This is a genomic window from Cellulosimicrobium sp. PMB13 (assembly GCF_051294865.1).
In the GTDB taxonomy this organism is placed as follows: Bacteria; Actinomycetota; Actinomycetes; order Actinomycetales; family Cellulomonadaceae; genus Cellulosimicrobium.
In genome coordinates this window covers 2,002,075-2,924,820 of the sequence record NZ_CP145910.1, presented here as the reverse complement: position 1 = coordinate 2,924,820, position 922,746 = coordinate 2,002,075, and the positions used below count along the sequence as shown (strand labels likewise).

The window sequence follows — 922,746 nt, the reverse complement described above, 5'->3', positions numbered from 1 at the left end:
AGACGAAGACGCCGACGATGTAGAGCTGGATGAGCCGCGTGACCTGGGCGTCGAAGGCCCAGATGAGCACGATCGCGGCGACGGCGAGGGTGATGATGCCGTTGGAGAACGCGAGCCGGTCGCCCCGCGTGTGGAGCTGCCGGGGCAGGTAGCCGTCCTTCGCGAGGATCGAGCCGAGCACCGGGAAGCCGTTGAACGCGGTGTTCGCCGCGAGGACGAGGATGAGGCCCGTGACCACGGAGACGGCGACGAACACGAAAGGTGCACCGGAGAACACCGACTCCGTGAGCTGTCCGAGCACGGGGTGCTGCACGTAGTCGGCCGGCAGCGGCTCGCCGTTCAGGGTGAGCTGCTCGTGCGGGTCCTCGACGTAGTGCACGCCGGTCGCGCTCGCGAGGAAGAGGATCACGAGCATCATCACCGTCGAGATGCCGCCGAGCAGCGCGAGCGTCGTCGCCGCGTTGCGCGACTTGGGCTTGCGGAACGCCGGCACGCCGTTGCTGATCGCCTCCACCCCCGTCAGCGCCGCACACCCCGACGCGAACGCGCGCGCGACGAGGAATGCTCCCGCGATCCCGACGAGCCCCTGGTCGAAGCCGCTCTCCGCGACGAGCTCGAGATCGGCGCTCTCGGCCGGGGGCAGGTTCCCGGTGACGTACCGGAAGAACCCGACGACCGCCGTCGAGCCGATGGCGAGCATGAAGAGGTACACGGGGATCGCGAAGAGCTTCCCGGACTCCTTGACCCCGCGCAGGTTGACGAGCGTGAGCAGCACGACGAGCACGATCGCGAACGTCGCCTCGTGGCCGCGCAGCGCGGGGATCGCGCTCGCCGCGTACTGGGCCCCGGACGAGATCGACACGGCCACGGTGAGCACGTAGTCGACCATGAGCGCCGAGGCCACGCCCACGCCCGCCGTCGGGCCGAGGTTCACGGTCGCGACCTCGTAGTCGCCGCCGCCCGAGGGGTACGCGCGCACGTTCTGCCGGTACGAGGCGACGACCGTGAGCAGCACGACGACGACGGCGAGGCCGACCCACGGCGAGATCGTCGTGGCCGCCAGGCCCGCGACCGCGAGGGTCAGGAGGATCTCGTCGGGCGCGTACGCGACCGACGAGAGGGCGTCCGACGCGAACACCGGCAGCGCGATGCGCTTGGGCAGCAGCGTGTGCCCCAGCCGCTCGCTCCGCACGGGGCGTCCGACGAGCAGCCGCTTGGCGGCATCAGCGATCTCCGACACGAGGCCTCATGCTATGCCCGTCGTCGGCCGGTCGCCGGTCTCACGGCACGGGCGGGCTGCGGGCGGTATAGCGTTCGTTGCGTGCACTTCGTGATCATGGGCTGCGGCCGCGTCGGTGCGACGCTCGCGCAGTCGCTCGAGGCGAGCGGACACTCCGTCGCCGTCGTCGACCAGAACCCCGACGCGTTCCGCCGGCTCCCCGGCGAGTTCACGGGGAAGAAGGTGACGGGCATGGGCTTCGACCGCGACACCCTCGTGCAGGCCGGCATCGAGGACGCGTACGCGTTCGCGGCGGTCTCCGACGGCGACAACTCGAACATCCTGTCGGCCCGCGTGGTGCGCGAGACCTTCGGCGTCGAGAAGGTCGTGGCCCGCATCTACGACCCGCAGCGCGCCGAGATCTACCAGCGGCTCGGCATCCCCACGGTGGCGACCGTGCGCTGGACCGCCGACCAGGTCCTGCGTCGCATGCTGCCCCTGGGCGCGACCGACGAGTACCGCGACCCGTCGGGCCGCGTCCGGCTCGCCCAGCTCGACTTCCACCCCGCGTGGATCGGCCGCACCGTGCGCGCGATCCAGGAGGCGTCGGGCGCGCGGATCGCCTTCGTGAGCCGGTTCGGGGACGGCGTCACCGTCACCGACCGCACCGTCCTGCAGGAGAACGACGTGCTGCACGTCCTCATGGGCACCGACGACGCACCGACCGTCGAACGGGTCCTCACGCACGCCCCGAAGACGGAGGTCGAGTGATGCGCGTCGTCATCGCCGGTGCCGGCTCCGTCGGCCGCTCCATCGCGCGCGAGCTGCTGAGCCACGACCACGAGGTCATGCTCGTCGACAAGCAGCCCGCCGCGATGCGCGTCGCCCAGGTCGCCGACGCCGACTGGCTGCTCGCCGACGCGTGCGAGCTCTCGACCCTCGCCGACGCGAAGGTCGACGAGTGCGACGTCATCGTCGCCGCGACGGGCGACGACAAGGTCAACCTCGTGGTCTCGCTGCTCGCGAAGACCGAGTTCGGCGTGCCGCGCACGGTCGCGCGCGTGAACAACCCGAAGAACGAGTGGATGTTCGACGAGTCGTGGGGCGTCGACGTCGCGGTGGCGACCCCGCGCATCATGACCGCCATGGTCGAGGAGGCCGTCGCGGTCGGCGACCTCGTCCGGATCTTCACGTTCCACCAGTCCGGCGCGGACATCCTCGAGGTCACGCTCCCGCCGTCGTCACCCCTCGTGGGCCGACGGGTCGGCGACGTCCCCTGGCCGGCCGACACCGTGCTCGCCGCGGTCGTCCGGGGCACCCGACCCATCGCGCCGACCCAGGACGACACCCTCGAGGCCGGCGACGAGCTCCTGCTCGTCACCGGGGACGAGGCGGACGAGGACGCCCTCTCCCGGCTCCTGGTCGCGATGCCGTCCGACGCTGCCCCGGCGACGGGCCCCGCCGTCATCACCGACCCGGCGACCGACCTGCTGACAGACCCGAGCGCCGCCGTGCACGACGACACCGCCACGGTCCGCGACGTCGTCGACGTCCTGCCGCCCCCGGAGGCCGAGGAGGCCGTGCCGGTCAGGCGGGACGACCTGCCGCAGGACGACGCACGAGGACCCAGGTGAGCCAGAGCACGAGCGCCCACAGCGGGATGCCCATGACCAGGCGCGCGGTCCCCAGCCACCCGACGGACCCGTCGAGGTAGAGCGGCACCTGGACGGCGAGCCGCGCGGCGAACAGCCCGACCCAGAGCCAGGTCGCGGCGGCGTAGCGCCGCATCAACGTCCGGTCGGAGCGCCAGGCGCGCGCCCAGCGCGCGAACGCCCCGGGCTCCGCCGTGCCTGCCGGTTCCGCGTCGGCGGTCCGGTCGGTCCCGGTGCCGAAGCCGCTGCGGAACCCCTCGACCACGAGCCCGACGAGCGGCCACCGCGCCGCGAGCGAGACGAGCAGCGCGAGGAGGTAGGCCGCGTTGGTCCACAGACCCCACGCGAAGTAGTCCTGCGCCTCACCGGACCGCCACGCCCACACGACGCCGATCCCGACGCCCAGGAGCCCGCCGAGGGCCTGGGTCACGGGCGTGCGCTGCGCGAGCCGGACCCCCACCGCGACGAGCGCGACGGCGACGGACCCGACGAGCGCCCACGTCAGGTCCGTGGTGGCGACGTAGAGCACGACGAAGACGAGCCCCGGCGCGACGGACTCGACGAGCCCCCGGACCCCGCCCACGGCCTCGGCGACGGAGAACTGCTCGCCGGCGAGCGCCCGGACGCCGCGAGCGGGCCCGTCCTCGGGCGCGGAGACGTCGTCGACCACGGCCTCGACCACCTCCGCGTCGTGCGCGAGCTCGCCGGAGACCGTCCCGTCCGGGCGGGTCGACGGGTGCTCGGGGCCGGGGCTTCCCGACGGGGGCGTGCTGGTCATGTGCGTCCTCGGGGGTGTGCTGGCGGGCGCGTGCCGGGCACCCGCGCGGGGTCGGTCACGGCCGCGGCTCGGCGACGTGCGCGGTGGTCACTCCCCCGGCTTGGGGAGCAGCTCGTAGCGGGGGTTGAACATGGTGCGCCGCCCGTCGACGTCGCACACGAGCCCTTCGACGAGCGCACGACGACCGGGCTCGATCCCGGCGATGCGCCGCCGGCCGAGCCACACGAGGTCGATCGCGCCGGAGCCGTCGTAGAGCTCGACCTCGACCGTCGGCACGCCCTCCCGGGGCCGGAGCACGACGGAGCGCAGGATGCCGGTGACCTTGGCCCGTCGACGGTTGGGCAGGTCGGCGACGGCGCGACAGCCCGTCTGCCGGGCCGCCTCCACCCGCTCCTCGTCCGCGGCGACCTCCTCCTGGGAGGCGAGCGCCGACTGCCAGGCGGCGCGCAGGGTCGGGGACATGTCAGCGGATCTCCGTGATCTCGGGGCCGCGCGTCAACGGGTCGAACGACGGCGTCTCCGGCGTGCCCGCCGGCACGGCGGGCGTCGGCGCGGGGGCCTTGCCGGGGAGGTGGAGGGTGAGGAGGTCGCGCGGCGGGCGCGGGCTCTGGTCCCGCACCACGACGATGTTCGCGAACACCGACTCCAGGAGCCGCGCCTCCTGCGGGTCGACCGCGGCCTTGCCCGTGAGGACGCCGCGCAGGAACCAGCGCGGGCCGTCGACCCCGACGAAGCGCGCGGGGCGCACCCCGGTGCGGCCGTCGGGCGCCTGCGCGGGGATGCGCGCGATGAGCTCGCGGCCGAACGGGCCGGGGACGTCGTCGACGGTCCCGCCCTGCTTGGTGACGGACGCCGCGATCTCGCTGCGGATCTCGTCCCAGATGCCGTCGGAGCGCGGGGCGGCGAACGCCTGGACCTGGAGCCCCGACCCGGCGACCGCGCACGCGACGCCGGTGATGCGCTGGGTCTTCTTGTCGACCTCCATGCGCAGCTCCATGCCCGGCACCCCGGGGAGCCACACGGCACCCAGGTCGACGCGCGGACCGCGCTCGGGCACCTGCGACGAGTCGTAGGGGCCACGGCCGGGGGCGCCCGCCTCGGCAGCCGTGCCCGCACCCGTCTCGGGCGTCACGGCGTCGACCGTGTCGGCGGCGTCCTGCGCTGCCGGTGGCTCGGCCGGCTGCGACGACGGGGAGCGACGGAACAGACCCACGAAAGAGCTCCTTCACCTGCCCGGCCACCGCCGGGACTCCAGCCGGGGCGTTCGCCCCGACCCTTCCACAGTAGCCCCAGCGCACCGTGGCGATCGCCAATCGTCCGCGGGGTGAGGATCGCCCTGCGCGAACGTGCCGGCAGGGTCGCGGTGCGCTCGGACGACCGCGGACGACCTCGGACGACCTCAGGTCGCCGCGGCCCACCCACCGCTCGACCCGAACCCGCCCTCGCCGCGGTGCGAGCCGGGCAGGCGCTCGGCGCGGACGAAGCGTGCGCGCTCGACCTTCTGCACCACGAGCTGGGCCACGCGGTCGCCGCGGTGCAGCACGACCGGCTCCCGGGCGTCGGTGTTGAGCAGCGTGACCCGGATCTCGCCGCGGTAGCCCGCGTCCACGGTGCCCGGCGCGTTGACGACCGTGAGGCCGTGCTTCGCCGCGAGACCGGAGCGCGGGTGGACGAACGCCGCGTACCCGTCCGGGAGAGCGATCGAGACCCCGGTCGGGACGACGACGCGCTCGCCCGGGGCGAGCTCGACGTCGACCGTGGTCACGAGGTCCGCGCCCGCGTCGCCCGGGTGGGCGTACGCCGGCAGCGGCACGTCGACGAGAAGGGTGATGAGGACGTCGACGTCGCCGGACGGGGGCTGGTGGTCGGTCGGCACCCGGCAGATCCTAGTGCGCCCGGTTGCCGCGTGCGAGCACGGTCCCGGGGCCGGGGGCACGCCGAGCGGCTGGGATGATGGACGCATGACCGACGCCCCGGACCGTTCCCCCCGCCCGACCGACGCCCCGGCGCCGGGGACGGTCGGGCCCGGCTTCCGCGAGCGCGTCCTGCCCGGGGTCGGCGGCTGGGCTGCCGTCGTGGCGTTCGCAGCCGTCCTCGGTGTGGCGCTGTGGCCCGCGAGCCACGCGATCGCGCTCGGTGTCGCGGGCCTCGCAGCCGTGGTCGGCCTGCTGACCCTCTGGTGGACGTCGCCCGTGGTGTCCGTCCAGGACGGGACCTTCCGCGCGGGCCGCGCGTCGATCCCCGTCACGCTGCTGGGTCAGGTGACGACGCTCGACGCCGACGCGATGCGGGCCGAGCTGGGCCCGCGCCTCGACGCCCGCGCCTACGTGTGCCTGCGCGCCTGGGCCCGTACCGGGGTCCACGTGACGCTCGAGGACCCGCAGGACCCGACGCCGTACTGGCTGGTCTCCACGCGCCGGCCGCAGGACCTCGCGGACGCCCTGCGGCGCGCCCCCCGTCCGGGCGCCTGAGCAGGCGACCGGCACGTATCCCCGCACGACGTCGGCCGCCCCCGGCACGACGTCGGCCGCCGCCCCGGGTGGGACGACGGCCGACGAGGACGTGCGGGCGCGGGTCAGGCAGCGCACTCCGAGCAGATCTGCTGCCCGTTCTTCTCGTACGCGAGCTGGCTGCGGTGGTGCACGAGGAAGCAGCTCGAGCAGGTGAACTCGTCCGCCTGGCGCGGGAGCACCCGGACGGAGAGCTCCTCGCCGGACAGGTCCGCGCCGGGAAGCTCGAAGCCTTCCGCCGCCTCGGTCTCGTCCTCGTCCACAACGCCCGAGCTCTTGTCGGAGCGACGAGCCTGCAGCTCCTGGATCGAGTCCTCGCTGAGCTCCTCTTCGCTCTTGCGCGGGGCGTCGTAGTCTGTTGCCATCTGTGGGGTCACTCTCCGGAAGTTCGTCGATCGCGACAACGCGCACCCGGTACCGCCGACGATGGCCGGCCGTTCCGGACGAGCGCGGGTGCGGGACGCGGGGGTGCGTCCCGGGACGTGCCGTGCCCCGAGGTCGTCGCGGCACGTGCACGCTGATCAATGCACGGCGCACCGGAATTGTTCCCGGCGGGCCACCGGATTCTGCACCATTTCCGGGGCGGATGCACCCTGTGGCGCACGACGCGCCCGGTGTCCTTCGTCACGACCCCGGGCGCACGGTCACACGTCGGCGTCTGCGCCCACGTCCTCGAGGATGCGGACGAGCTCCGCGGCCCGCTCCGGCGCCCCCGCCACGGTCATGTCGTGGTCGGCCGCGCGCTCGCGCAGGCCCGTGAGCACGGCGCCCGCCTCCTGCGCCACGAGGCCTCCCGCGGCCATGTCCCACGGGTTGAGCCCGCGCTCGTAGTAGAGGTCGAGCTCCCCGCTCGCCACGAGGCACAGGTCGATCGCGGCCGAACCCAGCCGCCGGATGTCCCGGACCCGCGGGAGCACCTCGACGAGCACGCGGGCCTGGGCGCGCCGCCGGTCGGCGTCGTAGCCGAAGCCGGTGCCGACGAGGCACTGGGCGAGCGACGTCGGCTCCAGCACCCGCAGCGCCCGGCCGTCCACGGTCGCGCCCCCACCGAGGCCCGCGGTCCACGTGCGTCCGTCGACGACCGAGTGCACGGCGCCCGCGACGACCGTCCAGTCCTGCGGGTCGGGCGGCCCGACGACGGCCGCGACCGAGACCGCGTACGACGCGACGCCGTAGAGGTAGTTCACCGTCCCGTCGATCGGGTCGACCACCCACGTGATGCCCGAGGTCCCGGACGAGGCGCCGCCCTCCTCGCCGAGGATCGCGTCGTCGGGACGCGCGGCGGCGATCTCGCGGCGCAGCAGCGCCTCCGAGTCGGCGTCCATCCGGGTCACGACGTCGGTCGCCGACGACTTGGTCGACGCGACCTCGACGCGGTCGGGGCGGCCCGTGCGGACGAGGTCGCCGGCGGCGCGGGCGAGACGCTCCGCGAGCTCGCGCAGGTCGGCGACCGTGACGTCGTCGGGCAGGCGGGGATCGTCGATGAAGGAGTGCACGGGTCACATCCTGCCGGAACCGCGCGACGAAGGGCGACCCTCCCACGGCCCCGGGGCCGACCAGCCGAGACGCAGCGACAGCAGGCGGAAGCCGAAGATCAGCGCGAGGACGCCCGCCTGGGAGAGCGGACCGAGCAGGTCCGCCTCCCACAGCCCGACCGTGAGCGCGGCACCCGCGAGCGCCGGGATGGCGTAGAGCTGCTTGTCCTGGAAGAGCAGCGGCGCCTCGCTCGTGAGGACGTCGCGCAGGATGCCGCCACCGACCCCGGTCAGGACGCCGACGAAGACGGCGGCGAGCGGGCCGACGCCGTACTCGAGCCCCTTCATCGTGCCGGACAGGACGAACAGCGCGAGCGCCCCGGCGTCGAGCACGATGATGCTGCGCCGCAGCCGCTCGAGCCGGGGGTGCCAGAAGAACGTGACGATCCCCGCTGCCGCGGCGACGGCCACGAGACGCCAGTCGGAGATGCCCACGGGCGGGATCGCGCCGATGAGGACGTCGCGGAGCAGGCCGCCGCCCAGTCCCGCCGCCCAGGCGAGGACGAGCACGCCCACGAGGTCGTAGCGCTTGCGCACGGCCGCGAGCCCGCCGGACAGCGCGGCGCAGAACACGCCGCCGAGCTCGAGGGCGTCGCCGGGGACGAGGTCGAGGATCACAGGGCGCATCATCCCAAGGAGGCCAGTCCGCGGCACACCGGGCGCCTTGCACCCGGCGCACGCGCGAGGATGGCACCCTCGAGGGAGCGGGCGCGGCGACACGGGAGGGCTGATGGACGAGCTGGAGCTGGTGAGACTGCACGAGGACGGGGAGCACCTCGTCCTCGGCGGGGCGGGCGGTGCCCACTACCTGCTGCCCATCACCGAGTCGCTGCGGGCCGCGGTCCGCCGCGACAGACCGCACCTCGAGCACCTGCGGGCGGAGGGCGAGCGCAACCTCTCGCCGCGCGAGATCCAGTCCCGGCTCCGCGCCGGCGACGACGTCGAGGACGTCGCGGAGGCCGCGGGCATCCCCGTCGAGAGCGTGCGCCGGTTCGCCGGTCCGGTGGTGGCGGAGCAGGAGTACGTCGTCGACCGGGTGCGGAGGTCGCCGCAGGGGCACGGCGACGACGCCCCGACGATCGACGACCTCGCGGCGCGCCGGCTCGCGGCCCGCGACGTCGACCCGGCCACGGTGGTCTGGAGCGCGGCCCGGCAGCACGGCGCGGCGTGGGTCGTGACGGCGACGTTCGAGGTCTCGTCGGGACCGCGCGCCGCGCGCTGGACGTACGACCCGACGTCGCGCGCGCTGCACGCGCTCGACGACGAGGCGCGCTGGCTGTCGCAGCCCGAGTCGGAACCCGACCCGTCGCCCGGTACCGCGGCGGTCTTCGACGTCGACGCCGGGACCGCGCGCCGGCGTCCGGAGGCCGAGACGTCCGCGCAGGACGGCACGGCCGACCTGCTGGACGACCTGGGCCGACGGCGGGGCGTGCGACCGCGCACGGAGCCTGCGGGCGCTGCGACGGACGTCCCCGGGCAGGAGCCCTTCGAGGGCTTCGGCCCGCGCGCCGCGCTGCGGGACGGCGAGGGCACGGAGCCTGCCGTCCGCGACGTCGACCGGCCCGGTGCGGAGCGCGGCGGACCGGACGAGACGCGGGGCCGCGGGGCGACCGTCGTGCACCTCCCGTCGATCCGGGCTCGCGAGGCGGCCGACGACCAGCACCCTCTGGACGAGCCGGCCGCCACCCGGGACCACCCGGCGGACCGGGGGCCGCACGGCGCCGCGCGGTCCGACGAGGCGCACGCAGACCCCACCGACCCGTCGGGGCACGGGTCGCGGGACGACGCGTCCGAACCGGAGGCCGGGGCCGCCCGGCGCCCGGGTGCGCGCGAGCCGCGCAAGAGCAAGAACCGCTCGCGCGCGAAGGTGCCGAGCTGGGACGAGATCGTGTTCGGCGCGCGGCCCGAGGGCTGACGAGCCTCAGTCCGGCAGCTCGAGCGAGAGCCCGTCGGCGGGTGCGAGCGCGCGCGCCGCGGCTGTCGTCATGCGCCGCATGTGGTGCCGGCGGCACAGGACCTCGTACGCCACCTCCCCGCCGCCGTCACCGATGTCGCCGACCACGACCTGCTCCCCCGCGACGACCATCCGGCCGTCGACCGTGCGCGCGTTGTGCGTCGCCCGTGCGCCGCACCAGCACAGCGCGTGGGCCTGGAGCACCTCGACGCGGTCGGCGAGCTCGATGAGGCGTGCCGACCCGGGGAACAGGCGGGTGCGGAAGTCCGCCGTGATGCCGAACGCGAAGACGTCCACCTCCGTCTCGTCGACGAGGCGCGCGAGCTGCTCGACCTGGGCCGGGGAGTAGAACTGGGCCTCGTCGCACACCAGGTAGTCCACCGGGACCGGCTGTCCGGAGACGAGCTCCCAGAAGTCCGTGGCATCCGTGACCTCGAGCGCCACGACCTCGAGCCCGAGCCGCGAGGAGAGCCGGTCGGTCCCGGCGCGGTCGTCGCGGGAGAAGATCAGGCCTCGCCGCCCGCGCGCCGCGTGGTTGTGGTCGAGCTGGAGGGCCAGCGTGGACTTGCCGCAGTCCATGGTCCCGGAGAAGAAGACGAGCTCGGCCACGGCGTCAGCGCCCCGCCACGAGGAGCGGGACGCGCATCTCGCGCTCCGTGAGGGAGCCGTGGACGCCGACGAGCGCGAGCGACGCGGCGGTCTGGGTGCGCGAGTCGACGACGGTCGCGCGGCCGCGCATCGCCACGACCACGTCGCCCGCGGCCTGGATCGCGGCGTCGCGGACGTGTGGCCCCAGGAGGCCGCGCGCGAGGACCTCCTCGCGCTCGAGCACGAGCGCGTCCTCCCCCAGCACGTCGCGCCAGCGCGCCGCGACGGCACCCGCTGCGCCCGGCTCGGTGTACACGTGCACCGCTCGCGGCTCGCCGCCGACGAGCGTGACGCCCTGGTCGAGCACCGGGTCCGTCGCGACGTCGCGACGCAGTCCCGGGTCGACGTCGACCATGCCGTGGTCGGCCGTGACGAGGAGCAGCGTGCCGGCGGGGAGCGACCGCGCGAGGCGAGCCAGCTCCCGGTCGAGGTGCTCGAGCTCGTCGCCCCACTGCCAGGAGCCCGAGCCGTGGTGGTGACCGGCCTTGTCGACCTCGCCCCAGTAGAGGTACACGAGCCCGGGCCGGGACAGCGCGAGCCGTGCGGCGTCCACCCGGCGCTCCAGGGCGTCGGCGGCGGCGTACGACCCGCCGCGCAGCGCGGCGACGGTCATGCCGGAGCCGGCGAACCGCGCGGGACCGGTCGAGGTGACGGCCACGCCGGCCTCTGCGGCGACCGTCAGGAGCGGAGCCTCGCGCTGGAGCTCGTGCGGCGCCGGCGCGCCCTCCCACGAGACCATGTTGGCGAGCCCGCCCGTCTCCGGGTTGCGCTGGGTGTAGCCGAGCATCCCCGTGCGCCCGGGGGCCGTTCCCGTGCCGAACGCACCGATCGCCGCCGCGGTCGTGCTGGGGAACGTCGAGGTGAGCGAGCGGGCGTCGGGCAGGAGCGAGCGCAGGAACGGGGCGTGACCGGCCCGCTCCGCGAGGTTGAGGTGCCCCAGGCCGTCGACGAGCACGACGCACACGCGGTCCGCGCGCGGCAGGTCGAGGGCTCCGCGCGCCGCGCGCCCCTCGATCCCGGTCGCCGTCGTGACGACCACGCCGAGCGCGTCGAGGGCGGCGGGCAGCACGGCCGCGAGCGAGGCGGTGCCGTGCTCCGGCGCGAGCAGCCCGTCGGGCAGCTGCGACGCGCCGTCGGGCGCGGGCGGCGCCGTCCGGGCGGGCAGCGACGTCATCGGGTGCGCTGCGCGGTCGCGCGGGACAGGGCCTTGGCGAAGTCGACCGCGGCACCGACGGCCGCGCGCCCCTCGGCCTCGGCGCTGACACGGACCACGACGTCGTCGGGCGTGATCTGGCCGGTCAGGCCGTGGTCAGCCTCGCAGCTCGGGTCGGGGCACGCCGCGGGCTCGAGGTCGACGCGCGAGACGGCCCCCCAGCCGAGCGCGAGGGTCACCTCGAGCGGAGGGTTGCCGCTGCGGTGCGTCTGCGGGTCCGCGACGACGTGGGTGAGGGACACCGACCGCACCTCCGACAGCGGCACCGACTCCGTGGTCGCCGCTGCGGAGGCCGACGGGTTCTCGCTGTCTGCCGGGTGGTCGTCGACGTGCGCGGTGACGAGCCGGGTCGGGGTCAGCACGAGGACCGTGAGGTGCCGGCGGACCTCCGACGCGTCGAACGTCGTCTCCGGGAGGACGAGGTGGGACACGATCTCCTCCCCGGCGACCGCGACGTCGAGGACGTCGGCGACGAGCTCGGGGTAGTACCCGGCCCGGTGGAGCTGGGTGGTCAGGTCGGTCCAGGCGTCAGGAGCCACGCCGGGGGTTGCGTCGGGGGTTGCTGAGGGCACCCGCGCATTCTCCCACCCGTCCGTCGCGGGGGGCCAGCCCGCGACCGGACCTGTGGACGTCGTGGCCCGGACGGCGCGGGTCAGCCCGGCAGCGCGCGGCGCAGCGCGTCGGCACGCTGGGCGTCGGCGAGGCTCACGCGCGCGCTGAGCACCGCGGCGTCGTGCTCGGACACGACGACGGGGTACAGCTCGAGGCTGCGCACCTCCGGCAGGTCGTCCGCCAGGACCGACACGCGGGCGAGCACGTCCTCCAGCGCGGCGGTGGCGGCGACCTGCGTGCCCATGTACCCGAACAAGCGCGGCGCGGCGCGCACGGACCGCACCATCGCCGCGACGTCGACGTCGGTGAGCGGCGGCACGCCGTAGGAGACGTCGCCCAGGAGGTCGACGGCGTCGCCCGCGAGGCCGAACGAGACGACCGGGCCGAAGAGCTGGTCCTCGGTGGAGCGCACCACGCACGCGACGCCCGCGTCGGCCATCGCCTGCACCTCGAGCGGCTGGTCCGCGGCGCCCGGCAGCACGGCCGCGAGCGCCGCGCGCATCTGGTCGACGTCGGCGCGCAGCTCGGCCTCGTCGGCGATGCCGAGCCGCACACCGCCGAGGTCCGCGCGGTGGCGCAGGCCTGGGGCGGTGCTCTTGAGCGCGACCGGCCAGCCGATCTCGCGCGCGGCCGCGACCGCCTCGTCCGCCGTGCGCACACGCCGCGCCGGCCACACGTGCACGCCGTAGCACGCGAGGAGGTCGGCCGTCTGCGCGGGGTCGAGCTCCACCTCGGCGGCTCCCGCGAGCGCGCGGTCGACGATCTGGCGCGCCCGTGCGCCGTCGACGCCGGCGGGCCGGACCGGGGATCCGTGGTCGGCCTCGCGCCAGCGCGCGTACCGCACGACCGCGCCGAGCGCGGCCACGGCGTCCTCGGGCGTGGAGTAGGCGGGGACCCGGCACGGTGCCGCCGCGACCCCGGGCGCGGCGTCGTCCGCGCCCCCGTCCGGGGGCGTCGGCGCGTGCGGGTCCGGGACCGAGAGCTCGTCGGTGAGCCCGTGCAGGCCCAGCATGCTGGCCACCGTCGTCCGTCGGGTGCGCGCGGCCGCCGCGGCGAGGGCGTGCGACAGCTCGACGCGACGCGGTCGGACGGTCGGCACCTGGACCGCGACGACGACGTCGCACGCGTCCGGCGCGTAGAGCGCGTCGACGGCGTCGGTCAGACGCTCGGACGAGGCGTCCTCCGGGAGGAAGTCCGACCGCGCGACGACGAGCCCCGCGGACGCCGCGGCCTCGGCGACGAGCGCGGCGAGCGAGGCGGAGCTCGCGAGGATGCCCACGCGCCGTCCGGTCGGGAGCGGCTGGTGCGCGAGGAGCTGCGCGATGTCGATGAGCTGGTGCGTGTTCTCGGCGCGGATGACGCCGGACTGCCGCAGCATCTCGTCGAGCGTGCGGCGCGGGGCCGTCGTCGAGCGCACCGCGTGGCCCGGTGGCACCACGTGGCCCGACCGGCCGGCGGTGACCACGACGACGGGCTTGACCGACGCGAGGCGGCGCGCGATGCGCGAGAACTTGCGCGGGTTGCCGATCGACTCGAGGTAGAGGCACACCACCTGGGTCGCGGGGTCGTCCTGCCAGTACTGCATGAGGTCGTTGCCCGACACGTCGGCCCGGTGCCCCGCCGAGAGGAACGACGACACGCCCAGACCACGGCGCGCCGTGGTCGCGAGGAGCGTCACGGCCATGGGGGCGGACTGGGAGAAGAGGCCGACCACGCCTGGCTGGGGCAGCTCGTCCGCGAGCGTGGCGGCGAGCGTCGGTCCGCCCGACGACGCACCGTGGGTGACGAGGCCGTAGCTCGCCGGACCCACGACACGCAGCCCGGCGGTGTGCGCGACGCGCAGGAGCTCGCGCTGCAGCGCGAGACCGTCGGGACCGGTCTCGGCGAACCCCGCGGACAGCACGACGACGCCGCGCACCCCGAGGCGCGCGAGGTGCCGTACGGCGTCGATCGCCTCGGGCGGGCGCAGCGACACGACGGCGAGGTCAACGGGGGCTGGGACGTCGGCGAGCGACGCGTAGGCGGTGACGGACCCGCCGTCGGACCCGGCGGCGGGCGGCGTGGGCGCGGCGGCGGGCGGCGTGGGCGCGGGGGGCGCCAGGTCTGCCGGGGCGGCCCCGACCACGTGGATCTCGACGCCCGCGCCGCGCCGCAGCGCGGCGAGCGCACGGTGCGCGAGGAGTGACTCGATGCCCTCGTCCCCGGCGACGCCCTCGTCCCCGGCGACCGGGTCCGCGGGGCCGGCCGGACCGACGACGACGACGCTCGACGCGCCGAGCAGTCCCTGCATGCTGCGCGCCTCGGCGCGGTGCTCGCGGTCGGCCATGACGGCGCGCGAGCGCTCCGTCGGGTCGAGGTCCACGCTGACGACGACGAACCCGTCGTCCATCTGCTGGCGCACGTCGTAGCCGGCCTCGCGGAAGACGGCGAGCATCTTCCCGTTCTGCGGCAGCACCTCCGCGGTGAACCGGCGCACGCCGAGCTCGCGCGCCGCGGCCGCCAGGTGCTCGAGCAGCACGGAGCCGAGGCCGCGGCCCTGCGCCGAGTCGGCGATGTTGAACGCGACCTCGGCCTCGTGCCCGCCGGTGCGGTCGAACCGGGCGACGCCGATGATGTCCTGCTCCCCCGTGAGCCCTGTCGACCCGGTCAGGCCCTCCCCGGGGTCCGCCGGGCCGTCGTCCGACGCCGCGCTGCGGGGCCGGACGGCGACCAGCGCGACGCGGTCGGAGTGGTCCACGCGCGTGAACCGGTCGAGGTCGCGGTCCGACAGGCGCTGCATCGGGGCGAAGAACCGCAGGTACGTCGACCGCTCGGACTGGGAGACGTGGAAGCGCTGGAGCGCGTCTGCGTCCTCCGGCCGGATCGGGCGCACGTGCGTCGTCGTGCCGTCGCGCAGGACGACGTCCGCCTCCCACTCGACCGGGTAGTCGACGGGGTGCTGGACCGGGTGGGACCCGACGTCGGCGCCGCTCACGCCCCCAGGCTATGCGGTGGGCGGCGCGGTGCGCCTGCACCGGCACGGCCCCGTCCGGGAGGACAATCGTCCTGGACGGTCAGGGCGGTCGACCGCGTGTGGGACGCGTGGGCTACCCTCGCGTCCGGCGGGCAGGTCCCCCCGCCATCTGAACGATCACCGACCGACGTCCCGACGCACCGACCGGCAGGAGCCAGCACGACCATGGCGCGCAAGCCCTCGACACCCTCGATCGACCCGGCCGAGGTGAACGAGACGATCGTCGACGTCGACGTCGCGACGGAGATGGAGGGGTCGTTCCTCGAGTACGCCTACTCCGTCATCTACTCGCGCGCCCTGCCCGACGCGCGCGACGGGCTCAAGCCCGTGCAGCGCCGCATCCTCTACATGATGGCCGACATGGGCCTGCGCCCGGACCGCTCCCACGTGAAGTCGGCGCGCGTCGTCGGCGAGGTGATGGGCAAGCTCCACCCGCACGGCGACAGCGCGATCTACGACGCGCTCGTCCGCCTCGCGCAGGACTTCTCCCTGCGCCTGCCGCTCGTCGACGGGCACGGCAACTTCGGCTCGCTCGACGACGGCCCGGCCGCCTCCCGGTACACCGAGGCGCGCCTCGCCCCGTCGTCGCTCGCGATGACGACCGGCCTCGACGAGGACGTCGTCGACTTCGTGCCGAACTACGACAACAAGCTCACCCAGCCCGAGGTCCTGCCCGCCGCGATCCCCAACCTGCTCGTCAACGGGGCGTCGGGCATCGCGGTCGGCATGGCGACGAACATGGCGCCGCACAACCTCGTCGAGGTGGTCGCCGCCGCGCGCCACCTCGTCCAGCACCCCGACGCCGACCTCGAGGCGCTCATGCGCTTCGTGCCCGGGCCGGACCTGCCCTCTGGCGGCAAGATCGTCGGGCTCGACGGCGTGCGCGACGCCTACCGCACCGGCCGGGGCTCGTTCCGTACGCGTGCCACCGCGCGGGTCGAGAACCTCACGCCGCGCCGCAAGGGCATCGTGTTCACGGAGCTGCCGTACGTGGTCGGCCCCGAGAAGGTGATCGAGAAGATCGCCGAGGGCGTCAAGGCGAAGAAGATCCAGGGCGTCACCGCAGCGACGGACCTCACCGACCGCGAGCACGGCCTGCGGATCGTCGTCGAGGTCAAGACGGGCTTCAACCCCGAGGCCGTGCTCGAGCAGCTCTACCGGTTCACGCCGCTCGAGGACTCGTTCGGCATCAACAACGTCGCGCTCGTCGACGGCCAGCCGCGCACGCTCGGCCTGCGCGAGCTGCTCGTCGTGTGGGTGGACCACCGCATCGACGTCGTGCGCCGCCGGTCCGAGCACCGCCTGCGCAAGCGCTCCGAGCGCCTGCACCTCGTCGACGGCCTGCTGATCGCGATCGTCGACATCGACGAGGTCATCCAGGTGATCCGGTCCTCGGACGACGCGCGCGCAGCCCGCGACCGCCTCCAGACCGTGTTCGACCTGTCCGAGCCGCAGGCCGAGTACATCCTCGAGCTCCAGCTGCGCCGCCTCACCAAGTTCTCGCGCATCGAGCTCGAGAAGGAGCAGGACGCGCTGCGGAAGGAGATCGCCGCGCTCCAGGAGATCCTGGGCGACGACGCGAAGCTGCGCGCCGTCGTGTCTGCGGAGATGGCCGAGGTCGCGAAGACCTACGGCACGCCGCGTCGCACGATCCTGCTCGAGTCGGCGGGCGCCGCCCCCACCACGACCGCGGCGCTGCCGCTCGAGGTGGCGGACACCCCGTGCTGGGCCCTGTTCTCCGCGACCGGTCTGCTGGCCCGGACGAGCGACGACACCGAGCCGGCCCGGAGCGGCCCGCGCGCAGCGCACGACGTCCTGCGCGGCCGGGTGCGCACGACGGCGCGCGGCGAGGTCGGTCTCGTGACGAGCCGGGGGCGGATCGTCCGCGTGTCCGTCCTGGACCTGCCCGCGATCCCGCCGACCGACAGCGCCCCGAGCCTGTCCGGGGGCGTGCCGCTGAGCGAGGTCGTCGCGCTCGAGCCGGGCGAGCAGGCCGTGACGATCGTCTCGCTCGACGCGGACGCCCCCCCGCTCGCGCTCGGCACCGCGCAGGGCGTCGTCAAGCGCGTGCTGCCGGGCGACGTGCCGACGAACCGTGACGCGTGGGAGGTGATCGGGCTCAAGGACGGCGATGCCGTCGTGGGTGCCGCGCCCGCGACCGACGCGGACGAGCTCGTGCTCGTCAGCAGCGACGCGAGCCTCCTGCACTTCGACGCCACCGCAGTGCGCCCCCAGGGGCGCTCCGCCGGCGGCATGGCAGGCATCCGGCTCGCCGACGGCCAGCGCGTCGCGTTCTTCGGCGTGGTCGCGGCCGACGTGCGGGATCTCGCCGTCGTGGTCACCGTCTCCGGGTCGTCGGGCGCGCTGCCCGGCACCCAGACGGGCGCGGCCAAGGTGACGCCGTACGAGCTGTACCCCGGCAAGGGACGCGCGACGGGTGGCGTCCGGGCGCACCGCTTCCTCAAGGGAGAGGACGCCCTGATCCTCGCGTGGGTCGGGCAGGGACCGCCGCGCGCGACGGGTGCGGGCGGCCAGTCCGCCGAGCTGCCCGACGTGGACCAGCGGCGTGACGGTTCCGGCACGCCGCTGCCGGCGCCGGTCGTCGCCGTCGGCTGAGAGGCGCGGCGAGGGCGCGCGCACGTGGTTCGCGCTGCGAACCGCTCAGGATGCGCGAGGCTCGGTGGTATGACCCCTCACATCAGTGACATGCGAGGGCGGCTCGACCGCGACGTCTCGGTCGACGGGGTGGACTATCACGCCGTGTTCGCAGCCCTCACGGCGCCGAAGCTCGTGGTCTCGCCGGAGCTCATGGTGCTCGACGCGAACGAGGCGTTCCTCCGGACCGTCGACGCACCGGCGACCGCGGTCGTCGGTAGGCACTACCTCGACGTCTTCCCGCTGCGGTCGGACAGCGATCCTGCGGCGGCGCACGTGGTCGAGTCGCTCGAGCGCGTCGCGTCGACCGGCCGCCTGGAGATGCTCGGGCCCCACCGGTACGACCTGCGCGGACCGGACGGGCGCTGGGACGAGCGCTGGTGGATCACCACGAACGTCCCCGTGGTGGACGCCGGCGGCCGGGTCTCGGTGATCGTGCACCGCGCCGAGGACGTCACGGAGATCGTCCGCTCCGGGCGAGGGGCTGCGGACGGCGTCGCCGTGGACCACGACGCCGCACGGGACGGTCCCGTGGATCGCACGGTGCTCCACCATGCCCTCGCCCTGGGCTCGACGGCCGGCCGGTACGCCGCCGCGCTGGTCCGCGAGCGCCGTGCCGCACTCGAGCTCCAGGACTCCATCCTCACGCCCCCGCCCACGGTCCCCGGTCTGCGCATCGACGTCCGCTACCGGCCCGCCGTCCCGGAGGTGCACGTCGGCGGCGACTGGTACGACGCGTTCGTGCAGCGCGACGGGCACACGACCGTCGTGGTCGGCGACGTCACCGGGCACGACGTGTCCGCCGCGTCGCGCATGGGGCACCTGCGCGGCGTCGTCCGCACGGTCGGGTACTGCACGGGAGCCGGTCCCGCCGAGCTTCTCGATGCCGCTGAGGACACCGCGACGGGCCTCGGGCTGGACGCGCTGGCCACGGCCGCCGTCGCGCAGATCGGCCCCGGCCTCGCCGGGGAGCCGCGCTCGCTCACGTGGTGCTCGGCGGGCCACCTGCCCCCGGTCGTCCGTGCGGCAGACGGCACCGCGCGACTGCTGCGGGCTCGGAACGATCCGCTGCTCGGACTGGGGCTCGGCGGCGACCGGACGGACCACACCGACCTGCTGGAGCCCGGAGACACGTTGCTCCTCTACACCGACGGGCTCGTCGAGCGTCGTGACCGGCCGCTGCGCGACAGCCTGGAGGAGCTGCCCCGGCGCGTCACCGCGCTCGACGACGTCGCCCCCGCGCGCCTGCTGGACCTCCTGCTGACCGACCTCGTCCCCGCGGGCGCGGAGGACGACGTCGCGCTCGTCGCCGTCCACGTCGAACGCTGACGCGTCGGTCCTCCTCGTGAGGCACCGGGCAGCGCGGCGCCCACCGACGAGACCTGGAGCCCTGCTCAGCCTCCCTCACGCAGTCGCGCGGGGACGAGGCCACCGGGGCGCGCCGTCCGTCCTCCGACGGTCCCGTCACGCCGCAGGACGCCGAGGACGAGCAGCACCTGACCCCCGACGTACGTGAGCATCACCCAGAAGCCGTGGACGGGCAGGGAGTACCACGGCGCGAAGGCGTCCAGCGCGATGAGCGCGTCGGAGACGAGGAAGACTGCCCCGCCGACGGCGGCGAGGCGGTCGACGCCCGTCGCCGTCACGGCCATCAGCACGAGGCACGCGCCGTAGACGACGACCGGGACGAGCAGGGGTCCGGCACCGGGCGCGCACGCCACGACGAGGGCGACGAAGGCGAGCGCGTACGGCGCGAGAGCGAGCGGGCGCCGGAGGACCGAGCCCGCACGGTAGGGCCAGAACGCGAGCGTGTAGGCCACCTGTGCGCAGAGGAAGAAGCCCACCATGACGAGGAACGCTGCGTCGCCGTCGGCGAGGTCGGGCGCCGTGTCGCCGAGCCACGAGAAGCCGAGCGCGACGAGCGTGATCCGGACGAGGCGGGAGCGTCGTCGTCGAGGACCGGGTGCGGGCCGCGTCGCGAGCCACAGACAGCCCGCGAGCGCGGGCATGAGGAACCACTGCGAGACGTCGGCGAGATCGGAGGCTCCGGCGAGCTGCGCGCCGAGGTGGACGAGGGTGAGCAGGGCGAGCGCGCCCCACGCAGCGAGCATGGGCGTCGAGACTCCTTAGGTCGTGCGGCCGGCGTCGTCGCCGGCGACCCGATCCTAGGCCGTCAGGGAGGCATCGAGGCCCGGACCGAGGGCGCTGGCCCAGGACCCGGTGACGCTGGTCGACCTGCTCAGCACCGACGACGGCGCGGACATCGAGTTCGAGCCGCAGCGCCTCGGGCTGATCTCGCGCGCCGTCGACCTGTGAGATACGTCCTCGACACGAACGTCGTGTCCGCACTCCGTGTCCGGGACGCGACCCCGAGGTCGAACGGTGGGCGTCGGAGATCCCCGTCGCCGACCAGTACGTCGCGGCCCTGACGATCGCCGAGATCGAACGTGGCATCGTCGCGAAGGAACGTGAGGATGCCGCTCAGGGCGCGGCCCTCCGACGGTGGTTCGAGGACGACGTCCTCCCGGCGTTCGCCGACGCGTCGTCCCGTTCGATGTCGCCGCGGCGCGCATCCTCGCGACGCATCGCTTCCCTGAGCACGCGCCGTACGACGACGCCGTGATCGCCGCGACGGCCCACGCGTGCGGCGCGGTGGTCGCGACCCGGAACACCCGGCACTTCGCCCCGCTCAGCATCGAGACCGTCAACCCCTGGGAGCCGGCGACCTGGCGTTGAGAGACTCCTCGGTGACGCCTTCATTGCCGCCCCCTCGCTGCTACACCCCGAGGACCAGGCGCACCCCGTCAGTGACCTTCGACATGAGGTATGCGGGCAGGTGGCCGACGGGGTACGGCTCGAGGAAATCACGACTGACGGGCCCGACCTGCGAGACGACAGCGACCGAGTCCTTGTCCAGGCCGGACGCGGCGGTGGGCACGAGGACGTTGCCCGGGAACAACTCGAGCCGGAGATTCGATGTCAGCGGAACGACGATCACGGTGTTGATCGTCGATGCGAGCAGCCAGTCTTCCTGGATCACCAGCGCAGGGCGCGTCTTCCCAGGCTCGCTTCCGCGGGGCTGCCCGAAGTCCACCCAGACGACGTCGCCGCGGGAGATCACCACTCGGTCCCGCGCAGCATCTCCCGCTCGGATGCCGAAAGGAACGGACTGTCATCGGACGGCTGCCCTGCGTCTGCGAGCGCAGCGTCGGCCAGGGCCGTCAGTTCATTGCTTCCCTCGAGCTCGTCCGCGAACTTCTCGCCGGCGCGTCGGAAGAACTCCGAACGGTTCATGCCGTGCCGGGCAGCGATTCGCTCGAACCGCTCGAACTCGCGATCGGGTACGGAGATTGCGGTCTTCATGCGATGAGTATAACCAGTCATACCACCGGGCGAAGAACCAGCGCTCCCGGACGTCCACTGCGCCTCCGTCAGCTGCGGTGCGCGGCTGGCGCGGCACCTGGTAGGAGATTCACAGCCTGCCCTGGGTCGCTGGGTCGGCTATGCCGAGGTCGACACCTCTCCGTAGCCGAGCGCGGCAGAACCATCTCCCTGTCGGTAGAGCCCTGCCGTGCTCGAGCCGCGATGCCGGTGACCGAGAACTTGACCCCGGCGGACCGAAGAGGTCGATCGTGTCGACTGCTCAGGCGTTCGCGAGCTCGCGGTCGTCGTCCGCCACGGGCTTCTGGTCCTCGTAGCGGCGCACGACGCGGCTGACGGTCGACCGCGAGGCCGAGACCTGCTGGGCGATCTCGCGCTGGTTCAGGCCTTCGCGGGCGAGTTCGACGATGCGGCGGTCGCGCTCGGCGGTCGGGTCCTCGCCGAGGGAGGCCTCGTCGGCGTCGGCGACCGCGGCCTGCGCGCCGCCTCGGGGACCGGCGAGGTCGAAGACCTCGACGCGCCGGGTGTGGCCTGTCACGACGGGGGGCTCCACGACCTTCGACGCGCTGGCGGTGACCGGGGCGGGCTGCTCCCAGGGGAGCGGCTTGGCGCGCCCGAACGCCTCCTTCACGCGCGCCGAGAGATCGGGAAGTGCCTCGAAGGCGGTCTCGGGCGTGTACGGCTGCTCGTCCGGTTCGACGGCGACGGGCGCCTGCGCCGCGTCGACCGGGCGGCCCTGAGCCGGCTCGACGGCCCGCGAGGCCGCGATCGTGCGGACCTCGGCGTCGTGCGCCGACTCGAGTGCCAGAGCCTTCAGGCTTTGCGCCTCCACGAGCGCCTCGGCAGGCGCGGCGGTCCGGGCCGCCAGCTCCGCCGGGGCCTCGGCCGGCCCTCGCGCGGTGCCACGCTTGACGGAGCTCGCCCCGATGAGGTCGAGCCGGTTGGCGTGGCGCTCCGCGGCCTCCAGGCGGTCGACCCAGATCTGCATGCGGCGCTCGAAGTCCTCGACCGTCAGCAGCTTGAGGGCACCGTCGCGGGCGGCGCGCTGACGCTGGTGCGCGGCCCGGACCTTGCGCAGGTCCGCCGCCGAGCCCGAGCTGTCCACGCGCGCGTCGCGCCACTGCTCCAGGGCGGTGACGTACCCGTGGACCCGCGTCTCCCGGCGACGCTCGTCGAGGGTATGACCCGTGACCATGTGCCGCTCCCCCACCAGGGCGAGGTGCCACATGAGCGCGGCCACCAGCGGCGGCACGAACCGGAACACCACCATGTACGGGGTGCTGTCGGTCGGGACAGCGATCTCGTGGAGTGCCGCGAACACGCCCGAGGTGCCCGAGAGCACCCAGGTGAGCGTGAGGAGGATGCCGTACGGGCGACCCTCGAGCGCCGCGTTGCGCGCCATGAGCGCCACGGCGACGAGGCTGACCTCGAGGAAGCCCGCGAGGCCGTACGCCTCGAGCGGCGACATGTGCGCGACCTCGAGACCGAACAGGACCATGCCGCTGTAGGCCAGGGCGGTCGCGATCGTCGCCGCGACGACCACCGCGACCATCGGGAGGTGCCTGCCGCGGTAGCGCACCTGCCGCGGTGAGCCGCCCGAGCCGGTCTGGTCCTGCTGTGTCACGTGATCCTCCGAAAAGTGGTGTGGGCGCACATATCCCAACACTCAGGACACTCCGCGTCAACGCACCAGAAGGATCGCAACCAGATCGTGAGCAGCGAGAGCGCAGAGGGCGCCGACACGGTGGCTCGCGCAACCCCTGGAACCCCTCGACGCCGCCGCAACAGCACGACGCCGCGCCCCCGGGACGGGGTCGCGGCGTCGGTGGACGAGCGGCGGGTCGTCAGACGTTGAAGCCCAGCGCACGGAGCTGGTCCTTGCCGTCGTCGGTGATCTTCTCCGGGCCCCACGGCGGCATCCAGACCCAGTTCACGCGGAAGCCGTCGACGAGGCCGTCGAGCGCCTGCGCGGACTGGTCCTCGATGACGTCGGTCAGCGGGCACGCCGCCGACGTGAGCGTCATGTCGATGACCGCGTGGTTGTTCTGGTCGATCTGGATGCCGTAGATGAGGCCGAGATCGACGACGTTGATGCCGAGCTCGGGGTCGATGACGTCGCGCAGCGCCTCCTCGACGTCCGCGACGTTCGGCGGGCTCGGTGCGACACCCTCCACGGGTGCGCCGGTCTCGGTGCTCATCGGTTCTCCTCCGTCGTCTCCCCCGCGGCGTGCGCCGCGCGGGTCTGGTCTGTGGCGACCCGGTCCAGTGCGCCCGAGGTCACGAGCGAGTCCCGCAGCGCCGCCCAGCCGAGCAGGGCGCACTTGATGCGGGCAGGGTACTGCGAGACGCCGGTGAACGCCGTGGCGTCCTCCAGCTCGTCCTCCGCGGCCTCGTCGAGGCCCTTGCCGCGCGAGCCCATGAGCTCGCGGAAGACCTCTCCGAGGTGCTCCGCCTCGGCCACGGGGCGACCGGTCACGAGGTCGGTGAGGACCGACAGGGACGCCTGGGAGATGCTGCAGCCCTGCCCCTCCCAGCTCACGCGGGAGATCGTGGGCGCGCCGCCAGAGGCGCCACCCGCCGTCGTGCCCGACGACGCGGGCGCGAGCTCCACGCGCAGCGTCACCTCGTCGCCGCACGTCGGGTTGACCTGGTGCGACTGGCCGCTGGCCGCGCCGTCGGCCACCTCGACGAGGCCCCGTCCGTGCGGGGTCTTCGCGTGGTCGAGGATGACCTGCTGGTACATCTGCTCCATCGAGCTCATCGGGAGTCCTCTCAGTCCACCGAGAAGAACGCGCGGACCCCCGCCAACGCTTCCCGGAACGCGTCGACGTCCTCGCGCGTCGTGTACACGGACGCGGACGCGCGCGCCGTGGCCGCGACGCCGAACCGGCGGTGCAGGGGCTGCGCGCAGTGGTGACCGACGCGCACGGCGATGCCCGCGTCGTCGAGCACCTGCCCGACGTCGTGCGCGTGCACGCCGTCCACGACGAACGACACGACCGCGAGCCGGTCGACCGGCTCGCCCGGCCCGACGATCCGCACTCCCGGGATCTCCCCGATCCGCAGGAGCTCGGCCGCGAGCTCGTGCTCGTGCGCGGCGACGCCCTCCATGCCGAGCTCGTCCAGGTATCTCGCCGCCGCGCCGAAGCCGACGACCTGCGCGACGGGCTGCGTGCCCGCCTCGAACCGCTGGGGCGGCGCCATGTACGACGACTCGGTCATCGTGACGACCTCGATCATCGACCCGCCGGTCGTCACCGGCGGCAGCGCCTCGAGCAGCTCACGCCGCCCGTAGAGCGCGCCGACGCCCGTCGGGCCGAGCATCTTGTGCGCGGAGAACACCGCGAAGTCGACGCCGAGCGCGGGCAGGTCGACGGGCAGGTGCGGCACGGACTGGCACGCGTCGAGCACCGTGAGCGCGCCGACCTCGCGCGCGCGGGCCACGATCGGCGCGACCGGCGTGATCGCGCCCGTCACGTTGGAGACGTGCGTGAACGCGACGACACGCGTGCGCTCGGTGATGACCGTGGCCGCGTCCTCGACCCGCACGCGCCCGTCGTCGTCGACCTCGAACCACCGCAGGACGGCGCCCGTGCGGGCGGCGAGCTCCTGCCACGGCACGATGTTCGCGTGGTGCTCCGCCTCGGTGACGACGATCTCGTCGCCCGGCGCGAGCGCGAAGCGGCGCGCCGCCTCTCCCCCGCGACCGAGCGTCGCGTTCGACAGGCCGTACGCGACGAGGTTGATCGCCGCCGTGGCGCCCGACGTCCAGACGATCTCCCCGGGCCGCGCACCGACGAACGCGGCCACGTCGGCCCGCGCGGCCTCGAACGCCTCGGTGGCCTCCTCGGCGAGCTGGTGCGCACCGCGGTGCACCGCGGCGTTGCGCTCCTCGTAGAAGTCGACCTCGGTGTCGAGGACGACCTGCGGCTTCTGCGACGTCGCCGCGGAGTCGAGGTAGACCAGCGGACGACCACCGCGCACGGTGCGCTCGAGCAGCGGGAAGTCCGCCCGCACGGCGGCGAGCTCACCGGCCGACAGGCGCGACGGGCTGCCGTCGAGCTGTCCGGCGGTGTGCGCGGTGGTCGTCATGGTCGTCTCCTCGAAGTCCTTCGGCGCCGGTCGGTCCGGGACCGCTCGGTCAGGCGGACGCCGCCGCGGCGGACTCGACCGAGCCACCGAGGTAGCGGTCGTAGCCCTCTTCCTCGAGGCGGTCGGCGAGCTCCGAGCCACCCTCCTCCGCGACCTTGCCGTCGACGAAGACGTGGACGAAGTCCGGCTTGATGTAGCGCAGGATGCGCGTGTAGTGCGTGATGAGGAGGATGCCCGCGTCGGTGTTCCCGTGGACGCGGTTGACGCCCTCGGAGACGATGCGCAGCGCGTCGACGTCGAGGCCCGAGTCGGTCTCGTCGAGGACGGCGAACTTCGGGCTGAGGAGCTCCATCTGGAGGATCTCGTGACGCTTCTTCTCACCGCCGGAGAAGCCCTCGTTGACCGAGCGCTCCGCGAACGACGCGTCCATGCGCAGGCGCTCCATGGCGCCCTTGACGTCCTTGGTCCAGTGGCGCAGCGCGGGCGCCTCGCCGTCGATCGCGGTCTTCGCGGTGCGCAGGAAGTTCGAGACGCTCACGCCCGGGACCTCGACGGGGTACTGCATCGCGAGGAACAGGCCGGCACGGGCACGCTCGTCGACGCTCATGGCGAGGACGTCCTCGCCGTCGAGCGTCACGGTGCCGCTCGTCACCTGGTACTTGGGGTGACCGGCGATGGAGTAGGCGAGCGTGGACTTGCCCGAGCCGTTCGGGCCCATGATGGCGTGGACCTCGCCGCTGTTGATGGTCAGGTCGACGCCGCGCAGGATCGGCTTCGGCCCTTCCTTGGTCTCGACGCTGACGTGCAGGTCGCGGATCTCGAGAGTGGACATCTGGTTCTTCTCCAAGAGGTTCTGTGAGCTGTGGGGCGCGTGGCGCGCCGGGTCAGTGCTTGCGGATCGACGGGCGGTTCAGGTCGGGGCGACGACGCGGTCGACGTCGACGAGCACCTGCTCACCGTCGACCGTCACCGGGTAGACGGGCACCGGCCGCATCGCGGGCAGCGCGGTCGGCATCCCGGTCCGCAGGTCGAACTGCGAGCCGTGCAGCCAGCACTCGACGAAGCAACCCTCGACCTCGCCGTCCGACAGGGACACCGCCCCGTGGGAGCAGATGTCCGAGATCGCGTGCCAGTCGCCGTCCCCGTCGCGCACGACGGCGACCTCGACGACCCGCCCGTCGGCGGCCGGGAGCTCGACGCGCAGCGCCTCCTCCGGACCGAGGTCCGCCGTCGAGCAGGCGGGCTGTGCGGTCACGCCGAGGCCTCGGCGGGCTCGGCGCTCCCGTCGATGATCGACATGGACTTGCTGAGCTCGCGCTCGATCGCCTCGAGCAGGCGCTCCTCGACCGACGCGACGCCGATCTCCTGGATCAGCTCGGCGAAGAACCCGCGCACGACGAGGCGGCGCGCCTCGATCTCGGGGATGCCGCGGGCCTGCAGGTAGAAGAGCTGCTCGTCGTCGAAGCGGCCGGTCGCCGACGCGTGGCCCGCGCCCTCGATCTCGCCCGTCTCGATCTCGAGGTTCGGCACGGAGTCCGCGCGCGCACCGTCGGTGAGGACCAGGTTGCGGTTGAGCTCGTACGTGTCGGTGCCCTCGGCGGACGCCTGGATGAGCACGTCGCCCACCCACACCGTGTGCGCGCCCTCGCCCTGCAGCGCGCCCTTGTACGTCACGCGCGACTTGCAGCGCGGCACGGCGTGGTCGACGAACAGGCGGTGCTCCTGGTGCTGGTCCGCGTCCGCGAAGTAGAGACCGACCATCTCGACCTCGCCGCCCTCGGCGGTGAACTCGGCGTCCGGCGTCATGCGCACGACGTCGCCGCCGAGCGTCACGACGACGTGCTTGAGACGCGCGTCGCGACCGATGCGGGCACGGTGCGACGAGGCGTGCACGGCGCCGTCGGCCCAGTCCTGGACCGAGACGACGGTGAGCTGTGCGCCGTCCTCGACGACGATCTCGACCGTCTCGTTGAGCGTCGCGGTGCCGACGTGGTCGAGCACGACGACGGCCTCGGAGTGCCGCTCGGCACGCACGAGGACGTGGCTCGCGGTCGGCGTGGGGCCGTGGCCCTCGACGCGCACCGAGGTCACGTCGGACGCGACGGCCTCCTTCGGCACGGTGATGACGGTCGCCTGCTCGAAGGAGTTCCACGCCGTGACGGCGGTGCGGTCGCCCGGCTTGCCGGCCGTGCCGAGCCGCTCGTCGCCGCGACCGACGATCGAGACCTGCACCTCGGGTGCCTCGACGACCGTGACGCGCACGTCGCCGCCGCCGGACTGGCCGACGAGCCGGTCCTCGAACAGCGGGGCGAGCCGCGCGACGGGCGAGAAGCGCCACTCCTCCTCGCGCCCGGAGGGCACGGGGATGTCGGCGAGGTCGAACGACGTGAGGCGCTCGGCGCGCGAGCCCTGCGGGACGACGCCGTGGGAGTGCGCCCCGTCGGCCTGCGCGCGCGAGTGGTCGGTGGTCAGTCCGGCCTCTTCGGGAATGGTGGTGGTGGTCATATCAGCCGACGGACCCTTCCATCTGCAGCTCGATGAGGCGGTTGAGCTCGAGCGCGTACTCCATGGGCAGCTCGCGCGCGATGGGCTCGACGAACCCGCGCACGATCATGGCCATCGCCTCGGTCTCCTCCATGCCCCGGGACATGAGGTAGAACAGCTGGTCCTCGCTCACCCGCGAGACCGTCGCCTCGTGCCCCATGGACACGTCGTCCTCGCGGACGTCGACGTACGGGTAGGTGTCGGACCGGGAGATCTGGTCGACGAGGAGCGCGTCGCACAGCACGGTCGAGGCCGAGTGCGCGGCACCCTCGAGCACCTGGACCAGACCGCGGTAGGACGTGCGGCCACCGCCGCGCGCGACCGACTTCGAGACGATCGACGACGACGTGTGGGGCGCCGCGTGCACCATCTTGGCGCCCGCGTCCTGGTGCTGGCCCTCGCCCGCGAACGCGATCGAGAGCGTCTCGCCGCGCGCGTGCTCGCCGAGCAGGTAGATCGCCGGGTACTTCATGGTGACCTTGGAGCCGATGTTGCCGTCGACCCACTCCATCGTCGCGCCCTCGGCCGCGGTCGCCCGCTTCGTCACGAGGTTGTACACGTTGTTCGACCAGTTCTGGATGGTCGTGTAGCGCACGCGCGCGTTCTTCTTGACGATGATCTCGACGACCGCGGAGTGCAGCGAGTCGCTCGAGTAGATCGGCGCGGTGCAGCCCTCGACGTAGTGCACGTACGAGCCCTCGTCCGCGATGATCAGCGTCCGCTCGAACTGGCCCATGTTCTCCGTGTTGATGCGGAAGTAGGCCTGGAGCGGGATCTCGACGTGCACGCCCGGCGGCACGTAGACGAACGAGCCGCCCGACCACACGGCCGAGTTGAGCGCCGCGAACTTGTTGTCGCCCGACGGGATGACCGTGCCGAAGTACTCCTGGAAGAGCTCCGGGTAGTCGCGCAGACCGGTGTCCGTGTCGACGAAGATGACGCCCTGCTCCTCGAGGTCCTCGCGGATCTGGTGGTACACGACCTCGGACTCGTACTGCGCGGCGACGCCCGCGACGAGGCGCTGCTTCTCCGCCTCCGGGATGCCGAGCCGGTCGTACGTGGCCTTGATGTCCTCGGGCAGGTCGTCCCAGCTCGTGGCCTGCTTCTCCGTGGAGCGCACGAAGTACTTGATCTTGTCGAAGTGGATGCCCGTGAGGTCGGAGCCCCAGCTCGGCATGGGCTTCTTGTCGAACAGGCGCAGCGCCTTCAGGCGGGCCTTGAGCATCCACTCCGGCTCGTTCTTCAGCGCGGAGATGTTGCGCACGACCTCCTCGGAGAGCCCGCGCTGCGCGGACATGCCGGCGGCGTCGCTGTCGTGCCAGCCGTACTCGTAGGAGCCGATCGAGGCGATGATCTCGTCGTCGGTCTGCTTCTCACCGGTCGGCAGAGCCGTGCCGGCGGCGTCCTGGGTGGGAGCGCTCATGGTGTTCCTTCCACTGTCCGTCGATGCGGAGGGGGCGGTCAGTATCGGTCGGGGGTCGGGGGCGATGGCCGGAGGGGGATGTTCGTCGTGCACGCGTGCCCGCCCCCGGCGAGGGTCGCGAGCCGCTGCACGTGCGACCCGAGGAGCCGGGCGAAGACCTGGGCCTCGGCCTCGCACAGCTGCGGGAACTCCTCCGCCACGTGCTGCACGGGGCAGTGCCCCTGGCACAGCTGCACGGCCGAGGTCCCCGGGACGGGACGGACGCTCGCCGCGTAGCCGTCGTCCGCGAGCGCCGCGGCGAGCTGGGCGGCCCGCCCCTCGACGTCGTCGGCGTCGAGACGCGCGGCGTAGCGCTCGCCGAGCTCGGCGAGCCGTTCCTGCGCGAACCGCTCGACGGCGTCGGGACCGGCGACGTCACGCAGGAAGCGCAGCGCCTCGGTCGCGAGGTCGGCGTAGGTGCCCGACAGCTCACCCTGCCCGGCGGACGTCGCCACGTACCGCCGCGCGGGGCGGCCGCGCATCCCGGTGGGATGACCGGCGTCGTGCACGGCGACGAGGTCGTCGTCCTCGAGGAGGGCGAGGTGGCGGCGGACCGCGGCCGGGGTGAGGCCGAGGGTCGCCGCGAGGTCGGCGGCGCTCACGGGGCCCGCGCCCGCGACGAGCTCGAGCACGCGCTCGCGCGTGCGTCCGTCCGCGTCCGCGGGGTGCACGACGGGGCGCAGCATGCCGGGCGGTGTCGTTCCTGCTGCCATGCTCACCTCCTGCGTCACGTCCACGGGTCGTCGGTGGATCCGGCGAGTCGCTCGCGCGCACGGCGCGGCCCCGATATAGAGAACATGGTTGTTCCCTAATTGCCTGAGCGCAAGCAAGGCCACCCTCAGACGGGGCCAGGTGTGGCGTACGCGACACCTGTCGCGCCGGGGCGGGGTGCGCGGTCCGGGCGCCCGCCGGGCCCCTAGAATCGGCGGGTGCCCGCCCCCGCCGTGCTCGTGCACGACCTCGTGAAGCGCTACGACGGTCGCGCCGTCGTCGACGGCGTGTCGCTCACCGCCGAGCGCGGCGCGATCACCGCGGTCCTCGGTCCGAACGGCGCCGGCAAGACGACGACGGTCGAGTGCTGCGAGGGACTGCGCGCTCCCGACGCCGGTCGTGTCCGGGTGCTCGGTCTCGACCCGGTGACCGACGCGCGCGACCTGCGCCCGCGCGTCGGCGTGATGCTCCAGGACGGCGGTCTGCCGACCGGCGTCCGCGCGCTCGAGATGCTGCGGCACGTCGCCTCCATGTACGCGGACCCCCGCGACGTCGGCGAGCTCACCGAGCGACTGGGTCTCGAGAGCTTCGCGCGCACGACCGTGCGCCGTCTCTCGGGCGGCCAGCGGCAGCGGCTCGCGCTCGCCGCGGCCGTCGTCGGGAGGCCGGAGGTCGTGTTCCTCGACGAGCCGAGCGCGGGCATGGACCCGCAGAGCCGCCACGCCGTGTGGGAGCTCGTCCGCGAGCTGCGCGCGGACGGCGTGGGCATCGTCCTCACGACGCACCTCATGGACGAGGCCGAAGACCTGGCCGACAGCGTGTACGTCGTCGACCAGGGGAAGGTCATCGCCGCGGGCGCGACCCGCGACCTCCTCGAGACCGGGTCCGACGGCGAGGCGGACCGCACGGTGCGCTTCGAGGCCGCGACCGGTCTCGACCTGGACGGCCTCGTCGCCGCGCTCGCCGGAGCCGACGGCGCCGGCACGTCCGGTCCCGACGACGCCGCACGGCCCGCGTGGGCCGTCGCGGAGCCGCAGCCCGGCTCCTACACGCTCACGGGTCCCGCCGATCCCGCCACGCTCGTGGCGCTCACGACGTGGCTCGCCGCGCGCGACGTCCTCGCGTCGCGCGTCACGGTGGGCCGCCGCACGCTCGAGGACGTGTTCCTCGACCTCACGGGACGGCACCTGCGATGACCTCGCCCGAGAACCTGTCGACGACGGCGCCCGCCACGACGGGCGGCGCGCCGTCCCCGAGCGTGCTCGCCGCGCCCGCGTGGCGCCGCGTCGCGGCGCAGACGGCCTTCGAGACGCGCATGATCCTGCGCAACGGCGAGCAGCTGCTCGTGACGATCATCCTGCCCGTGATGCTGCTGCTCGGTCTCGTCCTGACCTCGTTCGTCGAGCTGGACACGGACGGCGCGTCGCGCGTCGACTTCGTGACGCCCGGCGTCCTCGCGCTCGCCGTGATGTCGACGGCGTTCACCTCCCAGGCCATCGCGACGGCGTTCGACCGTCGCAACGGCGTGCTGCGCCTCATGTCGACCACTCCCCTGGGCCGCGGCGGGCTGCTCGCGGGCAAGGTGCTGGGCGTGCTCGCGGTCGAGGTCGTCCAGGTCGTCGTCATCTCCGGCGTCGCGCTGGCCCTCGGCTGGCAGCCCGTCCTCGCGGGCGTCCCCGCCGCCCTGCTCGCGGTCCTGCTCGGCACGGCGGCGTTCACGTCGCTCGCGATGCTGCTGGCCGGCACCCTGCGCGCGGAGGGGGTGCTCGCCGTCGCGAACCTCGTGCTCGTGCTGCTCACGGTCGGCGGCGGGGTCCTCGTCCCCGCGGACCAGCTCCCCGGACCGCTCGCGCACGTCGCGCTCCTGCTCCCCTCGGGCGCGCTGGGCGAGGCGATGCGCGGCGCGCTCCTCGACGGCAGCGTCCCGCCGTTCTCCGTCGTCGTCCTGCTCGGCTGGACCGCCGCGCTCGGCTGGGGCGCGGGCAAGCTCTTCCGCTGGACCTGAGCCGGCTCGGGCGCATCTCACACGCGCAGGATTCCGGGCGCGCACGAGGGCCCGGATACCGTGGGACCGTGAGCACACCGCCCCCCGCGCTCGATCCCGCCGCCACCGACCGCGCCGCTGCCGGCACCACAGCACGCGCCACCGGAGACGGCGCGGGCCGACCCGACCGGCTCGCGCCGCTGCGACGCTGGACCCGTCCCGTGCTCGTCGCGAACCTCGTGGCACAGATCGGCATCATCGTCACGGGCGGCGCGGTCCGGCTCACCGGTTCCGGTCTCGGGTGCTCCACGTGGCCCCAGTGCGAGCCGGGTCAGTTCACGGCCCAGTTCCACCCCGAGACGACGTACCACCAGTTCGTCGAGTTCGGGAACCGCACGCTCACCGGCGTGCTGAGCGTCATCGCGGTCGCTGCCCTCGTGCTGGTCTGGACGGACCGCTCGCGCGTCCTGTCGTACCGCCTGCTCGGCGCGGTCCCGCTCCTGGGCGTCGCGGCACAGGCCGTCATCGGCGGCGTCATCGTGCTGCTCCACCTGCACCCGGGCTGGGTGTCGCTCCACTTCGTCGTCTCGGCCGCGCTCGTGGCCGTCTCGCTCCTGCTCCTGCACCGCTCCGGAGAGGGCGACGGCCCTCCGGTCCCCACCGTCGACCGCACGACGCGGACCCTTGCCTGGGTCCTCGGAGGTCTGACGGCGGTCGTCGTGGTGCTCGGTGTCATCACGACGGGCGCCGGCCCGCACAGCGGGGACTCCGAGGTCGGCTACCGGCTCGCCGTCGACCCGGCCGTCATGAGCAAGCTCCATGCGTGGTCCGTGTGGGCGTTCGTGGCGGTCCTGGTCGTGTACCTCGTCCGGGTCCGGACGGCACCCGCCGCGGTCCGCCGCGCTGCGTGGACCCTTCTGGCGATCACGCTCGCGCAGGGTGGGATCGGCTACGTGCAGTACTTCACGGGACTGCCCGCGCTCCTCGTCGGGCTCCACATGCTCGGGTCCGCCCTGCTCGTGGCCGGGACGACGCGCGTCGTCCTCACCACCCGCACCCGCGCCTGACGCACACGGCCCGCGCACCGTCCCCCTGGTCGTGCGCGGCCCTTCCGGGTTCGCGGCGGGCCGTGGGTGCGCCGGTCCCGACCGCGGGTGGCGCGTCGTCGGTGCTCGGGCTGCCGCGCCGTCACCGCGGCCGTCCGGCCGGCGGTTCCCGAGCGCGGCTCTGACGCCCTTCGCTTCCGACGCCGCCCCACCCGCCGAGCCATCACCTCACCACGGCAGTGCCCACGAAGGCCGGCGAACCCGGGGGCGAGCCGAGACCAGGGCTCTACCTCGGCAGCACGTCAGCCGCCGCGGCGCTCAGGCCAGGGCGCGTCCGCCGGGCGGAGGGTCGACCAGCCCGCCGCGCGCGCCGCCGACGCGGCGAGGAGGCCGACGACGGCGGACGGGTTGTGCACGTCGCCGCGCAGCACCGCGGCCACGGCGTCGTCGAGCGGCACCCAGCGCAGCTCCATGTCGAGCTCCTCGGCCTCGCGCGCGAACCGCTCGCCGTCGGGGACGGGTGCCAGGTCGCGTGCCAGGAACACGCGCAGGGCCTCGTTCGAGCCTCCCGGCGTCGTGTAGTAGTCGACGAGGACGTCCCAGCGCGCGGCGCGCAGGTCCGCCTCCTCCGCGAGCTCGCGCGCACCGGCGAGCTGAGCGTCCTCGCCGTCGACGTCGAGGAGGCCAGCGGGGGGCTCCCACAGCTCGCGCCGCACCGGGTGCCGGTACTGGCGCAGCAGGAGGACGCGATCGTCGTCGTCCAGGACGACGACCGCGACCGCGCCCGGGTGGTCGAGGTACTCGCGCGTCACAGGCCCGTCACCGAGCTCGACCACGTCGGAGCGCAGGTCGAAGACGCGGCCCGCGTGCACGACGGAGGTCTCGGAGACCGGCCGCGGGGCGAGGGAGTCCACGACGGGTCCGTCGGTGGGCGGACCGTCCGGCGACGTCGCGTCGCCCAGGTCGGCGGCCACTCAGTCCGCCTGGTTCTCGAGCGCGGCCGCGACGAGCCCGGCGAACAGCGGGTGCGCACGGGTCGGGCGCGACTTGAACTCCGGGTGCGCCTGCGTGCTCACGTAGTACGGGTGCACGTCCGCCGGCAGCTCGACGAACTCCACGAGCGACGAGTCGGGCGACGCGCCCGAGACGACGAGCCCGGCCTCCTCGAGGCGCTGGCGGTAGGCGTTGTTCACCTCGTAGCGGTGGCGGTGACGCTCCGAGACGCGCTCCGCGCCGTACGTCTTCGCGACGACCGACCCGGGCACGAGGGCCGCCTCGTACGAGCCGAGGCGCATCGTGCCGCCCAGGTCGCCGTCGCCACCGACGATCGCGAGCTGCTCCTCCATGGTCGCGATGACGGGGTCCGAGGTCTCCGGGTGGAACTCCGTCGACGACGCGTCCGCGATGCCGAGCACGTTGCGCGCGTACTCGATGACCATCGACTGGAGGCCGAGGCAGATCCCGAGCGTCGGGACCTTGCTCTCGCGCGCCCAGCGCAGCGCCCCGAGCTTGCCCTCGATGCCGCGCACCCCGAAGCCTCCCGGCACGAGGACCGCGTCCACGCCGTGGAGCGCGTCGTCCGCGCCGGCCGGCGTCTGGCACTCGTCCGACGCGACCCAGCGGATCGTGACCTTCGCGTCGTTGGCGAAGCCGCCCGCGCGCAGCGCCTCCGTGACCGACAGGTAGGCGTCCGGCAGGTCGATGTACTTGCCGACGAGCGCGACCTCGACCTGGTGGGCGGGCTCGTGCACCCGCTCGAGGAGCTGGCTCCAGCCGTCCCACTCGACGTCGTGGAACGGCAGGCCGAGGCGGCGCACGACGTAGGCGTCGAGGCCCTCGGAGTGCAGCACGCGCGGGATGTCGTAGATGCTCGGCGCGTCGACGGCGTTGACGACGGCCTCGTTGTCGACGTCGCACATGAGCGCGATCTTGCGCTTGACCGGCTCGGGCACGACGCGGTCGGCGCGCAGGACGATCGCGTCGGGCTGGATGCCGATCGAGCGCAGCGCCGCGACCGAGTGCTGCGTCGGCTTGGTCTTCAGCTCGCCCGAGGGGCCGATGTACGGCACGAGGGAGACGTGCAGGAAGAACACGTCGTCGCGGCCGAGCTCGTGGCGCACCTGGCGTGCGGCCTCGAGGAACGGCTGCGACTCGATGTCGCCGACCGTGCCGCCGACCTCCGTGATGATGACGTCGACGTCCTCGCCGGCCTGGGCGCGCATGCGGGACTTGATCTCGTCGGTGATGTGCGGGATCACCTGGACCGTGTCGCCGAGGTACTCGCCGCGCCGCTCGCGCGCGATGACCTGCGAGTACACCTGGCCGGTCGTGACGTTCGCGGTCGCCTCGAGGTCGACGTCGAGGAAGCGCTCGTAGTGCCCGATGTCCAGGTCCGTCTCGGCACCGTCCTCGGTGACGAACACCTCGCCGTGCTGGAACGGGTTCATCGTCCCGGGATCGACGTTGAGGTACGGGTCCAGCTTCTGCATGGTGACCCGCAGCCCGCGCGAGCGGAGCAGACGACCGAGGCTCGAGGCGGTCAGGCCCTTGCCGAGCGAGGAGGCGACGCCGCCGGTGACGAAGACGTGCGCGGTGCGGTGCTCGGATCGAGCGCCCGAGGCGTTGAGGCGGGAGGAGGGCCGGTTCAGGTGATCTGCCACGGAACTCCATCCTAACAGCGGCCCGGGCGACGGCACGCGGGCACGGCGTCGGCGCGGCGTCGCGAGTCTCACACCGCGCCGCCCTGTGCTCAGGACGACGACGTGTCGACGGTCCCGTCCTCGGCCCGCGACGGCTCCGGCGCGCCACGGCGGACGACGCCCAGCAGGGCGGGGCGGTCGACCAGGAGCGACGCCCCCAGGACGACGAGGCCCGCGGCCATCGCGGCGACGGCCCCGACGCCGACGGCCGCGAGCCAGCCCGCGTCGTCGGGCAGGAGCACGCGGGACAGCAGCGCGCCGAGCGTGGCTCCTGCGGCGGCGCCGGCACCCGTGACGAGGAGCGTGCGCAGCACGCCGGCGACCGCCGCGACCCCGGCGAGGCGCCGGACGCCGAGGAGCAGGCCGACGCCCGCGACGGTCATGCCGAGCGTCGTGGCGAGGCCGAGCATCGAGAGCACGCCCCCCGCGTCACGCACCCCTGTCACGGCCGGCAGGACGAACGCGGCGACGGCGACGACGACCCAGCCGGCGACCGTCGCCGCCACGGCGACGCGCTGGTGGTCGATCGTGTAGAGCGCGCGCGACAGGTGCAGGATCAGGGCGAACCCGACGATGCCGGGCGCCATCCACGCGACGCCCGCACCGAGGCCCTCGACGGACGTCCGCGCGACGGCGTCGAACACCACCTCGACGGGCCCGGACGCCGCGACGAGGGCCGCGACCCCGAGCCCCGAGACCACGAGCAGCGCGCGCGTCGTGGTCGCGAGCAGCCCGCGGAAACGGTCTCGGTCGCCGTGCGCGACGTGCTCGGCGAGCCGCGGGAAGGTGCTCGTCGCGAGCGGGAACGCGAGCACCGCGTACGGGAGGAGGTAGACCTGCTGCACGAAGGTGTACGTCGGGAACGTCGACAAGGGGCCGAACTGCAGCGCGGCGCCCATCGCGGCGAGCACGGAGAGCTGCTGCGCCACGAGCGCCCCGACGCCCGCGAGCGCGAGGTTGCGCGCCCGCACACCCTCGCCGTGCGGGAACCGCAGGCGCGGCCGCAGCCGGGTCCCGGTGCGCAGGACGGGCCCGACGAGCGGGATCGCGAGGACGGCGACCCCGATGGTCGTCCCCCACCCGAGCCAGGCGATCGCCTGGCCGGAGAGCGCCGCGACGTCCTCCTGGTTGCCGTCGGCCAGGCCGACGAACACGAGGTACACGGCGATGACCGCGAGGCTCGACAGCAGCGGTGAGAACGCCTGCCAGAAGAAGCGCTTGTGCGCCTGGAGGATGCCGCCGAGCACGACGGCGACCCCGTAGAGCGGGACCTGGAGCGCGAACACGCGGACGAACGTCGCCGTGACGTCGACGAGCTCCGGGTGCTTCGTCATGAGCACCGTGGCGATCGGCTCCGCGAGCAGCGCGAGCAGCGCGCCGAGCGGCACGAGCACGAGCAGCGTCCAGCCGAGCACCGCCGACGCGATGCGCGAGACGTCCTCCTGCGAGCGCCGGGCGATCGGCCCGGCGAGCAGCGGCACGACGGCGCCTGCGAGCGCGCCGCCCGCGGCGACCTCGAACAGCACGTTGGGCAGAATGTTCGCCGAGGTGTACGCCGTCCCGACGCCGGTCGTGCCCAGCGTCGACGACAGCACGAGCGAGCGCGCGAAGCCGACGAGGCGGCTCGCGACCGTCACGACCGTGATCATGACGGCCGCTCCCGCGAGCGTCTGGGTCGCCGCGCGCAGGCGCCCGGAGCGTCCGCTCACGCGGCGCGCCGCCCCCACGTGTCGACGCGCCGCAGCACGTCGTTGCCCTCGATGACCGCGGAGAAGCTGACCTTCTCGCTCACCAACGTCAGGCCCACGACGCCTGCGAGCGCGAGCCAGCGCACGGCCCGCGGAGCCGCGAACGCGACCTGGCTCCCGAGCACGGCGCCCAGGCCGTTGGCGCCGCAGTCGCCGAGCATGTCGCGCTCGCCGAGGTCCGCCGGTGCCGCCGCGGCGCCCGCTCCGAGGACGGCGCCCGTCGTCCCACCGGTCGCCGACGCCGTGAACGGCACCGAGACGAGGGCGGACGCCTTGAGGGCGCGGCCCGGTCGCAGGTCGAGGAGGTTCACGAGGTTCGCGGTCCCGGCGACGAGTGCACCGTTCACGCCGACGTCGACGAGGTGGCCGAGCACCGAGCCGCGGCGCCGCGTCCCGACGGCCGCCGCGACGAGCGACGTGGCACCGATGCCCAGGACCTTGAGGCCCCCCGTCGTCACCTGGCCGCGCGCGAGCGCCCCCAGGTGACCACGCAGTCCCTTGGTCCGCGTGGAGGTGTCCTCCGCGAGATCGTCGACGAGGCCGAAGGCGCCGCCGCCCGCCGCCGCGAGCGCGGTCGCCGTGCGCGAGCGCGCGTCCCCGCTCGACGCCAGGGCTCCTGTGACGAGCCCCGCGGCGACCGCCGGTCCTTCGAGGAGGCTGATGGGCTCGCCGCGGTGGTTCGTGCGCGTCCAGCGCTCGGCACCGCCCGGGGACAGCTCGCCGAGGGCCCGCCGCACGACGGCCGTCGTGCCTGCGGCGACCGTGGCCGCCCGGAGCACGGCTCCCGCGCGCGCCACGTCAGCCCTCGCCCTGGTCGGTCGACGTGCTCGTCGGGGTGCCCTCGGCGTCCTCCGAGCCGCGGACGACGGGGGGCAGCTCGACCGCCGGCGGCAGGACCGCCGTCGCGCTCTCCTCGAACCCGAACTGCCCGACCTGGTCGGCGAGCCGGGCCGCGAGCGCGAGCGGCACGTTGATGCGGCCGGGCTCGGCCTCGGTCCCGCTCACCGTCGACAGGTTCGCGGCGAGCTCCTCGGAGCCACGGATCGTGGAGACGAGGTCACCGGGTACCGCGGTGCTCCCGGCGACGAGCGCGGCCTGCGCGACGTCCTGCGCCGCGACGGCGACCTGGACCTCGATGTCGATGACGGTGGTGTCGGGAGCGGGCGCCTCGGTCTCCTCCGCCGCGGCCTCGGCGGCCTGCTCGGGCGCCGGTCCGGCGAGGAGGAGCACGACGTCGGCGGGCGCGACCTGCTCCTCGACCACGTCGACGAGCGCGAAGCGCTCGAGCAGCGTCTCGAGCTCCACGGCCTCGTCGCTGCGCGCGTCGGGGTCCAGCGTGGACGTCCCCGTCAGCGCGAGCGCGAGCGCGCGGGCGAGCCGCTGGTCCGTCGTGGCGTCCTCGGGCACGTCCCCGAGCTTGTCGGCCAGTCCCTCCGCCACGGTGTCCCGCGCGCTCACCTCGTCCTCGCTCGTCCACGAGTCCGTGAGCCGCACCTGCGCGACGACGCTCGCACCGGCTGCCTCGAGCTGCGCGCCGATCTGCTCGTCGCGCTCGCCGTCGGCGCCGTCCAGGTCGACGACGGCCACGCGACGGTCCTGGAGCGACCCCGCGACGAGCTGGGGGCCGGCCGCCTCGATGTAGCGCGCATCGTCGTCGAGCGTGACGTTCGCCCGGTCGAGCTCGTCGCGCAGCTCGTTGCGCTCCGCGCGCAGCTGCTCGACCTGCCCGGTGAGCTGGTCGCCGATCGCGCCCTGGAGCGGCCCCGCGCCGAGGATGATCCCGACGGCCAGAGCGAGGAAGACGGAGATCAGCGAGACGATGTGGTACCTGAAGTCGATCACTGTGCGGCGGTGTCCTTCGGTGCGTGCTGCAGGTGGTCAGGTGGTCGGGGTGCGGTCCGGGCGAACGGTGGCAGGCGGCGTCCCGCAGGCGGCCGGGCGAACCCTCGGGTGCGTCCGTGCGCCCGAGGTCGCGCCGTGGTGGCGCCGGTCAGCCTCCGCCGAACAGGGCGCCGATCCAGGAGGTGAGGTCGTCGAACCGTGCACCGAGGAGCCCGAAGAACGTCCGCCCGGCCGACGTCGACAGCAGCGCCATGACGACGGCGAACAGCCCGGCGAGCGACAGCAGCGTGAGCTGGACGTTGGAGATCCGGTGCCGGTACAGGCGCGAGACGCCCTTGGCGTCGACGAGCTTGCCCCCGACCCGCAGCCGGGTGAGGAACGTGCTCGCCATGCCGGCGCGTCCCTTGTCGAGGAACTCGACGAGCGTCGCGTGCGTGCCGACGGCGACGATGACCTCGGCACCCTTGTCGTCGGCGAGGAGCATCGCGATGTCCTCGCTCGTGCCCGTCGCCGGGAACACGACGGGGTCCACCCCGAGCTCCTTGACCCGCTCGAGCCCCGGCGCCTTGCCGTCGCGGTAGGCGTGCACGACGATCTCCGCGCCGCAGCTCAGCGCGCGGTCGGACACCGAGTCCATGTCCCCGACGATCATGTCGGGCTTCCAGCCGGCGTCGAGGATGGCGTCAGCACCCCCGTCGACCCCGATGAGCACGGGCCGGTACTCCTTGATGTACGGCCGCAGCGTCGCGAGGTCCTCGCGGTAGTGGTAGCCACGCACCACGATGAGCACCTGGCGGCCGTCGATCACGGTACGGATGTCCGGGACGCCGACGCCGTCGAGCAGGAGCTCGCGCTCGCGCCGCAGGTAGTTCATCGTGTTCTCGGCGAACGACTCGATCTCGACCGAGAGGTTCGCCCGAGCCTCCTCGAGGCTGCGCGCGACCGACTCCTGCGTCTGGACGACGCCCTCCGCGACGATGTCGTCACCGAGGAGGATCTTGTTCCCGTCGAGCCGCACCTCGCGTCCGTCGGGGATCGCCATGATCGCGGGACCGAGGTCGTCGACGAGCACGATGCCGGCCTCGACGAGGATGTCAGGGCCGAGGTTCGGGTACCTCCCGGACACGGAGCGTGCCGCGTTGAGGACGGCGGCCGGCTTCGCGGCGACCAGCGCGTCCGCCGCGACGCGGTCGATGTCGACGTGGTCGATGACCGCGACGTCCCCCGGCTGCAGCCGCTTGGTCAGGGCCTTCGTCCTGGCGTCGACCTTCGCCGGGCCCAGCGTGTCGGGTCCGGTCTCCGGCAGCGTGGTCTTGCGCAGAGTCAGCTTCATCGTGCCCTATCGTCCCACGACCGACGACTCGAGGAGCTCGTGCGCGTGCCGGAGCGCCGCGTCGGAGTCCTCCTGCCCGGACAGCATCCGCGCCAGCTCGCGCACGCGGTCCTCCCCCGTGACCTTCCGCACGCCCGTCACGGTCACCGGGCTGCTCGCGTCCCCGTCGCCGTCCCCGTCCGTGCCGTCCGGCGAGGACTTCGTCACGACGAGCTGGTCGTCGGCGAAGGCCGCGACCTGCGCGAGGTGCGTCACGACGACGACCTGCGCCCTGCGGGCGAGCGCCCCCAGCCTCCGGCCCACCTCGACGGCGGCCTTCCCGCCGACGCCGGCGTCCACCTCGTCGAACACGAACGTCGGCAGCGGCGTCCCGCTGCCCTCCGCGGCGACCGCGGACGTCGCGAGCGCGACCTCGATCGCGAGCATGACGCGCGAGAGCTCGCCTCCCGAAGCCCCCTTGCCCAGCGGACGGGGCGGGGCGCCCGGGTGCGGCGCGAGGGAGAAGGTCACCGTGTCGGCGCCCCACGGTCCCGGCTCGTCCGCCACGGCGACGTCGACCACCAGGCTCGCCCCGCTCATCGCGAGTCCACGCAGCTCGTCCGTCACCGCCGCCGCGAGCTCTGCGCCCGCGCGCTCGCGCGACGCCGTGACGGCGGCCCCGACGCTCCCGAGCTCGGCGTCGAGCGCATCACGACGCTCCGTCGCGGCGCGCAGCCGCTCCCCGCCGTCGTCCAGGTCGAGCAGGCGCAGCCCCGCGTCGCTCGCCCACGCGAGCACGTCGTCGATCGTCTGGCCGTAGCTGCGCGTGAGCGTGCCCAGCTCCGCGAGCCGCGCGTGGGACGTCTCGAGCCCCGCAGGGTCGGCCGCGAGGTCCTCGACGTACCCGGAGATCTCCGTGGCGACGTCCGCGAGGACGTAGCCGACCTCCGCGAGACGCTCGGCGAACCGGGCGAGGGCCGGGTCGGTGGGCGCCGCGGACTCGAGCGCCCGACGCGCCCGGTCGACCGACGCGACGGCGTTCTCCTGCTGCTCGGTGGCGTCGTCGCCCGCGATCGCGTCGTGCGCGAGCTGCGCCGCGACCCGGAGCTCCTCGACGTTGCCGAGGCGGGCCACCAGGGCTGTGAGCTCCGCGTCCTCGCCCGGCTGCGGGTCGACGCGCTCCACCTCCGCGAGCCCGAGGCGCAGGAGCTCGGCCTCGCGCGCCCGCTCACCGGCCCGGGCGGTGAGGTCGTCGATCTCCGCCTGGAGCGCGCTGCGTTCCACCCAGGCCGCGCGGTACCGGTCGAGCAGGGCACGGTGCTCGGGTCCCGCGAACGCGTCGAGAGCCTCGCGCTGGCGGCTCGCCGTGCGCAGCCGGAGCTGGTCCGACTGCCCGTGCACGGTCACGAGGTCGTCCGCGAGCTCGGCGAGCACCCCCTGCGGCACGCTGCGCCCGCCGAGGTGTGCGCGCGAGCGGCCTTCCGCCGCGACGGTGCGCAGCACGACGACCGTGCCGTCGTCGTCCACCTCCCCGCCCGCGTCGTCGACCCGCCGCGCGACCGCCGGTCGGTCCACGACCCGTATGCGGCCCTCGACGACCGCCGTCGCGGCGCCCGGACGCACGGTCGCCGGGTCCGCCTTGCCGCCCATGAGCAGACCCAGGCCGGTGAGCACCATGGTCTTGCCGGCGCCGGTCTCCCCCGTGATGACGGTCAGCCCCGGCCCGAGCGGCACGCGCGCCGACCGGATCACGCCGAGGTTCTCGATGACGATCTCCTCGAGCACGGTCACTCCTCCTCAGGGTCGGGGGTCGCGGTCGCGCGACTCGTCGCGGCAGACGCCGTCGAGGCGGCCGGTGCCGCAGCAGCCGGTGTCGCGGCGGCGCTGTCGGCCGCGCGCTCGCGCCAGCCCACGACGGGCAGCGAGAACTTCGAGACGAGCCGGTCCGTGAACGGGGCCGTGCTGAGCCGGGCGAACCGCAGCGGTGTGGGGCTGCGACGCACCTCCACGCGCGAGCCGTTGGGCAGGTCGATGCGGCGTCGGCCGTCGCACGTCAGCACGCCGGGCGACGCCGAGCGCGGCAGGACGTCCACGGTCACGGTCGACCGCGGACCGACCACGAGCGGGCGAGCGAAGAGCGCGTGGGCCGCGAGGGGGACGACGAGGACGGCGTCCACCTCGGGCCACATCACGGGGCCGCCCGCCGAGAACGCGTGGGCCGTGGATCCCGTCGCGGTCGCCGTCACGACGCCGTCGCACCCGAACGAGGACACCGGCCGGCCGTCGACGCCGATCGCGACCTCGATCATCCGCTCGCGCTGGGCCTTCTCGACCGTCGCCTCGTTGAGCGCCCAGCCGGCGAGCGGCTCACCGCCGTCCGGGAGGTGCACCTGCACCTCGACGACGGTGCGCTCCTCGACCGTGTAGTCCCCCGCGACGAGGCGTGCCACCGCCGCGTGGAGGTCCTCTCGCTCGCTCTCGGCGAGGAAGCCGACGTGACCGAGGTTGACGCCGAGGATCGGGACGTCGGTCCCGTGGGTGAGCTCCGCCGCACGCAGGATGGTGCCGTCACCGCCCAGGACCATGACGACCTCGGACTCGGTGACCCCTTCACGGACACGAGTGAGTGCCATGTGGTCGCCGAAGGTCTCGGCGAGGTCGTCGTCGTGGAGCGTGACGGCGAAGCCCGCGGCCTCGAGCTCGGAGACCGCCTCACGCAGCGCGACGACCGCCTCCGGGCGGCCGCCGTGGGTGACGATCAGCACGCGACGGGTCACGGTGCTCCTCCTGTCGAGCGGGTGGTCTGGACGGTCTGACGACAGGGCGCGGGCAGCACGACGGCGACGGGTGGCACCAGGGCACCAGGGGCGGGCTCCCAGGCCACGGCGCGGCGCGCGGCGTCGTCCACCGCGGCGTCGTCGACCTCGCGGGGGTCGCCCGCGCGCAGCCACCAGAAGTACTCCCGGTTCCCGCTCGGTCCCGGCAGCGGGCTGGGGACCACCGCCACGGGCCGCAGCCCGGCGAGCGCGGCGTGCCGGGCGACCGACGTGACGACCTCGGCGTGCAACGACGGGTCGCGGACCACGCCTCCGCTGCCGAGCCGGTCCCGGCCGACCTCGAACTGCGGCTTCACGAGCAGCAGGAGGTCCGTCCCGGGGCCGACGACACCGGCGACGGCCGGGAGCACCATCGCGAGCGAGATGAACGACAGGTCGCCCACCACGAGGTCCGGCACGGCGCCGACGTGCTCGGGCGCGAGGTCACGCACGTTGAGACCCTCGTGGACCTGGACCCGTGGGTCCGCGCGCAGGCCCGGGACGAGCTGGTCGTGCCCGACGTCGATCGCGACCACCTCGTCCGCCCCGCGGCGCAGGAGCACGTCGGTGAAGCCTCCCGTGGAGGCACCGAGGTCGAGGCAGCGCGCGCCGTCGACGGTCGGCGGGGCCGGCAGCCCGGCCGCACCGCCGCGCAGCGTCTCGAGCGCGTCGAGGGCGCCGGCCAGCTTGAACGCGGCCCGCGACGCATAACCGGGGTCGTCCGGGTCGGGCGCGACCTCGAGCACGGTCTGGGGCCCGACGGCGAGGGACGCCTTGGTCACCGGCCGTCCGTCCCGCGTCACCCGGCCCGCAGCAAGGAGCTCCGCCGCGTGGCGGCGCGAACGGGCCAGGCCACGTCGCACCAGCTCGCCGTCCAGACGAGACCCCGAGCCGTCGGCCACCCTCAGTCCTCCGAGCGCGCGAGGTCCGCCACGAGCGCGTCGTGCACCGCCTCGAGCACCGCCACGTGGGCCGGCGTCGCCAGCGAGTCGAGGTGGTCGAGACGTGCGAGCGCGTCGTCGAGCGTGCTGGACGCCTCGACCGCGCCCACTCCGTGGGGTCCCGACGTGAGGACCGCCTCGCGACGCCGGAGGTCGCCCGGCGTCGCGGCACCCGGATCGTTCCCGTCCGCCATCACTGCTCCCTCCGGTGCTGCGAAGACGGCCTCGTGGCCGCCGCCGCCAACGCTACCGGTTGCGACCCACCGGGCCGGTACCCGGCGTGCTGCCGCGCCGCCCTCCTCCGACGTCACGAGCACGCCTGCACGTCGGGTCAGTGCGAGCCGACGGCGATCTCCGGCACGCTCGCCGTGTCGACGGCACCCCCGTCGTCGACCGTCGCCCACGCGGCGGACGCAGCCGCCCGAACGGTGTCGATCGTGGCGGGACCGCGCACGTCGAGGCGCAACGCGCCGTCCTCGACACGCGCCGCGCTGCTCCCGCACGCCCACCACCCGTCGCCGGCCTGCTCCGGCACAGGGTGCGTCTCGTGGAGCGAGCGCAGGTCGGCGCCGAGGAAGTGCGGGCGCAGGCCCGGTGCGGCGAGGATAGCGTCGCGCGCCGTGCTCACCCCCGTGAGCACGTGCAGACCGGGATAGCCGCCGGCACGGGCGCCTGCCAGGTCGGTGTCGAGCCGGTCACCGACGACCAGCGGCGACCGCGCGCCGGCACGCTCGATCGCGAGCCGGTACATCGTCGGGGACGGCTTGCCGGCGCTGTCCGGCTCGACCCCGGTGGCGGCGCGCACGGCACCGACCAGCGAGCCGTTGCCCGGCGCGAACCCGCGCGCCGTCGGCAGCGACAGGTCGAGGTTGCTCGCGACGTGCCAGGCGCCGCGCTGGACGGCATAGGCCGCCTCCGCGAGCTGGGCCCAGCCGAGCTCGGGCGCGAAGCCCTGGACGACCGCGACGGGGTCGTCGTCGGCGCCCTCGACGATCTGGAGCCCGGCGTCGTGCACGGCCGTGACCAGTCCGGCGCCGCCCACGACGAGGACCCGCGCACCGGGCTCGAGCCGCGTGCGCAGCAACGCGGCCGCCGCCTGGGCGGCCGTCATCACCTCGTCCGCGGTCGTCGGGATGCTGAGACCGGTGAGCTGCTCGGCGACGGACCCGGGCTCGCGCGACGCGTTGTTCGTCACGAACACGAGACGCATCCCGCGCGCACGAGCCCCGGTCAGGCTCTCGGCGGCGTGCGGGATCGGCTCGTGCCCCCGGTACGCGACACCGTCGAGATCGACGAGCGCGAGGTCGTACGCCTCGTCCAGCGGGACGTCGCTCGCGAGGAGGCCGCCGCTCACCGGCCGTCTTCCTCCGCCGGCACGGCCCCGGTCCGCGCGGCGTGCTCGCTCGCATCGACGGACCCGTCGGCCGTGGCGGGACCAGGCTCGACGGAACCCGCCGCGTCGGGCGTGGTCTGCGTGGTGTCGGCCCCGGACTCGTCGTCCGACACGTCGTCGTCGGACAGGTCTTCGCCGGACAGGTCTTCGTCGGACAGGTCGTAGACGACCACGTCCTCGTCGTCGTCACCCGGACCCGCCACCAGGAACGACGCGTCGATGCCTGCGAGGACCGATGCCGCCTCATCGGTCCGTCCTGCCGCCTCGAGGGCAGAGGCCTTCGCCTGCTGGACGCGGGCTCCGAGCTCGCCCCGCGTCCCGGCGGCGGGAACCTGGGCGAGCACCGCCAGCGCGGCGTCGAGCTCGCCGAGGTCGACGCGCGCCCCGCTCACGACGATCGCGAGCTCGGTCCGTCCGACCTCGTCGAGCGTGCGGGCCTCGTCCGAGGCAGCCAGCGCGAGGGCACGCTCCGGACGCCCGAGGCCGCGCTCGCAGTCCGCCATGATCGGCAGGTGCTCCGACGAGCCGTTGAGCCGGCGCACCGTGCGCAGCTCGCGCAGCGCCTCGGCGTACCGTCCCGTGCTGTAGGCCGTGAGGCCGGCAGCCTCGCGGACGACGTCGACACGTCCGGCGCGACGCACCGCCGCCTGGGCATGCTCGTACGCCAGCTCCGGATCGGTGTCGATGAGACGACCCGCCATGACGAGGTGCTTGCCCACGACCTCGGCCGTGTCCTTGCTCAACGTCCGCAGACGCGCCCGCGCGGACCGGTCGAGCTGCGACATCGTCACGTCCTCCGCGACGGGAGGCCCTGCGGGGTGCCGCGGCGCCGGACGCTCGTCCGCGCGCGCGCGATCACGGCCTGCGCCCCCGCGCGGTGCGTGGCTGCGACGGTCGCCGTCGGACCGTGCGCCGCCGTCACGACGCTCGTATCCCCTCGAGCGGTCAGGCCCGCTTCCCGTCCTGCCGTCCCGCTGACCGTCCCGCGGCCCACGGCCGTCCTCGCGCCGGACGCCGTCACGGCCGCCGGGGCGTCCTGCGGTCCTGTCGTCACGACGTGCCGGGTACCGAGCGCCTGCACGGTCGTCGCGCCCGGTCGCACGGTCGTCGCGCCCGCCTCGGCGCTCGTCGCGCCCACCCCGACGGTCGTCACGTCCACCTGCGCGGTCGTCCCGGGCGCCTCGACCGGTCGGACGGTCGTCTCTGGCGCCCGCCCGCGGACCGCCACGGTCGTCGCGACGCGGGGACGTCTGACGACCCCCGTCCTCGGGGCGCAGGGGTGCGCGCCGGTCGCCGCGCTCGCCGGAGCCCCGGCCGCTGCGCGACGTGCCTCCACTTCGTGCCGGCCGCTGCGCGGCCGAGGAACCTGAGCGTCCCGAGGCGCCGTCACGGTTGCCCCGATCCGCGCCGGACGTCCTGCTCCGCTCAGCCCGGTCGCCGCGCGCGTCGCGCGGTCCGTCAGAAGCCGGACGTTCGCGATCGGCGCCGTCGTGGGTGTCGTTCACCAGGGTTCCCTCCCCATGCAGAAGTGCGCTGATCATCCTCCCACGCCGGCCGCGCTCGGTACGGCGCAGCCGCCTTGACGGCGGTATGCCGACCGCGCGGATGATCGCGCACGCTGTGGAGGATGGTGAAATGCCGAAGGCCCACCCCGTGGGGGGTGGGCCTTCGGTGAAGGGTTGTCCGGCGGCGTCCTACTCTCCCACCCCGTCTCCAGGGCAGTACCATCGGCGCTGAAGGGCTTAGCTTCCGGGTTCGGTATGGGACCGGGCGTTTCCCCTTCGCTGTGACCGCCGTAACTCTGTCGAACTTGACCTTCCCTGGGTGCCGCCCCGCCGTGTTGTTGGGGGGTGGTGGGGTTGGTGGTTCGGGAACCGCACAGTGGACGCGTTGCAAGAGTGTGTTGGTGTTGAAGTTGTCGGCTGATTAGTACCGGTCAGCTGCACGGGTCGTTGGTCCCCGTTTCCACGTCCGGCCTATCTACCCAGTGTTCTGCTGGGTGCCTCTCACCCCCGTGGGGGTATGGAAACCTCATCTTGAAGCAGGCTTCCCGCTTAGATGCTTTCAGCGGTTATCCCTTCCGAACGTAGCCAACCAGCGGTGCTCCTGGCGGAACAACTGGCACACCAGAGGTTCGTCCGTCCCGGTCCTCTCGTACTAGGGACAGCCCTTCTCAAGTTTCCTGCGCGCGCAGCGGATAGGGACCGAACTGTCTCACGACGTTCTAAACCCAGCTCGCGTACCGCTTTAATGGGCGAACAGCCCAACCCTTGGGACCTACTCCAGCCCCAGGATGCGACGAGCCGACATCGAGGTGCCAAACCATGCCGTCGATATGGACTCTTGGGCAAGATCAGCCTGTTATCCCCGGGGTACCTTTTATCCGTTGAGCGACGGCGCTTCCACAAGCCACCGCCGGATCACTAGTTCCGACTTTCGTCCCTGCTCGACCTGTCAGTCTCACAGTCAAGCTCCCTTGTGCACTTGCACTCGACACCTGATTGCCAACCAGGCTGAGGGAACCTTTGAGCGCCTCCGTTACATTTTAGGAGGCAACCGCCCCAGTTAAACTACCCACCAGGCACTGTCCCTGGTCCGGATCACGGACCGAGGTTAGACATCCGAAGCGGCCAGAGTGGTATTTCAACGTTGACTCCACCCGCACTGGCGTGCGGGTTTCACAGTCTCCCACCTATCCTACACAAGCCGCACCGAACACCAATACCAAGCTATAGTAAAGGTCCCGGGGTCTTTCCGTCCTGCTGCGCGTAACGAGCATCTTTACTCGTAGTGCAATTTCGCCGAGTTCGCGGTTGAGACAGCGGAGAAGTCGTTACGCCATTCGTGCAGGTCGGAACTTACCCGACAAGGAATTTCGCTACCTTAGGATGGTTATAGTTACCACCGCCGTTTACTGGGGCTTAAATTCTGAGCTTCACCCCGAGGGGTTGACCCGTCCTCTTAACCTTCCAGCACCGGGCAGGCGTCAGTCCGTATACATCGTCTTGCGACTTCGCACGGACCTGTGTTTTTAGTAAACAGTCGCTTCTCCCTGGTCTCTGCGGCCGTCCACGCTTCCCCGGGCTAGCCGGTTCACGTTTCGGGCCCCCCTTCTCCCGAAGTTACGGGGGCATTTTGCCGAGTTCCTTAACCACGATTCGCTCGATCGCCTTGGTATTCTCTACCTGACCACCTGAGTCGGTTTGGGGTACGGGCGGCTAGAACCTCGCGCCGAGGCTTTTCTTGGCAGCATAGGATCACCCGTTTCGCGCATACGCGCTCACTATCAGCTCTCAGCCTTCGTGTCGGGCGGATTTGCCTACCCGACGGCCTACAGCCTTGGACGTGGACTACCATCGCCACGCCGGGCTACCTTCCTGCGTCACCCCTGTTAATACGCTTACCTACTACCGGTTCGGGTCCCGCGCGCCCCTGTCCGGTGACCCCGAAGGGTCGGTGGACAGGTTTGGGCGGTTAGCATCACCGGGCTCGGTATGGGCGGTTCTTCGCCGGTAGGAGAATATCAACTCCTTGTCCATCGACTACGCCTGTCGGCCTCGCCTTAGGTCCCGACTTACCCAGGGCGGATTAACCTGGCCCTGGAACCCTTGGTCATTCGGCGGACGGGTTTCTCACCCGTCATTCGCTACTCATGCCTGCATTCTCACTCGTGTGGCCTCCACCGCTGGGTTCCCCCGCGGCTTCACCGGCCACACGACGCTCCCCTACCCACCTGCGCCTCTGGACCACGAAGGCCTGAGTTACGCGCAGATGCCACGGCTTCGGCGGTGTACTTGAGCCCCGCTACATTGTCGGCGCGGAATCACTTGACCAGTGAGCTATTACGCACTCTTTCAAGGGTGGCTGCTTCTAAGCCAACCTCCTGGTTGTCTGTGCAACTCCACATCCTTTCCCACTTAGCACACGCTTGGGGGCCTTAGCCGGTGGTCTGGGCTGTTTCCCTCTCGACTACGGAGCTTATCCCCCGCAGTCTCACTGCCACGCTTCCACTTACCGGCATTCGGAGTTTGGCTGACGTCAGTAACCTTGTAGGGCCCATCGGCCATCCAGTAGCTCTACCTCCGGCAAGAAACACGTGACGCTGCACCTAAATGCATTTCGGGGAGAACCAGCTATCACGAAGTTTGATTGGCCTTTCACCCCTAACCACAGGTCATCCCCCAGGTTTTCAACCCTGGTGGGTTCGGTCCTCCACGCGGTCTTACCCGCGCTTCAACCTGCCCATGGCTAGATCACTTCGCTTCGGGTCTAGACCCAGCGACTATGGACGCCCTGTTCGGACTCGCTTTCGCTACGGCTTCCCCACACGGGTTAACCTCGCCACTGAGCACTAACTCGCAGGCTCATTCTTCAAAAGGCACGCTGTCACCCCAACCAAGGAGGCTCCAACGGATTGTAGGCACACGGTTTCAGGTACTATTTCACTCCCCTCCCGGGGTACTTTTCACCTTTCCCTCACGGTACTGGTCCGCTATCGGTCACTAGGTAGTATTTAGGCTTAGCAAGTGGTCTTGCCAGATTCACACGAGATTTCACGGGCCCCGTGCTACTTGGGATCCCCTTCGGGAGGCCGCACCATTTCGTCTACCGGACTCGCACCGTCTGTGGTCCGCCTTTCAATGCGGTTCGACTATGACACGGCTTTCTGACTCCCTGGTGGACTGTCAGATCCACCAGAAGGGTCCCACAACCCCGGACACGCAACGCCTGACAGCTTTACCACGCGCCCGGTTTGGCCTCATCCGCTTTCGCTCGCCACTACTCACGGAATATCTCTTCCTGCCGGTACTGAGATGTTTCACTTCCCGGCGTTCCCTCCACACACCCTATATATTCAGGTGCAGGTCGCACGACATGACTCGTACGGGGTTCCCCCATTCGGAAACCCTCGGATCACAGCTCGTTTGCCAGCTCCCCGAGGCTTATCGCAGGCTACGACGTCCTTCTTCGGCTCCTAGTGCCAAGGCATCCACCCTGTGCCCTTAAAAACTTCGACACACACACTACAATCTATTCGCAGAGACCAAGAACAAAAACCACGGACACACCCGAGGGCGACGTCCGAGCTTTTTGCATCTTGATCACTTCAAAGATGCTCGCGTCCACTGTGCAGTTCTCAAACAACCAACGACCCCGACCCGCACAGACCCGCCTACCCACCAAGACCAGCTCGGCGAGCGGTTCGCGATCCACGGACCGACCCGTACCAGGCACCACCACGACCGTGGCCGGTGACCTGAGGACCCAACAGTGTGCTCGACAAGCCCCGGACCCACCCGCGATGTTCCACCACACCACCACCAGCCGCGCACCCACCCCCCGAAGGAGACGAGCACACCACCGACAGCGACGCAGGTACTGACACCAGCGAGACCGACGCTCTTTCGTCAATGTTCCACCCATGAGCAACCACCCCCACACGCGAACGGCGTGGGCCGTGGCCACCACACACCCCACCCACCCCCCGAAGAGGCCAGGCACCGGCGTGCGTTGAAGCTCCTTAGAAAGGAGGTGATCCAGCCGCACCTTCCGGTACGGCTACCTTGTTACGACTTAGTCCCAATCGCCAGTCCCACCTTCGACCACTCCCCCCGGCGAACCGGTTGGGCCATGGGCTTCGGGTGTTACCGACTTTCGTGACTTGACGGGCGGTGTGTACAAGGCCCGGGAACGTATTCACCGCAGCGTTGCTGATCTGCGATTACTAGCGACTCCGACTTCATGGGGTCGAGTTGCAGACCCCAATCCGAACTGAGACCGGCTTTTTGGGATTCGCTCCACCTTACGGTATCGCAGCCCTTTGTACCGGCCATTGTAGCATGCGTGAAGCCCAAGACATAAGGGGCATGATGATTTGACGTCATCCCCACCTTCCTCCGAGTTGACCCCGGCAGTCTCCCATGAGTCCCCGGCATAACCCGCTGGCAACATGGGACGAGGGTTGCGCTCGTTGCGGGACTTAACCCAACATCTCACGACACGAGCTGACGACAACCATGCACCACCTGTGCACGAGTGTCCAAAGAGACCACCATCTCTGGTGGCTTCCCGTGCATGTCAAGCCTTGGTAAGGTTCTTCGCGTTGCATCGAATTAATCCGCATGCTCCGCCGCTTGTGCGGGCCCCCGTCAATTCCTTTGAGTTTTAGCCTTGCGGCCGTACTCCCCAGGCGGGGCACTTAATGCGTTTGCTGCGGCACGGAACTCGTGGAATGAGCCCCACACCTAGTGCCCAACGTTTACGGCATGGACTACCAGGGTATCTAATCCTGTTCGCTCCCCATGCTTTCGCTCCTCAGCGTCAGTTGCGGCCCAGAGACCTGCCTTCGCCATCGGTGTTCCTCCTGATATCTGCGCATTCCACCGCTACACCAGGAATTCCAGTCTCCCCTACCGCACTCTAGTCTGCCCGTACCCGATGCAAGCTCGAGGTTGAGCCTCGAGTTTTCACACCAGACGCGACAAACCGCCTACGAGCTCTTTACGCCCAATAATTCCGGACAACGCTTGCGCCCTACGTATTACCGCGGCTGCTGGCACGTAGTTAGCCGGCGCTTCTTCTGCAGGTACCGTCACTTGCGCTTCTTCCCTGCTGAAAGAGGTTTACAACCCGAAGGCCGTCATCCCTCACGCGGCGTCGCTGCATCAGGCTTTCGCCCATTGTGCAATATTCCCCACTGCTGCCTCCCGTAGGAGTCTGGGCCGTGTCTCAGTCCCAGTGTGGCCGGTCGCCCTCTCAGGCCGGCTACCCGTCGTCGCCTTGGTAGGCCATCACCCCACCAACAAGCTGATAGGCCGCGAGCCCATCCCTGACCGAAAAACTTTCCAACCACCCCCATGCGAGGACGGCTCATATCCGGTATTAGCCCCGGTTTCCCGGAGTTATCCCGAAGTCAAGGGCAGGTTACTCACGTGTTACTCACCCGTTCGCCACTAATCAACCCAGCAAGCTGGGCATCATCGTTCGACTTGCATGTGTTAAGCACGCCGCCAGCGTTCGTCCTGAGCCAGGATCAAACTCTCCGTAAATGAACAACGCCCACCACCAGGCAAACCCAGCAGTGAACAATCCATACGAAGCGAACCCCCAGAAGAGGTTCACAAAACTGGCCTACAAACGAAAAACAATCTGACGATCATTCTCCGAAATCAACCAAAGGAATCCTCAGACACAACCAGACCAACCACCCGGACGGGCGATCCAGCCAGCCATGCCCACGAGGACAAAAAATTGGCATTGACTAACAAGCACACTGTTGAGTTCTCAAACAACCGACACACACCAACTCAGCCAGACCCTCAGGCCCAACCTCGCTTGGGGCAACTTCTCAACCCTACCAGGTCCTTCCCCTGCTCTCCAACTCGTCCTTGCGGACGCATTCGGAGCGGACAGAAGACCCAGCGCCTCGGACAGTCCCGGACGCACGAAGCATCCAGGTCTCTCAGAGAGGGGGACCGCCCGGGGGACCAGCCACCTCGTGCCTGCTCCGAAGAGCTTCACCGTGGTGTCCGTTCCTCCCTGCCGGGCGAACGTCGAGAACATTACACGCGCCGCGGCCGCCTGCCAAATCCGCAGGATTCCGGGCTTCCCGGGGCCTCGCGACCGTCCCGTCGTGGTCGTGCCGGCCTCACCGACGACAGGAGGCCCGGACCGCAACGCGGCACGAGCCTCCCGTCGAACCCTGGTTCAGTCGCCGGCGACCGCGACACCGAGGGTCTTCTTGCCCCGGCGCAGCACCGCGTACCGACCGTGGAGCAGGTCGTCCGGCGTCACCACCGCGTCGGCGTCGGTGACCTTGACGTTGTTGACGTACGCGCCGCCCTCGGCGACCGCCCGCCGGGCGGCTCCCTTCGAGGAGACGAGCCCGGACCCGACGAGGAGGTCGACCACCGGGTCGCCCACCTGCACCGTGGTGCGCGGGAGCTCGGCCACCGCAGCACCGAGCGTCGGCTCGTCGAGGGAGGTCAGCTCCCCGCGGCCGAAGAGGGCCTGGCTCGCGGCGACGACCGCGGCGGTCGCGTCCGCACCGTGGACCAAGGTCGTGACGTCGTTCGCGAGCGCGCGCTGCGCCTCGCGCGCGCCGGGCCTCTCCCGCGCCGCGGTCTCCAGCTCGGCGATCTCCTCGCGAGACCGGAAGGTGAAGATCTTCAGCCAGCCCACGACGTCGTCGTCCGCCGCGTTGAGCCAGTACTGGTAGAACGCGTACGGGCTCATCATGTCTGGTGCGAGCCACACGGCACCGCCCTCGGTCTTGCCGAACTTGGTCCCGTCCGCCTTGGTGATGAGGGGCGTCGTGAGCACGTGCACGGCCTTGCCCTCGGCCTTGCGGACGAGCTCGACGCCCGAGAGCAGGTTGCCCCACTGGTCGTTGCCGCCGGTCTGCAGCGTGACGTCGAGGCGTCGGTTCAGCTCGAGGAAGTCGATGCCCTGGAGGATCTGGTAGCTGAACTCCGTGAAGCTGATGCCCTCCTCGGACCGGAGCCGGCGCGCGACCGTGTCCTTGGCGAGCATCGTCCCGAGCCGGTAGTGCTTGCCGACGTCACGCAGGAAGTCGATCGCGGACAGCTCCGAGATCCAGTCGAGGTTGTTCACCAGACGCGCCGGGTTGTCCCCCTCGAAGTCCAGGAAGCGCGACACCTGCGCCTTGAGGCGCTCCGTCCACTCGGCGACGGTCTCCTTGGTGTTGAGCACCCGCTCCCCCGACTGCCGCGGGTCGCCGATCATCCCTGTCGCCCCACCCACCAGCGCGACGGCGCGGTGACCGGCGAGCTGCAGGTGGCGCAGCACGACGAGCTGGACGAGGTGACCGTGGTGCAGGCTCGGCGCGGTCGGGTCGAAGCCGCAGTAGTAGGTGATCGGGCCCTCGGCCAGCGCGGCGCGCAGCGCAGCCTCGTCGGTGGACTGCGCCACCAGGCCTCGCCATTGCAGCTCGTCGAGAACGTCGCTCACCATCACTCCTTCGTCGTGTGCCCGCGGGAGGGGCACGTGCGTCGCGGACCGTCCGGTCCGCCGTCCTAGTGTGCCGTGTCGGCGAACCGCGGCGCCGACTCGTCCGCGGTGGCCGACGCCGGCTCTCACCGCGCGAGAGCGGTCACCGCCGCCGTCGCCCTCCGGGCGACCCCGTCACCGCGCGCGGGCGCTCACCCGGCGGAACGCCGAGACCGTGGCGTCCCCCGCGAGCCAATAGCGCCACGGATAGAGCGTGCCGTCGCCGCCCTCGCCGGACACCCCCACCCGAGGCCCGGTGGCGATCGCCGGTCGCAGGGCCCGGCCCGGGCGGTGGACCACCAGGTCGCCGGCGGGGTCCGTGAGCTCCGCGCCGTAGTGACGCAGGTCCAGGTCGAGCGCGACCGCGAGCCGCGCCGGGCCGCGCGCGATCTGTCGGTCGGAGTCGCACCGGCCGACGGCGACCCGACGGGCCCGGGCCAGCTCGGCGCCCTCGACCACCTCGCCCGCCCGGAGCAGCACCGCCGACGCGCGCCCGACGGGACCGGTCACGACGTTGACGCAGTGGTGCAGGCCGAGATGACGGTAGACGTACAGCCGTCCTGGCTCGCCGAACATCGCCCGGTTGCGGTCGGTCCGGCCACGGAAGGCGTGGGACCCGGGGTCCCGCTCGCCGTCGTACGCCTCGACCTCGGTCATGCGCAGCGTGACGTCCCCGTCGGCGCTCCGACGGGTGAGCAGAGCGCCGAGCAGGTCGCGGGCGACGTCGTGCACGTCCCGCGCGTACCAGCCGCGGCCGGGCGCGTCCCACGGCCCGACGACGCGCGTGCCGTCGACCGTCCCGGCCGTCGCGTCCGTGTTCATGGCACCACCTCCGTGGTCGGCAATCTACGCCGTGACCCTCGGTCGGTGCTCACCGTCCGGACAGGGCCGTCCCGACGAGGCGCCCGTAGCCGTCGACGCGCACGTCCGCGCGCTCGCGCGTGCGGTTGCGCGCGTAGTGCTCCCGCTCGGCGGTCATCCACGCGAGCCAGTGGTCGCGCGCCTCCTCGCCGTCACGGTCGAGCCCGCGGCGGAGCCGCACGTCGTCGGGCGCCTCGACCCAGACGCGCAGCGCCGCGACCGCGTCGGCCTCGAGCCGCGCGGCGCCGCACCCCTCGACGACGAGGAACGGCGCGGGCGGCACGTCGTGCCACTCGGCGAACGCGTCGAGGCCCCAGTCGAAGCGCCGGTAGCGGCCCGGGCGCCCGGCGGCGAGCGGCGCGAGGACCCACGCGTCGAGCCGTCCCCAGGCGGGCTCGAGCCCGCGCCAGCCCTCGTACAGGTCGTCCATGTGCAGGACCTGCGCGGGCAACGCCTCGCCGAGCTGGGCCGCGAGCGTCGTCTTCCCCGAGCCCGCCGGCCCGTCGACCACCACGAGCCGGGTGCCCGACGGCGCGGTCCCGGCAGGGTGCGGCCCCGCCCCGAGGCGGGGCGCGGCGTCGTGCACACGACGCAGGAGGTCCCGCAGGACGTCCGGTCCGACGCTCATCGCCGCCCCCCGCCCGGCAGGCTCAGCCCTGCGCCCAGAACCGGTACTCGGCCGAGCGCTCCTTCGCGGCCTCGAGCTGCTCGGCCACGCGCACCGGGGCCGTGCCACCCACGGCGTCACGCGACGCGAGGGAGCCGTCCACGCTCAGCACGTCGCGCACGCCCGGCGTGAGGTGCTCGGAGATCGCGGCGAGGTCGTCGTCGGACAGGTCCCACAGCTCGATCCCCCGCTCCTCGCACACCCTCACGCACGCCCCCGCGACCTCGTGCGCCACGCGGAACGGCACCCCCTCGCGCACGAGCCACTCGGCGACGTCGGTCGCGAGCGAGAAGCCCTGCGGCGCGAGCGACGCCATCCGGTCGGAGTCGAACGTGAGCGTCGCGACCATCCCGGAGAACGCAGGCAGGAGCACCTCGAGGGTGTCGACCTGGTCGAACACCGGCTCCTTGTCCTCCTGCAGGTCGCGGTTGTAGGCGAGCGGCAGGCCCTTGAGCGTCGCGAGGAGGCCGGTCAGGTCGCCGATGAGGCGACCCGCCTTGCCGCGCGCGAGCTCCGCGACGTCGGGGTTCTTCTTCTGCGGCATGATGCTCGAGCCCGTGGAGTAGGAGTCGTGCAGCCGCACGAAGCCGAACTCCTTGGTCGCCCAGAGGATCACCTCCTCGGCGAGCCGCGACAGGTCGATCCCGATCATCGCGGCGACGAACGCGAACTCGGCGACGACGTCGCGCGACGCGGTGCCGTCGATCGAGTTCTCCACCGGGCCGTCGAAGCCGAGCTCGGTAGCGACGGCGGCCGGGTCGAGCCCGAGCGACGAGCCCGCGAGCGCTCCCGACCCGTACGGCGAGCGCGCGGCGCGCACGTCCCAGTCGATGAGCCGGTCGACGTCGCGCAGCAGCGGCCAGGCGTGCGCGAGCAGGTGGTGCGCGAGCAGCACGGGCTGCGCGTGCTGGAGGTGGGTGCGGCCGGGCATCGCGGCACCGGGGTGGGCCGCGGCCTGCTCGACGAGGGCGTCGACGACGTCCAGCACCAGGCCGGCGATCGTGCGGGCCTCGGCACGCAGGTACATGCGCGTGAGCGTCGCGATCTGGTCGTTGCGCGAGCGTCCGGCGCGCAGCTTGCCGCCGAGCCCCGGGCCCGCGCGCTCGATCAGCCCGCGCTCGAGCGCCGTGTGCACGTCCTCGTCGTCGTCCGCGGCGACGAACGCGCCGGAGGCGACGTCGTCGCGTAGGCGGTCCAGCGCCGCGTGCATGCCCTCGAGCTCGTCGTCGTCGAGGAGGCGCGCGGCGTGCAGGACGCTGGCGTGGGCCTTCGACCCGGCGATGTCCTGGCCCGCGAGGCGCCAGTCGAAGTGGGTGCTCTTGCTCAGCGCCGCGAGCGCGTCGCTCGGCCCGCCGGCGAACCGGCCGCCCCACAGGCTCACGCGCTCGGTCGTGGTCCCGTCGGTCGTGGTCTCGTTGTCGTTCTCGGGCACGCCCGCTCCTTCGTCGTCGCTCATGGTCTCAGCGCCCCGTCGCCGAGGTCCGGGGTCCAGTGTGGCAGGGCCGCGCGCGGCGCCGACGCGTCAGGCGCCCGGGCCCGAGAGGTCGAGGAATCGGCGGGCGAGGTCCGCGCCGCCGTCCGGCTCGCGCGCGATGACGAGGATCGTGTCGTCGCCCGCGATGCTCCCGAGGACGCCCGGCAGGACCGAGTGGTCGATCGCCGAGGCGAGGTAGTTGGCGGCGCCCGGGGGCGTGCGCAGGACGACGAGGTTCGCCGACGCCTCCGCGGAGACGAGCATCTCGGAGCACAGGCGAGCGAGCCGTGCCGCGAGGTACTCCGGCGACTCCGCGCTCTGCACGCTGCGGTCACCGCCCTCCCCCGGGACCGCGTACACGAGCGCCCCCGCGGGGCCGCGCACCTTCTCGGCGCGGAGCTCGATGAGGTCGCGCGAGAGCGTCGCCTGCGTGACGGTGAGACCGTCGGCCGCGAGCTCCCGGGCCAGCTCCGCCTGCGAGTGGATCTCGGTCCTGCGCACGATCTCGGCGATGCGCGCGTGGCGTGCCGCCTTCGTCGTGGCGGTCCGGCCGTGCGCCGGGTCGGCACGCTCCGTGGTGTCCACCTCGCGCCCCTCGGTCACGACCGCTCCAGGAGGAACGTCAGGAGGGCCTTCTGGGCGTGCAGCCGGTTCTCGGCCTCGTCCCACACGACCGACTGCGGGCCGTCGATGACGTCGGCTGTGATCTCCTTGCCCCGGTAGGCCGGCAGGCAGTGCAGGACGATAGCGTCGTCCGCGGCGTGCGCGAGCAGCTCGGCGTTCAGCTGGTAGGGCACGAACGGGAGCGCGCGCTGCGCCGCCTCGTCCTCGTCGCCCATCGAGACCCACGTGTCGGTCGCGACGACGTCGGCCCCGGCCACGGCCTCGACGGGGTCGGCCGTGACGAGCACCGACCCTCCGGTCTCGGCCGCGATCCGCTGCGCGTCGGCGACGAACGCCGGTGCCGGTGCGTAGCCCTCGGGTGTGCCGATGCGCACGTGCATCCCGGCCGTCGCGCCCCCGAGGAGATAGGAGTGCGCCATGTTGTTCGCGCCGTCGCCGACGTAGGCGAGCGTCTGGCCCGCGAGCGCCGCGGTGCCGCCGCGGTGCTGCGCGACCGTGAGGAGGTCCGCGAGGATCTGGCACGGGTGGAAGTCGTCGGTGAGCGCGTTGACGACGGGTACCCGGCTGACGGCGGCCATCTCCTCGATGCGGTCCTGGCCGTACGTGCGCCAGACGATCGCGGAGACCTGCCGGTCGAGCACGCGCGTCGTGTCCGCGATCGACTCGCGCACCCCGATCCCGGCGAGGCGCCCGTCCACGACCAGGGGGAAGCCACCCAGCTCCGCGATCCCGGTGGCGAACGAGACCTGGGTCCGCAGCGTGGGCTTGTCGAACAGCACCGCCACGGCCTGCGGCCCGGACAGCGGCTGGCGGAAGGTGCGGTCGTCGCGGAACGCGAGCGCGATCTCGAGGACCCGGCGCTGCTCGGCGGGCGTGAGGTCGTCGTCGCGCAGGAAGTGCCGCGGGGTCATCGTCAGGTCCTCGTCTCGGTCGGTTCGGGTTCGGGCAGGCTCAGGTCCGCGAAGAACGCGACGACGTCGCGCGCCTGCTCGGGCGTGAGGACGAGCGGCGGGGCGAGGCGGATCGCGTCGGGCGCCACGGCGTTGACGATGAGCCCGGCGTCGAGGGCGGCGCGCGCCACCTCGGCCGCGACGGGCCGCGTGAGCAGGACCGCGAGGAGCAGGCCGCGTCCCCGCACGCCGGCGACGAGCGGGTTGCCCGCCGCGGTGATGCCCTCGCGCAACGACTGCCCGACCGTCCGGACGTTCTCGAGGAGCCCGTCACGCTCGATGACGCCGAGCGTCGCGAGCGCGGCCGCCGCCGCGACCGGGTTGCCGCCGAACGTCGTGCCGTGCTGACCCCGGCCGAGCAGGGTCGCGGCGCGCTCGCCGTACGCGATCACCGCGCCGACGGGGAACCCGCCCCCGAGGCCCTTGGCGAGCGTCACGACGTCGGGCAGGATCCCGCCGCCGAGGTCGGGCTGCTGGACCGCGAGCCAGGAACCCGTGCGCCCGACACCCGTCTGGACCTCGTCGAGGACGAGCAGCGCCCCGTGCTGCGCCGTGAGCTCGCGCGCGGCGACGAGATAGCCGGGCGAGAGCGACCGCACGCCTGCCTCGCCCTGGACAGGTTCGACGACGAGCGCCGCGACCTCGCCGCGGGCTGCGACGGCCTCGGCCGAGAACGCCTCCTCCAGGGCGGCGACGTCGTCGAACCGGACGTGCTCGACGCCGCCCGGGAGCGGCTCGAACGGCTCGCGGTACGCAGCCTTGCTCGTGAGGGCCAGCGCGCCCATCGTGCGGCCGTGGAAGCCGCCCTCCAGGGCGAGGACCCGCGGCCGCCCGGTGCGGCGGGCCATCTTGAAGGCCGCCTCGTTCGCCTCGGTCCCGGAGTTCGTGAAGAACACGCGCGAGCCGTCGGGAGCGCCGCACAGCGCGAGCAGGCGCTCGGCGAGCGCGATCTGCGTGGGCGTGCCGAAGAAGTTCGACACGTGCCCGAGCGTGCCGAGCTGCGCGCTCACGGCGGCTGTCAGCGTCGGGTGGGCGTGGCCGAGAGCGTTGACGGCGATGCCCGCGAGCAGGTCGAGATAGCGCCTGCCGTCCGCGTCCCAGACGTACGCACCCTCGCCGCGCACGAGAACGCGCTGCGGCGGTCCGAACGTGTCCATCACGGCGTGCGTGTAGCGCTCGGTCCACTCCTGCACCGAGCCGGGGGTCGTGTCGAGGACGCCGCCCCGGGCGGCGACGGTCGTCGTCTCGGTCGAGCCGTCGTGCGTCACGCGGAACCTCCGGTCACGGGGTCGGGGACCACCATGGTCCCGCTGCCCTGGGTCGTGAAGACCTCGAGCAGGAGCGAGTGAGGGACCCGGCCGTCGATCACGGTGGCCGCGGACACGCCGCCCTCGACGGCGCGCAGGCACGCCTCCATCTTCGGCACCATGCCGGACTCCAGGGACGGCAGGAGCGCGGCGAGCTCGGACCGCGTGATCTGCGCGACGAGCGAGCCCTCGTCCGGCCACGACGTGTAGAGGCCCTCCACGTCGGTGAGCACGACGAGCTTCTTCGCGCCGAGCGCGACCGCGAGCGCCGCCGCCGCGGTGTCCGCGTTGACGTTGAGCACCTGCGTCGGGTCCTCGAGGTCGGGCGCGATGGTCGACACGACCGGGATGCGCCCCGCGTCGAGCAGGTCCTGCACCGCGGACGGGTGCACCTCGACGACGTCGCCCACGAGGCCGACGTCGACGGGCTCGCCGTCGACCGTGGCGTGCCGGCGCTGCGCCTGGAGCAGGCCGCCGTCCTCGCCGGAGAGCCCGACCGCGTACGGGCCGTGCGCGTTGATGAGTCCGACGAGCTCGCGCGACACCTGACCCGTGAGGACCATGCGCACGACGTCCATCGCCTCGGGCGTCGTGACGCGCAGCCCGCCGCGGAACTCCGACTCGATGCCGAGCCGGGCGAGCATGGCCGAGATCTGCGGGCCCCCGCCGTGCACGACGACGGGGTGCAGCCCGACGCGACGCAGGAACACCATGTCCTCGGCGAAGGCCGCCTTGAGCCGGTCGTCGACCATCGCGTTGCCGCCGTACTTCACGACGACGAGCGCGCCGGCGTACTCCTCCAGCCACGGGAGCGCCTCGATGAGCACCTCCGCCTTCTGGTCGGGGCGCAGGGCGTCGAGCAGCTCCTGGCCGTCGGCGGTCGCGAGGTCGAAACCGCTTCCGGGCGTCTCGGCGTGCTTCGGGGCGCCGGACGACGGGCCGGGCTCGTTCTCGTGCGTGGTGGAGCTGCTCATGAGGAGTACGCGCTGTTCTCGTGGACGTAGTCGTGCGTGAGGTCGTTGGTCCAGACGGTCGCCGTCGCGGTGCCCGCGTGCAGGTCGATCTCCACGCGCACCTCGCGGCCGGCGGCGAGGTCGACGAGCTCGCGGGGCTCGCCCACGCCTCCCGCCCGGCAGACCTGGACACCGTTGACGCTGACGTCCAGCGCGAGCGCGTCGAAGGGCGCGACGTCCTCGGGCACCGTGCCCACGGCGGAGACGATGCGGCCCCAGTTCGGGTCGTTGCCGAAGATCGCGGTCTTGAACAGGTTCGAGCGCGTGACCGCGCGGGCGACCGCGACGGCCGCGTCCTCGTCGGAGGCGTTCACGACCGTGACGGCGACCTCGTGGCTCGCGCCCTCGGCGTCGGCGACGAGCTGGCGCGCGAGCGAGGCGCACGCCTCGGTGAGCGCGTCGGTGAGCTCGGCGGGCGTCACCTCGACCCCGGACGCACCCGAGGCGAGCAGGATCACGGTGTCGTTGGTCGACATGCACCCGTCGGAGTCGACCCGGTCGAACGTCGTCCGGGTCGCGGCGCGCAGCGCGGCGTCTGCCGTCTCGGCGTCGACGACGGCGTCGGTCGTGAGGACCGAGAGCATCGTCGCGAGACCCGGCGCGAGCATGCCCGCACCCTTGGCCATGCCGCCGACCGACCAGGTCGCCCCGCCGTCGAGCGAGCCGGGCGCCGACCCCTCGCGCACGACCTCGACCGTCTTGGGGACGGTGTCCGTCGTCATGATCGCGAGCGCCGCGTCACCGCCGCCCGTCGTCGCCGAGGACGGGTCGTCGAGCGCGACGACCGCCGCGTCGATCCCGGCGAGCAGCTCCGGCATGGGCAGCCGGACGCCGATGAGGCCGGTCGAGCACACGAGAACGTCGCCCGCGGAGGTCGACAGCACGTCGGCGACGTGCTCGGCGGTGCGGTGCGTGTCGGCGAAGCCCTCCGGCCCGGTGCACGCGTTGGCGCCGCCCGAGTTCAGGACGACGGCGGTCGCGCGCCCGTCGCTCACGGCCTGACGCGTCCACGCGACCGGCGCGGCGAACACGCGGTTGCTCGTGAGGACGGCGGCGGCGACGTCGAGCGGACCGTCGTTGACGACCAGTGCGACGTCCTGCGCGCCGGTCGACTTGAGCCCGGCTGCCACGCCGGCGGCCCGGAAGCCCTGGGGCGACGTCACGGTCACGGGGCAACTCCCTCGGTGGTGAGGCCCGCCGTCTGCGGCAGGCCGAGCGCGATGTTCATGGACTGCACCGCGGCGCCCGCGGTGCCCTTGACGAGGTTGTCGATCGCCGTGACGGTGACGACGCGGCCTGCGGCGTGGTCGACGACCACCTGGACGAGCGCCGTGTTGGCGCCGAGGGTCATCGCCGTGCTCGGCCACTGGCCCTCGGGCAGCACCTGCACGAACGGCTCCCCCACGTACGCGTCGTCCCACGCCTGGCGGACCCGCGCGTCGACGTCCGCAGGACCGAGGTCCGCGACGTCGCGAGACAGCGGCGCCGATACCGTCGCCAGGATCCCGCGCGCCATCGGCACGAGCGTCGGCGTGAACGAGACGCGCACCGCCGGTGCTCCCGCCGCGCGCAGGTTCTGCACGATCTCCGGGACGTGCCGGTGGCTCCCGCCCACGGCGTACGGCTGTGCCGAACCCAGCCCCTCCGACGCGAGCAGGTGCGGCTTGAGCGCCTTCCCGGCGCCCGAGTACCCCACGGCCAGCACCGCGACGACGTCCGACGCGTCGACGAGACCCGCCGCGACGCCGGGCTGGAGACCGAGCGTCACCGCGGTGACGTTGCAACCCGGCACGGCGATCCGTCGCGCACCGGCGAGCCGCTCGCGCTGACGCGTCTCCGTGGCGCCAGCCCCCGGGCTCTGCGTGAGCAGGAGCTCCGGGAGCCCGTAGGGCCACGTGCCCGCGTGCTCCGAGCCGTAGAACTGCTCCCAGTCCGCGGCGGACTCCAGCCGGTGGTCCGCACCGAGGTCGAGGACGAGCACGTCGTCGGGCAGCTGCGCGGCGATCTCACCCGACGCGCCGTGCGGCAGCGCGAGCACGACGACGTCGTGGCCCACCAGGTGCTCGACGCTCGTCGGCAGCAGCACGCGGTCGGCGAGGGATCGCAGGTGCGGCTGGTGCGTCCCGAGCAGCGTGCCCGCGTTGCTGTGCGCCGTCACGGCGCCGATCTCCACGTCGGGGTGCCCGGCGAGCAGCCGGAGCATCTCCCCGCCCGCGTACCCGGACGCCCCGGCGACCGCCACTGTGATCGTCATATGCATCACTATACATAGTTATACATCGCGCCGTGCGCTCGTGCGGGCGCGCTCTGGCTGCGCCCGCGGAGGACTCGCACCGTGCGCTCGGGCTGGCGCGTTCTGGTTGCGCCCGCGGAGGAGTCGCCCCGTGCGCTCGGGCTGGCGCGCCGTCACCGTGGTCTGCCACCTCACGTCCTCGCGCGCGCTTCTACGCCCTTCGCGCACGGCCCGACCCCACCGCTCGTCCTGCCCGTCACCACTCCGCACCGCGCGGTCCCGCCGGCGATCGCGACCGGGTCGGACGTCGTGAGGCGAGGGACACCCGAGGCGAGACGGCGCCGGGCGGGGCGGGTGATGTGCGAAGGGCGTCAGAGCCGCGCTCCTAGAAGGCGAGCCGACGGGCCGTGGTGACGGCGCGGCAGCCCGAGCACGTCAGCCGCCCCGGCCACCCAGCCCGACCACGAGATCCGCCCACCCGACGCACCCACGAGGGCCCTGACCCGAGCCGAGCCCACGCCCCGCCTAGGCTGGGCCTCATGCACGCGATCGTGGCCCGCGAGGCGGGTGGCCCTGACGTCCTTGAGTACCGCGAGCTGCCCGACCCGACGCCGGGACCGGGGCAGCTCCTCGTCCGTGCGGCGGTCGCGGGGGTCAACTTCATCGACACGTACAAGCGCTCAGGCGTGTACGCGATGGAGTACCCGCACGTCGTGGGCAGCGAGGGTGCGGGCGAGGTGGTGGCGGTCGGCGAGGGAGTCGAGGACTTCGCCGTGGGCGACCGCGTCGTGTGGACGGAGGCGCCGGGCTCGTATGCGGACCTCGTGGTCGTCGCGGCGCGCGAGGCGCTGCCCGTGCCCGACGCCGTGACGTTCGAGGACGCGACCGCCGTCGCGCTGCAGGGCCTCACGGCGCACTACCTGTGCACGTCGTCGTACCCGGTGCGTCCCGGTGACCGCGTCCTCGTGCACGCGGGCGCCGGCGGGGTCGGGCTGCTCCTCACCCAGATGATCGTGGCTCGCGGTGGGCACGTGATCTCGACGGTCTCGACGCCGGAGAAGGCCGAGCTGTCGCGCGGCGCGGGCGCCGAGCACGTGATCGAGTACACCGCGCTCGGGGACCTGTCGCACGACCTCCCCGAGATCGTGCATGGTCTCACCGGTGGTGAGGGTGTCGCCGCGGTGTACGACTCGGTCGGCAAGGACACGTTCGACGCGTCCCTCGCGTCGCTGCGCCGCCGGGCGACGCTCGTGCTGTTCGGCGGGTCCTCCGGCCAGGTGCCGCCCGTCGACCCGCAGCGGCTCAACGCCGCGGGGTCGGTCTTCCTCACACGACCGAAGCTGGCCGACCACACGGCGACGCGCTCCGAGCTCGTCGAACGGGCGACGGAGGTGCTCGGCGCTGTCGCCGGCGGCACGCTGCGGGTGCGGGTCGGGGCCACCTTCCCGCTCGCCGAGGCCGCCGAGGCGCACCGCGCGCTCGAGGGGCGCGCCACCACGGGCAAGGTGCTGCTCGTGCCCGACGCCGCGGCGTCGGGCACCCCGGAGCAGGAGGCATGAGCTGGGACTGGGTCCCGGCGCGGCCCGGGGAGGAGGACGGGTCCGACGGCGGCCCCTCCCCCGCGCTGCGCCGGGCGGTGACGGTGCTGGCCGTCCTGTTCACCGGGGTGCTCGTCGTGTACTACCTGACGGTCGGCGTCCGGCAGGGCGAGGACCGGTGCGTCGCCGAACGGCCGGAGGGGGTCGCCGCGAGCCAGGTCGACTCACGCTGGCGGTGGTGGCCGCCCGGCACGGAGTGCGTCTACCCGACCGGGACCGAGGTCGCGCGCGCCTGAGACGCGGCGGAGCCGGCAGCCTGCACCTCGACCGGCACGTCGACCGGTGAGGTCGCGTACAGGTGGTCGACCGGTCCGCGTCCCGACCCGACCTGCAGCGCTACCCCTGCGCGCAGCGCCCCGGTGAGCCACTCCTTCGCGTCGCGCGCCGCCTCCGGCCAGCCCGCGCGCTGCGGGCGCAGCGCCGCGAGCGCCGCGGAGAGCGAGCACCCGGTGCCGTGCGTGTGCGGCGTGTCGACGCGTTCGGCGTCGAACGTCGTCACGCGACCCGCGCCGCCGTCCGCAGAGCCGGGCTCCACGAGGGCGTCGGGTGACGTCGCGCCGGTGAGGTGCCCGCCCTTGAGCAGGACCGCCGTCCCGCTCGCCGCGACGAACGCGCGCGCCTGCCCGAGCGCCTCGTCCCACGTCGTCGCGACCGGCGTCCCGGCGAGGACGGCGAGCTCGGGCAGGTTCGGCGTGACGACGTCGGCGCGCGCCGCGAGGTCGCGCACTCCCTGCTCGGCGCCGGCGTCCAGCAGGCGGTGGCCCGAGGTGGCGACCATGACCGGGTCGAGCACGACGTACGGGGCGCGCTCCCCGGCGCCACGGCGGAAGGCACCGAGGTCGTCGAGCCACGACGCGATCTCGCGCGCGTTCGCGGCGTCCGCCACCATCCCGATCTTCACCGCGTCGATCTGGACGTCGTCGGAGACCGCGTCGAGCTGCTCGCGCAGGAACACCGGACCCGGGACGTGCACGGACCGGACGCCGTGCGTGTTCTGCGCGACGAGCGCGGTCGTCACCGCCATGCCGTACGCGCCGTGCGCGCAGAACGCCTTGAGGTCGGCCTGGATGCCCGCACCGCCGGTCGGGTCCGTCCCGGCGACCGAGAGGACGCGCGGACGCGAGGGCCGCGGGGCAGGTGAGGTCGTGGAGGCGAGCGTCATCGCCGGACATCCCTTCGCTAGTACGAGCTAGATCAGGTTCGACGGGTGTGATCTCAGCCCTGTCCCAGGGCACCCCGTGTCGGTCCGCTCATGCTAGCGGTGCGGCACGCCGTCGCGACGCGCCGTCCGTCCTCACTCCTGGTGGATCGCCTCGCCCGCGATCTCGAGCGACACCTTCTTGCCGACGAGGAACCCGCCGGTCTCGAGGATCACGTTCCAGACGAGTCCGTAGTCCTCGCGGTCGAACTCGCCCGTGGCGTGGAAGCCGAAGATGTCGCGTCCGTACGGGTCGCGACGCGCGCCGCCGTAGCGCATCCTCAGGTCGATCGGGTGGGTGACGTCGCGGATCGTCAGCAGGCCGCTCACGACGAAGTGCCCGGCCTCGGCCGGAGCGGTGCGCTCCGTCGCGACGGTGGCGCGCTCCGGCGACCGGTTGCGCAGCCGCGCCCACGCGAGGATGGCGTCGTCCTGGCTCCCCTGCCAGCGGACGCCGGTGCTGCGGAAATCGAGCGTCGGGTAGGTCTCGACGTCGAGGAAGTCGGCGCTGTGCAGGTGCACGTCCCGGTCGGCGTTGTGCGTCGTGAGGCTCGCGGAGTCGATGCTCGCTGACACGGCCGAAGCGAGCGGGTCCTCCCCGACGAGGATCGTCGCGCTCGCCCTCGTGAACTCGCCGCGCACGGGCGAGACCATCATGTGCTGCCCGGCGAACCCGACGCGCTTGTGCGCCTCGTCGAGGACGTACGTGCCCGCGTCGGGGACGGTCATCCCGTTCCACTGCCGCACCGGTCGTGTGCTGGTCATCCGTCGCCCTCCGGAGGTCCTGTCGAGCCGCGACCGCGTCGAATGGCACGGTGTTGGTCGAGTGTCCAGAAGAGCATCCCGGATTGTTAGGTGAACATTCAACTAATCCGTGGGTGACCTTGCGTACAGCCGTCAGCGGGCGGGCAGCTCGCCGGGCATCGGGTCGTCGTCGCCCCAGCGCGTCACGCGCAGCCGGCGACCGTCCGGGCCGGGCACCACACGCTCGTCCCGGGCGGCGTCGTCGAGCGCGGCCTGCAGCGAGGCGGGCGAGTCGTGCGTGACGCGGACGAACGACCCGGAGAACGCGTCGAGCCCGCCCCCGGCGATCGCGACGACCATCTCGACCGTGCGCTCGACCGGGGTCCACTCCGTGCGTCCCTGGTGCATGACCATCGAGCCCGTCATGTCCGTCTGCACGACGCCGGGCGCGACCTCGAACGTGCGCAGCCCCCGGTCGTACCCCGAGCGGTGCAGGTTCGCGCCGAGGCGCAGGAGCGCCGTCTTGCTCGCGTTGTACGCGCTCGCACCGACCATGTCGTGCGAGCCCGCGCCGCTGTTGAGGTCGACGACGCGGCCGCCGCCCCGCGCGATCATGCCCGGGACCACGGTGCGCGCGAGCAGGAACGGCCCGCGGACGTTCGTCTCGAGGATCGCCCACCACTCGTCGGGGTCCGCCTCCCACAGCGGCACCTCGGCGTCGACCCGGCCCGCGTTGTTGACGAGCAGGTCGATCCCGCCGATCTCCGCCTCGGCTGCTGCGACGGCCGCGGCCACCGCCCCGGCGTCGGTGACGTCGGCCGTCACGACGACGGCGCGGCCACCGCCCGCGGCCGTGACCTCGTCCGCCACGTCCTGCAGCCGCGCGGCATCGCGGGCCAGCAGCGCGACGTCGAGCCCCGCGGCGGTCAGACCGACGGCGATCGCCCGGCCGATGCCGCGCGACGCCCCGGTGACCAGCGCCGTGCGCGCGGGCGCGACGGGCTTCCCCGCCACGCCCGCGTCGGCGCGGGTGCCGGTGCTCATGCCCGCAGCTCCGCCCCGACGCGCTCGCGCGCCGCCTCGACCGCACCCGCGCGGACGCGCGCGACGTCGTCGGCCGTGAGCGTCCGGTCGGCGGCCCGCAGCCGGAGCGAGAACGCGAGCGACTTGCGCCCCTCACCCACCTGCTCGCCCGTGAAGACGTCGAACAGCGTGAGGTCCTCGAGGAGCTCGCCCGCGCCGGCGGCGACCGCGGAGCGCAGCGCCTCGGCGGTGACGTCGTCGGCCACGACGAACGCGAGGTCCTCCTTCGCGGCGGGGAACGTCGAGACGGGCGCCGCGACGAGCGGCTCAGCGCTCGACCCGGCGAGCAGCGCGGAGAGGTCGACCTCGAACGCGACCGACCGCGCGGGCAGCCCGAGGTTCTCGAGCGCCTTCGGGTGCAGCTCGCCCGCGTGCCCGACGACCGTCCCGTCGGCGAGCGCGAGGCGAGCGCAGCGGCCCGGGTGCCACGGGGCACGATCGGGGTCGGCGGTCACGACGACCTCGACACCGACGTGCTCGGCGACGAGCCGGGCGGCGTCGAGCGCGTCCGTCCAGTCGGCGGCACGCCCCTCGCCCCACCAGCCGGCGCGCTCGCGCCGGCCGACGAGCACTCCTGCCACGTGGCGCGGCTGGTCCGGCACCGCGGCCGCGAGCGCCGCGAGCTCGTCGTCCGTCGGGCGCACGCCCGGCGGGAGCGAGGGCGCGGCCGGGGCGCCGACGCGCGGACGCGTCACGAGCCCGGTCTCGAACACCGCGAGGTCCGTCATCCCGCGACCGACGTTGCGGCGCGCCGTCTCCAGGAGCGTCGTGAGCAGGTCGGTGCGCATCAGCGGCCGGTCGTCCGCGAGCGGGTTGACCAGTCGCAGCGCACGACGGCGCTCGTCGTCGGCGGGCAGGCGCAGCGCATCGAGCTCGGAGGTCCCGACGAACGGGTAGCTGAGCGTCTCGACGAAGCCCGCCGCGGCGAGCGCGCGGGCGACCGAGCGGCGGACCGCCTGCTCGCGGGTCAGGCCACGACCGCCGGGTGCCTTCGGCAGCACCGACGGGATCTCGTCGTAGCCGACGAGCCGCGCGACCTCCTCGACCAGCTCCGCCGAGCCGGTGAGGTCGGGACGCCACGACGGGGGCGTGACCACGAGCGCGTCGGGCCCGCCGCCGGACGACACGTCGTCCGCGACGGCGCAGCCCAGCGCGCCCAGCGTGCCCACGATCTGCTCGACCGAGTAGGGCACGCCGACGAGCCGCTCCGGCTCCGAGACGAGCAGGCGCACGGAGGCCGGGGCGGGCACGCGGTCGAGGTCCGAGACCGCCGGGTCGGCGGTCCCGCCGCCGTGCTCGACGAGCAGGTCGACGACGCGCTGTGCGGCGACCGCGGGCAGGCGCGGGTCGACGCCGCGCTCGAACCGCTTCGCGGCCTCGCTGGAGAGCTTGTGCCGGCGCGACGTGCGCGCGACCGAGACGGGGTCGAAGTGCGCCGCCTCGACGAGCACGTCCGTCGTCGTCGGGCCGACCTCCGAGGACGCCCCGCCCATGACGCCCGCGAGGCCGAGGACCCGCGAGCCGCGGGCGCCGTCGGGCGAGTCCGTGATGAGGAGGTCCTCGGCGTCGAGCGCACGGTCGACGTCGTCGAGCGTGACGAGCCGTTCCGCCGGCTGCGCGCGGCGGACCACGATCGGGCCGGCGACCTGCGTGAGGTCGTAGGCGTGCAGCGGCTGGCCGAGGTCGAGCATGACGTAGTTCGTCACGTCGACCGCGAGCGAGATGGGCCGCATGCCCGACGCCGTGAGGCGGCGCTGCATCCACGCGGGGGTCGTCGCCGCCGGGTCGAGGCCGCGCACGACGCGCGTGACGAAGCGGTCGCACCCGTCGACGCCGTGGACGGGCGACACGTCGTCGACCTCCACGGGGAAGCCGTCGGGGGTCGCGGCCGGGGGCGGCGTCGGCAGCGAGGTGACCAGGCCGCGGTCGGTGAAGCGTGCACCGGTCGAGTGCGCGTACTCGCGCGCGACCCCGCGGTAGGAGAACGCGTACCCGCGGTCCGGGGTGACGTTGATCTCCAGCACCTCGTTCCCGAGCCCGAGCAGCGCGACGGCGTCCTGGCCCGGGGTGAGGTCGGCCTCGGCGAACCCGAGGCGCGGGAGCACGATGATCCCGTCGTGGTCCTCGCCGAGCCCGAGCTCGCGCTGCGAGCAGATCATGCCGTCGGACACGTGGCCGTAGGTCTTGCGGCTCGCGATGGCGAACGGACCGGGCAGCACCGCGCCCGGGAGCGCGACGACGACCAGGTCCCCCTCGCCGAAGTTGTGCGCCCCGCACACGATGCCGCGCGGCTCGCCGCCCTCGGACGCCGGCAGGCCGTCGACGTTGTGCGCGCCGACGTCGACCTGGCACCAGTTGATCGTCTTGCCGTTCTTCTGCGGCTCGGGCGACAGCGCGAGCACGCGGCCGACGACGAGCGGACCGGTCACGGCGGCACCGTGGACCTCCTCCTCCTCGAGACCCACGCGCACGAGGTCGGCGGCGAGCTGCTCGGCCGTGAGGCCGGCGGGCAGCTCGACGTGGTCGCCGAGCCAGTCCAGGTCGACGTACGGCATCAGACGCCCCTTCCGAGCTGGGCGGAGAAGCGTACGTCGCCCTCCACCATGTCGTGCATGTCCGCGATCTCGTGGCGCAGCATGAGCGTGCGCTCGATGCCCATGCCGAACGCGAAGCCGGAGTAGACCTCGGGGTCGATGCCCGCCGCGCGCAGCACGTTCGGGTTGACCATGCCGCAGCCGCCCCACTCGATCCAGCCGGGTCCGCCCTTCTTCTGCGGGAACCACAGGTCCATCTCGGCGCTCGGCTCGGTGAACGGGAAGAAGCTCGGGCGCAGCCGCGTGCGCGCCTCCGGCCCGAACATGGCCTGCGCGAACGCGTCGAGCGTCCCCAGGAGGTTGGCCATCGTCAGACCCTTGTCGACCGCGATGCCCTCGACCTGGTGGAAGACGGGCGTGTGGGTCGCGTCGAGCGCGTCCGTCCGGAACACCTTGCCCGGGCACGCGACGTACAGCGGCACGCCGCGTGCGAGGAGCGAGCGCGCCTGCACGGGCGACGTGTGGGTGCGCAGCACGAGGTTCGACGGCTCGTCACCGTCGCCCGCGACGTAGAAGGTGTCCTGCATCTGGCGCGCCGGGTGGTCGGGACCGAAGTTCAGCGCGTCGAAGTTGAACCACTCCGCCTCGACCTCGGGCCCGTCGGCGATCTCCCAGCCGAGCCCCACGAAGAAGTCGGCGACCCGCTCCTGGAGCGTCTCGAGCGGGTGGCGCGCGCCGCGCGGCGCGCGGTCGGTCGGCAGCGTGACGTCGACGGCCTCCTCGACGAGGACGCGCTCGTCGCGCTCCGTCTCGAGCTCGGCCTGCCGCGCGGCGAGGGCCTGGTTCAGGCGACCACGGAGCGGGCCGAGGAGCCGGCCGGCGGTCTTCTTGTCCTCGGGCGCGAGGGAACCGATCTGCCGGTTCGCGAGCGCGAGGGCGCTGCGGTCGCCCGCGTGCTCGGTCCGGACGTGCTTCAGCGCGTCGAGGTCGGTGGCCGCGGCCACGGCAGCGAGCGCGGCGTCGAGCGCGCGCTGCAGGGCGTCGGCGTCGAGCGGCGACGGCACGTCGGTGGAGGGTCCGTCGTGGGTGGCGACGGCGTCAGGGCTGGACATACGAGCCTTCCTGGCGGTGGCTGGACAGCTGGCGGGACGGTCAGAGGCCCACGGGCGCATCACGGAGGCCGGACGCGCGGACACGCCGAGCGCGTCCGCGACATTCTAGGGCGCCCGTCGGTGCCCGGACCTCTCGGTCCCGTCTGCGTCCTGGTCAGGAGGCGTGACGGCGCGTCAGCAGCGCGGGCCCGTGACGGGCCCGGTAAATCGACGATCAGCTCGCGCGGTCACGTCGTCATCCTCGCACAGCCGGTCCGGCGGCGACGGCGAACGGCAGGTCCGCGATCTCGTGGTGCACGGGCCGCCCCGCACCGAGGTCCGACGCGACGACGGCGAGCCGCGTCGCCTGCCAGCGGGGACCGTCGTAGACGGCGAGCGCCGCGGCGGGCCCCTCGAGCGCGTCGCGCAGCGTCGGCCCGGCGGGTCTCCCGCGCCGTCCGGCGCGCCGCTCGGCCTGGCGCGCCCCGGCCGAGGCCCGCGCGACCGTGAGGTGCGCGCGCTGGCGCGGGCGGCGGTCGACGTGCGCACCGGCCACCGAGCCGGCCTCCGCGGCGGCGGCGCTCAGCGCGCGCAGGTGGTCGAGGTCCGCGCGCGGGCCGCCCACGCCCACCCACAGGACCCGCCGGTCGAAGACGCCCGCGCCGTGCAGGTTGAGCTCGAGCGGGGGCGTGGCGTCCGCCACCTCGGTGAGGGCGTCGACGAGCTCGGGGACCGCGCCGTCGGGCACCTCGCCGTAGAACGAGACCGTGAGGTGCCACAGCTCGCGCGGCGTCCAGCGCACGAGGGGCGCGCCGTCGGGCCGGAGCGACTCCTGGGCGCGCACCGCCCCGAGCGCGAGGTCGAGGTGGTCGCACGCCGCGGCGTCGGGATACAGGGCGGCGAACAGTCTCACGGGCGGCGCCCCCGCTGCGCACGGCTCGACGCGTAGAGGCAGACCGTCGCCGCGGTCGCGAGGTTGAGCGACTCGGCCCGGCCGCGGATGGGGACGCGGACGACCGCGTCCGCGAGCGCGCGGTCCTGCTCCGGGAGGCCCCAGGCCTCGTTCCCGAACACCCAGGCGGTCGGCCGGGCGAGGTCCGGCACGTCGTCGACGGTACCGTCCACGTCACCCACGTCCCCCGGGACCCCGGCGACGTCGAGGAGGTCGTCGAGGTCGTGGTCCCCCGCACCGTCGGCCGCGAGGACGAGCAGGCCTGCGGCGTGCAGCGCGCGGACCGTCTCGTCGAGCGCGACGCCCGACACGACGGGGAGGTGGAACAGCGAACCGGCCGTCGAGCGCACGACCTTGGGGTTGTGCACGTCCACGCTGTCGCCCGCGAGGACGACGACGTCCGCCCCGGCCGCGTCGGCGGCACGGATCACGGTCCCGGCGTTGCCCGGGTCGCGGACCGTCGCGAGGACCGCGACCAGCAAGGGCCCGTCGGCGCCGGCCGAGGCCACCGCGAGCGCGTCGTCCAGACGGGGGTACTCCTGGCGGACGACCGCCAACACCCCCTGCGCGTCAGGGCTCATCGTCGTGAGCACCTCGGGGGTGCCGACGTGGACGTGCAGCCCCGCGTCGTGCGCGTCCGCGAGGATCTCGGCGTAGCGCTGCGCCGCGGAGGGCGTCACGTAGAGGTCGCGCACACGGTCGGCGGCATGCCGGACGGCCTCCCGGACGGCCTGCGGGCCCTCGACGAGGAGCTGACCGTGCCGCGAACGCGCCGGACGCCCGGACAGGGCCCGGACCGCCCTGACCCGGTCGCTGCGAGGGTTCGTCAGCGTGGGGTCGAGGGGGTCGGGCACCGGCCGGGCGTCCGTGGCGTCGGTGCGGCTGCTCAGGCCGCGGCCTTGGGCGCGTTGACGTCCTCGGGGAGCGCGTCCTTCGCGACCTGGACGAGCGCGTTGAACGCCACCACGTCGTTGACCGCGAGCTCCGCGAGCAGGCGACGGTCGACCTCGACACCCGCGGCCTTGAGGCCCTGGATGAGGCGGTTGTACGTCAGGCCCTGGGCGCGCGACGCAGCGTTGATCCGCTGGATCCACAGCTTGCGGAAGTCGCCCTTGCGCGCCTTGCGGTCACGGTAGGAGTAGACGAGGGAGTGGGTGACCTGCTCCTTCGCCTTGCGGTAGAGGCGCGAGCGCTGGCCGCGGTAGCCCGCTGCGCGCTCGAGGGTCGTACGGCGCTTCTTCTGGGCGTTGACCGCCCGCTTCACGCGTGCCACGTGATGCTCCTTGCAGTTCGGGGCTCAGGGTGAGCCGGTCGGCGACGGGGTGCCGTCACCGCGACCGGGTCACTTGCCGAGCAGCTTCTTGATGGACTTGACGTCGGCGGGCGAGACCACCTGGTCCTGGGCGAGGCGGCGCTTGCGCTTGGTCGCCTTGTGCTCGAGCAGGTGTCGAGCGTTGGCCTGCTCGCGCATGACCTTGCCGGTACCCGTGATGCGGAAGCGCTTCTTGGCACCCGAGTGCGTCTTGTTCTTCGGCATGGCTGCCGTGTCTCCTTGTGTCCGGTCAGCCACCTCGCGGTGGCCGACGTGTTCGGGTCCGGGCCGGTGGGTCCGGACCCCGAGCAGTTTCGGTCGATGGGCCGGGCGTCAGCCGGCCTTGCCGCGCGGGGCGGGCTTCGGCGCGGGACGCGGCGCACCCGGCTTCGGTGCAGGCCGCGGCACGGCGGGCTTGGGCGTGCCCGACGACGCCGGTGCCGGTGCCGCGGCAGGGCGGGGCGCCGGGGGGCGCGGCGCGGCCGGCCGGGCCGGCTCCGCGGACTGCGCGCGAGGACGCTGCGCCGCAGGCGCCTTGGCGGGGGCCGGAGCCTTCGCGGGCGCGGACGCCCTGGTCGGCGCCGGGGACTTCGCCGGGGCGGGAGCCTTCGCCGGTGCCGGGGCCTTCGCGGGCGCCGAGGCCTCCGCGACGGGTGCGTCCTCGACCGGCGCCTCCGTGGGCGTCTCGACCGCGGGCTCCGCGACGGCGGTCTCGGCGACGGGCGCTTCCGCGACCGGGCTCGTGACCTGTGCGTCCTGCTCGACGTCTGACGCGTCGTCGTCCGGTGCGCCCGGCTCGCGCTGCGCAGCGCGCTGCGCGGACTTCGTCAGCCGGGGCTCGGCCTCCTGGGCGCGCTTGCGCTGCTCGCTCTTCGCGTCGGCCTTCTTCTTCACCGGGCCGAGCACCATCGTCATGTTGCGCCCGTCCTGCTTGGGCATCGACTCGACGAAGCCGAGCTCGGAGACGTCGTCCGCGAGACGCTGCAGCAGGCGGACGCCCATCTCGGGACGCGACTGCTCACGACCGCGGAACATGATCATGACCTTGACCTTGTCGCCGGCCGAGAGGAACCGCTCGACGTGGCCCTTCTTGGTGCCGTAGTCGTGCGGGTCGATCTTCAGCCGGAAACGGATCTCCTTGAGAACCGTGTTCGCCTGGTTCCGCCGCGCCTCGCGCGCCTTCATGTCCGACTCGTACTTGAACTTGCCGAAGTCCATGAGCTTGCAGACGGGCGGGCGGGCGTCCGGGGCGACCTCGACCAGGTCGAGGTCCGCGTCCTGGGCAAGGCTCAGGGCAACCTCGGTGCGGACGACGCCGACCTGCTCCCCGCCAGGACCGATGAGTCGGACCTCGGGGACGCGGATCCGATCGTTGATGCGAGGCTCGCTGATGTGATGCTCCTAGGAAGTCGTCGGTAGACCGCCCGGAACGAGGAAGGCCCCCGTCCCTGAGCGCAGGGCGGAGGCCATCGTTCCGGTAGCCGCGGCTGCACCACGACGACCACGTCTGGGCGACGCACCACGAGGGCGAGCCGTCCGGACCAGGACCCGGCCTCTGTCGCGACATCACGTCGACGGTCGAGACCCGGGTGGGATGGGATCCACTTGCGCACCCGCACTGGCCTGCCTCGGTGCTCGTGGCGGCCTCTCGAGGCCGCTCCCGATCACCGACGCACGTCGTGCAGGTCGGTCAGCCATCAAGACTACCAGAGGTCGGCTGCTTCCCCGACGACCGCGGACCCGACCACGGCGACCACCCCGCGAGACTCGCAACTAGACGATCTCCATCATTGGAACTCTTCCAGAGAAGGAGGTTAGGGTGTGGTCATGACGACGGGATCCACGCGGTCCCCGGCCGCACCCGAGCGTGCGGCGCGGGCGCCGCACGGGACGGGCTACGAGGCCGAGCTGCGCGAGCACGGCCTGCGCGTCACGGCGGCGCGGCTCGCGGTGCTCGACGCCGTCGACGCCCGCCAGCACGCCGACGCGGACGCCGTGCTGCGTGCGGTGCGCGCCGCGCTCGGGTCGGTCTCCGTGCAGGCGGTCTACGACGTCCTCAACACGCTGACCGACAAGGGCCTGCTGCGGCGCATCGAGCCGGCCGGCCACCCCGCCCGGTACGAGCGCCGCCTCGGCGACAACCACCACCACGTCGTGTGCCGCGCGTGCGGCGCCGTCTCCGACGTCGACTGCACCGAGGGCCACGCCCCGTGCCTCACCCCGAGCAGCACCTCCGGGTTCCGGATCGACACCGCCGAGGTGACGTTCTGGGGCCTGTGCCCCGACTGCGCGCCCTGACCCCTACTGGGTGGACCGGTGGACCTCGCGCACCCACGGACGCCCGTTATCTCACGATGATCCCGTTACGGACCCCGTGCTCGCTCGCCGGGTCCGCTGGAAGGAGCGCCTCATGACCTCCCCGTACACGACGACGAACGCCGGAGCGCCCGTCGCGTCCGACGCCCACTCGCAGTCCGTCGGCGCCGACGGCCCGATCGTCCTGCACGACCACTACCTCGTCGAGAAGCTCGCGCAGTTCAACCGCGAGCGCGTCCCGGAGCGCGTCGTCCACGCCAAGGGCGGCGGCGCGTTCGGCACGTTCACGGTGACGAAGGATGTGAGCGCCTACACGCGTGCCGCCGTCTTCCAGCCGGGGACGCAGACCGAGATGCTCGCCCGCTTCTCGTCCGTCGCCGGGGAGCACGGGTCCCCCGACACGTGGCGCGACCCGCGCGGCTTCGCGCTGAAGTTCTACACGACCGAGGGCAACTATGACCTCGTCGGCAACAACACCCCGGTGTTCTTCCTGCGCGACGGCATCAAGTTCCCGGACTTCATCCGCTCGCAGAAGCGCCTGCCGGGGTCGAACCTGCGCGACAACGACATGCAGTGGGACTTCTGGACCCTGTCCCCCGAGTCGGCGCACCAGGTCACGTGGCTCATGGGCGACCGCGGCCTGCCGTCGAGCTGGCGCCACATGGACGGCTTCGGCTCGCACACCTACCAGTGGATCAACGCGGCGGGCGAGCGCTTCTGGGTCAAGTACCACTTCACGACCCAGCAGGGCATCGACAACCTCACCGCGGACGAGGCCGCCCAGCTCGCCGGCTCGGATGCCGACCACCACATCCGCGACCTGTACGAGCACGTCGAGGCGGGCGACTTCCCGCGCTGGACCCTGTCCGTCCAGGTGATGCCGTACGAGGACGCGAAGACCTACCGCTTCAACCCGTTCGACCTCACCAAGGTCTGGCCGCACGGCGACTACCCGCTGATCGAGGTCGGCGTGATGGAGCTCAACCGCAACCCCGAGAACTACTTCGCGGAGATCGAGCAGGCGACGTTCGCGCCGAGCAACTTCGTGCCCGGCATCGCGGCGAGCCCCGACAAGATGCTCCTCGCGCGCATCTTCTCCTACGCGGACGCGCACCGGTACCGCGTGGGCACCAACCACGCGCAGCTCCCGGTGAACGCCCCGCGCGGCGCCGAGGAGGGTGGCCACTCGTACGCGAAGGACGGCTCCATGCGCTACTCCTTCTCCCCCGCCACGACGCCGGTCTACGCACCCAACAGCCGCGGCGGCGCGCACGCCGACCCGGCGCGCGCGGCCGAGTCCGCCGGCTGGGAGGCGGACGGCGAGCTCACGCGCGCCGCCGCGACGCTCCACCCCGAGGACGACGACTTCGGCCAGGCCGGCACCCTGTACCGCGAGGTCTTCGACGGCCCGGCCCGCACCCGGTTCCTCGAGACGATCACGGGCCACGTGGGCGGCGTGCAGAGCGCCGAGATCCGCGAGCGCGCGATCCAGTACTGGACGAACGTCGACGCCGAGCTCGGCGCGGCGCTGCGCGTCGCGCTCGAGGCGAAGGGCGCACCGGTCGAGGCCGGCGAGCCCGGCACGGCGAGCGAGCCCGTGCGCGTCTGACACCCACGGAACGGCGCCCGCCCGGCGCCCGGACCGACGAGGCCGCCCCGGATCCCCGGATCCGGGGCGGCTTCCCGCGTCTCGGCGGACGTCTTGCGCACGGCTCGACGACGGGTCGGCACCGTCGCGCAGGACCGGATGGAAAGATGGAGGCCATGAGCATCGAGAACGCCCCCGCGCAGGACCCCTCGACCGACGCCGTGCGCGACATCGCCGACGTCGCCGCCGTGGAGGTCATCACCTCGGCCGCGGTGCACCTCATGAGCGCCGCGGCCGTGAAGTGCGGGCTCGCGGAGGACGCGGACGCGCAAGGACACCTCGACCTGGACGAGGCGCGCAAGCTCATCAACGCGCTCGCCGCCCTCGTCACGGCGAGCGCGCCGGACATCGGCAACCAGCACGCGCGGTCCCTGCGTGACGGCCTGCGCTCCCTCCAGCTCGCGTTCCGCGAGGCCTCGGTCTACCCGGACGCCCCCGGTGACGGTCCCGGCGAGAAGTTCACGGGTGCGGTGAGTTGAGCATCCCGCCGCCGCCTCCGTCATCCGGCAGCCCCGCGCCCGGCAGTCCCGTGCCCGGCAGCGTGGCTCCCTCCGGTCCACCCACCGAGCGCTCCTGGCCGGGCGACGACCCGGTGCGCGCAGGTTCCGAGCAGGTGCCCGTGCAAGCGACCGGGTCGCCCGAGCAGGGACCCGCGCAGCCGTCCTCGGCGCCCGCCCCCCGGAGCCGTCGGCGCCGGCGTGCCGTCGTGACGATCGTCCTCCTCTCCCTGCTGCTCGCCGGCGCTGTCGGGGTGGGCGCCTACCTCTGGGTGACCACCACGCGCTGGCAGGAGAGCAGCGCGGACTGGGAGTCCCAGGCTCGGGCGCTCGGCGAGGACGTCGCGCGCCTGGAGGCGGACCTCGACGGCGCCAACGCCGAGCTCGAGTCGGCCCGCGGCCAGCTCACCACCGCGCAGGACAGGATCACCGAGCTCGCCAACGAGAAGGCCCAGCTCGGCGACGAGAACGAGGCCTCGCAGCAGTACCTCGACTACCAGAGCCGCGTCTCCGACGCGGCCGGCAAGGTCGCGGCGGCGCTCGGACAGTGCACGACGGCGCAGTCCCAGCTCATCGGTTACCTCAACAACCGCGACGCGTACGACCCGGCCGACCTCGAGCGCTTCTCCGGCCAGGTCGACGAGCTCTGCCAGGCGGCGACCGACGCGAACGCGCAGCTCCAGCAGGAGCTCGCGGGATGACGCGGAGGATGACCGACGCGCTCGTCGCGACCGTCCTCGTAACGTCCGTCGTCGCCGGGTGCGGCGTGCTGCCGGAGCTGCCCGACCCGGTGCCGCAGAGCGTCGTGCCGTCGTTCGCCGCACCGGACGAGCCCGCCGGGTCGGAGGTCCTGTCCCCCGACGGCTCGGACGCGGTGCGCCGGATGGCCGTGCGGATCCGCAACGTCGGCTGCGAGGGCCTCTCGACGGGGTCGGGGTTCGCGCTCGACGCGCGCACCCTCGTGACGAACAAGCACGTCGTGGACTCGTCGCGCTCGCTGCAGCTCCTCACCTACGACGGCCGGGACATCGCCGCGCAGACCGCGAGCACCGCAGGGCTCGCCGACCTCGCGATCGTGCGCACCGCCGAGGACCTGCCGTCGGCGCCGACGCTCGCGGCCGCGGACCCGGCGCCCGGCGACCCGGTCACGGTCGTGGGCTACCCGGAGGGCGGCCGGCTCACGGTCACGGAGGGCTCCGTGATCGGGACGACGACGGACCCGTTGCACGAGAATCTCGGCGAGGTCCTGGTGACCGACGCCCCGGTCGAGCCGGGCAGCTCCGGGTCGGCCGCGCTCAACGACGCCGGCGAGGTCATCGGCGTCGTCTACGCGAAGACCTCGACCGACAAGAGCCTGCTCGTCCCCGTGAGCACGCTGCGCGACCTCCTCGCCGACGAGTCGTCCTTCAGCGCCGTGACGGAGTGCGACGGCTGAGCCGCGCGCGACGTGCCGCGGAGGTCTAGTCTCGGCGGCATGACAACGAACGCGAGCCCCGGCGACACGCCCGCCGTCGACCCGGCGCACATCACGCAGGCTGCACGCGACACCCTGACCGTCCGCCGCGTCTACGGGGACGCCTACGAGCGCGGTTCCACGCTCGTCATCCCGGTGGCCACGGTCTGGGGCGGTACCGGGTCCGGCTGGGGCTCCGGCTCCGGCGAGCTGTCCGGGAAGGGAGCGGCCGACTGGCCCTTCCACCTCGGCCGGTCGCCGGCGCCGTCCGAGGCACCCGAGACCTCTGGCAAGCCGTCCGAGGGCCCCGGGTCCGGCAACGCGGGCGGCGACGCCGGTGGCGAGGGCTCGGGCGGCGGCGGGGGGTTCGGTGTCCGGGTCAAGGCCACGGGCGTCTACGTGGTCGACGACGCGGGCGTGCGCTGGCAGCCCGCGGTCGACGTGAACCGCGTCGTGCTCGGCGGTCAGGCCGTCCTCGCGATCGTCGGCGTGGCGGCGTCGCTCGCCTGGGCGATCGGCAGGCTCCGCCGAGGCTGACGCGGTCCGCCTGGGTCGGCGGGGAGCGTCAGTCCGCCCGGCCGATCCGCAGCTCGAGGCCGTCCACGCGCGCCGACACGACGTCGTTCGTCGCGAGCGCGGCGTTGACCTGGGCGAGCACCGCGTCGAGGCCTGCGCGGTCGAGTCCCGCGTCGATCCGCAGGACGACCGCGACCTCGGCGCGCCGGCCGGGCTCGGCCCACGCGCGCGCGACGTGGGGCACGCCCGCGACAGCGGTCACGACGGCGTCCTGGACCGCGGGCGCCACGACGCCGCCGGCCACGGCGGGCTCCCACTCCTCGCCCTGTGCGAGCGCCCAGACCGCGGGGCGCGGCACGAGCACGGTGACGGGACCCGCGGGGTCGACGACGAGCAGCGCCCAGTCCTCGCTCACGGCGGACAGCGCCGCGCGGCGCGCGTCCACCGGCACCGGACGCGCGTCCGCCCGCCAGGCCGCCATGGACGCGACCGAGGTGAACACCGGCAGAGCGCGGCGGCCGTCGGGCGCCTGGAGCGCGACGACGCCGGCCGACGCCTCCTTGTCGACGGTGTGGCCGTGCTCCCCCTCGGCCGACGACTCGAGCTCGGCGAGGATCGGCACGAGGACGCGCGTGCTCGCGAGCCGGTGCACGACCTGGGCGATCGTCGCCTCGCCGCCCTGGTGGGCGACGAGCGTCGCGGCGAGCTCCGGGTCGGCCGAGCCGTCGTCGCCCGAGAAGCCCGACGACGGCGGCAGCGCCTTCCCGGTCCCCGACGACTGGCCCGACGGGTGGTCCTGGGTACTGTCACCCACGGTCACGGCCGGCCCGCCACGTCGAGCGCCTGCGGCAGCGTGAAGGCCCCGGCGTACAGCGCCTTGCCGACGATGGTGCCCTCGATGCCGGCGGGCACGAGCGCGCGCAGCGCCTCGAGGTCCGCCAGGCTCGAGATGCCGCCCGAGGCGACGACCGGGGCGTCGGTGCGCGAGGCGACGTCGCGCAGGAGCTCGAGGTTCGGGCCGCGCAGCGTCCCGTCCTTCGTCACGTCCGTCACGACGTAGCGCGCGCAGCCTGCCGACTCGAGGCGGTCGAGGACCTCCCACAGGTCGCCGCCCTCCTCGGTCCAGCCGCGCGCGGCGAGCGTCGTGCCCCGCACGTCGAGGCCGACGGCGACCGCGTCGCCGTGCTCGGCGATGACCTTCGCCGTCCACTCCGGGTTCTCCAGCGCGGCGGTGCCGAGGTTCACGCGCCGGGCTCCCGTGGCGAGCGCGCGCTCGAGCGACGCGTCGTCGCGGATGCCGCCCGACAGCTCGACCTGGACGTCGAGACGGCCGACGACGTCGGCGAGGAGCTCCGCGTTCGACCCTCGCCCGAACGCCGCGTCGAGGTCCACGAGGTGGATCCACTCCGCACCGCCCGACTGCCAGTCGAGAGCGGCGGCGAGCGGGTCGCCGTACGAGGTCTCGGAGCCCGCCTCGCCCTGGACGAGGCGGACGGCCTGGCCGTCGGCGACGTCGACGGCGGGGAGCAGCACGAGGCGGTCGGTCACGAGGTTCTCCATCGGTCGTGGCGCGGGCTCCCGCGCCGGGTGGTGAGGACGGACCGGCCACGGCCGACGGCAGGCCGCCGACCCGCCCGGGACGTCGGTCAGAGCGTGCGGACCCAGTTCTCCAGCAGGGCCGCGCCGGCGTCTCCGGACTTCTCCGGGTGGAACTGGGTCGCGGACAGCGGGCCGTTCTCGACGGCGGCGACGAACCGTCCGCCGTGGTCCGACCACGTGACGAGCGGGCGCCGGATCGGCGAGTCGGACGGCAGGTCGTCGCCGAGCGTGAAGGTGCGCGCGGCGTACGAGTGCACGAAGTAGAAGCGTTCGTCCTGGATGCCGTCGAGGAGGACGGTGCCCTCCGGGGCCTCGACCGTGTCCCAGCCCATGTGCGGGACGATCTCGGCCTCGAGGCGGTCGACGAGGCCCGGCCACTCCCCGAGCCCGTCGGTGAGCGTGCCGTGCTCGTCCCCCTGCGCGAACATCACCTGCATGCCGACGCAGATGCCGAGCACGGGTCGCCCGCCCGCGAGCCGGCGTCCCACGATCTCGTGCCCGCGCACCGCCCGGAGACCCTCCATGACGGCCGCGAACGCCCCGACGCCGGGCACCACGAGCCCGTCCGCGTCCTGCGCGCGGGCGCGGTCGGCGGTGAGCTCGACGTCCGCGCCGACGCGTTCGAGGGCGCGCACGGCGGAGCGCACGTTGCCGAACCCGTAGTCGAGGACGACCACCGACGGGCGGCGGCCGGCCACGGGCCCTCCGGTCGCGGCGCTCACCTCTTGCGCGCCCGTCGGCCGGCGGCCGTCAGCAGCCGCATCGCCTTCCACCGGGAGATGGACGAGCTCGCGACGACGCCGTCGAGGTCCGCGACGACGGTCGAGCCCGTGAGCAGGTCCTCGAGCGCCTCGGGAGCGCCGCCCAGCACGAGCCCGGGGGCGAGGGAGTCTCCGGCCGCGCCGTCGCTCCAGCGCGTCATCCTGAGCTGCTCGCCCCGGCGCTCGACGAGGATGAGCGGGACGCCCTTCACGAGGGTGCTGAGAGCGGCGGCGGCTCGCGCGGGCGCGTCACCGGACCGGTCCCGGAGCACCGCGACGGCGCCCACGTCGGTCGCGACGACGTCGGCCTCGACCTGGGCGAGCGAGCACGCCGCCGCGAGCGGCTCGGCGCCCGCGATCTGCGTGACGAGCGCGACGAGCTCCGGGTCCGACCCGGCGGTCAGCGACGACAGGTCGTCCGGGATCTCGAGCCCCTCGAGGGCGGCCTCGGCGCGTGCGGGGTCGTCGCCCGGCACGGCGGGGGTCGGGTCGGTGCTCACAGGGTGCCCTTCGTCGACGGGATGCCCTCGACGCGCGGGTCGGGCGCGACGGCGGCGCGCAGCGCGCGGGCGAGGGCCTTGAACTGGGCCTCCACGACGTGGTGCGGGTCGCGGCCGGCGAGGACCCGCACGTGGAGGCAGATGCCCGCGTGGTGGGCGATCGACTCGAGCACGTGCCGCGTGAGCGACCCCGTGAAGTGTCCGCCGATCAGGTGGTACTCCTGCCCCTCGGGCTCGCCCGAGTGCACGAGGTACGGGCGGCCCGACACGTCGACGACCGCGAGCGCGAGCGCCTCGTCGAGCGGGACCGTCGCGTCGCCGAAGCGCGAGATGCCGCGCTTGTCGCCGAGCGCGACGCGCAGCGCCTCGCCGATCGCGATCGCGACGTCCTCGACCGTGTGGTGCGCGTCGATGTGCGTGTCGCCCGTCGCCTCGACCGTGAGGTCGATGAGCGAGTGCTTGCCCAGGGCGGTGAGCATGTGGTCGTAGAACGGGACCGTCGTCGAGATCTGCGTCCGTCCCGTCCCGTCGAGGTCGAGCTCGACGAGCACGCTCGACTCGCTCGTCGCGCGTTCGATGCGCGCGGTGCGCCCTGACCCCTGCGTACGACTCACAGTCCTGCCACCTCCACGAGGGCGTCCCGGAACGCCCGCATCTCGTCGTGGGTGCCGATCGACACCCGTAGCCATCCGTCCGGCCCAGTCTCCCGGATGAGCACGCCCCGCTCCAACAGACCGGTCCAGACCGCGTGCCGGTCGGCGAACGTGCCGAAGAGGACGAAGTTCGCGTCGGAGTCCGCGACCTCGAGCGCGCGGCCGTCCGGGTGGCGCAGCGAGCGCAGCCACGCGACGGTCGCGTCGCGCTCGGCACGCAGCGTGTCGACCTGCGCCAGGAGCTCGCCGGCGTGCGCGAGCGCGCCCCGCGCGACCGCCTGCGTGACGGCCGACAGGTGGTACGGCAGGCGCACGACGCGCAGCGCGTCGACGAGCTCGCGGGACGCCGTGAGATATCCCACGCGAGCACCGGCGAGCGCAAACGCCTTCGACATCGTGCGCGTGACCGCGAGGTTCGGGTAGCGGTCGAGCAGCTCGAGCGCGGACGGCGTGCCCTCGCGCCGGAACTCCCCGTACGCCTCGTCGACCACCACGACCGCAGGGGCGTCCCCGTCACGCGTCGGGACGCGCACCGCGAGCGCCGCCTCGCAGACGGCCTCGACCGTCGGGGCCGGCAGTGCCGTGCCCGTGGGGTTGTTCGGGCTCGCGAGCAGGATCACGGACGGCTGCTCGCGCAGGACGACGTCCCGCGCGTGGTCGGGGTCGAGCGCGAAGTCCTCGGCCCGACGCCCGACGACCCAGTCCGTGTGCGTGTCGCGCGCGTACTCGGGGTACATGGAGTAGGTCGGCGCGAAGGAGACCGCGGTGCGCCCCGGCCCGCCGAAGGCCTGCAGGACGTGGAGCATGATCTCGTTGGACCCGTTGGCCGCCCAGAGCTGCTCGGGCTCGCGGTGCACGCCCGACTCCACCCGCAGGTACGCCGCGAGGTCGGTACGCAGCGCGTGGAAGTCGCGGTCCGGGTACCGGTTGAGCCCGGCGGCCGCGGCCCGGACGTGCTCGGTGATCGTCGCGACGACGGCGGGGCCCGGTGCGTGCGGGTTCTCGTTGACGTTGAGGAGGACGGGCACGTCGAGCTGCGGCGCGCCGTACGGCTCGATGCCCGCGAGCTCGGGGCGCAGCGGCAGCCCGGAGGTCCCGGCGACGGTGGGTGGGGTCACCTCCACAGTCTACGAAGCGACCGGACGACCACGGGGCGGTCGTCCGGCACGCGGTCACCGTCGTCCGCGGTGCGCCGCCACCGGGTGGGACGTCAGGCCGACGTCACCTCGCCGGACGCGACCGCGACGGGCACCTCCGGGAGCGGCTCGGGCGCCGGGCCGCCGAGAACCGCGCCGGTCGCGAGGTCGTACCGCGAGGCGTGGCACGGGCAGAGCAGCTCCCCGTCGCCCGGCGCGACCGTGCAGCCCTGGTGCGTGCAGATCGCGCTGAACGCGGCGAACGTCCCCTCCTCGGGCTGCGTCACGAGGAGCTGGGCACCGCCGACCGTGACGCTCAGCGCGCCGCCCACCGGGACGTCGTCGGCCCGTGCGAGCACCTCGCCCGGCGGCATCGCCCCGGAACCCTCGTCGCCCTCGCCCTCCGTCCCGGACGGATCGCCCGTGCCCGACGGCGCCCCGCCGCCGCACGCGGCCAGGAGCAGCAGGGCCGCGCCCGAGCCGGTCCCCGCGAGGACCGATCGCCGGGTGGGCCCGTCCCGGTCGACGTACCGCTCGACGATCCGCTCCTCGCGGTCCGGTCCGTCCATCATGGCCTCCGTCGCAGCGGTGTACCGGGAGACGTCGTCGTCCGGCAGCGTCCGGCAGCACCGCACCACGACGACCGTCCGACGAGCGCCGCGCGCGGGACGGCGCTTCAATTGAAGCACCGGGGACGTGCGTCCGCCCCCGCACGCCAGCCCATCACGGCCGCACCCGCCGGCCCGCACGCCGACCCCGGCCCCCTCGCTCGTCCACCGGACGGAACCGCGATGACCCTGACCGGACCTCCGGGTCCCCCGTCGCCCGGGCCGCGCGCCCGGGGCGCGTGGGTGCTCCGGGGCGTGACGGCGGCCGGGCTGCTGCTCTCGGCCGACGTCCACCTCGTCCTGTACGTCGAGGGCTACGCGGACCTCGACGTCGTGGGACCGCTCTTCCTGCTCAACGCGGTCGCGGGACTCGTCCTGGGCGTCCTCGTGCTCGTGTGGCGGCACTGGCTGCCGCTGCTCGGCGCGGTCGGCTTCGGGGCGCTCACGCTCGCGGCGTTCTACCTGTCGACGACGGTCGGGTTCTTCGGCGTGAACGAGACGGTGCGCGGGACGCAGCAGGTGCTCGCTGCCGTGGCCGAGTGGGTCGTGGTCGTCGCGGGGACGATCGCGCTCGTCGTGGAAGGACGAAGGTCCCGGGCTGCGTCGCCGTGAGTCCTCGGTCGTCCCCGGAGCGGCCCTACGGTGCCGGGCCGGGCGTAGCGTCGAGGGCGAGAGACCCTCACCGACCACAACCCGAGGAGATCGCGATGACCACCATGCGCGCCGCCGTCGTCCACGACTTCGCCCGCCCGCTCTCGATCGACGAGCTGGAGGTGCCGACCCCCGGACCGCACGAGGCGCTCGTCAAGGTGGACTACACGGGCGTGTGCCACACCGACCTGCACGCCGCGCACGGCGACTGGCCGGTGAAGCCGGCTCCGCCGTTCGTGCCGGGGCACGAGGGGGTCGGGCGCGTCGTCGCCGTCGGCGAGCAGGTGACGCGCGTGAAGGTCGGCGACCTCGTCGGCAACGCGTGGCTGTGGAGCGCGTGCGGCGAGTGCGAGTACTGCGAGACGGGCTGGGAGACCCTGTGCCCCGCGCAGAAGAACGGCGGCTACTCCGTCGACGGGTCCTTCGGGCAGTACATGCTCGTCGACGCCCGCTACTGCCCCGTCGTCCCGGACGGTGTCGACGAGTCCGCCGTCGGCCCGATCCTGTGCGCGGGCGTCACCGTCTACAAGGGCCTGAAGGTCACCGACACACAGCCGGGCGAGTGGGTCCTGATCTCGGGCATCGGCGGTCTCGGCCACATCGCGGTCCAGTACGCCGTGGCCATGGGCCGCCGGGTGGCCGCCGTCGACGTGGACGACGCCAAGCTCGCCCTCGCGCGCAAGCACGGCGCCGAGGTCACCGTGAACGCGGCCACGTCGCCCGACGCCGCGGCGGAGATCCAGGAGCAGACCGGTGGCGGGGTGCACGGCGCCCTCGTCACGGCGGTCAACGCGCACGCCTTCCCCCAGGCCGTGGGCGCGCTGCGCCGCGGTGGCACGGTCTCGCTCGTCGGGCTGCCGCCGGAGAAGTTCCCGCTCGACATCTTCACGACGGTCCTCTTCGGCCTGACGGTCCGCGGGTCGATCGTCGGGACGCGCAAGGACATGGCCGAGGCGATCGACTTCTTCGCCCGCGGCAAGGTGAGCCCGACGTACAGCGTGCGCCCGCTCGAGGAGATCAACACGATCTTCGACGAGATGGAGGCCGGCACCATCGACGGTCGCGTGGTCATGGACATGCGCTCCTGACGCGACGACCGCCTGGCGTGCACGTGCCGGCCGCTCCCCCACCTGGGGACGCTCGGCACGTGCATGGGCGCCTGCGCCTACGATCGGGCAGGTGAGCTCTTCCGACCCGTACGCGGACCTGCCCTTCGACCCGGCCGACGAGCCGCCCCTCGACGACCCGTACGACGCGCGGTGGTCCGAGCCGGCTTCCGAGGCCGCCGCCGGTCCCGGAGGGGACGGCGCGCCAGACCGGGCGGACCCGTCGGTGCAAGCGCCAGCGCCGCTCGCTGCACCGACCCCCTCGGGACCCGGGCCGGAGGGAGTGCTCGCGCCGCCGTCGCAGACCGCGGACGGCGAGGCGGTGCGCCGCGCGAAGCTCGCGATGCTCCGTGGCCTGCTGGACGGGGAGTCGCTGCGCGAGGACGCCGAGACGGCGCTGCGAGCGCTCGTGGGACGCGACGACGCGCGCCTGCGCGACGACCAGTGGCGCGCGATCGAGGCGCTCGTGGCGTTCCGCCGCCGCGCGCTCGTCGTGCAGCGCACGGGATGGGGAAAGTCCGCGGTGTACTTCGTCGCGACGAAGCTCCTGCGAGACCGCGGTGCCGGGCCGACCGTCATCGTCTCGCCGCTGCTGGCGCTCATGCGCGACCAGGTCTCCGCCGCTGCGCGCGCAGGCATCCGCGCGGTGACCATCAACTCCTCGAACGTCACCGAGTGGGACGACGTGCACGCCGCGATCGAGGCCGGCCAGGTCGACGTCCTGCTCTGCTCCCCCGAACGCCTCAACAACCCGGGCTTCCGCGACGAGGTCCTGCCGCGCCTCGCGGCCGACGCGGGTCTCGTCGTGGTCGACGAGGCGCACTGCATCTCCGACTGGGGCCACGACTTCCGGCCCGACTACCGCCGCATCCGGACCCTGCTCGCCGACCTGCCCAGCGGCATCCCCGTCCTCGCGACGACCGCGACGGCCAACGCGCGCGTCACCGCCGACGTCGCCGAACAGCTCGGCGTGCGGGCCGACGCCGCCACGACCCCGAGCGGCCCCGGGACGTCCGACGAGGTCCTCGTCCTGCGCGGCGGTCTCGACCGCGAGTCGCTCCACCTCGCGGTGCTCCCGCTTCCCGACCAGCCCTCACGCGTCGCGTGGCTCACCGAGGCGCTCCAGGACGTCGACGGGTCGGGCATCGTCTACTGCCTCACCGTCTCGGCGGCCGAGCAGGTCGCGAGCCAGCTCCGCTCGGCAGGCCTCGCCGTCGCGGCGTACACCGGGCAGACGGACCCGGCCGAGCGGGAACGGCTCGAGGAGGACCTCAAGGAGAACCGCGTCAAGGCGCTCGTCGCGACGTCCGCGCTCGGGATGGGCTTCGACAAGCCCGACCTGGCGTTCGTCGTCCACCTCGGCGCCCCGAGCTCACCCATCGCGTACTACCAGCAGGTCGGTCGTGCCGGCCGTGGGGTCGACTCGGCCGTCGTCGTGCTGCTGCCCGGCGAGGAGGACCGGCGCATCTGGGAGTGGTTCGCCTCGACGGCGTTCCCGCCCCAGGCGCAGGTGCGCGCGACCCTCGCCGCGCTCGAGGGCGGCGGCACGCAGTCGGTCGCACAGCTCGAGACCCAGGTGGACCTCAAGCGGTCCCGCCTGGAGGGCATGCTCAAGGTGCTCGACGTCGACGGCGCGGTGCGGCGGGTCAAGGGCGGCTGGGAGTCGACCGGCAGGCCCTGGGAGTACGACGCCGAACGGTACGCGCGCGTCGAGGAGACGCGCACGGCGGAGCAGCGCGCGATGCTCGACTACGAGGCGACGACAGGGTGCCGCATGGCGTTCCTGCGCGCCGCGCTCGACGACCCCGAGCTCGAGGCGGGCTGGGAGTGCGGCCGGTGCGACCGGTGCGGCGGCGTCACGCTGCCCGCGCTGCCGGACGCGGAGACGGTCGCGGCGGCGCGTGCGGACATGGACCGTCCCGGCGTCGAGGTCCTCGCGCGCCGGCAGTGGCCGAGCGGGATGGACCGTCTGGGGCTCGACGTCCGCGGCCGCATCCCCCCGCAGGAGCAGGCCGAGCCCGGTCGCGCGGTGGCGCGGCTCGACGGGCTCGGCTGGTCCGGGCCCCTGCGGGAGCTGTTCGCGCCCGGCGCGCCCGACGGCGAGACGCCCGTCCCGCTGCGGCGTGCCGCCGCTCGCGTGCTCGACGAGTGGGACGCGCTGCGAGGACCGTCACCGGTCGGCTCCGGCGGGCCGGCCCCCGACGGAGAAGGCTCGAGCGGAGGGGCGAGCGGCGACGCCGCGGCCGGGTCCGGCGGCGCGGACGACGCGGCGGACGCCGGGGTGGCGGCCCGGCCCCTGCTCGTCGACGGCGTCGTCGCCGTCCGGTCGGTGACCCGCCCCGTCCTGACGCACCACCTGGCGACCGGCCTCGCCGCGTACCTCGGGCGCCCGCTCATCGGGGCGATCGGGCCCGTGCCCGGTCGCGAGGAGCCCGGGCGCCACGACGTGAACTCCGCGACGCGCCTGTCCGGCGTCGCGGGCCGCCTGCGGCTCGAGCTGTCCCCCGCCGCGCTCGCCGGTCTGGCGGGGCGGCGCGTCCTGCTCGTCGACGACTGGACGGAGTCTGGCTGGACCCTCACGGTCGCGGCGCGGCTGCTGCGGCAGGCAGGGGCCGAGGCGGTCTACCCGTTCGTGCTCGGCGTGCGCTGACGCGCGAGTGCGGCCGCGCCGCGAGGCGCACGGGCCGGACGCGACCGGCGCTCACTCGAGCGGCGCCGGCTCACCATCGCAGGCGCAGCTCGGTGTACGTCGTGTCGACGAAACCGAGCGAGCGGTACAGCTCTTCGCCGTCGGGCGTGGCGTGCAGCGCGACGGAGTCGACGCCCGCGTCGCGCGCCCACCCGATCGCCGCCTCGACGCACGCGCGCCCGTACCCGCGCCCGCGCGCGGACGGGAGCGTGCACACGTTGGACAGGTGCGCCGTGAGGCCTCGGGGGTTGCGGGCCGACGGCGCCCCGCGACCGAGGGTCACGAGCGCGCCGGCGACCACGGCGCCGTCCTCGTCCACGACGAACGCCGCGGCGTCGTCGGCGGCTAGGGCGTCGCGGAACCAGGCCAGGGCCCGGTCCTGCCAGACCTGCCCGTCGGCATCGCTCTCTCCCATGGCGCGCATGAGCTCGACGCGCAGCCGGACGAGCGCCGGGGCGTCCACCGGACGCGCCCGGCGCACGGTGCGTCCGTCCGTGGGCACGACGCCGACGATCAGAGGAAGCGCGCGCGGACGGCCTCGCCGTGCGCGGGCAGGTCCTCGTCGTTGGCGACGGCGACGATGCGGTCGGCCACGACCTCGAGCGCGTCGCGGTCGTACTCGATCACCTGGACCGCCTTGACGTAGCTGTGCACGCCCAGGCCGCTCGAGAAGTGCGCGCACCCGCCCGTCGGCAGGATGTGGTTCGACCCCGCCATGTAGTCACCGAGCGACACCGGTGACCACGGTCCGACGAAGATCGCCCCGGCGCTGCGCACGCGCTCGGCCAGGGCGGCGGCGTCGTCCGTCTGGATCTCGAGGTGCTCGGCGCCGTAGGCGTCGACGACCTGCAGTCCCTGCTCGAGGTCGTCGACCAGCACGACCGCCGACTGCGGACCCGCGAGCGCCTGCGCGACCCTCTGCGAGTGCTTGGTCGAGGGCACGAGGTCCTTGAGCCGGGACTCGACGGCCGCGGCGAGCTCGACCGACGGCGTGACGAGGACGGCCGCCGCCGCCGGGTCGTGCTCGGCCTGGCTGATGAGGTCGACCGCGACGTGCCCCGGGTCGGCGGAGCCGTCCGCGAGGATGGCGATCTCGGTGGTCCCCGCCTCGGAGTCGATGCCGACGACGCCGCGCACGAGGCGCTTCGCCGCGGCGACGAACACGTTGCCCGGGCCGGTGACGACGTCGACGGGCTCGCACAGCGTCTGGCCGTCCTGCGGCTCGCTGCCCGCGGCCCCGTACGCGAACATCGCGATCGCCTGCGCACCGCCGACGCCGTACACCTCGTCGACCCCGAGCAGTGCGCACGCGGCGAGGATGGTCGGGTGCGGCAGCCCACCGTTGTCCCGCTGCGGCGGCGACGCGACGGCCAGGCTCGGGACGCCCGCCTCCTGGGCCGCGACGACGTTCATGACGACGGACGACGGGTAGACGGCGAGCCCACCGGGAGCGTAGAGCCCGACGCGCTGCACCGGCACCCAGCGCTGCCGCACCTGGGCGCCCGGGGCGAGCTGCACGGTGAAGTCCTGGGGCCGCTGCGCGGCGTGGACCTGGCGCACCCGGCGGATCGCCTCCTCGAGGCCCGCGCGCACGGCGGGATCGAGCTCGGCGAGCGCCGTCGAGAGCGCCACCGCCGGCACCCGCAGGTGCTCCGGGCGGACGCCGTCGAACCTCTCGGCGTACTCGCGGAGCGCGTCGGCACCACGGGCCCGCACCGCGTCGATGATCGGGGCCACCCGATGCGCGGCGTCCTCGACACCGACCTCTGCGCGGGGCAGGGTCTCGGCGAGCTCGCGCGCGGACAGGATGCGGCCTCGGAGATCGATGCGGGTGATCATGCTCCGAGTCTAGGAGCGTGGGGCCCGTGCGGACGACGGGTTTCGCCCTTCGGTCGCCCGCCGGAGGCGGAGCCGGCCCGGCGCCGGGTGGGAGGATGGGTGCATGGACGCCACCCCGGTCGAGATCTCCGACGACGTCATCCGGCTCGGACAGTTCCTCAAGCTCGCCGGGATGGCGGACTCCGGGGCCGACGCCCGTGAGCTCATCGCGGACGGCGAGGTCAGCGTCAACGGCGAGGTGGACACGCGGCGCGGTCGCCAGCTGCGCAAGGGCGACACCGTCACGGTCGAGCACCCGCAGGGGACGCAGTCCGCGACGGTCGTCTGACGAGCCGGCGGCCCGTCTCCGCCGTGGAGGTGCCCGCCTGCCCGGACCGTTCCCTGGCACACTGCTGCCCATGACAGTCCGCCACGTGCTGCTCGACGCCGACGGCGTGATGCAGGAGGTCCCGGGCGGCTGGTACGCCGCGATGGAGCCGTATCTCGGTGCGCGCTCGCGCGAGTTCCTGCGCGCGACCTGGAGCGACGAGCTGCCGTACCTCGCGGGTACGGGTGGGGACTACCTCCCGTTCCTCGCCGACGCGCTCGCCGCGTACGGCGTGCCGGCGCCCGCCGACGTCGTGTACCGCGACGTGTGGCTCCGCATCGGCGTGGTCGCCGAGTCCGTCCGGCTGGTCGAACGGCTGCGCAGCGCGGGCTACGGCGTCCACCTCGGCACGAACCAGGAGCGCGAGCGGGGCGTCCACATGCGCACCGCGCTCGGCTACGACGCGCTGTTCGACGTGAGCTGCTACTCCTACGACCTCGGCGTGGCCAAGCCCTCTCCCGAGTTCTTCGTCGAGGCCGCGCACAGGATCGGCGCGGCGCCGTCGAGCATCGTCTTCGTGGACGACGTGGCGGCGAACGTCGAGGCCGCTCGCGGTGTGGGGATGCTCGCCGTGCACTGGAGCGTCGAGCGTGGGCACGACGCGCTCCTCGCGGGCCTCGCGGAGCACGGCGTGGACACCGCGCGTCAGGCCATGTAGGTCGACGCCATGACCTTGTCGGGCGTCAGACGCAGGACGACGCGCTCAGGGTTCGGGTCGAGCTGACGGTAGCGCCGGGCGTAGCGCGCCACGGCGTCGGCGACCTCGGCCTCGTCCTCGACGACCTCGATCGTCCCCTCGAGCGTGATCCACCGACCGCCGTCGACCTGGCACACCACGGCGCGGGGGCGCCCACCGCCGACGCCCGCGCGTCGAGCGTTGCGCGCCTTGACCGACGACCGGTTCGTCGTGATGCGCACGACGCCCGCGTCGGCGTCCCACGTGAACGCGACCGGGACGACGTGCGGCGAACCGTCCGCGCGAAGGGTCGTGAGGGTCGCGAGGTGGCGCTCGGTGACGAAGACGCGCTGCTCGGGGTTGAGTCGGATCACGCGACCGAGCCTAGTGGGGACCGCGCCTCCGGCCCCCGGGACGGACGTCGGATGCACGTTCAGGCGGACGTCGGGCGCGCTCAGCCCGCGAACCCGAAGGTCATGACCGCCGGGACGAGCCCCTGGCGCAATGCACGCATCACCTGCAGCTCGTGCGGGACGACCGGTTCCGGGAGCGCGTCGAGCCTGGACCAGCGCAGGTCGGCGGCCTTGTCCGGCTCCTGCAGCACCGGGTCGCCGGTCCAGCGCTCGGTCGTGAAGAAGAAGTCCACCCGCTGCTCGAGCGCGGGCCCGAAGGGCTCACCCCGGTGCAGCACCGTCACGGGCTGCAGGTGCGCGGCATCGACGTCGATCCCGAGCTCCTCGCGCGCCTCCCGGAGCGCCGCCTCGACGACGGACTCCCCGGCCTCGACGTGGCCGGCGGCGGCCGCGGCCCAGTACCCGTCCCGGTACCCCGTGCCCTGCCGCAGCTGGAGGAGGACCTCGTCGCCGCGCCGCAGCAGCACGTAGGCCGCCGGCACGACCCGGAACCGGTGGTCGGCCGTGCCGTCGTCCCCGGCCCTCACGGGCGCCTCGTGACGCCGCTCGATGCCCCGCCCGTCCGGCACGGGATCAACCGACGAGGCACGACGGACCGAGCAGAGCCTTGAGGTCCCCGAACAGCGCGGGCGACCTCTCGACGCGCAGGGCGTCCCCCGCGCGCACGACCGTCGTCTTGCCCGGCTCGAGCACCTGGACGTGGACCTCCGCGGAGCCCGGGTGCGTCGCGAGGACCTCGCGCAGCCGGGTGATGACCGGCTCGACGCACCGCGTGTGCGGCACGCGCACGGCCACGGGAGACTCCGCACCCACGGACACGTCCGGGAGCGAGACCTCCATCGCCTGGAGCTGCATCGTGTCGTCCCGGCGCCGCACGCGACCGCGCAGCACGACCACCTGGTCCTCCGCGAGGATCGTCGAGTACGCGAGGTACGTCTCCCCGAAGAACATCACCTCGACCGCGCCCTCGAGGTCCTCGATGGTCACGGCCGCCCACGGGTTGCCGTTCTTGCTCATCTTGCGCTGGAGCGACGTGATGAGCCCTGCGACGGTGACGGTCGATCCGTCGGGACGGCCCTCGTCGGCGATGAGCGCCGCGATCCCCGTGTCGGCCGCGCGCGTGAGCACGTGCTCGAGGCCCGAGAGCGGGTGGTCGGACACGTAGAGACCGAGCATCTCGCGCTCGAACGCGAGGCGCTGCTTCTTGTCCCAGTCCGGCAGGTCCGGGACGTCGACGCTGAACGACATCGTCGGGTCGTCCTGCGCCCCGAGGTCGGCGAAGAGGTCGAACTGCCCCTCCGCCTCCTTGCGCTTGACGCTGATGACCGAGTCCACGGCCTGCTCGTGCACGACGAGCAGGGCGCGCCGCGGGTGACCGAGCGAGTCGAAGGCCCCCGCCTTGATGAGCGACTCGATCGTGCGCTTGTTGCACACCACCGCCGGGACCTTGTCGAGGAAGTCGGTGAAGGACGTGAAGTCGCCCTTCTCCTCGCGCGTCGCGACGATCGCGTCGACGACGTTGCGGCCGACGTTGCGCACCGCGGTGAGGCCGAAGCGGATGTCGTCGCCGACGGCGGTGAAGTTCGCGGCGGACGAGTTCACGTCCGGCGGGAGCACCGTGATGTGCATGCGACGGCACTCGTTGAGGTACAGCGCCGACTTGTCCTTGTCGTCGCGCACGCTCGTGAGCAGCGCGGCCATGTACTCGGTGGGGTAGTTCGCCTTGAGGTAGGCGGTCCAGTACGACACGAGTCCGTACCCGGCCGAGTGCGCCTTGTTGAACGCGTACCCGGCGAACGGGACGAGCGTGTCCCAGACCGCCTGGATGGCCTTGTCGGAGTACCCGCGCTCCTTCATGCCCCCGTGGAAGGGCACGAACTCCTTGTCGAGGATCTCCTTCTTCTTCTTGCCCATCGCGCGCCGCAGCAGGTCGGCCTGGCCGAGCGAGTAGCCCGCGAGGACCTGCGCGGCCTTCTGCACCTGCTCCTGGTAGACGATGAGGCCGTACGTCTCGTCGAGGACCTCCGCGAGCGGCTCGGCGAGCTCGGGGTGGATCGGCTCGATCTTCTGCAGGCCGTTCTTGCGCAGCGCGTAGTTCGTGTGCGAGTTCATGCCCATCGGGCCCGGCCGGTACAGCGCGATGACGGCGGAGATGTCCTCGAAGTTGTCCGGCCGCATCTGGCGCAGCAGCGCCCGCATGGGCCCGCCGTCGAGCTGGAACACGCCGAGCGTGTCACCGCGCCCGAGCAGCTCGTACGCCGCGCGGTCGTCGAGCTCGAGGGTCTCGATCTCGATCGGGTCCTTGCCGTTCATGACGATGTTCTCGAGCGCGTCGTCGAGGATCGTCAGGTTCCGCAGGCCGAGGAAGTCCATCTTGATGAGGCCGAGGCCCTCGGACGTCGGGTAGTCGAACTGCGTGATGACCGCGCCGTCCTGGAGCCGCCGCATGATCGGGATGATGTCGATGAGCGGGTCGCTCGACATGATGACGCCTGCGGCGTGCACGCCCCACTGACGCTTCAGCCCCTCGATGCCGCGCGCGAGCTCGACGACGCGCTGCGCCTCGGGGTCGGTGTCGTGGAGCTGACGGAACTCGGCTGCCTCGGCGTACCGCTCGTGCTTCGGGTCGAAGATCCCCGAGAGCGGGATGTCCTTGCCCATGACCGCCGGCGGCATCGCCTTGGTGAGCTTCTCCCCCATCGCGAAGGGGAACCCGAGGAGCCGCGAGGAGTCCTTGAGGGCCTGCTTGGCCTTGATCGTGCCGTAGGTGACGATCTGCGCCACGCGGTCGTCGCCGTACTTCTCGGTGACGTACCGAATGACCTCGCCGCGCCGGCGCTCGTCGAAGTCGACGTCGACGTCGGGCATCGACACGCGCTCGGGGTTGAGGAACCGCTCGAAGATCAGGCCGTGCTTCAGGGGGTCGAGCTCGGTGATCCCCATGAGGTACGACGCCATCGAGCCCGCGGCCGAGCCACGGCCCGGTCCGACGCGGATGCCCTGCGCCTTGGCCCAGTTGATGAAGTCGGCGACCACGAGGAAGTACCCCGGGAAGCCCATCTGGACGATGACCTCGGTCTCGTACTCCGCCTGCTTGCGCGACGCGTCCGGGATGCCGTCCGGGTAGCGCCGGTGCAGCCCGCGCTCGATCTCCTTGACGAACCAGCTCGTCTCGTCCTCGCCCTCCGGGACGGGGAAGCGCGGCATGTAGTTGGCCTTGGTGTCGAACGACACCTCGCACTGCTCCGCGATGAGGAGCGTCGTGTCGCACGCCTCGGGCAGCTCGGCGAAGACCCGCCGCATCTCGGCGGCCGACTTCACGTAGTACCCCGTGCCGTCGAACTTGAACCGGTCCGGGTCGTCGAGCGTCGAGCCCGAGTTGATCGCGAGCAGCGCCTCCTGGCTCGACGCGTCCTCCTCGCGCACGTAGTGCAGGTCGTTCGTGCCGACGATGCGCGCGCCGATCGTCTCCGCGAGCCGCAGCAGGTCCTTCGTGACCCGGGTCTCGATCTCGAGCCCGTGGTCCATGAGCTCGACGTAGAAGTTCTCGCGCCCGAAGATGTCCTGCAGCTCGCCCGCGGTGCGGACGGCCTCGTCCCACTGACCCAGCCGCAGCCGCGTCTGGATCTCCCCGGACGGGCAGCCGCTCGTCGCGATCAGACCCTTGCCGTACCGCTGGAGCAGGTCGCGGTCCATGCGCGGCCACTTGCCCATCTGCCCGTCGAGCGACGCGAGCGACGACGCGCGGAACAGGTTGTGCAGCCCCTCGTTGTCCTTCGCGAGCAGCGTCATGTGCGTGTACGCACCGCGCGCGGACACGTCGTCGGACTCCTGGCCCTTCTCCCCGAACCGCACGCGCGTCTGGTCGAACCGGCTGGTGCCCGGCGTGATGTACGCCTCGACACCGATGATCGGCTTGATGCCCTTCGCCTGCGCCCGCGACCAGAACTCGAACGCCCCGAACACGTAACCGTGGTCCGTCGTCGCGATCGCCTTCTGCCCGAGCCGCTCGACCTCGTCGAACAGGTCCCCGATCCGCGCCGCGCCGTCGAGCATCGAGTACTCGGTGTGGACATGGAGGTGGACGAAGTCCTCGGTCGTGCTCGGCATGCGTCGATCCTAGGCCGGGGCACCGACGCTCTCGTGCACCTCCGGCGGGACACGGGGGTGTGCGTCGGATCTACCATCCGCGCCTCGTCCCTCGGCGCTCCCGCCAGGCCCGCCACGATCCGGCGCACACCCCCACGTCCCCCCTCGTCCGTCCGTCACCTCGTGTGTGACGAAGGACTCCGATGTGACGAAGGACCTTGAGCGCGGCGACGCCCGAGCTCGGCCGGCCCCGCGCGCGGAAGTGATCGTGCGGCGTCAGCGAACGGCGGTGAGAGTCTTCGCGGCGTCGCGGTGGTCGATGCCCGCGTCGAGGTACACGGGTCCGGAGACCGCGTAGCCGAGGCGCTCGTAGAAGCCGATCGCCTGGACCTGGGCCGAGAGCAGGACGCGCACGCTGCGCCGCCCGTCGGCGTCCGACGTCGCGTGCTCGGCGAGGGCGATCTCCTCCAGGGCGCGCATCACGGCAGCGCCCGCGCCGGTCCCGCGAGCCGACGCCGCGACGGCCACGCGGCCGATGTGCGTCTCCCCCGGGTGCGCCGGGTCGGTCAGGAGGCGACCGGTACCGACGACGGCGCCGTCCTCCTGCGTGTCCCGCACGAGCACGTGCGTCGTCGTGGGTGCGGTGTCGAGGTCGTCGATCTCCTCCTCCGCGGGGACCTGCTGCTCGTCGACGAACACGGCCAGCCGCAGGGTGTGCGCGGCGGCCAGCCCGGCGGCGTCGTGCACCCGTTCCACGAGGAGCCGCGGGGCGCGCGGACCGGCGGCGCTCACGCGTACGCCCCGCGCAGGACGTCGAGCGCGTGCACGAGGTCGTCCGGGTACGTCGACGCGAGCTCGAGCCACTGCCCCGTGCCCGGGTGCTCGAAGCCGAGCCGCATCGCGTGCAGCCACTGCCGCGTGAGGTCCACGCGAGACGCGAGGACCGGGTCGGCGCCGTAGGTCAGGTCGCCGACGCACGGGTGGCGCAGCGCCGAGAAGTGCACGCGGATCTGATGCGTGCGACCCGTCTCGAGGTGCACCTCCACGAGGGAGGCGGCCGGGAGCATCTCGAGCACCTCGTAGTGGGTGACGGACGGCTTGCCCTCGGCCGTCACCGCGAACTTCCAGTCGCTGCTCGGGTGGCGACCGATGGGCGCGTCGATCGTGCCGGTCGTCGGCTCGGGGTGGCCCTGGACGAGCGCGTGGTAGACCTTGTCGACCGTGCGCTCCTTGAAGGCCCGCTTGAGGGCGGTGTACGCGGTCTCGCTCTTCGCGACGACCATGAGCCCGGACGTGCCGGCGTCGAGGCGGTGCACGATCCCCTGGCGCTCGGCGGCACCGGACGTCGAGATCCGGTAGCCCGCGGCGGCGAGCGCGCCGACGACCGTCGGGCCGGTCCAGCCGGGCGACGGGTGCGCGGCGACACCGACCGGCTTGTCAACGACGACGAGGTCGTCGTCGTCGTGCACGATGCCCATGCCGGGCACCGGCTCGGCGACGACCTCCACCGCGGCGGGCGCGGCGTCGGGCACGTCGACCTCGAGCCACGCGCCCGCGACGAGCCGCTCGGACTTGCCGACCTCGCGGCCGTCGAGACGCACCGCGCCGTCCGCCGCGAGCTCCGCGGCGCGCGTGCGCGAGAACCCCAGCAGCCGCGCGAGACCCGCGTCGACGCGTTCGCCCGCGAGGCCGTCGGGGACGGGGAGCGAGCGCAGGCTCACCGCGCCTCCCCCTCCGTGGTGCCGGCGCTCTGCGGGTCGCCCTCGACCGGGTCCGCCCCGTCGGCGTCCGGCGCACCCTCTGCCGCACCCTCCTCGTCGCGACCCTGGCGCGTCCCGTCGAGGCCGATGCCGAGCACGGACAGCACCGCGATCATCACGGCAGCGGCGACGATCGCGATGTCGGCGACGTTGCCGACGAAGAAGCCGGCGTAGTCGATGAAGTCGACGACGTGCCCGCGCGCGAAGCCGGGCTCGCGGAAGAGCCGGTCGACCAGGTTCCCGACCGCGCCACCGAGCAGCAGACCGAGCGCGATCGCCCAGCCGCGCGAGCCGATCTTGCCGACCATGCGCACGATGACCACGACCACCGCGACGACGACGATCGTGAGCAGCCACGTCATGCCGGTCGCGATCGAGAGCGCCGCCCCCGGGTTGTACAGCAGGCGCAGGCCCAGCAGCGAGCCGACGAGTCGGACCGGGTCGGCACCGAGCTCCAGGGTCGACTCCGCCCACCACTTGGTGAGCTGGTCGAGCACGAGGACCAGGACGGCGAGGCCGACGGTCCACGCGACGAGGCGTCCGCGTGACCGACCCGCCGGGACGGACGCGGGCTCCGCCGGGGCCGTGGCGGGCGGCGCGAGGTCGGCGGGCAGGTCGGTGGAGGGACCCGACGGTCGTTCGACGGGGTCGACGGGTTCGGGGCGCGAGGAGGTGGACATCGGCCGCAAGTCTGCCACGTGCGGGTCGCTCGCCGGGCCTCGCGGCCCCCGACGGGCGGGCTCCTGCCAGGCGGTGGGCGTCAGCGGCGCTCTTCGCGCTGCTTCGCCTCGACCGACAGGTTGGCGCGCGGGAAGGCCTGGAGCCGCGCCTTGCCGATGGGCAGGCCCGAGGCCTCGCACGTCGCGTAGGTGCCCGCCGCGATGCGGTCGAGGGCGTGCGTCGTCTGGGCGAGGAGGTCGCGCACGTTGTTGACGAGGGTGAGCTCCTGCTCCCGCTCGAGCGCGCTCGACCCGGAGTCCGCCTGGTCGTCGCCCGCTCCGTCGCCCGAGTCCCGCAGGAGGTTCGACAGGGCCTCGTCCGCCTGGGCCAGCTCGCCCTCCAGGCGCTCCTTCTCCGACAGGAGCTCCGAGGCCAGCTCCTCGACCTCGCGCAGGGTCCACGGCTCCTCGCCCTCGCGCACGGGGAAGGACTTGACGTCCTTCGCGAGGTTCGGGAACTGTTCGCGCACGGCCGACCTGGCCGCGGTGGTGAGCTTGGTCATCTGCCCCTCCTGGATCGAGTCACGCGAGAGTAGACGCAGCGGCCGGTACGCACAACACACCACGCCGTCCCCCGGGAGGGAGGGATCGCGGTGCGCGTGCGTACCGGCCGCTGCCGGACGGTCGACGCTGGGGCTAGATGCCGGACGCGAGGTCGCTCGCGCGACCGGACCCGCCGACGTTGCTGCGCGGCGGGAGCGCGCTGCCCCGGTTGTCCAGGTCCCCGAGCAGGTTCTGCAGGTAGCTCTTGAGGCGCGTGCGGTAGTCGCGCTCGAAGAGGCGGAGCTCGTCGATCTTGCGCTCGAGGAGCGAACGCTCCTGCTCGAGCTGGGAGAGCGTGCGGTGCGAGGTCTCCTCGGCCTCGCGCACGATGCGCGAGCCCTCGTCCTTCGCCTCGGCGATGAGCCGGTCGCCCTCCTCCTGCCCGGAGCGCACGTAGTCGTCGTGCAGCTTCTGGGCGAGCTGGAGCATCCCGGTCGCCGACTCCGGCTCCGCCGCGTTCTTCGTGACGACGGCCTGCGAGATGGGTGCTGCGGGAGCCGGCTCCGGCTCCGGTGCAGGCTTCGGCGCCTCGACGGGCGCCGGTGCCGCTGCTGCGGAGGACGCGTCGGCCCGGCTCAGCTCGGCGACACGACGCTCTGCGGCGGCGAGCTTCGACTTGAGCTCCTCGTTCTCCTCCTGCACGGAGTTGAGCGTCCTGACCACCTCGTCCAAGAAGTCGTCGACCTCTTCGACGTCGTAGCCCTCGCGGAACTTCGTCGCCGCGAACTTCTTGTTCAGGATGTCCTCTGCAGTGAGCAGTGCCATCGGTTCACCTCATCAGCGTTAGCGTCTCGGTCCGGGCGACCTCGCGATCGCCAGGATCCAACGTAGCGGAGTTTGCCGCCCGGAGCCCGGACCACGCCCGCGCTCGCGCGCCGGGCGAACGCCACGAGCAGGGGCGAACCGGACGTTCGGCACCGCGCTGGCGCGCGGCGACGCCCGGATCGGGTGACGTGCGTCTCAGATGCTCTGGACCACCTGGAGGGCGATCGTCACGGCGAGGAACAGCACGACGAAGCCGAGGTCGAGCCGGATCTGCCCGAGCGTGAGCGGCGGGATCAGGCGCCGCAGGAGGCGCAGCGGAGGATCCGTCGCGGTGTAGATCACCTCGGCGAGCACGAGCACAGCCCCCTTGGGGCGCCACTCGCGCGCGAACACCTGCACCCAGTCGAAGATCAGGCGCCCGATGAGCAGGATGAGATAGAGCCACAGGACGAACCCGAGGATGCCGGTCACGAGGTCCACGATCACGGGGACAACTGTGCCAGACGTCGCGCGGGTTCCGGTCCGCGCGGCTCGCGCCGCGCCGGGTCAGCTCTGGTTGTAGAAGCCCGCGCGCGTGTCGGGCGGCGGAGCCGCCTGCTCCTCGCCGGTGATCTCGACGTGCTCCGGGGAGAGCAGGAAGACCTTGTTCGTCACGCGCTCGATCGCCCCGTGCAGCCCGAAGATGAGACCGGCGGAGAAGTCGACGAGCCGCTTGGCGTCCGCGTCGTCCATGTCGGAGAGGTTCATGATGACCGGCGTCCCGCCGCGGAACGCCTCGCCGATCACGCGCGCGTCGTTGTACGACCGCGGGTGCACCGTGGTGATCCGGCGCAGCTCGGCGGCCGACATGCTGGTCTGCGGCACCTCGCGCGGACCGAGCGACCGGTGCAACGGCGTCACCTGGGCCTGGTAGTCCTGTGGCACGTCCGCCCCCGTCTCGTCGTACTCGTCGACGTACTCGTCCCGCTCGTCCTCGCCGCGATCATCCGCGAGGCCCAGATACAGCATGGTCTTGCGCAGCGCTCCCGCCATGGGCCTTGCTCCGTCCTCAACTCGTACCGTCGGACACCGGCCGCCCGACCGGTGAACCCACGCTAACCGAGCAGGTCGCGGCGGCCCGGCGCGACACGCCCGGGACGGACGATGCTCGTCCAGGGCTCCGGCGGGCCGTGCCGGAGCGCGCCGTCGGTGCTCAGGCGCTCAGGCGCTCACGAGCGCGACGAGTCCCGCGAACCGTCCGGTGGTCGCGCCCGCTCGTGTCGCCCGGCGGTGGGAGAACCAGCGGTCGTCCTCCACGGTGCAGACGCCGGTGCGCTCGACCGACGCGACGCCGGCCGCCTCGAGGTCGGCCCCGACCCCGGCGGGGAGGTCCAGCGCCGCCGTCCCCCACGACGTGGTGGACCAGGTCGCGGGCCGCGCGACCGCGACCTCGTCGCGCATCGTCGCCGGCACCTCGTAGCACGACCCGCAGACCGCCGGTCCGACGGCGGCACGCACCCTGCGCAGGTCCGCCCCGGCAGCGGCCATCGCTCCGAGCACGGCCGGGACCACACCCTCCGCGAGACCGCGCCGTCCTGCGTGCGCCGTCGCGACGACACCGGCCGCGGCGTCGGCGAGCAGGACGGGAACGCAGTCGGCGACGAGCACACCGAGCCCGACGTCCGCCGCGCCCGTCGCGACGAGGGCGTCGGCGTCGCCGACGGAGTCCGCCGGGACGTCGACACCGTCCGGCCCGGCAAGGTCGCGGTCGAGCACCACGACACCGGTCCCGTGCACCTGCGTCGAGAACAGCGCCGGCCGCCCCAGCCACGTGGAGGCCCGTCGCCGGTTCGCCCGGACCCGCGCCGCGTCGTCGTGCACGCCCAGACCGAGGTTGAGGCTGTCCCAGGGAGACGGCGACACCCCGCCCGCCCGGGTCGTGAAGCCCGCCCGGACCCCGGGCCCGAGGTCCACCTCGAGCACGGGGAGCCGGTCGGCCGTCACTTGAGGAAGTCGGGCACGTCGAGCTCTTCCACCTTGCGACGCGCGGGCTCCTCGTCGTAGATGCGCGGGGGCACCTCGACGGACGGGTTCTGCCCTCCGGGGGCGGGGTCGGCGTTGTGGTTCGCCGCCTGGTCCGACCCCACCACGGTGAACGTCGGGGTGGCGGGCTGCACCGGGACCGGTCCGCTCCCGCCGTCGAGCGTCACGGGCACGTCGTCACCCTCGGTCGCGATGGGGACCACAGGGCGCGGCAACGTGTGCGCGCCCGTCGCGGGCGCCGGCGCCGGGGGCACCTGGCGCGCGCCCGGGACGGCCGGGATCGCGCTCGTCGCGGGACGCTGGGTGGAGCCCGCGACCTGACCCAGACCGCGGCCGTCGCCGCGGACCTGCGGCGCGCCGCCGTCGAACCCGGCCGCGATGACCGTGACCCGGACCTCGTCCCCGAGCGCGTCGTCGATCACGGCACCGAAGATGATGTTCGCCTCCGTGTGCGCGGCCTCGTGGACGAGGCGCGCGGCCTCGTTGATCTCGAAGAGCCCGAGGTCGGAGCCGCCCTGGATCGACAGGAGCACGCCGTGCGCGCCGTCGATGCTCGCCTCGAGCAGCGGCGAGGAGATCGCCAGCTCGGCCGCCTGGACGGCGCGGTCCTCGCCGCGCGCCGAGCCGATGCCCATGAGCGCGCTGCCCGCGCCCTGCATGACCGACTTGACGTCGGCGAAGTCGAGGTTGATGAGCCCCGGCGTGGTGATGAGGTCCGTGATGCCCTGGACACCGGACAGCAGCACCTGGTCGGCCTGGTGGAAGGCCTGGAGCGCCGAGACGTTGCGGTCGGACATCGACAGCAGCCGGTCGTTGGGGATGACGATGAGCGTGTCGACCTCGTTGCGGAGGTTCTCGATGCCCTGGTCGGCCTGCACCGAGCGACGGCGACCCTCGAAGGTGAAGGGACGCGTGACCACACCCACGGTGAGCGCCCCGAGCGAGCGCGCGATGCGGGCGACGACCGGCGCGCCGCCCGTGCCGGTGCCGCCGCCCTCGCCCGCCGTGACGAAGACCATGTCGGCGCCGCGCAGGACGTCCTCGATCTCCTCGGCGTGGTCCTCGGCGGCCTTCTTGCCGACCTCGGGGTCGGCGCCGGCACCGAGCCCGCGCGTGAGCTCACGGCCGACGTCGAGCTTGACGTCGGCGTCCGACATCAGCAGGGCCTGCGCGTCGGTGTTGATGGCGATGAACTCGACGCCCTTGAGGCCGACCTCGATCATCCGGTTGACGGCGTTCACGCCACCGCCGCCGATGCCGACCACCTTGATCACTGCCAGGTAGTTCTGCGGAGTTGCCACGTCGATGCCTCTCGATCTGTCAGCCCTGAACCTTCACCCTCAACTAGAGGGTTAGAGTTATGTCAGGTGGTGCCATGTGTCGACGGTAGGGGCCGACCAACCCTTCATCAACGACCCGCCTGCGCGTGTCGGAATCCTTCGTACTGCGTGTCCGCGCGCGGACGACGCCGGGCGCTCACCGCGTGACCGGCAGCGTCGGCGCCGAGACGTCGTAGACGGTCACACCCGCGTTCTCCGGCACGGCGCGCAGCGTCTGGAGCACACGGACCTTGAGCGCCGCGTCCTCCGAGCTCCCCCACTCCACCGTCACGCCGTCGCGCAACCGCATGACGACGGCGTCGCGCGTCGACGCCGAGACCTCGGCCACCTGCGCGTGCAGCTCGGGCGGCAGCGCGTTGACGAGCACGAGCGCCGACTCGAGGGCGCGGCGGCCCGTGTCGTCGAGCGGGACGTCGACCTCGGGCAGCCCCTCCGGGACGGCCGGTTCCGTCCGCACCTGGACGCCGTCGGCGTCGAGCAGCGCATAGGCCCCGTCGAGGGGCACCGCGACGACCGGCTCGCGGGACTCGAGCCGGACGTCGAGCCCGTTCGGCCACGTCCGCCGGATCTCGACGTCCCGGACCCCGTTGAGCGCGAGCACGCGCTCACGCAGCGCGACCGTGTCGAGCCGAGGCAGCGGGACGCCCTGCTCCTCGGCCACGACCCCCGCGACCTGCGCGGGGTCGATCACCGTGCCCTCGCCGCTGATCGTCACGTCCTGCGGATCGAGCCCCAGCACCGGCGAGAAGAACGCGACCCAGCCGAGCGCGGCCGCGGTCAGCACGCCGACCGTCCACCACAGCACGCGCCGCAGGACGCGGTGACGACGCATCGCGTCGCGCTCCGCGAGCCGCTGCGCCATGCCGTGCGAGACGACGCCCACCGGTGCCGTCACGGGTCCGCGCCCGCCGTCCGCACCCGCCCGCGAGCCGGTCGGCGCACCCCGCGGGGAGCGCGTCGCGCCGGACGCCCGGACGAGCTCCGTCCCGGGACGCGGCACGGGCACGGTCGGGACGTCGTGGGCCCGTGGGTCCGGACGTGCCGCCGTGCGGGCCGGCATCTCGCGCGACGCGTCGCGCCCCTCGCCCCGACCGCGTGCCCCGGTCCGTCCGCGACCGCCGTCCGACGACGCGTCGGCCGCCAGCGCGGGCTTCGCCGACGCGGGGTCGACGGCGCGCGGCCGGTCCGACCGCGGCGCGGCCGGTCGGGGACGAGGGGGCGGACGCATCAGCCGTCGACTCCCGCGTCCCGCGCGGCGAGCCGGTCGAGGACGACGGCACCGAGCTCGGTCACGTCGCCCGCACCGACCGTCAGGACGAGGTCGCCGGGGCGCGCGACGTCGGCGGCACGGTGGGCCGCCTCGACCCTGTCCTCGACCGCCGTCGCCAGACCCGGGCGCACGAGGTCGACGATCGTGCGCGCGTCGACGGCCGGGTCGGGGTCCTCGCGCGCCGCGTAGACGCCGGTGACGACGACGAGGTCCGCGGCACCGAGCGCGTCCGCGAACTCGCGCGCGAAAGCGCGCGTCCGGGAGTAGAGGTGCGGCTGGAAGAGGACGACGACGCGGCCGTCGCCCGCCACGGGCCGCGCCGCGGCGAGCAGGGCGGCGATCTCCGTCGGGTGGTGCGCGTAGTCGTCCACGACGCGCACGCCGCCCGCCTCGCCCCGCGCCTCGAACCGCCGGCCCGTCCCGAGGAAGTCGTGCGCCGACGACACCGCGACGGCCGGGTCCACGTCGAGCAGGACCGCGGTCGCGACGGCCGCGGTCGCGTTGAGCACGTTGTGCTGCCCCGGGACGCGCAGCTCGAGCTCGAGACCCTCGACCGCCCGCCCCGCGACGTTCCCGTCGAGCGTCGCGCGCGCTCCCCCGCGGGCACCCTCCGCGGCGACCGCGCGCACGTCGTGCACGCGCAGGTCGGCCTCGGAGCTCGCGCCGTAGGTGACCACCGCTCCCCCGCCCGCGCCGTGCGCGCGCGCGAGCGCGAGGGAGCCCGGGTCGTCGGCGCACGCCACGAGCGTCCCGCCGGGCAGGATCCGGGCGGCGAACTCGACGAACGCCTGCTCGAACGCGGCGCGCGAGCCGTAGTGGTCGAGGTGGTCGGGCTCGACGTTCGTCACGACGGCGACGTGGGGCGCGTAGTTGAGGAAGGACCCGTCCGACTCGTCCGCCTCCGCGACGAGCACGTCGCCGCGACCCAGGTGCCCGCCCGGGACGGGGCCGTCCGCCGTGAGCACCGTGCCGCCGATCGCGAACGACGGGTCGACGCCCGCGCCGCGCAGCACGGTCGCGATCATCGCGGAGGTCGTGGTCTTGCCGTGCGCTCCGGCGACGGCGACCGCTCGCCCCTGCGCCATGAGCGCCGCGAGGGCCTGCGACCGGTGCAGCACGCGCAGGCCGGCGGCGCGGGCCGCGGCGAGCTCGGGGTTGCTCTCGCGCACCGCGCTCGAGACCACGACCGTGTCGGCACCCTCGACGTGCGCGGCGTCGTGCCCTGCCCACACCCGCAGCCCGTCGGCGCGGAGCGCGGCGAGCGCCTCGCTCTCGCGCGCGTCGGAGCCCTGCACGGGCACGCCGCGGGCCGCGAGCAACCGGGCGACCACGGACATCCCGGCGCCGCCGACCCCGACGAGGTGGACGGTGCCCAGGTCCTCCAGGCGCACCACGTCCTGGGCGGCGCCGCTCACGGACGTGCCCCCTCGGCCACGGCCGCGGCGACGAGGTCCGCGACGCGCGCCGCGCCGTCGCGCACGCCGGCGCTCGCCGCGGCACGTGCCATCGCGGCGAGACGGACGGGGTCGCCCAGGAGCCCCGGCACGTTCCGTGCCACCCACGTGGCGTCCATCGCGGCGTCGTCGACGAGCAGGCCGCCCCCGGCGTCGACGACGGCCGTGGCGTTGAGCCGCTGCTCGCCGTTGCCGATCGGGAGGGGGACGTACACGGCCGGGACGCCCAGCGCCGCGAGCTCACCGACGGTGCCCGCGCCCGCCCGGCAGACCACGAGGTCCGCCACCGCGAGCGCGAGCTGCATCTCGGCGAGGTACTCGCGCACGTCGTAGCGCGCGCCGCCGACGGCGACGCCCGCGACCGCCTCCCGCACGGGCCCGTCCTTGCCGCGGCCCGTGAGGTGCAGCACCTGGGCGCCCGCGCCGAGCAGCTCGCCCGCCGCGCCCGAGACCGCCTCGTTGAGGCTCTGCGCACCGAGCGACCCGCCCGTGACCACGAGCGTGGGCGCGGTCGGGTCGAGCCCGAGGCTCGCGGCGGCGCGTGCCCGGACGCCGGCGGGGTCGGTCGTGCGTGCGGCGACGAGGTCCGCGATCTCGCGGCGCAGCGGCAGGCCCGTGACGACCCCGCCCTTGAGCGGCGTGCCCTCGAACGTCACCCCGACCCGCGACGCCCAGCGCGCACCGGCCCGGTTCGCGAGACCCGGGCGCGCGTTCTGCTCGTGCACGACGATCGGCACCCCACGACGGTGCGCCGCGACGTAGGCGGGCGTCGAGACGTACCCGCCGAAGCCCACGACGACGCGCGCGCCGGTCTCGTCGATGGCCGCGCCCGCGGCGTCGACCGCTGCCCTGAACCGACCGGGCAGGTTGATCCACTCGGTGCTCGGCCGCCGCGGGAGCGGCACGCGCGGCACGTGCCGCAGCGGGTAGCCGCGCGCGGGCACGAGGTCGTCCTCCAGCCCGCCGGCGACACCGAGCGCCGTCACCACGAGCCCGGGCTCACGCGCCCGCAGCTCGTCCGCCACCGCGAGCAGCGGGTTGACGTGCCCCGCCGTCCCGCCCCCCGCGAGCACCACAGATCCGATCGTCGTCACGTACCTCGTCGTCCTTCCTTGCGCGGCGGGTGCCGCGTCGTCATGTGGTCGGGTGGTGCTCGTGCCGGCGCCCCCGGGGCCGGGCCACGCGCTCAGGTGGTGCGGCGGCGCGGCCTGGCGGTCCGGCCGACGACCGCGAGCGAGCGGCGGACGACGCTCCCCCGCGCGGCGAGCGCCTCCGCCGCGCCGGGCTCGGTGCGCGCGAAGGAGATGACGACGCCGAGCGCCGCCATCGTCATGATGAGCGCCGTGCCACCCGCCGAGACGAGCGGCAGCGGGACGCCGATCACGGGCAGCAGCCCGATGACCACGCCGATGTTGATGAACGCCTGGCCCACGATCCAGCACGCGATCGCCGCGGTCGTGATCTTGACGAACGGGTCGGGGTGGCGCCGCACGATCCGGCTCATCGCGAGACCGAGCACGACGAACAGACCGAGGACGAGCAGCGTCCCGAGGAGCCCGAGCTCCTCGCCGATCACGGCGAAGATGTAGTCGTTGTGCGCCTCCGGGAGATAGTTCCACTTCTCCCGGCTGGCACCGAGACCCACACCGGTGAGCCCGCCGGTGCCGAGCGCCCAGAGCCCGTGCGTCGGCTGGTAGCACTCCCCCAGCGTGTCGATGCACTCGCCGTAGGCCGACGTGATGCGTCCGAGCCGGTCGCCGCCGTCCTGCTGGAGGATGAACGCGTAGCCGACGACGAACGCGGCGGCCGCGGCGCCCAGGCCCAGCAGTCGCGTGCTCGCGCCCGAGACGAAGAAGGCGCCCGCGACGAGCAGCATGATGACGAGCGCCGTCCCGAGGTCGTGCCCGCCCATGACGAGCCCGACGACGACGAGCGCCCCCGGCACCGCGGGCACGACGACGTGGCGCCACCGGCCGAGCAGGTGCTGCTTGCGCCCGAGGACGACGCCGAGCCACAGGGCGAGCGCGAGCTTCGCGATCTCCGACGGCTGGAACGACAACGTCCCGAGCGCGATCCAGCCCGTGTTCCCGCCCCGGCTCTCACCGATGAACAGCACGGCCACGAGCAGCGCGAGCGCGACGGCGAGCCCCGGCCACGCGAGCGCCTTGTACCAGCGCACGGGCAGGCGCGAGGCGACGAGCAGCACGGGCAGGCCGATGAGGACGAACTGCCCCTGGCTGAGCAGCGCCCCGAACGGCGACCTGCCTTCGGCGATCTCCGTCACGGCCGAGCTGGAGAACACCATGACGAGCCCGATGATCGTCAGGAGCGTGGTCGCGCCGACGAGCAGGTAGTAGCTCGTCACGGTGCTGTTCCACTGGCCCAGCCACTGCCGCTCGGCGGCCGGAGCCGTCCGTGCGGGCCGGGCGGCCGTGCGTGGCGCGGTGCCCGGGGAGCGCCGTGGCGCCTTCCCCGTGCGCGACGTCGAGGTGCGGCCGCTCGCGGTCTGCGTCATGGCTACCCGTGCTCGGGCACGAGGGCGCGGGCGGCCGCGGCGAACGCGTCGCCGCGTGCCGCGTACGACCGGAACTGGTCCATCGACGCCCCCGCCGGCGCGAGCAGCACCGTGTCGCCGGGGACGGCGAGACGGCGGGCGGAGTCGACGGCGCGGGTCATCACCGTCCCAGTGTCGCCAGGATCGATGCGCACGACGGGGATATCCGGCGCGTGTCGGGCGAGGGCGGACGCGAACGGCTCGGCCTCGACCCCGATGAGCACGACGGCACGCAGCCGCTCGGCGCGCGACGCGACGAGCTCGTCGAACGACGCCCCCTTCGCGAGGCCCCCCGCGACCCAGACGACGGTCCCGGCGGCGAAGGCCGCGAGGGATGCGGAGGCCGCGTGCGCGTTGGTGGCCTTGGAGTCGTCGACGTACGCGACGCCGTCGACCGTCGCGACCTGCTGGATCCGGTGCGCGCCCGTGCGGAAGTCGCGCAGCCCGTCGCGCACGGCGACGGCGGGCACGCCGTGGGCCCGCGCGAGCGCCGCGGCGGCCAGGGCGTTCGCGACGACGTGCGACGGCACCTGCCCGTCCGCGCCGGCGAGGTGCGCGAGGTCGTCGAGGGTCGCGAGCTCGGCCGCGTACGTGTGGCGGTCGCGCGCGTCGGCGGGCGCGTGGAAGGCCCGGTCGACGAGCACACCCTCGACCACGCCGAGCTGCCCGCGCGCGGGCGCGCCGAGCGTGAACCCCACCGCGCGCGCACCCTCGACGACGTCGGCCTCGACGACGAGCGCCTCGGTGCGCGGGTCGGCGACGTTGTAGACGCACGCGACCTGGGCGCCGGAGTAGACCCGTCCCTTGTCGGCCGCGTAGGCGTCGATCCCCCCGTGCCAGTCGAGGTGGTCGGGCGCCACGTTGAGGACCGCCCCCGCCTCGGGCGACGTCGTGTGCGTGTAGTGGAGCTGGAAGCTCGAGAGCTCGACGGCCAGGACCCCGAGCGCGGGGTCGAGCGCGGCCTCGACGACGGGCGTCCCGACGTTCCCGACCGCCGCGGCACGCAGCCCGGCGGTGCGCAGGATGGTCTCGAGCATCTCGACGGTCGTCGTCTTGCCGTTGGTGCCGGTGACCGCGAGCCACGGCGCGGGGTGGCCCGCGGGGCCGTCGACGCGCAGGCGCCACGCGAGCTCGACCTCGCTCCACACCGGCACTCCTCGCGCGGCGGCCGCCACGAGGAACGGGTGGCTGGGTGCCCAGCCGGGCGAGGCCACGACGAGGTCCGTCTCGCCCAGGTCCACGGCGTCCGCCGAGCGCACGTCGGCGTCGTCGGCGCGGTCGTCGAGCGTGACGACGTGCGCCGCCCGGGGCCGCAGGGCGGCCACGGCGGCCCGGCCGGACACGCCCAGCCCGGCGACCACGACCCGGGCGTCCGCGAGCGGCACGGCGAGGTCGTGACGGTCGCGCACCACTAGCCGACCACCCACTCGGCGTAGAAGATGCCCATGCCGAGCGCGGCGAACAGCCCGGCGATGAGCCAGAACCGGATGACGATCGTGACCTCGCCCCACCCGGACAGCTCGAAGTGGTGGTGCAGCGGCGCCATCTTGAACACGCGCCGCCGGGTCATCTTGAAGAACCCGATCTGGATGATGTCCGACATGACGATGATGACGAAGAGCCCGCCGATGATCGCCGCGAGGATCTCGGTGCGCGAGAGGATCGAGAGCCCGGCGAGCGCCCCGCCGAGCGCGAGCGAGCCGGTGTCGCCCATGAAGATCTTGGCCGGGCTCGCGTTCCACCACAGGAAGCCGAAGCACGCGCCCATGATGGCGGCCGCGATGATCGCGAGGTCCTGCGGGTCGCGCACCTCGTAGCAGCGTGGTCCCGCCGAGACGATCCGCTGGCACGTCTGGTTGAGCTGCCAGATGCTCACGAGGATGTAGGCGCCGAACACGATGAGCGACACGCCCGTCGCGAGCCCGTCCAGGCCGTCGGTGAGGTTCACGGCGTTGGACCACGCCGTGATGAGGAAGTTCGCCCAGATGACGAAGAGGATCAGCCCGACCGTCACCCCCGCGAACGCGAGGTCGAGATTCGTGTCGCGCAGGAACGAGATGCGCGTGGACGCGGGCGTCCGGCCGTTCTCGTTGGGGAACTGCAGGGCGAGCACGGCGAACGTGATGCCGACCGCTCCCTGGCCGACGATCTTCGCGCGCGCGGTGAGCCCGAGGCTGCGCTGCTTCTTGATCTTCGTGAAGTCGTCGAGGAAACCGACGAGTCCGAGCCCCGTCATGAGGAACAGCACGAGGAGCGCCGAGACGCTCGGGAAGCGCCCCGACACCACGTAGGACATCGCCCAGCCGACCAGCGTCGCGCCGATGATCACGACGCCGCCCATCGTCGGTGTGCCGCGCTTCGTGAAGTGCGCCGTCGGGCCGTCCTGGCGGACGAACTGCCCGTAGTTGCGGTGCACGAGGAAGCGGATGAACAGCGGCGTCCCGAACAGCGCGACGAGCAGCGAGACGCCCGCCGCGACGAGGACCGCGATCATGCGGCGCCTCCCTGCGCCTCGCCGGGCGCACCGGCCGGGTCGGTCGGCTCCGCCGCGGCGAGCTCGTCGCCCAGACGCCACAGGCCGGACCCGTTGGAGGCCTTGACGAGCACGACGTCCCCTTCCCGGAGCTCCTCGCGCAGCAGCGCGGCGGCTGCCGCGACGTCGGGCACGAAGCGCGTCTCGTCGCCCCAGGAGCCCTCCTGGGTCGCGCCGTCGTGGATGCCACCGGCACCCTCGCCGACCACGACGAGCAGCTTGATGTTCAATCGCACCACGAGACGGCCGATGTCGTCGTGCGCGACGCGCGCGTCGTCGCCCAGCTCGAGCATCTCGCCGAGCACGGCGACCGAGCGCCGGTCGCGCCCCGCGACGACCGCGAGGGCCTTGAGCGCGGCGCGCATCGAGTCCGGGTTCGCGTTGTACGAGTCGTCGATGACCGTCACGCCGTCCGCGCGCTCGGTCACCTGCATGCGGTGCGGGCTCAGGGCGCGCGCGTCGGACAGGCGGGCCGCGACGTCGGGCAGCGCGACCCCGAGCCGCAGCGCCGCGGTGGCGGCGGCGAGGGCGTTCGTCACGTGGTGCTCGCCGACGAGGCCCAGCGTCACGGCGGCCTCGGCGGTCTCGCCCCCGGCGGTCGCGCGGGTGCGCAGCGTGAAGGCGACGCGTCCGGTGCGGTCGATGCGCAGGCCCTCGGCGCGCACGTCCGCAGAGGGGATCGTGCCGAACGTGACGACCTCGCCGGGCGCCACGCCGGCCATCGCGGCGACGCGCAGGTCGTCGGCGTTGAGCACGGCGGTGCCGCCCGGCGCGAGCCCGGTGACGATCTCCGACTTCGCCCGCGCGACGGCCTCGATCCCGCCGAACTCGCCGAGGTGCGCGCTGCCGACCGTGAGGACGACCGAGACGTCCGGCGGGGCGATGCGCGTGAGGTAGGTGAGGTGCCCGACGCCGCTCGCGCCCATCTCGAGGACGAGGTACCGCGTCGAGGCGTCCGCCTCGAGCACGGTCAGCGGCAGGCCGATCTCGTTGTTGAACGAGCCCTGCGGGACGACGGTCGGCCCCTCGGCCCGCAGGAGCTGACCGAGCAGGTCCTTGGTCGTGGTCTTGCCGACCGAGCCGGTCACGCCGACGACCCGCAGGTCTCCGCGCTCGCGCAGCGTCGCGAGCACGTGCCGGGCGAGCTCGCCCAGCGCCGTCTGCACGTCGTCGACGACGACGCACGGCTCGTCCAGCTCGCGCGCGGCCAGGACGAGGGTCGCACCGGCCGCGACGGCGCGCGGCGCGAAGTCGTGCCCGTCGACGTGGTCGCCGGGCAGGGCGACGAACAGCGCACCCGGCACGACCTTGCGGGAGTCGACGACGACGGGGCCCGGCACCCGCACGTCGGGGTCGGCGGACAGCCGTCCACCGGTCGCTGCGGCCACCTCGGCCGCAGTGAGCTCGATCATGCGTGGTGCTCCTTCGGGTCGTGCGTCGTCGCGAGAGATGCGGGGGCCGGCGGCCCGGAGGACGTGTCCGTCGGCGTACCGGGCCGGTCCGCGCGAGGGGGGTCCGGTGGGGCCCCGGTCCGCTGCGCGAGTGCCGCGCGGGCCTCCACGCGGTCGTCGAGCGGGTGGTCGACGCCCGCGATCTCCTGCCACACCTCGTGGCCGCGGCCCGCGACGAGGACGGTGTCCTGCGGACCGGCGTCGGCGACCGCCTCGTGGATGGCGCGCGCGCGCGGAGCGACCTCGCGCACGACGACGTCGCGCGGCTCGGGCGCACCGCGCAGGGAGTCGCGCGCGGCCAGCGCCCCGGGCAGCACCTCGGCCCGGATGGCGGCCGGGTCCTCCCCGTGCGGGTCGTCGTCGGTCACGACGACCACGTCGGCGCCGTCGACGGCGACCGCACCCATGGTCGGCCGCTTGCCGCGGTCGCGGTCGCCCGTCGCGCCGAACACGACGACGAGGCGGCCGGGCGTCGTCGGGCGCAGCGCGTCCAGCGCGAGCGCGAGCGCGTCGGGGTTGTGCGCGAAGTCGACGACCACGCGCGGCTCGTGGGGCGCCGTCGAGACGAGCTCCATGCGCCCCGGCACGGCGGGAGCCAGTCCCCCTGCGGCGGCGAGAGCCGCCTCGACGTCGCGCGCGTCGGAGCCGGCCTCGAGGACCATGGCGAGGGCGAGCGCGGCGTTCGCCACGTTGAAGCCGCCCGGGAGCGCCGTCGACGTGCGGACGGCGCGGCCGTCGCGGTGCCGCAGGGTGAACGACGTGCCGCCGGCCGCGGCCGCGTGGACGTCGGCGACGGTCCAGTCGGCCGGCGCGACGTCGGCCCCGGCGTCGGGCTCCGGACCGGCTACGCGGAGCGTCGCGACGGGGACCCGGGAAGCGGCGGCCATCCGCTCACCCCACGCGTCGTCCACGACGACGACGCCGCGCCGCGCGTGCTCGGGCGTGAAGAGCAGCGACTTCGTCTCGAAGTACTCCTGGAGGTCGCCGTGGAAGTCGAGGTGGTCCTGGCTGAGGTTGGTGAACCCGACGACGTCGAACACGAGCCCGTCGACGCGGTGCAGCGCGAGCGCGTGCGACGAGACCTCCATCGCGAGCGTGCTCACCTCGTCCTCGCGCATCGCCGCGAGGAGCGCCTGGAGGTCCGCGGCCTCGGGAGTCGTCAGGCGGCTCGGCAGGACCCGGTCCCCCGAGCGCATCTCGACCGTGCCGATGAGACCGCCCTTCCAGCCGAGCGCGCGCAGCACGTGGTCGAGGAGGTACGTCGTCGTCGTCTTGCCGTTCGTCCCCGTGACGCCGAACGTCGTGAGCCGCTCCGCGGGGTTGCCGTAGACCCAGGCGGCGAGCGGGCCGAGCAGCGACCGCGGGTCGTCCGCGACGAGGACGGGGACGCCGGTCACGGCGTCGGCCAGGAGGAGGGCACCCTGCTCGTCCGTGAGGACAGCGCGCGCACCGCGCTCGACCGCCGCGGCGGCGAACCCGGCGCCGTGCGCGCGGGCACCCGGCAGCGCGACGAAGAGGTCGCCGTCGGCGACGGCCCGGTCGTCCGAGGCGACCGACCAGATCTCGACCGCCGCGGCGTCGTCGCCCCGGGTGCCGCCGCGGACCGCGAGCCCGAACCGGGCGGCCGCGTCCCCCACGGTGCGGTGCGCGGACAGGGCGGGACGAATGCGGTCGATCGGGGATGTCACGTGTAGAACCTACCGTGCCGGTGTGCGACTCCCGGCCTCGCGGACGGGCCCCGCCCGCGCTTCACGGGACCTTCACCGCGGGGCCGACGAGGCCCGGTGACGTCCGCCACAGGGGTCACCACGTGGTGGGCAGCGGGACGTACGGCTCGGTGCTCGGCGCGACGCCCTGGTGCTCGAGCGTGAAGCCCATGATCTGGGAGAACACGGGCGCCGCGACGACCCCGCCGTAGATCGACGTGCGCGGGTTCTTGAGGAACACCGCGACGGTGTACCGGGGGTCGTCGGCGGGCGCCACACCGATGAAGGACGCCATGATCCCGGACAGCTGACCGTCGGCACCGGGCGCCTCGGCCGTGCCCGTCTTGCCCGCGACACGGTAGCCCGGGACGGCGGCCGCGGACCCCGTGCCGTCCTCCACCACGCTCTCCATCATCCGCAGCACCGTGTCGGCCGTCTCCTGCGAGACCACGCGCTCCGGCGGCTCCGTCTCGGCCGGCGTGAAGGCGCCGTCCGCCGACGTCGTGCCCGCGACGAGACGTGGCGTCCCCCGCAGCCCGCCGTTGGCGACGGTCGAGAACACGCTCGTCGCCTGCACCGCGTTGACCGAGACGCTCTGCCCGAACAGCACGGCGTACTCCGTGCGCCCGTCCCACGCGTCGGCCGGGTGCAGGATGCCCGCGGACTCGCCGGGCAGACCGAGACCGGTGTACTGGCCGAAGCCGAACTTGTGCAGGTAGTCGTAGCGCACCTGCTTGGGGATGCGCTCGCCCACCTGGACCGTGCCGGTGTTGGACGACTCCGCGAGGACGCCGGCGAGCGTCAGCCGCTCGACCCCGTGCTCGTGCGAGTCCTTGAACGTCTGGCCGTTCGGCGTCGTGTACAGGTAGGGCACCTCGAACTGCGTCGCGGCGTCGGCGTACCCGCCCTCGAGCGCCGCGGCCATCGTGACGACCTTGCCCGTCGAGCCGGGGTCGAAGATGTTCGACACGGCCCGGCTCGGGTTCGCCACGGCGTCGGTCGTGCGGTCGTTGGGGTTCACCGTCCCCGACTCCGCCAGCGCGAGCAGCTCGCTCGTGCGGACGTCCTGCACGACGGCGATCCCGAAGTCGGCGCCGGACTCGCGCACCGCGCGGTCCACCGCGTCCTGCGCCTTCCACTGCACGTCGTGCTCGATCGTCAGGCGCAGGTTCTCACCCGGCACGGCGGGGTCGGTCTCGCACTGCCCGGTCGGGATGAGCTGTCCGCCGAGCCCCGCCTCGCAGGACCGGGACCCCGGGGTCCCGGCGAGGACGTCGTCGTACGCGGCCTCGACCCCGCCCTGGCCGACCTGCTCGGCGTTCACGAAGCCGACGAGGTTCCCGGCGACCGTCCCGGCCGGGTACGAGCGCTCGCTCGTCGCGTCCGCGCGGATGAAGGCCGACAGGCGCAGCTCGGCGATCTCGCGCTGGACCTCCGGCGTGACCTCCTTCGCGAGGACGACGTAGCCCTCGCCGTTGAGGCGGGCCGCGAGCTCGGGTGCGGACTCCCCGAGGGCGGGGGCGAGCAGCTTCGCGACCCCGACGGCACCGCCCTCGGTGAGCTCCGTGCCGTCCGCGAGCTTCCTGCTGCCCGGGGTGAACGACTGGATCGCGGTGCGGTCCGCGCCGATCGTGTACCGGTCGACGGAGGTCGCGAGCACGACGCCGTCCGCGTCGGTGACGTCGCCGCGGTGCGCGATCATCGTCGTGCTGCGCAGCCTGTCGTCCCGCGCGGCGGCCGCGAGCGCCGGCCCCTTGATCACCTGCACGTTGACGAGCTGGCCGACGAAGAGCAGCACGACGAGCGTCGCGACCCCCATGAGCCAGCGCTGCCGGTTCTCGGGACGGCCCGGCTCACGGGGTGGCCGGGTCGGCCGCACGGGCCGACGGGGACCCGAACCAACCGACCGCGGAGCGCGGGGCGCCACGGACGCCGACCGCCCCGACACCGCGCGCGTCGTGGTCGAGCGGGCCGTGGTCGAGCGGGCCGTGGTCGAGCGCGCCGTCGTGCGCTGGGCGGCCGGCGTCGCAGCGGACGGCCGACCGGTCGCCGTTCGACCGGTCGCCGTGGTGGCGGCAGCCCGGGCCGTGGCAGGGCGTGGTGCGGACGACCGGGCAGGCGTCGACCGGGCAGGGTTCGGCCGCGGGACGGACGAGCGGGCCCCCGGTACGCCGGAGCGGTCGCGCCCTCCCGCCCGCGCCGTCACTGGCCGGCCCCCTCCTGCGGGACGCCGAGGACCACGCCGTCGGAGAGCCGGACCATGCTCGGGCTCGGCGCCTCCACCATGCCGAGCGCGATCGCGCGCTCGGGCAGCGACGCCTTGGCGTCCCAGACCTCCGCCTGCAACCGCTGCGTGTCCTGCCGCACCTGGCCCACCTCCCGCCGCAGCTCCGACATCTCGTAGGAGTTCTGCGCCATCGTCGTGTTCACCAGGAGAGCACACAGGAGCGCCAGACCCAGGAGCGACATGCACAGGACGAGGAACGGGACGCGCGATCGTGCCTGGAGCGGCGCTCGCACCACCTCGAGCCGGGACCGGGCTCCGCGCTCCGTCGCTCCGCCGGGCAGCGCCCTGAGGTCGGGGCGCGCGGGCCTGGCCTGCGGGCGTGCGGTGCGCGGGAGCGGGCGGGCGGTCGCGGTGGACCTCAGTGCGCTCATCGGTTCCTCTCCCCCGGTCGGTCCGGACGGTGCGTGGTGGTGTGCGGTCGGCGGTGCTGGGGCGTGGGGCGCGTGCGCTCGGCCGCACGGAGCCGCACCGACGCCGAGCGCGGGTTCGACTCCCGCTCGACGGTCGGGGCCTCCTCCGCGCCGCGGGTCAGCAGGCGCAGGTACGGCTGGGCCTCGTCCGGGACGACGGGCAGGCCGGGCGGGACGTCGACCGTCGAGCCCGCGGCGAGCGCCCGCTTGACGATGCGGTCCTCGAGCGAGTGGTAGGACTCGACGACGATCCTCCCGCCCACGGCGAGCGCGTCGACCGCCGCGGGGACGGCGCGCGCCAGCACCTCGAGCTCGCCGTTCACCTCGATGCGCAGCGCCTGGAACGTGCGCTTGGCCGGGTTGCCGCCCGTCGTGCGGGTCGCCGCGGGGATCGACGCGCGCACGAGGTCGACGAGGTCACCGCTGCGCGACCACGGCTCCTGCTCGCGGCGCCGCACGATCGCGCGCGCCACGCGCTGCGCGAACCGCTCCTCCCCGTACTCGCGCAGGATGCGGGTGAGCTCGCGCTCGTCGTACGTGTTGAGCACGTCGGCGGCCGTCCGGCCGGTCGTCGGGTCCATGCGCATGTCCAGCGGTGCGTCCTGCGCGTAGGAGAAGCCCCGCTCGCTCTCGTCGATCTGCAGCGACGAGACCCCGAGGTCCATGAGCACGCCCTGCACGGGCCCGCCCACGACGTCGGCCACGACCTCGCCGATCTCGTCGTACACCGCGTGCACGGCACGGAACCGGTCGCCGAACCGCGCGAGCCGTCGCGACGCCCGCGCGATCGCCTCGGGGTCGCGGTCGATGCCGACGACGCGCGCCCCCGGGACCTGGTCGAGGACGGCCTCCGTGTGCCCGCCCATGCCGAGCGTGCAGTCGACGAGGACGGCACCGGGCACCTGGAGCGCCGGGGCGAGGAGGTCGACGCAGCGCTGGAGGAGGACGGGGACGTGGCGCTCGGCCGCGTCGTCGGGCGTGGTGCTCATCGTGTCGTGCCTCCTCTCGATGACTCGTGCGTCGTCGTGCCGTGCTGCCAATCGCCTACGGTGCCGGGACCGTCCGGTCAGGTCTCCCTCCGCGTCCTTTCTGGCGCCGGGGAAGTGCGCCAGACCGGGCGGGAGGAGACCTCACCGGACGGGAACCCGTGCCCGTCCTAGAAGCGCAGGTCCGGGAACACCTCCTCCGCGGTGTCGGCGTACGCCGACTCCTGCTCCGCGAGGTAGGTCTCCCAGGCCGCCGCGTCCCAGATCTCGACGCGGGTCCCCGCGCCGATCACGGCGACGTCGCGGTCGAGCCCTGCGTACGTCCGCAACGGTCCGGGGATCGAGACCCGGCCCTGCTTGTCCGGGATCTCGTCGCTCGCCCCCGACAGGAAGACCCGCAGGTAGTCCCGTGCCTGCTTGCTCGTCACGGGTGCCTGACGGATCTGGTCGTACATGCGGCGGAACTCGTCCATCGGCAGCAGGAACAGGCAGCGCTCCTGACCGCGCGTCATGACGAGCCCCGACGCGAGCCGGGGCCTGAACTTCGCAGGGAGGATGAGCCTCCCCTTGTCGTCCAGACGAGGGGTGAAGGTCCCGAGGAGCAGGCTCGAGGAACCACCGAGCACGTCGTCCACGAAGCCGGACATGCACCTGGCACCTCCCCTCCTGCTCCCAGTTCCTCCACGGTACTCCACTTCGCTCCACCGCTCTCGGGGAAACCGCGGGAATTCACCCCCCTTCGCAGGATCTCCGCAGGTCACGCCGGTGGAGAGGCGTGGAGGGGAGTTCTCCCCCAGGGCGTGGCGCGACGGCGCGGCGCCCCGCGGGCGGGACCCGCGCGGAGCCAGGCGCCGCCTCCCCGGCCCTCCGCTCGGAGCAGTGCTCGTCGTCAACTAGGCTCGTCCCACCTGCGGACTCCCTCTCCGCGGCAGCGCCACCACCGACGACGGAGGTCACCGTGCTCCCCGACATCGCCCCTGTCGCGTCGCCCGACGAGCACGAGGACCCGGCGGCGACGCCGGCCGGTCTCGACGAGCTGGTCGAGACGACGTCCCGCATGCGATCCGGCATCGAGTCCGTCGTCACGGGCAGGCCAGACCTCGTGAACGTGACGGTCGCCGTCCTGCTGGCCCAGGGTCACCTGCTCCTCGAGGACGTGCCGGGCGTCGGCAAGACCACGCTCGCGAAGGCGCTCGCCCGCACGATCGACTGCCAGGTCGGACGGATCCAGTTCACGCCCGACCTCCTGCCGAGCGACCTCACGGGCGTCAACATCTACCGCGCGGCCGACCACCGGTTCGAGTTCCGTCGCGGTCCGGTGTTCGCCAACATCGTCATCGGGGACGAGATCAACCGGGCGTCGCCGAAGACGCAGTCGGCCCTCCTGGAGTGCATGGAGGAAGGGCAGACCACCGTCGACGGCACGACCCACGCGCTGCCCCGCCCGTTCCTGGTCGTCGCCACCCAGAACCCGGTCGAGATGGAGGGGACCTACCCCCTCCCCGAGGCGCAGCGCGACCGCTTCATGGCCCGCCTCACGGTCGGCTACCCCGACCTCGACGCCGAGATCCTCATGCTCGAGCGCCAGGAGGCGGAGGACCCCTTCGCCCACCTGCGCCCGGTGACGACCGGGGACGCGATCCTGCGGTTCGCCGCCGTCGTCCGCTCGGTCTACGCCGCGCCCGCGGTGAAGCGCTACGTGCTCGACCTGGTGACGGCGACCCGACAGCACCCCGGCCTGCGGCTCGGCGCCTCGCCGCGCGCGTCGCTGCAGCTGCTGCGGGCGGCCAAGGCCCTCGCCGCCATGTCAGGGCGCGACCACGTGCTACCCGACGACGTCCAGTACCTCGCCGTCCCGGTCCTCGCACACCGTCTCGTCATCACCACGGAGACCCGCCTCGCCGGCCTGGACGCCCCCGCCGTCGTGTCCGCCATCCTGGCCCAGACGCCGGTCCCGGCGCGCGAGCCGTCCGAGCGGCAGCCCGAGCGGCGCTGACGTGCGCGGCCTCTCCGTCCTGGCCCGGTTGCGCAGGTTCGGCCGCAGCCTCGCCCGCGCGCGCCTCACCCGGCGCGGCACCTCCCTCCTCGTCGCCGGTGCCGTCCTCGTCGCCGCGGGCGTCACGCTCGGCCTGGCCGACGTCGTCGGGCTGGGTGCGGCGGCGTTGCTCGCCGTGGGCGCGGCGTGGGCCTGGATGACCGCCCGCCGTATCGACCGTGGCCGCCGGGCCCTGGGGGTCGCCCGGCGCGTCCAGCCCAACCCCGCCGTCGCCGGCCAGGTCACGACGGCGCGCCTGACCGTGTCGGCGGCGCGCCGGTCGGTCACCACCGCCGGCATGCTCGCGCGCCTGCGCATCAGCGAGCAGGCCGCGCACGAGCTCTGCGACCAGGGGTCCTTGCGAGCCCAGGTCGCGACGCGCCCCGACCACATCGCCGTGCGGTACCGCCTGCGGCCGCTGCGCCGCGGGCGCTGGTCGCTCGGGCCGCTCCTCACCACGCGGGTCGACACCTTCGGGCTCGTCAGCGCGACGCAGGAGCTCGGCGAGCCGACCTCGGTGGCGGTGTGGCCGCGCACCGTCGACCTGCCGGTGCGCGGCACGCGCGCGTTCGGCGAGCAGGAGCGCTCGGCGTCCGGCGCCCGGCTCGCGTCGAGCGACGACTCCGTGCTGCGCGACTACGTCACGGGTGACGACCCCCGCCGGGTGCACTGGGCGAGCGCGGCCCGCCACGGCCAGCTCATGGTCCGCGCGGACGAGAGCGCGAGCCTGCCCCCGGTGACGGTGCTCTTCGACCGCGGTCTGCTGCCGCACCCCGACCTCGGGCGCAGCAGCGGCCACGCGCTCGCCGACGGCGAGTGGTCCGTGGAGTGCGCCGCCTCGGTCGGCGTGTCCCTGCTGCACGCCGGCCACCCCGTACGCCTCGTGGCCACCTCGCTGGCGCCCGTCGTCGACACCTCCGGCTTCACCGCGAACCGCTCCGGCGAGGGACCGGCTGACCTGCTCGACGCGACCGTGGACCTGCACGGCCACCACGGCCTGTCCGACACGGACCGTGCCGCGGCGGCGACCGCCGAGGCGTTGCGCACCGCACGGCGTCCGGGCGAGATCACCGTCGCCGTGCTCGGACCGCTCGGTCCCGTGGCGCGCCACACGGTCGCGTCGATCGCCGGCGACTCCCTGCACTGGGCCTTCGTGGTGCGCCCGCGGACGTGGTCGTCGCAGCGCACGGAGGCTCAGGACACCGTGGACGCGCTGCGGGCGACGGGCTGGCACGTCGCCCTCGTCGATGCCGGGACCCCGCTCGAGAACGCCTGGACGCTGCTCATGGACGGTGTGCGATGACCGGCGGCACGAGCTCGCGACCGCGTTCGGCGGCCCCGGCCGGGCTCGGTGCGCGCATCCTGGCGACGACCCTGTGCGTCGCCGTCGCCGTCGCCGCGTCGGTGTACGCCCTGGGGACCGTGATCGGCCCCGGCGACTGGACACGCACGGCCGTCCGCACGATCGCCGTCCTCGCGCTCGTCACCGGGCTCTGCCGCTACGGTCTCGAACGGTCACGGTCGGTGCGCGGCGAGGCACTGGAACCGCCCGCGACGCTCCTGCCCTCGCTCGCGGGTCTCGTCGTCGGCGCCTGGGCCCTCCTCGGTCTGTACGGGGGACCCACCGACCGCTTCTCCGTCCTCATCGGGCTGACGAACGTCGAGCGGCTCCTCACCCGGCTGCAGACCGGGCGCGAGCTCACTCTCGCCGAGGTCGCCCCGATCGACCCGAGCCTGCCCATCGAGCTGCTCGCCGTGGGTGGCGCGGTCGTCGTCTTCCTGGTCGCCGACCTCATGGCCGGCGGGCTGCGGCTCGGTGCGGGGGTCGGGCTCCCGCTCCTGGCGCTCTGGATCCCGGGCCTGGTCATCGCAGGCGACGTGCCGCCCGTCGCGTTCGTCCTCACGGTCACCGCTCTGGTGCTCCTGCTCGCCGTGGACAACCCGCACCGTGGGCTGCGGCGCCCCGGTGCCGGCGAGAACGACGCACGCCACCGCGCCCTCGGCGGCACACGCGCCGTGACCGCGGTGGCCGCCGCCCTCACGGTCGCCACCGTCGGCCTCGGCGTGGGGGCCGCGAGCGCGACCCTGCCCGAGGTCGCGTCGTCGTCGTGGACCCGCCTCTTCTCGTCGACGGGCGACACCGTCCGGCTCTCCGACGACCTCGACATGCGCCGCGATCTCGCGGAGCGTTCCGACGAGGTCGTCCTGGAGTACCGCACGGACGGCGAGGAGCTGGGCCCCCTGCGGGTCTTCACCCTCACCGGCTTCGACGGCACGAACTGGCGCCGTGGCGCCGACCGCGAGGGCACGCCGATCGAGGGCCCCGACCAGCTCCTCTGGCCGCAGGACTCGGCGGACGCCGAGCCGCGCCAGGTCCGGGTCACGCTCGAGTCGCTCCGTGACACCAAGCTGCCCGTCCCGACCGAGCCGCGCACCCTCGACGTGGACGGCGACTGGGCGTACGACCCCGTGCGGGACGAGGTGCTCGGGACCCGGGCGACGAGCGCCGGATCGAGCTACGAGCTGACCGTCTATCCCCGCGCGCTCGACGCGGACACCCTCCGCTCGGCGGGCGGCGCGGACCCGGACGACCCGAACTACCTCGACGTCCCGGCGACGTCCCACGAGCAGGACGTCCGCGACCTCGCCGCCGAGGTCGTCCGGGGTGCGCCGACGCGCTATGACCAGGCGCTCGCCCTCCAGACGTACTTCCGCGACGTGTCGACGTTCACCTACTCGACGCAGGTGCCGCCCGGCGACTCCGGCGACGCGGTGTGGGACTTCCTGCAGCAGCGCACCGGGTACTGCGTCCAGTTCGCCACGGCGATGACGATGATGGCGCGCACGCTCGGCATCCCCGCGCGGCTCGGCGTCGGGTTCCTCCCCGGCCAGCGCACCGACGACACGACGTTCCAGGTGACGGGTCGTGACTCGCACGCCTGGCCCGAGCTCTACTTCCCCGGCCAGGGCTGGGTGCGGTTCGAACCCACGCCCGCACAGCAGACGGGCCCCGTGCCGTCGTGGGCCACGCCCGTGGGCACCTCGCCCGTCCCGGGGCAGACGGACCCGAGCGACGCACTGACGCCCGGCGTCGCGCCCGGGCCCGAGGTCCCGGTGACGCCCGCGCCCACGGTCGGTGGCGGGACGGGCGGGACCGACGGCGCGGTCGACGGCTCGGGCGCACCGTGGCTCGTCGTCGCTGCTGCGCTCGTCGCCGTCGCTCTCGCCGCGGGGGCGCTGTGGCTCGTCGCCCGCCGGCGGACCCGCCCGGAGGGCGCTCTCGACGCCGAGCGGGCCTGGGTCGAGCTGACCGCACGCCTGGACGGGCTCGGCGTCTCGTGGCAGGCCTCCACGACGCCCCGCAACGTGCCGACGACCGTCGCGGGCGTCGTGCGCGAGCGGTCAGGTTCCGACCTCTCGGAGGCCGGGGTGGAGGCGCTCGTCGAGCTGGTCGCGGCACTCGAGAAGGAGCGCTACGTCCGGGGCGGGGCGCCGGCGGAGCCCGCGCGCCTGGCGGAGCTGGTCGAGACGGCCGCTACCGAGGTCGAGCGGTCGCTCAGCGACCGCCGTGCTCGCGACGGCGGTCCCAGCGCTCTTCGAGTCGGCTGAGGAAGGACTTCCGCGGGGCCGGTGCCGGGTTCGCCGGGCGGACGCGGCCGTCGGCGTCGACGGTGCCGACCGGGCCACCCTTGGCCGGTCGGGGCGCCTGGAAGACGAGGACGACGCCGGCGAACATCAGCACGAAGCCCACCACGCCGAGCCAGGTCTGCGAGGTCGCCGCGCCGAGGACCAGCAGCAGCAACCCTCCGACCACACCGACTCCGACGAGGACGTATCTCAGCGCCGAGCGCCGACGGGGCGACTGCAGCGTGTTGGCCAGGCGCGGGTCGTCCGTGGTGAGGGCGCGCTCCATCTGCTCCAAAACCCGCTGCTCGTACTCAGACAGAGGCATGGGCACCCCGTTTCTCCGCGGTGGTCGAGTGACACCCTCAGGATAGGCCGACATCAGCGGGCGTGGTAGTCGAGCGGTGCCCTCGGGGCCCCATCGCGATAGATCTCACCCCGAATCGGCCCCGCACGGCGTCCACGGCCTCCTCCGCGCGCCGTCGGGTCGCCCCGTGCTCGTCGACCGCCTCCTCGAGGGTGGGCTGGGCGACCGAGCCCTGGCGGTGCTCCAGGCCCTCCGCACGGACTCCGACGAGGCGCACGGCGAGCCCGTGCAGGTCGACCCCGGCGACGAGCTCGCGGGCGACGAGGTAGATCTCCCGTGCGACGTCCGTGGGTGACCCGAGAGTGCGGGACCTGGTCACCGTCCGGAAGTCGCTCGTGCGCACCTTCACGCTGACGGTCCGGGCCACGTGCCCCTGCTGCCGCAGCCGTGCCGCGCACCGGTCGGAGAGCTCGAGCACGCGGTCCTGCACCGCTCCGAGGTCGCGCAGGTCGTGCTCGAACGTCGTCTCGGCGCCGACCGAGCGCTCGGACCGCTCCGGCTCCACGGGCCGCGGGTCACGTCCCCACGCGAGATCGTGCAGGTGCGCCCCGGCGACCTTCCCGACCGCGGCCTGGAGGACCGGGACGTCGGTGTCCGCGAGCTCGGCGACGGTGCGGATGCCCCACTGTGCCAGCGCGTGCTCGGTGCGCTCCCCCACGCCCCACAGCGCACCCACCGGCAGCGTGCGCAGGAAAGGGACGGTCGCGGCGGCCGGGACGAGGAGCATCCCGTCGGGCTTGGCGTGCGTGGAGGCGAGCTTGGCGACGAACTTCGTCGTCGCGATACCGACCGAGCACGTGATGCCGTGCGCTGCCCGGACCCGGTCGCGCAGCGCGGCGCCGATCACCGTGGGGGGCCCGAGCCGTCGCCGGGCGCCGCTCACGTCGAGGAAGGCCTCGTCGACGCTCACCTGCTCGACGAGCGCGGTGACCTCACCGAGCATCGCCATGACCGAGCGCGAGACGGCGTAGTAGCTGCCGTGGTCGGGCGGGACGACGATCGCCTGCGGGCACGCGCGGCGCGCGGCGGCCATGGACATCGCGGAGTGCACCCCGAAGGCGCGCGCTTCGTACGTCGCGGCGAGGACGACGCCGCGCTCGGCGCCGCCCACGATCACGGGACGACCACGCAGCTCCGGGCGCCGCGCGAGCTCGACGGAGGCGAAGAACGCGTCCATGTCGACGTGGAGGATGCTGCAGCCGTCCTCGTCGTCGCCCCAGTCGCGCCGCACGGTGGCGCGCGGCCCGCGACTCATCGCGGCCCCCGGCTCATCGCAGGCCCCGGCTCATCGCGGGCCCGAGGTCATGACGCCACCGTCCGCACGCCCGGAAGACGGACGAACTCCGCCCCGGGGTCCACGAGCATCGCGACCTCGTCCCGGAAGTCCTCGGCGCACGCCAGGAGCTCGTCGGCACGGCGCGCGTCCACCACGTCGGACCTGCCCGCGTCGACCGCGGCGCGCACGCGGGCCCCGCCGGCGAAGTACACGGACCACGGGGCGAGGCCTGGCTCGGCGTCGGAGAGCTGCTCCCACACGGGACGGGCGCGCCCTCGCCGCACCGGCCGGCCGCGGAGCGCGACGACCGCGGCCGCTGCCCGCAGCGCGCCGAGGTGCGCGTGCACGAAACGCTCGGCCGGGTCCGTCGCGACCGCCGCGGAGACGAGCTCGGCGTCCGCGCGTGCGAGCATCCGTCCGACCTCGCCCGGGACGGGGGCCGGAACGGTCCCTCTCGTGTCCTTCGTCATCACGCACCTCCCGTACCACTATCGAACACCTGTTCGACTGCTGTCAACGCCGTCGCGAGGGCCGGGTGGCCGGCACGCCGGCCGGGGCACCGTACGGTGGGCCCATGGCACGTCGCGCCCGCCGGTCCACTCCTGCCGATCCAGCGTCCCCCGAGCCACCCACATCACGCGGCCGGCGTCGCGCGACCGTCGCCCCGCACGGCCGTGACCTGCCCGTGGGCCCGGTCGTGACGACGACGGGGACCGCGCGCCTCGAGCGTGACAGGGACCACGACACGGCCGTGACCCTGTTCGTCAACGACGTGCCCAGCTCCCACGTCGACCTCGAGGACCCCGGGTTCCTGGCGTTCGAGTACATGCAGCAGATGGCGGCGGTGATCGAGCAGGCGCCGCCGGGCCCCCTGCGGGTGCTGCATCTCGGAGCCGCAGGCTGCACTCTCGCACGGTGGGTCGAGCACACCCGACCGGGCTCGACCCAGGTGGGCGTCGACCTCGACGCGCGACTCCTCGAGCTCGTGCGCGAGTGGTTCGACCTCCCCCGTTCGCCCCGCCTGCGCCTGCGGGCCGACGACGCCGGCCACGCCCTGACGACCTTCCCCGACGGGGCGTTCGACGTCGTCGTCCGCGACGTGTTCGCCGGGGACGCGACGCCCGAGCACCTCGTGACGGCCGGCACGGCCCGGCAGGTGCGGCGCGTCCTGCGTCCGGGCGGGGTCTACCTGGCGAACTGCGCGGACCGCCCGCCGCTCACCACCGCGCGCCGCGAGCTCGCGACGCTCGTGGCGGTCGCGGCCCCCGACGACGCCGTCCGGCCGGCGCTCGACGCGTCGGCCGGCGACGTGTCGACCGCCGTCGTGCCGACCGCCGAGGTGCCGACCGGTGGCGTGACGCGGCTCCCGACGAGCGACCGGCACGGGGAGCGGCTCGCCGCGATCGCAGAGCCCGGTCAGCTCAAGGGCCGGCGGTACGGGAACCTGGTGCTCGTCGCGGTGCGTCCCGGGGCGACGTCGACCGACCTCGCGTCGGCGGGCCTGTCGCGTGCGGCGCGGACGCTCCCGCTCCCCGCCCGCGTGCTCGTCGGCTCCGAGCTCGCGACGTTCGTGGGTGCGGCCCGCCCCTTCGACGACCCGCCGGGGCCCCCTGTCCCGTCGGCCGGCGACGGTACGGGGGCCTGAGAGCACGGGGGTCCAGACGCGCAGGAGCCGCGCCCCGGTGCGGGGCGCGGCTCCTGTGCGAAGACCGCTCGGTGGCCTGGGCCGCCGGCGCGACCGTCAGAGCGGGCGGACGTTCTCCGCCTGCGGGCCCTTGGGGCCCTGCGTGATCTCGAACTCGACCCGCTGCGCCTCGTCGAGCGTGCGGTACCCCTGCGTCTCGATCGCCGAGTAGTGCACGAAGACGTCGGCACCCCCGCCGTCCTGCGCGATGAAGCCGAAGCCCTTCTCGGCGTTGAACCACTTCACAGAACCCTGCGCCATGCTGTTCCTCTGACCTTCTGTCCGTCCGGGACATCAGCGAGCGGACCCTTCGTCCACCCCGTGCGCCGCAGGACGACGTGCCACGTCCCGCTCCGACGGGCCGGCCCCGAGGGCCGGCACGACGTCCGTCCGGGCCGCCGATCACACGGCGACCCGTGCGACCGGCACCGGACATGCACACGCTCGTCACTGCAACGGACGACAGTCTGGCACGGACGATGTGGGATGTGCCACGCAGAATCGCGACGCCTCGTGCCGATATGTCGTGACATGGCGCGGCGCGCGCTGTCAGTCCCCCTGCTGCGCGAGGAAGCGCTCGAACTCGGCACCGAGCTCGTCCGCGGTCGGGATGGGCGCGGTGTCCGCGAGCAGGCTCGTGCGGCCCACCGCGCGCGCGAACGCGTCGTACTGCTCCTCGAGCGCGCGGACGACGGCGGCGACCTCCTCGGAGTCGTGCACCTGACGCTCGACCTCGGTCGTCGCGTCCAGGGCCGCCTCGGCGAGGTCGCCCGTGGCCAGGTCGAGGCCCGTGAGGCGCTGGACGTGCTCGAGCGCGACCACCGTCGCGGGCGGGTACGCGGACTGCGCGAGGTAGTGCGGGACGTGCACCGTGTAGCCGACCGCGTCGTGGCCAGCCTGACCGAGGCGCAGCTCGAGCAGGGCGGCCAGGCTCGCCGGCACCTTCACCGTCCCGAACCACGACGCGTGCTCCGCGACGAGCTCCGGGCGCGTCGCGTGGGCGGTCACGGAGAGCGGGCGCGTGTGCGGGATGCCCATGGGGATGCCGTGGATGCCTACGGTCAACGACACGCCGAGCCGGTCGACCACGCCGCGCAGCGCGGCGACGACACGTTCCCACTGGAGGTCCGGCTCGGCGCCGTGCAGCAGCAGGAAGCCCGTCCCCTCGGCGTCGCGCACGTGGTCGACGACCAGGTGCGGGTCGTCGTAACCGGACCACCGGTCGGTGCTGAACGTCATCGTCGCGCGCTTGGAGCGGTAGTCGAGGAGCTGGTCGACGTCGAACGTCACCAGCCGGGTGACCTCACCCCGGTCGAGCAGGTGCTCGACCGCTCGCTCGCCGGCGTTCCCCGCGTCCACGAAGCCGGTGATCGCGTGCACCAGCACGGGACCGGCACCCGGCTCCGGGGCGCTCGGCCACAGGCGCGCGACCGCGTCCTCGTCGAGCTCGTAGATCTCCCGGGGGTCCTGCATCCGTCCTCCTCCGTCACGTCCCACGCCGTCCGCCGTCGTGCGCGGAGGCCTGTGGTGGACAACGCGCCGCCCCGGCGGATCCTTCCCGGCACCGACGCTGCGCAGGCCCGACGGCGCAGCGCCGGACGCGGTCAGCGACCGGGCAGCCGCACCACCGAGACGAAGAAGTCGTCGATCTGCCGGACGACGTCGATGAAGCGGTCGAAGTCGACGGGCTTCGTCACGTAGGCGTTGGCGTGCAGGGAATAGCTGCGCACCACGTCCTCCTCGGCCTCCGACGTCGTGAGGACCACGACGGGGATCTGCCGCAGCACGTCGTCGGCCTTGAGCTCCGCGAGGACCTCGCGGCCGTCCATGCGCGGCAGGTTGAGGTCGAGCAGGATCAGGTCGGGCGTCGGGGCGTCGGCGTGCTCGCCCTCCTTGCGCAGGAACGCCAGCGCGCTCACGCCGTCGGAGACGACCGACAGCCGGTTCGTGACCTTGTGGTCCTCGAACGCCTCGCGCGTCATGAGCACGTCGCCCGGGTCGTCCTCGACGAGCAGGACGTCGATGGGCTTCGTGCCGTGGCTCATGCGGTGGTCTCCTCGTGGTCGCGGCCCGTCCCCGGGCCACCGTCGTCGGTGCGAGCGTAGCCGACCTGCGCGTGGACGTAGGCGTGGGCCAGCGTGAAGCGGACCGTCGTGCCGCCCTCGCGCGGCTCGATCCAGATACGACCGCCGTGGTACTCGACGATGCGCTTGCACAGCGCGAGCCCGATCCCCGTGCCCTCGTAGACGTCCTTCGCGTGCAGGCGCTGGAAGATGACGAACACCCGGTCCGCGTACTGGGGGTCGATGCCGATGCCGTTGTCGGCGACCGAGAGCTCCCAGTGGGTGTCGCGTGCGAGGACGCCCACGTGGACGACGGGGCCACGGTCCGGCGACCTGAACTTCAGCGCGTTCCCGACGAGGTTCGCGAGGAGCTGCTGGAGCAGCGCAGGCTCGCCGACCACGACCGGCAGCGGGTCGTGCGTGACCGTGGCGCCGCTCGCCGCGATCGTCTCCGACAGGTCGTCGAGCACCGTCTCGAGCGACGCCTCGAGGTCGACGTCGACCCGTTCCGTCCCCGTCCGGCCGACGCGCGAGAACCCGAGCAGGTCCTGGATGAGCCTCTGCATGCGCTTGGCACCGTCGACGGCGAAGTCGATGTACTGGTCGGCCCGGTCGTCGAGCTCGCCGCCGTACCGCTTCTTGAGCAGCTGCGTGAAGCTCGCGACCTTGCGCAAGGGTTCCTGGAGGTCGTGCGAGGCGACGTACGCGAACTGCTCGAGATCACGGTTCGAGCGCTCGAGCTCGCGGGTCTGCTCCTCGAGCAGCTCGTGTGCGCGCGCGGAGTCCGCGTGGGACGCCTTGATCTCGGCGACCTGGGCGACGAGCTCGACGCGCATGTGCTCGACGTCCTGCGCGAGGTCGGCGATCTCCGCGGGCCCGGACGTGACGACGGGCTCGTCGAGCTGGCCCGAGCTGACGAGCCGCACCCGGTGCGCGAGCTGCGCCACGGGCTCGGTGACCCACCGCTTGAGGCACACCCAGAGGATGATGCCCACCGCGAGCGCCGCGCCGACCAGCACCAGGACGCTGCCGAACAGGACGCGGCTCCACCGGTCCAGGGCCTCGACGGCCTCCGCCCGCTCCGCGCGCAGGTCGTCGACGTACCGGCCGGTGGCGGCGCGCGCCTCGGCGAAGAGCGCGGCCCCTTCGGCGCGCTCCACCCGCGTCACCGTGCCGGGGCCGGCGCGCCCCGTGGACTCGATCGCGGGCTCGGCGTAGTCGGTGAACCACGCCTCGACCGCGCGCAGCGCCTCGTCGTGCGCGTCGGCCAGGCCGTCCCCCGAGCGGAGGCGCGCGAGGTCCCCGGGATCGGCGATCGCGACCGTCCCGTCGACCCCCACGGCACGCGCGTAGGCCTCGAGCGCGGTCTCGTCGCCGGTCGCCGTGTAGGAGCGCACCGCCGACTCGGTGTCGAGCAGCGCGACGAACGACGAGTCGGCCTGGGTGACGGCGTCGAAGTACGGCCCGGTGATCTCGTCCTGGAGCGTGAGCACGCGCGAGAGGGCGAGCGCCGACGTCGTCACGACGCCCAGCAGGATCACCCCGGCGACGACCAGCGCCCACCCGAGCCGACGCCGCAGGGTGGGCGCCTTGCGGACCGCGCTCACCGCGCCCACTCGTCGGAGTCGGCGAGCGTCGCCGTGCGCTCGGCGGGGACCGGCGCGTCGTCGCCCGCCCAGCCGATGACGAGCAGGGCCGCGTCGTCGGCGAGCGGCCCGCCGTGCAGGTCGCGGACCCGGCGGAACACGCGCTCCACGATGCCCTCGGTCCCCTGCTCGAGGGCCGTGTCGACCGCGCGCCGCAGACCCTCGACGCCGATGCGCTCCGGACGCGCCGCGTGCGCCGTGGCCGCGGGGTCCTCGACCGTCGCCTCGACGAGCCCGTCCGTGTAGAGCATGAGCGCCCAGCGGCCACCGAGCTCGACGCGCTGGGCGGACCACCCGCCGGCGACGGGGATCCCCAGCGCGCGCCCGCGTGCGGTCGGCGGGACCTCGGTCGCGCTCTCCTGGAGCAGGAGCGGCGCGAGATGACCGGCGAGGTGGATGTCGGCGAACCGTCGACCGGGGTCGACGACGACCTGGCAGAGCGTCACGAAGACCTCCGGGCGTGCGCGCTCCGGGACGAGGACGCGCTCGAGGAGGGGCAGGATCGCCGCGGGGTCGGTGTCGGACAGGACGATGGTGCGCCACGCCGTGCGCAGCGTCGCGCCGAGCGCGGCCTCGTCCGGCCCGTGCCCGGCGACGTCGCCGATGACGCACAGCACGGAGCCGTCGGGGCGTTCGACGGCGTCGTAGAAGTCTCCGCCGAGCAGCCCGTTGCCCCCCGGGACGTAGCCCACCATGACCGCCAGGCGCTCGTCCTGCACCAAGGGCTTGGGCAGCAGCGCCCGCTCGAGTCGCGCGGTCTCCGCGGCGCGGACCTCGCTGCGGTAGAGCGCCCGCTGCTGCTCCTCCGACTTGCGCCGCTGCACGGCGTACCGGACGGAGCGGCCGAGCAGGTCCGGGCCCACCTCGCCCTTGACGAGGTAGTCGTCGGCGCCCGCCGCGACGGCCTGGACTCCCAGGTCGATCCCCGAGTGGCCGGTGAGCACGACGAGGGCGGGCGGACTCGTGCCCGCGCGCAGGCGCTCGACGCCGCCGAGGCCGACGGAGTCCGGCAGACCGAGGTCGAGGAGGACGCAGTCCACAGGTCGTTCCCGGAGCATCTCGAGAGCGAGGTCGAGCGTGGTCGCGCGGTGCAGCTCGACCTTGAGGCTCGCGTCGGAGAGCAGCTCCTCGACGAGAAGGGCGTCGCCGTCGTCGTCCTCCACGAGAAGGATCCGCAGCACGTCGGACGGCGCGAGCACGGACCGGACCGGACCGGCGGCTCCCTGACCGGTGCTGCCCGTCCCGCCGGGACCGGAGGTCCCCGCGACCGGGCCGTGCCGGACCTCGCCGGTCACGACGTCCGCTCCCGACCAGTCGCCATGGCCACCGATCCTAGCGGGCCCGCCGGTCCGGTCCCGGGACGGCGGCCTGGGCGTGCCGTGAAGGGTCATGGGGTGGGCCATAATGGACGGCCGCGTCACGGCAGGTGGCACGCGGACGGACGAGAGGAAGACGTGGGACGTTCGGACGAGCTCCGGCTCGAGCAGGAGGTCGTGGACATCCTCTACGCACGTCTGGACGAGCTGCGTGCCGCGTCCCGTGCGCGCCTCGACGCGGTCCGCCGGTCAGGGCCGTCCGGGTCGCCCCAGAACCGCAGCGAGCGCGACGCGTTCGCGACGCTCTACGAGGACCGGGTGGCGCAGCTCGACGCCGTGGAGGACCGGCTGGCCTTCGGCCGGCTCGACCTGGAGGACTCCACGCGCCGGTACGTGGGCCGCATCGGGCTCACCGACGCCGAGCACACGAGCCTGCTGACGGACTGGCGCGCACCGGCCGCGCAGGCGTTCTACCGCGCGACCGCGGCGCACCCCGACGGCGTCGTGCGCCGACGTCACCTCGTGACCCACCGCCGCGAGGTCACCGGGATCGAGGACGAGCTGCTCGACCTCGACGCGCCCGCCGACGTCGCGGGCTCGACGCTCTCCGGGGAGGGCGCCCTCCTCGCCGCGATGGCAGCGGGCCGCACGGGCCGGATGGGCGACATCGTCGCGACGATCCAGGCCGAGCAGGACGCGATCATCCGCTCCCCGCTCGGCGGGGCGCTCGTCGTCCAGGGCGGACCGGGGACGGGCAAGACCGCGGTCGCGCTCCACCGTGCCGCCTACCTCCTCTACGCGCACCGGCGCGTGCTCGAGCGCTCGGGCGTGCTGCTCGTCGGCCCCAGCCTGTCGTTCCTGCGCTACATCGACCAGGTCCTGCCGTCCCTCGGCGAGACGGGCGTCGTCAGCACGACCATCTCCGACCTCCTTCCCGGCCTCGTCGCGGACGGCGAGGAGGACCCGCGCGTCGCACAGGTCAAGGGGCGGGCCGTCATGGCGACGGCGGTGCGTCGCGCCGTGCGCGCGCGCGAGCGCGTCCCGGCACAGGACGTGCCCGTCCGGCTCGACGGGCACGACCTCGTCATCCGCCGCCGCGACGTGCGCGACGCCATCGCCAAGGCACGACGCACGCACAAGCCGCACAACCTCGCGCGCGTGACGTTCGTCCGCGACATGCTCGGGCGCCTCGTCGACCAGTACGCCGCGCGGCTCGGCGAGCCGCTGGTCGGCGAGGACCGCACGATCGCGCTCGAGGACCTGCGGTCGCACCACGACGTCCGCGTCGCGCTCAACCTCGCCTGGCTGCCCATCACCCCCGAGCGGCTGATCGAGGACCTGTACACCAAGCCGCACCGCCTCGCGGAGGCCGCCCCCGAGCTCTCGCCCGCCGACCGCCGCCTGCTCGGACGGCCCAAGGGCTCGCCGTGGACGGCGGCGGACGTCCCTCTGCTCGACGAGGCGGCCGACCTGCTGGGCGAGGACGACCAGGCCGAGCGCGCCGAGGCGGCGGCGCGGTCCGCGGAGCGCGCGCGCGACCTCGAGTACGCGCGCCAGGTGCTCGAGTCGTCCGGTGCGGGCGGCGGGATCGTCGACGCCGACGTGCTCGCGGAGCGCTTCGCGGCGAGCGGGCCCCGGCTCACCACGGCCGAGCGCGCTGCGCAGGACCGGAGCTGGACGTACGGGCACGTCGTCGTCGACGAGGCGCAGGAGCTCTCGGCGATGGCGTGGCGGATGCTGGTGCGCCGCTGCCCGACGCGGTCGTTCACGATCGTGGGCGACGTGGCGCAGACGTCGTCGCTCGCGGGCGCCCGCTCGTGGGCCGGTGCGCTCGACCCGGTCCTGCGCGACGCCTGGCGTCTCGCCGAGCTGACGGTCAACTACCGCACGCCGGCGGCCGTCGCGGACGCCGCGCGCGAGGCGGCCGTCGCCGCGGGCCTGCCCGTCTCGCCGCTCACGTCGGCGCGCGAGGTCCCCGACGCGCTGCGGTACGTCCCGGTCGCCGACGGCGCGGTGGACGGCTCGGGCGGGGCGGGCGCGCCGGTCCCGGGCGACGCCGTCCTCGACGCGGTGCGCCACGAGGTGGCGTCCGCCCGCGCGGCGTTCGTCGGGAGCGAGGCGGGACGCGTCGCCGTCGTGGCGACGGCACCGGCCCTCCCGGCGGTGCGGGCGGCGCTGGGTCTGGCCGACCCGGGCCGGCGCGCGGACCCCGACGCTCCCGTCGTCGTCCTCGACCCCGTGCAGGTCAAGGGGCTCGAGTTCGACGCGGTCGTCCTCGTCGAGCCGGCCGACGTGGCCGGGGGCGCCTCGGGCGCCTCCGACCTCTACGTCGCGATGACGAGGCCCACGCAGCGTCTCGTGGTGGTGCACGCCCGTCCCCTCCCCGCAGGGCTCGGCTCCCGGTAGACGCCCGTTCACGTCGTCCCGAGGGCCAAGACCCGTTTGGTCCGTACCGCGGACGGGGCGCACCATGGGGGTGTGCTACGCGCCCTCCTCCTCGAAAACCTGCACCCGCTCGCCGCCTCGAACCTCGAGGCCGCGGGGATCGACGTCACCGTCCGCACCGGAGCGCTCGACGAGTCCGAGCTGATCGACGCCCTCCAGGGCGTCCACCTGCTCGGCATCCGGTCCAAGACGAACGTCACCGCGACCGTGCTCGAGAACGCACCGGACCTCGTCGCGCTCGGGGCGTTCTGCATCGGGACCAACCAGATCGACCTGCGGTCGGCCGCGGCCCAGGGCGTGGCAGCCTTCAACGCCCCGTTCCAGAACACGCGCTCCGTGGTCGAGCTCGCGCTCGCCGAGATCATCGCCCTCACGCGCCGCCTCACCGAGCGCGACCGGGCGCTGCACGACGGCGTCTGGGACAAGTCCGCCGAGGGCGCCCACGAGGTCCGCGGGCGCACGCTCGGGATCGTGGGCTACGGCAACATCGGCACGCAGCTCTCGGTCGTCGCGGAGAACCTCGGCATGTCCGTCGTGTTCTACGACACGGCGGAGAAGCTCGCGCTGGGCAACGCCCGCCGCATGGACACGCTCGACGAGCTGCTCGAGACGGCGGACGTCGTGACGCTGCACGTCGACGGCCGTGCCGGGAACGCCGGCATGTTCGGGGCCAAGCAGATCGCCCGCATGCGACCGGGCGCGATCTTCCTCAACCTGTCGCGCGGTTTCGTCGTCGACTACGACGCGCTGCGCGAGGCGATCCTGTCGGGGCACGTCGCGGGAGCAGCTGTCGACGTGTTCCCGGAGGAGCCCAAGCGCAAGGGCGACTCGTTCCACTCGGAGCTCCGCGGCCTGCCGAACGTCATCCTCACCCCGCACATCGGCGGGTCGACCGAGGAGGCGCAGGAGGCGATCGGGCAGTTCGTGTCGTCGAAGCTGCGGGACTACCTCACGACCGGCTCGACGACGCTCAGCGTCAACGTGCCCAACCTCGCGCTCGAGCAGACGACGGGGATCACGCGCATCACGCACCTGCACCGCAACACACCGGGTGTGCTCGCGGCGGTCAACGCCACGCTCGCCGAGCACGGCACCAACATCGAGGGACAGCTCCTCGCGACGCGGGGCGACCTCGGCTACGTCGTCACGGACGTCGGCTCGCGTGTCGAGCCGGCCGTCGTGAGCGCGCTCGCCGACATGGAGCAGACGATCGCCCTGCGCGTCCTGGACTGACCGGGCGCTCGACCACCGGGTGCGAAGGTCCCCGTCACCGGGGACCTTCGTCGTCTGCGCACCGGTGGGGCCGCGGTGCCACGATGGAGCATGACCGGATACACGGACGACGCCGCCGAGGTGCTCGACACCACGACCTGCTGGGCGTTGATCGACGGCACGCACGTCTCCCGGCTCGCCGTGAGCGTCCAGGGCGAGCCCGACATCTACCCCGTGAGCGTGCGCGCGCACGACGGCACGCTCACCTTCCGCACCATCCCGGGGACCAAGCTCGCGACGCTCGTCACGAACGACCGCGTCGCCCTGGAGTGGGACGGGGTCGAGGAGGACTCCGCGTGGAGCGTCGTCGTGCGCGGGACGGCGCGCCGCCTCGACTCGGCGGAGCAGGTCGCGGCAGCGGGCTCGGTGGTCGAGCCGCTCGTGCCCCTCGTGGACGTCCCGACCGAGGAGTGGGTGCGGGTCGACCCGCACGCCGTGAGCGGGCGCCGGTTCCGCCGGGCCGCCGGGACCGGCGGAGGACGCCGGGCACCGGCCACCTGACGCGCGCGCCACCCGACGCGCGCTCCTGACGACCCGCGCGGCACGTCGCCCGTGTCCGGAGACGACGACGGGACCCGGCCGCACTCGGCGGCGCAGGTCCCGTCGGACGGCTCGAGCGGTCAGCCGGACTTGCGGCGGAAGGTGCGCTGCACCGGACCGACGGTCTCCGACCCGTGCACGGAACCGGTGTTCGACTCCCCGTCCGCAGACCGGTGCCGCGCGGCGTTCTTGCGGTCGAGCGCCTCGCGGAACTTCGCCTTGGCCTCGTCGCTGGGTGCCGTCTCGGCTGCTGGGCGCTGCTGGTCGGACGCCATCGCGTTCTCCTCGTCCTCGGGGTCAGGTGGGTTCGGCCGGGATCGCGTCCCGGCCGAGGTCGCATGCTCGCGAGCCCGACGGCGCGGGCTCCCTGCCAGCCTCCCCTACGCCCGGCGCCGGCGCCAGTCCTTTCCCGGCCGCCGCCTCGGGTAGCGTCGTGGACGTGCCCCGTACCGCTCCCGACGACGCCTCTCTCGCCGGCCCCGGCGACCTGCCGCACCGACGGCTCGGCCGCACCGGGCTGACCCTTCCCGCGCTCTCCCTCGGTCTCTGGCAGAACTTCGGCGAGGCCGACGCGTTCGCGACGCAACGAGAGATCGTCCTGCACGCCGTCGACCGGGGCGTGACGCACGTGGACCTCGCGAACAACTACGGCCCACCGGGAGGGGCGGCGGAGTCGTCGCTCGGTCGCCTCCTCGCGCGCGACCTGCGGCCCGTCCGCGACGAGCTCGTCGTGACGACCAAGGCGGGCTACCGCATGGGACCCGGTCCCTACGGGGAGGGTGGTTCGCGCAAGTACCTCTTGTCGTCCCTCGACGCGTCGCTGCGCCGGCTCGGCCTCGACCACGTCGACGTCTTCTACAGCCACCGCTTCGACCCGACCACCCCGCTCCACGAGACCGTCGGCGCGCTCGGGGCCGCGGTGCGCTCGGGGCGCGCCCGCCACGTCGGGATCTCGTCCTACTCCGCCCGGCGCACGCGCGAGGCGCTGCACGTCGCTGCCGAGCTCGGGGTCGAGCTCGTCGTGACCCAGGTCTCGTACTCGATGCTCAACCGGTGGATCGAGGTCCCGGACGCGTCGGGAGAGAGCGTGCTCGACGTCGCGGCGGACGCCGGACTGGGAGTCGTCGCGTTCTCGCCGCTCGCGCAGGGCATGCTCACGGACCGCTACCTGCGCGGGACACCGAGAGGCTCGCGCGCGGCACGCGGCGGACCTCTGCGCGGTGAGTTCCTCTCGGAGGAGAACCTCGAGCACGTGCGACGGCTCGACGCGCTCGCACGCTCGCACGGCCGCTCGCTGGCCGCCACGGCGATCGCCTGGGCGCTGCGCGACGAGCGGGTCACGTCGGTGCTCCTCGGCGCGAGCTCGACGCGCCAGCTCGACGACAACCTCGCCGCGCTCGCCGCGCCGGCCCTCACCGACGAGGAGCTCCGCGCGGTCGAGTCGGTCCCGGCGGACACCGGCATCAACCTCTGGGCGGCCCGCTCCAGCGACCTCTGACTCCCGGCGCGCCCGCGCGCGTGGCCCTGGCGCGTCCGCGCGGGCCGGTCAGCGCGTCGGGGACGTGGCGTCCACGCCGTCGGCCGTCCCGTCGACCTCGCCAGCACCGTCGGCACCGTCGCCGTGCACGGCCGCGTCGCCGGTCAGCCCGGTCAACCGGGCTGCGGTCCGCTCCTCGCGCTCGACGCGCAACGACGTGATGGCGCTCTCGAAGTCCTCGAGGGAGTCGAACGCCTGGTACACGCTCGCGAACCGCAGGTACGCGACCTCGTCGAGCTCGCGGAGCGGGCCGAGGATCGCGAGACCGATCTCGTACGCGTCGAGCTCGGCGCTCCCGCTCGCGCGGATGGTCTCCTCGACGCGCTGGGCGAGGAGCGCGAGGTCGTCCTCGTTGACAGGTCGGCCCTGGCACGCCTTGCGGACGCCGTTGACGATCTTCTCGCGCGAGAAGGGCTCGGTGACGCCCGACCGCTTGACGACGGACAGGCTCGCCGTCTCGATCGTCGTGAACCGGCGGTTGCACTGCGGGCACTGGCGCCGGCGACGGATCGACGCGCCGTCGTCCGACGTCCGCGAGTCGACGACACGCGAGTCCGCGTGGCGGCAGAACGGGCAGTGCATGGCGGCTCTCCTCGGCTGGGTCCCGGCACCCCGCAGGGCGAGGGCGGCGCGACGAACGTATGACGCCGCCCCACGACGGTGCAACACGCCGGGGCCGTACCGACGCAGCGGCCGCGGGAGCGAGCCGGGCCGAGGAACGCAGAACGGGGGCGACCGTTGCCGGTCGCCCCCGTCGGGACGCCCCCGTCCCCATCTCGCGCGCGACTCGCCTCGCGTGCGCCGACGTGCTCACAGGTCGCGGATGACCGCGGACCCGCCTCCTGCCCGGCCCCCCAGCCCGGCGAGTGAGGTGACACTAACTTAGGTCGACCTAAACGTAGAGCGCAACCCCAGGAACGCCACGAGCCGTCCGCGACCAGGTGTCGTAGGTCACAGCAGCGACGCGAGTCACTCGTCGACCGGGAGCACGAGCCGCTGCCCGGCCTGGAGACCCGATGACGACAGGCCGTTCAGCTCGACGATCCGCGCCACGACGTCGCGCAGGTCCTCGCCGGGCGAGGCGAGAGCCGCAGCATGGTCCCAGAGGGTCTCGCCCGCGGCGACGACGTGCACCCGGACCTCCTCGGGCTCCCCCGCCGAGCCCGCGACGGCGCTGCCCACGCGGGCGCCCAGCAGGACCAGGAGCGCCACGGCGACGACGAGGACGATCCGCCCTCGCCGCGTGAGTCGCAGCGGCGCGTCGGCCGAGACCTCCGTCGACGACCGCGCGCCACCCTGGCCGCGCCGCACGGGTCGGTCCTGCCGCTCCGGCTGCTCGGCCAGACCGCCGAGGCCGCCCCACGTCACACTCGTCATCACTACCTCCGTCCCTCGCCGGCGCCGGAGCGCCTTCCCCGGTCGCTCCGACCCGGCGAGGTTGCGTCGTCGACCCGAGAGCGGATCGAACACCTGTGCGTAGAACACCTGTACGAAGGTCTACCACGATCCGCCCACGGAGTCGAGACATGCTCGAACAGATGTTTGATTCACGGTGCTCTCTCCCCTAACCTGGGACCAGGTCGGTTCGCCGGACATGTCCACCGACAGGTCTGGCCCGGAACGCCTCCCGCCAGGGACGACGCACCGGATCAGGTCGACCGGTGCCCCCGGCCGCGCCGGGCGCACCACGACGAGGAGGCGGCGTGCCGTACGGGGAGGACTCCTCCCGGCAGGGCGCCGACCGTGAGGCGACGAGGGCGGAGACCACGATGGCGGGACGAGGCAGGGACACGAGCGGGGGGCTCGCCGAGGTGCGCGAGCTTCCCGACGGCACGGCGGGAAGCGACGGCCTGACGCCACGGCAGCGCCTGGTCCTCGACACGATCCGCTCCTGCGTCGAGCAGCGCGGGTATCCCCCGAGCATGCGGGAGATCGGTGAGGCCGTCGGCCTGACGAGCCCGTCCTCGGTCAAGCACCAGCTCACCACGCTCGAGCGCAAGGGGTACCTGCGCCGGGACCCGAACCGTCCGCGCGCCATCGAGGTCGTGCAGCCGGACGACGGCCGCCGTGCCGCGCCTCTCGTCCGTGTCCCCGACGAGCAGATGCACGACGAGGCCCACCCCGCGCCGTCCTACGTCCCCGTGGTGGGGCGGATCGCCGCGGGCGGCCCGATCCTCGCCGAGCAGGTCGTCGAGGACGTCTTCCCGCTGCCGCGCCAGCTCGTCGGCGACGGCGAGCTCTTCCTCCTGCGGGTGCAGGGCGACTCCATGATCGACGCCGCGATCTGCGACGGCGACTGGGTCGTCGTGCGCCGGCAGAACGTCGCGGAGAACGGCGAGATCGTCGCCGCGATGATCGACGGCGAGGCGACGGTGAAGACCTTCAAGCGGGGCGACGGCCACGTCTGGCTCGTGCCGCACAACGCCGCGTACGAGCCGATCGTCGGCGACGACGCACAGGTGCTCGGGCGCGTCGTGTCCGTGCTCCGCAGCCTCTGACCCGGCGGCACCGGCGGCACCGACCGGCCGTCACCCTGACGCTGCCCTCGCGACGACGGGCCGGTGATCCCCCTCGTGGGGTCACCGGCCCGTCGTCGTGCGGTGCTCCTACAGGCCGAACCGCCGCGCGACCTCGCGCAGCGACGCCGCGGAGCTCTGCAGACCGGCCAGCTCGGCGTCGGAGAGCGGAACCAGGACACGCTCGCTCGCACCCCGGCGGTCGACCAGCGTCGGGAGCGAGAGGCACACGTCCTCGATCCCGTGGTCGCCGTCCAGGAGCGTCGAGACGGGCAGGATCCGGTGCTCGTCGCCGAGGACCGCCTCGATGATGCGCGTCCCCGCGAGCCCGACGGCGTAGTTCGTCGCGCCCTTCCCCTCGATGATCCGGTACGCCGACTGCACCACCTCGCGCGCGATCTCCTCGCGCGCGTCCTCGGAGAGCGACGGGTGTCCCGCGATCCCGGGCCACTCGAGGAGCGGCACGCCGCCGATCGTCGCCGAGCTCCACAGCGGGATCTCGCTGTCGCCGTGCTCCCCGGCGATGTAGGCGTGGACGTTCTGGACCGCGACGCCGCAGTGCTGCGCGACGAGGAACCGCAGGCGCGACGAGTCGAGCACCGTCCCGCTGCCGAACAGGCGCTCGGGCGGCAGCCCGGAGAACTTCAGCGCCGCATAGGTCACGATGTCGACCGGGTTCGTCACCATGACGTAGACGGCGTCCGGGGCGACCTCGACGAGCCCCGGGAGGATCGTGCGCATGAGGCCGATCGTGCCCTCGGCGAGATCGAGCCGCGTCTGGCCCTGCTTCTGCTTCGCCCCCGCGGTCACCACCACGACGTCCGCGCCGGCGCACACCGCGACGTCGTCGGACCCCTCGACCTTCGCCATGGGCATGAACTGGATGCCGTGCTGCAGGTCGAGGACCTCCGCCTCGACCTTGGCCCGGTTGACGTCCAGCATGGCGACGGTCCGCGCCGCCCCACGCATGAGCGCCGCGTACGCGAGCGTCGACCCGACGGCTCCGGCCCCGACGATCGCCAGCTTCGTGGTCCGCGCTCCTGCCCTCGACCCGTGGCCTCCACGGCTCTCCTCAGGGGTGGGCAAGGTGGTGCCGGCGTCGATCATCGTGCCTCCGTCTCGTGGTCTTCGCTCAGCCTAGGGCGGCGAGGCGCCTCAGCGCAGCGGCAGCGACCTCGCGGTCGGTCGTCTGCCAGAAGCCGGGCATCGAGCGCGTGAGGAACGTGCCGTAGCGCGCCGTGACGAGCCGGGGGTCGAGGACCGCGACGACTCCGCGGTCTGTCGTGGAGCGGACGAGACGTCCTGCACCCTGCGCGAGCAGGAGCGCCGCGTGCGTCGCGGACACCTGCATGAAGCCGTTCCCTCCCGCGGCCTCGACGGCACGGGCACGCGCCGACCGCACGGGGTCGTCGGGCCGGGGGAACGGGATGCGGTCGATGAGCACGAGCTGGCACGACGGACCGGGGACGTCCACGCCCTGCCACAGCGACAGCGTCCCGAACAGGCACGTCGCCGGGTCGTCGGCGAACTCGCGCACGAGCGTGGGGAGCTGGTCGTCGCCCTGGCACAGCACGGGGACGTCGAGCCGCTCGCGCATCGCCTCGGCCGCAGCGACGGCGGCCCGCCGAGACGAGAACAGCCCGAGCGTCCGGCCACCCGCCGCCTCGACCAGCGCGGCGATCTCGTCGAGCTGGTGCTCGGTCGCGGCCTCTCGTCCGGGTGTCGGCAGGTGCTTCGCGACGTAGAGGATCCCCTGGCGCGGGTAGTCGAACGGGCTGCCGACGTCGAGGCCCCGCCAGGACGGCGCCTCCTCGCCGTCCGACGCGCTCCCGCCCAGCCCGAAGGTGCGGGCGACGGCGTCGAAGGTCCCGCCGAGGGCGAGCGTCGCGGACGTGAAGACCCCGGTGCGCTCGGTGAGGAGGTGGGTACGGATGAGACCCGCGACGCCGAGGGGCGCCGCGTGGAGCCTGCTCGCGCCCTCGCCGAACCGGTCGGCGGTCCAGCCGCCCTCGCCGGGCCGCGAGCACCAGAGGACGTCGTGCCCGGTCGGGTCCCCGGCCATCCGCTCGGCGACCTCGAAGAGCTGGAGCATCGCCGACTGCGCCATCTTCAGGCCCGTGTCCGGGGTCGCGGGCTTCTGGACGCCCGTCTCGGGCTTGAGGCGCGAGAGCACCTCGCGCGCCGCGTCGCGCACGGCTGCGACGGCGTCGCGCGCACCGTCGGGCAGCCCGTCGGGGAAGCGCTCCGCGGGCAGGGCGCCGACCACGGTGCCGAAGGCCGCGGAGGCGGCGTCGAGCGCGTCGGTCGTGGCGCCGCCGTGCCGGCGCGCGAGGCGCGCGGCGCCCTCGATGGCGGGGACGGAGAGGTCGACGGTCGCGGCCGCCGTCACGCGGTCGGCGAGCTCGTGCGCCTCGTCGACCACGAGCACGTCGTGCTCGGGCAGCACGCCCGGCGAGCCCATCGCGGCGATGCCGAGCATCGCGTGGTTCGTCACGACGACGTCGGCCTCGCGCGCGGCCGCCCGGGCCTTGTCGGGGAAGCACTCGGCGAGCAGCGGGCAGCGCTGGCCGAGGCACTCGAGAGCGGTCACCGAGACCTGCCGCCACGCCTTGTCGCTCACCCCGGGGACGAGGTCGTCCCGGTCACCGGTCGCCGTCTCCTGGGCCCACTCGCGCACGCGCACGACCTGCTCGCCGAGCGACGGCGCCGCGCGGCCGTCGGCCCGCGCGAGCGGGTGGTCGGTCGCGCCGGCCGTCTCGCCAGGCAGGTCGAAGAGCGTCGGCTCGTCCGTCGGGTACCCGCCGGCCACCTTGTGGACGCACACATAGTTGTGCCAGCCCTTGAGAAGGGCGATCGAGGCCGGGCGCGGCAGCTCTGCGCCGATCGCCTCCGCGACGAGCGGGAGGTCCCGGGTGATGACCTGGCGCTGGAGCGCGAGCGTGGCCGTCGAGACGACGACGCGCTCGTCGGTCGCGACGGCGTGCCGCACCGCGGGCACGAGGTACCCGAGCGACTTGCCCGTGCCGGTCCCGGCCTGGACGACGAGGTGCTCACCGCTCCCGATCGACCCGGCGACGGCCTGTGCCATGGCGTGCTGCCCGTCCCGGCGTGCGCCGCCGAGCTTCCCGACGGCGAGGTCGAGCAGCGTGTCGACGTCCGGGACGCCGGCGAGCGTCGCCGCGTCACGGGTGGGCGGGCCGTCCGCCGCCGCGGTGTCCTCGGTCGGACGGTTCGTGGCGGGCGAGACGGGAGGCACGCGTCGAGTCTACGGTCGGGCACCGACGCGGCGGGCGCGGCCCGACGGGGCTGTGGACGACGGCCGAAGCGACGACGCACGACGGCGCCGCCGGCACCGGAGCACCGTGCGGCGCCGTCCGTGGTCGAGGCGCGGTGGGAGCCGGTCAGGCGGTCGGGACCGCCCCGGCGAGCTCGGCCGCGAGCGCCTCCGCGACGCGGCCCCGCAGGAGCGTGCCCTCGGGCGTGTGCTCCTCGTGGTCGATCTCGCCCTCGGTGTGCACACGGTGCACGAGGTCGCCGCGGTGGTACGGCACGACGACGTCGATCGTCACGTCGGGCCGCGGCAGCTCGTCCGCGATGAGCTGCCGGAGCTCGTCGATCCCCGCGCCCGTGTGCGCCGACACGACGACCGTGCGCCGCTCGCGCCGCCGGATGCGGTCGACGACCTCCGGGTCGGCGACGTCGGCCTTGTTGAGGACGACGACCTCCAGGACGTCCTCGACGCCCGGGATGTCGGCGAGCACGTGCCGGACCGCGGCGATCTGGCCCTCCGGGTCCGGGTGCGACGCGTCGACGACGTGCAGCAGCAGGTCGGCCTCGCCGACCTCCTCGAGCGTCGACCGGAACGCCTCGACGAGCTGGTGCGGCAGCGCGCGCACGAAGCCGACGGTGTCCGCGAGCGTGTACACGCGACCGTCCTCCGTCCGCGTGCGCCGGACCGTCGGGTCGAGGGTCGCGAAGAGCGCGTTCTCGACGAGCACGCCTGCGCCCGTGAGCGCGTTGAGCAGGCTCGACTTGCCCGCGTTCGTGTAGCCCGCGATGGCGACCGAGGGGATCGCGTGGCGCTTGCGCGACGACCGCTTGGTCTCGCGGCCGGGGGCCATGGCCTGGATCTCGCGGCGCAGCTTGGCCATGCGGTTGCGGATGCGCCGCCGGTCCAGCTCGATCTTCGTCTCACCGGGCCCGCGCGAGCCCATCCCCGCGCCGGCGCCGCCGACCTGGCCACCGGCCTGGCGGGACATCGACTCGCCCCAGCCGCGCAGGCGCGGCAGGAGGTACTCGAGCTGGGCGAGCTCGACCTGGGCCTTGCCCTCCCGCGACTTGGCGTGCTGGGCGAAGATGTCGAGGATCAGCGCGGTCCGGTCGACGACCTTGACCTTGACGATGTCCTCGAGCGCACGCCGCTGGGAGGGTGCGAGCTCGCCGTCGATCACGACGGTGTCGGCACCGCTCGCGGCGACGACGTCGGCGAGTTCGGCGGCCTTGCCGGACCCGAGATACGTGCCGGGGTCGGGCTTCGCGCGGCGCTGGATCACGCCGTCGAGGACCTGGGACCCGGCGGTCTCGGCGAGGGCGGCGAGCTCGCGCAGCGAGATCTCGGCGTCCTCCGCGCTGGCGGCGGCGCCCTCCTCGCGCGCGTCGTGGCTCGAGCTCCACAGGCCGACGAGCACGACCTTCTCGAGCCGCAGCTGCCGGTACTCGACCTCGGTGACGTCCTGGAGCTCCGTGGAGAGACCCGCGACGCGGCGCAGGGACGCGCGCTCCGCGAGGTCGAGCTGCTCGCCGTCGTGCTCCGCGTGGACCGTGCCGCCCTCGGCGCGCGCCGTCCCGGCCCGAGCGAGCACCCGCGCCACGACGTCGCTCGCGATGTCCCGCGTCGCGTCGGTCGGCTCTGGTCGGGCCGACGTGGGGTTCGCTGGGGTCTGGGTCATGTGCCGCCTTCCGGTCGGGAGTGGTTCGCGGGCGCGCTGTGCGCCCGTCGGTACAACAAGCGTGGCACGCGGAAACGTCCCGGTGCCAACGGATTCCACGGCGGGCGTCCGATCCCCCCGTAGGATCACGCCTCGTGAGCGACGAGCCGGACCACTACTTCACCGCGAACCCCGCCTCCGCGGCCGAGCGGCGCACCCTCGCCGTGCGGCTCGCCGGGAGGGACGTCGAGGTGGAGGTGGCGTCCGGCATCTTCTCCCCCGGCCGCCTCGATCTCGGCACGCAGGTGCTGCTGCGCACGGTCCCGCCGCTGGGCGACGTCCTCGCCGCGCGGTCGGCAGGGTCCGCGTCCGACAGCACGGGTGCGCACGTGCTCGACCTCGGGTGCGGCTGGGGACCGGTCGCGCTGACGATGGCCCTCGACGCGCCCGACGCGACGGTGTGGGCGGTGGACGTCAACGAGCGGGCGCTCGACCTCGTGCGGCGTAACGCCGAGCGTCTCGGCCTCACCGGCGTCCGGGCCGTCACGCCGGACGCGGTGCCCGACGACGTCGCGTTCGCCGCGCTGTGGTCCAACCCGCCGATCCGCGTGGGCAAGGAAGCGCTGCACGGCATGCTGCTGCGCTGGCTGCCGCGGCTCGCGCCGGGCGCGGTCGCGCACCTCGTCGTGCAGCGCAACCTCGGGGCCGACTCGCTGCAGCGCTGGCTGGTCGAGCACCTCGAGCCCGCGATGCCCGGCGTCGTCGTCGGCCGGGCCGCGAGCGCCAAGGGCTTCCGCGTCCTGGAGGTCACGGCGCCCGGCGCCTGAACCCCGTCCTGAGGAGCGCGCCCTCAGACGACTGCGGGCTCGCCGTCGGTGTCCGTGGCCGGTACGGCCTGCGGCGCGTCGGCCGTGCTCGGCTCCCCGGCGACCGCTCTGGGCGCCCCGGCCGCGACGGGATCGAGGAGCCGCTCGAGGTCGACCTCGCCCGAGTGGACGAGCTCGGCCGACCCGGCCAGCTCGACGTGGTCGCCCGGGAGCGCCCGGACGCGCACGGTCCCGCCCGGGACGTCCACGAACCACGTGTCCGGGGCGTCGGGACCGCCCCACACGCGCACGGCGAGCGCCGCCGCGCACGCTCCCGTCCCGCACGACGGCGTCTCCCCCACGCCGCGCTCGTGCACCCGCATGCGGACGTGACCGACGACGGTGCCGTCCTCGGCGACCGTCTCGCCGAGGGGGACGACGAGCTCGACGTTCGTGCCGCGCGGCGGCACCGGATCGACGACGGGAGCGTCCGTGAGGTCGGCGTCCGCGAGCAGGTCCTCGCGCGCGAGCGCGAGCACGGTGTGCGGGTTGCCCAGGTCGACGCTCAGCGCCGGGCGCGGGACCTCCCAGCCGCGCACGACCACCGTCGCGTCGAATCCGGCCCGCAGCGCGTCGCGACCGCCCGGCAGGAACCACGGCCCCATGTCGACCGCGTACCAGCCGTCGTCCTCCTTGCGCACGCGCTTGACGCCCGCGCGCGTCCCGACGGGGACCTCGGTGCCCCCCGCGAAGCTCACGAGGCCGAGGCTCTCGGCGAAGGCCGCGAAGACGCGCACGCCGTTGCCGCACATCTCGGCGACGGAGCCGTCGGCGTTGCGGTAGTCCATGAACCAGATCGCGTGCGGGTCCTGCGCGAGGACGTCGCGCGACTCGGGCACGAGGGCCGTGGGCACGAGGCGGATCACGCCGTCGCCGCCGATGCCGCCGCGGCGGTCGGCGAGCGCGCGCACGAGCTCGGGCGTGAGGTCCAGCTCACCCTTCGTGTCGGCGAGCAGCACGAAGTCGTTGCGGGTCCCGTGGCCCTTCGTGAACCGGGTGCGCGTCATGAGCCCAGACTACGGCGCACCGGCGCACCCGTGTCCGCTTCGTCCGTCCCGCGGCGGTCCGACGGGACACCGCCACCGCCGGCGTCCCCCTCGGCGACGACGGCGAGCGCGTCGTCGAGCAGGCGCGGAGACCGTGCGTCGAGCCAGTGCACGCGCGGGTCGCGACCGAACCAGCCCATCTGCTTGCGCGCGAGGCGGCGCGTGTTGGCGGTGACGGCCTCGCGTGCCGCGTCCTGGGTCGTCTCCCCGTGCAGATGCGTCCGCACCTCCGCGTACCCGACCGCGCGCCGCGCGGTGCGTCCCATGCCCGCGGCCTCGAGGCGGCGCACCTCGTCGACGAGCCCGAGCTCCCACATGCGCTCGACCCGGCGCGCGACCCGCTCGTCGAGCACCGCGCGGTCGCAGTCGAGACCGATCTGCACGGTCGGTCGCACGTACTCCTGGCGCGGGAGGTTCGCCGTGAAGGGCTTGCCCGTGAGCTCGATGACCTCGAGCGCTCGCACGATCCGACGCGTGTTCGCAGCGCCGATGCTCGCCGCCGCGCCGGGGTCGAGACGGGCGAGCTCGTCGTGCAGCGCTCGCGTCCCCTCGCGCTCGGCACGCTCCTCGAGCGCGGTACGCACCGCAGGGTCCGTGCCCGGGAAGCGCATGTCGTCGAGGAGCGCGCGCACGTACAGCCCGGAGCCTCCGACGACGACCGCGCGCGCCCCTCGCCCGGCGATCTCGTCGAGCGCCGCCCGGGCCTCCTCCTGGTACCGCGCGACGGAGGCGTCCTGCGTCGGGTCGAGCACGTCGAGGAGGTGATGGGGCACGCCGCGGCGCTCCGCCACCGGGACCTTGGCCGTGCCGACGTCCATGCCGCGGTAGAGCTGGAAGGCGTCCGCGTTGACGATCTCGGCGGGTGCCCCCGGCGCGCCGAGGCGTTGCGCGAGGTCGAGCGCGAGGTCCGACTTGCCGGTCGCGGTCGGGCCGACGACGGCGACGACGACCGGGCTCGACGACGTGCGCGTCACGTGCTCAGGGCTCACCCGCAGAACGGTACCGGTGCCCCGGCGCGCCGACGGCGGCGTCCGCGGCGACGTAGCGACGGATCGCGTAGCGCTCGTCGATGTCGTCCTCGTGCAGCTGCTCCGACCGGACGGACCAGGCGGCGTCCACGAAGGCACCGAGCACGACGTCGGTCGACGCCCACCGCGGGTCGTCCGCGACGACGAGCGACACACCGTCGGCACGGAGCTCGCGGCCGAGGTCGCTCGCCACGTCCGTCGTGGTGTGCGGACCGACCTCGACCACGTCCAGCGCACCCCGCACGCCGCAGGCGCCGAGCGCGAGCAGCGCGACGGACGCTCCCACCCCGGCCTGCCGGGCGGGTGGCTCCCCCGTCCGGGCCAGGTCGTCGCCCGGGTCGACCCACGACGGGTCGCCCGCGGTGCGCCGCACCCCGACGGCGGCGAGCGACGCGGCGGCGGGGCCGCGCACCAGGGCACCCGTGGGGACGGCGGCGACCACGACCACGGGCGCGACGCCGCCGGTCAGCTCGCGCAACGCGTCGAGCGCCGCGGCGCGCAGCTCGCGCAGCACCTCCGCGCGACCGGCGGCGCCGGGGACGAGGAGCGGCGTGGCGGGCAGGACGACGGCGCGGGTGCTCACGCCACCCACGGTAGCGAGCGACGGGCGGTCCCAGGACCGGTGGGCACGGCCCGCGGCGCGGACACGACGCGACGCCCGAGGGCGACGGGACGCGCCGTCGCCGAGTACGGTGGGACGGTGAGGTTCTTCGGCGAGCGTGACGACGACCGGCGGGGGGACCAGCCCGGCGGGATCCCCGACGACGCCGGGACGGGACGCCTCGACGACGACGCGCTCCGCTCGCAGGTCGAGGACCTCCTGGCCCGCGAGCTCGGCCAGGTCGTGACCGCGGACGACCGGGCCCCGTCGCCGCTCGCGATCGCCCGGGTGGTCGAGTGGATCACCGACAGCGGCTACAGCTACTTCGTCGACTCCGACGGCGACGTCGGCGGCCTGTGGCACGGCCGCCTCTTCTACTTCCTGCTCTTCGGCAACCACGACGAGATCCTCCAGGTCCGCGGCCAGTGGAACCGGGACCTCGCGATCGAGCGCCTCGAGGAGGTGCTCGAGTTCTGCAACGAGTGGAACGCCGACCGCATCTGGCCCAAGACGTACACGCGCGTGCGCGACAACGGCATGATCCAGGTGTTCACGGAGGTCACGGTCGACCTCGAGCACGGCGCCACGGACGACCAGCTCGACCAGCTGCTGCAGTGCGGTCTGAGCACGGGGTCGATGTTCTTCGACGCGCTCGACGAGTTCTACCCGGACCCGGCGAGGCAGGCGCCATGACGCAGTCGCGCACGGGCTGGTTCGCCCGCCTCTTCGGCAACCGCCGCCCGAAGTCCGCCGAGTCGATCCCGGCCGAGGCGGAGCGTCCCCGCCCGCTGTCGATGTCGCGCGTCGGCGACCACCTCACGCGGCGCGGCTACCACTTCCGGGTCGACGACGACGGCGACATCACCGGCACGTGGGACGGGCACCGGTTCTGGTTCCTCCTGCTCGGCGACCGCTCCGAGATCCTGCAGGTCCGCGGCCGGTGGTCCACGACCCTGCCGCTCGAGGCGCGGCTGGTCACGCTCCAGGCCGTGAACGACTGGAACCGCGAGCGCATCTGGCCCAAGGTCTACGTGCGCGAGGAGGCGGGACGGCTCGGGGTGTACGCGGAGGTCTCGGTCGACCTCGAGCACGGCGCGACCGACGCACAGCTCTCGCAGACCGTCTCGTGCGGCCTCGGCACGGCCGTGCAGCTCTTCCACGCGATCGGCGCCCAGCTGCCGCCGGGGGTCGTCGAGGACTGAGCCGGGGCGTCGAGCCGTGGCCGGGTCCGCGGCTGGGACGACGCCGGTGCTCGGGCTGCCGCGCCGGCGCCATGGTCGTCCGGCCGTGGGTCGACGAGCGCGGCCTGACGCCTTTCGCACCGGCGTAGTCCCAGCCGCTCGCTCGTCGGGCCGCCGCAGCCCGGTGGCCGGTCAGGCGCGGACGGTCGGCAGGCCGAGCGCGACCGGCCCGGCCGTCGCGGCCGCGCCGTGGCCGTGGTCGTCCTCGGCGCCGCCGAGGCGCGCGCGCTCCCGGGTCGCCCACGCGTCGCCCGAGCGCGTGCGCCGGACGGCGAACGTGCCGCCCGCGAGCGCCGAGTCCGCGATGAGGTGGTGCGGCGCGGAGCGCGTGACCTCCACCGTGACGACGTCGCCCGGCCGCGGCAGGCGCGCGTCGGGCGTCTCCGCGAGGCGCGGGTCGAGCGCCTCGGGCGCGACACCGGGCTGCGCGACCATGGTCGGCGAGACCGCGGCGTCGGGCACCCGGACGTCCGCCGGCAGCGCGAGGTGCACGAGGCGGTTGTCCGGCGCGCGGCCCGTGAGCCGGTGCGTCGCGCCGTCCTTGCGCCCCGGCCCCTCCGTGACGAGGACGTCGACCGTGCGCCCGACCTGGCGGGCCGACTCCTCGCCGGCGATCCGCTCCTGGAGCGCCTGCAGGCGCTCGAAGCGTTCCTGGACGACCTCCTTCGGCAGCTGGCCGTCCATCGTCGCCGCGGGGGTCCCCGGGCGCGGCGAGTACTGGAAGATGAACGCCGACGCGAACCGCGACGCCTCGACGACGCGCATCGTCTCCGCGAAGTCCTCCTCCGTCTCGCCCGGGAAGCCGACGATGATGTCGGTCGTGATCGCCGCGTCGGGCATGACGGCGCGCACGCGCTCGAGGATGCCGAGGAAGCGCTCCGAGCGGTAGGAGCGACGCATCGCGCGCAGCACGCGGTCGGACCCGGACTGGAGCGGCATGTGCAGCTGCGGCATGACGTTGGGGGTCTCGGCCATGGCGGCGATCACGTCGTCGGTGAACGCTGCCGGGTGCGGCGAGGTGAAGCGCACGCGCTCCAGGCCGTCGACGGTCCCGCACGCGCGAAGGAGCTTGGCGAACGCACCCCTGTCGCCGAACTCCACGCCGTAGCTGTTGACGTTCTGGCCGAGCAGCGTGACCTCGATGGCGCCCGCCTCGACGAGCGCGCCCACCTCGGCGAGCACCTCTCCCGGCCGACGGTCCCGCTCCTTGCCGCGCAGGTGGGGGACGATGCAGAACGTGCACGTGTTGTTGCAGCCGACGCTGATCGAGACCCAGCCCGCGTAGACCGACTCGCGCCTGGTGGGGAGCGTCGACGGGAAGACCTGGAGCGACTCCGCGATCTCGACCTGCGCCGCCTCGTTGTGGCGCGCGCGCTCCAGCAGGACCGGGAGCGCGTCGAGGTTGTGCGTGCCGAACACGACGTCGACCCAGGGGGCCTTGTCGACGATCGTGCCGCGGTCCTTCTGCGCAAGACATCCGCCGACGGCGATCTGCATCCCCGGGCGCTGGGCCTTGACCGACGCGAGCTGGCCGAGGTTGCCGTACAGACGCGTCGCCGCGTTCTCGCGCACCGCGCACGTGTTGATGACGACGACGTCGGCACGGTTCGCCGCCTCGTCGGTCGCGCTGGCACGGGTGTACCCGGCCTGCTCGAGCATCCCGGCCATGTGCTCGGAGTCGTGGACGTTCATCTGGCAGCCGAGCGTGCGCACGACGTACGTGCGGGTGCCGCCGTCGGGAGCGTCGGCGGTCGGGAGCGGGGCGGGGGCGATCGTGGACATCACCGTCCAGGGTACGGCGCGGCCACCGGTGTTACGGAACTGTTGCCTGACTGTTGCGCGATTCGCTGGCACCGGCAACAGTTGCCCCCTATGTTCGAAAAATGGTCGATGACTCCCCCCTGCCGTCCGACGAGCCGTCCGGCATGACGGCCGACACGACCGTGAGCGGTCGGCCGACGGACGACGCGCTCGGCGACCCGCTGGTCGAGCTGCGCGGCGTCGACAAGCACTTCGGCGAGCTCCACGTGCTGCAGGACATCAACCTCACGGTCCGCCGCGGCGAGGTGCTCGTGGTGATCGGTCCGTCCGGGTCGGGCAAGTCGACGCTGTGCCGCGCGATCAACCGGCTCGAGACGATCGACAGCGGCGAGATCCGGATCGACGGCGAGCCCCTGCCCGAGGAGGGCAAGGCCCTCGCCCGCCTGCGCGCCGACGTCGGCATGGTGTTCCAGTCGTTCAACCTGTTCGCGCACAAGACGATCCTCGACAACGTCACGCTCGGCCCGGTCAAGGTCCGCGGCGAACGGTCGAAGGACGCCAAGGAGCGCGCCCTGGCCCTGCTCGACCGCGTCGGGGTGAAGAACCAGGCGCAGAAGATGCCGGCCCAGCTCTCGGGCGGGCAGCAGCAGCGTGTCGCGATCGCCCGCGCGCTCGCGATGCGCCCGAAGGTCATGCTCTTCGACGAGCCCACGTCGGCGCTCGACCCGGAGATGATCAACGAGGTCCTCGACGTCATGGTCGCCCTCGCCAAGGAGGGCATGACGATGATCGTCGTCACGCACGAGATGGGGTTCGCGCGCAAGGCTGCGAACCGCGTCGTGTTCATGGCCGACGGCCAGATCGTCGAGGAGGCGCACCCCGAGGAGTTCTTCACGGCGCCGAAGAGCGACCGCGCGAAGGACTTCCTCTCGAAGATCCTCACCCACTGAGTTCCGACAGCCCCCACACCCGGGCGTCCGCACGAGGCACAACTCGGCGGGCGGCCACCACTCACGAAGGGTACGAACCATGCGCACACGACACGCAGGTGCTGCCGTCCTCGCCGCACTCACCGCCCTCACGCTCGCGGCGTGCGGCGGAGACCCGGACGAGATCGGCGCCGACAGCACCACCACGAACCCCGAGCAGACCGAGGGCGGCGGTGGCGGTGGCGACTCGATCACGATCGGCATCAAGTTCGACCAGCCCGGCCTCGGCTACCAGGACGGCAGCGAGTACACCGGGTTCGACGTCGACGTCGCGACCTACGTCGCCGAGAAGCTGGGCTACTCGGCCGACCAGATCGAGTGGGTCGAGGCACCGTCCGCGCAGCGCGAGACGATGCTCCAGACCGGCCAGGCCGACATGATCTTCGCGACGTACTCGATCACCGACGAGCGCAAGGAGACCGTCGCGTTCGGCGGCCCGTACTTCGTCGCCGGCCAGGACCTCCTCGTCGCCGAGGACAACACCGACATCACGGGCCCCGAGGCCCTCGAGGGCAAGAACCTGTGCTCGGTCACGGGCTCGACGTCCGCGCAGCGCATCAAGGACGAGTACGCCGCGGGCGTCCAGCTCCTCGAGCGCCCGGGCTACGCCGAGTGCGTGACGGCCCTCACGGCCGGTCAGGTCGACGCCGTCACGACGGACGACATCATCCTCGCCGGCCTCGCCGCCCAGCCCGCCAACCAGGGCAAGGTCAAGGTCGTCGGCGCGCCGTTCTCCACCGAGCGCTACGGCGTCGGCCTCCCGCAGGACAACGACATCTGCGAGGACGTCAACGCGGCGATCGAGGAGATGATCGAGGACGGGTCCTGGGAAGAGGCCGTGACGGCCAACACCGAGGGCACGGGGTACACGCCGAACTCGAGCGAGAACCCGCCCACGGTCGACGCCTGCGCCTGACCCGACCCGAGGGGAGCGGCGCGCGCGGCGTGCCGCTCCCCTCGACCGTCCATCGCGGCCACTGCCGCTCCACCCTCCCGGAGGTCTGACGCACCGTGGGTGACTCCCTCTCCCAGCTCGGCGAGCTCTTCGCCCAGTACGACGTGGTCGGCGCGTTCTGGGTGAACATCCAGCTGACGTTCTGGGCCGCGATCCTGTCGTTGGTCCTCGGCACCCTGCTGGCGCTCATGCGGATCTCACCGATCCCGAGCCTGCGCTGGGCCGGCACGGCCTACGTCAACGTGCTCCGCAACACGCCTCTCACCGTGATCATGACGTTCATGGTCCTCGGCGTGTGGACCCAGCTGCAGATCAGCCTCGCCGACGACTTCGCGGCGAACTTCTTCCGGTTCGCCGTGATCGGTCTGACGGTCTACCACGCCGCCTTCGTGTGCGAGTCGATCCGCAGCGGCGTCAACACCGTCCCGCTCGGGCAGGCCGAGGCGGCGCGGGCCATCGGCCTGTCGTTCCTCCCGGCAGCCCGCCTGATCATCCTGCCGCAGGCGTTCCGCGGTGCGATCGCCCCGCTCGGCAACACGCTCATCGCGCTGCTGAAGAACTCGACCGTCGCCGCCGCGGCCAGCGTCACGACCGAGACGTCGAGCCTCATGCGCACGATGATCGAGTTCAACTCGAGCTACATCTACCTGATCTTCCTCACCTTCGCGATCGGCTACGTCATCCTCGTCATCCCGATCGGCCTGCTCACGACGTCCCTCTCGACCCGACTGGCGGTGCGCCGATGAGCTCCCAGCAGTCCATCCTCTTCGACGCGCCCGGCCCCCGGGCACGTCGCAACATCCTGATCGGCAACGTCGTCGGCGCCGTCGTCGTGCTCGGGATCGCCGCGCTCGTCCTGCTCGAGCTCGACCGCAAGGGCCAGCTGTCCTGGGACCTGTGGGGGCCGGTGTTCACCGCGAACGCGTGGGAGAACTACTTCATCCCCGGCCTGCGGAACACGCTGCGCGCGGCCGGGTTCGCGATCGTCGGGGCCATCGCCTTCGGGCTCGTCTTCGGCTCCGGCCGGCTCTCGCACCTGAAGCCCGTGCGCTGGGTGAGCGGCGTCGTCGTGGAGTTCTTCCGGGCCGTGCCGGTGCTCCTGCTGATGATCTTCTTCTGGCTCCTGCTCGGCCTCAACCAGGTCGACCAGCCGTCGTTCCTCGCCGTCGTCATCGCCCTCGTGCTGTACAACGGCTCCGTCATCGCCGAGCTGGTCCGCTCCGGCGTCGGCAACCTGCCGAAGGGGCAGTTCGAGGCGGGCATGGCCGTCGGGCTCACGCGAGGGCAGACGCTACGCTCCATCCAGCTCCCGCAGGCGCTCATCGCGATGCTCCCGGCCCTCGTGTCACAGCTGGTGGTCGTCCTCAAGGACACGGCGCTCGGGCAGATCATCGTCTACAACGAGCTGTTGCGTGCGGCGCAGATCTTCGGCAACGGCAACGGCAACAACCTGCAGACCCTCACCGTCGCGGCCGTCATCTTCATCGTCATCAACTGGCTGCTCACGACCGTGGCGCAGTACCTCTCGCGGTTCCTCAAGGGACGCACGTCCGGTGTCACGACAGCGGGCCCCGGTATCGGCAACCCGACGGTCACGGCGGGGGGCGGAGCGCTTCCGGACGAGACCGCGACGGCGACGCGCTGAACCGACGAGGGCTCAGGCGTCCTCGTCGGTCGCGTCCGCGGCGGCGGTCTCCTCGTCGAGCGCCCGCTGGACGATCTCGAACGCGAGGCCCGGCGAGTAGCCCTTCCGCGCGAGAGCCCCGACGGCACGCCGAATCCGCACGTCGCGATCGAGCCCGGCCGTCCGGCGCAGCCGGGACCGGGCGAGGTCGCGTGCCGCCTCCGCCTCGGAGTCGTCGTCGACATGCTCGAGGGCTGTCGCCGAGGTGTCCTCGTCGATCCCCCGGCGGCGCAGCTCCTGAGAGATCGCCCGGCGCGACAGGCCGCGCTCGGAGTGCCGCGTCCGCACCAGCATCTCGGCGTACTGGGCGTCGTCGACGAGGCCGACCTCCTCGTACCGGTCGAGGAGCGGCAGCACGACGTGTTCCGGGTAGCCCTTGCGCGCGAGCGCCTGCGCAAGCTCCGCGCGGCTCTTGGGAGCGGCGGTGAGCATCCGCAGCACCGTCTCGCGGGCGCGCTCGGTGAGCTCGGCGTCGGTGATCTCGCCGCTCTCGACCAGCTCGTGCAGGGACGGGCGCGAGCGCCGCGCGGGGCCCTTGTCCCCCGCGCGACGCTCGCGTGCCTGCTGGCGTTCGGCCGTCAGAACGGCTTCTTCGCCTTGGCCGTCGCAGCCGGAGCCTTGGCCGCGACGGGAGCCGTGACGGTCGCCTCGGCCGGCGCGACCGTGGCCGCGTCGGCGGGCGCGTCGACACGCGGCCCGACGCCGAGCTTCTCCTTGATCTTCTTCTCGAGCTCGTTCGACAGGTCCGGGTTGTCGCGCAGGAACGCGCGCGCGTTCTCCTTGCCCTGACCGAGCTGGTCCCCGCCGTAGGTGAACCACGAACCGGACTTGCGCACGAACCCGTGCTCGACGCCCATGTCGATGAGGCCACCCTCGCGGGAGATGCCGACGCCGTAGAGGATGTCGAACTCCGCCTGCTTGAACGGCGGCGCCATCTTGTTCTTCACGACCTTGACGCGCGTCCGGTTGCCGACCGCGTCCGTCCCCTCCTTGAGGGTCTCGATGCGACGGATGTCGAGGCGGACCGACGCGTAGAACTTCAGCGCCTTGCCACCGGTCGTCGTCTCGGGCGAGCCGAAGAAGACGCCGATCTTCTCGCGGAGCTGGTTGATGAAGATCGCCGTGGTGCCGGACGCGCTGAGGGCACCGGTGAGCTTGCGCAGCGCCTGCGACATGAGGCGGGCCTGGAGACCGACGTGGCTGTCGCCCATCTCGCCCTCGATCTCGGCCTTGGGCACGAGCGCCGCGACGGAGTCGATGACGATGATGTCGAGCGCACCGGACCGGATGAGCATGTCCGTGATCTCGAGCGCCTGCTCTCCCGTGTCCGGCTGGGACACGAGCAGCGCGTCGGTGTCGACGCCGAGCTTCTTCGCGTACTCCGGGTCGAGCGCGTGCTCGGCGTCGATGAACGCGGCGATGCCACCGGCACGCTGCGCGCTCGCGACGGCGTGCAGCGCGACGGTCGTCTTGCCGGAGGACTCGGGGCCGTAGATCTCGACGACACGGCCTCGCGGCAGGCCTCCGATGCCGAGCGCCACGTCCAGCGCGATGGACCCGGTGGGGATCACGTCGACGGGCGCGCGCCCCTCGTCGCCGAGGCGCATCACGGAGTTCTTGCCGAAGCTCCGGTCGATCTGGGCGAGGGCTGCCTCGAGCGCCTTCTCGCGGTCTGCAGGTGCGGGCATGTCGGTCACCTTCGGTCGTGTTCCGTCGTCGTCGTGCCCGACAGTACGGGGAGCCACCGACATCGCGTGCCGGTGGTGCTCCGACCTGTGGATCACCGTGGCGGGCCCGCTCGGTCCGCGCCCCGGCGGGCACCTGTGCACAACTCTAGCCGAACAGGTGTTCGACCGGCGCCACCGGTCCGTCGGCGTGTCGCCCGCCCGCGCCGGCCTCACGGACGGTCCGGGGCCTCCCAGGACTCGCCCGGCTGCAGGACGACGACCCGCGTCGAGGGCGCCTCGCGGTGGACCGCCGCCTCGAACGCCGCGCCCGCGTGGTCCATCCACCCGCGCGGCAGGTCCCGGGCGCCCGGCGCGTGGAGCGTCCCCCAGTGGACCGGCACGGCGACGCGGACGCCGACCTCCGCGCACACGCGCGCCGCCTGCACCGGGCCCAGGTGCCCGCCCGAGAGCCGGGGGCCCCAGCCGGAGACCGGGACGAGCGCGACGTCGACCGGGCCACCCGCGAGCGCCGGCAGCCGGGCCATGCCCGGGAAGTGCTCGGTGTCGCCGACGGCCCAGACCCGCGTCGCGCCGTCGGGCCCACCGTCCGGCCCGACGCCCGGCACCGCCGGGCCGACCCGTACCAGGTGACCGTTCGCGGCGTTGGGCCGGTGCGGCATCGGCCGGTGGCCGTGGACGGCGGGCGTGAGCCGTACCCCGACGTCCGCCTGGACGTCACCCACACGGTGCCACGTGTCCTCGAGGCCGACCCCGCGCAGCCCGCGGGCGCGCAGCCAGCGCGCGTTCGCGGGCGCCGTGAGCACCGGCGCCTCGGGAAGGAGGCGCAGCGAGCGGAGCTCGGCGTGGTCGTGGTGCAGGTGGGACAGGAGCACCGCGTCGGCGTCGCGCCACACGGGCTGGGGGCGGTCCCCACGACGGCGCAGCAGCCCGGCGTGGCGGTGCACCAGCGGGTCCGTGACGAGCCGGACGCGCGCGCCGTCGGGGCCCGCGACGTCGAGCACGACCGTCGAGTGGCCCAGCCACGTCAGCCTCAGGCTCACCGCCCGACCTCGCCTCGCACGTCGTCGCGCGCCCCGCCGTCGCGCACACCGTCGGGCGGACGCACGGCGCGCTCGCGCACCCCGAGCTCCTCGAGCCACGCGACGAGCCGGCGGTGAACTGCCTCCGCCCCGACGAGCACGCGCCCGCCGTCGACGTCCTCCAGCTCGTGATCGGGGACGGTGAGGCCCGCCGGGTGGACGAGCACGGCGAGGTTCTGCGCACCTCCCAGGCCGCCGTGCGAACCGACGAGCCCTTCGAACGCGTGCACCATGCCGACGTCGTCGACGCTCGAGACGAGCACGAGGTCGCCCGCGTCCTCGAGCTGCGCCACGCGCAGCAGGTCGGCCGCCGCGCGGTCGCCGTACGGCGCGAGCGGGTCGACGCCCTCGACGTCGCCCGTGCGCAGGTCGCGCGAGCCGGCGATGCCCCGTGCCACGAGCGTCGGCGCCCCCGCGCCGTCCGTCCCGCGCACCACGACGACGCCGACGGCCGGGTTCGCGAGCAGCCCCTGGACGAGCGCCGGCCACCTCTCGTCCACCTCGGCGGCCGTGGGTCGGCGCGGCTCGCGGCAGAACCACACCATGCCGAGGTTCCCCGACCCGACGACGGCGACCTCGGGCAGCTCGGGCACGTCGGGCGCCGCCCGCGCGGCGTCGACCCGCTCCGCACGGTCGGGGCCGACGATCATCCGGCCCGGTCCGTCGTCGTCGTGGCGGAGCGCGTTGAGCGCGGTGTTCGCCGGGCCCCACTCCTCGCTGTCCGGCGCGGTCGCGCGACGACGGCCGCCCGCCCGCCCCTCGGCGTCGGTCCCGTCGGTCCCGTCGACCGCGGCGCCTCGTCCGGTCTCGAGCGCCATGAGCCGGCGCACCTCCGCGAGGAACGAGCGCCCGACGACCTGCTCGAACGTCGCACCCAGCGACTGGCCGTGGTCCGACACCAGCACGATCTCGTAGCGCCGCGGCGCGAGCGCCGCGACCTGCTCCCACAGCCCGAGGACGCCGTCGAGACCTTCGAGCGCACGCATCGACTCCGGGCGCAGCGGCCCCGCGTGGTGCGCGATCTCGTCGTAGTCGACCAGGTCGACGCACACGACGGGCGCCCCGCGGACGAGCTGCTCGGCGACGAGCGTCGTGTTGAGGTCGCGCAGCACGACGTTGGTCCCGGCGCGCAGCACCGGGTACCAGCCGAGCCGGGAGACCCGCGGCTCGACCCGCCGCACGGCCTGCTGCCAGCCCTGGTAGAGCTCCTTGAGGAGCTCGCCCACCGCGACCACGACGGCACGCACGAGCACGAACGGGCTCGAGAAGAAGCGGACGAACAGCTGTCCCGGCCCGAGGCCGGTCGACGCACGGCTCATGACGAGCAGGCTCGTCGCGGCGTCGCCCGAGAACATCGTCGAGACCGCCACGCCTCCCTCGGCGAGCAGCCCGGCGCCGTCGCTCGTGCGCTTCTCGACCTCGGCCGCGTCGGCCGGCCGGTTCGTCACGACGAGCCGGCCGAGCTCGCGCGACCACCACCGGAACGCCGGCACGTGCTCGGTCGAGCCGTGCAGCAGCCCGATCGTGCTCGCCGGGGTCGTGGCGGGGACGCGCGCCCACCACGTCGAGAGGCGGTGCGTGCCGGAGCCGAGCCAACGGGCGATCGTCGGGGTGAGCCCCGCCTGGAGGGCGTAGTCGAGCGTGGAGCGCGCGACGCCGTCGAGCATCACGACGAGCAGACCTGCCGGGTGCTCGTCGCTGCCGACGGGACCGTCGCCCGTCGCGTCCCGCGCGGCGGCGCGCTCGGAGAGGCCCGCGGCGCGGCGCGCCCGCCGGACGAGGTCCCCGAGGACGTACTCGTTGTCGCTCGCGCCGACGAGCCAGCGGCCGATCGCCATGACGAACGCGGCCAGGAGCAGGACGGCGAGCGCCGCGGACCAGGTCGCGATGCGGAAGCCCGGCAGGAGGGCGAGCGCCGCCCAGACGACGAGCACCTGGGCGAGGAGCCCCGACACGAGGGCGCCCACCACGCCGAGCCGGCGGGCGACCACGCGCAGCGGCGGCCGCAGCACGACGTCGCCCACCCCGACGACGAGCGCGGCGAGCAGGAGCGACGCGACGTGCGTGACCTCCACGCCGGGCACGACGGCGATCGCCACGCCCAGGCCGGCGGCGGTCGAGACGAGCGACCAGAGCGCACCGCGCACGTCGGCGGCCGTCACGCGCCACGGCCGTGCACGTCCCAGGGCTGCGTCCGTCATGCCGCCATCATGCGCGAGCCCGTGCCCGGGTGCGCGGCGGCTCGCGCGGTCAGCGGGCCGGCGGAGCCTGCCGGTGCTCGTCGCGGCCCCACCGCCGGGCGTCCGGCACGTCGAGCGCGTCGCACAGCGCGTGCCACACGACGCGCGGCTCGATCCCGTCGTCGATCGCCTGCGCCGCGGTGCGGTTGTCGAGCGCGGTGAGGACCTGGTCGCTCGCGAGCGTCCGCCCGTAGGCGTCGCCGAAGACCTCGTCGACCAGCTCCCAGAACTCGCGATAGCGCACGGGACCAGCCTGCCACGGGCGGAAGGTGCAGCGATCCCGGCGGGCGCACGCGAGCGCGTGTGGGTGGTCGCGGCGAGAATGACGGCGTGACCCTCGACCCGGCCGTCCCGGCTGACGCGTTGGCACGCTTCGCCGCGCCCACGCGCGCGTGGTTCGCGGGTGCGTTCGAGGCGCCGACGGCCGCGCAGTCCGGCGCGTGGGACGCCGTGTCGGGCGACCGGCACGCCCTCGTCGTGGCGCCGACCGGCTCGGGCAAGACGCTCGCCGCCTTCCTGTGGTCGCTCGACCGGATCATGACCACGCCTCTGCCCGAGCGCGAGCAGCGGTGCCGCGTCCTGTACGTCTCGCCGCTCAAGGCGCTCGCGGCCGACGTCGAGCGCAACTTGCGCTCGCCGCTCGCCGGCATCCGCCAGGCCGCCGTGCGCCTGGGCCAGGAGGTCCCCGACGTCGTGGTGGGCACGCGCACCGGCGACACGCCCGCGACGGAGCGGCGGCGCCTCGCGACGCACCCGCCCGACATCCTCATCACGACGCCCGAGTCGCTGTTCCTCGTGCTCACCTCCCAGGCGCGCGCGGGTCTCGTCGGCGTCGAGACCGTGATCGTCGACGAGATCCACGCCGTCGCGGGCACGAAGCGCGGCGCACACCTCGCCGTCTCGCTGGAGCGCCTGGACGCGCTGCTCGAGGCGCACGAGCGCCCGCCGGCCCAGCGGGTGGGCCTGTCGGCGACGGTCCGGCCGGTCGCGGCCGTCGCGACGTTCCTCGGGGGGCACCGCGCCGAGGCCGACGGCGGGCGCGAGGTCGTCGTGGTCCAGCCCCCGTCGACCAAGCGGATCGACGTCGACGTCGTGGTCCCCGTGCCCGACCTGGCGGACCTCTCGGCGCCTGCGGGCCCGTCCGGCGCGGTCGGGCGGCCGCCCGAGACCTCTGACGGCCCGCCAGGTCCTCCCGGTGGTCCGGGCCGGGGACCGACGGCGAGCGCCGCGCCCCGCGGCCTGCCGGGTCTCGTCCCGCTGCCGCCCGGCGAGCGCGACCTCTCTGGTCCGGCCACCTCGCGTCCCGGCGGGTCCGACGGCGCCCGGCCGCCCCGGCCGTCGGTGTGGCCGCACGTCGAGGAGCGCGTCGTCGACCTCGTGGCCGCGCACCGCTCGACGCTCGTGTTCACCAACTCACGGCGCGGCGCCGAGCGCCTGACGGCCCGGATGAACGAGCTGTGGGCCGAGCGGCAGGGCGAGGACGTGCTCGACCCCGGCACCGTGACGGCGGCGCAGGTCCAGGCGCAGTCGGGGGCGAGCTCGGGGATCGAGCCCGTCATCGCCCGCGCGCACCACGGGTCGATGAGCCGCGCCGAGCGCACCCGCACCGAGACGGAGCTCAAGGACGGCCGGCTGCCCGCGGTCGTCGCGACGTCGAGCCTCGAGCTCGGTATCGACATGGGCGCCGTCGACCTCGTGGTCCAGGTGGGCGCACCGCCGTCGGTCGCGTCCGGGCTGCAGCGCATCGGCCGCGCCGGGCACCAGGTGGGCGCGGTCTCGCACGGTGTCGTCTTCCCGACGCACCGCGGCGACCTCGTCCCGTCGGCGGTCGTCGCCGAGCGCATGCGCACGGGCGGCATCGAGGAGCTGCACGTCCTGTCGAACCCTCTCGACGTGCTCGCCCAGCAGGTCGTGGCGATGGTCGCGGTCGACGCGTGGACGGTCGACGAGCTCGCGGCGCTCGTGCGGCGCAGCGCGCCGTACGCCCACCTCGGGGACGCGTCGCTGCACGCCGTCCTCGACATGCTCGCGGGTCGCTACCCGAGCGAGGACTTCGGCGAGCTCCGCGCCCGCATCGTGTGGGACCGCGCGTCGGGCCGCCTCACCGGGCGCCCGGGGGCGCTGCGCCTCGCTGCGACGAGCGGCGGGACCATCCCCGACCGCGGTCTCTACGGCGTGTTCCTCGCGACCGGGGCCGACGCGACCGCCGGCCCGGACGGGGACGGCGAGAGCGCGGGGCGCGGTCGGGCCCCGCGCGGGGGCAAGCGCGTCGGCGAGCTCGACGAGGAGATGGTCTACGAGTCGCGCGTCGGCGACACGTTCACCCTCGGGTCGAGCACGTGGCGCATCGAGGACATCACCCCCGACCAGGTCCTCGTGACGCCCGCTCCGGGCATCCCCGGGCGCCTGCCGTTCTGGAAGGGCGACTCCCCCGGGCGCCCCGCGGAGCTGGGGCGGGCGCTCGGCGCGTGGGTGCGCGAGACCGACGCGCTCGTGGCGACCGACGGCGAGGCCGCCCGGTCGCGGCTCGCCGAGGCCGGTCTGGACGCGTGGGCCTCCGACAACCTCGTCGCGTATCTCGACGAGCAGCGGGCCGCGACCGGACGCGTTCCCGACGACCGCACGGTCGTCGTCGAGCGCTTCCGCGACGAGCTCGGCGACTGGCGCGTCGTGGTGCACTCGCCCTACGGCGCGAAGGTGCACGCGCCGTGGGCCCTCGTGCTCGCCGCACGGCTGCGCGAGCGCTACGGCGTCGACGCGGCGGCGATGCACGCCGACGACGGCATCGTCCTGCGTCTTCCCGACGCGGGCGACTCGTGGCTCGACGCGGCGCCGGGCACGGGCGGGGACGACGACCGGTCGCGCGGCGACACACCGGTGCCCGTGGAGGACCTGCTGCTCGACCCCGACGACGTGCTCGACGCGGTCCGCACCGAGCTCGGTGGGTCCGTCATGTTCGCGTCGCGCTTCCGCGAGGCCGCCGCCCGCGCGCTGCTCCTCCCGCGACGCCGGCCCGACCGGCGTCAGCCGCTGTGGCAGCAGCGCCAACGCTCGGCCCAGCTGCTCTCGGTCGCGTCGCAGTACCCCGAGTTCCCCATCGTCCTCGAGGCCGCGCGCGAGTGCCTCCAGGACGACTTCGACGTCGCCGCGCTCACCGGGCTGATGCGCGACCTCGAGCAGGGACGGGTCCGGCTCGTCGAGGTGACCACGCCCACCCCGTCCCCGTTCGCCCAGTCGCTCCTGTTCGGCTATACCGCGCAGTTCCTCTACGACGGCGACGCCCCGCTCGCCGAGCGCCGCGCGGCGGCGCTCTCGCTCGACCCGACGCTGCTCGCGGAGCTGCTCGGCGGCGACGGCGTGAGCGCGCAGCTCGCGGACCTCCTCGACCCGGCCGCGATCGAACGGACCGAGGCGGAGCTCGGCGCCCTCGCGCCCGAGCGGCAGGCCCGGCACGCGGAGGACCTGTGGGACGTGCTGCGGCGCCTCGGGCCCCTCACGCGCGACGAGCTCGCGGCACGCACGCGCGAGGACGTGCGGGGCGACGTCGACGACTGGCTCGCCGAGCTCGGGGCGACCCGGCGCGTGATCGCCGTCCGGCTCGCCGGCGTCGCGGACGACCGTGCTCGGCAGTGGGCCGTCGTCGAGGACGCCGGACGGCTGCGCGACGCGCTCGGCGTCGCCCTGCCCGTCGGCATCCCTGAGGTCTTCACAGAGCCTGTCCCCGACCCGCTGGGCGACCTCGTGCGCCGTCATGCGCGCACGCGCGGGCCGTTCTCCGCGCACGACCTCGCCGCGCGCCTCGGTCTGGGCGTCGCCGTCGTGCTGCACGCGCTCGAACGCCTCGAGGCCGCACGGCTCGTGGTGCGCGGGCGGCTGCGCCCCGAGTCGCTCGGCGGGACGGGCGACGACTGGTGCGACGCCGAGGTGCTCCGCGTGCTGCGCCGGCGCTCGCTCGCGGCGCTGCGCGCGGAGGTCGAGCCGGTGCCGTCGGAGACCCTCGGCGTGTTCCTGCCGCGCTGGCAGGGCCTCGGCCAGCTCCGCGGCGCAGACGGCGTGCTGCGCGTCGTGGAGCAGCTCTCCGGCGCCGCCGTGCCGGCCTCGGCGCTCGAGACCCTCGTGCTGCCGGCGCGCGTGCGCGACTACTCGCCGACGATGCTCGACGAGCTGACGACGGCGGGTGAGGTGGTCTGGTGCGGGCACGCGCCGCTGCCCGGCTCGGGCGGGGGCGACGGGCTCGTGAGCCTGCACCTCGCCGAGTGGGCGCCGCTCACCCTCCCCGACGAGGGCGCGGTGCCCGACGGCCCGCTCGCGCAGACGCTCCTCGACCTGCTCCGCGGCTCCGGCGGGTACTTCCTGCCGGTGCTGGCGGAGCGCGCCGGAGCGCAGACCGGACCGACGCTCGACGCGCTGTGGGAGCTCGTCTGGGCGGGGCACGTGACCAACGACGGGTTCGGCGCGCTGCGCTCGCGGCTCGGCAGCGCCGGCGGCGCGCACCGGGCGCCTCGCGCACCTGCACGCGCTCGCCCGATGGCCAGGTCGCGCTTCGCGGGCCTGCGCCCACCGACGGCGCCCGAGACGACCCTGCGCGGCGGAGGCGGCCGGTGGTCGGCGCTCCCCGAGCGCGAGCAGGACCCCACGCGGCGGGCGCACGCGCTCGCCCGCGTGCTGCTCGACCGCCACGGCGTCCTCACCCGGGCCGTCGCGCCCGCCGAGGGCGTGGCCGGGTCGTTCCGGAACGTGTACCGCGTGCTCACGGAGCTCGAGGCCACCGGTGCGGCGCGCCGCGGGTACTTCGTCGAGCACCTCGGTGGCTCGCAGTTCGCGCTGCCCGGTGCGGTGGACCAGCTCCGCACGGACGGTCTGGACCGCGAGCGGGCGATCGACTCGGCGCCCGGCGTCACCGGACCGGGAGCCGGCACGCGGCCGGGCACGCTCCTCCTCGCCGCGACCGACCCGGCCAACCCCTACGGCGCGGCGCTCGCGTGGCCGTCGCGACCGGGAGCGGGCGAGGACGGCACGACCGGGCAGGCGACCGGCCACAGACCGGGCCGCAAGGCGGGCGCCGTCGTCGTGCTGAGCGAGGGCGACCTCGCCCTCTACGTCGAGCGCGGTGGTCGTTCCGTGCTGTCCTTCGTCGAGGGCCGTCGGCTCACCGACGCGTGCGCCGCGCTCGTCGACGCCGTCCGGGCGGGTCGCCTCGGCAAGGTCGTCGTGCAGCGCATCGACGGCGTGGACGCCCTCGCGGGGGCTGGGACGTCGCGCACGCCGGCGGACGAGGCCGCGCGGGCGCTTCTCGACGCGGGCTTCCGCGCCACACCGCGGGGACTCAGGGCGGCGTGAGAGGAGACGCGCGTGCCCGAGGGTGACGTCGTGCGCCTCACGGCGACACGGCTCGACGAGGCGCTCACCGCCCGCGAGATCGTGCGCTCGGAGCTGCGCTGGCCGAGCGCGGCGGAGCACGACCTCGCGGGCCGGACCGTCACCTCCGTCGTCCCGTACGGCAAGCACCTGCTCACGCGGTTCGACGACGGCTGGTCTCTGCACACCCACCTGCGCATGGAGGGCGAGTGGCACGTCGCGCGCACCGGCACGTCGTCAGCACGCGGTGCGGGTCCCACCGTCCGCGTCGTCCTCGCCAACGCGTGGTGGACGGCCCTCGGTGTGCGGATCGGGATGCTCCACGTGCTCCGCACGAGCGACGAGCACCGGATCCTCGGCGCTCTCGGACCCGACGTGCTCGCGGACGACTTCCCGGAGCAGGGCGTGCTCGAGGCCGTCGAGCGCCTCCTGGCCGACGACGCCGTCGGGGGCCGGGGGCCACGTCACCGGCCGGAGCGGGTCGCGACCGGCGTCCCCGTGGCGGAGGCGCTGCTCGACCAGCACCTGGTCGCCGGCCTCGGCACCATCTGGACCGCGGAGCCGCTGCACGCGCTGGGGATCTGGCCCTGGACGCCGGTGCGGGACGTGCCCGACCTCGCCGGGCTCCTGCTCACGGCGCGCCGCCTGGTGCAGCACAGCGTGCAGAACGGGTTCTCCCGTGGTGCCGGCTACGTCCGGCACGTGCACGGACGCGAAGGACGGGCGTGCCACCGGTGCGGCACGCCCGTCGAGGTCGGTCGGGCGAACGAACCACCCTACGACCGTCCGATCTTCTACTGTCCGTCGTGCCAGGCCCCGCGGGGCTGAGACCGTCCGCCCGACGCCGGGCGGGCGACCGGTCAGCCGACCGGCTGCAGGTCCTCGCGGCGCGTCGTCCCCTCGGGGTGCTGGCGCCCGAGCACGGCCGTCGCGAAGTCGGCCGGGATCGTGTCCGGGATGAGCAGACCCTCGGCGACGGCGACGCGGTCGCTGACCTCGCGCAGCACGAGCGACAGCGGGACGTCGAGCGCCTCGCAGATCGACCCGAGCAGCTCGGACGACGCTTCCTTCTGGCCGCGCTCGACCTCGCTCAGGTACCCGAGCGAGACACGTGCGGCGGAGGACACCTCGCGCAGGGTGCGCCCCTGTCGCTGGCGAGCGTCTCGCAGCACGTCCCCGATCTCGCGTCGAAGAACAATCATCTGGCGGCCCCCTTCCGTGTCCCGTGCGCCCCCGGGAGCCGGCCGGGCTCCCACCTGGGTGCGCGAACTGTTGGTGCTCGTACGTACCCCGCGTGCGGGGGTCGTCCTACCGTACCCCGCGCGCTGCCCGCTCACGTCCCCGGTCCGGCTCCCTGGACGTCCCGGCGAGGCGGCGTCCGGACGGCCGACGGGGCGGCTGGCGGTCCTGTTCGCGATCACGTGCTGTGCAACGCGCCACCGCAGGGTGTTGTTCCCGCTCGGGCGCCTGCTTCCGGCCCGTCGGGATCGGATTCACCCTCCCTCCACGCCGTGCGCGCACGAGCGCCGTGGACGGACAGGATTTCACCCGCGCGCGCTCGCGCCCCGACCGTCGTCGCCCGCGCCGTCGTCGCCCGCGCCGTCCGAGCCAGCCGCGCTGAGCCGCAGCGCGAGCCCGAGGGCGGCCTCCGTGGCCGCGCGGCGCACGTCGCCCCGGTCGCCCGGCACGTGCAGCGTGCGCACGGCCCCGCCCGCCGGGGTCCGCACGGCGACGTGGACGAGGCCCGGTGGGTGCCCGTCCTGCGGGTCGGGTCCTGCGACGCCGGTCGTCGCCAGGCCCACGTCGGCGCCGAGGGCCGTCCGCACGCCCGCTGCCATCTGCGTCGCGACGTCCGGGTCGACGGCGCCGCGGCGGGCCAGGAGCCCGGCGTCGACCCCCAGCACCGACGCCTTCACGTCGGTCGCGTACGCCACCACTCCCCCGCGCAGGACGCGCGACGCGCCGGGCACGTCGACGAGCGTCGCCGCGACGAGACCGCCCGTGAGCGACTCGGCCGTCGCGGCCGTCCACCCGCGCGCCTCGAGCGCGGCGAGCAGCTGCTCGGGCAACCCGGTCACGGGACGGTCGCCGGGCCCTGACCGGCTCCGGCGCGCGCGCTCCGGATCGCGTCGCGGCGCAGCCGCCAGCCCTGGTACGCGTACTCGACGCCCGTGACGACGGTGACGACGATCGCGGCCCCGAGCACGATCCACGCGACGACGCCGATCCAGGCGGGCAGGTGCGCGAGGGGCAGGAGGAAGAGCGTGATCGCGACGGACTGGAGGACCGTCTTGAGCTTGCCGCCCCGCGACGCCGGCATGACGGCGTACTTGAGCACCGCGAGGCGCATGACGGTGATGCCGAGCTCGCGCACGAGGACGACGACGGGCACCCACCAGGGCAGCTCCCCGAGCGGCCACGCGAGCAGCACGAGGGCCGTGCCGATCAGGAGCTTGTCGGCGATCGGGTCGAGGAGCTTGCCGAGGTCCGTCACGAGCTCGTACCGGCGCGCGAGGTAACCGTCGAGGCGGTCCGACGCCGCGGCCAGGACGAAGATCCCGGTCGCGACGAGCCGCCACGTCACGGAGTCTCCGCCGTCGACGACGAGCGCCCACGCGAAGACGGGGACGAGGAGGATCCGGACCATCGTGACGATGTTCGCAGAGTTCCACGGTGACGGGACGGCTGTGACCACGCACCCAGCCTAGGGGCTGCCGGACGCTCGGCCGACTGCGGTACGCTCCCGCCCGTGCAACGCCACGAACGCCGCGGGACCGCGCGGCCGGCGCGCGCCCTGGGCGCCGGTGTCGCGGTGGCCGTCCTCGCCGCCGCGGCCGGCACGGGAGCCTCCGTCCTCGCCGGGAGCACCGGCCCGGCGTCCGATCCCCGCGCCCCCCTCGTCGACGAGCCGGTTGCCGGCGCACGGGACATCGCGCCCGAGCCGGCGGCCGCTCCGGTACCGGACGCGGTCTTCACGATCGCCGCCACGGGCGACGTGCTCACGAACATGCCGGTGAACGTCTCGGCCCGGACGGCGCAGGGGTACGACTTCAGCCCTCTCCTGGCGCCGCTCGACCCCTGGGTCCAGGGCGCAGACCTGGCGCTGTGCCACCTCGAGGTCCCGCTCGCCCCACCGGGGACCGCGCCGAGCGGGTACCCGGTCTACGCGGCGCCTCCTGAGCTCGCGCGCGACCTGGCCGAGCAGGGCTGGGACGGCTGCTCGACGGCGTCGAACCACTCGGTGGACCGCTCGACCGCCGGGGTCGTCACGACGCTCGACGTGCTCGACGCCGCCGGTCTGGGCCACGTCGGCACGGCTCGGACCCCCGAGGAAGCGGCGGCACCGCAGCTCTACACGCTGACGCGGCACGGCCAGGACGTCACGGTCGCCCACCTCTCGGCGACCTACGGCACGAACGGGCTCCCGGTCCCCGCCGACGCGCCCTGGTCGGTCACGCTGCTCGACGTCGACGCTCTCGTCGCCAGCGCCACCGCCGCACGCGCCGCCGGGGCGCAGGTCGTCGTGGTGAGCGTCCACGCCGGGGTCGAGTACACCTCGACGCCGAACGCCCAGCAGGTCGAGGCCGCCGCCGCGCTCGCCGCGTCCGGCCAGGTGGACCTGGTCCTCGGGCACCACGCCCACGTGCCCCAACCGGTGTCCCTCCTGCCTGGAGGGCCCGACGGCGCGGGCATGTGGGTGGCCTACGGGCTGGGCAACCTCGTCTCCAACCAGGACGGCGACTGCTGCGACCCGCGCACCGACTCGGGCCTCCTCCTCACGGCGACCGTCACCCGGCCGGCCGACGGACCTGCCCACGTGACCGGTGTCGAATGGACCCCCGTCACGGTCGACCGACGCGCCGGCCACCGCGTGCGGGCCCTCGTCGACGCGCTCGCGGCTCCCGGCGAGGGCAGCCTGTCGACGGCGGAGCTGCACGAGCGTCTCGAGCGGGTGCGCACCGCCGTCGGCACCCAGGCGCCGGAACGGTCCCGTCCCTCAGCACCCACCGGACCCGGACCGCGCGTCACGAGCCGGTCGTCGTCGGTCACCGTGACCTGACGGAGGTCCGGGCTCGGTCAGCGCCAGCCCGACTCGACGTCCGCGCCGTCGTGGTACTCCTGCGCGGCAGGTGGCAGGTGGCCGTCGGTCCCGTCGGAGTAGTCGCGACCGGAGCCGCCACCCGGTGCGGGCGTCTCGGCCTGACCGTCGAAGACCTCCTGCACCGGCTCGCCACGGATCAGGGCGAGCGCCGAGGGCAGCTCCTCCGGCGTGACGAGCACCTCGCGCGCCTTCGAGCCCTCCGACGGCCCGACGATCTCGCGGGACTCGAGCAGGTCCATGAGGCGCCCGGCCTTCGCGAACCCGACCCGGAGCTTGCGCTGGAGCATCGACGTCGAGCCGAACTGCGACGTCACGACGAGCTCCGCGGCCTGCAGGAGCAGGTCGAGGTCGTCGCCGATGTCCTCGTCGATCTGCTTCTTCGTGACGGACTGCGCGACGTCCTCGCGGTACACGGGCTTGAGCTGGGCCTTGACGTGCTCGACGACCGAGTGGACCTCGGACTCCGACACCCAGGCGCCCTGCACGCGCATCGGCTTGGCCGCCCCCATGGGCAGGAACAGCGCGTCGCCCTGCCCGATGAGCTTCTCCGCGCCCGGCTGGTCCAGCACGACGCGCGAGTCCGCGAGCGACGACGTCGCGAACGCCAGGCGCGACGGCACGTTGGCCTTGATGAGACCGGTGACGACGTCGACCGACGGGCGCTGCGTCGCGAGCACGAGGTGGATGCCGGCCGCTCGTGCGAGCTGCGTGATGCGCTGGATCGAGGCCTCGACGTCGCGGGGCGCGACCATCATGAGGTCCGCGAGCTCGTCCACCACGACGAGCAGGTACGGGTACGTCGCGATCTTGCGCTCCGAGCCCGGGAGCGGCTTGACCTTGCCCGAGCGCACCGCGGCGTTGAAGTCGTCGATGTGCTTGTACCCGAACGCCGCGAGGTCGTCGTAGCGCGCGTCCATCTCGCGCACGACCCAGTCGAGCGCCTCGGCGGCCTTCTTGGGGTTGGTGATGATCGGCGTGATGAGGTGCGGGATGCCCTCGTAGATCGTCAGCTCTACACGCTTGGGGTCCACGAGCACGAGCCGCACCTGCTCCGGCGTGGAGCGCATGAGGATCGACGTGATCATCGAGTTGATGAAGCTCGACTTGCCGGCGCCCGTGGCGCCCGCGACGAGGATGTGCGGCATCTTGGCGAGGTTCGCGACGACGTAGCCGCCCTCGACGTCCTTGCCGACGCCCATGACCATCGGGTGCTCGGTGCGGCGCGCCGCCGAGGAGCGCAGCACGTCACCCAGGACGACCGTCTCGCGGTCGGTGTTGGGGATCTCGATGCCGATCGCCGACTTGCCGGGGATCGGCGCGAGGATGCGCACGTCGGCGCTCGCCACCGCGTAGGCGATGTTGTTGGACAGCGAGGTGATGCGCTCGACCTTGACCTTCGGCCCGACCTCCACCTCGTACCGCGTGACCGTCGGTCCGCGCGTGAAGCCTGTGACCTTCGCGTCGACCTCGAACTGCTCGAACGTCTGCGTGAGGGCCTCGACGACGCGGTCGTTGGCGGCCGAGCGCACCTTGTGCGGCGCGCCCTTGACGAGCGAGTCCTCGTTCGGCAGGAGGTACACGGTGTCGCCCTCGAGCATGGGCTGCACCCCGCGCGGCAGCGGCTCGCTCGGCGGCGGCGGTGCCGGGATGCCGCCCGGGCCGTCGTCCGGCGTGGCGGCGACGGCGCCGAGGCCGGCGGCCGCCGTGTCCTGCGCCGCGCCCGGTCTCACGGCCGGCACCGCCTCGGTCGGCGCGGTGCCCGGCGCAGGCTCGTCCGCGCCCTTGCGGCCCTTGCCGCGGCGCGCCGTGCCGTCCTCGTAGTCCAGGAACGCGGCCGTCTCGAACGCCTCGTCGCCCGCGAAGCCGCCCTCGGGCTTCTCGATCTCCGCGGCCTCCGCGGCACGCTGGGCCTTCGTCTTGCGCGGCTTGCGGGGCCGTCGTCCGGTCGGGGCGCCGTCCTCGCTGCCGTCGTGCCGCGACACACCCTCGGCCAGCGGGATCCCGTCCGCGTCCGTCTGCGCGTCCTCGTGGTGGTTGCCGGTCAGCGTGTCGTAGACACCGCGCAGGCGGCTCGGGATGCGGTGGACGGGCGTGGCGGTCACGACGAGCAGGCCGAAGAAGCCGACGAGCAGGAAGATCGGCACGGCGAACCACTCGGTGAGGCCGGTGGTCACGGGGGTCGCGACGAGGTAGCCGATGATCCCCCCGGCGTCCTGCACCGCCGCGAACCCGTCCCGGGGCGCCGGGAGGTCCTCCGCCACGTGAACCAGCGAGCACACGGACACGACGATGAGCGTGAGCCCGATCGCGACGCGGGAGTTGGCCTGCGCGCGCTCCGGGTGCCGCATGATCCGCACGGCGAGCCACAGGAGCAGGACCGGGACCGCGACGCCGGCGAGCCCGAACGTGCCCGCGACGACGGCGTGCACCGCGTCCCCGAACGGGCCGTCGATGCCCCACCACTCGCGCGCCGCGACGACGACCGCGAGGGCGAGCAGGAAGAACGCGACGCCGTCGCGTCGATGTGCGGGGTCCAGCTCTCTCGCTCCCTTACCGATCTTGCGGGTGACCGCCCCCACGCCGTGGGCCGCGCCGAGCCAGAGCCCGCGCAGCGCTCGCACGGGCCACGGGGGCTGCGACGCCGGTCGCCTCGCCGGCGCGCGCCGGGTCGAGGTGCTCTGGCGACCGTTGCCCGCGCGCGACGCTCCGCGGGCCGTGGACGAACTGCCGCGCGACGCCGTCCTGGCGGTCGTGCTGCGGTTGGCCGCGGCCCGACGCGCTTGCGGGGACGTACGGGTCGCCATAGTGGTCCTAACCTACCCGTGGGGGACGACACGGGCGGGGACGCGCCCGCGTGTGTCTGCGAGGGAGGCGACATGACGGGTCCGGCACGGGAGGCTCCCGACGCGCGTCGTGCGAGGGCGCTCGTGGAGGTCGCTCCAGGCGTGCACGTCGCGACCTCGACGATCTGGACGACCACCTCCACCGTCGTCGTCACGCGCTCCGGGGAGGCGCTGGTCGTGGACCCCGGCGTGACCGTCGGCGAGTGCGCGGCACTCGCGGACACGATCGCGGCGCGCGGCTGGCGCGTCACGGCCGGCTTCTCGACCCATCCCCACTGGGACCACGTGCTCTGGCACGAGGGCCTCGGCCGCGTGCCGCGGTGGGCGGCGGCGCGCGCGGTGGCCGAGCTGGGGAGCCGTCGGGGCCAGGTCCTGGCAGCGGTCGACGCCGACGCCCCGGGACACGACTCCCGGCTCGTGGGCGCGCTCGACGCGCTGCCGGACGGCGCGACCGTCCTCCCGTGGCCCGACGAGCCGGCGGCGCTGCCCACCGCGGCCGGCGCGGCCGTCGCCGTCGGGCCGCCACGCGTCGTCGGGCACGACGCCCACGCGCCGGGCCACGCCGCGCTCGTCGTCGCGGGGGTCCTGCTCGCCGGCGACATGCTGTCCGACACCGAGGTGCCGCTCGTCGACACGAGCGCACCCGACCCGGTCGGCACGTACCGCGTCGCGCTCGACGTCCTCGAGGAGGCGGGGCGCGACGTGCGGGTGCTCGTGCCGGGCCACGGCTCCCCCGCCGCCGGGCCGTCGGCCGTCGCTCGCCGGTTCGCCGCGGACCGCGCGTACCTCGACGCGCTGGAGCGGGCCGCGTCGGGCGGCCCCGCCGTCGAGGACCCCCGGCTGTCCGGCTACGTCGTCGACTGGCACACCGACCAGCTCGCGGCGCTGCGCTCCTGACGGCCGACGCGCTCGCGACGCGACGGCCGCGAGGTGTCACGCCAGGAGCAGGCCGAGCCCGAGCGTGACGACGCCTGCCGCGAGGACCGTGGCGCCCACCGGCAGCAGCACGACGGCGCGGTTGGGCACCTCACGCCCGGCACCGATCGCCGAGAGGAAGAACCCGGCGGGCATGACGATCGCGGCGACCAGGACTCCGGTCGCACCGAGCCAGCGCCAGAACCCGGTGAGATCCGTCGCCTCGGCGAGCAGGAGGCAGACGAGCCCGAGGATGACGAGCACGCCGGCGTGCGCGTGCCCGGCGCGGAAGAACGACGTCTGGAAGCCGGTCGCGGCGACCTTGCCCGTGACCACCCGGACGAGGAACGCGCCGCCCGACTCGATGCCGACGACGGTGAGGAGGACGATGCCCGCGGTGATGCGGGCGGGGTCGGTGAGCTCGAGCACGGGGGACCTCCGAAGACGGCGGGACCTCGTCCGCCACCTGCGGACGAGTTTGGGAACACTGTTATAAAACATCGTTCGCAAACTTTGGTCAAGGCCTCTAGACTCGGTCCGTGGCCCGCCCCCGACTGCACGACGACGCCCTGCGCGACCGCCTCCTCGACGTCGCGTCGCGCGCGATCTCCGAGCACGGCGAGGCCGCCGTCACCGTCCGGTCGATCGCGACCGAGGCGGGCACGAGCCCGTCCGCGGTGTACGCGCTGTTCGGCAGCCGGGACGACCTCGTCGCCGCCGTCTCCGCCGAGGGTTTCCGCCGGTTCGCCGCGTTCCTCGACGCCGTCCCGCGCACCGACGAGCCGGGCGCCGACCTCGCCGCGCTCGGCCTCGCGTACCGGGCCTTCGCGGTCAGCGACCCGCACTTCTACGCGGCCATGTTCGGGCGCGGCGTGCGTCCTGCGGTCGGTGCCCCGGACGCCGTCGCGCAGCCCACGTTCGGCGTCCTGCGCGACGCCGTCGCTCGGGTCCTTCCCGGCTCCGGCACGAGCCGGGTCCAAGACGTCGCGTTCGGCCTGTGGGGACTGGTGCACGGGCTCGCGTCGCTCGAGCTCTCCGGGCTCGTCCCCGGTGACGAGGCGGAACGCGAAACGCGCTACACCGCGGCGACCGTCGCGGTCGGCCGCGCTCTCACCGCACCTGCGACGGCCTGACCCCGGAGCGCGGGTCGGGCCGAGGCACCCGGCGCCCGCTCGACCCGCGCGCTCGTCGCCGTCAGGACCAGGGCGCCCCGGCCGGGTCGGGAGCCGCCGCGGCTCGCTGGCCGGCCGTGATCTCCCGGACCACCCGGACCCACATCACGAGTGCGAGGGCGACTGCGGCCGTACCGACCGTCTCGGCGACGGGCAGGATGGTGAACGTCTCGTACGCGCCGGCCGACGAGGACGACGTGAACTGGGCCTCGACGTTGGTCGCCAGACCGAAGAGCAGCCACCCGGCCCACCACCAGCCGAGGGCGACGCGCGGGTCGCGCACCGTGGCCGCGCGCACGTCGCGCACGACCTGGTACGGGAACCAGAACGCGACGACCGGCACGATCCACCCCAGCCAGGTCCACACCCGACTGCGTGCGTGGTGCGCCCTGGGCGAGACGGCCTCCGCGAAGGTGCGGCTCTGCCACAGCCACACGCACGTGACGATCGCCGCCGCGAGCTGCGCGGCCACGAGCACGCCGCCGACGGCGTCGTACGTCGTGAACACCTCGGCGCTCGGGATGCCGACCCGCGCCGCCTGCGCGAACTCTTCCGCCGCCGAGAACGACGTGAGCCAGGAGGCCGCCTGAAGCACCGACACGGCCGCGGCCAGCACGATGCTCGCCGTGCCGAGACCCCCCGGCACCGTCGGGAGCGGCGTGTATCCGCCGTACGGGGCCCGGACGCCGTGCGCAGGCGGTGCGCCGTACGGGGCCTGCGCGCCGTACGCGGGCGGTACGCCGTACGCGGGCGGTACGCCGTACGCGGGCGGTACGCCGTACGCGGGCTGGGCGCCGTACGCGGGCGGACCGGGCGGAAGGTTCGGCGGCGGCCCCTGGGGCGACCCCCCGTAGGACTCGTGGTGCGTCACTGCAGCCTCCTCGGGCTCGAGCGGGGCGCCAGCATAGCGATCCCGCCGAGCCCGAGGAGCACGTGTCCGACGTCAGGCCTCGACGACGACCGGCACGATCATCGGACGGCGCCGCAGGCGGTTCGACACCCAGCGGCCGATGACGCGCCGCATCACCTGCTGGAGCTGGTGGGTGTCCGTCGCCCCGCCGGCGATCGCGTCCTCGAGCGCCTGGATGACGTCGGGCCGGATGCCCTCGAACACCGCGTCGTCCTCGGCGAAGCCGCGCGCGAGGATCTGCGGCCCGGCGAGCACCTTTCCGGTGGCGGAGTCCACGACGGCGAAGACGGAGACGAAGCCCTCCTCGCCGAGGATGCGCCGGTCCTTGAGCTCGGCGTCGGTGAGCTCACCGACGCTCGACCCGTCGACGTACACGTAGCCGCACGGCACGGCGCCGACGACGGACGCCTTGCCGTCGACGAGGTCGACCACGACCCCGTCCTCGGCGAGCACGACGCGGTCCGCGGGCACGCCCGTCCGGACCGCGAGCGCGCCGTTCGCCACGAGGTGGCGGACCTCGCCGTGCACCGGCATGACGTTCTTCGGCTTGAGCACGTTGTAGCAGTAGAGGAGCTCGCCGGCGCTCGCGTGGCCCGACACGTGCACCTTGGCGTTGCCGCCGTGCACGACGCGCGCCCCGAGCCGCGTGAGGCCGTTGATGATCCGGAACACGGCGTTCTCGTTGCCCGGGATGAGCGACGACGCGAGGATCACGGTGTCCCCCATGCCGACGGAGACCTTGTGGTCGCCGTTCGCCATGCGGCTCAGGGCAGCCATCGGCTCGCCCTGCGACCCGGTGCACATGAGGACGATCTCGTCGTCGCGCAGCGAGTCGACCTTCTTGAGGTCGATGAGCACGCCCTCGGGCACGTGCAGATACCCGAGCTCCGACGCGATGGTCATGTTGCGGACCATCGAGCGACCGACGAGGGCGACGCGCCGGCCGTGGTGGTGCGCCGCGTTGAGGACCTGCTGGACGCGGTGCACGTGGGAGGAGAAGGACGCGACGATGATGCGCTTCTCCGACTGCGCGAAGACGTTGTCGAGCACGGGGCCGATCTCGACCTCGGGCGTGACGAAGCCCGGCACCTCGGCGTTGGTGGAGTCGACCATGAAGAGGTCGACGCCCTGCTCGCCCAGGCGCGCGAAGGCGCGCAGGTCGGTGATGCGACCGTCCATCGGGAGCTGGTCCATCTTGAAGTCGCCCGTGTGCAGGACCGTGCCGGCCCCCGTGGTGACGGCGACCGCGAGGGCGTCCGGGATGGAGTGGTTCACGGCGACGAACTCGCAGCGGAAGACGCCGAGCTGCTCGACCTGGCCCTCCTTCACGGCGAGCGTCACGGGCGCGATGCGGTGCTCCTTGAGCTTCGCCTCGACGAACGCGAGGGTGAGCTGGGACCCGACGAGCGGGATGTCGCGCCGCAGGCGCAGCAGGTACGGCACCGCGCCGATGTGGTCCTCGTGGCCGTGCGTGAGGACGATCGCCTCGATGTCGTCGAGACGGTCGGCGATGTAGTCGAAGTCCGGGAGGATGAGGTCGACGCCCGGCTGGTTGTCCTCGGGGAAGAGGACGCCGCAGTCGATGACGAGCAGGCGCCCGTCGTACTCGAGGACGGCCATGTTGCGCCCGACCTCGCCGAGACCGCCGAGGGCGACGATGCGCAGCCCTCCGGCCGGGAGCTCGGGAGGTAGGGAGAGTTCGGGATGGGGGTGGCTCATAGGGCCTCCTGTCGTGGCTGAGCCGATGGATCGATGTCTGGTGGCCGCGCTACCGCGCGGCCTGGGCCGCCGCGGGGAGCAGCCCCGCGGCGGCGAGGGCGTCGCGCACGAGCGCGACCTCCTCCTCGCTCGCCGCGACGTTGGGCAGCCGCAGGTGGCGGTTGTCGGTGATGCCGAGCAGCTCGACGGCGGCCTTGGCCATCCCCGCCTGGAAGCCGGCGCCGTTGAGCGCGTCGATGACGGGCACGGTGGTGAGGAAGACCTCGAGGGCGCCGGCGTGGTCGCCCGCGTCGAACCGGCGCACGACCTCGGCGTACCGCGACGCGACCACGTGGGACGCGACCCCGACGATGCCGGCCCCGCCGTGCGCGAGGAACGGGAGCAGCAGCGTGTCGTCACCGCTGTACACGGCGAGACCGGTCGAGGCGGCGAGCGAGGCCGCGGCGTACACGTCGCCCGACGCGTCCTTCGTCGCGACGACCCGCTCGTGGGCGGCGACGCGCGCGTAGGTCTCCGGGGCGATCCGCACCGCGGTGCGGCCGGGCACGTCGTAGAGCATGACGGGCAGGTCGGTGGCGTCCGCGACGGCGACGAAGTGCCGGTAGAGGCCTTCCTGGTTCGGCCGCGAGTAGTAGGGCGAGACGACCAGCAGGCCGTCGGCCCCCGCATCGGCCGCCTGCTCGGCCATCCGCAGTGCGTGGTCCGTGTCGTTGGACCCCGCTCCCGCGACGACCGCGGCCCGGTCCCCCACGGCCTCGACGACGACGCGCACCAGGTCCGCCTTCTCCGGGGCGTGGGTGGTCGGGGACTCCCCCGTCGTGCCGTTGAGCACGAGCCCGTCGTTGCCGTCGTCCACCAGACGCTCCGCGAGCCGCGCCGCCGCCTCGAGGTCGACGGCGCCGTCGGGCGTCATCGGCGTGATCATCGCGGTGAGGACGGCCCCGAACGGGCGCGCGGGGGTGGTGGGAAGGACCATGTGCACAAACTACCGTGCCACCGGTCCCGGGGGGGCGCGGCGACCACGCCCCGCCCGGGTGCGCCGGTCCGCGGTGCAGGGCGATACTCGGACCATGTCCCGCCCGGCGTCTGCCTCGCACCTGTCCCCCGCGCTCGTCGCGCACGTGCCCACGGGCCTGCTCGTCGACGGCCGCTGGGGGCCGGCCGAGGGCGGGCGGACGTTCGAGGTCGAGGACCCGGCGACCGAGGAGTCCCTGTTCGACGTCGCCGACGCGAGCCCGGCGGACGCCCTGCGCGCGCTCGACGCCGCGCACCGGGCCGCCCCCGCGTGGCGCGCGACGCCGCCGCGCGAGCGCGGCGAGGTGCTGCGCGCCGTCTACGACCGGCTCGTCGCGCGCGCCGACGACGTCGCGGCCCTCATCACGGCCGAGTGCGGCAAGCCGCTCGCCGAGGCGCGCGCCGAGGTGCTCTACGGCGCCGACTTCCTGCGCTGGTACGCCGAACAGGCCGTCCGCGCGGAGGGGCTCGTGCGCACCGCCCCGGGGGGCGGCAACCGGCAGCTGGTCCACCGCCGCCCGGTCGGGCCGGCCCTGCTCATCACGCCGTGGAACTTCCCCATCGCGATGGCCACGCGCAAGATCGGCCCGGCGCTCGCCGCCGGCTGCCCGGTCGTCATCAAGCCCGCACGCCTCACGCCCCTCACGACGGCGCTCGTCGCCGAGGTGATCCGGTCCGAGCTCGCCGAGCGCGGCCTGCCGGTGGGGGTCGTCAACGTCGTGCCGTCGTCGCGCGCGGCGGACGTCAGCGAGCCCCTGCTCGCCGACCCGCGCCTGCGCAAGCTGTCGTTCACGGGCTCGACGGCCGTCGGGCGCACGCTGCTGGAGAAGGCCGCGCAGCAGGTGCTGCGGACCTCGATGGAGCTCGGCGGCAACGCACCGTTCGTCGTGTTCGACGACGCGGACCTCGACGCGGCCGTCGAGGGCGCGCTCGTCGCCAAGCTGCGCAACGCCGGCCAGAGCTGCGTCGCCGCCAACCGCTTCCTCGTGCACGACGCCGTGGCGCGCGAGTTCGCCCAGCGTCTCGCCACCGCGTTCGAGGACCTGCGCGTCGGACCGGGCGCCGAGGACGGCGTGCAGGTGGGGCCGCTCATCGAGGCGAAGGCGGTGGACGCCGTCGAGGAGCTCGTCGGCGCGGCGTCCGACGGCGGCGCCCAGGTCCTCACCGGCGCGCGCCGGCCGCGCGACGTCGGGCACTTCTACGCACCCACGGTGCTGTCCGGCGTGGACCCCGACGCGCGCGTGGTCACCGAGGAGATCTTCGGTCCGGTCGCGCCCGTGGTCGCGTTCGGCGACGACGACGAGGCCATCACGCTCGCGAACGCGACCGAGTACGGCCTGGCCGCGTACGCGTACACGACGTCCCTCGACCGCGCGGTGCGCGTCTCGGAGGAGATCGAGGCCGGGATGATCGGCATCAACCGCGGCATGGTCTCGGACGCGAGCGCCCCGTTCGGCGGCCTCAAGCAGTCCGGGCTCGGGCGCGAGGGCGGCGAGGCCGGGCTCGAGGAGTACCAGGAGACGGTGTACGTCGCCCTGTGACGCCGGCCGCCGTGCTCGCCGCGGGTCGCCGGGGCCGCTGGACGACGGACGGCGCTGACGCCGGGGACGGTTCACCGGAGCGTCGCTGCCCGTTGGTAGCCTGACGCCGGCCCTGCCTCGCCGAGCGCAGCGCGCCTCGCTCCCCCGCGCCGCCCGACCTCCCGGAGAGACCGAACCCGTGCCCGTCGCCCCCGCCCCGACCGCTCCGAGCCTGCCGTCGCCCAGCGCGCGCGTCACGGCCGTCGGCTACATGATCTTCGCGTCCCGCTGGCTCCAGGCACCGCTCTACTTCGGCCTGATCGTGGCCCAGGTGGTCTACGTCTGGCAGTTCCTCAAGGAGCTGTGGCACCTCATCGTCGGCGGCTTCACGGGCGAGCACGTCGTCGAGGACCCCGAGACGCACGAGATGGTCGCCCACGCGTTCGGCGCGGAGGAGATCATGCTCGCGGTGCTCGGCCTCGTCGACGTCGTGATGATCTCGAACCTCCTCATCATGGTCATCGTCGGCGGGTACGAGACGTTCGTCTCGCGCATCCGGCTCGAGGGCCACCCGGACCAGCCCGAGTGGCTGAGCCACGTCAACGCAAACGTGCTCAAGACCAAGCTCGCCATGTCGATCGTCGGGATCTCGTCCATCCACCTGCTCCGCACGTTCATCGAGTCCTCGAGCGGGCGCATCTCGAACGACGTGATGCTGTGGCAGGTCGTCATCCATCTCGCCTTCGTCGTCTCGGCGCTGGCCCTCGCCGCGATCGACCGGATGTCCCTCACGGCGCACCAGCGCGCGGCGAACGCCGCGGCCGCCGGCGAAGGACCCGCGGACCCGCACGCGTGACCGGCCCTGAGGTGCCCGACGACACCGTCGGGCCGGGCGTGGACGACGCGGTCGAGGCCGTCGTCGAGGACGAGGTCCGCCGCGCCGTCCGGCAGGCGGTGTCCGTCTCCGTCGCCACCGGGCTCTACGGCGTCTCGTTCGGCGCGCTCTCCGTCGTGGCGGGGCTCGACGTCGCCCAGACGATGGCGCTGAGCCTGCTCATGTTCTCCGGCGGGTCGCAGTTCGCGCTCGTCGGCGTGGTCGGTGCGGGCGGCACCGCGGCCGCGGCGATCACCACGGCGGGCCTCCTCGGCGTGCGCAACAGCCTCTACGGCGCGCAGCTCGGGCCGCTGCTCGCGCTGCGGGCCTGGCAGAAGGTGCTCGGCGCGCAGCTGACGATCGACGAGTCCGCCGCCGTCGCGACGGCGCAGCGCTCGCGCCGTGCCGCGCGCGTCGGCTTCTGGCTCACCGGGGCCGGTGTCTTCGTGCTCTGGAACCTCATGACGCTCGTCGGCGCGCTCGCGGGCGACGCGCTCGGCGACCCGCGGACCTGGGGCCTCGACGCCGCGGCCGGCGCGGCGTTCCTCGCTCTCCTGTGGCCGCGTCTCGCGACCCGCGCCGTGCAGCTCACGGTCGCCGCCGCCGTCGTCGTCTCCGTCGTCCTCATCCCGCTCGTGCCCCCGGGCCTGCCCGTGCTCGCCGCGGCCGCCACGGCGATCCTCGTCGGGCAGGTCGACGCCCGACGACGCCCGCGCAAGGAGTCCTGATGTCCCCCGCCACCGTGTGGTTCGTCGTCCTCGCCGCCTCGGCGGTCTGCTTCGTGCTCAAGCTCGCAGGTCACCTCGTGCCCGAGCACTGGCTCGCCGACGAGCGCGTCGCCCGCACCGCCGCGCTCGTCACGGCGTCCCTCCTCGGGGCGCTCGTCGCGGTGCAGACGCTCGCCGCGGGACAGGCGATCGTCGTCGACGCCCGGCTGCCGGCGATCGCCGTCGCCGCCGTCGCGCTCGCGCTGCGGGCGCCGTTCATCGTCGTCGTGCTCCTCGCCGCCGCGACCGCCGCGGGGCTGCGCGCGCTCGGCTGGGGCTGACCGTGCGCACCGCTCGCCCGCCTAGGGTGGGCCCATGAGCCTCTTCCGCGAGACCGCCGACGTCTCCGTACGACCCGCGGTCCCCGGCGACGACGTCGCGATGACCGCGATCCAGGTGGGCGCCTGGCGTGCCGACCACCACGACGTGCTCGGCGACGACGTCCTCGACGCGCTGGACACCGTCCGCATGCGCGAGCAGTGGGCGGCCGCGATCTCGTCGCCGCCCGGTCCCGGCTTCGGGGTGCTCGTCGCGTGCGACGGCCCCGACGTCGTGGGCTTCGCGGCCGTCGCACCCGGTCAGCTCCTCGCGCTCGAGGTCGAGCCACGGCACCAGCGCGTCGGGCACGGCTCGCGCCTCCTGGCCGCCGCGGTGGACCGGCTGCGGCGCGACGGCGCGAGCGAGCTCGTCACGTGGGTCCTCGACGGCGACGCCGGGCGCGAGGCGTTCCTCTCCGGTGCCGGGCTGGGGCCGGACGGCCGGACCCGCACCCTCGCGACGGGCGTGCGGGACGTCGTCGAGCACCGCTGGGTCGCGGAGGTCTGACGCAGCGCGCACGGCCGAGGGACCCGCTTCGTCACACGACGGTGACACGGTCGTGACCCACGGCGTCCGACAGCCTGCGAGGATCGACCGCCATGGTCCTCCTCACCGACTACTTCGCAGCCGAGGGCGACGAGCGCGCGGCGAGCGTCGCCGTCCAGGGCCCACGCGCCGTCGACCCCGCGACGATGCGGCGCACCTTCGCGGCCGTCGAGCTCCCCGGCATCGACCCGTTCGTGGTGCTCGGCACGCTGACGAGCCTCCTCGTCCACCGGCCGTACGCGGAGGTGGTCCGCCATCCCCGGCACGGGACGCTCGTCGCGAGCGCGGGCGACGAAGGGCCGTGGGTGGTCAGCGTGTCCGAGGAGCTCGTGGCCGCGCTCGCCGCCACCACGTCGACCGCGATCGACCGGCTCGCCGTGCGGTGGTCCGCGACGGCCGAGCTCGAGGGCTCGGACCCGGAGGAACTGTCCGCCGCCCTCCACGAGCTGGCGTCGCTGTGCGTGCGCGTCGACGACACCGGGCACCGCCTGTACTGCTGGACGAGCCTCTGAGCGTCGGCCCGGGCGCCCGTCAGCGGGGGCGTGCGCGGTACAGGCGGGCGGCCGCGCGCAGCGCCTCGCGAGCACGCTTCCGGTCGCCCGAGGCGTCGTACGCGAACGCGAGGTGGTACCAGGCCTCCCAGCTCTCCGGCTGCGCCTCGACCGCCGCCCGGTACGGCTCGAACGCCTCGTCCGCCGCGGCGCGGTCGATGCGGCCTCCCGGGGAGCGCGGCAGCTCGTCGACGGGCAGCCGTCCGCCGGCGGCGAGAACGTCGGCCATCCGCTGCACGGTCCCGGCCAGGAGGAACTCCCGGCCCACGAGCCCCACGACGAGCAGCGGCAGGACGAGCACGCCCGCACCGATGGCCATCGCTGCGGGCTCCCCGGTCCGGATCAGGGCGGCGGCGCGTCCCGCGACCTGCCAGACGTAGAGCGCGAGCAGCGCGGTGACGAGCACCGCACCGACGATGGCCTTCCACGGGCGGCGCGCCCGCGGCGCGACGGGACCGCCGGGGTCGCCCGGGGACGAGGGGCTCACGCCAGGTCCAGCACGTTCTCGAGCCCGACGGTCAGGCCCGGGCGCGACACGACCTCGCGCACCGCGAGCAGCACGCCCGGCATGAACGACACGCGGTCGAACGAGTCCTGACGGATCACGAGCTGCTCCCCCGGGTTGCCGAAGAGGATCTCCTCGTGCGCCACGAGGCCGCGCAGGCGGACCGCGTGGACGCGCACGCCGTCGACGTCGGCGCCGCGGGCCTCCCAGCCGGTCTCCGTCGCGTCGGGCGCGGGCGCGACGCCCGCGTCCGCGCGGGCGGCGGCGATCGCGGCGGCGGTGTGCCGCGCGGTGCCCGACGGCGCGTCCACCTTGTCCGGGTGGTGCAGCTCGATCACCTCGGCCGACTCGAAGTAGCGCGCGGCCTTCGCCGCGAACGTCATCGCGAGGACGGCGGAGAGGCCGAAGTTCGGGGCGATGAGGACGCCCAGACCGGGTCGCCCGTCACCCGCCGCGCGGGCGAGGTGCTCGACGAGGCGGCCCCGGCTCTCGTCGGTCCAGCCCGTCGTCCCCACCACCGCGTGCACCCCGGCGTCGATGAGGGCGTGGACGTTCGCCTCCGTCGCGGACGGCACGGTGAAGTCGACCGCGACGTCCGCGCCGCCGAGCGTCGCGGCCGAGACCGTGTCGCCCGCGTCCAGCCGCGCGACGAGCTCGAGGTCGGGAGCGCCGTCGACCGCCGCGCACACGGTCGCGCCCATGCGGCCGGCGGCGCCGAGCACCGCCACCCGCAGCGCTCCTGAGGGACCCTGCCGGACGGTGCCGTGCTCCGTGGTGCTCTGCCCGGAGGTGCTCTGCCCGGAGGTGTTCTGCTCGGTGGTGTTCTGCTCGCTCACGTCCGTCACCCTATCCGGCGAGAAGACCTCGCCGGGCGGCGGTCACGACGAGCAGACGGGCCACGGTCGACCGGAGGACCACGGGCACGACGACGACGGCCGCCCCTCCCGTGCGGGAGGGGCGGCCGTGCGGTGCGTCAGCAGGGTGCCGTGCGGGTGCTGGTCCGGTGCGGACCGGGTTCAGTCGCCGAACGGGCCCACGCGCACGACGGAACGAGCGCGCGAGGCGAGCTCGCCCGCCAGCTTGCGCACGTCGTCGGCCGTGACGGACCGGATCGCGTCGAGCGACTCCTCGAGGCTCAGCAGCTCGCCGTAGACGAGCTCGGCCTTGCCGAGGCGGCTCATGCGCGAGCCCGAGTCCTCGAGACCGAGGACGAGGCCGCCCGCGAGCTGGCCGATGCTGCGGTCCAGCTCGGCGCCCGTGATGCCGTCGTCGGCGAACCGGTCCAGCTCGCCGTGCAGCAGCGCGGTCACCTCGTCGACCTTCGACGGCGCGCAGCCGGCGTAGAGGCCGAACGTGCCGATGCCGCCGTGACCCGACGCGAACGAGTACGTCGAGTACGCGAGACCGCGCTTCTCCCGGATCTCCTGGAAGAGGCGCGAGCTCATGCCACCGCCGAGGGCGGCACTGAGGACGGACAGCGTGAAACGACGGTCGTCCGTCGCGGACAGGCCGGTGCCGCCGATGACGACGTTCGCCTGCTCGACCGTGCGCCGGATCGTCAGCTCGACGCCGTCCGTCCCGACGCCCGCGAGGGCGGGGTCGTGCGGGTCGCGCCGCGCCCGGGGTGCGGCGGAGGCGTCGAGCGACCACCCGCCGTCGGTCAGTGCCTGCGCGACCTGGTCCACGAGCACGTCGTGGTCCACACCGCCCGCCGCCGCGACCACGAGGGTCTCGGGGCGGTAGTGCCACCGGTAGTGCTCCCAGACGGCGTCGCGCGGGACGGCGTTGATCGTGTCCGGCGTGCCGCCGATCGGCCGGCCGAGGGGGTGGCCGGCGAGGACGGCGGCCGCGAACTCCTCGTGGACGACGTCCGACGGGTCGTCGTCGTTCATCGCGAGCTCTTCGAGGATGACGCCGCGCTCGGTCTCGAGCTCGTCGGCGTCGAGGCGCGCGGAGGTCACCATGTCCGTGATGACGTCGACCGCCATGGGCAGGTCGGTGTCGAGCACGCGCGCGTAGTAGCACGTGTGCTCCTTGCCGGTCGCCGCGTTGGCCTCGCCGCCGACGGCGTCGAACGCCTCGGCGATGTCCATCGCGGACCGGCGCGCCGTGCCCTTGAACAGCAGGTGCTCGAGGAAGTGGGTCGAGCCGAAGTGGCCGTCGGTCTCGTCGCGCGAGCCGACGCCGACCCAGGCGCCCATCGTGGCCGAGCGCAGGCCCGGCATCGACTCGGTGAGCACCCGGACCCCGCCGGGCAGGACGCTGCGACGGATGGTCGCACCGTCCTGCCCGGCGGTCAGCTCGGCCCCGGCCGTGCCGGCCGGGACGAGCGGGAGGTCCCAGGGCACGTCAGGCGTCCGCGCCCTCGACGACGTCGCCGGCCGGGGCCGCGTCGTCGGCACCCTCCGCGGACTCCTCGACCACGGCGTGCAGCGAGAGCTTGCCGCGCGGGTCGATCTCGCCGATCTCGACCTGGACCTTCTGGCCGATGGAGAGCACGTCCTCGACGTTCTCGACGCGCTTGCCACCCACGAGCTTGCGGATCTGGCTGATGTGCAGCAGACCGTCCTTGCCCGGGGAGAGCGAGATGAACGCACCGAACGACGTGGTCTTGACGACCGTGCCGACGAAGCGCTCGCCGATCTCGGGGACGTGCGGGTTGGCGATCGCGTTGATCGCCGCGCGGGCGGCCTCGGCCGAGGGGCCGTCGGTGGCGCCGATGTAGACGGTGCCGTCGTCCTCGATGGAGATGTCCGCGCCCGTCTCCTCCTGGATCTGGTTGATCATCTTGCCCTTGGGGCCGATGACCTCGCCGATCTTGTCGACCGGCACCTTCACGGAGATGACGCGCGGGGCGTTCGGGGACATCTCGTCCGGGACGTCGATCGCCTCGGCGAGCACGTCGAGGATCGTCAGGCGCGCGTCGCGGGCCTGGGTCAGCGCGCCGCCGAGCACCGAGGCGGGGATGCCGTCGAGCTTGGTGTCGAGCTGGATGGCCGTGACGAACTCGCGCGTGCCGGCGACCTTGAAGTCCATGTCGCCGAAGGCGTCCTCGGCCCCGAGGATGTCGGTGAGCGCCGCGTAGCGGGTCTCACCGTCCACGGTGTCGGAGATGAGGCCCATCGCGATGCCCGCGACGGCCGCGCGCAGCGGCACGCCCGCGTTGAGGAGCGAGAGCGTCGAGGCGCAGACCGAGCCCATCGACGTCGACCCGTTGGAGCCGAGGGCCTCGGACACCTGACGGATCGCGTACGGGAACTCCTCGCGGCTCGGCAGCACCGGCACGAGCGCGCGCTCGGCGAGCGCGCCGTGCCCGATCTCGCGACGCTTCGGGCTGCCCACGCGGCCGGTCTCACCGGTCGAGTAGGGCGGGAAGTTGTAGTTGTGCATGTAGCGCTTGCGCGTCTCCGGACCGAGCGAGTCGATCTGCTGCTCCATGCGGAGCATGTTGAGCGTCGTGACGCCCATGATCTGGGTCTCGCCACGCTCGAACAGCGCCGAGCCGTGCACGCGCGGGAGCACCTCGACCTCGGCCGAGAGCGTGCGGATGTCCGCGAGCCCACGACCGTCGATGCGCACGCCGTCCGTGAGGACGCGCTGGCGCACGAGCTTCTTCTGCAGCGAGCGGTACGCGGCGGAGAGCTCCTTCTCGCGGCCGTCGAACCCGGCCTGGAGCTTGCCCACCATCTCGTTCTTGATCTCGTCGAGACGGTTCTCGCGGTCCTGCTTGTCCGCGATGGCGAGCGCCTCGCGCAGGTCCGCCGCGACCTCGGCCTCGACGGCCGCGAACGCGTCGTCCTGGTAGTCGAGGAAGACCGGGAACTCGCGGACCGGCTTCGCGGACTGCGCGGCGAGCGCAGCCTGCGCGTCGCACAGGGCCTTGATGAACGGCTTGGCGGCCTCGATACCCTCGGCGACGACGTCCTCGGTCGGGGCGGCCACGCCCTCGTCCTTGATGAGGCCCCACGCGTTGTCGGTGGCCTCGGCCTCGATCATGGCGATCGCGACGTCGGTCGAGCCGTCCGCCGCGACGACGTTGCGGCCGGCGACGACCATGTCGAAGACGGCGCGCTCCTTGTCGGAGTACTTGGGGAACGCGACCCACTGGCCGTCGATCAGCGCGATGCGCACCGCGCCGACCGGGCCGGAGAACGGCAGGCCGGAGATCTGCGTCGACGCCGAGGCGGCGTTGATCGCGAGCGTGTCGTACGCGTCGTCCGGGTGGATCGCGAGGACGGTGATGACGACCTGGACCTCGTTGCGCAGGCCCTTGACGAACAGGGGGCGCAGCGGGCGGTCGATGAGGCGACAGGCGAGGATCGCGTCCGTCGAGGGACGGCCCTCGCGGCGGAAGAACGAGCCGGGGATGCGGCCCGCGGCGTACATGCGCTCCTCGACGTCCACCGTCAGGGGGAAGAAGTCGAACTGCTCCTTGGGGTGCTTGCCGGCCGTCGTGGTCGACAGGAGCATGGTCTCGTCGTCGAGGTACGCGGCGACGGAGCCCGCCGCCTGACGGGCGAGGCGCCCGGTTTCGAACCGGACGGTGCGGGTGCCGAAGCGACCGTTGTCGATCGTGGCCTCGGCGAACTGGATCTCGGGACCCTCCACGGGTGCCCTCCTCTTCTCGAAGCGCCGCCCGGGTAGCCCTGTCGAGGGTTCCGGTCCGTGCCGCTCGCGCGCGTGGCGCGCAGAGGGCTCCGGTCGCGCTCGACGCTCGGCGGTCTTCGATCGAGGTCCACGGCGGTGCCCGTCCGTCGTCCGGGAGGACGACGCGCGACGGGGTCCGTGGGCCACTACCGAGGACCGAACGAGAGGCCGGCGGCGCAGTGGGTGTTCTACGGGTACATCTCACCAGACCAGCCCGGCCCCCGCAGGGGACCGGGCTGGAGAGGGTGGTTCAGCGGCGCAGACCGAGACGCTCGATCAGGCTGCGGTAGCGGTTGATGTCGACCTTCTGCAGGTAGCCGAGGAGACGGCGACGCTGGCCGACGAGGAGGAGCAGGCCACGACGGCTGTGGTGGTCGTGCTTGTGCTCCTTGAGGTGCTCGGTCAGGTCCTTGATGCGCTGCGAGAGCATCGCGATCTGGACCTCCGGCGAACCGGTGTCGCCCTCGCTCGTCGCGTACTCGGTCATGATGCGCTGCTTCGTGGCAGTGTCGAGCGGCACGGTTCTCCTTCGGGTTCGTTGCGCGGCGCGTCAGGAGGAACTTCCTGAGGCTCTCTGGATCCGCGGCCGATCAGACGGCGCATCGATCTTACCAGGTGGACGCCCTCGTCCGGTCCGGCGGCGCCCGGACCTGCGCCCGGACCTGCGCCCGGACCTGCGGCCGGGCCGGCGGCACGGACGCAGCACGACGGCGCGGCTCCCGCGAGGGAGGCCGCGCCGTCGTGCGGGGTGACGAGGTGGTCAGGTCACGGTGCGCCGTCGTGCCCGGCGGTGCCGTCGCCGCGGAACTCCCCCGCGGCGTCGGGCAGCACGCCCGCGAACCGCAGCACGTCCGGCAGCGTGAGGACGAGCGAGCCGTCCTCGAAGTGCACGCCCTGCGCGGGCGTCCAGTGGTTGCTCGCCCGGACGTACGACGTCTCGTCCTGGCGCAGCAGGTACACGAACGTCTCCGCCAGCACCCTGCTCCCCACGTCGCCGAGGAAGCTCCCGTTGCCCTGGACCTCCGCCTCCTTGAGCACGTAGTACCACAGCGGCGTGCCGCCGTGGTCACCGGTGCGCAGCGCGGCGAGCGCCCGCTTGACGTCGTCGCCGGCCCGGTCCTCGAGCTGACCGGTCGTCAGGGGCGTGACCCCGAGCGCGTTCGCGACAGCCTCGCCCGTCGGGAGCGCGAGCATGTAGCCGCGCAGGAGGTTGCGCTGGGCGAGCTGCTTCTGCAGCGCGCTCGCGGCGAGCTGCTGGGGCGTGTGCGTGGGTGGTTCGTCGGGCAGAACGCCCTCCTTGACGAGCGTCCCGAGGCTCGGGGCGAGGAACGTGTCGATCTTCTCGGCCATGCGGAACGGCGACGGGTCGCCCTTGTCCACGAACCGCGTCCACTCGATGGGCCAGTTCGACGGGAGCGCCGGGCCGCCCGACGGACCCGGGAACAGGCTGCCGCCGTTGCCCGTGAACTGGAACAGCTGGACCAGGCTCGCGTTGGCGGGCGGGGGTCCCGTGAAGTTGACGTTGAAGTCGTACGTGTCGCGGATCATCGAGTGGCCGAACCGGAACGCCGCGACGGCGAACTCGAGCGGCATCGAGATCGGGTAGCGCGGACGGAACACCGACGTGTCGCGGAGCAGGACCGCGTCGAGCACCCCGGGCTTCGTGAGCGTGCGCAGGTAGTCGTTGACGACGAGCCACTGGTAGTGCCACCGCACGAGCTGGCTCGCGCGCTCGAACACGGCGCGCTCTCCCCCGACGCGGACCCACGGCTCGAACTCGCCCACCCAGTCGACGACCGCGTTGTGGAACCGGATCATCGCGAGGTGGAACTGCGCCACGACAAGGTTCTCGTCGTTGCGCCCGTCCGGGATGAGCGGAGCGCCCTTCTCGTCGCGCGGGAGGTCGCGCTGCGCGTCGTCGCCGGGCGCGACGAGGGAGAAGGTCGGGCCGCCGGGGAACGCGACGGGCTCCGTCGCGATGCGGCCGAGACGGAGCTTGGCCGACCCGGGGACGTACGACGCCTCGCTGCGTGTGGTGCCGACTCCCGGCTCCCCCTCGAAGACCGGCCCGCTGCCGTAGAGCGAGTCCAGGTTGAGGGCGGGGTGGCGGCCGTTGTGGAGCGATCGGACGACGACCTTCGGGCCGAAGACCGCGAAGGGGGACGCGTCGACGTCGCCCAGCGCCTGGTCGCCGCCGTCGCCGGACGAGGTGTCCGGCCCGTTCGTGTTGAGCGTGATGTCGTGGTCGATGAACTGGCCCCAGTACGTGTAGACCGCCGGGACGTGCGAGTTGAGGTTGGGCGGGGGCTGCCCGGGGGTCGCGGCCGGGCGCGCCACCATGGCCGTGCCGAGGGCCGTGAGCGCCTGGACCGTGCTCGCCGTCGCGCCGTCGCCCACCGGCAGGTGGAACGCGGGGAACCGCTCGGCGAGCTCCGGGAACAGGTAGTCGAACGCGGTCGTGGAGTCGTACCGGTGCAACAGGTGGTCTCGGGCGACCGCCGCCTCCGCGGCGGGCAGGAGCGGCGCGTTCGACGACGCCGGGTCGACGTGCTCGTCGGTGGTGTCGTCGACGGCGGCCACGGTGGACCCGTGGCCGACGCTGCGCACGGTCCGGCCGATCGGGGTGGACGCCTGGTCGACCGCGTCGGGGGCGACGACGTCGACCACGTCCTCGGCGACGGTGGCCGCCGGGTTCTGCTGAGCCTCCATGGCTCTGCCTCTCTGAGAGCGGGGATGTGACGCGTGCGGGCGTGCCCGGGACTGGTGCGGGCGCCGTGACCGCGACGGGCACGCCACGCACGACGTGGCGCACCTCACACGGAGAGGGAGCGGGCGGGGGCTCGTCCGTGACACCGGGAGCAGACTGCGCGCGCGCCCTCGTCCAGCTAGCCGCGTCGTGGGGCGTGCGTCGCGATCGCGACCGCCACGCCCGCCGCGACCGCCTGCGCGACGACGAGGGCCGGCGTGACGACGCCGAGCAGCGCGGCGATCGTGAACGGCACGAGGCTCAGCAGGAGAAGGTCGGGGCCCTGGCGTGCGACCGCCGCGGCGTTCACAGGGACCGCGCCCATGGGTGTGGCGAACAGCGGGCCGGACCAGTCCGGCGCGGGACGCAGTGCGCCGCGCACCGCGCTCGCGCCGCACCCGACGCCGACGAGCGCGGCGAGCACGAGCCACCCGGTGGACCCGGTGGCCAGCACGACGGGGACGACGCCGGTGACGAGGGCGAGGACGGCGGTCGCCGCCGGGACGACGAGGCGCACCGCCCGGACCGCGCGGGCGGACAGCGGCAGGGACGCGTCCAGCGCCGGCACCATCTCGGCGTGACGTGCGCCGCCCGCGCCGAGCCCCGCCGCCCGCGCGCCCGCGACGGCGACGACGGCCGCGAGACCGGGCCCGGCCGCGAGGACGGGCACCTGGTGCGCGAGCACGAGCAGCGCGACGAGCCCCACGAGCTGCGTCCACGACGACGACGTGCGCACGAGCAGCACGACGTCGGCGGCGACGATCGCACCGCGAGGTCCTCGCACGGCACGGAACGTCCGGCCGCGCCGGGGCCGGCGCGGGCGCGCACCGGCGTCGAGCGCACGCCCGAGGTCGCGCGGGTCCATCGACAGCAGGGCCGCACCCAGCCGGTCGGACTCGCCGCTACGGGCCGCGAGGACGGGGAGGCGAAGGCGGTCGACGCGCGTCGTCCAGACCACGACCAGACCGGCCGCGAGCGCCGCGAGCGCCACCGCGAGGGCCGTCAGGGTCGTCGAGGGCCCCAGGACGGGCAGGTGCAGACCCGTGGCGACGAGCACGAGCCCGAGGACCGGGACGCATGCCACGAGCGTGTCGCCCACGAGCACCGCCGTGCGCGACCCCCGATGCTGCACGAGGCCCGTGAGAGACGCCACGACGACGGCGGCGGGCGCTCCCACGAGGGCGCCGGAGAGCACGCCGGCCGGGCCGGCGGCCGCCAGGAGCCCCGCCGCCGCCCCGCCGAGCGCGCCCGCGACGACGGCCCACCCGATCACCGCGCCCACCGACGGCAGGAGCAGCCCGCGGCGGTCGGCGGGGGCCGGAAGCCACCAGTGCACCCCGGCGGTCCCGACGCCCGCGGGGCCGAGCCGCGCCGCCGTCGAGGCCACCAGCCCGAGCAGGACGCACAGCACGAGCAGGACCACGACGCCCGGCGACGGGGGCCGTGCCCCGCCGGTCCACGGGTCGAGGTCGCCGCCCAGGGTCGCGCCGAGGGTCCAGGCCTGCTCGCTCGTCAGCGCGTCGCCCAGCGCGGACACGGTGCCACCGACGAGCACCCCGGCGAGCAGGACGGACACGACGACGTACGCGACGTCGACCAGGAGCTGGCCGGGCCCGCGCCCCGCGCGCCGCGCGTGCCAGGTCGCGACGCGCGCGGTGAGGCGGCGCAGCTCGCGGCCCGTGAGCTGCTCGTCGGGGTCCGTGCGCACCTCGGGCGCGACGGTCGTCGTCATCGGACCGCCGTGAGGACTCCGGCGAGGTCGTCGCGCGCGACGTCGGCGCACGCGTCCTCGCCCACGAGCAGCCCGCGCGCGCCGGTCCGCGCCGCGACCTCGGGGTCGTGCGTCGCGAGGAGCACGGCGACGCCGCGCGCCGCCTCCGCGGCGATCAGGTCGGCCACGAGCCGGCGCGTGCCGGGGTCGAGCCGCTGCTCGGGCTCGTCGAGCACGAGCACGTCGCGGGGCCGGACGAACGCGGTCGCGAGCAGGAGTCGCCGACGTTGGCCCGACGACAGCTCGGTGGGCGCGGCGTCCGCGCGCGACGTGATGCCGAGCATCGCCATGACCTCGTCGACGGCGCTCCCCGCCCCCGCGACACCGTGCCCGCGTGCGAGGAGCACGAGGTGCTCGCGGACGCTCAGGCCGGGGAAGTAGGCGTCGTCGTCCCCCACGCCGGCGACGCGAGCGCGGAACGCGCGCTCGCGCTCGTCGACGGGTCGCCCGAGGACCTCGACGGTGCCGCCGAGCGCGTCGAGACGGCCGAGCACGGTCTTCAGCACGGTGGACTTGCCGCTCCCGTTGGGACCGACGACGGCGAGCACCTCCCCGGGCGAGAGCCTGAGGTCGACGGGGCCGCACACGGCGACGTCCCCGTACCCCACGCGCAGGTCGCGCGCGACGACGGCCGCGTCCTGGCTCACGGCCTCACTCCCCCGGGTCGGCGGCGAGCACGGCGCGGGCGCGCGCCACGTCGTCGTGCATCTGCGCGACGAGCGGCTCGACGCCGTCGAAGCGCAGCGTCGGCCGCAGGCGGTCCACGAGCTCGAGGACGACGTCCTCGTCGTAGAGGTCGAGGTCGGTGCGGTCGAGCACGTAGGCCTCCACCCGCCGCTCGAGACCGTCGAACGTCGGGTTCGTACCGATCGAGATCGCGGCAGGCAGCCGGACGTCCGGGTGGTGCGGGTCGGCGGCGGCGAGCTGCGGGCGCTCGAGCCACCCGGCGTAGACGCCGTCCGCCGGGACCATGCCGGCGATCTCGCCGAGGTTGGCCGTCGGGAACCCCAGGTCGCGGCCGCGCGCGTCGCCGTGGACGACGGCTCCCCGCACGCGGTGGTGGCGCCCGAGGATGCGCGCCGCCTCCCGGACGTCGCCCGCCGTGAGCAGCGCGCGCACGCCCGTCGACGACCAGCGGGCGTCGTGCCCCGTGTCGCCCTCGGTGACGGGGACGCCCTGGTGCTGGCCGACGTCGTCGATCGCGACGACCTCGAACCCGTGGCGCGCACCCAGCTCGACCATCGTGGCGAGGGTGCCGGAGTTGTCCCGACCGAACCGGACGTCGTGCCCGACGACGACCGTCCCCGCGTGCAGGCCGTCGACCAGGTACGTCTGGACGAACTCCTCGGGCGTCTGGCGCGCGAAGTCGAGCGTGTACTCGACGAGCAGGACCGCGTCGAGACCGGTGGCCGCCAGCAGCTCGATCCGGTCGGCGATGCCCGTGATGAGCTCGGGCGCCTCGTCCGGCCGGTGCACGACGGCGGGGTGCGGGTGGAACGTCACCGCGACCGCCCGGGCGTCGCGCGACCGGGCGAGGTCGACGATGCGGCCGAGGACCTGTGCGTGACCGCGGTGGACGCCGTCGAAGTTGCCGAGCGTCACGACCGTCGGGCCGAACCCCGACGGGACCTGGCTCAGGGCCGTCCACAGGTGCACGTGCGAGCTCCTCGGGTGTCTAGGGGTCGGTCGTCGGGCCGGCGGCGGCGACGCGCTGCCGGACGGCGGGTGTCGCGCGGGTCAAGCCTGCCACGACGGGGACGGGCCGTCGTGACCGCACGACCTCTGCGGGCCCCTCGTGTGGTCCAGGTCACGCGGGGGCGAGCACGAGGACGGGCCGCGCGAGGTCGGCACCGCCGCGGCGGGTGTCCTCGACGAGCGCGACGAGCGTGCCGTCGGGCGCCATCGCGGCCGTCGTGCCGGCCGCGCCCGACGCCGCGACCCACTGACCGTAGGACAGCGCGACGGCCTCCGCGTCGGTGAGGTCGCGCACGGGGAACGTCGCGCGCGCCGCGTCGGCGAGCGGGAGCGTGGCCAGGACCCCGTCCTGGTCGGCCTGCGCCTCGGCCTCCTCGAGGGTCACGGCCACGTCGAGGTCGTACCCGCCGACCCGTGTGCGCCGCAGAGCGGTCAGGTGCCCCCCGACGCCGAGAGCCGCCCCGAGGTCCCGCGCGAGCGCGCGGACGTACGTGCCGGACGAGCACACGACGGTCACGTCGAGGTCGAGGGCCGCGGGGGCGTCGTCGGGCACGCCGGCGGTGCCGGGCGCGACGACGCGCACGTCGTGCACGTCGAACCGCGACACGGTCACCGGTCGGGCCGCGAGCTCGACCTGCTCGCCCGCGCGGACGAGCGCGTACGCGCGCTTCCCGTCCACCTTGATCGCGCTCACGGCGCTCGGCGCCTGGAGGATGTCGCCCGTGAGGCGCGCCACCTCCGCGTCGAGGTCCGCCCGCGCGACGCCGGACGCGTCGACCCGGGCGACGACCTCGCCCTCGGCGTCGTCGGTCGTCGTCGTCACGCCGAGGCGCACGGTCGCCCGGTACTCCTTGTCGGCGCCCACGACGTACGTCAGCAGCTTCGTCGCCCGTCCGACGCCGAGCACGAGCACCCCGGTCGCCATCGGGTCGAGCGTCCCGGCGTGCCCGACCTTGCGCGTCCCGGCGAGCCGCCGCACGCGCCCGACGACGTCGTGGCTCGTCCACCCGGACGGCTTGTCGACGACGAGCAGCCCGTCGGGCGCGGTCGGGCGCCGCGGCGGTGACGCGGGGCGGTCAGTCCTCGGCGCGCTCATCGCCCTGCTCGGGCGTGCGGTACGGGTCCTCGTCGCCCGCGAAGGACTTGCCCTCGCGCAGCGCAGCGAGCTCGGCGTCGCGCCGCCGGGCCTCGATGAGCGCGGCGTCGAGGTGCGCCGCCGTCTCGGGCACGGAGTCCAGGTGGAACTCGAGCGTCGGCGTGAGACGGATGCCCGTCTGCTTGCCGACCTCGGACCGGATGATCCCCTTGGCGCTCTCCAGCGCAGCGGCGGTGCCCTCCCGCTCCTCGTCGCTGCCGTAGACCGTGTAGAACACCGAGGCGTTCTGCAGGTCGCCGGTCACGCGCACGTCCGTGACGGTGACGAACCCGAGCCGCGGGTCCTTGATCCGCGTGTCGAGCATCTGCGCGACGATGACCTTGATCCGGTCGGCGAGCTTCCTCGCCCGAGGGTGGTCGACCATGACTTTCTTCCTTTCATGCCGGGCGGGGCCGGCTCGATGACGTGACGACCGTACGTCGCCTCGTGGACGCCGGCCGAGCGGGGGCGCACGCAGAGGACCGGGGCGCAGCAGGGCGGCGGCGGGTCGTGGTGGGTCTGGCGGGAGCCCGCGAGGGACGAGCGGGCGGATGGTAGACCCGGCGCCGCCCTGCGGAGTCACGGTCCGGAGGTGAGCCCGACCCGGAGGTACGCCCGGGGGCGGCCACGAAACGTGACCGCCCCCGAGCACCGACGAACGTCAGGAACGCGGCTTCTCCCGCATCTCGAACGTCTCGATCGTGTCGCCGATCTGCAGGTCGTTGAACGACCCGAGCCCGATGCCGCACTCGTAGCCCTCGCGGACCTCGGTCGCGTCGTCCTTGAACCGCTTGAGCGACTCGACCGTGAGGTTGTCCCCCACGACCTTGCCGTCGCGCAGGACGCGCGCCTTGGCGTTGCGGCGGATCTCGCCGGACCGGACGATCGTCCCGGCGATGTTGCCGAACTTGGAGGAGCGGAAGATCTCGCGGATCTCCGCGGCGCCCAGCTGGGCCTCCTCGTACTCCGGCTTGAGCATGCCCTTGAGCGCTGCTTCCACATCCTCGATCGCCTGGTAGATGATCGAGTAGAAGCGGACGTCGACGCCCTCGCGCTCGGCCAGGTCCTCGACGCGCTCGCCGAACTTCACGTTGAAGCCGATGATGATCGCGTTGTCGACCGTCGCGAGGTTGACGTCGTTCTGCGTGATGGCACCCACACCGCGGTGGATGACGCGCAGCTCGACCTCCTCGCCGACGTCGATCTTGAGCAGCGCGTCCTCGAGGGCCTCGACGGCACCGGACACGTCGCCCTTGAGGACGAGGTTGAGGGTCTCGACCTTGCCCTGCTGGAGCGCCTGCGTGAAGTCCTCGAGGCTGATGCGCTTGCGGCGCTTGGCCAGGAGGGCGGCACGCTCGGCGGCCTCGCGCTTCTCGGCGATCTGGCGAGCGGTCCGCTCGTCGGGCGCCACGAGGAACGTGTCGCCCGCGCTCGGCACGGACGCGAGACCCAGCACGAGGACCGGACGGGCGGGGCCCGCCTCGGTCACGGCGTTGCCGTGCTCGTCGAACATCGCGCGGACGCGGCCGTGGGCCGTGCCGGCGACGATCGCGTCACCGACGTGCAGCGTGCCGGACTGGACGAGGACGGTCGCGACGGCGCCGCGGCCCTTGTCCAGGTTGGCCTCGATGGCGACACCGCGCGCGTCCTTGTCGGGGTTGGCGCGCAGGTCGAGCGAGGCGTCGGCCGTGAGCAGGACGGCCTCGAGGAGGTCGTCGATGCCCATGTTCTGCTTCGCGGAGACGTCGACGAACATCGTGTCGCCGCCGTACTCCTCGGCCACCAGGTTGTACTCGGTGAGCTGCTGGCGGATCTTGGCGGGGTTGGCCCCCTCCTTGTCCACCTTGTTCACCGCGACGACGATCGGGACGTTCGCCGCCTGGGCGTGGTTGAGCGCCTCGATGGTCTGCGGCATGACGCCGTCGTCGGCGGCCACGACGAGGATCGCGATGTCCGTCACCTGGGCACCACGGGCACGCATGGCGGTGAACGCCTCGTGACCCGGGGTGTCGATGAAGGTGATGGCGCGGTCGTTGCCCTCGTGCACGTGGCGCACCTGGTACGCACCGATGTGCTGCGTGATGCCACCGGCCTCGCCCGCGACGACGTCCGTCTGGCGGATCGCGTCGAGGAGCTTGGTCTTTCCGTGGTCGACGTGGCCCATGACGGTGACGACCGGCGGGCGGGCCGCCAGCTCGTCGTCGCCCTCGGCCTCGAGCTCGGCGTCCAGGTCGATGTCGAAGGACCCGAGCAGCTCGCGGTCCTCCTCCTCGGCCGACACCATCTCGATGACGTAGCCGAGCTCGACCGCCAGGGTGCCGAACGTGTCCTCGTCGAGCGACTGCGTCGCGGTCGCCATCTCACCGAGGTGGAACAGCACCGTGACGAGGCTCGCCGGGTTCGCGTCGATCTTGTCGGCGAAGTCGTTCAGGGACGAGCCGTGCCGCAGGCGGACGACCGTCTTGCCGTTGCCGCGGGGAACCTGCACGCCGCCGAGCGACGGCGCCTGCATCTGCTCGAACTCCTGGCGCTTCGCCCGCTTCGACTTGCGTCCACGGACGGGGCGTCCGCCGGCGCGACCGAAAGCACCCTGGGTCGACCCACGGCCAGCGCCGCCGGGACGACCGCCGCCACCGGGACGACCGGCGAAACCGCCGCCGGCGCCGGGGGCACCGCCGCCGCCACCGGGACGACCGCCGAAGCCACCGCGGCCTCCGCCGCCGCCACCACCGCCGGGACGACCACCGGGAGCAGGACGCTCACCGGGACGGCCGACCGAGGTGCGGCCCGGCATCATGCCGGGGTTGGGACGCGGCCCGCCGGGACGCGGCGCGGGACGAGGACCACCGGGACGGGGACCGCCCGGGCGCTCGCCGCCGCCGGCCGGGGCACCGGCGTCGGAACGCTCCGGCCGGCTGCCCGGACGGGGCATGCCCTGGCTGGGCGCGAACGGGTTGTTGCCCGGGCGCGGGGCGCCGGGACGGGGACCGCCCTGGCGCGGCATGCCCTGGCTGGGCGCGAACGGGTTGTTGCCCGGGCGCGAGGCGCCGGGCCGTGCGCCCGGACGCGGCGCGGGCGTGTTGGAGCCGCCAGCCGGCTTGGGCGAGGCGGTCGGCTTCTGCGCGGGGGCAGGTGCAGGGGCCGGCGCGGGCGCCGGACGCTCTGCGGGTGCCGGTGCCGCCTTGGCCGCGGGGGCCTGCGGCGCGGGCGCCGTGGTCTCGGCGGCCGGGGCCTCCGTGGCCGGACGCGGCTCCGCCTTCGGGGCGGGCTTCGGCGCTGCCGGCTTCGACGCCGCTGCGGGCGCCGGGCGGGCGGCCGCAGGACGGCTCGGCGCTGCTCCCCCGGCGGGGAAGGCGTCGCGCAGCTTGCGGACCACCGGTGGCTCGATGGTCGAGGATGCCGAGCGGACGAACTCACCGAGCTCCGTCAGCTTGGTCATGATGGTCTTGCTCTCCACCCCGAGCTCCTTCGCGAGCTCGTAGACGCGGACCTTTGCCACAACTCTCCTGTCTCGGCCCGCCCCGGACAGGGAGGACCGTCGTTAGTGCTGGGTGCTCATCGCTGGGTACTCATCGGGTGCCCATCGGCTTCTAACCCGCTTCCTTGTCGACGTGTCGTGCAGTGCGGCCGTGCGTGCGGCCACAGGGTGACCCGGCCCGGATCATCCGGGGTCCTGGTCGTGACGCGCGGTGTGCCCGCCCTCCTGCTGGGCCTCGACGACGGCGCGGACCGCGGCGAGGTCGAACGGGCCTGCGTGTCGCAGGGCCCGCGGGACGGCCCGCCGGCGTTCCGCCGCCTCGAGGCACCGCGTCGTCGCGTGGAGCCACGCGCCGCGCCCTGGGAGCGACCGCCCGACGTCGACCGCGAGCCGGGGCTCGTCGGTGCTCGTGCCGGACCGGTCGACGACCAGACGGAGGAGGACGGATCTCAGGTCGCGCTTCCGGCACCCGACGCACGTACGGAACGGACCCTGCACCGGTTCTCCGGTGGTCGGGGGGTGATCCGTGGGCACGGTCGAGGCGCGGGCACGCGGCCCGGTCGAGGACAGTCTAGCGCGCTGCCCCGCGGTACGTGACCGAGGCACCGTGCGCGCTACCGCTCCGCGGGCTCTCGACCCGCGGCCGGGGCATCGCCGGAGGAGGAGCTCCGGTCGCCCGGCGTCGCGCCCTCGCCGCCCTCGTCGGAGCGGATGTCGATGCGCCACCCGGTGAGCTTCGCGGCGAGCCGGGCGTTCTGCCCCTCCTTGCCGATCGCGAGGGAGAGCTGGAAGTCCGGGACCACCACACGCGCGGCGCGCGCCTCCGCGTCGACGATCGTGACGGACGACACACGGGCCGGCGAGAGGGCGTTCGCGACGAGACGAGCAGGGTCGTCGCTGTGGTCGACGATGTCGATCTTCTCGCCGTGCAGCTCGGCCATGACCGCGCGGACGCGCGAGCCCATGGGGCCGATGCACGCGCCCTTGGCGCCGAGGCCCGGGACCGTCGAGCGGACCGCGACCTTGGACCGGTGGCCCGCCTCGCGGGCGATGGCCGTGATCTCCACGGAACCGTCCGCGACCTCGGGGACCTCGAGCTCGAAGAGCTTGCGCACGAGGTTCGGGTGCGTGCGGCTCAACGTGATCTGCGCACCCTTCATTCCCCGCGCGACCTCGAGGACGTACGCGCGCAGGCGCTCGCCGTGCACGTACTCCTCGGTCGGGACCTGCTCGTGCGGGGGCAGGACCGCCTCGGTCCCGCCGACGTCGACGAGCACGACGCGCGGGTCGCGGCCCTGCTGGATGACCCCGGCGAGGACCTCGCCCTCCTTGCCGCGGAACGTGCCGAGGATCTGGTCGTCCTCCGCGTCCCGCAGGCGCTGCACGATCACCTGGCGCGCGGTGGACGTCGCGATGCGGCCGAAGTCCGCCGGCGTGTGGTCGAACTCCGGGCCGTGCTCGACGGGGCCGCGCGGCGCGCCCTCGTCGTCGTCGTCCGACGGCGGCGCCGGCAGCTCCTCGCGGGCCCATACCGTCACGTGACCGCTCTTGCGGTCGAGCTCGACGCGCGCCCGGGCGTACGCGTCGGGCGTGCGGTGGTACGCGGACAGGAGGGCCTGCTCGATCGCGGCGACGAGGACGTCGAGGCTGATGTCCTTCTCGCGCTCCAGCAGCCGCAGCGCGCTCATGTCGATGTCCATCGATCAGACCTCCTCGTCGTGGGGACCGCGGCCCGCGGTCTCGTCGTCGGCATCCGCCGTGTCGTCGGCGTCGAGCTCCGGCAGGTCGGCCTCGAGCGCACGCTTCAGCTCGACCTGGACCTGCCCGCGCGCGACGTCCCCGAGGGGGACGACGCGGTCGGTCGTCGCGCCGCGCGGACCGGCGACGTCGAGGTGCAGCCCCGCGTCGTCGACGGCCCGGAGCCGCCCCTCGACGGACCCCCCGTCGGTCAGCACGAGCCGTACCAGCCGGCCGCGGGCACGCAGGTAGTGCCGGCGCTCGGTCAGCGGCCGGTCGGTGCCGGGCGTCGAGACCTCGAGCGTGTAGGCGCCGGGGAGCGCGTCCAGCTCGTCGAGCGCTGCGGAGATCGGGCGCGTCGCCTCGGCCACCGCGTCGAGGTCGAGGCTGCCCTGCGCGTCCTCGGGGAGGTCGAGGACCACCCGGACCACGGACCGCGCACCGGCGCGGGAGACCGTGACGTCCTCGAGGTAGAGCCCTGCCTCGCTCACCACCGGCTCGAGTCCCCGCCGCACGCTCTCCCGGAGCGCGTCACCGCCGCTGCCGCCGGTCTGCCCAGCGGCCTGTCGGCCCGCCTGCCCTGCCATCACTCAGCTCCTGTCCGCTCCCACGCCGGGCACGGATACGACCGGTGTGTTGTTGTGCTGTCTTGCTCGACCAGGGTCCAGCGTAACGACTCGCGCACCCGGAACATGACATCATCGCCCCCGATGACACCCGACGCCACCGCTGCCCGCCCCTCTCCCGGAGCCTCCGGGCGGGTCGCCCCGCGCAGCCCTCGGCCCGTCGCGCCCGACCGTCGACGACTGCCGGTGCTCGCGGCCCTCGCCCTCGTGGCCTCGTTGCTCGTCGCGGGGTGCGGTGTGCGGCTCGAGACCCCGGAGCCGACCGAGCCCAGCCCCGACGTGCACGAGGTCGTCCGCCGGACCGCCGTCGACGACGCGCTCGCCGTCGAGGAGCTCGCGGCGTCCGTCGCACCGACCGTCACCGACCCGACCGCGCTCGCGGCCCTCGACGAGGCGCGCCGCTTCGCCGAGCAGCACGTGCAGGCGCTCGGCGGCGTGTACGACTCGGGCCTCCCCGAGCCCACGGCGACCGACGACGGCGACCCCCCCGGACCGGTCGAGGTCACCACCTCGCCGGCGGTCGGGGACCCGGGCGACGGAGCCGCCGGGGCCGACGACGCAGGAAGCGCTGAGGACGGCGGGGGTGCCGACACCGACGAGGGGACGCCCGACGCCGTCGCCACGCCCACCACGGACGACGTCGTGACGGCGCTCGTGGGGGCGGCGCAGCGCACGCGCGCCTCCGCGGACCTGACCGACGACCCGGAGCTCGCCCGCCTCCTCGCGTCGGTCGCGACGTCGGAGCACGTCTCGGCGCGACGCCTCGCCGCCGCGACGGGCTCCGCGGCCGCGGCGGACCTGGACGTCGCGGTCGCCCCCGTCGAGGACGCCCCGTCGGGCGTCGGCGCCGCGGACCTCGCGACGCTCGTCGCCGCCGAGGACGCGGCCGGGTACGCGCTCGAGGTGCGCGGCGCCCAGGTCGACGGCGAGGTCCGCACCACGGCCGTGGCCCGCGCCGCGCAGCACCGCGCGCGAGCACAGGCGTGGGCGCTCGCGGCAGGCACCGACGGCACGGACCAGGACCCGCGCCGCACGGCCTACGCCCTGCCCGACGGCGAGGACGTCACCACGCTCGCCCGACGGCTAGAGACCGAGCTCACGGCGTCCTACGCGTCGCTCGTCGCGACCGCCGCCCCTGAGTCCCGGGGCGACGCGCTCGCGCTGCTCACCGACTCGTGGCTCGCCGCGCTCTCCTGGGGCGCGTCGCCCGTGGCGTTCCCCGGGATGCCGGAGCAGCAGCCCGCCTCCTGACGGGCCCTGCTCCGGCGTCCCCGGCGCAGCGAGCGAGGCGTCAGGCGAGCAGCGCGTCGACCTGCTGCGTGACGTGCTCGACGGCGTCGCCCACCGCGACCTGCACGGCCTCGCCCGCGCGCGGGCGCACCTCGACGACGCCGTCCGCGAGACCGCGGCCGACGACGAGCAGGAGCGGGACGCCGAGCAGCTCGGCGTCCTTGAACTTCACGCCCGGGGAGACCTTCGGGCGGTCGTCGTAGACGACCTCGATGCCGCGCGCGGCCAGCTCGGTCGCGAGACGCTCGGCCTCCTCGAAGACGGTCTGGTCCTTGCCGGTGGCGACGACATGCACGTGCGCCGGGGCGACGTGCGCGGGCCAGGCGAGCCCGGCGTCGTCGTGGTTCGCCTCCGCGAGAGCCGCGAGCACGCGCGTCACGCCGACGCCGTAGGAGCCCATCGTCACGACGACCTGCTTGCCGTTCTCGTCGAGCACCGTGAGCCCGAGCGCCTGCGCGTACTTGCGGCCGAGCGCGAAGATGTGGCCGATCTCGATGCCGCGCGCGAGCTCGAGCGGTCCCGACCCGTCGGGGGCGGGGTCGCCCGCGCGCACCTCGGCGGCCTCGACGGTGCCGTCGGCGGAGAAGTCCCGCTCGGCGACGAGGTCGAACACGTGGCGCCCGTCCTGGTTGGCGCCGGTGATCCAGCGCGTGCCCGCGACGACGCGCGGGTCGAGCAGGTAGCGGATCGAGTGCCGCACGGGCTCGTCGACGCCCGCGTCGTCGCGCGCGTCCGGCGCCTCGCGCTGGACGTTGGGGCCGAGGACCTGCGGGCCGAGGTAGCCCTTGACGAGCTCGGGGTGCGCGGCGAAGTCCGCGTCCGTCGCGGGCTCCACCTCGGCGGGCTCGAAGGCCGCGCCGACGCGCTTGAGGTCGACCTCGCGGTCGCCGGGCAGGCCGACGACGACGACCTCGCGACGCCCGTCCGGGTGCGTCACGGCGAGCACGACGTTCTTCAGCGTGTCCGCGGCGGTCCACGCCCGGTCGCCGCGGGGGTGGTGCTCGTTGGCGAACGCGACGAGCGAGTCGATGGTCGGGGTGCCCGGCGTGTCCTCGACGTGCGCGGGGGGCGCGTCGGCGTAGTCGACCGCGTCGGGCACGGGCGTGACGACGGCCTCGACGTTCGCCGCGTACCCGCCCGCGGAGCGCACGAAGGTGTCCTCGCCGATCGCCGTCGGGGTGAGGAACTCCTCCGAGCGAGAGCCGCCCATCGCGCCCGACGTCGCCGCCACGACGACGTACTCGAGCCCGAGGCGCTCGAAGATCCGCCGGTACGCGGCGCGCTGCGCCTCGTACGAGCGCTCGAGGCCCTCGTCGGACACGTCGAACGAGTACGCGTCCTTCATGACGAACTCGCGCCCGCGGATGAGCCCGGCACGCGGGCGTGCCTCGTCGCGGTACTTCGTCTGGATCTGGTAGATCGTCAGCGGCAGGTCCTTGTACGACGAGTACAGGTCCTTGACGAGGAGCGTGAACATCTCCTCGTGCGTCGGCGCGAGGAGGTAGTCGCCGTCCTTGCGGTCCTTGAGCCGGAAGATGTTCGGCCCGTACTCCGTCCACCGGCCCGTCGCCTCGTACGGCTCCTTGGGCAGCAGCGCCGGGAAGTGCACCTCCTGCGCGCCCGCCGCGGCCATCTCCTCGCGGACCACGGCCTCGACCTTGCGCAGCACGCGCAGGCCGAGCGGGAGCCAGGTGTAGATGCCGGGGGCGGCGCGGCGGATGTAGCCCGCGCGGACGAGGAGCCGGTGGCTCGCGACCTCGGCGTCGGCCGGGTCCTCGCGCAGCGTCCGGACGAACAAGGTGGACAGGCGCAGGAGGTCGGCGCCCCGGACGCGGGCAGGACCCGCGGCGCGCGCGCCGGACGTGACGGAAGACATGCGGCACACCTTACCGGCGGGGAGGATGTCCCCATGCCCGAGCTCCCCGAGGTCGAGGCCCTCGTCCGGTTCCTCGACGACCGCACGACGGGCCGCACGGTCGTCGCCACGGACGTGGCCCAGATCTCCGCGCTCAAGACGTTCGACCCGCCCGTCACGGCGCTCGTCGGCCGGGTCGTCGCGGGGGCGCGACGCCACGGCAAGTGGCTCGACCTGGTCCTCGCGCGACCGCCAGGCTTCGGGACGGTCGCCGCGCCGCACCGTCCCGACGACGCCGAGCTGCACCTCGTCTTCCACCTCGCCCGCGCGGGATGGCTGCGCTGGTCCGAGAAGGCGCCGACGACGCCCGTCAAGCCCAAGCTCGGGGGCAGCGGGGGCGGGCGGATCGCCGTGCTCGCGCTGCGCGTCCGGTTCGACGACGGCTCCGGCTTCGACCTCACGGAGGCCGGCACGCGCAAGCGGCTCGCGGTGCACGTCGTGCGGGACCCGTCGGAGGTGCGGGCGATCGAGACCCTGGGGATCGAGCCGCTCGACCCGGGCTTCACCGCGGAGGCGCTGGGCGGGCTCATGGCCGCGCGCAACCAGCAGGTCAAGGGTCTCCTGCGCGACCAGTCCTCGATCGCGGGGATCGGCAACGCCTACTCCGACGAGATCCTGCACGCCGCACGGACGAGCCCGTTCAAGCTCACGCGCTCGTTCACGCCGGACGAGGTCGCCCGGGTGCACGCCGCGGTCGGCGAGGTGCTCGGCGAGGCCGTCGCGGCGTCGTCGGGCAGGCCGGCCGCGGAGCTCAAGGACGCGAAGCGGTCCGGGATGCGCGTCCACGGGCGGACCGGCCAGCCGTGCCCCGTGTGCGGGGACACGGTGCGCGAGGTGAGCTTCGCCGACCGGAGCCTGCAGTACTGCGCGACGTGCCAGACCGGCGGGCAGGTGCTCGCCGACCGTCGCCTGTCGCGCCTGCTCAAGTGACCTCGGTCAGAACAGGACGGTCGCGAAGGTGCCCACCTGCTCGAAGCCGACGCGGCGGTACGTCGCGAGGGCCCGGGAGTTGTAGTCGTTGACGTAGAGCGACACGACGGGCGGACGCACCGACGAGCCGGGCGGCGTCGCGCGCGCGAGCGAGACCACGGCCGCCATCCCGGGCGCGGCGAGCCCGCGGCCGCGATACCGCGGGTCGACCCACACGCCCTGCACCTGGGCCACCCGGTCCGTCACCGCGCCGAGCTCCGCCTTGAACACCACGTGGCTCCCGGCTCCCGACCCCGCGAGCCGCACGAACGACCGGCCCGCCGCGACGAGCGAGCGCACCCGCTCCTCGTAGGCCCGGCCGCCGCCCTCGACGGGCGAGTACCCGACCTCCTCGGTGAACATCCGCACGCACGCGGGGAGCACGACGGGCACCTCGGCGACGGTCGAGCGGCGCACGGACGGGTCCGGGTCGACGTCGGGCGCGCGGTCGATGGCGAGCGACGGCTGGTCGGCGCGGACCTCGCGCGGCGCGGGCCACGTCTCCGCGAGGACGCCCCACAGCGCGAGGACGGCCTCGCGCTCCCCCACGATCGACGACGAGCGGCGGCCGGCGCGGTGCGCGAACGCCGCGAAGCCGACCAGCGCGGCACGTCGTCCCGCGTCGTCGAGCGTCGGCGGGACCACCGGGACGAGGTTGGCACCCGCCCAGCACACCGCCTCGAGGGGGCCCTGCGCGGGGAAGCCCCACGCGTGCCCACCTGCGGCCCGCAGACCGACGCGCAGCGCGACCTCGAGGCGTGCGGCCGCGAGGACCGAGCCCACGGGGTCGGTCGCGCACACCGCGAGAGCCTCGGGCACGTCGGCGTCCGAGAGCTCGCGCGCGTCCGACCCGGCCCGCGGCCTCAGGGCCGGGACCGACGGACGCCAGCGTGCCACCGCCGCTCAGCCCACGGTGACGACCGGCGGACCGGCCTGCGCGTCGTTCTCGGGGGTCATCGTCTCGGCGATGCGCATCGCCTCCTCGATGAGCGTCTCCACGATGAGCGACTCGGGCACGGTCTTGACGACCTCGCCCTTGACGAAGATCTGGCCCTTGCCGTTGCCGGACGCGACGCCGAGGTCGGCCTCGCGCGCCTCGCCGGGCCCGTTGACGACGCAGCCCATGACCGCGACGCGCAGCGGGACCTCCATGCCCTCCAGGCCGGCGGTCACCTTCTCCGCGAGCGTGTAGACGTCGACCTGCGCGCGCCCGCACGACGGGCACGAGACGATCTCGAGCTTGCGCGGGCGCAGGTTGAGCGCCTGAAGGATCTGGTTGCCGACCTTGACCTCCTCGACCGGCGGGGCCGAGAGGGACACGCGGATCGTGTCGCCGATGCCCTGGCTGAGCAGCGCGCCGAAGGCGGTCGCGGACTTGATCGTGCCCTGGAACGCCGGTCCGGCCTCGGTCACCCCGAGGTGCAGCGGCCAGTCCCCCGCCTGCGAGAGCAGCTCGTAGGCGCGGACCATGACGACGGGGTCGTTGTGCTTGACGGAGATCTTGAAGTCGTGGAAGTCGTGCTCCTCGAACAGCGACGCCTCCCACACGGCCGACTCGACGAGCGCCTCGGGCGTCGCCTTGCCGTACTTCGCGAGCAGGCGCTTGTCGAGCGATCCCGCGTTGACCCCGATCCGCAGCGACGTGCCGTGGTCCTTCGCCGCCTGGGCGATCTCCTTGACCTGGTCGTCGAACTGGCGGATGTTGCCCGGGTTGACGCGCACGGCCGCGCACCCGGCCTCGATCGCCGCGAAGACGTACTTCGGCTGGAAGTGGATGTCCGCGATGACGGGGATCTGCGACTTCTTCGCGATCACCGGCAGCGCGTCCGCGTCGTCCTGCGTCGGGCACGCGACGCGCACGATGTCGCAGCCCGACGCCGTGAGCTCGGCGATCTGCTGGAGGGTCGCGTTGATGTCCGTCGTCTTCGTCGTCGTCATCGACTGGACGCTGATCGGCGCGTCGCCGCCCACCTCGACCTTGCCGACCTTGATCTTGCGGGTCGGGCGTCGCGGCGCGAGGACCGGGGGCGGGGCAGCAGGCATTCCGAGGCTGATGGGTACGCTCACGTCCCTAGTATCCCCCGCGACCGTGCCCGACGGGGCACGTCGGGCGGGTCCGGGAGGTCACCTTCCCGGCCGGTCCGGCACATCGTCGCGGAACCTCCACAGGACGTCTGACCGCGCGCTGCCACAGGGCGGCCAACCGACCGTTGAGTGCTGGAGATTTGTCGTCTCCCGGGGCTTTGGACGTCAAATCCCCAGCACTCAACGATCGGGAGGGTTACGAGAGGCGTACGGGGTCGACGATGTCGGCGAGGATGAGCAGAGCCCCGACCCCGATGAGCACGACGAACATCACGTACGCGACGGGCATCGTGCGCGCCACGTCGGCCGGACCGGGGCGCGGGAGGCCGCGCACGCGCGCGACCGTGCGCTTGGCGCCCTCGTAGAGCGCGTTGACCACGTGCCCGCCGTCGAGCGGCAGGAGCGGGATGAGGTTGAACACGAACAGCGCGACGTTGAGGGCGGCGAGCAGGAGCAGGAACTGCTGGATCTGCGCGACCACCTCGCTGTCGCTGCCCGCGATGTCGACCGCGACCTGCCCCGCGCCGACGATGCTCGCGACGCCGTTCGGGTCGCGCGGCGCGTCCGTGAACGTGGCGTGCACGGCGTCGGCGACCTTGGCCGGGAGGGTCACGACGATCGCGGCCGTGCCGCTCACCTGCTGCCACGTGGCCTCGAGCGCGGTGCCGACCCCGAGTGACTGCCGTTCGGCGGTCGGCGTGAACCCGACGAAACCGGCGGGCTCCGTCACGGGCTCCCCCGCGTCGTCGACCACGGGGGTGCCGTCCTCGGCGACCACCTGGCGCTGCACCTCGACGGGCGTGATCGAGAGCGTCACGTCCTCGCCGCCGCGCTCGACGACCACGGGGACGGTCTCGTCAGCGGCTCCCCGGATCATCCCGGAGAGCTCGTCCCACGAGCCGACCGGGGCGCCGTCGAAGGACACGATCGTGTCGCCGGGCTCGAGCCCGGCCGCCGCCGCCGGCGACTCCGGGTCCCCCGCCGCGCACTGCGCCTGCTCGGCGGTCACGGTCCCCGAGACGCACGGCGTGACGCTCGCGACCGTCGTCGTGGCGGCGGGCAGACCGATGCCGACGAACACGATGAGCGTGAGCACCACGGCGATGAGCAGGTTCATGAACGGGCCGCCGAGCATGACGACGACCTTCTTCGGCGCGGACAGGTTGTAGAACGCCCGGTGCTCCTCGCCGGGCCGGATCTCCTCGGTGCTCGCGTCGCGCGCGTCGGCCACCACCTGGGAGAAGAAGCCCTGGCCGCGCGGGCGCGCGCCGGCCGGGGCGGGCGGCATCATCCCGACCATGCGGACGTAGCCGCCGAGCGGGATCGCCTTGACCCCGTACTCGGTCTCCCCCTTGCGGCGCGACCACAGGGTGGGGCCGAAGCCGACCATGTACTGGCTCACGCGCACGCCGAACCTCTTCGCGGGCACCATGTGGCCCACCTCGTGCAGGGCGATGGACACCACGAGCCCCAGCACGAAGACGGCGACGCCGATCACGACTGCCATGCGTTCCTCAACCCGTCCCTCGACCCGTCGCTCACCGACCGGTCCTCGTTCCTTCGGTCCCGCCGGGCCGCGCTCAACGCCGGTCCAGCAGCTCGTTCGCGCGTGTCCGCGCCCAGTCCTCCGCAGCGGACACGTCGTCCAACGTCACGCGGTCCGCCGCGGTTCCCTCGTGGGCTGCGAGCACGCGCTCGACGGTCGTCACGATGTCACCGAAACCTGCGCGCCCGCTGAGGAACGCCGCGACGGCCTCCTCGTTCGCCGCGTTGTACACGGCAGGGTGGGTCGCGCTCGTCGCCACCGCCGCGCGCGCGAGGCCCACGGCGGGGAACGCGGCGTCGTCGAGCGGCTCGAACGTCCACGACGTCGCCCGCGACCAGTCGCACGGCGGCGTCACGACGTCGAGACGCTCGGGCCAGCTCAGGCCGAGCGCGATCGGCAGGCGCATGTCCGGGGGCGACGCCTGGGCGATGGTCGAGCCGTCCACGAACTCCACCATGGAGTGCACGACGGACTGCGGGTGCACGACGACCGTGATGTCGTCGACCGGCACGTCGAACAGCAGGTGCGCCTCGATGAGCTCCAGGCCCTTGTTCATCAGGCTCGCCGAGTTCACGGTCACGACCGGGCCCATCGACCACGTCGGGTGCGCGAGCGCCTGGTCCACGGTCGCGGCCTTCACGTCGTCCGCGGCCCAGCCGCGGAATGGTCCGCCCGACGCGGTGAGCACGAGCCGTCGCACCTCGCCGCGCGCACCCGAGCGCAGGCACTGGGCGATCGCGGAGTGCTCGGAGTCGACGGGCACGATCTGGTCCGCGCGCTGCTGGGCGGCACGGACGAGCGCGCCGCCCGCGACGAGCGACTCCTTGTTGGCGAGGGCCAGGATCGACCCGCCGCGCAGAGCGGCGAGCGTCGGACCGAGCCCGACCGAGCCGGTGACGCCGTTGAGCACGACGTCGCTCCCCCGCCCCGCGAGCTCCGCGGCGGCGTGCGGTCCGGCGAGCAGCTCAGGTGCCGCGCCTCGACCCGCGAACGCGTCGGCGAGCGCTGCCTCGAGCGCGCTCGCGCGGGCGGCGTCGGCCACGGCGACCGCCGCGACGCCCAGCTCGGCGGCCTGGCGCGCGAGCAGTCCCACGTCCCCGCCACCGGCGGAGAGCGCGTCGACGCGGAACCGCCCCGGGTGGGACCGGACGACGTCGATCGCCTGCGTCCCGATCGATCCGGTCGACCCGAGGATCGTCAGGGAGCGGGGCGCGGTGGACGAGCGGTCGGGCATGGGCACCATCTTCCCAGGTCTCCCGGACACCGCGGCACCGGCCGCCGGCGCGGCACACGGGCCCGACGGCGCCGGCCGGGCCATGCCGGTCCGGTCACCTCCGGCCAGGGCTCGTCCACTCCAGCGTGTACCGGAAGAACAGCCGACGCCGGACCCGCGCGCCCGGCAGCAGCGGACGAGCCGCCTGCACGATCTCGTCGACCGAGCGGTCCGCGTGACGGACGGGCATCCCCGGCGCGTCGACCCCGGGGTCGCCCGGCCGCGCACGACGAGGGTGCTTGACGAGCCCGACGAGCGGGTTGAGCACGGCCGAGGCCACGTCGACGGCGACGTCGCGGGACGAGGCCGTGCGCGCCAGGCCGACGACCAGGAGCCTGCCACCGGGCGCGAGCAGGTCCCGGGCCCGTGCGAGCGCGTCCTCGAGGTCGAGATGGTGCAGGACGGCCACCATCGTCACGACGTCGTAGGCCTCCGGAGCGGCGTCCACGGAGGCACGGCCGTCGGCGCGCAGCACGTCCCCCGGCGAGCCGACGCCGTCGAACGCCGTCTGCCGGACCGTCACCCGCGGGTCGCCGTCGAAGCGCGCCCGCGCGGCGTCCGCCATCCGCGCGTCGGGGTCGATGCCGTGCACCGCCTCGACGCGCCCGCGCAGGACCCCGAGCAGGGCTCCAGCGCCGCACCCCACGTCGAGAGCGAGACGAGCACCCCGGGGCACGCGGCGTGCGACCCAGGGGTGATAGTGCTCGTTGTGGTTCCAGGGATGGCGGGCGTTGACCACAGCGAGCCACGCCACCGCCCGCTGGACGACCACGTGCGTCGAGGTGCGCGGGTCGGCCGTCACGAGACGGCCGTCGGTCCGACCGGGCCCGCCGCCGCCACCGCGGCCCGGGCCGCCGGGGTCCCGTGCTGCGTCACTCGACGCCGAGCAGCACCTCGATGGCCCGCGCGAAGAACGCGTCGACGGCGCCCTCCGCGTAGCCGTCGCGGCCGCGGGCGCGCCCGAACGTCGCCGAGCGGATCTCCGCCGCCGTGATCGGGACCTGGCGGTCGAAGTAGGCCACGAGCCGGTCGCACAGGTCGTCGACGTCGTCCATGTCGTACGCGGGCTTGCCGCGCTCGGCGGGCGCGAACTTCTCGCCGTCGGGCCGACCCAGGCGCCCGTACAGCGTGCGGGCGCGCTCGGCGAGCGCGTTCATCCAGGCCTGCTGCCCGTGCGCCGCGACGTACTCCGCGCGCTGGCGGGCGATGAACGCCCCCTCGAGCCGGTCGAGCGCCGCGTCCACCTCGTGCGTGTCGTAGCCGCCCCGGATCAGGTCGAACACCGACGTCTGGATCTCGGTGCTCGTCAGCCGGTCCGACGCACGACCCTCGTACACGTCACGTGCGTGCTCGAAGAAGTCGTCGACCTCCTCCGGGTCGTACCCGTTCCGGGTCTTCGAGACCGTGGTGAACAGCGAACTCACTCGTCCTCCTCTGCAGCGAGCTGCCCGCAGGCGCCGTCGATGTCGCTGCCGCGGGTGTCACGGATCGTCGTCGGGATCCCGTGCCCGCGCAATCGTGCCACGAACTCCGCCTCGACGGCAGGGTCGCTCGCGGTCCAGATCGACCCCGGGGTCGGGTTGAGCGGGATCGGGTTGACGTGCACCCAGCCGCGGCCGCGCGCGTTGAGCTTCTCGCCGAGCAGGTCGGCGCGCCACGCGTGGTCGTTCATGTCCTTGATGAGCGCGTACTCGATGCTCACACGGCGACCGGTGACCTCGAAGTAGTGCCGCGCGGCGTCGAGCGTCTCGTCGACGCTCCACCGCGTGTTGATGGGCACGAGCTCGCTGCGCAGGTCGTCGTCGGGCGCGTGCAGCGACAGCGCGAGCGTCACCGGGACGCCCTCGTCGGCGAGCTTGCGCATCGCCGGGACCAGGCCGACGGTCGAGACCGTGATGTTGCGCGCCGACATCCCGAGACCGTCCGGGGCGGGAGCGACGAGCCGGCGCACGGTGCCCATGACGGCCTTGTAGTTCGCCATCGGCTCGCCCATGCCCATGAACACGAGGTTGTTGAGGCGGGTCGGACCGCCCGGGATCTCACCGTCGGCCAGCGCGCGCCCTGCGGCGCGGACCTGCTCGACGATCTCCGCGATCGACAGGTTGCGCGTGAGCCCGAGCTGTCCGGTGGCGCAGAAGGGGCACGCCATGCCGCAGCCCGCCTGGCTCGACACGCACAGGGTCGTGCGCTGCGGGTAGCGCATGAGCACGGACTCGACCTTGGCGCCGTCGAACAGGTGCCACAGCGTCTTGACCGTCGTCCCGCCGTCGGCCTCCATGCGGCGCGCAGCGGTGAGCAGCGGGGGGAAGAGCGCCTCGGTGAGGACGTCGCGCGACGCCTTCGGCAGGTCGGTCATCGCCTCGGGGTCGCGCGTGAGGTGCGCGTAGTAGTGCGTCGCGAGCTGCTTCGCCCGGAACGGCTTCTCGCCCAGCGCGACGACGGCCTCGCGGACCTCCTCGGGAGCGAGGTCGGCGAAGTGCCGCGGCGGCTTGCCGCGCCGCGGCGCGGACATGACGAGCGGTAGCGGCGTCGACTCCGCCGAGGGGCGGACCGAGCGGGCCGGGGGCGGGGCGGGCGGGCGGACGGTCATGGGGAGGTCCAAGCGTGGGGGGCGGGGCGTGCCGTGGTCACACGGCCATGGTGAGCAGCACGTAGACGAACGGTGCGGTGAGGAGCATGGAGTCGAGGCGGTCCAGGATGCCTCCGTGACCGGGCAGGAGCGACCCCATGTCCTTCAATTCTAGGTCCCGCTTGATCATCGACTCGGCGAGGTCGCCGACGGTCGCCGTGAGCGGCGCGAGGATGCCGAGCGCGACGCCCACGAGAGGGCTCGCGCCGAGGCCCACGACGGCCCCGACGACGCCGACGCCGGTCGCGAGGACGAAGGAGCCCGCGAGCCCTTCCCACGACTTCTTCGGGCTGACCGACGGCGCGAGCGGGTGGCGTCCGAACAGCACGCCCGCGACGTACCCGCCGACGTCGTTCGCGACGGCGAGCAGGATGAACAGGAGCACCTTGACGCGGCCGTCGTCCTGGGCCAGGAGCAGCATGACGAACCCCGCCATGAAGGGCAGGTACGCCGCCGCGAAGGTTCCCGCGGCGGCGTCGCGCACGGCGGCCGTGCCCGACCCGTCGATGACGCGCCAGACCACGACGCCCGCGACGGTGAGCATGAACGAGACGAGCAGCGCCTCGGGACCCGAGTAGTACGACGAGACGAGGATCCCGACGGTCCCGACGAGCAGGGGCAGCACGGGGACGTGCAGGTCACGGCGCTCGAGAGCCTTGGCGAGCTCCCAGACGGCCGCGCCGACGGCGAGGACGGCGAGGGCGACGAACGGCTCGGGCCGGAACGCGAGGCTCGCGGCGACGACGACGAGGAGACCGAGGCCCACCGCGATCGCCGCCGGGAGGTTGCGCCCGGCCCGCGGCGCGCGTCCGCCGGCCGCCCCACCGGTCTCCGGACCGACGGACCGTCCCGCGGACGGGTCGGCGCCGGCGGTGGACGGGAAGATGTCTGACATGGGCACGGTGCTCGGGAGCCGGACGGCTCAGACCTCGAGCAGCTCGGTCTCCTTGCCGACGAGGAGAGCGTCGATCTGGTCGACGTGCTGCTTCGTCAGACCCTCGAGCTCCTTCTCCGCACGCGCGACCTCGTCCTCGCCGGCCTCGCCGTCCCGCGCGATGCGGTCCAGCTCCTCCTTCGCGCGACGACGGACGTTGCGGATCGAGACGCGCGAGTCCTCGGCCTTCGACTTCGCGAGCTTCACGAAGTCCCGACGACGCTCCTCGGTGAGGGCAGGGAGCACGACCCGGATGATGTTGCCGTCGTTCGACGGGTTCACCCCGAGGTCGGAGTCGCGCAGCGCCTTCTCGATGGCCGACATCGCGCTCTTGTCGAACGGCGACACGATCATCGTGCGGGCCTCAGGGGTCTGGAACGAGGCGAGCTGCTGCAGCGGGGTCGGCGCACCGTAGTAGTCGACGGTGATCTTGCTGAACATCGCGGGGTTCGCCCGGCCGGTGCGGATGGTGGCGAAGTCCTCCTTGGCCACCTCGACCGCCTTGTCCATCTTCTCCTCGGCCTCGAGGAGGGTCTCGTCGATCACCCAGTGCTCCTTCGTTCGGTCGGTCACGTCTCGTCGTCTGCGAGCTGTTCGTCAGCTCGCCGTGACCAGTGTCCCAATATTCTCGCCGACGAGGGCCCGGGTGACGTTCCCCGGCTCGCCCATGCCGAAGACGCGCATGCGCACGTCGTTGTCGCGGCACAGGCTCAGGGCCGTGGCGTCCATGACGCCCAGGTCCTTGACGAGCGCGTCCGTGTACGTGAGGTGGTCCAGCTTCTCGGCCGTCGGGTCCTTGCGCGGGTCGGCCGTGTAGACGCCGTCCACGCCGTTCTTGCCCATGAGGACCTCGTGGCAGTGCGTCTCGAGCGCGCGCTGGACGGAGACCGTGTCGGTCGAGAAGTACGGCATGCCGGCCCCGGCGCCGAAGATCACGACGCGGCCCTTCTCGAGGTGCCGGATCGCGCGCAGCGGGATGTAGGGCTCGGCGACCTGGCCCATCGTGATCGCGGTCTGCACGCGCGTCTTCACGCCCGCCTGCTCGAGGAAGTCCTGGAGCGCGAGGCAGTTCATCACGGTGCCCAGCATGCCCATGTAGTCCGCACGCGCCCGGTCGAGGCCGCGCTGCGACAGCTCGGCCCCGCGGAAGAAGTTGCCGCCGCCGACGACGATCGCGACCTGGACCCCCTGGGCGACCGCGTCGGCGATCTCGCGGGAGACCCGCTGCACGACGTCGGGCGCGAGCCCGATCTGCCCGCCGCCGAACGTCTCGCCCGACAGCTTGAGGAGGACGCGACGCGGGGTCGCGCCGTCGGAACCGTCACGGGTCTGGTCGGCTGTGCTCACTGTCGCCACCTGTCCTTGGTCGTCGCCCGGTGGGGCGTGCGGGTCGAGTCGTCGCGGGAAGGGCTGTGGCCGCGGCCCGCCTCGGGGCGGCGCCCCGGCGGGAGGCCCGGGTGCGGCATGGCCCGGCCCTCCCGCGACGAGCGGGAGGACCGGGCCTGCGAGGACGTCAGGCGCCGACGCGGTAGCGCACGAACTCCGTGATCGTGCCGCCGGCCTCGGACACGACCTGGCCCACGGTCTTCTTGGGGTCCTTCGCGAGCGGCTGGTCGACGAGGACAACGTCCTTGAAGAAGCCGTTCAGGCGACCCTCGATGATCTTCGGGAGCGCGGCCTCGGGCTTGCCCTCGTTGCGCGAGGTCTCCTCGGCGATGCGGCGCTCGTTCTCGACGGTGTCCGCGGGGACCTCGTCGCGCGAGAGGTACGTCGGCGACATCGCGGCGACGTGCTGGGCGACGTCCTTCGCGACGGCCTCGCCGGCCGCGTCGGTCGCCACGACGACGCCGATCGACGGCGGGAGGTCACGAGCCGTGCGGTGCAGGTACGCGGTGACGCGCTCGCCCGCGACGCGGGTCACGCGGCGCAGGACGATCTTCTCGCCGAGCGTCGCGGCCTGGTTGTCGATGACCTCCTGGACGGTCTCGCCACCGGCGTCCGCGGCGAGCGCCGCGTCGGCGTCGCGCGCGCCGGCCTCCGCGGCCGCCTTGAGCACGCGGTCGGCGAGGCTGATGAACGTCTCGTTCTTCGCGACGAAGTCGGTCTCGGAGTTGAGCTCGATGAGGGTCGCGACCTGGCCGCCCTCGACGTCGCGGATGTCGACGGCCACGAGGCCCTCGGAGGTCGAACGGCCCTCGCGCTTGGCGACGCCCTTCAGTCCCTTGACGCGGATGATCTCGAGCGCCTTGTCGGCGTCGCCGCCGGCCTCGTCGAGAGCCTTCTTGACGTCGAGCATGCCGGCGCCGGTGCGCTCGCGCAGCGCCTTGATGTCAGCGGCGGTGTAGTTCGCCATGGTGGGTCCTCACTCGTGGTGTGTCACGGGTACGTGCTGGGTGGTGCGTGACGGGCCGGCCGGACGTCGCGCGTCCAGGCGCGTCGCGGGGCGCGCGGCGAGACCTGCTCGCCGCGCGCCCCGGGACGTCACTTGGACTCGTCGGTCTCCGTGGCCTCGGCGACGGGGGCCTCCTCGGCCGGAGCCTCCTCGGCGGCGGGCGCCTCGGCGGCCTCCGCGGCGGGAGCGGCCTCGACCTCGGCCTCGGCGGCCTCGGCTGCGGCCTCGACCGCCGGTGCGGCGTCCGCACCCGGCGCCACGGCCTCCTCGGCACCGGAGGCGCCCTCGGTGGCGGACGCGTTCGCGGCCGCCTCGTCGGACTCGAGCTGCTGCTCGGCACCGGCGAGGAGCTCGCGCTCCCACTCGGCCAGGGGCTCGGCGTCGGCACCGGCCTCGGCCTCGGCACCCGAGCGACCGGAGTGGCGCTGGAGCAGACCCTCGGCGGCGGCGTCCGCGATCACGCGCGTGAGGAGCGTGACCGAGCGGATCGCGTCGTCGTTGCCCGGGATCTTGTAGTCCACGACGTCCGGGTCGCAGTTGGTGTCGAGGATCGCGACGATCGGGATGTGGAGCTTGCGCGCCTCGTCGACCGCGAGGTGCTCCTTGTTCGTGTCGACGATCCACACGGCGGAGGGGACCTTCGCCATGTCACGGATGCCGCCGAGCGTCCGCGCGAGCTTGTCCTTCTCGCGGCGCAGGACGAGGAGCTCCTTCTTGGTGAGCGACGAGCCGGCGACGTCGTCGAAGTCGATCTCCTCGAGCTCCTTGAGGCGCTGCAGACGCTTGTGCACCGTGGTGAAGTTCGTGAGCATGCCACCGAGCCAGCGGTGGTTCACGTACGGCATGCCGACGCGCGCGGCCTGCTCCGCGACGGGCTCCTGCGCCTGCTTCTTGGTGCCGACGAAGAGGATCGAACCGCCGTGGGCGACGGTCTCCTTGACGAACTCGTAGGCGCGGTCGATGTACGACAGCGACTGCTGGAGGTCGACGATGTAGATGCCGTTGCGCTCCGTGAGGATGAACCGCTTCATCTTCGGGTTCCAACGGCGGGTCTGGTGTCCGAAGTGGACACCGCTCTCGAGGAGCTGGCGCATGGTCACGACGGCCATGACACGTCCTTTCACCGTGCGGCCCGGGATCCTCCCGGTGCACGCACGCTCTGGGCGGCCCCCTCGCGAGGTGGGCCGCGTTGCGGTTGGTCGGTGCGGACCACGGCGGTACGCACCCCTGGCGCCACCCGAGCCGACGCCCGCTCGCTCGCACGAGCAGGACCGACGCCGGACGCGGCCCGCCCAGCACCCGACAGAGGCCGGGACGAGGGCGGAACGTGACGCGCGAAGTCGACCGACGCGGCCTGCCGCCTCCCGCCCCTCACCCGAAGGTGCGAGACGGTGTGTCGAGGTGGCTCACGGTCGTGCCGATCGCGCGGTCGAGTCTACCCGACCCCGCGCCGCACGGCGGACGGACGGGCCGCGGGGGCGCCCGGACCGGGCGCCCCGAGGGCTCACCGGGTGTGACGGCTCGGCGTCTCGGGCGCCACGCCGGCGGCTCGGGTGCGGGCGGACGGCGTGACGGCTGGCCGCAGGGCCGACCACAGGTGGCTCACGAACCTGTCGTCGTCCACAGCACCGTGCGCGACGGCCGAAGGGTTCCTGCCGAGACGGCACGCTGTCCGGATGAGACCGCACCGCCCCGCGGCGCGCCACGTCGCCGGCCGCCGCACCGCTGCTTCGTCCGTCGCTCCCCGAGGTACCCCGCGCCGGCGCGGAGCCCTCGCCCCGCTCGTCGTCGCGCTCGTGCTCCTGTCGGCCGTGCCCGTTCCTGGTGCGGGTGCCGCACCGGCGCCGGGGGCCGCCGTCTGGGTGCCTCCGCTCGACCGGACGCTCGACGCCCTGGACGTGCTCGCGCCCTTCGACCCGCCCGCCCAGGACTGGCTGCCCGGCCACCGCGGCGTCGACCTCGCGGCGTCCCCGGGCGAGGCGGTGCGCGCACCGTCCGCCGGGGTCGTCACGTTCGCGGGACCCGTCGCGGGGCGCGGCGTCGTCGTGATCTCGCACGACGACGGCCTGCGGACCTCGCTCGAACCCGTGGTCACCGACGTGCGTCCGGGCATGCGCGTGGCGACCGGCGAGGTCGTGGGGGCGACCGAGGTCCCGGGCGAGGGCGGCGCGACGGCGTCCCAGCACGGCGGTCACTGCGCCGGGACGTGCGTGCACTGGGGGGTGCGCCGCGGCGAGCGCTACGTGGACCCGCTCGCCCTGCTCGGCGACCGGCCGCCGATCGTGCTCCTCCCGCTGTCCTGACGGCCCGCACGGCTGGCACGACTGGCACCGCCGGTCGGCCGCCGCCCCGGCCTCACGCGCGCGGGAACGCCTGCTCGAAGGAGCTGCGCAGCCGCTCCGCCGTGACGTGGGTGTAGCGCTGCGTCGTCGCGAGCGACGAGTGCCCGAGGATCTCCTGCACGCTGCGCAGGTCCGATCCCCCCGCGAGGAGGTGGGTGGCGGCGCTGTGGCGCAGGTCGTGCGGGGCGACGTCGTCCACGCCGGCCGCCGCCGCGAGGCGGTGCACCGCGTCACGCACCTGCCGCTGGCCCCACCTGCCCCCACGGTCCCCGACGAAGAGCGCCGCACCGGAGCGGTCGGTGACGAGCACCGGCCGCCCCTCGACCAACCAGCGCTTGACGGCACGGGCGGCCGGGACGCCGAACGGCACGACACGCTCCTTGGCGCCCTTGCCCAGCACCCGCACGGTGCGGAGGTCCAGGTCGACGTCGTCGACGTCCACGCCCGCGAGCTCGCCCACGCGCACCCCGGCGCCGTAGAGCAGCTCGGCGGCGGCCCACTCACGCAACCGGGCAGGGTCCCCCTCGTCGGCGGCTGCCCGAGCCACGTCCAGGAGGTGCGCCGCGGCGTCGACGGCGAGGACGGTCGGCAGGGTGCGCGCGACGCGAGGACTGGCGAGCCGCGCCGCCGGGTCCGCCGCGACGCGACCGGTCGTGCGCGCCCAGTCGAAGAACGCCCGGGCCGCTGCCCCGCGGCGGGCGAGCGTCGTGCGGGCGAGACCACGCTCGGAGAGGACCGTGAGCCACGAGCGGAGCACCGCGAGGTCCACGGCAGCGAGCGTCACCGCGCCGTGCCGGACTGCGTGCCGCAGCAGGCTGTCGACGTCCCCCACGTAAGCCCGCACGGTGTGCGCGGACGCACCCCGCTCGACCTCCAGGTACGTGGCGAACTCCTCGAGCGCGACCTGCAGGCCACGCGGCAGCGCGGGCATGGCCGGCGCCTCCCCCGTGACGTGCGGCGCCGGCTCCGGTGTCGCGGGCTGCTGTTCCCTGTCCTCAGACACTCCCCCAGTGTGCCGCGGCGACGCGGCACCCCGCCGGAGGCTCTCCGCGTCGCCCTCCCTCACGGCCCACGGGCCGCCGCCCACCTCAGGGGCGGGACCGGGCGCGCACGTCGCCGCGGCGCCATCCGCCCGGCACCCGGTCGGCGAGGCCCACCAGCTCGAGCCGACCGAGCGCCGCGACCGTCTCCGGCACCGCGAGCCCCGCAGCCCGCGCGACGGACTCCACGGGCTTGCCCGAACGCAGCGGCAACGCGTCCCACGCGCGCGTCTCCACCGCGTCGAGGCCGTCGTGGGGCGCGACCCGGGCCTGGCCGGGGGCGGGTCCGGACGGCGCCGCGTCCTGCCCGAGAGCCCCGGCCAGCTCGGCGATCTCGTCGGCGTCGGTCACGCACACCGCGGCCCCGTCGCGCAGGAGCCGGTGGCACCCTGAGGACGCCACCGACGTCACGGGGCCGGGCACGACACCGACAGGACGGGAGAGCTCGGCCGCGCGAGCCGCCGTGCTCAGCGAGCCCGAGCGCCACGCCGCCTCGACCACGACGGTCGCCGACGCGAACGCCGCGATGAGGCGGTTGCGCAGCAGGAACCGGACACGGCTCGGGACCGAGCCGGGCGGGACCTCGGACACCACGGAGCCGCCCGAGTCGACGACGGCACGCAGGAGCTCGACGTTGCCCGCCGGGTAGAACCGGTCGACACCGCCGGCGAGGAACGCGACGGTCGCGCCCTCGGCCGCGAGCGCGCCCCGGTGGGCGGCGGCGTCGATGCCGTAGGCGCCTCCCGACACGACGGTGAAGCCACGGCCCGCGAGACCCGTCGCGACGTCCCCCGTGACGTACCGGCCGTAGTCGGTGCAGGCACGGGCGCCCACGACCGCGACGGACCGCCTCGCGAGCGCCGCGAGGTCCGGGACGCCGCGGACCCACAGGCACAACGGTGCCGAGGCGCCGAGGTCGTCGACGCTCGTCGGCCAGGCGGGGTCGCCGGGGATGACGAGAGATCCGCCGAGCCGGGCGAGCACGCGCAGCTCGCGACGCGGGTCCAGCCCGTCGAGGCGGGGTGCCCAGCGCGAGACGGCGCGCAGGACGCGCGCGACGGGGGCCGCAGGACGGTCGTCGGTGCCGGCCTCGTGGACGCTCCGGGCGTCTCCCGGCGAGCCCACCACGGCGGCGAGATCTCTCGTGACCGGGCCGTCCGGACGTGCTGCCGCGAAAGGGTGCTGCCCCGCGGCGGCGACGAGGACCCGCCTCGCCTCGGCGGGGTCGCTCACGGCGTCGTACACCCACGAGAGGGCGTCGGGGGCGCCGAGCGAGCGGACGAGCGCGCCCGCCACCTCGTCACCCGGTTCGGCGAGCCGGGACCAGGCCGCGCGCGCGAGACGCTCGTCGGTGACGTCGAAGGCCGGCCGACCGCTCACCGTCGGACCCTCCCGCCCCTCACGCACGGTAGCCCCGCGTCCGCAGCGCGAGCCCGGCGCCGACGTCGGCCCGCGACGGTGCGTCCCGGCCCGCGAGGTCGGCCACGGTCCACGCGAGCCGCAGCACGCGGTCCGCACCGCGCAGGCTGAGCGTCCCGCGGTCCAGTGCCGCGTCGACGTCCCGCAGGAGGCCCGGGTCGGGCCCGAGCCGCTCGCGCAACCACGTCCCCGGCACCTCGGCGTTCGTGCGCCAACCCGTCCCGGCGAGGCGCAGGGCGGCGGCCTCCCGGGCGGCGCGCACCCGTGCTGCCACGGTCGCGCTCGACTCGGGCGCGACGTGCGACGCCCGCTCGACGCGCGTCACCGGACGCACCTCGACCTGGACGTCGACACGGTCGAGCAGCGGGCCCGAGAGCCGACCGAAGTACCGCCGCTGCGCGACCGCGCTGCACGTGCAGTCCAGCCCCTTGCCCACGCTCCGGCCGCACGGGCACGGGTTCGCCGCGAGCACGAGCTGGAACCGGGCGGGGTAGCGCGCCGAGCCGGCTGCGCGGTGGATGACGAGCTCCCCGTGCTCGAGCGGCTGGCGCAGCGTCTGCAGCACGCGCGCGCCGAACTCGGGCGCCTCGTCGAGGAAGAGGACGCCCCGGTGCGCCCGCGAGGCCGCACCCGGCCTCGGGACCCCGGTACCGCCGCCGACGATCGCCGCGGGGGTCGCGGTGTGGTGCGGGTCCTCGTACGGCGGCCGGCGGACGAGCCCGCCGCCCGGGTCGAAGACGCCCGCGACCGAGTGCACGGAGGTGACCTCGACCGCCTCGCTCTCCGTGAGGTCGGGGAGGATGCCGGGCAGCCGGGCGGCGAGCATCGTCTTGCCCGCGCCGGGCGCACCGACGAGCAGCAGGTGGTGCCCGCCGGCGGCGGCCACCTCGAGCGCGTGCCGCGCCTCGTCCTGACCGAGCACGTCGGACAGGTCGCCCTCGCGCCTGCGTGCCACCGCGGGACGCGCCGGCACGACCGGATCGACCGCTCCGGGCCCGTCGAGCTCGGCGCCGTGCAGCCGCGCGACGTCCGCGAGGCTCACCGCGCCGACGACGCGCGCGCCCGGGACGAGGCTCGCCTCGGCGACGTCGGCGGCGGCCACGACGACGTCGCGGTAGCCCGCGTCCACCGCGGCCGCGACGGCGGGCAGCACGCCCCGGACCGGCTGCAGCCGGCCGTCGAGCCCGAGCTCACCGAGGTGCACGACGCCCTCGACCGCCGAGGCGGGCAGGAGCTGTGCCCCCGCCAGCGTCGCGACGGCGATGGCGAGGTCGAACCCGGTGCCCGACTTGGGCAGCGCCGCCGGTGACAGGTTCACGGTGATCTTGCGCTGGGGCCACGTGAGGCCCGACGACGCGACGGCGGCACGGACCCGGTCGCGGGACTCGCTGAGCGCCGTGTCCGGCAGCCCCACGAGCACGAAGCCCGGTACCGACGCCGCGAGGTGCGCCTGCACCTCGACCACGTGCCCGGAGAGCCCCACGAGCGCCACGGCCCGGGTGATCCCGAGCGCCATCAGGCACTCACCCCCACGAGGTGCTCGACGTGCGCGGCCCCGGCGCGTTGCACGAGGACGGCCACGACGTCGATCCGCACCGAGCGCGCCCGGACGTCGTGCGTCGCGAGCCACTCCCCGGTCAGGCGGCGCAGCCGCGCGAGCTTGAGCGGTGTGACGGCCTGCGCGGGGTGCCCGTAGGCGGTCCCCCGGCGGGTCTTGACCTCGACCGCCACGACGACGTCACCGTCGAGCGCGACGACGTCGAGCTCTCCTCCGTGCCCGCGCCAGTTGCGGTCGAGCAGGGTCCACCCCGCCTCGACCAGGTGGGCCGCAGCCACCCTCTCCCCGTACCGCCCGACGGCGTCCTTCGCTCCCATGGCTCACCTCCGCGCACCACGGTGGTGGTCGGGACGGTCCGGCCGCCAGACCTCGACGGCCCCGTGTGGAGGGATGGACCAGACGCGGGCCTGTGGACGGCCAGGACCGCCGGGAACGCACGGTTGCTGCTCGTTCGCGCGACGTCGGCTCGACGCGCGTCCGCGCGGACGTCTACAGCTGGAGCTCGGCCTTCGCCAGCTCCTCGACGTTGACGTCCTTGAACGTGACGACGCGCACGGACTTCACGAACCGGGCCGAGCGGTACACGTCCCAGACCCACGCGTCGGCGAGCCGCAGCTCGAAGTACACCTCGCCGGCGGCCGAGCGCACCTGGAGGTCCACCTGGTTCGCCAGGTAGAAGCGTCGTTCGGTCTCCACCACGTAGGAGAACAGGCCCACCACGTCGCGGTACTCGCGGTACAGCGCGAGCTCCATCTCGGTCTCGTAGTTCTCGAGGTCTTCGGCGCTCACGTCTCCATCATGGACCATCGGGACGCCGGCGCAGGTCCGGCGTGGCTCAGCTGGTCGGGAGCGAGGCGTCGGGGTCGAGGTCGAGCGCGACGACCGGCGGCCCGTAGACGGGGGCAGCATCCGACCTGCCCGTCGCTCCGTCCGATCCCGCGGCGTCGAGGACCGGCGACAGCTCGTCGCCCCGCTCGGGCAGGCGCCAGCTGCGCCGGTGCTGCGGGGTGGGGCCGTGCTCGCGCAGCGCCTCCACGTGCGTCGCCGCGCCGTAGCCCTTGTTCTGGTCCCACCCGAACACCGGGTACTGGTGCGCGAGCCGCGTCATGAGCGCGTCCCGCTCGGTCTTGGCCAGGACGCTGGCCGCGGCGACCGAGGCGCACTGCAGGTCGGCCTTGACGAGCGTGCGCACACGGGGGTCGCCGAGACCGTCGTCCTGGGGGTCGAGCTCGAAGGCCTCGAAGAGGTCGACGGAGGGACGCGTCAGCCAGTCGTGCTTGCCGTCGAGCAGGACGGCCTCGACGTCGCCCACGGAGCGACGGACCTGCGCGAGCGCGCGCCGGCCCGCGAGACGCAGGGCACCGACGATCCCGTGGGCGTCGATCTCCGCAGGCCCCGCGTGCCCGACGGCCCACGCGACCGCCCAGGCGCGCGCGAGCGGCACGAGCGCCTCGCGCGCGGCGGGCGTGAGGAGCTTGGAGTCGGTGAGCCCCGGCGGGCAGGGCTTCGTCGCCAGGTCCACGACGACGACGCCCACGGAGACCGGCCCGGCGAGCGCACCGCGCCCGACCTCGTCCATCCCCGCGACGAACCGCGCACCGTCGCGCAGCATCGCGCGCTCGTGACGCAGGTCCGGGCGGCGCCGCGCGCTCCCGCCGGCCGTCGTGGCGGCCCGGGAGCCTGCGCCGCGCCGAGGCGCCGCGACCGTGCCGCTCGTCACGGCTCCTGCTCCGGGACGTCCGGGACGTCGGCGAACACGTCGCCGGGGTTGCGCAGCAGGCCGGCGTGGGACAGCGGCCAGACCTTGACGAACGCGGTGCCGACGACGTTGCTCATCGGGACGAACCCGCCGCCCGGCCTGCCGGTGTTGTAGCGGGAGTCCTGCGAGTTCTGCCGGTTGTCCCCCATGACGAAGAGCATGTCGTCGGGAACCGTCCGGTCGAACGGGTCCTGGCTGGGCACCGAGCCCGGCTTGATGTACGTCTCGTCGATGGGCTCGCCGTTCACGCTCACGCGACCTTCGGCGTCGCAGCAGACCACGTGGTCGCCGGGCGTCCCGACGACGCGCTTGATGAGGTGCTCGCCCGTGTCCTGCGGCAGCAGGCCGATGAACGTCAGGGCGGCGGTCGCGGCCTCCGTGAGCGCGCTCTGCTCCTCCGGCACCGCCGGCGGCAGCCACCCGCCCGGGTCCTTGAAGACCACCACGTCGCCCCGGTGCACGTCGAACACCCCGGGGACGAGTCGCGAGACCATCACCCGGTCGCCCTCGACGAGCGTGTCCTCCATCGACGCGCTCGGGATGAAGAACGCCTGGACCAGGAAGGTCTTGATGAGCAGCGAGAGGATCAGCGCGCTCACCACGATGATCGCCGTCTCCCGCAGGAGCGAGGACTTGCGCGCGGGCGCCGGGGTCTCGTGCGTCGCGTCCTCGTCGGGCCCCTCGTCGGGCTCGCGACGGGCGTCGGCGGCCGCCCCGAGCGGGGTGCCGACGTCGTCGACCGCGTCGGTCCCGCGCTCGGGTCGGGCGTCGGGTCGAGGGCCGCGGGTGGGGGCGCTGTCGGTCACGCGTTCACCTTGCCACCTTCGGGCGACTTCCGGGAAACGGACCGGGAGTCGGGACGGTTGTCGGGAGGCCCCGGGACGCCGAACGGGCGGCCACCCCAGGGGGGCGGCCGCCCGTTCGCGACTGCGGTCGGTCAGCGCGTCTCGCGCTTCTCCTTGATCTTCGCCTTCTTGCCGCGAAGCTGACGCAGGTAGTAGAGCTTGGCGCGGCGGACGTCGCCGCGCGTGACGACCTCGACCGACTCGATCGAGGGCGAGTGCACGGGGAACGTGCGCTCGACGCCGACACCGAAGCTGATCTTGCGGACCGTGAAGGTCTCGCGGACGCCGTGGCCCTGGCGCGCGATGGTCACGCCCTGGAACGCCTGGACGCGGGAGCGGTTGCCCTCGACGACCTTGACGTTGACCTTGAGCGTGTCACCGGGACGGAAGTCCGGGACGTCGCTGCGCAGCGATGCTGCGTCGACGCTGTCCAGCGTGTGCATGATGTTCTCCTCGCCCGCCACAGGTCGGGACGCGTGCTCGTGGCCCAGGACGACCCGGGCTGATCTCGTCAGGACGGTGCGTGACATGCCGTCGAGCTGATGTCGTGTCCCGGACGTCCCCTGTGGCAGAGTCCGGGAGTCGGCGCGCACCGAGGGCTCATTCTGCCACACCGCGGCGCCGGGGCGTCAGCCCTCTCGTTCGAGCCGACCGTCACGGGGCGTCCAGCCCGACGCGGCGAGCACCTCGAGGTCGTGGCGGTCGAGCGTCTCGACGTCCAGGGCCCGCACCATGTCGGGCCGTCGCGCGGCGGTGCGTCGCAGCGCCTCGTCCCGCCGCCAGCGATGGATGCGCGCGTGGTGACCCGACAGCAGGACGTCCGGGACCTCGAGCCCCTCCCACGCCGGCGGCTTGGTGTACACCGGGTACTCGAGCAGCCCGGCCGCGCCGTGCGACTCCTCGACGAGGGACTCCGGGTTCCCGACGACGCCGGGCAACAGCCGGGCGACCGCCTCGACCATGACGAGCGTCGCGACCTCGCCCCCGTTGAGCACGTAGTCGCCGATCGACAGCTCGCTCACCCTGCCGCCGGCCGCGCGGTGGTGCTCGGCGACGCGCGCGTCGATGCCCTCGTAGCGGCCGCAGGCGAAGACGAGGTGGCTCTCCTCCGCGAGCGCCTCCGCCGTGCGCTGCGTGAAGGTCTCGCCCGACGGCGTCGGCACGACGAGGTGCGGCCCCGCACCCTGGGACGGCGCGCCGTCGGGCTCGTCCGCCGACCGCTCCGTCCCTGCGACGTCCGCGATCGCCCGACCCCACACGTCGGGTCGCATGACCATGCCCGCGCCGCCGCCGAACGGCGTGTCGTCGACCGTGCGGTGCCGGTCGGTCGTCCAGTCGCGCAGGTCGTGCACGCGCAGATCGAGGATGCCGGCCGTCCGGGCCTTGCCGACGAGGGACAGGTCGAGCGCCGCCAGGTAGTCGGGGAAGATCGTGACGACGTCGATCCGCACGTCAGCCCTCCTCGGGCGTCGCGACGTCGAGCCGGTCGGCGTCGGACGCGAGCAGACCGCCGGGCGGGTCCAGCACCACGCGTCCCCCCGGGACGTCGACGACGGGCACGATGGCGCGCACGAAGGGGACGAGCGTGCGGGTCCCGTCGGGCTCCCGCAGCACGAGCAGGTCGTGGGCCGGCGCCTCCTCCAGTCCCTCGACGCGGCCGAGCTCCGTGCCGTCCGTCGACTCGGCACGCAGGCCGGCGAGCTCGTGGGAGTACCAGGCGTCCTCCTCGTCGGACTCCTCGACCTCGACCACGAGCTGCGTCCCCCGCAGGGCCTCCGCGGCCGTTCGGTCGCCGACGCCCTCGAACCGCACCAGCCAGCGCCCCTGGTGCACGCGGACCGAGGCGACGACGAGCGGACCGGCGTCGGCCGGCTCGGTCGGGAGCTCGGCCCCGACGGCGAGCCGGGCCTCGGGGTCGTCGGTGCGCAGGTCGAGCGCCACCTCGCCCCGCAGCCCGTGCGCCTTGCCGACGCGGGCGACGGTGAGCTGCATGGTCGTGCTCCTCTGGTCGTTGTGCTGGGACGGCCCGTGGTCGGCCCGCCCGTGTCCCGGACGTGTCCGGGAGCGAGAAGACCCGGCCCGCCTCGCGGCGGGCCGGGTCTCTCGAGTCCCTCGCGGGACGTGGTCCTTCGCGGACGCTCAGCGGCGGTCGACGTCGACGACGTCGACCCGCACGGGACCGTCGGTCGCCAGGGCCCCGATCACCGTGCGCAGGGCGCGCGCGGTGCGCCCGCCCCGACCGATCACGCGACCGAGGTCGTCGGGGTGGACCCGGACCTCGAGCAGGTCACCGCGACGCAGCGTCTTCGAGCCGACCCGGACGTCGTCCGGGTTGTCCACGATGCCGCGCACCAGGTGCTCGAGGGCCTCGGCGAGCATCAGGCCTCGTCGCCGGCAGCTGCAGCGTCGGCGGAGTCGGCAGCCTCGGGTGCGGGCTCCGACTTCTTCTCCGCGGCCTTGGCCTTGACCTTCTCGGCGTCGGCAGCGGCAGCCTCGATGGCAGCGGCGGGGTCGGCCTTCTCGCCCTTGACCCGGAGCGTGCCCTCGGCGCCCGGCAGGCCCTTGAACTTCTGCCAGTCGCCGGTGATCTTGAGGAGCGCGAGGACCTGCTCGGTCGGCTGCGCGCCGACACCGAGCCAGTACTGCGCGCGGTCCGAGGTGATCTCGATGAACGAGGGCTCCTCGGTGGGGTGGTACTTGCCGATCTCCTCGATGACGCGACCGTCACGCTTGGTGCGCGAGTCCGCGATGACGACACGGTAGTACGGCGCCCGGATCTTGCCGAGACGCTTCAGACGAATCTTGACGGCCACTGTGGTGGTCACTCCTGGTTCTGGTATGGGTGAACCCGCGCGCGTCCGGTGGGGACCAGGACGAGGGTGGGGTTCAGGACACGGCGAGCACGGAGAGAGGGGCCGGGCACACCGAGTACGGGGCCATTGTGCCAGACGGCCGGCGAGCCGACCAAGCCGGGCTAGTGCCGCACGATCTCGCCACGCAGCACGACGGCGGTGGGCGCACGCAGCACCTCGACGTCGAGCCGCGGGTCCGCGGGGTAGACGACGAAGTCCGCCGTCGCGCCCTCGACGAGGGACGTGAAGCCGAGGTACTCGCGGCCCTGCCAGCTCGCGGCGGCGACGACGGCGGCGGACGGGATGCCGGCGGCGACGAGCTCGGCGCACTCGTCGGCGAGGCGTCCGTGGCCGATCGTCCCGCCCGCGTCGGTCCCGACGAGGAGCTGGATCCCGGCGTCGTGCAGCGCGCGGGCCTGCTCGTACCGGCGCGCGTGCAGGCGGCGCAGGCGGGCGGCGAACCGCGGGTAGCGGGCGTCGGCCTGCCGTGCGATGTCCTCGAATCGCCCGACCTGCAGCAGGGTCGGCGTGACGGCGATGCCGCGCTCGGAGATGTCGTACATGAGGTCGGGGTGGATGCCCGTGCCGTGCTCGATCCCGTCGACCCCGGCGGCGAGCAGCGACGGGATCACCTCGTCGGAGAACGCGTGCACCGTGACGCGCGCCGCCTCGGCGTGCGCGACGGCGACGGCCTCCGCGAGGACGTCGTCGGGCCAGAGCGGGCGCAGGTCCCCGTCGTCGCCCAGGTCGCGGTCGATCCAGTCGCCGACGAGCTTGACCCACCCGTCCCCTGCGCGCGCCTCACGACGCACGGCCTCGGGAAGCTGCGCGGGGTCGTCGAGCTCGAGCCCGTAGTGCCGCAGGTAGCGCTTCGGCCGCGCGATGTGGCGACCGGCGCGCACGAGGCGCGGCAGGTCGCGGCGGCCCTGGATCCATCGCGTGTCGGCCGGCGACCCGGCGTCGCGGACGAGCAGCACGCCGCTGTCGCGGTCGACGAGCGCCTGGGCCTGGGCGGTGGCGGTGTCGACCGCACCGTCGGGGCCGAGCCCGACGTGGCAGTGCACGTCCACGAGACCCGGCAACACCCAGCCCTCGAGGTCGACCATGTTGGTGCCCTGGGCCGAGGGCCGGGTCAGGCTGACGCGCCCGTCCTTGACCCACAGGTCGCCGACCTCGCGGTCGTCACCGATGAGGACATGGCCGCGGACGTGCAGCGTAGGGCCTTCCAGCGCGGACATGCGGCTCCAGGGTGAAGGTGGTCGGGACGTGGGTCAGCGGCCGAGGAGCTTCTCGAACCCAGGCGGCAGCTCGAGGTCGTCGGAGACCTGCGGCGACGCCGGGCCCGCTCCTGCGCCGACGCCGAACGCCGACCCTGCAGGCGACGACGGTCGAGCGGCCTCTCCCGCGGCACGGGCCGCCGCGGCGCGCTCCTGCTCCGCACGCTTCGCCGGGTTGCCCGACTTGCCCTTCGCCTTGCGCTGCGGGGCCTGACGCCCGCGCGCCTTCTTGCCGCCCATGCCCGGCAGGTTCCCCATGCCCGGCATCCCCGGCACGCCTCCGCCGCGGCCCATCTGGCGCATCATCTTCTGCGCGCCTGCGAACCGCTCGAGCAGCTGGTTCACGTCGGACGTCCGGACACCGGAGCCTCGCGCGATGCGGGCCCGGCGCGAGCCGTTGATGATCTTCGGGTTCTCGCGCTCCGCGGGGGTCATGGAGCGGATGATCGCCTCGATGCGGTCGACCTCGCGCTCGTCGAAGTTCTCGAGCGCCTCCCGCATCTGGCCCATGCCGGGCAGCATGCCGAGCATCTTCTTCATCGAGCCCATGTTCTTCATCTGCTGCATCTGCACCAGGAAGTCCGCGAGCGTGAAGTCCTGACCGGACTCGAGCTTCTCGGCCATCTTCGCGGCCTGCTCGGCGTCGAACGCCTTCTCGGCCTGCTCGATGAGGGTGAGCACGTCGCCCATGTCGAGGATGCGCGACGCCATGCGGTCCGGGTGGAAGGCCTCGAAGTCGGTGAGCTTCTCACCGGTCGACGCGAAGAGGATCGGCCGACCCGTGACGCCGGTGACGGACAGCGCCGCACCACCGCGCGCGTCGCCGTCGAGCTTGGTGAGGACGACGCCCGTGAAGTCGACGCCCTCCTCGAACGCCTTCGCGGTCGCGACCGCGTCCTGGCCGATCATCGCGTCGATGACGAAGAGGATCTCGTCCGGGCTCACCGCGTCGCGGATGTCCGCGGCCTGCTGCATGAGCACGGAGTCGAGGCCCAGGCGGCCGGCGGTGTCGACGATGAGGACATCGTGCTCGCGCCGGCGCGCGGCCTCGAGCCCGTCGCGCGCGACGGCGACCGGGTCGCCGATGACGTCGTCGACCTCGACGCCGCTCTGGTTGCCCGGGTGCGGGGCGAACACCGGGACGCCCGCACGCTCGCCCACGACCGAGAGCTGCGTGACGGCGTTCGGCCTCTGGAGGTCGGCCGCGACGAGGAGCGGCGTGTGCCCCTGCTCGCGCAGGTGCAGCGCGAGCTTGCCCGCGAGGGTCGTCTTTCCGGCACCCTGGAGGCCGGCGAGCATGATCACCGTCGGCGGGGTCTTGGAGAACCGCAGCCCCCGGCTCTCCCCGCCGAGGATCGCGACGAGCTCCTCGTTGACGATCTTGACGACCTGCTGCGCCGGGTTCAGCGCGCCGGAGACCTCCGCGGACAGCGCGCGCTCGCGCACGGTCGCCGTGAACTCGCGCACCACCGGTACGGCGACGTCGGCGTCGAGCAGCGCGCGACGGATCTCCCGGATCGTCGCGTCGATGTCCGCCTCGGACAGCCGACCCTTCGCCCGCAGGTTCTTGAAGGTCGATGTCAGTCGGTCCGACAGCGTGTTGAACACCGCGTCATCCTCACCAGTCGCCGGTCGTCTCGGGGGCGGACGCGCACCACCCGGCTCCGTCTCACCGAGAGGGCACGGTACGGCGCGTCCGCGAGGGTCAAGCCTACCCGGGCGCCCGGGGCCCGGCGTCGCCGTCCGCCCGGAGCACCCGCAGCGTCGCGCCGACGAGGTCGTCGACGAGCCGGGCGCGCCACGCGGTCCACGCGCTCGGGCCGAGCGAGGAGGCGTCCGCCTCCGTCAGCGCCCGCAGGACCTCGAGGAGCTCGGGCCGGTGGTCGACGGCCTCGGCGAGCTCGGCGACGGTCGCGGGGTCGTCGGGGTCCTCGCTCACCGCGAGCCGGGACAGGGTGAGATGGTGCCGCACGAGGCGCTCGACGTCGGACACCACGCCCGCGTCGAAGCCCATCCGCCCGAGGATCACGGGCACGAGCCGCGCCCCCTCGACAGAGTGGTCCTGCGCGCCCGCGCGCTTGCCGATGTCGTGGAGCACCGCGGACAGCACGAGCAGGTCGCCCCGCGCCACCTCCTTGCGGTCGCGCGACGCACGCGCGACGACCTCGACGAGATGACGGTCCACGGTGTGCCGGTGCACCGCAGCCCGCTGCGGGCGGTTGCGCACGCCGGCCCACTCGGGGATCCACGTCGTGACGACGCCCGCGAGGTCGAGCGCCTCCCAGACCGCCACCTGCGCCTGGCCCGAGCCGAGCAGCGAGAGGAACGCCGCCCGGGCGGCCTTCGGCCACGGCTCGGGCAGCGGGGGGCACTCGGCGAGGCTCGCGACCGACACCGGGGAGAGCGTCAGCCCGGTCCGCGCGGCGGTCGCGGCGGCGCGCAGCGACAGGAGCGGGTCGGACGCGGGGTGCGCGTCGACGGCGAGGACGAGCTCGCCGTCGTGCTCCACGAGACCGTCGCCGACGGAGCGCAGGCGCGGTGCGGCACGACGACCGCGGATGAGCACGGGTCGTCGGGCGATCGACGGTCGCTGCAACGCCTGGCGGGCGCGGCGGACGGTCGAGTCGAGCGCGTAGGAGATCTCGCGCCCCGCCTCGGCGAGGCTCGCGAGGAGCTCGTCCGGGTCGTCGTACCCGGCCACGTCGGCCACGTCGTCCAGGTCCGCGAGGAGCAGCCGACTGGTGTGCCGACCCGTGACGACCTGCAGCGTGTCGCGCACGTCGAGCAGGTGGGCATAGGCGCGGTCGACGGACCCGTGCGGGCGGTCCGTGAGCCACGTCGCCGCGAGCGCCGAGAGGACGACCGCGTCCCGGATGCCGCCGCGCGACTCCTTGAGGTCAGGCTCGATGAGGTAGGCCAGCTCGCCGGAGCGCTCGGCCCGGTCGCGGGTCGAGGACAGGAGCTCGGGGAGCCGACGACGCGAGGCCGACCGCCAGTCGGTGAGCACCGCCGACGACGCGCGGTGGACCACGAGGGAGTCGCCGGCGACGGCGCGCACGTCGAGCCAGCCGACGGCCGCGGGCACGTCCTTGGAGGCCACCTGGCGGCACTGCGACAGCGAGCGGACGGAGTGGTCGAGGTCGATGCCGGCGTCCCAGAGCGGGTACCACAGGCGCTGCGCTACCCCGGCGACCTCCTCGGCGGAGTGCGTGCGACCGTCGTGCACGAGCACGAGGTCGAGGTCGCTCGCGGGGCCCATGTCGCCTCGGCCCAGGCTCCCCACGGCTGCGAGCGCGATCCCGTCGGGGGCGACGTCGGCCGTCGCCTCCTCCCACAGCGTCGCGAGGCTCGTGATCACGAGGTCGACGACGGCCGCACGGCGAGCGACGCCGCTGCGGCCGGGACCGCTCAGCGATCGCGCGAGATCGAGCGTGCGAGCGCGGAGGTCCCGCACCCCGTCCGGGTGCGGGACCTCCGTACCGTGCTCCGCCGATCCCCCCGCGACCCCGCCCGTGGCCGGGGTGTCGGCGTGGTCCGTCATGCGCGGATCGTCGTCCTCACAGGGCGCCGGGGCCGTGCTCGCCCGTGCGCACCCGGGCGACGTCCTCGACCGGGACGGTCCAGACCTTGCCGTCGCCGATCTTGCCGGTCTGGGCGGCCTTGACGATCACCTCGGTGACGACGGCCGAGTCGGCGTCGTCGACGAGCACCTCGATACGGACCTTGGGGACCAGGTCGACCGTGTACTCGGCGCCGCGGTAGACCTCGGTGTGGCCCTTCTGCCGGCCGTAGCCGCTGGCCTCGCTGACGGTCATGCCGCGCACGCCCGCTGCCTCGAGCGCCGACTTCACGTCGTCGAGACGGTGCGGCTGGATGATTCCCGTGACGAGCTTCATGCCCGCACCTCCTTGATGACGCTGCCCTGCTGGATGGACTCGTACGCCGTCTCACCGTGCACCGCGAGGTCGATCCCGCCGACCTCGGCGTCCTCGCTGACCCGCCAGCCCATCGTCGCCTTGAGGATGAGGCCGATGACCAGCGTCGTCAGGGCCGAGAAGACGATCGCGACGAGGGCGATGAGAATCTGGACGACGAGCTGCTGAGCCCCGCCGCCGAAGAACAGGCCGGTGTCCGCGGCGAGGAAGCCGATCGCGACCGTACCCCACAGGCCGGACACGAGGTGGACGCCGACGACGTCGAGCGAGTCGTCGTAGCCGAAGCGGTACTTGAGACCGACCGCGAGGGCGCTGAGCGCACCGGCGACGACGCCCAGGACGATCGACGTGACCGGGGTGAGGGCGCCCGCGGCGGGCGTGATGGCGACGAGGCCCGCGACGACACCGGACGCGGCGCCGAGCGACGTGGCGTGACCGTCACGGATCTTCTCGGTCAGGAGCCAGCCGATGATGCCCGCGGCGGTCGCGGACGTCGTGTTGACCCAGGCGAGGCCCGCGGTCTCGTTGGCGCCGAACGCCGAGCCCGCGTTGAAGCCGAACCAGCCGAACCACAGGAGGGCCGCGCCGAGCATGACGAACGGGAGGTTGTGGGGGCGCATCGGCTCGGAACCGAAGCCCTTGCGCTTCCCGACGAGGAGCGCGAGCACGAGGGCCGCGACACCGGCGTTGATGTGGACGACCGTGCCGCCGGCGAAGTCGATCGGCGCGACCGTGGCGGCGCCGTCGGTCACCCCGAAGACCATCGCCGCGAGACCGTTCTCGTTGGCCGAGAGGAAGCCGCCACCCCACACCATGTGGGCGAGGGGGAAGTAGGTGACGGTGACCCAGATCGCGGTGAACGCGAGCCACGTTCCGAACTTCACGCGGTCGGCGAGCGCACCGGAGATCAGCGCGACCGTGATGATCGCGAACGTCACCTGGAAGGCGATGTCGACGACATTCGGATAGTTGCCCAGCGTGCTGGCGACGGCGCTGCCCTCAGCGTCCGTGATCGCCCCCGAGAGACCGAACTGCGCGAACGGGTTCGCGAAGAGCCCGCCCGTCCCCGCCTCGCCGTAGGACATCGACCAGCCCCACAGCACGTACACCACGCCGACCACGGCCATGGCCCCGAACGACATCATCATCATGTTCAGCACGGACTTGGCGCGGACCATGCCGCCGTAGAAGAACGCCAGTCCGGGCGTCATCAGGAGCACGAGGGATGCTGAGATCAGCATCCACGCGGTAGCCCCGGTGTCCCACTCCATCGGATCATCTCCCCTCGCCAGCCGGGCGGCTGGTCGGGGACAACGTTGGTGGGGGCGGGTTTCGCCGGGAGTGTCGTCGTGTTACGCGGGTGTGACAAGCGGTTCTCGGAGGTAAACGTTCCGTTTCCGAGCCTCGCGAGCGGTGTCCGACGTCCGGATCGCGACATCCGCGTGATCGGACCGTGATACGACCGTGACCTGCGTCAGACGCCGAGGAGCCCGTCCACGAACTCCTCCGGGTCGAACGGGGCGAGGTCGTCGGGCCCCTCTCCGAGCCCGACCAGCTTCACCGGGACCCCCAGCTCGCGCTGCACGGCGACCACGATGCCGCCCCGGGCGGTCCCGTCGAGCTTCGTGAGCACGATCCCGGTCACGCCGGCGACCTCACCGAAGACGCGGGCCTGGTTGAGCCCGTTCTGGCCCGTCGTCGCGTCGAGCACGAGGAGGACCTCCGACAGCGGCGCCTCCTTGGTGATGACGCGCCGGATCTTGCCGAGCTCGTCCATGAGCCCGGCCTTGTTCTGCAGGCGCCCCGCGGTGTCCACGAGCACGACGTCGGCGCCCTCGACCCGCCCGCGGCGTACCGCGTCGAACGCGACGGCAGCCGGGTCGGCGCCGTCACGGTCCGCGCGCACGGTCGGCACGCCCACGCGCGCGCCCCACGTCTGGAGCTGGTCCGCCGCGGCCGCGCGGAACGTGTCGGCCGCGCCGAGCACGACGCTGCGATCCTCCGCGACGAGCACGCGCGCGAGCTTGCCGACGGTCGTCGTCTTGCCTGTGCCGTTGACCCCGACCACCAGCACGACGGCCGGGACCTGCCCCTCCGGCGTCGCCGTGGGCGCGATCGCCAGGGACCGGTCGAGAGTGGGGTCGACGAGCGCGACGAGCTCGTCGCGCAGCAGGGACCGCACGCTCTGCGCATCGCGCACGCCGAGCACGCGCACCCGGGTGCGCAGGTTCTCGATGAGCTCACCGGCCGGGCCCGCGCCGACGTCGGCGAGCAGGAGCGTCTCCTCGAGCTCGTCCCAGTCGTCCTCGGTGAGGTGGTCGCGCGACAGCACCGAGAGCAGTCGAGCGCCGAGCGGCGAGCCGGAACGCGCGAGCCGCTCGCGCAGCCGGACGAGACGGCCGCCGACCGGCTCGGGGCGCTCGATCGCGGCCGCGGGGGCCGTCTCGGGCTCCACGACGGCCGTCTCACGGTCGAGCACCGCCGTCCCGGCGGCTCCTGCCTGCCCGTCGTCGGCGTGCTCCGCCGCGCGGGGGGTCGTGACTCCCGTCGGCCGAGGAGCGGGCCCGGCGCCCGGTGCACCGCGGCGCCGACGGACGGACATCGCGCCGCCCGTGACGAGACCGACGACGACGAGGAGGCCGAGAAGGATCCAGAGAGGAAGGAGGTCGTTCACGCGGGCAGTCTCTCAGACGGTCGTCGCGCCGTCGTCCGAGCCGTCGACCGGCGCGGACGCGCCGTGCTGCGTCGCGGCCCGCGAGCGCTCGGCGTGCACGTGCAGCGGGCGGGTCGCCCGCTCGCGGGCACGGTGCAGCACCTCGGTCAGCTCCTCGGCATCGACGTAGGCCCTCGAGGAGACCTCGGTCGCGGTGAAGAACTCGTCCATCGTCGAGTCGACCGGCTTGGGCAGGCGGACCGTGCCGACGTGGCGCGCCTCCTGCGGGGCGCGCGGGCCGCGCCTCGGGCGCATCCCGGCACGGAAGTTCCGCCAGAACCCCCCGAGACCCTGGTCGTCGGTCGCCGCCGACTCCGTCCGGGCGACGACGCTCGCGAAGAGGAACACGACAGCGGCAGCGCCGAGCGCGATCCCGAGCCACACGAACATCCACACCATGCGTCCAAGTATCCGGTGGGAGGAGGCGATCGCTCACCGGCGCGCGGAAGGTCCGGCAATCAGCACCACATCTTCACAAGCCGCGGAATTGCAACGATTTCTCGGTGATTGTCCGGTCCGTGCGCACGCTGGTGGTTCGTCCGGGACGAGGAGTCACGCGGGCTGCGGCTCCTTCGCCTCGCGCAGGCGCTGGCTGATGACGGTCGTGACGCCGTCGCCGCGCATCGTCACGCCGTAGAGCGCGTCCGCGATCTCCATGGTGCGCTTCTGGTGCGTGACCACGATGAGCTGGGAGTCCTCCTGGAGCTCGCGGAAGATCTCGAGGAGCCGACCCAGGTTCACGTCGTCGAGCGCGGCCTCGACCTCGTCCATGACGTAGAACGGCGACGGCCGCGCCTTGAAGATCGCGACGAGCAGCGCGACCGCCGTGAGCGAGCGCTCGCCCCCGGACAGCAGCGAGAGGCGCTTGACCTTCTTGCCCGCCGGTCGCGCCTCGACCTCGATCCCCGTCGTGAGCAGGTCGTCCGGGTCGGTGAGGACGAGCCGCCCCTCGCCGCCCGGGAACATGCGCGCGAAGACGCGCTCGAACTGCTCGGCCGTGTCCCGGTAGGCGTCGGCGAAGACCCGCTCGACGCGCTCGTCGATCTCGCGGACGATCTCGAGCAGGTCGGCGCGCGACTTCTTGAGGTCGGCGAGCTGGTCCGCGAGGAACTTGTGCCGCTCCTCGAGCGCTGCGAACTCCTCGAGAGCGAGCGGGTTCACCTTGCCGAGCCGGCCGAGGTCGCGCTCGGCGGCCTTCAGCCGCTTCTCCTGGGCGGCGCGGTCGTAGGGCACGGTGCTCGGCTCGTCGTCCGCGTCGGCGCCCGCTCCCGTGACCGGGACCGGGCGGTGCGGGCCGAACTCGTCCACGAGCACCTCCGGGTCGAGGCCGAGCTCGTCGACGCTGCGCGCCTGGAGCTGCTCGATGCGCAGCTGCTGCTGGGCGCGCGCGACCTCGTCACGGTGCGCGACGTCGGTCAGCTCGCGCAGTCGCGTCGCGAGCTCGTCGACCGCGCCGCGCGCCGCGGTCACGGCGGCGTCGTGCTCGGCCCGCGCGGCCTCGGCGGCGCTGCGCTCGTCGCCTGCCCGGGAGAGCGAGCGCTCGAGGGCCACCAGGGTGCGCGCGGCACCGTCGCGGACCGTCGCGGCCCTGCCTGCCTGGCGGACGCGCACCTCCTCCCGCCGTGCCGCGCGCTCCCGTGCGTCGCGCTCGGCAGCGGCTGCCCGGGCCAGCGCCTGCGCACGGCCCGCGACGGCACGCGCGCGCTCCTCGCTCGTGCGCAGCGCGAGCCGCGACTCCGTCTCACGGCCCCGCGCTGCCGCCGCTCCGGCCACGAGCCGGTCGCGCTCCTCGCTCGCGTCGGTCAGCGCGTCCTCCGACTGCTCCGGCGCGTCCTGGGCGACGTCGAGCCGCTCGACGAGCTCGGCGAGCGCCGTCCGCGCCTCGTCCAGCCCGTCCGACGCACGGGCGAGCGTCGTCCGTGCTCTCTCCGCCTCGGCAGCGGCCGACCGGGCCGCTGCGCCGAGGTGACCGAGCTGCTCGGCGACCGCCGCGAGCTGGGCGTCCGACTCGTTGAGCCGTTCGAGGGTCTCGTCGTAGCGGCCGCGCGCCGCGACCTCCGCCTCACGAGCGGCGACCAGCGCGAACCGGGCACGTTCGGCGCGCGCCGTCGCGTCGGAGTGGGCCACCCGCGCCTCGTCGAGCGCGGACTGCAGGTGCAGGACGCTCGGCGCCGACGCGCTGCCGCCCCAGGCGCGCCCGGACGCGAGCAGGTCACCCGCGCGCGTCACGGCGACGAGGTCCGGCCGCGCCCCGAGGAGCGCGCGCGCCTGCGCGAGGTCGTCGACGACGGCGACGGCGTCGAGCAGCGCGGTCACGACCCGTCCGACCCCGCCGGTCGCGGTGACGACCTCTGCGGCCCACCGGGCGCCGTCGGGCAGGGTCCCCGTCCGTCGCCCCGCGTCGGCACTGCCGTCGTCTCCCGCGACCACCAGTCCGGCACGTCCCGCGTCCTCGGTCCGCAGGTAGCGCAGCGCGTCGACGGCCGCGTCGACGGACTCGACCGTGACCGCGTCGGCCGCGGGCCCGAGCGCGGCCGCGATCGCGTCCTCGTAGCCCGCCTCGATGCCGAGCATCGCCGCGAGGGAGCCGACGACGCCCACGTGGTCGGCCGCGAGCAGGGCCCCGGCGCCGTCCTTGCGGTCGAGGCTCAGCTCGAGCGCCTCGATGCGCGCGCTCCACGTGGCGCGCTCCTGCTCGGCGCGGCTCGCCTGCTCCTGCAGCGCGACGACCTCGCCCGCCGCACGCTCGACCTCGTCCGCCGCGGCCTCGTGCTCGGCGTCGAGCCCCTCCTCACCCTCCTCGACCCCTACGACCTGGGTCTCGAGCACCGCGAACTCGGTGCTCGCCTGGGCACCTCGGCGCTCGGCCTCGGCGAGGGACTCGCGCAGGCGACCGATCTCCGCCTCGGCGGACTCGACGCGGGTGCGCTGCGCGGCCACCTGGCCCGCGAGGCGCGCCAGGCCCTCGCGCCGGTCGGCCGCGCCGCGCAGGAGCGTCGCGACGGCGCGCTCCGCCTCCCCCGCGGCCGCCTCCGCCTCCTCGCGCTCCGCGACGGCCACGGCGAGGGCCTCTCGGGCGCGGGAGACCTCCTCCTCGAGCTCGACCTCGGTGACCCGCACCCGCTCCGCCTGCCGCTCGAGGTCGTCGGGGTCCTGACCGCGCTGCGCGGGCTCCGGTCGCCCGAGGAGACGCAGCCGCTCCTCCGCGAGCGTCTGCGTGCCCCGCAGGCGTTCGCGCAGCGACGACAGCCGGTACCAGACGTCGGTCGCCGCGCCGAGCGCCGGGGCCGCGGCGGCGGCCTCGCGCTCGTGGGCCGCGAGGCGGTCCCGGGCGGCGGCGAGCTCGCGCTCGACCTCGGCCTGCCGGGCCCGCAGCGCGGCCTCGTCCGCGATCTCCTGCTCGAGGGCCGCCGTGAGCTGGGCGAGGTCGTCGGCGAGGAGGCGGGCCCGCGCGTCGCGCACGTCGGCCTGGATGGTCGCGGCCTTGCGGGCGATCTCGGCCTGCCGTCCCAGCGGGCCGAGCTGGCGCCGCACCTCGGAGGTGAGGTCGGCGAGCCGCGTGAGGTTGGCCTGCATCGCGTCGAGCTTGCGCAGCGCCTTCTCCTTGCGCTTGCGGTGCTTGAGGACGCCGGCAGCCTCCTCGACGAACCCGCGCCGGTCCTCCGGCGTCGCGCGCAGCACCGCGTCGAGCTGCCCCTGCCCCACGATGACGTGCATCTCGCGCCCGAGGCCCGAGTCGGAGAGCAGGTCCTGGATGTCGAGCAGGCGGCACGGTGACCCGTTGATCGCGTACTCGGAGCCGCCGCTGCGGAACAGCGTGCGGGAGATCGTCACCTCGGTGTAGTCGATCGGCAGCGCACCGTCGGTGTTGTCGATCGTCAGCGCGACCTCGGCACGCCCGAGCGGCGGCCTGCCGGTCGTCCCGGCGAAGATGACGTCCTCCATCTTCCCGCCGCGCAGCGTCTTCGCTCCCTGCTCCCCCATCACCCAGGCGAGCGCGTCGACGACGTTCGACTTCCCCGACCCGTTCGGCCCGACGACGCACGTCACGCCGGGCTCGAAGCTCAGCGTCGTCGCCGAGGCGAACGACTTGAAGCCCCGGAGCGTCAGCGTCTTGAGGTGCACGGCCCGAGCCTAGACCGGCCTCCCCACGATCCCGCGCATCTGCGCGGCCGCGAGCGGCAGGCAAGGCCGACGTCGTCGACCCAGGAGAGTCCCGGCGTCGAACCCCGGGTTGTGCGGCAGAGGGACCGGTTCATGCCACACAACCCGGGGTTCGGCGAGGAGGTGCGCTGCGGCTCGACCGCCAGACGAGCATGGTTTGCCGGTCCGGACGAGCCGACGCCGGAGCGGGGGTGGGGGTGGGGGTGGGGTGGGGTGGGCCGTCGCGGGTCGTGGCGGGTCTGGCGGGAGCCCGCGAGGGACGAGCGGGCGGATGGTAGACCCGCGACGGCCCGCCCCTCCCCCGCGAAGGTGTCGGCGGGCGCTGCCCTGAGCGCCCGCCGACGACCCGGTCCTCAGCCCAGCTCGGGGAACCAGAGCGCGATCTCGCGCGCGGCGGACTCGGGCGAGTCGGACCCGTGCACGAGGTTCTGCTGGACCTTCAGGCCCCAGTCGCGGCCCAGGTCGCCGCGGATCGTGCCGGGCGCGGCCTCGGTGGGGTTCGTGGCGCCGGCGAGGGAGCGGAAACCGGGGATGACGCCCTGGCCCTCGGCGACGACCGCGAGGATCGGGCCCGACAGCATGAAGTCGACGAGCGGCTGGTAGAACGGCTTGCCCTCGTGCTCGGCGTAGTGCGCGGCGAGCAGCTCCGGGGTGGCGTCGAGCAGGCGGACGGCCGCGAGCGTGTAGCCCTTGGCCTCGATGCGGCGAAGGATCTCGCCGGACAGGCCGCGGCGGACGCCGTCGGGCTTGACGAGGACGAGGGTGCGTTCGATCGTTTCGGTCACGGCGGGTGCGACGTCGGTCATGGCGGCGAGCCTACCGGGGACGACGGACCGTCCCCGAACCGTCCGGACGGCTCAGCCGGCGTTCGGCGCCGTCTCGGGGTGCTCGGCGTCGTACGCGGCGCGCTCGCGGTCGATGCGGCCGCCCAGCCGGAGCGAGACGATCCACAGCGCGACGAAGATGCCGCCCACGACGAACATCATCGGGACGACGAGCCCGAACCCGAGGACCGGGACCTGGACGACGGTGCCGCCGACGTACCCACCGGGTGTGCCGACCATGCGCGACAGGACGACCAGCACGACGAAGAGCACGCCACCGACGATCCAGATGGACGCGGGGGTGGGCAGCTCGAGGGGCCCGCGCGAGTAGGGGATGTCGCGCAGGCCGTAGGCGACCAGGGTCGCGAAGACGACGACGAACGCCTCGAGCAGGAGCGTCGTCGACGCGAACTGCTCCTTCGCGGACTTCTTGGGCTTGATGCGGTCGCCCGGGGACGGGCGCACCGGCCCCGCCGCGCGGCCGTGGCGGGACGGCTGCGGGGCGGGGACCGGCGACGACGGGGTGGAGCTCACCCGGTCAGGATACCGGCGCGTCGTCGCGCGGACGGTCGGCCGACGGGGCCTCCGACCCTGCGCGGCCTGCCGCCACGTCGGCGGCCGGCTCGCTGCCGACGACGACCACGGCGGCCTCGTCGTGCTCGTCGTCGACGACCGGGCGCGCCTGCCCCGGGTCGGCGACGGCCTCGCCGCGCGCGACCATCCCCGCGACGTCGGACAGGCGGACATCCTTGAGGAACAGCGCGAGGACGAACCCGACGAGGACGAGCGGCACGAGGTACCAGAAGGCCGGCGCGAGCGCGTCGGTGAAGGCGTCGACGACGCCGGTGTGCACGGGCTCGGGGAGCGACTGCACCACCTCCGGCGTGAGGGACGAACCCTCCGCGCCTGCCGGCACGCTGCCCGCGGGCAGGCCGGCGAAGACGCCCTCGAGGTTGTCGGCGAGGCGCGACGTGAAGATGGTCGAGAACAGCGCGGTGCCCACGGCGGCGCCGATCTCGCGGAAGAAGTTGTTGGCGCTCGTCGCCGTGCCGAGCTCGTGCGGGTCGACGGAGTTCTGGACCGCGAGGACGATCGTCTGCATGACGAGGCCCATGCCGGCCCCCATGACGAAGATCATCGCGCCGAAGAGCACCATCGACATGTCGCCGGTGATCCGGGTGAGCCACATCATCCCGAGCGCGGTGATCGCGAGGCCCGCGATGGGGAACATCCGGTAGCGACCCGTCTTGGTGATCGCGATACCCGAGCCGATGGCCGTGAGCATGACGCCGACCATCATCGGCAGCATGAGGAACCCGGACTCGGTCACGCCCGCCCCGGTCGACATCTGCAGGAACGTCGGGAGGAAGGCGAGCGCGGAGAACATCCCCATGCCCAGCACCAGGCCGATGAGCGTCGCGATGGTGAACGTCGAGTTCTTGAACAGGTGCAGCGGGAGCAGCGGCTCCTCGGCGCGGTTCTCGACCACGATGAACGCGGCGATCGAGACGACGACGGCCGCCACGAGCCCCAGCAGCCACGGGTCGGACCAGTCGTAGCCGCGCGACGTGGTGAGCGACTCCCAGCTCGTGACGAGGACGATGCCCGACGTCGCGACGACCATGAAGAAGATGCCCGCGACGTCGATCTTGCGCCCGGAGCGGTGCGACGGGAGCTTGAGCGCGACCCACCCGACGATGAACGCCGCGATACCGATCGGGACGTTGATCCAGAACGCCCAGCGCCAGCCGGGACTCTCGGTGAACCAGCCGCCGAGGAGCGGGCCGATCACCGCGGCGATGCCGAACAGGGCGCCCATCGGGCCCATGTACTTGCCGCGGTCCTTGGCGGGCACGATGTCGGCGATGATCGCCTGGGAGAGGATCATGAGCCCGCCGCCGCCGAGGCCCTGCACGCCGCGCCACGCGACGAGCTCGGGGAACGACTGCGCGAACCCTGCCCCCGCGGAGGCGACGGTGAACAGGCCGATCGCGACGAGGAACGGCCAGCGCCGGCCCCAGAGGTCGCCGAACTTGCCGTAGAGCGGCATGACGATCGCGATCGCGAGGATGTAGGCGGTGATGACCCAGCCCTGGTGCTCCACGCCGTGGAGCTCCCCGACGATCGTGGGCATCGCGGTGCCGACGATGGACTGGTCGAGCGAGGACAGGAACATCGACGCCATGAGGGCGCCGAAGATCACCCACACGGTGCGGGGGGTGAGCACGACGAGCGGCTTGCCGCCGTCCGTCGGGGCCGCGGGCGAGGCGGTCTGAGGGCTGGCCATGGGAGATCCACTTCGGTCGGGACGGGCGGCACGCGCCGGCGGGCGCGCGGGCCCGTCGTCGGGGGGATGGTGCGGTCGGCCGGCGCGCTGCCGGTCGTCGGTCGTGGTGACCGCGCGGTGCGCGGTCGGTCGTGCGCGGTCGGTCGTGCGCGGTCAGTCGTGGGGCGGCGGGGCGAGGAGCGAGCGGAGCTGGTCCACGACGTCGTCCAGGTGGTCGACGGGGCTGCCCTCCCCACCGCTCTTCTGCCACTCCAGCGCGCTCACGCGCAGCAGCGTCATGACGACGAGCGCGAGCAGCTCCGGGTCGGGTGCGTACGGCAGGGCGAGACGGCGCGCGCTGAAGAGCTCGACCATCTCGGCCCGGTGCTCCTCGACCCAGGCGACGTGCCGCACGAGGAGCCGCGGCTCGCGCGTGACGAGCTCGAGCGTGCAGTGCATCCGTTCGGGCGTGACGACCTGGTGTTCCAGCACGTCCGCCACGAGCACGGCCAGGTCGTCGAGCAGCAGGCCTGTCGGTCCCCCCGCGACGAACGCGGCAGCGACCTCCGGCCGGATCTCGAACGGCTCGAGGCCCAGCACGGCGTCGTCCTTCGAGGGGAAGTAATTGAAGAACGTGCGGGGCGAGACCCCGACGGCGTCGCAGATGTCCTCGACCGTGACGGCGTCGAGGCCACGCTCCAGGACGAGGCGCTGGGCCGCCCCGACGAACTCGTCGTGCCGACGCTGCTTCTTGCGGGCGCGGAGCCCGCCCGAGGTCTCGAGGGTCGACGAGGTCGTGGTCACCCCGAGATTATTGCAGCCGACGCAATTTTGCAGCAACTGCACTCTCGGGTGACGTGCCTCACAGGGTTCAGACCTCGCCGAACCCGCCCTCGACCGCCCCGACGACGGCGTCCAGCGCCTCGCGCGCCTGCGGTCCGTCGGCGGTCACCGCGAGCTCCTGCCCACCCGTGGCACCGAGCTTCATGAGCTCGAGCACGCTCGCGCCGTTCACGCCCTCGATCGTCACCGAGGCGTCGTAGCCGGCGATCAGGCGTGCCAGGACGGCCGCAGGACGAGCGTGCAGGCCCAGCGGGTTGCGCAGGGTCACGCGGGCCACGGCCGCAGCGGCCGGCACCTCGTCGGCGCGCGGGGCCGCGTCGTCCGCCCCCGCCCGCGAGGCGTCGTCGACGACGGGGGCGAAGGTGCTCCCGGCGTGCTCCGCCGCGGCGAGGACCGCCGCGACGTCCCCTCCCCCGTGCGCCGTCACGGCCGCGGCCACCGCGCCCTCGACGAACGGGGCGTCGGCGAGCGCGACGCGGCCGTCCAGCCCGTCCTCGACGTCGAGCACCGACTCCACGGTCATCACGGCGGACCCGAGGTCCGCGAGGACCACCACGCCGTCCGCGACCGCGAGCGCCTCCGACACCGCGCCGGAGACGCGGTCGTAGCTCGTCCCGAGCCCGCCGTCGTCCGTCCCGCCGGCGGCGAGCAGCAGGACGCCGGGGGCCATCTGGGCGGCGAGCTCGACCGCGCCCTGGGCCAGCCGCTGGGAGTGGGAGACGAGGACGAGGGCGACGCGGGCGCGCGTGAGCGCCGGACCACCGCCCGCCATGCTCAGGCCGCCCCGCGGACGTCCGCGGCCGCGTCCCGCGCGGCCTCGAGCAGGATCGCCGTCGACGTCGCACCCGGGTCCTGGTGGTCCGCGCTGCGCTCACCGAGGTAGCTCGCGCGACCCTTCGTGGCCACGAGCGGCACGGTCGCCTCGGCACCGGCCCGCGCGGCGCGCGCCGCGGCGTCGAGAACCTCGACGGTCGTCGCCCCGTCGTGCGCCGCCGCCTCGGCGGCGTCCACCGCGGGCTGCCACGCGTCCACCATGGTCTTCTCCCCCACGACGGCCTTGCCGCGCGCGGTGATGCCCTCCAGTGCGCCCTCGAGCAGGGCGACCACGCCCTGGGCGTCGAGCTCCGCGAGGCCCGTGACCTTGGCCGCGCGCAGGTAGGCCGTGCCGTAGAGCGGGCCCGACGCGCCGCCGACCGACGACATGAGCGTGGTCGCGACGAGCTTGAGGACGTCCCCGATCTGCTCGGGAGTCTGTGTCACGTCGAGCTTGGCCACCACCGCGCGGTAGCCGCGGTCGAGGTTCTCCCCGTGGTCGCCGTCCCCGATCTGCCGGTCCAGCTCCGTCAGCTCGTCCTTCGACGCCGCGATCCGCTCGGCGCTCAGCCGAGCCCAACGGTCCGCCCAGGCCACGTCCAGCGTCATGCCCCACCTCTCCTTGCCGCAGAACCGGCGGTACCGCCGGCTCCGGAGACCGTACGCGTCGCGAGCGGGCGCCCGACGAGCGGCGCCCGGACCGTCACCAGTGCAGCGCAGGCGTGCGGACGGGAGCGTCCCACAGCGTGGTGAGCTCGTCGTCCAGGCGCAGCACGGTCACCGACGCCCCCTGCATCTCCAGCGACGTGACGTAGTTGCCCACGAGCGACCGCGTGACGCGCACGCCGCGCTCCTCGAGCAGTCTCCTCGCCCGACCATAGACGACGTACAGCTCGGACAGCGGCGTACCGCCCATTCCGTTAACGAACAGCAACACGTCGTCGCCGCCCGCGAGCCCGAGGTCGTCGGAGACCGGGTCGAGCAGCATGCGCGTCACCTCGTCCGCCGGAGCGAGGGGGACGCGGTGGCGACCCGGCTCCCCGTGGATGCCGATGCCGATCTCCACCTCGTCGTCGCCGAGGTCGAAGCTCGGGCGCCCGACGTGGGGCACCGTGCAGGCCGTCAGCGCGACGCCCATCGAGCGGACGTTCGCGACGACGCGGCCGGCGATCTCGGTGACGGCACCCAGGTCGTCGCCCCGCTCGGCCGCGGCGCCCGCGATCTTCTCGACGCACACCGTCCCCGCGACCCCGCGACGACCTGCCGTGTACAGCGAGTCCTCGACCGCGACGTCGTCGTTGACGAGGATGCTCGTGACCTGCGTGCCCTCGGCCTCGACGAGCTCGACCGCGGTCTCGAAGTTCAGGACGTCGCCCGTGTAGTTCTTGACGATGACGAGCACGCCGGCGCCCGAGTCCGCCGCGAGGACCGCGGGCACGATCTGGTCCGGGGTCGGCGAGGTGAACACCGCACCGGGGACCGCGGCGTCGAGCATGCCCGCTCCCACGAAGCCCGCGTGCAGCGGCTCGTGGCCCGACCCGCCGCCCGAGACGAGCCCGACCTTGCCGTCCACCGCACCACCCGCGCGCGTGACGTACGGCGGGGACAGGTGGACCTCGACGAGGTCGGCGTGCGCCAGACCGAAGCCCGCGAGGGACTCCGTCACCGCGTCCTGGGGGTCGTTGAGCAGCTTCTTCACGGTGGTTCCTCCGTCGTCGGTCGGCGGCCGTGCCGGGCCTGCCCCGCCCGACGGCGCTGGGACCATCAAACACCCGGGCGACAGGCCGCGCGCGGGGTCAGCCGCGCCCGAGCAGGATCCGCGCGTCCGCGACCGTGACGACGGATCCCGTCACGAGGACGCCGGTCCCCGTGCCGACGCCGACGGGGTCGGCGGCTTCCGCGAGGTCGACGGCGATCTGGAGCGCCTCGTCGAGCCGCTCCGTGCTGCGCACCCGGTCCTCGCCGAAGACCTCCGCGGCGAGCTCGGCGAGGTCCGTGACGTCCGCCGACCGGTCGGAGCTGTTCCGGGTGATGACGACCTCCGCCAGGACGGGCTCGAGCGCGGAGAGCAGCGACTCGGCGTCCTTGTCCCCCATGATCCCGACGACGCCGACGAGGTGCCGGAAGTCGAACGCCTCGTCGAGCGCGGCGACGAGCGCCTCGGCCCCCGCGGCGTTGTGCGCTGCGTCGACCAGGACGGCCGGGCTCGACCGCACGACCTCGAGGCGGCCCGGCGAGGAGACGTCGGCGAACGCCGTCTCGACGAGCGCGCCGTCGAGCGACCGTCCGCCCATCAGGGTCTCCACGGCGGTCAGGCCCAGCAGCGCGTTGTGCGCCTGGTGCGCCCCGTGCAGCGGGAGGAAGATCTCGGTGTACAGCGCAACCGGCGTCCGCAGGTCGAGGAGCTGGCCCCCGACGGCGACGTGACGCTGCGCGACCTCGAGGTCGACGCCCTCGCGCAGGACCCGCGCTCCGACCGCGCGCGCGCGGTCGAGCACCACCTCGAGCACCTCGGGCTCCTGCTCCGCGACGACCACGGTGGCACCGTCCTTGACGATGCCCGCCTTGTTGCCCGCGATCTCCTCGAGCGTGCTGCCGAGCCACCGCTCGTGGTCGTGAGCGACGGGCGTGATGACCGCGACGTCGCCGTCGACGACGTTCGTCGAGTCCCACGTCCCGCCGAGGCCGACCTCGACCACCGCGACGTCGACGGGCGCGTCGGCGAAAGCGGCGAGCGCCATGACCGTGAGCACCTCGAAGAAGCTCAGGCGGGGGCCGCCCGCCTCCTGAGACTCGCGGTCCACGACGCCGACGTACGGGGCGACGTCCTCCCACACCTCCACGAACCGGCGCGCGGAGAGCGGCTCCCCGTCGACCTGGATGCGCTCGGTGACGCTCGTCAGGTGCGGGCTCGTGAAGAGCCCGGTGCGCAGCCCGTGCTCACGGACGAGGCGCTCGACGACGCGCGCCGTCGAGCTCTTGCCGTTCGTGCCCGTGACGTGCACGGCGCGGTACGCGCGGTGCGGGTCGCCGAGCAGCTCGAGGACGCGCCGCACGCGGTCGAGCGTCGGGTCGATGTCGTGCTCGGGCGCGCGCGCCATGATGTGGCCGTAGACCTCGCGCAGCGACTCCTGCGCGGCGGCGTCCTCGGCCTTCTCCCGTGCCGTCGCCCCGGACCTCTTGCCGGTCGGCCGCCTGTCGTCCCTCGTGCTCACGCCGTCACCCCGTCCGTCTCGCTCGTCCCGTGGTCTCCGGCCTTCTCCACGCGCACCGCGCGCTGGTCCGTCGGCGACGTGTCGACCACGACCTCCACGGCGAGCGTCTCGCGCGCCACGAGGTCGCGGTGCTCGGTGACCGCGGCGACCCACTGCGCGGGCACGTCGAGCGACAGGCGGATCCGGTCGGCGACGTCGAGGCCCGCGGCCTTGCGCGCGTCCTGGACGTCCCGCACCACGTCACGCGCGTAGCCCTCGGCGAGCAGCGCGTCGTCGAGCACGAGGTCGAGCACCACGAACCCGCCGCCCGGCAGCACCGCCGCTGCCACGGTGGGGCCGCCGTCGGGGCCGTCGCCCGCCTCGCGCGCCGCGACGACGGTGGTCAGCTCGTACTCGGCCGCGAGCAGCGCGACGTCGCCGTCGTCGGTCGTCACGACGACCTCGCCCGCGTCGTCCACGCGCCACGCGCCCGCCTTCGACGCCTTGATGACGGCCTGGACGCCGCGGCCCAGGCGCGGGCCCGCGGCGCGCGCGTTGACCGCGAGGCGCTGCGTGACGCCGAACCGCTCGGCGGCGCCCGAGTCCGTGGGCTCGAGGTCGACGGCCTTGACGTTGAGCTCGCGCGCGAGCAGGTCGGTGTACGGCGCGAGCGCGTCCGGGTCGTCGACGACGACCGTCAGTCGCGCGAGCGGCTGCCGCACGCGCAGCTGGTGCGCCTTGCGCAGGCCGAGCGCGGCCGACGCGACGGCGCGCACCTCGTCCATCGCGGCGACGAGCGCGTCGTCGGCGACGAGGCCTGCCTCGGGGACGTGCCGGACGGCCACGGCGTGGCGCCCCTCGCTGCCCTCGTGCCGCTCGCCGACCTCCTGCGTGGTCGTCGGCCAGTCGGTGAGGTGCACCGAGCGCCCGCCCGTCAGCCCGCGCCAGACCTCCTCCGTGAGCAGCGGCGCGAGCGGCGCCATGACGCGCGTGAGCGTCTCGAGCGCGGTGTACAGCGTGTCGAACGCGTCGGCGTCCTCGGCCCAGAACCGGTCGCGCTGCGTCCGCACGTACCAGTTGGTGAGCACGTCGAGGTGCTCGCGCACGGTCTCGCACGCCCCCGCGATGTCGTACGCGTCGAGCTGTTCCGTCACGCGCACGACGAGGTCGTGCGTGCGCGCGAGCAGGTACCGGTCGAGCGCCGGCATCCCGGCCACGCGCTCGGGCGCGACTCGCTGCGCGACGTACCCGGTCGACGTGCCCAGGTCGTCGGACCCCCGCCGCTCCCCCCGCGCCTGCGCCTTGGAGGTGTTCGCGTAGAGGGTGAAGAAGTAGTACGTGCTCCACAGCGGCAGGAGCACCTGGCGCACGGAGTCGCGGATCCCGTCCTCGGTGACCACGAGGTTCCCGCCGCGCAGGATCGGCGAGCTCATGAGGAACCAGCGCATCGCGTCGGAGCCGTCGCGGTCGAAGACCTCGTTGACGTCCGGGTAGTTGCGCAGCGACTTGCTCATCTTGCGGCCGTCGGAGCCGAGCACGATGCCGTGCGACACGGCCGAGCGGAAGGCCGGGCGGTCGAAGAGCGCGGTCGCGAGGACGTGCAGCGTGTAGAACCAGCCTCGGGTCTGGCCGATGTACTCGACGATGAAGTCGCCCGGGTTGTGGTCCTCGAACCAGCCGGCGTTCTCGAACGGGTAGTGGACCTGGGCGTACGGCATCGAGCCCGAGTCGAACCACACGTCGAGCACGTCCTCGACGCGGCGCATCGTGGACCGCCCCGTGGGGTCGTCGGGGTTGGGTCGCGTGAGGCGGTCGACGAACGGGCGGTGCAGGTCCGGCCGGCCGTGCTCGTCGCGCGGGAGCGTGCCGAAGTCGCGCTCGATCTCCCCGAAGGACCCGTAGACGTCGACGCGCGGGTACTGCGGGTCGTCCGACTTCCACACCGGCACCGGGCTGCCCCAGAAGCGGTTGCGCGTGATCGACCAGTCGCGCGCGTTCTCGAGCCACTTCCCGAACTGGCCGTGCTGGATGTGCTCCGGCGTCCACGCGATCTGCTCGTTGAGCTCGACCATGCGGTCCTTGAACGTCGACACCGCGACGAACCAGGAGGAGACGCCCATGTAGATGAGCGGCTGCCGGCAGCGCCAGCAGTGCGGGTAGGAGTGCGCGTACGACTCGCGGCGCAGCAGCACCGTGCCCGGGCTCGTCGCGCCGAGGGCGACGTCGGGCACCTCCTCGCTGTCGCGACCGAACTTCAGCCGGGCGGCGTCGTGCCGCGTGCGGCCCTTGAGGTGGTCGATGATCAGCGCGTTCGCGTCGAACACCTGCAGGCTCTCGTAGTCGACCACGGGGAAGGTGAACTTCCCGTCGGGCCCCACCGGCAGCACCGGCTCGATGCCCTCGCGGTCCGAGACGACCTTGTCGTCCTCGCCGAACGCGCCGGCGCCGTGCACGAGGCCCGTGCCGTCCGTCGTCGTGACGAAGTCAGCCTCGACGACGCGGTGCGCGTTCGCGTGGCCGGCGTAGTAGGAGAACGGCGGGGTGTACGAGCGGCCGAGGAGGTCGGAGCCCTTGAGCCGCTCGACCACCTGGGTCGTGACGTCTCCCTCGGTACCGTCCGCGCCCGGGTCGGTGAGCTCGCGCGCGTACGCCTGCAGGCGCGCCTCGGCGAGCACGTAGCGCTCCTTCACGCCGGTCGCCGACGACTCGACGACGACGTAGTCGACGTCCGGGCCGACCATGACGACGAGGTTGGACGGGAGCGTCCACGGCGTCGTCGTCCAGACGAGCGCGAGCTCGCCCGTCACGAGGCGCAGGCCGACGGTGACGGCCGGGTCCTGGCGGACCTGGTACACGTCGTCGTCCATGCGCAGCTCGTGGTTGGACAGCGGCGTCTGGTCGTTCCAGCAGTACGGCAGGACGCGGAAGCCCTCGTACACGAGGCCCTTGTCGTGCAGGGACTTGAACGCCCACATGACCGACTCCATGAAGCGCGGGTCGAGCGTCTTGTAGTCGTTCTCGAAGTCCACCCAGCGCGCCTGGCGCGTCACGTAGTCGCGCCACTCGCCGGTGTACTTGAGCACCGACGCGCGGCACGCGTCGTTGAACCGCTCGATCCCCAGCTCGAGGATCTCCTCCTTGGTCTTGATCCCCAGCTGGTCCATCGCCTCGAGCTCGGCCGGCAGGCCGTGCGTGTCCCACCCGAAGCGCCGCTCGACGTGCTTGCCGCGCATGGTCTGGTAGCGCGGCACGACGTCCTTCGCGTACCCCGTGAGCAGGTGGCCGTAGTGGGGCAAGCCGTTCGCGAACGGCGGGCCGTCGTAGAAGACGAACTCGTTGCTGCCGTTCTCCCCGGCGGGGTTGCGCTCGACCGAGGCGCGGAACGTGTCGTCCGCGTCCCAGTACGCGAGCACCTCGCGCTCGATCGCCGGGAGGTCCGGCGACGCGGGGATGCCGAACGACGCGCCGGCGTGGGTCTCGACGGTCCCCTCAGGGGCGGGCGAACGGTGCAGCGGGTAGGCCATGGTCTCGAGGCTCCGATGAGTGGTGGTCCGGGTCGTGCTCTCCTGCGAGGACGACGTCCCTGCCCCGAGGGGAGGGTGCCGCGGTACCACCTCGCTTGCCGGCGCGTGCGCCGACCGCTCGTCGAAGGCTGTGACGGGCCTGCCCCGTCCGGTTCTACTGAGGACCGCTCTCCGCCGCGTGCGCGACGGCGCGGGTCCCGTTCTTCCGGAGGCTCACCGGTGATGGCCGGGTCGATGCCTGTGCGTCCATGGTAGCGGGGCCGCGCAACCCGGCTCGCCGCTCGGTCGGCGCGGCGGCCCGGGCACGGCGGCGGGCGCTGTACGCGTCGATGTCGCGCGCGACGAGCCACTCGACCGTGAGTGGCGGGTTCGCGGCCGTGGGCTGGCGGGTCGCTGCGGTCGTGCCGGGGAGGTACATGGTCGTCTCGCGTCCTTCGGTGACGGGCGTCAGGGATGCAGACCGGTTCCCTGCGTGCGAGTCATCGATGACCCGCCCGAGGAACCGGCGACCGTCGCGGCCCTGCGCTCCGTGCCCGACGAGGTCGTCGGGCTACCGGGAGGGAGGGACGGGAGGCTGCTCGCGGACACCTGGTCGGCTGCGCGTGGCGCCGCGAGCCGTCAACAACAGGACGAGGCGAGGGCGACCTGCGGGCGCGCGACGACGAGCGGGCTGCTCGTGGGTCGCGCGGTGGAGGTCACGCGGACATGCTGCCATCAGCCGACGCGGACGTCCACCTCGTGCCAGCCGCTCGCGCCGTCGGGCGCCGGGGGCGCGACGTCGGACGTCTGCACCTCGCCGTCCGCGGCGGTCGCGCGCACGGTGAGTCGGTGGTCGCCGGCGTCGGCGTCCCACGCGAACGACCACTGCCGCCACGTGTCGGGACCGACGGTCTCGGCGAGCGTCGCCGCCTCCCAGGGGCCGTCGTCGACCCGCACCTCGACGGACTCGATCCCGGTGTGCTGCGCCCACGCGACGCCCGCGACGGTGACCTCACCCGTGTCGACCGACGTGCTCGCGCGCGGCGTGTCGATGCGCGAGGCGAGCTTGATCGGGCCGCGCTCGCTCCACCCGCGGGTCGACCAGTAGGCGACGTCGTCGGCGAACGTGGTGACCTTCAGCTCCGTCACCCACTTGGTCGCGGAGACGTACCCGTACAGGCCCGGGACCACCAGCCGTGCCGGGAACCCGTGCTCCGCGGGCAGCGGCTCCCCGTTCATCCCTACCGCGAGGAGGCACTCGCGCCCCTCGTCCTGGAGGACGTCGAGCGGCGTGCTCGCGGTCCAGCCGTCGGCGCTCGTGGACAGGACCATGTCGGCGCCGTCCTGCACGCCCGCGCGGGCGAGGAGCTCGCGGACCGGGTAGCCGAGCCACAGCGCGTTGCCCACGAGGTCGCCGCCGACGGAGTTCGAGACGCACGTGAGCGTCAGGTGGTGCTCGACGAGCGGGAGCGCGAGGATCTGGTCGAGCGTGATCTCGAACGGCTCGTCGACGAGGCCGGAGACGCGCAGGGTCCAGGAGTCCGGGTCGACCTGGGGCACGCGCAGCGCCGTGTCGATGCGGTAGAAGTCGTCGTTCGGCGTGACGTACGGGGCGAGTCCCGGGACGGCGAGGTCGGCCCCGGCGGGGACGGCGGGAGCCGGGACCGACGGCGCGGGCAGCCGCAGCGCCTCGCGTGCCGCGGTCACGGCGCGCGAGCCGGCCGAGACGGCGCGCGACGTCGCGAGCGCGACCACGCCCGCGGCCGCCGCGAGTCCGGTGACCAGGAGGAACCGACGCCGGTCGACGCCCGGTCTCCTGGCTCCCCCGGCCACGGTCGGACCCGAGGTGGGCGCGACATCGCCGGCGAGCGCCGCTCCGTCCGCACGCGCGACCTCGGCGGGTACGCGCAGCGTGCCGACCTCGGCGCGCAGCAGCAGGATCGCGACGGCGACCCCGACGAGCGTGGGCAGCGCCCACGCGAGGCTCGCGCCGGGCCGGCTCGCGGCGACGACGGCACCGACCGCTCCGACCGCGCCCAGCAGCACCGAGCCCGCGGGCGGCCGCCGCAGCTCGAGCCACCCCGCGAGCGCCGCGCCCGCGGCGAGCACGACGCCCATCGTCGCGAGCAGGACCGCCTTGTCCGCGGTGCCGAACGTCGCGATCGCCCACTCCTTGAGCGGCGCCGGCACGACGTCGACGACGCCCGCCCCGGCCGCGAACAGCGGGCTCGACCCGGGCGCGACGACGGCGGCCACCAGCTCCGCCACGGCGAACCCGACGGCCGCCGCGACGACGCCCGCGAGCGCCGCGAGCACGGAGGGATGCCGCCGGGATGCCGTCATACCCCCAGCCTGGCACGTCTACGCGGCGGGTCGGGGCACGCGGGCGAGGTCCGACTGCCCGAGCCACGCGGGCAGGCTGCGGCGTGCGGCGACCGGCCCGTCGAGCACGACGTCTCCGCTGCGCAGCGCCCGCTCCCACGTGGTGTCGCCCCGCCACACGTGCGTGAGGACGCGCAGACCCGAGCGGACGACGACCGCCGGGTCGAGACCGGGGTCGACGTCGCACAGGTCCGCGTCGCCGTCGCGCACGACGAGCCACCAGCGGGCGACGCGCGCCTCGACGTCGTCCAGGCGGAACTCGACGGCCGTGGGCTCGCGCGGCCACGTCGCCACCGGCACGGTGCGACGCACGTCCCAGAACAGCAGGTGCGGGTCGAGGTCCTCCTCGCCGAGCTCGCTGATCCACCGCGCGCCCCACGCGCCGAGCGACTCGACGACGGGGCGCAGCTCCTCGCCGGCGAGCGTGAGCCGGTACGCCGAGCGACCGGCGATCTCGGAGCGCCGGACCACGCCGGCGCGCTCGAGCGTGCGCAGCCGTTTGGCGAGGAGGGCGGGCGACATCTTGGGGTTGCCGCGCCGCAGCTCGTTGAAGTGCGTGCTCCCGGCGAGGAGCTCTCGCACGACGAGCAGGGTCCACCGCTCGTCGAGCACCTCCATGGCCTTGGCCACCGGGCAGAACTGGCCGTACGTCGCCATCGCCGTCTCCTCGTCCGTTCCTCGTCCGCCCCTCCAGGAGACACCCGGGGACGGGACCGCACCAGGCCCTCGTCGAGAGTCCCGGGTGGTACAGATCCAGCACTGGATGCCCCGCAGGAGGGAGCGCGACGCTGGTCGGACGTGACCCACCACGGTCCGCCACCGCGGACGGAACATCAGGAGACACGCATGACCGACACCGTCGTCCTCTCGGACCTCAAGACCAGGCACCGCGCGATGTGGGCGTCCGGGGACTACCCCGCGGTCGCGGCGGAGGTGGTGCACGCCCTCGGCGAGGACCTCGTCGACGCGTGCAGCGTGCACGCGGGCCAGCGCGTGCTCGACGTCGCGGCGGGCACGGGGAACGCGGCGATCGCCGCGGCGGCTCGCGGCGCGGACGTCGTCGCGACCGACCTCACGCCCGAGCTGCTCGACGCCGGACGGCTGGTCGCCGCGGGGCGCGGCGTCGACCTCGCGTGGCAGCAGGCGGACGCCGAGGACCTGCCCTTCGCGGACGCGGCGTTCGACGTCGCCCTCTCCGCCATCGGCGTGATGTTCGCGCCGCACCACCAGGCGGCCGCGGACGAGATCGTGCGCGTGACGCGCCCGGGCGGGACGATCGGCCTCGCGAGCTGGACGCCCGACGGGTTCATCGGGCAGATGTTCGCGACGATGAAGCCCTTCGCGCCCGCGCCGCCGCCCGGGGCCCAGCCGCCGCCCCGGTGGGGCGACGAGGCCCACGTGCGCTCGCTCCTGGGCGACCGCGTGACCGACGTCCGGGCCGAGGTGCGGACCCTGCCCGTCACGCTGTTCGCGGACGGCGAGGAGTTCCGCGCGTACTTCGCCTCCCGGTACGGGCCCACCATCGCCGTGCGCCGGAGCCTCGAGGGAGACCCGGACCGCCTGGCCGCGCTCGACGCGGCGCTGCGCGACCTCGGCGCGCGGCACCTCGACGCCGACGGGGCCATGGACTGGGAGTACCTGCTCCTGGTGGCGACGCGGGCCTGACCGCCCGGCGGTCAGGTGTCCCGGCGCGCGTCCGCGCGTGCCGGGACGCCCTTCGGCTCGAGCGGGGCGCGCCACAGCGAGTACGTCGACGCCTGCGCGACCGGCCGCAGGATCAGCGAGTCGATGTTCACGTGGTGCGGCCGCGTGACGGCGAACGTCACGACGTCGGCGACGTCGTCGGCGGTGAGGGGGTCCTCGACGCCCGCGTACACGGCGTCGGCCCCCGACTGGTCGCCGTGGTAGCGGTTGAGGGAGAACTCGGGCGTGTGCACGAGGCCGGGAGCGATCTCGATGACACGGATCGGCTCGCCCACGAGCTCGAGCCGCAGCGTCTTCGCCACGCCGAGCAGCGCGTGCTTCGACGCGACGTAGCCGGAACCGCCGACGTACGTGTCGTGGCCGGCGGTCGACGTCATGAGGACGATGTCGCCGCGCCGCGACGCGCGCAGGTGCGGCAGGAAGGCCTTCGTCACGCGGATCGTGCCGAGCACGTTCGTCTCGTACATGTCGCGCCACTCGTCGATCTTCGCCTCGTCGACGTGGTCGACGCCGAGCCCGAACCCCGCGATGTTCAGCAGCGCGTGCACCGGACCGCGGGCGGACGCCTCCGCGACGAGGCGAGCGACGTCGTCGTCCGACGTCACGTCCCCGACGACGGGGTGCGCTCCCGTCCGCTCCGCGACGTCGGCGAGGCGGTCCGCGCGCCGCGCGAACGCGACGACGTCCCAGCCGCGCGCCCGCAGGTGGCGCACGCACGCCTCCCCGATGCCCGACGACGCGCCGGTCACCACGGCGCGCAGGGGCGAGGTCGGCGGGACGTCGGCAGGCGGGTGCACGGGCTCGGTCACGACGGACACTCTGCCACGCGGGTCCGGACGAGAGAGCACGTGTCCGGCCCGCGCAGGTCACGTGCTGTGTAGGGTGGACGGTGGACCGCGAGCCGCTGATCTGGCTCGCCGGAGCGACCCCGTCCTGGGTCGCGGGTCCGCAGGACGCGAGATGGCGCGTCGAGCACCGTACCGAGCCGGCACCGGCGTCCCCTGGGACAGTCGTGGTGCGGCTCGGGCCCGCCTCGTCCCCGGAGAAGCATCCGTGCCGTCACGCCACCCCTCGTCCCCCGTCCTCCGTCCCCGCCGCGGTCGTCGCGGTGCCGCTGCCGCGTCGTCCCTGGGCGCCGCCGGGCTCGCCGTCCTGCTGGCGGCATGCTCGTCGGGGACCACCAGCGGGGGCGACCCGACCGCGGAGGGCGACGCCGCGCCGTCGGGCACCACCGACGGCACGACGGCGACGAGCTACCCGCTCACCGTCGACGACTGCGGGTTCGAGGTGACGTTCGACGCGGCGCCCGAGCGTGTCGTCACGATCAAGTCGAGCACCACGGAGATGCTGCTCGCGCTCGGCCTGGGCGACCGCATCGTCGCGTCGGCGTTCCTCGACGGACCGGTCCCCGACTCGCTCGCCGACGCCGCGGCGCAGGTGCCCGCCGTCGCCGAGCCGCTGTCCGACCAGGTGCCCGGCGCCGAGGCGGTCCTCGGGCTCGAACCCGACCTCGTGTACGCGGGCTGGGAGTCGAACCTCACCGCCGACGGCGCGGGCGACCGCGACACGCTCGCGCAGCTCGGCGTCGCGACGTACGTCTCCCCCGCCGCGTGCAAGGCGCCCGCGTACATGCCCGACCCGCTGACGTTCGACGACGTCTTCGCCGAGATCACCGAGGTCGGCGAGATCTTCGACGCCCAGGGCGCGGCCGCGGACCTCGTCGCGGAGCAGCGCGCGACCCTCGACGGCGTCACGCCCGACGACCGCGGGCTGACCGCGCTCTGGTACTCGTCGGGCGACGACATCCCGTACGTCGGCGCGGGTATCGGCGCACCGCAGATGATCATGGACGCCGTCGGCCTGGAGAACGTCGCCGCCGACGTCGAGGACACGTGGACGTCGTACGCCTGGGAGGAGGCCATCTCGGCCGACCCGGACGTCCTCGTGCTCGTCGACGCCGCGTGGAACACGGCGGAGGCGAAGATCGAGCGCCTCGAGTCGAACGCCGCGACGGCCGAGATGACCGCGGTCCGCGAGGGCCGCTACCTGACCGTCCCGTTCCCGGCGACGGAGGCGGGCGTCCGCAATGTCGACGCCGTCGTGGACCTCGCCGCACAGCTGGAGGCGCTCGACCTGTGACGACGCTGCGCACCCGGCCCGACGCCGCCCCCGCGCCTCGCGCGGTCGGGCGGACGTCCGCGCGTCGTGGCGCCGCGTGGTGGGTGCCGGGCAGCGCCGCGCTCCTCGTCGTCACCGTGCTCGTCGCGGTGACGATCGGCCCGGCCGACCTCGCCGTGGGCGACGTGTGGCGGTCGGTCGCGTCCCACCTCGGGCTGGGCGGGCTCCTCGGTCTGGAGCCGCTCGGCGCGCTCCAGGACGGCATGGTGTGGGAGCTGCGCCTGCCGCGCGTGCTCACCGCAGCGGCCGTCGGCGCAGGGCTCGCGGTGTGCGGTGTCGTCATGCAGTCGCTCACGCGCAACCCGCTCGCGGACCCGTACCTGCTCGGGCTGTCGTCGGGCGCGTCCCTCGGGGCCGTGCTGGTGCTCGTCGTGGGCTGGACGGTGCTCCTTCCCGTCGCCGCGTTCGGCGGGGCGGTCGTCGCGCTCGTCGCGACGCTCGCGCTCGCGGGCGCCGTCGGCACCCTCACCCCGAGCCGCACGGTCCTCGCCGGGCTCGCCGTGAGCCAGCTCGCCGCCGCGGCGACGAGCTTCGTCATCTTCTGGTCCGCGACCGGCGACTCCTACCGCGAGATCCTCTCGTGGCTCATGGGCTCCGTCGCGGGCGCGACGTGGACCTCGGTCGCCGTCGCCGGGATCGCGACGCTCGTGCTCGGGACGCTCCTCGCGTCGACCGGGTCGGTCCTCGACGCGTTCACGTTCGGCGACACCGCGGCGTCGGCCCTCGGGGTGGACGTCCAGCGCGTGCGGTGGGTCCTGCTCGTCGGGGTCGCGCTGCTCACCGGGGCGCTCGTCTCGCAGTCGGGCTCGATCGGCTTCGTCGGCCTGATCCTGCCGCATGCCGTCCGCCTCCTCACCGGGGCCCGGCACCGGCTGCTCCTGCCCCTCTCCGCCCTGTTCGGCGCGTCGTTCCTCGTGTGGGCCGACACGCTCGCGCGCACGGTCTTCGCGCCGCGCGAGCTGCCCGTCGGCATCGTCACGGCCGCGATCGGCGCGCCCGTGTTCGCACTGCTCCTGTGGCGCGGGAGGAGGACGGCATGACGCAGACCCGCACGACAGTGCCCGGCCAGCCGTCCCCGCCCTCGGCGCCGGCGCCCCCGCGGTCCGCGCCGAGAGACGGCGAGGCGGTCGACAGGCTGGTCGACGAGCCCGGTGGCGGGGATGTCGGCCGGCACGTGGACGGCCTCGACGCGGACCGGGTGTCGTGGTCCGTCGACGGGCGCCTGATCCTCGACGGCGTCGACGCGACCGCGCCGTCGGGCGCGGTGAGCGGCCTGCTCGGGCCGAACGGCTCCGGCAAGTCGACGCTCCTGCGCGTGCTCGCGGGGGTCCAGGCTCCGTCGGCACCGGGCACCGGGCGGGCGCCCACCCAGGTCCGGTTCGAGGGCGACGACCTCCTGGAGCTCTCGCGGCGCCGTCGGGCACGGGTGCTCGCGCTCGTCGAGCAGGACGCGACGACCGAGCTGCCGCTGACCGTGCTCGACGCGGTCCTGCTCGGGCGCATCCCCCACCGCTCGCTGCTCGCGGGCGACTCCGCGCACGACCGCGAGGTCGCGCGCAGCGCGCTCGCGACGGTCGGGATGGACGGGTTCGCCGACCGCGAGGTCGCGACGCTGTCCGGCGGCGAGCGCCAGCGCGTCCACATGGCCCGCGCGCTCGCGCAGGAACCGGCGCTGATCCTGCTCGACGAGCCGACCAACCACCTCGACATCGCGGCCCAGCTCGACGCCATGCGCGTGCTGCGACGCCTCGCCGACGACGGCGTCACGGTGCTCGCAGCGCTCCACGACCTCACGCTCGCAGCGCAGACGTGCGACCACGTGGTGCTGCTGTCCGCCGGTCGCGTCGTCGCCGCCGGGGACGTCCACGACGTGCTCGTGCCCGACGTGCTCGAACCGGTCTACGGAGTGCGGTGCGACGTGCTCGTGCACCCCCGCACGGGACGTCCGGTCCTCACGTTCTCGCCGCGGGACCGACCCGAGGGGTCGTGACCCTCAGAAGCCGCGCAGCCTCTCCGGCCGGATGCGCACCGTGACGGAGTAGTCGGCGTGGAAGCCGTCGGGGGTCGTGCCGAGGCCCTGGATGTCGGCGGCGTACTTCTCGTCGTACGCGGCGCGCTCCGCCGGGGTCAGGCCGGCGTCGTCGACCGTCGCCGTCCCCGTGAGCACGACGACGTCACCGCCCGACCGCGTGCTGTTGAGGTGCACGGCGACCCGGGGGTTCGCCCGGACGTTGCGCAGCTTGGCCGTGCGCGGCTGGCTCTGCAGGACGACGTCGCCCCCGGCGCCCCACAGGAACCACACCGGGGTGGGCTGGGGCGTGCCGTGCGGGTCGACCGTGACGAGCCAGACGACCCGCTCGTCGGCCAGGCGGGCCGCGGCGCGGCGACCGTGCTCGGTCCCGCTGTCGATCACGGCGCTCATGCCGCGCTCCCGAGCCGCGGCAGCTCGATCGCCGGGCAGCGGTCCATGACCATGTCGAGGCCGGCGTCCCGCACGCGTCGCGCGGCGTCCTCGTCGATCACGTCGAGCTGGAACCACACGGCCTTCGCACCGACCGCGACGGCCTGGTCCGCGACGTCACCGGCAAGCTCGGACCGCACGAAGACGTCCACGACGTCCACGGGGAACGGGATGTCAGCGAGCGACGCGTACCCCTGCTCGCCGTGGACCGTCTCGGCCGACGGGTGCACGGGGACGACCCGCTTGCCGTGCTGCTGCAGCACCCGCGCGACCCCGTACGCCGCACGGGCCGTGTTGCTCGACAGGCCCACGACGGCCCAGGTCTCGGTGCTCTCGAGGACCCGGCGGATCGTGGCGTCGTCGTCCGTACCGTTCTCAGCAGGTGTGACGTGGCTCATGTCGGCGGCAACCCCGTCCCGGTCGCCGGTATTCCAGCCCCGGCCGCCCGGGTGTCGGGACGACGCGTCACGCCGGTGACCTGTCGCCCCGACGACGCGACCTCAGACGAGCGCGAGCGCCAGCAATGCCGTCGCGACCGCGCCCGCCGCGGTGCGCGCGTGGTTCCACGCGAGCCACCGGGGGACGAAGGTCAGCCACTCGGCCGCCGGGTCGACCGCGGCGTCGAGGCGTTCGTTCAGGGGCACGTTCCCGACGGCCGTGATCCCGAGGATCCCGACGAGCGCGACGACCGCACCCGCGAGCGCCAGCCCCGCGCTGGGCTCGCCGCCCACCAGGCCGACGACCGCCGCGGCTGCGGGCAGCAGCACCGACGCCGCGAGCAGGAGCATCAGGGGCGGCCGCAGCGCCGTCACGTTGATCGACCGCATCGCCGCGGCGGCCGCGCCCGGGTCGAGCCGCCGCAGCCCGGCCATGACGAACGCCGAGAACGCGTAGAGCACCCCGCCGGCGAGCCCCGTCGCGACCGCGGCGGCGACCACCAGGACCTCGAACGCGCTCATCGCTCCCCCGCCACGTCGCGCGCCCCGACGGACCAGGCGGCGACCTCGCGCGACGCGAACTCGCGGATGTCCCGCGGCTCGCGGCCGAGCGCCCGCCGGACACCGTCGGTGAGGTGGGCGCCGCGCCCGTCGAGCACCTCGACGAACAGGTAGCGCATGAGGTCGACGACGTCGTCCGGCAGCCCGGCGGCCGTCAGCCCCCCGGTGAACTCCTCCATCGAGATCGGCACGAAGGTCACGTCCCGACCGCTCGCCGCGGCGATCTCGGCGACGGTGTCCGCGAACGTGAGCAGGCGCGGCCCGGTGAGCTCGTAGACCTGTCCGGCGTGGGCGTCGTCGGTCAGGGCTGCGACGGCCACCTCGGCGACGTCCTCGAGGTCGACGAACGGCTCGACGACGTCGCTCACCGGCAGCGCGAGCGTCCCCTCGAGCACGGGCTCCAGGAGGAAGCTCTCGCTGAAGTTCTGGTCGAAGAACGCGCAGCGGACGACGACGCGGGCCGGGAAGACCTCCGCGACGGCGGTCTCGGCCCGCTGCGCCTCGGCCTCGCCGCGACCGGAGAGCAGGACGAGCCGGCGCACCCCGGCGGAGCGTGCCTGGGCGGCGAACCGCGTGACCGTCTCCGGCGCACCCGGGATCGCGAGGTCCGGCGCGTACGCGACGTACACGGCCTCCACGCCGTCGAGCGCGGCCTCCCACGTGGTCTCGTCGTCCCAGGCGAACCGGTCCGGTCCGGTCCCGCTGCGCGAGCCGCGGCGGACCGGGAGTCCGAGCGCGTCGAGCCGGTCCGCGACGCGGCGCCCTGACTTCCCCGTCGCACCGAGGACGAGGACCGTCCCGGGCGCAGCGTCGGGGGACGCGGTCTCGCGGTCCTCGGGGCGGACCGTCGTGGTGGGGCTGGTCGAGCTCATGGCGTTCTCCTGCCGGTGGTTCGTGCGGTGACGAGTGCCAGTCAACCGGCGCCGGTCGAGACGCTCCATGGTCGAGACGCTCACCCGCATGCGCGATCGTCTCGTCGTCGCGAGATGGCGATCTCCCGACGAGACAGCGGTCCCCGACCGCACTCAACCAGGTCTTCATGCCGCGGGTCGCTGTCTCGGCGCCAGAGCCGTGCGTACGCTGGCGGCATGGACGTGGTCGCCGGACTGCTCGACGGACCTCGCGCGCGCGGCGCGTTCCTGCTGCGCAGCCACCTGAGCCCGCCGTGGGGCCTGCGCATCGAGGACGAGGCGCCGCTGACGATCGTGCCGGTGCTGCGCGGCTCGGGCTGGGTCGGGCCGGTCGACGGCGCGGCACGGCACGGGGGCGCTCACGACCCGGGCGTGCTGGTCACGGAGGGTGACGTCGTCCTGTTCCGCGGCCCCGACCACTACGTCGTCGCGGACTCCCCCACCACCGCGCCCCAGGTCGTCATCGGCCCGACCGAGGTCTGCCGCGCCGTCGACGGCGGCCCCTCCCCCATGACGGTGCTCGGCGTGCGCTCGTGGGGCAACGACCCGGACGGCGAGACCGTCATCATCACGGGCACCTACCCCCTCGACGGCGAGGTGGGCCGCCGCATCCTGCGCGTGCTGCCGCAGCGTGTCGTGCTCCGCCGGGGAGAGGTCGACGCGACCCTCGTCGAGCTGCTCGCGCGCGAGGTCGTGCAGGACCTGCCCGGCCAGGAGGCCGTGCTCGACCGCCTGCTCGACCTCCTCCTCATCTCGTGCCTGCGGACGTGGCTCTCCGGTCCCGACGCACCGGGCTGGTACCGCGCCGACGCCGACCCCGTCGTCGGCGCCGCGCTGCGCCTCATCCACCACGACCCGGCGCACCCCTGGACGGTCGAGTCTCTCGCGCGCGAGGTCGGGCTCTCGCGCGCCGCGTTCTCCCGGCGGTTCACCGAGCTCGTGGGCGAACCGCCCATGACCTACCTCACGGGGTGGCGCCTCGACCTCGCCGCGGACCTGCTCCTCGCGGACGACGCGACCCTGGCGTCGGTCGCGCGCGCCGTCGGGTACGGCACGCCCTTCGCGCTCAGCGCGGCGTTCAAGCGCGTGCGGGGCGTGAGCCCCGCGACCCACCGCGAGCGCGCGGGCGCGGCCTGACGGGACCGCGACCGGCGGGTCCCGCCCGGGCGCCCGCGCCCGGGCGGCTCACCGCCCGACCGGCACGAGCGCGACGTCGTGCAGCTCACCGTCGTCGACGACCGCGGTGAGGTACGTGCCGACCGGCTGACGCCGGCGATCCGTCGGCGAGCCGGGGTTGAGCAGCCGCATCCCGGCCGGCGAGACCGTGTCCCACGGGATGTGGCTGTGCCCGAAGACGAGCAGGTCGGTGCCCGGGTACGCGGCGTCCGCGCGCCGCTCGCGCCCGTCCTTGCCGCCCGTCTCGTGCACGACGGCGACACGCAGGCCGTCGATCGTGGTCCGCGCCACCTCCGGGAGCCGGGCGTGCAGCGCGGGACCGTCGTTGTTCCCGGCGACGCCGACGAGCCGCGCCGCGCGCTCCTCGAGCTGGTCGAGGAGCGCGACGTCCACCCAGTCCCCGGCGTGCACGACGACGTCCGCGGCGTCGACCGCGCGCCACACCTGGTCCGGCAGCGCGCGGGCGCGCGCGGGCACGTGCGTGTCGCTGAGGAGCAGCAGTCGGGTCGGCACCCGGTCACGATAGGTCGCGCACCAGCCTCCCGCCGCGCGACGATGGGGCATGCCGATGCCGCACTGGGTCACCCGGACGAACAAGCGCCTCCTCAACCCCGTGATGCTGCGCGTCGCGACCGGGGTCGGGCCGATGGCGGTGGTGCGCCACGTCGGACGACGCAGCGGGCGCGAGTACCGCACCCCCGTCTTCGCGTTCGCGTACCGCGACGGCGGGCACGTGCGCGTCGCCTTCGCCCTCACGTACGGTCCCGACGTCGACTGGGTGCGCAACATCGACGCCGCCGGGTCGTTCGTGCTCGAGCGACGCGGCGTCGACTACGCGGTCGACGACGTCCGCCGTCTCAGCGGGGAGAGCGGCCTCGCGCTCCTGCCGGGCTGGACGAGCGCCGTCCTGCGCCGCACCGGTGTCAGCGACTTCCGCACGGGGCGGCTCCGCGCACTGCCTGGCCCGGAGGCCAGGCAGTCCTCTTCTCTCGGCTGACCTCTGCGGGTCTCAGCAGTCCCGGTGTCCCGTCGCGCACCACTCGTGCCCGACGTCGACGACCAGCCGGGAGCCGGCACCCGGCCCGGCCAGGACGAACGCCCGGAAGGGCAGCCGCGCCCGCACGCCGAGCCCGATCGTCGTCACGCCCTCGAAGCTGCCGGCCCACGCGACGTGCCGGAACGTGCGGTAGCCGGACGTGTCGACGAGCGTCCCTCCCGGACCGACGAAGAACGCGTCGGTCGGGACGACGCCGACGCGTGCCACGACCTCCAGCCGCGCCCCGCCCCGGACCGGCACGACGTTCCCCGAGCCGTCCATGACGACCTGGCTCACGTAGCGCACCGACCATCCGGTGAGCGGGCGGTCGACATCGAGCACGAGCCGGTCGAAGCATCCGTGGCGCCCGGCGCGGACGTCGGTCAGCCTGCCGGCGGACATGCCCGGCGCGCTCTTCGCGAGCGAGCCCCACACCTGACCGCAGTACGGATGAGCTGACGCTTCGGGGGCCGTGACGACGGTCCCCGTGAGCAACGCTCCGGTGAGCAGCAGCGACAGCACGGACATCCAGACGAGCACTCGACGGCGCATGGCGTACTCCTTCGTACCCCTCCCACGGTCCTCCGGCGGGCGTGACGTGTCAACGCCCTGAAGGGCGGCGTCAAGGTCCGCCCGGACCGGTCCGCGGCCCGTCGATCCGGGTGGGGACGCACCTCCTCACAGGTCGTCGTCGGGGCGCCACCTCTCACGAGGCTGCCATGATGGGAACCATGGCACGCGACCTGTGGATCACCGGTGACCCCGAGACCGACGCGCTCCTGTCGAGCGACCCGTTCGCGCTGCTCGTGGGCATGCTGCTCGACCAGCAGTACCCGATGGAGCACGCCTTCGCCGGCCCGCGCAAGATCCGCGACCGCCTCGGGTCGATCGACCCGCACGCGGTCGCCGACGCCGACCCGGACGCGTTCGTGACCCTCGCGACCACGCCTCCGGCGATCCACCGCTACGGCCGGTCGATGGCGGCACGCGTCCAGGCGCTCGCACGCGCGGTCGTCGACGACTACGACGGCGACGTCACGCAGATCTGGACGCGCCCGGGTGCCGACGGCGCACCGACCGGCGCCGAGGTCCTCGCCCGGCTCCGCGCGCTCCCGGGGTTCGGCGAGCAGAAGGCCAAGATCTTCCTCGCGCTGCTCGGCAAGCAGCGCGGCGTCGAGCCGGCCGGGTGGCGCGAGGCCGCCGGGAGTTACGGCGACGACGGCTCACGGCGCTCGATCGCCGACGTGACGAGCGCCGAGTCGCTCACCGAGGTCCGGGCCTTCAAGAAGGAGCAGAAGGCCGCGGCGAAGGCCGCGAAGGCCTGACGCCCGCTACTGTCGGCGCGTGACGTCGACTCCCGCCGGACCCTCGCTCGCCCCCGCGACCCGCACGCTGCTCACGCTCGCCGCGGGCGTCGTCGTGCTCGCCGGCCTCTACGCGGCCAACGACGTGGTCGCCCCGATCCTGCTCGCCGCGGTGATCGTCATCATCTGCCACCCGGTGCGTTTCCCCCTCGAGCGGCACGGGTGGCCCCGATGGGCTGCCACGACCGCCGTGATCGTCGTCGCCTACCTCATCCTCGCCGCGCTGCTCGCGATGCTCGTCTTCGCGGGCTTCCAGTTCGCCGACCTCGTGCAGTCGTACCTGCCCCAGCTCCAGCAGGCGATGCGCGACCTCGTCGACCAGCTCGCCACCCTCGGGATCGACACGGACGTCGCCGACGCCGCGACGTCGTGGCTCGAGCCGTCGCGCCTCCTCTCCCTGGCCGGGGGCGTGAGCAGCACCGTGCTCGGCATCGCGACGGCCTTCTTCTTCGTGCTCGCGTACGCGATCTTCATGGCGGCCGACGGCGCGCGGTACTCGACGGCGTCCCAGGTATTCGGCGCGAGCCAGGCCGGGCCGGTCGACCGCGCGACGCGGTTCAGCGGCGGCGTGCGTCGCTACTTCGTCGTCAACGCGTCGTTCGGTGCCGTCGTCGCGGTCATCGACGGCATCGCGCTGACGATCCTCGGCGTCCCCGCGCCCGTCGTCTGGGCGATCCTCGCCTTCGTCACGAACTTCGTGCCCAACATCGGGTTCGTCCTCGGCCTCGTCCCGCCGGCGATCATGGCGTTCGTCGTGGGTGGCTGGCAGCTCGCGCTCGCCGTGGTCGCCGTCTACTGCGTGGTCAACGTCGTCCTCCAGGTGCTCGTGCAGCCCAAGTTCGTCGCCGACGCCGTGAACCTCAGCCTCACCCTGAGCTTCGTGTCGGTCGTCTTCTGGACGTTCGTCATCGGCCCGCTCGGCGCGATCCTCGCGATCCCGCTCACGCTGCTCGTCCGCGCGCTGCTGCTCGAGGGCGACCCCCGCTCCGGCTGGTTGCGCTGGCTCTCGGGCGACGACGTGGCGGCGGTCGCCGCCCCGACCATGCCGCCCGACGGCCGACCGCGACGCACCGACGAGGCGCCCGACGAGCTCGTCGAGTCCGGCGAGGCCGGCGAGGCGGGCGAGGCCGGTGGAGGCACGACGGAGGAGCCTCCCGGGCTGGTGCCGGCCGAGCACGCGGCCCCGGACCGAGCCGGGCCTGCGCCGTCGGACCCCGAGAAGGGGTGACGACCGCGCCGTGACGCCCTAGCCTGGCGGAGGCGGGCGGTCCCGCCCGCTGCACATCGGCCCTGGAGGCATCGTGGCGCACGGCGACATCACCCACATCGACATCCCGGTGAGCGACACCGCTCGGGCGACGGCCTTCTACGGCGAGCTGTTCGGCTGGCAGATCGCCGAGATCCCGGGCTTCGAGGGCTACCCGATGTGGCAGGCACCGAACAAGATCAGCGGCGGCGGGCTCGCCCCGCGCTCGGAGGGCTTCACGCAGCCGCGCAGCTACGTGGAGGTCGACTCGATCGACGACACCCTCGCCAAGGTCCGGGAGCTCGGCGGCACCGTCGTCATGGAGCGCTCGGAGATCAGCCCGACGTCGTGGTGGGCGATCTTCACCGATGCCGACGGCAACCACGTCGGTCTCTACGAGGGCACGACCGACGCAGGCTGAGCCCGCGGACGGGGCGAGCCGCTGCCTCCCGGATCCCTCGAGGGAGGGACGGCCGCCTCGCCGGCGCGATGGCGCGACGGCGACGTCCCGCGCGCCCGTTTGAAGGCGACGCTCAGCGCGAAGGCGTTGGCATAGCCGACCCGTCGCGCGATCGCGTCGACCGTGAGGTCGGTCGAGCGCAGCAGGTCGGCGGCGAGCGCGATCCGCCAGTCGCGGAGGTAGGTCATCGGGGGCTCGCCCACGATCGCGGTGAAGCGACGTGCGAGGGCCGCACGGGAGCAGCCGACGCTCGCGGCCAGGTCGGCGACGGTCCACGGCCGTGCCGGGTCGTCGTGCATCGACCGGAGCGCAGGTCCGGCGATCGGGTCGCCCTGCGCGCGGTACCACCCCGGCGCCGCGGCTCCCGGCCGGGCGAACCACGCCCGCAGGGTCTCGACGAGCGCGACGTCGAGGAGACGGTCGAGGAGCACCTGCTGACCGGGCCGGTCGCGGCCGACCTCACGGCCCAGCAGGTCCGGCACCGGTCCGTCGACCTCGGCGCGGCCGACCAGGACGATCGGCGGCAGCGCGCTGAGCAGGCGCGCCGTCACGTCACCCGTCACGCGGTACGTGCCGCTCGCGACGACGGTCGTGCCGTCGCTCCCGGGCCCGGCGGAGCGCCACGCGCGCACGAGCTCGTCCGTCACGTCGACGCCCTCCGGCGTCCTCAGCCGGTCTCGGGGCGTGACGACGAGCGCGGGGACCGTCGCGGGATCGTCGGCGACCGTGTACGGCCCGGGGCCCTTGACGAGAGCGACGTCGCCCGTGCACAGCTGCACGGGCTCGCCGTCGTCGGGCACCACCCACGCCTGCCCGCGCAGGATCGTGACGAGCGCGAGCGGCGCCTCGTCGGCGATGCGCAGCGCCCAGGGCGGCTCGAGGACGGCCTGGCAGAAGGCCGCCGTCCGGGCACGGACGCCGTCCAGGAGGTCGGCGAACGGATCCACGTCCTCACGGTAGACGCACGGACAGGCGGGCGCGCGCCCCCGACATGGCCCTGCCCGCACGGGCCACGCTTCGATGGGTCGTAGGACGCCGCACACTCGGAGGAGGCGACAGACCATGGGGACGGTCGTCATGACGGGGGGAACCTCGGGGTTCGGCGCCGTCGCGGCCGACCGGATCACGCGGGCGGACGGCCCCCGGCTGCTCCTGGGCGCACGCCGGGCGCGAGAAGAGGGCGAGGCCGTCCCGCTCGACCTGGCCCGGCTGGGTTCCGTCCGCGAGTTCGCGGCCGCGACCCGGGAGAGGCTCGGCGACGAGCGCATCGACGCTCTCGTGCTCAACGCTGGCGTCATCCGGCCGAGCGTCGAGGAGCGGACCGTCGACGGCTTCGAGACGACGTTCGCGGTGAACCACCTCGCGCACTACCTGGTGCTCCGCCTCCTGCTGCCGCTGCTCGCCGACGGCGCCGTCGTCGTGCTCACCACGAGCGGCGCGCACGACCCAGCCACCGGTGCCGGGCTCGCACCGCCGCGGCACGCGGACGCACGGCTGCTCGCGTTCCCCGAGCGCGACCCCGGTCGCGACGTCCGGCCGCGCCGGGCCGGGCAGCACGCGTACACGGCGTCGAAGCTGTGCACGGTCCTCACCGTGCGGGCGCTGTCCGAGGTCGACGACCTCCGGTCCCGCGGGGTGCGCGCCGTCGCCTTCGATCCGGGCCAGGTGTTCGGCACCGGCCTGGTCCAGGGCCTGCCTCTGCGGCTGCGGGCGGCGTGGGCCGTCCTCGGCACGCCGGTCGGCACGCCGCTCCGGTGGTTCGACCCGGCCCTCAACACCCGGGACGCCGCCGGGCTCGCCCTGTCCGCGCTGGCGCTCCGGCACGTCGCCCCGCCGCCGGGGCGCTCGTACGCGGCGCTGCGGCGCGGGCGGCTCACGTGGCCGTACCCGTCGGAGGCGGCGCGCGACGAGGAGCTGTCACGACGTCTCTGGGACGACAGCGCCCGTCTCGTCGGGCTGCGCACCGACGTCGACGGCCGCGTCAGCCCGTGACCGGCGCCCAGCCGTCGGGGTCCCCGGCGCGTCGCGGCCGCAGCGCGTCCGGGGCGGGCCACGGCAGGTCGTACCGGACGACGGGGACGTCGATCGCGCCGAAGTCGTCGGTCTGGACCACGACCCCGTCCGGCGTCACCTCGACGAGACGCACGCGCAGCGGCTCGCCGCCGTCCCGCTCGAGCGTCCAGACGTCGGCGAGCCAGGACAGCCCCGTCTCCTCGAGCGCCTCCTCGGCGGCGAGCCAGTCGACGGGGCCCGTGAGGTCACGCCCGAGCAGGGAGACCGCGACCCACTCGTCGCCCTCCGGGCGGATCCACCCGACGGGCTCGCGGTCGTCGGGTCGGCGGTGCTCGATCCAGGTGGCAGGCAGCATCCGAGCAGGCTAGGCGTGGACGGGCGGCCTCGGCCAGCCCTTACCGGAGGAGCCGATCGTCCCCCACGGACGCGGTTCCCGACCCCTCGCGGAACCCCTCGGCGAATCCCTCGCGGTAGCCCTCGGCATACCCGTCCTCGCGTCCCCGCGCGTGCGCCTCGGCGCTGCCCTCACGGAACAGGTCGTCCACGGACGGTCGCACGAGCACCCGGGCGCCCGGCCCGTCGTCGGCGGTGACGTGCGTGCCGAGCCCCCGGACGACAGCGACGGGCCGCCCGTCGGCCTTGCCGCGCACGAGCTCGCTCGCCGACGCGATCTCGTCGGCGACCGCCGTCACGGTCACGGACAGCGGGCGGCCGTGGGTGTCGACGCCGCCCCGCAGGTCGTCGACGAGCGCGACCCCCGCCGCGCCGATCGCGACGTCGACGAGTCCGTCGCGCCACGCGCGTCCCATCGTGTCGGTCACGACGACGCCCAGGCGCTCGACGCCGAACCGGTCGCGCAGCACCGCCCGCAGCGCGCGGGCGGAGGCGTCCGGGTCGAGCGGCAGGAGCAGGACGGTGCCGTCGGGCGTGTTGGACGCGTCGACACCGGCGGCCGCCATGACGAGCCCCAGGCGGTTCTCGACGATCCGCAGCGGCGGCAGGCCGGGGCGCTCGCGCGTCGCGACGACCCGCACCGTCTCGTCGGTGATCGCCTGCTCGCGGTCGGTGGCGGCCACGACGCGCCCCTCCGCCTTCGACACGATCTTGCTCGTCACGACGACGACGTCGCCCTCCACGAGCGGGTCCTCGCCCGCGGGCACGTCCCGGGCGAGCAGGTCGCCGACGAGCGCCGCGAGGTCGTCTCCGGGCTGCACCTCCCCCAGGCCGGACGGCGCCCACACGGCCACGCGCGCCGTCGTACCGCCCGGCGACGCGCCGTCGGGCACGGTCCCGGTCACCGCGAGAGCTTCGGCAGGACGTCGCGGCCGAACGTCTCGATCCACTCGCGCTGGTTGCGACCCACGTTGTGGAGGTAGATACGGTCGAACCCGAGGTCGACGAACTTCTGGATGTAGGCCCGGTGCTCGTCCGGGTCCGCCGAGATGACCATGCGCCCCTCGAAGTCCTCGGGGCGCACGAGCTTGGCCATCTGCTCGAAGTCGTGCGGCGAGCGGATGTCGGCCTTCGGGAACTTCATGCCGCCGTTGGGCCACTCGTGCATCGCGTTGGCGAGCGCCTCCTCGTCCGTCTGCGCCCAGGAGAGGTGGAGCTGGAGGACCTTGGGCATGGCCTGCGGGTCGCGACCGGACTCGCGCACGCCGTCGTCGAACTTGCCGAACAGCATGGAGATCTTCTCGAGCGGCGCCCCGACCGTGATGAGGCCGTCGGCGTGGCGCCCCGCGCGCTTGGCGGTCACCGGGCCGGCGGTCGCGACGAGGATCTCCGGCGGGACCTCGGGCATGGTCCACAGCCGCGTGGACTCCATCTTGTAGAACTGCCCGGAGTGCTTGACGTCCTTGCCCGCGAGCGAGGCGGTGAAGAGCTTCTTGATGACGTCGATCGCCTCGAACATGCGGTTGATGCGCTCGGGCGCCTCGGGCCAGTAGCCCGCGACGACGTGCTCGTTGAGCGCCTCTCCGGAACCGAGACCGAGCCAGTGCCGGCCGGGGTACATCGCGGCGAGCGTCGCCGAGGCCTGCGCGACCATCGCCGGGTGCCAGCGGAACGTCGGAGCGGTGACGCCCGGGCCGAGGTCGCCGGACGTGCGCTCGCCGAGCGCGGTCAGGACGTTCCACACGAACGACGACTGCCCCTGAGCCGGGACCCAGGGCTGGAAGTGGTCGGCCGCCATCGTGCCGGAGAAGCCGTGCTCCTCCGCGTACGCCGAGAGCTCGACGGCCTCGGTCGGGTGGAACTGCTCCAGCATGGCGGCGTAGCCGACGGTGAGGTCTGAGGACATGGCCACGAGCCTATGCCCGCTCCACCTGCGCGGTCATCGCGGACGCTAGCCTCGCGTCGTGACCGTGCCGACCTCGCCTGGGAGCGTCCCTCCGCTGGACGGGCGCGCGCTCGTCGAGCCCGTCGACCGTGCGGCGGTGCGGGCGTACCAGCGCTCGCGGACGGTCCACGGTCCCCGGTCGCCCGGCCGCGTCGTGCTCGGCGCAGTCGTCGGGACGATCCTCGGCGCGCTGGCGCTCGCCGTCGTGGCGGCCGCGATCGCCGTCGTCCTGGCCCTCGTCGCCCTGGGGCTGCACGCGCTCGGCGTCGACACCCCGCTCGCCGTCGTGCCCTGGCTCGCGGTGCCCGCCGCGGTCGTGACCCTGTGCCTGGTCGTCGTGGCGGTGCGGCGGGGCTCGGTGCAGGCCGGCGAGCAGACGTACCGGCTCAGCCGCTTCGCGGCCGCCAACGGCTTCGACTTCGAGCCGTCGATCGAGGCTCCCGATCGCCCCGGCATGCTCTTCGGCGTCGGGCGACCGCGCACGGCACGGGACGTCGTGCGCACGCGCGGCGCCCGGCCCGTGGAGGTCGCCGCGTACAGCTACCAGGAGCAGCGCGGGAAGGCCGTCGAGATCCACGTGTGGTGGTACGCGATGGTCACGCTCGACCGGGCGCTGCCCCACCTGGTGGTCGAGACGCGACGCACCGACGGTTCGCGGGGCGCCCCGACCCCGCACGCGCTCGACCGCTCGCAGGAGCTCGAGCTCGACGGCGAGCTCGGCGGGCGTGTGCGCGTCTCGTGCCTCGACGGCGCCCAGGACGAGGCGCGGGCCGTGCTCTCCCCCGACGTCCTCGGCGGCATCGTGGAGGCCCCCGTCCCCGTGTCGGTGGAGGTGGTCGACGACCGGCTGTTCCTCTACAGCAGGCAGCCGCTCGTCACCCTGGACCCCGCGACGTGGGAGTGGGTCCTGCGGACGGCCGGGTGGCTCTCCGCACAGCTGGGCGGCGCGCACGCGGCCCTGCGCAGGCAGCCGGGGCCGCCAGACGGACGACCGGCGACTCCGGTGGCAGCGAGCGGGCGCCTGCGTCGCCGCGGCCCGTCGTGGACCGTCCTCCTCCCGCCGCTCGTCGCCGTCGTCGCCCTCGTCGTCGCAGCGCTGCTCGACCGCGCCTGACCGGCGCGTCGACCGGCGCGTCGACCGGCGCGTCGACCGGCGCGCGACCGGCGCGTCGACCTGCCGCCGAGCCCACCCACAGCCTCGCGGCCATGCGGCGAGACGCCGTCCGTGAGCACCCGGGGATCTGGGAGAATGGGCGACCATGAGCGACTTCCCGACGAACGCGCACGTAGGCGCGGCAGACCCCGCTGCAGCAACGACCCCCACCGCCGGTCAGGTAGCCGGCGACGTCGTCCGCGCGGTGGTCACGGGAGTACCCGACCGCGTGAGCCTGGACGGCCTCGAGGACACGCACGGCGCCCGCTGGGCCGAGCAGGGCACGTACGCGTTCGACCGGACGAAGACTCGCGAGCAGATCTACTCGATCGACACCCCGCCGCCCACGGCGTCCGGGTCGCTGCACGTGGGCCACGTCTTCTCGTACACGCACACCGACGTCGTCGCCCGCTACCAGCGCATGCGTGGTCTCGAGGTCTTCTACCCGATGGGCTGGGACGACAACGGCCTGCCCACCGAGCGCCGCGTGCAGAACTACTACGGCGTGCGGTGCGACCCGACGCTGCCCTACGTCGAGGGCTTCGTGCCCCCGCAGGAGGGCGGCGAGGGCAAGTCGTCGAAGACTCCGGACGTGCCCGTCAGCCGACGCAACTTCATCGAGCTGTGCGAGCGCCTCACCGTCGAGGACGAGAAGCAGTTCGAGGCGGTCTGGCGCCGCCTCGGCCTGTCCGTCGACTGGGCGCAGACCTACCAGACGATCGACGCGCGGTCGCGGACTGCCGCCCAGCGCGCGTTCCTGCGCAACCTCGCACGCGGCGAGGCCTACCAGGCGCAGGCGCCGGGACTGTGGGACGTGACGTTCCAGACGGCGGTCGCGCAGGCCGAGCTCGAGGCGCGCGAGTACCCGGGCCACTTCCACAAGGTCGCCTTCCACCGCACCGCCGACGGCGCGGACACGGGCGAGGTCGTGCACATCGAGACCACGCGTCCCGAGCTGCTCGCGGCGTGCGTCGCGCTCATCGCGCACCCGGACGACGAGCGCTACCAGCACCTGTTCGGCACGACCGTGCGCTCGCCGCTCTTCGACGTCGAGCTCCCCGTCCTCGCGCACCCGGCCGCGGAGCCCGACAAGGGCGCGGGCATCGCGATGTGCTGCACGTTCGGCGACCTGACGGACGTGCAGTGGTGGCGCGAGCTGCAGCTGCCGACGCGCTCGATCATCCAGCGCGACGGGCGCGTCGTGCGCGAGACCCCCGAGTGGGTCACGTCGCACTCCGGTCAGGGGCTCTTCGCCGAGATGGCCGGGAAGACGACGTTCTCGGCGCGCCAGGTCGTCGTCGACGCCCTGCGGGACTCCGGAGACCTCGTCGGCGAGCCCGTCCCGACCAAGCGCATGGCCAACTTCTACGAGCGGGGCGAGAAGCCGCTCGAGATCGTCACGTCGCGACAGTGGTACATCCGCAACGGCGGCCGCGACTGGACCGCCGCGGACGGGACGCGCCGCGACCTGCGTGGCGAGCTGCTGCAGCGCGGCAAGGAGCTCGGGTTCCACCCCGACTTCATGCGGGTGCGCTACGAGAACTGGGTCGGCGGTCTCAACGGCGACTGGCTCGTCTCGCGCCAGCGCTTCTTCGGCGTGTCGATCCCGCTGTGGTACCCCGTGCTCGAGTCCGGCGACGTCGACCACGACCACCCGATCGTCCCGTCGGAGGAGGTCCTCCCGGTCGACCCGTCGTCCGACGTGCCCGCCGGGTACACCGAGGACCAGCGCGGGAAGCCGGGCGGCTTCGTCGGCGAGAACGACATCATGGACACGTGGGCGACGTCCTCGCTCACGCCGCAGATCGCGGGCGGCTGGGAGGTGGACCCCGACCTGTTCGAGCGCGTCTTCCCCATGGACCTGCGCCCCCAGGGCCAGGACATCATCCGCACGTGGCTCTTCTCCACGGTCGTGCGCTCGCACCTCGAGTTCGACTCGCTGCCGTGGAAGAACGCTGCGATCTCGGGCTGGATCCTCGACCCCGACCGCAAGAAGATGTCGAAGTCCAAGGGCAACGTCGTGACGCCGATGAGCCTGCTCGAGGAGCACGGCTCGGACGCGGTGCGCTACTGGGCGGCGTCGGCGCGCCTCGGCACGGACGCCGCGTTCGAGGTCGGCCAGATGAAGATCGGTCGTCGCCTCGCGATCAAGATCCTCAACGCGTCGAAGTTCGCGCTGTCGTTCGGTGTCGACGCGGAGACCGGGACGGGAGAGATCGTCCTCGACCCCGCGCTCGTCACCGAGACGCTCGACCGCGCGATGCTCGCGGGTCTCGCGTCCGTCGTCGAGAAGGCGACCGAGGCGTTCGAGGCGTACGACCACACGCGCGCGCTCGAGACCACGGAGACGTTCTTCTGGACGTTCTGCGACGACTACCTCGAGCTCGTCAAGGACCGCGCCTACGGTGCCGGAGCCGCCGCGTCGGAGGTGTCGCCCGAGACCCGGTCCGCGCGCGTCGCGCTCGCCATCGCGCTCGACACGCTCCTGCGCCTCTTCGCGCCGTTCGTGCCGTTCGCGACCGAGGAGGTCTGGTCGTGGTGGCGCGCGTCGGAGGGCTCGATCCACCGCGCGCCGTGGCCCACGCCCGACGTCGCGCGCTCGGCCTCCGGCGATGCCGACCCGGCCGTGCTCGCCGCCGCAGGGCACGCGCTCGCCGCCCTGCGCAAGGTCAAGTCCGAGGCCAAGGTGTCGATGCGCACGCCGATCCTCGCCGCGACCGTCGCGGTCCCCGGCGCCTCGCTCGCCGGCGTGGAGGCGGCGGTGGTCGACGTCCGCAACGGCGGGCGCGTCACCGGCATGCTCGACCTCGTCGAGGCGACCGAGGGCCAGGGCGACCCGGCCGTCCAGGGCGGGATCGTCGTCGTCTCCTCGGAGCTCGGCGAGCCCGAGGCCCGCAAGAAGGCCTGACGCAGCACGACCTGACCGAAGCACGACGGGCCCCGACCGCGAAGGTCGGGGCCCGTCGTCGTCCCGCCCAGCACACGAGGCGCGGCCACGAATCCCGTCAGATGATCTCGCCGCGCAGCCGCGAGTCGTCCCCGGACATCGTCGCTGCGACCTCGCGCGGCGTGCCCTCGTCCGTCCATCGCAGCGTCGCCCCGACGCCCTCGATGAGCTCGACGCTGCCCTCGGGGGCGAACGTCAGGCCGGCGTCCTGCCCGATGGCCGCGCGCACGAGCGCGACGGTCGCGGGCAGCTTCTCGAACCCCTCGGTGACGCCGAGGTCCTCGATCGCCTCCTTGGACGCCGCGATGTGCAGCGGGCTCGGTCCGATCCAGAGCGACCGGCCGTCGAGCGCGGTGTCCTGGCCGTACTCGTCCGCCAGGACGAGCTCCTTGACCTGGCCCCGCGAGAGCACCGCCACGACGTCCTCGACGGACGTCACCGCGCCGGACTCGCGTCCCTGCTCCTGACGGAACTCGGCGAGGACCTTCTCCCGTCGCCGCTCACGGAAGCTGTCGAGCGCGTCGGCGACGTTCGCCTCGAACGCGGCCTCGTTGATGCCCGGACCGCGGCCTCCGCCCGGTACCTCGACGACGAGCTCCGCCGTCGTCCGGCCGAGCGCGCCGCGCACGAGGGGGACGGCCCGCACGTCGCCCGTCAGCAGCACGAGCTCCGGTCGGTACTCCGCCGCCTGGCGCTCGATCTCCGCGGCGACGGCTTCCGCGTTGCGCTCCCAGGAGTCCTCCGCACGCGACTCGATGCGCTTCTGCGAGAGCCCGCCGGTGCTGACCTTGTTGATGACGTCGTGCCCGCCCTCGACCGACTCGGCGTCGCCGTAGGGCAGGTGGCCGCCGGCGACCGACCACGTGAGGTCCGCACCCTGACGATCGACGACGACCCGCACGTAGTCGACGGACTCGTCCGCGGCGCGAGCCGCCTGGAGGAGCGCCGGGACGGGGCCCCACGAGCCCTTGGTGAGCGCCGGCGGGTCCTTCACGACCCGGTCGACGAGCACTCCCGTGTCGTCCGCGATCAGCACGCGCCCGTGCGTGCCCGCGACCCGCGTCGGCCGGAGCACCACCTCCTCGAGGTCGTCGAGCACGGCGTCGGGGGCGCCCTCCTGACGCAGCTGGCGCCGTACGCCCTTCCAGCGGTTCTCGACCTCGCGGTCTCCGGCCTCGTTCGCCCGCGTCGCGTCGATGTACACCGTCGCGAAGGGGCCCGGGTGGCCGAGGAGAGGCTTGAGCCAATCGATCTTCATGCGAACACCTCATGACGTCCGTCGGCAGACGGGCGGGCCTCGTCACGGACCGTGGCGGCCCGCCCTCGGTCCCCACCAGGGTCCGTCACATCGGCAGGCCGCGCCACCGCGCACCCGCCGACCGGGCGGCGCTCAGGAGTACGTGTCGAGGACGGGCACGGAGCCCCCCGCGGCGGCGTGCTCCGCGGCGATGTGCTCGTGGTGACGGATGACCTCGTGGACGATGAACTCGCGGAACGCCTCGGCGAAATCCGGATCGAGACCGGCCGCCGACGCGATGCCGGTGAGCCGCTCGATCTGCTGCCGGTCCCGGCTGGGGTCGGCGGGAGGCAGTCCCCCCGCGGCCTTGAGCTCGCCGACGCGCCGGGTGAACTTGAAGCGCTCGGCGAGCAGGTGCATGAGCGCGGCGTCGATGTTGTCGATGCTGGCGCGCAGCGTGAGGATCTCCGGGGGGATCTCGTGCGCGCCCGACGGCGCCGGCTGCTCGGGGTTCGTCGTCACCCCCCGATCCTAGGTCCGCCCGTGACTCGCCCCGACCCGACGGCGGCCCACCTGGCAGCGCACGCGCGTGCGACCAGGACGATGGAACGCAGTACCGCGAGTACGGAGTAAAGTGGCACGCCGTCCCACCCTGACCGTCCCACTCAGCGGAGAGTCCCCATGACGGAACACGTGTCGCCGAGCCTCGTCGAGGTCTCCCCTCGCGCGACCATCAGCACGCTCCTGCTCGACCGCGTCGCGCGTGCGGCGACCGCCCCGATGATCGAGCGACGCGACGCGCCGGGCGCCCCGTGGACGACGATGACCGTCCAGCAGTTCGCGGACGACGTCCTGGCCGTGGCGCGCGGTCTCGTCGCGCACGGCGTCGCGGTGGGCGACCACGTCGCGATCATGTCGCGCACGCGGTACGAGTGGACGCTCCTCGACTTCGCCGCGTGGGCCGTCGGTGCCGTCCCCGTCCCCGTCTACGAGACGTCGTCCCCCGACCAGGTGCACTGGATCTGCTCCGACGCCGACGTCCGTCTCGCCATCGTCGAGACCGCCGAGCACGCGGCGTCCGTCGCGTCGGTCCGTGCCGACCTGCCCGGCCTCGCGGACGTCCTCGTCCTCGACGACGGCGCCGTCGACATGCTGCGTGCGGCCGGGCGCGACGTCCCGGCGGAGGAGGTGGCCCGACGCCGGTCCGCCCAGTCGGCCGACGACCTCGCCACGATCATCTACACGTCCGGGTCGACGGGACGTCCCAAGGGCGTCGAGCTCACGCACCGCAGCTTCGTCCACCTCGCGATGAACGGTCGCGCAGGCCTCGCCGAGATCCTCGACTCGCCCGGCGCGCGCACCCTGCTCTTCCTGCCGCTCGCGCACGTCTTCGCGCGCTTCATCCAGGTGGTCGTCGTGGCGGCCGACTCGGTCCTCGCGCACAGCTCCGACACGAAGAACCTCGTCGCCGACCTCGGGACGTTCCGGCCGACCTTCCTCCTCGCGGTGCCCCGCGTCTTCGAGAAGGTGTACAACTCGGCGGAGCACAAGGCCCGGGCCGGCGGGAAGGCGAAGCCGTTCCACTGGGCGGCTAAGGTCGCGATCTCGTACTCGCGCGCGCTGGACACCCCGCGCGGCCCGTCTCTCCCGCTGCGGGTGCAGCACGCCGTCGCGGACCGTCTCGTCTACCGCACGCTGCGCGGCGCGATGGGCGGACAGCTCACCCACTCGATCTCCGGCGGCGCACCGCTCGGTGAGCGCCTCGGACACTTCTTCCGCGGCGTGGGGCTGCGGATCCTCGAGGGCTACGGGCTCACGGAGACCACCGCGCCCACCGCGGTGAACCTTCCCGGGCTGACCAAGATCGGCACCGTCGGCCCCGCGTTCCCCGGGACGGCCCTGCGGATCGACGCCGACGGCGAGCTCCTCGTCAAGGGCGACCACGTGTTCCGGGGCTACCGCAACCGGCCGGACCTCACCGCCGAGGCGCTCCAGGACGGCTGGTTCCGCACGGGCGACCTCGGCTCGTTCGACGCCGACGGCTATCTCCGGATCACCGGGCGCAAGAAGGAGATCATCGTCACCGCGGGCGGCAAGAACGTCGCACCGGCAGTCCTCGAGGACCGCCTGCGAGCCCACCCGATCGTCAGCCAGGTCGTCGTCGTCGGCGACCAGCGCCCCTTCATCGGCGCGCTCGTGACGCTCGACGCCGAGATGCTTCCCGGCTGGCTCTCGACCCACGGCCTTCCCGCCATGGACGCCGAGACCGCCGCGCAGGACCCGCGGGTCCTGGAGGCCCTGGACCACGCCGTCGAGCGCGCGAACGACGCCGTCTCCCGCGCCGAGTCGATACGGAAGATCAGCGTCCTGGCCACGGACTTCACCGAGGAGAACGGCTACCTCACGCCCTCGCTCAAGGTGAAGCGCGCCCGCGTCATCGAGGACTTCGCCTCCACGATCGACGACCTGTACGGCGCGAAGGTCGGCACGGACGCCTGACCGGAGCCCGCACCGACCGCGCGAGCACCACGCCCGTGTCGTGCCCGGCCCACGGCTGTGGTGACCCGACGGCGAAAGGGCGGGTCGGGGTGGTGCGTGCGCCGTCGTGGTGGGTCTGGCGGGAGCGACGCGAGGGACGAGCGGCGCGGATGGTGGGCGGCGCGCGCGCCGCCCCGTCCCGACCGGACCCGACCAGGACCAGGACGGAACTACGCGGACTTCTCGCGGGGGGTGCGGGTGCGGGTGGTGGTGCGCGGCACGATGGTCGGGTTGACGTTGTCGAGCACGACCTCGCGGGTGATCACGACCCGCTCCACGTCGTCACGCGACGGCACGTCGAACATTACCTGCTGCAGCACCTCCTCCATGATCGCGCGCAGCCCCCGCGCCCCCGTGCCGCGCAGCAACGCCTGCTCCGCGACCGCCTCGACCGCCTCGTCGGTGAACTCCAGCTCCACCCCGTCGATCGCGAACATCCGCTGATACTGCTTGACCAACGCGTTCCTCGGCTGCGTCAAGATCCGCACCAACGCCTCCGCGTCCAACGCCCCCACCGACGCGATCACCGGCAACCGCCCGATGAACTCCGGGATCAACCCGTACCGGTGCAGATCCTCCGGACGCACCTGCGCGAACAGGTCCTCCCCCGCACCCGTGTCGATCGGCGCACCAAAACCCACCCCGCGCTTACGAGCCCGCGCCGCCACGATGTCGTCCAACCCCGCAAAAGCCCCCGCCACGATGAACAGCACGTTCGACGTGTCCACCTGGATGAACTCCTGGTGCGGGTGCTTACGACCACCCTGCGGCGGCACCGACGCGCTCGTGCCCTCGATGATCTTGAGCAACGCCTGCTGCACACCCTCACCCGACACGTCACGCGTGATCGACGGGTTCTCCGCCTTGCGGGCCACCTTGTCGATCTCGTCGATGTAGATGATCCCCTGCTCGGCCTTCTTCACGTCGAAGTCCGCCGCCTGCACCAGCTTCAGCAGGATGTTCTCCACGTCCTCCCCGACATACCCGGCCTCGGTGAGCGCCGTGGCGTCCGCGATCGCGAACGGCACGTTCAACATCCGCGCCAACGTCTGCGCCAGATACGTCTTGCCCGTCCCCGTCGGACCGATCAACAAGATGTTCGACTTCGCCAGCTCCACGTGGTCCTGGTCGTCGGACGACGCCTTCGTCGACTCGCCGGCCTGGATCCGCTTGTAGTGGTTGTAGACGGCGACGGCCAGGGCGCGCTTCGCCGGGTCCTGGCCGATGACGTACTGCCCGAGGAAGTCGAAGATCTCGCGAGGCTTGGGCAGGTCGACGAGCCCGAGCTCGGTGGCCTCGGCGAGCTCCTCCTCGATGATCTCGTTGCACAGGTCGATGCACTCGTCGCAGATGTACACGCCGGGGCCCGCGATGAGCTTCTTGACCTGCTTCTGCGACTTCCCGCAGAACGAGCACTTGAGCAGGTCGGCGCCGTCCGAGATACGAGCCACTACGCGTCTCCTTGTCCGGGTGGCCACGTCGGTCCGCCGTCTCACGGCGTCCCGGGCCGTCGCCACGTCCGAGCGGGTCCTTCTCCCCATTCCACACCACGGGACCCCCGTTGTCAGGTGGGCTCCCCGTGCGCAGGTCACATCTCTACAACACCTCGCGCGCAACGCACCGCGCCGCCGCTCCCGGAGGAGTCGGCGGCGCGGTGGTGATCGTCCCGGCTCGTGCGTGCCGTGCGAGTCGTCAGGGCTTGTTGACCGCGACGGCCTTGCGGCTCTCGAGCACCTGGTCGACGAGACCGTAGTCCTTCGCCTGGGCGGCGGTGAGGATCTTGTCGCGCTCGATGTCCTGGCGGACCTGCTCGACCGGGTTGCCCGAGTGCAGCGCGAGGGTGTCCTCGAGCCACTCGCGCATGCGGATCAGCTCGTTCGCGTGGATCTCGATGTCCGACGCCTGCGCGTAGCCACCGCCCTCCATCGCGGGCTGGTGGATCAGCACGCGCGCGTTGGGCAGCGCGAGGCGCTTGCCGGGCTGACCTGCGGCGAGCAGGACCGCGGCGGCGGACGCCGCCTGGCCCAGGCACACCGTCTGGATCTGCGGCTTGATGTACTGCATCGTGTCGTAGAGCGCGGTCATCGCGGTGAACGACCCGCCCGGCGAGTTGATGTACAGGATGACGTCGCGGTCCGGGTCCTGGCTCTCGAGCACGAGGAGCTGGGCCATGACGTCGTCGGCGGACGCGTCGTCGACCTGGACGCCCAGGAAGATGATGCGGTCCTCGAACAGCTTGGTGTAGGGGTCCTGGCGCTTGAAGCCGTAGGCCGTGCGCTCCTCGAACTGCGGGAGCACGTAGCGCGACGACGGGGCGCCACCGGGCAGCGCGACGCCGCCCGGACGGGCGCCCGCGCCGGCGAGGCGCTGCGCGGTGGACAGATACTGGGACTCGGCGCTGAAGCTCACGGGTTCTCCTCGGATGAAGTCTGGGTTACGGGTCAGGAGGCCGTGGTGCCGCCGCCGCCGGTCACCGACGAGGCGTTCGTGACGACGTGGTCGACGAAGCCGTACTCCTTCGCCTCCTCGGCGGTGAACCAGTTGTCCCGGTCGTTGTCCTTGATGATCTGCTCGAGCGACTGGCCCGTCTGCTCGGCCGTCAGCTCCGAGAGCACGCGCTTCATGTGCATGATCAGCTGGGCGTTGATGCGCACGTCGGTCGCCGTGCCACCGATCCCGCCGGACGGCTGGTGCATCATGACGCGGGCGTGGGGCGTCGCGTAGCGCTTGCCCTTGGTGCCCGACGAGAGCAGGAACTGGCCCATCGAGGCGGCCATGCCCATCGCGATCGTCGCGACGTCGGGCTGGATGTACTGCATCGTGTCGTAGATCGCCATGCCGGCCGTGATCGAGCCGCCCGGCGAGTTGATGTAGAGCCAGATGTCCTTCTCCGGGTCCTCCGCGGCGAGGAGCATCATCTGCGCGCAGATCGCGTTCGCGTTCTCGTCGCGCACCTCGGAGCCGAGCCAGATGATGCGCTCCTTGAGGAGCCGGTTGTAGATGGAGTCGTTGAGGCCGAGACCGGCGCCCTCCGCTCGGGCCAGGGGACCTGCGGCGTCCGTCCGCAGCAGCTGATCGTTCACGTCCATCTCCTTCGTCGCTCCTCGTCTCCGGGGCCGGGGCCCCGGTCGCGACGTCCACCGGCATGCGGTGCGGCCCGGGACGTCGCCGTTGCAGTGACCCTAACGTGGACGGCATCCGCCGTTCGTCCCGACCAGGCCCCTTTTCGCCGACAGCGCATACGGCCGCCGACGACGACGGCCCCCGTACCCCGGGACGGGGTACGAGGGCCGTGCGGACGACGCTCGGCGCGTCAGGCCTCGGTGGTCTCCGCGGCCTTCTTCGTCGACTTCTTCGCGACCTTCTTCTTCGCGACCTTCTCCTCGGCCTCCTCGGCCTCGACCTCGGCGACGGCCTCCTCGGCCAGCTCCTCCGTGACGGCCTCGGCGGCGGCGACCTCGGCGGCCTCCTCGACGATCTCGGCGACCTCGCCGGCCGCGTCGTCCTCGTCCGAGCCGATGAACTCGCTCAGGTCGACGACGTTGCCCGCGGAGTCCTTGACCTCGATCTGGCGCAGCGCGACGGCGAGCGACTTGGAGCGCGCGACCTCGCCGACCATGGCCGGGATCTGACCACCCTGGTCGAGCGACTGGATGAACTGGTTCGGGTCCATCCCGTACTGGCGCGAGGCCTGCACGAGGTACTCGAGCAGCTCGTTCTGGGCGACCTGGATCTCGAGCTTCTCCGCGAGGGTGTCCAGCAGGATCTGGTTCTTGATCGCGGTCGTCGCCTCCTCGGTGACCTCCGCGCGGTGCGTGTCGTCCTCGAGACGGCCCTCGGACTCGAGGTGACGGTGCACCTCGGCCTCGACGACGCCGGACGGCACGGGGATCTCGACGGCGTCGGTGAGCGCCTTGAGGAGCTCGTCCCGCGCCGCGACGGCCTGGTTCGACGTCTTGATGCTCGCGACCTGCTCGCGCAGGTCGGCCTCGAGCTCGGCGAGCGTGTCGAACTCCGACGCGAGCTGCGCGAAGTCGTCGTCCGCCTCGGGCAGGTCGCGCTGCTTGACCGACGTCGCCGTGACGGTGACCTCGGCGTCGGCGCCCTCGTGCTCGCCACCGGCGAGCGGTGCCGTGAACGTCGTGGTCTCGTCCGCGGACAGACCGGTGAGCGCCTCGTCGAGGCCCTCGAGCATGTTGCCCGAGCCGATCTGGTAGCTGATGCCGGAGACCGAGTCGACCTCCTCGCCGTCGATGACGGCCTTGAGGTCGAGGACGACGAAGTCACCCTCGACGGCCGGGCGGTCCACGCCGACGAGCGTGCCGAAGCGCTCACGGAGCGCGTCGAGGCGCTCCGAGACGTCCTCGTCGGAGACCTCCGCCGCGTCGATCGTCACCGCGAGCGAGGACAGCTCCGGCAGGTCGAGCTCGGGGCGGACCTCGACCTCGGCCGAGAACTTCAGCGGGCCCTCGGCGTCGACGGGCACCTCGGTCACGTCGACCTCGGGCTGGCCGAGCGGGCGGATGCCCGACTCGCTCACGGCCTGGCGGTAGAACCCGGACAGGCCGTCGTTCACGGCGTGCTCGAGGACCGCGGCGCGACCGACGCGCTGGTCGATGATGCGCGGCGGGACCTTGCCCTTGCGGAAGCCGGGGATGTTCACCTGCTCCGCGATGTGCTGGTAGGCGTGGTCGATGCTCGGCTTGAGCTCGTCGTACTCCACCTCGACGGTCAGCTTGACCTTGGTGGGGTCCAGGGTCTCGACGGCGCTCTTCACTTCGATGATCTCCAACTGATCGGGGCGGGCCGGCGTGCGGCTACGGGACGAGCTGCGCGCGCCGCCACGGGACCGGCGGACCCTTGCGGACCCACGTGCGACCCCGGCGGGCGTACGGGCAACCCATCAAGGGTACGCCACCCCGCCGAGCGCCGGTGCCCGCGATCGGGCGACCGCCGCGGCAGGAGGCTGCCGCAGGTGGACGACGAGCCGGGCGGGACGCCCTCGGCCCGCCTCACGATGTGTCGGGGTGACAGGATTTGAACCTGCGACCTTCCGCTCCCAAAGCGGACGCGCTACCAACCTGCGCCACACCCCGTGCACCCGTCGAGGACGACGGGCCAGCGCAAGTGTACTGGTGGGAAGGGCGAGGTCCGGCGGCTCGTCGGCCTGCTGCCGGTTTGCTAAGGTTGCGGCCGCAGGTCGGGAGCACCGGCCCGACGCGGGCGTAGCTCAATGGTAGAGCCTCAGTCTTCCAAACTGATTACGCGGGTTCGATTCCCGTCGCCCGCTCCACGACGTCTCCACGGGCGCCTCGCCACCTCGGCGGGGCGCCCGTCGTCGTCCGGTCGGCGGACGGCGTTGCCGCGCCCCGACGTGGGCGGATACGCTCGGTGCATCGGGCGCCCCGGCGCCGTCGACCAGGAGGAGCGAGGAATGACCGCGAGCACCGCGCGTCCCGCATCGCCCCGTCGCGCCCTCGTGCGCACCTCCTGTTGTCGCTGTCACGGCTGTCGCTGACGACCGCCGGACGCGTCCCACGCTCCGCGCACCCGTCGCACGCCCCCGGCTCCGTGCCCACGACGTCCTCCTCCGCGGCGGTGCCGCGTGCGGACGAGGTCCTCGCACGAAGCTCCCCCGGCCCGGTGCCCCGCACCGTCGCACCCCGTTGGTCCCCCTGGCTCGTCCCGAGCCGTCGACAGAAGAGGAAGCCATGGCACGCATCTACGACGACGTCACGAAGCTCGTCGGCAACACCCCGCTCGTCCGCCTCAACAAGCTCACCGAGGGCGTCGGCGCCACCGTCGTCGGGAAGCTCGAGTTCTACAACCCGGCGAACTCCGTGAAGGACCGCATCGGCGTCGCGATCATCGACGCGGCGGAGGCGTCGGGCGAGCTGAAGCCCGGCGGGACGATCGTCGAGGCGACGTCCGGCAACACGGGCATCGCGCTCGCGATGGTCGGCGCGGCGCGCGGCTACGACGTCGTGCTGACCATGCCGGAGACGATGTCGAAGGAGCGCCGCGCCCTGCTGCGCGCGTTCGGCGCCGAGCTCATCCTCACGCCGGGCTCCGAGGGCATGAAGGGCGCGGTGAACAAGGCCGACGAGGTCGTCGCCGAGCGCGAGGGCGCGATCCTCGCGCGCCAGTTCGCCAACGAGGCCAACCCGGCGATCCACCGTGCTACGACCGCGGAGGAGATCTGGGCGGACACGGACGGCGAGGTCGACATCGTCGTCGCCGGCATCGGCACGGGCGGCACCATCACGGGTGTCGGGCAGGTGCTCAAGGAGCGCAAGCCCGGCGTGCAGATCGTCGCGGTCGAGCCCGAGGAGTCTGCCATCCTCAACGGCGGCGCCCCCGGCCCGCACAAGATCCAGGGCATCGGCGCCAACTTCGTCCCCGAGATCCTCGACACCTCGGTCTACGACGAGGTCATCGACGTCAACGCGGAGACCGCCGTCGAGTTCGCGCGCCGCGCCGCCAAGGAGGAGGGCCTGCTGGTCGGCATCTCCTCGGGCGCGGCCATCGCGGCAGCCCTGCAGCTCGCCGCACGCCCGGAGAACGCGGGCAAGCTCATCGTGACGATCATCCCGTCGTTCGGCGAGCGGTACCTGTCCTCGATCCTCTACGCGGACCTGCTGGACTGACGTGACCGACCACAGGCCCGCGCGACGGACCGCCGGCACCCCGTCCCGGGTGCGGCGGTTCCTGCGCGTGCTCGCCGAGGACCTGGAGGCGGCCCGGCACCGCGACCCCGCGGCCCGCAGCCGCCTCGAGGTGGCCCTCGCCTATCCGGGCGTCCACGCGGTGTGGGCGTACCGGCTCGCGCACCGCATGTGGCGCGAGCCGGCGCTCCGCCTCCCGGCGCGGCTCGTGTCCCAGGCGGCGCGGGCCTTCACGGGGGTGGAGATCCACCCGGGGGCTCGGATCGGCCGCCGCCTCTTCATCGACCACGGCATGGGGGTCGTGGTCGGCGAGACCGCGGTCGTCGGGGACGACGTGGTGCTGTTCCACACGTCGACGCTCGGCGGGCGGTCGATGAAGCGCGGCAAGCGGCACCCCACTCTCGGGGACCGCGTGGTCGTGGGCGCGGGCGCGAAGATCCTGGGACCGGTGTGGGTCGGTGACGACGCGCAGGTGGGGGCGAACGCCGTCGTCGTCAAGGACGTCCCGGCGGGCGCGGTCGCCGTCGGGGTGCCGGCCCGTGTCCGCACGCCCGCCGTCGCCCGCCCGGGTGCCGAACCGGTCGAGGACCCGTCGTTGCTCATCGAGTACGTGATCTGACCCGGCGGCTCGGGCGCCCGGCCGGGTGCCCGAGCACGCCCGGGCGTCGGCTAGGGTAGGACCAGCGGTACCCGGGACGTTGCGTTTCGGATATCCCCCTGCCCGTCACGCCGGCCCGGGTACCGCCCTCACACCCTCATCCCCTCGACGACGAGGAGTCGCCTTGCGCCTCGGCATCCACACCGGCTACTGGTCCGCCGGTCCCCCCGAGGGCGTCGCGGAAGCCGTCGTCGCCGCCGACCGGCTCGGGGCCGACTCGGTCTGGACCGCCGAGGCCTACGGGTCCGACGCCTTCTCGCCCCTCGCGTGGTGGGGTGCCCGCACGTCGCGGATCCGCCTCGGCACGGCGGTCGCACAGATCTCCGCGCGCACGCCGACCGCGACCGCCATGGCCGCCCTGACGATGGACCACCTGTCCGGCGGGCGCTTCGTCCTCGGGCTCGGCGTCTCCGGCCCGCAGGTCGTCGAGGGCTGGTACGGCCAGCCGTACGCCCGCCCGCTCGCCCGCACGCGCGAGTACGTCGACGTGGTGCGCCAGGTCCTCGCACGCGAGGCACCCGTGACGAGCGCCGGTCCGCACTACCCGCTGCCCCTGCCCGACGGCGCGGGCACGGGCCTCGGCAAGGCGCTGCGGTCCACGGTCCACCCGCTGCGCGCCGACCTGCCGATCCACCTCGCCGCGGAGGGGCCGAAGAACATCGCTCTCGCTGCGGAGATCGCCGACGGCTGGCTCCCGCTCTTCTACTCGCCGCGCATGGACGACGAGTTCCGCGGGCTGCTCGCGGACGGCTTCGCCCGGCGCGCGCCCGAGCGCTCCGCCGTCGCCGACTTCGAGGTGAGCGCCACGGTCCCGGTGGTCGTCGACGAGCACGTCGAGCGCGCGGCGGACAAGGTCCGCCCGTTCCTCGCCCTGTACGTCGGCGGCATGGGCGCCAAGGGTGCCAACTTCCACCGTGACGCGCTCGACCGCCTCGGCTATTCGGCGGCGTGCGACGAGATCCAGGCGCACTACCTCGCGGGCCGCAAGGACCTCGCCGCCGCGGCCGTACCGACCGAGATGGTCGAGGACGTCGCGCTCGTCGGACCGTCGGAGAAGATCGCGCAGGACCTGCGTGCCTGGCAGGACACGGCCGTCACGACGCTGCTCGTCCAGGGCGACGCCACGGCCGTCACCACGCTCGCCGGGATGCTCGGCGGCGCTCCCTCGCCGGCGGCCACCACCGGCTGACGCGTCGGCGGGACGTCCCGGTCGCTGCCGTCCTGCTCAGTCCTGGTCCGGGAACCACACCGCACGGCGCAGGTCCACTCGGGTCCCGTCGCGCACGAGCGGGCACCCCTCGGCCCGCAGCTCGGCCATGGCCGCGTCCCGGTGATGGGCAGGGGGTGCGCCCGCCGCGTTGACGACGCGCCACCACGGGACGGGTGCGCCGTCGTCGTCCACGCCGGCCGACCCGGCGAGCACCGCCCCCACCTGACGCGGACCGCCGCGGTGCAGGGACTCGGCGACGACCTCGGCGACGAGGCCGTAGGTCGTCGCGCGGGCGGCGGGGACCTGCCGGACCAGCGCCAGCACGGCGGCCGCGTACTCCTCGGCCGGGGACGGCGTGGGTCGATCGGTCGCAGGCACGACCGGCACTCTACGGTCCGGGCTCGCGCGGCGCACGGACCCGGCACGGCAATCCCCTGGCACCGCAGCGGTCGAGCGGCCAGGATCGGCGCATGAGCCATCACGACCCCGCCCGCGCGACGTCGCGCCCCGCAGCCGCGCCCGACGGCGCTCCCGCCCTGCCCGACGGCTGCACGTTCGCCGACCTCGGTCCCGACGACCTGCGCGACGTCCTCGAGCTCGACACGTGGGCGTTCCCGTCGCCCGTGGAGGTCGACGACCTGGTCGCCCTCCCGTCGCCGCTGACGTGGTCGCGCACGGTCGGCGTCGTGCGGGACGTGGAGGACGGCGACGCCGAGCCCGTCGACGGCGCGGTCCCCGTACGGCGCGAGCTCGTCGGGCTGCACGCGTCGTACCCGTTCGCCCGGTTCCCGGTGCCGGGCGCCACGACGCCCGTGGCGGGGCTCACGTGGGTCGGCGTGCACCCGGCGCACCGGCGCCGCGGCCTGCTCACCGCCATGATGCACCGGCACCTCGCGGACTGCCGCGAGCGCGGCGAGGCAGTCTCGGCGCTGTTCGCCGCGGAGGCGCCGATCTACGGCCGGTTCGGCTACGGGCGAGCTGCTGACGACCTGCGGGTGGCGGTCCCCCGCGGGGCGAGGCTGCGCGACGTCCCTGGCGCCGAGCGGCACACCGTCCGGATCGAGCGCGCGGACCGCGCGCGGCACGGCGATCTCGTCGCGTCGCTGCACGAGCGTGCCGGCGCCGACCCGACGGGCCGTGCGGGTGACGTGCCGCTGAACCGTCCGGGCTGGGCGACGCGCGAGACGCCCGAGCTGCAGGCGTCGTACTGGGGCGACCCGCCCGCGTTCCGCCGCGGTCAGGAGTCGATGCGGATCGCGGTCGTCGAGCTCGACGGCGAGCCGCGCGGGTACGCGCGGTTCCGTCGCACGCTCTCGTGGGAGCCGACCGGGCCGCGCGGCACGGTGTCGACCGGGGAGGTCGTCGCGCTCGACGCCGCGGCGGCTCGGGCACTGTGGGGCGTGCTCACCGACCTCGACCTCTCGCACGAGGTCACGCCGTTCATGATCCCCGTCGACGACGCGCTCACCCAGCTCCTCGTCGACCCACGGGCGGCGACGCCACGGCTCGCGGACAACGTCTGGATCCGGGTGGTCGACGTCGCCGCGGCGCTGTCGGCGCGACGGTACGCCGCGGACGTCGACGTCGTCCTGCACGTGACCGACCCGAGCCTCCCGGACAACGCGGGACACTGGCGCCTGCGCGCCGAGGCGTTCGGCCAGGCCCGCGCGGAGCGCACGGACGACGCGGCCGACCTCTCGCTCGACGTGCGCGAGCTCGGCGCGGCGTACCTCGGCGGCGTGACCCTCGCGGCGCTCGCCGTCGGCGGGTTCGTCGCGGAGCACACGCCCGGTGCGCTCGCCCGCGCGAGCGCGGCGTTCTCCTGGCCCGTGGCGCCGATGTGCAGCTGGGTGTTCTGAGGCAGGGTTCGCCCCGGCCCCGGGAGTCCTCAGACCTGGCAGGACGGGCAGCGGTAGAGGCTGCGGCCCGAGAGCTCGGAGCGCACGACCGTCGTGCCGCACACGCGGCACGGCAGTCCGTCACGGTGGTAGACGTAGAACGCCGCGTCGGCAGGGACGGCGTCGGGCGCGCCGTCCGTGTTCTGCCGCACGCGCGCCCGGCCGCGCCCGGCCTGCACAGGACTGCCGGCGACGAGGGTCCGCGCGGTCCCGGCGTCGCGGTCCTCGGGGCGCGTCGTGACGATCGCCCCGGTCCGGGTCCCGTCCCTCATGAGCACGACGAGGTCGTCCCACAGGTCGCGCAGGACGTCCGCGGGGACGTCCCGGCCCGGGCGCAGCGGGTCGAGCCGGGCTCTGAACAGGGACTCGGCGCGGTAGATGTTCCCGACGCCCGCCACGACGTCCTGGTTCATGAGGAGCAGCCCCACCGGGCTGCGCGAGCGCCGTACCGCGGTGACGAACACCCCGCGCGGGTCCGGGTCGCCCGGCGCGGGCTCGCGGATCGGGTCGGGCCCGAGGCGGGCCTCGACGGCCCGCTTCTCGTCACCGGTCACGACCTCGCACGCCGTCGGGCCGGTGAGGTCCGCGACGGCGTGCTCCCCCACGAGCCGGACGCGGACCGCGCCGCGTGGCGGCGGAGGCGACCACGCGTCGTCGGGCCCTGCGACCGGACCGACGCCCGGCTCCGGCGCCGGGACGGTCTCCCGCTCGCCCACACGACGCCGCGGCGCCCCGATGGCGTGCACGACGGCGGCGCTCCCGTCCCCCGCGAACGTCCACGCGCCGTACAGGCCCAGGTGCACCCGCAACCAGCGCGTGGGCTGCCGGCCCGGGTCGTCCGTCCGGTCCTGGACGGCACCGTCGGGCGCGTCGGACGGCGCCGCGAAGCCGAGGAAGAGCTGCTTGCCCCACGCCTCGCTCGCGACGAGCACCTGGCCGTCGAGGAGCGCCGCACCGGCGGCGAACCGGCCCTGCGGGCTGGTCGCCGCGAGCCGCTGCCCCGAGAAGAGGTCCCCGAACGCGCGCGCGAGCCGGTGGACGGTGTGCCCCTCCGGCACCTCAGGCGGAGGCGCCGCGCGACGCCTCGTACGCGGCGAGCTGGTCGATGCGGCGCTGGTGGCGCGGGTCCTGGCTGAAGGGCTCGGCGAGGAACGCGTCGACGAGCGCGACCGCCTCGTCGACGGAGTGCTGGCGGGCGCCGACCGCGACGACGTTCGCGTCGTTGTGCTGACGGCCCAGGCGCGCGGTCTCGAGGTTCCACGCGAGAGCGGCACGGACGCCGGTCACCTTGTTCGCGGCGATCTGCTCGCCGTTGCCGGAGCCCCCGATGACGACGCCGAGCGAACCTGGGTCGGCGACGACGGCCTCGCCCGCGGCAAAGCAGAACGACGGGTAGTCGTCGAGGGCGTCGTACTCGTGGGCCCCGTGGTCCACGACGTCGTGGCCCGCGGACCCGAGGTGCTCGACGAGGTGGACCTTGAGCTCGTACCCCGCGTGGTCGGAGGCGATGTGAACGCGCATGCGCCCATCATGCCGCAGCAGCACCCCGGACCGTGGGGAGGAGGCCGTAGCCTGAGACGCATGACACAGACCTCCTCCTCGACCACACCCGCGTCCCCGACCGCACCCGCGCCGGCCGAGCGAGGGTCCGGCATCGACCTCACCGCTCTCGACGCCGGCGTGCGGCCCCAGGACGACCTGTACCGGCACGTGAACGGCCGCTGGCTCGCGACCCACGAGATCCCCGCCGACCGGGCGATGGACGGCGCGTTCCGCGCGCTGCACGACCAGGCCGAGGTGCACGTGCGGGAGATCATCACGGACCTCGGCGAGGCGGTGGCCTCGCGTGCGGGCGACGTCGGCCCGGACGCCGCGAAGGTCGGCGCGCTGTACGCGAGCTTCATGGACACCGAGCGCATCGAGGCGCTCGGCACGGCACCGCTCCAGACCGACCTCGCGCTCGTCGCGGCGGCGACGACGCAGGCCGAGCTGACAGGCGCTCTCGGCGCCCTGCAGCGCACCGGCGGGGCGGGCGCCGTCGGGTTCTGGGTCGACAACGACGCGAAGGACCCCGAGCGCTACGTCGCCTACCTCTACCAGTCCGGCCTCGGCCTGCCCGACGAGGCGTACTACCGCGAGGACCAGTACGCGCCCGTGCGCGAGAAGTACGTCTCCCACGTCACGCGGATGCTCGGCCTCGCGGGCGTCACCACCGAGACGTGGGGCGCCGCGCCCGAGGACGCGGCGCAGCGGGTCGTCGCGCTCGAGACCAAGCTCGCCGCGAACCACTGGGACGTCGTGCGCGACCGCGACGCGGACCTCACGTACAACCCCCGCACGCTCGTCGCGCTGGCCGACGAGGCACCCGGGTTCGACTGGCGCGCCTGGGTCCTCGCGCTCGGTGCGCCCGAGGGGTCCCTCGACGACGTCGTCGTGCGCGAGCCCGACTTCGCGACCGGCTTCGCCGGGCTGTGGGAGTCCGAGCCCCTCGCGGACTGGAAGCTGTGGATGGTCTACCACCTGGTGACCGCCCGGGCGCCGTACCTCACGGACGAGATCGTCGAGGCGAACTTCGACTTCTACGGCCGGACGCTGTCCGGGGCGCAGGAGGTGCGCGAGCGCTGGAAGCGCGGCGTGTCGGTCGTCGAGGGCGCGCTCGGCGAGGCCGTGGGCGCCCAGTACGTCGCGCGGCACTTCCCTCCCGCGCACAAGGCGCGCATGGAGGAGCTCGTCGCGCACCTGGTCGCGGCGTACCGCGAGTCGATCCAGGGCCTCGACTGGATGACCGAGGGCACCAAGACGAAGGCCCTCGCCAAGCTCGAGGCGTTCACGCCCAAGATCGGGTACCCGGTGAAGTGGCGCGACTACTCGGCGCTCGTCGTCGAGCCGGACGACCTCGTGGGCAACGTCCGGCGCGCGCACGCGTTCGAGCAGGACCGCGAGCTCGGCAAGATCGGCAAGCCGCTCGACCGTGACGAGTGGTTCATGACGCCGCAGACGGTCAACGCCTACTACAACCCGGGGATGAACGAGATCGTCTTCCCCGCGGCGATCCTCCAGCCGCCCTTCTTCGACCCGGACGCCGACGACGCCGTCAACTACGGCGGGATCGGCGCCGTCATCGGCCACGAGATCGGGCACGGGTTCGACGACCAGGGCTCCAAGTACGACGGCGCCGGCCGCCTCGAGGACTGGTGGACACCCACCGACCGCGACGAGTTCGAGAAGCGCACGAAGGCGCTCATCGACCAGTACGACGCCTACCGCCCCGAGCAGCTCCCCGAGGACGGGCCGCACGTCAACGGCGCGCTGACCATCGGCGAGAACATCGGCGACCTCGGCGGCCTGTCGATCGCGCTCAAGGCCTACCGGATCGCGCTCGGCCGGCCGCTGTCCGAGGCACCCGTGGTCGACGGCCTGACCGGCATCGAGCGCGTGTTCCTCGGCTGGGCCCAGGTCTGGCAGTCGAAGGGGCGCGACGAGGAGGTCGTGCGCCGCATCGCCACCGACCCGCACGCGCCAAACGAGTTCCGGTGCAACGGCGTCGTGCGCAACGTCGAGGAGTTCTACGAGGCGTACGACGTCCAGCCCGGCGACGCGCTGTACCTCGCGCCCGAGGACCGCGTGCGCATCTGGTGACGGACCGACGCAGGGGTGGTTCCCGGGCCGATGTGCCCGAGAACCACCCCTGCGTCGTCGTCCGCCGGCCCGTCAGAGCGAGCGGATGCCCGCCTTGGCGACCGTGAAGCCCTTGCCCGTGGCGTCGTCACGGCACGTCACGCCCGTGTTCTCGCTGTCGCACGTGTACCCGCCCACGGTCTTCGACTGACCGTACGGAAGCACCTCGACGTCCCCCGCGGCGGGCTGCGGCTGCTCCGCGGCCGGCACGCAGGGCTGGACGACACCGGCGTCGTCGAGGACGACGCGGTAGCCGACGGAGCCCTCGCAGCCGGAGACGGGCGCAGGCTGCGTCGCGAGCTCGGCGATCGAGCACGTGACGCCGACGTCGGTCATCTCGCACGCGATGTTGCGCGTCTCGGACGCGAAGGCCTCGGTGACCGTCGGGGCCTGGGTCGTGGGCTCGGCGTCCTGGGTGGTGCCGGCGGACGGTGCAGCGCCCGGGTCGGCCGGGTCGTCCGCGCCGCCTCCCCCGCCGAGGAGGGAGATCGCGAACACGACCGCACCGATGACGAGGAGCACGTCGACGACGATGAAGGCGATCCAGCCCGGGCTCAGCCGCCCGGACGACCCGCGGCCGCGGCCGGAGTCACCGTTGCCGCCGCGGCGCGCAGGGGGCGGGGAGACCGGGCCACCGCCAGAGGGGGCGGGCGCCGGGGACGCCGCGGCCGCTGCGGGCGGGTGGTACGCGGGCTGCGCCGCCGCCGGCGGTGCGGCCGCCGCGCCGTAGGCCGCAGCCTGGGCGGCCGACGGCGCGTACGCGGGCGGCGGGGCGTAGGCGGGCGCCGGGGCGTACGCCGGGGACTGCGCCGGGACGGCGGAGAAGCCGGCCTGGTCGGTCGCGTACCGCACCCGCTGCGGCGGGACCGCGGCGGCCTGCACCGGAGAGGGCGCCGGGACCGCCGCCTGCACGACGGTGGCCGCCCCGTCGGTGTACGCGGGCTCGGAGGAGCGCTGCGCCGACGGGGTGGACGGGGCGAACGTCGGCGGGGCACCGGCCGACCACGCGGTCGTGCTGTCGATCGGCGTGTCCGCACGGCGGGCAGCCGGCGTCCCCGGGACGCCGCCGGGGGGCGGCGGCGGGGGCGGCACGGGTGCGTTCGGGGACATGCTCGGCTCCTTGCGGACTCCTCGTCGGACCCGCCCGGCCGTCGCCGGGCGACGCGCGGGCCCGGTCTCGGCGGGCCCGCAACCGATGAAGCATGGCACGACGCCCCGCCGCCGGTCGAACCTCGACGGATGCTGGGAGCCCGTCCGGCGGCACCCTCGGAGACGGTGGGCCGCGCCCTCGCGGGGAGGGCGCGGCGCCAGGGTCAGTCGAAGACCGGGCCCTGGGTGCGCGTCCGCTTGAGCTCGAAGAAGCCCGGCGTGCCGGCGACGAGGACGCAGCCGTCCCACAGGCGACCGGCGGCTTCGCCCTTCGGCGCGGGGGTGACGACGGGACCGAAGAACGCGGTGTCGCCGAACGCGACGACGGGCGTGCCGACGTCCTCCCCGACGCGGCCGATGCCCTCGGCGTGCGACGCACGGAGCTGCTCGTCGTAGGCGTCGCTCGTCGCGGCGTCCGCGAGCGCCGCCGGCAGCCCGACCTCCGCGAGCGCCTCGGCGATCACGCCGTCGTAGTCCTCGCGGCCGCCCGGGTGAACGCGCGTGCCGATCGCGTCGTAGAGCGGTTTGACGACGTCGTCGCCGTGCTCGACCCGGGCGGCGGTGACGACGCGGACCGGTCCCCACGCCTTGTCCATGAGCTCGCGGTACGTCGGGGGCAGCTCGCGCCCCTCGTTGAGCACGGCGAGGCTCATGACGTGCCAGCGGACGGTCACGTCGCGCACCTGCTCCACCTCACCCATCCACCGGCTCGTCATCCACGCCCACGGGCACAGCGGGTCGAACCAGAAGTCGGCGACCTGCACACCGGCCTGCGGCCCGGCCTGCGAGTCGGCAGCGTCGTGCGGGTCGGTGACGGGTGCGGTCGTGTCCGACGGCGCGGAAAGGGTCACGGTCTCTGCTCTCCTTCGTGCGGGGTCGCCCGCCGGACGCGTCCGACGGGCCTTCGTCGTCTGTACCCGACACCGCGCGGGCCCCGGGTATTCCCGACGTAATCCCCGAGGGTGGGCGCGGGCGCGCGTGGGATGATCATCCGTGGCTCACAGGCCGTGACCGAGCCCCATCGAGACCGAGGAGTTGCAGTGCCCGGAGAGAACCTCACCCGCGCCGAGGCGAGCGAGCGCGCGGCGATCGTCGACGTCCGCTCGTACGACGTCGCGCTGGACCTGACGACGGGTGCGACGACGTTCGCCTCGACCACCGTGGTCCGGTTCACCGCCACGGAGGGAGCATCGACGTTCGTCGACCTCGTCGCCCCGTCGGTCCGCGAGGTGGTGCTCAACGGACGCTCGCTGGACCCGGCCGAGGTCTTCGCGGACTCGCGCATCGCGCTCGACGGGCTCGCCGCGGACAACGAGCTGCGCGTCGTCGCGGACTGCGGCTACACGAACACGGGCGAGGGCCTCCACCGCTTCGTCGACCCCGTCGACGGCGAGGTCTACCTCTACACGCAGTTCGAGGTGCCGGACTCGCGGCGCGTGTTCGCGGTGTTCGAGCAGCCCGACCTCAAGGCGACGTTCGCGTTCACGGTCACCGCGCCCGCGGCGTGGCAGGTCGTGAGCAACCAGCCCACGCCCGAGCCCGAGGCGCTCGGCACGGTCGCCGACCCGACCGGCACGGGCGCGGGCGACGTGGCGGTCGCCCGCTGGGCCTTCGACCCCACGCCGCGCATCTCCTCCTACATCACCGCGCTCGTCGCGGGCCCGTACGTCGTGGAGCGCAGCGAGCTCACGTCGTCGGACGGCCGCACGATCCCCCTCGGCGTCTTCGCGCGGGCGTCGCTCGCCGAGCACCTCGACGCCGACTACGTGTTCGACAAGACCCGCGAGGGGTTCGCCTTCTTCGAGAGGGCGTTCGAGCACCCGTACCCGTTCGACAAGTACGACCAGCTCTTCGTGCCCGAGTACAACATGGGCGCGATGGAGAACGCGGGCTGCGTCACGTTCACCGAGACGTACGTGTTCCGCTCCAAGGTCACGGACGCCGTGAAGGAGCGTCGCGTCGTGACGATCCTGCACGAGCTCGCCCACATGTGGTTCGGCGACCTCGTGACCATGAAGTGGTGGAACGACCTGTGGCTCAACGAGTCGTTCGCGGAGTACGCGTCAACGCTCGCGACGGCCGAGGCCACCGAGTGGACCGAGGCGTGGACGACGTTCACGGCCATGGAGAAGTCCTGGGCGTACCGCCAGGACCAGCTGCCCTCGACGCACCCGATCGTCGCGACGATCAACGACCTCGAGGACGTGTTCGTCAACTTCGACGGCATCACGTACGCCAAGGGCGCGTCGGTGCTCAAGCAGCTCGTCGCGTGGGTCGGCCAGGAGCAGTTCCTCGCCGGTGTCGCGGCGTACTTCCGCAAGCACGCCTGGGGGAACACGGAGCTGCGCGACCTCCTCGTCGAGCTCGAGGCGACGAGCGGGCGCGACCTCACCGACTGGTCGGCGAAGTGGCTCGAGACGGCGGGGGTCAACACGCTCCGCCCGGAGATCGAGCTCGACGCGCACGGGCGCATCGTCTCGTTCGCCGTGCTGCAGTCCGCGACCTCCGAGCACCCGACCCTGCGCCCCCACCGCCTCGGGATCGGCTTCTACGACCTGCAGCCGGTGGACGGCGGACGAGCGCTGTCTCGCGTGCACCGCGTCGAGGTCGACGTCGACGGCCCGCGCACCGAGGTGCCCGAGCTGCTCGGTCTCGACCGGCCACAGCTCGTGCTGCTCAACGACGACGACCTCGCGTACGCGAAGATCCGGCTCGACCCGGCCTCGCTCGCCGTCGCGACCGAGCACCTCGCGGACATCACCGACCCCCTGGCCCGCTCGCTCGTGTGGGGCTCCGCGTGGGACGCGACGCGCGACGGCGAGTCGCCGGCGAGCGACTACGTGCGCCTCGTGCTCGGCAACATCGCGCGCGAGACCGAGTCCACGACGATCCGCACGACCCTCAACCAGCTCGCGCTCGCCGCGAAGACGTACGTCGCGCCCGAGCGGCGCGCGGACACGCTCGTCGAGGTCGGCGACACCCTGTGGGAGCTCGCCGGTCAGGCGGACGCCGGCTCGGACCTGCAGTTCCAGCTCGTGAAGTTCTTCGCGCACCTCGCCTCCACGCCGGCGCACGGTGACGCCCTGCGCGGGCTCCTCGACGGGACCGCGGCGCTCGACGGTCTGGAAATCGACACGGACCTGCGGTGGGAGATCCTCGAGGGCCTCGTGCTCCTCGACCTCGCCGACGACGCCGCGATCGAGGAGACCCTCGCGGACGACTCGACCGCCACGGGCCAGCAGTCGGCCGCCCGCGCCCGCGCCACCGTCCCCACGGCGGAGGCCAAGCGCGCCGCGTTCGACCGGCTCGTCGCCACCGACGGCGCGCCGAACGCCATCGTGCGGGCGACGACGCAGGGCTTCCAGCACGTCAACGACCCGGCGTCGCTCGCGCCGCTGGTCGGCGCGTACTTCGACGCGCTGCTCCCGCTGTGGGACGAGCGGTCGTACCACATCGCCGAGGCGCTCGTCACGGGCCTGTACCCCGCGCCGCTCGCGACCGCGGCGCTGCGCGACGCGACGCAGGAGTGGCTCGACGCCAACGCGGAGGCCGCACCCGCGCTGCGCCGCCTCGTCGTCGAGAACCTCGCGGGCGTCGAGCGCGCCCTCACGGCCCAGGCCGCCGACGCCTGACCCGCCCACGGGCAGCACCGTGGTCACCGAGACTGAGCTGCCCCGGCCGAGATAGAGCCCAGGTCCGCGAGGTAGAGCCGTGGTCGCCGAGATAGAGCCCTGGTCGATCGACCAGGGCTCTATCTCGGCAGCCGGGGCTCTACGTCGGCGACCGGGGCTCTGTGTCGCGTCAGAGCGGGTCGTTCATCGCCTTCGCGAGCGAGCGGAGCCGCGCGTTGTCGAAGAGGTCCTCGAGCAGGACGACGTTGCCCGACGCGTCGCCGAGCGGCACCTTCCAGTTCGGGTACTCGGTGTTGGTGCCGGGCTGGTTCTGCGAGCGCCGTTCCCCCACCGCGTCGGCGAGCGAGACGCCGACCAGGGCCGCCGGCGTCTGCCGGACCAGCCGGTGCAGCGCCTCCACGAGCTCGCGCTCGGACGGGTCCTCTCCCACGAGCCCGCGCTCGGCCAGGAAGGCGAGCATCGCGTCGCGCTCGGCGCGCGCGGCGCGGCGCACGTCCGCGACGGGCTCCGTGAGGACCCCGAGCCGGTCGCGCAGCTCGACGTGCTCGCCGGCGAGGTAGCCCGCCGTGGGCGGCAGGTCGTGCGTCGTGACGGTGGCGAGCGTGAGGGGCCGGTACTCCTCGGGGGGCAGCGGGGCGCCGTCGTCGGTGCGCTCGAACCACAGGACCGACGTGCCGAGGACGCCGCGCTCGGACAGGTAGTCCCGCACCCACGGCTCGAAGACCCCGAGGTCCTCGCCGATGACGATCGCGCCCGCACGGTGCGCCTCGAGGCACAGGATGCCGATCAGGGCCTCGTGGTCGTAGCGGACGTAGGCGCCGGCGTCGGCGCGCGCGCCGCCCGGGATCCACCACAGGCGGAACAGGCCGATGACGTGGTCGATGCGGATCGCGCCCGCGTGGCGCAGGACCGTGCGCAGCATGTCGCGGTACGGCCCGTACCCGGCCCGTGCGAGGGCGCGAGGGTGCCACGGCGGCTGGGACCAGTTCTGTCCCTGCTGGTTGTACATGTCCGGAGGTGCGCCGACCGAGACCCCGGTGGCGAGGACGGCGCGGTTCGCCCAGACGTCCGCTCCCTCGGAGTGCACGCCGACCGCCAGGTCGTGCATGATCCCGACGGTCATCCCCGCCTCGCGCGCGGTGCGCTGCGCGACGCGGAGCTGCTCGTCCGCGACCCACTGGAGCCAGCAGTAGAACTCGACGCGGTCGGCCACGTGCTCACGCAGCGCGGCGACGGTGGGGCTCGACGGATCCGTCGCGCCCGGCGGCCAGTCGCGGTCGCCGTAGTGGTCGACGAGAGCGCACCACGTCGCGAAGTCCTCGAGCCCTCGGCCCTGCTCGGCGCGGAACGCCTCGAACGACGCCTGCCGCGCCGTCGAGCGGGGTGCCGCGAAGACGACCTCGAGCGCGGCCTTCTTGGCCTCCCACGCGGCGTCCCGGTCGATCGGGCCCGGGTCCGTGCACAGGTCGCGCACCGGGTCGAAGGACCACTCGACGAGGGAGCGGTCCGCGGCCGAGAGGTACGCGGTCTCGCGGATGTCCTCGACGCGCAGGTACAGCGGGTTGACGAACCGCCGGCTCGTCGGCAGGTAGGGCGACGGGGTCATCGGGGTGCGGGGCTCGGCGGCGTGCAGCGGGTTGACGAGCACGAAGTCGGCGCCGGCCTCGCGTGCCGACAGCCAGGCGAGGTCTGCCAGGTCCGCGAGGTCGCCGACGCCCCACGACGCGCGCGACCGGACCGAGTAGAGCTGCGCCATGAACCCCCAGGTCGGGTTGTCGACGACCGCCTCCGGCAGCTCGAGGCGCCGCGGCGTCACGACGAGCGTCGCGCGCGCCTGCGTCCCCCCGCTCTCGGCGTGCAGGTCGTGCCACCCGAGCGGCAGGTCCGCAGGGACCTCGAACGTCGCGCGCCCGACGGGGCGCCCGTCGACCGTCCGCGGCTCGACGAAGACGTCGAGCTGGCTGAGGTCCCGTCGCTCGCGCGCGGCGCGCGCGTGCGGTCGTGCGGGGCGCTGCTCGGCCTCGAGCTCGACCCACACCTCGACGGGCGCGCCGTCGACCACGTGCACCGGGACGGGGATGGCGTCGCCCTGGCGCACGACGACCGTGGGCGGGAGCATCTGCCGCCACGCGTCGTCGCGCGAGTGCTCGAGGGACACCGCGACCTTCTCCGGCGACGACGCCGGCACGCCCAGCGCCTCGAGGACGGCGACGAGCGTCGAGGCCCGGACCTGCCGCTTCGTCCCGTCGAAGCCCCAGAAGTCGGACGCCACGCCGTGGGCGTCGGCCAGCTGCACCAACGGCTCGGGCAGGTCCGTCTGAGAGGGTTCGCTCACGCACCGCATCCTGCCAGAACGGGGGCGTCGGGGCAGGTCCTCGGCCCGGCGCGCCCAGGAGCGGCGGGTAGCCTGCCGCCATGCTCCCCACCTTCCTGACCGAGATCCCCTCCGATCCGGACGGCTTCGACGCGAGCAACCCCGACGACTGGCTGACGTGGTTCGTCGGCGTCCCCCTGCGCGTGATCCTCATCGTCGCGATCGGCTCGATCGCGCTCGCCCTCCTGCGCCGGGTGATCCGCCGCGTCACCGACCACATCGCCGACGGCACGCCGTCCCTGCGCAGCGCGCGGCTCAAGGGCCTGGGCCAGACGGAGGTCGGCAGCGCGCTGCTGCGGGCGAACCCCCTCGCCAACGCGCGCCGCGCGGCGCGCGCCCGCACGATCGGGTCGGTGCTGCGGTCCGCGGCGAACATCATCATCGGCACGACCGTGGTCCTCATGGTCCTCGCGGAGCTGGGCCTGAACATCGGCCCGTTCCTCGCGTCCGCCGGGATCGCGGGCGTCGCGCTGGGCTTCGGCGCGCAGAGCCTCGTCAAGGACTTCCTGTCCGGCACGTTCATGCTGCTGGAGGACCAGTACGGCGTCGGCGACGTGGTCGACTTCGGCGAGGTGGTCGGCACCGTCGAGGAGGTGGCCCTGCGCGTCACGAAGGTCCGGGCGGGTGACGGCACGCTCTGGTACGTGCGCAACGGCGAGATCCTGCGCACGGGGAACCTCACCCAGGAGTGGGGCCGCGCCGTGGTCGAGGTGCGCGTCGCCTACTGGGCCGACGTCGCCCAGGTGCGCTCGGTGCTCCTCCAGGCGGCGGAGGGCGTGCGCGCCGACCCGGTGCTCGGCGTCTCCGTGATGGAGCCGCCCGAGGTGCTCGGCATCGAGGAGCTCACCGCCGAGGCGATGCTGCTGAAGGTGCAGATCAAGACGCAGGCCGCGCAGCAGTGGGAGGTCGGACGCGCGCTGCGCGCGGCAGTCCGCGAGGCGCTGGAGGACGCGCGGATCCCGCTCGCGGGTGCGCAGCAGGTGGTCGTCCTCGACCACTCCCCCGCGGAGCGGGACGACGACGGGTCGCGCTCCGCGGGGCGCTCGGCCGCGCGGGGGGCTGCTGCGGCGGCCGCCGTGCGCAAGCCCGGCGCCGCCGGACCGGCCTGACGTCAGCGCAGGCCGTCGAGCTCCGCCGCCAGGTTGTCGGCCTCCGGGCCGACGATGACCTGCACGACGCGGCCCGAGCGGACCACGCCGAACGCTCCCGTGGCCTTGAGCCGCGCCTCGTCGACCAGCTCGGGATCGGTGACCTCGACCCGCAGCCGCGTGATGCAGGGCTCCAGGTCCACGACGTTGCCCTGGCCCCCGAGGGCGTCGAGGATCTGCTGGGCCTTCTGGTCCGAGGGGGTGCTCATCGAAGTCGTCTCCTGAGGCGAGTGCGGGAGGTGCCCGGACGGCGGATCCGGGGTGTCGGGGTGCCGTGCACCCTGGGGACAGCCTAGTCTCCTGGCACGGTTGTCACCGGATCGACGCCACGGTGAAACGGCGATGCAACGCCCGTGTGCTCGCGTGGCGCGGAGGCGGACAGGAGCGAGCTCGTGGGATCGCAGGACGAGGTGCGGCAGGTCATCACCGGTATCGGCGTGTGCGCCGGGACGGTGGTCGGGCCGGTCGTGCTCATGCCGGAGGCGGTCGCGGAGCCCGCACCCGGGCTGCGCCTGCCGCCGCGTGCGGACCACGAGGCGCAGGCGCGCCGCGTGGACGACGCCGCGCGTCAGGTCGTCGCCGACCTCGAGCGCGCCGCCGCGGCGGCGCACGGCGAGAGCCACGACGTCCTCGAGGCGACCGCGGCGATGGCGGCCGACCCGACGCTCGCGGCCGACGCCCGCCGTCGTGTCCTCGACGACCACCTCGTCCCCGAGCGCGCCGTGTGGGAGGCCGCCGACGACGTCGCGCGCCGTCTCGTCGAGCTCGGCGGGTACTTCGCGGAGCGGGCGCGCGACGTCGCGGACGTCCGGGACCGGCTGGTCGCCGCGCTCACCGGCCGACCCGCGCCCGGCGTGCCGGAGCACGCCGAGCCGTTCGTGCTCGTCGCCCCCGACCTCGCGCCGTCGGCCACCGCGGCGCTCGACCCCGCGCGCGTCCTCGCGATCGTCACCGACGGAGCCGGTCCGACGTCCCACACGGCCATCGTCGCCAACGCCAAGGGCATCCCGGCGGTCGTCGCGGCCGTCGGGGCGAGCGCCGCGCTCGCGCCCGACGACCTCGTCCTCGTCGACGGCTCGGCGGGGACCGTCGTCGTGCACCCGTCGCCCGAGCAGGTCGAGGCAGCGCGCGCCCGCGGGCAGCAGGCGCGCACGTTCGACGGCACGGGCCGGACGCGCGACGGCCACCGCGTCCAGCTCCTCGCGAACGTCGGCGACCCGGCGGGCGCGGCGCCGGCCGCGGCGGCGGGCGCCGAGGGGGTCGGGCTGTTCCGCTCCGAGTTCTGCTTCCTGGACCGCGACGAGCCGCCGACGGTCGCCGAGCAGGTCGCGGCCTACCGGACGGTCCTGCGCGAGTTCCCCGGGCGCAAGGTCGTCGTCCGCACGCTGGACTCGGGCGCCGACAAGCCCCTGCACTTCCTCACCGTCGCCGACGAGGAGAACCCGGCGCTCGGTGTGCGCGGCCTGCGCACGGCGGCGCACTGGCCGGACCTCCTGGAGCAGCAGCTCGACGCGATCGCGCAGGCCGCCGCCGCGGAGGAGGCGGAGGTCTGGGTCATGGCGCCGATGGTCTCGACCGTCGGCGAGACGGAGTGGTTCGTCGAGCGGTGTCACGCGCACGGGCTGGAGGTGGCCGGGGTGATGGTCGAGGTGCCGAGCGCCGCGCTGCTCGCGGGCCCGATCCTCGCCCGCGCCGCGTTCGCCTCGATCGGCACGAACGACCTGACCCAGTACACGATGGCGGCCGACCGGCTCCTCGGGTCGCTCGCCGAGCTGTCCGACCCGTGGCAGCCCGCGGTGCTGCGCCTCGTCGCCGCGACGTGCGAGGGCGGCGCCCAGCAGGCACGGCCCGTGGGCGTGTGCGGCGAGGCCGCCTCGCACCCCGTGCTCGCGGTCGTCCTCGTCGGGCTCGGCGTGACCTCCCTGTCGATGACGGCACGGGCGATCCCCGACGTCGCGGCGCTCCTGCGCGAGGTCGACCTCGACGAGTGCCGCCGCCTCGCGCGCCTCGCCCTGGACGCCGAGAGCGCGGCCGCCGCGCGCGCCGTCGTGCGGGAGAACCTGCCGCAGCTCGTCGCGCTCGGCCTGTGATCCTCGCCGCACGGCGCCCGGCGTGCCCGGACGGTCCGGCTCGCGGTGCGAGGATGGGCGGGTGACCACCGAGCCCACCCCGCGCACGATGCTGCCGGTCGCCGGTCTGACCAACGGCGCCGTGCCCACCGGCCCCGCTGCTCCCCCGACCCGCCCGAGCCGCACGTTCTACGACGAGGTCGGCGGGCACGAGACGTTCGTGCGCCTCGTCGACGCGTTCTACGAGGGCGTCGCGCAGGACCCGGTGCTGCGGCCCATGTACCCCGAGGAGGACCTCGGCCCGGCGCGCTGGCGTCTGACGGCGTTCCTCGAGCAGTACTGGGGCGGGCCCACGACGTACAGCGAGCAGCGCGGCCACCCGCGCCTGCGGATGCGCCACGGCGGCTTCAGGGTCAACCCGGACGCGCGCGACCGCTGGCTCGCGCACATGCGCGCGGCGGTCGACTCTCTCGGTCTCGCGCCGATCCACGAGGCGACGCTGTGGGACTATCTGGAACGCGCCGCGCACTCGCTCCTCAACACGTTCGACGACTGAGCCGCCAGAGCGCCCACCGCCGCGCACGCCACGCACGCCACCGACGCCGAGCCGAGGAGACCAGACCCGTGACCTCCGAGCACCCCGAGACCGACTCCGCGCCGTCGCCCGGCCCGACGTCGCCCGCCGCCCCGGCCGTCCAGGTCCCCAACCCGCTGGGCCACCTCCTCGAGGTGCTGCAGCTCGAGCGCGTGGGCGACGGGGACGGCTCCGCGGCCGACCCGGAGCACTTCCGCGGCGTCAGCGTCCACCAGCCGACAGGGCGCGTGTACGGGGGCCAGGTCCTCGCGCAGGCGGTGCTCGCCGCGGGGCGGACCGTCCCCGACGGGCGCCTCCCCCACTCTCTCCACGGCTACTTCCTGCGCCCCGGCGACCTCGGCGTGCCGATCGACCTCGCGGTCGAGCGGCTGCGCGACGGTCGCTCGTTCAGCGCGCGCCGCACGCACGCGATCCAGCACGGCAAGCCGATCCTGTCGATGATCGCGTCGTTCCAGGAGGAGCAGGGCGGGATCGAGCACTCGTCGCCCATGCCCGACGCGCCCGACCCGGAGACCGTGCCGTCGGCGCTCGACGTGCTCGGCGGGATCGACCACCCCATCGCCCGCTTCTGGTCCCACCACTCGGCGTTCGAGCTGCGCCACGTCGGCGGGTCGCTCTACCTCGGCCCCGACGGCGAGCCCAAGGACCACCAGATGGTGTGGATGCGCGCCCGGGGCGACGTGGGCGACGACCAGCTCCTGCACCGCGCGCTCATGGCCTACGCGTGCGACCAGGTGATGCTCGAGCCGATCCTGCGCGAGGCCGGGATCGCCTGGGTCACCCCGGGGATCTCGATCGCGAGCCTCGATCACGCCATGTGGTGGCACCGCGACGTGCGCGTCGACGAGTGGCTGCTGTACGTGCAGTCCGCGTCGAGCGCGCAGGGCGGTCGTGGCCTCGGTGCCGCGCGCGTGTTCGCCCAGGACGGGACGCTCGTCGCATCCATCGCGCAGGAGGGCATGGTCCGCCTCCCGGCGCTGTGAGCACCGGGAGGCGGACCGTTCGGCGTCCTCAGCGCGGCGTCAGCCGCACGTGACGGACGTGTCGGCCGGCGGCGCGCCGGTGCCGATGAACCCGAACGACGTGCTCGCGCCGGCCGCGAGCGTGCCGTTCCAGCCGACGTTCGACGCGGTGAGCACTCCCCCGCTGACGCTCGTCGTCGCGTTCCAGGACTGGGACAGACCGCCCGGAGCGAGGTCGAGCGCGACGGTCCACCCGGCGACGCCGGACGGTCCGGCCGTCACCGTGACCTCACCCTGGTAGCCGCCGTTCCACGACCCGCGCGTCGCGTAGGCCGCCGTGCACGCACCAGGCTCGGGCCCGCCGTCGTCCTCGGCCGTGGTCGCCTCGACGGCGAGCGAGATCGGCGAGATGTTGCCCGCCGCGTCGCGCGCCCGGACCGTGTAGCGGTACGTCGTCTCCGGCGAGAGGTCCTCGTCGGTGTACGTCGTGCCCGACGCGGTCCCGACCCGCACGCCGTCGCGCAGGACGTCGTAGCCCACGACGCGCACGTCGTCGGTCGAGGCCGTCCACGACAGCGACGCGGTCGACGTCGTCGTCCCGGTCACCGTGAGGCCGGTCGGGGTGGTCGGTGCCTCGGTGTCGTCCGGCGGGACGTCCTCGCCGAACAGCCGGTCGTAGTCCGCGAGCGCCGTCGCGACCGCCGTCTGCGCCCAGAACCGGTGGTACCGGAACTGGGGCGCCGGGCCGCCGTCGAGGTGCGCCTGGACCTTGGCCCAGTCCGGGTCGTCGAGGTAGAAGGAGCGCAGGTCCAGGAAGGAGACCCCCGGCTCGATCACGTCGCCGTTCGGCATCGTGCCGGACCAGCCCGCGGGCACGTACGTGCCGTTCCCGGTCGGGGACGTGAGGACGTCGTCGAAGCGACCGAAGTCGTTGCGGGTCTCGTCCGACGCGACGCCGACCGGGTCGCTGTTCTGCTCCCAGATCGCGTCGAGCAGGTCGCGTGCCGTCTCCTGGGCGACGGTGTCGCCCGACCCGGCTGCGTAGTACATGAGCGTGCGGGCGAGCGCGCCGGCGACGCCGACGTCCTGGCCGTAGCTCTTGACGCTCACGGACAGCCCGGAGTTGTCGCCGGGGTTCGCGGGGTCCCACGTGTCGGGCTTGCCGGTCCAGGTGAGCTCGGACGGGATCTGCCACGAGTCCTCGGTGACCGTGATGTGGTCCACGACCCACGGCACCCACCCGTCGAGGATGTCCTCGGCGCGCTCGTCGCCGGTCTCGTGGTAGAGCTGCGCGATGCGCTCCATGCCCCAGCCCTGCATGCCCATCCACTGGTTCGACGGCGGGTCGTGGTAGACCGGCGCCTCGGTGTACGCCATGCCGTAGAACGTCGGCGTGCCGGCGGGTCGGGCCGCGTAGGCGCCGTCCCACGAGTTCGTGGCGCCGCCTGCGATGCCGCCCTCGGGGGCCTGGAGCCACTGGAACAGCTCGATCTGACGGTCGAGGCTCTTGCTCCAGTCGTCCGCGGCCGTCGGTGAGGACGGCTCGAGCGCGGGGTCGTTGGCCAGCGCCCACGCCGCCATGGGGTTCTGGTACCCGAAGTGCGCGTGGCTCGAGCCGATGCGCCACGCCCACGGGCTCGCGGTGTCGAGCGCCCCGCCCCACGCGTAGTACCAGGAGAGCAGGTAGTGCGCGCTGTCCTTGCCCGTGCCGGCGGCGCACGACGTCGACGCGCAGCCGGGGGTCTTGAAGTACTTGTCGAACAGCGCGTAGCGCAGGTAGTCACCCATCTTCGAGGCCTTGCCGACGGTCTCGGCGACGGCCTCCGGCTGGCCCTGCTCGGTCGCGAACTTGTTCGCCCAGTACGCGGCCTCGACGGCGCGCGCGTCGGCGTCCGGGGCGTTCGTGTACTTCCACTGCTTCGCGTACGACGCGTCGCCCGTGAACAGGTCGAGGTAGCCGTTCTCGCCGCCGAAGCTGAAGTCGTCGATGGACGGCTGCGGGATGGTCTCCCAGACCGACTCCTGCGGCCCACGCTGGAAGGTGTTGATGTAGGAGGTGCCCTCGTGGTCGGGACCCAGGAGCGTGGACGACCCGGGCGCGGCGCCGAAGCCGTAGACGTTGTCGACGTCCGCGAGCCAGTGCATCCCGTAGATCTCGGGCGTCCCGTACGTCTGGCGCAGCTCGGCGCCGATGGGGTCCTTGCCCGTCGTGACGCCGCTCGTGATCTGCGACGGGTACGCGCTCGGGTGGTTGTACTCGGCCGCGTACGTGGCCGGGCTGCCCGGGTTGTACGCCGCGTTGGTCGGCTGGTTCTCCGTCGTGGGGATCATGTACTGCTCGAGCGTGTCCCACGCGTGGTTGAACGGCTCCCAGTCGCCCGTGACCTGCCCGTAGGACGTCTCGAGCCACAGCCAGAAGGAGTACGCCTCGGACGTGGTCTCGTGCCCGTAGTCGGGTGCCTCGACCATGAGGGTCTCGACCGCGTGGTACGGGATGCCCTGCGGGGAGAAGTAGCCGTTCGCCGGGTCGTGGATCTTGTCGTAGAGCTCGAGGAAGCGCTGCGTGTACTCGCCGTCGACGGCGAGCGTGACGGCGGCCTCGTCCGCCGGGGCGGGCGCGGCGGGCAGCGCGCTCGCCGGCTGGACCGCGGCCAGCGCCGCGAGCGTCGCACAGGCGGTGAGCGCGGCGGCGACCGTGCGGCCTCGACGGCCGCGACGCCCCGGTCCGACCGGCCGGGCAGGCACAGCGGGGGCGTGCGGTGGTGGTGGCGGCGCGGCGCGCCGGGACGTGCGTGACATCGTGCTCCCTCTCGTCGTCGAGCCCCGTCACGACGGTCCGGGCCCGCCCTCGTCGGCGGACCCGTCGCAGCGGGTGGGCTCGACTGTCGTCACGGCGGCCGAGCGCTCACAACGGCCGAAACGTTTCGGAGACCCGGAGGCGGGACAGGCTCGGCAGGCTCCCCCGGGCGCGGCGTCGCGCGAGCGCGGCGCCCGCACGACGCAGGAGCTCGCCCGAGTCGGGGGCGGTGGTGACGCCCCCGACGTGCTCGACGACGATGCCCTCGCCGAGCGTCGCCCCCGCGCGGGCGGCGGTCCGCACGGCGTCCTCGGCGGACGTCCCGTCGAGCAGGACGACGAAGTCGTTCGGGGCGAGCTCGCACACCGAGCCGGCGTCACCTACGGCGCCCCGCAGGCGGTGGAGCGCGGGCACCGTCGGCGGGGTCGTGAAGCCGACCGCGAGCACGTGCGCGTCGTACCCGGCGACCCGGCGTGCGCGCTCGACGGACTGTGCGAGCCGGTCCACGAAGAGCTCCCGGTGCAGCACGCCGGAGTCCGGGTCGACGAGCACGCGCTCGCGCAGCTCGCTGCGGTACCGCTCGACGTCCGAGAGGACCGCGAGCGCGCCGACCATCCGTGCGGGCCGTCCTCCGGCGTCGTGCACCGTGACCGCGCGGCACCGCACCCGGACGTGCTCGCCGTCGGCGCACCGGAGCCGGTGCTCGACGTCGAGCGGCTCCTTCGTGCCGGCGAGCTGTGCGGCGAGCGCCGCGTGCACCGCCTGGACGTCGTCCGGGTGCACGCGCCCGAGCCACTCGTCGGGGTCGTCGCGCAGGTCCCGCGTGTCGCAGCCGACGATCTGCGCCCAGGCCGGGGAGTACTGGACCGTCCCGGCCTCGACGTCCCACTCCCAGGTCCCGTCGTGCGACGCGATGGAGACGAGCGCCGCACGCTCGGCGCCGGCCTCGACCTCGAGCACGAGCTCGCGCACGCGCTCGGCCGCGTCGGCGAGCGCGTGCTGCTGGTCCTGCAGGGACGTGAGCAGCGCCTCCTGGTCGAGCGCGACCGCGAGCATCGCGGCCCAGTGGTTGTAGCGCTCGCGCGTGCTGGTCGAGCGCGTGTCGAGGAGCCCTCCCACGACGAGGAACCCCCAGTCGGAGCGCCCGAACGCGACGGGTGCCACGATCGTCATCGACCGGGGGTCGAGGAGCTCGCGCGGGGGGAACTCCGCGGTCGGGAACCTGGCGTCCACGAGCCGTTCGACGCCGCTCCCGCCGCCGCGCACCCCGACGATCCGCAGGACGCGCCGCGCGCTGCCGTCACCGGCGTCGTCCCACAGCGCGAGGGCGGCGGTCCCGCCGACGCCGCGCGGCAGCCAGTCGAGCCGGCGCAGCGCCTCCCCGTCGCCCCGCAGCAGCCCCAGGTCGACCTCGCACAGGTCCACGAGGTCCTGCTCGAGGCGACCGGTCCGGGCGAGGGACCCGTGGGCGCACCCGCGGGCGAGCGCCACGACGACCTCGGTCGCCGTCGCCCGCAGCGCGTCGGCGCGCGCCGTCGCCGAGACCGGAGCCCGGTCGCGGTGCGCGCTGCGCGCGAGCACCGTCCGGCCCAGCTGCGTCGCGGCGGCGCTCGCCCGGCGTCGGCGCACGTCCCGCACGAGCTCCGCGACCTCCGCCTCGAACGCCGGGACGAGCTGCTCGAGCGCCTCCTGCGAGGGTCGCAGCGCCGCGGTGCGGTCCGCGAACGATCGCAGGGCCGACGGCGGAGGCACCACCGCGCCCTCGGCCGCCCCCCGCAGCATGTGCCGGAGCAGGTGGAGCCAGGCGTCGAGCGGCGCCGGACGCCGCACCGCCTCCCCCGGGCGCGCACGGCGTCGGGAACCGCGCACGTCGCCCCGCTCGGCCACGGAGGCGAACACGACTCGCGCGACGTCGTCGAGCGGACGGACCGGAGGGGTCCCGGTGGGCGGGGCGTGCCCCGCGTGCACTGGCGGCAGCGGGGGCTCGGCCGGTGGCCGGGCCGCTGCCACCGCGCCGGTGGCGTCGCTGCGCGCGCCCGTCCGGATCAGCTCGCCCTGGGTTCCCTCGAGGCAGCCGCACGACTCCCGGCGGATGAGCGCCGCGCGGCCGAGACGGTTCTCGCGGCCGACGTTCTCGCCCCGTGCCCGCGCGACGAGCAGCTCAGCGACCCGCTCCCCCACCTGGTCGTGCAGCGGGTCGACGGTCGAGAGGCGCGGACGCGACCGGGCGCCGGCGTCCGCGTGGTCGAACCCGACGACGGCCTGCGCCGCCGGCAGCTCGAGGCCGGCCGCCTGGAGCCCGCGCATGAACCCGATCGCGTTGCGGTCCGTCGCCGCGAGGGTGGCCGTCGTCGGCAGCCCGCGCGCGGCGAGGCGGCGTGCGACCGACTCCGCGCTCGCCTCCTGGTTGTCGCGCGTCCGGTAGACCCAGGACGGCGAGAACGGCAGGTCGTGCGCGTCGAGGGCCGTGCGGTACGCGTCGAACCGCTCGAGCGTGTCCCGCTGCTCGGTGTTGCCCAGGAAGCCGATCCGCCGGTGGCCGTGGCCCGCGAGGTGGTCGACGGCCGCCCGGACGCCGCCCGCGTTGTCGGGCGCGACGGTGGGCGCGCGCAGCCCTTCCGCGCGCACGCCGAGGAGGACGAGCGGGACGCCCGAGGCGTCGAGCTCGCGCAGCTCGGCGTCCGCGAGCGCCGTCGTCATGACCACGAAGCCGTCGAACGACGACCGCCCGAGCACCGGCCTGCGCCCCGGCGGCCCCGGGAACTCGTCCCTGTCGAGATCTGCTGGATAGGTCTGCAGCGCCACGACACGGTGCCCGTGCGAGCGCAGCACCCGCGCTATCCCCGCCAGCGACCGTCCGAAGTAGAAGCCCCCCACCACCGGGCACAGCACCCCGAACGTGAGCTGCTCCCCTGGCTGTCTCGGTCGCCTCGTCGCGTCCGTCGACATGTGTCTCACCGTCCTCGTCGTCGAGTCCTGATATGCATCATGCACCCAAACCGGGCACAGTGTGGGAGCGTGACCACAATTCCCTCGCCGGGGGCATCGTCCTCCGGCGCTCCGGCGCCCGGAGAGCGGCGCATCACGATCACGGACGTCGCCCGTGCGGCGGGCGTCTCGATCGCCGTCGTCTCGTACGCCCTCAACGACCGTCCCGGGGTGTCCGAGCGCACCCGGCGGCACGTCCTGCGCACGGCCGCCGACCTGGGCTGGCGGCCCAGCGCCGCCGCGCGCTCCCTGCGCGCGCGCTCCCGGAGCGTCAGCCTGCAGGTCGTCCACGGACCGGAGGGATCCCTGGGACCGGCGCGCGCCGTCGCGCTCGCCGCGGGCATGCGGCCGGCGCTCGCCACGCACGACCTCGCCCTGAGCGTCGAGGTGGTCTCCGACCGGGAGGAGGGCGGTCGCGACATCGAGGCGGGCTGGTCGGAGCGGCGGCACGCGGCGTTCGTCGTCACGGGCGTCCACGAGCGCGACCCCCGACGGCGGGTCGCCCGGGACGGCACGATCCCGCTCGTCGAGGTCGCGGACGGCACGGGGCCCGGCGAGCGCCCCGGCGTGCCGCAGGACAGCGTGCCCGACGCCCCCGTGTGGTTCGCCGGCGACGCCGACGCGCGCGCCGCGCGCTACCTCGTGGAGCTCGGGCACCGCCGGGTCGCCCTCCTCGTCTCGGACGCCCATGACGACGTCGCGCGCGCCCTGCACGACGCGATGAGCGGCGCCGGCGGCCCCGAGACGCGGGTCGAGCTCGTGGAGTGCCGCACGTGGGAGGAGACGCGCGCGGCCGCCACGCGCCTGCTCGCGCACGCGTCCCGTCCGACGGCGGTCCTCACCGACGGCGACGTCAACGCGCTCGCCGTGCTCGAGGCCGCCCGGCGCCGTGGTCTCGAGGTGCCCTGGGACCTGTCCGTCCTGTCCGGGGAGGACTCGGCCACGTGCCGCCTGGTCGCACCCGCGCTCACCGCCGTCCACCGCCCGTTCGTCCCGCTCGGCGCCCACGTCGCCGAGACGCTCGTGCACCGGTTCCGTCTGGGACGGGCCGTCGCCCGGACCGACGACCACGAGGCCGGGGGCAGGCCCGGCGCGGCCCCCGTGGCGAAGCTCGTCCTGCGCGGGACGACGGCGCCACCCCGGTCCGCCTAAACGTTTCGCACGGTGTGCATCGGCGCTCCGGATGATCACGGTGGTCCCCGTCGGGCTCCTCGCCCGGCACGCGGGCCGGTGTCCGGTGCCCGCGTCACCCGAACACGTTGGAGGAACCCGTGCCATCCCGATCGAGTCGACTGCGCAAGGGCGCGACGGTCGTCGCCTCGCTCGCGCTGCTCGCCGCCCCGCTGGTCGCCGTCACGGCACCCGCGAGCGCCGCCGAGCCGCGAGTGAGCAACCCGTTCGCCGGAGCGACCCAGTACGTGAACGACTTCTGGTCCGACAACGTCGAGGCGGCCGCCGGCCGCGCCGGCGGCGACCTGGGCTCGCAGATGCTGGCCATCGCCGACGAGCCCACCTCGGTGTGGATGGACCGGATCAGCGCCATCGAGGGCAACGCCGACGGCCCCGGCCTGCGCCACCACCTCGACGCCGCGCTCGCGCAGAAGCAGCCCGGCGTGCCGATGGTCTTCAACCTCGTGATCTACGACCTGCCCGGCCGCGACTGCTACGCGCTCGCCTCGAACGGCGAGCTCAAGCCCACCGCCGCGGACATGCAGCGGTACAAGACCGAGTACATCGACGTCATCGCCGACATCCTCGACGACCCGAAGTACGAGGCGCTGCGCATCGCCGCGACGATCGAGCCCGACTCGCTGCCGAACCTCATCACGAACATCAGCACCCCCGACTGCCAGGCCTCCGCGCCGTACTACCGCGAGGGCGTGACGTACGCGCTGGACGCGCTGCACGACGTGGGCAACGTCTACTCGTACATCGACGCGGCGCACGCCGGCTGGCTCGGCTGGCCGTCGAACGCCGGGCCGGCGGCGAAGCTCTTCAAGGAGGTCGTGCTCTCCACCGAGGCGGGCTACGCCTCCGTCGCGGGCTTCGTCACCAACACCGCGAACTCGACGCCGCTGCACGAGCCGTTCCTCGAGGACATCCAGGTCGGCAGCACCCCCATCCGCTCCGCGACCTTCTACGAGTGGAACGCCGACTTCGACGAGACCGACTGGACCGCGCACCTCTACGACCTGCTGGTCGCCGAGGGCTTCCCGACGTCGATCGGCATGCTCATCGACACGTCGCGCAACGGCTGGGGCGGAGACGCCCGTCCGACCGCGGTGAGCACGTCGACGAACCACAACACCTACGTCAACGAGTCCCGCGTCGACAAGCGCATCCACCGCGGCGCGTGGTGCAACCCGTCCGGCGCCGGCATCGGTGAGCGCCCGCAGGCCACGCCCGCCGGCTTCCCCGAGTCCCACCTGCACGCCTACGTGTGGGTCAAGCCTCCGGGCGAGTCCGACGGCGCGTCGACGGACATCCCGAACGACCAGGGCAAGCGGTTCGACCGCATGTGCGACCCGACGTTCGTCTCGCCCAAGCTCGCGAACCAGCTCACGGGAGCCCTGCCGGGCGCCCCGCTCGCCGGTCAGTGGTTCGAGTCGCAGTTCCAGATGCTCGTCGAGAACGCCTACCCCGCGATCGAGGGTGGCGGCGAGGTCCCGGACGACACCACGCCGCCGACCGTCCCGACCGGCCTCGTGGCCGGCGCGACCACCGCGACGTCCGCGGCCGTGAGCTGGACCGCGTCGACGGACGACACGGGCGTGTCCGCGTACACCGTCCTGGTCGACGGCGCGGCCGTGGGCACCACGGCGACGACGTCGTACACGATCACGGGTCTGGACGCGGACACGTCGTACGCCGTGACCGTCCGCGCTCGCGACGCCGCGGGCAACGTCTCGGCCGCGTCGGCACCGCTCACCGTCACGACCGACGAGGACGGCGGGTCCGGCGAGGACACGCAGGCACCGACCGCCCCGACGGGTCTGCGCGTCTCCGGCGTCACGACGTCCTCCGTCTCGCTCGCGTGGAACGCGTCGAGCGACGACACGGGCGTCGACGGCTACCGCGTGTACCGCGACGGCACCCAGGTCGCCGAGGTCACGACGACCTCGTACACCGACACGGGCCTGGCGGCCGGGACGGCGCACGTCTACGCGGTGCGCGCCGTCGACGCGGCGGGCAACGTCTCCGCGACGTCCGGCACGGTGACCGGCACGACCGAGGACGACGGCGGCGAGCCCACCGGGGCCTGCACCGTCGCCTACACCGCGAGCTCGTGGAACACCGGGTTCACCGGGTCCCTGCGGCTCACGAACGACTCGGCCACCGCATTGCAGAACTGGACCCTGACGTTCGACTTCGCCAACGGTCAGACGATCACCCAGGGCTGGTCGGCGCAGTACGCGCAGTCCGGCTCCGCGGTCACCGTCACCCCGGCGGCGTGGAACACCACGCTGGGCGCCGGCGCGAGCGTCGAGATCGGCTTCAACGGCTCCCACGCGGGCACCAACACCGAGCCGACCTCCTTCGAGCTGAACGGCGCGGCCTGCACCGTCGCCTGATCTCCTGACCGGTGGCCGGGGCGCGCAGGGGCGCCCCGGCCACCGGCTCCACGACGTGCCGCCCGACGATTCCCACCGGGAGGTCGTGCGGCAGGTAGAAATCGTTATCGATATCGTTCCCGACATCGCCGTCGGGAAGTGATCCCACCCGCAGCGGGCCGCACGTCGGCCCACGCTTGGAGAGTGCACCATGCGCAGGAACAGCATCGGACGATCGCTCGCGACGACGCTCGCGGCCACGGCTCTCGCCGCCGCGACCGTCGTCCCCCTCGCCACCACGGCGAACGCCGCCACGGAGCCGCTCGGCGACGCGGCCGCCCGGCACGGCAAGACCGTCGGCTTCGCGCTCGACCCCGGCCGGCTCTCGGAGAGCGGCTACCGGGCCGTCGCCGACCGCGAGTTCTCGCTCGTGGTCGCGGAGAACGCGATGAAGTGGGACGCGACCGAGCCGTCGCGCGGCTCGTTCTCCTGGGGCGCGGCGGACCAGGTAGCGAGCTACGCGGCCGCACAGGGCGCGGACCTCTACGGGCACACGCTCGTGTGGCACCAACAGCTCCCGGGCTGGGTCCAGGGACTGTCGGGCACGGAGCTGCGCACGGCGATGACCGACCACGTCACGGCCGTCGCCGGGCACTTCGCCGGCGACGTCGAGGCGTGGGACGTCGTCAACGAGGCGTTCGAGGACAACGGCACCCGCCGGCAGAGCGTCTTCCAGCAACGCCTCGGCGACGGCTACATCGAGGACGCGTTCCGCGCCGCGCGGGCCGCCGACCCTGACGCCGACCTGTGCATCAACGACTACAGCACGGACGCCGTCAACGCGAAGAGCACGGCGATCTACGACCTCGTGCGCGACTTCAAGGCCAGGGGCGTGCCGATCGACTGCGTGGGCTTCCAGGCGCACCTGATCATCGGCCAGGTCCCGTCGACGCTGACCCAGAACCTCCAGCGGTTCGCCGACCTCGGCGTGGACGTGCGCATCACCGAGCTCGACATCCGCATGAACACCCCCGCCGACGCGTCGAAGCTGGCGCAGCAGGCGTCCGACTACGCGAAGGTCTTCCAGGCCTGCCTCGACGTGGACCGCTGCACGGGCGTGACGCTGTGGGGCATCACGGACAGGTACTCGTGGATCCCCGACGTCTTCCCGGGGCAGGGCGCCGCGCTCGTCTGGGACGACGCATACACGGCCAAGCCCGCGTACGCCGCGATCGCCCAGGCGCTCGGCGCGCAGGACGACGGCTCGGGCGGCGACGACCAGGCGCCGTCGGCCCCGACGGGCCTGCGGGTCTCCGGTGCCACGTCGTCTTCGGTGTCGCTCGCGTGGAACCCGTCGACCGACGACACCGGGGTCACGGGATACCGGGTCTTCCGGGACGGGGCGCAGGTCGCCGAGGTCGCTGCGACGTCGTACACCGACACCGGGCTCGCCGCAGGGGCGTCCCACGTCTACGCGGTCCGCGCCGTCGACGCCGCGGGCAACGTCTCGGCGACGTCCGGCACGGTGACCGGCACGACCGAGGACGACGGCGGCGAGCCCGCCGGCGCCTGCACCGTCGCCTACGGCGCGAGCTCCTGGAACACCGGGTTCACCGCGTCCGTGCGGATCACGAACGACTCGGCCACCGCGTTGCAGAACTGGACCCTGACGTTCGACTTCGCCAACGGTCAGACGATCACCCAGGGCTGGTCGGCGCAGTACGCGCAGTCCGGCTCCACGGTCACCGTCACCCCGGCGGCCTGGAACACCACGCTGGGCGCCGGCGCGAGCGTCGACATCGGCTTCAACGGCTCCCACGCGGGCACCAACACCGAGCCGACGTCCTTCACCCTGAACGGCGAGAGCTGCACCGTCGCCTGATCGGACGCCGCAGCGGATGCCGCGAGCCCCGGGGCGTGCAGGGGCCGCCCCGGTCCGTGGCCTCGCGAGAACACGTGCCGACCCGGGCCGCGCCCCCGGCCCGGGTCGGCACGTCCGCGACCATGCTCCGAAACGTTTCACGCCTTCGATCGTCGAAGCGCTTCACCTAGCGTGGCGCGCGGCACGACGACGTGCCCGGGGGCTCGCCCCCGCCTCACGCACGAAGGAGTGAGAGACGGATGAGCTTGCGACCAGCCATCGCCGCGCTCGTCGGGTGCGGGCTCCTCGCCACGGGACTGGGGGCGGCCGCCGCGGCCGTCCCCGGGGTCGTGGCAGGGTCCGCCGCGAGCACGGCCACGACCGCTGCGGCGGAGTACGACTGGGGGAACGTCGAGATCGTCGGCGGCGGATTCGTCCCGGGGATCGTCTTCAACCGGACCGAGCCCGGCCTCGTCTACGCGCGTACCGACATCGGCGGCGCCTACCGCCTGGACCAGCAGACGCAGCGGTGGGTCCCGCTGCTCGACCACGTGGGCTGGGAGGACTGGGGCCACACCGGTGTGCAGAGCATCGCGACCGACCCGGTGGACCCGGACAACGTCTACGCCGCCGTCGGTACCTACACGAACTCGTGGGACCCGAACCCCGGCGCGATCCTGCGCTCGTCCGACCGGGGCGAGACCTGGCAGCGGACCGACCTGCCCTTCAAGGTCGGCGGGAACATGCCGGGCCGCGGGATGGGCGAGCGGCTCGTCGTCGACCCGCTCGACAACGACGTGCTGTACCTCGGGACGGAAGAGGGCCACGGCCTGTGGCGCAGCACCGACGCGGGCGTCACGTGGTCCGAGGTCACGTCGTTCCCCAACCCGGGCGACTACGTCCAGGACCCGACCGACACGAACGGGTACCTCTCCGCGAACCAGGGCGTGATCACCGTGGTGCCCGACCCCTCCACGGGCACCGCGGGCACGCCGACCCCCACGCTGTACGTCGGGGTCGCCGACAAGGAGGCACCGCTCTACCGCTCGACCGACGCCGGCGCGACGTGGGAGGCCGTGCCCGGAGCGCCCACCGGCTTCATCCCGCACAAGGTCGTGCTCGACGACGAGGGCGGCCAGCTGTACCTCGCGACGTCCGACACGGGCGGCCCGTACGACGGCGGCAAGGGCGACGTCTGGCGCCTCGACACCGCGACCGGGACGTGGACGCAGATCAGCCCCGTGCCGTCCTCGAGCGCGGACGCCTTCTTCGGCTACTCGGGCCTGACGATCGACCGCCAGGACCCGGACACGCTCATGGTCGTGAGCCAGATCTCGTGGTGGCCGGACATCCAGGTGTACCGCAGCACGGACCGCGGCGAGACGTGGACGTCGATCTGGGAGTGGTCCGGCTACCCGAACCGCGACCTGCGCTACTCGCTCGACATCTCGGGCGCGCCGTGGCTCACGTTCGACAAGCAGCCGGCACCGCCCGAGCCGAGCCCCAAGCTCGGCTGGATGACCGAGTCGTTCGAGATCGACCCGTTCGACTCCGACCGCTTCTTCTACGGCACCGGCGCGACCGTCTACGGCGGCACGAACCTCACGGCCTGGGACACGGGCGGGACGGTGGACATCTCCGTGAAGGCGCAGGGCATCGAGGAGACCGCGGTGCTCGACCTGATCGCGCCGCCCGGCGGCGCCGAGGTGATCTCGGGGCTCGGCGACATCGGCGGCTTCGTCCACGACGACATCACGCAGGTGCCGGACATGATGTTCACCCAGCCGTACCACGGCGCCGTGCACAGCCTCGACTACGCGGAGCTCGCGCCGTCGACCGTCGTGCGCGTCGGCCAGGGGGTCGACGGCGCGGTCGCGTCCCACATCGGTGTCTCGACGAGCGGTGGGTCGTCCTGGTGGGCCGGCCAGGAGCCGTCCGGGGTGACGGGCGCGGGGACCGTCGCGGTGGGAGCCGACGGCGGCCGCATCGTGTGGAGCCCGCAGGGCACCGGCGTGCACGTGTCGACGACGCTCGGCTCGTCGTGGACGGCGTCGACCGGCGTGCCGGCGGGGGCGCGCGTCGAGGCGGACCGCGTGGACCCGAAGGTGTTCTACGCGTTCGCGGCGGGCACCTTCTACGTGAGCACCGACGGCGGCGTCTCCTTCACCGCGTCGGCGGCGTCCGGCCTGCCCGCCGAGGGCAACGTCCGCTTCGCCGCGGTGCCCGGTCACGAGGGCGACGTGTGGCTGGCGGGCGGCACGACCGACGCGACGTACGGCCTGTGGCGCTCGACCGACCGGGGCGCGACGTTCACGCGCGTCCCGGGCGTCGACGAGGGCGACGCGGTCGGGTTCGGCAAGGCCGCACCGGGCGCCGACCACCCGGCGGTCTACACGTCGTCGAAGATCGACGGCGTGCGGGGCATCTTCCGCTCCGACGACGCCGGTGCGACGTGGGTCCGCATCAACGACGACGAGCACCAGTGGGCCTGGACCGGCTCCGTCGTCACGGGCGACCCCGACGTCTACGGCCGGGTGTACGTCGGGACCAACGGGAGGGGCGTCGTCGTCGGGGAGCTCACGGGCGACCCGGGGACCGAGCCGACCGAGGAGCCCACCGAGGAGCCCACCGAGGAGCCCACCGAGGGACCGGGTGACGCGAAGTGCTCGGTCGCGTACGACGTCGTCGGCGAGTGGCCGGGCGGGTTCCAGGCGAGGGCGCGCGTGACGAACACGGGCGACGCGCCGGTGGCCGGGTGGAACCTCACGTGGCAGTTCACCGCGGGCGAGCAGGTGGCCCAGGCGTGGGGTGGGACGGCGACGCAGACCGGCACCTCGGTGCAGGTCGCGGCGCCCGGCTGGGCGACGACGCTCGCACCGGGCGCGTCCACGGACGTCGGGCTCATCGGCGCCGGGACGGCCGGCACGCCCGAGTCCTTCGCCCTGAACGGCGAGGAGTGCGCGGCCTCGTGACGTGATGCGGCGGGGGTGGCGCGTGCCGACCAGGCAGGCGTCACCCCCGCTGCGGCGTTCCCGGCTGCGTGCGGCCGGGGGCGCCACCACACTGACCGGGTGCGACTGCGCCGCGTGTCCGTGACCTCGCCGGGGTACTCGCGCCGCCCCAAGGGCGACGCGTGGGTGTTCCTCGACGTCGACGGCGTGCCCCTGACCGACGAGGAGGAGCTCGCCCGCTGCACGCACCTGGCCGTCCCGCCGGCGTGGGAGGACGTGTGGATCTGCCGGTTCCCGAACGGCCACATCCAGGCCTTCGGTCGCGACGCCGCAGGCCGCGGCCAGTACCTCTACCACGAGCAGTGGCAGCGCACGCGCTCGCGCCGCAAGCACGACCACGTGCTCGACGTCGGGCGCCGGCTCCCCGCGGCGCGGCGCCATGTCGCGCGCGACCTCGAGCTGCCGGGGACGGGTCGCGAGAAGGTCCTGGCGCTGGCGTTCCGCCTCCTCGACCTCGCTTATTTCCGCGCCGGGGGCGAGATCTACGCCAAGCAGAACAAGAGCTACGGGCTCGCGACGATCCGCAAGGAGCACGCCCGCGTCCGCCGCGACGGGAGCGTGCACTTCCGCTACCCGGCGAAGTCCGGCCAGGTGCGCGACGTCGTCGTCGAGGACCCGGTGGTGGCGGAGCTCGTCTCGACGCTCAAGCGGCGTCGCGGCGGGGTCGAGCTCCTCGCGTGGCGCGAGGACGTGTCCGGACGAGCCGTGTGGCACGACGTGACGAGCGCCGACGTGCAGGGTGCGATCAAGGAGCGCCTCGGGCCGGACGCGACCCCCAAGGACTTCCGCACGTGGCACGCGACGGTGCTCGCGGCGCGTGCGCTCGCCGACGCCGGATCCCCACCGCGGTCCGAGCGCGCGCGGCGCCGCGTCGTGACGGGCATCGTCAAGGACGTCGCGGAGGAGCTGGGCAACACCCCGGCCGTCGCCCGGTCGTCGTACATCGACCCCCGCCTGTTCGACCTGTGGGAGCGTGGCGAGACGATCGGCTCGACGCGCTCCCAGACGCGGGCCGAACGAGAAGTCCTGGAGCTGCTCGGATGAAGATCGCCGTCACGGGTGTCACCGGCTACGTCGGCGGGCGGCTCGTCCCCGAGCTGCTGGCGGCCGGCCACGAGGTCCGGGCGCTCGCGCGCCACCCCGAACGGCTCAGCGGTCGCGACTGGGCCGGGTCGGCGCAGGTCGAGCTCGTCGAGGCGGACGCGAGCGACCTCGACCAGATCCGCTCGGCGCTCCAGGGCACCGACGTCGCGTACTACCTCATCCACTCGCTGGGCACCGGCCCGACGTTCGAGGCGCGCGACCGGCGCACCGCGCTGACGTTCGCGCGCGCCGCCCGCGAGGCGGGCGTGCGCCGCATCGTCTACCTCGGCGGGATGTTCCCCGACGTGCCCGAGGGCGAGCTCTCGCCGCACCTCGCCTCGCGCAAGGAGGTCGGGGAGATCCTCCTCGCGTCGGGCGTCCCGACGACGGTGCTCCAGGCGGCGGTGATCCTCGGCTCGGGCTCGGCGAGCTTCGAGATGATGCGCTACCTCACCGAGCGCCTGCCGGCGATGACGACGCCGAAGTGGGTCGACAACCGGATCCAGCCGATCGCGGTCCGCGACGTGCTGCGCTACCTCGTCGGCTCGGCGACGATGCCCGACGACGTCTCGCGCGCCTTCGACATCGGCGGACCGGACGTGCTCACGTACCGGGACATGATGCAGCGCTATGCGCGCGTCGCCGGCCTGCCGCGACGCCGGATCGTCAGCGTGCCGGTGCTCACCCCGAAGCTGTCCTCGCACTGGGTCGGCCTCGTCACCCCGGTGCCCAGCGGCATCGCGCGACCGCTCGTCGAGTCGCTCCAGCACGAGGTGGTGTGCCAGGAGCACGACGTCGCCCGGTACGTCCCCGACCCGCCGGGCGGTCTCCTCGGCTTCGACCAGGCCGTCGGGCTCGCGCTCCAGCGCATCCACGACGGCGAGGTCACGACGCGGTGGTCGTCGGCGTCGGTGCCGGGTGCGCCGTCAGACCCGCTGCCCACCGACCCCGACTGGGCCGGCGGGTCGCTGTACGTGGACGAGCGGCGGACCGTGGTCGACGCGCCCCACGACGTGCTGTGGCGGGTCGTCGAGGAGATCGGCGGCCAGGGTGGCTGGTACTCGTGGTCCCTCGCATGGCGCGTGCGCGGCCTCATGGACCGCGTCGTGGGCGGGCCGGGGCTGCGGCGCGGGCGGCGCGACGAGCACCGCCTGCGCGTGGACGACGAGCTCGACTGGTGGCGCGTCGAGGCGATCGAGCCGGGCCGACGGCTCCTGCTGCGCGCCGAGATGCGGCTGCCCGGGCTGGCGTGGCTCGAGCTGCGCGTCGACGACGCCGCCGCCGAGCTCGAGGACGCGACGAACCCGGACGCCCCCGGCCCGTCGCCCGAGGACGCGAGCGGACCGGGCCGCACGTACTTCGCGCAGCGCGCGCTGTTCCACCCGCACGGCCTCGCCGGCCAGCTGTACTGGTGGTCCGTGAAGCCGTTCCACGGCGTGGTGTTCGGCGGCATGCAGCGCAACATCGCGGAGGCGGCCGAGCGCGCCGCACGGCCCGGGGGCGACGGCGGGACGCCCGGCGACGGCGCGACGCCCGGTGGAGGCGCGGGCGCGCGGCGCTAAACGTTTCGCGGTCGGGCGTCTCCTTGACCGCCCGGCCGCGGGTCCGGACAGTGGCGACGACCTGCGCGTCGAGGATGACGCGCGGCGGACCGAGAGGCAGCCATGCATCCACGACCCTCCACGCGCGCCCGCGGCGCGGCCCGACGCGGGACCGCCACGACCACCGCTGTCGCCACGACGTGCGCCCTGCTCGCCACCGGCCTGACGGCCGTCGCCGCCCCGGCGTCGGCTGCCACGGAGCCGAACTACGCCGAGGCGCTCCAGAAGTCGTTGTTCTTCTACGACGCGCAGCGCTCGGGCGACCTGCCGGACGACTTCCGGGTGAGCTGGCGCGGCGACTCCGCGCTCGACGACGGTGCCGACGTGGGCCTCGACCTCACCGGCGGCTGGTACGACGCGGGCGACCACGTGAAGTTCGGGCTGCCGATGGCGTTCACGACGACGATGCTCGCCTGGGGTGCGATCGCGAGCCCGGACGGGTACGCGGAGTCGGGCCAGGAGGACGAGCTGCTCGACTCGCTGCGCTGGGTCAACGACTACTTCATCAAGGCCCACCCGGAGCCGGACGTGCTCTACGCCCAGATCGGCGACGGCGACGCCGACCACAAGTGGTGGGGCCCCGCGGAGGCGATGCAGATGGCGCGTCCGGCCTACAAGGTCGACGCCGCCTGCCCGGGCAGCGACGTCGCGGGCGAGACGGCGGCGGCCATGGCGGCGTCGTCCATCGTCTTCTCCGACTCCGACCCGGCATACGCGGCCGAGCTGCGCCGCCACGCCGTCGAGCTCTACGACTTCGCCGACACGCACCGCGGCAAGTACTCCGACTGCGTCCCGGTCGGGAGCTTCTACAACTCGTGGTCCGGCTACCAGGACGAGCTCGTGTGGGGTGCGTACTGGCTGTACGAGGCGACGGGCGACGCGTCGTACCTCGCGAAGGCCGAGCAGGAGTACGCCGGGCTGTCGACCGAGCCGCAGTCGAGCACCCGGTCCTACCGGTGGACGATCGCGTGGGACGACAAGTCCTACGGCGCCTACGCCCTCCTCGCCCAGGCGACCGGCAAGCAGCAGTACGTCGACGACGCGAACCGCTGGCTCGACTTCTGGACCACGGGCTACCAGGGCCAGCGCGTGCGCTACTCCCCCGGCGGCCAGGCCGTCCTCGACTCGTGGGGCTCGCTGCGCTACGCCGCGAACACCGCGTTCGTCGCGCTGACCTACGGCGACTGGCTGCGCGAGCGCGGCGACACGACCCGCGCGCAGACGTACCAGGACTTCGGCGAGCGGCAGATCGGCTACGCGCTCGGCGACAACCCGCGCAACGCGTCGTACGTCGTCGGGTACGGCGAGGGCTCCCCGCAGAACCCGCACCACCGCACCGCGCACGGCTCCTGGCTCGACTCGCTCGCCCAGCCGGTCGAGACGCGGCACGTGCTGTACGGCGCGCTCGTCGGCGGCCCGGGATCGCCGAACGACGCCTACACCGACAGCCGGACCGACTACGTCGCCAACGAGGTGGCGACCGACTACAACGCGGGCTTCACCTCGGCGCTCGCGTACCTCGTCGGCGAGCACGGCGGCACGCCGCTCGCCGGCTTCCCCCAGCCGGAGACGCCCGACCAGGCCGAGTTCGTCGTCGAGTCGAAGCTCAACCAGCCGGGGACGGCCTTCACGGAGATCAAGGCGATCCTGCGCAACCGGTCCGCCTTCCCGGCGCGCGTCCTCGACGACGTCCGCCTGCGCTACTGGTTCACGCTCGACGAGGGCGCGAACCCCTCGACGGTCCGCGCCACGACGAACTACTCCGAGTGCCCGGGCGCCACGGCGAGCGTCGGCCACGCCGGCGACGACCAGTACTACGTCGAGATCGACTGCTCGGGCTCGATCGTCTACCCCGGTGGTCAGTCGCAGCACCGCCGGGAGATTCAGTTCCGCGTCACCGCGGACGTGTGGGACGCGACCGACGACTGGTCGTTCGCCCGCGTCGCAACGGGAGAGACGCTCACGGACAACGACCGGATCACCCTCTACGAGGGCACCGAGCTGCTGTGGGGCGACGAGCCGGACCCCGGTTCCGAAGAGCCGGACACCACGGCGCCGACGGCGCCGGGGACGCCCGTCGTGCGCGACATCACCGCGACCGGTGCGACGGTCACGTGGGCGGCGTCCACCGACGCGGGCACCGGGGTCGGGACCTACGACGTGCTGCTCGACGGCGGGTACGTCGCCACCGTCACCGGCACGAGCCGCACCCTCACCGGCCTCGACCCCGAGACCACCTACCGCGTGAGCGTCGTCGCCACCGACCGCGCGGGCAACACCTCGGCACCGAGCACCGCGACGTCGTTCACGACCCTCGACGTTCCCGCGCCGGACACCACGGCGCCGACGGCACCCGGCACGCCCGTCGTGCGCGACGTCACCGCGACCGGCGCGACCGTCACGTGGGCCGCGTCCACCGACGTGGGCAGCGGCGTCGGGACCTACGACGTGCTGCTCGACGGCGAGCACGTCGCCACCGTCACCGGCACCAGCCACACCCTCACCGGCCTCGACCCCGAGACCACCTACCGCGTGAGCGTCGTCGCCACCGACCGCGCGGGCAACACCTCGGCACCGAGCACCGCGACGTCGTTCACCACGACCGATCAGCCGGCAGCGGCGGCGTGCGCGGTGCGGTGGACGTCGAGCGACTGGGGCAGCGGCGGGACCGTGACCCTGCGCCTGACCAACACCGGGCTCACGGCCCTCACGGGGTGGACGATCGGGTTCACCTTCCCGGCGGGCCAGACCCTGACCAACGGGTGGAGCGCCGCGTGGTCGCAGACCGGCACCGTCGTCACCGCGCGCTCCATGAGCTGGAACGGGACGGTGCAGCCCGGCGGCTCGGTCGAGCTCGGGTTCAACGTGACGCACGGCGGCACGAACACGCCTCCGGCGCAGATCACGCTCGACGGCGCGCCGTGCGTCGTCTCGTGACACCGACCGGGCGGCCCTGAGCGGGCGGGCCCACCCACGCAGGCCCACCGCGGAACGATGCTCAGCCCCGACGGCGGAACGCCAACGGCTCCTCGACGTACGGCTCCCAGGCCGCGCGCTCGGTGTCCGTGAGGCGGCGCGGCCTGCCGGTCGCGGCGTCGACCACGACGATCGTCGTCGCGGCCTTCGCGTACGCCTCCCCGCCGGAGGTCGGGCCGGTCCGGCCGAAGCCGCCGGGGACGCCGTCGTGCACCTCGTAGCAGACCTCGAGGCTCGCACCGCCGAGGTGTCCGACCCACAGCTCGACCCGGACCGGCGTTCGCGTGAACCCGAGCGGGCGCAGGTACTGGATCTCCTGGCGCGCGACGAGCGTGTGGCTCGTGGCGTGCGGTCCCGTCTCGAGCACCGCGGTGGGCCACGCGTCCTCGCCCGCCTCGGGATGCGTCCAGAACGCGGTGATGCGCGCGTCCTCGAGCAGCCGGAACATCTCGACGTTGTTCACGTGGGCGTAGGCGTCGAGGTCCGACCACCGCAGCGGGACGGGGACGTGCAGGCGGGTCATGGAGGTCCTCTCGGTGCTGCGGGCGGTGCTCGACGCCGACGGCGCGGTGCCGGGCGCGACGACCCATTCTGCCCCGGCCCTCACGTCGCCGAGCACGGGATCACCGACCGTCGAGCACGGGATGGGCCACCGGAATCGGCCAGATCCGGTGGCCGATCCCGTGCTCGGCGCGGGGCGCGCTCAGGAAGCGGCGACGAGGGCTCCGGCGCGGCACCGCGCGAGCGCCTCGAGCTCCTCGCCCACGGGCAGGCGCACGACCGCGTCGGCGACCTGGGAGATCGAGGCGCGCAGACGTCGTCGGGCCCGGGTTGCGCGGCGGCGCCCGCCGATCCCTGCCGCGGCGCGGGCGACCAGCGCGAGCAGCACGCCGACGACGACGCCGCCGAGGACGAGCAGCGTCGGCCACGGGAGCTCGGGAGCGCCCGTCCCGCCGAGCGCGAGCACGGGCGTCGGCGGCTCGGGCAGCCGCAGGTAGGCGAACAGCCAGAGCACGGCGAGCCACACGAGCCCGGTGACGAGCGCCGCGAGCACGAGCCACTGCAGCACGCCGACGACGCGCCACCACGCGGGGCGGCGCGACGCCTCGAGCTCGGTCCCCGCGACGGCGCGGTCGAGCGCGTCGGCGAGGTCGGCCGCGCCCTCCCCTGCCCGACGGCGCGCGACGAGCGCCCACGCGTCCGGCACCCCGCGCGTCGCGGCGTCCACGTAGTCGCGGACCGCCGTCTGGGCGCCCGCACGCAGCGCCGCAGGGACGGTGGGCAGCGAGGTGCGCGCGAGGTCCGCGCGGGGCGGACCGGTGGTGTCGGCGCCGCCGAGCGCCTTCGCGGTCCGGGCCGCCCGTGAGCCCGGCGCCGGTCCTGACCGCAGGCCGATGCGGCGCAGCGGGTCGGGCCGGAACCGACCGAGCCAGCGGGTGACGGGCCACCCCGTCGCCGCACGCGCGTCGCGCACCGCGGACCCGCGGACCGCCGCGACGACCGTCGGCACGCCCGCCGCGGCCTCCAGCGCGTCGACCAGCCCGTCGCGCGCCCGCTGCGCCGCGCGCTCGGGGGGCGGGTTGCCGCACGCGTCGGCGATGCGCCGGGCGACCGCCCGCTCGTCGGCCGCGAGCCGGTCGTTCGCGGCCCGACGGCGCGCCGCGGCGTCGGCGAGGAGACCGCGCAGGGTGTCCATCCCTTGCCCGGTGCGCGCCGAGACGCCGAGCACGCGCGCGTCGGCGAGCCCGTCCTGCGCGGCGAGGCGGCGCAGGTCGGCGAGGCACGCCTCGGCGTCCGCCGGCGACAGACGGTCGATCTGGTTGAGCACGAGGACGACGACGGACGCGTGCCCCGCGAGCGGCCGCAGGTAGCGCTCGTGGAGCGCGGCGTCGGCGTACTTCTGCGGGTCCACGACCCACACGAGGAGATCGGCCCGCTCCACGAGCCGCTCCGCACGCACCCGGTGCTCGGTGACGACCGAGTCGTGGTCGGGCAGGTCGAGCAGCACGAGCCCGCTCGTGAGCTCGGCCGGTCGGCGGCCGGTGCCGCGCAGGAGACCCCGCAGGCCGCCCTGCCTCGCGTCCTGCTCCGCGGTGTCCCCCGAGGCGAGCGGCGATCCCATCTCGTGCCGCCTGCTCACCTCGAGCCAGTCGAGCAGCGCTCCGGCCGGGCCGACGCCACCGGGTCCCCACACCGCCGCGAGCGCGTGCGACGTCGTCGGCCGCTGGACCCCGACCGTGGCCAGCTCACCGCCTGCGAGCGCGTTGAACACCGACGACTTGCCCGAGCCCGTCGCGCCGGCGAGCGCGACCACGGTGTGGTCGGCGGACAGCCCCGCCCGCTCGCGCGCACGCCCGACGACGTCGCGGGCCTCGGCCACGAGCGTCGCGTCGAGCCGTCCGTCTCCGGCGAGGAGGGCTGCCTCGAGCGCGGCGGTCCGGTCCGCGAGGTCGATGCTCACGGCCGCTCCGCCCCCGGACGCGGCGGGACCGGTGGGGTGTCCTGAGCGCCGGTCCCCGCGAGGTCGCCGCGCGCCGGGCGACCGAAGAGGCGGCGCCAGAACCCTGCCCGCGTGCCGTCGTCGGCGGCGGCCTCCCGCGTCGTCTCGTCGGCGGTCGTGCGGCCGGCACCGCGCAGCGGCCGCGCGGCGTGGCGACCCGTCGTCGTCCCGGACGGTGCGGGTCGACCGGCCCGCTCGGCGCGCGCGGCCGCCTCCACCGCGTGCGCCGCGTCGCGCACGCCCTGGGCGGCGGTGACGGCATCGGCGCTGCCCAGGGCGTCGAGCTGCGCGGTGAACCTCCGTGCCTCGCCGTCGAGCACGTCGTCCACGCGCTCGGCGAGCCGCTCGCGGGCCGTCTGCGTGAGGCGACGCACCGCGTCGTCGCCGAACACGGCCTCCAGGAGCTTCTGGGCGACGATCGCCGTGCCGCCCGCGATCCCCACCTCCGCGCCCGTGATGCCGCCCGTCGACGCGAAGACCAGGACCATGAGGCTCACCCCGAGCCCGTTGATCCCGAACGACAGCGCGCGCGCCGCGCCGCGCTTCCCGGCGCCCTGCTCGCGCACGAGGTCGAGCACGTCGCCCTGCCACGCCCGGATCTGCGCCGAGACCTCGGTGCGCGCGGCGACGGACGATCGGGAGAGGTCGAGCCCGTCGAGCAGCGCGAGGCCAGACGGGTCGGCGCGCCACGTGCCGTAGGCGCGGTCCGCGGCGGTGTCGGCGGCGTCCAGGACGACGGCCTCGAGGCCGTGCGCGATGGCCTGCTCGACCTGCGGCGCCTGGGCGGGGCGACCGCGGAAGAACGACGCGATCGCGTCGCGGACCCGGCCGACACCCTGCTCCACGGCGCGGAAGATCTCGCTCGTGCCGACGAAGTCCTGCCACCGGGCGAGCACCTCGCCGCGCAGGAGCGCGCCGTCGCTCGTCGCGGCGTCGACCTCGGCCGCAGCGTCCGCGTACGCGCGCTCGACGACGTCGCGCAGGCGCGCGTCCGAGGTGCCCTGCGCGTCCGCGGCGCCGGCGACGAGCACCGCCCGGCGCACCAGGTCGTCGACGACGCCGTCGCGCGTCGCGAGCGCGACCCGGTCCCGGGCGTCCGCGTCGACACCCAGCTCGGTGAGCCAGGCCGACACCTCGGCCACGGACTGCTCGGGAAGGAAGCCGTCCACCAGCTCGGACTCGCCGACGACGAAGAGCGGCGAGGCACCGAGCCCGTTCTCGGCCATCATGCGCCGCAGGTCGTCGGCGACCGCCTCGGCGCCGGCGTCCACACGGTCGAGGACGATCGCGACCTGCGCGCGCCGCTCGGCGGCACGGTGCAGCAGGTCCCACGGCACCGCGTCGGCGTAGCGGGCGGCGGTCGTGACGAAGAGCCACAGGTCGGCGGCGCCGAGCAGCTGAGCGGCGAGCTCCCGGTTCGCGGTCTCGACCGAGTCGACGTCGGGCGCGTCGACGAGCGCCAGCCCTTGCGGCAGCGCGTCGCTCGCCACGAGCCGCAGCGAGCGCGACAGGTCCGCGCCGCCGGGCTCTCCGGTCCCGTTGCCGGCTCCGGCGACGGAGCCGGAGCCGGAGCCGTCGGTGCGGTGCGAGCTCACGCGCGCGAGGCCGGGCAGGACGCGGTCGGTCGAGAACCACCGCTCGTCCAGCGGGTGGTGGACCAGCACCGGTGCCCGCGTGGTGGGCCGCAGCACCCCGGGCGCGGACACGTGCTCGCCGAGGAGCGAGTTCACGAGCGTTGACTTGCCTGCCCCGGTCGACCCGCCGACGACGACGAGCAGCGGCGCGGCGTGCGACCGCAGCCGCGGCAGCAGGTAGTCGTCGAGCTGGTCGACGGCGAGCGCGAGGTCGTGCCGCGCCGTCTCGACGCCCGGCACCTCCAGCGGCAGCCGCAGCGCCCCGAGCCGTCCCCGCAGGATCTCCAGCGCCTCGACCAGCCCCGCGGTGCCCGCCCCGGCTGCCGACAGCGCCGGCACCTCGCCTCCGCGCTCCTCCGCATCGCCGGCAGCGGCGTCGGCACGAGGCGTTCCGGGCTCGGTCATCCCGCCAGTCTGCCGCAACGCCCCAGGCCAGGCGCGCGCACGACCCGCCGCCGCGAGAACGGAGGAACTCTCTGGACGACGAGCGCCCGGCCCGCGGCCGCGTCGGCGTCGGCGTCGAGAAGGCGATCGGCGCCGCACCACGAGAAGGTGAGACGGCACACGAGGCAGAAGGCGAGACGGCACGCGAGCCCGGCGGGAACGGCGGCGCGCGCGGGTCGTGGCGGGTCTGGCGGGAGGCCGCGAGGCACGAGCGGCCGGATGGTAGACCCGCGCGCGCCGTCGTGGACGCCGGGCGGAGGAGCGCGCGCCGTCGTGGACGCCGGGTGGAGGTAGCGCACGCACGACGACGCCGGGCAGGGTGTCCCCGCCCGGCGTCGTCAGGACCGATCAGTCGCGCGTGAGCTTGCGGTACGTCACGCGGTGCGGACGCGCCGCGTCGGCGCCGAGGCGCTCGACCTTGTTCTCCTCGTAGGACGCGAAGTTCCCCTCGAACCAGTACCAGCTCGCCGGGTTCTCCTCGGTGCCCTCGTACGCGAGGATGTGCGTCGCGACGCGGTCGAGGAACCACCGGTCGTGGGACACCACGACGGCGCAGCCGGGGAACTCGAGCAGCGCATTCTCGAGCGAGCCGAGGGTCTCGACGTCGAGGTCGTTGGTGGGCTCGTCGAGCAGCAGCAGGTTGCCGCCCTGCTTGAGCGTCAGCGCGAGGTTGAGGCGGTTGCGCTCACCGCCGGACAGCACGCCCGCGGGCTTCTGCTGGTCCGGGCCCTTGAAGCCGAACGACGCGACGTAGGCGCGCGACGGGATCTCGACGTTGCCGACCTTGATGAAGTCGAGCCCGTCGGACACGACCTCCCACAGCGTCTTCTTCGGGTCGATGCCGCCACGCGACTGGTCGACGTACGAGATCGAGACGGTCTCGCCGACCTTGAGGTCGCCGCCGTCGAGGGGCTCGAGCCCGACGATCGTCTTGAACAGCGTGGTCTTGCCGACGCCGTTCGGGCCGATGACGCCGACGATGCCGTTGCGCGGCAGCGTGAAGCTCAGACCGTCGATGAGCTGACGGTCGCCGAAGCCCTTCTGGAGGCCCTTGGCTTCGAGGACCAGGTTCCCCAGGCGCGGGCCCGGCGGGATCTGGATCTCCTCGAAGTCGAGCTTCCTGGTGCGCTCCGCCTCAGCCGCCATCTCCTCGTAGCGCGCGAGACGCGCCTTGGACTTGGTCTGCCGACCCTTGGCGTTGGAGCGCACCCACTCGAGCTCTTCCCGGAGGCGCTTGGCGAGCTTGGCGTCCTTCTTGCCCTGGACCTGGAGGCGCTCGCCCTTCTTCTCGAGGTAGGTCGAGTAGTTGCCCTCGTAGGGGTAGAGGCGGCCCCGGTCGACCTCGCAGATCCACTCGGCGACGTGGTCGAGGAAGTACCGGTCGTGGGTCACCGCGAGGATGGCGCCCGGGTACGAGGCGAGGTGCTGCTCGAGCCACAGCACGGACTCGGCGTCGAGGTGGTTGGTGGGCTCGTCGAGGAGCAGCAGGTCGGGCTTCTCGAGCAGGAGCTTGCACAGCGCGACGCGGCGACGCTCACCGCCGGAGAGCACGGACACGTCGGCGTCCGGCGGCGGGCAGCGCAGCGCGTCCATCGCCTGCTCGAGCTGGGAGTCGAGGTCCCACGCGTCGGCGGCGTCGATCGCCTCCTGGAGCGTGCCCATCTCGGCGAGCAGCGCGTCGAAGTCCGCGTCGGGCTCGGCCATGAGCGCCGAGATCTCGTCGAAGCGGTGCTTCTTGGCGAGGATGTCCGCGACCGCCTCCTGGACGTTGCCGAGGACCGTCTTCTCCTCGTTGAGCGGCGGCTCCTGCAGCAGGATCCCGACGCTGTACCCCGGGGAGAGGCGCGCCTCGCCGTTCGAGGGCGTGTCGAGGCCCGCCATGATCTTGAGGATCGTGGACTTCCCGGCACCGTTCGGGCCCACGACGCCGATCTTCGCGCCGGGCAGGAAGTTCAGGGAGACGTCGTCGAGGATGACCTTGTCGCCGTGCGCCTTGCGCGCCTTGTACATGGAGTAGATGAACTCAGCCACAGCCTGTGTTTCCACCGTTCGGTCGGTCTGGAGTGGAGTCGGGATTCTCGACCACTCAGCGTACGCGGTCGGGCCGCCGCACGGGTCCTGACGGACGGCACGCCGTGCGGCGGGACCGGTCAGACCGTCGCGAGGTGCTCCTCGTCCGCGGGCGCCTCCTCCTCCACGGCGCCCTCGGCCGCGTCGAGGGCAGCCGTCCCGGTGTCCTCGCGCCGGTGCACGGTCCGCGCGAACCGGGACTCGCCGAGGGTCAGGTCGTGCCCGAGGGACGTCGCCTCGACGACGAGGCTCGTGCGCGGCCCGTCGGGACCGGTCCACTCGTCGACCGACAGGCGGCCCGAGACGACGACGGGGTCGCCCTTGTGCAGCGACGTCGCGACGTTGCGCGCGACGTGCTTGAACGCCTTGACGGTGAACCACAGCGTGCGACCGTCGACCCACTCGCCGCGCTCGCGGTCGAGGTAGCGGCGCGTCTGCGCGATGCGGAAGCTCGTGAAGTCCGTGCCGGAGCCGGACGTGAAGAGCGTGGGCGTCGTCGCGACGAAGCCCGAGAACGTGACGGTGACGTCACCGTGCATGGGTGCCTCCTGAGGCCGGTGCGCCGGGCGGGTCCCGGCGTCCGCCTCAGGGTGCGCTGCGCGCGGTGCCGCCGTCCGACGTCGTGCGCTCGCCTGTGGACGAGGCCTCCAGATCCGGGCCTGTGGGTAGCCGTAGCGGCCCGGTGAGCGGTGCCACAGGCGTCTGGTCGCGCGCCGACTGCGCGAGCTCGCGGACCTGGCGGTGGGTGTCGAGGAGGTCCTGGGTGGGCCGGCCCATCGCCTCCTGCACGACCCGCTCGATCGCGCCGCGACCCGACGCGAGGACCTGCTGCTCGCGCCGTCGGGCGAGCGTGCGGCGCACCTGGACGACGGCGAGGAAGCACACGACCGCCCCGAGCACCGCGACGGCGGCCACGACCGCGCACACGGTGACGAGCACGCCCGACAGGTCGAGCACACCGAGCGAGCCCAGGACGGCGAGGACCCCGGCGACCACCCCGACCGCGAGAGCCACCCACGCGGCGCGACGCGTCGGCCGTGCGGACGCCGGGCCGCGCGTGTCCAGCGGGATCTTCGACAGCGCCGCGACGGTCGCCTCGGTGATCCCCTTCGCGGGCGCCACGGCCCCGTCCAGCGCGAGCCGCCAGCCCGGGCGCAGCGCTCGGCCGGCCCGCTCGATCCAGCGCGACCGCGACAGGGCGACCGCGTCGGGCTGCGGCGGGGAGAACTCGGGACGCCCGTAGCCGTTGCGGACCGCGGCGCCGACCTGACCCGCGACGGCCGCGAGACCGGTCGCCGCGGCGAGCCCGTCGACCTCTGCCTCGACCGCGGCGCTCATGGTCCAGGGCACGTCGCCCGGGATCTCCGCGAGCAGCAGCGCACCCGCGCGGTCCAGCTCGCCCGCGACCCGGCTCGCCGCGACGCTGCGTCGTGCGACGGCCTGCTCGAGCAGGTCGCGCAGCTCGTCCAGACCCTCGCCCGTGCGGGCGGACACCGTCGTGACGTAGACGCCGGTGAGCCCGTCCTCGGTGAGGAGCCGGTCCATGTCCTCGACCAGGGACGCGCGCCGGCTCTCCGGCACGGTGTCGATCTGGTTGAGCACCACGACCATCGACCCCTCGAGCCCCGCCGACTTCTGCAGGTAGCCCGAGTGGAGCGCGTCGTCCGCATACTTCTGCGGGTCGACGACCCACACGAGCAGGTCGACGAGCGGCAGCACGCGGTCGACGACGGCACGGTGCGCCGGCTCGATCGAGTCGTGGTCGGGCAGGTCGAGCAGCACGAGCCCGCCGAGCGCCGACTCGTCGTCGGCGTCGAGCATGCCGTCGCGCGTGATGCGGCGCTCCGCGTCGACCTCGAGCCAGTCGAGCAGCGCCGTGGCCTCGTCGCTCCACGCGCACGCCGTGATGCGCGCCGTCGTCGGGCGCTTCACCCCGACGTCCGCGAAGTCGAGTCGCGAGACCCGGTTGAACAGGCTGGACTTGCCCGAGCCGGTGCCGCCCGCGAGCGCCACGACCGTGTGGTCGACGCCGAGCGCGAGCCGTTCGCGCACGCCACCGATCGCGTCGCGCACCTGGGCCGCGACAGCGGGGTCGAGCCGGTCGCCCGCGAGGTCCACCGCGCGCTCGAGGTCCTCGGTCCGGGCACGCAGCTGGGCGTCGTGGGACGTCACATGAGCCTCCTCAGCTCGGCGAGTCGTAGGCGCAGGCCGACGGCGGCGTCCGGCGCGAGCGCGGGCACGTCGAGCGCGGCGAGGACCGGCTCGGCCTCCCGGTCGACCATCGCCTCGGCACGGTCGGCGAGGTCGGACGTCAGAGCGGTGAGGGCGTCGTCGGCGGTGTCGGCGAGCGTCGTACGGACGAGGGCCGCGGCGTCGTCGCTTCCGGCTGCCGCGGCGAGCAGGAGCGCGGCGAGCCCGTTCTCCCCGAACGCCTTGACCGCGGCGCGCGCGGCGTCGGCCGCGTCCGGACGGCCGAGCCCGGCGACCACCTCGTCCGCCCGGGCCGCCCACTCGTCCACGTGCCGGTCGGCGGCGGTCTCGCGCGGGTCGGCCGTCTCCTCGGCGTCGGGCGCGACGGCGGCCCCTCCGGGGAGCGGGCGCGTCCCCACGAGCGCCGCCCGCAGCGCGTCGTGCGCGAGCACCCCGTCCGCCACCAGCGTGCGGCGGACGACGGCGCGGACCTCGGCGAGGAGCGGGCCGAGCGCGACGTCGCGCGCACGGCCGCGGCGTCGCGTCGAGCGCACGACACCGCCCCGGACCTTCACGCGGTCCACCTTGTCGGCGCCGGTGATCTGGGACCAGCGCGCGGCGAGCGAACCACGGGACGAGTCGCCGCGCAGGACCGACTCCCGGGCCTGCGCTCGCACCGGCGGCAGCGCGGCGGCCACCGCGTCCCGGAGCACCTGCGCCGCCTCGATCTGCTGCTCGACCGCGTCGGAGACGCCCGTCACCCACGACGGCAGCGCCGCGAGGGAACCCTTGAGCGTACGCACGATCACCGCGCGCGAGCGGTCCGGACCGGCGAGCATCGTCAGCCAGCGCGCGACGGGGGCCACGACCGACCGGTCCAGCAGACCCTCGTGCGGACCGACGTCGGGCACGACGAACAGCGGCACGCCGTCCATGCCGTGGTCCCGCAGGCGCTGGAGCAGGTCGCCGCGGATCGTCGTGAGCGTCTCGCGCGGCACCCGGTTGAGGACCATCGCGACGCTCGCACCGCGCTCCATCGCGCGGCTCAGCGCCTTCCACGGGAGCGCGTCGCCGTAGCGCGACGCCGTCGTGACGAACAGCCACAGGTCCGCCGCCTCGAGCAGCAGGCCCGCGGTCTCGCGGTTCTCCGACAGGAGGGAGTCGAGGTCGGGGGCGTCGAGCAGCGCGGTGCCGCGCGGGACGCCGTCGTGGTCGATGACGCGCGACACGCGCGTCGCCGGGCCCTCGACGATCACGTCGGCGTCGAGGGGGTTGAACGCGAGGACGGGCTCGCGCGTCGTCGGGCGCAGCACGCCGGCCTGCGAGACCTCCTCGCCGAGCAGCGAGTTGTACAGCGTCGACTTGCCCGCGCCCGTCGAGCCGGCCACCACGACCACCGCCGGCGAGGACAGCTCCTTGAGGCGCGGCAGCAGGTGCTCGTCGAGCTGGGTGAGCAGGCGGTCACGCGAGGCCGCCGCCTCGTCGGCCCCGTCGATCGCGAGCGGCAGCTCGACCGCCGCGACGTCCCGCCGCAGGTCACGGGCCACGTCGAAGACGGTGACGCCCAGCTCCTCGCCCTGCTCGGCACGGCCGCGGCCCGCCACGCCGCCCGGGCCTGTGGCGCTCTGGGCGCCGGTCGCGACGTCTCGGGTTCTCACGGGTTCATCCTGACGCCTGGACCCGACCCCGCAAAACGTACGCGCCGTCCGTGCAGGTCGGCTGCGGGTGGCTCCACGCCGGGTGGCGGTCGTGACCTGCCCGCACGCAGGCCGCACACTACGATGGCTGCGCGCCTCGATAGCTCAATGGATAGAGCAACGGCCTTCTAATCCGTAGGTTGCAGGTTCGAGTCCTGCTCGGGGCACCACACCGCCCTCCGGCGTCCCCCTGCCCGCGGTCCCTGCGCGCGCCGGTCGGCCCAGGAACGTGGCGAGCGGTCAGCCGAACGACTGCGCGTCGGCGTGCTCGACCTCCACGAGGAACGCGTGCCGCTCCTCGCCGCGCGGGTACGGACCGCCCGTGTAGAGGACGGAGATCCGGTCGACGACCGCCCAGCCCGCCTCGCCGTCGAGCACCTCGACGACGCGGCCGCGCAGCGTCGCCATGACGAACGGGTTCCCGGTCTCGGTCACCGAGACCGCGACGCGCGGGTCGCGCGCCAGGTTTCGCGCCTTGCGCGAGCCCGGACCGGTGAGGAACGCGAGCCGGTCGCCCTCCCAGGCGACCCACAGCGGCACGACGTGCGGGGCGCCGTCGGGCAGGACGGTCGCGAGGTGCGCGACGTGCGGCCCCGCGACGAGCGCGCGGGCGCCCTCGGGGACGTGAGCTGGGCCGCGTACGGATCGGGTCTCGGGCAAGGCGTGGTCGGTCATGGTGTCCCGACCGCGGACAGGACGCCGACTCATCGGTCAGCGGGGTCAGCGGGGTCAGCGGACGATCGCGCCGCACGACAGGTCGAGGACGGTACCCGTCGTCGCGCCTGCAGCGTCCGATGCGAGGTAGACCGCGCTGCCGGCGACCTCGGCGAGCCGCGGCAGCCGTCCGAGCAGGGTGTCGTCGACGAGGTCGGGCAGGTCCTCGTCCTTCGCCCCGGCGGTCTCCGGCGTGAAGTTGGGTCGTAGCCCGACGACGCGCACCCCGTGGCGCCCGACCTCGCCCGCGAGCCCGCGCACGAGCGCCTCGAGCGCGGCGCACGCGAGGTTGAACCCGCCCATCTCGTGGCGCGACTCCTGCGCCGCCGTCGTCGAGAGCACCACGACGACGCCCGAGCCCTGGGCGACCATGTGCCGCGCCGCGGTGCTCGCGGTGTGCGTGTGGCGCCGCACGGCCTGCGTCACGGGGACGAGGACGTCGTCGGGCTCCATGTCGACGAACGGCACGTTCTGCACGGCGTCCATCCCCACGGCGTTGAACGACACGTCGAGGCTCCCCGCCGTCGCCACCACGTGCGCCGCGTGGTCGCGCACCGCGGCGAGGTCGTCGACGTCGACCACCGCGGTCTCGGCCGAGCCCCCGGCCGCCCGGATCTCGTCCGCGAGCGCGTCGAGCGTCGCGGCCGTACGTCCTACGAGGAACACTCGGGCGCCTGCGGCGGCGAAGGCCCGGCTCGCCGCCGACCCCATCGACCCGGCGGCCCCGTAGACCACGGCGTTCTTCCCGGCGAGCTGCACGGTCGTCTCCTTCTTCTCCGATGGCCGCGGCGTCGAGGGCGGTGTGCGTCCACCTGTCCGTCCACGTGACCCGTGCCGCGCGATCGACAGGGACGACGGCGCTCGCGGACGGAACTCATCGGCCCCGCACTCGTTGTGCTCGGCATGGGGAGCTCTCACCCGGCCTGGGTGGGAAAGGGTAAAGATCGGGCCACCCGTCGTAGATATACTCGCCGGACCGGCTCACGGGCCGGTTCCGCCCGGTTCGCCCGGGTACCGGGGGCGTGCGACAGCACTCCCCCAGCCGCCACCGACGGCGACCGACGGCACGCACGAGCGAAGGATCGAGATGACCGAGGCAGCACCGCTCCAGCCCCCCGCCCCGACGGAGACGCTCACGCTCACCGCGCCGGAACCCGTCAAGCCCGTCGCCGCCACGCAGGCCCCCTCGCTGGCGCCACGCGTCGACGAGGCCGCGATCCCCGGCCTCGAGGCCAAGGTCGGCTCGTACCTCGACCAGCTCCTGTCCGCGGACACGCGCTCGCCGGAGTTCGCCGCCAAGGCCGACGACGTCCGCAAGATGGGCGACGCCGACATCCGGGCCGCGGCCGACGTGTCCAACCGCATGCTCGACATGCCGGTCAAGGAGTTCCGCGAGGGCGGCGTCTCCGACAGCTCGAAGATCAGCAAGTCCCTGCTCGAGCTGCGCCGCACGGTCGAGGACCTCGACCCGAGCGAGGCGCCGATCGGCAAGAAGCTGCTCGGCATCATCCCGTTCGGCGGCAAGATCCAGGACTACTTCCGCCGCTACGAGAGCTCGCAGACCCAGCTCAACGCGATCGTCCAGTCGCTCTACAACGGCCAGGACGAGCTCCGCAAGGACAACGCCGCCCTCAACCTGGAGAAGCAGAACCTCTGGGACACGATGGGCCGGCTCAACCAGTACATCTTCATCGCCGAGCGGCTCGACACCGAGCTCTCCACGAAGATCGCCCAGCTCGAGACGACGGACCCCGAGCGGGCCCAGGCGCTGCGCGAGGACGTCCAGTTCTACGTGCGCCAGAAGCACCAGGACCTGCTCACGCAGCTCGCGGTCTCCATCCAGGGCTACCTCGCGATGGACATCATCATGAAGAACAACCTCGAGCTCATCAAGGGTGTCGACCGCGCGACGACGACCACCATCTCGGCGCTGCGCACGGCCGTGATCGTCGCGCAGGCGCTCGCCCACCAGAAGCTCGTGCTCGACCAGATCACCGCGCTCAACACGACGACGTCGAACATGATCGCGTCGACGTCGAAGATGCTCGCGGACCAGTCGGCGACCATCCAGTCGCAGGCGGCGAGCGCGACCGTGGGCCTGCCGCAGCTCCAGCAGGCGTTCGCGAACATCTACGCGACGCTGGACTCGATCTCGACGTTCAAGACGCAGGCGCTCGACTCGATGGCCCAGACGATCGGCGTCCTCGAGACCGAGACCACGAAGGCCAACGAGTACCTCGACCGGGCGCGTCGCTCGGACGTGTCGCAGGCCGGCAACGGCTCGCTCGACATCGGCCGGCTCTGAGCCGCCCCGCATGACGACGACGACACCCGCAGCAGCACCCGCAGCATCCGCAGAGTTTCCCCTGTCATCTCCCGCACGCACCCCGAGCTGGACGGTCGCCTAGATGGGCTGGTTCTCCGACGTGGTCGCCCGCATGGGCGGTCGCTCCCGCACGTCCGAGCCCGCCCTCGAGCTGCCTGCGCCCCCGACGAGCGCCGACATCCTCGCGTCCGTCGAGCGGATCGAGCAGCAGATCGAGGGGCGCGTGCCCCCGGCGGTGACGGCGCGTGTGCACCGCATCACGGGCACGGTCGAGGAGATGGTGCCGCGGCTCGACCGCCTCGGCGGCGGGTCGCAGCAGGCGCACACGGTCGTCGCGACCGCGACGAGCTACCTGCCCGAGGCCGTCGGCGCGTACCTGCGCCTGCCGCGCGACTTCGCCGACCGCCGCGTCGTCGCGCACGGCAAGACGTCCCTCATGCTCCTGTGCGACCAGCTCGACCTGCTCGGCGTGACGCTCGACAAGATCTCCGACGCCGTCTCGCGAGCCGACGCCGCGGCGCTCGTCGCGCACGGGCAGTTCCTCGCGGACAAGTTCCGCGACTCGTCGATCTCCCTCGCGCCGGGTGCCGGTGCCGGGACGCCGCCGCCCGACCTGACCGGACGCCTGGAGGCCCCGTGACGACGCCCGACCTCGCCACCGCGCTCGACGCGCTGGCCGCCGCCGCACGCGACGCGGGGGTCGACGAGGACGCAGCCCGCGACGAGGGCGCACGCCTCGCGGCCGCGGTCGCCGAGTCCTCGACCGGTGCCCCCGCGGCGTGGCTCGCGGCGCTCGGCCACGACCCCGCCGCGACCGGCGCGTTCTTCACGGCCGCCTCGAGCGCACGGCGCTGGCGCTCCTCCCCCACCGACGTGCTCGCCGGTCTCGTGGCCGCCCGCTCCACGCGCGCGGGCACGTACGGTGCGGCGCTGGCCGATGTCGCGACGGCCGCCGCGGCCCTCGGCTCGCCCGGTCCGCACGTCGCCGGCAGCGCCGCGGCGACCGCGTCCGTCCAGCGCACCGCGACCGCCGGCACCCGCCCGCCGTCCCCGCCGGTCCCGTCCGCACCCGCACCCGGCCCGACGACGCCCGCGGCGGGCGGCCCGCTCGGCGCGCGTCCGGCGTCGGCGAACCCCTTCGACCTGGGCGACCTCGCTCGCCTCGGGAACCCGTTCCCCGCTCCGCGCACGACGGCGCCCGACGTCCCGTCCGTGGACGCGATCCTCGACGCGCTGGGGGCGCGCGGGCACGGGACGCCGGGCGACCCCGCGTCGTCGGGCACCGGACGGACCGCTACCGACACGGGCGGGACGACCGGAGCAGCGCCGGCGACGACCGCGCAGACCACGTCCGCGCAGGCCACCGAGGCCGAGGAGGAGCCCGCGCGCCCGCTCGACGAGCTGCTCGCCGAGCTCGACGCGCTCACGGGGCTCGCCCGCGTGAAGGACGAGATCCACCGCCAGACCGAGCTGCTGCGCGTCGAGAAGCTGCGGACCGACGCCGGGCTGACGCGGCCCACGCTGACGCGCCACCTCGTTTTCCTCGGCAACCCGGGCACGGGCAAGACGACGGTCGCGCGCCTCGTCGCGGGCATCTACCGCGCGCTCGGGCTGCTCGCGAAGGGCCACCTCGTCGAGGTCGACCGCTCCGAGCTCGTCGCGGGCTACCTCGGCCAGACCGCCGTGAAGACGTCGGAGGTCGTGGCCACCGCGCTCGGCGGCGTGCTGTTCGTCGACGAGGCCTACGGGCTCGCGGAGGACCAGTACGGCGCCGAGGCCATCAACACGCTCGTCAAGGACATGGAGGACCACCGCGACGAGCTCGTCGTCGTCGTGGCCGGCTACCCCGGGCCGATGGCGGACTTCCTCGCGACGAACCCCGGCCTCGAGTCGCGGTTCTCGACGACCATCACGTTCGAGGACTACACCGACGACGAGCTGCGCGACATCTTCGCGGGCATGGCCGAGCGCTCCGACTTCGAGCCGACGCCCGCGGCGCTCGAGACGTTCGGCCGCCTGGCCGCCGCCCAGGCCCGGACCGAGGGCTTCGGCAACGCGCGCTGGGCCCGCAACGTGCTCGACGCCGCCATCGCCCGCCACGCGTGGCGGCTGCGCGACGTGCCAGCCCCCACGGTGGACGAGCTGCGTCTGCTCCTGCCCGCCGACCTCGTCGACGGCGAGGGCGCGCCCGCCCTGCTCGCGTCGCTCGACCCGCCCGTCGACCCTGAGGCACCCGGCACGCCCGAGGCGCTCGACGCGCCCGAGAGCACGCCACCTCCCGTCCACCCCACCGTCGAGGAGAACGCATGACGACCACCCCGGTCCGCCAGGCCGCGCCCCCGCCGTCGGGCACCGTCCTCGCGGCGCCCTCGGCCCCGGCCGGCCAGGCCGTGCAGCCCGCCGGCAGCGCGACCGTCGCCCGCGCGCGCGGAGCGCTGCGCCGGACGCCCGGCCGCCTGCGCCTCGTGCTCGCCCTGTCGGTCCTCGCCTCCGTCGCGCTGGGCCTGCTCGGCTTCCAGGCGGGCAGCGTCCAGTCCCGCGCGCTCGACGCCGCCGCCGAGGACTCGGCGCAGCTCGTCGGCGTCCAGGAGGTGCGCAACGCGCTCGTCGCGGCCGACGCCACGGCGACCGGCGCGTTCCTCGTCGGTGGCCTCGAGCCGGCCGAGCAGCGCGCGCGCTACGACGAGCTCGTCGACCAGGCGGCGGCCGACCTCGCGACGCTGTCCGGCAGCAACGAGGCCGACGCCGAGCTCCTCGGGCAGGTCGCCGCAGACCTCACCGTGTACACCGGGCTCGTCGAGCAGGCGCGCGCCAACAACCGGCAGGGCTTCCCCGTCGGCGCCGCGTACCTCGACCAGGCGTCCACGATCCTGCGCGACGAGATGCTGCCCGCGCTCGACGAGGTCGTGCTCGACGACGCCGACCGCGTCGCCGCCGACTTCTCGGGCGTGCGGAACGCGCTGTGGATCCTCGCCGGGTGCCTCGTGGCGCTCGCGGTGCTCGTGCTCGGCCAGGTGTGGCTCGCGCGGCGGACGCACCGCGTGCTCAACGTCGGCCTCGCGTCGGCCACGGTCGTCGTGCTCGTCGTGGGGCTCGTCGGGACGATCCTGCTCTCGCAGTCGTCCGCTCGGGCCCAGGACGTGCGCACCGGCCCGTACGCCGCGACGCTCGCCGCCTCGCAGGCGTACGCGCTCGCGAACGAGGCGAAGTCGATGGAGGCGTTCACGCTCATCAAGCGCGGCTCCGGCCAGGCGTACGAGGAGGAGTTCCAGGCCGCGACCGCCGACGCCGCCGAGCGGCTCGACACCGCCGCGGCCGACGGCATCCTCGACGGGACGACGGCCCAGGCGCTCGACGAGTGGGTCGGGCACCACGCGGAGATCCGCGCGCTCGACGACGGCGGCGACTGGGACGGCGCCGTCGCGCTCGCGACGAATACCGAGCCCGACAGCGCGAACGCCGCGTTCGACGCCTTCTCTGCCGCGGCCCGCGACGACATCGGGACGAACGCCGCAGCGACCCGCGACGACCTCGCGTCGGCGAGCACGAGCGCCGCCGTGGCCGGCTGGCTGCTGCTGGCCGCCGGTCTCGTCGCGGCCCTGCTCGCGTGGCGCGGCATGACGGCACGACTGGAGGAGTACCGGTGACGACGACGAACGCCGCCCGCGCGGCCACCACGGGCCGAGCCCACCGCACCGCGCCGCGCCGGTCGCGACTGCGGACCGGTCTCGCCGCCGCGCTCGCCGCGACGACGCTCGTGCTCGCGGCCTGCACCGGCCCGAGCGGCTCCGACGACCTGCGTCTCGCCGCGGAGGAGCCGCCTGCCGAGGAGAGCGCGCCGCCCGCCGCCACGGCGCCGGCGGAGTGCTCCGACCCCGTGCAGTCCTACGCGCCGGAGGGTGCGCTCCCGGCGCCCGACGCGCTCCCCGCCGGCAGCACGATGGCCGAGATCCGCGAGCGCGGCGTCCTGCGCGTCGGGGTGTCGGCGGACACGCTGCTCATGGGCTCGCGCAACCCGCTCTCGGGCGACATCGAGGGTTTCGACATCGACGTGCTGCGCGAGGTCTCGCGCGCGATCTTCGGCGACCCGGACCGGCTGCAGTTCCGCGTCATCACGTCGGGACAGCGCATCGAGGTCCTCGAGGGCGACGACCCGGACGACGTCGACCTCGTCGCCCGGGCGTTCACGATCAACTGCGACCGCTGGGAGCAGATCGCGTTCTCCGCGGAGTACTACCACGCGGGCCAGAAGGTCCTCGTCACGCGCGACTCGCAGGCCGCGGGCATCGCGGACCTCGAGGGCCAGCGCGTGTGCGCGCCGGAAGGCACGACGACGATCACGCGCCTCGGGGAGTACCCCGGCATCGAGGCGGTCCCCGCGACGACGCACACGCAGTGCCTCGTTCTGTTCCAGCAGGGCCGCGTCGACGCCATCACGGGCGACGACACGATCCTCGCCGGGTTCGCCGCGCAGGACCCGTACGCGAAGGTCGTCGGCGAGGCCATCAGCGACGAGCCGTACGGCGTCGGCGTGCCGGCCGCGAACGTGGACATGGTGCGGTTCGTCAACGGCGTCCTCGAGCGGATGACGTCCGACGGTACCTGGGCCGCGAGCTACGACCGCTGGCTCGGCGTGCTCGGCGACGCCCCGACGCCCCCCGCGCCGGTCTACGGCCGCACGCCGTGAGCCGTCCCGTCGCACCCGAGGCGCCGGGACGGCTCGGTGAGGCCATCCCGGCCGCCGAGCTCATGGCGTACCTCGGCGCGCTCGAGACGTGGCTCGACGCGCGGCGGACCGAGCTGGACCGCCTCGACGCCGCCGCCCAGGCCGCGGCGACGCCCGACGCGTACACGGCCGACCTCGTGCTCGCGCTCTCGCTGTGGCAGGCGATCCGCGGGCGTGCCGACGAGCTGCGGGTGACGTGGGACTCGGGCCGTGTCGACGCGGTCGCGCGCGAGAAGATGTCGGTCCTCGTGTGGGGCCGGCTCGACTCGGGCTCCGGCGCCGCGCTCGTGTCGCTCGTCGAGGCCGTGAAGCTGTGCGACGCCCTCGTCGTCCAGCTCCGCACGCGCCTGTCGTTCGACCCGCACACGGCCGACCAGGTCGCGCGGCTGCGCGGCGTGCGCGCCGAGCTCGTGCGCTGCGAGGACCTCGCCGGGTCCGACGCCGACGCCCGGGGTCGCATCGAGGCGCTGCGCGGACGCCTCGACCGGCTCGTCGGGCAGGCCGCGCGCGGCGCCGACGTCTCCGGTCCGCTCGCGGAGCTCGAGACCGAGGTGGCCCGCGCGGAGCGGGACCTCATCGTCGCCTCCGCGCAACGGCGCGAGCTCGGCCGCGACCGGGCGCGGACGACGGAGCGGCGCGACGCCCTCGAGGCCCGCGAGCCCGCGCTGCGCGAGCTCGTGACCCGGTGCCGCCGTGAGATCGCGCACCCGCCGCGCCTCGCCGTCCCCGACGTCTCCCGGCTCGGCCCCGTGCCCGACTCCCGGTTCGAGCTCGACGCCTACTCCGCCCGCCTCGACGCCGTCGCCCGTGCGGTCCAGACGGTCGAGGACGCCTACGCCCGGCCCCTGCGCGAGCGCGCCGAGCTGCGGTACAGCCTCGAGAAGCTTGCCGCCAAGGCGGACGCGAACGGCCGCTCCGCCTCCCCCACCGTCCGCTCCGGCCTCACCGAGGCCCGCGACGCCGTCGAGGCGACGCCGTGCGACGTCGTGCTCGCGCGCTTCCTCGTCGAGCAGTACCACTTCCTCACCCGCGACCTGCCCACCTCGGAAGGAGCGTCGTCGTGACGACCACCGCGACCGTCCCGTGCTCGGAGCCCGGCTGCCCGGGCACCATCGAGGACGGCTACTGCAACGTCTGCGGGGCGCCGGCCGGCGGCACCCCGGGGGGCACGCCCGCGACCGCGGGCGCCTCGACCGGCCCGTCGACGGCGAGGGCGCAGGGTGCCGGCTCGGCGACCGCCGCGTCGCCGTCGGCGATGCTCGGCACGGGCTTCGTCCAGGGCCGGACCGGCGCGGTCTCCCCCGGCGGGTCCGACCCGGACGCCGAGCGCTCCACGCGCACCGGGCGCACGAGCTCGAGCCGCCTCGCGACGGCCGCGCTCGGCTCCGCGCGCACCGCCGCCACAGGGTCCAAGGCGACCCGTCGTGTCGGCACCTCCTCGACGCGCCTGCGGGGCCACCGTCTCGGTGCGGGACTCACGACCGTCCCCTCGGCGCCCGTGACGGACCCGCTGCAGGCCGTCATGGCCGTGCCCGAGGTCGCGGAGCGCAAGCGCTTCTGCCCCGCGTGCGGCGAGAAGGTCGGGCGCGGTCACGACGGCCAGCCCGGTCGCACCGCGGGCTTCTGCCCGCACTGCGGCAACCGGTTCGACTTCTCGCCGCAGCTCTCGCCGGGCGACGTCGTCGGCGGGCAGTACGAGGTCGTCGGCTGCCTCGCGCACGGCGGCCTCGGCTGGATCTACCTCGCGCGCGACCAGAACGTGTCCGGCCGCTGGGTCGTGCTCAAGGGCCTGCTCAACTCGGGCGACCCCGACGCGTACGCAGCCGCGATCTCCGAGCGCCAGTTCCTCGCCGAGGTCGAGCACCCGCTCATCGTCGAGATCTACAACTTCGCGATGCACGACGGCGCGGGCTACACCGTCATGGAGTACGTCGGCGGCAAGTCGCTCAAGGACATCCTCCAGGACCGGCGCGAGGCCAACGGCGGCGGCATCGACCCGCTCCCCGTCGACCAGGCGCTCGCCTACGTCCTCGAGGTCCTGCCGGCGTTCGCCTACCTGCACGACCACGACCTGATCTTCTGCGACTTCAAGCCCGAGAACGTCATCCAGCAGGGCGACGGGGTCAAGCTCATCGACCTCGGCGGCGTGCGGCGGCTCGACGACCTGCAGTCCGCGATCTTCGGCACCGTCGGGTACCAGGCGCCGGAGGTCGCGGAGGTCGGCCCGTCCGTCGCGTCGGACATCTACACGATCGGCCGCACGCTCGCGACGCTCGTGCTCGACTTCCGCGGGAACACCACGACGTACGTCGCGTCGCTGCCGCCCGTCGCCGAGACGCCCGTGTTCCAGCGGTACGACTCGTTCTACCGCCTGCTCGCCAAGGCGTGCGCGCTCGACCCGTCCGACCGGTTCGCCACGGTCGACGAGATGCGGGCCCAGCTCGTCGGCGTCCTGCGCGAGGTCGTCGCGACCGACCGGGGCCCCGGCCACGCGGCGCTCCACTCGGCCGCGTCCGTGCTGTTCGAGGCGCCCGTCTCCGACGTCGCGGAGCGGCCGCTCGACTGGGACGAGCTGCCCGTGCTGCGCGCCGACGAGCACGACCCCATGGCGAGCTGGCTCGCGGGGGTCAACATCGCGGACCCCGACGCGCGGCTCGCAGCGCTCGCCGACGCCCCGGAGGACACGGTCGAGGTGCGCCTCGCCCGGACCCGCGCCGCGATCGAGGCCGGACGGCGCGACGTCGTGCAGACGACGATCGCCGAGATCCTCGCGGACGACCCCTGGGAGTGGCGTGCCGCCTGGCTCGGCGGCCTCGACGAGCTCGCGCGCGGTGACTCCGTCGCGGCCCGCGCGTCGTTCAACGCGGTCTACGGCCAGGTGCCGGGCGAGCTCGCGCCCAAGCTCGCGCTCGCGACGGCCTGCGAGCTGAGCGGCGAGCCCGACATCGCCGAGTCGCTCTACGTGATCTGTGCCCGGTCCGACGCGAACTACACGGCGCCGGCCGCCTTCGGCCTCACGCGCATCCGCCGCGAGCGGGGCGACCTCGACGGCGCCCTGGCAGCGCTCGACCTCGTGACGCCGACGCGCAGCTCGTACGTCGAGTCGCGCGTGCTGCGGGCCCATCTCCTCGCCGACTCCGGTCGGGGTCTGCCGGCGCTCGCCGACGCGCTCGCGAGCGTCGGGGCGGTGACCATCGCGCCGCGCGAGCGCGCCGAGCTCTCGGTGGGGGTCCTGCGCTCCGCGCTCGACACCGTGACCGCGTCCGGCCCGTCCCCCACGACCCGGATCGCGGGCGTCCCGGCGGACGAGCCGGCGCTGCGCGACGCCCTCGAGAGCGCGTACCGGGACCTCGCGTCGCTCACGGACTCGCGCGACGAGCGCATCACGCTCGTCGACCGGGCGAACGAGGTCCGCCGATGGACCGTCCGATGAGCGCCCCCACCGGCGCGACCGGCCCCGGCGCGACCGGTCCCGACGCGATCACCGCCGAGGAGGCAGCGACCGCGGCGACGAACCCCGGCGTCGCACCTGCCGATGGGACCCACGACGGCGCCGCGTCTGCCGAGGCGACCGACCCCGGCACCGCGTCTGCCGAGGCCACGGACCCGGGCACGACCCCCGTCGAGGGGGAGGCGCCCGGCGAGCCCGACGGCGGCGCACCGGACGATCTCCTCTCCTGCCCGGCGTGCGGCGAGCCGTCGCACCCCGGTGCGCGGTTCTGCGAGGCGTGCGGCACGCCGCTGGCGTCGTTCGCACCCGAGCCCGCGGCGCCCGGGTCGACGGCTCCCGAGGCGGGTGTCGTGCCCGGCGTCGACGCGACGTCGGGCGGTGACCCGAGCACCGCATCCGGCGACGACCAGCACCCTGTCGGCAAGCACGCAGCCAGCCAGCCCGACGGCGTGCGCCCGTGCGTGCGCTGCGGCGGCACCATCGCGGAGGACGGCTACTGCGCGCAGTGCGGCGAGCCCGCGGCGACCGAGCGCGACCACTGGGCCGAGCGGCCCGCGGCCTGGGCCGCGGGCGTGTGCGACCGCGGGGTACGCCACGTCCGGAACGAGGACGCGATGGCGCTCGCGGCGAGCGGCCCGGCCCCCGTCGGGGTGGGATCCGCGGAGCGGCCGGGGGCTGCGGCCGGTGACGACCTGGCCGACCGGTCCTTCGCCGCGCTCGTCGTGTGCGACGGCGTGTCCAGCGCGCCGGACTCCGACGTCGCGAGCCTCGCCGCGGCACGGGCCGCGCGCGACGTCCTCGCCGCGGGCGGCCCGACGGGCGACGCTCCCGTCCAGGGCGAGACGACGGCGCGGCTCAGCGCCTGGTCCGTGCTGCTGGGCGACGCGGCGCGCGCCGCCAACCAGGCGGTCCTGGCCGCGGTCCCGAACACGGCCGACCGCGAGAACCCGCCGTCGTGCACGTTCGTCGCGGCCGTCGTCGACGGTCCGCTCGTCGTCACGGGGTGGGTCGGCGACTCGCGCGCGTACTGGCTGCCGGACGCGGGCGAGGCGCACCAGCTCAGCGTCGACGACTCGTGGGCGCAGGAGATGATCGCCCAGGGCATCCCGCGTGCGCAGGCGGAGACGTCGCCGCAGGCGCACGCGATCACGCGCTGGCTAGGGCACGACGCGCCCGATCCCACCGCACGGACGGCGGCCACGATCCCCGACCGCCCGGGCTGGGTCCTCGTGTGCTCGGACGGGCTCTGGAACTACTGCTCCGCCGCGGGCGACCTCGCCGCGCTCGTCCACGCGACGGAGGGCTCGGACGGCTCCGACCCGCAGGCGCTCGCCGCGGCCCTCGTCCGCTGGGCGAACGCCCAGGGCGGACGGGACAACATCACGGTCACGCTCGCCCGGTTCGGCGCAGGGGCCGCCGCCTGACCCGGCCACCGACCAGCGGCCGCCGACCGCCGACCGAGGCCGCGCCCGCCGTCCGACCGGCCGACCGCGACCGCTTCACCCGCCCACTCCACGAACCCGCCCGAGCGTTCCGCTCGAACCCGCCCGGACCGACCCGATAGCCTGCCCGAACACCGCATCACCGAAGGAGCCCCCATGGCCGAGTTCTCCGCCGAGGTCTACCAGAACGAGTTCCTGTCCGACGGCGCGACCGACGTCCACGCGATCGTCACCGTGACGTGCTCGGGAGCGGGCACGGCCGGGGGCGGCACCGCCGGCGGGGTGGCCGAGATCATCATGGTCGACACGTCAGGGTCGATGTCCGGGCGCAACATGGAGTCGGCCAAGCACGCGGCCCAGGTCGCGGTCGACCAGATCCTCGACGGCACGTGGTTCGCGATCGTCGGCGGCAGCCACGTCGCCCACCGTGCGTTCCCCTACCCGAACGCGCGCGTGGCGATGGTCCAGATGGAGCCCGGCGCACGCGCCGAGGCCAAGCGCGCGATCTCGATGATGACGCCGGGCGGCGGCACCGCGATGAGCACGTGGTTGCGCCTCGCGGACCAGCTCTTCGAGACCGTGCCGCAGGCGACGCAGCGGCACGCGATCCTGCTCACGGACGGCAAGAACGAGTCCGAGCCGCGCGCGAACCTCTCCGCGGCCGTGCGCGACGTCACCGGCCACTTCCAGTGCGACGCGCGCGGCGTCGGGACGCGCTGGCAGGTCGACGAGCTGCGCGAGATCGCGACGGCGCTCCTCGGCTCGGTGGACCTCATCGCCGACCCGAGCGAGATCGCGGCCGACTTCGAGGCGCTCATGCGGGCGTCGATGGCCCGCGGCGTCGCGTCCGCGGACCTGCGCGTGTGGGCGCCGCAGGGGGCGCAGGTGCTGTTCGTGCGCCAGGTCGCGCCCACGGTCGAGGACCTCACGACCCGGCGCAGCGACGTCAACCCGCTCACCGGCTCGTACCCGACGGGCTCGTGGGGCGACGAGTCGCGCGACTACCACGTGGCCGTGCGCGTCGCGTCGAAGCCCGTGGGCTCCGAGCAGCTCGCGGCGCGGGTCCAGCTCGCGGTGAACGGCGAGGTCGTCTCGTCCGGCCTGGTCAAGGCGAAGTGGTCCGACGACGACTCCCTCACCACGCGCATCAACCCCGAGGTCGCGCACTACACGGGGCAGACGGAGCTGGCCGCGGCGATCCAGGAGGGCCTCGCGGCGAAGGCGTCGGGCGACGAGGCGACGGCCACCGTCAAGCTCGGCCGTGCGGTGCAGCTCGCGCAGCAGACGGGCAACGCGGAGGCCACGACGCGGCTGCGCAAGGTCGTCGACATCGACAGCGAGGAGCAGGGCACCGTCCGGCTCAAGCGCAACACCTCCACGCTCGACGAGATGGCGCTCGACACCGCCTCGACGAAGACGACGCGGGTCCGCCGGTGAGCGCGGTCGTGTGCCCCAACGGGCACCCGTCGGAGTCGACGGACTACTGCGACGTGTGCGGCGAGCCGATCGCGGCGGCGACCGGCGGCGGCGCCCCCGCGCCGGCGCCGGCTGGCGCCGCACCGGCGTCCACGCCCGCGGCGACCACCGCGGCGACGACGTGCCCGAACTGCGGCTTCCCCGCCGCCGCGGGCGCGCTGTTCTGCGAGAACTGCGGGTACGACTTCACCACGGGGGCGCTCCCGGAGCCGGTGGAACCGCCGTCGGCGCTCTCTCTCGACCCCCCGGCGGGGAGCTCGGCCGTCCGTCCGTCGTCGGGGTCCCCCGTCCCGAGCGCGCCGCCGACGGCGGACCCCGCGCACTCCGCCGCGGTGCCCGCTCCCGAGACGCCCGAGGGCTCACCCCTGCCTGTCGCCGGGGAGACCGGGGCGCCCGAGGCGGCAGCCGCGGCCGCGGCCGGCGCACCGACGTCGCCCGCGTCGTCGGCCACCCACCTGCCGACCCCGCCGGTCCCCGGACCCGACCAGTGGGTCGTCGAGATCTGGATCGACCCCGACTGGTACGCGGCCCAGAAGCCGGAGGACCCCATGCCGTCCGCCGGGCTGCCCGGCCTCGTCGTGCTGCGCGAGCGCAGCGTGCTCGTGGGCCGGCCGTCGGTCTCGCGCGGCATCCACCCGCAGGTCGACTGCGGGGCCGACACGGGCGTGTCGCGACGGCACTGCCAGCTCAGCACCGACGGGCAGCGCTGGTGGGTCGAGGACCTGCAGTCGTCGAACGGGACCTACGTGAGCCCTGCGGGCGAGGCGCTGCCCACCGACCCGATCCCGGCCGGCCAGCGCCGCGAGCTGGGCGACGGCGACCGCATCTACCTCGGGGCGTGGACACGGCTCGTGGTCCGCAAGGCGCTCCCGGGCGAGGCCTGACCGGGCGCCGGTCCGGCACCCTGGCGCACCGGGTTCGAGCCGCCCCGGCCGCCCGTTGGAGGATTCCTCCTGGAGCGTCGCCCCTCACGGGCGAGGTTCTGGAGGGATCCTCCAACGCGTTGTGGGTTCCGTGCACGACGGCGTCCCTGCGTCGTCCGTCGCCCTGTCGGCGCCGACGCCGGCCGCCCGCGAGAGTTGTCGTGACCTGCCCGACCACGACAGGAGCACCCGTGACCGACGCGACGCCCGAGCCGACGACGGCCCGCACCGCACCCCCGGCCCTCGCCACCACCCCGGACCCCGGACCCCATCGCCTCGCCGACGTGCGGACCGACGGCGCCGCCGCACCACGGGGACGCCTGCTCGCCCTCACCGCGGGTGACGCGGCGCGCGTCGCGACGTTCGCGGCGCTGATCGCCGCGCTCGGCGTGCCCGGGTCGCTCGCCCTGTTCGGCAACGCCGTCCCGATCACGCTCCAGACGCTCGGCGTCATGCTCGCGGGAGCGGTCCTCGGCGCCCGGCTGGGCGCGCTCTCCGTCGCGACCTTCCTCGCGCTCGTCGCGGCGGGCCTGCCGCTGCTCGCGGGCGGCCGTGGTGGGCTCGCCGTCTTCGCCGGTCCGTCGGCGGGCTACCTCGTGGGCTTCCTCGCGGGCGCCCTGACCGTCGGGCTCCTCGTGGACCGGCTGCGCCGACCGACCTTCTGGCCCGTGCTGGGCGCCTGTCTCGTGGGCGGTGTCGCGGTCGTCTACGCGATCGGGATCCCCGTCCAGGCGCTCCTCACCGGCGTGCCTCTCACGACGACGGTGCAGCTCTCGCTCGTGTTCCTGCCCGGCGACGTGCTCAAGGCGGCCGCCGCCGCCGCCGTGACCGTCGGCGTGCTGCGCGCGTACCCGGCCGCACGGACCGCGCGCCGCTGACGACCTGGGAGAGTGTGCCCGTGCCCGTCGCCCCCCAGGTCCTGCGTCACGCCGCCGACCACGCCTCGCGCGACCGTGTCGCGCTGCGCACCGCCGACCGGTCCCGCACCTACGCGGCGCTCGGCGCCGACGTGCGGGCCGGGGCGACGTTCCTGCGCGCCGCGGGCACCGCGCCGGGAGACCTCGTGGCCGTGTCGCTGCCGGACCCGGTCGACCTGCTGACCGCCGTCCTCGCGGTCGACCTCGCGGGCGCGACGCCGCTCGTGTGCGACCCGGCCTGGCCGCGCGCGCACCGCGCCGAGGTGCTGCGCTCGGTCCGGCCGCGCACGTTCGTCGAGGTGCCGCTCCCGCGCGGGACCGTGCGGGACGCGGAGACGACCGTCGACCCGGGGCCGGACGATCTCGCGTGGGCAGGCTTCTCCTCCGGGAGCACGGGTCGTCCTCGCGCCGTCGTGCGGACGCGGGCGTCGTGGGTCGACTCGTTCGACGACGTCACGCGGCTGACCGGCGTCGCCCCGACGGACACGGTCCTCGTCCCCGGGCCGCTCGCGTCGTCGCTGTACTGCTTCGCGGCGGTCCACACGCTCGCCCTCGGGGCGTGCGCGTACCTCACGCGCACCCCCGCCGCCCTGACCGCCGCGCTCGCGCGCTGCGACGTCGTGCACCTCGTGCCGTCCGTGCTGGAGGAGGTCCTCGACGCGCTCGACGCGGGGGCGCCGTCGCGCCTGCGGCAGGTCGTCGTCGGGGGCGCGTCCCTCCCGGCCGGCGTGCGCGGGCGTGCCGCCCGGCACGACCTCGCCGTCCTCGCGTACTACGGCGCGGTCGAGCTCTCGTTCGTCGCCCACGACCCCGACGGGGCGGGCTTGCGCGCCTTCCCGGGCGTCGAGCTCGACGTGCGCCCGCTCGCCGGTGCGAGCGTCGGCGAGGTGTGGGTCCGCTCGCCGTGGGTGGCGCAGGGCTACCTCGCGCACGCGACCGGGCCGCTGCGCCGCGAGGGCGACTGGGCGACGGTCGGCGATCTCGCCGAGCCGCTCGCCGACCCGCTCCGCGCCCCCGACCCGTCCGCCGACCCGCCCTGTGTCACGGACTCGCCCACCGATCCGCTCCGTACCGCCGACCCCGTCGGTGGCGTCGGCCTGGTGCTGCGTGGTCGCGGTGACGGCGCGATCCTCACCGGTGGCTCGACCGTCGTCCCCGAGGACGTCGAGGTCGTGCTGCGGGCCGTGCCGGGCGTGCGCGACGTCGTCGTGCTCGGGACGCCGCACCGCCGGCTCGGGGCCGTGGTCACCGCCGTCGTGGAGTGCGACGCGCGCCCAGGGCTGCGCGCGCACCTCGAGCGCGTCGCCCGGTCCGCGCTCGCGCCGAGCCAGCGCCCGCGCCGCTGGTACGGCACGCCGGCGCTCCCCCGCACGCCGTCGGGCAAGCCCGCGCGCGGCGCGCTGAGCGAGGCCCTCGGCGCGCTGGAGCGCACGCCCACCGCCCTGGTGGCGCTGCCGTGACCGCCGGGGGCACGGTGCGCGCAACGGCCCGGGGCGCCGACACCAGCAGCAGCAGCATGCCCGTGGTCGTCGCCGCGCGGCGCACGTGGATCGGTACGGCCGGCCACGGCCACCGCTCACGCACCGAGGTCGACCTCGCGGCGGCGGTGCTGCGCGCCGTCGTCGACGACGCGCGGGTGTCCGGCGTCGTGGACGACGTCGCCGACGTCGTGCTCGGGTGCTGCACCGGACCGGGTGGCAACGTCGCGCGCGTCGCGGCGCTCGCCGCCGGGCTGGGCGTCGAGGTGCCGGGGCTCACCGTGGACCGGCAGTGCGGCTCCGGGCTCGCGGCGGTGCTGCTCGCGGCCCAGCAGGTGCGGGCGGGAGACGCCCGGCTCGTCCTCGCGGGCGGGACGGAGAGCGCGTCGGCGGCACCCGTCCGGTCGCACCGCGGCGCACCCGCCGGGTACGCGCGCGCGGCCTTCACCCCCGCGCCGTGGGCCGACCCGGACATGGGCGCCGCGGCCGACGCCCTCGCCCGTCTCCGCGGCATACCGCGCGAGCGCCAGGACGCCTACGCCGTCCGCAGCCACGCCCGCGCGCTCGCCGCGCACGCGGCGGGTCGGTTCGACGCGGAAGTCGTCCGCCTCGGCGCACCGCCGACGGGGGCGGGCGGCACCGCGGCGGTCGACCCCCTGGCCGGGGAACGGCAGGGCACGACACCGCGACCCGCGTCCCCGACCACGACCCCGACCGGATCGCCCGGTGTGCCTGGCGTGCCCGGCGTGCCCGGCCGGCGTCGGGGCGCGCTCGACCGCGACGAGCGGGCGCGGCGGCTCGACGCGTCACGCCTCGCGAGGCTGCCCGCGGCCTTCACGCCCGACGGGACGGTCACGGCGGGCACCGCGAGCCCGGTGAGCGACGGCGCGGCGGCCGTCGCCGTGGTCCCCGAGGCGGTCCGCCGCGGGCTCGGGGTCCCGGGGTTGCGCCTGGTCGCCTCGGCGACGGTCGGGTGCGACCCCGCCGCACCGGGCTGGGGACCGGTCCCCGCGACGCGGGCCGCGCTCGACCGGGCGGGCTGGTCGGTCGACGACCTGGCAGCCGTCGAGGTGGTCGAGGCGTTCGCGGCGCAGGTGCTCGCCGTCACCGACGCTCTCGGCCTCGACCCGCTCGACGGTGACGAGCGCGTGTGCGCCGACGGCCGCGTGTGCGCCGACGGCGGTGCGCTCGCGCTCGGGCACCCGTGGGGTGCGAGCGGCGCCGTGTCCGTCGTCCGGCTGTTCTCCCGCCTCGTGCGGGCTGGCGCCCCGGCGGGGACGCGCGGGCTGGCGACCGCCGCGGTCGGCGGTGGCCTCGGCGTCGCGGCGCTCGTGGAGGTGGTCCGATGAGGTGGCCGTCCGCACGCGCCCGCGACCGCGGCGCGAGCGACCTGCCGGGCGACGGCGCGAGCGACCTGCCGGGCGACGGCGCGAGCGACGCGACGGGCGACGGCGCGAGCGACCGGGCCGGCGACGAGCGTCCTGGACGCGGGGTGCTCGGCTGCGTCGTGACGCTCGACGACGTGCACGTGCGCCTCGGCGAGCGCGACGTGCTGCGCGGCGTCGACCTCGTGCTGCGCGAGCGGCGGATCGGCGTCGTGGGGGCGAACGGGTCGGGCAAGAGCACGCTCGCGCGCCTGCTCAACGGGCTCGTGCTGCCGACGAGCGGCCGCGTGCTCGTCGACGGCCTCGACACCCGGCGCCACGGCGCGCAGGTGCGACGCCGGGTCGGGTTCGTGTTCACCGACCCGGACGCGCAGATCGTCATGCCGACGGTCGCCGAGGACGTCGCGTACTCGCTGCGGAAGGTCCCGGCGGGCACCGCCCGCGACGCCCGGGTGCGGGCCGCGCTGGAGGCGCGCGGGCTGGCCGACCACGCCGACCACCCCGCGCACCTGCTCTCCGGCGGGCAGAAGCAGCTGCTCGCGCTGACGTCCGTGCTCGTCACGGAGCCGGACCTCGTGGTCGCCGACGAGCCGACGACCCTGCTCGACCGGCGCAACACCCGCCACGTCGCGGCCGAGCTCGCGTCGCTCCCCCAGCAGGTCGTCCTCGTCTCGCACGACCTCGACCTCGTGTCCGCCATGGAGCGCGTCCTCGTCGTCGACGGCGGCCGGGTCGTCGCCGACGACGAACCGGGCGCCGCGCTCGCCCACTACCGCCGCCTCGTCGACGACGACCTCCCGCCGCCGTCCCCGCAGTCGCCCCCGCTGTCGCCGTCGCCGTCCGCCCTGCCGTCCGCTCTGCCGTCCACGAGGAGCAGCGCGCGGGCCGCGACGCCTGCCGGGCAGGCGAGGGCCGTCGAGGGCGGGACCCGATGAGCGGGCCCTCCGTGGCGACGTACCGCCCGGGGACCTCTCCGCTCCACCGCGCACCGGCGGGCGCGAAGCTCGTCGGGCTCGCGGTCGTTGGCGCGGGCGTCCTCCTGCTCCGCGAGCCGCTCGCGGTCGGGGCGGCGGGGCTCGCCGTCGTGGCGCTCTACGCGCTCGCGGGAGCCGGCCCGCGCGTGCTGTGGGGCCAGGTCCGGGCGCTGCGCGTCGTCGTGCCGGTGCTGCTCGCCGTGCAGTGGCTGACGCTGGGCCCCGTGACCGCCGTCGTGCTCACCGCGCGCCTCGTCGTCCTCGTCGCGCTCGCCGGACTGGTGCTCGTCACGACGCGGTCGTCGGACGTGCTCGCGGCGACCGAGCGAGGCCTGCGGCCCCTCGGCCGCGTGGGGGTCGACGTCGCCCGTGCCGCCCTCGTCCTGTCGCTGGCCGTGCGTGCCGTGCCCGTGGTCGCGGCGCTCGCGGCGCGCGTGCGCGACGCGTGCCGCGCGCGCGGACGCGAGCACGACGTGCGCGCCTACGCCGTCCCGCTCGTCGTCGCCTCGCTGCGCCACGCCGACGCGACGGGCGACGCATTGCGCGCCCGGGGCCTCGACGACTGAGACGACAGCCACCCTCGAAAGAGGACCGCCGCCACGCGAGGTAGTGCCATGGTTGCCGAGGTAGTGCCGTGGTCGTCTGACCAGGGATCAATCTCGCGAACCACAGCTCTACGTCGGCGACCAGGGCTCTATCTCGCGGTGAGCAGATCCAGGGTGAGGTGGTACCCGGAGGGGTGGGTGGGGGCGCCGCGTCGTGGCGGGTCTGGCGGGAGCCGCGAGGAACGAGCGGCGGATGGTAGACGCGGCGCCCCCGCCCACCCCGACGCCCAGGCGACCACGCGCCGTCGGGCACGACGGGGCTGCTACCCCGCGCGATCCGGCTCCGTCGAGACGCGACCGCGGAGGGCGAGCACGGCGGCGGCGAGGATGACGACAACCGTGACGACGAGCATCGCGCGGTAGTCCACCGCCCCGACGAGCGCAGCCCCCAGCACGGTCAGGCCGAGCTGCGGGACGTTGAGCAGCATGTTCGTCGCCGCGGACACGCGCCCCTGCAACGCGGCAGGTGTCCGCAGCTGCCGCTCCGTGACGAAGCCGACGATCGCCCACGTCACGCCGAGCCCGACCGCTCCGAGCCCGACCATGACCGCGACGAGGTGCGACCCGAGCGTCGGGACGACCCCGACGCCCAGCACGACGAGCGCGACCGCCACGAGGCGCTGCGAGCCCCACCGGGCGACGAGCCGCGCTGCCGTGAGCCCGGCGACGATGGCCGTCACGGCCTGCACGGAGGAGATCGGGCCCAGAAGCTCGGGCGGGAGCCCCAGGCCGTCCTCGATGATCGCGAAGCTCACGGCGTTGAGCAGCCCGACAGCCGCGAACGCGACGACCAGGGCGACGGTCAGGGCGCCCAGCGGTGGTGTGCGCACGAGGTGCCGGAAGCCCGCGGTGGCCTCCGCCAGCAACGGCTCCCGGTCCGCGGCCGCGGTCGGCGGCGTCTCGGCGAGCGCGATCCGTCCGACGACGAGCGCGGCGACCGCGAACGCGCCCGACGCGGCGACGACGAGCGGGACGGGGCCTGCGAGCGCATAGGCGCCGGCACCGACGACCGGCATGAGCAGCCGGAAGACCTGGTCGATCGTCGTGAGCCGACCGTTGGCGGGGGCGAGCGCGTCGTCGGGCAGCATGTCGCGGATCAGGCCCGACTGCGCCGCGGCCGTGGCGAAGCCGACGCCCGAGTACACGACGGTGACGGCGAACACGAGCCACACCTGGTCCGGCCCGCGCACCGCGAGGAGCAGCAGCAGCGTCACCGCACCCACGAGGTACGACACGACGAGCATCCGACGCCGTGACACGCGGTCGGCGATCTGGCCGAGGACGGGCGCGACGAGGGCGGGCAGCCCGAGCGCGGCGAACACCAGGCCCGCCGCGCCGTTCGACCCGGTGAGGTCCTTGACCCAGACGGCGAGGATGATCGCGAGGACCGAGTCGGCGAAGTTCGTGAACGCCCAGCCGACGGTGAGGAGGCGGAACGGGCGGGACCGCAGGGCTGTCCGCGTGTCGACGGCGACGGGCGAGCCGGCCGGGCCGGCCGGGGCAGCCGTACCGGGAGCGCGCGCTGGGCCAGCCTCGGCCGAGGCCGCCGACGGTGCTCCTGCACCCTCGCCGCTCATCGGGCGCCTCCCGCGGCTGGACGCACGTCGTCGCGGCCCGCCGCGTGGGCGCCGTCCGCGCCACCGACGACCGGGTCCGCCGGGAGGTCGGCGTTGACGACGCCGAGCAGGCGCGCCGGCCGTGACCCGGCGGGCCGCAGCGACGGGTCGTCCCACCGCCCGGCGAACCGGTCGGTCAGCGCCTCGACCTCGCGCGCCAGGTCGGCGAGCTCGTCGCGCGTGGCCCAGAACGACGCCGTGGTCAGCGTCGAGGCGAGGAGCCACTCCGGTGCGTCGGACGCGGCGCGCGCGAGCCAGCCCCGCACGCGTGCCACCTCCTGGTCGAGCATCAGCGCGGCCACGGCTCCGGCCGCGGGCAACGACCCGGGCACGTCCGGGTCGAACCGGGTCTGACGGCCCTGGCCGACGGCGCGCCACGGCCTCTCCTTGCCGCGCCGCTCGGCGGCCTCCACGAAGCCGTACTTGGCGAGCATCCGCAGGTGGAACGAGCAGCTCGCGACGGACTCGCCCGTCACCTCGGCGCACCGCGTCGCGGTGACCTCGCGCTCGTCGTCGAGCAGCGTGAGGATGCGCAGCCGCAGCGGGTGGGCGAGAGCGCGCATGCGCTCGGGATCGGACGTGACGAGGGGCTGGCGGTCCGGGTCGGGCGCAGGAGTGCTCACGCAGGGACGCTACAACGATCAAGAAGTCTTGCGCAAGGGTTCTTTAGCGTTCTCGCGACCCCTTCCCCGGCGCGGCCCGCCGCGCGGCGGAGGCGTCGTGCACACGGCTCACGACCACGACCACCCCGAGCACCGCGACGGCCAGAGAGACACCCGCCAGCACGTCGGTGAGGAAGTGGTACCCGAGGTAGAGCCGGCTCCCCGCGACCGCCCCGACCACGACGACCGACGCCAGGACCCAGCCGGCGAGCAGCCGACCGCTGTGGTGCCGGTGCCACACGAGATAGCCGCCCACGAGGACGAGCGTCGCCGCACCGATCGTGTGGCCCGAGGGGAAGGAGAAGGATCGTTCGACCCCGGCGACGACCATCGACTCGTCGGAAGGTCGAGGACGCGCGATCAGCGCCTTGAGCACCGTCGACGCGAGCGTGGCCAGCACCATCGCCCCCGCGAGCAGCCCGGGCTCCCACCAGGTTCCCGAACGCCGGGCCCACACCACGCAGCCGACGGCGACCAGGAGGGGCAGCACGAACGGGCCGAAGAGGTCCGTGACGACCGTGAGCACCGCCGTCGCCGCCGGGGTCCGGTGCGCGACCAGCCACTCGAGGAGGGGCTCGTCGAGCTGCCACAGGTCGTCGCGGTCGCGCACCGCGTCCAGCAGGGCGACGAACCCGAGCACGCCGAGCACCACGAGCGCGACCCCCGGCCACGCGAGGGCCACGACCTGGGACATCGGCCGCCGTCGCACCCGGCCCTGCGGACCCCGCTCCCCGCCCGCCTCGTCCGGCGGCCCCCCGCTCCCGTCGACCAGCTCGTCCCGCTCCCGCGCGCCGCTCATCCCCGGACGCTACGCAGTGCCGGACGCCCTCGCAGGTCGGACCCTCGGTGCGGATCCTGGTGCGCCGACGGCCTGCCGGCGGCTGCGGCGTCGTCGCCCTCCGCGTAATTCAGGTGCACCTCCGTGCCGCACGTGGTTCTGTGGTAACACACCGCGGTGACGTCCGTCCGGTCCGTACCGGGCGGTGGAGGGTCCGGCCAGGCCCAGCGTTCCGACGTCACGAGAGCACACACCATGCATCCCCTCATCACGTTCGACGTGGCGGCCCTCAGCCGTCGCGAGCAGCTGCAGGAGCAGACCCTGCGCCGTGAGCAGCTGCGCCGCACGACCGCCCGCATCCCGGCGCGCACCCGGCAGGCCCGCCTGCCGCGTCGCACCGCATGACGCGGACCGACCGCGCGCCCGCACGGGGACCTTCCCCGACGGACGGCGGCGCACCCCGAAGGCCCCGGCCGCCCGGACCCCTCACGGTCCGCGCAGCCGGGGCCTTCGTCGCGCCAGGCGGAGACAGACGACATCGCCCCGGACCTCCCGGGGGGCGGCCGCGGCTAGGCTGTCGGGCGTGAGTCCCGTGAACGCCAACGAACGCATCGTCTGGATCGACTGCGAGATGACCGGTCTCGACCTGGGCGCCGACGCCCTCGTCGAGGTCGCCGCCGTGGTCACCGACTCCGAGCTGACCGTGCTCGGCGAGGGCGTGGACGTCCTCGTCCGGCCGCCGGCCGAGGCGGTCGAGCAGATGGGCGACTTCGTGCGGCAGATGCACACGACGTCGGGCCTGCTCGACGAGCTCGAGACCGGGCTGACGCTCGCGGAGGCGGAGCAGCTGGTCCTCGACTACGTCCGCACCTGGGTCCCCGAGCCCGGCAAGGCGCCGCTCGCGGGGAACTCCGTGGGCACCGACAAGGGGTTCCTCGACCGCGACATGCCCGCGCTCATGAGCCACCTGCACTACCGGATCATCGACGTGTCCTCCGTCAAGGAGCTCTCCCGCCGCTGGTACCCGCGCGCCTACTTCGCGTCGCCGGAGAAGAACGGCGGCCACCGCGCCCTCGCCGACATCCTCGAGAGCATCGACGAGCTCCGCTACTACCGCGAGGCCGTGTTCGTGCCGCAGCCGGGCCCGGACTCGGCGACCGCCCGGCAGATCGCCGCGCGCATCAAGGCGTCCTCCGTCGCGCGACCCGTCGCCCCGGTCCCGGACGAGCCCGCCGTGGCCACCGTCACAGACCCCGGCCCGGCCGACGACGCCACGCGGTCCTGAACCCCCTCGCGGACCTAGTACACTTTTCGACGGCCGGTGCTCACGCCCCGGTCGACGGGTCCGCCCCTCGGGGCGGTCGCCCATGGTGGGTATAGCTCAGCTGGTAGAGCACCTGGTTGTGGTCCAGGGGGTCGCGGGTTCAAGTCCCGTTACTCACCCCACGCGCAGGGCCCCTCGTTCGCGAGGGGCCCTGTTGCCGTCTCCGGGCCCGTGCGTCGGGACGGACCGGTGCGAAGGCGACGAACCCTGCCACGACCTACGGTCGGGTAACGATCCGCGCCACGCCCCGTGACCGGCTCGCGCGAGACGCCCGACTGTGATCGGCTGGGACGCCGGAACCACCGAGGCTCGGAGGAAGCGCCCCGTGATCGAATTCCGCTCGGTCAGCAAGACCTACCCGGACGGCACCGCCGCGGTGGACGACTTCAGCCTCGTCGTGCCACCGCACCGCACGACGGTGCTTGTCGGGTCGTCGGGCAGCGGCAAGACCACGCTCCTGCGCATGATCAACCGGATGGTCGACCCGACGGCCGGTGTCATCGAGATCGACGGCGAGCCCATCGCCGACAAGGACCCGGTCCGGCTGCGCCGCGGCATCGGCTACGTCCTGCAGAACGGGGGGCTCCTGCCGCACTACACGGTCATGGACAACGTGACGACCGTGCTGCGGCTCGAGAAGACCCCGAAGCGGGTCGCGCGGGACCGCGCGCTCGAGCTCCTCGACACCGTCGGCCTGGACCGAGCGCTCGCGGAGCGGTACCCGAGCCAGCTCTCGGGCGGTCAGCAGCAGCGCGTCGGCGTCGCACGCGCCCTGGCCGCGGACCCGAACATCCTCCTCATGGACGAGCCGTTCGGTGCCGTCGACCCGATCGTGCGCGCCGAGCTGCAGACCGAGACGCTGCGCCTGCAGCAGGAGCTGCAGAAGACCATCGTGTTCGTCACGCACGACGTCGACGAGGCGTTCCTGCTCGGCGACCAGGTCGTCATCCTCGAGAAGAGCGCGAAGGTGGCCCAGGTCGGCTCGCCGAGCGAGATCCTGGAGAACCCCGCGACCGAGTTCGTGGCGAGCTTCATCGGCGTCGAGCGGGGAGCCCGTGCCCTGCACACGAAGCGCACCGCGCGCGGCACGGTCCTCGTGGACACGACCGGCCGCACCCAGGGGGTCCTCGTCGAGGACGGCGCATGACCTGGGTCGCCGACAACCTCGACCTCATCGGACGCCTCACGATCGAGCACCTGCGCCAGAGCGCCGTCCCCATCCTGCTCGGTCTCATCGTGTCGATCCCCGCCGGCTGGTTTGCGTACCGGTTCCGGCTCACGCGCGGCCTGGTGCTCACGCTCGTCGGCCTGCTCTACACGATCCCGTCGCTCGCGCTCTTCGCGCTCCTCCCCCCGATCCTCGGCATCAGCTTCCTGTCCGAGGTCAACCTGATCGTGGCGCTGACCATCTACGCGGTCGCCATCATGACGCGCTTCGTCGCGGACGCGCTCGACTCCGTGGACCCGGTCGTGCGGCAGGCCGCCGTCGCCGTCGGGTACGGGCCGTGGCGCCGGTTCTGGCAGGTCGAGCTCCCGCTGGCGGGACCCGTCGTGCTCGCCGGCCTGCGCGTCACCGCGGTGTCGACCATCTCCCTCGCGACCGTCGGCATCCTCATCGGGATCGACAACCTCGGCTACCTCTTCACGAACGGCTACCAGCGGCAGATCGTCGCCGAGATCCTCGCCGGCGTCGTCGCCGTGGTCGTCATCGCGCTGCTGGTGGACCTGCTGCTCGTGCTGCTCGGCCGGCTGGTGCTCCCCTGGACCCGGACGGTGCGCGCATGAACCTCTTCGCCGAGGCGATCGCCTGGATCTTCTCGCCCGACCGGGCCGAGGGAGCGCTGCCGCTCTCCGAGGCGATCAGCACGCACCTCGCCTTCACGTTCGTCTCGGTGCTGATCGCCGCCGTCGTCGCGGTCCCGGCGGGCTGGCTCATCGGCCACACCGGTCGGGGGCGCGAGATCGCCGTCGCCCTGTCCGGGGCGGCCCGCGCGGTGCCGTCGTTCGGGCTCGTGCTGCTGCTCGTGCTGGTCCTCGGCGTCACGCACAAGATCGCCGCCTCGATCACGGCGTTCGTGCTCCTCGCGATCCCGCCGATCCTCGCGGGAGCGTACGCAGGGATCGAGGCGGTCGAGCGGCGCGTGGTCGACGGCGCGCGCTCGGTCGGCATGACGCCCTGGCAGGTGCTGCACAAGGTCGAGGCACCGCTCGGCCTCCCGCTGCTCCTCGGCGGGCTGCGCTCCGCGACGCTCCAGGTCGTCGCGACCGTCACCCTCGCGGGATACGTCGGCAACTGGGGCCTCGGCTTCTACATCATCCAGGGCATCCAGATCCGCGACTTCGCGCAGATCCTCGGGGCCGCGCTGCTCGTCGTGCTCCTCGCGCTCCTGCTCGACGCCGTCTTCGCGCTCCTGCAGCGCTTCGTCGTGCCACGCGGCGTGTCCGCCGGGCGCGCCACGGAGAGCCCCGGACGACGACGCCGTCGCACCGCCACCGCCCCGAACCCCGGCTGACCGCCGGACTCCCGCTCCCTCGATCGCACCCGACCCAGACCGCCACCGGGACCCCACCTCAGAAAGGGACTCCACCCATGCGCACCTCACGTCGCACCCTCGCCCTCCTCGCCGGCGCCGCGACCGCCGCTCTCGCGCTCGGCGCCTGCAGCAGCTCCGACCCGCTCGACGAGGACCCCAGCACCTCCGGCGACGCAGGCGGGTCCGCCGGATCCGACACGATCGTCATCGGCTCCCAGGCCTACTACTCGAACGAGATCATCGCCGAGATCTACGCGCAGGCTCTCGAGGCGGAGGGGTTCGAGGTCGAGCGGGACTTCACCATCGGCCAGCGCGACGCGTACATGCCTGCGCTCGAGAACGGCGAGGTCCACCTCTTCCCCGAGTACACGGGCAACCTCCTGCAGTTCTTCGACCCCGAGACGACGGCGACCTCGCCCGAGGACGTCTACGCCGCGCTCCAGGAGGCGCTGCCCGAGGGCCTGACCGTCCTCGACCAGTCCACCGCGACCGACCAGGACTCGTACAACGTCACCGAGGACTTCGCGGCGCAGCACGACGTGACGAGCCTCGCCGACCTCGCGGACCTCGACGTCGACCTCACGCTCGGAGGCCCAGCCGAGCTCGAGCAGCGCCCGTACGGGCCCCAGGGCCTCCAGGACGTCTACGGCGTCGACGTCTCCTTCGTCGCGACCGGCGACACGACGGTCCAGGACCTCGTGGCAGGCACCGTCAACGTCGCCAACGTGTTCAGCGCCGACCCGCGCATCCAGACGGAAGGTCTCGTCACGCTCGAGGACCCCGAAGGCCTGTTCCTCGCGTCGAACGTCGTGCCCCTCGTCAGCACGGACATCGCCGACGAGATCGCCGACGTCATCAACCCGGTGAGCGCCGCTCTCACGCCGGAGGGCCTCATCGACCTCAACGTCCAGTCGACCGTCGACCAGCGCTCGACCGAGGACATCGCCGCCGACTGGCTCGCGGAGAACGACCTCGCCTGATCCCATCCTCGGTCGCCCCGGCCCACCCGGGGCGACCGGCAGGGTCGCGGGTCACACGCTCGTGGTCACCCTGGGACGGGCGGGGCGGGCCACGCGCTCGGGCTGCCGCGCCGTCACCCTGGTCCGTCGGCTCACCTTTGAGGAGCGCGGCGCTGACGCCCTTCGCGCGTCACCCGCCCCGACCTTCGTGAAGTCGCCACAGGCGGCGATCACCGCGGCGGCGCGAGTGGTGAGCCGACGGACGAGGCGGGGGCGGGGGCCGACGACGACGGGTCGTGGCGGGTCTGGCGGGAGCGGCCCGAGGAACGAGGGACGCGGATGGTAGACCCGTCGTCGTCGGCCCCCGACCCCGCCGGACCCGGCCACGTCAGCCGACCCGGCCGCATGCTCAGCGGCGGACGCGCGCCGCGATCGCGTCGGCGAAGCGGTCGAGCGCGCCCGGCGCGAGCGCCATGAAGAGCGACGGCTCGGTGAGCTCGAGCTCGATGACGACCGGCCCGCCGTCGTTGCCGTTGACGAGGTCGACGCGCGCGTAGAGGAACGACGACGCGTCGCCGTCGGCCACGGCGGCCGCGGCGACCGCGAGCGCGTTCTGCGCGACGGCGACCTGCTCGTCGGTCGCGGTGAACGGGCTCATCTCCTCCTGCTGGTACAGCCCGCGCGTCGGGCGGTGCGGCCCGGTGAGGAGCGCGTTCTTGCGCACGGCGTGCGAGATCTCCCCGTCGACGAAGACGAGCCCGGTCTCCCCCGCGGTGTCGATGCTCGTCACGTAGGGCTGCACCATGACCTCGCGGCCGGAGACCAGGAGGTTCTTCGCGTGCTGGATCGCGAGGCCGCGCGAGTGCGCCTCGCCCGACTGGTAGCGCCCGGTGTCCTTGGCGCCCGCGCTCACGACAGGCTTGATGACGAAGTCGCCCTGGGCGGGGAGCCGCGTGTGGATCGCGCGCGACGAGAGGTTGCGCGCCGGGTCGAGCCAGAGCGTCGGGATGACGGGCACCCCGGCCTCCTCGAGCCCGCGCAGGTAGCCCTTGTCGGTGTTCCACCGCAGGACGCGCTCGGTGTTGAGGATCCGCGGCACGCGCGCGGCCCACGCGACGAACTCGTCCCGACGCGCGGAGTAGTCCCAGGTGGAGCGCACGACGACGGCGTCGAAGGAGTCCCAGTCGACGTCGGGGTCGTCCCAGACCGCGGGGGCGGCGTCGACGCCGCGGGCGCTGAGCGCGCGGACGAGCGGGGCGTCGTCGGCGTCGAGGTCGGGCAGGACGGAGCACGTCGCGAGCGCGACGCGGGGGGCGGGGGTCTCGGTCGTCACGGGGTCGACACTAGGGGATGCGGCCGGGTCGCGAGACCGGGAGGGCCGACGAGCCCGTCACAGGTCGTGCGTGTCACAGGCCGTACTCCTCGAGGAAGCGGAGCCAGACCTCGCTCACCGTGGGGTACGACGGCACGGCGTGCCACAGGCGCCGCAACGGCACCTCGCCGACGACGGCGATCGTCGCGGCGTGCAGCATCTCGGCCGCGTCGGGGCCGACGAACGTCGCGCCCACCACGACCTCTCGGGCGGTGTCGACGACGAGCTGCGCGGTGCCGGCGTAGTCGCTGGAGCGCACGGACGCACCGGCCACGTTGGCGAGGTCGTACCGGACCACGCGCACGTCGAGGCCCGCGTCGCGCGCGGAGCTCTCGGTGTGGCCCACCGCCGCCACCTCGGGGCGCGTGAACACGACCTGGGGGGACGCGACGTGGTCCGCCGTCGCCGAATAGCGCGACCAGGGGGCCGGTGCGTCGCCCGCGGCCGGTGCCGGGTCTCCCGCGGTCGGGGCTCCCTCCGTCGCCGCGTCCCCGAAGCGCGCGGCGATCACGTCGCCCGCGACCCGCCCCTGGTACTTGCCCTGGTGCGTCGTCGCGACGCGTCCCGTCACGTCGCCCGCGGCGTACAGCCAGCCGCCCTCGACGCCGGGGACGAGCATCGAGTCGTCGACCTCGAGCGCCCGCCCCGGCCGCAGGCCCAGGACGTCGACGCCGAGGTCCTGCGTCCGCGGTGCGCGGCCCGTCGCCACGAGCACCCGCGCGACCTCCACCGGGGTCAGGTCCGCCGCGTCCGCGGCCCCCGTGGATCCGGTGGCCTCGATCCGCAGGCGCGCCCCGCCGTCGGGCAGGGGTTCGACGGAGCTCGCTCCCACCCCGAGCCGTACGTCCACGCCGGCCGCGCGCAACGACGCGGCGACCGCCTCCCCCGCGAACGGCTCCGTCCGGCCGAGCAGCGCGCCGCGCGACAGGACCGTCACGCGCGCGCCGAGGTCGGTGAGCGCGAAGGCCATCTCGCACGCGACGACGCCGCCGCCGATGATCGCGAGTGACTCCGGCACCTCGTCCACGGCCGTGACCTCGCGGCTCGTCCAGGGGCTCACCTCGGCGAGACCGGGCACGTCCGGCAGGACCGGCACGCTGCCCGTCGCCGCGACGACGGCGTACCGGGCGGTGAGCACGCGGGACCGCGGGAGGTCGTCGACGTCCGCGTCGGGGTCCTCCGCCACGACCTCGACCTGCCGCTCCCCCACGACGCGGCCGAGCCCGCGCACGAGCGTGATGCCCGCACCCTCTACCCAGGCGACCTGGCCGGCGTCGTCCCAGTCGGAGACCATCGAGTCGCGCCAGGCGAGCACCGCGGCGACGTCGAGGTCCCCCGGCGCGGCGGTGCCCGGGACGCCCGCCGCCTCGGCGCGCACCGCGCCCGGCCGCAGCAGCGTCTTGGACGGCATGCACGCCCAGTAGGAGCACTCGCCGCCGAGGAGCTCGGCCTCGACGAGGGCGACGGACAGCCCGGTACGACCGGCGCGGTCCGCGACGTTCTCGCCGACCGGCCCGCCCCCGATCACGATGACGTCGTAGGTCTCGGTCGGCGCGGTCCCGGGGTTCGACGTCGCGGTCGTGGGGATGTCGGTCGTCATGCGTCCATCCTCACGTCAGCGCCGTCGATCCGCTCCCCGGCACCGCCGTGACACGCCGAACCCGGGGTTGCGTGCCCTTCCAGGAACGGAACGGCGCGCAACCCCGGGTTCGGCACGTGGCCGACCGACGCGTCAGTGCACCGTCGCCTTCTCGGCGCCCGCGCCGGTGAGGGAGCGCACCTCCATCTCGGCGAACTTCTCGGGGTGCGGCTTCTCCTTGCTGAGGTATGTCCCGATGATCCCGAGGAGGAACGCGAGCGGGATGGAGACGATCCCCGGGTTGCTCAGCGGGAAGATCGCGAAGTCGACGTCGGTGTTCTTGATCATCGACAGGCTCGCGCCGGTCACCGGGTCGACCTTGCCCGACACGACGGGCGAGAACGCGATGAGGACGATGCACGAGATGAGCCCGCCGTACATGCTCCACAGCGCGCCCGACGTGTTGAACCGCTTCCAGAAGAGCGAGTAGAGGATGGTCGGCAGGTTCGCGCTCGCCGCGACGGCGAACGCCAGCGCGACGAGGAACGCGACGTTCTGGCCCTGGGCGAAGATGCCGCCGAGGATCGCGAGGATCCCGATGACGACGACCGTGATGCGCGCGACCCGCACCTCGCCGTCGGGCTTGACCTCGCCGCGCTTGATGACGTTCGCGTAGATGTCGTGCGCGAAGCTCGCCGCGGCGGTGATCGTCAGGCCCGCGACGACCGCGAGGATCGTGGCGAACGCGACCGCCGAGATGAACCCGAGCAGGATCTCCCCGCCGAGCGCGAACGCGAGCAGCGGTGCCGCGGAGTTCACACCCCCTGGTGCGGCGGCGATGGTCTCCGGCCCGACGAGCGCGGCCGCGCCGTACCCGAGGACGAGCGTGAACAGGTAGAAGATGCCGATGAGCCAGATCGCCCAGACGACGGAACGACGCGCCTCCTTCGCGGACGGCACGGTGTAGAACCGCATGAGGACGTGCGGCAGGCCGGCCGTGCCGAGCACGAGGGCGAGCGCGAGCGAGAGGAAGTCGAGCTTCGTGGTGCTGCTCCCGCCGTACTGCTTGCCCGGCTCGATGAGCGCCTCCCCGCCGGGGCCGGCCATGTCGATCGCGCCCTGGAACAGGTCGGAGAGGTTGAACCCGAACTTGGCGAGCACCCAGAAGGTCATGACCGCGGCGCCCGCGATGAGGAGCACCGCCTTGATGATCTGCACCCAGGTGGTGCCCTTCATCCCCCCGACGAGCACGTAGAGGATCATCAGCGCGCCCACGACGGCGACCACGATGCTCTGGCCGACGGTCGACTCGACACCGAGGAGGAGCGCGACGAGCCCGCCCGCCCCCGCCATCTGGGCCAGCAGGTAGAAGAACACGACCGCGAGCGTCGCGAGCGCGGCGGCCATGCGGACCGGCCGCTGCTTGAGGCGGAACGACAGCACGTCGGCCATCGTGAACTTGCCGGTGTTGCGCAGGAGCTCGGCGACGAGCAGCAGCGCGACGAGCCACGCGACGAGGAAGCCGATCGAGTACAGGAACCCGTCGTAGCCGTTGATCGCGATGGCGCCGCAGATACCGAGGAAGCTCGCCGCGGACAGGTAGTCGCCCGCGATGGCGGTGCCGTTCTGCGGGCCCGTGAAGTTGCGGCCGCCCGCGTAGTAGTCCGCGGCGGACTTGTTCTGCCGGGAGGCGCGCAGCACGATCACGAGCGTCACGGCGACGAAGACGGCGAAGATCGCGACGTTGACGAGGGGGTTGCCGACGTCGGTGGCCTCGGCGGCCAGGAGGTGGGGGTTCACAGCTCGTCCTCCTCGATCTCGCGACGCAGCGTGTCTGCGGCGGCGTCGAAGCGTCGGTTCGCCCAGCGGGCGTAGATCATCGTGATCGCGAACGTCGACACGAACTGGCCCAGGCCGAACAGCAGCCCGACCGTGATGTTCCCGGCGACCCGGGTGCTCATGAAGTCGTGCGCGTAGCTCGCGAGCAGCACGTAGACGAAGTACCAGACGAGGAACAGCGCGGTCATCGGGAACACGAAGTTCCGGAAGCGTCTGCGCAGGTCCTGGAACTCCGGCGAGCGTTGCACGCGCTGGTAGTCGGTCTCCTCGGCGGGCACCTGTCCGGGTGCGGCCGGTACGTCGGTCATGACGCCTCCGTTGGCTCATGGAGAGCACGACGACGTGACGCGCCGGATGCTCGACGCCCACGCGACGGTGCGTGCTCGGGGCGACGTTCTCGCCCCTGGCACAATGTGCCGTAGATCACTTTGGTCCGCAAGGACCTCCTGCGGCCGGTCTCGTCGCGACGTGTCGGCCCCGTCCCGACCGGGTCAGCGCCGCACGTACTCCAGGTCCGTGATGACGCGCCCGGCGGCAGCGCCCTTGCGCTCGAATCCCGTGAGCACGCGGCCGTCGAACCGCGGCGCGACGGCGCCCGGGCCGTGGGCGTTGCGCAGGCCCGGCGCCGCGTCGAGCACCTCGACCATCTGCTCCGCGTACTCGACCCAGTCCGTCGCGAGCCGCAGCGTCCCGCCGGGCGCGCCGTCCGCGGGCGCGCGCAGCACGCGCTCGACGAGCGTCGCGAACGACGGCGTGACGAGCCGGCGCTTGTGGTGGCGCGACTTGTGCCAGGGGTCGGGGAAGAACACCCACAGCTCGTCGACGCTCCCCTCCGGCAGCGTCGAGGCCAGGACCTCGACCGCGTTCACCTGCAGGAGCCGCAGGTTCGTCAGGTCGCGCTGCGCCGCGCGCAGGACCGTCTGGGCGAGCCCGGGCGTGTAGACCTCGACCGCGAGGAAGTCGGTCGCCGGGTCCGCCTGGGCCGCGGCCACGACGGCCTCGCCCTGGCCGGAGCCGATCTCCACGACGAGGCGCGCCGAGCGACCGAAGAGCGCCGCGGCGTCGAGCACGAACGACGGGTCGACCGACGTGCGGGCGACGTCGCGCGGCACGTCGAGGAGGTAGCGCTCGCGGTGCTCGTCCCACGCACGCTGCTGGCGCGTGCCGAGGCGTCCGCTGCGCCGCACGAACGACACCGGCTGCGTCCGGTAGCGCGGGCCGTCGGTCGTGGCGGGAACCGCCCCGGTCTCGTCGGCGCGGGTCGGGAGCATCGGATCAGGCACCGGACCAGGGTACGCGTGCGCCCCGGCCCCTGGACCGGGCGGGTCCAGGGGCCGAGGCTCACGTCGCGCGCAGGTCAGCCGCAGGTCAGCGCGTCGTGCTCCACGTCCGCGGCGAACGAGCGCCCGTCACCGGTCGCCGTCACCTGGACGGTGCCCGCCTCGACCGAGCCGGAACGCACGGCGAACGCCTGGTACGCCGAGCGACCGGGCTGGACGCCGGTCACGGTGCGCGAGCCGAACGGCGTCGCGAGCGTGACGTCGACCGGCACGGTGTCGTCGTTCGTGGCGCGGACGGCCACGTACGCCGTCCCGGCGAGGCACTGGGCCCGCGCCGTCGTGGAGACGACGAGGCCGTCCGGCGCGGGCGCCGTCGTGAACGACTGCACCGGCGAGACCGTGGTGCCGCCGCCGACGCTCGTGGCCGTGACGGACCACGCGTACCGGGTGCCCGCGTCGAGCCCGTCCCACGTCACGGTCGCGACCTCGCCCGACGGCACGGTCGTGGAGCCGATCTCCTCGGCCTGGCCGAACAGCGACACCGCGTCCGTCGAGAGGGTCGTCGTCCGGCTCGTGAGGTCGACGGGGACCGTGAAGTCGTCCTCGCGGCCGTCGTAGCGCTGCTCGTCGTCGTACTCGGTGGCGCCGAAGTTCGAGAGCCACGGGGAGTACGTGTCGACGATCATCTCGGAGCGGTCGACGTCGAACTGCAGCAGGCGCAGGAAGCTCGCGCCGAGCCGCAGACCCTGGTCCGGCGTGTAGCCGCCGACCTCCGTGAGCCCCGCCTCCTCGGCCGTGACCTCGTAGAACTGGTAGTCGGCGAGGAGCTCGACGACGCCGCTGCCCGAGCCGGTGTCCTGGCGCACGTTGATGCCGACGCCGTGCCGGTGACCGGCGAGCACGAGGAACACGTTCTCGTTCGGCTCGACGACCTTGGCGTGCACGAGCCGACCGTCCGGCGTGGAGATCTCCGAGCCACGGCCGTCGGGGTTCGGGCTCGGCACGAGGTAGTCGTGCGTGAGGACGATCGCGTTGCGGTCGGCGAACTGCTCGAGCACGCCGTCGGCCCACGCCGCCTCCTCGTCGGTCACGCCGTACGACAGGTAGACCGCGACGAAGTCGAGCCCGCCCGCCGTGAAGAGGTCGTAGTGGTTCTGGTTGTCGCCCTCGCGCCACGGGCCGCCGTAGGACGCGTCCTCCCAGCCCTGCGACAGCGCCGCGTAGCGCTCGGGGCCGTAGAACTCGTTGAACAGCGCTCCCGGGCCGTTGTCCTGGCCCGTGAGGTTGTCGTGGTTCCCCGCGAGCACGCCGTTCGGGATGTTGGCCTCGTCGAGCAGGCGCTGCGCGGACGAGGAGAACTCGTACTCGCCCCGGATCTGCGCCGCCATCGCGTCGTCGGCCGGGACCCGGGTGTAGTTCTCGTTGATGTCGCCCGTGTGGCCCACGTACGCGATGTTGCGCTCCTCGGCGTTGTCGACGACCCACTGCACGAGGTCCGTGTACGTCTTCGCCCACACGGCGCGCTCCTCGGCCGTCTCCTGCTCGACGGCGCCCTCCGCGAGGTACTGCGTGTCCGTGAAGTGGACCATCGAGAAGTCGTAGGAGTCGCGCGGGGCGAAGTCGGTCTCGTCGCGCGAGCCGCCCGCGGCGATGTCGTCGGCGAACGGGTCGGTGCCGGTGACGAGCACGTGCACGGTCCCGTCGTGGGCGTGGCCCGCGCCGAGGACGGCGCTCAGCTCGGTCGCGCCCTCGACCGCACCGCGCGCGGACGTGAGCGGGGCCCACGCGGTGCCGTCCCACGCGTGGAGCGTCGCGAGGCGCTGCGGGTCGACCACGCCCTCCCAGCGCACGACCTGCCCGGTCGCGTCACCCTCGGCGGGGATCTCGAACCGCTGGTAGGCGACGTCGCGGCTCGTGGAGTCGAGCGTCGCGTCGTCGCCGGGGACGAGCGCGTCGACGGACGCCGGCTGCTCGCCCTCGACGTGCAGCGTCGTGGGGACCGACGTCGTCTCGCCCTGCGCCGCCAGCACGGGGGCGCTGGTCTCGGCGCGGGAGAACCTCGCCGTGACGTCACCGCCGCCGGGGACTGCGACGCGCGCGCCGAGCTCGACCGAGCCCTCGACGCCGGTCGTCCCGTGCGCAGGGGTCAGGTCCGTGGGGACGTCGGGGATCCCGAGGCTCGTGAAGGCGATCTCGTGCGTGCTCTCGTTGCCGAGCACGTCCGTCGCCGTCACGACGAGCGCGTGCTCACCCGGCGCGAGACCGGGGCCCACGGGCACGCCCACCTCGACGACCGCGCCGTCGAGCGTGACGTGCGGGCCGTCGAGGACGCCCGACGCGTCGGTCAGCTCGACGGCGAGCGTCGCGGCCGTCGTGAGCTCCGCACCCGTCACCGGCGTGCTCGACGCGATCGCCGGACCGGTGTTGTCGGTCGTCACCGTGCGGGACGCCGTGGCGCCCGCAGCCGTCGCCGAGGTGATCGTGTGCTCCCCGTCGGTGAGCGTCGCGGTGTCGAGGTCGGCGCGCAGGCCGGGCGCCGGGGCGTCGTCGTCGCGGACGACGTCGAAGACCAGGTCGACCTCGCGCGGCTTCGTGGTGCTCGTGCCGCAGTCGCCGTCGCCCAGCGAGTACGAGGGGGCGATGCCGACGGGCGTCGCGGTGCCGTGGCTCGGCTCGAGCGCGATGCCCGAGATCGCGAAGTCGTCGCGGTTGTCACCGCACGACGTCGCGAACGTGCCCGTGACGAACCGGACCGTGTTGCGTCCGGGCACCAGGTACGCGTTGGGCACGTCGAGGCGCACCGTCTCGCTCACGTAGTCGCGGTCGACCAGGTCGATGCGCTGGCCGTTGACCAGCAGGTGGTTGGTGTACCGCGCCTCGATCGAGTTCGACCCGACCGTGAACGCGAAGACCGACGAGCCGGCGCCGAGCGTCTCGGTCGTCGCGAGCGCCGTGCCGTCGACGGCGATGCCCGTGGGCGCGTCACCGCCCTCGGGGGGCGACGCGAGGACGGTCTGGGTGCCGTTGAGCAGCGCGCCGTCCGCGGGCGTGATCGCGGGCGCGCCGGGGGCGGAGTTGTTCACGGTGACCGCGCTCGTCGCCGTGAGGCCGGCGGCGCTCGTCGCGGTGAGCGTGTGGGCGCCGTTCTCGAGCGTCGTGGTGTCGAGCTCGGCGGCGAGGCCCGTCGTGGCCGCGGGGTCCTGCGCGAGGTCGAAGGTCAGGTCGGCGCTCTGGACACGACCGGTGTTCGTGCCGCACGACCCGTCGCCGAACGCGTAGGAGAAGCTGTTCGCCGAGCCGTCGGCGGCCTCGCCGAGCAGCTCGAGCGAGACCTCGGTGACGTCGTAGTCGTCGTAGTTCGTGCCGCACGACGTCTCGACCGTCCCGACGACGAACCGCACGTCGTTGACGCCCTGGACCAGCAGGTCCGTCGGGACGTCGAGCGCGACGCGCTCCGAGACCATGTCGCGGTCGAGGTCGATGCGGGTGCCGTTGACGAGCACGTGGTTGCCGTACCGCCGCTCGATCGAGTTGCTGCCGACGTCGAACAGCAGGCGCGCGGTCGCGGGCGTGGGCGTCGCGGCGAGCGGCGTGCCGTCCACCGCGAGCTCGGCGACCGGGTCGCCGGCCATCACCGGCTGGGCCGCGACGGGCACCGTGCCGTCGAGATAGGTCCCCGTCGTGGGGTGCAGGACCGGCGTCCCGCTGGGCTCCTCGGGACCGGCCGGTGCCGTGCGGGCGGCGCCGGCGGCGGAGGAGGGCGCCGAGCCGGGTGCCGCCGTGGCGGCCGCGGGCACGAGCACCCCCGCCGCGAGGCTCGCACCGAGCGCGGCGGCGAGCGCGCGTCGTCTTCTCCGGGTCCGGGGCGTGTGCACGAGAGCGTGCATCGGGTGTCCTTTCGTCGTCGACAGGCGAAGGGGCACGAGCCACCGGCGTCCGGGGCGTCCGTACCCGCACCGGACCCTTCCGGGCAGGGGTGAACTCTCGGACGAGACCGGACGAACGGGTGGCGAACGACCGGCGAACGGTCCGCCGTCAGCCGGAGGACGACGCCGTCGTCCGGGAACGACGCAGGCCGCCCACCCAGGGGTGGACGGCCTGCGAGCGGCGGCTGCCGCGGTGGTGCGCCATCAGGGACTCGAACCCCGAACCCGCTGATTAAGAGTCAGCTGCTCTGCCAATTGAGCTAATGGCGCATGAGGAAGGACACGAGCAGCAGCCAGGGAGCCCGGCGTCGGCCTGTGTCGAAGAGTGGTGCGCCATCAGGGACTCGAACCCCGAACCCGCTGATTAAGAGTCAGCTGCTCTGCCAATTGAGCTAATGGCGCGCGAGAGAAAACACTAGCAGCAGCCCGACCGCGGGCGGAAATCGTCCCTGGCCACGGGTGTGTGACGTCGGTGACACGGGCCGGCCCGGGCTGGTCCGCCGAGAGGTTCCGCTAGAGGTACAGACCGGTCGAGCCGCCCTCCTCGACCTCCTGCGACACCGCGTGCACGTCGCGCTCGCGCAGGAGCACGAGGTCCTTGCCGCCCAGCTCGACCTCTGCCCGCTCGTCCGGGTCGAAGAGCACGCGGTCCCCCACCGCGACCTGGCGCACGTGCTCGCCCACCGCCACGACGACGGCCCACCCCAGACGCTTCGGTCCGACCGCCGTCGCCGGGATGACGAGGCCCGCGGAGCTCTGCCGCTCGCTCGCGTCGACCTCCGGGTCCACGAGGAGGCGGTCGTGCAGCATGCGGACGGGGAGGTCGGCAGGGCGAGGGGTGGGGGCGGACGTCGTCTTGCTCACAGCCACAACGCTACCCGGGTCACCTACCCTCGGAAGGACACCAGAGTCCCGGACCGAAGGAGATCCATGTCAGCCACGACCGCCAAGCCCCAGCGTCTCGCCGTCGGCGACACCGCCCCCGACTTCAGCCTGCCCGCCGCGGACGGCTCGACCGTGACGCTGTCGGACCTGCGCGGCAAGCACGTCGTCGTGTACTTCTACCCCGCCGCGGGCACGCCCGGCTGCACGACCGAGGCGTGCGACTTCCGCGACAACCTCGCGTCGCTCCAGGGAGCCGGCTACTCCGTCGTCGGCATCTCGCCGGACCCGGTCGACAAGATCGCGGCCTTCGTCCAAGCCGAGCAGCTGACGTTCCCGCTCGTGTCCGACGAGGACAAGACGGTCCTCGAGGCCTACGGCGCGTGGGGCGAGAAGTCGCTCTACGGCAAGACCGTGGTCGGCGTGATCCGCTCCACCGTCGTCGTGGACCCTGAGGGCAAGGTCGAGCTCGCGCAGTACAACGTCAAGGCGACGGGCCACGTCGCGAAGCTGCGCCGCGACCTGGGCATCGACCCGAAGTAGCCGGCTGCTGCACCTGCGGCCGGGATATGCACGTGGGAGTGCATCTCTCGGCCGCAGGTGCATCGTCCGATCGCCGGCGCATCCGCCGAGCCGCCGTAGACTGACCACCGCGCGCGAGTGGCGTAACTGGCAGCCGCGCCAGGTTTAGGTCCTGGTGTCCTCGGACGTGCGGGTTCGAGTCCCGCCTCGCGCACCCGACATCCTCGCCGTCGGCGACGCCCCCGCCCTCGCCCTCGCACCCGTGCTCGACAGCCACCCTCCTCGGCTTGCGCATGCTCAGCACGCTCGTACCGTGGATGTGGGAGCGCTCCCAAGGAAGTGCTCCTGGCCCGGCGACGACGCCGGACGACGAGCGCGGCACGACGAGGTGCCGTGCGTGACCCACCGAGGTGAGACGTCGTGGCCCACGACAGAGCACGAACGACCCCGCCCGACCCGACCGGACCCGACCCGACCGGACCTGGCCCGACCGGAACCGACCCGACCGGAACCGGCCCGGCCGGGCGGCCGCGTCCGGCGACCCGACCGGGCCGGCCCCACCGACGCCTGACCGCGGCGCTGCTCGCGTCCGTCCTCGCCGCGGGCGGGCTCACGGCGACGCAGGCGACGACGGCCGCCGCCGACACCGTGCCGGTCGGCTCCGGCAGCTACACGACCGACCCCGTCGGCCCGACGCCCGAGGGCTGTGCGGCGGTCGAGGCCGACCCCCGCGCGTTCGTCACCGACGACGCCCCGAGCACTCCCCTGCCGACCAACGACTGGTGGACGTCGCTCGCCTACAAGCGCCTCGACTGCGCGTGGAGCGCCCCGCTGCACGCCCACCCGGCGTCGTACCAGCCCGGACCGCAGGGCCTCGGGATCTCGTACACGACCACGCCGGCGATCTCCGGCTCGGGAGCCGGCGTCTCGGAGTACCACTACCCGTACGTCGAGGACCTGCGCGCCGGGGTCTCGGGCCTCGCGGCGCCGCACGTCGCCGTCGACGACTGGACCGACTGGACCGTCTCGCCCCTCTGGGACGACGGCGCCCGCACCCTGCGCGCGACGATCGGCCACGGGCTCCCCTTCGCCTGGTTCGAGGCCACGGGCGGGGACGCCGTGCTCACCGCGAGCGCCGCGCCCCAGGTGTGGCTGTCCGACGGCGCGCGCCTCGGCCTGAGCGTCAACGGGCACGACTACGTGGCGTTCGCCCCGCCCGGGGCGTCGTGGACGCGCTCGGGGACGACCTTCACCGCCCCGCTCGGCGGCGACGGCTTCTTCTCGGTCGCCGTGCTGCCCGACGGCGAGCCCTCCGCGCGCGCCGGCCTCGCCGAGGTCTACGCGGCCGCCGCGTACGCGCCCGTGACCGGGACGACGGCGGACTACGCGTACGACGAGGCGACGGCCGGCGTCACGACGACGTACGCGCTCGAGACGACCCCGTGGCCGGGCACCCCCGCGGCGTCCGGCACGGTGGCCGCGCTGTACCCGCACCAGGCGGCGCACCTGGCCGGGACGTCGCCGTCGTCCGCACCGCTCGACGCGACCTACACGTCGGCGCGTGGCGACCTCACGGTCCTCGCGGGCGTCGACGCGTTCACGACGCGCGACGTGTTCCGCGGCGTCCTGCCGGAGATCCCGGCGGTCGCGACGTCGTCCGGCGCCGACCGCGCGCAGCTCGAGGCGTACCTCGACCAGGTCGCGGGCGACCCGCTCGGACAGCTCGGCGGGGACACGTACTGGACGGGCAAGGCGCTCGGGCGCGCCACGCGCGTCGTCGAGATCGCCGACCAGCTCGGCCGGACGGGACAGCGCGACGCCGCGCTGGACGCCGTGCGGGACGTCCTGACGGACTGGTTCACCGCGACGCCCGGCAAGACCGCGCGCGTCTTCGCGTACGACGACGCGTGGGGCACGCTCATCGGCTACCCCGCCTCGTACGGCTCCGACAAGGAGCTCAACGACCACCACTTCCACTACGGCTACTTCGTCGCCGCGGCCGCGACGCTCGCGCGCTTCGACCCGCAGTGGGCGCAGGAGTACGGGGGCATGGTGGACCTGCTCGTGCGCGACGCGAACGGCTACGACCGGGACGAGACGCGGTTCCCGTACCTGCGCGACTTCGACGTCTACGCGGGCCACGACTGGGCGTCGGGCCACGGGGCGTTCGCGGCGGGCAACAACCAGGAGTCGTCGTCGGAGGGCATGAACTTTGCGGGAGCCCTGGTCCAGTGGGGCGAGGCGACGGGGAACCGCGAGGTCCGCGACGCGGGCGTCTACCTCTACACGACGCAGGCCGCGGCGATCCAGCAGTACTGGCTCGACGCCGACGGCACCACGTTCCCCGAGGGCTTCGACCACGAGACGGTGGGCATGGTCTGGGGCGACGGCGGCGCGTACGCGACGTGGTTCAGCGCCGAGGCCGAGATGATCCAGGGCATCAACACGCTCCCGATCACCGGCTCGCACCTGTACCTCGGCTACGCGCCCGAGCGGGTGCGCGAGCTGTACGCCCACCTCGAGGCGGTGAACGGTGGCCCGCCGACGGTCTGGCAGGACATCCTGTGGAGCTTCCTCGCGCTCGGGGACGCCGACGCCGCGCTCGCGAAGGTCCGCGCCGGCTACCCGACGCCCGAGGAGGGCGAGTCACGGGCGCACACGTTCCACTGGGTCGCGAACCTCGCCCGCCTCGGCACCGTGGACACGGTCGTCACGGCGGACCACCCGCTCGCCGCGACGTTCGTCCGCGAGGGCGCCCGCACGTACGTCGCGTCGAACGTCTCCGCGCAGGACCTCACCGTGACGTTCTCCGACGGCACGACGCTGGACGTCGCGCCCGGCACCACGGCGACCACGGGCGCGAGCACGTGGAGCGGCGGGGGCGCCGTCGGCGGTCCCGGCCCGGATCCCGACCCGGACCCGGATCCCGATCCCGACCCGGGCGACTTCGCGTCGACGCTCCACGTGTCCGCCGACGGCGCGCTCACCGCATCACCGGGTGCCGCCGGCACGGTCCAGCTCGCGTCGGCGGGCGGCGAGACGAGGGACGGCACGCCCCACGAGCCCGCCACGTTCGTCGCCACGGACGTGACGGCGTCGTACGACGGCGGGTCGACCGCGTTCTCCCTACCGGTCGACGCCGGGACGACGGTCGGCCTGGCCGTCCAGGCGCGCGTGAGCTACGACCTCACGGGCGACGGCACGTGGGACCGCAGCGAGACGTACGCGTACTTCGCCACCGACCCGGTCCCGGGACCGGAGACCTACACGAGCGCGGGCCGTCAGGTCCGGACGACCGGGGCGGCGCTCGGCGACCTCGACGGCGGTACGGTGCGGCTCGAGGTGTGGAGCGTGCTCGGCACGGGTCGCCCGACGCTCACCACCGGGCCGACGGCGACGCTGACCGTCCCCCTCGAGGCGGCAGCGACCGAGCCGGCAGCCCTGGCCGTGACGACCACGAGCCAGACCCGCTGCGTGGGAGGCAAGGCCTACGTCGCGGTCCGGGCCACCAACGACGACTCGGTGCCCGTCGACGTCGTGCTCGAGACGCCGTACGGCTCACGGACCGTGGCGGGCGTCCAGCCCGGCGGGTCCGCCTACCAGGCGTTCGCCGTGCGTGCTGCCCACGTCGACGCGGGCACGGCACGCGCCGCCGCAACCGCCGACGGCCGCGCCGCCACGGCCGACGCCGCCTTCACCGCACTCGACTGCACCTGATACATGGGCTCCGTCCGACCGGTCCGGTCGGACGGAGCCTGTGCGTCACGTCGACTGCGCGACGGTGACACGGAGGACGAGGCCGGGCGCAGGGACGGCGCGCGCGGTCGTGGCGGGCCTGGCGGGAGGCCGCGAGGAACGAGCGGCCGGATGGTAGACCGCGCGCGCCCTCCCGGAGCCCGACCGGGCGCACGACCTGAGCGGGCGTCCGGACGGGACCGAGGGTCAGGCGTCCTGAGCCGGCGTCCCGTCACTCGCGGCGGCGATCTGCCGGCGCACGTCCTCCATGTCGAGGCCCTTTACGGCGTCGACGACCTGCTTGAGCGCGGGCGCGGGGAGCGCGCCGGGCTGCGAGAAGACGAGGATGCCCTCGCGGAACGCCATGAGCGTCGGGATGGACGTGATGTTGGCGGCCGCGGCGAGCGCGCGCTCGGCCTCGGTGTCGATCTTGCCGTGCACGACGTCGGGGTTCTCCTCCGACGACGCCTCGAACACGGGCGCGAACATCTTGCACGGTCCGCACCAGTCCGCCCAGAAGTCGACCAGGACGATGTCGTTGTCCGTGATCGTCTGCTCGAACGTCGACTCGGTGAGGGTCTGCGTGGCCATGGCTGTCCTCCAGGAGGTCTCGGGGTCTAGAGGGTGCAGCAACCGCACGCACGCGGGTATTCCCCGGTGCTGCGCCGCCTGGACCGCCTCGGCACCCCCTACGCTGACGCTGTGACGAACGCCACCACGCCTCCCGGTCCGCGCGACGTCGTCGCCGGGGACCCGTCCCGCCGGACGATCGCCGGGTACGCCGCCGGGTCGGTCGGCACGGGGGGCTTCGGCACCCTGCCCGGCCTCGTGCTGCTCGTGTACCTGACGGACGCGCTCGCCGTGCCCGCGGCGGTCGCGGGCCTCATCGTCACGGGCGCGAAGGTGTGGGACGTCCTCGTCGACCCGTTCATCGGGTACGGCTCGGACCGCGACCTCGCGCGGACCGGGTCGCGCCGGAGGTTCATGACGATCGGCGCGCTCGCGCTCCCGGTGCTCTTCGCGCTGACGTTCGCGGTCCCTGCCTCCGCGGGCACGACGGCCGCAGCGCTGTGGGTCCTCGTGGCGTTCCTGCTCTGCGCGACGGCGTTCAGCCTCTTCCAGGTCCCGTACATCGCGCTGCCCGCCGAGATGGGCCTGTCGTACGACGGGCGGACGCGCCTGCTCGCGTGGCGCGTCGCGGCGCTGGCGTTCGCGATCCTGCTGTTCGGCGCGGGAGGCCCGATCCTGCGCGGCGACGGCGAGTCGCTCTCGGGCTACCTCCTCATGGGCGTGGTGGCGGGGGCCGTCATCGGTGCGGGCATGCTCGTCGCCGCTCGGACGGCACCTCGGACGGCCACCGTCTCGGGGACCGCGGTCGAGGCGCAGCCCGCGACCGCCCGGGGTGCCTGGCTGGCGGCGGTGCGCGACGCGGCGGGCGCGCTGCGCCGGTCCCGCCCGTTCCGCACGCTCCTGGCCACGTTCTTCCTCCAGGCGGTCGCGACCGGGCTCATGCTCGCGGGTGCGGCCTACGTCGCCCGCTACATCCTGCGCGACGAGGCCGCGGTGAGCCTGCTGTTCGCGGCCCTCATCGCCCCGGCTCTCGCGTGCATGCCGCTGTGGACGCGTCTCGCGCGCCGCGACGGCAAGGAGCGGGCGTTCGTCGTCGCGACGGTCCTGTTCGCGGTGGCGGCGCTCGGCATGGTGCCGCTCGCGTGGGCCCCGGGTGCCTGGGTCTACGTGCCGACGGCGCTCGCGGGCGTCGCGTACGCGGGCATGCAGGCCCTGCCGCTCGCGATGCTGCCGGACGTCATCGACCGGGACGCGCGGGACAACGGCGCGGGCCGGGGCGGGACCTTCAGCGGGGTCTGGACCGCGGGCGAGACGACGGGCATGGCGCTCGGCCCGGCCGTGCTGTCCGTCGTGCTGGCGCTGACCGGCTACGTCTCGAGCCGCGCCGGGGAGACGGTCGCCCAGCCGGCCGCCGCCGTCGACGGCGTCGCGCTGTCGTTCTCGCTCCTCCCGGCCGTCCTGGTGCTGGTGAGCCTCGTCCCGCTGCTGCGGTACGGTCTGCGCCAGGGGGACATCGACGACACCGCACCGGAGCTGCCGCGTGACCACCCTGCCGAGCGACGACCCGACTGACCCGCGCCCTCGACGCGCCGACGCGACGGACGTCCCGGTCCGGACCGACGGCATCCTCGAGCGTCTCGCCGCGCTGCGCGCCGCAGACGCCCCGACGCACGGCGGGCACGTGCTGTCCTACGTCTACGACCCCGGCCTCGCGGAGCTCGACGAGCTCGCGGCCGCCGCCGCGCGCGCGGTGCAGCCCGTCAACGGGCTCGACCCGACGACGTTCACGTCGGTCGCCGTCATGGAGCGCGAGCTCGTCGGGTTCGCGCGCAGCATGCTCCACGGACCCGACGACGGTCCGGGCGCGGTGGTGGGCTCCGTGACGTCGGGCGGCACGGAGAGCTGCCTCCTCGCGGTGAAGATCGCGCGCGACGCGTTCGCCGCCGAGCACCCGGGCGTGCGCCCGCGCGTCGTCGTCCCGACGAGCGTGCACGCCGCGTTCCGCAAGGCGGCGCAGTACCTCGGCGTCGGCCTCACGGCGCTGCCGGTCGACCCGGCGACGGGCCGGGCGGACGTCGCACGGACCCTCGCGGAGCTGCGCTCCGGCCCGGACGGCGGGCCGGGCGACGTCGCGCTCGTGGTCGTGTCCGCGCCGTCGTACCCGCACGGCGTGGTGGACCCCGTGAGCGAGATCGCGGGCGCCGCCCACGAGCTGGGGGTGCCCGTGCACGTCGACGCGTGCGTGGGCGGCTGGGTCCTGCCGTTCTGGGAGGGCGCGGGAGGCGACCCGCTGCCCGCGTTCGACTTCGCCGTCCCTGGCGTGACCAGCATCTCCGCCGACGTCCACAAGTACGGCTACGCGCCCAAGGGCGCGTCGGTCCTGCTCGTGCGCGGACGGGACCGCCAGCGCCGCCAGTTCTTCGCGACGACCGCGTGGCCCGGCTACCCCGTGGTCAACACGACCACGTCGGGCTCGCGGTCGGCCGCACCGCTCGCCGCCGCGTGGGCCGTCAGCCAGGCGCTCGGGACCGACGGCTACACGGCGCTCACCGGACGCTGCGTGCGCGCCACCCGGGCGCTCGCCGCGGCGGTGGGTGAGATCGACGGGCTGCGGGTCGTCGGGACCCCGAGCGGCCCGCTGCTCGCCGTCGCGACCGACGACGCCGTCGCTCCCGACCGGCGCGTCGACCCGCACGTCTGGGCGGACGCCGTCCGCGCGCACGGCTGGGTCCTGCAGCCGCAACCCGGCCTCGTGCAGGTCGACGGCACCCGTCTGCCGCACACGACGCACCTGACGGTCACACCGGTCACGGAGTCGGTGGTGGAGGACCTGGTCCTCGCGCTGCGCGCGGGAGCCGACGCGGCGCGGGGCGTCCCACGGCCCGCGGCCGACGACGTGCTCGCCCGCCTCGCCTCCGCGCTCGGAGCGTCGCCCGAGCAGGCGGTCGCGCACCTGGCGGACGCAGGCGCCGACGAGATCTGGGCCGTCCTGCGCGGGGCTCTGCTCGACGACCCCGGCGAGCAGGGTGACCTGGCGCTGCCGGCGAGCCTCGCCCCGCTGCTCGCGGTCATGGAGGCGCTGCCCGGACCGGTCGCGGAACGGCTGCTGGTCGAGCTCGTCGCCCGCTTCAGCGAGCCGGTCGTCCCAGCCCGTTGAGGCCGACGGACTCGCTCCGACCCGCCGGTCGGGGTAGAACAGTCGCGTGACCGACACCGCCGACTTCCCGCCCGACGACTTCTCGAACGACAACCCGCAGCCCGCGGGGTGGCTCACGCCCGAGGAGATCGCCGTCGTGCGCTCGCAGCTGCCCCTGGTGTACGTCGACGCGATCCCCGTGCGCGTCGACGACTCGGGGGACGTCGTCGCGGTCGGGCTCCTGCTGCGCGTCGCTCCCGACGGCATGATGACGCGAGCGCTCGTCTCGGGCCGGGTCATGTTCCACGAGCGCATCCGCGACGCGCTGCTGCGGCACATCGAGAAGGACCTCGGACCGGTCGCCCTCCCCCAGGTCCCGGCCTCGCCGCAGCCCTTCACCGTCGCCGAGTACTTCCCCACCCCGGGCATCACCTCGTACCACGACCCCCGTCAGCACGCGGTCTCGCTCGCGTACGTGGTGCCGGTGTCCGGCGACTGCCGCCCGCAGCAGAACGCTCTCGAGCTCGCGTGGCTCACGCCCGAGCAGGCGTGCAGCGACGAGGTCCAGCTCGAGATGCGCGGGGGCCAGGGGGTGCTGCTCCGGCAGGCGATGGCCCACGTGGGCCGCCTCCCGTGACCGACGCCGCGGGGCCGGTCCGGCACGACGTCGCGTCGCCCGGTCGCCGGTCCGGTGTCGGCGTGGCGCGGACGCTGCACGGGCTCGTCGCGCTCGTCGCGCTGACCGGGGTCGCGATGGAGCTCGTCATCGCGCTCACCGGTGGTGCCGGGACGGCACCGAGCCACGCCGAGCGCATCGTCCGGCTCTTCAGCTACTTCACGATCCAGTCCAACGTGCTCGTCGGGATCGTGTCGCTGCTGCTCGCGCTCGACCCGCGACGCGACGGCCGGGTCTTCCGTGTCGCGCGGCTCGACGCCCTGCTGTGCATCGCCGTGACCGGGATCGTCTACAACACCGTGCTGCGCGGTCTCCAGGAGCTGTCCGCCGCCGGTCAGGTGTCCAACCTGCTGCTGCACCTGCTGTCCCCGCTGCTGGCCGTCGCCGCGTGGGGCCTGGTCGGCCCGCGCCCGGCCGTGACAGCCGCGACCGTCTGGTGGTCCGTCGTGTACCCGCTCGCGTGGATCGCGTACACCTTCGCGCGGGGTGCCGTCGTCGACTGGTACCCGTACCCGTTCCTCGACGTGAGCCAGCTCGGGTACGGGCGCGCCCTGGTGAACACCGCGGTGGTCGCGGTGGTCTTCCTCGGCCTCGCGTGGCTCGTGAAGGTCGTGGACTCGCGACTGCGCCCCGCGCCCTGACGCGCGGACGCCCGGTCAGGAGCGGCGACGCGGGCGACGAGCGCAGGGACCGAGGTCCCGCCGCGGCGTGACCGCCGCCCCTGCCGCGCCGGGCGCCGACGGCCGACCGTGGGAGGAGGACGCCCGCACGTCGGGCACGGGGACGAAGGAGCGGTCATGGACGCGGTCGTGGTGTACGAGTCGATGTACGGCAACAGCGAGCGTGTCGCGCGCGCGGTCGCGCGAGGGCTGGCCGACGGGGTGCGGGTCACGGTGCTCGACGTCGACGACCCGGCCGCCGCACCGGGTGCGCTGCCCGGGGCCGACCTGCTCGTCGCGGGTGGGCCGACGCACGCGTTCGGGATGACGCGCCCGGCGACGCGTGCCGACGCCGTGCAGCGCGCGACCGGCGAGGTCTCGCGACGGACCCGCGGCCTGCGCGAGTGGGTCGAGGCGGTGCCCCGTTCGGCCGACGCGGGCCTCGTGGCGACCTTCGACACGCGGGTCACGAAGGTCAAGCCGCTGCCGGGCTCGGCGGCGCGCGGGGCCGCCAAGGTGCTGCGACGCGCGGGCTACCGCATGCTCACGCCGCCCGCCTCGTTCTACGTCGGCGACGTCGAGGGCCCGCTCGACGAGGGCGAGCTCGACCGCGCCGAGTCGTGGGGGCGGTCGCTGGCCGCCGCCCTGGCCCCGGCCGGGAGCGCGCCGCGCGTCTGAGCCCCGCGCCGGGCCGGCTCAGCCCGCGAGCTCGAGCCGGGGCCAGTCCTCGAAGTCCTCGCGCATGCGGCGGTCGTGCGTCGCGACGACGACGGCCGCGGGCGTCACGCGCAGCGCCTGCGTGAGCTCGTCGACGAGGTCGATCGACAGGTGGTTCGTCGGCTCGTCGAGGATCAGCACGTGCGGCGCGGCGAGCAGCGCGCGGGCCAGGTCGAACCGGCGGCGCTGACCCGCGGACAGCTCGCGCAGCGGTCGGTCGAGGTCCTCCTCCGTGAGCAGACCGAGGAACGCGACGGGCACGAGGTGGTCGGTGTCGAGGCGCCCGGCCTCGAGCAGCTCGAGCGCCTCCCGGCCGTACTCGTCGAAGCCCGTGCGCTCCTCCGCCCCGGCGGGCAGGTCGGGGCCCTCCTGCGCGACGACGCCGAGCCGCGCGCCGTCGACCACGTCCCGGGTGCCCCGGTCGAGCGCGACGCGGCCCGCGAGCGCCGCGAGGAACGTCGACTTGCCGCTCCCGTTGGGCCCGGTGACGAGAAGGCGCCCCGACGGCGGGATCGCGACCCGGGTCCCCGGCAGGTCGAGGCGCGGTGCGTCGTCGGAACCGACGCGCGGGCTGCGCAGCTCCGCGACGGGGTCGGCCGGGTTCCACCCCGGGGACATGGCGGGCAGCTCGGGGAACGTGAGCTGCAGCGGGGGCACGGGGACCTCGACCGACTCGGCCTCCAGCTTCTGGATCATCCGGTCCGCGGCCTTGACGTGGATGCGGGCGCGCGTGGCGCGGCGGTGCTTCTGGCTGCCCTTGGGCGGGCGCCACTCGTCGGACAGCCCCTCGTACGACGCGTCGAGAACCTGGGCGAGCTTGTCCGCGCGCTTGCGCTCGGCGCGGTAGCGCTGACGCCAGCGGTGCAGCGCCTGGTTCTTCGCGAACCGGTACGCGAGGTAGCCCGGCTGGCCGTAGAGGACCGGCCTGCCGTCCATCGAGGGGTCGAGGTCGAGGATCTCGGTGGCGACGTCGTCGAGGAGCTGGCGGTCGTGCGTGACCATGACGACCCCGCCGCGCCACGCGACGAGCTCGCCCGTGAGGAAGTCGATGCCGCTCGTGTCGAGGTGGTTCGTCGGCTCGTCGAGGAGGAGGAGCTCGGCGCGCTCGGCGAGGCGGCACGCGAGCCGCACCCGGTAGCGCTCCCCCACGGACAGCGTCGCGAGCTCGCGGTCGCGGTCCCGGCACGCGGCCAGCCGGGACAGCGCGACGTCGACGCGGCGGTCGGCGTCCCACACCGCGAGGTGCTCCGCGCGCGCGAGGATCGCGGTGAGCTCGGCGAGGTCGCCCGTGTCGTGGTCGAAGTCCCGTGCGGCGGCGTCGAGGGCGGCGGCCACGGCGCGCAGCTCGGCGAGCGTCGCGTGCACCAGGTCGCCGACGGTCTGGCCCGGGGCGACGGCGAGCTCCTGCTCGACGACGGCCAGGTCGCCCGCGCGCCGCACCTCGCCCCTGCTCGGCACGAGGTCGCCGGACAGCACGTGCAGGAGCGTCGACTTCCCCGTCCCGTTCTCCCCGACCACGCCGAGCCGGGTCCCCTCCGCGACACGCACGCTCACGCCGTCGAGCACGGGACGCCCCGGGTAGGAGAAGGCGAGGTCGTCGGCTGCGAGGTGCACGGGACAACCCTAGGCGGCACCGGTGCATGGCGTGCGCGGCGTGCCTGCCGCGAGATCGACCTGGGCGTCGCGAGGTCGACCTTCTGAGGGTCGACCTCGCGTCCGACGGGTCGATCTCGCGGGTACGGTCGATCCATGAGCACCGTGCCCGACGACCGCCTGCCCACCCCTGCGCCGTCGTCCGGCGTCGACGCCGGACGCGCCCGGCCCGGTCTCGTCGTGCTCGCCGCGCTGGCCGACGTCGCGTGCGTGCTCGTGCTCGCGTCCGGCGGCCTCGCGGCGCACACACCGGGCGAGGGGATCGCCCGGCTGCTCTTCGTCGCCTGGCCGTTCGCCGCCGGGGCGCTCGTGGGGTGGCTCGCGACGCGGGCGTGGCGTCGGCCGTGGCGCCTCTGGCCCACGGGCGTCGTCGTGTGGGCGTGCGCCTGGGCGCTCGGGGTGCTGCTGCGCGTGCTGACGGGCCAGGGCGTGGCGCCGGCGTTCCAGCTCGTGTCGCTCGCGGTGCTCGGCGTCACGATGCTCGGGTGGCGCGGCGTCGTCGCGCTCGTCGACGTGCTGCGCCCGGCCGACCGGCGCCGCCGCGAGCGCGAGCTGTCCGGGCGCTGACGCACCCCGCGAGCACCCTCTCCGACGGCGGCCGCGCCACCTGGTCGTCGGCCGTGGGCCGCGGGCGTGGGCCGTCGCCGGCGGGTCGGCCAGGAGCTACCTCGGCGCGAGCGCGGCGACGATCTCCGGCGCCAGCGCGCGGAACGCGGTGCCGCGGTGGCTGATCGCGTTCTTCTCGGCCGGGCTCAGCTCGGCGGCAGAGCGCCGCGGCCCCGCGTGTCCCGCAGCGCCGGTCGCTGCTCCCGGCTGGTCCGTCGGCTCGAGGATCGGGTCGTAGCCGAACCCGTTCTCGCCGCGCGGCGCGTCGAGGAGCACTCCGCGCATCTCCCCCGTCCGGACGACCTCCCGGCCGTCGGGCGTGACGAGCGCCGCCGCGCACACGAACCCCGCCCCGCGGTGCTCGGCGCGGACGTCGCGCAGCTGGGCGAGGAGGAGCTCGAGGTTCGCGACGTCGTCGCCGTGCCGACCGGCCCAGCGGGCGCTGAAGATGCCGGGCGCGCCGCCCAGGACGTCGACGGCGAGGCCCGAGTCGTCCGCGACGGCCGGCAGACCGGTGGCCGCGGCGAGCGCGCGCGCCTTGATGAGCGCGTTCTCGGCGAACGTCACGCCGTCCTCGACGGGCTCGGGCGCGCCGACGTCGCCGGCGCTCACGACCTGCTCCGGCGCCAGCGCGAGCCCCGGGTGGGCGTCGAGCTCGGCCGCCAGGATGGCGCGCAGCTCGGCGAGCTTGCCCCGGTTGTGCGTCGCGAGGACGAGGCGTGCGCCGTCGGGCACCTGGACGGGCGCGCCGGGTGCCGGAGCGACGTCCGCCGGTCCCGTCCCGCTCACGCGCCGGCCTCGAGAGCGGCGCGCTGGATCGCGGTGAGCTGCGCAGTGCCCGCGACCGCGAGGTCGAGGAGCGCGTCGAGCTCGGCGCGGTCGAACGGCGCGTGCTCGGCCGTGCCCTGCACCTCGACGAACGTCCCGGCGCCCGTCGTGACGACGTTCATGTCCGTCTCGGCGCGCACGTCCTCGACGTACGGGAGGTCGAGCATGGGCACACCGCCGATGATCCCGACGCTCACGGCCGCGACGGAGTCCGTCAGCACCGGCTTGCCGGCGGACTTCACGTGCCCGTGGCGCTGGCCCCACGCGACGGCGTCGGCGAGCGCGACGTAGGCGCCCGTGATCGCGGCGGTGCGCGTGCCGCCGTCCGCCTGGAGCACGTCGCAGTCGAGGACGATCGTGTTCTCGCCGAGCGCGGAGACGTCGATGACCGCGCGCAGAGAGCGCCCGATGAGCCGCGAGATCTCGTGCGTCCGGCCGCCGATCTTCCCCTTGACCGACTCGCGCTGGCTGCGCTCGTTCGTGGCGCGCGGCAGCATCGCGTACTCGGCCGTGACCCAGCCCTCGCCCGAGCCCTTGCGCCAGCGCGGGACGCCCTCGGTGAACGACGCGGCGCACAGCACGCGCGTGCGCCCGAACTCGACGAGGACGCTGCCCTCCGCCTGGTCGAGCCAGTTGCGCGTGATGGTCACGGGACGGAGCTGGTCGGGTGTGCGGCCGTCGACGCGCAGCACGGAGCCGCCGGAAAGGTCAGGGGAGGTCATGCGCCCACCCTACCGACCGCACCCCGCCCGCTGAGTGCTGGGTATTCGTCGCCAGGGCGTCGTCCGGACGACAGATACCCAGCACTCACCGGTCAGAGCAGGAACTCGGCGCCTGTCGTCGCGACGTCGACCGGGCCCGGGTAGACGTCACGGGCCTCCGCCCGGGAGCGGTCGGGGTCGTTCCAGGCCGGGAGATGGGTGAGCACGAGGCGGCGGGCGCCCGCCGCGGTCGCGACCTCCCCGGCCCGCCGCCCGGTGAGGTGGATGCCCCGCTCGACGGCGTCGTCGCGGCCCTCGTGGAACGCCGCCTCCGACAGGAGCAGGTCGGCGTCGCGCGCGAGCTCCACGACGCCGTCGCACGCGTCGGTGTCCCCCGTGTACGCGAGGACCGCCCGCTCGCCCGGCCGGAGGGTCGACGGCCCGGTGACCCGCACGCCGTACGCCTCGACCGGGTGGAACACGCGGTACGGCTCGAGCGTCAGCGGCCCCACGGCGACCGCGGTCCCGGGCTCCCAGGTCCGCACGTCGAGCTCGTGCGCGAGCCCGTCGCCGGGCTCCGCGCCGTAGGCGGCGTCGAGGCGTGCGCCGGTGTCGACCGGCCCGAGCACGGGCAGCCGCGACGGCACGCCCGTCCGGGCGGAGCCGCGCGTCGGGTGGTAGCGCAGGTACACGTACAGGCCGCACACGTCGACGAAGTGGTCCGGGTGCAGGTGCGAGAGCGCGACGGCGTCGAGGTCGAGCGGGTCGACGAACTGCTGGAGGGCGCCCAGCGAGCCGTTCCCGAGGTCGAGCACGACGCTCCAGTCACGCTCCTCGTGGCCCGCAGCGGCCGCCTCGGCGGCGGAGACCTGGACCAGGTACGACGACGCGGGCGAGGCCGGGCCCGCGAACGACCCGGAGCACCCGACCGTGACGAGACGCATCAGGCCGCCTCCACGGTGAGGACCTCAGGACCGAGGAACCGGCGCGCGAGGTGCTCGAACGGCTCGGCGCTGCCGGTCGCGAGGAAGCGGTGCAGCGGCGGACCGGCGTCGCGCGAGCGCTCGAGGTCGTGCGCGACGAGCGTGCGGTACACGTCCTTGGCGGTCTCCTCGGCGCTCGACACGAGCGTGACGTCCTCCCCCATGACGTAGGAGATCGCGCCCGTGAGGAGCGGGTAGTGCGTGCAGCCCAGCACGAGCGTGTCGACGCCGGCCGCCTTGATCGGGTCGAGGTACTCGTGCGCGACCGCCATCACCTCGGGGCCGGACGTGACGCCTTCCTCGATGAGCGGGACGAACGCCGGGCACGCCCGCGTCGTGATCTGCAGCCCGGGCGTCACGGCGAACGCGTCGTCGTACGCGCGCGAGTCGACGGTCGCCTTCGTGCCGATGACCCCGATGTGACCCGAGCGCGTCGCGAGCACCGCCCGGCGCGCGGCGGGCAGGACGACCTCGACCACGGGGATGCCGCGCCGCACGGTGTACCGCTCGCGGGCGTCGGGCAGCACGACCGCCGACGCCGAGTTGCACGCGATGACGAGCATCTTCACGCCGTCGTCGACGAGCCGGTCCATGACCGCGAGCGCCATCGCGCGGACGGCCGCGAGCGGCTTCGGGCCGTACGGGCCGTTGGCGGTGTCCCCCATGTAGAGGAGCGACTCGTTCGGCAGCTGGTCGAGGATCGAGCGGGCCACCGTGAGCCCGCCCACGCCCGAGTCGAAGATGCCGATGGGAGCGTCGTTCACGCGCCCGAGCCTAGTGCGACCCGCGCCGGACGACCGCCCGTGCGCGCGCCGTCGGGCTGTGGCAGCGCCCACAGCGGGCCGCGCGACGATCAGCCGCGGCTGTCCCCGTCGCGACCGCGCCTCGCCCGCAGGTCGGCGAGCATGCCCTCGACGAGGGACTCCTGCAGCAGCCCGGTGAGGAGGAACACGCTCACGAGGAACCGTCGGGCCGCGAGCCCGTCGACGTCGAGCTCGTCGTCCGGGCCGTCGTCGCCCTCCGCGTCGAGCTCGTCGTACAGGCCCTCGACCTGCTCGTCGGTCCGCAGGTCGAGACGCTCCGCGAGCACGAGGCGCACGTCCGTCAGGGCGCCCGCGACCCGCTTGGCGGTGTCGCGCGGCACGACGAAGGGGGCGGCGTGCGTCGGCTCGCCGTCCACGAGCATCTGGCCCAGCAGCACGAGCCGGTCGATCTTCTCCCCCGCCAGGTCGTCCTGCGTGAACCGGCGGAACTCGGCCGCGACCGCGGCGTCGTCGGACGCCGCCGGGAGCAGCCGGCGCACCGCCGGGTCGAGCGGCGCCCTGCGGTCGGACCGCGGCGCGCCCGACCCCGTCGCGCGGGGAGCGGGACCCGTCCACCCGGGAGGCGCCCAGGCCTCGACGCCCTCGGACCCGTCCCCCGCGTCGGCGTCGCCCCGAGCCCCGGGACCGTCGACCGGCGCGTGCTCCTGCAGCATCTGCGCGACGTCGCCCGCGAGCTGCGCCAGCACGATGCGCTCGGACGGCTCCAGCTCCGCGACGTACCCGAGCTCGTCGGTGCGGAACGGCCTCATGCCTCGTCGCTCCGCTGCATCGTCGCCCACAGGCCGAACCCGTGCATGGCCTGCACGTCCACCTCCATGCGCTCGCGCGTGCCGGTCGAGACCGCCGCGCGGCCCTCGTGGTGCACCTGGAGCATCAGCTCGTTCGCGCGGGACGTGGAGTACCCGAAGTACGACTCGAACACGTACGCGACGTAGCTCATGAGGTTCACCGGGTCGTTCCAGACGAGCGTGACCCACGGGCTGTCGGCGGCCACGTCGAGGTCCGTGCGCGTCGCCTCGTCGGGGACCGCGACGGAGAGCCGGGGCACGGCGGCGCGGGTGAAGATCGGGGGGAGGTTCACCCCACCACTGTATTCGCGGGCACGTCACCGCCCGAGACGGACCCGTCTGCCCTACCGTGTTCCGCATGAGCCTGAACGACCGGGGCACCGCCGCCCTCCGGGCCGCCCTCGCCCCTGGACTCGACACCGGACTCGACGCCGGACTCGACGCCTACGGCGCGACGGCACCCGCGGACACCGGCCCCAGCACCTCGACCGCCCTCCTCACCGACCGCTACGAGCTGACGATGCTCCAGGCGGCGCTCGCCGACGGCACGGCGCACCGTCACTGCCTGTTCGAGGTCTTCACCCGGCGCCTTCCGGCGGGACGGCGCTACGGCGTCCTCGCGGGGACGGGACGGGTCCTCGAGGCGCTCGCGTCCTTCCGGTTCTCGGCGCGCGAGCTCGACTGGCTGCACGCTCGCTCCGTGGTGGACGACCGCACCCTCGACTACCTCGCCGGCTACCGGTTCACGGGGTCGATCAGCGGGTACGCCGAGGGCGAGGTGTTCTTCCCCCAGTCCCCCGTGATGGTCGTCGAGGGCTCGTTCGCCGAGGCGGTCGTGCTCGAGACGCTCGTGCTGTCGATCCTCAACTACGACTCCGCGGTGGCCTCCGCCGCGTCCCGCATGACGAGCGCGGCCGTCGAGCGGCCGTGCCTCGAGATGGGAGCGCGGCGAGCCAACGAGCAGGCCGCCGTCGCCGCCGCTCGCGCGGCCGTCGTCGCGGGCTTCGCCGCGACGTCCAACCTCGAGGCGGGGCGCCGCTACGGCCTCGAGACCATCGGCACCGCGGCGCACGCGTTCACGCTCCTGCACGACGACGAGGAGTCGGCCTTCGCGTCCCAGGTCGCCTCCCAGGGCCCTGGCACCACGCTGCTCGTCGACACCTACGACGTGCACCGTGGCGTCGCGAACGCGGTGCGCGCCGCCGGGACGGGGCTCGGGGCGGTGCGGCTCGACTCGGGCGACCTCGGCGTGCTCGCGGTGGAGGTCCGCCGCCAGCTCGACTCGCTCGGCGCACGCGGCACGAAGATCACCGTGACCTCGGACCTCGACGAGTACGCGATCGCGGCGCTCGCTGCGGCGCCGGTCGACTCGTACGGCGTCGGCACGTCGCTCGTCACGGGCTCGGGCGCCCCGACGTGCGGCATGGTCTACAAGCTCGTCGCGCGCGAGGACGCGTCGGGCGTGCTCCAGCCGGTGGCCAAGGCGTCGACCGCCAAGACCAGCACGGGCGGCCGCAAGGTCGCCGCGCGACGCTACGGCGACGACGGGCGCGCCGTCGAGGAGCTCGTCGTGACGGGACCCGACCTCGAGGTGCGCGAGTGGGACCCCGACACCGAGGAGGGGGACGTCCGCCCCCTGCACGTCCCGCTCGTCGTCGACGGCGCCGTGGACTCGCGCTGGGTCGGGTCCTACGGCGTGCAGAACGCGGCGGACCGGCACCGCGAGGCGCGCGCCGAGCTGCCCCGCGGTGCGCGCCGGCTCTCGGCCGGCGACCCGGCGATCCCGACCGTGGTCCGCACGCTCGGCTGACGACCCGGTGCTGACTACTTCTTGCCGACGAACCAGCCGCGCACGAGGCTGACGCGCGCGTCGAGCTGCTCCACGGTCGCGAGCGGCACCTCGGGGCCGCCGCAGCGACGGCGCAGCTCGTTGTGGACCGTGCCGTGCGGCTGACCGCTGCGACGTGCCCACGCCGAGACGAGCTGCTGGAGCTCCTTGCGCAGCTCGGCCGCGCGCCGGTGCTCCAGCTCGGACCGCTCCCGCTCCGCGGGGACCTTGTTCTTGGACCGCGCGCTGATCTGGTCGGCCTGCCGCTGCCGCAGGAGGCTCGTCACCTGGTCGGCGTCCAGCAGGCCCGGCAGGCCGAGGAAGTCGAGCTCCTCGTCGGAGCCCACGTCCGCGCCCGTGCCGAACTCGCCGCCGTCGAACAGGACGCGGTCGAACGAGGCCTGGGCCTCGAGCGCCTCGAAGCTGCCCTGGACGAGCTCGCCCGAGGCCTTGTCCTCCCGGTTCGCCGCGGCGAGCTCCGCCGCCTCCGGGTCGAAGCCCTCGCCCTGCTCCTCCGCGGTGAGCGGACGGTCGAGCGCGTGGTCGCGCTCGACCTCGAGCCCGTTCGCGAGCTCGAGCAGCGGCGCGACGCTCGGGAGGAACACCGACGCCGTCTCCCCCCGGCGCCGCGCGCGCACGAAGCGCCCGACGGCCTGCGCGAAGAACAGCGGCGTCGACGTCGAGGTCGCGTACACGCCGACGGCGAGGCGCGGGACGTCCACGCCCTCGGACACCATGCGCACGGCGACCATCCAGCGCTGGTCGCCGTCGGAGAACTCCTCGATGCGCCCGCTGGCGCCCTCGTCGTCGGACAGCACGACCGTCGGCGACTGCCCCGTGAGGCGCGCGAGATGGCCCGCGTAGGCGCGTGCGTCCGTCTGGTCCGTCGCGATGACGAGACCGCCCGCGTCGGGGATCGCCCGCCGGACCTCGGACAAGCGCTTGTCGGCTGCCGCGAGGACGGACGGGATCCACTCGCCGTTCGGGTCGAGCGCCGTGCGCCACGCCTGGCCGGTCATGTCCTTCGTGAGCGGCTCCCCGAGGCGCGCGCTCACCTCGTCGCCGGCCTTGGTGCGCCAGCGCATCTGGCCGGAGTAGGTGAGGAAGAGCACGGGCCGCACGACGTGGTCGCGCAGGGCCTCGCCGTACCCGTAGGTGTAGTCGGCCTTCGAGCGGCGGATCCCGTCGGGGCCTCGCTCGTACTCGACGAACGGGATCGCGGCGGTGTCGGACCGGAACGGCGTACCGGTGAGGCTCAGGCGGCGGGCCGCGTCCTCGAACGCCTCGCGCACGGCCTCGCCCCAGGACAGCGCGTCCCCGCCGTGGTGGACCTCGTCGAGGATGACGAGCGTGCGGTCGGCGGTCGTGCGCGCGGCGTGCAGCGCGGGCTTCGCCGCGACCTGGGCGTACGTCAGCGCGACGCCGTCGTAGTGCGACCCGTGCCGGCCCTGGCTGTTGCGGAAGTTCGGGTCGATGCGGATGCCGACGCGCGCCGCGGCGTCGGCCCACTGGTGCTTGAGGTGCTCGGTCGGGGCGACGACCGTCACCCGCCGCACGACCCCCTGCTCGAGGAGCTCGGTCGCGACGCGCAGCGCGAACGTCGTCTTGCCGGCACCGGGGGTGGCGACGGCGAGGAAGTCACGGGGTGCGCGCGCGCGGTAGAGCTCGAGAGCCGCTGCCTGCCATGCGCGCAGCCGGGAGGCCGAGCCCCACGGGGCCCGCCGCGGGAAGGCCGGGGACAGGTGCGAGGCCGCCGCGGACGACGGGCTCTGCGGTGCGGCCGGCGCGGCGCCGGGTACGGCGCGGGGAGAGTTCGGGGAGGTGGACGACGAGTGGGGCGTGCCGCTCACTTGCCGGAGTCACCCTCGCCGTCCTGCGGCTCCCGCAGACCGTCGTAGATCTCCTTGCACGTGGGGCACACGGGGAACTTGTTCGGGTCGCGGCCCGGGACCCAGACCTTGCCGCAGAGCGCGATCACCGGCTTGCCGGACATCGCCGACTCCATGATCTTCTCCTTGCGCACGTAGTGCGCGAAGCGCTCGTGGTCGCCCGGCTCGGCCTGCTCGTGGGTCTCCTCGCGCTCGAGGACACCCGTCGACGTGCCCGTGCTCGGCTCGGTCGACGGGCTCCGGAACGGGTCCTCGGGACCTCCGGGGGGCGTGCTCGCGCGGAGTTCGGTCATGGCCAGCAGTCTACGTCGCCGCGCCGACACCCCGCGTGGGGCGGCGCCCGCCCGGCACGCGCGACGACGGGGGCAGGCGACGCGCGGGACGACCCGCCCCGGACGCGCGAGAGCCCGCCGGCACCGGTCAGGGGCGTGACCGGCGCCGGCGGGCGGCCAGGGTGCTCGCAGGCCGGAGGTGCGGGCGGGACGTGCTCAGAGGCGCTGCCACTCCGGCTTCGAGGCGTAGGTCTGGCGGTAGTAGTCGGCGAGCTGCAGTCGCGAGGCGGCGGCGTCGTCGACGAGGACCGTCGCGTGCGGGTGCATCTGCATGATCGTCGCGGGCCAGAGCGCGCTGATGGGCCCCTCCACGAGCTGGTGCACGGCCTCCGCCTTGCCCTTGCCCGTCGCGAGCAGCACGAGGTGCCGCGCGGACATGATCGTCGCGAGGCCCTGCGTCAGGCAGTGCCGCGGCACCCGGTCCACGTCGTCCCCGAAGAACCGGGCGTTGTCCTCGCGCGTCTGTGCCGTGAGCGTCTTGATCCGCGTGCGCGACGCGAGCGACGACCCCGGCTCGTTGAACGCGATGTGCCCGTCCGTGCCGATGCCGAGGATCTGCAGGTCGACCCCGCCCGCGTCACGGATCGCGGCCTCGTACGCCGCGCACGCCGCGGTCAGGTCCTCGGCGTTCCCGTCCGGCCCCTGCACGGCCCCGGGGGCGAAGTCCACGCGGGACGCGATCTCCGTCTCGATGACGTTGCGGTAGCGCTCCGGGTGGTCCGCGGGCAGCCCCACGTACTCGTCGAGCATGAAGGCGCGTGCCCGCGCGAAGCTCAGCCCTGCCTCGGCGTGCCGCCGCGCCAGCTCGTCGTACACCTTCAACGGGCTCGATCCCGTGGCCAGGCCCAGCACGGCGTCGGGGCGCGCGCGCACGAGCGCGTCGACCGCGTCGGCGGCCAGCTCGGCGAGCCGCGCGGCAGGAGCGATCACGACTTCCATCAGGACACCTCTCGACGGCCGACGAGGGCAGCGCCCACCGCGGCGACGGGGACGTCGTCGGGCGCGAGGGACACTCGGTCCGCGAGCCGCAACGACGACAGGAACGGGGACGTGCGCGACTGCTCGTCGAGAGCGGCGCGCACCGCGTCGAGCAGCGGCACGCCGAGGGCCGACACGCCACCGCCCAGGACGACGTGACGCACGTCGACGGTGAGCTCGAGGATGCGCACGGCGCTCGCGACGGCGGACGCGAACTCCGCCTTGAGGCGCACCGCCTCCGGGTCGCCCGCCGCAGCCGCCTCGAACAGCTCGGCCGGCGCGGGACGCCCGTGGCGCGACGGCCAGCGCGCGCTGAGCGCGGACCCGGACGCGTACACCTCGACGCAGCCTCGCTGGCCGCACGCGCACACCGGTCCCCGCGGGTCGATCGGGATGTGCCCGATCTCTCCCGCGGCGCCGCTCACGCCACGGCGGAGCTCGCCGCCCAGGACGATGCCCGCCGCGAGCCCGGTGCCGAGCGCGAGGAACGCGAGGTCACCGCCGTCCGGGCCCATGAGGTGCGAGGCCCCGAGGGCCGCGACGTTGAGGTCGTTGTCCGTGCGGACGGGCAGGCCGCCCAGGTCGTCGGACAGGGCACGGGACAGCGGGAAGCGGACACCCTCGATGCCGAGGTTCACGGCGTGGGTGACCGACCCGTCGTCGGGGTCCACGAGGCCCGGGACCCCCACACCGACGCCGTCGAGCGCGGCCAGGTCGACGCCCGCCCGGCGCGCGACCTCGTGCACGGCACGTGCCGCGCTGGCCACGACGCCCTGCGGTCCGCGGACCGTGGGGACCCGGACGGCCTCGTGCGCGACGCCGTCGGGCCCGAGGACGGTCGCGAGCACCTTCGTGCCACCGATGTCGAGCCCCGCGGTCCACCCGGCGCCGGGGCGCCCGAGGGTCCCGGCCGCGGGTCTCGGCCGCGGCGTCGCGCCGAGGGCGCTCGGGGCGGCCGCCTCGCCCGAGAGCGAGGCGGCCGTGGTCAGGTCGCTCACGTCAGCCCTTCACCGCGCCCGAGACCAGGCCGCCGGTCATCCGGCCCTGGACGATGAGGAAGAAGACCACCACGGGGACCGCGATGAGCACGGACCCCGCCATGAGCGCGCCCCAGTTCGTCGCCTGCGTCGCCTGCTGGAAGGTGCGCAGCCAGACCGGCAGCGTCATGGACTCGGGACGGGACATGATGATGAGCGCCATGAGGAACTCGTTCCACGCCTGGATGAACGCGAACACACCCGTCGCGACGAGGCCCGGCGCGAGCAGCGGGAACGTGATCTTCCAGAAGGCCTTGCCGCGCGAGCAGCCGTCGATCATGGCCGCCTCCTCGAGGTCGGCCGGGACGCCGTTGACGAACCCGCGCAGCGTCCAGATCGTGAAGGGCAGCACCCCGGACACGTAGACGATGCCGAGGCCCACGATCGTGTTGAGCAGCTGCCAGCCGTCGATGATCCGGAAGATCGAGATCATCATCGCCTCGCCCGGGATCATCTGGACCACGAGGATCGCGATGATGAAGGCGCGGCGTCCCGTGAACCGGAAGCGCGTGACGGCGAGCGACGCGAGGAAACCCAGCACCATCGCGATGACGAGCGTGAAGAACGTGACCGCGAGCGAGTTCTGCATCGCGGGGATGAACGGCGCGCGCGACTCGTCCGTGATCGCGGTCCGGTAGTTGTTGAGCGTGAAGACGTCCGGCGTCGGGAAGAAGTGCAGGTCGCTCCCGCGGATCAGGCTCGTGGGCAGGAACGACGTGTTGATCATCCAGTAGACCGGGAACACCGACGCGACGAAGACGACGATCGCGAGGATCGCGAAGACGACGTTCGCGGCCTTCCTGCGCTGCGTGTCGCGGCTCTTGCGCGGTGCACCCCGGTCGACGGACGCCGCGTGGCGGACGGGCGCGACGGGGGTGGTCGAGATGGTGCTCACAGTTCTTCCTCCCGGACCGTCTGACGCACGTAGTAGAACGAGATGCCGAGCATGATGAACACGAAGATGACGGCGATGGCACCCGCGAGGCCGTAGTGCCCCTGCGCCATGCCCATCTGGTAGATGTACACGCCGATCGTGTTGGTCTGCTCGCGGTCGCCGCCCACGCCCTGGAGCGCGTAGATCTGCGTGAAGACGCGCAGGTCCCAGATGATCGACAGGACGATGAGCACGGTCACGATGCTCTTCACGTACGGGATCATGATGAGGCGGAAACGCTGGACCGGGCTGGCGCCGTCGAGCTGGGCGGCCTCGAGGACCTCGCCCGGGATCTGCGTCAAGCCGGCGTACATCGTGAACGCGACGAACGGTACCGCGCCCCACACGATGATGATCGTCGCGATGAGGAAGAACTGGAGCGGGTTGAGGAGCCACGAGTGGCCCATCCAGTTCTCGCCCGTGATGCTCGTCAGGAGGTTGTTGACCACGCCGTACTGCGTGTCGAAGATCCAGCCCCAGACGATCGTCGCGGCGAGCGCGGGCATGGCCCAGGCGAGCAGCAGGCCGACCGAGACGAGCAGCCGGAAGCCCTTGCCTAGCCGCATCATGAGCAGCGCGATGAGCGTCCCGAGCACCATGGTCAGCACGACGCAGACGACCATGAAGACGAAGCTGCGCAGCAGCACCGTCCAGAACCCGTCGACGTCCGTGAGGACCGTGGCGTAGTTGTCGAAGCCGACCCACTCGGCGGGCTGGCCCATGAGCTGGGCCCGCTCGTACTCCTGGAACGACATGACGAACAGCCGGACCAGCGGGTATCCGACCAGGACCCCCAGCACGACGAGGCTGGGAACGAGGAGCGTCCACGGCAGGACCGGTGGACGCCGCTTCTTGGTGCCCCGCGCCGCGGCGTCGGCGCGCGCGGTGCGGGGTTCGAGGGTGGTTGAGCTCATGTCCTCACTCCGTCAGGTGCGCGGTGGTGCGCAGGCGACGTGCCCCTCGGCACGTCATGGGCAGGGGCGGGAGCTCCTCGCGAGGAGCGCCCACCCCTGACGGCTCGAGCCGGGCCCGCCCGGCTCACGTCCGGGCGGGCCGACGGCTCAGCTGTTGAGGATCTCCTCGATCTTCGCGTCGAGCTCCTCGGCGACGGTCTGGACGTCCTCGCCGTTGGCGATCTTCGTGAAGGCGCTCTGGAGCACGTTCTGCGCCTCGACGTCGGCCCAGCGAGGCGACGCGGGCGTCAGGCGGGCGTTGGCCGCAGCGGCGACACCGGCCTGCGAGATCGGGTCCTCCTGCGGGACGGTGTCGGACAGCGACACCTTCGCCGGGATGAGGCCGTTCGCGCCGAGGATCGACTGGTACTCGTCGCTCATCATGATCTCGAACGCCTTGAACGCGAGCTCGGGGTTGTTCGACTTCTGCGCGACGGCGATGTTCGAGCCGCCCGCGAAGACCGCGGCGGGCTCACCGGCGGTCGCACCCGGCAGCGGGAAGGCTGCGAGGTCGGAGCCGTAGGTGGTCTCGCAACCCGGCACGTCCTCGGGCTTCACCGGCTCCTCGGGGGCCTTGATGGACCACTGGATCCACGTCGGCGCGGACAGGTACGCGACGTTGCCCTCGCAGAACGGCACCTGCAGGTCGGTCTCCTGACCGTCCTTCGGAGCCTTCGACGCGTTGTTCATGAGGTCCTGGACCTGCTCGAGGCCGGCGAGGCCGCCCTCGCTCGAGAAGCCCGCCTCCCACTCGCCCGAGTCGTTCTGCTCGGCGATGAAGCCACCGTTCTCCCACACGAACGGGAGCGCGTTGTACCAGTCCTGGCCGGGCCAGTAGAGACCGGAGCGGGTGTCCGTCGTGAGCGCCTTCGCGCCCTCGACGTACTCCTCGAGGGTCGTCGGCACCGGGGCGTCGCCCGTGATCTGCGGCGAGTAGAAGACGACGCGCGAGCCGGCGTAGTACGGCAGGGCGTAGTGCTTGCCCTCCCAGTCACCCGCCTCGACGAAGCCGGGGAGCAGGTCGTCGCCGCCGAGCGACTCGAACTCCTCCTCGGTGATCTCGCGGAAGAACCCGGCCGACGTGAACGCCGGGGACTGCGTGTTGCCGACCTCGATGACGTCCGGGCTGTCCGAACCGGACAGCGCGGTCGTCAGCTTGTCGACGAGACCGGTCCAGGACTGCTCCTCGATGGTGAGGGTGCTGCCCGGGTTCTCCTCCTCGAAGGTCTCCTTGAGGTAGTCGCGAGCGTCCTGCGGCGTGTCCGAGCCGTTGATCCAGACGCGGACGTCGCCGGTGGCAGCCTCGCCGCCGGAGCCGTTGTCGTCGTCGTTGCCGCCGCCGGAGCTGCAGGCGGTCAGCGCGAGCGCCAGGGTGATCGTCGACGCCACGGACGTGGCGACGAGGCGGTTCCTCTTCACTGGGTGCTTCCTCTCGGTGCTTGTGCGGTGTCGTCGATGACGCGCACGAGATGTGGCAGGGGTCCTGCGTTATTCAGGGTGTGCGGTGCCCCGCGTCCGGAGGATGCAGCACTGGGGTCTCCGGAGCGCCGGGCGGTGGGACGGGTCTCGTGGTCGACCCGGCCCGGTCGGGCAGCGTGGTCAGGTGGGCATGACGCTCACGAGACCCCCAGCTGTCCGGACAGGACGAGGACGGCGGCCCCTGCGAGGACGACGTCTTCGTCGAGCGTGGCCATCCGCACCTGGAGCCCGCTGCCGGTGACGGGCATCGTGCGACCACGGATGGTCTCGAGCGCGGCCTCCCGCAGGGGTCCGTCGAGCAGGTCCGCCGGACCGCTGATCAGGACCTCCGCGAGGTTCAGCGCACTGACGACAGGCGCGAGCGCGATGCCCAGCGTCCTGCCGACCGACGCCAGAGCGGCGTCGGACGTCTCGGTGTCCAGGCCGTCGACCGCGCGCCGCAGCGCCGGGACGGACAGGACGGTCTCCAGGCACCCGTGGCGCCCGCAGGCGCACGGGTCGCCGTCGTCGACGACGGTCACGTGGCCCAGCTCGCCGGCCGCGTCCCCGTGCCCGCGCACGCGCGCGCCGTCGACCATGATGCCGGCTCCCACGCCCTCGCCCACGGTGAGGACGAGCAGGCCGTCCCCCGCGGCGCCGCCGAACGTGAACTCACCGAGCGCGGCGATGTTCGCGTCGTTCGCGACGTGCACGGCGAGGCCGAGCTGCTCCGTGAGCTGTGCCGCGAGCGGCACGTCGTACCACCGGCGGTTCGGCGCCTCGACGACGCGGCCGACGGCGTCGACCACCCCCGGGGAGCCGATGCCCACGCCGATGACGGGCTGCGTGGCCGACGCGATGAGGCCGCGGCAGAAGCGCGTCAGCAGGTCCACGAGCTCCGAGCCGGTCCGGCCGTCGACGGCGAGGCTCTGGCGCACCACGAAGTCACCGGTGAGGGTGAGCACGGCGCCGCGTAGGACCTCGTCGTCGGTGAGGTCCACCGAGACGATCTGGTACGCGCTCGTGCGCATCCCGACGAGGATCGCGGGCTTGCCGACCCGCTGGCCGGGACGCACGCCGAGCTCCTCGACGAGCCCCTCCGCGATGAGGACGGAGACGAGGTCCGAGATCGTGACCCGGGTCAGCGACGTCGCCCGGGCGAGGTCGGCGCGCGACGTGGGGCCCTCGTGGAAGAGGTGCTGCAGCACCAGGGAGCGGTTGTGGGCCCGAGCGTGCTCGGGGAGCACCTTGGAGGTGGGCCTGAGCCCTGAGCTCAGCCTCCTCCGCGGGGCACCGGTCCCGGTGACTGCCGTTGTCATGTTTGTTAGTAGACCGCCTTTACTAAGTGCGTGTCAACCCGCTCGCGCCGTCGTGACCGAACCGTTGTCGAGCGGCAACGCGGGCGACACGCGGCGCGGGCGCACGGTCCGCAGCGCCCCCGCCTCGCCGGCCGGCCGCTCTCGTCAACCGTCGGTCCGCGCGCCGATCCAGCCGCGCGCTCCCGCGTGCTCGACCGATCGCGTCGCGACGGTGACGGCGCTCGCGAGCGCGGCGGCGAGCGGCTCCCCCGCGCAGAGCGCGGCCGCGAACGCCCCGTGGACCACGTCCCCCGCCCCCAGCGTGTCGACGACGCGGCGCGGGGACGGCACGGCGACCTGCGACCGGCGCCCGTCGTGCAGCACCTCGACCGGCCGCGCACCACGCGTCCGCGCGACGAAGCGCGGACCACGTCGTGCGACGTCCGCCAGGATCGCGTCCGAGCCTCCCGACACGTCGTCGTCGACCGGCACGCCCGGGACCCTGAAGTCCGCCGACAGCACGACGGCGTCGCAGAGCGCGACCATCTCGGGCGCCTCCGCCTTCCACGAGCCGCCGTCGAGCACGACGACGCAGCCCGCGTCCCGGGCGCGTCGCGCCACCGCGAGCGCGAGCGGGGCGAGGTGCCCGTCGAGCAGCAGGACGTCGCCCGGTCCCACCGGACCGAGGAGGGCGTCGACGTCGTCCGGGCCCGGCGGCACGACGTCGCCGAGCGTCGTGGCGTTCGTGCTCACCACCGCGCGCTCCCCCGAGCCCGCGGTGACCAGCACGGTCGACAGCGCGGGCCGCACGTCAGCGCGGCGCTCCGCCGGGACCGCGTCGACGAGCTCGACGCCGGCGGCGACGACGTCCGCACGGACCGCGTCGGCCAGAGGTCCCGTGCCGACAGCGGTCACCAGGCGGGTCGGCACCCCGAGGGCGACCGCCGTCGCCGCCGCGTTGGCGGCCGGCCCCCCGAACGTGGCGTCGAGCGAGCGGGCCACGACCTTCTCGTCGGGACCCGGCAGACGGTCGACGACCTGGACCACGTCGAGCGTCAGGAGTCCGCAGCACACGAGCATCCGCCCATCCTGCCGTGGTGCGGCGGCATGTGGCGGCAGGTGGCAGCAGGTGGCGGCAGGTGGCGGCAGGTGGCGACGAGGTCACGGCCAGTTCACAAGACGGTCACGATGTCCGGTGGCGTGTCCGGTTCGCACGCTTGGCCCCCTACGCTCGCAGCATGCGCACCAGCACCCGTCGGCTCCCCGCTCTCGCCGTCGTCCTCGTCCTCGGCGGGGCGCTCCTCGCCGGGTGCTCGGGCGGCGGCGGCGCCGACTCGGAGTCGGGCACCGCGCCCTTGACCGTCGACCAGCGCGCCGCGGAGGGCGACGCCGGGGGCGAGCTCGCCCCCGAGGGCGCCGAGGACGCCGCGTCGGGCATCGCTGCGGGCGACGAGGCGGCACAGGCCGGCGCTGCGCGCGAGGTCGTCACGACCGGATGGGTCACGGTCGTGACCGCAGACCCGGTCGCGGGCGCGGCGGAGGTCGCGGACCTCGCCGAGAGCGCCGGCGGGCGGGTCGAGACCCGCAACCAGTCCGGCGACGCGGCGGAGGGGACCGCGCACGCCGAGCTGACGATCCGGGTCCCGGCCGACCGGACGACGGCCACGCTCGACGCGCTCGAGCAGGTGGGCGAGGTGGACGACCTGTCGGTCGAGGCGGTCGACGTCACCGGCACGGCGCGCGACCTCGACGCCCGGGTCGAGGCGCTCACCACGTCCGTGGACCGGTTGCGCGACCTCATGGGCGCGGCCGACAGCACCGAGGACCTTCTCGCCGCCGAGCAGGAGCTCACGACACGGCAGGCGGAGCTCGAGTCCCTCCAGTCGCAGCGGGCGGCTCTCACCGACCAGGTCTCGATGTCGACCGTGACCGTCTCGCTGGTCCAGGTGGCACCCGTCGAGCAGCTGTCCCCCGGCGGGTTCCTCGGTGGTCTGGAGAACGGTTGGAACGCCCTGCTGGCGACGCTCAACGGGCTCGTCGTCGTCGTCGGCGCCCTGCTGCCGTGGCTCGTGGTGGCCGGCGCCGTCGCGCTCGTCGTGCGGTGGGTGCTGCGCCGTCGTCGGCGTGCCGCTGCGGGCGGGACACCGCCCGCCGCGGGCGACCCCGCCAGGCCCGACGACGGGCCGGGAGCGGGGCCCGGCGAGGGCGCCGAGTCCGGCCGGCCGCTCGTCGGGGCGACGCGTGACTGACGGTTCCACGGACCCCGGCGCGGCCCGCGGCGAGGTGGGGCGGCTCTGGGACGCGGATCCGGACGGTCCGGACGGCCACGCGGTCGGCTACCTGGTGACGCGCGAGTGCACGCACTGGGACACCGTCGGTCCGCACGCGTTCCCGCGGCACGTGAACCCGGAGCCCCGACTGCAGTGGCGGGTCCACTTCGACGACCCGGCACGCGACGACGTGTACTCCGACGACCCGGACGCCCCGCGCGTCGGACGCCACGACGACACGCTGACGATCGCGGGCGACGTCCTGCACGTGCGGTGGCTCGAGGGCGCCGACGCGCAGGCGGCGTGGGCGCGCCACGGCTGGTGAGCGGGCCCTGCGCCGGCACCGCGCCGGGCAGAGGACGACGAACGGCCCGCACCGAGAGGTGCGGGCCGTTCGTCGCAGGGGTGGAGGTGCGGGGAATCGAACCCCGGTCCGGTGACGCCGATCGAGGACTTCTCCGGGCGCAGTCTGCTGCAGTTTTTCTCGGCCCCCGCACTCACGCAGACAAGGTGCGGACGGGCTCAGTCACCAAGAAGTCCCCGCAGCCCCGGTGACGAGGACTGCGAGCAGTGGCTCTCTAGATGACGCCAGGATCCGAGTCGAGAGCTAGCTCGGGCTGACGGACTTCAGGACTCGCTCAGGCGGCGAGTGCGAAGTCGGTGCGCTTGTTATCGGCACCTGTAGTTTGCAGACATCGTTTACGAGATAAGCCTGCATCCTCGGCCCGCTTCTCCTCGAAGCACGACCACCGTCGAAACCGATCACCCCCTGTGCAGTTGTCAAGCACTGCGCCTCCCCCGGGACGAGCCCGTCGGGCGGTGCAGCAGGTACAGCCTACGGGATCAACACCAACGGTCGCCCGTCTATTTCCGCGCGGCCCGTCGCGCCCGGGTCCGCGCTCCCAGCCTGGTCGGCGCCCTACTTCTTGCGGCTCAGGACGTCCGCGAGCAGCCCACCGGCGATCCCGAGCAGGAACACGTCCTTCGCGAGTCCGATTCCCTGGTCGCTGGGACGGATCCCGTCCTCGCGGGTCATGCCGGGCGTCTTGAGGTACAGGCCCACGAGGCCCGCGGAGAACGCGCCGAGCGCGGGCGCGACGAGCGCCGTCGGGACGAAGGGCGTGACGAGGGCCGCGCCCAGCGCGATCTCGGCGGTCGAGAGCGCCTTCGTGAACTGCTGCGGCTCGATCTCGCCGAGGAACGGGTACACGCCGGAGGCCATGCCGTGATAGCCCTGCGCCGCCTCGTCGTCGGCGTCGCGCTTGCTCAGGCCGGAGTTGAGGATGAACGCGCCTGCGGCGAGACGCGGGATGTACTGGCGCAGCCTGACCATGGGTCCTCCTGTCGACACGACCGGTCGACCGGTGTCGGCGACCGGTCTCGACCGTACGACGCCGCGGCCGCGTCCACCAGCCCTGCCGCACCATCCAGGACGCACGCCCGGCGGTGTCGGCGCACGACGCGGCGTCAGCGCATCTCGCGCTGACGCATGGCCCGCAGCGCCTCGCGGTTGTCCTGCTTCTCCCGCAGCGCCTGGCGTTTGTCGTACTCCTTCTTGCCGCGCGCGAGCGCGATCTCGATCTTGGCGCGGCCGTCGAGGAAGTAGAGCTGGAGCGGGACCACCGTGTGGCCCTTCTCGCGCGTCTTGGCCTCGAGCCGCAGGATCTCCTCCTTGTGCAGGAGGAGCTTGCGCTTGCGCCGCGGCGCGTGGTTGTTCCACGTGCCCTCGGTGTACTCGGGGATGTGGACGTTCTCGAGCCACGCCTCGCCCCGATCCACGTCGACGTAGCCGTCGGCGAGCGACGCGCGCCCCATGCGCAGCGCCTTGACCTCGGTGCCGCTGAGGACGATCCCCGCCTCGAGCACGTCCTCGATGACGTAGTCGTGCCGTGCCTTGCGGTTGCTGGCGACGACCTTGCGGCCGCTGTCCTTCGCCATGTGGTCCTACCGTCCTCGTGGGTCTGCCGCTGGTCGCGGCCTGGTGCTCGGGCGCCGGCGCGCGGTCGCGCACCGGGCCGTCAGGCTACGGGTGCCCGACGCCGCCCGGTACCGATTATCCCGCAGGTACGGCTACAGCCGGCTCATCGGGTCGACGGTGTTCCCGTCGACGTAGACCTCGAAGTGGAGGTGGCACGCGCTCGAGGTCCCCGTGTTGCCCGAGTACCCGACGATCGAGCCCTTGTCGACCCACTGCCCCGACGAGACCGCGAACCGCGACAGGTGGTTGTAGCTCGTCATGACGCTCTGCCCGCCCATGATGCCGTGGTTGACGAGTACCTGGTTGCCCAGGCCGCCGTAGCGCCGGGCGAAGAGCACCGTGCCGGACGCCGACGCGATGATCGGGGTGCCGCAGTAGGCCCGGAAGTCGGTCCCGGCGTGCAGTCGCCAGATCCCGAGCGTCGGGTGCAGGCGCATGCCGTAGCTCGACGTGATGTGCGGGACGGCCGTCGGGTAGGACAGCCCGCTCGACGTCGGGGGCGGCGGGGCGGGCGCGACGCTCCCGCCGCCTCCACCGCCGCCTCCTCCGCCCTGGTTCTGCTGCTCCTGCCGGCGGCGCTCCTCCTCCTGACGACGCCGCTCGGCCTCCTCGGCGATCTTGCGGTCGCGCTCAGCCTGCTCGGCGATGATGCCCTTGAGCTCGCTCTGCAGCGACGCCTGGTCCTTCTCGTTCTGCTCGATCTGCTTCAGCGCCGCGGCCTTGCGGTCCTCGATCGTCGCCTTCTTGGCCTGCTGCTCCACGATGAGCTGCTCGACCTCCGCCTTGCGGTCGGCGGCAGCCTTGCGCGCCGCCTCCGCCTCGACGACGTTCTGGTCGGCCTGCGCCTTGAGGTCGGTGATCGTCTCGCGGACCGCCTCGAGCCGGGCCTCGCGGTTGCGTCCGACCGCCTCCGCCTCCTGGAGCTCCTGGAGCGTCCTGGACTGGCTGCGGGCCGCCGTCGACGACGCGGCGTACTCCTCGATGAACTCCTCGGTGCTCTCGGCCCCCGTGACGATGCCGAGGCTCGACACGTCGCCCTGGCCCCGGTAGGCGCTGCGCGCCATCTCGGCGATGCTCGACCGCGCGTCGGCCACCTGCGTCGCGCTCTGCTCGATCTCCTGGGCGATCGACGCCTCCTGCGCGAGCGCGTCCTCGAGGCGCTGCGCGAGCAGCTCCGCCTCGCGCTGCGTGCGCTCGACCTCGGCCTCGGCCGCCTCGAGCTCGGCCTGGGCGACGGGCAGGCGGGCCTCGATCTCCTGGAGGTCGAGCACGGCCTGCTGCAGCTCGGCGTCGGTGCCCTCGAGCTCGGCGGCGAGCTGCTCGCGGTTGCCGAGGATCTCCTGCTGCCGGCGCTCGGCGGCCGCCCTCCGGTCGTCGATGTCGTCGGCGCTCGCTCCCGTGACGACGCCGGTGACGAGGACGACCGCGGCGAGCACGGCGGCGAGCAGACGCCGCGGGGACCGGGCCGCACCGCGGCGTGCAGGACTGTTCGTGGGGGTCATCTCACACCCTCGTGTGGCGGTTGAGCGTGACGACCGAGGAGATGGCCGCCAGAAGGAACGCGATGCCGACGAGGACCGGCGCGATCGCCAGGACGTCCGACTCGTCGACGTAGGCCACCCACGTGACGGACTGCGAGAGCCAGTCGGTCACGAGGTACTTCACGCCGACCCACAGCCCGCCGACGGCGAGCAGCGCGCCGACGACGGCGGCTATCGCCCCCTCGAGCAGGAACGGGAGCTGGATGAAGAGGTTGGACGCGCCGACGAGCCGCATGATCCCCGTCTCGCGCCGTCGGCTGAGCGCGGAGAGCCGGATCGTCGTCGTGATGAGCAGGACGGCCGCGAGCAGCATGACCGCGGCCAGCCCGGCGGACAGCAGCGAGGCGCGGTTGAGCGCGAGGAACAGCGAGTCGAAGATGCGGCGCTGGTCCTCGACCACCTCGACGCCCGGCCGGCCCGTGACCACGTCGTTGACGACCTCGTAGTTCTCCGGGTTCGTGAGCTTGAGCCGGAAGGACGCCTGCATGTCCTCGACCGTGAGCTCCGTGCCGAGGTAGCCATCGGGGTAGCGCTCCGTGAACGCCTCGAACGCGTCGTCCTTGGACTCGAAGTACACGGTCTGGATCTCGTCGCCGAGCTCGGACTCGAACACGTCCTCCAGCGCGGCGATCTGCTCGGGGCTGGCCTCGCCGCCGGCGCACGTCGGCTCCGGGGAGCCCACCGGGCAGAGGAAGACGGAGACCTCGACCTTGTCGTACCAGTCGTCCTTGAGCTTGTCGATCTGCGCCTGGAGCAGCAGCGAGGCACCGACGAACGTCAGCGACACAAACGTCACGAGCACCACGGAGACCGTCATCGACAGGTTGCGACGCAGGCCCTGGCCGATCTCGGTGAGGATGAACTGGAGGCGCACGCCGCTCACTCCCCCGCCGCGGCCTCGGCGTGCCGCCGGGCCTTGAGCGCGCTCTCGCGACGGACGACGACGCTCGTCGGGGTGGACGCGGGCGCTGCGGCCGGCGTGGCACCGGGCGCTCCGGCGACGGCGTCCGGGTCGTCGAGCGGCGGCTCCGGCACCCCCTCCGGGGCGTCCTGCGCGGGAGGGACCGTCGGGTCGGGGATCACCTGGCCGCGCGCGCCGTAGGCACCGTGCGCCTGGTCGCGCACGAGCGATCCCGTGTCGAGCTCGAGCACGCGCTTGCGCATCTGGTTGACGATCTCCTCGTCGTGCGTCGCCATGACGACCGTGGTGCCCGTGCGGTTGATGCGGTCCAGCAGGCGCATGATCCCGAGCGAGGTCGTGGGGTCGAGGTTCCCGGTCGGCTCGTCGGCGAGCAGGATGGGCGGCCGGTTGACCATCGCGCGCGCGATGGCGACGCGCTGCTGCTCACCGCCGGACAGCTCGTGGGGACGTCGCTTCTCCTTGCCCTTGAGCCCGACCATCTCGAGCGTCTCGGGCACCGTGATCGCGATCGTGTGCCGGGGTGTGCCGATGACCTGGAGCGCGAACGCGACGTTCTCGAAGACGGTCTTGTTGGGCAGGAGCCGGAAGTCCTGGAACACGACGCCGATCTGGCGCCGCAGGTGCGGCACCTTCCAGGACGACAGGCGGCCGAGGTCGCGTCCCGCGACGAAGACCTTGCCCTTCGTCGGCCGCTCCTCGCGCAGGATGAGGTGCAGGCACGTCGACTTCCCGGAGCCCGACGCCCCGACGAGGAACACGAACTCGCCGCGCCGGACCTCCAGGGACACGTCGTCGACCGCGGGTCGCGCGCCGCGCGCGTAGACCTTGGAGACGTTCTCGAAGCGGATCACGGCAGGCACAACTCTCGGGTCAGGGAGCGAACCAGGTTCGCCGGACGTTCGAGAGTAGGCACGGCCGCACGGGCCGCCGCGGCGGACACGCCGCGGTCACGCGCATCGGATCGTTGCTCCAGTCACCCGCTCGGCGGGTGCTGCGGAGGTCAGGCGTCGACCTGAGCCGCGCGACGCCAGCGGATCCCGGCCTCGATGAAGCCGTCGATGTCGCCGTCGAACACTCCGGAGGTGTTGCCCACCTCGTGCTCCGTGCGCAGGTCCTTGACCATCTGGTACGGGTGCAGCACGTACGAGCGCATCTGGTCGCCCCAGCTCGCCTTGATGTCGCCCGCGAGCTCCTTCTTCTTCGCGCTCTCCTCCTCCTGGCGCACGAGCAGCAGGCGGGACTGGAGCACGCGCAGCGCGGCGGCGCGGTTCTGGATCTGCGACTTCTCGTTCTGCATCGACACCACGATGCCCGTCGGGATGTGCGTCATGCGCACCGCCGAGTCGGTCGTGTTGACGGACTGGCCGCCCGGGCCCGACGAGCGGAACACGTCGACCTTGATCTCCGACTCCGGGATCTCGATCGAGTCGGTCTGCTCGATGAGCGGGATGACCTCGACGGCGGCGAACGACGTCTGGCGGCGGCCCTGGTTGTCGAACGGCGAGATGCGCACGAGGCGGTGCGTGCCCGCCTCGACCGACAGGTGCCCGAACGCGTAGGGCGCCTTGACCTCGAACGTCGCCGACTTCAGGCCCGCCTCCTCCGCGTAGGAGGTGTCGAGCACGGTCGTCGGGTAGCCGTGACGCTCGGCCCAGCGCAGGTACATGCGCATCAGCATCTCGGCGAAGTCCGCGGCGTCCACGCCACCGGCGCCCGAGCGGATCGTCACGACCGCTTCGCGCGCGTCGTACTCGCCCGCGAGGAGCGTGCGCACCTCGAGCAGGTCGAGGTCCTTGCGGATCGCGGCGATCTCGCCCTCCGCCTCCTCGAGCGCGGCCGCGAGGTCCGGGTCGTCGCCCATCTCCTGGCCCATCTCGACCAGGGTCTCGACGTCGTCGATGCGCTGCCCGAGCTTCTTCACCCGGTCCAGCTCCGACTGCGCGGCCGACAGCGCGGAGGTCACCTTCTGCGCCGCGTCCGGGTCGTCCCACAGGTCGGGCGCCGACGCCTTCTCGGACAGGTCGGCGATCTTCGCGCGCAGGACCTCCGGGTCGCTCACGCTCTCGATGGACTCGAGCGTGCTGCGCAGCGCCTTGATCTCGGCGGGAAAGTCGATGGTGGCCACGAGGTTCAAGGTTACGCGACCTCACGGGCGCGGGCTGCCGTCGGGTGTCGGCCGTGCGGGCGGGGTACCAGCCGCGCCGGTGGGCTCTCGGTCGTGCGGACGGGTACGCGATGGTGCGCACGGGCGCCGCCGGGTGCCCGACGGCGCCGCGCACGTCAGGTCGTCGGCTCGCCCTTCACGGCGCCACCCGTACGCCCGGCGGTCTCGCCGGGTGACGCGTCGGTGGTCGTCACAGAGCCACCGTCCGCTCGGTCCCGCTCGGCTGCGGCCCGGCGGCCCTCGTCGCGCGCCTTCGCGAGCATGTCCTCGAGCCGCTTGCGCCGGCGACGGCGCTCGTCGCGGATGCCGAGGAAGAGGACCAGCAGGATCGCGAGCAGCAAGAGCTGCGGGAGCGGGATGGCCCACGTGGTGACCGTCGTGGTGACCGGCTCGAGCTGGGCGGCGTCGATCTCGTCCTCCGCCACGGGGACGGGCGTGACGGTGACCGTGGTGGTCACCGGACCGAGAGGCCAGACCTGGTCGACCTCGACCGTCCGGCTCATCGACCCGCCCGGGAGGATCTCGGTCATGGGCTCCCCCGCGGCGTCCTGCGACGCGAGTCCGAAGAGCGCGGACGTCTCGACCGTGCTGTCGGCGCCAAGGCGGATGTTGCCGTCGTTCACGACGTCGTAGGAGACGCGCACCTCGCCCGGGGCGAACGGATTCCACGACGGCGTGTACGACGCCTTGACCTCCGGCACGGTCAGCACCGGCTGGACCTCGCCGGTGGCCCGCATCATGACCCGGAATCCGACCCGGCTCTGGAGCCCGACCGTTCCCCCCTCACTCTGGATCGAGGCCGCGATGCCCGCCGGGTGATCGCCCGGCGTCGCGTCGGCCGGAACGGTGATCGTGAACGGGACCACCGTCGTCTCGCCGCCCGGCACGGTGACGCTCTCCTGGACGTCGATCCAGGTGCCGCCGTCGACGGACTCCTCGTCGTCCGAGAGCATGTTGAAGCGCCCGCGCTCGGTGAGGTACCCGTCGGCGGCAGAGAGCGCGAAGGTCACCGGGTCCTCGCCGAAGTTGCGGACCGCGAGGTGCTCGGTCACCACGGCGCCCGGGTCGAGCTCCAGCTCCATGAAGCGCCGCCCGTCGGGACCGTCCTCGTTCGCGGGCTGCACCGCCCACGTGACGGTCGGGTCGGCGGTGTCGGTGGCGACAGCACCGGCGCCGGCCGGAGCAGAGGACGCCGCGGGCGTCGCGATCGAGGGGAGCGCGGCGGCTGGAAGCACGGTCGGTGCGGTCGCGCTCGCAGGGAGCGGGGAGCCGAGGACCGTGAGCCCGGCGACGCCGAGAGCCGCGAACGCTGCGGCGACGCGTCGGCCGGGCCGAACGGTCGGGAGAGCTGTTGTCACTGCTGTTCCTTACAACGCGAAGCGGGGGCCGCGACATGCGCGGCCCCCGCTCACCGAACTGGTCTCAGGCGTTCGCCGTCACTCGAAGAGCGAGAGGGTGAGCGTCGAGGTGTACGAACCGGCCTCGACGTCCGTGCCGGTACGGAGGAAGAGGTCCGCGTCCAGGGAGAACGCACCCTGCTCCGCGACACCGGCCGAGCTGAACGTCGAGACGAGGAACTCCTCGTTCACGAGGCCCACGTTGTTGCCGGGATCGGTCGGCTCGTCGAGCACCGTGACGACCTCCTGGCCCTCGGAGACGAGTCCGGTCTCGTCACCCTCCACAGGGTTCGGCGTCCAGCCGAGGTGACCGGCGGAGATGACGTTCGCCGGGTTGGCGGAGTCCACGAAGTCGCTCGCGGACCCGGTGACGGCCCACGCGGCCTCCTCCGGGATGCCCTCGACATCGCGCGTGTCGGTGACCGTGACCGTCGGGAGGGTGCCGAGGAACTCGCGGATCTCCGGTCGGGTGTTCGCCGTGTTCTCCGTGAGCGTCGTCGCATTGGTGGCGACCGAGAACGCCAGGACGCCGGGCTCCTCGATCGGGGCGATCTCGACGTTGACGTCGACACCCTTGGGGTCGGGGGTGGCCTCGTCGGCCGTGGCGGCGGACGACAGAGCGACCGTGCCGATGAGCATCGCACCGAGGGCACCCCCGGCGACGAGCTGCTTCCTTGCTCGTGCATTCATGTTGTTGATCTCCATCGTTGGAGTGGTGTTGTCGGACCGGATCACCATAACGGTGAACCACGCGGATGCACAGAGAAGAACGTGGGTCGTCAACCAAAGTTAAGAAAGTGAACGAATGGGTGGGCGATCACTCGCGCACCCTTGCGCACTGTCCTCTCCCTGATCGTTCGTCGTCGAACGCGTCGACGGCTACCACGCTCGTGCACGTGACTCCGCACGCACGATGATGCCATCTGACCAGAGCTGAGTCACCCAGCTGACCATCGCGGGTCGCGCGACGGAGACGAGCGAGACCTCCGCGGTCCGGCCGTCGGGGGTCGACGCGTCCACCACGCGCACGTCGTGGAGACCTGCGACGGCGTCGGGATGACGGCTCAGGTACTCCTGGACGTCCGTCCTGATCTCGGCGTCCGAGAGCGTGAGGACACCCTCCTGTTCGGGCCGGTCCGCGTTCCCGACGTAGAACGTCTCGTGCGTCATCGAGTCCGCCGCGGTCAGGGCGAGCGCGTCGGCGAGGTCGAACAGGCGCTTGCGCTCCAGGTGCACCTGCGTCGCGCTCACGACGACGGTCACGAGCAGCAGGGCGAACGCGACGAACGCCGAGGTGAGGAGCATGATCTGGCCGCTCTCCCGGTCGGACGCGTGCTCGCCGCGGGCCGTCACGGTCGCCTCGCGGCGTACTCGTCCACCGCGGCGACGTAGCGCGCCTCGACCGGTACGGCGAGGGGCACGGCGTCGCGCACGAACGCCGGGACGAGCGGCAGCGGGACCTCGACCCGGACGTGGGCCGCGACCTCGCTCCCGGGCTGCAGGCAGGGCTGCGCGGAGCAGGTCACCGCGAGCGCCGCCGCAGGGTCGACCTCCGTGAAGCCCTGGTCGCCGAGAGCGATCCCGACCGCCGCGACGGCCCTCGACGCGCCGTCCGCGCTCGACGGTGCGGTGACGAACGCGCGCGCCGCCTCCCGGGCCGAACCTTCCACGGCGAACGTCGCCGCCTGCACCCGGCCGAGCGTGAGCACGAGATACATGACCGGCACGAGCAGCACGAGCGCGACGCCGAGGAACTCCACGACGGCGTTGCCGCGCTCGGCCCCGTCCTCACCGGGTCGGGGGCCGAGCGCGCGGCCGACCAGGGCGCGGAGCGCTCGACGAACCCCGTGCGCCGCTCCGGGCACCGGTGCACGGGCCGGTGCACGAGGCGTCGAGCAGGCGGGCCGCCTCACGTGCCCTCCTCCAGCGCATGCCCCTCGACCGTGATCGCTCCCGACGGCCCGAGCAGCCCGACCACGGGCAGCGGCGCCGAGACCGTCACCTCGACGACCGGCAGCCCGTCGAGCGTGGTCGCCCGCGCCGTCACGTCCTGCGCGTAGCGCTCGGACAACGACGCCGCGATGAGCTCCCTGGTCCGGGCGACGCCGTCGGCGGCGCCCCGGTCGGCACGTCCCGCGACCCTCGCGCCCTCGGCGGCGCAGTCGACCAGGGTCGAGCGCACGTGCACGGCGAGCGCCACCTGGACCACACCCAGGAAGAGGACGAGCACGAGGATGGAGACGAGGGTGAAGTCCACGACGGCCGATCCCCGCTCGCCGGGCGGTGCTTGTCTCAACCGCGGTGTCGGCGCTGGCCGCGACACGGTCAGGGTCCGCTGACGCTGCTGATCGCCTCGCTGAACGCCGCCGTCAGCGCAGGTCCGGCGACCGCCCAGAGCGCGATGACGAGGCCGGCGGTCATGAGGGTGATGAGCACCCATCCCGGGACGTCGCCGCGCTCGACGTCTCCCCCCGTCACGCGGCGCAGAGCTCGCCGCGCGATCGTGGACGTGGTACCCGTGATCCTGCCGATCAGCCCCTGCATCTCTCATGTCCTTTCGTCGCGACGGCCGTCTCTCAGCCGTCCGTTCGTCACCGTGCGACGTCGTCCGCACGACATCCTGCGCTCGGCGTCCAGCTCGTCCGGTCCGCCGTCCCGCGCTCGTCAGAAACCGATCCGCAATGTCGCGATCGAGGGGAAGACCGCGAACACGACGGTCACCGGCAGGATGAGGAACACGACCGGGACCATCATGAGCACCTCCTTGCGCCCACCGGACTCCATGAGCGCCCGGCGACCGGTCTCGCGGACGTCCTGCGCCTGGGCGCGCAGGACCTCCGCGAGCGGCGTGCCGCGCTCCACGGCGACCGCGACGCCCTCGGCGAACCGCGTCAGGCTGGCGAGCGACGTCCGGTCGGCCAGCTGCTCGAGCGCGCGCGTGAGCGTGGTCCCGGCCCGGACCGAGGCGAGGGTCGTCGCCAGCTCGGCCGACAGCTCTCCGCGTGCGGTCGTCGCGACCCGCTCGAGCGCTGCCACCGGACCCTCGCCCGCGCTCACGGCCAGGGCGAGCAGCTCCGCGACGGTGGGGAACTCCGCGAGCATGCGCTCCTCGCGTCGTCGCACCGCGCGGGCGAGGTGCTGGTCGCACGCCAGCAGACCGCCCACGCCGCACAGCAGGGTGATCAGGAGGAGCGCGACCACCGAGGAGCCGCGCGTCGCCGCGAGGAGCACCGCGAACAGCGTGCCGGCTGCCAGACCGAGGACACCCCAGACGAGCTGACGGGCACGGAACTGGTCGACGCTCTCGGAGCGACCGGCCCGGTCGAGCCGGCGGCGGGTCTCGGCCCTCGTCGACCCGAACCGGTCGAGCGCCCGTCCGGCGTCCGCGAGCCAGGGCGCGACGAGCCGCTCGAGCGTCGGGAACGGTGTGTGCACCGGCTGGTCGCGGAGCAGTGCCGACGTCGCGTCGTGCGTGCGCAGGTACGGAGCGAGCCGCTCGTCGAGCCGGATCGCGCGCCCACGCACCCCCGAGACGACGAGCAGGATCCCGAGGCCGCCGAACGCCCCGACGGCGGCCCCCACCCAGGAGAACTCGACGACGGTCATCGCAGGACCCTCTCTTCCTCCGGCAACCGACCGATCCGCAGCATGAGCTGGTAGGCGACGACCGTGCAGGCCGCCCCGCCCGCGAGGACCAGCGCACCGGTCACCGAGTTGTACGCCGCTGCGGTCTCGGGGCGGGTCGCGAGGAAGGCGAGGACCACCCAGGGACCGGCCACGGCGAGGCGCGCGCCGTTGACCGTCCACGACTGGCGCGCCTCGAGCTCGCCGCGCGTCCGCGCGTCCTCCCGGAGGAACGCCGAGAGGGTGCGCAGGAGCCGTCCGAGATCCGTCCCGCCGACGTCTCGCGTCAGGCGCAGCGCCTCGACGATGCGGTCGGCCACCGGATCGGCCAGGCGGCCCTTGAGCGCGTCGAGGCAGTCACCGAACCGCCCGCTGGCGCGGTAGTCCTGCGCGAAGAGCAGGAACGGGCCCCGCAGCTCGACCGGTCCCCGGTCCCCGAGCTGCCCGACGGCCTCCGGCAGCGACAGACCCGCACGGACACCGGACGCCAGGTGGTCCACGACCTCGGGCCAGACGTCACGGAGCCGCGCACGCCGACGGCGCGCGCGGGACCGGACGAGCATGACGGGCGCCGAGGCGGCGATCAGGGCGAAGCACGCGGCGATGGTCAGCGAACGGGTCAGGACGCCGGCGACGAGGACCACGACGAGCCCGACGCCGACGCTGCTCGCGACGAGCGCGCGCGGCGTGACCGACGGCGCACCGGCCTGCACGAGCAGGTCCTGTGTCCGCGCGGACCAGCCGTCGTCGCGACGCGGGCGTCGGGGCGACGGTTCCCAGAACGACCACCAGACGCTGAAGAGCCCGGCACCGAGCAGCAGTCCCACGGCGACCCCCACGTCAACGCACCCCCGACCACGCGACGTCGGGCAGGGTGCCCGGTTCGTCGGGCAGGCCGTGCCGCAGCACCGCGCCGAGGTCGATCCCGGCCCGCGCGAACCTGTCTGCCGCGGGTGGGTAGCCGTCCGCCCGCACCAGCCGGTCACCGGAGCGGACGAAGAGCTCGGACGTCTCGACGATGCCTTCCTCCACCCGCCCCGGGACGCCGAGGATCTCGCGGACCCGTCGGCGGCCGTCCACGTCCACGCCGAGGTGGACCACGAGGTCGACCGCCGACGCGACGGTCGGCACGACGAACCGGTCCGAGACGTTCTCCCCCGCGAGCAGGGGCAGCGTGCACATCTTGCTGAGCGCCTCACGCGCCGAGTTCGCGTGGATGGTGCACATCCCAGGAACTCCTGCGTTCAACGCGATGAGCAGGTCGAAGCTCTCCGCCTCGCGGACCTCGCCGATGACGATGCGGTCGGGGCGCATGCGCAGCGCCTCCTTGACGAGGCGCCGCAGCGGGATCTCGCCCGTCCCCTCGAGGCTCGGCTGGCGGCACTGCATCGACACGATGTCGCGCACCGCGAACCGCAGCTCGAAGACCTCCTCGCAGGTGATGACGCGCTGCGTCGCGGGGATCGAGCCGGCGAGAGCGTTGAGCATCGTCGTCTTGCCCGCCTGGGTGGCGCCGGCGACGAGGATGTTCAGGCCCGCTCGCACGGCGGCGTCGAGGAACGCCGCCGCCTGCGGGGTGAGCGACCCGAGGCGCACCAGGTCGTCGAGGTGCGCCGCGCGCACGACGTGCTTGCGGATGTTGACGGCGAGCTCGGTCCGGGTGACGTCCGGGATGACCACGTGGAGGCGTTCGCCTCCCGGCAGCGCGGCGTCGACGAACGGGCTCGACAGGTCGAGGCGGCGTCCGGACGAGCGCAGCATCTGCTCGACGAGGTCACGCACCTGCTGCCCCGTGAGGATCGTCGTCGTCAACTCGGACTCGCCCCCGCGCGCGACGAACACCTGGTGCGGGGCGTTGATCCAGATCTCCTCGACCGCGGGGTCGTCGAGGTACTGCTGGAGCGGCCCGAGCCCGGCGACGGCGTCGACGACGGCGCGCCCTGCGCCGGTCGGGTCGGCGAGCGGGACGACCGCGCCGATGGCGCTGCGCGTCTCGTAGTCGGCGATCGCGTCCCGCACGAGCCGGTCGACGGCGGCCCGGTCGCGCGCCGGGTCGACCCCGCGGCGTCGGACGAGCTCGCGCACCTCGCTCTCGAGCACGGCGATGCCGTGCGCGTCGACAGACATCCGCGCGTTCCCCCCGCTCCCCCTGCTCGGCAACCGTTGCCGCGCACCGATCGAACTGGGCCAGACAGTAGGGCATCTCGCGTCGTCGCGGCAGACCCCCTGTGGACACGCCGTCTCGACGCGCGGAATCTCGCCGATCCCTCCGGCTCGCCCGCGCCGCGCGTCCCACATCCTGGGCGCAGGCGCCGCCAGTAGGGTCGGGCCATGACTCCTCCGTCCGGTCCCCTCCCGCCCGGCCGCTGGCAGGACGCCGCACGCGCGACGGGGCTCCTCCGCGCGGACGGCACGGTCGCGTCGACGATCTTCGCCGAGATGACCGACCTCGCGCGGCGCACGGGCGCGATCAACCTGGGCCAGGGCTTCCCCGACGTCGACGGCCCCGCGACGGTGAAGCACGCGGCGCAGCGCGCGATCGAGGAGGGGCACAACCAGTACCCGCCGGGCCCGGGGATCCTCGAGCTGCGCAACGCCGTCGCGGCCCACCAGTACCGGCACTACGGCCTCGACCCCGACCCGGAGACCGAGGTCCTCGTGACCACGGGGGCGACGGAGGCGATCGCCGCGACGGTCCTCGCGCTCGCGGGGCCGGGCGACGACGTCGTCACGCTCGAGCCGTTCTACGACTCCCACGCCGCGAGCATCGCCCTCGCCGGGGCGCGCCACGTCACGGTGCCGCTCGTCCCGGGCGCCGACCGCTTTCACCTCGACGTCGAGGCCCTGCGCGCCGCGGTCACCGACCGCACGCGCCTCATCCTCGTCAACACCCCGCACAACCCGACGGGCACGGTCCTGACGCTCGACGAGCTCGACGCGATCGCCGCCGTCGCGCGCCGCCACGACGCGGTCGTCGTCACCGACGAGGTCTACGAGCACCTGACGTTCGACGACACCGAGCACGTGCCGATCGCCACGCTCCCGGGGATGCGCGACCGCACGATCACCATCTCGTCGGCGGGCAAGACGTTCTCGTTCACCGGCTGGAAGATCGGCTGGCTCCACGGACCGGCACCGCTCGTCACGGCCGTGCGCACGGTCAAGCAGTTCCTCACCTACACGTCGGGCGCACCGTTCCAGCCCGCGATCGCCGACGCGCTCTCGGACGACGAGACGCCCCGCGCCCTCGCCGACTCGCTCGCCGCGCGCCGCGACCTGCTGTGCTCGGGGCTCGTCGCCGCCGGGTTCGACGTCGTCGTGCCGCAGGGCACCTACTTCGTCGTGGCCGACGGCGCCCCGCTGGGCTTCGACGACGGCGTCGCCCTGTGCCGGGAGCTGCCCGCGCTCGCGGGCGTCGTCGCCGTCCCGGTGAGCGCGTTCTGCACCCCGGGTTCGACGACGGCGCGCGCCCTCGCCTCGCGCGTCCGGTTCACGTTCGTCAAGCGGGAGGACGTGCTGCACGAGGCGGTGGACCGGCTGCGGCGCGCGAGACGCCCCTGACGTCCGGCCGCCGACGGTGACCCGTCAGAGGAGCCGGCGTCAGGACGGCGGGCACACCCCGGGGAGCAGCGTCTCCACGGGGGTGGGCTCCACGGGAGCCGTGCCCGGGTCGGTCGCCCCGCCGTCGGCCGGTGGCTGACCGGCGTCCGCCGGAGGCTGGCCCGCGTCGGCCGGGGGCGCGGTGTCGGTGCCGGGCTGCTCCGTCCCGTCACCGGTCGTCGCGTCGTCGCGCGGGTCGACGGGCGCCTCGTGGCCGGGCGGTGGCTCGTCCGCGATGATGCGCTGCCAGATCGCGTCCGCCTCAGACGTCCACTCGACGCGGTACTGCTGGCGCGGCGAGTCGATGACGGGCAGCTCCGTGAACACGACCTCGGACGGGTTGATGTTCCGCAGGCTGAACGCGAGGCCCGCGAGCGCCGTCGGGTCCGCGATGGTGGGGTCGGCGCTGATGGAGCTGAGCACGGCCTGGATCATCCCGTAGAGCTGCGGCGAGTTGGTGATGAGGTCCTTCGACAGGATCTCGCGGACGGCGGAGTCGATGAACGCCTGCTGGCGCTGGATCCGGGCGAGGTCGCTGCCCATCTCGAGCCCCATGCCCTGTCCCTTGCGGGCACGCAGGAACTCGATGGACGTCCGACCGTCGAGTGCGTGCTTGCCGGCGGGGATGTTGAGGGCGGGCGAGTGGACGCCGCCCACGACGTCCTCGGGGAAGCACATCGTCACGCCGCCGATGGCGTCGACGACGCCGATGACGCCGGACATCTTGACGACGACGTGGTTCGTGATGGGGATCCCGGTGAGCTCCTGGACGGCCGTGATGGTGCACGCCGCGGCGTGGTCGAGGTCGTCGACCCCGCCGGAGCCGATCTCGAACGCGGAGTTGAACATGCCGTACTGGGGTGAGGACATCGACCCGTCGGGCAGGGTGCACGCGGGGATCTCGACGAGCGAGTCGCGCGGGATCGACACGACCTCCATGCGCGTCCGGTCGCCCGACACGTGCGCGATGAAGGTCGTGTCGGAGCGCATGCCCTCCTCCTCGCCGGCGAGGGCCGCGTTCTCGGCATCGCGGTAGTCGGTGCCCATCACCAGGATGTTGAGGGCGCGGCCGGCGAAGGGGTCGTCGGGGTCCTTCGGTGGCTCGACGGTCGGTCCGCCGACCACGAGGTCGGAGACGTCGCTCACCGTGATCTTCGACCTGAGGTCGAGGTAGACCGCCCCGGCGCCGACGGCGGCGAAGCTCAGGGCGCCGGTGACGACGAGGCCGACGGCCCGCGCGACGCGGTGGGAGGCGAGCCTGCGGGCGTGGTGCGGGCCGCCCGATGCGCGGGGCGCGGTCGGCTCGGAAGATCTGGGCACCCCCTGAGGGTAGGGCCAGCACGGGGAGGCATGCGCGCGACGTCTCGCCGAAGCGGTGAAGGTGACGCGAAGACGACGACGCGGGGCGCCGTCGGGCGGGTGCCCGACGACGCCCCGCGGGGTAGGCCTGCGGCGCCTCAGCGGTTCACGACGGCGGCGACACCCAGGTCGGGCTGGTCGGTGAAGAACCCGTCCATGCCGGCGTCGAGGAAGACCTGGATCTCCCCCCCGAGGTCGCCGTGCGCGGCCGGGTCGGCGCTGGAGCGGAAGTCGGCGGCCAGGAACTGGTTCTCGGCGCGGAACGTCCAGCCGTGCACCTCGAGCCCGGCGCGGTGCGCGTCGCGGATCACGGCCGTCGGCTCGCCGAGCGTGCCGTCGGCGCGGCGCGGGATCATGACGTTCTTCTCGAGGCCCACGCCGTCGGCGTAGCGGGCGATCTCGCGCAGCCCGGAGCGCGTCACGAGGTCGGCGTACGTGCGGGGGTCGCCGGCGGCGACGAGGTCGTAGGGGGCGCCGGAGCTGCTCACGAGCTGCGCGATGTCGACCTTCGTCATCCGGTCGAGCTCGCGCAGGTTGCCGGTCTCGAAGGACTGGATGATCACGGGTGCCTTCTTCGAGTCGAGGCCCGCGTCCTTCAGCGCGGCGACGAGCGGCTCCTCGAGCGAGAGCCCGATCGAGTCGAAGTACGTCGGGTGCTTCGTCTCCGGGTAGACCCCGACCTGCTCGCCGTCGCACGTCACCGAGTGGCGCGCGAGGTCGAGGACCTCGGCGAGCGTCGGGACGGGGTAGAGACCGTCGAACGCCGTGTTGCCGGGGCGGACCGCGGGGATGCGCTCCTTGGCGCGCAGCGTCCGCAGCTCGGCGAGCGTGAAGTCCTCGGTGAACCAGCCGGTGAGGCTCGCGCCGTCGATCACCTTGGTCGTGCGGCGGTCGGCGAACTCGGCGCGGGTGGAGACGTCCGTCGTGCCACCGATCTCGTTCTCGTGCCGTGCGACGAGCACGCCGTCCTTCGTGGAGACCACGTCGGGCTCGATGTAGTCGGCGCACTGCTGGATCGCCAGCTCGTAGGCGGCGAGCGTGTGCTCCGGGCGGTAGCCGCTCGCGCCGCGGTGCGCGACGACGGTGACGTCGTCGGTGGCGACGCGCTCCTTGCGCAGCTCGACGACCGCCATCTCCGTGTCGTCGGGCGTGCCGGGGACGCGCGCGTCGTTGCCCGGGTAGTTGTTGTCGTTGCCGATGAGCAGTCGGCCGTCCCGGAGCTGGACGACGGTCTCGAACGACTGCACGGGCAGGGCGAACGGGTCGCCCGTGCCGTAGCCGTCGCCGGCTCCGATGCCGTGCGGGTTGGCGATCTTCAGGGCGTCGAGCACGAGCTCCTTCTCGAGGTTCCCCGCACGGTCCTGCTCGCTGAGGTCCACGCGGTACACGCGCTTGATGACGGACTGCTCGCCCTCGAAGTCGTCGCGCTCGACGAGGAGGAGCTCGTCGCCGCCGACCATGAATGCGTCCCCCACGACGTTCGCGTCGGTGTCGACGCGGTACGTCCAGGTCCGGTCGGTGTAGCGGCCCGACCTCGTGTCGAGCTGCCGCACGACGCGGTCGCGCGGGTCGTCGCCGACGAGCGCGCCCTCGAGCACCGGGTAGAGGTAGCGGCCGTCGCGCGAGCCGGCGAGCGCCTCGAAGCCGCGGCTCGACCCGACGGTCGGCGTCTCGCCCGGCGCGAGGTACGGGTTGGCCGGTGACTTGCCGTCGGGGGACGGCACCGGGGCGGACAGGACCTTGCCCGTCGCGTCGACGTGCACGAGGAACGGCCCGAACTCCTCGCCGATCCAGAAGCTGCCGTCCTTCGCGCGCACCACGGACTCGATGTCGAGGTCCGCCCCGGTGAGCAGCCGCTCCTCGGTGTCCTCGTGGACGATCGGGAAGTCCAGCCGGTGGTCGGGGTCACGCAGCGAGATGTGCTCGCCGACCTCGATCTCCCCCGCGCCGCCGCGCGCCGTCTCCCAGTGCGGCGTCACGCGGTACAGGCGCAGGAGGAAGTCGGCGGAGTTGCCCTTGGCGCCGAACCCGTTGTCCGGCTGGGCCCAGAAGGTGCCGTCGCCGTTGTCGATCATGGCCGAGAAGCCCGGGACCACCTGCCCGTCGAACGGGCCCTGACGCCCGTTGGCGGGGGTGGCGAGCGCGCCCGACGGCGGCCCCTCCTCGAGGTGGTCGGCCGACAGCGTGGCCCGCGCGACGAGGGTGGGGACGGTGGTCCAGGTGCGGCCGGACCCGTGCCCGCCGCCCTGCCCGGCTGAGCCGTGGCTCCGTAGGGCGTCGGACGTGGCGGGGCCGGTCGCGGCGGTGGCGGTCACAGGAACGAGGAGCGTCGCGGCGACCGTGGCGGCGACGACCTTGAGCACGACTGTGGGTCTCATGAGGTCGATCACAACGCCGTCGGGCGTCGCCCGCATGTCCGGCGGGCGACGGTTCGACGACGACTCGGTGGCCTGCGGGTGACGACCTCAGACGGGCGTGTGCCAGCCGCCCTTGCGGAAGGCGGGCGTAGCGAGCCCGAGCACGAGCAGCGAGGCGACGACCGCGCCGAGCATGACGGTCGCCATCGCGACCGCGTCGCCGCCGAGCACGCCGACGAGCGGGCTCACGAGGCCCGCGACGCCCGACTGGAAGGCGCCGATGACCGCGGCCGCGGTCCCCGCGATCTCGCCGTGGCGCGAGAGCGCGAGCGCGGACGCGTTCGCGGGGATGAGGCCCTGCAGCGAGAGCACGAGGAAGAGGGCCACGAGGATCCCGCCGAGACCGCCCGCGCCCGAGACCGCGACGACCACGAGCCCGACGGCGAAGACGCCCTGCACGACGAGCGCCGTCCGCAGGAGGCGGATCGGCGCGACCCGGCGCACGAGCGACGCGTTGAGCTGGGCCGACAGCACGAGCCCGATGCCGTTGACCGCGAAGAGGGCCGCGAACTGCCCGTGGCTGAGCCCGTAGCCCTCCTGGAGCACGAAGGGCGACCCCACGACGTAGCTCATGAGCACCGCCTGCCCGAGCCCGGGGAGCACGGCGAGCGCGACGAAGTGCCGGTCGCGCAGGAGGCTGCCGTACCCGCGCAGGACGGTCCGGGTGCCCGCCGGCCGGCGGCGCTCGAGGGGCAGGGACTCCGGCATCCAGAGCGCGACGATCGCGGCGAGCGCGATCCCGCCCAGCGCGAGCACCCAGAACACGGCGCGCCACGACGCGTGCACCCCGATGAACGACCCGATCGACGGCGCGAGCAGCGGCGCGAGGCCGATGACGAGCATGAGCCGTGAGAGCACGCGGGCGGCGTCGGACCCGGTGAACCGGTCGCGGATCGCGGCGATCGCGACGACCGACGCCGACGCGTTGAAGAACCCCTGCAGGACCCGCAGCGCGATGAGCATGCCGATGTTGGGCGCGAGCGCGCACAGCAGCGACGTGACGACGTGCAGGGTCAGGCCGACCATGACGGGCAGGCGACGCCCGTAGCGGTCCGAGAGCGGGCCGATGACGAGCTGCCCCACCGCGCCGCCGACGAGCATGCCCGAGAGCGTGAGCTGCGCGAGCGAGTCCGGGGCGCCGAGCTCGGCGCCGACCTCCGGAAGGAGCGGCAGGTACATGTCGACGGTGAGCGCGGGGAGCGTCGCGAGCGCTCCGAGCAGCAGCACCCAGCGGGCGGAGGACCTCGGTCGGGGCATGGCGGAGTCGGCCGAGGGGGAGGGCATGGGGGCTATCGTATCGATTCGATCCCGAGATGGTCGCCCCGGGCGACGTGATTCGCCTCTCCCCGACCCGGCGGCCGCGCGCGTCGCGACCGTGCCCGGTGTGGGCGCCGTGCGGCACCCTGGAACCATGTGCGGACGCTATGCCTCCTTCCGGGACGCCCAGGACCTCGCCGACGAGTTCGCCGTCGCCGACGTGGCCGACGACGCGCGCCTCCTGCCGCCGTCGTGGAACCTCGCCCCGACGGACCCGGTGCGGATCGTCGTCGAGCGGGCTGCCAAGGACACGGGCGAGGTCCGGCGGTCGTTGCGCGTCGCGCGCTGGGGACTCGTCCCGTCATGGTCGAAGAGCCCCGCGGGCGGTGCGCGCATGATCAACGCGCGGGCCGAGACGATCCTCGACAAGCCCGCGTTCGCGAAGCCCTTCGGCGTCCGCCGCTGCCTCGTCCCCGCCGACGGCTACTACGAGTGGCGTCCCCTGCCCGACGGCGCGTCCCCCGCGGGCGACGAGGCGCGCCCCCGGCGGGGCAAGACGCCGAAGCAGCCGTACTACATCGAGCCCGGCGACGGCCGCGGCGCGGCGTTCGCCGGCCTCTACGAGTTCTGGCGAGACCGGACCAAGGCCGACGACGACCCGGACCGCTGGCTCGTGTCGACGACGATCGTCACGACCGACGCCGCGCCGTACCTCGCGGAGATCCACGACCGGATGCCGCTCGTCCTGCCCCCGGACGCCTGGGACGCGTGGCTGGACCCGGCGGTCGACGCGAAGGGCGCCGCCGACCTGCTGGGCCTCGGCGGGCCGCACGACGACGTCCCGATGGTGGCGCGCGAGGTGCCGACCCTGGTCAACACCGTCGCGAACGACGGCCCCGGGCTGCTCGCCCCGGTCTGAACGATCAGCCCCGGTAGGCCCACTGGAGCCGGACGGGCTCGATCGTCCCGAGGCCCTGGACCTCGCGCTCGGGCTGCGCCGTGAGCGCGAACCGCGGGTCGCGCGCGAGCATGCCCGCGGTGTCGCGGTCGACGAGCACGGTCGTCGGGTCCGCGATGTCCACGAGCCGCGCGGCGAGGTTCACGCTCGGCCCGAACACGTCCCCGAACCGCGAGAGCACGCGCCCCCACACGAGGCTGACGCGCACGGGCGGGACGTCGACGTCCTCCTCGCGGCCGCCCGCCGCGGCCAGGCCGAGCGCGACCCTCGCGCCGGTGGCCACGTCGTCCGCGACGTAGAGGACCGCGTCCCCGATCGTCTTGACGACCCGCCCGCCCGCCGCCGTGATGACGTCGCGCGCGCTCGTCTCGAAGAGCTGGACGAACTCGGCGAGCTCGCTCGACCCGAGGCCGCGCGTGCGCTGCGTGAAAGACACGATGTCCGCGAACCCGACGGCACGCGGCAGCGGGAGCGCGTGCTCGTCGACGGCCGTGTCGCGCGCCTGCGAGAACTCGACCGCGAACCGCCCGGCGACCGCGGCGAGCTGGCGCCGCCATGCGTGCAGGAGCTGTTCCTCCAGGATCGGGGCCAGGTCGGGCAGGCGGTCGAGGACGAGGAGCCGCGCGCTGGTGTCGTCGAGGTCGAACCGGCGCGTCAGGTGCTCGACGAGCGCCTCGACCTGCCAGAGCACGAGCCGCTCGGTCGTGTGCCCCGTGGAGCGGATGAGGGTCGTCAGTGCGCGGTCGTCGAGCTGCTCGGACTCGGAGAACGCGAAGACGTCGGCGAGCGCCTGCGCGTCGAGCTCGGTGAACGCGCGCTCCTCGCCCTCTGTGATCGGCAGCCCGAGGGCCTGCCAGTAGGCGCGGACCCGGGTCTCGTCGACGCCGGCACGCTGCGCGAGACGCTCGACCGTGAGGGTGCGAGGACCGCCGAGCAGCGCCTCGTCCAGGACGGCCTCCGTCGCGGCGCCTCCGTCGTCGGAGGCGTCGGTGTCGGTGGCGGTGTCGGTGGCGGTGTCGGCGGTGCGGGCGTCACGCTCCGGGCCGGGCACGACCGTCTCGTGGTTCCGGTCTACGGCGTCGTTCTGCTCGGGCACCCCGCGATCCTACGACCCAGGCGGCCACGGCGACCGAGCCCGGCCGAGCCTCCCGAGCAGTACGTCGCGGGGGGTCGCCGGCAGCCGCCGGACGGCACCGCCGCGCCGGCCGGTCAGGCCTGCGGGCGCAGGTGGTGCACGTCGCCGCTGTGCTGGACGCTCGTGGTGCCGTCGTCGTGCCGGACGACGAGCCCGCCGTCGGCGGCGAGCCCCGTCGCGGTCCCGACGATCTCGTCCCCACCGACCCTCTCGACCCGCACGCGCGTGCCGATGGTCGCGCACACCCGCAGGAGGTCGGCGTCGAGGCCGGCCGCGCCCGCGTCCCCGCCCGCGGTCTGCCAGCGGACCACGACCTCGTGGAACGCCTCCTCGAGCGCGACGAGGAGCACCTCGCGGTCGGTCGTCGCGGCGCCGGCGAGGGCCAGCGACGTCGCGGTCGGCACGGGGAGCTCGTCGCGAGCCTGCGTGACGTTGAGGCCGACGCCGACGACCACGCCGCCGTCGGGCAGCACCTCCGCGAGGATCCCCGCGACCTTGCGCGACGACCGCGCTGCGTCCGGGCGAGAGGACACCGCAGCATCCTGCGGTTCGGAGACGGCGCCCGGGTCCGGGACGAGCACGTCGTTGGGCCACTTCACGACGGCGTCGACGCCGGCCGTCGCGCGCAGCGCCCGGACCGTCGCCAGCCCGGCGAGCAGCGGCAACCAGCTCAGCGCCTCGCGCGGGACGTCAGGACGCAGCAGGAGGGAGCCGAGGAGCGCGGCGCGCGGCGGCGTCGTCCAGGCCCGCCCGAGCCGACCCCGCCCGCCCGCCTGGTGCTCCGCGACGAGCAACGCCGGGGCAGGCCAGGCAGCCGGGTCCGCGGCCACGGCGCGCGCGAGCTCGGCGTTCGTGGACGCCGACTCCTCGACGACCTCGAGCCGCGCGAGCGGCCCCGCGGGCCGGACGAGCAGCTCGCGCAGGAAGTCCACCCGCAGCGCGGGCCGCGCCGGGTCGCCGGGCCGGGACTCGCCGTCGGGCACGCTCACCATGGCGACATCCTCCCACCGGCCCCTGCGGCCCTGGTTGTCGACATCCACCAACGTCGCGCCCCGCCGCGCTGGCGACGACCGCATCGAGGTGGCCCGACCCACCAACTAGGCTCGACGTCGTGACCGAACCTGCCACGACGACCGACGCGCACGTGACGACCGACGGCGACGCCTCGCGCCTCACCGGGACGGCGGCGAAGCTCGCGGACCTCGACCGCCGCCGCGCCGAGGCGACGACCGTCCCCGAGGAGGCGGCGCGCGAGAAGCAGCACGCGCGCGGCAAGAAGACGGCGCGCGAGCGCATCGACGCGCTGCTCGACGAGGGGAGCTTCGTCGAGCTGGACGCGTTCGCCAAGCACCGCTCGGTCAACTTCGGCCTGGAGAAGAAGCGTCTGGCGGGCGACGGCGTCGTCGTCGGGCACGGGACGATCGACGGCCGCCAGGTGTGCGTGTACAGCCAGGACTTCACGGTGTTCGGCGGGAGCCTCGGCGAGGTGCACGGCCAGAAGATCACCAAGGTGCAGGACCTCGCGCTGCGCACGGGCGTCCCGCTGATCGGCATCAGCGACGGCGGTGGCGCCCGCATCCAGGAGGGCGTCGCGGCGCTCACGCAGTTCGCGGAGATCTTCCGGCGCAACGTCGCGTCGTCGGGCGTGATCCCGCAGATCTCGCTCATCCTCGGCCCGAGCGCGGGCGGCGCCGTCTACTCCCCCGCCTTGACCGACTTCATCGTCATGGCGGACAAGACGTCGAACATGTTCATCACGGGCCCGGACGTCATCCGCGCGGTGACGGGCGAGGACGTGGGCTTCGAGGAGCTCGGTGGCGCGCTGACGCACAACGAGAAGTCCGGCGTCGCGCACTACCTGGGCGCCGACGAGGACGACGCGATCGACTACGTGCGCCACCTCGTGTCGTACCTGCCGCAGAACAACCTGTCGGACGCGCCGTCGTTCCCGCCGGAGGACACCGAGCTGGAGGTGACCGACGAGGACCTCGAGCTCGACGCGCTCGTCCCCGACTCGGACTCCCAGCCGTACGACATGCGCACGGTGATCGAGCACGTGCTCGACGAGGGCGCGTTCCTCGAGGTGCAGCCGCTCTTCGCGAAGAACATCGTGGTCGGGTTCGGGCACGTCGAGGGCCAGTCGGTGGGCGTCGTCGCGAACCAGCCGCTGTCGATGGCCGGGACGCTCGACATCGACGCCGCGGAGAAGGCGGCGCGGTTCGTGCGCACGTGCGACGCGTTCAACATCCCGGTGCTCACGCTCGTCGACGTGCCGGGCTTCCTCCCGGGGGTGGACCAGGAGCACCAGGGCATCATCCGCCGCGGCGCGAAGCTCATCTACGCGTACGCCGAGGCCACGGTCCCGCTCGTCACGGTCATCACGCGCAAGGCGTACGGCGGCGCGTACATCGTCATGGGCTCCAAGCAGCTCGGCGCGGACGTCAACCTCGCGTGGCCGACGGCGCAGGTCGCCGTCATGGGCGCGGGCGGCGCGGTGAACATCCTGCAGCGTGCGGCGCTCAAGCGGGCGGCCGACGCGGGCGAGGACGTGGACGCGGAGCGCGCGCGCCTCGTCGCCGAGTACGAGGACGCGATCGTCAACCCGTGGGACGCCGCGGAGCGCGGTTACGTCGACGCGGTGATCCGGCCGTCGGAGACGCGCGTGCAGGTCGTGCGGGCGCTGCGGGCGCTGCGCACCAAGCGCGCGAGCCTGCCCCCGAAGAAGCACGGGAACATCCCGCTGTGAGCGCCGCCCCCGGAACCCTGGACGACGGACGCAGCACGCGGAGGGAGAGCGCATGAGCCACGAGGACGCGACGCACGGACCGGCCCCGCTGGGGTCCGTCGACCCGGCGCCGATGCACGCCGCGGTCGACGCGCTCGCGGCGGCGCTGCACGAGTACGTCGGGGCGGCGGTCGGCGTGCGCGCCGAGTTCGGCGCGCACGAGGCCGACGAGGACCCGCGCATCCTCGCGCTCGAGGAGAAGGTCGGGACGCTCAACGCCCGGCTGTTCGACCAGCTCCACGGCTCGCTCGGCATGCACCCCGACCTCACGTCGTCGGTGTGGGAGCCCGAGGAGGGCGAGGAGCACGCTGCACCGCGGGACGAGACCTCGCGCGACGAGGTGGCGGAGGAGTTCTACCTCGGGTTCGTCGTGGCGCCGCCCGCGGGGACGACGGACGTCGGTCTCGACGACGTGGTCGGCCTCCTCGACGACGCCGGCTCCGCGGTGGTCGCGCGGCTCGTGGACTCGGGCTTCGACGTCGTCGAGTGGACGGCCTCGCGCGGCGACGCGTTCGACGACCTGGACGACGACGACGGCACGGAGGGCGGCCGGTGACCGAGCAGCACCGCCCCAGCGTGCGCGTCGTGCGCGGCACGCCCGACGACGTCGAGGTCGCGGCGCTGGTCGCGGGCCTCGCGGCCGCCGCGGCGGCGTCGGAGCTTCCCGACGACGTCGCGCCCGTCGCGGAGTGGACCAACCGCGCCCGCGGGCTGCGCGGCACCGGGGCCGGGGCGACCGCGAAGAGCTTTGGCGGCCGGTCCGGCCGGCACAACGCCGACGCGTGGCGCTGGAGCCTGCACTCGTGACCGCCGCCCCGCGCGTGCGCCGCCTGCCGGTGCGCTCGGTCCTGGTCGAGCTCCCGGCGTCCCCCGACGCGGTGGAGAGCGACCCGACGTCGCTCCCGACGCCCGGCAGGGTCGCCGCCTGGCGACGTTGGGGCTGGGCCGTCGCGCTCGTCCCGACGGTCGCCCTCATCGTCTACCAGCGCCTCGCGGCGGGTCGCGACTGGGCCGTGCCGGAGGCCGTCGTCGTCGCCGCGACCGTCGGGCTCGCGGTGACCGCGCTGCTCGCGCTCGTGCGCTACCAGGACGACCGCGGTGCGGCGACCGTCGAACGGGGACGACGCGCGCTGCTCGACGCGCCGGTCCGTGCGACGGGCACGTTCACGCCCACGGGCTCGGACAAGGACCCGGCCGCCGGGCTCCTCACCGTGACCCCCGCGTCGGGCGACAGCCTCTCCCGGCCCGTGCGCGTCGTCGTGCCGGAGGGCGTGAGCGGCCCGCGCGCGGGCGACCCGCTCGCCGTCTGGCACGCCGCGGCCGACGAGGACGCGACGGGCGTCCTGCTCGTGCGCTACCACCGGGAGTGGGCCGACGACCTCCTCGCGGCCCTGCGCCCGCCGGAGGAGCGGGCCCCGGACGCCTGACCGGCGAACGGGCACGAGTAGGCTCTGCGGCGTGACCGACACCACCCCTTCCGGTACCCCTGCCGCCGCGAGCTCCGACAGCCTCCACGTGACCCGCGAGCCCACGGCGATCGACGCCGTCGCCGAGGCGTACACGACCCGTCTCGCGGAGCTCGACCCGTTCCAGGCGACGGCGATGGGCCTCACCGGGTACGACCACCTCGTCACCGACCTGTCCCCCGCGGGCCACGAGGCCCGCGCCGAGGCGGACCGCGCGGTGCTGCGCGAGCTCGACGGTCTCGAGCCGGTCGACGACGTCGACCGCGTGACCCTCGCCGCGATGCGCGAGCGCGTCGGCCTCCAGCTCGAGCTGCACGACGCCGGCGAGACGCTCGCGAGCCTCAACAACATCGCGTCGCCCGTGCAGGAGCTGCGCGACGTGTTCGACCTCATGCCGACGGGCACCGTCGAGGCGTGGGAGAACGTCGCCGCACGCCTCAACGGGCTGCCCGGCGCGATCGACGGCTACATGGCGTCGCTGGCGGAGGCCGCGTCGCGCGGGAACGTCGCCGCGATCCGCCAGGTCCGCATCGGCGTGCAGCAGTCCCGCGAGCTCGCCGACGCGCAGACGTCGTTCTTCACGACCTTCGTCCAGGGCGAGGAGGCCGCGGCCGTCCTCGACGAGTCCTCGGCGTGCTCGCTCGTGCGTGCGGAGCTCGAGCGGGGCGCCACCGCGGCGCGCGAGGCCTACGGGCGGCTCGCCGACTTCCTCGAGACGACGCTGGCCCCGCAGGCGCGCACCGAGGACGCGGTCGGGCGCGAGCGGTACGCGCTCCTGTCGCGCACGTTCCTCGGCGCCGAGGTCGACCTCGACGAGACGTACGCGTGGGGGCTGGAGGAGCTCGCGCGCGTCGTCGCGGAGCAGGAGGAGATCGCGCGGCGCATCGCCGGTCCCGGCGCGAGCGTCGAGGACGCCGTCGCCGCGCTCGACGCCGACCCGTCCCGCACGCTGCGCGGGACGGACGCCCTCCGGTCGTGGATGCAGGAGACGTCGGACGCCGCGATCACCGCGCTGAACGGCACGCACTTCGACATCCCCGCGCCGGTCCTCGACCTCGAGTGCATGATCGCCCCGACCCAGACCGGCGGGATCTACTACACCCCGCCGAGCGACGACTTCTCGCGCCCGGGCCGCATGTGGTGGTCGGTGCCCGCCGACGTCACGGAGTTCAACACGTGGCGCGAGAAGACGACCGTCTTCCACGAGGGCGTCCCCGGCCACCACCTCCAGTGCGGCCAGGCGGTGTACGCGCGGGCCACGCTCAACACGTGGCGGCGCCTCGCGTGCTGGGTCTCCGGCCACGGCGAGGGCTGGGCCCTGTACGCGGAGCGCCTCATGGCCGACCTGGGCTTCCTCGAGGACGACGGCGACCGGTTCGGCATGCTCGACGCGCAGCGCATGCGCGCGGCGCGCGTCGTGCTCGACATCGGGGTCCACCTCGGTCTGGAGTGCCCCGAGGAGTGGGGTGGCGGGATCTGGGACGCGGACAAGGCGTGGACGTTCCTCAAGGCCAACGTCAACATGCCCGAGTCGTTCGTGCGCTTCGAGCTCGACCGCTACCTCGGGTGGGCGGGCCAGGCGCCGTCGTACAAGGTCGGCCAGCGACTGTGGGAGCAGACCCGCGACGCCGCGCGCGCGGCCGCCGAGGCGCGCGGCGAGACGTTCGACGTCAAGGCGTTCCACGAGCGGGCGCTCAACCTCGGGTCCGTCGGTCTGGACGTGCTGCGCGGCGCGCTGGCCTGACGCGTGACGGACGTCCTGGTCGGCTTCGCGATCATCGCCGTGGTCGTCGCGGCCGGGTACCTGTGCGCGCGGCTGCGCATCGGTGGCCCGGACGCGAGGACCGCGCTCAACCAGGTGGGGTTCTTCGTCGCGAGCCCCGCCCTGCTGTTCACGGTGCTCGCGCGGGCCGACGTCGCGGCGCTCGTCCAGGCGCCGCTGGCGGTCGCGGCGGTGGGCGCCGTCGTGGCCGCCGGCGTGTTCGTCCTCGTGAACCGCGTGTGGCTGCGCCTGCCGGCGCCTGAGGCGACCGTCGGAGCCGTCGGCTCCGGCTACGTGAACGCGAACAACATCGGCCTGCCCGTCGCGGTCTACGTGCTCGGCGACGCGACCGCCGTCGTGCCGGTCATCCTGCTCCAGCTGCTCGTCCTCGCGCCCGTCGCGCTGCTCGTGCTCGACGCGACGACGAGCGGCCGCATGTCGTGGCGGTTCGTCCTCGCCCAGCCCGTGCGCAACCCGATCATCCTCGGGTCGGCCGCCGGTGCCGTCGTGTCGTTGACGGGCTGGAGCCCGCCGGTCGCCGTCATGGCACCGCTCGACATCCTGGGCGGCGCCGCGATCCCGATGATCCTGCTCGCGTTCGGCATGTCGCTGCACGGGACCCGCCCGCTGCGGCGCGGCGAGGCGCGCGCGGCGGTCTGGGTCGCGAGCGGCGTCAAGCTGCTCGTCATGCCGGTCGTCGTGTTTCTCGTCGCGCGGTTCGCCTTCGGGTTCGACGACGCTGCGGTCGCCGCCGCCGTGACGCTCGCCGCGCTGCCGTCGGCCCAGAACGTCTACAACTACGCCGCACGCTTCGGCCGCGGCGAGATCCTCGCGCGCGACACGATCCTCGTCACGACCCTCGCGTCGCCGGTCGTGCTCGTCGTCGCCGCCGTCCTGCTGGCCTGATGCTCCGTCCCTGACGAGGGTGACGAGTGGCTGCCGACATCAGTCACGAGGTCCCTCCGTCCAGGTACGACTCGGGGCGTAGCGCGTCGCCCAGGACGACGCGAACCTCCACGCGAGCAGAGCAAGTCCCAGGACGGCAACGGCAAACCCGATACCTATCGCCACCAGGACGGCCACGACGTTCGCCGTGAGGTCGACGTCCCCGAGGTCCTGAACGCCGATCACGACGCACGCGAGGGCCACGTAACCCGCCCCGAGCACCAGAAGAGCGACGGCCGTGCGACGCGCGCCCAGAGCTCGAGCAACGGCGCCGGGGATGATGGGAACCGCGAAGTACAGGACGACGCCGATCGTCCCCACGGCGGTGAGCTGGCGGTCGTCCCCGGTCACCAGCGTCACCAGCCGCATCAGCCCGCGTGCGACCACGCCGGTGACCAGCCCGGCGAGAAGGCCTGCCCCGACGCCCACCACGAGCGCACGCCCTGCCCGTCCGACGCTCTGGGCCGGAACGGCGGGAGGGTCTGTCTGCATCATGGCCTCCCCGTCGAGGGTCGGGAGCCGTGGTCGCGACGGATCCGGACCGCCGCGCGCCTGTCTTGAGGCTCCTCCCGGGCCCAGTCCCCTGTCAACGACTCCCCGCACCGTGCGATCGTGGCGATCACCGTCGAGCCAGCGCCGATCCACGGCCGTCGCAGCGAGGCCCGGCCGCCCGGCGTGCGGCAGGTAGTCTGCGCGGGTGCTCCGACTCGTGCTCGCCTCGCGCTCCCCCGCCCGCCTGACGACCCTGCGCGCCGCCGGCGTGGACCCCGCGGTCCGCGTGTCCGACGTCGACGAGGACGCCGTGCTGCGCGACGCGGCGGAGCGCTACGGCCAGCTCGATCCGGTCGACGCCGTGCTCGTCCTCGCGCGGGCCAAGGCCGAGGAGGTCGCGCGGATGCTCGACGCCGAGGCCGATGCGGACGAGCCGTCCGACGAGCCGTCGACCGACGGCGGCCCGGTCGGCGACGGCGCCGACCTCCTCGTCGCGTGCGACTCGATGCTCGAGCTCGACGGCGACATCCTGGGCAAGCCGCTCGACGCCGACGACGCGCGGGCACGCTGGCGCGCGATGCGTGGGCGGGCGGGCGTGCTGCACACCGGCCACTGGCTCATCGACCTGCGGCACCCCGAGGACGGCGGCACCGGCGCGACGCTCGGTGCGACCGCCTCGACGACCGTCCACTTCGCCGACCTGACCGACGCGGAGATCGACGCCTACGTCGCGACGGGAGAGCCGCTGCACGTCGCCGGGGCCTTTACCGTCGACGGGCTCGGCGGGCCGTACGTCGAGCGCATCGAGGGCGACCACCACAACGTCGTCGGCATCAGCCTGCCCCTCGTGCGCGAGATGCTCGGCGAGGTCGGCGTGGCCTGGCACGAGCTGCGCGGCTGAGCCCACCCGCACGTGGACTTGTGGGTGCCGGACAACCCGGCGTCGCACGAGCGTCCCGTTGCGGGCTCGCTATGGAGGTTTCCTCCAACCGGCCTGCACGCGCCTTGGCCGCATCTCCAATCTTGTCCGGCACCGGGGGTCGGAGCGTGATCGGCGGTCCGGGCACGCGTTACCGTGAGCCGTGCCCGCGAACCCCTCCCGCCCCCTGAGCAAGGTCCTCATCGCGAACCGCGGCGAGATCGCCGTCCGGATCGCCCGCGCGTGCGCCGACGCCGGCGTCGCGTCGGTCGCGGTGTACGCCGACTCGGACCGCCAGGCCCTGCACGTGCGCGTCGCCGACGAGGCCTTCGCGCTGGGCGGTGCGCGCGCTGCCGAGACCTACCTCGACGTCGACAAGCTGCTCGACGTCGCGCGCCGTTCCGGGGCCGACGCCGTGCACCCGGGCTACGGCTTCCTCGCCGAGAACGCCGGCTTCGCGCAGGCCGTCATCGACGCGGGCCTCGTCTGGATCGGACCGCCCCCTGCCGCGATCGACGCGCTCGGCGACAAGGTGAGCGCGCGTCACATCGCGCAGCGCGCCGGCGCGCCTCTCGTCCCGGGCACGTCGGACCCCGTCGCCGACGCGAGCGAGGTGCACGCCTTCGCGGCCGAGCACGGCCTGCCGATCGCCATCAAGGCAGCGTTCGGGGGCGGCGGCCGTGGTCTCAAGGTCGCGCGGGTCGCGGAGGAGATCGACGAGCTCTACGACTCCGCGGTCCGTGAGGCCGTCGCGGCGTTCGGTCGTGGCGAGTGCTTCGTCGAGCGCTACCTCGACACCCCGCGTCACGTCGAGACCCAGTGCCTCGCCGACGAGCACGGCACCGTCGTCGTGGTCTCCACGCGCGACTGCTCGCTCCAGCGCCGGCACCAGAAGCTCGTCGAGGAGGCGCCCGCACCGTTCCTCACGCCCGAGCAGGAGGCCGAGCTCTACAAGGCGTCCGAGGCGATCCTCCGCGAGGCCGGGTACGTCGGCGCCGGGACCTGCGAGTTCCTCGTGGGTGCCGACGGGACCATCTCGTTCCTCGAGGTCAACACGCGCCTCCAGGTCGAGCACCCCGTCTCCGAGGAGATCAGCGGTATCGACCTCGTGCGCGAGCAGCTGCGCATCGCCGCGGGAGAGCCGCTCGGCTACAGCAGCGTGGCCACGCGAGGTCACTCCATCGAGTTCCGCATCAACGGTGAGGACCCGGCCGCCAACTTCCTCCCCGCACCGGGTCGCCTCACGACCCTGCGCTTCCCGTCCGGGCCGGGCGTGCGCGTCGACTCGGGCGTCGTCGAGGGGGACACGATCTCCGGCGCGTTCGACTCGATGATCGCCAAGGTCATCGTCACGGGCGCGACGCGCCAGCAGGCCGTCGAGCGGTCGCGCCGGGCGTTGCGCGAGCTCGAGATCGAGGGGATCCCGACCGTCGTCCCGTTCCACCGTGCCGTGCTCGACGCCGAGGCGTTCGTGCCCGCGGGCGACGAGCCGTTCCGCGTGCACACGCGGTGGATCGAGACCGAGTTCGCGGACACGCTCGCGACCCTGGCCCCCACCGCCGGCGGGGCGGCGTCCGACGAGGACGCGGACGAGCCCGTCGCGACGGAGCGCGTCGTCGTCGAGGTCGGCGGCAAGCGCCTCGAGGTCGTCCTGCCTGCCGGGCTCGGCATGGCCGCAGGCCGCGCCCGCACCGCCAACGCCGCGCGTCGGCCTGCCCGTCGCACGGCGGCGCGCGCCAACGGCGGCGCGTCCGGCACCACGCTCGCCTCCCCGATGCAGGGCACGATCGTCAAGGTCGCCGTCGAGGACGGGGCGCAGGTCGCCGAGGGCGACCTCGTCGTCGTGCTCGAGGCGATGAAGATGGAGCAGCCTCTGCTCGCGCACCGCGCGGGCACCGTCCGGTCGCTGGCCGCGAGCGCGGGGGCGAGCGTCAGCGCGGGGACGTCGATCTGCGAGATCGTCGACTGACCGCCCCCGCCTGACGCCCCGTCAGGAGGTCCCCTCGCCCGGTCCGGCGCCCACGACGGCCGCCGGTTCGGCCGACGTCCCGTGCTGCGCCGCGGCGCGCATCGCCCGGCGCCCCGACGGGAGCGCGACGGCGATGCCGATCACGGCGAACATGAGCAGGCCGGACACCACGAGCAGCGACTCGACCGTGAAGCGGTCGGCGAGCGGGCCGAAGACGACCATGCCGAGCGGCATCGACACGGCCATGACGATCCCGACGAACCCGAACACGCGGCCCTGCCGCTCCGGCTCGACCGTCTCCTGGAGGATCGTCATGGACGTCGTCGAGAACGGCGGGACCGCGAGGCCGAGCAGGAACATGAACGTGAAGAAGACCCACATGTTCGTGGACAGCCCCATCCCGACGGACAGGATCCCGAAGACGAACGTCGCGCCGACCATCAGCGCGATGCGGTTCTTCAGCCGCCCGCCCCAGGTCGCGAGGACGACGCCGCCGAGCAGCATGCCCACGGAGAACGCGACCTCGTTGACGGTCAGCTTCCACACCTCCTCGCCGAACGACCGGGCGACCATGAGCGGCGTGAGGTACGACGGCGCCACGATGAGCAGGAAGATCGCCGCGTAGAGCCCGAGGACCCACCGGACGAACGCGTGCGAGCCGAGGTATCGGAACCCCTCGACGAGGTCGTCGAAGTACCCGGCCCGGTCCGCCGTCGCGCGGGCGTGCGCGAGCGTCGGCACGGGCACGAGCAGGAGCAGCCCGATGCCGATCGCGGCGGTCACGACGTCGATGAAGAACACGGCGACGATCGACGCGCTCGCGTAGACCGCCGCCGCGACGGCCGGGGCGAGGAGCATCATCGCGGACTGGATCGACTGGTTGATGCCGTTGACGCGCAGGAGCTTGCTCGCCGGGACGATCTGCGGCAGGAGCGCCGCGACGGCGGGCGTCTGGATGCCCGCACCGGTCGAGCGGATCGCCAGCGCGGCGTAGATGAGCCAGAGGTCGTCGGCTCCGCCGAGCATGAGCAGGGCGAGCGCGAGCGTCGTGACGGCGATCGTCGCGTCGGCGGCGACGATGAGCACCTTGCGGTTGACGCGGTCGGCCCACACTCCGCCGAAGACCGAGACGACGGCCTGCGGGAGGAAGCCGAAGAGCGTGCTCAGCGCGAGCACGGACCCGGACTTCGTCTCGATCGTCAGGTGCCACATGACCGCGTACTGCACGAGCATCGACCCGAACAGCGAGACGGTCTGACCGGAGAGGAAGACCGCCGCGTCGCGTCGCCACCGGGGCAAAGCTGCGACGTCGTCCGGCGTACCGTCGACGCCCGCGAGGTCCCCGTCGGCCGGGTCGCGATCGGTCGGGACGCCGTCGGTCGGTGCGTCGTTCTCGTACGGTGTATGACTCACCCGGACATCCTCACCCGAGCCACCGACACCGGTCCATGGCTTTCTCCCACCGGTGCCGGCCCCGCCGACCATGCCCTCCCTCCTGTCGAGCACGCGACTCCCGCCCGTCCGCGCGCGGACGGGCCAGGATCACCGGGTCGGCGCTGCGGGGGCGTCGGGGTCGACCTCGCCGGCGTGGGCCACGTTCGTCAGCTGGCGCCACACGAGCGCCAGCGTGAGCCCGGCACCGGCGAACGCGAACCAGAACGGCGCCGTGATCCCCCACGTCTCGGCGAGGATCCCGCCGAGGAGCTGCCCGATCGCGACGCCGCCGTAGACGCACACCATGTAGGCGGCGGAGACGCGCCCCTGGAGCTCGGTCGGGACCGCGCGCTGGCGCACCGTGCTCGACACGGTCGCCCACACGAACGCGTAGAGCCCGAACACGACCATGATCCCCATCGCGACCCCGCCGGAGGTCGTCACGGCGAGCGCCGCGTGCATGAGGACCTCGAGCGAGAGGCACACGCGCATGAGGGTCGCGAGGCGCACGTGGCGCTCGAGCCAGCCGTAGATCCCGATCGCGACGACCCCGCCCACGGCGGACGCGGTCGTGAGGAGGCCGAAGCCGACCTCGTCCATGTGCAGGTGGTCGATCGCGTACTTCACGAGCACTGCGCCGGGCGCCGCCCACGTGATGTTGAACGCGAGGATGACGAGCGCGAGCGTGCGCACCGGCGCGTTGCCGAGGATCCAGCGCACGCCCTCGGCGATGTCCTGGCGCACGTGCGTGCGACCCTCTCGGACCGGGCCGGGCGTCGTCGCGATGCGCGCGACGAGCAGCACCGCGAGGAGGATGCTCACCCCTTGCGCGACGAACGGCCAGGCCATGCCCGCCGCGAAGAGGAACGCCCCGACGGGCGGCCCGACGAGCTGGTTGCCCACGAGGAAGCCGGCCTGGAGGCGGGCGTTGCCCGTGCCGAGGTCCTTGCGGTCGACCAGCATCGGCAGGAGCGTGCTCGCGGTCGTGTCGACGAAGACCTCGGCGGTGCCGAGGCAGAACAGCGCGCCGAGCACGACGGCGATGCTCACGTTCCCCGTGGCCACGAACACGCACAGCACGCCGACGACCCCTGCGCGCACGAGGTTCGCGCCGACGACGAGGAGACGACGGTCGACCCGGTCGGCGATCGCACCGGCCCACAGCCCGAACAGGAGCCACGGGATGCGCTGGACGAGCGCGGCGAACGCGACCAGGAACGCCGAGTCCGTCTGCGACTGCACGAGGAGCGGGCCGGCAGCCAGCGCGATCCCGTCGCCGATGTTGCTCGTCCACGACGACCCGACGAGCCAGCGGAAGCTCGTCCCCATGCGTCGCGGCACGACGGCGTCCACGACCCTGCTCACGCCACGCCCTGTGCTCACAAGGGGGAGATCCTACGTGCCCCGGGCGACGATCACGGCACGCCGCACGCGGGCGCTGGAGCCTCCTGGCGGCGACCGCCTGGCAGCATGGCCTCGTGACGATCCCCACCGCTCCCCGCGACCCGGGCGAGCCCGCGCCGCGCCTCCCCCGCCACCTGCAGCCCGGCGACGGATGGGTCGAGTGCGCGTGCGGGCGCCGGCACTGGGGCCTGTTCGGCGCCGCCGGGCTGCTCCTCGCGCGGCGGGGCGACGACGGCCGGGCGACCGACGTCGTCCTGCAGCACCGCGCCCCGTGGAGCGACCAGGGCGGGACGTGGGGCGTGCCGGGCGGCGCCGTCGGGCCGGACGAGACGCCCGAGCAGGGCGCGCTGCGCGAGGCGCACGAGGAGGCGGGGATCGACCCGGGCACGGTGCGGGTCCTCGGCGAGCGCGTGCTCGACCACGGGCCCTGGCGCTACACGACCGTCGTCGCCGAGCTGGCGGACGGGGCCGACCTCGCGCCGACCGCGACCGACGCGGAGAGCGTCGAGGTGCGGTGGGTCCCGGTCGACGACGTCGCCGGGCTCGCCCTGCTCCCGGCCTTCGCCGACGCCTGGCCGGTGCTGCGGGCGCTGCTCGACGGCGCTCCGTCCGCCGGTCCGTCCTAGTCCCGGGCGCGCGCCAGGTCGCGCACGGCCGGGCCGATCGTCTCGCCGTACGCGCGCAGGGTCTCGTCCTTCGCGTCGTGCTGGAGGTACACCGCGAACTGGTCGACGCCGAGCGCGGCGAGCTCGCGCAGCCGCTCGACGTGCCGATCCGTCGGGCCGACCAGGCAGAACCGGTCGACGATCTCGTCCGTGACGAACGCGGTGTGCGAGTTCCCGGCGCGCCCGTGCTCGTTGTAGTCGTACCCCTCGCGGCCCGCGACGAACGCCGTGAGCGCCTCCGGGATCGACACCCCCGCGGACTCCTCCGTGCCGCCGGGCCCGTAGCGCGCGACGATCTCGGCGACGTGGTTCCCGACCATCCCGCCGAACCAGCGGCACTGGTCGTACGCATGGGCGAGCGCCCGTCCGGGCTGGCCGTCCGACGACGCACCGTCCGTCACGTACGCGGGCGCGGCGACGCAGATGCTCACGTCGTCGGGGTCGCGGCCCGCGCGCTCGGCCGCCGCGCGGACGGCCGCGACGGACCACGCGACGACGTCGGGGTCGGCGAGCTGGAGGATGAACCCGTCGCCGACCTCGCCCGTGAGCGCGAGCGCCTTCGGGCCGTAGGCCGCGACCCACACCGGCAGTCGCGAGCCGGGGTTCCACGGCAGGCGCAGCGTCGAACCGCGGTACTCGACGGACTCCCCCGACGCGAGGCCCCGGATGACGTGGATCGCCTCCCGCAGCTGCGCGAGCGTCACGGGGCGGCCGTTGATGACGCGCACGGCGGAGTCGCCGCGCCCGATCCCGCAGATGGTCCGGTTGCCGAACATCTCGTTGAGGGTCGCGAAGAGCGACGCCGTGACGGTGACGTCGCGCGTGGCGGGGTTCGTGACCATCGGCCCGACCGTGACCCGATGGGTGGCCGAGAGGATCTGGGAGTAGACGACGAACGGCTCCTCCCACAGCAGGTGCGAGTCGAACGTCCACACGTGGCTGAACCCGTAGGTCTCCGCCTGGCGTGCGAGGTCGACGACCCGCCACGCCGGCGGGTCGTTCTGCAGCACCACCCCGAGGTCCACGTGACTCCTCCCTCAGCGCAGGTACGCCGACAGCCCGCGCTTGAGGAACCGACCGTGACCGGGACTCCCGTGGTACGCGCCGTCCTCGACGAGCACGCGGCCGCGCGACATGACGACGTCGACGTGCCCGTCGATCTCGTACCCCTCCCACGCGGAGTGGTCCATGCTCATGTGGTGGGTCTTGTCGTACCCGATCGACGTGTGCCCGGCCGGGTCGTAGACGACGACGTCGGCGTCCGCGCCCGGCGCGAGCACGCCCTTGCGGCCGTCGAGGCCGAACATGCGCGCCGGCGTCGTGCAGCACAGCTCGACCCACCGCTCGCGCGTGATCCGCCCGTCCACGACGCCCTGGTAGAGCAGGTTCAGCCGGTGCTCGACGCCACCGATCCCGTTGGGGATCTTCGAGAAGTCTCCGCGGCCGAGCTCCTTCTGCTCCTTCATGCAGAACGGGCAGTGGTCGGTGCTCACGGCCGACAGGTCCCCCGTGCGCAGGGACCGCCACAGCTCGTCCTGGTGGCCCTCGGCGCGCGAGCGCAGCGGCGTCGAGCACACCCACTTCGCGCCCTCGAAGTCACCCCACTCCTCGCTGCGCGCCCCGAGCTGCTCCTCGAGCGACAGGTAGAGGTACTGCGGGCACGTCTCGCCGAACACGGTGAGGCCCTCGTCGCGGGCCCGCGCGAGCGTCTCGACGGCCTGCTTCGCCGACATGTGCACGACGTACAGCGGCGCGCCGGTCAGCCGCGCGAGCATGATCGCGCGGTGCGTCGCCTCCTCCTCGGTCTCCCACGGTCGTGTCGTGCCGTGGAAGTACGGCGCGGTGTCGCCGCGGTCGAGCGCCTGGCGCACGAGCACGTCGATCGCGATGCCGTTCTCGGCGTGCATCATGACCACCGACCCGTTGTCGCGCGCCTTCTGCATCGCGCGCAGGATCTGCCCGTCGTCGCTGTAGAACACGCCCGGGTAGGCCATGAAGAGCTTGAAGCTCGTGATCCCCTCGCCGACGAGCTCGTCCATCGCCTTGAGCGCGTCGTCGTCGACGCCGCCGAGGATCTGGTGGAAGCCGTAGTCGACGGCGCACTGCCCGGCCGCCTTCTCGTGCCACGCTGCGAGGCCGTCCTGGACGCGCTCCCCGGTGCGCTGGACCGCGAAGTCGACGATCGTCGTCGTGCCGCCCCAGGCAGCGGCGCGTGTCCCGGTCTCGAACGTGTCCGAGGCTGCCGTCCCTCCGAACGGCAGCTCCATGTGCGTGTGGCAGTCGACGGCGCCCGGGATGACGTACTTGCCCGTCGCGTCGACCACGCGCTCCGCGTTCGCGGCGAGGTCCGCGCCGAGGCTCGTGTCCCCGGGCCGCAGCAGCGCGGCGACCTGCTCGCCGTCGACGAGCACGTCGGCGAGCGTCGAGCCCGTGGGCCCGACGACGGTCCCTCCGCGGATCAGCGTGTGCGGCATCGCGTGGTCTCCTCTCGAGCGGTGCGGGTCGGTGCGGCCGTGCGGTCGTCGCCGGCGTGACGCGTCACGGCCGGGTGAGGTCGTCGTAGGCGTCGGGCCGGCGGTCGCGGTAGAACTGCCAGCGGTCACGCACGACCCGGAGCAGGTCGAGGTCCAGGTCCCGCACGACGAGCTCCTCCTCGTAGGAGTCGGCCGGGTCCCCGACGAACGAGCCCTCGGGGTCGACGAAGTACGACGTGCCGTAGAAGTCGTCGTCGCCGAGCTCCTCGACGCCCACGCGGTTGATCGCGCCGACGTAGTACTCGTTCGCGACCGCCGCGGCGGGCTGCTCGAGCCGCCACAGGTAGTTCGACAGCCCGCGGCTCGTCGCGCTGGGGTTGAGCACGATCTCCGCGCCGTTCAGCCCGAGCGCGCGCCAGCCCTCGGGGAAGTGCCGGTCGTAGCAGATGTAGACGCCGACGCGCCCCACGGCGGTGTCGAACACCGGGTACCCGAGGTTGCCGGGCCGGAAGTAGAACTTCTCCCAGAACCCGCGCACGTGCGGGATGTGCGTCTTGCGGTACTTGCCGAGGTAGCGCCCGTCGGCGTCGATCACGGCCGCCGTGTTGTAGAGGACGCCGGGCTGCTCCTCCTCGTACACCGGCAGCACGACGACGGTCCCGAGCTCGGCCGCGAGCGCCGAGAACCGCTCGACCGTCGGCCCGGGGACGGACTCCGCGTACGCGTAGTACGCGGCGTCCTGCACCTGGCAGAAGTACGGGCCGTAGAATAGCTCCTGGAAGCACACGAGCCGCGCGCCCTGGTCGGCGGCGTCGCGCAGGTGCTTCTCGTGGACGTCGATCATCGACTCCTTGTCGCCGGTCCAGCGGACCTGCGTGAGTGCGGCGCGCACGGTGGTCATGACCCCTCCTTCGTCCTGGGCTTCCCGATGTGGTCGTCGGCGACGTCGAGCGCCGCGTCGATCGCGGCGAGGCCGTGCTCGAGGTCGTCCGCGGACGTGACGAGCGGTGGCGCGACGTGCAGGCGGTTGAAGTGGACGAACGGCCACACGCCGCGCTCCTTGACCGCGGCGACGACCGCCGCCATCGGCGCGGCGGCGGGTCCGCTCGCGTTGAACGGGACGAAGGGCTCGCGCGTCGTCCGGTCCCGCACGAGCTCGACCGCCCAGAAGAAGCCGAGCCCGCGCACCTCGCCGACGGACGGGTGCCGGGCGGCGATCTCGCGCAGCCGCGGCCCGATCAGGTCGTCGCCGAGGCGGCGGACCCGCTCGAGGATCCCGTCGTCCTCGAACGTGCGGATCGACTCGACCGCGACGGCGCACGCCAGCGGGTGACCGGAGTAGGTGAGCCCGCCCGGGAACACGCGGTCGTCGAACGTCCGCGCGACGTGCTCCGCGATGAGGACGCCGCCGAGCGGCACGTACCCGGAGTTGACGCCCTTGGCGAAGGTCACGAGGTCGGGCACGACGCCCCACCGGTCGATCGCGAACCACTCCCCGACCCGGCCGAAGCCGACCATCACCTCGTCGGCGACCAGCAGGATCCCGTGCTCGTCGCACAGCGCGCGCACGCCCGCGAGGTAGCCGTCGGGCGGGACGAGCACGCCGTTCGTCCCGACGATCGTCTCGAGCAGGATCGCGGCGATCGTCCCGGGCCCTTCGAGGGTCACGATCTCGCGCAGGTGCGCGAGCGCGCGCTCCCCCTCCTCGGCGTCGTCGTGCGCGCCGAACGCCGAGCGGTAGGTGTAGGGGCCGAGGAAGTGGCGCACCTGCGGGTCGGGCGCGACCTCGTTCGGCCAGCGCCGCGGGTCGCCGGTGAGGGTGATCGCCGTGCCGGTGTTCCCGTGGTACGACCGGTACGCGGAGAGCACCTTGGCGCGTCCCGTGTGCAGGCGTGCGAGCCGCACCGCGTTCTCGACGGCGTCCGCACCGCCGTTCGTGAAGAACACGCGCCACGGACGGTCGTCCGACGCGTCGCCGCCCGGCGAGCCCGCCGCGCCCGGCGCTCGCTCGACGATCAGCCGGGCGAGCTCGCCCCGGACGTCGTTGGCGAATGTCGGGCCGACCGTCGCGAGCCGCGCGGCCTGCGCCTGGATCGCGGCGACGAGCCGCGGGTGCTGGTGGCCCAGGTTGAGGTTGACGAGCTGGGACGCGAAGTCGAGGTAGCGGTTGCCGTCCTCGTCCCAGAACCAGGCGCCCTCGCCGCCCGCGACGGGCAGCGGGGAGATCGCCCCCTGCGCCGACCAGGAGTGGAACACGAACCGGTCGTCCGCGCGCGTGCGCGAGGCGGGCCGCGCCGTCACCCCCCGCGCGAGGTCCTCCGTCGTCACGCGTCCTCCTCTCGTCCGGTCGTCGTGGTCGGGTCGTCCGGTCGCGTCACCGCGTCCGGGGGAAGCCGAGGTCGACCGCCGACGTCGCGGGGTCGGGCCAGCGCGTCGTGACGACCTTCGTCCGCGTGTAGAACTGCACGCTCTCGGGCCCGTAGACGTGCAGGTCGCCGAACAGCGAGCTCTTCCACCCGCCGAACGAGTAGTAGCCGACGGGCACGGGGATGGGGACGTTCACGCCGATCATGCCCGCGCGCGCGTCGACCTCGAACGCGCGGGCCGCGCCGCCGTCGCGCGTGAAGATCGCCGCGCCGTTGCCGTACGGGTTGTCGTTGACGAGCCCCACGGCCTCGTCGTAGGTGTCGGCGCGGACGACGGACAGCACGGGCCCGAAGATCTCCTCGCGGTAGACCGTGTGCTCGGGCCGCACGTGGTCCACGAGCGTGGGGTGCAGGAAGAAGCCCGCCGCCAGGTCGTCCGCACGATCGGCGGTGCCCGAGTCGTCGCCGGCCCCGCGGACCGGTGTCGTACGACCGTCGACGACGAGCGTCGCCCCCTCCGCCTCGGCCGTCGCCACGCGCGCGGCGACGCGGTCGCGGTGCTCCGCGGTGATGAGCGGGCCCAACTGCGAGGCCGGGTCGTCACCGGGCCCGACGACGAGCCGCGCCACGCGCTCCCGGATCGCCTCGACCAGGGGGTCGGCCACCGCGCCGACGGCGACGAGCACCGAGACGGCCATGCACCGCTCGCCCGCCGAGCCGTACGCCGCGGAGACGGCCGCGTCGGCCGCGACGTCCACGTCGGCGTCGGGCAGCACGACCATGTGGTTCTTCGCGCCGCCGAGCGCCTGGACCCGCTTGCCGTGCCGCGTCGCGGTCTCGTAGACGTTGCGCGCGACGGGAGTCGACCCGACGAAGCTCACGGCCTCGACGTCGGGGTGCTCGAGCAGCCGCTCGACGGCCACGCGGTCACCCTGCACGACGTTCACCACGCCGTCGGGCAGCCCCGCCTCCTGGAGCAGCCTCGCGACGACGAGCGACGCCGAGGGGTCGCGCTCGCTCGGCTTGAGCACGACCGTGTTCCCGCACGCGATCGCGTTCGGGATCATCCACAGCGGCACCATGGCCGGGAAGTTGAACGGCGTGATGCACGCGACGACTCCGAGCGGCTGCTTCACCTCGTGCACGTCGACGCCCGCGGACGCCTGCTCGGTGTACCCGCCCTTGAGGAGCTGGCCGATGCCGCACGCGAACTCCACGCACTCGAGCGCGCGGGCCACCTCGCCCGCGGCGTCGGAGAGCACCTTCCCGTGCTCGGCGCTCACGATCGCGGCGATCTCGTCCCGGTGCTCGACGAGGAGCTGGTGGAACGCGAAGAGGATCTCGACGCGGCGGGAGACGCTCGTCGCCCGCCAGGCCGGGAACGCCTCGCGGGCGGCCGCGACCGCGGCGTCGACGTCCTCGGCCGACGCGAGCGCCACCCGTCCCGAGACGGTCCCGCGGGCGGGGTCGTGCACCGGGGCGTGCCGTACGGCGTCCGTGCGCAGCGCGCCACCGACCCAGTGCCCGACGACGCGGGCCGGCCCCGGAGAGCCCGACGACCCGGCGCCGTCACCCGGACGGTTCGCCGTCGTCCCGGTCGCGGTGCCGTCGTGCGCCGCGTCGTCGTGGGCCGTGCCGCCCAGCACGGCCGAGCTGCTCGCGGCACGCTCGGGCCCCCGAGCGCCTGCCGTTCGCGTGGTCCGACCCATCGTCGCCTCCTCGCGCGCCGAGGTGGTGGCGCGCCGTCGCAGCCGATCACCCAGTGTGGCACGGATCACACCGAGGCACCGGGCGGCGCGAGCAGGCGCGCCGTCGGGCGTCGCGCGGCCGACCCGGCCCCGGTACCTTCGGACCCGTGAGCGCGACGCCGCAGGCTCCCCCGCCCCCGACGGGCGACACCGCGGGCGGGCCCGGTGCGCCGGGCACGGCCGTCCTCGTCCTGCTCGTGCTCGTCACGGCGCTCGTCGTCGAGCTGGTCCGGTCGAGCGGGCCGCTCCTGGACCACGCGTTCGCCGCGGGGATCACGACCGTCGCGCTCACGGCGCTCGTGACGTACGCCGCCCCGGGCGTCCTCGTCGTGATGATGGCGGCCCGGCTCGAGATCACGGGCAAGGTCGTGCTCCTCGCCGTCTGCGCCCTCGTGGTCGCGCGGCTCGCGCTGCAGGGCCTCGGCGCCGCGATCGACTCGGGCCTGGGCCTCGGCCTCGTGCGCTACGGCGTCGGGCTCGCGACGGTCGCCCTGGGCATCGCCACCCTCGTGATCGTCGCCGCGTTCGCGAGCGGGACGCGCTCCTACCCCGTCGACGACGCGATCACGACGGGCGGAGCACCCCTCGCGGGCAGCCCGGACCCCGGTGACGCTCCCCCGGCCGACCGCGCACGCGGCGGTCTCGTCGCCCTCGGCGTGACGCTCGGCGCCCTGCTCGCCGCGGCGCTGAGCGCGGTCCTCGGCACGTGGGACGCCTACTGGCGCAGCGGGCCCCTGGCCTGGGGCCTCACCGTCGCCGTCGGGCTGGGGGCGCTCGCGTGCGCGTGGGTCGTGCGGGGCCGCGCCGCGTGGCCGGGAGCACGGGGGCTCTGGCTGCTCGGCCCGTTCCTCGCGCTCGTCGTGCAGGCGCTCGCGAACCCGGCGTTCGTCGCCTCCCAGTCCGGCGTGCCGCTCGCCGCCACCGTCGCGGCGCTCGTCGCCGCCGCGCTCGTGGCGGCCTGGGCTGTACCCCGGGTCGTGCGCGCCGCCCGAGGCGTCGGTGGCGCTCCGGGACCGCGTGGTGCTCCACGGGGGCGTGGCGGTCGGGGGCTCCTGGCCGTCTGGGGCCCGCCGGTGCTGCTCGTCGGTGGTGTCGCGGTCGCCTTCCTCGCCGTCCCGCGCCTCGACGGACCCGGCGTCGTCGGGGGCTGGGCGCTCGTCGCGCTCCTCACGCTCCTCGTGCCCGCCTCCGCGGCCACCCTCGCGCTCGGCCTCGACCGCCCCGCGCACGACGTCACGTGGTTGCGCCTCGCGGGCGCGTCCACGCTCGCCGGGCTGGGCGTCGCGCTCCCGATCCTCGGCTACCAGATCGACTACGACGTGCCGCTCCCGTTCCGCAACGGGTGGGTGCCCGTCGGTGCGGCCGCGGTCCTCGCGGTCGTCGCCGTCGTGACCGCGCACCGCACGGCACGTGCGGGGAGCACGTCGTCCGCAGGACCTGTCGTCCCCGTCGCGGTCGCGGGTGCCGTCGCCGTGCTGGCGCTCGTGGGGACGACGCAGGTGCTCGCCCCCGCGACGGGCGCCACCGCCGACCGTCCGCCCGGGACCCTGCGCGTGCTGGACTGGAACCTGCACTACGGCGTGAGCGCCGACCCGGGGGTCCGCCTCGACGAGATAGTGGCGACGATCGAGGCCTCGGGGGCCGACGTCGTCGCGCTCCAGGAGGTCTCGCGCGGCTGGGTGCTCGGCGGCGGCACCGACATGGCGTCCTACCTCGCGCGCGAGACCGGCATGCGGTTCGTCGCCGCCCCCGCCGCCGACCGGCAGTTCGTCGACGTCCTCCTCTGGGACCCCGCGCTCGGCGAGCTCGCCGACGTCGAGCGCCACGCGCTGCCGTTCGGCGCCGGCCCGCAGCAGCGGTCCGCGATCTCCGCGACCGTGGACGCGGGCGGCGTGCCCGTGCGCGTCACGTCGGTCCACCTCCAGCACCGCGAGGAGAGCACGCCCACACGCCTCGACCAGCTCGACGCGCTGCTCGCCGCCGAACCGGTGGAGGGCGCGTACGTCCTCGCCGGCGACCTCAACGCCGAGCCCGGCTGGGACGAGATCGTGCTCCTCGAGGACCAGGGCCTGGAGAGCGGCCAGGACGCCGCGGGCGACCCGGCCGCCCTCACGTCACCGGCCCTCGCCCCGGCGCACCGCATCGACTGGGTCTTCGGGTCCGCGCCCGTGACGTTCCGCTCGTTCGAGGTGCTCGACGTCACGGCGTCCGACCACCGCCCGCTGCTCACCGAGGTGCGCGCCACGGCTGGGTGACGGACGCCGGTCCTCGCTCCCGCGAGCGCGCTCCGGTCGGGTTAGGGTCGGCCGGTGCGTATCGAGCTGACCGTGACCGAGGCCGTCGACCTCGCGCGTGCGTCCGGGGCGCTGCCCCCGTTCGTGCGCTCGGTGACCGGCGAGGGTGACGACGTGCGCGTCGTCGTGGACCTGCGCGAGGTGCCGGACCCGCCGTCGGCCCTGCGCCTCGCGGCACGGCTGGTCCCCGTCGTCCGCGGGACGCTGCGCGTCGAGTCGTTCGTCGCGGGGACGGCCGTCGTCGCCGTCGAGGCGAGCGCCGCCGGGCTTCCCGCGCACAAGCTGCTCGGCATGGCCGAGGGCCCGCTCCAGGGCGCGCTCCGCGCCAAGGGCCTGCCCGGGGACGCGGTCCGCGTCCTGCCCGACGCGCGGGTCGCGCTCGACGTGCAGGCGCTCCTCGCCGCCGGGCTCGCCGGGACGCTGCCCGGCCTGGAGATCACCGACCTCGCCTACGCGGACGGGACGCTGCGGGCCGAGGCGACGCTGTAGCGCGCGCCCCCTCCGGCCGCAGCCTCGGCCGTCGCGGTGGGCTCAGTCCTCGCGCTGGTGCAGCATGCGCGCCACCTCGGCGATCGACCCCGTGAGCGACGGGTACACCGTGAAGTCAGACGCGACGTCGTCCACCGTGAGCCGGTGGGACACCGCGAGCGTGATGGGGAAGATCAGCTCGCTCGCGCGCGGCGCCACGATGACGCCGCCGAGCACGACACCGGCCTCCGGGTGCGCGAAGAGCTTGACGAAGCCGTCGCGCATGCCGAGCATCTTCGCGCGCGGGTTGCGCGCGAGCGGGAGCGTCGTCGTGACGTACTTGCTGCCCTGCGCCTTGAGCTGCTCCTCGCTGTACCCGACGGTCGCGATCTCGGGCGCCGTGAAGATGTTCGCCGCGACCGTGCGCAGCTTGATCGGCGCGACGGCGTCGCCGAGCGCGTGCGACATCGCGACGCGCCCCTGCATCGCCGCGACGGACGCGAGCGGCAGGACGCCCGTGCAGTCGCCCGCCGCGTAGACCCCGCGCACCGACGTGCGGGACACCTTGTCGACGACGACGTGTCCGCTCGGCGCGAGGCGCACGCCGGCCTCCTCCAGGCCGAGGCCCTGCGTCGAGGGGATCGACCCCACGGCGAGCAGCACGTGCGAGCCGGTGATCACGCGCCCGTCGGCGAGCGTCACCTCGACGCCGTCGTCCGTGCGGACCGCGGACTCGGCCCGCGAGCGCGACATGACGGTCATGCCGCGGGACCGGAAGACGCCCTCGAGGAGCTCGGCCGCGTCGGCGTCCTCACCGGGGAGCACACGGTCACGGCTCGACACGAGCACGACGTCCGAGCCGAGCGCGTTGTACGCGCCCGCGAACTCGGCGCCGGTGACGCCCGAGCCGACGACGATCAGCCGCTCGGGCAGCTCCGTGAGGCGGTAGAGCTGCGTCCACGTGAGGATGCGCTCGCCGTCCGGCTGCGCGGTGGGCAGCGTGCGCGGCGTGGAGCCCAGCGCGAGGAGGACGACGTCGGCGTCGAGGGTGACGTCCGTACCGTCACGACCGTCACCACCGCCCGGTCCCACCGCACCCTCGACCACGACGCGGGACGGCCCGTCGAGCCGGCCCGTACCGGTGACGACGCGCACGCCCTCGCGCTCGAGGCGCGCGCGGATGTCCGCAGACTGCGCGGCCGCGAGCGCCATGACACGCGTGTTGACGGCGTCGAGGTCGACGATGTGGCGGCGCATCGCCGGGTGCTGCGCCTTGGCGGTGTCTACGGGGAGGCGGATGCCGAGGTCGGCGGCGCGCTCGGCGATGGTCATCCAGTCGGCCGTCGCGATGAGCGTCTTCGACGGGACGACGTCGGTCAGCACGGCCGCACCGCCGAGTCCTTGCCGCTCCACGACGGTGACGTCCGCACCGAGCCGTCGGGCGACCAGCGCGGCCTCGTAGCCGCCCGGCCCCCCTCCGACGACGACGATGCGGGTGGCCTGGTGGTCGATGCTCGCGTGCGTCACGCGGGACATTGTGTCAGGCGGTCCCGGTTCGGCCGGCGAGCCTCAGGTGCGACGCTGCGCCACCGGTCGCGTGTCGGTGGTCAGCCTGACCCACCCGCGGGCCGCCGCGAGCACGCCCGCCTGGAACCGGCTCTCGGCCCCCAGCAGATCGAACAGGCACGCGATGTGCCGACGACAGGTACGCACGCTGATGCCGAGCCGGCTCGCGAGCACCTCGTCGGTCAGTCCGCGGTGCAGGCCTGCCAGGATGGCCCTCTGCAGCTCGCTGAGGCCGCTGGAGTCGTCGCCCTCCTCCTCGCCGGCCCCTGAGGCGTGGAACGGCAGCGCGAACTCCCAGGCCGTGTCGAACAGGACGACGAACGTCGAGACGACGTCCGGGTCCCGGAAGACGAGCGCGGCCCGGTCCGAGGCGTCACGCTGGCGTGCGACGAGCGCCATCTTGCGGTCGAACGCCAGCATCCGGAAGGGGATGACGGGCAGCGTGCGGAACTGCGCGCCGAGCGGCTCGAGCTCGATCACCGTCCGCTGGGTCGGCACGTGGTCACGACGGCGGTGCTGGTAGAGCGTCCGGCGCGCGATGCCCTGCTCGAGCAGCTGCCGGTCCTTCTCGTTGGACTCCTCGGCGCGCTCCACGCTCGTGTTCCGGCCCGGCAGCGCGATGAGGACCTCGTCGGTCACCCGGCGACCGACGTCCATGAGCAGGCTCATGACGGTCTCCGGATCCTCGACCACCTCGACCCGTTCGGTCGCCACGGCACTCTCGCGCGCCTCCCGGTAGGCGGGCAGCAGGGCCATGAGGGCCCGGCGCCGGCTCGCGACCGACGCCCGCAGCTCCTGGATGCGTCGCTCGTCGGGATCGACCAGCGACGCGAGGGCGACGTCCGGGGCGGCGGCGACGAGCTCGTCGCTCCCGGCGTGGATCGGGGTCAGCAGACGCAGCTCGCACAGCGCCTGCTTCGCGGCCTCGACATCGACGACACGAACACCGAGGTCGACCGAGGCGGACTCGACGGTCCAGCCCGGGTTCGTCGTCGCGTAGAAGAACAACCTCGCAGCAGTGCCACTCAGCAACCTGGCCCCCTTGACGTCGCAGTCACACCGCGCGAACCCTATCCCGTCGGGTCACGAGAGTGCCACCACTAGGCAATTCACGGACCACGCCGGCCGGGTCGTGCGACGCTCGCCGCCGGTTGCGGACACACGTGCGGGCCGGGTCGTCCGACCCGGCCCGCTCACGCGGCGTGCTCGTGGTTCAGGCGCTGCAGCTCGTCGTCGACGTCGTGCTCGAGCAGGTCGAGGTGCTCGACGACGAGGAGCACGAGGCGAGGATCGCCTCTGCTGCATCGGCGTAGTCGGAGATCTCGAAGTTCTCCGACTCGAGAGCGGCGATCTCGCCGGACAGGTTCGCGATGTCGTTCGTGGTCATGGTGCTCTCCTTCTGCTCTGCCAGGGGTCCGTCCCCTTGAAGACAAGGAAACCGGTGCCGGCTCGCGAGCCGCTGCGCGTGCCGCTCACACCTCGATGCCACCCCCCGATATCGGGCTGTGAGCACCGCGGCCTTGACTGCTGGCATGACCATCGATCTGCCCACGGCGCACGCGCGAGCGCTCGAGCTGTACGAGCACGTCCATGCCGACCCAGAGCTCTCCGGGGAGGAGGAGCGCACCGCGAGCCGGTTCGGGGCCGCCCTGGCCGGCGCCGGGCTCCGCGTCACCCACGGCATCGGCGGCCACGGCGTCGTGGGCGTCCTCGACAACGGGCGCGGCCCCACCGTCCTCGTGCGCGCCGAGCTCGACGCCCTGCCGCTGCAGGACGGGGCCGGCCCGGCCGGTGCGAGCACGACGACGTCGGCCTCGGCCGGCGAGCCGCCCCGGGCGATGCACGCCTGCGGGCACGACCTGCATCTCGCGGCGCTGGCGGGTGCCGCGGACGTGCTCGCCCAGGACAGGTCGACCTGGCGCGGGCGGCTCGTCGTCGTGGGCCAGCCGGCGGAGGAGACCCTCGAAGGCGCCGCGGCGATGCTCGCGGACGGGCTGTTCGACCTCACCGGTCAGCCGGACGTCGTCCTCGCGCAGCACTCGGTCCCGCTCCCCGCGGGGATGATCGCCCACGGGGGCGGGCCGATGCTCGCGGGCAGCGCCACCCTCCGGGTGACGCTCCGGGGGCGTGGCGGCCACGCGGCGACCCCTCACCTCACCGTGGACCCTGCGGTCGTCGCCGCCTCGGTAGTCATGCAGCTCCAGACGGTCGTCTCCCGCGCGGCGTCGCCGAACGAACCGGTGATCGTCAACGTCGGCCGGCTCCGCGTGGACAGCCCGCCCAACGTCATCCCCGAGACGGCCACCATCGAGCTGACCGTGCGCGCCGTGTCCGAGTCGACCCTGGCGCGCCTGCTCGAACGCGTCCGCGCCATCGTCCGCGGGCAGTGCACGAGCGCGGGCTGCCCCGAGGACCCGGTGATCGTCGAGATCGCGCGCTCCCCCGTGACACAGCCCGACGCCGACGTCACCGCGGCGGTACGGTCCGCCCACGCGGAGCACTTCGGTGCCGAGCGTCTCACGTGGTGGCCTCCCGCTCTCGCCACCGAGGACGTCGCCCACCTCACCCGGCACGGGGCCGCGCTCGGCTACTGGATGCTGGGCTGCGTCGGGCCGCGGGAGTGGGCCGCGGCACCCGGGACGACGGCGCTCGAGAAGCTCACGTCGCTGCCCCCGAACCACTCTCCGCGCTTCGCACCCGACGCGCCGCGCACGCTGGCGACCGGGATCGACTCCCTGGTCGTCGCCGTCGGTGCGCTCGGGCACCGCTGACGCACGCGGCCGCCGTCGCGGGCGGGGCCGCCGAGGGGAAGACGACGAGGGGCGCGCTCGGCGAGCGCGCCCCTCCATCACGTGCCTCGGCTCACGGGAACGGGTGCGGCACCCGCCTGAGGTCGCCGGCCGACAGCGCACCGGACGTCTGCAGCGCGCTCCGCGTGCGCGGCATCGTCAGGGCCCGCTGCCGCGTCCACCCGAAGTCGAACGGCACCAGGCCCGGCACGATGACGCACACGGTCCGCAGGCCCATCGGTTCCTGCTCCGGCGCGGTCTGATCGACGACGATCACGTCGTAGTCGGCGAGCTCGTCGAGGCACGCCCGGAGATCGTCACGCAGGTCGAGCGAACGCGGCCGCACCTCCTCCCACTCCCGGAAGAGCGCGTCCAGGGTGGACACGCGCGACGGGTGCAGGTACGAGTCGGCGAACCGCGACATGCCGGGGAGCCCGAAGAGGGCGGCATGGTCCGGCAGCCCCTGCACGAGCGAGTAGTCCCTCGCCATGGCCTCCAGATCCTTGCGACGGGTCGCCGTCGTCTTCGCCTGGTGCGGGAGGTACGTCAGCGCCTCCTCGATCGCGCCCTCGATCGCCCTGACCGGGTCGAAGTGCGCGGCTGCCGCGAACGACAGCATCCCGAGCCCGCCGTCGGATCGCACGGCGAGCGCCGTGACGGCCGGGATGCGCATGTCGATGCGGTTGTCGAACGCGTGGACCCGGTAGCCCTGCAGCTCTGCCCGGTCGGCCATCGCCGTCACGACGGCGCTCGGGACGGACGCCAGGTCGATCTCGGGCAGGTCCGCGTTGCCGTACCACCCGACCAGGAACGCATCCCGTTCGACGAGCTCGAGCACGCCGTGCAGGACGGCCTCCTCGAGGGTGCTGCCCGTCGCGCAGCCGTTCGACGTGGTGAGCACGAAGTTGTCGTGCTCGGCGCCCGAGCTGTAGTGGCTGAGCCTGCGGGGCACCAGGATCGGACGCTCGTCGCGCAGCGAGTATCCCCAGACCCACGGGATGACCGCGGACGCGGAGAACGGCGCGATCATCGGGTCCGCCTCGTAGGCGGCCGGCGGGTAGAAGCCGCACGAGGACGGGTCGAGGGCGAATCCCTCGAGATCCGTGTACGCCGCCATGACGGGCTCGGCGTTGCGGCGCCGGTGCGTGCCGGCGTAGCGCTCGAGGCCCTCGATCAGCGCGAGCCTCCTGCTCGTCGCGTACGAGTTCGCCTGACCGCTCCACGACACGTCGAGGAGCCCGCCGTACCCCCGGATGAACACGCTGCCCGAGACGGGAGCGGTCGTCGGCGACGTGACGGTCATCATCGTCCCGGCGCCCAGGGCCCCGCAGACCGGGTTCGCCAGGGCCGACTCCGGCAACGGATAGTCGTCCAGGCCGCGCTGCCGGTACGAACCCGGCGACGCCTTCACCCGCTCTTCCAGGCGCACCGTCGCCTGCCGTGGCCCGTCGGGCTCCCGCACCCCGCAGCTCGGGCACCGCGGGTCGGGCAGCAGCGCCACGTTGCGGACCACGAGGGTCGCCAGGTCGAGGCTCGCGACCAGCGGCAGCTCCCGGCTGGCCGGTTCCGAGGCCCCGAGGGTCGGCGGCGCGTCGGCCAGGATCATGGCCTCGTAGAGGTGCCAGACGGCGTCGACGACGTACGCCGGGAGCACGGGCCACTCGCCGACCGGCGTCAGGCCCGTCCCCGTCTCGAGCGCGTCACGGTGCGTCCGCGCACGCAGGCGCTGCCACCGGGTCCCGAGGCAGTGCCCGCACGAGCCGGCGCCACGCGGCCCGACGAGGACCGCTCCCCCGGCGACGTGGACCGTCGCGTCACGGCGGGCGGGATCGGGGGCCGTCAGGACGTCCTGGGCGCCGAGGACCGCCACCTGCGGCTCGGCGACGCCCCGCTCGCTCGCCCGCAGCGTCAGCGCCCGACGGAGCTGATCGCGAACCCCCGTGAACAGGTCGTGCATCGGGGCCGGGGCCCGCGGCCCGGCGGTCGCGACGCTCATGAGTCGCGCGTCCAGCGGAAGACCTTCGCACCGACGGCGAGGGCGAGGACGCTGAACCCGACCAGGACGGCCAGCGCGACCAGGTAGGTGGACAGGTCGCCCGACCCGACCAACGAGTAGGCCGTCGCGTCGTTGAGGTAGCGCAGCGGGAGCACCTTCGAGAACGTCTGCAGCCAGTCGGGCATCATGGCGAGCGGCAGGAACGACCCGGACAGGAACGCCATCGGCACGACGACGCAGTTCGAGATCGCGGCCACGGCCTCCGGGGTGTTCGCCACGGAGCCGATGATCACGCCGAGCGCCATGAAGGCGGTGACCCCGGCGACGACGGCCGGCACGACGAGCCACGGGCTCGGTCCCAGCCTCATCCCGAAGAGAGGCGACACCGCGATGCCGATGAACAGCACGACCTGCGCGAGACCGAGGCCCAGCGCGATGGTGTACCGCGCCCCGACGACCGAGAGGAAGTTCGCCGGAGACAGGCGGATCAGCCGCAGCAGGTCGTCGTTGCGCCACTGCATCAGCGTGAACGCCACGCCGAACAGCGCAGCACTCGCCATGCCCCAGGCGAGGACGCCGGAGGCGATGAAGTCGACGTAGCCGTGGCCGGTGCCGTCCACCTCCTCGCCCTTGAAGATCGTGCCGAAGACGATCAGGAACACGAGAGGGAACGCGAAGGTGAAGAAGACCGTCGCGACGTCGCGGACGCTGGCCTTGTACGTCGCCTTCGTCAGTGCGGTGTAGGTGCTCATGCGTTCGAGGCTCCGATCAGGTCGAGGTAGACGTCCTCGAGGGACGCGGTGCGGGTGCGGATGCCGTCGAGCCCGACGGCGGCGCTGATGGCGGTGAGCAGCGAGCCTGCGTCCTCCGTCGTCAGGACGAGGTCCTCGCCCTCGACGTCGACCTGGATCACGCCCGGCAGGGTCGCCGCCGTGTCCCGGTCGAGACGTCGGCGCGGGACGACGAGCTGGACGCGCGGGTCGGCCTCGCCGATGAGGTCGCGCGGGCTGCCCAGCGCGACGATCCGTCCCCCCGAGACGATGGCGACGCGGTCGCACAGCGTCTCCGCCTCCTCGAGGTGGTGCGTGGTGTAGACGATCGTCTTGCCGTCGCCCTTGAGCTCCAGCAGCAGTCGCCACAGGTCGCGGCGCGCCTGCGGGTCGAGCGCGGCCGTCGGCTCGTCGAAGAAGACCAGCTCGGGGTCGTGGACGAGCGCGGACGCGATCGCCAGACGCTGCCGCTGGCCGCCCGAGAGCTTGTTGACCCGCGCGTCGGCCTTCTCGACCAGCGACACGCGCTCGAGAGCAGCGTCGGCCTCACGGTCGCCCAACCCGTAGAGCGCCGCCATCGTCCGCAGGTGCTCGCGCGCGGTCAGGCGGGTGAAGAACGCCGACGACTGCGTCTGGACGCCGATCCGTGGCAGCAGGGCGCGGTTGCGGGGGTGGGGGTCCTCGCCGAGCACGCGCACCGTGCCCGCGTCGGGCTCCCGGAGCCCCTCGACGACCTCGATGAGCGTCGTCTTCCCGGCACCGTTCGGGCCGAGGATCCCCAGGAACTCACCGGTGGCGACACGGAGCGAGATCCCGTCGACGGCGTGCACGTCCCCGTAGGACTTGTGCAGTCCCACCACGTCGATGGCTGTACTCATGACGTACTCCTCTTGTTCTTGTTGAGAGCCGGCTGGGCGAGCCACCCGGCGACGACCAGTACGACGACCGCGATGACGATGCCTTGACCCGCCGGCCCCATCGCCCTGCTCAGGAGACCGCCCGCGCCCACGACCACGCCCGTGATCACGAGGGCGACGAGGGCGAACCACACGACGGCGTACGAGGCGAGGTGCACGGCGGCGGCACGCGGGTACCGCAGCTCCGGGCGGCGGATCCGCCGCCCGATCCCGTAGACGTAGCGCTGGCTCTCGGTGGCGAGGCTGACCGACCCCAGCGCGTGGACCACGATCTTGTACCCGTCCCACGGCGGGAGCGGGAGCAGGCTGAGCACCGTCAGCGCGGCGCCGCCCACCAGGAACGCCGCGACGAACGGGCTTCCCGGTGCGACGAACCAGACGACGGCGAACGGCACGAGGAACGCGGCGTTCACGATCACCCCGGCCGCCGCGATCAGCACCTGCGCGCCGCGGGACGGCAGGTAGAGGTAGTCCTCGACGACGCACCGCAGGAGCGCGACGTTGACCTTGGTCACCGTGCAGCCGTAGTGCCGCGCCACGACGCCGTGGGCGAGCTCGTGGGCAGCCTCCGACACCCACAGCAGGACGACGACCGCCACGACCTGTTCCGGGTGGTCGAGCACGTCGCGCGCCGTCGGCAACAGTCTCGGCAGGTCCACCAGCACCGCCACGAACGTGATGCCGAGCAGCGCCAGGGCGCCGGCCAGCACGCGGCGGTTCACGACCGCGCCCGCCGCGGCCGCCATCGCGTCCAGCATCGCGAGAGCCCTCGTGGGCGTGGACGGCGGGTCCTGGGCCTGTGGCGAGCCGGTGTCGAGCAACGACCTCGTCCCGAGCAGCCACAGCAGCCGCTCCCAGTGCGGCTCGCCGAGCCGTCGGCCGTACGTCGCCGCGTACTCGTCGCCGATGTCGCCCAGCGTGCGCACGCCGTCGAGACGCGTCAGCACGAAGTGCTCCTTCTCGGGCACCTCGAACGCTCTGCCGTTCGCACGGTCCTTGACGACGTACATCGTCGAGGCCCCACGCGTCAGGGCACGAGACACGAGCAGCCCAGGTCGAAGCCGTGGGGTGGCGTCGAGCAGCTCGGTCGTCCTCATGTCGCCGACACCGCCGGCTCCTCGCGCAGGACGCGGAACATGAGGTACGACAGGTAGGCCTCGTCGCGCAGCGTGACGTGCAGCCGGTTGTTGGTCATGTGCAGGTACGGGGACAGCAGCGTCGTCAGGGCCTTGGCGGGATCGGTCTGGACGACGTCCGTCGTGCCGTCCCAGGTCTTGAAGACCAGCGAGCCCGACCCGGCGAGCTCCACGACCCGCTCGCGCAGCTCCTTCGCGTGCTCGGCCCAGCCGCGCAGCACCGTGGGCAGCTCGTCGAGGTCGCCCGACTCGACCGCGCTGAGCACCGACTGGAGACGGGCAGAGAGCTCGCCGGCCACCGGCTCGTACATGCGCTCGTACTCGGACGTCCCCACGAGGTCCGTCCCGGAGAACGCCCGGTGCCAGAAGTGGTGGTACTGCTCCAGGAAGTCGGCCAGGTCCGCGCGGTCGGGCAGGAACGTCCCGGCCATCACGATCATGAGCTGTGCCGCCGTCCCGAGCAGGACCGTGCGCAGGTGCGCGTTCGTCGTCCGCAGGACGTCGAGGACCATGCTGCTCGAGTGCTTGAAGTGCCACTCGGCCAGCTCGATCCCGGCCGGTCCCCCGTACTTGCCGTGCTCGGGCTCGTAGTCGCGGTACTGGAACGAGTTGTTCGGCTGCAGGATCATCCGGCCGTCGTCGCCGATCAGGTCCTCCGGGCGGCCCTGCGGGAACTCCAGCTCGAAGAGGATGTCGAAGAGCTCCCCGAGATACCCGTGACCCATCTGGTAGAGCGCGGGGCGTCGGTCGAGGTACGCCTGGATCGCGCGCTCGGCGCGGGCGCGCACCTCCGGCTCGTCCGCCGGGGTGGCGGGCCTGAGCCGCAGGCGCACGTGGGCGCCCTCGAGCCAGTAGTTGATGAAGAAGTGGCCGGCCGTCAGCCCCTCGGCGTCGAGCTCCTTGACCAACGGCTCGACGCACTCCGTCAGCAAGGGCTGCGGGTTCGCCGCGTAGAAGATGTGGATGGCGAGCCAGTCGCCCCTGCCGTCGGTCATCGTCCTTCTCCGTCCTGGTGGGGGTCGTCCGTGCGGAACGTCTCCAGCGCGATCTCCGTGACGTGCCCCTGGCCCGATTCCGACCGGAACGTGAGGTCGTCCGGACCGGGGAGCATCTCTGCCACGACGGCCTTGTCGGCCGGATCGGTGATCATCGCCTCGAACGCCTGGAGCGAGAGCACGCTCGCGAGGTCGAGGTACTGCGGTTTCGGCGACGCGGCGCCCTTGCGCTCGACGGGATAGACCGTCACGAAGGTCTGCAGCGGGACGTCGTGCCGCCGGCGCCAGCGGTGCCAGCCGAGGAACCAGTCGGCGTCCGACTGGCCCGGGGTGCGCAGCGGGAGGTCTGCGGCGGTCGCCGCCCAGCTACGACGGGACAGGACCACGGAGCCGAGCCGCACCCGCGGGCGCGTCGACACCCCGTCCTCCGTCACCGTCCGGGGCACGCCGCCCCAGATGTCGAAGCGCACCATGAGCGTGGGTGAGAGCAGGAGCAGGGTGCGAGCCACCTGCGGCAGCGCCATCGGCACGAGGTAGCCGTTGTAGACGGGGACGACCTCGCGCTCGAGACGTCGCGAACGCAGCACCAACCGGTCCCGCCGGGCGTCGTGCACCAGGTACAGGTCGTCGAGCGGGATCTGCTCGTCGGACGGCGCGTCGCTCGACTCCCCCGGGCAGACGATGACGTAGTCGGTCAGTCGGCTGTGGAGGTTGAGGTTCGACGTCGCCGGTCCTCCCGTGACCTCGGCGAACACGGCGCCCTCGGGAAGGTGCCCGCCCGCCGCAGCGCGCAGCGTGCGGGACAGCGGACCGTCGGCGAGGCCGTCGAACGCCTGCGTGAACCGGCTGAACGGGAACGACGGGCCGCCGAACGACTGGTTGAGGACGAGCATCCTGTCGTCGGTGCCGACCACCTGGGCGAAGTGCCCCAGGGGTCGCGGTCCTGCGGTGATGGCGTCGAGCTCGTCACCGACCTGACCGACCACCGCCGGATCGAGGAACACCTCTGGCCCCCCGCCGTCTGTGACGTCGCGCACGTGCGCGGACAGACGCCGTCGGACGTCGTCGACCACTCCCAGCTCGTGGCGCCCGAGCCAGTTCTCCTCCGGGACGTACTCCTCGCCGTCCCACATGCGGCGGTCCGCCGTGTAGGACGAGTACTGGTCGTACAGGTCCTCGTGGAAGTCCTCGACCACGCGGAGCAGGTCGTCCGCCCGACCGCCGCGGCCGAACCGAGCGACGAAGAACCCGAGCAGCATCAGGCGGTGCGCGAACGACACGTCGTATGCCGGGATCAGCCGCTCGACCGCCTCGAGGTCCGTGCCGAACGCGTCGCGCCACGGGTGCGCGGCGTTCGTCACGAGACGGTCACCGAGGCGCACGTCCTCGTAGAGGATCGTGCGGGGCAGCGACCGCTCCCCGCCGAGACCGTCGATGATGTCGAACAGCAGCTCGCGCAGCGCGGCCAGGATCTCGCGACGGCGGTCCAGGCCGGCGACGGGGAACTCCGCCACGAGGGAGATCGGCCCGTCCAGGTCCGCGGCGACCTCCTCCGCCCAGTCGGTGCCCACGCGTTCGAGCGCCCGCTGGAGCCCACGCAGCGGCTCCGGCGTGTGGACGAGCGTCTGGAAGCCCGGCAGGGCGAGCATCCCGAGGTCGAGCAGGATCGTGAGGTACTGCTCGCACTGCTCCGGCTCCGCGTCCGTGCGCTCGTGGAGCCACGTGACGATCTCGCGCCCCGTCGCCGCCGAGCGGGCGTTGAGGTACCCGGTGAGAGCGTCCAGCGTGCCGCTGCGGCGCAGGAAGTACAGACCGTCGCGGATCGAGTCGAAGCTCACCGAGGCCTCGTCGTCGCCCGCGGTCATCCAGTGACGCACATACCTCAGCCGCTCGCCGTCGTCCCGCCAGCCGGGGCTGAGCGTCACCTCGAGGTCGGCGCGACGGCCGAGGTCTGCCAGGACGGCGTCGGCGAGCCGGGTGATGACCGTGACGTTGATGCGCGCGTAGCTGCGCGCCGGCCCGGGGACGTCCCGGGCAGGCTCCGCGTGCGCGCTCAGCTCGCCGGCGGCCACACCCGTCATCGTCGAGAACGGGCTCGTCTTGCAGGCCGTGCGCGCCAGGTAGGACAGGAGCGACCGCTCGACCTTGCGCAGCCGCTTCGCCGTCGGTCGCCTCGAACCCGGCGCAGCCATCGTGACCAGCTGCTGGTCCAGCGCCGGTGACGCGAGCTGGATACCGCGCCGCAGGGTCGGGTCGTCGGCCAGCTCGAGAAGTCGGGAACGGGCGGCCTCGGTGTCCGCGGTGAGCACCGGCTCGCCGTCGGCCGCGATCTGCGCGAGGGCACGACGGCGGACCGCCCACGCGCCCAGCCTCGCCGCGGCGTCCGGGCGCAGCTCCTCGAGCGCCCCCCGCAGGGCGTCGAGGTCGTTCGGCAGCACGTTGTTGAACACCTGCCGTCGGGCCAGGAGGAGCCGCCGGCGCAGGGCGTCGTCGGCGAGCCCGCCGATCACCTGATGGAGCAGGTCGGCCAGCTGGGCGGACTCGGCCGAGAGGTTGTCCTCCGCGTCCAGCACGTCCTCCGCCCACCGCGTCGCTGCGGGCGTCTGGATGCCGTCCATCGCTCGCCAAGGGAGACCGGCGACCCGCAGGGCGAAGTGCTGTCGGAGGGTCCAACGAGTCCCCAGGCGCGAGGTCGGTGCAGTCGTCGTCATCGTCATGCCGGTCACCCCAGCTCGTAGTGGTAGTCGCCGCTGCCGGCACGTTCGTGACCGAGCAGCATGATCAGGAGTGGTGCCTCGTCCAGCACCGTGATCCCCAGGCGCTCGGCGTAGGAGATGTTGTCGAAGCCCAGCGCGACACCGGCACCGAGGCCGAGCGCCGCCGCTGCGGTGTAGAAGTTCTGCGAGACGGCGCCGATGGTGGCGTTGACGAGGTTGTAGCCGCGGTCTCCGACCGCGTCGAGCACGGCGTGCGTGCGGACGGAGGGCACGACGACGGCCGCCGTCTGCTCCAGGTTGTAGTTCGCCAGGAAGTAGCTCTCCTGGAGGAACGCGCCCGGTTCGTCGGTGCTGATGAGCCGCAGGGCGTTGGCCTCCGGGGCGTACTCGTAGACGCCCGGGGGGATGTCGGTGACGTGGTTGACGAAGACGTAGAGCTTGACGAGGTTGCCGTCGTCGGGGCCGTCGAGCTCGTTCGGTATCCGTGCGCTCACGGAGGCTGCGAGCGACGCGGCGAGCTCGCTCGCGGTGATGGGCCTGCCCTCGAACCTGCCGAAGCTGGAGCGGCGGCGACGCAGCGCCGTGACGAGAGGCATGGTCAGCTCGTCCGGCTCGGGCAGCTCGATCACGACGCCGTCGTCGCGCAGGACCGCTCCGACCTCGCGGAGCGACCCGACCGCCAGGCGGTCGTCCGCCGCCGCGGCCGTGGCCCGGTGGATCTTCGTGATGGTCTCGAACTCGATGACGACCTTCGAGCGCTCCTTGTCGGTGCGCACGACACGGCCCGCGCCCGGCTGCGCCGACGGCTGCTCCGCCGTGTCCCAGGCGATCGGGACGACGGCGAACAGTCCCTCGGCGTCCGGCTCGAGGCCGAGCAGGTCGGACAGGTCCGCCTGGTCGAACCAGAGCACCGGGTTGATCTGACGGTCGTGCGCCGCGGCCCAGGTCCGCCACGTCTGCAGGGTCGTCCCGACGTCCATCGTCACCGCGTGGTAGGAGAAGCTGTTGTACTTGAACGCGTTCTGCCAGTACTTGACGCCCACCACGAGGAACTGGGTCGCGTCGTCGGCCACCGGTCCGACGATGCGACGAAGACGCTCGACGACGTCGCCCGCGAGCAGGCGCTGCATGCCGTGCTCCGCAGGGCTGTAGTAGTAGACCCCCGGGTTGACGTCAGCGCCGGGACCCGCGATCCAGTACGTGCTGCACGGGTACAGGCCACCGCCGGACGCCGTGCCGCGGTACCAGTTCGCGTGCTGGTAGCGAGGCAGCGAGGCGAGGTCGGAGTTCGCGGTCGGCGCGAGGCGTCGGCCCTGGATGGCGTACGAGAACCGCAGCATCGCGGAGAGCGAGGCGAGGTCGAACGGTTCGTCACCCCCTGTCGCCGCGAACCCGGCCGCCACGGAGGGCGCGTCGGCGTCGGCGGAGACGGGGACGTCGGGGAGCGGGAACGTCACCGCTCCGGAGTACAGCTTGAACCGGCGCGGCGCGTCGCCCCAGTCGGGGACGAAGTCGGCCGGTGGCATCGGCGTCCTGCCGCGATGCATGATCGCGGTCGCGTAGTCGTGCGCGTAACCCATCGGGGATCCTTTGCTCGGGTGCTGACGGTCACGGAAAGGGGTGCGGTGCGGTGTTGATCTCGTCGTCGCGCAGGTCTCGGTCCATCAGGCCCGCCTCGCGCTGGGCGGTCCGGACGCGACGGGTGTGCGGGGCACGCTGACGGAGCCACCCGAAGTCGAGGGGCACGAGACCCGGCACCGTGACGTTGACCGTGTGCAGCCCGAGGGCGACCTGCTCCGGCGTGGTCTGGTCGACGACGACGACGTCGAACCCGCGCGCCGTCACCTGGTCGACGCAGTACGCGAGGTCGGTGCGCAGGTCGTCGGCGAGCGGCGGGGCGGGGCTCGTCGCACCGAACGTCTCGGCGACGCTCCGTGCCTCGTCCCGCCCGTCGAGCAGGAAGGACGCGTGCCGGCGCATCTGCGGCAGCCCGTACACGTGCGGGTGGTCGTGCAGCCCGTACATCTTCGTGAAGTCCGCCGCCATCGCCTCGTACGTGTCCCGGTCCCAGCCGACGCGCGTCTCGGACATCAGGCAGTCCGTCCCGATCTCGCACAGCGCCGCGGCGATCGCGGCCTCCGGGTCGAGGCTGGCGCCCCCGCCGAAGGCGAGGGTGCCGACGCCTCCGTCCTTGCGGACGGCGACGCCCGCGACGACCGGGATGTCGAAGGAGAGGCGTGCGTCGAAGAACCGGGCCTGGTACCCGTACATCTCGAGCCGGTCGACCATGAACCGGGTGCTCGCCAGCGCGCTCGTGCGCGGGTCGATCTCGGGCAGCGACCGCTTCGCGAACCATGCGACGAGGAACGCGTCGCGCTCGACCAGCTCCATGAGCCCGTGGTAGACCGCCTCGGTCAGCGAGGAGCCGGACGCACAGCCGTTCGACGTCTCCTGCACGAACCGCTCCGTGACGGGACCCGCGTGGTAGTACGCGAGGTTCTCCGCCACCAGGACGGCACGGTCGTCGCGCAGCGACCAGCCCCAGACCCAGGGGATCGGTCGCACCGGGTCGAACCGCTCGATGTGCGGGTTCCGCTCGTAGAACGAGTCCTCGTAGACACCGCAGGTCCGCGGGTCGACCGCGACGTCGCCGAGCTCGGCAAGGCTGGCGAGCACGGTGGTCCGCTTGCCCCGAGGGCGCAGGCCGGCCGCTCGCTCGAGGCCCTCCAGCACGGCGACGCGCCTGCTGACCTGGAACGAGTCCGCGTGCCCGCCGTACAGGGTCTCGCGGAGGTACTCCCCTGCCCGCAGCGTGAACGTGCCGTACGCGGGCGCCGTCGAGCGAGACAGCGTCTCGTACCACATGGAGGTGCCGAGAGCCCCGCACGTCGGGTTCGCGTACCCGTCGATCTCGAGCCCGTAGTCGTCGAGGTGCCGCGACCGAAAGACCATCGGCTCGGGCTTCGGCGCGAGGGTCAGCTCCAGCCTCTCCGGGACGTCGTCACGGGCGGGCGCGCACCGCGGGCACTCCGAGTCCTGGACGAACGGGACCCGACGCACCTGGAGCGACTCCAGGTCGACGCGGTAGACGCGCGCGTACCGGTCCGCCGCCTCGGTGGCCTGCTCGGCCACGGACAGCACGGCCTCGACCGCGTCCTGGTGGAACGACAGCAGGTACGGGCTGTCGCCCACCTGGACGGACGGACCACCCAGCTCGAGAGCGTCACGCAAGGTCTTGTCGCGCGCCGACTGCCAGCGCCGCGCCAGGCAGGTCGGGCAGGAGGGCAGAGCCGGGCCGGCGAACGGCCCGACCAGGGCGTGCGACCCCGCGAGGAGGACGCGCGCCGAGACCTCCTCGGCGTCGGCCGACAGCTCGTCGTGCAGGCCCAGGCGGTGCGCCCCGAAGAGCGGAGCGGGGGGCGTGGCGACGGCGGTCACCTCCCCACCGCCGTCAGCAGCACGCGCACCGCCACGAACCCGCCGGCCGCGAGGTCGGCTCCGCCCACCTGGACGACGAACGCGTGCTGCCCCGCGGCGCGCAGGGCGTCGCGCACGAGGCCCCACGTCGTGGTGCGGTCCAGCGGCGCGACGACCGCGCCGCTCGCGACGAGGGTGCCGGCGTCGAGCTCCGCCATGACGGGGTCGCCGCCGTCGACCTGACCGGCACCGGCGAGCTGCACCGTGCCGACGAGGTCGCGCAGCGCGGCGACCGCGGCGTCGCGCCAGGACACGTCCGCGGCGATGGTCCAGGCCGGGCGACCGGCACCCGTCGTCCGGACGGCCACGACCGACAGCGGTGCGTGCGCCGACAGGTCGAACACCTCGACGTCGACCTCCAGGTTGCGCGCCGAGCGCAGCAGGAACCCGAGCTCCACGTCCGACCGCAGGCTGTCGAGCTCGACGACGTGGGCGGCACCCCCTCGGATCGTCGCCCGGAGCGCCGCGTAGGCGAGGGCCGTGCCGAGGCCCGCACGCACCGCCTCGCCGGCCGAGTCGCCCGCGCCGCCGCCGGCGCGCGTCGGCTCGAAGCCGTGGGTCGCGTTGGCCGCCCCGAACGGCTCGACGGCGGCGAGCGGCACGGCCACGTGGTCGCCGGTCAGGAGCGACGTCGCCGCCACCCACGGACCGTCCTCGACGAGCTGCGGACGCACCGCGGTGAGGAGGCCGTCCGCGACGCGCTCCGTCTCGACGCCCGCCGGAGCGGTCACGGCGTCCCGCGCCGTGTACCCGACGATCGCGGCAGACAGCGCGCGCTGGCGAGCCCCCGCCACGTGGTGCAGGTCGAACGCGGGGATCGAGCGGCGCACGCCCGCAGCCGTCGCGATCTCGACGACGCCGACCTTCATCGGGGTCTGCATCAGCTCCTCGTCCGCGTACCCGGCGAGGACGCCGACGTGCGGCTGCAGGAGCGGCTGCCGCGCGTTGAGCGCGGCGACGATCTCCTCGTCGCTGGGCTCCGGGGCGACGGTCGGCTCCGTCCAGCCGCCCAGGTCCAGCGCGTCGGGGGCCGCCGAGCAGAACGGGCAGCGCGGGTGCACGAGGAGCGGCTCGGCGATCGCGTCGAGCGACTCGATGTTCTGGACGATGACGGAGCCCTCGGTCTCGCCCGGCAGCGCGCCGGTGACGATGCGGAACGCCTCGTAGGCGAGGAGGTTCCCCACCATCGACGCGAGCGGTCGACCGAGCGGGCGGGCGGCCCGCGGGGCACGACCGGGGAGCGCGATACCGCTCCAGACGGGTGCCGCGGCGGCGGCGTCGTGGGTGCTCGTCAGGCGCAGCACGGCGCACACCCAGCACCCCCGGCCGTCCTGGCGCATCGCCGGACCGACGACGGCTCGTTCCCCGTACGTCCACGCCGGGATCAGGAGGGTGCCCTCGGGCACGCCGGCCGCGACGAGCGAGTACGTCTGGCGGGCCGCCGTGTCACCGCCGGCGACCAGCACCACGTCGGCGCCGGACAGGTCGGCCCACGTGACCTCACCGGGCGCGGCGTCGAGCTCGACGACCACGGCGCCGTCGACGGCCTCGGCCTTGGTCGCGACCGCGACCTCCCCGCTCGTCACGAGCACGCGCGGCGCACCGTTGCGCACCAGGCCCTTCGCGGACGCGATCGCCACGGCGTCGTCCCCCAGGACGGCGACCGTCGTCGAGCGGAACCGTGCGAACCGTCCTGGCGCGTCGTCGGCGTAGTGGTCGATGTAGGCGATCTGCGCGGCGAAGCGCTCCGCGTCCACCGGGTCGATCACCTCGGGGCCGGCGAGCGGCGTGTCCCGGGCGAAACCGCGCTCGTACAGGGTCTGGATCAGCTCGCCGATCATCGCCCTCTGCGCCTCCGGCAGCGAGTCGCACAGGTCGGCGACCCGGTTGGTGCCGTCGAGGTACGGCACCAGGAGGGTCGCGAGGCGGTATCCCGTCGGTGCGGTCAGCCGGAACCCGGTGGTCGTGTTGTGGAACAAGACCCCGTCCGCGGTCTTGGTGAAGATCACGTCCCGGCGGATGCGCGGCCGCGTGGTGGCGATCTGCTCGTACGAGGTGCTCATGACGTTGTCAGCCCTTCAAGGTGGGTGCGGTCTCGCGGACAGTTCGAGCGACGCCGAGCGCGCACAGGCGCACGAGGTCGCTCAGCGTGTAGTGCCGGGGTGGGACGTGCTCGACGAGGCACGCGTCGACGAGCTCGTCGAGGTACCGCTCGGCGGCCTTGGGCGGCAGGCCCAGCACCCGCGCGCAGTCGTCGAGAGACAGGACGGCGGGGCCGGCGCCCGCAAGGCTCGCGAGCGCCGCGGCGAGCGGGTCGGCCAGCTGCTCGACGGCCTCGTCGAACCGCCGCGCCACGGACATGGAGGGGTCGCCGGGGAGCGACAGGCGCCCGAGGGGGTCCTCGGCGAGCCGGTCGTACGCGTCGGCGAGCGAGACGTTGGGCTGCGTGAGCACCCGCGCCGCTGCGATCCGCAGCGCGAGGGGGACGCCCCCGCACAGGTCGGCGATGCGACGCAGGTCCTCACGGCTCGCGGCGGCCCGATCCGCTCCGATCGCGGTGGTGAGCAGGTTCGTCGCCTCGTCGTCCGACAGGGGACCGAGCCGGTGCAGCCACCCGCCGTCACGGGCGAGGAAGCCGGCGAGGCTCGTGCGGCTCGTGAGCACCACGCCGTCGTCGGGCGACACCATCGACACCACCTCGTGCGCCTGGTCGACGTCGACGACGTCGTCCAGGACGACGAGACGGCGACCGGTGCCGGACGGCCGGAGCAGCGCATCGCCGAGCGTCGTGCACGGGACGGCCGCACCGGTCTTGTCGCGCATCTCGAGGAACGTCGTCCCGCCGGAGTACCGCGCGCCCATCAGCTCGGCGACATGACGAGCGAGCGCCGTCTTCCCGATGCCGAACGGGCCGGTGAGCACGACGGGCGACGAGGGGTGCTCGGCGAGCCGCTCGCTCAGGAAGCGGATCGCGTCGGTCCGACCGACCAGCGGCCACCGCCCGGCCCGGACCCGTACCGTCTCGACGGCCTGACGCTCCGGGCGGTCGGGACCGGGGCGGTCACCACGCAGGATGGACAGCTCGAGCCGCCGCAGCCGCGCGCCCGGGTCGATGCCGAGCTCGTCGTCGAGGTGCTGCCGGATGCGGTGGAACTCGGTCAGGGCCTCCGCCTGGCGTCCCGTGCGGTAGAGCGCGTCGATCAGCATCTCGGCGATGTGCTCGTGGGCCGGGTACCTCCGCGCCGCGTCCCACAGCCCGGACAGCGCCGACCGCGCCATGCCGAGCTCGAGCATGAGCTCCCAGACGCGTTCGTCGACGCGGAGCCGTTCGTCGAGCAGACCCGGCAGCAGGTCGCGCTGGACCATGACCGACGGCACGTTCACGAGCGGCGCCCCGTCCCACAGGCCGAGGGCGAGCTCGAGCTGCCGGAGCTCGTGCTCCGGGTTCGCCTGAGCCGTGCCCACGGCGACGGCGCGCCGGAACCGGGCGAGGTCGAGGCGCTCCTCGGCGACGGCCATGCGGTAGCCGCCGTGGACGGTCTCGATGGCTCGCTCGGGGACGCCCTGCGCCTCGAGCGTGCGTCGCAGCCGCATCATGCTCGTGTGCAGCGCCTGCTTGGCCGCGAGCGGTGGCTCGTCGTCCCACAGTGCACGTCGCAGCGTGCCCTGCGAGACGACCGAGCTCCCGCTCAGCAGGAGCATGGCGAGCAGCACGGCGGGCTGCGACGGCGGCAGGACCGCCTCTGCGGACCCCATCTCGATCGCCACCGGGCCGAGCACCCGGAACGCTGCGGACGTCTGGTTCATCGTCGCCTCCTCAAGCACGCGCTGATCGTGGACGCGGACCGATGTCTCGGCGGCGGAAGGACAGCCAGAGGCTCTGCGCCCACTCCCGGTCACGTCGACCGGTGGCGTCCGCGGGGGTCGTCGGGACGCCGAGCTCGTCGCTGCGCTGCTCGTCCTGCCCGGCCTCCGTCCCGGCCTCGGCGCCGGTCGCGGTGCCGGCCCCTGTGCCGGTCGTGGTGCCGGCCCCGTGCGGGCCCCGAGCGGGCGCGTCGTCCTGCTCAGCCATCGTTCCTCCTTGGTCCGGTCACCCGACGACGTCGGTGGGTCACCAGTCCCAGTGCCCGCTCGAGACCTGGACCGGCTCGGTCCCGACCTGCGGGTCGCCAGCGGTCGCGGCCCCGGCGACGCCGGTGATCCCGAGGGTGGCGAGAGCGAGGACGACGGCGGCGAGAGCTCGGCGTGTGTTCGACATGACATCTCCTGGTGTGCTTCGAGTCGGGCGCTGCTGCGGTCGCTTTCGGTGGCGACATGACAAGGCTCGACGGCCCTCCACAGGGCGCACAACGCCATGTTTCGGTCATGGCCGGATGGTGCCTCCGGGGGCTGTCGACAGCGATCAGCCACCTGGGCCCGGGCACCCGCGGGCCGCAGGATCGTGCGGTTCTCGCGGTGGTCGAGCACCGGCACGGGACGGCTTCGGCACCGTTGGCAGGAGGCGGACGCGGCACGGACCTGACACGCGCCTCCACGGCGTCCGGGAGGCTGCGCCGCCCCACCGGCCCCGTACCCTCCACGGCCCGGGCCCCACTCTGAGCACGGTCGTTCGAGAGGCTCTAGCCTTGCAGGCATGACCACCGTGCCCACGAGACCCTCCTCGCTCGACGATCCCGCCACCGACCCGTTCCTCGTGGCCCGGGCGGCCGCCGACCACATCGCGCAGGTCACCGGCGTCGACGGCCACGACATGGCGCTCGTGCTGGGCTCGGGGTGGGGCGGCGCGGCGGAGCTGCTGGGCGACGTCGTCGCGGAGATCCCGACCCACGAGATCCCGGGCTTCTCCGCGACGGCCGTCGCGGGCCACCTGTCGGTCACGCGATCGCTCCGGGTCGAGCGCGCCGACGGGTCGGTGCGGCACGCGCTCGTGCTGGGCTCACGCACGCACCTGTACGAGGGCAAGGGGGTGCGCGCCGTCGTGCACGGGGTGCGCACCGCTGCCGCGACGGGCGCGGAGACCGTGATCCTCACGAACGGCTGCGGGGGCCTCAACCCCGCGTGGGCCGCGGGGACGCCCGTGCTGCTCGCGGACCACATCAACCTCACGGGGCGCAGCCCCCTCGAGGGCCCGACGTTCGTCGACCTCACCGACGTCTACTCGCCGCGGCTGCGTGAGATCGCGCGTCGCGTCGACCCGACGCTCGACGAGGGCGTGTACGCGCAGTTCCCCGGCCCGCACTACGAGACCCCGGCCGAGGTGCGCATGGCAGGTGTCCTCGGGGCGAGCCTCGTTGGCATGTCGACCACGCTCGAGGCGATCGCCGCACGGCACTGCGGGCTCGAGGTCCTCGGCGTCTCGCTCGTGACGAACCTGGCCGCAGGAATCAGCCCGACGCCGTTGTCGCACGCCGAGGTCATCGAGGCCGGCCAGGCCGCGGGCCCTCGGATCAGCTCCCTCCTGGCCGACATCGCGAAGCAGGTGTGACATGACCGAGCGTGGCGCGTCCCCGCGGGGGAAGACGTCCCGGGCCGGGGTGCCGGCCGAACCGACGGACGACCCGTCGTTCGACCCGGGATCGATCCACGCCGCGTTCCTGGAGCGCGTCGCCGCGTGGATCGACGACGACGTCGACCGGGGCGACCAGGAGGAGCTGCGCCACCTGCTCGACCTCGCCGACTCCCCCGACCCCCGCAAGCACGACGTCCGCCGTGCGGCGCTCGCCGAGCTGCGCGACCGGTTCTCGGGCCCGCTCGAGTTCGGCACGGCCGGCCTGCGCGGGGCGATGGCGGCGGGGCCGCACCGCATGAACCGTGCCGTCGTCGTGCGGGCCGCCGCCGGGCTCGGCGCCTACCTCCTCGACGCGCTCGGGCCCGGGTCACGGCCTCGGGTGGTCGTCGGCTTCGACGCGCGCCACCGCTCGCGCGCGTTCGCCGTGGACACCGCCGCGGTCCTGACCGCCGCAGGCCTCGACGTCTCGGTCCTGCCGAGCGCGCTGCCCACGCCCGTCCTCGCGTTCGCGGTGCGCCACCTCGGCGCCGACGCGGGCGTCATGGTCACCGCGAGCCACAACCCGCCCGCGGACAACGGCTACAAGGTCTACCTCGGGGGCCGCGTGGTCACCGACGCGGGCCAGGGCGCGCAGATCGTCCCGCCGTACGACGCGCGCATCGCCGCGGCGATCGCCGCCGTCGGGCCGGCCCGCTCGGTCCCTCGGGCCCCCGACGGGTGGACCGTGCTCGAACGGGACGTCGTCCGTGCCTACGCCGCGTCCGTCCTCGCGCTGTCCGACGGCGCGCCTCGCCGGCTCAAGGTCGTCACCACCGCGCTGCACGGGGTGGGCGGCGCCGTCGTCGGGCACGTGCTGCGCGAGGCGGGGTTCGAGGCCGTCGTACCGGTCGAGGAGCAGCTCGACCCGGACCCGGACTTCCCGTCGGTGTCGTTCCCCAACCCCGAGGAGCCGGGCGCGATGGACCTCGCGCTCGCGTACGCGCAGGACGCCGGCGCGGACGTGGTGCTCGCCAACGACCCCGACGCGGACCGGTGCGCCGTCGCGGTCTACGACCCGCGCGTCGGGACGTACCAGGGCGCCGAGACGGCGCGGTCGAACGGCTGGCGCATGCTGCACGGCGACGAGGTAGGCGCGCTGCTCGGCGAGGACGTGGCACGACGGGCGACCGCCTCGGGGGCGGCCGGTGGCGTGCTCGCCTGCTCGGTCGTGTCCTCTCGCCTGCTCTCCCGCATCGCGGCCGCGCACGGCCTGGGTTTCGCGACGACCCTCACCGGGTTCAAGTGGATCAGCCGCGTGGACGGCCTCGTGTTCGGCTACGAGGAGGCGCTGGGCTACTGCGTCGACCCCGCGCACGTGCGGGACAAGGACGGCATCAGCGCGGCGCTGCTCGTCGCACAGCTCGCGAACCGCCTGAAGGCCGAGGGGCGCACGCTCGTCGACGCGCTCGACGACCTCGCGCGCCGGCACGGCCTGCACGTGAGCGACCAGCTCTCGGCGCGGTTCACCGACCTCGACCGGATCGGCGAGACGATGACGCACCTGCGGTCCGCGCCGCCGCGCACCCTCGCGGGCGCGGGCGTGACCGACGTCGCCGACCTCTCCGCGGGGCTCGACGGCCTCCCGCCGACGGACGGCGTGCGGGTCCTCACCGCGGACGGCACGCGCGTCATCGTGCGCCCCAGCGGCACCGAGCCGAAGGTCAAGTGCTACCTCGAGGTCGTGGTCCCGGTCGCCGCGGACGCGTCGCACGACGACCTCACCGCCGCCCGCGCGTTCGCGCGCGAGCGGCTCGACCGCGTGAAGTCCGACATGAGCCGCGCGCTCGGCCTCTAGTGCCGCGGTCGGCGGTGCCGCGACCGGGCCGCGGCACCGTACCGACGGGTAACCTGGAGCGATGAGCACCACGACACCGCCGTCGGTCCGGGAGACCGGCCCGGCGGGCTCCGACGCGGCTCCGGCGACCCCGGCACCCGCCGACCGTCCCGCCTCCGCGATCGCCGAGCTCGCCCGCTCCGTCACCGGCTCCGCCGCCCTGGACGACACGGGGTGGCGGCGCTACCTGCACGGCCTGCCGGGCGTCGACAAGGTCGGTGCGGACGGCCGCGCGGCCATGCTCGGCACGCGCTCGATCAAGACGACGTCGAAGGCCTGGGCGCTCGACACGATCATCCGCATGGTCGACCTCACCACGCTCGAGGGCGCCGACACCCCCGGCAAGGTCCGGGCGCTCGCCGCCAAGGCCGTGCGCCCCGAGCCGAACGACCCGACGTGCCCGGCGGCCGCCGCGGTGTGCGTGTACAACGACATGGTCCCCGTGGCCGTCGAGGCGCTCGCCGGGACGGGCGTCAAGGTCGCCGCCGTCTCGACGGCGTTCCCGTCCGGCCGCGCGACCCGTGCCGTCCGGCTCGCGGACACGCGCGACGCCGTCGAGGCGGGCGCCGACGAGATCGACATGGTCATCGATCGCGGCGCGTTCCTCTCCGGCCGCTACGAGCAGGTCTACGACGACATCGTCGCCGTGCGCGAGGAGTGCCGCGCGAACGGCCGCCACGCGCACCTCAAGGTCATCCTCGAGACGGGCGAGCTCGCGACGTACGACAACGTGCGCCGCGCGTCGTGGCTCGCGATGCTCGCGGGCGCCGACTTCATCAAGACCAGCACGGGCAAGGTCTCCCCCGCCGCGACGCTGCCCGTGACGGTCGTCATGCTCGAGGCGGTCCGTGACTTCCTCGCGCTCACGGGGGTCCAGGTCGGCGTCAAGCCCGCGGGCGGCATCAAGACCTCGAAGGACGCGATCAAGTACCTGGTCGCCGTCAACGAGGTCGCCGGGCCGCAGTGGCTCGACCCGGACTGGTTCCGGTTCGGTGCGTCGTCGCTGCTCAACGACGTGCTCATGCAGCGCAACAAGCTCGCCACGGGTGCCTACTGGGGCCCCGACTACGTGACCGTCGACTGAGCGGAACCGAGGACACCACGCACCATGACTGCAACCCCAGCACAGAGCACCACGCCCGCCGGCTCGCCGTTCGAGTACGCGCCCGCCCCGGAGTCGCGCGCCGTCGTCGACATCGCGTCGTCGTACGGCCTCTTCATCGACGGCGAGTTCACCCCGGCGTCCGACGACGGCTCCTTCAAGACCGTGAACCCGGCCACCGAGGAGGTGCTCGCCGAGGTGGCGGAGGCCACCGAGGACGACGTCGACCGCGCCGTCCGGGCCGCACGCCGCGCCCAGGAGACGGTCTGGGGACCCATGCCCGGCCGCGAGCGCGCCAAGTACCTCTTCCGCATCGCGCGGCTCCTCGCCGAGCGGGCCCGCGAGTTCGCGGTCCTCGAGACGCTCGACAACGGCAAGCCCATCCGCGAGGCGCGCGACGTCGACGTCCCGACGGCGGCCGCGCACTTCTTCTACTACGCGGGCTGGGCCGACAAGCTCGAGCACGCCGGCTACGGCGCCGCCCCCCGCCCGCACGGCGTCGCCGCGCAGGTCATCCCCTGGAACTTCCCGCTGCTCATGCTCGCGTGGAAGATCGCGCCGGCGCTCGCGACGGGCAACACCGTGGTGCTCAAGCCTGCGGAGACCACGCCGCTGACGGCGCTGCTCTTCGCGGACCTGCTGCGCCAGGCGGAGCTGCCCCCCGGCGTCGTGAACATCGTCACCGGGGCCGGCGCGACGGGCGCCGCGCTCGTCGGTCACCCGGGCGTCGACAAGGTCGCGTTCACGGGGTCGACGGCGGTCGGCAAGCGCATCGCGCAGCAGATCGCCGGGACGCGCAAGCACGCGACCCTCGAGCTCGGCGGCAAGGCCGCGAACATCGTGTTCGACGACGCGCCGGTCGACCAGGCGATCGAGGGCATCGTCAACGGGATCTTCTTCAACCAGGGCCAGGTGTGCTGCGCCGGGTCGCGCCTGCTCGTCCAGGAGTCGATCGCCGAGGAGCTCGTGGAGCGCCTCAAGGCGCGCCTGGGCACGCTGCGCGTGGGCGACCCGATGGACAAGAACACCGACGTGGGCGCGATCAACTCGCCGCAGCAGCTCGCGCGCATCACCGAGCTCACCGAGGCGGGCGTCGCCGAGGGCGCGACCCGGTGGAGCCCGCCGTGCGACCTGCCGGAGTCCGGGTACTGGTTCGCGCCGACGCTCTTCACGGGCGTCTCGGCCGCGCACCGCATCGCGCGCGAGGAGATCTTCGGCCCCGTCCTCAGCGTCCTGACGTTCCGCACGCCGGCCGAGGCCGTCGCGAAGGCGAACAACACGCCGTACGGTCTCTCGGCAGGGATCTGGACCGAGAAGGGGTCGCGCATCCTCTGGATGGCGGACAGGCTGCGCGCGGGCGTCGTGTGGTCGAACACCTTCAACCGGTTCGACCCGACGAGCCCGTTCGGCGGCTACAAGGAGTCCGGCTACGGCCGCGAGGGCGGCCGGCACGGCCTGGCGTCCTACCTGATCGAGGGGAGCACCTACTGATGGCCCGCACCACGAGCGGCAGCAGGACCACGCAGGCCGACGGCGCGGCCAGCGCGTCCGGCACCGCACCCGCCCGCCCGGCGCGGACGGCCTCCGCGCCGGAGCGCCTCGGCGTCCGCAAGACGTACAAGCTCTACGTCGGCGGGAAGTTCCCCCGCAGCGAGTCGGGGCGCACGTACGAGGTGGTCGACGCGAAGGGCCGGTTCCTCGCGAACGTCGCGCAGGGCTCGCGCAAGGACGCCCGCGAGGCCGTCGTCGCCGCGCGCGCCGCGCAGCCCGGCTGGGCCGGCGCGACGGCGTACAACCGCGGGCAGGTGCTCTACCGCGTCGCCGAGATGCTCGAAGGGCGGCGCGACCAGTTCGTCGCCGAGGTCGCCGCCGGAGAAGGGCTCACGGCGCGCCAGGCGGAGCTCGCCGTGTCGGAGGCCATCGACCGCTGGGTCTGGTACGCGGGCTGGACGGACAAGGTCGCGCAGGTGGCCGGGTCTGCGAACCCCGTCGCCGGGCCGTACTTCAACCTGTCGTCGCCCGAGCCGACGGGCGTCGTCGTGGTCGTCGCGCCGCAGCGCTCTTCGCTCCTCGGTCTCGTCTCGACGATCGTCCCGCCGCTGGTCACGGGGAACTCCGTGATCGTCGTCGCCAGCGAGGACCGCCCGATCCCGGCCGTCACGCTCTCGGAGGTCCTCGCGACCTCCGACGTGCCGGGCGGCGTCGTCAACGTCCTCACGGGCCGCACGAGGGAGCTCGCTCCCCCGCTCGCGTCCCACCTCGACGTCAACGCCCTCGACGTCGGCGGCGCGGTCGGCGCGGACGGCGTCACCTGGGGCGAGCTCGAGTCCGCCGCGGCGGACTCGGTCAAGCGCGTCCTGCGCCCGGCCCTCGACCGCAACGGGAACGACGCCGAGCCGGACTGGACCGAGTCGCCGCTCCCCCAGCGCATCCTCGCCTACACGGAGATCAAGACGGTCTGGCACCCCAAGGGCGTCTGACCCCGCCGAGAACGACTCTGGTGCCGTTATCCGATCGATAACGGCACCAGTGTCGTTCTCGGGCGACGATCGTCGTCGTGCTCGCGCCCAGACGCCAGGCCCGAACGGACTGCGCTGTGAGCCGTGAGCCGTGAGCCGTGAGCCGTGAGCCGTGAGCCGTGAGCCGACCGTACTGACCGGAAAGGTGAGGCAGCGGGAGAGCGGCCGGCGCGGAGGGGGCGCGGGTCGTGGCGGGTCTGGCGGGAGCCGCGAGGAACGAGCGGCGGATGGTAGACCCGCGCGCCCCTCCGCAGAGGCCGCGGACCCGGCCGTGACCGTGGCCGCTACCCGACTGCGGCCACGACCGCGAGACCTCAGACCTGCGCGCCCTCGACCAGCTGGTACCCCGGCAGGATCACGTCGTCGACGAGCGCCCGCCGCTCGTCGTGGTGGACGAACGCGCTCCACGCCGCCGTCATCGTCACGTCGGCGAGGTCGTCGACGGTCCAGCCCGCCTGCTCGACGAGGAGCGTCATCTCCTGCGTCATGGACGTCCGCGACATGAGCCGGTTGTCGGTGTTGAGCGTGACGGCGAAGTCGAGCTCCTTGAGGCGCGTGATCGGGTGGTCGGCGATCGACGTCGCGGCACCGGTCTGGACGTTCGACGAGGGGCACAGCTCGAGCGGGATCTGGTGGTCCCGGACCCAGTGCGCGAGGAGCCCGAGCGCGGCGGTGCCGGACTCTCCCTCGACGCTGTGCGGGTGGGCGGGGTCGAACGTGATGTCCTCGACGATCCGGACCCCGTGGCCGATGCGCCCGGCCTGGCCCAGGTGCACCGCCTCCGCGATCGACTCTGGGCCGGCGGCCTCGCCCGCGTGGATCGTCACCGGGAAGTTGTTCCGGGCGAGGTAGCCCCAGATCTCGGCGTGCCGCGACGGCGGGAACCCGTCCTCGGCCCCGGCGATGTCGAACCCGACGACGCCGTTCGTCCGGTTGGCGACGGCGAGCTCGGCGATCTCCTGCCACCGGTCCGCGTGCCGCATGGCGGTGACGAGCTGTCCGACACGGATCGTGCGTCCCTCGGCGGCAGCAGCCTCGATGCCCTGCTCGATGCCTGCCTGGACGGCGTCGACGGTCTCCTGGAGCGTCAGCCCGCGCTGGAGGTGCTGCTCCGGCGCCCAGCGCTGCTCGGCGTAGACGACGCCGTCGGCGGCGAGGTCGAGCACGGCTTCGCGGGCGACGCGGGCGAGCGCCTCGGGGGTCTGCATGACGGCGATCGTGTGGTCGAACGTCTCGAGGTAGCGCACGAGCGAGCCGGAGTCGGCGGACTCGGCGAACCAGGTCGCGAGGGACTCGGCGTCGTGGGCGGGCAGCTCGTGCCCGACCTCGGCCGCGAGCTCGAGGATCGTCGCGGGACGGAGCCCTCCGTCCAGGTGGTCGTGCAGCACGACCTTGGGCAGGGCACGGATGACGTCCGCGGTGAGCGGGCGGTTCTCGGTGGTCATGCGCTCACGGTACCGGCCGTGGGGCCGCTGGGCCGGTCAGGCATCGTCCCGTCAGGCGTAGTCCTCCTCGGCGCCGGGGACCGCCGACGCCTGCTCGACGACGTCCGCCTCGCTCGCCTCCCCGTCGAGGTCGGGCCGCGCCGAGCGGGGGCGGTAGTCGTCGGGCTCGTGCTCGGGGTCGTCGACGCCCGTGTCGTCCGTCTCGACCTCCTCGACGAGGCTCACCGCTTCCTCGTCCTGCTCGACCAGACCGGCGTCTCGCCAGGTGTTCTCCCCCGGGACCGTGCTCATGTCGACTCCTTCCGCGTGGCGGGTGGTGCCCCTCCATCCTCACGCGGGCACCCTCCGATCGCCAGCCCGGTGGCCGGCCCGCCGCCGGGCCGGTCGTTCGTGCGCCGCCGTCGCCCGCGCCGTCAGCCGGCAGGCAGGACGGCCCACACGACGTGGGGCCAGCCACCGAGCGCACGCCGCACCGCGGCGACCTCCGCACCTGCGGCAAGGTGCGCGGCGTCGAGCCGGTGCACGGCGCCCGACGACGGTTCGTAGACCCAGCAGCGACGCACCCTGGGCTCGTCGGCCGTCGCGATGTGCTCGGGCGACGCGGCGTCGGCGGCGACGAGGAGCACGACGTGGCGTGGCACCGCCGCCGCGACCCCGGCGGACAGGTCGCCGCCGGTGAACAACGGCACCGGGACCCCGTGAGCCGCCGCGTCGAGAGCGGCGTCCAGCACGCTGCTCCCGCGGTCGCCGTCGACCACGTGGTGCGTGAACCGCACGCCCGCGTACCGCGCGGTGCGCGCCGCCCCCCACGGAGGCGTCCCCAGCGCGCCGGGCCACGGGAACGGCCCGAGCGCACGCCGGCCCGTGCGCGCCTTGACGACCTGCTGCAGGCCACGCCACCGGTGCTCGGCCCTACCTGGCGGGCCGTCCCCGGGTGGCCGGTCCCCGGCCGCGGGCGGGCCGGGAACGGGATCGGCGCCGGTGCCGGTGGACGCCGTGCTGGCGTCGTCGAGCACCACGCCGGTCACGAGCCACAGGGCGAGCACGGGGTCGCCCGCGGCGGCGAGCAGCGCGAGCGCGGCCGAGCCGCACGTCGTCCCGTCGACCTGCCGCGCGGGCGCACCGCCGAGCACGAGCGGTCGGACGGCGGGCCCGTCGGTGCGCGCAAGGGACGGGCCCCGACCGAACGGGTCGACGACCTCGTGACGCGCCTCGACCGACAGAGCGGGAAGGACACGTGCGAGGCCGGCTACCACACCGTCCGGGTGCCCGGCGCCGCGCGCACGGTCGAGCGCCCCCGCGACGGTGAGCGCCGCGCCGAGGCCGGGCACGGTCGGCAGAGCACCCGTCGACGGCGGCCGCCCCACCGTGCCGAGCAGCGAGGCGAAGGACGTGAGCCGCCACCCGCCGAGCGTGCTCACGCCGCACCGACCGCACGCGCGACCGCCCATGCCGCGCCGATCCCGGCGAGCGCGAGCACGAGCGCGACGAGCCGAACGAGGAACGACCACGAGCGCAGCCGCCCGCTGCCCGGCAGGCCGCCGGTCGGCGGACGCAGGACGGCGGGGACGAGAGTCAGCACCGCGACCGCGGCGGCGGCCCACACGACCGGCGCGTGGCCGCTGCGCAGCCCGGCCGCGCCGAGCAGGAGCGCGCCGACCACGACGCCGAGCACCGAACGTTGCCAGGCGAGGGCGGTGCGCTCGGGCTGGAGCCCTTCGTCCCGAGCGGCGGGGTCGCTCACGGCAGCGCGCCCGCCTCGCCGAGGCCCGCCGCCAGCGAGTAGCCCGCGATGAGCACGGCGAGCAGGATCACGCCGGTCACGAGCACCGGGATGCCGCCGGGCGCTGGCAACGGTTGCCGCAGCCGGAGCGCTCTCTCGTTGCGTCGCCACGACACCAGGGCGTAGAGCGCGCACGCCGCACCGACCAGGCACGCGACGGCCGCGACGAGATCCACCAGCCCGGGCAGGTCCGCGAAGGTCGAGAACGACGTGAGGGCCACGCCCCCGGCGACGAGGCCCACGCCGGTGCGGACCCACGCCAGGGCCGTGCGCTCGTTCGCGAGGCTGAACCGCGCGTCGGGCTCCGTGCCCACGCCGTAGACGGACCGTGGGCGACGGTCATCGGCCCGAGCACCCTCGTCCGTCCCCCGGTCGGTCCGCGGGTCCGGCGACCCGCCCGCGTCCGGCCCCGCCACCGTCAGCCGACGCGGTCGAGGACGACGGGCCCCGGTGCGACGTCGCTCCCGGGCGGTGCGATCTCCCACGCCCCCTCGAGCGCCTGCACGGCCCGGTCGAACCGGTCGGGCGTGTCGGTGTGCAGGGTCATGAGGTGCTGGCCCTTGCGCACGACGTCGCCCGGCTTCGCGAACAGCTCGACGCCCGCCCCGGCCTGGACGACGTCCTCCTTGCGGGCGCGCCCCGCACCGAGGCGCCACGCGGCGACCCCGACGGCGTAGGCGTCCAGCCGGGACATCACGCCGTCGTGGTCCGCGACCACGTGCTCCTTCTCGCGGGCGACCGGCAGCGGCGCCCGCGAGTCGCCGCCCTGCTCGGCGATCATCTCGCGCCACTTGTCGAGGGCGCGTCCACCGACGAGCGCGTGGTGGACGTCGTCGGAGTCCTGGGGGCGCCCGGCCGCGGCGAGCATCTCGACGGCGAGGGCGACGGTCAGGTCCACGACGTCCTGCGGGCCCTTGCCCTGCATGACCTCGACCGACTCGCGCACCTCGAGCGCGTTGCCCGCCGTGAGGCCGAGAGGAGTCGACATGTCGGTCAGCAGCGCGACCGTGCGCACGCCGGCGTCGGTGCCGAGGTCGACCATCGTGCGCGCGAGCTCGCGCGCGGACTCGAGGTCCTTCATGAACGCGCCCGACCCGACCTTGACGTCGAGCACGAGGGCGCCGGTGCCCTCGGCGATCTTCTTGCTCATGATCGAGCTCGCGATGAGCGGGATCGACTCGACCGTCCCCGTGACGTCGCGCAGCGAGTACAGGAGCCGGTCCGCGGGCGCGAGCCCGGACCCCGCCTGGCAGATCACCGCGCCGACGTGCTCGAGCGCGTCCATCATCTGCTCGTTCGTCAGCGCGGCGCGCCACCCGGGGATCGACTCGAGCTTGTCGAGCGTCCCGCCCGTGTGACCCAGCCCGCGGCCGGACAGCTGCGGCACGGCGACGCCGTAGGAGGCGACGAGCGGGGCGAGGGGAAGGGTGATCTTGTCCCCGACGCCGCCGGTCGAGTGCTTGTCGACGGTCGGGCGGGACAACCCGGCGAAGTCCATGCGCTCCCCGGAGGCGATCATCGCCTGCGTCCAGCGCCCGATCTCCGTGCGGTCCATCCCGTTGAGGTAGATCGCCATGGCGAGCGCGGCCATCTGCTCCTCCGCGACGACACCGCGCGTGTACGCGTCGATCACCCAGTCGATCTGCGCGCCGTCCAGCAGCCTCCCGTCGCGCTTGGCACGGATGACGTCGACGGCGTCGAACGGCTCGGGCGCGGGGCCCGCCTGCTGCTCGTCCCCCGGCTGCGCGGTCCCGTCCGGCCCTGCCGCACCACCCTGCACGGTCCCGTCGTCGCTGGTCACGAGCGCACCTCCAGATCGTCGGGCCCGAAGGCGTCGGGCAGCACGTCCCTCATCGTCTTGATACCACGCGCGGTGTCGACCAGCAGGTCGGGGCCGCCGTGCTCCCACAGGAGCTGGCGGCAGCGACCGCACGGCATGATCGTGGCGCCACGGCCGTCGACGCACGCGAACGCCACCAGGCGTCCGCCCCCGCCGCCGACGAGCGCGCCCACGAGCGAGCACTCGGCGCACAGGGTCACGCCGTAGGCGGCGTTCTCGATGTTGCACCCCACGACCACGCGCCCGTCGTCGACGAGCGCGGCGGCGCCCACCGGGTAGCCGGAGTACGGGGCGTACGCCCGCGTCATGATCTCGCGGGCCGCGGTGCGCAGCGCCTCCCAGTCGACGGCGCCGCCGTCGTGCCCGACGGCGCCGCCACCTGGGCGAGCGTCGTCACCGGGGCGGGTCCCGCCGTCGGGCACGTGCGTCATCGCGACCTCACTTCACGTAGGGGATGCCCTCGGCGGCGGGCGGGCGCACGCGTCCCACGAGGCCGGCGACGGCGAAGATCGTCACGACGTAGGGCGTCATGAGCATGATCTGGCTGGGGATGGGCGTCCCGACGATGCCGAGCACGACCTGCAGGTTGTCGGAGAACCCGAACAGCAGCGCCGCGATCAGCGCGCCGACGGGGTTCCAGCGGCCGAGGATCATCGCGGCGAGCGCGATGAAGCCCTTCCCGCCGGTCATCTCCTTGCCGAAGGCGAGCCCCGCGGCGACGGTGAAGAACGCACCGCCGAGGCCCGCGACGGCGCCGCCGAGGATCGTGTTGCGGACGCGCGTCGCGTTGACCTTGATGCCCACGGTGTCCGCCGCCTTGGGGTGCTCGCCCACCGCGCGCAGGCGCAGCCCCCACCGGCTCCGGAAGAGGAAGATCTGGAGCAGGATCACGACGACGTACATGAGGTACACGAGCAGCGTCTGGCGGAACAGCACCGGGCCGACGACGGGGATCTGCGACAGCACGGGGATCTCGAGGACGGGCAGCGGCGTGCGCGTGTTCCACGTCGCGGAGTCCTCGGTGAGGACCGTCGAGTAGAGGTAGCTCGTGACCCCGACGACCAGCACGTTGAGCACGACGCCGACGATGATCTGGTTGACCCAGTACTTCACGGAGAAGATCACGAGGAGCACGCCGACGAGCGCACCGGCGATCGGCGCGGCGATGAGCCCGGCGTACGCGCTCGAGGTCAGCGACGCCACGACCGCGGCGAGGAACGCGCCGGCGAGCAGCTGCCCCTCGATCGCGATGTTGATGATGCCGACCCGCTCGCACAGCACGCCCGACAGTGCGCCGAACACCAGCGGTACCGCGAGGAACAGCGACCCTGCAGCAGGCCCGTGAGCGGGATCGACGACTTGCCGGCGCCGGCCCAGCACAGGAAGGCGAAGACGACCAGCACGCCGAACACGATGGGCAGCCAGACGCCGACCTTGCGACGGTCCCGCGCGGCCCAGAACGACAGTCCGGCCAGCAGGAGCGCGAGGACCGACAGGAAGAGGGCCGCGCCGCTCGAGCTCACGGTGATCGGCTCGATCTGGAAGAAGTCGTCCGGGGTGGACAGACGGAACGTGGTCTGGCGCCCACCGGGCGGCAGGATCGCGAAGAAGAACAGCGAGATCAGGCCGATGACGGCGTAGGCGATCGGAGCACGCCAGCTGATCGGGGGCAGCGGCTTGGCGGACGGCCGGGAGTCCGTGGATGCCGCCGGAGCCGGGGTGGTCGCGGTGCTCATGCGCCGGCCTCCTGCGTCGTCGGGGTGGTCGGGGTCGTCGCGCGGTCGCGGCGGCGCGCTGCCTGCCGCTCGGCGCGGGTCGGGCCCCCCGGCGTCGGGAGCCGGAAGATCGCCCGGACCAGCGGGGGCGCGGCGATGAACAGCACGATGAGCGACTGGACGACGAGCACGATGTCGATCGGCGTGCCGGTCCGTGCCTGCATGGCGAACCCGCCGGCGCGGAGCGCACCGAAGAGCAGGCCCGCAAGGACCGTGCCCAGCGGCCGCGAGCGACCCAGGAGCGCGACGGTGATCGCGTCGAAGCCGAAGCTCGCAGCGACACCGGCCGTGAGGACCTTCTCCGTGCCGAGCACCTGCGCGGCGCCGCCCAGACCGGCGAGGGCGCCGGCGAGGGCCATGACCCAGACCGTCACCCACGGGACCGAGATGCCCGCGGTCCGTGCCGCGTTCGGGTTCTCCCCGACGGCGCGGAAGCGGAAGCCGAGCGTCGAGCGCTCCATGAGCCACCAGACGCCGACGGCGGCCAGGAGGGCGAGGACGAACCCGAGGTGCAGCCGGTAGCCCTCGCCGAGCAGGAGCGGGAACGTCGCGCTGCTGGGGATCGGCGGGCTGATCGGGTTGGAGCTGCCGGGTCGCTGGAAGGCCGGCGTCGTGAGCAGATAGGCCACGAGGTACACGGCGATGTTGTTGAGCATGATCGTGACGATCACCTCGTGGGCCCCGGTGCGCGCCTTGAGCACACCGGCGATACCGGCCCAGATCGCGCCGCCGAGCGCCGCGCCGAGCACCGCGAGGAGCAGGTGCAGGCCCGGCGGCAGGGAGAACGTGAAGCCGATGAACCCGGCGAAGATGCCGCCGAGGATGATCTGCCCCTGGGCGCCGATGTTGAACAGGCCGGCCCGGAAGCCGATGCCGAGCCCGAGCCCCGCGAGGATCAGCGGGACGGAGACCGTCATCGTCTCGGTGAGCGGCCGCAGGGCGCGCTGCAGGTCCGTCGCCTGGAAGTTGATCACCGCACCCTGGAACAGCGCGCTGTAGGCGCCGAACACCGCGTCCCAGGTGGCCGCGAAGAAGTCCGACGGCTGGGCGAAGAAGTAGGTGGCGGCCTCCTGCACCTCCGGGTCGGCGGCGGCGATGAGGACGCCGCCGATCACGAGGGCTGCGACGATCGCGAGCAGCGAGACGAGCCAGCTGCTCTCGAGGATCTCGCGCAGGACGCCCTGCCCGGCGGGCCGCTCGGGCTTCGGCACGTCGCTCGGCGGGGCGGGGGTCGGCGGGGCGACGGGCGTCCCCTCGTCCTCCGGGATGGCCTGGTAGGTCACTGGTCCTCCTCCTCGCGCGCGTCGCGCGGGTGGGCGTCGGCCTCGAGGTCGCCCCCGCCGAGGGTCGTGTGGTGCGCCGCGGCCTGCGCGACGGCCTCGTCGAGCGGGACGCCGGCCATCATGAGCCCGAGCACGTCGCGGTCCGTGTCCCCGGGGACGACGCCGACCACGCGACCGCGGTACATCACCGCGATCCGGTCCGCGAGCGCCAGGACCTCGTCGAGCTCGGTCGACACGATGATCACGGGGGTGCCGTTGTCGCGCTCCTGCACGACCCGGCTGTGCACGAACTCGATCGACCCGACGTCGAGCCCGCGGGTCGGCTGGGACGCGATGAGCAGGCGCAGCGGGCGCGACATCTCCCGCGCGAGCACGACCTTCTGCTGGTTGCCGCCGGACAGCGTGCCGGCGGGCGCCTCGACGGTCTGGGTGCGCACGTCGAACTCGACGACGCGCTGCTCGGCGTTCGAGCGGATCGCGCCCTTGTTCAGCGCACCGGCGCTCGAGTAGGGCGCGGACGTGAAGAGGTCGAGCACGAGGTTCTCCTCGACGGAGAACGTCCCGATGATGCCGTCGGTGCTGCGGTCCTCGGGGACGTAGCCGACGCCGGCGGCGAGGACGTCGGCGACGCCGCGCCCCACGAGCTCGCGGCCGTCGAGCGTGATGGAGCCCGCGACGGGCCGGCGCAGGCCGACGATCGTCTCGGTGAGCTCGGTCTGCCCGTTGCCCTGCACCCCGGCGACGACGAGGATCTCCCCGCGGGCGACGTCGAGGCTGACCCGGTCGACGACCGCGGTCCCCTGGTCGTCCATCACGGTGAGGTCGGTGACCTGGAACGTGGCGTCACCGGGCTCGGCCGGCTCCTTGTCCACACCGAGCGACACCGAGCGCCCGACCATGAGCGACGCGAGCTCGGTCTCGCTCGCGCTCGGGTCGGCCGTCCCCACGACCTTGCCGCGCCGGATGACGGTGATCCTGTCCGCGACCGCGCGGACCTCACGCAGCTTGTGCGTGATGAAGACGATCGACGTCCCGGCCGCCTTGAGCTGGCGCATGATCGCGATGAGCTCGTCGGTCTCCTGCGGGGTCAGCACCGCGGTGGGCTCGTCGAGGATGAGCACGCGCGCGTCCCGGGAGAGCGCCTTGATGATCTCGACGCGCTGCTGCACCCCCACGGGGACGTCCTCGACCATCGCGTCCGGGTCCACCTCGAAGCCGAACCGGTCGGAGATCTCGCGCACGAGGGTCCGGGCGCGGCGGGCGTCGATGAGGCCGCCGCCCTTGACGGGCTCGTGGCCCAGGGCCACGTTCTCCGCGACGGTGAAGACCGGGACGAGCATGAAGTGCTGGTGCACCATGCCGATGCCGGCGGCCATCGCGTCGCCCGGTCCGGTGAAGGTCACCGGCGCGTCGTCGACCAGGATCTCCCCGTCGTCGGGGTCGTACAGGCCGTAGAGCACGTTCATCAGCGTGCTCTTCCCGGCCCCGTTCTCCCCGAGCAGGGCGTGGATCTCGCCCGGCTCGATGACCAGGTCGATGTGGTCGTTGGCGACCAGGGACCCGAAGACCTTCGTGATCCCGCGCAGCTCCAGCTTCACCGGCTGCCCTCTCTCCGAACAGGGAACTCCATCGAACCGTACTTCCGCCGTCGCGGCGCAACATGGCGACGGTGGCCCGGGCGCGATCGCCCGGGCCACCGTCTCAGCGTGTCGTCACGGGGTGTTCTCGGACTCCACGACGAGGTCGCCCGCGATGATCTGCTCCTGGTACTCGGCGAGCTTGTCCTGCAGCTCGGTGGGCACCGCGTCCTCGAAGTCGTGGAACGGGGCCAGGCCCACGCCCTCGTTCTCGAGCGTGCCGACGTACGGCTCGTTGGTGAAGTTGCCGTCGACCGACTCGCTCACCGTGTCGAAGACCGCCGGGCCGATCTGCTTCATGACGGACGTGATGATGAGGTCGCCGTACTCGGTGGTGAGGAAGCCGTCGGAGTCGACCCAGATGATCTTCGCGCCACCGCTCTGCGCGGCGGCGGCCGCACCGAGACCGACCGGGCCGGCGACCGGCATGATGATGTCGGCGCCCTGGTCGATGAAGCCCTGGGCGAGGTTCTGGCCGTTCGCCTGGTTCTCGAAGTCACCGGTGAAGGAGCCCGTCTGGGCCTCCTTGTCCCAGCCGAGGACCTTGACGTCGGTGCCCTCGTCCTCGTTGTACTTCGCGACGCCGTCGACGAAGCCGTCCATGAAGATCGCGACGGACGGGATCTGGATGCCGCCGAACGTCGCGACGGTGCCCGTCTCGCTCATGCCCGCGGCGAGGTACCCGGCGAGGAACGCCGCCTCAGCGGTGTTGAAGAGGATCGGCTTCGCGTTGTCGAGCTCGACCGGGTTGAACTCCGCGTCGGAGAACGACGAGTCGATGAGGGCGAAGTTCGTGTCGGGGTTCGCCTCGGCCGCGGCCTGGATCGGGTCCTCGAGGAGGAAGCCGACGCCGATGACGAGGTTGCAGCCCTGCTGCACGAGGTTGTCGATGTTGGGGCCGTAGTCGGTGTCCGCCGAGGACTCGACCTCGGTCGCGGTGATCCCGAGCTCGGACTCCGCCTGCTCGAGCCCCTCGAACCCGGCCTGGTTGAACGACTGGTCGTCGAAGCCGCCCGCGTCGGAGACCATGCACGCCGAGAAGTCGGTGTTGCCTCCGGCCGTGTCCTCGCCGCCACCCGTGGTCTCGTCGTCCTCCGGGGCCGCGCCGCACGCGGCCAGCGCGAGCGCGGCCGCGGCCGCGAGCGCGGAGAACTGCATTGCTCTCTTCACGATGAGCTCCTGTCGATGTCCGTCGCTGGCCGCCGGTCGTGACCGGGATCCTCCCGGGCGCCGTTGCGCGGGAGGACCACGGGGTCCGTCGGCCTCTATGGACGGCAAGACTAATCAGCCGGATGCGTCCCGCACGTTACTTGTCGGTAACGCCGCTGCTTCGTTATGCAAGCGTCACTTTCCGTCTGAGGCGTGACACACCCCGGTCCACGGGTCGGGACCGAGGCCCCCAGACCACCGCTCGGTCAGCCGAGGGCGACGCGAGCGAGCAACCGCGTCCCGGCGTCGATGGCGCGCTCGTCGACCTGGAGGTCGCCCTGGTGGATGTCGTACGCGCGCCCGCCGGGCGTGCGGGTGCCCAGCCGGGCCATCGCCCCGGGCACCTTCGTGAGGTACCAGGCGAAGTCCTCGCCGCCCAGCGACTGCTCCGTGAGCAGCACCGAGTCCGGGCCGAGGACGTCGCGCGCCGCGGCCTCGAGCAGACCCGTGCACCGCTCGTCGTTCTCGACCGGCGGCACACCGCGCGTGTGGTGCACGGTCACCTCGACCTCGTACGGGGCGACGACCTGCTCGACGGCGTCGTGCAGCACCTGCCCCGCGAACTCCCACGCGCGCACGTCGAGGCAGCGCAGCGTGCCGCGCACCGTCCCCGTGCTCGGGATCGCGTTGTGTGCGGAGCCGGCGTGCACGGCGCCCCACGTGAGGTTGACCCCCGAGCGCGGGTCGAGCCGGCGCCCCAGCACCGCGGGAACCTGCGTGATGACCTGCCCGAGCGCGTACACGACGTCGCCCGTCAGGTGGGGGCGCGACGTGTGGCCGCCCGGCGACGCGATCGTCACGGAGACCTCGTCGGACGCGGACGTGATCGGCCCGATCCGGGTCCCGATGTGCCCGACGTCGACCTTCGGGTCGCAGTGGATCGCGAAGATCTCGTCGACGCCGTCGAGGCCGCCCGCCGCGAGCACGTCGAGCGACCCGCCCGGCTGCACCTCCTCGGCCGGCTGGAAGATCAGCCGGACACCGCGACGCAGCCCGGTCTCGGCGTGCAGGTCCGCGAGCACGAGCCCCGCGCCGAGCACCGCCGCGGTGTGCACGTCGTGGCCGCACGCGTGCGCGACGCCGCTCACCGTCGACGCCCACGGCAGCCCGCAGCGGTCCTGCAGCGGCAGCGCGTCGAGGTCCGCGCGCAGCGCGACGCGGCCGGGCGCGGGCGTCGGGAGGCCGTCCGGTCCGGGGACGAGGTCGCCCGGCGCCGGACCGACGTCGCACACGAGACCGGTGCCGGGCAGCGGCCGCGGGTCGAGCCCCGCGGTGCGCAGCCGCTCGGCGAGGAGCGCCGTCGTCCGCGTCTCCGCGCGCGAGACCTCCGGGTGCTGGTGGAGGTCGCGCCGGATCCCGACGAGCTCGGCGGCGTGGCGCGCCGCGGAACGCTCGAGCAGGCCGGCGAGGTCGTCCCGCCCGGCGCTCACAGCAGCTCGTCCATCCCCAGCTCGCGCACGGCGTCGACCATCGACTTCACCTGCTGCGCACGAGCCCGCGTGGTGACGAGGAGCGCGTCGGGCGTGTCGACGACGATCACGTCGTCCAGCCCGAGCACGGTCACCACGCGGTCGCCCGCAGGGACGACGACCGAGCCCGCGCTCTCCTTGCGCACGACCTTGCCCGTGTCGCCCAGCACCTTCGAGCCCGCGCCGTCCACCGACGGCAGCAGCGCAGCGAGCGAGTTGAAGTCGCCGACGTCGTCCCAGCCGAACGTGCCGGGCACGACCGCGACGCCGCCTACGGCCGCGACCGGCTCGGCGACCGCGTGGTCGATCGCGATCTTCTCGAGCGCCGGCCACGTCTCGGCGAGCACGCGGTCACGGTCGGGTCCGTCCCACGCGGCCGCGACCGTGCGCAGGCCGTCGTGCAGCTCCGGGCGCTGGTCCGCGAGGTGACCGAGGAGGACGGACGCGCGGACGATGAACATGCCCGCGTTCCACCGGTACTCGCCGGACGCCAGGTACTGCTGGGCCGTCGCCGCGTCCGGCTTCTCGGTGAAGCCCTTCACGTGCAGGGCGCTCGGCGCGCCGTCGACGCCGAGGGGGTCGCCGCTGTGCACGTACCCGAACGCCGTCGAGGGCCGGGAGGCCGCGATGCCGATCGTCACGACGTACCCGGCGCGCGCCGCCTCGACCGCCTCCCGCACCGACGCCTCGAACGCGTCGTGCCCCGCGATGACCTGGTCGGCCGCGAAGGAGCCGACGACCACGTCGCCGTGCCGGCGCTCGAGCACGGCGGCGGCGAGCCCGATCGCCGCCATGGAGTCGCGCGGCGACGGCTCGGCGAGGACGTTCCGCGCCGGCACCGCGGGCAGCTGGGTCCGCGCCGCGGCGACGTGCCGCTCCCCCGTGACGAGGACGACGCCCTCGTCGCCGGTCAGCGGTGTCAGCCGGTCGACCGTGGCCTGCAGCAGCGTGCGCCCCGACCCCGTGAGGTCGAGCAGGAACTTCGGCGCCGTCGCCCGCGACAGCGGCCACAGCCGCGTGCCGGCACCGCCCGCGGGCACCACGGCGTAGAAGTCGGCGATCGGCGAGCTCGGCCCCCGGGAGGCGGTCGACGGCGTGGCGGAGGGCTGGGCGGGCGAAGGGACCATGAGGGCAGCATAGTGAGGGTGGCACCTCCCCCGTCGGCTGTGGGATCAGTCACAAACACCCCGTGCGGAGCCCTCGCGCAGCCCTCGGCGGTCCGCATCATGACGCCGATGTCACTATGGTGGAAGCCCAGAGACTGATGCCGACGAGGGCTCTCCGCGTTCCGGGACCGTGGTCCCGTGCGCACCGGGTCCGCCCGGCATCTCCCCCTGATCTCGCCACAGGAGGCCCCCAAAGTGCCCAGTGCACCAGCTGGCACGCTCTACCGCGGCCGTGAAGGCATGTGGTCGTGGGTCGCGCACCGCGTGACCGGCGTGCTCATCTTCTTCTTCCTCCTCGTCCACGTGCTCGACACGGCACTGGTACGAGTCTCGCCCGAGGCGTACAACGCCGTCATCGGCACCTACCAGACGCCGATCATGGGACTGGGCGAGGCGGGCCTCGTGGCCGCGATCGTCTTCCACGCGTTCAACGGCATCCGGATCATCCTGGTCGACTTCTGGGCCAAGGGACCGCGGTACCAGCGCACGATGCTGTGGATCGTCGTCGGCCTGTTCGTCGTGACGATGGCGGGCTTCCTCCCGCGCCACCTCATGAACGTCTTCGGAGGAGGGCACTGATGGCCGCCGCACCCACGGTGGAGGTCGCCTCTCCGCGCGACCCGTACCAGCGCCGCACGTCCACGCGCAGCAACTACGAGCTGTACAGCTGGATCTTCATGCGCGCCTCGGGCGTCGTGCTGATCGTCCTGATCTTCGGCCACCTCTTCGTCAACCTCATGGTCGGCGAGGGCGTGCACGCGATCGACTTCGGCTTCGTCGCCGGCAAGTGGGCGTCGCCGTTCTGGCAGATCTGGGACCTGCTCATGCTGTGGCTCGCGATGTTCCACGGCACGAACGGCGTGCGCACGATCATCAACGACTACGCGGAGCGCGACGGCACCCGGCTCGTCCTGAAGCTCGCGCTGTACCTCGCCTTCACGATCGTCACCGTGCTCGGCACCCTCGTGATCTTCACGTTCGAGCCGTGCCCCGCGAACGCGCCGGCCGAGCTGCTCGCCTCGTTCTGCTTCGACTGACGCCCGCAGGACCCCACGCCCCCACCCCCGCCGTCCGCGGCACCACCTCAGCTCTCTCCCAGGAGGCATCGGAACCGATGCAAACCCATCAGTACGACGTCGTCATCGTCGGCGCCGGCGGCGCCGGGATGCGCGCGGCGCTGGAGTCGTCCGGCAAGGTCCGCACCGCCGTCATCTCCAAGCTCTACCCGACGCGCTCCCACACGGGCGCGGCGCAGGGCGGCATGTGCGCCGCCCTCGCCAACGTCGAGGAGGACAACTGGGAGTGGCACACGTTCGACACGGTCAAGGGCGGCGACTACCTCGTCGACCAGGACGCCGCGGAGATCATGGCGAAGGAGGCCATCGACGCGGTCCTCGACCTCGAGCGCATGGGCCTGCCGTTCAACCGCACGCCCGAGGGCCGCATCGACCAGCGCCGCTTCGGCGGGCACACGCGCAACCACGGCGAGGCCGCGGTCCGCCGCTCGTGCTACGCCGCGGACCGCACCGGCCACATGATCCTGCAGACGCTCTACCAGCAGTGCGTCAAGCAGGACGTCGAGTTCTTCAACGAGTTCTACGTGCTCGACCTCATCACGGACCACGACCTGGCGGCCGGCGAGGTGCCGGACGGCGAGACGGTCACCGCGACCGGTGTCGTCGCCTACGACCTCGCGACCGGCGAGATCCACGTGTTCCAGGCGAAGGCGATCATCTTCGCGACCGGCGGCGCGGGCAAGATCTTCAAGACGACCTCCAACGCCCACACGCTCACGGGCGACGGCATGGCCCTCGCCTACCGGCGCGGCCTGCCGCTCGAGGACATGGAGTTCTTCCAGTTCCACCCGACAGGTCTCGCGGGGCTCGGCATCCTCCTCTCGGAGGCCGCGCGCGGCGAGGGCGGCATCCTGCGCAACGCCGACGGCGAGCGCTTCATGGAGCGGTACGCCCCGACCATCAAGGACCTCGCGCCGCGCGACATCGTCGCCCGCTCGATGGCGAACGAGGTCCGCGAGGGCCGCGGCGCCGGCCCGAACAAGGACTACGTCCTGCTCGACCTCACGCACCTCGAGCCCGCGCACATCGACGCGAAGCTGCCGGACATCACCGAGTTCGCGCGCACGTACCTGGGCATCGAGCCCTACACCGAGCCGGTCCCGGTCTACCCGACCGCGCACTACGCGATGGGCGGCATCCCGACGAACGTCGACGCCGAGGTCCTGCGCGACAGCCACAACGTCGTCAAGGGCCTCTACGCTGCCGGCGAGGTCGCGTGCGTGAGCGTCCACGGCTCGAACCGCCTGGGCACCAACTCGCTCCTCGACATCAACGTCTTCGGCAAGCGCGCCGGGCGCACCGCGGCCGCCTACGCGGCGACCGCCCACTACTCCGAGCTGCCCGAGAACCCGGCCGCCGCCGTGATCGCCCAGCTCGAGGAGATGCGCAACCGCCCCGACGGCGAGCGCGTCGCCGAGGTCCGCAAGGCCCTCCAGGAGACGATGGATGCGAACGCGCAGGTGTTCCGGACGGGCGACTCGCTCAACCAGGCGCTGTCCGACATCCGCGAGCTGCAGAAGCGGTACCGCGACGTGTCCGTGCAGGACAAGGGCCGGATGTTCAACACCGACCTCCTCGAGGCGATCGAGCTCGGCTTCCTGCTCGACATCGCCGAGGTCACCGTCGTCGCAGCCATCAACCGCAAGGAGTCGCGCGGCGGCCACTACCGCGAGGACTACCCGGACCGCGACGACACGAACTACATGCTGCACACGATGGCGTACCGCCGTCCCACCTCCGCCGGTGACACGGCAGATGGCCACAAGGCGGACTACTTCGACCACGTCGAGTCGTTCGACGGCTACAAGGTCGTCCTGGGCTCCAAGCCCGTCACCCAGACCCGGTACGAGCCCATGGAGCGGAAGTACTGATGACTGCCACCCTCGAGAGCCCGTCGGCTCCTGCACCCGAGGCGAAGGCCGGAGAGATCCCCTCGTTCGAGGTCACGCTCCGGATCCGGCGCTACTCCCCCGAGTCCGAGCACGGCGACGACGCGTACTGGGACGAGTTCACCGTCCTCGCGCACGGCACCGACCGCGTGCTCGACGCGCTGCACAAGATCAAGTGGGAGCACGACGGCTCGCTGACGTTCCGGCGGTCGTGCGCGCACGGCGTGTGCGGCTCGGACGCGATGCGGATCAACGGCCGCAACCGGCTCGCGTGCAAGACGCTCCTCAAGGACGTCAACCCCGACAAGCCCATCACGGTCGAGCCCATCAAGGGCCTGCCCGTGGTCAAGGACCTCGTCGTGGACATGGAGCCGTTCTTCGCGTCCTACCGCGAGATCATGCCGTTCCTCATCACGTCGGGGAACGAGCCGAGCAAGGAACGGCTTCAGTCCGCCGAGCAGCGCGAGCGCTTCGACGACACCACCAAGTGCATTTTGTGCGCCGCGTGCACGTCGTCGTGCCCCGTGTTCTGGACCGACGGGCAGTACTTCGGCCCCGCCGCGATCGTCAACGCGCACCGCTTCATCTTCGACAGCCGTGACGAGGGCGCCACGCAGCGCCTGGAGATCCTCAACGACAAGGAGGGCGTGTGGCGCTGCCGCACGACCTTCAACTGCACCGAGGCGTGCCCGCGCGGCATCGAGGTCACGAAGGCGATCCAGGAGGTCAAGCGCGCGATGATCACGCGCGCGTTCTGACGGTTGCTCCACTCGGCGCGTCGCCACCCTGGGACCGGGGTGGGGGTGCTGCTGCCCGGTCTACCCGCGACGCTCGTACCTCGCGTCGCCTGCCAGACCCACCACGACCGGGCAGCAGCACCCCCACCCCTTCGTCGTCCCGCCGTGCGCGGTGCTCACGTCGGACCGTTGGCAGCGCGTTTCATCGCTCTACGCTGAGCGGGCGACTTTGCTCAACGCTGAGCGGGACGGTTCAGGCGCCGCGGGTGAGGCGGCCCTTGCGGACGCCGCGGACGACCGGGCTCCAGGGCTTTCCCCGGCCGTGGCCCGCTCGGACCTGCTGCTCGAGCCCCGTCTCGCCGTCGACGCGGACGTGGCGTCCCGTGACCGTCGGGGCGCCGTCGAGCACCGGCAGCTCGGGGCGGCCGTCGCGGGCGTGACGCGGGCCTTCGGCATCCGGCTCCGCGACCCGTGGCGGGTCGGCCATCCAGGCGCACACCGCGAGCAGGATGCGGGCCATGAAGTTGACGAGCAGGAGCAGCGTCACGAGGACGGCGAACGACGCGAGCAGGGCGTTGCGGCTCGCGCTGCCCGCGACGAACGACGACCCGAGGTAGCGCAGGCCGCCGAACGCCGTGGCGGCGGTGAGCGAGCCGACGACGAGGTCGCGCCGACGCACGTCCACCCCGGCGAGCAGCACGACGACGAGCACGACGACGACCGCGTCGACCAGCAGGCTCACGAGCACGCCGGCGACGGACACCAGCACGGCGGCGCCGCCCGAGAGCCCGAGAGCGGCCATGACGTGGTTCCCGAGCGTCGTGACGGCGACCGCCGCGGTGGCCGACACGAGGATCAGGACGGCGAGGAGGACGAAACCGAGGAACGCCCGCACGCGGGCGAGCACCGGGCTCTGGCCCACGTCGCTCACGCCGAACATCGTGCGCACCGCACCGCGCAGGTGGTACATGAACGAGACCGCGGAGAAGAGCAGGACCACCCCGGCGACGACGCTCGTCACGCTCAGGCCCGAGTCGAGCAGCAGGTCGTCGGGCTTGATGGCTCCCGGCTTCCCGTCGACCGCGATGAGCCCGGGGACGAGGTCGTTCATCCACGCGAAGACCGCGTCCATGAGTTCCCGGCGCCCGCCGAGGACCTGCATGAAGACCGTGTACCCGATCGTGAGCGCGGCGAAGAGCGAGAACAGCGCGGAGTACGCGATGCCGCCGCACAGCAGGGCGCCGCGGGAGTAGAGGTAGCGGTACGTCGCGCGACCGGCGCGGCTGTCCTTCCACCACTCCTCGACGGCCGTCGCACGGGCCGCGACACGCCGGAACGTCGGCGGCGGGTGGTCCGGCGTGGTCACGCCCTGAGACTACGAGGGGTCCGTGGAGCGAGCATCCCCGGTGAGGTGGAAGAGCTGCCGGGGCCGCCACACGGCGTCGTCGCCGTGCTCGTAGAGGTGGAAGCCGTCCACCGCGAACCGCGCCTCGTAGGACGCCATCTCGTCGAACGCGCGGTCCAGAGCCTGGTCGTCCACCTCGTGCGCCACGGTGACGTGCGGGTGGTAGTTGAAGCGCAGCTCCTGCTCGAGAGGACCGCTGCGGACGACGCTCTCCAGGTGCTCGCACTCGGCGATGCCCTCGACCACCTGGACGAACACGACCGGTGAGACGGGGCGGAAGGTCGCGCTCCCCCGCAGGTGGATCCGGAACGGCGCCCCCTCGGCCGCGACCCGCGCGAGGTGCTCGACGACCCCGTCGAGCTGTTCGGGGTCGAGCACGGTCGGGCCCAGCAGCGTGATGTGCGGGGGGATCAGCGCCGCGAGGGGATCCCCGAACCGCGCACGCGCCGTCTGGAGCTCCGGGCCGAACGGCGGCGGGACCTCGATCGCGATGCCGACCCGCAGCTGCGAGGGCCCGCGTTCCGGCAGGTTCACGCCGTCGTCCCCCCGGCGGGGAGGAGGCCGACCCGGTCGTAGACCCGCGCGAGCGTCCCCGCGGCGATCTCGCGAGCCTTCTGCGCGCCGCGGGCGAGGACCGCGTCGAGCTCGGCCGGGTCCGCGAGGTACGTGTTCGCCCGTTCCTGGAACGGCGTGAGGAACTCCACGACGACCTCGGCGAGGTCCACCTTGAGGTGCCCGTACCCGCGACCGTCGTACTCGGCGGCGATCGCCTCGACGTCACGGCCGGTGAGCGCCGAGAAGATCGTCAGGAGGTTGGACACCCCCGGCTTGGCGGCCGGGTCGTAGCGGATCTCGTTCTCGGAGTCCGTCGCGGCCGAGCGGATCCGCTTCGCGGCCACCTTCGGGTCCTCGAGCAGCCAGATGACGCCCTTGCCGTTCGACGACGACTTGCTCATCTTCGCCGTCGGCTCCTGGAGGTCGTAGATCTTCGCGACCGACCGCACGATGTGGGGCTCCGGGACCACCGCCGTGCCCTCACCGAACCGCGCGTTGAGGCGCTCCGCGAGGTTGCGGGCGAGCTCGAGGTGCTGGCGCTGGTCCTCGCCGACGGGCACGAGCGCCGCGTCGTACAGGAGGATGTCCGCGGCCATGAGCACCGGGTAGGTGAAGAGCCCGACCGTCGTGCCCTCGGCGCCCTGCTTCGCGGACTTGTCCTTGAACTGCGTCATCCGGCCGGCCTCGCCGAATCCCGTCTGGCACGACAGCACCCAGGACAGCTCCGCGTGCTGCGGGACGTGCGACTGGACGAACAGCGCGGAGCGGTCCGGGTCGACGCCGCCGGCGAGGTACTGGGCCGCCGTGCGCCGCGTGCGCTCGCGCAGCCGCGCCGGGTCCGGGTTCACCGTGAGGGCGTGGAGGTCGACGACGCAGTACAGCGCGTCGTAGGAGTCCTGCAGCGCGACCCACTGCGTCAGCGCGCCGATGTAGTTGCCGAGCTGGAGCGAGTCCTCGGTGGGCTGCATCCCGGACAGGATGCGCGGAGCGGTCCCCGGTGGCTTCGTCCCGGTCTGCGACGACGCGGTCCCCGCCGCCGTCCGGGCCGTTCCGCTCTCGGTCACCTCGATGGACATTGGCCCATTCTGACAGGTCGACGGGCCCCGACCGAATCGCGTCCACCTCGCCGGTCCACGACGCGACGGGCACGTCGGTGCCGTCAGGTCGCCTCGTCGTCGAAGGGCGCAGGCCCGCTCGACACCGTCGGCGCGGGCGGCGGCGGCGGCGTGGCGCGCGTCGGAGCGGGCTCGTCGTCGTCGAGCAACGCCTCGCGCACGATGCGTCGCGGGTCGTACTGGCGCGGGTCGAGCTTCGACCAGTCGACGTCGCCCAGCTCCTCGCCGATCTCGGCGTCCACCCGCGCCTTGGCGTCGCGGACGTAGCCGCGCGCCGAGCGCACGAACCCGCCGAGCTGCTCGGCGTAGCGGGGCAGCCGTTCGGGACCGATGATGATCACCGCGACGATGAGGAGCACGACGAACTCGGCTCCGTTGATCCCGAACACGGCGTCAGACTACTCGCTCGTCGCCTCGTCGAGGACGACGCGCACGTCGCGCTCCTGCCCGCCGGCCCGCACCCGCAACGTGACCGCGTCCCCCGGCGCCTTCGCGCGGATCGCAACGATCAGCTCGTCGGACTCGGTGACAGGCCGCCCGTCGATCGAGAGGATCACGTCACCGGGACGGATCCCCGCGGCGTCCGCAGGACCGTCGGGCGTCACCGCCTGCTGGCCCTGCTGGGGGTCCGTCGAGACCTGGACGCCCTCGCCCTGGTACCGCTGGTCGAGCAGCACCCCGATGACCGGGTACGTCGCGACGCCGTCGGCGATGAGCTGTTCCGCGGTCCGCCGAGCTTGGTTGGACGGGATCGCGAAGCCGAGGCCGATGCTCCCCGTCGCCGCCATGGCGCCCGGGGGCTGCGCGATGGCGGAGTTGATCCCGACGACCTCGCCCTGCCCGTTCACCAGCGGCCCTCCGGAGTTGCCCGGGTTGATGGCCGCGTCCGTCTGGATGGCGTTGATGAACGCGGTCTGCGCGGCCTCGCCCGCCTGGACGGGACGGTTCAGCGCGCTGACGATGCCCGTGGTGACCGTGCCGTTGAGGCCGAGGGGCGCACCGACGGCGACGACCGGGTCCCCGACGACCACGCCGTCCGAGTCCCCGAGGGCGAGCGGGGTCAGGCCGGACTCCTCGACCTTCACGACGGCCAGGTCGTAGTCGACCGTCCGGCCGACGAGCTCTGCCGTGCTCTCGTGCCCGTCGGCGAAGAGGACGACCACGTCACCACCCTCGGCGGCGCCCGCCACGACGTGGTTGTTGGTGAGGATGTAGCCGTCCTCCGTGAGGACGAACCCGGACCCCGTCGCGACACCGTCCCCGCCCCGGACCTGGAGCGAGACGACGCTGGGCAGCACGGTCGCGGCGATGTCCGCCACGGAGCCGGGCGCCCGCTCCACGTCCGTCTCCACGCTGGCCGCGGGCAGCGTGACCGACGCGCGCTGCGAGGGCTCGTCGAGGAGGCGGTCCGCGGCCACCCCGCCGAACGCGCCCGCGGCGAGCGCGAGCACGACGAGGCCCACGACGCTCCCCGTGGCGAGCCGCCGACGTCGTCCCGCGACGACGGGCGGCGCGACCAGCGTGGGGTCCACCGTCGGCCGGCCGGGGTCGGGACGCCCTCCCACGGGTGACGCAGGCCGGTTCGCGCCCAGCGCGCCCAACGGGTCCCACGCGTCCTGCGCCGACGCGTGCGTCGGCCCGGGACCGGCCGGGCCCGTCGTCGTCCGCCCCGCCGTCGCCGCGCCGTGGGTGTCCGGTGCGGACGCGTCCGACCGGGACGGGGGCGGCGGCACCGGCACCGCGGTGGGCGCGACGCGGTCGACGGACCGGTACGCCGACGGCGGCGCGAACGGGTTGTGCGGTGCCTTCGGTGCCTGCGGTGCCTGTGCCTGTGGTGCCTGCGACGGCTCGTCCGGACGCTGCGGGGCGTCCCCGCCGGGCCCGGGTGCAGCGGGTTCGGTCATGAGGTGCCGAGCGCTCCTGTCATGGTCGTCCAGCCCCGGGAGATGCGCGCCGGGACCCCGGCATCGTAGTCGCGGTCGGGGAACGCCGCCACGAGATCGGCCAGCACCTCGTGCTCGGTGTCCGCGACGACGTCGATCACCGTGTCGCCGGACTGCCAGACCACGTGCCACGGATCCTCGGACAGCACGTGCACGCGGCGTCCGTCGACGTCCCAGGTGTCGAGCCCGCCGAGCGCCGTCTCGTCGAGGAGGCCCACCTGCTCGCGGACGACGACCTCGCCCGTCGGGGTGGCGAGGTCGATCTCGAGGACCTGCCGGGCCGTGTCCTCGCGCACGGCGGCCACGGTGACCCCGTCCGGGAGCTCGGTGGGCCCGGTCCATCCCCGCGCGGCGAGCGACGCGAGGCCCGGGTCGGTGCCGGCGGCCAGCGAGCCGGTCCCTGCCGCGGTGACGCGCGGGGCGGCCTGGGCCAGCACCGTCAGGGGGTCCGACCGGTGCAGCTCCGGGGTGACGACCGGGCTCTCGCCGAGCGCGAACAGCCCGACGGCCACGACCCCGACGCCCCCCGCCAGTGCCGTCGCGACCCGCCGACGGAGCACCCCGCCGCGCAGCTCGCCGCTCCACGCGCCGGCGGGCAGGGCGGGGCGCTGCGCCCAGGGGTCGGTGGCCACCGGCGCGCGGCGCAGGGGGTCCTGGTCGCTCGGGGGGATCTGGGCCGAGAGGGCGAGCAGGCGTGCCGTGAGGTCGGGCGCCGGCTCGACGTGGGCGGCGGCGCTCAGCGCACGTCGCGCGGCCCGTGCCGCGGCGAGCTCGTCGGCGCACCGGACGCACCCGGCGACGTGGACGAGGGCGCGCTCCGACTCGGCCGGGGAGAGCTGGCCGTCGACGAGCGCGGAGAGCCGCGAGCCCAGGTGGGACGTCACGCCACCTCCTGGGCGGTGCGCGCCGGCTGCTCGTCGGAGGCGGCGGCCGCCGGACGGTCGTGCGGGTCGCGGTGCGGCAGCGCCGCCCGCAGCTGCGCGCGTGCCCGGTGGATCCGGGAGCGCACGGTCCCGAGCTTGATCCCGAGGGTGAGCGCGATCTCCTCGTAGGACAGCCCCTCGATGTCGCACAGGACGACGGCCGCACGGTACTCGGGGCTCAGGGCGTCGAGCGCGCGCTGGACGTCGTGGTCGAGGTTCGCGTGCTCGAAGCCCCGCTCGGGCTGGGCGAGCTCCCCGCGCGCCGGGTAGTGGGAGTCGTCGTCCCCCATGGCTTCCATCCGGATGCGCTGCTTGCGGCGGACCTGGTCGAGGAAGAGGTTGGTGGTGATCCGGTGGAGCCAGCCCTCGAACGTGCCCGGCGTGTAGCTCGACAGCGAGCGGAACACGCGGACGAACGTCTCCTGGGTGAGGTCCTCGGCGTCGTGCCGGTTCCCGGTGAGGCGGTAGGCGAGCCGGAACACGCGGGCCGAGTGCTCGCGCACGATGGCGTCCCACGTCGGGGGCACCCACGCGGCCGCGCCCTCCGGTCCGCTCGCCGGGGTCGTCGGTCGTCTGTCGCTCACACCGTCCATCGTCCCAGAACAACGCGGGGCGCCCGGTCGGTGTTCCCGGTCCCCGACCGGACCCGCGCGGCACGTCCACGCCACGTGCACACACGAGCGGACACCTCCGGCGCGTCCCGGCGCGTCCTGGCGCGTCCTGGCGCGTCCCTGGGCACCGGACGGGGCGTCGTCCCGGGCGCCGTGGGCGAACACGGGTACGATCCGAGGCAGGGCGCGCTCCGCGCCCGCCCCGCGCCCGTCAGGTGCGGGGACGCAGGGCCCGAGCACGCGGAGGCTTCGATCAGCAACGACGTCGGCACCAACCGCAGCGCCAAGGCGGCCAGCTGGGTGTACAGCGAGGACTTCGTCCAGGAGGACGAGGTCCTGCTGCGCGCCCGCGACCGCGCCGCCGAGCTCGGCTGCCCGGCCATCCTCCCGGGCGCCGGAGCGGTCCTGCGCGTCCTCGCCGCAGCGCTCGGGGCACGCTCCGTGGTGGAGATCGGCACGGGCACGGGCGTCGCGTCGCTCTGGCTCCTGCGCGGCATGCCGGCGGACGGCGTCCTGACCACGATCGACGTCGAGGTCGAGCACCAGCGCGCGGCGAAGGAGGCCTTCGCCGAAGAGGGGCTGCCGCCTGCGCGCACCCGCACGATCCCCGGCCGGGCGAGCGACGTCCTGCCCCGGCTCACCGACGGCGCGTACGACCTCGTCCTCGTCGGGGCCGACAAGCACAGCTACCCCGAGTTCGTCGAGCAGGGCCTGCGCCTGCTGCGCCCTGGCGGGGTGCTGGCCGTCGACGGCGCCCTCTCGCACGACCGCGTCGCAGACCCGGCGCGGCGCGACGAGGTCACCACGATCGTGCGGGAGGTCGGACGCACACTGCGTGCCGACGACCGCGTGCTCCCGGCGCTCCTGCCGAGCGGCGACGGCCTCCTGCTCGCCGTGCGCCGCTGAGCACCACCCGTCCAGGCGTGACCGACGGCCAGCCCAGGGGTCAGACCCGGTCGAGCGGCCGGTCGAACGGTCAGAGCCGGTCCAGCGCTGCCAGGAGCAGCCGGGCCCCGTACCCGGTCGCGCCCTCGGTGACCTCGTGGCGGTCGGACGTCGCCCGGGCCGGTCCCGCGATGTCGAGGTGCGCCCACGGCACGTCCCCGACGAACTCGCGCAGGAACAGCGCGGCGGTGATGGACCCACCACCGGGGCTCTCGAGAGGGACGTGCCGCAGGTCCGCGACCTCGGACCGCAGGGCCTGCGCGTAGTCCGCGACGAGCGGCATGCGCCACACGCGCTCCCCAGTGACGGTCGCGGCGTCCTCGATCGCCCCGGCGAGCGCGTCGTCGGTCGCGTAGAGCGCACCGTGACCGCGTCCGAGGCCGAGGGTCGCGGCGCCGGTGAGCGTCGCGACGTCCACGAGCACGTCCGGCGCGAGCTCGGCGAGCGCATACGCGAGCGCGTCCGCGAGGACCAGCCGACCCTCCGCGTCGGTGTTCGCGACCTCGACCGTGCGCCCGGAGTACGTGCGCAGCACGTCGCCCGGCCGGTACGAGGCCGCGCCGACGTGGTTCTCGGCGAGCGGCAGGACCGCCGTCACCCGGTGCTCGGAGCGCGTCTCGGCCGCGCCGAGGACGACCGCGAGCGCCACCGCCGCGCCCGCCATGTCGGTCTTCATCGGCACCATGGCCTCGCGCGGCTTGATCGACAGGCCGCCGGTGTCGTACGTGATCCCCTTGCCGACGACCACGACGTGACGGGGCGCGTCCGTGGTGGAGCCGGTGGAGGCCAGGCCGTGGTCGCGCGGGTCGTAGCTGACCGTCACGAGCCGTGGCCCGCGCGACGAGCCGGCACCGACGGCGAGGATCGCGCCGAAGCCCTCCGCCGCGAGCTCGCCCGCGTCGCGGACCCGGACGTCCAGCCCGTGCTCCTGCGCGATCGAGCGGGCCTGCTCCGCGAGCCAGGCGGGGTCCTTCAGGTCCGAGGGCGTGTTCGCCAGGTCCCGGGCGAGCCACGTGGCACGCGCGGCCCGGCGCGCGGCCTCGATCGCCGGCTCGGGGTCGTGGCTCGACGCCGCGGAGAGGAGCACGAGCTGCTCGGCGGGCGCCTCCGCGCCGCGTCCCGTGGTGGGCGCCTGCGCAGGGGTCCGTGCCGACGTCCGCGCGGCCGCCGCGCCGGAGCGGCGTGGCTGCCGGTAGGCGGCGAGCAGGTAGCCCTCGACGAACGCGCGCACGCCGTCCGGGTCCGCCTCGGACGTCACCGCGCTCACGACGCGTTCCAGTCCGCGGACCGAGCGGGCGAGCGCCGCGCCGGCGCGGCGCAGGGCGGCGGCGTCACCGGACCCGATCCCCAGGAGCACGAGCCGGGTCGGCAGCCCGGCCCACGGCAACCGTCCGGTGGACCCCACGTGGGCCCGGGGCAGGTCCACGCGCACGACGTCACCCGCCCGGCCCTCGAACGAGGGACCGCCGGAGCGCTCGGCCAGCTCCGCGAGGTCGACGCCGTAGCGCACCGCGGCGTCGACCGTGCCGGCACGGGGCTGGAGACCGTCCCCGGGCTCCCGGGCAGGAGCGACCGCGACGACGAGCGCCGCGACGTCGTCGTCTACCAGGAGCGGGGACTCGCGAACGGTCCCCTGGGCCGCCACCACGTCGGGCAGCGAGCGCGGGAACCCGGGCCCGGACGTCACGGCGCGGTCACGAGCCGCCAATCAGCCCACCACGGCCTGGAGCGCGTCGCCGAGCTCGCTCGCCTCGGTCGCGTTGAGCTCCACGACGAGCCGCCCACCACCCTCGAGCGGGACGCGCATGACGATGCCTCGCCCTTCCTTGGTGACCTCCAGCGGGCCGTCACCCGTCCGCGGCTTCATCGCAGCCATTGGTGGCTCTCCATTCCGTAGTCCCGGGTTCACCCCGCGTGCGCGGGGAGGGGCGCCCATCAGAGCCCGACCCACGTCCGGACGTGCACCACCGCGCACCCCGGACGCGCGTCCGACCTCCGACGACGCCCGCAGGACAGTCTAGTTCACACCGGCCGACGCCCTGGGCGTCACGGCGGCCAGCCCGACGGTGGGACCAGGCGCCACAGCTGCCAGACCCACCATGCCTGGCCGGCCACGAACACGAGGGACACCGCGGCGAGCCACGCGCGCGAGCGGGTCCAGCCTGCCGTGACCGCGCCGAGGGGAAAGGCGAGGAGGAGGAAGCGCACGAGCGAGGTCCCCGGCTGGACCGTCGCGACGAGATAGGCGAGGTAGGCCCCGGCCCACGCGTGCATCTCGGGGCCGAGCCGTGCCGCGACGGGGTTGAGCACCAGGGCAGCCACCAGGGCGAGCAGCAGCCCGAGGACCCACGGCCCCGCACCGTCGAAGAGCCAGCGCGACACGTCGACCCACGGCACGAACGGCACGACGTCCGCTCCCCCGCGCCACGCCTCCTGCGTCCTGAAGTACCCCTGGTGCGTGCCCGTGACGAGCCCGCACACCCACGGCCACAGCAGCCCGCTGCCCACGGCGACGGCGAGGAGGCCGGCGAGGCGCGCGGCGTCGGGCAGGCGCAGGTCACCGCGGCGCCACCTGACGACCGCGTGCCAGACCACGACCGCCGCCATGGGGAGCGCGACGGCGCGCGTGAGCCCGAGGAGCAGGATGACCAGCGCCGCCCACCCGTACCGGCGGCGCGCGACGAGCAGCAGGGAGGCCGCGACCAGCAGCAGGGCGAGCGACTCCGTGTAGGCGACCTGGAGCACCGGGCTCGACGGGAAGAGGCTCACGAGCAGCACGGTGGCGAGCGGCAGACCGGGCCGTCGTACGACGGCCGCAGCGCCCGCCGTCGCGACGAGCCGGTGGATCACGACGACGGCTCCCGCGCCGCACGCCAGCGCGAGCGTCGGCGCCAGGACGTCCCAGCCGGCCCCGGTGACCGCGTCGAGGCCGCGCACGAGGCTCGGGAACAGCGGGAAGAAGGCCCACGCGTTCTGCTCCACCGCACCGTCCTCGCCGACGGGCAGGACGTCGGGGTAGCCCGACGCGTAGATCTGCTCGTACCAGCTCGCGTCCCACATCCGGCCCACGTAGGCCAGGTACGACGGCGAGGCCTCGGTCCAGAGGTTCTCCTCCTGGGCGCGCGAGACGACGACGAGGATCAGCGCGCTCACGGCGCGCGCGAGGCCGTACACGGCGAGCGCCTGGACCCACCACGGCCACGTGCCCGGCCGCAGCGCGCGGCCGACCGGGCGCGACGACCGCACGGACAGGCCTGCGGTGCCCGCGGGCTCCTCCCCCGGCGCGGTCACGTCAGCCCTCGGAGCGCTCTCGCGGGCGGCGCCTCGTCGCGCACGGCAGCGACGAGGTCGAGCACGCGGCGCGTCGCCGCGACGTCGTGCGCGCGGAACACCCGCGCACCCAGCCACGCCGCGACGGCGGTCGCGGCGAGCGTGCCCTCGAGGCGTTCGTCGGCGGGAAGGTCGAGCGTCTCGCCGACGAAGTCCTTGCGCGACAGCGCCATGAGGAGGGGGAACCCGAGCCCGGCGAGCACCTCGGTGCGCCGCAGCAGGTGCAGCGAGTGCCACGTGTTCTTGCCGAAGTCGTGCGTCGGGTCGACGAGCACGGATGCTCGCGGGACGCCGCACGCCACGGCGCGCTCGGCCGCGGCGCGCACCGTCGCCACCACGTCCTGCACGACGCCGTCGCGGGGGTCGGTCGCGCCGGGCAGCGCGGGGTAGGCCACGCGGTACGGGTCGGTCCGCGGCGTCGCCCCGCCCGTGTGGGAGCACACGACCCCGACCCCGTGCTCGCCCGCGACCTCGACCAGGCGCGGGTCGTGCCCCGCCCACGTGTCGTTGACCAGGTCGGCGCCCGCGAGCGCCGCCTCGTGGGCGACCTCCGCACGCCACGTGTCGACGCTGACGAGCAGGTCCGGGAACTCCTCCCGCACCCGGGCGACGAAGGGCACGACGCGCCGGATCTCCTCCGCGGTCGTGATCTCGGGCCCGACGCCGGCGCGCACCCCGCCGACGTCGACGAGGTCCGCGCCCTCCTCGGCCGCGCGCGCGACGGCCGCGAGCGCGGCGCCGTCGTCGAGCTGGCGGGCACCCGCCCAGAACGAGTCGTCGGTGCGGTTGACGATCGCCATGACCGCGGGGCGTCCGAGCTCACGCCCGCGCAGGACGAGCGCCGTGCCGCGCGGCGGGACGCCGAGCGGGGGCAGGTCGACGCCCACGCCGGTCAGCCGGCGTCGGCGGCGCGCAGCTGGGCGGCCTCGAGCTCCGCAGCCGCCTCGACCTCCTCGGCGCGCAGCTGCGCCCCCCGCTCGCACACGTAGGCCACGGCCTCCGCCGGGTCGTCGCACACGTGCAGCAGGTCGACGTCCTGAGCGCTGATCATGCCGCGGTCGACGACGGCGGAGCGCGCCCACTCGAGCAGGCCGCCCCAGTAGTCCGTCCCGACGAGGGCGAGCGGGAACTCCGTGATCTTGTGCGTCTGGACGAGCGTCAGGGCCTCGAACAGCTCGTCGAACGTCCCGAACCCGCCCGGGAGCACGACGAACCCCTGGGCGTACTTGACGAACATCGTCTTGCGCGCGAAGAAGTAGCGGAAGTTCACGCCGAGGTTCACGTAGGGGTTCATCCCCTGCTCGAACGGCAGCTCGATCCCGAGGCCGACCGACGTCCCACCGGCCTCGGCGGCACCCTTGTTCGCCGCCTCCATGATCCCCGGCCCGCCGCCCGTGATGACGGCGAACCCCTCGGCGACGAGCCGCCGGCCGACGTCCTCGGCGAGCGCGTAGTCCGGGTGGTCCGGCTTGGTCCGCGCGGAGCCGAAGACGGAGACGGCGGGACCGAGCTCGGCGAGCGCGCCGAAACCCTCGACGAACTCGCTCTGGATCCTCATCACGCGCCACGGGTCGGAGTGCACCCAGTCCGCGCTCTGGCTCGAGTCGAGCAGCCGCTGGTCGGTCGTCTGCTGCGGGATCTGGTCGCCGCGCAGCAGCACCGGCCCCTTGCGGTACCCCGTGCCGCGCTGCGGCATGCCCTCGTCGGACCCGTCCTCCCGCCTCGCAGCACGCCTGTCGGTACCCCTGATGTCGCTCATGCGCCGAGCCTATGCCGCGTCGTCGCCCGACAGCCACGCACGCAACGCGTCACGGCACAGCGCGAGCTGCGCGACGGGGCACCGCTCGTCGTCCTTGTGGGCGAGCAACGGGTCGCCGGGGCCGAAGTTCACGGCCGGGACGCCGAGCTCCGCGAAGCGCGCGACGTCCGTCCAGCCGTACTTCGGGCCGGGCGCGCCGCCGGTCACGGCGAGCACCTTCGCCGCGAAGTCGGCCGCGAGCGGGTCGTCGAGACCAGGACGGGCACCGGGCGCCGCGTCGGTCACGGTGACCTCGAACCCGGAGAAGAGGTCCGTGACGTGCCGCGCCGCGTCGTCGACCGTGCGCGACGGCGCGAAGCGGTAGTTGACCGTCACGACGCACTCGTCCGGGACGACGTTCCCCGCGACACCGCCACGGATGCCGACGGCGTTGAGGCCCTCGCGATACACGAGCCCGTCGACCTCCGCCTCCGCCGGGACGTACGCGGCCAGGCGGTCCAGCACCTCGTGGGCGGCGTGGATCGCGTTGGAGCCCGTCCACGCGCGCGCCGAGTGCGCGGCGACGCCGGGGACGCGCACGTCGGCCCGCAGCGTGCCGTTGCACCCGCCCTCCAGCCCGGCGGACGTGGGCTCGCCGAGGACGGCGAAGTCACCCGCGACGAGGTCGGGACGGTTGCGCACGAGGCGCCCGAGCCCGTTCAGCTCCGCGGCGACCTCCTCGTTGTCGTAGAAGATCCACGTGACGTCCTGGGCGGGCTCCACGAGCTCGGCGGCCAGCGCGAGCGCGACCGCCACCCCGCCCTTCATGTCGACCGTGCCGCGACCCCAGACCTCCGCGGCGTCGCCCTCGCCGACGACGCGCGTCGGCAGGTTCGGCGGGACCGTGAGCGGGACCGTGTCGAGGTGACCGGCGAACACGACGCGACGATCACGCCCCAGCGACGTGCGCGCGACCACCGTGTCGCCGTCGCGGACCACCTCGAGGTGCTCGCACGCGCGCAGCGCCGCCTCGACGGCGTCCGCGAGCACGCGCTCGTCGCCGCTCACCGACGCCGTGTCGCACACCGCCCGGAACAGCGCGACGAGGTCCCCGCCGAGATCGAGCACGGGGGCCACCCGGGCCGCAGGAGACGCTGTGGGAGGTGCCGTGGGAGAGGTCACCCCAGCACCCTACCGGCGGCGGATAGGCTGGTCCGCATGACTTCTGCGACCCCTGCGACCTCCCCGGCCGCGGCCGCCCCCGGAACGCGCGCGGCGTGGGGCCTCGGCCTCGCGACCGTCGCCGACGACGGCACCGTGCTCGACGTCTGGTACCCCTCGCCCGCGCTCGGCGCCGCCCCCGAGGACGCGCGCGTCCCCGCGTCGCTGGAGGCGCTCGCGGAGCGCGACGAGGTCCGCCGCGTCGAGGTCGTCGTCGTGCGCACGGAGATCGACCTGGACGTCCCGCCCGCAGACACCGCCGACGCCTACCTGCGCCTGCACCTGCTGTCCCACTGCCTCGTCGAGCCGCACGGGCTCGCGCTCGACGGGATCTTCGGGGTCCTCGCCAACGTCGTGTGGACGAACCACGGGCCGTGCTCCACCACCGGCTTCGAGGAGACGCGCCTGCGCCTGCGTGCCGCGGGCCTGTCCGTGACGGTCCTCGGCGTCGACAAGTTCCCGCGCATGGTCGACTACGTCGTCCCCTCCGGAGTGCGCATCGCCGACGCCGACCGCGTCCGCCTCGGCGCGCACCTCGCGCCCGGCACGACCGTCATGCACGAGGGCTTCGTCAACTTCAACGCCGGCACGCTCGGCACGTCGATGGTCGAGGGCCGCATCTCGGCGGGCGTCGTCGTCGGTGACGGGTCCGACGTCGGGGGCGGTGCGTCGATCATGGGCACGCTGTCCGGCGGGGGGCGCGAGGTGATCTCCGTCGGCCGCCGCTCGCTGCTCGGTGCGAACGCGGGGCTCGGCATCCCGCTCGGGGACGACTGCGTCGTCGAGTCCGGGCTGTACGTCACCGCCGGCACGAAGGTCACCGTGGTCGGGCGGACCGACGACACGGGCGCGCCGCTCGTGGTCAAGGCCCGGGAGCTGGCCGGGCGCTCCGGCCTGCTGTTCCGCCGCAACTCGCTCACGGGCGGTGTCGAGGCCGTGTCGCGCACCGGGACGGGCGTCGAGCTCAACGCGGCGCTGCACGCCAACTGATCCCTGCCCTTCCGACCCGACGAGCCGACGCCGATGTCCCCGCCCCGCACCCGGACCCTGCCACCGGCACGCGCCGGGCGTCGTCGGCGCCCGCTGCGCACCGCGGTCACGCTCCTCACGGTGACCGCGGTCGCGGTCGGGGGCGTCGTCGTCGCGCTCAACCGCCTCGAGGAGGACACCCCCGTCGCCGAGCGCTGCGCCGCCACCGCCGACGGCCGCACCTGGTACCTGTCGACCGTGCAGGCCGACAACGCGGCGCTCGTCACCGCGACGGCCCTGCGCCGCGGGTTCCCCGCACGCGCCGGGACCATCGGGATCGCCACGGCGCTCCAGGAGTCGCGCCTCGTGAACATCGACTACGGAGACCGGGACTCGATCGGGCTGTTCCAGCAGCGACCGTCACAGGGCTGGGGCAGCGTCGAGCAGATCATGGACCCCGTGTACTCGACCAACGCCTTCTACGACGTCCTCGCGACGATCGAGGGCTACGAGGACATGGAGGTCACCGTCGCGGCCCAGGCCGTGCAGCGCTCGGGCTTCCCCGACGCGTACGCCCAGCACGAGCCCCGCTCGCGCGCGTGGGCGTCCGCCCTCACGGGCTACTCCCCCGCGACGCTCACGTGCGATCTCGCCACGGTCGCGGACAGCGAGCTCCCCGGGTCCGACGCCGACCCGGCGGCCCTTCTCACCGCCCGCGTCACCCGTGACCTCGGCCCCCTCCCGGTCACCCCCACGGACGGCGCCACCGGCGCGGTGACGGTGGACGCCACGTCCCTCCCGACGGCGGCCGGCGACGGCGGCCCGGACCGTGCCGCGTGGGCCGTCGCCCAGTGGGCCGTCGCGTCGGCGGACGCGACGAACGTCGAGGCTGTCGAGGTCGCCGACCGCCGCTGGACCCGCACCAACCCGACCTGGACCACCGTCGACCCCGCCGACGCCGCACCACCCACCCCGGGCACCGTCCGCCTCACCGTCGCCACGCCCGACCCCGCCTGAGCTGCAGCGCGCGACCGGACGAGGTGACGGACCGGACGAGGGAGGGGGTGGGATGTGCGGCGCCGGTCGTGGTGGGTCTGGCGGGAGCAGGCGAGGGACGAGCCTGCGGATGGTAGACCGGCGCCGCACATCCCACCCCGTCCCGGAGGCGACCACGACACCCCGTCCCGGAGGCGACCACGACACCCGGTCCCGGAGGCGACCACTGCGCCGAACCAGACCGCCCCCGGAACGCACGGACGCCGCGCCTCACCCGAGGGCGAGACGCGGCGTCGAGACCGTGAAACCTCAGCGGTCGGCGACGGGGACGTAGTCCCGCTCGGTCTCGCCGACGTAGACCTGGCGCGGGCGGCCGATCTTCGTCTGGGGGTCCTTCATCATCTCGCGCCACTGCGCGATCCAGCCGGGCATGCGGCCGAGCGCGAAGAGCGGCGTGAACATGGCCGGGGAGAAGCCCATGGCCTTGTAGATGAGGCCCGTGTAGAAGTCGACGTTCGGGTAGAGCTTGCGCTCCACGAAGTAGTCGTCCTGGAGGGCGATCTCCTCGAGGCGCATCGCGATGTCGAGGAGCTGGTCCTTCTTGCCGAGGGTCGACAGCACGGCGTCGGCGGACTTCTTGACGATCGCGGCGCGCGGGTCGTAGTTCTTGTAGACGCGGTGCCCGAAGCCCATGAGCCGGACGCCGTCCTCCTTGTTCTTCACCTTCTTCATGAAGGTGTCGACGTCGTACTCCGCGCTGGCGATCTTGTCGAGCATCGACAGGACGGCCTCGTTGGCGCCGCCGTGCAGCGGGCCGGAGAGGGCGTTGACGCCGGCGGCGACGGACGCGTAGAGGTTGGCGTGCGACGAGCCGACGACGCGCACGGTCGACGTCGAGCAGTTCTGCTCGTGGTCGGCGTGCAGGATGAGGAGCTTGTCGAGCGCGTCGACGACGACCGGGTCGGCCTCGTACTGCTGGTACGGCGTCGCGAAGGTCATGCGGAGGAAGTCGTCGACGTAGCCGCGCGAGTAGTCGGGGTAGAGCAGCGGCTCGCCGACGCGGCGACGGTGCAGGTACGACGTGATGGTGCGCGTCTTCGCGAGGAGCAGGACCGTGGCGAGCTCGACCGTCTCGTCGTCGAACGGGTCGAGGGACTCGGGGTAGAACGTGGACAGCGCGTTGATCGCCGAGGAGAGGACGGCCATGGGGTGGGCGTTCCGGGGGAACGTGCCCATGAAGGTGCGGAAGTCCTCGTGCACGAGGGTGTGGCGGTTGACGCGCTCGACGAACGCGTCGAGGGTCGGCGTGTCGGGCAGCTCGCCGTGGATGAGGAGGTACGCGACCTCGAGGAAGCTCGACTGCTCGGCGAGCTGCTCGATGGGGTAGCCGCGGTAGCGCAGGATGCCGGCGTCGCCGTCGATGTACGTGACGCTCGACTCGCACGACGCGGTGTTCATGAAGCCGGGGTCGACCGTGACGAGCCCGGTGGACTTCAGCAAGGAGGACACGACGATGCCGTCGTTGCCCTCCGACGCCGCGACCACAGGCAGGTCCTGCGCCTGGTCGTCGACGAGGAGGCGGACCGTCGCCTGCTGTGTGGTGGTCATGGTTCCCTTCCTGCTGCTGCTCGCGCCGTTGCCGCGCGGTCGACCGTACCCCGCATCACCCGCACGTGACCAATCCTGAACCGTCACGAGATCACCACCCGAGAGTGAGGCGGATCACACCAACGAGCGGGCTCCGGAGAGTCGCGCTGAAGCCTCCTGGACGCGTTCGTCGCTCGCGGTGAGAGCGACCCGGACGTGCCCGGAACCCCCCGTGCCGTAGAACGACCCCGGTCCGACCAGTATGCCGAGGTCCGCGAGCGCGGACACGGTCTGCCAGCAGTCCGTCGGCTCGTCCCGACCGGGCTCCGGGCGCGCCCAGAGGTACAGGCCGGCCTCCGAGTGGTCCACACCGAGCCCCGCGTCGCGCAGGGCCGCGAGCAGGACCTCGCGACGACGACCGTAGACCTCGCGCTGCTCTGCGACGTGGGCGTCGTCGGTGAGGGCGGCGACCATGGCTGCCTGCACGGGGGCGGGAACGATCATGCCGAGGTGCTTGCGCGTCGCGAGCAGGTCCGCGACGAGCCGGCCGTCCCCCGCGACGAACGCCGCGCGGTACCCGGCGACGTTCGACTGCTTGGACAGGGAGTAGGTGACGAGCAGCCCGTCGTGCGAGCCGCCGCTCACCGCCGGGTCGAGGAGGCTCGGGACGCCCGCGGTCGCGTACGGCTCGGACCAGGCGAGCTCGGCGTAGCACTCGTCGCTCGCCACGACGGCGCCGATCTCCCGTGCGGCGGCGACGACCCGCGCGAGGTGGGCGGCGTCGAGCACGCGCCCGGTGGGGTTGCTCGGGGAGTTGACCCACACGAGGCGGACGTCGGGACGACCTGCCCACGCGTCGACGTCGTCCGTCGCCAGCGGCGTCGCGCCGGCGAGCCGGGCGCCGACGTCGTAGGTGGGGTACGCCGTCTCGGGATGCACGACGACGTCCCCCGGGCCGAGGCGCAGTAGCGACGGCAGGAGGCCGACGAGCTCCTTGCTCCCGACCGTGGGCAGGACCGCGTCCGGGTCGAGGTCCGCGACCCCGCGCCGGCGCGCGAACCACGAGGCGACGGCCTCGCGCAGCGCGGGGGTGCCGTGCGTCGTCGGGTAGCCGTGCGCGTCGGATGCCGCGGCGAGCGCGTCGCGCACGACCGTCGGCGTCGGGTCGACGGGCGTACCGATCGACAGGTCGACGAGACCGCGCGGGTGGGCCTTGGCCCGCGCGACGTACGGGGCGAGCGTGTCCCAGGGGTAGGCGAGGCCGGAGAGGTCGGCGAAGCCCATGTCCCGCCGGCCGGTCAGGCCTGCGGCGGGAGGGCCGCGATCATCGGGTCGTCCTTCTCGATGAGACCCATCTTCGCGGCACCGCCGGGCGAGCCGAGGTCGTCGAAGAACTCGACGTTCGCGCGGTAGTAGTCGCTCCACTCGGTGGGGACGTCGTCCTCGTAGTAGATGGCCTCCACCGGGCAGACGGGCTCGCACGCGCCGCAGTCCACGCACTCGTCCGGGTGGATGTACAGCGACCGCTTGCCCTCGTAGATGCAGTCCACGGGACATTCCTCGATGCACGCCTTGTCCTTGACGTCGACGCACGGCTGGGCGATCACGTATGTCACGACCGGGAACCTTTCTGGCGGCGTTCGGACCTGGCGCGGCGAGAGGTGCCGGGTCACGTGGGGGGCACGTGCCCGACGGCGACCGCGCGCGGTCACGGAGGGCATGCACGTCTAGTATCGCTCAGGTCGGGCGGTGGTCGGCCACCGCAGACCAGCCAGTGGACGGACGTGACATGTCGCGCGAGCAGGAACGACCCGCTGACGGGCGCGTCGAGGGTCCCTGGCGGACCTGGGCGCCAGGCACCCGGGTCGTCGTGCGCCGGCGCCTCGACGCCGCGGAGGTCACGAGCGACGGGAAGACCGTCACGGACGTGATCGGCGTCGTCGTGAGCACCGACGACGCGGCGCTGACCCTGCGCGAGGACGCGGGCGGCAGCGTGCTGCCCCACCGCGGGCACGGTCCCGCGGACGCCGGCCCGCCGCTCGTCGTGGTGCCGCTGGACGCGATCGTCGCGGGGAAGGTCGTGCCGCCGCGACCGCCGCGGCGGACCACCTGAGCCCGCGGCTCGACCCGCGGGCGCCGAGGTGCCACCGGGTCCGTCCGTCAGCGGACGGCGACGGCGCCGTCCTCGACACCGACGGCGACGCGCCCCTGCGCGCCGAGCGCGGTGAGCCGGTCCCGCCAGTCCCCTGCCTCGTCGAGCGCCACGTGCTCGGGCGCGCGCGCCCCGTCCTGCTCCGCGAGGAGCGCGCGCACCGCGTCCGGCCGGTCGAAGAACTCGCCGATCGGCGCGTTGGACTCGAGCGCGCGCACGAGGCGTTCGAGGTCGCGCACCACGACCCGGAGCGCGGACGCGACCCAGGCCGCGTTCTCCGTCACCATCGCCTCGGTGCGGCGCGGGTCCGTGCGGCCCACGCGCGTCGCGTCACGGAAGCTGCCTGCCGCCAGGCCGAGGGCGACGTCACGCACCGGGGCGTCGGCGACGACGCCGAGCAGCTCGGTCGCGAGCACGTGCGGCACGTGGCTGATGAGGGCGGTCGACTCGTCGTGCACGTCGTCGGTCACGACGTGCACCGTGCCGCCCAGGGGGCCCGTGACGAGCCGCAGCACGACGGCGAACGCGTCGGCGCTCGTCGACGGGTCGACCGTCACCGCCCAGGACGCGCCGTCGAGCAGGTCCGGGTCCGACGCGTCGAAACCGGAGTGCTCCGTGCCGGCCATGGGGTGCGCGCCCACGTACCGCGCCTCGAGACCCGCTGCCCGGACGGCGTCCCGCACGGCGCCCTTGACGCTGCCCACGTCGGTGACGACCGTCGCGCCGCGGACGTGCCGCGCGACCTCCGTCGTCACGGCACGCATCGCGCGCAGCGGCACCGCGAGGACGAGGACGTCCGGCTCCTGGTCGCACAGCGCCGCGAGGTCGTCCACGACGCGCAGCCCTGCCTCGCGCGCGGCCGCGCGCGTCGCCGCGGTCGCGTCGAAGCCGGTGACCTCGACGCCGCGCGCGTGCAGGAGGCGCGCGAGCGACCCGCCCACGAGCCCCAGGCCGGCCACCGCCACCGAGCCGGGGTCTGCCGTGCCCCCGGGTCCCGCGCCGGTCACCACAGGAGCCCGCCCTGGACCGCGTCCGCCGACGAGTCGGTCCCGACGCTCCCGACCGGGACGTGCGCCGCGTCGACGTCGGCGTGGACCGACTCGTCGAGCTCGCCGCGCGCGGGCACGACGCCCAGCGTCTTCAGGGAGTCGCCTGCGGCGAGCAGGTCCTCGAGGACGGAGCGCACGGGCACGTCCCACGGGGCGCCGTCGACGGTGAGCACGAAGACGTACGTCCCGGCCACCGCCTTCAGCGGGCGCGTGATGAGACTGGACAGGTTCACGCCCCGCGCGCCGAACGACCGCGTGATCCGCGCGAGCACGCCCGGGCCGGTGACGACCGGCGTCACGGCGAGCATGGTCCGCCACGCGCCGTCGTGCCCTGCGCGCGTGCGCGCCAGCACGTCGCGCGCGGAGGAGCGCTGGGCGAGCACGAGGAAGCGCGTGCGGGCGCCGGCGAAGTCCTCGACCGCGTGCGCGTACGTGTCCAGCCCGTAGAGCTCGCCGCAGATGCTGGGGCCCAGCGCGACCTGGTGCGTCCCGGCGTCACGGCACGCCGCCGCGTTCGACGCCGCGGGCACGGCGCGCAGCCCCTCGCGGAGCACGAACTCCTGGCACTGGGCGAGCCCGTGCGGGTGCGCGCTCACCTCCGTCAGGGTGCCGTGGCCGGGGCGGACGAACGCGTCGAACGAGATGTCGAGCACGACCTCGTCGACCGCGACCACCGTGGCGCTGCCCACGATCGCGTCGAGCGACGGGACGACGTAGCCCTCGACCGTGTTCTCGATCGCGACGACGCCGCGCGCGTCGGTCCCGTCCGCCACCGCGGTGAAGACGTCGGCGACCGACCCGCGCGCGACGAGCGCCGCGCCGTCGGCGTGGTCACGTCCCCAGCCCGCGGCCGCCTGGTGCGTGAACGACCCCTGCGGCCCGAGGTAGCCGACGCCGCTCACGCCGGCCGCAGGTGGGGCAGATCGGGCTCTGCCGCCGGCGCGTCGGCCGGCCGCGACAGGGGTCCGACGGCCGACCAGCGCGGTGCCAGGGCGTCCGGCCCGGGGACGAACTCCTGGCCCGGCAGCACAGCGAGGAGCCGGTGCGCGACGCCGCGGTCGTCGAAGTCCGCCACGAGCCGGTCGAGGACGTCGGCGTCGGGGCAGGAGAACGCGGAGAAGAAGATGTGCGGACCCGCCTGCGAGCGGTGGCTGCGCACGTGCTGCAGGTCGATCCCGGCGTCCGCGAAGAGGCCGAGGGTCTGCTGCAGCGACCCGCGGTGGTCGTCGCGCGGGCCGAACGCGAACCAGACCTGGGCCGCGCCCGCGGCGCGGGGGGCCGACTCGCGCGACTCGAGCAGGCCGTACCAGACCGGAGGCCCCTGGGACAGGGCCTCGCTCCCGGGGAGCTCGTCGAAGCCGAGCGGCCCGAGCGCCGACGTGGCGACCGAGCGCTCGACGACGAGCGTGCCGTCGGAGCCGGCCAGCGCCACCCGCTCCTCGAGCGACGTGCGCGTCGGGACGAGCCGAGGGCTCATGCCCATCGTCCGCAGCACGTGGCGCCGGTCGCGCATCCCCGCCTCGTCGACGACGACCGGCCCCGACGCGTCCTGCGCGCCCGCCGACCGCCCGACCCACACCCACTGGGCCGGGACCGCGACGGCCGCCGAGAGGACGAGGGACGGCGGCGCGGCGAGCAGAGCCCTCTCGAGCTCGTGCGACGGCTGCGCGGGGTGCCCGAGGTGCACGACGGCGGAGAGCCCGTCGATGCTCGCGACGGTCGACAGGGTCGCGGTGGTCGAGCCCAGGTCGAGCAGCGCGTCACGCTCCGCTGGCCCGCGCGCGTCGCCGGCCGTGCCCTCGGTGCCCCAGCCCGCCGCCGTCGCGGCGAGCAGCGCCTGCGGTCCCGACTCCCGTTCGCTGCGTCCGAGCATGCGCACTCCTCGTCCGGTGGTGCGCTCAGGGAGCGCAGACCACCTGGTTGTCCGGCTTGTAGGTCCACCGGTCCGCCTCGTCCTTGACGAGCTCGCCGTCCAGGTAGACCTTGCGGTAGTTCGTGATGGAGAAGCCCGGGTTCCCTGCCGCCTGCGGCACGCAGTCGGGGCCCGTGTGCGTCACCGTCGTGGGCTGGACGACGTTCGACTTCTGGCTCGCGGTGGTCTCGACCTCGAAGTGCTTCGTGCTCCAGATCGCGACGTGCAGCTCCCCACCGCCGACCCACGACTGCATGAGCACGCCGTAGGGGGTGTCGTTCTTGAACCGCATGTCGAGCGAGCCGACGAAGATCGTCGCCTCGCGCCCGGCCGGGTAGCGCGAGAACCAGTAGCTGTGCTGGCGGTGCTCGACGTCCTCCAGGCCCGCGAAGAAGCCGGCGTTGTAGGTCGTGGTCGCCATCTGCGACAGACCGCCGCCCACGCCCTCGATGTGCTTGCCGTCCTGCACGATGCCGGCGGAGCGGTAGCCGCCCGCGGCCGTGATCGGGGACAGCGCCTCGGTCAGCGAGAAGGTCTCGCCCGGCAGGACGAGCGTGCCGTTGACCTTGCTCGCCCCGACCCGCAGGTTCTCGGTGCGCACGGGCTCGCTCGTCAGCGGGGTCGAGAACTCCGAGACCTTCTCCTTCACCCCGAGCGCCTCGAGCGCCGCGACCGACTGCGCCGGGTCGCTCTCGACGAGCTCGACCGGAGCCGTCCGGTCGTCGCCGGTGGCGGCCGTCGCGACGGCGGTCGCGATCGCCGCCGGGTCGATGGTCGTGCCCGGTGCGCCGCCCTCGATGACGGGGACCCCGTTCGAGAAGACGAAGTGCGCGTCGTCCGGGACGGTGAGCAGGTCGTTCGTGCGGTCCACGACCGCCTGCACGAGCGCCGTGCCGTCGAACGTCAGGGTGAGAGCGCCGTCCGAGGCCGCGTACGACGCGGTCGCGGCGAGAACCTCCGGGGGCAGCTCGGGCGACTGGTCCCCCACCGCCACGACCACCGGCGCGGAGACGACCTTCTGCGCCTCCGCGAGCGCAGCGTCCGTCTCCTCCTGGGTGATCTCGGGGGCGACGGGCTCCGTCGCGAGCTCGATCGGGCCGTCGGTCACGAGCCAGCCGGCCGCGATCGTGTCCACCGCGGAGTCCCCGACGACGGACGCGCCGTCGGCCGCGGGCGTCGCGGTCGGAGCGCCGTCCACGAACTGCACGGTCCCGTCGACGGGCGCGACGTCGAGACCGCCGCGCAGCGCCTCGACCTGCGCGTCGAGCGCGGCCTCGTCGACCGTCACGACGGGCGGCTTCTCCTCGCCGCCGAACAGGTGCTCCCACAGGCGCACGGGGTTCATCGAGAAGGCGGTGAGCTCTTCCGCAGTCGCCTCGGCGTCGAACGCGAGCCCGGAGGTCGCCGGGTCGAGCGTCGTGGTGGCGTCGCCGGCCACGAGCGTCACGGGCTCCGCGGCGCGCGGGCCGAGGGCGGCCTCGAGCTCGTCCTGCGCCGCGGTCCGCGTCGCCCCGCCGACGTCCACGCCGGCGACGGTCGTGCCGCTGGGGACCTTGTCCGAGAAGTACCACTGGGCACCGGTGTACAGGCCGCCGAGCACGAGGACGGCGATCCCGGTCCACAGCAGACCCCGGACCCACCCGCGGCGCGGGCCGTCCTCCTCGAAGCCGTCGAACGGCGACGTCACGCGCTCCTCGTCCGGCGGGACCGGCGCGAACGCGCCGACCGCTGTGGCCGCAGGGGCCGCGGTGGCCGCGGTGGCCGCGGTGGCCGCGGCCGGCTCGGCCGGCGCGGCGCCGGACGTGGCCGACCTCGTGGAGACCCGCACGGGTGCGGGCCGTTCCCACGGCGCGACGGCGGGGATCACCTCGGTCCGCTCGACCGCAGCGCTCGGGGGGGTGGCCGGGACCTCGGAGACTGGGACCTCAGCGGCCGGGGCTTCGGCGGCCGGGGCCTGCTCGACGGGGACCTGCGCGCCAGGGACGGCCGGGACGGCGTCCAGGACCACGGTGTCCGACGACGCGGCGCCAGCGGGCGCCTCGTCGGAGGCCGTCGTCTCGGAGGCGGTCGTCTCGGCCGGCGGAGCGTCGACCGGAGGAGCGTCAACGGTGGAGACGTCGGCCGGCGGAGCGTCGACCGGCCCGGTCTCGACCGGCACCTCGGCGACCGGCGCCTCTGCGACCGGCACCGTGGCGGTCTCGGGCTGGGTGGGCGTGCCCGGGCGCGGGTCGACCGGGGCCGACTCGTCAGGCGCGGGCGCAGCGGAGGCCGGTGCCGCAGCGGCCGGCGTCGGCTCGGCCGGGCCGTCCGGCTCGGCGGACGCGGCCGGCTCGGCGGACGCAGCCGGCTCGGCGGACGCAGCCGGCTCGGCGGACGCAGCCGGCTCGGCGGACGCAGCCGGCTCGGCGGACGCAGCCGGCTCGGCAGCGTTCGCGCCGACGGCGTCCTGCGGCCCGCTGCTCGCGGCGGCAGGCTGCTCGGGCGCCGCGGGCTCGTCGGCGGACCGGACGACCGCCGAGACGGCAGGGTCGAAGGCGAACACGAGCGGCACGTACGGCGTGTCGTCGTCCAGCTCCTCGGAGGAGCCGGCACCCGGCGCCCCGGCACCCGGTGCCTCGGGCGCCTCGACGCCCGGCTCCTCGCCACCCGACGTGGCCGTGGCCGCAGGGTCCTCGGCGGTGACGGCCGGCGCCCCGTCGTGGGCGTTCTCGACGACGCTCCCGGACTCGTCCGCGGTCGGCGCGACCTCAGGGGACTGCGGGGCCGCCTGGCCACCCTCCGTGGGTGCACCGTCGGCCGTCGCCGGCGCCTGGTCGCGGTCCCGCGCCGCATCGGCAGGAGCACCCGCTGCCGCCGGTCCCGACCGGTCGTCCACCGGCACAGCGGGCGTCGTGCCTGCGTCCGCGGGGGTCGACGGATCGCCCGCCGGGGGTACCGGCGAGGAGTCCTGGGGCGTGCCGAGAGCTTCGTCTCGATCGGTCGGCTGACCCATCCACTGTCTCCGTGACGCGAGGGCGCGACGAGGCGCGCGTGACGACGAGGGGTGCGGTGGCCCGCACCGGGGATTCTATCGGGGCGGATCTACACCTGATGTCCGCTCTGCCCGACCTGGCGCTCGTGGAGAGCGGCCCGCACGGGACGCTCGCTGAACCACGAGCGCGGGAGGAACGCGGCGAGCGCGACGACCAGCAGACCACCGTAGATCCAGACGTACCCGACGACCTGGCTGGGGACGAGGACGTCGCCTCCCGGTCCTTCGAGCGAGAGGAGCTGGACGACGACCATCCAGCCGACCCCGAAGCCCAGCAGCCCGGCGTAACCGCCCCAAGCCCGCGACAGCACCGCCGCCGCGAGGACGGCGAGGAGGGCGAGGACGAGCCCGAGGTGCAGCGCCGGCAGGTCGACGACGGGAGCGCGGTGCGCGATCGTGCCGACGAGACCGACGATCGCCCCGATCAGCGCGCACGCCGCTCCACGACCCACGACACGTCCGGTGCTGTTCTCCACAGGTAGAGGCTACTGGCCGCGCGCGCCGGAATCCCGGGGGCCCCGCAGAGCGGGACGGGAGGCGGCGTAGAACTCGTGTGAAGGCAGGGGCGCGAGCACGTCGTTGCTCAGGGCGTACCAGCCGACGAGCGGCAGGTCGTCGTCGGCGGCGGACGACGCGGTCCCGACGTGCTGCACCTGCGTGGCGTGCGCGCGCAGGGCGCCGAGCACGGCAGGGAGCACCGGCGCGACCGGCACCGACCGCAACGCCGGGCGCGACGGCTCGCCGCCGGACCCGGGCGTCGTGCCGGTCCGGGGCGTCGTGCCGGACCCGGGGGTCGCCTCGGGCAGCGCGACGGACGGCAGTACCGCCGACGGGTCGGGCAGCGTGAGCCCGTCGACACGTTCGAGCAACGCTCGGACCTCGGGCTGGGCACCCACGGCGCGGCGCGCGGAGCGCAGCAGCGCGGCGGGCACGACGGCGGTCCAGAGCTCGGGCGTGCCCTCGCCCGCCTCGTCGAGCAGCTCGAGCGCTCGGGCCGTGACGTCGTGCGCGCGCACGTGGTCAGGGTGCCCGTAGCCCCCGCCCGCCTCGTACGTCACGACGACGGCCGGTCGCCGCGACAGGACCACGGCGGCGAGGCGGGACGCCGCCTCGTCGAGCGGGACGCCGACGAACGCTCCGTCGGGCAGCTCGGCCTCCGCCGTCGCGCGCGCGATGCCCGGCGCGGCCCACGCCATGCCGGAGTCGGTGTACCGGGCCAGGCGCCCGGCGTCGGGCACGACGCCGGGACCGTCACCGGAGGCGGTGAGGGGGGCGGCCGTGTCCAGGAAGACGTGGTCGGTGACGCCCAGCGCGTCGAGGGCGCGCGCGAGCTCGCCCTCGCGGTAGGCCGCGAGGGCGGGTCCCTCCCCCTCGAGGTGCCCGACGCCGGTCGGGTGCGCCGCGGTGTCGATGACCTCGCCGCGCTCCCCCCGTGTGCACGTCACGACCGTGACGCGCTCCCCCGCCGCCGCCCAGGTGGCGAGGAGCGCGCCGGTGGCGAGCGTCTCGTCGTCCGGGTGCGCGTGGACGGCGAGCAGCCCGCCGTCGGGCACGACGCGGACGCTGCCGGCGGGCACGACGGCGGGACGGGCGACGGGGTCTCCCACGGGAGGGGTCAGGCGCGCTTGGCCCGCGACGTCGCGCGGGCGCGCTCGGTCTGGTCGAGCAGGACCTTGCGGATGCGTACGACCTCGGGCGTGACCTCGACGCACTCGTCCTCGCGCGCGAACTCGAGGGACTCCTCGAGCGTGAGGTGGCGCGGCGGGATGAGGTTCTCGAAGTTGTCGGCCGTCGAGGACCGCATGTTCGTGAGCTTCTTCTCCTTGGTGATGTTCACGTCCATGTCCTCGTTGCGCGAGTTCTCGCCGACGATCATGCCCTCGTAGACCTCCTGCGTGGGGTCGACGAAGAACGAGCCGCGCTCCTGGAGGTTGATCATGGCGAACGGCGTCACCTTGCCGGCACGGTCCGCGACGAGCGAGCCGGTCGTGCGGGTCTCGATGGGGCCGGCCCACGGCTCGTAGCCCTCGGAGATGGACGACGCGATGCCGGTGCCGCGGGTCTCCGTGAGGAAGCGCGTGCGGAAGCCGATGAGCCCGCGCGCGGGGACCATGAACTCCATGCGGATCCAGCCGGTGCCGTGGTTCGACATGGTCTCCATGCGGCCCTTGCGCTGCGCCATGAGCTGCGTGACGGCACCGAGGTACTCCTCGGGGACGTCGATCGTCATGCGCTCCATCGGCTCGTGCGTCTTGCCGTCGATCGTGCGCGTCACGACCTGCGGCTTGCCGACGGTGAGCTCGAAGCCCTCCCGGCGCATCTGCTCGACGAGGATAGCGAGCGCGAGCTCGCCGCGGCCCTGGACCTCCCAGGCGTCGGGGCGGTCCGTCGGCAGGACGCGCAGCGACACGTTGCCGACGAGCTCGGCGTCGAGACGGTCCTTGACCTGGCGCGCGGTGACCTTGTGGCCCTTGCCGCCCTTGCCCGCGAGCGGCGACGTGTTGATCCCGACGGTCATCGAGATGGCCGGGTCGTCGACGGTGATGAGCGGCAGGGGGCGCGGGTCGTCGGGGTCCGTGAGCGTCTCGCCGATCGTGATGTCGGCGATGCCCGCGACCGCGACGATGTCGCCGGGCGCGGCGGAGTCGGTCGGCACGCGGTCGAGCGCCTTCGTCTCGAGGAGCTCGGTGATCTTGACGTTCTGCATCGTGCCGTCGTGGCGCGCCCACGCGACGACCTGGCCCTTGCGCAGCGTGCCGTTGAAGACGCGCAGGAGCGCGAGGCGCCCGAGGAACGGCGACGCGTCGAGGTTCGTGACGTGGGCCTGGAGCGGCGCACCCTCCTCGAACGTCGGGGCGGGGATCTTCTCGAGGATCGTCGAGAAGAGCGGCTCGAGGTCCTCGTTGGCGGGGAGCTGGCCGTCGAGCGGCTGGTCGAGCGACGCACGCCCGGCCTTCGCGGACGCGTAGACGACCGGGACGTCGAGGATCGCGTCGAGGTCGAGGTCCGGGACCTCGTCCGCGAGGTCGCTCGCGAGCCCGAGGAGCAGGTCCGTCGCCTCGGCAACGACCTCGGTGATGCGGGAGTCGGGGCGGTCGACCTTGTTGACGACGATGATCACCGGGAGCTTCGCGGCGAGCGCCTTGCGCAGCACGAAGCGCGTCTGCGGGAGCGGGCCCTCGCTCGCGTCGACGAGCAGCACGACGCCGTCCACCATGGACAGTCCGCGCTCGACCTCACCGCCGAAGTCGGCGTGGCCCGGCGTGTCGATGACGTTGATCGTGATGCCCTCGGACTCACCCACCGCGGCCGCCGCCGGACCGGCGTACCGGACCGCGGTGTTCTTCGCGAGGATCGTGATGCCCTTCTCCCGCTCGAGGTCGCCGGAGTCCATGACGCGGTCGTCGACCTGCTGGTGCGCCGAGAAGGCGCCGGACTGCCGCAGCATCGCGTCGACCAGGGTCGTCTTGCCGTGGTCGACGTGGGCGACGATCGCGACGTTGCGCAGGTCGGAGCGCACAGACATGTCAGTTACTCATCTCAGGAGGAGGGGCGGGACGACGCAGCACGGGCGACCGTCGTGGACGGGTGCCCCCGCGACACCGCTGCGCGGACGAGCAGGTTGCTCGTCCGGCACGGCAGAAACGCCGTCGACCGGGCGACGTCCATCCTACAGGGCCGTGCCCAGTCCACCGCCGTGGGGTCCACCACACGTCCTCACCCCGCGCGGCACACCGCCGCTCAGGGACGCACCGGCGACCTCATCCGCCGTCGTCCGAGCGCCGGGCCGGGCGCCGCCGCAACGGGGTCCAGCGGTCCGGCGGGTCCGGGTACAGCTCCTCCCACTGCTCCGAGATCGACTCCGAGACACGTGTGGTCACGTGCTCGGTGAGCGCGGCGCGCGCCGCGCGGCGCTCCGCCCGCACGATCGCCGCGTGCTCCACGCGCAGCGCCTTCACCGTGGACACCGCCATCCCGATCATCACGACGGAGAACGGCAGGGCGATGAGGATCGCGGCGGTCTGGAGCGCCGACAGTCCTCCCGCCAGGAGCAGCGCGATCGCGAGGAGGCCGGACACGGCCGCCCAGAAGATCCGGCTCCACGTCGGCGGGTTCGGGTTGCCGCCCGAGGCGAGCATGTCGACCACGAGCGAGCCCGAGTCGGACGACGTCACGAAGAACACGACGATGAGCACGATCGCGACGACCGACAGGACCGTCGACAGCGGCAGTCCGTCGAGGAGCTGGAAGAGCGCCGTGTCGGAGTTCACGGCGCCGTCGTCGAGCATGCTGCCGGGCTCGGTGAGCTCGCGCTCGAGCGCGGAGCCGCCGAAGATCGAGAACCACAGCGTCGTGACGATCGTCGGGACGAGCAGCGTGCCGAGGACGAACTCGCGCACCGAGCGGCCGCGGGAGATGCGGGCGATGAAGACGCCGACGAAGGGCGCCCAGGAGATCCACCAGCCCCAGTAGAAGATCGTCCACGACGACTGCCACTCGAGCCCGGCCGCGCCCTGGAACGCCGTCGTGTCGAACGTGAGCCGCACGATGTTCTGCAGGTAGTACCCGAGCGACTGGACCCACTCGCGCAGGAGGAAGAGCGTCGGACCGAGGATCAGGACCACGACGGCCAGCGCGCCGGCGAGCACCATGTTCCCGTTCGAGAGCCACTTGATGCCCTTGCCCAGCCCGGAGACGACGGAGAGCGTCGCGATCGCGCTGATCGCCGCGATGAGCCCGATCTGCAGCGCCGTGCTGGGCTCGACGACGTCGAAGTACCCCAGGCCCGCCGAGATCTGCAGGACACCGAAACCGAGCGACGTCGCGACCCCGAAGACGGTGCCCACGATCGCCACGACGTCGATGACGTTGCCGAGCCACCCCTTGACCCGGTCGCCGAGGAGCGGTTCGAGCGCCCAGCGGATCGACACCGGCCGGCCCTTGCGGTGGATCGCGTACGCGAGGGACAGTCCGGCGACGACGTAGATCGCCCACGCGTGGATGCCCCAGTGCAGGTAGCTCTGGCCCATCGCGGCCTGCGCGAGGACGGGGTCGCTGCCCTCGACGCCCGGCTTGGGCGTCACGTAGTGCGTGAGCGGCTCCGCGACGCCCCAGTACACGAGGCCGATGCCCATGCCCGTGGCGAAGAGCATCGCGAACCACACGGGGAGCCGGAAGGTCGGCTCGTCCTCGTCCTTGCCGAGCACGATGTCCCCGAACCGGCTCAGGCCCATCCACAGCGCGAACACGACGAACCCGGCGACGAGCAGCACGTAGTACCAGCCGAAGACCCCGATGACGTCGCGCTGGAGCGTCGTCATGAGCGCCGAGACGGCGTCGGTGAACAGCACCGCGGCGAGGACGAAGAGCAGGATCACCCCGGCAGCCGGGTAGAAGACCGGGGGGAACGGCCGGCCCGAGCGCACGTCCTCGTCGGCCGTTCGGAGCTCGGCCGGTCGCTGCTCGGCCGTGGGTTCGTCGATCGGGCGGTCGGGCGTCGGTCCGTCGCTGGAGGCCATCCCACCAGGCTTGCCGTGCCGGGGCGGCACGGCAACCGGAAGGTCAGGCGGTGCGCTCCACCACGCGACCGTCGTGCAGCTCGACGACGCGGTCCGCGCGCTGCATGAGGATCGGGTCGTGGGTCGACACGACGGCGGCGACACCGCGCTCGTGCACGACGTCGCGCAGCAGGTCCATCACGGTCGCCGCGGTCCCCGAGTCGAGCTGTCCGGTCGGTTCGTCCGCCACGAGGATCCGCGGCTCCGCCACGAGGGCCCGAGCGATCCCCACCCGCTGCTGCTGGCCCCCGGAGAGCTCGTACGGACGCTGGGCCGCGTGGCTCTCCAGGCCGACCAGGGCCAGCGCCTGCGCGACCCGCTCGGTACGCTCGCGGGCGTCCACGCCCTGCAGCCGCAGCGGGACCTCGACGTTCTCCGCCGCGGACAGCACCGGGACGAGCCCGAACGACTGGAACACGTAGCCGATCTCGCGGCGACGGACCTCGAGCACGTCCCGCTCGGGCATCGCCGACAGCTCGCGGTCCCCCGCGAGGTGCACGCTCCCGGTGGTCGGACGGTCGAGGCCGCCCAGGATGTTGAGGAGGGTCGTCTTGCCGGAGCCCGACGGGCCGCGCACGACGAGCAGCTCCCCCGGGTGCACGGCCAGACCGACGTCGGTCAGCGCGTGCACCGCGGTCGCGCCGTGCCCGAACACCCGACCGACGCCCTCGGCGCGCAGCGCGACGTCAGGCGCGCCCTCGGTCGGCGTGACGGCCTGCGCCGAGGTCGCACCCTGGGTCTCGCTCATCGCTCGTCCTCCTCGCGCGGCGTCGCCCCGCCGGCCGTCGTCGCGTCGGCCGTCGTCGCGTCGTCGTCGGTCACCGCCCGGCTCCGGCCGTCCGGCCAGACCCCGACGTGGTCGGTCTCGAGCGCCAGCCGCACCCGGTCGCGCAGGTCGAGGCTCGCGACGAAGTCCGGCGGGAGCTGGAGCCGGCCCACGCGGTCGAGCACCGCGAACTCCTCCGCGACGTGCCGCTCCGACCCGTGCTCGTCCACCTCGGTGCGGCGCAGCACCTCGGTCGACGTGCGCCCGTCGCGGATCTGCACGGTGCGCAGCACGTGGTCGGACACCGTCGGGTCGTGCGTGACGATCAGCGTCGTGACGCCCAGCTCGGCGTTGACGCCACGCATCGCCTCGAGCACCTCGACGGACGTCGCCTCGTCCAGCTCGCCCGTCGGCTCGTCGGCGAGCAGGACGCGCGGCGCGTTCGCGACGGCGACGGCCAGCGCCGTGCGCTGCTGCTCGCCGCCCGACATCTGGTCGGGCCGACGGTCGCGGACGTGCCCCACCTCGAGGAGCTCGAGGAGCGCGTCGACCCGGGCGCGCCGTTCCCGCGCATCGAGGTCCCCCGCGAGCGCCAGCGGGACGGCCACGTTCTCGGCCGCGCTGAGGTACGGCAGGAGGTTCCGGCTCGTCTGCTGCCAGACGAAGCCGACCGTGTGCCGCTGGTAGCGCACGCGCTCCCGGCGCCCCATGGTCAGGAGGTCGGTGCCGGCCACGACGGCCGAGCCGCCGGTGGGGCGGTCGAGCCCGGACAGGATCGTCAGCAGCGTCGACTTGCCCGACCCGGACGCCCCGACGATCGCCACGAGCTCGCCCGGGTCCACCCGCAGGTTCAGCCCCTGCAGCGCCTGCACCTCGACGCCGTCGGCGGAGAAGATCCGCACGAGGTCCTGGCACAGGATGTCCGGCTCCGCCACGACCCCGGGTACACGGGCCGACGAGCGCTCGTCGGGTCCCGTCGCGCTCCTCGCCACGGGCTCCGCGGCCTCGGCTCCGGTCCTGAGTCCGGTCCTGGTCGTCATGTCACCTCTCCTCACCGATGCGCAGCTCCGCTGCGAGGTTGGTCCGCCGGCTCAGGGCGGTGGATGCCGCGACGGCCGCGACCACCACGACGACGAACCCGCCCGCGACGAGCCCGAGCAGCGCCGGGTCGATCGCGAGCGACGGCTGGGCCTCGCCCCCCGTGAACGGCGTCAGGTCCACGGCTGCCAGCACGAGCGCCGGCACGGCCAGCCCGAGCAGGGCCCCAACGACGAGCGCGGCGAGCGCCCAGGGGCCGATCTCCCAGGCCACGAGCCCGCGGGTCCCGCGCCGCTCGAGCCCGAGCGTGCGCAGGACGGCGACGAGCCGGTCGCGCGCGGGCGCCCCGACCATGAGCGTCATGACGACCGCAGCGGCGCACAGCAGCCCGGACAGGACGATCGCCACGACGAAGGCGCGGTTCATCCCCTCGGCGGCGGGCGACCCGAGCGCCTGGGCGGAGATCTCGTGAGGGCTCGTGATCGCGGACTGCGGCAGGACGTCGGCGACGGCCGCGCGGACCGCGGCGACGTCCGCGCCGTCCTCGAGCGCGAGCAGCGCGACGCGCGGACGGAACGTGACGTCGAGGGCCTCCGTGGCCCGGTCGCGGTCCACGACGACGAAGGCGCGCGGTGCCGACAGACCGGGCACCGGACCGCTCGTGGCGAGGACGTCGACCGCAGCCGGCGTGCTCGCGACGAGGGTCACGTCCTGGGCGCCGGCCGGGATCGAGAGTGCGTCCGACACCACGACGGGCAGCAGGTCGCCCGTCGCGCCGAGGCCCTCGGGCAGCTCGAGAGCACCGGGGACGTCCTCCTGGACGGCGGCGAGCTCGTCCGTGTCGACGGCGAGCACGGTGACGCGCTCCCCCGAGACCCCGGCACGCAGCGGCAGCTCGCCCGCGTCGGTGACGGTGGCGACCTCGGCGACCCCGTCGACGGCCCGCAGGGCGTCGACGACCTCGTCGTCCATGATCGGTCCGCTGACCCGCAGGTCGGCGCCCACCGCGCCCCAGGCGAGCGTCTCGACGCCCGACCGGACCGTGGAGTACAGCACCCCGGAGAAGAGGGCGACGGCCACGCCGACGACCAGCGCGAGCGCAGGCACGACGCCTCCCGCGGGGTCGCGCACCGCGCGCGCTGCGCCCAGGAACGGCACGAGGTCGCGGCGCGAGCGGAACACGCGCTCGAGCGCCCGGACGGGCAGCGGGTAGACGCGCAGCACGACGACGCACGTCGCCAGGGCGAGGAGGAGCGGCGCTGCGGCGAGCAGCGGGTCGACCCCCGGGCCTGCGGCCGGGACCGCTCCGGTGGTCGTGCCGGACGGGTCGGCGCCCGGTCCGACGATCACGCCGCGCTGGAGGAGCAGCACGACGGACACGGCCGCTGCCACGACGACGAGCAGCTCGACGAGCCCGCGCCAGCGGCTGCGCGTCGTGCCGAGGTCCGCCCGGGTGTCGCGCAGCCCGGCGGGCGACGTGGTGAGCGCGAAGAGCAGCGCGGGGGCGAGCGCCGTGAGCAGGGCGGGCACGAACGTGCCGGGACCCACCGACCCCCCTCCGGCCGCGGCAGGGACGGCGAGGACGGCGGCGACGGCGCCCAGGGCCGCCGCCGGCAGCCCGAGGGCCAGTCCCTCCGCGCCCATCAGCCCGCGCAGCTGGACGCCCGACGCACCACGCGCCCGCAGCAGCGCGAGCGAGGTCCGCCGTCGTGACACCACGAGCCGCGCGCCGAGCAGCAGGACGGCGACGGTGACGCCGAGCGGTCCGACCGCGACGACCGCGAGGATCGCGGACGACGCCCGCTGCTGGGCGAGCAGCGACGACAGGACGGTCGTCATCTCGCTCGCCGGCGTGAGCACGAAGGTCCCGCCGTCGACCACGGGGTGCGGCGTCGCGGTGAATCCGCGCAGCTGCGCGAGCAGCGGCGCCACGTCGTCGGCCTCCACGCCGGCGCCCGTGACGGGGTACCAGACGCGCGTCGTCGGGTCGAGCAGGAACGCCTGGTCGGCGGTCGCCGCGTCGAGGTAGAGCGCCGTCCTCGCGGACCGGCCCAGGTTGAGGTCGTCCACGACCTGCGGCGCCGCGGAGTACGGGTTGTGCTGCCAGTAGTCGTCGGCCGGGTCGACGGCCTCGAAGGTCCCCGTCAGCCGGACCCGCGTGAGCGCGTCGAGCTCGTGCACGTCACCGACCGACCACCCGAGCACGTCGGCCGCCTCGGCCGACGTGACGACGTCGAGCACCTGGGCGCCTATGACGTGCACGGTCCCGTCGGCGTCGACCACGGCGGTGCCGTCTCCCGAGGGCACGGGCTCCTCGACCGGCCCTGGCCACTCCCCCGCGACGAGGGTGACGTGCTCGGCGAGGCGCGGGTCGATCTTGAGCACGCCCGAGGGGAAGCGCACGTCGTTGCCGGCGACCTCCGGGAGGGCGCGCGCCTCGTCCTCGATGGTGAACGCAGGGTCGCCCAGGGGCGTGCGCAGCGGCTCCGGCTGGTCGTCGCGCAGCGTCGTGAGCCCCTGGACGAACGCGCCCCAGACCTCCTCCGCACCCGCGTCGAGCCCGGTGCTCCCCGCCGGCTCCGCCGGGCCGAGGTCGGGTGCCGACTGGCTCACGGTGATGACGTCGCGCTGCAACGGTGTGGACGTCGACAGGACGTGCTCGACCTGCGCGGTGTTCGTCGCGGCGACCGCGCGCGGCCACGCCGTGACGACGAACGCGACGAGCAGCACCACGACGGCGAGGGCGACCGAGACGGCCCGGTGGGCGGCGAACTGGCGCCACGTCAGGCGCGCGAGCCTCATCGGATCTCCTCCCGGTACTCGGCGTCGAGCGCCTGGGCGCGCACGCGTCCCGCGACGACGACGGCCACCCCGGCGAGCCCCACGACCAGCACGCCGACCAGCAGTGCCGTGGGAGCGAGGGACGCCTCGAGCGGGACGGGCAGGACGTCCGCCGCGTCGCCGAGCGTCGCGCGCGCGAGCGGTGCCACGGTGAGGGCCGCGACGAGCCACCCGGCGAGCACGCCCAGGACCACGGAGGTCCCCGTGACGGCAACCAGCTCGAGGGCGCGGCCCCGGGACTGGGCACCGGACGGCATGCCGAGCGCCCGCAGGACCATGACCTCGGCGCGACGCGACCTCAGGAGGGCCAGCGCGACCGCGAGGACGCCCGCGAGCGCGAGCACGACCGCGCCGACCGCCGCGAGCCAGAAGGCGACACGGACCGGCGCGGACACGTCAGGTCCCACCTCGGCGCCCGCCACCGCGACGGTCGCGCCGGACCCGCCCTCGTCGCGCGCGAGCGCGAGGGCCGCCGCGGCCAGGTCGTCGCGCGCCGCGTCCTCGCCGGACGCACCGAGCCACACCTCGTCCGCCCGGGGCACCGCCTGCAGGACGCGCAGCAGGTGCTGCAGGAGCGTGGCCTGGTCGGCGACGACCGCGGTCCGGTCCACCGCGCCGGGGATCACGTCGACGACGTGCGCGACGCGCACCGGGACGTCGACGCCGGACACGGTCAGGACGGACTCGTCCCCCGGCGTCAGCTCGTACCGGCCCGCGAGCGGCGCGGGCACGGTCACCGGGACGGCTGGCGGCGCGTCGTCGCCGCCGGGGAGGAGCCGCAGCGTCAGCGGGAGGCCGTTCGTCGTGAGGGCGGCCGAGAACCCTGCGGGCTGCGCCGGCTCGATCTCGGCGAGCCCGTCGCGCACGAGCGTGGTCACCGGTTCCCACCCGCCGTCGAGCACGACGTCCTCCTCGCCCGCGGGCGTGAGGGCGCGCGCGGCGTCGAGAGTGACCGAGGCTTGACCGGGCATGCCCGGCGTCCCGAGCACGAGGTCGACCGCGGCGAGGCGCCACGTCCCGGGACCCGGCAGGTCCCCCGTGAGGGTGTGCTCCGTGGGCGTCGAGGTCACGTCGGCCGCGACGTCGGGCGCGTAGGTGACGCTCAGCTCGCCGAGCGGCACCTGGTTGAGCGCGCCGGACTCGTCGACCACCCAGGCGACCGCGCGCAGCCCCCGGGCCTGGTGGACGTCGTACCAGTAGTAGGGCTGCTCGGGGGTGATCTCGACCGTCGGGGCGACCGACGCCGTGACGTCGAGCGCGAGGCGTTCCGTCCCGTCCGGGAGCGGCGCGCCCTGGTCGGCCGCGTCCTCCCGCAGCCCTGCCGTGAGATCGGCGGCGTCCACCGACGTGACCACGTCCTCCGACACGTCGGCGTCCAGCGCGAGGAGCGCGAGCGGGTCCTCCCCCAGCACACCGGGCAGGTCGAGGACGCTCGACGCGCCCGAGGCGCCGTCGAGCGCCGCGTAGTCCGCGACGAGCGGCGGGTTGCTCGTCCCGGCGACCGTCACGACGCCGTCGGTGACCACGCGCACGTCGGCCCCGGTCCGCAGCTCCGCCAGGGAGGTCCGCAGGGACCCGGTCGTGCCCGCGTACGCGCCGGCGAGCGTCCCGGACCCGGCCGCGAGGACGACGAGGACCACCGGCACCGCGACGACGACGAGCCGGCGCGCGACCTGACGAGCGGCGAGAGGCACCGTGAGCCCGCCGCCGCGGGCTGCGAGACGCTCAGCCAGCGACCCGACCGGGCCCAGCACTCCGGTAGCCACGATCGCCAGCGCGACAAGCACCGCGGCGGGGGCGAGGACCGCGAGCAGGTCCACCTGGGTCGACGCGCCCGTCACGACGAGCGGCGAGCCGTAGCGCAGGAGCTGCCACAGGCAGAGCCCCGCGACGACGAGCGAGAGGACGAGCGTGCCGGCGGCCGCCGCGACCCGTGCGCGGCCCGACCGGTCGGACTGGCGCAGCCGCGCGACGGCACGCGCGTGCCACCATGCGACGCCCGTCACGAGCGCGGACCCGACCACCGCACCCGCGACCGCCACCATCCACGGCGCACCGGTCCCCCGGCCACCGCCCACGGTCACGGCGAGGACGAGCTGGGCCGCCGCCCCGCCCAGGAGCGCGCCGGGGCCGACGACGAGCGCCGCCTCGACGCCCGCCACGACCGTGAGCTGCCGCGTGGACGCGCCGCGCGCGACGAGCAGACCGGTCTCGCCGGCACGGGTCTGCGCGAGCAGCCGTGCCACCTGGACGAGAGCGACGACGCTCACCACGAGCAGGAGCAGGACCGGGACGAGGGTGACGGCGCTCGCCGCGCGCAGCGCTTCCCGCGCCTGCGCGGCGGTCGCCCCGAGCTCCCCCGCCACCGTCAGGCCGCGCACGGCGACGACGTCGTCGTCGCGCAGGCCAGCGCGCAGCGCGCTCGCCCCGGCGGCGATCTCCGCGAGGTCCGCCGGGTCGACCCGCGTCGCGTCCGGGACGACGGTCCAGCGGACGAAGGGCGTCGTGTCGAGGGCGCCGAGCGCCTCGGGCGTCACGACGAGCGGTCCCAGCACGGAGCCGTCCGCGCCGGCGACGGAGAGGGGGTCGTCGAACCAGCGGGGGTCGTCCGCGTCGGTAGGACGCCAGGTCCCGACGACCGTCAGCTCCGTACCGGGCTCGGCGCCCGGGTCGGTCTCGGAACGGTCCACGACGACGACGTCGCCGGCCACGACGCCGAGGGCGGCTGCGGCGTCGGCGTGCATCGCGGTCTCGTCCGGCGCGGACGGCCAGGCGCCGTCGAGCTGCGCGACGTCGGGAAGCGCGGGGTCGACCTCGACGACGGTCCGCACGGGTTCGTCGACCGGGCTGGCGCCCCCGTCCGACGACCGGACCGCGAGCGGCAGGGGTTCCGTGCGCACGGTGCGGTCGACCTCGAGGGGTACCCCGGAGAGGTCGCGCGCGAGCACGTCGCGCACGCGCGCGTCCTGCGCCTGCTCGTCGGCCGCGACCCTGGTCTGGACCTGGACGGCACGCGCCGTCGGCGTCGCGCTGTCCAGCGCGTCCCGAGCGCCCGCCGTGGCCGACGCCTGGACGTAGCCGACCGTCGTCCCGACGGTCGCGACGATGATCGCCGCGAGCAGCAGGATCGTCGCGAGCAGGCCCGTCTGCGCGCGGGAGCGTCGACGCGCGAGCATGTGTGCTCTCAGCTGGCTCTCACCTGGCTCTCACCTGCGGCACCCCTCCTCGGGTGTCGTCGTGGGACGGGCCGGGCCGGCGCACGTGGCGCCGGCCCGGTCGTCGGTCAGCCGGCGAAGCCGCCCATGCCGCCGCCGCGGAGGGACGCGTTGCCCTCGGGGTTCGCGGAGGGCGCCAGGGGCTCGAACGGCGTCACCGGGTCCTGCAGCTCGGTCGCCCGGTCGCCCAGCGACGCGAGGAGCGCGTGGCGCGCCTCGCGACGACGCCGCTGCTCGCCCGGCTCGGGCACCGGGGCGGCCGCGATGAGCCGCTTCGTGTACTCCTCACGCGGGTCGTGCAGCACGTCGGCGCGCAGCCCCTGCTCGACGATCCTGCCGTTCTGCAGCACCACGACGCGGTGCGCGAGCAGGTCGATCACCGCGAGGTCGTGGCTGACGAACAGGCACGCGAACTGGTACCGCTCCTGCAGGTTGGTGAACATCTGGAGGACGCTCGCCTGCACGGACACGTCGAGGGCGGACGTCGGCTCGTCCGCGACGAGCAGCTCCGGGTCGAGCGTCAGCGCGCGGGCGATGCTCACGCGCTGGCGCTGTCCGCCCGAGAGCTCGTGCGGGTAGCGGTTGAACGCGCTGCGCGGCAGCTCGACGGCGTCGAGCAGCTCGTAGACGCGCGCCTGCTGCGCCTTCGCGTCGCCGACCTGGTGGACGACGAGCGGCTCCGCGATGCAGTCCCCGACCGGCATGCGCGGGTTGAGCGACGCGGCCGGGTCCTGGAACACCACGCCGATCCGCTTACGCATGGCCTTGAGCTGCGGCTTGCTCATCCGGCCGAAGTCGTCGCCGAAGATCGACACCGACCCGCTCGCTGCCGGGATGAGTCCGAGCGCGCATCGACCGATCGTCGACTTGCCCGAGCCGGACTCGCCGACCAGGCCGACGATCTCCCCCTTGCGCACCTGGAACGACACGTCGTCGACGGCGCGGAACGGCGGCTTGCCGAGGCGCTGGTACTCGATGACGAGGTTGCGCAGGTCGAGCGCCGGGGCCTCGGACACGTCCGCGACCTGGTCGACGACGTCCTCGGTCGTGGTGCCGAACTGGCCCGGCCCCGAGCCGAGGTGCGGCACGGACCCGAGCAGACGCCTCGTGTACTCGTGCTGCGGGTGGTTGAGCACCTGCTCCGCGGTGCCCATCTCCACGAGGTCGCCCTTGAGCATCACGGCGACGCGGTCGGCCATGTCGGCCACCACGCCCATGTTGTGCGTGATGAGGAGGATGCCCGTGTTGAGCTTGTCCTTGAGCGAGCGCAGCAGGTCGAGGATCTCGGCCTGGACCGTGACGTCGAGCGCCGTGGTCGGCTCGTCGGCGATGATCACCTTCGGGTCGCAGCTGATCGCGAGGGCGATGACCACGCGCTGACGCTGACCACCCGAGAGCTCGTGCGGGTACTGCTTGAGCCGACGCTCGGGCTCAGGGATGCCGACCATGCGCAACAGCTCTGCCGCTCGCGCGTCGGCCTGCTTGCCGAACGCGATGCCGTGGAGCTGGAGGGCCTCCGAGAGCTGGTCGCCGATCGTGAGCACCGGGTTCAGCGCGGTCATCGGCTCCTGGAAGACCATGGCCACGTCGTTGCCGCGCATGCGCCGCAGGCCCCGCAGGTCGAGGTCGTTCACGACCTTGTCCCCGACGCGGATGGTCCCCGCGACCTTGGCGTTCTTGGGCAGCAGGCCGAGGGCCGTCATCGACGTGACGGACTTGCCCGAGCCGGACTCGCCCACGAGGGCGACGACCTCGCCCGGCCGCACGTCGAGCGTGATGCCCTTGACCGCGTGGACGGTGCCGAACTCGGTACCGAACCGGACGTCGAGGTCCTCGAACGACAGCACGGCGTCCGAACGGAAGCCCGCGGTGTCCTCGGCGGAGATGTCGATCGTCGTCATCAGCCCTTGCTCCTGTTCTGGCGGGGGTCGAACGCGTCACGCAGGCCGTCACCGAGGAAGTTCACCGAGAGGGCGATCGTGAGGATCATGATGCCCGGCCACCAGAAGAGCCACGGGCGCGTGGTGAACGCGTTCTGGTACTGCGAGATGAGCAGGCCGAGCGACGTGTCGGGCGCCTGCACGCCGAACCCGAGGTAGGACAGCGACGTCTCGAGGAGGATCGCGGACGCGATGGCCAGCGTCGCGGAGACGATGATGACGCCGATCGCGTTCGGCAGGATGTGCTTCGTGATGATGCGTCCCGGGCCGGTACCCACCGCGCGCGCCGCCATGACGAACTCTCGCTCGCGCAGGGACAGCACCTCGCCGCGCACGAGGCGAGCGAGGCCCGTCCACGTGACCAGGCCGAGCACGGCCGTGAGCGCCCAGATGCCACCGCCGGCCATCTTCCCGAGCACCGCCGCGAAGACGAGGAGCGGGATGATGATGAACAGGTCGGTGATGCGCATGAGCAGCGCCTCGATCCAGCCGCGGTAGTAGCCCGCGAGGGCGCCGATGAGCGTGCCGAGGAACGTGGAGATGAGACCCACGCCGAGAGCGATGATCAGCGACTGCTGCGTGCCGCGCATGACGAGCGCGAAGTAGTCCTTGCCGACGGTGTCCTGGCCGAACGGGTGCGCCCACGAGGGCCGCCCGCCGTCCACGACGGTGCCCGCGAGGGAGTAGTCGTGCGGCCACCAGCCAGGGATCGGGCCGATGCCGATCGACGTGAAGGCCACGACGAAGACGACGGCGAGCACGATGAGCGATGTCATCGCACCCTTGTGCCGGAAGAACCGCCGGCGCACGAGCTGTCCCTGGCTGTAGGACTTGTCGTCGTGCGGGTCGGACGCGACGGCGATCGCCGTCGACTTCGACCCCTCGGCGTCGATCCCCTGCACCGTGGGGATCACCTCGAAGGACTGGTCGCCCCTCTGGGCGCGGTCGTCGTTACTCATCCCGGCCTCCGGGTGTCGCTGCGCGGGGCGTGCAGGTCGTGCGCCCGCTCGTCGGTGTCTGCATGCCGGCCGTGGTCGCCGGCTGGTCCGTCGTTCGTGACGTCGTCATGCCGCTCACCGCCGGATCCGCGGGTCGAGGTAGGCGTAGGCGATGTCCGCGAGCATGTTCATGAAGATCGCCGCGATGGCCGTCACGAGGAAGAACGCCATGACGGGGTTCGGGTCGACGTTGTCGAGGCCGGTCTTGAACAGCTCACCCATGCCCTTCCACCCGAACACCGTCTCGGTGATGACCGCGCCGCCGATGAGGCCGGCGAAGTCGAACGCGACGATCGTCGTGATGGGGATGAGCGCGTTGCGGAACGCGTGCTTCGTGATCACGGCACGCTCCGACAGGCCCTTGGAGCGAGCCGTCCGCACGTAGTCCTGGCCCATGACCTCGAGCATCGACGAGCGCGTGTAGCGGCTGTACGACGCGACCGAGATCAGGGTGAGCAGGATCGTGGGCAGAAGGAGCTGCGCGCCCTTGTCGAGGAACGACTCCCAGAACCCGCCGGTGAAGTTGGGCGTCTCGGAGCCGATCGTCGAGATCGGACGGGACTTGAGGTCGAGGAAGCTCGCGAAGTGGGCCATGGCGACGTCCGCGACGATGAGGACGCTCATGATGATGCCCGTGACCGTGGACGCGAACATCGCCTGGCGGCGTGAGTACCCGCCCCACAGGTAGCCGACGAGCATCGACAGCGCGATCGCGAGCACGAAGAGCCCGACCAGGACGAGCCAGCCGCTCGGCTCCGCGAGGATCCCGGCGAAGGCGAAGTACGAGGCCACGCCGACGACGACGGTCGTGAGCGCCGCGTAGAGCACGCGGCGGTTCGCGAGGCCCGTCACGAGGGAGGTGACGAGGACCGCCGCACCGGCTCCGAAGAGGGTGACGACGACCGGGCCCATGAACGGGTTGCGGTACCAGTCGATCGCGTTGAAGACGAACATCACGACGGTCACGAAGACGAACGTCGCGCCGGCGGTCAGCAGCCGGCGCCGCAGGTCCCCGCCGAGCACGGCCTGCAGCACGAACCCGAGCAGCGCGGCGATCAGCAGGATGGCCGGTGGACTCACCAGCCCTTCGGCGATCCAGTCGTTGTAGCGGATCGCGCCGTACTCCTTGAGCAGCACCGCGGCCCAGAAGACCGGGAGCGAGAAGAAGAGGAAGGCGCCGAACGTGACGGTGTAGTCGAAGCCGGAGTACTGGCGGATCGCGGTGAGGATGCCGAGCGCGACGCCGACGATGATCGCGAGGATCGTCGCGAGGACCACGAGGCGCAACGTCGAGCTCGCGGCCTGGCCGAGGAGGACGCCGACGTCCCGGTTCGTCCGGTCGACGCCGAAGTCGCAGTTGAGGGTGACGCAGCCGAGGATGCCGCGCAGCCAGTTCCAGTAGCGGACGACGTCCGGGTCGTCGAGACCCATGAACGCCGATCGGGCAGCCATCTGTTGGTCGCGGTTCTCTGCGTTCGACTCCCGGAGATCCTCGAGGGGGTCACCCGAGTTGATCACCATGATGTACAGGAGGAATGACGCGCTGAGGAGCACCAGGAACGAGATCCCGATGCGCCGCAGGATGAATCTGAGCACGGGTTTACCCTTCAAGCCTGGCGCCGGTCGGGCGCCTGCTCCGTGTGGGACAGCAGATCACTGTATGCCACCGATGGACGTGTTCCGTCATCGCACCCGTCCGAGCACCTCTGTGGGGCAGGAGGAGGCCCTCCTGCCCCACAGGGTGCTCGGTCGGAACGAGCTCACGGAGCGTGTGCTACCGAGAGCGGGTCACGTTCAGCTGGCGCGGGCCCACTGCTCCGCGTTCCACACGACCGTGCTCTGCGTCGCGGTGTCGCGGACGTTCTGCAGGTTCGAGTTGAACGCCACGACGCCCGGGTGGGCGAACACGGGGATACCGAACAGGGTGTCCCAGAGCTGCTTCTCGATGATCTTGGTCTGCTCGAGGTGGACCTCGGGGTCGACCGACGACGCGAGGGTGTCCCACGCCTCGTCAACGACGGGGTCGCTGTACTCGCCGTAGTTCTGCGGCTGGCCCGTCGCGTAGATGTTCTGGCCCGAGGCGATCTGGCCCGAACCGGCCCACGCGAAGAGCGCGACCTCGTAGTCACCGTTCGGCAGCGTGTTGTCGAAGAAGTCGGCGGCGCCGACGTCCTGGACCTCGAAGCCGGCCTGGTCGCAGCTCGACTTGATCAGGGCGACCTGGTCGGTACGACGCGGGTTCGGCGCGGAGTAGCCGATGCGGACCGTGACGGGCGTCTGCACGCCGGCCTCGGCGATCTTCGCCTTGGCGGCGTCGATGTCGACCTCGTCGAAGCGACCGTCGTACGCAGCCTCGACGACCTCGTCGTAGTTCTCCTGGAACGGGAAGACCTCGCGGAGGTTCATGACCTCGGCGTCGGGGTTGATCGGCGCGATGAGGTTGTCGATGATCTGCTGGCGCGGGACGCACAGCGCGAACGCCTCGCGCAGCGGCAGGCTGTCGGCGAAGACGTTGCCCTCGCGGAAGTTGAAGTCGAGGTGCTCCCACGTGAGCGACGAGCCCGTGAGGACCGTGACGGAGTCGCCGATCGCCTGGAGCTGCCCGAGCGTGTCGACCGTGGCCTGCGGCTCGATGACGTCGAGGTCACCGTTCTGCAGCGCCTGGACGTGCGTGTCCGCGGCCGTGAAGCGGAAGGTCAGCTCCTTGGTCGCGGCCGGGGCGCCCCAGTACTCCTCGTTCGCGGTGAGCGTGAGGGACTGTCCGGCGGTCCAGCCGTTCTCCTTGAACGTGTACTGGCTGGACGACGGCACGAGCGCCGGGTCGGGCAGCTCGCCGGAGGCGGAGAGCCAGCCGGTGTTCCAGAACTCGGCGACGGGCGCGAGAGCGGTGTAGTCGCGGTCGCGGATCGCGGTGACGAGCTCCTCGGTCGTCATCCCGGCCTGCTCGGCGGCGACGTGCGCCGGCATCGGCGCCTCGACCTGGATCTCCCAGTCCGCGTAGACCGTCGGGTAGTCGAGCACGAACTCCTTGCCGTCCGCGTCGCCCTGCGGGCCCTCGGGGACGTACTCGCCGTAGGTCAGGCCGGAGACGTGGTTGAACAGCCCCGTCTCGGGGTCCGCCTCGCTGGGGACCGCCTGGGCGCCCCAGCTGAGCACGAAGTCGGCGACCGTGACGTCGGTGCCGTCGGACCACTTGGCGTCGTCCGCGATGGTGTACGTGACCTGCAGCGGGTCCTCGTTCGTCACCTCGTACGTGCCGAAGGTCTCGTCGTGGCAGATGGTGCCGTCGACACCGAAGTACCAGAAGCCGCCGAGGATGCGCTCGGTGACGACGCTGTTGTACGTCGAGTAGGTCTCGGGGGTCACCGAGTTGTAGCCGAGGAACTCGTCCTCGCCCACGGAGAACGAGACGTTGCCGTCAGCGGTCTCGGTGACGCCGGTGTCCTGCTTGCAGGGGTCGTCCGGGTCCACCTCGGCGGCCGCGGTGGTCTCCGTCGACTCCGCGTCGTCCTCGTTGCCTGCCGGGCTCGAGCACGCTGAGAACAGCAGTGCTCCCGTGGCCGCCACCGCGATGGCAGCGCTCGTGCGCCTGATCTTCAATGTTCCTCCTCCAAGGGATGGTGAGCACGGCCTCGGTCGTCATGTCGCCCTCGGCCGCCCCGCCGTCGCGCTGCCCGGATGTGTGCCGGTGCGCGCGGTCGGGTGACGCCCACCACGGTTTCGAGCAACGCTACCTACCAAGTTGCGCCACTTCTCCCATGTGCCCGGTTGCGGAGGGCGATCGTTACCGAGTTGATACTGGGCGGTACGACCGCGCTCCACGGGAGAAATCCCGAGGAAATCGCCCCGAAACACCCGCCGGCGTGCCGTGACGGGCATCACGTCTTCTCACGATGTGGCCGAGGAGCAAGACCGGTGTGCGATGCCCACGGGCACTCAGCTCCCGAGCTCCGCGTCGCGACGCCGGCGCGCCGCCTCGAACTCACCGACGTCCGAGGTCCAGGGACCGTGCGGCTCGAGCGCCGCGCAGCCACCGCGCACGAACGTGCTCACGAGGGCCCGGTATCCGTCGAGCCCGTCGACCAGGCAGTACTCCACCCGGTACGTCGGGCCCGAGCCGCCCACGCCCTGTGCCACCGTCGTGATGCGCGCCGCCGAGTCGGCGTAGAAGTGGAGCTGGATCCCCTCGCCCATCGACTCGTCCTCGATGGTGAACACCTGGTTTCCCGAGCCGACGCGATCCGCGACGAACTCCCAGAACTCCGTGCCGGCGGTGCGGGGACCGTCCTGGGTCCACGTCACCTCGCCGTCCTTGTCGTCGGTGAAGTTCAGCGCCGTCTTCCTCGCGCGCTCGTCGAGGTCGGGGCGGTCGCCGACGAGCTCCTCGTCGTCCTCCCACGGCGCGTTCCGTGAGCGGTCCGCTGCTTCCGAGCACATCAGGAAGCTCACCGTGCGCACCGCGTCGTCGGCGAGCTCGGGGTAGGCGCGACGCACGGCGTCGTCGACCGCCGTCGACATGCGGTCCCAGGCCCGCTTCTCCGTCGAGCGACGTCCCCGGCGCGGATCGAGGCCGATCCGCATCCCCGCGCAGGCCTGCTCCGCGACGGCGATCACGCGCAGCACCTCCGGCAGCAGGGCGGGGTCGACGGCGTCGGGCTTGCGCCGCGGGATCGTCGAACCGTGGATGTACTGGCCCGTGTAGTTCAGGACGGCGGCGTCGAGCGGCGAGAGGTGCACGCCACGACGTGCACGGTTGCGGTCTGCCACGTACTTCGCGACCCGGGGCCCGTCGGACTCCGCGGTCGCCTCGCGCAGCGCGGCGAAGATCTCGCCGCGCTCGAGCAGCTCGATGTCCGCACCGTGACCGACGAGCAGGTCCTGGCGCCAGGGGATGGTGCTGAGGAACGCCTCGACGTCGGGTGGCGACCCGAGGAGGATCGGGTCCAGCAGGGCGACCGCCGCGGGTTCGTCGAGAGGGCCCCGAGTCCCGGCGGCATCGCAGAGCGGCAGGACCGCGCACCACAGCAGCAGGTGCCGGGGCAGGTCGTCCCGGATCACCTCGAGATGAGCCTCCGAGACCGGGAAGGTGAAGGTCCGGGGCTGATGGGCCGCGTCCGCCCCAGCCCCGAGCTCGATCCTCAGCTCGCCGTCCTGGCGGACCACGTTCGGGATCCACCCGGTCCTTCGAAAGACGACCTCCCTCACGACGCCCCACCCTTCCTTCCGGCCAGCGTCCTCCGCCCGCCATGCTGCCGTGGCGGTGGTCGACGAGCTCGACCTCGTCCGTGCCGACCACTACAGGTGCGTGATCGCCCCGTCGTCGTCCTGCGTGACGAGCACCATGAAGTCGACGACGAGCTGCGCGATGTCGCCCTGGGCGTCCACGCCCCAGTACACGGGATAGCTGCCGTCGCCGTACCCGGAGTCGAGCGCAAGACCCGAGTCAGCGCCGCCGAGCGGCAGCTCGAGCGCCGCGGGTCGTGCTGCCGTGGTGAACCGGTCATATGCTGCCGCCTTCTCGCGCCGCGTCATCGCCGAGTAGCCGACGTAGTCCGCGACGACGACGCACCCCGCGTCGACGCCGACCACGTGGCCGCTGCCGGGGATGGACGCCGGGTGCCAGGCGACCGGCGTCTCGTCGCTGAAGCGCACCCGCGCGGCAGCGTTGCGTCCGAACGCCGTCACACGATCGACCGGATAGGCGCCCGGGGCGACCGTGCGGGAGAGCGGCCGGGCGTCGTCGTTGTCGTAGCCGAAGTCGAGGACCGTCAGCACCCCGCTGCTCGTGACGAGGGTGCCGATCCCGGAGACCTGCGCCCGCGAGGTCTCGCCGTCGCGTGGGCGGGTGACTTCGCGGTCCGTGAAGTTGTGCACCTCGTCCAGCCGCGCCTGCGCCTCGGGCATCTCCGTGAACGGCGCGTCGGCAGCGCAGGCCCGCACGCGTTCCTCGACGCTCGCGCGCTCGACGAACGGCTGCGCGGGATCGTCACTGTGCTGGGTGATCGCCGAGATCCTCCAGGCGCCGTCCTGCGCGTGCACCGTGTACTCGTGGATCCTCGCGAGCCGGGAGGTGCCCCGGGTCAGCACGTAGGCGACGTCCCCGTCCACGTCCGTCCGGAGGAACGTCTCCGCCTCTGGCCCGTACTCGGCGGGACTGCCGAAGGACTGCCCGAGGTCGATCGCAGACGAGTCGGTGAAGTGGTTCTGCGCCGTCTGCTTCATGAGCTCGCGCCAGAACTCGAACCGCTTCCGCCGGCTGTCGTCGTCGCGATTCTCGAACACGGGAGCGGCGATCCGCCACTGCGCGTCGTACTCGACCATGAACTCCTGCACGCGCTCCTCGGCGGGGTGAGGCGACTCGCTACCGATCGTCATGGCGGCGAGGCTACCCGCACGAGTCCTGCGGCGCCCCGGACTCCGCGATCCGTACGCGTCGCGATCCCGCCCGGTTGCTGACCGGGCTCGATGCGGCACGCCTGCGCCGGAAGGCGCCTTCTGGACCGCCGGACCGCCCGAGTTCGCCACGTACGGCTTCGAGGTGCGCACCGACCCGTCGGACCGACCGTCCGAGAGCGAGTCGGAGCATGCCGTGCGGGCCAGCGCGGGCCGGCTGCGGCTCCTCGGTCACGGCACGCTCACGACGGCGGCCGTCGCAGGGACCGAGCGGCTCGACGACGATCCCGAGGCGGACGTCGCGGTGCCGACGGGTCGGCTCGTCCTGCGTGTCCGGCGGCTGGTGTCCCGCGCGCCGTCGGTGGTCAGTCGACGGCCGGCATGCCGTCGTCGCCGAAGGTGACACCGTCCGCCTCGAGCCGTCGTCGCGTCTCCGTGTGGACGACGCCACGCTGGCGCGTGTCACGCTCGAGGAGGCCGAGGAGGGTCTCTCGCGACGTGTTCGGGTGCTGCGCCACCGCGACCCGGGCACCCCAGAACGTGTCCTGAGCGAATCGCTCGAGGACCGCGGCGCTTGGACGGTGCTCGACAGTGCTTGCGTCACCGTGGAGTCGCAGCCTCGGTGTCCGACGACAGCCACCGGCGCAGGACACTGATCCACTCGTCGAAGGCGTCGAGATGTGCATCGTGGCTCCCGGCGGACAGGTCGATCCGATCGGTCGCCGGGCGGCGCCGGACCAGCTCGTCCTTGGCGGTGTCGCTGAACATGCCATCTTGTGCGAAGACGGTGAGCGTCGGCGCCTGCAGAGCCTCCCACTCCTCCCAGCGCGGTTGGTGCACCGCCTCGATCGTGCGCTGCATGACGTCGGCGTCGAATCGGGGTCGCAGCCCCTCCGGAGTCACCTCGAGGTCGGCGATCCACGCCTCCACGAGCGCCCCCGACCCGAGGAACGCGCGCGCCGCGTCCTCGTCGGCGAACGGCACGGGCCACGACCCGAAGAACTTGCCCAGGCCGACGGCCTCCCCCGGGTCGTCGCCGGCGACATGCCCTTCGAGCATCACGAGGCGCTCGACGATGTCCGGGCGCGCCGCGGCGGTGAGGAACGCGGTGTGCGCGCCCATCGACTGGCCGACGAGCGTGCAGGGCTCTCCGGACACGATCTGCCCGACCACTGCGACGACGTCGTCCACGAAGGCCTCGCGCGACAGGTCGACCGGTCGGCGCGTGCTCAGACCGTGACCTCGCTGGTCCAGGAGAAGGACGTGGAAGGAGTCGGTGAGCGCATCTGCTGTGGGCATGAGCTCCCGTGAGCTGCCGGCGAGCCCGTGCAGGAGAAGAAGGGGCGGCCCGTCACCGCCACGATCAGTGACGGAGAGCGCCACATCGTCGCGGCGGACCGTCAGACGGAAGCCATCGGTCATGCAGTCACTTCCTTCGCCGCACGGACCAGCCCGGCCTTGCCCATCATCGATCAACGTCAGAAGTCCGAGTCAGCAAGGCCTAGCTCTCGCCATTTTGCCGTCGCCTCGTCTCTCGGCAGCCAGGCGAACTCGAAGACGCACCGGGGACCAGACCGGGTGTAGCGGACCTGCCTGCCGAAGAGGCCTCGGCGCTCCAGTCGGATGCTTGGCCCGAAGTGGTCGAGCACGCCGGCTTCCAGCTCGCGAACGGTGTACCAGCCGGGTCCGTAGTCCTCGAAGGAGCGCTCCTTGGTTCCGTCGGTCCAGACGATGACGAACCACGGCCATGGCGACGTAGACGGGAACGTGATCTCGCCTACGACGCTGGCGAGATGACCTTTCAAGACGCCGTCGATCGCGAGCGTGCCGACTCCATGATCGTAGGCGCGAAGCTGCGGATCGGGCAGGACGTACTCGGTGTCACCGGACCACTGCCGGTCTCCACGGGCTCCACCCATGCCGGCGATCATGCACGTTCTCCGCGACTGAGACCGATCTCGAGCTAGACGTTGAACCTGAACTCGACGACGTCGCCGTCTTCCATGACGTAGTCCTTGCCCTCGATGCGCGCCTTGCCCGCCGCGCGCGCCGCCTGGACCGACCCGGCCTCGACGAGGTCGTCGAACGAGACGACCTCGGCCTTGATGAAGCCGCGCTCGAAGTCCGTGTGGATGACTCCCGCCGCCTGCGGTGCGGTCCAGCCCTTGCGGATGGTCCACGCGCGGGACTCCTTGGGGCCCGCCGTGAGGTACGTCTGCAGCCCGAGGGTGCCGAAGCCGACGCGCGCGAGCTGGTCCAGCCCGGGCTCCTCCACGCCCGACTCGGCGAGCATCTCCTTCGCCTCGTCGGGCTCGAGCTCGACGAGCTCGGACTCGAACTTGGCGTCGAGGAAGATCGCCTGGGCGGGCGCCACCAGGGCGCGCAGCCGCTCCTGCATCGCGGTGTCCGCGAGGCCCGCGTCGTCCGTGTTGAAGACGAAGATGAACGGCTTCGCGGTGAGGAGCTGGAAGCTCGCGACGTCGGCGAGGTCGAGCCCCGCGTCCGCGGCGCCCTGGTACAGGGTGCGGCCGGACTCGAGGATCTGCTGCGCCTTCTTGCCCGCGTCGACGAGCGCCGGGTCGCCCTTCTTGATCTTCGCCTCCTTCTCGAGGCGCGGGAGGGACTTCTCGAGCGTCTGGAGGTCGGCGAGGATCAGCTCGGTGCTGATGGTCTCCATGTCGCCCTCGGCGTCGACCGACCCGTCCACGCGCACGACGTCCGGGTCGGAGAACACGCGGGTCACCTGGCAGATCGCGTCCGCCTCGCGGATGTTCGCGAGGAACTTGTTGCCCAGGCCCTCGCCCTCGCTCGCGCCCTTGACGATCCCGGCGATGTCGACGAACGACACGGTCGCGGGCAGGATCTTCTGGCTGCCGAAGATCTTCGCGAGCGTGTCGAGCCGCGGGTCCGGGAGCGGGACGACGCCGACGTTCGGGTCGATCGTCGCGAACGGGTAGTTCGCCGCGAGGACCTGGTTGCGCGTCAGGGCGTTGAAGAGGGTGGACTTGCCGACGTTGGGCAGGCCGACGATGCCGATAGTGAGAGCCACGGGCCACCATCCTACGGGTGAGGTGCCCCGGCTCCTCCAGGGAGGAACCGGGGCACCGGGGCGGTCAGGCGTACGACAGGACGCGCTGGAGCAGCTCGGGCGCGCGACGGTCGTAGACCTTCGCGCCCCACCGCACGCCGAGCACGAGCACCAGCACCCCGAGCGCGAGGCCGACCACGAGCGTCACCCAGCCGAGCACGGGCTGCGGCAGGACGACCGCGAGGACGCCGGGGACGAGGAACGGCAGCGTGAGCGCGAGGGTGACCACCATCGCCACCGTCTGGGCCACGAGGGTCGCCATCGCTGCGCCCTGCGGCTGCTTGAACGGGCTGTCACCGGGCTTCGGCACGGGGTAGAGCAGCCGCGCCGACGACGCGCTCGACACCCCGGCAGAGACCAGCAGGGTCCCGAGAGTCAGGCCGAGGAGTGCCGGGAGCGCGTCCCACCGCCCGGCGACCGCGACCGAGGCGAGGACGAACGCCACCGTCACCGGGACGCCGCCCGCGAGCACCGGGATGGCGCGGCCCCACCGGTCGGCGCGGCCGCTCACGCCGGTCGACACGTGCAGCGCGAACGCGGTGTGGTCATAGGCGATGTCGGCGGAGATCGCGAACCCGAGGATCCAGGCGGTGATCGGGCCCAGGATCAGGAAGACGTCCGATCCCGACCCCCCGCCCAGCACGAGGAGCACGACCGGGATGAGCGGCACGACCGCGATCGAGCCGGAGTAGCGCGGGTCGCGCAGCCAGTACGTGGTCGTGCGAGCGGCTACCGCACCGGTCGGCGTCGCCGGGAACCGTGAGAAGAACCCCAGGCCCTTGGCCTTGCCGCCCGCGCCGGACGTCGGCGGGGTGACGAGCGCTCGGGCGAGCGATCGGTCCCACACGACCCATGCGACCGCGAGGGTCGCCCCGGCCACGGCGAGGCGGGCGAGCGCGAGGCCCCACGCGCCGTCGTGCACCGCCGCGGCCAGACCCCACGGGGCGCCGAACGGTGTCCAGGCCGCGACGTCGGCGAGACGGGCGACCAGCTCGCGCACGGCGTCGCCGTCGACCGGGCCGTCGCCCATCTGGGTGGCGAACCACCCGAACGCGGGACCGACGAGCATGAGCGGCACGAAGGCCGCGATGGTCACGACCTCGCGGTACCGGCGGGACTCGAGCAGCGGGGCGAGGGCCGTCGTCGTGGCGCGGGAGCCGACGACGCACAGCGCGACCGCGAGGACCGCGCCGACGAGGGCTGCCAGGAGAGCGACCGGCGAGCGCCACCACGCGAGGGAGACGCCGAGGGCGGAGAGCGAGGTCGCGATGCCAGGGACCGACACGACGCCGGCGACCGCGAGGCCGGCGAGGAGCCGGCGCTGCGGGATGCCGAACAGGACGAACCGCTGCGGGTCGAGCGTCGCGTCGACGCCGAACGCGAAGAGCGGCACGATCCACCACGCGAGCACGACGAGGGTGCCGAGGAGGATCGCCACCGCGCCCGCGAGCTCCGGGTCGTTCGTGCCGAGGGCGACCATCCCGACGACGACCATGCTCACGATGAACAGCCCGTAGAGCGAGCCCAGCACGAACCCGATCGTCTGCCACGTGCTCCGCCGGAAGGCGTTGGCCATGAGGGTGAGCTTGAGCCTTACGAACTGCGCAACCATGCGAGGCCCTCCGAGGTCTGGCGGCCGCCGACGAGCTCCACGAAACGGTCCTCGAGGCTCTGCTCGCCGCGGACCTCGTCGACCGTCCCGGACGCGAGGACGTGGCCGCCGGCGACGACGGCGACGTGGTCGCACATGCGCTGCACGAGGTCCATGACGTGCGACGACACGACGACCGTGCCGCCGCTCGCGACGTAGCCCGCGAGGATGTCGCGGATGTTCGCCGCGGAGACGGGGTCGACGGCCTCGAACGGCTCGTCGAGGACGAGGACGCGCGGTGCGTGGATGAGGGCCGTCGCGAGAGCGACCTTCTTCGTCATGCCGGCCGAGTAGTCGACGACGAAGGTGTTCGCGTCCTTCGCGAGGTCGAGCGTCGCGAGGAGGTCGGTCGTGCGCTCGGCCACGGTGTCGCGGTCCATCCCGCGCAGCAGGCCCGCGTAGGTGATGAGCTGGGCGCCCGTGAGGCGGTCGAAGAGCCGCACGCCGTCGGGCAGGATGCCGAGCTGTCGCTTGCCCGCGACCGGGTCCGCCCACAGGTCCGTGCCGTGCACGTGCGCGCTGCCGAAGTCGGGTCGCAGCAGCCCGGTGGCCATGGACAGCGTCGTGGTCTTGCCCGCGCCGTTCGGCCCGACGAGCCCGTAGAACGAGCCGGCGGGCACGTCGAGGTCGACGCCCGCGACGGCGATCTTCTCGCCGAACCGCTTCCACAGCCCGCGCAGCGACAGCGCCGCGGACGGGTCCGGCGGCACGGCGGGCGCCTGGCCCGGCGCGTGGCCGGGGACCTGGGCCGCGGGCGGCGCGACGGGGCCGGCGGGCGGGACGACCGGCCGCGCAGTCGGAGCCGGTGTGCCGAGAGCGGCAGGTGGTTCGTGCATCGGTTCGACCATGCCGCCAACCTAACGGAGCCGCGGGCCGAGGCGCCGTGCGCTTTGTCACGAGATGCGCGCCGGCTCGCCGAGCCGCGCGGACGCCGCCGCGTGTCGGTGCCGCGTGTCGGTGCCGCGTGGGAGGGTGCGGCCATGGACTCGCCCACGCTCCTGTTCGCCGTCGGCCTCGTGCTCGGGCTCGTCGTCGGCGCAGCGCTCGTGCTCGTCGTGCGCCGCACGTCGCCCGACGGCGCGGCCGCCGAGGTCCGCCGGCTCACCGGGCTCCTCGGGCAGGCCCAGCAGGAGGCGGCCCGCGGTGCGGGGCTCGCGGAGCGCCTCGATGCGGAGCGTGCAGGGTTCGAGCGGCAGATCGCCGCGGAGCGCGAGGCGTTCGTGCGCCAGCTCGCGGCCGCGCAGCGCAGCGCCGACGAGCGGCTCGATCTCGCGCAGGCGGCGCACGAGCAGCAGGTCACCGAGCTCCAGCGCGCCGCGGAGCGCCGCGTGAACGAGGTCCAGGGCGACCACCGCCGGCTCGAGGCGCAGTTCGAGTCCCTCTCCCGGCGTGCGCTCGCCGCGACGTCGGAGCAGTTCCTCGTCCACGCGGAGGAGCGGCTGCGCCGCAGCCACGAGTCGGGGGTCGCCGAGCTCGCGAAGCGCGAGGAGGCCGTCCGCACGCTCGTCGAGCCGCTCGCGCGCTCGCTCGAGCGGATGCGCACCGAGGTCGCCACCGCCGAGCAGGCCCGGGCGGCCGGGCACGCCGCGCTCACGGAGCACCTGCGCCAGCTCTCGCAGGCGAGCGCCGACCTGCGCAGCGGGACGGAGGACCTCGTCACAGCGCTGCGCTCGTCGCAGACGCGCGGCGCGTGGGGAGAGCTGCAGCTGCGGCGGGTCGTCGAGGCGGCGGGGATGCTGTCCCGCGTCGACTTCACCGAGCAGGCGCACGTCGAGACGGAGGACGGCGCGCTGCGCCCCGACATGGTGGTGCACCTGGCGGGCGGGAAGAACGTCGTGGTCGACTCGAAGGTCGCCTTCCTCGGCTACCTCGAGGCGCAGCAGGCGACGGACCCCGCGGTGCGCGAGACGCGGCTCGACGCGCACGTGCGGCACATGGTCAAGCACGTCGACGACCTCGCGTCGAAGCGCTACTGGTCGCAGTTCAGCCCGGCGCCGGAGTTCGTCGTGATGTTCGTCCCCGCGGAGCCGTTCCTCGCCGCCGCGGTCGAGCGTCGCGGCGACCTCCTCGAGTACGCCATGCGGCGCAACGTCATCGTCGCGACGCCCATGACGCTCATGGCGCTCCTGCGGACGGTCGCGTACGCGTGGCAGCAGGACGCCGTCACCGACAACGCGCACGAGGTGCTGCGCACGGGCAAGGAGCTGCACTCGCGGCTCGTCACCACGGCCCGCCACGTGACCAAGCTCGGGCGGTCGCTGAGCGCCGCGACGAAAGACTTCAACGTGTTCGTCGGCTCGCTCGAGACGCGCGTGCTCCCCCAGGCCCGCCGCCTGGTCGACCTGAACGTGGTCGACGAGGCCGAGCGGATCGGTCAGGTCCGCGTGGTCGACGACGTCCCGCGACCGGTCACCCAGCCCGAGCTCGTCGCGGCGGCCACCGACGCGGTGGTCGCGATCGACGACCGCCCGGGCGACGACGACGAGGACCGCGGGCGCCAGGCGTTCGCCTGACACCGGGCACGTCCCCCCGCTCGTCCTCGCCGGGCGCGAGGCCGCGCCCGAGACCTCGCCGGACCGTCAGACGGGCTGGACGGACAGCGAGCGCCGGCCGCCGCGGCCCGGTCGGGCGCCCGGACCGGTGGCGCCGAGGTCCGAGCGCAGCTCGCGCGGCAGGGAGAACATGAGGTCCTCGGTCGCCGTCCGGACCTCCTGCACCTCGCCGAACCCGCGCTCGGCGAGGAAGGCGAGCACGTCGTCGACCAGGATCTCGGGAACCGAGGCGCCGGACGTCACGCCGACGGACGTCGCGCCCTCGAGCCACGCCTCGTCGATCTCCCGTGCGCGGTCCACGCGGTAGGAGGCGCGGGCGCCCGCCTGCAGCGCGACCTCGACCAGCCGCACGGAGTTCGACGAGTTCGCGGAACCCACGACGATGACGACGTCCGCGTCCGGCGCGAGCTTCTTCACGGCGACCTGGCGGTTCTGCGTCGCGTAGCAGATGTCGTCGCTCGGCGGGTCCTGGAGCGTCGGGAACTTCTCGCGCAGGCGGCGCACCGTCTCCATCGTCTCGTCGACCGAGAGCGTGGTCTGCGAGATCCAGACGACCTTGGACGGGTCGCGGACGACGACGTCGTCGACGGCTTCGGGAGAGTTGACGACCTGGACGTGGTCGGGGGCCTCGCCGGCGGTGCCCTCGACCTCCTCGTGGCCGTCGTGGCCGATGAGGAGGATGTCGTAGTCGTCCTTCGCGAAGCGCACGGCCTCCTTGTGCACCTTCGTCACGAGCGGGCACGTGGCGTCGATGGTGTCGAGGTTGCGCGCCGCGGCGGCGGCCTTGACCGCCGGGGAGACGCCGTGCGCCGAGAACACGACGCGCGCACCCTCGGGCACCTCGTCGGTCTCGTCGACGAAGACGGCGCCACGCTCGCTCAACGTCTCGACCACGAACTTGTTGTGGACGATCTCCTTGCGCACGTAGACCGGCGCGCCGTAGTGCTCGAGCGCCTTCTCGACCGCGACGACGGCACGGTCGACACCCGCGCAGTAGCCGCGAGGGGCGGCCAGCAGCACGCGCTTCCCCGAGGCGGACACGGCGCCGGCCGGCGTCGCGGGAGCAGGGGCGGTCGCGGAGGCGGACGGCGTGCTGGACGCCGTGGTGCGCGAGGTGGACGGGGTGGTGCTCACGCCCGCCAGTCTAGGTGACCCCCCGGCGTCCGCCCGAGGCGGCGGCGGGCGGACGCCGAGGCTGCGCGCGCCCTGCACAGGACCGCCACACGCTGCGACAGATGCCCCGGTCGTTTGATCCGGCACCGTGATCGGCACCGCGACACGCGCCGCGTCGGTGGCATGCGGCAGGCTGGACCCATGATCGCCTCGCTCCCGCTGCCCGACGACGCGCCGTCGGCAGGCGCGCCGCGCGCCGCGGCGTGGCACGAGATCCCCGCGCGGGCGCTCGACACGAGCGCAGAGCATCCGTGGCCCGTCCGGCTGCTCGCACGCAAGATCGAGCAGTACGTGGATCGCATGGCCCCGGTGTGGGTCGAGGGCCAGGTCGTGCAGCTCAACAGACGCCCCGGGACGTCCACGGCGTTCCTCACCCTGCGGGACACCGACCAGGACATGTCGCTCCCCGTCTCGGCGGCCGTGCGGGTCCTCGACGGGAAGCCGGTCGAGGAGGGTGCGCACGTCGTCGTGCACGCGAAGCCCGTGTTCTGGTCACGCCGTGGGACCCTCCAGCTCCAGGCCCGCGAGATCCGGCCGGTCGGCGTGGGCGAGCTGCTCGCGCGGATCGAGCACCTGCGGCGCGTCCTCGCCGCGGAAGGCCTGTTCGACGCCGGGCGCAAGGTCCCGCTCCCGTTCCTGCCGGGCGTGGTGGGCCTGGTGTGCGGGCGCGAGTCGAAGGCCGAGCACGACGTCGTCGTGAACGCGCGCGAACGCTGGCCGCAGGTGCGGTTCGAGATCCGCGAGGTCGCGGTCCAGGGCGCCCACGCGGTGCAGCAGGTGGGCGACGCGATCCGCGAGCTGGACGCGCGCCCGGAGGTCGACGTGATCGTCGTCGCGCGTGGTGGCGGGTCGGTCGAGGACCTGCTCCCGTTCTCCAACGAGACGCTCGTCCGCACGGCGGCAGCCTGCCGGACGCCCCTGGTCAGCGCGATCGGGCACGAGACCGATAGCCCCCTGCTCGACCTGGTCGCCGACCACCGGGCGTCCACGCCGACAGACGCCGCGAAGCGCATCGTCCCGGACGTCTCGGAGGAGCGCGCGCGGGTCGGACAGGCACGCTCCCGGATGCGGTCCGCGATCGAGGGCCGCGTCACGCGCGAGCAGGCGGGGCTCGACGCGGTGCGTTCCCGGCCGGTCCTCGCGTCGCCCGAGGTCATGCTCGCCGACCGGGCGGAGCGGACGGGCGCCCTGCGCGACCGTGCCCGCCGCGCCCTCGACGCGCGGCTCGTGCGTGCGGCCGGCGAGGTCGGCCGGCTCGAGGGGCAGGTGCGCGCGCTGTCGCCGGCGTCGACGCTCGAGCGCGGCTACGCCGTCGTGCAGCGGGGCGACGGCCACGTGGTGCGCTCCCCCGCCGACACCGCCGCCGGCGACGAGCTGCGCGTGCGGCTCGCCCACGGCGAGCTCTCCGCGCAGGTGCTGCGGACCGACCGCGAGGCCGCGTCCGACCCGGGCCCAGCCACCGTCCCACCGGACGGACCATGACCACGACACCGCACAGATGGGGTTCACTAGCGCCGTGACCGATTCCGACAACGCTGTCAGCCAGGACGTCGCCGGGCTCACGTACGAGCAGGCGCGCGACGAGCTCGTCCAGGTCGTCGCGCGTCTCGAGACCGGCGGCGAACCGCTCGAGGACTCGCTCGCGCTCTGGGAGCGCGGCGAGGCCCTGGCTGCCCGCTGCCAGCAGTGGCTCGACGGCGCACGCGCCCGGCTCGACGCCGCACGCGCCCGCGACGACGAGGCGACCGACGACGCACCCGACCGCACACCCGGAGGAGACCGATGAGCACGACGCCCGAGCGCACGGAGCGCGACAGCACGACCGCGCCGTCCGCGGGTTCGCCCGGCGGGGCTGCTCCCGGCGGCGGTCACGTGCTGGCTGTCGGCGAAGCGCTCATCGACGTGGTGCACCGCGCCGACGGGACCGTCGACGAGCTGCCCGGCGGGAGCCTGGCCAACGTCGCACTGACCCTCGGTCGCCTGGGCCGCGACGCGCGCCTCGTCACGTGGATCGGCGACGACGCGCACGGCACGGCGCTGCGGGGCTGGCTCGGGGAGTCCGGGGTCACGCTGACGCCGGGCAGCACGACCGCGGAGCGGACGAGCGTCGCGACCGCCCACCTCGACGAGCACGGTGCGGCGACCTACGACTTCGACCTCGAGTGGCAGGTCCCGCCGGGCACGACCGTCGACGCGGGCACGCTCGCGGTGCACACCGGGTCCATCGCCGCCGTGCTCGAACCCGGGGCGTCCGCGGTCCGCGAGCTCGTCGCCTCGGCGCGCTCGGCGGCCACGGTCACGTACGACCCGAACGCCCGGCCCGCTCTCATGGGCGACCCTGCGGAGGCGCGGCCGCGCATCGAGGCGCTCGTCACGCTCGCCGACGTGGTCAAGGTCAGCGACGAGGACCTCGCGTGGCTGGCCCCCGGCTCCGATCCCGTCGCCGTCGCCCGGGACTGGCTCGCCCTCGGCCCGGCGGTCGTCGTGGTGACGCTGGGCGGCGAGGGTGCGGTCGCGGTGACGGCGGGCGGCGAGCAGCGGGTCACGGCGCCGCGGGTCGCCGTCGTGGACACCGTCGGGGCCGGCGACTCGTTCATGGGTGCGCTGATCGACGGTCTCTGGGACGCGGACCTGCTCGGGGCGGACCGCCGCGAGGCGCTGCGCGCGATCGACAGCACCACCCTGGCCGGGCTGCTCGAGCGCTGCGTCGCGGTCGCCGCGATCACGGTCTCGCGCGCGGGCGCGAACCCGCCGCGACGCGCCGAGCTGTCGCTCGCCTGACGGCGGAGGCGGAGGCGAGCACGAAGGCGCAGGTCAGACCTGCGCCTCCTGCTTCTGCGCGCGCTCGAGCGACCGCTTGCGGTCCACGACGTTCTCCTGCTCGATCCGCTCGGCCTCGGACTCGTCGCGCGTGAGGTTCTCGCTCGTCTCGGGGTCGAAGACCATCATCTTCGTCGGGTCGAACCACAGGTCGGTCACGTCGCCGTCGCGGACGCGGGACTGCGAGTCGAGCGCGACGACGAACTGGCTGCGCTGCCCCTCGCCGTCGAGCTCGCGGTCGAGCTCGTCGAGCTTGCCCTTGACCGACTCGTGCATGTCGAACGGGACGTAGGCGTACAGCTCGGCGCCGAGCCACTCGGTCACGTCGATCTGCGCCTCGAACGTGTGCCCGCGGTCCTTCTTGGACGGGTCCACGAGACGCGCGTCCTCGAAGTGCTCGGGACGCAGCCCCACGATCACGAGGTCGCGGTCCCCCACCGCCTCGCGCACGCGGTCCGGCAGGTCGAACTCGCCGAACGGCAGCAAGATCCGTCCGCCCGACACCTCGCCCGGCAGGAAGTTCATCGGTGGCGTGCCGATGAAACCAGCGACGAAGAGGTTGACCGGTTGCTCGTAGAGGCCGCGGGGGCTCGCGACCTGCTGCAGGACGCCGCGGCGCAGCACCGCGACGCGGTCGCCGAGCGTCATGGCCTCGGTCTGGTCGTGCGTCACGTAGACGGTCGTCGTCCCGAGCCGGCGCTGCAGACGGGCGATCTCGGTGCGGGTCTGGCCGCGGAGCTTCGCGTCGAGGTTCGACAGCGGCTCGTCGAAGAGGAACGCCTTCGCGTCGCGCACGATCGCGCGACCCATCGCGACGCGCTGCCGCTGCCCGCCGGAGAGGTTCGCGGGCTTGCGGTCGAGGTGCTCGCGCAGGTCCAGCATGTCGGCCGCGCGCTCGACCTTGCCGCGGATCTCCTCCTCGGAGTGCTTGCCCTTCGCGAGCCGCAGCGGGAACGCGATGTTCTCCGCGACGGTGAGGTGCGGGTACAGCGCGTAGTTCTGGAACACCATCGCGAGGTCGCGGTCGCGCGGCGCCTTCTCGTTGACGCGCACGCCGTCGATCTCGAGGTCGCCGGCGGTGATGTCCTCGAGCCCGACGATCATGCGCAGCACCGTGGACTTCCCCGACCCGGACGGCCCGACGAGGATGACGAACTCGCCGTCGGCGATGTCGAGGTCGACCTTGTCCACGGCGAGGAAGCCGTCGCCGTAGCGCTTGACGATGTCCTTGAGGGTGATCGACGCCATCAGCTGTCTCCTCGGTGTCGGCGGGTTCGGCAGGTTCGGGGTGCGGGGGCCGTGCTCATCCCTTCACCGCCCCCTGCGTCAGACCGGAGACGATCTGGCGCTGGAAGAGGACGACGAGCACGACGACGGGGATCGTCACGACGACGGCCGCGGCGGAGATGGCCCCGGTCGGCTCCTCGAAGTACGACGCCCCCGTGAAGAAGGCGAGCGCGGCCGGGACCGGGCGGGCGGCGCTCGTGGAGGTGAGCGAGATCCCGTAGACGAAGTCGTTCCAGGCGATGAAGAACGCGATGAGCGCCGTCGTGAAGACGCCGGGTGCCGCGAGCGGCACGATCGCCTTGCGGAAGGCCTGCCACGGGGTCGCGCCGTCGACCTGCGCCGCCTGCTCCAGCTCCCAAGGGATCTGGCGGAAGAAGGCGGCCAGCGTCCAGATGGAGATCGGGAGCGTGAGCGACAGGTACGGGATGATGAGCCCGAGCCACGTGTCGTACAGGCCGATGTTGCGCCACAGGTTGAACAGCGGCGTGACGATCGCGACGACGGGGAAGATCGAGACCCCGAGCGCCGTCGTGAGGATGAGCCGCTTGCCCGGGAAGTCGAGGCGCGCGATCGCGTAGGCGCACAGCGTGGCGAGGACGACGGCGATCACCGTCGCGATGAGCGAGATGCCGATCGAGTTGCGCAGCGCGGACAGGAACAGCTCCTGCGCGGAGCCGCCCGACGCGAGGATCTGCTCGTAGTTCTCGCTGCTCCACTGCGGCGGCAGGAACGTCCCGGAGTTGATGTCGGACGACGACTTGAAGCTCGTCATGAAGATCGACAGGATCGGGAACAGGGCCCCGACGAGGACCACGACGGAGATGACGGCCCACCAGACCTTCGCCCGGGTGCTCAGCACGCTACCCATTCACTTCTCCCCTCTCGCGCCGGCCAGGTCGACCTTGAAGAGCTTGATCGCCACGAAGCAGATGAGGACGACGCACAGGAACAGCAGGACCGAGATCGCCGAGCCCATGCCGATCTGCAGCTGTCCGATCGCCGTCCGGTACGTGAGCAGCGAGAGCACCTCGGTCCCGTTCGCGCCGTTCGTCATGATGAAGACGTTGTCGAAGATGCGGAAGGCGTCGAGCGCGCGGAACAGCACGGCGACCATGATCGCCGCCTTCATGTTCGGCACGATGACGCGCGTGAACCGCTGCCACGCGGTGGCGCCGTCGACCTTCGCGGCCTCCTCGAGGTCGCCGGGCACCTGGGCCAGGCCGGCGAGGAGGAGCAGCGAGATGAAGGGCGTCGTCTTCCAGACCTCGGACGCGATGATGACGAACAGGCTCGTGCCCTGCTGCGCGAACCAGTTGAGGTCGGGGCCGACGCCCGGCACCCAGTCGAACCAGTGGTTGACGTAGCCGGACGTGATGTCGAACGCGTAGAACCACGCGAACGCCGAGACGACCGTGATGATCCCGTACGGCACGAGGATCGCCGTGCGCAGCAGGCCGCGCAGGCGCCGGATCGCGCGGTGCATGACGAGGGCGAGCGCGAACCCGAGGACCAGCTCGACCGCCACCGTCACCACGGTGATGAAGAGCGTCACGCCGAGGTCGCGCCACCAGACCGAGTCCGTGAGGATCACGACGTAGTTGTTCAGCCCCACGAAGGACCGGTCGTCCGGTGCGGTGAGCTTGTAGTTGAAGAGCGAGTCGTAGACGGCCTGGAGGATCGGGTAGAGCGTCACGGCGAGCATGACGACGAACGCGGGGCCGGCCAGGAGCCAGCCGAGCCGCGCCTCCGACCGCGCGCGGTCGCTCCGCGCCGCCTTCGCGCGGCTGTCCCGGCCCGACCCGTCGTCGCCGTCGTCGATCTCGACGTCCTTCGCACTTCCCGGGATCGTGGTGCTCACAGCAGTCGCTCCCCTCGCAGGACGGCGGTGATGAACTCGGTGGACTCCTGCGGCGTCGTCTCGGGATCGACGTCGGCCGGCGCGTACCAGGTCTGCTGCAGGCCCGTCGACACCTCGTTGTAGAACGGGGTCTGCGGACGCGGCGCCGCCTGGTCGAGCGAGTCCCGGATCACGTCGTACATCGGGAACGCCTCCTGCACGTCCGGGTCCTCGTATGCCTCGATGCTGGCCGCGGGGTTGCCGTTCGTGACGAAGTACTCGGCCTGGTTCTCGGGGCTGACGATGCACTCCGTCGCCTGGTACGCGAGGTCGGTGTGCGCACCGAACGCCCCGACGCCCAGGCTGATCCCGCCGTACGGGGGCCGGGCGTCCTCGCCCTCGACCGTCTGCGGGTACAGCGCCCAGCCGATGTCGTCGAGCAGGCCCTGGTCGAGCGACCCGGCCTCGACGGCGCCCTGGGTGGACGACCAGACGAACGGCCAGTTGACCATGAACGACCCGCGGTCCCCCTGGAAGAGGGTCAGCGAGGCCGGCTCGTCCTCGCTCGGCAGGCCCGGCCCGCCGACGCCCGAGGTCCCGATGTCGCCGATGATCCGGGCCGCCTCGGTCCCCGCCTCCGACTCGAGCCCGAGCTGGATGTCCTCCGGCGGCGCCTCGGGGTTCTCGAGGATCTTCCCGCCGGCCCCCGCGACGAGCGCGTTGATCCAGACGGTGAGCGACTCGGCCTTGGCACCCTGCACGGCGAGCAGCGCGTCCTGGTCCTGCGCGGCCTCGATGATCTGGTCCCACGTGACCGGCCCGCTCATGTCCAGGCCGGCCGCCTCCGCGACCGACTTGCGGTACCAGAGCAGCTGCGTGTTTGCCCAGAACGGGACCGCGACGAGCTCGTCCTTCCACGTCGACGCGTCGATCGCGCCCTGCACCACGTCCTGCGTCGTCGCGTCCGCGACGTCGTCGGGAACCGGGGCGAGGAAGTCGGCCTCGGCGAACTCGGCGATGAACACGGGATCGAGGCTCATGAGGTCGATCGAGGAGTCCTTCGCGGCGAGACGACGCGCGAGCTGCTCGCGCTGCGCCGCGGCGTCGCGCGGGAGGAGCTCGGTCTCGATCCGGTAGGCGCCGTCGGCTTCCTCGGTGCACGACGCCGCGATCTCGGCCTGGCCCCCCGCGTCCGGGTTGATGTACCACGTGAGGACCGGTGTCCCCTCGTCGCCCGGTCCGCACGCCGCGAGCGGTGCGAGCACCGCCAGGGCGGCGAGGGCGGCGAGCGGTCGGGTGCGTCGGCGCACGTCGGGCTCCCTTCGTCGCGAGGTCGAGATGTGGTGCTGCTCCTCCACATGGCTACACCCCAGCCCCGCGGTTCGCCACGTGAACGCCCCTCACCTGCGTCGTCGCCGTGGGTCATCATGGGCGCATGAGCACTTCCGCGGACCAGCAGCTCCTGACCCCCGCCGAGGCCTGGGCGACCCTGCGTGCCGGCAACGACCGGTTCGTCGCCGACGCGCCGATGCACCCGTCGCAGGGGGCCGACCGACGCCGGGAGACGTCCGCGGCGCAGCATCCCCACACCGTCCTCTTCGGGTGCTCGGACTCCCGCGTCGCGGCGGAGATCGTCTTCGACCAGGGCCTCGGGGACATGTTCGTCGTGCGGACGGCGGGCCACGTCGTGGACACCACGGTGCTCGGCTCCATCGAGTACGGCGTGGACATCCTGTCCGCTCCGCTCGTCGTGGTCCTCGGTCACGACTCGTGCGGCGCCGTCGGCGCCGCGGTGAACACCCTGACGACCGGCGCGCAGGCCGACGGCTTCGTGCGCGCCGTCGTCGACCGGGTCATCCCGTCGATCGCCAAGATCACGAGCGCGGGCGGTGGCTCCCTCGAGAGCATCGACCCCGACGTCCTGCGCCGCGAGCACGTGCGCAACACGGTCGACATGCTGCACTCCTACTCGGCCGGGCTGGCCGCCGCGGTCGCCGAGGGCCGGTGCGCGATCGTCGGCGTCGAGTACGACTTCACCGAGGGTCGCGCACGCCTGGTGGACGTGGTGGGCGACGTCGGGGAGACGCCGCACGCCGACGCCTGACGGTCGGCGTGACGTCGCTCACGCGGCTTGCCGGTGCCGCGCCACGGTGCGGCAGGATGGTCCCATGACTGCATCCCCCGAGGCGTCCGGCGCCGTCGCCGGCGCGACCGAGTACCGCATCGAGCACGACACGATGGGCGAGGTGCGCGTCCCGGCGCACGCGCTCTACCGCGCGCAGACCCAGCGCGCCGTGGAGAACTTCCCGATCTCCGGGACGCCGCTCGAGCGAGGGCACATCGAGGCCCTCGCCCGCGTCAAGAAGGCCGCGGCGCGCGCGAACGCCGAGCTGGGCGTCCTCGACGAGGACGTCGCCGCCGCGATCGTCGCCGCCGCCGACGAGGTGGCCTCCGGCGTCCACGACGAGCACTTCCCCGTCGACGTCTTCCAGACCGGCTCGGGGACGTCGTCGAACATGAACACCAACGAGGTCCTCGCGACGCTCGCGACGCGCTCGCTCGGCCGTGACGTCCACCCGAACGACCACGTCAACGCGTCGCAGTCGTCCAACGACGTGTTCCCCACCTCGGTGCACGTCGCCGCGACCGCGGGCGTCGTCCGCGACCTCGTGCCCGCGCTCGAGCACCTCGCGGGCGAGCTCGAGGCCAAGGCCACGGAGTTCGCGACGGTCGTCAAGTCCGGTCGCACGCACCTCATGGACGCGACGCCCGTGACGCTCGGCCAGGAGTTCGGCGGGTACGCCGCGGCGGTCCGCTACGGCGTCGAGCGTCTCCTCGCCGCGCTCCCCCGCGCTGCCGAGGTACCGCTCGGCGGCACCGCGGTCGGCACCGGCATCAACACGCCCGCCGGGTTCCCGCAGCGCGTGATCGCCCTGCTCGTCGAGGACACCGGCCTGCCGCTCACCGAGGCCCGCGACCACTTCGAGGCCCAGTCCGCTCGTGACGGGCTCGTCGAGCTGTCGGGCGCGCTGCGCACGATCGCCGTGTCGCTCACGAAGATCTGCAACGACCTGCGCTGGATGGGCTCCGGCCCCAACACCGGCCTCGGCGAGATCTTCATCCCCGACCTCCAGCCGGGCAGCTCGATCATGCCGGGCAAGGTCAACCCCGTGGTCCCCGAGGCCGTGCTCATGGTCGCGGCGCGCGTGATCGGCAACGACGCGACCGTCGCCTGGGCCGGCGCGTCGGGCAGCTTCGAGCTCAACGTGCAGATCCCCGTCATCGCGCAGGGCGTGCTGGAGTCGGTCCGCCTGCTCGCGAACGCGTCCCGGGTCCTCGCGGACCGGACGGTCTCGGGCATCACCGCCAACGTCGAGAAGGCGCGCGCGTTCGCCGAGTCGTCGCCGTCGATCGTCACGCCGCTCAACCGCGTCATCGGCTACGAGGCGGCGGCGAAGGTCGCGAAGCACTCCGTGAAGGAGGGCCTCACGGTGCGCCAGGCCGTCGTCGACCTCGGCTTCGTCGAGCGTGGCGAGGTCACCGAGGCGCAGCTGGACGAGGCGCTGGACGTGCTGTCGATGACGCGTCCGCCGCAGGGCTGACACTCTGTCGAGAACGTCTCTGCCTCACCCTGGGTGGCCGGGTGGGGTGGGGGCGCCGGTCTACCATCCGCGGGCTCGTTCCTCGCCCGCTCCCGCCAGACCCGCCACGACCGGCGCCCCCACCCCACCCAGCCTTCTTCGTCTCACCCGGGCACCTGCTCGCCCGCCCGACGGGAGAGAACCGAGGCCGGGGGAGGCCGAGCCCCGGTCTCGGCCAGGTAGAGCCCTGGTCCGACCAGGTAGAGCCCTGGTCCAGGCCAGATAGCGCCCTGGTCCAGGCGAGCTGGACCGCGGCCCGTCAGCCGAGGTGGACGGCCTGGTGGTCGCCCGACGGGAGGAGCTTCTCCTTCGGGCCCCGGATCAGGAGGGCGGCGAGGACGGCGCCGAGCGCCATCGCGATCGCTGCGGCGACGAAGACCGCCGAGTAGCCGTCGACGAGGTCGGCCGGGGTGGGGGCGGCCGCCGTGGGCAGCGCGGCGGCGTAGATCGTCGTGAAGACCGAGAGACCGATCGAGCCGCCGATCTGCATCGCCGCGTTGACGGTCGCGCTCGCAGCACCGGCGTCGTGCGGGGCGACGCCCGCGAGGGCGACGTTCTGGAGCGGGACGAGGACGAGCGCGAGTCCGACGCCGAGCACGAGCTGCGACGGCAGGATCTCCGCGGCGTACGAGCCGCCGACCGTGACCCGGCAGAGCAGGAGCAGCCCGACGGCGGCGACGAGCGGACCGGCGATCATGAGCGGCCGCGGGCCGACGCGGGGCAGCAGGACCGTGGTGACGACCGGCGCCAGGACCAGGATGACGAGCGTCATCGGCACCGAGCCCAGACCCGCGCGCAGCGGCGAGAGGCCCATGACGACCTGCAGGTGGAACGACAGGTACAGCAGGGCGCCGATCATCAGCGCGCCCACGATCGCCTGGAGGAGGAAGGCACCCGCCCGGACGCGGTCGCGCACGATGCGCAGCGGGAGCAGCGGCTGGGCCACGCGCGACTCCACCAGGACGAAGAGAGCGAGCAGCGCGACACCGCCGACGAGGCACGCGACTGTCCCCGGGGCGGTCCAGCTGTGCTCGGCGAGCGTGAGTCCGTAGACGAGCGCACCGAGCCCGAGCACGACGACGATCGTCCCGAGCACGTCGTAGCGGTTGTCCCCCTGTGCCCGGCTCTCCGCGACGAGGAGCTTGCCGGCCACGAAGGCGACGATCACGACGGGGACGTTGACCCACAGGCACCAGCGCCAGTCCGCGAGCTCGGTGAGCGCGCCCCCGAGCACGAGCCCGACGGCGGCGCCGACCCCTGCGATCGCGCCGAAGACGGCGAACGCGGTGTTGCGTTCCCTGCCGCTCGGGAAGGAGACGGTGAGCAGCGCGAGCGCGGCCGGGGCGAGCAGCGCCGCGAACGCGCCCTGGAGCCCGCGGGCGGCGATCAGCTCGACGCCGTCGCGCGCGAAACCGGCCAGCAGCGACGCGACGCCGAACCCGACCATGCCGAGCAGGAAGGTGCGCTTGCGGCCCCAGTAGTCGGCGACCCGGCCGCCGAGGAGGAGGAGCGCACCGAACGCGAGCGCGTACGCCGTGACGACCCATTGGCGCTGGGAGTCGGAGAGGCCGAGCTCGGCCTGCGCCTGCGGGAGCGCGATGCTGACGATCGTCCCGTCGAGGACGACGAGGAGCTGCGTCGCGGCAAGGACGACGAGGATCCACCACCGCCTGGCCGAACGGTCGGGTGGGCCGTCGGCGGGCGGCATCGTCGGAGTGGTCGCGACAGCGGGCGCGTCCGTCGGTCCGCAGTCGGAGGCGGGGTCGTCGAGGCGTGCCAGGGCAGGGCGTGAGGACATGGGGCGACCTTCTGCGCGGGAGGGGAGATCATGGGGTTTCCAGCCCGGACCCGGTCGTCACGCGCTCTGCGCGGAGACCCGGCCGCTCCAACCGCGGGGTCGGACAGACGGACAACTCTAGCCCGCGGCGCGCTCGCGTCGCCCGTCCCTGCCGGGGTGACGTCGCTCACGGCACCCCCGTCGCCCTCGGGTCGCGTTCTCGGGACGCCGTGCGGCGACGGCGTCGCGCCTCAGTACTCGAGCGGGTCGAGCCGCCGCAGGACGACGGCGAGCAGCCGCGCGAGCTCCGCGCGCTCGCCCTCGTCGAGGTCGACGAGAGCGGCGCGCTCCCGCTCGAGCTGGTGGGGGAAGACCTCGTCGACGAGAGCGGTGCCCGGCTCCGTGAGCACCACGAGGACCCCACGACGGTCCCGCTCGGCGACCGTGCGCTCGACGAGACCGGCGCGCTCGAGCCGGTCGAGGCGCTTGGTGATGGAAGCGCCCGGTGCACCCGTCATCGTCGTGACCTCGCCCGCACGCAGCGGTCGCCCCGCGCGGCGAAGCGCGGCGAGGACGTCGAACTCCGCTCGCGAGACGTCGTGGCGCGCCGCCGAGCGTTCGAGCGCGACCTCGAGCAGGCCCGCGGCACGCCGCAGCCGGGCTCCCACCGCGGAGGTCGACGTGTCGAGGTCGGGTCGCTGCTCGGCCCATTCCGCACGCACATGATCGACGTAGTCCACGGCCCCAGGATAGGGCGGCCGGCGCAGTATTTCACTGATAAACCATCTAGGAATTACCTGTAGCCTGGACAGGCCATGCACTCTGCCTCCCTCGCCACGCCGTCCCTGGCGCCTGTCCGCACCGCAGCGAGCGACGTCCTGGACCCCGCCCACCTGCGCGCCGCGTTGCGCACGAACCCTGCGGACGCGACGCTCGCCGCCGCGCTGCGCTGCGGCGTCGCGGTCGCCCTCGCCCTCGTCGTCCCCGCGCTCCTGGGACGGCCCGACCTGTCAGCGTTCGCGTCGCTCGGCGCGCTCACCTCGCTCTACGGTCGTTACGACCCGTACCGACGTCGCGCGTCCCTGCTCGCTGGCACCGGTGCTCTGCTCACGGCGACGATCGCCGTGTTCTCCGCCCTCACCGCGATCGGGGCCCCCACGCCCGTGCTCCTCCTGGGCGTCGCCGCGCTCGCGGCAGCCGCGACGGCGGTGTGCCTCCTCCTGCGCACCGGGCCACCGGGGGCGACGATCGTCGTCTTCGCCGCGGGCGCCGGACTGGCCGGGGCGCCCGACCCGGGGGACGTCGTGCCGCGCACCGGCGCGGCCCTGCTGGGCGTCTCGATCGCGTGGCTCGTCTGCATGCTCGGCGTGCTGGTCCGCCCCTCCGGCCCCGCCCGGCTGGCCGTCCGACGCGCGGTCGACGCCGCCCGACGGGCCCGGCACGAGAGGCGCCCCGAGCCGCACGACGGTCCTCGCGTCGACCCCGACGGCGCAGCCGACGCCGCCCGCGCGGCCGTGCTGCGTGCCCGTGAGGTGCTCGCGGACGACCTCTCGTGGCGTCGGCCCCGCTCCGTCGCGCTCGAGCTGTGGCACGAGCTCGACCTCGTCGCCGCCACCGTCGACGACGACGATGCGACGCCCGACGATGTCCGCACCACCCCCGAGGCGCCACGTCCCGTGCGCACGACGCTGCGCGCACAGCTCCGCAGCAACCTTCCCGGCCGGTGGCGGCTCGCGACGGGCCGGGTGGCCGTGGCCGGCGTCGTCGCGGGAGGTCTGGCGTCCGCCTCGGGCCTCGGCCACGCCGCCTGGGCGACCATGGGCTCGACCGCCGTCCTCCAGGGGACCTCGCCCCGTCAGGCCGTCGTCCGGGCGCTCCAGCGGGGCGCAGGCACGGTGGCCGGCGCACTGCTGGCGTGGCCGCTGCTCGCCGCGCCCCTCGGGTTCTGGGCGACCGCCGCCGTCGTGGTCGTCCTCCAGACCGTCACGGAGGTCGTGGTGGGCCGTCACTACGGGCTCGCGATGCTCACCATCACGCCGATGGCGCTGCTCATGACGTCGCTCGCACACCCCGCCGACGCGTCCGCGCTCGCGCTCGACCGCGCGCTCGACACCGTGCTGGGCGCTGTCGTCGGCGTCCTCGCCGTGGTCCTCGTCCACCCCCGCACCCGCCCGACGACGTCGAGCCCGCCCCCACGAACCGCGAGGTAGAACCGTGGTACCGCGAGGTAGAGCCCTGGTCCGCGACCAGGGCTCTACCTCGCGAGGTCAGACCTCGATCGACTCCAGCATCTCCGTCACGAGCGCCGCGACGGGCGAGCGCTCGGAGCGCGTGAGCGTCACGTGCGCGAACAGCGGGTGACCCTTGAGCGCCTCGATGACCGCGGCGACGCCGTCGTGCCGCCCGACCCGCAGGTTGTCGCGCTGCGCCACGTCGTGCGTGAGGACGACGCGCGACGACTGCCCGATGCGCGAGAGCACGGTCAGGAGCACGTTGCGCTCGAGCGACTGGGCCTCGTCGACGATGACGAACGCGTCGTGCAGGGAGCGGCCGCGGATGTGCGTGAGCGGCAGGACCTCGAGCATGTCGCGGTCGATCACCTCGTCGAGGACCTGCGGGGAGACGAGCGCTCCGAGGGTGTCGTACACCGCCTGCGCCCAGGGGTTCATCTTCTCGGCCTCGGAGCCCGGCAGGTACCCGAGCTCCTGGCCGCCCACGGCGTAGAGCGGCCGGAACACCATGACCTTGCGGTGCTGCCGGCGTTCCATGACGGCCTCGAGGCCGGCGCACAGCGCGAGCGCCGACTTGCCCGTCCCGGCGCGACCGCCGAGCGAGAGGATCCCGACGCTGTCGTCGAGGAGCAGGTCGATCGCGACCCGCTGCTCGGCGGAGCGGCCGTGCAGCCCGAAGAGGTCCCGGTCGCCGCGGACGAGCTGCACGTGCTTGTCGGCGGTGACCCGGCCGAGCGCGGAGCCGCGCGGGGAGTGGACGACGAGGCCCGTGTGGCAGTGCAGGGGTCCGGCCGCCTCGACGACGGCGGGGTCGAGCGACGCGATCTCGACGGACTCGTGCTCCCACAGGGACGCGGTCTCCTCGTCGGTGAACGAGATCTCGCTCATCCCGGTCCAGCCGGAGTCGACGGCGAGCTCGTGCCGGTACTCCTCGGCGCGCAGCCCGACGGCCGACGCCTTGACGCGCATCGGCAGGTCCTTCGACACGACCGTCACGTCGTGGCCCTCGGACGCGAGGTTCGCCGCGACGGACAGGATCCGCGTGTCGTTGTCCCCCAGGCGGAACCCGGCCGGCAGGACCGTGGGGTCCGTGTGGTTGAGCTCGACCCGCAACGTGCCGCCGACGTCACCGACGGGGATCGGCGCGTCCAGGCGACCGTGCTTCACGCGCAGCTCGTCGAGCATGCGCAGCGCGCTGCGCGCGAAGTACCCGAGCTCCGCGTGGTGCCGCTTCGCCTCGAGCTCCGTGATGACGACGACCGGGAGGACGACGTCGTGCTCGGCGAACCGCCCGATGGCGCGCGGGTCGCTCAGGAGGACCGAGGTGTCGACGACGAACGTCCGGCGTCCGTCGTCGTCCGGGGCAGGACCGGGGGTGGGTGAGGTGTGGACCACGAGGGCTCCCCTCCGGCGCACGCGCGCCGTTCTCTCTCTGGGCGAGGCAGGCGACCGGCCGATGTGCTCACGGTGCCAGGAGTGGCACAGCTCAGCAGCGCCGGTGCCGGCCCTCCTGAGCGGAGCGTGAACCCCATCGGCTGGCCTCCCGGAGGACGGCGATGGTGCCGTCCGTCCCTGTCGAAACTACGCCCGTGTGATTCTGATCACCAGCCCAGCGCCGCCGTGTCGCCGAGGTTTAACGTCCCGTTCATGTCGAGCCGCGGCCGTCAGCGCTCGACGTGCCGACGCGGCATGCCGAGCGCGCACGCGAGGCCGACGACGAGCACCGCGGCCGTGACCGCGAGCGTCTGCCCGGCCGCCGTCGCGAAACCGGCGTGGAACGCGCTCGTGGCGGCCTCGCCGACCTGGCGCGCGACGTCGTCGGGCACGCCGGCGGGGAGGTCCGGCATGCCGGAGCCGCCCTCGAGCGACCCGCCCGCGCTCGCGAAGCCGTCGAGGAACGGCTGCCGGACCGCCTCCGGCAGCGACGCCGCGGCGTCCTGCGCCGCGGCGGGCAGGGTCACGGCGAGGCGCGCGGTGAGCGTCGCGACGACCGCCGCGGACCCGATCACGCCGCCCACCTGGCGCGTGGTGTTGAACGCGCCCGCGCCGGCGCCGGCGGTGCGGGCGTCCAGGCCCGACGTCGCGAGGTTGGCGAGCGGCGAGAAGACGCACCCGGTCCCGATGCCGAACAGCGTCATCGGCGCGAGGATCGCCCCGACCGACGCCCCGGGCGCGACCACGGCCGCGAGCCACCCGACCGCCACGGCGAGCACCCCGAACCCCGTCGCGACGACCCACTTGGCGGGCACGCGGTCGGAGAGGCGTCCCGCGATCGGCGCGACGATCCCGGACACGAGCGAGCCCGGCAGGTTGATCAGCGCCGCGTGCAGCGGGGACAGGCCCAGGATCGACTGCAGGAAGATCGTCAGCGGGAAGAAGATCCCGATCATCGCGAACGACACGGACATGCCCGCGACGTTCGCGAGCGAGAAGGTGCGCGAGCGGAACAGCTTCAGCGGCAGGAGGGCTCCGTCGCCGAGCCGGTGCTGCCACCAGACGAACGCGACGAGGACCGCGAGCCCGAGCCCGATGACGCCCCACACGGTGACGACGCCGGTGATGGTCCCCCAGTCGTACGTCCCGCCCTCCTGGAGACCGAAGACGACGGCGAAGAGCCCGACGACGGACAGGACCACGCCCAGCACGTCGAACGTGCGCTTGTTGGTCGCGAGCCGCGGCAGGCGCGTGAGCCCGAGCCACAGCGCGACGACGCCCACGGGGACGTTGACGAAGAAGATCCACTCCCAGCCCCACGTCTCGACGAACACTCCGCCGAGCAGCGGGCCGGCGATCGTCGCGACGCCGGCGGTCGCGCCCCACAGGCCCATGGCCGCGCCGCGCTGTGTCGCCGGGAAGACGCGCGTGATCATCGCCATGGTCTGCGGCGTCATGAGCGCCGCGCCGACGCCCTGGACGACGCGCGCGGCGACGAGCATCCCGATCGACCCCGACAGCCCGCACCACGCCGACGCGAGCGTGAAGACCACGAGGCCCGCGATGAACACCGGCTTGGGCCCGTACCGGTCGCCGAGCCGACCGGCGAGGAGCAGCAGCACGGCGTACGAGAGGAGATAGGCGCTGTTGACCCAGCCGACCGCGACGAGGCTCGCGTCGAGCTCGCGCTGCAGCGTGGGGACGGCGATGTTCACGATCGTCGTGTCGACCATGATCATGAAGAAGCCGAGGATCAGCGGCGGCAGGATGCTCCACGCGCTGCGTCCGTGCAGGTCCACGAGGGGGACGACACCGGCGCGGGGCGCGGGCGCGTCCACGGGGGACGGGGCGGCGGGGCGGTCGGACCGACCGGTTCCGGCGGGAGGAGTGGGCACACGCGATCATAGGAGCGCCCCCGCGCGGTGGCGATCCGACCGCCCGGGTAGCGTCGGGTGCCATGGGTCTTCCCGAGCTGCACGACCTCGACGCCACCGCGCTCGCGCGGGCGCTGCGGGTCGGTGACGTCTCCCCGACCGAGGTGCTCGCCACGACCCTCGAGGCCGCCGACCGCGTGGGCACCGCGCTCGGGGCCTTCGCGACCCTGGCCCCCGAGGTCTCGCGTGCGCAGGCGGAGGTGGCCGAGGCCGCGCTCGTCGCCGCGCGTCGCGACGGCACGTCCGGCGCCACGGCCGACGACCCCGGCGCGCTCCCTCCGTTCCTCGGGGTCCCGTGCCCGGTCAAGGACCTGACGATGGTCTCCGGGGTGCCGATGCGCGCGGGGTCCGCAGCCGTCGGCCCTTTCACGCCCGCGGTCGACGACGGCGTCGTGACGCTCCTGCGGGCCGCGGGCACCGTGCTCGTCGGCAAGACCACGACCCCCGAGCTGGGGCTCCCCTGCTACACGGAGCCCGACACCGGTCCCCCGGCCCGCACGCCGTGGGACCCCGCGCGGTCCGCCGGCGGGTCGAGCGGCGGCGCCGCCGCGGCCGTCGCGGGGCGCGTCGTGCCCGTCGCGCACGGCAGCGACGGCGGCGGTTCGCTGCGCATCCCCGCGAGCGCGTGCGGGCTCGTGGGGCTCAAGCCCTCGCGCGGCCGGGTGAGCCCCGGCCCGTCCGGGGTCGACGGCGCGGGGCTCGCCACGCACGGGGTCCTCACCCGGTCCGTCCGGGACACGGCGGCCTTCCTCGACGTGCTGGCGCGGCCGTGGCCGGGCGACACGTTCGTCGGTGGCGACGTCGCGCAGTCGGGCACGCGGTCCCGCGAGCTCCTCACCGGTGCGGACGGCCCGCCGCGGTCGTTCGCGGCGGCGCTCGCCGCGCCCGTGGTGCACGGCGCGCACGGTCGGCCGCTGCGGGTCGGCCTGCTCCTCGACCCCGTGATCGCCGCTGACGCCGCCGTGCACCCCGCGTGCGCCGACGCCGCCCGCGCGACCGCGCTGCTCCTCGCGGACGCCGGCCACGAGGTCGTCGAGGTCGCTCCCCCGTTCCCGGCCGAGCGCTGGGACGCGTTCGCGGCGCTGTGGTCGGTCGGGGCGCTCCAGGCGCCCGTGCCGCCGGACCGCGAGCACCTCCTCGTGCCGCTCACGCGCTGGCTGCGCGAGCGCGGACGCGCGGTCACGGGCCTGGAGCACGCGACCGCGCTCGCCGGGGTGCAGGCCCTCACGCGCGAGGTCGCCGCGGCCTGGGCGGGCGTCGACGTCGTCGTGTCGCCGACGCTCGCCCAGCCGCCCGCGCTCGTCGGAACGCAGCGGCTCGACGACGATCCCGCCACCGACTTCGCCGCGCAGACCGCGTTCACCCCGTGGACGAGCCTGTACAACCTCACGGGGCGCCCCGCGGTCTCGCTCCCCCTCGGCGAGACCCGCGTCGAGGACCCCGACGGCGTGGCGCGCACCGTCCCGCTCGGCGTCATGCTCGGCGCCGCCCACGGCGACGACGCGCTGCTGCTGTCCCTCGCCGCGCTGCTGGAGCAGGCGGCGCCCTGGTCCGACCGCCGTCCCCTGGAGGTGTCGTGAGCTACGCCGCGCTGTTGTTCGCCGTGAACGTCGGCGGCCGCAAGGTCCCGTCGACGCGCCTGCGCGCCCTGGCGGGCGAGCTCGGCTTCGCCTCGCCCCGCACGATCGTCAACAGCGGCAACCTCGTGGTGGCGCCGGGCAGCACGGGCGCGCGGTCGTCCGCCGACGTGGCGCGCCTCGTGCACGACGGCGTGGCCGAGGAGTTCGGCGTCGACGCGACGGTCGTCGTGCTGACGACCGCCGAGCTCGAGCGGATCGTCGCCGACGTCCCCTGGCCGAAGGCGGCGCGGGAGGACCCGTCGCACCTGCTCGTGCTCGTCGGGGAGGAGCCGGTGGACGCCGCGGGGATCGCCCGGCTGGACCTGTCGCACGCGGGGCGCGAGAGCCTCGCGGTCGCGCACGGCGTGCTCTACGCGCGGTACCCCGACGGCATCGGCCGGTCGTCGCTCACGACGACCGTGCTCTCGCGCGCCGCCGGCACGCCGGTGACGGGCCGGAACTGGAGCACCGTCACGCGGCTGCTCGAGCTCGCGCGCGAGACCGACGGCGCCGGTCCCGCGCCGTCGCGCCGGACGGGCTGACCCGCCGCCGGACCGGTCCGCTCACCGCGAACCCGGTTCCCGCTCCCCCGTTGCGCGCCAGTGCTGGACGGAGCCGACGTCGCGCACGACGATCCCGAGCCGCCCGAGCTCCCGGCGCAGGTCTGCGGCGTCGTCGACCTTCTTCGCCTCGAGCATCGACGACCGCGCACGGAGCACGGCGTCGGCGCTCGTCGGCAGGGCGTCGTCGCCCGGGACCCAGCGGCGGAACTCCTGCGCGTACGGGTCCGCGTCGCGCCACGGCCAGCCGTGCGACCGGAACGCGGCCTCGAGCCTCGGGGTCTCGAGCTCGGTGACGACGTGCGCGAGCTCTCCCGAGGGCGCACCGTCCCGGACGCCGAGGACGACGAGTGCCTTGCGGTCGACGAAGACGTCCGTCACCTCGGAGCGCGCCAGGTCCGTCGTCACGTCGCGCAGCACGACGCTCGCGACCTCCGGGCCGACCGTCACGACGGCGATGTCCCGGCGGACGTGCCGCGCGAGGAGCAGTCCCGCTCCGGCGCCGAGGCCGAGCGCGACCACCGCGCCGAGGGCGCCCCGGTCGGCGAGCAGCTCCGCGACCAGCCGAGCGGGTCCCTGGAACGGCGCCACGGGCAGCTCGGCGTACCAGCCGGTCCCGCGCAGCACCACGACGGCGATCCCCGCGCCCAGGAGAGGCAGGATCGTCCAGAGGACGGCGAGCTCGAGCGCCGAGGGCCGGACCACCGAGGGGTCGGCCGGGACGGCGTCGGGCAGGAGGGTCTCGGGAGCGGAGTCGTCGGGCACGGGCCCATCGTCGCCGTACCGGTCGCCCCGGTCGTCGTGCGGGCGGTCGACGTCCGCCGCGCCCGCGTCCGCCGCGCGGCGTACGCCCCGGGCACCCGACGACGAAGCCACGTAGGATCGGGGGCGGTGTGCCGGGAAGTCTGGTCGGCGACGCGTTCGGCGACCCTCGCGTCACCTTCCCGCCACCGACCTCCTCGGGAGAACCATGACTGCTGCGTCCCCGGCCACCGCGCCCTCCTCGTCCGCTCCCGGCCCCCTGCGCCGCTGGGCGAGCCGCGAGACGACGGGAGGAGCGCTGCTCATCGGCGCCGCCCTGGTCGCCCTCCTCTGGGCGAACTCCCCCTGGCGCGACGCGTACTTCACGCTCGCGAACACCGTCCTCGGCCCGTCCTCGCCGCTGCACCTCGACCTCACGCTCGCGACATGGGCCGCCGACGGGCTGCTCGCGGTCTTCTTCTTCGTGGTCGGTGTCGAGCTCAAGCAGGAGTTCGTCGCCGGCAGCCTGCGCAACCCGAAGCAGGCCGGGGTCCCGATGCTCGCCGCCGTCGGCGGCATGGCGATGCCGGCGCTGATCTTCGTCGCCGTGCTGCTTGCCACCGGCGACCCGAGCGCGCTGCACGGGTGGGCGATCCCGACGGCGACCGACATCGCGTTCGCGCTCGGCGTGCTCGCCGTGTTCGGTCGCGGCCTGCCCGTCGCGATCCGCACGTTCCTCCTCACGCTCGCGGTCGTGGACGACCTCCTCGCCATCGTCATCATCGCGATCTTCTACACCGAGGACCTGAAGTGGGGCTACCTCGGTCTCGCGCTGCTCGCCGTCGGGCTCTACGCCGTGCTCGTCCGCGCCCGGCGCACGCACTGGTGGCTCCTGCTCCCCGTCGCCGCCGTGGCGTGGGCCTTCATGCACGAGTCCGGGGTCCACGCGACCATCGCCGGCGTCCTCCTCGGCTTCACGGTCCCGGCGCTCGTCGTGCACGGCGAGAACGAGTCGCGCACGCACCGCTTCGAGCGCACGGTCCGCCCGGTCTCGCAGGGCATCGCCCTGCCCCTCTTCGCGTTCTTCGCCGCGGGGGTGTCGATCGTCGGCGGCGAGACACCGGTCGGCGAGGTCCTCGCACAGCCCGTGGTGCTCGCGATCGTCCTCGCGCTGGTCCTCGGCAAGCTCGTCGGCGTCCTCGGGATCACCGCGCTCGTCACGCGCTTCACGCCCCTGCGCCTCGCGGCCGGGATCGGTGTGCGCGACCTCCTGCCCGTCGGGCTCCTCGCGGGGATCGGGTTCACGGTGTCGCTCCTCATCGCCGAGCTGTCCTTCCCGGACGCCGAGCACACCGACGGCGCGAAGATCGCGATCCTCGCGGCCTCGACGATCGCCGCCGTCCTCGCGGCGTTCTCCCTGCGCTGGGACGCACGCAAGGCGCGCTCCGACGACATGAACCGCGACGACCTGCCCGACGAGGTCACCGAGCTCATCGGGGACGAGAAGGACCGGCTCGAGCACTGACGGCCGCGCGGTGCGCGCACCGCTCGCCCGCACACCGTGCGGCGCGGGATGATCGACCCACGAGATCCCGCGCGGCGCCATCGCCGCGCGGCCGGTGCGCCGTCGTCCACCACCCCCGGGCGGCGGCCGTGACGAGGAGGTCGCGCCATGAGCCTGACGAGCCCACCCGTTCCCCCGCTCCCTGCCGCGCCACCGCGCGGGCTCGACAAGGTGGTCGCGTCGGCGGCCGAGGCGGTCGCGGACGTGCCCGACGGCGCGTCGCTCGCCGTCGGCGGGTTCGGCCTGTGCGGCAACCCGATCGCGCTGATCGAGGCGCTGCTCGCCCAGGGCACGCACGGCCTGTGGGTCGTGAGCAACAACTGCGGCGTCGACGACTGGGGCCTCGGCGTGCTCCTCGGCGCGGGCCGGATCCGCAAGATGACGAGCTCGTACGTCGGGGAGAACAAGGAGTTCGAGCGCCAGTTCCTCTCGGGCGAGCTCGAGGTGGAGCTCACGCCGCAGGGCACGCTCGCCGAGAAGCTGCGGGCCGGCGGCGCCGGGATCGCCGGGTTCTGGACCCGCACGGGCGTCGGCACGCAGGTCGCCGAGGGCGGCCTGCCCCAGCGGTACGACGGCGCGGGCGGCGTCGCGCAGGCGAGCGCCCCCAAGGAGGTGCGCACGTTCGGCGTGGGCCCGCGCGGCCGGGACTGCTCGTTCGCCGACGAGGCGGAGTTCGTGCTCGAGGACGCGATCACGACCGACTTCGCGCTCGTCCACGCGCTGCGCGGGGACCGGCACGGCAACCTCGTGTTCCACCGCTCGGCCCGCAACTTCTCCCCGCTCGCCGCCATGGCGGGACGCGTGTGCGTCGCGCAGGTCGAGGAGCTCGTCGAGCCGGGTGAGATCGACCCGGACGAGGTGCACCTGCCGGGCGTGTTCGTGCACCGCGTCGTCGAGGTCGGGCCCGACGCGCCCAAGCGCATCGAGCGCCGCACGGTCCGCACCGCCGCGCAGACCGACCGGCCCGCACCCGCGGCGTCGGGCACCACTCCCGCCGTCCCCACCGCGAAGGAGGGCTGAGGCATGCCGCTCACCCGTGACGAGATGGCCGCGCGCGCCGCGCGCGAGCTCCAGGACGGCTGGTACGTCAACCTCGGCATCGGGCTGCCGACGCTCGTGCCCAACTACGTCCCGGACGACAAGCACCTCGTGCTGCAGTCCGAGAACGGGATCCTCGGCGTCGGTCCGTACCCCACCGAGGACGCGGTCGACCCGGACCTCATCAACGCCGGCAAGGAGACGGTCACCGTCCTGCCGGGCGCGGCGTTCTTCGACTCCGCGCTGAGCTTCGGCATGATCCGCGGCGGCAAGATCGACGCAGCGATCCTCGGCGGCATGCAGGTCTCCGAGGCCGGCGACCTCGCCAACTGGATGATCCCCGGCAAGATGGTCAAGGGTCCCGGCGGCGCGATGGACCTCGTGCACGGCGCTGCCCGCGTCATCGTGCTCATGGAGCACGTCGCGCGCGACGGGTCGCCCAAGATCCTGCGGTCGTGCTCCCTCCCGCTCACCGGGCGTGGCGTCGTGCACCGGATCATCACGGACCTCGCCGTGCTCGACGTCACGCCCGACGGTCTCGTGCTGCGCGAGACCGCGCCCGGCGTGAGCGTCGACGAGGTCCGCGCCGCCACGGAGCCCGAGCTGACCGTCGCGCTCGACCCGGCTCCGCTCGACGTCACCGACGCGCGGCCCGGCCCGTCCACGCAGGCGACGGGGACGCCGTCGTGACGCGCGACGCGCCCGGCCCGGGCGCGCACACGGCGGTTCGCGACGTCGTCCACCGCGACGTCACGACGCCGCGCGGGCGCGAGCACGTGCGCGAGGCCGCCGCGGTCGACGCGCGGGCGACCGTCCTGCTCGTGCACGGGAACTGCTCGTCGTCGGCGTTCTTCGACCCGCTGCTGCGCGCCCTGCCCGACGACGTCCGTGGCGTCGCGGTGGACCTGCGCGGGTACGGCGACGCGGAGGTGCGCCCCGTCGACGCGACGCGCGGCGTGCGGGACTACGCCGACGACGTCGCGGCCCTCGTCGACGCGCTGGGTCTCGGCCAGGGGACGCCGCTGGTCGCCGTCGCGCACTCGGCCGGGGCGGGGGTCGTGCTCCAGCTCGCGACCGACCGTCCCGACCTGTTCGACGCGATCCTCCTCGAGGCGCCGATGTCGCCGTACGGGTTCGGCGGCACGCGCGACGTCGACGGCACGCCCCTCTCTCCGGACTTCACCGGCACCGGCGGCGGGACGGCGAACCCCGTGTTCGTCGCGGCCCTCGCCGCGGGCGACCGCAGCGAGGACCCGGGCTCACCGCGCGACGTCCTGCGGCGGTTCTACATCGCCGACCCCGCGTCGCTCGGCGAGCCGCGCGGCGCGCTCGAGGAGCTCCTGCTCGACTCCGTGCTGTCCACACGCACGGGCGACGACAACTACCCGGGCGACCAGGCGCCGTCGAGCACGTGGCCCGGCGTCGCGCCCGGCACGCGCGGCATGAACAACGCGATCAGCGCCCGGTACTGCGACCTCTCCGGGTTCGCCATCTCGGGCGCGACGGCGCCCGTGCTCTGGGTGCGCGGCGACGCCGACGCGATCGTGTCGGACGCGTCGCTGTTCGACCTCGCGCAGCTCGGCGCGGTCGGCGCGGTGCCCGGCTGGCCGGGCGCCGAGACCCACCCCCCGCAGCCGATGGTCGCCCAGACGAGGGCCGTCCTCGACGCCTACGCGGCGGCCGGCGGGGCGTACCGTGAAGAGGTGCGGCCCGGCGTCGGGCACAGCCCGCACCTCGAGGAGCCGGACGTGTTCCTCCGGCTCCTGGTGAGGCTGGTCGACGACGCCGCCGCACGAGCGCGCGCCACACCCCCGGCGCCCGCGCAGACAGAGCCGTCCGCACCCCTGGAGGTCCAGCAGTGAGCACCACGTCCCGCTCCCCCGACGCCCGCCCCGACGACGTCGTCATCGTCTCCGCCGCCCGCACGCCCCAGGGACGGCTCAAGGGCTCGCTCGCGGCGCTCACGGCCGTCGAGCTCGGTGCCGTCGCCGCGCGTGCCGCGATCGAGCGCTCCGGGCTCGGCGCCCAGGCCGTCGACGCCGTGGTGTTCGGCCAGGTCCTGCAGGCCGGGGCCGGGCAGAACCCCGCGCGCCAGACCGCCGCCGGGGCCGGCGTCGGCTGGGACGTGCGGGCCGTGACGGTGAACAAGGTGTGCCTGTCCGGGCTCACCGCGGTGATCGACGGGACGCGGCTGATCCGGTCCGGCGAGGCCGAGGTCGTGCTCGTCGGAGGCCAGGAGTCGATGACCAACGCACCGCACCTGCTCCCCGGGTCCCGGGCCGGGTTCGCCTTCGGTGACACGACGCTCGTCGACGCCGTCGCGCGCGACGGGCTGACCGACGCGTTCGACCGCGCGTCGATGGGTGTCTCGACCGAGCGCACCAACGCCGGGGACGTGTTCGTGTCGCGCGAGGAGCAGGACGCCGTCGCCGCCGCCTCCCACCAGCGCGCGGCCGCCGCGGCCAAGGACGGCCTGTTCGACGCCGAGCTCGCACCCGTGAGCGTCCCGCAGCGCCGGGGCGAGCCCGTCGAGGTCCGCGACGACGAGGGCGTGCGCCCCGACACCACCGCCGAGGGCCTCGCGCGGCTGCGCCCGGCATTCGACCCCGAGGGCACCATCACCGCGGGCAACGCGTCGCAGATCTCCGACGGCGCGGCGGCGCTCGTCCTCACGACGCGCGCCCGGGCAGAGTCCGCGGGCGCGCCCGTGCTCGCGACCGTGCGCACCTGGGGCCAGGTCGCCGGCCCCGACACCTCGCTGCACTCGCAGCCCGCGCGCGCGATCCGGCAGGCGCTCGACCGGGCCGGCTGGTCCGTCGACGACCTGGACCTCGTGGAGATCAACGAGGCGTTCGCCACCGTCGTCGCGGTGTCCACGCGGGTGCTCGGTGTCGACCCGGAGATCGTCAACGTGCACGGCGGCGGGATCTCGCTCGGGCACCCCATCGGCGCGTCCGGCGCCCGGCTCGCGGTCCATGCCGCGCACGAGCTCGCGCGCCGCGGCGGCGGGCGGGTCGCGGTCGGGCTGTGCGGTGGGGGCGGGCAGGGAGAGGCGTTGCTGCTCGAGGCGTGAGGTCTGTTCCGGGGTCCCTGGTCACCCTGGGTGGAGGGGTGGGTGGGGGCGCCGCGTCTACCATCCGCCGCTCGTTCCTCGCGGCTCCCGCCAGGCCCGCCACGACGCGGCGCCCCCACCCACCCCTCCCGGTATCGAGCCACCCTGGTCCTCGGCCGGCCGGGCAGCAACGCCCTGCGCCGAGGTAGAGCTCCGGTCGCCCACGTAGAGGTCCGGTCGCCGACGTAGAGGTCTGGTCGCCGACGTAGAGGTCTGGTCGCCGGAGGAGAGTTCTGGTCACGGCGAGGTTGAAGCCTGGTTCGGCGAGGTCAGGGGGCCGGTTCTCGTTTCGGCAGGTCGATCTCTGGTCGCGCGCCTACGCTCGCGAGGTGCAGCCCACCCTGACGGAGACCCGTGCCCCTGAGACCGTCGAGGAGGAGCCCCGGCAGCACGGGGTGTGGGGGCGGTGGGTGCGGCGGTTCTCGGCGACCGGGCTCGTGCTGGCCCTGCTGTGGTTCTGCGTGTCGTTCACGCCGTCGCTCATCCCGCGGGCCTGGTACTACCAGGCGGTGATCTCGGGCGTGAGCGCGATCGGCGGGTACGGGGTCGGGGCGCTCGTCGAGTGGTTCGCGCTCAAGGTCGGGCTGCGGGTCCGGTGGACCGCGCGCGCGAGCCGCGTCGCGTGGTGGGTGCTCGCCGGGGCGACGGTCGTCGCCGTGCCGCTCTCGCTCGTCCTCGGGGCGCGGCGGCAGATCGAGCTGCGGCACCTGTTCGGCATGTCCGAGGACGTGCCCGGTCGTGAGGTCGTGACGCTCCTCCTCGCCGTGGCCGTCGCGCTGCTCGTCCTGCAGGTCGCTCGGGGGCTGCGCCGGCTCGCGCACTGGTTGAGCCTGCTCGTCGACAACGTCGTCCCGGCGGCCGTCGCGCGGTTCACCAGCGGTGTGATCGTCGCGGTCGCCGTCGTGCTCGTGCTCAACGGCGTGGTCTGGTCCGGCGTGCTGAGCGCCCTCAACGGGATCTTCGCGACGGCGAACGACGAGATCGACCCCCGGCTCTCGCCGCCGACCCTGGCCGAGCGGTCCGGGTCGCAGGCCTCCCCCGAGTCGTGGGACTCGCTCGGCGCCGAGGGGCGCAAGTTCGTCGTCTCCGGGCCGACCCTCGACGAGCTGCGGGCGTTCGCCCAGGCCGGAGACGTCGTCGACCCCGCCGCGGTGCGCGAGCCGATCCACGCCTACGCGGGCCTCGACCCCGACGGCGACCTCGACGCGACGGCGGCGCGCGTCGTCGACGAGCTCGACCGGACGGACGCGTGGGACCGGTCCGTCCTCGTCGTCGCGACGACCACCGGGACCGGCTGGGTCGACCCGGGCATGACCGAGGCGCTCGAGCTCATGCACGGCGGGGACACCGCGATCGCGAGCATGCAGTACTCGTACCTGCCGAGCTGGATCAGCTTCGTCGGCGACCGGTCCACGCCGCCGGCCGCCGGCAAGGCGCTGTTCGAAGCGGTGTACGACCGCTGGTCCGGGCTGCCCGAGGACGACCGCCCCCGGCTCCTGACGTTCGGCATCTCCCTCGGGTCGTTCGGCATGCAGGGGGCGTTCAGCGGCGTCCAGGACCTCGAGGCCAGGACCGACGGCGCGATGTTCACCGGGACGCCCGGCTTCACGCCGCTGTGGCGCGAGCTCACCGACGCGCGCGACCCCGGGTCGTTCGAGTACGCGCCCGTGCTCGACGGCGGCCGGCAGGTCCGCTGGGGCGACCCCGTCCGCACCGGGGTCGCGGACCTGTGGGGCCCGGGTCCGCGGTGGGAGGACCCGCGCGTCGTCTACCTGCAGCACGCGTCCGACGGCGTCACGTGGTGGTCGCCCGACACGCTGTGGTCCGAGCCCGACTGGCTGCGCGAGCCGCGCGGTCCCGACGTCCTCGGCGACGTCAACTGGTACCCCTTCGTCACGTTCTGGCAGCTCACGGGCGACCTGTTCGTCGCGGCGGCGTCCGACATCCCGCCCGGGCACGGGCACGTCTACAAGCTCGAGTACGCCGACGGCTTCGCGGCCCTGCACGCGCCGGACGGATGGACGGAGGCCGACACCGCGCGGCTCAAGGCTGCGATGGACGCGCCGGTCCAGGGCGGCTCGATCGGCTGAGCCCGAAGCGCTCAGTCGCGGACGTGCTCAGTCCTGGACGACCGAGGTCCCCTCGCCGCCGTCGTCCACCGTCGGTGCGTCGCCGCTCTCGTACGAGACGCGCACGCCGTTGCCGCTGACCTGGACCGTCGTGACGCTCTCGACGTCGACCCGTGCTCCGTGACCGGAGACGACGAGGGCCTCGACGTGGCCGTCGACGTCCACGCGCGCGTCGTTGCCGGAGATCTCGAGGCTCGCGAGGTCGCTCGACTCGACGTCCACCTCGGTCCCGTGGCCCGTGAGGAGGACGGTCGAGCACCCGCCCACGACGTCGACGTCCGCGCCGTCCGCGCTGATCTCGACCGTGCCACCCGCGCAGTCGACGCGGGCGTCGCGGGCGCCGTCCTCGGCGAACACCTGGCGCTCCGTCGCATCGTCCGCCGCGTCCCCGTCGGCCGTGCCGCCGTCCGTGCCTGCCGGGGCGTCCGCGTCGGCCGTCACCGTCTCGGTGACCGTCTCCGGATCCGCGGGGTCGCCACCGCACGCGGCGAGCCCCAGGACGAGCGCGGCGGGCAGGGCGAGGAGGGCGAGGCGGCGCGGGGTCATGCCTTCCATCGTCGAGAGCGGGTGGCGACAGGGCAACCGGGGACCGCCTCGGCGGGCGGTGACGTCGAGCACGCTACGCGGGCGCGTGGCGCTCGAGGAAGCTGAAGACCTCGGTCTGGTCGACCCCCGGGAACGCTCCCGCGGGCATCGCCGCGAGCATCGACGCGTGGGGTCGCGCGCTGGGCCACGCCTGACCGGACCACCGGTCGGCGAGGGCGTCGGGCGGGCGGCGGCAGCACGCGCCGTCGGGACAGCGGGACACGAGCCGCTCGGTGGTGTCGCGCCCGAGGAACCACTTCACGTGCGCGAACGGCACGCCGACGCTCACGGAGAACTCGCCGTCCGCGGAGCCCTGGACCCGCGACGTGCACCAGTAGGTCCCGCTCGGGGTGTCGGTGTACTGGCTGAACGGGCTGAGCCGGTCCTCGACCGCGAACACCGTGCGCGCCGTCCAGCTCCGGCACACGTACTGGCCCTCGACCGCGCCGAGCGGGTCGGCGGGGAAGCGGACGCCGTCGTTCTCGTACGCCTTGTGGATCACGCCGGACTCGTGGACCTTCATGAAGTGCACCGGGATGCCCAGGTGCTTCGACGCCAGGTTCGTGAACCGGTGCGCCGCCGTCTCGTACGACACGGCGAACGCGTCGCGCAGGTCCTCGATGGAGATCGCGCGCGCGTCCTTCGCGGTCCGCAGCGCCTTGACCGCGTGGCGCTCCGGCAGGAGCAGCGCCGCGGCGAGGTAGTTCGCCTCGACGCGCTGGCGCAGGAACTCGCGGTAGTCGCCGGGCTCGGCGTGCCCCAGGACGTGCGGCGCCAGGGCCTGCAGCAGCGCCGACGTCGCGTTGGACCGCCCCCGCATCCCGTTGCTCGGCAGGTACACGCGCCGGTGCCGCAGGTCGAGCACGGAGCGCGTCGAGTGCGGCAGGTCGCCGACGTAGTGCAGCGTGAAGCCGAGGTGGGCCGCGATCTCGGCCGCCACGCGCTGCGGCAGCGGACCGCCCGCGTGGCCGACGCCGTCGAGCAGCTCCGCCGCAGCGTCCTCCAGCTCGGGGAAGTAGTTGTCCTGCGCGCGCATCGTCGCGCGCAGCTCGGCGTTGGCGCGGCGCGCCTCCTCCGGCGTCGCGGCGCGCTCGGTGTGCAGGCGTTCCAGCTCGCGCCGGAGCGCGACGATCGTCTCGAGCGCGTCCGTGGGCAGGGACTTGCCGACGCGCACCGGGCGCAGGCCGAGCGCGTCGAAGAGCGGTCCGCGCTGGGCCCGCTCGAGCTCGATCTCCAGCGCGTCGCGCCGCGACGGCGGCTCGGCGGACAGCAGGTCGTCGAGGCTCGCCCCGAGGGCCCGCGCGACGGCCTGGAGCTGCGCGAACCGGGGCTCGCGCCGACCGTTCTCGAGGAGCGAGACCTGCGACGGCGCGCGGCCGATCGCCGCACCGAGCTCGTCGAGCGTCATGCCGCGCTCGGTCCGCAGGTGGCGGATGCGCCGGCCGATCGTCAGGGCGTCCGGCTCGCTCTCGAGCGGGATCTCCGCATGTTCCGCGATTCCGGCGGGTCGCGTCGTCGGGATAGCCATGACTGAGAGTGACACACGCCACTCCTTGCGCACAACAGAAGAACACCGTTTCTTTCGTGCGATCTGGCTTGAGAACGGGCTCGCGGAGGCACGAAGGTCGAATCACGGCCTCGGAGCGAGGCCGACGATCGATCCAGACAGCATCGGCCGCGCCGGACGGGCCGGACCGTCAGTCACCTCAGGAGGCACCCCGTGAACAGGCCCACCATCGTCAGCCGCCGGTCCGCGACCGAGTACGTCGGCGGTCCTCGGACGCTCGGCACCGTCCTCTCGACGGGCGGCACGTCGGGTGGCGCAACGGGCGGCGCAACGGGCGGCGCAACGGGCGGCGCGACGGGCAGCGTCGTCCGTCCGGGCGACCAGACGCAGCCTGCCGCCGACCTCGCCCGCTCGTGGGCCGAGGACCCTCGCTGGGACGGGATCGTCCGCGACTACACCGCGCAGGACGTCGTCGCGCTGCGCGGCTCGGTGCGCGAGGAGCACACGCTCGCCCGCCGAGGCGCCGAGCGCCTGTGGGAGCAGCTCCACACCGAGGAGTGGGTCGCCGCGCTCGGCGCGTACACGGGCAACCAGGCCGTGCAGCAGGTGCGTGCCGGTCTGCAGGCCATCTACCTGTCCGGGTGGCAGGTCGCGGCCGACGCCAACCTGTCGGGCCAGACGTACCCCGACCAGTCGCTCTACCCGGCGAACTCCGTGCCCGCCGTCGTGCGCCGGATCAACAACGCGCTGCTGCGCGCGGACCAGGTCGAGACCGCGGAGCGCGCCGACGCCGACGAGACAGACGAGCAGGGCCGGGACTGGCTCGCCCCGATCGTGGCCGACGCGGAGGCCGGCTTCGGCGGTCCGCTCAACGCCTACGAGCTCATGCACGCGATGATCGCGGCCGGTGCCGCGGGCGTGCACTGGGAGGACCAGCTCGCGTCGGAGAAGAAGTGCGGCCACCTGGGCGGCAAGGTGCTCGTGCCGACGTCGCAGCACGTGCGCACGCTCAACGCGGCCCGGCTCGCGGCCGACGTCGCGGGCGTGCCGTCGGTGATCGTCGCGCGGACCGACTCGCTCGCCGCGGACCTGCTCACGTCCGACGTCGACGAGAGGGACCAGCCGTTCCTCACGGGCGAGCGCACGGCCGAGGGCTTCTACCGGGTCCGGCCGGGCGAGGACGCGGTCGTCGCGCGCGGCCTCGCGTACGCGCCGTACGCCGACCTGCTCTGGGTCGAGACGGGGACGCCCGACCTCGGGCTGGCCCGGCGCTTCGCCGAGGCGGTCCACGCCGAGCACCCCGGCAAGAAGCTCGCGTACAACTGCTCGCCGTCGTTCAACTGGCGCAAGCACCTCGACGACGCGCAGATCGCGAGCTTCCAGAAGGAGCTCGCCGCGATGGGCTACGCGTTCCAGTTCATCACCCTCGCCGGCTTCCACGCCGTCTCGCACTCCATGTTCGAGCTCGCGCGCGGCTACAAGGACCGCGCGATGAGCGCCTACGTCGAGCTGCAGGAGGCCGAGCTCGCCTCCGAGGCCGACGGCTACACCGCCACCCGCCACCAGCGGGAGGTCGGCACCGGCTACTTCGACCGGGTCGCCACGGCTCTCAACCCCGACGCCGCCACCCTCGCGCTCGCCGGGTCCACCGAGACCGCCCAGTTCCACTGAGTCCTCAGGCCCGCCCTCCCGCGCGAGACAGAGCCGCGGTCCGCGAGGTAGAGCCGCAGTCCGCGAGGTAGAGCCCTGGTCGTCGACCAGGCCTCTACCTCGCGGACCACGGTTCTACCTCGGCGACCTGGGATCTCTCTCGCACCTCGACCTACGGAGCACGCCATGACCACGTCCACAACCTCTCCCCCGCGCACGTCCGGCCTGCCCGACGGCGGTCCGCACCCGGGCGCGCCGGCCCGCCCCGCGCCGTCGGGCACCACGCAGCGCTCGCCCCAGGGCACGCTGCGCGTGACCGGCACGCTCGGCGAGCGGTACCGCGAGATCCTCACGCCCGAGGCGCTCGACTTCCTCACCGCGCTGCACGACCGGTTCGTCGCGCGGCGACACGAGCTGCTCATGGACCGCCAGCAGCGCCGGCAGGACGTCGCGGACGGGATCGACCCCGACTTCCGCGCCGAGACCCGGCCGGTCCGCGACGACCCGTCGTGGCGCGTCGCCGGCTCGACCGGAGCGCCCGGCCTGGAGGACCGGCGCGTGGAGATCACCGGCCCCACCGACCCGAAGATGGCGATCAACGCCCTCAACTCCGGCGCGAAGGTGTGGCTCGCCGACGCCGAGGACGCGTCCTCGCCCACGTGGCGCAACGTGGTCGAGGGACAGCTCGCGCTGCACGACGCGATCCGCGGCACGCTCGAGCACACGAGCGCCGAGGGCAAGCAGTACCGGCTGCGCTCGACGACGCTCACCGACCTGCCGACGATCGTCTTCCGCCCCCGCGGCTGGCACCTCATCGAGAAGCACATGCGGTACGTCGACCGGGCGGGCGTGAGCGTCTCGGCGTCGGCGTCGCTCGTGGACTTCGGCCTGTACTTCTTCCACAACGCCCACGAGCTCGTCGCGCGCGGCCGCGGCCCGTACCTCTACCTGCCCAAGCTCGAGGGCTACCGCGAGGCGCGGCTGTGGAACGACGTGTTCGAGTTCGCCCAGGAGTGGGTCGGGATCGAGCAGGGGACGATCCGGGCCACCGTGCTGATCGAGACGCTGCCCGCGGCGTTCGAGATGGAGGAGATCCTCCACGAGCTGCGCGACCACTGCGCCGGGCTCAACGCGGGCCGCTGGGACTACCTGTTCTCGGTGATCAAGGCGTTCCGCACGCGCGGCGACCAGTACGTGCTGCCCGACCGCGCGCAGGTCACCATGACGGCCCCGTTCATGCGCGCGTACACCGAGCTGCTCGTGTCCACGTGCCACCGGCGCGGGGCGCACGCGATCGGCGGCATGAGCGCGTTCATCCCCGACCGCCGCCGGCCCGACGTCACGGAGCGCGCGCTCGAGCAGGTGCGCACGGACAAGCGGCGCGAGGCGACGGACGGGTTCGACGGCACGTGGGTGGCCCACCCGGACCTCCTCGACGCCGCCCGCGGCGAGTTCGACGCCGTGCTCGGGGACGCGCCGAACCAGGTCACGCGGCTGCGTGACGACGTGCGCGTCGGCCAGCACGAGCTGCTCGACATCGGTTCGGCGCGGCGTGCGGGTGCGACCGTCACCGCGGCCGGGCTGCGCGCGAACGTGTCGGTCGGCGTGCGGTACGTCGAGTCGTGGCTGCGGGGCGTCGGCGCGGCGGCCATCGACCACCTCATGGAGGACGCCGCGACGGCGGAGATCTCGCGTTCCCAGGTGTGGCAGTGGATCGCGTCCGGCACGCGTACGGAGAACGGCGTGCCGATCACGCGCGATCGCGTCGAGGCGCTGCTCGCCGAGATCGTCGACGACCTGCCCCGCACGCCCGGGAACCGGGTCGACGACGCCGCCGCCGTGTTCCGGGCGGTCGCCCTCGCCGAGGACTTCCCCACGTTCCTCACCATCGGGGCGTACTCGCAGTTCCTCGTCGGCTCGGACGTCGACCTGCCGCACCCGGCCTGACCGGCCCGGCGCCTCGGGACGACAGCCGTCGGGACGGTCCGGACGCCCGGACCGTCCCGACGGCGCCGTCGCGCGCCGTCGTGCGCCGTCGTGCGGTGCGAGCGTCAGACGTCGCCCTCGTCGGGTTCCGCGGAGGCTGCCCGGTGCGCGTCGAGCGCGCGCTCGATGTCCAGGACGATCGCCCCGGCGGCGAGGTAGTCGTCACCCGTGCCGTGCGCGCGCTGGCGGGCCAGCGCGGCCCGCAGCTCGCGCACGGCGAGGAGCGCCGGGTCCAGGTCCGCGGCGGGACCCTCGCGGACCACGGCCGCCAGCGCACCGAGCGCCTCGGCCACCGGGTGCCGGAGCTCGGCTCCGAGCACCCGGCGGTCCGGGTCGAGGTCGTCCCGCTCTCCCTCCGTGAGGATGCGGACCAGGTCCGTGACGACGGCCGTCGTGACGGACAGCCGCTCCGACCTGACCTCCTGGTCCTCGACGCGCCCGCGGTGCCGACGCACCCGGACGTTGAGCCGCTGCGCCTCGCGGGCTTCCTCGGCGGCGCGTCGCGCGCCGTCGACCGCCGGCGCGACCGCCCGTCGCCGCTCCTCCCACTCCTCCGGCCGGGGCGCGCGGTCGCCGTGCAGGCCGTCGGCCAGCGCGTCGAGCTGGTCCGCGAGGACGTCCTCGAGCTCGTCGAGCGCCGCCTCGGACGGGGCGAGCGGCAGCGGTGGCGCGACGAGGTTCACGAGCACGCCGACCCCCGCCCCCACCACCACGAGCCCGATGTAGGCGAGGACGAACTCCGACTGGTCTCGCGAGCCCCCGATGACGAGGACGAAGAGCGCCGACGTCACGGTCCACGACGCCATGTCGCCGAGGGTGCGCCACCCCGCGAGCAGGCTCGCCACGATCACGACGACCGCGACGGTCAACGAGTCCGTCGGCAGCACCAGGTCGGTGACGCCCGCGACCGCCGCGCCGACGACGATGGCGAGGGTCGCACGCACCGACTGGCTCACGGACCGTGCCGCGGTCGAGGACGTCGCGACGACGGCACCGAGCGGCGCGTAGTAGCGGTAGTCGGCGAACGGGTCGGGGAAGGCCAGCCCGATCAGCCAGGCCACCCACCACGCCAGCCCTGCCGCGATCCCGGAGCGCAGCGCGACCGCCCAGGCGGGGTGCGTCGCCATCCACCGCACCGAGCGGGACGCGCGTCGGCGCACGACGAGCCGGGTGGCGGGGAGCGGCGTCTCGGGCATGCCGCCATCCTCGGTCGGTGCGGACGTGCTCGCCTGGTCGAGCCCGCCGGGCCGTGCCAGAGTCGTCGCCATGCGACACGCCTCGGGGCCCCCGTGAGCCGGCCCCGCCCGCTGCGGGCGGCGCGCGCGTGGTGGCGGGGCGTGCGTCCCGCGCGCGGGACGTTCTGGTCGTCCGCGAGCGCCGGGGTGCCCGGGGCGGTCGGGGGCGTGCCGGACGGCATGGCCGCGGCCACGCTCGTCGGCGTGAACCCGATCCACGGGCTGTACGCGACGGCCGTCGGCCGGATCGCGGGCGGGCTCACCGTGGACTCGCAGCGCATGATCGTCACGACGACGAGCGCGGCCGCCCTCGCCGCCGGGTCGGCGATCGCCACGGTGGACCCGGACGAACGGCTGGGATCGCTCGTCCTCATGACGACGCTCGCCGGTGTGCTCATGGTCCTCGCCGGCGTCGCCCGGCTCGGGCGGCTCACCGGGTTCGTCTCCCACTCGGTCATGACGGGGTTCCTCACCGGCGTGGCCGTCAACATCCTGCTCGGCCAGCTCGCGGCGCTCACGGGCGCGTCCCCGACGGCCCCCGTGGCGGTCGGCGACGCCTACCAGGTGATCACGTCGCCGGGGACGTGGGACCTGCCGACGGTCCTCGTCGGGGCGAGCGCGATCCTCCTGCTGCTCCTGCTCGCCCGCACGCGGATCGCCCCGTTCGCCGCCGTCGTGGCGCTCGTCGTCACCGCCGTCGGGGTGTGGGCGCTGAACGCGGGCTCCGTCGAGCTCGTCGCGGACTCCGGGGCGATCCCCGTCGGCCTGCCCGCGCCGGCCGTCCCCCAGCTCGGCCTGCTCTCCGCGGACGTCGTCGTCGGGGCGTTCGCCGTCGCGGCGATCGTGCTCGTCCAGGGCGCGGGCGTCGCCGAGTCCGTGCCGAACCCGGGTGGTCGCCGCGCCGACTCCGATCGCAACTTCGTCGCCCAGGGGATCGCGAACGTCGCTGTCGGCGTGTTCCGCGGCATCCCCGTCGGGGGGTCCGTGGGCCAGACGGCGGTCTCTACCGCGGCCGGGGCGCGCGACCGCTGGGCAGGGGTCATGTCGGGCGTGTGGGTCCTCGTGGTCCTCGTGGCGCTGTCGGGACCGGTCGGTGCGGTGCCCTCGGCGACGCTCGCGGCCGTCCTGGTCGTCGCGTCCGCGGGCTCGATCCGCCTGTCGGCGATGGCGACGGCGTGGCGGACGGGCAGCCAGTCGCAGATCGCCATGGCGACGACCTTCTTCGCGACGCTCCTGCTGCCCGTGGCGGCCGCGGTGGGCATCGGGGCCGCGCTGTCGATCCTGCTCCAGGCCAACCGCGAGTCGCAGGACCTGCGGATCGTGCGGCTCGTGCGGCAGGACGACGGCCGCGTCCGCGAGGAGCCCGCGCCCCGCCGTCTGCCCGGCCGCGAGGTGACCGTGCTCGACGTCCACGGCAGCCTCTTCTACGCCGGCGCGCGCTCGCTCGAGGCAGCGCTGCCCGACCCGTCCGACGCCCGCGAGGCGGTCGTGGTGCTCCGTCTGCGCGGCCGCGTCAGTCTCGGCGCCACCGCGTTCACCGTCCTGGCCGCCTACGCGGACCGGCTGGGCGCGCACGGGGGGCGCCTGTTCGTCAGCGGGGTGGACCCGGCGCTCGCGGACCTGTTCCGCCACGTCATCGACCTGCGCGAGCACGAGCGCATCGCGGTGTTCCCCGCCCGCCCGGTGATCGGCGAGTCGACGGCGGAGGCGCGCCGGCACGCGGAGGCGTGGCTGGTCCAGGGCGTCGAGACGCAGGAGATCCCCGTCGTGCGGGGCCCCGGGCCGCTGCGGCGCCTGTGGTCCCGGGCCCGGCGAGGCCTGCGGCGCGGCTGACGGCCCGACTCTCGGTGCGGTCAGGGCCCGGCTGGGGCCGGGCCGGCGCGGTCAGGACAGCGCGCGGACCAGCTCGGGACGCTCGGCGGCGAACCACGCCTCGTTCTCCCGGATGCGGTCCCCGACGCCGTCGTCCCACATGCGCTGCCACCCTCCGCCGCGCGTCGCGGCGGCGTACCGCATCGCGTACCAGCTCCTCGCGAACCGCTGGGCGAGCACGTCGAGGAGGCCGAGCCGGTCGGACCGGTCGAGGCCGTACGCCTCGGCGAGCAGGCGCATCCGGCGCCCGGCGTCGAGGTCCCGGGTGACGGGAGGCCGCGCGTCCGGGGGGCTGATCGGCGCCCAGTAGAGGAGGGTGGTCGCGACGTCCAGGAGCCGGGTCGTGGGCGCCGCGAGGTCGAAGTCGATCACGCCGACCAGGCGGTGCGGCCCGTGCGGGTCCTCGCCCGTCGGGATGAAGAGCGCGTTCTCGACCGTCACGTCGTTGTGCCCGACGACGTCCGGGACGTCGAACACGTCCGGCACCTCGGGGAACTGGGCCCGCTCGGGCCACGCGACCCCGTCGGGGAGCACCACGTCCGTCGACACGTCGTGCAGGGCCCGCTGCCACTCGCCGAGCTGACCGAGGATCTCCTCGTCGGTCGCCCACGCGTGGGGCGGTCGGCCGCCCATCTCCCCCGGCAGGAACGTCACGACCTCACGGCCGTCGTCGTCGATCCCGAGGAACCGCGGCGCGCGGTCGAACCCGACGCGCTCCAGGTGCAGGAGGTAGGCCTCCACCGCGGGGCTGTGCGGGCCGCGCGGGCGACGCACCGTGTCGCCGCGACGCACGAGACCGTCGGAGACGTCACCCCCGAGGAGCGGCACCTCGATCTCGTCGCTCGTGCCGTCAACGAACCGGGTTCTTCGACTCATACCGGACACCCTCGCACGGGACGTCCGCTCGGACCAGGCCCCGCGCCCGGGCGGCACGGGACGCGCGCCGCCGGTCGGCCTGGTCGCGGTGTCCGACGATGTGCAAGGATCCGCTCACGCACGGCACGTCAGCGTCGACCGGGCGAGCTGAAGCCCTTCGACGAGCCATCCCGGAGCCGCACGTGAGCGACCTCTTCGCACCGCCCTCACCCCGGGACGGCGACGCGCCGCGCACCGCGCCACCGAGCTCGTCGGCACCGGTCGCCGTCTCCCCTCCCGTCCCGTCACCGGTCGCGTCACCCGTCCCGTCACCCGTCGCGATGCCGGGCCGCGCCGGACCACCGGGCCCGGCCCTGGTCGCCCCGCTCGCCCCGTTCACACCGCCAGGCCCGCCGCCGCAGGTCCACGTGCCCGGTCCGCTGCCGTCGCGCGGCCCGTCCGCGGTGACGGTCGGCGTCGTGGCCGCCGTCGTCGGGCTGGCGCTGGGCGTGACCGGGGGCACGGTGCTCGGTCGGACGGTTCCCGGCCCTGCCGCCGAGCACGCGGAGGCCGGTGGCCCCACCGGGGCGGACACCCCCGCCGGCGACCCCGCGGAGCCCGGCGAACCCGGTGACACGCCAGGACCGGACGGCGCGGGGACCCTGGACGAGCAGGCGACCACGGACGAGCCGGTGACCACGGACGAGGGGGCCGCACCGTCCGACAGCACCACCGAGCCCGACGAGGGGCCGTCGCGGGCACCGTCGGCGCCGGGGGTCGTCGTGGACCACGCCGACCCCGCCGACTACCCCGACGGAGGCGGGCCCACGAACCCGTGGCCGTTCGGCGGCACCTACTGGACCGACCGGTGGGAGGTCACGGTCGAGCCGCCCCACGACGCGACCGAGGCGGTCCTCGCCCACGACGCGTCCAACACGGCGCCCGACGCCGGGGACGAGTACTGGGTCGTGCCCCTCGCCGCGACCTACACGGGGACCCTCCCGAGCGGGACGGCGTGGCGGCAGGTGAAGGTCGCGTTCGTGGACGGCACCGGCGTCGTGCACACGACACCCTGCGGTGCCGTCCCGGACGACCTCGTCGCCGCGCCCGACGTGGCGTCCGGGGAGACGGCTCGCGGGGTCGTGTGCGTCGCCGTGCCCGAGGGCGCCGAAGGCCTCTGGAAGGTCACGCTGGGCACCTCCGCCCCGATGTACCTGGAGGCAGGACGATGACCCTTCCCCCAGGCCTGCATCCTCGTGCGCACGACGACGCCGGCCGGAGGTCACCGTACGCACCGGGCGGAGCCGACCGCGCCCGGGCTGTCCGTCCGGGCGGGGGCGGGACGACGACGCGACGTCGCGTCGTCGTCGGCCTCGTCTGCGGCGGCACGGCGCTCGTCGTCGGAGGGATCGTCGCCTTCTCCGCGAGCTATCTCGCCACGAACGCGGACGCGGTCCTCGCCTCCCCGGACGACCTTCCCGCCGACGGCTGGTCCGACGACGAGTGGTACGGCGACGAGTGGCCCGACGACGAGGTCTGGTCGGACGCCCCGGGCGGCGGCACCCTGTCGGAACCGTGGCCGGTGGGCGCCACCGTCTACGGTCCGCGCTGGGACGTCACCCTCGGGACCCCGCGCGACGCGACCGCCGAGATCCTCGCCGCCGACCCGTCCGGAGCAGCACCGGGCGACGGGACCGAGTACTGGGTCGTCCCGACCTCCGCCGTGCACTGGGGCCCCGGCAGCGCCGTCAAGACGGCGGACTCGGTCACGCTCGCGTTCGTCACCCCGGACGGGTCCGTGCACTCGACGCCCTGCGCCACCGTCCCGGGCGAGCTCGTCACGGAGGGTCGGGTCCCCGTGGAGGCGACCCTGGTGGGGAACCTGTGCGTCGAGGTGCCGTCCGGCGCCGACGGCGTGTGGCGGCTCACGGTCGGCGCCGTCGAACCGGTCTTCCTCGCGGTCGACGAGGGCTGAGGCGCCGCCGACGTCTCGCCGCTGCCGTCGTACCCGGTGTGCCCGGCCGCCGCGTCGATCACCTCACGCCGCGTACCGCGGCGCCATGGACTCCATCTGCTGCATGACGAGCACGATCGCCTCGGGCTGCCTGTCCGGCGGGTACTTGTGCTTGATGAGCAGCCGCTTGATCGAGGACCGCAGCTTGGCCTTCACGTCGTCGCGGACCGTCCAGTCGGTCTTGACGTCGCGCCGCATGATCGCGACCAGGTCTCGGGCGATCTGGGCGAGCACACCGTCGCCCTGCACCTCGACGGCCGACTCGTTGGTCGCCACCGCGTCGAAGAACGCGAGCTCGTCCCGGTCGAGCGGAGGATCGAACCTCTTTCCTCGGTTCTCCTCCGCTGCGACCTCTCGTGCCAGCTCGACGAGCTCGGCGATGACCTCGGCGGACGTGAGGTTGGAGTTGACGTACTTCGCCAGCACGGTCTGGAGTCGCTGCGAGAACATCTCCTGCCGCACCAGGTTGCCGCGCGTGAGGCGCCGCGCCTCCTCCGTGACGAGCTTGCGCAGCGCCTCGATCGTCAACTGCGGGTTGGGTGCTCCCTGCGCCTGGGCGAGGAATGCGTCGTCGAGCTGGTCCAGGCGCGGGTGCGGAAGGCCCGCCGCGGCGTACACGTCGAGGACCTCGCCCGAGGTCACCGCGGACGCCATGAGCTGGTTGAGCAGTCGCTGCACGTCGTCGGGGACCGGCTCCCCGCGCGCCTGCCGCTCCTCCGCGTCGAACTTGCCCATGCACACGCGCACGTCTTCGTAGAAGCGCACTTCGTCCGCGACGTCGGCGAGACCGTCCGTGCCGCCGGCGATCGCCCACGCACGCGACAGGGACGCGGACCGACGGCGGAACTCGGCCTGGCGCGACTCCTCGCCCTCGGCGGTCGGGGCGTTCCCCGGCGTCCTGGGGCTTCGCAGCCACGCCACGGTGGCGAGGAGCGTGTCGAGATAGCCCCGGCGCGCGCCGGCGCGCTGCGCGGCGAGGAGCCGCTCGCGCCAGCCGGACGGAGCGAGGAGCTCGCGCAGGCGGTCGACGAGCTCGCGCGCGACACCCGCGGCGTCCTCGGCCGTACGTCCCACCGGCCGCGCGCCCTGGTCGCGGACGGTGTACTCCGCGAGCGCCGCCCGCAGGTTCTCCGCGATCGGCGCGGAGGCGACGAGCAGGCCCGCGTTCTTGCCGCGGAAGGTCCGGTTCACGCGCGCGAGCGTCTGCATGAGCAGCGCGCCACGCATCGGCCGGTCGAGGTAGAGCGTGTGGAGCGGGGGCGAGTCATAACCCGTGAGCATCATGTCCTTGACGATGACGATCTCGAGCTCGTCGTCCGGGTCCTTGAGCCGCTTCTTCACGACGGCGTTCTCGGAGTCCCGGCGCACGTGGTCCGCGACGGGCGGCTGGTCCGCGGGGGTTCCCGAGTAGACGACCTTGATCCGGCCGGAGTGCAGGTCGTCGGAGTGCCAGTCGGGCCGCAGCGCGACGATCTCCGCGTACAGGCGCGCGCAGATGTCGCGCGTCGCCGCGACGATCAGCGCCTTGCCGGGAGCGGGCTCGGTGTCTGTCGAGCGGCGTGTCGCGGACGCGCTGCGCACCAGCTCCGCCATGGCCTCCCGGCGCTTCTCCCAGTGCGCGACCACGTCCTGCGCGAGCTCGCGCAGGCGGGCCGGTGCCCCGTAGACGGCGTTGACCACGGCGACGGACTTCTCGATGCGCGCGCGCTCGGCGTCGTCGAGCCCGACCGTGACCTCGTCGGCGGCGGCGTCGATCGCCTCGGCGTCCAGGTCCTCGGCGAACGCGACCTTGACGAGGCGGGACTCGAAGTAGACCGGGACCGTAGCGCCGTCCTCGACGGCGCGGGTGAGGTCGTACACGTCGATGACGTCACCGAAGACCTTCTGCGTGTCCCGGTCCGCGCTCGTGATCGGTGTGCCCGTGAAGGCGATGAGCGTGGCGTTCGGCAGCGCGTTCTTCAGGTGCCAGGCATAGCCGTCGAGGTCGTCGTAGTGGGACCGGTGGGCCTCGTCGACGACGAGGACGATGTTGCGCCGGTCCGAGAGCACCGGGTGCTTGGCCCCCCGCTGCTTCTCGTCGGCCGTGAGCCCGAACTTCTGGAGCGTCGTGAAGTAGATCCCGCCCGTGACGCGCGACGCGAGCTCGTCGCGCAGCTCCGCGCGGCGCTTGATCTGCCGCGGCTCCTCGGTGAGCAGCTGGGACCGCGCGAAGGTCTCGTAGAGCTGCCCGTCGAGCTCGGTGCGGTCCGTGACCACGACGATCGTCGGGTTGAGGAGCTTCGGGTGCCGCGCCACGTGCGCGGCGTACAGCTCCATCTCCATCGACTTGCCCGACCCCTGCGTGTGCCACACGACGCCGGCACGCCCGTCGGTCTCCACGGCCTGGACCGTCGCCCCGACGGCCTTGGTGACGGCGAAGTACTGGTGCGGCTTCGCGACGCGCTTCGTCAGCCCGTCCTCGCCCGCGTCGAAGGCGACGAAGCCGCGCAGGAGCTGGACGAACCGCTGCGGGTTGAACAGCCCGTCGAGCAGCGTCTCGAGCGGGGAGGACGGGACCACAGTGCCAGCCATGGCGGCCGGCTCGTCCGTGATGCCGTCGACGACGGGACCGTCGTGCGCGGCGGCCTCCGCGACGTCGGCGACCGCCGGGAGCGGCGCACCCGTGGGGCCGAGGACACGACCGTCGTCGTCCACGTTCCACGGCGAGAAGTGGTTGAGCGGCGTGAAGGGCGTGCCGTACCGGGCCACGACGCCGTCGCTGATCACCGTGAGCACGCAGAACCGGAACGCCATCGGCAGCTCGCGGACGTACGTCGTGAGCTGGGCGTGCGCGACGGCGACGTCCGCGCGCGCCGAGCCGGCGTTCTTCAGCTCCATGACGACCACGGGCATGCCGTTGAGGTACAGCACGACGTCGAAGCGCCGCTCCACCTCGCCCTGCACGACGCGGACCTGGTTGACCGCGATCCACTCGTTCTCGTCCTCGCGCGCCGACACGAGACGGATGCTCGGCGTCTGCTGCCGCCCGTCCTCGGTGTACGTGATGCGGTAGCCGCCCACGAGGACGTCGTGGATCCGCTTGTTCTCCGTGATCGCGTCCTGGGACGTCGGACGCAGGATCTCGACGAGCGCCTGCTCGAGGTAGTCGCGCGGCACGTCCGGGTTGAGCCGCCGCATCGCGGCCCGCACGCGCGACGGGATCGCCAGCTCGTCCCACGCCTCGCGCTGCGGCAGCTCCTCGCCGCTCGGCGAGTACCCACGGTGCCCGACGGCGGACCTCGCCCCGGGAGCGATCTGGCGCCCCTCGAGCGGGAGCCACCCGAGCGGCTCGGCGAGGTGCTCGAGCGCGAGGTGCTCCCAGTCGGACTCCGTGCTGCGCATCGTTCCTCCGTGCGTCGGTGCTGGTCGTGAGCCTAGTGGCGCGCCGTGTTCGCGGCGTGCCCTCAGCGTGCCGTCCCGGGGCACTGGCGGCAGGCCGTTCGCCGATAAGCCCGGGTATCGCGATGTCCGGACGTCAGGGAGTCAGGTGGTCAGGGCGCCACGACGAGAGGACGTCTGGACGGCTGGACGGCTGGACGGCTGGACGTCGCGACGTCCGGCGACCTCGACGGCCCCGTCGTTCCTCGCGCGACCGTGGACAGGCCAGCCTGTGGACGACCACCCTCGCGGCCGCCGTCGTTCAGGGCCTGTGGACGCTCGTCGGCACGGGCTCCACCGCCTCCACCCTGGGGCGATGACGACATCCCGAAGCACGATCCGACCCGGTGACCGCCTGCCCGACGACGACGCCCTCCTCGCGTGGGTCGAGTTCCTCCACCAGGGCATCGACGCACCCCGCTTCAGCCTCTGGATCACGTTCCTCGACGCCGAGGACCGCCCGTTGCGCGCGGTCGTCCCGATCGACGACGTCCCCCCGTCGCCCGAGGACGAGATGGTCGACAACCTCGTGGGCATCGTGCAGGACGTGCTCGCGGACCAGGCGCCCGGCGGGAGCACCGTGCTCATGCTCGAGCGCCCGGGGACCGACGCCGTCACGCCGGGGGACGGGCTGTGGTTCGTCGGCCTGCACGGAGCCGCCGCACGCCGCGGAGTCCGGCTACGGGGCGTGTTCCTCGCGACCGGACGACGGGTGCGGGCGCTCACCCCGGACGACGTCCCGGCCTGACTGCTGTGACGGGACCCGATTCCTGCGCTTCACCGATGGTCAGGCGCACCCAGCGAGCAGGCCGGCTCGGAGGCGGGCCCCTGTCTCAGAACTCGTCGTCGCTGGCAATGCTCTCGCTGGGCTCCTCGCTCACGCTGTCCTGGAAGGCGTCGACGAACTCGTCCCGGTCGGCTGCGTCCCAGGCCTGGGTGAAGGTGACGGTCGAGACAGGGCCGTAGTGTCGACGGAGCTGTTCCAGCAGCGGGTCGTACCCCCTGTCGGGCAGGTAGGCGTGGTACTGCTGGAACCGGCGAGCGTGCTCAGCGGAGACCAGGCCGTTGGTCTGGACGGGCGGAGGCTGTCCGCCACCTGGGCGAATGCCGCTGTGGATGACATCGGCAGCCTGCCAGCCGGTCTTGTTCGGGAACGCCGCCACCACCAGCTTGGTGGTGATGTGGTTGCCACCAGGGTTCGACTGGGTCGCCGTGGTGAGGTCGGCGAACACCGTTGCCGCACCCAGGACCCGGTGGTAGTCCGGCCGAGCACCCGACAGGCCGAACTGCGTGCCCCATCCCAGCACCCTCGCCCGCGGGTCGAGCTGCTCCTCCACGCAAGAGCCCCAGCTCCTCGGGCTCGGTTGGAACAGGTAGTGGGCCTGCCGCATCGTGTGTTTGCCGCCGGCCCGGTTCCTGATGGCGCGGGCTGCGTCCTGCTCGGCGGGAGTCACCTCGGCGTCGAGCAGGTTGATCGCGGCGATGGCTGCCGCCTGGGGGACGAACGTGGTGCTGAGCGAGACGACACGCTGCACCGAGCCGTGCCCTGGCGCGGCGGCGAGGACACGTAGACGCTGGACGGCTGCGTTGCCGGCCGTCCGCTGAAGCGTCAGGAACGAGGGCCTCGGCAGCCCCGCGCCGCCGCCCGGACCGTGTGTGCCAGGCGCCCGGCCGCGCCCCTCGGGGAGGCGGGTGGCCACCGGTTCGACGGCGGCCTCTGAGCGGTCACGGCGCACGGCTCGGCTCCTGTCTGGGGACTCCTCGATCGTCCGTCGGCTCCGCCCACCGTGGGCATCCCTTTCGGCCAGCCTTTCGGGCAGCCGACAGGCCTCCCGGGGATCGGTCCCCGGACACGCCGGGGCGGCGGGCGCTGCCCCGCCGCCCCTTTTGCGAGTCGACACGATGCACGAGCGCGCTCCCCGAAGGGGTGTGTGCTCACCCGGCGCGGTCGACGGCTGTCACTGATGCCCGGCGTGGCCCATGGCGGCGAGACGACCAGGGCAACGAAACTCCACCTCTCGCACCTCGGGGAAGCATCGTCACCTCGGTGGATCCTCGAACGTCTGTCCGACTGCGTGTGGGTGGCTGGTGGTTGAGTGGGTCTCATGACGACGGCGGCGCTGACTGCGGACGGTCCGGGCAGCGCCCCGGGGCGCCGTCGTGTCGCCGCCCGTGCCCGACGACGCGCGCCCACGTCACAGGGCGGCTCACCCACGCGCGGGGTCGCTGGAGGCGCTGGCCGACGCGGTCGCGGACGTCGCGACCGTCCAGCGGCAGATCGACGCGCTCACGGGGGCGCGCACCGTAGCGATCGAGCGGGCGCGGATGGCGGCGCTCGCGGCGCACGACGCCCTGCTCGCGGACGAGTCGGCGCGCGTGGACGGCGCGACCCCGCAGCGGCGGGTCGAGCTAGCGTGGCGAGCAGCGGTCGCCGAGCTCGCGTGCGCGCTTCGCCTGCGGGAGGGCGTCGTCGAGGGTCTGGTCGACGACGCGGCGACCCTCACTCACGCCGTGCCGTCGGTGCTGGCGGGGCTGTGCGCGGGCGAGTTCTCCGTCGCCCACGCGAGCGCCCTGGCCCGCGCGGTCGCCGACCTCGACCCGCAGGCCGCGACCGAGGTCGCGCACGCATGCCTCGGTCGCGCGGCCTCCACGACTCCCCAGGCGTTCCGACGACTGGTGCGCCAGGCGCGCGACGCGGTGCACCCCGAGCCGCTCGCCCTCCGGCACGAGCGCGCCGAAGCGAAGCGTGCGGTGTGGGTCGATCCGGCCGAGGACGGGATGGCGTGGCTGAGCGCGCTGCTGCCAGCGGTGTCGGCACACGCGATCCACGACCGACTCACGAGCACGGCCGCTGACGCGCGACGCGAGGGCGACGTCCGCACCGTCGCGCAGCTGCGCGCCGACGTCCTCGTCGACCTTGCGCTCGACTGCTCCGGCTCCGGTGGCTGCACTCCGGCGCACCACAGTGCTTGCGGGCACGGCGGAGCGGCGGATCAGCGCGACGCGTGCGGCGCCGGGGGCGCGGCGGTGGTTCCGAGCCTCGCCGACCTCGCGCGCACGATCGTGCCGCGGGTGCACGTCACCGTCCCGGTGCTGACGCTGCTCGGTGGTGACGCACCCGGGCATCTCGACGGGCACGGCCCGATCGACGCCGACACCACCCGATGTCTGACCGCGAACGCACCGTCGCTGCGCCGGATCCTCACGCACCCCGAGACGGGTGCGGTGCTCTCCGTCGGGCGCGACAGCTACACCGTGCCCGCCGACCTGCGCGCCTGGCTGACGGTCCGCGACCAGACGTGCCGCTTCCCGGGCTGCACCGTGCCCGCGGCGCGCTGCGACGTCGACCACGGCGTCGACTTCGCCCTCGGCGGGCGGACCGACGCCGACAACCCTCGCCCACCTCTGCCGCAAGCACCACGTGCTCAAGCACGAGACTGCGTGGAAGCTCGAGCACCTGACCGACGGCGTCCTGAGCTGGACGTCACCCACGGGCGCGGTCTACCTCTCCGAACCAGCGACGCGCATCGCACCGGACCGCGACCTGCACCCACCCGAGCCGCCGCCCGACCTCGACTGCCTCTACACGCTTTCGCCCTCGTCGCCGTTCTCCGACGCGTGATCGGCTTTCACCTCCGTGCGACGTTGGCCGCCCGAGAGCGCGCTGTGCGGGCTCGGCCAAGCCCGGCAACGACCCGGAACAAGCCGTCGCCGACGCCAAGTACGACGACGGGCGACGCATCGGCGTCGGAAGTCACCCCGTGAGGCTGGGGCGTGCACGATCAGCTGTCACACGATGCGGTGATGAGAGCGCTCGGCGAACCGTTCCATCGCCTGGATGATCTCGACCGCCTGCCAGACGCGATCGCGAGCCCCTCGGCCGATCTGGTCGAGGACGCCGTCCTCGACCAGCCGATCGATCGCGACCTGGGCGTTCGCCGTCGTGACGCCGAGGCGCTCCGCCGCGAGCCGCGCGTCGATGACGGGACGCTCGACGAGGAGGTCCGCGAGGCGCCACGCCGACGCGCCTCGGCGTGCGCGGACGGCCCCAGCCCACCGGTCATGCGCCTCGGAAACCTCGGCGATCAAGGTGCGGGCGTTGCGCAGCGCGGGAAATACCGCCTCGCACACCTGCGCCACGATGGGCTGCGGGTCCCCCGAGCGGTACGCCGTGAGGGCTGCGAAGTATCTGTCGGTCTCGGCGAGGAGGCCGGCGGAGATCGGGACGACGACGTGGCGGGTCAGGCCCGCGTGCCGCAGCTGAGCGTGCATCAGTGCGCGCCCGGTACGCCCGTTGCCGTCGGGGAAGGGGTGGATGTTCTCGAGCTGCGCGTGCGAGACCGCCGTCTGAGCCAGGGCCGGCAGGTCGTCGCGGGACATGAACTCGGCGAGATCGTCCATGGCCGGCGGCACCAGCCCGGCGCGTGGCGCCACGTAGTCGGCCCCGTGCGGACTTTGCGCCGACCCACCGATCCACACCGCCGAGTCTCGCCACCGTCCCGCAGCATCGGGCATGTGGTCGCGCATCAGGACCTGGTGCATGGCCAGGACCGCGTCGGCGTCCAGCCGTTCGGAGACGTCGAGAGCCCGCCTCATGGCGGCGACGTTCGCGACGATCTCGTCCGCGTTGGCTCTGCCGCGGCGACCGAGCTCGGCCAGGGCGATGGCCTTCGGCGACGACGTCAGGTTCTCGATCTGCGACGACGAGGCGGCCTCGGTCCGGAGCAACAACGACGCGTACGACATCAGAGAGCCCAGCGACTCGCCGTCGAGGCGGGCGATCTCGGCACTCGCCTCGGCGACCAGAGCCATCGTCGGGCCGGCGAGCCGGAGCTCCGCACGCGCGATCTTCGCCGGCACGGCGGCCTCGTAGGGTCCGCGGCGGCGGCTCCGACCCGCACGAGGTCCGTACTCGGCGCCCGAGGGCTCCCAGACGAGCACCTCCGACCCGAACGCCGGCCACTCCGCTTCCGATGCCACCGCAGCAGGTTACCATCGGAAGTCGTGTTATTCGATGGTACGGGCGCCAGCGCACGCGCGGGTCGACTTTCTGTGTGCAGTGGTGTCGATGACCCATGGCGTTGTGCCATCGCCCGAACCTGCGACACCCCGCGGACCAACTCGCTGGGTGAGAACCGCCCGCTCGTCCAACGCGGATCAGGTCTCGATGCCTTCACCGCCGAATTGCTGGTCCTTGGCCCACCACAGGAAGGCGGCAGCGTGCTCCTGGGTCTGGAACCCGTCGCCGATCAGCGCTCGCAGCAGTGTGTTGCTCCATACGACCAGCCGACCGATCGTCCACGTGACCCGGTGGGGGTCGGGGAACTCGATACCCCAGATCGCACGCGCGACTTCGAGCTTTCCGGCTGTGCCCGTGTACTTGAGGATCGTGAGGTACTCGTCGGGGTAGACGACGCACAGCACTTTGGTCAGGAGCGCTTCCTTGAAACCCTTCATCCCAAAGGACGTGGTGTCGTCGATCAACTGCGTGAGCCGGTCCTCGAGCGGTGTGGACTCCGGGCCACGAAGAAGGTATTCGACGACCTTGCGCACCTGCGCGGCACCCGCCTCGTCGCCCATCCGGTTCCACTCGGTGTTGAACACCGACATGTTGCCCGGGTTCGCACCGACGGACACGTTGGCGAAGTCCTTGAGGTCCTGCGGGTCGGCCGTCGGAAGTCCTTCCGCGCTGAAGATTCGCTGGTACTTGGTCCAGTAGTGCGCGACAGCGGGGTCCGGCAACGGGCTGACCTCGGCGAGGTACCGCCTCTTGAGCACCTCGGCGTGCACGAGCCGCTCGGGCACGACGTCGTCCGCGCTCGGAAAGGTCTTCCTGAGCTCTTCGAAGGTCGGCAGTGGCCGGGGCCTCGTCGGCACGGTCGCGGTGCCGCGCACCCACGACTGCCCGCAGTCGACACAGCAGACACGTCGGCGCCCGTCGGGCAGGACGTCCAGCAGCTCTATGTCGCCAGAACCGCACGTGCCACACTCGAGGCCGGCGATCACGCCTGCTCCTCCGTCGTCGGACCCTGATCGTCGCCCGCGCGCCCACGGAATGCACGCTCGGCGATCCCCGTGGAGAGCTTGCCTGTCGCCGACCGGGCGCGACCGATCGTCTCGCTGCCGAGCCGCCGGCTGGCGTCGAGGCCTTCCGCACCCGTCTCGAGCACCTTGTCCCGTGCCTCCACGGCCGCGTCCCTCCATCGCCGCGCCTCCAGCGACTGCCGGTCTCGCTCGATGCCGAGCCGCCCGTGGAAGTCGACGACGGCGGTCTCGACCCGGTTGCTGGCATGCACCACCTCCCGGGACGAGGTTGGGTGCAGCAGCACCTTCGCGTTGGCCGTGCCGGCGGCGACACCCATGCGTGAGAGAAGGCGCTCGGTGCTTTGCGAGAGGAGGTTCAGCCGGTTCTGCCGCGCTGTGCGGATCCCGATCCGGTGGCGGTCCAGCTCGTCGGGAGCCGCGTCCAGCACCCGGTCGAGCTCGAGCACGGCGATCGCATCCTGTAGCTGGAAGCACCGTGCCAGGACGGCGAGCCACTCCTGCGCCTGGGACTCGACGTCCTTCGAGGCCTTGGCAAGATCACCGATCTTGGTCTTGCGCTCCACCTTCTCCGCGAGCGCGTCGAGCTGACGCAGCGCATACCCCTGCGTCCGCATGATCGTGACCGACGTGCCCTGCACCTTCGACCATGTGACCTCGGAGACCCGCCCCACCTGCTCACGGACGGTCATGGCCTCCTCGATCACGAGGTCGACCCCGATCATGTCCGCGAGGACGGCATCCTTCTGGGCGCGCAGCACGTCGTCGACCTTCTCGTCGATCGTCGCGAGGTAGTCGGTGATCTCGTCCATCGTCTGCTGCATCGCCAGCTGAGCCATCACGCCCGCAGCACCGGCAAGCAGGGCCGGATTGGACAGGACCGAACCAGGACCCTTCGCGAACTGGACGAGAGCCTTGATCTGGCCGTGCTCGCCGCCGCCGATCACGCCGAAGTCGAGCCCGTTCTTCGAGCTCTTCATCAATCCGTACTTCTGAACGAGCTGCGCGGATTCCTCAGTCATCTGCACCCAGCGACCTGACGTGGCGGCGATGCCGGAGCCCGCCTGCGTAACACCGGCCGCGGTCGCGAGGCTCGAACCGAGCCGCGGCAGGCCGAGGTCCTTCGACGGCAGTCCCTCCGAGACGAGGAAGCGCTCGACCGCCGTCGCGTTCCCGATGACGGCCAGGCCATCGCCATCACTGATCAGCTGGATCTCGTCGTCCATGGTCGATTCCTTCACGTGGCGTTCGTCGATGAGTGGCAATTCGTGGCGTGTCGCCGGCTGGCGTGTCGGCACTGTACGCACGTGCGTCACCGGTGCGCCCGGCCCAGCGTGGGAAGACCGCCGCGGGACTCGCGGGCGCGGTAGAACGTGTCGTCGAGGTCCTCGGCGGCCGGCGCATCCTCGAGGTCGAGCAGCGCGCGTTCGCGAAAACGCGACTCACGGCGCTCGAGGTACGTCGGCCGGTCCTCGCCGCGTCGGCGTGGTGTCTCCGCGCGAGCCTCGGGGTCGGTCGCGCCCGACGGCGCAGCATCGGCACGCGGTTGACGTCGCCCGGCTTCACCGCACGGCGAGGTGCTTGCGGCGTTCAGAGGGGCGGCCACGAGCCGTCCGGGTTCGGTGCGAGCCGGCGACCGCACGCGGGACACAGCCGTGGCCCGGACGCTCCCGCCGGGCGCGGCGTGCCCGACGACGCACAGCCGGTCACCACAGCGTCGTCATCTCGCGCTCGGCGTCAGACGGGTCTGAGCCCACCGCGTTGTCGACGGGTGCGACGGGGGCGGCGGCCCGGGCTGCGACCTGTGCCTCCGGCGCTGTGGCGATCGCTAGGGCCTCGGGGTTCTCCAGCGCCTCGACAGCGTCACGAACCCGCAGCCTGCCCGACATGAGCTGCGGCAGCAGCGCGTCACGAGTCGCAGCGAGCCCGCGGCTCTCCACGTGCGCTTGAACCTGAACGTCAAGAAGTCGTGACACGTGAGCATCGAACGAGCGCGCGGCCGCTTCGCTTGGCAAGACGACTGGCGTTTCGGCAAGGTCCTTCTTGTTCAGATGGATGACAGTCGTACCCGATTTGTGCCCTTCGATGAAGGCAATCGGAGCCCGGATCGCTTCGAGAGTCAATGCGGGCGAATGTGCCGAGCGCACAACGCAGACTCGCTGATTGAGCACGCTCGCTTCGCCGAACCACGGCGTCGGCGAGAAGTCACCGTCCATACCGACGGCGATATCCCCAGGGTTGACCACAGTCTCATCGCTCCTTCGCTCCGTCGTCCAGACCTGCGGGACAAACGTCTTTAGGTCGCGAATGCGCAGCAGCGGCCTGCCGGTTCCAGGTGTTGAGAATTCCTCACCCTTAAACGCTGACCCGAAGTCAACATCGAAGAAGTCAAAGAAGTGGCCGTGCCGCGGATGGGATTCTGCAAGCGCCAATCGATACTCTTCTCGCATAATACTCGCGGCTGTTGTAGCCAGGCGTGTATTGGCCGCGATCTTGTCGTCGAGCGCGCCGAGCACCTCACCGATCGCGCCACGCGTGACAGCATCTGGGACACGCAGTCGAATTGCGTCCATCGAACCCCGCGAGAGCTTTGGTTGCGCTGAACCCGTCAAGAACCCTGTGAGATCGGTGATCGCGAGTGCATACTTCAGGAAACGAGTGTCGGACACCTTCTTTCCGCGCAGCACGTGCACGTGGTTGTTCGGCCAGAATCTCCCGTCAGCCATGAACGCAATCGGCGTCGAGCGCGATCGCAGATTCTCGCCATCCTCGGAAACTAGAAGGTACTCGCCGTCCAGCAAGTAGCCGTCAACCCAGTCCACGACCCCGGATGCGCCGTAGTACGGATATGGACCTGGCCGTCGATCGGATGACTTGACGGGAAGCCGCTTCGAATCGAAGTTGTCTACGAGGTCGCCCAGTCGAACTTCGCTCCACTCAGCCATCGATACGGCCCAACTGTTCGCGGACGATCTGCTCGAGGCGAGCGGATTCCTCGAACTGCTCGAAGAGGTCCTTCGTGAGCCGGGCGATCTTGTCCTCGATCGGCTCGCCGTCGTCCTCGACCTCGGCGGCGCCGACGTAGCGGCCCGGCGTGAGCGCGTACCCGGCGCCCTTGATCTCGGCGAGCGTCGCGGAGTAGCAGAACCCCGCCTGGTCCTCGTAGGTCAGGCCGGCCTCGACGGCCGACTTCGTGCCGCGCCACGCGTGGAACGTCCCGGCGATCTGCGCGATGTCGTCGTCGGACAGTGCGCGCTCGGCGCGGTCGACCATGTGGCCGAGGTTCCGGGCGTCGATGAACAGCACCTCACCGGTGCGGGGAATCGAACCCCGGTCCCCCGCGGTCTTGTCCTTGGCGAAGAACCACACGCACACAGGGATCCCGGTGGAGCGGAAGAGCTGCGTCGGCAGGGCGACCATGCAGGACACGAGGTCGGCCTCGACGAGCTGGGCGCGGATGTCGCCCTCCCCACCGGAGTTCGACGACATCGACCCGTTGGCCATGACGACGCCGGCGGACCCGCCGGGAGCGAGCTTGGACAGGATGTGCTGGATCCAGCCGTAGTTGGCGTTCCCGGCGGGCGGGACGCCGAAGCGCCAGCGTGCATCATCGGTGGTGCGCGCCCAGTCCTTGATGTTGAACGGCGGGTTCGCCATGACGTAGTCCATCTGGACGTCGGCGTGCAGGTCGCGGGCGAAGGTGTCGCCCCACCGCGACCCGAGCTGGCCGGTGAGGCCGTGGACGGCGAGGTTCATCTTCGCCATGCGCCACGTGCGCTCGTTGAGCTCCTGGCCATACACGGAGATGGCCTGCGGGTCGGCGCCGTGACGCTCGAGGAACTTCTCCGCCTGGACGAACATGCCGCCGGAACCGCACGCCGGGTCGTACACGCGCCCCTCGTAGGGTTCGAGCACCTCGACGAGCACCCGGACCACGCCGGGCGGCGTGTAGAACTCGCCGCCGCGCTTGCCCTCGGCGGCCGCGAACTTCGCGAGGAAGTACTCGTACACCTCGCCGAGCACGTCGCGAGCCCGCACAGCACCGACCCCGGTGAACCGCGCCGAGGAGAACAGATCGACGAGCTCGCCGAGGCGGCGCTGGTCGACGCTCGGCGAGTTGAAGATCGTCGGCAGCGTGCCGGCGAGCGTCGGGTTCGAGCCCATGATGTGGACCATCGCGTCGTCGACGAGCTCGCCGATCGACGCCCCGGTCTCCTCGGCCGTCTCGGCGCGCCCCTTGGCGTGCTGCGCGAGGTACGTCCACCGCGAGCGCGTCGGCACCCAGAACACGTTGGCGCGGCGGTACTCGTCGACGTCCTCGAGCAGCGGCGCGGCGTCGTCCTCGGTCAGCCCGTCGGCGACGCACTCCGCGAGGATCGCGGCACGACGCTCGGCGAACGCGTCCGACACGTACTTGAGGAACACCAGCCCCAGGATCACGTCCTTGTACTGGCTCGCGTCCATGGACCCGCGGAGCTTGTCCGCGGCCTTCCACAGCGTGTCCTTGAGCTCCTTCATGGTGGTCGCCGTGCTCGGCGTCGCCACCACCTGCTTCGTTCTGGGGGTCGTCCTCGGGGGCACAGCGTCTCGCTTCCTCGAATCGATCCCGTGAGCCGTGCTCACGAGCCGGGGTCATCCTTGCGCATGCGTACGACACCCGACGTCACACCGTCGACAAGCGTCGTCGCCAGCTCGTCCAGCAGCGCGAGCTCACGCCGCGCCGCCTCCTGCCGCTCCCGCACCCGGGCGAGCGCGGTGGTCACCTCCTCGGCCTGGTGCGCGCGCACGACCCGCACCTCCCACGACCGCCACCGCGTCCCGCGCGCCTGCGACCCGACGTCGTGCGCCAGGACCTCCGGGACGAGGCGCCCCTCCCGCCCGACGGCACCCGGTACGTCCTCCGGCTCACGCGACCGGAGCCTCAGCACCCGGGCCGGGTACTCCACCACGGAGAACCCGGCCGAGTCCACGAACGCCGCGGGACGCGGCGTCGTGCAGAAGACGACGTCCCCCGGCTCGGTGAGACGACCTGCGGCGTAGCGCGCCGCGAACGCCAGGCGGTCGACGACGCGCTCCCCCGCGTCAGCGTCGCCGCACAGCTCCGGCACGCCGAGGACCCGCACCTCCCCCGCAGGCTCGCCGCCCGCACGGCGCACGTCCGCGCCGTCGAGCCGGTTGCCCGGCACGTGGCGGACGATCTTCCGGTCGGCGAGCGCCCCGAGCGGCAGTCGCCACACCTGCTCGGCGTCGCCCCGCTCGACCTGGACGTCGAGCGGGGGGCGGGGCGCGTCGTCGAGCAGCGTGACGAGCTCGCCCGCGCGCACCGCTGCGGCCCCGCCGTCGTCGCGTGCGCCCCGAACGAACGGCTTTGCTGCCGTGACGAGACTGCCCCGCGAGGCGAGCACGTCGGGAGTGGGAGCCAACCGGGCGAAGCGGAAGGCGTGGCGTGCGACGTCGTCGGCGGTGCCGAGCGCCGCGACGACGTCGGTGCAGAGGTCCTCGACCACGGCACGGTCGAACCGGCTACCCACCGGCGCGAACCCGGAGAGGTCGGCGACGGTCGTCCACCGCTCCGCGATCGGCACGTCCGGGCGGGCGTCGCCCAGCACCCACAGCGCCAGGCGCTCGCGCGGGCGCTCGACCACGAGTCCCGCCGGGAGGAGGACCGCCGCGCGCAGGCGGTCGGCGCGCAGCAGTACCGCGCGCGCCGAGTCGGCCTCGGCGGACGACGGCGCGTCCACGAGCGCGCTCGCCGGGCCGACCACGACCGCGTGACGTCCCGGTGCGAGCCCCAGCACCACCTCGTCGACGAGAGCGAGCGCCTCGACGTCGTCGACCGGACCGGAGCCGACGGCGGGCACCTGAGTGACGACGAGCGGCGCCGACCCGCTCACGCCGCCCTGATCGGCCGGCATCGTCACGGACCACCCGTGCGCACCGAGGCGACGGCGCGTGAGCCGGTGCGCGTCACCGGCGGGGATGACGGCCGCAGGGGCGTCCAGCACCTCCCCCCGCCCGAGGACCGCCACGAGCAGGTCCCCGCACCCCGGGTAGGGGTCCTCGACGAGCCCGTCGGCCGTCACGTCCAACGCCACGGCATCGCCCAGGAGCGCGCCCGCGACGTCTGCCACGAGACCGAGCGCCGCGGGTGCGAGCGCCGAGCGCGTCAGCGCGACGCGGCCGACCCGGAACCGGTCCGCGAGGACGGTCTCCATCGCGGCGCCCGGCGTGTACGCGGAGCCGGCGGCCAGGTCGGCGAGCGCGCAGGACGTGGCGAGGTGCCCCCCGAGGGCATCGATCTCGGCGTAGAGGGACGTGTCGTCCGGGTCGAGCTCGTCAGCCAGGTCGAGCACGTCGTCGGGGTCCAGCCCCGCGAGCGGCTCCGCTGCGTAGGCCTTGAGCGCGAGGAGGGCCGTGAGACCCGCGAACGCCGCGGCGTCGGGCAGACCAGGCGTCTCGGTGAGCGCCGCCCGCAGAGCGACGTCGGCACGGAACGCCGGATTGTTGCCGCGGCCGGTCGCCTCGACCCACGCCGCGACGTCGGCGGCGGCGAAGCGCGCCGCCCCGTTCCGGGTACCGACCGGCGCCGGGAACGGGTGCGGTCCCGACGCATACCGCCGACGCCAGACCGAGACGACGGGGCGCTGCACCCGGGCCAGCTCCGCGACGTCGGACAGGGAGAGGCGCAGACCGTGGAGCACGGGGACCTGCGCAGCGGGTGATGCGCCCACCTCCGCTCCTCTCTGTCGTCGACGTAACGGCCTGAACCTAGCTGATCGCGGCAGGCGATCGGTTGTCAGAACGATAACCCGGCTTATCGGCCTAACGATTCTCGTTTGCCAACGCGTCCACCAGTCTCTTCCCACCGGCCATGGCGGCCGGGTGCGACGGCGCGGAGGAGGGCTCGATGAGCCACGTCAGGTGCAGGTGCGGGTTCGTCTTCCGGATCGTCGACGGGCGCGGACTCTGCCCCCGCTGCGTCTCCCTCACCCCACCCACCACGCGGGCCGAGCTCGAGCCGGCGCAGGACACCGAGGACTGACCGCGGGCACGACGTCCGCCCGAACCGAGAGGAACCACCCATGCCCTTCATCCGCGCTGTCCGGGTCGCAGAACCCGGGACGAGCAACGAGCACGTCGTCGAGGTGCGCTTCTCGACGACCACGACCGGTCCGCTGCGCGCCGCGACCCGCGAGCGCGTGCACGCCGAGGTTCGCGTCGGCACGCGGTTCCGCACCTTCGACGAGACCACTCACAACCAGGCCGACGTCGTCGCGCGGGTCAGCCCCCGCGGCACCCGGTACATCGCGACCGTCGCGAACGGTCGCGAGAGCGACAACCTCCTGCGCCTCCCGCGCTACTGATCGATGGGACCTGACATGCCGTACACCAGCCCGTTCTCCACGCGCCCGACGATCCGTCTGGCCGCGATGCTCGTCACCCTCGCGACGTCCCTCGTCGGGTGCGGCGTCGTCGGCAGCACCTCCGCTCCGGAGAGCTCCGGCGCCGGCCCGACGACGAGCAGCTCGCCCGCACCGAGCGCGACCTCGAGCCCCGAGCTCATCGGGACCTACCAGGAGGGGTACGACCTCGGCTACCAGCACGGGTCCGGGACGGGAGCGAAGGCGACGCCGGCCTTCCTCGCCGAGCGCACACCGGAGTACAGGACCGGCTACGACGCCGGCTACGCCACCGGGAAGAACGAGGCCGACGCGGCGCCGGCGAACCCGGTCACGTCGTTCGGCTCCACGATGGAGTGGGAGGACGGCCTCACCCTGACCGTCACGAGCGACGGACCGTTCACGCCCCGCGAGTGGGCCTCCGTCGGTGAGTTCCCCACCTACCTCAGCTTCACGTTCACGGTCACCAACGGCACGGCGACGACCTGGACGTCGTCGGGATACACGCAGATCACGAGTGCCGGGGTCGCCGGCGACGAGGTCTACGACTCGGACCAGGGCTACGGAGGCGCTCCTTCCGCCCCCGTGCTGCCCGGTCAGTCGATCTCGTGGAAGCAGGGGTTCGGCGTCAACGACCCGGCAGACCTCACGATGAACGTGTCCGTCGACTTCGACCACGTCGACGTCGTCTACACGACGGTCCAGGACGCGTGGACCTTCTAGTCCGCATCGACGACGCGACGTCGACGCGCCGAGCCGGTGGCGGTGAGCTATTGGCCTGCGTCGCGCCCGCGCGCCAGGCGGCGCAGGCCGGACAGGACCGCGGCGGTGGCGGCCGTCGGTGGTGCTCCCCGGCGCACGGCGGCGTAGACCTGTCGCGTCCGAGGGGTGTCCAGCGCGCAGACGTCGACGGCGTACCTGCGGTCGACGGCGAGCCCGGGCAGGAGCGCGACCGAGAGCCCGGCCTCCACGTGCGCGAGCAGCAGCTCGTAGCTCGGGAGGCGGGCCACGACGCGGGGCTCGAACCCCGCCTCGCGGCACGTGCTGTCCAGGAGCGTCGACAGGTACGTGCCGGGCAGGTCCGCCGACCAGCGCGCGTCGGCGAGGCCCGCGAGGTCGACGCGGGCGGACGAGGCCCGCGACGGCGCGTCGGCGACGCCGTCCCGCGACCGCGCGGCCGGGGTCACGAGCACGACCGGGTCCTCGATCAGCGGCACGGTCGCGACGTCCGGGCCGGCGAGCGGGGCGCCGTCGAGCAGGTCGGCCGTGACGGCCAGGTCGACGTCCGCCCGTCGCAGCGCGGGGCCGCTCTCGCGCGGGTCGAGCTCGACCACGTCGACCTCGACCCGAGGGTGCTCCGTCGCGAGCCGCAGCGCGAGCGGGATGATGAGCTCCCGGACCGCGCTCGAGAAGGCGGCGACGCGAACCACCCCGGCGGGCTGCCCGTCGGGGTGCGCGAGCTCCGCCTCCGCGAGCGCCATCTGGTCCAGGATGACCCGCGCGTGCCGGGCGAGCGCACGACCCGCGGGCGTGAGCCGTACGCGGCGCCCGGTCCGCTCGAGGAGGCGCGCGCCGGTCTCGGCCTCGAGCGCGACGAGCTGCGCGGAGACCGCGGACGGGCTCAGGTGGAGCGACGCCCCGACGGCGCGCACGGTGCCGAGGCTCTCGAGCCTGGCCAGGACCTGCAGCCGCGCGGCGTTGAGCACGGGCTCCTCCTGCTGGTCGGCGAGCGCCCAGGGGCGCTGTGCGGTCTGGATGCACAGACTGTACGAGAAGTCGCGCTGTACGCGCACAGCCGGTCCTCCCTAGGCTCGGCACATGACCACGCCCGCCCCGTCACCCCTCGCCGCCCCGGCCGAGCACACCTCCCGCTTCTGGGACGACGCCGACCGGCACCTCGTGCGGTACGGCGGGCCGTTCACGCCGGAGATCGTCGAGAGCGCCTCGGGCAGCTTCGTGACCACCGCGGAGGGTCGCCGGATCCTCGACTTCACCTCGGGCCAGATGAGCGCGATCCTCGGGCACAGCCACCCCGCCGTCGTGGAGACGGTGCGTCGCCAGATCGGCACGCTCGACCACCTCTTCAGCGGGATGCTGTCGCGGCCGGTCGTCGACCTCGCACGGCGCCTGGCGGGCACGCTCCCCGACCCGCTCGAGAGGGTCCTGCTCCTCACGACCGGTGCGGAGTCGAACGAGGCCGCGATCCGGATGGCCAAGCTCGTCACCGGACGGCACGAGATCGTCTCGCTCGCCGGATCGTGGCACGGGATGACGCACGCCGCGGCCGCGGCGACCAACAGCGCAGGGCGGCGCGGCTACGGCCCGACGGCGCCGGGGAACCTCGTCATCCCCGTGCCGAACGCCTACCGGCCCGACCACCTCACGCCGGACGGCGAGCACGACTGGCACCGCCAGCTCGACCTCGCGTTCGAGCTCGTCGACGTCCAGTCCACGGGGAGCCTCGCGGCGTGCATCGTCGAGCCGATCCTCAGCTCGGGCGGGATCGTCGAGCTGCCGCAGGGCTACCTCGCCGCGCTGCGGGACAAGTGCCACGAGCGCGGGATGCTGCTCATCCTCGACGAGGCGCAGACCGCGCTGTGCCGCACCGGCTCCTGGTACGCGTTCGAGGGCCGGCCGGGCGAGGTGCCCGTCGTCCCCGACATCCTCACGCTCTCGAAGACGCTCGGCGCCGGGCTGCCGCTCGCCGCGGTGGTCACGAGCGCCGAGATCGAGGAGCGAGCGCACGAGCGTGGCTTCCTGTTCTTCACGACGCACGTGTCCGACCCGCTGGTCGCCGCGGTGGGCGGCACGGTGCTCGACGTCCTCGAGGCGGAGCACCTGGACGCGCGCGTGCGCGTGCTCGGCGACCGCCTCCGCGCCGGCCTCCTCGAGCTGCAGTCCCGGCACGACGTCGTCGGTGACGTGCGCGGTCGCGGGCTCCTGCAGGGCATCGAGCTCGTGCTCGACCGCGAGACGAAGGAGGGCGCCGACGCGCTCGGGGCTCTCGTGACCCGCCGCGCCCTCGAGCGCGGGCTGCACCTGAACGTCGTGCAGCTGCGCGGCATGGGCGGCGTCTTCCGCATCGCCCCGCCGCTGACCGTCTCCGACGACGAGCTGGACCTCGGGCTCGAGCTGCTCGACGCTGCGCTGGGGGACGCGACGCGCGAGCTCCTCGGGTAGCACGGTCCGCGAGTCGCCCACGGACCGCCACCAGGCGTGCGGCGGGGTTCAGACGAGGGTGTCGTCGTCGCCCGTGCGTCGTCGCAGCCCCACGGCGAGCACCTCGTCGCGCACGACGACGGGCGCTCCTCCCTCCGGACCGACGAGCCGTGGCACGGCGAGCGAGGCGAGCAGCGGGTCGAGGACGCGCTCGTCGGAGCTGCCCCGTGGCGTCTCGTACACGAGCCACAGGCGCCCTCCCGGCCGCAGGAGACCCGACAGCGCGCCGCTCACGGCACGCGCGTCGCGCGTCCAGAAAAGGTTGACGTTCACGGCGACGACCACGTCGAACGGTCCGTCGGCGTCGAGCAGTCCCGCCGCGTCCTCGACCTCGCCGGTCCGCACGGCCAGCCTCCCGTCGGCCGTCGCTGCCGCGTTGCGCCGGGCGGTCCGCCCCGCGGCCACGGCAGACCTGTCGAGCGCGAGGTACCGCAGCCCCGGGTGCCGCGTCAGCAGCAGCTCGGCGAGGACGCCGGAGCCGCTGCCCACCTCCAGGACGCGCTCGGAACCCTCGAGAGCGAGCAGGTCGGCGGTGCGCAGGAGCCGGGGCGGGACGGCGGCGGGCACGACGTCAGGATGCGCCGTCACACCACGATCCGCACGGGCGCCGCCGCGGTCGACGACACCTCGCGTAACACCGTCTCAGCATGCGCAACGACCCTTCCAACCAGCGGACACGGCACCTAGCCTGACGGGCGGAGAGCCGCGCAGCCTGTCGCGCGCACACCCCGGCACGCCAGCCCCTGGAGGACACCATGCCCGCACCGCTCGACACCACCGAGAAGATCACGCAGTACGCCCACCCCGACCGCCTCGTGAGCACCGACTGGCTCGCCGATCACCTCGGCCAGCCGGGCGTCGTCGTCGTCGAGTCCGACGAGGACGTGCTGCTCTACGAGACCGGCCACATCCCGGGTGCCGTGAAGATCGACTGGCACACGGACCTCAACGACCCGGACACGCGCGACTACATCGACGGCAAGGGCTTCGCCCAGCTGCTCGGCTCGAAGGGCATCGGCCGCGACACGACGATCGTCGTCTACGGCGACAAGAACAACTGGTGGGCCGCGTACGCCGCGTGGGTCTTCACGCTGTTCGGCCACGAGGACGTGCGCCTGCTCGACGGCGGCCGCGGCAAGTGGATCGCCGAGGGCCGCGAGACGACGACGGACGTCCCGGCGCCGGACGCGGTCGAGTACCCGGTCGTCGAGCGTGACGACGTGACGATCCGCGCGTTCAAGGAGGACGTCCTCGCGCACATCGGCAACGGGCCGCTGGTCGACATCCGCTCCCCGCAGGAGTTCACGGGCGAGCGCCTGCACATCCCGGACTACCCGGAGGAGGGCGTGCTGCGCGGCGGGCACATCCCGACGGCGCGCAACGTCCCCTGGGCGACCGCGGTCGCCGAGGACGGCACGTACAAGTCGCGGGCCGAGCTCGAGGCGATCTACCAGGAGGGCGGTCTCGGCCTCGCGGCCGACGACGAGGTCGTCACCTACTGCCGCATCGGCGAGCGCTCGAGCCACACGTGGTTCGCGCTGACGTACCTGCTGGGCTTCGACAAGGTCCGCAACTACGACGGCTCGTGGACCGAGTGGGGCAACGCGGTGCGCGTGCCGATCGTCAAGGGCGACCAGCCGGGCGAGGCCCCGGCGTCGCTCAACTGAGCCTCCACGCTCCCGGCCCGACGGCGCGGGGTGAACCTCTCCCCGAGGCTCGCCCCGCGCCGTCGGCGTCCCGGGCGGGGCCCGGCCGCCGGGCGTTCCGCACGGTGGGACCGCGATGCCCGGCGCCCGGACCGGTGCGAGGATCGACCCATGAGCGCCTCCACCCCTGACACCGCGCCCGAACCGGCTCTGCCCGCGACGCTCGCCGAGATCCGCGAGGACTTCCTCGCGCTCCCCGAGCGGGAGCGGCTGCAGCTCCTGCTCGAGTTCGCGAACGAGCTCCCGGACCTGCCGGAGCGGTACGCGAGCGCCCCGGGCATGCTGGAGCGCATCGAGGAGTGCCAGTCCCCCGTCCGGGCGTTCGCCGAGGTGGACGGCGACGGCGTCGTGCACTTCTACGCGACGGCCCCTGCCGAGGCGCCGACGACCCGCGGGTTCGCGTCGATCCTCGCGCAGGGCCTGTCGGGCCTGACCGTGCAGGAGGTCCTCGACGTCCCCGACGACTTCCCCATGTCGATCGGCCTCACGCGGGCCGTGAGCCCGCTGCGCATCGGTGGCATGAACGGCATGCTGACGCGGGCGAAGCGCCAGGTGCGCGAGCAGGTCTCCGCGCGCGGCTGACCGGTCTCGCGCGTCGGTACCGCCCGGGCGCCAGGCAGCGGCGACCACGGCCCCGACGAAGCCGTTAGCGCCCCTCAGAACGGTCCGAGATCGATATCGAGAAAAGTCGACACCGATATCGACCGAAATAGTTCGCCCGTTGCGCAGAATGCCTCTTGTCGATAGTTCAGTCGATTGACATTATCGAGCCGTCCGACTCGCTCGATCACAAAGGTGTCGATCGCATGTCCCCTGTCCGACGTCTGTTCTCCTTGACCACGGCTCTGTCGCTCGTGGCCGTCGGGGCGCTCCTCGCGCCCCCGGCGTCCGCCGCGGAAGATCCCCCACCACCACCACCACCCGCCGCCGCCGAGGAGGAGGCCGGGCGCCTGCTCGTCTTCTCCAAGACCGCAGCCTTCCGCCACGGCTCCATCCCGCAGGGCATCGCGGCCGTCCAGGCCATCGGTGACGAGCACGGCATCACCGTGGACACGACCGAGGACGCGGCGGCCTTCACGCCCGAGAACCTCGCGACGTACGACGCGGTGGTCTTCATGTCCACGACCGGCGACGTCCTCGACGACGGCCAGCAGGCCGCGTTCGAGGAGTACATCCGCGGGGGCGGCGGCTACGTCGGCGTCCACGCCGCGAGCGACACCGAGTACACGTGGCCCTGGTACGGCGAGCTCGTGGGCGCGTACTTCAGCGGCCACCCGGCGGTCCAGCCCGCCGGGATCCACGTCGAGGACCGCACGCACCCCTCGACGTCCCACCTGCCCCAGCGCTGGGAGCGCACCGACGAGTGGTACAACTTCGGCGACAACCCCCGCGGTGACGTCCACGTCCTCATGACGCTCGACGAGACCTCGTACCAGGGCGGCGGGATGGGCGCCGACCACCCCGTCGCGTGGTGCCAGTACCACGAGGGCGGGCGGTCCTGGTACACCGGGCTCGGCCACACGCCCGAGAGCTTCGTCGAGCCGGCGTTCGTCGAGCACCTCACCGGGGGCGTCCTCTGGGCGACCGGTGCCGCGTCCGACGACTGCGGCGGCACGGTCGACGCCAACTACCAGAAGGTCGTCCTCGACGACGAGGTCGCCAGCCCGATGGGGCTCCAGGTCGCCGACGACGGTCGCGTGCTCTACATCGAGCGCGCCGGCCAGCTCCGCGTCATCGACCCCGAGACCGGGACCACCTCGACGGCGGGCCGCCTCCAGGTCCACTCGGCGCAGGAGAACGGTCTGCTCGGCATCGAGCTCGACCCCGACTTCGCCGAGAACGGCTGGGTCTACCTCTTCTACACCCCGCACTCCGACCTGATCGACTCCCCGCACCAGCGGCTGTCGCGGTTCACGCTCGAGGGCGACACGCTCGACCTCGCGAGCGAGCAGATCCTCCTGCAGATCCCGCACCAGCGCGACGAGTGCTGCCACTCGGGGGGCTACCTCGACTTCGACGCCGAGGGCGACCTCTGGATCTCCGTGGGCGACGACTCCTCGCCGGGCGGTGCACCCGGCGGGTACGCGCCGATCGACGAGCGCCCCGGCAGCGAGGTCTACGACGCCCAGCGCAGCTCGGGCAACACGAACGACCTGCGCGGCAAGCTGCTGCAGATCACCCCGACCGACGACGGCTCCTACACGGTCCCCGAGGGCAACCTCGTCGACACGGAGTGGGCCGCGGGCCAGGACACGAGCAAGATCCGGCCCGAGATCTTCGCCATGGGGCTGCGCAACCCGTTCCGCTTCGCCGTCGACCAGACCACCGGAGCGGTCTACCTCGGTGACTACGGCCCGGACGCGAGCGTCGCGGACCCGCGGGGCATCGACGGTCGCGTCGAGTGGAACGTCATCACCGAGCCCGGCAACTACGGCTGGCCCTACTGCCACGGCGGCGGCGCGTACGTCGACTTCGACTACGCGACGAACCAGCCCGGTGAGCTGTTCGACTGCTCCGGCCCGGTGAACGACTCCCCCAACAACACCGGCCTCACCGTCCTGCCCCCCGTCATCGAGCCGCTGACGTCCTACGGTCGGTCGCTGCGCGACCCCGACGTCGGCACCGGCGGCGCGCCGATGGGCGGCCCCGCGTACACGTTCGACGCGGCGCTCGAGTCCGACCGCAAGTGGCCGCGCTCGATGGCGGACAAGCCGTTCTTCTACGAGTGGGGCCAGAACCGCCTCTACCAGCTCCACCTCGACGAGGACGGCGCGAAGACCGACATCACGCGGGTCCTGGACTCGATGCAGCTCACGCGGCCGCACGCGATGGTCTTCGGCGAGCACGACGGCGCGATGTACCTCATCGAGTGGGGCTCCGGCTTCGGCGGGAACAACCCCGACGCCCAGGTCGTGCGCATCGACTACACCGGCGGCAACGACCGGCCGCTCGCGAAGGTCGCCGCGACCCCGCGGTCCGGCGGCGTCCCGCTCGTCGTGGAGTTCTCCAGCGCCGGGACCGCGCACCCGCAGGGCGGCGACCTCACCTACGCGTGGGACTTCGGCGACGGCGGCACCTCCACCGACCCGAACCCCACGCACACCTACACGGCCGAGGGGAACTACACCGCCGTCCTCACGGTGTCCGACGTCCAGGGGCGTACGGGGACCGCGAACGCGACGATCTCGGTCGGCAACACCGAGCCCGAGGTCGAGGTCCTGTGGCCCGCGAACGGCACGGTCTTCACCTACGGCGACACCGTCGAGTGGGAGGTCGCGGTGACCGACGCGGAGGAAGGCTCCACGGCGGCGGGCGACATCGACTGCGCCGACGTCACGGTCGAGCTCATCCTCGGCCACGACGACCACGGGCACCCGATGAAGGAGGCGACCGGCTGCTCCGGCTCGTTCGTCCTCGAGCCCGACAGCGGGCACACGGACACCGACCGCATCACCTACGCGATCGAGGCCCGGTACACCGACGGCGGCTCCCCCGCGGGCGTCGTCGCGCCGCTGACCGGCCGCGACGTCGTCGCGATGCAGCCGTCGCGGAAGCAGGCCGAGCACTACACCCTCGGGACCGAGGTCCGGGCCGAGGCGACGGCCGACCCGATGGGCGGAGACCTCAACGTCGGCTTCATCCGCGACAACAGCGCGATGACGTACGAGGACTTCAACTTCGCGAACGTCGACGCCCTGCGCTTCCGCGTCGCGTCGCCGAACGACACGAGCCGGATCGAGATCCGCAAGGACTCCGCCGACGGCGAGCTCCTCGGGAGCGTGGCGGTGCCGCGCACCGGCGGTTTCCAGGCCTGGGACTGGGCCGAGGCCGCGGTCGACGACCCGGGCGGGACGTTCGACCTCGTGCTGCTGTTCCGGGGCGCCGACGGGTACCTGCTCAACCTCAACTGGTTCGACGTCGTGGGCGACGGCGCCGCGGGCGGGCCGCCGATCACCGTGCCCACGCCCGTCGCCGAGCTCTCGCCGGCCGAGCCGCAGGAGAGCGGCTGGTACCACGACGCGGTGAGCCTGTCGCTCACCGCCGAGGAGGGCGACGCGATCGAGTACCAGGTGGGCGCCACCGGTGCGTGGACGCCCTACACGGCTCCCGTGCCGTTCGCCGAGGACGGTCGCTACGAGGTCGCCTTCCGCGCCGTGCGCGGCGAGAGCACCTCGAACCGCGACAGCGTCGTGGTCCAGGTCGACGGGACGACGCCGTCGACGACCGCGGACCTGACCGCCCTGACCGAGGGCGACACGTTCACGGGCGACGTCTCGGTCACGCTCGAAGCGGCGGATGCCACGTCGGGTGCGGCAGGGACGACGGTGCGGGTCGACGGCGGTGACGAGGTCGCCTACGACGGCGCGTTCACGGTGACCGGCGACGGCGAGCACGTCGTCGAGTTCCGCACCACCGACGCCGCGGGCAACGTCGAGCCGTGGCAGAGCGTCCGGTTCGCGAGCCCGAGCGGTCAGCGCCCGGAGATCACGCTGAGCGACCCGCCGCTCGGGGGCGTCGTGCCGTTCGGCAAGGCCGTGCGGTACGAGGCCGCGGTCGCGGACCCGTCCGCCGACTGCGCCGACGTGCGGGCCCGGCTCGTCGTCACGCGCGGCGACCAGGTGTGGCGCGGCGAGCCGACCGACGGCTGCACCGGGCTCGTGACGATGGAGCGGCCCACGGACGCCGGTCCGGCGGACCGGCTGCGCTACGAGGTCGAGGTCCTGTACGCCCGCGGCGGTCACGACGGCGAGGTCCGCAACCTCGCGCAGGCGCGTGCGAGCGTGCGGCTGCAACCGGCGCTGATCCAGGCGGAGCACGCCGACTCGACGGTCCGGACCGAGCCGACCGGCGACTCGATCGGCGGCGGTCTCAACGTCGGCTGGCTGCGTGACAACGCCACGATCAGCTACGCCGACGTCAACCTCGCGGGGATCGAGAAGGTCCGCTTCCGGATGGCGTCGAGCAGCATCGGGGGCACCCTCGAGCTGCACGCGGGCTCGGCGAGCGGCGCCCTGATCGGCTCGGTGCCGATCACGAACACGGGCGGCGGCCAGTCGTACCAGTGGTTCGACGTGCCGGTGACCGACCCGGGCGGGCCGATCACGCTCGTCCTGGTGTTCCGCGCGACGGGCACGCACTACATCGCCAACGTCAACCTGTTCGAGCTCGTCGGGGACGGCGTCTCCACCGAGCCGGCGCCCGAGGGGCTCGCGATCTCAACCGTGGTCGAGCCGCGCTGCCTCGCGGGCAAGGTGTACGTGGCGGTGCGGGCGACGAACGACGACACCGCGCCGGCGGACATCACCCTCACGACGCCGTTCGGGACCCGCACGGTCGCCGACGTCGCGCCGGGCAAGAGCGCCTACCAGGCGTTCGCCACCCGGTCGGCCTCGGTCCCGGCCGGGACGGCGCAGGTGAGCGCGGAGCGCGACGGTCGCACCTTCGGCGCCGACGTCGAGCACGCGGCGCTCTCCTGCGGGTGACGTCGTGACACGGGGCTGAGGTCCGGGAGGCGGCCGTCCGACGTCGCCTCCCGGACCGGCCGACCCCGCGCTCAGTCGCGCAGGGCGAGCCGCCGCGCGAGCACCGCGCAGACCACGAGCTGGAGCTGGTGGAAGACGATCACCGGCACGGCGACGACGCCCGCCACGGCGACCGGGAAGAGCACGCTGGCCATCGGCAGGCCGGTCGCGAGCGACTTCTTCGAGCCGCACATCAGCAGCGCGACACGGTCCTCGGTCGACAGGCGCAGGGCCGCACCGCCCCACCACGTGATCGCGAGCATCGCCGCGAGGAGCAGGGCGCTCACGCCGAGCAGCGCGACGATCGCCCACCCCGACACGCTCGACCACACGCCCGCGGACGTCGCCGCCGCCACCGCGCCGAACACGACGACGAGGATCGTGCCCCGGTCCACGCCGAGCGTCAGCCACCGCCGCGCGCGGATCCAGTCGCCGACCCACGGCTGCAACAGCTGGCCCACCACGAACGGGACGAGGAGCTGGAGCAGGACGGTCCGCAGTCCGCCCAGCCCGCCCGAGCCTTCGACAGCACCGGCAGCCGTCCCGCCGGCTGCACCGCCCGACGCGTCCGAGAGCAGCCACAGCACGAGGAGCGGCGTGACGACCATGCCGAGCACGTTCGACACCGTCGCACCGCAGATCGCGCCCGCGACGTTGCCGCGAGCCACCGACGTGAAAGCCACCGACGACTGCACCGTGGACGGCAGCAGCGCGAGGAAGAGCACCCCGACGGCGAGCCCGTCCCCGACCACCGGGGCGACGGCCCACGCGACGACCAGGCCCAGCAGCGGGAAGACGACGTACGTCGACGCGAGGATCCCGCCCTGGAGCCGCCAGTTCCGCAGCCCGGCCCACACCTCACGCGTGGAGAGCCGCATGCCGTAGACGAGGAAGAGCACGGTCACCGCGGCGTCCGCGACGACGTCCACGACGCGCTGGGCGTCCTCGCCCACGGGCACGACCAGCCCGAGCACGAGCACCACCAGGAGCGTCACGACGAACGGGTCGACCCACCGGCTCAGGACTGCACGCACGAGGGTCGAGCCTAGCCGCCGGGACGAGGACCGGGCGGCGCACCACCCGGTCCGGCTGGTCTGCAACGACCCCGTTCGTCGCCGTCGCGGCGGGCACCGATGCTGCACGGGGTGCTGCGTCTTCGGGCACCGAACCCTCCGGTGATCGGGTGCACGATGTGTCGAGGGCGAAGCGGTGAGGCACGTGGCGGTGGCCAAGGGTCGCCCGACCGGCATGACACCGCGAGACCCCGGGCGGGAGGTCGTCACGGTGTCCAGACAGCTGGCGAGGCCGAACCTCTCAGAGCAGGAGCACGCCGGAGGCACGCGCTCCCCGGCCCGGCCCGCCGGGCCCGACGGCACCCAAGCGAGCACGTCGCTCATCGCGGCGCTGCAGGCTCGGGCAGGGAACCGGGCCACGGCCGCCATGGTGCGCCATGGTGGCCGCCCCTCGCTGGCGGAGCGCCAGGACCATCTCCGTGAGGTACACCTGGTTCGCCAGCTCGCCGGGCTCGGGTCGGGTGTCACCGAACGGGAGGCCCATCGCTATCTTCGACTGCTCGGCGAGCGGAGGCCGGAGGAGATCGTCGCGGTGGCCGCGGAACGGCCGGCGCACCGCGGCGTCTACGAGATGGTGCAGCTCTGCCTGGGTCTACCCGGCGTCCGGTCAGCGGACATCGTGGTGCTGTCGGCAGCGCCAGCGGTGATCGGCGTACCGCGCCTGACTGATCTCGCCAGGGCAGCCCTCCTGGCACGGACGGCCGCCGAGCTGGTCGCCCTGGTGGCGGGGCTCCCGAACCTCCCCGTCGCCCAGCTCACCCGGCTGGCACGGCTCCGCGGCCGGTCGGTGCCACACCTGGTGCGCCTGATGACCCGCGCCCCAGAACACCGCATCGACGCGGCCATCGACCTGGCTGCGGCGCTCTCCGGCGTCGTCTACCCCGACCTGCTCCTGCTGCTGCGCAACCCCGCACTGTCCGTCGACCAGCTCACGCGGCTGGCGCTGGTCCCTGGCCGCCCGGTGGGGAACCTGGTGCGCCTGGCCGAGCGCGTGCCGCTGCACCGCAGCCTCGACGATGCCATCAACCTGGCGGTGGCCCTGCCCGCCGCCGGCGTCCGCGATCTGGTGCAGCTCCTGCGCGTCGTGACGCCCACCGTGGCCCAGCTCGTGCGGCTGGCGCAGATTCCCGGCCGCCCGGCGCGGCTCACGATCGGGCTGATGCACCGCGTCCCCGCACACCGCAGTCTCGACGACGCCATCGACCTCGCGGAAGCGGCAGCACGCGCCGACATCGGCGACATGGTGCAGCTCCTGGCCACGAACCGCCCGGTGCGACACCTGATGCGACTCTTCGCGGGCGCGCCGCAGCACCGGCCCGGCAGCTTCCTGGCCCGGCTCGCCACCACGCATCTGCTCGGTGTCGACAACCTGCTCGAGCTGGCTGTGCTTCCTCCTGCCCGCGACCTCACCTTTCTGGACGTGCTCGTGAGCGGGCGCCCCCGCAAGGTGTCGATCGTCGACATGGCCGCGCTGGCGGCCGCACTCCCGGCGCGCACCGGCCCCGACATCGTCACCCTGGCGCACCTCCTCCCGCGAGGCTTCCACAAGGTCACCGTCATCGAGCTGGGTCGCGCGGCCGGCCAACGCACCGGCACTGCTCTGGTCGCCCTCGCCATGGCGCTTCCTGACGAAGCCGTGGCAGACCTGGTCGCGCTCGCGGGCATCCGCCCCGCAGCCGGGCTCACCCTCACCGACCTGGTGAGGCTGAGACGGGAATCGCCTGCGTCCCGGTCCACCGCCGAGATCGCGACCGTCGCGGACCGGCTCGCTCCCCACAGGCCTGCTCTCAGCGAGCTGGTGTCGCTGGGGCAGCTGCCCGGCCTCACCGGGGACGAGCTCGTGAGCCTGGTACAGAACCGCCCGGCCACGTCCACCGTCGGCGCCCTGATCACCTTCATGGCGAGGCTCTCCCCATACGGCCTCACCGCAGGGCAGACCGGGCACGCGGCGGAACTTGCGTGGGCGGTACGGGGGACCCTGCCGAACCCACACCCGTTCCTCGACACGATCGTTCAGGGCAGTCGCGACCTCCTCACGTCGCACGCCCGCATCGCAGGGGTCGTCAACGCGTGCATCGCCATCCCACCGATCACACTGGCAGCGGCCATGGCCCGAAGCCCGGGCAACCTGAACAACCTGGTGGCCCACGCCGCCGATCTCGACGCCGCCGCAGCCCTGCTCCCAGATCAGCTGCGCGCGCACCTCCTGGCTCACGACGGCCTCATCGCCGCCGGCGACCTGGTCCGCGCCATCCTCGTCGCCGCTCCGCACCTGCGCACGACGGCACTGCTCACCGCCATGACGCGCCCGCGAAACCTCGCCCGGCTGACGACCCATGCCGCCGATCTCGACGCCGCCGCAGCCCTGCTCCCGGACCAGCTGCGCGCGCACCTCCTGGCTCACGACAGCCTCATCGCCGCCGGCGACCTGGTCCGCGCCATCCTCGTCGCCGCTCCGCACCTGCGCACGACGGCACTGCTCACCGCCATGACGCGCCCGGGAAACCTCGCCCGGCTGACGACCCATGCCGCCAACCTCGACGCCGCCGCGGCGCGGCTGATCGACGTCACCGCCGTCGAAGCCTTGCTCGGCATCGACGCCCTGCTCTCCCGTGGACTCGAGGTGTTGGAGATCGTCACCGCCCTTCCCGGCGTGCCCGCGGGGGCCGTGGTCGGGGCGATGAGTCTTGGGCCTCAGATCTTCACGCCGCTCCACACCCACCGGGGCGACGTCGGCCGGGCACTCAACGGCCAGGCCGGGATCACCGCCGCGCGGCTCTGCAACGTGCTCGCCTACCAGCAGCAACGTCTCGCCGCTCCGCCAGGGCAAGCCGGGGTGCTCGATCAGGCGGCGCTCGGCGCCCGGCTGCGACTGGCCCAGAGCCTCGGCGGCCAGGTACGCCAGGTCGAACAGGTCATGAGCTCCGCCTTGGGTCTTCCCGCGAACGCCGCCTATCTGAACAACCTGATCTACGCGGTCGACACCCTCGCCGGGGTGGAGTGGGATTGGATCAACGGGCCGTTTACCAACGGCGCCGGAAGGCTGACCTTTCGAGCCCCTGTCCCGGTGCGCGTGAACGGCTTCACACTCACCAACCACGTCATCGCACACCTCCTCAACCCTCAGGACCCTGCGCACCGCATACGGATCTCAGACATCCGCCGCGCGTTGAACGAGGACTACACCGTCGTCATCGAGTTCAACGGCGAACGTCGACGGCGGTACCTGGGCAACAGTGGGCTCCTCGTGGTCACGCCGCACGACGGCGAGACCGACCTGATCGTCACGGTCTTCTTTCAGCGGTAGACGCCCAAAGGTCGCGGAAACGCCGCTGGAAGACCAGCGCCCCGCGGCCGTTCCGTACCCGAGAAGTCGAGCGGACGCGTGCGACAGCCGACCACGAGCGGCGTCAGAAGTCGAAGAGGTCCCCGAGCCACGACTCCTTCTTCTTGCGCTTGGGGTAGCGTGGGTCGTAGCGGTCCCCCTCGTACCGACGGTCGCCGTCGTAGCGGCGGTCCCCCTCGTACCGGCGGTCCCGGTCGTCGTAGCGACGCTCGTCCCGGTAGCGGTCGTCGCGACGCTCGTCGTAGCCGCGCGGCGACCCGTAGTCGGCCGGCTGGGCGGGCGGGTACGCCGTGGGCCCGGGCGCGGGGGCCCCCGCGGGGACGACGGGCGGCGCGGCCGCCGCCGGTCCTGCGGCCTCGGCGGCGATCTCGCCCTCGACCGAGCGGTCGATGATCTTGTCGAGCTCGCCGCGGTCGAGCCACACGCCACGGCACGTGGGGCAGTAGTCGATCTCGACACCCTTGCGCTCGGTCATCACGAGCACGGTCTGGTCGGTCGGGCACAGCATGCGGGTCCTCCTGGTATGACCGGGACGTATGGCCGGGACGTGTGGCCGGGATGCTGCGGAGTCCAACGCCGGTCGGCCCTCGATGGTTCCCGCGAGCCTCACGTCGCGTCGTCAGGCACGAGGTGCTCGCGCAGCTCCTCGACGCGATGGCGCTCGTCGTCGAGCGCCGCGAGCGCCTCCGCGACGCGGGGCAGGAAGTCCGCGCCCGCGAGGAACCACTCGACCCCTTCGAGGAACCGTGCGGCGGCCACGTCGTCGTGCAGGGCGAGCGCCAGGTCCGCGCGGAGCACGAGCGCGCGGAACCGCACGCGCTCGGAGACGCTGCGTGTGCGCACCCCCTCGGCGGCGAACGCCTGGTCCAGCACGCGCGCCGCCCCGACCGCGTCGCCGGCACCCCGCAGGATCCGCGCGTGCTCGACGGCGCGCGCCAGGTCGGGCGGTTCGGCGGCACGACGGCGCGGCAGCCCGGGGAGGGGTGCCTCACCAGCCACGCCGTACCTCCGAGCCTCGACAGCCCGACCACCCTAGACCGGGTGGTTCCCACCGGCAGCCCGAACGCGTGGGGCCGGCCCGGGACGACGTCCCGGACCGGCCCGACGGTGGACGCGGGGTCAGCGCTGGACGCGCGCGCTGCCGCCCGAGGCGAGCTTGCGGACCTCGGCGAGCGACGCCGTCGAGGTGTCACCCGGCGTGGTCATCGCGAGCGCGCCGTGCGCGGCCCCGTACTCGACCGCTTCGGCGATCGACCCCAGCTCCATGAGCCCGTACGCGAGACCCGAGGCGAACGAGTCGCCGCCACCGACGCGGTCGAGGATCTCCAGGCCCGGGCGGTGCGTCGCCTCGGCGAAGCCCTGCACGCGCGACCAGGCGATGGCGCCCCAGTCGTTGACCGTGGCCGTCTTCACGCCGCGCAGCGTCGTCGCGATGACCTGGAAGTTCGGGTACTCCTCCGCCGCGCGACCGATCATCGCGCGGAACGCTCCCGTGTCGAGGTCGGTGAGGTTCTCGTCCACGCCCTCGACCTCGAAGCCGAGGCTCGCCGTGAAGTCCTCCTCGTTGCCGATCATGACGTCGACGTAGCGCGCCAGGCGACGGTTGACCTCCTGCGCGCGCTCCACGCCACCGATGCCCTGCCACAGCGAGGGGCGGTAGTTGAGGTCGTAGGACACGATCGTGCCGTGGCGGCGCGCGGCGGCCATCGCCGCCTCGGCGACGTCGGCGCTCGACTCGGACAGCGCGGCGAAGATGCCACCCGTGTGGAACCACCGGACGCCGCGGCCGAACAGCGCGTCCCAGTCGACGTCGTCGGGACGGAGCTGGGCGATCGCGGTGTTGCCGCGGTCGGAGACGCCGACGGCGCCGCGCACGCCGAACCCGCGCTCCGTGAAGTTCAGGCCGTTGCGCACGGTGCGGCCGATGCCGTCGTACGACCGCCACACGACGTGGCTCGTGTCGAGCCCGCCGGTGAGCATGAGGTCCTCGACGAGGCGACCGACCTCGTTGTCCGCGAGCGCCGTGACGACGGCGCCGCGCAGGCCGAAGCAGCGGCGCAGGCCGCGCGCGACGTTGTACTCGCCGCCGCCCTCCCACGCGTCGAAGCTGCGGGCGGTCTTGATGCGGCGCTCGCCCGGGTCGAGGCGCAGCATGACCTCGCCGAGCGCGACGACGTCGTACGCGCACTCGTCGGCGGGGCGGACGGCGAGCGGCGCGGTGCCGGAGGTCCCGGTGGCGGTCTCGGTGGGGGTGGTGCTCACGGTCAGGCTCCTTCGGTGACGGTGGCGAGCGAGGCGGCGAGCTCGACGGCCTCGCGCGTGCGGCGGGTGATCTCGGTCCAGTCGCCCGCGCGGACGAGCGAGCGGTCGACCATCCACGACCCGCCGGCGGCGAGCACCGACGGCAGGGACAGGTAGTCGAGGAGGTTGGCGGCGCTGACGCCGCCCGTGGGGACGAACCGCACGCCGGGGAACGGCGCGGAGAACGCCTTGACGGCCGCGGGGCCGCCGACGACGTTCGCCGGGAACAGCTTCACGGCCTTCAGCCCGAGGTCGAGCGCGGCGATGATGTCCGACGGCGTCGCGACCCCCGGGAGGATCGGCACGCCGTGCTCCTGGGCGCGGCGCACGACGGCGGCCGACAGGCCCGGCGACACGAGGAAGCGCGCGCCGGCCCGGACGGCCTCGTCGACCTGGGCGGCCGTGACGACGGTGCCCGCACCGACGAGGACCTCGGGCACCTCGCGCGCGATCGCCTCGATCGCCGACGCGGCGCCGGCCGTGCGGAACGTGACCTCGGCGACCGGCAGGCCGCCGTCGCGCAGCGCGGCGGCGACGCCGAGGCCGTCGCGTGCGTCGTCGACCACGACGACGGGGACGACGCGCGCCCGCTCGATCTGCTCCAGGACGCTGGTGTCGGCTGACATCCTCACTCCGTTTCGCTATGGTGAACGCCTGTTGTTCACTGCGGAACGCACTCTAGAGGAAGGCACCACGATGACGGAAGCCGGGCCCGCGACGTTGGGCACCGCGGCGAGCGGGCCGACCGCCCCTGCAGCGAGCCCGCTCGGCAGCGTCGACAAGGCGCTGGCCGCGCTCGAGGCGCTCGCCGCCGCCGGTCCCGGCGGCCTCGCCCTGGGTGCGCTCGCCCACGACCTCGGGCTCCACAAGACCTCGCTGCACCGCACGCTCGCCGCCCTGCGGCACCGCGGCTACGCCGAGCAGGACGACGCCACGGGCAGGTACCGGCTCGGGCCGGCCGCGACCGCGCTCGCGACCGTCTACCTGGGCGAGGAGAACCTGCCGGCGCTCCTGCACCCCGCTCTCGTCGCCGTGTGCCAGGCGACGGACGAGCTCGTGCACCTCGGGACGCTCGCCGGCACGGAGATCGTCTACCTCGACAAGGTCGAGCCCGCCCGTGCCGTGCGGGTCTGGTCGGCCGTCGGCAGGCGCCGGCCCGCGGCCACGACCGCGCTCGGACGAGCGCTCCTCGCCTACCGCGCGCTCGACGACGACCGCCTCGCCTGGTACGCGGCCGCGGCACCCGACGGCCAGGTCACGACCGCGGACCTGCGCGCCGTGTGCGAGCGCACGCGCGAGCACGGTGTCGCGCGCGAGGACGAGGAGAACGAGCGGGGCATCAGCTGCGTCGCCGTCGCCGTGCTCGACGCGGGCCGCCCGGTCGCCGCGATCAGCGTGACCGCACCGTCCGAGCGCCTCGGCGCACGGCGGCGGCGCGAGATCGAGGACGTCCTCACCCGCACGCTCCCGCCGCTGCTCCCCGCGCCGCTCACCGTGCCGCTCGCCGTGCCGACCGCCACCGCTCACCGGCCCGACGGGCTGGACGGCCGGCCCGGGCGCCGGACGGCGACGACGCCCAGCGTGTGAGAGAGTTCAACCGCAGTCCGATCGGCAGCACGGAAAGGCCCGGCGATGACCGTCCTCGTGGCGTACAACGACTCCCCGCAGGGCGAGGCCGCCCTGCACGCCGCGATCGCCGAGGCCGAACGGCGCGGCGCGCCGCTGGCCGTCCTGGTCCTGACCCCTCAGGACCCCGACGCCGGGATCCCGGCGGGCCTCGCGCACCAGCTGGACGCCCTCCCCGAGGGCATCGAGCGACCCGAGGTGACGTACCGCCCGGAGCACGTCGACCCCGCCGACGCGATCGTCGACGAGGCCGAGCGCACGCACCCGGAGCTCGTGGTCATCGGCGCGCGCAAGCGTTCGCCCGTCGGCAAGTTCCTCCTCGGCAGCACCACGCAGCGCGTGCTGCTCGACTCCCCCGCCCCCGTGCTGGTGATCAAGGCCCGGCACTGACAGACCCGACGCCGGGTCAGCGGTCGGCGCGCACCTCGACGAGGTTGCGCCACGGGTCCTCGAACCGCAGCACCGCCCCGTCGTCCTGAGCGGCGACCGCCGCGCGGGCCAGCCGCTCGCGCAGCGCGCCGACGTCGTCCGCCCCGGGCACCGTGATCGACACCTTGCCGAGCCCGAGCGACGACGCCCGCGGGCCGGCTCCGCGGCTGTTCCACGTGTTCATCGCCATGTGGTGGTGGTAGCCGCCCGCGGAGACGAACAGCGCTCCCGGCACGTTCGCCGTCTCCTCGAAGCCGAGGGCGTCGACGTAGAACGACCGGGCCGTCGCCACGTCGCCCACCTGGAGGTGGACGTGTCCCACCACCGCACCCCCGGGGCCTCCCGGCTCGGCGCCGACCCTCTCGCCCGCCTCCGACCGCGGGACGGACAGCAGGTCGCGCGACGCGTCGCTGAGGTGGTCGGCGAGGAAGGCGTTCGGGTCGAGGTGGATCGTGTCCATGCGCACGCCGTTCTCGTCCCATCCCCAGGCGTCGCGCGGCCGGTCGGCGTAGAGCTCGACGCCGTTGCCCTCGGGGTCCGTGAAGTAGAACGCCTGGGACACGAGGTGGTCGGCGCTGCCGACGAACGTGCTGGGCGCCGTCGTCGCGACGGAGGCCAGCGCGTGCGCGAGGCCGGGCTCGTCGTCGAACAGGACCGCGGTGTGGAACAGACCGGCCTCCCGACGACCCGGCACCGGCAGGTCGGGCGTGCGGTGCAGCACGACGAGCGGCGTCTCCCCCCGGCCGAGCACGACGGTCTCGGCCAGCCGGGCGCCGTCGGGCAGGGCGAGGGTCTCGGGCGTCGGGAGCACCGCGAGCGACAGCGCGTCGCGGTAGTAGCGCGTCATGAGGTCGAGGTCGCGCACGTGGAGGGTGACCGCGTCCATGCGCGTGTCGGCGGCGAGCAGGTCACCGGCGGGACGCGCGGCCGCACCCGGCCGCGCGAGGCGCTGGATCGAGGGCGAGGGGTCGGCCTGGCCGGTCATGGGGTTCCTCCCGTGCATCGGAGTGCCGCGGACGCGGCTCTCGGTTAGTTGTATCTTCAACTATTAGACCACGTCCGGAGGTCGCGTGGGGACGAGACCTGCGACCGATCGGCACGCACCCGGTCGGCGGCACCGTCCGCGCCGACCGGGTCGCGGTGCCGTCAGGCCGCGTCGGCGGTGCGGACGGCCTCGCGCAGACCGTCGACGAGGGGCGTCGTCGGCCGGCCCAGGAGGCGTGCGAGGTCACCGCTCGTGCCGGCGAGCAGCCCGTCGCGGATGTTGCCGTCCAGCGCGACGACGAAGCCCGCGGTGCCTTCGTCCAGCCCGGCGCCCGTGAGGATCTCGAGGTGCTGCTCCGGGGTGACGGCCTGGAGCGCGACCGGACGGCCGATCACCTCGGCGGCGGCCGCCGCGAGGTCGTCGAACGTCCACGCGACGTCGCCGGACAGCTCGTAGACGGCGCCGTCGTGCGCGCCGTCGTGCTGCGCGGCGAGCGCGACGACGGCCGCGGCCTCCGCGTAGTCGGCACGGCTCGCGCTCGCGACGCGACCGTCGCCCGCGCTCGTGAGGATCGCGCCCGCCTCCCGCGCCCGGAGCACGTCGGGGACGTAGTTCTCGGTGTACCATTTGTTGCGCAGGACCGTCGTCGACAGGCCCGACGCCGCGAGGAGCTCCTCGGTCGCCTTGTGCTCGGGCGCGAGGACGAGCGCCGACGTCGTGGCGCGCGGTGCACTCGTGTAGATCACGCGCGACACCCCGGCGTCCCGGGCGGCATCGACGACGTTCCCGTGCTGCTCGACGCGGCGGCCCACCTCGGAGCCGGACACCAGCACGAGCACGTCGACGCCGCCGAGCGCGGCAGGCAGCGTCTCCGGGCGGGAGTAGTCGGCCTCGCGCACGACGACGCCGCGTCCCGCGAGGTCGGCGACCGCACCGGTGGTGCGGGCGAGCGCGACGACGTCGGACGCGTCCGCGCCGCGGGCGAGCAGCGACTCGACGACGAGGCGGCCGAGGTGGCCGCTGGCTCCGGTGACGGCGATGGTCATGAGGACTCCTTCGAGAGCAGGACGGGGTGCGGCCGCCCGACGGCGGTCCGCGGCGGCACCTCAGGGCGCCACTCGTCGAGCATGTGCTTACTTTTCGATAGTGCCAACCATATGAGCGTGCGACGTATCTCACAGCGCAGCGGCGGCCGCGCCGCCCTATCCTGGCGAGATGGCCACGGAACTCAGCACGCAGGACGCCGGTCCGACCGACGAGATGGTCGCCGACGTCTTCCAGCGCGGCTGCACGTCCCGGCACGTGCTGGAGTCGGTGACCGGACGGTGGGGCGTCCTCACGGTCGCCGGTCTGCGCGACGGCGCCGTGCGCTTCAACGCCCTGCGGCGCCGCATCGACGGCGTGAGCGAGAAGATGCTCGCCCAGACCCTGCAAGGGCTGGAGCGCGACGGCATCGTCGTGCGCGAGGTCCGCGCGACCATCCCCCCGCACGTCGAGTACTCGCTCACGGAGCTCGGCGTCCGCGTGGCCGACAGCCTCACCGCACTCATCGACGTGCTCGAGGGCGCCGTCGGCGAGGTCACCGCGTCCCAGCGCGCCTACGACGCGCGCCACGACGGCGCGTGACCCCCGCCGTCCCGGACGCGCCGTCCGACCGCCCGACCGTCGGTGTGCTCCTCGCGGCCGGCGCCGGGACGCGCCTCGGCCGGGGCCCGAAGGCGCTGCTCCCCCGTCACGGCCGCCCGCTGGTCGAGCACGTCGCGGGCGTGCTGCGCGACGGAGGCTGCGACGTCGTCGTGGCCGTCCTCGGAGCAGGCGCAGACCGGGTCCGCGCCGAGGCTGCGCTCGACGCTCCTGGCGTGCGGGTCGTCGTCAACGAGGACTGGGCGTCCGGCATGGCGTCGTCCTTGCGCCAGGGCGTCGCAGCCGCACTGTCGGAGCGCGCCGCGCGGGTCGTCGTCGCGCACGTGGACCAGCCCGGCGTGCTGCCCGACGACGTCGCGCGCCTCCTCGCCGCCCACCGCCCGGGGCGCGTGGTCGCCTCGCGCTGGACGGGCGCCGTCGGGCAGCACGCCGCAGCGACGGCACCCGGCGACACCGGCGCGGGGCCCCGCTGGGCCCACCCCCTCGTGCTGGACGCCTCGCTCGCCGCCCCGGCCGCCGCGACGGCGCACGGCGACCACGGCGCCCGCGACTTCCTGCGCGCGCACGCGGACCTGATCGACGTCGTCGACCACCCGGGCGACGGCCGCGACGTCGACACCGAGGCCGACCTCGACCTCCTGACCTGACCGCACCGAACCGGGCAGGGCCGGGATGCCGCCCCAGCCGATCCGGTCGGTGAGACGACCGGCTCGGAGGGCGGGGCGACGACGACCGACTCGGTGAGACGACCGAGAAGGGTGTGGCGGGTGGGGCGGCGGCGGGTCGTGGCGGGTCTGGCGGGAGCGCCCGAGGAACGAGGGCGCGGATGGTAGACCCGCCGCCGCCCCACCCGCCGCGCCCGGACCCGACCGTCACGCCCCAGCCCCAGACGCAGACCGTCAGGCCACGACGCCCGCCGCCTTCATCCCGAGGTACACCCGGTCCCGCAGGAGCGGCAGCTCCGTGAACCGCACACCGGTCGCCGCGCGGACCGCGTTCGCGAGCGCGGGCGCGACGGGGTTGAACGGGCTCTCGCTCATGGACTTCGCGCCCATGGGCCCGATCGCGTCGCTCGTCCTCGCGAAGTACACCTCGCTGCGCGGCACGTCCGCGAAGGTGGGCAGGTGGTACTGCCGGAAGATGTCGGTCGTGACCTTCCCGGCGTCGTCCACCACGACGTCCTCGTACAGCGCCGCACCGAGCGCCTGGGCGATCCCGCCCTCGATCTGGCCGCGGCACTGGCGCGGGTTGACGACCTCGCCGGCGTCGGCGGCCTGGACGGACTGCAGGATGCGGATCTCGCCCGTCCCGCGGTGGACCGCGACGCGGAACCCGTGGACGTTGAACGCGACGGAGCGCGGCGTGCCTCCCCAGCGCCCTTCGGCGACGAGCTCGATCCCGGCGTCGGTCGCGGCGCGCGCCACGTCGGCGAGCGGGACCCGCGTCCCGGCGCGGTCGACCGCGCCGGGGACGAGCCGGCAGTCGGCGGGATCGGCAGCCCCGGACCGGTCGTCGGACATCCCGACGGCGACCTTGATGATGGTCTCGGCGAGATCCTGGGCGGCGGCGAGCGAGGCCTTGCCCGCGACGACCGTGCCGGTGGACCCGAACGCGCCCGTGTCGTGCTCCAGGAGATCCGTGTCGGACTGGCGCACGACCACCGCCGACGCGTCCTGACCGAGCGCCGACGCGACGAGCTGCGCGTGCACGGTCGTCGTGCCGTTGCCGAACTCGGCCGTCCCGACCTCGGCCTCCACGACGCCGTCCGCGCGCAGCCGCACGCGGGCGTGGGAGAAGTGGCCGCGCGGCGGGACGGTGTCGATCATCGACAGGGCCGTGCCCTCGCCGACACCCCACTCGTCCCCGAGCGTGCGGTCGTCGCGCTCGCGCCCGCGGCGCAGGGCGTCGTCGACGAGCTCGAGGCACTGGTCGAGCCCGTAGCTGCCGTGGTGCACGTCCTCCTCGGGCGTCGGGTGGGTCGAGAGCATCGGCTCACCCTCGAGGACGACGTTGCGGCGCCGCATCTCGAGGGGGTCGAGGCCGAGCCGTCGCGCGAGCTCGTCCACCGTCGACTCGATCGCGAAGACCATCTGCGAGAGCCCGTAGCCCCGGAACGCGCCGGCCGGGACGGTGTTCGTGTAGACGCTGTGGGCGTCGACCTTCTTGTTCTCGCACCGGTACACCGCGAGGGACTCGCCGCACCCGTGGAACATGACGCCGGGCCCGTGGTTGCCGTACGCGCCGGTGTTGGTCAGCACGTCGACGTGCAGCGCGGTGAGCGTGCCGTCCCGGCGCGCGCCGGCCCGCACCCGGACGCGGAACGGGTGCCGCGTCGTCGTGCCCACGAACTGCTCCGTGCGCGTGAGCTCGAGCTGCACCGGACGTCCGAGGCGCAGCGTGGCGAGGGCCGCCACGTCCTCGGTCAGCACCTCCTGCTTGCCGCCGAACCCGCCGCCGACCCGCTCGCAGTAGACGCGCACGCGCTCCGGGTCGAGGTCGAGCACGCGCGCGAGGTGCCGGCGCGCGAGGAACGGGACCTGGGTCGACGAGCGGACGACGAGGCGGCCGTCGTCGTCGAGCGACGCGATGGAGCAGTGGGTCTCGAGCGCGGCGTGCTGCACGCGTTGGGTGCGGTAGGTGGCCTCGTGCACGACGTCGGCCTCCGCGAGCCCGCGCTCGACGTCGCCCAGCTCGCTGTGCACCTCGGCGACGACGTTCGCCTCCGGCCGGGACACGCGCGCCCGGGTCGCGTCGAGGTCGGGGTGGACGAGCGGCGCCCCCGGGGCCATCGCCTCCTCGGGGTCGACGACGGCGGGCAGCGTCTCGTACTCCACGCGCACCTTCCGCACGCCCTCCTCGGCGGCGGCCACGGACTCGGCGACGACGGCCGCGACGCGCTGCCCGACGAACCGCACGACGTCGTCGAGGATCCTCGTGTCGTCGGGGTCGTCGGTGAACAGCTCGTGCTGGGCGGTCGAGAACCGGGTCGGCGGGGCGTCCTCGTGCGTGAGCACGGCGACGACGCCCGGGACGGCGAGCGCCTCGCTCGTGTCGACGGCGAGGACCCGCGCGTGCGCGTGGGGCGAGCGCACCAGCTTCAGGTGGAGCAGGCCGGGGTAGGCGGCGGGGTCGACGTCGAGCGTGTACCGCACGGTCCCCGTCACCACGCCCCGCCCGGCGGGAGCGGGCACGTCCGCCCCGAACGCCGAGGGAGCACCACCGTCCGCCGAGCGGGCACCGTGGTCCCGCGAACCAGTGCCCCGGTCCACCGAGGGAGTGCCCCGGTCCGGACGCCAGCCGTCGTGGGCGGGGTCGCAGGGTGCGGCGCCGGCCGGGTGCTCGCCCCCGCACGCCTCACCGCCGAGCACGGCCTCGCCGATCGCCCGGTAGCCCGTGCACCGGCACAGGTTGCCCTTGAGGTTGCGGGGCAGGTTCGCGCGCTGGTCGTCGTCGAAGGTCGCGGCGGTCATGATCATGCCCGCGGTGCAGAACCCGCACTGGAAGCCCTGGGCGTCGAGGAACTGCTGCTGCACGGGGTGCAGCTCTCCCTCGGGGACACCGCTCGCCGCGGCGAGGCCGGCGATCGTCGTCACGTCACGGCCCGCGGCGCGCCGCGCGGGGTAGACGCACGAGTGCACGGGGACGCCGTCGACGTGCACGGTGCACGCGCCGCAGTCGCCGGCGTCGCAGCCCTTCTTCACGCCGAGCGCGCCCTGCTCGCGCAGGAAGGTGCGCAGGCACTGCCCTGCGCGGGGCTCCGTGGTGACGGCGCGTCCGTCGACGGTCAGGGGCAGGGAGCCCGTGGTGGGGTCGCTCATCGGGGTCCTCCGTCCGTGGCGGCACCGTCGAGCGGCGCGACGAGCTCCGCGCGGATCTCCTCGGCGAGCCGGTAGGTCATGTCGCGGCGCCACGCGGGGTGGCCGTGGATGTCGTCGTGCCAGATGCTCTCGCTCTCCGCCGCCCCGCCCGCGCCCACGGCTGCGCCGTCGAGCGCGGCGTCGAGCGCGGCGGTCAGGTCCGCCGCGGAGGGGTGCGACCCGGGTGCGAAGCGCACCTGCACGGGACGCCGCGTCGCGGCGGTCACGGTGAGCACGAGCTCGCCCACGCCGTCGGGCACCGTGCTCTCTTCCCCGGGCGACGGGTCGACCCGGCCGATCAGCAGGACCCCGGACCGCCCGAGGTTGGTCAGCGACAGGCGCCGGAACGCCGTCCGCGAGCGCAGCGCGCGGTCCGGGACCCGGATCGCCCGGAGGAGCTCCCCCGGGGCGAGGGTGTTCCGCATCTCCCCCGTGACGAGCTCGGCGACGGGCTGCGTCCGACGCTCACCGCCCGGCCCCCACACCTCGGCGACGCCGTCGAGCGCCGCGGTGAGCGAGATCATCGGTCCGGCGGGGAGCGACGTGCAGACGTTGCCACCGACGGTCGAGGTGTTCCAGATCTTGAACGACGCGACGAAGGCGTCGCAGCACGGGCGGAACAGGTCGAGCGCGCTCCACCGGCCGCGCACCGGTGCGGCGGCGGCCGAGTCCTCGAACGCGTAGAGCTCCGCGACCGTGCACGTCGCGGCGATCTCGAGCCCGTCCTCGGTCACGGTGAGCGACGGCCATCCCGCGGACGTGACGTCGAGCAGGCGCCGCAGCGTCTGGCTCCCGTACGAGAAGAGGACGGTCCCGCCCGCGAGCCACGCGTCACCCTCGCGCCACTCGGCGGGGTCGGCGGTCGGGACGAGGTCGGTGACGGTGCTCAGATCCATCAGGAGGCCTCCTCGGGTGCGGTGCGGCCCGGCGTGTCCGGGGGCGCCGGGTCGGGGTGCGGGTCGACGGCGACGTGCGGTTCGACGGCGTGCGGCGGGTTCGCGTGCAGCGGGCCCCGGCTCTGGCTCAGGGGCACGACGCCGGCTCGTCCGTGCCGGGAGGCGACGATCTCGGCAGTGACCGAGACGGCGACCTCGTCCGGCGTGACGGCGCCGAGGTCGAGCCCGATGGGCGAGCGCAGGCGGGCGAGCGCGGCGTCCGGGACGCCCTCGGCACGCAGGGCGCGCACGCGCTGCTCGTGCGAGCGCCGGGAGCCCATGGCCCCGACGTAGGCGAGCGGCAGGTCGAGCGCGAGCCGCAGGAGCGGGACGTCGAACTTCGCGTCGTGCGTGAGCACCGCGACGCCGGTGCGCCGGTCGAGGCGCCCCGCGGCGGCCTCGGCCGCGAGGTAGCGGTCGGGCCACTCGACGACGACCTCGTCCGCCTCCGGGAACCGGCGGGCGTCGGCGAACACCTCGCGCGCGTCGACCAGCGTGACCCGGTAGCCGAGCAGCCGCACGCCGCGCACGAGCGCCCCGGCGAAGTCGTTCGCGCCGAACACCAGGAACCGCGGCGCGGGGAGGCGGGTCTCGACGAGCAGCGTCACGGGCTCGCTCGCGTCGTCGCACGGGGAGGTCGTCGTGCGTGTGCCGTCGGTGCCCGCATCGCGGTCGCTCTGCGCCGCCGGACCCGCGCCCGCGTCCGGACCCGTGTGGGCGGCACGCACGGTCGCGGTGCCCCCCGCGCGGAGGACGGCGACGACCTGCGCGGCGGCCGCGTCCACGGCGCCGGACCCGACGAGCCCGTGCAGCGCCGCCGCGACCGCCGGCTCGTCCGCCGCGCGTGCCGCATCCGCCCCGAGCAGGACCGCGGTGCGTCGGTCGCCGTCGATCCGCCGCACGAGGGCGGCCGGGCCGGCGTCGGCGGCGAGCGCGTCGAGCGCCCGGGCGGCGTCGTCGTCGGGGAACACGGGCTGGACGTGCACGTCGAGCGTGCCGCCGCAGCTGAGCCCGACGGCGAACGCGTCGTCGTCGCTGTAGCCGAACGTCTCGCGGTGGCACGTGCCGGCGGCGATCGCGTCGAGCGCGGCGGCGTGCACGGCAGCCTCGACGCAGCCGCCCGAGAGGCTGCCCACGACGGCGCCGTCGGCGCGCACGGCCATCGCCGTGCCGACGGGGCGCGGCACGGAGCCGGACGCCGCGACGACCGTCGCGACGGCGAAGGGGAGCTGCCCCGGGCCGAGCCACGGGGAGAGCCGGTCGACGATGTGGAGCATCGTGGTCTCGCTTCCGCCAGGGTGCCGGCGCTGCCGGCGTCCTTCCAGTGAACCCTTGCGGTGAGTCCCCTGCGTGTCCTGGGGCGCGTCGGCTGTGACGCGCCGGAAACACAGGGCTTGAATCCGCCGTTGGACTTCCGCTGGACGGAAGACGTCTTCCGTTCAGCGAATCTCACGCTAGCACGCAGCCGTGCCGGACGTCACGAGACGTGTCTACGATCGAGCCATGACCGCAGTCTCTCTCGGGATCCCCCAGGTCCGTGGGCCGGCGCACGTGCCCGGGCGCGCCACGCACCTGCCCGACGAGCGCCCCGGGACGGAGGCGCTCGTGGACCGGTACGGCCGGGTCGCGCGCGACCTGCGCATCTCGATCACGGAGAAGTGCACGCTGCGCTGCACCTACTGCATGCCCGCGGAGGGGCTGCCCGCCATCGCGCGCGACGACCTCCTCACGCCGACCGAGATCGCGCGGCTCGTCCGGGTCGCCGTGGGCCGGCTCGGGATCACCGACGTCCGGTTCACGGGCGGCGAGCCGCTCGTGCGCCGGGACCTCGCCGAGATCCTGCGCCTGTCGCGCGCCGCGGCGCCGGACGTCTCGATCTCCATGACGACGAACGCCATCGGGCTCGACAAGCGCGTCGGCGAGCTCGTCGCCGCCGGTCTGGACCGCGTGAACATCTCGCTCGACTCCGTGGACCGCGACGACTTCGCGCGCCTCACGCGCCGCGACCGCCTGCCCGACGTCCTGGCCGGCGTCCGGGCCGCCCTCGCCGCCGGGCTCGCCCCCGTCAAGCTCAACGCGGTGCTCATGCCCGAGACCCTGGCCGGCGCGGCCGACCTCCTCGCGTGGGCGGTCGAGCACGGGTGCCACCTGCGCTTCATCGAGCAGATGCCGCTGGACGCCGACGGACGATGGACCCGGGACGACCTCGTCTCCGCCGAGGACCTGCTCGCGGTGCTCGGCGAGCGCTTCGACCTGCTCGAGGTCGGGCGCGACGACCCGTCGGCCCCGGCCGAGGAGTGGCTCGTGGACGGCGGCCCGCAGACCGTCGGGATCATCGCGTCGGTCACGCGCTCGTTCTGCGGCGACTGCGACCGCACGCGACTCACCGCGGAGGGCACGGTCCGCTCGTGCCTGTTCGGCGACGACGAGACCGACCTGCGCGCGATCCTGCGCTCCGCTGACCTGACCGAGGACGAGCGTGACGACGCGGTCGCGCGCGCCTGGCAGGGCGCGATGTGGGCGAAGCCGCTCGCGCACGGCAGCGACACCCCGGTGGCCCGGGACGCCTTCGCGCCGACCGCGCGCAGCATGGGCGCGATCGGCGGCTGAGGCGGAGCACGGAGCGGCTGCCCGCTCCGCTCCCCGGAGGGTGCCGCACGTCACGGGGTGAACCGGGTCACCCTCCCGTGTTCGCCCAGGTCAGCGCGCGGCGCGGACCCTATCATGGTGACGTGACGACGACCTCCTCCGCCCCTGCCCTGCCCACCGTCGAGACCCCCGACAACAGCACGTCCGCGCTGCCGATCTACCGCGACGACCAGCGCGCCGAGCCGTGGAAGGTCGCCACGAAGAGCGTGCTCGGGGTCGCGATCGGCGCGATCGTCGGCACCGTCGTCCTCAGCTGGTTCGGCCTGGTCCTCGGCGCAGCCGTCGGGCTGGGCGTCGGGATGCTCCTCGACAACGGCCGCGCCTCGCGCTGACCCGGTCGCCCCGGCGCTGACGTCTACGACCGGTCAGAGGCCGACCCACTCCGACACGCCGTCGGTGAAGTGCTGCCGCTTCCAGATCGGCACCTCGGCCTTGATGCGCTCGACGAGCAGCGAGCACGCCTCGAACGCCTCGCGGCGGTGGCCCGCCGCCGCCGCCGCGACGAGCGCCACGTCGCCGACGACCAGCGTCCCGTAGCGGTGCACCGCGGCGACCCGCAGGCCCGTCTCGGCCGCGACCGTCTCGACGCAGCGGCGGAGCACGGCCGTCGCGTCGGGGTGCGCCTCGTAGTCGAGCCCGGTCACGCCACGGTCGTCGTCGACGTCGCGCACGACGCCGCGGAACGTCACCACCGCGCCGCACTCCGGCCCTCCGACCGCGTCCTCCACGGCCTGCGACACGGCGGCGTCCAGGACGTCGGTCGTCACGCGGCTCACCGCGTCACCCGTCCGCGCCACGTCGCCCGTGCCTGCCACGTCGCCGCCCACCGCCTCTCCAACGCTCACAGCTCCCACACCTCCAGCTCGCTCCCGGCGTCCCACCCTGTCACGTCGGCGGGCACGTCGACGAGGACGTCCGCGCGCGCCATCGACGCGACGAGGTGCGACCCCGGTCCGCCCACCACGCGCACCGTGCCGTCCGGCCCGCTCGCGCCCCGCAGGAGCTGACGCTTCCCGGCGGGCGACGTCCCGGCGTCGTGCACGCGCGCCCGACGCACGCGCCGCTCCCCCGGCAGGCCGGCCGCCCGCTCGAGCACCTCGCGCAGGAACACGGCGAACGACACCTGCGCGCTCACGGGGTTGCCGGGGAAGGTGAGGACCGGCGTCCCGTGCCCGGGGCCGATCCGGCCGAGGCCCTGCGGGCCGCCCGGCTGCATGGCGACCGACCGGAACTCCACGGTGCCCACCGGCGACGTCGAACCGGACGCCGCCGGCGACGCACCGGGACCGACCCTCGCAGGGCCGAGCACGTCCTTGACCACCTCGTACGCCCCCTGGCTCACGCCGCCCGACGTGACGACGAGGTCCGCGCCCGCCGCGGCGTCGGCGAGCGCGGCGGCGAACGCCCCGGCGTCGTCGCCGCAGCGCGCCGTGAGCGTCACGACTCCCCCGGCGCGCCGCACCGCCGCGCCGAGCGCCGTGCCGTTCGCGTCGAACACCTGCCCCGGTCCCGGCAGCTCCCCCGGGCCGACGATCTCCGAGCCGGTCGACAGGACCGCCACCCGAGGTCGCGCGACGACGCGCACCCGCCCGACCCCGCACGCCGCGGCGGCGGCGAGGTGGTGCGGGGCGAGCACGGTCCCATCGGCGAGCAGCACGTCCCCCGCAGCGACGTCGCTGCCCGCCTCGCGCACGAACTCCCCGGGCCTGCGGGGCGCCAGGACGTCGACGGCGGCGCTCGGCCCGCCGGGGCGGGCGCCGGGCTGCCCGGCAAAGCTGCCCGCCCCGGTGTCCTCGACCGGGACGACGGCGTCCGCGCCGTCGGGCACGGGTGCGCCGGTCATGATGCGGGCCGCCGTCCCGGGAGCCAGGGCGGCGGGCGCTCCGGGTGCCGCGGGGATCTCCGCGGCGACCGGGAGCCGGACCGGGACCTCGGCGCGCGCGCCCGCGACGTCGGCCGCCCGCACCGCGTACCCGTCCATCTGCGAGTTGCGGAAGAGCGGCACCGGGACGGGCGCCACGAGGTCTGCCGCGAGGACCCGGCCGAGCGCGTCGGCGAGGTCGACCTCCTCGGTGCGCGTGCGGCGTCGGGCAGCCTCCACGAGCGGCGCCAGCAGCGCCGCGACGTCGGCGCGGTGCCGCTCCACGCTCACCCGGTCGCCCATGGTCACCTCCGTCGTTCCCGACCGCGCGACGACGGGCCACCCGCGGGGGTGGCCCGTCGCACGGTCCGTCGTACCTGCTGGGATCAGCCTCCCACGACCGCGGTGAGCGGCCCGCGCACGAAGTACACGAGGAAGCCTGCGGCGACCACCCACAGCAGCGGGTGGACCTCGCGGGCCTTGCCGCACGCGGTCCGCAGCAGGACCCAGGTCACGAACCCGATGCCGATGCCGTTCGCGATGGAGTACGTGAGCGGCATGGTGACGACCGTGAGGAAGACCGGCAGGGCGACGGAGAAGTCCGAGAAGTCGATCTCCTTGATCTCCCGCATCATCATCGCGCCGACGACGACGAGGACCGCGCTCGCGACCTCCATCGGGACGACGGCGGTGAGCGGCGTGAGGAACATCGCGACGAGGAACAGGCCGCCCGTCACCACGGACGCGAGACCGGTCCGCGCCCCCTCGCCGACACCCGCGGCGGAGTCCACGAACACCGTGTTCGACGACGAGGACGTCGCCCCGCCCACGACCGCGCCCACTCCCTCCACGACGAGCGCCGACTTGATGCGGGGGAAGTTGCCGTCCGCGTCGGCGAGACCGCCCTGCTTCGCGAGGCCGGTCATGGTGCCCATGGCGTCGAAGAAGTTGGTGAAGAACAGCGTGAACACGAGCATCGTCGCCGCGAGGGCGCCGATGCGGTCGAAGGCGCCGAACGAGAACTGGCCGAGCAGGCTCAGGTCCGGGACGGAGACGAGCGAGCTCGGCAGCTCGGGCACGGTGAGGTGCCACCCGCCGGGGTTGTCGTCCGAGGCGGGCCCGAGCTGCAGCACGGCCTCGGCGACGATCGCGAGGACGGTGGTCGCCACGAGGCCGATGAGCAGGCCGCCCTTGACCTTGCGGGCCACGAGGATCCCCATGACGAGCAGTCCGACGACGAACACGAGCGTCGGGACCGTCGTGATCGAGCCGCCGTCGCCGAGCTGGACGGGCGGGCCGCCGGGAGTGCGCGTGACGAAGCCCGAGTCGACGAACCCGATGAACGCGATGAACAGGCCGATGCCGACCGTGATCGCCGCCTTGAGCTGGCGCGGCACCGCGTTGAAGATCGCCGACCGCGCGCCCGTCACGGCGAGCAGCACGATGAGCAGGCCGTTGATGAGGACGAGTCCCATCGCCTCGGGCCACGTGACGTCGCCGATCACCGAGACGGCGAGGAACGAGTTGATGCCGAGACCGGCCGCGAGCGCGAACGGGAGATTCGCCACGAGACCGAACAGGATCGTGAGCAGGCCGGCGGCGAGACCGGTCACCGCGCCGACCTGCGCCGTCGCGAGCCAGCCGCCCGCGACGTCGACCGGGGCGTTCTCGGCGCTCGTGCCGCCGAGGATGAGGGGGTTGAGGATGACGATGTACGCCATCGCGAAGAACGTCACGAGGCCGCCGCGCACCTCGCGGCCGGCGGTCGAGCCGCGCGCGCTGATGTGGAAGAACCGGTCGAGGCGGCTCGAGGAGCCGCGCCGGGGCTGCGGGGTGCCGTGGGCGTCGTCGTCGGCGGTGCTCCGCCGGGTGCCGAGGAGGGTCACGTCGTCGTGTCCTTTCCGTGGGGCGGTACGGACCGGCCGGGGCCAGTCAGTACTCGATCCGGGACTCGAGGACGCGCCACGCGTCGAACGGGGCGACGGCGTCGGGGGTGCGCGTGTGGACCACGCGCATGACCCGGTCGGCCGGGTCCGCGGTGAAGAAGTCGTAGAACGCCGCGTCGTCGAAGCCGGCGCTCGCGGCGTCGTGCCGGTCTGCGGCGAAGTACACGGCGTCGACGCGGGCCCAGAGGGCTGACGCGAGGCACATGGGGCACGGCTCGCAGCTCGAGTAGAGCGTCGCGCCGGACAGGTCGAAGGAGCCGATCTCGGCGCACGCGCGCCGGATCGCGGTGACCTCGGCGTGCGCGGTCGGGTCGTTGTCCTGCGTGACCCGGTTGTTGCCCTCGACGACGCGACCGTCGGCGGTCACGACGACGGCGCCGAACGGTCCGCCGGCGCGCGCGACGGAGTCGACGGCGAGGGCGACCGCCCGGTCGAGATAGCGGGGGTTGGCGACGGGCGCCGTCGTACGGGGGTGTGCTGCGTCCACGGCAAGAGATTCCATGGTGAGTCTCCACGGTTCGGGCAGCGGTCCGGGGGTCCGTCCGGGGGAGCCGGTCTCGTCGTCGAGTCCGGGTCGGTCGGCGGGCCGCTGCAGGCGAGGTGTCCTTCTCTTCCGCCTGGTAGATGGTCTCCGGTGTCGGGTCGAACGTGTCGACCACCGAGCTCGTCGCTCGGCCCGGGCCCGCCGTTGGCACGCTCGACGCTAGCAGTGCGTGACGCAGCCCACAAGGCTTTCGGAAGAACTTTTCCACGATGTGGACGGTCGGGGCAGTGCGGCGGTCGCAGCTGGATGTGCCGGTCGCGATCCCGGACGTCTCGCGCCAGGTCGGACGTTGCGGAAGCATCGGCGGGCCGCGAGAGTTGGAACGCTGCATGCCGTGACCGCCGTCCGGCGCCCCGCGCCGACCCGTCCGGAGGCCCCGTGACCGAGCCCGCCCCGCCGTCGTCGTTCCCGATCGTCCAGGTCCCCGCCCGCCCGGGGCCGCCGCTGCGCATCCAGCTGCGTCCGCTCGCCCCCTCGCTGCGGTCCTTCCTGGCCACCGAGGCGGGCGGCGCGGTGCTCCTGCTCGCCGCGACGGTGATCGCCCTCGTCTGGGCGAACTCGGCGTGGGCGCCGGCGTACGAGGACCTGTGGCACGCGACGGCCGGCTGGACCATCGGCCCCTGGTCCTTCGAGATGGACCTGCACCACTGGGTGAACGACGCCGCGATGGCGGTCTTCTTCCTCGTCATCGGGCTCGAGATCAACCGCGAGGTGACGAGCGGCGAGCTGCGCAACCGACGCACCGTCGCCGTCCCGGCGCTCGGTGCGCTCGGCGGGCTCGCCGTGCCCGCCCTGATCTACCTCGCGTTCAACGTCGGCTCCCCCGCGCAGCACGGCTGGGGCATCGTCATGTCGACGGACACCGCGTTCCTCGTCGGCATCCTCGCGCTGTTCGGCCCGCGCTGCCCCGACCAGCTGCGCCTGTTCCTCCTCACGCTCGCCGTGGTCGACGACATCGGCGCCATCACCGTGATGGCCGTGTTCTACACCGACGCGGTGTGGATGCCCGGCCTCGTGATCGCCGCCGTGCTCGTCGGTGCGATCCTCGTGCTGCGCTGGCTCGGGGTGTGGCGGCTCGCGCCCTACGTGGTCGTCGGGATCGCGCTGTGGGGCGCGGTCTACGCGTCGGGCGTGCACGCGACGCTCGCCGGCGTACTCGTGGGGCTCCTCGTGCCCTCACGCTCGGCCCGGCCCGACGACGTCGCCGTCGTGCCGAAGTACGCCAAGCGGCTCGCCCAGGAGACGACGGCGGAGCGCGAGCACCTCACCGAGCTCGCCGCCCGCGCAGCCGTCCCGACGAGCGAGCAGCTGCAGCGCGTCCTGCACCCGTGGAGCGCGTACCTCGTGGTGCCGGTCTTCGGCCTCGCGAACGCCGGGGTCCGGCTCGACGCCGAGACGCTGCGCGTCGCCGCGACGTCACCGCTGTCGATCGGCGTGGCCGTCGCGCTCGTCGCCGGCAACGCGATCGGGATCTTCGGCGCGTCGGCGCTCGCGCTGCGCATGGGCCTCGGGGACCTCCCCGGCAGGGTGCGGTACTCCCACCTGCTCGGCGGCTCGATCCTCGCGGGCATCGGGTTCACCATCTCGCTGTTCATCGCCGAGCTCGCGTTCGACGACGAGGCGCTCGTCGAGCAGGCGAAGATCGGCATCCTCGCCGGCTCGCTGGTCGCGGCCGTGCTCGGGTCGATCGCGCTCCGGCTGTTCGGGGAGCGGTGGCCGCTGTGCTCCCCGGGCGGCGACGGCCCACCGTCGGACCTGCCGCCCCTCCCGTGGCGCCCCCCGGCATCCTGACGGGCGGCGGCCGACGACGCGGCTACCTGGCCGCTGCCGCCGAGACCGCCGCCTCGAGCCCCTCCCGCGTGACCCGACCGCGGTAGCGCTCGCCGTTGACGAAGAGGGTCGGCGTGCCCTGGACACCGAGGGCGAGCGCGTCGGCGTAGTCGCGCCGCACCGCGTCGGCGTGCTGCTGCACCTGGTCGCCGACGACCTCCGCAGCCGGGATCCCGAGCTCCCGCGCGCGCTCGGCCAGCCCGTCGTCGTCGAGCCGGTCCTGCTGCTCGAACAACGACTCGTGCATCTCCCAGAACTTCCCCGCGGCCCCGGCGGCCTCGACCGCGAGCGCCGCGGTGAGCGCGTGCGGGTGGACCTCGAACAGCGGGAAGTGGCGGAACACGAGCCGCACCCGACCGCCCGAGGAGGCGACGACGTCGCGCAGGACCGGAGCCGCGTCGCGGCAGTACGGGCACTCCAGGTCGCCGAACTCGACGATCGTCACGGGGGCGTCGGGGTCACCCAGCACGTGGGCGTCGGAGGGGACGAGGCGGTCGGCGTCGACAGGGACGGAGGGCTGCTCGCTCACTGGCTCAGGATGGCACGGCCCCGCCCACCCCGCCCCGCCACGAGGTCGACCCGTGCGCTCCGAGATCGACCTTCAGAGGGTCGATCTCGCGACCGGCGGGTCGATCTCGCGTCGTGCCGGCGAGCGGCCGGGGTCAGCCGAGCACGAGCGGGCGGCTCTCGAGCGCGCCGCCCGGCACCGGCTCGACCCGCTGGACCAGCGCGTCGCCCACGTCGTCGCGCCACCAGGTGACGTTGCGCGCGTGGCGCGCGTACGACGACGACGGGTCGGCCGTGAGCTGCTCCGCCGTCTGCGCGAGGTACACGGCGTCGACGTGGTCCGGCGCGACGGGGACGCCGGCCAGGACGCGCAGGGTGCCGTGGAACCGGGGCCGGTGGCGCAGCCGCTTGACGAGGTTGATCGTGCCGAAGAGCAGCCCCGGCCGGAACCGGCACACGAGCGTGTCCTCGTGCCGGAGCTGGGCGAACAGCCGGTCCTCGTCGAACGACAGACCGCGCGCGATGGCCTCGCCGACCATCCACAGCAGCGCGGAGTCGGACAGCGCGCGCGCCGGTGCCCCGCCCCCGACGTCGCTGTGCGCGCCGGGGAACCAGACCTGCTTGACGCGGTCGGCCATCGACACGGGCACCTCCCACAGGCACGGCTCGTAGGTGATGCGGCGGTCGTCGATCGCGAGCGCCTGCCGGGCCTGCTCGACGGCCGTCGAGAGGCGCAGGTCGTGGAACCGGCTGCGCCGGCGTGACAGACCGGGGACGCCGAGCGCGCCGACGGTGTCGAAGACCCCGAGGAACGCGACCGGGACCCGCTCGTGGCAGTGCTCGGCGCGGAAGGCGGCGGCGAGCTCCCGGCGCCGCTCGGGGTCCTGGAGGCGGTAGATGCGCTCGGCGTCGCACAGGTGGTCGAGCGCGAGCGCCTCCTGCGTGAGGAGGCCCACCGTGGAGACCATCCCGACGATGCTGCGCGCCGTGTAGGCGCCGCGGCTGAAGCCGAACACGTAGATCTCGTCACCCGGCTCGTAGTTGAGCGCGAGGTGCCGGTACCCGGCGACGACGTTGCGCGTCAGCCCGTACCCGAACGCCCCGCCGAGGAGCCGGTCCACGAGGTAGCCCTGCGCCCCGACGCCCTCGATGGAGAACACCATCTGCTGCACGCCGTCGGGTCCGATCCCCGTCCGGACCGACCGCGCGATCTTCTCGATGTTCGACACGCTCGCGTTCACCGGCGAGTTCCACGTGCCGTCGCAGCACAGCACCAGCCGCTTCATGAGCCCTCCTGCGCCCGCCCGGCCTCGTCGCCGGGATCCTCCTGGAGGGAGGACCCGCGCTCCGGACCTGATACGCGCAGGTTCAGGCGTGAGTGACGTCGACGCCGGTGACCCGGCCGGGCGTCGGACCGTCCCGGAGCCAGGCGACGAGTTCGTCGAGCGCGCCCGGTGGGCCCTGCGCGACGACCTCGACCGTGCCGTCGGGCAGGTTGGTCGCCGCGCCGTCGAGCCCCAGCGCACCGAGGCGCCGCCGCGTCGCCCACCGGAAGCCGACGCCCTGCACGTGACCGTGCACGACGGCGCGCAGCCCGCCCGCCCGGTCCGGCACGGTCCCCGCCGGCTCCCCCGTCACAGGTGGACGTGCGCGGGCGCGCCGGTGGACGACTCGATGTCCGTCTCCGCGTCGTCGAGCAGGCGGTCCGCGAGCCGCCGGAGCGCGCGCCCGACGGCGATCTCGTCGCCGATGAGCGGGACGTCGGCGTCGTGCGGGTCGCGCCGCGCCCGACCCACGGTGCGCAGGTGCTCGGGCGAGTCCGCGACGAGGACCGCCTCCGCCGTCGTGCGTCCCTCGGACTCGACCAGGCTGACCTGGACCCGCCAGACCTTCGTCGTGTCCGTGCCGCCGCCGCCGTTCTCCGCGCCCGGCACGTGCTCGACGTAGCTGTCCGACCCGGGGTACACGAGCGTGCGCTCGCCCGTGTCCGTCCACTCGACGAGATAGGGCGGCGTGCCGTCGTCGTGCCGCAGCTCGACCACCACGCCGTCGCGCACCGCCCCGCCCACGACCCCCGAGGCGGTGACGATCCTGTCGCCGACCGATGCCTTCATGACTCCTCCTCCGGCCGTCCCGGCCGCGCCCGCTGCCGCGCCGGTGCGGTCGGGTTCGTCCTCCCATCATGCGACCGGACCCGCGGGGCCGCACGGGCGTCAGGGGCGGCGCTCGGCCGTGCCCACAGCCGACGACGACCCCGCGCGTGCTCAGCCGTCGAGCTGCGCCCGCAGAGCCGCCGCGTCGTGCGCGGGGAGACGGCAGACGAAGTCCGCGCAGAGGTAGGCGCCCGGCGCGCGGTCGGCGAGCGCGACCACGCCGTCGGCCGCGAGCGCCCGGGCGTCGTCGGGCGCCGCCGCGAGGACGACGGCACCCGCGCGGTACCAGGACCGCGCGGCGTCCAGGAAGTCCTGCGTCCGGGCCGGGTCGGCGACGACGACGAGCTGGTGGGCGGGCTCGGCGACCACGACCGCCAGGCGCAGCACCCCGGCGGCCGCGAGCGGCCGCGTCTCGGCGCCGCTCGCCCCCGCGACGTGGGCGCGGACCGCGTCGAGCAGTCGCGGCTCGTCCGTCAGGCGGTGGCCCAGCAGCGCGGCGCGTGCGGCCGCCGTCGGGCCGGACGGGACCGCGCCCTCGCTCGGGTCCGCCGCGGCGCCCGCGTCGAGCCCCAGGCCCGCGAGCACCGGGTCGACGCCTTCCGGCGCACGGACCCGGTCGCCGTCGGACACGGACGCGGAGACGAGCCGCAGCCCTTCGCGGATGTACCTGCCCTCGCCGGTGAGCCCGCCGAGCGTCAGCAGCGCGGTCGCCAGGGCGCCGTGGTCCTCGAGGGTCGCGACGGCGTCGGAGGTCCGGCCGTCGACCGACGCCCGCACGAGCGACCCGTCGGCACGGACGTGGGTCTCGAGCAGGTGGTCCGCGGCGGTCCGTGCCGCGTCGGTGAACGCGGGGACCTCGAGGTGGTGCCCCGCGCGCGCCAGCGCCTCGACCGCCAGGCCGTTCCACCCGGTGAGGATCTTCGCGTCCAGGGGCGGCGGCTCGTGGGCCACCCGTTCCTCGGGGGGCAGCAGGTACCACCCGCCCTCCACGCGGCGGCCGTCGAGCGTCGACTCCGAGTCCTGCGCGCTCGCGAACGCTCCGCCCGGCAGCCGCAGCGTCCGCAGCAGGAAGTGCCCGACGCCGGTCGCGACCTCCGCGGCCCCCGCACCGGGGTCCGTGGCGCGGACCGGGTCCGTGGGTTCCGGGTTCGCGGGGTCCGTGCCCGCCCGGACCGGGCCCCCGGGGCCCTGCCCGCGGGAGCGGCGCAGCACCGCGAGGGTCGTGTACGCGGAGAGGAGCTGCGCGTTGTCGTAGAGCATCCGCTCGTAGTGCGGCTCGGACCAGTCGGGCCGCGTGGCGTACCGGAAGAAGCCGCCGTCCACGTCGCGCAGCGGGGTCGCCGCGAGCGCGTCCAGCGTGCTGCCCGCGAGCCCGAGCGCCCGGTCGGCGTCCGCCGCGTCGACGACCGAGGACGCCGCGACGTCGAGCAGAAGCTCCAGCGCCGGCACGACGGGGAACTTCGGCGCGCCGCCGAAGCCGCCGTGGAGCCGGTCCTGGGCCGCCTCCAGCCGGTCGAGCACCTGGGCGGCCACGGCCGGCAGGTGGGCGAGGAGCGGCGCCGAGCCGTCCGGCGCGCCCGGGGCGCCCGCCCCTGCCGCCTCCCGCAGCGCGTCGCGGATCGTCTCGCCCGTCTCGAGCACCTGGTCGCGCCGCTGCTCCCAGGCCTGCGCGACGGCGTCGAGCACGTCACGGAACGCAGGCCTGCCCTGGACCGGGACAGGGGGCCAGTAGGTGCCCGCGTAGAACGGCGCGCCGTCGGGCGAGGTGAAGACCGTGAGCGGCCAGCCGAGCTGCTGCGTGAAGGCGCTCGCCGCAGCCATGAGGCTCGCGTCGACGTCGGGGTGCTCCTCGCGGTCGACCTTGACGGCGACGAACCCGTCGCGCAGCACGTCGCCGATCGCGGCGTCGGAGAAGCTCTCGCGCGCCATGACGTGGCACCAGTGGCACGTCGCGTACCCGACGGACACCATGACCGGCACGTCGCGGCGGCGCGCCTCGGCGAACGCCTCCGGGCCCCACGGGTACCAGTCGACGGGGTTGTCGGCGTGCTGGCGCAGGTACGGGCTGACGGCGTCGGCGAGGCGGTTGACCATGTCTCCACTCTCGCAGCCCGCGCCCCGCCCGCGAGCCGCGGACGTGTCGTCGGCGATCGGTCAGAACGGGCCGAGCACCTCCTCGCGGTGTGCGACGAGGTCGAGCGCGGCGAGCACGCTCCCGAGCGCCTTCTCCTCGTACCGGAAGTGCGACTCCATGATCGCCCCGACACCGTCGAGGTGGCGCAGGACCGCCGCGCGGCTCTCCGACAGGTCGCCTGCCGGGTCACCCGGCGAGCGCGCCGCGCGGTCCAGCGTCTGCTCGAGGTCGGTGACCAGGTAGGCGATCATGCTGTGGTCCTGGCGCAGCGCACGCAGGGTCGCGCCGAGCTCAGGACGACGGCGCTCGAGCTCCGGGAAGAGCGTCATGTCCTCGCTCGTGTGGTGCCGCGTCAGCGCGGTACAGAACCCGCGGCAGTACACGAGCAGCTCCGCGTGCGCGGTGTCGTGCCGCGGACGCGCTGCCCGGCGCACGGACTCTCCGGCCGACCCGTCCGACGGCGGGTCCTCGCCGTCGCTCTCGTCGCGGGCGGTCTCGCGCACCAGGTGGAGCGCACGTCGCAGCCGGTCGTGCACGGCCTTCATCTCGTCGTACCAGGCCACCAGCCTGGCCTTCTCGCCCTCACCCACGGGTGCGGAACGAGGAAAGGGTCCGTACGTGGCGCACGGGCACCCCCTTCCGGGTTCGACGCCTCCATGCCTGACGCAGCCCGTCACCGGCACGCGACGCTGCCGAGCACCCTATCGACCTGGCGGGCTCGCGTCGAGAACGGGGTCGTCGACCGTCGAGCACGGGATCAGCCACCGGATTCGTCCTAGGACGGTGGCTGATCCCGTGTTCGGCGATCCAGCGCCCGCGCTCAGGAGGTCAGTCGGCGGAGGAACTCCTGCGTCCGGGGGCGCTGCGGGTCGCCGAGCACCTGCTCCGGCGTCCCGCGCTCGTGCACGCGGCCGTCGTGGAGGAAGCACACCTCGTCGGCGACGCGGCGGGCGAACCCCATCTCGTGCGTCGCGACCAGCATCGTGCGCCCCTCCGCGCGCAGGTCCGCGAGGAGGTCGAGGACCTCGCCGACGAGCTCGGGGTCGAGCGCCGACGTCACCTCGTCGAGCAGGAGGAGCTCGGGCTCGTTGACCAGGGCGCGCGCGATCGCCGCGCGCTGCTGCTCGCCACCCGACAGCTGGTCGGGGTACGCCGTCGCCTTGTGGCCCAGACCGACACGGCCGAGCATCGCGACCGCCGCCGCCTCGGCCTCCTCACGGGACCGTCGGTGCACGAGCCGCGGCGCGAGCGTGACGTTGTCGAGCACGCGCATGTGCGGGAAGAGGTTGTACGCCTGGAACACCATGCCCATCCGTGCGCGCACGGCGTTCGCGTCGAGCCGCGGGTCGGCGACGTCCTGCCCGTCGAGCAGGATCTCGCCGTCGTCGACGTCGTCGAGCAGGTTCACCACGCGCAGCAGCGTCGACTTGCCGGAGCCCGACGCCCCGACGAGCACGACGCAGCGGTGCCGGTCGACGTCCAGGTCGATGCCGTCGAGCACGACGCGCGGGCCGCCGTGGGCACCGGCGGCGGCGGGCGCGGCGGGCGCCCGTCCGGCACGTGCGGGTCGGGCCGACGGCGCCGGGTACGTCTTGCGCACGCCCCGCAGGGAGAGCAGGTGGCTCATCGGATGTCCCCCGCCCCGCTCACGGTCGCGATCGACCGACCCCAGCCGCGGCGCGACTGGTAGGCGTCCACCGCGCGCGTGAGCGGGAACGACACGAGGAAGAACAGCACGCCCGCGACCACGTACGGCGTGAAGTTGTAGCTGCCCGTCGTCGCGATCTGCGCGGCGCGGATCGCGTCGACGGCTCCGAGCACCGAGATGAGCCCGGAGTCCTTCTGCAGCGCGACGAGGTTGTTCGCCAGCGGGGCCGTGACGTTGCGCACCGCCTGGGGCAGCACCACGCGCCGCGTCGTCTGCACGCGCGTCAGTCCGAGGGAGCGTGCCGCCGCCACCTGGGACGGGTGCACCGACTCGATGCCCGCGCGGAACACCTCGGCGATGTACGCGGTGTAGGTGAGGACGATCGCGAGCGCCCCGAGGAACGCGCCCGACGACGGCAGCCACGGCAGGCGCAGCGCGGGCAGCCCGAACCCGACGAGGAGCAGGACGAGCAGCAGCGGGACACCGCGGAACAGGTCGACGTAGCCGATCGCGAAGGCTCGCAGCGGGAACAGGGCCGGGATGCGGCTCGTGCGCGCGATCGCCAGCCCCAGGCCCAGGAGCGTGCCGATCACGCCTGCGGCGACCCACACGCGCAGGTTGAGCCACAGCCCCTCGAGGATCGCGGGCAGCGACTCCCACGCCGTCGCCGGGTCGAAGAACGCCGTCCGCGCCCGCTCCCAGCCTGGAGCGTTCACCACGACGAGCACGACCGTCGCGACGACGATCACGGTGCTCACGAGCGCGACGAGCGCCGAGCGCCGCCGCTGCGCGCGCCGGAACGCGGCGCGGTCGAGGGCACGCGGGGACGGCGACCAGGGGTCCGCCGGCGGCCGGGCGCCGTCGGGCACGTCGGTGACCGGCTCGCCGCGGCGAGCCCCTCGCCCGGACGGGGGCGCGTCGTCGGGCACGGTCACGGCGCGCTCACTCGAGGACGGGGACGTCGTCCGACTTGAGCCACGTGGTGCGCAGCTCGGCGAGCGTGCCGTCCTCCTCGAGCGCGTCGACCGCCTGCGAGACGCAGTCGGTGAGCGGCGAGCCGACGTCGAGCACGAGGCCGTACTGCTCGACCACGCCCTCGTCCGGGAGGGTGCCGATGACCTCCGAGTCGGGGAAGTACTCGGTCGAGGCGGCCATGCCCTGGTCGACGTCCATGACCATGGCGTCGATCGTCCCCGACTGGAGAGCCTGCATGCCGTCGCCCGCCGCGCTGTACGGCGAGATGTCCGCGTCCTCGCCGAACGCCGCCTCCGCGAGCGTGAGGCTCGTCTGCGCGGCCGTCACACCGATGCGCGCGCCCTCCAGGTCGGCGAGGCTCGTCGCGTCGGCGTACGGGCCGTCCTCCATGACGATGACGCCCTGGCGCGTCGTGAGGTACGGGCTCGAGAAGTCGACGGCCTGCCGGCGCTCGTCCGTGATCGACGTCTGGTACGCGGCGACGTCGAACGGCTTCACGGCGGGGCTGACGATCTGCTCGAACGTCACGGTCTCCCACCGCACGTCCTCGGCGGCGTAGCCGAGGCGGTCCGCGACCGCGTAGATCAGCGCGGACTCGAAGCCCTCGCCCGACTCGGGCTCGCCGACGTACCAGGGCAGGTAGGGCTCGCCGGCCCCGACGGTCAGGACGCCGTCCGTGAGCGTCGGCAGCGCGCCGGCCTCGCAGGCGGTGTCGCCCGACGACGCGGCGTCACCCGGCGCAGCGGTCTCGCCCCCGTCCGTCCCGCCGGACGAACAGGCCGCGAGGGTCAGCGTCGCGGTCGCCGCGATCGCGGCGAGGAGTGCGGGACGGGTACGGGGACGCAGACGGCGCATGGTGACCTTCCGATGTCGGGCGCCGCGGGAGTCGTGGGCGCCGGCCACTGACGATAACGCCGGCCATGGCGTCGGGGCTTCCCGTCCTGCCCTCGGGCGGTGTGTGGCTCGTCACCGGGCTCGGCCTGTGGGTCAGGCGGTCGCTCGCTGCGGGCGGCGAAGATCCACGATCGCCCGGCGCGACCAGCACGACGAGACGACCCGGCGTCGGGAATGGCAGAAGGCCCGGACCCACGTCGTGGGTCCGGGCCTTCTCGATGTCCTGCGACATCCTGTGTAGCGGGGGCAGGATTTGAACCTGCGACCTCTGGGTTATGAGCCCAGCGAGCTACCGAGCTGCTCCACCCCGCGTCGGTGATCACTACTCTACGCACACACCGCCGGACCGGCCAAATCGGGTCGGCGAGACCTGCGTCACCCTGGCTCTCCGGCCAGCCCGCCGAGCCGCTGCCCGAGCAGCTCGACCCCGGCCTCGAGCCGGCGTGTCGCGCCCGGGGCGAGGCGCACGTCCGGCTCGCAGTCGGTCCTGTTGAACGCGTTCGTCAGCGTGCTCACCGGTTCGACGGCGATCGCCGCCCGCTCGCGGCGAGCGAGCCCGTCCCCCGTGTACACGTGCACGAGGCCGCCCCGCTGCCACAGCGCGAGGCCCAGTCCCGTCCGAGGGTCGCGCACGATGGTCCGGGCTCGACCGTCGACGTCCGCCCGCAGGTCGGCGAACGCATGGTCGAGGCGCACGCCCGCGAGCGGCATGGGCCCGACGGCGTCGATCGCGGCGTAGGCCGCTCCGCCGGGCAACGGGATGAGGTCCTCGCCCGTGACGACGCGCCGCGCCGCGGGCACGGTCAGCTCGAGGGCGTCGATGCTCGCGTGGCCCGGAACGCGCAGGTAGGGGTGCCAGCCGAGCGCGACGGGGGCGGGCCCGCCGCCGATGTTCGTGGCCCGGAGCGTCAGGTCGAGACCTGCGGCGCCGAGCCCGTACTCGGCCTCGAAGGCCACCGCGTACGGGTATCCGCGGACGAGCTCCGGCCCGACCTCCGCGCGGAGCACCAGGGAGGCGACGCCGTCGGGTCCCGCCGCCTCGGCACGGCGGGAGACGTGCCAGTCGAGCGCCCGCGCGAAGCCGTGCATCGTCACCGGCTCGCCCGGGACGACGGGAGGGATGTGGTGGGTGCGACCGTCGAACGTGTAGCGCCCGCCTGCGACGCGGTTGACGAACGGCGCCATGACCGCCGAGCGGGAGGCGTCGTGCGCGGCCAGCTCACCGGCGTCGGCGTAGCCGTCGACGAGCTCCTCCGCGACGACCGAGCCGTCCGCGTGGCGCCAGGGGGCGCGCCACGACAGGACGGCCGCTCCGTGCAGCGCGACGACGAGACGGGCGCCGGACGGGTGCTCGACCCGCTCCACGGGGACGCCCCCGACGTCGCGGGACCACGACCGGGCGTCGTCGGCCACCGACGTGAAATCGTTGCTGCAAGCCGTTGCAGAGAGGGTCACGAGGAGCGATCCTTGCGCCCCGGGGATGAAAAGACAAACGGGCGGGACCACCGTGGTGGTCCCGCCCGTCCGTGTCCGTGCTGGCGCGTGCCTGGCTCGCGCCGGCGTCAGCCGCCCGACGGCGCCGCGTCGAGCTCCTGCTCCGCGGCGAGGGCCGACTCCAGCGCCTGCTGCAGCCGCTCCTGAGCCTCGCCGTAGCCGGCGAAGTCGCCCTCGGAGAGCGCCGTCTGGCCGTCCTCGATCGCCTGCTGCGCGGCGCTCAGGGCCTGGTCGAGGCGGGCGCGCGCCTCACCGTTGACCTCGCCGCCCTCGGCGGGCGGCGCGACCGTCTCGCCGGGCTCCTCGGCAGGCTCCTCGCCGGTACCCGGGTCCGTCGTGCCCGGGTCCGTCGTCGCGCCGTCGGCCGGCTGGTCGGGCACCTCGGTGTCGACACCGCCGTCCGCGTCACCCGCGTTCGCACCCGAGTCGCCGCCGAACACCTGGTCGAGCGCCTCGTCCAGCGTGTCGGCGAACCCGATCTCGTCGCCGAACGACACGAGCACCTTGCGCAGGAGCGGGAACCGCGTGCCCTCGGTGGACTGCACGTAGACCGGCTGCACGTAGAGCAGCCCGCCGCCGACGGGCAGCGTCAGGAGGTTGCCGTTGATCACCGTCGAGTCGCCGCGACGGAGCGCGAGCAGCCCGTCGGCCGCGGTCGGGTCGGTGTTGAAGTTGTTCTGCACCTGACCCGGGCCGGGGACGGTCGCGTTGCGCGGCAGCTCCAGGAGCCGCAGCGTGCCGTAGTCCTCCGAGCGCACGCCGTCCTGGTTGCCGGGCTCCGCGTCCACGGCGAGGAAGCCCGTGAGGATGTTGCGGTCGGACCCACCCCCGGGGATGTACGTCGACATCAGCGAGAAGGTCGGCTCCTCCTGGCTCGGCATCTGCAGCGTGAGGTAGTACGGCGGCTGCGCGGGCTTGGTCGCGCCGCCCACCGTCGGGTCCTCGGGGATGCGCCAGAAGTCCTGCTGGGAGAAGAACTCGGTGGCGTCGTCCACGTGGTAGCTCGCGAGCAGGGTCCGCTGCACCTTGAACAGGTCCTCGGGGTACCGCAGGTGGCTCATGAGGTCGCCGGAGATCTCCGAGATCGGCTGCACCGAGCTCGGGAAGACCTGCGACCACGCCTGGAGCACCGGGTCCTCGGCGTCCCACGCGTACAGGTCGACCGAGCCGTCGTACGCGTCGACGGTCGCCTTGACCGAGTTGCGGATGTAGTTGACCTGCTGCGGCGCGAGCGCCTCGACCGAGTTCGCGGCCACGAGGGAGTCCGCGGTCGACTCCTCGAGGGACTCCGACGTGGAGTACGGGTAGGCGTTCGACGTGGTGTAGCCGTCGACGATCCACTTCACGCGGCCGTCGACGACGGCCGGGTACACGCGACCGTCGAGCGTGAGGTACGGCGCGACCTTCGCCACGCGGTCCCGCGGGCTGCGGTCGTAGAGGATCTGCGAGTCCTCGGTCACGCGGTCGGAGAAGAGGATCTGCTCGGACCCGAACTTCAGCGCGTAGAGCACCTTGTTCATGAACGACCCGACGCTCGGCCCGGCCGCGATGTCCTGGGTCGGGAACGTGTTGTTCACCTGGCCTGCGTCGTCGTCGACCGGGTAGTCGAGCTCCCACGGGTCCGTGCCCTCGGGCGCTCCGACGATCGAGTACTGCGGCGCCTCGGGCGAGAAGTAGATGCGCGGCTCGTACCCGCCCTGGTCCGCGTACATGTCGGTGAAGGCGCCCGTCGAGGGGATCGAGCCCTCGTAGAACGCCGGACGACCGTCGGGGCCGATCTGGTTGCCGTAGGCCGCGACCACGCCGAAGCCGTGGGTGTAGACCGTGTGGTCGTTGACCCAGTTGCGCGCGTCGGGCCCCAGGCCGTCCTGGTTCAGCTCGCGCACCGCGATGACCGTGTCGCGGCTCTCGTCGTCGATCGTGTAACGGTCGACCGAGAGCGACCTCGAGAACTGGTAGTACTGCTTGTTCTGCTGGAGCTGGCTGAACGACGGGCTGACGATCTCCGGGTCGAGCAGGCGGATCGACGCCGTGGTGTCGGCGTCCTCGCGCAGCGCGCCCGCCTCGGCCTCGGTCTTGGCGTTGTACGCCTCCGTCTGCACGTCGTCGATGCCGTAGGCGTCCTTCGTCGCGTCGATGTTGCGCTGGATGTACTCCTCCTCGAACTCCTGCGCGTTCGGCGTGACCTGGAAGCGCTGGACGACGGAGGGGTAGATCCCGCCGATCGCGATCGCCGAGACCACCATGAGCCCGACGCCGATGGCCGGCAGGCGCCAGTTGCCCCGCACCGCGGTGACGACGAAGAGCGCGGCGACGAAGAGCGCGACGACCGTGAGGATCGCCTTGGACGGGATGACGGCGTGCACGTCGGCGTAGGAGGCGCCGTCGAACTTCGCACCGCCCGACGTGAGGATCGAGTACCGGTCGAGCCAGTAGTTGGCGCCGATGAGCACCATGAGGATCGCCGCGGTGACGGACAGCTGGACGCGCGCGGCCGTCGTCGTGCGCGGGCCGGAGTCGGCGCCACCGCCGACGCGCAGGCCGCCGTAGAGGTAGTGCGTCGCGAGCGCGGCGATGCCCGAGATGATCACGACCGCCATGAGGAAGCTCACGAGGAAACGGACCGCCGGCAGCGTGAACAGGTAGAAGGCGAGGTCGATCCCCCACTGCGGGTCGGTCTCACCGAACGGCACGGAGTTCAGCGCGAGGAGCACCGTCTGCCACTGCGACGCCGCCGCGGCGCCGGCGAAGAACCCGACGAGCGCCGGCGCGACGATCATCACGACCTTGCGCAGCGGCTCCACCGCCTCGCGGTACTGGTCGAGCGTCGCCTGCTCCGGCGTGGAGGGCGCGTAGATCGGCCGGTTCCGGTACGCGAGCGAGAACGACAGGAAGACGAGGCCGCCCATGATGACGAAGCCCCCGACGAACAGCGCGATGCGCGTCCCCCACTGGGTCCACAGCACGCGTTCGTAGTCGAGCTGCGTGAACCACAGGACCTCGGTCCAGAACTGCGCGAGCAGGAGCAGCAGGACGACGAGCACGCCGACGACGGCGATCGCGATCCCGATGGGGCTCCGGCGCCTGGAGGGCCGCGCCCCGGAGGACGGCCGGCGTGGCGCTGCGGCGAAAGACACGGTGGGTATACCTCTTTGCGTCGTGACTCGGACGTGCGGCGGGCGGTCGGCAGGGACGTGCCCACCGGGGTCAACGCCCGCACCTCCCTCAAGGTTCCCACGTCCGGCGACCGCGTCGCTCTGCGACGATGGGCACATGCCCCGCGCCGACGACACCACCCCCGCCAGCCCCGGTCTCCCGGCTCCCCAGCGCGCTCTCGCGCTCGCCGTCCACGAGGTCGAGACCCACGCCGCCGACGCCGGATGGGACGCCCCGCCGCGTCTGTTCGCCCTGGTCAGCACCGCGCGCGCCCTGGCCGACGACCCGTCCCTCGCGCAGCGGCTCCCCGCCGACGTCGTCGCGGCGGCGACGACGGACCCTCACCACCTGCTCTCGGTCGAGCAGGAGGGCTTCGCCGTCGACGGCGACCTGGACGAGGCCCTGGCCCGGGTCGCGTGGCCGTCGTCGGTGGACGGCACGGCGCTCGTGGTCGAACGGGTCGTCCTCCCGCCGTCGGCGGAGGAGGGTGTCCCCCAGGACCCCGACGCCGCCCTCGACTACCTCGCGAACCACCCGGACCGCCAGGACGTCCGACTCGCGGTCGGCGTGCTGCGCGACGGCCCGGCCTGGTGCGCGGTGCGGTCGCGCGCGCACGACGCCGCGGCGGACGTCGCGTCGGGACCGGACCTCGTCCCCGGGCTCGTCACCGCGCTCTACGCGACGCTCGAGGACTGAGGCCGCTCAGCCCGCGCCTCGCACCTCGGGAGCGAGCCGCCCTCCCCGGCGCCGATCGCCGTCATGGCCTCCCGCGCGTCGGCGAGCGTCGACACCGCCACGACGTGCAGGCCGTCCGGGACGTTGCCGACGACCTCGGGGCAGTTGGCCTGCGGCGCGAGGAACCACGTCGAGCCGTCGCGCAGCGCGCCGTAGAGCTTCTGCTGGATGCCGCCGATGGCCCCGACGTCGCCCTCGACGCTCATGGTCCCCGTCCCGGCGATCGACACACCGTTCGCCTCGTCCTCCGGCGTGAGCTGGTCGACGATCCCGAGCGCGAACATCGTCCCCGCGCTCGGTCCGCCGATGTCGTCGATCTGGATCGTCACGTCGACCGGGAAGTCGAACGCCGGGTCGATGAACACGCCGAGCAGCGCCGTGTCGCCGCCGTCGCTCGTCGTGACGGTGAGGTCCGTCTCCTCGCCGTCGCGCACGACGCCGAGGGTCACGTCGTCGCCGGGCGTGACGGCCGCGAGACCGTCGATGAGGTCCTGGTACGTGGGGACGGGGTCGCCGTCCAGCGAGACGATGACGTCACCGGGTTCCACGACGCCCGCGGCACCGGTGCCGGGGCTCGCACCCTGCACGGTCAGGGTGGCGGGCACGTCGTAGCCGAGCTCCGTGAGCGCGGCGACGGTCGCGTTCTCCTGGGAGGAGATCATCTCCGCCTGCCCCTGCTCCTCCGTCTCCTCCTTGGTGCGGTCCGGCGGGAAGACCTCCTCGACCGGCCGCACCGAGCGCGACCCGTCGAACCAGCCCTGCACGACCTGGGCGAGGTTCACCGGGTAGCCGGGGCCGCCCGCGACGGACACCGTCGTCAGCCGCAGCTCGCCCGTCGAGTCGAAGGTCTCCGCGCCCGTGATGGAGATCAGCGGCGTCCCGCCCTGGTCGCCGAGCGTGTCCTCCGTCGGCCCCGGTGCGCGCACGGCGTACGGGGCCGGGAGCACGGCGAGGCCCGCGACGAGGAGCGTCGTGGCGAGCAGAGAAATGCCGAACGTCAGGGACCGGCGGGTCACGGGGGGCGGGGCGTCGTCCTCGGTGAGGAGGTCGTCGAAGGAGGGCGTGTCGCTCACCGGGACATCATCCCCGAGGATCCTGGGATTTCCCCGCCGGCCCGTGCCCGACGGCGCGTGCGGACCCGCGGCGGCCGGACGGCCGGGCGTCAGCGTCGGGCGCGCGGCGTCAGCGTCGGGCGCGCGCCTGTCGCCACACCGCCGCCGTCCCGAGGACCGCGACGGCAGCCCCGGCCGCGCCCAGCGCGGCGGCGTCGCGCCCGCCGAACCGGCGCCCGGCCACGCCGAGACGGCCGCGCACCTGGTCCAGCAGCACCTCGAGCGCCGCCGCGCTCGACCACGCGGGCGACCACCCGGCGTCGTGCAGGCGCGCCGCCGAGACCGTCCACGGGTAGACGACGAACGCGAGGTCGCTCGCCGGAGAGGGCAGGACGCCCACGCGGTGCAGCCGCTCCGCGGCACCGAAGGCCGTCACCGCGGGGAGCTGGACGGTCCGCATCCCGGCGACCGTCGCGACCGTCGCGGCGTCGAGCTCGTCAGGCAGGCCGTCGCGCAGGGCACCCGCCGTGAGCCCGCCCTCGAGCCGGGCGTCCAGGACGGCTCGCACCGCGCTCACGAGGTCCTCGACGTGCAGGAGCTGCCAGGTGCGCTCTTCACCGCGCACCGTGAGCAGGCGAGGCGCCTCGAAGTGGCGCGTGAGGATCGTGTCGATCCCCGGGCCGACCACGACGGCGGGCCGGACGACGGCCAGCGGGACGGGGCCGAGCGCTTCGCGCAGAGCGTCCTCGGCGGCCACGAGGTCGCCCGCGACTCCGGCCGCGCCCGGCTCGGGCGCCTCGTCGTCGTCGACGACCGCACGCCCGGGAGCCGCACCGTGGACCATGGCCGACGTCACCGCCACCACGTGCTCGATCCCGCGTGCGCGCGCTGCCTCACCGACCGACCGCGCCTCGCCCACGAGGCGTTCGCGGGTGCCGAGGGCCGGCTCCTCGCGCGGGCGGGCGGGGCCGAACTCGCCCGCCGGCAGGACGAGCACGACGCGACGGACGTGGTCCGGCCACGGTCGTGGCGCACCGTCCGCGGACGCCGGCGCGGGCCCGCCTCCCAGCCCGTCGCGGACCGCCCGCGCGACCTGTCCCTCGCCGAGGACGACGACGTCCCCCGACGCCGCCGCTGACGCCGCGTCGCTGCGCCGTGAGCGAACCCCGCCCTCGGACATGGGCCAGCCCCCGTTCTCGGCGGTCGATCGTGGTTACGGTGAATCCCGACGCTACCCCGAGGAGTCCTCATGAGCAGCCTGCCCCCCGACCGCACGCCCGGGCCCGACGACCCGGACGGGCCGGACAGCGGCTTCGAGGAGCTGCTCCGCTCGATGCTCGGTCCCGGCGCCGACGAGGCGCTGCGCGAGCTGCGTGCGCGCGGCTTCGACCCCGCGTCCCTCTCCGCCGGCGGCGCTTCCGCCGTGGACCCCCAGATGTTCCAGCACGTCCTCGCCCAGGTGCAGCGCCTGCTCTCGACGCCGACGGACGGGCCGGTCAACACGGACGTCTCGCACGACGTGGCCCGGCAGGTCGCCGTCGCGGAGGGCGACCCCTCGGTCACGGGCACGCAGGAGCGCGAGGTGACGCAGGCGCTGTCGGTCGCCGAGCTGTGGCTCGACGCCGTGACCGACCTCCCCCCGGCCGGTGGCCGCAGCCACGCGTGGAGCCGCTCCGAGTGGGTCGAGCAGACTCTGCCCGCGTGGAACGAGCTCGTCGCGCCCGTCGCGTCCTCGGTCGCCGAGGCGCTGTCGACCGTCCTGCGCGACCAGCTCGGCGACCAGTTCGGGATCGAAGACGACGCACCCCCTGCGATCGGGTTCCAGCTGCCGGGCCTGCCCGCCGGAGGCCTCGGCAGCGACCCCGCGGCCCTCATGCAGCGCCTCGGCTCCGCGGTGTTCGGCATGCAGGTGGGGCAGGCGGCCGGCACGCTGTCACGCGACGTCTTCGGCGCGACGGACGTCGGCCTGCCGCTGCTCGACCGGCCGGCCACCGTGCTGCTCCCCACGAACGTCACGGCGTTCTCCGAAGGGCTCGACGCGCCGGCCGAGGAGGTGCGCCTCTTCCTCGCGCTCCGCGAGGCGGCGCACGCGCGCCTGTTCACGCACGTGTCCTGGCTCCGCGGTCACCTGCGCGGGCTCGTCGACGCCTACGCGCGCGGCATCACCATCGACCTCGAGGCGCTCGAGTCGCAGCTCACGGACGTCGACCTGGCCGACACCGACGCGCTCCAGCGTGCGCTGTCCGGCGGCGTGTTCGGGCTCCAGAACACCCCGGAGCAGCAGGCGACGCTCCTGCGGCTCGAGACGACGCTCGCGCTCGTCGAGGGCTGGGTCGACGAGGTCACGGCGACCGCGGCGCTGCCGCACCTGCCCCACGCCGTGCCGCTGCGCGAGATGCTGCGCCGGCGCCGCGCCGCGGGCGGGCCGGCCGAGCACACCTTCTCGACGCTCGTCGGGCTCGAGCTGCGCCCCCGCCGGTCGCGCGACGCGGCTGCCCTCTGGGCGCTCATCGCCGCGCAGTCGGGAGCCCCGGCGCGCGACGGCGTGTGGGACCACCCCGACCTGCTGCCCGACGCGACGGACCTCGACGACCCCGCCGGGTATGCCGGCCGTCGTGACGCGGCGCGCGCCGAGGAGGCGGACGTCGACAAGGCGCTCGAGGAGATCTTCCGCGCGGCCGGTGAGGACGCGGCCGCTGAGGACCCGGACGGTGAGGACGGGAGTGGTGACGCGACGCGGGACGACGACGGGCCGACGGACGACGCGCCGGGGAGCGGCAGCAGCCCTGCCTGACGGCCGGTACTACACGCCGTCGCCGGCGGGCTCATCCGGCCCGTCGTCGTCGACCGCCGCGGGATCCGTGGCGTCACGGGCGAAGGAGACGCCCTCGAGGAAGCCGCGCGCCCTGTCGGTCCGCGGGTAGCTCTCGAGGAGCTTCCAGAACCCCGGGCCGTGCCCGGCGTGCAGCAGGTGGGCGAGCTCGTGCAGCAGCACGTAGTCGAGCACCCAGCCCGGCATGCCGCGCACGCGCGTGGAGATGCGGATCGACCCGTCGATGAGCGTGCACGACCCCCAGCGGCGGTCCTGGTTGCCGGCCCAGCGGACGCTCGTGGGCCTCGCGCGGCCGTCGAGGTACTTCGCCGAGAGCTCCGCGGCACGCCGTTCGAGCTCGTCGTCGGAGGGGCGTCGCCGACGTTCGGAGTCGGCGAGCCGGTCGAGCATGCGCTGCACCCACTCGCGCTCCTGCTCGCGCGTGAACCGGGCGGGGATCGCGACGATCGTCCGCTCGCCGTCGCGGTACGCGCTCACGGTGCTCTTGCGCCGGCGGCTGCGCCGGACCTCCACGACCGTCTCTCGGACCACGCCAAGACCGTAGTGGTTCTCGCCATGAAAGGGCAGGGCCCACGCCGAGAGCCGCCCGCGCTGACAGGCGGCGGCTGCCCGGGCGTCGCGCTTCGACCGGGTGGTGGTCAAGGGTTCACCAGGCCTTCGGCTGCCGTTCGGGCGGCGTCGCGCTGGGTCCCCCGCTGCGCTGCGTCGTCGGTCAGACCTGTGGACAACCCGAGCGGGCGCGTCCCACCGTGCGACGCTGCTGGTCGTCGTCCGGCCTGCTCGGACCGGACCCGGCGACCCAGGAGGAACCGTGCCGTCACGTCAGAGGTTGCGCACCGCCATGCCCGTCCTCCGGCGCGCGCCGGGTGAGCTGCAGTTCGGGACCGACCCACGCTGGGCGGTCCGGTTCGTCGGCCTCGACGCCGCCGAGGAGTCGTGGATACAGGCTCTGACCAGTGGCACCGTGCGGACCCGGACCGGCGCGCCGGGCCTGCCGACAGCGCGGCGCCAGGCGCTCCTGCGCCTGCTCGACGACGCCCGCCTCCTCGTCCCGCCGCCGTCACGGACCGCGGTGTCCCCGGCCCCCGGTGGGGGTGAGGCGGAGGTCGGGGTGCTCGGTGCGCTGCTCCCGGACGGCGACGCCCACCGGGTCCTCGCCGGACGCGCGGGGGCGGAGGTGGCGGTCGTCGGCCTCGGGAGATTGGGTGCGACGCTCGCGGCGACGCTCGCGACCGCCGGCGTGGGAACCGTGACCCTGCACGACGCGTCGCCCGTGCTCCTCACCGACGTCGGGCTCGGCGGGTACCGCATGCGCGACGTCGGTGCCCGGCGTGACGCCGCGCTGTCACGGATCCTCGGGGAGATCTCCCCCGACGTCCGCACCCGGGGCGGACCGTCGTCGGGCGCGCCGGACGGCTCGGGAGCACCGGACCTCGTCGTCGTGGTCGAGCACCGGGCGGCTGATCCCGGGCGGGTCCGCGAGCTCGTCGGGGACGGGGTGGCGCACCTGTCGGTCGTCGTGCGGGAGGCCGACGTGCTCGTAGGCCCCTTCGTGCGGCCTGGTCTGGACCCGTGCCTGCGGTGCGTCGACCTGCACCGGACGGAGATAGATCCGTGCTGGCCCCAGGTCGCTCAGCAGCTGCGCGACGTCGCCGCTCCCGAGCACGAGGAGTCGGTCGTCGCGGCGGTCGCCGCTTCCGTCGCGGCCGGCCAGGTCCTGACCTTCGTCGACGGGGCAGTGCCCCGCACCGCCGCGGCATGCGTCGAGATCCGTGCTCCCGATGCGATGCCGCGGCTGCGCGAGACGTCTCGCCACCCGCTGTGCGGCTGCGGCGAGCTGACGAGCGCGCCCCCGGACGGGGCGCCGCTCGTCCGGTCCGCCCGCACGTCAGGCCGCGGCCGAGGCTGACGCCTCGGCCTCGAGGCGCGCGGCCTCCTCGGCCTGACGTGCGAGGACCTCGGCCTTGCTCGGGCGTCCCCGACCGCGCTTGCGCGCGACGACGACGCCGTCGACGAAGACCTCGCCACCCCAGACGCCCCAGGGCTCCCGACGCTCGACGGCGCCGGCGAGGCAGCCCTCGACGAGGGGGCACGTCCGGCACAGGGCCTTGGCCTCCTCGACCTCGGCGGCGCGCTCGGCGAACCAGAGCTCGGGGTCGTTGGTGCGGCAGGGCAGGAGTCCGGCCAGGAGGCGGTCGAACTCGGCCGCGTCCTTCTCGCCCAGCGGTGTGGCGAGCGGTTGGTGGGGTGCCCAGGGGCCGGATCCGCCCTGGGCAGTGATGTTGTCGAGCAGCGCGGTGAGCCGCACGATGTCCTCCAGTGATGTCCTGTCGTGGTGTGAACGTCGTCGTCACAGGACCCGAGGGACAGCGGTCCCCGTCAGTGGAGACGGGAGAGGCCGGTGATCCTCATCGGCAGTCGCGCTCTGGAGAACACGAAGGCCGCGGGTCCTAGAGGGACTCCGCGGCCTGGAAGGTGCCGGTCTGTCAGACCGGACGTGTCCTGGGAGCGGAGTCGGGAGCGGGGCGGTTGACGAAGGTGCCGCCGTGCGTGCGCGCACGCGGACGGAGTCCTCCTGGCGTAGCCGCGCAATCGGCCGCGGAATCCAGCAGGATCGTCGTCGCGATCTGGTACTTCATCTCAGCTCCCACCACCTTTCTCCACTCGGGGACACGCCTCTCGGCGCAGCCCGCTCCATCAGGACTTGACGACCATATGCCGCCTGACGAAGGAGGCACAACTTATTTCCGAGATTTCTTCGGGCGAGTTTTTCGACCCCACCGAGCGCCCGCACCCGGAGGTGGGCGGAGCGTCCACCCGGACGTCGGGTCAGGCTCCGGCGCGCGCGACGATCTCGAGCAGCGTGGCCCCGTAGCGCTCGATCTTCGCCGGCCCGAGACCGTTGATGCGCGCGAGCTCGGGCACCGTGCTCGGTCGCGTCTCCGCGATCGCGGCCAGCGTGGTGTCGACGAGGACGGTGAACGCTGGCTTGTCCGTCTCCTGCGCGACCTGCAGGCGCCACTCGCGCAGCCGGTCGAACAGCTCGCGGTCGTACTCGCCGGTGAGCTGGACGCGCGCCTGGCCGGACCGCGAGCGCCGCCCGCGTGGCGCGGCAGGGTCGTCGGGCCACAGGCCGTCGAGGAACCGGGTGCGCCGACGCGTCGCACGCCCGCCCGGGTTGCGGGAGCGGGCGAACGACACCTCGAGGTGCTCGCGCGCACGGGTGATGCCCACGTACAGGAGCCGCCGCTCCTCCGCGACCGCCTCGTCGGTCTCCGCCAGCGAGATGGGCATGAGCCCCTCGCTCATCCCGGCGAGGAAGACCGCGTCCCACTCGAGTCCCTTGGCGGCGTGCAGGGACGCGAGCGTCACACCCTCGACGGTCGGGGCGTGCTGCGCGGAGGCCCGCTCGTCGAGCTCGGCGACGAAGGTCGCGACCGTCGGCGCCGGGGCGTCGGACGCGGCGGCCAGCGCGGCGACGTCGTCGGCGAGGGCGACGATCGCCTGCATCGACTCCCACCGCTCCCGCGCCGCCCCGCGCGCGGCGGGCGGCTGCGACGCCCACCCGGCCGACCCGAGGACGTCGCGGACGGCCTCGGGCATCGCGACGTCGGGGTCGGCGGAGCGCGCCGCCCCGCGCAGCAGCACGATCGCGTCCCGGACCTCCTTGCGCTGGAAGAACCGCTCGCCACCGCGGACGAGGTAGCCGATGCCCGCGTCCGCGAGCGCGGCCTCGAACGCCTCCGACTGGGCGTTGGTCCGGTACAGGACGGCCACCTCGCTCGCCCGGGTGCCCGCGGCGAGCAGGCGCCCGACACGTTCGGCGATACCCTTGGCCTCGCTCTCGTCGTCGTCGTACGCCGTGTACGACACCGGGGGGCCCGCCGGCCGCTGCGCGACGAGCTCGAGCGCCTGGTGCGCGCCGCCCGCCCGGCCGGCGCGCGCGAGGAGCTGGTTGGCGAGGTGCACGACCTGGGGCGTGGAGCGGTAGTCGCGCACGAGGCGGATGACCTGCGCCCCCGGGTGCGTGCGCGAGAACGTGAGCAGGTGGTGCGGCGTCGCGCCGGTGAAGGAGTAGATCGTCTGCGACGGGTCGCCGACGACGCACAGCTCGTCGCGCCCGCCGAGCCACTGGTCGAGGACGAACTGCTGCAGGGGTGAGACGTCCTGGTACTCGTCGACGACGAAGTGGCGGTACTGACGCCGCACCTCGTCGGCGACGCGGCCCTGCGTGGCGAGCATGTCGCCGAGCATGAGGAGCACGTCCTCGAAGTCGATGACGGAGCGCTCCGTCTTGACGTCCTCGTACGCGGTGATGAGCCGGGCCACCGTCTGGTGGTCGTAGCCCGCGGGCGGGTCACGGTCGATCGCCTCGCTCGCCCGGACGTAGTCGTCGGCCGTCACGAGCGACACCTTGGCCCACTCGACCTCCGACGACAGGTCTCGCACGGCAACCCTGTCCACCCCGACGCCGAGGCGGCGGGCTGCCTCCGCGATCACCGGGGCCTTGTGCTCGAGGATGCGTGGCGGCGCGCCCCCGACGACCTTCGGCCAGAAGTACCCGAGCTGGCGCAGCGCGGCGGCGTGGAACGTGCGCGCCTGGACGCCGGTCGCGCCGAGCTCGCGCAGGCGGGTGCGCATCTCCCCCGCGGCGCGCGCCGTGAACGTCACGGCGAGCACCGACGTCGGTGTGTACACCCCGGTGCGCACGCCGTACGCGATGCGGTGCGTGATCGCGCGCGTCTTGCCCGTGCCCGCCCCTGCCAGCACGCACACCGGCCCGCTCAGCGCGAGCGCGACCTCCCGCTGGTCCGGGTCGAGCGCCTCGAGGATCGCGTCCGCCGAGCGGAGCACGGGTCGGGCGGAGGCGGCGGCAGGGAACGGTGGCGTGGACATCACCGCGATTCTCGCAGCCCGCGCCCACACGGGACACCCGCCGCGACCCGCCTGTGGACCATGCTCCGTCTGCCCGTGCCAGGGGCACCCGGAGGCCCACGGCCTCGGACCACGACGGCACCGGTCACCCTCGGGAACAACGGCGCCTCGACCGGACGTTCACCCGAGGTGCCCTGGTCGCGACCGCTGCCGGGGCGCCGTCCTGCACGCCGACCCGAGGAGACCCTCCGATGCCCACCGCCCCGACCACGCCCGACGCCGGCACGATCGTCATGTACTCGACGAGCTGGTGCGGGTACTGCCGCCGGCTCAAGACGCAGCTCGAGTCCGAGGGCATCGGGTACACCGAGGTGAACATCGAGGAGCACCCCGAGACCGCCACCTACGTCGAGCAGGTCAACGACGGCAACCGCACGGTGCCCACCGTCGTCTTCCCGGACGGCACCGCGGCCACGAACCCGTCCCTCGCCGAGGTCAAGCAGCGCCTCGCCGCCTGACCCGCCTCGAGCCGCCGCCCCCGGGGTTCTCGCGCGACCACGGCTCTACCTCGCGCAACCACGGCTCTACCTCGCGCAGGTGGTGAGCCGACGGACGAGCGGGCGGGCCGGAGCGGGCGGGGTCGCGGGTCGTGGCGGGTCTGGCGGGAGGCCGCGAGGCACGAGCGGCCGGATGGTAGACCCGCGGCCCCGCCCGCGAAGGCCCGCCCGCGGAGGCCCGCGCGCGGACCCCCACACCGCGACACCGCCCCGAACTCAGGCGCCGGGAAGCTCCGCCCCGAACCAGTCCTCGATGAGCGCCCGCGCGATCGAGGCACGTCCGGGCAGGAGCACCTCGCCCGAGCGCACGTCGCGCTCGAGCTCCGCCCGCGTGAACCAGCGGGCGTCGGTGAGCTCGACGCCGTCGACCTGCAGCGCGGTCGTGGTGGCCGATGCGAAGAACCCGAGCATGAGTGACGCGGGGTGCGGCCACGGCTGGCTCCCGCGGTAGGTCACCTCGCCGATCTCGACGCCCGCTTCCTCCCGGACCTCGCGGCGGACCGCGTTCTCGAGCGACTCCCCGGGCTCGACGTAGCCGGCGAGCGTGGAGAACCGACGCTCGGGCCAGTGCGCAGCGTGCCCGAGGAGCAGCCGCTCGCCCCCGTCTCGCCCTGCGGTGTCGGCTGGCTCGTCGTCGGGCCCGGTGTCGCCTCCGTGGACCACCGCCATGATCACGGCCGGGTCGGTGCGCGGGTAGAGCTCGATCCCCTGCGCGACGCAGCGTCGCGTCCACCCGGCGTTCTCGAGGGTCGTGGGCTCGCCGCAGCGGGGGCACCGCTCGTGGGCGGCGTGCCAGGCGGCGAGCGCGACAGCCTCCGTCGCGAGCGCGGCCTGCGTCGCGTCGAGCCGGGTCGAGAGCTCGCGCAGCCCGGACCAGGTGTGCGTGCGGGCCAGCACGGCGAGCGCCTCGGCGGGGTCGACGCCCTCGATGTCGACCTCCTCGGCGTCGGCGTCGTCGGGCAGGACGAGCGCGAGGTACGACGTCGGCACGTCCGGTGATCCTTCTCCCTCCCCCGCAGCGTCGCGCGCCGGGCAGCCCTCCCCGAGGAAGAGCCAGCGCGGCCGTTCGCTGCCGCCGGTCGTGGGGGCGCCGTCGACCGCGCTGCCCGGGAGCAGCGCGAGCGAGCCGTCGACCGCGGTCGCGAGCCGTCCGCGGTGGACCAGGAGCACGCGCGTCGCGGGCTCGGTCACGAGTCGTCCGACGAGGCCGTCCTCGGTGCGCCGGTGGGCCGCGCGGTCGACGGGGGCCGCGTCGAGCGGCTGGGGCAGGGGGCGGTACGGCGGGTGCTCGGTGCTCACTCCCCGACCGTACGCTGCGCCGAGCGTCGCCCGAGCGGTCGGCGTGGGTGCCGGTCCGTGCGCGCGGCGAGCGACTACCGTGGGCGGGTGCCTCGTTCACCGCTGACCCTCGCCGCCCTCGCGACGGCGGCCGTCCCGGGCCTCGACGCGCGCTCCGCCCGGGCCGTCGCCGACCCCGGCGACTACGACACGGCGGTCGTCACCGACGCGGAGGGCGCCCGGTGGACGGTGCGCGCACCGCGCAGCCTCCAGGCGGGGGCGGCGCTCGAGGCCGAGTCCGAGCTCCTCGCCTCGCTCCGGCACTACGTCACCTCGGGCGTGCTGTCGTTCACGGTGCCGCGCATCAGCGGGACCGCCGTCCTGCCGGAGGGCGGTCGCGCCGTCGTCCACCCCGCGGTGGAGGGTGCGCCCCTCGACGTCGAGTCGCTGCGCCCGGGACCGGGCCTCGCGGCCGACCTGGGGAGGGTCGTCGCGTCGGTCCACGAGCTGCCGCGCGCGATCGTCGACGACGCCGGGCTCCCGGCGTACGACGCCGAGGAGTACCGCCAGCGCCGCATGGCCGAGCTCGACGAGGCCGCCGCGACGGGTCAGGTCCCGCCGGCGCTCCTGCGTCGCTGGGAGTCCGCTCTCGAGGACGTGTCGCTGTGGCGCTTCCAGCCCGTCGTCGTGCACGGGGACCTCGGGCCCGACCAGGTGCTCGTGGCGCGCGGCCGGGTGTCCGCGGTCACCGGGTGGTCGGACGCGCGTGTGGCCGACCCCGCCGACGACCTGGCGTGGCTGCTCGTCTCGGCCCCGCCGGAGGCGATCGACTCGATCATGGAGGCGTACCAGCTACGTCGCACGGAGCTGACGGACAAGCACCTCGCGGACCGGGCGCTGCTCGTGGGCGAGCTCGCGCTCGCCCGCTGGCTCCTGCACGGCGTCCGGCACGGGCTCGACGACGTCGTCGCGGACGCGCTCGACATGCTCGCCGACCTCGAGGACGCGACGCGCGAGGACGCTGCGCACTGACCCGGCGGCGGGCTCACCCCCGCAGGAGCGCCTCGATCTGCGCCTCGTCGAGCAGCCGCTCGGGGCGCACGGTCTCGTCGGACCCCACGTGGTAGAACGCCGCGTTCACCTTCTCGAGCGGGAGACCGGACCAGCGCGACCACGCGAGCCGGTACACCGCGAGCTGGACCTCGCGGTGGCGACGCGCCTGCGGGTCGCTCGGCGCGCGCCCGGTCTTCCAGTCGACGACGACGACGGCGTCCGTCGCTCCCCCGGCGAGCTCCGGCAGCTCCGGGAAGACCGCGTCGATGCGCGAGCGCAGGACGGTCGAGCCGACGGGGGTCTCGACGTCGACCTCGACCGCGATCGGCGTGCGAGCCGCCCACGACGACGCGAGGAACGTGCGCTGGAGGGACTCGAGGTCCTGGTCCGGGTCCAGGTCGGTGTCGTCCGCGCCGGGCAGGTCCTCGACGTCGAGCAGGGAGGCGCTCGTGAAGTACCGCTCGGCCCAGAGGTGGAACTGCGTGCCGCGCCGCGCGTGGACCGTCGGCTCGCTCGGCACGGGTCGCCGCAGGTGCAGGGCGAACTCGTCGCGGTCGCTCGCGAGCCGGACGAGGGCCGACGCCGAGACGTGCGCGGGCAGCGGGACGTCGTGCCCGGCGCGGTCGCCGCGCTCGGCGAGCAGGACGCGCGCGAGGCCGACCAGGTCGCGTCCGTCGGCGTCGACGAGCACGCCGTCCGCGGCCGTCAGCGCGCCGGGCGAGCTCGCTCCGGCGCCGGCGTGCCCGACGGCTCCGGCCGGTGACGAGTCGCCGCCCGCAGCGCCCTCTGCACGGGCGCGGCGTCGCGACGCCTCCTCGACCCGCTCGGCGGTCGCCCGCAGGACGGCACGGGCCGAGCCCGGCGCGGCGTCGTCGGACGCCGGCCACGTCGCGGTGACCTCGACGCCCTCGAGCGGGTTCGTCGCACCCGGCTCGGGCGCTGCCGACCATCCGTCCGCCGCGACGACACCCGCCTCGACGAGCTCCAGGAGGAACGGCGACAGCACGCGGGGCGTCGAACCCGCCTGCCACCAGGACGCCGAGAGGAAGAGCTCTCGCCGAGCGCGGGTGAGCGCGACGTAGGCCAGGCGGCGCTCCTCGGCGAGCTGGTGCTCGCCGGACGCCGCGCGGAACTCGTCGCGGCGGGCGACCAGGTCCTTGGTGTCGGTCGCGAGGTCGTAGCGGAACTGCGGGAGGTCGGCAGCGTCGCCGCGCAGCGGGTACGGGAGCTGTGCCACGTCCGTGAGCCAACCGCTGTCCGCGCGCGTGCCCGACGCCGACTGCGCGACGGTCGGGAAGACCCCGTCGACGAGTCCCGGCACGGCGACGACGTCCCACTCGAGGCCCTTGGCGGCGTGCGCCGTGATGACCTGCACGGCGTCCGGGTCGGGCTCGCGCACCGGCAGGTCGAGACCGTTCTCGCGCGACGCCGCCACACCGAGCCACGCGAGGAACGCACCGAGGGTCGCGACGTCGGCCGTCTGCGCGAAGGTCGCCGCGACGTCGCGGAACGCGTCCAGGTGCTCGCGCGCCCGGTCGCTCACGGCGTCGGGATCGGTGAGCCGTCGGGTGGCGAGCAGCGCCGCCGTCGTCGACGCCTCGACGTCGAGGCCGAGCGCTCGCTCCGCCTCGACGACGAGCTCGGGCAGCGAGAGGTAGGTCAAGGAGCGCAGGGAGCGCAGCGTCGTGGCGAGCGCGGCGAGCCGGGCGTGCGCGGCGTCCCCGAGCACCCGGCCGTCGCCCGCGGCGCGGCCGGGGGCGGGAAGGTCGTCGAGCGCGTCGACGATCGACCGGTGGTCGACGACGTCGCCCTCGACCACGGCCGGCGCGGGCACGTCGTCGACGTCCTCGGCCCCCTCGCCCCGCACCCGCCCGTCCGCGAGACCCGCGCGCGCCCGACGTGCGGGACCGCCGTCCTGCCGGGCGAGGTCGGCCGCGCGCGAGCCCAGCGCGTGCAGGTCGGCCGCGCCGAGGTTGACCCGCGGACCGGTGAGGAGGCGGACGAGGGCGTCACCGCGCGAGGGGTCGTGGACCGCCTCGAGGAGCGTCACGACGTCCACGACCTCCGGGGTCGTCAGGAGGCCGCCGAGACCCACGACCTCGACGGGCAGACCCCGACGGCGCAGCGCGACCTCCACCGCCGCGAACTGGCTGCGCTTGCGGCACAGCACCGCGGCGGTCACCCGACCTCCCGACGCGCCCGCGGGGCGCCACCGCGTGGCGACGAACTCGGCGACGGCGGCGGCCTCCTCCTCCGCCGTCGCGGCGACGTGCGCGCTCACCGCACCGGTGCCCGCCCCGGGCCGCAGCGACAACGGCGGCACCGTCACCCCGGCGTCCGAGCCGCCCGCGCCCCCGGTGCGCAGCGGCGCCGAGATGACGTTCGCGGCGTCGAGCACCGCAGCGTCGTTGCGCCACGACGTCGAGAGGAAGCGCACGGCCGAGCGTCCGCCGTCGGCATGGCGGAACCGGTCGGGGAAGCGGGCCAGACCGCCCGCGCTCGCGCCGCGCCAGCCGTAGATCGACTGGTGCGGGTCCCCGACCGCGGTCACCGCGTGGCCGCCACCGAACAGGCCCGCAAGGAGCTCGACCTGCGCGTGCGACGTGTCCTGGTACTCGTCGAGCAGGACAACGCGGTACCGCGAGCGCTCCGTCGTGCCGACGACCGGCGCCTCGCGCGCGAGCCGAGCGGCCAGCGCCACCTGGTCGCCGAAGTCGAGCGAGTCGGTGGCTCGTTTGCGGCGCCGGTACTCGGCGACGACGTCGAGGAGCCTCACGCGCTCGGCGACGTCCCCGACGAGCTTGACGACCTCTTTCGTGCGTGCCTTCTGCCGCGGACCGAGCGGCAGCGCGTCGAGCGTCTCGACGATCTCCACGAGACGGTCGCGCGCGTCGAGCGGTTCGAGCAGGTGCTCGCCGAGCGCGCCGGAGAGCCCGAGCACGGCCGCGACGACGGTGCTCACGGCGCGGTCGGTGCCGAGGTCCTCGTCCCAGCTCTCGACGACCTCCGACGCGAGCTGCCACTGCTGCGCCTCGCCGAGGAGGCGCGCCCCGGGCTCGACGCCCACGCGCAGGCCGTGGTCGGCGACGAGGGACGCCGCGTAGGCGTTGTACGTCGCGACGGTCGGCCGGTCGAGCAGCGTGAGGGCCGACGTCGTTCCGCCGCGTGCGCGCGCGAGCTGGGCGAGGCGCGTCTGGACGCGCTCGGCGAGCTCGCCCGCGGCCTTGCGCGTGAAGGTGAGGCCGAGCACGGCGTCGGGCGCGACGAGGTCGTTGGCGATGAGCCACACGACACGGGCCGCCATGGTCTCGGTCTTGCCCGAGCCGGCGCCCGCGACCACGAGCCCCGGCTCGAGCGGCGCCTCGATGACCTCGACCTGCTCGGGCGTCGGTCGTGGCCGTCCCAGGAGGTCGGCGATCTCGGTCGCCGAGATCGCGGGTACGGGCGTGCTCGGCGCGACGCTCCCGCCGTGCGCGTCCGCGCCGGTCGTCCCGCCGACGAGCCGGACGTGGGGCCGCGCCTCCTCCGGGAGGTCGAACAACTCGCTGCTCATGCAACCACCTTCCTGCCCTCGGGCTGCACCGGGCACGACCGGCGGACCGGGCACATCTCGCACAGCCCGTTCTGCCGGGCCGTGAACGTCGCGGACGCCATCGCGTCGGCCGCGTCCTCGACGAGGTCGCGCGCCCAGCTCGACCCGTCGGGCTCGGGGTCGAGCGCCGGCTGCGCGACGACCGCCGGTCCCACGTGCGTGCTGCCGACGTAGACGAGCTGCGCACCGGCGCTGCACGTACCGTCCGGGAGGTCGAGCGCCCCCGCCTCGACCGCCAGCTGGTAGGCACCGAGCTGGGGGTGCTCCGCGCCCTCGGCCTTCGTCGCGGTGCGGCGACCCGTCTTGAGGTCGACGACGCGGACCTTGCCCTCGCCCGCGTCCTCGACCCGGTCGATCGTGCCGCGCAGGTGCGCCCGGCCCACCGTCACGTCGAACGTCGGCTCGACGAGCAGCGGCTCGCCCGCCTCGGCGAGGTACGCCGCGAGCTTGACGACCATGCGGTCCGCGCGGCGCCGGAGCTGCCTCGACGGCCACCCCTCCGGGAGCGCGAGCTCGGGCCAGCGCCGGTCGAGCTCGGCCCGCAGGTCGGCGAGCGAGCCCGACGGCGCCGTCTCCGCGATCGAGTGGACGAGCGTGCCGAGGTTCTGGTGCGCCGCGTCGGGCGCCGTCCCGCCGGCCGCCTCCAGGGACCAGCGCAGCGCGCACGTCGTCACCGTCTCGACCTTCGAGGGGGACACGGTGACCGTCTCGTCGTCGGCGCGCAGGGGCGCGGTGCTCGACACGCCCGCCACGCCGTACCAGGTCTCGGGCCGCGCCTCGGGCACGCCGACCGCGACGAGGTCGGCCAGCAGCGTCGCCGCCGCCTCCGCGTCGGGGCGGGCAGGGACGCTCTCGCCACCGGAGCCGGGACCGGGGTCCGACGCCGCCGCGTCCGCGACGAGGACGGCTCGGGCGGCCGCGACCACGCCTCGGAGGTCGAGCGGCGCACCCACCTGCACGCGACGACGCGTCCCGGCGGCGGGACGGTCCGGCCCGGGTCCGTCCGGCGCGGGGCCGCCCGGCGCGGGATCCTCGGGACCGCGGTCCCGGTCGTCGTCCCCGGGCCCGTCGGTGGGCTCGGTCGGCGGCACGACGAGGTCGCAGAAGACCGACGGCGCGTCCTCGCTGTCCTCGACCGCGGTGACGACGAGGCGGCGCGACGCGCGCGACGTCGCGACGACGAACGCCCGCAGCTCGTCGGCGAGCACCTGCGCGCGTGCCTGCGGACCGACACCGCGCGCGTCGTCGGACCGTCCCGCGAGCAGCTCCACCAGCGCCTGCGAACCGAGCAGCGAGTCCCGCAGCCGCAGGTCGGGCCACACCCCGTCCTGCACCCCTGCGACCACGACGACGTCCCACTCGCCGCCCGCCGCGCCTGCCGGGGTCAGCGCGGCGACGGAGTCGGTGCCGCTGGCCCGCGCCGCGAGGGAGTCCGCGGGGAGGTCCTGCGACGCCAGGTACTCGACGAACGCGGCGACGGGCGCGCCGGGCATGCGGTCGACGAACGTCTCCGCCGCGCGGAAGAGCGCGAGCACGGCGTCGAGGTCCCGGTCCGCGCGGGCCCCGGCCGGACCGCCGTCGAGGGCCGCGGAGCGCCAGCGCTCCGCGAGCCCCGTCGCCGCCCACACGGACCACAGCACGGTCTGCGCGCTCGCACCGGGCTCGCCCGCGGCGGCACGTCCCGCGGCGAGAGCACGCGCGACGGCGACCGGACCACGGCGGACGGTCGGAGGGAGGGTCGCCGCGCGGGCAGGGTCCTCGAGGACCTCGACGAGGAGGGCGTCGGACGTCCGTCCCCCTCCCCCGGCGAGCTCCTCGGCGCGCAGGGCGCGGCGCAGACGACGCAACGAGACGACGTCCAGGCTGCCGATCGGCGACGTGAGCAGGAGCGACGCCGTCGCCGGGTCGAGCGTCGGCGCCGCGTCGTCCGCCGGGGCGACGCACGCGCGCACCGCGGCGAGCAGCGGGGCGACCGCCGGCTCGTCGCGCAGCGGCACGTCCGAGCCGAGCAGCGTGACCGGGACGGAGGCGGCGACGAGCTCCCGACGCAGCGCGGCGAGCCGCCCGCCGGTACGCGCCACGACCGCCATGCGGCCCCACGGCGTCCCGTGGAGCAGGTGCTCGGCGCGCAGCTCGCGCGCGACGTAGGCCGCCTCCTGCGCGGCACCCGACAGGACCGCGACCTCGACGGACGGCCCCCCGTCCGCCTCGGGCCGCGGCGCGGCACCGCGGTGCACCGCCCCGGAGAGCGTCCCGACCTGGGCCGTGACGCGACGCGTCACGGCGCGCAGCGCCTCCGGCTGCCGCCACGCCGTGCCGAGGACGGCGACGCGCGCGCCGAGCTCGCCCCGCCTCCCCGCCCCGCTGCGCAGCGGGGCCGACGCGCGCCCGACGAGACCGGGGCTCGCGCCGCGGAAGCCCTGCACCGCGGAGTCCGGGTCGGCGAGCAGCACGAGACGCGCGCCGTCGTCGTGCAGCACGTGGAGGAGGCGTGCGGTCGCGACCGTGGCCTCCTGGTAGTCGTCGACGACGACGAGGTCCCAGCCCGGGCGGGGCGCGTCGGGCACCTCGTCGTCCCACGCGCGCAGCGCCTCGGCCGCCTCGTCCACGACGACGGCCGGGTCGAGCCGTGCACCGACGTCGGGCGTCCCGCCGCGCAGCGCCGTGACGTCGAGGTACTCGGCGTAGAGCTGCGCGCCCAGGATCCACTCGGGGCGCTCGTGCCTCCGCCCGAGCTCGCGCAGGTCCGCGGGCGTCAGTCCGCGCTCGGCCGCGCGCATCAGCAGGTCGCGCAGCTCCTGGCGCAGGCCCCGCAGACCGAGGACCTCCTCCGGCAGGCCGTCCGGCAGCTCGAGCGGGGCGCCCTCCCCGGCGACGTGGCCCTCGAGGAGCTCCGCGAGCACGAGGTCCTGCTCCGGTCCGGAGACCAGCGTGGGCGGCGGATCGCCGAGCGCGGCCGCGCGCTCCCGCAGGACCGCGAACGCCGCCGACGCCGCCGTGCGGACCATCGGCGCGCCGACCGTGCGCCGCGCCCGCTCGGACAGGCGGTCCCGCACCGACGCCGCGGCGCGGCGGGACGCCGCGAGGAGCAGCACCCGCTCGGGCGCGACGCCCTGCTCGAGCGCGGCGAGCACGACCTCCTGGGCGACGAGCGTCTTGCCCGTTCCCGGCGCGCCCACGACGAGCGTCGCACCCGGTCCCGACGCGGCCGCGACCGCCGCGCGCTGCGAGTCGTCGAGGGCTGCGCGAGCGCCCTCGAGGTCGACGTCGGGCGCGACGAGGCGGGGTCGGCGGGGCTGCGCGCTGGTCCGGAGCACGACGCGATCCCATCACGAGCCACCGACACCTGCGCCGGGCACCCGTGCCGGGACCCCGCCGCCGCGCCGCGCGCCCGCGCTACGGCGCGGGCCAGCCGTTCGGCACGCAGCCCTCGGCCGAGATGGACTGCTGCACCATGACCGGGGCGACGGCGCCCGGCGCGGGGCACGGCTCGTGCCCGTGGCCGAGCACGTGCCCGACCTCGTGGTTGACGAGGTACTGGCGGTAGGTCGCGACGTCGTCGCCGAAGTCGGGTGCGCCCTGGACCCAGCGCTCGAAGTTGAGCACCGCGACGCCCGTCACCGAGTTCCCGCACGAGTACCGGCCCTCGGTCTGCAGGGGCGCGCACAACCGGTCCGTGGTGGCCGGGCTCGCGAGCACGACCCGGATCGACGCGTCGTCGGCGGCGGTCCGGGAGAAGGTCACGCCGTCGGTCGCGCCCCAGCCGCGGGGGTCGTTGAGCGTCGCCAGGACCGCCTCGGCGAGCACGTCGCCGTCCAGCGGGAGACCGAGCTCGGCCTCGACCCGCACGGAGCGGACCGTGCCCGGACCTGGCGCCGGCGCCTCGCCCGGGACGACGACCAGCGTCCCCCCGAGGTCGGGGACGACCTCCGTGCCCGTCAGGCCTGAGCCGGGCTCGGGCACGCGAACCACCGGCGCGGCAGGCGCCGGCGACGGCACCGGCGGGACCTCCGGGGCGGCGGGCACGCGGACCGGCGGCGTCGGGGCGGGGCTCGGTGGCGCGAGCGGGGCGAGGGTCCCGGGCGGCGGCACCGTCGGTGCCGGCGCGCCGGGCGCGGCGGGTGCGGCGAGCAGGGACCGGGCCTCGTCCGACCGGCTGACGGCGCCCGGGGCGCGCTCCGGCGCACGACCCGCGCCGTCGGCCACGACGGCTTCGCTCACCACGACCGTCGTCGGCGTACCGGCCGGCCCGCCGGGCAGGTCCCAGACCTCCGCCGTCGCCACGCCCCCGCCGAAACCGACGCCGAGGCACGCGAGCACCGCGACGACGGGGCGCGGACGGCGGCCGCGAGGACGGCCCGCCCGGCCGCCGGTGGCGTCGTCGTCCACGACGTGGAGCACGGGGTCGGTCGAGGCGTCACGGTCGGGCACGCGGCCATCGTCCCACTCCTCGTCACCCCGGGTCGACCGCCCACGGTTCGCCCGTATCCTCGGGCCATGACGCGTGGTCCGGGACGCAAGGGCGGGGCCGTCCCCGCCGCGCGCACGCGGATGCCCCGGACGCAGCGGCGCGCCCAGCTCCTGACGATCGGCGAGGAGCTCTTCGCGACCCACGGCTACCACCACATCTCGATGGACGACATCGCCGACCGCGCGGGCGTCGGCAAACCGGTGCTGTACCGGCACTTCCCGTCCAAGCTGGACCTGTACCTCGCGATCGTCGACGAGCAGGGCGAGCGGCTCGTCCGGGCCGTGCACCTCACGCTCGACCCGTTCCGCGACGCCGCACCCGGCACCTCTCCCGGTGACGCGGACGCCCTCGCCGTCGACGGGCTCGCCGTGATCGAGGGGATCGTGCGGTCGTACGTGGCCTACGCGCACACCGCGGGCCGCTCGTCCGCGCTGCTGTTCGAGTCCGACGTCATGCGCGACCCGGTGGTCCGCGCGCGCGTGCTCGCACCGGACGAGCACATCTCCCAGGCCTTCGCGGACGTGCTCGTCCGCATCACCGAGCTCGACCCGCCGGAGGCGCTCGTCGTCGCACGGACCTGCACGGCGGTCGGCCGGGCGGCCGCGACCGAGGCGGTGCGGCCCGACGGCACGGCGAGCGCCGACGACGTCACGCGCCTCGTCCCGCGCCTCGTGTGGCGCGGCGTGCACGGGATGCTGCGCCGTGCGCGTCCCGACGGAACCCCCGAGGGAATCTGACTACTATCGTTCGCGTTGTCGCCGGTGGGTCACCCATCGGCGGCCCGCCGTCGACCTGCCGCGTGCGCGCGGCCGCTGTGAGGAGAACACGTGGAAGTCACGATCGGTGTGCAGAACCTGGCCCGTGAGCTCGTCGTCGACACCGACCTGTCCGCGGAGGCCGTCGCGAAGGCGGTCTCGGAGGCCCTGGGCGGAGCGCCCGCGCTGGAGCTCACGGACTCCCGCGGGCGCCGGGTCATCGTCCCGACCGTGTCCCTGGGATACGTCGAGATCGGCACGGAGGAGCAGCGCAAGGTGGGCTTCGGGTCGCTCTGACCCGCCACCTCGGACGAGCGAGCGGCCCGGTCGCGCCCTGGGGGCGGCCGGGCCGTCCTGTGCCCGCCCCCGGCCGGCAGCGGCTCGGGCCGGCCCTGCGGCTCAGGCCGCCAGACCCAGCCGGTCCATGCGCCGCGTGTGCTCGGCGGTGAGCCGGGAGAACACCCAGGACTGCGTCGACGCGACCGACGGCGTGGCCTCCGCCGCCTGCTCGCGGCTCACCTCCGCGACGAGCCGGTCGAGCGCGGGGTGGCGCGCGAGCACGACACCGACGACGCCCAGGGCCTCGCCGACGATGCGGCGGCCCCAGAGCGCGAGCCGGGCGGCGAGGACCGGGTCGGCCGTCGCGGCCTCCGCGATGACGGCCGCGGAGCGGTCCGCCCGGGCGCCCTGCGTGAGGGAGCCCACGACGACGTCGCGCGAGCGGTCGTCGAGGCCGCCCGCGGCGAGGAGGCAGAAGTCGTCCGCGACGCCCTGGCCCACGTAGCCCTTGAGGATGCCCTCCCACCACGTGCTCGGGCGCGTGCGCTCGTCGAAGTCGTCGAACAGGCCGTCGAACGACGCCATGCACGTCTCGGGGTCGCCCCCGAGCTCCGCGACGCGCGCGAGCACGGACTCCTGCCGGTCGAGCAGCTCGGCCGCCATGCGCGACAGCGCCTGGCGCTGTCGCAGGGTCGGGGCGTGCGCGGCGTCGCCGGCGAGCCGGCCGAAGCTCGCGAGCTCGGTGTACGCGACGAGACCGAGGAGCTCGAGCGCGTCCTGGGTCGCGCCGGTCGTCGGTCCGGTCGGCTGCTCGACGTCGATCATCCCGTCAGGATAGTGGCGGTCCCGGGGGCCGGAGCGCCCCGGAGCGGCCGTCCGATACCATGGGCGGGTACATCGGTTGCCCGGTCGTCCTGACCTCACGCGCCCGTCCCGGCCCCGGCCGGCACGAAGGGCGACGCCCGTCCCTCGTGCGACGACGGCGGTACGGGTCCGCTCACGCGGACCCGCGCCACGAATTCCACGATCGGCTGCCGGCCACGAGGCGCGTACGACCACGTCCGGGGTCCCCCGGCGGCGGAGCCGGTTCTGGACGGCCCCGCGACGAAGCGGTCGCGCGCGCCGGAACGAGACAGAGGCACCAGTGACCACCACAGACGCGACCACCACGGACGCCACGCCCGACGTGAGCGCCGACGCGCGCACCGTCGCCGCGAGCGTGCAGTCCGACAACACGTCCTTCGCCGACTTCGGCGTCCGCCCGGAGATCGTCACGGCGCTCGCCGACGCGGGCATCACCCACCCCTTCCCCATCCAGGCGATGACGCTGCCCGTCGCGATGTCGGGCCACGACATCATCGGGCAGGCCAAGACCGGGACCGGCAAGACCCTGGGCTTCGGCGTCCCGCTCCTGCACCGCGTCGTCGCGCCGGGCGAGCCCGGCTTCGACGAGCTCCCCTCCCCCGGCAAGCCGCAGGCGCTCGTCGTCGTCCCGACGCGCGAGCTCGCCGTCCAGGTCGCCAAGGACCTCGAGACGGCGTCGCGGCTGCGCAGCGTGCGCGTCCTGCAGGTCTACGGCGGGCGCGCGTACGAGCCGCAGGTCGAGGCGCTGCAGCGCGGCGTCGAGGTCGTGGTCGGGACGCCCGGCCGCATGATCGACCTCATGAACCAGGGTCACCTCAACCTCACGCGGGCCAACACCGTCGTGCTCGACGAGGCCGACGAGATGCTGGACCTCGGCTTCCTGCCGGACGTCGAGAAGCTCCTCGCCCGGACCCCCGCGCAGCGCCACACCATGCTCTTCTCGGCCACCATGCCGGGCGCGGTCGTGTCGATGGCCCGCCGCTACATGAAGCAGCCGACGCACATCCGCGCGATCGAGGCGGACGACGACGGCCGCCAGACCGTCAAGAACATCGCGCAGGTCGTCTACCGCGCGCACGCGCTCGACAAGGTCGAGGTCCTCGCGCGCATCCTGCAGGCGCAGGGACGCGGGCGGACGATCGTCTTCGCGCGCACCAAGCGCACCGCGGCCAAGGTCGCGGACGACCTCGCGGAGCGCGGCTTCGCCTCCGGCGCCATCCACGGCGACCTCGGCCAGGGCGCGCGCGAGCAGGCGCTGCGCGCGTTCCGCAACGGCAAGATCGACGTGCTCGTCGCGACCGACGTCGCGGCGCGCGGCATCGACGTCGAGGACGTCACGCACGTCGTCAACTACCAGTGCCCCGAGGACGAGAAGACGTACCTGCACCGCACCGGCCGCACCGGCCGCGCGGGCAACACCGGCACCGCGGTGACGTTCGTCGACTGGGACGACCTGCCGCGCTGGGGGCTCATCGACAAGGCGCTCGGCCTCGGCATCCCCGAGCCGGTCGAGACGTACTCGACGTCGCCGCACCTGTACACGGACCTGTCGATCCCCGAGGGCACGAAGGGGCGCCTCCCGAAGGAGCAGCGCACGCTCGCCGGGCTCGACGCCGAGGTGCTCGAGGACCTCGGCGAGACGGGCAAGCGCCACACCCCGGCGCGCCCCGCCCGCGCAGGCCAGGGCGGCGGCGACCGGTCCGGCCGCGAGGGGCGCGACGGGCGCGGGCAGGGCGGCCGCGGCGGTCGTGACCGTGGACGCGAGGCCGGGCGTGACGGCGGCCGCGAGCAGGGACGAGCCGGGGACGCCGGTCGCCGCCAGGGTGGCGAGCCCACGCACCAGGGCGGGGACGCGGACGCCGGGCGCACGACGACGGCGGGCGAGACCCCGGGCGGGTCGACCGAGGCCGGCGAGCGCCGTCGTCGGTCCCGCAGCCGGCGCCGGACGCGCGGCGGCCAGCCCGTCGAGCGCACCGAGCAGGGCGGCGCTCCCGCCGCCGAGTAGCACGCGACGCCCGAGCCCCGGCTCGCTCCCCGACCTCGCGGCCGGGGCAGCGGGTCGGGGCTCGTCGCGCTCCGGGTACGGGACCGCGGCGCGTCGGCCCTCAGCGCACGTGCGCGTCGCGACCGGCGAACCAGACCGCGATGCCCTGCACGACCGCGACACCGACGAGCAGGAGGAGCGGGAGCGTCCAGGACCCGCTCGCGTCGTGCGCGAGGCCGACACCGATCGGGCCGCACGCCGCGAGCACGTAGCCGGCGCTCTGCGCCATCCCGGACAGCTCAGAGGTGTGCGCGGCGTCGTGGGCGCGCAGGGCCATGAGCATGAGAGCGAGGCTGATGCCCCCGCCCTGGCCCAGCCCGAGGAGCACGACCCACAGCACGGCCACCGACGGCGCGAGGACGAGCCCCAGCAGACCCCCGCCCACGAGCACGACGAGCACCACGCCGATCCCCCGCTGCCGGCGCATCCGCCCGCCGAGCACCGGCGTCGCGAACGAGCCGGCGATCCCGACGAGGTTGCACAGCGCGAGGAGCCAGCCCCCGGCCTCCGGAGTGCGGCCGAGCGACACGAACACCTCGGGCAGCCACGCGTTCGTCGCGTAGAACGACAGGGACTGCGTGCCCATGACCACGGTCACGGCCCACGCGAGCGGGCTCCGCCAGACCGAGCGGCGCCCCGCCGGTCGACCACCGTCCCGGAAACCCGTCGGTGCGGGCACGGACGCGTGCAGCGCGCGCGGCGCCCACACGAGCGCCCCGAGCACGGCGAGGACGCCCCACGTCGCGAGCGCGCCGCGCCAGTCGAGGCCCGCGGCGTTCGCGACGGGGAGCGTGAGACCGGCGGCGAGCGCCGCACCGCCGGACAGCGACATCGAGTACAGGCCGGTCATGAGCCCGACGCGGTCGGCGAAGTCGCGCTTGACGAGCGCGGGCAGCAGCACGTTGCCGACCCCGATCGCGCTCCCCACGACGAGCGTGCCGGCGAACAGCCCCCACGTGGTCGGCACGAGGCGGACCGCGAAGCCGACGGCGAGCACCACGAGAGCGGCGAAGAGCGCGCGCTCGAGCCCCCAGCGCCGCGCGAGCACCGGCGCGACCGGCGCGAGGAGCCCGAAGCACAGGACGGGCAGCGTCGTGAGCATCCCGGCCGCGGTGGCGCTCAGCCCCGTGTCGGCACGGATCTCGCCGAGCAGCGGCGAGACCGCGACCACCGCGGGGCGCAGGTTGAGCGCGGCGAGCAGCATCGCGACGACGGCCGCGACGCCGAGCGGACGCACCCCGCTCGGGCCCCGTCCCCGACCCGGCACGCTCAGGCCGTCTGGACGAACTGCGTCACGGCGTCGGCCACGAGCTGGACGGCGATGGCCGCGAGCAGGAGGCCGGCGATGCGCGTGACGAGGATCGTCCCCGAGTCACCGAGGACGCGGTTGATGACGTTCGCGAAGCGCATCGAGAGCCACAGGCACACGTGCACCGCGACGACGCCCGCCACGATGGCGACCCACTCCGCCAGACCGCCGCCCCGCTCACCGGCCCGCTGCACGAACACCATCGTCGCGACGATCGCGCCCGGTCCTGCGAGGAGCGGCGTGCCGAGCGGCACGAGCGCGACGTTGACCCCCTTGTTGCCCGAGGGCTGCGGCTCCTCCATCTTGCCCGTGAGGAGCTCCATCGCGACGAGCAGGAGGAGCAGGCCGCCCGCCGTCTGCAGCGCGGGGAGCGAGATGTGCATGTAGCTGAGGATCTGCTGGCCGAACGCCGCGAACGCCACGATGACGCCGAACGCCACGAGGATCGCGGTCCGTGCCGCCTGGTTGCGCTGCTTCGCGCCCATCGCGCTCGTCAGGCCGAGGAACACCGGGACGGTGCCCGGCGGGTCCATGATGACGAAGAGGGTGACGAAGACCTCGGTGAAGAGCCGGACGTCGAACCACTCGTTCATCGTGCGCCCACCGGGCCCGGCCCCGGGAGGCGGCCTCGGCGGCTCGTCGGTCGGCGGCTCATCGGATCACGTCCAGCTGTCCCAGCTCCTCGATCTGCTCCAGCACGGTCGGTGCTGTCGTGTTCTCCCCGAGCCGGTTCGGTTTGCCGGCCCCGTGGTAGTCGCTCGACCCGGTGACGAACAGGCCCAGGGTGCGGGCCATCTCGTCGAGCCGGGTGCGCTGACGCTCGTCGTGGTCGCGGTGGTGCACCTCGAGCCCGGCGAGCCCTGCCGCGGCCATCTCCTCGATCACCACGTCCGCCACGACCCGGCCCCGGCCGTCCGCGCCCGGGTGGGCGAAGACGGGGACCCCTCCGGCCGCACGCACGCCGCGCACGGCGGCGGCCGCGCTCGGGGCGTAGTGCGGCACGTAGTACGGCGTGCCGGGCGCGAGGATCGTCGCGAACGCCGCGGAGCGGTCGGTCACGTGCCCGGCCGCGACGAGCGCGTCCGCGATGTGCGGTCGCCCGATCGTCGTGCCCTCGGCGGTCTGCGCGAGCACATCCTCCCACGTGATCGGATAGTCCTCGCCGAGCAGGTCGACCATGCGGCGGGCGCGGCTCGTGCGCGCGTCGCGCGTGCGCTCCAGCTCGTCGAGCAGCGCCGCGTGCGCCGGGTCGTGCAGGTAGGACAGGACGTGGACGCTGATCCCGCCCGAGCGCGCGGAGATCTCCGCGCCCCGCACGAGCGCGACGCCCGTGCGCAGCGCCGCGTCCGTCGCCTGCGCCCAGCCGGCGGTCGTGTCGTGGTCCGTGAGCGCGACGACGTCGAGCCCGGCCGCGGCCGCCGCCTCGACGACCGCCCCCGGCGCGTCCGTGCCGTCGGACGCCGTCGAGTGGGTGTGGAGGTCGATGCGCACGCCCCCCAGGATAGTGACGGGCGGCACGGGACCCGCACACGATGTTCACGCGGGGCCCGGCGGCTGCCCACGGCCGTCCCAGGTAGGGGTGCGAGGGTCGACCACGATGACCTCCACCACAGCAACGACGCCCGCCACGCCCGCGGTCGTCTTCGTCCACGGCCTGCGCACCTCGGGAGCGATCTGGGACGGTCAGGTCGAGCACGTGCGGTCGCTCGGCCACGACGCCGTCGCGGTCGACCTCCCCGCGCACGGGGCGCTCGCCCGCGAACGCTTCTCGCTCGAGCGCTCGTTCGAGGTGATCGACGACGCCGCGGCCTCGTTCGGACCGGGCCGTCGCGTCGCGCTCGTCGGGCTCTCGCTCGGCGGGTACACGTCCCTCGCGTGGGCGGCACGACGCCCTGCCCACCTCGCGGGCGTCGTCGCCGCGGGCTGCACGTCCGACCCCAAGGGCAAGCCCGTCGCCCTCTACCGGGACGTCGCGCGCCTCGTCGTCGCGAGCGGAGGCGTCGTCGGCCGCGGCGCCCGGTGGGCGGCCCGCACGACGACGACCGCGTGGTCGACCATGGCCCGCGCCGGCCGGTCCGTGCCGGGTGGCGGCGCGGCGTCGTCCTCGGTGCGCTGGGCCGACGGCGCTCCCGTGCAGGGCCCCGGCTGGGGGGTCGTCACCGACGCGCTGACCCAGCTCGCCGGGCGCTCCTGGCTCGGCCACGTGCGCGACGTGGACGTGCCCGTCTGGCTCGTCAACGGCGCGCGCGACCACCTGCGTCTCGACGAGCAGCGCTACCTCGCGGCGGCCGCGGACGCCGCGCTCGTCGTCGTGCCCCGCGCCGGCCACGACGTGAACAGCGAGGCGCCCGAGGCGTTCAACCGCGTGCTCACCCGCGCCCTCGCCGACTTCGGCCGACCCCGCGGTGCGACACTGGGGGCATGACCGACGCCACCCCCGTCACCCCCGAGCCCACCGAGAACACCGCTCCCGCCGCGGCAGACGCTGCGAGCCCGGACGAGACCCAGGACGTGTCGGCGCGCGGGAGCAACCGCTCGCAGCGCCCCGACTCCGCCGCGTTCAAGGCGTTCATCACGAGCGGCTGGGCGCCTCGCGCCGTGCTCGACGTCGAGCCGTCGCCCGCCGCGCCGTTCGCGGCCGCACGCCGCGCCGCGCTCTCGGCGCGCTTCCCCGGCGCACGTCTGGTGATCCCGGCCGGTCCGCTCAAGGTCCGCTCGAACGACACCGACTACCGGTTCCGCCCGCACTCGGCGTTCGCCCACCTCACGGGCACGGGTTGGGACCAGGAGCCGGACGCGGTGCTCGTCCTGCACCCGGTGGAGCCGGGGACCGGGGACCCCTCGGGCCCGGACGGCGCACGGAGCGCGCACCACGCGGTCCTCTACGTGCGGCCGCTCGCCGCGCGCGACACCGAGGAGTTCTACGCCGACGCCCGCTACGGCGAGTTCTGGGTCGGTGCGCGCCCGTCGCTCGACGACGTCACGACGCTGACCGGCGTCGAGGCGCACCACGTCGACGGCCTGCGCGACGCCCTCGCGAAGGACGTCGGACCCGACGGGACCGTCCTGCTCGTCGTGACGGGGGCGGACGAGGCCGTCGAGGCGCTCGTCGAGGCGATCCGCGCGGAGGCCGGGCTGGAGGACTCCGCCGAGCAGACCGCCGAGGAGGAGCAGGAGCGCACCGAGGCCGAGTGGCTCGCGCGCGCTGAGGCGGCGTACCGGCGCACCGACGCCGCGCTCGTCGAGGCCGTGTCCGAGCTGCGGCTCGTCAAGGACGCGCACGAGGTCGAGCAGATGCGCTCCGCCGTCGACGCGACGATCGCCGGTTTCGAGGAGGTCGTGCGCACCCTGCCGCGCGCGCTCGGCCACCGCCGCGGCGAACGCGTCATCGAGACGACGTTCGACGGCCACGCGCGTCTCGAGGGCAACGCCGTCGGCTACGAGACCATCGCCGCGGCGGGCGAGCACGCCACGACGCTGCACTGGATCCGCAACGACGGCGTCGTGCGCTCGGGCCAGCTCGTGCTGCTCGACGCGGGCGTCGAGGTCGACTCGCTCTACACCGCCGACGTGACGCGCACGCTCCCGGCGGACGGCGAGTTCACCGACGTGCAGCGTCGGGTCTACCAGGCGGTGCTCGACGCCGCCGACGCCGCGTTCGACGTCGCGGTGCCGGGCGCGCGGTTCCGCGACGTGCACGCCGCGGCGATGGAGGTCATCGCGGCGCGCCTCGAGGAGTGGGGCCTGCTCCCGGTGAGCGCCGCGGAGTCGCTGTCCCCCGAGGGCCAGCAGCACCGCCGCTGGATGGTGCACGGCACGTCGCACCACCTCGGGCTCGACGTGCACGACTGCGCGCAGGCACGCCGCGAGCTCTACCTCGACGGGATCCTCGAGCCGGGGATGGTCTTCACCATCGAGCCGGGGCTGTACTTCAAGGCGGACGACCTGGCCGTGCCCGAGGAGTACCGCGGCATCGGCGTGCGCATCGAGGACGACGTGCTCGTCACGGCCGACGGCAACGAGAACCTGTCGGCCGCGCTCCCGCGCCGTCCCGAGGACGTCGAGGCGTGGATGGCGTCGCTGCGCGCCTGAGCGCTCCGCCCGGCGTCGGGCGCGCCGCCCGGCCTCAGGCCGGGGGCGTCGGGTCGGCGGGCCGCTCGGCCGAGTTCTGCGGAGCGGCCTGCTCCGGCGCGTCCGCCGTGCCCGACGTCGGGCGCATCGCCCCGTAGCGCGGCTCGCCGGAGGGCGTGGTCCAGCGCGGGTCGGGCGTCCTGGCCGGGGGCGGCGTCGGCGCATCCTGGCTCGCCGGCTGCGCTGCCGGGGGCGCCACCGGAGGATGGGCCTGGCCGGCCGAGGGCGGCACCGGGGCCTGGTGCTGCGGCGGCACCCCGGTCGGCGAGCCCCAGGTGGGGTTCGCGGGAACGGCGGGCGCGCGGACCCCGCCGGCACCCTCGGGCATGCGGGCCAGCAGCTGGCGAGCGTCGCCCGCGCGCTCCGTGGCGCACAGGATCGCGTACCGCGACGCGACGATCTGGCTCTGGGACGTGAAGTCGCGCTTGCCCTGGGTCAGCGCGTACGACAGCACGGAGAACAGCAGGCCGAAGCCCGCACCGATCGCGATGCCGGTGAGCACGTAGCCGCCCGAGCCGGAGAACATGAAGAGCAGGAGCCCGACGAACAGGCCGAACCACGCCCCCGACGCCGCGCCCGCGAGCGCCACGCGACCGTAGGTGAGCCGTCCGGTGACGCGCTCGACCATCCGCAGGTCGGTCCCGACGATCGTCACGACCTCGACGGCGAACTTGTTGTCCGACAGGTAGTCGACGGCCTTCTGGGCCTCGAGGTACGTCGCGTAGGACGCGACCTCCTCGCCGCGCGGGAGGGTGGGGACTCGGGGGTTGACGTTCGGGCGCGACATGCTCATTCGCCCAGTCTGTCCTACTCGTGGGTGCCGCGCTACGGCGGTACGGTGCCACCCGGCCCGCCTCGCCGCGCGGGGCGGGCTTCCGGCGCGCCGCGTGCGGCAGGTGCGTACGCTGGCGGCGTGAGTGCAGCCACCACCGTCTTCGTCGCGCGCCTCGCGGGGACCAGCGTGTTCGACCCGATCGGCGACCAGGTCGGGAGGGTGCGCGACGTCGTCGTGCTCCTGCGTCCCAAAGGGCTGCCCCGGGCCGTGGGCCTCGTCGTCGAGGTGCCCGGCCGGCGTCGCGTGTTCCTGCCGCTCACGCGCGTCACGAGCATCGACAGCGGGCAGGTCATCTCCACGGGTCTCGTCAACATGCGCCGCTTCGAGCAGCGCGCCATGGAGACGCTCGCCCTGAGCGAGCTCCTCGAGCGGAGCGTCGAGTTCGTCGACGGCTCGGGCACGGGCACGATCGAGGACCTCGCGATCGAGCGGCAGCGGACCGGCGACTGGCTCGTCGCGAAGCTGTACGTCCGGCGCACCGGCGAGCACAAGGGCACGCTGCGCCTGCGGCGGCGCGGGGACGCCGTCGTCGTCGACACCGGCGCGGTCACCGGTCTCGCGGGGCGCACCGGAGCCGCCCAGGGTGCCGCCATGCTGCTCGCCGCGTACGACGACCTCAAGCCCGCGGACCTCGCGGACGTGATCCACGACCTCGGGGACACGCGGCGCCTCGAGGTCGCGGGCGCGCTCGACAACGAGCGCCTCGCGGACGTCCTCGAGGAGCTTCCCGAGGACGACCAGGTGGCGATCCTCTCGGGCCTCGACACGGGCCGTGCCGCGGACGTGCTCGAGGCCATGCAGCCCGACGACGCCGCGGACCTCCTGCACGAGCTGCCCGAGGCGCAGGCGGCCCAGCTCCTCGAGCTCATGGAGCCCGACGAGGCGCGCGACGTGCGGCGTCTGCTCGCGTACGCCGAGGACACCGCGGGCGGTCTCATGACGACCGAGCCGGTCGTGCTCGGGCCCGAGACGACGATCGCGACGGCGCTCGCGCAGATCCGGCGCAAGGACCTCGCGCCCGCCCTGGCGTCGATGGTGTTCGTCGTGCGCCCCCCGCTCGAGACGCCGACGGGTCGGTTCCTCGGCGTCGCGCACTTCCAGCGGCTCCTGCGCGAGCCCCCGCACGCCGCGGTGGGGTCGGTGCTCGACACGGACGTCGAGGGCATCGCGCCCGACGCGCCGCTCGGTCGGGTCACGCGCATCCTCGCCACGTACGACCTGCTGTGCGTCCCCGTGCTCGACTCCGAGAAGCGCCTCCTCGGCGCGATCAGCGTCGACGACGTGCTCGACCACATGCTCCCCGAGGACTGGCGCGAGACGGACGACCTCGAGGTCGAGCACCGGCCGGAGGATCTGAGCCCGGGCACGACACCCCGCGCCCGGACGGAGGCGCCCCGTGGCTGAGCGTCTCGACACGCCGAAGGCGGCACGGCGCACGCTCCTGCCCCGCAACCGCATGGACCAGGACGCCGTCGGCCGGGCGACCGAGGGCATCGCGCGGTTCCTCGGCACGCCGCGCTTCCTCATCTACCTGACGATCTTCTGCGTCGTGTGGATCGTCTGGAACTCGTGGGGCCCCGAGGGGCTGCGCTTCGACTCCGCCGAGTTCGGCTTCACCGCGCTGACGCTCATGCTGTCGCTCCAGGCGTCGTACGCCGCGCCGCTCATCCTGCTCGCGCAGAACCGCCAGGACGACCGCGACCGCGTCACCGCCGAGCAGGACCGCCAGCGCGCCGAGCGCAACCTCGCCGACACGGAGTACCTCGCGCGCGAGATGGCCGCGCTGCGCATCGCGCTGAGCGAGGTCGCGACGCGCGACTTCGTCCGGTCGGAGATCCGCAACCTGCTCGAGGAGCTCGAGGAGAAGTCGGCGCGGCCGGCCACCGACGAGGAGGACGCGCCGGCGCGAGACTGAGCCGCGAGATCGACCCGCCCGTCGCCAGGTCGACCTTCGGAGGGTCGATCTCGGGACGCTCGGGTCGATGTCGACGCGGTTCCTACCGCGTCCCCTCCGCGGCGACGCGACGCAGCCGGTCCACGAGCGCGGGGTCCCCCGCGACGGTGAGCCCGTCCGCGGTGCCCCTGCCCCACAGCCACAGGTCGAGCGCCCACGCCGGCCCGGCGACCTGGGTCGTGGTGGAGCCGGGGAGGTCGACGAGCTGGGCCGTGTCGAGGTCGTAGGCGGTGCCCGACTCCGGCCCCGTCCCCGTGAACCGCCCGAACGCGAGCTCCCAGCTCCGCGGGGTCTCCCCCGGTCCGTCGACGACCACGGAGACGGTCGCGCCGTCGGGCGTGAAGACGCCCCAGCCAGGGACGCCGTCGACCATGACGGCGAGCACCTCGTCGACGCCGTCGGCGGCGACGACCGGGTCTGCCGGCGTGACGTCGCGGCCCGCCGTGAGCTCGGCGTCGGCCCGGTGGATCAGCGCCTCGTGCGCCTGGCGGCGCAGGACCCAGCCGACGTGGCGCCCCTCCTCGTGCCAGGACCAGCAGGGCTCGTCGGGGTCGCGTCCCCGCAGCGCCGCGACGAGGCGGCTCGTGGAGCGCTGGAGGAGCGCGGGCAGCTCGGCGTCCGACGCCGGGCGCGCGAGGGGCGGCACGTCGTCGCCGTCGAGCCCGTGGCCCGGCTCCGGGCCGACGACGCGGGCCCAGAAGTCCTGCACCTCCGCCAGGTGGTACATGAGGTCCGCGCCCACCCACTCGGGGCACGACGGGACGCGCGCATCGGGCGGCGCGCTGCGCGCCGCGTCACCGAACAGCTCGCTGTCACGCACCAGGGAGGCGAGGGCGTCCATCCGTGCACGGTAGTACGGCTCGCCCGCACCCGCCCGCACCTACGATGGAGCCATGCCCGACGCTCCCGCCGCCCCCCTCGAGGACGCGGTCCGCGCCGCCCTCGCGACCGTCCTCGACCCGGAGATCCGCCGACCCGTCACGGATCTCGGGATGGTGCGCTCGGTCGACACGCAGGAGCGCGACGGCCGCGGGGCGCTGGTCACCGTCGGCGTGGACCTCACCGTCGCGACGTGCCCGATGCGCGACACGCTCGTGCGCGACGTCGACGCCGCCGTCCGTGCGGTGGCCGGGGTCGACGACGTGCGCGTCGACCTGGGCGTGATGAGCGCCGAGCAGCGCGCCGAGCTGCGCACGATGCTGCGCGGCGGCGTCGGCGAGCCGGTGATCCCGTTCGCGCAGCCCGACTCGCTGACGAAGGTGTACGCGATCGCGTCGGGCAAGGGCGGCGTCGGCAAGTCGTCCGTGACGGCGAACCTGGCGGTCGCGCTCGCCGCGGACGGTCTCTCCGTCGGCGTCGTCGACGCCGACATCTACGGCTTCTCGATCCCGCGCATGCTCGGGGTCGACCGGCAGCCCACGCGCGTCGACTCGATGCTCCTGCCGCCCGTCGCGCACGGCGTCAAGGTCGTCTCGATCGGCATGTTCGTGCCCGCCGGACAGCCGGTCGTGTGGCGCGGGCCGATGCTGCACCGCGCCCTCCAGCAGTTCCTCGCGGACGTGTACTGGGGCGACCTCGACGTGCTCCTGCTCGACCTCCCGCCCGGCACGGGCGACATCGCCATCTCCGTCGCGCAGCTCCTGCCGGGCAGCGAGATCCTCGTCGTGACGACGCCGCAGGTCGCGGCGGCCGAGGTCGCCGAGCGAGCGGGCTCCGTCGCGACGCAGACGCAGCAGGGCGTCGTCGGCGTGGTCGAGAACATGTCGTGGCTCGAGCAGCCGGACGGGTCACGGCTCGAGCTCTTCGGCTCCGGCGGGGGCGAGCGGGTCGCGCAGAACCTCTCGCGCGCGGTCGGCTCCGACGTCCCGCTCCTCGGTCAGGTCCCCCTCGACGTGTCGCTGCGCGAGGCGGGCGACGGCGGGACACCCGTCGTCCTGTCCCACCCGGGTTCCGCGGCGGCCGTCGCGCTGCACGACGTCGCACGCGGCCTGGCGCGGCGCCCGCGCGGCCTCGCGGGTCGTCGCCTCGGGGTCTCCGTCGTCTGACCCGTCCGGGGCACCGGACGGGACGCCCGTCCAGACGCTCTGGTCGGCACGCCACGGGATGGTATAGCCTCTCCCCCAATTCGCCAGGGGGCGACCCTGCGGGGTCGGAAGAGGGGGTCGACGCGTGCCGTCGTCGCTGTCCGCACGTCTGCGACGTGCACCGGGACACCGCGTGCTCGACGCTGCGCGTCCCGTGGGCACGGCCCTCGGGACCCCTGGCGCTCTCTGTCAGCAGACGCCTCCAGCCCTCGCGCCGTTGCCCGGGCATGACCTGAGGCGTACGTGCGCGCGACGGATCTCCACCCGAGGGATGAGGACGGCGCCTTCCGGACCGCCCTAGCCTCGTGCCGGGTCGCCGTCGTCGGCGTCCGTCCCGCCGTCCTGGCCGCCCCGTCCTCACAGGAGCCCGCTCGTGGGTATCACCCGCCGGTTCGTCTTCCCCGCACTCCGACTCCTGGTCTGGGGGGTCATCGCCGTCTCGCTCGCGGTCATCGCGTTCCGGTCGGCACCCGAGACCCCGCCGGACCCCGCGACGCCCTCCGCCCAGCTGGTCGAGCCGCAGGTCGCCGTCGCGACGGGGGACATCGTCAACACCGTGACCGTCACGGGGCAGATCGTCGCCGATCCCGCGACCACCCAGAAGGTCACGCAGCGCGGGACGGTCACCGCGGTGCACGCGAAGCCCGGCGACGTCGTGGCCGCCGGTGCGCCCCTGCTCGAGGTGACCCTGACCGAGCCCCAGGAGCCCCTCACGAAGACCGACCCCGAGACGGGCGAGGTCACCGTCACCGAGCGGCGGCCGAAGGTCACGCGCGAGACCGTCACCGCGACGACCGCCGGCACCGTCGCGACGTTCACGGCGCTCGTGGACCAGGAGGTCGCCGTCGGCGACGACTTCGCGACGATCTCCCCCGGGACGCTCTCCGCCACCGGCTCTCTCCTGGCCGACCAGCAGTTCCGCCTCCTGCAGATCCCGACCGACGCGACCGTCACCGTGACCGGCGGGCCCGCACCGTTCACCTGCACGGGCCTGCGCATGGGGTCGGCAGCCACCACCTCCGGCGCGCCCGAGGACCCCGCGGCCGACCCTGCCGCGACGGGAGGGTCCGCGTCCGTGACCTGCGCCGTCCCGGGTGACGTGACGGTGTTCGCCGGGCTCGCCGCCCAGCTCGAGATCACCGCCGGCTCGGCGGAGGGCGCCCTCGTCCTCCCGGTGACCGCGGTCCTCGGCAGGGTCGAGCAGGGCAAGGTCTGGGTCCTCGGCGAGGACGGCGAGCCGGAGGAGCGCCCGGTCACGCTGGGTCTCACCGACGGGTCGCAGGTCCAGATCGTCGAAGGGCTCGCCGAGGGCGACGAGGTCCTCGAGTTCGTCCCGGGACAGGACGTCGCCCCGGTCGAGGGCGGCGCGACCGGCGAGGTCTTCGTCGGATGAGCCTGCTCGAGCTGCACGGCGTGACGCGCTCCGTCCGGCTGCCCGACGACCGGGTCCTGGAGATCCTGCGGGGTGTGGACCTCACGGTCGACGCCGGCGAGCACGTGTCGGTCGTCGGCCGGTCAGGCACCGGCAAGTCCACGCTGCTCAACCTCCTCGGGCTCCTCGACTCCCCGACCGCGGGCGAGCTCCTGCTCGACGGCGTGCCCGTCGGCCGGCTGTCGGGGCGCGCCCGGGCACGGCGACGAGGCGCCGACTTCGGCTTCGTGTTCCAGCAGTTCAACCTGTTGCAGGGCCGCACGGCCCTCGAGAACGTGGTCGCGCCGCTGCTCTACGCGCGCGGTCGCCAGTTCTGGCGCCGACGCACCCTCGCGGCAGAGATGCTCGAGCGCGTCGGGCTCGGCGACCGGCTCGACACGCGCCCGGAGAAGCTCTCGGGCGGCGAGCAGCAGCGCGTCGCCATCGCCCGAGCCCTCGTCCGCGTCCCGCGCGTCATCCTCGCCGACGAGCCGACGGGGGCGCTCGACGTCGACACGGGCACCGAGGTCATGGTCCTGCTCGACACGATCGCCCGGGAGAACGGCTCCGCGCTCGTCACGATCACGCACGACCTCGCGGTCGCCTCGCGCGCCTCGCGCCAGTTCCGCCTCGCCGACGGCGTGCTCACGCCCATCGCCATCAGCGCCCGCAGCGCCGGGTCGCTCGGGGCGCTCGCCGCCCTGTCCGACGGCGCGACGCGCGACCCCGGTGGCGTCCCGTCCGTCGAGGGGCAGCCGGTCGCAGGCCGGACGCACGACCGGACCCACGACCGCACGGACGACGACCACCAGGCCGAGCACGTCGCCCGTCCCCTGCTCGTCGACAGCGCACGGTCGCGCGGGGGTGACGCCGCGTGACGGGGATCGTGGGCGCCGTCATCGAGGCGTGGGAGGAGCTGCGGGTCCACCGGCTGCGCGTGCTGCTCGCCCTCGTCGGCGTCGCGGTCGCCGTGTGCGCCATCACGTCGATCTCCGCGGCGGGCGCGATGCTGCGGCAGGTGTCCGCGGAGACGACCGAGCGCGACGGCGGCCGGCCCGCCTCGCTCAACGTCTCCGCGTGGCCCGTTGGTGCCGAGCAGCCCTCGCCCGACGACTACGTCGCGGTGTTCGACGAGGTCGTCGAGCGCTACCAGGTTGAGCACACGTCGCTGCGCACGTCGAGCCCGGCCACGATGCGCTTCCCCGACGGGGCGCAGGAGGTGTGGACCAACGGCGTCGAGCCCGGGTGGGCCCTCATGCACCGGTTCGAGGTGGAGTCCGGGCGATGGCTCACCGAGGCCGACGAGGACCGCCTGTCCCCCGCGCTCGTCGTGAACCAGAGCTTCCTCGACGCGATGGGCGGCGTGCGCGTGGCCGACCACCCCACCGTCACGATCGGCGGCGACAACCCGGTGGTGGCGACCGTCGTCGGCTCCTACCCGGACCCCTGGCCCGGCATGACGCCCGAGGCCTACGTGCTCGTCAGCGCCCAGGCGCGGTGGGCCACGCCCGAGTCCCTGATGACGAGCGGGCCGCCGTCGCTCGAGCTGTGGGTCCCGCCCGACCTCGCGGACCCCCTCACGGACGCGATCCGGCGCGACGTCACCGCCGCGATCCCCGGGACGCAGGTCGAGGTCTACCGGATGGACTCCCCCGCCTACGACGTCATCGACGGCGCGATCCGGTGGGTCGTGATCGGCGTGAGCGCGATCGCGCTCCTGCTCGGCGGGCTCGGGCTCGTGAACATCGGCCTGGTGACCGTGCGCTACCGCATCCGCGAGATCGGCATCCGCCGCAGCTTCGGCGCGAGCTCCGGCCGCGTCTTCTTCTCCGTGCTCATGGAGAGCGTCGTCGCGACCCTCGTCGCGGGCGTGGTCGGGGTGAGCGTCGCCGTCGTGGCGCTCCACAACGTCCCGATCGACCAGCTCATGGGCTCGGCCGTCCAGGACCGTCCGGCCTTTCCCGTGTCGGCCGCGGTCACCGGGCTGCTCGCCGCCGCCGGCGTCGGGGCGCTCGCCGGGCTGATCCCCGCCCTCGTCGCGGTCCGCGTCAAGGTGATCGACGCGATCCGCTACTGACCTCGCCCTCCTCCTCCGACGACCCCGCACGACCTGCACCGCCGCACCACCTCGCACGTCATCGTTCACGACAGCCGCACGACGGCCAGATGCTCGGGACCCCCGGGACGACGGCCCTGACCAAGGAGAACTCCCGTGGCCCGACCCTCACTCGCCCGCCGCACCGCGACGACGTCGTTCGTCCTCGGTGCCGCCCTCCTGCTGACCGCCTGCGGCGGCTCGGGCGAAGCCTCCGACACCGGTACCGACGGCCCCCTCGCGGACTTCTGGGAGGACGTCTACGGGGAGTACGACGAGGAGAAGGCGAACGCCGAGGCGATGGAGATCGAGGAGGCGACGGCACGCTGCATGACGGAGCAGGGCTTCGAGTACAAGCCCGTCGACCAGTCGCAGTCCACCTTCTCGTTCGACACCTCCGACCAGGACCCGGCCGAGTACGCCGCCGAGTACGGCTACGGCTTCTCGCTCCAACCGGAGATGTCGGAGGAGGAGCAGGCCGCGATGGACGCCTACGTCGACCCCAACCAGGAGTACGTCGACGCGATGTCCGAGTCGGAGCAGACGGCCTACTACGAGGCCCTCTACGGCGACATGGCGAGCATGGAGTACGACGAGGACGCCGAGATGCCCGAGTACGACCCGGCGCAGGCCGGCTGCCAGGGCGCCGCGCAGGAAGAGGTCTACGGCGCCCAGAACGCACTGTGGGAGAGCGAGGAGATGGTGGCCTTCAACGACGCCACGACACAGCTCTACGAGGAGATCGAGAAGGACCCGCGGCTCGAGGACGTCACGACGGCCTGGGCCGAGTGCATGGCCGACGCCGGCTTCAGCGGCTACTCGACGCCGCAGGAGGCGATGGACGACATGATGGAGCGCTCCAACGCGATGTGGGAGACGGACTCTCCCGAGGGGCCGAGCGAGGAGCAGATGAAGGAGATCCAGGACCTCGAGCGGGACACCGCGGTCGCCGACCACACCTGCAAGGAGGACGTCTCCTACGACAAGACCTACCAGGACGTCCAGCGGGACCTCGAGGCCGCCTTCGTCGAGGAGCACGCCGACACGCTCGAGACGATCCGCGACCTCGTCGCCGAGGCCCAGGAGTGAGCGCGTCCGGCCAGGGCCTCGATGGACCAGGAGCGCCGGGAACGGGTGTCGACACCCTGGCGACGCCTGCCCCCGCCGACCCGCCCGACGCGGGGCGCCCGCGGCGCTCCTTCGCGCTGAGCGGCAACCGGCTCATCGTCCTCGTGGCAGGCGTCGCCGCCCTCAGCCTCGTCGCCGGCATCCTGCTCAGCAGGCTCGTCGTGTCCCCCGCACAGGCCGCCGCCGACGCGGAGCCGCCGGCCGCCGGCGCCATCACGGTCCCCGTCGAGAAGCGCGTCATCGCCAACGACGTCACGCTCCGCGCCGACGCGACGTACGACGACGCGGTGTCGGTGAAGATCGAGACCGGCGACCTCGGTGGCCCGGCCGTCGTGACGGGCCAGGTCCCCGAGCTCGGGGCCGAGCTCGGCCCGGCGGGCGTCGCGCTCGAGATCGCCGGCCGGCCCGTCGTCGTCCTCCCGGGCGAGCTGCCCGCGTACCGCACGCTCCGGGCGGGGGTCTCCGGGCCCGACGTGCTCCAGCTCAAGGCGGCGCTCGCGGCGGTCGGCATCGACCCGGGCCGCGCCGACGACGACCGGTACGACGCGGCGACCGCGGCCGCCGTCGAGCGGCTGTACGCCCAGGTGGGCTATCCGGCGCCGTCCGCCGACGAGGAGGCGGAGCTCGCCGTCTCCTCGGCGCGCGAGGGCGTGCGGGCGGCCCAGGACTCGCTGGACGCCGCGCAGGCCGCGCTCACCGCGGCCCAGGCCGGTGCGAGCGACGTCGAGAAGCTCGAGAGCGACAACGCGGTCCGTGCCGCCGAGCGCGCCCTGACGGCGGCGACGACGGAGGGCGGCGACGTCCCCGGGGCCGAGGACGCGCTGCGCCTGGCGCAGGCCCAGCGCGCCGCGCTCGACCGGCCGCGCGAGACGAGCGCGGAGTCGGCTGCCGTCGAGTCGGCGCGCCGCCAGCTCGCGGACGCGCAGGAGGCGCTCGCCGAGGCGGGCACGCAGACCCTCACGCCGCTCCCCGTGAGCGAGGTCCTCTTCCTCGCCGGGCTCCCGCGTCGCGTCGACGAGGTGCTCGTCCAGCGCGGCGGGACGGTCGAGGGCCCGGTCATGTCGGTCTCCGGGGCGACGCTCGTGCTCGAGGCGTCGGCCGCGGCGTCCGACGCCGAGCTGCTCGAGGTCGGAGCCCCCGCCACGGTGACCCTCCCGGACGACTCGGAGGTGGCCGCCACGGTGAGCTCCATCGAGACGAGCACCGGGGGCGGCGATGGCGAAGAGGGCGGCGACACGGGCGACGGCGCGGGTGACGCCGCGGGGGGTCGACGGTTCGTCGTCACCCTCGCGCCCGGTGATCTCACGCCGGAGCAGGTCGGCGCGCTCCAGGGCCAGAACGTCCGGGTGCGCGTCCCGGTGAGCTCCACGGGCGGCGAGGTGCTCGCGGTGCCCCTCGCGGCCCTCACCGCGGGACCCGGCGGCGAGTCGCGCGTCGAGGTCCAGCGGTCGTCCGGGTCGGACGACTCCGCCGAGACCGAGCTCGTCGACGTCGAGACCGGCCTCGCGGCCGGCGGTTTCGTCGAGATCGTCTCCGCCGACGGCGAGCTCGACGAGGGCGACCTGGTGGTGGTCGGCGAGTGACCTGGACCGAGCTGGGCCTGCCGGGCCTCCAGGAGCGGGGCGGCACCGGGCCGTCGACCACGGAGCCCACAGAGCCCGCAGAGCACGCAGCCCCCGCCGGACCCGGACCGACCGCGGGACCGCCCCCCGTGGTCGATCTCGTCGGCGTCACCCGCAGCTTCCCGGGGCCGCCCGTCGTCGAGGCGCTGCGGGACGTCAGCCTGCGCGTCGACCCGGGCGAGTACCTGTCGATCATCGGCCCGTCCGGGTCGGGGAAGTCCACGCTGCTCAATATCCTCGGCCTGCTGGACCGGCCGACGGACGGCGAGTACCTCCTCGACGGCGTGCCGACCGGTACCGCCTCCGAGGCGACGCGGTCGGCGCTGCGGGGCGGCAGGATCGGCTTCGTCTTCCAGTCGTTCCACCTGCTGCCGCAGCGCACCGTGCTCGACAACGTGCTGCTGGCCACCCTCTACAGCGGTGTGCCCCGCGACGAGCGGGTGCCCCGCGCGACCGCCGCCCTCGAGCGCGTCCACCTCACGCACCGGACGCAGTTCCAGCCGACGACCCTCTCCGGCGGCGAGCGGCAGCGCGTCGCGGTCGCGCGGGCGATCGTCGCCGCGCCGCACCTCCTGCTCGCGGACGAGCCGACGGGGAACCTCGACTCCGCCAGCTCGGGAGAGGTCATGGACCTCTTCGACGAGCTCCACGCCGACGGGCTGACCCTCGCCGTCATCACGCACGACCCCGTCGTGTCCGCCCGGGCGCAGCGCCGGGTCCGGATCGCCGACGGCCGCCTCGAGGAGCTGGACCGGTGAGGCCGCCGTGGGGTCGTGCGCGCGACCGGAGCGACACCGAGCGCGGGCGGGGTCGCGTCCGCGCCGTGCGTGGTCGCGGCCGGGACCGGTTCGGCCTGCGTGATCTCTTCGCCGAGGCCGCGCACGGCATCGGCGCGCGGCCGGGCCGCCTGCTGCTGACGGTGCTGGGCACGGTGCTCGGCATCGCGTCGGTCGTCGTGACGGTCGGCCTCGCGCAGACCGCGGCCGGGCAGATCGGCAAGCAGTTCGACGCCGTGGCCGCGACGCAGGTCGTCGTCGAGCCGGAGACCACCATGCTGATGTCCGGGGAGGAGCGCGCGATCGCCCGCATCCCCTGGGACGCGGGCGAGCGGGTCCTGCGCCTGGCCGGGGTCGAGGAGGCGGGGGTCGTCGCGCCGGTCGACGTGTCCGGTCGGACGGTGACGGCCGTGCCCGTGAACGACCCGTCGGTCGCCGCGCAGCCGAGCCCTGACGTCGTCGCGGCCAGTCCTGGACTGCTCGGCGCGGTCCGCGGCGAGGTCGTCACCGGACGCATCTTCGACGCGGGCCACGACGCGCGGGCCGACCGGGTCGCCGTGCTCGGTGTCCGCGCCGCCGAGCGGCTCGGCATCAACCGGGTCGACAGCCAGCCGTCGGTCTTCGTGGGCGAGCAGTCGTACACGGTCATGGGGATCGTCGACGGCATGAGCCGACGGACCGACCTCCTGGACGCCGTGATCCTTCCCGCGGGGACCGCGCGGGCCGACTTCGGGGTCGTGGCCCCCGAGGAGCTCCAGATCCGCATCGCGACGGGCGCAGGCAGCGTCGTGGCCCGTCAGGTGCCCGTCGCCCTCGACCCCAACGCCCCCGAGGGCTTCTCGGTCATGGCACCGAGCTCCGGGTCGGCGCTGCAGGAGAACGTCCAGGCGGACGTCAACGCGATCTTCCTCGCGCTGGGCGCCATCGCGCTGGTCGTCGGCGGTCTCGGCATCGCCAACGTCACGCTGCTGTCCGTCATGGAGCGCGTGGGCGAGATCGGCCTGCGGCGCGCTCTCGGCGCGACGCGTCGGGACATCGCGGGGCAGTTCGTCGTGGAGTCCGTGGTCATCGGTCTGCTGGGCGGCCTGGTGGGGTCGGCACTGGGTGTGCTCTCGGTCGTCGTCGTCTCGGTCGTGCAGGAGTGGACGCCGATCCTCGACGTCCGCATGGCGCTCGGGGCCGCGTGCCTCGGCGGCGTCGTGGGCCTGCTCGCGGGGACGTACCCCGCGCTCAAGGCTGCGGCGATCGAGCCGGTCGCGGCACTGCGCGGAGGAACCTGACCCGCAACCCAGTGTTCAATCGTGTTGGATCGTGTTGGATTTATCCTGCCGGCTGGACGATACTGTCGGCATGCTCGCCTCACAGCGCCACGAACGGATCCTCGCGGAGGTCCGCGCGAGCGGTGCCGTCCGGATCGGCGACCTGACCCGAGACCTCGGCGTCTCGGACATGACGATCCGGCGCGACCTGCTCGAGCTCGCGGACCAGGGCCTGGTCCGCAAGGTGCACGGGGGCGCGGTGGCCCCGCACACCACGTCGCACGAGCCCGGGTTCGCGGCGAAGCGCGCACGCGAGACGGACGAGAAGCAGGCGATCGCCGAGGCGGCCGCCCGCCTCGTCGCGCCCGGGTCCTCGATCGCGTTGAGCGCGGGCACGACGACGCACCTGCTCGCCGCGCAGATCGCCGCTTCGCCCGCGCTGCGCCCGCTCACCGTGGTGACCAACTCGCTGCCCGTCGCGGAGACGCTGCACCGTGCCAACGACCCCCGGCTCGAGACGATCCTCACCGGGGGGTCGCGCACGCCGTCGGACGCGCTCGTCGGCCCGCTCGCCGAGGCCGCCCTCGCCGGGCTGCGCGTCGACCAGACGTTCCTCGGCACGCACGGCATCGACCCGGACGTCGGTCTCACCACGCCGAACCTCGACGAGGCGGCGACGAACCGCGCGCTCATCGACGCCGCCGGACGCACCGTGGTCCTCGCCGACCACACGAAGTGGCACACGACGGGGCTGCGCGTCTTCGCGTCGTTCGCGGACGTCGACGTGCTCGTCACGGACTCCGCGCTCCCCGCGGGCGAGCAGGAACGGGTGCGCGACCTCGTCGAGCAGCTCGTCCTCGCCTGACCCCCGGCGACCCGGCGCCAGACGGCGACCCGGCGCCAGACCCGCACCCCAGACCCCGCACCACCGACGGAAGCCCTCGCACCCATGAACCAGCACCTGCGCCGCACGGCGACGCACCTCGCCGACGGCCGCGACCTCGTCTACTTCGACGACTCGCCCGAGTACGTCTCGGGCGAGCGCACACGCCGCCTCGACGACCCGCGCCCGCTGCCCGACCGGTTCGCCCCGGTGCCCGGGCCGGACGGCGTCGCCCACCCGTACACCGGGCCCGAGATGCGTCTCGACCCGCTGACGGGCGACTGGATCCCGATGGCGGCGCACCGCATGAACCGCACGTTCCTCCCGGCTGCGGACTCGTGCCCGCTGTGCCCCGCGCGGCCCGGCAGCGCGTACTCGGACGGCGAGATCCCCGACACGGACTACGACGTCGCGGTGTTCGAGAACCGCTTCCCGTCGCTCCAGCGGGTCCCGGGGATCGGTGACGAGCGGGTCCAGGACGCTCCCCTGCAGGTCCACGGCCCGGCCGCCGGGCGCTGCGAGGTCGTGTGCTTCTCGAGCGACCACCACACGTCGTTCGGGGCGCTGCCTCCGCAGCGCGTCCGCACGATCATCGACGCGTGGGCCGACCGCACGGCGGCGCTCGGGCAGATCCCGGGCATCGAGCAGGTCTTCTGCTTCGAGAACCGCGGCCAGGAGATCGGCGTCACGCTGCACCACCCGCACGGGCAGATCTACGGCTACCCGTACGTCACCCCGCGCACGCGGGCACTGCTCACCCAGGCCCGTGCCCACCACGAGCGCACGGGCCGCAACCTGCTGCGGGACATCCTCGACTCGGAGCTCGCCGACGGGCGCCGCGTCGTCCTCGAGACCGAGCACTGGGTCGCCTACGTGCCGTACGCGGCGAAGTGGCCCGTCGAGGTGCACGTCGCACCGCGCCGTGACGTGCCCGACTTGCCCGCCCTGACCGACGCCGAGCGCGACGACCTCGCGACGACGTACCTCGAGCTCCTGCGGCGGCTCGACCGGTTCTTCGAGACGGCCGACGGCGACCCCATCCCCCTCCCCTACATCGCCGCGTGGCACCAGGCTCCGGCGCACGAGGGCCGCTCGGTCGCGGACGGCGGCACGGACGACGTGACGCTCACGCGTCTGCACCTGCAGGTCTTCTCGGTCCTCCGTGCGCCGGGCAAGCTCAAGTACCTCGCCGGTTCCGAGTCCGGCATGGGCGCGTGGATCAGCGACACGACCCCCGAGCGGATCGCCGCACGTCTGCAGGAGCTCGCCCCGGCGGGCACGGCGCGGGGCTGGGTCCCCGCGTGGGAGCAGGGCGAGGGCGCCGCCCGCGCGCGCACGGTGTTCGCCGAGGCGTTCGGCACCAGCGACGACAGCGACAGCCCCGGCGACGAGCTGCGCGTGTGGAGCGCGCCGGGCCGCGTCAACCTCATCGGCGAGCACACGGACTACAACGCCGGCCTGTGCCTGCCCATCGCGCTGCCGCACCGGACATACGTCGCGCTGCGCCCGCGCACCGACGGCGTCGTGCGCCTCGCCTCCGCCCAGGCACCCGGCGCGGTGTGGGAGACGACGCTCGACGACGTCGCCCCCGGCGCGGTCTCCGGCTGGGGGGCGTACGTCGCCGGCGTCGCGTGGGCGCTGCGCGAGCACCTCGCCGCGACGGGCGCGGACCCCGCAGTGGTCCCAGGCTTCGACGCCGCGGTCGACTCGTGCGTGCCGTTCGGAGCGGGGCTGTCGTCGTCCGCCGCGCTCGAGTGCGCGGTCGCCGTCGCGCTCGACGACGTCGCGGGCCTCGGCCTCGCCGCGTCCGACGCCGGCCGTGCGACCCTCGCGACGGCGTGCATCCGCGCCGAGAACGAGGTCGCCGGGGCGCCGACGGGGGGCATGGACCAGTCCGCGTCGTTGCGCGCCCAGGTCGGTCACGCCCTGCTGCTCGACTGCCGACCCGGTCTCGACCCCACGCAGTCCGCGGAGCAGGAGCCGTTCGACCTCGGGGCCGCGGGCCTCGCCGTGCTCGTCATGGACACGCGCGCCGAGCACCAGCTCGTCGACGGGCAGTACGCCCAGCGACGCGACACGTGCGAGGCCGCGGCGCAGAGCCTGGGGCTCGCCTCGCTGCGCGAGCTCGCCGACGCCGCGGCGTCGTCCGACGACCCGGCCGGCACGCTCGACGTCGCGCTCGACAAGCTGCCCGACGACGTCTCCCGGCGCCGGGTGCGCCACGTCGTCACCGAGATCGGCCGCGTCCGCGACCTCGTCGCGCTCCTGCAGGACGGCCGCGTCGACGAGATCGGACCGCTCCTCAACGCGTCGCACGCGTCCCTGCGCGACGACTACGAGGTCTCGAGCGTCGAGCTCGACGTCGCCGTCGAGGCCGCACGCGTCGCCGGCGCCCTGGGCGCACGCATGACCGGAGGAGGTTTCGGCGGCTCGGCGATCGCGCTCGTCGCCGCCGACCGCGCGGAGGCCGTCGCCGACGCCGTGCGCGCCGCGTTCGAGCGCGAGGGCTTCGGCGCCCCGGGCTTCCTCCTCGCGGTCCCGTCGGCACCGGCCGGCGCCGTCGCCTGAGCAGACGGGCCGGACCGCCGCGAGAAGCCCTTGCCAGGCGGTCCGGCTCGCACCTGCCGTGACGCGTCGGGCAGACGTGCCGGATGGCGACGTGGCGCGGACGGGGAAGGCGCTCAGAGCCCGAGGCGCTGCCGGTGGCCGGTCGTGGCGTTCACGCGGGTGAGACGAGAAGGGCGCTCAGGGCCGGAGGGGCAGCCGTGCCGGGTCGTGGCGGGTCTGGCGGGAGCGCCGCGAGGAACGAGCGGCGCGGAGGGTAGACCCGGCACGGACGCCCCGGAGAGCCCTGAGCGCATGGTGCCGTCGCGCAGTCGGAGCACAGAGGCCAGTGGTCAGAGGTCGTACGTCACGACGACCGGCGCGTGGTCGCTCCAGCGCTCCTCGTGCGACGGCGCGCGGTCGACCTCGACCTTGACGGTGCGCTCGGCGAGCGCGGGCGTCGCGAGCTGGTAGTCGATGCGCCACCCGGAGTCGTTGTCGAACGCGCGCCCGCGCCACGACCACCAGGTGAACGGGCCGGGGCCCTCGCCGCCGTGCACGCGTCCGAGGTCGACGAGCCCGATCTCGTCGAGCCACGTGTCGACGTACGCGCGCTCCTCGGGCAGGAAGCCTGCGCTCTTGAGGTTGCCCTTCCAGTTCTTGATGTCGGCGTTGTGGTGGGCGATGTTGAGGTCTCCCGCGAGCACCGCGCGGCGCCCGTCGGCGGAGAGCTCGCGCAGGCGTGCCGTGACCCGCTCGAGGTAGGCGTACTTCTGCGTCATCGTCTCGGGCTGGGACACGGTGCCGGAGTGGATGTAGGCGCTGACGACCGTGAGCGTCGACCCGTCGGGCAGCTCGAGGTCCGCCTCGACCCAGCGGCCGGTGTCGACGGGCGCCTCCGGCCCTTCGGCCCCGAGGCCGACGCGCACCGCCCGCACGGGCAGGCGCGACGCGACGGCCACCCCCGCGCGTCCCTTGATGTCGCACGCCTGGTGCGCGACGTGCCAGCCGTCGAGCAGCTCGTGCACGACCGAGTCGGGCGCGCGAACCTCCTGCAGGAGCAGCACGTCGGGGGTCCGGGACGCGATCCACGCGTCCATCCCTCGGCGGACGGCGGCGCGGATCCCGTTGACGTTGGCGGTGGCGACGGTGAGCAAGCGGAGGTCCTTCCTCGGTGGCGGAGCGCACGCGACGACGACGGCCGCGGGCACCGGGACATCTCATCACGGACCGCCCACGTCGCGGTCAGCGCGCGAGCGTGGCCCCGCTCACGTCGACCGCCGCAGCCACCGGCCGGAACCGGCCGGCGAGGACCGCGGACACGGCCGCGAGGACGGCGAGGACCGCGAACCCCGCGCGCAGCTGGTCCGCCGTCGCGAAGACTCCGGTGAGCACGCCGCCGAGCACGGCCCCGACGTACGTGAAGACGTTGAGCCGTGCGACGGCACGGTCCGTCACGGACTCCACGGAGCCGTCCGCTGCCGCGCCGACCGGGCCGGGGACGACCGCCGTCGTCGCTCCCCCAGCCGTCCTGGCGTCCGCCGCGGGTCCCGTCGGCAGAGCGCCCGTCTGTGTCGGACGTGCCGCCGCGACCGCCTCGCGCGCACGGTCACCTGCGGCCGAGAATGCGAGCGGCGCGACGACGCCCAGCCCGAATCCCGTCACCGCGAGGCCGAGCACTGCCACGGGCCAGCCCGGGGCGGCGGCCACCGCGAGGAAGCCCAGCGCGCCGAGCGCGCCGCCCCACCGCACGACCCGCACGCGGCCCAGCCGTCCGACGAGCCGGTCCCCGGTGAGCCGCGACACGATGAGGGTCGCCTGGTACGCGGCGTACCCGAGGGGCGCGACGACGGCGCTGGCCGCGAGCACGTCCCGCAGGAAGGTGGCGCTCCAGCTGGAGATCGCCGAGTCCGCGACGGGGAACGCGACCATCGCGACCCCGAGCAGCGCGATCGTCCCGGCGGCCACGCGCGCGCCTGGCGCTGCCACGCCGTGCTCGTTACCCAGTGCGTCCGGCACGGGGGCCGTCGCCGACGCGTCACGCGCGGTGCGGGACACCTCGGGCGACGTCGTCCGCACTTCCGCGGGCGCGCCGTCGGGCAGCGCACCGCGACCGGGCACGAGGCGCGGCGAGAGGACGACCGCTGCCACCGCCACGACGACCGCGACGAGCGGCAGCGCGACCGGTTGTCCCAGCCCGACGAGCGCCGCGCCCGACACGGCGAGCGCGCCGAGCACGCCGCCTGCCGCGTTGCCCGCGTAGAACGAGGCGAGCAGGCTGCGACCGTAGGCCCGCTCGACGTCGATGCCCTGCATGTTCATCGCCGCGTCGACGGACCCGAGCGCGAGGCCGTACACGGCGAGCGCCGCGAAGAAGAGCGGCCAGGCGGGCGCCGCGCCGGCGCCGGCGATACCGAGCGCCGCCAGCAGGAGCCCGCCCACCACGACGACCCGCGACCCGCGCCGGGCCGACACCACGCCCGAGAGCGCGCTGCCCAGCCCGGCGCACACGCACACGCCGAGCACGACGAGCGTGACGACGTCGTCCCCCATCCCCAGGCGGTCCTTGTACCCAGGGATGCTCGTGAGGACGACGGCGAACCCCGCGCCCTGGACCCCGTAGGCGGCGGTGACGGCGGCCCGCGTGCGGGGGGTCCGGGGCGCGGCGGCGCGGCTCATGGCCGCACCCTAGCGCTCTTGCCCTCAGGCGAAGGGGCGCTCCGCCGTGTCGACGACGTTGGCCAGGAGCATCGCGCGCGTCATCGGTCCGACCCCGCCCGGGTTGGGTGAGAGCCAGCCCGCGACCTCGGCGACGCCGGGGTCGACGTCGCCGCGCAGCCGGGCCTTGCCCGTCTCGGGCTCGACGACGCGGCTCACGCCGACGTCGAGCACGACCGCACCCCGCTTGACGTGCGCGGGCTTGACGAAGCCCGCGACGCCGGCGGCCGCGACGATGACGTCCGCACCCTGCAGGTGCGCCTCGAGGTCGCGCGTCCCCGTGTGCGTGAGGGTCACCGTCGCGTTGATCTCGCGGCGCGTCAGGAGCAGGCCGATCGAGCGGCCCACGGTGGTGCCACGACCGACGACGACCACGTCCTTGCCCGCGAGGTCGATGCCGTGCCGGCGCACGAGCTCGATGATCCCGGCGGGCGTGCACGGCAGCGGCGAGGTGACGGCCTCGTTGACGCGCAGCACGAGACGACCGAGGTTCGTCGGGTGCAGGCCGTCGGCGTCCTTGGCGGGATCGATCCGCTCGAGCACCGCGTTGGTGTCGACTCCCCGCGGCAGCGGGAGCTGCACGATGTAACCCGTGCACGCCGGGTCGGCGTTGAGGCGGTCGATCGCCGCCTCGACGTCGGCCTGCGTGGCGTCGGCGGGCAGGTCCTCGCGGATCGACTCGATGCCGACCTCGGCGCAGTCGCGGTGCTTGCCCGCGACGTAGGACATCGATCCGGGGTCCTGACCCACGAGGATCGTCCCCAGTCCCGGGACGACGCCGCGGTCGCGCAGCGCGGCGACGCGCGAGCGCAGCTCGGACTTGATCGTGGCGGCGGTGGCCTTGCCGTCGAGGATCTGCGCGGTCACTGCTGCAGCTCCGGGTAGAGCGGGAAGTCGGCGGTGAGCGCCTCGACGCGGCGGCGCAGGGACTCGACGTCGGCCGCGGAGCCCTCGCGCAGCGTGGTCGCGATGATCTCCGCGACCTCGGTGAACTCGGTGTCGCCGAAGCCGCGCGTCGCGAGCGCGGGCGTGCCGATGCGCAGGCCGGACGTGACACGCGGGGGCCGCGGGTCGAAGGGCACGGCGTTGCGGTTCACGGTGATGCCGACCTCGTGCAGGAGGTCCTCGGCCTGCTGGCCGTCCAGCGCGCTGTGGCGCAGGTCGACGAGCACGAGGTGGACGTCGGTGCCGCCCGTGAGGACGGACACGCCGGCCTCGGCGACGTCGGCCTGGGCGAGGCGGTCGGCGATGATGCTCGCGCCGCGCAGCGTGCGCTCCTGGCGGTCCTTGAAGTCGTCGGAGGCCGCGATCTTGAACGACACGGCCTTCGCCGCGACGACGTGCATGAGCGGGCCGCCCTGCTGGCCCGGGAACACGGCGGAGTCGATCTTCTTGGCGTACTCCTCCTTGCTGAGGATGAAGCCGGAGCGCGGGCCGCCGATGGTCTTGTGCACGGTGGAGGACACGACATCCGCGAACGGCACCGGGGACGGGTGCAGGCCCGCGGCGACGAGGCCCGCGAAGTGCGCCATGTCCACCCAGAGCTTGGCGCCGACCTCGTCCGCGATCTCGCGGAAGGCCGCGAAGTCGAGGTGGCGGGGGTAGGCGGACCAGCCACCGATGATGACGTCCGGACGGGTCTCGAGCGCCTGCTTGCGCACCTCGTCCATCTCGATGCGGTACGACTGCGGGTCCACGCCGTACGCCGCGACGTCGTACAGCTTGCCGGAGAAGTTGATCTTCATGCCGTGCGTGAGGTGGCCGCCGTGGGCCAGCTCGAGGCCGAGGATCTTGTCGCCCTTGTTGATGAGGGCGTGGAGCACGGCGGCGTTCGCGGTGGCGCCGGAGTGCGGCTGGACGTTCGCGTGCTCGGCGCCGAAGAGCGCCTTCGCGCGGGCGATCGCGAGGTTCTCGGCGACGTCGACCTGCTCGCAGCCGCCGTAGTACCGGCGGCCCGGGTAGCCCTCGGCGTACTTGTTCGTGAGGACGGAGCCCTGCGCCTGCAGGACGGCGCGCGGGACGAAGTTCTCGGACGCGATCATCTCGAGCGTGTCGCGCTGGCGCGCGAGCTCGCCGTCCAGGACGGCGGCGATCTCCGGGTCGAGCTCGGCGAGCGGGGTGTTCAGGACGTTCTGCGACGGGCGGTCAACGGGCTGGGCGCTCATGGCGTCTCCTCGCGGTCTGGGCAGCGGGTTTCGTCGGTGGAGAAGCTGGACGGTTTGCCGGTGGGTGGTCCTGGTCCGCAACCGGGTACGCACCCACCACGGGGTGACCCGGGGCCCAGGCGAACGACCCGTCGTCTGCACAGCGTGCCGCTCCCCGGTGGTGATCCACCATCCCCGCTCGTACGGCGGGGTGCGCCAGTCGCGACGCGAACGATCCTAACCCACTCCCCCCGCACGGGGCAGGTCGTCCGGGGACGCGGCCGGGCGCCGTCGGGCACGGGTGGTGCCCGACGGCGCCCGGTGGGCGGCGAGGTCAGCGCAGGGACGCGCGGCGCTTGCTCACGAGGTCGAACGCGACCGCCGCGAGCAGGACGAGACCCTTGATGGCCTGCTGCCACGCCGCGTCGACGGCCATGATGGACAGGCCCATGTTGAGCACGCCCATGATGAGCGCGCCGATCATCGCGCCCGAGATGCGGCCGACGCCGCCGGTCACGGCGGTGCCGCCGATGAAGCACGCGGCGATGGCGTCGAGCTCGTAGTTCACGCCCGCCGCGGCGACGCCGGCCCCGGCGCGCGACGTCGTGATGACCGCGGCGACGGCGGCCAGCACGCCCATGTTGACGAAGATGCCGAAGTCGACGTGCCGCGAGTTGACGCCCGAGAGGACGGCTGCGTGCCGGTTGCCGCCGATCGCGTAGACGTGCCGCCCGAAGACGCTGCGGTTGAGCACGAACGAGTACGCGATGATCAGCGCGCCGACGATGAGCAGGACGATCGGCGTGCCGCCGGCGCTCAGCGCGAGCCAGTACGTCACCACGCCGATGAGCGCGGCGGCGACCACGACCTTGATGACGAACGCGGACATCGGCTCGACCGACAGGCCGTGCTTGCGCAGCGACGTCCGCGAGCGCCACTGGGAGACGGCGAACGCCGCGATGCCGATGGCCCCGATGCCGAGCGTCACGACGTCGAGGTCGCCGACGAAGCCGAACCAGTTCGGGACGGACCCGTTGCTGATGGCCTTGAACCCCTCGGGCAGGCCGGCGACGGTCGTCCCGACGAGGACGATCGCGAGCCCGCGGAACACGAGCATGCCGGCGAGCGTGACGATGAAGGCCGGGATGCCGACGTACGCGACCCAGAAGCCCTGCCACATGCCGACGAGCGCGCCGACCACGAGGGACAGGAGCACCGCGACGATCCACGGCAGCTCCCACTGCGTCATCATGATCGCGCACAGGCCGCCGACGAACGCGACGACCGACCCGACGGAGAGGTCGATGTGGCCGGCCACGATCACCATGACCATGCCGATCGCGAGGACCATGACGTACGCGTTCTGCTGGACGAGGCTCGCGACGTTGTTGGGGTAGAGCAGGCGCCCGTCGGTCAGCACCTGGAAGAGCAGGACGATGACGAGCAGGGCCGCGACGATGCCGTACTGGCGGACGTTGCGGCCGAGGTACTCCCTGACGACGTTCATCGGGCTGTGGCCCCCTTGTCCATGGTCATGTGGTGCATGAGCTTCTCCTGTGTGGCCTCGGCGCGCGGGACCTCTCCCGTGATGCGGCCCTGGCTCATGGTGTAGATCCGGTCGCAGACCCCGATGAGCTCGGGCAGCTCGGACGAGATGACGAGGACGGCCTTCCCGGCCTCGGCGAGCGCGTTGACGATGGAGTAGATCTCGTACTTCGCGCCGACGTCGATGCCGCGCGTGGGCTCGTCGAGGATGAGGACGTCGGGGTCCGAGAAGACCCACTTGCCGAGGACGACCTTCTGCTGGTTGCCGCCCGACAGCTTGCCGGCCAGCGACTCGACCGTGGGCGCCTTGATGCGGAAGTCGCGGCGGTACTGCTCGGCGACCGTGGCCTCCTCCTCGCGCTGCACGACGCCCCAGTGCGCGACCTTCCCGAGAGCGGACGCGGAGATGTTCTCGCGGATCGTCTGGATGAGGTTGAGACCGTAGCGCTTGCGGTCCTCCGTCGCGTAGGCGAGCCCGTGCGAGATCGCCTCGGCGACGGTGCGGGTGCGCACGAGGACGCCGTCCTTGTAGACGCGGCCCGAGATCCGGGTGCCGTACGCGTGCCCGAAGACGCTCATCGCGAGCTCGGTGCGACCGGCGCCCATGAGCCCCGCGAGCCCGACGATCTCGCCCGCGTGCACGGTGAGGTTCGCCTGGTCGACCACGAGGCGCTCGGTGTCCACCGGGTGGTGCACGCTCCAGTCCTCGATGCGCAGCACCTCGGCACCGATCGACGGGGTCCGCTCGGGGAACCGGCTCTCGAGCGAGCGGCCGACCATCCCCCGGATGATGCGGTCCTCGGTGACGGGCTCGTCGCCGTGCAGGTCGAGCGTCTCGATCGTGCGGCCGTCGCGCAGGATCGTCACGCGGTCGGCGATCGCCTCGATCTCGTTGAGCTTGTGCGAGATGATGATCGAGGTGATGCCGTTCTCGCGGAACTGCTCGATGAGCCCGAGCAGGTGGGCGCTGTCCTCGTCGTTGAGCGCGGCGGTCGGCTCGTCGAGGATGAGCAGGTCCACGCGCTTCGACAGCGCCTTCGCGATCTCGACGAGCTGCTGCTTGCCCACCCCGATGTCCATCGCGAGCGTCGCCGGGTTCTCGTCCAGGCCGACCCGCGCGAGGAGCTGGGCCGCCTCGGCGGAGGTCCGGTTCCAGTCGACGACGCCGCCGGTCGCCTTCTCGTTGCCGAGGAAGATGTTCTCGGCGATCGACAGGTACGGGACGAGCGCGAGCTCCTGGTGGATGATGACGACGCCGCGCGACTCGCTGTCGCGGATGCCCCGGAAGGCGCACGGCTGGCCGTCGAGGAGGATCTCGCCGTCGTACGAGCCGTGGGCGTAGACGCCCGAGAGGACCTTCATGAGCGTCGACTTGCCGGCGCCGTTCTCGCCGCAGATCGCGTGCACCTCGCCGCGCCGCACCTCGAGGTTCACGTCCTGCAGCGCCTTGACGCCGGGGAACTCCTTGGTGATCGCGTGCATCTCGAGGATGTTGTGCGTCTCGAGCACGTTCTCGAGGACCATCCTTGCTCCTGTCTCGTGCGCGGGGCGCCGTCGGTCGACGGCGCCCCGCGGTCGGGTCGGGCGGACGTGCCCGGGGTGCGCGCACCCCGGGCGCGGCCTCAGAGCCCGAGCTGCTCGGCGGTGTAGAAGCCGGACTCGACGAGAGCGCTCTCGACGGTGTCGGCGGTCACGACCTGCGGCTCGAGGAGGTACGACGGCACGACCTTGACGCCGTTGTCGTACGTCTCGGTGTCGTTCACCTCGACCTCGTCACCCGCGACGATCTGCTCGACCATCGTCGCGACCTGGTCGCCGAGCGTACGGGTGTCCTTCCACACGGTCATCGACTGCTTGCCGGCGAGCATGTTCTTGACGTTCGCCTCGTCGGCGTCCTGGCCCGTGACGATCGGCCAGTCGGCCTCGGTGTACGCCGCGCCCTCGAGGGCCTGCTCGATGCCCAGGGCGAGCGAGTCGTTCGGCGACAGGACGACGTCGACCTTCTTGTCCGTGTAGAACGAGTTGAGGCGGTTCTCCATCTCGGACTGGGCCTTGGCGGACTCCCAGCCCTGGATGCCGATGGAGTCCCACTCGTCGACCGTCGCCGGCGACTTGCCCGAGGGGACGACGAGCTGGCCCGACTCGACATACGGCGCGAGGACGTCCCACGCGCCCTTGAAGAAGAACTTCGCGTTGTTGTCGTCCGGCGACCCGGCGAACGGCTCGAGGTTGAACGGACCCGCGCCGCCTTCCAGGTCGAGCTGCTCGGCGATGAACTCGCCCTGGAGGGTCCCGACGAGCTCGTTGTCGAACGTCGCGTAGTAGTCGACGTGCTCCGACCCGTTGATGAGGCGGTCGTACGCGATGACCGGGACGTCGTTCTCGGCCGCCTGGTCGAGGACCGGGCCGAGCGCGGTGCCGTCGATCGAGGCGATGACGAGCACGTCCGCGCCCTGGTTGATCATGTTCTGGAGCTGGGTGATCTGCTGGTCGACCTTGTTGTCGGCGTACTGGAGCGTCGTCTCGAAGCCGGCGTCCTGGAGGAGTCCCTCGAGGTGAGCGCCGTCGTTGTTCCAGCGCTCCAGGCTGCGCGTCGGCATCGCGATGCCGACGAGCGTCTCGCCGGAGTCGGCAGCGGTCTCGCCGTCGCCCGAGTCGCTGGCGCGCTCGGAGCTGCACGCGGCGATGGAACCGAGCAGGAGGGCTGTCCCCGCGATCGCGGCGACCTTTCTGCGCACGGACGTCATCGTCTTCCCTTTCGTCGTCGAAGGCCGTGCCTCCCGAACCGGGCGGCACGACGGGCCGTGGGCGAGCGCCGCCCCTCGTCGGGCGGCCACGCTCCCACGCGGCACGCCACGGAACGTAGCCGTCGCTGAGTTCGCCGGTCAAGCGCTCACGGCGCGTCGTAACCATTTTGTGTTCGAAGGTCTAACTCATCGCTCCGGTCCCGCATTCGTCGCTCCTGACCGCCTCGAACCGCGGCTCCGACGGTGTAGCCTGCGGCCTGTGAACAGCGACCGGTCCACCCCCGGTTCGCAGACCTCCCTCCGAGAAGCGAACCGACACCGGATCGTGGACGCCGTCCGGCGCTACGGCGGGCTCACGCAGGTCGAGCTCGCCGAGGCCACCGGCCTCTCGACGGCGACCGTCTCGACGATCGTCAAGGAGCTCACCGGAGCCGGGGTCGTGGAGACCCACCCGGCGTCCCGGTCGGGGCGGCGCGCCCAGATGGTCACGCTCGCGCGACGGCTCGGCGTCGTCGGCGCGGTGCAGTTCGGGCAGCGCCACCTCACCGTGGCGCTCGGCGACCCGACGCGCGAGATCCTCGCCGAGCAACGGATGCCCCTGCCCGTCGACCACCGCGTCGACACCGGCCTCGACCGGGCCGCGCTCCTCGTCGTCGAGCTCCTGGAGCGCGTCGGCGCCGGCGTGGACGAGCTGCTCAGCGTCGGGGTCGCGCTGCCCGCCCCGGTCGACGAGGACACCGGCATGATCTCGGTGCCGGGGATCCTGCGCGGCTGGGACGGCATCCACGTGGGCCAGGTGCTCGCCAAGCGCCTCGCCCGACCGGTCGTCGTCGACAACGACGCCAACCTCGCGGCGCTCGCGGAGCACGAGCTCGGCGCCACCCGCGGCCACCGGGACTCGATCTTCGTCCGCGTCTCGCACGGCACCGGCGCGGGCATCGTGCTCGGCGGACGCCTGCACAGGGGCTACGCGGGCACGGCCGGCGAGATCGGGCACGTCCAGGTCGACCCCACTGGGCCGATCTGCCGCTGCGGCAACCGGGGCTGCCTCGACACCGTCGTCGGGTCCGGCGCGCTGCTCGCGCTCGTCCGCTCGAGCCACGGCGAGCTGACGCTGCGCGACCTCGTGCAGGGGGCGCTCGACGGCGACCCCGGCTGCCGTCGCGTCGTCGCCGACGCCGGTGACCGGGTGGGGTCGGTCGTCGCCGCGCTCGCGACGACGCTGAACCCGCGGGCGATCGTCGTCGGCGGCGAGCTCGCCGAGACCGGGGACGCGCTCCTCGCCCCGTTCCGCGAGTCCTTGCGCCGCCATCTCGTGCCCAACACCATCGCCCCCGTCGAGGTGCTCGCGTCCGAGCTCGGCCCGCGCGCCGAGATCCTCGGAGCCCTCGCCCTCGCGCTCGGCGCGACCGACATGGCCACCGACGGCCTCGCGGTCGCCCCCGTCCCGTCCATCGAAGGTGAACCGACGTGACCGCCACCCCCCGCATCCCCGCGCTCGCGCTGCACGGCATCGACAAGTCGTTCGGGGCCGTCCAGGCGCTGACCGGCGTCGAGCTCGAGATCCACCGCCACGAGGTCGTGGCCCTCGTCGGCGACAACGGCGCCGGCAAGTCGACGCTCGCCAAGATCGTGGCCGGCGTCCTCACCCCGGACGCCGGGATGATCGAGTCCGACGGCGTGCCCGTCACCATCCCCAGCCCGGTCGCCGCGCACGCGCTCGGCATCGCGACCGTCTTCCAGGACCTCGCGCTGTGCGACAACCTCGACGTCGTCTCGAACCTCTACCTGGGCCGCGAGCTGCGGCGGGGACGTCACCTCGACGAGGCGACGATGGAGGAGACCGCGCGCCGCGTGCTCGCCGACCTCAACGCGCGTGTCCCGTCCGTGCGGGTCCCCGTCTCCGCGCTCTCCGGCGGGCAGCGCCAGAGCGTCGCCATCGCGCGCACGCTGCTCGGCGACCCGCGCGTCGTCGTCCTCGACGAACCCACCGCGGCGCTCTCCGTCGCCCAGTCGGCCGAGGTCCTCAGCCACATCCTGCGGCTGCGCGACATGGGGCACGCCGTGATCCTCATCAGCCACAACATGACCGACGTGCGCGCCGTCGCGGACCGCGTGGAGGTCCTGCGCCACGGGCGCAACAACGGCAGCTTCTCCGGCCAGGGCGCGAGCTACGAGGAGATCATCGCCGCCATCACCGGCGCGACGACGGTCGCCGGGACCACCTCGCCCCGGCCCGCGCGGGGCAGCGTCCGGCGCTGAGGCGACCGGGCGGCGTCGGGCGCCCGTCAGGCGTCCTGCTGCTCCTGGGCGGCGCCACCGTCGCGCACCTCGGCCGCACCGAGGATGCGGCGCAGGTAGGTGTACGTGAGGTCGCCCGCGGCCTTGTCGTACTGCTCCTCGTACCCGTGCTTGGTGTACATCGCGAGGTTCTGCTTCGAGTCCTTGCCGGTGAAGACCCAGATCTCCGTCGTCTGCTCCGGCAGGTACGGCAGCACCTCGAAGAGCATCTGCGTGCCGATGCCGCGACCCTGCATGTCCGGGGCGACGGCGAGGCGCCCGAGCGTCGCCCGGCTCTCCTCGATCTCGACGCGGACGGAGCCGACGAGACGGTGGCCGAGCCACGCGCCGATCGTCACGACGTCCTCGCGCGCGAGGTCGTCGCGCAGCTCGTGCAGGGTCTGGGTCAGCGGCGGGATGTTCGGGTCGCCGTACAGCTGCGCCTCGGTGACGAACGCCGCCCGGCGCAGGGTCAGGAGCTCACCGGCCTCGGCGTCGCTGACGAGGCGGGTCGTGATCTGCGCGTCGTTCATGGGTTCATCGTGTCAGACATGGGCGCATGGCACGGCCCGTGCCCGGGTGATGTCGTCCGCGGCGTCCGCGGGGAGGACGACGACGGCCCGCGCCCGGGCGCGCGGCTACCCTCTGAGGGGTGTCCACGACAAGCCTTCCGGCCGCCGACGTCACCGCCGCCGGCCCGACGCACTGGGTCCTCACGCTCTCCTGCCCCGACGGTCCGGGGATCGTGCACGCCGTGGCGGGTGCGCTCGCCGGGCTCGGGGGCAACATCACCGAGTCGCAGCAGTTCGGCGACCCGCTGTCGGGGCTGTTCTTCATGCGCGTCCAGGTCGAGGCCGCGGTCCCCCGCGACGCCCTCGTCGACGCGCTCGCGCCCGTGGTCGAGCGGTTCGGCATGGCGTGGGAGCTCGACGTCGTCGGCCGGCGCGTGCGCACGCTCCTCATGGTGTCGAAGGCGCCGCACTGCCTCGTCGACCTGCTGTACCGCGAGCGGTCCCAGGCGATGCCGATCGAGGTCGTGGGCGTCGTCGGGAACCACACCGACCTGCAGGACATCGCGACGTTCTACGGCAAGCCGTTCCACCACGTGCCCGTGACGCGCGAGACCAAGGCCGACGCGGAGTCGCACCTGCGCGGGCTCGTGGCCGAGCTCGACGTCGAGCTCGTGGTGCTCGCGCGCTACATGCAGATCCTCTCGGACGACCTGTGCCGCGAGATGCCCGGCCGGATCATCAACATCCACCACTCGTTCCTGCCGAGCTTCAAGGGCGCACGACCCTACGCGCAGGCGCACGACCGCGGGGTCAAGCTCATCGGGGCCACCTCGCACTACGTCACGGGCGACCTCGACGAGGGGCCGATCATCGAGCAGGACGTCGCGCGCGTCGACCACTCGCGCCGCGTGGAGGACCTCGTCGCGATCGGCGAGGACGTCGAGCGCCAGACGCTCGCGCGCGCGGTGCGCTGGCACGCCGAGCACCGCGTGCTGCTCGACGGCCACCGCACCGTCGTCTTCCGCTGACCTCCGGTCCGCGAGACACATCCCTGGTTCGCGAGATAGAGCCCTGGTTCGCGAGGTAGAGCCCTGGTCGTCGACCAGTGCTCTACCTCGCGGACCAGGGCTCTACGTCGGCGTCAGGAGCAGGTGAGCCCCTCGTACGGGGCGTCGACCGTCGAGGTGACCTCCTCGCCGTCGACCGTCGCCGTCGCGGTGACGGTCGCCTCGCCCGCCTCGAGCGCCTTCGCGCGCACCGCGAAGGACTGGTAGGCGTTCTTGTCCGGGGCGACCCCGGCGACCGCCCGGCTGCCGAACGGCGTCCGGAGCGTGACGTCGACCGGCACGGCGCCGTCGTTCGCCGCGCGGACAGCGACGTACGCCTTCCCCGCGAGGCAGCGTCCCGTGGCCTCGACCGTGACGGGCAGACCGTCCGCCGCCTGCGGGTCGACGAGCACGGCGACCGTCCGGGCGGGCACGGTGACCGTCCCCGTCTTCGCGTCCCACGTCGTCTCCCGCACGACGGCGTCGCTCCCGGTCTGCTGGACCGGCGAGAGCACGTAGTCGCGGCCGGCGAGCGCCTCGACGGTCTGCGTGACCGGCTCGGGCGAGGCGTTGAACACCGCGAGCAGGCCGTCCAGCGCCGGGTCGGCGTCGGCACCCACGAGGTCGTCGACCGCCATGACGATCACGCCGGGCTCCTGGTCGGTACCTGCGTCGGGGAACGTGACCTTCTCGCGGATCGCGTCGGCGTCGCCGAGACGGAACAGCTCGGTCGAGTGCCGCAGCCGCAGGAGGTCCTGCGCCTGCGCCGACGCCGTCGCGATGTCCTCCGGCGACGGCTTGAGCGCCGGGTCCGCGAGGAGCGGCGCCATGAGAGGCCACTTGTCCTCGTTGTCGGCGGCCATCGGCAGCCCCTTGCCGAACCCGTTGTCCTGGCCGGACCAGTCGATCGCGTTGAACCAGTCGCCCGAGTCGTAGCTGTTGCGGTCGAGCGACTTGGACCGCAGCAGGTCCGTGCCCGCGTGCCAGAACGACGGCGTCTGCGACAGGGCCGCGGTCGCGAGCGAGAGCGTGTTCATCCGGACGCGCTCGTCCATCGGCGTGTCCGCCGGCAGCTTGAGCGTGAGCAGGTCGAACAGCGTCTCGTTGTCGTGCGCGTCGACGTACGTGACGACCTCCTCGGGCGAGTCTGCGTACCCCGCGGGCGCCCCGCGGTAGTCGATCGCGTCGCCGCGCTGCTCCTCGCCCGTCGAGGTGACGAACGTGAAGTCGCGCAGGTTCCCGGCGAGGCCGAGCCGCACGAGGTCGGTCTGGTGCCCGAGGTCGGCGTACTCGTCCTCGGACCCGTCGTTGACCGTGCCGGGCTCGTCCGCCCGGGCCGGCTGCCCGTTGGGGTCGGTCGCGAGGCCGGTGCCGAAGCCCTGCGTGAACGTCGACGCGCCGTCGACGGGCGATCCGCCGTGCACCGCGTCGCGCAGGCGGTCGGAGAACGTCCCGATGCCCGTGCCGCCGAGCTGGCCCTGCGTGGCCTGCTCGAACAGCGCGTTCCCCGCGACCTCCCCGAAGTCCCAGCCCTCGCCGTACAGGTAGACCGACTCCCCGTCGACGCCGTCCTCGGCGAGCGTGAGCCCGTCGAGCGCGGCCCGCACGTCGAGCATGTTCTGCTTCGAGTGGTGACCCATGAGGTCGAAGCGGAAGCCGTCGACCTTGTAGTCGCGCGCCCACGTGACGACCGAGTCGACCATGAGCTTGCCGGCCATCGCGTGCTCGGTGGCCACGTTCTGGCAGCACGTGCTCGTCTCGACCGCGCCCGAGGTCGGGTTGAGCCGGTGGTAGTAGCCCGGCACGACCTTGTCGAGCACGGACTTCTCGGCCTGACCACTCGCGGCCGTGTGGTTGAACACCTGGTCGAGCACCACCTGGAGGCCCGCGTCGTGCAGCCCGCCGACCATGGTGCGGAACTCCGCGACGCGAGCGCCGCCGTCGGCGTCCACCGCGTACGACCCCTCGGATGCCGAGAAGTGCCACGGGTCGTAGCCCCAGTTGAAGCCGTCCTGGCCCTGCACCGCCGCGACCGCGGCCTGCTGCTCGGACGAGTCGGGTGCGAACCCGCTGAGGTCGCCCGTCGTGGCCTGGGCCGCGCGGTCCTCGGGGATCGACGCGATGTCGAACGTCGGCAGCAGGTGCACGGTCGTGAGCCCCGCGTCGGCGAGCTCACGCAGGTGCGTCATGCCGTCCGACTCCTTCTCGGCGAACGCGAGATAGGTGCCGCGCTTCTCGGCCGGGACCGTCTCGTCAGAGATCGAGAAGTCCCGCACGTGCAGCTCGTAGATCGTCTGGTCCACGGGTCGCTCCACCACCGGGGCGGGCGTGCCCTCCCAGGTGGAGGGGCGGAACGCCGGGTCGTCGAGGTTGACGGCCACCGAGTGCGTCGAGTCGAGCGTGAGGCCGACCGAGTACGGGTCGGTCACGACGTTGGTCTCGACCATCCCCGTGCTCGGGACGTAGACCTGCACCTCGTAGAGGTAGCGGGCGCCCTTCCAGCCGACGGCCGCACCTCCTGGGCCATCATCGAGCTTCTTGCCCGATTCCTTCCCGTCGAGCGTCCACGTGCCGTCGGACTGGCGCGTGGTCGCGAACCGCTCGGGCTCGTCGTCGAGCGACGCGCCCGCGGGCCACGCGAGGAGCGTGACGTCCTGGGCCGTGGGAGTCCACAGGGCGAACGACGCCCACTTGCCGTTGGCGTGCCACGCGACCCCGAGCTCGCGGTCGGCCGCGTCCTCGGCGAACAGGTCGTCGACCACGCCCGGGATCTGCACCCCGGTCGCCGCCGTGAGCGTCTCGCCGTCGGTGCGGGTCGCGAGGAGCTGCCCGCGGAGCGCCGCCTCGACCGCGTCGCGTGAGACCGGCTCGCCGTCCGCGTCCGTCACGCGCAGCGCGGTGTACGCCGCGAGCGCGGGGAAGTCCGCGGTCACGTCCTCGGGCAGGCCGTCCGGCTCCACCTCGAGGGTGTACGACGTCGCGCCCTCCGGCGCGTCGACCGCACCGTCCGCGACGGTCAGCCCGCCCTCGGGCGCGGCCCACAGCGTGAACCCGTCACCCGTGCCGAGGTCGCCCGGCCAGGCCAGGAGGCCTTCGCGGACCCAGTGCGCGGCCTGCTGGCCGGTCCCGGGCAGCGGCGGGTTCTCGACGCCGATCTCGAGCACGTGCGTCTCGAGGTCGTAGGTGAAGGTCACGGTCTCGCCGTCGCCGACGGAGAACTGGTAGTTCGCCCCACCCGGGGCCCCGCCGACGCCGTAGTTCTCGGCCCAGCTCAGCCCGTGGGCGATCTTGCCCTCGTACGCCCCCGCGGCGAGGTCGTCCGTCGACCACGTGTACGTCCCGTCGCCGTCGGGGTCCTTGAGCCACGTCGCGAGGCAGTCGGGAGCCCACGAGCCGGGGCAGCCAACCTGGTCCTGGAACGACCCCGCGAGCGTGACGATCGGACCCTGGGCGGTGCTCGAGAAGTCCTTGCTGACCGGGTCCCAGTAGAACGTCACCGGTCCACCCTCTGTCGTGTACGTCGCGTTGCCGCCGCCCGGCTCGCCACCGACGCCGTAGTTCACGGTCCACGACCCGTTGATCGCGACCTTGTACTCGTACGTGCCCGCGGGGACGTCGAACGTGCCCGCGTACACGCCGTCGGGGCGCTGCGTGAGCTGCGCGGCCTCGCAACCCGGCGCCCAGTCGCCGGCGCAGCCCATCTCGGAGTTGTGGCTCCCGGGCACGGTCACGAAGTCGATCTCGGGCTCCGGCTCCTCGGAGACCGTGCCGCTCACGTCCACGCCGACGCTCGCGAACGTCGACGCGGCGGCACGGTCGCCGTCGGCGTCGGTCGTCACGGCGCGGTACTCGACGAGCGTGCCCTCGGCCAGCCCCGTCACGTCGTGGAAGACGCGCGGCGTGGTGTCCTCGGCGGTCCCCAGCGGGGTCCACTCCGAAGCACCCACCTCGCGCCATGCGAACGACGTCTCGGCCCACGCGTCGGTGTCGACCGTCGCGGCGACGGTGGCGACGCCGGTCAGGGCGGCACCCGCGGCCGGGACCGTCACGGCGATGTCCCCGGACGAGTCCGCGCCGACCTGGCGGTCGGCGACGAGCACGACGGCGGACGTCGCCGGGACCGTGAGCGTCACCGTGCCTTCGGCGTCGGCCGTGACGGGCACCTCGCCCGGACCAGCCCCTTCGCCGTAGAGCACCTCGTACGAGGCGCCCGGCGTGAGCGTCGTGAACGTCGCCTCGCGGGGCTCGGCCGCGTTGTTCAGGGCGACGAGGTGCTCGATCTTCTCCTCGCGGTCGACGCGGCTGAAGGCGTAGACCCCGGCGCCGTTCGTGACGTGGCGCTCGACCTGGGCACCGGTGGCGAGCGCCGGGTGGCTCTCGCGCAGCGATGCGAGCTCCGCGATGTGCTCGTAGAGCGGCGCGTCGGTGCCGTAGCGGTCGACGCTGCCCGCCTGCTCCCCCGTGACGAGCGGCTGTCCCGCGTACTCGGCGACCTGCGTCGCGAAGAGCGTCTGCCGCGCGTCCTTGTCGCCGCCCGTGCCGGCGAAGCCCTGCTCGTCGCCGTAGTAGACGACCGGCTGGCCGCGCGTGAGGTACATGAGCTCGTGCGCCAGCTCGTCGCGCGCGAGCGGGTCGCTCGTGGAGGACAGCATGTAGCCGACGCGGCCCATGTCGTGGTTGCCGAGGAATGTCGGGAGCGCGCTCGCCGACGAGTCGGGCGTCGTGTACAGGTCGTCGCTCGCGAAGAGTGACGCAAGCCCCTTGGCGCTGCTGCCGCTCGCGAAGCTCGTCGCGGCCGACTGGAACGTGAAGTCGAGGGTCGAGCTCATGTCGGTGCGGCGCACGTACGGCGACAGCTTCGCGGCGTCGGCGTCGTAGACCTCGCCGAACATGAAGAAGTCGTCCTTGCCCTGCGCGTGCGCGTAGTCGAGGACCTCGGTGGTCCAGGTCTCCCAGAACTCGAAGTTCACGTGCTTGACGGTGTCGATGCGGAAGCCGTCGATGCCGAGGTCGATCCAGTCCTGGTAGACGTCGACGAAGCCGTCGACGACCGTCGGGTGCTCGGTCATGAGGTCGTCGAGGCCGTCGAAGTCGCCGTACGTGACCGACTCCCCCGTCCACGTCGAGTTCCCGCGGTTGTGGTAGAGCGTCGGGTCGTTGAGCCACGACGGGACCTTGAGGTCCTCCTTGCCCGCGGGCACGAACGGTGTGTAGGGGAACGACGTCGCGGGGTCGAGCGCCGGGAAGTCGTCGGTCCCTGCGTACGTGGCCGGGTCGAACACGGTCCCCGCCGCGTCGCGGTACGGCGACGTCGCCTGGTCGACGTACGAGTACTGCTTCTCCTCGTAGTCGACGACGTCCGCCGTGTGGTTGGTGATGATGTCGAAGTAGACCTTGATCCCGCGGTCGTGCGCCTCGTCGATGAGCGCCTCGAGCTCGGCGTTGGTGCCGAGGTGCGGGTCGATCTGGGTGAAGTCGGTGATCCAGTACCCGTGGTACCCGGCCGAGGCGTTCGCACCCTCGCCCTGGACCGGCTGGTTCTTGAACGACGGCGTGAGCCAGATCGCCGTCGTGCCGAGCCCTTCGACGTAGTCGAGGTTCTGGCGCAGGCCCGCGATGTCCCCGCCCTGGTAGAAGCCCTTGTTCGTCGGGTCGTACCCGGACACGAGCGGGTCCTCGCCGAGGCCGGCGGTGTCGTTCGACGGGTCGCCGTTGGCGAACCGGTCGGTCATGACGAAGTAGAAGCGCTCGTCCGACCCGGGCTGGCGCACGGGCGGGACGACGAGCGCGGCGTCCTGCGCGTCGTCGTACCCCTCGGCGAGGCCGAGGGGGGTCAGGGCGATGCGCTGCGTCGCGTCGTCGAACGTCACGCGCACGCGCGTGTCGCCCCCGAGCACGAGCGGGGCGTTGTCCTGGCCGCCGTCGCGCCCGTACGCCTCGTCCCACGCGTCGTCCATCGCGACCTTGTACTGCCACGTGCCGGCAGGCACGTCGAACTCGGCCGACCAGACGCCGGGCGTCTCCGTCGGCGCGAGGTCGGTCGCGACGCACGCGGGATCCCAGTCGGCCGCGCAGCCGAGCTCGGACTGGAGGTCGCCCACGAGGGCGGCGGTGCGGTCGGCGCCGGCCGCGGGGGCGGCCAGCGCGGCGACGGTGAGCCCGGCGAGCGTCGACGTCGCCAGCGCGAGCGCGGTGACCGACGCCGTCGCGCGGGACGCGCGAGACCGGGAGAGGTGGGATGACGCGGTCGACGACGCTGAGCGTCGACGCGGCGTGGAGGTCATGGAGGACTCCCTCGTCCGAAGAGGTTCGTGCGGAAACCACGCGAGGAGCACGCTCGGACGACAGGACCAGCAGCGGACGACGTCGGCCGAGCCAGGCGCTTCTCAGCGTACGGCTGGCCCGACTGTACTGCTTGCAGAAAGTTGCAGCAAGACTCTGCACGCACAGAGGCCGCGCTCGACCTGCGAGCGGAGGGTGGGCCGAGTCGTCGCGGGTCGTAGAGGCGTGGCGGACACAAGCCGCTGGCGACCAGAAGCGGAGGGTGGGGCGAGTCGTCGCGGGTCGTGGAGGCGTGGCGGACACGAGCCGCTGGCGACCAGGAGCGGAGGGTGGGGCGAGTCGTCGCGGGTCGTGGAGGCGTGGCGGACACGAGCCGCTGGCGACCAGGAGCGGAGGGTGGGGCGAGCCGTGGCGGGTCTGGCGGGAGCCGCGAGGGACGAGCGGCGGATGGTAGACCCGCGACGGCTCGCCCCACCCTCCGCGGACCCGACGACCGGCCGACCCGCCGACCCGCCGACCCGCCGAACGCGGACGACGCAGACGAGCGTCAACCCGCGAGGTGCCCCCACCGGGCCGCGAGCGCGCTCCACGGCCCGACGTCGGCCACCTCGCCGTCCTCCAGCACCACCACGCGGTCCGCCCGCGCGAGCGCCGCGCGCTTCGACGTCGCGCCGATCACGGTGGTGCCGCGCTCGCGCAGCGAGGTCCACAGCTCGATCTCCGTCGCGGCGTCGAGCGCGCTCGAGACGTCGTCGGCGAGGAGGAGCTCGGTCTCCGTGGCGAGCGCCCGCGCGAGGGCGAGGCGCTGCACCTGCCCGCCCGACAGCCGGACGCCGCGGTGCCCCACGAGGGCCTCGTGCCCGCCGGCCTCCACGACGTCCTGCTCCAGTCGGGCGGCGGCGACCGGTCCTTGCACGTCGCGCTCGTGACCCAGCCGGACGTTGTCGGCGAACGTCCCCGAGAGCACGCGCGGCACCTGCGCGACGTGCGCGACCTGGCCCGGGCGCAGGAACGTCTGGGCGTCGACGACGTCGGTGCCGTTCCACCGGATCGCACCGGTGTGCTCCATGAGGCCCGCGAGGGCGGAGAGCAGGCTCGACTTGCCGGACCCGACCTGGCCGAGGAGCAGCACGAGCTCACCGCGCCGCACCGACAGGTCGACGTCCTGGACGCCGATCGTGCCGTCGTCGTGCAGGGCTGTCATGCCGGCGAGGTCGAGCTGCTCCAACGCCTGCCGGGGCCCCGGCGCGGGTGCGGGTGCGGTGCCGGTGAGCACGTCCACCCCGGGCGGAACGTCCATGAGGTCGGCGCCCGCCGCGAACCGGCTCGTCACCTGCTGCCACGAGCGCGTCCCCGGCGCCTCGGTCACGACCGCGCCGGCGACGACGCCGAACCAGCCGAACCCGTTGACGGCGTTGGCGACCAGCAGAGCCGTGGCGAGGTCCCACGTCCCCGTGAGGAGCCCTCCCCACGCCGCGACGACGCCGAGCTGGATCATGACCAGCGGCACGCCGTCGAGCGCCGCCTGGACCCGGTGCTCGAAGACCGCGGCACGGACCCGGCCACCGTCGACCTCGCGCAGGTGGGCATGGACGTGCGGCGTGCGCGCGGCGAGCTTCACGGTGCGCGCGGAGTCGAGCGCGGAGACCAGCGCCCGGCCGAACCGGGCGCGCGCGGCCGACGACCGCGTCGCCGACCGGCCGGCGATCGGTCGCCCGAGCGCCGAGGCCGCAGCCGAGACGACCATCACCGCCAGGAGCACAGCCCCGGCGAGCCACGAGCCGCTGAGGAGCGCGGTGACGCCCGCGATGAGGAGACCGTTGACGAGGTCCACCCACCGGTCGGCGTACCGGGCGAAGCGGTCGGCGTCCATCGCGCGTGCGACGACCTCGCCCGGCGGGGACGCCGGGAGCCGGTGCTGACGCGTCTGGCCGGACATGACGGCCAGTCGCACCCGGAGCAGCACCTCGATCCACCAGCGCGGGTAGACGTACACGGCCCGCGCGAGGCACAGCGGGGCGACGACGAGGAGCACCGCGAACGGCACGAGCAGCGCGACGGGAAACCCGTCGTCGAGCCCTTGGACGGCGTTGCCCCAGAGGAACCCGGTGATCGCGCCCTGTGCCGAGAAGAGGCTCGCCACGAGGAACAGCACCGCCCCGACCACGCCCCACGCGGGCCGGACGAACAGGGCGTGCAGGATCCCGCGCGCGAGGCTCGGTCCGTCCCCCGGATCGGAGAGCTCGGGGGGCGTCCCGCGTCGGCGCCGTCCGCCGACGGACTCCGACGGTGCCGCCGTGTCGCCCGCCGCCGCGTCGCCCGCCGCCGGACCGCTCGTCGCCGACGCGTCGGCCGCCACGACCTCGTCGGCGGGCGCGTCGTCGAGGTAGCCCGCGCCGAGTCCTGCCTGCGCGACGCTCGCCTCCAGCAGGGTGCGGTACGGGCCCTCGACTCGCGCGAGCTCGCTCCGCGCGCCCTGCTGGACGACCCGGCCGTGGTCGAGCACCACGACGAGGTCCGCACGCTCGATCGTGGACAGCCGGTGCGCGACGAGGACACCCGTGCGCGCGGCGAGCAGGCGCTCCGACGCGGCGACGACCCGCGCCTCCGTCAGCGGGTCCATGCGCGCCGTCGCCTCGTCGAGCACCACCACCTGCACGTCGCGCACCAGCAGCCGGGCGAAGGCGACGAGCTGCTCCTCCCCCGCGGAGAGCGAGGTGCCGCCCGGCCCCAGGAGCGTGTCGAGCCCGTCGGGCAGACCGGCCACCCAGTCCTCGAGCCGGAGCTCGCGCACCGCGGCCTCGACGTCCTCGCGCGGCACGTCCGCGAAGAGCGCGATGTTCTCCGCGAGCGTGCCCGCGAGGATCTCGGTGCGCTGGGTGACCACGCCGACCGCGGCGCGCAGCGCCTGCAGGTCGAGGTCACGGACGTCCGCTCCCCCGACGAGCACGGAACCGCGCGGCGGCTCGACCGCTCGGGAGAGCAGCGACGCGAGGGTCGACTTGCCCGACCCCGTCCTGCCCACGAGCGCGACCGTCTCCCCCGCCGGCACGCGCAGGCTCACCCCGTCGAGCGCGAACGTGCCCTCGGCGTACGAGAAGTGCAGGTCGCGCAGCTCGATGCCGACCGGCCCCTCGGGCACGTCGCGCCCGCCGGTCGGCTCCGGCGGGACGGCCAGCATCTGCCGGATGCGCGTGAGCGCCCCGAGGCCTTCCTGGATGTCCGGGAGGTGGTGCACGAGGTTGTCCGTCTGCCCGACGAACATCGCCGTGACGAGGAACAGTGTGACGAGCTGGTCGACGGCCAGGTCGCCGTCCGCGGCGAGCGCCGCGCCGGCCACGGCGGTGCCGGCGAGCAACGACGCCAGCACGAGACCGGCGCGACGCACCATGCGCGACTCGACCGTCAGCACGTTCTCGAACGTCCGGTGCACGGCGGCGGAGAGCGCGGCCAGCCGTCGGACGGCGAACGACTGACCGAGGCTGGTCCGCAGGTCGTCGCGCGCGGCGACGGCCTCCTCGAACGCCGCGGCGTGGTCCGTCCAGGCGGCCTCCTCGATGACCTTGCGGCGGGAGATCTCACCGAGCATCGGCCGCACGAGCAACCAGGCGAGCAGCCCGAGCAGCGGGAAGAGGAGCCAGGCGGGCCACCAGGTCAGGCCGGCGACGACCCACATCGGGATCACGCCGACGAGCGTGCGGCCCGCGCCCCAGAGCTGGCGTCGCACGAGGGTTCCGACGGCGTGCGTGTCGTCGTCGACCCGGTCCAGCACCTCGCCCACGGCCTGCTCCGTGAGGGTGTCCAGCGGCTGGTGCAGCGCCGCGGTCAGCAGGTCGCCGCGCAGCGTCCCCTCCGCGCGGTCGACCACACCGGCCCACACGACCTGTCCGGCCGTGTCGAGCAGCGCGGCGCCGACGATGCACACCGCGAGGAGCTGCAGCGTGGCCGTCGCCGGGTCTTCGGCGATCCATCCCGCCACGACGGTCCCCAGCGCGGCCCCGACGGCACCCAGGGTGAGCGCGACCAGCGCGACGACGGCCTGAGGCCCGCGCAGCCGGCGCCAGCCCAGCTGGCGCGACGGGTCGACGTCCGTGCGCGCGGGCGCGGACGTGGAGGTCTCGCCGGGTTCCGTCGGCTGGCCGGTGGAGGCAGGTGCGTCGATCATGGCCCGTCGACCCTACGGCGCGGTTGCGACACCGACGCAGACATTTTTGGCGCCGGGGGGCCGGCCGGCCCCCCGGCGTCACGACGGACGGCTCGCCGTCAGACGAGGCCCAGCTCCTCGACGGCCTGCCGCTCCTCCTGGAGCTCCGCCACCGACGCGTCGATGCGCGACCGCGAGAAGTCGGAGATCTCCAGGTCCTGGACGATCTCCCACACCCCGCCCCGGGACACGACGGGGAACGACGAGATGAGTCCGGTCGGGACGCCGTACGAGCCGTCCGAGACCACTCCTGCGCTCGTCCAGTCACCCTCGGGCGTGCCGAGCACCCAGTCGTGCACGTGGTCGATCGCCGCGTTTGCCGCGGACGCCGCCGACGACGCCCCTCGCGCGTCGATGATCGCCGCACCCCGCTTCGCGACGGTCGGGATGAACGTCTGCTCGAGCCACGCCTGGTCCTCGGCGAGCTGCGCGCCCGGCGTCCCCGCGACGTCGGCGTGGAACAGGTCCGGGTACTGGGTCGCCGAGTGGTTGCCCCAGATCGTCACCTTGCGGACCTCGGAGACGGGAACCCCGGCACGCTTCGCGACCTGCGTCAGCGCGCGGTTGTGGTCCAGCCGCGTCATCGCCGTGAAGCGGTCCTTCGGCACGTCGGGCGCGTTGGACGCCGCGATGAGCGCGTTCGTGTTCGCCGGGTTCCCCACCACCAGCACGCGCACGTCCTCGGCCGCGCCGGCGTTGATCGCCCGGCCCTGCGGCTTGAAGATCCCGCCGTTCGCCTCGAGCAGGTCGCCGCGCTCCATGCCCGGGCCGCGCGGGCGCGCACCGACGAGCAGTGCGACGTTGGTGCCCTCGAAGGCGGGCGTCGGGTCGTCGAAGATGTCGATCCCGGCGAGCAGCGGGAAGGCGCAGTCGTCGAGCTCCATCGCGGTGCCCTCGGCGGCCTTGACGCCCTGCGGGATCTCCAGGAGGCGCAGGCGCACGGGGGTGTCGGGGCCGAGCATCTGGCCCGACGCGATGCGGAACAGCAGCGCGTAACCGATCTGACCGGCCGCGCCGGTCACCGTCACGTTCACGGGGGAAGTCATGCGCTCACTCTCCCACAACGCCCGTACGCAGGTCGTCGCGCGAGGCGTCGGTCGACGGCGCCGGGTCGGCTTGGGAGGCGGGGGCGGCTTCCGTGCGGGCCGACGGCGCGTGTGGGCTTGGGTGGCCGGGGCGGCTTGCGTGCGGGCCGACGGCGCGTGTGGGCTTGGGTGGCCGGGGCGGCTTGCGTGCGGGCCGACGGCGCGTGTGGGCTTGGGTGGCCGGGGCGGCTTGCGTGCGGGCCGACGGCGCGTGTGGGCTTGGGTGGCCGGGGCGGCTTGCGCGCTCGGGCTGCCGCGCCGTCGCCTTGGTCTCACGACTCCCGTTCTCGGAGCGCGGCTCTGACGCCCTTCGCACCCAACCCGCCCCGTCCGCCGTCGGCCCACCCTGGTCGCCGGTCCCGTTCGCGCCCGAACCACCTGTCCGGCGTCGTGCCGTGTCAGCGCACGACCGCCCTGTGGACCCGTGCCGTGCTGACAACCGTGCGGCCCCACGAGTTGTCCGCTTTCCGACGCCCGATGGACCGGCCCGGCGCTGACAAACTTCCGCGGCGTTGCCCGACGGCGGCCGTGCGGCTCGCGTGGTGACCTCACCGCGGAGCGGGGCCGGAGAGGAGGAGGGCGCGGGTCGTGGTGGGTCTGGCGGGAGGCCGCGAGGAACGAGCGGCCGGATGGTAGACCCGCGCCCTCCTCCTCGGAGAGCCCCGCGAAAGGCGACCAGGACGACGAACGGCGACGCTCCCCGGAAGGGAGCGTCGCCGTCGAGACGCGTGCAGGGCGGGTCAGCCCAGGCGCGCCTTGAGGTTCTCGTCGAGCGCGGCGAGGAAGTCCTCGGTGGTGAGCCACGCCTGGTCCGGGCCGACGAGGAGCGCGAGGTCCTTCGTCATCTGGCCGGACTCGACCGTCTTGACGACGACGTCCTCGAGCGTCTGCGCGAACTCGGTGACCTCGGGGGTGCCGTCGAGCTTGCCGCGGTGCATGAGGCCACGGGTCCAGGCGAAGATCGACGCGATCGGGTTGGTCGACGTCGGCTTGCCCTGCTGGTGCTGGCGGTAGTGACGCGTGACGGTGCCGTGCGCGGCCTCGGCCTCGACGGTCTGGCCGTCGGGGGTCATGAGGACGGACGTCATGAGGCCGAGCGAGCCGAAGCCCTGCGCGACGGTGTCGGACTGGACGTCGCCGTCGTAGTTCTTGCAGGCCCAGACGTAGCCGCCCTCCCACTTCATGGCCGAGGCGACCATGTCGTCGATGAGGCGGTGCTCGTAGGTGAGGCCCTTCTCAGCGAACGCAGCGGCGAACTCCTGGTCGAAGACCTCCTGGAACAGGTCCTTGAACTGGCCGTCGTAGGCCTTGAGGATCGTGTTCTTCGTGGAGAGGTACACGGGGTAGTTGCGCTGGAGGCCGTACGCGAACGAGGCGCGCGCGAAGTCGCGGATCGACTCGTTGAAGTTGTACATGCCCATCGCGACGCCGCCCTCCTCGGGCATCGTCACGACGTCGAACTTCTGCGGCTCGGAGCCGTCGGCCGGCTCGAACGTCATGGTGATCTTGCCGGCGCCCGGGACCTTGAAGTTCGTCGACTTGTACTGGTCGCCGTGGGCGTGACGGCCGATGATGATCGGCTTGTTCCAGCCCGGCACGAGGCGCGGGATGTTGGAGATGATGATCGGCTCGCGGAAGACGACGCCTCCGAGGATGTTGCGGATGGTCCCGTTGGGCGAGACCCACATCTTCTTGAGGCCGAACTCCTCGACGCGCGCCTCGTCGGGCGTGATCGTCGCGCACTTGACGCCGACGTTGTACTGCTTGATCGCGTTCGCCGCGTCGATCGTCACCTGGTCGTCGGTGGCGTCGCGGTTCTGGATCGACAGGTCGAAGTACTTCAGGTCGACGTCGAGGTACGGGTGGATGAGGCGGTCCTTGATGAACTGCCAGATGATGCGCGTCATCTCGTCGCCGTCGAGCTCGACGACCGGGTTGACGACCTTGATCTTGCCCATGCGCAGATCGCTCCAACTGTCGGGGACTGGTGCCCCCGGACCGGACGGCCACCTGACGGTCCGAGAGGGCCGTCGGTCGGTTGTCCGTCGCACGCGAGGGCGTTTGCTGACCGCCGTCCAGGGTACTCGACTTCTCGACGTCAAGATACTTTGCGCGACGAGCGGACCCTGACCGGCGACCCGTCCGACCGCGCGCAGCGTCCGGGTCCCGGCACCGCCTGTCCCGACCACTGAGACGGAGCGGGCCTCTCAGCCATCTCCTGGCCGATCTCCACCCGATGTCCTGGTAACGATGGCAAGATGCGCACAAGATGCCGGATCTGCCCGGCATCGTGCCGTCATCCCGACTCCGAACAAGACAGGAACATCATGTCCCAGGACACCACCGCTCCCGGTTCACCGGGCGGACCCGTCGTCGAGGACGTCACCGTCGAGCGGACCGAGTCCGTCGCGGTCGTCCAGCCCGGTCTCTTCGCGCGCCTCGGCGCCGAGGTCTTCGGCACGTTCTTCCTCGTCCTCGCGATCGTCGGCGTGGCGATGTGGGCCCGGTTCTTCAACGGCAACCTCGTGCTCTCCGTCGCGTTCGCCGGTGGCGTCGCGCTGCTCGCCGCGATCGCCGCGGTCGGTCACGTCTCGGGCGGGCACTTCAACCCGGCCGTGACGCTCGGTGCCGCGATCGGTGGCCGGACCGCGTGGCGCGACGTGCTCCCCTACTGGCTGGCCCAGGTCGTCGGTGCCGTGCTCGCCGGTCTGGTGCTCCTCGCGACGATCCCGCGGTCGTCGCTCGAGGTGCTGCAGCAGAACACGCTCATCGACGAGGCGACGACGGCGGCCCTGTTCCGCACGACCGCCAACGGCTTCGACGCGCACTCCCCGCTGGCGTCCACGTTCGCGGCCGCCGGCGTCGAGGTGACGGTCGGCCTCGCAGCCGCCCTGCTCGTGGAGGTCGTCGCGACGGCCGTGCTCGTCGGCGTGATCCTCGGCGTGACGGACAACCGCACCCGCAGCACGATCGCCCCGATCGCGATCGGTCTGGCCCTCGCGGCGCTCCTCCTCATCGCGGCGCCGTTCACCAACGCCTCGCTCAACCCTGCGCGCTCGACCGTCTCGGCCGTGTTCGGCGGCGACTGGGCACTGAGCCAGCTCTGGCTGTTCTGGGCCGCCCCGCTCCTCGGTGCGGCGATCGCCGGCCTCTTCTACCGCGCGTTCGCGTTCGCGCCGGCGCAGGACGACCTTCTCGGCGAGGACCAGCTCGTGACGACCGAGGAGGTCGACGTCGAGGAGCCCGTCGCCAGCCCCACGGGTGCGACGGCCGGCGCGGCGACCGCTGCCGGCACGACGGCAGCTCCCGCGGTCACCGAGCGCTCCGAGGTCGTCGAGGAGGTCGAGACCCCGCGGACCGGCCTCCCCGCTGCGGAGGGCGACGACGACACGCAGGCCCCCAAGGCCTGATTCCCGGCACGACGACGCGGGGCCCGGTCCGTCACGACGGACCGGGCCCCGCGTGCGTCGGCCTCGACGCTCGGTAGGGACGGGGTCGACGCCTCAGCCGGGCTTCACGCCCGGTGCGAACGCGAGGAACGCGATGACCACCGCGGGCGCGAGGAAGAAGAACGTGTCGAGACCGCGAGACCGGACCGTGATCCCCACGGGTCCCGGGCCGGGGATGACCGCCCTGCACACCCCGGCGACGGCGAGGACGCCCGACAGGACGAGGCTCGCAGCCCGCGCGTCGATGAGCAGGGCCACGGCGGTGGCGAGGCCGACACCGAGGAGGACGAGCCACATCGCAGGCTGCCGCGACGGCGCCAGGCTGACGGTGGGCTCGGGCACAGGCTGTCCCGTGGGTGTCTCGTCCCCGCCGCGGTCGGGTGCGGGTCCCGCGCCGGGCTGCTCCCCGTCGTCGTGCACGTGGTGCCACGACGGGACGATCGACGCGCGGGGACGGTGGGGCGCCGCGCCGTGCGCGGTGACGTCGCTCACGCTCGTGCCCGTTCCACGTCCGGAAGCCTACCGTCGTGGCCTAGCGTGGCGTTCATGCCGTCCCCCGCGCGCCCGGTCCCGTCGTCGTCGCTCGCGCCCGAGCCCACGTCCCGCGGCGCCCGGTCGCCCGTCCCGTCGTCCGTCGTCGTGGTGGGAGCCGGGCTCGCCGGGGCGCGCACGGTCGCGGCGCTGCGGCAGCTGGGCTTCGACGGGACCCTCACGCTGCTCGGCGCCGAGGGCGTGCCCCCGTACGACCGGCCGCCGTTGTCCAAGGAGCTCCTGACCCGCCCTGGGCCGGCCTGGCTCGTCGAGGACCTGGGCATCGACGTCGCGACACTCGTCGACGACCTGCGGCTCGCCGATCCCGCGGTCGGGCTCACGCTGCCCGACGACGATGCGCACGCCTTCGCGGTCACCACCCGGTCGGGCGACGTCGTGCGCGCCGACGCGGTGGTGCTCGCGGTCGGGTCCGAACCGGTCCGTCCGCTCGGCTGGGAGACCGCGAGCGTGCTGCACACCACGGCCGACGCGGCCGCTCTCCGCGAGCGCGTCGCGCCCGGGCTGCGCCTCGCGGTCGTCGGTGCCGGCTGGATCGGCGCCGAGATCGCCGGGGTGGCCGCCGGGGCCGGCGCCGAGGTGACGGTCGTCGAGGCGGGCGCCACGCCGCTCGAGCGGCAGCTCGGGCCCGCTGTGGGGACCCACCTCGCGCGCTGGTACGCCGACGCGGGAGCACGCCTCGTGACCGGGGTGCCGGTCGTGGAGGTCCGTCCCGACGGCGTCCTGCTCGCCGACGGGACGCAGGTGGCGGCGGACGTCGTCCTCGCCGCCGTCGGCGCACGGCCCGCGACGGCGTGGCTCGACGGCGCCGTCCCGCGCGACGCGCGCGGCGCCGTCCCCGTCGATGCGACGGGCGCCGTCCGTGACGTGCCCGGTCTGTGGGCGGTGGGAGACTGCGCGACGCGCGACCACCCGGTGCTCGGGCCGGTGCCGGGCGGGCACTGGTCCGCGGCCCTGCACGACCCGGAGCCCACGGCGCGCGCACTGATGGGGCTCGACGCCGACGACGCCCCGCCGCACCCGCCGTACGTCTTCTCCCAGCAGCTCGGTCACGACCTGGCGCTCTTCGGCACCCCCGCGGTGACGGACGAGGTCGTCCTGCGCGGAGACCCCGCCGGCGGGGCGACGGGCCGGGAGGCGTGGGCTGCCCTCTACGTCGAGCCCGACGACGGCACGTCCGCGCGCCGGCCTGACGAGGGGGGAAGGGCGGTGCGGCGGGTCCGCGCGGTGCTGCTCGTCGACTCGCCCCGCGACGTGGGTGCGGTCCGCCGCCTCTTCACGCGCACGCCACGACCGGAGCTCGCGCTCGAGCAGGCCACGGACCCGTCCGTGCGCTGGCGGGACCTCGCCGCAGCGGCCTCCTGACGGGTCAGCGCGGGACGGCACGACGACGAAGGGTCTCCCCTGACCACGACATGAGGCGGCAGGACGCTCCGGGCGAGGCCGGCGGCCGTCCGTCCCGGTGACGCGCGGGGCGCCGCCGGGACGGACGGTCTCTCCGGGATCAGTGCGCGAAGTGGCGCGTGCCCGTGAAGTACATCGTCACGCCGGCCGCGGTCGCGGCCTCGATCACCTCGGCGTCCCGGATCGACCCTCCGGGCGCGACGACGGCGCGCACGCCCGCGTCGAGCAGGATCTGCAGGCCGTCGGCGAACGGGAAGAACGCGTCGGACGCCGCGACGGCGCCGCGCGCCCGCTCCTGACCGTCCGCGAGGGTGTTGGCCCGCTCGACCGCGAGACGGCACGAGTCGACGCGGTTGACCTGTCCCATCCCGACGCCGACCGCGGCGCCGTCGGCGGCGAGCAGGATCGCGTTGGACTTCGCGGCGCGCACCGCACGCCAGGCGAACGCGAGGTCGGCGAGGGTCGCGGCGTCGGCGGCGTCGCCCGTCACGAGGGTCCAGTGCGACGGGTCGTCGCCGCCCGTCACCGCACCGTCCGCGTCGGTGACGACGGCGTCGACGCGGTCGACCTCCTGCACGAGGAGGCCGCCGCTGACGGGGCGGGTCTCCACCGTGGCGGACGGCGCGCCGTCGACCACGAGGAGACGCAGGTTCTTCTTCGCCTGCAGGACCTCGAGCGCGTCCGGCTCGAAGCCCGGGGCGACGACGACCTCGGTGAACACCGGGGCGATCTGCTCCGCCGCGGCACGCGTCACGACGCGGTTGGCCGCGATGACGCCGCCGTACGCGGAGACGGGGTCGGTCGCGTGCGCCTTGGCGTGCGCCTCGGCGACGTCCGCGCCCACGGCGATGCCGCACGGGTTCGCGTGCTTGATGATCGCGACGGCGGGCTCGGCCTGGTCGTGCGCGGCCCGCCACGCGGCGTCCGCGTCGACGTAGTTGTTGTAGCTCATGGCCTTGCCGTGGAGCTGCGTCGCCTGGGCCAGCCCGGCCGGTCCGTACCCGGTCGTGTACAGCGCGGCGCGCTGGTGCGGGTTCTCGCCGTAGCGCAGGACGTCGGACCGGTCCCAGGTCGCGCCGATCCATGCGGGGAACCCGCTCGACGTCGTGGACCCGTCGGCCTGGACGACCTCGTCGGTGGGGGCGACGACGTTGCCCATCCAGGATGCGACGGCGACGTCGTAGGTCGCCGTGTGCACGAACGCGGCGGCGGCGAGCGCCTTGCGCTGGGCGTAGGTGAAGCCGCCGGCGCGGACGGCGTCGATCACGGCGTCGTACGCGCCGGGCTCGACGACGACCGCGACGCTCGGGTGGTTCTTCGCGGCGGCGCGGACCATGGACGGGCCGCCGATGTCGATCTGCTCGACGACCTCGTCGGGCCCTGCGCCCGACGCGACGGTCGCGGCGAACGGGTAGAGGTTGACGACGACGAGCTCGAACGGGGAGATGTCGAGCTGGGCAAGCTGTTGCATGTGGTCCTGCTTGCGCGAGTCGGCGAGGATGCCGGCGTGCACGCGCGGGTGCAGCGTCTTGACCCGCCCCTCGAGGCACTCGGGGAAGCCGGTGAGGTCCTCGACCCGGGTGACGGGGACGCCCGCGCCGGCGATCGTGGCGGCGGTCGAGCCGGTGGAGACGAGCTCCACGCCCGCGGCGTGCAGGGCGGTGGCGAGCTCCACGAGCCCGGTCTTGTCGTAGACGCTCAGGAGAGCGCGGCGCACGGGGCGCTGCGCGTCGTCGGCGAGCTGGACGTCGGGGGCCGAGGGTGCAGACATGGCGAGGGGCTCCTCTGGGTCGCGGTCGGTGCGTCGGTCCCGCGGGTGCGGGACCGGTGCCGAGTGGCAGAACCCAGGCGCCCAGGCGGTCGACGCACCAGCAGGTAGATCCGGCCGCTCCCCGGTGGTCGTTCCCACCCTCGCCAGTCGCGGCCGGGTCGAGTCTACCGGCCCGACGCCGCCGGCTCCGGCTCGCGCTCCGGTTCCGCGGCCAGGTCACCCGCCGCGGCGAGGTCGACGGCATCCTGCGCCCAGGTGTCGGGCGTGCCGACCCGCCACAGCGGGCGCACCACGCTCAGTGCGGCGACGGTGGCCACGAGGACGCCGGCGAGCACGGCGAGCGCGGGACCGATCCCGTACCGGTCGAGCAGACCGCTGCCGACGAGCGGGACGAGCGGGCCCGCGGCGAGTCCGGTGAGGCCGAGGACGGACGAGAGCCGACCCTGCAGCTGGGGCGGCGTGATGGCCGCGGCGTAGCCGGAGAGCCCGGCGTTCACCGCCGGGACGAGCAGGAGCGCCGGCGGCAGGACGAGCAGGTAGGCGGCATAGGACTGCAGCACGGCCATCGCGACGGCGCCTGCGGCGAGCAGCCCGAGCGCGGCGACGACGAGGACCCCGGCGCGGAACCGCGCCACGAGGCGCGGAGCGAGGACGGCGCCCCCGAGGACGCCGAGCCCGACGGCGAGGTCCACGAGGCCGATGAGGACCGGCTCCGTGCCCGTCCGCACGAGCTCGAGGTTGATGCCGATGAGGAGCCCGCCGAACGCGACGTTGATGACGACGAACAGCCCGAGGAGCGCGCGGAACAGCGGCACGGACCACACGAAGCGCAGCCCCTCGCGCAGCGCGGCCACGGGCCGGGTCGCGCGCGCCTCCGCGACGTCGCCGTTGAGCGGCTCCCGCACGCACCAGGTGCACACCGCGGTGGCGAGGTGCCCGACCGCCGCCGCGGCGAGCGGCACCGCGTGCGCGACGGCGTAGAGCAGCCCTCCGAGCGGACCCGCGAGCAGGGTCGACACGGCGTCCCGGCCCTGCGCGGCGGCGAGCGCCGTCGGCAGCTGCGGCACAGGCACCACGGAGCGGAACGCGCCGCTCGTCGCAGGGTCGACGAGCGCACCGACCACCGACGCACCGAACAGCACCGCTGCGAGGTGCCAGGCCGTCAGCGACCCGAGCGCGGCCGTGACGGCGACGGTCGCCCACAGCACCGCGCCGACGCCGGCGGCGCCCACGACGAGGCGACGACGGTCGACGCGGTCCGCGACGACGCCTGCGGGCAGCGTCGCGAGGAGCGCCCCGAGCTGCCCCACGGCGGCCACCACGCCCGCCTCCACGACCGACCCCGTGAGCCCGTAGGCGATGAGCGGCACCGCGAACAGCGCGACCCCGGCCCCGACCGACTCCGTCGTGAGGCCCGACATGAGCAGCATGTAGGAACGGTTGCGCAGGAGACGGGTCGGGGCAGTGGCGTCGGCGACGGGTACGTCGGTGCGGTCGGTCGTCAGGGTCGGCATCTCCCGGAGGCCCGGGTCCTGGCTCGTGGTCATGGCAGGACAGTAGTTGCGCACGAACTATTGCGCAATACCTATTGCGCGCTCTTTCTTGCGCACCGATGAGTGCGGGAGCGCGCGGCGTTGCTAGCCTCGTCGTGTGCTCGAGACCTTCCGCGTCCAGGACCCCGCCGCGCTGCGCGCGATCGCCCACCCCCTGCGCCAGCGGATCCTCATCGAGCTCGCCGCGCTCGGCCATGCGCGCGCCGCCGATCTCGCTCGTGCGACGGGCGAGGCCGCCAACACGGTGAGCTTCCACCTCCGCGTCCTGGCGAAGGCCGGGATGATCGTCGAGGCGCCGGAGCACGCGCGCGACCGCCGGGACCGCGTGTGGACGAACGTCGCGAAGAGCTACGCGGTCGAGCCGGGCACGCCCGCGGCGATGCGCGACGTCGTGGTCCCAGCCCTCCGGTGGGCCGAGGAGACGTTCCTGCGGACGAGCGAGTCCGGCTCGTCCCGCGACGACCGGATCCTCGCGCTGAGCACCTTCGTGCTCGACGCCGAGCAGGCGGCCGCCATGGTCACCGAGCTCCAGGACGTGCTCGAGCGCTGGTCGGAGCGATCCCTCGAGGCGGCGCGCTCCGCGCCGCACGCCCGGCGCGACACCTACCAGCTCCTCGCGGTCCTGGCGCCGCAGAGCGCCCCCGGGCCCGGGGGGAGCCCCGAGGACCGCGACGGGCCCCGAGACCCCGGCGCGCCCGACGTGGCCGGGTAGGAGGTCCGCTCCGCGCCGCGGTGGTCACCGGGACGACGCGCACCCCTCTGCGCGCGGCCCGTGCCGGGTGGTCGTGCACGTGCACGGCGTCACCCGAGGACGGCGCGGCGCCCCTCGACGCGCAGCCCCTCGCGCGCGACGCGACCCACGGTCTCGACGAGCAGCGCCCGCTCCGCGACCTTGATGCGCTCGTGCAGGCTCGCCTCGTCGTCGCCGTCCTCCACGGGCACGGCGACCTGGGCGATGATCGGCCCCGTGTCGACGCCGTCGTCGACGACGTGCACCGTGCACCCCGTCACCTTCACGCCGTAGGCGAGCGCGTCGCGCACGCCGTGCGCGCCGGGGAACGACGGCAGCAGCGCGGGATGGGTGTTGACCGTGCGACCGGCGTAGCGGCCGACGAACGCGGGACCAAGGATGCGCATGAAGCCCGCGAGCACGACAAGGTCGGGTCGGAAGACGTCGACCGCCTGCGCGACGCCCTCGTCCCACGCGGCACGGTCCGGGAAGTCTCCCGGCTCGACGACGACGGCCGCGACCCCGGCGTCCCGCGCGAGGCCGAGGCCTCCCGCAGCGGGCTTGTCGGAGACGACGCCGACGACGCGGGCGCCGTAGGCGGGGTCCTCGTGCGCGGCGAGGAGCGCGGCGAGGTTGCTGCCCGCCCCCGAGACGAGGACGACGACGCGCGCCGCGGACGAGGACTCGACGAGGTGGCCGGACGGCGTCTGCACTGTGCTCCCTGGGTCGGCGGCGGGCATGGAGGGTCCGCGACCCGCCCGCCCGATGGGAGAGAATGTACCCCGAGCACGCCCGCAACCGAGGAGACGCCTTGGGCAACCCGTACGCACCGCCCCGCCCGGACGCCCCGCAGCGCCCCGGCCCCGGCGACGCGCCGTCGTCGGCCCCCGGAGCAGGGGCGCGCCCGCCGCAGCCCGGCCCCGGAGCCCCGCCGCCGCCCGCACCGGGCCCGGTCCCGCCGCCGAGGCCGACGCCTGAGCCGGAACCGGTCGACCCGGAGTCCGCCCGTCTCGCGACGCGCCGCGTCCTGCACTTCGGGCTCCTGCTCCTGCTCGTCATCGTCCTGAGCACGCTGCCGTTCCCGTGGCAGATGGTGAGCCTCGCGGTCGCGGTCGCGGCGATCGTCGCCGGGGTCCGGGCCCTCGTCGCCACGTGGCGCGCCCGTGTGCGGGGAGCGCTCGTCCCGGCGCTCGCGATCGGCGTCGGGCTCGCGGTGCTGCTGACGTTCCAGCTCGTCGGCGTCCTCGTGACCTGGGACGTCGCGATGGAGCACCAGCGATGCCTCGACGGGGCGATCACCGTCGGCGCGGCGGACCGCTGCGAGACCGCTCGGCTGCAGGCGATCGAGAGCTGGGTGGGCGGGCTCGTCCCGCAGCCCTGACGCGCGGCGGCCACCCGCCGCTGCCCCGCGCCCGGGGCCGACCTGCGCGGCCCCTGCGGTCAGGCCTCGGTGCCGTGCACAGCGTCGTCGGTGCCGTCGTCCTCGTCCCGGTGACGGCGCCCGAGCAGGTCGAGCCGCGTGACCACGAGCGCCAGCGCGGCACCCCCGCCGATCTCCGCCGCCGCGAGCAGGCCCACGAGGAGGCCGTCGGCACCGACGACGGCGAACCGCCCCGGCCCGACCGCACCGCTGCCCAGCCACGCCGCGACCCCGAGCAGCAGTCCGGCCGCCGCCGCGACGCCGACGGCCGCGAGCGCGACGTCCGCCCAGCGGACCTCACCGTCCCGGTCGCGCGCGACGTCCGGCAGGCGGCGTGCGACGAAGAGACCGGCCACGACCCCGAGGGCGACGACCACCGCGGGCAGCCAGGCCGTCGCTGCGTTGGTCCAGTCGTCGCCGGGCAGCGCGCCGAGCAGCGGGATCGCGGGCAGCGCGCCCGGCTCCGACCCGGACGCGGCGAACGTGCTCCCCTCCCCCACGACGAAGCCCGGCCCGACGAGCCAGGCGGCCGCCCAGAGCACGAGGTTCGGGAGCACCGCGAGCTGCGCCACCGCGAGGACGACCCCGCCGACCGGACCCGGCGCGAGACCCGTCACGATGTCGCCGGACGTCGCCCGACCGGCGACCACCCAGGCGGCGACGACGAGCGCCGAGACCCCCACGAGCAGGCTGGTCCCGAGCAGCCCTCCGCGCAGACCGAGCCGCACCGTCGGCGGGAGCCACGCGTCGGCCCGGTGAGCGAGGTCCGCGACGAACGGGGCGTCGGGTCGCGCGAGCATCCCCGCCCCCAGACCGACGCCTCCGACGAGCGCACCCCCGACGAGCGCCACGGGCAGCCCCCATGCCGGGGTGGTGCCCGCGAGCAGCGCGACGCCGAGCGCCGCGACCCCGTAGGTGACGGTGCCCGCGACCCACGCCGACAGGGTCGTGTGCGCGGAGCGCCGGGCCGACGCGAAGCAGCAGAACAGGACGAGCGCCGTGATCCCCAGCGGGACGAGGGTGACGGTCGCGCCGCTCGCGACGAGGGGCACGCCGTGCCCCAGCAGCCACAGGCCCGCGGCGACCGTGACGGACTGGCCCCAGCCGTCCGACGGCGTCCCGGTCGACGCCGCGACGAAGGCGGCCAGCCCGGGAAGGACCACCACGAGGAGTGACAGCACGAACGCCTGGAGCGCGGCGACGGCACCGGACACCGCACGCCGCGGGGCCACCGGCACGGGAGGAGCGGCCCCCTCCACGGTGCGCGGGCGGGTCCCGGTCGTGCTGGTGGTGCTCATGGTCCTCATCGTCGCTGATCGGGCGCGTGCATCGGGTGAACCTCCCCGGCGCGCCAGCGTACCCGCCCGCGCACGCGGGCTGAGCCGCGAGACCGGGCCCGCGCGGGCAGGTCCCGACGCCGTCCCCGTCGCCTACGGCTGGCAGGACCGGGGACGACGACGCCCCGCGTCCGCCGAGGCGGAGCGGGGCGTCGTGGACCGTCAGGGCGCAGCGCGCCCGCGGGTCAGGAGAGGATCTCGCGCATGAGCGCGGCGGTCTCGGACGGCGTCTTGCCGACCTTGACGCCGGCGGCCTCGAGGGCCTCCTTCTTCGCCTGCGCGGTGCCGGACGAGCCGGAGACGATGGCGCCCGCGTGGCCCATCGTCTTGCCCTCGGGGGCCGTGAAGCCCGCGACGTAGCCGACGACCGGCTTCGTGACGTTCTCCTGGATGAAGGCCGCGGCACGCTCCTCGGCGTCGCCGCCGATCTCGCCGATCATGACGATGGCCTCGGTCTCCGGGTCCGCCTCGAACGCGGCGAGCGCGTCGATGTGCGTGGTCCCGATGATCGGGTCCCCGCCGATGCCGATGGCCGTCGAGAACCCGAAGTCCCGCAGCTCGTACATCATCTGGTAGGTCAGCGTGCCGGACTTCGACACGAGGCCGATCTTGCCCGGGCCCGTGATGTTGGCCGGGATGATGCCGACGTTCGACTTCCCGGGGCTGATGATGCCGGGGCAGTTCGGGCCGATGAGGCGCACGCCGGCCTGCTGCGCGAGCGTGAAGAACTCGGCGGAGTCCGCGACCGGCACGCCCTCGGTGATGATCACCGTGAGCGGCATGCGTGCGTCGATCGCCTCGACGACGGCGGCCTTGGTGAAGGCCGGCGGGACGAAGATGACCGACACGTCCGCGCCGGTCTGCTTCATCGCCTCCGCGACGGAGCCGAACACCGGGACGGTCACGTCACCAGGGAACTCGACGCTCTGACCCGCCTTGCGCGGGTTCACGCCGCCGACGACGTTCGTGCCCGAGGCGAGCATGCGCGTCGTGTGCTTCATGCCCTCCGAGCCGGTCATGCCCTGGACGATGACCTTGGAGTCCTCGTTGATGAAGATTGCCATGTCTGTGTCTGTTCTCTCTCGGTCTCGGGCGGCTCAGGCGGCGGGCGCTGCGGCGTTCGCGGCGGCGGCCGCGGCGTCCGCGCCGCCGTCCATCGTCTCGGCCAGCGTCACGAGCGGGTGGTTCGCCTCCGCGAGGATGCGACGCCCCTCCTCGACGTTGTTGCCGTCGAGGCGGACGACGAGCGGCTTGTTCGCCTCGTCGCCGAGGATGGCGAGCGCCTGGACGATGCCGTTGGCGACCTCGTCGCACGCGGTGATTCCGCCGAAGACGTTGACGAACACGCTCTTCACCTGCGGGTCGTTGAGGATGACGTCCAGACCGGCCGCCATGACGGCGGCGGACGCGCCGCCGCCGATGTCGAGGAAGTTGGCCGGCTTCACGCCGCCGTGCGCCTCGCCGGCGTACGCGACGACGTCGAGCGTGCTCATCACGAGACCCGCGCCGTTGCCGATGATGCCGACCTCGCCGTCGAGCTTGACGTAGTTGAGGTCGTTCTCCTTGGCCTTCGCCTCGAGCGGGTCGGCCGCGGCCTTGTCCTCGAGCGCGGCGTGGTCCGCGTGGCGGAAGCCGGCGTTCTCGTCGAGCGAGACCTTGCCGTCGAGCGCGACGATCTGGCCGTCCTCGGTCTTGACGAGGGGGTTGACCTCGACGAGCGTCGCGTCCTCGGCCTGGTAGACCGTCCACAGCTTCTGGATCGTCTCGGCGACCGCGTCCTTGACGTCCGCGGCGAAACCTGCCGCCTCGACGATCTCCGCGGCCTTGGCCGCGTCGATGCCGACGGTCGGGTCGACCGCGACGCGCGCGAGCGCCTCGGGGCGCTCGACCGCGAGCTGCTCGATCTCCATGCCGCCCTCGACGCTCGCCATCGCGAGGTACGAGCGGTTCGACCGGTCGAGCAGGACGGAGAAGTAGTACTCCTCCGCGATGCGCGCACCGGCGGCGATCATCACGCGGTGGACCGTGTGGCCCTTGATGTCCATGCCGAGGATCTCGGACGCCTTCTCGGCCGTCTCCTCGGGCGAGTGGGCGAGCTTGACGCCGCCCGCCTTGCCGCGGCCGCCGGTCTTCACCTGTGCCTTGACGACCACGGTGCCGCCGCCGAGCTGCTCGGCGCCCGCCCGGGCCTCGTCCGGCGTCGTCGCGACGACCCCGCCCAGCACGGGCACGCCGTGCTTCTCGAAGATGTCACGCGCCTGGTATTCGAACAGGTCCACCCTGCTGCGTCCTTCCGTCTGATGCGCCGTGTGCGGCATGACCGATGTCTCGACATCAAGACATCCCCGTACAGGGTAGCCCTCACGGGCGACGGCTCCTATCCCGGCCGGTGGACCGGGGACGACCTGCGCTGTTCCGTTGATCACGTCGGGTCGGGACGACGCGCGTCGTGCCGGAGCGTCGGCGGCACGCTCGGAGGTCAGCCGGTGACGGGCACCTCGACGAAGCGCACGGGCGAGCTCCCGTCGGTCGCGGTGGCGTCGGGCACGTCGACCACGACGACGTCGTGACCCGTGTCCGGCCACACGACGGTGACCGCGGTGCCGAGCCCCGGGTCGAGAGAGCCCACGAGGGCTTCGGCGAGAGGGTTGCGCACGACGTCCGTGTACAGCGTGGGGTCGACGAGGTAGTCCGCGGGATAGACGCGCGTGCTGCCGTCGAGCAGCGTCACGTTGCCGGCCCCGAGGTGGTTGCCCGTGAGGTCGCCGCGGCCGTCGTAGGTCGAGCCGAGCACCGAGGTCAGCGAGGCGTACTCGGTGCCGACGTTGCTCACCCTGAGATCTCCCACGAGGTAGCCGCCCACACGGCGGACCTCGACGAGCTCGACGTCGAGGCGCTGCGTCGCACCCAGGCCGTCCGGGTGGTCGAGCGTGGCCGCGCCCAGGCCGGTGACGGTCGGCCCCTCGGCAACGGGGGCGGACCCGGGCTGCGCCTCCTCGGGGAGCGCGGTGGGCTCCGGGGCCTCCGGCGTGAACTCGACGGTCACCCGCCGGTTGAGCGCCCGCGCCTCGTCGGAGGACTGCGTGGCGACGGGCTCGGTCTCGCCCCGGCCCTCGACGACCACGTCGAGCGCGCCGAGGTCCGAGAGAGTCGCCAGGCGGTCCGCCACGGCCTGCGCCCGGCGCTCGGAGAGCTCCTGGTTCGCGGCCTCGTCGCCCACGTCGTCCGTGTGACCGACGACCACGAGCTCACCGCCCTCGGCGAGAGCCACCTGGTCGGCGACGACGCCCAGGGCGTCGTCGGCACCCGCTCCGAGCTCGGCGGAGTCGACCGCGAACAGCACGTCCGAGTCGACGGCCATCGTCACCGTCTCGTCGTCCTGGCGCGTGCGGACCGCACCGGAGGCCTGCGTGCTGTAGGACTCCAGGAACGCGACGGGCGAGACGATCTCTGCCTGCCCACCGTTCAGGTCGGCGGGCGCCACGGTCAGCTCGCCCGCGTCCTCGGCGTCGACCACCGGCACGTCCTCGACGAGGCCGACGGAGGGGACGAGGACGTCCGTCGTCGCGGTCGTCGGCGGATCGAACGCGACGTAGCCCACGCTCGGCTCCATCCCTGCGGCGAGCTGCCAGCCGCCCTCGAGGAGCCCGACCGGCTCGCCGGACGCCGTGTGCGCGGCCTCCCGGACGACGCCGGCCTCGAGGTCGACGAGCCGGACGCCCGAGAACGACTCGTCCTGGCTCAGCGTGCGGTTGGCGAGCTCGTACCCGAGCATGACCGTGCTCTCGCCGGCGGTCGCCTCGACCTCGACGCGCAGGACGGCGAGATCGCCGTGCACCGCGACGGGACCGACCCGGACGTCCGACTCGGCCCCGTACATGTCCACCGGGACGACGACGGGCGTCGGGTCGGTCGAGAGCGCGGGGCTCGCCGAGGCGGACGGCTCGGCGGGGACGTCGGCGCCGCCCTGCGAGCAGGCGGCGAGGAGGGCCGCCACCAGCCCTGCGGCGACCAGCCCGTGCGCGCCGCGCGTCGTCCGTCGGCCCCCCGTGGCGACCCGTCCCTGGTCGGCCCGTCCCTGCTCGGCGCTCGTCATGGCGTTCCCCCTCGTCGTCGCGCGGCTCACGTGCCGCCCGGGCTCGCGTGCCGCCCGCCCCGATGCCGGCCCCTCCGGCATCCCGGCCGCGTACGGCCCGGACGACCTTAGCCGGGAGAGCGGCCGGGTTCGTCCGTGTCCGCGCTCCGGAACGGACGTCAACCACAGTTGACATGGCGAGAATGTCAACCTAGATTGACAGCCATGGATCCCGTCGACATGGACGCCGCCAGCAGCACGGACCCGGACGTGGGGCTGCGGGCCGTGCGCTCGCTCCGCGTCCTCGCGGAGCGGCTCGAGGCGCTGCAGGTCGAGAACGCCCGGGCGCGCGGCTGGTCGTGGCAGGAGATCGCCGACCGGCTCGGCGTGAGCCGCCAGGCGGTCCACAAGAAGTACGGGTCGACCCGCAACCGGAGGTCATGATGTTCGAACGCTTCTCGTCCGACGCCCGCGCCACCGTCGTCGGCGCGCAGGAGGTCGCCCGACGCCGCGGCGCCGCGTCGATCGACACGGTGCACCTGCTCCTCGCGCTCGCCGCTCAGGACGGCCCCGCGACGCGCGCTCTCACCGCGACGGGGGTGACGGCCCCCGACCTCGAGCGCCTCGGCGCGGCGGCGGAATCCGGCGACGTGCTCGACGCCGACGCGCTCGCCGCCCTCGGGATCGACCTCGACACCGTCCGCGCGCGCACCGACGCAGCGTTCGGCCCGGGGTCCCTCGACCGACCGGGCCGGAGCGGGCGTCGCGGCCACATCCCCTTCACGAAGGACGCGAAGAAGGCCTTGGAGCTCTCGCTGCGCGAGGCGCTCCACGAGGGTTCACGCTCGATCGACTCCGGCCACGTCCTTCTCGCGCTCCTGCGGGCGGACGGCACGACGGCGCACCGCACCCTGAGCGCAGCTCTCGCCGAGGCCGGCTCGGACGCGGCAGGCCTGCGCTCTGCGCTCGGGGCCGAGCGCTCCTCGGGCGCCGAAGGTCGCGCCGCCTCCTGACCGCACGGCACGGCTGGCGACGGACCCCTGACCGTGGTGATCGTCGGCCACGGTGCCCGAGGTGGTCGGGGCGGCAGACGTGACGTGCCTGTCGAGGTGATGCTGGCGGTCGCCTACAGCTTCGTCACCGGTGAGTAGCGCAGCAGCAGCCGCTTCGTCCCGTCCGCCCCGAAGTCGATCTTCGCGACGGCGTTGGGCCCGGACCCCTCGAGCGCCACGACCGTCCCGAGCCCGTACGCGTCGTGCGTCACCTTGTCCCCGAGCGACAGGTTCGGGATGTCGGTGTCCTGCCGCGGCGTCGCCGACCCGAACGTCGCCCCTCCCGACGAGGAACCGGTCCCGGACGACCGCCCGGGCGACCCGAACGACGAGCGCGCCGAGGGGGTCGATGCCGGATCGTGGCGGGCCTGGCGGGAGGAGCCCGAGGAACGAGGGCTCCGGATGGTAGATCCGGCATCGACCCCCTCGGCGCGCGAGTCCGACCCGGACCACGAGCCGCGGTATCCGCCACCCGAGCCGCGACCCCACACGGAGCCGCCGGCGCGCAGCGTGGCCATCGACGACTCCCGGCGCCGCCAGTCCCACAGCTCCTCCGGGATCTCCTCGAGGAACCGGCTCGGCGGGAACTCGTTGGCCATGCCCCACGCGGACCGCACGGCCGAGCGCGAGACGTAGAGGCGCTCGCGCGCGCGAGTGATGCCCACGTAGGCGAGCCGACGCTCCTCGGACAGCTCGGCGTCGTCGTGCAGCGACCGCATGTGCGGGAACGTCCCGTCCTCCATGCCCGTGAGGAACACGACGGGGAACTCGAGGCCCTTGGCGGTGTGCAGCGTCATGAGCGTGACGACGCCGGGGTCGACCTTCTCCTCGGCATCTTCCTCGTCGCCCTCCGCGTCGTCGGCCGGGATCTGGTCGGCGTCGGCGACGAGCGAGACGCGCTCGAGGAAGTCGGACAGCGTGCCCTCGGGCTCGAGCTCGGTGAACTCGGTCGCGACGGCGTGCAGCTCGGCGAGGTTCTCGACGCGCGTGGCGTCCTGCGGGTCGTCGCTGGCGCGCAGCTCGGCGAGGTAGCCGGAGCGGTCGAGGACGGCGCCGAGGATCTCGGCGGGTGTCGCGCCGGAGTCGGCGAGCTCGCGCAGCCCGGTCATGAGCTCGACGAAGGCGCGCAGCGGGTTGAGCGTGCGGTTCGTGAGCCCGGGGATCTCGTCGATCCGGTCGAGCGCGGCGCCGAACGAGATCCGCTCACGGTTCGCGAGCGCCGCGACGGCGCCCTCGGCGCGATCGCCCAGACCGCGCTTGGGCGTGTTGAGGACCCGGCGCAGGTTGACGTCGTCGTCGAGGTTGTCGATGGCCCGCAGGTAGGCGACGGCGTCCTTGACCTCGCGCCGCTCGTAGAAGCGCGTGCCGCCGACGACCTTGTACGGCAGGCCGACGCGGATGAGCACCTCCTCGAGCGCGCGGGACTGGGCGTTGGTGCGGTAGAAGACCGCGACGTCGCCGGGGCGCACGCCGTCGGTGTCGCCGAGGCGGTCGATCTCCTCGGCGACGAAGCGTGCCTCCTCGTGCTCGTTGTCCGCGACGTAGCCGATGATCTTCGCGCCCGCCCCGGAGTCCGTCCACAGGCGCTTGGGCTTGCGGTCGGGATTGCGCGAGATGACGGCGTTGGCCGCGGAGAGGATGTTCTGCGTCGAGCGGTAGTTCTGCTCCAGCAGGATGGTCCGCGCGTCGGGGTAGTCGGCCTCGAACTCGAGGATGTTGCGGATCGTCGCGCCGCGGAAGGCGTAGATCGACTGGTCGGCGTCGCCGACGACGGTGAGCTCGGCCGGGTCGAGCGCCGGGACCTGGGCCTCCCCGGTGCCGCTCGTCGCGGGGTCCGTCGCGGCCGAGTCCTCGCCCACGCCCGCGAGCTCGCGCACGAGGACGTACTGCGCGTGGTTGGTGTCCTGGTACTCGTCGACGAGCACGTGCCGGAACCGGCGGCGGTAGTGCTCGGCCACCGCGGGGAAGGCCTGGAGCAGGTTGACGGTGGTCATGATGATGTCGTCGAAGTCGAGCGCGCTCGCCGCGACGAGGCGCGCCTGGTAGCGCGTGTAGACGTCGGCGAGGACCTGGTCGAACTCGGGCACGTTGGCACCGCGAGCGCTGAGCCCTTCGGCCGTCGCGTGCGCGCCCGACTCGCGCGCGTACGTCTCCGGGTCGACGAGCTCGTTCTTCAGGTCGGAGATCTTGTTCGCGAGCGACCGCGCCGGGTACTTCTTCGGGTCGAGGTCCAGCTCGCGCGTGACGAGCGTGATGAGCCGCTGGGAGTCCGCGGCGTCGTAGATGGAGAAGCTCGACCGCAGCCCCAGCGTCTTCGCCTCGCGCCGCAGGATCCGCGTGCACGCGGAGTGGAACGTCGAGACCCACATGCTCCGTGCAGTGGGACCGACGAGGTGCTCGACGCGCTCGCGCATCTCCGCCGCGGCCTTGTTGGTGAACGTGATCGCGAGGATCTGCCCCGAGCGCGCACGACCTGTCGCGAGGAGGTGGGCGATCCGGTGCGTGAGGACACGGGTCTTGCCCGACCCGGCGCCGGCCACGATGAGCAGCGGCCCGCCGGCGTGCACGACCGCCTCGCGCTGCTGGGGGTTCATGCCGTCGAGCAGCGCGTCGGGGTCGATGTGCGCGTAGCGGCCGCGCCGCGCGGTCTCGCCCTGCGGGTTGTCGGACGGCGCCGCGGGGTCGTCGGTCCAGCGCGGCGCGGTCGCGGGCAGCCGGGCCTCGCCGCCGTGGTCGACGCGAGGGCCGTCGAACAGCGTGTCGAGGCCGGGCAGCGGGAGGTTCTCGAAGAGCGAAGCCATAGCCCTCCCAGCCTAGGCGCCCGGACCCACACCTCGGCACCGACGAGTTCTCCCGGTGCGCACGGTCGGTACTGGCACAGGCCGCGCGCAGGGCGCGGCGGACGGAGGAGACATGACCACCCAGCTCGTCGGCGTCCACACCGTCGCGATCCCCGTCACCGACCAGGACCGCGCGCTCGCGTTCTACACCGGCACGCTCGGCTTCGAGGTCCGCATGGACGGCGACCTGCAGGAGGGCTTCCGCTGGATCGAGGTCGCGCCGCCCGGCGCCCCGACCTCCGTAGCCCTCGTCACGGCGGGCGACGGCCTGCCGTCGGGCGTCGACACCGGCATCCGGCTCGCGACGACGGACGCCGCGGCCGACCACGCTGCCCTCACCGGCGCGGGGGCCGACGTCGACGAGCTCCTGCTGTGGGAGGGCGTGCCGCCGATGTTCTCCTTCCGGGACCCCGACGCCAACACGATCTACGTCACGCAGACGCCCGGCTGACCACAGCGCGGGTCAGGTCAGCGCCAGGCCGACTCCCCACGTCGCGGCGGCCAGGAGGCCGCCGAGGAGCTGCACGAGGATCGTGATCCCCGTGGCCTGCATCGCGGCGACGGTCGCCCGCCACGCGGCACGGCGGTCACGGCGGCGCAGCAGCTCGGCGACGAAGACCGCGAGCACGAAACCGATGAACAGGCCGATCACCGGGATGACGAAGAAGCCGACGACGCCCGCGATGCCGCCCCAGACCAGGGTCGACCAGGGCACCTCGGCCCGCCGCATGTGCCGACCGGCGAGCACGTACTGCGCGACCTCCGCGGCGACGACGAACACCGCCGCGACGGCGAAGACGACCCACGCCGCCGCGCCGCCCGTGACGATCGCCCAGACGAGGACGGCGCCGAGGACGAGCACGTTCCCCGGCAGGACCTGCACGACGATGCCGACCAGCCCGACCAGGATCGCCAGTCCGACGAGGACCTCTCCACCCACGCTCACGCCCGCAACTCTCGCACGGGACGTCGAGAACTGACCATCCGCCCCCGAACCATCCGTTTCAGGGGCGGAAGGTCACGTCGAGGCGGCCGCGGTCAGGCGCCGGGTGGGAGCGGCACGAGCCCGGGGTGCGCGACGCCGTCGAGCACCCAGGAGCGGATCATCGCGCTGAACAGGTCCGGGTCCTCCGCGCTCCACTGGTGGTGCATGCCCGGCGCGAGACGCACGACGGCGTCCGGCAGGCGCCGCTCGATCGTCGCCAGCGCACGACGTGCGGGGCGCACGTCCCGTCCACCCGCGACGGCGAGCACCCGGGCACCGGACCCGGCGATCCCGTCCGGCCAGCACCCGCCGTAGACCTCCGGCACCAGTCGTTCCTGGTTGTCGCGACGGATCGCGAGCCCGGAGCGCACGAACACGTCCCGCGCGTCGGCCGGGATGCCCATGGCGCGGGCCTGAGCCCTCCAGTACCAGGGTCGGTCCCACACCCGCAGCTGGGCGCGACCGAACGCGCCCGCGAGACCCGGGACGCCGTCGACCACCGCGCCGGAGGCGATGACCGAGGCGACGAGCCCCGGGTGCCTCGCTGCGACGCGCAGCGCCACGATGCCACCGAACGACAGGCCGACGACGTGCACCTCGCGCGACGTGGCGAGGGGTGCGACCAGCGCCGCCACGTCGTCGGCGACCGCGTCGATCGAGACCAGGTCCTCGGCCGCCCTCGACCCGTAGCCCGGTAGGTCGGGCGTCCAGAGGTCGAGGTCGTCGAGGTGCTCGACCTGCGGCTCCCACATCCACGACGCGACGTTCCCCCCGTGCAGCAGGACGACGGACGTCCGGTCCGCGCCGGGCGCACCGGTCCGCGTGGCCGGGTGGTGCACGGGGTAGGCCGGCGCGCTCACGAGCGCACCTCGGTCTCGGTCTCGTCGAGCCACGCGAGCTCGGCGCGGGCGTGCGCGAGCCCGTTGCGCAGGGTGGCGAGCCGCAGCGCGAGGCCTCTCGTGCCCCGCACCCCGGCCGGGTCGGGTCCGCCATCCCCCGTGAGCGCCTCGACCCTCGCCGCCTCGGCGGTCAGGACGGCGATCGCCTCCTCGGCCTGCGCGCGGCGCGACGCGAGCAGCGTCGCGACGCCGTCGTCGTCGAGCTGGTCGGCGAAGAAGAGCCGGCCGAGGAAGGGGTCGCGCGAGTCCTCGGGCTCCAGGGGCGAGGCGAGCCAGTCGCGCAGCGCCGCGCGCCCGCTCTCGGTGATCCGGTGGACCTTGCGGTCGGGGTAGCTCTCCTGAGGGACGACCTCGATCTCGGCGAGGCCCGCGTCCACGAGGGCCGCGAGCGTCCGGTAGAGCTGCGAGCGGTCGGCCGCCCAGAAGTGGTTGACGGACGAGTCGAACGCGCGCTTGAGGTCGTAGCCGGTCATGGGTCGGATCGTCAGCAGACCGAGCACGAGATATCGGAGGACCATGCGACTAGTGGACCATGCACATATGCCGCCGTCAACGGTCTGCTCGGCTGGTTCGCGTCAGATCGGCAGGACGGCGCGAGATCGGCACTCCGGGAGTGCCGGTCTCGCGCCGTCCTGCCGATCTCACGCCTTCGCCGGGCTCCGAGCCCGACGTCGGCTCAGTTCCAGAAGACCGCGACGAGGATGTTGACGAGCGTCAGACCACCGATGGCGTGCTTGACGCCCGGGGCGACGGCGCCGTCGGACGCCTTGGCCGCCTGACGCTTGGCGACGAACGCGAGGACGGCGATCACGAGGGCGACGACGAGCTTGACGCCGATCTTGGCCATGTCCGGGCCGCCGCCCTCCGGCCAGACCGACGCCTCCCCGATCCCGACCATGGCGATGCCGGCGACGAGCGCGGTGAGCGCGCCGTGGAAGACGCCCTGGTAGAGCCCCGGCGAGCGGAGCGAGGCGAGGTATCCACCGAGGACGATGGCCCAGCCGACGAAGTGCAGCGCGACGAAGACGTTGTAGAGGAACTCCATGGCTGCACCCTATTTGCTGACACTCGTGTCGTAAAACCTCGCGGTCGTGAGACGGGTCGCACGCCGCCCCTCGACGACCGCCGCGACGCTCCGCCCGGGTGGCCGCTTGCGAGCGGGTCGGGCCGCTCCTAGAACGAACGGATGGACCACCCGTCGGACCGCCTCCCCCGCGGCACAGCGACCGCCCCGACCGCCACGACCGCGGCGACCGACCCGGCCACCTCCGCCCCCTCGACCAGCAGGACCGTCGGCTCCTCGGCTCCCGACCCGCGCACCGCGGTGGTCGTCATCACGCACGAGCGCCGCGACGAGCTGCTCCGCACGCTGCGCCTGCTCGAACGCCTTCCCGAGCAGCCGCACGTCGTCGTGGTCGACAACGCGTCGACCGACGGCACAGCGGAGGCCGTCAGGGCCGAGCACCCGGCCGTCGAGCTCGTCCGGGCGTCCTCGAACCTCGGCGCGGTCGGACGCAACGTGGGGGTCGACCGCGTCGCGTCCCGCGGGACGGCGCGGTACGTCGCGTTCTGCGACGACGACACCTGGTGGGACCCGGGCTCCCTGCGCGCCGCGGCAGACGTGCTCGACGCGAACCCGCGGCTCGCCGTCGTCACCGCGCGGATCGTCGTCGAGCCGGGCGGCACGGAGGACCCCGTCGTCGCCGAGCTCCGCGACTCCCCCGTGCGCGCGAGGTTCCCGCTGCCGGGCCCGGCGCTGGGCAGCTTCCTCGCCGGCGCGTCCGTCCTGCGGGTCGACGCCTTCCGGGCCGTGGGCGGCTTCTCGCCGCGGCTGTGGCTCGGCGGCGAGGAGGAGCTCCTCGCCGCGGACCTCGCCGCCGACGGGTGGGAGCTGTGCTACCTCGAGGACCTCACGGTCCACCACGCGGCGTCACCCGCCCGCGACCGCTCGCGCCGCGCGCGCGACGGCGTGCGCAACACGTTGTGGTTCACGTGGCTGCGGCGCAGCGGCCCGGCCGTCGCGCGCCGGTCGTGGGCCGTGCTCCGCGGCCTGCCGCCCACCCGCGAGGCGTGGCTCGGCGTGCTCGACGCCGTCCGCGGCCTGCCGTGGGTCCTGCGCGACCGACGGCCCCTGCCCGCCGAGGTCGAGGCCCGGTTCCGCGCCCTCGAGGCCTCCCAGCGTTCGTCGTCCGCGCGCCGGTACGGCCGATGACCGCAGAAGGCACGCGGGCCACGGACGACGTCGCCGCACCCGCCGGACCTCCCGTCCCGGGCGTCACGGCCCCGCGTCCGGCACCCGCACCTCCCGTCGTCGAGGACGACCGGGTCACGGTCGTCGTCATGAGCAGGAACCGGCGGGACGACCTGCTCACGTCGCTCCCGCGCCACCGTGCCCCGGTCGTGTACGTCGACAACGGGTCCGACGACGGCAGCCCGGCCGTCGCGGCGCGCGCCCGTCCCGACGCCGACGTCGTGCGGCTGCGCCGCAACGTCGGGTCGCTCGCACGCACCGTCGGCGTCGAACGGGCGACCACGCCGTTCGTCGCGTTCGCCGACGACGACTCGTGGTGGGCACCGGGCGCGCTGCGCCGCGCGGCGGACGTGCTCGCGGCGCACCCCTCGGTCGCGGTGGCCGTGGCGAGGGTGCTCGTCGGCCCGGAGGAGGACGAGGACCCGATCGTCGCGGAGCTGCGCGCGTCGCCGCTCGACGCGACAGGCCTGCCGGGACCGCGTGTCCTCGGGTTCATGGCCTGCGCGGCGCTCGTGCGCCGGGAGGCCGTGCTCGCCGTCGGCGGGTTCGACGACGCCGTCCGGTTCCCCGGCGAGGAGGAGCCGCTCGTGCTGCGGCTGGCCGCCCACGGCCACGCGGCAGTCTTCTGCGAGGACGCCGTGGTGCACCACCACCCGTCCCGGTCCCGCCACGCGCCCCGGCACCGGGCGGCTGCGGTCGCGCGCTCCGCCGTCGCGACGGCGGTCCTCCTGCGGCCGTGGCCGGTCGTCGCAGCGCGGGTCCGCGCAGCATGGAGCACCGACGGGATGAGGGCACTCCCGACCGCACGGCAGACGTGGTCGGCGCTGCGGCGGCGCCGCCGGCTGCCCGTGCAGGTCGAGCGCGATGTCGCGCTGCTCGAGGGCGCGCCCCGCGACGCCTGAGACGTCGGTCCGGCATGCGGACGGCGTCTTCCGACGTCCGAGACGGGCGTGTACGGTTCTGCGCATGACCACGGCAGCCCGCACCCTCCTCGTGACCACGCGTCACGGGATGCCGGCGTGCGCGCTCACGTGTCTCAGCTGTTGTCGCTGAACCGCGCCCGACTCAGCGCGAGCCCCGGCTCGCTCCCCCCTGAGAACCGGCGCGCGCCGTCGGTCCTCAGCACCTCGCACCCTCGCTGAGCGTCCTTCGACGCGCGTCCCCGCCCCCGAACGAGGACACGAGGAACACCGATGACGCAGGCCACGACCGCGCCTGGCACCACCGGCGACGCGGCGGCCCGGCCCGAGCGCCCCGCCCCGGCGGCAGGCGAGCGCCCGACCCGACCGGCACGCGCCGCGCGCCCGAACGGGCAGTGGAAGGTGGACGGCACCGAGCCGCTCAACGCGAACGAGAAGTGGAAGCAGGAGGACGGCGGTCTGTCCGTCCGCGAGCGCATCGAGACGATCTACGCGCGCGACGGCTTCGACTCGATCACCGGTGACGACCTGCACGGGCGCTTCCGCTGGTGGGGCCTGTACACGCAGCGCAAGCCCGGGATCGACGGCGGAAAGACCGCGACGCTCGAGCCGCACGAGCTCGAGGACAGGTACTTCATGCTCCGCGTGCGCATCGACGGCGGGGCGCTCACGACCGAGCAGCTGCGCGTCATCGCGGACATCTCGAAGGACTTCGGCCGCGACTCCGCCGACATCACGGACCGGCAGAACATCCAGCTCCACTGGGTCGAGGTCGAGAACGTCCCGGAGATCTGGCGGCGCCTGGAGTCCGTCGGCCTGCAGACCACGGAGGCGTGCGGCGACGTGCCGCGCGTCGTCCTCGGCAGCCCCGTGGCGGGCATCGCCGCGGACGAGCTCATCGACGTCGGCCCCGCGATCGCCGGGATCACCGAGAAGTACATCGGCGTCCCCGAGCTCGCGAACCTCCCGCGCAAGTTCAAGACGGCGCTCACGGGCCACCCGAGCCAGGACGTCGTGCACGAGATCAACGACGTCGCGTTCGTCGCGCACCGCCACCCCGAGCTCGGCATCGGGTTCGACGTCTGGGTCGGCGGCGGCCTCTCGGCCAACCCACGACTCGGCGAGCGGCTCGGCGCGTTCTGCACGGAGGAGCAGGTGCCCGACGTGTGGCACGGCGTCGTGCAGATCTTCCGCGACTACGGCTACCGCCGGCTGCGCAACAAGGCGCGCCTCAAGTTCCTGCTCGCCGACTGGGGCCCCGAGAAGTTCCGGGAGGTGCTCGAGACCGAGTACCTCGGGTACCGGCTGCCCGACGGCCCGCCCGCGCCGAAGCCCCCGGTCCCCGGTGACCACGTGGGCGTGCACAAGCAGAAGGACGGGCTGAACTACGTCGGTGCAGCGCCCTACGTGGGCCGTGTCTCCGGCACGATCCTCGGGAACGTCGCCGACCTCGCCGAGTCCGTCGGGTCGCGCCGGGTGCGGCTCACGGCGCACCAGAAGCTGCTCGTGCTCGACGTCCCGGACGAGAGCGTCGAGCACGTCGTGAGCACGCTCAAGGCCAACGGCCTGGACGCGAACCCCAGCCCGTTCCGTCGCAGCACCATCGCGTGCACCGGGATCGAGTACTGCAAGCTCGCGATCGTCGACACCAAGGACACGGCCACCGCCACGATCGACGAGCTCGAGAAGCGCCTCGGCGACCTGTCGCAGATGAAGCCGCTCTCCCTGCACGTCAACGGGTGCCCCAACTCGTGCGCGCGCATCCAGACCGCGGACATCGGCCTCAAGGGTCAGCTGGTCATGGACGACGACGGCGAGCAGGTCCCCGGCTTCCAGGTGCACCTGGGCGGTGGGCTGGCCTCGGACGACCGCGAGACCGCCGGCATGGGCCGCACGGTGCGCGGGCTCAAGGTCACGGCGACGGACCTGCCCGACTACGTCGAGCGTGTCGTGCGCCGCTACGAGTCCGACAAGGACGGGGCCGAGACCTTCGCCGAGTGGGCGCACCGGGCCGACGAGGAGGCGCTGCAGTGACCGAGCAGACGACGCAGGACCCGCTGGCCGCGCTGCGCGCGGCCGCCCGGGCCAAGGCGGAGCAGCGCGAGGCGTCGAAGGCGGCGCACCACGCGGAGCGGGCCGAGCACGGGCGCGAGAAGCGCTCGCTCGACGAGCTGCGCGAGATCGCTCGGCGCGGCGCGGCCGAGCTCGCGGGGTCCGGGATCGGCGCCGACGACGAGGCGACCGCCGAGCAGGTCATCGCCTGGGCCGCGCGCGAGTTCGGGACGTCCGTCGCCGTCGCGTGCTCGATGGCCGACGCCGTGCTGCCGCACGTCGTCGCCGCGCAGGTCCCGTGGGTCGACGTGCTGTTCCTCGACACGGGCTACCACTTCGCCGAGACGGTGGGCACGCGCGACGCCGTCGAGCAGCAGATGGACGTGACGATCGTCGACGTGCTGCCCGAGCTCACGGTGGCCGAGCAGGACGCCGCGCACGGGAAGGACCTGTTCGCGCGCGACCCGGCCCTGTGCTGCCAGATGCGCAAGGTCGAGCCGCTGCACCGCACGCTCGCGGGGTACGAGGTCTGGGTGACGGGCGTGCGCCGCGACGAGGCGCCGACCCGCACGAACACCCCCCTCGTCACGTTCGACGAGAAGAACGGGCTCGTGAAGATCAACCCGCTCGCCGCCTGGTCGTTCGACGACCTGCTCGCCTACGCCGCGCGGCACCAGGTGATCCTCAACCCCCTGCTGAACGACGGCTACCCCTCGATCGGCTGCCTGCCGTGCACCCGGCGTGTCGCGCCGGGCGAGGACCCGAGGGCCGGCCGCTGGGCAGGGCTCGACAAGACAGAGTGCGGACTCCACGTATGAGGACGGGCATGACGACCATCGACCTGACGACCGACCCGACCGGTGTCGACACCGGGCTCCCCGGCGCCGCGCTGCCCGGGGCTCGGCGGCTCACCCAGCTGGACGCGCTGGAGAGCGAGGGCATCCACATCATCCGCGAGGTGGTGGCCGAGTTCGAGCGTCCCGTGCTGCTGTTCAGCGGGGGCAAGGACTCCGTGGTGATGCTGCACCTCGCGGTCAAGGCGTTCGCGCCCGGCCCGGTGCCGTTCCCCGTGCTGCACGTCGACACGGGGCACAACTTCCCCGAGGTGCTCGCCTACCGCGACGCCACCGCCGAGCGCCTGCGCCTGCGGCTCGAGGTCGCGAGCGTGCAGGACTACCTCGACGACGGACGCCTGCGCGAGCGCGCCGACGGCACGCGCAACCCGCTGCAGACCCAGCCGCTGCTCGACGCGATCACGGGTCACAAGTTCGACGCCGTGTTCGGAGGCGGGCGACGCGACGAGGAGAAGGCGCGCGCGAAGGAGCGCGTGTTCTCCCTGCGCGACGAGTTCGGCCAGTGGGACCCGCGCAACCAGCGCCCCGAGCTGTGGAACCTGTACAACGGCCGCCACCGCCCGGGCGAGCACGTGCGCGTGTTCCCGCTGTCGAACTGGACCGAGCTCGACGTGTGGCGCTACATCGCGCGAGAGAACATCCAGCTGCCCGAGCTCTACTACGCGCACGAGCGCGAGGTGTTCGACCGCGACGGCATGCTGCTCGCCGTCGGGCCGTACTCGCTCCCGCGCACCGACGCCGAGGCCGCGTCGCTCCGCACCGAGACGGTGCGGTACCGGACCGTGGGCGACATGTCGTGCACGGGCGCGGTGCGCTCGGACGCGACGGGCGTCGAGGACGTCATCGCCGAGGTCGCGGCCACGCGCATCACCGAGCGCGGCGCGACCCGCGCCGACGACCGCCTCTCCGAGGCCGCCATGGAAGACCGCAAGAAGGAGGGGTACTTCTGATGGGCGCCCACACCACGCACCCGACGCCCACGGCCGAGGCCTCTGCTGACGGCGCGCTCGCGCTCGACGACGACCGCCGCGGGACGCTGCTGCGCCTCGCGACCGCGGGCTCCGTCGACGACGGCAAGTCCACGCTCGTCGGGCGCCTGCTCTACGACTCCAAGTCCGTCCTCGCGGACCAGCTCGACGCCGTCGAGCGCGTCTCGCGCGACCGCGGGCTGGAGACCGCGGACCTCGCGCTCCTCACCGACGGCCTGCGCGCCGAGCGCGAGCAGGGCATCACCATCGACGTCGCGTACCGGTACTTCGCCACGGCCCGGCGCTCGTTCATCCTCGCCGACTGCCCCGGGCACGTGCAGTACACGCGCAACACCGTGACCGGCGCGTCGACGGCCGACGTCGTCGTGCTGCTCATCGACGCCCGCAAGGGCCTGCTCGAGCAGACGCGCCGCCACCTCGCGGTGACGAGCCTGCTGCGCGTGCCGCACGTCGTCGTCGCGGTGAACAAGATCGACCTGGTCGACTACTCGCGTGAGCGCTACGACGAGCTGGCCGCCGACATCCGCGCGGCGGCGGCGGCGCTCGGTGTCGCGGACGTGCACACCCTGCCGGTGTCCGCGCTCGTCGGCGACAACGTCGTGGAGCACGGCAGCCCGAACACCCCCTGGTACGACGGCCCGAGCCTGCTCGAGCTGCTCGAGTCCCTCCCCACGGGCGACGACCCCGACACGGAGTCCTTCCGGTTCCCCGTGCAGGTGGTCATCCGACCGCAGACGGGCCTCGCCGGTTCCGAGGACGCCGACCGGTACCGCGACTACCGCGGGTACGCGGGGCAGGTCGCGTCCGGGGTCGTGCGCGTCGGGGACGAGGTCGTCGTGCTGCCCTCGGGCCGCCGCACGACGGTTGCGGGGATCGACACCGCGGACTCGCTCGCGAGCGGCGAGGAGCTCACGGAGGCGTTCGCACCGCAGTCCGTGACGATCCGCCTGACCGACGACGTCGACGTCGCGCGCGGGGACCTGATCGCCACCGCGGCCGACGCGCCCGACGTCACGCAGGACGTCGAGGGCACGGTCGCGTGGCTGGCCGACCGCCCGCTCCTGCCGGGGTCGCGCGTGCTGCTCAAGCACACGACCCGCACGGTGCAGGCCGTGGTGCGCGACGTCGTCGGGCGCCTCGACCTCGACTCCGCCGAGCTGGAGCCCGCCGAGCGGCTCGAGCTCAACGACATCGGGCGCGTGACGCTGCGTCTCGCGTCGCCGATCGCGGCCGAGGAGTACGTCATCGCACGCCGCACGGGCGCGTTCCTCCTGGTCGACGCCCAGGACGGCGGCACGCTCGCCGCCGGCATGGTCGGCGACGCGCTCGCCGCCGTGCGCCGACCGGCCGAGCGGCCCGCCGCGTACACGATCTGAGGACGCCATGACCAGGACCCGCGCCACCGGCGCCGACGGCCGTGACGGCCGTGACGTTGTTGCTGCGTCGCACCACGAGAGTTACCCGCTCGGCCTGCGCGTCGCGGGCCGGCTCACCGTGGTCGTCGGGGGCGGTCCGGTCGCGGCCCGCCGGGCGCGGGGCCTGGTCGACGCCGGGGCGAGGGTCCAGGTCGTGGCGCCGTTCGTGTGCGAGGACCTGAGCGCTCTCGTCGAGGAGCAGCACGTGCGGTGGGTGCGTCGCGACTACCTCACGGGCGACCTCGACGGCGCGTGGCTGGTCCACACCGCGACGGGCGACCGCGAGGTCGATGCGCTCGTGGCGGCCGACGCCGAGGCCGACCGGGTCTTCTGCGTCACCGCGGGCGACGCGGAGCTCGGCACGGCGTGGGTCCCGGCCGTCGCGCGCACGCGCGTCCCCGGCGCTCTCGGCCCCGCCGGGTCGACGGGCGACGTCGGACCCGACGCCGAGGTGACCGTCGCGGTGAACGCCGGGCGCGACCCGCGGCGGGCGCAGCGCGTCCGGGACGCGGTGGCAGCGCTCCTCGACACGGGCGAGCTGCCGCTGCGGGGCGTGCGCCGGAGCGTCCCCGCACCGACCGGTGCGGCGAGCACAAGCACGGCCGACTCCCTCCTCGCGAGCGCGGGCCCGGTCACGACGCCGCTCGTCCGCCCCGTGGGCTCCGTCGCCCTCGTCGGTGGCGGCCCGGGCGACCTCGGGCTCATCTCCGTGCGGGGTCGGCGCCTGCTCGCGGAGGCGGACGTCGTCGTCGTGGACCGGCTCGGGCCGCGCGGCCTGCTGGACGAGCTCGGCGAGGACGTCGTCGTCGTGGACGTCGGCAAGACGCCGGGCCACCACCCGGTCCCGCAGTCGGAGATCAACGCGATCCTCGTGCACCACGCGCTCGTCGGGCGTCGCGTCGTGCGGCTCAAGGGCGGCGACCCCTACGTGTTCGGCCGCGGCGGCGAGGAGCTCGACGTGTGCCGCGAGCACGGTATCCCGGTCGAGGTCGTGCCGGGCGTGACGAGCGCGGTGTCCGTCCCCGCCGCCGCCGGGATCCCGGTGACGCACCGAGGCGTCTCGCGCGGGTTCACGGTGCTCACCGGGCACGAGGACGTCGGCAAGGTCCCCGCCGCGACCGACCACACGGTCGTGCTGCTCATGGGCGTGTCCCGCCTGGCGGAGACGGCGGACGCGCTCGTCGCGCAGGGCCGCTCTCCCGAGACGCCGGTCGCCGTCGTCGAGGACGGGTACGGCCCGCGCCAGCGCACCACCGTCGGCACGCTCGCGACGATCGCCGATCGCGCGCGCGAGGCCGGCGTCCGCCCGCCGGCCGTCACGGTCGTGGGCGACGTCGTGCGCCTCTCCCCCGCCTGGACGGACGACTCGGCCTAGTCCTTTCACCGACCGGCTCCACGTGACTGGCGGCGCGCGCTCGGTTCAGCGCCGTGACCCGGCGGTCGTCCGCCCGGAGCGCGCGGTACAGCGCCCATCGTTGACCGATGGCGAGAAGCATGAGCCATCCCGCGACGACGATCAGCACCACGAACCACCAGGGGAACGGGTCTCCGTACTCGAAGCCCCCGCGTGAACGCGTCTCTCGCGTCGCCTGAGCGAAGGCCCATGCTCCGGGGATGAGTGTCGGCATCGCCGTCACCACCAGTCCAACCAAGGTGGTCTTCCACGCCGCTCGCCACGCGGCCTTCGTGTCCCCCACGACTCGCCGGCGGATGCGCGTCCTTCCGGGCCTCGACGTCACGGCCAGAAGACTACGCCGCGACCGCCCGCCCCCGAGCGGGGATCTCCCCCGGACCGAGGGGCCGCGGCCGCGGGGTCCGGAGGTCGCGAGCCGCGCCGATCGCGCACGGTCGGCCGTTCGCCTAGAGGAGGCGGCGCTGCGCGGCCCAGCGCGTCAGCTCGTGGCGCGACGAGAGCTGGAGCTTGCGGAGCACAGCGGACACGTGGGTCTCGACGGTCTTGATCGAGATGAAGAGCTCCGACGCGACCTCGCGGTAGGTGTACCCGCGCGCGATGAGCCGCATGACCTCCTGCTCGCGTGCGGACAGACGGTCGAGCTCGTCGTCGCGCACGGCGACGTCGCCCGCTCCGGTCCCGAACGCGTCGAGCACGAACCCGGCGAGCCGCGGCGAGAACACCGCGTCCCCTCCCGCGACCTGCGCGACCGCGGCGGACAGGTCGGGCCCGGAGATCGCCTTCGTCACGTATCCCCGCGCGCCGGCGCGGATCACGGCGACGACGTCCTCCGCGGCGTCGGACACCGACAGGGCGAGGAACCGCACGTCCGCGAGCACGTCCGCGCAGCGCTGGATCACCTCCGCTCCCCCACCGCCGTTCCCGCCGGGCAGGTGCACGTCGAGCAGGACCACGGGCGGGCGCAGCGCGTGCACGCGCTCGACGGCCGAGTCCACCGAGTCCGCCTCGCCGACGACCGCGACGAGCGCCGGGTCGAGGCTCGCGCGCACACCGGCGCGGAACATGTGGTGGTCGTCGACCAGGACGACGGGCACCGGGCCGCTCCCGGCGGTGCCCGGGGCGGCCGGGCTGGGGATCGTCGTCACGTCGTCTCCTCGAGGCTCTCCTGGGCGGGTGCCGCAGCCGGTTCCGGGACGGCGCCGCGCGGCACCCGCAACCGTACTTCCGTCCCCCAGTCGGGACGACTGATGATCTCGGCCGTGCCGCCGCGGCGCTGGACCCGGCCGAGGATGGACTCGCGCACCCCGAACCGGTCCGGCGCGACGTCCTGCATGCGGAATCCGTTCCCGCGGTCGCGGACGAACACCTCCACCGCCGACGCGCTCACCTCGAGATAGACCGAGTACGGCGGCGCACCGTGCGCGACGGCGTTGACGAGCGCCTCGCGCGTCGCCTGGAGCAGCGCCGCGGTCTCCTGCGTGGGCACGCAGTCCCCCACGACGACGAGGTCCACCACGACCGGCCCGGCCGCGTCGGCCGACCCGGCAGAGCCGCCGGACCCGTCAGGCGCTCCCGATCCGGGCGACCCGAGGGCTTCGGCCCGACGCCCCACGCGCTCGTCCTCGACCTCGGCGACGAGCGCGCGCAGCTCGGCGGCGAGCGACGTCCCCGGCGACGGCCGGTCGTCGTAGAGCCACTCGCGCAGCTCGCGCTCCTGGGCGCGCGCGAGGCGGGCGACGGTGTCGGCGTCGGTCGCCCGCGCCCGGATGAGCGCGAGCGTCTGGAGCACCGAGTCGTGCAGGTGCGCCGCGATGTCGGCGCGCTCGGCCTCCCGGGCGCGTGCGGCGCGCTCGTCGCCCAGCTCGCGCACGAGGCGCAGCCACCACGGCGCGAGCACGATCGCGACACCGCCGAGCACCGCGACGGACGCGACCGCGGCCCGCACGATCGACGACGGCCTCGCGTCCTGCCCGACGAGCAGCACGATCCCCACGAGCACGAGCACGACACCGCCCGCGATGCGCACGACACCGGCCGGCGTGCGTCCACCCGCGCGGCTCACGAGCCGTCCGCGCTCCGCGGCGTCGAGCTGGCTCCACGCGAGCGCCGCGCCCGCGAGCGCGATGAGCACGGGGATGACCCACGAGACCTCGATGTCGACGCCGTTGCGCAGGGCAACCAGGAGACCGGCGCCACCGAGCAGCACGACGCCGATCGCGACGTCCCGCACCGGCATCCGCGAGACCCGGCCCTGCAGGCGCGGCGCGAGGCGCGAGAGCGACGCCGGTCGCTGCTCGTCGCGCGCCGTGCGGGGGTCGCCGGTCGGGATGGTGAGCCACCAGAAGACGTACAGCGCGATGCCCGCGCCTCCCGCGAGGCCCAGCAGGCCCATCACGAGCCGCACGGGCCCGACGGGGACGCCGAGGTGCGCGGCGATCCCGGCGCACACCCCGCCGACCCAGCGGCCGCGCTCGGGGCGTCGCAGGGGCAGCACCGCGTACCCGGTGCGGGCGGCGGCAGGATCGCCGGTTCGAGGTGTCACCCCCCGATCGTCACACGTCGCGGGGCCCCTGGGCGCCGTCCGGGGCCCGAACCAGGGTGCGGGCGGGCGGGGTTTCAGGGTCGGGTCAGGGTGCCTCCCGATACCCCGGCGCCTCCGCGGCGACGAGCATGGACGCATGAGTACAACGCCCTTCCCCCCCGAGCCGCCCGGCGGCGGCTCCGGCCCGTCGGCCGGGTCCGGTCCCGACGGCGGCCCCACCACGTCCGGTGGACCGGCGCCGGCCGCCGGACCGGGCACCCAGGCGCCGCCGTCGACACCCTTCGCGCCGAGCAGGAAGCCCGGAGCGGGCGCCGACGGGTTCTTCGACGGCGTGCGCCGCATCGGCATCGCACGGTCGGACGACCGCTGGGTCGGCGGCGTCGCGGCCGGCGTCGCGGAGCGCTTCGGCATCGACCCCCTGCTGGTGCGCGGCATCCTCTTCGTCACCTTCTTCCTCTCCGGTGCGGGCCTGGTCCTGTACGGCGCGGCGTGGGCGCTCCTGCCCGAGCGACGCGACGGACGGATCCACCTGCAGGAGGCCGTGCGCGGCAACTTCGACGTGGCGATGCTCGGCGCGATCGCGGCGGTCGTCGTCGGTCTGTCGTGGGGCGGCGGCTGGTGGTCCTGGTGGGACTACCTGCACCTCGGGTGGCTGACGGGCCTGTTCTGGGTCGCGGCGATCGTCGTCGTGGCCGTGGTGGCGGTCTCCGTCCTGCGCCGTGACGGCACGCGGGGCGGTCCCGGCACCGGCTGGTCCGGACCGCAGAGCGGTCCCGGCTGGTCCGGCCCCGCGGGTCCGACGACGCCCGGTCCCGTCCCCGGCGCACCCGCGACCGGGTACGGCCCGGCCGACGCGCCGTGGGGGTCCCCGGGCCCGGTGACCGCCCAGCCGACGACGGGTGGGGACGCGCGCACGGCGGACCAGGCGACCGAGGCCACCTGGACGGCGCACGCCAGCCCGTACGCCGCTGCGCCCGCGACGGGCGCCACGGCGACGGGTGCCACTGCGACGAGCGTCCCGCCGTCGCCCGCGGGCCCTGTGCCCGCGTGGGCGGGGGGCACGGCGCCCCGCCCTCCTGCTCCGCCGGTCCCGCCGACGCCTCGCCCCCCGAAGCCGCGCCGACCGCGGGGCCCCGGCTCCGCGACGGTGGGGATCGTCGTCGGGCTGAGCCTGCTGCTCGGCGCCCTCCTGCTCATGGTCGAGCGTCAGGGCGACCTGGCCTGGCCCGTGTTCCTCACGTGGCTCGGCGGGTCGGTCGTGCTCGCCGGTCTCGCGATCGTGGTCAGCGGCCTGCGGGGCCGCACGAGCGGGTCGCTCGGCTGGCTGGCCGTCCTCGCCCTCCTGGTCGGTGTGCCGACGGCGGTGTGGCAGGAGGGTTCGCCCGAGCTGGTCCTCACCGGGGACGCACGCACCGTCTCGGACGGCACCCACACCGTCGTCGACCCGGACGTCGCCGCGGAGGGCTTCGCGGTCCGGTGGGGCGACCCCACGATCGACCTGTCCCAGCTCGACCTGTCCGACGCCTCGGGCGCGTCCCCGGTCGAGGTGCCGGTCGAGCTGGGCGCCGGTGACGTGACGGTGATCGTGCCCGACGACGTCCCCCTGCGTGCGGAGGTCCAGGTCCTCGCCGGCAGCGCCCGGTGGCGCGTCGACGGCGAGGACCGCGAGATCGGCGGCGTGAGCACACGGCCGGTCACGTTCGAGAACGCCGAGGTGGACGCCGGGGAGGACCCCCTGCTGGTCCTGGACGTCGTCGTCGGCGCCGGCCAGGTCACGATCGAGGAGGACTCATGAGCGACGAGAAGCACACACCGGGCGAGCGCCCGCTCCACGACGAGCTGTTCGAGGGCGACGCGACCACGCCGCTCCCCACGTCGGCGGACGACACGCAGGTGCTGCCCCCCGCACGAGCGGACGACACCCTGACGCTGCCGTCCACGGCGCCGACGTCCACGACGGCGACCTCCCTGGGAGAGGGGGTCCCGGTCGCCGGGACACCGCCCACCGACGACCCGTGGTCGGGCACGGCGCCGACGCGGGCCGAGAGGCCCGCACCGGGAGGCACTGCTCCGTCGGCTCCGTCGGCTCCGTCGGTCCCGTCGGTCCCGTCTGCCTCGGTGCCTGACACCGCCGCGAGGCGGGAGCCGTCGCGTGGTCCGAGGGTCGCGACGATCGTGTGGGGCTTCGTCCTCTTCGCGCTCGGGGCCGCGGTGCTGGCGGCCGCCCTCGGCGCCGACGTCGACCTCGGCCTCGCGGCGATCGTCGTGCTCGTGGTCGCGGGCGTGACCCTCGTGGTCGGGTCCGTCGTGACGAGCGTGCGGCGGCGCGGGCAGGGCTGACGACCCGGGACACAGACAAGGCCGAGGGGTCGTGACGGTACTAGTCACGACCCCTCGGCTCGTCCGAGCGACGACCGGGCCGCGCGCTCCTCCCGGTGCGACTCAGCAGGAGCGGGTCTCCGGCGTCCGGACGGACGTCTCGACCGGGTGGGCGGCAGGCCGCGGCACCCGGCTCGTCTGGTCAGCTCGTGGGCGCCCCCGGGCGCTCGTCGGGTGCAGTCTGCGACGGGGGCTGGGACTGCGTCGGGCCCGTGGTCGAGTGGTTCACCGGCGGTGTGGGGTCGTGGGGCGAGGCCTCGGGGCTCGCGCCCGGGGCCGACGGCGAGCCGGTGCCCGGGCCGCCGGTCGGCTCGGTCCTCCCCGCCGCCGCGGCGCGCGCCTCCGCGGCCGGGGTCGCGAGGGCGGAGGTCCGGGCGGGTCGGTCGGGCCGGTCGGGCACGGTCGTCGGCGTCACCGGCGGCGCGGTCGGCGACGCGGGAGCCTCCGGGGCGGAGGCCGGGTCGACGTGCCGGCCGACGCCGGACAGGTCACCCCCCGAGCTGTACGCCGGGGTCTCGACGGCGACGCTCGGACCGCCGGCGAGCTTGCGCAGGGCGACACCCAGCAGCAGGAACAGGATGCCGAGACCGACGACGAGCGCGGCGACACCGAACGCCACGACGGACGTGAACAGCGAGGCCCGGAGGAACGACGCCGTCATGACCGTCTGCCGCGTCGGGTCGTCCTGGTCGAGCTCGGCGTACGTCTGTCCGCCGCTCGCCTCCAGGGCGTGCTTGTTGATGACCTCGGCCTGCGCGTACGCGGTGAGCGGTCCGTTCACGTGCCGCCCCGCCATGAAGGATGCGTCGTCGGAGACGGTGATCTCCTCGGCCGACAGCTGGTTCGCCACGACGATCCAGGTGCCGATGCCCGCGAGGATGAGGACGATGCCGGCGATGATCGAGACGAGGCCGATGCCCCGGACCCCTCGTGCCGGTGTGACGGTGACCGTGCTGGACATGTGGCGCTTCTCCTTCGTCAGGACCCACCTGGCCCGTCCGGCGCGCCCCCGCCCGCGAGGCGTGGCCGCCGCGGGACGGTCGAACCACCCATTTCGAGACCACCGTAGCGACCAGGGACGCGTTGTGCCCGCGCAGACGGCGCGTGTCGCCGCAGGTCGGTGCGCGTGTCGTCGGGGCGAGAGGCCGGGTGGGAGGATTCCGGGGTGCGCATCACCCACGTCACCGACTGCTACCTGCCCCTGCTCGGCGGTATCGAGACCCAGGTGGCGCGCCTCGCGCAGCAGCAGGCGTCCGCGGGGCACGACGTCGCGGTGATCTGCACGACGCCCTCGCGTCCGGGCGCGCACGGTGTCACCGCCGAGGTCGACGAGGGTGTCACCGTGCACCGCCTCGCGGCCCGGTTCCCGGGCGGCTACCCGGTGCATCCCCGCGCCCCCCACCACGTGGCGCGCCTGCTGCGCGAGGCGAGGCCCGACGTCGTGCACCTGCACATGGGCGTCCTGACCCCGTCCACGCAGGCGTCGCTGCGGACGGTCGTCCGGGCGGGTCTGCCCGCGGTGCTGACCGTCCACTCGGTCTGGGGCGGCGCGGAACGGGCGTTCGCCGCGCTCGACCGCGTCGTGCGGTGGTCGCGCTGGCCCGTCCTGTGGTCTGCCGTGAGCGAGCTGACGGCGGCTCCGCTGCGTCGCATCGTGGGCGACCACGGCGAGGTCGCCGTCCTGCACAACGGGCTCGACCTCGACGCGTGGCGCATCCCGCGGACCGAGCGCGGCGAGCGCATGGAGGGGTCCGCCGTCCACGTCGTCGCGGCGACACGCTTCGCCCCGCGCAAGCGCGTGCTCCCGCTCCTCGAGGTCGTCCGGGACGCCGCGGCCCGCGTGCCCGACGGCGCGCTCCACGCCACGATCGCGGGCGACGGTCCGGAGCTCGACACCGCCCGCCGGTTCGTCGCCGAGCACGACCTGCGCGGCGTCGTCTCGCTCCCCGGCCGCCTCACCGCGACCGAGCTCAAGCGCCTCTACGCGCGTGCCGACGTGTTCGCCGCCCCCGCGGTCGAGGAGGCGTTCGGCATCGCCGCGCTGGAGGGCCAGGCCGCGGGGCTCGTCGTCGTGACGCGGTCTCAGTCCGGTGTCGCGGAGCGGCTCACCGACGGCGTCGACGCCCTCCTCGCCGACGACGACGCGGAGTTCACCGACGCGCTCGTCCGCCTGGTCACCGAGGACGACCTGCTCGACCGCATCGTCGCGCACAACCGCGACGTCCCGTCGTCGGCGGGCTGGCCTCGCGTCCTCGCCGACGTCGAGAACGCCTACGCCCGCGCCGCGGAGATCGCGGCACGGGCGTAGGAAGAACGGCTGGACGCCGCCGGGATCACTCCCACTCGATGGTGCCCGGCGGCTTGCTCGTGACGTCGAGCACGACCCGGTTGACCTCGTTCACCTCGTTCGTGATGCGCGTCGAGATGACGGACAGCACGTCGTAGGGCAGACGGGTCCAGTCCGCCGTCATGGCGTCCTCGGAGGACACCGGACGCAGCACGATCGGGTGACCGTAGGTACGGCCGTCGCCCTGAACGCCGACCGACCGCACGTCGGCCAGCAGCACGACGGGGCACTGCCAGATCTCGCGGTCGAGGCCGGCCTTGGTGAGCTCCTCGCGCGCGATCTGGTCGGCGGCGCGCAGCGTCTCGAGACGCTCGGCCGTGACCTCGCCGACGATGCGGATGCCGAGCCCGGGGCCGGGGAAGGGCTGGCGCCAGACGATCTCCTCGGGCACGCCGAGCTCGAGCCCGACGGCACGGACCTCGTCCTTGAACAGCGTGCGCAGCGGCTCGACGAGCGAGAACTGCAGGTCGTCGGGCAGGCCGCCGACGTTGTGGTGGCTCTTGATGTTCGCCGCGCCCTCGCCGCCGCCGGACTCGACGACGTCGGGGTAGAGCGTGCCCTGCACGAGGAACTTGACCTCTTCCCCGTGCGCTCCGGCGTCGGCGACGATGTCGCGCGCGGCGTCCTCGAACACGCGGATGAACTCGCGGCCGATGATCTTGCGCTTGGTCTCCGGGTCGCTGTGGCCCGCGAGCGCGGTGAGGAACCGCTGCTTCGCGTCGACCACCACGAGGTTGACGCCCGTCGACGCGACGAAGTCGCGCTCGACCTGCTCGGCCTCGCCGGCACGCAGAAGGCCGTGGTCGACGAACACGCACGTGAGCTGGTCGCCGACGGCCTTCTGCACGAGCGCGGCCGCGACGGACGAGTCGACGCCGCCGGACAGGCCGCAGATCACGCGGGCGTCGCCGACCTGGGCGCGGATCGCTGCGACCTGGTCCGCGATGACGTTGCCGGGAGTCCACTCGGGGGCCAGGCCCGCGCCGTCGTACAGGAAGTGCTCCAGCACGGTCTGCCCGTGCGCGGAGTGCTTGACCTCCGGGTGCCACTGCACGCCGAACAGCCGACGCGCCCGGTCCTCGAACGCGGCGACGGGCGACCCCGACGACGTCGCCAGGACCTCGAAGCCCTCGGGCGCGCGGTGCACCGCGTCGCCGTGGCTCATCCACGTGGTCTGGTTCTCGGGGGTGTCGGCGAGGAGCACACCGGCCTCGCAGACCGAAACCTCGGTGCCGCCGTACTCGCGCTGGCCGGTCTGGGCGACGTCGCCGCCGAGCGCCGCGGCCATCGCCTGGAAGCCGTAGCAGATGCCCATGACCGGCACGCCGGCCTCGAACAGCGCCGGGTCGACGAACGGCGCGCCGGCCGCGTAGACCGACGACGGCCCCCCGGACAGGATGATCGCGGCCGGGTCCTTCGCGAGCATCTGCTCGACGGTGAAGGTGTGCGGCACGATCTCGGAGTACACCTTGGCCTCGCGCACGCGGCGCGCGATGAGCTGCGCGTACTGGGCGCCGAAGTCGACGACGAGCACAGGGCGCGGCGTCGAGGCGACCTGCGCCGTGGTGGGGTGGTCAGGGGTGGTGGCGGGAGACGTCACCGGTCCAGGATAGTCGCCGCGCAGCGCTCGTCCGGCACACCGCCTCAGGCGCCGGCCCGCTCCTCGATCCGCTCGCGCAGCGCCCGCGCCGCGGTCTCGGGGTCCGAGGCCTCCGTGATCGCCCGCACCACGACGACGCGCGTCGCGCCTGCGTCCAGCACGGCGTCCAGCCGCCCGGCGTCGATCCCGCCGATGGCGAACCACGGCGTCGTGGGGCGGGTCCCGGCGACGTCGCGCAGCAGGTCGAGCCCGACCGCCGCTCGACCGGGCTTCGTCGGTGTCGCCCACAACGGCCCGACGCAGAAGTAGTCGACCTCCGGGTCGGCCTCCGCGGCGGCGGCCTGCTCGGCCGAGTGCGTCGAGCGACCGAGGACGGGCGTCGCCCCGAGCAGCGAGCGGACCGCCCCGACCGGCAGGTCGCGCTGCCCCATGTGCACCACGGGCGCCGCCGTCAGGCCCGCGACGTCGGCCCGGTCGTTGACCGCCCACAGCGCGCCGTGCTCGTCCGCGACGCGCGCCACGAGCTCCTGGAGCTCGAGCTCGCGCGCGACGTCGAGCGACTTGTCCCGGAGCTGGACGACGTCGACCCCGCCCGCGAGCGCCGCGTGCAGGAAGCCCTCGAGGTCGCCGCGCTCCTCGCGCGCGTCGGTGCACAGGTACAGCCGGGCGGCGGCGAGGCGGTCGCGGGCCGCGGTGCCCGGGGTGACGGAGGTCTCGGTGCTCATCCGTCGGAGTGTAGGGGCGGGCGCGCCGCCACGGCCGGTACTGTGGCCGAGAGCACGGGAGCCCCGCACGGGGCTGAGAGGGCGTAGGAGCCGACCGTCGAACCTGATCTGGGTCATGCCAGCGAAGGGAGCGCACATGGACCCCCTGCACGCCGCCGTCCGTCCGGCTCTGGCCGTGGACGCAGAGGCCGACCTGCCCGACGGCGCGCGCGACGTCGTGGTCGTCGGCGGCGGGATCGTGGGTCTCGCCGTGGCCTGGCGCGCCGCGTGCGCGGGCCTGACCGTCACCGTGCTCGACCCCTCCCCCGGCGACGGCGCGACGCACGCCGCGGCGGGGATGCTGGCACCCGTCACGGAGGCCGACTTCGGCGAGGACGACGCCCTCACACTCCACCTGGCGGCGGCGCGCGCGTGGCCGGGGTTCGCCGTCGACCTCGAGCGCGCGACGGGGACGGACGTCGGCCTGCGCACCGCCGGGACGCTCACGGTCGCGTACGACACCGACGACCTCGCGCTCCTGCGCCGCGTGCTCGCGCTGCACGCCGCGCACGGCCTCGACTCGCAGGAGCTCACGCTGGCCGACGCCCGGCGGCGCGAGCCGCACCTCGGGCAGCGCGTCGCGGGCGCCGCGTGGGCGCCGCACGAACACGCCGTCGACCCGCGTGCGACGCACGCCGCGCTGCTCGGAGCGCTCGCAGTGCGCGGTGCTGCCGCACCCGGTGCGGGTCACAGGCTCGGGCCGGGCTCCGCCGTCGTGCGCGCCCGGGCCACCCACCTCGCGCTCGACGCGGCGGGGAGGGTCACGGGCGTGCACGACGACGCGGGCCGGCTCCACCGCGCCGGTGCCGTCGTGCTCGCAGCGGGCTGGGAGTCCGGTGCGCTGGCGTCGGGCGTGCCGGGCGTCGTCGTGCCGGTCCGCCCGGTCAAGGGCCAGACGCTGCGTCTCGACGCGGGGCCTGATCTCGCGCTCGAGCACGTCGTGCGCGGCGTCGTGCAGGGTCGGCCCGTGTACGTCGTGCCGCGCGACCCGGTCCCCGACGGGCAGGGCCACGGCTACGCCGGGCATCGCGAGATCGTGATCGGTGCGACGACCGAGGAGAACCCCGACGACCGTCGCGCGACCGCCGGCGGGGTGTTCGCGCTGCTGCGCGACGCCCGCGCGCTGCTGCCCGGGATCGACGAGGCCGCGATCGTCGACGTCACGCCGCGCGCCCGCCCCGCGACGCCGGACAACCTGCCGCTGATCGGCGCCACGCACGTCCCGGGCCTGCACGTCGCCGCCGGGCACGGCCGCAACGGCGTCCTGCTCGCGCCGCTCACCGCCGAGGCCGTCGTCGCGGGCCTGACGGGCGAGCCCCTGGCCGCCGACGCCGCGGCAGCCCTCGCCGCAGCGCATCCCGACCGCTTCACCGACGCCCCGGTCCGCCCCGCCCGCGCAGTCGGTGCCCTCGCTGCCCCGGGTGCCATCGGTACCCCCGTTACCCCGGGTGCCGTCGGTGCCGAACCCCGAGCTATGGGCTGATCACAGGCTGGAACCGCACACAACCCGGGGTTCGGCACCTACACCGCGCGTCACGGCACCCCGTCGACGACCCCTTCCACCCGGAGAGGATGACCCTCGTGTCCCCCACCCCCGCACCGACCGCGCTCGTCAACGGCGAGCAGTTCCCGCTCGACGCGACCACCGGCGTCGAGGACCTCGTCGCCGCGCTCGTCCCGGCCTACGTGACCGACGGGTCGCCGCAGGGCGTCGCCGTCGCGATCAACGACGCGGTCGTGCCGCGCGGCACGTGGTCGAGCACCGTGGTCGCGCCCGGCGACCGCGTCGAGATCGTCACCGCCGTCCAGGGCGGCTGAAGGAGATGTGCATGCACGCCACCGGTACCACGCACCCGGCCGACCCGGTCCTGCCGACGGACGTCGCGGCGTCGGGCACCTCGGCCCCGGGCACCCCGGACCCGGGGGTCGAGGAACGGGCCGGCGCGCTGCACGACCCCCTGGTCGTCGCCGGGACGGCGATCGGCTCGCGGCTCGTCATGGGCACCGGCGGCGCGGCGAACCTCCTCACGCTGGAGGACGCGCTCGTCGCCTCCGGGACCGCGCTGACGACCGTCGCGATGCGGCGCGTCGCGGTCCGGGCGGGCGGCGACCCGGCCGACGCCGGGATCTGGGGACTGCTCGACCGCCTCGGCATCAGGGCCCTGCCCAACACCGCGGGCTGCTTCTCGGTCCGCGAGGCGGTGCTCACGGCGCACCTCGCGCGCGAGGCGTGCGGGACCGAGTGGGTCAAGCTCGAGGTGATCGCCGACGACGTCACGCTCCTGCCCGACCCGATCGGGCTCGTCGAGGCGGCGGAGCAGCTCGTGCGGGACGGGTTCGTCGTGCTGCCGTACACCAACGACGACCCGATCGTCGCGCGGCGGCTCGAGGACGTCGGCTGCGCGGCCGTCATGCCGCTCGGCGCGCCGATCGGCACCGGGCTGGGCATCCTCAACCCGCGCAACATCGACGCGATCGCGGCCTCGGCGCGCGTGCCGGTGATCCTCGACGCGGGGATCGGGACCGCGTCCGATGCCGCGCTCGCGATGGAGCTCGGATGCGACGGCGTGCTGCTCGCCACCGCGGTCACGCGCGCCGCCGACCCCGTCCGCATGGCCCACGCGATGCGGCTCGCCGTGGAGTCGGGGCGCCTCGCTGCCGGTGCCGGGCGCATCCCGCGCCGCGAGGGCGCGCTCGCGAGCTCGTCGCCGCAGGGCCGCCTCGACCTCGCGCTGTGACCTCCGCGCCCGCGAGATAGAACGGGCCGTCGCGAGATAGCGACCTGCGGCCTGGCGCCCCGCTCGGACGGGTCGTGCGTCGCTATCTGGGCGGGGTGTCGCTATCTCACGGCAAGCTCGGGGAGCAGGGCCGGGACGCCGCCCACGACGGAGCGGGCGTCGACGCCCGCGGCGCGCGCGACGTCGGCCACGCGGGCCGACCGCGCACCCATCGCGCACACGACGACGACGGGCCGGTCGGTCGGGAGGTCGGCGAGGGCGGCGCGTGCCGCGGTGTCCGGCGCCCCCGGGGAACCGCCGAGGAAGCTGCCGCTCGGGACGAGCGTCGCGCCCGGGACCGGGCGCATCTGCGCCTCCCAGTCCTCGCGCACGTCGAGCAGGTACGCCGCCGGTGCGGCCCCGTCGGACGCCAGGAGGGTCGCCGCCTCGCGCGCGCTCACCTCGACCGGCACGTCCGGGCCCGACGCCGCAGGCTCGTCATCCGTTGTCGCCGTGCCGTCAGTCGTCGCACGGTTCGTCGTCGCGCCGCTCGTCGTCGTGCCGCTCGTGGTCCTCGCGCCGTCCGCAGCTGTCGCGGCGGTCGAGCCTGACGCGGCGGCCGCCGGGGCGAGGCCGCAGAACGCCGCGTAGGCGTCGTCGCCGACGAGGAGCTCCGACACGGGCTCGCGCGTGGGATCCGGGCGGACGGTGAGCTGGCGCCACGTGAGGTCGAGCGCGTCGTACACGGCGAGCCGGCCGAGCAGCGTCGTGCCCGCGCCCGTGACGAGCTTGATCGCCTCCGTCGCCATGACCGAGCCGACGGTGCCGCACATCGCGCCGAGCACCCCGCCCGTCGCGCAGTCGGGCGCCGCGCCGGGAGGCGGCGGGACGGGGAAGACGTCGCGGTACGTCACGCCCCGGGCGTCGGCGTCACCCGGTCCGGTCACCGGGGCCGGGGCGTCACCCACGGCGAGGCCACCACCCGAGGGGGCGGCGCCGTCGGGCACGGGCGAGGCGTACCGGGGACGTCCCCAGAACACGCTGACCTGGCCCTGGAAGCGGTAGATCGAGCCCCAGACCACGGGCAGGCCGAGCACCTCGGCCGCGTCCGAGACGAGGTAGCGCGTGGGGAAGTTGTCGGCGCCGTCGAGGACGACGTCGTAGCCGCGGAGCACGTCGAGCGCGTTGTCGGCGTCGAGACGCACCGCGTGCTCGACGACCCGCACGTGCGGGTTGACGTCCGCGATCGTGTCGCGCGCGGAGTCGACCTTGCGACGACCGACGTCCGGTCCGCCGTGGATCACCTGGCGCTGGAGGTTGGAGGTGTCGACGACGTCGTCGTCGACGATCCCGATCGTGCCGACGCCCGCGGCGGCCAGGTAGAGCAGCGCCGGGCTGCCGAGACCTCCGGCCCCGACCACGAGGACCCGGGCCTCTGCGAGGCGTCGCTGGCCCTCCGGCCCGACACCCGGAAGCGACAGGTGACGCGCGTAGCGCTCCAGCTCGGCCGTCGTCAGCTCACGGCCGGGCTCGACGAGCGGGGCCAACGGGGCCGCGTGCGGTGCCGTCGTGCTCACGCGGCGTACCGCTCCTCCAGGCCGGCGAGCTTCGCCTCGGCCTCCGCGTGCACCTTCTTCTCGAGGACGAACGACATGACCGGCACGACGCCCGCGAAGACCATCGTGGCGAGGCGGCCCCAGCCCCAGCGCATCTTGGTCCACAGGTCCAGGACCGTCACGAGGTAGACGACGTAGATCCAGCCGTGCGCGAAGGGGATCCACAGGAGGTACCGCATGATGTCGTCACTGACGCCGAAGACGTACTTCATGAGCATCTCGACGCACAGGATGAGCAGCATCACACCGGTGATGATCGCGAGGACCCGGTACCGCGCGAGGGCGCCGCGCGCCTTGCGGATGGCCGTCCGCGCGGCCTCGCTGCTCGGCGCGGTGGTGCTGGTGGTGGGGTCCTGAGTGGTCATGCGTGGCGAGTCCTCACCTCGTGCTCCGCCGCGGCGTGCGGGCGGGGCCGCTTGTCCCGTGTTATTCCGTGGCTCCGTGTCGGACGCCGAACCTAGGGTAGAACACCGTGCGACCCCTCCCCCTCCCCGACCCAGGGACCCCTCCGCTCACCACGCCCGCGCGCATGCTGGCGTGGCAGGCGTGGCGCCAGCGCGGCATCCTCGCGATGGCGCTGCTCGTCGGCGCGCTCACCATGCTCGGCCAGGCCGCCACGCCCCTCCTGTTCGGTCGCGTCGTCGACGACGGCCTCACGAGCGGGTTCGGCCGCGACCTCTTCCTCGGCATCGGGGCGCTCCTCGCCGTCGCGGTCGTCATGGTCGGCGCGGGTGCGCTGAGCCACCGGTACGACGTCGAGAACTGGCTCCGGTCCGCCTTCGCCTTCTCGCAGGTCGTCGGCTACAAGGCCTCCCGGTCGGGTCACGCGATCACGCGCAAGCTCCCCACGGGCGAGGTGGTCGCCGCCGTCGCCAACGACGCCCTGCGCACCGGCGAGATCTTCGCCATGGCGGGCCGGTTCCTCGGCGGCGTGCTCGCCTACGTCGCGGTGACGATCGTGCTGCTGTCCCAGAACCTCACGATCGGGCTCGTCATCGCGCTCGGGATCCCCGTGGTCGCCGCGATCCTCGCCCTCCTGGTGAAGCCGCTGCAGTCGCGTCAGGCCGCGCAGCGCGAGGCCACGGGGCGCCTGACGTCGCTCGGCGCCGACACCGTCTCAGGCCTACGCATCCTGCGCGGCATCGGCGGCGAGGAGGTCTTCGCGGGTCGGTACGCGGCGCAGTCGCAGACCGTGCGGCGCGAGGGCGTCCGCGTGGCCGTCGTGCAGTCGTACCTCGACGGCCTCCAGGTGCTGCTCCCCGGTCTGCTCGCCGTCGCCGTGGTCTGGCTGGGCGCGCGCGCCGCGGTAGCGGGCGAGATCACGCCCGGCCAGCTCGTCACCTACTACTCCTACGCGGCGTTCCTCGCGTGGCCCGTGCAGATGGCCACGCAGATGCTCCAGATGACGATCCGCGGGCTCATCTCGGCGGGCAAGATCCAGGACGTCCTGCGGATCGAGGCGGCGACGCGGCCGTCGGCCACGCCGGCACCGGCCCCCGCGCCGGGCGCGCCGCTCGCCGACGAGGCGAGCGGGCTCGTGCTCGAGCCGGGCCGGGTCGTGGGTCTCGTCTCGGCGGACCCGGACACGTCGGCCCAGGTCGCCGTACGGCTCGGCCGGTTCGACGACGACGCCGAGGCGGCCACGCCGGTCCGGCTCGGCGGTGTGCTGCTCGCCGACCTCGACACGGAGCACCTCCGGCACCGCGTGGTCGTCGCGGAGGCGACGAGCCACCTGTTCTCCGGCGTGCTCGGCGAGGAGCTCGACGCGCGCGGCCGGGCCGTCGAGGCCGCGCTGATGGATGCGGTCCTCACGGCCGACGCGCAGGACGTCCTCGACTCCGTGCCCGGCGGCCTCGCGGGCGACCTGCCCGAGAAGGGTCGTTCGTTGTCCGGCGGCCAGCGGCAGCGCGTCGCGCTCGCCCGGGCGCTGCTCACCGAGCCGGAGATCCTCGTCCTCGTCGAGCCGACCAGCGCGGTCGACGCGCACACCGAGGCGCGGATCGCCGAACGTGTCGCCGCGGCGCGGCGCGGGCGCACCACGCTCGTGGTGACAGCGAGCCCCCTCGTGCTCGACCACCTCGACGCGGTGCACCTGCTCGACGACGCCGGTCGCGTCGTCGCGCAGGGCACCCACGCGGAGCTCCTCGCCCGCCACGACGCGGCGGGGACCGCGTACCGCGCCGTCGTGGGACGCAGCATGACCGACGACGAACCGGGCCCGACCGACCGGGCGACGAGCCGTACCGACGACCACGAGACCGCAGGGAGTGCCCGATGAGCGACCGGAAGCTGCCGATCGCCGACGGCGCACAGGTCCGCCGGACCACGGCGACGCTGTTCCGCCGGCACCGCGGCGCGCTCACGCGCGTCGCCGTGCTCCACACGCTCGCCGCCGTCGCGGGCCTTGCCGGGCCGTTCCTGCTCGGCCGGATCGTCGACGAGGTCGCCGGGGGCACGACGGTCGCCCAGGTCGACCAGCTCGTGCTCATCGGGCTCGCGGCGGTGCTCGTGCAGGCGGTCGTCGTGCGGTTCGCGCAGCGCGTGTCGATGATCTTCGGCGAGGAGGTCTTCGCGGACCTCCGCGAGGAGTTCATGGACACCGTCACGCGGCTGCCGCTCTCGACGGTCGAGAGCGCCGGGACCGGCGACCTCGTGGCGCGGACCACCAACGACGTCAACAAGCTCCAGCACGCGATCCGGTTCGGCATCCCGCGCGTCCTGGTGTGCGTCGTGACGATCACGCTCACGCTCGTCGCGGCGTTCCTCGCGGCGCCTCTCGTCGCGCTCGGCCTGCTGGTCGGCGTGCCGATCGTCGTCGTCGCGACGCGCTGGTACCTCGCGCGCGCCACCCCGGGCTACCTGCGCGAGTCGGCGGCGTACGCCACGCTCAACGGCACGATCACCGAGACGGTCGAGGGGGCGCGCACGGTCGACGCCCTGCACCTGGGCGGGCGGCTGCGCCGTCGTATCGACGCCGACCTGCGCGAGGCGTTCGCCGCGGAGGACTACACGCTGCGGCTGCGCATGCGTCTCATCCCGTCGATCGACGCCGCGGTCGCGCTCGCGCCGATCGTCGTCCTCCTGTGGGGCGGGTGGCTCGTGTCGCAGGGGCACGCGACGGTCGGCACGGTGACCACCGTCGCCGCGTTCGGGTTCCAGATGGGCGGGCCGGTGTTCGACCTCGTGTTCTGGCTCGACGAGCTGCAGGTCGCCGCGGTGTCGCTCGCGCGCGTCGTCGGCGTCGGGCTCGTCTCCCCGGACCGCGAGGCGGGCACCGAGGTGCCGACCGACGAGCACGTCGTCGGCCGGGGCGTGCGCTACGCGTACCGCGAGGGCCACGACGTGCTGCACGGGATCGACCTCGACCTGCGTGTCGGCGAGCGCCTCGCCGTCGTCGGGCCGTCGGGCGCGGGGAAGTCGACGCTCGGGCGGATGCTCGCGGGCATCCACCCGCCCACCGGTGGCTCCGTCACCGTGGGCGGCGTGCCGCTCGTCGAGCTCCCGCTGGAGGACCTGCGCCGGCACGTCGCGCTCGTCACGCAGGAGCACCACGTGTTCGTCGGCACGCTCGCGGAGAACCTGCGGCTCGCGGACGTCGACGCGACCGACGACGCGCTGGTCGCCGCGCTCGACGCCGTCGACGCCCGCGGGTGGGTCGAGTCGTTGCCGGACGGTCTCGCGACCGAGGTCGGATCGGGCGGGCACGCCCTGTCTCCGGCGCAGGCCCAGCAGGTCGCGCTCGCGCGCCTCGTGCTCCTGGACCCGCACACGCTCGTGCTCGACGAGGCGACGTCGCTGCTCGACCCGCGCGCGGCACGCCACCTGGAGCGCTCGCTCAACGCGGTGCTCGAGGGCCGGACCGTCGTCGCGATCGCGCACCGCCTGCACACCGCGCACGACGCCGACCGGGTCGCGGTCGTCGACGGCGGTCGGATCAGCGAGATCGGGCCGCACGACGAGCTCGTCGCGGCCGGGGGCGACTACGCGCGGCTGTGGCACTCCTGGCAGCAGGAGTAGCGCCGCACGACGGCCCTGCTCGCGAGATCGACCCGAGCGTCACGAGATCGACCTTCAGAGGGTCGATCTCGGTGCGCTCGGGTCGATCTCGCGTCGGGCCGTCCACAGATTTCCCCGAGGGGTGTCGGCGGCCGATGCCCACGCAGCAGGCTCTGTGCCGTGCAGACACCGACGCCCGCTCGCTCGTTCGTCCAGCCGCCGACCGACCGGCGTCCCGGCGACGATCGCGCGGCCTCCCGTCCTGTCCTCCCGCTCGCCGTCCGCTTCACCGAGGAGCGGCGCGCCGAGCTCGCTCGCCACACGGACAGCGGTGCTCTCGAACGCGTCCGCCGCGGCGTCTACCTGCCACCGCGCGCCGCGAACAGCGGTCCCGCCGAGTCCCGCCGCGAGCAGGTGCTGCGGCAGATGACGGCGGTTGCCGAACGGCTCACGACGACCTACTGGTTCAGCCACACGAGCGCCGCGCTCCTGCACGGTTGCTGGACCTGGCATCTCGCCGACATCGTGCACGTCACCCAGCTGCGCGCTCCGAAGGGGGCGCAGGTCCGCGATCCCCGACTGCGCCGGCACTGGACCGTACTTCCTCGGCGCGACCGCACGGAACTGGTGGGCCTGCCCGTCACCACGCTAGAACGCACCGTCGTCGACTGCGCACGGGGGCTCACCGGAGCGCAGGCTCTGGTGGTGGCCGACTCGGGCCTGCGGGCCGGTGCCGACCCTGCCGTGATCCAGGCGATCCTCGAGGAGTCGGCCGGCACGAGGGGCGTACGCCGCGCGCGGTCGGTCGTGGCCCTGGCCGACGCTCGCGCCGAGTCGCCCGGTGAGTCGATCGTCCGCTGGATCATCCACGACGCCGGCCTTCCGGCGCCGACGCCGGGACTCGCGGTCGACACCCGGCTCGGGCGCCGTTGGCTCGACCTGGCCTGGCCAGAGCTGAAGGTCGCGATCGAGTTCGACGGCGCCGTGAAGTACGCCGGCGGGGACTTCGGCGACCCCGACGAGCGGCTGTGGCACGAGAAGCTGCGGCACGACGCCCTCGTCGAGGCCGGCTGGGTCGTGCTCCGCGTGGTGTGGGCGGACCTGACCGACCCTGACGCGCTCGTCCGCCGCGTGCGGGAGGCGATGCGACGGCGACCGTGAGATCGACCCGAGCGTCTCGAGATCGACCTTCAGAGGGTCGACGTCGGAGCGCTCGGGTCGATCTGGCGGTCGCCCGGCAGCCCGGCGATCCCGTCGTCGTCGCCCCGCGACCCGCGGCGCACCCCGGCGGCCTCGTCGCGCACGAGCCGCAGCCACAGCAGCACCGCGAACCCGCCGAACACCCACCACTGCAGCGCGTAGAAGAGGTTCTGCAGGTTGAGCCCGGTGCCGCCCTCGATCGTCGGGCGCGGCAGGAGGGCGGGACCGCCGTCGGCCGGCGACGTCTGCGGCGGGTCGGACGCGATGAGCACGAGGTATCCCGAGTACATCGGCCCGCCCCACGCGTTGACGAGCGATCCCGTGGAGATCGAGTCGGTCTGACCCTGAGGCAGCACCTCCTCCCCCGCGGCCTCCGACGCCTGCAGGTAACCGGTGAGGCGCACCTCGCCGTCGGGCACCTGGAGCGCGACCGGGTCGTCGGGCGACGCGACCCATCCGCGCACGACGGGCAGCACCGGCGCTCCCGAGAGGTCGGCCCACGAGTCGCCGCCCGTCCCGTCGTCCGTGACGTGCAACGGGGTCAGCACGAGATAGCCCACCTCGCCGTCGAGCGCGCGGCCCGCGACGAGAAGCTGGCCCGCGGCGTCGTACTCGCCCTCGACCCACGCCTGCCGCCCGACGAGCTCGCCCGGGAACGTGGACTGGGGCGGGAGCAGGATCCCGAGCCCCTCGGGGCCCTCCGCCGCCGCCTCGGCCGCCTCCTGCTGCGCCGCGAGCTCGGCGCGCTGCTGCGCGCGGTCGAGCTGCCACACACCGAGGCGTGCGCACACCATGGCCGCCGCGAGGAACAGGACGAGCAGGCCGATCATCCGCGGCTGACGGGCGACCTCCCAGAGCGAACGGCGGGGAGCGGTCTCGGGCACGTGCCCACCGTATCCGCGCACCGGTCGCTGGCCGGAATCCTTGGCACCGATCGGGCGGACGTCACATCGGTGCGTCGGGCGCGGCAGCACCGGCCCACCGGACCGACCGGGACCTTCGACCCTTTCTGGCGGTTCGGGCGCACGTCACACCGCGGCCTCGCGCCGAACCCCGTGCAGGGCCAGGGTGGATGGGGTTGTATGAAGCCGTAGTCGTTCACGAACCCTTCCCCCTGCTGGAGCGTGAGATGAGCACGACCACCGCCACCGAGTCCACCGCCTGGCGTCCCGCCGAGGTCGCCCCGCTCGACGAGGAGACGCTGCGTCGTGTCGACTCGTGGTGGCGCGCCGCGAACTACCTGTCCGTCGGGCAGATCTACCTCCTGGCCAACCCGCTGCTGCGCACGCCGTTGTCGCGCGACGACGTCAAGCCGCGCCTCCTCGGCCACTGGGGCACGACGCCCGGTCTGAACTTCCTCTACGCGCACCTGAACCGCGCGATCGCCCAGCGCCGGCAGTCGACGATCTACGTCGCGGGACCGGGGCACGGCGGACCGGGTCTCGTCGCGAACGCGTACCTCGAGGGGACGTACTCGGAGACGTACACGGACATCACGCAGGACACCGAGGGCCTGCGCCGGCTCTTCCGCCAGTTCTCGTTCCCGGGCGGCATCCCGAGCCACGTGGCGCCGGAGACGCCCGGCTCGATCCACGAGGGCGGCGAGCTGGGCTACGCGCTCTCGCACGCGTACGGCGCGGCGTTCGACAACCCGGACCTGCTCGTCGCGGCGGTCGTCGGCGACGGCGAGGCCGAGACCGGGCCGCTCGCGACGAGCTGGCACTCCAACAAGTTCGTCAACGCGCGCAACGACGGCGTCGTCCTGCCGATCCTGCACCTCAACGGCTACAAGATCGCCAACCCGACGGTGCTCGCGCGCATCAGCGACGACGAGCTGCGCGACCTCATGATCGGCTACGGCCACACGCCGTACTTCTTCGTCGGCGGCTTCGACGGCGAGGACCACTTCGAGGTCCACCAGCGCTTCGCGAAGCTCCTCGACGAGGTCCTCAACCACATCGCGCAGATCAAGGCAGACGCCGAGGCCGGGAACGACGAGCGTCCCGCCTGGCCGATGATCGTCTTCCGCACCCCGAAGGGCTGGACGTGCCCGCCGGAGATCGACGGCAAGAAGACGGAGGACTCGTGGCGCGCGCACCAGGTGCCGCTCGCGAGCGCCCGGGACACTCCCGAGCACCTCCAGGTCCTCAAGGGCTGGCTCGAGTCGTACCGGGCGGAGGAGCTGTTCGACGACGACGGCCGCCTGCGCGACGAGATCGCGGCGCTCGCCCCCGAGGGCACGCTGCGGATGAGCGACAACCCGCACACGAACGGCGGGCTGCTCCTCAAGGACCTGCGCCTGCCGGACTTCCGGGACTACGCCGTCGACGTGTCGGGTCCCGGCTCGGCCGTCGCGGAGGCGACGCGCGTGCTGGGCCAGTGGCTCACCGACGTCGTGCGGCTCAACCCCGACAACTTCCGCATCTTCGGGCCCGACGAGACGGCGTCGAACCGTCTCCAGCCGGTGTACGAGGTGACGGACAAGCAGTGGAACGCGGACTTCTACGGCCCCGACGTCGACGAGCACCTGGCGCGCGCCGGCCGCGTCATGGAGATGCTCTCGGAGCACCAGTGCCAGGGCTGGCTCGAGGGCTACCTGCTCACCGGGCGGCACGGCCTGTTCACGAGCTACGAGGCCTTCATCCACATCGTCGACTCGATGTTCAACCAGCACGCGAAGTGGCTCAAGGTCACGAACCACATCCCGTGGCGCCGGCCGATCGCGAGCCTCAACTACCTGCTGTCGAGCCACGTGTGGCGCCAGGACCACAACGGCTTCTCGCACCAGGACCCCGGCTTCATCGACCACGTGGTGAACAAGAAGGCCGAGATCGTCCGGGTCTACCTGCCGCCGGACGCGAACACGCTGCTCTCGACCTACGACCACTGCCTGCGCTCGCGCCAGTACGTGAACGTCGTGGTCGCGGGCAAGCAGCCGGCGCCGCAGTTCCTGTCGATGCCCGAGGCGATCGCGCACTGCACGCGCGGACTCGGCATCTGGGAGTGGGCCGGCACGGAGGTCGAGGGCGAGGACCCGGACGTCGTGCTCGGGTGCGCGGGCGACGTCCCGACGCTCGAGGTGCTCGCGGCGGCGGACATCCTGCGCCGGCGGCTGCCCGACCTCAAGGTGCGCGTCGTGAACGTCGTCGACCTCATGCGCCTGCAGGACGAGAACGAGCACCCGCACGGGCTGTCGGACAAGGACTTCGACACCCTGTTCACGAGCGACCGCCCGGTGATCTTCAACTACCACGGCTACCCGTGGCTGATCCACCGCCTCACGTACCGCCGCACGAACCACGCCAACATCCACGTGCGCGGGTACAAGGAGGAGGGCACCACGACGACGCCCTTCGACATGGCGATGCTCAACGACATCGACCGGTACCACCTCGTCATCGACGTCATCGACCGCGTCCCGGAGCTGCGCTCGCGCTACGCGGGCCTGCGCCAGGAGATGGTCGACGCCCGCCTCGCCGCCCGGCAGTGGACGCGTGAGCACGGCGAGGACATCCCCGAGGTGCGCGAGTGGGTCTGGCCGGACGTGGGCGAGACCGGCACCGAGGACGGCGGCCCGCAGTACAACGGCGCGACGGGCGCCGCGCAGGACACAGGAGGAGACAACGAGTGAGCGTTCCCGCTCGCAGCATCTACATCACCTCGCCCGAGGGCGAGACCGGCAAGTCCACGATCGCGCTCGGGGTCCTCGACCTGCTGGCCCGCAAGGTCCAGCGGGTCGGGGTCTTCCGGCCGGTCACCCGGGCCGCAGGGCCCGACGTGCAGGACTACGTGCTCGAGCTGCTGCTCGCGCACGACGGCGTCGACCTGACCGCCGAGCAGGCGATCGGCGTGACGTACGAGGACGTGCACTCCGACCCGGAGGCGGCGCTCTCCCGGATCGTCACGCGCTACCACGAGGTCGCGAGCGCGTGCGACTTCGTGGTCGTCGTCGGGACGGACTACACCGACGTCGCCGGGCCCACCGAGCTGTCCTTCAACGCGCGCGTCGCGGCGAACCTCGGCGCGCCCGTGCTCCTCGTGGTCTCGGGCAAGGGCCGCCAGCCCGACGCCGTGGGGAACCTCATCGAGGTGAGCGTGGCCGAGCTGCGCTCGCAGCACGCGCAGCCGATCGGCGTGATCGCGAACCGGGTGACGCCCGAGGACCTCGACGCCGTGCGGTCGCTCCTCGCAGGCCCGGGATCCGAGGGCGTGGCCGGGTGGGCCGTGCCCGAGGACCCGTTCCTCGACGCCCCGACGGTCCGCACGCTCATGGAGGCCGTGGGCGGACGGCTCGCCTTCGGCGAGGAGGCGCTCCTCGCGCGCGAGGCGACGGACCTGCTCGTCGGCGCGATGTCGTTCGAGCACCTCCTCGACCGGCTCACCGACGGCGCGGTGGTCATCACGCCCGGCGACCGCGTCGACATCCTCATCGGGCTGCTCGCGGCGCACTCGGCGTCGGGCTTCCCGTCGCTCGCGGGCGTCATCCTCAACGGCGGCTTCTTCCCGCCGGAGTCGACGGCGCGCCTCGTCGCCGACCTCGACCCGAGCCTGCCGATCATCCGCACCGAGCTCGGCACGTTCCGCACCGCGAGCGCGGCCGCGCAGGCGCGCGGCCGCGTCACCAAGGAGTCCCAGCGCAAGGTCGACACGGCGCTCGCGCTGTTCGAGCAGAGCGTCGACGGCGCGGCCCTCCTCGCGGGCCTCGACGTCCCGCGGCCCGAGGTCGTCACGCCGCTGATGTTCGAGTACGAGCTGCTCTCCCGGGCGCGGGCCGACCGCAAGCACGTGGTGCTCCCCGAGGGCGACGACGACCGCATCCTGCGCGCCGCGTCCACGCTCCTGGGCCGCCAGGTCGCCGACCTGACGATCCTCGGCGACGAGCAGAAGGTCCGCGCCCGCGCCGCCGAGCTCGGCCTGGACATCGACGCCGCGACGGTCCTCAGCCCGCACGACCCGGAGCACGTCGAGCTGTTCGCGACCGAGTACGCACGACTGCGCGCCCACAAGGGCATCACGCTCGACGAGGCGCGCGAACGGGTCCAGGACGTGTCCTACTTCGGCACGATGATGGTCCACCTCGGCCTCGCGGACGGCATGGTCTCGGGCGCCAAGCACACGACCGCCCACACCATCAAGCCGTCGTTCGAGATCATCAAGACCCGTCCGGGCGTGTCCGTCGTGTCGTCGGTGTTCCTCATGTGCCTCGACGACCGCGTGCTCGTCTACGGCGACTGCGCCGTCATCCCCGACCCCACGGCCGAGCAGCTCGCCGACATCGCGATCTCGTCCGCGGCGACGGCCGCGCAGTTCGGCGTGGACCAGCGGGTCGCGATGCTCTCCTACTCGACGGGCGAGTCCGGCTCGGGCGCCGACGTCGACAAGGTGCGCCGCGGCACGGCTCTCGTCCGCGAGCGCCGCCCCGACCTGTTCGTCGAGGGGCCGATCCAGTACGACGCCGCCGTGGACGCGTCCGTCGCGGCGTCGAAGATGCCGGGTTCCGACGTCGCGGGCCGCGCGACGGTGTTCATCTTCCCGGACCTCAACACGGGCAACAACACGTACAAGGCGGTCCAGCGCTCCGCGGGCGCGGTCGCCGTCGGGCCGGTCCTCCAGGGCCTCAACAAGCCGGTGAACGACCTGTCGCGCGGCGCGCTCGTCCAGGACATCGTCAACACGGTCGCGATCACCGCGATCCAGGCGCAGGCGCCCGCCGCCGCCCCGGAGCCGGCAGCAGCCGGCGCCTCCACGACCCCCGACCCCCAGGGAGCCACCTCATGACGATCCTGCCCGAGGGTGAGCGCCCCAACCCCTACAGCGCGTACGGGGCGCACGGCTCGGTGCTCGTCATGAATTCGGGGTCGTCGTCGCTCAAGTACCAGCTCGTCAACCCGGTCGGCGGCGAGGCGATCGCCGCCGGCACGATCGAACGGATCGGCGAGGAGCAGGGCATCGTCAAGCACCGCTTCGCGGGCAACACGACGACGCGCGAGCAGGAGGTCCCCGACCACGGCGAGGCGCTGCGCATCGCCCTCGGGCTGTTCGACGAGGTCGGGCCGAACCTCGCGGACGCCGACGTGTACGCCGTCGGGCACCGCGTCGTGCACGGCGGGGCGGTCTTCTCCCAGCCCGTCCTGGTCGACGACGAGGTGGTGCGCCAGATCGACGAGCTCTCGCCCCTCGCGCCGCTGCACAACCCGCCGAACGTCACGGGGATCCGCGTCGCGCGCGACCTGCTGCCCGACGTGCCGCACGTCGCGGTGTTCGACACCGCGTTCTTCACGTCGTTGCCCGACGCCGCGTCCACCTACGCGCTCGACCGCGAGGTCGCCGCGGAGCACGGCGTGCGGCGCTACGGGTTCCACGGCACGAGCCACCAGTACGTCGCCGGCAAGGTCGCGCGCGTGCTCGGCCGACGGATGGAGTCGCTCAACACCATCGTGCTGCACCTCGGCAACGGGGCCTCGGCGTCGGCGGTGCGCGGCGGCGTCGCCGTCGACACGTCGATGGGCATGACGCCGCTCGAGGGTCTGGTCATGGGCACGCGCACCGGCGACATCGACGCCGCGGTCGTGTTCCACCTCGCGCGCAACGCGGGCATGAGCATCGACGAGATCGACGACCTGTTCAACAAGCGCTCGGGCGTCAAGGGCCTGTCCGGCGTGAACGACTTCCGCGAGCTGCGGCGCCTCATCGACGCGGGCGACGAGGACGCGCAGAAGGCGTTCGACGTCTACATCCACCGCCTGCGCAAGTACGTCGGCGCGTACCACGCGGTCCTCGGCCGCGTCGACGTCGTGGCGTTCACCGCCGGCGTGGGAGAGCACGACGCCGCCGTGCGCGCCGCCGTCGTCGACGGGCTGGAGCCGCTCGGGCTGTCGATCGACCCGGACCGCAACGCCGTCGACTCCGGCGAGCCGCGCGTCATCTCGCCCGACTGGACGTCGACGCTGGTCATGGTGATCCCGACCATGGAAGAGCTCGCCATCGCGCGGCAGTGCGTCGAGGTGGTGGAGGGGGCACGTCCGGCTTCCTGACACGGGTGGTGCGCGCGGGGTCAGGAGGTTCCGCGCGGATGGCATGCTCGGAGCGTGACCGTCTACGTCGACCCGCCCGCGTGGCCCGCGCACGGGACGCTGTTCAGCCATCTCGTGTCGGATTCGTCTCTTGCCGAGCTGCACGCGCTCGCCGAGGCGATCGGGCTGAGCCGGCGCGCTTTCGACCTCGACCACTACGACGTCGCCGCGGAGCGCTACGACGACGCGGTGGCGGCGGGTGCCGTGCCGGTCGACGGGCGAGAGCTCGCGCGTCGGCTCGGGGCGTCGGGACTGCGGGTGCCCGGTCGTGCTCGTCGTGCCGCCAAGGCCGACGCGCTCCTCGCGCGGTGGGACGCGCTGCTGCCGGGGGCGCGCGACGTCGGGGTCGACCTCGTCGAGCGCTGGCACGAGCCGCACCGGGAGTATCACGGGCCCGAGCACCTCGTGCACGCGCTGGACTCGCTCGCCCTCCTCGAGGGTCGTCCGGCCGGGGTGCCCGACGCCGCGGGCACGCCCGACGTGCACGGGTCCGGGCCAGCACCTCTCGCCGCGGGACCGACGGCCTCCGTCACCCAGCTCGCGATCTGGTTCCACGACGCCGTGCACGACGGCGAGGCAGGGCGGGACGAGGAGCGCTCGGCCGAGCTCGCGACGACCGCGCTCGCGCCGCACACGGACGCCCGCGCGGTCGCCGAGATCGCGCGGCTCGTGCTGCTCACGACGCACCACGACCCTGCACCGGACGACCGGGCCGGAGCGCTGGTCTCCGACGCCGACCTCGCGATCCTCGCCGCGGCACCCGACCGGTACGCGCGCTACGTGCGCCAGGTGCGCGCCGAGTACGCCCACGTGCCCGACGACGCGTTCCGGGCCGGGCGGGCCGCGGTCCTGCGCTCGCTGCTCGACGCCGGTCCGCTCTACCGGACGCCGTTCGCCGTCGAGCGCTGGGAGGACCGGGCGCGGGCGAACCTCGTCGCAGAGCTCGCCGACCTCGGACGCTGACGCGTCGCGGGACGTGTGTCGCGAAACGCTCCAGACGTCGTCCGTGCGGCTAGGGTCGGCGCGTGACCGAGACGTCCGCGCGAGCGCCCCGCCGTCCCCGAACCCGCCGCCCTCGCCGGCGGACGATGGTGCTCGGCGCGGCGGGCCTGGCGCTCCTCGCGCTCTCCCCGTTCCTGGTCGTGCAGGGCGTGGGCCGTGCCCACGTGGCCGCCCCGGACGACGTCCCGACGAGCGACGCCGTCGTCGTGCTGGGCGCCGGGCTGCGGCCCGACGGCTCGCCCTCGACCTACCTGCGGCGTCGGCTCGACGCCGCGGCGGACCTGCACGCCCGCGGCGTCGCACCCGTGATCCTCGTGAGCGGGGACGCGCACGACGACTACGACGAACCGGCCTCGATGCGCGCCTGGCTCCTCGACCGTGGCGTGCCCGACGACGCGATCCTGCTGGACCGCGAGGGCTACGACACGCACGCGACGTGCACGCGCGCGGTCGACGAGTTCGGCTTCGCGGACGCCGTGGTCGTCACGCAGGGCTACCACCTGCCCCGCGCGCTCTTCTCGTGCCGCGTCGCGGGGCTCGACGCGGTCGGCGTCGGTGTGAGCGCCGCGAGCGTCGAGCCCTGGAAGGCCGTGCTCTACCGCGTGCGCGAGGTCCCGGCTGCGGTCAAGGCCCTGCTCGACGCGGTCGTGCGCTGAGCCCACCCTCGACGGGTCGCGACCGGTCGGGTCAGGGCAGGCGCAGCCGTCGCATGACGTCGAGCGCGGTCGTGAGCACCCGGCTCGGCAGCTCGCCGCCCAGCTCGTAGAGCGTGTCGATGCTCAGGCCCTGGTTCGCGCCGCGCTGCACGGAGATCGTCTGCGCCTCGGTGAGCGCCTCGATCCCCTCACGCCCGTGGCGCCGCCCCAGACCGGACGCCTTGAACCCGCCCATCGGCGCGCCCACCGAGCCGAACGTCGCCGAGTACCCGTCGTTGACGTTCACCGTGCCCGCCTCGACCTGCGCGGCGATCCGCCGACCACGGGCCACGTCACGGGTCCACACGCTCGCGTTCAGGCCGTACTCGGAGTCGTTCATGACGCGCACCGCCTCGTCGTCGCTCGCCACGCGGACGACCGACACGACCGGGCCGAACGTCTCCTCCGTCGCGCACCGGGCGTCGTGCGCCACGTCGTCGAGGACCGTGGGCGCGTAGAAGAACGGCCCGATGTCCGCACGGTGCACGCCGCCCGCGAGCACGCGGGCGCCGCGCGCGAGGGCGTCGTCGACGTGCTCGACCACGCGGTCGAGCTGCGCCTGCGACGTGAGCGACCCCATGTCCGCGGAGTAGTCGAGGCCGGCGCCGAGCCGCATGGCGCGCACGAGGGGCACGAACTCGTCGAGGAAGGCGTCCGCGACGGCCTCGTGCAGCACGAGCCGCTCGATCGAGACGCACAGCTGGCCGGAGCTGCCGAAGCAGGCCCGCAGGGCCGCGCGCGCCGCCGTGGGGACGTGCGCGTCCGCCGCGACGTAGAGCGGGTTCTTCCCCCCGAGCTCGAGCGTCGCGCCGATGAGCCGCTCGCCCGCGCGCGCGGCGACCTTGCGACCGGTCGCCGTCGAGCCCGTGAACGCGATGTGGTCCACGTGGTCCGTCAACGCGGCACCGACGTCCCCGCCGCCCGCGACGACGAGGAAGAGGTCGGCCGGGAGGCCCGCGCGCTCGAGGAGCTCGGCGCCCCACAGCGCGGTGAGCGTGGTCTGCGGGTCCGGCTTGACGACGACCCCGTTGCCCGCGAGCAGGGCGGGCACCGCCTCGGCGAAGGCGAGCGTGAGCGGGTAGTTCCAGGGAGCGATGACGCCGACGACCCCCACCGGCCGCCGGTGCACGCGCGTCCCCGTGAGCACGGGCAGCATCCCCGGAGCACGACGGTCCGCGAGATAGCGCGGCCCGCGCACGGCATAGTGCCGCGTGACGATCGCGACGTCGGCGACCTCCTCGTACGCGCTGCGGCGCGACTTGCCGGACTCCATCTGGACGAGGTCGAGGCCGTCGGACTGCTCGGCGAGCACGAGCTCGCCGAACCGCCGCAGGACGCGGGCGCGCTCTGTCACCGGCACGCGTGCCCAGGCGCGCTGCGCGGTCCGTGCCCTGTCGACGGCGAGCGCGACGTCGTCGGGCGACGACGTGGGGAACGCCGCCAGGGGCGCGCCCGTGAACGGCAGCACCGACCGGTGCGTCCCGGAGGCGCTGCTCGTCACGATCCGGGAGACGAGCGGCGCGACGACGTCCGGCTCGAGGAAGTACGTCGCGGCGGGGTTCTCCGGGTCGAGCAGGCCGTCGAGCGCGGCGTCGTCGCCGGGGACGGGACCGGGCGAAGGGTTGGAGGTACCCGAGGAGCTGGCCATGAGGACAGGCTACGTCGTCGCGCCGACAGGCAGCTCCCACGTCGTGAGCACCGGCCGGAAGCCGTGCCGTGCCCAGAACGGGGCGGACAGCGGGTTGAGCACGCCGTGGTGCAGGAGGACGGTCGTGCCGGCGCCGCTCGCGTCCCTGACGCGGGCGAGCGCACCTTCGACCAGCGCCGACCCGAGGCCCCGCCCGCGCAGCGCGTCGTCGACGTGGAGGAGCACGACGTAGGCCGCGGGAGAACGCGTCACCGCGCCCGCGACGAGCCCCGAGAGGCGCGGCGGCTCGACGGCCACGACCCCCAGCACGCTCGCGTCCGGCCCTACCCGCTCGGCGACCAGCACCGTCGTGTCCGGGCGGGCGACGGCGGCAGCGACCTGCGGGGCGAGCGTCGCGCGCGCGTCCTCGCGCACACGGGCCGATCCGACGAGCGCGTCGAGGGCGAGCTCGGCGAGCTGGTGCTCCACGACGGCCTCGACGTCGGCGGGCACCGCGTCGCGCAGCACGACACCGGTCGGCAGGTCGGCCGAGGATCCGCCGGGGCGCGCGTCCCGGCGCGCCGCGAGGTGCGCGACGGGGCGCAGCCCGGACGCCGCGAGCGCCGCCACCGCCTCGACGTCGCGGCTCGGCCAGAGGAGCGCGAGGCCCTCGTCGGAGGGCGCGGCGACGGACCCCGCGTCCTGGGGCTCGGAGGCCGGTGCCAGGCGACCGGGGGCGTGGTCGGTGCGCACCTCGGCGAACCACGTCCCGACGAGCGCGGCGACGGCACCCGGGACGTCCGGTCCCGCCGCGCGCGCTCGCAGGCGGCGCTCGCGCAGGGCGCGGAACGTCGCAGCGGTCGAGCGCGCGTCGACGTCCGACCGGGTCGCGACGCCCACCGCGCGCGAGCCGTCCGCGAGCCGCACCGCGAGGACCGGCTCGGCGTCGGGGCCCGTGCCGAGGAGGTCGGGCACGGCGACGAGACCGTCGAGAGCACGGACCCGCGCGCGGTGCTCCGCCTCGAGCTCCGCGACCTCGTGCCGGGTGGGCCGCCACGGGGCCCACGCCGGCGTCGCGCCGCTCACGACGTCACGCGTCGTCGAGGCGCCGACCGAGGACCGTGCACCCCTGGTCGGCATAGCCGAGGCGCGCGTAGAACGCCACGACGGCCTCGTTCGCGGACCGGACCATGAGCTGGACCTTGCGCGCGCCCTGGGCCGCGAGCCACGCCTCGGCGGCCACGACCATCTCGCGCCCGAGCCCGCCGCCCTGCACGCGCGGGTCGACGGCCAGGTAGTACACCCAGCCGCGGTGACCGTCGAGGCCCACCATCGCGGAGGCGACCACCTCGCCGGGGCGCGGTGCGTCACCCGCCGCAGCCGCGTCGTCGGGCCCGAGAGCCGGTGCCACCCGCCCGACGAGCACGGTCGACGTCTCACCCAGCCGGGCGTCGGCGATGTCCCGGTACGGGTCGTTCCACGGCCTCGTGAGGTCGCACGCGCGCCACAGCCCGACGACGGGCTCGACGTCGGGGTCGGCGATCTCGGCCACGTCCAGCGTCCTCGACGGCACCGCGCGCCCGCTCACGCGATCCAGCGGTCCGTCGACGGCAGGTCCTGCCATCGCGGGCTCAGCGCGGCTGGTAGGGCGAGACGACGACCTCGACGCGCTGGAACTCCTTGAGGTCGGAGTACCCGGTCGTGGCCATCGCGCGCCGCAGCGCGCCCACGAGGTTGAGCGTGCCGTCGGCCTGACGGCCCGGCCCGAAGAGGATCTCCTCGAGCGTGCCGGCCGTGCCGACGCGCACGCGCTCGCCGCGCGGGAGCTGCGGGTGGTGCGCCTCGGGGCCCCAGTGCCACCCGCGGCCGGGGGCCTCCTCGGCACGCGCGAGCGCCGCGCCGATCATCACCGCGTCGGCGCCGCACGCGACGGCCTTGACGAGGTCGCCCGAGCGGCCGACGCCGCCGTCGGCGATGACGTGGACGTACCGGCCGCCCGACTCGTCGAGGTAGTCCCGGCGCGCGGCCGCGACGTCGGCCATGGCCGTCGCCATGGGCGCGTGGATGCCCAGCGAGACGCGCGTGGTGTGCGCCGCACCGCCGCCGAACCCGACGAGGACCCCCGCGGCGCCGGTGCGCATGAGGTGCAGCGCGGCGGTGTACGTCGACGCGCCGCCGACGACGACCGGGACGTCGAGCTCGTAGATGAACCGCTTGAGGTTGAGCGGCTCGGCGACACCCGACACGTGCTCCGCGGAGACCGTGGTGCCGCGGATGACGAACAGGTCGACGCCTGCGTCGACGACGGTCTGGTAGTGCTCTTGCGTGCGCTGCGGCGACAGCGCACCGGCGACCGTGACCCCCGCCGCGCGGATCTCCTTGAGCCGCTGCGTGATGAGGTCGGCCTTGATCGGCTCGGCGTAGATCTCCTGCATGCGACGGGTCGCCTCGACCGGCTCGAGGTCGGCGATCTCCGTGAGCAGCGGCTGCGGGTCGTCGTACCGCGTCCACAGGCCCTCGAGGTCCAGGACGCCGAGGCCGCCGTGGTTGCCGAGCGCGACGGCGGTCGCGGGGCTCATCACGGAGTCCATCGGCGCGGCGATGATCGGCAGCTCGAAGTGGTAGGCGTCGATCTGCCACCCCACGGAGACCTCCTCCGGGTCGCGCGTGCGCCGCGAGGGCACCACCGCGACGTCGTCGAAGGAGAACGCGCGCCGACCGCGCTTGCCACGTCCGATCTCGATCTCGTTGCTCACCGGGCCAGCCTACCGGCGGCCCGCGTGGCGGGGTGGCCGGTCCGCGTCCTGGTCGGCGCGGGCTCTGTGGGCGGGCCCTGGGAGAGTGACGCCACGGTCGGCCGGTCGGGCCCGACGTCGGCCCACCGGCCGTGCGGACACGGTGCGGGACCGGGTTAGGGACCGGTGCGGGACCGGCGCAGGACCGGGTACGGGAGCGACGCAGGCGTGGGCACGGAGGCGGAACGGATGAGCTGGACGGCGGGGCCCCTGGTGGCCTTCGACACGGAGACGACAGGGCTCGACGTCGACGTCGAGCGCATCGTCACGGCGGCCCTCGTACGGCGAGGACCCACTGGGACCACGGTGCGCACCTGGCTCATCGATCCCGGCGTCGCGATCCCGGCCGACGCGACGGCGATCCACGGCATCGGGACGGCCCACGTCGTCGCGCACGGTGTCGCGCCGCGCGTCGCGCTCGATGAGATCGCGTCGCTGCTCGTCGACCACCAGCGCGCCGGCGTACCGGTCGTCGCCTACAACGCGGCCTTCGACCTCACCCTGCTCGACGTCGAGCTCGCCCGGCACGGGCTGCGCACGCTCCCCGAGCGGCTCGGCCGTCCGGTGCGGCCCGTGCTCGACCCTCTCGTCCTCGACCGGGCGGCCGACCCGGGTAGGGAGGGCAAGCGACGTCTGACGGACCTGTGCCAGCACTACGGGGTGCGGGAGACCGGGACGCTGCACACCGCGGACGTCGACGCGCTCGCGACGCTCTCCGTGCTCGACGCGCTGGTGGTCGCGCACCCCCACCTGGCCGTGACGACCCTCGACGCGCTGCACGACCACCAGGTGGACGCGCACCGCCGCTGGGTGGACGAGCTGGACGAGGAGCGTCGCGAGCGCCCCTACGTGGGCGCCGGGGCCGACGGCCGCTGGCCCGTCTGATCCCCGACCTGCGGCTTCACGCTCTTCACATATCTCATGAGGCGCATCGACAGAGCAACCTCCGAGCAGTGAACGGACACGGCGCGCGCGCCGTGACCCTGCCCGACCGCTCGAATATCTCATCCATGAGTTATCGTCGCGCCATGACGATGATCGACGACGCACCCCTCACGCAGGTCGGCGCCCTCATCCGCGGCGCCCGCCAGAACCGCGGACTGACCCAGACACAGCTCGCCGAGCGCCTCGGGACGAGCCAGAGCGCCGTGCACCGGATCGAGCAAGGCGCACAGAACGTGAGCCTCGAGATGCTCAACCGCATCGGCCTGGCCCTCGACTCCGAGATCATCAGCCTCGGCGGCCCCAAGCGCTCGCACCTGCGCGTCCAGGGAGGTCACACCCTCTCGGGGACGATCGAGGTCAACTCCTCCAAGAACGGCGCGGTCGCGCTCCTGTGCGCCTCCCTCCTCAACCGGGGCCGCACGACACTGCGCGGGGTCGCGCGCATCGTGGAGGTCGATCGGATCGTCGACGTCCTGCGATCCATCGGCGTCGTGGCGACGTGGGCACCGAACGGTCGCGACCTCGAGATCGTCGCGCCGGCCGCGCTCGACCTGTCGTCGATCGACGTCGAGGCCGCGCGGCGCACCCGCTCGATCATCATGTTCCTCGGCCCGCTGCTCGGGCTCCGCGACACCTTCGAGCTCCCGTACGCGGGCGGGTGCGACCTCGGCACCCGCACGGTCGAGCCGCACATGATCGCGCTGCGTCCGTTCGGTCTGTCCGTCACCGCGACCGGAGGCAACTACCACGCGACGGTCGCGTCGGCCGACGGCCGCGACCTGTCGGTGGTGCTCACCGAGCGGGGCGACACCGTGACGGAGAACGCGCTCATGGCGGCCGCCAGCCGCGACGGCGTGACGACGATCCGCAACGCGAGCCCCAACTACATGGTCCAGGACCTGTGCTTCTACCTCGAGCTCCTCGGGGTCCGGATCGACGGCATCGGCACGACGACGCTGCGCGTCCACGGGCGCACGGGGATCGACGTCGACGTCGAGTACGCGGTCTCCGAGGACCCCGTCGAGGCGATGAGCCTGCTCACCGCCGGCATCGTCACCGGCTCCGAGATCACCGTCTCGCGCGTGCCCGTGGAGTTCATGGAGATCGAGCTCGCGACGCTCGCCGAGATGGGCCAGCGGTACACGCTGAGCGCCGAGTACCTGTCGCGCAACGGCCGCACCCGGCTCGTCGACGTCACCGTGCATCCCAGCGAGCTACGCGCCCCGATCGACAAGATCCACCCCATGCCGTTCCCCGGCCTGAACATCGACAACCTGCCGTTCTTCGCGGTCATCGCGGCGGGTGCGCACGGCACGACGCTCATCCACGACTGGGTCTACGAGGGCCGCGCGATCCACCTCACGGACCTCACGCGACTCGGTGCGGACGTCCGCCTGCTCGACGCGCACCGGCTCCAGGTGACCGGACCGACGCGCTGGTCCGGCGCCGAGGTGAGCTGCCCGCCGGCGCTGCGCCCCGCCGTCGTGATCCTGCTCGCGATGCTCGCGGCGAAGGGCACCTCCGTGCTGCGCGGCGTCGACATCATCGCGCGCGGCTACGAGCAGCTCACCGAGCGCCTGCGCGAGCTCGGCGCGCAGATCGAGGTCTTCCGCGACTGAGCACTCCCCGGCGCCTCACCGCGGCCGGCCTCACCGGAGTCCCGGGAGGCCGGCCGCGGTCGTCACTTCGGGTAGACCGCGTCGACCTCCACCTCGACCAGCCAGCCGTCGACCGGCAGGTTCTCGATTTCGAGCGCGAAGCGGGACGGCCGCGCCTCGTTGACGACCATCGGCTTCGTCGTGACCGAGCCGAGCTGGACGTCCATCGTCGCGCCGGTCGCGAGGTTCGTGTTGGCGAAGAACTGCCGGTACGCCCGGTTCCAGCCGGCGAAGTCCATCTTCTCCGCGCCGGCCGGGTTCTGGAGGAAGACGCGCATCGAGACGACGTCGTCGTAGGAGAGACCGGCCTTTTCCAGGTTCTCGCCGATGCGCAGGAGCGCGTTGATGCCCTGCGCCTCGGTGATCGTCACGCCCGCCGGGAGCGTGCCCCCGGGGAAGACGTCGGTCGGGATGTACCGCTGCTCCGCCGTGGCACCGGGCGCACGGTTCATCGCGGACGGACCGAGCCCGGACGACTTGTACCAGGCGACGTTCTGGCCGAACGCGACGCCGTCCGCGATGGATGCGGTGTCCCCCGTGACGAACGAGACGGCCTCGGTGGGCTTCGGCTGGAAGAGGCTGCCGGCGGCGACGGCCGTCCCGGGCACCGCGACGGCGGCGGTGAGGGCGACGGCCAGGACGACCTTCGTACGGTTCTTCATGCGTGCCTCCAGGAAGGGAGAGACGGGCGCCGCCCTGGCACCCGACGCGGCCGAGCGAGAGGCTCGGCCGGAGCCGCGAACGTAGCGACCGGGCGTTTCGACCTCGTGACGCGCGCGTGTCGTGGCGGGTCCACCCCGCCTCCCGGGGCGCACCTGAATCCGCGCGGCCCCGTGACGACGTCGGGACCCGGAGCGACGAGGACGAAACGAGACGTTTACGAGGTCCGTGCGGCGTTGACCGGAGCGAAACGTGCCGGACCCAGGTTCGCGACGCGACGTCCTTAACGTCGGCGACGGTGCTGACGGCGGCACCCGGCATCGAGCGCCGGGAGGGCAGCCCGTCAGGCTTCACGACGAGAGGTCCGAGCCACATGGTCACAGACGAGAGCACGACCGGCGTCTCCCGGCGCAACTTCCTCCAGGCGGTCGGCGCCACGTCCGGCGCCGGCGTCATGTTCGCCACGATGGGCGCGGTCGGTCTCGCCCCGACGGCGGCGGCGCAGCCCAGGAACGAGTCCTGGATCGCCCCGACGAAGAGCGACTTCGCGCTGACGGGCCGGTCCGCCAAGAAGGTCGTCGTGGTCGGTGCCGGTCCCGCGGGCCTGGCGTCGGCCTACGAGCTGCAGAAGGCCGGCTACCAGGTCACCGTCCTCGAGGCGCGACACCGCGCCGGCGGGCGGACGCTGACGATCCGGGGTGGAGACTCCGAGACCGACGTCAACGGCGTGACGCAGACGGCCCGCTTCGACAAGAACATCTACATGAACGCCGGCGCCGGCCGCATCGCGCAGTGGATGGTCACGATGGACTACCTCCGTGAGCTGGGCGTGCCCTACGAGGTCTTCACCAACGCGAACGCCGACGCGTACCTCTACAACGAGCGCACCGGCGCGACCCCCGGCAACCCCGTCCGGTACCGCACCGCGAAGGCCGACGTCTTCGGCTACACCTCGGAGCTCCTGACCTACGCGACCGACCAGGGCGCGCTCGACCAGAAGCTGACGGCCGCCGACAAGGAGAACCTGCGCGCGTTCCTGCGCAGCTGGGGCTCCCTGAAGGCCGACGGCACCTACCAGGGCGGGGACAACCGCGGGTACTCCGTCTACCCGTCGGCGTGGAACGAGCACGGCACGCCGCTGCCCGGGCCGGGCAGCGTCTCGGAGGTCCTCGGCTCGCGGATGGGCATGTACTTCCCGTTCGAGATCAACTGGGAACAGTCGATGCTCATGTTCCAGCCCAAGGGCGGCATGGACGTCACCTACGACTACTTCGTGCGGGCGATCGGCAAGCAGAACGTGCTCTTCAACTCTCCCGTCACGGGCGTGGAGAACACCACCGGTGGCGTCCGGGTCACGTACACGGCGCACAACGGCAAGGCGCGCCAGGTCGACGCCGACTTCGCGGTCGTCTCGGCACCCGCCGGTCTCATGCGGCGCTGGGCCACCAACTGGGGTCCCGACATCGACGCGGCGCTCGGCGAGTTCGCCGTCGGGTCGCCCGCCGGCAAGATCGGCCTGCAGTACCGCTCACGGTTCTGGGAGGACGACCACCGGATCTTCGGCGGCATCACCGAGACCGACATGGACCTCGCGCACGTCTGGTACCCGTCCTACGGGTACGGCGAGCGCAAGGGTCTCGTCGTCGGCTACTACAACACGGGCACGAACGCCCGCGCCTACGGCGACATGGCGCCGAAGCAGCGCGAGCTCCGGGCCGTCGAGCAGGGGGTCAAGATCCACGGCGAGAAGTACCGCACCGAGCTCGAGAGCTCCTTCTCCATCGCCTGGCACAAGGTGCCCTACATCGAGGGCGCCTGGGCCTACCCGAACACCCAGTCCTCACGCTTCAAGCAGCTCCAGCAGGGCGCGGGGAACGTCTACTTCGCGGGCGACTGGATGTCCGAGATCTCGGCATGGCAGCACGGCGCGTTCTGGGCCGCCCGGTACGCCGTCCAGGCGCTCCACACGCGCGTCATGACGTCCTGAGGACCTCGCCGCTCGCCGTCCGGCCCCGTCAGAACGAGGGGCCGCACGGCGGGGCGAGCGCGGGCGGACGGCGGGCGGGTCGTGCCGGGTCGTGGCGGGTCTGGCGGGAGCCCGCGAGGAACGAGCGGGCGGATGGTAGACCCGGCACGACCCGCCCCGCCGTCCGACCCCACCGCCGTGCGACCTGCGGCTCAGAACCCGGTGTAGTTCGGCGCCTCGGCCGTGATCTGCACGTCGTGCGGGTGGCTCTCCTTGAGCGACGCGGACGTGATGCGGATGAAGCGGCCCTTCTCCTGCAGCTCGGGGACGGTGCGCGCGCCGACGTAGAACATCGTCTGGTGCAGGCCGCCCACGAGCTGGTGCGACACGGCCTGGAGCGTGCCCTTGTACGGGACCTGGCCCTCGATGCCCTCCGGGACGATCATGTCGTCGCTCGTGACCTCGGCCTGGAAGTACCGGTCCTTGGAGTAGGACTTCTTGCCGCGCGACGACATCGCGCCCATCGAGCCCATGCCGCGGTACGCCTTGTACTGCTTGCCGTGGACGAGGATCGTCTCGCCGGGCGACTCCTCGGTCCCGGCGAGCATCGAGCCGAGCATGACCGCCTCGGCGCCCGCGACGATCGCCTTGCCGATCTCGCCCGAGTGGCGCATGCCGCCGTCGGCGATGACGGGCACGCCTGCGGGACGGGCCGCGAGGGACGCCTCGTAGACGGCCGTGACCTGCGGGACACCGACGCCCGTGACGATGCGCGTGGTGCAGATCGAGCCCGGCCCGACGCCCACCTTGACGGCGTCCGCGCCGGCGTCGACGAACGCCTGGGCGCCCTCGCGCGTCGCGACGTTGCCGCCGATGACCTGGACGTCGCGCGTCGCGGGGTCCGTCTTGAGGCGGCGCACCATGTCGATGAGCATGCGGACGTTGCCGTGCGCCGTGTCGGCGACGAGCACGTCGACGCCGGCCTCGATGAGGGTGGTCGCGCGCTGCCACGCGTCGCCGAAGTAGCCGATCGCCGCGCCGACGAGGAGGCGGCCCTGGCCGTCCTTCGACGCGTTCGGGAACTGCTCCGACTTCACGAAGTCCTTGACCGTGATGAGGCCGGTGAGGTGCCCGTCCGCGTCGACGAGCGGCAGGCGCTCGATCTTGTGCTTGCGCAGCAGCGCTGTCGCGTCCTCGCGCGAGATGCCCGACGGGCCGGTGATGAGGGGCTGCCGCGTCATGACCTCGTCGACCTTCGTCGTCGCCCACTCGGCGACGGGCGTGAAGCGCAGGTCCCGGTTGGTGACCATGCCGACGAGGCGCTGCTGCGCGTCGAGGACCGGGAAGCCGGAGATGCGGTACTCCCCCGCGGTCCGGTCGAGCTCCTCGAGCGTCGCGTCGGGCCCGATCGTCACGGGGTTGGAGATGATGCCCGTCTGCGTCCGCTTCACGAGGTCCACCTGGTACGCCTGGTCCTCGATGGACAGGTTGCGGTGCAGCACCCCGATGCCGCCCTGGCGCGCCATGGCGATCGCCATGCGCGACTCCGTGACGGTGTCCATGGCCGCCGAGATCAGCGGGACGCGGATCGAGATCTCGCGCGTGAGGCGGGTCGTCGTGTCGATCTCCGACGGCGCCAGGTCCGAGTACCCGGGCTGCAGCAGCACGTCGTCGTACGTGAGGCCGAGGAAGCCGAACGGGTCGTGCCCGGGCGCGGGCGAGGGGGCGGGCGTGGAACCGGGAGCGGGCGAGGCGGTCACACCCGGATTCTACGCCGCGAGGCCGCCCGTTATTCCCGTGCGCGACCCGTCGCTCCCTGACGGCGACGTGCCCGGCGGCGCCCCGGACGGGGCGCCGTGCCGGTCAGCGCACGACGGCGAGGAGCTCGTGGAGCAGCCCCGGGAAGCTGCGCACCCGGTGCACCGTGGGGGCGAGCGGGAGGTCGGCGGCGACGTCGTCGCTGGGCAGGCCGACGAACACCGGGAGACCGGGGTTGGCCTCGAAGGTGGCGTGCACGATCCCGAGGTCCGGCCGGGCCTGCGTGGTCACCATCGCGACGGCTGCGGGACGGACCATCGTCACGAGCTCGAGCGTGCGGTGCACGTTCGCCGGGCCGGTGACGATCCGGGCCATCGCGCCGTGCGCGCCGAGCGCGGCCGCGAGGGCGTGCGCGGCGAGGGGCAGCGGCTCGTCGGGTGCGGCGAACACCAGCACGATGCGGCGCATGCGGCTGGGGTGATTGCGCGGCGGGCCGCCCGCCGCGACGATCGCGTCCTCCCGTGCCTGGGTGTACTCGCGGAGCGCACCCAGCGTGGCGTTGGCGAGCACGACCTCGGGCACCTCGCCGGACGTCGCGAGGACCGTGCGCTCGGCGAGACGGTCGAGCGCCGGCTCGACGAGGTCGGACCACCACTCGGCGGGGTCGACGCCGGCCGGGATCCGCAGAAGGCGGTCGCACGTGCGCTGGTCGTAGGCGATGGCCGCGTCGACCACGTCGGAGACGGTCACGGGACGCGCGTCGCGCAGCCCGCCGATCCGGGGAGCGGACGGGCCGCGCTTCTCGCCTCCCGGGACGGCGCGCAGGAACGGCCGTGCCGCCCCGCCGTGGGGGACCGTCCCGACGGGCTCCTCGTCGTCGGCCGGCTCGTCGTCGACCAGGTCCTCCGCGTCGACGACCGCGTCCGCGGGCTCGAGGGTCGCGTTCGTCCCCCGGTGGGCGGCGAGCTCGTCGCCGTCAGCCGTGAGCGCGTTCCGCGCGGCGTCCGCGGGGGCCACCCCCTCCAGCGTCAGGCGCCGCATGATGAACAGGCGGGCGACGTCGTCGTCGGTGTAGCGGCGGTGCGAGCCGGCGCGGTGCTCCGAGGGTCCCAGGCCGTAGCGGCGGTCCCAGGTGCGCAGGGTCGCGGGCGCGACGCCGAGTCGTCGGGCGACGACGGCGACGGCGAGACCGGGACTGTGAGGCATGGTCGGTCGGGCTCCCTCGGGGTCGGGGGCGGACCGCACGGAGGTCATGGAGCGATTCTGCCGATCACGCCCACGTCCCGCCACTCGCCCGCCCGACCTCGACCACACCGTGACCTGGTTCGCGCCGCACGCTGTGCAGCACTTGTTCACCCTGATGGCGAACGCGCCAGGGGGCCTCCCGCATCGCGCCGTCGTCGTCCCTCGCCACCGCGCTCAGACGCACTTCCCCGGCGGCTGGCGCGATGCCGGTCCGAGCCGAAACTCGACCGCGCTACGACCTGCGGGTTCACGTGATCCACACAGGGACTTGAACAACTTCTGCAACGCTTGTAGGTTGTTCGCCATGGCAGAGATCTCGAGGCTCCCCGGACCGGTGATGGAACTCTGGGAATGGCAGTACCAGGGTTCGTGCCGCGATCAGGACGACACGTTGTTCTTCCACCCCGAGGGCGAGCGTGGCTCGACGCGACGACGACGCGCAGAGGCCGCGAAGGCGATCTGCCACTCGTGCCCGGTGATGATGCAGTGCCGCGAGCAGTCGCTGCGCGTGCGCGAGCCGTACGGCGTGTGGGGCGGGCTGAGCGAGGACGAGCGCGCGGCGATCCTCGCGGGCTCCGGGCGCAAGACGGGCTGACGGCCCGACCAGGACATGGCTGCTGCGGGTCGACGACGACCCGCAGCAGCGCGAAGGACCGGCCGGCGCGGACGCTCAGCACGGGCGCCGGCACCGCCGCGACGGGTGGGGCGACCCGTCCGCGGCGACGACAGGGCCCCGCGACCGGGACGGTCGCGGGGCCCTGTGGCGTACGGTGCCGGCTGGGTCAGCCGACCACGACGGCGAGGATGTCGCGCGCGGACAGGACGAGGTAGTCCTCGCCGCCGTACTTGACCTCGGTGCCGCCGTACTTGCTGTAGATGACCTTGTCGCCGACGGTCACGTCCAGGGGGACGCGGTTGCCGTTGTCGTCGACACGGCCCGGACCGACGGCCAGGACCTCGCCCTCCTGGGGCTTCTCCTTGGCGGTGTCCGGGATGACCAGGCCGGATGCGGTCGTGGTCTCGGCCTCGAGGGCCTTCACGACGATCCGGTCCTCGAGCGGCTTGATGGGGACCGACACGTCGGACCTCCCCTTTCGCTGTGAGAACTGCTGACGGTTGGGTCGAGCGCACCGTGGCTGGCCGTCGTCGCGGGTGCCGGCAGCCGGGTCGCTCGTGGGGTGGCCACCGTCGCAGACGGCGCCGACCCGCTGCCCAATCTAGGTCGCGGTTAGCACTCGGTCAAGGCGAGTGCCAGCGTGTTCGCGCAGGGCGGCGCGACGTGGACCACGGCCCTCGGCGTTCGACACCTCACCGGGCCGGGGCGCACGCGGGCGCACGTCCGTGGAAGGATCGACGCATGGATGCCGCCGCGCTGTCGAAGCTGCTCAGCCCCGAGGGCTGGGCCCTGCTCGGCGCGCTGCCGCCCTACGACGAGCACCAGGCGCTCGTGCTGTCGGCGGGGCTGCGCGCGAAGGGCGTGGACCCCGACCTCGCGGCGGCGGCGCTCACGCAGTCGCGCCTGCGGGCCGCCGCACGCGCCAAGTTCGGGTCGTTCGCCGACGGCATGCTGTTCACCCAGGCCGGCCTGGAGCAGGCGACCCGCCTGGTCGTCGCGGCCCGGCACGCGCAGCGCTACCTCGAGGCCGGTGTCACGAAGGTCGCCGACCTCACGTGCGGCATCGGCGCGGACTCGCTCGCGTTCGCCGGGACCGGCCTGCACGTGCTCGCGACCGACGTCGACGAGCTCACCGCCGCCCTCGCGACCGTGAACCTCCGGCACTTCCCCGAGGCGGAGGTGCGCCACGGCGACGGTCTCGCGCTCGATCTCGCGGCCGAGGGCGTCGAGGGGGTCTACGCCGACCCCGCGCGGCGCACCCGCTCCGGGTCGCGCGTGTTCGACCCGCGCGCCTACGCCCCGCCGCTCGACGCCGTGTGGGCGCTGCGCGACCGGGTCCCGGCCGTGGGCATCAAGGTGGGGCCCGGGATCTCGCACAACGGGCTCCCGGCCGACGCGGAGACCGAGTGGGTGTCCGTCGACGGCGACGTCGTCGAGGCCGCCCTGTGGTTCGGCCCGCTCGCTCCTGCCGGGCCGGGCCGGGCCGCGCTCGTCCTCACGACCCGCACGGACCCGGACGGGACCGAGCACACCGTCGCCCGCTCGCTCGCGCACCGCCCGGGCGACGAGGACGTCGTGCCCGACGCCGGCGACGTCGGGCACTACCTGTACGAGCCCGACGGCGCGGTGATCCGGGCCGGTCTCGTCGGGCACGCCGCGGCCGAGCTCGGGGGCCGGCTCCTCGACCGGACCATCGCGTACGTCACGACGGACTCCCCCGCCCCGGTGGGCGAGAACGGTCTCGCGGCCGGGCTCGCGCGCGGGTACCGGGTGCTCGACACCATGCCGTTCGGCCTCAAGCGGCTGCGCGCGTACCTGCGCGAGCGCGGCGTCGGGCGGCTCACGATCAAGAAGCGCGGGACGGCCGTCACGCCCGAGCAGCTGCGCAAGCAGCTCGCGCTCACCGGAGACGCCGAGGCCACGGTGGTCCTGACACGCGTCGGGGGGCAGCAGCGCGTGCTCGTCGTCGAGCCTCTCGACCGGGTCACCGCCACCGGGCGGGAGGGCTGACGCCGTGGAGATCCCCTTCGCGCGCTCCGAGCGCTCCACCGTCGGTCTCGAGTGGGAGCTCGCGCTCGTCGACGCCGACTCCGGCGACCTGCGGCAGGTCGCGCGGACCGTGCTCGACGCCGTCCGCCCGGCGGGCGGCGGCGAGCACCCGTCGATCAAGCAGGAGCTCCTGCTCAACACCGTCGAGGTCGTCAGCGGGGTGCACCGGACGGTCGGCGAGGCGGGCAGGGACCTCGAGCGCTCGATCGAGGAGATCCGCGCGGTCACCGACCCGTTGCGCGTCGAGCTCATGTGCGCGGGCACGCACCCGTTTGCGCGCTGGGCGCAGCAGAAGGTCACCGACAAGCAGCGGTACACCACGCTCATCGACCGCACCCAGTGGTGGGGACGGCAGATGCTGATCTACGGCGTGCACGTGCACGTCGGCATCGAGGACCGCGCCAAGGTTCTGCCGATCCAGCGCGCGATGCTCACGTGCTTCGCGCACCTGCAGTCGCTCTCGGCGAGCTCCCCCTTCTGGGGCGGCAAGGACACGGGGTACGCGTCGAACCGCGCGCTGATGTTCCAGCAGCTGCCTACCGCGGGCCTGCCCTTCCAGTTCGAGGCGTGGCCCGACCTGGAGGGCTACGTCGCCGACATGCTGCACACCGGGGTGATCGACGACTTCAGCGAGATCCGCTGGGACCTGCGCCCGGCGCCCCGGTTCGGCACGCTGGAGACCCGCATCTGCGACGGCACGACGAACGTCACGGAGCTCCTCGCCCTCGCCGCCCTGACCCACTGCCTCGTCGAGCACTTCTCGACGCTGCTCGACGAGGGCCGCGAGCTGCCCACGCTCCCCCCGTGGTTCGCGCAGGAGAACAAGTGGCGCTCGGCGCGCTACGGCATGGACGCGATCATCATCCTCGACCGCGCCGGGAACGAGGAGCTCGTCACCGACGCGGTGGCACGCCTCCTCACCGAGCTCGAGCCCGTGGCCGCGCGGCTCGGGTGCCTCGACGAGCTCGACGGGGTCCGCACGATCCTGCGGCGCGGGGCGTCGTACCAGCGCCAGCGCGCCGTCGCCCGGCGCAACGGCGGCGAGCTGGACGCCGTCGTGCGGTCGCTGGTCGCCGAGATGCGGGCCGGGCGACCACTGTGAGCACGCGTCAGTAGTCGCGCAGGACGACGCCGCGGTCGGCAGCGCGCTCGGCGAGCCACCCCTCGGACCACTCGTCCGTGTCGCACGGCGACGACGACCGGTCGGCCGCGTCCCGCGAGTAGCCGCCCCACGACAGCACACGGCACGAGGCGTCCGTCTCGACCGCGCGCTGCCACTCCTCGTCCTCGGCGAACCCCGAGTCGACCGCCGACTGCACGACGTCGAAGTCGTGCCACCACTGGATCATGTGCGACAGCTCGTGCGCGAGGAGGAACTCCTTGGTCGCGGGGTCGGCCCCCTCCGCCCACCACACGAAGAGCGTCCACGGGTAGGAGGGGTGGAAGCAGCCCGCGACACCGTTCGCCCAGGCGTCGTGCTCCTCGACGTGCACCATCCCGCAGTTGTACGTCGGGTCGTCGGTGAACACGACCTCGACCCCCTCGTTCGCGGGGTTGAGGGCGGTCACCCACTCCGTGGGGTCGGGGTGGTCGGGCAGGAACGCCGGCACGGACGACGTACCGCCCGGCACCGGGTCGGGGAGCTCCTGGGCGTAGTCGCCCGCCCGCCAGCGAGCCTCCGTCCCCGACTCCGACGGCGCGGCGTCGGGGGTCGGGTCCTCCCACACGGTGGGCGGCGGGACGGAGCCCTCCTGCTCGGTCGGCAGACCGTCCGACCCGCCGGGACGTGGCTCCCACGGACCCGGCGTGCCGCTGTCGTTGAGGACGTAGCCGACGACGGCCAGCAGCACCACGAGGACGGACATCGGGCCGCGTGCGCGCCGGAGGCGGCGGCGACGCGCCTGCACGGATGGCGCCACCTCGCCGTGCCCGGGCCAGCGTGCGCCCGACGGATCGGGACTGCCGTAGAGCGGGGCGGGGTTGCCGTAGGGCGGCGGTGCCGGCGTGCCGTAGGGCGGCGGCGCCGGCGTGCCGTAGGACGGGACGTGCGGCGGCCCGGACGGCTGCCGGACCGGCACCGGTCTCGTCGCGACCTGGGCCGCGAGCGCGCGGTGCTGCGCCGCCCAGTACTGCGCCGCGCGCTCGGCCTCCGCGCGGTACGCCCCGGTGGACGACGCTGCGGCGCGCCACCACGCGTCGGCGCGCCGCAGCGCCTCGTCGGGCGTGAGGCCCGGCTCGGGGCGCCCGTTCACACGTGCGTCACGGTGAGCGGCATCGACGAGTCGACGCCGATGTCGAGCCTCGAGGGCGCCACTCCCGCGCGCACGACGGCGGACCCGAGCGCCGCGATCATCGCGCCGTTGTCCGTGCAGTACCGGATGGGCGGGATGCGCAGCTCGATGCCCGCCTCGGCGCAGCGCTTCGCGGCCATGTCCCGGAGCTGCGAGTTGGCGGAGAAGCCGCCGCCCACCACGAGGGTGTCGACGCCGTGCCGCTCGCACGCGGCGATCGTCTTGGCCGTGAGGACGTCGGCGACGGACTCCGCGAAGGAGGCCGCGACGTCGTGCACGGGGATCTCCTCCCCCGCGTCCTGCCGCGCCTCGACCCATCGCGCGACGGCGGTCTTGAGACCGGAGAAGGAGAAGTCGTACGCGTGCTTCTCCTGGTCCTTGCGCGCGGTGAGGCCGCGCGGGAAGCGGATCGCGGTGGGGTCGCCCTCCCGCGCGAGCCGGTCGATGTGCGGACCGCCGGGGTAGGGCAGGCCGAGGAGGCGGCCCACCTTGTCGAACGCCTCGCCCGCGGCGTCGTCGAGCGTCGAGCCGAGCTCGGTGACCGACGTCGCGACGTCGTCCACGAGCAGGAGCGAGCTGTGCCCGCCGGACACCACGAGCGCCATCACGCGCTCGGGGAAGGCGCCGTGCACGAGCTCGTCGACGGCCGCGTGCCCGATGACGTGGTTGACGCCGTACAAGGGCTTGCCGAGCGCGAGTGAGAGCGCCTTCGCCGCGGACGCGCCGATCGTCAGGGGACCCACGAGACCCGGACCGGCGGTCACCGCGATCGCGTCGATCTCGGACAGGTCGACGTCCGCGGTCCCGAGCGTGCGCTCGAGCGTGGGGATCATCGCCTCGAGATGGGCGCGCGACGCGACCTCCGGGATGATGCCGCCGAACCGCGCGTGCTCGTCCATCGAGCTCGCGACGGTGTCCACGAGGAGCTCGCGGCCCCGGACGAGGGCGACACCGGTCTCGTCGCAGGACGTCTCGATGCCGAGCACGAGGGGCTCGCCGCCGCTCGCGACCACAGGGGAAACCATGGGGTCCAGGGTAGTCGTGCGGCCGACGGGTCCGCGGCTGTCGCGCACGTCACACGCGCGGCCGGGAAGATGGTTGAAGATTTGACCGTTGCCCCGGGCATGAGCACTGAGACCCTTGCCCCCGCAGCACTGCACATCGACGACGCCACGGCGGACCGCCTCTTCCGCGAGGCGCGCACCACGGCGCAGTTCACCGACGCCGAGGTGACCGACGAGCAGCTCGCCGCGGTCTACGACCTCATCAAGTGGGGCCCCACCGCGATGAACACCGTGCCCCTGCGCGTGCTCGCGGTCCGCTCCCCCGAGGCGCGCGAGCGCCTGGTCGCCAACATGGCCGACGGCAACAAGGAGCGCGTCGCGACCGCGCCGCTGTCGCTCGTCGTCGCGTACGACCCCGCGTTCCACGTCCACCTCGACACGCTGTTCCCCCACGTCCCGGGCATGCGCGACAACCTCGACGGCGTCCCCGAGGTGCGCGACGACATGGCGCGCACGAGCGCCCTCATCCAGACCGGCTACCTCGTCGTCGGCCTGCGCGCGGCGGGCCTGGCGGCCGGTCCGATGAACGGCATGGACCGCGACGCGATCGACGCCGAGTTCTTCGCGGACAGCGGCTGGAAGTCGATGCTCGTCATCAACGTCGGTGTCGCCGACGGCGAGGGCACCCCGTACCCGCGCGCGCCGCGCCTCGCCCCCGAGCAGGCCGTCGCCGTCGTCTGACCTACGCGCCCGGCCCGGTCTCGACGGGCCGGGCCGGGTCGTTCGACCACTGCGACCACGAGCCCGCGTACAGCGCCGCGTCGATCCCGAGCGTCGCGAGCGCCGCGATCTCGTGCGCCGCGGTGACGCCGGACCCGCAGTACACCCCGACCGGGACGTCCGCGGCCCGCCCGGCCGCGACCCCGAGGGCGGCGAACCGCTCGCGCAGCGCCGCGTCGTCGAGGAACGTCCCGTCGTCGGCGAGGTTCGCGGTCGTCGGTGCGCTCGTCGCGCCCGGGACATGGCCCGCGCGCGGGTCCACCGGCTCCACCTCGCCGCGGTAGCGCTCGCCCGCGCGCGCGTCGAGCAGCACGCCCGACGCCGCGAGCCCGGCAGCGTCGTCGGCGTCGAGGACCGGCAGCGCGCCCGGGGTGACGACGACGTCGCCCGGCTCCGCGCGCACCTCGCCCTCCGCGACCGGCAGGCCGGCGCGCTCCCACGCGGCGAGGCCGCCGTCGAGGATCCGTACGTCGTCGTGACCGGCCCAGCGCAGGAGCCACCACGCGCGCGACGCCGACGTGCCACCGACGGCGTCGTAGACGACCACGCCGCGGTCTCCGCGCACGCCCCAGCGACGTGCCGCGTCCTGCAGGTCCTGCGGGTCCGGCAGCGGGTGCCGCCCCGCGGCGGGCGACGGCGGCGCCGCGAGCTCGGACTCGAGGTCCGCGTACACGGCCCCGGGCACGTGGCCCGCGAGGTAGCGCTCGCGCCCGTCGGTGACGCCGAGCGCCCACCGGACGTCGAGGACGGTCGGAGGACCCACCGTGCCGAGGGCCGCCGCGAGCGCCGGCGCATCGACGAGGACCCGCTCCCGGGGCGTCACGCGAGGACGCTCCCCGCGTCGGAGGCCGTGCCGTAGTCGGGGTCGTCGTCGCCCAGGGGGGTGAGCTCGAGCCGCATCGTGTACGCGTCGACGTCCTCGGGCTGGTAGTACCGCTTGCGGATGCCGAGCTGCTCGAAGCCGTGCTTGGCGTACATCGCGAGCGCCGCGTCGTTGTCGACGCGGACCTCGAGCAGGACCGCGCTCGCACGCAGCTCGCGCGAGCGCGCGACGAGGGCGTCGAGGAGCGTCGAGCCGACGCCCTGGTGCTGGAACGCCGGGTCGACGCCGATGGTCATGATCTGCGTGACGTCGCCGTCGAACCACAGGCCCGCGTACCCGACGACGGGCTGCGGTCCCGCCGCGTAGAGACGCACGGGCTCGGCCGCGACGTACCAGCGCCCCAGACCCGCGAGCTCGTCGGCGAGCATGCCGTACGTCCAGGCGCCACGGCCGAAGAGCTCGCGCTCGAGCTCGACCACGCGGTCCAGGTCCGCCGCGCGCAGCGGGCGCAGGCGGATCTCGTACCGGCGCGCGCTCATCGCGTCGCCGCCGTGCCGTCGCTCACGCGCTTCGCGCCCGCCGGCTCCTGGACGTCCGGACGGCGGAGGTACAGCGGCTCGGTGGGCTGGTCCGCGCCGGCGTCGCGCCGGGCGATCGCGAGCCGGGCGAGCACCGCGGCGTCGGGGACGAGCGGGGCGTCCTCCGCGAGGCCGAGCGCGTCGGCGTACAGCGACGCGCCCTCCCCGACGACGACGGCGCCCGCGGCCTGCTCGGCGACCGTCGTGGCAGGCCCGACGTCGGGCCCGGCCACCGTCTCCAGGACCGGGACGGCGTGGGGACCCTCGTGCGCGACGACGCGGTACCGCGCCCAGTACACCTCGCGACGGCGGGCGTCGGTCGCGACCAGCACCTCGGCGTCGGGGGTGAGGCCGAGGTCGCTCACGGCCTGTGCCGCGAGCGCGTCGAGGCTGGGCACGCCCAGCACCGGTACGCCGAGCGCGAAGCCGATCGCCCGCGCGGTCACCAGGCCGACGCGCAGCCCGGTGAACGGCGCCGGGCCGGTACCGACCGCGACCGCCGTGAGCTCCGACCGCTCGACGCCGGCCTCCGCGAGCGCCTCCTCGACCAGCGGGGCGAGGGCCTCCGCGTGCCGACGGCGCTCGGGCGCCTCGCGCCGGGCCAGGCGGGCGCCGTCGTCCCCGACGACGGCGACGGTCACGGACGCAGAGGTGTCGAGCGCGAGAACAGCCACGGAACCAGCCTACGGCTGTGCGGGCGGAGCCGTGGCGTCGTCGCGGCCCGTTGGCTCCTCCCCCGGCCCCGCCGCGGCCCGGACCCCCGCGGCACGAGCGAGCGCGTCGACGTCGAGGTCGGACCAGCGCGGGCCCACGGCCCGCAGCACGACGCGGCGCGCGCCGGCCTCGGGTGCGTCGTCCGTGCTCACCCCGCCGCGCGGACGCTCCAGGACGATCTCGAGCCGGTCGCCCGCGAGGGACTCGACGAGCCCGCTGCCCCATTCCACGACGGTCACGGACTCGTCGAGGCTCGAGTCGAGGTCGAGCGCGTCGACCTCGTCGAGCGAGCCGAGGCGGTACGCGTCCACGTGCACGAGCGCCGGACCGCCCCGGAGCGACGGGTGCTCGCGCGCGACGATGAACGTCGGCGACGCGACCTGGCCCCGCACCCCGAGCCCCGCGCCGATGCCCTGCGTCAGGGTGGTCTTCCCGGCGCCGAGGTCGCCCGTGAGGACGACGAGGTCGCCCGCGCGCAGGACGCCCGCGAGCGCGGCGCCGAACGCGCGCGTCGTCTCGGCGTCGGGCAGGACGACGTGGAGGGACGGTCCCTCGGCCGGGGCGGTGGGGTCGGCAGTGGGCTCGGTCACGGTGCCATGGTCCTCTCGGGTGCGGTCGGTGCGGCCGGTTCGGTCGTCGGCCGGGCCAGCAGGGCGCGGGCGGCGTCGTCGAGCACGTCCAGGCCCACGGGCACGCGCGGGACGCGGGCCCCGAGCCGGGTCGTGATCTCGTAGCTGATGGTGCCAGCGGCCTGCGCCCAGTCCTCCGCGGTGGGCGCGCCCCCGCGCTCGAGGCCGGCGCCCGCGCCGAAGAGCGTCACGACGTCGCCCGCCCGCTCGGTCGCGCCGGGTCCCAGGTCGAGCATGACCTGGTCCATGCACACGCGGCCCCGGACGCGCAGCACCCGCTCGCTCGCGCCGGTACCGACGAGCAGCGGGCCACCGGGTGCCGGTGCGCCGGTCGTCGCCGTCGGGCCCGCGGGTCCGCCCGACGCGTGCCGCGGGATCCCGTCCCCGTACCCCAGCGGCACGACACCGAGCACCGTCTCGCGCTCCGTCGTGTAGGCGTGCGCGTACGAGACGCCCTGACCCGCCCCCACGCGCTTGACGGTGGCCAGCCGCGCCTCGAGGGTCATGGCGGGTCGCAGGCCGAAGTCCTGCGGCGGCCCGAGCTGGGGCACCGGCGACATCCCGAAGACCGCGAGCCCCGGGCGCACGAGGTCGTAGTGGGTCCGCGGGGCGGTGAGCGTCGCGGCCGAGTTCGCGAGGTGTCGCACCTCGAGCTGCGCGCCCGACGCCTCGGCCAGCCGGACGGCGTCGTCGAGGACCTCGGCCTGCGCGACGACGCTCGGGTGCCCGGGTTCGTCCGCGAACGCGAGGTGGGACCAGACCCCGACGACCCGCACGAGACCCTCGGCGGACGCGCGGGCCGCGGCGTCGAGGACGGCGGGCAGGTCGACGGGCATGATGCCGTTGCGCCCGAGGCCCGTGTCGACCTTGACGTGCACGCGCGCGGTACGGCCCGCGGCCCGCGCCGCGGCGACGACCTCGTCGAGGGCCCACGGCGCCGCGACGGACACGTCCACGTCCGCGTCGAGCAGCTCGCGCAGCGGCGCGCCGGGCGGGTAGAGCCACGTGAGCAGCCGCGCCCGCTCGGGGCCGACGCCCGCCGCACGCAACGCGAGCGCCTCGCTCGGCTGGGCGGTGCCGAGCCACGTCGCGCCGCCCGCGATCGCCGCGAGCGCGCTCGGCACGAGCCCGTGCCCGTACGCGTCGGCCTTGACGACGGCCATGACCTGCGCCCCCGGCGCGTGGCCCGCCAGGGCGCGGACGTTGTCCCGGATCGCGGCGAGGTCGACGACGGCACGCGCCGGGTAGGCGTGCACGTCCGGCCCACCGGGGTTCCCGGGAGCCTGACCGGAGGGGGTCGTGCGCTGGGTGTCGCTCACGGTCGACGATTCTCTCACCCGTCGCTCACCAGGCGTCGAGCACCCGGTCGGTCTCGAACCGGCGTGGGCGGCCGTCCAGAGGGTCGACGAAGTCGAGCGAGCGCGACACGAGCTGCAGCGGCCTCGAGTAGTCGTCGGGCGCGACGTCGTACTGCACGGGGTAGAAGTTGTCGTGCAGGATCGGCACGCCGAGGCGGTTCATGTGGAGGCGCAGCTGGTGGGTCTTGCCGCTGTGCGGCTCGAGCCGGTAGCGCGCGAGCCCCCGCGCCCCGTCGGCTTCCAGGAGGTCGACACGGCTCTCCGCGTTCGGCTCTCCCGGCACCTCCTCGGCGCGCATCACGCCGCGCTGCTTGACGATGCGGCTGCGGACCGTGGCGGGGAGGTCGAGCGACGGGTCGTACGGGGCGATCGCCTCGTACGTCTTGCGGACCTCGCGCCGCGCGAAGAGCTCCTGGTACGCGCCGCGGACCTGCGGACGGATCGTCAGCAGCAGGACACCGGCCGTGACGCGGTCGAGGCGGTGCGCCGGGCTGAGCTCGGGCAGGTCGAGATCGCGGCGGAGCCGCACGAGGACGGAGCGCGCGACGTGGGCACCGCGCGGGATCGTCGCGAGGAAGTGCGGCTTGTCCACGACCAGCAGGTCCCGGTCGCGGTGCAGCACCCGGATCTCGAACGGCACGTCGGGCTCGACGGGCGGGTCGCGGTAGAGGAACACGAACCCGCGCGGCGCGTAGGGCGTGCGGTCGTCGACGCGATTCCCGCGACCGTCCACCACCTCGCCCGCGGCCACCTTCTCGGTGAGGCGCGCCGCGTCGTCGGGAAAGCGGTGCCGCACGTAGTCGAGCGTGCGCGTCCAGCGCGCGACGCTCGCGGCGTCGTGCGGCAGGACGAGGCGCGTCGGGTTGAGGCCGTCACGCACGGGCAGGGGGACCACCCGTCCACGGTACCGGCGCGCCGTGGCACCCTCCGCACGTCGCGGGACGCGGCGCGCGGCTCAGCGTGCGGCGAGCAGCTCCGCGACGACGTGCGGCACCTGGTCCGCGACGTCGAGCGCGGCGACCGGCCCGCCGGGGTTCGCCCTCTCGGCAGCGAGCCCGTGCACCAGGGCAGCGGCTGCGGCGAGCTCGGCCGCGAGCCCCTGCTCCGCGACGACGCGCTCGGCGTGCGCCGCGAGAAGGACTCCCAGGACCCCCGCGAGCACGTCGCCCGCCCCGGCGGTTGCCAGCCACGGCGGCGCGTCCGCCTGGGACCACGTGGCCTCCGGCCCGACGACGAGCGTCACCGCTCCCTTGAGGAGCACCGTCGCGCCCGTGAGCTCGTGGGCCCGGCGCGCCCACCGCCACGGCTCGGCGTCGACGTCCGTCCGCGAGACGTCCTCCCCGCGGGTGGAGAGGAGCGTCGCGAGCTCACCGGCATGGGGCGTGATCACGACGGACGGCGGACACCGCTCGGGCAGCAGAGACAGCGCCCCCGCGTCCACGACGGCGGCCACGCGAGGCGTCGACGTACCACGCGACCGGTCGTCAGCGGACGACGCGTCTCCAGGCCGGTTGTCCGCTGACAACAGGTCGCCCTGCCGGCCGTCCGCGGACGACGGGTCCCCCTGCCGGTCCGGTGCCGACAGCTCGGCGTCCTGTGCGGTCGCGGCGGCGAGGGCCCGCCGGATGCGGTCGTGCTGGCCGCCGTCGTCCACGGGCTCGTCGTCCGGGCCGGCGGCCGCCGGGACGCCGGACCCGACGCACCAGGCCTGGACGCGGCCCGCGCCGGGCACGACCTCGGGGCGTGCGGCGAGCACGGCCCGCGTGACGTCGTCGGGTCCGAGGTAGCGCACCATGCCGGGACCGGTGCGGACGGCGGCGGTCGAGACGAGCACCGCCGCCCCGGGGTAGGTGGGCGTGCCCGCGACGACCCCCAGCACGCCGCGCGTGTACTTGTGGTCGGTCGGGCCGGGGACGGACCACAGCGCCGCGACGTCGGCGGTCTCGAGGCGTCGGACGGCGGGCGCCCTCCGGGGACGGGCGGCGGGGTGGGGGGCACCATCGGCGCCCGGGCCGGCACCGGCGTCCGGGTCCCCACCGACGCCGGGGGCGGAACCCGCCGAGGCGTCGAGCGCGAGGCCGATGTCCACGACCGCGCCGTGGCCGACCACGAGCGTCGCGGGCGGGAGCAGGAGGCCCGGCTTCGCGGCGCCGAAGGTCACCGTGCGGTCGGCGCGCAGCACCGGCCCCGGGACGGTCCCGTCGTCGACCCCGATGCCGCTCGGCGCGTCCACGGCCACGACCCACGGGCGTGGGGCCGCCGCGCCGAGCGCGTCGACCAGCCGGCCCACGAGCTCGCCCGCGAGCCCGCGCAGAGCGCCCGTCGCGCCGATACCGACGAGACCGTCGAGCACCGCGTCGGCGTGCAGCACCTCGTCGATCACCGGCGCGAGCACGTCGTCGGGCGCGTGGTCGGGCTCGGCGCCGGGCGCGTGGTCGGGCACGGATCCGCGGCCGGACGGTGCCGGCGGGCTCGCTGCTGCGCGCGTCGCGGTGACGTCCCGGGCGGTCCCGCCCGCGCGGCGCAGCGCCGCCAGGCCCTCGCCGTGCACGCGCTCGCCCGTGAGCACGGCGGTCACGAGCGCGCCCCGGCGCGCGAGGTGGGCGCCCGCGTAGAGCGTGTCGCCACCGTTGTTGCCCGATCCGACGAGCAGCACCACCCGGGCGCCCGTCACCCGCCCGTCACGCCGGCCGCCGTCGGGCCCGACGACGGACCGGGCGCGGGCGACGTCGCGCGCGACGACGGTCGCGAGCGCGAACGCCGCGCGCTCCATGAGCGGGACGCCGGCCTCGAGGAGCGGCTGCTCGGCGGCGCGGACGTCGGCGACGGACCAGGCTTCGATCATGCCGCTCATCCTGCCCACGTCCCGCCGTGTCCGCCCCGTGGGACACGACCGGGGCCGGGCGCGAGCGCGCGGGCAAGACCCTAGGGTGGCGGTCATGCGCTTCGGACTCTTCATCCCCCAGGGCTGGCGGCTCGACCTCGTCGGCATCGACCCCGCGGACCAGTGGGAGACCATGCGGTCCCTCGCCCGGCACGCCGACTCGGCGCTCGCCGGCGACGGGCTTCCCGGCGCACCGAACGCCTGGGAGTCGATCTGGGTGTACGACCACTTCCACACCGTCCCGGAGCCGACGGACGAGGCGACGCACGAGGCGTGGACCCTCATGGCCGCGTTCGCCGCGTCGACCGAGCGGATCCGCCTCGGCCAGATGTGCACGTGCATGGCGTACCGCAACCCGGCCTACCTCGCGAAGGTCGCGGCGACGGTCGACGTCGTGAGCGGCGGCCGCGTCGAGATGGGCATCGGTGCCGGCTGGTACGAGCACGAGTGGCGCGCCTACGGCTACGGGTTCCCGCGCGCCGGCGAGCGCATCGCGGCGCTCGACGAGGGCGTGCAGATCTTCAAGCAGCTGTGGACGAACGGCGTCGCGACGCTCGACGGCACGCACTACCAGGTCGACGGCGCCCGGCTCGCGCCGCTGCCGCTGCAGGTCGACGGGCCGCCGCTGTGGATCGCGGGCGGTGGCGAGAAGAAGACGCTGCGCATCGCGGCCGAGCACGCGCAGTACACCAACTTCGACGGGTCGCCCGAGGGCTTCGCGCACAAGTCCGAGGTGCTGCGCGGCCACTGCGAGGCGATCGGCCGGCCGTTCGAGGAGATCACCCGCACCGCGGACTACAACGTGGTCATCGGCGCGACGGAGGCCGAGGTCGACGACCGCATCGCCTGGATCGAGGAGCACTACGCGCTGACGCTGCCCGAGCGGGCGCCGGAGGAGGCCGAGAAGGCGCGGCGCGGTCCGCTCGTGGGCACGCCGGAGCAGATCGTCGAGAAGCTCACCGAGCTGCGCGGGCTCGGCCTGTCGTACGCGATCACCTACTTCGCGGAGGCGGCGTACGACCGCAGCGGCATCGAGCTGTTCGAGCGCGAGGTCATCCCGGCGCTCCAGGACTGACCCCGCTCCCGCCGACCAGGTGATCGCGGTCCGTCCGGTCCCACGAACGGGCCGTCATCACGTGGTCGGCAGCGTGTCGTGATCGGCGTCCGGTCAGCCCTCCGCGACGACCATCGCCGACGCGATGCCGGCGTCGTGCGAGATCGACAGGTGGAACGTGCGGACGCCCAGCTCCTCGGCGCGCGCGGCGACGGTCCCGGTGATCTCGACCTCGGGCGGCCCGCCGACGACACGGTGCACCGTGGCGTCGTGCCAGTGCATGCCGCCGGGTGCCCCGAGCGCCTTGGCGATCGCCTCCTTCGCGGCGAACCGCGCTGCGAGCGACGACGGCGGGAGGTCGCGCTCGGCCGGCGTGAACAGCTTCTCGCGGAGCCGCGGGGTGCGTTCGATCGACTCCATGAACCGCGCGACGTCGACGACGTCGATCCCCACCCCGATGATCATGCGCTCACCCTACGGCGCGACCCGGCGTCGACCACGCGGTCCGGCGCTGCCGCCGACCATGCCCTCCCGTCCGCCGAGCGCGGTCGTGGCCCGTCCGGTCGACCGGACGGGCCACGACCACCTGGTCGGCGACGTCGGGGCTACTCGACCGTGACCGACTTCGCGAGGTTGCGCGGCTGGTCGACGTCGAGACCCTTCGCCGTGGCGAGCGCCATCGCGAAGATCTGCAGCGGGACGACCGCGAGCAGCGGGGACAGCAGGGTGGGCGACTCCGGGACCCAGAAGATCTCGTCGGCGTACGGGCGCACCGCGTCGTCGCCGTCCTCCGCGATCACGAGCGTGCGCGCGCCGCGCGCCCGGATCTCCTGGATGTTGGAGATGACCTTCGAGTGCAGTCCCTCCCGACCGCGCGGCGACGGGACGATGACGAACACCGGCTGACCCTCGTCGATGAGCGCGATCGGTCCGTGCTTGAGCTCGCCGGCCGCGAAGCCCTCGGCGTGGATGTACGCGAGCTCCTTGAGCTTGAGCGCGCCCTCGAGCGCCACCGGGAACCCGACGTGCCGGCCGAGGAACAGGACCGACGACGCGTCCTTCATCGACCGGGCCGTGGCGCGCACGTACTCGCCGCGCTCGATGACGGTCTGGATCTTGCGGGGCATGTCGCGCAGGTCGTCGAGGATCGCGGAGATCTCGTCGGGGAACTTGTTCCCGCGCAGCTGCGCGAGGTACAGACCCAGCAGGTACGCCGCGGTGATCTGCGACAGGAACGCCTTGGTCGACGCGACCGCGATCTCGGGGCCGGCGTGCGTGTAGAGCACCGCGTCCGACTCGCGCGGGATCGTCGAACCGTGGGTGTTGACGATCGAGATGACCTTGGCGCCCTGCTCGCGCGCGTGGCGCACGGCCATGAGCGTGTCCATCGTCTCGCCGGACTGGGTCACGGCGACGACGAGCGTCTTCTCGTCGACGATCGGGTCGCGGTAGCGGAACTCGTGCGCGAGCTCGACCTCGACGGGGATGCGGCACCAGTGCTCGATCGCGTACTTCGCGACGTGGCCCGAGTACGCGGCCGTGCCGCAGGCCACGACGATGATCTTGTCGACCGACCGCAGCACGGCCTCGTCGATGCGCAGGTCGTCGAGCACGAGCCGGCCCGACGTGTCCGTCCGCCCGAGCAGCGTGTCGCCGACGGCGTGCGGCTGGTCGTGGATCTCCTTGTCCATGAAGGACGAGAAGCCGCCCTTCTCGGCCGCCGCGGCGTCCCAGTCGACCGTGTAGCGCTTGGCCTCGGCCGGGTTGCCGTCGAAGTCCGTCACCTCGACCGAGGTCGGCGTGATCGTGACGATCTGGTCCTGCCCGAGCTCGAGCGCCTCCTTGGTGTGGGAGATGAACGCCGCGACGTCCGAGCCGAGGAAGTTCTCGCCCTCCCCGATCCCGACGACCAACGGCGAGTCGTGCCGCGCGCCCACCACGGTGTCCGGGGAGTCCGCGTGCACGGCGAGCAGCGTGAAGGTGCCCTCGAGCCGGCGCGCGACCTGGCCCATCGCCGTGGTTAGGTCCTTCGTGTCGCGGTACGCCCGCGCGAGGAGCTGCGCAGCGACCTCGGTGTCCGTCTCGGAGAGGAAGGTGATGCCGTCGGCGACGAGCTCCGCCTTGAGCGTCGCGAAGTTCTCGACGATCCCGTTGTGGATCACCGCGAGCCGGTCGCCGTCCGCGAGGTGCGGGTGGGCGTTGGTGTCGGTCGGTCCGCCGTGGGTCGCCCACCGGGTGTGCCCGATCGAGGCCGTCGACGCCGGCAGCGGGTGCTCGTCGATCTCGGCGACCAGGTTGGCCAGCTTCCCGGACTTCTTCGCGAACGCGACCGCGTCGATCCCGGGGCCCACGAGCGCGACCCCCGCGGAGTCGTAGCCGCGGTACTCGAGCCGGCCGAGTCCTTCGAGGGCGACGTCGAGGGGTCGCCCCGAGGCCTCCCCCACCATGGTTCCAGGGCCCACGTAACCCACGATTCCGCACATGGTCGTCGAGTCTAGCGACGCCTGACGCCCCCTCCGGAGCCGCAGGATTCCCCGCCTCTTCGTCAGGTCCCCTGCCTAACTCCGAACGGCGAGCCACCGCACGGCGGGGCACAGTGTGGGCATGTCGACCGTCCGCATCGGCCTGTCCGGATGGCGGTACGCGGACTGGCGCGGCCGGTTCTACCCGCCCGGTCTCCCGCAGCGCCGCGAGCTCGAGCACGTGGCGTCCACCTTCCCGGCCGTCGAGCTCAACGGCTCGTTCTACTCGCTCCAACGCCCGTCGTCGTTCGTGACCTGGCGCGAGCAGACGCCGCCCGGATTCACGTTCGCGGTCAAGGGCGGCCGGTTCATCACGCACATGAAGCGACTGCGCGACGTCCGGACGCCGCTCGCCAACTTCTTCGCGAGCGGCGTCGTCGCCCTCGAGGACCGCCTCGGTCCGGTGGTCTGGCAGCTCCCGGAACGCACCGCGTTCGACCGGCCCACGCTCGAGTCGTTCCTCGCGCTGCTCCCCCGCACGACGTCGGACGCCGCCCGACTCGCGCAGAGCCACGACGACCGCCTGCGCGCCGACCCCTGGACCGAGGTCACGACCGACCGGCCGATCGTCCACGCCCTCGAGCCCCGCCACGCGTCCTTCGCCGAGCCGGGCGCGCTGGACCTCCTGCGCGAGCACGGCGTCGCTCTCGCGATCTCCGACGGCGCGGGACGCTGGCCCCTGATCGACGCGGTGACCGCCCCGCTCGTCTACGTGCGCCTGCACGGCGACACGGAGCTCTACACGAGCGCCTACCGACCGCACGTGCTCGACGCCTGGGCCGAGCGGGTCCGCCGCTGGCACGCCGCCGGCCACGCCGTCGAGGTGTACTTCGACAACGACGTCCACGCCCACGCGCCCGCCGACGCCCAGGCCCTCATGTCCCGGATCCCCGACCTCGCACTCCCCGGACCGGGCGCCCCGGTCGAACCGACACCGCGCCGTCGTCCCCGCTGACCGCGCCACGCACGGCGCGACCGGACCGACGAGCGGGCCGGCACCGCAGCGGACGACGAACCACCGAAAGCTGGACGACGAGCAGGCCGACGCCGGAGCGGACGACGTGCGAAGGGCGTCAGAGCCGCGCTCCCAAGACGTGAGCCGAAAGACCAGGGCGACGGCGCGGCGGCCCGAGCACGTCGTCCGCGCAGGCGACGGCCCGCGACCGACCCGCGACCGACGCAAGGGCTCCACGGCACGCGCGCCGTCGAACATCCGGCAGAATCGGACGGGTGTCCTCCTCCGCACCCGAGTCGACCGACGCCCTGACCCGCCTGATCGCCAGTCCGTCGTCGCCGTACGTCGATCTCGACCGTGCGGCGTGGAGCCGCCTCTCGGAGTCCACGCCGCTCCCGCTGACCGACGCCGACGTCACGCGCCTGCGTGGCCTGGGTGACCCGATCGACCTCGCGGAGGTCGACGCGGTGTACCGGCCGCTCTCGCGCCTGCTCAACCTCTACGTCACCGCGACGGCGGGGCTGCACGAGGCGACGTCGACGTTCCTGCGCGAGGACACGGGGTCCACGCCGTACGTCATCGGCGTCGCGGGGTCCGTCGCCGTCGGCAAGTCCACGACGGCGCGCGTGCTGCGGGAGATGCTCGCACGCTGGCCCGAGACGCCGCGGGTCGAGCTCATCACGACGGACGGTTTCCTCTACCCGAACGCGGAGCTCCAGCGCCGGGGACTCATGGAGCGCAAGGGCTTCCCCGAGTCCTACGACCGACGCGCTCTGATCCGCTTCCTCTCGAAGGTCAAGGCGGGCCACGACGAGGTCCGGGCGCCGGTCTACGACCACCTCACGTACGACATCGTGCCCGGCGCCGAGGCGGTCGTCCGCAAGCCGGACGTGCTGGTCGTCGAGGGGCTGAACGTCCTGCAACCGGCCCGTCCGAGCGCGCACGACGAGTCGACCGTCGCCGTCTCGGACTTCTTCGACTTCTCGATCTACGTCGACGCGCGGACGCGCAACGTGCGGCAGTGGTACGTCGACCGGTTCCTCACGCTGCGCCGCACCGCGTTCGCGCGCCCCGAGTCGTACTTCCGCCGCTACGCGGACCTCACGGACGAGCAGGCCGTGGAGCGGGCCCGGTCGATCTGGGACTCGATCAACGCACCGAACCTCGAGCAGAACATCCTGCCGACGCGGGGGCGCGCCACGCTCGTGCTCACGAAGGGCTCGGACCACTCGGTCCAGCGGGTGCGCCTGCGCAAGCTCTGAGCGGGTCAGCCGTTCAGGCGCCCGGCGCTCCCGGCGCTGGTGCCCGACGCCGCGTCGGCCTCCCCCGGTGCGCTCGTCACGGTGTTGCCCGACGCCGTGCCGGCGCTCGACGCCCCCGCGGTGCCGGGCCGTACGGCGGGTGCGTCCGTCGTCGCCTCCGGGGCCGCACCGACGACCGGGAGCGCCCTGCGGCGTCGGGCGCGGACCATGAGGATCCGGTCGATGACGAACCCGGCGGCGATCCCGATGACGACGCCGACGACCATCGCGAGCAGCGGCTCGTGGCCGAGCCACTGTGCCGCGACGAGGCCGATGAGGACGGAGTAGATCGCCCACGTCACCGCGGCGATCGCGGAGAACGCCATGAAGCGCCGGCGCGGGTAGCCCACGGCGCCCGCCGTCATGTTCACCGCCACGCGGCCGACCGGGATGTAGCGCGCCGCGAGGATGAACGACGCCCCTCGGTGGGCGAGCGCGCGCTCGGCCCACGCGACCGCCTTGCGACCGCGCGCCGTGCGCAGGAAGGCGATGCGGTCGGTGCCGACGACGCGGCCCAGGGAGAAGGCGATCTGGTCACCCGTCCACGCACCGACCGCGGCGATGAGGAGGACGAGCAGCAGGTTCGGCGACCCGGTCGCGTGCGCCGAGACGGCGAGCGTGATGACGACCGACTCGCTGGGGATCGGCGGGAAGAAGCCGTCGATCGTCGCGAAGCCGAGCAGCGCGGGATAGATCCACCCGGACGCCGCGAGCGCGAGGATCCAGGCCTCCAGGTTCTCCAGGAAGGTCGACACGGCCTCGGTCACGGGGTCCTCGTTCGTCGGCTGGCGGGGAGGCCAGGCTGGCGGCAGCTGTGGTGGCACCGGACGTGGCGTCCGGTGCCACGTCCAGCCTACGGAGCGGCCCGCCGTCGTCCATCAGGAATTCCCCCGAGTGAACCCTGAGGACTTCCGCCGGCCTTGGCGGTGACCCCGAGTCTTCCGCGCGGGTGGCGCAGCGTCGTCATCCTGTCGAGGGAGATCGGCCGCGGTACGGGTACGTCGTGGGGACCACGCGCCGGTGCGCGGGCGCGAGAGACCCGGTCCCGTCAGGCGTCCGTGCGGGCCTGGGGAAGGCGGGCGGCCGCGAGCGTGGACGCGAGCGTCCGCAGGTCGGCACCGTCGAGATACAGCTCACCGCGCAGGTGGTCCGTCTCGTGCTGGACGATCCGCGCGGGCCACCCGGTGAGGACCTCGTCGACCGGCGCTCCGGTCTCGTCCTCTCCGGTGAGGCGGACCGAGCGCGCGCGGGGGCGCTCCGCCTGCCAGCCGTGCACCGACAGGCACCCCTCGACGAACGTCCGCGTCTCCTCGCCCACCGCCTCGTAGCGAGGGTTCACCAGGACGCGGAAGGGCAGCGGGGGCCGCTCGCGCTCGTCGTCCGGGTCGGGCGAGCCCGGGTCCTCGACGACCGCGAGCGCCAGGCCCAACCCGATCTGCGGGGCGGCGAGCCCGACGCCGGGGGCGGCGTGCATGGTCGCCCGCATCGCGTCCAGGAGCGGCGACAGCACGTCGCCGAGCTGACCCGCGTACGGGACGGCGGGCGTGCGCAGGACCGGGTGCCCGGCCTGCACGATGGGCAGGAGGCCGTCGTCGAAGGTGTCGAGCAGGCCGACCACGTGCGCCCGCAGCGCCTCGTCGACCCCGTAACGCACGCTCATCGCTCCGCTCCGCTCACCGCAGTCGTCCCCGTCCCCCGCCGCCACACGGCCCTGCGTCGGCTCACAGCGCCAGGCGCTCGCGGACGACGTCGGCGAGCCCACCGGCGACCGCGTCCGCCTGCTGCTGGGTCGCGGCCTCCACCATCACGCGCACGAGCGGCTCGGTCCCGGACGGGCGCAGCAGGACGCGCCCCGTCTCCCCGAGCGTCGCCTCGGCGTCGGCGATCGCGGCGAGCAGCGCCTCGTCGCGCGCCGCCCGCGACCGGTCGACCCCGGGGACGTTCACGAGCGTCTGCGGCAGCCGCTGGACGACGCCCGCGAGGTCCGCGAGCTTCTGCCCGGTCGCCTTGACGCGCGCGGCGAGCTGCAGCGCGGTGAGGACGCCGTCGCCCGTCGTCGCGTAGCGCGAGATGACGATGTGGCCGGACTGCTCGCCGCCGAGTCCGTAGCCGTGCGCGCGCATCTCCTCGAGGACGTACCGGTCTCCCACGGCGGTCTGCACCGTCCGGATCCCGGCGTCGCGCATCGCGAGGAGGAGGCCGAGGTTGCTCATCACCGTGACGACGAGCGTGTCGTCCGGCAGGGCGCCCTCGTCCTTGAGCGCGAGCGCGAGCACCCCCATGATCTGGTCGCCGTCGACGACGGCGCCGCCGTGGTCGACGGCGATGCACCGGTCCGCGTCGCCGTCGAACGCGACGCCGAAGTCGGCCTCCGACGCGACGACCACGGCCTGGAGCTGCTCGGGGTGGTTGGAGCCGCACGCCGCGTTGATGTTGTGCCCGTCGGGGCTCGCGTTGATGACGACGACGTCCGCACCGGCCGCGCGCAGCGCCGCCGGACCGACGTCGCTCGCCGCGCCGTTCGCGCAGTCCACGGCGATCCGCAGGCCGGCGAGAGGCTTGGCGTCCTCGTCGGCACCGATGCTGGCCATGAGGTGCTCGACGTACGCGCTCCCGGCGCGGCCGGTGTCACGGGACAGCCGACCGACGCTGCCGTGCGTCGGGCGCGACCACTCCTGCCCCAGGACCGACTCGATCGCGTCCTCGACCGCGTCGTCGAGCTTGACGCCGCCGCGCGCGAGGAACTTGATCCCGTTGTCCTGCATGGGGTTGTGCGACGCGGAGATGACGACGCCGAAGTCGACGTCCATCGTGCTCGTGAGATAGGCGACGCCGGGGGTCGGCAGGACGCCGACGTCCCGCACGTCGACGCCCGCGCTCGCGAGCCCGGCGGCGAGCGCCGCGCCGAGGAACTCCCCGGACACGCGGGTGTCCCGTCCCACGACCGCGCGCGGACGGTGTCCCTCCGGCCCGTCCGCGAGCACGCGTGCCGCGGCGACGCCGAGGTCGAGCGCGAGCTCGGCCGTCACGTTGCCGTTGGCGAGGCCTCGCACGCCGTCGGTCCCGAACAGTCGTCCCATGGAAGTCCTTCCCTCACGGCGTCGCGCGTCGACCGCGCGCCGCCTTGCATACCCGCGCCGGGGCTCGTCAACAGTCCTGACAAATGCCGTCGGCCCCGGCGGACGAGTCCACCGGGGCCGACGATCACACGGCGCGGATCAGCGCTTGGAGTACTGCGGGGCCTTGCGGGCCTTCTTGAGCCCGGCCTTCTTGCGCTCGACGACGCGTGCGTCGCGCGTGAGGAAGCCGGCCTTCTTCAGCGCCGGGCGGTTGTTCTCCGCGTCGATCGCGTTGAGCGCACGGGCGATGCCGAGGCGCAGCGCACCGGCCTGCCCGGAGGTGCCGCCACCCGAGATGCGGGCGACGACGTCGAAGCGACCCTCGACGTCGACCAGCTTCAGCGGGGAGTTGACGAGCTGCTGGTGGACCTTGTTCGGGAAGTAGTCCTCGAGCGTGCGCCCGTTGACCTTCCACTGACCCGTGCCGGGCACGAGGCGGACGCGAGCGACCGCCTCCTTGCGACGGCCCAGGGCCTGCCCGGGGGCGGTGATGCTCTGCCCGCGGCCCGTGGGGGCTGCGGACTCGGAGGTGTAGGTGCTGGGGGTCTCGTCACCCAGCGTGTCGGTCTCGACGGTGGTCTCGGCCACGGGTGTGTCCTCGCGTCTCTCTGTCGGCTACGCCTGGGCGGCGATTACTGCGCGACCTGGGTGATCTCGAACGGCTGGGGCTGCTGAGCGGCGTGGGGGTGCTCGGCACCCGCGTAGACCTTCAGCTTGCCCATCTGGGCGCGGCCGAGGCTCGTCTTCGGCACCATGCCGCGCACGGCCTTCTCGACGGCACGCTCGGGGTGCTTGTCGAGCAGGTCGCCGTAGGCGGTGGCACGCAGACCACCCGGGTAGCCCGAGTGGTTGTAGGCCATCTTCTGCTCGCGCTTGTTGCCGCTGAGGGCGACCTTGCCGGCGTTGATGACGATGACGAAGTCACCGCCGTCGACGTGCGGAGCGAAGGTCGGCTTGTGCTTGCCGCGCAGCAGGGTGGCCACGTGGGTGGCCAGGCGGCCCAGGACGACGTCGGTCGCGTCGATGACGTACCAGTTGCGCTGGATGTCGCCGGGCTTCGGGGTGTACGTACGCACGGTCGTAGCCTTCGTTTCTGTCAGGTGTCTTCTTCGGCCGCTGAAGCAGGCGGTCGAGAGGGCGTTGTCGTTGCGCGGCGGGCTCGGTCGACACCCGCTCCTTGGCCGGCAGCGAGTGGGCGCGCTAGCGACACGGGTGTCGTGAGAAGAGCACAACGACTCACCAGAGTACCCGCGCGGGCGGGTCGTGGTCAAAGCGGCCGGACGAGCATCTCAGGTGCGGGTGCGGGTGCCGGCCCTCTCCGGTCGTTCCTCGACGCACACCTCGCAGCGCCCCTCCCGCGCGGTCGCGGCGCAGTCGTCGCAGAAGAGCCGCAGCGTCCGGCACGAGGGGTCGGCGCAGTTGTCGTACCACGCCGTCGCGGCGGCGCACACGGTGCACTCCCCCAGCGGGGTCGAACCCGGTCCGAGCTCGACGTGCCTCCGCTCGTCGAACACGTAGAGCGACCCGTCCCACAGCCCCGTCGAGCCGAACACCTCGCCGTAGCGCACCACACCGCCGTCGAGCTGGTACACCTCCTCGAACCCGCGCGCGCGCAGGAGCGCCGACAGCACCTCGCACCGCACGCCACCGGTGCAGTACGTCACCACCGGGCGCTGCTTGAGGTCGTCGTAGCGGCCCGAGTCGATCTCGGCCACGACGTCCCGCGTCGTCTCAACGTCCGGGACCACCGCGCCCCGGAACCGCCCGATCGCGGCCTCGAACGCGTTGCGGCCGTCGAACATCACGACGTCGTCCCCGCGCGCGTCGACGAGGTCGTGCAGGCCCTGCGGACTGAGCCGCTCCCCGCCCCCCACCACGCCGTCCTCGTCGACCTTCAGCTCGTCCGCCGCACCGAACGCCACGAGCTCGGGACGCACCTTGACCGACAGGCGCGGGAAGTCGTGGCCCGTACCGTCCGACCACTTGACGTCGATGCGCTCGAAGCCCGCGTACCGTCGCGTCGTCTTCACGTACTGCTTGAGGTCCTCCACCGTCCCGCCGAGCGTCGCGTTGATGCCGTGCTCCGAGACGAGGACGCGGCCCGTCAGGTGCCAGAGCTCGGCGAGGGCGAGCTGCCAGAGCTGCACCGCGCGCGGGTCCGCGAGCGGGGTGAAGGCATAGAAGAGCACGATCTTGTGGACGGCCATGCTCTCCAGGATAGGGATCTCGCGGCCTCCCCCGGACCGAGCCCGCGACCACCCGCGACCACCCGCGACTGCCCGCGACTGCCCGCGACCGCCCGCGACGCCCCACCACGGCGACGATCGCCGATCCTGCCGGCGGGGCGCCGGTCAGCGGACGCGGTCCACGCGCTCGACGTCCCAGACCGGCTCCGGTGTCTCGACGACCCGGCCGTCGCCCCCGAGGACGAGGAACCGGTCGAAGCCGCGCGCGAACCAGCGGTCGTGGGTCACGGCGAGGACCGTGCCCTCGAACGCCGCGAGGCCGGCCTCGAGCGCCTCCGCGGAGTGCAGGTCGAGGTTGTCCGTCGGCTCGTCGAGCAGCAGGAGCGTCGCGCCGTCGAGCTCGAGGAGCAGGATCTGGAACCGCGCCTGCTGACCGCCCGACAACGTCTCGAAGCGCTGCTCCGCCTGGGCGACGAGCTCGTACCGGTCGAGCGCGCGGCTCGCGTCCTCGCGCCCCCTCCCCGCCCGGTTGCCCTCGCCGCGGTGCAGGATCTCCAGCAGGGTGCGCCCGCGCAGGCCGGGATGGTCATGGTTCTGGGCGAACCAGCCGGGCCGGACGCGCGAGCCCAGGACGGCCCGCCCGGTGTGGGCGACCGGTGCGGGGGCGTCCGCGTCGGCGGGTGCGCCGGGGAGCCCGGGGTGCGGCGCGACGTCGGGCACGAGGCCGGGCTCCGGGTCGCTCCCGCCCGCGGCGAGGAGGCGGAGGAGGTGCGACTTGCCCGAGCCGTTCGACCCGAGCACGGCCACGCGCTCGCCGAAGAACACCTCCAGGTCGAACGGCTGCACGAGCCCGGTGAGCTCGAGGGCGTGGCACGTCACGGCGCGCTTGGCCGTGCGCCCGCCCCGCAGGCGCACGCTGACGCGCTGCTCGCGCGCCAGGACCTCGGGCGGACCGGCCTCCTCGAACTTCCGCAGGCGCGTGCGCGCCGCCTGGTACCGGCTCGCGAGCCCGTCGTTGAACGCCGCCTTCGTCTTGAGCGTCTGGACGAGGTCGACGAGCTTGCGGTGCTCCTCGTCCCAGCGGCGCGCGAGCTCGGCCAGCCGCTCGCGACGCTCCTCGCGCGCCTGCGCGTACGTCGTGAACCCGCCGCCGTGGACCCAGAGCGTGCCGCCCCCGGGTGTCGGCTCGAGGGTCGCGACCTGCGTCGCGGTGCGCGCGAGCAGCTCGCGGTCGTGCGACACGTACAGGACCGACTTCGGTGACTCGACGAGCCGGTCCTCGAGCCAGCGCTTGGTCGGGACGTCGAGCGCGTTGTCCGGCTCGTCGAGCAGGAGGACCTGCTCCGGGCCGCCCAGCAGCGCGGTGAGGGCGAGCCGCTTCTGCTCCCCGCCCGACAGCGTCCGCAGCTCGCGCCACTGCGCCCGCTCGAAGGGGATCGACAGCACCTCGTCGGTCACGCGGTCCCACGCCGTCTCCGCGTCGTACCCGCCGACGTCCGCCCAGTCCGCGAGCGCCTGCGCGTACCGCATCTGCGCGGCGGTGTCGTCGACGGTCATGACGTCGAGCTCGGCGGCGGCGAGCTCGATCGCCGCCTCGCGCACCGCGGTCGGGGCCAGCTCGACGAGCAGGTCGCGCACCGTGCGGTCGTCGTCCCCGCGCGCGACCTGCTGCCGCATCACGCCGAGGCCCCCGCTGCGGACGACGGCGCCGCCGTGCGGGGCGAGGTCGCCCGTGACGATCCGCAGCAGCGTGGACTTGCCGACGCCGTTCGGGCCCACGAGCGCGACCCGGGCACCGTCCGCGACCCGCAGGCTCACGGAGTCCAGGAGGGTCCGGCCGTCGGGCAGGTGGTAGGTGATGTCGCTGATCTCGAGGTGTCCCACCCCGCCATGGTCGCCCGTGGCACGCGTCGTGGTCACGTCCTTTGGCGCGGCGGTCGACCCGACGGCGTGGGGCCGGGAGGTCCGTGGCGGCCGGGACGCCGTCGTGCTGCGACGGTCGTCGCGAGGTGCGACGGTGGGGGCATGACCGAGACCACAGGCACCAGCCCTGACCCGGAGACCGGGGCCGAGGGCGACAACGACCAGCTGCAGGCGGAGGACACGCTGCTCGACCGGGGGGTGGACGACGTGCTCGACGAGGGCTACTCCCCGCCGGAGCGCGACCGCGCGAACCACTTCGGCGAGACGGCGTGGGAAGAGGTCCACGGCGAGTCGCTCGACCAGCGCCTCGCGGAGGAGGAGCCGGAGGAGTGGGACGGCGACCCGCTCGACCGGCCCGACACCTCCCGCGCGGGCCGGCTCACCGCCGACCCCGACGCCCTGGACGGGCGCCAGAACGACACCTACGCCGACGACGAGGGCATCTCCGGTGCGGGCGCGAGCGCGGAGGAGGCCGCGGTCCACATCGTCGAGGAGCCGTGACCGGTGGGGCGTCGTCGGCGGGTCAGGACCCGTCGGCGGCGTCCCACACGTCCTCCTCGTTGCGGACCGCACGGATGCGCTCGGCCCGGTCCGCGAGCTGCTCGTCCGGCGGGTAGGTCACCTCCTCGAGCACCAGCCCGTGCGACGGCACGACGCCGGCCCCGCCGTCGCGCCGTCGGCTCGCCAGGAGCGCAGCGGGCCACGCGACGTCGCGCCGCCCCTCCCCCACGGCGAGCGACGCACCGACCAGGGCTCTGACCATGTTGTGGCAGAACGCGTCCGCGCGGACGTGCGCGACGACCAGCCCGGCGTCGGGGCCGTCGGTCGGTCGCGACCATGACAGGTGCTGCAGCTCGCGGATCGTCGTGGCACCGGGGCGCGGCTTGCAGAACGCAGCGAAGTCGCGCACCCCGAGCAGCGGGCGGACGGCCGCGTCCATCGCGGCCACGTCGAGCGGCCGGCGGTTCCACAGCGTCCACTCGCGGCGCAGCGGGTCGCGCTGCTCCGGGTCGTCCACGACGCGGTAGGTGTACGCGCGGTGCAGCGCGGAGAACCGCGCGTCGAACCCTTCCGGTGCCGGGGTGGCACGACGCACCACGACGTCGCTCGGCAGCACGCCCCCGAGCCGCGCGACGAGCGCGGAGCCCGGCTCGCGGTCGGAGCGACCGGGCAGCGCCTCCCACTGGGCGCGCGTGAGGTCGACGTGCGCGACCTGGCCGCGGGCGTGCACGCCGGCATCCGTGCGGCCCGCGACGGTCAGCCGGGGCGGGTCGCCCCGCAGGAGGGTCGCGAACGCGTCCTCCAGGGCACCCTGGACCGTCCGCAGCCCGGGCTGCCTCGCCCACCCGGCGAAGCGCGTGCCCTGGTAGGCCAGGTCCAGCCGGACGCGTACGGCGTCTCGGGCCGGCCCCAGCCGGTCGCCAGAGCTCTCGTGCTGGTCGCCGGTGGCGCCGCCGGGCGCAGGCGTCGGCACGGAAGGGCGGTCGGGCGGAAGGTCGTTCACAGGGGTTCACGGTAGCCGTCGGTCGCGGTCGACGGGGTCCCCCGAGCCCGCGACAGTGCCTGCAGCGGCGGCGGCGCGGGCCGGTCGCCGTCCGCCCCGCGCGTCGCGCACGCCTCTGCGCGCGCCTACGCTGCGACGCATGACCGACCTGAGGACGCTCGCCGTCGACTGCGGCGGCGGCGGGATCAAGGCGAGCGTGCTGGACTCCTCCGGCACCGCCCACGCGGCAGCCGTGCGCGTGCCGACCCCGTACCCGTTCCCGCCGGAGCTGCTCGTCGAGACGGTCGCGGACATCGCGAGCAGGCTCCCGCGCGCGGACCGCGCGACTGTCGGCATGCCCGGGATGATCCGCCGCGGCGTCGTCGTGCACACCCCGCACTACGTGACGCGCAGCGGCCCGCGGTCGCGCGTCGACCCGGCTCTCGTCGAGGCCTGGACGAGCTTCGACGTCCAGGCAGCCGTCGCGCGCCGCCTCGGCGTGCCTGCGCTCGTGCTCAACGACGCCGAGGTCCACGGCGCGGGCGTCGTCGCGGCGTCGGGGCTCGAGCTGGTCCTCACCCTCGGGACAGGTCTCGGGTCCGCCCTGTTCCACGGGGGTCGGCTCGCGCCGCACCTCGAGTGGTCGCGCGCGCCCGTGCGGCGCGGAACGTCGTACGACGAGTACGTCGGCGAGCCGGAACGGCGGCGCCTCGGGAACGCGCTCTGGTCGCGGCGTGTGCTCGCCGTCGTGGACGGGCTGCGGCCGGTGTTCTGGTGGGACCGCCTCTACCTCGGCGGCGGGAACTCCCGGCAGATCACGCCCACGGTGCTGGACCGGCTGGGCGACGACGTCGTCGTGGTCCCGAACTCCGCCGCGCTCGTCGGGGGCGCCCGCGCGTGGGACCTCCCGCTCGCCTGACGGCGCCTGCGGGCAGCCGGCCGCCCGATGGGCGCGCGTGGGCCCTACCGGCCGCCTGACGCGGTCAGCGAGCGGTCGTCGGCGGCCCCGGCAAGGCGGGCTGGAGCGTCGCGCGCCGGGCCGCGCGCGACGTCGGCCACGGCCTCGAGCAGGTGGCGCGAGAAGGCGACAGGCCGGTCGAGGCTCACGAGGTGACGTGCCCCCGGGATCACGACGAGGCGGGCGCGTGCTCCCCCGCGACGTGCGGCGGCGAGGAACGACCGCTCGCCCGTCCGGAAGTGGTCCCACCGCCCGTTGACGAGCCAGACCGGCGAGTCCGTCGACTCGAGCGCGCCGAGCGGGTCGGCGGTTCCCAGCTCCCGCAAGATCGCGCTCATGACGTCGAGGGCGAAGCCGCCCGCGGCGAGGTCGGCTGCCCCCTCGGCGGGCATCGCGCGATCGACGAGCGCCTGGTTGAGGGCCGCCCCGCCGTCGGGGAGCCTCTCGATGCGCTCCGCGGCGACGAGCCACGCGGCGCGCAACCGCGTGCTCGGCACGGTCGAGCAGCTCGCCGCGACCAGCCCGAGCACGTGGTCGGGATACCGCGCCCGAGCCTCGATCGCCACGTACCCGCCCAGCGACAGCCCGACGACGAGCGCCCGCCCACCCAGGTCGTCGACACCCTGTGCGACGGCCTCCACCGCGCCGTCGAGCGTGAACGGCTCGCCGCGCCGCGTGCCGTGGCCGGGAAGGTCGACGGCGAGGGCGGGGACACGGGCACGGTCGAGCGCGGCGAGCTGGGCACGCCACATCGTGCGCGACGTGCGCGAACCGTGCACGAGGAGCACGGGCGGGGCGTCGCGGACGGAGCGCATCTCTTGACAGTAGGCGCCGGGCCGGGCGGTCGCACGGGCCCTTGACATCAGCCCCTGTCGCGAGATCGACCCGAGCGTCGCGAGATCGACCTTCTGAAGGTCGATCTGGCGACGCTGAGGTCGACCTCGTGGAGCGATACCGCCCCGCGGACGACGAAGGGCCCGGAACCGTGCGGTTCCGGGCCCCTCGTGCGGAGCAGAAGGGGGCCTCAGGCCTCCTTGGTCTCCTCGGCCTTGTCAGCGGGAGCGTCCTCGACGGGCGCGTCCGCGACCTGGTCCTCGGCGACGGGAGCGTCCTCGACGGGAACGTCCTCGACCGGGGCGTCGGCCTTCTTCGCCGGCTTGTCGGCCTTCTTCTTGCTGGCCTTCTCCGCAGCCTTCTCGGCCTCGCGGACGACGGCCTGCTTCGGGCTGACGGGCTCGGTCACGAGCTCGATGACCGCGAGGGGCGCGTTGTCGCCCTTGCGCGTGCCGACCTTCGTGATGCGCGTGTAGCCACCGTTGCGCTCCGCCATCTGCGGCGCGATCTCGGTGAACAGCGTGTGCACCACGGACTTGTCGCGCACGACGCGCAGGACGCGACGACGCGCGTGCAGGTCACCGCGCTTGGCGAACGTGATGAGGCGCTCGGCCAGCGGACGCAGGCGCTTCGCCTTGGTCTCGGTGGTCGTGATGCGGCCGTGCTCGAACAGCGACGTGGCCAGGTTCGCGAGGATCAGACGCTCGTGAGCCGGTCCACCGCCGAGCCGCGGACCCTTGGTGGGGGTAGGCATGGGATGTGCTCCTTGGGAAGTTTTCGCGGCCGGGGTGCGACCCGGGGCGCGCTAGAGGTGTGGGAGTCGCTGGCTCGCGCCGGCTCAGTACTGCTGCTCGGTGTCCGAGAACGTCGGCTCGTCCTCGTCGCCGTCGTAGTACGCCGCGGCCGAGGGGTCGAAGTCCAGCGGCGAGTCCTTGAGGGACAGGCCGAGCTCGGCGAGCTTCTCCTTCACCTCGTTGATGGACTTGGCACCGAAGTTGCGGATGTCCAGCAGGTCGGCCTCGCTGCGAGCGACGAGCTCGCCCACCTGGTGGATGCCCTCGCGCTTGAGGCAGTTGTACGAGCGGATCGTGAGGTTGAGCTCCTCGATCGGCAGCGCGAGGTCCGCGGCGAGCGCGGCGTCCGTCGGCGACGGGCCGATCTCGATGCCCTCGGCCTCGACGTTGAGCTCACGGGCCAGGCCGAACAGCTCGACGAGCGTCTTGCCCGCGGACGCGAGGGCGTCGCGGGGCGAGATCGCCTGCTTCGTCTCGACGTCCACCACCAGCTTGTCGAAGTCCGTGCGCTGCTCGACACGCGTCGCCTCGACCTTGTAGGTCACCTTGAGGACCGGCGAGTAGATCGAGTCGACCGGGATGCGGCCGATCTCCGCGTCGAACGACTTGTTCTGCGCAGCCGAGACGTACCCGCGGCCACGCTCGACCGTGAGCTCGATCTCGAGCTTGCCCTTGTCGTTCAGCGTGGCGATGTGCAGATCGCTGTTGTGGACCTCCACGCCCGCGGGCGGGACGATGTCCGCCGCGGTGACGGCGCCAGCGCCCTGCTTGCGCAGGTACATCACGACGGGCTCGTCGTTCTCCGAGGAGACGACGAGGTTCTTGATGTTGAGGATGACCTCGGTGACGTCCTCCTTGACACCCGGCACGGTGGTGAACTCGTGGAGCACACCGTCGATGCGGATGGAGGTGACCGCCGCGCCCGGGATGGACGACAGCAGCGTGCGACGCAGCGAGTTGCCGAGCGTGTAGCCGAAGCCCGGCTCCAGGGGCTCGATGGAGAAGCGCGAACGGTTCTCCGAGATGACCTCTTCGGTCAAGGTGGGGCGCTGTGCGATCAGCACTGGTGGTTTCCTTTCGGTGAGCGTCCGCCATATGACGCTTCACGGTTCAAGGCGAGGTGCGCGCCTGCGCGCGCGGCCCCGGCCGGGACTCGGTCCACCCGGTCGGGAAGGGGTGCCGTCGACGCGCCCGGGCCGTAGCCCGGACGGACCGCTGCCGTCGACGGGGCTCCGGCGTGCGCGAGGCACCCGGGGACCCGTCGACGGCGTGCGTGCCGACGGCGAGGACGATCAGACGCGGCGACGCTTGGGCGGACGGCACCCGTTGTGCGCCTGCGGCGTCACGTCCTGGATCGAGCCGACCTCGAGGCCGGTGGCCTGGAGGGAGCGGATCGCGGTCTCGCGGCCGGAGCCGGGGCCCTTGACGAAGACGTCGACCTTCTTCACACCGTGCTCCTGCGCGCGGCGCGCGGCGGACTCCGCGGCGAGCTGCGCGGCGAACGGCGTGGACTTGCGGGAGCCCTTGAAGCCCACGTGCCCGGCCGAGGCCCAGGCGATCACGGCGCCCGTCGGGTCGGTGATCGAGACGATCGTGTTGTTGAAGGTGCTCTTGATGTGCGCCTGGCCCAGCGGGACGTTCTTCTTGTCCTTGCGGCGCGGCTTGCGCGAGCCGGAGGCTGCGCGAGTCTTGGGAGGCATGTGCTCTTTCTCTCCTGGTCTGAGGTGGTCGGACCGCGGGGATCTCCGAGCCGCCCGGTGACGCGTGGGTCACCGCACGGCTGGGGCCCGCCCGGCGGACTGCTGCTTAGCGGGCCTTCTTCTTGCCGGCCACGGTGCGCTTCGGTCCCTTGCGCGTGCGCGCGTTGGTCTTCGTGCGCTGACCGCGCACGGGAAGGCCGCGGCGGTGACGCAGGCCCTGGTAGGTGCCGATCTCGACCTTGCGGCGGATGTCGGCGGCCACCTCACGACGGAGGTCACCCTCGAGCTTGTAGTTGCCCTCGAGGTAGTCGCGGAGCGCGACGAGCTCGGCGTCGCCGAGGTCCTTCACGCGCGCGTCCGGGCTGATGCCCGTGGCGGCCAGCGTCTGCTGGGCGCGGGTGCGGCCGACGCCGAAGATGTAGGTGAGCGCAACCTCGAGCCGCTTGTCGCGGGGGAGGTCGACGCCGATGAGACGTGCCATGTGCCTTTCGGCTCCTCGTACTTCGTCCGGAGGTCTTCCGCACCGCCCTCCCGCGGGAGCCGCGGGCCCCGGCCTCCGGGCCGGGGGTTTCCCCGCGCCGTCGTGCGGCCGCCGTGGCGACCGCCCTCCGGGGCGGGTTCGTGGTGGTGCGCTGGTGGGCGCCGCCCTCAGGCGGTCGCCCGGTGATCCGGCCCGAGGGCCGTCACCCGTGGCGCAGGCGAGGGCTCAGCCCTGGCGCTGCTTGTGCCGCAGGTTGTCGCAGATCACCATGACGCGACCGTGCCGGCGGATCACCTTGCACTTGTCGCAGATCTTCTTGACGCTGGGCTTGACCTTCATCAGTGTTCCCTCAGTGGTGCTCCGCCCCCGCACGACGGTGGACCGGGCGGACCGGTCTACCGCGGAGACGGCGGCTGGTTGAGTGGTGGACGCGTGACGACTACTTGTAGCGGTAGACGATCCGGCCGCGGGACAGGTCGTACGGGCTGAGCTCCACCACGACACGGTCCTCGGGGAGGATCCGGATGTAGTGCTGACGCATCTTGCCCGAGATGTGGGCGAGAACCTTGTGCCCGTTGGCCAGCTCCACGCGGAACATCGCGTTCGGCAGGGCCTCGACCACGCTGCCCTCGATCTCGATGACACCGTCCTTCTTTGCCATGTCCTCCGCTAACTCTCGTCTGAACTGCTCGGTCCCACGCGCGAGGGACCGAGGCCCGCGAGCGTGGATTGTCGTGTGGAGCCTCGCGTCGACGCCGGCACCGGCGCCCTTCGGGACGGCGGAGCCGGGCGTACCAGTGAACACGGACTACACCCAACGGTCTATCCTACGGCATCCGGCAAGCGTCGTGAAACCCGGGTGTGTCACACCGGTCCACCGACGCGAGCCGGCCGGCGCGCACCCCCGCGGCGCAGACCGCAGGGCGCCGCACCGTCGCGAGAGCGACGAGACGTCAGGCGCCGAGCGGCGCGACCTGCACGCCGCGTGCCGCGAGCTCGCCCGCACCGCCGTCGGGCGCGGTGAGGACCCAGATGCCGTCCTCGAGGATCGCGACGCTGTGCTCCCAGTGCGCGGCCCGCGAGCCGTCGTCGGTGACGACCGTCCAGTCGTCCTCGCACACCTGGGTGAAGCGCTCCCCGCGCGTGACCATCGGCTCGATCGCGAGGCACATGCCCGGCCGGAGCCGCGGACCGCGGTCGCGCGTGCGGTAGTTCGGGACGTCCGGCGGCTGGTGCATCGCGGAACCGATCCCGTGCCCCACGTACTCCTCGACGATCCCGTAGGCGACGCCGTCCCGCTCCCCCGCCGCTCGGACCGAGTCCTCGATCGCGACGCCGACGTCGCCGAGCCGCTCGCTCCTGGCGAGCGCGGCGATCCCGTCCCACATGGCCTGGCGCGTGGCCTCGACGAGCGCCTCGTCGGCGGGGTCCGCCTCACCGAGGACGAACGACGTCGCGGAGTCACCGTGCCAGCCGTCGACGACGGCGCCGCAGTCCACCGACACGACGTCTCCCGCGCGCAGCTCGCGCGCCCCGGGGATGCCGTGCACCACCTCGTCGTTGACCGACACGCACACCGTCGCCGGGTACCCCTCGTAGCCGAGGAACGACGAGGTGGCACCTGCGTCAGCGATGACCGCGGCGGCGAGGGCGTCGAGGTCGCTCGTGGTCATGCCGGGCCGCACGGCGTCGCGCACCGTCTCGAGGGCCGTCGCGACGACGACCCCCGCACGCCGCATGGCCTGGACCTGATCGTGCGTCTTGTACTCGATGCGTTCGCGACCGAACACCGTGCTCCCTCTCCCGACCGGCACCCGCACGGCACCGCTCGGGGCACCGGACCGCGGGTCGTGCGGTACTGCTCTGTCGTCAGGCGACCAGCGGCTCGAGCGCGGACACGATGCGCTCCGTGACGTCGTCGATCTCGCCGATGCCGTCCACGCGGACGAGCAGACCCCGCTCGTCGTACGCGGAGGTGAGCGGAGCCGTCTGCTCCGCGTAGATGTCGAGGCGGCGCGCGATGGCCTCCTCGGTGTCGTCCTCACGGCCCTCGATCTCGGCGCGCTTCGCGAGCCGGGCGAGGAGCTCGTCACGGTCCGCCGTGATCTCCACGACGCCGTCGAGCGACCAGCCCAGGTCGGCGAGGATCGCGTCGAGCTCGACGACCTGTGCCGCGTTGCGGGGGTAGCCGTCGAGGATGAAGCCGCGTGCGACGTCGTCCTGAGCGAGGCGGTCCCGCACCATCGCGTTGGTCACGGAGTCGGGGACGAGGTCGCCCTTGGCCGTGTACTCCTGCACGAGGCGGCCGAGCTCCGTGCCGCCCTTGATGTTCGCCCGGAAGATGTCGCCCGTGGAGATCGCGGGGATCGCGAAGCGCTCGGCGAGCCGGGCGGCCTGCGTCCCCTTGCCGGCACCCTGAGGGCCCATGATCACGAGGCGTGCGGTGGGGGCGTTGCTCAACGGAGGAACCCTTCGTAGTGGCGCTGCTGCAGCTGGGAGTCGATCTGCTTGACCGTCTCCAGGCCGACGCCGACCACGATGAGGATCGAGGAGCCGCCGAACGGGATGTTCGTGCTCACGCCGAGACCGATGAGGACCAGCGTCGGCAGGAGCGCGACGAGCGCGAGGTAGATGGAGCCCGCGGAGGTGATGCGGGTGATGACGTAGTCGAGGTACTCGGCGGTCGGGCGCCCGGCGCGGATGCCCGGGATGAACCCGCCGTACTTCTTCATGTTGTCCGCGACCTCGTCCGGGTTGAACGTGATCGCCGTGTAGAAGAAGCAGAAGAACAGGATCATCGCGACGTACAGCGCGATGTGCAGCGGCGCCGCGGGGTCGGCGAGGTTCGTGCTGACCCAGATCACCCAGCCGGCGGTCTGGTCGCCGAACTGCGCGATGAGGCCCGGGACCGCGAGCAGCGAGGCCGCGAAGATCACCGGGATGACGCCGGCCATGTTGATCTTGATCGGGATGTACGTGCTCGAACCGCCATACATGCGCCGGCCGACCATGCGCTTGGCGTACTGGACCGGCACCCGGCGCTGCGACTGCTCGACGAACACGACGAGCCCGATCACGAGGACGATCACCGCGATCATGATGATGAAGTTCGCGGCGCCGTTCGCGCCACCGGCGATCGACCAGAGGGCGGTCGGGAAGCTCGCGGCGATCGACGTGAAGATGAGCAGCGACATGCCGTTGCCGACGCCACGCTCGGTGATGAGCTCGCCCAGCCACATGATGAGGCCGGTACCGGCGGTCATCGTGATGACCATGAGGGCCATCGTGACGAAGCTGCCGTCGGGGATGACCTCGACCGAGCAGCCCTGGAAGAGCAGACCGTTGCGCGCCGTCGTGATGACGGTCGTCGACTGGAGGATCGCGAGCGCGATCGTCAGGTAGCGCGTGTACTGCGTGAGCTTCGCGGTGCCCGACTGTCCCTCCTTGTGCAGGGCCTCGAAGCGAGGGATCACCACGCGCAGGAGCTGCACGATGATGCTCGCCGTGATGTACGGCATGATCCCGAGCGCGAAGATCGACAGCTGGAGCAGCGCGCCGCCGCTGAAGAGGTTGACGAGCCCGAGCAGGTCGTTGCCCTCGGCGGTCTCCGCGATGCACTGCTGCACGTTGGGGTAGTCCACACCCGGCGTGGGGATGAACGAACCCACACGGAAGATCGCCATGATCGCGATCGTGAACAGCAGCTTGCGCCGCAGGTCAGGCGTCCGGAAAGCCCGGGCGAATGCGCTGAGCACCTATCCTCCTGGCCCGCCGAGGCGGGATGTCGTGTCGCCGGGAGGCCCGGCGAGGTGTGACGCACGGCACCGGCGCCAAGAGGCACCCTAACCGTTGCGCCGCGTCGAACGGCAAGTCGGTGTCGGCTGACCGGGATCGGTCGGTCGTCCACCACGTCGACCAGCCGTCGGTCCAAGACCGACGACGGCCGACGGGAAGTCTAGTCGCGCCCCGCTGCCCGACGGGACGGCGACCGTTCCCGAGACCCGGCGCGAGCCGGTCCCGAGACACGGACAGGGCCGACGGCGCGTGCGCGCCACCGGCCCTGTCCAGTGGTGTCAGTCCTCCGAGACCGAACCGCCGGCCGCGAGGATCTTCTCGCGGGCCGCGCCCGAGAGGGCGTCGACCGCGACCTCGAGCTTGACGGTGATCTCGCCCGTACCGAGCACCTTCACGAGCTGGCCCTTGCGGACCGCGCCCTTCGCCACGAGGTCCTCGACGGTGACGGAGCCACCCTCGGGGTACAGCGCGGCGAGCTTGTCCAGGTTCACGACCTGGTACTCGGTGCGGAACGGGTTCTTGAACCCGCGCAGCTTCGGCAGGCGCATGTGCAGAGGCATCTGCCCGCCCTCGAAGCGCTCGGGCACCTGGTAACGAGCCTTCGTACCCTTGGTACCGCGGCCCGCCGTCTTACCCTTCGACGCCTCACCACGACCCACACGGGTCTTGGCCTTCTTGGCGCCGGGAGCCGGACGCAGGTGGTGCATCTTGAGCGTGCCGCCGGCACCCTCGGTCTGCTTCGCCGGAGCGGCCTCCGCCTTCTTGGCGGGAGCCTTCTTCTTCGGAGCCTCGACGGTCTCCTTGGTGGCCTTCTCAGCCATGGTCACTCGACCTCCTCAACGGTGACGAGGTGCGCCACCGTCGCGACCATGCCGCGGATCTCCGGGCGGTCCTCCTTCACGGCGGTGTCGCCGATCCGCTTGAGGCCCAGAGTGCGCAGCGTGTCGCGCTGGTTCTGCTTGCCGCCGATGGCGGACTTCGTCTGGGTCACCTTGAGCCTGGCCATCAGGCGTTCACCCCCGCTGCACGGGCACGCAGCAGCGCGGCCGGAGCCACGTGCTCGAGCGGCAGGCCACGGCGCGCCGCGACAGCCTCAGGCTGCTCGAGGTTGCGCAGCGCCTCGACGGTCGCGTGCACGATGTTGATCGCGTTGGACGAGCCGAGCGACTTGCTCAGGACGTCGTGGATACCGGCGCACTCCAGCACGGCGCGCACCGGACCGCCGGCGATGACACCGGTACCCGGAGCGGCCGGACGCAGGAAGACGACGCCGGCGGCGGCCTCACCCTGGATGGGGTGCGGGATGGTGCCCTGGATGCGCGGGACCTTGAAGAAGTTCTTCTTGGCCTCCTCGACACCCTTGGCGATCGCCGCGGGCACCTCCTTCGCCTTGCCGTAGCCGACACCGACGGTGCCGTCGCCGTCGCCCACCACGACCAGCGCGGTGAAGCTGAAGCGACGGCCGCCCTTGACGACCTTGGAGACGCGGTTGATGGTGACGACGCGCTCGACGAAGGCGTTCTTCTCGGCTGCGTCGCCCCGGCGACCGTCACGGCGGTTGTCACGACGGTTGTCGCGGCCCCCGCGGGCGTTCTGGTCGCTCGACTCGTTGGCGGCACCCGTGGGGGCGCCGGTGTTGCTGCGCTGCCCTGCAGCCATCAGAGAATCCTTTGCTTCCGTGTACGGATGGTCGGCGTCGTCACAGGGCCAGACCGCCCTCGCGTGCGCCGTCGGCGACCGCAGCGACCCGACCGTGGTACTTGTTGCCACCGCGGTCGAACACGACGGAGTCGACGCCCTTGGCCTTCGCACGCTCGGCGACGAGCTCGCCGACCTTGCGGGCCTTGGCGCTCTTGTCGCCGTCGAGCGCACGCAGGTCCGCCTCGAGGGACGAGGCCGACGCGAGCGTCTGGCCGATCGTGTCGTCCACGACCTGGGCCGTGATGTGGCGCGTGGAGCGCGTGACCACGAGGCGCGGACGAGCGTCGGTCCCCTTGATCTTCTTGCGCAGGCGCAGGTGGCGGCGCTGACGCGCGACGGCCTTGCCCTTGCCGAGAACCTTCAGAGCCATCGTTACTTACCAGCCTTTCCGACCTTGCGGCGGACGACCTCGCCGGCGTAACGCACACCCTTGCCCTTGTACGGCTCGGGCTTGCGGATCTTGCGGATGTTCGCAGCGACTTCGCCGACCTGCTGCTTGTCGATGCCCGACACCGAGAACTTGGTGGGGCTCTCGACGGCGAACGTGATGCCCGCGGGCGGGGTCACGACGACCGGGTGGCTGAACCCGAGGGCGAACTCGAGGTCCGAGCCCTTCGCGGTCACGCGGTACCCGGTACCGACGATCTCGAGCTTCTTCTCGTAGCCCTGCGTGACGCCCTGGACGATGTTCGCCAGGAGGGTTCGCGTGAGGCCGTGCAGCGCGCGGGACGCGCGCTCGTCGTCCGGGCGCGACACCACGAGCGTGGCGTCCTCCTGGGCGACCTGGATGGGGGTGGGCACGTTGTGCTCGAGAGAACCCTTGGGGCCCTTCACGGTCACGAGCGCGCCGCTGATGGTGACGTCCACTCCGGCCGGGACCGGAACGGGGATCTTGCCGATTCGAGACATGGCGTATCTCCTTTCCGGATTACCAGACGTAGGCGAGGACTTCGCCGCCCACGCCCTTCGTAGCGGCCTGCTTGTCGGTGAGGAGGCCGGAGGACGTGGACAGGATCGCCACGCCGAGGCCGCCGAGCACCTTGGGCAGGTTGGTGGACTTCGCGTACACGCGCAGGCCGGGCTTCGACACGCGACGCACGCCGGCAAGGCTGCGCTCACGGTTCGGGCCGAACTTGAGCTGGATGGTGAGGTTCTGGCCCACCTTCGCGTCCTCGACGCTCCAGCCGGCGATGTAGCCCTCGGCCTGGAGGATCTCGGCAATGTGCGACTTCAGCTTCGAGAACGGCATGGTGACCGTGTCGTGGTAAGCCGAGTTCGCGTTCCGCAGACGCGTCAGCATGTCTGCGATCGGATCGGTCATCGTCATTGGGCTCTAGCCCTTCCTCGACGTGGTATCCCGGCGGGCGCGCACCGTGCGGTGCGTCCCGCCAGGACCTACGACGTAGTTGTTACCAGCTGCTCTTGGTGACGCCCGGAAGCTCACCACGGTGGGCCATCTCGCGCACGCAGATGCGGCACAGGCCGAACTTGCGGTACACGGAGTGCGGACGACCGCACTTCTGGCACCGGGTGTAGGCGCGGACCGCGAACTTGGGCTTGGCGGCCGCCTTGTTGACCAGGGCCTTCTTCGCCATGTCAGTTCTCCTTGAAAGGCATGCCGAGACGGCGCAGCAGGGAGCGGCCCTCGTCGTCGGTCGTCGCCGTGGTCACGATCGTGATGTCCATACCGCGGACACGGTCGATCTTGTCCTGGTCGATCTCGTGGAACATCGACTGCTCCGTGAGGCCGAACGTGTAGTTGCCGTGCCCGTCGAACTGCTTGGGCGACAGGCCGCGGAAGTCGCGGATGCGCGGCAGGGCGATCGACAGCAGACGGTCGAGGAACTCCCACATGCGGTCGCCGCGCAGCGTGACGTGCGCACCGATCGGCATGCCCTCACGCAGCTTGAACTGCGCGATGGACTTGCGGGCCTTCGTGACCTGCGGCTTCTGGCCGGTGATCGCGGAGAGGTCGCGGATGGCGCCCTCGATGAGCTTCGAGTCCTTGGCGGCGTCACCGACACCCATGTTCACGACGATCTTCGTGACGCGGGCGACCTGGTTGACGTTGCCGTGGCCGAACTCCTCGCGCAGACCGGCGACGATCTCGTCGCGGTAGCGCTGCTTGAGGCGCGGGACCTCGGGGGCTGCGATATCGGTGCTCATCAGATGTCCTTACCGGAGCGCTTGGCGACACGGACGCGAACCGTCCGCTTGCGGCCGTCACGCTCGACCTCTTCGGTGCGGTACCCGACGCGGGTGCCCTTCTTGGTCTCCGGGTCGACGACCATCACGTTGCTGATGTGGATCGGCGCCTCGACGGTCTCGATGCCACCGGTCCGCGTGCCGCGCTGCGACTGGCCGACCTTGGTGTGCTTCGTGACGCGCTGCACGCCCTCGACGACCAGGCGGTCGCTGTCCTTGAGGACCTCGAGCACGCGTCCCTGCTTGCCGCGGTCCTTGCCCGCGATGACGACCACGAGGTCGCCCTTCTTGATCTTCGCCATGGTCAGAGCACCTCCGGAGCCAGCGAGATGATCTTCATGAAGCGCTTGTCGCGCAGCTCACGACCGACGGGGCCGAAGATGCGCGTACCGCGCGGCTCGCCGTCGTTCTTGAGGATCACGGCCGCGTTCTCGTCGAACTTGATGTAGGAACCGTCCGGACGACGGCGCTCCTTGGCGGTCCGGACGATGACGGCCTTGACGACGTCGCCCTTCTTCACGTTGCCGCCCGGGATCGCGTCCTTGACGGTTGCGACGATGGTGTCGCCGATTCCGGCGTAGCGACGGCCCGAGCCACCGAGAACGCGGATGCAGAGAATCTCCTTGGCACCCGTGTTGTCGGCGACACGAAGTCGCGACTCCTGCTGGATCATGTCATGTACTCCTGTCGTCGAGCCGGTTCTCACCACGACCGCGGTCGGGGCGAGCCTTGCCGAACGGATAGCTGTCAGTGCCGGGTCCCTCGCGGGTGAACCGGCCAGGTCGCGGCGGGGGACCCGCCGCTCCTGTCCTCACTGGTTGCCGCACCGCGAGGCGCGGCACGAGATCGGTCGTGGCGGACGACGTGCGCCGCCCGCCACGGCCGGTACTACTTGGCCTTCTCGAGGATCTCCACCAGGCGCCACCGCTTGGTCGCGGACAGCGGGCGGGTCTCCATGATCAGGACGAGGTCGCCGACGCCGGCGGAGTTCTGCTCGTCGTGCGCCTTGACCTTGCTCGTGCGACGGATGACCTTGCCGTAGAGCGGGTGCTTGACCCGGTCCTCGACCTCGACCACGACGGTCTTGTCCATCTTGTCGCTGACGACGTAGCCGCGGCGGGTCTTGCGGTACGCGCGCGCCTCCTCGGCGCTCGCCTCCTCGACCGGGGCGTTCGTTGCGTTCTCGCTCATTCCAGCCTCACTCACTCGGCGCTCGGTGCAGTACGGATACCGAGCTCGCGCTCACGCAGGATCGTGTAGATCCGCGCGATGTCGCGACGGACGGCCTTGAGGCGTCCGTGGCTCTCCAGCTGGCCGGTGGCCGACTGGAAACGGAGGTTGAAGAGCTCCTCCTTGGCCTTCTTCAGCTCGGCGACGAGCTTCTCGTCGTCGAAGGCATCCAGGTCCGTGGGGGCGAGCCCCTTCGTTCCGACAGCCATCAGTTGCCACCACCCTCGCGCACCACGAAACGGCACTTCATCGGGAGCTTGTGGATCGCGCGGCGCATGGCCTCACGAGCCAGGGGCTCCGGGACACCGGCCAGCTCGAAGACGATGCGGCCGGGCTTGACGTTGGCGACCCACCACTCGGGCGAGCCCTTGCCGGAACCCATGCGGGTCTCGGCGGGCTTCTTGGTCAGGGGACGGTCCGGGTAGATGTTGATCCAGACCTTTCCGCCACGCTTGATGTGGCGGGTCATCGCGATACGAGCAGCCTCGATCTGACGGTTCGTGACGTACGCCGGCTCGAGAGCCTGGATGCCGTACTCACCGAACGAGATCTGCGTGCCACCCTTGGCCGCGCCGGAGCGCGACGGGTGGTGCTGCTTGCGGTGCTTGAGCCTGCGCGGGATCAGCATGACTCAGGCCTCCGTTCCGGTCTCAGGGGCCTGCTGAGCGGGCTCCGTGGCCGGGGCCTGCTCGGCGGCCGGCGCCTCGGGAGCTGCGCTCCGCTCGGCCGAACGCTCGGGACGACGCCCACCACGGCGGTCGCCGCCACGGTCGCCACCGCGCTCGCCGCGCGGGCCGCCACGGCCCTGGCGAGGAGCAGCGGTCGCCTGCTGGGCGGCCCACTCCTTCTCGGTCATGTCGCCCTTGTAGATCCACACCTTCACGCCGATACGGCCGAACGTGGTGCGGGCCTCGAAGAAGCCGTAGTCGATGTTCGCGCGCAGCGTGTGCAGCGGCACACGACCCTCGCGGTAGAACTCCGACCGGCTCATCTCCGCGCCACCGAGGCGGCCGGAGACCTGGACGCGGATGCCCTTCGCGCCGGCGCGCTGCGCGGACTGGATGCCCTTGCGCATGGCACGACGGAACGAGACACGGCTCGCGAGCTGCTCCGCGATCCCCTGGGCCACGAGCTGGGAGTCGATCTCAGCGTTCTTGACCTCGAGGATGTTGAGCTGCACCTGCTTGCCGGTGAGCTTCTCCAGCTCGCCGCGGATGCGGTCGGCCTCGGCGCCACGGCGACCGATGACGATGCCCGGGCGCGCCGTGTGGATGTCCACGCGGACACGGTCACGGGTGCGCTCGATCTCGACCTTGGAGATGCCCGCGCGCTCGAGACCGGTGCTCATGAGCTTGCGGATCTGGACGTCCTCGCGGACGTAGTCGCGGTACCGCTGTCCGGGCTTGGTGCTGTCGGCGAACCAGCGCGACCGGTGGTCGGTGGTGATGCCGAGGCGGTACCCGTGCGGGTGAACCTTCTGTCCCACTATCGGGCACTTCCCTTCGTGTTCTCGCGCGGAGCGATCACCACGGTGATGTGGCTGGTGCGCTTGAGGATGCGGTTCGCACGGCCCTGGGCGCGCGGGCGGAAACGCTTGAGGGTCGGGCCCTCGTCGACGAACGCCTCACGCACGACGAGCTCCTGCTCGTCGAACGCGACGCTCGCGCGGTCCGCCTTCACCCGGGCGTTGGCGATCGCGCTCTCCACGACCTTGCGGACGGGCTCGCTCGCCGCCTGCGGTGCGAACTTCAGCACCGCGACGGCCTCGGAGGCCTGCTTGCCACGGATGAGGTCCACGACGCGCCGGGCCTTCTGGGGCGTGACACGGACGAACCGCGCCTGCGCCTTGGCTTCCATTGCTGTCCTGCCTTCTTGTGTGTTGACCGTCATTCGACAATCCAGTCGTCACCTTGACCCTCGCGGGTCAGCGGCGACGACCCTTCTTGTCGTCCTTCACGTGGCCGCGGAAGGTCCGCGTGGGAGCGAACTCGCCGAGCTTGTGGCCGACCATCGCCTCGGTGACGAACACCGGGGTGTGCTTGCGACCGTCGTGCACGGCGAAAGTGTGACCGAGGAAGTCGGGCGTGATGACCGACCGGCGGGACCAGGTCTTGATGACGTTCTTGGTCCCCTTCTCGTTCTGCACGTCCACCTTCTTCTGGAGGTGGCCGTCGACGAAGGGGCCCTTCTTCAGGCTACGAGGCATGTTTCCAGGCTCCTATCAGCGCTTCTTGCCGGTACGTCGACGACGCACGATCAGCTTGTCGCTCGGCTTGTTCGGACGGCGGGTACGACCCTCCGGCTGGCCCCAGGGGCTCACCGGGTGGCGTCCACCGGAGGTCTTGCCCTCACCACCACCGTGCGGGTGGTCGATCGGGTTCATCGCGACACCGCGGACGGTCGGGCGCTTGCCCTTCCAGCGCATGCGGCCGGCCTTGCCCCAGTTGATGTTCGACTGCTCGGCGTTGCCCACCTCGCCGACCGTCGCGCGGCAGCGCAGGTCGACGTTGCGGATCTCGCCGGAGGGCATGCGCAGCTGCGCGTACGGGCCGTCCTTGGCGACGAGCTGGACCGACGCGCCGGCCGAGCGGGCGATCTTCGCGCCGCCACCGGGCTTGAGCTCGATGGCGTGGATGACCGTACCGGTCGGGATGTTGCGCAGCGGCAGGTTGTTGCCGGGCTTGATGTCAGCCCCGGCGCCGTTCTCGATGACGTCGCCCTGCTTGAGCTTGCTCGGCGCGATGATGTAGCGCTTCTCGCCGTCCGCGTAGTGCAGGAGCGCGATGCGCGCCGTGCGGTTGGGGTCGTACTCGATGTGAGCGACCTTCGCGGGCACGCCGTCCTTGTCGTGACGACGGAAGTCGATCACGCGGTACGCACGCTTGTGGCCACCACCCTTGTGACGGGTGGTGATGCGGCCGGAGCTGTTGCGACCGCCGCTCTTGGAGAGCGGGCGGACCAGAGACTTCTCCGGCTGCGAGCGCGTGATCTCGGCGAAGTCGGCGACGCTCGAGCCGCGGCGGCCGGGCGTCGTCGGCTTGTACTTACGGATTCCCATGGGGATCTGTCCTCAATCTGCTCTCGTCGGCTCAGCCGAAGATGTCGATCGTGCCCTCGCGGAGGGTGACGATCGCACGCTTGGTGTCCTTGCGCTTGCCCAGGCCGAAACGCGTGCGACGCGTCTTGCCCTTGCGGTTGATCGTGTTCACCGACGCAACCTTGACGGAGAAGATCTGCTCGATGGCGATCTTGATCTCGGTCTTGTTGGCCCGCGGGTCCACGACGAACGTGTACTTGCCCTCGTCGAGGAGGCCGTAGCTCTTCTCGGAGACGACGGGCGAGAGGATCACGTCGCGGGGGTCCTTGGTCACGGTGGTCACTTCGCAGCCTCCTCGGCAGCAGTCTCGTCCGCCTCGGTGGAGGTGGCGACGGCCTTCGCGGAGCGACCCGTGGACGGGCCGGCCAGGAACGCGTCGAGCGCGCCCTGCGTGAAGACGACGTCGTCGGAGACGAGCACGTCGTAGGTGTTGAGCTGGTCGGCCACCAGGAGGTGGACCTGCTCGACGTTCCGCAGCGACTTGACCGTCAGCTCGTCACCACGCTCGGTGACGACGAGGACGTGCTTGCGCTCGGAGAGCTTCGCGAGCGTCGCGAGGGCGGTCTTGGTCGACGGAGCACCGTCGACGCCGAAGCCCGTCACGACGTGGACGCGGCCGTTGCGGGCCCGGTCCGAGAGGGCACCGCGGAGCGCGGCGGCCTTCATCTTCTTCGGGGTCCGCTGGTCGTACGAGCGCGGCGTCGGTCCGTGGACCGTGCCACCGCCCGCGAACTGCGGCGCGCGGATCGAGCCCTGGCGGGCGCGGCCGGTGCCCTTCTGCTTGTACGGCTTGCGTCCACCACCGCGGACCTCGCCGCGGCTCTTGGTGTCGTGGGTGCCCTGGCGTGCGGCAGCACGCTGGGCGACGACGACCTGGTGGATCAGCGGGACGTTCGTCACGACGTCGAACACCTCGGCGGGGAGCTCGGCGGTCCCGGCCTTCTTGCCGCTCGCGTCGAGGACCTCAACGGTCAGCGCGTTCTGCGTTGCCATCGGTTGTTCACGCTCCCTTCGCGGCGCTACGGACGAGGACGACGCCGCCCTTGGGGCCGGGAACCGCGCCCTTGACGAGCAGCAGACCCTTCTCGGCGTCGACCGCGTGCACGGTCAGGTTCTGGGTGGTCTGGCGGTCGTGGCCCATACGACCCGCCATGCGCAGTCCCTTGAAGACGCGCGACGGGGTCGAGGCGCCACCGATCGAACCAGCCTTGCGGTGGTTGCGGTGCGCACCGTGGGAGGCGCCGACGCCGGAGAAGCCGTGACGCTTCATCACACCGGCGGTGCCCTTGCCCTTGGTCGTCCCGGAGACGTCGACCACGGCGCCGGCCTCGAAGGCCTCGGCGGTGATCTCCTGGCCGAGCGTGTACTCGGCCGCGTCGGAGGTCCGGATCTCGGCGACGTGACGGCGCGGCGTGACGCCGGCCTTCTCGAAGTGGCCCTTGAGGGGCTTCGTCACCTTGCGGGGGTCGATCTGGCCGTAGGCCAGCTGCACGGCGGCATACCCGTCGACGTCAGCGGTACGGACCTGCGTGACGACGTTGGTGCCGACCGCGACGACAGTCACCGGGACGAGGCGACCGGCCTCGTCCCAGAGCTGGGTCATCCCGAGCTTGGTCCCGAGCACGGCCGTGACCGGTCGGGTGTTCTGCTGGGGGGTAGTCATGATGTCCTCCAGCCTCAGAGCTTGATCTCGATGTTCACGTCGGCAGGCAGGTCGAGACGCATGAGCGAGTCGACGGCCTTCGGCGTGGGGTCGATGATGTCGATCAGCCGCTTGTGCGTGCGCATCTCGAAGTGCTCGCGGCTGTCCTTGTACTTGTGAGGCGACCGGATGACGCAGAAGACGTTCTTCTCCGTCGGCAGCGGCACCGGACCCACGACCGTTGCACCAGCGCGCGTCACCGTGTCGACGATCTTGCGCGCCGAGCTGTCGATGACCTCGTGGTCGTAGGACTTGAGCCGGATGCGGATCTTCTGTCCCGCCATGGCGTCGTCTGACTCTCTCTCTCGAACCGCTAGCTGTCCGACCCCCGCGCTCGGGCGTGTCGCGTATTCACGACGCACCAGGGCGCACGCGCCGAGAGGCGCAGGGCCGTTGGATATGTGAGCCCACCGCGCACCGTGCTCACGCACGACGCCGCAGCATCGGACCACAACGTTTGTCGAGCCTGGTCGGAACGTGTGTTCCGCGGGGTGCTCGATCCATGTCGACAGAGAGCTCAACCCGCAGATCCGGGTGATTCCACCCGGGATCCGTCCTCGCTGTGCGAGGACCGGTTCAACACACTGTTCGACACGTGAAAGAGCGCGCCCGTTGCAGGCAACCTGAACAGTTTGCCACACGAACCCCCCTGCGTCCAAACCGGGACGGCAAGCATCGCTATGACACCCCCCTCTCCCCCGCCCAGACGGCACGAGGGCCCGGCACCTCGCGGTGCCAGGCCCTCGTGGCGGTGCTGCCGACAGGCAGCGTCAGATCACTTGAGGATCTTGGTGACGCGGCCGGAGCCCACGGTGCGGCCACCCTCACGGATGGCGAAGCCGAGGCCCTCCTCCATGGCGATCGGCTGGATCAGCGCGACCGTCATCTCGGTGTTGTCGCCCGGCATGACCATCTCGGTGCCCTCGGGCAGCGTGATGACGCCGGTGACGTCGGTGGTGCGGAAGTAGAACTGCGGACGGTAGTTCGAGTAGAACGGGTTGTGACGCCCACCCTCGTCCTTGCCCAGGATGTAGACCTGCGCCTCGAAGTCCGTGTGCGGCGTGATCGAACCCGGCTTCACGACGACCTGGCCGCGCTCGACGTCCTCGCGCTTGATGCCACGCAGGAGGAGACCGGTGTTGTCGCCGGCCTGCGCCTGGTCCATCTGCTTGTGGAACGTCTCGATACCCGTGACCGTGGTCTTCTGCGGGTTGCGGATGCCGACGATCTCGACGTCCGAGTTCAGGTCGAGCGTGCCACGCTCCACCTTGCCGGTGACGACGGTGCCACGACCGGTGATCGTGAAGACGTCCTCGACGGGCATGAGGAACGGCTTGTCGAGCTCGCGGACGGGCTCGGGCACGTTCTCGTCGACGGCCTCCATGAGCTCGACGATCTTCGCGGTCCACTCGGCGTCGCCCTCGAGGGCCTTGAGGCCGGAGACGCGCACGACGGGAGCGTCGTCGCCGTCGTAGCCCTGACCCGAGAGGAGCTCACGCACCTCCATCTCGACGAGCTCGAGGATCTCCTCGTCGTCGACCATGTCGGACTTGTTGAGCGCCACGAGCAGGTACGGCACGCCGACCTGGCGGGCGAGCAGGACGTGCTCGCGCGTCTGGGCCATCGGGCCGTCGGTCGCGGCGACCACCAGGATCGCGCCGTCCATCTGGGCGGCACCGGTGATCATGTTCTTGATGTAGTCGGCGTGACCCGGGGCGTCGACGTGCGCGTAGTGGCGCTTCGGCGTCTCGTACTCGATGTGCGCGATGTTGATCGTGATACCGCGCTGCTTCTCCTCGGGAGCCGCGTCGATCTCGTCGAAGTTGCGCTGGACGTTCGCCGGCAGGTCCGGGTACGTGTCCGCGAGCGTCTTCGAGATCGCCGCCGTCAGCGTCGTCTTACCGTGGTCGACATGACCGATGGTGCCGATGTTGACGTGCGGCTTGGTCCGCTCGAACTTGGCCTTAGCCACTGGGGTCCTCCTGGGACTTGGGTAGATGTGCCGAACGTTTGCGAATGTCGACCGAAGGATCCTACATCCGCGGGGCGTTGCGGTTGCCTACAGGTTGATGGTTGTGCGGAACTGCTACGACCTGTGGGGTCTCACTCGCCCCGGGTCTTCTTGATGATCTCTTCGGCAACGTTCCGAGGAACCTCGGCGTAGTTGTCGAACTGCATCGAGTACACGGCACGGCCCTGGGTCTTCGACCGGAGGTCACCGATGTACCCGAACATCTCTGACAACGGTACGTGGGCCCGGACGACCTTCACACCCGTCGCGTCCTCCATGGACTGGATCATTCCACGACGTGAGTTCAGGTCGCCGATGACGTCGCCCATGTACTCCTCGGGCGTACGCACCTCGACCGCCATCACCGGCTCCAGCAGAACCGGGTCCGCCCGCTTGACGCCCTCCTTGAGGACCATCGAGCCGGCGATCTTGAACGCCATCTCGGACGAGTCGACGTCGTGGTAGGCGCCGTCGATCAGCGTGGCCTTGACACCCACCAGCGGGAAGCCGGCGAGGACGCCGTGCTGCATCGCCGACTGGATGCCCTGGTCGACGCTCGGGATGTACTCGCGCGGGATGCGACCACCGGTGACGGCGTTCTCGAACTCGTAGAGCTCGCCCTCGGCCGTGTCGAGCGGCGCGAAGGTGACCTGGACCTTCGCGAACTGCCCGGAGCCACCGGTCTGCTTCTTGTGCGTGTAGTCGATCTTCTCCGCCGTGCGGCGGATCGTCTCGCGGTACGCGACCTGGGGCTTGCCGACGTTCGCCTCGACCTTGAACTCGCGACGCATGCGGTCCACGAGGATGTCGAGGTGGAGCTCGCCCATGCCGCCGATGACGGTCTGGCCGGTCTCGTCGTCCAGCTTCACGCGGAACGTCGGGTCCTCCTCGGCGAGCTTCTGGATCGCCGTCGAGAGCTTCTCCTGGTCGGCCTTCGTCTTCGGCTCGATCGCGACGTCGATGACCGGCTCGGGGAACGTCATCGACTCGAGGATGACCGGGTTCGCCGGGTCGGTCAGCGTGTCACCCGTGGTGACGTCCTTGAGACCGATGAACGCGTAGATGTGGCCGGCCGTCGCGTCGTCGACCGGGTTCTCCTTGTTGGAGTGCATCTGGAAGAGCTTCCCGATGCGCTCCTTCTTGCCCTTGGTCGAGTTGAGCACCTGGGCGCCCTGCGCGACCTTGCCCGAGTACACCCGGACGTAGGTGAGCTTGCCGAAGAACGGGTGTGTCGCGACCTTGAAGGCGAGCGCGGAGAACGGCTCGGTGGCGTCGGGGTGACGCTCGACGACCTTCTCCTCGTCCTTCACGTCGTGGCCCTCGATCGCGGGGACGTCGAGCGGCGACGGCAGGTAGTCGATGACCGCGTCGAGCATGGGCTGGACGCCCTTGTTCTTGAACGCGGAACCGCACAGGACCGGGAAGGCCTCGCCGGCGATGACGAGCTTGCGGATGCCGGACTTGATCTCGGCGACCGACAGCTCCTCGCCCCCGAGGAACTTCTCGAGCAGCTCGTCGTCCGCCTCGGCGACGGCCTCGACCAGGTCGGCGCGGTACTGCGCCGCCTTCTCCTGGAGGTCCGCGGGGATCTCCTCGGTGTCGTACGCCTCGCCGAGCTTGGTCTCGCCGTGCCAGACGAGCGCCTTCATCTCGAGCAGGTCGACGACGCCGGTGAAGTCGTTCTCCGAGCCGATCGGCAGCTGGATGACCAGCGGCTTGGCCTTGAGGCGGTTCACGATGGTGTCGACCGTGAAGTAGAAGTCGGCGCCGAGCTTGTCCATCTTGTTGACGAAGCAGATGCGCGGGACGTTGTACTTGTCGGCCTGGCGCCACACCGTCTCCGACTGCGGCTCCACACCCTCCTTGCCGTCGAAGACGGCGACGGCGCCGTCGAGCACGCGCAGGGAGCGCTCGACCTCGACCGTGAAGTCGACGTGGCCCGGGGTGTCGATGATGTTGATCTGGTTGTTCTTCCAGTAGCAGGTCGTCGCGGCCGACGTGATCGTGATGCCGCGCTCCTGCTCCTGCTCCATCCAGTCCATCGTCGACGCGCCGTCGTGCGTCTCACCGATCTTGTAGTTCACACCGGTGTAGAACAGGATGCGCTCGGTGGTCGTGGTCTTCCCGGCATCGATGTGGGCCATGATGCCGATGTTGCGGACCTTGTTCAGGTCGGTGAGCACGTCAAGTGCCACGGTCTGTTTCCCTCGCTAGGTGGGTTGAGTCGGGGGCGCTGCTCGGACCGGGGTGGCCGGCCGGAGACCCGCCGACGGCCCCGGGGACTTCAGTCCACGGGGCCGGTCGGGCGGACTACCAGCGGTAGTGGGCGAAGGCCTTGTTGGACTCCGCCATCTTGTGCATGTCCTCGCGACGCTTGACCGCGGCACCGAGGCCGTTGCTCGCGTCGAGGATCTCGTTCATGAGGCGCTCGGTCATGGTCTTCTCGCGACGGGCGCGCGAGTAGTCCGTGAGCCAGCGCAGCGCGAGGGTCGTGGCACGCGTGGGGCGCACCTCGACGGGGACCTGGTAGGTCGCACCGCCGACGCGGCGCGAGCGGACCTCGAGCGCGGGACGCACGTTCTCGAGCGCACGCTTGAGGACGACGACCGGGTCGCCGTCGGTCTTCGCCCGGACGCCCTCGAGGGCGCCGTAGACGATCGACTCGGCGGTGGACTTCTTTCCGTCGAGCAGCACCTTGTTGATGAGCTGCGTGACGACGGGCGACCCGTACACGGGGTCGACGATGAGCGGCCGCTTCGGGGCCGGGCCCTTGCGAGGCATCAGCTCTTCTCCTTCTTGGCGCCGTAGCGGCTGCGGGCCTGCTTGCGGTTCTTCACGCCCTGCGTGTCGAGCGCGCCGCGCACGATCTTGTAGCGCACACCCGGGAGGTCCTTCACACGACCACCGCGCACGAGCACGATGGAGTGCTCCTGCAGGTTGTGGCCGACGCCGGGGATGTAGGCCGTGACCTCGACCTGGGAGGAGAGCTTCACGCGAGCGACCTTGCGCAGCGCGGAGTTCGGCTTCTTCGGGGTGGTGGTGTACACGCGCGTGCACACACCGCGCCGCTGCGGGGAACCCTTGAGGGCGGGAGTCTTGGACTTCCCGACCTTCGAGGTCCGCCCCTTGCGGACGAGCTGCTGGATCGTAGGCACTACGTCTCCGTGTCTTCTCGAGCTGTACCGGGGCTATCCCCGGTGGTGGTCGTGCTGGCTGGTGGAGCCGATCGCACGAGGCACCCGCAGCGCTCGACACGCTGCAGCAGCCACCTACCACCGGCCCGATGGTCCGTCCCCTGCCCTGGCACGCGAGGCGTCGCCAGAACCGGATCCGGAATGCCCGGGCACTCACATCGGCCCGTCCGGAGATCCAGCGCGGCGATGAGCGACAGTGCGCCGGCGATCGCTCGCTGAGCACGGTCCCGCCAGGGACATCACGGAGGGCCCGACGGCGCGGGCACGGTTTACCAGGTTACCTGCCACCCGTGGGGTAGTCAAAGGCGCTGGTCGGCGTCCTGGGAGGACGCACGGGTGGGACCGTCGGGACCGGCGCGACGGTCCGGGAACGCGGACGGGTGCCCGACGACGCAGGGCGAGCCTGCGTCGTCGGGCACCCGTCAGGTGCCGCACCTGCTGGTGCGGGACGTCAGCGGTAGTCGCCGAAGTCCAGGTCCTCGAGCGGGATCGCCTCGCCGGAGCCCATGCCGAGCGCCGGGAAGTCGATCTCGTCGTAGCCGAAGCTCGGGTAGAGCTCCGTCTTGGCCTGCTCGGTGGGCTCGACCGTGACCTTGGTGTACCGGGGAAGACCGGTACCGGCCGGGATGAGCTTACCGATGATGACGTTCTCCTTGAGGCCGAGCAGCGGGTCACGACGACCGCTCATCGACGCCTCGGTGAGCACGCGGGTCGTCTCCTGGAAGGAGGCGGCCGAGAGCCACGAGTCCGTCGCGAGCGACGCCTTCGTGATGCCCATCAGCTCGGGACGGCCGGAGGCCGGCTGGCCGCCCTCCGCCACGGTGCGACGGTTCGCGTCCTCGAACCGGCCGCGCTCGGCCAGCTCGCCCGGGAGCAGCGGGGCGTCGCCCGAGTCCAGGACCGTGATCCGGCGCAGCATCTGCCGCACGATGACCTCGATGTGCTTGTCGTGGATGTCCACGCCCTGGGAGCGGTAGACCTCCTGGACCTCGTCCACCAGGTGCTTCTGCGTGGCACGCGGGCCGAGGATGCGCAGGACCTTCTTCGGGTCCACCGCACCCTGCACGAGCTGCGTGCCGACGCCGACGTGGTCGCCGTCCTGCACCAGCAGGCGGGCACGCTTGGTCACCGGGTACGCGATCTCCTCCGAGCCGTCGTCCGGCGTCAGCACGAGGCGACGCGAACGCTCGGAGTCGTCGATCGTGATGCGGCCCGGGAACTCCGCGATGGGCGCCTCACCCTTGGGGGTGCGGGCCTCGAAGAGCTCCGTGACACGCGGCAGACCCTGCGTGATGTCGTCGGCCGACGCCACACCACCGGTGTGGAACGTACGCATCGTCAGCTGCGTGCCCGGCTCACCGATCGACTGGGCCGCGATGATGCCGACGGCCTCGCCGATGTCGACGAGCTTGCCCGTCGCGAGCGACCGGCCGTAGCACTTGGCGCACGTGCCGACGCGCGACTCGCACGTGAGGACCGAGCGGACCTTCGCCTCGCGCACGCCCGCCGCCACGGCGGCGTCGATGAGGACGTCGCCCGCGTCGTCGCCGGCCTTGCCGATGACGTTGCCGTCGGCGTCGACCAGGTCGGACGCGAGGGTCCGCGAGTACACGCTCGTCTCCACCTTGGGGTGGCGGACGAGGATGCCCGCGAGCTCCTCGGCGATCGGCATGGTCAGGCCGCGCTCCGTGCCGCAGTCCTCCTCGCGGACGATGACGTCCTGCGAGACGTCCACGAGACGACGCGTGAGGTAGCCCGAGTCGGCGGTCCGCAGAGCGGTGTCCGCCAGACCCTTGCGGGCACCGTGCGTGGCGATGAAGTACTCGAGGACGGACAGGCCCTCGCGATAGTTGGACTTGATCGGGCGCGGGATGATCTCGCCCTTCGGGTTCGCCACGAGACCGCGCATACCGGCGATCTGACGGACCTGCATCCAGTTACCACGAGCACCCGAGCCGACCATGCGGTAGACCGTGTTGCGGTCGTTCGCCTCGAGGTTCTCGCGCATGACCGACGCGACCTTGTCCGTCGCCTGGGTCCAGATCTCGATGAGCTCCTGACGGCGCTCGTCGTCCGTGATGAGACCACGGTCGTACTGCTGCTGGACCTTGAGCGCGCGCTCCTCGTGCTGCTCGAGGATCTCGGCCTTCTCCGTCGGGGTGGCGACGTCGGAGATCGCGATCGTCACGCCCGAGCGGGTCGCCCAGCGGAAGCCGGCGGCCTTGAGGGCGTCGAGCGAGGCGGCGACCTCGACCTTCGGGTACCGCTCGGCGAGCTCGTTGACGATCGCCGAGAGGCGCTTCTTGTCGACCACCGAGTTCACGTACGGGTAGTCGACGGGCAGCGTCTCGTTGAACAGCGCACGACCGAGCGTGGTGTCGAACAGGATCGGCTGACCCTGCTCCCAGCCCTCGGGCGCCTCGAAGCCGGAGACCGGCGGGACGAGGTCCGTGGTGCGGATCTTCACCGGGGCGTTGAGGTCGAGCGAGCCCTGGTCGAAGGCCATGATCGCCTCGGCGACGGACGAGAACGAGCGGCCCTCGCCCTCGGCACCGGTCTTGTCGCTCGTCAGGTGGTACAGGCCGATGATCATGTCCTGCGAGGGCATGGTCACCGGACGGCCGTCCGACGGCTTGAGGATGTTGTTGCTCGAGAGCATGAGGATGCGGGCCTCGGCCTGCGCCTCCGCGCTCAGGGGCAGGTGGACGGCCATCTGGTCACCGTCGAAGTCCGCGTTGAACGCGGCGCACACGAGCGGGTGCAGGTGGATCGCCTTGCCTTCGACGAGCTGCGGCTCGAACGCCTGGATGCCCAGGCGGTGCAGCGTCGGCGCACGGTTCAGCAGGACCGGGTGCTCCGTGATGACCTCTTCGAGGACGTCCCACACGACCGGGCGCGCGCGCTCGACCATGCGCTTCGCGCTCTTGATGTTCTGCGCGTGGTTGAGGTCCACGAGCCGCTTCATGACGAACGGCTTGAACAGCTCGAGCGCCATCTGCTTGGGCAGGCCGCACTGGTGGAGCTTGAGCTGCGGGCCGACGACGATGACCGAACGGCCCGAGTAGTCGACGCGCTTGCCGAGCAGGTTCTGACGGAAACGACCCTGCTTGCCCTTGAGCATGTCGGAGATCGACTTCAGCGGGCGGTTGCCCGGGCCGGTGACCGGGCGACCGCGGCGGCCGTTGTCGAACAGCGAGTCGACGGCCTCCTGGAGCATCCGCTTCTCGTTGTTGACGATGATCTCCGGCGCACCGAGGTCGAGCAGGCGCTTGAGCCGGTTGTTGCGGTTGATCACGCGGCGGTACAGGTCGTTGAGGTCGCTCGTCGCGAAGCGGCCACCGTCGAGCTGCACCATCGGGCGCAGGTCCGGCGGGATGACCGGGACGGCGTCGAGCACCATGCCCGTGGGCGAGTTCGTCGTCGTGAGGAACGCGTTGACGACCTTGAGGCGCTTGAGCGCACGCGTCTTGCGCTGGCCCTTGCCGGAGCGGATGGTCTCGCGCAGCGAGTCCGCCTCGGCCTCCAGGTCGAAGTCCTGGAGACGCTTCTGGATCGCCGCGGCGCCCATCGAGCCCTCGAAGTACGTGCCGTAGCGGTCCTGGAGGGCGCGGTACAGCATCTCGTCGCCCTCGAGGTCGGCGACCTTGAGGTTCTTGAACCGGTCCCAGACCTGGTCGAGACGGTCGAGCTGGGCGTCCGCACGCTTGCGGATCTGCGTCATCTCGCGCTCGGCCGAGTCGCGGACCTTGCGGCGCGCGTCGGCCTTGGCACCCTCGGCCTCGAGCTCGGCCAGGTCGGCCTCGAGCTTCTGGGCGCGGGCGTTGATGTCGTTGTCGCGAGCGTCCGAGATCTCCTTCTTCTCCAGGTCGATCTCGTTCTGGAGGTTCGGGAGGTCTTCCTGGCGACCCTCGTCGTCGACCGACGTGATCATGTACGCCGCGAAGTAGATGACCTTCTCCAGGTCCTTCGGGGCGAGGTCGAGCAGGTAGCCGAGGCGCGAGGGCACGCCCTTGAAGAACCAGATGTGCGTGACGGGCGCGGCGAGCTCGATGTGGCCCATGCGCTCACGGCGGACCTTCGAGCGCGTCACCTCGACGCCGCAGCGCTCGCAGATGATGCCCTTGAAGCGCACGCGCTTGTACTTGCCGCAGTAGCACTCCCAGTCCCGGGTGGGGCCGAAGATCTTCTCGCAGAAGAGTCCGTCCTTCTCGGGCTTGAGGGTGCGGTAGTTGATGGTCTCGGGCTTCTTGACCTCACCGTGCGACCACGCACGGATGTCGTCGGCCGTTGCCAGGCCGATGCGCAGCTCGTCGAAGACGTTGACGTCGAGCAAGGTGTCCTACTTCCTTCGTCTGCCGGGGCGCGGTCCCTGCACGGGGAACGTCGCCGTCGGCTTCATCAAGACGGGGTGGAACGAATGGGGTGCGGGGAGGGGCGGGAGCGGGGCCCGGTCGTGGGACCGGGCCGACGCTCCCGCCTGCCCGAGATCAGATCTCGTCGACGCTCGCGGCGGCGTTCGGACGCCGCGACAGGTCGATGCCGAGCTCCTCCGCCGCGCGGTACACGTCGTCGTCGGACTCCCGCATCTCGATCTGGACGCCGTCGCTCGAGAGCACCTCGACGTTCAGGCACAGCGACTGCATCTCCTTGAGGAGCACCTTGAAGGACTCCGGGATGCCCGAGTCGGGGATGTTCTCGCCCTTGACGATGGCCTCGTAGACCTTCACGCGGCCGGGGACGTCGTCGGACTTGATGGTGAGGAGCTCCTGCAGCGTGTAGGCCGCGCCGTACGCCTCGAGGGCCCACACCTCCATCTCGCCGAAGCGCTGACCGCCGAACTGCGCCTTACCACCCAGCGGCTGCTGCGTGATCATCGAGTACGGGCCCGTCGAGCGCGCGTGGATCTTGTCGTCGACCAGGTGGTGGAGCTTGAGGATGTACATGTAGCCCACCGACACCGGCTCCGGGAACGGCTCGCCGGAGCGGCCGTCGAAGAGACGGGCCTTGCCGTCGCCGCCGACCATGCGGTCGCCGTCGCGGTTCGGGATCGTCGACGAGAGCAGACCCGTGAGCGCGTCCTCCTGGAGGCCGTCGAACACCGGGGTGGCGACGGGCCGGCCGGGCTCGGACGACGCCGCGATGTCCGGGACGTGGGTCTTCCACCTCGAGCCGTCCTTGCTGACGGTGTCCTCGGCGAGGCTGATGTCCCAGCCCTGCTTCGCGATCCACCCGAGGTGCGTCTCGAGGACCTGGCCGACGTTCATGCGGCCGGGGACACCGAGCGGGTTGAGGACGACGTCGACCGGCGTCCCGTCCTCGAGGAACGGCATGTCCTCGACGGGCAGGATCTTGGAGATGACGCCCTTGTTGCCGTGACGGCCGGCGAGCTTGTCGCCGTCCGTGATCTTGCGGCGCTGCGCGATGTAGACGCGGACCAGCTGGTTCACGCCGGCGGGCAGCTCGTCGCCGTCCTCCCGGTTGAACTCGCGCACGCCGATGACCGTGCCGGACTCGCCGTGGGGCACCTTGAGCGACGTGTCGCGCACCTCGCGCGCCTTCTCGCCGAAGATCGCGCGGAGCAGGCGCTCCTCCGGGGTCAGCTCGGTCTCGCCCTTCGGCGTGACCTTGCCGACCAGGACGTCGCCCGCGCCGACCTCGGCACCGATGCGGATGATGCCGCGCTCGTCGAGGTCCGCCAGGACGTCCTCGGAGACGTTCGGGATGTCCCGCGTGATCTCCTCGGGGCCGAGCTTGGTGTCGCGCGCGTCGACCTCGTGCTCCTCGATGTGGATCGAGGAGAGCACGTCGTCCTGCACGAGACGCTGGCTGAGGATGATCGCGTCCTCGTAGTTGTGGCCCTCCCACGACATGAACGCCACGAGGAGGTTGCGGCCGAGCGCGAGCTCGCCCTCGTCGGTCGCCGGGCCGTCCGCGAGGACGGAGCCGACCTCGACGCGCTGGCCCTCGTCCACGAGCACGCGCTGGTTGTAGCTCGTGCCCTGGTTCGAGCGTCGGAACTTCGCGGCACGGTAGCTCGTGGTGGTCGCGTCGTCGTTCGCGACGACGATGAGGTCCGCGGAGACCTCGGTGACCACGCCGGGCTTGGTCGCGACGATGACGTCACCGGCGTCGACCGCGGCGCGCCACTCCATGCCGGTGCCCACGAGCGGGGCCTCGGAACGGACCAGCGGCACGGCCTGGCGCTGCATGTTCGCACCCATGAGGGCGCGGTTGGCGTCGTCGTGCTCGAGGAACGGGATGAGCGCGGTCGCGACCGAGACCATCTGGCGCGGCGAGACGTCCATGTAGTCGACCTGCGCGCCGGGGACGATCTCGACCTCGCCGCCCTTGGTGCGCACGAGCACGCGCTCGTCCGCGAAGGAGCCGTCGGCGTTGAGGACCTGGTTCGCCTGGGCGATGACGTGACGGTCCTCGTCGTCGGCGGTCAGGTACTCGACCTGGTCGGTGACCTTGCCGTTGGTGACCTTGCGGTACGGCGTCTCGATGAACCCGAACGGGTTGATGCGCCCGTAGGACGCGAGCGAGCCGATGAGGCCGATGTTCGGGCCCTCAGGGGTCTCGATCGGGCACATGCGGCCGTAGTGCGACGGGTGGACGTCACGGACCTCCATGCCGGCGCGGTCGCGGGACAGACCACCCGGGCCCAGCGCGGAGAGGCGACGCTTGTGCGTCAGGCCCGCGAGCGGGTTGTTCTGGTCCATGAACTGCGAGAGCTGCGACGTGCCGAAGAACTCGCGGATCGACGCCACGACCGGGCGGATGTTGATCAGGGTCTGCGGCGTGATCGCCTCGACGTCCTGCGTCGTCATGCGCTCGCGCACGACGCGCTCCATCCGGGACAGGCCCGTGCGGACCTGGTTCTGGATGAGCTCGCCGACGGCGCGGATGCGGCGGTTGCCGAAGTGGTCGATGTCGTCGGTCTCGACGCGCACGTCCACGGCCTCGCCGGCACGACGGCCGGGGATGGTCGCGTGGTCGGCGTGCAGGGCCGCGAGGTACTTGATCGTCGCGACGACGTCCGAGACGGACAGCGTCGAGTCGGTCAGCGGCGCGTCGATGCCGAGCTTCTTGTTCGCCTTGTAGCGGCCGACCTTCGCGAGGTCGTAGCGCTTCGGGTTGAAGTAGAAGTTCTCGAGCAGCGCGCGGCCGGCCTCGACCGTGGGCGGCTCGCCCGGGCGGATCTTGCGGTAGAGGTCGACGAGCGCCTCGTCCTGCGTGTGGACGTGGTCCTTCTCGAGCGTGTCGAGCACCGACGGGAGGTCCGAGAACTCCTCGCGGATCTCGGACTCCGTGAGGCCGAGGGCCTTGAGGAGCACGGTGACGGACTGCTTGCGCTTGCGGTCGACGCGCACGCCGACGGCGTCACGCTTGTCGATCTCGAACTCGAGCCACGCGCCGCGCGACGGGATGATCTTCGCGGAGAAGATGTCCTTGTCGCTCGTCTTGTCGGCCGTGCGCTCGAAGTACACGCCGGGCGAGCGGACGAGCTGCGACACGACGACGCGCTCGGTGCCGTTGATGATGAAGGTGCCGCGCGCGGTCATGAGCGGGAAGTCGCCCATGAAGACCGTCTGGCTCTTGATCTCACCGGTGTTGTAGTTGACGAACTCCGCGGTGACGAACAGCGGCGCGGCGTACGTGAAGTCCTTCTCCTTGCACTCGTCGGCCGTGTACTTCGGCGGCTCGAAACGGTGGTTGGAGAACGAGAGGGACATCGAGGACCCGAAGTCCTCGATCGGCGAGATCTCCTCGAAGATCTCCTCGAGCCCGGACGTCGCCGGGACGTCCTGGCGTCCGGCCGCGTTCGCCGCGGCGACGCGGGCCTGCCACGCCTCGTTGCCGAGGAGCCAGTCGAAGCTCTCGGTCTGGAGGCCCAGCAGGTCGGGGACCTCGAGGGGCTCGAAGATCTTGGCGAAGGAGACGCGCCGAGAGGCGGTGCGGTTCGCGATGGCGTCGGCGGACGGAGCAGAAGGGGTGCGCGAGGCAGCCAAGAGGGGTCCTTCCCTGCAGATCGAAAGAACGCTGCACCGCCCGGCTGGTCGCGATCACCGCCGCCACGACTCCTCGCGGACGCGCACGTACGTCGTCGAGGGGGTCGGGGGTATCTGAGATCGTGGGCACAGGACAGCGCAAAGCGTTAGCATACCCCCTACGAGCGTGCACGTCCACCCCGACCGCGCACCGACCTGCCGGGCTCGACCCGGCGCCGTCCGGCACCCTGCCCGGTACTCCTCCGGCGGGCTTCGTCGCCCACCACACGCTCTCCGAGCACTGGTGCCCGGCCGTTCGTCGGCTCCGCTGTCTGGTGCTGTCCTGTGCTGTCCTGCTGCTCTGCATCGTCGACCCGCACATGGTGGCACACACCACGCCCATCCGGGAAGCCGGTCGGCACCACGGGCGTGCCGCCGGCGGCGCGGCCGGTCACGAGCGCGCCCCGACACGACGAGGCCCGCACCCCCTGCGGGGTGCGGGCCTCGTGCGGTGTGACGACCGGTCCCGTCAGGACAGGACCGGCGAGATCACTTGACGGTGACCGTGGCGCCGGCGCCCTCGAGGGCAGCCTTGGCCTTGTCCGCGGCCTCCTTGGTCGCGCCCTCAAGAACGGGCTTCGGGGCGCCGTCCACGAGGTCCTTGGCCTCCTTGAGACCGAGGGACGTGAGCGCGCGCACCTCCTTGATGACCTGGATCTTCTTGTCGCCGGCAGCCTCGAGGATGACGTCGAACTCCGTCTTCTCCTCGGCCTCCTCGGCGGCGGCAGCGCCACCGGCAGCGGCCGGGGCGGCAGCGGCGACGGGGGCGGCAGCGGTGACCTCGAAGGTCTCCTCGAAGGCCTTCACGAACTCGTTGAGCTCGATGAGGGTGAGGTCCTTGAACTGCTCGATGAGCTCTTCGGTGCTGAGCTTCGCCATGATGGCGTTCCTTTCGGTTGGTGCTCGGCCACGGCCCGTGGCGGGCCTGCCAGAAGCGGGGTGTGTGCTTGCGCTGTCGTGATCACGTGCCGGTCATGACGACCAGGACGGGATCAGGCGGCAGCGCCCTCCGATTCCTGCTTCTGACGCAGGGCATCGATGACGCGGGCTGCCTGGGCGGTGTTCGCGGTGAAGACGTACGCGGCCTGGAACAGCTTGGCCTTCATCGCGCCGGCCGCCTTGGCCAGCAGGACCTCGCGGGACTCGAGGTCCGCGAGCTTCGTGACCTCCGCAGCGGTCAGGGGGCGCCCGTCGAGGACACCGCCCTTGATGACCAGCGCGGGGTTCGCCTTGGCGAAGTCACGCAGACCCTTGGCTGCCTCGACCGGGTCCCCGGTGACGAAGGCAATGGCCGACGGGCCCTGCAGGTCGGCGTCGAGTCCCTCGACACCGGCCTCCTTGGCCGCGATGGCGGTCAGCGTGTTCTTCACCACGGCGTAGGTTGCGTTGCCGCTGAGCGACCGACGCAGCTGCTTGAGCTGCGCGACGGTGAGCCCGCGGTACTCGGTCAGCACGGCAGCGTTCGAGTCGCGGAACTTGTCCGAGAGCTCGACGACTGCGGCTGCCTTGTCCGGCCTCGCCATGGCAATCCTTCCGGTGGTGGTACCACCGGCGTGGCCCCGCAACGAGAAAGAGCCCCGCGCAGGCGCGGGGCTCGGTGTCGCTCGCACGGCGGGGCCGGGCGGACGTCGTCGATTCGCTACCTGCGCTGGCCTCCACCTCGTGGTGGGACTTCGGCCTTCACGACCTGCAGAGGAATCTGCGGGCAGCGTCGGACGACCGGCGGTCTTGGGTACGCGCCCATCGTACGGGACGACGGCGCGTGGTCCAAACTGCTCCCGTCCGTTCGCCGGACATGGATCCCGTCCCGGCTGTCCTAGTGCTCCGCGGCTACATCCATGCGGTGCAGCTCGTGCCGCATGAGCAGGGCTGAGCCGCCATCGACGCCGTAATAGTCCGCAACCGAACCGAAGGGCTCGAACCCGTGCTTTCCGTAGAACTCGATCGCTACCGAGTTGCTCGGGTGGACCTCCAGATCGACGCTAGCTGCTCCAGCCCTGCGCGCGACGTCGAGCGCAACTCCGAGCAGTCTCGAACCGATCCCGTGTCGGCGGACATCCTTCGCGACCGCGAGCGATGCGACACCGCACCGCTCGCCACGAGGCTCGATGCCGACGTAACCCCACAGCACAGAGCCCCCGTCCCGACCGACGCGTTCGGCGACGATGAGCAGGCAACCCCAGTCCTCGCGGCGCAGGTATACCTCCTCTGCCCATGCGTCGTCCCCGAATGCCTCTCTATCGAGGGCGACGACGGCGGCGACGTCGTCGTCCGTCAGTTCGCGGAGCGTCGGACGGGCGGAGAGGTCAGCGTCGAGTAGTGCCGCTCTCAGCTCAGCGACCACGATCTCACGCAAGTCGGAAGTCCCGGATCTCGCGCCTCCGCAACGGAGCCAACATCAGGAGCAGGAAAGCCAGCCCGAAGACAACCACGGTGAAAGCGAGTGACGTTGCGGTGACCAGCAGTCCGAAGACGACGGTCGAGAGTGGGACGAGACAATCGTCACCCACCCGCGTGATGGCGATCATCCGGCCCAGGTAATTCTCCTCGATCGCCCCCACGAAGACAGCGCTCAGGAGCGCGGAGGACCAGCCGGCAGTCAGGCCGACGAGAGCGCTCGCGACAAGCAACCAGGCGACTCCGCCGAATCCGAGCGTAGCGATCAGTGCCGCCTCTGCTGCGAGAAGGAGGTATGCCAGCAGGGCCACACGTGCGTTCTTCAGCAGGAGCGCGAGCAAGGCACCGGCGACGGCACCGACCCCGATAACGACACCGACCGCACCCAAAAGTTCAGCACCTGCTCCGAGCGTGTCGACCCTCAACGCCATTCCCACGCCGAGAACCGGTGCCACGAAGACGTTGACCGCGGCGAACGACAGGACGAGCGACCGAGTGTCGCTGTTCGCACGGAGAAAACGCACCCCTTCAGCGACGCTCGAGAGAATCGAGCCGTCCGCCTCTCGCGGCCACGAGTAGCGGGCTCGGAAGACAAAGAGGAGAACGGCTGTGACGAAGAGAAACGCCACCACGTTCAGTGCAGCGCTGCCCGTGATCGACCATCGAGCGACAACGACACCCGCGGCAGCCGACCCCAGGAGCCCCGCGACGCGGTTCACGGTCTGGAAGACGGCCGCGTATGCGGGAAGGTCGCTCGGGTGGACAAGCTCACGAGCTGCCACCGACGCAGCGGGCTCGTAGAAGGCGTCGCATATTCCCAGCACGACGGCGACGATCACTAGGAGGGCGGTAGTCGGTCCTAGCGTGGCGCTCATTGCGATAAGGCCGGCGAGTGCGAGCAGACGGCCGACGTTCGACCAGATCATCACTGACCGTGAGCCATGTCGGTCGGCGCTAGCACCACCGAACAGCAGCAGCAGCGCCCGGGGCAACGTGCCGGCAGCGACGATGAGACTCGCCGCCGAGGGAGAGGCGAGCTGAACTGCGGTCCATGCGAGACCGATTGTCCACACCGCTTCGGAAAACTCGGACAGTGCCCTGACGGCGATCCATGCGTGCGCAACGCGATCCCGCCGAAAGACCGGTGACTGTCTCGGGGACGCGGTCTCCGTCACCGATGTGTCGCTCATGGGACCCCCTGCGATCACTCGAGTCGAAGCGAGGTGCCGGGGATTCGACCCCGGCACCTCGCACTAGGCAGCCAGTTCGTAGGCGACGTTGACCGACGCGTGAGTCGCCTCCGGCGGCGGAGGCGGCGGCGGCACGAACAACGGCGTCGTCCGACGACCCACGACCTCCGGCGGCGGAGGCGGCGGCGGCACGAACAACGGCGTCGTCCGACGACCCACGACCTCCGGCGGCGGAGGCGGCGGCGGCACGAACAACGGCGTCGTCCGACGACCCACGACCTCCGGCGGCGGAGGCGGCGGCGGCACGAACAACGGCGTCGTCCGACGACCCACAACATGTGTTGACGCAAGGCGGGACAGAGACATGAGAACCCCCATACTTTCTCTTGAACGGCACCCGAAAGTTAGCAGACGTGGCGGGTCGCAACAAGGGTCCGTGCGCCCGAGAGCTCGTCGGTCAGCGATGCCCCTGACCTGCATCAATGACCAGAGGGCCGAAGCACACGAGAGGCACGGCATCGGGTTCGTCGACGATCGCGCGAGCGAGGGCCTCCCCCGGCTTGGCGCCTGCGCGCAGCTCGGCGTGGAGCGCGGGCATCACTCTCGCCGCCACATCGTCTCGGAGCGCCGCGACGCTGGCGATCACGGCACGGGCACCCAGGCGGAGAAGGACGCTCGTCAGCCCGAGCGACTCTCCGCCGATCCGCACCGTCGACAGCCCGGCCTCACAGGCGGAGAGGACGACGATCGCGCCACGAAGGTCGACGCCGTCGAGCTCGTAGGCGAAGAGCGGTCCGTCAGCGAGGCGGAGGGACGAGAACAGCGGGTTCTCGCTCTCATGAGTCCCGTGCGCAGCAAGGTGGATGATCCGCGCGGAGGACAGGGCGGCCAGCGTCTTCTCACAGGTCGCGTCGGCGCCGACGAGGAGCCTCGCCTCACCCCACGCTGCCGCCACGAGCTCCGCCTCCTCGGTCGAAGCGCGAAGGTCCGGCCCGGCGATCACGAGGACGTCGTCGGACGGAGAACGAGACGAGTCCGGCTGGTGATCGACCCAGGAGTTCACCCACGTCCGCAATCCTCGGCGTGAAGGCAGCGCGGACCAGGGGATGGCCAGGAGGATGTCGCGAACGGTGAGGTGCAGCGGGCCGTCCGCCCGCAGCGGCGCGATGAGCGTCTCGTCGAGCCAATCCAGGGCCCGCGCCAGGGACCCGCTCGCCGCCGATCGCATGACGACCGGGATGAGGGCGTTCGAGAGGACGTCCATGTCGGCGCGCGCGCGACGGACGCGCTCCGCGATCTCCTGCGTGGTCCCGAGGGTCAGCAGCTCGGGACGCGCGCCGTCGAGGCGAACGGCTCTGACGAGGCCGCCGGAGGAGACGAAGTTCGCGACGACCGCCCCGGTGGCGGAGGACCGCAAGGCCGCGTTGACCTCGCGTGCTGTCGCCGCTCGCACTGCGGCGGAGTCGCCCGACTGGCGCCAGGAACGCTCGCGAACCCGTTCCTGGAGTCGTCGGGCACGCCGCGTCAGGTCTTCTCGCTGCTCACGAGCAGCACCGTTCTCCGGCAGCTCACGCGCCTGGACGAGGAGCGCCCGGGCTTGAGTGAGGAGCTCCGCGGCCTCCGCGTCGGCGGGTGGTGTCACCCGTCCAGGTCCGGCGAACGTCGCACGTGCTCGTTCCATCGCGTCGAAGAGCGCAGCGGGGCTACCGGACGCCAGTGCGGCGCCTCGATCAACCCAGTGGAGCTGAACGCCGTGGACCGCGGCGGCGGCGACGGACTCCGCGGTCCCGAGCCGGGACCGATGCTCGGCGAGGAGACGAAAGCCCCGCCGCACGGCCCGGAGCCCGTCCTCGCGACGACCCGACGCGAAGGAGAGCTCGGCCAGCACCGCGAGATGCTGCAGCCGCAGGGTCAGTGGCGCTCCGCGAAGGGTTCGCGGCAGCGCGGCGAGCACCCGACTTCCCTCGTCGTGGTCACCCGCGACGATCGCCCAGTGGGCGGCGATGATCCTGGCGGCCGCTCCGGGGTCGTAGCCCATGACGGCGCCGCCGAGCGCGCCGCGTTGCGCGAGCTCGATCGCCTCGTTGGCCCGACGCCGTGCGAGCGCCCGGGAGGGCGCCAGGCCGGCCCGCACCTGGGTCAGTTCCGCCTGGTGCTCGAGGACGCGGGCGAGGATCGCGCGCGGTACGTGGCCGGCTCGCTCGAACCGTCGGCGGGCGATCCCGGCGACTCTCCGAGCCTCCGCGAAGTCTCGAAGCCCCAGCAAGCACCTCGCGCGATAGAACTCCGCCTCGGCACGGTCCAGGCGATAGCGCGACGCTGCGAGTCGCGGGATGGCCTCGGCGAGGACCTGCTCGGACTCCTCCCACAACCCGGCCTCGAACAGGACCTCGGCTCGACCGAGCATGGAGATCCCGTCGTCCCACTCCGGCGCGGCCGACGCCGCCTCCGACATCGCCTGGAGGGCGCCCGGCAGGTCTCCCTGGACGTGCCGCACCCAGCCGATGTTGTGACGAGCGATCGCGACGAGGACCGGATGTCCCAGCCCGCTGAAGTGCTCGTGCGCCGCCTCGTAGTCCGCGAGCGCATCGTCGAAGCGACTTAGCTCGACGTGGACGTTCCCTCGGTTGAGGAGGACGGTCCCGACGTCACGGTGATGCGTCCCGTCGAGCGTGAGGAGGGCGCGCGTCGCCAGCTCCAGGGCGTCCTTCGGACGACCTCCACGATGGAGGAGAACGCTGCGCTGTCCCAGGACTGCACCCGAGAGCGAGGGGACCTTCCCCTCGCCCACGGCGACCGATGCCCGGTCACAGATCTCGAGCGCATCCTCCAGAGATCCGGTTCTCGCGAAGACACAGGTGGACAACCCGAGCAGTGCGCGGACCCGGAGGGTCGTCCACGTCTCGTGCACTCGTCGAGACGGTGCTGGCGGAAGGCGATCGAGGCGCCGGAGGAGCCCGACGTACGCGTTCTCGGCACGCTGCCACTGCGCACGAACGTTGAGCTCGCGCGCGCTCTCCAGCATCGCCATGAGGCGGTCCGTGGTGTCGACGTCAGACATCCGTGAGCGGACGCACCTCCTGCTTCAGGGCACTATGGCTGCACCGACTCCGCGAAGAGGTCGTCGGTCCCAAGCACAGCATCCCATGCCGCATGCACCCGGGATCCGGGAGCGGTTCCGCTGACGCGGGCGGCGAGCAGTGACTTCGCGAGCTGTCCGGCGAGCACCGGCGCGGCGAACGAAGTCCCGCTCCATACTCCGAACCCTCCGCGGAAGTCGTCGGGGTCGAGGGACTCGCGGAGCCCGTCGGCAGTCCAGCGCCACGGGAGCTGCGGGCCGTCGAACGTCGTCGGCATGCTGCTGACGACCTGGACCCCGGGCCGGGTGCAGGTCACCCACGGTCCGTCGTTGCTGAAGTCCGCTACCGTTCCGTTGGGGTTGCTCGCGCCGACCACGAGCAGCGGCGTGTACTCGGGGTCGAGGTCCGACGGTTCCGCGGGCGTCGCACCGCCCGCTGCGCGGTGCACGGGAGGGGCCCACGCTGCCGGGACGACGGCGCGCGACGACCCGTCGTTGCCCGACGAGACGACCACCAGCACGCCCTCGCGCCGCAGGTCGCGCAGCACCCCACGCAGGATGCCCTCGTAGTCGTCGTCGTCCATCGACTCCGGATAGAAGCCGACCGCGAGCACGACGACGTCGACGGGGGCGGCTCCGGCGTCTCCCCCGAGGGCTCGGAGGTGGTATTCGAGCAGTCGCTCGAGCGTCCGGGCGAGGTCCCACTCGGAGACGCTCCCGTCGCCGGAGAGGACACGGACCGGGAGAATCGCCGCGTCCGGGCACACCTGGTGGACCACACCGGCGATGAAGGTCCCGTGGCCCGCGAAGGGGTCGAGCGGCGCGTCGGACCCGTGGAGGTGACCGCCGATCTCCGCCGCCTGGGCCGGCTCGTCCTGCGGATAGGTCCCGATCGGGGCGCCGTCCACCTCGGCGTCGTGGATCACCACTCCGGCCGACTCGTCGAACCACGGGTGCTCGCCAATCCCGGTGTCCACGACTGCCACGACCGGCCGAGCGACGTCACCGGCCGCGCTCCAGGCGTTCGGGCCCTCGTCCAGCACACGATGTGGTGCCGGCCCGACTCGATCGACAGGGCGTCGACTCCCCGTCGTCCCGAATCCGACGCCGCCACGATGCGCGAACAGGACGTGGTCGAGCCCGAGCCGCTTGCGGTCCTCGGCATCCAGATCTGCCGCCACGTCGTCGAGGATCTCCCAGGCGTCGGGCTCGACGTCCGCGCCATCAGCGGCCTCGAGGGACAGGGCGAGGCCGACTCGTGGAGTATGGGACCTCGACGGAGCGGGGGTGAGCGTCTCGTCGACGAGACGCAGTCCACGCCGGTTCGCCCGGTCGCGCAGCGCCTCGACGAGCGGGTCCTGCTCGTCGCCCGGCGACGTCCGCAGGATGAGCCGGTCGCCGACGAACCGGGTCGGGGCGACACGGCCCTCGGTCCGTCGCTGACGCGCGGGGTCGAGCTCGCGGACGGGGCGCCAGCCGCGGGCATGGTCGAGAACGCGCAGGGGGACAGCTTGAGGGGACTCGCTCACGAGATGGCCTTTCGGTGATCAGGACGGAAGAGGGCACGGCACGACGCGCCGTCGCGCCGCACAGCGACGAACGGGCCTACAGCTCGATGACCGGCGTGCTCACGGCGCCGCCGGTGCCGTCGGCACGGCGGACGACGAGGCTCGCGGGGCCACGGTCGACGGCGTCGAAGACGAAGCGGCCGTCGTCGTCGCTCGCAGTCTCGGTCACCGACCCGGGCCGGTGCAGCTCGACGCGCAGCGCCGTCGCCGGGGCGGCCCAGCCGTCGATGCGCACACGCCCGCCCTCGGCGGGCGACAGCGAGATCATCACCGTCACGGACTCGGACGTGAAGGTGATCGTCCGCGCCTCGACGGGCGGCGCGTCACCGCGCACCGACATCGCGGGAGCCTGGACGTACTCCAGCTCCATGACCTCGGCCTCGAGGCCGGCGAGCGTGATGGCGAACAGGGACCGGTCGACAAGACCCGCGGGTACGGGGTCGAGCTCGTTCGCGATGCGCGCGAGGTCGGCGAGGAGCGCGACGTCGACCGCGTCCAGGGGCTCGTCGGGGCTGTGCTTGGACTCGGCGCTCATGATGTTTCCCACGATTCCCCCTGGTCGTCGATGATGTCGCGCAGCTTGGCGAGGCAGCGGCCGCGCGTGGAGCCGATGCTGCCGACCGGCATGCCGATCGCGGCCGAGATGGCCTTGTAGTCGGGCCGGTCGGCCAGGGAGACGAGACGCAGCAGCTTCTGGCACCGGTCCGGAAGCTGGTCGAGGGCTCGCCAGAGCCCGCGGTCCCGCTCGTTGCGCAGCACCTCGACGTCCGGCGTCGGGTCGCCCGACGGGAGCTCGGGCACGCCCTCGTCGGTGTCGTCGGGCAGCTCGGTGCGGCGTCGCGCGTCGTCACGGTGCTTGCGCACCGTCTCCCACGCCGCGCGCTTGGCCGTGATGAGCAGCCACTTGAGCACGGCGTGCGGTTCCTTGATGGTCATCGCGTTGCGGACGAGAGCCACCCACACGGTCTGCACGACGTCGTCGGCTTTCTCGCGGTCGACACCCTGCGCACGGACGGTGTGCCAGAGAAGCGGCGTCGCCTCACGGACGAAGTCGCCCAGGGCCTGAGGCCGCCCGTCACGGTACTCGAGGAGCGCGAACGCTCCCCGGTCCCCGAGGCTGGGCTCCGGTTGACCGGTGTCGGCGAGATCTTCGGTCGTTCTCGTCATCGGCGGCTCTGTCCTCGGCTCGCTCGTGCGATCAGCCGACGGCGGGGGTTCCGCCGGGACGCCTGATGGTACGGCGAACTCATCGGGCTCGACAACCATCGTCACTGGTCACGACCCTCCGTGCTCGCGCGGGTGGGGGCTCATCGTTCTCCTCCGTGGTGAGCGGCAACCGGCTGCGCGGGGTGCTGGTACACCCCTGCACCCGGACGAGAGGGACGCGTGGAGCGCCTGATACATCCGATGGTGCCCAGTTTGCCCACAGGTTCTTCCCGGCCCGGTTGCCGCCGTCACCCATCCGGCGGCGCAGCGGGTCCGAACCCCGTCCGTGCGCGGGACCGGCCCGCGCCACGACATCGAAGGTGGGTACGCACCATGTCCTCGTCCCCGAACCGTCTCCTCGCCGCCGTGTTCGGCGCCGTCTACCTGCTCGTGGGCCTCGCCGGCTTCGTCGTGACGTCCGGCGTCGGCATCGCCGCCACGGAGGGCGAGAACCTGCTGCTGTTCGAGGTGAACCCGTTGCACAACGTCGTGCACCTTGGCATCGGCACCGCGCTGCTGCTCGCCTCGCGCTCGGTCTCCGCGGCAAGGACGGTCAACGTGACGATCGGTGCCGTCTACCTGCTGGTGGGCGTGGTCGGCCTGTTCCTCGTCGGGACGGCGGCCAACATCATCGCGCTCAACGGCGCGGACAACGTGCTGCACCTCGGCAGCGCCATCCTCCTCCTCGGCGTGGGCCTGGCGGCGGACAAGCAGGTCGCGTCCCACGCCGCGACGGCGTGACCGGCCGCACTCCCCTGCTCCGTGCCCTCGTGGGCTTCGCGCTGCTGGGCGCCGGCGTCGTCAACCTCGGGCTCGTCCGAGGGACGTTCCCGGCGCCCGCCGGGTTCCTCGCGCTCGGGCTGGGCGTGACCGAGGTCGTGACCGCGCTCCTCGCGCTCGCCGACGCCCGCCCGCGAGGCCTCGGTCCGACGACGCTCGGGCGGGTCGGGATCGGCGCGCTCGTCGCGGGGAGCGTCGCCCAGGCGGCGCTCGCCGTCTCGGGCGGCGGAACCCTCGGGCCGACGGTCACCGCGGCGTCCGTGCTCCAGCTCGCGGGCGCCGGGATGCTGGGCGTCCTGACGCGCGCCGCCTCCGGGCGGGACGGCACCTCCGTCCCCGACGGACCGTCCGGGTCGCAGCACCCTGGCGGCCCAGGAGCGGACACCGCCGCGCGCTCGGGCCCCGCCGGCGGCCTGCGGACCGCTGGCGCACTCGCCGCTCTCTTCGCCGGCGCGATCCTCGTGTCGACGGTCGCGACGTTCGGGCTCGGTGCCACCGAGGCCGGGGAGCACGCCGTCCCCCACGGCGACCACCGGCCGCCCCGCCCCCCCGGCCTCCACGGGCACCATCCGTGAGGCGGGGGCGAGCCGCGTGTACGCGTTCTCCCGTAGCCGGCCGGCGGGAAGTCGCGGGAGATCCCTCATGCCGCACGGCGCCGCGGCCTCCTAGCGTCGAGTCGACCCGTCGACGAGGCGGGTCGGCGCGTGGCGACGTCGCGCGCGCCCGAGACCCGAGGAGCACCACCGTGAGAACCCACTCGACCGCCGGCCACCGGCACGGGGCAGGACGGGCGCTGCGCGCGCTCGCCACCGCCGCGACCGCCGTAGCCCTCGCCGCAGCCGGCGCGCTGACCGTCGCCCCTGCCACGGCCGCACCCGCGGCCCCCGCGAACAGCCCGACGGCGATCGCACCGGCGGCCGCCGCGCCGTCGGGCACGCAGTGGCTCACCGGCTACTGGCACAACTTCGACAACGGCTCCGTGACGATGCGCCTGTCCGAGATCCCGCAGGCGTACAACCTCGTCGCGATCGCGTTCGCGGACAACCTGGCCGGGACGCCCGGCGGCATCACGTTCAACCTGGCGAGCGCGGAATTGGGCGGGTACACCGAGGCGCAGTTCACGGCCGACGTCGCGACGATCAGGTCCCAGGACCGCAAGGTCGTGATCTCCGTCGGCGGCGAGCGCGGGAACGTCGTCGTCTCGAACGCCACGGAGGCGAAGAACTTCGCCGACACGACCTGGGCGCTCATGCAGAGGTACGGGTTCGACGGCGTCGACATCGACCTCGAGCACGGCATCAACGCGACGTACATGGCGAGCGCGCTGCGCCAGCTCGCCGCCAAGGCAGGACCTGACCTGATCATCACGATGGCGCCGCAGACCATCGACTACCAGGCGACGAGCATGGGCTACTACCAGCTCACCCTCGCGATCAAGGACATCCTCACGATCGTCAACACGCAGTACTACAACTCCGGCACGATGATGGGCTGCGACCAGAAGGTGTACAGCCAGGGAACGGTCGACTTCCTCACCGCGCTGTCGTGCATCCAGCTCGAGATGGGGCTCCGGCCGGACCAGGTCGGGATCGGGGTCCCGGCCGTCCCCCGCGCCGCGGGTGGCGGGTACCAGTCGCTCGCGAACGTCGTGAAGGCCGTCGACTGCCTCGAGGTCGGGACCGGCTGCGGCGCGTTCCGGCCCGCGACGCCGTACGGGAAGATCGGCGGCGTCATGACGTGGTCGATCAACTGGGACAAGACGAACGGCTACGAGGTCGCGGACGTCATCGGCGGCCGGCTCGCGAGCGGCCCCACCGACCCCACGGACCCCACAGATCCGACCGACCCGACGGATCCGACCGACCCGACCGACCCGACCGACCCGGGCGACTGCACCGCACCGGCGTGGTCGGCGTCCGCGGTCTACACGGGAGGGAACCGCGTCGCGCACCAGGGCCGTACGTACGAGGCGAAGTGGTGGACGACGAACGAGAACCCGGCCCAGAGCGGGCAGTGGGGCGTCTGGCGCGACCTCGGCGCCTGCTGACGTCGGAGCGCATCACCCAGCGATGCACTCCCGCTCGAGCGGTGCACGTCTGCGTGCATCACTCGAGCGGCGGTGCATCGTTCGGCCGACCGCAGCGCGCGAAGACGCCGACGGCGCGGCCCCCCGGAGGGGAGCCGCGCCGTCGGCGTGGTGCGCCGGGCTGAGCCCGGTCGCGACGAGGGACGCTGCCGTCAGGCCGCGTCGTCCTCGAGGAGCTTCGTCGTCTTGGACTGGTCGAGCGGGATGCCCGGGCCCATCGTCGTCGTCAGCGTGGCCTTGGTGATGTACCGGCCCTTCGACGACGACGGCTTGAGGCGCAGGACCTCTTCGATCGCCGCCGCGTAGTTCTCCACCAGCGCCTTCTCGTCGAACGAGACCTTGCCGATGATGAAGTGCAGGTTCGAGTGCTTGTCGACGCGGAACTCGATCTTGCCGCCCTTGATGTCGGTGACGGCCTTGGTCACGTCCATCGTCACGGTGCCGGTCTTCGGGTTCGGCATGAGGCCACGGGGACCCAGCACCTTGCCCAGGCGACCGACCTTGCCCATGAGGTCCGGCGTCGCGACCGCGGCGTCGAAGTCGGTGTAGCCGGCGGCCACCTTCTCGATGAGCTCGTCGCCGCCGACCTCGTCGGCACCGGCCGCGCGGGCCTCCTCGGCCTTCGCCGCGTTCGCGAAGACGATGACGCGGGCCGTCTTGCCCGTGCCGTTCGGGAGGTTCACCGTGCCGCGGACCATCTGGTCCGCCTTGCGCGGGTCGACACCCAGGCGGAAGACGACCTCGACGGTCGCGTCGTACTTGACGGTCGACGTCTCCTTGGCGAGACGGATCGCCTCGAGCGGGGCGTACAGACGCTCCCGGTCGATCTTCTCCTCGGCGTTGCGGTACGCCTTGCTGCGCGTTGCCATGCTGCTTCTCCTTCTGCAGTCGTGGTCAGCGGGTCCGCGCGGACCCTGCCACTGCCGCCCGCGGGTCGCGGACGGACGTCGGTCTCCCCCGCTTCGACGAAGCCGAGGCGGGGGAGATTCGAGGGCGTCAGCCCTCGACGGTGATGCCCATCGAGCGGGCCGTGCCGGCGATGATCTTCGACGCGGCGTCGAGGTCGTTCGCGTTGAGGTCCTCGAGCTTGGTCTGGGCGATCTCGCGCACCTGGTCCGCGGTCAGCTTCGCGACCTTGGTGGTGTGCGGCGTCGCCGAGCCCTTCTGGACGCCCGCGGCCTTCTTGATGAGCTCCGCGGCCGGCGGGGTCTTCGTCACGAAGGTGAACGAGCGGTCCTCGTAGACGGTGATCTCGACCGGGATCACGTTGCCGCGCTGCGACTCGGTGGCCGCGTTGTAGGCCTTGCAGAACTCCATGATGTTCACGCCGTGCTGACCGAGCGCGGGGCCGATCGGCGGGGCGGGCGTCGCCGCACCGGCCTGGATCTGGAGCTTGATGAGGCCGGAGACCTTCTTCTTGGGAGGCATGAGTCTTCCCTGTCCTTCTATCTCGTGGGCCGACGCCGTGGGCGATGACCCGGTTGCAGTACTGCGTCCACGCGGCACGACGTGCCGCGCCAGGCTGCGTGCCTGGGTGTCAGATCTTGGCGACCTGGTTGAACGACAGCTCGACCGGGGTCTCCCGGCCGAAGATGGAGACGAGCACCTTGAGCTTCTGGTTCTCGACGTTGATCTCGGAGATCGTCGCGGGCAGCGTGTCGAACGGACCGTCGGTGACGGTGACGGACTCGCCGACCGTGAAGTCGACCTCGATCGGGGCCTTGGCCGCGGCGGGCATCGGCTTCCCGGGCTCCTGCGCGGGTGCCAGCGTCGACGCGAGCATCGAGAAGACCTCGTCGAGCGTCAGCGGCACGGGCTGGTGGGTGTGGCCGACGAAGCCGGTGACGCCGGGCGTGTGACGCACCGCGCCCCACGACTCGTCGGTGAGGTCCATGCGCACGAGGACGTAGCCGGGGATGCGGACACGACGCACGATCTTCTTCTGCGCGTTCTTGATCTCGGCCACCTCCTCCATCGGGACCTCGATCTGGAAGATGTAGTCCTCCATGTTCAGGCTCTGGATGCGGTTCTCCAGGTTGGCCTTCACACGGTTCTCGTAGCCGGCGTACGAGTGGATGACGTACCAGTCACCGGGCTGCGTGCGCAGCGCGCGCTTGAACTCCGCGACCGGGTCCTCGATGACGTCGCCGTCCTCGTCGGACGGGCGCTCGTCCTCGACGTCGCCGGCATCGTCGACATCGTCAGCCTCGGTCGCACCGGGCTCGTCGTCCTCGTCGGCGGTCTCGAGCTCGTCGCTCTCCACGAGCTCGTCGGTCTCCTCGACCTCGGGCGCGTCCGTGGTCTGGTCGACCTCGTCCTGGGCACCCTCGGGCTGCGTCGGGTCGACGTTCTCCGTCTGGTCCAGCGACTCCTGGGACACGAACGAACCTGCTTTCTGCTGACCGGCTTCGATGACTTCTGGGAAGGACTGCTGCTGGAAGCGCCGACGGCGCCCCGAGGGGCGCCAGGTGCCGAAAGACCGGCACGTCGGGTGCGTCGTGGCCTGCTAGTCCCCGAAGACCCACAGGACGGCCTGGCCGATCCCGAGGTCGAGCACCGTCACGAAGGCCATGACGACGGCCACGAAGACCAGGACGACCGTGGTGTACGTGATCAGCTCGGACCGCGTCGGCGTGACGACCTTGCGGAGCTCGGCGACCACCTGGCGCACGAAGAGGGCGATACGGGCGAAGAGGTTGGGCTTCTTGTCCTTGACGGGACGGCCCTTCGTCACCTCGTCGGCGCGTGCGCCGTCCGCACCCACGGCCTCTGACGGCGATTCGCTCACTGATCTACCCCATCGCTGACGTACGGGACGTGCCCCGGACCTGCTGGAACCTCTCGTGCAGCCCGTTCTCGGACCACGCACGACCCCCGAGGGGGAGGTGCTGTGCAGGGTAGACAGGACTCGAACCTGCAACCTGCGGTTTTGGAGACCGCTGCGCTACCAATTGCGCCACTACCCTTCGCGACCGACACCCTCCTGCCTCCCCCGTGGCCCGACGTCGGACGTCGAGGCGCGGCTCAGCATGGTGGGCGTCAACCACCGAAGGAATACTGTACGCGACACCGGGCGCCTGGTCGAACCACCCGATCACCCGGGGCACCGACCTGTCCACCGACCGGTGGACGCCAGGTCCGGACGAACGGTCGTCGCGGTGCCACGCCCCTGCCGAGGAGGCTGAGGGCATGGACAGGACATCAGGTGGGACGACCGCACCGGCGGTCGACGTGCGCGGCCTGCGCAAGCGCTACGGCAGCAAGCAGGCCGTCGACGGGGTCGACCTGCGCGTCGAGCGCGGCGAGATCTTCGCGGTCCTCGGGCCCAACGGCGCGGGAAAGACGACGACGGTCGAGATCCTCGAGGGCTTCCGCCGCCGCGACGCGGGCGAGGTCCGCGTGCTGGGCGAGGACCCGCAGTCGGCGGGCCGGGCGTGGCGGGCACGCCTCGGCGTCGTGCTCCAGGACTCGCGCGACCAGTCGGAGCTGACCGTCGCCGAGCTCGTGCAGCACTTCGCCACGTTCTACCCGGCGCCCCGCGACCCCGACGAGGTGATCGACGCCGTCGGGCTCCGGCCGAAGGCCCGCACGCGCACGCGTCAGCTCTCCGGCGGCCAGCGTCGCCGGCTCGACGTCGCGCTCGGGATCGTGGGCCGGCCCGAGCTGCTGTTCCTCGACGAGCCGACCACCGGGTTCGACCCGCAGGCACGGCGCTCGTTCTGGGACCTCGTCCTGTCGCTGCGCGACGGCGGCACGACGATCGTGCTGACGACCCACTACCTCGACGAGGCCGCGCACCTGGCCGACCGGGCCGCCGTCGTGCGCGACGGCCGCGTCGTCGCCCTCGACGCCCCGGACCGTCTCGGCGGGCCGGAGGCGCGACGTCCCGTGGTCCGCTGGTTCGACGGCGGATGGCGCACCGAGCGCTCCGCGTCCCCCACGGCGCTCGTCACGGCCCTCGCGGCCCGTCTCGGCGACCCGGACGGCGAGGTGCCCGGCCTCTCGGTGACCCGCCCGAGCCTCGAGGACGTGTATCTCCAGCTCATCGGCGCACCGGCGGACGCCGCCGCCCCGGCGGCACCGCACGACGGCCCCGCCACCCCGCACGTCCCGACCCACCGGGCGTCCGCGCCCGTCCCCGAGGAGGCACGACCGTGACCGCTCCGACCACGACCGCGACGCGCGCGGCGGCGCCTGCCCCCGCGCTCCCGAGCGCCGCCCGGCTGGGCCTCGCACGCACCGGCGCAGAGCTGCGCGCGTTCTTCCGCGAGCGCGACGCGGTGATCTTCATCTTCACGTACCCGGTCATCATGCTGGCGATCTTCGCGTCGGTCTTCGACGGCCAGGACCAGGGCATGGACGGCTACGGCGTCCCGTTCGCGCAGTACTTCCTGCCGGGGATGGTGGCGACGGGCGTCATGCTCACGAGCTTCCAGTCGCTCGCCATCTCGATCGCGGTCGAGCGCGACGACGGCACGCTCAAGCGGCTCCGCTCGACGCCCCTGCCGGCGACGGCGTACTTCTACGGCAAGGTCGGGCTCGTGCTCGCGACGTCGGTCGTGCAGACCGCGCTGCTGCTCGCGCTCGCCGCGTTCGCGTTCGACGTCCCCATGCCGTGGACCATGCCCGACGGCGCGGAGCGCGTCGCCACGTTCCTCTGGGTCTTCGTCCTGGGCTGCGCCGCCGGCGCGGTGTGCGGCGTCGCGTTCTCGTCGCTCCCCCGCTCGGGGAAGTCCGCGACGGCGGTCGTCACGCCCGTCGTCCTCGTGCTGCAGTTCATCTCCGGCGTGTTCTTCGCGTTCTTCGCGCTGCCGACGTGGATGCAGTCCGTCGCGTCGGTGTTCCCGCTCAAGTGGATGGCCCAGGGCATGCGCTCGGTGTTCCTGCCCGAGGAGGCGGCGTCGCTCGAGCCGTCGGGGTCGTGGCAGCACGGCGCCACGGCTGCTGTACTGGTCGCATGGCTGGTGGTGGGTCTCGTCGTGGGCGCGCGCACGTTCCGGTGGCGTCGTCGTGACGACGGCTGACCCGTCCGGGGCACAGGGGACCGCGACGGCACAGCTCGACGGCACCTGGGCGCGGGACGTGCGCTGGTGGGACGTCGCGTACTACCTCATCGTCGGCCTGAGCGGCGTCGCGCTGTTCACCGCGCCGGTGCACGGGACGGCCCTCGTCGTGGCGCTCGCGGCGATCGCCACGATGATCGTCGCGTACGTGGCCTGGGGGCGGCGCGCAGCGCGCACGCGCGACCAGGTGGCCGCTCACCTCTACCTGGTCGTGGCCGTCGCGGCGACGATCGTCGTCGCCGCCCAGGACACGCTCGGCACCCTGCTGCTGTTCGCGACCTTCACGCAGATCTGGATGATGTCCGAGCACCTGTGGGTGCAGGTCGTGCTGTGCGTCGTGCTGGCGGGCGGCACCGCGGTCGCGCTCGCGTGGGACCCCGAGGTCGGCGGGGTCGACGCGTCCGCGCTCGCGGGCACGGCACCGCAGATGGGGGTGGCGCTCGCGTTCTCGATCGGTCTGGGCCTGTGGACCGCCCACACCATGCGCCAGTCGGAGCGGCACGCACGGCTCGTGGACGAGCTCCGTGCGACGCAGGCCGAGCTCGCGCGCTCGCACCACCAGGAGGGCGTCGCGGCGGAGCGCGAGCGGGTGGCTCGGGAGATCCACGACACGCTCGCCCAGGGCTTCACGAGCATCGTCATGCTGGCCCAGGCCGCACGGGCCGACCTCGACAGGGAGGCGGACGACGCGGCGGCCGAGCGCCTCGCGCTGGTCGAGGCCACGGCCCGCGAGAACCTCGCCGAGGCGCGCGCGCTCGTCGCGGCGACCGGTCCCGTGCCGCTGGAGGCGGGCGGCACGCTCGCGGACGCGATCGGGCGGCTCGCCGAACGGTTCGGCGCGGAGTCCGGCGTCGCCGTCCGGACGCGGCTCGACGGCGTCGTCGGCCTCTCCAGCGCCGACGAGGTCGTGCTGCTGCGCTCGGCCCAGGAGTCGCTCGCGAACGTGCGCCGCCATGCGGGCGCGCGCTCGGTGCGGGTCGAGCTCACGCAGGACCCGGCCGTGACGCGCCTCGCGGTGCACGACGACGGTCACGGCCTGCCCGCCGACCTCACCGAGGGCTACGGGCTGCGCGGGATGCGCGAGCGTGTCGCCGCGGGCGGGGGGACCGTCCGCCTCGGGCCCGGCGACACCGGGGGGACCGTCGTCGTGGTCGAGCTGCCGCGCACCGCCCGGTCCTCCCGGACCGCGCCGGCGAGCACGACGCCGTCGAGCGACGGTGCCACGACGAGCACGGCGCCGCCGAGCAGCGGTGCGACGGCTCGGCGCACGGACGTGTCCCCCGCGGCAGCCGGGGACACGACCACGCCGACGGGCGTGACGGACGGTGCGGCATGAGCGCCCCCGTGCGGGTCGTGCCCGTGCGCGTCCTCGTGGTCGACGACCACCCCGTGGTCCGGTCGGGGCTCGTCGGGATGCTCGCGGCGGAGCCGGACCTGGAGGTCGTCGGCGAGGCGGGCGACGGTGAGCAGGCGGTGACGCTCGCGGAAGAGCTCGCACCCGACGTCGTGCTCATGGACCTGCGCATGCCCGTGCTCGACGGCGTGGGCGCGACGGCGGCGATCCTCGCCGCGTCGGGCGCGCCCGGGCGGCGGGCCCCGGCGAACGGTGGGCCAGCGGGCGGGGCTGCGCCACGCGTCGTCGTGCTCACGACGTACGAGACGGACACGGACATCCTGCGGGCGGTCGAGGCGGGGGCGACGGGGTACCTCCTCAAGGACACGCCGCGCGAGGAGCTCGTCGCGGGCGTGCGCGCCGCGGCGCGCGGGCAGACGGTGCTCGCGCCGAGCGTCGCGACCCGGCTCGTGACCTCCGTCCGCGGCGACCGGCTCACGGACCGCGAGACCGAGGTGCTGCGGCTCGTCGCGCGCGGGCTGTCGAACGCGGCGGTGGGCAAGGAGCTCTTCATCGCCGAGGCGACGGTCAAGACGCACCTGCTGCGCGCGTTCGCGAAGCTCGGCGTGGACGACAGGACGGCCGCGGTGACCGTCGCGATGGACCGGGGCTACCTGACGACCACCTGACCGTCGGCCGACGTCACGGCCCTGCCAGGCGCCGCGACCCGTGACAGACTCCGGCGTGTGCGAGACCTCGCGACGCTCCCCAAGGCCCACCTGCACCTGCACTTCACGGGGTCGATGCGCCTCGAGACCCTGCGCGAGCTCGCCGCGGGGTACGGGGTCCGGCTCCCCCACGCGCTCCTCGACGGGGACCCGCTCCGCCTGCCCGCCACCGAGCGCGGGTGGTTCCGCTTCCAGCGTCTGTACGACGCCGCGCGCGCGTGCGTGCGCTCGGAGGCCGACATGCGCCGCATCGTGCTCGAGGCGGCGCAGGACGACGCCGCCGAGGGCTCGGGGCGGCTCGAGATCCAGGTCGACCCGACGTCGTACGCGCCGTTCGTCGGGGGGATCACCCCCGCGGTCGAGATCGTGCTCGACGCCGCCCGGTCCGCGAGCGCCGAGACCGGGACGGAGGTCGCGGTGGTCGTCGCGGCGTCGCGCATGCGCCACCCGCTCGACGCGCGCACGCTCGCGCGGCTCGCGGCGCAGTACGCGGGCGAGGGGCCTGGCGAGGTGGTCGGGTTCGGGCTGAGCAACGACGAGCGCCGCGGCGACACGGCGGAGTTCGCGCGCGCGTTCGCGATCGCCCGGCGGGCGGGGCTCGCGTCCGTGCCGCACGGCGGCGAGCTGCTCGGGCCCGCGCACGTGCACGAGGTCGTCGAGGCCCTCGTCCCCGACCGGCTCGGTCACGGCGTCCGGTCCGCGGAGGACCGGCGGGTCCTCGACGACGTCGTGGACCGCGGCATCGCGCTCGAGGTCTGCCCGGCGTCGAACGTCTCGCTGGGCGTGTACGACGACGCGGCCCAGGTCCCGCTGGGAGCGCTCGTCGACGCGGGCGCGCGCGTCGCGCTCGGGGCGGACGACCCGTTGCTCTTCGGGTCGCGCCTCGTCGCCCAGTACGAGACGGCACGGGACGAGCACGGGTTCTCCGACGACGAGCTCGCCGACCTGGCGCGCTCGTCGATCCGGGCGAGCCGGGCCTCGCAGGCGACGCGGGCGCGCCTCCTCGCCGGCGTGGACGACTGGCTCGCGGGCTCCTGACACGCTCGGGCCGACGGGCCGACCCGAGCGGGGGTTCTCATGTGCGTCTCATGAGCCTCTCGGATACTGGGCCCATGACCCGCCGGACCGTCGCCTGGATCGTCGGCGCACTCCTCCTCCTGCTCGCCGGGGGTGCCGCCGCGTCGGCGCTGTCCGCCCGGCCGGACGACCGGGAGGTGGGCCCGGCCGTGGTCGTGACGCCCTCCCCCGCCCCGACCGCCCCGTCCGGCCCCGGGCAGGGCGAGCCGGACCCGACGCCCCGCGAGACCGTGCCGACGGAGCCGGGAGGCGACGTCGCCCCGGTGGCCCCCGCGCCGCCGTCGTCCGACGACGACGATGATGACGACGACGGCGACGACGGCGACGACGGCGACGACGGCCCCGATGACGACGACACCCCGGGGGACGACTGATGGCGCGTCGGCCGCGGCCCGTCGACGCCGCCGGCGTCGAGGGCGAACGGCACCGCTTCGGGCTGACCGTCCGGACGCGCATGCTCGCGGCGTTCCTCGCGCTGTCCGCGCTCGCGCTGGTGGTCGCCGGTGGCGCCGCATGGCTGCTGCAGCGCGGGCAGGTCGACACGCGACTCGACGAGAGCCTCCGGCGGAGCGCGGTCGAGCTGAAGACCCTCGGCGCCTCGGGCGTGAACCCGGTGACGGGCGAGCCGTTCACGTCGTCCGAGGACGTGGTCGTCGCCGCGATCCAGCTCGTCGTCCCCGGCCGCAACGAGGGCATCATCGGTCTGCGGGCCGACCGGGCGCCGCTCGTCTCGCAGCAGGACGTCCAGGTGCACCTCGAGGACGACGCCGAGCTGCTCGCCGCCGTCGCGCCGTTCGTGGACGGCGAGCTGAACGTGCTGCGCTCAGTCATGACCGCCACGGCGGACTACCGCGTGCTCGTCGCCCCGGTCACCGTGGCGGGGGCGACCGGGTCGGCCGACTCCCCCGGGACCGCGGCCGAGCCCGCCGCCCTCGTGCTCGCCTACGACCGCACGGCGGAGCACGCCGAGCTCACGCGCGTCTTCGGCACCTACGCGCTCGTCGCGCTCGGGGCGCTCGTGCTCACCGGGGTGGTGGGCTGGGTCGTCGCCGGACGGCTCCTGCGGCCGATCCGGGTCCTCGCCCGCACCGCGCAAGCCATCGGCGACACCGACCTCACCGCACGCATCCCCGTCACCGGCAACGACGACCTGTCGCACCTGTCACGGACGGTCAACGGCATGCTCGACCGCCTCGAGACGTCGTTCGAGTCCCAGCGCCGGCTGCTCGACGACGTCGGGCACGAGCTGCGCACTCCGCTCACCGTGGTCCGCGGGCACCTCGAGCTCATGGACCCCCACGACCCGCAGGACGCGCGGGAGACGCGCGACCTCACGCTCGACGAGCTCGACCGCATGAACCGCCTCGTGGACGACCTCGTGACGCTCGCGACCGTCGGCCGACCCGACTTCGTGCGCCCGGCGGCGACCGACGTCGGGCGCCTCACCGACGACGTGCTCGACAAGGTCCGCACGCTCGGCGACCGGCGCTGGCTCGTCGACGCGCGCGCGGACGTCGTCGCCCCCGTCGACGCGCAACGGATCACGCAGGCGCTCCTGCAGCTCGCGGCGAACGCCGTGAAGTTCTCCGCCCCCGGGTCGGTCGTCGCGATCGGGTCCGCGGTGTCCGACGACGGGGCGCGCCTGCGCCTGTGGGTGCGGGACGAAGGGGTCGGCATCCCGCCCGACCAGGTCGGTCGCATCTTCGAACGGTTCGCCCAGGCCCCGGCGCCCGCGGGCCGCGAGCGCCCCGACGGGGCCGGGCTCGGGCTCGCGATCGTCAGCGCGATCGCCGAGGGGCACGGCGGGCGCGCGGCCGTCGCATCGACGCCGGGCGTCGGGTCCACGTTCTCGCTCGACCTCCCGGCGGCGACCCCGGGCACGGCGACGTCGGGCACCGCGACGTCGGGCACCGCGACGTCGGGCACCGCGACGTCGGGCACCGCGACGTCGGGGCACGCGGCCACGGCCGCCACCGCGCCCACCGCACCGACGGCCACCACCCCGCTGCTGCCCGGCGACGACACCGGCGCACCGACCCACCCCGACGGAAGGACCGCCCCGTGAGCCAGATCCTCGTGGCCGAGGACGAGACCCGCATCGCGTCGTTCGTCGCGAAGGGCCTGCGTTCCGCGGGCTACGCGAGCACGACGGTCGCGACCGGGCGCGAGGCGTTCGACCTCGCCAGCACGGGGGACTTCGCGCTCCTCGTGCTCGACCTCGGCCTGCCGGACCAGGACGGCTTCACGGTGCTGCGCCGGCTCCGCGAGACGGGCAACGCGATCCCGGTCATCATCCTCACGGCACGGACCTCGGTGAACGACACCGTCGCGGGGCTCGAGGGCGGCGCCGACGACTACATGGCCAAGCCGTTCCGGTTCGAGGAGCTCCTCGCGCGGATCCGGCTGCGGCTGCGGACCGAGCCGGCGGGCGAGGTCACGGTCCTGAGCCACGGGTCGCTCAGCCTCGACCTGCGCACGCGGCGCGCACGGACCGCCGAGCGCGAGGTGGACCTCTCGGCGCGCGAGTTCGCGCTCGCCGAGGCGTTCCTGCGCAACCCCGGCCAGGTGCTCAGCCGTGAGCAGCTGCTGTCGCGCGTGTGGGGCTACGACTTCGACCCCGGTTCGAACGTCGTCGACGTGTACGTGCGCTACCTGCGCAACAAGCTCGGTGCCGAGCACTTCGTCACCGTCCGCGGCATGGGCTACCGGCTCGCCGACGCGTCCCGCTGACCTGCGCGTCCCACCGCCCCACCGTTCGCCGTCCCAGCGAGCGCCGCGCCGCGAGACAGCGACCACCGGCCGAGAGAGCGACGCCCGGCCGTCCCACGGGGTGGGCGGCCGGGCGTCGCTCTCTCGGCGGTCGGTCAGTCGGCCGACTGCGGGGTCGGGGGCGTGACTGCCGTGTCCGCGGTCGGGGCGGTGGCCGGCGTGTTCGCCGTGTTCGCCGTCGGGGCGGTGTTCGCGGTGTCGGCTGTCGGGGCGGTGCTCGCCGACGGAGCCGTGTTCGCCGTCTGAGCCGACGGAGCCGTGTTCGCCGTCTGAGCCGAAGGTGCGGTGTTCGCGGTGACCGTGGTGACCGACGACCCGTTCTGGACGGCGCTCGGGCTCGGCGTGCTCGTCGTCGTGGGCGACGCGGGGGTCGACGCGTCGACCTGGACCGCCGGCGAGACGACGGCCGCGTCCGGGGCGTCGAACGCGCCCTGCGCCGTGGCGACGGTCGCGCCGAGACCGACCGCGCCGAGAGCGCCCGTCACGATCCATGCGCTGCGAGCCTTCATGATCCTTCTCCTTCGTGTCGTGGTGCGCGCAACCTGCCGGCTGCGTCTGAACATGAGTCTTCCGACGGGACGTGAGACGGCGAGGAGCCGTCGATGAGAGACCTCTCAGGGAACGGGAGGGCAGGGCCGTCGACCGCGAGCGCCCGGTCGACGAGGTCCTCGGCGACCGCGAGCCAGGCCTCGGCCAGCTCTTGCGTGGCCGCCCCCGAGGCGAGGGACAGCACGACGCCCGCCGCCCGGAGGCGCAGCGCGGCCGGGTCGACCACGGCGTCGAACACGGCGAGGCAGCGGTCGACGAGCCCGTCGACCCCCGCGTAGTCGGCCGCGGACAGCGAGGGCAGCACGGCGAGGTGCGCGACGACGCACGCCAGGTCGTCCACGCGGTGCCCGGGCCCCAGGGTGTCGACGTCGAGCAGGACGCCGACGCGACCGCCGACGGCTGCCGCACCCTGCTCGCGCACGTCAGTGGGGGCGGCCTCGCCGTCGAGCAGGATGTTCGCGGCGTGGAAGTCGCCGTGCGTCGCCACGACCGGGCCGAGCCCGCGGTCACCGGCCGCGCGGACCGCGGCCGCGACGCGGCCGGTGCGCGCGGCGTCGAGCCCGTGCACCTCGACGGCCGTCCCCGCGTACCGCTCGACGCGCTCGGCCCAGGCCGGGCGGCGCGTGAGGGTGGTCGCGGCGGAGGGCAGCTCGTCGAGCGCCCGCAGCAGGGTGAGCGGGTCGATCGCGGTCGCGCGGTGGCCGGGAGTGGTCGCAGCCAGGTGCTGGGCGAGGGACCGCCCGCTCTCCTCCCGGAGCACGACGACCCCGTCGGCCGACCACGACAGGCAGCGCGGCGCGACGACCACGCCCGGCGCCCGGCCAGAGCCGCCGAGCAGGACGTGCCGACGCACGAGGGGACGGACCCGGTCGGGGCGCACGACCTTGACGTAGACGGTGCCGCGCGTGGTGCGGGCCCGCAGGACCGCGCGACGCAGCGGCCGGTAGGTGACGATCTCGACGGACTCGACGTCCGCAGGGTGCCCGGCGGCGCGCAGACGTCGGGTGAGCTCCGCCGGGTCGCACGCGGCGGTCAGCCCGGGGAGCATCGGGTCGGCCGGGTGCCGCCACACGTGCACGACGCGCGGCCCGTCGACCAGGCGCACCACGCCGCGCGCGACGACGTCGTCCGGCAGCTCCGCCGTCGTCGCGAGCAGGTACTCGGCCGACTCGGCGACGGACCCGGTGACGGCGGGCGACGCGGGGACGTCGCGCCGGGCGGCGACCTCGTACCCGACCGTCACCTCGGCCCCCGGGCGGGCGTGCACGCGGTCGACGCTCCACGCCCCGAGGCGTGCGCCGTCGGCGCCGAGGGCGACCGCGAGGAGGTCGGCGGCCGCCGGGGTGGTGAGCAGGTCGAGCCACGCGCGCTGGTCGAGGGCGACGGGTCCGGGGGTCGCGGGAGCGGTCACGGTCACGAGGACAGGCCACCCCACGGCGGTGTGGCACGCGTGAGACGCGGATGAGAGAGCTCTCATCCGCCGACGAGAAGGCCGGGCCGCCGGCGTCTTGACACGTCGCCACGGCGGTGGGATCGTCACGGCATGCCGATACAAACTCTGGCACAAAATGCGCCGGCGGACCTCTTCGTCCCCGCGGCCTACGACGTCGTGTGGAGCATCATCGTCGCCCTCCTCCTGGCGGGCGTCGCCGTGGCGGTCGCGCTCGCCGTCCGCGCGCTCGCTCGCGGCGCCGGACCGGGGCCCTCGCTGCGCGCGCTCGCCGACGACGACCCGGTCCGGAGCGCCGCGCGGCGGCACGCAGGCATCGTCGCGGGATCCGCGGCCGCGGCGGGCGTGCTCACCGCCGTGCTGGCGGCGCAGGCCACGACGGTCGTCGACGGGCTCGCCGAGGGCGTGCTCCTGGGCCTCACCCCCGCGCTCGTCGGCGCCGCGTTCCTGGCGGTGCACGCGCTCGGTGAACGCACGTGGCCGCGGCAACGGACGGTCGTCCGCTCGGCGTCCCTCCAGCCGCGCACCGTGGCCGACGTCGCGCCCGCCGGCCTGCGGCGCCTCACGTGGGCGCTCGCCGCGGGCGTCGTGGTCCTCGCCGCGGTCGGTGGTCTGACCGCTGGGGACGACGGCCGGTCGGTGACGCGTGTGGCGGGCGACGTCACGTCGACGGCCGGCCCGTACCCCGGCGCCTTCTACGGGGTGTGGCTCGCCCTGGGAGCCGTGGTCCTCGTCGGCGCGTCGGAGGGGGTCCTGCGGCTCGTCGCCCGGCGGCCCGCCGTGGCGCTCGTGGGACCGGCCTGGGACCTCGCCCTGCGCCGCCTGTCCGCCCACCGGGTGCTGCGAGGCGTGCAGCTCGCTCTGGCGCTCACTGCGGCGGGGATGCTGTTCTTCGGGGGGAACGCCGCGGCACGGGTGGGCTATCCGGGCGCCGTCGTCCTCGCCGTCGTCGGGGTGCTGCTCGCGCTCGCGTCGCTCGCCGTCCTGGTGCGCGCCGCGCCGGATCCCGACGCGGTCTCCGGGCACGCGTCGCCGCACGGAGCGCCCGCCGGTGCCTGAGCTGCGGGTCCGCATCGACCTCGGGTCCGGCGTCGCGCCGTACGAGCAGATCCGAGCGCAGGTCGTCGCGCACGTCGCCGCGGGCCGGCTCGCCCCCGGCGACCGGCTCCCCACGATCCGCGCGCTCGCGACGGACCTCGGTCTCGCGCCCGGGACCGTCGCGCGCGCCTACCGCGAGCTCGAGGAGTCGGCCGTGGTGACCACCCGCCGTCGGGCAGGGACCGTGGTGTCCGACGGAGTCTCCGCCGACGACGTGGACGCCCGCCGCGCGGCACGCGACCTGGTGGCGACCGCGCGCGCGTCGGGCCTGAGCGACGAGAGGGTCCTCGCGCTGGTCCTCGCCGCCCTGGGTCGCGAGCCGGACCGGGACGAGGGCTGAACCCGGGCCCGCGACCGCCCGACCGACGAGTGCCGGGAGGAGACCTCACGCGCCACCGGGACCCCGCTCGTCGAGGCCGAGCGTCACGAGAGCATCACGATCCGCGGTTCACCCGCTCGGGTCGCGGACCGGACGTCCTCGTGCGACGCATGATGGGTCTCCGCACCACGCGCGGCGGCACGAGGGACCGCTCCCGCGCAGACCGGAGGGGGAACAGACGTGGAGGACGGACCCACGAGGCACGACGCGCCGAGAGCGGCGACGGCTGCGCCTGCCCGCGCGGCCGGACAGCGGGCCGGGCTGCTCCGCGCCCTCGTGCCGACCGTCGTCGGACTGCTCGTGCTCACCGGCTGCCAGGCCGGGCTGCCCGACCTGGAGCCCGCGCGCACACCGTCGGCGACCGCGGAGAGCGAGCCCGCGCCGTCGTCCACGACGGACGACGCCACCCCGACGACGACCCCGAGCGAGACCCCCTCGGCCGAGCCGACCCCCACCGAGGCTCCGGAGCCGGCCCCCACGCCCACCGAGGCGCCGGCGCCGGCCCCGACGGAGACGGAGACGACTCCCCCGCCCGCCGCCGAGCCGCCGCCCCCCGCGGAGCCCGCCGAGCTCGAGCGCGGCGCGAACGGCGACCGGGTCGTCGCGCTCCAGTCCCGGCTCGCGGAGCTCGGCTACTTCATCGGCGCGCCCGACGGCGACTTCGGGCCCGGGACCCAGCAGGCCGTGTGGGCGCTGCAGAAGGCCGCAGGCATCTCGCGCGACGGCGTCGTCGGGCCCGCCACGCAGGCCGCCCTCGACCATGGCGTGCGGCCGCAGGCGCAGACCGGGTCGGGGAAGGTCATCGAGATCGACCTCGACCGCCAGCTCCTCCTCGCCGTCGAGGACGGCAGGGTCGTGACCGTGATCAACGCGTCGTCGGGCAACGGGGAGCGGTTCGAGGCGAAGGGCCGGTCGTACCGGGCCGGCACCCCGACGGGGACGTTCCAGGTGGGCCGGCAGGTCGACGCGAACTACGAGTCGAGCCTCGAGCTCGGCAGCATGTGGCGGCCCAAGTTCTTCACCGGCGGCATCGCGGTGCACGGTTCGGGTTCCATCCCGCCGTGGCCGGCGTCGCACGGGTGCATCCGCGTGGCGAACAGCGCCATGAACTGGATCTGGGACACGTGGGGCGCCCCGCCCGGGACGACGGTCGTCGTCTACTGACCCTGCCCGTGCGGAGACGCGACTACAGCGAGGCCCCGACGAGGACCGGCTCCGGGACGAGCTCGACACCGAAGGCGTCGAGCACGCCGTCCCGGACCGCGCGCGCGAGCTCCAGCACGTCGGCGGCGCTCGCCCCGCCGCGGTTCGTCAGCGCGAGCGTGTGACGCGTCGAGAGCGTCGCCGGGCTCGACGCGCCGTGGACGCCGAAACCCTTGCCGAAGCCGGCGTGCTCGATGAGCCACGCCGCGGACGTCTTGACGAGCGTCGGGTCGACCTCGCCGAGGCTCGGGCCCGTCGTCCGGCTCGGGGTCGCGGACCGCACCGGGTAGCGGGGCGCCTCCGCCGGCAGCAGGTCCGCCTGGTCGGCGGGCACGACGGGGTTCGTGAAGAACGAGCCCGCGCTCCAGCGGTCGTAGTCGGGAGCCGCAGGGTCGCCGTCGAGCAGCATGCCCTTTCCCGCGCGCAGCGCGAGGACGGCCTCGCGCACGTCCGCCATCGGCGCACGCTCCCCCACCTCGACGCCGAGGCGGCGCGCCAGCTCCGGGTAGGCGACGGGTGCGGACAGCGAGCCGAGCCGGGTCTGGAAGCCGACCTCGAGGACGACCCAGCGCGGCGACGGGTACCACGGGCCCGACGCGTCGCCGTCGGTACCGGCATCACCCGCCCCCACGTGCATCGACCGCTTGAGCACCGACGTGCGGTAGCCGAAGCCCAGCTCGCCGAGCGCGAGCGTGCGCACGCGGCCGCGCACGCGGTCCCACACGCGAACGGTCGAGACGACGCCCGCGACCTCCTGGCCGTACGCCCCGATGTTCTGGACCGGCGCCGCGCCGACCGTGCCGGGGATGCCCGACAGCGCCTCGACGCCGACCCACTCCTCCGCGACGGCGCGCGCCACGAGCGCGTCCCAGTCCTGGCCCGCGGGGGCCGTGAAGCTCGCGCCGCCGCACGAGTCCTGCGCGTCGACCGTCACGCCCTGGCGCAGGTCGCGCACGACGACGCCCCCGAACCCCTCGTCCGCGACGAGCAGGTTCGACCCGCCGCCCAGCACCAGGAGCGGCTCGCCCGCGTCGTCGGCGGCGCGGACCGTGGCGATCAGCTCGGCCTCGTCGTGGACCTCGACGTAGCGGTCCGCCGGGCCGCCGACGCGGAGCGTCGTCAGCTCGGCGAGCGTCGGGTCGCCGACGGAGTCGGGACGCAGGCCGGGTGCGGTCGCGGTGGCGGTCGCCGGGTCGACGACGCGGGGCGCGGCGGGTTCGCAGGTCACCCGGACAGCCTAGTTCGGGCGGTCGACGGTCGACGCGGCGTCGTCCGCGCCGGGACGGGCGCCGTCGTCGGCGGCCCGGTCGCCCGCTCCTCCGGCGGCCGTCGGGAGCGGCCGCGCCGCGCCGACGACGAGGAGACCGACGACGACCGGGATCGCGATGACGAGCAGCGCGGACCGGTACCCGACCTCGTGGGCGAGGAACCCGATGAGCGGCGGCCCCATGAAGAACGCCGAGTAGCCGATGGTCGCGACGACGCTCACGCGCACCGCGGCGCGCTGCGGGTCGTCCGACGCCGCGCTCATCCCGACGGGGAACCCGAGCGCCGCGCCCATGCCCCACAGGACGACGCCGACGAGGGCGAGCCACAGGTTCGGGGCGAGCCCGAACAGCAGCAGCCCGGCGAGCGCGAGCCCCGCGGAGCCGCGCAGGACGGCGATCCGCCCGTAGCGGTCGAGCAGGCCGGTCCCGAGCAGCCGCATGCCGGTCATCGCCGTGAGGAACACGGCGAGCCCGACGGCGCCCATGGCGTTGTCCGTCCCGAACCCGTCGACGACGGCGAGGCTCACCCAGTCGTTCGCCGCGCCCTCGGTGAGCGCCGCGGCGAGGACGACGAGACCGATGAGCAGCGTGCGCGGCTCGGTCCACGCCGACAGCGCCGACCGGGCGCCGCGCGACCGGTCGTCGCCGGGCCCGTGGACGGGGACGGCGGTGGCTGGGTCGGCACCGCCGGAGTCGTCCGCGTGCCGCGTCCCGCCGTCGTCCACCCTGCCTGCCGGGAGGAAGAGCCGCACGCACCACAGGACGGCGAGCAGGCTCACGGCCACGGCGGCGGCGAGGTGCCACTGCACCGGCACGTGGGCGGCCGCGGCCACGGCGCCCAGGCCCGCGCCCGCCATCGTGCCGAACGAGAACCCGGCGTGGAACCGCGGCATGATCGCGCGGCCCAGGCGCTGCTCGACGGCGGCGCCCTCGAGGTTCATCGCGGCGTCCCACACCCCGGTGCCGATCCCGGTGACGAACAGCCCGACGCGCACGACCCAGTCGGCCCCCTCGGAGACGGCGAACGCGGTCGTCACGAGGCCCGCGGTGTTGATGGTCGCGAAGATCACGACGGCGCGCGCCGCGCCGAGCCGCTGGACCACGAGCCCGGACAACGGGAGCGCGAGCAACGAGCCGACGGCCATGAAGAGCAGCAGAAGACCCATCTGGGACTCGGCGAACCCGAGCTCGTCGCGCACGGCGGGCAGCCGCGACGCCCAGGTCGCGAAGTTGAAGCCGTTGAGGAAGAACACCGCGAAGACGGCCCACGCGGCGAGCGCGACGGCGCGTGCGGGCGCGGGCAGGGACGGGGCGGTCATGCGGAGGTCTCCTCGCGGCGGTGGGGGGATCGGTGGGGACGACGGCGCCCGTGGCGGACGTCGGTGCGCCGGCGCACGCGCGTCGGGCGGGCGTCGTGCGCCGTGGCCTCGGGCGCGTCGTGCCCGGGGGCGCCGGTCGCTCTGGCCTCAGGGGACGGAGCACCCGGGGCGGGGGTCAGGTCCGGGGCGGAGGCGGCGTCGGGCACCGCTCCATCCTCCCCCGCCCGGCGGGCGGCGAGCGCGGCCGGGGTGCGCAGCGGCGCCACCTGGCGCGCGAGGAGGACGCTGAGGACCATCGCGGCGACGATGAGGACGAGGGCGTGGCGCGCCCCCATGGCCTCGGCCGCGAGGCCGAGGAGCGGCGGGGCGGCGAGCGACGCCATCGACGAGAACGCCGAGACGACGGACACGCGGCCTGCGGCGCGCAGCGGCTCGTCCGAGGCCGCCGCGATGCCGACGGGCACGGCCAGCGCGGCACCGAACCCCCACAGCACGACGCCGACCCCGGCGAGCGTGAGCGTCGGCGCGAACCCGAAGAGGACGAGCCCGACGATCGACGTGACGCCCGAGGCGCGGAGCACGGCGACGCGCCCGAACCGGTCGATCAGCCGGGTGCCCAGGAGGCGCATGACGGTCATCGCGGCGACGAACGTGCCGAACACCACCGCGCCGACGGCCTCGGTCTGCGCGAAGCCGTCGACGACGGCGAGCGACAGCCAGTCGTTGGCCGACCCCTCCGAGAGCGCGGCGGACAGGATGACGAGGCCGATGAGGAGCGTGCGCGGCTCGCGCCACGCGCCCAGGGCGGCGCCGAGCCGGGCGCCGCGGCGCGCCAGGCGGGCGCGCAGGCCGGCGGTCTCGACGTCCACGACGGCGTCCCCGAGCGACTCCAGGGCAGCGGGCGCGTGCTCCGGTGCGGTTCCGGCGCCGCGCGGCCGGCGGACGACGGCCGTGTCGTGCACGGTCGCGGGGATCGCCACGAGGCGCCACACGAGGGCGACCGCGCCAGTGACCGTGAATTGCGCGAGGACGGGCACCCCGGCGTGCGCGCACGCGGCGCCGACCAGCGACCCGATCACGGCGCCGACGGAGAACGCCGCATGGAACTGCGGGAGGATCGTGCGCCCGATGCGCCGCTCGATCCCGGCGCTCTCGACGTTCATGGGCACGTTGCCGAGCGCGAACGCCATGCCGTTGAGGAAGATGCCCGCGGCGAGGAGCGCGACAGAGCCGGTCGCGGGACCGAGGCCGAGCAGGAGGAACGCGCCGCCGAACAGGACGGCGGAGACGGCGAACGCGATCCGGCCGCCGAACCGGGTGACGAACGGCCCGGCGGCGGTGACGGTCGCGAGCGCCCCGACGGCGCCGGCGAGCAGCACGACGCCGAGGTCGGCGGGGGTGAGCGAGAGCGCGTCACGCACCGAGGGGATGCGCGCGAGCCAGCTCGACATCATGACGCCGTTGAGCGCGAAGATGCCGAGGAGGGCCCAGCGGGCGCGGGACAGGGACGGAGTGTGCGCAGCACCTCCTCGAATCGATTCGATCCGACGGAGGACAGGGCGCTTCGAATCGATTCGAGGCATGGTCACCAGTGTGCGGGTACGCTGGCCGCGCGTCAATCGACATTCCGTCCGACCACGCACGTTCGCGCAGGTGCGGCACGGTACGTCCAGGCATGGGCAGGCAGGAGCGTGATGAGCGGCACCCGCGGTACGACCGGCGGCACGTCCGGCGGCGAGCCCGGAGAGGGCGCGCCACCGGCCCCCCGCTCGCGGCCGACGCTCGCGAAGGTCGCGGAGCTCGCCGGGGTGTCCGTCTCGACCGCGTCGCTCGCGTTCTCCGGCGCCGGCCCCATCACGCCCGAGACCCGCGCGCGCGTCCTCGCCGCCGCGGAGGAGCTCGGCTACACCGGCCCCAACCCGCTCGGGCGCCAGCTGCGGTCCGGCCGGTCGGGCGTCGTCGGGGTGGTCGTGGGCGACCAGCTGCGCCGCGCCTTCCGCGACCCCGTCGCCGTCCAGGTCCTCGACGGCCTCGTGTCCACGCTGGGCGAGAACGGTCTCGGGGTCCTCCTCATCCCGGGCATCCCGTCCGACGACCCGGCGCACGCCGTCGACCCGCTCGTCGAGAGCGCCGCGATGGACGTCGCGGTGCTCGTCTGGGGCGTCGGCGCCGAGGACGCGACCCTCACCGCGCTGCGTCGACGCGGGGTCCGGGTCGTCATCGGCGAGGGGCGCGAGGTCGAGGGCGCGCCGCTCGTGGGGATCGCCGACCGGCGCGGGACGGCCGACGTCGTCCGCCACCTCGTCGACCTCGGCCACACGCGCATCGCCGAGGTGTCGCTCCCCCTGGACACCTCCGACCGCAGCGGTCCGATCGACGCCGTGCGCCTCGCCCAGGTCGACCGGACGCCCACCGCCAACCGTCTCGCGGGGGTGCGCGACGTGATCGAGCCCGTCGCGAGCTGGGAGACGGAGGCGTCGCTCGTCGAGCACGGGCGCTCCGCCGCGATCGCGCTGCTCGGGCGTGCGGGTGACGACGGCGCGGTCGTGCCTCTCGACGCCGCGTCCCGGCCGACCGCCGTCATCGCCCACTCCGACCTGCTCGCGGCGGGCGCGCTGCTCGGGGCGCGCGAGCTCGGCCTGCGCGTGCCCGACGACGTGTCGGTCGCCGGGTTCGACGGCCTCGACCTGCCGTGGCTCGCCCCCGACGTGCTGACGAGCGTGGACCAGCCGCTCGCGCGCAAGGGGGCCGAGCTCGGTCACGCCGTCATCGGCCTGCTCGCGGGCGAGGAGCCCCGGACGGTCGTGCTCGATGTCGAGCTCGTCGTCGGGACGACGACCGGGCCCGTGCCGACCGCCTGACGGCGGACGGCGCGAGCCCGGACCGTCAGGTCAGCGCAGCCCGCCCACCTGGAGCGGGTTCGCCCCCGCCGCGGCCAGGAGGTACCACGACGTCGCGCCGACGTGCTGCACCTGGAAGTACCCGAAGCCGAACCCGGTGTCGATCAGGCTCGACGCCGCGACGACGCCGGACCGCTCGGGCAGCGAGGTCCCCCCGACCGTCTGGCCCGCGCCCACGCTGTCCTGCGCGATGCGCACCTCGCGCAGGAGGTCCGCCGCGCGGTCGCGGTCGTCGTCCCCGCGCCGCCCCGCGCCGTGCCGGCCCCGGTCGTCCCGGCCCCGGGCGCCCTTCCCGTCGCGGTCCGCGAGCGCCGCGGCGAGCTGGGCGGTGCCCTCGAGCCACACGCCCTGCGGATGCACGGGCAGGCCGTTGTACGACGCCGTCGACGTGAGGCTGGCGCTCGAGAACGTCACGCCCTCGACCGTCACGCCCGCCGGGAGCTGGGAGACGCCGTCACCCGCGACGTCGCGCGCCGCGAGAGCGTCCGCCGCCCAGTCGAGGGCCCGTGCGTAGCGGCGGTCGCGCAGCGCGAGCCAGCCCCAGGTCTGCGGGTCGAGCGGGAGCGGGTCGCGGTTGATCTCGGTGCCGTCGTTCGTGCCCGTGTACAGGTATCCGCCGTCGGGCTCCCACATGCGGTCGACGAAGGCGCGCGCGTGCTCGTCCGCCCGGTTCCAGCGCCGGTCCCGGGTGGCGGCGGCGAGCTGGCGGAAGAACGCGACGCAGTCGACGTTGTGCTCGGTCGAGCCGTTCGGGACCGGCGCGTTCGCGGCGTCGACGCCGAACGAGAAGCCGCCGAGCGGCCGCGTGGACCACGTGTTCGCGACGATCCACTCCGCGATGCGCAGCGCGCCGCGCAGGTAGCGGTGGTCGCGCGTCGCGGCGTGCAGGTGCAGCAGCGCGATCCCGGGCCACGCCATGTCCCCGACCGCGGTGCCGAGGAACCCGAACTGCCAGCCGACGTTCGCCGTCCCGTCCGGGAGGACGAGGCCGTGCTCCTGCGGCGTGCCGTCGTAGAACACGTACGGGCCGACGTTGTACGCCTGGCGCAGGCGGCCGTCGTCGTGGGCGGGGTCGTTCTCCTGCGCGAAGAGGAAGCCGTCGCCGAGCGCTCGCGCCCGGTCGAGGTGCGCCCGCCCGGCCGTGAGGGACGCGCAGATCGCGAGGGCGTTGTCGTAGACGAACGCCGTCGAGAAGAGCCCGAGCTGGTCGGCGTAGGACTGGGCGAGGCGCGGGCCAGGGTTCTGCTGCGGGTAGGCGTCCGTCATGACGTCGAGGAAGGCCTGCGCACGACGGACGGAGTCGCGCGCTCCCCCGCCGTGGCCTCCGCCGTGACCGCCACCGGTCGGCAGGACCGCCGCGCTCGCCGTCGTCGCGGTCGCGGGCGCGGCCAGCAGCGTCGTCAGCGCCGCGGCGCCCGCCCCCGAGAGGGCGAGGAAGGCGCGGCGGTCGAGCGCGCGACCGGTGCTCGACGGGCGGTCGTCGGGTGCGGGACCACGGGGTCCGGGGTCGTGAGGTCCGGGGTCGTGGGGTCCGGGCAGGGTCATGAGCGTCTCCTTTGACGTCGGCGAACCGTGCGCACCACGATAGTGGGAGCGTTCCCACCCAGGGAAGGGCGCGCCGTCGACCGGCGTGCCGCAGCGCGCCGACATCCTCGCGCGCGCGGGACTCAACCTTCCCCGGTCTTCGGACGTGTCACAGTCATGACCGTGAACGCCCTCGCCCTCTCGGAGGACGACCATGCGCCCGACGACGGGCCACCCGACCAGATCACCCTCGTGCGGGTGGCCACCGACCGCGAGCAGGAGTTCGCCGACTTCATGGGCGACGCCGCACCCCGCCTCGCGCGGACCGCGTGGCTCCTGTGCGGAGACGCGCACCTCGCCGACGAGCTCGTCCAGCAGGCGCTGACCAAGACCTACCTGCGCTGGACGACGGCGCGCGAGCGCGACCCCTACGCCTACGCCCGGCAGGCGCTCGCGACCTCCCGCATCGACCACTGGAGGCGACGGCGGCGCGAGGTCCTCGTCGCCCCTCCCGAGGTGCCCGAGCACCCGGCGGGGCCAGCATCCGCGGAGACGCACGCCGACCGCGACCGGCTCGTCCGCGCGCTCGCGACCCTCACGCTCCGTCAGCGCCGGATCGTCGTGCTGCGCCACCTCGTCGGGATGACCGAGCGGGAGGTCGCGGACGACCTCGGCGTCTCCGTCGGCACCGTGAAGTCGACGGCGTCGCGCGGGCTCGCGCAGCTCCGGTCGGTGCTCTCCGCGGCCGACGCCGCGGACGCCCGCCGGGCGCCCACCGGGGCACAGGCCACCGCCCGTCGCCCGTCCTCGTCGCCGCTCGTCGACCCCGAGGGGAGCCCTTCATGAACGCCACCCTGCCTCGCTCCGACGAGGACTTCGCCCGCACCCTGCGCGACCGGCTCGACGCCGCCGCGCCCACGATCGACGTCGACACGTCGCGCGTCGTCCCGGCCGCACGGCGGGTGCGACGACGCCGGGTCGTCACGTCCGTCCTCGGCGCGACCGCCGTCGTGACGGTCGGCGTGGCGGTCGGCGTGGGCTGGACGACGCAGCCGTGGGCGGTCGACCGGCCGACCGACGTCCGCCCGGCGACCGTGGCGCCCGTCGCTCCCGACGAGGAGACCCCGACGGCGACCGAGCCCACCGAGCAGACGCCGGCAGCGGCCGACCCCGGCTGGCCCGACGCGCCGTACTGGCACGTGCGCCGGGAGATCCACCAGGTCGAGAGCAACGGGGACGAGCACGTCGACGTCGTCGACGAGTGGTTCGGCAACGACCGGCCCGGGCTGATGATGAACGACGGCGACCTCGAGTCCGCCATCGGGATCGGCCGGCACTCCTGGGGGCAGGAGTTTCTCCTGGCCGGTGAGCGTGTCGACATGGGATGGGACGTCTTCTACGCCCTTCCCGTCGAGCCCGCAGAGCTCGAGACCGTCCTGCGCGACAACGTCGCCCTCCACCAGGAGGAGGACGCGCGCGAGGACGCGGTGCTGCGGACGGCCGGCTTCATCATCGGGAGTACCCCGGCGCCGCCTGCCGTGCGGGACGCGCTGTGGACCGTGATGACGAACCAGCCCACGGTCACCGTGCTCGGCGAGGTCCGTGACGCCCAGGGTCGCGTCGGGATCGGGCTGGAGTCGGTGATCACCGTCGAGGGCGAGGGGACCGAGCCGGTCCAGACGACGCTCACCCGGTACGTGTACGACCCCGTCGAGCACCGTCTTCTCGAGGTCTCGGGAGCGGTCACGTCCGGGCGGCCCGAGGACTCCGGAGAGGTCGTGCACACCTCGCGGGACACGTACCTCGAGGAGGGCCCCGCCGACACGCTGCCCAAGGAACCGAACCTGGAGGACAGCGGCTGCGTCTCGTGGGAGGTCTGCTGACCGCCGCCACGCAGGAACGACGACGGCGCCGTACCCGGGCGGGTGCGGCGCCGTCGTGCGCAGCTCACGGTCCGACGCCCGGGCGGGCGTGCTCCCCGAGGCGCTGCCGGTGCGGGGACCGACGTCAGAGCCGGACGACCGCCTGGCTCTTGCCGAGCACGCGCGCGCCCTCGAAGGTCACGGTGAGGTCGACGCGCACGGTCCCGGCCTCGGCGTCGATCGCGCCGACGGTGCCGGTGACCTCGAGCGTCGCGACGCCGGGGTTGGGGACCGGCACGGGGCGCGTGAAGCGCGTCTGGTAGTCGACGACCGCGCCCGGGTCGCCCGCCCAGTCCTCGACGAGCGCGACAGCCGCGCCCATCGTGAACATGCCGTGCGCGATGACGCCCGGCAGGCCGACCTCGGCTGCGAACGCGTCGTTCCAGTGGATCGGGTTGAAGTCACCGCTCGCACCCGCGTAGCGGACGAGTCGGGCACGGCCGACGTCGACCGTGCGGGTCCCGACGACGTCGCCGACCGCGAGGTCCGCGAGGACGGGGCGGCCGGGCGCGCCGGACTCGGTGCTCATGCGTCCTCCCCGCGGACGGCGAGGGTGGAGCGGACCGTCGCGACCGGCGTCCGGACGGGCTCGCCGTCGTCGCCGGGCGACTCGGCGAGGATCTCGCAGCGCGTGGTGACCATCGCGAGGCCGGCTCGCTCGACGACCGAGTCCACGTGCAGCACCGTCACGAGCTCGTCGCCCGCGACGATCGGCCGGTGGTGCGTGAAGCGCTCGTCCGCGTGGACGACGCGCGAGAAGTCGATGCCCGCCTCGGGGTCCTCGATGAGCTGCGCCTCGGCGCGCTGCGCGACGACGACCGCGAACGTGGGCGGTGCGACGAGGTCCGGATAGCCAGCACCCCGCGCCGCCACGAGGTCGTGGTGCACGGGGTGCGTGGAACCGACCGCCGCGGCGAACTCGCGGAGCTTCTCCCTGCCGACGGAGTACGCGGCGTTCGCCGGGTACTCACGACCGGCGAAGTCTGCGTTGATCGCCACGGGTCGGGTGCCGGACCGCTGGGTCAGCGGGTCTCGCGGTGCGCGGTGTGCTTGCCGCAGCGCGGGCAGAACTTCGCGAGCTCCAGGCGGTCCGGGTCGTTACGACGGTTCTTCTTGGTGATGTAGTTGCGCTCCTTGCAGTCCACGCAGGCCAGCGTGATCTTGGGGCGAACGTCAGCGCTCTTGCTTGCCACGGTAGTGAGCCACCTCTCGCGCCTCCGGAGGGCGCTTGTGCTGTGCAGGCCGCACGACGCCGGCCGCCGTACGGAGATTGTCGAAAGTGGTAGCGGAGGCGGGGATCGAACCCGCGACCTCACGATTATGAGTCGTGCGCTCTAACCATCTGAGCTACCCCGCCGCATGAGGCGAACGCGAGGTCGTCTCGCAGTATTCCAGCAAGACGACCCCGCGTCACCACAGAGCCCCGAAAGGGAATCGAACCCTTGACCTTCTCCTTACCATGGAGACGCTCTGCCGACTGAGCTATCGGGGCAGCGCGGAAAACTCTACACGCAACCGGGCCGGGCACGAAATCGGCGGGATTCCGCCAGTCCATGGCCCGGAACAGCTCGGCCGGCGAACCGGTGACGAACCACGACGGGGCGTCACCCTGCGGTGACGCCCCGTCGCTCCGGTGGCAGGTGAGGGATTCGAACCCCCGAAGGCTGAGCCGTCTGATTTACAGTCAGATCCCTTTGGCCGCTCGGGCAACCTGCCGTGTGGAGCTGTCGCGCACGACCGACCCGTGCAACGTCGTGCGGGGTGGCCATGGCGGCGAGCCAACGATACAGCCCGTCCGGCCGCAGTGCGAAATCCGCTCGGTCGCGGGCTCCTAGAGTGGTCCCGTGACCGACCCTGCTCCCTCGCCGGAGCGCATCCCCGCCGCCGACGCCGCCGCCGGACGGCCCGACCGGCGTCCCTCCCCCGCCGCCGGCCTCGACCGCCGCGGCGTCCTGTTCGGCGCGAGCGCCTACGTGCTGTGGGGCGCCATGCCGCTCTACTTCCCGCTCCTCGAGCCTGCCGGACCGCTCGAGATCATCGCGCACCGCGTCGTCTGGAGCCTCGTCGTCTGCGTGCTGCTGCTCGTCGTCGCGCGACAGCTCGGCCGGTTCGGGCGCGTCCTGCGCAGCCCGCGCACGCTCGCGCTGCTGGGCGTCGCCGGCGTGCTCGTCGCGACCAACTGGACGATCTACGTCTACGGCGTCCTGTCCGGCCACGTGCTCGACGCCGCCCTGGGGTACTTCGTCAACCCGCTCGTCACCGTGCTGCTCGCGGTCGTCGTCCTGCGCGAGCGGTTGCGGCCCGCGCAGTGGGTCGCCCTCGCGATCGGCACCGCCGCGGTCGCCGTCATCGCGGTGGGTGTCGGCCGGGTGCCCTGGATCGCGCTCGGCGTCGCGTTCAGCTTCGGGCTCTACGGCCTGGTGAAGAACCGCGTCGGCCGGAGCGTCGAGGCGCTGCCCGGCCTCGCGGCCGAGACCACGACGATCGCGCCGCTCGCGCTCGCCTACCTCGCATGGCTCGGCGCGACGGGGAACGGCACGTTCTCGCCCGACGACCCGGGCCACGCGCTCCTGCTCGCGTCGTCGGGCCTCGTCACGGCGGTCCCGCTCCTGCTGTTCTCCTCCGCGGCGCGCCGCATCCCGCTGTCGCTCGTCGGCATGCTCCAGTACCTCGCGCCCGTCCTGCAGTTCCTCTGCGGCGTCCTCGTGTTCCACGAGCACATGCCGCCCGCCCGGTGGGCGGGTTTCGTCCTCGTGTGGCTCGCGCTCGTCGTGCTCACCGTCGACGGCGTGCACGCCGCGCGAGCGACCCGGCTCGCCGCCCGCGCCTGAAGCGCTCGGCCGCCCCGTGAGACGCGTCAGGGGGCCGCACCGGGGCCACGTACGGCCCTCGGCGCGTCGCGCACTCGACTACGGTGGACCCAGCACCTGCACCCGTCCCCGAGGGAGGACCACCATGGCCGACTCGTCGTTCGACATCGTGAGCAAGGTCGACCGTCAGGAGGTCGACAACGCGCTCAACCAGGCCGCCAAGGAGGTCGCGCAGCGGTACGACTTCCGCAACATCGGCGCGTCCATCGCGTGGAGCGGCGAGAGCATCGTCATGGTCGCCAACTCGGCCGAGCGCGTCCTCGCGATCCTCGACGTCTTCGAGACCAAGCTCATCAAGCGGGGCATCTCGCTCAAGTCGCTCGACACGGGCGACAAGGAGCCCAAGCCCTCCGGCAAGGAGTACCGCCTCGCGGCGACCCTCAAGGAGGGCCTGTCCAGCGAGAGCGCGAAGAAGATCACCAAGATCATCCGCGACGAGGCCCCGAAGGCCGTCAAGACGCAGATCACCGGCGACGAGGTCCGCGTGACGTCGAAGTCGCGCGACGACCTCCAGACCGTCATCGCGCTGCTCAAGGCCGCCGACCTCGACGTCGCGCTGCAGTTCACGAACTACCGGTAGACCCGCGGTGCCCGTACCCGACGGCGGTCCGCACCGCGCGCCGTCGGCCCGCCGACCCGTCCCCGGGCTGCCACGCCTCGTGGCGACCGACCTCGACGGCACGCTGCTGCGCTCCGACGGGAGCCTGTCGCAGCGCACGCGCGACGCCCTCCTCGCCGCGGAGGAGGCCGGCGTCGAGATCGTCTTCGTGACGGCCCGCCCGCCGCGCTGGCTCGCGCCGCTGCGCGACGTCGTGGGCGGGCACGGGCGCGTGATCTGCCTGGGTGGCGCAGCCGTCTGGGACCTCGCGACGGAGCAGGCGATCGACGTGTGCGGGTTCGACGACGCCGTGGCGCGCGAGCTCGTCGCCGACCTGCGGGCGGGCGTGCCCGACGTCGCGCTCGCGCTCGAGCGCGTCGGTGGCCCGACGTTCGACCCCGGCTTCCGCTCCGCCGCGGACGACGCCGCGGACCCCGTGGGCGCCGCGACCGACGTCCGGCGGGTCGAGGAGACGTTGGGCGGTACCCCCGGCCCGGGCCCCGGTGACCCCGTGCGGCACCCGGTCGGCAAGGTGCTCGCGCGCTCGTCCACCGCTCCTCCCCCGCCCGACGCACCGGCGACCCAGCCGGTCGTCGTCGCCGACGGCAGGACCGACGACGACGCCGAGCAGGAGCGCTTCTTCGCCCGCGTGCGCGAGGTCGTCGGCGACCGCGCCCATCTCGCCTACTCGGGCGCGGCGGGGCTCGCCGAGCTTCTCGCGCCGGACATCACGAAGGACGCCGCGCTCGCCCGCTGGTGCGAGCGGCTGGGCATCTCGGCGCGCGACGTCTGGGCCTTCGGCGACATGCCGAACGACCTGCCCATGCTGCGTTGGGCCGGTCGCTCGTTCGCCGTCGCCAACGCCCACCCGGACGTTCTCCCCGCGGCCACGGACGTCACCGGGACGAACGACGACGACGGCGTCGCCACCGCGCTCGAGGCGGCCCTGCACCCGCTCAGTGGTAGGTGATCCCGCCGTAGCCCGGCCCGTGCCCGGCCATCGCCTCGAGCCGCTTGATGCGGTCGGCCATGGGGGGGTGCGTCGCGAACATCTTCGCGACGCCCGCGCCCCGGAACGGGTTGGCGATCATGAGGTGCGAGACGTCGACGAGGTCGCGGTTCTGCGGCAGCGGGGCTCGCTGCGTCCCCGCGTCGAGCTTGCGCAGCGCGGACGCGAGCGCGAGCGGGTCGCCGGTGAGCCGCGCGCCGTCCTCGTCGGCGTCGTACTCGCGCGTGCGTGAGATCGCCATCTGGATGAGCATCGCCGCGATCGGGGCGAGGATCATCATGGCCAGCGCGGCGAGCGGGTTGCCGCCCCGCTCGCGGTCTCCTCCGAAGAACAGGAGGAACTGGGCCAGGGACGTGATGACGCCCGCGAGCGCCCCCGCGACCGAGGAGGTCAGGATGTCGCGGTTGTACACGTGCATGAGCTCGTGCCCGAGGACGCCGCGCAGCTCGCGCTCGTCGAGGATGCGCAGGATCCCCTCGGTGCAGCAGACGGCGGCGTTCTTGGGGTTGCGCCCTGTCGCGAACGCGTTGGGCGCCTGGGTGGGCGAGACGTAGAGGCGCGGCATCGGCTGGCGGGCCTCGGTCGAGAGCTCGCGGACGATGCGGTACATCGTCGGCTGCTCGAGCTCGCTCACAGGCCGGGCGTGCATGGCACGGATCGCGATCTTGTCGGAGTTCCAGTACCCGTAGAACGTCGTGACGAGACCGATGCCGACGAAGATCCAGAGCAGGTTGGCCCGGGCTCCGAACAGGGCCCACAGGCCGAGGACGACGACCCACATGCCCCCGAAGAGAGCGGCGGTCTTCAGACCGTTGAAGTGCTGGCGTCGTCCCACGGGCGCTCCTTCCACGCTCGGGGCGGCCCACCGTGGTGCCGGGCCGCCCGCAGGGCCGCGGTCCTGCCGCCGCCCACCAGGTGAACGTGCCACGGCACCGACACGTTCCCGAGGCATCCGTCGCACCGCCCGGCCCGTCAGCCGGTCTCGTCTCCCGGCAGCCCCCGGCACGACGACGGCGCCCCACCCTGGCGGGTGGGGCGCCGTCGTGACGGTGCGCGGAGCCGGTCAGCCGACCTGCGACTCGCCGCGTGCGACGCGGATCATGTCCTCGCGCGGGACGACCTTGACGCGCTCGCGCCCGTGCGGCTCGCCGAGGCTGCGCTCGTACGCGTCGAGCAGCTCCCAGCCGGACCACTCGATGTAGTCGACGCCCCGCTCTGCGAGGAACTCCACGACGGCGTCCGGCGTGCCGAGCGGGGCGACGCGGCCGGCCTCCAGGTCGGCCGACGCGACGTCACCGCCGTCGCCGGCACCCGTGACGTCCTCGACGAGGTGACGGATCGTCTCGGACGCGTCGGACTTGGTGTGGCCGATGAGGCCGACCGGTCCGCGCTTGATCCACCCGGTCGCGTACACGCCCGGCAGGTGCTCGCCGTCGATGTCGAGCACGCGGCCCTCGCGGTTGGGGATGACGCCCTTGAGCTCGTCGAACGGGATCTCCGGCAGCGGGGAGCCGAAGTAGCCGACCGCGCGGTACACGGCCTGGACGGGCCACTCGTGGAACTCGCCCGTCCCCGAGACCGTGCCGTCGCCGTTGAGCTGCGTGCGCTCGGTCCGCAGGGCCTCGACCTTGCCGTCACCGAGGATCGCGACCGGCGCGTGCAGGAAGTGCAGGTGGAGGCGGCGCGAGGCCGTGAGCTCCGACGGGTCCTTGAGCGTCCAGTCCGTGAGGGTCTTCACGACCTGCTTCGTCTGGTTCGACGTGTTGATCGCGGCCATCGAGCCGTCGTCGAACTCGAAGTCCTCCGGGTACACGATGACGTCGACGTCGGGCACGTGGCCGAGCTCGCGGAGCTCGAGCGGCGAGAACTTCGCCTGGGCCGGTCCCCGGCGCGCGAACACGTGCACGTCCGTCACCGGCGACGCCTGGAGGGTCTCGTACACGTTCTGCGGGATCTCGGTCGGCAGGAGGTCGTCGGCGTGCTTGGCGAGGATCCGCGCGACGTCGAGCGCGACGTTGCCTGCGCCGAGCACCGCGACCTGCTGCGCCTCGAGCGGCCACGTGCGCGGGACGTCCGGGTGACCGTCGTACCAGGACACGAAGTCCGCGGCGCCGTAGGACTCGGGCAGGTCGATGCCCTCGATCGGCAGTGCCGCGTCACGGATGGAGCCGGTCGAGAAGATCACGGCGTCGTAGTACTGCCGCAGGTCGTCGAGCTTGAGGTCGACGCCGTAGTCCACGTTGGCGAGGAGGCGGATGTCGCCCCGGCTCAGCACCTTGTGGAGCGCGACGATGATCTGCTTGATGCGCGGGTGGTCCGGCGCGACGCCGTAGCGCACGAGCCCGAACGGTGCGGGCAGACGCTCGAAGAGGTCGATGCTCACGTCGAGATCGGTCTTGGACAGGATGTCCGCGGCATAGATCCCGGCGGGACCCGCGCCGACGATCGCGACGCGCAGGGGACGGATGCTGCTCACAGGACAGGGTGCCTTCCGGTCGAGGACGGGAGTCTGGTGCTCGGTGTGGTGCTCGGTCGGGCACGCGGGGTGGACGAGCAGGGCTCGTACCCGGCCGTGTCACGGCGGGCCGGTGCTGGCCGACCGCAGGAGACCACCTCGATTGTACGACCGGGTGAGGGTCACCTCACTCAGCCCTCTCCCGATCCTCCAACTGTGCCAGCGGTCTCGCCAGGTGGATAGGGCGTCTTGTGATCCGGGCGAATGTAAACGGTGACGGTCCTGCGGTGTCAGCGGTCGAGGCGCAGGCTCTCCTGGATCGCGCGGATCTCGTCGCCCGCCCACGGGTGCTGCACGACCGTGCACGTGCCGGTCGTCTGCACGACGTCCGCGACGGGCCCGCGCGGCACGACGACCGTGCGCACCGACTGCACGAGCACGACGCCGCCACCGCCCTTGAACGACGCCTCGACCCAGCGGCCCGCGACCCCGTCGACCTCGATCTCGCCGCTGCCCAGCTCGCGCAGCTTCGGCAGGGGGCGCAACTTGCGCAGTACCTCGGCGTGCGCGTCGTCGAGCGTCGCGTCGGCCCGCACGCGCGAGACCACGACGATGACGTTCGGGTTGAACTCTCCCTCGGGCACCTCCCGGCCGAGCGCGAGCGGGAGCGCGACGTGCGGCAGCGGGACCCATCCCTCCGGGGCCGTCACGCGGACGCCCACGGGAGGGGGGAAGTCGTCGCTCGGGTAGCGCAGCTCGGTCATGCGGCAGGGCCTCTCCTCGGGGGTGGTGCGTCAGCAGTCTCGCAGACCGCCGGCACCCCGGACACGCCGAGGGCGCAGGACCCCTCTCGGGATCCTGCGCCCTCGGTGGACCGCAGTGGAGCTCGCGGATCAGGAGTTCGAAGCCTGCTCCTGCTGCTGCGCGTTCTGCTGCGCCTTCTGGCCCGCCTCGGTGAGCATCTGCGAGACGTTGTTGAGCTGCGTCTGCGCGGCCGGCCAGTCGCTGCCCTTGAACTGCTGGGCGTCGGGGCCCTCCCACGTCACGCCCTGGACCTGGGTGTTCAGCGTGTTCATCGTGGTCCGGATCTCGTCCGCCTTCTGCTGCAGCGTCTGACCGAGCCCGCGGAGGTCCTCGACGTTAGCGCCCCAGTATCCAGCCATGGTTCATCTCCTTCTGTCCTCGGCCCCCACCGTGCGTGAGCGCCGTCCCGTTGTCGATGGCCCTACTCAACCATCGGCCCCCGTACGCGTCGATGGGGAGGCCTCCCCATCACCGCGCCGGAGGTGTCTGCGAGCGCCGCGCCCTCAGCGGGGCAGCGCCACGTGCATCTTGCGCGCCCTCCCCGAGACCACGAGGAAGCCGCGACCGGGCGGGAAGTCGGCGCGCCGCAGCCGCCCCAGTCCCGTGCCGAGCAGGGTGTCCCCGTCGAGGTCGCCCGGCGTGAGCAGCAGCCCCGACCGGCCGGCCTTGAACGGCTGGGCGATCGCCCAGGCCTGACCCCACGTCGACGACTCCGACTCCCCCACCACGAGCTGCTCCGCGCGCACGGCCGTCCGGACGAACGCCGCGAGCGGCTGCTCCGCGGGGGTCCCCGTGAACTCCGTGACCGACTCGACGAGCACCGTCAACGACCCCGGGCGCAGCGAGCCGCCCTCGAGCGCGGCGGTGAGGCTCTCGAGCAGCGTCACGACGTCCTCGGGGGACGTCGCCGTCGTGTCCCACACGTCGAGCGAGGAGATGCTCGTGCGTCGCGGCGCGAGGTAGACCACCCGGCCCGCGCGCGCCCGGCGCACGGCCTGCGCGATGGTGACCAGCGCCGTCGTGCGCCCACCTCCGGGAGGGCCGGACAGCATGAACGTCCCGCGTGCGGGCAGCGCCACGGGCGCGATGTCCAGGTCGTCCAGACCGATCGCGGGGCGGTCGCCCACGAGCTCGGGCAGCGCGTCCAGCGTGAAGCTGTCCGGCAGGCGCTCGACGCCGGGTGCCTGCGGGATGCCGAGCCGCGCCATCGCGTCGCGCAGCCTGCCCAGCTCGCGGGCCTGCAGCGCGACGTTCGCGTCGCCGCCGAGCACCGCGACCTGGACCTCGTTCTCCTCGAGGATGCCGCGACCGGGGGGCGAGGTCAGCGTGAGGACGTCCTTCGGGACGCCGAGGGTCATGTAGTCGTCCTCGTTCGCGAGGCGCAGCACGAGCCGCTTCTGGATGGTCGACCCGAGCGACGTGGGGACCGAGGCGGCGCGGTCGCCCGTGACCACGAGGTGCACGCCGACCTGGCGGCCGTCCGTCGCGATCTGCGTGAAGGCGCCCCACACGGGGAACGCGTGCGACGGACGGAACTCGTACGCGTCGCGGAACGCCCCGATCCCGTCGACGAGGAGCAGGATGCGCGGCTCGTCGGGGACGTTCGCGATCCGGCGGTACTCGTTGAGGTCACCGGCGCGCACCGCGGCGTACCGGGCGGAGCGCTCGTCCACGACGTCGCGCAACGTGCGAAGGACGCGCTGCACCCGCTCCTCGTCGTCGCCCGAGACCACCGCTCCCACGTGGGGCAGGTCCTCGAGCATGCGCAGGCCGCTCGCGCCGGCGTCGATCGCGTACACCTGGACGGGCCCGCCGCGCGCCGTGATCGCGGCCGACACCGCGATGGTGCGCAACGTCGCGCTCTTGCCCGAGCCACCCGTGCCGTAGATCGCCATGTTGCCGTCGCGGTCCGGCTCGTAGAACACCGTGGGCTGGGTCTGCGTGGTCGGGTCGTCCTCGACGCCGAGCAGGAGCATCGCGTCGGTGCGCGGGTTCGGCAGCCGGGCGAGGTCGTACGTGCGCGCGAGCTCGGGCAGCCACGGCTTGCGGGGCGCCGGGACCGCCGCCTCCACCGCAGCGCGCGAGATCGTCGCGACCACGCGCGAGATGTCGTTGGGGCCGGGATCCTGCGTGTCGTCCTCGATGTCGGGCTCCGGGAGCTCCCAGCGCACGCCCGTGCCGAACGACATCTCCTGCACGTCGATCCGCGAGGGCTCGGGGCGCGAAGACGTCCAGCCGCCCGCGTACCCCGTCTGGAACGGGGTGATGCGGCCGGGGCCGGTCTTCACGGCGCCGCGCCCGGGGATCGACGGGTCGAAGTGCGCCGCCATCGGGATGCCGAGGATGTCGGTCGAGTCGTCCTCGTCCGCCATGCGCAGCGCGACACGGAGGTTGGTGTTGGCGCGCAGGTTGTCCTTGATCACGCCGGCGGGCCGCTGTGTCGCGAGGATGAGGTGCAGGCCGAGCGACCGCCCGCGCTGCGCGACGTCGACCACGCCGTCGACGAACTCCGGGACCTCGTTGACCAGGGCCGCGAACTCGTCGACCACGATGAGCAGGCTCGGCGGGGCGTCCGGGTCCCCCGTGCGCTCGAGCGACGCGAGGTCCTTGGCCTTCTTCCGGTTCAGCAGGTGCTCGCGGTACCGCAGCTCCGCGCGCAGCGACGTCAGCGCGCGTCGCACGAGGTGCGGCGACAGGTCGGTGACGAGGCCCACGGTGTGCGGGAGGTTCACGCAGTCCGCGAAGGCCGCGCCGCCCTTGTAGTCGACGAACAGGAACGTCACGCGGTCCGGGCTGTGCGCGGCCGCCATGCCGAGCACCCACGACTGGAGGAACTCCGACTTGCCCGCACCCGTCGTCCCGCCGACGAGCGCGTGGGGTCCCTGGGTGCGCAGGTCCAGGTAGAGCGGCTCCGTCCCCGAGTGCCCGACGAGGCCGCGCAGGTTGGTCGGGGTGCGGCGCCGCACGGGCGGTGAGCCGTCGCGCGGGGTCAGGGAGCCGTTCTCGCGCCACGCGTCGACGAGGATCGACGGGTCCTCGGCGAGCGACGTGCCCGCGAGAGCCAGGTACGAGACGGAGCGCGGGAGGTCGGAGTCGTCGTCGACGGGAGCACCGACGTCGACGACGGGGGCGAGGATGCGCGCGACGTCGTGCGCCGTCGCGAGGTCGACGGTCTCGCACGTCACGGGGAACGACAGGCGCCCGACCCGCACCTCCCCGGTGGTCGCACCCTGGGCGGCACCGGGACGGCCTCCCTGCGCGTCCGCCGCGGCGCCGTTCTCCTCGACGAGGACGAACGTGCGGCACGCGGCAGGCAGCTGCTCCACGGTCGGCGCGACCCACACGAGGTGCACCCCCGCGTCCGCGCCGCGCTCGGCGAGCCGCGTGAGGCGCGAGCGGTCCACCGGTGCGTCGTCCTCGACGAGCACGACGACGCTCGGCAGGACGGGCTGCGGGGTGTCCTGCGGCTCGTCGGGGTCGATCGGGCCCCGCAGCTCGGCGTGCGCGCCGAGGTCGGCACCGCGGAGCTCGACGATGTCCTCGAGCCGGGACAGCAGGGACAGCGCCGCACCGGGGTTGTCGGCGAGGTGGGCGCCGCCGCCGAGCGGGCTGTGCGGCGAACCGGTGTGCGGGAGCCACTCGAGCCACTCCCAGTCCGCGCGCGACCGCTGCGACGTGATGGCGGCGAGCACGAGCTCGGACGGCGAGTGCAGGCCCGCGAGCTGCACGAGGATCCCGCGGCCGACGGCGTCCGCGGTGGCCCCGGCCCCGGCGATGCCCAGCGCGCCGTCCGTGCGCAGGCGCGCCACGACGGGCACGCCGTCGATCGTCGCGCACTGCGCGTGGAGCTTCTCGAGCTCGTTCCAGAACTCGGGGAGCGTGTTGTTCTCGTTCTGCTGGTCGATCTGGGCGCGCGACGGCGCCGTCCCCAGCCCGACGCGCACGGTGAGGAACGCCTCGTGCTCGGGCCGGTGCGTCCACAGGAGCCCGCCCAGGCGACGGACGGCGTCGACCGTGTCCGCGACGGACGGCGCCTCCGTGAGGCGCACGGCCCGCTCGACGGCGTGAGTGCGGTCGATGGTGTCGCGCATCGCGGCGACCGACGCCCGGAACTGCTCGACCTGGGCCTTGAACTTGCGCTTGGCCTGCGTCCGCTGGTCGAGGTAGTTGCCGAGCATCATGATCGGGCTGAGCCCGATGAACACGATCGACAGGATGCTGCGCGTCACCGAGTAGAGGATCACGCCCATGATGAGCGGCGCGACCATCGCGAGGTAGGGGAAGCGCGTCGGGTCCTGGGGCTGGGGCGGCTTCGGGGCGCGGAGCTTGCGCTCGGGGAAGCGCGCGACGACGCGCGGCGACCGGTTGAACTCGACGACGGGGCTCGTCGGGGCGAGGCTCGTCGACCGGTGCAGCGACACCACGGAGACGACGGTGCTGCCGATCGCGACGGTGTCCGCCGACGTCAGCGTCGAGCGGGTCATGCGCTGGCCGCCCATGACCAGGCCGTTCGCCGAGTTCGTGTCGGTGATCTCGATCGACTCGCCGACGGTGATGCGCGCGTGCCGCTTCGACACCTGCGGGTCGGACAGCCGGATGTCCATGTTCCGGTCGCGGCCGACGTAGCTCGTCCCGACCGGCAGCGGGAACTCGCGCCCGGCGTCAGGTCCCTCGAGCACCCGCAGGACGGCGACCGCGGCCCCGCGGTCCTGGCCCGGGGAGTCGAACTGCTCGGAGACCCGCACGATCGAGACCGTCGAGCCCGAGCGAAGCCCCGCCTCGATGAGGTCGCTCGTCGGCGACAGGACCCGCCCCTGGACGGACGCGCCGCTCGACGTCGGCGCCCCGGTCACCTGGAGCGTCAGCCGCTCGGGCAGCGCGGAGCCGGCGCGCGTCGGGTCGCCCGCGAACAGCGCCTCCGCGACGTCGCGCACGGTCGCGGTCGCGTCGGCCGTGACGGCGACGTTCGTCGTCGTCGAGTCGGGGCGGTGCAGGGTGAGCTTGATGCGCACAGGGGCGTCCTCGGGGGGTCCTCGGGGGTGGTCCTGGGTCGTGGCCGCGCCGTGGCCGGCGCGAGCGGCTCAGCCGTCGTCGGCCGCGTCGAGCAGGGGCAGGTCGGCGGACGTCACGAGGCGCGACGCGACCGCGTACTCGACGAGCCGCGCCCGCCGGTTCGTCGCGAGCGCCCCCGGGCCGCCGCGCAGCCCCTTGACGCCGATCCGGTCGAGCTTGTCGCACACGTTGTCGAGCTTGCGGTTGAACCGCGTCGTCGCCCAGCCGAGCCGCGCGGCCGCAGCCGCCGACGACGGGATCTCGGACAGCCCCGTGCCGTCGCGGCGGAGCATCGGCTCGGCGAGCGCGACGATGAGCTGCTTCTGGCTCGTCGTGAACGTGATCATGCCGATGGTCGTCGCCCCGGAGTCCGGGTCCTCCGACCTGATCTCCTGGTACGGCGCACCGTGCAGCTGCGCGAGGATCTCGTACGTCGTCGGTCCGGCGGTGAACACGATCGAGGTCGTCGGGAAGACGATCGGGAGCCGGTTCCCCGGCGAGAGCCAGGACTGCACGCCGCCGCCCGCGTCGCACACCGTCGCGGAGATGAGCGACCCCACGTTGGCGAGCCACCAGATCCCGCTCTCGAAGGAGACCCGCAGGAAGCGGCGGTGCAGGTACGGGTTGTCCTCGATCGAGAGGTCGCCGTCGCGACCAATCTCGAACACGTCGCCGTCGTCCGCGGACGGGCGGAACCACTCGCCGCAGAACTCGATCGCGAGCTCGCTCATCCCGCGTCCCCCTCGACGCACGCGGTCTGCGGGCTGGCGGAGGGCCGGCCGTCACGCATCACGATGACCTCGATGCACACGCGCTCGTCCGGTGCCGCGCTCAGCTCGACGGTGTCCTGGTCCCAGATCTCCTTGAACTGCGTCTTCTCCACGAGGTCGAGCTTGCGCCACGCGAAGCTGTCGCCCTCCTGGGCGTCCTGGCTGTCGTACGCCCACGTGAACGACGCGACCTGGCGCTCCGGGTCGTACGTCCCCGCGAGGTCGTTGACGGGCGGGACGAGCGCGCCGAGGTTGTCGGACGGCACGGCCGACGTCTCGCTCGTCGGGGTGTCGGCGGTCGGGTCGTCGTCGGCCTCGGGCGTGCCCCCGCCCTGGGTGAGGGCGAAGATGCCGACGCCCGCCAGCACGAGGACTCCCGCACCCACGAGGACGGGGACCAGGGCGCCGCGGCGGGCCTCCTGCTCCGGCGCCTCCGGCGCCGCTCCCTGCCCAGGGCCCACGGTGCGCTGCACCGTGTCCTCGACAGGCGCCGTGCCCCAGGGCGCGTAGGGCGTGGCGGCACCCGGGTGGCGCCGCGACGGGTCCGTGGCCTCGACGACCGGCGCGTACGGACCGGCCGTCGGGTAGGTGCCCGAGGTGCCTGACTGCGTGGGGGCCGGCGACGCGCCGCCCGGGCGGTCGGTCCAGGCCGCGGGTGACACAGGAGCCTGCTGCGGCACGTGGACGCCCGGCGCGGGCCACTGCGGGGCGGGCTGACGCGGCGGGTGGAGCGGGGTGGTTGGCTGCGTGGGGCCCCGCGTGGGGGTCGGCGGCGCCTGACCCCCGGGGTCGATCGACACGACCTGGCGCAGGCGGGTCCCGCCGTCGTCGTCCGGCTCCTCCTCGTGGACGTGGCCCGAGTCGTCCAGGAGGTCGACCGGCGTGACCGCGTAGGAGAGCTCGTTCTGGACCTGCTGGAGGGCCCGGGCGAACGCGAGCATCGTCGGGTAGCGCGACGCGGAGTTCTTCGCCATCGCCGTGTCGAGCACGCGCTCGAGCGACGCAGGGACGTCCGTGCGCCCCGTGCGCGGCAACGGCGAGGTCTCGATCCGGGAGATGAGGTTCGCGCTGGAGTTCGAGCCGCCGGGCACCTCGAACGGTGAGCGACCGGCGAGCAGCGTGTACGTCGTCGCGGCGAGCGCCCACACGTCGGTCGCGATGCCGCTTCGCGGCGGCTCCGCGAACGACTCCGGGGGCGACCACGGGATCGACATGCCCTCGGCGCGGGCGGCGTCGTCGACCGTGGAGGAGATGCCGAAGTCCGTGAGCGCGGGGTGGCCGTACTCGGTGACGAGGATGTTCGCCGGCTTGATGTCGCGGTGGAGGATGCCCGCGCGGTGCGCGGTCTCGACGGCGCCCGCGATCTGCACCGCCGTGCGCAGCGCCTCGGCGACGGACAGCCGCTCGGTGCGGTAGCGGGCACCGAGGTTGGGCCGCGAGCAGTACTCCATCGCGAGGTACGGCCGGCCGTCGTCCGCGACGTCCGCCTCGTACATCGTGACGATCGACGGGTGCGTCGACAGCGTCGCCATGAGGTCGGCCTCGGCGTCGAAGGCGGCTCGCTGCGACGGGCTCGACCACTCCTGGAGCAGCACCTTCACCGCGACGCGGCGGCGCGGCCGCTGCTGCTGGTAGAGGAAGACGTCGGAGAACCCGCCCGAGCCGATGAGCGAGACGTACTCGAAGCCCTGGATCTCCGGCGGTGGGGACGGTGCTCGCTTGGTGCTCACCAGATTCCTTCGAACGTCAGGGTCACGCCGTCCCCGAGGTCGACGACGTCGCCGTCGACGACGAGCACGGGCTCCGACGGGTGCAGACGGCGCGGCGGCTGGCCGGCGCGCAGGAGCGTGGTGCCGTTCGTCGTCGCCATGTCGCTCACGAGCACGTGCCAGCCCTCCAGGGTGACCTCGAGGTGCGAGCGCGAGATGTCCTGCTGCGGGCTCGGCACCGTCACGAGGCGCGGGAGGTCCGCCGCCTGCGTCCGGGGCGTCCTGGGGCGCCGCCCGACGACGACCCCCCGGTCGAGCTCGACCGTCTGGCCCGTGGAGACGAGCAGGCGACCGAGCGGCGGGCGCACCGCGAGCGCGGCGTCACCGTCGAGCGCGCCGCCGCACGCCGCGCACGTGTCGCGCGACGGCGGGTTGGCGTGCCCCTGGGCGCACGTGCGCGCGAGGATCTGCTGCTGGCCGGGGGCGGGCGGCGTCGCGAACGACGGGGTTGCGGGCGGCGGCGGGGGGGCGTCGGTCCCCTGCGCGGCCGCACGCAGGTCGGCGATCGCGGACGACAGCACGGTGTGCCCGTCGTGGTCGAGACCGCCGTCGCCGGGTCCGTCGGGAGAGGCGGCGTCGTCAGGGGTGACGGTCGCGGCACGGTGGGCCGCGGCCGGCGTCGCCCCCGTCCACTCGCGCGGGACGCCGGCGATCAGGCCGTCGGCGTGCGGCGTCTCGTGGGGGCCGGGGACGGGCGGGGCCTCGTCGCCCGGGGGCGGCGGGACCGTCGCTCCGGCCTGCTCGGAGGGGCTCGGCGACGCCGCGGGAGGCTCCCCCTCGTCGTCGGCGTCGTCCTGCGCGCGGACCGCGGCGTCCTCGACGGTGCGCAGCACCGTCGAGCCCCACAGGTGCGAGTAGTCGTCCGCCGCGGGGAACGGGTCCTCCGGCGTCACCGGGGCGTCGTCCTCGGGCTCGGGAGCCGGTCCCGGCAGGTCGAGGAGGCCGAGACTGTCCGGCTCGGGCGCCATCGTCTCCTCGGGCACGGCGACGGTCGCGCCGAGCGCCCCGAGAGGCTCGGACGCTGCCTGCGGCTGCGACGCGGTGGGCGAGGACCCGGTGCGCGGGGCGTCGTGCGCGGTCCCCTCCGTCCCGACGTCCGGGACGGCCCGGACGGAGGCCGACGGCACGGACGCGTCGGGAGCGGAGGGCTCGTCCTCCTCGGCGGGCTCGACGGCACGCGCGGGACGTTCCGCGAGCTGCCACGCCACGGCGTCGGCGAGCACGACCGCGGACGCGAGCGGCCACGTCGCGCGGTCACCGAGCAACGGCTCGCCGGCCGGGGCGTCCGCACGAGCGACGCCCGTGCGCACGAGCAGCTCGACGACGTCGTCCACGACGCGCTCCGACCAGGTCGTGACGTCGTCGCCGTCCACGTGGACGCGGTCGCCGCCCTCGACCTCGAGAGTCACCGCGAGGGCGCCCCGCACGGCGACGTGGACCCGGCGGTCGGCCACCACGGCGACCGCGAACGGCGGGATCGTGCGCAGGCTCGAGCCGAACGCGCCGGTGAGCACCTGGAGGACCTCCACGACCCCCGGCGCGGCACCGAGCTGGTCCCACACCTGGTCGACGAGATCCGTCTCGACCGGCGCGGGGAGCACGACGACGGCGCCGCCCCGCACGAGCGCGCGTGCCTCTCCCGTCACGTAGCGCAGCGTCACGCCATGCCCCCCATCTGGAGTCGAGCCTCTCTCGGCAAGGTGTCCTCGTCGACCGTCGAAACCGTCTCGGGCGCCCGCTCCCGCGGTGCCGTGCTCCCGCCGCTCGTGTCGTCGGACACGCCGGTCGCGTCGACGACGACGACTGTGATGTTATCCCGGCCGCCGGCAACGATGGCCTCGTGCACGAGACGCTCGGCGGCACCCTGCGGGTCCGGGTTCTCGAGGAGCACCTCGGTGATCCGTTCGTCCGACAGCTCGCCCGTCAGCCCGTCGGAACAGACCAGGATCCGGTCGTGCCGGTGGATCGGGACGTACCAGAAGTCGGCCTGGGGCTCCCCGCGGGAGCCCAGGGCGCGGGTCACGACGTGCCGGCGAGGGTGCGTGAGCGCCTCGCTCGGGGTGAGCAGGCCGGCGTCGACCATCTCCTGGACCTCCGAGTGGTCCACGCTCACCTGCTCCAGACGCCCTCCGGACAGGTGGTAGGTGCGCGAGTCGCCGACGTTCACCACGAGCCAGTACGGGTTGCCGTCCTGCTCGGCCACCGCGACGCCCGTCACGGTGGTCCCGGCACCCCGGCCGGGCTCGGTCGTGATCGCCCGGACGTTCTCCTGCGCGACCGCGAGGTGGGTGCGGACGTCGTCGGGCGTCACGACCTCGAGGTCGGCGAGCGGTCGGAGGGCGTCGACGGCGGTCGCGCTCGCCACCTCGCCCGCGTCGTGCCCGCCCATGCCGTCGGCGACCACGAAGACGGAGCGTGAGACGAGGAAGCGGTCCTCGTTGAGGAGCCGACGTGCCCCGCGGTGGGAGGCCGCTCCCCAGGCGAGGTGCACCTCGGTCTCGGGTGCCGTCATGCCGGACCCGGGTGCACGACGAGGCGTCGGTCGCCCACGTGGATCGTCGCGCCGACCGGCACGCGGACGCGAGCGCCCGGCGCCGCGACGCGCGGAGCCGCGCCCGGGACGGACACGACGGTCCCGTTGGTCGAGCCGCGGTCGCTCACCCACAGGCCGTCCGGGTCGACGCCGAGCTCGACGTGCGTCTTCGAGACCGACCGCGTCGGGTCCTCGACGGCGACGAGGATCCAGTCCTCGCCGTCGGCGGGCTGGGGGTTGCGCCCGACGAGCGCGGGGCCGTCGACGACGCGTCGCTCGCCGGACTCGAGCTCGAGCACGACGGTCACGACGGGCGCCGGCTCCACCCGGACGTCACGGGCGCCCATGCGCGTGCTGTCCCACTCCGGGTCCTCGGGCTCCGCGACCGGGGCCGGGGCGCGCGCAGGCGCGACCGGCGCGGGCGCCGCGACGGGCGCGGGCCGTGCGGGTGCCTCGGGCGACCGCGGCGCCTGGCTCGCGCCAGGCTGCCCGGAGGCTGCCGCGCCGGCTCCCGGGACGCCGGTGATCAGGCCTCCACCACCGCCCGCGGGAGAGGGCGCCGACGACGGGAAGGCCCACGGGTCCGGCAGCGGCGCCGAGGGCTGTCCGCCCGACACCGCGCCGGACGGTCCCGACGGCACGGGGCTCGTCACGGGTCCCGTGGGGTGCGACGGGGCGGGGGGCGCGTACCCGGCCGGCGAGGACGCCGACGGGTAGCCGGCCGGTGCGTAGCCGCCGGGTGCCGAGGCCGGCGCGTAGCCGCCGGACGTCGGGGCGGGCGCGTAGCCGGTCGACGATCCGTACCCGCCGTGGGCGGGATGCCCAGCAACGCCCGGGGCCCCGGAGGCAGGCGGGACGAGCGAGGCGACGCCGTCGTACCCGTCGCGCGCGGTGGCGACGCCCCGGGCGTCGACGACCACGGCCTTCGCCACCTTGTCCTGCCAGCCCTGCCGACGCCCGGACGAGTCGAAGGCCGGGCTCAGCACGACGACGAGCTGCCCGACGGCGAACGCGATCGACCCCGCGCCCACGACGAGCCAGCGCAGGAGCGCCCGGCCGAAGCCGACCGGTGCGCGGGTCGCGGCGTCGAGCGTGCGGATCCCGGTCGCGAGGTTGCCCAGGGTCTTGCCCGTGGTGCCCTCCCAGAACCAGACGCCCACCCACCACGCGATCGCGACCACGGCGGCGACGACGTAGACGCCGGCCAGCTTGCCGAGGAGGGCCGACGCCTCCTCCGGGCTCACGGTCTGCACGCCGCCCAGGAGCGGGACCCCGACGATCGCGGTCCCGGCGAGGAGGACGGCGACCACGATCACGCCGATCGCCGCGCCGTCGACCAGGTAGGCGAGGAAGCGGCGGCCGACGCCCGCGTACGGCGCCGTCAGCAGCGTCGGGCCACCGGACGACGGCGCGCCCAGCACGGCCTTCTGCGTCGCCGTGTACACCTCGGGCTCCGTCGTCGTGTCGGGCGTGGCGCCGCCGGAGGCGAACGGCGGCAGGCCGGGCCCGCCCGCCGCGGCCTGGACGCCGCCCCGCGGCCCGGCCACGGCCGAGGCGACCGGACGCCCGGTCCGTGGGAACGGCTGGCCGCACACCGCGCAGAACGCCGAGCCCGACGACTGCGCGGAACCGCAGGCGGCGCACGTCACGTCCGTCATCACTTCTCTCCCTGCTTCGTCGAGGAGCCCTTCGTCGGGTTCCACGACGACGTGGTCGGTGTCGAGCCGCGCCGGAACCACGACGTCAGACGTCGCGTCCCGGCCCGACCGGCGGAACCCGCGGAGCGCAGCGACCGGGTCGACAGCGCGGCGCGGATCCGGGCACGCCGGTTCACGGAGGAGCGTAGCCCTCCGACGACGCCGTCGACGTCCGCCCAGAACGCCTCGATCTCCTGCTCGGTCGGCTCTCCCGCCCCGAACACCGTCGCGTCGGCGCGGTGCGCGAGCGGGATGGTGGTCGTCGCGCCGAAGGTCTGCGCGATGACGCCCGCTCCCTCCCGTCGGGTGGAGCCGGACGGGACCGGAGTCCCGAGGTCGGTCGCCGCGTCGAGCACCTCCCGCCAGCCGCCGCTCACCCGGTCGACCGGGCGCTCCGCCGCGCGCCGCCGTGCCCGACGACGCGCCTTGTAGGCCAGGATCAGGACGATCGGCAGGGCGATGAGCGCGAGCGGGACGGCCACGGCGACACCGATGACCAGGACGGTGCCCCAGTCGAACCCGTCGCTCTCGGCCTTCTCCTTGTCCTCGTCGTCCACCTTGCCGGCCTCGGCCTCGGCGGGCTCCTCCGGGGGCTCCGGGTCCTCGAGCACGGGCGGCTTCGGGACCTGCAGGCTCTTCGGCTCGGGCTGGATCTTGTTGTCCTCGTCCGGGATCGCCGTGATCGGCACCCAGCCGTAGCCGACGAACGGCACCTCGGCCCAGGCGTGGACGTCGGCCCCCGTCGCGGTGAACGGCTCCCCCGGCTCGAGCGGGTCCTTCTCGTCGGGGTAGAAGCCCATGACGACGCGCGCCGGGATCCCCGCCTGGTTCGCCATGAGGGCGAGCGCGACGGCGAACTGCTCGTCGTCGCCGACCATCTCGTCGTCCGCGAGCAGCGTGTCGATGCGCTCTGCCGAGTGGCCGGGCCGCGAGGGCGGCTGGTTGTCCAGGCCGCTCGAGAAGATGCCGCTCGCGACGAGCCCGTCGCGCAGCGCGAAGAGCTGCTCGACCGGGTCCGTCTCCTCACCCATGAACTGCGCGCCCTTGCCCGCGAGCGAGGCGGGCAGCAGGCCCTTGGGCGTCGTCGGGACCGGGACCTGGTCGATCGCCCCGGCGCGCAGGTCCTCCTCGGTGGGCTCCGGCATCACCCGCGTCGTGACGGTGTAGGTGTCCCCCGGCTGCAGGCCGGCGGTCGTCAGCGCCGTCCCCGTCGTCGAGTTGTAGTAGGTGCCCTCCGCGAGCTCGCGCGCGCGGTCGCCGGTGTACGAGATCCCGGCGAGCGTGCCCGTCTCCGGGACCCACACGCCCGCGTAGTCGCCGACGACGACGTCGAGCGTCGCCTCCGTGCCCGGTGCGACGGTCGCGATCTCCTCGCCGGCCCGCGTGTACACGCCCGACCCCGGCAGCCCGCTCGACGCGTCGTAGACGACGCCGTTGTAGGCGTCGAGGGTCGCGAGCCGGACCTTCGTGCCCGCGGGGAGACCGCGGACCGTGAAGAGCTCGTCCTCCTTCATGTCCTTGGCGTACTTGCGGAACGCCGTGAGAGGACTGACGTACTCGTGGAGGTCGAGCGGGGGCACGACCGTCTCGCGCAGCACGGTCCGCGGCGCCTCGGGCAGCAGTGCCGGACCGCCGAACGCGGCGGCCACGCCGCCGACGGCGAGCATCGCCGCGCCGGCCCGCACGCGGTGCCACCACAGGCGGCGCGTGGCGGCCCTGCTCGCCTCCGTCGTGACCTGGTGCACCCCGAGCCGTGCGGCCGTGACGCGCCAGCTCGCCCACAGCAGACCGACGATCCCCACCACGAGACCCTGCGCCACCGGGTAGGCAGCGATGACCGTCCCGAGGAGGATCACGCCGACGAACGTCACGACCAGCGGGACGAGCGCCCAGGCGGCGTGCTTCGCGCGCCACGCGATCGAGCCGGCGACGAGCGCCGTGACCATCATCAGCAGGTACGGCACCACCGCGAGCTCCGGGAAGGAGTGCAGCGGCGGGACCGTCGTCACGAACTCCTTCCAGCCCGTGACGGCGCCGAGGAGCAGGTTCCGGACCGTGTCGAGCGACGGCAGCACGCCGCCGATCGCGTCGGCAGGCAGCGCGAGCACGCCGCCGAGCAGGACGTACGCCAGGACCGCGGCCGCGAGGACGGTCACGGCGGGCCAGCGCCGCCAGGCCCCGAGCCACGCCACGCCGAGGCCGACGACGGCGCCCCCGACCGCGGGCAGGAGGTAGCCGGTGGAGCCCCAGACGGGGGCGAACCCGACGACCGTCGCGCCGAGCACGACGACGAGGGCGACCGCGTCGATCACGCCGAGCGCCGTGAGGGCGCGAGGCCGCCCCTCGCGGAGGCGGGTCGTCCCTCGACGCGACGTGCCGGACGACGTGCCGGCGGAGGCGCCGGACGGGGCGCCGGGCTGCCCCGACGGGGCGCGGCGCGAGCCGCGGGTGGTGGTACCGGTGGCACTCATCAGTCGTTCAGCCTCCGCAGGGCGAGCGGGAGCTCGCCGAGCTCCCCGATCGTCAGGACCACGAGCTCGGCGATCGCGTGCCGGCTCAGCGACGCGCCCGGGACGCACTGGATCGCCATGACCCGCACGTCCTGGGGCAGCCGTGCCGACGCCGCGCGGAGCTCGGTCGGCGTCACGCGCGACCCGACGATGAACGCCACGACCGACGCGTCGGTGATCGTCAGGCCCGCGACGCGAGCGACGTCGACGAGCGACGCTCGCTGCGACCGTGTCTCGACGCGCGCGAGGTCGTCGAGCAGCCGTGTCCGGTGGTCGCCGCGCAGGTTGCCGTCGTTGACGAGGACGGTGACCCCGCGGTCCTCCTTGATGGCCTGGAGCCCGAGCGAGCCGCACGCGCTCACGGCGAGCTCGAACTCGTCGTCGCTCGCGTAGTCCTCGGCCCGCGTGGACAGCAGCACCGCGAGGTGCGAGCGCCGCGTCTCCTCGAACTGGCGCACCATGAGCTGCCCCGTGCGCGCCGTCGTCTTCCAGTGGATGTGGCGCCGGTCGTCCCCGGGGACGTAGTCCCGCAGCGCGTGGAACGAGACGTCGGAGTTCGAGATGTCCGTCGTGACACGGCCCTCGAGGTCCTTGAGGAAGCCCGTCGACGACCCGGAGAGGTTCTTCACGCGCGGGTGGACGAACAGCTCCTCCGGCTCCGTCCACACGACCTCCCGGCGCAGGAGCGCCAGCGGGTCGGCCCGGACGGAGCGGACCGGACCGACGGAGATCACGGACCGCCGGTGGGTCGGCACCGTGAAGATCTCCTCGTGGTTGGCCCCCGGGCGCAGGCGCGGGACGGGGAACGTCGCCATGCCCTGCCCGACGGGCAGCTCCATGACCGACGGCAGCAGCGGGCGCGACGAGTCGTTCTTCACGTCGAGCCGGCCCACCGCCCGGTCGCCGACGGTCACCCGGCGCTGCGCCAGGTCGAGCACGACGGCGTAGCGGAAGCGTCCGAGCACGAAGACGACCGCCGCGAGCAGCGCGACCGTGAGGAGGATGGCCACGACGACCAGCTCGAGCCACGAGTAGCGCAGGCCGGCCCACCAGGCGGCGACCGCGGCCACGACCGTGGCCCAGCCGAGCGGGCTCACCGCGGACGTCACCGGCTCGAGAGGTGCGAGCGCCCGGCCGACCCCGGACAGGGCACGGGCCACCGCGTCCCGGAGGGGACGCAGGAGCCCGGCGAGCGCGGTCGACGGCGGGGTGCCGGCGGTGGCGCCGCGGGATCGGGGTCGTGAGGCGTTCATCGTCCTGCTCTCGGAACGGGTCCTGCGAGATGGGTGGTGTCGGGCGGTCCGCGCCGTCGGGGAGGGCGGCGCGGGAGGGTCAGGCGCTGCGGCGCTCCTGCGGCGCGGCCACGTCGGCGAGGAGACGGCCGAGCACCGCCTCGGCGGTCGCGCCCGCGAACTCGGCCTCGGGGTCGAGGACGAAGCGGTGCGCCCAGACGGGCTGCGCGAGCTCCTTGACGTCGTCGGGCAGCACGTAGTTGCGGCCGTGCGCCGCCGCCCAGACCTTGGTGGCACGCACCAGTGCGAGCGCACCACGGACGGAGACGCCGACACGGCTCTCCGGGGCGTTGCGCGTCTCCTCGGCGAGCCGGGAGATGTACTCGAGCACCGCGCCGTCGACGTGCACGCGTGCGCCGAGCTCGGCCATCTCGGTGACCGCCTGCGTGGTGATGAGCGGCTGCAGCGTCTTGCTGCGGTCGCGCACCGACGCGCCCGAGAGGATCTCGACCGTGGACGCGTGGTCGGGGTAGCCGATCGACGTCTTCATGAGGAACCGGTCGAGCTGTGCCTCGGGGAGGCGGTAGGTGCCGGCCTGCTCGATGGGGTTCTGCGTCGCGATGACCATGAACGGACGGCCGACCTCGTGCCCGACGCCGTCGACCGTGACCCGCCCCTCCTCCATGACCTCGAGGAGCGCGGACTGGGTCTTGGGCGACGCACGGTTGATCTCGTCCGCGAGGACGATCGACGCGAAGATGGGGCCCG

At 73.7% G+C, this 922,746-nt stretch carries 793 protein-coding genes, 12 tRNA genes, 3 rRNA genes, 1 other RNA gene, 3 pseudogenes and 4 riboswitches (2 of these 816 cut by a window edge); of the genes and pseudogenes, 267 read left to right on the top strand and 545 right to left on the bottom strand.

Translation table 11 applies throughout. The features are described from left to right. Positions 1-1,240, bottom strand: partial view of an APC family permease gene (locus tag V5D56_RS13145; protein WP_435735759.1) — the 5' portion only. The gene continues 764 nt to the left of window position 1, outside the view; the window shows 1,240 of its 2,004 coding nt (coding positions 1-1,240); it begins with the start codon at positions 1,238-1,240; its stop codon lies beyond the left edge, outside the window. Between the two features lie 96 nt (positions 1,241-1,336). On the opposite strand from V5D56_RS13145, the gene V5D56_RS13140 reads away from it, so the two are divergent. Together V5D56_RS13140 and V5D56_RS13135 are read left to right on the top strand one after the other, a co-directional pair. After that, entirely contained in the window at positions 1,337-1,990 is a 654-nt protein-coding gene (locus tag V5D56_RS13140; protein WP_251151231.1) for a potassium channel family protein, read from the top strand. After that, positions 1,990-2,655: pseudogene (locus V5D56_RS13135) on the top strand (potassium channel family protein); the annotation flags it as partial. The gene V5D56_RS13140 and the pseudogene V5D56_RS13135, both read left to right, overlap by 1 nt. Before the next feature lie 151 nt (positions 2,656-2,806). Here V5D56_RS13135 and V5D56_RS13130 read toward each other — a convergent pair. The 4 genes from V5D56_RS13130 to dut form a co-directional block, all read right to left on the bottom strand. Then, a complete protein-coding gene (locus tag V5D56_RS13130) occupies positions 2,807-3,649 on the bottom strand; it encodes a DUF3159 domain-containing protein (RefSeq protein ID WP_435735758.1) in 843 nt (280 codons plus the stop codon). An 87-nt stretch (positions 3,650-3,736) separates the two neighbouring features. Continuing rightward, positions 3,737-4,111: an OB-fold nucleic acid binding domain-containing protein gene (locus V5D56_RS13125; protein WP_251150832.1), complete on the bottom strand. Its 375-nt coding sequence runs from the start codon at positions 4,109-4,111 to the stop codon at positions 3,737-3,739. A gap of 1 nt (position 4,112) precedes the next feature. After that, the gene (locus V5D56_RS13120; RefSeq protein WP_435735757.1) at positions 4,113-4,862 is read right to left on the bottom strand and encodes a DUF3710 domain-containing protein; all 750 of its coding nucleotides are present in this window, start codon (positions 4,860-4,862) and stop codon (positions 4,113-4,115) included. A gap of 186 nt (positions 4,863-5,048) precedes the next feature. Continuing rightward, positions 5,049-5,525, bottom strand: coding sequence for a dUTP diphosphatase (gene dut / locus V5D56_RS13115; protein ID WP_435735756.1), 477 nt, complete (start codon positions 5,523-5,525; stop codon positions 5,049-5,051). Between the two features lie 85 nt (positions 5,526-5,610). Here dut and V5D56_RS13110 point away from each other — a divergent pair, with 85 nt between their 5' ends. Beyond that, the gene (locus V5D56_RS13110) at positions 5,611-6,120 is read left to right on the top strand and encodes a DUF3093 domain-containing protein (protein WP_435735755.1); all 510 of its coding nucleotides are present in this window, start codon (positions 5,611-5,613) and stop codon (positions 6,118-6,120) included. Between the two features lie 104 nt (positions 6,121-6,224). Here V5D56_RS13110 and V5D56_RS13105 read toward each other — a convergent pair whose 3' ends face one another. From V5D56_RS13105 to V5D56_RS13095, 3 genes are all read right to left on the bottom strand, one after another. After that, positions 6,225-6,524: a DUF4193 domain-containing protein gene (locus V5D56_RS13105; RefSeq protein ID WP_229245043.1), complete on the bottom strand. Its 300-nt coding sequence runs from the start codon at positions 6,522-6,524 to the stop codon at positions 6,225-6,227. A gap of 279 nt (positions 6,525-6,803) precedes the next feature. Continuing rightward, on the bottom strand, positions 6,804-7,655 hold the full coding sequence (locus tag V5D56_RS13100; protein ID WP_435735754.1) for an inositol monophosphatase family protein: 852 nt from the start codon (positions 7,653-7,655) through the stop codon (positions 6,804-6,806). 3 nt (positions 7,656-7,658) lie between these two features. Further along, on the bottom strand, positions 7,659-8,324 hold the full coding sequence (locus V5D56_RS13095; RefSeq protein WP_435735753.1) for a trimeric intracellular cation channel family protein: 666 nt from the start codon (positions 8,322-8,324) through the stop codon (positions 7,659-7,661). 100 nt (positions 8,325-8,424) lie between these two features. Between V5D56_RS13095 and sepH the strand changes: the two genes are divergently transcribed. Next, a complete protein-coding gene (sepH, locus tag V5D56_RS13090) occupies positions 8,425-9,609 on the top strand; it encodes a septation protein SepH (RefSeq protein WP_435735752.1) in 1,185 nt (394 codons plus the stop codon). A gap of 6 nt (positions 9,610-9,615) precedes the next feature. On the opposite strand, the gene V5D56_RS13085 is transcribed toward sepH, so the two are convergent. The 4 genes from V5D56_RS13085 to V5D56_RS13070 form a co-directional block, all read right to left on the bottom strand. Then, the gene (locus V5D56_RS13085) at positions 9,616-10,257 is read right to left on the bottom strand and encodes a thymidine kinase (protein WP_435735751.1); all 642 of its coding nucleotides are present in this window, start codon (positions 10,255-10,257) and stop codon (positions 9,616-9,618) included. Positions 10,258-10,261: 4 nt separating this feature from the next. Further along, positions 10,262-11,470 carry an alkaline phosphatase family protein gene (locus tag V5D56_RS13080; RefSeq protein ID WP_435735750.1) on the bottom strand — a complete coding sequence of 403 codons (1,209 nt, stop codon included), beginning with the start codon at positions 11,468-11,470 and terminating at the stop codon, positions 10,262-10,264. Then, positions 11,467-12,081, bottom strand: coding sequence for a DUF5998 family protein (locus V5D56_RS13075; RefSeq protein ID WP_435735749.1), 615 nt, complete (start codon positions 12,079-12,081; stop codon positions 11,467-11,469). Before V5D56_RS13075 ends, V5D56_RS13080 begins: the two co-directional genes overlap by 4 nt. 80 nt (positions 12,082-12,161) lie before the next feature. Further along, positions 12,162-15,095, bottom strand: a complete 2,934-nt coding sequence (locus V5D56_RS13070; RefSeq protein ID WP_435735748.1) for a bifunctional acetate--CoA ligase family protein/GNAT family N-acetyltransferase — start codon at positions 15,093-15,095, stop codon at positions 12,162-12,164. 204 nt (positions 15,096-15,299) lie between these two features. Here V5D56_RS13070 and V5D56_RS13065 point away from each other — a divergent pair, with 204 nt between their 5' ends. Next, on the top strand, positions 15,300-17,750 hold the full coding sequence (locus V5D56_RS13065) for a DNA gyrase/topoisomerase IV subunit A (RefSeq protein ID WP_435735747.1): 2,451 nt from the start codon (positions 15,300-15,302) through the stop codon (positions 17,748-17,750). A gap of 69 nt (positions 17,751-17,819) precedes the next feature. Then, the gene (locus V5D56_RS13060) at positions 17,820-19,118 is read left to right on the top strand and encodes a PP2C family protein-serine/threonine phosphatase (protein ID WP_435735746.1); all 1,299 of its coding nucleotides are present in this window, start codon (positions 17,820-17,822) and stop codon (positions 19,116-19,118) included. Between the two features lie 65 nt (positions 19,119-19,183). Here V5D56_RS13060 and V5D56_RS13055 read toward each other — a convergent pair whose 3' ends face one another. From V5D56_RS13055 to V5D56_RS13000, 12 genes are all read right to left on the bottom strand, one after another. Then, entirely contained in the window at positions 19,184-19,900 is a 717-nt protein-coding gene (locus V5D56_RS13055; RefSeq protein ID WP_435735745.1) for a lysoplasmalogenase, read from the bottom strand. Between the two features lie 665 nt (positions 19,901-20,565). Then, positions 20,566-20,910, bottom strand: coding sequence for a type II toxin-antitoxin system PemK/MazF family toxin (locus V5D56_RS13050; RefSeq protein ID WP_435735744.1), 345 nt, complete (start codon positions 20,908-20,910; stop codon positions 20,566-20,568). Then, positions 20,907-21,152, bottom strand: coding sequence for a ribbon-helix-helix protein, CopG family (locus V5D56_RS13045; protein ID WP_435735743.1), 246 nt, complete (start codon positions 21,150-21,152; stop codon positions 20,907-20,909). The genes V5D56_RS13050 and V5D56_RS13045 overlap by 4 nt, the downstream gene beginning before the upstream one ends. A 280-nt stretch (positions 21,153-21,432) precedes the next feature. After that, positions 21,433-22,794: a helix-turn-helix domain-containing protein gene (locus V5D56_RS13040; RefSeq protein WP_435735742.1), complete on the bottom strand. Its 1,362-nt coding sequence runs from the start codon at positions 22,792-22,794 to the stop codon at positions 21,433-21,435. Between the two features lie 220 nt (positions 22,795-23,014). Then, positions 23,015-23,368 carry a metal-sulfur cluster assembly factor gene (locus tag V5D56_RS13035; protein ID WP_251150816.1) on the bottom strand — a complete coding sequence of 118 codons (354 nt, stop codon included), beginning with the start codon at positions 23,366-23,368 and terminating at the stop codon, positions 23,015-23,017. After that, positions 23,365-23,931 (bottom strand): Fe-S cluster assembly sulfur transfer protein SufU, encoded by a 567-nt coding sequence (sufU, locus tag V5D56_RS13030; protein ID WP_435735741.1) that lies wholly within the window; start codon positions 23,929-23,931, stop codon positions 23,365-23,367. The genes V5D56_RS13035 and sufU overlap by 4 nt, the downstream gene beginning before the upstream one ends. Before the next feature lie 11 nt (positions 23,932-23,942). After that, a complete protein-coding gene (locus V5D56_RS13025) occupies positions 23,943-25,262 on the bottom strand; it encodes a SufS family cysteine desulfurase (RefSeq protein ID WP_435735740.1) in 1,320 nt (439 codons plus the stop codon). A 49-nt stretch (positions 25,263-25,311) separates the two neighbouring features. Continuing rightward, positions 25,312-26,094, bottom strand: coding sequence for a Fe-S cluster assembly ATPase SufC (gene sufC / locus V5D56_RS13020; protein ID WP_435735739.1), 783 nt, complete (start codon positions 26,092-26,094; stop codon positions 25,312-25,314). A gap of 78 nt (positions 26,095-26,172) precedes the next feature. Next, a complete protein-coding gene (locus V5D56_RS13015) occupies positions 26,173-26,517 on the bottom strand; it encodes a non-heme iron oxygenase ferredoxin subunit (protein ID WP_435735738.1) in 345 nt (114 codons plus the stop codon). Then, the gene (sufD, locus tag V5D56_RS13010) at positions 26,514-27,767 is read right to left on the bottom strand and encodes a Fe-S cluster assembly protein SufD (protein ID WP_435735737.1); all 1,254 of its coding nucleotides are present in this window, start codon (positions 27,765-27,767) and stop codon (positions 26,514-26,516) included. The genes V5D56_RS13015 and sufD overlap by 4 nt, the downstream gene beginning before the upstream one ends. A gap of 1 nt (position 27,768) precedes the next feature. Further along, positions 27,769-29,229 (bottom strand): Fe-S cluster assembly protein SufB, encoded by a 1,461-nt coding sequence (gene sufB, locus V5D56_RS13005; protein WP_435735736.1) that lies wholly within the window; start codon positions 29,227-29,229, stop codon positions 27,769-27,771. A gap of 38 nt (positions 29,230-29,267) precedes the next feature. Next, positions 29,268-29,981, bottom strand: coding sequence for a helix-turn-helix transcriptional regulator (locus V5D56_RS13000; RefSeq protein ID WP_435735735.1), 714 nt, complete (start codon positions 29,979-29,981; stop codon positions 29,268-29,270). Positions 29,982-30,197: 216 nt separating this feature from the next. Here V5D56_RS13000 and V5D56_RS12995 point away from each other — a divergent pair, with 216 nt between their 5' ends. From V5D56_RS12995 to V5D56_RS12985, 3 genes are all read left to right on the top strand, one after another. After that, positions 30,198-31,175, top strand: coding sequence for an ABC transporter ATP-binding protein (locus V5D56_RS12995; RefSeq protein WP_435735734.1), 978 nt, complete (start codon positions 30,198-30,200; stop codon positions 31,173-31,175). Beyond that, a complete protein-coding gene (locus V5D56_RS12990) occupies positions 31,172-31,984 on the top strand; it encodes an ABC transporter permease (protein ID WP_435735733.1) in 813 nt (270 codons plus the stop codon). The genes V5D56_RS12995 and V5D56_RS12990 overlap by 4 nt, the downstream gene beginning before the upstream one ends. A 68-nt stretch (positions 31,985-32,052) precedes the next feature. Continuing rightward, the gene (locus V5D56_RS12985; RefSeq protein WP_435735732.1) at positions 32,053-33,030 is read left to right on the top strand and encodes a COX15/CtaA family protein; all 978 of its coding nucleotides are present in this window, start codon (positions 32,053-32,055) and stop codon (positions 33,028-33,030) included. 281 nt (positions 33,031-33,311) lie between these two features. On the opposite strand, the gene V5D56_RS12980 is transcribed toward V5D56_RS12985, so the two are convergent. The 26 genes from V5D56_RS12980 to argC all read right to left on the bottom strand — a co-directional run bounded on the left by V5D56_RS12980 (position 33,312) and on the right by argC (position 63,925). Next, positions 33,312-33,923, bottom strand: a complete 612-nt coding sequence (locus V5D56_RS12980; RefSeq protein WP_435735731.1) for an NUDIX domain-containing protein — start codon at positions 33,921-33,923, stop codon at positions 33,312-33,314. Between the two features lie 60 nt (positions 33,924-33,983). Next, positions 33,984-35,657, bottom strand: coding sequence for a CTP synthase (locus V5D56_RS12975; RefSeq protein WP_435739032.1), 1,674 nt, complete (start codon positions 35,655-35,657; stop codon positions 33,984-33,986). A gap of 101 nt (positions 35,658-35,758) precedes the next feature. Then, positions 35,759-37,417, bottom strand: a complete 1,659-nt coding sequence (gene murJ / locus V5D56_RS12970) for a murein biosynthesis integral membrane protein MurJ (protein WP_435735730.1) — start codon at positions 37,415-37,417, stop codon at positions 35,759-35,761. Then, positions 37,414-38,253 carry a hypothetical protein gene (locus V5D56_RS12965; protein WP_435735729.1) on the bottom strand — a complete coding sequence of 280 codons (840 nt, stop codon included), beginning with the start codon at positions 38,251-38,253 and terminating at the stop codon, positions 37,414-37,416. The genes murJ and V5D56_RS12965 overlap by 4 nt, the downstream gene beginning before the upstream one ends. Before the next feature lies 1 nt (position 38,254). After that, complete coding sequence (locus tag V5D56_RS12960; protein WP_435735728.1) at positions 38,255-39,298, bottom strand: copper transporter; 1,044 nt, start codon at positions 39,296-39,298, stop codon at positions 38,255-38,257. Between the two features lie 148 nt (positions 39,299-39,446). Then, positions 39,447-40,631: a putative cytokinetic ring protein SteA gene (gene steA, locus V5D56_RS12955; protein WP_435735727.1), complete on the bottom strand. Its 1,185-nt coding sequence runs from the start codon at positions 40,629-40,631 to the stop codon at positions 39,447-39,449. A gap of 6 nt (positions 40,632-40,637) precedes the next feature. After that, a complete protein-coding gene (gene recN, locus V5D56_RS12950) occupies positions 40,638-42,395 on the bottom strand; it encodes a DNA repair protein RecN (protein ID WP_435735726.1) in 1,758 nt (585 codons plus the stop codon). A gap of 2 nt (positions 42,396-42,397) precedes the next feature. Then, a complete protein-coding gene (locus V5D56_RS12945; RefSeq protein ID WP_435735725.1) occupies positions 42,398-43,387 on the bottom strand; it encodes an NAD kinase in 990 nt (329 codons plus the stop codon). Further along, on the bottom strand, positions 43,384-44,328 hold the full coding sequence (locus V5D56_RS12940) for a TlyA family RNA methyltransferase (RefSeq protein WP_435735724.1): 945 nt from the start codon (positions 44,326-44,328) through the stop codon (positions 43,384-43,386). Before V5D56_RS12940 ends, V5D56_RS12945 begins: the two co-directional genes overlap by 4 nt. A 2-nt stretch (positions 44,329-44,330) precedes the next feature. Beyond that, on the bottom strand, positions 44,331-44,561 hold the full coding sequence (locus V5D56_RS12935) for a hypothetical protein (protein WP_435735723.1): 231 nt from the start codon (positions 44,559-44,561) through the stop codon (positions 44,331-44,333). A gap of 137 nt (positions 44,562-44,698) precedes the next feature. Then, positions 44,699-45,721: an HAD-IIA family hydrolase gene (locus V5D56_RS12930; protein WP_435735722.1), complete on the bottom strand. Its 1,023-nt coding sequence runs from the start codon at positions 45,719-45,721 to the stop codon at positions 44,699-44,701. Further along, entirely contained in the window at positions 45,718-46,545 is an 828-nt protein-coding gene (locus V5D56_RS12925; RefSeq protein WP_435735721.1) for a hypothetical protein, read from the bottom strand. Before V5D56_RS12925 ends, V5D56_RS12930 begins: the two co-directional genes overlap by 4 nt. Before the next feature lie 2 nt (positions 46,546-46,547). Next, positions 46,548-46,913, bottom strand: a complete 366-nt coding sequence (locus V5D56_RS12920) for a hypothetical protein (protein ID WP_435735720.1) — start codon at positions 46,911-46,913, stop codon at positions 46,548-46,550. A 528-nt stretch (positions 46,914-47,441) separates the two neighbouring features. Then, positions 47,442-47,558 (bottom strand): 5S ribosomal RNA (gene rrf, locus V5D56_RS12915). 108 nt (positions 47,559-47,666) lie between these two features. Then, positions 47,667-50,777: ribosomal RNA gene (locus V5D56_RS12910) — 23S ribosomal RNA — on the bottom strand. A 508-nt stretch (positions 50,778-51,285) separates the two neighbouring features. Further along, positions 51,286-52,809, bottom strand: a 16S ribosomal RNA gene (locus V5D56_RS12905). The 16S, 23S and 5S rRNA genes sit together here, the layout of an rRNA operon. Positions 52,810-53,467: 658 nt before the next feature. Beyond that, on the bottom strand, positions 53,468-54,730 hold the full coding sequence (gene tyrS, locus V5D56_RS12900; RefSeq protein ID WP_435735719.1) for a tyrosine--tRNA ligase: 1,263 nt from the start codon (positions 54,728-54,730) through the stop codon (positions 53,468-53,470). 174 nt (positions 54,731-54,904) lie between these two features. Further along, positions 54,905-55,591 carry a DNA-3-methyladenine glycosylase gene (locus V5D56_RS12895; RefSeq protein ID WP_435735718.1) on the bottom strand — a complete coding sequence of 229 codons (687 nt, stop codon included), beginning with the start codon at positions 55,589-55,591 and terminating at the stop codon, positions 54,905-54,907. A gap of 49 nt (positions 55,592-55,640) precedes the next feature. Next, positions 55,641-56,258, bottom strand: a complete 618-nt coding sequence (locus tag V5D56_RS12890; protein WP_435735717.1) for an AAA family ATPase — start codon at positions 56,256-56,258, stop codon at positions 55,641-55,643. A gap of 22 nt (positions 56,259-56,280) precedes the next feature. Then, a complete protein-coding gene (argH, locus tag V5D56_RS12885) occupies positions 56,281-57,753 on the bottom strand; it encodes an argininosuccinate lyase (RefSeq protein ID WP_435735716.1) in 1,473 nt (490 codons plus the stop codon). 66 nt (positions 57,754-57,819) lie between these two features. Next, a complete protein-coding gene (locus V5D56_RS12880; RefSeq protein WP_435739031.1) occupies positions 57,820-58,356 on the bottom strand; it encodes an arginine repressor in 537 nt (178 codons plus the stop codon). Between the two features lie 14 nt (positions 58,357-58,370). Then, positions 58,371-59,306, bottom strand: coding sequence for an ornithine carbamoyltransferase (argF, locus tag V5D56_RS12875; protein WP_435735715.1), 936 nt, complete (start codon positions 59,304-59,306; stop codon positions 58,371-58,373). Between the two features lie 2 nt (positions 59,307-59,308). Further along, positions 59,309-60,538, bottom strand: coding sequence for an acetylornithine transaminase (locus V5D56_RS12870; protein ID WP_435739030.1), 1,230 nt, complete (start codon positions 60,536-60,538; stop codon positions 59,309-59,311). 71 nt (positions 60,539-60,609) lie between these two features. Further along, on the bottom strand, positions 60,610-61,626 hold the full coding sequence (gene argB / locus V5D56_RS12865) for an acetylglutamate kinase (protein WP_435735714.1): 1,017 nt from the start codon (positions 61,624-61,626) through the stop codon (positions 60,610-60,612). Continuing rightward, the gene (gene argJ / locus V5D56_RS12860; RefSeq protein WP_435735713.1) at positions 61,623-62,834 is read right to left on the bottom strand and encodes a bifunctional glutamate N-acetyltransferase/amino-acid acetyltransferase ArgJ; all 1,212 of its coding nucleotides are present in this window, start codon (positions 62,832-62,834) and stop codon (positions 61,623-61,625) included. Before argJ ends, argB begins: the two co-directional genes overlap by 4 nt. Further along, positions 62,831-63,925, bottom strand: coding sequence for an N-acetyl-gamma-glutamyl-phosphate reductase (gene argC, locus V5D56_RS12855; RefSeq protein ID WP_435735712.1), 1,095 nt, complete (start codon positions 63,923-63,925; stop codon positions 62,831-62,833). The genes argJ and argC overlap by 4 nt, the downstream gene beginning before the upstream one ends. 512 nt (positions 63,926-64,437) lie before the next feature. Here argC and V5D56_RS12850 point away from each other — a divergent pair. Together V5D56_RS12850 and V5D56_RS12845 are read left to right on the top strand one after the other, a co-directional pair. After that, on the top strand, positions 64,438-65,457 hold the full coding sequence (locus V5D56_RS12850) for a quinone oxidoreductase family protein (RefSeq protein ID WP_435735711.1): 1,020 nt from the start codon (positions 64,438-64,440) through the stop codon (positions 65,455-65,457). Continuing rightward, on the top strand, positions 65,454-65,732 hold the full coding sequence (locus V5D56_RS12845) for a hypothetical protein (protein WP_435735710.1): 279 nt from the start codon (positions 65,454-65,456) through the stop codon (positions 65,730-65,732). The genes V5D56_RS12850 and V5D56_RS12845 overlap by 4 nt, the downstream gene beginning before the upstream one ends. Here V5D56_RS12845 and thiD read toward each other — a convergent pair. The 10 genes from thiD to infC all read right to left on the bottom strand — a co-directional run bounded on the left by thiD (position 65,699) and on the right by infC (position 75,751). Further along, the gene (gene thiD / locus V5D56_RS12840; protein ID WP_435735709.1) at positions 65,699-66,658 is read right to left on the bottom strand and encodes a bifunctional hydroxymethylpyrimidine kinase/phosphomethylpyrimidine kinase; all 960 of its coding nucleotides are present in this window, start codon (positions 66,656-66,658) and stop codon (positions 65,699-65,701) included. The two genes, V5D56_RS12845 and thiD, sit on opposite strands and share 34 nt — an antisense overlap. Then, positions 66,651-66,745, bottom strand: a riboswitch (TPP riboswitch). It overlaps the preceding gene by 8 nt. 45 nt (positions 66,746-66,790) lie before the next feature. Continuing rightward, the gene (locus tag V5D56_RS12835; protein ID WP_435735708.1) at positions 66,791-67,459 is read right to left on the bottom strand and encodes a YceI family protein; all 669 of its coding nucleotides are present in this window, start codon (positions 67,457-67,459) and stop codon (positions 66,791-66,793) included. Between the two features lie 132 nt (positions 67,460-67,591). Next, positions 67,592-68,482 (bottom strand): SDR family oxidoreductase, encoded by an 891-nt coding sequence (locus V5D56_RS12830; protein ID WP_435735707.1) that lies wholly within the window; start codon positions 68,480-68,482, stop codon positions 67,592-67,594. Further along, entirely contained in the window at positions 68,479-71,076 is a 2,598-nt protein-coding gene (pheT, locus tag V5D56_RS12825; protein ID WP_435735706.1) for a phenylalanine--tRNA ligase subunit beta, read from the bottom strand. Before pheT ends, V5D56_RS12830 begins: the two co-directional genes overlap by 4 nt. Further along, positions 71,076-72,167 carry a phenylalanine--tRNA ligase subunit alpha gene (pheS, locus tag V5D56_RS12820; RefSeq protein WP_435735705.1) on the bottom strand — a complete coding sequence of 364 codons (1,092 nt, stop codon included), beginning with the start codon at positions 72,165-72,167 and terminating at the stop codon, positions 71,076-71,078. The genes pheT and pheS overlap by 1 nt, the downstream gene beginning before the upstream one ends. Positions 72,168-72,402: 235 nt before the next feature. Beyond that, positions 72,403-73,059, bottom strand: a complete 657-nt coding sequence (gene thpR / locus V5D56_RS12815; protein ID WP_435735704.1) for an RNA 2',3'-cyclic phosphodiesterase — start codon at positions 73,057-73,059, stop codon at positions 72,403-72,405. Continuing rightward, positions 73,056-73,952, bottom strand: coding sequence for a TrmH family RNA methyltransferase (locus V5D56_RS12810; RefSeq protein WP_435735703.1), 897 nt, complete (start codon positions 73,950-73,952; stop codon positions 73,056-73,058). The genes thpR and V5D56_RS12810 overlap by 4 nt, the downstream gene beginning before the upstream one ends. Before the next feature lie 32 nt (positions 73,953-73,984). Continuing rightward, entirely contained in the window at positions 73,985-74,371 is a 387-nt protein-coding gene (gene rplT / locus V5D56_RS12805; protein ID WP_435735702.1) for a 50S ribosomal protein L20, read from the bottom strand. A gap of 69 nt (positions 74,372-74,440) precedes the next feature. Next, on the bottom strand, positions 74,441-74,635 hold the full coding sequence (gene rpmI / locus V5D56_RS12800) for a 50S ribosomal protein L35 (RefSeq protein ID WP_108051433.1): 195 nt from the start codon (positions 74,633-74,635) through the stop codon (positions 74,441-74,443). A gap of 108 nt (positions 74,636-74,743) precedes the next feature. After that, positions 74,744-75,751 (bottom strand): translation initiation factor IF-3, encoded by a 1,008-nt coding sequence (gene infC, locus V5D56_RS12795; protein ID WP_435739029.1) that lies wholly within the window; start codon positions 75,749-75,751, stop codon positions 74,744-74,746. A gap of 486 nt (positions 75,752-76,237) precedes the next feature. Between infC and V5D56_RS12790 the strand changes: the two genes are divergently transcribed. The 6 genes from V5D56_RS12790 (at position 76,238) to V5D56_RS12765 (ending at position 80,861) form a co-directional block, all read left to right on the top strand. Then, positions 76,238-76,708 carry a Fur family transcriptional regulator gene (locus V5D56_RS12790; RefSeq protein WP_435735701.1) on the top strand — a complete coding sequence of 157 codons (471 nt, stop codon included), beginning with the start codon at positions 76,238-76,240 and terminating at the stop codon, positions 76,706-76,708. A gap of 112 nt (positions 76,709-76,820) precedes the next feature. After that, the gene (locus V5D56_RS12785; RefSeq protein ID WP_435735700.1) at positions 76,821-78,335 is read left to right on the top strand and encodes a catalase; all 1,515 of its coding nucleotides are present in this window, start codon (positions 76,821-76,823) and stop codon (positions 78,333-78,335) included. A 155-nt stretch (positions 78,336-78,490) separates the two neighbouring features. Then, positions 78,491-78,853: a DUF1844 domain-containing protein gene (locus V5D56_RS12780; protein ID WP_435735699.1), complete on the top strand. Its 363-nt coding sequence runs from the start codon at positions 78,491-78,493 to the stop codon at positions 78,851-78,853. Between the two features lie 227 nt (positions 78,854-79,080). Continuing rightward, the gene (locus V5D56_RS12775; protein ID WP_435735698.1) at positions 79,081-79,572 is read left to right on the top strand and encodes a hypothetical protein; all 492 of its coding nucleotides are present in this window, start codon (positions 79,081-79,083) and stop codon (positions 79,570-79,572) included. Next, entirely contained in the window at positions 79,569-80,306 is a 738-nt protein-coding gene (locus V5D56_RS12770) for a S1C family serine protease (protein ID WP_435735697.1), read from the top strand. Before V5D56_RS12775 ends, V5D56_RS12770 begins: the two co-directional genes overlap by 4 nt. A gap of 39 nt (positions 80,307-80,345) precedes the next feature. Then, entirely contained in the window at positions 80,346-80,861 is a 516-nt protein-coding gene (locus V5D56_RS12765) for a hypothetical protein (RefSeq protein ID WP_435735696.1), read from the top strand. A 28-nt stretch (positions 80,862-80,889) separates the two neighbouring features. On the opposite strand, the gene V5D56_RS12760 is transcribed toward V5D56_RS12765, so the two are convergent. The 7 genes from V5D56_RS12760 to V5D56_RS12730 all read right to left on the bottom strand — a co-directional run bounded on the left by V5D56_RS12760 (position 80,890) and on the right by V5D56_RS12730 (position 86,058). Continuing rightward, positions 80,890-81,654 (bottom strand): SseB family protein, encoded by a 765-nt coding sequence (locus tag V5D56_RS12760; RefSeq protein WP_435739028.1) that lies wholly within the window; start codon positions 81,652-81,654, stop codon positions 80,890-80,892. Positions 81,655-81,656: 2 nt separating this feature from the next. Next, a complete protein-coding gene (gene priA, locus V5D56_RS12755) occupies positions 81,657-82,388 on the bottom strand; it encodes a bifunctional 1-(5-phosphoribosyl)-5-((5-phosphoribosylamino)methylideneamino)imidazole-4-carboxamide isomerase/phosphoribosylanthranilate isomerase PriA (RefSeq protein ID WP_435735695.1) in 732 nt (243 codons plus the stop codon). A gap of 98 nt (positions 82,389-82,486) precedes the next feature. Then, positions 82,487-83,137 carry an imidazole glycerol phosphate synthase subunit HisH gene (gene hisH / locus V5D56_RS12750; protein ID WP_435735694.1) on the bottom strand — a complete coding sequence of 217 codons (651 nt, stop codon included), beginning with the start codon at positions 83,135-83,137 and terminating at the stop codon, positions 82,487-82,489. A 20-nt stretch (positions 83,138-83,157) separates the two neighbouring features. Then, positions 83,158-83,700, bottom strand: a complete 543-nt coding sequence (locus V5D56_RS12745; protein WP_435735693.1) for a hypothetical protein — start codon at positions 83,698-83,700, stop codon at positions 83,158-83,160. Beyond that, entirely contained in the window at positions 83,697-84,314 is a 618-nt protein-coding gene (gene hisB / locus V5D56_RS12740) for an imidazoleglycerol-phosphate dehydratase HisB (protein WP_435735692.1), read from the bottom strand. The genes V5D56_RS12745 and hisB overlap by 4 nt, the downstream gene beginning before the upstream one ends. Next, the gene (locus V5D56_RS12735; protein ID WP_435735691.1) at positions 84,311-85,471 is read right to left on the bottom strand and encodes a histidinol-phosphate transaminase; all 1,161 of its coding nucleotides are present in this window, start codon (positions 85,469-85,471) and stop codon (positions 84,311-84,313) included. Before V5D56_RS12735 ends, hisB begins: the two co-directional genes overlap by 4 nt. 92 nt (positions 85,472-85,563) lie before the next feature. After that, the gene (locus V5D56_RS12730; protein WP_435735690.1) at positions 85,564-86,058 is read right to left on the bottom strand and encodes a Rieske (2Fe-2S) protein; all 495 of its coding nucleotides are present in this window, start codon (positions 86,056-86,058) and stop codon (positions 85,564-85,566) included. 222 nt (positions 86,059-86,280) lie between these two features. Here V5D56_RS12730 and V5D56_RS12725 point away from each other — a divergent pair, with 222 nt between their 5' ends. From V5D56_RS12725 to V5D56_RS12715, 3 genes are all read left to right on the top strand, one after another. Next, a complete protein-coding gene (locus V5D56_RS12725; protein ID WP_435735689.1) occupies positions 86,281-86,709 on the top strand; it encodes a hypothetical protein in 429 nt (142 codons plus the stop codon). Between the two features lie 95 nt (positions 86,710-86,804). After that, positions 86,805-87,836 carry an alcohol dehydrogenase AdhP gene (adhP, locus tag V5D56_RS12720; RefSeq protein WP_435735688.1) on the top strand — a complete coding sequence of 344 codons (1,032 nt, stop codon included), beginning with the start codon at positions 86,805-86,807 and terminating at the stop codon, positions 87,834-87,836. Between the two features lie 361 nt (positions 87,837-88,197). Next, positions 88,198-90,504: a RecQ family ATP-dependent DNA helicase gene (locus V5D56_RS12715; RefSeq protein WP_435739027.1), complete on the top strand. Its 2,307-nt coding sequence runs from the start codon at positions 88,198-88,200 to the stop codon at positions 90,502-90,504. 70 nt (positions 90,505-90,574) lie between these two features. Here the strand turns inward: V5D56_RS12715 and V5D56_RS12710 are convergent, their stop codons facing one another. Beyond that, positions 90,575-91,045, bottom strand: coding sequence for a GNAT family N-acetyltransferase (locus V5D56_RS12710; RefSeq protein ID WP_435735687.1), 471 nt, complete (start codon positions 91,043-91,045; stop codon positions 90,575-90,577). An 11-nt stretch (positions 91,046-91,056) separates the two neighbouring features. Then, positions 91,057-92,382: a histidinol dehydrogenase gene (gene hisD, locus V5D56_RS12705; protein ID WP_435735686.1), complete on the bottom strand. Its 1,326-nt coding sequence runs from the start codon at positions 92,380-92,382 to the stop codon at positions 91,057-91,059. Between the two features lie 103 nt (positions 92,383-92,485). On the opposite strand from hisD, the gene V5D56_RS12700 reads away from it, so the two are divergent. Continuing rightward, positions 92,486-92,710 carry an RNA-binding S4 domain-containing protein gene (locus tag V5D56_RS12700; protein ID WP_435735685.1) on the top strand — a complete coding sequence of 75 codons (225 nt, stop codon included), beginning with the start codon at positions 92,486-92,488 and terminating at the stop codon, positions 92,708-92,710. 70 nt (positions 92,711-92,780) lie between these two features. Next, positions 92,781-93,407 (top strand): HAD family hydrolase, encoded by a 627-nt coding sequence (locus tag V5D56_RS12695; RefSeq protein WP_435735684.1) that lies wholly within the window; start codon positions 92,781-92,783, stop codon positions 93,405-93,407. Here the strand turns inward: V5D56_RS12695 and V5D56_RS12690 are convergent. The 24 genes from V5D56_RS12690 to mraZ all read right to left on the bottom strand — a co-directional run bounded on the left by V5D56_RS12690 (position 93,395) and on the right by mraZ (position 120,374). Further along, a complete protein-coding gene (locus V5D56_RS12690; RefSeq protein WP_435735683.1) occupies positions 93,395-93,799 on the bottom strand; it encodes a pyridoxamine 5'-phosphate oxidase family protein in 405 nt (134 codons plus the stop codon). The genes V5D56_RS12695 and V5D56_RS12690 overlap by 13 nt on opposite strands. A gap of 80 nt (positions 93,800-93,879) precedes the next feature. Next, positions 93,880-94,365 (bottom strand): NUDIX hydrolase, encoded by a 486-nt coding sequence (locus tag V5D56_RS12685; RefSeq protein WP_435735682.1) that lies wholly within the window; start codon positions 94,363-94,365, stop codon positions 93,880-93,882. A 46-nt stretch (positions 94,366-94,411) separates the two neighbouring features. Continuing rightward, a complete protein-coding gene (dnaE, locus tag V5D56_RS12680) occupies positions 94,412-97,948 on the bottom strand; it encodes a DNA polymerase III subunit alpha (protein WP_435735681.1) in 3,537 nt (1,178 codons plus the stop codon). 255 nt (positions 97,949-98,203) lie between these two features. Next, entirely contained in the window at positions 98,204-98,719 is a 516-nt protein-coding gene (locus V5D56_RS12675) for a GNAT family N-acetyltransferase (RefSeq protein ID WP_435735680.1), read from the bottom strand. Continuing rightward, positions 98,716-99,648, bottom strand: a complete 933-nt coding sequence (locus V5D56_RS12670) for an RluA family pseudouridine synthase (RefSeq protein ID WP_435735679.1) — start codon at positions 99,646-99,648, stop codon at positions 98,716-98,718. The genes V5D56_RS12675 and V5D56_RS12670 overlap by 4 nt, the downstream gene beginning before the upstream one ends. Beyond that, on the bottom strand, positions 99,645-100,367 hold the full coding sequence (locus V5D56_RS12665) for a signal peptidase II (RefSeq protein WP_435735678.1): 723 nt from the start codon (positions 100,365-100,367) through the stop codon (positions 99,645-99,647). The genes V5D56_RS12670 and V5D56_RS12665 overlap by 4 nt, the downstream gene beginning before the upstream one ends. A gap of 80 nt (positions 100,368-100,447) precedes the next feature. Next, complete coding sequence (locus V5D56_RS12660; RefSeq protein ID WP_435735677.1) at positions 100,448-100,909, bottom strand: TraR/DksA family transcriptional regulator; 462 nt, start codon at positions 100,907-100,909, stop codon at positions 100,448-100,450. Between the two features lie 133 nt (positions 100,910-101,042). Continuing rightward, a complete protein-coding gene (locus tag V5D56_RS12655; RefSeq protein WP_435735676.1) occupies positions 101,043-101,714 on the bottom strand; it encodes a DivIVA domain-containing protein in 672 nt (223 codons plus the stop codon). 195 nt (positions 101,715-101,909) lie between these two features. After that, a complete protein-coding gene (locus V5D56_RS12650; protein ID WP_435739026.1) occupies positions 101,910-102,194 on the bottom strand; it encodes a YggT family protein in 285 nt (94 codons plus the stop codon). A gap of 66 nt (positions 102,195-102,260) precedes the next feature. After that, positions 102,261-102,746, bottom strand: a complete 486-nt coding sequence (locus V5D56_RS12645; RefSeq protein ID WP_251150750.1) for a cell division protein SepF — start codon at positions 102,744-102,746, stop codon at positions 102,261-102,263. 168 nt (positions 102,747-102,914) lie between these two features. Beyond that, the gene (locus V5D56_RS12640) at positions 102,915-103,697 is read right to left on the bottom strand and encodes a polyphenol oxidase family protein (RefSeq protein WP_435735675.1); all 783 of its coding nucleotides are present in this window, start codon (positions 103,695-103,697) and stop codon (positions 102,915-102,917) included. Then, positions 103,694-105,037, bottom strand: a complete 1,344-nt coding sequence (gene ftsZ / locus V5D56_RS12635; protein WP_435735674.1) for a cell division protein FtsZ — start codon at positions 105,035-105,037, stop codon at positions 103,694-103,696. The genes V5D56_RS12640 and ftsZ overlap by 4 nt, the downstream gene beginning before the upstream one ends. A 175-nt stretch (positions 105,038-105,212) precedes the next feature. Next, the gene (locus V5D56_RS12630; protein ID WP_435735673.1) at positions 105,213-106,304 is read right to left on the bottom strand and encodes a cell division protein FtsQ/DivIB; all 1,092 of its coding nucleotides are present in this window, start codon (positions 106,302-106,304) and stop codon (positions 105,213-105,215) included. Beyond that, positions 106,304-107,683: a UDP-N-acetylmuramate--L-alanine ligase gene (gene murC / locus V5D56_RS12625; RefSeq protein ID WP_435739025.1), complete on the bottom strand. Its 1,380-nt coding sequence runs from the start codon at positions 107,681-107,683 to the stop codon at positions 106,304-106,306. The genes V5D56_RS12630 and murC overlap by 1 nt, the downstream gene beginning before the upstream one ends. A 74-nt stretch (positions 107,684-107,757) precedes the next feature. Then, positions 107,758-108,894: an undecaprenyldiphospho-muramoylpentapeptide beta-N-acetylglucosaminyltransferase gene (murG, locus tag V5D56_RS12620; RefSeq protein WP_435735672.1), complete on the bottom strand. Its 1,137-nt coding sequence runs from the start codon at positions 108,892-108,894 to the stop codon at positions 107,758-107,760. Between the two features lie 92 nt (positions 108,895-108,986). After that, positions 108,987-110,315 (bottom strand): putative lipid II flippase FtsW, encoded by a 1,329-nt coding sequence (ftsW, locus tag V5D56_RS12615; protein WP_435735671.1) that lies wholly within the window; start codon positions 110,313-110,315, stop codon positions 108,987-108,989. Positions 110,316-110,317: 2 nt separating this feature from the next. Further along, positions 110,318-111,763, bottom strand: coding sequence for a UDP-N-acetylmuramoyl-L-alanine--D-glutamate ligase (murD, locus tag V5D56_RS12610; RefSeq protein WP_435735670.1), 1,446 nt, complete (start codon positions 111,761-111,763; stop codon positions 110,318-110,320). 2 nt (positions 111,764-111,765) lie between these two features. Further along, positions 111,766-112,848, bottom strand: coding sequence for a phospho-N-acetylmuramoyl-pentapeptide-transferase (mraY, locus tag V5D56_RS12605; RefSeq protein ID WP_435735669.1), 1,083 nt, complete (start codon positions 112,846-112,848; stop codon positions 111,766-111,768). Next, a complete protein-coding gene (locus V5D56_RS12600; protein WP_435735668.1) occupies positions 112,845-114,299 on the bottom strand; it encodes a UDP-N-acetylmuramoyl-tripeptide--D-alanyl-D-alanine ligase in 1,455 nt (484 codons plus the stop codon). The genes mraY and V5D56_RS12600 overlap by 4 nt, the downstream gene beginning before the upstream one ends. Further along, a complete protein-coding gene (locus V5D56_RS12595; RefSeq protein ID WP_435735667.1) occupies positions 114,296-116,026 on the bottom strand; it encodes a UDP-N-acetylmuramoyl-L-alanyl-D-glutamate--2,6-diaminopimelate ligase in 1,731 nt (576 codons plus the stop codon). Before V5D56_RS12595 ends, V5D56_RS12600 begins: the two co-directional genes overlap by 4 nt. 115 nt (positions 116,027-116,141) lie before the next feature. Continuing rightward, positions 116,142-117,923, bottom strand: coding sequence for a peptidoglycan D,D-transpeptidase FtsI family protein (locus tag V5D56_RS12590; RefSeq protein ID WP_435735666.1), 1,782 nt, complete (start codon positions 117,921-117,923; stop codon positions 116,142-116,144). A gap of 323 nt (positions 117,924-118,246) precedes the next feature. Then, positions 118,247-118,702: a hypothetical protein gene (locus V5D56_RS12585; RefSeq protein WP_435735665.1), complete on the bottom strand. Its 456-nt coding sequence runs from the start codon at positions 118,700-118,702 to the stop codon at positions 118,247-118,249. Further along, the gene (gene rsmH / locus V5D56_RS12580) at positions 118,699-119,730 is read right to left on the bottom strand and encodes a 16S rRNA (cytosine(1402)-N(4))-methyltransferase RsmH (protein ID WP_435735664.1); all 1,032 of its coding nucleotides are present in this window, start codon (positions 119,728-119,730) and stop codon (positions 118,699-118,701) included. The genes V5D56_RS12585 and rsmH overlap by 4 nt, the downstream gene beginning before the upstream one ends. Positions 119,731-119,897: 167 nt before the next feature. Continuing rightward, a complete protein-coding gene (gene mraZ, locus V5D56_RS12575) occupies positions 119,898-120,374 on the bottom strand; it encodes a division/cell wall cluster transcriptional repressor MraZ (protein ID WP_435735663.1) in 477 nt (158 codons plus the stop codon). A gap of 410 nt (positions 120,375-120,784) precedes the next feature. Here mraZ and V5D56_RS12570 point away from each other — a divergent pair, with 410 nt between their 5' ends. From V5D56_RS12570 to V5D56_RS12560, 3 genes are read left to right on the top strand one after another with little or no spacing between them, the layout of a single operon-like run. Continuing rightward, positions 120,785-121,723, top strand: a complete 939-nt coding sequence (locus tag V5D56_RS12570) for an AAA family ATPase (protein WP_435739024.1) — start codon at positions 120,785-120,787, stop codon at positions 121,721-121,723. Position 121,724: 1 nt separating this feature from the next. Beyond that, on the top strand, positions 121,725-123,065 hold the full coding sequence (locus V5D56_RS12565; RefSeq protein WP_435735662.1) for a DUF58 domain-containing protein: 1,341 nt from the start codon (positions 121,725-121,727) through the stop codon (positions 123,063-123,065). After that, on the top strand, positions 123,062-125,371 hold the full coding sequence (locus tag V5D56_RS12560; RefSeq protein ID WP_435735661.1) for a transglutaminaseTgpA domain-containing protein: 2,310 nt from the start codon (positions 123,062-123,064) through the stop codon (positions 125,369-125,371). The genes V5D56_RS12565 and V5D56_RS12560 overlap by 4 nt, the downstream gene beginning before the upstream one ends. Here the strand turns inward: V5D56_RS12560 and V5D56_RS12555 are convergent. From V5D56_RS12555 to V5D56_RS12545, 3 genes are read right to left on the bottom strand one after another with little or no spacing between them, the layout of a single operon-like run. Then, positions 125,319-125,714, bottom strand: a complete 396-nt coding sequence (locus V5D56_RS12555; protein ID WP_435735660.1) for a DUF3040 domain-containing protein — start codon at positions 125,712-125,714, stop codon at positions 125,319-125,321. The two genes, V5D56_RS12560 and V5D56_RS12555, sit on opposite strands and share 53 nt — an antisense overlap. 37 nt (positions 125,715-125,751) lie before the next feature. Then, positions 125,752-127,008, bottom strand: a complete 1,257-nt coding sequence (dinB, locus tag V5D56_RS12550) for a DNA polymerase IV (protein WP_435735659.1) — start codon at positions 127,006-127,008, stop codon at positions 125,752-125,754. Positions 127,009-127,055: 47 nt separating this feature from the next. Beyond that, a complete protein-coding gene (locus tag V5D56_RS12545; protein ID WP_435735658.1) occupies positions 127,056-127,499 on the bottom strand; it encodes an SAV_6107 family HEPN domain-containing protein in 444 nt (147 codons plus the stop codon). Positions 127,500-127,603: 104 nt separating this feature from the next. On the opposite strand from V5D56_RS12545, the gene V5D56_RS12540 reads away from it, so the two are divergent. Next, positions 127,604-128,674, top strand: a complete 1,071-nt coding sequence (locus V5D56_RS12540) for a spermidine synthase (RefSeq protein ID WP_435735657.1) — start codon at positions 127,604-127,606, stop codon at positions 128,672-128,674. 96 nt (positions 128,675-128,770) lie between these two features. Here the strand turns inward: V5D56_RS12540 and V5D56_RS12535 are convergent, their stop codons facing one another. The 5 genes from V5D56_RS12535 to V5D56_RS12515 form a co-directional block, all read right to left on the bottom strand. Beyond that, positions 128,771-128,974, bottom strand: coding sequence for a cold-shock protein (locus V5D56_RS12535; protein WP_251150730.1), 204 nt, complete (start codon positions 128,972-128,974; stop codon positions 128,771-128,773). A gap of 288 nt (positions 128,975-129,262) precedes the next feature. Next, positions 129,263-130,186 carry a proteasome assembly chaperone family protein gene (locus V5D56_RS12530; protein WP_435735656.1) on the bottom strand — a complete coding sequence of 308 codons (924 nt, stop codon included), beginning with the start codon at positions 130,184-130,186 and terminating at the stop codon, positions 129,263-129,265. A gap of 131 nt (positions 130,187-130,317) precedes the next feature. Further along, a complete protein-coding gene (locus tag V5D56_RS12525; RefSeq protein ID WP_435735655.1) occupies positions 130,318-130,758 on the bottom strand; it encodes a response regulator in 441 nt (146 codons plus the stop codon). Beyond that, the gene (locus V5D56_RS12520) at positions 130,755-132,383 is read right to left on the bottom strand and encodes a sensor histidine kinase (protein WP_435735654.1); all 1,629 of its coding nucleotides are present in this window, start codon (positions 132,381-132,383) and stop codon (positions 130,755-130,757) included. The genes V5D56_RS12525 and V5D56_RS12520 overlap by 4 nt, the downstream gene beginning before the upstream one ends. After that, positions 132,380-133,717 carry a PP2C family protein-serine/threonine phosphatase gene (locus V5D56_RS12515; RefSeq protein ID WP_435735653.1) on the bottom strand — a complete coding sequence of 446 codons (1,338 nt, stop codon included), beginning with the start codon at positions 133,715-133,717 and terminating at the stop codon, positions 132,380-132,382. The genes V5D56_RS12520 and V5D56_RS12515 overlap by 4 nt, the downstream gene beginning before the upstream one ends. 159 nt (positions 133,718-133,876) lie before the next feature. On the opposite strand from V5D56_RS12515, the gene V5D56_RS12510 reads away from it, so the two are divergent. The 3 genes from V5D56_RS12510 (at position 133,877) to V5D56_RS12500 (ending at position 137,956) form a co-directional block, all read left to right on the top strand. Then, on the top strand, positions 133,877-136,144 hold the full coding sequence (locus V5D56_RS12510) for a HelD family protein (RefSeq protein ID WP_435735652.1): 2,268 nt from the start codon (positions 133,877-133,879) through the stop codon (positions 136,142-136,144). 72 nt (positions 136,145-136,216) lie between these two features. Beyond that, positions 136,217-137,416, top strand: a complete 1,200-nt coding sequence (gene serA / locus V5D56_RS12505; RefSeq protein ID WP_435735651.1) for a phosphoglycerate dehydrogenase — start codon at positions 136,217-136,219, stop codon at positions 137,414-137,416. A 90-nt stretch (positions 137,417-137,506) separates the two neighbouring features. Further along, positions 137,507-137,956: a pyridoxamine 5'-phosphate oxidase family protein gene (locus tag V5D56_RS12500; protein WP_435735650.1), complete on the top strand. Its 450-nt coding sequence runs from the start codon at positions 137,507-137,509 to the stop codon at positions 137,954-137,956. A gap of 119 nt (positions 137,957-138,075) precedes the next feature. Here V5D56_RS12500 and V5D56_RS12495 read toward each other — a convergent pair whose 3' ends face one another. Further along, complete coding sequence (locus V5D56_RS12495; RefSeq protein ID WP_435735649.1) at positions 138,076-138,270, bottom strand: DUF5302 domain-containing protein; 195 nt, start codon at positions 138,268-138,270, stop codon at positions 138,076-138,078. Between the two features lie 164 nt (positions 138,271-138,434). Between V5D56_RS12495 and V5D56_RS12490 the strand changes: the two genes are divergently transcribed. Then, a complete protein-coding gene (locus V5D56_RS12490; RefSeq protein ID WP_435735648.1) occupies positions 138,435-139,493 on the top strand; it encodes an aldo/keto reductase in 1,059 nt (352 codons plus the stop codon). Positions 139,494-139,541: 48 nt separating this feature from the next. Here the strand turns inward: V5D56_RS12490 and nrdR are convergent, their stop codons facing one another. Both nrdR and V5D56_RS12480 read right to left on the bottom strand, forming a co-directional pair. Then, on the bottom strand, positions 139,542-140,114 hold the full coding sequence (gene nrdR, locus V5D56_RS12485; protein WP_435735647.1) for a transcriptional regulator NrdR: 573 nt from the start codon (positions 140,112-140,114) through the stop codon (positions 139,542-139,544). 387 nt (positions 140,115-140,501) lie between these two features. Continuing rightward, entirely contained in the window at positions 140,502-140,909 is a 408-nt protein-coding gene (locus V5D56_RS12480; RefSeq protein ID WP_435735646.1) for a LysM peptidoglycan-binding domain-containing protein, read from the bottom strand. A 392-nt stretch (positions 140,910-141,301) separates the two neighbouring features. Here V5D56_RS12480 and lexA point away from each other — a divergent pair, with 392 nt between their 5' ends. Beyond that, positions 141,302-142,030, top strand: coding sequence for a transcriptional repressor LexA (gene lexA, locus V5D56_RS12475; RefSeq protein WP_435739023.1), 729 nt, complete (start codon positions 141,302-141,304; stop codon positions 142,028-142,030). A gap of 108 nt (positions 142,031-142,138) precedes the next feature. Here the strand turns inward: lexA and V5D56_RS12470 are convergent, their stop codons facing one another. From V5D56_RS12470 to hflX, 3 genes are all read right to left on the bottom strand, one after another. After that, on the bottom strand, positions 142,139-143,155 hold the full coding sequence (locus V5D56_RS12470) for an L-lactate dehydrogenase (protein WP_435735645.1): 1,017 nt from the start codon (positions 143,153-143,155) through the stop codon (positions 142,139-142,141). Positions 143,156-143,180: 25 nt separating this feature from the next. Beyond that, on the bottom strand, positions 143,181-145,304 hold the full coding sequence (locus V5D56_RS12465; RefSeq protein ID WP_435735644.1) for an ATP-dependent DNA helicase: 2,124 nt from the start codon (positions 145,302-145,304) through the stop codon (positions 143,181-143,183). Positions 145,305-145,449: 145 nt separating this feature from the next. Continuing rightward, a complete protein-coding gene (hflX, locus tag V5D56_RS12460; RefSeq protein WP_435735643.1) occupies positions 145,450-146,997 on the bottom strand; it encodes a GTPase HflX in 1,548 nt (515 codons plus the stop codon). A 134-nt stretch (positions 146,998-147,131) separates the two neighbouring features. Between hflX and V5D56_RS12455 the strand changes: the two genes are divergently transcribed. Next, positions 147,132-147,803, top strand: a complete 672-nt coding sequence (locus V5D56_RS12455; protein ID WP_435735642.1) for a class I SAM-dependent methyltransferase — start codon at positions 147,132-147,134, stop codon at positions 147,801-147,803. Positions 147,804-147,826: 23 nt separating this feature from the next. Here the strand turns inward: V5D56_RS12455 and dapF are convergent, their stop codons facing one another. Genes dapF through V5D56_RS12440 form a run of 3 tightly spaced genes read right to left on the bottom strand, consistent with a single transcriptional unit; the run spans position 147,827 to position 150,499 of the window. Continuing rightward, on the bottom strand, positions 147,827-148,849 hold the full coding sequence (dapF, locus tag V5D56_RS12450) for a diaminopimelate epimerase (RefSeq protein ID WP_435735641.1): 1,023 nt from the start codon (positions 148,847-148,849) through the stop codon (positions 147,827-147,829). Continuing rightward, positions 148,846-149,877 carry a tRNA (adenosine(37)-N6)-dimethylallyltransferase MiaA gene (gene miaA / locus V5D56_RS12445; protein WP_435735640.1) on the bottom strand — a complete coding sequence of 344 codons (1,032 nt, stop codon included), beginning with the start codon at positions 149,875-149,877 and terminating at the stop codon, positions 148,846-148,848. Before miaA ends, dapF begins: the two co-directional genes overlap by 4 nt. Continuing rightward, positions 149,867-150,499, bottom strand: coding sequence for a hypothetical protein (locus V5D56_RS12440; RefSeq protein ID WP_435735639.1), 633 nt, complete (start codon positions 150,497-150,499; stop codon positions 149,867-149,869). The genes miaA and V5D56_RS12440 overlap by 11 nt, the downstream gene beginning before the upstream one ends. A gap of 117 nt (positions 150,500-150,616) precedes the next feature. Here V5D56_RS12440 and V5D56_RS12435 point away from each other — a divergent pair, with 117 nt between their 5' ends. Both V5D56_RS12435 and V5D56_RS12430 read left to right on the top strand, forming a co-directional pair. Further along, entirely contained in the window at positions 150,617-151,210 is a 594-nt protein-coding gene (locus tag V5D56_RS12435) for a YbjN domain-containing protein (protein WP_435735638.1), read from the top strand. Beyond that, positions 151,207-151,719: a YbjN domain-containing protein gene (locus V5D56_RS12430; protein ID WP_435735637.1), complete on the top strand. Its 513-nt coding sequence runs from the start codon at positions 151,207-151,209 to the stop codon at positions 151,717-151,719. Before V5D56_RS12435 ends, V5D56_RS12430 begins: the two co-directional genes overlap by 4 nt. A gap of 171 nt (positions 151,720-151,890) precedes the next feature. On the opposite strand, the gene miaB is transcribed toward V5D56_RS12430, so the two are convergent. After that, positions 151,891-153,540, bottom strand: coding sequence for a tRNA (N6-isopentenyl adenosine(37)-C2)-methylthiotransferase MiaB (gene miaB, locus V5D56_RS12425; protein ID WP_435735636.1), 1,650 nt, complete (start codon positions 153,538-153,540; stop codon positions 151,891-151,893). Between the two features lie 143 nt (positions 153,541-153,683). Between miaB and V5D56_RS12420 the strand changes: the two genes are divergently transcribed. The 4 genes from V5D56_RS12420 to V5D56_RS12405 all read left to right on the top strand — a co-directional run bounded on the left by V5D56_RS12420 (position 153,684) and on the right by V5D56_RS12405 (position 157,108). Continuing rightward, a complete protein-coding gene (locus V5D56_RS12420) occupies positions 153,684-154,469 on the top strand; it encodes an amino acid ABC transporter ATP-binding protein (protein WP_435739022.1) in 786 nt (261 codons plus the stop codon). Positions 154,470-154,548: 79 nt separating this feature from the next. After that, complete coding sequence (locus V5D56_RS12415; RefSeq protein WP_435735635.1) at positions 154,549-155,424, top strand: glutamate ABC transporter substrate-binding protein; 876 nt, start codon at positions 154,549-154,551, stop codon at positions 155,422-155,424. Between the two features lie 95 nt (positions 155,425-155,519). Then, complete coding sequence (locus V5D56_RS12410) at positions 155,520-156,209, top strand: amino acid ABC transporter permease (protein WP_435735634.1); 690 nt, start codon at positions 155,520-155,522, stop codon at positions 156,207-156,209. Beyond that, the gene (locus tag V5D56_RS12405; protein ID WP_435735633.1) at positions 156,206-157,108 is read left to right on the top strand and encodes an amino acid ABC transporter permease; all 903 of its coding nucleotides are present in this window, start codon (positions 156,206-156,208) and stop codon (positions 157,106-157,108) included. The genes V5D56_RS12410 and V5D56_RS12405 overlap by 4 nt, the downstream gene beginning before the upstream one ends. A gap of 12 nt (positions 157,109-157,120) precedes the next feature. Here the strand turns inward: V5D56_RS12405 and V5D56_RS12400 are convergent, their stop codons facing one another. The 5 genes from V5D56_RS12400 to V5D56_RS12380 form a co-directional block, all read right to left on the bottom strand. Then, positions 157,121-157,579, bottom strand: a complete 459-nt coding sequence (locus tag V5D56_RS12400) for a regulatory protein RecX (protein ID WP_435735632.1) — start codon at positions 157,577-157,579, stop codon at positions 157,121-157,123. A gap of 146 nt (positions 157,580-157,725) precedes the next feature. Then, positions 157,726-158,835 carry a recombinase RecA gene (gene recA / locus V5D56_RS12395; protein ID WP_435735631.1) on the bottom strand — a complete coding sequence of 370 codons (1,110 nt, stop codon included), beginning with the start codon at positions 158,833-158,835 and terminating at the stop codon, positions 157,726-157,728. Positions 158,836-159,044: 209 nt separating this feature from the next. Next, a complete protein-coding gene (locus V5D56_RS12390; RefSeq protein ID WP_435735630.1) occupies positions 159,045-159,875 on the bottom strand; it encodes an MBL fold metallo-hydrolase in 831 nt (276 codons plus the stop codon). After that, positions 159,872-162,115: an alkaline phosphatase family protein gene (locus tag V5D56_RS12385; RefSeq protein ID WP_435735629.1), complete on the bottom strand. Its 2,244-nt coding sequence runs from the start codon at positions 162,113-162,115 to the stop codon at positions 159,872-159,874. Before V5D56_RS12385 ends, V5D56_RS12390 begins: the two co-directional genes overlap by 4 nt. A 49-nt stretch (positions 162,116-162,164) precedes the next feature. Next, positions 162,165-162,398, bottom strand: a complete 234-nt coding sequence (locus tag V5D56_RS12380; protein ID WP_435735628.1) for a DUF3046 domain-containing protein — start codon at positions 162,396-162,398, stop codon at positions 162,165-162,167. A gap of 86 nt (positions 162,399-162,484) precedes the next feature. Here V5D56_RS12380 and V5D56_RS12375 point away from each other — a divergent pair, with 86 nt between their 5' ends. Further along, positions 162,485-167,494, top strand: coding sequence for an Lhr family helicase (locus V5D56_RS12375; RefSeq protein WP_435735627.1), 5,010 nt, complete (start codon positions 162,485-162,487; stop codon positions 167,492-167,494). A gap of 12 nt (positions 167,495-167,506) precedes the next feature. Beyond that, entirely contained in the window at positions 167,507-168,340 is an 834-nt protein-coding gene (locus V5D56_RS12370) for a DNA-formamidopyrimidine glycosylase family protein (protein WP_435735626.1), read from the top strand. Between the two features lie 32 nt (positions 168,341-168,372). On the opposite strand, the gene V5D56_RS12365 is transcribed toward V5D56_RS12370, so the two are convergent. From V5D56_RS12365 to pgsA, 3 genes are all read right to left on the bottom strand, one after another. Next, complete coding sequence (locus V5D56_RS12365) at positions 168,373-168,714, bottom strand: helix-turn-helix domain-containing protein (protein WP_229244627.1); 342 nt, start codon at positions 168,712-168,714, stop codon at positions 168,373-168,375. Between the two features lie 342 nt (positions 168,715-169,056). Continuing rightward, positions 169,057-169,590 carry a CinA family protein gene (locus V5D56_RS12360; protein WP_435735625.1) on the bottom strand — a complete coding sequence of 178 codons (534 nt, stop codon included), beginning with the start codon at positions 169,588-169,590 and terminating at the stop codon, positions 169,057-169,059. Beyond that, the gene (gene pgsA, locus V5D56_RS12355; RefSeq protein ID WP_435735624.1) at positions 169,587-170,207 is read right to left on the bottom strand and encodes a CDP-diacylglycerol--glycerol-3-phosphate 3-phosphatidyltransferase; all 621 of its coding nucleotides are present in this window, start codon (positions 170,205-170,207) and stop codon (positions 169,587-169,589) included. The genes V5D56_RS12360 and pgsA overlap by 4 nt, the downstream gene beginning before the upstream one ends. A 54-nt stretch (positions 170,208-170,261) precedes the next feature. Here pgsA and V5D56_RS12350 point away from each other — a divergent pair, with 54 nt between their 5' ends. Continuing rightward, on the top strand, positions 170,262-171,572 hold the full coding sequence (locus V5D56_RS12350) for a CapA family protein (RefSeq protein WP_435735623.1): 1,311 nt from the start codon (positions 170,262-170,264) through the stop codon (positions 171,570-171,572). 17 nt (positions 171,573-171,589) lie between these two features. Here the strand turns inward: V5D56_RS12350 and V5D56_RS12345 are convergent, their stop codons facing one another. Continuing rightward, entirely contained in the window at positions 171,590-174,418 is a 2,829-nt protein-coding gene (locus V5D56_RS12345; protein WP_435735622.1) for a DNA translocase FtsK 4TM domain-containing protein, read from the bottom strand. A gap of 72 nt (positions 174,419-174,490) precedes the next feature. Here V5D56_RS12345 and V5D56_RS12340 point away from each other — a divergent pair, with 72 nt between their 5' ends. After that, positions 174,491-175,354 (top strand): MBL fold metallo-hydrolase, encoded by an 864-nt coding sequence (locus tag V5D56_RS12340; protein ID WP_435735621.1) that lies wholly within the window; start codon positions 174,491-174,493, stop codon positions 175,352-175,354. A gap of 36 nt (positions 175,355-175,390) precedes the next feature. On the opposite strand, the gene V5D56_RS12335 is transcribed toward V5D56_RS12340, so the two are convergent. Then, on the bottom strand, positions 175,391-175,801 hold the full coding sequence (locus tag V5D56_RS12335) for a hypothetical protein (protein WP_435735620.1): 411 nt from the start codon (positions 175,799-175,801) through the stop codon (positions 175,391-175,393). Positions 175,802-175,911: 110 nt separating this feature from the next. Between V5D56_RS12335 and V5D56_RS12330 the strand changes: the two genes are divergently transcribed. After that, on the top strand, positions 175,912-176,505 hold the full coding sequence (locus tag V5D56_RS12330) for a TetR/AcrR family transcriptional regulator (protein ID WP_435735619.1): 594 nt from the start codon (positions 175,912-175,914) through the stop codon (positions 176,503-176,505). 61 nt (positions 176,506-176,566) lie between these two features. On the opposite strand, the gene V5D56_RS12325 is transcribed toward V5D56_RS12330, so the two are convergent. The 3 genes from V5D56_RS12325 to dapA form a co-directional block, all read right to left on the bottom strand. Beyond that, entirely contained in the window at positions 176,567-177,415 is an 849-nt protein-coding gene (locus V5D56_RS12325; protein WP_435735618.1) for a DUF4328 domain-containing protein, read from the bottom strand. Positions 177,416-177,487: 72 nt separating this feature from the next. Then, positions 177,488-179,173: a ribonuclease J gene (locus V5D56_RS12320; RefSeq protein WP_435735617.1), complete on the bottom strand. Its 1,686-nt coding sequence runs from the start codon at positions 179,171-179,173 to the stop codon at positions 177,488-177,490. Between the two features lie 49 nt (positions 179,174-179,222). Further along, entirely contained in the window at positions 179,223-180,149 is a 927-nt protein-coding gene (gene dapA, locus V5D56_RS12315) for a 4-hydroxy-tetrahydrodipicolinate synthase (protein ID WP_435735616.1), read from the bottom strand. 94 nt (positions 180,150-180,243) lie between these two features. Between dapA and V5D56_RS12310 the strand changes: the two genes are divergently transcribed. From V5D56_RS12310 to V5D56_RS12285, 6 genes are all read left to right on the top strand, one after another. Further along, positions 180,244-181,728, top strand: coding sequence for an NAD-dependent succinate-semialdehyde dehydrogenase (locus V5D56_RS12310; protein WP_435735615.1), 1,485 nt, complete (start codon positions 180,244-180,246; stop codon positions 181,726-181,728). A 178-nt stretch (positions 181,729-181,906) separates the two neighbouring features. Beyond that, complete coding sequence (locus V5D56_RS12305; RefSeq protein WP_435735614.1) at positions 181,907-182,563, top strand: TIGR00645 family protein; 657 nt, start codon at positions 181,907-181,909, stop codon at positions 182,561-182,563. A gap of 38 nt (positions 182,564-182,601) precedes the next feature. Next, positions 182,602-183,309, top strand: coding sequence for an AzlC family ABC transporter permease (locus V5D56_RS12300; RefSeq protein WP_435739021.1), 708 nt, complete (start codon positions 182,602-182,604; stop codon positions 183,307-183,309). After that, a complete protein-coding gene (locus V5D56_RS12295; protein ID WP_435735613.1) occupies positions 183,309-183,629 on the top strand; it encodes an AzlD domain-containing protein in 321 nt (106 codons plus the stop codon). The genes V5D56_RS12300 and V5D56_RS12295 overlap by 1 nt, the downstream gene beginning before the upstream one ends. A gap of 34 nt (positions 183,630-183,663) precedes the next feature. Next, positions 183,664-184,173, top strand: a complete 510-nt coding sequence (locus V5D56_RS12290) for an N-acetyltransferase family protein (protein ID WP_435735612.1) — start codon at positions 183,664-183,666, stop codon at positions 184,171-184,173. A gap of 92 nt (positions 184,174-184,265) precedes the next feature. Further along, positions 184,266-184,724, top strand: coding sequence for a hypothetical protein (locus tag V5D56_RS12285; protein WP_435735611.1), 459 nt, complete (start codon positions 184,266-184,268; stop codon positions 184,722-184,724). Between the two features lie 19 nt (positions 184,725-184,743). Here the strand turns inward: V5D56_RS12285 and V5D56_RS12280 are convergent, their stop codons facing one another. From V5D56_RS12280 to rimP, 15 genes are all read right to left on the bottom strand, one after another. Beyond that, positions 184,744-185,250 (bottom strand): tetratricopeptide repeat protein, encoded by a 507-nt coding sequence (locus tag V5D56_RS12280; protein ID WP_435735610.1) that lies wholly within the window; start codon positions 185,248-185,250, stop codon positions 184,744-184,746. Beyond that, positions 185,247-186,002, bottom strand: a complete 756-nt coding sequence (gene dapB, locus V5D56_RS12275) for a 4-hydroxy-tetrahydrodipicolinate reductase (protein ID WP_435739020.1) — start codon at positions 186,000-186,002, stop codon at positions 185,247-185,249. The genes V5D56_RS12280 and dapB overlap by 4 nt, the downstream gene beginning before the upstream one ends. Positions 186,003-186,284: 282 nt before the next feature. Then, on the bottom strand, positions 186,285-187,616 hold the full coding sequence (locus tag V5D56_RS12270; protein WP_435735609.1) for a M16 family metallopeptidase: 1,332 nt from the start codon (positions 187,614-187,616) through the stop codon (positions 186,285-186,287). A gap of 1 nt (position 187,617) precedes the next feature. Then, complete coding sequence (locus V5D56_RS12265) at positions 187,618-189,876, bottom strand: polyribonucleotide nucleotidyltransferase (protein ID WP_435735608.1); 2,259 nt, start codon at positions 189,874-189,876, stop codon at positions 187,618-187,620. A gap of 289 nt (positions 189,877-190,165) precedes the next feature. Then, positions 190,166-190,435 carry a 30S ribosomal protein S15 gene (gene rpsO / locus V5D56_RS12260; protein ID WP_251150682.1) on the bottom strand — a complete coding sequence of 90 codons (270 nt, stop codon included), beginning with the start codon at positions 190,433-190,435 and terminating at the stop codon, positions 190,166-190,168. Positions 190,436-190,680: 245 nt separating this feature from the next. Then, entirely contained in the window at positions 190,681-192,624 is a 1,944-nt protein-coding gene (locus V5D56_RS12255; protein ID WP_435735607.1) for a peroxidase family protein, read from the bottom strand. A 176-nt stretch (positions 192,625-192,800) separates the two neighbouring features. Continuing rightward, entirely contained in the window at positions 192,801-194,393 is a 1,593-nt protein-coding gene (locus tag V5D56_RS12250; protein WP_435735606.1) for a DUF6297 family protein, read from the bottom strand. Continuing rightward, a complete protein-coding gene (locus V5D56_RS12245; protein ID WP_435735605.1) occupies positions 194,390-195,079 on the bottom strand; it encodes an ABC transporter ATP-binding protein in 690 nt (229 codons plus the stop codon). Before V5D56_RS12245 ends, V5D56_RS12250 begins: the two co-directional genes overlap by 4 nt. Before the next feature lie 4 nt (positions 195,080-195,083). Further along, a complete protein-coding gene (locus V5D56_RS12240) occupies positions 195,084-196,088 on the bottom strand; it encodes a bifunctional riboflavin kinase/FAD synthetase (RefSeq protein ID WP_435735604.1) in 1,005 nt (334 codons plus the stop codon). Positions 196,089-196,239: 151 nt separating this feature from the next. After that, a complete protein-coding gene (gene truB, locus V5D56_RS12235) occupies positions 196,240-197,223 on the bottom strand; it encodes a tRNA pseudouridine(55) synthase TruB (RefSeq protein WP_435735603.1) in 984 nt (327 codons plus the stop codon). Beyond that, on the bottom strand, positions 197,204-197,647 hold the full coding sequence (gene rbfA / locus V5D56_RS12230; RefSeq protein WP_435735602.1) for a 30S ribosome-binding factor RbfA: 444 nt from the start codon (positions 197,645-197,647) through the stop codon (positions 197,204-197,206). The genes truB and rbfA overlap by 20 nt, the downstream gene beginning before the upstream one ends. Positions 197,648-197,923: 276 nt before the next feature. Further along, a complete protein-coding gene (gene infB, locus V5D56_RS12225; protein ID WP_435735601.1) occupies positions 197,924-200,761 on the bottom strand; it encodes a translation initiation factor IF-2 in 2,838 nt (945 codons plus the stop codon). A gap of 162 nt (positions 200,762-200,923) precedes the next feature. Next, a complete protein-coding gene (locus tag V5D56_RS12220; RefSeq protein WP_435735600.1) occupies positions 200,924-201,238 on the bottom strand; it encodes a YlxR family protein in 315 nt (104 codons plus the stop codon). A gap of 116 nt (positions 201,239-201,354) precedes the next feature. After that, a complete protein-coding gene (nusA, locus tag V5D56_RS12215; protein ID WP_435735599.1) occupies positions 201,355-202,440 on the bottom strand; it encodes a transcription termination factor NusA in 1,086 nt (361 codons plus the stop codon). 3 nt (positions 202,441-202,443) lie between these two features. Then, complete coding sequence (gene rimP, locus V5D56_RS12210; protein WP_435735598.1) at positions 202,444-203,064, bottom strand: ribosome maturation factor RimP; 621 nt, start codon at positions 203,062-203,064, stop codon at positions 202,444-202,446. A 123-nt stretch (positions 203,065-203,187) separates the two neighbouring features. Here rimP and V5D56_RS12205 point away from each other — a divergent pair, with 123 nt between their 5' ends. Then, on the top strand, positions 203,188-204,354 hold the full coding sequence (locus V5D56_RS12205) for a DUF4439 domain-containing protein (RefSeq protein ID WP_435735597.1): 1,167 nt from the start codon (positions 203,188-203,190) through the stop codon (positions 204,352-204,354). 40 nt (positions 204,355-204,394) lie between these two features. Here the strand turns inward: V5D56_RS12205 and V5D56_RS12200 are convergent, their stop codons facing one another. Then, positions 204,395-206,269 (bottom strand): proline--tRNA ligase, encoded by a 1,875-nt coding sequence (locus V5D56_RS12200; protein WP_435735596.1) that lies wholly within the window; start codon positions 206,267-206,269, stop codon positions 204,395-204,397. 33 nt (positions 206,270-206,302) lie between these two features. Here V5D56_RS12200 and V5D56_RS12195 point away from each other — a divergent pair, with 33 nt between their 5' ends. Continuing rightward, positions 206,303-207,238 (top strand): Fpg/Nei family DNA glycosylase, encoded by a 936-nt coding sequence (locus V5D56_RS12195; RefSeq protein ID WP_435735595.1) that lies wholly within the window; start codon positions 206,303-206,305, stop codon positions 207,236-207,238. A gap of 6 nt (positions 207,239-207,244) precedes the next feature. On the opposite strand, the gene V5D56_RS12190 is transcribed toward V5D56_RS12195, so the two are convergent. The 12 genes from V5D56_RS12190 to rpsB all read right to left on the bottom strand — a co-directional run bounded on the left by V5D56_RS12190 (position 207,245) and on the right by rpsB (position 219,245). Next, a complete protein-coding gene (locus tag V5D56_RS12190; RefSeq protein WP_435735594.1) occupies positions 207,245-208,174 on the bottom strand; it encodes a GNAT family N-acetyltransferase in 930 nt (309 codons plus the stop codon). A gap of 6 nt (positions 208,175-208,180) precedes the next feature. Further along, complete coding sequence (ispG, locus tag V5D56_RS12185) at positions 208,181-209,320, bottom strand: flavodoxin-dependent (E)-4-hydroxy-3-methylbut-2-enyl-diphosphate synthase (protein WP_435735593.1); 1,140 nt, start codon at positions 209,318-209,320, stop codon at positions 208,181-208,183. 238 nt (positions 209,321-209,558) lie between these two features. Further along, on the bottom strand, positions 209,559-210,869 hold the full coding sequence (locus tag V5D56_RS12180; RefSeq protein ID WP_435735592.1) for a M50 family metallopeptidase: 1,311 nt from the start codon (positions 210,867-210,869) through the stop codon (positions 209,559-209,561). A gap of 73 nt (positions 210,870-210,942) precedes the next feature. After that, positions 210,943-212,142, bottom strand: a complete 1,200-nt coding sequence (dxr, locus tag V5D56_RS12175; RefSeq protein WP_435735591.1) for a 1-deoxy-D-xylulose-5-phosphate reductoisomerase — start codon at positions 212,140-212,142, stop codon at positions 210,943-210,945. A 94-nt stretch (positions 212,143-212,236) separates the two neighbouring features. Then, a complete protein-coding gene (locus V5D56_RS12170) occupies positions 212,237-212,983 on the bottom strand; it encodes a class I SAM-dependent methyltransferase (RefSeq protein ID WP_435735590.1) in 747 nt (248 codons plus the stop codon). Between the two features lie 70 nt (positions 212,984-213,053). Further along, positions 213,054-213,605: a DivIVA domain-containing protein gene (locus V5D56_RS12165; protein ID WP_251150665.1), complete on the bottom strand. Its 552-nt coding sequence runs from the start codon at positions 213,603-213,605 to the stop codon at positions 213,054-213,056. Beyond that, complete coding sequence (rlmN, locus tag V5D56_RS12160) at positions 213,602-214,693, bottom strand: 23S rRNA (adenine(2503)-C(2))-methyltransferase RlmN (RefSeq protein WP_435739019.1); 1,092 nt, start codon at positions 214,691-214,693, stop codon at positions 213,602-213,604. The genes V5D56_RS12165 and rlmN overlap by 4 nt, the downstream gene beginning before the upstream one ends. A gap of 115 nt (positions 214,694-214,808) precedes the next feature. Continuing rightward, complete coding sequence (locus tag V5D56_RS12155) at positions 214,809-215,705, bottom strand: phosphatidate cytidylyltransferase (protein WP_435735589.1); 897 nt, start codon at positions 215,703-215,705, stop codon at positions 214,809-214,811. Positions 215,706-215,732: 27 nt separating this feature from the next. Beyond that, the gene (gene frr / locus V5D56_RS12150; protein WP_435739018.1) at positions 215,733-216,290 is read right to left on the bottom strand and encodes a ribosome recycling factor; all 558 of its coding nucleotides are present in this window, start codon (positions 216,288-216,290) and stop codon (positions 215,733-215,735) included. Positions 216,291-216,341: 51 nt separating this feature from the next. Next, positions 216,342-217,100, bottom strand: a complete 759-nt coding sequence (gene pyrH / locus V5D56_RS12145) for a UMP kinase (RefSeq protein WP_435735588.1) — start codon at positions 217,098-217,100, stop codon at positions 216,342-216,344. 157 nt (positions 217,101-217,257) lie between these two features. Continuing rightward, entirely contained in the window at positions 217,258-218,097 is an 840-nt protein-coding gene (gene tsf, locus V5D56_RS12140) for a translation elongation factor Ts (protein ID WP_435735587.1), read from the bottom strand. A gap of 128 nt (positions 218,098-218,225) precedes the next feature. Continuing rightward, positions 218,226-219,245 (bottom strand): 30S ribosomal protein S2, encoded by a 1,020-nt coding sequence (gene rpsB, locus V5D56_RS12135; protein ID WP_435735586.1) that lies wholly within the window; start codon positions 219,243-219,245, stop codon positions 218,226-218,228. A gap of 567 nt (positions 219,246-219,812) precedes the next feature. Between rpsB and V5D56_RS12130 the strand changes: the two genes are divergently transcribed. Then, positions 219,813-220,439 carry a murein hydrolase activator EnvC family protein gene (locus tag V5D56_RS12130; protein WP_435735585.1) on the top strand — a complete coding sequence of 209 codons (627 nt, stop codon included), beginning with the start codon at positions 219,813-219,815 and terminating at the stop codon, positions 220,437-220,439. A 52-nt stretch (positions 220,440-220,491) separates the two neighbouring features. Here the strand turns inward: V5D56_RS12130 and V5D56_RS12125 are convergent, their stop codons facing one another. The 31 genes from V5D56_RS12125 to V5D56_RS11975 all read right to left on the bottom strand — a co-directional run bounded on the left by V5D56_RS12125 (position 220,492) and on the right by V5D56_RS11975 (position 256,522). Continuing rightward, complete coding sequence (locus V5D56_RS12125) at positions 220,492-221,409, bottom strand: tyrosine-type recombinase/integrase (protein WP_435739017.1); 918 nt, start codon at positions 221,407-221,409, stop codon at positions 220,492-220,494. A 157-nt stretch (positions 221,410-221,566) separates the two neighbouring features. After that, positions 221,567-222,898, bottom strand: a complete 1,332-nt coding sequence (gene dprA, locus V5D56_RS12120; RefSeq protein WP_435735584.1) for a DNA-processing protein DprA — start codon at positions 222,896-222,898, stop codon at positions 221,567-221,569. 19 nt (positions 222,899-222,917) lie between these two features. Continuing rightward, complete coding sequence (locus tag V5D56_RS12115; RefSeq protein ID WP_435735583.1) at positions 222,918-224,453, bottom strand: YifB family Mg chelatase-like AAA ATPase; 1,536 nt, start codon at positions 224,451-224,453, stop codon at positions 222,918-222,920. Continuing rightward, positions 224,453-224,812: a YraN family protein gene (locus V5D56_RS12110; protein WP_435735582.1), complete on the bottom strand. Its 360-nt coding sequence runs from the start codon at positions 224,810-224,812 to the stop codon at positions 224,453-224,455. Before V5D56_RS12110 ends, V5D56_RS12115 begins: the two co-directional genes overlap by 1 nt. 172 nt (positions 224,813-224,984) lie before the next feature. After that, a complete protein-coding gene (locus tag V5D56_RS12105) occupies positions 224,985-225,284 on the bottom strand; it encodes a DUF2469 domain-containing protein (RefSeq protein WP_024840525.1) in 300 nt (99 codons plus the stop codon). Between the two features lie 46 nt (positions 225,285-225,330). Beyond that, positions 225,331-226,215, bottom strand: a complete 885-nt coding sequence (locus V5D56_RS12100; protein ID WP_435735581.1) for a ribonuclease HII — start codon at positions 226,213-226,215, stop codon at positions 225,331-225,333. Next, entirely contained in the window at positions 226,212-227,060 is an 849-nt protein-coding gene (gene lepB / locus V5D56_RS12095) for a signal peptidase I (protein WP_435735580.1), read from the bottom strand. Before lepB ends, V5D56_RS12100 begins: the two co-directional genes overlap by 4 nt. 131 nt (positions 227,061-227,191) lie before the next feature. Continuing rightward, positions 227,192-227,542: a 50S ribosomal protein L19 gene (gene rplS / locus V5D56_RS12090; RefSeq protein ID WP_251150654.1), complete on the bottom strand. Its 351-nt coding sequence runs from the start codon at positions 227,540-227,542 to the stop codon at positions 227,192-227,194. Positions 227,543-227,728: 186 nt separating this feature from the next. After that, entirely contained in the window at positions 227,729-228,550 is an 822-nt protein-coding gene (gene trmD / locus V5D56_RS12085; RefSeq protein WP_435735579.1) for a tRNA (guanosine(37)-N1)-methyltransferase TrmD, read from the bottom strand. A 1-nt stretch (position 228,551) separates the two neighbouring features. Next, positions 228,552-229,091 (bottom strand): ribosome maturation factor RimM, encoded by a 540-nt coding sequence (gene rimM, locus V5D56_RS12080; RefSeq protein ID WP_435735578.1) that lies wholly within the window; start codon positions 229,089-229,091, stop codon positions 228,552-228,554. A 147-nt stretch (positions 229,092-229,238) separates the two neighbouring features. Beyond that, positions 229,239-229,478 carry an RNA-binding protein gene (locus V5D56_RS12075; protein WP_251150651.1) on the bottom strand — a complete coding sequence of 80 codons (240 nt, stop codon included), beginning with the start codon at positions 229,476-229,478 and terminating at the stop codon, positions 229,239-229,241. After that, the gene (gene rpsP / locus V5D56_RS12070; RefSeq protein WP_435739016.1) at positions 229,478-229,912 is read right to left on the bottom strand and encodes a 30S ribosomal protein S16; all 435 of its coding nucleotides are present in this window, start codon (positions 229,910-229,912) and stop codon (positions 229,478-229,480) included. The genes V5D56_RS12075 and rpsP overlap by 1 nt, the downstream gene beginning before the upstream one ends. A gap of 161 nt (positions 229,913-230,073) precedes the next feature. Continuing rightward, positions 230,074-231,189: an amidohydrolase family protein gene (locus V5D56_RS12065; RefSeq protein ID WP_435735577.1), complete on the bottom strand. Its 1,116-nt coding sequence runs from the start codon at positions 231,187-231,189 to the stop codon at positions 230,074-230,076. A gap of 33 nt (positions 231,190-231,222) precedes the next feature. Then, positions 231,223-232,836, bottom strand: coding sequence for a signal recognition particle protein (ffh, locus tag V5D56_RS12060; RefSeq protein WP_435735576.1), 1,614 nt, complete (start codon positions 232,834-232,836; stop codon positions 231,223-231,225). 103 nt (positions 232,837-232,939) lie between these two features. Then, complete coding sequence (locus V5D56_RS12055; RefSeq protein WP_435735575.1) at positions 232,940-234,769, bottom strand: [protein-PII] uridylyltransferase; 1,830 nt, start codon at positions 234,767-234,769, stop codon at positions 232,940-232,942. A 16-nt stretch (positions 234,770-234,785) separates the two neighbouring features. Further along, a complete protein-coding gene (locus V5D56_RS12050; RefSeq protein ID WP_251150647.1) occupies positions 234,786-235,124 on the bottom strand; it encodes a P-II family nitrogen regulator in 339 nt (112 codons plus the stop codon). After that, positions 235,121-236,434, bottom strand: coding sequence for an ammonium transporter (locus V5D56_RS12045; protein ID WP_435735574.1), 1,314 nt, complete (start codon positions 236,432-236,434; stop codon positions 235,121-235,123). The genes V5D56_RS12050 and V5D56_RS12045 overlap by 4 nt, the downstream gene beginning before the upstream one ends. Before the next feature lie 203 nt (positions 236,435-236,637). After that, entirely contained in the window at positions 236,638-237,837 is a 1,200-nt protein-coding gene (ftsY, locus tag V5D56_RS12040; protein WP_435735573.1) for a signal recognition particle-docking protein FtsY, read from the bottom strand. Between the two features lie 12 nt (positions 237,838-237,849). Further along, complete coding sequence (locus tag V5D56_RS12035) at positions 237,850-238,275, bottom strand: hypothetical protein (RefSeq protein WP_435735572.1); 426 nt, start codon at positions 238,273-238,275, stop codon at positions 237,850-237,852. Between the two features lie 153 nt (positions 238,276-238,428). Further along, positions 238,429-242,001, bottom strand: a complete 3,573-nt coding sequence (gene smc / locus V5D56_RS12030) for a chromosome segregation protein SMC (protein WP_435735571.1) — start codon at positions 241,999-242,001, stop codon at positions 238,429-238,431. A 392-nt stretch (positions 242,002-242,393) separates the two neighbouring features. Next, positions 242,394-242,846: a nucleoside-diphosphate kinase gene (gene ndk / locus V5D56_RS12025; protein WP_435735570.1), complete on the bottom strand. Its 453-nt coding sequence runs from the start codon at positions 242,844-242,846 to the stop codon at positions 242,394-242,396. A 51-nt stretch (positions 242,847-242,897) separates the two neighbouring features. Beyond that, positions 242,898-243,398: a DUF4233 domain-containing protein gene (locus tag V5D56_RS12020; RefSeq protein WP_435735569.1), complete on the bottom strand. Its 501-nt coding sequence runs from the start codon at positions 243,396-243,398 to the stop codon at positions 242,898-242,900. Between the two features lie 4 nt (positions 243,399-243,402). Further along, positions 243,403-245,151, bottom strand: a complete 1,749-nt coding sequence (locus V5D56_RS12015) for an MDR family MFS transporter (protein ID WP_435735568.1) — start codon at positions 245,149-245,151, stop codon at positions 243,403-243,405. Between the two features lie 153 nt (positions 245,152-245,304). Next, positions 245,305-245,934 (bottom strand): TetR/AcrR family transcriptional regulator, encoded by a 630-nt coding sequence (locus V5D56_RS12010; protein ID WP_435735567.1) that lies wholly within the window; start codon positions 245,932-245,934, stop codon positions 245,305-245,307. 67 nt (positions 245,935-246,001) lie between these two features. Further along, positions 246,002-246,745: a dihydroxyacetone kinase phosphoryl donor subunit DhaM gene (gene dhaM, locus V5D56_RS12005; RefSeq protein ID WP_435735566.1), complete on the bottom strand. Its 744-nt coding sequence runs from the start codon at positions 246,743-246,745 to the stop codon at positions 246,002-246,004. Between the two features lie 2 nt (positions 246,746-246,747). Continuing rightward, positions 246,748-247,395: a dihydroxyacetone kinase subunit DhaL gene (gene dhaL, locus V5D56_RS12000; RefSeq protein ID WP_435735565.1), complete on the bottom strand. Its 648-nt coding sequence runs from the start codon at positions 247,393-247,395 to the stop codon at positions 246,748-246,750. Between the two features lie 94 nt (positions 247,396-247,489). Beyond that, a complete protein-coding gene (gene dhaK, locus V5D56_RS11995; protein ID WP_435735564.1) occupies positions 247,490-248,485 on the bottom strand; it encodes a dihydroxyacetone kinase subunit DhaK in 996 nt (331 codons plus the stop codon). A gap of 97 nt (positions 248,486-248,582) precedes the next feature. After that, entirely contained in the window at positions 248,583-250,001 is a 1,419-nt protein-coding gene (locus tag V5D56_RS11990) for a bifunctional folylpolyglutamate synthase/dihydrofolate synthase (RefSeq protein WP_435735563.1), read from the bottom strand. Further along, positions 249,998-253,504, bottom strand: a complete 3,507-nt coding sequence (gene ileS / locus V5D56_RS11985) for an isoleucine--tRNA ligase (RefSeq protein WP_435735562.1) — start codon at positions 253,502-253,504, stop codon at positions 249,998-250,000. The genes V5D56_RS11990 and ileS overlap by 4 nt, the downstream gene beginning before the upstream one ends. A 714-nt stretch (positions 253,505-254,218) precedes the next feature. Then, the gene (locus tag V5D56_RS11980; protein WP_435735561.1) at positions 254,219-255,826 is read right to left on the bottom strand and encodes a molybdopterin-dependent oxidoreductase; all 1,608 of its coding nucleotides are present in this window, start codon (positions 255,824-255,826) and stop codon (positions 254,219-254,221) included. Positions 255,827-255,844: 18 nt separating this feature from the next. Continuing rightward, positions 255,845-256,522, bottom strand: coding sequence for a winged helix-turn-helix transcriptional regulator (locus V5D56_RS11975; RefSeq protein WP_435735560.1), 678 nt, complete (start codon positions 256,520-256,522; stop codon positions 255,845-255,847). A gap of 189 nt (positions 256,523-256,711) precedes the next feature. Here V5D56_RS11975 and V5D56_RS11970 point away from each other — a divergent pair, with 189 nt between their 5' ends. Further along, a complete protein-coding gene (locus V5D56_RS11970; protein ID WP_435735559.1) occupies positions 256,712-257,530 on the top strand; it encodes a class I SAM-dependent methyltransferase in 819 nt (272 codons plus the stop codon). Positions 257,531-257,541: 11 nt separating this feature from the next. On the opposite strand, the gene V5D56_RS11965 is transcribed toward V5D56_RS11970, so the two are convergent. Beyond that, the gene (locus tag V5D56_RS11965; protein WP_435735558.1) at positions 257,542-258,378 is read right to left on the bottom strand and encodes an SDR family oxidoreductase; all 837 of its coding nucleotides are present in this window, start codon (positions 258,376-258,378) and stop codon (positions 257,542-257,544) included. Positions 258,379-258,622: 244 nt separating this feature from the next. Between V5D56_RS11965 and V5D56_RS11960 the strand changes: the two genes are divergently transcribed. From V5D56_RS11960 to V5D56_RS11950, 3 genes are read left to right on the top strand one after another with little or no spacing between them, the layout of a single operon-like run. Further along, on the top strand, positions 258,623-259,708 hold the full coding sequence (locus V5D56_RS11960) for a putative F420-0 ABC transporter substrate-binding protein (RefSeq protein ID WP_435735557.1): 1,086 nt from the start codon (positions 258,623-258,625) through the stop codon (positions 259,706-259,708). Positions 259,709-259,713: 5 nt separating this feature from the next. Next, positions 259,714-260,787: a putative F420-0 ABC transporter permease subunit gene (locus V5D56_RS11955; protein ID WP_435739015.1), complete on the top strand. Its 1,074-nt coding sequence runs from the start codon at positions 259,714-259,716 to the stop codon at positions 260,785-260,787. Further along, complete coding sequence (locus V5D56_RS11950; RefSeq protein ID WP_435735556.1) at positions 260,784-261,737, top strand: putative F420-0 ABC transporter ATP-binding protein; 954 nt, start codon at positions 260,784-260,786, stop codon at positions 261,735-261,737. The genes V5D56_RS11955 and V5D56_RS11950 overlap by 4 nt, the downstream gene beginning before the upstream one ends. 3 nt (positions 261,738-261,740) lie before the next feature. On the opposite strand, the gene V5D56_RS11945 is transcribed toward V5D56_RS11950, so the two are convergent. The 4 genes from V5D56_RS11945 to V5D56_RS11930 form a co-directional block, all read right to left on the bottom strand. Then, positions 261,741-262,169: a TIGR03667 family PPOX class F420-dependent oxidoreductase gene (locus V5D56_RS11945; RefSeq protein ID WP_435735555.1), complete on the bottom strand. Its 429-nt coding sequence runs from the start codon at positions 262,167-262,169 to the stop codon at positions 261,741-261,743. After that, on the bottom strand, positions 262,166-262,606 hold the full coding sequence (locus V5D56_RS11940; protein ID WP_435735554.1) for a CoA-binding protein: 441 nt from the start codon (positions 262,604-262,606) through the stop codon (positions 262,166-262,168). The genes V5D56_RS11945 and V5D56_RS11940 overlap by 4 nt, the downstream gene beginning before the upstream one ends. Positions 262,607-262,708: 102 nt before the next feature. Continuing rightward, the gene (locus V5D56_RS11935; protein WP_435735553.1) at positions 262,709-263,167 is read right to left on the bottom strand and encodes an anthrone oxygenase family protein; all 459 of its coding nucleotides are present in this window, start codon (positions 263,165-263,167) and stop codon (positions 262,709-262,711) included. Continuing rightward, positions 263,164-264,078 carry an NmrA family transcriptional regulator gene (locus V5D56_RS11930; protein WP_435735552.1) on the bottom strand — a complete coding sequence of 305 codons (915 nt, stop codon included), beginning with the start codon at positions 264,076-264,078 and terminating at the stop codon, positions 263,164-263,166. The genes V5D56_RS11935 and V5D56_RS11930 overlap by 4 nt, the downstream gene beginning before the upstream one ends. Before the next feature lie 216 nt (positions 264,079-264,294). Between V5D56_RS11930 and V5D56_RS11925 the strand changes: the two genes are divergently transcribed. Further along, a complete protein-coding gene (locus V5D56_RS11925) occupies positions 264,295-265,254 on the top strand; it encodes an AraC family transcriptional regulator (protein ID WP_435735551.1) in 960 nt (319 codons plus the stop codon). A gap of 48 nt (positions 265,255-265,302) precedes the next feature. Here V5D56_RS11925 and V5D56_RS11920 read toward each other — a convergent pair whose 3' ends face one another. Continuing rightward, a complete protein-coding gene (locus V5D56_RS11920; RefSeq protein WP_435735550.1) occupies positions 265,303-265,806 on the bottom strand; it encodes a metallophosphoesterase family protein in 504 nt (167 codons plus the stop codon). Positions 265,807-265,855: 49 nt separating this feature from the next. Between V5D56_RS11920 and V5D56_RS11915 the strand changes: the two genes are divergently transcribed. Next, positions 265,856-266,290, top strand: coding sequence for a nitroreductase family deazaflavin-dependent oxidoreductase (locus V5D56_RS11915; protein ID WP_435735549.1), 435 nt, complete (start codon positions 265,856-265,858; stop codon positions 266,288-266,290). Positions 266,291-266,302: 12 nt separating this feature from the next. Here V5D56_RS11915 and V5D56_RS11910 read toward each other — a convergent pair whose 3' ends face one another. After that, positions 266,303-266,881 (bottom strand): AMIN-like domain-containing (lipo)protein, encoded by a 579-nt coding sequence (locus V5D56_RS11910; RefSeq protein ID WP_435735548.1) that lies wholly within the window; start codon positions 266,879-266,881, stop codon positions 266,303-266,305. A 179-nt stretch (positions 266,882-267,060) separates the two neighbouring features. On the opposite strand from V5D56_RS11910, the gene V5D56_RS11905 reads away from it, so the two are divergent. The 3 genes from V5D56_RS11905 (at position 267,061) to V5D56_RS11895 (ending at position 269,360) form a co-directional block, all read left to right on the top strand. Then, positions 267,061-267,654: an HhH-GPD-type base excision DNA repair protein gene (locus V5D56_RS11905; RefSeq protein ID WP_435735547.1), complete on the top strand. Its 594-nt coding sequence runs from the start codon at positions 267,061-267,063 to the stop codon at positions 267,652-267,654. A gap of 19 nt (positions 267,655-267,673) precedes the next feature. Beyond that, positions 267,674-268,921, top strand: a complete 1,248-nt coding sequence (locus V5D56_RS11900; protein WP_435735546.1) for an AI-2E family transporter — start codon at positions 267,674-267,676, stop codon at positions 268,919-268,921. Between the two features lie 73 nt (positions 268,922-268,994). Continuing rightward, positions 268,995-269,360, top strand: a complete 366-nt coding sequence (locus V5D56_RS11895) for a VOC family protein (RefSeq protein WP_435735545.1) — start codon at positions 268,995-268,997, stop codon at positions 269,358-269,360. Here the strand turns inward: V5D56_RS11895 and V5D56_RS11890 are convergent. Continuing rightward, positions 269,333-270,346, bottom strand: a complete 1,014-nt coding sequence (locus tag V5D56_RS11890) for an AraC family transcriptional regulator (RefSeq protein ID WP_435735544.1) — start codon at positions 270,344-270,346, stop codon at positions 269,333-269,335. The two genes, V5D56_RS11895 and V5D56_RS11890, sit on opposite strands and share 28 nt — an antisense overlap. A gap of 130 nt (positions 270,347-270,476) precedes the next feature. Between V5D56_RS11890 and V5D56_RS11885 the strand changes: the two genes are divergently transcribed. Beyond that, complete coding sequence (locus V5D56_RS11885) at positions 270,477-271,391, top strand: SDR family NAD(P)-dependent oxidoreductase (protein WP_435735543.1); 915 nt, start codon at positions 270,477-270,479, stop codon at positions 271,389-271,391. Here V5D56_RS11885 and V5D56_RS11880 read toward each other — a convergent pair. Genes V5D56_RS11880 through V5D56_RS11870 form a run of 3 tightly spaced genes read right to left on the bottom strand, consistent with a single transcriptional unit; the run spans position 271,381 to position 273,711 of the window. Beyond that, positions 271,381-271,767, bottom strand: a complete 387-nt coding sequence (locus V5D56_RS11880) for a hypothetical protein (protein WP_435735542.1) — start codon at positions 271,765-271,767, stop codon at positions 271,381-271,383. The genes V5D56_RS11885 and V5D56_RS11880 overlap by 11 nt on opposite strands. Positions 271,768-271,807: 40 nt before the next feature. Further along, positions 271,808-272,710 carry a coenzyme F420-0:L-glutamate ligase gene (gene cofE / locus V5D56_RS11875; protein WP_435735541.1) on the bottom strand — a complete coding sequence of 301 codons (903 nt, stop codon included), beginning with the start codon at positions 272,708-272,710 and terminating at the stop codon, positions 271,808-271,810. Beyond that, positions 272,707-273,711, bottom strand: coding sequence for a TIGR03557 family F420-dependent LLM class oxidoreductase (locus V5D56_RS11870; protein WP_435735540.1), 1,005 nt, complete (start codon positions 273,709-273,711; stop codon positions 272,707-272,709). Before V5D56_RS11870 ends, cofE begins: the two co-directional genes overlap by 4 nt. Positions 273,712-273,769: 58 nt before the next feature. On the opposite strand from V5D56_RS11870, the gene V5D56_RS11865 reads away from it, so the two are divergent. Both V5D56_RS11865 and valS read left to right on the top strand, forming a co-directional pair. Beyond that, on the top strand, positions 273,770-274,864 hold the full coding sequence (locus V5D56_RS11865) for a hypothetical protein (RefSeq protein ID WP_435735539.1): 1,095 nt from the start codon (positions 273,770-273,772) through the stop codon (positions 274,862-274,864). Between the two features lie 145 nt (positions 274,865-275,009). Beyond that, entirely contained in the window at positions 275,010-277,811 is a 2,802-nt protein-coding gene (gene valS, locus V5D56_RS11860) for a valine--tRNA ligase (RefSeq protein WP_435735538.1), read from the top strand. 97 nt (positions 277,812-277,908) lie between these two features. Here the strand turns inward: valS and V5D56_RS11855 are convergent, their stop codons facing one another. Both V5D56_RS11855 and V5D56_RS11850 read right to left on the bottom strand, forming a co-directional pair. Beyond that, a complete protein-coding gene (locus V5D56_RS11855) occupies positions 277,909-279,108 on the bottom strand; it encodes a Vms1/Ankzf1 family peptidyl-tRNA hydrolase (RefSeq protein WP_435735537.1) in 1,200 nt (399 codons plus the stop codon). Between the two features lie 132 nt (positions 279,109-279,240). After that, the gene (locus tag V5D56_RS11850) at positions 279,241-279,609 is read right to left on the bottom strand and encodes a chorismate mutase (RefSeq protein WP_435735536.1); all 369 of its coding nucleotides are present in this window, start codon (positions 279,607-279,609) and stop codon (positions 279,241-279,243) included. A 159-nt stretch (positions 279,610-279,768) separates the two neighbouring features. Between V5D56_RS11850 and V5D56_RS11845 the strand changes: the two genes are divergently transcribed. Further along, complete coding sequence (locus V5D56_RS11845) at positions 279,769-281,586, top strand: AMP-dependent synthetase/ligase (protein ID WP_435735535.1); 1,818 nt, start codon at positions 279,769-279,771, stop codon at positions 281,584-281,586. A gap of 209 nt (positions 281,587-281,795) precedes the next feature. Here the strand turns inward: V5D56_RS11845 and clpX are convergent, their stop codons facing one another. From clpX to V5D56_RS11820, 5 genes are all read right to left on the bottom strand, one after another. Next, the gene (clpX, locus tag V5D56_RS11840) at positions 281,796-283,076 is read right to left on the bottom strand and encodes an ATP-dependent Clp protease ATP-binding subunit ClpX (protein WP_435735534.1); all 1,281 of its coding nucleotides are present in this window, start codon (positions 283,074-283,076) and stop codon (positions 281,796-281,798) included. A 241-nt stretch (positions 283,077-283,317) separates the two neighbouring features. After that, complete coding sequence (locus V5D56_RS11835; RefSeq protein ID WP_435735533.1) at positions 283,318-284,034, bottom strand: ATP-dependent Clp protease proteolytic subunit; 717 nt, start codon at positions 284,032-284,034, stop codon at positions 283,318-283,320. A gap of 32 nt (positions 284,035-284,066) precedes the next feature. Beyond that, the gene (locus tag V5D56_RS11830; protein WP_251153923.1) at positions 284,067-284,714 is read right to left on the bottom strand and encodes an ATP-dependent Clp protease proteolytic subunit; all 648 of its coding nucleotides are present in this window, start codon (positions 284,712-284,714) and stop codon (positions 284,067-284,069) included. A 224-nt stretch (positions 284,715-284,938) separates the two neighbouring features. Continuing rightward, on the bottom strand, positions 284,939-286,402 hold the full coding sequence (gene tig, locus V5D56_RS11825; RefSeq protein ID WP_435735532.1) for a trigger factor: 1,464 nt from the start codon (positions 286,400-286,402) through the stop codon (positions 284,939-284,941). A gap of 245 nt (positions 286,403-286,647) precedes the next feature. Beyond that, positions 286,648-286,721, bottom strand: a tRNA-Pro gene (locus V5D56_RS11820). Positions 286,722-286,844: 123 nt separating this feature from the next. On the opposite strand from V5D56_RS11820, the gene V5D56_RS11815 reads away from it, so the two are divergent. From V5D56_RS11815 to V5D56_RS11800, 4 genes are all read left to right on the top strand, one after another. Beyond that, positions 286,845-286,918 (top strand) — tRNA-Gly (locus V5D56_RS11815). 418 nt (positions 286,919-287,336) lie between these two features. After that, positions 287,337-288,272: a cysteine synthase A gene (gene cysK / locus V5D56_RS11810; RefSeq protein WP_435735531.1), complete on the top strand. Its 936-nt coding sequence runs from the start codon at positions 287,337-287,339 to the stop codon at positions 288,270-288,272. 49 nt (positions 288,273-288,321) lie between these two features. Continuing rightward, the gene (epsC, locus tag V5D56_RS11805) at positions 288,322-288,909 is read left to right on the top strand and encodes a serine O-acetyltransferase EpsC (RefSeq protein ID WP_435739014.1); all 588 of its coding nucleotides are present in this window, start codon (positions 288,322-288,324) and stop codon (positions 288,907-288,909) included. A 163-nt stretch (positions 288,910-289,072) separates the two neighbouring features. Then, entirely contained in the window at positions 289,073-290,137 is a 1,065-nt protein-coding gene (locus V5D56_RS11800) for an LLM class F420-dependent oxidoreductase (protein ID WP_435735530.1), read from the top strand. A 36-nt stretch (positions 290,138-290,173) separates the two neighbouring features. Here V5D56_RS11800 and V5D56_RS11795 read toward each other — a convergent pair whose 3' ends face one another. Beyond that, complete coding sequence (locus tag V5D56_RS11795) at positions 290,174-290,536, bottom strand: MGMT family protein (RefSeq protein WP_435735529.1); 363 nt, start codon at positions 290,534-290,536, stop codon at positions 290,174-290,176. Positions 290,537-290,628: 92 nt separating this feature from the next. On the opposite strand from V5D56_RS11795, the gene V5D56_RS11790 reads away from it, so the two are divergent. Then, complete coding sequence (locus V5D56_RS11790; protein WP_435735528.1) at positions 290,629-292,017, top strand: GNAT family N-acetyltransferase; 1,389 nt, start codon at positions 290,629-290,631, stop codon at positions 292,015-292,017. A 29-nt stretch (positions 292,018-292,046) separates the two neighbouring features. Here the strand turns inward: V5D56_RS11790 and V5D56_RS11785 are convergent, their stop codons facing one another. Both V5D56_RS11785 and V5D56_RS11780 read right to left on the bottom strand, forming a co-directional pair. Next, positions 292,047-293,114 (bottom strand): Fpg/Nei family DNA glycosylase, encoded by a 1,068-nt coding sequence (locus V5D56_RS11785; protein ID WP_435735527.1) that lies wholly within the window; start codon positions 293,112-293,114, stop codon positions 292,047-292,049. 1 nt (position 293,115) lies between these two features. Beyond that, a complete protein-coding gene (locus V5D56_RS11780) occupies positions 293,116-293,577 on the bottom strand; it encodes a ribose-5-phosphate isomerase (RefSeq protein WP_435735526.1) in 462 nt (153 codons plus the stop codon). A gap of 60 nt (positions 293,578-293,637) precedes the next feature. Between V5D56_RS11780 and V5D56_RS11775 the strand changes: the two genes are divergently transcribed. Continuing rightward, entirely contained in the window at positions 293,638-295,695 is a 2,058-nt protein-coding gene (locus V5D56_RS11775) for a M13 family metallopeptidase (RefSeq protein WP_435735525.1), read from the top strand. Positions 295,696-295,767: 72 nt separating this feature from the next. On the opposite strand, the gene V5D56_RS11770 is transcribed toward V5D56_RS11775, so the two are convergent. After that, positions 295,768-296,844, bottom strand: coding sequence for a hypothetical protein (locus tag V5D56_RS11770; RefSeq protein ID WP_435735524.1), 1,077 nt, complete (start codon positions 296,842-296,844; stop codon positions 295,768-295,770). A 203-nt stretch (positions 296,845-297,047) separates the two neighbouring features. Then, positions 297,048-297,647: a mycothiol-dependent nitroreductase Rv2466c family protein gene (locus tag V5D56_RS11765; RefSeq protein ID WP_435739013.1), complete on the bottom strand. Its 600-nt coding sequence runs from the start codon at positions 297,645-297,647 to the stop codon at positions 297,048-297,050. Between the two features lie 276 nt (positions 297,648-297,923). On the opposite strand from V5D56_RS11765, the gene pepN reads away from it, so the two are divergent. Next, positions 297,924-300,515 carry an aminopeptidase N gene (gene pepN / locus V5D56_RS11760; protein ID WP_435735523.1) on the top strand — a complete coding sequence of 864 codons (2,592 nt, stop codon included), beginning with the start codon at positions 297,924-297,926 and terminating at the stop codon, positions 300,513-300,515. A gap of 169 nt (positions 300,516-300,684) precedes the next feature. Here the strand turns inward: pepN and malQ are convergent, their stop codons facing one another. Continuing rightward, positions 300,685-302,859: a 4-alpha-glucanotransferase gene (gene malQ, locus V5D56_RS11755; protein WP_435735522.1), complete on the bottom strand. Its 2,175-nt coding sequence runs from the start codon at positions 302,857-302,859 to the stop codon at positions 300,685-300,687. A gap of 71 nt (positions 302,860-302,930) precedes the next feature. On the opposite strand from malQ, the gene V5D56_RS11750 reads away from it, so the two are divergent. Further along, positions 302,931-303,998, top strand: a complete 1,068-nt coding sequence (locus V5D56_RS11750) for a mechanosensitive ion channel family protein (RefSeq protein ID WP_435735521.1) — start codon at positions 302,931-302,933, stop codon at positions 303,996-303,998. 2 nt (positions 303,999-304,000) lie between these two features. On the opposite strand, the gene V5D56_RS11745 is transcribed toward V5D56_RS11750, so the two are convergent. Then, a complete protein-coding gene (locus V5D56_RS11745; protein ID WP_251153910.1) occupies positions 304,001-304,246 on the bottom strand; it encodes a PTS glucose/sucrose transporter subunit IIB in 246 nt (81 codons plus the stop codon). Positions 304,247-304,429: 183 nt separating this feature from the next. Here V5D56_RS11745 and ptsP point away from each other — a divergent pair, with 183 nt between their 5' ends. The 3 genes from ptsP to V5D56_RS11730 all read left to right on the top strand — a co-directional run bounded on the left by ptsP (position 304,430) and on the right by V5D56_RS11730 (position 307,684). After that, complete coding sequence (ptsP, locus tag V5D56_RS11740; RefSeq protein ID WP_435735520.1) at positions 304,430-306,127, top strand: phosphoenolpyruvate--protein phosphotransferase; 1,698 nt, start codon at positions 304,430-304,432, stop codon at positions 306,125-306,127. Between the two features lie 61 nt (positions 306,128-306,188). Then, positions 306,189-306,662: a globin gene (locus tag V5D56_RS11735; RefSeq protein ID WP_435735519.1), complete on the top strand. Its 474-nt coding sequence runs from the start codon at positions 306,189-306,191 to the stop codon at positions 306,660-306,662. Positions 306,663-306,730: 68 nt separating this feature from the next. Further along, positions 306,731-307,684 (top strand): acyl-CoA thioesterase, encoded by a 954-nt coding sequence (locus V5D56_RS11730; RefSeq protein WP_435735518.1) that lies wholly within the window; start codon positions 306,731-306,733, stop codon positions 307,682-307,684. 39 nt (positions 307,685-307,723) lie between these two features. On the opposite strand, the gene V5D56_RS11725 is transcribed toward V5D56_RS11730, so the two are convergent. Both V5D56_RS11725 and V5D56_RS11720 read right to left on the bottom strand, forming a co-directional pair. Further along, positions 307,724-310,462, bottom strand: a complete 2,739-nt coding sequence (locus tag V5D56_RS11725; RefSeq protein ID WP_435735517.1) for a glycoside hydrolase family 48 protein — start codon at positions 310,460-310,462, stop codon at positions 307,724-307,726. A 106-nt stretch (positions 310,463-310,568) separates the two neighbouring features. After that, positions 310,569-313,409, bottom strand: a complete 2,841-nt coding sequence (locus tag V5D56_RS11720; protein ID WP_435735516.1) for a substrate-binding domain-containing protein — start codon at positions 313,407-313,409, stop codon at positions 310,569-310,571. Between the two features lie 69 nt (positions 313,410-313,478). On the opposite strand from V5D56_RS11720, the gene V5D56_RS11715 reads away from it, so the two are divergent. From V5D56_RS11715 to V5D56_RS11685, 7 genes are all read left to right on the top strand, one after another. After that, positions 313,479-314,600 (top strand): LacI family DNA-binding transcriptional regulator, encoded by a 1,122-nt coding sequence (locus V5D56_RS11715; protein WP_435735515.1) that lies wholly within the window; start codon positions 313,479-313,481, stop codon positions 314,598-314,600. Between the two features lie 119 nt (positions 314,601-314,719). After that, positions 314,720-317,020, top strand: coding sequence for a glycoside hydrolase family 6 protein (locus V5D56_RS11710; protein ID WP_435735514.1), 2,301 nt, complete (start codon positions 314,720-314,722; stop codon positions 317,018-317,020). A gap of 190 nt (positions 317,021-317,210) precedes the next feature. Further along, positions 317,211-318,881 (top strand): endo-1,4-beta-xylanase, encoded by a 1,671-nt coding sequence (locus V5D56_RS11705; protein ID WP_435735513.1) that lies wholly within the window; start codon positions 317,211-317,213, stop codon positions 318,879-318,881. Between the two features lie 239 nt (positions 318,882-319,120). Beyond that, entirely contained in the window at positions 319,121-321,832 is a 2,712-nt protein-coding gene (locus tag V5D56_RS11700; RefSeq protein WP_435735512.1) for a cellulose binding domain-containing protein, read from the top strand. Between the two features lie 99 nt (positions 321,833-321,931). Beyond that, complete coding sequence (locus V5D56_RS11695; RefSeq protein WP_435735511.1) at positions 321,932-322,915, top strand: DNA topoisomerase IB; 984 nt, start codon at positions 321,932-321,934, stop codon at positions 322,913-322,915. After that, positions 322,912-324,516, top strand: a complete 1,605-nt coding sequence (locus V5D56_RS11690) for an SDR family oxidoreductase (RefSeq protein ID WP_435735510.1) — start codon at positions 322,912-322,914, stop codon at positions 324,514-324,516. Before V5D56_RS11695 ends, V5D56_RS11690 begins: the two co-directional genes overlap by 4 nt. A 102-nt stretch (positions 324,517-324,618) precedes the next feature. Next, positions 324,619-327,492: a glycoside hydrolase family 9 protein gene (locus V5D56_RS11685; protein WP_435735509.1), complete on the top strand. Its 2,874-nt coding sequence runs from the start codon at positions 324,619-324,621 to the stop codon at positions 327,490-327,492. 61 nt (positions 327,493-327,553) lie between these two features. Here V5D56_RS11685 and V5D56_RS11680 read toward each other — a convergent pair whose 3' ends face one another. The 7 genes from V5D56_RS11680 to V5D56_RS11650 form a co-directional block, all read right to left on the bottom strand. Then, positions 327,554-328,054: an acyl-CoA thioesterase gene (locus V5D56_RS11680; RefSeq protein ID WP_435735508.1), complete on the bottom strand. Its 501-nt coding sequence runs from the start codon at positions 328,052-328,054 to the stop codon at positions 327,554-327,556. A 180-nt stretch (positions 328,055-328,234) separates the two neighbouring features. Further along, positions 328,235-329,992, bottom strand: coding sequence for a GTPase family protein (locus V5D56_RS11675; RefSeq protein WP_435735507.1), 1,758 nt, complete (start codon positions 329,990-329,992; stop codon positions 328,235-328,237). Further along, complete coding sequence (locus V5D56_RS11670) at positions 329,989-332,070, bottom strand: dynamin family protein (RefSeq protein ID WP_435735506.1); 2,082 nt, start codon at positions 332,068-332,070, stop codon at positions 329,989-329,991. Before V5D56_RS11670 ends, V5D56_RS11675 begins: the two co-directional genes overlap by 4 nt. A 387-nt stretch (positions 332,071-332,457) precedes the next feature. Beyond that, a complete protein-coding gene (ettA, locus tag V5D56_RS11665; protein ID WP_435735505.1) occupies positions 332,458-334,140 on the bottom strand; it encodes an energy-dependent translational throttle protein EttA in 1,683 nt (560 codons plus the stop codon). Between the two features lie 119 nt (positions 334,141-334,259). After that, a complete protein-coding gene (locus V5D56_RS11660; protein WP_435735504.1) occupies positions 334,260-334,718 on the bottom strand; it encodes a single-stranded DNA-binding protein in 459 nt (152 codons plus the stop codon). Between the two features lie 46 nt (positions 334,719-334,764). Further along, entirely contained in the window at positions 334,765-336,351 is a 1,587-nt protein-coding gene (locus V5D56_RS11655; RefSeq protein ID WP_435735503.1) for an ABC transporter, read from the bottom strand. Further along, positions 336,348-338,027, bottom strand: coding sequence for a GTPase (locus V5D56_RS11650; RefSeq protein WP_435735502.1), 1,680 nt, complete (start codon positions 338,025-338,027; stop codon positions 336,348-336,350). Before V5D56_RS11650 ends, V5D56_RS11655 begins: the two co-directional genes overlap by 4 nt. A 133-nt stretch (positions 338,028-338,160) precedes the next feature. Here V5D56_RS11650 and V5D56_RS11645 point away from each other — a divergent pair. Beyond that, positions 338,161-338,236, top strand: a tRNA-Arg gene (locus tag V5D56_RS11645). 70 nt (positions 338,237-338,306) lie between these two features. Here V5D56_RS11645 and V5D56_RS11640 read toward each other — a convergent pair. Beyond that, complete coding sequence (locus V5D56_RS11640) at positions 338,307-338,741, bottom strand: PPOX class F420-dependent oxidoreductase (protein WP_435735501.1); 435 nt, start codon at positions 338,739-338,741, stop codon at positions 338,307-338,309. Positions 338,742-338,795: 54 nt separating this feature from the next. Further along, positions 338,796-339,539 (bottom strand): SDR family NAD(P)-dependent oxidoreductase, encoded by a 744-nt coding sequence (locus tag V5D56_RS11635; RefSeq protein ID WP_435735500.1) that lies wholly within the window; start codon positions 339,537-339,539, stop codon positions 338,796-338,798. A gap of 328 nt (positions 339,540-339,867) precedes the next feature. Between V5D56_RS11635 and V5D56_RS11630 the strand changes: the two genes are divergently transcribed. The 15 genes from V5D56_RS11630 to V5D56_RS11560 all read left to right on the top strand — a co-directional run bounded on the left by V5D56_RS11630 (position 339,868) and on the right by V5D56_RS11560 (position 358,444). Next, a complete protein-coding gene (locus tag V5D56_RS11630) occupies positions 339,868-341,085 on the top strand; it encodes a toxic anion resistance protein (protein ID WP_435735499.1) in 1,218 nt (405 codons plus the stop codon). A 103-nt stretch (positions 341,086-341,188) separates the two neighbouring features. Then, positions 341,189-341,746: a hypothetical protein gene (locus tag V5D56_RS11625; RefSeq protein ID WP_435735498.1), complete on the top strand. Its 558-nt coding sequence runs from the start codon at positions 341,189-341,191 to the stop codon at positions 341,744-341,746. Next, positions 341,743-343,416 (top strand): AAA family ATPase, encoded by a 1,674-nt coding sequence (locus tag V5D56_RS11620; RefSeq protein ID WP_435735497.1) that lies wholly within the window; start codon positions 341,743-341,745, stop codon positions 343,414-343,416. Before V5D56_RS11625 ends, V5D56_RS11620 begins: the two co-directional genes overlap by 4 nt. Then, entirely contained in the window at positions 343,413-344,753 is a 1,341-nt protein-coding gene (locus tag V5D56_RS11615) for a hypothetical protein (protein ID WP_435735496.1), read from the top strand. The genes V5D56_RS11620 and V5D56_RS11615 overlap by 4 nt, the downstream gene beginning before the upstream one ends. After that, positions 344,750-345,793 (top strand): glutamate ABC transporter substrate-binding protein, encoded by a 1,044-nt coding sequence (locus V5D56_RS11610; RefSeq protein ID WP_435735495.1) that lies wholly within the window; start codon positions 344,750-344,752, stop codon positions 345,791-345,793. The genes V5D56_RS11615 and V5D56_RS11610 overlap by 4 nt, the downstream gene beginning before the upstream one ends. Continuing rightward, on the top strand, positions 345,790-346,896 hold the full coding sequence (locus tag V5D56_RS11605) for a hypothetical protein (RefSeq protein WP_435735494.1): 1,107 nt from the start codon (positions 345,790-345,792) through the stop codon (positions 346,894-346,896). Before V5D56_RS11610 ends, V5D56_RS11605 begins: the two co-directional genes overlap by 4 nt. Then, positions 346,893-349,265, top strand: a complete 2,373-nt coding sequence (locus tag V5D56_RS11600) for a tetratricopeptide repeat protein (protein WP_435735493.1) — start codon at positions 346,893-346,895, stop codon at positions 349,263-349,265. Before V5D56_RS11605 ends, V5D56_RS11600 begins: the two co-directional genes overlap by 4 nt. Next, on the top strand, positions 349,262-350,707 hold the full coding sequence (locus V5D56_RS11595) for a PP2C family serine/threonine-protein phosphatase (protein WP_435735492.1): 1,446 nt from the start codon (positions 349,262-349,264) through the stop codon (positions 350,705-350,707). The genes V5D56_RS11600 and V5D56_RS11595 overlap by 4 nt, the downstream gene beginning before the upstream one ends. A gap of 174 nt (positions 350,708-350,881) precedes the next feature. Further along, the gene (locus V5D56_RS11590) at positions 350,882-352,162 is read left to right on the top strand and encodes a VWA domain-containing protein (protein ID WP_435735491.1); all 1,281 of its coding nucleotides are present in this window, start codon (positions 350,882-350,884) and stop codon (positions 352,160-352,162) included. Continuing rightward, the gene (locus tag V5D56_RS11585) at positions 352,159-353,085 is read left to right on the top strand and encodes an FHA domain-containing protein (RefSeq protein ID WP_435735490.1); all 927 of its coding nucleotides are present in this window, start codon (positions 352,159-352,161) and stop codon (positions 353,083-353,085) included. The genes V5D56_RS11590 and V5D56_RS11585 overlap by 4 nt, the downstream gene beginning before the upstream one ends. A gap of 323 nt (positions 353,086-353,408) precedes the next feature. After that, the gene (locus V5D56_RS11580; protein WP_435739012.1) at positions 353,409-354,002 is read left to right on the top strand and encodes a biotin transporter BioY; all 594 of its coding nucleotides are present in this window, start codon (positions 353,409-353,411) and stop codon (positions 354,000-354,002) included. Between the two features lie 20 nt (positions 354,003-354,022). Then, entirely contained in the window at positions 354,023-355,501 is a 1,479-nt protein-coding gene (locus tag V5D56_RS11575; protein WP_435735489.1) for a class I adenylate-forming enzyme family protein, read from the top strand. Between the two features lie 56 nt (positions 355,502-355,557). Next, a complete protein-coding gene (locus tag V5D56_RS11570) occupies positions 355,558-356,868 on the top strand; it encodes a thiolase family protein (protein ID WP_435735488.1) in 1,311 nt (436 codons plus the stop codon). Next, entirely contained in the window at positions 356,865-357,839 is a 975-nt protein-coding gene (locus V5D56_RS11565) for an energy-coupling factor ABC transporter ATP-binding protein (RefSeq protein WP_435735487.1), read from the top strand. The genes V5D56_RS11570 and V5D56_RS11565 overlap by 4 nt, the downstream gene beginning before the upstream one ends. Next, entirely contained in the window at positions 357,836-358,444 is a 609-nt protein-coding gene (locus tag V5D56_RS11560; protein ID WP_435735486.1) for a CbiQ family ECF transporter T component, read from the top strand. The genes V5D56_RS11565 and V5D56_RS11560 overlap by 4 nt, the downstream gene beginning before the upstream one ends. Positions 358,445-358,746: 302 nt before the next feature. Here V5D56_RS11560 and V5D56_RS11555 read toward each other — a convergent pair whose 3' ends face one another. The 3 genes from V5D56_RS11555 to V5D56_RS11545 are packed head-to-tail and all read right to left on the bottom strand — an operon-like array spanning position 358,747 to position 361,560. Continuing rightward, positions 358,747-360,060, bottom strand: a complete 1,314-nt coding sequence (locus tag V5D56_RS11555; RefSeq protein WP_435735485.1) for an MFS transporter — start codon at positions 360,058-360,060, stop codon at positions 358,747-358,749. Beyond that, complete coding sequence (locus V5D56_RS11550; protein WP_435735484.1) at positions 360,057-360,722, bottom strand: ArsR/SmtB family transcription factor; 666 nt, start codon at positions 360,720-360,722, stop codon at positions 360,057-360,059. Before V5D56_RS11550 ends, V5D56_RS11555 begins: the two co-directional genes overlap by 4 nt. 43 nt (positions 360,723-360,765) lie before the next feature. Further along, positions 360,766-361,560 carry a phosphatase PAP2 family protein gene (locus V5D56_RS11545; protein WP_435735483.1) on the bottom strand — a complete coding sequence of 265 codons (795 nt, stop codon included), beginning with the start codon at positions 361,558-361,560 and terminating at the stop codon, positions 360,766-360,768. A 234-nt stretch (positions 361,561-361,794) separates the two neighbouring features. On the opposite strand from V5D56_RS11545, the gene V5D56_RS11540 reads away from it, so the two are divergent. The 7 genes from V5D56_RS11540 (at position 361,795) to V5D56_RS11510 (ending at position 366,377) form a co-directional block, all read left to right on the top strand. Then, a complete protein-coding gene (locus V5D56_RS11540) occupies positions 361,795-361,944 on the top strand; it encodes a hypothetical protein (RefSeq protein WP_435735482.1) in 150 nt (49 codons plus the stop codon). A gap of 178 nt (positions 361,945-362,122) precedes the next feature. Next, entirely contained in the window at positions 362,123-362,824 is a 702-nt protein-coding gene (orn, locus tag V5D56_RS11535) for an oligoribonuclease (protein ID WP_435735481.1), read from the top strand. 85 nt (positions 362,825-362,909) lie between these two features. Beyond that, positions 362,910-362,985: transfer RNA gene (locus V5D56_RS11530), tRNA-His, on the top strand. Between the two features lie 203 nt (positions 362,986-363,188). Beyond that, positions 363,189-364,010, top strand: a complete 822-nt coding sequence (locus tag V5D56_RS11525; RefSeq protein WP_435735480.1) for an ABC transporter ATP-binding protein — start codon at positions 363,189-363,191, stop codon at positions 364,008-364,010. Continuing rightward, a complete protein-coding gene (locus V5D56_RS11520) occupies positions 364,007-364,648 on the top strand; it encodes an ABC transporter permease (RefSeq protein ID WP_435735479.1) in 642 nt (213 codons plus the stop codon). Before V5D56_RS11525 ends, V5D56_RS11520 begins: the two co-directional genes overlap by 4 nt. Next, positions 364,645-365,376: an ABC transporter permease gene (locus V5D56_RS11515; protein WP_435735478.1), complete on the top strand. Its 732-nt coding sequence runs from the start codon at positions 364,645-364,647 to the stop codon at positions 365,374-365,376. The genes V5D56_RS11520 and V5D56_RS11515 overlap by 4 nt, the downstream gene beginning before the upstream one ends. 77 nt (positions 365,377-365,453) lie before the next feature. Next, the gene (locus tag V5D56_RS11510) at positions 365,454-366,377 is read left to right on the top strand and encodes an ABC transporter substrate-binding protein (RefSeq protein ID WP_435735477.1); all 924 of its coding nucleotides are present in this window, start codon (positions 365,454-365,456) and stop codon (positions 366,375-366,377) included. A 388-nt stretch (positions 366,378-366,765) separates the two neighbouring features. Here the strand turns inward: V5D56_RS11510 and V5D56_RS11505 are convergent, their stop codons facing one another. The 9 genes from V5D56_RS11505 to V5D56_RS11465 all read right to left on the bottom strand — a co-directional run bounded on the left by V5D56_RS11505 (position 366,766) and on the right by V5D56_RS11465 (position 377,162). Then, positions 366,766-367,689 (bottom strand): ATP-grasp domain-containing protein, encoded by a 924-nt coding sequence (locus tag V5D56_RS11505; protein ID WP_435735476.1) that lies wholly within the window; start codon positions 367,687-367,689, stop codon positions 366,766-366,768. Positions 367,690-367,762: 73 nt separating this feature from the next. Then, positions 367,763-369,328 (bottom strand): dihydrolipoyl dehydrogenase family protein, encoded by a 1,566-nt coding sequence (locus V5D56_RS11500; RefSeq protein WP_435735475.1) that lies wholly within the window; start codon positions 369,326-369,328, stop codon positions 367,763-367,765. A gap of 132 nt (positions 369,329-369,460) precedes the next feature. After that, positions 369,461-371,107 (bottom strand): solute symporter family protein, encoded by a 1,647-nt coding sequence (locus V5D56_RS11495; RefSeq protein ID WP_435735474.1) that lies wholly within the window; start codon positions 371,105-371,107, stop codon positions 369,461-369,463. After that, positions 371,104-371,454, bottom strand: coding sequence for a DUF485 domain-containing protein (locus tag V5D56_RS11490; RefSeq protein ID WP_435735473.1), 351 nt, complete (start codon positions 371,452-371,454; stop codon positions 371,104-371,106). Before V5D56_RS11490 ends, V5D56_RS11495 begins: the two co-directional genes overlap by 4 nt. Positions 371,455-371,637: 183 nt before the next feature. Beyond that, the gene (gene trmB, locus V5D56_RS11485) at positions 371,638-372,417 is read right to left on the bottom strand and encodes a tRNA (guanosine(46)-N7)-methyltransferase TrmB (protein ID WP_435739011.1); all 780 of its coding nucleotides are present in this window, start codon (positions 372,415-372,417) and stop codon (positions 371,638-371,640) included. 86 nt (positions 372,418-372,503) lie between these two features. Continuing rightward, positions 372,504-376,313, bottom strand: coding sequence for a hypothetical protein (locus V5D56_RS11480; RefSeq protein ID WP_435735472.1), 3,810 nt, complete (start codon positions 376,311-376,313; stop codon positions 372,504-372,506). Between the two features lie 233 nt (positions 376,314-376,546). Continuing rightward, positions 376,547-376,622, bottom strand: a tRNA-Lys gene (locus V5D56_RS11475). A gap of 56 nt (positions 376,623-376,678) precedes the next feature. Then, positions 376,679-376,754, bottom strand: a tRNA-Lys gene (locus V5D56_RS11470). 111 nt (positions 376,755-376,865) lie between these two features. Next, entirely contained in the window at positions 376,866-377,162 is a 297-nt protein-coding gene (locus tag V5D56_RS11465) for a GroES family chaperonin (protein WP_251153900.1), read from the bottom strand. Positions 377,163-377,282: 120 nt separating this feature from the next. On the opposite strand from V5D56_RS11465, the gene bcp reads away from it, so the two are divergent. From bcp to V5D56_RS11450, 3 genes are all read left to right on the top strand, one after another. Continuing rightward, positions 377,283-377,777: a thioredoxin-dependent thiol peroxidase gene (gene bcp, locus V5D56_RS11460; protein WP_435735471.1), complete on the top strand. Its 495-nt coding sequence runs from the start codon at positions 377,283-377,285 to the stop codon at positions 377,775-377,777. A gap of 111 nt (positions 377,778-377,888) precedes the next feature. Next, a tRNA-Leu gene (locus V5D56_RS11455) sits at positions 377,889-377,970 on the top strand. A gap of 206 nt (positions 377,971-378,176) precedes the next feature. Then, positions 378,177-381,473 carry a glycosyl hydrolase gene (locus V5D56_RS11450; RefSeq protein ID WP_435735470.1) on the top strand — a complete coding sequence of 1,099 codons (3,297 nt, stop codon included), beginning with the start codon at positions 378,177-378,179 and terminating at the stop codon, positions 381,471-381,473. 225 nt (positions 381,474-381,698) lie between these two features. Here the strand turns inward: V5D56_RS11450 and trxA are convergent, their stop codons facing one another. After that, on the bottom strand, positions 381,699-382,082 hold the full coding sequence (trxA, locus tag V5D56_RS11445) for a thioredoxin (protein WP_435735469.1): 384 nt from the start codon (positions 382,080-382,082) through the stop codon (positions 381,699-381,701). A 111-nt stretch (positions 382,083-382,193) separates the two neighbouring features. Here trxA and V5D56_RS11440 point away from each other — a divergent pair, with 111 nt between their 5' ends. From V5D56_RS11440 to V5D56_RS11420, 5 genes are all read left to right on the top strand, one after another. Beyond that, positions 382,194-383,633, top strand: coding sequence for an MFS transporter (locus V5D56_RS11440; protein WP_435735468.1), 1,440 nt, complete (start codon positions 382,194-382,196; stop codon positions 383,631-383,633). Then, a complete protein-coding gene (locus tag V5D56_RS11435) occupies positions 383,602-385,218 on the top strand; it encodes a pyridoxal phosphate-dependent decarboxylase family protein (protein WP_435735467.1) in 1,617 nt (538 codons plus the stop codon). The genes V5D56_RS11440 and V5D56_RS11435 overlap by 32 nt, the downstream gene beginning before the upstream one ends. Positions 385,219-385,264: 46 nt before the next feature. After that, a complete protein-coding gene (locus V5D56_RS11430) occupies positions 385,265-385,834 on the top strand; it encodes an NUDIX hydrolase family protein (RefSeq protein WP_435735466.1) in 570 nt (189 codons plus the stop codon). Then, a complete protein-coding gene (locus V5D56_RS11425; protein ID WP_435735465.1) occupies positions 385,831-386,514 on the top strand; it encodes a Pr6Pr family membrane protein in 684 nt (227 codons plus the stop codon). Before V5D56_RS11430 ends, V5D56_RS11425 begins: the two co-directional genes overlap by 4 nt. Before the next feature lie 156 nt (positions 386,515-386,670). Continuing rightward, positions 386,671-387,210, top strand: a complete 540-nt coding sequence (locus tag V5D56_RS11420) for a flavodoxin domain-containing protein (RefSeq protein WP_435735464.1) — start codon at positions 386,671-386,673, stop codon at positions 387,208-387,210. A gap of 18 nt (positions 387,211-387,228) precedes the next feature. Here V5D56_RS11420 and V5D56_RS11415 read toward each other — a convergent pair whose 3' ends face one another. Next, complete coding sequence (locus V5D56_RS11415) at positions 387,229-388,863, bottom strand: ABC-F family ATP-binding cassette domain-containing protein (RefSeq protein ID WP_435735463.1); 1,635 nt, start codon at positions 388,861-388,863, stop codon at positions 387,229-387,231. A 135-nt stretch (positions 388,864-388,998) separates the two neighbouring features. Here V5D56_RS11415 and V5D56_RS11410 point away from each other — a divergent pair, with 135 nt between their 5' ends. Beyond that, complete coding sequence (locus V5D56_RS11410; protein WP_435735462.1) at positions 388,999-389,469, top strand: DUF3054 domain-containing protein; 471 nt, start codon at positions 388,999-389,001, stop codon at positions 389,467-389,469. Positions 389,470-389,565: 96 nt separating this feature from the next. On the opposite strand, the gene V5D56_RS11405 is transcribed toward V5D56_RS11410, so the two are convergent. The 6 genes from V5D56_RS11405 to clpS all read right to left on the bottom strand — a co-directional run bounded on the left by V5D56_RS11405 (position 389,566) and on the right by clpS (position 393,925). Continuing rightward, on the bottom strand, positions 389,566-390,297 hold the full coding sequence (locus V5D56_RS11405) for a non-canonical purine NTP pyrophosphatase (RefSeq protein WP_435735461.1): 732 nt from the start codon (positions 390,295-390,297) through the stop codon (positions 389,566-389,568). Then, positions 390,294-391,058: a ribonuclease PH gene (gene rph / locus V5D56_RS11400; protein WP_435735460.1), complete on the bottom strand. Its 765-nt coding sequence runs from the start codon at positions 391,056-391,058 to the stop codon at positions 390,294-390,296. The genes V5D56_RS11405 and rph overlap by 4 nt, the downstream gene beginning before the upstream one ends. A gap of 92 nt (positions 391,059-391,150) precedes the next feature. Further along, complete coding sequence (locus tag V5D56_RS11395; protein ID WP_435735459.1) at positions 391,151-391,981, bottom strand: MBL fold metallo-hydrolase; 831 nt, start codon at positions 391,979-391,981, stop codon at positions 391,151-391,153. Further along, positions 391,981-392,784, bottom strand: coding sequence for a glutamate racemase (murI, locus tag V5D56_RS11390; RefSeq protein ID WP_435735458.1), 804 nt, complete (start codon positions 392,782-392,784; stop codon positions 391,981-391,983). The genes V5D56_RS11395 and murI overlap by 1 nt, the downstream gene beginning before the upstream one ends. 89 nt (positions 392,785-392,873) lie before the next feature. Beyond that, the gene (locus V5D56_RS11385) at positions 392,874-393,593 is read right to left on the bottom strand and encodes a DUF2017 family protein (protein ID WP_435735457.1); all 720 of its coding nucleotides are present in this window, start codon (positions 393,591-393,593) and stop codon (positions 392,874-392,876) included. Next, positions 393,590-393,925, bottom strand: coding sequence for an ATP-dependent Clp protease adapter ClpS (gene clpS / locus V5D56_RS11380; protein WP_435735456.1), 336 nt, complete (start codon positions 393,923-393,925; stop codon positions 393,590-393,592). The genes V5D56_RS11385 and clpS overlap by 4 nt, the downstream gene beginning before the upstream one ends. A 65-nt stretch (positions 393,926-393,990) precedes the next feature. On the opposite strand from clpS, the gene V5D56_RS11375 reads away from it, so the two are divergent. Then, positions 393,991-395,442 (top strand): nicotinate phosphoribosyltransferase, encoded by a 1,452-nt coding sequence (locus tag V5D56_RS11375; RefSeq protein ID WP_435735455.1) that lies wholly within the window; start codon positions 393,991-393,993, stop codon positions 395,440-395,442. Positions 395,443-395,456: 14 nt separating this feature from the next. On the opposite strand, the gene V5D56_RS11370 is transcribed toward V5D56_RS11375, so the two are convergent. The 9 genes from V5D56_RS11370 to V5D56_RS11330 form a co-directional block, all read right to left on the bottom strand. Beyond that, a complete protein-coding gene (locus V5D56_RS11370) occupies positions 395,457-397,202 on the bottom strand; it encodes a DEAD/DEAH box helicase (protein ID WP_435739010.1) in 1,746 nt (581 codons plus the stop codon). Between the two features lie 104 nt (positions 397,203-397,306). Then, positions 397,307-397,642: a DUF3039 domain-containing protein gene (locus tag V5D56_RS11365; RefSeq protein WP_435735454.1), complete on the bottom strand. Its 336-nt coding sequence runs from the start codon at positions 397,640-397,642 to the stop codon at positions 397,307-397,309. A 195-nt stretch (positions 397,643-397,837) separates the two neighbouring features. Then, a complete protein-coding gene (gene nagB, locus V5D56_RS11360; protein ID WP_435735453.1) occupies positions 397,838-398,620 on the bottom strand; it encodes a glucosamine-6-phosphate deaminase in 783 nt (260 codons plus the stop codon). Continuing rightward, the gene (locus tag V5D56_RS11355; RefSeq protein WP_435735452.1) at positions 398,620-399,657 is read right to left on the bottom strand and encodes an ROK family protein; all 1,038 of its coding nucleotides are present in this window, start codon (positions 399,655-399,657) and stop codon (positions 398,620-398,622) included. The genes nagB and V5D56_RS11355 overlap by 1 nt, the downstream gene beginning before the upstream one ends. Position 399,658: 1 nt before the next feature. Next, on the bottom strand, positions 399,659-400,471 hold the full coding sequence (locus V5D56_RS11350; protein WP_435739009.1) for a carbohydrate ABC transporter permease: 813 nt from the start codon (positions 400,469-400,471) through the stop codon (positions 399,659-399,661). A gap of 116 nt (positions 400,472-400,587) precedes the next feature. Further along, entirely contained in the window at positions 400,588-401,544 is a 957-nt protein-coding gene (locus V5D56_RS11345; protein WP_435735451.1) for a carbohydrate ABC transporter permease, read from the bottom strand. A 147-nt stretch (positions 401,545-401,691) separates the two neighbouring features. Next, positions 401,692-403,002: an extracellular solute-binding protein gene (locus V5D56_RS11340; RefSeq protein ID WP_435735450.1), complete on the bottom strand. Its 1,311-nt coding sequence runs from the start codon at positions 403,000-403,002 to the stop codon at positions 401,692-401,694. Positions 403,003-403,199: 197 nt separating this feature from the next. Then, complete coding sequence (locus V5D56_RS11335; protein WP_435735449.1) at positions 403,200-404,360, bottom strand: ROK family protein; 1,161 nt, start codon at positions 404,358-404,360, stop codon at positions 403,200-403,202. A gap of 144 nt (positions 404,361-404,504) precedes the next feature. Then, positions 404,505-405,419, bottom strand: a complete 915-nt coding sequence (locus tag V5D56_RS11330) for a PfkB family carbohydrate kinase (protein WP_435735448.1) — start codon at positions 405,417-405,419, stop codon at positions 404,505-404,507. 158 nt (positions 405,420-405,577) lie between these two features. Here V5D56_RS11330 and V5D56_RS11325 point away from each other — a divergent pair, with 158 nt between their 5' ends. Then, positions 405,578-406,588, top strand: coding sequence for a DUF4349 domain-containing protein (locus V5D56_RS11325; protein ID WP_435735447.1), 1,011 nt, complete (start codon positions 405,578-405,580; stop codon positions 406,586-406,588). Then, positions 406,581-406,934, top strand: coding sequence for a hypothetical protein (locus V5D56_RS11320; RefSeq protein WP_435735446.1), 354 nt, complete (start codon positions 406,581-406,583; stop codon positions 406,932-406,934). Before V5D56_RS11325 ends, V5D56_RS11320 begins: the two co-directional genes overlap by 8 nt. Before the next feature lie 78 nt (positions 406,935-407,012). Here V5D56_RS11320 and ssrA read toward each other — a convergent pair. The 16 genes from ssrA to V5D56_RS11240 form a co-directional block, all read right to left on the bottom strand. After that, positions 407,013-407,379, bottom strand: a transfer-messenger RNA (tmRNA) gene (gene ssrA, locus V5D56_RS11315). Positions 407,380-407,528: 149 nt separating this feature from the next. Continuing rightward, positions 407,529-407,942, bottom strand: coding sequence for a hypothetical protein (locus V5D56_RS11310; RefSeq protein WP_435735445.1), 414 nt, complete (start codon positions 407,940-407,942; stop codon positions 407,529-407,531). A gap of 134 nt (positions 407,943-408,076) precedes the next feature. After that, positions 408,077-408,547, bottom strand: a complete 471-nt coding sequence (gene smpB, locus V5D56_RS11305) for an SsrA-binding protein SmpB (protein WP_435735444.1) — start codon at positions 408,545-408,547, stop codon at positions 408,077-408,079. 132 nt (positions 408,548-408,679) lie between these two features. Continuing rightward, positions 408,680-410,089, bottom strand: a complete 1,410-nt coding sequence (locus V5D56_RS11300) for a peptidoglycan DD-metalloendopeptidase family protein (RefSeq protein WP_435735443.1) — start codon at positions 410,087-410,089, stop codon at positions 408,680-408,682. Position 410,090: 1 nt separating this feature from the next. After that, positions 410,091-411,002 carry a permease-like cell division protein FtsX gene (gene ftsX / locus V5D56_RS11295; RefSeq protein WP_435735442.1) on the bottom strand — a complete coding sequence of 304 codons (912 nt, stop codon included), beginning with the start codon at positions 411,000-411,002 and terminating at the stop codon, positions 410,091-410,093. A gap of 5 nt (positions 411,003-411,007) precedes the next feature. Further along, positions 411,008-411,901, bottom strand: a complete 894-nt coding sequence (gene ftsE, locus V5D56_RS11290; RefSeq protein WP_435735441.1) for a cell division ATP-binding protein FtsE — start codon at positions 411,899-411,901, stop codon at positions 411,008-411,010. 149 nt (positions 411,902-412,050) lie between these two features. Beyond that, entirely contained in the window at positions 412,051-413,175 is a 1,125-nt protein-coding gene (prfB, locus tag V5D56_RS11285; protein WP_435735440.1) for a peptide chain release factor 2, read from the bottom strand. 155 nt (positions 413,176-413,330) lie between these two features. Next, a complete protein-coding gene (locus V5D56_RS11280; RefSeq protein ID WP_435735439.1) occupies positions 413,331-414,572 on the bottom strand; it encodes a hypothetical protein in 1,242 nt (413 codons plus the stop codon). A gap of 78 nt (positions 414,573-414,650) precedes the next feature. After that, entirely contained in the window at positions 414,651-415,316 is a 666-nt protein-coding gene (locus tag V5D56_RS11275) for a hypothetical protein (protein ID WP_435735438.1), read from the bottom strand. A 174-nt stretch (positions 415,317-415,490) separates the two neighbouring features. Next, positions 415,491-415,964, bottom strand: a complete 474-nt coding sequence (locus V5D56_RS11270; protein WP_435735437.1) for a pilus assembly protein TadG-related protein — start codon at positions 415,962-415,964, stop codon at positions 415,491-415,493. Next, entirely contained in the window at positions 415,961-416,524 is a 564-nt protein-coding gene (locus V5D56_RS11265; RefSeq protein WP_435735436.1) for a pilus assembly protein, read from the bottom strand. The genes V5D56_RS11270 and V5D56_RS11265 overlap by 4 nt, the downstream gene beginning before the upstream one ends. After that, a complete protein-coding gene (locus tag V5D56_RS11260) occupies positions 416,521-416,868 on the bottom strand; it encodes a TadE/TadG family type IV pilus assembly protein (RefSeq protein WP_435735435.1) in 348 nt (115 codons plus the stop codon). Before V5D56_RS11260 ends, V5D56_RS11265 begins: the two co-directional genes overlap by 4 nt. Before the next feature lie 68 nt (positions 416,869-416,936). Next, complete coding sequence (locus V5D56_RS11255) at positions 416,937-417,155, bottom strand: hypothetical protein (RefSeq protein WP_435735434.1); 219 nt, start codon at positions 417,153-417,155, stop codon at positions 416,937-416,939. A gap of 120 nt (positions 417,156-417,275) precedes the next feature. Next, positions 417,276-418,217 carry a type II secretion system F family protein gene (locus V5D56_RS11250; RefSeq protein ID WP_435735433.1) on the bottom strand — a complete coding sequence of 314 codons (942 nt, stop codon included), beginning with the start codon at positions 418,215-418,217 and terminating at the stop codon, positions 417,276-417,278. After that, on the bottom strand, positions 418,214-419,074 hold the full coding sequence (locus tag V5D56_RS11245; RefSeq protein WP_435735432.1) for a type II secretion system F family protein: 861 nt from the start codon (positions 419,072-419,074) through the stop codon (positions 418,214-418,216). Before V5D56_RS11245 ends, V5D56_RS11250 begins: the two co-directional genes overlap by 4 nt. A gap of 1 nt (position 419,075) precedes the next feature. Next, positions 419,076-420,362: a CpaF family protein gene (locus V5D56_RS11240; protein WP_435735431.1), complete on the bottom strand. Its 1,287-nt coding sequence runs from the start codon at positions 420,360-420,362 to the stop codon at positions 419,076-419,078. A 204-nt stretch (positions 420,363-420,566) separates the two neighbouring features. On the opposite strand from V5D56_RS11240, the gene V5D56_RS11235 reads away from it, so the two are divergent. Then, positions 420,567-421,796 carry a pyridoxal phosphate-dependent aminotransferase gene (locus V5D56_RS11235; RefSeq protein ID WP_435735430.1) on the top strand — a complete coding sequence of 410 codons (1,230 nt, stop codon included), beginning with the start codon at positions 420,567-420,569 and terminating at the stop codon, positions 421,794-421,796. Positions 421,797-421,835: 39 nt separating this feature from the next. On the opposite strand, the gene V5D56_RS11230 is transcribed toward V5D56_RS11235, so the two are convergent. The 3 genes from V5D56_RS11230 to V5D56_RS11220 all read right to left on the bottom strand — a co-directional run bounded on the left by V5D56_RS11230 (position 421,836) and on the right by V5D56_RS11220 (position 426,895). After that, the gene (locus V5D56_RS11230) at positions 421,836-423,155 is read right to left on the bottom strand and encodes an LCP family glycopolymer transferase (RefSeq protein ID WP_435735429.1); all 1,320 of its coding nucleotides are present in this window, start codon (positions 423,153-423,155) and stop codon (positions 421,836-421,838) included. Positions 423,156-423,292: 137 nt separating this feature from the next. Continuing rightward, a complete protein-coding gene (locus V5D56_RS11225; RefSeq protein WP_435735428.1) occupies positions 423,293-425,572 on the bottom strand; it encodes an esterase-like activity of phytase family protein in 2,280 nt (759 codons plus the stop codon). An 87-nt stretch (positions 425,573-425,659) separates the two neighbouring features. Then, the gene (locus V5D56_RS11220; protein WP_435735427.1) at positions 425,660-426,895 is read right to left on the bottom strand and encodes a multidrug effflux MFS transporter; all 1,236 of its coding nucleotides are present in this window, start codon (positions 426,893-426,895) and stop codon (positions 425,660-425,662) included. A 127-nt stretch (positions 426,896-427,022) separates the two neighbouring features. On the opposite strand from V5D56_RS11220, the gene V5D56_RS11215 reads away from it, so the two are divergent. Then, positions 427,023-427,787: an SOS response-associated peptidase gene (locus tag V5D56_RS11215; RefSeq protein ID WP_435735426.1), complete on the top strand. Its 765-nt coding sequence runs from the start codon at positions 427,023-427,025 to the stop codon at positions 427,785-427,787. Positions 427,788-427,791: 4 nt separating this feature from the next. On the opposite strand, the gene V5D56_RS11210 is transcribed toward V5D56_RS11215, so the two are convergent. Then, positions 427,792-428,922, bottom strand: coding sequence for an adenylate/guanylate cyclase domain-containing protein (locus tag V5D56_RS11210; RefSeq protein ID WP_435735425.1), 1,131 nt, complete (start codon positions 428,920-428,922; stop codon positions 427,792-427,794). A gap of 113 nt (positions 428,923-429,035) precedes the next feature. Further along, complete coding sequence (locus V5D56_RS11205; RefSeq protein ID WP_435735424.1) at positions 429,036-429,953, bottom strand: biotin--[acetyl-CoA-carboxylase] ligase; 918 nt, start codon at positions 429,951-429,953, stop codon at positions 429,036-429,038. A 152-nt stretch (positions 429,954-430,105) separates the two neighbouring features. Here V5D56_RS11205 and V5D56_RS11200 point away from each other — a divergent pair, with 152 nt between their 5' ends. The 6 genes from V5D56_RS11200 to V5D56_RS11175 all read left to right on the top strand — a co-directional run bounded on the left by V5D56_RS11200 (position 430,106) and on the right by V5D56_RS11175 (position 435,880). Next, positions 430,106-431,707 carry an acyl-CoA carboxylase subunit beta gene (locus tag V5D56_RS11200; protein ID WP_435739008.1) on the top strand — a complete coding sequence of 534 codons (1,602 nt, stop codon included), beginning with the start codon at positions 430,106-430,108 and terminating at the stop codon, positions 431,705-431,707. 52 nt (positions 431,708-431,759) lie between these two features. Next, positions 431,760-432,302 carry a hypothetical protein gene (locus V5D56_RS11195; protein ID WP_435735423.1) on the top strand — a complete coding sequence of 181 codons (543 nt, stop codon included), beginning with the start codon at positions 431,760-431,762 and terminating at the stop codon, positions 432,300-432,302. Then, the gene (locus V5D56_RS11190) at positions 432,299-432,553 is read left to right on the top strand and encodes an acyl-CoA carboxylase epsilon subunit (protein WP_435735422.1); all 255 of its coding nucleotides are present in this window, start codon (positions 432,299-432,301) and stop codon (positions 432,551-432,553) included. Before V5D56_RS11195 ends, V5D56_RS11190 begins: the two co-directional genes overlap by 4 nt. Then, positions 432,550-433,173, top strand: a complete 624-nt coding sequence (locus V5D56_RS11185; RefSeq protein ID WP_435735421.1) for a hypothetical protein — start codon at positions 432,550-432,552, stop codon at positions 433,171-433,173. The genes V5D56_RS11190 and V5D56_RS11185 overlap by 4 nt, the downstream gene beginning before the upstream one ends. 88 nt (positions 433,174-433,261) lie before the next feature. Beyond that, positions 433,262-434,956: a DUF885 domain-containing protein gene (locus V5D56_RS11180; RefSeq protein ID WP_435739007.1), complete on the top strand. Its 1,695-nt coding sequence runs from the start codon at positions 433,262-433,264 to the stop codon at positions 434,954-434,956. 3 nt (positions 434,957-434,959) lie between these two features. Continuing rightward, positions 434,960-435,880 (top strand): AEC family transporter, encoded by a 921-nt coding sequence (locus V5D56_RS11175; RefSeq protein ID WP_435735420.1) that lies wholly within the window; start codon positions 434,960-434,962, stop codon positions 435,878-435,880. A 39-nt stretch (positions 435,881-435,919) separates the two neighbouring features. On the opposite strand, the gene V5D56_RS11170 is transcribed toward V5D56_RS11175, so the two are convergent. Beyond that, a complete protein-coding gene (locus tag V5D56_RS11170) occupies positions 435,920-436,306 on the bottom strand; it encodes a hypothetical protein (protein WP_435735419.1) in 387 nt (128 codons plus the stop codon). Between the two features lie 310 nt (positions 436,307-436,616). Between V5D56_RS11170 and V5D56_RS11165 the strand changes: the two genes are divergently transcribed. Then, entirely contained in the window at positions 436,617-437,312 is a 696-nt protein-coding gene (locus tag V5D56_RS11165) for a Maf family protein (protein ID WP_435735418.1), read from the top strand. A gap of 181 nt (positions 437,313-437,493) precedes the next feature. Then, positions 437,494-439,299, top strand: a complete 1,806-nt coding sequence (locus V5D56_RS11160; RefSeq protein ID WP_435735417.1) for a biotin carboxylase N-terminal domain-containing protein — start codon at positions 437,494-437,496, stop codon at positions 439,297-439,299. 21 nt (positions 439,300-439,320) lie between these two features. Here the strand turns inward: V5D56_RS11160 and V5D56_RS11155 are convergent, their stop codons facing one another. Together V5D56_RS11155 and V5D56_RS11150 are read right to left on the bottom strand one after the other, a co-directional pair. Next, positions 439,321-440,712, bottom strand: coding sequence for an MFS transporter (locus tag V5D56_RS11155; RefSeq protein WP_435735416.1), 1,392 nt, complete (start codon positions 440,710-440,712; stop codon positions 439,321-439,323). A gap of 129 nt (positions 440,713-440,841) precedes the next feature. Beyond that, a complete protein-coding gene (locus V5D56_RS11150) occupies positions 440,842-442,098 on the bottom strand; it encodes an MFS transporter (protein WP_435735415.1) in 1,257 nt (418 codons plus the stop codon). A gap of 119 nt (positions 442,099-442,217) precedes the next feature. Between V5D56_RS11150 and V5D56_RS11145 the strand changes: the two genes are divergently transcribed. After that, positions 442,218-442,763 (top strand): NUDIX hydrolase, encoded by a 546-nt coding sequence (locus tag V5D56_RS11145; RefSeq protein ID WP_435739006.1) that lies wholly within the window; start codon positions 442,218-442,220, stop codon positions 442,761-442,763. On the opposite strand, the gene V5D56_RS11140 is transcribed toward V5D56_RS11145, so the two are convergent. The 5 genes from V5D56_RS11140 to V5D56_RS11120 form a co-directional block, all read right to left on the bottom strand. Further along, positions 442,760-443,827: a TIGR03842 family LLM class F420-dependent oxidoreductase gene (locus V5D56_RS11140; RefSeq protein ID WP_435735414.1), complete on the bottom strand. Its 1,068-nt coding sequence runs from the start codon at positions 443,825-443,827 to the stop codon at positions 442,760-442,762. The genes V5D56_RS11145 and V5D56_RS11140 overlap by 4 nt on opposite strands. A gap of 12 nt (positions 443,828-443,839) precedes the next feature. Next, positions 443,840-445,276: a dihydropyrimidinase gene (gene hydA, locus V5D56_RS11135; RefSeq protein WP_435735413.1), complete on the bottom strand. Its 1,437-nt coding sequence runs from the start codon at positions 445,274-445,276 to the stop codon at positions 443,840-443,842. 64 nt (positions 445,277-445,340) lie between these two features. After that, the gene (locus V5D56_RS11130) at positions 445,341-446,177 is read right to left on the bottom strand and encodes a nitrilase-related carbon-nitrogen hydrolase (RefSeq protein WP_435735412.1); all 837 of its coding nucleotides are present in this window, start codon (positions 446,175-446,177) and stop codon (positions 445,341-445,343) included. Further along, positions 446,174-447,604: an aspartate aminotransferase family protein gene (locus V5D56_RS11125; protein WP_435735411.1), complete on the bottom strand. Its 1,431-nt coding sequence runs from the start codon at positions 447,602-447,604 to the stop codon at positions 446,174-446,176. The genes V5D56_RS11130 and V5D56_RS11125 overlap by 4 nt, the downstream gene beginning before the upstream one ends. Before the next feature lie 46 nt (positions 447,605-447,650). Beyond that, on the bottom strand, positions 447,651-449,351 hold the full coding sequence (locus tag V5D56_RS11120; RefSeq protein WP_435735410.1) for a CoA-acylating methylmalonate-semialdehyde dehydrogenase: 1,701 nt from the start codon (positions 449,349-449,351) through the stop codon (positions 447,651-447,653). 146 nt (positions 449,352-449,497) lie between these two features. Between V5D56_RS11120 and V5D56_RS11115 the strand changes: the two genes are divergently transcribed. Further along, positions 449,498-451,645, top strand: a complete 2,148-nt coding sequence (locus tag V5D56_RS11115) for an endonuclease/exonuclease/phosphatase family protein (protein ID WP_435735409.1) — start codon at positions 449,498-449,500, stop codon at positions 451,643-451,645. Between the two features lie 54 nt (positions 451,646-451,699). Then, entirely contained in the window at positions 451,700-452,173 is a 474-nt protein-coding gene (locus tag V5D56_RS11110) for a hypothetical protein (RefSeq protein WP_435735408.1), read from the top strand. A 42-nt stretch (positions 452,174-452,215) separates the two neighbouring features. Here V5D56_RS11110 and V5D56_RS11105 read toward each other — a convergent pair whose 3' ends face one another. The 3 genes from V5D56_RS11105 to V5D56_RS11095 all read right to left on the bottom strand — a co-directional run bounded on the left by V5D56_RS11105 (position 452,216) and on the right by V5D56_RS11095 (position 455,105). Further along, positions 452,216-453,688 (bottom strand): NAD(P)H-quinone dehydrogenase, encoded by a 1,473-nt coding sequence (locus V5D56_RS11105; RefSeq protein WP_435735407.1) that lies wholly within the window; start codon positions 453,686-453,688, stop codon positions 452,216-452,218. A gap of 33 nt (positions 453,689-453,721) precedes the next feature. After that, positions 453,722-454,726, bottom strand: coding sequence for a helix-turn-helix transcriptional regulator (locus V5D56_RS11100; protein ID WP_435735406.1), 1,005 nt, complete (start codon positions 454,724-454,726; stop codon positions 453,722-453,724). A 205-nt stretch (positions 454,727-454,931) separates the two neighbouring features. Then, positions 454,932-455,105: a thiazolylpeptide-type bacteriocin gene (locus tag V5D56_RS11095; protein WP_435735405.1), complete on the bottom strand. Its 174-nt coding sequence runs from the start codon at positions 455,103-455,105 to the stop codon at positions 454,932-454,934. A 145-nt stretch (positions 455,106-455,250) separates the two neighbouring features. On the opposite strand from V5D56_RS11095, the gene V5D56_RS11090 reads away from it, so the two are divergent. After that, positions 455,251-456,489 carry an amidohydrolase gene (locus tag V5D56_RS11090; RefSeq protein ID WP_435735404.1) on the top strand — a complete coding sequence of 413 codons (1,239 nt, stop codon included), beginning with the start codon at positions 455,251-455,253 and terminating at the stop codon, positions 456,487-456,489. Positions 456,490-456,580: 91 nt separating this feature from the next. On the opposite strand, the gene V5D56_RS11085 is transcribed toward V5D56_RS11090, so the two are convergent. From V5D56_RS11085 to V5D56_RS11030, 12 genes are all read right to left on the bottom strand, one after another. Then, the gene (locus V5D56_RS11085) at positions 456,581-458,503 is read right to left on the bottom strand and encodes a TOMM precursor leader peptide-binding protein (RefSeq protein ID WP_435735403.1); all 1,923 of its coding nucleotides are present in this window, start codon (positions 458,501-458,503) and stop codon (positions 456,581-456,583) included. Beyond that, positions 458,500-459,255: an ABC transporter permease gene (locus V5D56_RS11080; protein ID WP_435735402.1), complete on the bottom strand. Its 756-nt coding sequence runs from the start codon at positions 459,253-459,255 to the stop codon at positions 458,500-458,502. Before V5D56_RS11080 ends, V5D56_RS11085 begins: the two co-directional genes overlap by 4 nt. Continuing rightward, positions 459,252-460,151 (bottom strand): ABC transporter ATP-binding protein, encoded by a 900-nt coding sequence (locus V5D56_RS11075; RefSeq protein ID WP_435735401.1) that lies wholly within the window; start codon positions 460,149-460,151, stop codon positions 459,252-459,254. The genes V5D56_RS11080 and V5D56_RS11075 overlap by 4 nt, the downstream gene beginning before the upstream one ends. After that, a complete protein-coding gene (locus V5D56_RS11070; protein WP_435735400.1) occupies positions 460,148-461,287 on the bottom strand; it encodes a M50 family metallopeptidase in 1,140 nt (379 codons plus the stop codon). The genes V5D56_RS11075 and V5D56_RS11070 overlap by 4 nt, the downstream gene beginning before the upstream one ends. Further along, the gene (locus V5D56_RS11065; protein ID WP_435735399.1) at positions 461,284-462,321 is read right to left on the bottom strand and encodes a lantibiotic dehydratase C-terminal domain-containing protein; all 1,038 of its coding nucleotides are present in this window, start codon (positions 462,319-462,321) and stop codon (positions 461,284-461,286) included. The genes V5D56_RS11070 and V5D56_RS11065 overlap by 4 nt, the downstream gene beginning before the upstream one ends. Further along, the gene (locus V5D56_RS11060; protein WP_435735398.1) at positions 462,318-464,939 is read right to left on the bottom strand and encodes a lantibiotic dehydratase; all 2,622 of its coding nucleotides are present in this window, start codon (positions 464,937-464,939) and stop codon (positions 462,318-462,320) included. The genes V5D56_RS11065 and V5D56_RS11060 overlap by 4 nt, the downstream gene beginning before the upstream one ends. Before the next feature lie 104 nt (positions 464,940-465,043). Then, the gene (locus V5D56_RS11055; protein ID WP_435735397.1) at positions 465,044-466,618 is read right to left on the bottom strand and encodes a nitroreductase family protein; all 1,575 of its coding nucleotides are present in this window, start codon (positions 466,616-466,618) and stop codon (positions 465,044-465,046) included. Positions 466,619-466,646: 28 nt separating this feature from the next. After that, entirely contained in the window at positions 466,647-468,476 is a 1,830-nt protein-coding gene (locus V5D56_RS11050) for a TOMM precursor leader peptide-binding protein (RefSeq protein ID WP_435735396.1), read from the bottom strand. Continuing rightward, a complete protein-coding gene (locus V5D56_RS11045) occupies positions 468,473-470,578 on the bottom strand; it encodes a TOMM precursor leader peptide-binding protein (protein WP_435735395.1) in 2,106 nt (701 codons plus the stop codon). Before V5D56_RS11045 ends, V5D56_RS11050 begins: the two co-directional genes overlap by 4 nt. Positions 470,579-470,585: 7 nt before the next feature. After that, a complete protein-coding gene (locus tag V5D56_RS11040) occupies positions 470,586-472,322 on the bottom strand; it encodes a BTAD domain-containing putative transcriptional regulator (RefSeq protein ID WP_435735394.1) in 1,737 nt (578 codons plus the stop codon). 10 nt (positions 472,323-472,332) lie between these two features. Then, on the bottom strand, positions 472,333-472,587 hold the full coding sequence (locus V5D56_RS11035) for a hypothetical protein (RefSeq protein WP_435735393.1): 255 nt from the start codon (positions 472,585-472,587) through the stop codon (positions 472,333-472,335). Between the two features lie 39 nt (positions 472,588-472,626). Continuing rightward, positions 472,627-472,773 carry a hypothetical protein gene (locus V5D56_RS11030; RefSeq protein WP_435735392.1) on the bottom strand — a complete coding sequence of 49 codons (147 nt, stop codon included), beginning with the start codon at positions 472,771-472,773 and terminating at the stop codon, positions 472,627-472,629. A gap of 375 nt (positions 472,774-473,148) precedes the next feature. Between V5D56_RS11030 and V5D56_RS11025 the strand changes: the two genes are divergently transcribed. The 5 genes from V5D56_RS11025 (at position 473,149) to V5D56_RS11005 (ending at position 479,479) form a co-directional block, all read left to right on the top strand. Beyond that, positions 473,149-474,000, top strand: a complete 852-nt coding sequence (locus V5D56_RS11025; protein WP_435735391.1) for a purine-nucleoside phosphorylase — start codon at positions 473,149-473,151, stop codon at positions 473,998-474,000. Between the two features lies 1 nt (position 474,001). Then, positions 474,002-475,858: a phospho-sugar mutase gene (locus tag V5D56_RS11020; protein ID WP_435735390.1), complete on the top strand. Its 1,857-nt coding sequence runs from the start codon at positions 474,002-474,004 to the stop codon at positions 475,856-475,858. 61 nt (positions 475,859-475,919) lie between these two features. Further along, entirely contained in the window at positions 475,920-476,981 is a 1,062-nt protein-coding gene (deoC, locus tag V5D56_RS11015) for a deoxyribose-phosphate aldolase (RefSeq protein ID WP_435735389.1), read from the top strand. A gap of 24 nt (positions 476,982-477,005) precedes the next feature. Beyond that, positions 477,006-478,490 carry an aldehyde dehydrogenase family protein gene (locus V5D56_RS11010; RefSeq protein WP_435735388.1) on the top strand — a complete coding sequence of 495 codons (1,485 nt, stop codon included), beginning with the start codon at positions 477,006-477,008 and terminating at the stop codon, positions 478,488-478,490. Then, positions 478,490-479,479, top strand: a complete 990-nt coding sequence (locus V5D56_RS11005; protein WP_435735387.1) for an aldehyde dehydrogenase family protein — start codon at positions 478,490-478,492, stop codon at positions 479,477-479,479. Before V5D56_RS11010 ends, V5D56_RS11005 begins: the two co-directional genes overlap by 1 nt. 353 nt (positions 479,480-479,832) lie before the next feature. Here the strand turns inward: V5D56_RS11005 and V5D56_RS11000 are convergent, their stop codons facing one another. From V5D56_RS11000 to V5D56_RS10940, 13 genes and pseudogenes are all read right to left on the bottom strand, one after another. Further along, positions 479,833-480,963, bottom strand: coding sequence for an adenosine deaminase (locus V5D56_RS11000; protein ID WP_435735386.1), 1,131 nt, complete (start codon positions 480,961-480,963; stop codon positions 479,833-479,835). A 51-nt stretch (positions 480,964-481,014) separates the two neighbouring features. After that, a complete protein-coding gene (locus V5D56_RS10995; RefSeq protein ID WP_435735385.1) occupies positions 481,015-481,254 on the bottom strand; it encodes a hypothetical protein in 240 nt (79 codons plus the stop codon). 122 nt (positions 481,255-481,376) lie between these two features. Then, entirely contained in the window at positions 481,377-482,384 is a 1,008-nt protein-coding gene (locus tag V5D56_RS10990) for a hypothetical protein (RefSeq protein ID WP_435735384.1), read from the bottom strand. Beyond that, complete coding sequence (locus V5D56_RS10985) at positions 482,381-482,707, bottom strand: DUF202 domain-containing protein (RefSeq protein ID WP_435735383.1); 327 nt, start codon at positions 482,705-482,707, stop codon at positions 482,381-482,383. Before V5D56_RS10985 ends, V5D56_RS10990 begins: the two co-directional genes overlap by 4 nt. Beyond that, positions 482,704-483,060: a YidH family protein gene (locus V5D56_RS10980; RefSeq protein ID WP_435735382.1), complete on the bottom strand. Its 357-nt coding sequence runs from the start codon at positions 483,058-483,060 to the stop codon at positions 482,704-482,706. Before V5D56_RS10980 ends, V5D56_RS10985 begins: the two co-directional genes overlap by 4 nt. Positions 483,061-483,164: 104 nt before the next feature. Next, positions 483,165-484,547 (bottom strand): thymidine phosphorylase, encoded by a 1,383-nt coding sequence (locus V5D56_RS10975; protein WP_435735381.1) that lies wholly within the window; start codon positions 484,545-484,547, stop codon positions 483,165-483,167. Then, on the bottom strand, positions 484,544-485,017 hold the full coding sequence (locus tag V5D56_RS10970; RefSeq protein WP_435735380.1) for a cytidine deaminase: 474 nt from the start codon (positions 485,015-485,017) through the stop codon (positions 484,544-484,546). The genes V5D56_RS10975 and V5D56_RS10970 overlap by 4 nt, the downstream gene beginning before the upstream one ends. Positions 485,018-485,024: 7 nt before the next feature. Beyond that, a pseudogene (locus V5D56_RS10965) lies at positions 485,025-486,322 on the bottom strand (ABC transporter permease). Next, positions 486,319-487,644 (bottom strand): ABC transporter permease, encoded by a 1,326-nt coding sequence (locus V5D56_RS10960; RefSeq protein WP_435735379.1) that lies wholly within the window; start codon positions 487,642-487,644, stop codon positions 486,319-486,321. Before V5D56_RS10960 ends, V5D56_RS10965 begins: the two are co-directional and overlap by 4 nt. Next, a complete protein-coding gene (locus V5D56_RS10955) occupies positions 487,641-489,242 on the bottom strand; it encodes an ABC transporter ATP-binding protein (protein ID WP_435735378.1) in 1,602 nt (533 codons plus the stop codon). The genes V5D56_RS10960 and V5D56_RS10955 overlap by 4 nt, the downstream gene beginning before the upstream one ends. A 114-nt stretch (positions 489,243-489,356) precedes the next feature. After that, positions 489,357-490,451: a BMP family lipoprotein gene (locus V5D56_RS10950; RefSeq protein ID WP_435735377.1), complete on the bottom strand. Its 1,095-nt coding sequence runs from the start codon at positions 490,449-490,451 to the stop codon at positions 489,357-489,359. Between the two features lie 245 nt (positions 490,452-490,696). Then, complete coding sequence (locus V5D56_RS10945; RefSeq protein WP_435735376.1) at positions 490,697-491,920, bottom strand: amidohydrolase; 1,224 nt, start codon at positions 491,918-491,920, stop codon at positions 490,697-490,699. Further along, entirely contained in the window at positions 491,917-493,086 is a 1,170-nt protein-coding gene (locus V5D56_RS10940; RefSeq protein ID WP_435735375.1) for a mannose-1-phosphate guanylyltransferase, read from the bottom strand. The genes V5D56_RS10945 and V5D56_RS10940 overlap by 4 nt, the downstream gene beginning before the upstream one ends. Positions 493,087-493,320: 234 nt before the next feature. Here V5D56_RS10940 and sdhC point away from each other — a divergent pair, with 234 nt between their 5' ends. The 4 genes from sdhC (at position 493,321) to V5D56_RS10920 (ending at position 496,848) form a co-directional block, all read left to right on the top strand. Continuing rightward, positions 493,321-493,704 (top strand): succinate dehydrogenase, cytochrome b556 subunit, encoded by a 384-nt coding sequence (gene sdhC / locus V5D56_RS10935; RefSeq protein WP_081772373.1) that lies wholly within the window; start codon positions 493,321-493,323, stop codon positions 493,702-493,704. Next, the gene (locus V5D56_RS10930; protein ID WP_435735374.1) at positions 493,704-494,162 is read left to right on the top strand and encodes a succinate dehydrogenase hydrophobic membrane anchor subunit; all 459 of its coding nucleotides are present in this window, start codon (positions 493,704-493,706) and stop codon (positions 494,160-494,162) included. Before sdhC ends, V5D56_RS10930 begins: the two co-directional genes overlap by 1 nt. A gap of 77 nt (positions 494,163-494,239) precedes the next feature. After that, positions 494,240-496,072, top strand: a complete 1,833-nt coding sequence (gene sdhA, locus V5D56_RS10925; RefSeq protein ID WP_435735373.1) for a succinate dehydrogenase flavoprotein subunit — start codon at positions 494,240-494,242, stop codon at positions 496,070-496,072. After that, positions 496,072-496,848 carry a succinate dehydrogenase iron-sulfur subunit gene (locus V5D56_RS10920; protein WP_435735372.1) on the top strand — a complete coding sequence of 259 codons (777 nt, stop codon included), beginning with the start codon at positions 496,072-496,074 and terminating at the stop codon, positions 496,846-496,848. The genes sdhA and V5D56_RS10920 overlap by 1 nt, the downstream gene beginning before the upstream one ends. Before the next feature lie 232 nt (positions 496,849-497,080). Here the strand turns inward: V5D56_RS10920 and V5D56_RS10915 are convergent, their stop codons facing one another. The 7 genes from V5D56_RS10915 to sigE all read right to left on the bottom strand — a co-directional run bounded on the left by V5D56_RS10915 (position 497,081) and on the right by sigE (position 503,361). Beyond that, complete coding sequence (locus tag V5D56_RS10915) at positions 497,081-498,193, bottom strand: YihY/virulence factor BrkB family protein (protein ID WP_435735371.1); 1,113 nt, start codon at positions 498,191-498,193, stop codon at positions 497,081-497,083. Positions 498,194-498,202: 9 nt separating this feature from the next. After that, on the bottom strand, positions 498,203-498,766 hold the full coding sequence (locus tag V5D56_RS10910; RefSeq protein ID WP_435735370.1) for a 2'-5' RNA ligase family protein: 564 nt from the start codon (positions 498,764-498,766) through the stop codon (positions 498,203-498,205). Next, on the bottom strand, positions 498,763-499,863 hold the full coding sequence (gene trpS / locus V5D56_RS10905; RefSeq protein WP_435735369.1) for a tryptophan--tRNA ligase: 1,101 nt from the start codon (positions 499,861-499,863) through the stop codon (positions 498,763-498,765). The genes V5D56_RS10910 and trpS overlap by 4 nt, the downstream gene beginning before the upstream one ends. Positions 499,864-499,946: 83 nt before the next feature. Beyond that, entirely contained in the window at positions 499,947-500,291 is a 345-nt protein-coding gene (locus V5D56_RS10900) for a Sec-independent protein translocase TatB (RefSeq protein ID WP_435735368.1), read from the bottom strand. 9 nt (positions 500,292-500,300) lie between these two features. Beyond that, positions 500,301-501,806 carry a S1C family serine protease gene (locus V5D56_RS10895; RefSeq protein ID WP_435735367.1) on the bottom strand — a complete coding sequence of 502 codons (1,506 nt, stop codon included), beginning with the start codon at positions 501,804-501,806 and terminating at the stop codon, positions 500,301-500,303. Continuing rightward, positions 501,803-502,729 (bottom strand): zf-HC2 domain-containing protein, encoded by a 927-nt coding sequence (locus tag V5D56_RS10890; RefSeq protein ID WP_435735366.1) that lies wholly within the window; start codon positions 502,727-502,729, stop codon positions 501,803-501,805. Before V5D56_RS10890 ends, V5D56_RS10895 begins: the two co-directional genes overlap by 4 nt. Next, a complete protein-coding gene (sigE, locus tag V5D56_RS10885; RefSeq protein ID WP_435735365.1) occupies positions 502,726-503,361 on the bottom strand; it encodes an RNA polymerase sigma factor SigE in 636 nt (211 codons plus the stop codon). The genes V5D56_RS10890 and sigE overlap by 4 nt, the downstream gene beginning before the upstream one ends. 270 nt (positions 503,362-503,631) lie before the next feature. Here sigE and V5D56_RS10880 point away from each other — a divergent pair, with 270 nt between their 5' ends. Further along, on the top strand, positions 503,632-504,285 hold the full coding sequence (locus tag V5D56_RS10880; RefSeq protein ID WP_435739005.1) for an O-methyltransferase: 654 nt from the start codon (positions 503,632-503,634) through the stop codon (positions 504,283-504,285). A 70-nt stretch (positions 504,286-504,355) separates the two neighbouring features. On the opposite strand, the gene V5D56_RS10875 is transcribed toward V5D56_RS10880, so the two are convergent. From V5D56_RS10875 to dapE, 6 genes are all read right to left on the bottom strand, one after another. Beyond that, positions 504,356-506,011, bottom strand: coding sequence for a leucyl aminopeptidase family protein (locus V5D56_RS10875; protein WP_435735364.1), 1,656 nt, complete (start codon positions 506,009-506,011; stop codon positions 504,356-504,358). A 21-nt stretch (positions 506,012-506,032) separates the two neighbouring features. Next, positions 506,033-506,200 (bottom strand): DUF3117 domain-containing protein, encoded by a 168-nt coding sequence (locus V5D56_RS10870; RefSeq protein ID WP_069387794.1) that lies wholly within the window; start codon positions 506,198-506,200, stop codon positions 506,033-506,035. A 170-nt stretch (positions 506,201-506,370) separates the two neighbouring features. After that, positions 506,371-507,615, bottom strand: coding sequence for a hypothetical protein (locus V5D56_RS10865; protein ID WP_435735363.1), 1,245 nt, complete (start codon positions 507,613-507,615; stop codon positions 506,371-506,373). Next, positions 507,612-508,550, bottom strand: coding sequence for a dihydropteroate synthase (gene folP, locus V5D56_RS10860; protein ID WP_435739004.1), 939 nt, complete (start codon positions 508,548-508,550; stop codon positions 507,612-507,614). The genes V5D56_RS10865 and folP overlap by 4 nt, the downstream gene beginning before the upstream one ends. Then, positions 508,547-509,413: a TIGR00730 family Rossman fold protein gene (locus V5D56_RS10855; protein ID WP_435735362.1), complete on the bottom strand. Its 867-nt coding sequence runs from the start codon at positions 509,411-509,413 to the stop codon at positions 508,547-508,549. Before V5D56_RS10855 ends, folP begins: the two co-directional genes overlap by 4 nt. 9 nt (positions 509,414-509,422) lie before the next feature. Then, positions 509,423-510,520, bottom strand: coding sequence for a succinyl-diaminopimelate desuccinylase (gene dapE, locus V5D56_RS10850; protein WP_435735361.1), 1,098 nt, complete (start codon positions 510,518-510,520; stop codon positions 509,423-509,425). Positions 510,521-510,610: 90 nt separating this feature from the next. Between dapE and dapD the strand changes: the two genes are divergently transcribed. Both dapD and V5D56_RS10840 read left to right on the top strand, forming a co-directional pair. Continuing rightward, on the top strand, positions 510,611-511,603 hold the full coding sequence (gene dapD, locus V5D56_RS10845; RefSeq protein WP_435735360.1) for a 2,3,4,5-tetrahydropyridine-2,6-dicarboxylate N-succinyltransferase: 993 nt from the start codon (positions 510,611-510,613) through the stop codon (positions 511,601-511,603). Between the two features lie 33 nt (positions 511,604-511,636). Continuing rightward, positions 511,637-512,599 (top strand): hypothetical protein, encoded by a 963-nt coding sequence (locus V5D56_RS10840; protein WP_435735359.1) that lies wholly within the window; start codon positions 511,637-511,639, stop codon positions 512,597-512,599. 288 nt (positions 512,600-512,887) lie between these two features. Here the strand turns inward: V5D56_RS10840 and V5D56_RS10835 are convergent, their stop codons facing one another. The 3 genes from V5D56_RS10835 to fdxA all read right to left on the bottom strand — a co-directional run bounded on the left by V5D56_RS10835 (position 512,888) and on the right by fdxA (position 515,781). After that, on the bottom strand, positions 512,888-514,186 hold the full coding sequence (locus V5D56_RS10835) for a citrate synthase (protein WP_435735358.1): 1,299 nt from the start codon (positions 514,184-514,186) through the stop codon (positions 512,888-512,890). A gap of 114 nt (positions 514,187-514,300) precedes the next feature. Next, the gene (gene dapC, locus V5D56_RS10830) at positions 514,301-515,449 is read right to left on the bottom strand and encodes a succinyldiaminopimelate transaminase (protein WP_435735357.1); all 1,149 of its coding nucleotides are present in this window, start codon (positions 515,447-515,449) and stop codon (positions 514,301-514,303) included. Positions 515,450-515,463: 14 nt separating this feature from the next. Continuing rightward, a complete protein-coding gene (gene fdxA / locus V5D56_RS10825; protein ID WP_024841122.1) occupies positions 515,464-515,781 on the bottom strand; it encodes a ferredoxin in 318 nt (105 codons plus the stop codon). Between the two features lie 173 nt (positions 515,782-515,954). On the opposite strand from fdxA, the gene V5D56_RS10820 reads away from it, so the two are divergent. Next, positions 515,955-516,278: a hypothetical protein gene (locus V5D56_RS10820; RefSeq protein WP_435735356.1), complete on the top strand. Its 324-nt coding sequence runs from the start codon at positions 515,955-515,957 to the stop codon at positions 516,276-516,278. A gap of 47 nt (positions 516,279-516,325) precedes the next feature. On the opposite strand, the gene V5D56_RS10815 is transcribed toward V5D56_RS10820, so the two are convergent. From V5D56_RS10815 to V5D56_RS10700, 24 genes are all read right to left on the bottom strand, one after another. Next, positions 516,326-517,324, bottom strand: a complete 999-nt coding sequence (locus tag V5D56_RS10815) for a prephenate dehydrogenase (RefSeq protein ID WP_435735355.1) — start codon at positions 517,322-517,324, stop codon at positions 516,326-516,328. Then, positions 517,321-518,268 (bottom strand): prephenate dehydratase, encoded by a 948-nt coding sequence (locus V5D56_RS10810; protein ID WP_435735354.1) that lies wholly within the window; start codon positions 518,266-518,268, stop codon positions 517,321-517,323. The genes V5D56_RS10815 and V5D56_RS10810 overlap by 4 nt, the downstream gene beginning before the upstream one ends. Continuing rightward, positions 518,265-519,239 carry a hypothetical protein gene (locus V5D56_RS10805; protein ID WP_435735353.1) on the bottom strand — a complete coding sequence of 325 codons (975 nt, stop codon included), beginning with the start codon at positions 519,237-519,239 and terminating at the stop codon, positions 518,265-518,267. Before V5D56_RS10805 ends, V5D56_RS10810 begins: the two co-directional genes overlap by 4 nt. A 25-nt stretch (positions 519,240-519,264) precedes the next feature. Continuing rightward, a complete protein-coding gene (locus V5D56_RS10800; RefSeq protein ID WP_435735352.1) occupies positions 519,265-522,153 on the bottom strand; it encodes a VanW family protein in 2,889 nt (962 codons plus the stop codon). A gap of 206 nt (positions 522,154-522,359) precedes the next feature. Then, positions 522,360-522,785 (bottom strand): DUF6113 family protein, encoded by a 426-nt coding sequence (locus tag V5D56_RS10795; RefSeq protein WP_435735351.1) that lies wholly within the window; start codon positions 522,783-522,785, stop codon positions 522,360-522,362. A 9-nt stretch (positions 522,786-522,794) separates the two neighbouring features. Further along, the gene (locus V5D56_RS10790; RefSeq protein WP_435735350.1) at positions 522,795-523,916 is read right to left on the bottom strand and encodes a PIG-L family deacetylase; all 1,122 of its coding nucleotides are present in this window, start codon (positions 523,914-523,916) and stop codon (positions 522,795-522,797) included. 8 nt (positions 523,917-523,924) lie between these two features. After that, a complete protein-coding gene (gene typA / locus V5D56_RS10785) occupies positions 523,925-525,835 on the bottom strand; it encodes a translational GTPase TypA (RefSeq protein WP_435735349.1) in 1,911 nt (636 codons plus the stop codon). A gap of 235 nt (positions 525,836-526,070) precedes the next feature. Beyond that, entirely contained in the window at positions 526,071-527,828 is a 1,758-nt protein-coding gene (locus V5D56_RS10780; RefSeq protein ID WP_435735348.1) for a BCCT family transporter, read from the bottom strand. Between the two features lie 43 nt (positions 527,829-527,871). Then, positions 527,872-528,615, bottom strand: coding sequence for an ABC transporter ATP-binding protein (locus tag V5D56_RS10775; protein ID WP_435735347.1), 744 nt, complete (start codon positions 528,613-528,615; stop codon positions 527,872-527,874). Beyond that, positions 528,612-529,673: an ABC transporter ATP-binding protein gene (locus V5D56_RS10770; protein WP_435735346.1), complete on the bottom strand. Its 1,062-nt coding sequence runs from the start codon at positions 529,671-529,673 to the stop codon at positions 528,612-528,614. Before V5D56_RS10770 ends, V5D56_RS10775 begins: the two co-directional genes overlap by 4 nt. 1 nt (position 529,674) lies before the next feature. Continuing rightward, the gene (locus V5D56_RS10765) at positions 529,675-532,473 is read right to left on the bottom strand and encodes an FtsX-like permease family protein (protein WP_435735345.1); all 2,799 of its coding nucleotides are present in this window, start codon (positions 532,471-532,473) and stop codon (positions 529,675-529,677) included. Next, positions 532,470-535,688, bottom strand: coding sequence for an FtsX-like permease family protein (locus V5D56_RS10760; RefSeq protein ID WP_435735344.1), 3,219 nt, complete (start codon positions 535,686-535,688; stop codon positions 532,470-532,472). The genes V5D56_RS10765 and V5D56_RS10760 overlap by 4 nt, the downstream gene beginning before the upstream one ends. 107 nt (positions 535,689-535,795) lie before the next feature. Next, positions 535,796-537,628: an ABC transporter ATP-binding protein gene (locus V5D56_RS10755; RefSeq protein WP_435735343.1), complete on the bottom strand. Its 1,833-nt coding sequence runs from the start codon at positions 537,626-537,628 to the stop codon at positions 535,796-535,798. Next, positions 537,628-538,626, bottom strand: a complete 999-nt coding sequence (locus V5D56_RS10750; protein WP_435735342.1) for an ABC transporter permease — start codon at positions 538,624-538,626, stop codon at positions 537,628-537,630. Before V5D56_RS10750 ends, V5D56_RS10755 begins: the two co-directional genes overlap by 1 nt. 114 nt (positions 538,627-538,740) lie before the next feature. Continuing rightward, positions 538,741-540,261 carry an ABC transporter permease gene (locus tag V5D56_RS10745; RefSeq protein ID WP_435735341.1) on the bottom strand — a complete coding sequence of 507 codons (1,521 nt, stop codon included), beginning with the start codon at positions 540,259-540,261 and terminating at the stop codon, positions 538,741-538,743. Between the two features lie 198 nt (positions 540,262-540,459). Continuing rightward, entirely contained in the window at positions 540,460-542,265 is a 1,806-nt protein-coding gene (locus tag V5D56_RS10740) for an ABC transporter substrate-binding protein (protein WP_435735340.1), read from the bottom strand. A gap of 336 nt (positions 542,266-542,601) precedes the next feature. Then, positions 542,602-543,870 (bottom strand): DUF6357 family protein, encoded by a 1,269-nt coding sequence (locus tag V5D56_RS10735; protein WP_435735339.1) that lies wholly within the window; start codon positions 543,868-543,870, stop codon positions 542,602-542,604. A gap of 90 nt (positions 543,871-543,960) precedes the next feature. Beyond that, the gene (locus tag V5D56_RS10730) at positions 543,961-545,040 is read right to left on the bottom strand and encodes a DUF4241 domain-containing protein (RefSeq protein ID WP_435735338.1); all 1,080 of its coding nucleotides are present in this window, start codon (positions 545,038-545,040) and stop codon (positions 543,961-543,963) included. A gap of 383 nt (positions 545,041-545,423) precedes the next feature. After that, positions 545,424-545,576: a hypothetical protein gene (locus tag V5D56_RS10725; protein WP_435735337.1), complete on the bottom strand. Its 153-nt coding sequence runs from the start codon at positions 545,574-545,576 to the stop codon at positions 545,424-545,426. 82 nt (positions 545,577-545,658) lie between these two features. Beyond that, the gene (locus V5D56_RS10720; RefSeq protein ID WP_435735336.1) at positions 545,659-546,480 is read right to left on the bottom strand and encodes an alpha/beta fold hydrolase; all 822 of its coding nucleotides are present in this window, start codon (positions 546,478-546,480) and stop codon (positions 545,659-545,661) included. Positions 546,481-546,536: 56 nt separating this feature from the next. After that, on the bottom strand, positions 546,537-546,989 hold the full coding sequence (locus V5D56_RS10715) for a hypothetical protein (RefSeq protein WP_435735335.1): 453 nt from the start codon (positions 546,987-546,989) through the stop codon (positions 546,537-546,539). A 32-nt stretch (positions 546,990-547,021) separates the two neighbouring features. Beyond that, positions 547,022-548,107: a redox-regulated ATPase YchF gene (gene ychF, locus V5D56_RS10710; protein WP_435735334.1), complete on the bottom strand. Its 1,086-nt coding sequence runs from the start codon at positions 548,105-548,107 to the stop codon at positions 547,022-547,024. A 64-nt stretch (positions 548,108-548,171) separates the two neighbouring features. Continuing rightward, positions 548,172-549,758 (bottom strand): hypothetical protein, encoded by a 1,587-nt coding sequence (locus V5D56_RS10705; RefSeq protein WP_435735333.1) that lies wholly within the window; start codon positions 549,756-549,758, stop codon positions 548,172-548,174. Beyond that, the gene (locus V5D56_RS10700) at positions 549,740-550,645 is read right to left on the bottom strand and encodes an ABC transporter ATP-binding protein (RefSeq protein WP_435735332.1); all 906 of its coding nucleotides are present in this window, start codon (positions 550,643-550,645) and stop codon (positions 549,740-549,742) included. The genes V5D56_RS10705 and V5D56_RS10700 overlap by 19 nt, the downstream gene beginning before the upstream one ends. Positions 550,646-550,777: 132 nt before the next feature. Here V5D56_RS10700 and rmuC point away from each other — a divergent pair, with 132 nt between their 5' ends. Continuing rightward, entirely contained in the window at positions 550,778-552,310 is a 1,533-nt protein-coding gene (rmuC, locus tag V5D56_RS10695) for a DNA recombination protein RmuC (RefSeq protein WP_435735331.1), read from the top strand. A gap of 66 nt (positions 552,311-552,376) precedes the next feature. Here rmuC and V5D56_RS10690 read toward each other — a convergent pair whose 3' ends face one another. Beyond that, the gene (locus V5D56_RS10690; RefSeq protein WP_435735330.1) at positions 552,377-553,483 is read right to left on the bottom strand and encodes a 4-hydroxy-3-methylbut-2-enyl diphosphate reductase; all 1,107 of its coding nucleotides are present in this window, start codon (positions 553,481-553,483) and stop codon (positions 552,377-552,379) included. A 180-nt stretch (positions 553,484-553,663) separates the two neighbouring features. Between V5D56_RS10690 and xseA the strand changes: the two genes are divergently transcribed. From xseA to V5D56_RS10675, 3 genes are read left to right on the top strand one after another with little or no spacing between them, the layout of a single operon-like run. After that, positions 553,664-555,004 (top strand): exodeoxyribonuclease VII large subunit, encoded by a 1,341-nt coding sequence (gene xseA / locus V5D56_RS10685; protein WP_435735329.1) that lies wholly within the window; start codon positions 553,664-553,666, stop codon positions 555,002-555,004. A 16-nt stretch (positions 555,005-555,020) separates the two neighbouring features. Then, positions 555,021-555,308: an exodeoxyribonuclease VII small subunit gene (locus V5D56_RS10680; protein ID WP_435735328.1), complete on the top strand. Its 288-nt coding sequence runs from the start codon at positions 555,021-555,023 to the stop codon at positions 555,306-555,308. Continuing rightward, positions 555,305-556,303, top strand: coding sequence for a carbohydrate kinase family protein (locus V5D56_RS10675; protein WP_435735327.1), 999 nt, complete (start codon positions 555,305-555,307; stop codon positions 556,301-556,303). Before V5D56_RS10680 ends, V5D56_RS10675 begins: the two co-directional genes overlap by 4 nt. 33 nt (positions 556,304-556,336) lie before the next feature. On the opposite strand, the gene V5D56_RS10670 is transcribed toward V5D56_RS10675, so the two are convergent. Genes V5D56_RS10670 through V5D56_RS10655 form a run of 4 tightly spaced genes read right to left on the bottom strand, consistent with a single transcriptional unit; the run spans position 556,337 to position 560,776 of the window. After that, positions 556,337-557,590, bottom strand: coding sequence for an ABC transporter ATP-binding protein (locus V5D56_RS10670; protein ID WP_435735326.1), 1,254 nt, complete (start codon positions 557,588-557,590; stop codon positions 556,337-556,339). Between the two features lie 55 nt (positions 557,591-557,645). Continuing rightward, positions 557,646-558,497, bottom strand: a complete 852-nt coding sequence (locus V5D56_RS10665) for a carbohydrate ABC transporter permease (protein ID WP_435735325.1) — start codon at positions 558,495-558,497, stop codon at positions 557,646-557,648. Beyond that, entirely contained in the window at positions 558,498-559,448 is a 951-nt protein-coding gene (locus V5D56_RS10660) for a carbohydrate ABC transporter permease (RefSeq protein ID WP_435739003.1), read from the bottom strand. It abuts the gene before it with no gap. Positions 559,449-559,483: 35 nt separating this feature from the next. Next, positions 559,484-560,776 (bottom strand): extracellular solute-binding protein, encoded by a 1,293-nt coding sequence (locus tag V5D56_RS10655; protein WP_435735324.1) that lies wholly within the window; start codon positions 560,774-560,776, stop codon positions 559,484-559,486. Between the two features lie 125 nt (positions 560,777-560,901). On the opposite strand from V5D56_RS10655, the gene V5D56_RS10650 reads away from it, so the two are divergent. Both V5D56_RS10650 and V5D56_RS10645 read left to right on the top strand, forming a co-directional pair. Next, the gene (locus V5D56_RS10650; RefSeq protein WP_435735323.1) at positions 560,902-561,570 is read left to right on the top strand and encodes a carbonic anhydrase; all 669 of its coding nucleotides are present in this window, start codon (positions 560,902-560,904) and stop codon (positions 561,568-561,570) included. A gap of 64 nt (positions 561,571-561,634) precedes the next feature. After that, positions 561,635-563,068 (top strand): class II fumarate hydratase, encoded by a 1,434-nt coding sequence (locus V5D56_RS10645; protein ID WP_435735322.1) that lies wholly within the window; start codon positions 561,635-561,637, stop codon positions 563,066-563,068. Between the two features lie 298 nt (positions 563,069-563,366). On the opposite strand, the gene V5D56_RS10640 is transcribed toward V5D56_RS10645, so the two are convergent. Beyond that, positions 563,367-564,905 (bottom strand): MFS transporter, encoded by a 1,539-nt coding sequence (locus tag V5D56_RS10640; protein WP_435735321.1) that lies wholly within the window; start codon positions 564,903-564,905, stop codon positions 563,367-563,369. 230 nt (positions 564,906-565,135) lie between these two features. After that, on the bottom strand, positions 565,136-565,624 hold the full coding sequence (locus V5D56_RS10635) for a MarR family winged helix-turn-helix transcriptional regulator (protein WP_435735320.1): 489 nt from the start codon (positions 565,622-565,624) through the stop codon (positions 565,136-565,138). A 75-nt stretch (positions 565,625-565,699) separates the two neighbouring features. Between V5D56_RS10635 and V5D56_RS10630 the strand changes: the two genes are divergently transcribed. Further along, a complete protein-coding gene (locus V5D56_RS10630; protein WP_435735319.1) occupies positions 565,700-567,094 on the top strand; it encodes an FUSC family protein in 1,395 nt (464 codons plus the stop codon). 57 nt (positions 567,095-567,151) lie between these two features. On the opposite strand, the gene V5D56_RS10625 is transcribed toward V5D56_RS10630, so the two are convergent. Next, entirely contained in the window at positions 567,152-568,510 is a 1,359-nt protein-coding gene (locus V5D56_RS10625) for a PhoH family protein (RefSeq protein ID WP_435735318.1), read from the bottom strand. A 269-nt stretch (positions 568,511-568,779) separates the two neighbouring features. Continuing rightward, a complete protein-coding gene (locus tag V5D56_RS10620) occupies positions 568,780-570,387 on the bottom strand; it encodes a DHA2 family efflux MFS transporter permease subunit (protein WP_435739002.1) in 1,608 nt (535 codons plus the stop codon). Between the two features lie 119 nt (positions 570,388-570,506). On the opposite strand from V5D56_RS10620, the gene V5D56_RS10615 reads away from it, so the two are divergent. After that, on the top strand, positions 570,507-572,063 hold the full coding sequence (locus V5D56_RS10615) for an amidase (RefSeq protein ID WP_435735317.1): 1,557 nt from the start codon (positions 570,507-570,509) through the stop codon (positions 572,061-572,063). After that, complete coding sequence (locus tag V5D56_RS10610) at positions 572,060-572,644, top strand: DUF1697 domain-containing protein (protein WP_435735316.1); 585 nt, start codon at positions 572,060-572,062, stop codon at positions 572,642-572,644. Before V5D56_RS10615 ends, V5D56_RS10610 begins: the two co-directional genes overlap by 4 nt. 21 nt (positions 572,645-572,665) lie before the next feature. Here V5D56_RS10610 and V5D56_RS10605 read toward each other — a convergent pair whose 3' ends face one another. Then, positions 572,666-573,427, bottom strand: a complete 762-nt coding sequence (locus V5D56_RS10605; RefSeq protein ID WP_435735315.1) for a YqeB family protein — start codon at positions 573,425-573,427, stop codon at positions 572,666-572,668. A 205-nt stretch (positions 573,428-573,632) separates the two neighbouring features. On the opposite strand from V5D56_RS10605, the gene nhaA (V5D56_RS10600) reads away from it, so the two are divergent. The 6 genes from nhaA (V5D56_RS10600) (at position 573,633) to V5D56_RS10575 (ending at position 581,207) form a co-directional block, all read left to right on the top strand. Then, positions 573,633-574,928, top strand: coding sequence for a Na+/H+ antiporter NhaA (gene nhaA / locus V5D56_RS10600; RefSeq protein WP_435735314.1), 1,296 nt, complete (start codon positions 573,633-573,635; stop codon positions 574,926-574,928). Positions 574,929-575,075: 147 nt separating this feature from the next. Then, the gene (locus V5D56_RS10595) at positions 575,076-575,987 is read left to right on the top strand and encodes a CoA transferase subunit A (RefSeq protein WP_435735313.1); all 912 of its coding nucleotides are present in this window, start codon (positions 575,076-575,078) and stop codon (positions 575,985-575,987) included. Between the two features lie 3 nt (positions 575,988-575,990). Continuing rightward, positions 575,991-576,695: a CoA transferase subunit B gene (locus tag V5D56_RS10590; protein ID WP_435735312.1), complete on the top strand. Its 705-nt coding sequence runs from the start codon at positions 575,991-575,993 to the stop codon at positions 576,693-576,695. Then, positions 576,692-577,867 (top strand): alpha/beta hydrolase, encoded by a 1,176-nt coding sequence (locus V5D56_RS10585; protein WP_435735311.1) that lies wholly within the window; start codon positions 576,692-576,694, stop codon positions 577,865-577,867. The genes V5D56_RS10590 and V5D56_RS10585 overlap by 4 nt, the downstream gene beginning before the upstream one ends. After that, positions 577,864-579,078, top strand: coding sequence for an acetyl-CoA C-acetyltransferase (locus V5D56_RS10580; RefSeq protein ID WP_435735310.1), 1,215 nt, complete (start codon positions 577,864-577,866; stop codon positions 579,076-579,078). The genes V5D56_RS10585 and V5D56_RS10580 overlap by 4 nt, the downstream gene beginning before the upstream one ends. A 368-nt stretch (positions 579,079-579,446) precedes the next feature. Further along, positions 579,447-581,207, top strand: a complete 1,761-nt coding sequence (locus V5D56_RS10575; protein ID WP_435735309.1) for an alpha/beta hydrolase — start codon at positions 579,447-579,449, stop codon at positions 581,205-581,207. A 27-nt stretch (positions 581,208-581,234) separates the two neighbouring features. Here the strand turns inward: V5D56_RS10575 and V5D56_RS10570 are convergent, their stop codons facing one another. Further along, positions 581,235-581,792: a DUF3060 domain-containing protein gene (locus tag V5D56_RS10570; RefSeq protein WP_435735308.1), complete on the bottom strand. Its 558-nt coding sequence runs from the start codon at positions 581,790-581,792 to the stop codon at positions 581,235-581,237. A gap of 73 nt (positions 581,793-581,865) precedes the next feature. Then, a complete protein-coding gene (locus V5D56_RS10565) occupies positions 581,866-583,359 on the bottom strand; it encodes a helix-turn-helix domain-containing protein (protein ID WP_435735307.1) in 1,494 nt (497 codons plus the stop codon). 192 nt (positions 583,360-583,551) lie between these two features. Here V5D56_RS10565 and aceA point away from each other — a divergent pair, with 192 nt between their 5' ends. Together aceA and aceB are read left to right on the top strand one after the other, a co-directional pair. Beyond that, a complete protein-coding gene (gene aceA / locus V5D56_RS10560; RefSeq protein ID WP_435735306.1) occupies positions 583,552-585,009 on the top strand; it encodes an isocitrate lyase in 1,458 nt (485 codons plus the stop codon). Between the two features lie 165 nt (positions 585,010-585,174). Next, the gene (aceB, locus tag V5D56_RS10555) at positions 585,175-586,935 is read left to right on the top strand and encodes a malate synthase A (RefSeq protein ID WP_435735305.1); all 1,761 of its coding nucleotides are present in this window, start codon (positions 585,175-585,177) and stop codon (positions 586,933-586,935) included. Positions 586,936-587,039: 104 nt separating this feature from the next. Here the strand turns inward: aceB and V5D56_RS10550 are convergent, their stop codons facing one another. After that, positions 587,040-588,170 (bottom strand): FUSC family protein, encoded by a 1,131-nt coding sequence (locus V5D56_RS10550; RefSeq protein ID WP_435735304.1) that lies wholly within the window; start codon positions 588,168-588,170, stop codon positions 587,040-587,042. A 93-nt stretch (positions 588,171-588,263) separates the two neighbouring features. Between V5D56_RS10550 and V5D56_RS10545 the strand changes: the two genes are divergently transcribed. After that, positions 588,264-590,042 (top strand): SulP family inorganic anion transporter, encoded by a 1,779-nt coding sequence (locus tag V5D56_RS10545; RefSeq protein ID WP_435735303.1) that lies wholly within the window; start codon positions 588,264-588,266, stop codon positions 590,040-590,042. A 51-nt stretch (positions 590,043-590,093) separates the two neighbouring features. Here V5D56_RS10545 and V5D56_RS10540 read toward each other — a convergent pair whose 3' ends face one another. Then, complete coding sequence (locus V5D56_RS10540; protein WP_435735302.1) at positions 590,094-590,957, bottom strand: aminoglycoside phosphotransferase family protein; 864 nt, start codon at positions 590,955-590,957, stop codon at positions 590,094-590,096. A gap of 182 nt (positions 590,958-591,139) precedes the next feature. Between V5D56_RS10540 and V5D56_RS10535 the strand changes: the two genes are divergently transcribed. Continuing rightward, positions 591,140-592,168, top strand: a complete 1,029-nt coding sequence (locus tag V5D56_RS10535; RefSeq protein WP_435735301.1) for a hypothetical protein — start codon at positions 591,140-591,142, stop codon at positions 592,166-592,168. Then, a complete protein-coding gene (locus tag V5D56_RS10530; RefSeq protein ID WP_435735300.1) occupies positions 592,165-592,911 on the top strand; it encodes a hypothetical protein in 747 nt (248 codons plus the stop codon). Before V5D56_RS10535 ends, V5D56_RS10530 begins: the two co-directional genes overlap by 4 nt. A 63-nt stretch (positions 592,912-592,974) precedes the next feature. Here V5D56_RS10530 and V5D56_RS10525 read toward each other — a convergent pair whose 3' ends face one another. Further along, positions 592,975-596,331, bottom strand: a complete 3,357-nt coding sequence (locus V5D56_RS10525; RefSeq protein WP_435735299.1) for a type I restriction endonuclease subunit R — start codon at positions 596,329-596,331, stop codon at positions 592,975-592,977. Between the two features lie 352 nt (positions 596,332-596,683). On the opposite strand from V5D56_RS10525, the gene V5D56_RS10520 reads away from it, so the two are divergent. Then, positions 596,684-597,115 carry a hypothetical protein gene (locus V5D56_RS10520; protein WP_435735298.1) on the top strand — a complete coding sequence of 144 codons (432 nt, stop codon included), beginning with the start codon at positions 596,684-596,686 and terminating at the stop codon, positions 597,113-597,115. Between the two features lie 85 nt (positions 597,116-597,200). Here the strand turns inward: V5D56_RS10520 and V5D56_RS10515 are convergent, their stop codons facing one another. After that, positions 597,201-598,103, bottom strand: a complete 903-nt coding sequence (locus V5D56_RS10515; protein WP_435735297.1) for a hypothetical protein — start codon at positions 598,101-598,103, stop codon at positions 597,201-597,203. Positions 598,104-598,539: 436 nt separating this feature from the next. On the opposite strand from V5D56_RS10515, the gene V5D56_RS10510 reads away from it, so the two are divergent. Further along, complete coding sequence (locus V5D56_RS10510; RefSeq protein ID WP_435735296.1) at positions 598,540-600,132, top strand: DUF222 domain-containing protein; 1,593 nt, start codon at positions 598,540-598,542, stop codon at positions 600,130-600,132. Between the two features lie 24 nt (positions 600,133-600,156). Here V5D56_RS10510 and V5D56_RS10505 read toward each other — a convergent pair whose 3' ends face one another. From V5D56_RS10505 to V5D56_RS10480, 6 genes are all read right to left on the bottom strand, one after another. After that, positions 600,157-601,347 (bottom strand): Fic family protein, encoded by a 1,191-nt coding sequence (locus V5D56_RS10505; protein ID WP_435735295.1) that lies wholly within the window; start codon positions 601,345-601,347, stop codon positions 600,157-600,159. A 177-nt stretch (positions 601,348-601,524) separates the two neighbouring features. Beyond that, the gene (locus V5D56_RS10500) at positions 601,525-602,373 is read right to left on the bottom strand and encodes a hypothetical protein (protein ID WP_435735294.1); all 849 of its coding nucleotides are present in this window, start codon (positions 602,371-602,373) and stop codon (positions 601,525-601,527) included. Then, complete coding sequence (locus V5D56_RS10495; protein WP_435735293.1) at positions 602,370-603,635, bottom strand: hypothetical protein; 1,266 nt, start codon at positions 603,633-603,635, stop codon at positions 602,370-602,372. Before V5D56_RS10495 ends, V5D56_RS10500 begins: the two co-directional genes overlap by 4 nt. Positions 603,636-604,115: 480 nt before the next feature. Then, a complete protein-coding gene (locus tag V5D56_RS10490) occupies positions 604,116-605,354 on the bottom strand; it encodes a restriction endonuclease subunit S (protein WP_435735292.1) in 1,239 nt (412 codons plus the stop codon). Then, positions 605,347-606,927, bottom strand: a complete 1,581-nt coding sequence (locus V5D56_RS10485) for a type I restriction-modification system subunit M (RefSeq protein ID WP_435739001.1) — start codon at positions 606,925-606,927, stop codon at positions 605,347-605,349. Before V5D56_RS10485 ends, V5D56_RS10490 begins: the two co-directional genes overlap by 8 nt. A gap of 101 nt (positions 606,928-607,028) precedes the next feature. Then, positions 607,029-609,140, bottom strand: coding sequence for a hypothetical protein (locus V5D56_RS10480; RefSeq protein WP_435735291.1), 2,112 nt, complete (start codon positions 609,138-609,140; stop codon positions 607,029-607,031). A gap of 351 nt (positions 609,141-609,491) precedes the next feature. Between V5D56_RS10480 and V5D56_RS10475 the strand changes: the two genes are divergently transcribed. Next, positions 609,492-609,773 carry a DUF3892 domain-containing protein gene (locus tag V5D56_RS10475; protein ID WP_435735290.1) on the top strand — a complete coding sequence of 94 codons (282 nt, stop codon included), beginning with the start codon at positions 609,492-609,494 and terminating at the stop codon, positions 609,771-609,773. A gap of 15 nt (positions 609,774-609,788) precedes the next feature. Then, complete coding sequence (locus V5D56_RS10470; protein WP_435735289.1) at positions 609,789-610,532, top strand: hypothetical protein; 744 nt, start codon at positions 609,789-609,791, stop codon at positions 610,530-610,532. Positions 610,533-610,579: 47 nt separating this feature from the next. On the opposite strand, the gene V5D56_RS10465 is transcribed toward V5D56_RS10470, so the two are convergent. Then, on the bottom strand, positions 610,580-611,602 hold the full coding sequence (locus V5D56_RS10465) for a LysR family transcriptional regulator (protein WP_435735288.1): 1,023 nt from the start codon (positions 611,600-611,602) through the stop codon (positions 610,580-610,582). Between the two features lie 25 nt (positions 611,603-611,627). On the opposite strand from V5D56_RS10465, the gene V5D56_RS10460 reads away from it, so the two are divergent. Beyond that, on the top strand, positions 611,628-612,989 hold the full coding sequence (locus tag V5D56_RS10460; protein ID WP_435735287.1) for an aspartate aminotransferase family protein: 1,362 nt from the start codon (positions 611,628-611,630) through the stop codon (positions 612,987-612,989). Between the two features lie 48 nt (positions 612,990-613,037). On the opposite strand, the gene V5D56_RS10455 is transcribed toward V5D56_RS10460, so the two are convergent. Further along, a complete protein-coding gene (locus V5D56_RS10455; protein WP_435735286.1) occupies positions 613,038-613,595 on the bottom strand; it encodes a class I SAM-dependent methyltransferase in 558 nt (185 codons plus the stop codon). A gap of 188 nt (positions 613,596-613,783) precedes the next feature. Between V5D56_RS10455 and V5D56_RS10450 the strand changes: the two genes are divergently transcribed. The 3 genes from V5D56_RS10450 (at position 613,784) to V5D56_RS10440 (ending at position 620,217) form a co-directional block, all read left to right on the top strand. Next, complete coding sequence (locus V5D56_RS10450) at positions 613,784-614,695, top strand: sulfurtransferase (RefSeq protein ID WP_435735285.1); 912 nt, start codon at positions 613,784-613,786, stop codon at positions 614,693-614,695. A gap of 150 nt (positions 614,696-614,845) precedes the next feature. Next, a complete protein-coding gene (locus tag V5D56_RS10445; protein ID WP_435735284.1) occupies positions 614,846-615,316 on the top strand; it encodes a SufE family protein in 471 nt (156 codons plus the stop codon). 224 nt (positions 615,317-615,540) lie between these two features. After that, positions 615,541-620,217 (top strand): ThuA domain-containing protein, encoded by a 4,677-nt coding sequence (locus V5D56_RS10440; RefSeq protein ID WP_435735283.1) that lies wholly within the window; start codon positions 615,541-615,543, stop codon positions 620,215-620,217. Positions 620,218-620,288: 71 nt separating this feature from the next. Here the strand turns inward: V5D56_RS10440 and V5D56_RS10435 are convergent, their stop codons facing one another. After that, positions 620,289-621,290, bottom strand: coding sequence for a bile acid:sodium symporter family protein (locus tag V5D56_RS10435; protein WP_435735282.1), 1,002 nt, complete (start codon positions 621,288-621,290; stop codon positions 620,289-620,291). A gap of 250 nt (positions 621,291-621,540) precedes the next feature. Here V5D56_RS10435 and V5D56_RS10430 point away from each other — a divergent pair, with 250 nt between their 5' ends. After that, positions 621,541-624,636: a hypothetical protein gene (locus V5D56_RS10430; RefSeq protein ID WP_435735281.1), complete on the top strand. Its 3,096-nt coding sequence runs from the start codon at positions 621,541-621,543 to the stop codon at positions 624,634-624,636. A 103-nt stretch (positions 624,637-624,739) separates the two neighbouring features. On the opposite strand, the gene V5D56_RS10425 is transcribed toward V5D56_RS10430, so the two are convergent. The 4 genes from V5D56_RS10425 to eda all read right to left on the bottom strand — a co-directional run bounded on the left by V5D56_RS10425 (position 624,740) and on the right by eda (position 627,602). Continuing rightward, on the bottom strand, positions 624,740-625,183 hold the full coding sequence (locus V5D56_RS10425) for a zf-TFIIB domain-containing protein (RefSeq protein ID WP_435735280.1): 444 nt from the start codon (positions 625,181-625,183) through the stop codon (positions 624,740-624,742). Between the two features lie 98 nt (positions 625,184-625,281). Then, the gene (locus tag V5D56_RS10420; protein ID WP_435735279.1) at positions 625,282-625,674 is read right to left on the bottom strand and encodes a hypothetical protein; all 393 of its coding nucleotides are present in this window, start codon (positions 625,672-625,674) and stop codon (positions 625,282-625,284) included. A 120-nt stretch (positions 625,675-625,794) separates the two neighbouring features. Beyond that, on the bottom strand, positions 625,795-626,937 hold the full coding sequence (locus tag V5D56_RS10415; protein ID WP_435735278.1) for a PfkB family carbohydrate kinase: 1,143 nt from the start codon (positions 626,935-626,937) through the stop codon (positions 625,795-625,797). A 2-nt stretch (positions 626,938-626,939) separates the two neighbouring features. Beyond that, positions 626,940-627,602 (bottom strand): bifunctional 4-hydroxy-2-oxoglutarate aldolase/2-dehydro-3-deoxy-phosphogluconate aldolase, encoded by a 663-nt coding sequence (gene eda, locus V5D56_RS10410; RefSeq protein ID WP_435735277.1) that lies wholly within the window; start codon positions 627,600-627,602, stop codon positions 626,940-626,942. A 70-nt stretch (positions 627,603-627,672) separates the two neighbouring features. Here eda and V5D56_RS10405 point away from each other — a divergent pair, with 70 nt between their 5' ends. Both V5D56_RS10405 and V5D56_RS10400 read left to right on the top strand, forming a co-directional pair. Next, positions 627,673-628,563, top strand: coding sequence for an IclR family transcriptional regulator (locus V5D56_RS10405; RefSeq protein WP_435735276.1), 891 nt, complete (start codon positions 627,673-627,675; stop codon positions 628,561-628,563). A gap of 45 nt (positions 628,564-628,608) precedes the next feature. Beyond that, positions 628,609-628,992: a universal stress protein gene (locus V5D56_RS10400; protein WP_435735275.1), complete on the top strand. Its 384-nt coding sequence runs from the start codon at positions 628,609-628,611 to the stop codon at positions 628,990-628,992. 16 nt (positions 628,993-629,008) lie between these two features. Here the strand turns inward: V5D56_RS10400 and V5D56_RS10395 are convergent, their stop codons facing one another. Continuing rightward, positions 629,009-629,917, bottom strand: coding sequence for a VOC family protein (locus V5D56_RS10395; protein WP_435739000.1), 909 nt, complete (start codon positions 629,915-629,917; stop codon positions 629,009-629,011). Between the two features lie 260 nt (positions 629,918-630,177). Beyond that, positions 630,178-631,062, bottom strand: coding sequence for an SDR family oxidoreductase (locus V5D56_RS10390; protein ID WP_435735274.1), 885 nt, complete (start codon positions 631,060-631,062; stop codon positions 630,178-630,180). Between the two features lie 169 nt (positions 631,063-631,231). Between V5D56_RS10390 and V5D56_RS10385 the strand changes: the two genes are divergently transcribed. Together V5D56_RS10385 and V5D56_RS10380 are read left to right on the top strand one after the other, a co-directional pair. Beyond that, a complete protein-coding gene (locus V5D56_RS10385; protein WP_435735273.1) occupies positions 631,232-631,642 on the top strand; it encodes a winged helix-turn-helix transcriptional regulator in 411 nt (136 codons plus the stop codon). Next, a complete protein-coding gene (locus V5D56_RS10380) occupies positions 631,639-632,307 on the top strand; it encodes a nucleotidyltransferase family protein (protein ID WP_435735272.1) in 669 nt (222 codons plus the stop codon). Before V5D56_RS10385 ends, V5D56_RS10380 begins: the two co-directional genes overlap by 4 nt. Before the next feature lie 252 nt (positions 632,308-632,559). On the opposite strand, the gene V5D56_RS10375 is transcribed toward V5D56_RS10380, so the two are convergent. From V5D56_RS10375 to V5D56_RS10365, 3 genes are read right to left on the bottom strand one after another with little or no spacing between them, the layout of a single operon-like run. Then, entirely contained in the window at positions 632,560-635,478 is a 2,919-nt protein-coding gene (locus V5D56_RS10375) for a molybdopterin-dependent oxidoreductase (protein WP_435735271.1), read from the bottom strand. Then, positions 635,475-636,413 carry an FAD binding domain-containing protein gene (locus V5D56_RS10370; protein ID WP_435735270.1) on the bottom strand — a complete coding sequence of 313 codons (939 nt, stop codon included), beginning with the start codon at positions 636,411-636,413 and terminating at the stop codon, positions 635,475-635,477. Before V5D56_RS10370 ends, V5D56_RS10375 begins: the two co-directional genes overlap by 4 nt. Continuing rightward, the gene (locus V5D56_RS10365) at positions 636,413-637,729 is read right to left on the bottom strand and encodes an XdhC family protein (protein WP_435735269.1); all 1,317 of its coding nucleotides are present in this window, start codon (positions 637,727-637,729) and stop codon (positions 636,413-636,415) included. The genes V5D56_RS10370 and V5D56_RS10365 overlap by 1 nt, the downstream gene beginning before the upstream one ends. Before the next feature lie 226 nt (positions 637,730-637,955). Between V5D56_RS10365 and moaA the strand changes: the two genes are divergently transcribed. Both moaA and V5D56_RS10355 read left to right on the top strand, forming a co-directional pair. After that, entirely contained in the window at positions 637,956-639,062 is a 1,107-nt protein-coding gene (moaA, locus tag V5D56_RS10360; RefSeq protein ID WP_435735268.1) for a GTP 3',8-cyclase MoaA, read from the top strand. 122 nt (positions 639,063-639,184) lie between these two features. After that, the gene (locus V5D56_RS10355) at positions 639,185-639,433 is read left to right on the top strand and encodes a hypothetical protein (RefSeq protein ID WP_435735267.1); all 249 of its coding nucleotides are present in this window, start codon (positions 639,185-639,187) and stop codon (positions 639,431-639,433) included. A 33-nt stretch (positions 639,434-639,466) separates the two neighbouring features. On the opposite strand, the gene V5D56_RS10350 is transcribed toward V5D56_RS10355, so the two are convergent. The 4 genes from V5D56_RS10350 to V5D56_RS10335 form a co-directional block, all read right to left on the bottom strand. Continuing rightward, positions 639,467-639,877: a molybdenum cofactor biosynthesis protein MoaE gene (locus V5D56_RS10350; RefSeq protein WP_435738999.1), complete on the bottom strand. Its 411-nt coding sequence runs from the start codon at positions 639,875-639,877 to the stop codon at positions 639,467-639,469. A gap of 65 nt (positions 639,878-639,942) precedes the next feature. Then, the gene (locus V5D56_RS10345) at positions 639,943-641,265 is read right to left on the bottom strand and encodes a molybdopterin molybdotransferase MoeA (RefSeq protein WP_435735266.1); all 1,323 of its coding nucleotides are present in this window, start codon (positions 641,263-641,265) and stop codon (positions 639,943-639,945) included. Positions 641,266-641,348: 83 nt separating this feature from the next. Beyond that, positions 641,349-642,848: an NCS2 family permease gene (locus V5D56_RS10340; protein ID WP_435735265.1), complete on the bottom strand. Its 1,500-nt coding sequence runs from the start codon at positions 642,846-642,848 to the stop codon at positions 641,349-641,351. Positions 642,849-642,894: 46 nt separating this feature from the next. Beyond that, positions 642,895-643,395: a nucleoside deaminase gene (locus tag V5D56_RS10335; RefSeq protein WP_435738921.1), complete on the bottom strand. Its 501-nt coding sequence runs from the start codon at positions 643,393-643,395 to the stop codon at positions 642,895-642,897. Positions 643,396-643,830: 435 nt separating this feature from the next. Between V5D56_RS10335 and nhaA (V5D56_RS10330) the strand changes: the two genes are divergently transcribed. Further along, positions 643,831-645,243, top strand: coding sequence for a Na+/H+ antiporter NhaA (gene nhaA / locus V5D56_RS10330; RefSeq protein WP_435738920.1), 1,413 nt, complete (start codon positions 643,831-643,833; stop codon positions 645,241-645,243). A 22-nt stretch (positions 645,244-645,265) separates the two neighbouring features. On the opposite strand, the gene V5D56_RS10325 is transcribed toward nhaA (V5D56_RS10330), so the two are convergent. From V5D56_RS10325 to V5D56_RS10270, 12 genes are all read right to left on the bottom strand, one after another. Then, complete coding sequence (locus V5D56_RS10325) at positions 645,266-645,811, bottom strand: DsbA family protein (protein ID WP_435738919.1); 546 nt, start codon at positions 645,809-645,811, stop codon at positions 645,266-645,268. Between the two features lie 133 nt (positions 645,812-645,944). Continuing rightward, positions 645,945-647,075, bottom strand: a complete 1,131-nt coding sequence (locus tag V5D56_RS10320; protein ID WP_435738918.1) for a DUF2235 domain-containing protein — start codon at positions 647,073-647,075, stop codon at positions 645,945-645,947. Positions 647,076-647,157: 82 nt separating this feature from the next. Next, positions 647,158-647,427, bottom strand: a complete 270-nt coding sequence (locus tag V5D56_RS10315) for an acylphosphatase (protein ID WP_435738917.1) — start codon at positions 647,425-647,427, stop codon at positions 647,158-647,160. After that, a complete protein-coding gene (locus tag V5D56_RS10310; RefSeq protein ID WP_435738916.1) occupies positions 647,424-647,903 on the bottom strand; it encodes a dsRBD fold-containing protein in 480 nt (159 codons plus the stop codon). Before V5D56_RS10310 ends, V5D56_RS10315 begins: the two co-directional genes overlap by 4 nt. Positions 647,904-648,053: 150 nt before the next feature. Beyond that, the gene (locus tag V5D56_RS10305; protein ID WP_435738915.1) at positions 648,054-650,036 is read right to left on the bottom strand and encodes a thioredoxin domain-containing protein; all 1,983 of its coding nucleotides are present in this window, start codon (positions 650,034-650,036) and stop codon (positions 648,054-648,056) included. A 60-nt stretch (positions 650,037-650,096) separates the two neighbouring features. After that, positions 650,097-650,639 (bottom strand): hemerythrin domain-containing protein, encoded by a 543-nt coding sequence (locus V5D56_RS10300; RefSeq protein WP_435738914.1) that lies wholly within the window; start codon positions 650,637-650,639, stop codon positions 650,097-650,099. Positions 650,640-650,896: 257 nt separating this feature from the next. Next, positions 650,897-651,703 carry an amino acid ABC transporter ATP-binding protein gene (locus tag V5D56_RS10295; RefSeq protein WP_435738913.1) on the bottom strand — a complete coding sequence of 269 codons (807 nt, stop codon included), beginning with the start codon at positions 651,701-651,703 and terminating at the stop codon, positions 650,897-650,899. Beyond that, positions 651,700-652,659 carry an amino acid ABC transporter permease gene (locus tag V5D56_RS10290; protein ID WP_435738912.1) on the bottom strand — a complete coding sequence of 320 codons (960 nt, stop codon included), beginning with the start codon at positions 652,657-652,659 and terminating at the stop codon, positions 651,700-651,702. The genes V5D56_RS10295 and V5D56_RS10290 overlap by 4 nt, the downstream gene beginning before the upstream one ends. Positions 652,660-652,666: 7 nt before the next feature. After that, positions 652,667-653,554 (bottom strand): ABC transporter substrate-binding protein, encoded by an 888-nt coding sequence (locus V5D56_RS10285; protein WP_435738911.1) that lies wholly within the window; start codon positions 653,552-653,554, stop codon positions 652,667-652,669. A gap of 277 nt (positions 653,555-653,831) precedes the next feature. Beyond that, a tRNA-Met gene (locus V5D56_RS10280) sits at positions 653,832-653,905 on the bottom strand. 63 nt (positions 653,906-653,968) lie between these two features. Continuing rightward, positions 653,969-655,006 (bottom strand): aldose 1-epimerase, encoded by a 1,038-nt coding sequence (locus V5D56_RS10275; RefSeq protein ID WP_435738910.1) that lies wholly within the window; start codon positions 655,004-655,006, stop codon positions 653,969-653,971. Positions 655,007-655,155: 149 nt separating this feature from the next. Further along, entirely contained in the window at positions 655,156-658,224 is a 3,069-nt protein-coding gene (locus V5D56_RS10270; RefSeq protein ID WP_435738909.1) for a UPF0182 family membrane protein, read from the bottom strand. Positions 658,225-658,360: 136 nt separating this feature from the next. On the opposite strand from V5D56_RS10270, the gene V5D56_RS10265 reads away from it, so the two are divergent. Next, entirely contained in the window at positions 658,361-658,939 is a 579-nt protein-coding gene (locus V5D56_RS10265) for a PPA1309 family protein (RefSeq protein WP_435738908.1), read from the top strand. Here V5D56_RS10265 and V5D56_RS10260 read toward each other — a convergent pair. Both V5D56_RS10260 and V5D56_RS10255 read right to left on the bottom strand, forming a co-directional pair. Beyond that, entirely contained in the window at positions 658,918-660,051 is a 1,134-nt protein-coding gene (locus V5D56_RS10260) for a YlbL family protein (RefSeq protein ID WP_435738907.1), read from the bottom strand. The genes V5D56_RS10265 and V5D56_RS10260 overlap by 22 nt on opposite strands. A 109-nt stretch (positions 660,052-660,160) precedes the next feature. Next, on the bottom strand, positions 660,161-661,210 hold the full coding sequence (locus tag V5D56_RS10255; RefSeq protein WP_435738906.1) for a nucleoside-diphosphate sugar epimerase: 1,050 nt from the start codon (positions 661,208-661,210) through the stop codon (positions 660,161-660,163). 69 nt (positions 661,211-661,279) lie between these two features. On the opposite strand from V5D56_RS10255, the gene V5D56_RS10250 reads away from it, so the two are divergent. Beyond that, a complete protein-coding gene (locus V5D56_RS10250) occupies positions 661,280-662,824 on the top strand; it encodes a zinc-dependent metalloprotease (protein WP_435738905.1) in 1,545 nt (514 codons plus the stop codon). Positions 662,825-662,833: 9 nt separating this feature from the next. Here the strand turns inward: V5D56_RS10250 and V5D56_RS10245 are convergent, their stop codons facing one another. Further along, positions 662,834-663,394 (bottom strand): YgjP-like metallopeptidase domain-containing protein, encoded by a 561-nt coding sequence (locus tag V5D56_RS10245; RefSeq protein WP_435738904.1) that lies wholly within the window; start codon positions 663,392-663,394, stop codon positions 662,834-662,836. A 310-nt stretch (positions 663,395-663,704) separates the two neighbouring features. Here V5D56_RS10245 and V5D56_RS10240 point away from each other — a divergent pair, with 310 nt between their 5' ends. Beyond that, positions 663,705-664,772 (top strand): ThiF family adenylyltransferase, encoded by a 1,068-nt coding sequence (locus V5D56_RS10240; RefSeq protein ID WP_435738903.1) that lies wholly within the window; start codon positions 663,705-663,707, stop codon positions 664,770-664,772. On the opposite strand, the gene V5D56_RS10235 is transcribed toward V5D56_RS10240, so the two are convergent. Together V5D56_RS10235 and V5D56_RS10230 are read right to left on the bottom strand one after the other, a co-directional pair. Beyond that, positions 664,752-665,171 (bottom strand): WhiB family transcriptional regulator, encoded by a 420-nt coding sequence (locus V5D56_RS10235; protein ID WP_435738902.1) that lies wholly within the window; start codon positions 665,169-665,171, stop codon positions 664,752-664,754. The genes V5D56_RS10240 and V5D56_RS10235 overlap by 21 nt on opposite strands. Before the next feature lie 521 nt (positions 665,172-665,692). Further along, a complete protein-coding gene (locus V5D56_RS10230; protein ID WP_435738901.1) occupies positions 665,693-667,759 on the bottom strand; it encodes an ATP-dependent helicase in 2,067 nt (688 codons plus the stop codon). A gap of 230 nt (positions 667,760-667,989) precedes the next feature. On the opposite strand from V5D56_RS10230, the gene V5D56_RS10225 reads away from it, so the two are divergent. Continuing rightward, positions 667,990-668,256: a mycoredoxin gene (locus V5D56_RS10225; RefSeq protein WP_435738900.1), complete on the top strand. Its 267-nt coding sequence runs from the start codon at positions 667,990-667,992 to the stop codon at positions 668,254-668,256. 255 nt (positions 668,257-668,511) lie between these two features. On the opposite strand, the gene V5D56_RS10220 is transcribed toward V5D56_RS10225, so the two are convergent. Continuing rightward, complete coding sequence (locus tag V5D56_RS10220; RefSeq protein WP_435738899.1) at positions 668,512-669,594, bottom strand: NAD(+) diphosphatase; 1,083 nt, start codon at positions 669,592-669,594, stop codon at positions 668,512-668,514. Between the two features lie 87 nt (positions 669,595-669,681). Here V5D56_RS10220 and V5D56_RS10215 point away from each other — a divergent pair, with 87 nt between their 5' ends. Then, positions 669,682-670,605, top strand: coding sequence for a macrolide 2'-phosphotransferase (locus V5D56_RS10215; protein ID WP_435738898.1), 924 nt, complete (start codon positions 669,682-669,684; stop codon positions 670,603-670,605). Between the two features lie 13 nt (positions 670,606-670,618). Here the strand turns inward: V5D56_RS10215 and V5D56_RS10210 are convergent, their stop codons facing one another. From V5D56_RS10210 to V5D56_RS10200, 3 genes are all read right to left on the bottom strand, one after another. After that, the gene (locus V5D56_RS10210) at positions 670,619-674,179 is read right to left on the bottom strand and encodes a UvrD-helicase domain-containing protein (RefSeq protein ID WP_435738897.1); all 3,561 of its coding nucleotides are present in this window, start codon (positions 674,177-674,179) and stop codon (positions 670,619-670,621) included. Next, positions 674,176-677,535 (bottom strand): ATP-dependent helicase, encoded by a 3,360-nt coding sequence (locus V5D56_RS10205; RefSeq protein WP_435738896.1) that lies wholly within the window; start codon positions 677,533-677,535, stop codon positions 674,176-674,178. The genes V5D56_RS10210 and V5D56_RS10205 overlap by 4 nt, the downstream gene beginning before the upstream one ends. A gap of 79 nt (positions 677,536-677,614) precedes the next feature. Continuing rightward, positions 677,615-678,649: a DUF3152 domain-containing protein gene (locus tag V5D56_RS10200; protein ID WP_435738895.1), complete on the bottom strand. Its 1,035-nt coding sequence runs from the start codon at positions 678,647-678,649 to the stop codon at positions 677,615-677,617. Positions 678,650-678,715: 66 nt separating this feature from the next. On the opposite strand from V5D56_RS10200, the gene V5D56_RS10195 reads away from it, so the two are divergent. Then, on the top strand, positions 678,716-679,426 hold the full coding sequence (locus V5D56_RS10195; protein ID WP_435738894.1) for a TetR/AcrR family transcriptional regulator: 711 nt from the start codon (positions 678,716-678,718) through the stop codon (positions 679,424-679,426). 90 nt (positions 679,427-679,516) lie between these two features. Beyond that, a complete protein-coding gene (locus tag V5D56_RS10190; protein WP_435738893.1) occupies positions 679,517-679,741 on the top strand; it encodes a DUF3107 domain-containing protein in 225 nt (74 codons plus the stop codon). 102 nt (positions 679,742-679,843) lie between these two features. On the opposite strand, the gene V5D56_RS10185 is transcribed toward V5D56_RS10190, so the two are convergent. Beyond that, entirely contained in the window at positions 679,844-680,548 is a 705-nt protein-coding gene (locus V5D56_RS10185; protein ID WP_435738892.1) for a ferritin-like fold-containing protein, read from the bottom strand. Between the two features lie 319 nt (positions 680,549-680,867). Between V5D56_RS10185 and V5D56_RS10180 the strand changes: the two genes are divergently transcribed. Continuing rightward, positions 680,868-682,592 (top strand): DEAD/DEAH box helicase, encoded by a 1,725-nt coding sequence (locus tag V5D56_RS10180; RefSeq protein WP_435738891.1) that lies wholly within the window; start codon positions 680,868-680,870, stop codon positions 682,590-682,592. 100 nt (positions 682,593-682,692) lie between these two features. On the opposite strand, the gene V5D56_RS10175 is transcribed toward V5D56_RS10180, so the two are convergent. Genes V5D56_RS10175 through V5D56_RS10165 form a run of 3 tightly spaced genes read right to left on the bottom strand, consistent with a single transcriptional unit; the run spans position 682,693 to position 685,431 of the window. Beyond that, positions 682,693-683,868 (bottom strand): CynX/NimT family MFS transporter, encoded by a 1,176-nt coding sequence (locus tag V5D56_RS10175; protein WP_435738890.1) that lies wholly within the window; start codon positions 683,866-683,868, stop codon positions 682,693-682,695. A gap of 32 nt (positions 683,869-683,900) precedes the next feature. After that, entirely contained in the window at positions 683,901-684,533 is a 633-nt protein-coding gene (locus tag V5D56_RS10170) for a MarC family protein (protein ID WP_435738889.1), read from the bottom strand. A gap of 58 nt (positions 684,534-684,591) precedes the next feature. Further along, complete coding sequence (locus tag V5D56_RS10165; RefSeq protein ID WP_435738888.1) at positions 684,592-685,431, bottom strand: PHP domain-containing protein; 840 nt, start codon at positions 685,429-685,431, stop codon at positions 684,592-684,594. 106 nt (positions 685,432-685,537) lie between these two features. Between V5D56_RS10165 and V5D56_RS10160 the strand changes: the two genes are divergently transcribed. Then, positions 685,538-686,365: an alpha/beta fold hydrolase gene (locus tag V5D56_RS10160; RefSeq protein ID WP_435738887.1), complete on the top strand. Its 828-nt coding sequence runs from the start codon at positions 685,538-685,540 to the stop codon at positions 686,363-686,365. Next, complete coding sequence (locus V5D56_RS10155; protein WP_435738886.1) at positions 686,362-688,032, top strand: aminopeptidase P family protein; 1,671 nt, start codon at positions 686,362-686,364, stop codon at positions 688,030-688,032. Before V5D56_RS10160 ends, V5D56_RS10155 begins: the two co-directional genes overlap by 4 nt. A 34-nt stretch (positions 688,033-688,066) precedes the next feature. Here V5D56_RS10155 and V5D56_RS10150 read toward each other — a convergent pair whose 3' ends face one another. Then, positions 688,067-688,864, bottom strand: coding sequence for a general stress protein (locus V5D56_RS10150; protein WP_435738885.1), 798 nt, complete (start codon positions 688,862-688,864; stop codon positions 688,067-688,069). A 120-nt stretch (positions 688,865-688,984) separates the two neighbouring features. On the opposite strand from V5D56_RS10150, the gene V5D56_RS10145 reads away from it, so the two are divergent. Then, positions 688,985-690,310: a magnesium transporter MgtE N-terminal domain-containing protein gene (locus tag V5D56_RS10145; protein WP_435738884.1), complete on the top strand. Its 1,326-nt coding sequence runs from the start codon at positions 688,985-688,987 to the stop codon at positions 690,308-690,310. Then, positions 690,303-690,821, top strand: coding sequence for a DUF1003 domain-containing protein (locus V5D56_RS10140; RefSeq protein ID WP_435738883.1), 519 nt, complete (start codon positions 690,303-690,305; stop codon positions 690,819-690,821). The genes V5D56_RS10145 and V5D56_RS10140 overlap by 8 nt, the downstream gene beginning before the upstream one ends. Before the next feature lie 82 nt (positions 690,822-690,903). Here V5D56_RS10140 and V5D56_RS10135 read toward each other — a convergent pair whose 3' ends face one another. Continuing rightward, positions 690,904-691,701, bottom strand: a complete 798-nt coding sequence (locus V5D56_RS10135) for a maleylpyruvate isomerase N-terminal domain-containing protein (protein WP_435738882.1) — start codon at positions 691,699-691,701, stop codon at positions 690,904-690,906. A gap of 52 nt (positions 691,702-691,753) precedes the next feature. Here V5D56_RS10135 and V5D56_RS10130 point away from each other — a divergent pair, with 52 nt between their 5' ends. The 11 genes and pseudogenes from V5D56_RS10130 to galK all read left to right on the top strand — a co-directional run bounded on the left by V5D56_RS10130 (position 691,754) and on the right by galK (position 704,686). Then, entirely contained in the window at positions 691,754-692,905 is a 1,152-nt protein-coding gene (locus V5D56_RS10130) for an Mrp/NBP35 family ATP-binding protein (protein ID WP_435738881.1), read from the top strand. A gap of 412 nt (positions 692,906-693,317) precedes the next feature. Further along, positions 693,318-694,337: a secretion protein HlyD gene (locus V5D56_RS10125; protein ID WP_435738880.1), complete on the top strand. Its 1,020-nt coding sequence runs from the start codon at positions 693,318-693,320 to the stop codon at positions 694,335-694,337. Then, positions 694,334-695,233, top strand: coding sequence for an ABC transporter ATP-binding protein (locus V5D56_RS10120; RefSeq protein WP_435738879.1), 900 nt, complete (start codon positions 694,334-694,336; stop codon positions 695,231-695,233). Before V5D56_RS10125 ends, V5D56_RS10120 begins: the two co-directional genes overlap by 4 nt. Beyond that, the gene (locus V5D56_RS10115; RefSeq protein WP_435738878.1) at positions 695,230-696,432 is read left to right on the top strand and encodes an ABC transporter permease; all 1,203 of its coding nucleotides are present in this window, start codon (positions 695,230-695,232) and stop codon (positions 696,430-696,432) included. The genes V5D56_RS10120 and V5D56_RS10115 overlap by 4 nt, the downstream gene beginning before the upstream one ends. A gap of 135 nt (positions 696,433-696,567) precedes the next feature. Continuing rightward, the gene (locus V5D56_RS10110) at positions 696,568-697,539 is read left to right on the top strand and encodes a hypothetical protein (RefSeq protein ID WP_435738877.1); all 972 of its coding nucleotides are present in this window, start codon (positions 696,568-696,570) and stop codon (positions 697,537-697,539) included. After that, positions 697,536-699,161: a hypothetical protein gene (locus V5D56_RS10105; RefSeq protein ID WP_435738876.1), complete on the top strand. Its 1,626-nt coding sequence runs from the start codon at positions 697,536-697,538 to the stop codon at positions 699,159-699,161. Before V5D56_RS10110 ends, V5D56_RS10105 begins: the two co-directional genes overlap by 4 nt. Before the next feature lie 128 nt (positions 699,162-699,289). Beyond that, positions 699,290-699,958 (top strand): ABC transporter ATP-binding protein, encoded by a 669-nt coding sequence (locus tag V5D56_RS10100; protein ID WP_435738998.1) that lies wholly within the window; start codon positions 699,290-699,292, stop codon positions 699,956-699,958. A gap of 65 nt (positions 699,959-700,023) precedes the next feature. Next, positions 700,024-701,256 (top strand): ABC transporter permease, encoded by a 1,233-nt coding sequence (locus V5D56_RS10095; RefSeq protein WP_435738997.1) that lies wholly within the window; start codon positions 700,024-700,026, stop codon positions 701,254-701,256. A gap of 70 nt (positions 701,257-701,326) precedes the next feature. Then, positions 701,327-702,100: a DeoR/GlpR family DNA-binding transcription regulator gene (locus tag V5D56_RS10090; RefSeq protein ID WP_435738875.1), complete on the top strand. Its 774-nt coding sequence runs from the start codon at positions 701,327-701,329 to the stop codon at positions 702,098-702,100. A gap of 84 nt (positions 702,101-702,184) precedes the next feature. Beyond that, positions 702,185-703,387, top strand: a pseudogene (gene galT, locus V5D56_RS10085) (galactose-1-phosphate uridylyltransferase); the annotation flags it as partial. Positions 703,388-703,456: 69 nt separating this feature from the next. Further along, entirely contained in the window at positions 703,457-704,686 is a 1,230-nt protein-coding gene (gene galK / locus V5D56_RS10080; protein WP_435738996.1) for a galactokinase, read from the top strand. 329 nt (positions 704,687-705,015) lie between these two features. On the opposite strand, the gene V5D56_RS10075 is transcribed toward galK, so the two are convergent. The 7 genes from V5D56_RS10075 to chvE all read right to left on the bottom strand — a co-directional run bounded on the left by V5D56_RS10075 (position 705,016) and on the right by chvE (position 713,816). Next, the gene (locus V5D56_RS10075) at positions 705,016-705,819 is read right to left on the bottom strand and encodes an exodeoxyribonuclease III (RefSeq protein ID WP_435738874.1); all 804 of its coding nucleotides are present in this window, start codon (positions 705,817-705,819) and stop codon (positions 705,016-705,018) included. Positions 705,820-705,907: 88 nt separating this feature from the next. After that, a complete protein-coding gene (locus V5D56_RS10070) occupies positions 705,908-707,341 on the bottom strand; it encodes an MFS transporter (RefSeq protein WP_435738873.1) in 1,434 nt (477 codons plus the stop codon). Between the two features lie 24 nt (positions 707,342-707,365). Continuing rightward, on the bottom strand, positions 707,366-708,247 hold the full coding sequence (locus V5D56_RS10065; RefSeq protein ID WP_435738872.1) for a bifunctional methylenetetrahydrofolate dehydrogenase/methenyltetrahydrofolate cyclohydrolase: 882 nt from the start codon (positions 708,245-708,247) through the stop codon (positions 707,366-707,368). Continuing rightward, a complete protein-coding gene (gene glyA / locus V5D56_RS10060; RefSeq protein WP_435738871.1) occupies positions 708,244-709,545 on the bottom strand; it encodes a serine hydroxymethyltransferase in 1,302 nt (433 codons plus the stop codon). The genes V5D56_RS10065 and glyA overlap by 4 nt, the downstream gene beginning before the upstream one ends. Before the next feature lie 106 nt (positions 709,546-709,651). Next, a riboswitch (ZMP/ZTP riboswitch) is annotated at positions 709,652-709,758 on the bottom strand. A gap of 100 nt (positions 709,759-709,858) precedes the next feature. Next, positions 709,859-711,031, bottom strand: coding sequence for a multiple monosaccharide ABC transporter permease (mmsB, locus tag V5D56_RS10055; RefSeq protein ID WP_435738870.1), 1,173 nt, complete (start codon positions 711,029-711,031; stop codon positions 709,859-709,861). Next, positions 711,028-712,593 (bottom strand): multiple monosaccharide ABC transporter ATP-binding protein, encoded by a 1,566-nt coding sequence (mmsA, locus tag V5D56_RS10050; protein WP_435738869.1) that lies wholly within the window; start codon positions 712,591-712,593, stop codon positions 711,028-711,030. Before mmsA ends, mmsB begins: the two co-directional genes overlap by 4 nt. 98 nt (positions 712,594-712,691) lie before the next feature. Beyond that, positions 712,692-713,816, bottom strand: coding sequence for a multiple monosaccharide ABC transporter substrate-binding protein (gene chvE, locus V5D56_RS10045; RefSeq protein WP_435738868.1), 1,125 nt, complete (start codon positions 713,814-713,816; stop codon positions 712,692-712,694). A 259-nt stretch (positions 713,817-714,075) separates the two neighbouring features. Here chvE and V5D56_RS10040 point away from each other — a divergent pair, with 259 nt between their 5' ends. After that, the gene (locus V5D56_RS10040) at positions 714,076-715,290 is read left to right on the top strand and encodes an ROK family transcriptional regulator (protein ID WP_435738867.1); all 1,215 of its coding nucleotides are present in this window, start codon (positions 714,076-714,078) and stop codon (positions 715,288-715,290) included. Further along, positions 715,287-716,078 carry an ATP-binding cassette domain-containing protein gene (locus V5D56_RS10035; protein ID WP_435738866.1) on the top strand — a complete coding sequence of 264 codons (792 nt, stop codon included), beginning with the start codon at positions 715,287-715,289 and terminating at the stop codon, positions 716,076-716,078. Before V5D56_RS10040 ends, V5D56_RS10035 begins: the two co-directional genes overlap by 4 nt. Before the next feature lie 26 nt (positions 716,079-716,104). Here V5D56_RS10035 and V5D56_RS10030 read toward each other — a convergent pair whose 3' ends face one another. Continuing rightward, complete coding sequence (locus V5D56_RS10030; protein ID WP_435738865.1) at positions 716,105-716,629, bottom strand: GNAT family N-acetyltransferase; 525 nt, start codon at positions 716,627-716,629, stop codon at positions 716,105-716,107. A gap of 119 nt (positions 716,630-716,748) precedes the next feature. Here V5D56_RS10030 and purU point away from each other — a divergent pair, with 119 nt between their 5' ends. Next, on the top strand, positions 716,749-717,636 hold the full coding sequence (gene purU / locus V5D56_RS10025; protein WP_435738864.1) for a formyltetrahydrofolate deformylase: 888 nt from the start codon (positions 716,749-716,751) through the stop codon (positions 717,634-717,636). 113 nt (positions 717,637-717,749) lie between these two features. On the opposite strand, the gene pulA is transcribed toward purU, so the two are convergent. From pulA to V5D56_RS10005, 4 genes are all read right to left on the bottom strand, one after another. Beyond that, positions 717,750-723,938, bottom strand: a complete 6,189-nt coding sequence (gene pulA / locus V5D56_RS10020) for a pullulanase-type alpha-1,6-glucosidase (protein ID WP_435738863.1) — start codon at positions 723,936-723,938, stop codon at positions 717,750-717,752. A gap of 545 nt (positions 723,939-724,483) precedes the next feature. Then, positions 724,484-728,101, bottom strand: a complete 3,618-nt coding sequence (locus V5D56_RS10015; protein WP_435738862.1) for an ATP-binding cassette domain-containing protein — start codon at positions 728,099-728,101, stop codon at positions 724,484-724,486. Between the two features lie 98 nt (positions 728,102-728,199). Then, positions 728,200-729,186, bottom strand: a complete 987-nt coding sequence (locus tag V5D56_RS10010; protein WP_435738861.1) for a malate dehydrogenase — start codon at positions 729,184-729,186, stop codon at positions 728,200-728,202. A 779-nt stretch (positions 729,187-729,965) separates the two neighbouring features. Then, positions 729,966-731,183 (bottom strand): NADP-dependent isocitrate dehydrogenase, encoded by a 1,218-nt coding sequence (locus tag V5D56_RS10005; protein WP_435738860.1) that lies wholly within the window; start codon positions 731,181-731,183, stop codon positions 729,966-729,968. A gap of 369 nt (positions 731,184-731,552) precedes the next feature. Here V5D56_RS10005 and V5D56_RS10000 point away from each other — a divergent pair, with 369 nt between their 5' ends. Next, positions 731,553-732,635 (top strand): aquaporin, encoded by a 1,083-nt coding sequence (locus V5D56_RS10000; RefSeq protein ID WP_435738859.1) that lies wholly within the window; start codon positions 731,553-731,555, stop codon positions 732,633-732,635. Positions 732,636-732,728: 93 nt separating this feature from the next. On the opposite strand, the gene V5D56_RS09995 is transcribed toward V5D56_RS10000, so the two are convergent. After that, on the bottom strand, positions 732,729-733,166 hold the full coding sequence (locus tag V5D56_RS09995) for a DUF3017 domain-containing protein (RefSeq protein ID WP_435738858.1): 438 nt from the start codon (positions 733,164-733,166) through the stop codon (positions 732,729-732,731). 54 nt (positions 733,167-733,220) lie between these two features. On the opposite strand from V5D56_RS09995, the gene V5D56_RS09990 reads away from it, so the two are divergent. After that, a complete protein-coding gene (locus V5D56_RS09990; RefSeq protein ID WP_435738857.1) occupies positions 733,221-734,588 on the top strand; it encodes an NAD(P)/FAD-dependent oxidoreductase in 1,368 nt (455 codons plus the stop codon). 139 nt (positions 734,589-734,727) lie between these two features. Here the strand turns inward: V5D56_RS09990 and purH are convergent, their stop codons facing one another. Further along, the gene (purH, locus tag V5D56_RS09985) at positions 734,728-736,398 is read right to left on the bottom strand and encodes a bifunctional phosphoribosylaminoimidazolecarboxamide formyltransferase/IMP cyclohydrolase (protein WP_435738856.1); all 1,671 of its coding nucleotides are present in this window, start codon (positions 736,396-736,398) and stop codon (positions 734,728-734,730) included. A gap of 72 nt (positions 736,399-736,470) precedes the next feature. Beyond that, positions 736,471-736,559, bottom strand: a riboswitch (ZMP/ZTP riboswitch). Between the two features lie 3 nt (positions 736,560-736,562). Then, the gene (locus V5D56_RS09980) at positions 736,563-737,945 is read right to left on the bottom strand and encodes an MFS transporter (RefSeq protein ID WP_435738855.1); all 1,383 of its coding nucleotides are present in this window, start codon (positions 737,943-737,945) and stop codon (positions 736,563-736,565) included. A 103-nt stretch (positions 737,946-738,048) separates the two neighbouring features. On the opposite strand from V5D56_RS09980, the gene V5D56_RS09975 reads away from it, so the two are divergent. Continuing rightward, a complete protein-coding gene (locus V5D56_RS09975; RefSeq protein WP_435738854.1) occupies positions 738,049-738,663 on the top strand; it encodes an ArsR/SmtB family transcription factor in 615 nt (204 codons plus the stop codon). Between the two features lie 89 nt (positions 738,664-738,752). Here V5D56_RS09975 and purN read toward each other — a convergent pair whose 3' ends face one another. Further along, entirely contained in the window at positions 738,753-739,421 is a 669-nt protein-coding gene (purN, locus tag V5D56_RS09970; RefSeq protein WP_435738853.1) for a phosphoribosylglycinamide formyltransferase, read from the bottom strand. A gap of 71 nt (positions 739,422-739,492) precedes the next feature. Here purN and V5D56_RS09965 point away from each other — a divergent pair, with 71 nt between their 5' ends. Next, positions 739,493-740,062 (top strand): hypothetical protein, encoded by a 570-nt coding sequence (locus tag V5D56_RS09965; protein ID WP_435738852.1) that lies wholly within the window; start codon positions 739,493-739,495, stop codon positions 740,060-740,062. A gap of 59 nt (positions 740,063-740,121) precedes the next feature. On the opposite strand, the gene V5D56_RS09960 is transcribed toward V5D56_RS09965, so the two are convergent. From V5D56_RS09960 to V5D56_RS09945, 4 genes are all read right to left on the bottom strand, one after another. Then, entirely contained in the window at positions 740,122-741,399 is a 1,278-nt protein-coding gene (locus tag V5D56_RS09960; protein ID WP_435738851.1) for a cell division protein PerM, read from the bottom strand. 224 nt (positions 741,400-741,623) lie between these two features. Beyond that, the gene (gene sucD / locus V5D56_RS09955) at positions 741,624-742,502 is read right to left on the bottom strand and encodes a succinate--CoA ligase subunit alpha (RefSeq protein ID WP_435738850.1); all 879 of its coding nucleotides are present in this window, start codon (positions 742,500-742,502) and stop codon (positions 741,624-741,626) included. 33 nt (positions 742,503-742,535) lie between these two features. Continuing rightward, a complete protein-coding gene (gene sucC, locus V5D56_RS09950; RefSeq protein WP_435738849.1) occupies positions 742,536-743,717 on the bottom strand; it encodes an ADP-forming succinate--CoA ligase subunit beta in 1,182 nt (393 codons plus the stop codon). A 200-nt stretch (positions 743,718-743,917) separates the two neighbouring features. Next, positions 743,918-745,534 carry an OmpA family protein gene (locus V5D56_RS09945; protein WP_435738848.1) on the bottom strand — a complete coding sequence of 539 codons (1,617 nt, stop codon included), beginning with the start codon at positions 745,532-745,534 and terminating at the stop codon, positions 743,918-743,920. Positions 745,535-745,738: 204 nt separating this feature from the next. Here V5D56_RS09945 and V5D56_RS09940 point away from each other — a divergent pair, with 204 nt between their 5' ends. Continuing rightward, complete coding sequence (locus V5D56_RS09940; RefSeq protein WP_435738847.1) at positions 745,739-745,957, top strand: helix-turn-helix domain-containing protein; 219 nt, start codon at positions 745,739-745,741, stop codon at positions 745,955-745,957. Beyond that, complete coding sequence (locus V5D56_RS09935; RefSeq protein ID WP_435738846.1) at positions 745,954-746,526, top strand: Clp protease N-terminal domain-containing protein; 573 nt, start codon at positions 745,954-745,956, stop codon at positions 746,524-746,526. Before V5D56_RS09940 ends, V5D56_RS09935 begins: the two co-directional genes overlap by 4 nt. Positions 746,527-746,639: 113 nt before the next feature. Here the strand turns inward: V5D56_RS09935 and V5D56_RS09930 are convergent, their stop codons facing one another. Continuing rightward, positions 746,640-749,366 (bottom strand): UvrD-helicase domain-containing protein, encoded by a 2,727-nt coding sequence (locus V5D56_RS09930; protein ID WP_435738845.1) that lies wholly within the window; start codon positions 749,364-749,366, stop codon positions 746,640-746,642. A gap of 112 nt (positions 749,367-749,478) precedes the next feature. Here V5D56_RS09930 and V5D56_RS09925 point away from each other — a divergent pair, with 112 nt between their 5' ends. Then, the gene (locus tag V5D56_RS09925) at positions 749,479-749,856 is read left to right on the top strand and encodes a VOC family protein (protein WP_435738844.1); all 378 of its coding nucleotides are present in this window, start codon (positions 749,479-749,481) and stop codon (positions 749,854-749,856) included. Positions 749,857-749,868: 12 nt separating this feature from the next. Here the strand turns inward: V5D56_RS09925 and V5D56_RS09920 are convergent, their stop codons facing one another. The 4 genes from V5D56_RS09920 to V5D56_RS09905 form a co-directional block, all read right to left on the bottom strand. Further along, positions 749,869-750,351: a DUF456 domain-containing protein gene (locus V5D56_RS09920; RefSeq protein WP_435738843.1), complete on the bottom strand. Its 483-nt coding sequence runs from the start codon at positions 750,349-750,351 to the stop codon at positions 749,869-749,871. A gap of 92 nt (positions 750,352-750,443) precedes the next feature. Then, positions 750,444-751,250 (bottom strand): alpha/beta fold hydrolase, encoded by an 807-nt coding sequence (locus V5D56_RS09915; RefSeq protein ID WP_435738842.1) that lies wholly within the window; start codon positions 751,248-751,250, stop codon positions 750,444-750,446. Beyond that, positions 751,247-751,807, bottom strand: a complete 561-nt coding sequence (locus V5D56_RS09910; RefSeq protein ID WP_435738841.1) for a PadR family transcriptional regulator — start codon at positions 751,805-751,807, stop codon at positions 751,247-751,249. The genes V5D56_RS09915 and V5D56_RS09910 overlap by 4 nt, the downstream gene beginning before the upstream one ends. Positions 751,808-751,965: 158 nt before the next feature. Then, positions 751,966-752,334 carry a hypothetical protein gene (locus V5D56_RS09905; protein WP_435738840.1) on the bottom strand — a complete coding sequence of 123 codons (369 nt, stop codon included), beginning with the start codon at positions 752,332-752,334 and terminating at the stop codon, positions 751,966-751,968. A 141-nt stretch (positions 752,335-752,475) separates the two neighbouring features. On the opposite strand from V5D56_RS09905, the gene V5D56_RS09900 reads away from it, so the two are divergent. The 7 genes from V5D56_RS09900 (at position 752,476) to cobA (ending at position 761,145) form a co-directional block, all read left to right on the top strand. Beyond that, positions 752,476-753,501 carry a glycosyltransferase family 2 protein gene (locus V5D56_RS09900; RefSeq protein ID WP_435738839.1) on the top strand — a complete coding sequence of 342 codons (1,026 nt, stop codon included), beginning with the start codon at positions 752,476-752,478 and terminating at the stop codon, positions 753,499-753,501. Next, positions 753,498-754,442 (top strand): glycosyltransferase family 2 protein, encoded by a 945-nt coding sequence (locus V5D56_RS09895; RefSeq protein WP_435738838.1) that lies wholly within the window; start codon positions 753,498-753,500, stop codon positions 754,440-754,442. The genes V5D56_RS09900 and V5D56_RS09895 overlap by 4 nt, the downstream gene beginning before the upstream one ends. Positions 754,443-754,733: 291 nt before the next feature. Continuing rightward, positions 754,734-756,494: a nitrite/sulfite reductase gene (locus V5D56_RS09890; protein ID WP_435738837.1), complete on the top strand. Its 1,761-nt coding sequence runs from the start codon at positions 754,734-754,736 to the stop codon at positions 756,492-756,494. After that, positions 756,491-757,330 (top strand): phosphoadenylyl-sulfate reductase, encoded by an 840-nt coding sequence (locus V5D56_RS09885; RefSeq protein ID WP_435738836.1) that lies wholly within the window; start codon positions 756,491-756,493, stop codon positions 757,328-757,330. Before V5D56_RS09890 ends, V5D56_RS09885 begins: the two co-directional genes overlap by 4 nt. Positions 757,331-757,338: 8 nt before the next feature. Next, the gene (gene cysD, locus V5D56_RS09880; protein WP_435738835.1) at positions 757,339-758,316 is read left to right on the top strand and encodes a sulfate adenylyltransferase subunit CysD; all 978 of its coding nucleotides are present in this window, start codon (positions 757,339-757,341) and stop codon (positions 758,314-758,316) included. Then, positions 758,316-759,731: a sulfate adenylyltransferase subunit 1 gene (locus V5D56_RS09875; protein WP_435738834.1), complete on the top strand. Its 1,416-nt coding sequence runs from the start codon at positions 758,316-758,318 to the stop codon at positions 759,729-759,731. The genes cysD and V5D56_RS09875 overlap by 1 nt, the downstream gene beginning before the upstream one ends. A gap of 7 nt (positions 759,732-759,738) precedes the next feature. After that, positions 759,739-761,145, top strand: a complete 1,407-nt coding sequence (gene cobA, locus V5D56_RS09870) for a uroporphyrinogen-III C-methyltransferase (protein WP_435738833.1) — start codon at positions 759,739-759,741, stop codon at positions 761,143-761,145. Between the two features lie 485 nt (positions 761,146-761,630). Here cobA and V5D56_RS09865 read toward each other — a convergent pair whose 3' ends face one another. Together V5D56_RS09865 and V5D56_RS09860 are read right to left on the bottom strand one after the other, a co-directional pair. Next, positions 761,631-762,248 (bottom strand): LuxR C-terminal-related transcriptional regulator, encoded by a 618-nt coding sequence (locus V5D56_RS09865; protein WP_435738995.1) that lies wholly within the window; start codon positions 762,246-762,248, stop codon positions 761,631-761,633. Between the two features lie 77 nt (positions 762,249-762,325). Further along, on the bottom strand, positions 762,326-763,726 hold the full coding sequence (locus tag V5D56_RS09860; RefSeq protein ID WP_435738832.1) for a PspC domain-containing protein: 1,401 nt from the start codon (positions 763,724-763,726) through the stop codon (positions 762,326-762,328). Between the two features lie 136 nt (positions 763,727-763,862). Here V5D56_RS09860 and V5D56_RS09855 point away from each other — a divergent pair, with 136 nt between their 5' ends. After that, positions 763,863-765,521, top strand: coding sequence for a PspC domain-containing protein (locus V5D56_RS09855; protein ID WP_435738831.1), 1,659 nt, complete (start codon positions 763,863-763,865; stop codon positions 765,519-765,521). After that, positions 765,518-766,066, top strand: a complete 549-nt coding sequence (locus V5D56_RS09850; RefSeq protein ID WP_435738830.1) for a hypothetical protein — start codon at positions 765,518-765,520, stop codon at positions 766,064-766,066. The genes V5D56_RS09855 and V5D56_RS09850 overlap by 4 nt, the downstream gene beginning before the upstream one ends. 181 nt (positions 766,067-766,247) lie before the next feature. On the opposite strand, the gene V5D56_RS09845 is transcribed toward V5D56_RS09850, so the two are convergent. After that, positions 766,248-767,066, bottom strand: coding sequence for a hypothetical protein (locus tag V5D56_RS09845; protein ID WP_435738829.1), 819 nt, complete (start codon positions 767,064-767,066; stop codon positions 766,248-766,250). Positions 767,067-767,270: 204 nt separating this feature from the next. Between V5D56_RS09845 and V5D56_RS09840 the strand changes: the two genes are divergently transcribed. After that, positions 767,271-768,413 (top strand): glycosyltransferase family 4 protein, encoded by a 1,143-nt coding sequence (locus V5D56_RS09840; protein ID WP_435738828.1) that lies wholly within the window; start codon positions 767,271-767,273, stop codon positions 768,411-768,413. 25 nt (positions 768,414-768,438) lie between these two features. On the opposite strand, the gene guaA is transcribed toward V5D56_RS09840, so the two are convergent. Together guaA and thiE are read right to left on the bottom strand one after the other, a co-directional pair. Then, entirely contained in the window at positions 768,439-770,052 is a 1,614-nt protein-coding gene (gene guaA, locus V5D56_RS09835) for a glutamine-hydrolyzing GMP synthase (RefSeq protein WP_435738827.1), read from the bottom strand. A 44-nt stretch (positions 770,053-770,096) separates the two neighbouring features. After that, positions 770,097-770,777, bottom strand: coding sequence for a thiamine phosphate synthase (gene thiE, locus V5D56_RS09830; protein ID WP_435738826.1), 681 nt, complete (start codon positions 770,775-770,777; stop codon positions 770,097-770,099). 44 nt (positions 770,778-770,821) lie between these two features. Next, a riboswitch (TPP riboswitch) is annotated at positions 770,822-770,924 on the top strand. Here thiE and thiO point away from each other — a divergent pair. The 3 genes from thiO (at position 770,914) to V5D56_RS09815 (ending at position 773,554) form a co-directional block, all read left to right on the top strand. Beyond that, positions 770,914-772,299 (top strand): glycine oxidase ThiO, encoded by a 1,386-nt coding sequence (gene thiO / locus V5D56_RS09825; RefSeq protein ID WP_435738825.1) that lies wholly within the window; start codon positions 770,914-770,916, stop codon positions 772,297-772,299. It overlaps the preceding riboswitch by 11 nt. 98 nt (positions 772,300-772,397) lie before the next feature. Next, positions 772,398-772,634, top strand: a complete 237-nt coding sequence (gene thiS / locus V5D56_RS09820; RefSeq protein WP_435738824.1) for a sulfur carrier protein ThiS — start codon at positions 772,398-772,400, stop codon at positions 772,632-772,634. 11 nt (positions 772,635-772,645) lie between these two features. Continuing rightward, a complete protein-coding gene (locus tag V5D56_RS09815; protein ID WP_435738823.1) occupies positions 772,646-773,554 on the top strand; it encodes a thiazole synthase in 909 nt (302 codons plus the stop codon). 101 nt (positions 773,555-773,655) lie between these two features. Here the strand turns inward: V5D56_RS09815 and V5D56_RS09810 are convergent, their stop codons facing one another. Together V5D56_RS09810 and V5D56_RS09805 are read right to left on the bottom strand one after the other, a co-directional pair. Further along, entirely contained in the window at positions 773,656-775,110 is a 1,455-nt protein-coding gene (locus tag V5D56_RS09810; protein WP_435738822.1) for a ThiF family adenylyltransferase, read from the bottom strand. Then, positions 775,107-775,514, bottom strand: coding sequence for a DUF3817 domain-containing protein (locus V5D56_RS09805; RefSeq protein ID WP_435738821.1), 408 nt, complete (start codon positions 775,512-775,514; stop codon positions 775,107-775,109). Before V5D56_RS09805 ends, V5D56_RS09810 begins: the two co-directional genes overlap by 4 nt. A 107-nt stretch (positions 775,515-775,621) precedes the next feature. Here V5D56_RS09805 and V5D56_RS09800 point away from each other — a divergent pair, with 107 nt between their 5' ends. From V5D56_RS09800 to V5D56_RS09790, 3 genes are all read left to right on the top strand, one after another. Beyond that, positions 775,622-777,427, top strand: a complete 1,806-nt coding sequence (locus V5D56_RS09800; protein WP_435738820.1) for an ABC transporter ATP-binding protein — start codon at positions 775,622-775,624, stop codon at positions 777,425-777,427. Beyond that, on the top strand, positions 777,424-779,166 hold the full coding sequence (locus tag V5D56_RS09795) for an ABC transporter ATP-binding protein (protein ID WP_435738819.1): 1,743 nt from the start codon (positions 777,424-777,426) through the stop codon (positions 779,164-779,166). Before V5D56_RS09800 ends, V5D56_RS09795 begins: the two co-directional genes overlap by 4 nt. A gap of 159 nt (positions 779,167-779,325) precedes the next feature. Continuing rightward, a complete protein-coding gene (locus V5D56_RS09790) occupies positions 779,326-780,306 on the top strand; it encodes a hypothetical protein (RefSeq protein WP_435738818.1) in 981 nt (326 codons plus the stop codon). A gap of 29 nt (positions 780,307-780,335) precedes the next feature. Here V5D56_RS09790 and V5D56_RS09785 read toward each other — a convergent pair whose 3' ends face one another. Then, entirely contained in the window at positions 780,336-781,229 is an 894-nt protein-coding gene (locus tag V5D56_RS09785; RefSeq protein WP_435738817.1) for an SURF1 family protein, read from the bottom strand. Positions 781,230-781,474: 245 nt separating this feature from the next. Here V5D56_RS09785 and V5D56_RS09780 point away from each other — a divergent pair, with 245 nt between their 5' ends. The 5 genes from V5D56_RS09780 (at position 781,475) to V5D56_RS09760 (ending at position 789,076) form a co-directional block, all read left to right on the top strand. Then, positions 781,475-783,976, top strand: a complete 2,502-nt coding sequence (locus V5D56_RS09780; protein ID WP_435738816.1) for a phosphoketolase family protein — start codon at positions 781,475-781,477, stop codon at positions 783,974-783,976. Beyond that, a complete protein-coding gene (gene pta, locus V5D56_RS09775) occupies positions 783,973-786,123 on the top strand; it encodes a phosphate acetyltransferase (RefSeq protein WP_435738815.1) in 2,151 nt (716 codons plus the stop codon). The genes V5D56_RS09780 and pta overlap by 4 nt, the downstream gene beginning before the upstream one ends. After that, the gene (locus V5D56_RS09770) at positions 786,120-787,379 is read left to right on the top strand and encodes an acetate/propionate family kinase (protein ID WP_435738814.1); all 1,260 of its coding nucleotides are present in this window, start codon (positions 786,120-786,122) and stop codon (positions 787,377-787,379) included. Before pta ends, V5D56_RS09770 begins: the two co-directional genes overlap by 4 nt. A 54-nt stretch (positions 787,380-787,433) precedes the next feature. Next, positions 787,434-788,381, top strand: coding sequence for a DUF4031 domain-containing protein (locus V5D56_RS09765; RefSeq protein WP_435738813.1), 948 nt, complete (start codon positions 787,434-787,436; stop codon positions 788,379-788,381). 62 nt (positions 788,382-788,443) lie between these two features. Further along, positions 788,444-789,076 (top strand): SanA/YdcF family protein, encoded by a 633-nt coding sequence (locus V5D56_RS09760; protein WP_435738812.1) that lies wholly within the window; start codon positions 788,444-788,446, stop codon positions 789,074-789,076. Between the two features lie 31 nt (positions 789,077-789,107). On the opposite strand, the gene V5D56_RS09755 is transcribed toward V5D56_RS09760, so the two are convergent. From V5D56_RS09755 to V5D56_RS09740, 4 genes are all read right to left on the bottom strand, one after another. Then, positions 789,108-790,763: a succinic semialdehyde dehydrogenase gene (locus V5D56_RS09755; protein ID WP_435738811.1), complete on the bottom strand. Its 1,656-nt coding sequence runs from the start codon at positions 790,761-790,763 to the stop codon at positions 789,108-789,110. A 9-nt stretch (positions 790,764-790,772) separates the two neighbouring features. Continuing rightward, positions 790,773-791,828 carry a GNAT family N-acetyltransferase gene (locus tag V5D56_RS09750; RefSeq protein WP_435738810.1) on the bottom strand — a complete coding sequence of 352 codons (1,056 nt, stop codon included), beginning with the start codon at positions 791,826-791,828 and terminating at the stop codon, positions 790,773-790,775. Between the two features lie 4 nt (positions 791,829-791,832). Continuing rightward, a complete protein-coding gene (locus V5D56_RS09745; RefSeq protein ID WP_435738809.1) occupies positions 791,833-792,294 on the bottom strand; it encodes a GNAT family acetyltransferase in 462 nt (153 codons plus the stop codon). A gap of 79 nt (positions 792,295-792,373) precedes the next feature. Continuing rightward, positions 792,374-793,498, bottom strand: a complete 1,125-nt coding sequence (locus tag V5D56_RS09740) for a GuaB3 family IMP dehydrogenase-related protein (protein WP_435738808.1) — start codon at positions 793,496-793,498, stop codon at positions 792,374-792,376. 228 nt (positions 793,499-793,726) lie between these two features. Between V5D56_RS09740 and V5D56_RS09735 the strand changes: the two genes are divergently transcribed. Beyond that, the gene (locus V5D56_RS09735; RefSeq protein WP_435738807.1) at positions 793,727-794,422 is read left to right on the top strand and encodes an exonuclease domain-containing protein; all 696 of its coding nucleotides are present in this window, start codon (positions 793,727-793,729) and stop codon (positions 794,420-794,422) included. 143 nt (positions 794,423-794,565) lie between these two features. Beyond that, the gene (locus tag V5D56_RS09730; RefSeq protein ID WP_435738806.1) at positions 794,566-796,101 is read left to right on the top strand and encodes a helix-turn-helix domain-containing protein; all 1,536 of its coding nucleotides are present in this window, start codon (positions 794,566-794,568) and stop codon (positions 796,099-796,101) included. Between the two features lie 62 nt (positions 796,102-796,163). On the opposite strand, the gene V5D56_RS09725 is transcribed toward V5D56_RS09730, so the two are convergent. Further along, positions 796,164-796,802, bottom strand: a complete 639-nt coding sequence (locus V5D56_RS09725) for a Rid family hydrolase (RefSeq protein ID WP_435738805.1) — start codon at positions 796,800-796,802, stop codon at positions 796,164-796,166. A 371-nt stretch (positions 796,803-797,173) separates the two neighbouring features. Between V5D56_RS09725 and V5D56_RS09720 the strand changes: the two genes are divergently transcribed. Then, positions 797,174-798,787, top strand: a complete 1,614-nt coding sequence (locus tag V5D56_RS09720; protein WP_435738804.1) for a flavin monoamine oxidase family protein — start codon at positions 797,174-797,176, stop codon at positions 798,785-798,787. Between the two features lie 191 nt (positions 798,788-798,978). Here V5D56_RS09720 and guaB read toward each other — a convergent pair whose 3' ends face one another. Beyond that, on the bottom strand, positions 798,979-800,526 hold the full coding sequence (gene guaB / locus V5D56_RS09715) for an IMP dehydrogenase (protein WP_435738803.1): 1,548 nt from the start codon (positions 800,524-800,526) through the stop codon (positions 798,979-798,981). A 103-nt stretch (positions 800,527-800,629) separates the two neighbouring features. Further along, complete coding sequence (locus tag V5D56_RS09710; RefSeq protein WP_435738802.1) at positions 800,630-801,778, bottom strand: MerR family transcriptional regulator; 1,149 nt, start codon at positions 801,776-801,778, stop codon at positions 800,630-800,632. A 295-nt stretch (positions 801,779-802,073) separates the two neighbouring features. Here V5D56_RS09710 and V5D56_RS09705 point away from each other — a divergent pair, with 295 nt between their 5' ends. Then, the gene (locus V5D56_RS09705) at positions 802,074-802,364 is read left to right on the top strand and encodes a WhiB family transcriptional regulator (RefSeq protein ID WP_435738801.1); all 291 of its coding nucleotides are present in this window, start codon (positions 802,074-802,076) and stop codon (positions 802,362-802,364) included. 187 nt (positions 802,365-802,551) lie between these two features. On the opposite strand, the gene groES is transcribed toward V5D56_RS09705, so the two are convergent. Continuing rightward, positions 802,552-802,848: a co-chaperone GroES gene (groES, locus tag V5D56_RS09700; RefSeq protein ID WP_021482870.1), complete on the bottom strand. Its 297-nt coding sequence runs from the start codon at positions 802,846-802,848 to the stop codon at positions 802,552-802,554. Positions 802,849-803,126: 278 nt separating this feature from the next. On the opposite strand from groES, the gene V5D56_RS09695 reads away from it, so the two are divergent. Both V5D56_RS09695 and V5D56_RS09690 read left to right on the top strand, forming a co-directional pair. Then, the gene (locus V5D56_RS09695; protein ID WP_435738800.1) at positions 803,127-804,395 is read left to right on the top strand and encodes a THUMP-like domain-containing protein; all 1,269 of its coding nucleotides are present in this window, start codon (positions 803,127-803,129) and stop codon (positions 804,393-804,395) included. 4 nt (positions 804,396-804,399) lie between these two features. Then, complete coding sequence (locus tag V5D56_RS09690; RefSeq protein WP_435738799.1) at positions 804,400-805,536, top strand: glutamate--cysteine ligase; 1,137 nt, start codon at positions 804,400-804,402, stop codon at positions 805,534-805,536. A 7-nt stretch (positions 805,537-805,543) separates the two neighbouring features. On the opposite strand, the gene V5D56_RS09685 is transcribed toward V5D56_RS09690, so the two are convergent. Together V5D56_RS09685 and tsaD are read right to left on the bottom strand one after the other, a co-directional pair. Next, on the bottom strand, positions 805,544-806,686 hold the full coding sequence (locus V5D56_RS09685; RefSeq protein ID WP_435738798.1) for a hypothetical protein: 1,143 nt from the start codon (positions 806,684-806,686) through the stop codon (positions 805,544-805,546). Beyond that, positions 806,683-807,750 (bottom strand): tRNA (adenosine(37)-N6)-threonylcarbamoyltransferase complex transferase subunit TsaD, encoded by a 1,068-nt coding sequence (tsaD, locus tag V5D56_RS09680; protein ID WP_435738797.1) that lies wholly within the window; start codon positions 807,748-807,750, stop codon positions 806,683-806,685. Before tsaD ends, V5D56_RS09685 begins: the two co-directional genes overlap by 4 nt. Positions 807,751-807,849: 99 nt before the next feature. Between tsaD and V5D56_RS09675 the strand changes: the two genes are divergently transcribed. Beyond that, positions 807,850-808,470 (top strand): malonic semialdehyde reductase, encoded by a 621-nt coding sequence (locus tag V5D56_RS09675; RefSeq protein ID WP_435738796.1) that lies wholly within the window; start codon positions 807,850-807,852, stop codon positions 808,468-808,470. A gap of 1 nt (position 808,471) precedes the next feature. Here the strand turns inward: V5D56_RS09675 and V5D56_RS09670 are convergent, their stop codons facing one another. The 7 genes from V5D56_RS09670 to V5D56_RS09640 form a co-directional block, all read right to left on the bottom strand. Continuing rightward, the gene (locus V5D56_RS09670; RefSeq protein WP_435738795.1) at positions 808,472-809,332 is read right to left on the bottom strand and encodes a sulfurtransferase; all 861 of its coding nucleotides are present in this window, start codon (positions 809,330-809,332) and stop codon (positions 808,472-808,474) included. After that, complete coding sequence (gene rimI / locus V5D56_RS09665; RefSeq protein WP_435738794.1) at positions 809,329-809,871, bottom strand: ribosomal protein S18-alanine N-acetyltransferase; 543 nt, start codon at positions 809,869-809,871, stop codon at positions 809,329-809,331. The genes V5D56_RS09670 and rimI overlap by 4 nt, the downstream gene beginning before the upstream one ends. Next, positions 809,868-810,584, bottom strand: a complete 717-nt coding sequence (gene tsaB, locus V5D56_RS09660) for a tRNA (adenosine(37)-N6)-threonylcarbamoyltransferase complex dimerization subunit type 1 TsaB (RefSeq protein ID WP_435738793.1) — start codon at positions 810,582-810,584, stop codon at positions 809,868-809,870. The genes rimI and tsaB overlap by 4 nt, the downstream gene beginning before the upstream one ends. A 9-nt stretch (positions 810,585-810,593) precedes the next feature. Continuing rightward, positions 810,594-811,214, bottom strand: coding sequence for a tRNA (adenosine(37)-N6)-threonylcarbamoyltransferase complex ATPase subunit type 1 TsaE (gene tsaE / locus V5D56_RS09655; protein WP_435738792.1), 621 nt, complete (start codon positions 811,212-811,214; stop codon positions 810,594-810,596). Continuing rightward, a complete protein-coding gene (gene alr / locus V5D56_RS09650; protein WP_435738994.1) occupies positions 811,211-812,509 on the bottom strand; it encodes an alanine racemase in 1,299 nt (432 codons plus the stop codon). Before alr ends, tsaE begins: the two co-directional genes overlap by 4 nt. An 88-nt stretch (positions 812,510-812,597) precedes the next feature. Beyond that, positions 812,598-813,506: a pseudouridine synthase gene (locus V5D56_RS09645; RefSeq protein ID WP_435738791.1), complete on the bottom strand. Its 909-nt coding sequence runs from the start codon at positions 813,504-813,506 to the stop codon at positions 812,598-812,600. Between the two features lie 60 nt (positions 813,507-813,566). Beyond that, positions 813,567-815,456, bottom strand: a complete 1,890-nt coding sequence (locus V5D56_RS09640) for a bifunctional ADP-dependent NAD(P)H-hydrate dehydratase/NAD(P)H-hydrate epimerase (RefSeq protein WP_435738790.1) — start codon at positions 815,454-815,456, stop codon at positions 813,567-813,569. Positions 815,457-815,550: 94 nt separating this feature from the next. On the opposite strand from V5D56_RS09640, the gene V5D56_RS09635 reads away from it, so the two are divergent. Further along, entirely contained in the window at positions 815,551-816,570 is a 1,020-nt protein-coding gene (locus V5D56_RS09635) for an LLM class F420-dependent oxidoreductase (protein WP_435738789.1), read from the top strand. 93 nt (positions 816,571-816,663) lie between these two features. On the opposite strand, the gene V5D56_RS09630 is transcribed toward V5D56_RS09635, so the two are convergent. After that, positions 816,664-817,014: a holo-ACP synthase gene (locus tag V5D56_RS09630; protein WP_435738788.1), complete on the bottom strand. Its 351-nt coding sequence runs from the start codon at positions 817,012-817,014 to the stop codon at positions 816,664-816,666. 140 nt (positions 817,015-817,154) lie between these two features. Beyond that, positions 817,155-819,032, bottom strand: coding sequence for a glutamine--fructose-6-phosphate transaminase (isomerizing) (gene glmS / locus V5D56_RS09625; protein ID WP_435738787.1), 1,878 nt, complete (start codon positions 819,030-819,032; stop codon positions 817,155-817,157). Between the two features lie 121 nt (positions 819,033-819,153). On the opposite strand from glmS, the gene V5D56_RS09620 reads away from it, so the two are divergent. Together V5D56_RS09620 and coaA are read left to right on the top strand one after the other, a co-directional pair. Continuing rightward, positions 819,154-820,026, top strand: a complete 873-nt coding sequence (locus V5D56_RS09620; protein ID WP_435738786.1) for a DUF72 domain-containing protein — start codon at positions 819,154-819,156, stop codon at positions 820,024-820,026. 275 nt (positions 820,027-820,301) lie between these two features. Continuing rightward, positions 820,302-821,288 carry a type I pantothenate kinase gene (coaA, locus tag V5D56_RS09615; RefSeq protein ID WP_435738785.1) on the top strand — a complete coding sequence of 329 codons (987 nt, stop codon included), beginning with the start codon at positions 820,302-820,304 and terminating at the stop codon, positions 821,286-821,288. A gap of 5 nt (positions 821,289-821,293) precedes the next feature. Here the strand turns inward: coaA and V5D56_RS09610 are convergent, their stop codons facing one another. From V5D56_RS09610 to V5D56_RS09580, 7 genes are all read right to left on the bottom strand, one after another. Next, positions 821,294-822,094 carry a DedA family protein gene (locus V5D56_RS09610; protein WP_435738784.1) on the bottom strand — a complete coding sequence of 267 codons (801 nt, stop codon included), beginning with the start codon at positions 822,092-822,094 and terminating at the stop codon, positions 821,294-821,296. 281 nt (positions 822,095-822,375) lie between these two features. Further along, complete coding sequence (locus tag V5D56_RS09605) at positions 822,376-822,987, bottom strand: peptide deformylase (protein WP_435738783.1); 612 nt, start codon at positions 822,985-822,987, stop codon at positions 822,376-822,378. Between the two features lie 61 nt (positions 822,988-823,048). Continuing rightward, positions 823,049-824,407: a phosphoglucosamine mutase gene (glmM, locus tag V5D56_RS09600; protein WP_435738782.1), complete on the bottom strand. Its 1,359-nt coding sequence runs from the start codon at positions 824,405-824,407 to the stop codon at positions 823,049-823,051. Positions 824,408-824,545: 138 nt separating this feature from the next. Then, positions 824,546-825,034 carry a 30S ribosomal protein S9 gene (rpsI, locus tag V5D56_RS09595; protein ID WP_435738781.1) on the bottom strand — a complete coding sequence of 163 codons (489 nt, stop codon included), beginning with the start codon at positions 825,032-825,034 and terminating at the stop codon, positions 824,546-824,548. 44 nt (positions 825,035-825,078) lie between these two features. Continuing rightward, positions 825,079-825,522 (bottom strand): 50S ribosomal protein L13, encoded by a 444-nt coding sequence (gene rplM, locus V5D56_RS09590; protein ID WP_435738780.1) that lies wholly within the window; start codon positions 825,520-825,522, stop codon positions 825,079-825,081. Between the two features lie 213 nt (positions 825,523-825,735). Further along, positions 825,736-826,653, bottom strand: a complete 918-nt coding sequence (locus V5D56_RS09585; RefSeq protein ID WP_435738779.1) for a rhodanese-related sulfurtransferase — start codon at positions 826,651-826,653, stop codon at positions 825,736-825,738. A 144-nt stretch (positions 826,654-826,797) separates the two neighbouring features. Further along, entirely contained in the window at positions 826,798-828,516 is a 1,719-nt protein-coding gene (locus tag V5D56_RS09580; protein WP_435738778.1) for an ATP-binding cassette domain-containing protein, read from the bottom strand. Positions 828,517-828,657: 141 nt separating this feature from the next. Between V5D56_RS09580 and V5D56_RS09575 the strand changes: the two genes are divergently transcribed. Next, positions 828,658-829,056 carry a DUF5709 domain-containing protein gene (locus V5D56_RS09575; RefSeq protein ID WP_435738777.1) on the top strand — a complete coding sequence of 133 codons (399 nt, stop codon included), beginning with the start codon at positions 828,658-828,660 and terminating at the stop codon, positions 829,054-829,056. A 22-nt stretch (positions 829,057-829,078) separates the two neighbouring features. On the opposite strand, the gene truA is transcribed toward V5D56_RS09575, so the two are convergent. Further along, the gene (gene truA, locus V5D56_RS09570) at positions 829,079-829,969 is read right to left on the bottom strand and encodes a tRNA pseudouridine(38-40) synthase TruA (RefSeq protein ID WP_435738993.1); all 891 of its coding nucleotides are present in this window, start codon (positions 829,967-829,969) and stop codon (positions 829,079-829,081) included. Positions 829,970-830,198: 229 nt separating this feature from the next. On the opposite strand from truA, the gene V5D56_RS09565 reads away from it, so the two are divergent. Continuing rightward, positions 830,199-830,957 (top strand): ROK family protein, encoded by a 759-nt coding sequence (locus V5D56_RS09565; RefSeq protein ID WP_435738776.1) that lies wholly within the window; start codon positions 830,199-830,201, stop codon positions 830,955-830,957. Positions 830,958-831,001: 44 nt separating this feature from the next. Here V5D56_RS09565 and V5D56_RS09560 read toward each other — a convergent pair whose 3' ends face one another. From V5D56_RS09560 to V5D56_RS09340, 45 genes are all read right to left on the bottom strand, one after another. Further along, a complete protein-coding gene (locus V5D56_RS09560; protein WP_435738775.1) occupies positions 831,002-831,811 on the bottom strand; it encodes an alpha/beta fold hydrolase in 810 nt (269 codons plus the stop codon). 209 nt (positions 831,812-832,020) lie between these two features. After that, positions 832,021-832,584, bottom strand: coding sequence for a 50S ribosomal protein L17 (gene rplQ, locus V5D56_RS09555; protein WP_435738774.1), 564 nt, complete (start codon positions 832,582-832,584; stop codon positions 832,021-832,023). An 84-nt stretch (positions 832,585-832,668) separates the two neighbouring features. Next, the gene (locus V5D56_RS09550) at positions 832,669-833,688 is read right to left on the bottom strand and encodes a DNA-directed RNA polymerase subunit alpha (RefSeq protein WP_251153551.1); all 1,020 of its coding nucleotides are present in this window, start codon (positions 833,686-833,688) and stop codon (positions 832,669-832,671) included. Between the two features lie 228 nt (positions 833,689-833,916). Further along, positions 833,917-834,324, bottom strand: coding sequence for a 30S ribosomal protein S11 (rpsK, locus tag V5D56_RS09545; RefSeq protein WP_251153550.1), 408 nt, complete (start codon positions 834,322-834,324; stop codon positions 833,917-833,919). 106 nt (positions 834,325-834,430) lie between these two features. Next, positions 834,431-834,805, bottom strand: coding sequence for a 30S ribosomal protein S13 (rpsM, locus tag V5D56_RS09540; protein WP_229243414.1), 375 nt, complete (start codon positions 834,803-834,805; stop codon positions 834,431-834,433). Between the two features lie 225 nt (positions 834,806-835,030). After that, positions 835,031-835,144 (bottom strand): 50S ribosomal protein L36, encoded by a 114-nt coding sequence (rpmJ, locus tag V5D56_RS09535; protein ID WP_003956441.1) that lies wholly within the window; start codon positions 835,142-835,144, stop codon positions 835,031-835,033. Between the two features lie 100 nt (positions 835,145-835,244). Continuing rightward, a complete protein-coding gene (gene infA, locus V5D56_RS09530; RefSeq protein ID WP_012867920.1) occupies positions 835,245-835,466 on the bottom strand; it encodes a translation initiation factor IF-1 in 222 nt (73 codons plus the stop codon). 292 nt (positions 835,467-835,758) lie between these two features. Next, positions 835,759-836,595, bottom strand: a complete 837-nt coding sequence (gene map / locus V5D56_RS09525; protein ID WP_435738773.1) for a type I methionyl aminopeptidase — start codon at positions 836,593-836,595, stop codon at positions 835,759-835,761. Positions 836,596-836,674: 79 nt separating this feature from the next. After that, positions 836,675-837,232 (bottom strand): adenylate kinase, encoded by a 558-nt coding sequence (locus V5D56_RS09520; protein ID WP_435738992.1) that lies wholly within the window; start codon positions 837,230-837,232, stop codon positions 836,675-836,677. A 29-nt stretch (positions 837,233-837,261) separates the two neighbouring features. Then, positions 837,262-838,560 (bottom strand): preprotein translocase subunit SecY, encoded by a 1,299-nt coding sequence (gene secY, locus V5D56_RS09515; RefSeq protein ID WP_435738772.1) that lies wholly within the window; start codon positions 838,558-838,560, stop codon positions 837,262-837,264. A 318-nt stretch (positions 838,561-838,878) separates the two neighbouring features. After that, positions 838,879-839,421 (bottom strand): 50S ribosomal protein L15, encoded by a 543-nt coding sequence (gene rplO / locus V5D56_RS09510; protein WP_435738771.1) that lies wholly within the window; start codon positions 839,419-839,421, stop codon positions 838,879-838,881. Positions 839,422-839,423: 2 nt separating this feature from the next. Continuing rightward, on the bottom strand, positions 839,424-839,606 hold the full coding sequence (gene rpmD / locus V5D56_RS09505; RefSeq protein ID WP_021480439.1) for a 50S ribosomal protein L30: 183 nt from the start codon (positions 839,604-839,606) through the stop codon (positions 839,424-839,426). Then, positions 839,606-840,259, bottom strand: a complete 654-nt coding sequence (gene rpsE / locus V5D56_RS09500) for a 30S ribosomal protein S5 (protein ID WP_251153546.1) — start codon at positions 840,257-840,259, stop codon at positions 839,606-839,608. The genes rpmD and rpsE overlap by 1 nt, the downstream gene beginning before the upstream one ends. 40 nt (positions 840,260-840,299) lie before the next feature. Next, positions 840,300-840,671, bottom strand: coding sequence for a 50S ribosomal protein L18 (rplR, locus tag V5D56_RS09495; RefSeq protein WP_251153545.1), 372 nt, complete (start codon positions 840,669-840,671; stop codon positions 840,300-840,302). Between the two features lie 2 nt (positions 840,672-840,673). Continuing rightward, entirely contained in the window at positions 840,674-841,210 is a 537-nt protein-coding gene (gene rplF, locus V5D56_RS09490; protein ID WP_435738770.1) for a 50S ribosomal protein L6, read from the bottom strand. Positions 841,211-841,229: 19 nt separating this feature from the next. After that, positions 841,230-841,628, bottom strand: a complete 399-nt coding sequence (rpsH, locus tag V5D56_RS09485; RefSeq protein ID WP_251153543.1) for a 30S ribosomal protein S8 — start codon at positions 841,626-841,628, stop codon at positions 841,230-841,232. A gap of 82 nt (positions 841,629-841,710) precedes the next feature. After that, positions 841,711-841,896, bottom strand: coding sequence for a type Z 30S ribosomal protein S14 (locus V5D56_RS09480; RefSeq protein ID WP_012867931.1), 186 nt, complete (start codon positions 841,894-841,896; stop codon positions 841,711-841,713). A gap of 1 nt (position 841,897) precedes the next feature. Then, a complete protein-coding gene (gene rplE / locus V5D56_RS09475) occupies positions 841,898-842,467 on the bottom strand; it encodes a 50S ribosomal protein L5 (RefSeq protein ID WP_251153542.1) in 570 nt (189 codons plus the stop codon). Further along, positions 842,467-842,808 carry a 50S ribosomal protein L24 gene (rplX, locus tag V5D56_RS09470; RefSeq protein ID WP_251153541.1) on the bottom strand — a complete coding sequence of 114 codons (342 nt, stop codon included), beginning with the start codon at positions 842,806-842,808 and terminating at the stop codon, positions 842,467-842,469. Before rplX ends, rplE begins: the two co-directional genes overlap by 1 nt. Positions 842,809-842,810: 2 nt before the next feature. Continuing rightward, positions 842,811-843,179: a 50S ribosomal protein L14 gene (gene rplN / locus V5D56_RS09465; RefSeq protein WP_079572436.1), complete on the bottom strand. Its 369-nt coding sequence runs from the start codon at positions 843,177-843,179 to the stop codon at positions 842,811-842,813. A gap of 215 nt (positions 843,180-843,394) precedes the next feature. After that, positions 843,395-843,697 (bottom strand): 30S ribosomal protein S17, encoded by a 303-nt coding sequence (gene rpsQ, locus V5D56_RS09460; RefSeq protein ID WP_251153540.1) that lies wholly within the window; start codon positions 843,695-843,697, stop codon positions 843,395-843,397. 11 nt (positions 843,698-843,708) lie between these two features. Beyond that, entirely contained in the window at positions 843,709-843,945 is a 237-nt protein-coding gene (gene rpmC, locus V5D56_RS09455) for a 50S ribosomal protein L29 (protein WP_069386375.1), read from the bottom strand. Then, the gene (gene rplP / locus V5D56_RS09450) at positions 843,945-844,364 is read right to left on the bottom strand and encodes a 50S ribosomal protein L16 (RefSeq protein WP_069386374.1); all 420 of its coding nucleotides are present in this window, start codon (positions 844,362-844,364) and stop codon (positions 843,945-843,947) included. Before rplP ends, rpmC begins: the two co-directional genes overlap by 1 nt. Positions 844,365-844,367: 3 nt before the next feature. Further along, positions 844,368-845,222, bottom strand: a complete 855-nt coding sequence (gene rpsC / locus V5D56_RS09445; RefSeq protein ID WP_251153539.1) for a 30S ribosomal protein S3 — start codon at positions 845,220-845,222, stop codon at positions 844,368-844,370. Then, a complete protein-coding gene (gene rplV, locus V5D56_RS09440; protein WP_251153538.1) occupies positions 845,222-845,593 on the bottom strand; it encodes a 50S ribosomal protein L22 in 372 nt (123 codons plus the stop codon). Before rplV ends, rpsC begins: the two co-directional genes overlap by 1 nt. A gap of 67 nt (positions 845,594-845,660) precedes the next feature. Next, positions 845,661-845,942 (bottom strand): 30S ribosomal protein S19, encoded by a 282-nt coding sequence (rpsS, locus tag V5D56_RS09435; RefSeq protein ID WP_435738769.1) that lies wholly within the window; start codon positions 845,940-845,942, stop codon positions 845,661-845,663. Positions 845,943-845,957: 15 nt separating this feature from the next. Continuing rightward, positions 845,958-846,794 (bottom strand): 50S ribosomal protein L2, encoded by an 837-nt coding sequence (rplB, locus tag V5D56_RS09430; protein ID WP_191612722.1) that lies wholly within the window; start codon positions 846,792-846,794, stop codon positions 845,958-845,960. A 31-nt stretch (positions 846,795-846,825) separates the two neighbouring features. Beyond that, the gene (gene rplW / locus V5D56_RS09425; protein ID WP_251153537.1) at positions 846,826-847,116 is read right to left on the bottom strand and encodes a 50S ribosomal protein L23; all 291 of its coding nucleotides are present in this window, start codon (positions 847,114-847,116) and stop codon (positions 846,826-846,828) included. Next, positions 847,113-847,826: a 50S ribosomal protein L4 gene (gene rplD / locus V5D56_RS09420; RefSeq protein ID WP_251153536.1), complete on the bottom strand. Its 714-nt coding sequence runs from the start codon at positions 847,824-847,826 to the stop codon at positions 847,113-847,115. Before rplD ends, rplW begins: the two co-directional genes overlap by 4 nt. Positions 847,827-847,833: 7 nt before the next feature. Continuing rightward, positions 847,834-848,496: a 50S ribosomal protein L3 gene (gene rplC / locus V5D56_RS09415; protein ID WP_435738768.1), complete on the bottom strand. Its 663-nt coding sequence runs from the start codon at positions 848,494-848,496 to the stop codon at positions 847,834-847,836. A 14-nt stretch (positions 848,497-848,510) separates the two neighbouring features. Then, complete coding sequence (gene rpsJ, locus V5D56_RS09410) at positions 848,511-848,819, bottom strand: 30S ribosomal protein S10 (protein WP_012867945.1); 309 nt, start codon at positions 848,817-848,819, stop codon at positions 848,511-848,513. Between the two features lie 491 nt (positions 848,820-849,310). After that, positions 849,311-850,507 carry an elongation factor Tu gene (tuf, locus tag V5D56_RS09405; RefSeq protein ID WP_435738767.1) on the bottom strand — a complete coding sequence of 399 codons (1,197 nt, stop codon included), beginning with the start codon at positions 850,505-850,507 and terminating at the stop codon, positions 849,311-849,313. Between the two features lie 131 nt (positions 850,508-850,638). Next, complete coding sequence (gene fusA / locus V5D56_RS09400; RefSeq protein ID WP_435738766.1) at positions 850,639-852,741, bottom strand: elongation factor G; 2,103 nt, start codon at positions 852,739-852,741, stop codon at positions 850,639-850,641. 115 nt (positions 852,742-852,856) lie between these two features. Further along, positions 852,857-853,327, bottom strand: a complete 471-nt coding sequence (gene rpsG, locus V5D56_RS09395) for a 30S ribosomal protein S7 (protein ID WP_229243431.1) — start codon at positions 853,325-853,327, stop codon at positions 852,857-852,859. Further along, the gene (gene rpsL, locus V5D56_RS09390) at positions 853,327-853,701 is read right to left on the bottom strand and encodes a 30S ribosomal protein S12 (protein WP_021479869.1); all 375 of its coding nucleotides are present in this window, start codon (positions 853,699-853,701) and stop codon (positions 853,327-853,329) included. Before rpsL ends, rpsG begins: the two co-directional genes overlap by 1 nt. A gap of 490 nt (positions 853,702-854,191) precedes the next feature. Continuing rightward, complete coding sequence (locus V5D56_RS09385) at positions 854,192-858,073, bottom strand: DNA-directed RNA polymerase subunit beta' (RefSeq protein WP_435738765.1); 3,882 nt, start codon at positions 858,071-858,073, stop codon at positions 854,192-854,194. A gap of 154 nt (positions 858,074-858,227) precedes the next feature. Beyond that, complete coding sequence (gene rpoB, locus V5D56_RS09380; protein ID WP_435738764.1) at positions 858,228-861,752, bottom strand: DNA-directed RNA polymerase subunit beta; 3,525 nt, start codon at positions 861,750-861,752, stop codon at positions 858,228-858,230. A 528-nt stretch (positions 861,753-862,280) separates the two neighbouring features. Beyond that, a complete protein-coding gene (rplL, locus tag V5D56_RS09375) occupies positions 862,281-862,670 on the bottom strand; it encodes a 50S ribosomal protein L7/L12 (protein ID WP_435738763.1) in 390 nt (129 codons plus the stop codon). Between the two features lie 113 nt (positions 862,671-862,783). Next, a complete protein-coding gene (gene rplJ / locus V5D56_RS09370) occupies positions 862,784-863,314 on the bottom strand; it encodes a 50S ribosomal protein L10 (protein WP_251153528.1) in 531 nt (176 codons plus the stop codon). A gap of 293 nt (positions 863,315-863,607) precedes the next feature. Beyond that, the gene (locus tag V5D56_RS09365) at positions 863,608-864,135 is read right to left on the bottom strand and encodes a GNAT family N-acetyltransferase (RefSeq protein WP_435738762.1); all 528 of its coding nucleotides are present in this window, start codon (positions 864,133-864,135) and stop codon (positions 863,608-863,610) included. 4 nt (positions 864,136-864,139) lie between these two features. Further along, positions 864,140-865,378, bottom strand: a complete 1,239-nt coding sequence (locus V5D56_RS09360; RefSeq protein ID WP_435738761.1) for an MFS transporter — start codon at positions 865,376-865,378, stop codon at positions 864,140-864,142. A gap of 457 nt (positions 865,379-865,835) precedes the next feature. Then, a complete protein-coding gene (locus tag V5D56_RS09355; protein WP_435738760.1) occupies positions 865,836-868,439 on the bottom strand; it encodes a CHAT domain-containing protein in 2,604 nt (867 codons plus the stop codon). A gap of 32 nt (positions 868,440-868,471) precedes the next feature. Continuing rightward, positions 868,472-869,986 carry a S8 family peptidase gene (locus V5D56_RS09350; protein WP_435738759.1) on the bottom strand — a complete coding sequence of 505 codons (1,515 nt, stop codon included), beginning with the start codon at positions 869,984-869,986 and terminating at the stop codon, positions 868,472-868,474. A 76-nt stretch (positions 869,987-870,062) separates the two neighbouring features. Beyond that, the gene (locus V5D56_RS09345) at positions 870,063-870,560 is read right to left on the bottom strand and encodes a hypothetical protein (RefSeq protein ID WP_435738758.1); all 498 of its coding nucleotides are present in this window, start codon (positions 870,558-870,560) and stop codon (positions 870,063-870,065) included. Next, the gene (locus V5D56_RS09340; RefSeq protein WP_435738757.1) at positions 870,557-871,192 is read right to left on the bottom strand and encodes an RNA polymerase sigma factor; all 636 of its coding nucleotides are present in this window, start codon (positions 871,190-871,192) and stop codon (positions 870,557-870,559) included. Before V5D56_RS09340 ends, V5D56_RS09345 begins: the two co-directional genes overlap by 4 nt. Positions 871,193-871,564: 372 nt before the next feature. Here V5D56_RS09340 and V5D56_RS09335 point away from each other — a divergent pair, with 372 nt between their 5' ends. The 3 genes from V5D56_RS09335 (at position 871,565) to V5D56_RS09325 (ending at position 874,058) form a co-directional block, all read left to right on the top strand. Next, entirely contained in the window at positions 871,565-871,972 is a 408-nt protein-coding gene (locus tag V5D56_RS09335; RefSeq protein WP_435738756.1) for a DUF4383 domain-containing protein, read from the top strand. Next, entirely contained in the window at positions 871,969-872,586 is a 618-nt protein-coding gene (locus tag V5D56_RS09330; RefSeq protein WP_435738755.1) for a hypothetical protein, read from the top strand. Before V5D56_RS09335 ends, V5D56_RS09330 begins: the two co-directional genes overlap by 4 nt. A 170-nt stretch (positions 872,587-872,756) precedes the next feature. After that, positions 872,757-874,058 carry a glycosyl hydrolase family 18 protein gene (locus tag V5D56_RS09325; RefSeq protein ID WP_435738754.1) on the top strand — a complete coding sequence of 434 codons (1,302 nt, stop codon included), beginning with the start codon at positions 872,757-872,759 and terminating at the stop codon, positions 874,056-874,058. Positions 874,059-874,249: 191 nt separating this feature from the next. Here the strand turns inward: V5D56_RS09325 and rplA are convergent, their stop codons facing one another. The 5 genes from rplA to V5D56_RS09300 all read right to left on the bottom strand — a co-directional run bounded on the left by rplA (position 874,250) and on the right by V5D56_RS09300 (position 877,063). Next, positions 874,250-874,966, bottom strand: coding sequence for a 50S ribosomal protein L1 (rplA, locus tag V5D56_RS09320; protein ID WP_435738753.1), 717 nt, complete (start codon positions 874,964-874,966; stop codon positions 874,250-874,252). 127 nt (positions 874,967-875,093) lie between these two features. Further along, entirely contained in the window at positions 875,094-875,525 is a 432-nt protein-coding gene (gene rplK / locus V5D56_RS09315) for a 50S ribosomal protein L11 (RefSeq protein ID WP_435738752.1), read from the bottom strand. Between the two features lie 109 nt (positions 875,526-875,634). Then, entirely contained in the window at positions 875,635-876,477 is an 843-nt protein-coding gene (gene nusG / locus V5D56_RS09310) for a transcription termination/antitermination protein NusG (RefSeq protein WP_435738751.1), read from the bottom strand. Between the two features lie 126 nt (positions 876,478-876,603). Further along, entirely contained in the window at positions 876,604-876,885 is a 282-nt protein-coding gene (gene secE / locus V5D56_RS09305; RefSeq protein WP_435738750.1) for a preprotein translocase subunit SecE, read from the bottom strand. 105 nt (positions 876,886-876,990) lie between these two features. Beyond that, positions 876,991-877,063: transfer RNA gene (locus V5D56_RS09300), tRNA-Trp, on the bottom strand. A 223-nt stretch (positions 877,064-877,286) separates the two neighbouring features. Here V5D56_RS09300 and V5D56_RS09295 point away from each other — a divergent pair. The 8 genes from V5D56_RS09295 to V5D56_RS09260 all read left to right on the top strand — a co-directional run bounded on the left by V5D56_RS09295 (position 877,287) and on the right by V5D56_RS09260 (position 885,028). After that, positions 877,287-878,255 carry an ABC transporter ATP-binding protein gene (locus tag V5D56_RS09295; protein WP_435738749.1) on the top strand — a complete coding sequence of 323 codons (969 nt, stop codon included), beginning with the start codon at positions 877,287-877,289 and terminating at the stop codon, positions 878,253-878,255. Next, positions 878,252-879,121, top strand: coding sequence for an ABC transporter permease (locus tag V5D56_RS09290; protein ID WP_435738748.1), 870 nt, complete (start codon positions 878,252-878,254; stop codon positions 879,119-879,121). Before V5D56_RS09295 ends, V5D56_RS09290 begins: the two co-directional genes overlap by 4 nt. Next, positions 879,108-880,496, top strand: a complete 1,389-nt coding sequence (locus V5D56_RS09285) for a histidine kinase (RefSeq protein ID WP_435738747.1) — start codon at positions 879,108-879,110, stop codon at positions 880,494-880,496. The genes V5D56_RS09290 and V5D56_RS09285 overlap by 14 nt, the downstream gene beginning before the upstream one ends. Beyond that, the gene (locus V5D56_RS09280) at positions 880,493-881,182 is read left to right on the top strand and encodes a response regulator (RefSeq protein WP_435738746.1); all 690 of its coding nucleotides are present in this window, start codon (positions 880,493-880,495) and stop codon (positions 881,180-881,182) included. Before V5D56_RS09285 ends, V5D56_RS09280 begins: the two co-directional genes overlap by 4 nt. A gap of 57 nt (positions 881,183-881,239) precedes the next feature. After that, the gene (locus tag V5D56_RS09275) at positions 881,240-882,259 is read left to right on the top strand and encodes an adenosine deaminase (RefSeq protein WP_435738745.1); all 1,020 of its coding nucleotides are present in this window, start codon (positions 881,240-881,242) and stop codon (positions 882,257-882,259) included. A 74-nt stretch (positions 882,260-882,333) separates the two neighbouring features. Next, the gene (locus V5D56_RS09270; protein ID WP_435738744.1) at positions 882,334-882,672 is read left to right on the top strand and encodes a hypothetical protein; all 339 of its coding nucleotides are present in this window, start codon (positions 882,334-882,336) and stop codon (positions 882,670-882,672) included. Then, positions 882,672-884,363, top strand: coding sequence for a sensor histidine kinase (locus tag V5D56_RS09265; RefSeq protein ID WP_435738743.1), 1,692 nt, complete (start codon positions 882,672-882,674; stop codon positions 884,361-884,363). The genes V5D56_RS09270 and V5D56_RS09265 overlap by 1 nt, the downstream gene beginning before the upstream one ends. Beyond that, positions 884,360-885,028: a response regulator transcription factor gene (locus V5D56_RS09260; RefSeq protein WP_435738742.1), complete on the top strand. Its 669-nt coding sequence runs from the start codon at positions 884,360-884,362 to the stop codon at positions 885,026-885,028. The genes V5D56_RS09265 and V5D56_RS09260 overlap by 4 nt, the downstream gene beginning before the upstream one ends. Positions 885,029-885,162: 134 nt before the next feature. Here V5D56_RS09260 and V5D56_RS09255 read toward each other — a convergent pair whose 3' ends face one another. Both V5D56_RS09255 and V5D56_RS09250 read right to left on the bottom strand, forming a co-directional pair. After that, complete coding sequence (locus V5D56_RS09255) at positions 885,163-885,576, bottom strand: hypothetical protein (protein ID WP_435738741.1); 414 nt, start codon at positions 885,574-885,576, stop codon at positions 885,163-885,165. After that, positions 885,573-887,033, bottom strand: a complete 1,461-nt coding sequence (locus V5D56_RS09250) for an aminoglycoside phosphotransferase family protein (RefSeq protein WP_435738740.1) — start codon at positions 887,031-887,033, stop codon at positions 885,573-885,575. Before V5D56_RS09250 ends, V5D56_RS09255 begins: the two co-directional genes overlap by 4 nt. A gap of 126 nt (positions 887,034-887,159) precedes the next feature. Between V5D56_RS09250 and V5D56_RS09245 the strand changes: the two genes are divergently transcribed. The 3 genes from V5D56_RS09245 to V5D56_RS09235 all read left to right on the top strand — a co-directional run bounded on the left by V5D56_RS09245 (position 887,160) and on the right by V5D56_RS09235 (position 889,707). Next, the gene (locus tag V5D56_RS09245; protein ID WP_435738739.1) at positions 887,160-888,125 is read left to right on the top strand and encodes a hypothetical protein; all 966 of its coding nucleotides are present in this window, start codon (positions 887,160-887,162) and stop codon (positions 888,123-888,125) included. Then, positions 888,118-888,504, top strand: coding sequence for a GntR family transcriptional regulator (locus tag V5D56_RS09240; protein ID WP_435738738.1), 387 nt, complete (start codon positions 888,118-888,120; stop codon positions 888,502-888,504). Before V5D56_RS09245 ends, V5D56_RS09240 begins: the two co-directional genes overlap by 8 nt. A 219-nt stretch (positions 888,505-888,723) precedes the next feature. Beyond that, positions 888,724-889,707 carry a L,D-transpeptidase family protein gene (locus tag V5D56_RS09235; protein ID WP_435738737.1) on the top strand — a complete coding sequence of 328 codons (984 nt, stop codon included), beginning with the start codon at positions 888,724-888,726 and terminating at the stop codon, positions 889,705-889,707. 22 nt (positions 889,708-889,729) lie between these two features. On the opposite strand, the gene V5D56_RS09230 is transcribed toward V5D56_RS09235, so the two are convergent. From V5D56_RS09230 to V5D56_RS09220, 3 genes are all read right to left on the bottom strand, one after another. Beyond that, on the bottom strand, positions 889,730-890,908 hold the full coding sequence (locus V5D56_RS09230) for a UDP-N-acetylmuramate dehydrogenase (protein WP_435738991.1): 1,179 nt from the start codon (positions 890,906-890,908) through the stop codon (positions 889,730-889,732). Positions 890,909-890,983: 75 nt separating this feature from the next. Next, positions 890,984-892,333 (bottom strand): MFS transporter, encoded by a 1,350-nt coding sequence (locus V5D56_RS09225; RefSeq protein ID WP_435738736.1) that lies wholly within the window; start codon positions 892,331-892,333, stop codon positions 890,984-890,986. Further along, positions 892,330-893,916 carry an MFS transporter gene (locus V5D56_RS09220; RefSeq protein ID WP_435738735.1) on the bottom strand — a complete coding sequence of 529 codons (1,587 nt, stop codon included), beginning with the start codon at positions 893,914-893,916 and terminating at the stop codon, positions 892,330-892,332. Before V5D56_RS09220 ends, V5D56_RS09225 begins: the two co-directional genes overlap by 4 nt. A gap of 111 nt (positions 893,917-894,027) precedes the next feature. On the opposite strand from V5D56_RS09220, the gene V5D56_RS09215 reads away from it, so the two are divergent. Beyond that, positions 894,028-895,194, top strand: coding sequence for a LacI family DNA-binding transcriptional regulator (locus V5D56_RS09215; protein ID WP_435738734.1), 1,167 nt, complete (start codon positions 894,028-894,030; stop codon positions 895,192-895,194). A 30-nt stretch (positions 895,195-895,224) separates the two neighbouring features. On the opposite strand, the gene V5D56_RS09210 is transcribed toward V5D56_RS09215, so the two are convergent. Next, positions 895,225-896,778, bottom strand: coding sequence for a Tat pathway signal sequence domain protein (locus tag V5D56_RS09210; RefSeq protein ID WP_435738733.1), 1,554 nt, complete (start codon positions 896,776-896,778; stop codon positions 895,225-895,227). 156 nt (positions 896,779-896,934) lie between these two features. On the opposite strand from V5D56_RS09210, the gene V5D56_RS09205 reads away from it, so the two are divergent. After that, complete coding sequence (locus tag V5D56_RS09205; RefSeq protein ID WP_435738732.1) at positions 896,935-897,603, top strand: SigE family RNA polymerase sigma factor; 669 nt, start codon at positions 896,935-896,937, stop codon at positions 897,601-897,603. Next, positions 897,600-898,640 carry a hypothetical protein gene (locus tag V5D56_RS09200; RefSeq protein ID WP_435738731.1) on the top strand — a complete coding sequence of 347 codons (1,041 nt, stop codon included), beginning with the start codon at positions 897,600-897,602 and terminating at the stop codon, positions 898,638-898,640. Before V5D56_RS09205 ends, V5D56_RS09200 begins: the two co-directional genes overlap by 4 nt. A 124-nt stretch (positions 898,641-898,764) precedes the next feature. Here the strand turns inward: V5D56_RS09200 and V5D56_RS09195 are convergent, their stop codons facing one another. The 6 genes from V5D56_RS09195 to V5D56_RS09170 form a co-directional block, all read right to left on the bottom strand. Then, entirely contained in the window at positions 898,765-899,208 is a 444-nt protein-coding gene (locus V5D56_RS09195; protein ID WP_435738730.1) for a MaoC family dehydratase, read from the bottom strand. Then, positions 899,205-899,678 carry an FAS1-like dehydratase domain-containing protein gene (locus tag V5D56_RS09190; protein WP_435738729.1) on the bottom strand — a complete coding sequence of 158 codons (474 nt, stop codon included), beginning with the start codon at positions 899,676-899,678 and terminating at the stop codon, positions 899,205-899,207. Before V5D56_RS09190 ends, V5D56_RS09195 begins: the two co-directional genes overlap by 4 nt. Positions 899,679-899,701: 23 nt before the next feature. After that, a complete protein-coding gene (gene rpmG / locus V5D56_RS09185) occupies positions 899,702-899,872 on the bottom strand; it encodes a 50S ribosomal protein L33 (RefSeq protein ID WP_021482899.1) in 171 nt (56 codons plus the stop codon). Positions 899,873-899,959: 87 nt separating this feature from the next. Then, positions 899,960-900,036: transfer RNA gene (locus V5D56_RS09180), tRNA-Met, on the bottom strand. Positions 900,037-900,098: 62 nt separating this feature from the next. Then, positions 900,099-900,171: transfer RNA gene (locus tag V5D56_RS09175), tRNA-Thr, on the bottom strand. 142 nt (positions 900,172-900,313) lie between these two features. Continuing rightward, positions 900,314-900,395, bottom strand: a tRNA-Tyr gene (locus tag V5D56_RS09170). Positions 900,396-900,523: 128 nt separating this feature from the next. Here V5D56_RS09170 and rarD point away from each other — a divergent pair. The 3 genes from rarD (at position 900,524) to V5D56_RS09155 (ending at position 903,117) form a co-directional block, all read left to right on the top strand. Further along, positions 900,524-901,510 (top strand): EamA family transporter RarD, encoded by a 987-nt coding sequence (gene rarD / locus V5D56_RS09165; RefSeq protein ID WP_435738728.1) that lies wholly within the window; start codon positions 900,524-900,526, stop codon positions 901,508-901,510. Positions 901,511-901,634: 124 nt separating this feature from the next. Continuing rightward, positions 901,635-902,129, top strand: a complete 495-nt coding sequence (locus V5D56_RS09160; protein WP_435738727.1) for a YajQ family cyclic di-GMP-binding protein — start codon at positions 901,635-901,637, stop codon at positions 902,127-902,129. A 7-nt stretch (positions 902,130-902,136) separates the two neighbouring features. Then, the gene (locus V5D56_RS09155; RefSeq protein ID WP_435738726.1) at positions 902,137-903,117 is read left to right on the top strand and encodes an HAD family hydrolase; all 981 of its coding nucleotides are present in this window, start codon (positions 902,137-902,139) and stop codon (positions 903,115-903,117) included. Here the strand turns inward: V5D56_RS09155 and htpX are convergent. The 13 genes from htpX to V5D56_RS09090 form a co-directional block, all read right to left on the bottom strand. After that, positions 903,104-903,991, bottom strand: a complete 888-nt coding sequence (htpX, locus tag V5D56_RS09150; protein ID WP_435738725.1) for a zinc metalloprotease HtpX — start codon at positions 903,989-903,991, stop codon at positions 903,104-903,106. The genes V5D56_RS09155 and htpX overlap by 14 nt on opposite strands. A 228-nt stretch (positions 903,992-904,219) precedes the next feature. Then, the gene (locus V5D56_RS09145; protein ID WP_435738724.1) at positions 904,220-905,632 is read right to left on the bottom strand and encodes an FAD-dependent oxidoreductase; all 1,413 of its coding nucleotides are present in this window, start codon (positions 905,630-905,632) and stop codon (positions 904,220-904,222) included. A 269-nt stretch (positions 905,633-905,901) separates the two neighbouring features. Further along, on the bottom strand, positions 905,902-906,375 hold the full coding sequence (locus V5D56_RS09140; RefSeq protein WP_435738723.1) for an LpqN/LpqT family lipoprotein: 474 nt from the start codon (positions 906,373-906,375) through the stop codon (positions 905,902-905,904). A 129-nt stretch (positions 906,376-906,504) separates the two neighbouring features. Further along, positions 906,505-906,774: a hypothetical protein gene (locus V5D56_RS09135; protein WP_251153494.1), complete on the bottom strand. Its 270-nt coding sequence runs from the start codon at positions 906,772-906,774 to the stop codon at positions 906,505-906,507. A gap of 144 nt (positions 906,775-906,918) precedes the next feature. Then, entirely contained in the window at positions 906,919-911,427 is a 4,509-nt protein-coding gene (locus tag V5D56_RS09130; RefSeq protein ID WP_435738722.1) for an FtsK/SpoIIIE domain-containing protein, read from the bottom strand. 69 nt (positions 911,428-911,496) lie between these two features. After that, positions 911,497-912,198 (bottom strand): hypothetical protein, encoded by a 702-nt coding sequence (locus tag V5D56_RS09125; protein ID WP_435738721.1) that lies wholly within the window; start codon positions 912,196-912,198, stop codon positions 911,497-911,499. Continuing rightward, a complete protein-coding gene (locus V5D56_RS09120) occupies positions 912,195-913,967 on the bottom strand; it encodes a protein kinase domain-containing protein (protein WP_435738720.1) in 1,773 nt (590 codons plus the stop codon). The genes V5D56_RS09125 and V5D56_RS09120 overlap by 4 nt, the downstream gene beginning before the upstream one ends. Continuing rightward, positions 913,964-915,652, bottom strand: coding sequence for an FHA domain-containing protein (locus tag V5D56_RS09115; RefSeq protein ID WP_435738719.1), 1,689 nt, complete (start codon positions 915,650-915,652; stop codon positions 913,964-913,966). Before V5D56_RS09115 ends, V5D56_RS09120 begins: the two co-directional genes overlap by 4 nt. 11 nt (positions 915,653-915,663) lie before the next feature. Then, complete coding sequence (locus V5D56_RS09110; protein ID WP_435738718.1) at positions 915,664-916,518, bottom strand: PP2C family protein-serine/threonine phosphatase; 855 nt, start codon at positions 916,516-916,518, stop codon at positions 915,664-915,666. Next, the gene (locus tag V5D56_RS09105) at positions 916,515-918,197 is read right to left on the bottom strand and encodes an RDD family protein (RefSeq protein ID WP_435738717.1); all 1,683 of its coding nucleotides are present in this window, start codon (positions 918,195-918,197) and stop codon (positions 916,515-916,517) included. Before V5D56_RS09105 ends, V5D56_RS09110 begins: the two co-directional genes overlap by 4 nt. Beyond that, entirely contained in the window at positions 918,197-920,707 is a 2,511-nt protein-coding gene (locus tag V5D56_RS09100; protein WP_435738716.1) for a transglutaminaseTgpA domain-containing protein, read from the bottom strand. Before V5D56_RS09100 ends, V5D56_RS09105 begins: the two co-directional genes overlap by 1 nt. Then, positions 920,707-921,999 (bottom strand): DUF58 domain-containing protein, encoded by a 1,293-nt coding sequence (locus V5D56_RS09095; protein ID WP_435738715.1) that lies wholly within the window; start codon positions 921,997-921,999, stop codon positions 920,707-920,709. Before V5D56_RS09095 ends, V5D56_RS09100 begins: the two co-directional genes overlap by 1 nt. A gap of 79 nt (positions 922,000-922,078) precedes the next feature. Beyond that, positions 922,079-922,746 carry the 3' portion of an AAA family ATPase gene (locus V5D56_RS09090; protein ID WP_435738714.1) on the bottom strand. It continues 307 nt past the right edge of the window, so the window shows 668 of its 975 coding nt (coding positions 308-975); its start codon lies off the right edge, out of view; its stop codon occupies positions 922,079-922,081.

What these genes read in the sequence shown, in the direction of transcription:
- V5D56_RS10485 (WP_435739001.1), bottom strand. Translation starts at nt 606,927, where the DNA reads ATGAAGGAGCTCAAGGACACGCTGTGGAAGGCCGCGGACAAGCTCCGC.
- V5D56_RS10345 (WP_435735266.1), bottom strand. Translation starts at nt 641,265, where the DNA reads ATGGGCGACCGGGTGAGCGTGGAGCGGCACCGCGCCGACGTCGCGGCG.
- V5D56_RS12770 (WP_435735697.1), top strand. Translation starts at nt 79,569, where the DNA reads ATGACGCGGAGGATGACCGACGCGCTCGTCGCGACCGTCCTCGTAACG.
- V5D56_RS10920 (WP_435735372.1), top strand. Translation starts at nt 496,072, where the DNA reads ATGACTGCCACCCTCGAGAGCCCGTCGGCTCCTGCACCCGAGGCGAAG.
- trmB (WP_435739011.1), bottom strand. Translation starts at nt 372,417, where the DNA reads ATGCTCCCGACCCGCGCCGACGAGACCGGGGCGGTTCCCGCCACGACC.
- V5D56_RS11205 (WP_435735424.1), bottom strand. Translation starts at nt 429,953, where the DNA reads ATGGTGAGCGTGCCCGACGGCGAGTCCCGGCCCGGCGACCCGGCGCGG.
- V5D56_RS11845 (WP_435735535.1), top strand. Translation starts at nt 279,769, where the DNA reads ATGACGGAACACGTGTCGCCGAGCCTCGTCGAGGTCTCCCCTCGCGCG.
- V5D56_RS09480 (WP_012867931.1), bottom strand. Translation starts at nt 841,896, where the DNA reads ATGGCGAAGAAGGCCCTGGTCAACAAGGCGGCCGCCAAGCCCAAGTTC.
- V5D56_RS12365 (WP_229244627.1), bottom strand. Translation starts at nt 168,714, where the DNA reads ATGATTGTTCTTCGACGCGAGATCGGGGACGTGCTGCGAGACGCTCGC.
- V5D56_RS11750 (WP_435735521.1), top strand. Translation starts at nt 302,931, where the DNA reads ATGCTCCCCACCTTCCTGACCGAGATCCCCTCCGATCCGGACGGCTTC.
- V5D56_RS09815 (WP_435738823.1), top strand. Translation starts at nt 772,646, where the DNA reads ATGCACGCCACCGGTACCACGCACCCGGCCGACCCGGTCCTGCCGACG.
- V5D56_RS12195 (WP_435735595.1), top strand. Translation starts at nt 206,303, where the DNA reads ATGCCCGAGCTCCCCGAGGTCGAGGCCCTCGTCCGGTTCCTCGACGAC.
- argC (WP_435735712.1), bottom strand. Translation starts at nt 63,925, where the DNA reads ATGCATATGACGATCACAGTGGCGGTCGCCGGGGCGTCCGGGTACGCG.
- mraY (WP_435735669.1), bottom strand. Translation starts at nt 112,848, where the DNA reads ATGATCGCGGTCCTCGTCGCGGCGGGCGTCTCGCTGCTCGTCGCGCTG.
- sufU (WP_435735741.1), bottom strand. Translation starts at nt 23,931, where the DNA reads ATGAGCTCGATGGAGCAGATGTACCAGCAGGTCATCCTCGACCACGCG.
- V5D56_RS09755 (WP_435738811.1), bottom strand. Translation starts at nt 790,763, where the DNA reads ATGGCCAGCTCCTCGGGTACCTCCAACCCTTCGCCCGGTCCCGTCCCC.
- V5D56_RS09335 (WP_435738756.1), top strand. Translation starts at nt 871,565, where the DNA reads ATGTCCTCGTCCCCGAACCGTCTCCTCGCCGCCGTGTTCGGCGCCGTC.
- V5D56_RS10640 (WP_435735321.1), bottom strand. Translation starts at nt 564,905, where the DNA reads ATGTCCTCACGCCCTGCCCTGGCACGCCTCGACGACCCCGCCTCCGAC.
- V5D56_RS09110 (WP_435738718.1), bottom strand. Translation starts at nt 916,518, where the DNA reads ATGACGGCACCCGAGACCGAGGTGCACCTCGCCTGGGGAGCGGCCTCC.
- rplC (WP_435738768.1), bottom strand. Translation starts at nt 848,496, where the DNA reads ATGACTACCCCCCAGCAGAACACCCGACCGGTCACGGCCGTGCTCGGG.
- V5D56_RS11345 (WP_435735451.1), bottom strand. Translation starts at nt 401,544, where the DNA reads ATGAGCTCAACCACCCTCGAACCCCGCACCGCGCGCGCCGACGCCGCG.
- rplO (WP_435738771.1), bottom strand. Translation starts at nt 839,421, where the DNA reads ATGGCTGAGAAGGCCACCAAGGAGACCGTCGAGGCTCCGAAGAAGAAG.
- V5D56_RS09125 (WP_435738721.1), bottom strand. Translation starts at nt 912,198, where the DNA reads ATGAGCGAGCTCGCGATCGAGTTCTGCGGCGAGTGGTTCCGCCCGTCC.
- V5D56_RS09520 (WP_435738992.1), bottom strand. Translation starts at nt 837,232, where the DNA reads ATGGGCCCTCAGGGTGCCGGCAAGGGGACGCAGGCCGCCCGGCTCGCC.
- V5D56_RS12570 (WP_435739024.1), top strand. Translation starts at nt 120,785, where the DNA reads ATGCGATCCGGCATCGAGTCCGTCGTCACGGGCAGGCCAGACCTCGTG.
- V5D56_RS10030 (WP_435738865.1), bottom strand. Translation starts at nt 716,629, where the DNA reads ATGAACGACGCGCAGATCACGACCCGCCTCGTCAGCGACGCCGAGGCC.
- V5D56_RS11130 (WP_435735412.1), bottom strand. Translation starts at nt 446,177, where the DNA reads ATGACCACCGTGCGCGCCGCACTCACGCAGGTCCGCTGGACCGGCGAC.
- miaB (WP_435735636.1), bottom strand. Translation starts at nt 153,540, where the DNA reads ATGTCCACGATCGCCCCCGCCCCGCTCCCGACCGCCGACGCTCCCGAC.
- V5D56_RS12250 (WP_435735606.1), bottom strand. Translation starts at nt 194,393, where the DNA reads ATGACGACGACCGTCGCGCCCGAGGTGCGCACGGACCCCGACGAGCAG.
- V5D56_RS09585 (WP_435738779.1), bottom strand. Translation starts at nt 826,653, where the DNA reads ATGGCCGTCCACAAGATCGTGCTCTTCTATGCCTTCACCCCGCTCGCG.
- V5D56_RS12525 (WP_435735655.1), bottom strand. Translation starts at nt 130,758, where the DNA reads ATGAGCCACGGCACGAAGCCCATCGACGTCCTGCTCGTCGAGGACGAC.
- V5D56_RS11705 (WP_435735513.1), top strand. Translation starts at nt 317,211, where the DNA reads ATGCGCAGGAACAGCATCGGACGATCGCTCGCGACGACGCTCGCGGCC.
- rimI (WP_435738794.1), bottom strand. Translation starts at nt 809,871, where the DNA reads ATGAGCGCGCGCCGGTACGAGATCCGCCTGCGCCCGCTGCGCGCGGCG.
- V5D56_RS10285 (WP_435738911.1), bottom strand. Translation starts at nt 653,554, where the DNA reads ATGCGCCGTCTGCGTCCCCGTACCCGTCCCGCACTCCTCGCCGCGATC.
- V5D56_RS12340 (WP_435735621.1), top strand. Translation starts at nt 174,491, where the DNA reads ATGACGGGTCCGGCACGGGAGGCTCCCGACGCGCGTCGTGCGAGGGCG.
- murC (WP_435739025.1), bottom strand. Translation starts at nt 107,683, where the DNA reads ATGTCCGTGGTCGCCCGGTTGCTCGCGGCCCGCGGCGTGCCCGTGCAG.
- sepH (WP_435735752.1), top strand. Translation starts at nt 8,425, where the DNA reads ATGGACGAGCTGGAGCTGGTGAGACTGCACGAGGACGGGGAGCACCTC.
- V5D56_RS12560 (WP_435735661.1), top strand. Translation starts at nt 123,062, where the DNA reads ATGACCGGCGGCACGAGCTCGCGACCGCGTTCGGCGGCCCCGGCCGGG.
- V5D56_RS12655 (WP_435735676.1), bottom strand. Translation starts at nt 101,714, where the DNA reads ATGGCACTGCTCACTGCAGAGGACATCCTGAACAAGAAGTTCGCGGCG.
- V5D56_RS12630 (WP_435735673.1), bottom strand. Translation starts at nt 106,304, where the DNA reads ATGCGTCCGCCCCCTCGTCCCCGACCGGCCGCGCCGCGGTCGGACCGG.
- valS (WP_435735538.1), top strand. Translation starts at nt 275,010, where the DNA reads ATGAGCGACTTCCCGACGAACGCGCACGTAGGCGCGGCAGACCCCGCT.
- V5D56_RS12310 (WP_435735615.1), top strand. Translation starts at nt 180,244, where the DNA reads ATGTCCCGCCCGGCGTCTGCCTCGCACCTGTCCCCCGCGCTCGTCGCG.
- V5D56_RS11040 (WP_435735394.1), bottom strand. Translation starts at nt 472,322, where the DNA reads ATGAACCAGACGTCCGCAGCGTTCCGGGTGCTCGGCCCGGTGGCGATC.
- V5D56_RS09900 (WP_435738839.1), top strand. Translation starts at nt 752,476, where the DNA reads ATGGACCACCCGTCGGACCGCCTCCCCCGCGGCACAGCGACCGCCCCG.
- V5D56_RS11060 (WP_435735398.1), bottom strand. Translation starts at nt 464,939, where the DNA reads ATGGACGGCATCCAGACGCCCGCAGCGACGCGGTGGGCGGAGGACGTG.
- V5D56_RS09795 (WP_435738819.1), top strand. Translation starts at nt 777,424, where the DNA reads ATGAGCGACCGGAAGCTGCCGATCGCCGACGGCGCACAGGTCCGCCGG.
- V5D56_RS10250 (WP_435738905.1), top strand. Translation starts at nt 661,280, where the DNA reads ATGAGCAGCCTGCCCCCCGACCGCACGCCCGGGCCCGACGACCCGGAC.
- V5D56_RS09930 (WP_435738845.1), bottom strand. Translation starts at nt 749,366, where the DNA reads ATGGCTTCGCTCTTCGAGAACCTCCCGCTGCCCGGCCTCGACACGCTG.
- V5D56_RS11790 (WP_435735528.1), top strand. Translation starts at nt 290,629, where the DNA reads ATGAGCCATCACGACCCCGCCCGCGCGACGTCGCGCCCCGCAGCCGCG.
- V5D56_RS13065 (WP_435735747.1), top strand. Translation starts at nt 15,300, where the DNA reads ATGGCGCGCAAGCCCTCGACACCCTCGATCGACCCGGCCGAGGTGAAC.
- V5D56_RS10120 (WP_435738879.1), top strand. Translation starts at nt 694,334, where the DNA reads ATGAGCCTGCTCGAGCTGCACGGCGTGACGCGCTCCGTCCGGCTGCCC.
- thiO (WP_435738825.1), top strand. Translation starts at nt 770,914, where the DNA reads ATGGACCCCCTGCACGCCGCCGTCCGTCCGGCTCTGGCCGTGGACGCA.
- V5D56_RS12600 (WP_435735668.1), bottom strand. Translation starts at nt 114,299, where the DNA reads ATGATCGAGCTCACTGCGGCCGAGGTGGCCGCAGCGACCGGTGGACGG.
- rph (WP_435735460.1), bottom strand. Translation starts at nt 391,058, where the DNA reads ATGACCTCCCCTGACCTTTCCGGCGGCTCCGTGCTGCGCGTCGACGGC.
- V5D56_RS10930 (WP_435735374.1), top strand. Translation starts at nt 493,704, where the DNA reads ATGGCCGCCGCACCCACGGTGGAGGTCGCCTCTCCGCGCGACCCGTAC.
- V5D56_RS12075 (WP_251150651.1), bottom strand. Translation starts at nt 229,478, where the DNA reads ATGCTCGCCGAGGCCCTCGAGCACCTGGTGCGCGGCATCGTGGACAAC.
- V5D56_RS11930 (WP_435735552.1), bottom strand. Translation starts at nt 264,078, where the DNA reads ATGAGCTCGACCAGCCCCACCACGACGGTCCGCCCCGAGGACCGCGAG.
- V5D56_RS11780 (WP_435735526.1), bottom strand. Translation starts at nt 293,577, where the DNA reads ATGCGCGTTCACATCGCCTCCGACCACGCGGGGTACGAGCTCAAGGTC.
- glmM (WP_435738782.1), bottom strand. Translation starts at nt 824,407, where the DNA reads ATGGGACGACTGTTCGGGACCGACGGCGTGCGAGGCCTCGCCAACGGC.
- rlmN (WP_435739019.1), bottom strand. Translation starts at nt 214,693, where the DNA reads ATGTCCGCGCCGCGGCGCGGCAAGCCGCCGCGGCACTTCGCCGACCTC.
- dapF (WP_435735641.1), bottom strand. Translation starts at nt 148,849, where the DNA reads ATGACGCGCACCCGGTTCACGAAGGGCCACGGGACCCGCAACGACTTC.
- V5D56_RS10630 (WP_435735319.1), top strand. Translation starts at nt 565,700, where the DNA reads ATGCACTCTGCCTCCCTCGCCACGCCGTCCCTGGCGCCTGTCCGCACC.
- nrdR (WP_435735647.1), bottom strand. Translation starts at nt 140,114, where the DNA reads ATGCACTGCCCGTTCTGCCGCCACGCGGACTCGCGTGTCGTCGACTCG.
- V5D56_RS11545 (WP_435735483.1), bottom strand. Translation starts at nt 361,560, where the DNA reads ATGAGCGGCGCGCGGGAGCGGGACGAGCTGGTCGACGGGAGCGGGGGG.
- V5D56_RS10970 (WP_435735380.1), bottom strand. Translation starts at nt 485,017, where the DNA reads ATGACGCACGTGCCCGACGGCGGGACCCGCCCCGGTGACGACGCTCGC.
- V5D56_RS10130 (WP_435738881.1), top strand. Translation starts at nt 691,754, where the DNA reads ATGCCCGACGCTCCCGCCGCCCCCCTCGAGGACGCGGTCCGCGCCGCC.
- thiD (WP_435735709.1), bottom strand. Translation starts at nt 66,658, where the DNA reads ATGACGCTCGCCTCCACGACCTCACCTGCCCCGCGGCCCTCGCGTCCG.
- V5D56_RS10495 (WP_435735293.1), bottom strand. Translation starts at nt 603,635, where the DNA reads ATGGACGACGAGATCCAGCTGATCAGTGATGGCGATGGCCTGGCCGTC.
- V5D56_RS10700 (WP_435735332.1), bottom strand. Translation starts at nt 550,645, where the DNA reads ATGGTCGAACCGATGCACGAACCACCTGCCGCTCTCGGCACACCGGCT.
- V5D56_RS10715 (WP_435735335.1), bottom strand. Translation starts at nt 546,989, where the DNA reads ATGATCGCCGGCATGGGTGGAGCCCGTGGAGACCGGCAGTGGTCCGGT.
- V5D56_RS09160 (WP_435738727.1), top strand. Translation starts at nt 901,635, where the DNA reads ATGGCCGACTCGTCGTTCGACATCGTGAGCAAGGTCGACCGTCAGGAG.
- V5D56_RS11020 (WP_435735390.1), top strand. Translation starts at nt 474,002, where the DNA reads ATGACCGAGCGTGGCGCGTCCCCGCGGGGGAAGACGTCCCGGGCCGGG.
- V5D56_RS11540 (WP_435735482.1), top strand. Translation starts at nt 361,795, where the DNA reads ATGCATCCCCTCATCACGTTCGACGTGGCGGCCCTCAGCCGTCGCGAG.
- V5D56_RS12015 (WP_435735568.1), bottom strand. Translation starts at nt 245,151, where the DNA reads ATGGCCAGCCCTCAGACCGCCTCGCCCGCGGCCCCGACGGACGGCGGC.
- V5D56_RS11630 (WP_435735499.1), top strand. Translation starts at nt 339,868, where the DNA reads ATGACCGAGGCAGCACCGCTCCAGCCCCCCGCCCCGACGGAGACGCTC.
- V5D56_RS09140 (WP_435738723.1), bottom strand. Translation starts at nt 906,375, where the DNA reads ATGACCGAGCTGCGCTACCCGAGCGACGACTTCCCCCCTCCCGTGGGC.
- hydA (WP_435735413.1), bottom strand. Translation starts at nt 445,276, where the DNA reads ATGCCGCACACGCTGATCCGCGGAGGGACCGTCGTCGGGCCCACGGGC.
- V5D56_RS12925 (WP_435735721.1), bottom strand. Translation starts at nt 46,545, where the DNA reads ATGTCGCAGCTCGACCGGTCCGCGCGGGCGCGTCTGCGGACGTTGAGC.
- V5D56_RS11925 (WP_435735551.1), top strand. Translation starts at nt 264,295, where the DNA reads ATGGACGTGGTCGCCGGACTGCTCGACGGACCTCGCGCGCGCGGCGCG.
- V5D56_RS10255 (WP_435738906.1), bottom strand. Translation starts at nt 661,210, where the DNA reads ATGTCCGAGGGCGGGGTTCGCTCACGGCGCAGCGACGCGGCGTCAGCG.
- rmuC (WP_435735331.1), top strand. Translation starts at nt 550,778, where the DNA reads ATGGACTCGCCCACGCTCCTGTTCGCCGTCGGCCTCGTGCTCGGGCTC.
- V5D56_RS12430 (WP_435735637.1), top strand. Translation starts at nt 151,207, where the DNA reads ATGACGCAGTCGCGCACGGGCTGGTTCGCCCGCCTCTTCGGCAACCGC.
- V5D56_RS11025 (WP_435735391.1), top strand. Translation starts at nt 473,149, where the DNA reads ATGACCACCGTGCCCACGAGACCCTCCTCGCTCGACGATCCCGCCACC.
- V5D56_RS10615 (WP_435735317.1), top strand. Translation starts at nt 570,507, where the DNA reads ATGGGTCTTCCCGAGCTGCACGACCTCGACGCCACCGCGCTCGCGCGG.
- V5D56_RS11250 (WP_435735433.1), bottom strand. Translation starts at nt 418,217, where the DNA reads ATGACCGTCGTCGAGTTCTCCTGGGTGGGGGCCGCCGTCGGGGCGTTC.
- rplD (WP_251153536.1), bottom strand. Translation starts at nt 847,826, where the DNA reads ATGGCAACGCAGAACGCGCTGACCGTTGAGGTCCTCGACGCGAGCGGC.
- V5D56_RS12530 (WP_435735656.1), bottom strand. Translation starts at nt 130,186, where the DNA reads ATGCAGGACCCCCGGGAGATCTACGAGCTCGACGAGGACGCGGTCGCG.
- V5D56_RS10895 (WP_435735367.1), bottom strand. Translation starts at nt 501,806, where the DNA reads ATGACCGAACCCGCTGCACCCGGGCCCGGCGGGGACGCCCCGCAGCGT.
- V5D56_RS12415 (WP_435735635.1), top strand. Translation starts at nt 154,549, where the DNA reads ATGCGCACACGACACGCAGGTGCTGCCGTCCTCGCCGCACTCACCGCC.
- V5D56_RS10570 (WP_435735308.1), bottom strand. Translation starts at nt 581,792, where the DNA reads ATGACCCCGCGCCGCCTCGCCCTCCTCGCCCTGCCCGCCGCGCTCGTC.
- V5D56_RS12665 (WP_435735678.1), bottom strand. Translation starts at nt 100,367, where the DNA reads ATGTCCACCTCCTCGCGCCCCGAACCCGTCGACCCCGTCGAACGACCG.
- V5D56_RS10475 (WP_435735290.1), top strand. Translation starts at nt 609,492, where the DNA reads ATGCCCTTCATCCGCGCTGTCCGGGTCGCAGAACCCGGGACGAGCAAC.
- V5D56_RS11830 (WP_251153923.1), bottom strand. Translation starts at nt 284,714, where the DNA reads ATGGACGTGAACGATCAGCTGCTGCGGACGGACGCCGCAGGTCCCCTG.
- V5D56_RS11240 (WP_435735431.1), bottom strand. Translation starts at nt 420,362, where the DNA reads ATGTCTGTCGACGCGCACGGCATCGCCGTGCTCGAGAGCGAGGTGCGC.
- rplV (WP_251153538.1), bottom strand. Translation starts at nt 845,593, where the DNA reads ATGGAAGCCAAGGCGCAGGCGCGGTTCGTCCGTGTCACGCCCCAGAAG.
- V5D56_RS10395 (WP_435739000.1), bottom strand. Translation starts at nt 629,917, where the DNA reads ATGGACGCGGTCACCCTCCACGTGCGCGACCTCGACCTCATGACGCGC.
- V5D56_RS09805 (WP_435738821.1), bottom strand. Translation starts at nt 775,514, where the DNA reads ATGACCACTCAGGACCCCACCACCAGCACCACCGCGCCGAGCAGCGAG.
- V5D56_RS09135 (WP_251153494.1), bottom strand. Translation starts at nt 906,774, where the DNA reads ATGGCTGGATACTGGGGCGCTAACGTCGAGGACCTCCGCGGGCTCGGT.
- rplE (WP_251153542.1), bottom strand. Translation starts at nt 842,467, where the DNA reads ATGAGCACCGATATCGCAGCCCCCGAGGTCCCGCGCCTCAAGCAGCGC.
- V5D56_RS12125 (WP_435739017.1), bottom strand. Translation starts at nt 221,409, where the DNA reads ATGCCCGCGCTGCCGCGTGGCCTGCAGGTCGCGCTCGAGGAGTTCGCC.
- V5D56_RS11005 (WP_435735387.1), top strand. Translation starts at nt 478,490, where the DNA reads ATGGCCCGCACCACGAGCGGCAGCAGGACCACGCAGGCCGACGGCGCG.
- sufB (WP_435735736.1), bottom strand. Translation starts at nt 29,229, where the DNA reads ATGAGCGCTCCCACCCAGGACGCCGCCGGCACGGCTCTGCCGACCGGT.
- tsaD (WP_435738797.1), bottom strand. Translation starts at nt 807,750, where the DNA reads ATGGTTTCCCCTGTGGTCGCGAGCGGCGGCGAGCCCCTCGTGCTCGGC.
- V5D56_RS10760 (WP_435735344.1), bottom strand. Translation starts at nt 535,688, where the DNA reads ATGCTCGCGCGTCGACGCTCCCGCGCGCAGACGGGCCTGCTCGCGACG.
- V5D56_RS11775 (WP_435735525.1), top strand. Translation starts at nt 293,638, where the DNA reads ATGACACAGACCTCCTCCTCGACCACACCCGCGTCCCCGACCGCACCC.
- V5D56_RS10305 (WP_435738915.1), bottom strand. Translation starts at nt 650,036, where the DNA reads ATGGTCAACCGCCTCGCCGACGCCGTCAGCCCGTACCTGCGCCAGCAC.
- V5D56_RS10365 (WP_435735269.1), bottom strand. Translation starts at nt 637,729, where the DNA reads ATGCTCCACATCGTCGACCGGCTCTCCCCGTGGCTCGGCCCGGGGCAG.
- rpmI (WP_108051433.1), bottom strand. Translation starts at nt 74,635, where the DNA reads ATGCCGAAGAACAAGACGCACTCGGGTGCCAAGAAGCGCTTCCGCATC.
- V5D56_RS12845 (WP_435735710.1), top strand. Translation starts at nt 65,454, where the DNA reads ATGAGCTGGGACTGGGTCCCGGCGCGGCCCGGGGAGGAGGACGGGTCC.
- V5D56_RS11940 (WP_435735554.1), bottom strand. Translation starts at nt 262,606, where the DNA reads ATGAGCCACGTCACACCTGCTGAGAACGGTACGGACGACGACGCCACG.
- ndk (WP_435735570.1), bottom strand. Translation starts at nt 242,846, where the DNA reads ATGACCGACGTCGCACCCGCCGTGACCGAAACGATCGAACGCACCCTC.
- V5D56_RS10820 (WP_435735356.1), top strand. Translation starts at nt 515,955, where the DNA reads ATGTCGCGCGAGCAGGAACGACCCGCTGACGGGCGCGTCGAGGGTCCC.
- V5D56_RS12255 (WP_435735607.1), bottom strand. Translation starts at nt 192,624, where the DNA reads ATGGAGGCTCAGCAGAACCCGGCGGCCACCGTCGCCGAGGACGTGGTC.
- V5D56_RS12545 (WP_435735658.1), bottom strand. Translation starts at nt 127,499, where the DNA reads ATGACGAAGGACACGAGAGGGACCGTTCCGGCCCCCGTCCCGGGCGAG.
- V5D56_RS10805 (WP_435735353.1), bottom strand. Translation starts at nt 519,239, where the DNA reads ATGCTCGGACGCAGCGAACGGGAGTCGGGACCGCAGGCGCTGCTCGCC.
- V5D56_RS12935 (WP_435735723.1), bottom strand. Translation starts at nt 44,561, where the DNA reads ATGGCGGACGGGAACGATCCGGGTGCCGCGACGCCGGGCGACCTCCGG.
- V5D56_RS11035 (WP_435735393.1), bottom strand. Translation starts at nt 472,587, where the DNA reads ATGGCTGAGCAGGACGACGCGCCCGCTCGGGGCCCGCACGGGGCCGGC.
- V5D56_RS09875 (WP_435738834.1), top strand. Translation starts at nt 758,316, where the DNA reads ATGGGCGCCCACACCACGCACCCGACGCCCACGGCCGAGGCCTCTGCT.
- rbfA (WP_435735602.1), bottom strand. Translation starts at nt 197,647, where the DNA reads ATGGTCGACCACCCTCGGGCGAGGAAGCTCGCCGACCGGATCAAGGTC.
- pheS (WP_435735705.1), bottom strand. Translation starts at nt 72,167, where the DNA reads ATGTCCAGCCCTGACGCCGTCGCCACCCACGACGGACCCTCCACCGAC.
- V5D56_RS12540 (WP_435735657.1), top strand. Translation starts at nt 127,604, where the DNA reads ATGGCACGTCGCGCCCGCCGGTCCACTCCTGCCGATCCAGCGTCCCCC.
- rplP (WP_069386374.1), bottom strand. Translation starts at nt 844,364, where the DNA reads ATGCTGATCCCGCGCAGGCTCAAGCACCGCAAGCAGCACCACCCGTCG.
- V5D56_RS13125 (WP_251150832.1), bottom strand. Translation starts at nt 4,111, where the DNA reads ATGTCCCCGACCCTGCGCGCCGCCTGGCAGTCGGCGCTCGCCTCCCAG.
- tsf (WP_435735587.1), bottom strand. Translation starts at nt 218,097, where the DNA reads ATGGCGAACTACACCGCCGCTGACATCAAGGCGCTGCGCGAGCGCACC.
- V5D56_RS12480 (WP_435735646.1), bottom strand. Translation starts at nt 140,909, where the DNA reads ATGACGAGTGTGACGTGGGGCGGCCTCGGCGGTCTGGCCGAGCAGCCG.
- dhaM (WP_435735566.1), bottom strand. Translation starts at nt 246,745, where the DNA reads ATGGCGGGCGGTGGTCCGGCGCTCACGCGCGCCCGCGTCGCCCTCGTC.
- V5D56_RS12500 (WP_435735650.1), top strand. Translation starts at nt 137,507, where the DNA reads ATGACCGGATACACGGACGACGCCGCCGAGGTGCTCGACACCACGACC.
- nagB (WP_435735453.1), bottom strand. Translation starts at nt 398,620, where the DNA reads ATGGAAGTCGTGATCGCTCCTGCCGCGCGGCTCGCCGAGCTGGCCGCC.
- V5D56_RS12835 (WP_435735708.1), bottom strand. Translation starts at nt 67,459, where the DNA reads ATGACCAGCACACGACCGGTGCGGCAGTGGAACGGGATGACCGTCCCC.
- rpsM (WP_229243414.1), bottom strand. Translation starts at nt 834,805, where the DNA reads ATGGCACGTCTCATCGGCGTCGACCTCCCCCGCGACAAGCGGCTCGAG.
- V5D56_RS09245 (WP_435738739.1), top strand. Translation starts at nt 887,160, where the DNA reads ATGCCGATACAAACTCTGGCACAAAATGCGCCGGCGGACCTCTTCGTC.
- V5D56_RS11555 (WP_435735485.1), bottom strand. Translation starts at nt 360,060, where the DNA reads ATGAGCGGCGAGGGTGCAGGAGCACCGTCGGCGGCCTCGGCCGAGGCT.
- V5D56_RS09255 (WP_435738741.1), bottom strand. Translation starts at nt 885,576, where the DNA reads ATGAAGGCTCGCAGCGCATGGATCGTGACGGGCGCTCTCGGCGCGGTC.
- rimP (WP_435735598.1), bottom strand. Translation starts at nt 203,064, where the DNA reads ATGGCAGGGCAGGCGGGCCGACAGGCCGCTGGGCAGACCGGCGGCAGC.
- V5D56_RS10370 (WP_435735270.1), bottom strand. Translation starts at nt 636,413, where the DNA reads ATGGATCTGAGCACCGTCACCGACCTCGTCCCGACCGCCGACCCCGCC.
- V5D56_RS12830 (WP_435735707.1), bottom strand. Translation starts at nt 68,482, where the DNA reads ATGAGCACCGGCACCCGCGCCGACGCGGGCGTGGCGGGGAAGCCCGTC.
- V5D56_RS12990 (WP_435735733.1), top strand. Translation starts at nt 31,172, where the DNA reads ATGACCTCGCCCGAGAACCTGTCGACGACGGCGCCCGCCACGACGGGC.
- V5D56_RS11745 (WP_251153910.1), bottom strand. Translation starts at nt 304,246, where the DNA reads ATGAGCACCCCCTCGGACCAGAAGGCCCAGCAGATCCTCGACGCCCTC.
- V5D56_RS11385 (WP_435735457.1), bottom strand. Translation starts at nt 393,593, where the DNA reads ATGAGGCCGTTCCGCACCGACGAGCTCGGGTACGTCGCGGAGCTGGAG.
- V5D56_RS12645 (WP_251150750.1), bottom strand. Translation starts at nt 102,746, where the DNA reads ATGGCGGGAGCGCTGCGCAAGACCATGCTGTATCTGGGCCTCGCGGAT.
- V5D56_RS10755 (WP_435735343.1), bottom strand. Translation starts at nt 537,628, where the DNA reads ATGACGACGATCGACATCTCCGCCGAGGACACCGCGGGCTTCCGTTCG.
- cysK (WP_435735531.1), top strand. Translation starts at nt 287,337, where the DNA reads ATGGCACGCATCTACGACGACGTCACGAAGCTCGTCGGCAACACCCCG.
- V5D56_RS10460 (WP_435735287.1), top strand. Translation starts at nt 611,628, where the DNA reads ATGACCACGCCCGCCCCGTCACCCCTCGCCGCCCCGGCCGAGCACACC.
- V5D56_RS10150 (WP_435738885.1), bottom strand. Translation starts at nt 688,864, where the DNA reads ATGAGCATGTCGCGCCCGAACGTCAACCCCCGAGTCCCCACCCTCCCG.
- V5D56_RS12850 (WP_435735711.1), top strand. Translation starts at nt 64,438, where the DNA reads ATGCACGCGATCGTGGCCCGCGAGGCGGGTGGCCCTGACGTCCTTGAG.
- V5D56_RS12055 (WP_435735575.1), bottom strand. Translation starts at nt 234,769, where the DNA reads ATGACGGACCACGCCGACACCCCGGCCACGGGCGGGGTCGCGGGGGGA.
- V5D56_RS13025 (WP_435735740.1), bottom strand. Translation starts at nt 25,262, where the DNA reads ATGACGACCACCGCGCACACCGCCGGACAGCTCGACGGCAGCCCGTCG.
- pulA (WP_435738863.1), bottom strand. Translation starts at nt 723,938, where the DNA reads ATGACCTCCACGCCGCGTCGACGCTCAGCGTCGTCGACCGCGTCATCC.
- V5D56_RS09560 (WP_435738775.1), bottom strand. Translation starts at nt 831,811, where the DNA reads ATGCGCTCCGTCCGCGACGCCCCGCCCGTGCTCCTCGTGCACGGTTCG.
- V5D56_RS10870 (WP_069387794.1), bottom strand. Translation starts at nt 506,200, where the DNA reads ATGGCTGCGATGAAGCCGCGGACGGGTGACGGCCCGCTGGAGGTCACC.
- V5D56_RS11640 (WP_435735501.1), bottom strand. Translation starts at nt 338,741, where the DNA reads ATGACCGACCACGCCTTGCCCGAGACCCGATCCGTACGCGGCCCAGCT.
- ileS (WP_435735562.1), bottom strand. Translation starts at nt 253,504, where the DNA reads ATGGCCTACCCGCTGCACCGTTCGCCCGCCCCTGAGGGGACCGTCGAG.
- V5D56_RS11590 (WP_435735491.1), top strand. Translation starts at nt 350,882, where the DNA reads ATGGCCGAGTTCTCCGCCGAGGTCTACCAGAACGAGTTCCTGTCCGAC.
- aceB (WP_435735305.1), top strand. Translation starts at nt 585,175, where the DNA reads ATGACCACGTCCACAACCTCTCCCCCGCGCACGTCCGGCCTGCCCGAC.
- argB (WP_435735714.1), bottom strand. Translation starts at nt 61,626, where the DNA reads ATGAGCAGCTCCACCACGCACGAGAACGAGCCCGGCCCGTCGTCCGGC.
- V5D56_RS13105 (WP_229245043.1), bottom strand. Translation starts at nt 6,524, where the DNA reads ATGGCAACAGACTACGACGCCCCGCGCAAGAGCGAAGAGGAGCTCAGC.
- V5D56_RS11565 (WP_435735487.1), top strand. Translation starts at nt 356,865, where the DNA reads ATGAGGTGGCCGTCCGCACGCGCCCGCGACCGCGGCGCGAGCGACCTG.
- chvE (WP_435738868.1), bottom strand. Translation starts at nt 713,816, where the DNA reads ATGACGTCCGTGCGCAGAAAGGTCGCCGCGATCGCGGGGACAGCCCTC.
- V5D56_RS13055 (WP_435735745.1), bottom strand. Translation starts at nt 19,900, where the DNA reads ATGCTCGCTGCGTGGGGCGCGCTCGCCCTGCTCACCCTCGTCCACCTC.
- pheT (WP_435735706.1), bottom strand. Translation starts at nt 71,076, where the DNA reads ATGCCGTACGTCGACCTGGACTGGCTCGGCGACCACGTCGAGCTGCCC.
- V5D56_RS11855 (WP_435735537.1), bottom strand. Translation starts at nt 279,108, where the DNA reads ATGAAGATCGATTGGCTCAAGCCTCTCCTCGGCCACCCGGGCCCCTTC.
- V5D56_RS12765 (WP_435735696.1), top strand. Translation starts at nt 80,346, where the DNA reads ATGACAACGAACGCGAGCCCCGGCGACACGCCCGCCGTCGACCCGGCG.
- steA (WP_435735727.1), bottom strand. Translation starts at nt 40,631, where the DNA reads ATGAAGCTGACTCTGCGCAAGACCACGCTGCCGGAGACCGGACCCGAC.
- V5D56_RS10445 (WP_435735284.1), top strand. Translation starts at nt 614,846, where the DNA reads ATGAGCGCCTCCACCCCTGACACCGCGCCCGAACCGGCTCTGCCCGCG.
- V5D56_RS11480 (WP_435735472.1), bottom strand. Translation starts at nt 376,313, where the DNA reads ATGCACGCTCTCGTGCACACGCCCCGGACCCGGAGAAGACGACGCGCG.
- V5D56_RS09620 (WP_435738786.1), top strand. Translation starts at nt 819,154, where the DNA reads ATGTCGACCGTCCGCATCGGCCTGTCCGGATGGCGGTACGCGGACTGG.
- lexA (WP_435739023.1), top strand. Translation starts at nt 141,302, where the DNA reads ATGGCGGGACGAGGCAGGGACACGAGCGGGGGGCTCGCCGAGGTGCGC.
- V5D56_RS11690 (WP_435735510.1), top strand. Translation starts at nt 322,912, where the DNA reads ATGAAGATCGCCGTCACGGGTGTCACCGGCTACGTCGGCGGGCGGCTC.
- V5D56_RS11195 (WP_435735423.1), top strand. Translation starts at nt 431,760, where the DNA reads ATGAGCCACGAGGACGCGACGCACGGACCGGCCCCGCTGGGGTCCGTC.
- V5D56_RS12385 (WP_435735629.1), bottom strand. Translation starts at nt 162,115, where the DNA reads ATGACGGACGCAGCCCTGGGACGTGCACGGCCGTGGCGCGTGACGGCC.
- V5D56_RS13130 (WP_435735758.1), bottom strand. Translation starts at nt 3,649, where the DNA reads ATGACCAGCACGCCCCCGTCGGGAAGCCCCGGCCCCGAGCACCCGTCG.
- V5D56_RS09910 (WP_435738841.1), bottom strand. Translation starts at nt 751,807, where the DNA reads ATGGTCCTCCGATATCTCGTGCTCGGTCTGCTGACGATCCGACCCATG.
- V5D56_RS12405 (WP_435735633.1), top strand. Translation starts at nt 156,206, where the DNA reads ATGAGCTCCCAGCAGTCCATCCTCTTCGACGCGCCCGGCCCCCGGGCA.
- V5D56_RS12155 (WP_435735589.1), bottom strand. Translation starts at nt 215,705, where the DNA reads ATGTCAGACATCTTCCCGTCCACCGCCGGCGCCGACCCGTCCGCGGGA.
- V5D56_RS11235 (WP_435735430.1), top strand. Translation starts at nt 420,567, where the DNA reads ATGACTCCTCCGTCCGGTCCCCTCCCGCCCGGCCGCTGGCAGGACGCC.
- V5D56_RS09980 (WP_435738855.1), bottom strand. Translation starts at nt 737,945, where the DNA reads ATGACCACGAGCCAGGACCCGGGCCTCCGGGAGATGCCGACCCTGACG.
- V5D56_RS09865 (WP_435738995.1), bottom strand. Translation starts at nt 762,248, where the DNA reads ATGTTCCGCGCCGGTGTGCGCGCGAGCCTCGACCCGGCGCTCGTCGCG.
- rpsH (WP_251153543.1), bottom strand. Translation starts at nt 841,628, where the DNA reads ATGACGATGACCGATCCGATCGCAGACATGCTGACGCGTCTGCGGAAC.
- V5D56_RS11905 (WP_435735547.1), top strand. Translation starts at nt 267,061, where the DNA reads ATGGCACGCGACCTGTGGATCACCGGTGACCCCGAGACCGACGCGCTC.
- V5D56_RS11000 (WP_435735386.1), bottom strand. Translation starts at nt 480,963, where the DNA reads ATGACCACCGAGAACCGCCCGCTCACCGCGGACGTCATCCGTGCCCTG.
- V5D56_RS10835 (WP_435735358.1), bottom strand. Translation starts at nt 514,186, where the DNA reads ATGACCACCACACAGCAGGCGACGGTCCGCCTCCTCGTCGACGACCAG.
- V5D56_RS10520 (WP_435735298.1), top strand. Translation starts at nt 596,684, where the DNA reads ATGACGACATCCCGAAGCACGATCCGACCCGGTGACCGCCTGCCCGAC.
- V5D56_RS12660 (WP_435735677.1), bottom strand. Translation starts at nt 100,909, where the DNA reads ATGACCAAGCTCACCACCGCGGCCAGGTCGGCCGTGCGCGAACAGTTC.
- V5D56_RS11065 (WP_435735399.1), bottom strand. Translation starts at nt 462,321, where the DNA reads ATGACCGACGGCAGGGGCGACTGGCTCGCCATCCACATCTTCTACGCG.
- V5D56_RS09200 (WP_435738731.1), top strand. Translation starts at nt 897,600, where the DNA reads ATGAACGCCACCCTGCCTCGCTCCGACGAGGACTTCGCCCGCACCCTG.
- argH (WP_435735716.1), bottom strand. Translation starts at nt 57,753, where the DNA reads ATGAGCGACGACGAAGGAGCGGGCGTGCCCGAGAACGACAACGAGACC.
- V5D56_RS11220 (WP_435735427.1), bottom strand. Translation starts at nt 426,895, where the DNA reads ATGCCCTCCCCCTCGGCCGACTCCGCCATGCCCCGACCGAGGTCCTCC.
- V5D56_RS09345 (WP_435738758.1), bottom strand. Translation starts at nt 870,560, where the DNA reads ATGAGCGCCGAGTCCAAGCACAGCCCCGACGAGCCCCTGGACGCGGTC.
- V5D56_RS09105 (WP_435738717.1), bottom strand. Translation starts at nt 918,197, where the DNA reads ATGACGGACGTGACGTGCGCCGCCTGCGGTTCCGCGCAGTCGTCGGGC.
- V5D56_RS11490 (WP_435735473.1), bottom strand. Translation starts at nt 371,454, where the DNA reads ATGACCGACGTACCGGCCGCACCCGGACAGGTGCCCGCCGAGGAGACC.
- V5D56_RS10855 (WP_435735362.1), bottom strand. Translation starts at nt 509,413, where the DNA reads ATGAGCGACATCAGGGGTACCGACAGGCGTGCTGCGAGGCGGGAGGAC.
- malQ (WP_435735522.1), bottom strand. Translation starts at nt 302,859, where the DNA reads ATGCGGTGCGTGAGCGAACCCTCTCAGACGGACCTGCCCGAGCCGTTG.
- V5D56_RS10665 (WP_435735325.1), bottom strand. Translation starts at nt 558,497, where the DNA reads ATGGGTAGCGTGCTGAGCACCCGGGCGAAGGTCTGGTGGGCCGTCATC.
- V5D56_RS11770 (WP_435735524.1), bottom strand. Translation starts at nt 296,844, where the DNA reads ATGTCCCCGAACGCACCCGTGCCGCCCCCGCCGCCGCCCCCCGGCGGC.
- V5D56_RS11420 (WP_435735464.1), top strand. Translation starts at nt 386,671, where the DNA reads ATGGACGCGGTCGTGGTGTACGAGTCGATGTACGGCAACAGCGAGCGT.
- V5D56_RS13095 (WP_435735753.1), bottom strand. Translation starts at nt 8,324, where the DNA reads ATGATGCGCCCTGTGATCCTCGACCTCGTCCCCGGCGACGCCCTCGAG.
- V5D56_RS10400 (WP_435735275.1), top strand. Translation starts at nt 628,609, where the DNA reads ATGACCGTCCTCGTGGCGTACAACGACTCCCCGCAGGGCGAGGCCGCC.
- purH (WP_435738856.1), bottom strand. Translation starts at nt 736,398, where the DNA reads ATGTCTGCACCCTCGGCCCCCGACGTCCAGCTCGCCGACGACGCGCAG.
- V5D56_RS10155 (WP_435738886.1), top strand. Translation starts at nt 686,362, where the DNA reads ATGACCGACGCCACCCCCGTCACCCCCGAGCCCACCGAGAACACCGCT.
- V5D56_RS11945 (WP_435735555.1), bottom strand. Translation starts at nt 262,169, where the DNA reads ATGAGCGCCGTGATCGACAGCGGGACCGAGCACGGTCGCCGCGCCGCG.
- V5D56_RS13140 (WP_251151231.1), top strand. Translation starts at nt 1,337, where the DNA reads ATGGGCTGCGGCCGCGTCGGTGCGACGCTCGCGCAGTCGCTCGAGGCG.
- V5D56_RS11560 (WP_435735486.1), top strand. Translation starts at nt 357,836, where the DNA reads ATGAGCGGGCCCTCCGTGGCGACGTACCGCCCGGGGACCTCTCCGCTC.
- V5D56_RS12890 (WP_435735717.1), bottom strand. Translation starts at nt 56,258, where the DNA reads ATGAGCGTCGGACCGGACGTCCTGCGGGACCTCCTGCGTCGTGTGCAC.
- V5D56_RS11105 (WP_435735407.1), bottom strand. Translation starts at nt 453,688, where the DNA reads ATGTCCCGCGTGACGCACGCGAGCATCGACCACCAGGCCACCCGCATC.
- ispG (WP_435735593.1), bottom strand. Translation starts at nt 209,320, where the DNA reads ATGCCTGCTGCCCCGCCCCCGGTCCTCGCGCCGCGACGCCCGACCCGC.
- V5D56_RS09210 (WP_435738733.1), bottom strand. Translation starts at nt 896,778, where the DNA reads ATGACCCTGCCCGGACCCCACGACCCCGGACCTCACGACCCCGGACCC.
- rpsE (WP_251153546.1), bottom strand. Translation starts at nt 840,259, where the DNA reads ATGGCTGCAGGGCAGCGCAGCAACACCGGCGCCCCCACGGGTGCCGCC.
- V5D56_RS11465 (WP_251153900.1), bottom strand. Translation starts at nt 377,162, where the DNA reads ATGCTGCACGACCGCCTCCTCGTGGACCCGGAGGTCGACGCGAGCGAG.
- V5D56_RS12535 (WP_251150730.1), bottom strand. Translation starts at nt 128,974, where the DNA reads ATGGCGCAGGGTTCTGTGAAGTGGTTCAACGCCGAGAAGGGCTTCGGC.
- V5D56_RS12200 (WP_435735596.1), bottom strand. Translation starts at nt 206,269, where the DNA reads ATGTCTTCCGTCACGTCCGGCGCGCGCGCCGCGGGTCCTGCCCGCGTC.
- V5D56_RS10765 (WP_435735345.1), bottom strand. Translation starts at nt 532,473, where the DNA reads ATGAGGCTCGCGCGCCTGACGTGGCGCCAGTTCGCCGCCCACCGGGCC.
- V5D56_RS11325 (WP_435735447.1), top strand. Translation starts at nt 405,578, where the DNA reads ATGCGCACCAGCACCCGTCGGCTCCCCGCTCTCGCCGTCGTCCTCGTC.
- V5D56_RS11225 (WP_435735428.1), bottom strand. Translation starts at nt 425,572, where the DNA reads ATGAGACCCACAGTCGTGCTCAAGGTCGTCGCCGCCACGGTCGCCGCG.
- V5D56_RS11970 (WP_435735559.1), top strand. Translation starts at nt 256,712, where the DNA reads ATGACCGACACCGTCGTCCTCTCGGACCTCAAGACCAGGCACCGCGCG.
- V5D56_RS09695 (WP_435738800.1), top strand. Translation starts at nt 803,127, where the DNA reads ATGGATGCCGCCGCGCTGTCGAAGCTGCTCAGCCCCGAGGGCTGGGCC.
- V5D56_RS10530 (WP_435735300.1), top strand. Translation starts at nt 592,165, where the DNA reads ATGACCCTTCCCCCAGGCCTGCATCCTCGTGCGCACGACGACGCCGGC.
- dapC (WP_435735357.1), bottom strand. Translation starts at nt 515,449, where the DNA reads ATGGGCTTCGCCGACCTCTCCGGCCTCGCCTACCCCTGGGACACGCTC.
- V5D56_RS10015 (WP_435738862.1), bottom strand. Translation starts at nt 728,101, where the DNA reads ATGATCGACGCACCTGCCTCCACCGGCCAGCCGACGGAACCCGGCGAG.
- V5D56_RS12555 (WP_435735660.1), bottom strand. Translation starts at nt 125,714, where the DNA reads ATGCCTCTGTCTGAGTACGAGCAGCGGGTTTTGGAGCAGATGGAGCGC.
- V5D56_RS09945 (WP_435738848.1), bottom strand. Translation starts at nt 745,534, where the DNA reads ATGACGAGCGCCGAGCAGGGACGGGCCGACCAGGGACGGGTCGCCACG.
- V5D56_RS11335 (WP_435735449.1), bottom strand. Translation starts at nt 404,360, where the DNA reads ATGACAACGGCAGTCACCGGGACCGGTGCCCCGCGGAGGAGGCTGAGC.
- V5D56_RS10185 (WP_435738892.1), bottom strand. Translation starts at nt 680,548, where the DNA reads ATGATCGACGTCGAGCAGCCGACCGGACCGACGACCGGCGCGACCCAG.
- V5D56_RS12180 (WP_435735592.1), bottom strand. Translation starts at nt 210,869, where the DNA reads ATGGCAGTCGTGATCGGCGTCGCCGTCTTCGTGCTGGGGCTCGTGGTG.
- truB (WP_435735603.1), bottom strand. Translation starts at nt 197,223, where the DNA reads ATGAGCGCGCCGAGGACTGACCGCCCCGCGTCACCGCCGCGGCGCCCG.
- deoC (WP_435735389.1), top strand. Translation starts at nt 475,920, where the DNA reads ATGAGCACCACGACACCGCCGTCGGTCCGGGAGACCGGCCCGGCGGGC.
- V5D56_RS12780 (WP_435735699.1), top strand. Translation starts at nt 78,491, where the DNA reads ATGAGCATCGAGAACGCCCCCGCGCAGGACCCCTCGACCGACGCCGTG.
- moaA (WP_435735268.1), top strand. Translation starts at nt 637,956, where the DNA reads ATGACCGCAGTCTCTCTCGGGATCCCCCAGGTCCGTGGGCCGGCGCAC.
- V5D56_RS09935 (WP_435738846.1), top strand. Translation starts at nt 745,954, where the DNA reads ATGATGTTCGAACGCTTCTCGTCCGACGCCCGCGCCACCGTCGTCGGC.
- V5D56_RS11935 (WP_435735553.1), bottom strand. Translation starts at nt 263,167, where the DNA reads ATGAGCGCGTTCGAGGTCCTGGTGGTCGCCGCCGCGGTCGCGACGGGG.
- V5D56_RS09280 (WP_435738746.1), top strand. Translation starts at nt 880,493, where the DNA reads ATGAGCGCCCCCGTGCGGGTCGTGCCCGTGCGCGTCCTCGTGGTCGAC.
- rpsJ (WP_012867945.1), bottom strand. Translation starts at nt 848,819, where the DNA reads ATGGCGGGACAGAAGATCCGCATCCGGCTCAAGTCCTACGACCACGAG.
- V5D56_RS12045 (WP_435735574.1), bottom strand. Translation starts at nt 236,434, where the DNA reads ATGGAGTGGGACACCGGGGCTACCGCGTGGATGCTGATCTCAGCATCC.
- rpsB (WP_435735586.1), bottom strand. Translation starts at nt 219,245, where the DNA reads ATGGCCGTCGTGACCATGCGCCAGCTCCTCGAGAGCGGTGTCCACTTC.
- V5D56_RS11255 (WP_435735434.1), bottom strand. Translation starts at nt 417,155, where the DNA reads ATGCAGGGGCTGATCGGCAGGATCACGGGTACCACGTCCACGATCGCG.
- V5D56_RS11080 (WP_435735402.1), bottom strand. Translation starts at nt 459,255, where the DNA reads ATGAGCACCTACACCGCACTGACGAAGGCGACGTACAAGGCCAGCGTC.
- V5D56_RS10675 (WP_435735327.1), top strand. Translation starts at nt 555,305, where the DNA reads ATGAGCACGACGCCCGAGCGCACGGAGCGCGACAGCACGACCGCGCCG.
- V5D56_RS12420 (WP_435739022.1), top strand. Translation starts at nt 153,684, where the DNA reads ATGACGGCCGACACGACCGTGAGCGGTCGGCCGACGGACGACGCGCTC.
- V5D56_RS09265 (WP_435738743.1), top strand. Translation starts at nt 882,672, where the DNA reads ATGGCGCGTCGGCCGCGGCCCGTCGACGCCGCCGGCGTCGAGGGCGAA.
- V5D56_RS10295 (WP_435738913.1), bottom strand. Translation starts at nt 651,703, where the DNA reads ATGAGCCACCTGCTCTCCCTGCGGGGCGTGCGCAAGACGTACCCGGCG.
- rplB (WP_191612722.1), bottom strand. Translation starts at nt 846,794, where the DNA reads ATGGGAATCCGTAAGTACAAGCCGACGACGCCCGGCCGCCGCGGCTCG.
- V5D56_RS13035 (WP_251150816.1), bottom strand. Translation starts at nt 23,368, where the DNA reads ATGAGCACCGAGACCGGCGCACCCGTGGAGGGTGTCGCACCGAGCCCG.
- V5D56_RS11500 (WP_435735475.1), bottom strand. Translation starts at nt 369,328, where the DNA reads ATGACGACCGACATCCCCACGACCGCGACGTCGAACCCCGGGACCGCG.
- V5D56_RS09705 (WP_435738801.1), top strand. Translation starts at nt 802,074, where the DNA reads ATGGCAGAGATCTCGAGGCTCCCCGGACCGGTGATGGAACTCTGGGAA.
- V5D56_RS10440 (WP_435735283.1), top strand. Translation starts at nt 615,541, where the DNA reads ATGTCCCCTGTCCGACGTCTGTTCTCCTTGACCACGGCTCTGTCGCTC.
- V5D56_RS10005 (WP_435738860.1), bottom strand. Translation starts at nt 731,183, where the DNA reads ATGGGCAAGATCAAGGTCGTCAACCCGGTCGTCGAGCTCGACGGCGAC.
- mmsA (WP_435738869.1), bottom strand. Translation starts at nt 712,593, where the DNA reads ATGGTCCTCGAGAACGTGCTCGAGACGCACAACATCCTCGAGATGCAC.
- mraZ (WP_435735663.1), bottom strand. Translation starts at nt 120,374, where the DNA reads ATGTCCGGCTTCGTGGACGACGTGCTCGGTGGTTCCTCGAGCCTGCTC.
- V5D56_RS09270 (WP_435738744.1), top strand. Translation starts at nt 882,334, where the DNA reads ATGACCCGCCGGACCGTCGCCTGGATCGTCGGCGCACTCCTCCTCCTG.
- V5D56_RS09895 (WP_435738838.1), top strand. Translation starts at nt 753,498, where the DNA reads ATGACCGCAGAAGGCACGCGGGCCACGGACGACGTCGCCGCACCCGCC.
- V5D56_RS11365 (WP_435735454.1), bottom strand. Translation starts at nt 397,642, where the DNA reads ATGACCGAACTCCGCGCGAGCACGCCCCCCGGAGGTCCCGAGGACCCG.
- V5D56_RS13000 (WP_435735735.1), bottom strand. Translation starts at nt 29,981, where the DNA reads ATGGCAGCAGGAACGACACCGCCCGGCATGCTGCGCCCCGTCGTGCAC.
- V5D56_RS11330 (WP_435735448.1), bottom strand. Translation starts at nt 405,419, where the DNA reads ATGCTCGTGTGCTGCGGACTCCTGACGCTCGACGTGGTCCAGGTCGTC.
- glmS (WP_435738787.1), bottom strand. Translation starts at nt 819,032, where the DNA reads ATGTGCGGAATCGTGGGTTACGTGGGCCCTGGAACCATGGTGGGGGAG.
- V5D56_RS11275 (WP_435735438.1), bottom strand. Translation starts at nt 415,316, where the DNA reads ATGGAGATCAACAACATGAATGCACGAGCAAGGAAGCAGCTCGTCGCC.
- rplA (WP_435738753.1), bottom strand. Translation starts at nt 874,966, where the DNA reads ATGGCAACGCGCAGCAAGGCGTACCGCAACGCCGAGGAGAAGATCGAC.
- V5D56_RS11055 (WP_435735397.1), bottom strand. Translation starts at nt 466,618, where the DNA reads ATGGGTTACGCGCACGACTACGCGACCGCGATCATGCATCGCGGCAGG.
- V5D56_RS09095 (WP_435738715.1), bottom strand. Translation starts at nt 921,999, where the DNA reads ATGAACGCCTCACGACCCCGATCCCGCGGCGCCACCGCCGGCACCCCG.
- V5D56_RS12285 (WP_435735611.1), top strand. Translation starts at nt 184,266, where the DNA reads ATGGTCCTCCTCACCGACTACTTCGCAGCCGAGGGCGACGAGCGCGCG.
- V5D56_RS10210 (WP_435738897.1), bottom strand. Translation starts at nt 674,179, where the DNA reads ATGAGCAGCGAGTTGTTCGACCTCCCGGAGGAGGCGCGGCCCCACGTC.
- sufD (WP_435735737.1), bottom strand. Translation starts at nt 27,767, where the DNA reads ATGACCACCACCACCATTCCCGAAGAGGCCGGACTGACCACCGACCAC.
- trpS (WP_435735369.1), bottom strand. Translation starts at nt 499,863, where the DNA reads ATGTCCATCGAGGTGACCGAGAGCGGAACGGCCCGGACGGCGGCGGGG.
- V5D56_RS12715 (WP_435739027.1), top strand. Translation starts at nt 88,198, where the DNA reads ATGCTCCGTGGCCTGCTGGACGGGGAGTCGCTGCGCGAGGACGCCGAG.
- rpsQ (WP_251153540.1), bottom strand. Translation starts at nt 843,697, where the DNA reads ATGAGCGAGAACGCAACGAACGCCCCGGTCGAGGAGGCGAGCGCCGAG.
- V5D56_RS09205 (WP_435738732.1), top strand. Translation starts at nt 896,935, where the DNA reads ATGACCGTGAACGCCCTCGCCCTCTCGGAGGACGACCATGCGCCCGAC.
- V5D56_RS12205 (WP_435735597.1), top strand. Translation starts at nt 203,188, where the DNA reads ATGACACCCGACGCCACCGCTGCCCGCCCCTCTCCCGGAGCCTCCGGG.
- V5D56_RS10595 (WP_435735313.1), top strand. Translation starts at nt 575,076, where the DNA reads ATGAGCCTGACGAGCCCACCCGTTCCCCCGCTCCCTGCCGCGCCACCG.
- V5D56_RS10470 (WP_435735289.1), top strand. Translation starts at nt 609,789, where the DNA reads ATGCCGTACACCAGCCCGTTCTCCACGCGCCCGACGATCCGTCTGGCC.
- V5D56_RS11095 (WP_435735405.1), bottom strand. Translation starts at nt 455,105, where the DNA reads ATGACCACGAACGACATCGCGAACCTGTCCGGCGAGATCGCCGCTCTC.
- V5D56_RS11520 (WP_435735479.1), top strand. Translation starts at nt 364,007, where the DNA reads ATGACCTGGGTCGCCGACAACCTCGACCTCATCGGACGCCTCACGATC.
- V5D56_RS10195 (WP_435738894.1), top strand. Translation starts at nt 678,716, where the DNA reads ATGACGCGTGGTCCGGGACGCAAGGGCGGGGCCGTCCCCGCCGCGCGC.
- V5D56_RS11680 (WP_435735508.1), bottom strand. Translation starts at nt 328,054, where the DNA reads ATGACCCGCCTGCACGTCCCCGTCCCGCTGCGGTGGTCGGACCTCGAC.
- V5D56_RS09725 (WP_435738805.1), bottom strand. Translation starts at nt 796,802, where the DNA reads ATGAAGAACCGTACGAAGGTCGTCCTGGCCGTCGCCCTCACCGCCGCC.
- V5D56_RS10590 (WP_435735312.1), top strand. Translation starts at nt 575,991, where the DNA reads ATGCCGCTCACCCGTGACGAGATGGCCGCGCGCGCCGCGCGCGAGCTC.
- rplK (WP_435738752.1), bottom strand. Translation starts at nt 875,525, where the DNA reads ATGCCTCCCAAGAAGAAGGTCTCCGGCCTCATCAAGCTCCAGATCCAG.
- dhaL (WP_435735565.1), bottom strand. Translation starts at nt 247,395, where the DNA reads ATGACGCTGGACGTGGCCTGGGCGGACCGTTGGGCTCGGCTGAGCGCC.
- V5D56_RS11515 (WP_435735478.1), top strand. Translation starts at nt 364,645, where the DNA reads ATGAACCTCTTCGCCGAGGCGATCGCCTGGATCTTCTCGCCCGACCGG.
- V5D56_RS11870 (WP_435735540.1), bottom strand. Translation starts at nt 273,711, where the DNA reads ATGTCCTCAGACCTCACCGTCGGCTACGCCGCCATGCTGGAGCAGTTC.
- V5D56_RS09360 (WP_435738761.1), bottom strand. Translation starts at nt 865,378, where the DNA reads ATGAGCGACACATCGGTGACGGAGACCGCGTCCCCGAGACAGTCACCG.
- rpmC (WP_069386375.1), bottom strand. Translation starts at nt 843,945, where the DNA reads ATGGCTGTCGGAACGAAGGGGCTCGCCCCCACGGACCTGGATGCCTTC.
- V5D56_RS10645 (WP_435735322.1), top strand. Translation starts at nt 561,635, where the DNA reads ATGACTGCATCCCCCGAGGCGTCCGGCGCCGTCGCCGGCGCGACCGAG.
- purN (WP_435738853.1), bottom strand. Translation starts at nt 739,421, where the DNA reads ATGCCCGCCGCCGACCCAGGGAGCACAGTGCAGACGCCGTCCGGCCAC.
- bcp (WP_435735471.1), top strand. Translation starts at nt 377,283, where the DNA reads ATGTCAGCCACGACCGCCAAGCCCCAGCGTCTCGCCGTCGGCGACACC.
- V5D56_RS10540 (WP_435735302.1), bottom strand. Translation starts at nt 590,957, where the DNA reads ATGAGTCGAAGAACCCGGTTCGTTGACGGCACGAGCGACGAGATCGAG.
- dapD (WP_435735360.1), top strand. Translation starts at nt 510,611, where the DNA reads ATGACTTCTGCGACCCCTGCGACCTCCCCGGCCGCGGCCGCCCCCGGA.
- V5D56_RS09850 (WP_435738830.1), top strand. Translation starts at nt 765,518, where the DNA reads ATGAGCGACGAGAAGCACACACCGGGCGAGCGCCCGCTCCACGACGAG.
- V5D56_RS11885 (WP_435735543.1), top strand. Translation starts at nt 270,477, where the DNA reads ATGACGGGGGGAACCTCGGGGTTCGGCGCCGTCGCGGCCGACCGGATC.
- rsmH (WP_435735664.1), bottom strand. Translation starts at nt 119,730, where the DNA reads ATGAGCACCACGCCCGACGACGCGGCCGAGCGCCACGTCCCCGTCCTC.
- V5D56_RS10565 (WP_435735307.1), bottom strand. Translation starts at nt 583,359, where the DNA reads ATGGCTATCCCGACGACGCGACCCGCCGGAATCGCGGAACATGCGGAG.
- V5D56_RS10405 (WP_435735276.1), top strand. Translation starts at nt 627,673, where the DNA reads ATGACGGAAGCCGGGCCCGCGACGTTGGGCACCGCGGCGAGCGGGCCG.
- V5D56_RS11120 (WP_435735410.1), bottom strand. Translation starts at nt 449,351, where the DNA reads ATGGGTCGGACCACGCGAACGGCAGGCGCTCGGGGGCCCGAGCGTGCC.
- V5D56_RS12585 (WP_435735665.1), bottom strand. Translation starts at nt 118,702, where the DNA reads ATGAGCGCACTGAGGTCCACCGCGACCGCCCGCCCGCTCCCGCGCACC.
- V5D56_RS09720 (WP_435738804.1), top strand. Translation starts at nt 797,174, where the DNA reads ATGGTCACAGACGAGAGCACGACCGGCGTCTCCCGGCGCAACTTCCTC.
- V5D56_RS11030 (WP_435735392.1), bottom strand. Translation starts at nt 472,773, where the DNA reads ATGTCGAACACACGCCGAGCTCTCGCCGCCGTCGTCCTCGCTCTCGCC.
- V5D56_RS11660 (WP_435735504.1), bottom strand. Translation starts at nt 334,718, where the DNA reads ATGCACGGTGACGTCACCGTCACGTTCTCGGGCTTCGTCGCGACGACG.
- eda (WP_435735277.1), bottom strand. Translation starts at nt 627,602, where the DNA reads ATGTCAGCCGACACCAGCGTCCTGGAGCAGATCGAGCGGGCGCGCGTC.
- V5D56_RS10750 (WP_435735342.1), bottom strand. Translation starts at nt 538,626, where the DNA reads ATGAGTAACGACGACCGCGCCCAGAGGGGCGACCAGTCCTTCGAGGTG.
- V5D56_RS10525 (WP_435735299.1), bottom strand. Translation starts at nt 596,331, where the DNA reads ATGCGCAGCACGGAGTCCGACTGGGAGCACCTCGCGCTCGAGCACCTC.
- V5D56_RS09925 (WP_435738844.1), top strand. Translation starts at nt 749,479, where the DNA reads ATGACCACCCAGCTCGTCGGCGTCCACACCGTCGCGATCCCCGTCACC.
- V5D56_RS11395 (WP_435735459.1), bottom strand. Translation starts at nt 391,981, where the DNA reads ATGCGTCTCGTCACGGTCGGGTGCTCCGGGTCGTTCGCGGGCCCGGCC.
- V5D56_RS11215 (WP_435735426.1), top strand. Translation starts at nt 427,023, where the DNA reads ATGTGCGGACGCTATGCCTCCTTCCGGGACGCCCAGGACCTCGCCGAC.
- V5D56_RS10070 (WP_435738873.1), bottom strand. Translation starts at nt 707,341, where the DNA reads ATGAGCCGCGCCGCCGCGCCCCGGACCCCCCGCACGCGGGCCGCCGTC.
- V5D56_RS10775 (WP_435735347.1), bottom strand. Translation starts at nt 528,615, where the DNA reads ATGAGCGAGACCCAGGGTGCGACCTCGGCGCAGGCCGTCACGCCGACC.
- V5D56_RS09845 (WP_435738829.1), bottom strand. Translation starts at nt 767,066, where the DNA reads ATGTCCAGCACGGTCACCGTCACACCGGCACGAGGGGTCCGGGGCATC.
- V5D56_RS09565 (WP_435738776.1), top strand. Translation starts at nt 830,199, where the DNA reads ATGACCGACCTGAGGACGCTCGCCGTCGACTGCGGCGGCGGCGGGATC.
- smpB (WP_435735444.1), bottom strand. Translation starts at nt 408,547, where the DNA reads ATGGCGAAGGACAGCGGCCGCAAGGTCGTCGCCAGCAACCGCAAGGCA.
- nusA (WP_435735599.1), bottom strand. Translation starts at nt 202,440, where the DNA reads ATGGACATCGACATGAGCGCGCTGCGGCTGCTGGAGCGCGAGAAGGAC.
- V5D56_RS10000 (WP_435738859.1), top strand. Translation starts at nt 731,553, where the DNA reads ATGTCCCAGGACACCACCGCTCCCGGTTCACCGGGCGGACCCGTCGTC.
- sucD (WP_435738850.1), bottom strand. Translation starts at nt 742,502, where the DNA reads ATGGCAATCTTCATCAACGAGGACTCCAAGGTCATCGTCCAGGGCATG.
- xseA (WP_435735329.1), top strand. Translation starts at nt 553,664, where the DNA reads ATGATCGCCTCGCTCCCGCTGCCCGACGACGCGCCGTCGGCAGGCGCG.
- V5D56_RS09855 (WP_435738831.1), top strand. Translation starts at nt 763,863, where the DNA reads ATGAGTACAACGCCCTTCCCCCCCGAGCCGCCCGGCGGCGGCTCCGGC.
- V5D56_RS10720 (WP_435735336.1), bottom strand. Translation starts at nt 546,480, where the DNA reads ATGACCGATGGCTTCCGTCTGACGGTCCGCCGCGACGATGTGGCGCTC.
- V5D56_RS12895 (WP_435735718.1), bottom strand. Translation starts at nt 55,591, where the DNA reads ATGAACACGGACGCGACGGCCGGGACGGTCGACGGCACGCGCGTCGTC.
- dnaE (WP_435735681.1), bottom strand. Translation starts at nt 97,948, where the DNA reads ATGCCGAGCACGACCGAGGACTTCGTCCACCTCCATGTCCACACCGAG.
- rpmD (WP_021480439.1), bottom strand. Translation starts at nt 839,606, where the DNA reads ATGGCCAGGCTCAAGGTGACCCAGACGAAGTCCGCCATCGGCGGCAAG.
- V5D56_RS09640 (WP_435738790.1), bottom strand. Translation starts at nt 815,456, where the DNA reads ATGATCGAAGCCTGGTCCGTCGCCGACGTCCGCGCCGCCGAGCAGCCG.
- V5D56_RS11700 (WP_435735512.1), top strand. Translation starts at nt 319,121, where the DNA reads ATGAGCTTGCGACCAGCCATCGCCGCGCTCGTCGGGTGCGGGCTCCTC.
- thiE (WP_435738826.1), bottom strand. Translation starts at nt 770,777, where the DNA reads ATGAGCACCGAGACCTCCGTCACCCCGGGCACCGCGGCCCGCGACCGC.
- sigE (WP_435735365.1), bottom strand. Translation starts at nt 503,361, where the DNA reads ATGGACGGTGTGAGCGACAGACGACCGACGACCCCGGCGAGCGGACCG.
- V5D56_RS12700 (WP_435735685.1), top strand. Translation starts at nt 92,486, where the DNA reads ATGGACGCCACCCCGGTCGAGATCTCCGACGACGTCATCCGGCTCGGA.
- rplN (WP_079572436.1), bottom strand. Translation starts at nt 843,179, where the DNA reads ATGATCCAGCAGGAGTCGCGACTTCGTGTCGCCGACAACACGGGTGCC.
- V5D56_RS10550 (WP_435735304.1), bottom strand. Translation starts at nt 588,170, where the DNA reads ATGCCCGAGACGCCGCTCCCCGCCACCCGGCTCGTCGTGCGCCGACGC.
- V5D56_RS09730 (WP_435738806.1), top strand. Translation starts at nt 794,566, where the DNA reads ATGACGATGATCGACGACGCACCCCTCACGCAGGTCGGCGCCCTCATC.
- V5D56_RS09960 (WP_435738851.1), bottom strand. Translation starts at nt 741,399, where the DNA reads ATGAGCACCACCAGCACGACCGGGACCCGCCCGCGCACCGTGGAGGGG.
- V5D56_RS11685 (WP_435735509.1), top strand. Translation starts at nt 324,619, where the DNA reads ATGCATCCACGACCCTCCACGCGCGCCCGCGGCGCGGCCCGACGCGGG.
- V5D56_RS12730 (WP_435735690.1), bottom strand. Translation starts at nt 86,058, where the DNA reads ATGGACGGACCGGACCGCGAGGAGCGGATCGTCGAGCGGTACGTCGAC.
- V5D56_RS12320 (WP_435735617.1), bottom strand. Translation starts at nt 179,173, where the DNA reads ATGAGCCACCCCCATCCCGAACTCTCCCTACCTCCCGAGCTCCCGGCC.
- V5D56_RS12400 (WP_435735632.1), bottom strand. Translation starts at nt 157,579, where the DNA reads ATGCTCACCGCCGCTCCCAAGAGCCGCGCGGAGCTTGCGCAGGCGCTC.
- V5D56_RS11950 (WP_435735556.1), top strand. Translation starts at nt 260,784, where the DNA reads ATGACGCAGACCCGCACGACAGTGCCCGGCCAGCCGTCCCCGCCCTCG.
- V5D56_RS11625 (WP_435735498.1), top strand. Translation starts at nt 341,189, where the DNA reads ATGGGCTGGTTCTCCGACGTGGTCGCCCGCATGGGCGGTCGCTCCCGC.
- V5D56_RS09225 (WP_435738736.1), bottom strand. Translation starts at nt 892,333, where the DNA reads ATGACCGCCCCGTCCCTGCCCGCGCCCGCACGCGCCGTCGCGCTCGCC.
- V5D56_RS10385 (WP_435735273.1), top strand. Translation starts at nt 631,232, where the DNA reads ATGGCCACGGAACTCAGCACGCAGGACGCCGGTCCGACCGACGAGATG.
- V5D56_RS10010 (WP_435738861.1), bottom strand. Translation starts at nt 729,186, where the DNA reads ATGACTTCCCCCGTGAACGTGACGGTGACCGGCGCGGCCGGTCAGATC.
- V5D56_RS11570 (WP_435735488.1), top strand. Translation starts at nt 355,558, where the DNA reads ATGCCCGTGGTCGTCGCCGCGCGGCGCACGTGGATCGGTACGGCCGGC.
- rplX (WP_251153541.1), bottom strand. Translation starts at nt 842,808, where the DNA reads ATGGCGAAGATCAAGAAGGGCGACCTCGTGGTCGTCATCGCGGGCAAG.
- rplR (WP_251153545.1), bottom strand. Translation starts at nt 840,671, where the DNA reads ATGGCTCTGAAGGTTCTCGGCAAGGGCAAGGCCGTCGCGCGTCAGCGC.
- V5D56_RS12065 (WP_435735577.1), bottom strand. Translation starts at nt 231,189, where the DNA reads ATGTCCGCGCTGGAAGGCCCTACGCTGCACGTCCGCGGCCATGTCCTC.
- V5D56_RS09675 (WP_435738796.1), top strand. Translation starts at nt 807,850, where the DNA reads ATGAGCACTGAGACCCTTGCCCCCGCAGCACTGCACATCGACGACGCC.
- adhP (WP_435735688.1), top strand. Translation starts at nt 86,805, where the DNA reads ATGACCACCATGCGCGCCGCCGTCGTCCACGACTTCGCCCGCCCGCTC.
- V5D56_RS11375 (WP_435735455.1), top strand. Translation starts at nt 393,991, where the DNA reads ATGAGCCTGAACGACCGGGGCACCGCCGCCCTCCGGGCCGCCCTCGCC.
- V5D56_RS11725 (WP_435735517.1), bottom strand. Translation starts at nt 310,462, where the DNA reads ATGTCACGCACGTCCCGGCGCGCCGCGCCGCCACCACCACCGCACGCC.
- rpsG (WP_229243431.1), bottom strand. Translation starts at nt 853,327, where the DNA reads ATGCCTCGCAAGGGCCCGGCCCCGAAGCGGCCGCTCATCGTCGACCCC.
- V5D56_RS12470 (WP_435735645.1), bottom strand. Translation starts at nt 143,155, where the DNA reads ATGATCGACGCCGGCACCACCTTGCCCACCCCTGAGGAGAGCCGTGGA.
- V5D56_RS10770 (WP_435735346.1), bottom strand. Translation starts at nt 529,673, where the DNA reads ATGACGACCAGGACCGGACTCAGGACCGGAGCCGAGGCCGCGGAGCCC.
- V5D56_RS09605 (WP_435738783.1), bottom strand. Translation starts at nt 822,987, where the DNA reads ATGAGCGTGCGTTACGGGGTCGACGAGGCGCTGCGGGCGCACGTGGTC.
- V5D56_RS12110 (WP_435735582.1), bottom strand. Translation starts at nt 224,812, where the DNA reads ATGGGAGCGAAGGACGCCGTCGGGCGGTACGGGGAGAGGGTGGCTGCG.
- V5D56_RS09575 (WP_435738777.1), top strand. Translation starts at nt 828,658, where the DNA reads ATGACCGAGACCACAGGCACCAGCCCTGACCCGGAGACCGGGGCCGAG.
- V5D56_RS12130 (WP_435735585.1), top strand. Translation starts at nt 219,813, where the DNA reads ATGAGACCGCACCGCCCCGCGGCGCGCCACGTCGCCGGCCGCCGCACC.
- V5D56_RS10450 (WP_435735285.1), top strand. Translation starts at nt 613,784, where the DNA reads ATGCCCGCACCGCTCGACACCACCGAGAAGATCACGCAGTACGCCCAC.
- typA (WP_435735349.1), bottom strand. Translation starts at nt 525,835, where the DNA reads ATGTCTGTGCGCTCCGACCTGCGCAACGTCGCGATCGTCGCCCACGTC.
- V5D56_RS10225 (WP_435738900.1), top strand. Translation starts at nt 667,990, where the DNA reads ATGCCCACCGCCCCGACCACGCCCGACGCCGGCACGATCGTCATGTAC.
- V5D56_RS11980 (WP_435735561.1), bottom strand. Translation starts at nt 255,826, where the DNA reads ATGACGGCATCCCGGCGGCATCCCTCCGTGCTCGCGGCGCTCGCGGGC.
- V5D56_RS09195 (WP_435738730.1), bottom strand. Translation starts at nt 899,208, where the DNA reads ATGAGCACCGAGTCCGGCGCGCCCGGCCGCCCCGTCCTCGCGGACCTC.
- V5D56_RS09890 (WP_435738837.1), top strand. Translation starts at nt 754,734, where the DNA reads ATGACGCAGGCCACGACCGCGCCTGGCACCACCGGCGACGCGGCGGCC.
- V5D56_RS13080 (WP_435735750.1), bottom strand. Translation starts at nt 11,470, where the DNA reads ATGACGTCGCTGCCCGCCCGGACGGCGCCGCCCGCGCCCGACGGCGCG.
- sufC (WP_435735739.1), bottom strand. Translation starts at nt 26,094, where the DNA reads ATGTCCACTCTCGAGATCCGCGACCTGCACGTCAGCGTCGAGACCAAG.
- V5D56_RS11615 (WP_435735496.1), top strand. Translation starts at nt 343,413, where the DNA reads ATGACGACCACCCCGGTCCGCCAGGCCGCGCCCCCGCCGTCGGGCACC.
- V5D56_RS13060 (WP_435735746.1), top strand. Translation starts at nt 17,820, where the DNA reads ATGACCCCTCACATCAGTGACATGCGAGGGCGGCTCGACCGCGACGTC.
- sdhA (WP_435735373.1), top strand. Translation starts at nt 494,240, where the DNA reads ATGCAAACCCATCAGTACGACGTCGTCATCGTCGGCGCCGGCGGCGCC.
- V5D56_RS10230 (WP_435738901.1), bottom strand. Translation starts at nt 667,759, where the DNA reads ATGTCCACGCCACCGTTCCCTGCCGCCGCCTCCGCCCGACCCGTGCTC.
- V5D56_RS09215 (WP_435738734.1), top strand. Translation starts at nt 894,028, where the DNA reads ATGAGCGGCACCCGCGGTACGACCGGCGGCACGTCCGGCGGCGAGCCC.
- V5D56_RS10840 (WP_435735359.1), top strand. Translation starts at nt 511,637, where the DNA reads ATGTCCCCGCCCCGCACCCGGACCCTGCCACCGGCACGCGCCGGGCGT.
- V5D56_RS11595 (WP_435735492.1), top strand. Translation starts at nt 349,262, where the DNA reads ATGAGCGCCCCCACCGGCGCGACCGGCCCCGGCGCGACCGGTCCCGAC.
- dinB (WP_435735659.1), bottom strand. Translation starts at nt 127,008, where the DNA reads ATGAGTCGCGGGCCGCGCGCCACCGTGCGGCGCGACTGGGGCGACGAC.
- V5D56_RS10160 (WP_435738887.1), top strand. Translation starts at nt 685,538, where the DNA reads ATGACCTCCACCACAGCAACGACGCCCGCCACGCCCGCGGTCGTCTTC.
- V5D56_RS11300 (WP_435735443.1), bottom strand. Translation starts at nt 410,089, where the DNA reads ATGACCCCCACGAACAGTCCTGCACGCCGCGGTGCGGCCCGGTCCCCG.
- recA (WP_435735631.1), bottom strand. Translation starts at nt 158,835, where the DNA reads ATGCCCGCACCTGCAGACCGCGAGAAGGCGCTCGAGGCAGCCCTCGCC.
- V5D56_RS09340 (WP_435738757.1), bottom strand. Translation starts at nt 871,192, where the DNA reads ATGACGAGAACGACCGAAGATCTCGCCGACACCGGTCAACCGGAGCCC.
- V5D56_RS11085 (WP_435735403.1), bottom strand. Translation starts at nt 458,503, where the DNA reads ATGAGCGTCGCGACCGCCGGGCCGCGGGCCCCGGCCCCGATGCACGAC.
- V5D56_RS09770 (WP_435738814.1), top strand. Translation starts at nt 786,120, where the DNA reads ATGACGATCCTGCCCGAGGGTGAGCGCCCCAACCCCTACAGCGCGTAC.
- V5D56_RS13110 (WP_435735755.1), top strand. Translation starts at nt 5,611, where the DNA reads ATGACCGACGCCCCGGACCGTTCCCCCCGCCCGACCGACGCCCCGGCG.
- rplJ (WP_251153528.1), bottom strand. Translation starts at nt 863,314, where the DNA reads ATGGCGAGGCCGGACAAGGCAGCCGCAGTCGTCGAGCTCTCGGACAAG.
- glyA (WP_435738871.1), bottom strand. Translation starts at nt 709,545, where the DNA reads ATGAGCGCCCAGCCCGTTGACCGCCCGTCGCAGAACGTCCTGAACACC.
- V5D56_RS09220 (WP_435738735.1), bottom strand. Translation starts at nt 893,916, where the DNA reads ATGCCTCGAATCGATTCGAAGCGCCCTGTCCTCCGTCGGATCGAATCG.
- V5D56_RS12725 (WP_435735689.1), top strand. Translation starts at nt 86,281, where the DNA reads ATGACCCTGACCGGACCTCCGGGTCCCCCGTCGCCCGGGCCGCGCGCC.
- V5D56_RS10680 (WP_435735328.1), top strand. Translation starts at nt 555,021, where the DNA reads ATGGGGTTCACTAGCGCCGTGACCGATTCCGACAACGCTGTCAGCCAG.
- V5D56_RS11670 (WP_435735506.1), bottom strand. Translation starts at nt 332,070, where the DNA reads ATGACCGAGCCCGGAACGCCTCGTGCCGACGCCGCTGCCGGCGATGCG.
- V5D56_RS09940 (WP_435738847.1), top strand. Translation starts at nt 745,739, where the DNA reads ATGGATCCCGTCGACATGGACGCCGCCAGCAGCACGGACCCGGACGTG.
- V5D56_RS11310 (WP_435735445.1), bottom strand. Translation starts at nt 407,942, where the DNA reads ATGGTCAGGCTGCGCCAGTACATCCCGCGTCTCGCCGCAGGCGCGTTC.
- V5D56_RS10650 (WP_435735323.1), top strand. Translation starts at nt 560,902, where the DNA reads ATGAGCACTTCCGCGGACCAGCAGCTCCTGACCCCCGCCGAGGCCTGG.
- V5D56_RS09100 (WP_435738716.1), bottom strand. Translation starts at nt 920,707, where the DNA reads ATGAGTGCCACCGGTACCACCACCCGCGGCTCGCGCCGCGCCCCGTCG.
- cobA (WP_435738833.1), top strand. Translation starts at nt 759,739, where the DNA reads ATGACCAGGACCCGCGCCACCGGCGCCGACGGCCGTGACGGCCGTGAC.
- V5D56_RS11090 (WP_435735404.1), top strand. Translation starts at nt 455,251, where the DNA reads ATGACCATCGATCTGCCCACGGCGCACGCGCGAGCGCTCGAGCTGTAC.
- V5D56_RS09990 (WP_435738857.1), top strand. Translation starts at nt 733,221, where the DNA reads ATGCCGTCCCCCGCGCGCCCGGTCCCGTCGTCGTCGCTCGCGCCCGAG.
- hisD (WP_435735686.1), bottom strand. Translation starts at nt 92,382, where the DNA reads ATGATCACCCGCATCGATCTCCGAGGCCGCATCCTGTCCGCGCGCGAG.
- infA (WP_012867920.1), bottom strand. Translation starts at nt 835,466, where the DNA reads ATGGCAAAGAAGGACGGTGTCATCGAGATCGAGGGCAGCGTGGTCGAG.
- V5D56_RS11880 (WP_435735542.1), bottom strand. Translation starts at nt 271,767, where the DNA reads ATGCTGCCTGCCACCTGGATCGAGCACCGCCGACCCGACGACCGCGAG.
- V5D56_RS09295 (WP_435738749.1), top strand. Translation starts at nt 877,287, where the DNA reads ATGGACAGGACATCAGGTGGGACGACCGCACCGGCGGTCGACGTGCGC.
- V5D56_RS12115 (WP_435735583.1), bottom strand. Translation starts at nt 224,453, where the DNA reads ATGGCGCTCGGGATCACCCGGGCCGTGGCGCTCGTGGGGCTCTCCGGG.
- rimM (WP_435735578.1), bottom strand. Translation starts at nt 229,091, where the DNA reads ATGCAGCTCACCGTCGCCCGCGTCGGCAAGGCGCACGGGCTGCGGGGC.
- ftsW (WP_435735671.1), bottom strand. Translation starts at nt 110,315, where the DNA reads ATGACGCAGACCGCGAGCGGCCGCACCTCGACGTCGCGCACGGGGAAG.
- V5D56_RS10780 (WP_435735348.1), bottom strand. Translation starts at nt 527,828, where the DNA reads ATGGCCTCCAGCGACGGACCGACGCCCGACCGCCCGATCGACGAACCC.
- V5D56_RS10940 (WP_435735375.1), bottom strand. Translation starts at nt 493,086, where the DNA reads ATGGTCCCTTCGCCCGCCCAGCCCTCCGCCACGCCGTCGACCGCCTCC.
- rpsK (WP_251153550.1), bottom strand. Translation starts at nt 834,324, where the DNA reads ATGCCTCCCAAGACTCGCGCAGCCTCCGGCTCGCGCAAGCCGCGCCGC.
- V5D56_RS11720 (WP_435735516.1), bottom strand. Translation starts at nt 313,409, where the DNA reads ATGTCGACGGACGCGACGAGGCGACCGAGACAGCCAGGGGAGCAGCTC.
- V5D56_RS11510 (WP_435735477.1), top strand. Translation starts at nt 365,454, where the DNA reads ATGCGCACCTCACGTCGCACCCTCGCCCTCCTCGCCGGCGCCGCGACC.
- V5D56_RS12345 (WP_435735622.1), bottom strand. Translation starts at nt 174,418, where the DNA reads ATGGCGACCCGTACGTCCCCGCAAGCGCGTCGGGCCGCGGCCAACCGC.
- argF (WP_435735715.1), bottom strand. Translation starts at nt 59,306, where the DNA reads ATGACCCCGCGGCACTTCCTGCGCGACGACGACCTCACGCCCGCCGAG.
- rplQ (WP_435738774.1), bottom strand. Translation starts at nt 832,584, where the DNA reads ATGCCTACCCCCACCAAGGGTCCGCGGCTCGGCGGTGGACCGGCTCAC.
- V5D56_RS10425 (WP_435735280.1), bottom strand. Translation starts at nt 625,183, where the DNA reads ATGCTGTGCCCGACCGACCAGACCGTGCTCGTGATGACCGAGCGCAAG.
- V5D56_RS09780 (WP_435738816.1), top strand. Translation starts at nt 781,475, where the DNA reads ATGAGCACGACCACCGCCACCGAGTCCACCGCCTGGCGTCCCGCCGAG.
- rpsS (WP_435738769.1), bottom strand. Translation starts at nt 845,942, where the DNA reads ATGCCTCGTAGCCTGAAGAAGGGCCCCTTCGTCGACGGCCACCTCCAG.
- V5D56_RS10320 (WP_435738918.1), bottom strand. Translation starts at nt 647,075, where the DNA reads ATGAAGCGGCTGGTGCTGTGCTGCGACGGCACGTGGAACTCGCCGGTG.
- rplL (WP_435738763.1), bottom strand. Translation starts at nt 862,670, where the DNA reads ATGGCGAAGCTCAGCACCGAAGAGCTCATCGAGCAGTTCAAGGACCTC.
- V5D56_RS10240 (WP_435738903.1), top strand. Translation starts at nt 663,705, where the DNA reads ATGCCCGTCCTCCGGCGCGCGCCGGGTGAGCTGCAGTTCGGGACCGAC.
- V5D56_RS09355 (WP_435738760.1), bottom strand. Translation starts at nt 868,439, where the DNA reads ATGTCTGACGTCGACACCACGGACCGCCTCATGGCGATGCTGGAGAGC.
- rpmJ (WP_003956441.1), bottom strand. Translation starts at nt 835,144, where the DNA reads ATGAAGGTCAAGCCCAGCGTCAAGAAGATCTGCGACAAGTGCAAGGTG.
- V5D56_RS10310 (WP_435738916.1), bottom strand. Translation starts at nt 647,903, where the DNA reads ATGAAGGCATCGGTCGGCGACAGGATCGTCACCGCCTCGGGGGTCGTG.
- V5D56_RS10490 (WP_435735292.1), bottom strand. Translation starts at nt 605,354, where the DNA reads ATGGCTGAGTGGAGCGAAGTTCGACTGGGCGACCTCGTAGACAACTTC.
- V5D56_RS11410 (WP_435735462.1), top strand. Translation starts at nt 388,999, where the DNA reads ATGAGCACCGTGCCCGACGACCGCCTGCCCACCCCTGCGCCGTCGTCC.
- V5D56_RS12035 (WP_435735572.1), bottom strand. Translation starts at nt 238,275, where the DNA reads ATGGTGTGGATGTTCGTGTGGCTCGGGATCGCGCTCGGCGCTGCCGCT.
- V5D56_RS11915 (WP_435735549.1), top strand. Translation starts at nt 265,856, where the DNA reads ATGCCGATGCCGCACTGGGTCACCCGGACGAACAAGCGCCTCCTCAAC.
- V5D56_RS10265 (WP_435738908.1), top strand. Translation starts at nt 658,361, where the DNA reads ATGCCCCGCGCCGACGACACCACCCCCGCCAGCCCCGGTCTCCCGGCT.
- V5D56_RS10730 (WP_435735338.1), bottom strand. Translation starts at nt 545,040, where the DNA reads ATGACGATCGGTAGCGAGTCGCCTCACCCCGCCGAGGAGCGCGTGCAG.
- V5D56_RS12290 (WP_435735612.1), top strand. Translation starts at nt 183,664, where the DNA reads ATGAGCCTCTTCCGCGAGACCGCCGACGTCTCCGTACGACCCGCGGTC.
- V5D56_RS10135 (WP_435738882.1), bottom strand. Translation starts at nt 691,701, where the DNA reads ATGGACGCCCTCGCCTCCCTGGTGCGTGACAGCGAGCTGTTCGGTGAC.
- V5D56_RS09630 (WP_435738788.1), bottom strand. Translation starts at nt 817,014, where the DNA reads ATGATCATCGGGGTGGGGATCGACGTCGTCGACGTCGCGCGGTTCATG.
- V5D56_RS12295 (WP_435735613.1), top strand. Translation starts at nt 183,309, where the DNA reads ATGTCCCCCGCCACCGTGTGGTTCGTCGTCCTCGCCGCCTCGGCGGTC.
- V5D56_RS10170 (WP_435738889.1), bottom strand. Translation starts at nt 684,533, where the DNA reads ATGAACGAGTGGTTCGACGTCCGGCTCTTCACCGAGGTCTTCGTCACC.
- V5D56_RS09710 (WP_435738802.1), bottom strand. Translation starts at nt 801,778, where the DNA reads ATGACCTCCGTGCGGTCCGCCCCCGACCCCGAGGGAGCCCGACCGACC.
- V5D56_RS11075 (WP_435735401.1), bottom strand. Translation starts at nt 460,151, where the DNA reads ATGAGTACAGCCATCGACGTGGTGGGACTGCACAAGTCCTACGGGGAC.
- V5D56_RS10995 (WP_435735385.1), bottom strand. Translation starts at nt 481,254, where the DNA reads ATGAGCACGGTCCCGGGGGAGAACACCTGGCGAGACGCCGGTCTGGTC.
- mmsB (WP_435738870.1), bottom strand. Translation starts at nt 711,031, where the DNA reads ATGAACGTCGTCAGGGAGTACCTCGGCCGCAACGTCCGCCAGTACGGC.
- V5D56_RS12050 (WP_251150647.1), bottom strand. Translation starts at nt 235,124, where the DNA reads ATGAAGCTCGTCACGGGAATCATCCAGCCGCACCGTCTCGACGACGTG.
- rplF (WP_435738770.1), bottom strand. Translation starts at nt 841,210, where the DNA reads ATGTCTCGAATCGGCAAGATCCCCGTTCCGGTCCCGGCCGGAGTGGAC.
- hflX (WP_435735643.1), bottom strand. Translation starts at nt 146,997, where the DNA reads ATGACCCAGACCCCAGCGAACCCCACGTCGGCCCGACCAGAGCCGACC.
- V5D56_RS10390 (WP_435735274.1), bottom strand. Translation starts at nt 631,062, where the DNA reads ATGACCATCGCCGTCACCGGAGCCAGCGGCCACCTCGGCCGCCTCGTC.
- cysD (WP_435738835.1), top strand. Translation starts at nt 757,339, where the DNA reads ATGACGACCATCGACCTGACGACCGACCCGACCGGTGTCGACACCGGG.
- V5D56_RS09635 (WP_435738789.1), top strand. Translation starts at nt 815,551, where the DNA reads ATGCGCTTCGGACTCTTCATCCCCCAGGGCTGGCGGCTCGACCTCGTC.
- V5D56_RS13045 (WP_435735743.1), bottom strand. Translation starts at nt 21,152, where the DNA reads ATGAAGACCGCAATCTCCGTACCCGATCGCGAGTTCGAGCGGTTCGAG.
- V5D56_RS11045 (WP_435735395.1), bottom strand. Translation starts at nt 470,578, where the DNA reads ATGAGCACCTCGTACGAGCAGATCGCCACCACGCGGCCGCGCATCCGC.
- V5D56_RS10670 (WP_435735326.1), bottom strand. Translation starts at nt 557,590, where the DNA reads ATGGCGTCGATCACCCTCAAGGACATCGTCAAGCGCTACGGCGACGGC.
- V5D56_RS11070 (WP_435735400.1), bottom strand. Translation starts at nt 461,287, where the DNA reads ATGAGGACGACCGAGCTGCTCGACGCCACCCCACGGCTTCGACCTGGG.
- V5D56_RS09905 (WP_435738840.1), bottom strand. Translation starts at nt 752,334, where the DNA reads ATGGAGTTCCTCTACAACGTCTTCGTCGCGCTGCACTTCGTCGGCTGG.
- V5D56_RS10090 (WP_435738875.1), top strand. Translation starts at nt 701,327, where the DNA reads ATGCTCGCCTCACAGCGCCACGAACGGATCCTCGCGGAGGTCCGCGCG.
- V5D56_RS11910 (WP_435735548.1), bottom strand. Translation starts at nt 266,881, where the DNA reads ATGCGCCGTCGAGTGCTCGTCTGGATGTCCGTGCTGTCGCTGCTGCTC.
- trxA (WP_435735469.1), bottom strand. Translation starts at nt 382,082, where the DNA reads ATGGCCACGCAGACCCTCACCGAGTCGACGTTCGAGCAGACGATCACG.
- rplS (WP_251150654.1), bottom strand. Translation starts at nt 227,542, where the DNA reads ATGCACACGCTGGACAGCGTCGACGCAGCATCGCTGCGCAGCGACGTC.
- V5D56_RS10375 (WP_435735271.1), bottom strand. Translation starts at nt 635,478, where the DNA reads ATGAGCGACCCCACCACGGGCTCCCTGCCCCTGACCGTCGACGGACGC.
- V5D56_RS12790 (WP_435735701.1), top strand. Translation starts at nt 76,238, where the DNA reads ATGACGACGGGATCCACGCGGTCCCCGGCCGCACCCGAGCGTGCGGCG.
- V5D56_RS12785 (WP_435735700.1), top strand. Translation starts at nt 76,821, where the DNA reads ATGACCTCCCCGTACACGACGACGAACGCCGGAGCGCCCGTCGCGTCC.
- nhaA (WP_435735314.1), top strand. Translation starts at nt 573,633, where the DNA reads ATGACTGCTGCGTCCCCGGCCACCGCGCCCTCCTCGTCCGCTCCCGGC.
- V5D56_RS12495 (WP_435735649.1), bottom strand. Translation starts at nt 138,270, where the DNA reads ATGGCGTCCGACCAGCAGCGCCCAGCAGCCGAGACGGCACCCAGCGAC.
- V5D56_RS11010 (WP_435735388.1), top strand. Translation starts at nt 477,006, where the DNA reads ATGACTGCAACCCCAGCACAGAGCACCACGCCCGCCGGCTCGCCGTTC.
- V5D56_RS10705 (WP_435735333.1), bottom strand. Translation starts at nt 549,758, where the DNA reads ATGGTTGCGCAGTTCGTAAGGCTCAAGCTCACCCTCATGGCCAACGCC.
- V5D56_RS09735 (WP_435738807.1), top strand. Translation starts at nt 793,727, where the DNA reads ATGAGCTGGACGGCGGGGCCCCTGGTGGCCTTCGACACGGAGACGACA.
- V5D56_RS11975 (WP_435735560.1), bottom strand. Translation starts at nt 256,522, where the DNA reads ATGGCGACGTACGGCCAGTTCTGCCCGGTGGCCAAGGCCATGGAGGTG.
- V5D56_RS12695 (WP_435735684.1), top strand. Translation starts at nt 92,781, where the DNA reads ATGACAGTCCGCCACGTGCTGCTCGACGCCGACGGCGTGATGCAGGAG.
- dapA (WP_435735616.1), bottom strand. Translation starts at nt 180,149, where the DNA reads ATGGTCCTTCCCACCACCCCCGCGCGCCCGTTCGGGGCCGTCCTCACC.
- dxr (WP_435735591.1), bottom strand. Translation starts at nt 212,142, where the DNA reads ATGCCCGACCGCTCGTCCACCGCGCCCCGCTCCCTGACGATCCTCGGG.